General features: G+C 40.0%; 762 protein-coding genes, 8 tRNA genes, 3 rRNA genes, 1 other RNA gene, 9 pseudogenes and 1 riboswitch (1 of these 784 only partly in view). Of the genes and pseudogenes, 315 read left to right on the forward strand and 468 right to left on the reverse strand.

Going from position 1 to position 922,746, the window contains the following annotated elements; translation table 11 throughout:
• The first annotated feature begins 499 nt into the window (after positions 1-499).
• On the forward strand, positions 500-4,231 hold the full coding sequence (gene purL / locus AACH28_RS06925) for a phosphoribosylformylglycinamidine synthase (protein ID WP_341832578.1): 3,732 nt from the start codon (positions 500-502) through the stop codon (positions 4,229-4,231).
• Positions 4,232-4,309: 78 nt separating this feature from the next.
• On the opposite strand, the gene AACH28_RS06930 is transcribed toward purL, so the two are convergent.
• Positions 4,310-4,717, reverse strand: coding sequence for a DoxX family protein (locus AACH28_RS06930; protein WP_341832579.1), 408 nt, complete (start codon positions 4,715-4,717; stop codon positions 4,310-4,312).
• A gap of 214 nt (positions 4,718-4,931) precedes the next feature.
• A complete protein-coding gene (locus AACH28_RS06935; RefSeq protein ID WP_341832580.1) occupies positions 4,932-5,846 on the reverse strand; it encodes an AEC family transporter in 915 nt (304 codons plus the stop codon).
• A 108-nt stretch (positions 5,847-5,954) separates the two neighbouring features.
• Here AACH28_RS06935 and AACH28_RS06940 point away from each other — a divergent pair, with 108 nt between their 5' ends.
• Positions 5,955-6,785 carry an AraC family transcriptional regulator gene (locus AACH28_RS06940; protein WP_341832581.1) on the forward strand — a complete coding sequence of 277 codons (831 nt, stop codon included), beginning with the start codon at positions 5,955-5,957 and terminating at the stop codon, positions 6,783-6,785.
• Positions 6,786-6,839: 54 nt separating this feature from the next.
• On the opposite strand, the gene AACH28_RS06945 is transcribed toward AACH28_RS06940, so the two are convergent.
• The 12 genes from AACH28_RS06945 to AACH28_RS07000 form a co-directional block, all read right to left on the reverse strand.
• The gene (locus tag AACH28_RS06945; RefSeq protein ID WP_341832582.1) at positions 6,840-9,239 is read right to left on the reverse strand and encodes a mechanosensitive ion channel domain-containing protein; all 2,400 of its coding nucleotides are present in this window, start codon (positions 9,237-9,239) and stop codon (positions 6,840-6,842) included.
• Between the two features lie 64 nt (positions 9,240-9,303).
• Positions 9,304-10,707, reverse strand: coding sequence for a radical SAM protein (locus tag AACH28_RS06950; RefSeq protein WP_341832583.1), 1,404 nt, complete (start codon positions 10,705-10,707; stop codon positions 9,304-9,306).
• An 11-nt stretch (positions 10,708-10,718) separates the two neighbouring features.
• Positions 10,719-10,958: a hypothetical protein gene (locus tag AACH28_RS06955; protein WP_046675824.1), complete on the reverse strand. Its 240-nt coding sequence runs from the start codon at positions 10,956-10,958 to the stop codon at positions 10,719-10,721.
• A gap of 5 nt (positions 10,959-10,963) precedes the next feature.
• Positions 10,964-11,722 (reverse strand): prolipoprotein diacylglyceryl transferase family protein, encoded by a 759-nt coding sequence (locus tag AACH28_RS06960; RefSeq protein ID WP_341832584.1) that lies wholly within the window; start codon positions 11,720-11,722, stop codon positions 10,964-10,966.
• 137 nt (positions 11,723-11,859) lie between these two features.
• Positions 11,860-13,020, reverse strand: a complete 1,161-nt coding sequence (lysA, locus tag AACH28_RS06965) for a diaminopimelate decarboxylase (protein ID WP_070569692.1) — start codon at positions 13,018-13,020, stop codon at positions 11,860-11,862.
• 15 nt (positions 13,021-13,035) lie between these two features.
• Positions 13,036-14,349, reverse strand: a complete 1,314-nt coding sequence (locus AACH28_RS06970; protein WP_204990740.1) for an aspartate kinase — start codon at positions 14,347-14,349, stop codon at positions 13,036-13,038.
• A gap of 125 nt (positions 14,350-14,474) precedes the next feature.
• Entirely contained in the window at positions 14,475-15,422 is a 948-nt protein-coding gene (locus tag AACH28_RS06975; RefSeq protein WP_341832585.1) for a D-2-hydroxyacid dehydrogenase, read from the reverse strand.
• A 144-nt stretch (positions 15,423-15,566) separates the two neighbouring features.
• Positions 15,567-16,637, reverse strand: coding sequence for a 3-phosphoserine/phosphohydroxythreonine transaminase (gene serC, locus AACH28_RS06980; RefSeq protein WP_070569687.1), 1,071 nt, complete (start codon positions 16,635-16,637; stop codon positions 15,567-15,569).
• Between the two features lie 186 nt (positions 16,638-16,823).
• Positions 16,824-17,081: a hypothetical protein gene (locus AACH28_RS06985; RefSeq protein WP_070569685.1), complete on the reverse strand. Its 258-nt coding sequence runs from the start codon at positions 17,079-17,081 to the stop codon at positions 16,824-16,826.
• Between the two features lie 55 nt (positions 17,082-17,136).
• A complete protein-coding gene (icd, locus tag AACH28_RS06990) occupies positions 17,137-18,399 on the reverse strand; it encodes an NADP-dependent isocitrate dehydrogenase (RefSeq protein ID WP_341832586.1) in 1,263 nt (420 codons plus the stop codon).
• 25 nt (positions 18,400-18,424) lie between these two features.
• Positions 18,425-20,548, reverse strand: a complete 2,124-nt coding sequence (locus AACH28_RS06995) for a cation:proton antiporter (protein WP_341832587.1) — start codon at positions 20,546-20,548, stop codon at positions 18,425-18,427.
• 115 nt (positions 20,549-20,663) lie between these two features.
• Positions 20,664-21,881 carry an ABC transporter permease gene (locus AACH28_RS07000; protein ID WP_070569678.1) on the reverse strand — a complete coding sequence of 406 codons (1,218 nt, stop codon included), beginning with the start codon at positions 21,879-21,881 and terminating at the stop codon, positions 20,664-20,666.
• Positions 21,882-22,032: 151 nt separating this feature from the next.
• On the opposite strand from AACH28_RS07000, the gene fmt reads away from it, so the two are divergent.
• On the forward strand, positions 22,033-22,950 hold the full coding sequence (gene fmt, locus AACH28_RS07005; RefSeq protein WP_286769736.1) for a methionyl-tRNA formyltransferase: 918 nt from the start codon (positions 22,033-22,035) through the stop codon (positions 22,948-22,950).
• Here fmt and AACH28_RS07010 read toward each other — a convergent pair.
• Positions 22,947-23,168, reverse strand: a complete 222-nt coding sequence (locus tag AACH28_RS07010) for a helix-turn-helix transcriptional regulator (RefSeq protein WP_046675813.1) — start codon at positions 23,166-23,168, stop codon at positions 22,947-22,949. The two genes, fmt and AACH28_RS07010, sit on opposite strands and share 4 nt — an antisense overlap.
• Positions 23,169-23,556: 388 nt before the next feature.
• Between AACH28_RS07010 and AACH28_RS07015 the strand changes: the two genes are divergently transcribed.
• Positions 23,557-24,417, forward strand: a complete 861-nt coding sequence (locus tag AACH28_RS07015; RefSeq protein WP_028068906.1) for an RNA polymerase sigma factor RpoD/SigA — start codon at positions 23,557-23,559, stop codon at positions 24,415-24,417.
• Positions 24,418-24,628: 211 nt separating this feature from the next.
• Here the strand turns inward: AACH28_RS07015 and AACH28_RS07020 are convergent, their stop codons facing one another.
• Entirely contained in the window at positions 24,629-26,164 is a 1,536-nt protein-coding gene (locus AACH28_RS07020; RefSeq protein ID WP_341831387.1) for an IS1182 family transposase, read from the reverse strand.
• Between the two features lie 126 nt (positions 26,165-26,290).
• Positions 26,291-29,146 (reverse strand): insulinase family protein, encoded by a 2,856-nt coding sequence (locus AACH28_RS07025; protein ID WP_341832588.1) that lies wholly within the window; start codon positions 29,144-29,146, stop codon positions 26,291-26,293.
• 244 nt (positions 29,147-29,390) lie between these two features.
• On the opposite strand from AACH28_RS07025, the gene xerD reads away from it, so the two are divergent.
• Together xerD and AACH28_RS07035 are read left to right on the forward strand one after the other, a co-directional pair.
• Positions 29,391-30,293, forward strand: a complete 903-nt coding sequence (gene xerD / locus AACH28_RS07030) for a site-specific tyrosine recombinase XerD (protein WP_112374449.1) — start codon at positions 29,391-29,393, stop codon at positions 30,291-30,293.
• A 276-nt stretch (positions 30,294-30,569) separates the two neighbouring features.
• Positions 30,570-30,641, forward strand: a tRNA-Arg gene (locus tag AACH28_RS07035).
• 45 nt (positions 30,642-30,686) lie between these two features.
• On the opposite strand, the gene AACH28_RS07040 is transcribed toward AACH28_RS07035, so the two are convergent.
• The 3 genes from AACH28_RS07040 to AACH28_RS07050 form a co-directional block, all read right to left on the reverse strand.
• A complete protein-coding gene (locus tag AACH28_RS07040) occupies positions 30,687-31,766 on the reverse strand; it encodes an acyl-CoA dehydrogenase (RefSeq protein ID WP_341832589.1) in 1,080 nt (359 codons plus the stop codon).
• Complete coding sequence (gene pnuC / locus AACH28_RS07045) at positions 31,753-32,370, reverse strand: nicotinamide riboside transporter PnuC (RefSeq protein WP_070569668.1); 618 nt, start codon at positions 32,368-32,370, stop codon at positions 31,753-31,755. The genes AACH28_RS07040 and pnuC overlap by 14 nt, the downstream gene beginning before the upstream one ends.
• A 56-nt stretch (positions 32,371-32,426) precedes the next feature.
• Positions 32,427-32,571, reverse strand: a riboswitch (TPP riboswitch).
• 14 nt (positions 32,572-32,585) lie between these two features.
• Complete coding sequence (locus tag AACH28_RS07050) at positions 32,586-34,085, reverse strand: malate:quinone oxidoreductase (protein WP_070569666.1); 1,500 nt, start codon at positions 34,083-34,085, stop codon at positions 32,586-32,588.
• 513 nt (positions 34,086-34,598) lie between these two features.
• On the opposite strand from AACH28_RS07050, the gene fabG reads away from it, so the two are divergent.
• Together fabG and AACH28_RS07060 are read left to right on the forward strand one after the other, a co-directional pair.
• A complete protein-coding gene (gene fabG, locus AACH28_RS07055) occupies positions 34,599-35,342 on the forward strand; it encodes a 3-oxoacyl-[acyl-carrier-protein] reductase (protein WP_046675808.1) in 744 nt (247 codons plus the stop codon).
• A 274-nt stretch (positions 35,343-35,616) separates the two neighbouring features.
• The gene (locus AACH28_RS07060; RefSeq protein ID WP_201639401.1) at positions 35,617-36,597 is read left to right on the forward strand and encodes an acyl transferase; all 981 of its coding nucleotides are present in this window, start codon (positions 35,617-35,619) and stop codon (positions 36,595-36,597) included.
• 149 nt (positions 36,598-36,746) lie between these two features.
• On the opposite strand, the gene AACH28_RS07065 is transcribed toward AACH28_RS07060, so the two are convergent.
• Positions 36,747-37,616, reverse strand: a complete 870-nt coding sequence (locus tag AACH28_RS07065; protein WP_070569662.1) for a neutral zinc metallopeptidase — start codon at positions 37,614-37,616, stop codon at positions 36,747-36,749.
• 279 nt (positions 37,617-37,895) lie between these two features.
• On the opposite strand from AACH28_RS07065, the gene AACH28_RS07070 reads away from it, so the two are divergent.
• Complete coding sequence (locus AACH28_RS07070) at positions 37,896-38,477, forward strand: alkylphosphonate utilization protein (RefSeq protein ID WP_046675805.1); 582 nt, start codon at positions 37,896-37,898, stop codon at positions 38,475-38,477.
• Positions 38,478-38,562: 85 nt separating this feature from the next.
• Here AACH28_RS07070 and AACH28_RS07075 read toward each other — a convergent pair whose 3' ends face one another.
• Positions 38,563-39,489: a polysaccharide deacetylase family protein gene (locus tag AACH28_RS07075; protein WP_070569659.1), complete on the reverse strand. Its 927-nt coding sequence runs from the start codon at positions 39,487-39,489 to the stop codon at positions 38,563-38,565.
• 268 nt (positions 39,490-39,757) lie between these two features.
• Positions 39,758-40,321 carry a hypothetical protein gene (locus AACH28_RS07080; protein WP_201639402.1) on the reverse strand — a complete coding sequence of 188 codons (564 nt, stop codon included), beginning with the start codon at positions 40,319-40,321 and terminating at the stop codon, positions 39,758-39,760.
• Between the two features lie 209 nt (positions 40,322-40,530).
• On the opposite strand from AACH28_RS07080, the gene AACH28_RS07085 reads away from it, so the two are divergent.
• Positions 40,531-41,106, forward strand: a complete 576-nt coding sequence (locus AACH28_RS07085; protein WP_070569655.1) for an NADPH-dependent FMN reductase — start codon at positions 40,531-40,533, stop codon at positions 41,104-41,106.
• Positions 41,107-41,139: 33 nt separating this feature from the next.
• Here AACH28_RS07085 and AACH28_RS07090 read toward each other — a convergent pair whose 3' ends face one another.
• Together AACH28_RS07090 and AACH28_RS07095 are read right to left on the reverse strand one after the other, a co-directional pair.
• Positions 41,140-42,006, reverse strand: coding sequence for an aminotransferase class IV (locus AACH28_RS07090; RefSeq protein WP_046675801.1), 867 nt, complete (start codon positions 42,004-42,006; stop codon positions 41,140-41,142).
• Between the two features lie 19 nt (positions 42,007-42,025).
• Positions 42,026-43,072 (reverse strand): RluA family pseudouridine synthase, encoded by a 1,047-nt coding sequence (locus AACH28_RS07095; RefSeq protein ID WP_046675800.1) that lies wholly within the window; start codon positions 43,070-43,072, stop codon positions 42,026-42,028.
• A gap of 18 nt (positions 43,073-43,090) precedes the next feature.
• On the opposite strand from AACH28_RS07095, the gene AACH28_RS07100 reads away from it, so the two are divergent.
• From AACH28_RS07100 to AACH28_RS07130, 7 genes are all read left to right on the forward strand, one after another.
• Positions 43,091-44,038, forward strand: coding sequence for a 1-aminocyclopropane-1-carboxylate deaminase/D-cysteine desulfhydrase (locus AACH28_RS07100; protein ID WP_236586088.1), 948 nt, complete (start codon positions 43,091-43,093; stop codon positions 44,036-44,038).
• 188 nt (positions 44,039-44,226) lie between these two features.
• Complete coding sequence (locus AACH28_RS07105; protein WP_046675799.1) at positions 44,227-44,790, forward strand: NADPH-dependent FMN reductase; 564 nt, start codon at positions 44,227-44,229, stop codon at positions 44,788-44,790.
• 79 nt (positions 44,791-44,869) lie between these two features.
• Positions 44,870-45,448 (forward strand): DJ-1/PfpI family protein, encoded by a 579-nt coding sequence (locus AACH28_RS07110; protein WP_070569652.1) that lies wholly within the window; start codon positions 44,870-44,872, stop codon positions 45,446-45,448.
• A 10-nt stretch (positions 45,449-45,458) separates the two neighbouring features.
• Positions 45,459-45,836 (forward strand): hypothetical protein, encoded by a 378-nt coding sequence (locus AACH28_RS07115; RefSeq protein WP_046675797.1) that lies wholly within the window; start codon positions 45,459-45,461, stop codon positions 45,834-45,836.
• Positions 45,837-46,080: 244 nt separating this feature from the next.
• Positions 46,081-48,150, forward strand: a complete 2,070-nt coding sequence (gene ppk1, locus AACH28_RS07120) for a polyphosphate kinase 1 (protein WP_341832590.1) — start codon at positions 46,081-46,083, stop codon at positions 48,148-48,150.
• Between the two features lie 124 nt (positions 48,151-48,274).
• The gene (locus tag AACH28_RS07125; protein ID WP_201639405.1) at positions 48,275-48,955 is read left to right on the forward strand and encodes a M15 family metallopeptidase; all 681 of its coding nucleotides are present in this window, start codon (positions 48,275-48,277) and stop codon (positions 48,953-48,955) included.
• A gap of 2 nt (positions 48,956-48,957) precedes the next feature.
• Positions 48,958-49,848 carry an AraC family transcriptional regulator gene (locus AACH28_RS07130; protein WP_070569648.1) on the forward strand — a complete coding sequence of 297 codons (891 nt, stop codon included), beginning with the start codon at positions 48,958-48,960 and terminating at the stop codon, positions 49,846-49,848.
• On the opposite strand, the gene AACH28_RS07135 is transcribed toward AACH28_RS07130, so the two are convergent.
• The 6 genes from AACH28_RS07135 to AACH28_RS07160 all read right to left on the reverse strand — a co-directional run bounded on the left by AACH28_RS07135 (position 49,831) and on the right by AACH28_RS07160 (position 55,572).
• Positions 49,831-50,538: an HAD family hydrolase gene (locus AACH28_RS07135; RefSeq protein ID WP_070569646.1), complete on the reverse strand. Its 708-nt coding sequence runs from the start codon at positions 50,536-50,538 to the stop codon at positions 49,831-49,833. The two genes, AACH28_RS07130 and AACH28_RS07135, sit on opposite strands and share 18 nt — an antisense overlap.
• Position 50,539: 1 nt before the next feature.
• Positions 50,540-51,529 (reverse strand): lysylphosphatidylglycerol synthase transmembrane domain-containing protein, encoded by a 990-nt coding sequence (locus AACH28_RS07140; RefSeq protein WP_201639408.1) that lies wholly within the window; start codon positions 51,527-51,529, stop codon positions 50,540-50,542.
• A complete protein-coding gene (locus AACH28_RS07145) occupies positions 51,522-52,472 on the reverse strand; it encodes a CDP-alcohol phosphatidyltransferase family protein (protein WP_070569641.1) in 951 nt (316 codons plus the stop codon). The genes AACH28_RS07140 and AACH28_RS07145 overlap by 8 nt, the downstream gene beginning before the upstream one ends.
• Entirely contained in the window at positions 52,453-53,337 is an 885-nt protein-coding gene (locus AACH28_RS07150; protein WP_341832591.1) for a hypothetical protein, read from the reverse strand. The genes AACH28_RS07145 and AACH28_RS07150 overlap by 20 nt, the downstream gene beginning before the upstream one ends.
• A gap of 13 nt (positions 53,338-53,350) precedes the next feature.
• Positions 53,351-54,076: a sugar phosphate nucleotidyltransferase gene (locus AACH28_RS07155; RefSeq protein ID WP_239468707.1), complete on the reverse strand. Its 726-nt coding sequence runs from the start codon at positions 54,074-54,076 to the stop codon at positions 53,351-53,353.
• Between the two features lie 167 nt (positions 54,077-54,243).
• A complete protein-coding gene (locus AACH28_RS07160; protein WP_070569637.1) occupies positions 54,244-55,572 on the reverse strand; it encodes an inositol-3-phosphate synthase in 1,329 nt (442 codons plus the stop codon).
• Positions 55,573-56,209: 637 nt separating this feature from the next.
• On the opposite strand from AACH28_RS07160, the gene AACH28_RS07165 reads away from it, so the two are divergent.
• On the forward strand, positions 56,210-58,069 hold the full coding sequence (locus AACH28_RS07165; RefSeq protein ID WP_341832592.1) for a CocE/NonD family hydrolase: 1,860 nt from the start codon (positions 56,210-56,212) through the stop codon (positions 58,067-58,069).
• Between the two features lie 84 nt (positions 58,070-58,153).
• On the opposite strand, the gene AACH28_RS07170 is transcribed toward AACH28_RS07165, so the two are convergent.
• Entirely contained in the window at positions 58,154-59,362 is a 1,209-nt protein-coding gene (locus AACH28_RS07170; protein ID WP_341832593.1) for an MFS transporter, read from the reverse strand.
• Positions 59,363-59,451: 89 nt separating this feature from the next.
• On the opposite strand from AACH28_RS07170, the gene AACH28_RS07175 reads away from it, so the two are divergent.
• Both AACH28_RS07175 and AACH28_RS07180 read left to right on the forward strand, forming a co-directional pair.
• Complete coding sequence (locus tag AACH28_RS07175) at positions 59,452-60,246, forward strand: AraC family transcriptional regulator (RefSeq protein WP_341832594.1); 795 nt, start codon at positions 59,452-59,454, stop codon at positions 60,244-60,246.
• Positions 60,247-60,664: 418 nt separating this feature from the next.
• Entirely contained in the window at positions 60,665-61,987 is a 1,323-nt protein-coding gene (locus AACH28_RS07180) for an NYN domain-containing protein (protein WP_070569629.1), read from the forward strand.
• A gap of 110 nt (positions 61,988-62,097) precedes the next feature.
• On the opposite strand, the gene AACH28_RS07185 is transcribed toward AACH28_RS07180, so the two are convergent.
• Entirely contained in the window at positions 62,098-62,763 is a 666-nt protein-coding gene (locus AACH28_RS07185; RefSeq protein ID WP_070569625.1) for a DUF2625 domain-containing protein, read from the reverse strand.
• A 201-nt stretch (positions 62,764-62,964) separates the two neighbouring features.
• On the opposite strand from AACH28_RS07185, the gene AACH28_RS07190 reads away from it, so the two are divergent.
• Positions 62,965-63,495, forward strand: coding sequence for a YfiT family bacillithiol transferase (locus AACH28_RS07190; protein WP_112374430.1), 531 nt, complete (start codon positions 62,965-62,967; stop codon positions 63,493-63,495).
• Positions 63,496-63,573: 78 nt separating this feature from the next.
• Here the strand turns inward: AACH28_RS07190 and AACH28_RS07195 are convergent, their stop codons facing one another.
• From AACH28_RS07195 to AACH28_RS07210, 4 genes are read right to left on the reverse strand one after another with little or no spacing between them, the layout of a single operon-like run.
• Positions 63,574-63,801, reverse strand: coding sequence for a hypothetical protein (locus tag AACH28_RS07195; RefSeq protein ID WP_341832595.1), 228 nt, complete (start codon positions 63,799-63,801; stop codon positions 63,574-63,576).
• 3 nt (positions 63,802-63,804) lie between these two features.
• Positions 63,805-66,354, reverse strand: coding sequence for an SEL1-like repeat protein (locus AACH28_RS07200; RefSeq protein ID WP_341832596.1), 2,550 nt, complete (start codon positions 66,352-66,354; stop codon positions 63,805-63,807).
• A gap of 19 nt (positions 66,355-66,373) precedes the next feature.
• Entirely contained in the window at positions 66,374-67,429 is a 1,056-nt protein-coding gene (locus tag AACH28_RS07205; RefSeq protein WP_341832597.1) for a tetratricopeptide repeat protein, read from the reverse strand.
• Complete coding sequence (locus AACH28_RS07210; RefSeq protein WP_341832598.1) at positions 67,380-68,852, reverse strand: WG repeat-containing protein; 1,473 nt, start codon at positions 68,850-68,852, stop codon at positions 67,380-67,382. The genes AACH28_RS07205 and AACH28_RS07210 overlap by 50 nt, the downstream gene beginning before the upstream one ends.
• A gap of 174 nt (positions 68,853-69,026) precedes the next feature.
• Here AACH28_RS07210 and AACH28_RS07215 point away from each other — a divergent pair, with 174 nt between their 5' ends.
• Positions 69,027-69,584: a hypothetical protein gene (locus tag AACH28_RS07215; protein ID WP_341832599.1), complete on the forward strand. Its 558-nt coding sequence runs from the start codon at positions 69,027-69,029 to the stop codon at positions 69,582-69,584.
• A 60-nt stretch (positions 69,585-69,644) separates the two neighbouring features.
• Positions 69,645-70,205, forward strand: a complete 561-nt coding sequence (locus tag AACH28_RS07220; RefSeq protein ID WP_341832600.1) for a hypothetical protein — start codon at positions 69,645-69,647, stop codon at positions 70,203-70,205.
• Positions 70,206-70,341: 136 nt separating this feature from the next.
• On the opposite strand, the gene AACH28_RS07225 is transcribed toward AACH28_RS07220, so the two are convergent.
• The 5 genes from AACH28_RS07225 to AACH28_RS07245 all read right to left on the reverse strand — a co-directional run bounded on the left by AACH28_RS07225 (position 70,342) and on the right by AACH28_RS07245 (position 75,216).
• Positions 70,342-71,046: an NrtR DNA-binding winged helix domain-containing protein gene (locus AACH28_RS07225; protein ID WP_201639418.1), complete on the reverse strand. Its 705-nt coding sequence runs from the start codon at positions 71,044-71,046 to the stop codon at positions 70,342-70,344.
• A gap of 3 nt (positions 71,047-71,049) precedes the next feature.
• Positions 71,050-71,976: a hypothetical protein gene (locus tag AACH28_RS07230; protein WP_286769752.1), complete on the reverse strand. Its 927-nt coding sequence runs from the start codon at positions 71,974-71,976 to the stop codon at positions 71,050-71,052.
• Between the two features lie 154 nt (positions 71,977-72,130).
• Positions 72,131-72,913, reverse strand: a complete 783-nt coding sequence (gene nadE, locus AACH28_RS07235) for an NAD(+) synthase (RefSeq protein ID WP_341832601.1) — start codon at positions 72,911-72,913, stop codon at positions 72,131-72,133.
• Positions 72,903-74,399: a nicotinate phosphoribosyltransferase gene (locus AACH28_RS07240; RefSeq protein WP_201649465.1), complete on the reverse strand. Its 1,497-nt coding sequence runs from the start codon at positions 74,397-74,399 to the stop codon at positions 72,903-72,905. Before AACH28_RS07240 ends, nadE begins: the two co-directional genes overlap by 11 nt.
• Before the next feature lie 4 nt (positions 74,400-74,403).
• A complete protein-coding gene (locus AACH28_RS07245; RefSeq protein WP_201639421.1) occupies positions 74,404-75,216 on the reverse strand; it encodes a ribose-phosphate pyrophosphokinase in 813 nt (270 codons plus the stop codon).
• Positions 75,217-75,890: 674 nt separating this feature from the next.
• Here AACH28_RS07245 and AACH28_RS07250 point away from each other — a divergent pair.
• Genes AACH28_RS07250 through AACH28_RS07260 form a run of 3 tightly spaced genes read left to right on the forward strand, consistent with a single transcriptional unit; the run spans position 75,891 to position 78,031 of the window.
• Complete coding sequence (locus AACH28_RS07250) at positions 75,891-76,382, forward strand: hypothetical protein (protein ID WP_341832602.1); 492 nt, start codon at positions 75,891-75,893, stop codon at positions 76,380-76,382.
• 53 nt (positions 76,383-76,435) lie between these two features.
• Positions 76,436-77,338, forward strand: coding sequence for a hypothetical protein (locus tag AACH28_RS07255; protein WP_341832603.1), 903 nt, complete (start codon positions 76,436-76,438; stop codon positions 77,336-77,338).
• A gap of 15 nt (positions 77,339-77,353) precedes the next feature.
• Positions 77,354-78,031 carry a YiiX family permuted papain-like enzyme gene (locus AACH28_RS07260; protein ID WP_313418884.1) on the forward strand — a complete coding sequence of 226 codons (678 nt, stop codon included), beginning with the start codon at positions 77,354-77,356 and terminating at the stop codon, positions 78,029-78,031.
• Positions 78,032-78,049: 18 nt separating this feature from the next.
• Here AACH28_RS07260 and AACH28_RS07265 read toward each other — a convergent pair whose 3' ends face one another.
• The 3 genes from AACH28_RS07265 to AACH28_RS07275 are packed head-to-tail and all read right to left on the reverse strand — an operon-like array spanning position 78,050 to position 80,703.
• A complete protein-coding gene (locus tag AACH28_RS07265; protein WP_236586092.1) occupies positions 78,050-79,021 on the reverse strand; it encodes a Gfo/Idh/MocA family oxidoreductase in 972 nt (323 codons plus the stop codon).
• The gene (locus tag AACH28_RS07270) at positions 79,014-80,225 is read right to left on the reverse strand and encodes a M20 family metallopeptidase (RefSeq protein WP_239468709.1); all 1,212 of its coding nucleotides are present in this window, start codon (positions 80,223-80,225) and stop codon (positions 79,014-79,016) included. Before AACH28_RS07270 ends, AACH28_RS07265 begins: the two co-directional genes overlap by 8 nt.
• A gap of 40 nt (positions 80,226-80,265) precedes the next feature.
• Entirely contained in the window at positions 80,266-80,703 is a 438-nt protein-coding gene (locus tag AACH28_RS07275) for a sodium:solute symporter family transporter (protein WP_070569570.1), read from the reverse strand.
• Positions 80,704-80,928: 225 nt separating this feature from the next.
• Between AACH28_RS07275 and AACH28_RS07280 the strand changes: the two genes are divergently transcribed.
• Positions 80,929-82,122 carry an MFS transporter gene (locus tag AACH28_RS07280; protein ID WP_115048005.1) on the forward strand — a complete coding sequence of 398 codons (1,194 nt, stop codon included), beginning with the start codon at positions 80,929-80,931 and terminating at the stop codon, positions 82,120-82,122.
• A gap of 248 nt (positions 82,123-82,370) precedes the next feature.
• Here AACH28_RS07280 and AACH28_RS07285 read toward each other — a convergent pair whose 3' ends face one another.
• The 9 genes and pseudogenes from AACH28_RS07285 to AACH28_RS07325 form a co-directional block, all read right to left on the reverse strand.
• Positions 82,371-86,555, reverse strand: coding sequence for a two-component regulator propeller domain-containing protein (locus tag AACH28_RS07285; RefSeq protein WP_341832604.1), 4,185 nt, complete (start codon positions 86,553-86,555; stop codon positions 82,371-82,373).
• Positions 86,556-86,617: 62 nt separating this feature from the next.
• On the reverse strand, positions 86,618-89,317 hold the full coding sequence (locus tag AACH28_RS07290; RefSeq protein ID WP_341832605.1) for a glycoside hydrolase family 88 protein: 2,700 nt from the start codon (positions 89,315-89,317) through the stop codon (positions 86,618-86,620).
• 58 nt (positions 89,318-89,375) lie between these two features.
• Positions 89,376-90,563 (reverse strand): alginate lyase family protein, encoded by a 1,188-nt coding sequence (locus tag AACH28_RS07295; protein WP_341832606.1) that lies wholly within the window; start codon positions 90,561-90,563, stop codon positions 89,376-89,378.
• Positions 90,564-90,580: 17 nt separating this feature from the next.
• The gene (locus AACH28_RS25505) at positions 90,581-90,970 is read right to left on the reverse strand and encodes a glycoside hydrolase family 95-like protein (RefSeq protein WP_407073644.1); all 390 of its coding nucleotides are present in this window, start codon (positions 90,968-90,970) and stop codon (positions 90,581-90,583) included.
• Positions 90,968-93,151, reverse strand: a pseudogene (locus AACH28_RS07305) (glycosyl hydrolase family 95 catalytic domain-containing protein); the annotation flags it as partial. The gene AACH28_RS25505 and the pseudogene AACH28_RS07305, both read right to left, overlap by 3 nt.
• Positions 93,152-93,157: 6 nt before the next feature.
• Positions 93,158-95,629 (reverse strand): glycoside hydrolase family 2 TIM barrel-domain containing protein, encoded by a 2,472-nt coding sequence (locus AACH28_RS07310; protein WP_341832609.1) that lies wholly within the window; start codon positions 95,627-95,629, stop codon positions 93,158-93,160.
• A 37-nt stretch (positions 95,630-95,666) separates the two neighbouring features.
• A complete protein-coding gene (locus tag AACH28_RS07315; RefSeq protein ID WP_341832610.1) occupies positions 95,667-97,112 on the reverse strand; it encodes an alpha-L-fucosidase in 1,446 nt (481 codons plus the stop codon).
• 24 nt (positions 97,113-97,136) lie between these two features.
• Positions 97,137-98,705: a RagB/SusD family nutrient uptake outer membrane protein gene (locus AACH28_RS07320; RefSeq protein ID WP_341832611.1), complete on the reverse strand. Its 1,569-nt coding sequence runs from the start codon at positions 98,703-98,705 to the stop codon at positions 97,137-97,139.
• A gap of 28 nt (positions 98,706-98,733) precedes the next feature.
• Positions 98,734-101,823 (reverse strand): TonB-dependent receptor, encoded by a 3,090-nt coding sequence (locus tag AACH28_RS07325; RefSeq protein ID WP_341832612.1) that lies wholly within the window; start codon positions 101,821-101,823, stop codon positions 98,734-98,736.
• A gap of 365 nt (positions 101,824-102,188) precedes the next feature.
• Here AACH28_RS07325 and AACH28_RS07330 point away from each other — a divergent pair, with 365 nt between their 5' ends.
• The 5 genes from AACH28_RS07330 to bglX all read left to right on the forward strand — a co-directional run bounded on the left by AACH28_RS07330 (position 102,189) and on the right by bglX (position 113,748).
• Positions 102,189-105,026 carry a triple tyrosine motif-containing protein gene (locus AACH28_RS07330; protein ID WP_286754361.1) on the forward strand — a complete coding sequence of 946 codons (2,838 nt, stop codon included), beginning with the start codon at positions 102,189-102,191 and terminating at the stop codon, positions 105,024-105,026.
• A 265-nt stretch (positions 105,027-105,291) separates the two neighbouring features.
• Complete coding sequence (locus AACH28_RS07335) at positions 105,292-108,393, forward strand: TonB-dependent receptor (protein ID WP_112374163.1); 3,102 nt, start codon at positions 105,292-105,294, stop codon at positions 108,391-108,393.
• Positions 108,394-108,413: 20 nt separating this feature from the next.
• Positions 108,414-109,844, forward strand: a complete 1,431-nt coding sequence (locus AACH28_RS07340) for a RagB/SusD family nutrient uptake outer membrane protein (RefSeq protein WP_286769777.1) — start codon at positions 108,414-108,416, stop codon at positions 109,842-109,844.
• Positions 109,845-109,920: 76 nt separating this feature from the next.
• Complete coding sequence (locus AACH28_RS07345) at positions 109,921-111,306, forward strand: glucoamylase family protein (RefSeq protein WP_341832613.1); 1,386 nt, start codon at positions 109,921-109,923, stop codon at positions 111,304-111,306.
• A 165-nt stretch (positions 111,307-111,471) separates the two neighbouring features.
• Complete coding sequence (gene bglX, locus AACH28_RS07350) at positions 111,472-113,748, forward strand: beta-glucosidase BglX (RefSeq protein ID WP_286801536.1); 2,277 nt, start codon at positions 111,472-111,474, stop codon at positions 113,746-113,748.
• Between the two features lie 100 nt (positions 113,749-113,848).
• On the opposite strand, the gene AACH28_RS07355 is transcribed toward bglX, so the two are convergent.
• The 4 genes from AACH28_RS07355 to AACH28_RS07370 all read right to left on the reverse strand — a co-directional run bounded on the left by AACH28_RS07355 (position 113,849) and on the right by AACH28_RS07370 (position 121,421).
• Entirely contained in the window at positions 113,849-115,183 is a 1,335-nt protein-coding gene (locus tag AACH28_RS07355) for a sulfatase-like hydrolase/transferase (RefSeq protein ID WP_254667765.1), read from the reverse strand.
• Positions 115,184-115,256: 73 nt separating this feature from the next.
• Positions 115,257-116,867: a RagB/SusD family nutrient uptake outer membrane protein gene (locus AACH28_RS07360; protein ID WP_341832614.1), complete on the reverse strand. Its 1,611-nt coding sequence runs from the start codon at positions 116,865-116,867 to the stop codon at positions 115,257-115,259.
• 32 nt (positions 116,868-116,899) lie between these two features.
• The gene (locus tag AACH28_RS07365) at positions 116,900-119,995 is read right to left on the reverse strand and encodes a TonB-dependent receptor (RefSeq protein WP_341832615.1); all 3,096 of its coding nucleotides are present in this window, start codon (positions 119,993-119,995) and stop codon (positions 116,900-116,902) included.
• Between the two features lie 439 nt (positions 119,996-120,434).
• Positions 120,435-121,421: a hypothetical protein gene (locus AACH28_RS07370; RefSeq protein WP_341832616.1), complete on the reverse strand. Its 987-nt coding sequence runs from the start codon at positions 121,419-121,421 to the stop codon at positions 120,435-120,437.
• Between the two features lie 226 nt (positions 121,422-121,647).
• On the opposite strand from AACH28_RS07370, the gene AACH28_RS07375 reads away from it, so the two are divergent.
• Together AACH28_RS07375 and cydB are read left to right on the forward strand one after the other, a co-directional pair.
• Complete coding sequence (locus AACH28_RS07375) at positions 121,648-122,985, forward strand: cytochrome ubiquinol oxidase subunit I (RefSeq protein WP_286801529.1); 1,338 nt, start codon at positions 121,648-121,650, stop codon at positions 122,983-122,985.
• Positions 122,986-122,991: 6 nt separating this feature from the next.
• Positions 122,992-124,068: a cytochrome d ubiquinol oxidase subunit II gene (cydB, locus tag AACH28_RS07380; protein ID WP_286801528.1), complete on the forward strand. Its 1,077-nt coding sequence runs from the start codon at positions 122,992-122,994 to the stop codon at positions 124,066-124,068.
• A gap of 9 nt (positions 124,069-124,077) precedes the next feature.
• Here cydB and AACH28_RS07385 read toward each other — a convergent pair whose 3' ends face one another.
• From AACH28_RS07385 to AACH28_RS07405, 5 genes are all read right to left on the reverse strand, one after another.
• Positions 124,078-124,704 (reverse strand): response regulator transcription factor, encoded by a 627-nt coding sequence (locus tag AACH28_RS07385; protein WP_070569509.1) that lies wholly within the window; start codon positions 124,702-124,704, stop codon positions 124,078-124,080.
• A 12-nt stretch (positions 124,705-124,716) separates the two neighbouring features.
• Positions 124,717-126,672, reverse strand: coding sequence for a sensor histidine kinase (locus AACH28_RS07390; RefSeq protein WP_341832617.1), 1,956 nt, complete (start codon positions 126,670-126,672; stop codon positions 124,717-124,719).
• Positions 126,673-127,038: 366 nt separating this feature from the next.
• Positions 127,039-127,593 carry an NADPH-dependent FMN reductase gene (locus AACH28_RS07395; RefSeq protein WP_341832618.1) on the reverse strand — a complete coding sequence of 185 codons (555 nt, stop codon included), beginning with the start codon at positions 127,591-127,593 and terminating at the stop codon, positions 127,039-127,041.
• Positions 127,593-128,090 carry a DUF2480 family protein gene (locus AACH28_RS07400; RefSeq protein WP_341832619.1) on the reverse strand — a complete coding sequence of 166 codons (498 nt, stop codon included), beginning with the start codon at positions 128,088-128,090 and terminating at the stop codon, positions 127,593-127,595. Before AACH28_RS07400 ends, AACH28_RS07395 begins: the two co-directional genes overlap by 1 nt.
• 1 nt (position 128,091) lies before the next feature.
• On the reverse strand, positions 128,092-128,718 hold the full coding sequence (locus tag AACH28_RS07405) for a superoxide dismutase (RefSeq protein WP_286801523.1): 627 nt from the start codon (positions 128,716-128,718) through the stop codon (positions 128,092-128,094).
• 187 nt (positions 128,719-128,905) lie between these two features.
• On the opposite strand from AACH28_RS07405, the gene AACH28_RS07410 reads away from it, so the two are divergent.
• The 3 genes from AACH28_RS07410 (at position 128,906) to fabF (ending at position 131,509) form a co-directional block, all read left to right on the forward strand.
• Entirely contained in the window at positions 128,906-129,532 is a 627-nt protein-coding gene (locus AACH28_RS07410) for a MarR family transcriptional regulator (protein WP_341832620.1), read from the forward strand.
• A gap of 84 nt (positions 129,533-129,616) precedes the next feature.
• Positions 129,617-130,210, forward strand: a complete 594-nt coding sequence (locus AACH28_RS07415; protein ID WP_286801520.1) for a TetR/AcrR family transcriptional regulator — start codon at positions 129,617-129,619, stop codon at positions 130,208-130,210.
• Positions 130,211-130,270: 60 nt separating this feature from the next.
• Entirely contained in the window at positions 130,271-131,509 is a 1,239-nt protein-coding gene (fabF, locus tag AACH28_RS07420; protein ID WP_341832621.1) for a beta-ketoacyl-ACP synthase II, read from the forward strand.
• Between the two features lie 557 nt (positions 131,510-132,066).
• Here the strand turns inward: fabF and AACH28_RS07425 are convergent.
• The 3 genes from AACH28_RS07425 to AACH28_RS07435 form a co-directional block, all read right to left on the reverse strand.
• Positions 132,067-133,242 carry an IS4 family transposase gene (locus AACH28_RS07425; RefSeq protein ID WP_341832622.1) on the reverse strand — a complete coding sequence of 392 codons (1,176 nt, stop codon included), beginning with the start codon at positions 133,240-133,242 and terminating at the stop codon, positions 132,067-132,069.
• A gap of 393 nt (positions 133,243-133,635) precedes the next feature.
• On the reverse strand, positions 133,636-134,052 hold the full coding sequence (locus AACH28_RS07430; RefSeq protein ID WP_341832623.1) for an AraC family transcriptional regulator: 417 nt from the start codon (positions 134,050-134,052) through the stop codon (positions 133,636-133,638).
• 6 nt (positions 134,053-134,058) lie between these two features.
• The gene (locus AACH28_RS07435) at positions 134,059-134,520 is read right to left on the reverse strand and encodes an AraC family ligand binding domain-containing protein (RefSeq protein WP_341832624.1); all 462 of its coding nucleotides are present in this window, start codon (positions 134,518-134,520) and stop codon (positions 134,059-134,061) included.
• 453 nt (positions 134,521-134,973) lie between these two features.
• On the opposite strand from AACH28_RS07435, the gene AACH28_RS07440 reads away from it, so the two are divergent.
• The 3 genes from AACH28_RS07440 to AACH28_RS07450 all read left to right on the forward strand — a co-directional run bounded on the left by AACH28_RS07440 (position 134,974) and on the right by AACH28_RS07450 (position 140,306).
• Positions 134,974-136,362 carry an aminopeptidase P family protein gene (locus tag AACH28_RS07440; protein WP_286801516.1) on the forward strand — a complete coding sequence of 463 codons (1,389 nt, stop codon included), beginning with the start codon at positions 134,974-134,976 and terminating at the stop codon, positions 136,360-136,362.
• A gap of 74 nt (positions 136,363-136,436) precedes the next feature.
• Complete coding sequence (locus AACH28_RS07445) at positions 136,437-138,611, forward strand: DPP IV N-terminal domain-containing protein (protein WP_341832625.1); 2,175 nt, start codon at positions 136,437-136,439, stop codon at positions 138,609-138,611.
• A 21-nt stretch (positions 138,612-138,632) separates the two neighbouring features.
• Complete coding sequence (locus AACH28_RS07450) at positions 138,633-140,306, forward strand: M1 family metallopeptidase (protein WP_313157159.1); 1,674 nt, start codon at positions 138,633-138,635, stop codon at positions 140,304-140,306.
• A 261-nt stretch (positions 140,307-140,567) separates the two neighbouring features.
• Here the strand turns inward: AACH28_RS07450 and AACH28_RS07455 are convergent, their stop codons facing one another.
• From AACH28_RS07455 to AACH28_RS07510, 12 genes are all read right to left on the reverse strand, one after another.
• Positions 140,568-142,799, reverse strand: coding sequence for a DPP IV N-terminal domain-containing protein (locus AACH28_RS07455; RefSeq protein ID WP_341832626.1), 2,232 nt, complete (start codon positions 142,797-142,799; stop codon positions 140,568-140,570).
• Entirely contained in the window at positions 142,786-144,210 is a 1,425-nt protein-coding gene (locus AACH28_RS07460) for an amino acid permease (RefSeq protein WP_341832627.1), read from the reverse strand. Before AACH28_RS07460 ends, AACH28_RS07455 begins: the two co-directional genes overlap by 14 nt.
• A 6-nt stretch (positions 144,211-144,216) precedes the next feature.
• Positions 144,217-145,989 (reverse strand): DUF885 family protein, encoded by a 1,773-nt coding sequence (locus AACH28_RS07465; RefSeq protein ID WP_341832628.1) that lies wholly within the window; start codon positions 145,987-145,989, stop codon positions 144,217-144,219.
• A gap of 31 nt (positions 145,990-146,020) precedes the next feature.
• Positions 146,021-147,283, reverse strand: a complete 1,263-nt coding sequence (locus AACH28_RS07470) for an FAD-dependent oxidoreductase (protein WP_341832629.1) — start codon at positions 147,281-147,283, stop codon at positions 146,021-146,023.
• Positions 147,284-147,306: 23 nt separating this feature from the next.
• A complete protein-coding gene (locus tag AACH28_RS07475) occupies positions 147,307-148,305 on the reverse strand; it encodes a 4-hydroxyproline epimerase (protein ID WP_046675727.1) in 999 nt (332 codons plus the stop codon).
• 38 nt (positions 148,306-148,343) lie between these two features.
• Positions 148,344-149,801: an aldehyde dehydrogenase (NADP(+)) gene (locus AACH28_RS07480; protein WP_341832630.1), complete on the reverse strand. Its 1,458-nt coding sequence runs from the start codon at positions 149,799-149,801 to the stop codon at positions 148,344-148,346.
• A 169-nt stretch (positions 149,802-149,970) separates the two neighbouring features.
• Entirely contained in the window at positions 149,971-150,870 is a 900-nt protein-coding gene (locus AACH28_RS07485) for a dihydrodipicolinate synthase family protein (RefSeq protein WP_070569465.1), read from the reverse strand.
• Between the two features lie 402 nt (positions 150,871-151,272).
• Complete coding sequence (locus AACH28_RS07490) at positions 151,273-154,368, reverse strand: CusA/CzcA family heavy metal efflux RND transporter (protein WP_341832631.1); 3,096 nt, start codon at positions 154,366-154,368, stop codon at positions 151,273-151,275.
• 1 nt (position 154,369) lies between these two features.
• Positions 154,370-155,476 carry an efflux RND transporter periplasmic adaptor subunit gene (locus AACH28_RS07495; protein WP_341832632.1) on the reverse strand — a complete coding sequence of 369 codons (1,107 nt, stop codon included), beginning with the start codon at positions 155,474-155,476 and terminating at the stop codon, positions 154,370-154,372.
• Positions 155,476-156,747 carry a TolC family protein gene (locus AACH28_RS07500; protein ID WP_341832633.1) on the reverse strand — a complete coding sequence of 424 codons (1,272 nt, stop codon included), beginning with the start codon at positions 156,745-156,747 and terminating at the stop codon, positions 155,476-155,478. The genes AACH28_RS07495 and AACH28_RS07500 overlap by 1 nt, the downstream gene beginning before the upstream one ends.
• A gap of 90 nt (positions 156,748-156,837) precedes the next feature.
• The gene (locus AACH28_RS07505; RefSeq protein WP_115047940.1) at positions 156,838-158,184 is read right to left on the reverse strand and encodes a HAMP domain-containing sensor histidine kinase; all 1,347 of its coding nucleotides are present in this window, start codon (positions 158,182-158,184) and stop codon (positions 156,838-156,840) included.
• A gap of 2 nt (positions 158,185-158,186) precedes the next feature.
• Positions 158,187-158,867: a response regulator transcription factor gene (locus AACH28_RS07510; RefSeq protein WP_046675722.1), complete on the reverse strand. Its 681-nt coding sequence runs from the start codon at positions 158,865-158,867 to the stop codon at positions 158,187-158,189.
• Positions 158,868-159,103: 236 nt separating this feature from the next.
• Between AACH28_RS07510 and AACH28_RS07515 the strand changes: the two genes are divergently transcribed.
• The gene (locus AACH28_RS07515; RefSeq protein WP_046675721.1) at positions 159,104-159,493 is read left to right on the forward strand and encodes an AraC family transcriptional regulator; all 390 of its coding nucleotides are present in this window, start codon (positions 159,104-159,106) and stop codon (positions 159,491-159,493) included.
• 50 nt (positions 159,494-159,543) lie between these two features.
• The gene (locus AACH28_RS07520; RefSeq protein WP_070569450.1) at positions 159,544-160,299 is read left to right on the forward strand and encodes an SDR family oxidoreductase; all 756 of its coding nucleotides are present in this window, start codon (positions 159,544-159,546) and stop codon (positions 160,297-160,299) included.
• 115 nt (positions 160,300-160,414) lie between these two features.
• On the opposite strand, the gene AACH28_RS07525 is transcribed toward AACH28_RS07520, so the two are convergent.
• Complete coding sequence (locus tag AACH28_RS07525) at positions 160,415-160,945, reverse strand: NAD(P)H-dependent oxidoreductase (RefSeq protein ID WP_286844368.1); 531 nt, start codon at positions 160,943-160,945, stop codon at positions 160,415-160,417.
• Between the two features lie 154 nt (positions 160,946-161,099).
• On the opposite strand from AACH28_RS07525, the gene AACH28_RS07530 reads away from it, so the two are divergent.
• A complete protein-coding gene (locus AACH28_RS07530; RefSeq protein ID WP_046676349.1) occupies positions 161,100-161,462 on the forward strand; it encodes a helix-turn-helix domain-containing protein in 363 nt (120 codons plus the stop codon).
• 29 nt (positions 161,463-161,491) lie between these two features.
• On the opposite strand, the gene AACH28_RS07535 is transcribed toward AACH28_RS07530, so the two are convergent.
• From AACH28_RS07535 to AACH28_RS07545, 3 genes are all read right to left on the reverse strand, one after another.
• The gene (locus AACH28_RS07535; protein WP_046675718.1) at positions 161,492-161,989 is read right to left on the reverse strand and encodes a DinB family protein; all 498 of its coding nucleotides are present in this window, start codon (positions 161,987-161,989) and stop codon (positions 161,492-161,494) included.
• A 451-nt stretch (positions 161,990-162,440) separates the two neighbouring features.
• A complete protein-coding gene (locus tag AACH28_RS07540) occupies positions 162,441-163,856 on the reverse strand; it encodes a Gfo/Idh/MocA family oxidoreductase (RefSeq protein WP_341832634.1) in 1,416 nt (471 codons plus the stop codon).
• A gap of 11 nt (positions 163,857-163,867) precedes the next feature.
• On the reverse strand, positions 163,868-165,259 hold the full coding sequence (locus AACH28_RS07545; protein WP_341832635.1) for a DUF1080 domain-containing protein: 1,392 nt from the start codon (positions 165,257-165,259) through the stop codon (positions 163,868-163,870).
• 855 nt (positions 165,260-166,114) lie between these two features.
• Between AACH28_RS07545 and AACH28_RS07550 the strand changes: the two genes are divergently transcribed.
• Positions 166,115-166,600: a hypothetical protein gene (locus AACH28_RS07550; protein ID WP_341832636.1), complete on the forward strand. Its 486-nt coding sequence runs from the start codon at positions 166,115-166,117 to the stop codon at positions 166,598-166,600.
• Between the two features lie 32 nt (positions 166,601-166,632).
• Here the strand turns inward: AACH28_RS07550 and AACH28_RS07555 are convergent, their stop codons facing one another.
• Entirely contained in the window at positions 166,633-167,205 is a 573-nt protein-coding gene (locus AACH28_RS07555) for a Crp/Fnr family transcriptional regulator (RefSeq protein WP_341832637.1), read from the reverse strand.
• Between the two features lie 259 nt (positions 167,206-167,464).
• Between AACH28_RS07555 and AACH28_RS07560 the strand changes: the two genes are divergently transcribed.
• Positions 167,465-168,487, forward strand: a complete 1,023-nt coding sequence (locus tag AACH28_RS07560; protein WP_112374319.1) for an IS5 family transposase — start codon at positions 167,465-167,467, stop codon at positions 168,485-168,487.
• Positions 168,488-168,797: 310 nt separating this feature from the next.
• Complete coding sequence (locus tag AACH28_RS07565) at positions 168,798-169,292, forward strand: STM3941 family protein (RefSeq protein ID WP_341832638.1); 495 nt, start codon at positions 168,798-168,800, stop codon at positions 169,290-169,292.
• 207 nt (positions 169,293-169,499) lie between these two features.
• On the opposite strand, the gene AACH28_RS07570 is transcribed toward AACH28_RS07565, so the two are convergent.
• A complete protein-coding gene (locus tag AACH28_RS07570) occupies positions 169,500-170,651 on the reverse strand; it encodes an AAA family ATPase (RefSeq protein WP_232475734.1) in 1,152 nt (383 codons plus the stop codon).
• Positions 170,609-171,307: an RNA ligase family protein gene (locus AACH28_RS07575; protein ID WP_201665078.1), complete on the reverse strand. Its 699-nt coding sequence runs from the start codon at positions 171,305-171,307 to the stop codon at positions 170,609-170,611. Before AACH28_RS07575 ends, AACH28_RS07570 begins: the two co-directional genes overlap by 43 nt.
• Before the next feature lie 477 nt (positions 171,308-171,784).
• Between AACH28_RS07575 and AACH28_RS07580 the strand changes: the two genes are divergently transcribed.
• The 9 genes from AACH28_RS07580 (at position 171,785) to AACH28_RS07620 (ending at position 181,926) form a co-directional block, all read left to right on the forward strand.
• Entirely contained in the window at positions 171,785-172,435 is a 651-nt protein-coding gene (locus AACH28_RS07580) for a hypothetical protein (protein WP_088160918.1), read from the forward strand.
• A gap of 201 nt (positions 172,436-172,636) precedes the next feature.
• Entirely contained in the window at positions 172,637-173,035 is a 399-nt protein-coding gene (locus tag AACH28_RS07585; RefSeq protein ID WP_088160917.1) for a hypothetical protein, read from the forward strand.
• Positions 173,036-173,054: 19 nt separating this feature from the next.
• Positions 173,055-173,624 carry a hypothetical protein gene (locus AACH28_RS07590; protein WP_088160916.1) on the forward strand — a complete coding sequence of 190 codons (570 nt, stop codon included), beginning with the start codon at positions 173,055-173,057 and terminating at the stop codon, positions 173,622-173,624.
• Positions 173,625-173,693: 69 nt separating this feature from the next.
• Entirely contained in the window at positions 173,694-174,227 is a 534-nt protein-coding gene (locus AACH28_RS07595; RefSeq protein ID WP_088160915.1) for a GNAT family N-acetyltransferase, read from the forward strand.
• Positions 174,228-174,725: 498 nt separating this feature from the next.
• A complete protein-coding gene (locus AACH28_RS07600) occupies positions 174,726-175,901 on the forward strand; it encodes an IS4 family transposase (protein ID WP_341832639.1) in 1,176 nt (391 codons plus the stop codon).
• Between the two features lie 182 nt (positions 175,902-176,083).
• A complete protein-coding gene (locus AACH28_RS07605; RefSeq protein WP_341832640.1) occupies positions 176,084-177,259 on the forward strand; it encodes an IS4 family transposase in 1,176 nt (391 codons plus the stop codon).
• Positions 177,260-177,342: 83 nt separating this feature from the next.
• Positions 177,343-179,283 carry a transglutaminase domain-containing protein gene (locus AACH28_RS07610; protein WP_341832641.1) on the forward strand — a complete coding sequence of 647 codons (1,941 nt, stop codon included), beginning with the start codon at positions 177,343-177,345 and terminating at the stop codon, positions 179,281-179,283.
• Positions 179,280-181,181: a DUF3857 and transglutaminase domain-containing protein gene (locus AACH28_RS07615; RefSeq protein WP_341832642.1), complete on the forward strand. Its 1,902-nt coding sequence runs from the start codon at positions 179,280-179,282 to the stop codon at positions 181,179-181,181. Before AACH28_RS07610 ends, AACH28_RS07615 begins: the two co-directional genes overlap by 4 nt.
• A gap of 73 nt (positions 181,182-181,254) precedes the next feature.
• A complete protein-coding gene (locus AACH28_RS07620; RefSeq protein WP_341832643.1) occupies positions 181,255-181,926 on the forward strand; it encodes an HAD family phosphatase in 672 nt (223 codons plus the stop codon).
• Positions 181,927-182,047: 121 nt separating this feature from the next.
• Here the strand turns inward: AACH28_RS07620 and AACH28_RS07625 are convergent, their stop codons facing one another.
• Together AACH28_RS07625 and rnpB are read right to left on the reverse strand one after the other, a co-directional pair.
• Positions 182,048-183,439: a sigma-54 dependent transcriptional regulator gene (locus tag AACH28_RS07625; RefSeq protein WP_153846152.1), complete on the reverse strand. Its 1,392-nt coding sequence runs from the start codon at positions 183,437-183,439 to the stop codon at positions 182,048-182,050.
• A 66-nt stretch (positions 183,440-183,505) separates the two neighbouring features.
• Positions 183,506-183,885: RNase P RNA component class A (rnpB, locus tag AACH28_RS07630), an RNA gene on the reverse strand.
• A 151-nt stretch (positions 183,886-184,036) separates the two neighbouring features.
• Here rnpB and AACH28_RS07635 point away from each other — a divergent pair.
• Complete coding sequence (locus AACH28_RS07635; RefSeq protein ID WP_341832644.1) at positions 184,037-185,089, forward strand: WYL domain-containing protein; 1,053 nt, start codon at positions 184,037-184,039, stop codon at positions 185,087-185,089.
• A gap of 90 nt (positions 185,090-185,179) precedes the next feature.
• Here the strand turns inward: AACH28_RS07635 and AACH28_RS07640 are convergent, their stop codons facing one another.
• Genes AACH28_RS07640 through argS form a run of 3 tightly spaced genes read right to left on the reverse strand, consistent with a single transcriptional unit; the run spans position 185,180 to position 189,251 of the window.
• A complete protein-coding gene (locus AACH28_RS07640) occupies positions 185,180-186,370 on the reverse strand; it encodes an aminoacetone oxidase family FAD-binding enzyme (protein WP_341833107.1) in 1,191 nt (396 codons plus the stop codon).
• A 15-nt stretch (positions 186,371-186,385) separates the two neighbouring features.
• Positions 186,386-187,462: an oxidoreductase gene (locus AACH28_RS07645; RefSeq protein WP_341832645.1), complete on the reverse strand. Its 1,077-nt coding sequence runs from the start codon at positions 187,460-187,462 to the stop codon at positions 186,386-186,388.
• A gap of 4 nt (positions 187,463-187,466) precedes the next feature.
• Positions 187,467-189,251, reverse strand: coding sequence for an arginine--tRNA ligase (argS, locus tag AACH28_RS07650; protein ID WP_312352216.1), 1,785 nt, complete (start codon positions 189,249-189,251; stop codon positions 187,467-187,469).
• Positions 189,252-189,359: 108 nt separating this feature from the next.
• Here argS and AACH28_RS07655 point away from each other — a divergent pair, with 108 nt between their 5' ends.
• Positions 189,360-190,751, forward strand: a complete 1,392-nt coding sequence (locus tag AACH28_RS07655) for an arginine decarboxylase (protein WP_046675638.1) — start codon at positions 189,360-189,362, stop codon at positions 190,749-190,751.
• A 540-nt stretch (positions 190,752-191,291) separates the two neighbouring features.
• Here the strand turns inward: AACH28_RS07655 and AACH28_RS07660 are convergent.
• Positions 191,292-191,798, reverse strand: a complete 507-nt coding sequence (locus AACH28_RS07660) for a thioredoxin family protein (RefSeq protein WP_236582622.1) — start codon at positions 191,796-191,798, stop codon at positions 191,292-191,294.
• Between the two features lie 451 nt (positions 191,799-192,249).
• Between AACH28_RS07660 and AACH28_RS07665 the strand changes: the two genes are divergently transcribed.
• From AACH28_RS07665 to AACH28_RS07675, 3 genes are read left to right on the forward strand one after another with little or no spacing between them, the layout of a single operon-like run.
• On the forward strand, positions 192,250-193,827 hold the full coding sequence (locus tag AACH28_RS07665; RefSeq protein ID WP_341832646.1) for a glycerol-3-phosphate dehydrogenase/oxidase: 1,578 nt from the start codon (positions 192,250-192,252) through the stop codon (positions 193,825-193,827).
• A 36-nt stretch (positions 193,828-193,863) separates the two neighbouring features.
• Positions 193,864-195,363: a glycerol kinase GlpK gene (gene glpK, locus AACH28_RS07670; protein ID WP_336837251.1), complete on the forward strand. Its 1,500-nt coding sequence runs from the start codon at positions 193,864-193,866 to the stop codon at positions 195,361-195,363.
• A gap of 9 nt (positions 195,364-195,372) precedes the next feature.
• The gene (locus tag AACH28_RS07675; RefSeq protein ID WP_317667667.1) at positions 195,373-196,113 is read left to right on the forward strand and encodes an MIP/aquaporin family protein; all 741 of its coding nucleotides are present in this window, start codon (positions 195,373-195,375) and stop codon (positions 196,111-196,113) included.
• A 59-nt stretch (positions 196,114-196,172) separates the two neighbouring features.
• Here the strand turns inward: AACH28_RS07675 and AACH28_RS07680 are convergent, their stop codons facing one another.
• Positions 196,173-197,132 (reverse strand): GNAT family N-acetyltransferase, encoded by a 960-nt coding sequence (locus AACH28_RS07680; RefSeq protein WP_046671934.1) that lies wholly within the window; start codon positions 197,130-197,132, stop codon positions 196,173-196,175.
• A 5-nt stretch (positions 197,133-197,137) separates the two neighbouring features.
• Entirely contained in the window at positions 197,138-197,971 is an 834-nt protein-coding gene (locus AACH28_RS07685; RefSeq protein ID WP_341832647.1) for a 1-acyl-sn-glycerol-3-phosphate acyltransferase, read from the reverse strand.
• A 253-nt stretch (positions 197,972-198,224) separates the two neighbouring features.
• Between AACH28_RS07685 and AACH28_RS07690 the strand changes: the two genes are divergently transcribed.
• From AACH28_RS07690 to AACH28_RS07740, 11 genes and pseudogenes are all read left to right on the forward strand, one after another.
• The gene (locus tag AACH28_RS07690) at positions 198,225-198,887 is read left to right on the forward strand and encodes a CBS domain-containing protein (RefSeq protein ID WP_341832648.1); all 663 of its coding nucleotides are present in this window, start codon (positions 198,225-198,227) and stop codon (positions 198,885-198,887) included.
• A 46-nt stretch (positions 198,888-198,933) separates the two neighbouring features.
• Positions 198,934-199,818 (forward strand): NAD kinase, encoded by an 885-nt coding sequence (locus AACH28_RS07695; protein WP_088160856.1) that lies wholly within the window; start codon positions 198,934-198,936, stop codon positions 199,816-199,818.
• Between the two features lie 310 nt (positions 199,819-200,128).
• The gene (locus AACH28_RS07700; RefSeq protein WP_088163492.1) at positions 200,129-200,866 is read left to right on the forward strand and encodes an isoprenyl transferase; all 738 of its coding nucleotides are present in this window, start codon (positions 200,129-200,131) and stop codon (positions 200,864-200,866) included.
• A 113-nt stretch (positions 200,867-200,979) separates the two neighbouring features.
• The gene (gene bamA / locus AACH28_RS07705; RefSeq protein ID WP_341832649.1) at positions 200,980-203,544 is read left to right on the forward strand and encodes an outer membrane protein assembly factor BamA; all 2,565 of its coding nucleotides are present in this window, start codon (positions 200,980-200,982) and stop codon (positions 203,542-203,544) included.
• A 422-nt stretch (positions 203,545-203,966) separates the two neighbouring features.
• The gene (locus AACH28_RS07710; protein ID WP_046671928.1) at positions 203,967-204,500 is read left to right on the forward strand and encodes an OmpH family outer membrane protein; all 534 of its coding nucleotides are present in this window, start codon (positions 203,967-203,969) and stop codon (positions 204,498-204,500) included.
• A 103-nt stretch (positions 204,501-204,603) separates the two neighbouring features.
• The gene (locus tag AACH28_RS07715; RefSeq protein ID WP_341832650.1) at positions 204,604-205,170 is read left to right on the forward strand and encodes an OmpH family outer membrane protein; all 567 of its coding nucleotides are present in this window, start codon (positions 204,604-204,606) and stop codon (positions 205,168-205,170) included.
• 360 nt (positions 205,171-205,530) lie between these two features.
• A complete protein-coding gene (locus tag AACH28_RS07720; RefSeq protein WP_205398826.1) occupies positions 205,531-206,205 on the forward strand; it encodes a TetR/AcrR family transcriptional regulator in 675 nt (224 codons plus the stop codon).
• A 193-nt stretch (positions 206,206-206,398) separates the two neighbouring features.
• The gene (locus AACH28_RS07725) at positions 206,399-207,697 is read left to right on the forward strand and encodes a 4Fe-4S dicluster domain-containing protein (protein ID WP_341832651.1); all 1,299 of its coding nucleotides are present in this window, start codon (positions 206,399-206,401) and stop codon (positions 207,695-207,697) included.
• Positions 207,698-207,704: 7 nt separating this feature from the next.
• Complete coding sequence (locus AACH28_RS07730) at positions 207,705-208,499, forward strand: (Fe-S)-binding protein (protein ID WP_341833108.1); 795 nt, start codon at positions 207,705-207,707, stop codon at positions 208,497-208,499.
• 427 nt (positions 208,500-208,926) lie between these two features.
• Positions 208,927-209,172: pseudogene (locus AACH28_RS07735) on the forward strand (heterodisulfide reductase-related iron-sulfur binding cluster); the annotation flags it as partial.
• Between the two features lie 428 nt (positions 209,173-209,600).
• Positions 209,601-209,846, forward strand: a pseudogene (locus tag AACH28_RS07740) (heterodisulfide reductase-related iron-sulfur binding cluster); the annotation flags it as partial.
• A 244-nt stretch (positions 209,847-210,090) separates the two neighbouring features.
• Here AACH28_RS07740 and AACH28_RS07745 read toward each other — a convergent pair.
• Both AACH28_RS07745 and AACH28_RS07750 read right to left on the reverse strand, forming a co-directional pair.
• Positions 210,091-210,435, reverse strand: coding sequence for a hypothetical protein (locus tag AACH28_RS07745; RefSeq protein WP_341832653.1), 345 nt, complete (start codon positions 210,433-210,435; stop codon positions 210,091-210,093).
• A gap of 200 nt (positions 210,436-210,635) precedes the next feature.
• A complete protein-coding gene (locus tag AACH28_RS07750) occupies positions 210,636-211,226 on the reverse strand; it encodes a TIGR00730 family Rossman fold protein (RefSeq protein WP_341832654.1) in 591 nt (196 codons plus the stop codon).
• A gap of 285 nt (positions 211,227-211,511) precedes the next feature.
• Between AACH28_RS07750 and AACH28_RS07755 the strand changes: the two genes are divergently transcribed.
• Positions 211,512-213,875, forward strand: a complete 2,364-nt coding sequence (locus tag AACH28_RS07755; RefSeq protein WP_341832655.1) for a glycoside hydrolase family 127 protein — start codon at positions 211,512-211,514, stop codon at positions 213,873-213,875.
• A gap of 103 nt (positions 213,876-213,978) precedes the next feature.
• On the opposite strand, the gene AACH28_RS07760 is transcribed toward AACH28_RS07755, so the two are convergent.
• A complete protein-coding gene (locus AACH28_RS07760) occupies positions 213,979-215,964 on the reverse strand; it encodes a glycoside hydrolase family 97 catalytic domain-containing protein (RefSeq protein WP_341832656.1) in 1,986 nt (661 codons plus the stop codon).
• Positions 215,965-216,219: 255 nt separating this feature from the next.
• On the opposite strand from AACH28_RS07760, the gene AACH28_RS07765 reads away from it, so the two are divergent.
• Positions 216,220-216,900, forward strand: a complete 681-nt coding sequence (locus AACH28_RS07765; RefSeq protein WP_341832657.1) for a DinB family protein — start codon at positions 216,220-216,222, stop codon at positions 216,898-216,900.
• 4 nt (positions 216,901-216,904) lie between these two features.
• Entirely contained in the window at positions 216,905-217,357 is a 453-nt protein-coding gene (locus AACH28_RS07770; RefSeq protein WP_070570483.1) for an SRPBCC domain-containing protein, read from the forward strand.
• A 130-nt stretch (positions 217,358-217,487) separates the two neighbouring features.
• On the opposite strand, the gene AACH28_RS07775 is transcribed toward AACH28_RS07770, so the two are convergent.
• From AACH28_RS07775 to AACH28_RS07815, 9 genes are all read right to left on the reverse strand, one after another.
• Positions 217,488-218,180, reverse strand: a complete 693-nt coding sequence (locus AACH28_RS07775) for a hypothetical protein (RefSeq protein WP_341832658.1) — start codon at positions 218,178-218,180, stop codon at positions 217,488-217,490.
• Positions 218,181-218,182: 2 nt separating this feature from the next.
• Positions 218,183-218,512 (reverse strand): hypothetical protein, encoded by a 330-nt coding sequence (locus tag AACH28_RS07780; RefSeq protein ID WP_341832659.1) that lies wholly within the window; start codon positions 218,510-218,512, stop codon positions 218,183-218,185.
• 433 nt (positions 218,513-218,945) lie between these two features.
• On the reverse strand, positions 218,946-219,260 hold the full coding sequence (locus tag AACH28_RS07785; RefSeq protein WP_146753017.1) for a hypothetical protein: 315 nt from the start codon (positions 219,258-219,260) through the stop codon (positions 218,946-218,948).
• 639 nt (positions 219,261-219,899) lie between these two features.
• Positions 219,900-220,748, reverse strand: a complete 849-nt coding sequence (locus tag AACH28_RS07790) for a transposase (protein WP_341831486.1) — start codon at positions 220,746-220,748, stop codon at positions 219,900-219,902.
• A 115-nt stretch (positions 220,749-220,863) separates the two neighbouring features.
• A complete protein-coding gene (locus AACH28_RS07795) occupies positions 220,864-221,229 on the reverse strand; it encodes a transposase (RefSeq protein ID WP_149525777.1) in 366 nt (121 codons plus the stop codon).
• A gap of 148 nt (positions 221,230-221,377) precedes the next feature.
• Positions 221,378-221,461: transfer RNA gene (locus AACH28_RS07800), tRNA-Leu, on the reverse strand.
• Positions 221,462-221,535: 74 nt separating this feature from the next.
• Positions 221,536-222,414 carry an exopolyphosphatase gene (locus tag AACH28_RS07805; protein ID WP_075991755.1) on the reverse strand — a complete coding sequence of 293 codons (879 nt, stop codon included), beginning with the start codon at positions 222,412-222,414 and terminating at the stop codon, positions 221,536-221,538.
• A gap of 364 nt (positions 222,415-222,778) precedes the next feature.
• Complete coding sequence (locus tag AACH28_RS07810; RefSeq protein WP_070570475.1) at positions 222,779-223,321, reverse strand: hypothetical protein; 543 nt, start codon at positions 223,319-223,321, stop codon at positions 222,779-222,781.
• Positions 223,322-223,396: 75 nt separating this feature from the next.
• A complete protein-coding gene (locus tag AACH28_RS07815; RefSeq protein WP_341832660.1) occupies positions 223,397-225,973 on the reverse strand; it encodes a phosphoenolpyruvate carboxylase in 2,577 nt (858 codons plus the stop codon).
• A gap of 385 nt (positions 225,974-226,358) precedes the next feature.
• Between AACH28_RS07815 and AACH28_RS07820 the strand changes: the two genes are divergently transcribed.
• Together AACH28_RS07820 and AACH28_RS07825 are read left to right on the forward strand one after the other, a co-directional pair.
• Entirely contained in the window at positions 226,359-228,551 is a 2,193-nt protein-coding gene (locus AACH28_RS07820; RefSeq protein WP_341832661.1) for an FUSC family membrane protein, read from the forward strand.
• Between the two features lie 31 nt (positions 228,552-228,582).
• Positions 228,583-229,563 (forward strand): YpdA family putative bacillithiol disulfide reductase, encoded by a 981-nt coding sequence (locus AACH28_RS07825; protein WP_341832662.1) that lies wholly within the window; start codon positions 228,583-228,585, stop codon positions 229,561-229,563.
• On the opposite strand, the gene AACH28_RS07830 is transcribed toward AACH28_RS07825, so the two are convergent.
• Complete coding sequence (locus tag AACH28_RS07830; RefSeq protein ID WP_112374184.1) at positions 229,556-230,173, reverse strand: TetR/AcrR family transcriptional regulator; 618 nt, start codon at positions 230,171-230,173, stop codon at positions 229,556-229,558. The genes AACH28_RS07825 and AACH28_RS07830 overlap by 8 nt on opposite strands.
• 104 nt (positions 230,174-230,277) lie before the next feature.
• On the opposite strand from AACH28_RS07830, the gene murB reads away from it, so the two are divergent.
• From murB to AACH28_RS07845, 3 genes are all read left to right on the forward strand, one after another.
• Positions 230,278-231,294, forward strand: a complete 1,017-nt coding sequence (gene murB, locus AACH28_RS07835; RefSeq protein WP_341832663.1) for a UDP-N-acetylmuramate dehydrogenase — start codon at positions 230,278-230,280, stop codon at positions 231,292-231,294.
• A 286-nt stretch (positions 231,295-231,580) separates the two neighbouring features.
• Positions 231,581-232,066 carry a sigma-70 family RNA polymerase sigma factor gene (locus AACH28_RS07840; RefSeq protein ID WP_341832664.1) on the forward strand — a complete coding sequence of 162 codons (486 nt, stop codon included), beginning with the start codon at positions 231,581-231,583 and terminating at the stop codon, positions 232,064-232,066.
• Between the two features lie 31 nt (positions 232,067-232,097).
• The gene (locus tag AACH28_RS07845; protein WP_341832665.1) at positions 232,098-232,343 is read left to right on the forward strand and encodes a cytochrome b5 domain-containing protein; all 246 of its coding nucleotides are present in this window, start codon (positions 232,098-232,100) and stop codon (positions 232,341-232,343) included.
• Here the strand turns inward: AACH28_RS07845 and AACH28_RS07850 are convergent, their stop codons facing one another.
• From AACH28_RS07850 to mgtE, 5 genes are all read right to left on the reverse strand, one after another.
• A complete protein-coding gene (locus AACH28_RS07850; protein ID WP_286850783.1) occupies positions 232,344-233,258 on the reverse strand; it encodes a PfkB family carbohydrate kinase in 915 nt (304 codons plus the stop codon).
• A 57-nt stretch (positions 233,259-233,315) separates the two neighbouring features.
• Positions 233,316-233,389 (reverse strand) — tRNA-Asn (locus AACH28_RS07855).
• An 88-nt stretch (positions 233,390-233,477) separates the two neighbouring features.
• Positions 233,478-233,551: transfer RNA gene (locus AACH28_RS07860), tRNA-Asn, on the reverse strand.
• 50 nt (positions 233,552-233,601) lie between these two features.
• Positions 233,602-233,675, reverse strand: a tRNA-Asn gene (locus AACH28_RS07865).
• 246 nt (positions 233,676-233,921) lie between these two features.
• Positions 233,922-235,298, reverse strand: coding sequence for a magnesium transporter (gene mgtE / locus AACH28_RS07870; RefSeq protein WP_341832666.1), 1,377 nt, complete (start codon positions 235,296-235,298; stop codon positions 233,922-233,924).
• Between the two features lie 806 nt (positions 235,299-236,104).
• Between mgtE and AACH28_RS07875 the strand changes: the two genes are divergently transcribed.
• Positions 236,105-238,792 (forward strand): hypothetical protein, encoded by a 2,688-nt coding sequence (locus AACH28_RS07875; RefSeq protein ID WP_341832667.1) that lies wholly within the window; start codon positions 236,105-236,107, stop codon positions 238,790-238,792.
• Positions 238,793-238,803: 11 nt separating this feature from the next.
• Here the strand turns inward: AACH28_RS07875 and AACH28_RS07880 are convergent, their stop codons facing one another.
• From AACH28_RS07880 to sppA, 3 genes are all read right to left on the reverse strand, one after another.
• The gene (locus tag AACH28_RS07880) at positions 238,804-239,658 is read right to left on the reverse strand and encodes an endonuclease/exonuclease/phosphatase family protein (protein ID WP_341832668.1); all 855 of its coding nucleotides are present in this window, start codon (positions 239,656-239,658) and stop codon (positions 238,804-238,806) included.
• Positions 239,659-239,838: 180 nt separating this feature from the next.
• A complete protein-coding gene (locus AACH28_RS07885) occupies positions 239,839-241,029 on the reverse strand; it encodes a phosphoglycerate kinase (RefSeq protein ID WP_341832669.1) in 1,191 nt (396 codons plus the stop codon).
• A gap of 216 nt (positions 241,030-241,245) precedes the next feature.
• Positions 241,246-243,012, reverse strand: coding sequence for a signal peptide peptidase SppA (gene sppA, locus AACH28_RS07890; RefSeq protein WP_341832670.1), 1,767 nt, complete (start codon positions 243,010-243,012; stop codon positions 241,246-241,248).
• A gap of 241 nt (positions 243,013-243,253) precedes the next feature.
• Here sppA and folK point away from each other — a divergent pair, with 241 nt between their 5' ends.
• Entirely contained in the window at positions 243,254-243,757 is a 504-nt protein-coding gene (gene folK / locus AACH28_RS07895; protein ID WP_248933300.1) for a 2-amino-4-hydroxy-6-hydroxymethyldihydropteridine diphosphokinase, read from the forward strand.
• The gene (locus AACH28_RS07900; RefSeq protein ID WP_341832671.1) at positions 243,738-244,082 is read left to right on the forward strand and encodes an Hpt domain-containing protein; all 345 of its coding nucleotides are present in this window, start codon (positions 243,738-243,740) and stop codon (positions 244,080-244,082) included. The genes folK and AACH28_RS07900 overlap by 20 nt, the downstream gene beginning before the upstream one ends.
• On the opposite strand, the gene pssA is transcribed toward AACH28_RS07900, so the two are convergent.
• Together pssA and rho are read right to left on the reverse strand one after the other, a co-directional pair.
• On the reverse strand, positions 244,079-244,765 hold the full coding sequence (gene pssA / locus AACH28_RS07905; protein ID WP_341832672.1) for a CDP-diacylglycerol--serine O-phosphatidyltransferase: 687 nt from the start codon (positions 244,763-244,765) through the stop codon (positions 244,079-244,081). The genes AACH28_RS07900 and pssA overlap by 4 nt on opposite strands.
• A 73-nt stretch (positions 244,766-244,838) precedes the next feature.
• Positions 244,839-246,338, reverse strand: a complete 1,500-nt coding sequence (gene rho / locus AACH28_RS07910; protein WP_341832673.1) for a transcription termination factor Rho — start codon at positions 246,336-246,338, stop codon at positions 244,839-244,841.
• 302 nt (positions 246,339-246,640) lie between these two features.
• Between rho and AACH28_RS07915 the strand changes: the two genes are divergently transcribed.
• The 3 genes from AACH28_RS07915 (at position 246,641) to AACH28_RS07925 (ending at position 250,715) form a co-directional block, all read left to right on the forward strand.
• Positions 246,641-248,368 carry an MFS transporter gene (locus tag AACH28_RS07915; RefSeq protein WP_341832674.1) on the forward strand — a complete coding sequence of 576 codons (1,728 nt, stop codon included), beginning with the start codon at positions 246,641-246,643 and terminating at the stop codon, positions 248,366-248,368.
• Between the two features lie 241 nt (positions 248,369-248,609).
• On the forward strand, positions 248,610-249,473 hold the full coding sequence (locus AACH28_RS07920; RefSeq protein WP_046671899.1) for an N-acetylglucosamine kinase: 864 nt from the start codon (positions 248,610-248,612) through the stop codon (positions 249,471-249,473).
• A gap of 423 nt (positions 249,474-249,896) precedes the next feature.
• Complete coding sequence (locus tag AACH28_RS07925; protein WP_046671898.1) at positions 249,897-250,715, forward strand: UDP-2,3-diacylglucosamine diphosphatase; 819 nt, start codon at positions 249,897-249,899, stop codon at positions 250,713-250,715.
• Between the two features lie 80 nt (positions 250,716-250,795).
• On the opposite strand, the gene AACH28_RS07930 is transcribed toward AACH28_RS07925, so the two are convergent.
• Positions 250,796-251,479, reverse strand: coding sequence for a metal-dependent hydrolase (locus tag AACH28_RS07930; RefSeq protein ID WP_075991738.1), 684 nt, complete (start codon positions 251,477-251,479; stop codon positions 250,796-250,798).
• Positions 251,480-251,489: 10 nt separating this feature from the next.
• The gene (locus tag AACH28_RS07935; protein WP_046671896.1) at positions 251,490-251,804 is read right to left on the reverse strand and encodes a YbaB/EbfC family nucleoid-associated protein; all 315 of its coding nucleotides are present in this window, start codon (positions 251,802-251,804) and stop codon (positions 251,490-251,492) included.
• Between the two features lie 183 nt (positions 251,805-251,987).
• On the opposite strand from AACH28_RS07935, the gene AACH28_RS07940 reads away from it, so the two are divergent.
• Positions 251,988-252,614, forward strand: a complete 627-nt coding sequence (locus AACH28_RS07940) for a hypothetical protein (RefSeq protein ID WP_341832675.1) — start codon at positions 251,988-251,990, stop codon at positions 252,612-252,614.
• A gap of 69 nt (positions 252,615-252,683) precedes the next feature.
• On the opposite strand, the gene AACH28_RS07945 is transcribed toward AACH28_RS07940, so the two are convergent.
• Complete coding sequence (locus AACH28_RS07945) at positions 252,684-253,703, reverse strand: hypothetical protein (RefSeq protein ID WP_341832676.1); 1,020 nt, start codon at positions 253,701-253,703, stop codon at positions 252,684-252,686.
• A 234-nt stretch (positions 253,704-253,937) separates the two neighbouring features.
• On the opposite strand from AACH28_RS07945, the gene AACH28_RS07950 reads away from it, so the two are divergent.
• The gene (locus AACH28_RS07950; RefSeq protein WP_075991734.1) at positions 253,938-254,519 is read left to right on the forward strand and encodes a thymidine kinase; all 582 of its coding nucleotides are present in this window, start codon (positions 253,938-253,940) and stop codon (positions 254,517-254,519) included.
• A 256-nt stretch (positions 254,520-254,775) separates the two neighbouring features.
• Here the strand turns inward: AACH28_RS07950 and AACH28_RS07955 are convergent, their stop codons facing one another.
• The 13 genes from AACH28_RS07955 to AACH28_RS08015 all read right to left on the reverse strand — a co-directional run bounded on the left by AACH28_RS07955 (position 254,776) and on the right by AACH28_RS08015 (position 270,679).
• Positions 254,776-257,499, reverse strand: a complete 2,724-nt coding sequence (locus tag AACH28_RS07955) for a carboxypeptidase regulatory-like domain-containing protein (protein WP_341832677.1) — start codon at positions 257,497-257,499, stop codon at positions 254,776-254,778.
• Between the two features lie 128 nt (positions 257,500-257,627).
• Entirely contained in the window at positions 257,628-259,091 is a 1,464-nt protein-coding gene (cls, locus tag AACH28_RS07960; RefSeq protein ID WP_341832678.1) for a cardiolipin synthase, read from the reverse strand.
• A gap of 57 nt (positions 259,092-259,148) precedes the next feature.
• On the reverse strand, positions 259,149-259,838 hold the full coding sequence (locus AACH28_RS07965) for a sulfite exporter TauE/SafE family protein (protein WP_075991728.1): 690 nt from the start codon (positions 259,836-259,838) through the stop codon (positions 259,149-259,151).
• A gap of 9 nt (positions 259,839-259,847) precedes the next feature.
• On the reverse strand, positions 259,848-260,270 hold the full coding sequence (locus tag AACH28_RS07970) for a FixH family protein (protein ID WP_336837194.1): 423 nt from the start codon (positions 260,268-260,270) through the stop codon (positions 259,848-259,850).
• Positions 260,271-260,281: 11 nt separating this feature from the next.
• Positions 260,282-261,670, reverse strand: coding sequence for a cytochrome c oxidase accessory protein CcoG (gene ccoG, locus AACH28_RS07975; protein WP_341832679.1), 1,389 nt, complete (start codon positions 261,668-261,670; stop codon positions 260,282-260,284).
• 15 nt (positions 261,671-261,685) lie between these two features.
• Complete coding sequence (locus AACH28_RS07980; RefSeq protein ID WP_341832680.1) at positions 261,686-262,600, reverse strand: cbb3-type cytochrome c oxidase N-terminal domain-containing protein; 915 nt, start codon at positions 262,598-262,600, stop codon at positions 261,686-261,688.
• A 3-nt stretch (positions 262,601-262,603) separates the two neighbouring features.
• Positions 262,604-262,801: a hypothetical protein gene (locus tag AACH28_RS07985; RefSeq protein ID WP_046671935.1), complete on the reverse strand. Its 198-nt coding sequence runs from the start codon at positions 262,799-262,801 to the stop codon at positions 262,604-262,606.
• A gap of 4 nt (positions 262,802-262,805) precedes the next feature.
• Complete coding sequence (gene ccoN / locus AACH28_RS07990) at positions 262,806-264,944, reverse strand: cytochrome-c oxidase, cbb3-type subunit I (protein WP_341832681.1); 2,139 nt, start codon at positions 264,942-264,944, stop codon at positions 262,806-262,808.
• A gap of 577 nt (positions 264,945-265,521) precedes the next feature.
• Positions 265,522-265,633 (reverse strand): 5S ribosomal RNA (rrf, locus tag AACH28_RS07995).
• 126 nt (positions 265,634-265,759) lie between these two features.
• Positions 265,760-268,641 (reverse strand): 23S ribosomal RNA (locus tag AACH28_RS08000).
• A 229-nt stretch (positions 268,642-268,870) separates the two neighbouring features.
• Positions 268,871-268,944 (reverse strand) — tRNA-Ala (locus tag AACH28_RS08005).
• A gap of 11 nt (positions 268,945-268,955) precedes the next feature.
• A tRNA-Ile gene (locus AACH28_RS08010) sits at positions 268,956-269,029 on the reverse strand.
• A gap of 121 nt (positions 269,030-269,150) precedes the next feature.
• A 16S ribosomal RNA gene (locus AACH28_RS08015) occupies positions 269,151-270,679 on the reverse strand.
• Together the 16S, 23S and 5S rRNA genes with 2 tRNA genes alongside form the textbook arrangement of a ribosomal RNA operon.
• A 1,407-nt stretch (positions 270,680-272,086) precedes the next feature.
• Here AACH28_RS08015 and AACH28_RS08020 point away from each other — a divergent pair.
• On the forward strand, positions 272,087-273,109 hold the full coding sequence (locus tag AACH28_RS08020; RefSeq protein WP_286778346.1) for a LacI family DNA-binding transcriptional regulator: 1,023 nt from the start codon (positions 272,087-272,089) through the stop codon (positions 273,107-273,109).
• Between the two features lie 141 nt (positions 273,110-273,250).
• Here AACH28_RS08020 and uxuA read toward each other — a convergent pair whose 3' ends face one another.
• From uxuA to ettA, 9 genes are all read right to left on the reverse strand, one after another.
• The gene (gene uxuA / locus AACH28_RS08025) at positions 273,251-274,411 is read right to left on the reverse strand and encodes a mannonate dehydratase (protein ID WP_286778347.1); all 1,161 of its coding nucleotides are present in this window, start codon (positions 274,409-274,411) and stop codon (positions 273,251-273,253) included.
• 12 nt (positions 274,412-274,423) lie between these two features.
• Positions 274,424-275,242 carry an SDR family oxidoreductase gene (locus AACH28_RS08030; RefSeq protein WP_088160737.1) on the reverse strand — a complete coding sequence of 273 codons (819 nt, stop codon included), beginning with the start codon at positions 275,240-275,242 and terminating at the stop codon, positions 274,424-274,426.
• Positions 275,243-275,321: 79 nt separating this feature from the next.
• A complete protein-coding gene (gene ccoS, locus AACH28_RS08035; RefSeq protein WP_075991720.1) occupies positions 275,322-275,510 on the reverse strand; it encodes a cbb3-type cytochrome oxidase assembly protein CcoS in 189 nt (62 codons plus the stop codon).
• Positions 275,511-275,515: 5 nt separating this feature from the next.
• Positions 275,516-277,909, reverse strand: coding sequence for a heavy metal translocating P-type ATPase metal-binding domain-containing protein (locus AACH28_RS08040; protein ID WP_341832682.1), 2,394 nt, complete (start codon positions 277,907-277,909; stop codon positions 275,516-275,518).
• Between the two features lie 9 nt (positions 277,910-277,918).
• Positions 277,919-279,289: an oxygen-independent coproporphyrinogen III oxidase gene (gene hemN, locus AACH28_RS08045; RefSeq protein ID WP_201303496.1), complete on the reverse strand. Its 1,371-nt coding sequence runs from the start codon at positions 279,287-279,289 to the stop codon at positions 277,919-277,921.
• Between the two features lies 1 nt (position 279,290).
• On the reverse strand, positions 279,291-279,707 hold the full coding sequence (locus AACH28_RS08050) for a lactate dehydrogenase (RefSeq protein WP_088160734.1): 417 nt from the start codon (positions 279,705-279,707) through the stop codon (positions 279,291-279,293).
• Between the two features lie 362 nt (positions 279,708-280,069).
• Entirely contained in the window at positions 280,070-281,137 is a 1,068-nt protein-coding gene (locus AACH28_RS08055; protein ID WP_341832683.1) for a response regulator, read from the reverse strand.
• A gap of 54 nt (positions 281,138-281,191) precedes the next feature.
• Complete coding sequence (locus AACH28_RS08060; RefSeq protein WP_341832684.1) at positions 281,192-282,394, reverse strand: PAS domain-containing sensor histidine kinase; 1,203 nt, start codon at positions 282,392-282,394, stop codon at positions 281,192-281,194.
• 9 nt (positions 282,395-282,403) lie between these two features.
• Complete coding sequence (gene ettA, locus AACH28_RS08065) at positions 282,404-284,086, reverse strand: energy-dependent translational throttle protein EttA (RefSeq protein ID WP_341832685.1); 1,683 nt, start codon at positions 284,084-284,086, stop codon at positions 282,404-282,406.
• Positions 284,087-284,271: 185 nt separating this feature from the next.
• On the opposite strand from ettA, the gene AACH28_RS08070 reads away from it, so the two are divergent.
• The 3 genes from AACH28_RS08070 to AACH28_RS08080 all read left to right on the forward strand — a co-directional run bounded on the left by AACH28_RS08070 (position 284,272) and on the right by AACH28_RS08080 (position 287,902).
• Positions 284,272-286,797, forward strand: coding sequence for an ATP-dependent Clp protease ATP-binding subunit (locus tag AACH28_RS08070; RefSeq protein WP_333865420.1), 2,526 nt, complete (start codon positions 284,272-284,274; stop codon positions 286,795-286,797).
• Between the two features lie 138 nt (positions 286,798-286,935).
• Complete coding sequence (locus tag AACH28_RS08075) at positions 286,936-287,385, forward strand: hypothetical protein (protein ID WP_286778350.1); 450 nt, start codon at positions 286,936-286,938, stop codon at positions 287,383-287,385.
• A 19-nt stretch (positions 287,386-287,404) separates the two neighbouring features.
• Complete coding sequence (locus AACH28_RS08080) at positions 287,405-287,902, forward strand: hypothetical protein (RefSeq protein ID WP_286778351.1); 498 nt, start codon at positions 287,405-287,407, stop codon at positions 287,900-287,902.
• 190 nt (positions 287,903-288,092) lie between these two features.
• On the opposite strand, the gene recN is transcribed toward AACH28_RS08080, so the two are convergent.
• On the reverse strand, positions 288,093-289,754 hold the full coding sequence (recN, locus tag AACH28_RS08085) for a DNA repair protein RecN (RefSeq protein ID WP_286778352.1): 1,662 nt from the start codon (positions 289,752-289,754) through the stop codon (positions 288,093-288,095).
• A gap of 314 nt (positions 289,755-290,068) precedes the next feature.
• On the opposite strand from recN, the gene AACH28_RS08090 reads away from it, so the two are divergent.
• A complete protein-coding gene (locus AACH28_RS08090; RefSeq protein ID WP_286778353.1) occupies positions 290,069-290,683 on the forward strand; it encodes a sprT domain-containing protein in 615 nt (204 codons plus the stop codon).
• 67 nt (positions 290,684-290,750) lie between these two features.
• On the forward strand, positions 290,751-291,164 hold the full coding sequence (locus AACH28_RS08095; RefSeq protein ID WP_286778354.1) for a hypothetical protein: 414 nt from the start codon (positions 290,751-290,753) through the stop codon (positions 291,162-291,164).
• A 140-nt stretch (positions 291,165-291,304) separates the two neighbouring features.
• Here the strand turns inward: AACH28_RS08095 and AACH28_RS08100 are convergent, their stop codons facing one another.
• From AACH28_RS08100 to AACH28_RS08115, 4 genes are all read right to left on the reverse strand, one after another.
• Positions 291,305-291,565: a hypothetical protein gene (locus AACH28_RS08100; protein WP_312338898.1), complete on the reverse strand. Its 261-nt coding sequence runs from the start codon at positions 291,563-291,565 to the stop codon at positions 291,305-291,307.
• An 82-nt stretch (positions 291,566-291,647) separates the two neighbouring features.
• Complete coding sequence (locus tag AACH28_RS08105) at positions 291,648-291,956, reverse strand: hypothetical protein (RefSeq protein WP_286778356.1); 309 nt, start codon at positions 291,954-291,956, stop codon at positions 291,648-291,650.
• A 37-nt stretch (positions 291,957-291,993) separates the two neighbouring features.
• Positions 291,994-293,289, reverse strand: coding sequence for a FecR domain-containing protein (locus tag AACH28_RS08110; RefSeq protein WP_286778357.1), 1,296 nt, complete (start codon positions 293,287-293,289; stop codon positions 291,994-291,996).
• A gap of 107 nt (positions 293,290-293,396) precedes the next feature.
• On the reverse strand, positions 293,397-293,924 hold the full coding sequence (locus AACH28_RS08115; protein ID WP_286778358.1) for an RNA polymerase sigma factor: 528 nt from the start codon (positions 293,922-293,924) through the stop codon (positions 293,397-293,399).
• 258 nt (positions 293,925-294,182) lie between these two features.
• Here AACH28_RS08115 and AACH28_RS08120 point away from each other — a divergent pair, with 258 nt between their 5' ends.
• On the forward strand, positions 294,183-294,776 hold the full coding sequence (locus AACH28_RS08120; protein ID WP_286778359.1) for a MauE/DoxX family redox-associated membrane protein: 594 nt from the start codon (positions 294,183-294,185) through the stop codon (positions 294,774-294,776).
• 154 nt (positions 294,777-294,930) lie between these two features.
• Positions 294,931-295,302: a hypothetical protein gene (locus AACH28_RS08125; protein ID WP_286778360.1), complete on the forward strand. Its 372-nt coding sequence runs from the start codon at positions 294,931-294,933 to the stop codon at positions 295,300-295,302.
• Positions 295,303-295,369: 67 nt separating this feature from the next.
• On the opposite strand, the gene AACH28_RS08130 is transcribed toward AACH28_RS08125, so the two are convergent.
• The 3 genes from AACH28_RS08130 to AACH28_RS08140 form a co-directional block, all read right to left on the reverse strand.
• A complete protein-coding gene (locus tag AACH28_RS08130) occupies positions 295,370-296,722 on the reverse strand; it encodes a RagB/SusD family nutrient uptake outer membrane protein (RefSeq protein WP_286778361.1) in 1,353 nt (450 codons plus the stop codon).
• Between the two features lie 10 nt (positions 296,723-296,732).
• Complete coding sequence (locus AACH28_RS08135) at positions 296,733-299,927, reverse strand: SusC/RagA family TonB-linked outer membrane protein (protein WP_341832686.1); 3,195 nt, start codon at positions 299,925-299,927, stop codon at positions 296,733-296,735.
• A gap of 97 nt (positions 299,928-300,024) precedes the next feature.
• Complete coding sequence (locus AACH28_RS08140; RefSeq protein ID WP_341832687.1) at positions 300,025-301,695, reverse strand: TlpA family protein disulfide reductase; 1,671 nt, start codon at positions 301,693-301,695, stop codon at positions 300,025-300,027.
• 493 nt (positions 301,696-302,188) lie between these two features.
• Between AACH28_RS08140 and AACH28_RS08145 the strand changes: the two genes are divergently transcribed.
• Positions 302,189-302,434: a helix-turn-helix domain-containing protein gene (locus AACH28_RS08145; RefSeq protein ID WP_286778364.1), complete on the forward strand. Its 246-nt coding sequence runs from the start codon at positions 302,189-302,191 to the stop codon at positions 302,432-302,434.
• On the opposite strand, the gene AACH28_RS08150 is transcribed toward AACH28_RS08145, so the two are convergent.
• Genes AACH28_RS08150 through AACH28_RS08160 form a run of 3 tightly spaced genes read right to left on the reverse strand, consistent with a single transcriptional unit; the run spans position 302,435 to position 304,398 of the window.
• The gene (locus tag AACH28_RS08150) at positions 302,435-303,304 is read right to left on the reverse strand and encodes a nucleotidyltransferase domain-containing protein (RefSeq protein WP_286778365.1); all 870 of its coding nucleotides are present in this window, start codon (positions 303,302-303,304) and stop codon (positions 302,435-302,437) included.
• A 55-nt stretch (positions 303,305-303,359) separates the two neighbouring features.
• On the reverse strand, positions 303,360-303,872 hold the full coding sequence (locus tag AACH28_RS08155; RefSeq protein ID WP_286778366.1) for a hypothetical protein: 513 nt from the start codon (positions 303,870-303,872) through the stop codon (positions 303,360-303,362).
• A complete protein-coding gene (locus AACH28_RS08160; protein ID WP_341832688.1) occupies positions 303,847-304,398 on the reverse strand; it encodes a DUF1016 N-terminal domain-containing protein in 552 nt (183 codons plus the stop codon). The genes AACH28_RS08155 and AACH28_RS08160 overlap by 26 nt, the downstream gene beginning before the upstream one ends.
• Positions 304,399-304,484: 86 nt before the next feature.
• Between AACH28_RS08160 and AACH28_RS08165 the strand changes: the two genes are divergently transcribed.
• The 4 genes from AACH28_RS08165 (at position 304,485) to AACH28_RS08180 (ending at position 307,847) form a co-directional block, all read left to right on the forward strand.
• A complete protein-coding gene (locus AACH28_RS08165; protein ID WP_286778368.1) occupies positions 304,485-305,030 on the forward strand; it encodes a YcxB family protein in 546 nt (181 codons plus the stop codon).
• 270 nt (positions 305,031-305,300) lie between these two features.
• Positions 305,301-305,861 carry a plasmid pRiA4b ORF-3 family protein gene (locus AACH28_RS08170; protein ID WP_341832689.1) on the forward strand — a complete coding sequence of 187 codons (561 nt, stop codon included), beginning with the start codon at positions 305,301-305,303 and terminating at the stop codon, positions 305,859-305,861.
• Positions 305,862-306,162: 301 nt separating this feature from the next.
• A complete protein-coding gene (locus AACH28_RS08175; protein WP_341832690.1) occupies positions 306,163-307,041 on the forward strand; it encodes a hypothetical protein in 879 nt (292 codons plus the stop codon).
• Between the two features lie 275 nt (positions 307,042-307,316).
• Complete coding sequence (locus tag AACH28_RS08180; RefSeq protein WP_341832691.1) at positions 307,317-307,847, forward strand: hypothetical protein; 531 nt, start codon at positions 307,317-307,319, stop codon at positions 307,845-307,847.
• A 67-nt stretch (positions 307,848-307,914) separates the two neighbouring features.
• Here the strand turns inward: AACH28_RS08180 and AACH28_RS08185 are convergent, their stop codons facing one another.
• Positions 307,915-310,266, reverse strand: coding sequence for a BamA/TamA family outer membrane protein (locus AACH28_RS08185; RefSeq protein WP_341832692.1), 2,352 nt, complete (start codon positions 310,264-310,266; stop codon positions 307,915-307,917).
• Between the two features lie 8 nt (positions 310,267-310,274).
• On the opposite strand from AACH28_RS08185, the gene AACH28_RS08190 reads away from it, so the two are divergent.
• From AACH28_RS08190 to AACH28_RS08200, 3 genes are all read left to right on the forward strand, one after another.
• The gene (locus AACH28_RS08190; RefSeq protein WP_088160719.1) at positions 310,275-311,024 is read left to right on the forward strand and encodes an RNA methyltransferase; all 750 of its coding nucleotides are present in this window, start codon (positions 310,275-310,277) and stop codon (positions 311,022-311,024) included.
• A 340-nt stretch (positions 311,025-311,364) separates the two neighbouring features.
• The gene (locus AACH28_RS08195; RefSeq protein WP_182332949.1) at positions 311,365-312,537 is read left to right on the forward strand and encodes an MFS transporter; all 1,173 of its coding nucleotides are present in this window, start codon (positions 311,365-311,367) and stop codon (positions 312,535-312,537) included.
• Positions 312,538-312,790: 253 nt separating this feature from the next.
• Positions 312,791-313,966 carry an IS4 family transposase gene (locus AACH28_RS08200; RefSeq protein WP_341832693.1) on the forward strand — a complete coding sequence of 392 codons (1,176 nt, stop codon included), beginning with the start codon at positions 312,791-312,793 and terminating at the stop codon, positions 313,964-313,966.
• Between the two features lie 301 nt (positions 313,967-314,267).
• Here the strand turns inward: AACH28_RS08200 and AACH28_RS08205 are convergent, their stop codons facing one another.
• On the reverse strand, positions 314,268-314,618 hold the full coding sequence (locus AACH28_RS08205; RefSeq protein ID WP_312353109.1) for a YtxH domain-containing protein: 351 nt from the start codon (positions 314,616-314,618) through the stop codon (positions 314,268-314,270).
• A gap of 317 nt (positions 314,619-314,935) precedes the next feature.
• Here AACH28_RS08205 and AACH28_RS08210 point away from each other — a divergent pair, with 317 nt between their 5' ends.
• A complete protein-coding gene (locus AACH28_RS08210; RefSeq protein WP_312353107.1) occupies positions 314,936-315,397 on the forward strand; it encodes a MaoC family dehydratase in 462 nt (153 codons plus the stop codon).
• Between the two features lie 7 nt (positions 315,398-315,404).
• Here AACH28_RS08210 and AACH28_RS08215 read toward each other — a convergent pair whose 3' ends face one another.
• Positions 315,405-316,073, reverse strand: coding sequence for a DUF6766 family protein (locus AACH28_RS08215; protein ID WP_312353105.1), 669 nt, complete (start codon positions 316,071-316,073; stop codon positions 315,405-315,407).
• Positions 316,070-316,558 (reverse strand): CinA family protein, encoded by a 489-nt coding sequence (locus AACH28_RS08220; RefSeq protein WP_312353103.1) that lies wholly within the window; start codon positions 316,556-316,558, stop codon positions 316,070-316,072. Before AACH28_RS08220 ends, AACH28_RS08215 begins: the two co-directional genes overlap by 4 nt.
• 221 nt (positions 316,559-316,779) lie before the next feature.
• Here AACH28_RS08220 and AACH28_RS08225 point away from each other — a divergent pair, with 221 nt between their 5' ends.
• Positions 316,780-317,343 carry a ferritin-like domain-containing protein gene (locus tag AACH28_RS08225; RefSeq protein ID WP_312353102.1) on the forward strand — a complete coding sequence of 188 codons (564 nt, stop codon included), beginning with the start codon at positions 316,780-316,782 and terminating at the stop codon, positions 317,341-317,343.
• Positions 317,344-317,826: 483 nt separating this feature from the next.
• Here AACH28_RS08225 and AACH28_RS08230 read toward each other — a convergent pair whose 3' ends face one another.
• From AACH28_RS08230 to AACH28_RS08245, 4 genes are all read right to left on the reverse strand, one after another.
• On the reverse strand, positions 317,827-318,111 hold the full coding sequence (locus AACH28_RS08230; RefSeq protein WP_312353099.1) for a hypothetical protein: 285 nt from the start codon (positions 318,109-318,111) through the stop codon (positions 317,827-317,829).
• A gap of 215 nt (positions 318,112-318,326) precedes the next feature.
• A complete protein-coding gene (gene ligD, locus AACH28_RS08235) occupies positions 318,327-321,047 on the reverse strand; it encodes a DNA ligase D (RefSeq protein ID WP_341832694.1) in 2,721 nt (906 codons plus the stop codon).
• A 45-nt stretch (positions 321,048-321,092) separates the two neighbouring features.
• Entirely contained in the window at positions 321,093-321,284 is a 192-nt protein-coding gene (locus AACH28_RS08240) for a DUF3606 domain-containing protein (protein WP_240582336.1), read from the reverse strand.
• Positions 321,285-321,422: 138 nt separating this feature from the next.
• Positions 321,423-322,019 (reverse strand): Crp/Fnr family transcriptional regulator, encoded by a 597-nt coding sequence (locus AACH28_RS08245; RefSeq protein WP_341832695.1) that lies wholly within the window; start codon positions 322,017-322,019, stop codon positions 321,423-321,425.
• A gap of 270 nt (positions 322,020-322,289) precedes the next feature.
• Here AACH28_RS08245 and AACH28_RS08250 point away from each other — a divergent pair, with 270 nt between their 5' ends.
• On the forward strand, positions 322,290-322,565 hold the full coding sequence (locus AACH28_RS08250; RefSeq protein ID WP_312353088.1) for a hypothetical protein: 276 nt from the start codon (positions 322,290-322,292) through the stop codon (positions 322,563-322,565).
• A 317-nt stretch (positions 322,566-322,882) separates the two neighbouring features.
• Here the strand turns inward: AACH28_RS08250 and AACH28_RS08255 are convergent, their stop codons facing one another.
• A complete protein-coding gene (locus AACH28_RS08255) occupies positions 322,883-324,079 on the reverse strand; it encodes an IS110 family transposase (protein ID WP_341832696.1) in 1,197 nt (398 codons plus the stop codon).
• 150 nt (positions 324,080-324,229) lie between these two features.
• On the opposite strand from AACH28_RS08255, the gene AACH28_RS08260 reads away from it, so the two are divergent.
• The 8 genes from AACH28_RS08260 to AACH28_RS08295 all read left to right on the forward strand — a co-directional run bounded on the left by AACH28_RS08260 (position 324,230) and on the right by AACH28_RS08295 (position 331,631).
• The gene (locus tag AACH28_RS08260) at positions 324,230-325,486 is read left to right on the forward strand and encodes a divalent metal cation transporter (protein ID WP_341832697.1); all 1,257 of its coding nucleotides are present in this window, start codon (positions 324,230-324,232) and stop codon (positions 325,484-325,486) included.
• A 37-nt stretch (positions 325,487-325,523) separates the two neighbouring features.
• Complete coding sequence (locus AACH28_RS08265) at positions 325,524-325,718, forward strand: hypothetical protein (RefSeq protein ID WP_341832698.1); 195 nt, start codon at positions 325,524-325,526, stop codon at positions 325,716-325,718.
• Between the two features lie 36 nt (positions 325,719-325,754).
• Positions 325,755-326,393 (forward strand): IS1595 family transposase, encoded by a 639-nt coding sequence (locus tag AACH28_RS08270; protein WP_341832699.1) that lies wholly within the window; start codon positions 325,755-325,757, stop codon positions 326,391-326,393.
• A 192-nt stretch (positions 326,394-326,585) separates the two neighbouring features.
• Positions 326,586-327,500, forward strand: coding sequence for a hypothetical protein (locus AACH28_RS08275; protein WP_286851946.1), 915 nt, complete (start codon positions 326,586-326,588; stop codon positions 327,498-327,500).
• Complete coding sequence (locus AACH28_RS08280) at positions 327,497-328,174, forward strand: ATP-binding cassette domain-containing protein (protein WP_286851944.1); 678 nt, start codon at positions 327,497-327,499, stop codon at positions 328,172-328,174. The genes AACH28_RS08275 and AACH28_RS08280 overlap by 4 nt, the downstream gene beginning before the upstream one ends.
• Before the next feature lie 27 nt (positions 328,175-328,201).
• Positions 328,202-328,402: a GNAT family N-acetyltransferase gene (locus AACH28_RS08285; protein WP_341832700.1), complete on the forward strand. Its 201-nt coding sequence runs from the start codon at positions 328,202-328,204 to the stop codon at positions 328,400-328,402.
• A complete protein-coding gene (locus AACH28_RS08290; protein WP_341833109.1) occupies positions 328,399-328,752 on the forward strand; it encodes a GNAT family N-acetyltransferase in 354 nt (117 codons plus the stop codon). The genes AACH28_RS08285 and AACH28_RS08290 overlap by 4 nt, the downstream gene beginning before the upstream one ends.
• Before the next feature lie 143 nt (positions 328,753-328,895).
• Positions 328,896-331,631: a DNA gyrase/topoisomerase IV subunit A gene (locus AACH28_RS08295; RefSeq protein ID WP_341832701.1), complete on the forward strand. Its 2,736-nt coding sequence runs from the start codon at positions 328,896-328,898 to the stop codon at positions 331,629-331,631.
• A gap of 81 nt (positions 331,632-331,712) precedes the next feature.
• Here the strand turns inward: AACH28_RS08295 and msrA are convergent, their stop codons facing one another.
• Together msrA and AACH28_RS08305 are read right to left on the reverse strand one after the other, a co-directional pair.
• The gene (gene msrA / locus AACH28_RS08300) at positions 331,713-332,228 is read right to left on the reverse strand and encodes a peptide-methionine (S)-S-oxide reductase MsrA (RefSeq protein WP_083663801.1); all 516 of its coding nucleotides are present in this window, start codon (positions 332,226-332,228) and stop codon (positions 331,713-331,715) included.
• A 199-nt stretch (positions 332,229-332,427) separates the two neighbouring features.
• The gene (locus AACH28_RS08305) at positions 332,428-333,456 is read right to left on the reverse strand and encodes a N(4)-(beta-N-acetylglucosaminyl)-L-asparaginase (protein WP_341832702.1); all 1,029 of its coding nucleotides are present in this window, start codon (positions 333,454-333,456) and stop codon (positions 332,428-332,430) included.
• Between the two features lie 418 nt (positions 333,457-333,874).
• Here AACH28_RS08305 and AACH28_RS08310 point away from each other — a divergent pair, with 418 nt between their 5' ends.
• From AACH28_RS08310 to AACH28_RS08325, 4 genes are all read left to right on the forward strand, one after another.
• On the forward strand, positions 333,875-335,101 hold the full coding sequence (locus AACH28_RS08310; protein ID WP_341832703.1) for an NlpC/P60 family protein: 1,227 nt from the start codon (positions 333,875-333,877) through the stop codon (positions 335,099-335,101).
• Positions 335,102-335,109: 8 nt separating this feature from the next.
• On the forward strand, positions 335,110-336,165 hold the full coding sequence (locus tag AACH28_RS08315; protein WP_201639510.1) for a dipeptide epimerase: 1,056 nt from the start codon (positions 335,110-335,112) through the stop codon (positions 336,163-336,165).
• 123 nt (positions 336,166-336,288) lie between these two features.
• Positions 336,289-339,495 (forward strand): TonB-dependent receptor, encoded by a 3,207-nt coding sequence (locus tag AACH28_RS08320; RefSeq protein WP_341832704.1) that lies wholly within the window; start codon positions 336,289-336,291, stop codon positions 339,493-339,495.
• Positions 339,496-339,512: 17 nt separating this feature from the next.
• The gene (locus tag AACH28_RS08325) at positions 339,513-340,982 is read left to right on the forward strand and encodes a RagB/SusD family nutrient uptake outer membrane protein (protein ID WP_209579105.1); all 1,470 of its coding nucleotides are present in this window, start codon (positions 339,513-339,515) and stop codon (positions 340,980-340,982) included.
• Positions 340,983-341,052: 70 nt separating this feature from the next.
• On the opposite strand, the gene AACH28_RS08330 is transcribed toward AACH28_RS08325, so the two are convergent.
• From AACH28_RS08330 to alaS, 6 genes are all read right to left on the reverse strand, one after another.
• Positions 341,053-342,456, reverse strand: coding sequence for a M14 family zinc carboxypeptidase (locus AACH28_RS08330; RefSeq protein WP_341832705.1), 1,404 nt, complete (start codon positions 342,454-342,456; stop codon positions 341,053-341,055).
• 1 nt (position 342,457) lies between these two features.
• On the reverse strand, positions 342,458-343,513 hold the full coding sequence (locus tag AACH28_RS08335; RefSeq protein ID WP_341832706.1) for an LD-carboxypeptidase: 1,056 nt from the start codon (positions 343,511-343,513) through the stop codon (positions 342,458-342,460).
• A gap of 9 nt (positions 343,514-343,522) precedes the next feature.
• Complete coding sequence (locus AACH28_RS08340; protein ID WP_341832707.1) at positions 343,523-344,860, reverse strand: dihydroorotase; 1,338 nt, start codon at positions 344,858-344,860, stop codon at positions 343,523-343,525.
• A 238-nt stretch (positions 344,861-345,098) separates the two neighbouring features.
• Positions 345,099-345,794, reverse strand: coding sequence for a response regulator transcription factor (locus tag AACH28_RS08345; protein ID WP_075991688.1), 696 nt, complete (start codon positions 345,792-345,794; stop codon positions 345,099-345,101).
• 102 nt (positions 345,795-345,896) lie between these two features.
• Positions 345,897-346,997: a TlpA disulfide reductase family protein gene (locus tag AACH28_RS08350; protein WP_341832708.1), complete on the reverse strand. Its 1,101-nt coding sequence runs from the start codon at positions 346,995-346,997 to the stop codon at positions 345,897-345,899.
• 232 nt (positions 346,998-347,229) lie between these two features.
• Positions 347,230-349,845, reverse strand: coding sequence for an alanine--tRNA ligase (gene alaS, locus AACH28_RS08355; RefSeq protein WP_341832709.1), 2,616 nt, complete (start codon positions 349,843-349,845; stop codon positions 347,230-347,232).
• Between the two features lie 421 nt (positions 349,846-350,266).
• On the opposite strand from alaS, the gene AACH28_RS08360 reads away from it, so the two are divergent.
• The 7 genes from AACH28_RS08360 (at position 350,267) to AACH28_RS08385 (ending at position 359,319) form a co-directional block, all read left to right on the forward strand.
• On the forward strand, positions 350,267-351,115 hold the full coding sequence (locus tag AACH28_RS08360; RefSeq protein WP_341832710.1) for a universal stress protein: 849 nt from the start codon (positions 350,267-350,269) through the stop codon (positions 351,113-351,115).
• A 10-nt stretch (positions 351,116-351,125) separates the two neighbouring features.
• The gene (locus AACH28_RS08365; RefSeq protein WP_341832711.1) at positions 351,126-351,968 is read left to right on the forward strand and encodes a universal stress protein; all 843 of its coding nucleotides are present in this window, start codon (positions 351,126-351,128) and stop codon (positions 351,966-351,968) included.
• Positions 351,969-352,058: 90 nt separating this feature from the next.
• Positions 352,059-353,402 carry an OmpA family protein gene (locus AACH28_RS08370; RefSeq protein WP_341832712.1) on the forward strand — a complete coding sequence of 448 codons (1,344 nt, stop codon included), beginning with the start codon at positions 352,059-352,061 and terminating at the stop codon, positions 353,400-353,402.
• A 145-nt stretch (positions 353,403-353,547) separates the two neighbouring features.
• Complete coding sequence (locus AACH28_RS08375) at positions 353,548-354,873, forward strand: OmpA family protein (protein WP_341832713.1); 1,326 nt, start codon at positions 353,548-353,550, stop codon at positions 354,871-354,873.
• Positions 354,874-355,004: 131 nt separating this feature from the next.
• Entirely contained in the window at positions 355,005-355,145 is a 141-nt protein-coding gene (locus tag AACH28_RS25510; RefSeq protein ID WP_407073645.1) for a S41 family peptidase, read from the forward strand.
• Positions 355,146-355,497: 352 nt separating this feature from the next.
• Entirely contained in the window at positions 355,498-357,375 is a 1,878-nt protein-coding gene (locus AACH28_RS08380) for a DEAD/DEAH box helicase (protein WP_075991675.1), read from the forward strand.
• A 177-nt stretch (positions 357,376-357,552) separates the two neighbouring features.
• On the forward strand, positions 357,553-359,319 hold the full coding sequence (locus AACH28_RS08385) for a long-chain fatty acid--CoA ligase (protein WP_341832714.1): 1,767 nt from the start codon (positions 357,553-357,555) through the stop codon (positions 359,317-359,319).
• Between the two features lie 60 nt (positions 359,320-359,379).
• Here the strand turns inward: AACH28_RS08385 and rlmB are convergent, their stop codons facing one another.
• Positions 359,380-360,168, reverse strand: a complete 789-nt coding sequence (gene rlmB / locus AACH28_RS08390) for a 23S rRNA (guanosine(2251)-2'-O)-methyltransferase RlmB (protein ID WP_046672182.1) — start codon at positions 360,166-360,168, stop codon at positions 359,380-359,382.
• A 76-nt stretch (positions 360,169-360,244) separates the two neighbouring features.
• A complete protein-coding gene (locus AACH28_RS08395; RefSeq protein ID WP_070567258.1) occupies positions 360,245-362,089 on the reverse strand; it encodes a DNA polymerase III subunit gamma/tau in 1,845 nt (614 codons plus the stop codon).
• Positions 362,090-362,463: 374 nt separating this feature from the next.
• On the opposite strand from AACH28_RS08395, the gene AACH28_RS08400 reads away from it, so the two are divergent.
• A complete protein-coding gene (locus AACH28_RS08400) occupies positions 362,464-363,159 on the forward strand; it encodes a hypothetical protein (RefSeq protein ID WP_341832715.1) in 696 nt (231 codons plus the stop codon).
• Positions 363,160-363,272: 113 nt separating this feature from the next.
• Here the strand turns inward: AACH28_RS08400 and AACH28_RS08405 are convergent, their stop codons facing one another.
• The 6 genes from AACH28_RS08405 to AACH28_RS08430 form a co-directional block, all read right to left on the reverse strand.
• On the reverse strand, positions 363,273-365,288 hold the full coding sequence (locus AACH28_RS08405) for a calcineurin-like phosphoesterase family protein (RefSeq protein WP_341832716.1): 2,016 nt from the start codon (positions 365,286-365,288) through the stop codon (positions 363,273-363,275).
• A gap of 99 nt (positions 365,289-365,387) precedes the next feature.
• Positions 365,388-366,590, reverse strand: a complete 1,203-nt coding sequence (locus tag AACH28_RS08410) for a BACON domain-containing protein (protein WP_254667725.1) — start codon at positions 366,588-366,590, stop codon at positions 365,388-365,390.
• An 85-nt stretch (positions 366,591-366,675) separates the two neighbouring features.
• Positions 366,676-367,569, reverse strand: a complete 894-nt coding sequence (locus AACH28_RS08415; protein ID WP_070567266.1) for a DUF1735 domain-containing protein — start codon at positions 367,567-367,569, stop codon at positions 366,676-366,678.
• Between the two features lie 78 nt (positions 367,570-367,647).
• Complete coding sequence (locus AACH28_RS08420; RefSeq protein WP_341832717.1) at positions 367,648-369,678, reverse strand: RagB/SusD family nutrient uptake outer membrane protein; 2,031 nt, start codon at positions 369,676-369,678, stop codon at positions 367,648-367,650.
• Between the two features lie 41 nt (positions 369,679-369,719).
• A complete protein-coding gene (locus tag AACH28_RS08425) occupies positions 369,720-372,851 on the reverse strand; it encodes a TonB-dependent receptor (RefSeq protein ID WP_070567270.1) in 3,132 nt (1,043 codons plus the stop codon).
• Between the two features lie 19 nt (positions 372,852-372,870).
• Positions 372,871-374,196 carry an IPT/TIG domain-containing protein gene (locus AACH28_RS08430; protein WP_070567272.1) on the reverse strand — a complete coding sequence of 442 codons (1,326 nt, stop codon included), beginning with the start codon at positions 374,194-374,196 and terminating at the stop codon, positions 372,871-372,873.
• A 1,260-nt stretch (positions 374,197-375,456) separates the two neighbouring features.
• Here AACH28_RS08430 and AACH28_RS08435 point away from each other — a divergent pair.
• Complete coding sequence (locus AACH28_RS08435; RefSeq protein WP_341832718.1) at positions 375,457-376,473, forward strand: helix-turn-helix domain-containing protein; 1,017 nt, start codon at positions 375,457-375,459, stop codon at positions 376,471-376,473.
• Between the two features lie 255 nt (positions 376,474-376,728).
• On the opposite strand, the gene AACH28_RS08440 is transcribed toward AACH28_RS08435, so the two are convergent.
• Both AACH28_RS08440 and AACH28_RS08445 read right to left on the reverse strand, forming a co-directional pair.
• Complete coding sequence (locus AACH28_RS08440; RefSeq protein ID WP_341832719.1) at positions 376,729-378,528, reverse strand: carboxypeptidase-like regulatory domain-containing protein; 1,800 nt, start codon at positions 378,526-378,528, stop codon at positions 376,729-376,731.
• Positions 378,525-379,505, reverse strand: a complete 981-nt coding sequence (locus AACH28_RS08445; protein WP_112374241.1) for a hypothetical protein — start codon at positions 379,503-379,505, stop codon at positions 378,525-378,527. Before AACH28_RS08445 ends, AACH28_RS08440 begins: the two co-directional genes overlap by 4 nt.
• Before the next feature lie 1,151 nt (positions 379,506-380,656).
• Between AACH28_RS08445 and AACH28_RS08450 the strand changes: the two genes are divergently transcribed.
• Entirely contained in the window at positions 380,657-380,929 is a 273-nt protein-coding gene (locus AACH28_RS08450) for a helix-turn-helix transcriptional regulator (RefSeq protein ID WP_070567287.1), read from the forward strand.
• Between the two features lie 446 nt (positions 380,930-381,375).
• Here AACH28_RS08450 and AACH28_RS08455 read toward each other — a convergent pair whose 3' ends face one another.
• Both AACH28_RS08455 and AACH28_RS08460 read right to left on the reverse strand, forming a co-directional pair.
• Complete coding sequence (locus AACH28_RS08455) at positions 381,376-381,606, reverse strand: hypothetical protein (RefSeq protein ID WP_070567291.1); 231 nt, start codon at positions 381,604-381,606, stop codon at positions 381,376-381,378.
• 48 nt (positions 381,607-381,654) lie between these two features.
• Positions 381,655-382,236 carry a PD-(D/E)XK nuclease family transposase gene (locus tag AACH28_RS08460; protein WP_112374243.1) on the reverse strand — a complete coding sequence of 194 codons (582 nt, stop codon included), beginning with the start codon at positions 382,234-382,236 and terminating at the stop codon, positions 381,655-381,657.
• A gap of 174 nt (positions 382,237-382,410) precedes the next feature.
• On the opposite strand from AACH28_RS08460, the gene AACH28_RS08465 reads away from it, so the two are divergent.
• Positions 382,411-383,610: a hypothetical protein gene (locus tag AACH28_RS08465; protein WP_341832720.1), complete on the forward strand. Its 1,200-nt coding sequence runs from the start codon at positions 382,411-382,413 to the stop codon at positions 383,608-383,610.
• Between the two features lie 143 nt (positions 383,611-383,753).
• On the opposite strand, the gene AACH28_RS08470 is transcribed toward AACH28_RS08465, so the two are convergent.
• The 6 genes and pseudogenes from AACH28_RS08470 to AACH28_RS08495 form a co-directional block, all read right to left on the reverse strand.
• Positions 383,754-384,254, reverse strand: a complete 501-nt coding sequence (locus AACH28_RS08470) for a hypothetical protein (protein ID WP_112374244.1) — start codon at positions 384,252-384,254, stop codon at positions 383,754-383,756.
• Between the two features lie 254 nt (positions 384,255-384,508).
• Positions 384,509-385,360 (reverse strand): annotated as a pseudogene (locus tag AACH28_RS08475) (IS3 family transposase); the annotation flags it as partial.
• 25 nt (positions 385,361-385,385) lie between these two features.
• Positions 385,386-385,685 carry a transposase gene (locus AACH28_RS08480; protein ID WP_341832721.1) on the reverse strand — a complete coding sequence of 100 codons (300 nt, stop codon included), beginning with the start codon at positions 385,683-385,685 and terminating at the stop codon, positions 385,386-385,388.
• Between the two features lie 46 nt (positions 385,686-385,731).
• Entirely contained in the window at positions 385,732-386,205 is a 474-nt protein-coding gene (locus AACH28_RS08485) for a hypothetical protein (RefSeq protein WP_341832722.1), read from the reverse strand.
• A 317-nt stretch (positions 386,206-386,522) separates the two neighbouring features.
• The gene (locus AACH28_RS08490) at positions 386,523-387,911 is read right to left on the reverse strand and encodes a T9SS C-terminal target domain-containing protein (RefSeq protein ID WP_146753025.1); all 1,389 of its coding nucleotides are present in this window, start codon (positions 387,909-387,911) and stop codon (positions 386,523-386,525) included.
• Positions 387,912-387,996: 85 nt separating this feature from the next.
• Entirely contained in the window at positions 387,997-390,789 is a 2,793-nt protein-coding gene (locus AACH28_RS08495; protein WP_146753026.1) for a TonB-dependent receptor, read from the reverse strand.
• A gap of 446 nt (positions 390,790-391,235) precedes the next feature.
• Here AACH28_RS08495 and AACH28_RS08500 point away from each other — a divergent pair, with 446 nt between their 5' ends.
• The 3 genes from AACH28_RS08500 to AACH28_RS08510 all read left to right on the forward strand — a co-directional run bounded on the left by AACH28_RS08500 (position 391,236) and on the right by AACH28_RS08510 (position 393,912).
• Positions 391,236-391,877 carry an ATP-binding cassette domain-containing protein gene (locus AACH28_RS08500; RefSeq protein ID WP_341832723.1) on the forward strand — a complete coding sequence of 214 codons (642 nt, stop codon included), beginning with the start codon at positions 391,236-391,238 and terminating at the stop codon, positions 391,875-391,877.
• A gap of 46 nt (positions 391,878-391,923) precedes the next feature.
• A complete protein-coding gene (locus tag AACH28_RS08505; RefSeq protein ID WP_341832724.1) occupies positions 391,924-393,318 on the forward strand; it encodes an FtsX-like permease family protein in 1,395 nt (464 codons plus the stop codon).
• Positions 393,319-393,435: 117 nt separating this feature from the next.
• The gene (locus AACH28_RS08510; RefSeq protein ID WP_120336557.1) at positions 393,436-393,912 is read left to right on the forward strand and encodes a hypothetical protein; all 477 of its coding nucleotides are present in this window, start codon (positions 393,436-393,438) and stop codon (positions 393,910-393,912) included.
• A gap of 82 nt (positions 393,913-393,994) precedes the next feature.
• Here AACH28_RS08510 and AACH28_RS08515 read toward each other — a convergent pair whose 3' ends face one another.
• The 9 genes from AACH28_RS08515 to AACH28_RS08555 form a co-directional block, all read right to left on the reverse strand.
• Positions 393,995-394,708, reverse strand: coding sequence for a 16S rRNA (uracil(1498)-N(3))-methyltransferase (locus AACH28_RS08515; protein WP_341832725.1), 714 nt, complete (start codon positions 394,706-394,708; stop codon positions 393,995-393,997).
• A gap of 17 nt (positions 394,709-394,725) precedes the next feature.
• The gene (locus tag AACH28_RS08520; protein WP_341832726.1) at positions 394,726-396,039 is read right to left on the reverse strand and encodes a hemolysin family protein; all 1,314 of its coding nucleotides are present in this window, start codon (positions 396,037-396,039) and stop codon (positions 394,726-394,728) included.
• Positions 396,040-396,047: 8 nt separating this feature from the next.
• Positions 396,048-396,590 carry an inorganic diphosphatase gene (locus AACH28_RS08525; RefSeq protein WP_075991667.1) on the reverse strand — a complete coding sequence of 181 codons (543 nt, stop codon included), beginning with the start codon at positions 396,588-396,590 and terminating at the stop codon, positions 396,048-396,050.
• An 8-nt stretch (positions 396,591-396,598) separates the two neighbouring features.
• A complete protein-coding gene (locus AACH28_RS08530) occupies positions 396,599-397,249 on the reverse strand; it encodes a DedA family protein (RefSeq protein ID WP_046674211.1) in 651 nt (216 codons plus the stop codon).
• Between the two features lie 143 nt (positions 397,250-397,392).
• The gene (locus AACH28_RS08535; RefSeq protein ID WP_336833325.1) at positions 397,393-397,809 is read right to left on the reverse strand and encodes an HIT family protein; all 417 of its coding nucleotides are present in this window, start codon (positions 397,807-397,809) and stop codon (positions 397,393-397,395) included.
• Between the two features lie 239 nt (positions 397,810-398,048).
• Positions 398,049-398,522, reverse strand: a complete 474-nt coding sequence (gene greA, locus AACH28_RS08540; RefSeq protein ID WP_046674213.1) for a transcription elongation factor GreA — start codon at positions 398,520-398,522, stop codon at positions 398,049-398,051.
• A 143-nt stretch (positions 398,523-398,665) separates the two neighbouring features.
• The gene (locus tag AACH28_RS08545) at positions 398,666-399,364 is read right to left on the reverse strand and encodes a response regulator transcription factor (protein WP_046674214.1); all 699 of its coding nucleotides are present in this window, start codon (positions 399,362-399,364) and stop codon (positions 398,666-398,668) included.
• Positions 399,365-399,379: 15 nt separating this feature from the next.
• A complete protein-coding gene (locus AACH28_RS08550; RefSeq protein WP_341832727.1) occupies positions 399,380-401,038 on the reverse strand; it encodes a HAMP domain-containing sensor histidine kinase in 1,659 nt (552 codons plus the stop codon).
• Between the two features lie 13 nt (positions 401,039-401,051).
• Complete coding sequence (locus AACH28_RS08555; protein WP_341832728.1) at positions 401,052-402,932, reverse strand: S9 family peptidase; 1,881 nt, start codon at positions 402,930-402,932, stop codon at positions 401,052-401,054.
• Positions 402,933-403,109: 177 nt separating this feature from the next.
• Between AACH28_RS08555 and AACH28_RS08560 the strand changes: the two genes are divergently transcribed.
• Positions 403,110-403,400: a DUF4286 family protein gene (locus tag AACH28_RS08560; RefSeq protein WP_341832729.1), complete on the forward strand. Its 291-nt coding sequence runs from the start codon at positions 403,110-403,112 to the stop codon at positions 403,398-403,400.
• Positions 403,401-403,420: 20 nt separating this feature from the next.
• On the opposite strand, the gene AACH28_RS08565 is transcribed toward AACH28_RS08560, so the two are convergent.
• From AACH28_RS08565 to AACH28_RS08590, 6 genes are all read right to left on the reverse strand, one after another.
• Positions 403,421-403,771, reverse strand: a complete 351-nt coding sequence (locus AACH28_RS08565; RefSeq protein WP_341832730.1) for a DUF983 domain-containing protein — start codon at positions 403,769-403,771, stop codon at positions 403,421-403,423.
• 109 nt (positions 403,772-403,880) lie between these two features.
• Positions 403,881-404,144 (reverse strand): hypothetical protein, encoded by a 264-nt coding sequence (locus AACH28_RS08570; RefSeq protein WP_070567322.1) that lies wholly within the window; start codon positions 404,142-404,144, stop codon positions 403,881-403,883.
• 27 nt (positions 404,145-404,171) lie between these two features.
• Entirely contained in the window at positions 404,172-404,873 is a 702-nt protein-coding gene (locus AACH28_RS08575) for an RluA family pseudouridine synthase (protein WP_313184507.1), read from the reverse strand.
• A 144-nt stretch (positions 404,874-405,017) separates the two neighbouring features.
• Positions 405,018-406,022 (reverse strand): MlaD family protein, encoded by a 1,005-nt coding sequence (locus AACH28_RS08580; protein ID WP_070567326.1) that lies wholly within the window; start codon positions 406,020-406,022, stop codon positions 405,018-405,020.
• 5 nt (positions 406,023-406,027) lie between these two features.
• Entirely contained in the window at positions 406,028-406,801 is a 774-nt protein-coding gene (locus tag AACH28_RS08585) for an ABC transporter ATP-binding protein (protein WP_075991660.1), read from the reverse strand.
• A gap of 6 nt (positions 406,802-406,807) precedes the next feature.
• On the reverse strand, positions 406,808-407,566 hold the full coding sequence (locus AACH28_RS08590; protein ID WP_075991659.1) for an ABC transporter permease: 759 nt from the start codon (positions 407,564-407,566) through the stop codon (positions 406,808-406,810).
• Positions 407,567-407,822: 256 nt separating this feature from the next.
• Here AACH28_RS08590 and AACH28_RS08595 point away from each other — a divergent pair, with 256 nt between their 5' ends.
• From AACH28_RS08595 to AACH28_RS08605, 3 genes are all read left to right on the forward strand, one after another.
• Positions 407,823-409,337, forward strand: a complete 1,515-nt coding sequence (locus AACH28_RS08595) for a DUF6600 domain-containing protein (RefSeq protein WP_341832731.1) — start codon at positions 407,823-407,825, stop codon at positions 409,335-409,337.
• 160 nt (positions 409,338-409,497) lie between these two features.
• On the forward strand, positions 409,498-410,679 hold the full coding sequence (pncB, locus tag AACH28_RS08600; protein ID WP_341832732.1) for a nicotinate phosphoribosyltransferase: 1,182 nt from the start codon (positions 409,498-409,500) through the stop codon (positions 410,677-410,679).
• A complete protein-coding gene (locus AACH28_RS08605; RefSeq protein ID WP_286752909.1) occupies positions 410,672-411,373 on the forward strand; it encodes a bifunctional 2-polyprenyl-6-hydroxyphenol methylase/3-demethylubiquinol 3-O-methyltransferase UbiG in 702 nt (233 codons plus the stop codon). Before pncB ends, AACH28_RS08605 begins: the two co-directional genes overlap by 8 nt.
• Before the next feature lie 51 nt (positions 411,374-411,424).
• Here AACH28_RS08605 and AACH28_RS08610 read toward each other — a convergent pair whose 3' ends face one another.
• The 8 genes from AACH28_RS08610 to AACH28_RS08645 all read right to left on the reverse strand — a co-directional run bounded on the left by AACH28_RS08610 (position 411,425) and on the right by AACH28_RS08645 (position 421,499).
• Complete coding sequence (locus AACH28_RS08610) at positions 411,425-412,357, reverse strand: DUF4097 family beta strand repeat-containing protein (RefSeq protein WP_341832733.1); 933 nt, start codon at positions 412,355-412,357, stop codon at positions 411,425-411,427.
• A gap of 97 nt (positions 412,358-412,454) precedes the next feature.
• The gene (locus AACH28_RS08615) at positions 412,455-413,276 is read right to left on the reverse strand and encodes a hypothetical protein (protein ID WP_341832734.1); all 822 of its coding nucleotides are present in this window, start codon (positions 413,274-413,276) and stop codon (positions 412,455-412,457) included.
• The gene (locus AACH28_RS08620; protein WP_341832735.1) at positions 413,266-413,823 is read right to left on the reverse strand and encodes a sigma-70 family RNA polymerase sigma factor; all 558 of its coding nucleotides are present in this window, start codon (positions 413,821-413,823) and stop codon (positions 413,266-413,268) included. Before AACH28_RS08620 ends, AACH28_RS08615 begins: the two co-directional genes overlap by 11 nt.
• A gap of 227 nt (positions 413,824-414,050) precedes the next feature.
• Positions 414,051-414,533: a hypothetical protein gene (locus AACH28_RS08625; RefSeq protein ID WP_075991653.1), complete on the reverse strand. Its 483-nt coding sequence runs from the start codon at positions 414,531-414,533 to the stop codon at positions 414,051-414,053.
• 68 nt (positions 414,534-414,601) lie between these two features.
• Positions 414,602-416,197 carry a SusD/RagB family nutrient-binding outer membrane lipoprotein gene (locus AACH28_RS08630; RefSeq protein ID WP_333620835.1) on the reverse strand — a complete coding sequence of 532 codons (1,596 nt, stop codon included), beginning with the start codon at positions 416,195-416,197 and terminating at the stop codon, positions 414,602-414,604.
• A gap of 12 nt (positions 416,198-416,209) precedes the next feature.
• A complete protein-coding gene (locus AACH28_RS08635; protein ID WP_341832736.1) occupies positions 416,210-419,485 on the reverse strand; it encodes a SusC/RagA family TonB-linked outer membrane protein in 3,276 nt (1,091 codons plus the stop codon).
• Between the two features lie 169 nt (positions 419,486-419,654).
• Entirely contained in the window at positions 419,655-420,755 is a 1,101-nt protein-coding gene (locus AACH28_RS08640; protein ID WP_341832737.1) for a FecR domain-containing protein, read from the reverse strand.
• Positions 420,756-420,941: 186 nt separating this feature from the next.
• Positions 420,942-421,499, reverse strand: coding sequence for a sigma-70 family RNA polymerase sigma factor (locus tag AACH28_RS08645; RefSeq protein ID WP_341832738.1), 558 nt, complete (start codon positions 421,497-421,499; stop codon positions 420,942-420,944).
• Positions 421,500-421,714: 215 nt separating this feature from the next.
• Here AACH28_RS08645 and AACH28_RS08650 point away from each other — a divergent pair, with 215 nt between their 5' ends.
• From AACH28_RS08650 to AACH28_RS08660, 3 genes are all read left to right on the forward strand, one after another.
• Entirely contained in the window at positions 421,715-422,233 is a 519-nt protein-coding gene (locus AACH28_RS08650) for an NADPH-dependent FMN reductase (RefSeq protein ID WP_075991649.1), read from the forward strand.
• 82 nt (positions 422,234-422,315) lie between these two features.
• A complete protein-coding gene (locus AACH28_RS08655; RefSeq protein WP_046674232.1) occupies positions 422,316-422,537 on the forward strand; it encodes a VF530 family DNA-binding protein in 222 nt (73 codons plus the stop codon).
• A 55-nt stretch (positions 422,538-422,592) separates the two neighbouring features.
• Positions 422,593-423,042, forward strand: coding sequence for a KTSC domain-containing protein (locus AACH28_RS08660; protein WP_088160655.1), 450 nt, complete (start codon positions 422,593-422,595; stop codon positions 423,040-423,042).
• Positions 423,043-423,177: 135 nt separating this feature from the next.
• Here the strand turns inward: AACH28_RS08660 and AACH28_RS08665 are convergent, their stop codons facing one another.
• The 14 genes from AACH28_RS08665 to AACH28_RS08725 form a co-directional block, all read right to left on the reverse strand.
• Positions 423,178-424,959 (reverse strand): hypothetical protein, encoded by a 1,782-nt coding sequence (locus AACH28_RS08665; protein ID WP_341832739.1) that lies wholly within the window; start codon positions 424,957-424,959, stop codon positions 423,178-423,180.
• Between the two features lie 47 nt (positions 424,960-425,006).
• Positions 425,007-425,306: a DUF4974 domain-containing protein gene (locus AACH28_RS08670; protein WP_341832740.1), complete on the reverse strand. Its 300-nt coding sequence runs from the start codon at positions 425,304-425,306 to the stop codon at positions 425,007-425,009.
• On the reverse strand, positions 425,287-425,793 hold the full coding sequence (locus tag AACH28_RS08675) for a sigma-70 family RNA polymerase sigma factor (RefSeq protein WP_341832741.1): 507 nt from the start codon (positions 425,791-425,793) through the stop codon (positions 425,287-425,289). The genes AACH28_RS08670 and AACH28_RS08675 overlap by 20 nt, the downstream gene beginning before the upstream one ends.
• 314 nt (positions 425,794-426,107) lie before the next feature.
• Positions 426,108-426,944 (reverse strand): RteC domain-containing protein, encoded by an 837-nt coding sequence (locus AACH28_RS08680; RefSeq protein WP_341832742.1) that lies wholly within the window; start codon positions 426,942-426,944, stop codon positions 426,108-426,110.
• Positions 426,945-427,008: 64 nt separating this feature from the next.
• Positions 427,009-428,745, reverse strand: a complete 1,737-nt coding sequence (locus AACH28_RS08685) for an ATP-binding protein (RefSeq protein ID WP_078690925.1) — start codon at positions 428,743-428,745, stop codon at positions 427,009-427,011.
• A 1-nt stretch (position 428,746) separates the two neighbouring features.
• On the reverse strand, positions 428,747-429,868 hold the full coding sequence (locus AACH28_RS08690) for a sensor protein KdpD (protein ID WP_078690924.1): 1,122 nt from the start codon (positions 429,866-429,868) through the stop codon (positions 428,747-428,749).
• 79 nt (positions 429,869-429,947) lie between these two features.
• Positions 429,948-431,030, reverse strand: coding sequence for a porin (locus AACH28_RS08695; RefSeq protein ID WP_078690923.1), 1,083 nt, complete (start codon positions 431,028-431,030; stop codon positions 429,948-429,950).
• A 188-nt stretch (positions 431,031-431,218) separates the two neighbouring features.
• Positions 431,219-431,779, reverse strand: coding sequence for a K(+)-transporting ATPase subunit C (locus AACH28_RS08700; protein ID WP_078690922.1), 561 nt, complete (start codon positions 431,777-431,779; stop codon positions 431,219-431,221).
• A gap of 21 nt (positions 431,780-431,800) precedes the next feature.
• On the reverse strand, positions 431,801-433,810 hold the full coding sequence (gene kdpB / locus AACH28_RS08705) for a potassium-transporting ATPase subunit KdpB (protein WP_078690921.1): 2,010 nt from the start codon (positions 433,808-433,810) through the stop codon (positions 431,801-431,803).
• Between the two features lie 20 nt (positions 433,811-433,830).
• Complete coding sequence (gene kdpA, locus AACH28_RS08710) at positions 433,831-435,519, reverse strand: potassium-transporting ATPase subunit KdpA (protein ID WP_078690920.1); 1,689 nt, start codon at positions 435,517-435,519, stop codon at positions 433,831-433,833.
• Positions 435,520-435,761: 242 nt separating this feature from the next.
• Complete coding sequence (locus AACH28_RS25515) at positions 435,762-435,839, reverse strand: potassium-transporting ATPase subunit F (protein WP_078691099.1); 78 nt, start codon at positions 435,837-435,839, stop codon at positions 435,762-435,764.
• Positions 435,836-436,219 carry a hypothetical protein gene (locus AACH28_RS08715; protein ID WP_078690918.1) on the reverse strand — a complete coding sequence of 128 codons (384 nt, stop codon included), beginning with the start codon at positions 436,217-436,219 and terminating at the stop codon, positions 435,836-435,838. Before AACH28_RS08715 ends, AACH28_RS25515 begins: the two co-directional genes overlap by 4 nt.
• Before the next feature lie 122 nt (positions 436,220-436,341).
• Positions 436,342-436,509 carry a hypothetical protein gene (locus AACH28_RS08720; RefSeq protein ID WP_158542122.1) on the reverse strand — a complete coding sequence of 56 codons (168 nt, stop codon included), beginning with the start codon at positions 436,507-436,509 and terminating at the stop codon, positions 436,342-436,344.
• Positions 436,510-436,515: 6 nt separating this feature from the next.
• Positions 436,516-436,875, reverse strand: coding sequence for a hypothetical protein (locus AACH28_RS08725; protein ID WP_078690917.1), 360 nt, complete (start codon positions 436,873-436,875; stop codon positions 436,516-436,518).
• Positions 436,876-437,443: 568 nt separating this feature from the next.
• On the opposite strand from AACH28_RS08725, the gene nhaA reads away from it, so the two are divergent.
• The 7 genes from nhaA to AACH28_RS08760 all read left to right on the forward strand — a co-directional run bounded on the left by nhaA (position 437,444) and on the right by AACH28_RS08760 (position 444,830).
• Positions 437,444-438,775, forward strand: a complete 1,332-nt coding sequence (nhaA, locus tag AACH28_RS08730; protein WP_078690916.1) for a Na+/H+ antiporter NhaA — start codon at positions 437,444-437,446, stop codon at positions 438,773-438,775.
• A 13-nt stretch (positions 438,776-438,788) separates the two neighbouring features.
• A complete protein-coding gene (locus AACH28_RS08735) occupies positions 438,789-440,096 on the forward strand; it encodes a DUF389 domain-containing protein (protein ID WP_284442706.1) in 1,308 nt (435 codons plus the stop codon).
• A gap of 17 nt (positions 440,097-440,113) precedes the next feature.
• Positions 440,114-440,359 (forward strand): hypothetical protein, encoded by a 246-nt coding sequence (locus tag AACH28_RS08740; protein ID WP_341832743.1) that lies wholly within the window; start codon positions 440,114-440,116, stop codon positions 440,357-440,359.
• A gap of 103 nt (positions 440,360-440,462) precedes the next feature.
• Complete coding sequence (locus tag AACH28_RS08745) at positions 440,463-441,485, forward strand: IS5 family transposase (RefSeq protein ID WP_112374319.1); 1,023 nt, start codon at positions 440,463-440,465, stop codon at positions 441,483-441,485.
• A gap of 252 nt (positions 441,486-441,737) precedes the next feature.
• Positions 441,738-443,156: a potassium transporter TrkG gene (locus tag AACH28_RS08750; protein ID WP_341832744.1), complete on the forward strand. Its 1,419-nt coding sequence runs from the start codon at positions 441,738-441,740 to the stop codon at positions 443,154-443,156.
• 14 nt (positions 443,157-443,170) lie between these two features.
• Positions 443,171-443,863 carry a TrkA family potassium uptake protein gene (locus AACH28_RS08755; protein ID WP_115401466.1) on the forward strand — a complete coding sequence of 231 codons (693 nt, stop codon included), beginning with the start codon at positions 443,171-443,173 and terminating at the stop codon, positions 443,861-443,863.
• A 22-nt stretch (positions 443,864-443,885) separates the two neighbouring features.
• Positions 443,886-444,830: an arsenic resistance protein gene (locus AACH28_RS08760; RefSeq protein WP_078690913.1), complete on the forward strand. Its 945-nt coding sequence runs from the start codon at positions 443,886-443,888 to the stop codon at positions 444,828-444,830.
• 4 nt (positions 444,831-444,834) lie between these two features.
• On the opposite strand, the gene AACH28_RS08765 is transcribed toward AACH28_RS08760, so the two are convergent.
• Entirely contained in the window at positions 444,835-446,172 is a 1,338-nt protein-coding gene (locus tag AACH28_RS08765) for a sigma-54 dependent transcriptional regulator (protein ID WP_078690912.1), read from the reverse strand.
• A 189-nt stretch (positions 446,173-446,361) separates the two neighbouring features.
• Between AACH28_RS08765 and AACH28_RS08770 the strand changes: the two genes are divergently transcribed.
• From AACH28_RS08770 to AACH28_RS08795, 6 genes are all read left to right on the forward strand, one after another.
• A complete protein-coding gene (locus AACH28_RS08770) occupies positions 446,362-447,207 on the forward strand; it encodes an RteC domain-containing protein (RefSeq protein ID WP_078690911.1) in 846 nt (281 codons plus the stop codon).
• 252 nt (positions 447,208-447,459) lie between these two features.
• Entirely contained in the window at positions 447,460-447,813 is a 354-nt protein-coding gene (locus tag AACH28_RS08775) for a helix-turn-helix domain-containing protein (protein ID WP_078690910.1), read from the forward strand.
• Between the two features lie 5 nt (positions 447,814-447,818).
• Positions 447,819-448,115 carry a helix-turn-helix domain-containing protein gene (locus tag AACH28_RS08780; protein ID WP_078690909.1) on the forward strand — a complete coding sequence of 99 codons (297 nt, stop codon included), beginning with the start codon at positions 447,819-447,821 and terminating at the stop codon, positions 448,113-448,115.
• A 98-nt stretch (positions 448,116-448,213) separates the two neighbouring features.
• Complete coding sequence (locus tag AACH28_RS08785; protein WP_078690908.1) at positions 448,214-449,671, forward strand: DUF3945 domain-containing protein; 1,458 nt, start codon at positions 448,214-448,216, stop codon at positions 449,669-449,671.
• A gap of 6 nt (positions 449,672-449,677) precedes the next feature.
• Positions 449,678-451,762, forward strand: coding sequence for a type IA DNA topoisomerase (locus AACH28_RS08790; RefSeq protein WP_284442704.1), 2,085 nt, complete (start codon positions 449,678-449,680; stop codon positions 451,760-451,762).
• Positions 451,762-452,640, forward strand: coding sequence for an ORF6N domain-containing protein (locus tag AACH28_RS08795; protein ID WP_078690906.1), 879 nt, complete (start codon positions 451,762-451,764; stop codon positions 452,638-452,640). The genes AACH28_RS08790 and AACH28_RS08795 overlap by 1 nt, the downstream gene beginning before the upstream one ends.
• A gap of 30 nt (positions 452,641-452,670) precedes the next feature.
• On the opposite strand, the gene AACH28_RS08800 is transcribed toward AACH28_RS08795, so the two are convergent.
• Positions 452,671-452,847, reverse strand: a complete 177-nt coding sequence (locus tag AACH28_RS08800) for a histone H1 (RefSeq protein ID WP_078690905.1) — start codon at positions 452,845-452,847, stop codon at positions 452,671-452,673.
• 170 nt (positions 452,848-453,017) lie between these two features.
• Here AACH28_RS08800 and AACH28_RS08805 point away from each other — a divergent pair, with 170 nt between their 5' ends.
• Positions 453,018-453,455 (forward strand): DUF1896 domain-containing protein, encoded by a 438-nt coding sequence (locus AACH28_RS08805; RefSeq protein WP_078690904.1) that lies wholly within the window; start codon positions 453,018-453,020, stop codon positions 453,453-453,455.
• Positions 453,442-458,871, forward strand: a complete 5,430-nt coding sequence (locus AACH28_RS08810) for an N-6 DNA methylase (RefSeq protein ID WP_078690903.1) — start codon at positions 453,442-453,444, stop codon at positions 458,869-458,871. The genes AACH28_RS08805 and AACH28_RS08810 overlap by 14 nt, the downstream gene beginning before the upstream one ends.
• Before the next feature lie 19 nt (positions 458,872-458,890).
• Here the strand turns inward: AACH28_RS08810 and AACH28_RS08815 are convergent, their stop codons facing one another.
• From AACH28_RS08815 to AACH28_RS08825, 3 genes are read right to left on the reverse strand one after another with little or no spacing between them, the layout of a single operon-like run.
• On the reverse strand, positions 458,891-459,709 hold the full coding sequence (locus AACH28_RS08815) for an RteC domain-containing protein (RefSeq protein ID WP_068597141.1): 819 nt from the start codon (positions 459,707-459,709) through the stop codon (positions 458,891-458,893).
• A 46-nt stretch (positions 459,710-459,755) separates the two neighbouring features.
• Positions 459,756-460,232, reverse strand: a complete 477-nt coding sequence (locus AACH28_RS08820) for a thioredoxin family protein (protein WP_078690902.1) — start codon at positions 460,230-460,232, stop codon at positions 459,756-459,758.
• Between the two features lie 3 nt (positions 460,233-460,235).
• Positions 460,236-462,527, reverse strand: a complete 2,292-nt coding sequence (locus AACH28_RS08825) for a TonB-dependent receptor domain-containing protein (RefSeq protein WP_341832745.1) — start codon at positions 462,525-462,527, stop codon at positions 460,236-460,238.
• A gap of 118 nt (positions 462,528-462,645) precedes the next feature.
• On the opposite strand from AACH28_RS08825, the gene AACH28_RS08830 reads away from it, so the two are divergent.
• A complete protein-coding gene (locus AACH28_RS08830) occupies positions 462,646-463,311 on the forward strand; it encodes a metal-dependent transcriptional regulator (protein WP_284442702.1) in 666 nt (221 codons plus the stop codon).
• Positions 463,312-463,361: 50 nt separating this feature from the next.
• Here the strand turns inward: AACH28_RS08830 and AACH28_RS08835 are convergent, their stop codons facing one another.
• The 5 genes from AACH28_RS08835 to AACH28_RS08855 are packed head-to-tail and all read right to left on the reverse strand — an operon-like array spanning position 463,362 to position 468,087.
• Positions 463,362-464,159: a hypothetical protein gene (locus AACH28_RS08835; RefSeq protein ID WP_139367891.1), complete on the reverse strand. Its 798-nt coding sequence runs from the start codon at positions 464,157-464,159 to the stop codon at positions 463,362-463,364.
• An 18-nt stretch (positions 464,160-464,177) separates the two neighbouring features.
• The gene (locus tag AACH28_RS08840) at positions 464,178-465,074 is read right to left on the reverse strand and encodes a metal ABC transporter permease (protein ID WP_078690900.1); all 897 of its coding nucleotides are present in this window, start codon (positions 465,072-465,074) and stop codon (positions 464,178-464,180) included.
• Between the two features lie 14 nt (positions 465,075-465,088).
• A complete protein-coding gene (locus AACH28_RS08845) occupies positions 465,089-466,372 on the reverse strand; it encodes an iron chelate uptake ABC transporter family permease subunit (RefSeq protein WP_078690899.1) in 1,284 nt (427 codons plus the stop codon).
• A 3-nt stretch (positions 466,373-466,375) separates the two neighbouring features.
• A complete protein-coding gene (locus AACH28_RS08850; RefSeq protein ID WP_078690898.1) occupies positions 466,376-467,161 on the reverse strand; it encodes a metal ABC transporter ATP-binding protein in 786 nt (261 codons plus the stop codon).
• A gap of 5 nt (positions 467,162-467,166) precedes the next feature.
• Entirely contained in the window at positions 467,167-468,087 is a 921-nt protein-coding gene (locus AACH28_RS08855) for a metal ABC transporter solute-binding protein, Zn/Mn family (RefSeq protein ID WP_068597958.1), read from the reverse strand.
• 206 nt (positions 468,088-468,293) lie between these two features.
• On the opposite strand from AACH28_RS08855, the gene AACH28_RS08860 reads away from it, so the two are divergent.
• Entirely contained in the window at positions 468,294-468,683 is a 390-nt protein-coding gene (locus tag AACH28_RS08860; protein ID WP_284442701.1) for a metal-dependent transcriptional regulator, read from the forward strand.
• Between the two features lie 15 nt (positions 468,684-468,698).
• Here AACH28_RS08860 and AACH28_RS08865 read toward each other — a convergent pair whose 3' ends face one another.
• The 17 genes from AACH28_RS08865 to mobA (AACH28_RS08945) form a co-directional block, all read right to left on the reverse strand.
• The gene (locus tag AACH28_RS08865; protein WP_068597159.1) at positions 468,699-469,148 is read right to left on the reverse strand and encodes a BT0820 family HAD-type phosphatase; all 450 of its coding nucleotides are present in this window, start codon (positions 469,146-469,148) and stop codon (positions 468,699-468,701) included.
• Positions 469,145-469,447, reverse strand: a complete 303-nt coding sequence (locus AACH28_RS08870; RefSeq protein ID WP_068597160.1) for a hypothetical protein — start codon at positions 469,445-469,447, stop codon at positions 469,145-469,147. The genes AACH28_RS08865 and AACH28_RS08870 overlap by 4 nt, the downstream gene beginning before the upstream one ends.
• 20 nt (positions 469,448-469,467) lie before the next feature.
• Positions 469,468-470,265: a UDP-2,3-diacylglucosamine diphosphatase gene (locus tag AACH28_RS08875; protein ID WP_341832746.1), complete on the reverse strand. Its 798-nt coding sequence runs from the start codon at positions 470,263-470,265 to the stop codon at positions 469,468-469,470.
• Between the two features lie 26 nt (positions 470,266-470,291).
• On the reverse strand, positions 470,292-470,927 hold the full coding sequence (locus AACH28_RS08880) for a 2,3-diphosphoglycerate-dependent phosphoglycerate mutase (protein ID WP_078691096.1): 636 nt from the start codon (positions 470,925-470,927) through the stop codon (positions 470,292-470,294).
• Between the two features lie 4 nt (positions 470,928-470,931).
• Positions 470,932-472,278 carry a dihydroorotase gene (locus AACH28_RS08885; protein WP_068597163.1) on the reverse strand — a complete coding sequence of 449 codons (1,347 nt, stop codon included), beginning with the start codon at positions 472,276-472,278 and terminating at the stop codon, positions 470,932-470,934.
• Between the two features lie 8 nt (positions 472,279-472,286).
• Positions 472,287-473,057: a type I methionyl aminopeptidase gene (gene map, locus AACH28_RS08890; RefSeq protein ID WP_068597164.1), complete on the reverse strand. Its 771-nt coding sequence runs from the start codon at positions 473,055-473,057 to the stop codon at positions 472,287-472,289.
• Between the two features lie 20 nt (positions 473,058-473,077).
• Positions 473,078-475,417, reverse strand: coding sequence for a ribonucleoside-diphosphate reductase subunit alpha (locus tag AACH28_RS08895; protein ID WP_341832747.1), 2,340 nt, complete (start codon positions 475,415-475,417; stop codon positions 473,078-473,080).
• Between the two features lie 22 nt (positions 475,418-475,439).
• Positions 475,440-476,024, reverse strand: coding sequence for a peptide deformylase (gene def, locus AACH28_RS08900; RefSeq protein WP_078690895.1), 585 nt, complete (start codon positions 476,022-476,024; stop codon positions 475,440-475,442).
• A 14-nt stretch (positions 476,025-476,038) separates the two neighbouring features.
• On the reverse strand, positions 476,039-477,010 hold the full coding sequence (locus AACH28_RS08905) for a ribonucleoside-diphosphate reductase small subunit (protein ID WP_078690894.1): 972 nt from the start codon (positions 477,008-477,010) through the stop codon (positions 476,039-476,041).
• Positions 477,003-478,445: a M17 family metallopeptidase gene (locus AACH28_RS08910; RefSeq protein WP_068597171.1), complete on the reverse strand. Its 1,443-nt coding sequence runs from the start codon at positions 478,443-478,445 to the stop codon at positions 477,003-477,005. Before AACH28_RS08910 ends, AACH28_RS08905 begins: the two co-directional genes overlap by 8 nt.
• Positions 478,435-479,022, reverse strand: a complete 588-nt coding sequence (locus AACH28_RS08915) for a peroxiredoxin (RefSeq protein ID WP_068597962.1) — start codon at positions 479,020-479,022, stop codon at positions 478,435-478,437. The genes AACH28_RS08910 and AACH28_RS08915 overlap by 11 nt, the downstream gene beginning before the upstream one ends.
• 44 nt (positions 479,023-479,066) lie before the next feature.
• On the reverse strand, positions 479,067-479,516 hold the full coding sequence (locus AACH28_RS08920; RefSeq protein WP_341832748.1) for a tetratricopeptide repeat protein: 450 nt from the start codon (positions 479,514-479,516) through the stop codon (positions 479,067-479,069).
• A 16-nt stretch (positions 479,517-479,532) separates the two neighbouring features.
• Positions 479,533-480,129 carry a superoxide dismutase gene (locus tag AACH28_RS08925; RefSeq protein WP_068597175.1) on the reverse strand — a complete coding sequence of 199 codons (597 nt, stop codon included), beginning with the start codon at positions 480,127-480,129 and terminating at the stop codon, positions 479,533-479,535.
• On the reverse strand, positions 480,126-480,296 hold the full coding sequence (locus AACH28_RS08930) for a hypothetical protein (RefSeq protein WP_176133359.1): 171 nt from the start codon (positions 480,294-480,296) through the stop codon (positions 480,126-480,128). Before AACH28_RS08930 ends, AACH28_RS08925 begins: the two co-directional genes overlap by 4 nt.
• 184 nt (positions 480,297-480,480) lie before the next feature.
• Positions 480,481-482,484 carry a conjugal transfer protein MobC gene (gene mobC, locus AACH28_RS08935; protein ID WP_078690892.1) on the reverse strand — a complete coding sequence of 668 codons (2,004 nt, stop codon included), beginning with the start codon at positions 482,482-482,484 and terminating at the stop codon, positions 480,481-480,483.
• A gap of 102 nt (positions 482,485-482,586) precedes the next feature.
• Positions 482,587-483,873 (reverse strand): conjugal transfer protein MobB, encoded by a 1,287-nt coding sequence (mobB, locus tag AACH28_RS08940; RefSeq protein WP_078690891.1) that lies wholly within the window; start codon positions 483,871-483,873, stop codon positions 482,587-482,589.
• An 86-nt stretch (positions 483,874-483,959) separates the two neighbouring features.
• Positions 483,960-484,397, reverse strand: a complete 438-nt coding sequence (gene mobA, locus AACH28_RS08945) for a conjugal transfer protein MobA (protein WP_078690890.1) — start codon at positions 484,395-484,397, stop codon at positions 483,960-483,962.
• 699 nt (positions 484,398-485,096) lie between these two features.
• Here mobA (AACH28_RS08945) and AACH28_RS08950 point away from each other — a divergent pair.
• From AACH28_RS08950 to AACH28_RS08960, 3 genes are read left to right on the forward strand one after another with little or no spacing between them, the layout of a single operon-like run.
• Positions 485,097-485,864, forward strand: coding sequence for a ParA family protein (locus tag AACH28_RS08950; protein ID WP_091095669.1), 768 nt, complete (start codon positions 485,097-485,099; stop codon positions 485,862-485,864).
• 12 nt (positions 485,865-485,876) lie between these two features.
• A complete protein-coding gene (locus tag AACH28_RS08955) occupies positions 485,877-486,287 on the forward strand; it encodes a DUF3408 domain-containing protein (RefSeq protein ID WP_091095671.1) in 411 nt (136 codons plus the stop codon).
• A 2-nt stretch (positions 486,288-486,289) separates the two neighbouring features.
• Entirely contained in the window at positions 486,290-486,925 is a 636-nt protein-coding gene (locus AACH28_RS08960) for a conjugal transfer protein TraD (protein WP_091095673.1), read from the forward strand.
• Positions 486,926-486,955: 30 nt separating this feature from the next.
• Here AACH28_RS08960 and AACH28_RS08965 read toward each other — a convergent pair whose 3' ends face one another.
• Positions 486,956-487,675 (reverse strand): hypothetical protein, encoded by a 720-nt coding sequence (locus AACH28_RS08965; protein ID WP_091095675.1) that lies wholly within the window; start codon positions 487,673-487,675, stop codon positions 486,956-486,958.
• Entirely contained in the window at positions 487,632-492,869 is a 5,238-nt protein-coding gene (locus AACH28_RS08970) for a hypothetical protein (protein WP_341832749.1), read from the reverse strand. Before AACH28_RS08970 ends, AACH28_RS08965 begins: the two co-directional genes overlap by 44 nt.
• 360 nt (positions 492,870-493,229) lie before the next feature.
• On the opposite strand from AACH28_RS08970, the pseudogene traJ reads away from it, so the two are divergent.
• From traJ to AACH28_RS09025, 11 genes and pseudogenes are all read left to right on the forward strand, one after another.
• Positions 493,230-493,883 (forward strand): annotated as a pseudogene (gene traJ / locus AACH28_RS08975) (conjugative transposon protein TraJ); the annotation flags it as partial.
• A gap of 21 nt (positions 493,884-493,904) precedes the next feature.
• A complete protein-coding gene (gene traK / locus AACH28_RS08980) occupies positions 493,905-494,528 on the forward strand; it encodes a conjugative transposon protein TraK (RefSeq protein ID WP_241313529.1) in 624 nt (207 codons plus the stop codon).
• Positions 494,529-494,538: 10 nt separating this feature from the next.
• A complete protein-coding gene (locus AACH28_RS08985; RefSeq protein WP_049038323.1) occupies positions 494,539-494,970 on the forward strand; it encodes a hypothetical protein in 432 nt (143 codons plus the stop codon).
• A 20-nt stretch (positions 494,971-494,990) separates the two neighbouring features.
• Positions 494,991-495,275: a hypothetical protein gene (locus tag AACH28_RS08990; RefSeq protein WP_049038324.1), complete on the forward strand. Its 285-nt coding sequence runs from the start codon at positions 494,991-494,993 to the stop codon at positions 495,273-495,275.
• Positions 495,265-496,602: a conjugative transposon protein TraM gene (gene traM, locus AACH28_RS08995; RefSeq protein WP_049038325.1), complete on the forward strand. Its 1,338-nt coding sequence runs from the start codon at positions 495,265-495,267 to the stop codon at positions 496,600-496,602. The genes AACH28_RS08990 and traM overlap by 11 nt, the downstream gene beginning before the upstream one ends.
• A gap of 24 nt (positions 496,603-496,626) precedes the next feature.
• Entirely contained in the window at positions 496,627-497,520 is an 894-nt protein-coding gene (gene traN / locus AACH28_RS09000) for a conjugative transposon protein TraN (RefSeq protein WP_049038326.1), read from the forward strand.
• Between the two features lie 21 nt (positions 497,521-497,541).
• Positions 497,542-498,102, forward strand: a complete 561-nt coding sequence (locus tag AACH28_RS09005; protein WP_091095689.1) for a conjugal transfer protein TraO — start codon at positions 497,542-497,544, stop codon at positions 498,100-498,102.
• 11 nt (positions 498,103-498,113) lie between these two features.
• Entirely contained in the window at positions 498,114-498,563 is a 450-nt protein-coding gene (locus AACH28_RS09010) for a DUF3872 domain-containing protein (protein ID WP_091095691.1), read from the forward strand.
• 110 nt (positions 498,564-498,673) lie between these two features.
• On the forward strand, positions 498,674-498,961 hold the full coding sequence (locus tag AACH28_RS09015) for a molybdenum ABC transporter permease (protein WP_091095693.1): 288 nt from the start codon (positions 498,674-498,676) through the stop codon (positions 498,959-498,961).
• Between the two features lie 109 nt (positions 498,962-499,070).
• Positions 499,071-499,454, forward strand: coding sequence for a helix-turn-helix domain-containing protein (locus AACH28_RS09020; protein ID WP_341832750.1), 384 nt, complete (start codon positions 499,071-499,073; stop codon positions 499,452-499,454).
• The gene (locus AACH28_RS09025) at positions 499,435-499,716 is read left to right on the forward strand and encodes a helix-turn-helix domain-containing protein (RefSeq protein WP_091095696.1); all 282 of its coding nucleotides are present in this window, start codon (positions 499,435-499,437) and stop codon (positions 499,714-499,716) included. Before AACH28_RS09020 ends, AACH28_RS09025 begins: the two co-directional genes overlap by 20 nt.
• A 5-nt stretch (positions 499,717-499,721) precedes the next feature.
• On the opposite strand, the gene AACH28_RS09030 is transcribed toward AACH28_RS09025, so the two are convergent.
• A complete protein-coding gene (locus AACH28_RS09030; RefSeq protein WP_091095698.1) occupies positions 499,722-500,459 on the reverse strand; it encodes a YoaK family protein in 738 nt (245 codons plus the stop codon).
• A 518-nt stretch (positions 500,460-500,977) separates the two neighbouring features.
• Here AACH28_RS09030 and AACH28_RS09035 point away from each other — a divergent pair.
• Complete coding sequence (locus AACH28_RS09035; protein ID WP_245725256.1) at positions 500,978-501,214, forward strand: hypothetical protein; 237 nt, start codon at positions 500,978-500,980, stop codon at positions 501,212-501,214.
• A gap of 280 nt (positions 501,215-501,494) precedes the next feature.
• On the opposite strand, the gene AACH28_RS09040 is transcribed toward AACH28_RS09035, so the two are convergent.
• From AACH28_RS09040 to AACH28_RS09100, 13 genes are all read right to left on the reverse strand, one after another.
• On the reverse strand, positions 501,495-502,304 hold the full coding sequence (locus AACH28_RS09040; RefSeq protein ID WP_091095700.1) for a PRTRC system ThiF family protein: 810 nt from the start codon (positions 502,302-502,304) through the stop codon (positions 501,495-501,497).
• Positions 502,304-503,029, reverse strand: coding sequence for a PRTRC system protein B (locus AACH28_RS09045; protein WP_091095702.1), 726 nt, complete (start codon positions 503,027-503,029; stop codon positions 502,304-502,306). The genes AACH28_RS09040 and AACH28_RS09045 overlap by 1 nt, the downstream gene beginning before the upstream one ends.
• A 10-nt stretch (positions 503,030-503,039) precedes the next feature.
• Positions 503,040-504,194 (reverse strand): hypothetical protein, encoded by a 1,155-nt coding sequence (locus tag AACH28_RS09050; protein ID WP_241313531.1) that lies wholly within the window; start codon positions 504,192-504,194, stop codon positions 503,040-503,042.
• 17 nt (positions 504,195-504,211) lie between these two features.
• The gene (locus tag AACH28_RS09055; RefSeq protein ID WP_019976352.1) at positions 504,212-504,430 is read right to left on the reverse strand and encodes a PRTRC system protein C; all 219 of its coding nucleotides are present in this window, start codon (positions 504,428-504,430) and stop codon (positions 504,212-504,214) included.
• A gap of 18 nt (positions 504,431-504,448) precedes the next feature.
• Complete coding sequence (locus tag AACH28_RS09060) at positions 504,449-505,060, reverse strand: PRTRC system protein E (protein ID WP_091095706.1); 612 nt, start codon at positions 505,058-505,060, stop codon at positions 504,449-504,451.
• Between the two features lie 12 nt (positions 505,061-505,072).
• Entirely contained in the window at positions 505,073-505,261 is a 189-nt protein-coding gene (locus tag AACH28_RS09065) for a 3-isopropylmalate dehydratase (RefSeq protein ID WP_091095708.1), read from the reverse strand.
• Positions 505,262-505,304: 43 nt separating this feature from the next.
• On the reverse strand, positions 505,305-505,745 hold the full coding sequence (locus AACH28_RS09070) for a hypothetical protein (RefSeq protein WP_091095710.1): 441 nt from the start codon (positions 505,743-505,745) through the stop codon (positions 505,305-505,307).
• Positions 505,746-505,748: 3 nt separating this feature from the next.
• Entirely contained in the window at positions 505,749-506,156 is a 408-nt protein-coding gene (locus AACH28_RS09075) for a hypothetical protein (protein ID WP_091095712.1), read from the reverse strand.
• Positions 506,157-506,208: 52 nt separating this feature from the next.
• Positions 506,209-507,282, reverse strand: coding sequence for a DUF932 domain-containing protein (locus AACH28_RS09080; RefSeq protein WP_091095714.1), 1,074 nt, complete (start codon positions 507,280-507,282; stop codon positions 506,209-506,211).
• Positions 507,283-507,325: 43 nt separating this feature from the next.
• On the reverse strand, positions 507,326-507,718 hold the full coding sequence (locus tag AACH28_RS09085; protein ID WP_091095716.1) for a single-stranded DNA-binding protein: 393 nt from the start codon (positions 507,716-507,718) through the stop codon (positions 507,326-507,328).
• 668 nt (positions 507,719-508,386) lie between these two features.
• Complete coding sequence (locus AACH28_RS09090) at positions 508,387-509,706, reverse strand: site-specific integrase (RefSeq protein WP_241313533.1); 1,320 nt, start codon at positions 509,704-509,706, stop codon at positions 508,387-508,389.
• Between the two features lie 538 nt (positions 509,707-510,244).
• Positions 510,245-511,816, reverse strand: coding sequence for a RagB/SusD family nutrient uptake outer membrane protein (locus AACH28_RS09095; RefSeq protein WP_286802381.1), 1,572 nt, complete (start codon positions 511,814-511,816; stop codon positions 510,245-510,247).
• Between the two features lie 184 nt (positions 511,817-512,000).
• On the reverse strand, positions 512,001-514,985 hold the full coding sequence (locus AACH28_RS09100) for a SusC/RagA family TonB-linked outer membrane protein (RefSeq protein ID WP_145327654.1): 2,985 nt from the start codon (positions 514,983-514,985) through the stop codon (positions 512,001-512,003).
• Positions 514,986-515,419: 434 nt separating this feature from the next.
• On the opposite strand from AACH28_RS09100, the gene AACH28_RS09105 reads away from it, so the two are divergent.
• Positions 515,420-519,376, forward strand: coding sequence for a two-component regulator propeller domain-containing protein (locus AACH28_RS09105; protein ID WP_341832751.1), 3,957 nt, complete (start codon positions 515,420-515,422; stop codon positions 519,374-519,376).
• A 226-nt stretch (positions 519,377-519,602) separates the two neighbouring features.
• Here the strand turns inward: AACH28_RS09105 and AACH28_RS09110 are convergent, their stop codons facing one another.
• The 19 genes from AACH28_RS09110 to AACH28_RS09200 form a co-directional block, all read right to left on the reverse strand.
• A complete protein-coding gene (locus AACH28_RS09110) occupies positions 519,603-520,928 on the reverse strand; it encodes an MFS transporter (RefSeq protein WP_145327655.1) in 1,326 nt (441 codons plus the stop codon).
• 100 nt (positions 520,929-521,028) lie between these two features.
• Positions 521,029-523,338 (reverse strand): family 65 glycosyl hydrolase domain-containing protein, encoded by a 2,310-nt coding sequence (locus AACH28_RS09115; RefSeq protein ID WP_286727900.1) that lies wholly within the window; start codon positions 523,336-523,338, stop codon positions 521,029-521,031.
• 109 nt (positions 523,339-523,447) lie between these two features.
• On the reverse strand, positions 523,448-524,095 hold the full coding sequence (pgmB, locus tag AACH28_RS09120) for a beta-phosphoglucomutase (protein ID WP_286727901.1): 648 nt from the start codon (positions 524,093-524,095) through the stop codon (positions 523,448-523,450).
• Positions 524,096-524,128: 33 nt separating this feature from the next.
• Positions 524,129-525,988 carry a glycoside hydrolase family 13 protein gene (locus AACH28_RS09125; RefSeq protein ID WP_341832752.1) on the reverse strand — a complete coding sequence of 620 codons (1,860 nt, stop codon included), beginning with the start codon at positions 525,986-525,988 and terminating at the stop codon, positions 524,129-524,131.
• Positions 525,989-525,994: 6 nt separating this feature from the next.
• On the reverse strand, positions 525,995-527,014 hold the full coding sequence (locus tag AACH28_RS09130) for a SusE domain-containing protein (protein WP_341832753.1): 1,020 nt from the start codon (positions 527,012-527,014) through the stop codon (positions 525,995-525,997).
• Between the two features lie 165 nt (positions 527,015-527,179).
• Positions 527,180-528,775, reverse strand: coding sequence for a RagB/SusD family nutrient uptake outer membrane protein (locus tag AACH28_RS09135; RefSeq protein ID WP_286727903.1), 1,596 nt, complete (start codon positions 528,773-528,775; stop codon positions 527,180-527,182).
• 11 nt (positions 528,776-528,786) lie between these two features.
• The gene (locus AACH28_RS09140) at positions 528,787-531,756 is read right to left on the reverse strand and encodes a SusC/RagA family TonB-linked outer membrane protein (RefSeq protein ID WP_286727904.1); all 2,970 of its coding nucleotides are present in this window, start codon (positions 531,754-531,756) and stop codon (positions 528,787-528,789) included.
• Between the two features lie 15 nt (positions 531,757-531,771).
• Positions 531,772-534,357 carry an alpha-amylase family glycosyl hydrolase gene (locus AACH28_RS09145; RefSeq protein WP_341832754.1) on the reverse strand — a complete coding sequence of 862 codons (2,586 nt, stop codon included), beginning with the start codon at positions 534,355-534,357 and terminating at the stop codon, positions 531,772-531,774.
• 194 nt (positions 534,358-534,551) lie between these two features.
• The gene (locus tag AACH28_RS09150; protein WP_341832755.1) at positions 534,552-535,562 is read right to left on the reverse strand and encodes a LacI family DNA-binding transcriptional regulator; all 1,011 of its coding nucleotides are present in this window, start codon (positions 535,560-535,562) and stop codon (positions 534,552-534,554) included.
• Between the two features lie 527 nt (positions 535,563-536,089).
• Complete coding sequence (locus tag AACH28_RS09155; RefSeq protein WP_341832756.1) at positions 536,090-537,373, reverse strand: Gfo/Idh/MocA family oxidoreductase; 1,284 nt, start codon at positions 537,371-537,373, stop codon at positions 536,090-536,092.
• Between the two features lie 109 nt (positions 537,374-537,482).
• Entirely contained in the window at positions 537,483-539,324 is a 1,842-nt protein-coding gene (locus AACH28_RS09160; protein WP_286727908.1) for an alpha-L-fucosidase, read from the reverse strand.
• A gap of 53 nt (positions 539,325-539,377) precedes the next feature.
• Entirely contained in the window at positions 539,378-540,226 is an 849-nt protein-coding gene (locus AACH28_RS09165) for an SGNH/GDSL hydrolase family protein (protein WP_341832757.1), read from the reverse strand.
• Between the two features lie 427 nt (positions 540,227-540,653).
• Complete coding sequence (locus tag AACH28_RS09170; RefSeq protein ID WP_341832758.1) at positions 540,654-542,162, reverse strand: glycoside hydrolase family 32 protein; 1,509 nt, start codon at positions 542,160-542,162, stop codon at positions 540,654-540,656.
• Positions 542,163-542,228: 66 nt separating this feature from the next.
• Positions 542,229-543,833, reverse strand: a complete 1,605-nt coding sequence (locus AACH28_RS09175) for a glycoside hydrolase family 32 protein (RefSeq protein ID WP_341832759.1) — start codon at positions 543,831-543,833, stop codon at positions 542,229-542,231.
• 75 nt (positions 543,834-543,908) lie between these two features.
• Positions 543,909-545,021 carry a hypothetical protein gene (locus AACH28_RS09180; RefSeq protein ID WP_341832760.1) on the reverse strand — a complete coding sequence of 371 codons (1,113 nt, stop codon included), beginning with the start codon at positions 545,019-545,021 and terminating at the stop codon, positions 543,909-543,911.
• A gap of 43 nt (positions 545,022-545,064) precedes the next feature.
• Positions 545,065-546,747 carry a RagB/SusD family nutrient uptake outer membrane protein gene (locus AACH28_RS09185; RefSeq protein ID WP_341832761.1) on the reverse strand — a complete coding sequence of 561 codons (1,683 nt, stop codon included), beginning with the start codon at positions 546,745-546,747 and terminating at the stop codon, positions 545,065-545,067.
• Positions 546,748-546,792: 45 nt separating this feature from the next.
• Positions 546,793-549,918: a TonB-dependent receptor gene (locus tag AACH28_RS09190; RefSeq protein ID WP_341832762.1), complete on the reverse strand. Its 3,126-nt coding sequence runs from the start codon at positions 549,916-549,918 to the stop codon at positions 546,793-546,795.
• Positions 549,919-550,004: 86 nt separating this feature from the next.
• The gene (locus AACH28_RS09195) at positions 550,005-550,955 is read right to left on the reverse strand and encodes a carbohydrate kinase (RefSeq protein WP_088160623.1); all 951 of its coding nucleotides are present in this window, start codon (positions 550,953-550,955) and stop codon (positions 550,005-550,007) included.
• A 199-nt stretch (positions 550,956-551,154) separates the two neighbouring features.
• Positions 551,155-552,477, reverse strand: a complete 1,323-nt coding sequence (locus AACH28_RS09200) for a sugar porter family MFS transporter (RefSeq protein ID WP_075991614.1) — start codon at positions 552,475-552,477, stop codon at positions 551,155-551,157.
• Positions 552,478-552,769: 292 nt separating this feature from the next.
• Between AACH28_RS09200 and AACH28_RS09205 the strand changes: the two genes are divergently transcribed.
• Positions 552,770-555,523, forward strand: a complete 2,754-nt coding sequence (locus AACH28_RS09205; RefSeq protein ID WP_341832763.1) for a substrate-binding domain-containing protein — start codon at positions 552,770-552,772, stop codon at positions 555,521-555,523.
• Between the two features lie 30 nt (positions 555,524-555,553).
• Here the strand turns inward: AACH28_RS09205 and AACH28_RS09210 are convergent, their stop codons facing one another.
• The 7 genes from AACH28_RS09210 to AACH28_RS09240 form a co-directional block, all read right to left on the reverse strand.
• Positions 555,554-556,324 carry an ABC transporter permease gene (locus AACH28_RS09210; protein WP_341832764.1) on the reverse strand — a complete coding sequence of 257 codons (771 nt, stop codon included), beginning with the start codon at positions 556,322-556,324 and terminating at the stop codon, positions 555,554-555,556.
• Positions 556,317-557,222, reverse strand: a complete 906-nt coding sequence (locus tag AACH28_RS09215; RefSeq protein ID WP_341832765.1) for an ATP-binding cassette domain-containing protein — start codon at positions 557,220-557,222, stop codon at positions 556,317-556,319. The genes AACH28_RS09210 and AACH28_RS09215 overlap by 8 nt, the downstream gene beginning before the upstream one ends.
• A 4-nt stretch (positions 557,223-557,226) precedes the next feature.
• Positions 557,227-558,417 (reverse strand): erythromycin esterase family protein, encoded by a 1,191-nt coding sequence (locus AACH28_RS09220; protein WP_341832766.1) that lies wholly within the window; start codon positions 558,415-558,417, stop codon positions 557,227-557,229.
• A gap of 317 nt (positions 558,418-558,734) precedes the next feature.
• Positions 558,735-560,351, reverse strand: coding sequence for a RagB/SusD family nutrient uptake outer membrane protein (locus AACH28_RS09225; RefSeq protein WP_286802362.1), 1,617 nt, complete (start codon positions 560,349-560,351; stop codon positions 558,735-558,737).
• Between the two features lie 9 nt (positions 560,352-560,360).
• Complete coding sequence (locus AACH28_RS09230) at positions 560,361-563,474, reverse strand: TonB-dependent receptor (protein WP_201639549.1); 3,114 nt, start codon at positions 563,472-563,474, stop codon at positions 560,361-560,363.
• Between the two features lie 402 nt (positions 563,475-563,876).
• Positions 563,877-566,132, reverse strand: coding sequence for a GH92 family glycosyl hydrolase (locus tag AACH28_RS09235; RefSeq protein WP_341832767.1), 2,256 nt, complete (start codon positions 566,130-566,132; stop codon positions 563,877-563,879).
• Positions 566,133-566,229: 97 nt separating this feature from the next.
• Complete coding sequence (locus tag AACH28_RS09240; RefSeq protein ID WP_286802355.1) at positions 566,230-566,355, reverse strand: hypothetical protein; 126 nt, start codon at positions 566,353-566,355, stop codon at positions 566,230-566,232.
• A gap of 190 nt (positions 566,356-566,545) precedes the next feature.
• On the opposite strand from AACH28_RS09240, the gene AACH28_RS09245 reads away from it, so the two are divergent.
• The 9 genes from AACH28_RS09245 to AACH28_RS09285 all read left to right on the forward strand — a co-directional run bounded on the left by AACH28_RS09245 (position 566,546) and on the right by AACH28_RS09285 (position 579,362).
• Positions 566,546-568,375: a right-handed parallel beta-helix repeat-containing protein gene (locus AACH28_RS09245; protein ID WP_341832768.1), complete on the forward strand. Its 1,830-nt coding sequence runs from the start codon at positions 566,546-566,548 to the stop codon at positions 568,373-568,375.
• 33 nt (positions 568,376-568,408) lie between these two features.
• Positions 568,409-570,010, forward strand: coding sequence for a sulfatase (locus AACH28_RS09250; RefSeq protein WP_286802350.1), 1,602 nt, complete (start codon positions 568,409-568,411; stop codon positions 570,008-570,010).
• 587 nt (positions 570,011-570,597) lie between these two features.
• Positions 570,598-571,188 carry an RNA polymerase sigma factor gene (locus tag AACH28_RS09255; RefSeq protein ID WP_075991593.1) on the forward strand — a complete coding sequence of 197 codons (591 nt, stop codon included), beginning with the start codon at positions 570,598-570,600 and terminating at the stop codon, positions 571,186-571,188.
• 83 nt (positions 571,189-571,271) lie between these two features.
• Entirely contained in the window at positions 571,272-572,288 is a 1,017-nt protein-coding gene (locus tag AACH28_RS09260; RefSeq protein ID WP_075991592.1) for a FecR family protein, read from the forward strand.
• A 24-nt stretch (positions 572,289-572,312) separates the two neighbouring features.
• Positions 572,313-575,663 (forward strand): TonB-dependent receptor, encoded by a 3,351-nt coding sequence (locus AACH28_RS09265; RefSeq protein WP_341832769.1) that lies wholly within the window; start codon positions 572,313-572,315, stop codon positions 575,661-575,663.
• A gap of 11 nt (positions 575,664-575,674) precedes the next feature.
• On the forward strand, positions 575,675-577,060 hold the full coding sequence (locus tag AACH28_RS09270; RefSeq protein ID WP_115047533.1) for a RagB/SusD family nutrient uptake outer membrane protein: 1,386 nt from the start codon (positions 575,675-575,677) through the stop codon (positions 577,058-577,060).
• Positions 577,061-577,088: 28 nt separating this feature from the next.
• Positions 577,089-578,561, forward strand: a complete 1,473-nt coding sequence (locus tag AACH28_RS09275) for a TlpA disulfide reductase family protein (RefSeq protein ID WP_286849770.1) — start codon at positions 577,089-577,091, stop codon at positions 578,559-578,561.
• Between the two features lie 232 nt (positions 578,562-578,793).
• Entirely contained in the window at positions 578,794-579,075 is a 282-nt protein-coding gene (locus AACH28_RS09280; RefSeq protein WP_286849772.1) for a hypothetical protein, read from the forward strand.
• Positions 579,060-579,362 (forward strand): MBL fold metallo-hydrolase, encoded by a 303-nt coding sequence (locus tag AACH28_RS09285; RefSeq protein WP_286849776.1) that lies wholly within the window; start codon positions 579,060-579,062, stop codon positions 579,360-579,362. The genes AACH28_RS09280 and AACH28_RS09285 overlap by 16 nt, the downstream gene beginning before the upstream one ends.
• A gap of 56 nt (positions 579,363-579,418) precedes the next feature.
• Here the strand turns inward: AACH28_RS09285 and AACH28_RS09290 are convergent, their stop codons facing one another.
• The 9 genes and pseudogenes from AACH28_RS09290 to AACH28_RS09330 form a co-directional block, all read right to left on the reverse strand.
• Positions 579,419-580,228 carry an AraC family transcriptional regulator gene (locus AACH28_RS09290; protein WP_341832770.1) on the reverse strand — a complete coding sequence of 270 codons (810 nt, stop codon included), beginning with the start codon at positions 580,226-580,228 and terminating at the stop codon, positions 579,419-579,421.
• Positions 580,229-580,499: 271 nt separating this feature from the next.
• The gene (locus AACH28_RS09295; RefSeq protein WP_286802339.1) at positions 580,500-580,703 is read right to left on the reverse strand and encodes a hypothetical protein; all 204 of its coding nucleotides are present in this window, start codon (positions 580,701-580,703) and stop codon (positions 580,500-580,502) included.
• 146 nt (positions 580,704-580,849) lie between these two features.
• Positions 580,850-581,305 carry a hypothetical protein gene (locus AACH28_RS09300; RefSeq protein ID WP_286802336.1) on the reverse strand — a complete coding sequence of 152 codons (456 nt, stop codon included), beginning with the start codon at positions 581,303-581,305 and terminating at the stop codon, positions 580,850-580,852.
• 5 nt (positions 581,306-581,310) lie between these two features.
• Entirely contained in the window at positions 581,311-581,568 is a 258-nt protein-coding gene (locus tag AACH28_RS09305) for a hypothetical protein (protein ID WP_286802334.1), read from the reverse strand.
• A gap of 135 nt (positions 581,569-581,703) precedes the next feature.
• The gene (locus AACH28_RS09310) at positions 581,704-583,470 is read right to left on the reverse strand and encodes a RagB/SusD family nutrient uptake outer membrane protein (protein WP_286802331.1); all 1,767 of its coding nucleotides are present in this window, start codon (positions 583,468-583,470) and stop codon (positions 581,704-581,706) included.
• Between the two features lie 12 nt (positions 583,471-583,482).
• Entirely contained in the window at positions 583,483-586,719 is a 3,237-nt protein-coding gene (locus tag AACH28_RS09315; protein ID WP_341832771.1) for a TonB-dependent receptor, read from the reverse strand.
• Positions 586,720-587,310: 591 nt separating this feature from the next.
• A pseudogene (locus AACH28_RS09320) lies at positions 587,311-588,100 on the reverse strand (alpha/beta fold hydrolase).
• A 268-nt stretch (positions 588,101-588,368) separates the two neighbouring features.
• Positions 588,369-588,878 carry a thioredoxin domain-containing protein gene (locus tag AACH28_RS09325; protein ID WP_182982482.1) on the reverse strand — a complete coding sequence of 170 codons (510 nt, stop codon included), beginning with the start codon at positions 588,876-588,878 and terminating at the stop codon, positions 588,369-588,371.
• A gap of 2 nt (positions 588,879-588,880) precedes the next feature.
• On the reverse strand, positions 588,881-589,342 hold the full coding sequence (locus AACH28_RS09330; RefSeq protein WP_286802322.1) for a redoxin domain-containing protein: 462 nt from the start codon (positions 589,340-589,342) through the stop codon (positions 588,881-588,883).
• A 209-nt stretch (positions 589,343-589,551) separates the two neighbouring features.
• Between AACH28_RS09330 and AACH28_RS09335 the strand changes: the two are divergent.
• Together AACH28_RS09335 and AACH28_RS09340 are read left to right on the forward strand one after the other, a co-directional pair.
• A pseudogene (locus AACH28_RS09335) lies at positions 589,552-590,102 on the forward strand (SDR family oxidoreductase).
• Between the two features lie 484 nt (positions 590,103-590,586).
• Positions 590,587-590,982 carry a hypothetical protein gene (locus AACH28_RS09340; RefSeq protein ID WP_341832772.1) on the forward strand — a complete coding sequence of 132 codons (396 nt, stop codon included), beginning with the start codon at positions 590,587-590,589 and terminating at the stop codon, positions 590,980-590,982.
• Here the strand turns inward: AACH28_RS09340 and AACH28_RS09345 are convergent.
• On the reverse strand, positions 590,921-591,445 hold the full coding sequence (locus tag AACH28_RS09345; RefSeq protein ID WP_286802320.1) for a hypothetical protein: 525 nt from the start codon (positions 591,443-591,445) through the stop codon (positions 590,921-590,923). The genes AACH28_RS09340 and AACH28_RS09345 overlap by 62 nt on opposite strands.
• A gap of 233 nt (positions 591,446-591,678) precedes the next feature.
• On the opposite strand from AACH28_RS09345, the gene AACH28_RS09350 reads away from it, so the two are divergent.
• Positions 591,679-591,816, forward strand: a complete 138-nt coding sequence (locus tag AACH28_RS09350) for a hypothetical protein (RefSeq protein WP_286802317.1) — start codon at positions 591,679-591,681, stop codon at positions 591,814-591,816.
• Positions 591,817-592,426: 610 nt separating this feature from the next.
• Here AACH28_RS09350 and AACH28_RS09355 read toward each other — a convergent pair.
• From AACH28_RS09355 to AACH28_RS09365, 3 genes are all read right to left on the reverse strand, one after another.
• Positions 592,427-593,026: a hypothetical protein gene (locus tag AACH28_RS09355; protein ID WP_286802314.1), complete on the reverse strand. Its 600-nt coding sequence runs from the start codon at positions 593,024-593,026 to the stop codon at positions 592,427-592,429.
• A gap of 53 nt (positions 593,027-593,079) precedes the next feature.
• Positions 593,080-593,331, reverse strand: coding sequence for an FUSC family protein (locus AACH28_RS09360; protein ID WP_153846684.1), 252 nt, complete (start codon positions 593,329-593,331; stop codon positions 593,080-593,082).
• Positions 593,332-593,591: 260 nt separating this feature from the next.
• Positions 593,592-593,981 carry a hypothetical protein gene (locus AACH28_RS09365; protein WP_341832773.1) on the reverse strand — a complete coding sequence of 130 codons (390 nt, stop codon included), beginning with the start codon at positions 593,979-593,981 and terminating at the stop codon, positions 593,592-593,594.
• Positions 593,982-594,185: 204 nt separating this feature from the next.
• Between AACH28_RS09365 and AACH28_RS09370 the strand changes: the two genes are divergently transcribed.
• Positions 594,186-595,088: an energy transducer TonB gene (locus AACH28_RS09370; protein ID WP_341832774.1), complete on the forward strand. Its 903-nt coding sequence runs from the start codon at positions 594,186-594,188 to the stop codon at positions 595,086-595,088.
• A gap of 6 nt (positions 595,089-595,094) precedes the next feature.
• Here the strand turns inward: AACH28_RS09370 and AACH28_RS09375 are convergent, their stop codons facing one another.
• Positions 595,095-596,459 carry a hypothetical protein gene (locus AACH28_RS09375; RefSeq protein ID WP_070567511.1) on the reverse strand — a complete coding sequence of 455 codons (1,365 nt, stop codon included), beginning with the start codon at positions 596,457-596,459 and terminating at the stop codon, positions 595,095-595,097.
• A 258-nt stretch (positions 596,460-596,717) separates the two neighbouring features.
• Here AACH28_RS09375 and AACH28_RS09380 point away from each other — a divergent pair, with 258 nt between their 5' ends.
• The 3 genes from AACH28_RS09380 (at position 596,718) to AACH28_RS09390 (ending at position 598,494) form a co-directional block, all read left to right on the forward strand.
• A complete protein-coding gene (locus AACH28_RS09380; RefSeq protein ID WP_341832775.1) occupies positions 596,718-597,428 on the forward strand; it encodes a DUF6454 family protein in 711 nt (236 codons plus the stop codon).
• A 62-nt stretch (positions 597,429-597,490) separates the two neighbouring features.
• Positions 597,491-597,667 carry a hypothetical protein gene (locus tag AACH28_RS09385; RefSeq protein ID WP_157698392.1) on the forward strand — a complete coding sequence of 59 codons (177 nt, stop codon included), beginning with the start codon at positions 597,491-597,493 and terminating at the stop codon, positions 597,665-597,667.
• Between the two features lie 215 nt (positions 597,668-597,882).
• A complete protein-coding gene (locus AACH28_RS09390) occupies positions 597,883-598,494 on the forward strand; it encodes a DUF1269 domain-containing protein (RefSeq protein ID WP_286736607.1) in 612 nt (203 codons plus the stop codon).
• A gap of 218 nt (positions 598,495-598,712) precedes the next feature.
• Here AACH28_RS09390 and AACH28_RS09395 read toward each other — a convergent pair whose 3' ends face one another.
• A complete protein-coding gene (locus AACH28_RS09395; RefSeq protein ID WP_341832776.1) occupies positions 598,713-599,258 on the reverse strand; it encodes an AraC family transcriptional regulator in 546 nt (181 codons plus the stop codon).
• A 98-nt stretch (positions 599,259-599,356) separates the two neighbouring features.
• Here AACH28_RS09395 and AACH28_RS09400 point away from each other — a divergent pair, with 98 nt between their 5' ends.
• From AACH28_RS09400 to AACH28_RS09420, 5 genes are all read left to right on the forward strand, one after another.
• Positions 599,357-600,082: a TonB-dependent siderophore receptor gene (locus AACH28_RS09400; protein ID WP_286848086.1), complete on the forward strand. Its 726-nt coding sequence runs from the start codon at positions 599,357-599,359 to the stop codon at positions 600,080-600,082.
• A 2-nt stretch (positions 600,083-600,084) separates the two neighbouring features.
• On the forward strand, positions 600,085-601,248 hold the full coding sequence (locus AACH28_RS09405) for a PepSY domain-containing protein (protein WP_070567522.1): 1,164 nt from the start codon (positions 600,085-600,087) through the stop codon (positions 601,246-601,248).
• Positions 601,249-601,567: 319 nt separating this feature from the next.
• Positions 601,568-601,771, forward strand: coding sequence for a type II toxin-antitoxin system Y4mF family antitoxin (locus AACH28_RS09410; protein ID WP_070567525.1), 204 nt, complete (start codon positions 601,568-601,570; stop codon positions 601,769-601,771).
• Positions 601,771-602,106, forward strand: coding sequence for a HipA N-terminal domain-containing protein (locus AACH28_RS09415; RefSeq protein WP_286736611.1), 336 nt, complete (start codon positions 601,771-601,773; stop codon positions 602,104-602,106). The genes AACH28_RS09410 and AACH28_RS09415 overlap by 1 nt, the downstream gene beginning before the upstream one ends.
• A complete protein-coding gene (locus AACH28_RS09420) occupies positions 602,099-603,025 on the forward strand; it encodes a HipA domain-containing protein (RefSeq protein ID WP_341832777.1) in 927 nt (308 codons plus the stop codon). The genes AACH28_RS09415 and AACH28_RS09420 overlap by 8 nt, the downstream gene beginning before the upstream one ends.
• A 106-nt stretch (positions 603,026-603,131) precedes the next feature.
• Here the strand turns inward: AACH28_RS09420 and AACH28_RS09425 are convergent, their stop codons facing one another.
• Both AACH28_RS09425 and AACH28_RS09430 read right to left on the reverse strand, forming a co-directional pair.
• Complete coding sequence (locus AACH28_RS09425; RefSeq protein WP_286848080.1) at positions 603,132-603,659, reverse strand: hypothetical protein; 528 nt, start codon at positions 603,657-603,659, stop codon at positions 603,132-603,134.
• Between the two features lie 36 nt (positions 603,660-603,695).
• Complete coding sequence (locus tag AACH28_RS09430; RefSeq protein ID WP_313418170.1) at positions 603,696-604,238, reverse strand: hypothetical protein; 543 nt, start codon at positions 604,236-604,238, stop codon at positions 603,696-603,698.
• A 369-nt stretch (positions 604,239-604,607) separates the two neighbouring features.
• Here AACH28_RS09430 and AACH28_RS09435 point away from each other — a divergent pair, with 369 nt between their 5' ends.
• The gene (locus AACH28_RS09435; RefSeq protein WP_341832778.1) at positions 604,608-605,324 is read left to right on the forward strand and encodes a hypothetical protein; all 717 of its coding nucleotides are present in this window, start codon (positions 604,608-604,610) and stop codon (positions 605,322-605,324) included.
• 60 nt (positions 605,325-605,384) lie between these two features.
• A complete protein-coding gene (locus AACH28_RS09440; RefSeq protein ID WP_313492397.1) occupies positions 605,385-606,008 on the forward strand; it encodes an outer membrane beta-barrel protein in 624 nt (207 codons plus the stop codon).
• Between the two features lie 65 nt (positions 606,009-606,073).
• Here AACH28_RS09440 and AACH28_RS09445 read toward each other — a convergent pair whose 3' ends face one another.
• Positions 606,074-607,027, reverse strand: coding sequence for a LytTR family DNA-binding domain-containing protein (locus AACH28_RS09445; protein WP_313492398.1), 954 nt, complete (start codon positions 607,025-607,027; stop codon positions 606,074-606,076).
• 359 nt (positions 607,028-607,386) lie between these two features.
• On the opposite strand from AACH28_RS09445, the gene AACH28_RS09450 reads away from it, so the two are divergent.
• The 3 genes from AACH28_RS09450 (at position 607,387) to AACH28_RS09460 (ending at position 609,648) form a co-directional block, all read left to right on the forward strand.
• Positions 607,387-608,559, forward strand: a complete 1,173-nt coding sequence (locus AACH28_RS09450; RefSeq protein ID WP_341832779.1) for a hypothetical protein — start codon at positions 607,387-607,389, stop codon at positions 608,557-608,559.
• Positions 608,560-608,564: 5 nt separating this feature from the next.
• Positions 608,565-609,143: a hypothetical protein gene (locus AACH28_RS09455; RefSeq protein ID WP_341832780.1), complete on the forward strand. Its 579-nt coding sequence runs from the start codon at positions 608,565-608,567 to the stop codon at positions 609,141-609,143.
• A 124-nt stretch (positions 609,144-609,267) separates the two neighbouring features.
• Positions 609,268-609,648: a hypothetical protein gene (locus tag AACH28_RS09460; RefSeq protein ID WP_341832781.1), complete on the forward strand. Its 381-nt coding sequence runs from the start codon at positions 609,268-609,270 to the stop codon at positions 609,646-609,648.
• A 78-nt stretch (positions 609,649-609,726) separates the two neighbouring features.
• Here AACH28_RS09460 and AACH28_RS09465 read toward each other — a convergent pair whose 3' ends face one another.
• The 5 genes from AACH28_RS09465 to AACH28_RS09485 form a co-directional block, all read right to left on the reverse strand.
• On the reverse strand, positions 609,727-611,088 hold the full coding sequence (locus AACH28_RS09465) for a RagB/SusD family nutrient uptake outer membrane protein (protein WP_341832782.1): 1,362 nt from the start codon (positions 611,086-611,088) through the stop codon (positions 609,727-609,729).
• A gap of 1 nt (position 611,089) precedes the next feature.
• Positions 611,090-614,296: a SusC/RagA family TonB-linked outer membrane protein gene (locus AACH28_RS09470; RefSeq protein WP_341832783.1), complete on the reverse strand. Its 3,207-nt coding sequence runs from the start codon at positions 614,294-614,296 to the stop codon at positions 611,090-611,092.
• Positions 614,293-616,272, reverse strand: coding sequence for a hypothetical protein (locus AACH28_RS09475; protein WP_341832784.1), 1,980 nt, complete (start codon positions 616,270-616,272; stop codon positions 614,293-614,295). Before AACH28_RS09475 ends, AACH28_RS09470 begins: the two co-directional genes overlap by 4 nt.
• Before the next feature lie 286 nt (positions 616,273-616,558).
• Positions 616,559-617,755 (reverse strand): IS110 family transposase, encoded by a 1,197-nt coding sequence (locus AACH28_RS09480; RefSeq protein ID WP_341832231.1) that lies wholly within the window; start codon positions 617,753-617,755, stop codon positions 616,559-616,561.
• A 264-nt stretch (positions 617,756-618,019) separates the two neighbouring features.
• Positions 618,020-618,400 (reverse strand): hypothetical protein, encoded by a 381-nt coding sequence (locus AACH28_RS09485; RefSeq protein WP_341832785.1) that lies wholly within the window; start codon positions 618,398-618,400, stop codon positions 618,020-618,022.
• 635 nt (positions 618,401-619,035) lie between these two features.
• Here AACH28_RS09485 and AACH28_RS09490 point away from each other — a divergent pair.
• From AACH28_RS09490 to AACH28_RS09515, 6 genes are all read left to right on the forward strand, one after another.
• On the forward strand, positions 619,036-619,584 hold the full coding sequence (locus AACH28_RS09490) for a helix-turn-helix domain-containing protein (protein WP_341832786.1): 549 nt from the start codon (positions 619,036-619,038) through the stop codon (positions 619,582-619,584).
• A gap of 53 nt (positions 619,585-619,637) precedes the next feature.
• Entirely contained in the window at positions 619,638-620,003 is a 366-nt protein-coding gene (locus AACH28_RS09495; protein ID WP_341832787.1) for a hypothetical protein, read from the forward strand.
• A 29-nt stretch (positions 620,004-620,032) separates the two neighbouring features.
• Positions 620,033-620,770 carry a prolyl oligopeptidase family serine peptidase gene (locus AACH28_RS09500; RefSeq protein WP_341832788.1) on the forward strand — a complete coding sequence of 246 codons (738 nt, stop codon included), beginning with the start codon at positions 620,033-620,035 and terminating at the stop codon, positions 620,768-620,770.
• 298 nt (positions 620,771-621,068) lie between these two features.
• Positions 621,069-621,347: a hypothetical protein gene (locus AACH28_RS09505; RefSeq protein WP_286778441.1), complete on the forward strand. Its 279-nt coding sequence runs from the start codon at positions 621,069-621,071 to the stop codon at positions 621,345-621,347.
• A gap of 249 nt (positions 621,348-621,596) precedes the next feature.
• Complete coding sequence (locus AACH28_RS09510; RefSeq protein WP_341832789.1) at positions 621,597-622,517, forward strand: hypothetical protein; 921 nt, start codon at positions 621,597-621,599, stop codon at positions 622,515-622,517.
• 59 nt (positions 622,518-622,576) lie between these two features.
• The gene (locus AACH28_RS09515; RefSeq protein ID WP_286778439.1) at positions 622,577-624,370 is read left to right on the forward strand and encodes an ATP-dependent endonuclease; all 1,794 of its coding nucleotides are present in this window, start codon (positions 622,577-622,579) and stop codon (positions 624,368-624,370) included.
• 275 nt (positions 624,371-624,645) lie between these two features.
• Here AACH28_RS09515 and AACH28_RS09520 read toward each other — a convergent pair whose 3' ends face one another.
• The 7 genes from AACH28_RS09520 to AACH28_RS09550 form a co-directional block, all read right to left on the reverse strand.
• Complete coding sequence (locus tag AACH28_RS09520; protein WP_286778438.1) at positions 624,646-625,752, reverse strand: hypothetical protein; 1,107 nt, start codon at positions 625,750-625,752, stop codon at positions 624,646-624,648.
• A gap of 15 nt (positions 625,753-625,767) precedes the next feature.
• On the reverse strand, positions 625,768-628,281 hold the full coding sequence (locus AACH28_RS09525; RefSeq protein ID WP_286778437.1) for a S8 family peptidase: 2,514 nt from the start codon (positions 628,279-628,281) through the stop codon (positions 625,768-625,770).
• A gap of 43 nt (positions 628,282-628,324) precedes the next feature.
• A complete protein-coding gene (locus AACH28_RS09530; protein WP_286778436.1) occupies positions 628,325-629,320 on the reverse strand; it encodes an AAA family ATPase in 996 nt (331 codons plus the stop codon).
• A gap of 561 nt (positions 629,321-629,881) precedes the next feature.
• Positions 629,882-632,110 carry a DNA/RNA helicase domain-containing protein gene (locus AACH28_RS09535; RefSeq protein ID WP_286778435.1) on the reverse strand — a complete coding sequence of 743 codons (2,229 nt, stop codon included), beginning with the start codon at positions 632,108-632,110 and terminating at the stop codon, positions 629,882-629,884.
• Positions 632,111-632,120: 10 nt separating this feature from the next.
• Complete coding sequence (locus tag AACH28_RS09540) at positions 632,121-632,450, reverse strand: nucleotide pyrophosphohydrolase (RefSeq protein WP_341832790.1); 330 nt, start codon at positions 632,448-632,450, stop codon at positions 632,121-632,123.
• Positions 632,451-632,574: 124 nt separating this feature from the next.
• On the reverse strand, positions 632,575-633,021 hold the full coding sequence (locus AACH28_RS09545; protein ID WP_341832791.1) for a nuclear transport factor 2 family protein: 447 nt from the start codon (positions 633,019-633,021) through the stop codon (positions 632,575-632,577).
• Positions 633,022-633,751: 730 nt separating this feature from the next.
• Entirely contained in the window at positions 633,752-634,198 is a 447-nt protein-coding gene (locus AACH28_RS09550; RefSeq protein WP_341832792.1) for a nuclear transport factor 2 family protein, read from the reverse strand.
• Positions 634,199-634,474: 276 nt separating this feature from the next.
• On the opposite strand from AACH28_RS09550, the gene AACH28_RS09555 reads away from it, so the two are divergent.
• Positions 634,475-635,518: a hypothetical protein gene (locus AACH28_RS09555; RefSeq protein ID WP_341832793.1), complete on the forward strand. Its 1,044-nt coding sequence runs from the start codon at positions 634,475-634,477 to the stop codon at positions 635,516-635,518.
• 247 nt (positions 635,519-635,765) lie between these two features.
• Here AACH28_RS09555 and AACH28_RS09560 read toward each other — a convergent pair whose 3' ends face one another.
• The 12 genes from AACH28_RS09560 to AACH28_RS09615 all read right to left on the reverse strand — a co-directional run bounded on the left by AACH28_RS09560 (position 635,766) and on the right by AACH28_RS09615 (position 646,126).
• Positions 635,766-636,212, reverse strand: coding sequence for a nuclear transport factor 2 family protein (locus AACH28_RS09560; protein ID WP_341832794.1), 447 nt, complete (start codon positions 636,210-636,212; stop codon positions 635,766-635,768).
• A 152-nt stretch (positions 636,213-636,364) separates the two neighbouring features.
• Positions 636,365-636,694: a metal-sulfur cluster assembly factor gene (locus AACH28_RS09565; protein WP_070565732.1), complete on the reverse strand. Its 330-nt coding sequence runs from the start codon at positions 636,692-636,694 to the stop codon at positions 636,365-636,367.
• Between the two features lie 37 nt (positions 636,695-636,731).
• A complete protein-coding gene (locus AACH28_RS09570; protein WP_341832795.1) occupies positions 636,732-637,994 on the reverse strand; it encodes a hypothetical protein in 1,263 nt (420 codons plus the stop codon).
• A gap of 1 nt (position 637,995) precedes the next feature.
• Complete coding sequence (locus tag AACH28_RS09575; protein WP_341832796.1) at positions 637,996-638,823, reverse strand: DUF2249 domain-containing protein; 828 nt, start codon at positions 638,821-638,823, stop codon at positions 637,996-637,998.
• A 14-nt stretch (positions 638,824-638,837) separates the two neighbouring features.
• Complete coding sequence (gene ric / locus AACH28_RS09580) at positions 638,838-639,764, reverse strand: iron-sulfur cluster repair di-iron protein (RefSeq protein ID WP_075991505.1); 927 nt, start codon at positions 639,762-639,764, stop codon at positions 638,838-638,840.
• A gap of 29 nt (positions 639,765-639,793) precedes the next feature.
• Complete coding sequence (locus tag AACH28_RS09585) at positions 639,794-640,561, reverse strand: ABC transporter permease subunit (protein WP_070565740.1); 768 nt, start codon at positions 640,559-640,561, stop codon at positions 639,794-639,796.
• A 7-nt stretch (positions 640,562-640,568) separates the two neighbouring features.
• Positions 640,569-641,282, reverse strand: coding sequence for an ABC transporter ATP-binding protein (locus AACH28_RS09590; RefSeq protein WP_341832797.1), 714 nt, complete (start codon positions 641,280-641,282; stop codon positions 640,569-640,571).
• Positions 641,279-642,529 carry a nitrous oxide reductase family maturation protein NosD gene (locus tag AACH28_RS09595; RefSeq protein ID WP_070565743.1) on the reverse strand — a complete coding sequence of 417 codons (1,251 nt, stop codon included), beginning with the start codon at positions 642,527-642,529 and terminating at the stop codon, positions 641,279-641,281. The genes AACH28_RS09590 and AACH28_RS09595 overlap by 4 nt, the downstream gene beginning before the upstream one ends.
• A 10-nt stretch (positions 642,530-642,539) precedes the next feature.
• Positions 642,540-642,989 (reverse strand): nitrous oxide reductase accessory protein NosL, encoded by a 450-nt coding sequence (locus AACH28_RS09600; protein WP_341832798.1) that lies wholly within the window; start codon positions 642,987-642,989, stop codon positions 642,540-642,542.
• Positions 642,976-643,590, reverse strand: a complete 615-nt coding sequence (locus AACH28_RS09605) for a hypothetical protein (RefSeq protein WP_198386050.1) — start codon at positions 643,588-643,590, stop codon at positions 642,976-642,978. The genes AACH28_RS09600 and AACH28_RS09605 overlap by 14 nt, the downstream gene beginning before the upstream one ends.
• Positions 643,591-643,601: 11 nt before the next feature.
• Positions 643,602-645,590: a Sec-dependent nitrous-oxide reductase gene (gene nosZ, locus AACH28_RS09610; RefSeq protein WP_088160563.1), complete on the reverse strand. Its 1,989-nt coding sequence runs from the start codon at positions 645,588-645,590 to the stop codon at positions 643,602-643,604.
• Between the two features lie 59 nt (positions 645,591-645,649).
• A complete protein-coding gene (locus tag AACH28_RS09615) occupies positions 645,650-646,126 on the reverse strand; it encodes a cytochrome c (protein ID WP_341832799.1) in 477 nt (158 codons plus the stop codon).
• Positions 646,127-646,388: 262 nt separating this feature from the next.
• Between AACH28_RS09615 and AACH28_RS09620 the strand changes: the two genes are divergently transcribed.
• Complete coding sequence (locus AACH28_RS09620; protein ID WP_341832800.1) at positions 646,389-647,000, forward strand: Crp/Fnr family transcriptional regulator; 612 nt, start codon at positions 646,389-646,391, stop codon at positions 646,998-647,000.
• Between the two features lie 44 nt (positions 647,001-647,044).
• On the forward strand, positions 647,045-648,280 hold the full coding sequence (locus AACH28_RS09625; protein WP_146752976.1) for a hypothetical protein: 1,236 nt from the start codon (positions 647,045-647,047) through the stop codon (positions 648,278-648,280).
• Positions 648,281-648,388: 108 nt separating this feature from the next.
• On the opposite strand, the gene AACH28_RS09630 is transcribed toward AACH28_RS09625, so the two are convergent.
• Positions 648,389-648,835 carry a nuclear transport factor 2 family protein gene (locus tag AACH28_RS09630; protein ID WP_341832801.1) on the reverse strand — a complete coding sequence of 149 codons (447 nt, stop codon included), beginning with the start codon at positions 648,833-648,835 and terminating at the stop codon, positions 648,389-648,391.
• A gap of 15 nt (positions 648,836-648,850) precedes the next feature.
• Here AACH28_RS09630 and AACH28_RS09635 point away from each other — a divergent pair, with 15 nt between their 5' ends.
• The 5 genes from AACH28_RS09635 to AACH28_RS09655 all read left to right on the forward strand — a co-directional run bounded on the left by AACH28_RS09635 (position 648,851) and on the right by AACH28_RS09655 (position 651,943).
• Positions 648,851-649,123: a hypothetical protein gene (locus AACH28_RS09635; protein WP_147282062.1), complete on the forward strand. Its 273-nt coding sequence runs from the start codon at positions 648,851-648,853 to the stop codon at positions 649,121-649,123.
• 177 nt (positions 649,124-649,300) lie between these two features.
• The gene (locus AACH28_RS09640; RefSeq protein WP_341832802.1) at positions 649,301-649,867 is read left to right on the forward strand and encodes a hypothetical protein; all 567 of its coding nucleotides are present in this window, start codon (positions 649,301-649,303) and stop codon (positions 649,865-649,867) included.
• A gap of 21 nt (positions 649,868-649,888) precedes the next feature.
• A complete protein-coding gene (locus AACH28_RS09645) occupies positions 649,889-650,749 on the forward strand; it encodes an AraC family transcriptional regulator (protein WP_070561051.1) in 861 nt (286 codons plus the stop codon).
• 100 nt (positions 650,750-650,849) lie between these two features.
• Positions 650,850-651,143 carry a putative quinol monooxygenase gene (locus AACH28_RS09650; RefSeq protein ID WP_047096321.1) on the forward strand — a complete coding sequence of 98 codons (294 nt, stop codon included), beginning with the start codon at positions 650,850-650,852 and terminating at the stop codon, positions 651,141-651,143.
• Between the two features lie 146 nt (positions 651,144-651,289).
• Positions 651,290-651,943 (forward strand): zinc-binding dehydrogenase, encoded by a 654-nt coding sequence (locus AACH28_RS09655; RefSeq protein WP_341832803.1) that lies wholly within the window; start codon positions 651,290-651,292, stop codon positions 651,941-651,943.
• A gap of 115 nt (positions 651,944-652,058) precedes the next feature.
• On the opposite strand, the gene AACH28_RS25520 is transcribed toward AACH28_RS09655, so the two are convergent.
• The 5 genes from AACH28_RS25520 to AACH28_RS09675 form a co-directional block, all read right to left on the reverse strand.
• Positions 652,059-652,148 carry an AraC family transcriptional regulator gene (locus AACH28_RS25520; protein ID WP_353889169.1) on the reverse strand — a complete coding sequence of 30 codons (90 nt, stop codon included), beginning with the start codon at positions 652,146-652,148 and terminating at the stop codon, positions 652,059-652,061.
• A gap of 320 nt (positions 652,149-652,468) precedes the next feature.
• The gene (locus AACH28_RS09660; RefSeq protein WP_341832804.1) at positions 652,469-652,921 is read right to left on the reverse strand and encodes an AraC family transcriptional regulator N-terminal domain-containing protein; all 453 of its coding nucleotides are present in this window, start codon (positions 652,919-652,921) and stop codon (positions 652,469-652,471) included.
• A gap of 109 nt (positions 652,922-653,030) precedes the next feature.
• A complete protein-coding gene (locus tag AACH28_RS09665; RefSeq protein ID WP_341832805.1) occupies positions 653,031-653,357 on the reverse strand; it encodes a SemiSWEET transporter in 327 nt (108 codons plus the stop codon).
• A 53-nt stretch (positions 653,358-653,410) separates the two neighbouring features.
• A complete protein-coding gene (gene uvrA, locus AACH28_RS09670) occupies positions 653,411-655,975 on the reverse strand; it encodes an excinuclease ABC subunit UvrA (RefSeq protein WP_341832806.1) in 2,565 nt (854 codons plus the stop codon).
• A gap of 17 nt (positions 655,976-655,992) precedes the next feature.
• A complete protein-coding gene (locus AACH28_RS09675) occupies positions 655,993-656,874 on the reverse strand; it encodes a bestrophin family ion channel (protein WP_341832807.1) in 882 nt (293 codons plus the stop codon).
• A 129-nt stretch (positions 656,875-657,003) separates the two neighbouring features.
• On the opposite strand from AACH28_RS09675, the gene AACH28_RS09680 reads away from it, so the two are divergent.
• Entirely contained in the window at positions 657,004-658,179 is a 1,176-nt protein-coding gene (locus tag AACH28_RS09680; RefSeq protein WP_341832808.1) for an IS4 family transposase, read from the forward strand.
• A gap of 201 nt (positions 658,180-658,380) precedes the next feature.
• On the opposite strand, the gene AACH28_RS09685 is transcribed toward AACH28_RS09680, so the two are convergent.
• A complete protein-coding gene (locus AACH28_RS09685) occupies positions 658,381-659,532 on the reverse strand; it encodes an iron-containing alcohol dehydrogenase (RefSeq protein WP_341832809.1) in 1,152 nt (383 codons plus the stop codon).
• Positions 659,533-659,692: 160 nt separating this feature from the next.
• Positions 659,693-661,456, reverse strand: a complete 1,764-nt coding sequence (locus tag AACH28_RS09690; RefSeq protein WP_341832810.1) for a protein kinase domain-containing protein — start codon at positions 661,454-661,456, stop codon at positions 659,693-659,695.
• Positions 661,457-661,720: 264 nt separating this feature from the next.
• Here AACH28_RS09690 and AACH28_RS09695 point away from each other — a divergent pair, with 264 nt between their 5' ends.
• Complete coding sequence (locus tag AACH28_RS09695) at positions 661,721-662,743, forward strand: IS5 family transposase (RefSeq protein WP_112374319.1); 1,023 nt, start codon at positions 661,721-661,723, stop codon at positions 662,741-662,743.
• 116 nt (positions 662,744-662,859) lie between these two features.
• Here AACH28_RS09695 and AACH28_RS09700 read toward each other — a convergent pair whose 3' ends face one another.
• The 11 genes from AACH28_RS09700 to mobA (AACH28_RS09750) form a co-directional block, all read right to left on the reverse strand.
• A complete protein-coding gene (locus tag AACH28_RS09700) occupies positions 662,860-665,322 on the reverse strand; it encodes an Hsp70 family protein (protein WP_341832811.1) in 2,463 nt (820 codons plus the stop codon).
• Positions 665,312-665,605, reverse strand: a complete 294-nt coding sequence (locus AACH28_RS09705; RefSeq protein ID WP_341832812.1) for a DUF6804 family protein — start codon at positions 665,603-665,605, stop codon at positions 665,312-665,314. The genes AACH28_RS09700 and AACH28_RS09705 overlap by 11 nt, the downstream gene beginning before the upstream one ends.
• Before the next feature lies 1 nt (position 665,606).
• A complete protein-coding gene (locus AACH28_RS09710) occupies positions 665,607-666,281 on the reverse strand; it encodes a hypothetical protein (protein WP_341832813.1) in 675 nt (224 codons plus the stop codon).
• A gap of 11 nt (positions 666,282-666,292) precedes the next feature.
• Entirely contained in the window at positions 666,293-668,833 is a 2,541-nt protein-coding gene (locus AACH28_RS09715) for an Hsp70 family protein (protein ID WP_341832814.1), read from the reverse strand.
• Positions 668,834-668,852: 19 nt separating this feature from the next.
• Positions 668,853-669,758 (reverse strand): type VII secretion EssA family protein, encoded by a 906-nt coding sequence (locus AACH28_RS09720; RefSeq protein ID WP_341832815.1) that lies wholly within the window; start codon positions 669,756-669,758, stop codon positions 668,853-668,855.
• Complete coding sequence (locus tag AACH28_RS09725; RefSeq protein WP_341832816.1) at positions 669,759-671,081, reverse strand: hypothetical protein; 1,323 nt, start codon at positions 671,079-671,081, stop codon at positions 669,759-669,761.
• Positions 671,082-671,185: 104 nt separating this feature from the next.
• Positions 671,186-671,923: an IS21-like element helper ATPase IstB gene (gene istB, locus AACH28_RS09730; protein ID WP_034737329.1), complete on the reverse strand. Its 738-nt coding sequence runs from the start codon at positions 671,921-671,923 to the stop codon at positions 671,186-671,188.
• Positions 671,924-671,946: 23 nt separating this feature from the next.
• Positions 671,947-673,491, reverse strand: coding sequence for an IS21 family transposase (gene istA, locus AACH28_RS09735; protein WP_034737327.1), 1,545 nt, complete (start codon positions 673,489-673,491; stop codon positions 671,947-671,949).
• A gap of 125 nt (positions 673,492-673,616) precedes the next feature.
• A complete protein-coding gene (locus tag AACH28_RS09740) occupies positions 673,617-674,234 on the reverse strand; it encodes a hypothetical protein (RefSeq protein WP_341832817.1) in 618 nt (205 codons plus the stop codon).
• A 356-nt stretch (positions 674,235-674,590) separates the two neighbouring features.
• Positions 674,591-675,853, reverse strand: coding sequence for a conjugal transfer protein MobB (mobB, locus tag AACH28_RS09745; RefSeq protein ID WP_341832818.1), 1,263 nt, complete (start codon positions 675,851-675,853; stop codon positions 674,591-674,593).
• A 4-nt stretch (positions 675,854-675,857) separates the two neighbouring features.
• The gene (gene mobA, locus AACH28_RS09750; RefSeq protein WP_341832819.1) at positions 675,858-676,292 is read right to left on the reverse strand and encodes a conjugal transfer protein MobA; all 435 of its coding nucleotides are present in this window, start codon (positions 676,290-676,292) and stop codon (positions 675,858-675,860) included.
• Positions 676,293-676,839: 547 nt separating this feature from the next.
• On the opposite strand from mobA (AACH28_RS09750), the gene AACH28_RS09755 reads away from it, so the two are divergent.
• From AACH28_RS09755 to AACH28_RS09780, 6 genes are all read left to right on the forward strand, one after another.
• Positions 676,840-677,334 (forward strand): DUF3408 domain-containing protein, encoded by a 495-nt coding sequence (locus AACH28_RS09755; RefSeq protein WP_341832820.1) that lies wholly within the window; start codon positions 676,840-676,842, stop codon positions 677,332-677,334.
• Positions 677,335-678,099: 765 nt separating this feature from the next.
• Entirely contained in the window at positions 678,100-678,318 is a 219-nt protein-coding gene (locus AACH28_RS09760) for a hypothetical protein (RefSeq protein WP_341832821.1), read from the forward strand.
• Between the two features lie 80 nt (positions 678,319-678,398).
• Positions 678,399-678,695: a helix-turn-helix domain-containing protein gene (locus AACH28_RS09765; RefSeq protein WP_159439258.1), complete on the forward strand. Its 297-nt coding sequence runs from the start codon at positions 678,399-678,401 to the stop codon at positions 678,693-678,695.
• The gene (locus tag AACH28_RS09770; protein WP_341832822.1) at positions 678,670-679,524 is read left to right on the forward strand and encodes a reverse transcriptase family protein; all 855 of its coding nucleotides are present in this window, start codon (positions 678,670-678,672) and stop codon (positions 679,522-679,524) included. Before AACH28_RS09765 ends, AACH28_RS09770 begins: the two co-directional genes overlap by 26 nt.
• Before the next feature lie 4 nt (positions 679,525-679,528).
• Positions 679,529-680,692, forward strand: coding sequence for a hypothetical protein (locus AACH28_RS09775; protein WP_341832823.1), 1,164 nt, complete (start codon positions 679,529-679,531; stop codon positions 680,690-680,692).
• A 126-nt stretch (positions 680,693-680,818) separates the two neighbouring features.
• Complete coding sequence (locus AACH28_RS09780) at positions 680,819-681,844, forward strand: ATP-binding protein (protein ID WP_341832824.1); 1,026 nt, start codon at positions 680,819-680,821, stop codon at positions 681,842-681,844.
• On the opposite strand, the gene AACH28_RS09785 is transcribed toward AACH28_RS09780, so the two are convergent.
• Entirely contained in the window at positions 681,833-684,280 is a 2,448-nt protein-coding gene (locus AACH28_RS09785) for a S8 family peptidase (RefSeq protein WP_341832825.1), read from the reverse strand. The genes AACH28_RS09780 and AACH28_RS09785 overlap by 12 nt on opposite strands.
• A 212-nt stretch (positions 684,281-684,492) precedes the next feature.
• On the opposite strand from AACH28_RS09785, the gene AACH28_RS09790 reads away from it, so the two are divergent.
• Together AACH28_RS09790 and AACH28_RS09795 are read left to right on the forward strand one after the other, a co-directional pair.
• Positions 684,493-684,789, forward strand: a complete 297-nt coding sequence (locus tag AACH28_RS09790; protein ID WP_094772800.1) for a helix-turn-helix domain-containing protein — start codon at positions 684,493-684,495, stop codon at positions 684,787-684,789.
• Entirely contained in the window at positions 684,786-685,067 is a 282-nt protein-coding gene (locus AACH28_RS09795; protein ID WP_182981031.1) for a helix-turn-helix domain-containing protein, read from the forward strand. Before AACH28_RS09790 ends, AACH28_RS09795 begins: the two co-directional genes overlap by 4 nt.
• Positions 685,068-685,173: 106 nt before the next feature.
• Here AACH28_RS09795 and AACH28_RS09800 read toward each other — a convergent pair whose 3' ends face one another.
• The 5 genes from AACH28_RS09800 to AACH28_RS09820 all read right to left on the reverse strand — a co-directional run bounded on the left by AACH28_RS09800 (position 685,174) and on the right by AACH28_RS09820 (position 692,386).
• Complete coding sequence (locus AACH28_RS09800) at positions 685,174-686,424, reverse strand: site-specific integrase (protein ID WP_341832826.1); 1,251 nt, start codon at positions 686,422-686,424, stop codon at positions 685,174-685,176.
• Positions 686,425-686,968: 544 nt separating this feature from the next.
• On the reverse strand, positions 686,969-688,615 hold the full coding sequence (gene pgi / locus AACH28_RS09805; protein WP_341832827.1) for a glucose-6-phosphate isomerase: 1,647 nt from the start codon (positions 688,613-688,615) through the stop codon (positions 686,969-686,971).
• A 63-nt stretch (positions 688,616-688,678) separates the two neighbouring features.
• A complete protein-coding gene (locus tag AACH28_RS09810; RefSeq protein ID WP_034722848.1) occupies positions 688,679-689,554 on the reverse strand; it encodes an AraC family transcriptional regulator in 876 nt (291 codons plus the stop codon).
• Between the two features lie 310 nt (positions 689,555-689,864).
• Entirely contained in the window at positions 689,865-691,709 is a 1,845-nt protein-coding gene (locus tag AACH28_RS09815; protein ID WP_341832828.1) for a hypothetical protein, read from the reverse strand.
• A 230-nt stretch (positions 691,710-691,939) separates the two neighbouring features.
• Entirely contained in the window at positions 691,940-692,386 is a 447-nt protein-coding gene (locus AACH28_RS09820; protein WP_201639618.1) for a nuclear transport factor 2 family protein, read from the reverse strand.
• Positions 692,387-692,603: 217 nt separating this feature from the next.
• Here AACH28_RS09820 and AACH28_RS09825 point away from each other — a divergent pair, with 217 nt between their 5' ends.
• Positions 692,604-692,900: a hypothetical protein gene (locus AACH28_RS09825; protein ID WP_341832829.1), complete on the forward strand. Its 297-nt coding sequence runs from the start codon at positions 692,604-692,606 to the stop codon at positions 692,898-692,900.
• A 167-nt stretch (positions 692,901-693,067) separates the two neighbouring features.
• Here the strand turns inward: AACH28_RS09825 and AACH28_RS09830 are convergent, their stop codons facing one another.
• On the reverse strand, positions 693,068-693,514 hold the full coding sequence (locus AACH28_RS09830) for a nuclear transport factor 2 family protein (RefSeq protein ID WP_201639619.1): 447 nt from the start codon (positions 693,512-693,514) through the stop codon (positions 693,068-693,070).
• A gap of 359 nt (positions 693,515-693,873) precedes the next feature.
• Between AACH28_RS09830 and AACH28_RS09835 the strand changes: the two genes are divergently transcribed.
• Positions 693,874-694,332 carry a hypothetical protein gene (locus AACH28_RS09835; RefSeq protein WP_070566342.1) on the forward strand — a complete coding sequence of 153 codons (459 nt, stop codon included), beginning with the start codon at positions 693,874-693,876 and terminating at the stop codon, positions 694,330-694,332.
• A gap of 1,023 nt (positions 694,333-695,355) precedes the next feature.
• Here AACH28_RS09835 and AACH28_RS09840 read toward each other — a convergent pair.
• Positions 695,356-695,802, reverse strand: a complete 447-nt coding sequence (locus tag AACH28_RS09840) for a nuclear transport factor 2 family protein (RefSeq protein WP_341832830.1) — start codon at positions 695,800-695,802, stop codon at positions 695,356-695,358.
• A gap of 218 nt (positions 695,803-696,020) precedes the next feature.
• Here AACH28_RS09840 and AACH28_RS09845 point away from each other — a divergent pair, with 218 nt between their 5' ends.
• Entirely contained in the window at positions 696,021-696,662 is a 642-nt protein-coding gene (locus AACH28_RS09845) for a type 1 glutamine amidotransferase domain-containing protein (protein WP_341832831.1), read from the forward strand.
• Between the two features lie 349 nt (positions 696,663-697,011).
• Here the strand turns inward: AACH28_RS09845 and AACH28_RS09850 are convergent, their stop codons facing one another.
• The 9 genes from AACH28_RS09850 to AACH28_RS09890 all read right to left on the reverse strand — a co-directional run bounded on the left by AACH28_RS09850 (position 697,012) and on the right by AACH28_RS09890 (position 710,342).
• Entirely contained in the window at positions 697,012-698,091 is a 1,080-nt protein-coding gene (locus AACH28_RS09850; RefSeq protein ID WP_070566347.1) for an SGNH/GDSL hydrolase family protein, read from the reverse strand.
• 96 nt (positions 698,092-698,187) lie between these two features.
• The gene (locus AACH28_RS09855) at positions 698,188-699,060 is read right to left on the reverse strand and encodes a phosphodiester glycosidase family protein (protein WP_070566350.1); all 873 of its coding nucleotides are present in this window, start codon (positions 699,058-699,060) and stop codon (positions 698,188-698,190) included.
• 5 nt (positions 699,061-699,065) lie between these two features.
• Entirely contained in the window at positions 699,066-700,214 is a 1,149-nt protein-coding gene (locus AACH28_RS09860) for a YdcF family protein (RefSeq protein WP_070566352.1), read from the reverse strand.
• Position 700,215: 1 nt separating this feature from the next.
• Entirely contained in the window at positions 700,216-701,913 is a 1,698-nt protein-coding gene (locus tag AACH28_RS09865; RefSeq protein WP_341832832.1) for a right-handed parallel beta-helix repeat-containing protein, read from the reverse strand.
• Between the two features lie 25 nt (positions 701,914-701,938).
• Complete coding sequence (locus AACH28_RS09870) at positions 701,939-702,865, reverse strand: sugar phosphate isomerase/epimerase (protein ID WP_115049872.1); 927 nt, start codon at positions 702,863-702,865, stop codon at positions 701,939-701,941.
• A 1-nt stretch (position 702,866) separates the two neighbouring features.
• Positions 702,867-704,648: a RagB/SusD family nutrient uptake outer membrane protein gene (locus AACH28_RS09875; protein WP_341832833.1), complete on the reverse strand. Its 1,782-nt coding sequence runs from the start codon at positions 704,646-704,648 to the stop codon at positions 702,867-702,869.
• Positions 704,649-704,668: 20 nt separating this feature from the next.
• Entirely contained in the window at positions 704,669-708,211 is a 3,543-nt protein-coding gene (locus tag AACH28_RS09880) for a TonB-dependent receptor (RefSeq protein WP_341832834.1), read from the reverse strand.
• A 189-nt stretch (positions 708,212-708,400) separates the two neighbouring features.
• On the reverse strand, positions 708,401-709,612 hold the full coding sequence (locus AACH28_RS09885) for a FecR domain-containing protein (RefSeq protein ID WP_341832835.1): 1,212 nt from the start codon (positions 709,610-709,612) through the stop codon (positions 708,401-708,403).
• A gap of 154 nt (positions 709,613-709,766) precedes the next feature.
• On the reverse strand, positions 709,767-710,342 hold the full coding sequence (locus AACH28_RS09890) for a sigma-70 family RNA polymerase sigma factor (RefSeq protein ID WP_341832836.1): 576 nt from the start codon (positions 710,340-710,342) through the stop codon (positions 709,767-709,769).
• 348 nt (positions 710,343-710,690) lie between these two features.
• On the opposite strand from AACH28_RS09890, the gene AACH28_RS09895 reads away from it, so the two are divergent.
• From AACH28_RS09895 to AACH28_RS09910, 4 genes are all read left to right on the forward strand, one after another.
• On the forward strand, positions 710,691-711,032 hold the full coding sequence (locus AACH28_RS09895) for a hypothetical protein (RefSeq protein WP_341832837.1): 342 nt from the start codon (positions 710,691-710,693) through the stop codon (positions 711,030-711,032).
• A gap of 391 nt (positions 711,033-711,423) precedes the next feature.
• Positions 711,424-711,873: a hypothetical protein gene (locus AACH28_RS09900; RefSeq protein ID WP_341832838.1), complete on the forward strand. Its 450-nt coding sequence runs from the start codon at positions 711,424-711,426 to the stop codon at positions 711,871-711,873.
• Complete coding sequence (locus tag AACH28_RS09905) at positions 711,874-713,136, forward strand: hypothetical protein (RefSeq protein ID WP_341832839.1); 1,263 nt, start codon at positions 711,874-711,876, stop codon at positions 713,134-713,136.
• A gap of 56 nt (positions 713,137-713,192) precedes the next feature.
• Complete coding sequence (locus tag AACH28_RS09910) at positions 713,193-713,561, forward strand: hypothetical protein (protein ID WP_341832840.1); 369 nt, start codon at positions 713,193-713,195, stop codon at positions 713,559-713,561.
• Here AACH28_RS09910 and AACH28_RS09915 read toward each other — a convergent pair.
• Entirely contained in the window at positions 713,551-714,444 is an 894-nt protein-coding gene (locus AACH28_RS09915) for an IS1595 family transposase (RefSeq protein ID WP_341831316.1), read from the reverse strand. The two genes, AACH28_RS09910 and AACH28_RS09915, sit on opposite strands and share 11 nt — an antisense overlap.
• 104 nt (positions 714,445-714,548) lie before the next feature.
• Between AACH28_RS09915 and AACH28_RS09920 the strand changes: the two genes are divergently transcribed.
• From AACH28_RS09920 to AACH28_RS09940, 5 genes are all read left to right on the forward strand, one after another.
• On the forward strand, positions 714,549-715,862 hold the full coding sequence (locus AACH28_RS09920; RefSeq protein ID WP_341832841.1) for a hypothetical protein: 1,314 nt from the start codon (positions 714,549-714,551) through the stop codon (positions 715,860-715,862).
• Between the two features lie 7 nt (positions 715,863-715,869).
• Positions 715,870-717,576 carry an IPT/TIG domain-containing protein gene (locus AACH28_RS09925; protein ID WP_341832842.1) on the forward strand — a complete coding sequence of 569 codons (1,707 nt, stop codon included), beginning with the start codon at positions 715,870-715,872 and terminating at the stop codon, positions 717,574-717,576.
• Between the two features lie 9 nt (positions 717,577-717,585).
• On the forward strand, positions 717,586-718,437 hold the full coding sequence (locus AACH28_RS09930) for a hypothetical protein (RefSeq protein WP_341832843.1): 852 nt from the start codon (positions 717,586-717,588) through the stop codon (positions 718,435-718,437).
• Between the two features lie 92 nt (positions 718,438-718,529).
• Positions 718,530-719,264 (forward strand): IPT/TIG domain-containing protein, encoded by a 735-nt coding sequence (locus AACH28_RS09935; RefSeq protein WP_341832844.1) that lies wholly within the window; start codon positions 718,530-718,532, stop codon positions 719,262-719,264.
• Positions 719,265-719,456: 192 nt separating this feature from the next.
• Positions 719,457-719,726, forward strand: coding sequence for a hypothetical protein (locus tag AACH28_RS09940; RefSeq protein WP_341832845.1), 270 nt, complete (start codon positions 719,457-719,459; stop codon positions 719,724-719,726).
• Between the two features lie 314 nt (positions 719,727-720,040).
• On the opposite strand, the gene AACH28_RS09945 is transcribed toward AACH28_RS09940, so the two are convergent.
• Positions 720,041-720,487 carry a hypothetical protein gene (locus AACH28_RS09945; RefSeq protein WP_341832846.1) on the reverse strand — a complete coding sequence of 149 codons (447 nt, stop codon included), beginning with the start codon at positions 720,485-720,487 and terminating at the stop codon, positions 720,041-720,043.
• Between the two features lie 534 nt (positions 720,488-721,021).
• The gene (locus AACH28_RS09950) at positions 721,022-723,574 is read right to left on the reverse strand and encodes a tetratricopeptide repeat protein (protein WP_341832847.1); all 2,553 of its coding nucleotides are present in this window, start codon (positions 723,572-723,574) and stop codon (positions 721,022-721,024) included.
• Positions 723,575-724,129: 555 nt separating this feature from the next.
• Here AACH28_RS09950 and AACH28_RS09955 point away from each other — a divergent pair.
• A complete protein-coding gene (locus tag AACH28_RS09955) occupies positions 724,130-724,354 on the forward strand; it encodes a hypothetical protein (protein ID WP_341832848.1) in 225 nt (74 codons plus the stop codon).
• 68 nt (positions 724,355-724,422) lie between these two features.
• Here AACH28_RS09955 and AACH28_RS09960 read toward each other — a convergent pair whose 3' ends face one another.
• Positions 724,423-725,598: an IS4 family transposase gene (locus tag AACH28_RS09960; RefSeq protein ID WP_341832057.1), complete on the reverse strand. Its 1,176-nt coding sequence runs from the start codon at positions 725,596-725,598 to the stop codon at positions 724,423-724,425.
• Positions 725,599-725,682: 84 nt separating this feature from the next.
• Between AACH28_RS09960 and AACH28_RS09965 the strand changes: the two genes are divergently transcribed.
• Entirely contained in the window at positions 725,683-726,351 is a 669-nt protein-coding gene (locus AACH28_RS09965; RefSeq protein ID WP_341832849.1) for a DUF6624 domain-containing protein, read from the forward strand.
• A 40-nt stretch (positions 726,352-726,391) separates the two neighbouring features.
• Here the strand turns inward: AACH28_RS09965 and AACH28_RS09970 are convergent, their stop codons facing one another.
• Positions 726,392-726,760, reverse strand: coding sequence for a hypothetical protein (locus AACH28_RS09970; RefSeq protein ID WP_146752988.1), 369 nt, complete (start codon positions 726,758-726,760; stop codon positions 726,392-726,394).
• 205 nt (positions 726,761-726,965) lie between these two features.
• The gene (locus AACH28_RS09975; protein ID WP_286752552.1) at positions 726,966-727,412 is read right to left on the reverse strand and encodes a nuclear transport factor 2 family protein; all 447 of its coding nucleotides are present in this window, start codon (positions 727,410-727,412) and stop codon (positions 726,966-726,968) included.
• A 425-nt stretch (positions 727,413-727,837) separates the two neighbouring features.
• On the opposite strand from AACH28_RS09975, the gene AACH28_RS09980 reads away from it, so the two are divergent.
• Complete coding sequence (locus tag AACH28_RS09980; protein ID WP_341832850.1) at positions 727,838-728,191, forward strand: FtsX-like permease family protein; 354 nt, start codon at positions 727,838-727,840, stop codon at positions 728,189-728,191.
• A 37-nt stretch (positions 728,192-728,228) separates the two neighbouring features.
• Here the strand turns inward: AACH28_RS09980 and AACH28_RS09985 are convergent, their stop codons facing one another.
• From AACH28_RS09985 to AACH28_RS10000, 4 genes are all read right to left on the reverse strand, one after another.
• Positions 728,229-729,044, reverse strand: coding sequence for a hypothetical protein (locus AACH28_RS09985; protein ID WP_312745520.1), 816 nt, complete (start codon positions 729,042-729,044; stop codon positions 728,229-728,231).
• A 92-nt stretch (positions 729,045-729,136) separates the two neighbouring features.
• On the reverse strand, positions 729,137-730,459 hold the full coding sequence (locus AACH28_RS09990) for a BNR repeat-containing protein (protein WP_341832851.1): 1,323 nt from the start codon (positions 730,457-730,459) through the stop codon (positions 729,137-729,139).
• A 69-nt stretch (positions 730,460-730,528) separates the two neighbouring features.
• Positions 730,529-731,770 (reverse strand): DUF2264 domain-containing protein, encoded by a 1,242-nt coding sequence (locus AACH28_RS09995; RefSeq protein WP_341832852.1) that lies wholly within the window; start codon positions 731,768-731,770, stop codon positions 730,529-730,531.
• 13 nt (positions 731,771-731,783) lie between these two features.
• Positions 731,784-732,899 carry a glycoside hydrolase family 88 protein gene (locus tag AACH28_RS10000; protein ID WP_341832853.1) on the reverse strand — a complete coding sequence of 372 codons (1,116 nt, stop codon included), beginning with the start codon at positions 732,897-732,899 and terminating at the stop codon, positions 731,784-731,786.
• Between the two features lie 331 nt (positions 732,900-733,230).
• Between AACH28_RS10000 and AACH28_RS10005 the strand changes: the two genes are divergently transcribed.
• On the forward strand, positions 733,231-737,283 hold the full coding sequence (locus tag AACH28_RS10005) for a two-component regulator propeller domain-containing protein (RefSeq protein WP_341832854.1): 4,053 nt from the start codon (positions 733,231-733,233) through the stop codon (positions 737,281-737,283).
• A 73-nt stretch (positions 737,284-737,356) separates the two neighbouring features.
• Here the strand turns inward: AACH28_RS10005 and AACH28_RS10010 are convergent, their stop codons facing one another.
• The 8 genes and pseudogenes from AACH28_RS10010 to AACH28_RS10045 form a co-directional block, all read right to left on the reverse strand.
• Positions 737,357-738,586, reverse strand: coding sequence for a beta-galactosidase domain 4-containing protein (locus AACH28_RS10010; protein ID WP_341833110.1), 1,230 nt, complete (start codon positions 738,584-738,586; stop codon positions 737,357-737,359).
• A pseudogene (locus tag AACH28_RS10015) lies at positions 738,572-740,539 on the reverse strand (glycoside hydrolase family 2 TIM barrel-domain containing protein); the annotation flags it as partial. The pseudogene AACH28_RS10015 and the gene AACH28_RS10010, both read right to left, overlap by 15 nt.
• A gap of 87 nt (positions 740,540-740,626) precedes the next feature.
• Positions 740,627-742,381 carry a family 43 glycosylhydrolase gene (locus AACH28_RS10020; RefSeq protein ID WP_341832855.1) on the reverse strand — a complete coding sequence of 585 codons (1,755 nt, stop codon included), beginning with the start codon at positions 742,379-742,381 and terminating at the stop codon, positions 740,627-740,629.
• A gap of 157 nt (positions 742,382-742,538) precedes the next feature.
• Positions 742,539-744,536: a RagB/SusD family nutrient uptake outer membrane protein gene (locus AACH28_RS10025; RefSeq protein ID WP_341832856.1), complete on the reverse strand. Its 1,998-nt coding sequence runs from the start codon at positions 744,534-744,536 to the stop codon at positions 742,539-742,541.
• Between the two features lie 11 nt (positions 744,537-744,547).
• A complete protein-coding gene (locus AACH28_RS10030) occupies positions 744,548-747,091 on the reverse strand; it encodes a SusC/RagA family TonB-linked outer membrane protein (protein WP_341832857.1) in 2,544 nt (847 codons plus the stop codon).
• 726 nt (positions 747,092-747,817) lie between these two features.
• A complete protein-coding gene (locus AACH28_RS10035; RefSeq protein ID WP_333620726.1) occupies positions 747,818-749,032 on the reverse strand; it encodes a hypothetical protein in 1,215 nt (404 codons plus the stop codon).
• Complete coding sequence (locus AACH28_RS10040; RefSeq protein ID WP_407073635.1) at positions 749,029-749,235, reverse strand: RNA polymerase sigma factor; 207 nt, start codon at positions 749,233-749,235, stop codon at positions 749,029-749,031. Before AACH28_RS10040 ends, AACH28_RS10035 begins: the two co-directional genes overlap by 4 nt.
• A 14-nt stretch (positions 749,236-749,249) precedes the next feature.
• On the reverse strand, positions 749,250-749,609 hold the full coding sequence (locus tag AACH28_RS10045; RefSeq protein WP_201303476.1) for an RNA polymerase sigma factor: 360 nt from the start codon (positions 749,607-749,609) through the stop codon (positions 749,250-749,252).
• 162 nt (positions 749,610-749,771) lie between these two features.
• Here AACH28_RS10045 and AACH28_RS10050 point away from each other — a divergent pair, with 162 nt between their 5' ends.
• Genes AACH28_RS10050 through AACH28_RS10065 form a run of 4 tightly spaced genes read left to right on the forward strand, consistent with a single transcriptional unit; the run spans position 749,772 to position 752,568 of the window.
• The gene (locus AACH28_RS10050; RefSeq protein WP_286752542.1) at positions 749,772-750,629 is read left to right on the forward strand and encodes a hypothetical protein; all 858 of its coding nucleotides are present in this window, start codon (positions 749,772-749,774) and stop codon (positions 750,627-750,629) included.
• Between the two features lie 23 nt (positions 750,630-750,652).
• Positions 750,653-751,060: a cytochrome c gene (locus AACH28_RS10055; RefSeq protein WP_333620725.1), complete on the forward strand. Its 408-nt coding sequence runs from the start codon at positions 750,653-750,655 to the stop codon at positions 751,058-751,060.
• Between the two features lie 10 nt (positions 751,061-751,070).
• Positions 751,071-751,622, forward strand: a complete 552-nt coding sequence (locus AACH28_RS10060; RefSeq protein WP_341832859.1) for a YceI family protein — start codon at positions 751,071-751,073, stop codon at positions 751,620-751,622.
• A 16-nt stretch (positions 751,623-751,638) separates the two neighbouring features.
• On the forward strand, positions 751,639-752,568 hold the full coding sequence (locus AACH28_RS10065) for a DUF5777 family beta-barrel protein (RefSeq protein ID WP_341832860.1): 930 nt from the start codon (positions 751,639-751,641) through the stop codon (positions 752,566-752,568).
• Positions 752,569-752,720: 152 nt separating this feature from the next.
• Here AACH28_RS10065 and AACH28_RS10070 read toward each other — a convergent pair whose 3' ends face one another.
• On the reverse strand, positions 752,721-752,906 hold the full coding sequence (locus AACH28_RS10070) for a CsbD family protein (RefSeq protein WP_046672091.1): 186 nt from the start codon (positions 752,904-752,906) through the stop codon (positions 752,721-752,723).
• Positions 752,907-753,033: 127 nt separating this feature from the next.
• Positions 753,034-753,429: a hypothetical protein gene (locus AACH28_RS10075; protein ID WP_070565238.1), complete on the reverse strand. Its 396-nt coding sequence runs from the start codon at positions 753,427-753,429 to the stop codon at positions 753,034-753,036.
• 326 nt (positions 753,430-753,755) lie between these two features.
• Between AACH28_RS10075 and AACH28_RS10080 the strand changes: the two genes are divergently transcribed.
• The 5 genes from AACH28_RS10080 to AACH28_RS10100 all read left to right on the forward strand — a co-directional run bounded on the left by AACH28_RS10080 (position 753,756) and on the right by AACH28_RS10100 (position 760,691).
• Positions 753,756-754,121 (forward strand): hypothetical protein, encoded by a 366-nt coding sequence (locus AACH28_RS10080; protein ID WP_286752539.1) that lies wholly within the window; start codon positions 753,756-753,758, stop codon positions 754,119-754,121.
• Positions 754,122-754,200: 79 nt separating this feature from the next.
• Complete coding sequence (locus tag AACH28_RS10085) at positions 754,201-754,731, forward strand: sigma-70 family RNA polymerase sigma factor (RefSeq protein WP_286752538.1); 531 nt, start codon at positions 754,201-754,203, stop codon at positions 754,729-754,731.
• 42 nt (positions 754,732-754,773) lie between these two features.
• Positions 754,774-755,799, forward strand: coding sequence for a FecR family protein (locus AACH28_RS10090; RefSeq protein WP_341832861.1), 1,026 nt, complete (start codon positions 754,774-754,776; stop codon positions 755,797-755,799).
• 25 nt (positions 755,800-755,824) lie between these two features.
• The gene (locus tag AACH28_RS10095) at positions 755,825-759,181 is read left to right on the forward strand and encodes a SusC/RagA family TonB-linked outer membrane protein (RefSeq protein ID WP_341832862.1); all 3,357 of its coding nucleotides are present in this window, start codon (positions 755,825-755,827) and stop codon (positions 759,179-759,181) included.
• 10 nt (positions 759,182-759,191) lie between these two features.
• Entirely contained in the window at positions 759,192-760,691 is a 1,500-nt protein-coding gene (locus AACH28_RS10100) for a SusD/RagB family nutrient-binding outer membrane lipoprotein (protein ID WP_341832863.1), read from the forward strand.
• Between the two features lie 225 nt (positions 760,692-760,916).
• Here AACH28_RS10100 and AACH28_RS10105 read toward each other — a convergent pair whose 3' ends face one another.
• Positions 760,917-761,807 carry a DUF6694 family lipoprotein gene (locus AACH28_RS10105; RefSeq protein ID WP_341832864.1) on the reverse strand — a complete coding sequence of 297 codons (891 nt, stop codon included), beginning with the start codon at positions 761,805-761,807 and terminating at the stop codon, positions 760,917-760,919.
• Positions 761,808-761,896: 89 nt separating this feature from the next.
• Positions 761,897-762,448, reverse strand: coding sequence for a hypothetical protein (locus tag AACH28_RS10110; protein ID WP_341832865.1), 552 nt, complete (start codon positions 762,446-762,448; stop codon positions 761,897-761,899).
• A gap of 301 nt (positions 762,449-762,749) precedes the next feature.
• Here AACH28_RS10110 and AACH28_RS10115 point away from each other — a divergent pair, with 301 nt between their 5' ends.
• On the forward strand, positions 762,750-764,516 hold the full coding sequence (locus AACH28_RS10115; RefSeq protein ID WP_341832866.1) for a hypothetical protein: 1,767 nt from the start codon (positions 762,750-762,752) through the stop codon (positions 764,514-764,516).
• Positions 764,517-764,639: 123 nt separating this feature from the next.
• On the opposite strand, the gene AACH28_RS10120 is transcribed toward AACH28_RS10115, so the two are convergent.
• Complete coding sequence (locus tag AACH28_RS10120; RefSeq protein WP_341832867.1) at positions 764,640-765,575, reverse strand: hypothetical protein; 936 nt, start codon at positions 765,573-765,575, stop codon at positions 764,640-764,642.
• 249 nt (positions 765,576-765,824) lie between these two features.
• Here AACH28_RS10120 and AACH28_RS10125 point away from each other — a divergent pair, with 249 nt between their 5' ends.
• The 3 genes from AACH28_RS10125 to AACH28_RS10135 all read left to right on the forward strand — a co-directional run bounded on the left by AACH28_RS10125 (position 765,825) and on the right by AACH28_RS10135 (position 768,937).
• Complete coding sequence (locus AACH28_RS10125) at positions 765,825-766,421, forward strand: porin family protein (RefSeq protein ID WP_341832868.1); 597 nt, start codon at positions 765,825-765,827, stop codon at positions 766,419-766,421.
• Between the two features lie 203 nt (positions 766,422-766,624).
• Positions 766,625-767,635, forward strand: coding sequence for a histidine kinase (locus AACH28_RS10130; RefSeq protein ID WP_341832869.1), 1,011 nt, complete (start codon positions 766,625-766,627; stop codon positions 767,633-767,635).
• Between the two features lie 321 nt (positions 767,636-767,956).
• Complete coding sequence (locus tag AACH28_RS10135; protein ID WP_341832870.1) at positions 767,957-768,937, forward strand: IS4 family transposase; 981 nt, start codon at positions 767,957-767,959, stop codon at positions 768,935-768,937.
• An 853-nt stretch (positions 768,938-769,790) separates the two neighbouring features.
• On the opposite strand, the gene AACH28_RS10140 is transcribed toward AACH28_RS10135, so the two are convergent.
• Positions 769,791-770,387: an HD domain-containing protein gene (locus tag AACH28_RS10140; RefSeq protein ID WP_341832871.1), complete on the reverse strand. Its 597-nt coding sequence runs from the start codon at positions 770,385-770,387 to the stop codon at positions 769,791-769,793.
• Positions 770,388-770,568: 181 nt separating this feature from the next.
• Here AACH28_RS10140 and AACH28_RS10145 point away from each other — a divergent pair, with 181 nt between their 5' ends.
• From AACH28_RS10145 to AACH28_RS10165, 5 genes are all read left to right on the forward strand, one after another.
• On the forward strand, positions 770,569-771,591 hold the full coding sequence (locus AACH28_RS10145) for an LLM class flavin-dependent oxidoreductase (protein ID WP_341832872.1): 1,023 nt from the start codon (positions 770,569-770,571) through the stop codon (positions 771,589-771,591).
• A 12-nt stretch (positions 771,592-771,603) separates the two neighbouring features.
• Positions 771,604-772,725 carry an NAD(P)-binding domain-containing protein gene (locus AACH28_RS10150; RefSeq protein WP_341832873.1) on the forward strand — a complete coding sequence of 374 codons (1,122 nt, stop codon included), beginning with the start codon at positions 771,604-771,606 and terminating at the stop codon, positions 772,723-772,725.
• 235 nt (positions 772,726-772,960) lie between these two features.
• Positions 772,961-773,734 (forward strand): helix-turn-helix domain-containing protein, encoded by a 774-nt coding sequence (locus AACH28_RS10155; protein WP_341832874.1) that lies wholly within the window; start codon positions 772,961-772,963, stop codon positions 773,732-773,734.
• 202 nt (positions 773,735-773,936) lie between these two features.
• Entirely contained in the window at positions 773,937-774,434 is a 498-nt protein-coding gene (locus tag AACH28_RS10160; protein WP_341832875.1) for an anthrone oxygenase family protein, read from the forward strand.
• Between the two features lie 413 nt (positions 774,435-774,847).
• Positions 774,848-775,351: a hypothetical protein gene (locus tag AACH28_RS10165; RefSeq protein ID WP_288064529.1), complete on the forward strand. Its 504-nt coding sequence runs from the start codon at positions 774,848-774,850 to the stop codon at positions 775,349-775,351.
• Positions 775,352-775,878: 527 nt separating this feature from the next.
• Here AACH28_RS10165 and AACH28_RS10170 read toward each other — a convergent pair.
• Complete coding sequence (locus tag AACH28_RS10170) at positions 775,879-776,685, reverse strand: LexA family transcriptional regulator (RefSeq protein ID WP_341832876.1); 807 nt, start codon at positions 776,683-776,685, stop codon at positions 775,879-775,881.
• A gap of 481 nt (positions 776,686-777,166) precedes the next feature.
• Here AACH28_RS10170 and AACH28_RS10175 point away from each other — a divergent pair, with 481 nt between their 5' ends.
• Positions 777,167-777,604 carry a hypothetical protein gene (locus AACH28_RS10175; RefSeq protein WP_341832877.1) on the forward strand — a complete coding sequence of 146 codons (438 nt, stop codon included), beginning with the start codon at positions 777,167-777,169 and terminating at the stop codon, positions 777,602-777,604.
• Positions 777,605-777,754: 150 nt separating this feature from the next.
• Here the strand turns inward: AACH28_RS10175 and AACH28_RS10180 are convergent, their stop codons facing one another.
• From AACH28_RS10180 to AACH28_RS10190, 3 genes are read right to left on the reverse strand one after another with little or no spacing between them, the layout of a single operon-like run.
• A complete protein-coding gene (locus AACH28_RS10180; RefSeq protein ID WP_341832878.1) occupies positions 777,755-778,270 on the reverse strand; it encodes a hypothetical protein in 516 nt (171 codons plus the stop codon).
• Positions 778,227-778,604 carry a hypothetical protein gene (locus AACH28_RS10185; protein WP_341832879.1) on the reverse strand — a complete coding sequence of 126 codons (378 nt, stop codon included), beginning with the start codon at positions 778,602-778,604 and terminating at the stop codon, positions 778,227-778,229. The genes AACH28_RS10180 and AACH28_RS10185 overlap by 44 nt, the downstream gene beginning before the upstream one ends.
• Positions 778,591-779,085, reverse strand: coding sequence for an N-acetylmuramoyl-L-alanine amidase (locus AACH28_RS10190; protein ID WP_341832880.1), 495 nt, complete (start codon positions 779,083-779,085; stop codon positions 778,591-778,593). The genes AACH28_RS10185 and AACH28_RS10190 overlap by 14 nt, the downstream gene beginning before the upstream one ends.
• A 740-nt stretch (positions 779,086-779,825) precedes the next feature.
• On the opposite strand from AACH28_RS10190, the gene AACH28_RS10195 reads away from it, so the two are divergent.
• Genes AACH28_RS10195 through AACH28_RS10205 form a run of 3 tightly spaced genes read left to right on the forward strand, consistent with a single transcriptional unit; the run spans position 779,826 to position 781,891 of the window.
• Positions 779,826-780,722: an SIR2 family protein gene (locus AACH28_RS10195; protein ID WP_341832881.1), complete on the forward strand. Its 897-nt coding sequence runs from the start codon at positions 779,826-779,828 to the stop codon at positions 780,720-780,722.
• 36 nt (positions 780,723-780,758) lie between these two features.
• On the forward strand, positions 780,759-781,613 hold the full coding sequence (locus AACH28_RS10200; RefSeq protein ID WP_341832882.1) for a DUF2071 domain-containing protein: 855 nt from the start codon (positions 780,759-780,761) through the stop codon (positions 781,611-781,613).
• Positions 781,610-781,891 (forward strand): hypothetical protein, encoded by a 282-nt coding sequence (locus AACH28_RS10205; RefSeq protein ID WP_075991365.1) that lies wholly within the window; start codon positions 781,610-781,612, stop codon positions 781,889-781,891. Before AACH28_RS10200 ends, AACH28_RS10205 begins: the two co-directional genes overlap by 4 nt.
• 60 nt (positions 781,892-781,951) lie before the next feature.
• Here the strand turns inward: AACH28_RS10205 and AACH28_RS10210 are convergent, their stop codons facing one another.
• The 3 genes from AACH28_RS10210 to AACH28_RS10220 all read right to left on the reverse strand — a co-directional run bounded on the left by AACH28_RS10210 (position 781,952) and on the right by AACH28_RS10220 (position 785,259).
• Positions 781,952-783,109, reverse strand: coding sequence for an NAD(P)/FAD-dependent oxidoreductase (locus AACH28_RS10210; protein WP_341832883.1), 1,158 nt, complete (start codon positions 783,107-783,109; stop codon positions 781,952-781,954).
• A 107-nt stretch (positions 783,110-783,216) separates the two neighbouring features.
• Positions 783,217-784,392: an IS4 family transposase gene (locus tag AACH28_RS10215; RefSeq protein ID WP_341830984.1), complete on the reverse strand. Its 1,176-nt coding sequence runs from the start codon at positions 784,390-784,392 to the stop codon at positions 783,217-783,219.
• 105 nt (positions 784,393-784,497) lie between these two features.
• Complete coding sequence (locus AACH28_RS10220) at positions 784,498-785,259, reverse strand: AraC family transcriptional regulator (RefSeq protein WP_341832884.1); 762 nt, start codon at positions 785,257-785,259, stop codon at positions 784,498-784,500.
• 473 nt (positions 785,260-785,732) lie between these two features.
• Between AACH28_RS10220 and AACH28_RS10225 the strand changes: the two genes are divergently transcribed.
• The 4 genes from AACH28_RS10225 (at position 785,733) to nudK (ending at position 788,784) form a co-directional block, all read left to right on the forward strand.
• Positions 785,733-786,962 carry a hypothetical protein gene (locus AACH28_RS10225; protein WP_341832885.1) on the forward strand — a complete coding sequence of 410 codons (1,230 nt, stop codon included), beginning with the start codon at positions 785,733-785,735 and terminating at the stop codon, positions 786,960-786,962.
• A gap of 31 nt (positions 786,963-786,993) precedes the next feature.
• Positions 786,994-787,266, forward strand: coding sequence for a hypothetical protein (locus AACH28_RS10230; protein ID WP_341832886.1), 273 nt, complete (start codon positions 786,994-786,996; stop codon positions 787,264-787,266).
• Positions 787,266-787,832 (forward strand): AraC family transcriptional regulator, encoded by a 567-nt coding sequence (locus AACH28_RS10235; protein WP_341832887.1) that lies wholly within the window; start codon positions 787,266-787,268, stop codon positions 787,830-787,832. Before AACH28_RS10230 ends, AACH28_RS10235 begins: the two co-directional genes overlap by 1 nt.
• A gap of 370 nt (positions 787,833-788,202) precedes the next feature.
• Positions 788,203-788,784 (forward strand): GDP-mannose pyrophosphatase NudK, encoded by a 582-nt coding sequence (gene nudK / locus AACH28_RS10240; RefSeq protein ID WP_286752502.1) that lies wholly within the window; start codon positions 788,203-788,205, stop codon positions 788,782-788,784.
• A gap of 23 nt (positions 788,785-788,807) precedes the next feature.
• On the opposite strand, the gene AACH28_RS10245 is transcribed toward nudK, so the two are convergent.
• From AACH28_RS10245 to AACH28_RS10275, 7 genes are all read right to left on the reverse strand, one after another.
• Entirely contained in the window at positions 788,808-789,140 is a 333-nt protein-coding gene (locus AACH28_RS10245; RefSeq protein ID WP_341832888.1) for a hypothetical protein, read from the reverse strand.
• Positions 789,141-789,372: 232 nt separating this feature from the next.
• Positions 789,373-789,633: an Ada metal-binding domain-containing protein gene (locus AACH28_RS10250; protein WP_341832889.1), complete on the reverse strand. Its 261-nt coding sequence runs from the start codon at positions 789,631-789,633 to the stop codon at positions 789,373-789,375.
• Positions 789,634-789,643: 10 nt separating this feature from the next.
• Entirely contained in the window at positions 789,644-790,357 is a 714-nt protein-coding gene (locus tag AACH28_RS10255) for a 2OG-Fe(II) oxygenase (protein WP_341832890.1), read from the reverse strand.
• Positions 790,358-790,528: 171 nt separating this feature from the next.
• Entirely contained in the window at positions 790,529-790,960 is a 432-nt protein-coding gene (locus AACH28_RS10260; RefSeq protein ID WP_341832891.1) for a MarR family transcriptional regulator, read from the reverse strand.
• 46 nt (positions 790,961-791,006) lie between these two features.
• On the reverse strand, positions 791,007-791,642 hold the full coding sequence (locus tag AACH28_RS10265; protein WP_341832892.1) for a nitroreductase family protein: 636 nt from the start codon (positions 791,640-791,642) through the stop codon (positions 791,007-791,009).
• 12 nt (positions 791,643-791,654) lie between these two features.
• Positions 791,655-792,023, reverse strand: a complete 369-nt coding sequence (locus tag AACH28_RS10270; RefSeq protein ID WP_286752496.1) for a DUF1304 domain-containing protein — start codon at positions 792,021-792,023, stop codon at positions 791,655-791,657.
• A 3-nt stretch (positions 792,024-792,026) separates the two neighbouring features.
• Positions 792,027-792,452 (reverse strand): organic hydroperoxide resistance protein, encoded by a 426-nt coding sequence (locus tag AACH28_RS10275; RefSeq protein ID WP_341832893.1) that lies wholly within the window; start codon positions 792,450-792,452, stop codon positions 792,027-792,029.
• A gap of 167 nt (positions 792,453-792,619) precedes the next feature.
• On the opposite strand from AACH28_RS10275, the gene AACH28_RS10280 reads away from it, so the two are divergent.
• The 3 genes from AACH28_RS10280 to AACH28_RS10290 all read left to right on the forward strand — a co-directional run bounded on the left by AACH28_RS10280 (position 792,620) and on the right by AACH28_RS10290 (position 794,763).
• Positions 792,620-793,534 carry a helix-turn-helix transcriptional regulator gene (locus AACH28_RS10280; RefSeq protein WP_341832894.1) on the forward strand — a complete coding sequence of 305 codons (915 nt, stop codon included), beginning with the start codon at positions 792,620-792,622 and terminating at the stop codon, positions 793,532-793,534.
• A gap of 93 nt (positions 793,535-793,627) precedes the next feature.
• A complete protein-coding gene (locus tag AACH28_RS10285) occupies positions 793,628-794,167 on the forward strand; it encodes an SDR family NAD(P)-dependent oxidoreductase (protein WP_341832895.1) in 540 nt (179 codons plus the stop codon).
• Between the two features lie 29 nt (positions 794,168-794,196).
• A complete protein-coding gene (locus AACH28_RS10290; protein WP_341832896.1) occupies positions 794,197-794,763 on the forward strand; it encodes a Crp/Fnr family transcriptional regulator in 567 nt (188 codons plus the stop codon).
• Between the two features lie 110 nt (positions 794,764-794,873).
• Here the strand turns inward: AACH28_RS10290 and AACH28_RS10295 are convergent, their stop codons facing one another.
• The 3 genes from AACH28_RS10295 to AACH28_RS10305 all read right to left on the reverse strand — a co-directional run bounded on the left by AACH28_RS10295 (position 794,874) and on the right by AACH28_RS10305 (position 801,198).
• On the reverse strand, positions 794,874-796,109 hold the full coding sequence (locus AACH28_RS10295; RefSeq protein WP_341832897.1) for a porin: 1,236 nt from the start codon (positions 796,107-796,109) through the stop codon (positions 794,874-794,876).
• Between the two features lie 296 nt (positions 796,110-796,405).
• Entirely contained in the window at positions 796,406-797,941 is a 1,536-nt protein-coding gene (locus tag AACH28_RS10300; RefSeq protein WP_341832898.1) for a RagB/SusD family nutrient uptake outer membrane protein, read from the reverse strand.
• Between the two features lie 11 nt (positions 797,942-797,952).
• Positions 797,953-801,198 carry a TonB-dependent receptor gene (locus AACH28_RS10305; protein ID WP_341832899.1) on the reverse strand — a complete coding sequence of 1,082 codons (3,246 nt, stop codon included), beginning with the start codon at positions 801,196-801,198 and terminating at the stop codon, positions 797,953-797,955.
• Between the two features lie 474 nt (positions 801,199-801,672).
• Here AACH28_RS10305 and AACH28_RS10310 point away from each other — a divergent pair, with 474 nt between their 5' ends.
• Positions 801,673-802,032 carry a VOC family protein gene (locus AACH28_RS10310; protein WP_088160471.1) on the forward strand — a complete coding sequence of 120 codons (360 nt, stop codon included), beginning with the start codon at positions 801,673-801,675 and terminating at the stop codon, positions 802,030-802,032.
• 55 nt (positions 802,033-802,087) lie between these two features.
• Here the strand turns inward: AACH28_RS10310 and AACH28_RS10315 are convergent, their stop codons facing one another.
• From AACH28_RS10315 to AACH28_RS10350, 8 genes are all read right to left on the reverse strand, one after another.
• Positions 802,088-802,780: an energy transducer TonB gene (locus AACH28_RS10315; RefSeq protein ID WP_088160470.1), complete on the reverse strand. Its 693-nt coding sequence runs from the start codon at positions 802,778-802,780 to the stop codon at positions 802,088-802,090.
• A gap of 66 nt (positions 802,781-802,846) precedes the next feature.
• Entirely contained in the window at positions 802,847-803,707 is an 861-nt protein-coding gene (locus AACH28_RS10320; RefSeq protein ID WP_088160469.1) for a DUF1735 domain-containing protein, read from the reverse strand.
• Positions 803,708-803,719: 12 nt separating this feature from the next.
• Positions 803,720-805,342 carry a SusD/RagB family nutrient-binding outer membrane lipoprotein gene (locus AACH28_RS10325; RefSeq protein ID WP_088160468.1) on the reverse strand — a complete coding sequence of 541 codons (1,623 nt, stop codon included), beginning with the start codon at positions 805,340-805,342 and terminating at the stop codon, positions 803,720-803,722.
• 11 nt (positions 805,343-805,353) lie between these two features.
• Entirely contained in the window at positions 805,354-807,435 is a 2,082-nt protein-coding gene (locus AACH28_RS10330) for a TonB-dependent receptor (RefSeq protein WP_341832900.1), read from the reverse strand.
• Between the two features lie 50 nt (positions 807,436-807,485).
• Positions 807,486-808,712, reverse strand: a complete 1,227-nt coding sequence (locus AACH28_RS10335; RefSeq protein ID WP_073067027.1) for an IS4 family transposase — start codon at positions 808,710-808,712, stop codon at positions 807,486-807,488.
• A 77-nt stretch (positions 808,713-808,789) separates the two neighbouring features.
• The gene (locus AACH28_RS10340) at positions 808,790-809,914 is read right to left on the reverse strand and encodes a carboxypeptidase-like regulatory domain-containing protein (protein ID WP_341832901.1); all 1,125 of its coding nucleotides are present in this window, start codon (positions 809,912-809,914) and stop codon (positions 808,790-808,792) included.
• A 465-nt stretch (positions 809,915-810,379) separates the two neighbouring features.
• Positions 810,380-811,633: a FecR domain-containing protein gene (locus tag AACH28_RS10345; RefSeq protein ID WP_341832902.1), complete on the reverse strand. Its 1,254-nt coding sequence runs from the start codon at positions 811,631-811,633 to the stop codon at positions 810,380-810,382.
• Entirely contained in the window at positions 811,630-812,211 is a 582-nt protein-coding gene (locus AACH28_RS10350) for a sigma-70 family RNA polymerase sigma factor (RefSeq protein WP_313235242.1), read from the reverse strand. The genes AACH28_RS10345 and AACH28_RS10350 overlap by 4 nt, the downstream gene beginning before the upstream one ends.
• 292 nt (positions 812,212-812,503) lie before the next feature.
• On the opposite strand from AACH28_RS10350, the gene AACH28_RS10355 reads away from it, so the two are divergent.
• Positions 812,504-813,061: a MauE/DoxX family redox-associated membrane protein gene (locus tag AACH28_RS10355; RefSeq protein ID WP_313235240.1), complete on the forward strand. Its 558-nt coding sequence runs from the start codon at positions 812,504-812,506 to the stop codon at positions 813,059-813,061.
• Between the two features lie 167 nt (positions 813,062-813,228).
• Positions 813,229-813,642 carry a hypothetical protein gene (locus AACH28_RS10360; protein WP_341832903.1) on the forward strand — a complete coding sequence of 138 codons (414 nt, stop codon included), beginning with the start codon at positions 813,229-813,231 and terminating at the stop codon, positions 813,640-813,642.
• A 72-nt stretch (positions 813,643-813,714) separates the two neighbouring features.
• Here AACH28_RS10360 and AACH28_RS10365 read toward each other — a convergent pair whose 3' ends face one another.
• Positions 813,715-814,725, reverse strand: a complete 1,011-nt coding sequence (locus AACH28_RS10365; protein ID WP_407073636.1) for a RagB/SusD family nutrient uptake outer membrane protein — start codon at positions 814,723-814,725, stop codon at positions 813,715-813,717.
• Positions 814,726-814,863: 138 nt separating this feature from the next.
• On the opposite strand from AACH28_RS10365, the gene AACH28_RS10375 reads away from it, so the two are divergent.
• Positions 814,864-816,210 (forward strand): IS5 family transposase, encoded by a 1,347-nt coding sequence (locus tag AACH28_RS10375; RefSeq protein WP_341831160.1) that lies wholly within the window; start codon positions 814,864-814,866, stop codon positions 816,208-816,210.
• Here AACH28_RS10375 and AACH28_RS10380 read toward each other — a convergent pair.
• Genes AACH28_RS10380 through AACH28_RS10390 form a run of 3 tightly spaced genes read right to left on the reverse strand, consistent with a single transcriptional unit; the run spans position 816,190 to position 821,386 of the window.
• The gene (locus AACH28_RS10380) at positions 816,190-816,531 is read right to left on the reverse strand and encodes a hypothetical protein (protein ID WP_341832904.1); all 342 of its coding nucleotides are present in this window, start codon (positions 816,529-816,531) and stop codon (positions 816,190-816,192) included. The two genes, AACH28_RS10375 and AACH28_RS10380, sit on opposite strands and share 21 nt — an antisense overlap.
• Before the next feature lie 11 nt (positions 816,532-816,542).
• Positions 816,543-819,755 (reverse strand): SusC/RagA family TonB-linked outer membrane protein, encoded by a 3,213-nt coding sequence (locus AACH28_RS10385; RefSeq protein ID WP_341832905.1) that lies wholly within the window; start codon positions 819,753-819,755, stop codon positions 816,543-816,545.
• A 5-nt stretch (positions 819,756-819,760) separates the two neighbouring features.
• The gene (locus AACH28_RS10390; RefSeq protein WP_341832906.1) at positions 819,761-821,386 is read right to left on the reverse strand and encodes a TlpA disulfide reductase family protein; all 1,626 of its coding nucleotides are present in this window, start codon (positions 821,384-821,386) and stop codon (positions 819,761-819,763) included.
• 669 nt (positions 821,387-822,055) lie between these two features.
• On the opposite strand from AACH28_RS10390, the gene AACH28_RS10395 reads away from it, so the two are divergent.
• The 4 genes from AACH28_RS10395 (at position 822,056) to AACH28_RS10410 (ending at position 824,113) form a co-directional block, all read left to right on the forward strand.
• Positions 822,056-822,412 (forward strand): hypothetical protein, encoded by a 357-nt coding sequence (locus AACH28_RS10395; RefSeq protein WP_341832907.1) that lies wholly within the window; start codon positions 822,056-822,058, stop codon positions 822,410-822,412.
• A 203-nt stretch (positions 822,413-822,615) separates the two neighbouring features.
• The gene (locus AACH28_RS10400) at positions 822,616-823,020 is read left to right on the forward strand and encodes a helix-turn-helix domain-containing protein (protein ID WP_341832908.1); all 405 of its coding nucleotides are present in this window, start codon (positions 822,616-822,618) and stop codon (positions 823,018-823,020) included.
• Between the two features lie 21 nt (positions 823,021-823,041).
• On the forward strand, positions 823,042-823,434 hold the full coding sequence (locus AACH28_RS10405) for a hypothetical protein (RefSeq protein ID WP_341832909.1): 393 nt from the start codon (positions 823,042-823,044) through the stop codon (positions 823,432-823,434).
• Positions 823,435-823,561: 127 nt separating this feature from the next.
• Positions 823,562-824,113: a hypothetical protein gene (locus AACH28_RS10410; RefSeq protein WP_341832910.1), complete on the forward strand. Its 552-nt coding sequence runs from the start codon at positions 823,562-823,564 to the stop codon at positions 824,111-824,113.
• Positions 824,114-824,424: 311 nt separating this feature from the next.
• Here AACH28_RS10410 and AACH28_RS10415 read toward each other — a convergent pair.
• From AACH28_RS10415 to AACH28_RS10445, 7 genes and pseudogenes are all read right to left on the reverse strand, one after another.
• Positions 824,425-825,231, reverse strand: a pseudogene (locus AACH28_RS10415) (ISAs1 family transposase).
• On the reverse strand, positions 825,134-825,565 hold the full coding sequence (locus tag AACH28_RS10420; protein WP_341832911.1) for an ISAs1 family transposase: 432 nt from the start codon (positions 825,563-825,565) through the stop codon (positions 825,134-825,136). Before AACH28_RS10420 ends, AACH28_RS10415 begins: the two are co-directional and overlap by 98 nt.
• A 695-nt stretch (positions 825,566-826,260) precedes the next feature.
• Positions 826,261-826,518, reverse strand: a complete 258-nt coding sequence (locus AACH28_RS10425; protein ID WP_341832912.1) for a hypothetical protein — start codon at positions 826,516-826,518, stop codon at positions 826,261-826,263.
• Between the two features lie 166 nt (positions 826,519-826,684).
• Positions 826,685-828,220, reverse strand: a complete 1,536-nt coding sequence (locus tag AACH28_RS10430) for a RagB/SusD family nutrient uptake outer membrane protein (RefSeq protein WP_341832913.1) — start codon at positions 828,218-828,220, stop codon at positions 826,685-826,687.
• A gap of 5 nt (positions 828,221-828,225) precedes the next feature.
• Positions 828,226-831,450, reverse strand: coding sequence for a SusC/RagA family TonB-linked outer membrane protein (locus AACH28_RS10435; protein ID WP_341832914.1), 3,225 nt, complete (start codon positions 831,448-831,450; stop codon positions 828,226-828,228).
• 649 nt (positions 831,451-832,099) lie between these two features.
• The gene (gene serS, locus AACH28_RS10440; protein ID WP_341832915.1) at positions 832,100-833,371 is read right to left on the reverse strand and encodes a serine--tRNA ligase; all 1,272 of its coding nucleotides are present in this window, start codon (positions 833,369-833,371) and stop codon (positions 832,100-832,102) included.
• 312 nt (positions 833,372-833,683) lie between these two features.
• On the reverse strand, positions 833,684-834,757 hold the full coding sequence (locus AACH28_RS10445) for a class I fructose-bisphosphate aldolase (RefSeq protein WP_341832916.1): 1,074 nt from the start codon (positions 834,755-834,757) through the stop codon (positions 833,684-833,686).
• A gap of 111 nt (positions 834,758-834,868) precedes the next feature.
• Here AACH28_RS10445 and rsmI point away from each other — a divergent pair, with 111 nt between their 5' ends.
• From rsmI to AACH28_RS10465, 4 genes are all read left to right on the forward strand, one after another.
• The gene (rsmI, locus tag AACH28_RS10450) at positions 834,869-835,534 is read left to right on the forward strand and encodes a 16S rRNA (cytidine(1402)-2'-O)-methyltransferase (protein ID WP_341832917.1); all 666 of its coding nucleotides are present in this window, start codon (positions 834,869-834,871) and stop codon (positions 835,532-835,534) included.
• A gap of 36 nt (positions 835,535-835,570) precedes the next feature.
• Positions 835,571-836,278 carry a PH domain-containing protein gene (locus tag AACH28_RS10455; RefSeq protein ID WP_341832918.1) on the forward strand — a complete coding sequence of 236 codons (708 nt, stop codon included), beginning with the start codon at positions 835,571-835,573 and terminating at the stop codon, positions 836,276-836,278.
• Between the two features lie 23 nt (positions 836,279-836,301).
• Complete coding sequence (gene lnt / locus AACH28_RS10460) at positions 836,302-837,930, forward strand: apolipoprotein N-acyltransferase (RefSeq protein ID WP_341832919.1); 1,629 nt, start codon at positions 836,302-836,304, stop codon at positions 837,928-837,930.
• 61 nt (positions 837,931-837,991) lie between these two features.
• Positions 837,992-839,128: a cysteine desulfurase family protein gene (locus AACH28_RS10465; RefSeq protein WP_341832920.1), complete on the forward strand. Its 1,137-nt coding sequence runs from the start codon at positions 837,992-837,994 to the stop codon at positions 839,126-839,128.
• 171 nt (positions 839,129-839,299) lie between these two features.
• Here AACH28_RS10465 and AACH28_RS10470 read toward each other — a convergent pair whose 3' ends face one another.
• Together AACH28_RS10470 and AACH28_RS10475 are read right to left on the reverse strand one after the other, a co-directional pair.
• Entirely contained in the window at positions 839,300-839,719 is a 420-nt protein-coding gene (locus AACH28_RS10470; protein ID WP_070565053.1) for a copper resistance protein NlpE, read from the reverse strand.
• Between the two features lie 84 nt (positions 839,720-839,803).
• A complete protein-coding gene (locus AACH28_RS10475) occupies positions 839,804-840,136 on the reverse strand; it encodes a lipopolysaccharide assembly protein LapB (RefSeq protein WP_286767040.1) in 333 nt (110 codons plus the stop codon).
• 401 nt (positions 840,137-840,537) lie between these two features.
• On the opposite strand from AACH28_RS10475, the gene AACH28_RS10480 reads away from it, so the two are divergent.
• The 7 genes from AACH28_RS10480 to AACH28_RS10510 all read left to right on the forward strand — a co-directional run bounded on the left by AACH28_RS10480 (position 840,538) and on the right by AACH28_RS10510 (position 847,386).
• Positions 840,538-841,275: an electron transfer flavoprotein subunit beta/FixA family protein gene (locus AACH28_RS10480; RefSeq protein WP_341832921.1), complete on the forward strand. Its 738-nt coding sequence runs from the start codon at positions 840,538-840,540 to the stop codon at positions 841,273-841,275.
• Between the two features lie 20 nt (positions 841,276-841,295).
• Positions 841,296-842,270 (forward strand): electron transfer flavoprotein subunit alpha/FixB family protein, encoded by a 975-nt coding sequence (locus tag AACH28_RS10485; protein ID WP_341832922.1) that lies wholly within the window; start codon positions 841,296-841,298, stop codon positions 842,268-842,270.
• 115 nt (positions 842,271-842,385) lie between these two features.
• Positions 842,386-843,012, forward strand: coding sequence for a bifunctional nuclease domain-containing protein (locus AACH28_RS10490; protein ID WP_088160444.1), 627 nt, complete (start codon positions 842,386-842,388; stop codon positions 843,010-843,012).
• 45 nt (positions 843,013-843,057) lie between these two features.
• Positions 843,058-844,428, forward strand: coding sequence for a nucleoside permease (locus AACH28_RS10495; protein WP_075991314.1), 1,371 nt, complete (start codon positions 843,058-843,060; stop codon positions 844,426-844,428).
• A gap of 39 nt (positions 844,429-844,467) precedes the next feature.
• Complete coding sequence (locus AACH28_RS10500; protein ID WP_341832923.1) at positions 844,468-845,793, forward strand: mechanosensitive ion channel domain-containing protein; 1,326 nt, start codon at positions 844,468-844,470, stop codon at positions 845,791-845,793.
• Positions 845,794-846,056: 263 nt separating this feature from the next.
• Positions 846,057-846,422 (forward strand): transposase, encoded by a 366-nt coding sequence (locus tag AACH28_RS10505; protein WP_149525777.1) that lies wholly within the window; start codon positions 846,057-846,059, stop codon positions 846,420-846,422.
• 115 nt (positions 846,423-846,537) lie between these two features.
• Positions 846,538-847,386, forward strand: a complete 849-nt coding sequence (locus tag AACH28_RS10510) for a transposase (protein ID WP_341831486.1) — start codon at positions 846,538-846,540, stop codon at positions 847,384-847,386.
• A gap of 256 nt (positions 847,387-847,642) precedes the next feature.
• On the opposite strand, the gene AACH28_RS10515 is transcribed toward AACH28_RS10510, so the two are convergent.
• From AACH28_RS10515 to AACH28_RS10525, 3 genes are all read right to left on the reverse strand, one after another.
• On the reverse strand, positions 847,643-849,202 hold the full coding sequence (locus tag AACH28_RS10515) for a calcineurin-like phosphoesterase family protein (RefSeq protein WP_341832924.1): 1,560 nt from the start codon (positions 849,200-849,202) through the stop codon (positions 847,643-847,645).
• 345 nt (positions 849,203-849,547) lie between these two features.
• Positions 849,548-849,967: a hypothetical protein gene (locus tag AACH28_RS10520; RefSeq protein ID WP_075994657.1), complete on the reverse strand. Its 420-nt coding sequence runs from the start codon at positions 849,965-849,967 to the stop codon at positions 849,548-849,550.
• A gap of 175 nt (positions 849,968-850,142) precedes the next feature.
• Positions 850,143-850,715: a C40 family peptidase gene (locus AACH28_RS10525; RefSeq protein ID WP_046673998.1), complete on the reverse strand. Its 573-nt coding sequence runs from the start codon at positions 850,713-850,715 to the stop codon at positions 850,143-850,145.
• Between the two features lie 175 nt (positions 850,716-850,890).
• Here AACH28_RS10525 and AACH28_RS10530 point away from each other — a divergent pair, with 175 nt between their 5' ends.
• On the forward strand, positions 850,891-851,787 hold the full coding sequence (locus AACH28_RS10530; protein ID WP_112373638.1) for a DMT family transporter: 897 nt from the start codon (positions 850,891-850,893) through the stop codon (positions 851,785-851,787).
• A 177-nt stretch (positions 851,788-851,964) separates the two neighbouring features.
• Here AACH28_RS10530 and mtaB read toward each other — a convergent pair whose 3' ends face one another.
• On the reverse strand, positions 851,965-853,287 hold the full coding sequence (gene mtaB, locus AACH28_RS10535; RefSeq protein WP_070565022.1) for a tRNA (N(6)-L-threonylcarbamoyladenosine(37)-C(2))-methylthiotransferase MtaB: 1,323 nt from the start codon (positions 853,285-853,287) through the stop codon (positions 851,965-851,967).
• Positions 853,288-853,553: 266 nt separating this feature from the next.
• Here mtaB and AACH28_RS10540 point away from each other — a divergent pair, with 266 nt between their 5' ends.
• The 3 genes from AACH28_RS10540 to AACH28_RS10550 all read left to right on the forward strand — a co-directional run bounded on the left by AACH28_RS10540 (position 853,554) and on the right by AACH28_RS10550 (position 856,307).
• Complete coding sequence (locus tag AACH28_RS10540) at positions 853,554-854,375, forward strand: thymidylate synthase (protein WP_341832925.1); 822 nt, start codon at positions 853,554-853,556, stop codon at positions 854,373-854,375.
• A 61-nt stretch (positions 854,376-854,436) separates the two neighbouring features.
• The gene (locus AACH28_RS10545) at positions 854,437-854,931 is read left to right on the forward strand and encodes a dihydrofolate reductase (protein WP_112373640.1); all 495 of its coding nucleotides are present in this window, start codon (positions 854,437-854,439) and stop codon (positions 854,929-854,931) included.
• Positions 854,932-855,098: 167 nt separating this feature from the next.
• Positions 855,099-856,307, forward strand: a complete 1,209-nt coding sequence (locus tag AACH28_RS10550) for a serine hydrolase (RefSeq protein ID WP_312745692.1) — start codon at positions 855,099-855,101, stop codon at positions 856,305-856,307.
• Between the two features lie 207 nt (positions 856,308-856,514).
• Here AACH28_RS10550 and AACH28_RS10555 read toward each other — a convergent pair whose 3' ends face one another.
• On the reverse strand, positions 856,515-857,522 hold the full coding sequence (locus AACH28_RS10555) for a D-alanine--D-alanine ligase family protein (RefSeq protein WP_286803122.1): 1,008 nt from the start codon (positions 857,520-857,522) through the stop codon (positions 856,515-856,517).
• 147 nt (positions 857,523-857,669) lie between these two features.
• Here AACH28_RS10555 and AACH28_RS10560 point away from each other — a divergent pair, with 147 nt between their 5' ends.
• From AACH28_RS10560 to AACH28_RS10585, 6 genes are all read left to right on the forward strand, one after another.
• Positions 857,670-858,656, forward strand: a complete 987-nt coding sequence (locus tag AACH28_RS10560) for a PASTA domain-containing protein (RefSeq protein WP_286803125.1) — start codon at positions 857,670-857,672, stop codon at positions 858,654-858,656.
• A 194-nt stretch (positions 858,657-858,850) separates the two neighbouring features.
• Positions 858,851-859,891 carry an endolytic transglycosylase MltG gene (gene mltG / locus AACH28_RS10565; protein WP_112373644.1) on the forward strand — a complete coding sequence of 347 codons (1,041 nt, stop codon included), beginning with the start codon at positions 858,851-858,853 and terminating at the stop codon, positions 859,889-859,891.
• A complete protein-coding gene (locus tag AACH28_RS10570) occupies positions 859,891-860,298 on the forward strand; it encodes a thioesterase family protein (protein ID WP_070564999.1) in 408 nt (135 codons plus the stop codon). Before mltG ends, AACH28_RS10570 begins: the two co-directional genes overlap by 1 nt.
• A gap of 1 nt (position 860,299) precedes the next feature.
• The gene (locus tag AACH28_RS10575; RefSeq protein WP_070564997.1) at positions 860,300-861,265 is read left to right on the forward strand and encodes a YihY/virulence factor BrkB family protein; all 966 of its coding nucleotides are present in this window, start codon (positions 860,300-860,302) and stop codon (positions 861,263-861,265) included.
• Between the two features lie 224 nt (positions 861,266-861,489).
• Positions 861,490-863,421 carry a 30S ribosomal protein S1 gene (gene rpsA / locus AACH28_RS10580; protein ID WP_312482143.1) on the forward strand — a complete coding sequence of 644 codons (1,932 nt, stop codon included), beginning with the start codon at positions 861,490-861,492 and terminating at the stop codon, positions 863,419-863,421.
• Between the two features lie 100 nt (positions 863,422-863,521).
• Positions 863,522-864,361 (forward strand): sulfurtransferase, encoded by an 840-nt coding sequence (locus AACH28_RS10585; protein WP_312482144.1) that lies wholly within the window; start codon positions 863,522-863,524, stop codon positions 864,359-864,361.
• A gap of 1 nt (position 864,362) precedes the next feature.
• Here AACH28_RS10585 and AACH28_RS10590 read toward each other — a convergent pair whose 3' ends face one another.
• The 4 genes from AACH28_RS10590 to gyrB form a co-directional block, all read right to left on the reverse strand.
• Positions 864,363-866,264, reverse strand: a complete 1,902-nt coding sequence (locus tag AACH28_RS10590) for an ATP-dependent DNA helicase RecQ (protein ID WP_312482145.1) — start codon at positions 866,262-866,264, stop codon at positions 864,363-864,365.
• Positions 866,261-868,246, reverse strand: a complete 1,986-nt coding sequence (locus AACH28_RS10595) for a ComEC/Rec2 family competence protein (RefSeq protein ID WP_312482146.1) — start codon at positions 868,244-868,246, stop codon at positions 866,261-866,263. The genes AACH28_RS10590 and AACH28_RS10595 overlap by 4 nt, the downstream gene beginning before the upstream one ends.
• Before the next feature lie 95 nt (positions 868,247-868,341).
• The gene (locus tag AACH28_RS10600; RefSeq protein WP_341832926.1) at positions 868,342-870,378 is read right to left on the reverse strand and encodes a helix-hairpin-helix domain-containing protein; all 2,037 of its coding nucleotides are present in this window, start codon (positions 870,376-870,378) and stop codon (positions 868,342-868,344) included.
• Positions 870,379-870,536: 158 nt separating this feature from the next.
• The gene (gene gyrB / locus AACH28_RS10605; RefSeq protein ID WP_312482149.1) at positions 870,537-872,495 is read right to left on the reverse strand and encodes a DNA topoisomerase (ATP-hydrolyzing) subunit B; all 1,959 of its coding nucleotides are present in this window, start codon (positions 872,493-872,495) and stop codon (positions 870,537-870,539) included.
• 191 nt (positions 872,496-872,686) lie between these two features.
• Between gyrB and AACH28_RS10610 the strand changes: the two genes are divergently transcribed.
• Positions 872,687-873,304, forward strand: a complete 618-nt coding sequence (locus tag AACH28_RS10610) for an OmpH family outer membrane protein (RefSeq protein WP_046673981.1) — start codon at positions 872,687-872,689, stop codon at positions 873,302-873,304.
• A gap of 88 nt (positions 873,305-873,392) precedes the next feature.
• Positions 873,393-874,298 (forward strand): CorA family divalent cation transporter, encoded by a 906-nt coding sequence (locus AACH28_RS10615; RefSeq protein ID WP_312482150.1) that lies wholly within the window; start codon positions 873,393-873,395, stop codon positions 874,296-874,298.
• Here AACH28_RS10615 and tsaB read toward each other — a convergent pair.
• The 5 genes from tsaB to mscL form a co-directional block, all read right to left on the reverse strand.
• Positions 874,293-875,000 (reverse strand): tRNA (adenosine(37)-N6)-threonylcarbamoyltransferase complex dimerization subunit type 1 TsaB, encoded by a 708-nt coding sequence (gene tsaB / locus AACH28_RS10620; protein WP_312482151.1) that lies wholly within the window; start codon positions 874,998-875,000, stop codon positions 874,293-874,295. The two genes, AACH28_RS10615 and tsaB, sit on opposite strands and share 6 nt — an antisense overlap.
• Positions 875,001-875,014: 14 nt before the next feature.
• Complete coding sequence (gene yidD / locus AACH28_RS10625) at positions 875,015-875,269, reverse strand: membrane protein insertion efficiency factor YidD (protein ID WP_075991293.1); 255 nt, start codon at positions 875,267-875,269, stop codon at positions 875,015-875,017.
• Positions 875,232-875,648 carry a ribonuclease P protein component gene (locus AACH28_RS10630; RefSeq protein ID WP_312482152.1) on the reverse strand — a complete coding sequence of 139 codons (417 nt, stop codon included), beginning with the start codon at positions 875,646-875,648 and terminating at the stop codon, positions 875,232-875,234. Before AACH28_RS10630 ends, yidD begins: the two co-directional genes overlap by 38 nt.
• A 60-nt stretch (positions 875,649-875,708) precedes the next feature.
• Positions 875,709-875,867: a 50S ribosomal protein L34 gene (rpmH, locus tag AACH28_RS10635; protein ID WP_075991291.1), complete on the reverse strand. Its 159-nt coding sequence runs from the start codon at positions 875,865-875,867 to the stop codon at positions 875,709-875,711.
• 239 nt (positions 875,868-876,106) lie between these two features.
• Positions 876,107-876,514 (reverse strand): large-conductance mechanosensitive channel protein MscL, encoded by a 408-nt coding sequence (mscL, locus tag AACH28_RS10640; protein ID WP_046673978.1) that lies wholly within the window; start codon positions 876,512-876,514, stop codon positions 876,107-876,109.
• A gap of 277 nt (positions 876,515-876,791) precedes the next feature.
• Here mscL and AACH28_RS10645 point away from each other — a divergent pair, with 277 nt between their 5' ends.
• Positions 876,792-877,433, forward strand: a complete 642-nt coding sequence (locus AACH28_RS10645) for a response regulator transcription factor (RefSeq protein ID WP_120335355.1) — start codon at positions 876,792-876,794, stop codon at positions 877,431-877,433.
• A 29-nt stretch (positions 877,434-877,462) separates the two neighbouring features.
• On the opposite strand, the gene AACH28_RS10650 is transcribed toward AACH28_RS10645, so the two are convergent.
• Positions 877,463-878,605 carry a sugar phosphate isomerase/epimerase gene (locus AACH28_RS10650; RefSeq protein WP_312482153.1) on the reverse strand — a complete coding sequence of 381 codons (1,143 nt, stop codon included), beginning with the start codon at positions 878,603-878,605 and terminating at the stop codon, positions 877,463-877,465.
• A gap of 139 nt (positions 878,606-878,744) precedes the next feature.
• Between AACH28_RS10650 and AACH28_RS10655 the strand changes: the two genes are divergently transcribed.
• Together AACH28_RS10655 and AACH28_RS10660 are read left to right on the forward strand one after the other, a co-directional pair.
• Positions 878,745-879,941: an IS110 family transposase gene (locus tag AACH28_RS10655; RefSeq protein WP_341832231.1), complete on the forward strand. Its 1,197-nt coding sequence runs from the start codon at positions 878,745-878,747 to the stop codon at positions 879,939-879,941.
• Positions 879,942-880,146: 205 nt separating this feature from the next.
• Positions 880,147-881,307, forward strand: a complete 1,161-nt coding sequence (locus AACH28_RS10660; protein WP_341833112.1) for an IS110 family transposase — start codon at positions 880,147-880,149, stop codon at positions 881,305-881,307.
• A gap of 254 nt (positions 881,308-881,561) precedes the next feature.
• Here the strand turns inward: AACH28_RS10660 and ftsZ are convergent, their stop codons facing one another.
• The 13 genes from ftsZ to mraZ all read right to left on the reverse strand — a co-directional run bounded on the left by ftsZ (position 881,562) and on the right by mraZ (position 897,361).
• The gene (gene ftsZ / locus AACH28_RS10665) at positions 881,562-883,259 is read right to left on the reverse strand and encodes a cell division protein FtsZ (protein ID WP_312482154.1); all 1,698 of its coding nucleotides are present in this window, start codon (positions 883,257-883,259) and stop codon (positions 881,562-881,564) included.
• Between the two features lie 140 nt (positions 883,260-883,399).
• Positions 883,400-884,776 carry a cell division protein FtsA gene (ftsA, locus tag AACH28_RS10670; protein ID WP_070564959.1) on the reverse strand — a complete coding sequence of 459 codons (1,377 nt, stop codon included), beginning with the start codon at positions 884,774-884,776 and terminating at the stop codon, positions 883,400-883,402.
• 25 nt (positions 884,777-884,801) lie between these two features.
• Positions 884,802-885,638: a cell division protein FtsQ gene (locus tag AACH28_RS10675; protein ID WP_341832927.1), complete on the reverse strand. Its 837-nt coding sequence runs from the start codon at positions 885,636-885,638 to the stop codon at positions 884,802-884,804.
• Entirely contained in the window at positions 885,631-886,986 is a 1,356-nt protein-coding gene (gene murC, locus AACH28_RS10680) for a UDP-N-acetylmuramate--L-alanine ligase (protein ID WP_341832928.1), read from the reverse strand. The genes AACH28_RS10675 and murC overlap by 8 nt, the downstream gene beginning before the upstream one ends.
• A gap of 7 nt (positions 886,987-886,993) precedes the next feature.
• Complete coding sequence (gene murG / locus AACH28_RS10685) at positions 886,994-888,097, reverse strand: undecaprenyldiphospho-muramoylpentapeptide beta-N-acetylglucosaminyltransferase (protein WP_312482157.1); 1,104 nt, start codon at positions 888,095-888,097, stop codon at positions 886,994-886,996.
• Positions 888,098-888,110: 13 nt separating this feature from the next.
• Complete coding sequence (locus AACH28_RS10690; RefSeq protein ID WP_075991285.1) at positions 888,111-889,310, reverse strand: FtsW/RodA/SpoVE family cell cycle protein; 1,200 nt, start codon at positions 889,308-889,310, stop codon at positions 888,111-888,113.
• Positions 889,311-889,340: 30 nt separating this feature from the next.
• A complete protein-coding gene (gene murD, locus AACH28_RS10695; RefSeq protein WP_341833113.1) occupies positions 889,341-890,714 on the reverse strand; it encodes a UDP-N-acetylmuramoyl-L-alanine--D-glutamate ligase in 1,374 nt (457 codons plus the stop codon).
• Between the two features lie 2 nt (positions 890,715-890,716).
• On the reverse strand, positions 890,717-891,961 hold the full coding sequence (gene mraY / locus AACH28_RS10700; protein WP_075991283.1) for a phospho-N-acetylmuramoyl-pentapeptide-transferase: 1,245 nt from the start codon (positions 891,959-891,961) through the stop codon (positions 890,717-890,719).
• Positions 891,962-891,965: 4 nt separating this feature from the next.
• Positions 891,966-893,426: a UDP-N-acetylmuramoyl-L-alanyl-D-glutamate--2,6-diaminopimelate ligase gene (locus tag AACH28_RS10705; protein ID WP_312482158.1), complete on the reverse strand. Its 1,461-nt coding sequence runs from the start codon at positions 893,424-893,426 to the stop codon at positions 891,966-891,968.
• On the reverse strand, positions 893,426-895,543 hold the full coding sequence (locus AACH28_RS10710) for a penicillin-binding protein (RefSeq protein ID WP_312482159.1): 2,118 nt from the start codon (positions 895,541-895,543) through the stop codon (positions 893,426-893,428). The genes AACH28_RS10705 and AACH28_RS10710 overlap by 1 nt, the downstream gene beginning before the upstream one ends.
• Positions 895,544-895,551: 8 nt before the next feature.
• Positions 895,552-895,965, reverse strand: coding sequence for an FtsL-like putative cell division protein (locus AACH28_RS10715; protein WP_075991280.1), 414 nt, complete (start codon positions 895,963-895,965; stop codon positions 895,552-895,554).
• 15 nt (positions 895,966-895,980) lie between these two features.
• Complete coding sequence (gene rsmH / locus AACH28_RS10720) at positions 895,981-896,895, reverse strand: 16S rRNA (cytosine(1402)-N(4))-methyltransferase RsmH (protein WP_201670269.1); 915 nt, start codon at positions 896,893-896,895, stop codon at positions 895,981-895,983.
• 4 nt (positions 896,896-896,899) lie between these two features.
• Entirely contained in the window at positions 896,900-897,361 is a 462-nt protein-coding gene (gene mraZ / locus AACH28_RS10725) for a division/cell wall cluster transcriptional repressor MraZ (protein ID WP_070564930.1), read from the reverse strand.
• A gap of 435 nt (positions 897,362-897,796) precedes the next feature.
• Here mraZ and aspS point away from each other — a divergent pair, with 435 nt between their 5' ends.
• From aspS to AACH28_RS10740, 3 genes are all read left to right on the forward strand, one after another.
• Positions 897,797-899,548, forward strand: a complete 1,752-nt coding sequence (aspS, locus tag AACH28_RS10730) for an aspartate--tRNA ligase (RefSeq protein ID WP_312482160.1) — start codon at positions 897,797-897,799, stop codon at positions 899,546-899,548.
• A 96-nt stretch (positions 899,549-899,644) separates the two neighbouring features.
• A complete protein-coding gene (locus tag AACH28_RS10735; protein ID WP_312482161.1) occupies positions 899,645-901,033 on the forward strand; it encodes a LutB/LldF family L-lactate oxidation iron-sulfur protein in 1,389 nt (462 codons plus the stop codon).
• 7 nt (positions 901,034-901,040) lie between these two features.
• Positions 901,041-901,424 carry an acyltransferase family protein gene (locus AACH28_RS10740; protein ID WP_312482162.1) on the forward strand — a complete coding sequence of 128 codons (384 nt, stop codon included), beginning with the start codon at positions 901,041-901,043 and terminating at the stop codon, positions 901,422-901,424.
• Between the two features lie 188 nt (positions 901,425-901,612).
• Here AACH28_RS10740 and AACH28_RS10745 read toward each other — a convergent pair whose 3' ends face one another.
• Both AACH28_RS10745 and AACH28_RS10750 read right to left on the reverse strand, forming a co-directional pair.
• Positions 901,613-902,119, reverse strand: a complete 507-nt coding sequence (locus tag AACH28_RS10745; RefSeq protein ID WP_312482163.1) for a hypothetical protein — start codon at positions 902,117-902,119, stop codon at positions 901,613-901,615.
• Between the two features lie 130 nt (positions 902,120-902,249).
• Entirely contained in the window at positions 902,250-903,158 is a 909-nt protein-coding gene (locus AACH28_RS10750; RefSeq protein ID WP_341832929.1) for an energy transducer TonB, read from the reverse strand.
• Between the two features lie 72 nt (positions 903,159-903,230).
• On the opposite strand from AACH28_RS10750, the gene AACH28_RS10755 reads away from it, so the two are divergent.
• Positions 903,231-904,052 carry a hypothetical protein gene (locus AACH28_RS10755; RefSeq protein WP_312482165.1) on the forward strand — a complete coding sequence of 274 codons (822 nt, stop codon included), beginning with the start codon at positions 903,231-903,233 and terminating at the stop codon, positions 904,050-904,052.
• 69 nt (positions 904,053-904,121) lie between these two features.
• Here the strand turns inward: AACH28_RS10755 and tsaD are convergent, their stop codons facing one another.
• The gene (gene tsaD, locus AACH28_RS10760) at positions 904,122-905,123 is read right to left on the reverse strand and encodes a tRNA (adenosine(37)-N6)-threonylcarbamoyltransferase complex transferase subunit TsaD (protein WP_120335337.1); all 1,002 of its coding nucleotides are present in this window, start codon (positions 905,121-905,123) and stop codon (positions 904,122-904,124) included.
• A 52-nt stretch (positions 905,124-905,175) separates the two neighbouring features.
• Here tsaD and AACH28_RS10765 point away from each other — a divergent pair, with 52 nt between their 5' ends.
• Both AACH28_RS10765 and AACH28_RS10770 read left to right on the forward strand, forming a co-directional pair.
• On the forward strand, positions 905,176-909,555 hold the full coding sequence (locus AACH28_RS10765; protein ID WP_341832930.1) for a translocation/assembly module TamB domain-containing protein: 4,380 nt from the start codon (positions 905,176-905,178) through the stop codon (positions 909,553-909,555).
• A 22-nt stretch (positions 909,556-909,577) separates the two neighbouring features.
• A complete protein-coding gene (locus tag AACH28_RS10770) occupies positions 909,578-909,826 on the forward strand; it encodes a hypothetical protein (protein ID WP_341832931.1) in 249 nt (82 codons plus the stop codon).
• 111 nt (positions 909,827-909,937) lie between these two features.
• Here AACH28_RS10770 and AACH28_RS10775 read toward each other — a convergent pair whose 3' ends face one another.
• Together AACH28_RS10775 and AACH28_RS10780 are read right to left on the reverse strand one after the other, a co-directional pair.
• Positions 909,938-911,263, reverse strand: coding sequence for a trigger factor (locus AACH28_RS10775; protein ID WP_075991271.1), 1,326 nt, complete (start codon positions 911,261-911,263; stop codon positions 909,938-909,940).
• A gap of 68 nt (positions 911,264-911,331) precedes the next feature.
• Positions 911,332-911,413: transfer RNA gene (locus tag AACH28_RS10780), tRNA-Leu, on the reverse strand.
• A gap of 150 nt (positions 911,414-911,563) precedes the next feature.
• On the opposite strand from AACH28_RS10780, the gene AACH28_RS10785 reads away from it, so the two are divergent.
• The 5 genes from AACH28_RS10785 (at position 911,564) to AACH28_RS10805 (ending at position 916,750) form a co-directional block, all read left to right on the forward strand.
• Entirely contained in the window at positions 911,564-912,175 is a 612-nt protein-coding gene (locus AACH28_RS10785; protein WP_312483007.1) for a hypothetical protein, read from the forward strand.
• Entirely contained in the window at positions 912,172-912,474 is a 303-nt protein-coding gene (locus AACH28_RS10790) for a transcriptional regulator (RefSeq protein ID WP_075991269.1), read from the forward strand. Before AACH28_RS10785 ends, AACH28_RS10790 begins: the two co-directional genes overlap by 4 nt.
• Positions 912,475-912,525: 51 nt before the next feature.
• Entirely contained in the window at positions 912,526-913,017 is a 492-nt protein-coding gene (locus AACH28_RS10795) for a hypothetical protein (protein ID WP_341832932.1), read from the forward strand.
• Between the two features lie 4 nt (positions 913,018-913,021).
• Positions 913,022-914,488: a cell envelope integrity protein CreD gene (gene creD / locus AACH28_RS10800; RefSeq protein WP_341832933.1), complete on the forward strand. Its 1,467-nt coding sequence runs from the start codon at positions 913,022-913,024 to the stop codon at positions 914,486-914,488.
• Positions 914,489-914,668: 180 nt separating this feature from the next.
• Complete coding sequence (locus AACH28_RS10805; RefSeq protein ID WP_341832934.1) at positions 914,669-916,750, forward strand: S9 family peptidase; 2,082 nt, start codon at positions 914,669-914,671, stop codon at positions 916,748-916,750.
• A 468-nt stretch (positions 916,751-917,218) separates the two neighbouring features.
• Here AACH28_RS10805 and AACH28_RS10810 read toward each other — a convergent pair whose 3' ends face one another.
• Both AACH28_RS10810 and AACH28_RS10815 read right to left on the reverse strand, forming a co-directional pair.
• A complete protein-coding gene (locus AACH28_RS10810) occupies positions 917,219-918,166 on the reverse strand; it encodes an MlaD family protein (RefSeq protein WP_088160402.1) in 948 nt (315 codons plus the stop codon).
• 61 nt (positions 918,167-918,227) lie between these two features.
• Positions 918,228-919,028: an N-acetylmuramoyl-L-alanine amidase gene (locus AACH28_RS10815; RefSeq protein ID WP_312482877.1), complete on the reverse strand. Its 801-nt coding sequence runs from the start codon at positions 919,026-919,028 to the stop codon at positions 918,228-918,230.
• Between the two features lie 201 nt (positions 919,029-919,229).
• Here AACH28_RS10815 and AACH28_RS10820 point away from each other — a divergent pair, with 201 nt between their 5' ends.
• Together AACH28_RS10820 and AACH28_RS10825 are read left to right on the forward strand one after the other, a co-directional pair.
• Entirely contained in the window at positions 919,230-921,863 is a 2,634-nt protein-coding gene (locus AACH28_RS10820; RefSeq protein ID WP_312482878.1) for a putative LPS assembly protein LptD, read from the forward strand.
• Between the two features lie 200 nt (positions 921,864-922,063).
• A protein-coding gene (locus AACH28_RS10825) for a competence/damage-inducible protein A (protein WP_201665973.1) crosses the window boundary here: on the forward strand, positions 922,064-922,746 show its 5' portion. Its footprint extends 577 nt past the window's final position; the window shows 683 of its 1,260 coding nt (coding positions 1-683); its start codon is at positions 922,064-922,066; its stop codon lies off the right edge, out of view.

Consider the following 922,746-nt stretch of genomic DNA (forward strand, 5'->3'; position numbering starts at 1 on the left):
TGATTTGATGCACAAACTTAGATAAATTTGAGTTTATATCCAACGTCAATTTACCCTTCATCAACAGTTGGTCTGAATTTAATGCGGTAGGTAGGCTCCTCAAAAGACTTCATTAGGCTAGGCAGCAAGCGATTTTATTTTTTTGAAAGTTGATACGATAGAACCAAGGCAGCTATTTGGACCTTAGATTCATACCGAAGGAAGAGATCGTATGAAGGAGTTCATAAATCCCTTCCCAAGGATAATCATATTTATTCATAGGTGATGAATGCTGCGAATGTAGGGGCTTTCCCCGAACGAAACGAATGCAATTATTAATTATAACTTTTATTTACATGAATTAACACAACTTTACACTTATTTACACAAAACAGCAATTTTGGCCTTTTCCAGTAAACGCAACCTGAGCCTATTTTTTAATGAAAATTCAAGCATTTCCATAAAAATAATATGTAACTTTGTGCTTTAATTTGAAGAACGTTCAAAACAAACATTTATAATGATTCATTTCTTTGAGAACCCATCGAACACTGTATATGGTGTTCAAAGCGTAAACTCTTTATCACAAGAAGACATTACTAAACTCAACTGGCTATTCGGCAACGCCAAAAAACTAGACGACCAAAACCTTAACCATTACTTTGTAGGACCCCGCGCCGCGATGGTTACTCCCTGGAGTACCAATGCAGTAGAAATCACGCAAAATATGGGAATTGCAGGAATTGTTCGTATAGAAGAATTTCAACCGGTACCAGCGGATTTCAATGACTTCGATCCAATGATTTCACAAAAGTTCAGTATGTTGACACAGGACATGTATACCGTCAACATTACACCTGAACCGATATTGGAAATTGAAGACATCGAGGCCTACAACAAATCTGAGGGCCTAGCGCTAAATCCAGAAGAAGTAGATTACCTCAATAACCTTTCGACCAAATTGGGTCGTCTGCTTACAGACTCGGAAGTATTCGCTTTTTCGCAAGCGAATTCTGAACACTGTAGACACAAGATTTTCAATGGTACCTTTATCATTGATGGCGAAGAGCAACCCACTTCCCTCTTTAAATTAATTAAAAAGACTTCTGAAACCAATCCGAACGAGATTGTTTCTGCTTATAAAGATAACGTTGCCTTTGTCAAAGGTCCACGTGTCACACAATTTGCACCTAAATCGGCCGACAAACCTGACTTTTACGAAGAGAAAGCATTTGATTCGGTTTTATCCGTAAAAGCTGAAACACACAATTTCCCGACTACTGTAGAACCATTTTCGGGTGCTGCAACTGGGTCAGGTGGTGAAATCCGCGACCGTATGGCCGGTGGCCAAGGAGCGATTCCATTGGCGGGTACTGCCGTATACATGACTGCTTATTCGCGATTGGAACAAAATAAATTGGACCTTCAGGCAGGAACAGTTACTGAACCGGCAAAGGAACTCAACAAAACGCGGCCATGGGAAAATGCGATGCAAGAGCGTCAATGGTTGTACCAGACCCCGGTTGACATCCTGATTAAAGCTTCCAATGGTGCTTCTGACTTCGGTAATAAGTTTGGTCAGCCCTTAATTACAGGTTCTGTATTGACCTTCGAACATGAAGAGGATGGCCGTAAACTTGGTTACGACAAAGTCATTATGCAAGCGGGTGGTGTTGGTTATGGAAAACTGGATCAAGCGAAAAAACATACGCCGAAAACTGGCGATAAAGTTGTTATCCTAGGTGGAGAAAATTACCGAATCGGCATGGGTGGCGCTGCTGTATCTTCTGCAGATACAGGGGCATTTGGTTCTGGAATTGAGCTTAATGCCATTCAACGTTCCAATCCCGAAATGCAAAAACGTGCAGCGAATGCTGTTCGTGGCTTAGTAGAGTCTGATCATAACCCTATTGTCTCTATCCACGATCATGGTGCAGGTGGCCACTTAAACTGTTTATCTGAACTTGTTGAAGAGACCGGCGGCTTGATTGACCTGGATGCACTTCCTGTAGGCGATCCTACACTATCCGCAAAAGAAATTATCGGTAATGAATCGCAAGAACGTATGGGACTTGTCATCGCCGAAGATGATATTGATACCTTAAAACGTGTTGCCGATCGCGAACGTGCACCAATGTACACCGTAGGTGATGTCACTGGCGACCACCGCTTTACTTTCGAATCAAAAAGTACGGGTGAAAAACCAATGGATTATGCCCTTGAAGATTTCTTTGGCTCATCGCCAAAAACTTTCATGCGCGATAAAACCGTAGTTCGCAACTACGCTGATCTTGCTTATGATGCAGCTAATATTCCAAGCTACTTAAACCAAGTATTACAACTGGAAGCGGTTGCTTCCAAAGATTGGTTAACCAATAAAGTAGACCGTTGTGTTGGTGGCCGTGTTGCCAAACAACAATGTGCGGGTCCATTGCAATTGCCGTTGAATAACGTCGGTGTCATGGCATTGGATTATAAAGGTAAAGAAGGTATTGCGACAACAATAGGTCACTCCCCTGTGGCTGCCTTAGTGGATCCGGCTGCGGCAAGCAGAACGGCTATTGCGGAATCGCTTTCCAACATCGTATTTGCCCCAATCAAAAATGGTCTTGCAGGAATCTCCCTATCGGCCAACTGGATGTGGGCAGCCAATAATGAGGGTGAAGATGCCCGCTTATACCAAGCTGTTAAAGCATGCTCGGATTTTGCCATTGCATTGGGAATCAATATCCCCACGGGAAAAGATTCTTTGTCGATGAAGCAAAAATATCCAAACGGCGAAAACGTCATTGCCCCTGGCACATTGATCATTTCTGCCGCAGGAAACTGTACTGATATCACCAAAGTGGTTGAACCTGTGCTAAACAAAACAGCCGGATCGATCTATTACATCAACTTATCAAAAGATCAGTTCAAATTAGGCGGTTCGTCATTTGCACAAATCATCAATAAATTAGGTACTGAAGTACCGACCATTCAAGATGCTGCTTACTTTAAAACAGCATTCAATACCGTACAGCAATTAATTCAAGAAGGACAGATCGAAGCTGGTCACGACGTCGGATCGGGTGGCTTGATTACCACCTTATTGGAAATGACCTTTGCCGATGTTAATCTTGGTGCCAATTATGACCTTTCGGCATTACATGAATCGGATAGCGTAAAAGCCTTCTTTAATGAGAATATCGCACTTGTCCTTCAAGCAAAAGACGACGCTGCTTTCGAAGCAATCGTGAAAGATGCCGGTGTAAACGCGGTTAAAATTGGTCAGGTGATCGAAGGTAATACAGTGACGATTAAAAATCAAGAAGCGGTATTCAGCTTTGATGTAACAGCAACACGTGATGTATGGTTTACGACATCCTTCCTTTTGGATTCCAAGCAATCTAAAAATGGAACTGCACAACAACGTTTTGATAATTATAAACACCAACCCCTAGCCTTTACTTTCCCAAGTCAATTTGATGGTAAGAAACCAAAAATCGACGAAACTAAAGCACGTCCGAAAGCGGCAATCCTTCGTGAGAAAGGTTCCAACTCCGAACGCGAAATGGCAAATGCCATGTTCTTGGCAGGCTTTGATGTGAAAGATGTTCACATGACCGATTTGATCACTGGTCGTGAGACATTGGAAGACATCCAATTTATCGGTGCCGTCGGAGGCTTCTCGAACTCAGATGTATTGGGTTCGGCAAAAGGTTGGGCCGGTGCTTTCCTTTACAATGAAAAAGCGAAAAAAGCCTTAAACGACTTCTTTGCTCGTCCGGATACACTTTCGGTTGGTATCTGTAATGGATGTCAGTTATTTATGGAACTTGAAATGATCAATCCTGAGCATGAAATCCATGGAAAAATGCTACACAATACTTCAGGGAAACACGAGTCAAACTTTGTGTCTGTAAAAGTTCAGGAAAACAATTCGGTCATGTTATCGACACTAGCGGGAAGTACCTTAGGGGTTTGGATTTCACACGGAGAAGGAAAATTCAACCTTCCGTATGCGGAAGAGCAATACAATATCGTGGCAAAATATGCTTATGAGCAATATCCGCATAACCCAAATGGTTCGGACTATAATACAGCAATGGTCTGCGATAAGACTGGACGCCACTTGGCTACGATGCCACATATTGAGCGTTCGGTGTTCCAATGGCATTGGGCAAATTATCCAAAAGGTCGTCAGGACGAAGTTTCTCCTTGGATTGAAGCATTCGTTAATGCACGTCAATGGATTGACGAGCAAGGCAAATAAAAAAAGAAAAACTCCTTCATGTATGAAGGAGTTTTTTTTAGATATCCCTTTTGTATCCTGGTTTGTTCATCATTTGATCTAGGGAGTATTTTCCAGAGCCCATGACCATAAAAAAAAGATCAGCAAAAAGAATACGACTATAGAAAGCCACAATTCGGAATTCAAATAACTAAACCCGTGGGTGATATTAACAAAAAATACAGCCCCTACCAATACCGGAAATAATAGTAATGAGGCTAAACGGGTTTGAAAACCTAAGATAAGGAACAGCCCGCCTACCAAATGGGTAAAAACCACATAGTGAACCGCACCCCACGATGATAAGTGGAAACTACTTTGCTCAATCATGTGTTGAACAACATCCCTATCATTTACGAAACTTACACCTTTGGCAAAAATAACGATCCCTAAGGCTATTCTTAGGTAATCGATCCATTGTGGGTGATGTGCATCGCCCCAATGCTCAATTTTGTGTATCAGGTTCATAACATACCTCCTTTTTATAGATGGTTATAGCCTAATAACAATTGAACAGTAAAAAAGTTGTTTGTATGAGATGATTCACTATCAAAATGTTACGAAGTGAAGACAGCCCACTCCTACGCAACACTTCTGCTAAAACCAATCGTTGGCAAATGAGGCCTCACGCTGTTTCCAAAATCAATCAATCAATCAATCAATCAATTAACGCAACTGTAGGTTAGGAGAAAAAAAGTCGAATAACAAAATCCCAAAATGCAGTTGTTAGCAGCCCCACAACAATACTAAAACCGATAACCAGATTGACCAGCTTGGTATTCAGATGGTATTGCTCGGCAATGATCCCCGAAGTGACCAAGGTTGGCATAGCTGCTTCGAATATACTGATCCGCGCAACAGCGCCCTTTACACCAAGTAGTAAAGCAAACAGTAATACCAATGCTGGGGCAAGAATCAATTTATAACTCATCGCTGTACTGATCTGCGAAATCTGTTGTCGCCAACCATCAAACTTCAACTGTAAACCAATAGAAAATAAGGCCAAGGGTCCAACGGTCGCCACCAGCTTATCAAAAAAAGGCTCGGCAACTGAAAGATCAACCAATTGCGACAGCATTAAGGCTGTTATACAACCGATCAGGGGTGGAAAGCTGACTAACTTTCGAAGCATAAATTTGACATCGATCGCCTCGCCATCTTGGGCATTCGCTCGCAGTGCATTGATAAGTCCAGCTGTAGAAAGTAGAATAAATGTGGTTTGGTCGCAAATAATCGCAATCGGCAACTGGGCTTCGCCAAAATAGGCGATGATCAATGGAAAGCCAATAAAGGACGTATTGCTATAACCAGCGGCCAATTCCAAACTACTGCGCGAACGCTGTTTATAGTTTTTACGCCTACAGTACATTTCCATAAATAACCAACTACCTGCCCAAACGAGGATTGCCGAAAACACCGGAAACAGTAATTGCGATGACCATACAATCTTCGGAATATATTTGAAAGACACCGCTGGAAGGGCAAAATAAAGAATCCAGGTATTGATCCCTTTATGTGCTTCGGAATGAATTAAATTTGTTCGCTTTAACAGCATCCCTGCCGCGATGCAAAATGCAATCATTATAAAATTGACCATGTTTTATTACCATTTTATACGACACAAAGGTGCAATAGTACAGCAGGCAATAACATGTACAAATACATTATTTTTATGTACATTTACGGATATATAATCAGGAGAATAATGCGCAAAAAACAGTTTGAGCCTTTGCGGATCAGTGAATTTATTGAGGATAGCTTTCATTTACCTCCACATGAGCAGAATTATTATGAGCTTGTTTATATTCGTTCAGGCAAAGGAACCCATGTGATCAACAGATTTGAACTGAACTATGAACGTGGTGATGTATTCTTAATTAGTCCGGCAGACAAGCATTATTTTAACATTGAAGAAAAGACACATTTTCTGTTTATTTTATTTACAGATACCTACTTCCTGCAGAATAAACGCAATCAAAAGCGCTATGCCTGGATTATGGAGCTGATGAACGACAGGGGATTAAAGGAACGCAAATTGGATATGGACGAGCATTATCGCCTGATTTACACTCATATCCTGGAAGCGGTCCGACTGTATAGTCATACCACAGTCAGCGAGCGTTCGGACTGGCTATTTGACCAACTCGTCGCGATCTTTGGGCTCTTCAAAGAAATAGCAGAGACGCAACGTTTACCCCAGCAGCATGAACTATATGTTGACCGATCGATTTCGGCTTACATTCATCAGCATATTTTTTCGCCCGAACAACTTCAGGTCAGCCTACTGGCTCAGAAATTCAATATTGCCCCATCCTATTTTGGGACCTACTTTAAGAAGAACTTCGGCAGCAGTTTAAGAGCGTATATCAATACCTACCGGATCGAACTCATCGAGAACAGACTTAAATCCAAAGATTATACCTTGAAACAAATTGCTGCAGAACTCGGATTTACCGACGAGAGCCATCTTTCCCATTTCTACAAACGCGCCAGGGGATTTAGTCCTTTACATTATCGAACTCAGCGGACTAAATAGTAGGCTTTCCAGATAATACACCCTGTATACGCGGAAAAATTGCAATTGAATGGGCTAAATCTTGGGTGGAATGACGCTATAAAACTTCAAGCCCTCAGCTTCAAACTTCTTATACAATACAAGTAAGACATCATTTTTAAAGGCAGAAGCATTGGCAGCAAAATTTACCCAGCCGGAAACACTCAGGTAAATCATCTCAGCACTGATGTCCTGTATACTGATTCCGCTATCTCTATCCTTGATAAAATGGTCACTACTTTCCATAGCGTCTTTGATCCATTGTTTGGCTTGGTCCAAATCTGCTTTCCGATCGATATGGAGAACAAAACTTGTCTTGCTGTATTCTTGGGATAAGGTCCAATTGACAACCCTTCCCGACAGCAAATCACCATTTGGAATAATGACATCTGCACCATCACCTGTTTTTAAAACACTGGCGCGTATACCGATTTCCTTGACGCGCCCTTTTTTGTCGGCAAGCTCAATTTGATCACCAACGCGAAACGGCTTATCAAAAACCAAAATTATGCCCGAGACAAAATTATTGATGATATTCTGCATGCCGAGTCCGATACCAACACTCAATGCGCCAATCACGACCGTAAGTTTGTCCAAACTCATACCCAGGGCCGAGATGGCCATAAAGAAACCGATCAGAATAATGGCCAAGCGAAAGAGCGGAAATAAGGTCATCTTCTGATTATAGACCTGGCTGAGCTGACCGTCTTCACCACCAAGAACGATCAAACTAATATTTTTCTGAAACCAATTGGCCACCAACAGCAGTAAAACCGCTACACCAAGATTTCCTAAGGTAAAAGAGATGCTGCCGATGCTGCGTACTTTTCCGAAGAATGTTTCGCTCAATGCCAATAAACTTTCAATAAACTGTAAGTTATTTGCCAGCACAATGATCGCCAAAAGCACACAGACAATACGCAGAATTTCGGTGATGATAGCCAAGGTGCGCTGCTCGTTGAAACGCATCCAAAAACCGGAAGTCAGCCGATCTTTTTTAAACTGATTGCGGACATCCGCCTTAATCATATCCGAAAAATACTGCAGTGTAAAAGACTGCACCAGCCCCACAGCACAGGCAATACTAAAACTACGTGAATGCTCCACATGCCCGATAATATTCAGTGTAATTGCGGTCACGTTGAGTATAGCAAAAATCACATAAATAAAATTACTGATATAACCCGGACTATCCGCATTCTTTATACGCCGTTTCGTATAACTGACCAATCCTAAAGCAATCAAATTGAAGGCAATACAAACGATACGTAAAAACAGGTCATCGCTTACGATCATATTGACAAATACATCCAGGATATAGAATACAATAAGGATAATGGCAATTTTACGCTGCATTCCACTCATGCGATGCCTGAGCAAAAACATGAAGATTAACATGATGACCAATTGGGAAGCCTGCAAAATGAAACTTGGTGTAAAGAAGTTTACAAAAGGCAACAGTGTCAGGAGAAAAATAATGGTTTTCCCAACGATCGCATCAATCGCAAGTTTATGTTCAGGATCATTTTGCCGAAGGATATAAGACACCCGTACAATCCAGTAGCAATACCCCAATCCCAGTACAATCAACAGGATACGGCTCGCCCAATCTGTCCGATTCACATATTTGTCTATCGACTTATTGTTACTGTAATTACTCCGGATATTATTTAAGATCACATCTTTAGAGATGGCTGCCGTATTGGCTTTCCATATCGAACTTTTAGCGGTCACGGAATCGGCTTTTTTGTTTCCGCTTTTCATTTCGTGAACGGTTTCGATCCGAATCAGATGACGTTGATTTTTAGCTATAAGTTCATCAATCGTCCGATTGATCGCCTCCAGCGAATCTTGTTTTGCAGCTAGTTTAAGCTGCGCATTGTCGAGATATTGATACGCTCTACTGTGATTATTGGCACTGATATCATAGCGGTTGATCAGCGTTTTGATCTGATCTGCTGTCACATTGAGGCTATTGGAATAATTGCTGATACTGCCTTTAATAGACTTCAGCTGGCTGATTTCTTCATGGATACTATTTTTTATTAAAGCAATACTATCTTTAGCCGATCCAGCATTCGTTGTCAAGTAGCCATTGGATTTTTCATTCAGCTGCGCGATAAGCTCGGCCATGGAAGCCGTACGAATATTGGATAAAAAGTTTAGATTTACTTTGCGCAGATCATTTCGTAGCTCATTCCGCAGTGAGTCATTTCCAACCCGTGTCGAATCCACATTCGACCGTCTACTTAGGCTGCTATGGTTCGCCGTGCGATCGCCTATCTGATTCTTCCGAACCTGAACGGAGTCCTGTGCAAATCCGTGCAGCTGAAAAGCCAAGAGACTTAAGACAAAAATAAAATGCTTGACAATGCCCAATTTCATACTTCTAATTTTGTTGATTTTCTTTCCTGGCAATAGGTAGTCAAATGCCATGGAAACTACAAATTGCAAAGAAAGGACCAAAGGTTTTTCTCCGACAAAAATAACTTATCTCCTGTTAAAATCGAATAGCATCGGAGAGTTTTAGTTCTTCCAGCCGTTTTATTTTATCATCACGATAAAATAAATTCATCGTCTCAAAAGGAATCAACTTCAAGTCTTTATTGACGATGTGGACACAAGATTTCTTAACAGCACGAACATCAAAATCGTAGGCATCCATAAAATTCATAATGATAATGCGGAAAAGATTGTCGTAATCAAGATCAGGTGCGCACACTTCTGGCAAACAGCAAAGTAACTGGTTTACTTTTGGCTTTACCTTATCCACCGAAATTCCGGTACTAAATATATCCAGCAATTGCATCTGAACACCTTTGTCCTGTTCATAGACAATGGTATTGCGCGATTGGTTATTTAATAAAATAGCCGGATCAATATGCCGGGTCAAGGGTATCCGCTCATCGCCTATCTTCAGGATATAACCCATCGCCAACGCATCAGGATTACAAGGAACAGGAATAATATCATGTGGATCCAATAGGGAATATTGATTCAGAATTTCCTGACGCACCTCGGTCAGTGTCATTTTATGCTGCTGTGCATCGGTCGCATTTCGCCCGGCAATTTCCACCGGTTGAAAAGTTACCCCGCGTACACATCGCTGTTGTAAAGCGTACTCCAAGATTTTACCAATTTCATCATCATTGGTTCCCTTTTCTAAGACCACAACCAATGTTGTACTCAGATTGAGCGCATTTAATTTGTCAATGGCCTTTTTTCGGACATCCGTGAGATCTTTGCCCCGAAACTTTTCGAGCACGGATGGGCGAAAAGAATCAAACTGGAGATAGATTTCAAATTCAGGCGCATAGGTGGCGAGTTGCTCAGCAAAACCAGGATCATTGGCAATTCGGATACCATTCGTATTGAGCATGAGATGCTTAATAGGTTTTGTCTTCGCAATGTCTAAAATCTTAAAAAAATCAGGGTGTATGGTTGGCTCTCCACCGCTGATCTGAACCACATCTGGTTCACCCTCACTTTCGACGATTTTGTCAAACATCTGTTCAATCTCTTCCAGCGAGCGATGTCGTCCGTAGTGGGGCGACGACATGGCGTAACAAGTTGGGCAGGTCAAATTACAACGGTCGGTCACCTCAACAATGGACAAGCAGCTATGCTGCTCGTGATCTACACATAAACCGCAATCGTATGGGCAGCCATAATGTACTTCGTTGTCAAATTTCAACGGTGTTTCGGAGGCTTTATTATAATTCCGAATGTTCTTATAATAGTCAACATCCGTCGCAATCAGCGTTTTGAAAAAACCATGATCGGGACAGTTTTTGGTCATAAATACCTGTTCATCCTCGATAATAATCTTGGCACCCACACGCGAAAGGCATGTTGGACATAGGCTAATGGTATAATCGTAGTACGTATAGTTTTTTACTGGCATCGTTCTGATTTCTAGTTCATAAAGGTAAGTCCGCAGGCAAGCCCTCCTGCCAGCATTGCTCCAATTCCGCCCAACAATACTTTAAGCCAGGGATTGACATTAAACTTCGACTCCTTATTACCTGCTTTAATAATCGAGCCGATAATAATAACCAAAAGTGCAATGCCAATCACAATAGCACCTATAGTAAGAAGAAAAAGTCCCAACATCGCGGTACTTTCCGATCCAAATGATCCTTCAAGCAAATACATGATTCCTATTTTTTGATTAAACGTTCATTTTTTAATAAATAAATATAATAAATTATCACCACGATGCAGGTAATTTGTATGGTACTTAGCCGCAAAAGTATAATTGCCCGTGGCTTAATAAAGTCCAAAAGGAAACGAAAACTAAAATAACTAAGCATAAAAAGCTGAAACAACACACCATTTCGATAATTGTATCGTCGTTTAAAAAGTTGGAGCGTTACAAATAAAAGCAGCAAAAATGCGATTTCATACAGCGCAACTGGATGCCGTTTGTAGGCATCGCCCAAGTACATCCCCAATGGAGAGGTAGTGGGTAAACCGTAGGTCTGCTCGAATACACCCGTGTAAAAACATCCTATCCTGCCAATGACAATTGCGGTAATTAAAGGAAAGACCATCCGATCCCCGGTACTTTCTTTTTTACCCATGATCTTTTTCATCCCTTCTACAGCAACCAAACCTCCTGCCAAACCACCGATTATCGTATTATTCACCCAGATGTAGGTCCATTTATGTGTCGCATTGAGCAACTCAGCCGGACGCTCGAGGGACCCGATAATATGCGAGCCGATTAAAGCGCCTAAGCCGGCAGCAATAACAATAAGAAGTGAATTGGTATGCCCTAAACTTTCCTCATCCTTCCACTTGAGCAGTTGGTAATAACGCATCCCTATAAACATCCCCAACCCTTCCATAAAAGGATGTAAGAGAAATGTTTTTCCAAACAAATCTATCGTAACCGGAAATTCAATTAGCACAAGCATAAACAAGTATACGAAAGACGATCAACAAAATGATAAACAAAATTGCTCACCAAGCAGACAGGACGCCAGCATTTAAAAACAAAAAAAGCCAGTCCGAGAAATGGACTGGCTTAAGAATAATTATTTTACGACAGCTATTAAAGCTGATTGCTATACACAAACCGTATTTCCTCACGGAGGTTATAACGCGAAGCCATCACTTCGCCATAGGCGCCTGCAGAACGAATGGCAATTAAGTCGCCACGTTTTGAGACCGGAAGTGGCACTTCCTTACCAAAACAATCTGAAGATTCACAGATAGGTCCAACCACATCATAGTTAATGGATTCTACAGTGTCCACCGCACTGATATTCTCAATTTTATGATAGGCCTGATACAAGGCCGGGCGCATTAATTCAGTCATTCCGGCATCCAATACCAAGAAATTCTTCTTGACACCATTTTTGACATACAAGACACGGCTTACCAAGCTTCCGCATTGCGCAACCAAAGCCCGTCCCAATTCAAAGTGCACTTCTTGCTGTGCTGTACGCTCCAGGAAGCGGTCGAAAATATCAAAATAGGCTTCAAAATCGGGAATTGTATTTCCATCCGGATTTTTATAATCTATCCCCAATCCGCCACCGACATTCAATACACGGATTTGTGTACCGCGTTCTTCAAACCAGTTTTTCCATTCATTGACTTTCACACACAGGCTTTTGAATACGGTCATATCCGTAATCTGTGAACCGACGTGAAAATGAAGACCTACCAATTCAATAGACTCACATTTTTTAAGCACGGCTGCACATTTTTCCAAATCGGCATTGGGCACACCAAATTTGTTTTCATCAAGCCCTGTTGTAATATAATGATGGGTATGTGCATCCACGTTTGGATTGATCCGTAAAGCTACATTCGCTTTTACACCTTTCTTTGAGGCAAGCTCATTGATGACCTCAAGCTCCTGAATGGATTCAACATTAAACGCGAAGATATTTTGATCGAGCGCGTAATTGATTTCCTTATCGGATTTACCAACTCCTGCAAAAGTAACTTTTTTGGAATCAAAGCCACATTCAATGGCTTTCTTCACCTCATTGCCGCTCACACAATCCGCACCAAAGCCGACCGCTTGAATCGCCTTCAATAACTCGTCATTAAAATTGGCCTTTAATGCATAATGAACATGAAATCCCCGTTTGTGCGAAGCAGCATGCGCAGCCTCCAGGGTCTTGTTTAACACATGCAGATCATAATAATAAAACGGCGTTTCTTTCTCTGCAAACTTCGCCGCGATACCTGTATTTATCATATAAAAACCTAATTCTTAAAATAAACGATTGTGCAATGAACGTAATGCTTCAGTTTTATGATCTGAATTCAATAGAATAGAGACGTTAAAGTCTGAACCACCATACGAAATCATACGAACTGGAAGGTGTTTTACAGCATCAAGTACGCGAGCGGCATAGCCATGGCTATTCAAACCAAAATCCCCTACAACGCATACAATGGTCTGATCACCATCCACTGTTACTGAACCAAAATCTTCCACTTCTTTGATAATATCCGCCAAATTTGTGGTATCATCAATCGTCAAAGACACCGCCACTTCCGAAGTTGTGATCATATCGATTGGTGTTTTATAACGCTCGAATATTTCAAAGACACGGCGCAGGAAACCGTAGGCAAGTAGCATTCTCGACGAATGGATATGAATTGCTGTGATACCGTCTTTCGCTGCTATAGCACGAATACAACCTTTCTGCGCACCGTCTTTACTGATCAATGTCCCTTTTGCATTGGGTTCCATCGTATTCAACAACCGAACTGGAACGTTATATTTTTGCGCTGGGAACACCGATTGTGGATGTAAGATTTTAGCACCAAAATAAGCCAGCTCCGCAGCTTCATCAAAGCTTAGATGTGCAATCGGTGTGGTTCCTTTGACAACACGGGGATCATTGTTGTGCATCCCGTCGATGTCAGTCCAGATCTGAACTTCCTCGACACGGATTGCTGCCCCGATCAAGGAAGCCGTATAATCTGAACCTCCACGGCGCAAATTATCAATTTCACCAAAAGAATTACGGCAAATAAAACCTTGCGTGATAAATAGGGTATTTTCTGGACTCTGGGCCAAAATATGGCTTAGCTTTTCGCCAATGTAATCAACCATAGGCTCATTGTCTTCATCAATTTTCATAAAGTCCAGGGCTGGCAACAGCACGGATTTTACGCCAATTTCATTCAGGTAAAAATGCCATAAAGCGGTAGACATCAATTCGCCTTGTGCTAAAATAACTTTCTCCTCGATCGGTGTAAACAATTCGTTGGCCAAGGTAGAAATCAGGTTAAAATGGTAATCGATCAATTCTTTACCATTTTTATATCCCTGTTCAGTACTGAAAAGTTCTTTAATAAGGTCTTCGTACTTATCCTTATGCTTCTTGACCAACTCTTTAGCTTCGTCCTTCTTACCTGCTGTGTAAGCTTGACCGATTTCAACCAAAGCATTTGTCGTTCCAGCAACTGCGGACAACACGACGATCTGACGTTCAGCAGGGTTTACAATATCCAACAACCCTTTGATACGTGCTGCACTCCCCACGGAAGTACCACCAAATTTTAAAACTTTCATACTGAAGTTACAATTATTAAATTTCTGTGTGCCAATATAGGCAATTCATGAATTTATATTAAAAAAAATGCGGCACAAAATCATGAAAGTTTTGTGCCGCATATCTGATATGTTACGCGGAAGAATTACTTCTTCAAGTTTTCGATCAGTAGACCGGCCAATTCTTCGCCGATTCTTTCTTGAGCTTCATTAGTTGCCGCTCCAATATGTGGCGTCAATGAAATTTTCGGATGTTTCAAAATCTCCTCACGTGGACTAGGTTCGTTGTCGAATACATCTAAACCAGCAAATGCTACCTTGCCCGAATCCAATGCTTTCACCAATTCCAACTCATCAATAACGCCACCTCTAGAAGCATTGACTAAGCCTACACCATCTTTCAATAATGGGAACTCTGCAGCTCCAATCGCTGGTTTATCCAAAAATGGAACGTGTAAAGAGATAAAATCTGAAACTTTCAATAGCTCGTCCATCTCCACTTGTTGAATAGGCACGTCAACCTGGATACCACCTGAAAGTGTTATGGTCAACGCTTTTGGTCCTTCGAACAAATCCGTATAAACCACATCCATCCCTAGACCAATGGCGATTTTGGCAACTTCACGACCGATACGGCCAAATCCAACGATACCGATCGTCTTACCACGAAGCTCCGTACCGGCACCATAAGCTTTTTTAAGGGCGCCAAATTTTGTGTTGCCCTCAACTGGCATTTTTCTGTTGGCATCGTATAAGAAGCGGACACCATTCAATAGGTGAGCAAACACCAGCTCAGCAACGGATAGCGAAGATGCCGCCGGGGTATTGACAACAGCGATGCCTTTTGAACGGGCATATTCTACGTCAATATTATCCATGCCTACTCCACCACGGCCGATAACTTTCAAATTAGGGCAGCCATCAATCAGGGCCTGACGCACTTTAGTTGCGCTACGTACCGTGATTGCGTCATAAGCAAGAAGCTTTTCTGGAAGCTCTTCTTGTGGAATATGCGTTGTATCTACACTATGACCGGCATCTTCCAGCATTTTTTTTCCTAGTGGATCGATACCGTCATTCGCTAATATTTTCATCTTTATAATTCGTTTTTAAAGGTAGCAGTACCATTCAACTCATTGGAAGATCCAATCCCGCGAATACGATACGACCTTTATAATTCGTAATCTAACTAATTATTTATTCGTCAACTGTTAAATTTCAGCAACATGCATGCAGCCTTAGGCTGTATGCGTGTCCTCAAATTCTTTCATGGCATCAATCAACGCATTTACGCTGCTCAATGGTAAAGCATTGTAGATTGAAGCTCTAAATCCACCGACAGAACGGTGACCTTTGATGCCAATCAAATTACGTTCTTTCGCCAAAGCCAAAAATTCAGCTTCCAACTCTGGTGTATCCATCACAAAAGTAACATTCATGCGCGAACGGTCTTCTACAGCAGCAGTACCTTTGAATAATGGGTTGCGATCGATTTCATCGTATAAAGCACGTGCTTTGATGATATTCTCTTGTTCCAATACCGAAACACCGCCTTTTGCTTTTAACCAACGAAGGTTTAACATCGAAACAAAAATCGAATATACCGGTGGTGTATTGTACATTGAACCACCGTTGATATGCAATTGATAATCCAACATCGATGGAAGAATACGTCCTGATTTACCTAAGATATCATCTTTAACAATCACGAGTGTAACACCTGCAGGCCCCATATTTTTTTGAGCACCAGCATAAATCAAATCATAGTCAGCAACGTTGATCTCACGTGAAAAAATATCAGAAGACATGTCAACAACCACTGGTAATGCGGTTTCGGGTTTATCAAAAACCTCCGTACCGTAAATGGTATTGTTGGCTGTATAATGAAAATATGCCGCATCTGTTGGGATGGCATATCCCTTAGGGATATAGGAATAATTTTTATCAATCGACGAAGCTACAACATCTACTGTACCGAATTTTTTAGCTTCTTTTAATGCTTTTGTAGCCCATACACCCGTATCCAAATAAGCAGCCTTACCGCCTTCAGGTAAAAGATTCAACGGCGCCATTGCAAATTGCAAACTTGCCCCTCCTTGAAGGAAAAGAATCGAATATCCCTGAGGTACTGCCAATAACTCGCGTACTAATTGTGTGGCTTCATCTATCACTGCTTCAAACTCTTTGGAACGGTGAGAGATCTCTAAAATTGATAAACCGGTGTTGTTAAAATCAATTACAGCTTCTGAGGCTTGTTGAAATACTTCCTTTGGCAGAATACATGGACCTGCTCCAAAATTATGTTTCATTGATGTTATAGTTTGTTTGATTGCTATTTTTTAACCCTAGGTAAGCAATCCGTTGTTTAAAAACCAAAGGTAAAATAAAATTATATATTTTTCAACTAATCTGTTTTTTTATTGAAAATTTATAAAATTCTAAATGATTTCAATAAAAAGATCGCACAACAAACAGCTAATTCAATGCAAAAAACATCAAATAAGCAACACTTTCCATGCCATATCTACCTGATTATCTTGCAAATACTCCTTTGCCTTGAGCTGAAGATGGGTATTACGAGAAGATTGATCACCAATAAAGGCATTTAGCAATTCGTAAATTTCAGGGAGACTCGTTATATCATCTACCTCCTGTGGCGTGGGTAAACGGTCGACCTGAGCCAACTTCATTTTTTCGTTCTCCGTAAAAACGGTCGATTCCTTTATAAAAAGTGGCAGCTGATTGTAATCCATAAAAAAGCAGAAATTTTATTCAAATTTCTGCTTAATATCTCAGAAAATAAAATTCTTATATTTTTTCAATAATTCGATCTGCAAATTCGCTTGTTTTGACCAAGGTCGCATCATCCATCAAATTGTAAAAATCCACCGTCACCGTTTTAGCCAATATCGTTTCTCCTAAGGCCTTAACAATTGCCGCCGCCGCTTCGGTCCAGCCGAGGTATTCGAATAGCATAACACCGCTTAAAATAACCGACGAAGGATTCATGGTATTGGTATTTGCAAAGCGAGGTGCAGTACCATGGGTGGCTTCAAAGACAGCGTGCCCGGTTTTAAAATTGATATTAGCACCCGGTGCGATCCCTATACCGCCAACCATTGCTGCCAGCGCATCAGAAATATAATCACCGTTCAGATTCAACGTTGCTACAACAGAAAAATCCCGTGGATTCAGCAGGATCTGCTGTAAAAAATTGTCGGCAATCATATCTTTAATCAAGATTTTACCGGAATCCAAGGCCGCTTTTTGCTCTTGGTTAGCAACCTCAGCATCCTTTTCCTCTTTCGTTCGCTCCCACTGTCCCCACGTATAGGTTTTGTCGGCAAATTCCGTTTCAGCAACCTCATACGCCCACATCTTAAAAGCCCCCTCCGTAAATTTCATGATATTTCCTTTGTGGACAATCGTCACGGAAGGCAAATTGTGATCAATAGCATGTTCTATCGCTGCACGGACTAATCTTTTGGAGCCCTCTTCAGAAACCAGCTTGACACCGACGCCTGTCGTGGCCGAGAAATTGTAATCAATATCAAGCTCATCATGCAAGAAATCCTGGAATCTGTTGGCTTCAGCTGTTCCTGCCTGAAACTCTATTCCAGCATAAATATCTTCGGTATTTTCGCGAAAAATCACCATATCCACATACTCGGGATGTTTGACTGGCGAAGGTACACCCTCAAACCATTTTGTCGGGCGTTGACATACATAGAGATCCAAATCCTTACGCAACGCAACATTCAACGAACGGATTCCCCCGCCTACTGGCGTGGTGAGCGGCCCTTTGATTCCAACCAGGTACTCTTTTAACACATTCAGCGTATCTTTTGGTAGCCATTCGCCTGTTTCGTTGAAAGCTTTCTCACCTGCCAACACCTCCTTCCATGTTATTTTCCGTTGTCCGCCGTACGTTTTCTCCACCGCCTGATCAAAAACACGCACTGCCGCATGCCAGAGGTCAGGACCAATGCCGTCGCCGATAATAAAAGGAATTGTTGGAAAATCTGGGACCTGTAAAGTTCCTTCACTTGACATTGTAATCTTATTTGACATAACCTTCAATTTTAACGGACAATAACTATCCCTTATTAAACATATTTCCGATTTCTTTGCTAATTTTTCTAAAGATTGGTGCAGCTTCAACATCTTCATATTCGTCGATGTGCGCATTTTCCACTCTACTAGGAAACACTAAAACAAGATTTTCGTTTGCATAAATACGATCTAATTTCTTTGCTACTCCATCCAGCGAATCCCGATAGGAAACTTCTCCATTTCTAGCCGACACAAAAATAAACATCGCATCCTCCTCCTTAAACGCTTTAAGGCCCTGTAAATTGTCCCAGTTGTCGTAATGTTTGAATGTGACAGGAACAGAATTTTTCAATTCGACGAGATGTTCTTCAATGGCAGCGGCAGAACGTGTATCAACCACAAAAGTGATAGACAGGGATAATTCCTGGGCAAACTTGACCACCTTCTCCAGCCAGTATTCGAAACCAAATTCCGCCTCGCACATCGGTGGTGCAAAAACGACAATCGACTTATTCGAAATAAAAGGTTTTTTAAAATGACATAACATCACATTAGCCGAGGTTCTATTTAAAATACTTTCCGTTTTCTCCCCGACAAACTTATCCATAAAATTGGCCGCACTTGGCCAGCCCAAAACAATACAATTGGCAGAAACCTCTTTTGCCGACCGCGCAACCCCGCTGGCAATGTTTAAATCTATTGTAGCACTTATATTCACACTTGTTTCACTACCCGAAGCATACCTGACCATATTGTCCAGGTTCTTCCGTGCTTTGGACATGTTTAATTGTGCCTGTTCATTATCTTTCACAACGGACACAATATTGACAGGATAGGAACATTTCTTGCTTTTAATATAGGTTGAAAAATCCAGAATCGGCTCCATATTATCCATATTAGCGATAGAAATCAAGATGTTTTCATCTTTTTCCTTTACCACATCGGTATGTTCTTCGTCCTGTTCGCCATCCAGAACCACTTTACGTGAGGCATTTCCCGTCACCACCGTGGCGACAATGCAGGTCACCAAAATCAGCAGAATCGTACCATTAAGCACATTCTCATCGATAATGCCGTTCTTATGTCCAACCATAATAACGGCCAGTGTTGCCGCAGCATGTGCACTACTTAAACCAAATATTAGGTTACGTTGACCACGGCTGTATTTAAAAACGATCTGTGTCAGCCAGGCGGCCACATATTTTCCGACGATAGCCACAACGGTCAGTGTTCCGGCAATAATAAGGGCCTGCGGCCCTTTCAAGATTACGCTGACATCGACAATCATGCCCACAGATATCAAGAAGAAAGGAATAAAAATCGCATTACCGATAAACTCGATCCGATTCATCAAAGCCGAAGAATATGGAATCAGTTTATTGAGGGCCAGACCGGCAACGAAAGCCCCAATAATCGGCTCAAGGCCGGCAATTTCTGCCAAAAATGCCGCAAAAAACACAACCGAGAGAACGAAGATATAATTGGACGTCTTCTCACTCCCCAAGCGCTCAAAAAACCATTTCGCGATCCTCGGAATAACACCAAACATGATAAACAGAAAGATAGCAAAGGAAATCGTCAGGGTAATCCAAAATTCATTACCTATATTTCCCTGAGAAACGCCAGTAATTACAGCAAGAATAATCAGCACGGCCGTATCGGTCAGGATTGTTCCACCGATCGTAATCGCAACAGCCTCCATTTTTGAAATACCATAGCTATTGACGATGGGATAAGAAACCAGCGTATGGGTAGCAAACATGCTTGATATCAACAAACTCGGCAAAACACCGTAACCCAATAAAAAGTGACAAACGGGATAGCCAATACTGATCGGCACGATGAATGTCAAAAAGCCAAAGAGCAAGCTCTTATTTTTTGTCTTTTTAAATTCATTCATGTCCAACTCGAGCCCGGCAATAAACATGATATAGAGCAGGCCTATTGTTGAAAAAAGCGTTATGGCCGAGTTTTTTTCCAGCCAATTTAGTCCATGCGGTCCAATAATAACGCCGGATATAATTAATCCTATAATCCCCGGAACCTTAATCGGTCGCAGTACAATCGGTGATAACAGGATAATAAAAAGTACCAGTGAAAATATAAGTACAGGATTTTGTAAAGGTGCTTCGAAGGCGTGGGAAATATGCTCAAAAGTTTTATTCATATGTGCTTGTATACTAGCCGTAAAATATAAATACTTATTTTTCTATACAGCTCGAAAAATAGTTAACAGCACTAAAAATACGATTTTTTAAAGAAAGCGAAGCCTAAAAAGAGTGTTACTTAAAAGAAATGGCTTTAATCGGACTAATTTTGGTAATTAGCATTGACGGAATAAATAAAGAGATCATTCCGATAAACACAACAGCCAAATTGACAAGAATCACATCAGACCATTGAAGTTGAACGGCCACATAGGAGATATAGTAGGTCTTCTCATCCAATTTAAAGAAATGGGTAAAATCCTGAAAAAAGTAAAAACCGAGGCCAATAAGATTACCGATTAACAATCCGAGGCCGATCAGGTACAAAGCACTGTACATGAAAACACGGCGAATTCCGGCATTGTGATACCCCAAAGCCTTTAAAATACCGATCATTGAAGTCCGCTCAAGAATGGTGATCAGCAAGGCGGAAATCATATTGATAATAGCTACCACCGTCATCAGTATAAAAATGATTTTGGTGTTCATATCCAGCAGTTCCAGCCATTGAAAAATATCGGGAACCTGATCCTTGATATTGATTGCCTGCATATCGATAGGCAACAGGTCTTCAACCTTGTTTGTTGTCCGTTCGAGCTGACTAAAATCTTTGATCCGAATCTCATAGCCCCCTACCTCATGATCATCGAGGTTGCTCAGTTTGCGGATGACATTGAGAGACCCGATCACATAGACCTTATCTAATTCTTCAGAGCCTGTATTAAAAATGCCCTTAATGACAAATTTACGTTTGCGTATAGGATCCTGCACGAAATACATAATAAAATCGTCACCGACTTTTAAGAGCAATCGATCTGCGAGATACTTAGAGACTAAAATCTGATTATCGGCATTATCCGATTTAAAGTCTATCATATTCCCTTCCACCAGCATACCTTGAAACGGCTGCTGATTATACAATGAATCGATACCCTTGAGAACCACGCCTTCCACTTCATTGTTGACATTGATGATTCCGGCCTTGGTTGCAAAGGAACTGATGGAATTGACTTGAGGAATTGCCAATATGGACTTGCGGACCTCCGGTGCAAGTGTTATGGGCGAATTTTCGTAAGACTTATTCAGGTCGTAACGTAAAACCAATACATCGGCAAAAAAACTCCGTTGCTTACTGATAATCTCTCCCTTAAATCCGCGCAATACCGCAATAGATATAATAATCGCTGCAATAGCAAGAGCAATGGCACCAATAGTCACCCGAACGATCAATTTTGAGAACGTTCTTTTTCCAGAAAATGCGATCCGATTTGCTAAAAAATAAGGAAAATTCAAGCTTTCAATATATTTATGTAACTTCGCAAAGTTATAAAAATTTGTTATTTACAAAACTGAAATGACAAATTATTAGGCGTTTTTCAGTAGGCTATTCAACGAGGAGGCCCCTGCACTGGTTTAAAGAGTTTTATAAAAATTTTCAAGTATTATGCGTATTATTTTCATGGGTACTCCCGATTTTGCTGTAGCTTCACTTGAAGCACTGATTCAGTCTGGCGAACAAGTTGTCGCTGTGGTTACTGTACCGGATAAACCTGCAGGACGCGGACAAAAAATACATGAATCTGCGGTGAAAATATTTGCTAAACAACATAACATCCCAGTTCTTCAACCCGTGAAACTTCGCGATGAAGCATTTCTGAATGACCTCAAAAGTTTTCAGGCGGACCTACAGGTTGTGGTGGCATTTCGTATGCTACCTGAGATCGTCTGGAATATGCCTAAATTTGGAACGATCAACGTCCATGCCTCACTCCTTCCACAATACCGGGGTGCAGCACCGATAAATCATGCCATCATCAATGGAGAGAAAGAATCGGGCGTAACGACATTTTTACTACAGCACGAAATCGATACGGGAAACATCTTATTGTCGAAGAAAGTTGCCATCAAAGAAACAGATAACGCCGGTGATCTTCACGATAACCTCATGGTGGCTGGAGCAGAAACGCTCCTTCAAACCATCCAGCAATTGAAGGCCGGAACCTTGCAGCCTAAACCTCAAGACGTCCTTCTCACCACGGAGCCGCTCAAACATGCACCAAAAATTTTCAAAGAAGACTGTAAAATAAACTGGGATCAGCCCACTGCGCAGGTTTATAACTTCATTCGCGGTTTAAGCCCTTATCCAGCGGCATTTACCCTCTTAAATGATAAGGTACTAAAAATCTATCGCACAGAAAAAGAGCTTGCCCATACAGCTACAATACCGGGAACCGTAGAAACTGACAAGAAAAGTTTCTTAAAAATTGCGACACAAGACGGCTATATTGTCATTTCTGATCTTCAACTCGAAGGCAAAAAAAGAATGAATGTAGTCGATTTTTTAAAAGGCTATCGATTTTAACCTTTTTCATCACCACCATCATAATATTGCAGCAGATCACCAGGCTGGCAGTCTAGCGCTTTGCATATCGCTTCAAGAGTATCTAATCGCAATGCCTTCGCCTTTTGATTCTTGATGATTGAAAGATTGGAAAGGGTAATTCCGACGTTGTCACTCAATTGGTTAAGCGACATCTTTTTCTCTTTCATTATTTTATCCAAGTGAATTAAGATTGGCATAATATAATTTTTATTCTTTTAAATTTATTTAATGTCACTAATAAAACAAAAGATCCATCTTTTTGTTTTATCATAAAATTATCATTTTAAAATAAATTTGAGGAATGCATGGTGCATAATAAATCAGCTGCCGACGAGTTAAATTGTTTAGAACAATAAAAAAATTAAACCTTTTAGCTCTTTAAATATCAAACAGTTGAATATTACAGCAACAGATAAGAGGAAAAAAAATATTAAAATGGAATAGTTTTTGATGATTAAAAATTGAAACTCAAAAAAGCCTAACTCATTAAATATGAGTGGCTAGATAATCAATTTTCCATTAATAATTCAAAAATTTTTCGTATTTTCGCAAACATTTCTTAGAGAGGAGAATTAATAAAAATTAATGAGACAGCTCAAAATTACACAATCTATCACCAATCGTGAGTCACAGTCTTTGGACAAATACTTACACGAAATTGGTAAAGTAGACTTAATTACAGCAGAAGAAGAAGTAGAATTAGCACAGCGTATCCGCGAAGGCGATCAAGTTGCCTTGGAAAAATTGACTAAAACCAACCTTCGTTTCGTAGTATCAGTAGCAAAACAATATCAAAATCAAGGTTTAACCTTAGGTGATTTAATCAATGAAGGTAACCTGGGCTTAATTAAAGCGGCTAAACGTTTTGACGAAACAAAGGGGTTTAAATTCATTTCTTATGCCGTTTGGTGGATTCGCCAATCTATTCTTCAAGCAATTGCTGAACAATCGCGTATCGTACGTCTGCCATTGAATCAAGTTGGTTCATTGAGCAAAATCAGTAAGGCTTTCTCAAAACTAGAACAAGAATACGAACGGGAACCATCTCCAGAAGAATTGGCGGATATCCTTGAAACTACAGTAGACAAGGTTTCGGATACGCTAAGCAACTCTGGCCGTCACGTATCTATGGACGCTCCCTTTGTTCAAGGTGAAGAAAACACACTTTTGGACGTTTTGGAGAACCATGATCCAGACACAGACAGTTCTTTGATTGATGAATCTCTGTCAGAAGAAATCAAACGATCATTGGCAACATTAACAGAAAGAGAACGTGAAATTATCGTGCTTTTCTTTGGCTTAGGTTCCAATCACCAATTGTCGTTAGAGGAAATCGGAGAAAAATTCAATTTAACACGTGAGCGCGTTCGTCAGATTAAAGATAAAGCTCTTCAACGTTTGAGACACACTTCAAGAAGCAAAATCTTAAAATCCTATTTGGGTTAACAAGAGATACTTATTAGACATTTTGGCAATCCCAATCAGAAATGGTTGGGATTTTTTGTTCCTAATTTTTTGGCCAATAAAAAAGAAGCTGTCTCAAATTTATTGAGGCAGCTTTTTTATTAAATATGGCTATGCGATAGATTTGTGAGTTGTTTGTTGATTATTTCACAGAACTGTTCATTTGGGAAGAAAAAGAACAAAAAGTAGCTTTTTAAGCTGCTTTTTTCCTTAGATTTTGCGCTATAGCCAATAAACCCCATTCTATGGACACTTTTTCCTTACCGCGGAGCATAAATCTTCGGAACCCGTGGTTCTGTTTTATGTTTCCAAAGACTGGTTCGACATCGTGACATCGCTGTTTTCTTTTGGCTATACCGACATCGCTGTTAAGCAATCCGTATGCTCTGTCTTTATAAGCCTCAAGCTGTTCATTTATCTGGATGATTCTATTGCCCTGTGATTTGTGGCAAGCACCGTTCAATGGGCAGTTTGTGCAGTTTTTTGCCTGATATCTTTTTATTTTTTGCTCGAAACCTGTGGAGGTCTTTTGTGTAAATAGACCTATGCAGTTCATTTCCTGTCCCATTGGACAGATATAGCAATCTTTTGCAGGGTTATAATGTAGTTTATCAACGGAGAATGGCTTCTTGCCCGAATAACTCTTTTTCTGCTCCTTGTCAAACATACCATATTTCACATAGGCCCCAATGTTTTTCCCTTCTAGTAACGCATAGTTCTCCTGGCTGCCATAGCCAGCATCTGCGGTAATGGTTTTCAGTATTTCCCCAAAGCTCGCCTCATGTTGTGCCAGATGACCGGGTAGCGTTGTGGTATCTGTGGGGTTGGGATGTATGGTGTAATTGACGATGTATTGATTGGAAGTAGATATCTGAATGTTATAACCTGGTTTGAGCTGGCCATTTTTCATATGATCCTCTTTCATGCGCATAAAAGTAGCATCGGGATCTGTCTTGCTATAACTATTTCTATCTCCAAGCGTTACTTCCTGCTCTTCATATTGAACAATCTTGGCCGGGTAGTTTTTAGTCGCATAGCGCAACTTTGCCCTCATCTTCTTGCTTACCGAAGGTTTATCGGACAAGACCCGGTTCAGGTTATCGACAGTAGCCTGAACTTTTTCGCGGTCAATTGTTGTCAGATCGGGAGGTTCCGGAAGGTTGTCCTCTGCTTTGGCGATACTTTGGGCGTATTCCCAAATATCTTTTAAGGCAGCTTTCATCTTCTCCTTATTGGTCTGGATAGCTTTTTTCCAGACAAAGGTGTATTTGTTAGCATTGGCTTCAATCTTGGTGCCATCGGTGTAAACATCTTCTATACTCAGCAGACCTTCTTCGGACAGGAGTTTGACAACTTCTTCAAATACACAACGAAGTGCTTCTTTCAAACGAACGCCTCGAAATCTGTTGATGGTATTGTGGTCGGGATAGCTCATGCCGCTCAGCCACATGAAATTGATGTTCTCCCGGCACGCCGTTTCCAATTTGCGACTGCTGTAGACATTGCTTACGTAGCCAAACACCAAAACTTTCAACAACATCTGCGGATGATAACTGGAGCAGCCTTTTATCTTATAAGCGTCCAATAGGGACTGGATGTTGATCCGGTTGATTACATCGTTAACGATACGTACCGGATGACCTTTGGACACCAGTTCGTCCAAAGTTGGAGGAATGGCCATGATCTGGTCCTGATAGTAAGGCTTAAAAGTAGCTCTTTGAGATGGCATATATCCTTTTTGTTTACACTATAAATATATGAAAATCAAACCGTTAAAACAAATAATAAACCTTAGATAATGCAAAAAAAGAGACTGCCTTTTTGAGACAGCCTCTTCTGTTTTCCAGGACTTCTGTTATTTAGAATCCGGCATCAAAATAAATTCAAAAAGTCGATCTCTCTTCAAATATTTTCCGGCAACATCCTGCACCGACTTCGAAGTTACCTCCTTCAAATTGTCTATTCTACGTGTATATCGTGCAAGATCAAGATCATTCTGATAAGAACTTGATATATAATTCAGCCAATAACCATTTTCACGAAGATTTAACTCATTTTGTCGCTGCTGTTCTGCTAGGAACTTTTCGATATCTCCATTTTCAGGGCCTTTTTCCTGAATCTTTTTTACTTCATCCAAGGCCGAAGTGATTAAAGCATCAGCCTTATCTACTGCCGAACCAAAACCAATGGAAAAAGCATAACGTGCTTTTGGCAGCTTACTGAAACTCGCCCGAGCGCCCACGCCGTAAACTCCACCTTCTTTTTCACGGAGTCTTTCCAACAATTTGATCGTCAACACACTCTCCAAGGCTTCCATATTCACATTTTCAATTTCATTATAGGTATAGTCCCCATAGTAGGCCAATTGCGTACTTGCCTTCTCCTCTTTGCCTTTATGAACAACTACGCGCTCGCCCTTGCTCGGCTCCAGAATATTTAAATCCTTGTAGCTTTCTCCTCTTTTAAGGGCCGGCAATGAAGCCAGGTAGGTTTCTAAATAAGGCTTGATCTGATTCTCGTCAAATGACCCCACAATTGTAAACACAAAATCCGAAGCATCAGCAAATCGTTCTTTGTAAATTGCCAAAGCACGCTCCCGATCAATTTTATTGATCGTTTCTACCGTTGGGTTTTGCCGGCGGACATTGTTGCCATAAAGCACTTCTTTCACTTTATCCGAGAATACATTATTTGGATTGCTCAACCTATTTTCCAAAGATCCTTTTGCCCGGGTCATGGTACTCTGGAAAATATCCTGATCCAATCGAGGCTCGGTAAAATAACCATAAATCAATTCAAAAGCATTCTTCAAGCCTTCTTTATCTGTACTACCTGAAATACCTTCGTAACGTTCGGAGATATACGGAGAGATGGAAACATCTTTTCCTGAAAGATACTTCGTAAGCTCAACGTTGTTCATTTGTCCAACGCCGCTTGCATCAATTAAAGAAGACGCATTGGAGGCTGAGAAGTAGTCTGCATCACTATAGCCTGATGTTCCACCCGGACTATACGCCATAATCTGTATCTCATCATTTTTAAAGTCCGTAGGCTTTAGGATTACTTTCACACCATTGCTTAAGATCAATTCTTTCGCTTGAACGGCGTCAATACTTTTTGACGATAAAACAGTGCCTTTTACGGGCTCTTTTGAAAGCAAGGGAAGATTGGAAACTTTATCTTCATATGCTGTCACGGGACTCTCTTCCACGGCTTTTACCCAGCCCGTCACGGTAGACTCAGCGGGTAAATTGGCCTTATCCTTTTCTGGCCCCATAACTAAAACATCGCGGTTCAGATCGGTATAATATTTTTTCACCAAACCATTCACTTCCGACAGTTTCAAGGTTGGTAACAGCTGTTTTGTCAAACGATAAGCGTTTTCATTACTTAAAGCAGGTTCATCATCAATAAAATAATTGAGATAACGGTCTACATAGCTATCCGACTTCTTTTTATCACGCTCGATAAATGACATCTCGTTACCCTTTTTCATATCGGCGATGGCACGATCCAACTCCGTCTGTGTAAAACCGTATTTTTGAATGCGCTCAAATTCGGTTAACATCGCTTTAAATCCGGATTCCAACTCGCCTGGTTTAGGCACTACCAACAATGAAAAAGTATTAAGGTTAGCAACAAAATCGCTGATACTTCCACCTGCCTGCATAAAAGGAGGGTTCGGTTGTTGCATCAATTCAGAAAAACGCCCCGCGATCATCTGATTGAACACATTCTTCAACAGCTCGTTTCTGTAATCTCCTACCGTGGAAACCTTTTCTTTTTCGCTTTTGATCAAAATCTGTGCAACAGTGTAGGGCAGTTCCGGATCTGAAATAGCCAAGAACTGGTTCTTGTTTAACAGATCGACCCGATATTTTTTACGCTCCAACGCTTTTTTGGGCATTTTCATATCGGAAAACAATACTTTCACCCTTTCTTCCATCTCCTTGGGATCAATATCTCCAACGATGATCAGGGCCTGTAAATCCGGGCGATACCAGTCTTCATGGAATTTGCGTATTTCTGTGTAGGGAAATGTTTTCAGTATCTGTTCAGTTCCGATCGGCAAACGTTTGGAGTAAAGGGAACCATTGAGCAACATCGGAAAGTATTGATCCTGTAAACGCTGCTGTACTCCTCTTCCACCTCGTTTTTCTTCGAGAATAACACCCCGTTCTTTATCAATTTCCTCGCCATCCAACAAAGCGTCCTGAGCCCAATCGCGCATTACCTGCAAACCATTTTTTAAAAGTTCAGGATCGTCAGAAGGAATGGGCAGCTGATAAACGGTCTGGTCAAAGCTGGTATAGGCATTGAGGTCCGATCCAAATCGAACCCCCGCTTTCTGCAGGTAGTTAACCAATTCATTCTTTGGAAAGTGCTTCAGGCCATTGAAGTTCATATGTTCTAAAAAATGGGCCAAACCAAGCTGTTTTTCATTTTCTAGAATAGAGCCGGCCTTCATACCCAAATACATGGTAACACGGCCTTTAGGCTCGCTATTTTTACGAATAAAGTATGTAAATCCATTTTTCAGTTTCCCTGTGATGACTTCATTGTCGAAGGGTAATTTTTGATTCAGGGCCAAACTATCTTGGGATAGAATCGCGCGCGCTTCCGCGGTTAACGTGGTTGGCATTTTTGCTTCTGCTATATAGAACGTAGCCGGTAATAGAAAAGCTAATGCGAGTGGTTTAATGAATTTCATACAAAAAAATGTCTTTTTTCAGTTATTTTTGCTAATTGTTTTATATTAGGGTAAACGGAACAGGAGATCAATTGTCCCGATAAATCGTAAAATACAGATTAATACTTTTTTCATTATCCAAGGAGGAATCGGGACCCGCTATAAGGGAACGTCTCTTTGTATTACTTATAATCTGTAAAAATTCCACTTAAAAATACAGAATAACTTTCGAAAAGAACAACAGTTAATTGTAATTTTGTTGCAAATGGATTTTGAAAACTGGACTGATATAAAAAAGGAATTCGAACAATTCTTAAAGTTCGAAAGAGGTTTAAGCGTTAATTCAATTGATGCTTACTTAAATGACGTATCCAAATTTCAGATCTACTGCGAAGACAATCATTTGGTTTTAAATACTGTAACGAGAAAAAATATACAGGAGTTTTTGGCTTGGTTGCAGGAGTTTAATATTTCACCCTTCACACAATCCAGGCTGATCTCTGGCCTGAAGACTTTCTTTAGCTTTTTGATGATCGAGCATGAATTCGTCCACAATCCGACAGATCTTCTTCAGGCGCCACGCTTGGCACGCAAGCTGCCCAGCGTTTTGAGCATACATGAGATCGATCAATTGATCGCGGCAATCGATCTTTCTTCACCCGAGGGCGAGCGCAATAAAACGATCATCGAAATCTTATACGGATGCGGTCTCCGTGTTTCCGAACTTGTCACACTCAAGATATCAAACCTTTTTTTAGATGTTGAATTTATCAAAGTTGAAGGCAAGGGAAGCAAAGAACGCCTCATTCCAATTGGTCAACACGCCATTAAACACCTTCGCATCTATTTAGAAACAATCAGACCTCATATCAAGATTAAGGCCGGAAATGAAGATATTGTATTCCTCAACAGAAGAGGCGCCGCATTATCCCGGGTCATGATCTTCTTGATCATCAAAGAACTTGCCTTAAAAATTGGTTTACAAAGAACCATCAGCCCACATACCTTTAGACATAGCTTTGCGTCACATCTGGTGGAAGGTGGTGCCGACTTAAGAGCTGTACAGGATATGCTCGGTCATGAAAGTATTACTACGACCGAAATATACACACACATCGATAGGGACTACCTTCATTCCATTATTACGCAATATCATCCACGGTCGTGATAAATGTCCGATCACCTTTGCCAGCTCGACCATCCAAATGAACTGTACTGCTTTATTCAGGGGCAATCGTGCTAGCCACCTCTCATTCCACATGGCCCGCCCGATGCTAAGCATATATGGAAACTATTAGCATTGACGTAAAAAAAATAGAGAATTGACGAAAGCTAAACGCTAAAATACTGACGATAAGATGCCTTAAAAATTGATTGCTAAAAGATATAATTTTATCACAAAGATTGTTTGTAAGATCTAGAAAATAGTATATCTTTGCGAGACGTTCCCGTAGTTCAATGGATAGAATTTCAGATTCCGGTTCTGACGATGTGGGTTCGACCCCCGCCGGGAACACATCCTATTTAACAACAAAGACTATCCTAGGATAGTCTTTGTTGTTTAGAAGCTCTTTTGCAATAACTTGTGTTGCGAAGCCGTAAAAATATTCCTGAAGATGATATTGATTTCATGGTCAATGGCGGCCCCCGAAATTCCGGTGTGTGGATAGAGTCTTATCGTATTTGTCAAGATAGATTCTACAAAATCCCTACTTTGTTTGCCTATCTGTTCATAAATCGCTGCATTATCATTTCCATCGTGAAGATTTACCCAAGAAAGAGCGGCCAAATTCATTATTTCCTCCCTCCGATTCGCATAATCTTGCTGAAATTCATCGAGTACCCTAAACGCTTCTTTACTTTCAGTTTTCTCCCATTTGGATTGATTGCTTTTTAACACAAATAGTTTTTCGATTAAATCCAAAAAGCGCTTATACATTCCCGTAAAGTTGGCCAGTAAAGTCAATTCCGCAAAAGGCATAAAGGGATATTGATACAACAGCTCGCGACGTGTACTTTTTGCCGCATCAATCTCAAAAGACTGCCTGCTATCAACGAGAACGTCTTCCAGCGAAAAAGAATGCGAAGCTGTAGCTTCCAATCCAAATGTATCCCAGTCATAGTGAATCAGTACATGATCCCGATCGACAAAAAATGATTTTATCAGCGGTTCACCTTTTTCGTCCAAAACGGGTTTTCCCGCCTCCTGAATTGCGGCATTTAATGTGAAGTGCGTCAAATGTGGCGCTCCGGTAGCATATCTCCAGAAACCACGGAGTCGATAGTGGTCCCCTTCACGCGTAGCAGTACCAGATGCCTGTCCACTCCCCCCGAAACAAACCCGATCCGTTTCGAAAATTTGATTTCCTATAAGGGGATCAATAAAACCGACAAAGAGATTTGCTCCTGAACATAAAGTTACTGTCCAGGCTAATCCCCCATCCCAATAAGCCAGATCAGCCAATAAGCTGAGTCCTTCAGGTACACTTAACCCCAATCCACCTAATGCACGGGGAACCCAAATCTTAAACCACTTCCGACGGTAAATCAGATCCAGTTGTCCATCTGACAACGTTTTCTGCTGAATTCCTTTTGCCTGATTATCTTTCAGTATAGCGATATCTTCGCTATTGAATTGCATATCTTTCTTCACGTATTATTCTCCTCCAATTAAAATACCCACTAAATGCCATAACAAATAAAAATAACGTCAAGCCCGAATAAAGAAACAGCCCTTTATGGATCAGCAAAGGAATTGCCATCAGATTACTGATATTCAACAATATCCAATTTTCTATCTTCCGCTTTGCCAATAACCACATCCCTGCCCAAGCTGTACAGGAAACGGCAGAATCCCAAAGCGGTACATCAGAATCCGTTAAGTGTACCAATCCGAAATAAAACAACAGAAAACCGACAGCACATATGCCACCTACTATCCACCATTCTTTCGGCTCACAGTGTGTTATGGGCGTAGCTACATCACGACTATATTTCCAATAGATCCAGCCATAGATGCTCATGATCAAATAATAGAGATGTAGCAATATTTCGGCATATAGTTTCGCATGGAATAATACGTAAACAGAAATTAAGATACCAATAATCCCAAAAATGTAATTGATCGATTTATTTTGCCGGGAAAACCAAACTTGTAAAACACCAAAAGATACCCCCAACCATTCCGCAATGGTGGCCTGTTGAATCTGTTTTACAAAAGCTTCGAAAATTGTTTCAGAAGTCATCGCCTTGTTTATTATTTCGTGTCATTCATAATAAACCTATGGGAGAGAAACGGCTATTTTTTATTGAAATTAAATCCCTACGCCAGCATTACCTGGATCAGGTATATAAAAGCGATTGTACAAGGAGGTACAATCGCCTTTATTGGGTATAATCTCAGCCGAGAATGACCACGGTCATTCCAAGCACCCCATAAGTATATTTTCTGTCGAATTGATTATTCTATATCAATCAATTTCAACGCTTTGTGCGTACGCGTACGCGTTTCTTTACAAAGTTGCGCATCATCGTTCAATGATTTCCCGTGTGAAGGGATCATTTCACGTAGTTTTTTACGGTATTCATCTGATTTGGCACGTTCAGGGAAACATCTCTTCAACAAGCTGATCATAATAGCTACTGACGTCGAAGCTCCAGGAGAAGCTCCTAATAGCGCAGCAATAGAACCATCGGCACTAGAAACGACCTCTGTACCAAATTCTAAAATTCCACCTTTCTTTTCATCTTTCTTGATGACCTGAACACGTTGTCCTGCTTTCTCGATAACCCAATCCTCCAATTTAGCTGTAGGCATAAATTGTTTTAAAGACTCCAGTTTATCTTTTGGTGACTTCATGACTTCAGTAATAAGATACTTCGTCAACGGTAAGTTGTCAAGTCCGGCTGATAACATCGGACGGATATTGGACAATTTGATAGAAGCCGGTAAATCGAAGTAAGACCCCTGTTTTAAGAATTTAGTTGAGAAACCTGCATATGGTCCAAACAATAACGCTTGCTTGCCATCAATATAACGTGTATCTAAGTGCGGTACAGACATTGGAGGCGCACCGACAGAAGCTTTACCATACACCTTCGCATGGTGTGTATTAATGATCTCTTCATTCACACAACGCAGCCATTGGCCTCCCACCGGGAATCCGCCATAGCCTTTCGCTTCGGGTATTCCAGATTTTTCCAACAATAACAACGAGTGCCCACCGGCTCCAATAAATACAAATTTTGCCTTGATTTCTCGCTTTGTTCCTGTCTTTAAATCTTTGACTTCCACTTCCCAGCGACCGTCATCTTCACGTTCGATGTCAATTACTTCGTGGTTTAAGGAAATCGAAATATTTTCTTTATTTTCAAGATTAGCGATCAAATCACGTGTCAACGACCCAAAATTTACATCAGTGCCCAGATCCATTTTTGTCGCCGCGATTTTTTCGTCTGCCGCACGTCCTTCCATCATCAATGGAATCCACGATTTCAACAATGCTGTATCTTCGGTATATTCCATCCCTTTGAACAAGTTTTGGGTCGTTAGTGTTTCCCATCTTGTCTTTAGAAATTTAGCGTCTTTTTCACCAAAAACCGCACTCATGTGTGGAATACTACGGATAAAATTTTCAGGTTGGGCAATAATGCCTTTATCAACGAGGTAGGACCAAAATTGCTTAGAGACTTCAAATTGCTCGGCAATTTTCACTGCTTTATCAATCTTGACAGAACCATCTTTCTGTTCGGGGGTATAATTTAACTCGCATAAAGCAGAGTGACCCGTGCCAGCATTATTCCATGCGTCAGAACTTTCAGCAGCCACAACATCCAAACGCTCAAGAATTTCAATATTAACGTCTGGGCTTAATTCATTGATTAGAGTACCCAAAGTAGCACTCATAATACCGGCGCCGATCAGAACAACGTCAACTTCTTTATTTGATTTTTTGCTCATGTTTTTGTGATTGATGCAAATTTAATATAGTTTTTGGTAAACGTCCAAGTCTTTTGTCAAAAAACTGTACTTTTTAGAACCACTTATTCAAAAATACCATTGATTTATTAAAATAATCCTAAGTGAGCAATCGCTTACCGTAAAATTCTAAAAATGTTACCTTAAAACACTCCCCCACTCCAAGATAAACACCGGGTCAGCACACAATGTTTTTCTATTTTAAACCGTTATTTATCGAAAGATTTTGTGTTATAATATAGTTTTAACATTTTTGCAGAACGTCGATAGGCAATAGTGTACACGATGGCTAAAAAATAAGATCATTTATTCGCTCATACTATAGCATCGAGAAAAACACAAACACTGTGGCATAACCAAGATAAACCTAATGGAAGCGAGTTCATGTATCGTGTTGAATTCCAAGATCAGACGGGCTGTGAGCGAAAGAAAGCACGAGGAAAATGGTCATAAATGCCATAGTGTAATTAATTGAAGAACAAATAACTTATACAGATGAAAATACTTGAAGGAAAAATTGCTTTAGTAACAGGAGCATCAAAAGGAATCGGAAGGAAAATTGCAGAAGTGTTTGCACAACATGGTGCTAACGTCGCTTTTACGTATCTTTCTTCTGTCGAAAAAGGACAGGCGTTGGAGCAGGAGCTTCAGGCTTTTGGCACCAAAGTGATTGGTTATCGCTCTGACGCTTCAAAATTTGAAGAAGCAGAACAATTGATCAATGCGATCGTCGCTGATTTTGGCGGATTAGATATTGTTGTCAATAATGCTGGTATCACAAAAGACGGCCTGTTAATGCGTATGACCGAAGAGAATTGGGATGATGTATTAAATGTCAACTTAAAATCTGTCTTTAACGTTACAAAAGCTGCTTCAAAAATTATGATGAAAAACCGTAAAGGTTCATTTATCAATATGTCATCCGTTGTTGGCGTTCAAGGAAATGCTGGTCAGGCAAATTATGCTGCATCAAAAGCTGGTATCATTGGGTTCACAAAATCGGTCGCTAAAGAATTAGGTTCTCGTAATATCCGTGCAAACGTAGTTGCTCCAGGCTTTATACGTACCGAAATGACAGATGTACTGGATCCTAAAGTTGTGGCAGGATGGGAAGCTGGAATTCCATTGAAACGTGCTGGCCAACCAGAAGATGTTGCCAATGCATGTCTTTATTTAGCATCTGACTTATCGGCATACGTAACCGGACAGGTTCTTCCTGTTGATGGTGGTATGTTATAAAAAATAACAGGCTTAGGTCAAGTTTTCTTACCTTGACCTAAGCCTGTTCTCTAGTTATGTTTTACGACGATCCCGATCTATCTACCCCTCTAACCTGGATATACCGGACAAAGACACTATACTTCTCCTTCTATTTACAGAATTTTCAATCTCCACATACCTGTATTGTTAATAATACCAAACATCTTCAATAGGCTTCTGATAAGAAGGAATCTATAGATCGCCTCCAATATTTACAAATTTTCGTTAATTTTGTCGATCAAATTTAAATGCTATGGCGAACTGGAAGGATTTTTTTGAAATTAAAACCGAGGATGATTTTAATCAGCATTGTTTAGATACCTACCAATTCCAGAGCCAGCATTGTAAGGTTTATCGTGACTATATCAGCCTCCTCGGCAGAGAAAAAGACCTTATTCAGCACTATACGGATATTCCTTTTATGCCTATTGAATTTTTTAAGACGCAACAGGTTATTGCTGAAGGAATGGAGGCTGAAATCGTATTCTCGAGTTCGGGTACAACGGGTATGGTCACCTCAAAACATTTAGTCGCTGACCTCCGTATTTACGAACGCACTTTCCGTCGTATTTTTGAAGACTTCTATGGTCCACTAAGCCATATTGCCGTACTGGCCCTTCTACCCTCATACCTTGAAAGAAGCGGTTCATCTTTAATCTACATGATTGATGATCTCATGAAGCAAAGTGAGCAGCCTGAAAGCAATTATTTTCTCTATAACCACCAAGAGCTTTACGATACACTTGTGGCGCTCAAAAATAAAGGCACAAAAACAATCCTTTTCGGCGTAACGTACGCCCTACTCGACTTCATTGAACAATACGCCTTTGAATTTCCTGAACTGATTATTATGGAAACTGGCGGAATGAAAGGTAAACGCAAGGAAATGGTCAAACAGGAAATCCATAAACTCCTGGAAGAAGCCTTTTCCGTCCATGGAATCCATTCGGAATATGGCATGACAGAATTACTCTCACAAGGTTATTCTTCAGGTCAGGGAATTTTCCATCTTCCCAAATGGATGAAAATCTTGATTCGCGACACCAATGATCCATTGAGCCTAATTCCCATGAATAAAACTGGTGGTATCAACGTTATCGACCTTGCGAATCGTTACTCGTGTTCATTTATAGCCACGCAGGATTTGGGTAAAGTATATCCAGATGGATCTTTTGAAATATTAGGACGTTTTGACCAAAGTGATATCAGGGGATGTAATTTGTTGGTTCAATAATGATCCAACATGATTCAGCACGGGTTTTGTGATGATCCTTTATATTCCCAAATAAATGAAAGCGTAGGTGGTGAAACACATAGGGCAATTAAATTAAAACACCTGTTCATGATGTGTGAACAGGTGTTTTTTCATTCGAAATATGATCTTTATTTCAGACTCGGATCTTCAAAGGTGTTGCCCGATCGCATATCCCCCGAATCATATCCCTTTTTAAACCATTCCATACGTTGAGCGGACGTACCATGCGTAAATGATTCAGGAACAGCATAGCCCTGTGCCTCTGTCTGTAATTTATCATCTCCCACTGCTTCGGCAGCTTTCATACCGTCCATAATATCATTATAATCGATTTTTATATCGGTATATTCATTGAGATAATGCGCCCATACTCCAGCATAAAAATCAGCTTGCAGTTCGGTCATCACAGAGATCCGGTTATTTTCGCGTTCACTCATTTGCCCACGGGCCTGATTGGTCTTTGGTAATAAACCCACCAACTGTTGGATATGGTGTCCAACCTCATGGGCAATTACATACGCCATGGCGAACTCTCCCTTCGCCCCGAATTTATCCGACAGTTCTTTACTAAAGCTCAGATCCAGGTAAATCTTTTGATCGCCAGGACAATAAAAAGGTCCGTAAGAGGCCTGTCCCATGCCACAACCATCCGTTTGTGTACCACCATCATAAAAAACAAGGGTAGTAGGCGTATAACTCTTCTGCATCTGCTCTTTAAACAGCTTTGCCCAAACATCCTCTGTACTTTGGAGTACAGTCAAGGAGAATTCGGTTAGCCTTTTTTCTTCAGGATTTAACTCACGTGGCTGCCCGGACTGTTCGGTTTGCGCCCCCATATTTTGAGCCTGCTGTAAGAGTTGACTCGGATCTCCACCCATCAAAAATCCAATGACCAAAACAATAATTCCACCAATTCCTCCTAAAGCAATTTTTCCTCCCCCCGACATTCCTCTGCGGTCTTCAAAATTACCACTTTGTTTACCTCCTTGCCATTTCATAGTATTTCTATATTACAGTTAATAATCTTTTCTAATGTTGGATAAACACAAATTCGGTACCAATGTTCTACATGAAGTAGATTTATTTGAAGAAAAAACTCATGCTACAATTTACATCATAGCTCGCTCATATCATAAATTTACCGGTAAGAAAAGATAGTCATTAGCAAAAACAATGCTTTAAAGGGACAAAAACAGGAGTTATTTCTCTAAGTCGTGATATTCGTCATTGTACATCAAAACAAATTTGGCTAAGTTTGGGCTTTCAAAAAAATTGACATGAAATTAGAAGAACAATTACAAGCGAGAGCTGGCGGAAAATGTGAGCTGACAGGCGAAGATGCCACTTTAATTGCTTATACATTACCACCGGAAATAACATCAAATTTGGACAATACTTTACTGATTTCAGAAACATTGGTCAATCAGCTCAACAAAACGGAGCAATTAAATCCGGACGATTGGAAATTCCTTCCAAATGCAATGTGGTCCGAGAACCCATCGGTACAAATTGTATGCTGGCGTATGTTAAACCGACTAAAAAATGAAGGTTGGGCGTCTGAAGCATTGGATATTCTATATTTAGACGATGAGACACTAGCTGAAGCTAAGAAAACTGGAGACCATGAAAATGACGGCTATGTTTCTTTTCATGAAGATAGCATCGGGCAACGACTATTGGAGGGCGACACTGTTGTTCTGACAAAAACGCTTGATGTGAAAGGTTCCTCTTTAAAAGCGACTTTAGGTACCGTGGTTAAGAATATTAGACTGGTAGCAGACAATATCGAGCAAATTGAGGGAAAGATTGAAGGCCAAACCATCGTGATACTGACCAAATATCTCCGTAAACAAAATTAAAATAGACTTTTCGTCTAAATAATTAAGGCTTAAACTGGGGAACTCCCGTTTAAGCCTTAATTATTTAAATAGATACTAGTTGCCACTATTGCGGATAATTCCGCACAAATTCGAAACGATAGTTTGGATGTTGTTTGAGACTATCGATCAAGTCCGATAATAGCCGCTGCCCTTTTTTCGTTTGGTACATATTGTCATGAGTCAATAGCACAACATTGTTCTTTGTATAAGACGTACCTTTGCGGAGTAAATTCTTCATTTGGGTATACAATTGATTCACCGATAGGTCCGGTTTCCCCGTAACACCATTAATCTTCCACTCACAATCCCAACCAATTACTTTATAACCATTCTGGTGTAGTAGCTCGGCCGTCGAAGCCCCGCTTTTCAAATCAACCTTTTTACGGTCTCCGATATACCAGATATTTCGTCCCGGCAGCCGCACTATCTTATGTGTTAGGCCCAGCGATTGCTCAGCAAGTTCAAAATCTTCAAAAGCCGTCTGCGCATTCGAATAGAACGTACTGTACTTATTGTGTGCATGCCAGTAACTGTGGTTGTAACAATCCACTAACGGATTATTTTTATAACGTTCTGTAAAGCCGTGTAACTTCTTACTCATTTTGTCATGATTACCAATCAGAAAAGCATTGATTTTAATGCCTTTTGCTGTCGCAATGGAATCAAGGTGCTGACTTCCATTTAAGGGTCCATCGTCAAAAGTGAGATAAATATAACGTGGAGAAACAGTATCAGTCAACAATACCGTTGTATCTTTAGCTCCTTTGTAGTCCACATCTTCTTCCATTTTTGTAATGGTGTCTTTCCGTAGCGAATCTACTTTACTTATTGAATCCTGCACGGCAAGTAAACTATCCTTTTTTGGTGGCATAGAGTCAACAGCCCCCACATTTTGCACCTTATTTGTCCCACTTTGATTGCAGGAGTAAAATCCCAAAATAGATATACTTAACCCTACCCATACAACACCCGAATTAACTACTTTTCTCATTACAAAAATTAACTTACCATCACAATTATTTCACAAATACTAAAAATCATCTAAAATAAGCTGATTTCAGTCCCGTGTTGCGCAAAATTAATATATTTTTCATTAATAAAGCTGTTATGTTATTTAATTTATTGTGCATGGCACTCAAAGCGTCATGATTTCGCATGCCTCCAGCGCTACGAAAGCAGACCAGCTGTTATTTCCGGCCAAAAAAAAGGAACCTATGTTGATATAGATTCCTTTTTTATTCTGTTATTCAGCTACTCAATTAATCCCGATGTCTTCCGCCATGACCGTTACCTCGCCCGTGTCCATGTCCCTGATCATTGCCACGCCCGTGACCACCTTCGTGACCTCGTCCATAACCGCGGTCGTTTCCTCTATCGTATCCCCGACGCTCACCCCATGAATGTTCGCGGCTTACCCGACGCTCGCTTGCAAATGAATATCCACCACCATGATGACTGTCTCGAATGGCGACCTGCCTTCCCCGATAACCGCCATAACGGCTTCTGTAGCGATCGTGATGATGCCAAGGTGTGCGATCGTTGATTACTACTTTATGCACCCGATAAAAATCGTAATGTCTATATCGTCTCGGTAAACTTGCTCTTCTTATCCAGCCGCCGTTATCATAATAAACGTAACATCTCGCGGGTACATCGTAATACATATTGTATTCTGGCATATAATAATAACGCGCGTAATCATAACCCGCTGGTCCCCAACTAGGCTGACTTCCAATATTGACACTGATACTCACTTGCGCCTGTGCAGCTCCCGCCGTAAAAAGGCCTGCAATGATCGCCGCCGCATAAAACAATTTTTTCATAAGTAGCTCCTCCCTTAGTTTGTAATTTCTTCTTTACAATACGACAACAAACAGTATGCAAAAGATTAATGTTAAAATGTTAATTTTTGTTAACGCAACAATAAAAACCTCATTTTGAACAGGTTGAAAATAGTGTAATTCACAAAATACCCCAAACCTTTTTGAAGGATCCGTTGTTCAGATTGATAGGACTTTAATGAATAATTACCATGAGTATATATAACGTAGGCATATTTGTCGGCAGCTTGAGAAAGGAATCTTTCAATAAAAAGATCGCACAGTTTATCCTCGACCAGGAGGAATCGAAATTTAGCTATCGCATGATTGATATCGGCGATCTCCCCTTATATAATCAGGATTTTGACGATGCTGGTAACCCACCGGCTAGCTATACCCGTTTCCGTCAAGAGGTCGCGTCCTTGGATGCTGTGCTTTTTGTTACCGCAGAGTATAACCGTTCGATTCCGGCGGTATTAAAGAATGCGATTGACGTGGGTTCGAGACCCTATGGAAAAAATAAATGGGATGGTAAACCTGGCGCAATAATTTCCTCATCAACGGGAGTTTATGGGGGCTTTGGGGCCAACCATCATTTGCGTCAATCACTTGTCTTCGTCAATATCCCAACGATGCAGCAACCTGAAGCTTATCTGGGCGATATCGGCAGCTGTATCGGTCCAAGTGGAACAGTGGAATTAGCAAAAACCAAAGATTTTCTCCGCAGCTTTAAAACAGCATTTGAGCAATGGGCTGAGCGAATCATTCATACAAAAAGGCAGAATTAAGTTCTGCCCTTTTGTATGAATGATCAAATTAAACTAGTCTTGTTCATCACTGAGGTCATAGTTCCAATGCTGTAATTTTTCCTGTAAGATCCGCGATATCTTATTGAAATAGCGCTTTTGCTTATAGCCCATTACCCATTGTACCCCCTGTACAGCATTGGTACAGAAAATCTCATCTGCCCGTTTCATGATTTCGGGGCTTATCTGTGCTTCCACCACTTCTATACCTTCATCCTGTGCCATGTCCATGACTACCCGACGCATCACCCCTTCAATACATCCTTCGGATAATGCTGGTGTATAAAGCACCTTTTCATAATAGACAAAGATATTTGAAATTAAGGATTCACATAGGTAACCTTCCTGATTTAGAATTAACACATCATCAAAAGCCATTTTCTTTTTATAGATGCCAGCTAACACATAAATCTGCGCATTTAAAGATTTAATCTTTGAAAGATCGCTATAAGGTTTTTTGAATTCATTGTACAGCCCTACAATCAAACCGACCTTCTTATCGCGAAGATTAGGTTCTATGCGCTGCACCTGCAAAACAAAACCAGGTTTATTACTCGTCGGACTATACAATCCGCCACCAGATCTAAATACGATCAACCGGATACGAACCTGCTGTCCCAACATATTGTTTTTACGGATTAATTCTTCGGATCTCGAACGAATAAAAAATGCATCGAAAAGGTTTGCATCATCCAAATGAATCAACTCCATTCCTTTTTGTAAACGCTCGACATGAAAATTTAGAAAGCGGATATCACCATCCTTATACAACATCGTTTCGAACAGTCCGTCCCCATAACGAAAACCTCTATTCTCAATGCTAAATATTTCCTGATCTTCCGGCACTACATTGCCATTGAAATTGATATAGTTTGTTGGCATCTTAATTTTGTTCTAAATTTTAATCATGTTCTATAGCCATTGAATTTGCCGCATATCCGCGCCACTTTTCTAAAGCTAAACGAAAATCTTCCGGATATGGTACCTCAAAATACATATTTTCTTTTGTAGAAGGATGAATAAATCCCAATACTTGAGCATGAAGTGCTTGTCGCGGCAGCAATGAAAAACAGTTATCCACAAACTGCTTGTACTTTGAAAACACGGTACCTTTTAAAATCTTATCGCCGCCATACATGGCATCATTAAATAGCGGATGACCAATAGATTGCATATGCGTACGAATTTGATGTGTACGTCCCGTTTCTAATTGACATTCTATTAGGGTAACATAGCCCAGTCGCTCCAAAACTCGGTAATGTGTCACTGACCAACGCCCCTTGTCTTCACTATCATACATCGCCATGATACGTCTGTCTTTTAGATGACGTCCAATATAACCTGTGATTGTTCCGTCCTCTTTTAAATCTCCCCAAACTAATGCAATATATTTACGGGTAATGCTGTGATCGAAAAACTGCTTTGCCAAAAAGGCCATTGATTTTTCATTTTTAGCAATGACCAATAATCCGGAGGTGTCTTTATCGATTCGATGCACTAAACCCGGGCGATCGGAGTTTCCAGGTAGCTGTGGCAGCTGCTGTATATGATACGTTAATGCATTGACCAAGGTTCCTGTATAATTATTATATCCTGGATGCACGACCATTCCCGCCTCCTTATTCACGATCAACACATCGTCATCCTCGTATTTGATATCTAATGGAATGTTTTCAGGATAAACTTCGTTATCCCGTGGCGGATCAGGTAGCACTAATGTAATCACATCATCAGGTCTAACCTTATAGCTCGCCTTGATCTCCTTACCGTTAACCATGACAGAACCAGCTTCAATAGCATGCTGAATTTTGCTCCGCGTAGCATTTTCCACCCTGTTCATCAGATATTTATCAATGCGGAGTAATGCTTGCCCCTTATCCACCTCAATACGTAGATGCTCAAATAATTCCTGTTCTTCCTGATCTTGCGATCCAATTTGTTCTGTCATGCTACAAAAATAAACCAAATGAAACAATTTTCGTTAAATTTGTTTTCATTTAATGTTATGTTGCCGTTCAAAATCCATAGTCCCGAAACTGAATTGTGCCTTCCGGCCTGGGAGAAGAAGCATATTAAAGTAACGCTTAAGCGGGATGACCTCATACATCCGTTTATTTCGGGCAATAAGTGGCGAAAATTAAAATATAATCTGGAAGAAGCAGTGCAGCTAGGGAAAAGCCATCTGGTTACTTTTGGCGGGGCATGGAGCAACCATCTTTTGGCTACTGCTTGCGCCGGCGCTACCTTCAAATTTAAAACAACTGCTTTTGTTAGAGGTGAAGAAAGGGTTAACAACCCTGTTTTAACGATGTGTCGTCTTTTTGGGATGCAGCTTATTTACGTCGACCGCGAATCTTACCGAAATAAAGAAAATTTATACGAGCGTTATTTTGGTCAGGATCCAACGACATTCTATATACATGAAGGCGGTTACGGTACGCTTGGAGCGAAAGGTTGCGCCGAAATCGTTGACGAACTCCAACATGAATATCAGCATATTTTTACAGCCTGTGGTACAGGAACAACATTAGCGGGAATAGGCAATGCTGTAGAAAAACGGGATCTATTTACCCATGTACATGGCGTTCCTGTTTTAAAAAATGGTGGCTTTATTCAAACGGAAGTCGATCAACTTTACCCCAACATCCCCCCGCCTATTTTACATCTTGATTATCATTTTGGTGGTTATGCCAAATCCAACGCCGACTTGCTCGCCTTCGTTCAACATTTTATAGCATCCACAGGAATAATGATTGAGCCTACTTATACCGGCAAATTGCTCTATGCCGTGGATGACCTGATCAAAAAGGACTACTTTACCCCCGCCGATCAGGTACTCGTAATACATACCGGCGGACTTACAGGCCTACTTGGCATGTACGAACGTTTTAATTTTCTTGATCTACATCAATAAATAAAGCAGAACACCCCACAGAGACATTTGATTGACATTTATTCAGCAATTATATTGTAAGTTTGACCCGATTTAAAAATAAATCAAATCGAAAACATGCGAAAACCATGATTTTCCAAAGGTAACAGCGAGGCCAGTATGGGGTATTTTTAACCCTATGCAGCACCTCATAAATTAATGATATAAAGATGAAAATATTAGCATTTGCAGGCACAAGCAACAAAAACTCAATCAACAAAACATTTGTCACAAGTACTTCAAAATACTACAAGGAAGCCGACGATACCATCGAATTGCTAGACTTAAACCATTTTGAAATGCCGATCTATTCTTACGACAAAGAAGTCGAGTTGGGCATTCCTCAATTGGCACATGACTTTGCAGCTAAAATGGATGCCGCAGATTTCCTGTTGATTTCTTTGGCCGAACATAATGGATCCTATACCACAGCTTACAAAAATATCGTTGACTGGGTTTCACGGATTCCTAACCGTAAATTATTCAACGGCAAACCTGTTTTCTTATTGGCTACTGCCCCTGGTCCAATGGGAGGTGCCACAGTTTTGAACACTGCTGTCAATCGAATCACTTGGGACGGTGCCGATATATTAGATTCCTTTTCTCTTCCCGAATTCCACAAAAACTTTGAAGAAGGTAAAGGTATTATCGACCCGACTTTAAGAAGTCAATTAGAAGCTAAAGTACGTAAAACAAAACGTGCACTTGCCGAAAAATTATCCGTTCAGGGTTAACAAAAGATTAACAAATAATCATTGTAAAAACCTCTTTTAATATGTAAATTGAAAACCTATTAACAAGAGGTTTTTTGATATGGCAAAAAAAATATTACTACTTGTAGGAGACTTTGTAGAAGACTACGAAGCAATGGTTCCATTTCAAGCAATGGGTTCTATAGGGATAACGGTAGATGCAATTGCTCCAGACCGCAAAAGCGGGGATGTAGTTCCCACAGCAGTACATGATTTCACTGGTGATCAGACCTACAAAGAATTGCGCGGGCATAATTTCGCAATCAATAAAGATTTCGACCAGGTAAATGTTGAAGACTATGACGGTCTATATATTGCTGGCGGACGATCGGCAGAATATATTCGACTCAACAAACGTGTTTTGGAGATTACGAAACACTTCTTTGAGCACAACAAACCTGTGGCGGCAATATGTCATGGTATCCAGGTGTTAACAGCTGCAAAAGTACTCGCAGGTCGTACATTGACAGCCTATGTTGCTGTAGGTCCAGACATTGAATTAGCAGGCGGCACATGGAAAAATATTCCTGCAGATCAAGCGGTCGTAGACGGAAATTTGGTCACCTCTCCTGCTTGGCCAGGACATCAGGCAATTTTAAAAGAGTTTTATAAGTTATTAGGTATTACTATTACAATTTAAGTGTTTTTTAATGAAGAAGAATAAAAGGTTATGGCTTTTGGTCATACCGATTTTAGTGCTGCTGGGTTTTATTTTAAAAGATAGCTTCAATCAGAAAAGTATTGAAGATTTACCGGGAGGTTTTAAGGAAGTCGCTTTCGTCAGAAATGAACAAAATAAAGGCGGTATCATACGCATCTATGCCGTTACAGTAGGTGACCTGTTGAACGCAGATTATACAGGCTGTCTTGACTTGATGCCAGTTAATGATTACGGAAGTACAACAACCGTATATTTCTTCGATCGAAGTGCACCTTATCCAACAAGCTTATCAATTGACACACCCCATTTTGACACGACGAAATACAAAGCTATTCAAATTTCCAAAAAGTACGGAAAGAAGAAATAGACGAAATCAAACATAATGACATGTCCCTCAAAGTCTGCTAGACTTTGGGGGATTTTTTTTGCCATGCTATGCTCTACCTTGTAGCGGTTATTTCTAGGGAAGAAGAATGATGGCAAAAATGCACCTTAAAACGATGCTCGAAATACATGAACAAAAAATAACTTAATAATTCTTTAACACAAAAAAGTTCGATTATCCCCTGCAGAGCTATAGTTTTGCTTTTTAAATTTACGTATATTTAGCTATGGCGAAAAAATTTATTCCTAGAGACGTTAGTTGGTTGAGCTTTAATGGCAGAGTACTTCAGGAAGCTGCGGATGAGACTGTCCCTTTACCCTTAAGAATCAAATTTTTAGGTATATTTTCCAATAACCTCGATGAATTTTTCCGCGTGCGTGTTGCAGGTCTAAAACGGGCTATAGACCTCAAAGATAAAAGTGCCAATCAATCCTTCTATGAAGATCCTCAGCTTATCCTAGAAGAGCTCAATATCCGGGTCATCAAGCAGCAAAAGAAATTTGACAGTACCTGGAATCGTATCCAAAAAGATATGGCCAAACAAAATGTCTATATTAAGACCAGTGAGGAACTCAACCCCGAACAACAGAAGTTTGTGAGTGACTATTATCAGGATGACGTAGAATCGAACGTCATTCCGCTGATATTGGACGATGTGCGGCCTATGCCTTATATTCGGGATAAGAGCCTTTATTTGGGCATTGCGATGGGAAAACAGGAATGGCAGTACGAAACCAAATTTGCACTCATCGAAATCCCGACCAGTCAAAATGGACGCTTCGTCCAGTTGCCATCGCCAAAAGATGAAAAACACATCATACTTTTGGAGGATGTTATCAAGTTTAATCTTCCTCTGATATTCTCCTATTTCGGTTTTGATGTATTCAATGCACATGTCTTTAAAGTCACAAAAGACGCCGAATTTGACATTGACAATGACATCAACACGACGCTGGTCGAAAAGATAAGCAAAGGGGTAAAAAACAGAAGAAAAGGTAAACCTACCCGATTTATTTTTGATCAAGAGATGGACCATAAATTGGTAGAATTCCTGATCAAGAAACTTAACCTTTCAAAAAAAGACAGCATCATTCCAGGACAAAAAATACACAACTTCAAACACTTCATGGATTTTCCCAATGTGTTTAAATCGTACAATCAGCCCTTGGAACGGACGTCCTTTCCACACCCCTATTTCAAGAACTACGAACGTGTAACGGATACTGTATTGAAAAAAGATGTGCTGCTCTCCTTCCCCTATCATGAGTTTAGACCGATCATTGATCTACTTCGTGAAGCAGCGATGGATCCAGATGTGAAAACCATCCAGATTACGGCATACCGCTTAGCCTCGAATTCAAAAATTGCAAATGCCCTGATTAACGCAGCCCGCAATGGAAAGGAAGTCACCGTGATGCTTGAACTTCGGGCAAGATTTGATGAAGAAAACAATTTGGACTGGAAAGAGAAACTTGAACTGGAAGGCATCAAGGTATTGACCGGTATCCCAAATAAAAAGGTCCATGCAAAACTATGCGTCATCAAAAAACGTATCGGAATGAAAACGATCCAGTATGGTTTTGTCAGCACAGGAAATATCAACGAAAAAACGGCTAAATTATACGGAGATTACTGCCTGTTAACGAGTAATAGGGATGTTATTGCCGATATAAATAAGGTTTTCAATTACCTGAGACGTCCTAAGTCAAATCCGGCTGAAATTATCAAAAATTGCAAAAGTCTGTTGATATGCCCAACGGATATGCGCAGGGAACTTCTACACTACATCGATCAGGAGATTACCGAAGCCAAGGCTGGTCGAAAAGCATATATTATTGTCAAGGTAAACTCACTGAGCGATAAAGAAATGATTAAAAAGCTCTATGATGCCGCAACAGCTGGTGTCAAAATAAACCTTATCATCCGGGGAATCTACTGTGCAACAAATCAAAAAACTTTTAAATTGCAAATGAATGCCATTTCAATCGTCGATGAGTATTTGGAACATGCACGTGTGATGTATTTCTACAACGCTGGCCGAGAGCAGCTATTTATTTCCTCGGCAGATTGGATGACAAGAAACTTGGATCATCGCATCGAAGCAGCGGTCAAAATAACAAGTAAAAAAATCAAGGAAGATTTAAAAGAAATGCTTCAGATCCAGCTCAATGATAATGTCAAGGCCCGTATACTCAACAATTCACTGAGCAATCATTACGTTGAGAATAAAAAGGCGCCGTGCCGTTCGCAGATTGAAATATACAATTATCTGAAAAAAAAATTAGCGGATCATTAGTGGGCTGTTGATCAATACGAGCACAAATTGGTCAATAAGCTGAATTCAAGATCATTCTTGTCATTACGAACGAGAATAACGTTTTATATTATATTAATTAAGACACAAGTTGTATCTTCATTCCATGAAATTTAACTTGTGTCTTATATTTGCCTTAAGCCTTTCCACGCTTTCTCTCAGTGCGCAGGAAAAGACCATGCCTTCAGATTTTGTATACGTCAAGGACATTATTCCAACAATAAGTTTAGAAATGCGTTATTTTGGTAGCCACAACTTCACCGGAAGGCCAATTCAAGGTTATGAAAAACCAGTCGCTATTTTAACGAAGCGCGCAGCGCTAGCACTGCAACAGGTCGAGAACCATTTAAATAAAAAAGGTCTTGGCCTGAAAATATTCGATGCCTACCGTCCGCAACGTGCTGTTGACAACTTTAAAACATGGTCCTTAAACACCAATGATACTATCGCAAAAAGGGAATTCTACCCGCTTATCAATAAGAAGAACTTGTTCAATCTAGGCTTTATTGCCTCCAAATCAGGCCACAGCCGTGGCAGTACAGTCGATCTAACGCTCATCAGCCTAAAAGATCATAAGGAGATTGATATGGGTGGACCTTTTGATTTTTTCGGCGCAGTCTCCCATCATCACTATGCGCATCTGACCGCCCAACAGAAAGAAAACCGGAAGATTTTAAAAGAAGCGATGGCTAAATTTGGCTTCAAAGCTTATGATAAGGAATGGTGGCATTACACTTTGCAAGATGAACCTTATCGTAAAACCTATTTTGATTTTATCGTAAAATAAACATGTCTGTAAAGGAAACTCCCATCAAAAACAAGGGTTTTTATGTCTTTCATTTTAAGGGCAACAAATCGAAACCTGTCTTTAGTTCCGAGCAGCAGCAGATTTTAACAAAAGGTGACCTCTATTCGCTCTGTTTAATAAAAAAAGGTGAGACATCCTTCATGATTAATAACGAACGGGTACAAGTTGCGCAAAATCACCTTTTGTTAACCAATCCATCCTCCCGAGTGAATGGCTCTTCAGTCGTCAAATCTTGGGACTGTGAGGTATATTTGATTTTCTTTACGCTAGATTTTAGCTTCAAACTGGATTTTCAAGAAGATTTCTTCGAGGTCACCAAAAAGTCGCTTGCCTTAAGTGACAGTTACATCTGGTCGCTATCGAACCAAGATTCGATCAACTTATCTAACTTATTTAAACAGTTTATTCATTACGACCGACAAGACTCTAGCTACCTTTTCAAACATCAGATTATTAAGTCATTAACAGAAATATTATTTTGTGAAATAGCTCGTCTAGGAAGCCAAAATATGCGAAATACACCCGCTATTCCCTCCCGGAAAAGAGAGATTCTGGCCAATTTTCATTTGCTACTAAAAAAGTCGTTTCATAAAGAACACATGGTGCAATTTTATGCGATGGAACTTGGCATCACAGCGAAACACCTATCGGTGATTACCAAGGAACTAACTGGAAAATCAGCAATAGAACTTATTCAGAACGTTTTAGTGGAGGAAGCAAAATCATTACTTTGCCAGGGGCTTCCTATCGGAGAAATTGCAGTGAAATTACATTTCTCGGATCAATCTTTTTTTGGTAAATTCTTTAAGCGAAATGTTGGAATCTCGCCTAAAGAATTTCGTCAGAATCTCTACTTAAACAAAGTCGATTAAATCGAAGATGCTTGTAAATTGCTGGTCTGCAGCTCCAGTATCCTGCAATTTATCCTCGCCCCAAGTCTGCCCTTTCAACCATAAGGTTTGGCAGCCAACCGCTTTGGCAGGTACCATATCTTTACTATAGGAATCACCCACCACCAATACCTCTTGTGCAGGAAGTCCTATTTTAGTTACACCTAAGGCATAAATGGCAGGATCAGGTTTGCGCACACCGACGACAGCCGACTCCACAACTTCCTGAAAATAAGATAGAATCCCAAAATCATCAAGGACCGATTTTAAATTACCATAAAAATTGGAAACCATGACAATCGGATATTTTTCATGGAGTGAATTTAACAGTGGTTTTACCTCTTCAACCGTATTCTTCGCCAATGAATAACCGTCAAAGGCTATTCTATGCGCTAATGATCGGTCTAAGTCGTACCCTGCAGCAATAAGATAATCAAATTGCACATTGAGCTTTGCTTCAAGCACTTCCAAAAAATTAAACTGCGGTTTAATAATAGGTTGTAAAGCCATCTGACGTTCCGCGTAGGTATAGGCCTCCTGAAAAGCGTTCAAATTTACAGGAACCTGATATTTTTCATAACCCGACCAGATAACAGCTCCCCAGTGGCCGCCATTGGTGTCTAAGGTTCCACCATAATCAAAAATAATCCCTTTAATATTAAACTTATCCATGTTATTTCTTTTTTACTAAACTCATCCACCCCAAACCGATCATAATCCACACAATTTCCCTAATTCGTGTCACAACACCCATAAAAATACCGACTTTCGCAGGCAATCCTATACTCATTACGGCCATTGCCAATCCACCTTCCCGGGTTCCCAACTGCATTGGAAAGAAAAAAACAAGATTGGCAAATAGGGAAGATCCTGAGCTAATTATCATAGCATCAATAAAATCAATATTGATATCTAAAGCCAAACCAATAAAATAAATCTCAAAACAGCCTACAACGCGTGCTACAAATTCCCAAAAAAGCGCCGTATAGAAACGACCGCGGCGATTTTGAAAAAGGTTTTTCACCTGTTGATCGACGTCATTCAAAGTTTCATACTTCGTCTCCAGTAAATTACCGACTTTCTTACCTACCAAAGGCAGTTTAGACAAGGCTTTCAATAGTGAAACGGTAATTCCCTTCTTATAAAATTTTGTAAATAGCCAAGTACAGATGATAGCCATTACAAAAATCGCAGCACAGGCCACATTGACCATCGTGCTAGCAGGCACAAACCAAAGAATTAGAAAAACAGAAGCGACCCAAAATAAAATATGCGATAGGATGTGCATGACACCGTATAACAGCACAGATGAACCTGCCTTCGAACCACCGACATAGTTTTTAAGCTCCATAATACGATAAGGCTCCCCTCCTAACGCAACAAATGGTGTTATATAATTGATGGCATACCCCGATATTGTCAATTGTAAGACCTTCCAAAAAGGGACGTTTGTCTGTGGCAATTCCGGTTCCTGAATAATTGCCTTAAATGCCATAGCATTCATCCAGTAGAGTACTGCCCAGCTACCAAGTACAGGCAGAAACCACCAGCCAATATTTTCAAGGTTGTTCCAAATCTCATCAATTCCCATTGCATGAATCATATAGGCCAGTGTACCTATACCGATCAGCATAAAGAGCACTTTATAGATTTTGCTACCCATAGGTTGGATCATTTGTTAATTTATCAACAAAATAGCCACTTACCTTTTCTTGTCGGTTACACATATAGATCAATATCGGATTTAGGACAAACATGTCAAAGAAAAAGTAAATCCAAGGTTGGCCGATAAACAACCAAACAAATAGGAAAATCACCCTTGTATTGAACTGTACAATATTTGTATACTTCATCAATGGTTTATTTTGAGTTCTAAAGTCGACCATTAATTGTTTTGGCAATTCGTCTTTATAGCGACTTTTCACTAGGCGCAGTAGCTTTTGCAGTTTTGGCGAAAGCTTTTCCTGGTTTCGTGTATAGCCCATATAGCCATTTAACACAAATTTGCTGAAAAAATTCTTGCGCCAGGACAAGGCATCGTAGTCAACTTTCAAATCACGTGTATTGTCCAGCTCACTTCCAGCTTTACCTTTTATAAAATACAAATGCACGTTACGATAATAATCAGCCATTGCTGACTGAAGCATATGCGATACACCTGCAAGCACACAAAATACCCATAGCCATTGTGGCCACCCCTCGTTAATACTGCGTAAACAGATCGCAATATGAATAGAAGCAAACCAAAAATCGCCAGCAAAACCATCCAAGATACGACCAAAGCGACTTTTATTGTCCGTCATTCTGGCCAGCTGTCCATCGGCACTATCTAGAGAATTGGCAAAAACCAATAAAAGCATGCCGATCACATTAATCCATAACGCCGGGTAATAGAATAAAATACCCGCCGCAACGCCAAAGAAAATACTAATAATGGTTACAGCGTTGGGTGTAATACCAATTTTTGCACAGACTTGCGCAATGCGATAACCTATGGGTCGATAAAACCAAATATCAATTCGTTCCTCAGTATCATTAGATTTTAAAGATTGTTCGAATGCACTCAAATTATCTTCTTCGATTACATTAACTTGTTCTTTCTGCATTGTGGTTCTTTTCAGTAAATTTATGGTAAACCATTTGAGCAATGGCCTCTGCAGCCTCTGCCCGACAAGGCGCAAAACTTGGCCAGTCATTTAAGTCAATAATATGGAAGTCTCCATTTGCATCAATAATAACGTCGCCGCCGTAGATATGTACATCCAGGACTTCTGCCGCACGATTAGCGATTTCTTTTAGCTTGTCGAGATCAAAAGGAAAGTGTACGACCTCATCATTAATTTGTTCATACAAATCATATTTGTGATGATTGTGTTCATAGGGGTAAAAATAAAAAAAGAAATCCGTTCCCCGCACCGCATAAAATTTTAGTAGGTCTCCGGCAAGATGTTCAGAAATCACCGCCTCTTTAATCCCGCGGAGCGCATATTCATTCAAGATATGTTGCGCTTCTTTCAGACTAGCGGCAAAAGTAACATCTTCTTTATGAATGGCGTGAAAGTCGCCACGTTTGATCCACACACCCTTTCCTTTCAGTTTCTCAAAAATAGATTGAATATCGGCAACCGTAGAGATCACGATACTTTTCGGATAAGGAACTCCACCTTCCAAAAGCTTAAGGGTCATATTTTTCCGAAAGCAATTTTCAATTCCAAATCCAGAATTCAAAACATTGACCCCATTATTTTGAAGAGATTGCAACTTTTTCACTAAAGTCTTTGTTCTCCCCATAGTCAGAATATTATCCTGCTTCACGGATGCTGAAGACAAAAATTCATCCTCGTTACAAAGCTCTACCGAGGCACCTTTTTCAGTCAGTTTTAAAACTACTTCATTGAATATGGCGGCATCATTCCCCACATGGTTGGGTGAAAAGCGATTTTTTCGAGTTACGCCTAAAATAGAAATCATATCGCTCATTTTACTAACTAACCTCCTCACTCAAAAATTGTTCTGCGACAACACGATCTTTTAAATGATCAATATCGACCACCTTTTCAAATACAAATGCTTCTACTTGTAAATCGTTTTCCAATAGAGCACGCTGAAAATTACGCATTCTGGAATTACCTGCTTCGACGGAGCTCAACGCACAGTCCATCGCCGCCTGACGAAAGCAGTAAATTCCCCCAGAAACGTACTTCGTTTTGGCGGTTGCCGTATCCAAAAAAGCTTCCACCCGAAGCTGCGAATTGGTGTTCACATAGAGCGGACTCTCATCGTCAACAAAAGGAGTTACAGCCATAAAAGCATCGGCCTGTTGATGTTGCTGAAATGCTTCTAAATAGGCATGAAATTCATGTGGCCTAAAAACCGTATCTGTTGTGGTTAGACAACAGGACGACCAATCGGGGTTGTTTTTGACAAGCAAGGCAAAACTATGCAATGAACTTGCAGTATCTTCCTCTATAAGCACAATAGGTAATTCAAACGTCGTTTTTTCCAAAAACAATTTCAGCTCCGGAGATTGTTTATTGATAATAACATGAACTCGTTGCGCTCCTTCTTTAACAAACACGCGAATCAATCGTTCAATTAATGGAACTCCATGTAATGGTAGCAAGGGTTTCGGTAAATTGAACCCCTCTTTTCGCAATCGAGAACCTTCTCCCGCCGCTATAATTGCAAATTCCATTTCTTCTAATTGCAAAATAAAATCATTTATAAAAAAGCAAAACCCCCGTCACTATCTCAGCGTTCGTAAGCGCAAAAGTCTACAGAGGGTTATATCACAAATCTTCAATACCGTAAAGATGTTGAAGAAAAAGGGGAAAAACTGTTTTTAGACAATTGTTTCCCCGCTCTTATTAAGTTAGCTTATTGAATACTATCGACTAGCTCCTGGTAATAATCCAGTCCTAAATGTGTGATTAAATCTTCACCCATAATGTGACGCAATGTATTTTGCAATTTCATCAATTGTTTGAAGATATCGTGTTCAGGAGGCAATCCTGGGGCTGTTTGAGGCGACTTCAAGTAGAATGACAACCACTCTTGAATACCCGACATGCCTGCACGTTGCGCCAAGTCAATAAACAAAGCCAAATCCAAGGCAACCGGTGCTGCTAAAATTGAATCGCGGCATAAGAAATTGATTTTAATCTGCATTTTGTAGCCCAACCAACCGAAAATATCGATGTTGTCCCAAGATTCTTTATTATCACCGTGTGGAGGATAATAGTTGATACGTACTTTATGGTAAAGGTCACCGTATAACTCAGGGTTCTTTTTCGCATCTAGAATTTCTTCCAATACCGATAATTTAGACACTTCTTTTGTTTTGAAATTTTCAGGATCATCCAATACTAATCCGTCACGGTTACCTAAGATATTCGTCGAAAACCAACCTTCAACACCCAAAGCTCTCGCTTGAAGACCAGGTGCCACAATTGTTTTCATCAATGTTTGACCTGTTTTAAAATCTTTACCTGCAATTGCTACACCATTTTCATGCGCCAACTCAACAATCGCTGGAACGTCACATGTTAAATTTGGTGCACCATTGACATACGGAGCGCCCTCTTTCAATGCCGCATAACAATAGATCATACTCGGTGGAATACGTTGATCATCATTATCTAACGCTTCCTCTAATTTAGCTAAGGTTGAAAAAGCTTCGTTTGTCTCAATATAACGCTCAGTAGATCCACACCATACCAATACAATACGATCTAATCCGTTTTTCTCTTTAAATTCACGAATATCACGTTGTACAGCATCTGCCAATTCACGGCGAGTTTTTTCAGATTTGATGTGCGTTCCGTCCAAATTTTTCACAAAATTACGGTCAAACACAGCTTTCATTGGTTGGATAGCCTCCAATTCAGCCTTAACAGCATCCAATTGACCTTGCTCCAATACCTGTGCTTTTGATGCAGCCTCATATACGTTATCTTCGTATACGTCCCAGCCACCAAAAACAACATCTTCCAGTTTTGCTAAAGGGACGAAATCTTTAATTAATGGATTTCTGTTCTCAGTGCGTTTACCCAGACGGATTCTGCTCAATTGAGAAACAGATCCGATTGGTTTTGAAAAACCTTTGTTTATAGATGCCACACCAGCGATTAATGTTGTAGCCACAGCACCTAATCCCGGAATAAGAATACCCAATTTTCCATTGGCATCTTTCACTTGTTGTCCCATATTAATTCTATATACTTAAATTGTTATTTAATTGATGTATTATGATAAAATAATTCTTAAAATTAGCTTAAAAAAACATATTTCATACCACCCCGCACTTAATTTATAAAATCGTGACAAATAGCGATACGAAGCCTATTCGAAACCTTAAGAAATAATCCGAAAATGAATTATTATTTAGTATTCTACTAGTCCATCTAACTGGAATTTAACGTTTTTAGCTAAAGTTGTTAACCCAAAAAACAATTGCCCTTAATTTTACTCAATATATCAAGATTCGAAAACTAATCCAAATTCAATCCAAAAAAAGTTTTTCTTTCTTAAAAATTGGTCAATTTTTCTTTTTCTATTTCCCATAAATATGACAATAAAATTGGAAAATGGTTTTAGTAGCACTAACTTTAGCCTAAAATCTAAATACAGGCAATGAGTCTATCGTTCAATTTATAAACCAACAGCATTTGACCTGCGCATTGTTATTGGATAAATGGTCTGCCAATCGGTAGCGCGATGACAAATTTAACGGTATCCCCTATAGCCTAAGGTGCATAAGAGTATCCATAACATTGCAACGAACGAAACCAAGTGTAAAGTAGAGTTTTACACCAAAGAATGTACTGAACAAATAATTATCTGAATGAAAAATACAATTTCGTACCTAACTTTGGCGCTTTTAAGCGCAAGCCAGTTACATGCTCAAACCGCTGCCGACTCGGCTTATGTTAGAGATCATTATGAAAAGACTGAAGTAGCAATCCCCATGCGAGATGGGAAAAAATTATTTACTGCGATCTACAGTCCAAAAGACAAATCGAAGAAATATCCAGTTTTGCTCAATAGAACGCCCTACACGGTTTCTCCTTATGGACAAAACGAATACAAAAAAAGCCTGGGCAACTTTCCGACGATGATGCGTGAAGGCTATATTTTCGTCTACCAAGATGTGCGGGGCAAGTGGATGAGCGAAGGTGAATTTGAAGATGTACGTCCGACCACCTACAGCAAAGACAAAAAAGCCATCGATGAAAGTACAGATACCTATGATGCGCTTGAATGGCTACAGAAAAATCTCAAAAACTATAATGGCAAAGCCGGACTCTATGGGATCTCCTATCCAGGCTTCTATTCTACCGTTGGATTGGTCAAAACGCACCCGAGCTTGAAAGCGGTCTCCCCACAAGCTCCGGTAACAGACTGGTATATCGGCGATGACTTCCACCATAATGGCGTACTGTTTCTTCAGGATGCATTCACCTTCATGTCAACCTTTGGTGTCCCGCGTCCAAAACCCATCACCCCAGATCAATTCAAGAGCAAAATTCAGATTAAAGAAGCCGATAAATACAGCTTCTTTTTAGAAGCCGGAACAGCACGGGAACTGAAGGAAAAGTATTTTGGTGACTCCGTACAGTTTTGGAATGACCTGTTTAAACATCCCGACTATGATGATTTTTGGAAGTCGCGTGTGATCACCAATTCTTTACAGGAGGTAAAACCAGCGGTGATGGTCGTCGGTGGTTTCTTTGACGCGGAAGATGCTTATGGAACATTTAAGACCTATCAATCGATTGAGGATAAAAGCAAAAAAAACAACTCGATTTTAGTCGCGGGACCTTGGTATCATGGCGGCTGGGTTCGTGCAGAAGGAAACTATTTAGGTGATATCCAATTTGAGAAAAAAACCAGCGTTACCTATCAGGAACAATTTGAACAGCCTTTTTTCAAATATTATCTAAAAGATGAAGGGAACTTCGTACCATCGGAAGCGAACATTTTTGTCTCTGGAAGCAATGAATGGAAACATTTCGAACAATGGCCACCCAAAAATGTAGAAACAAAAAAACTATACTTCCAACCTCAGGGGAAACTTGGATTTGACAAAGTTCAACGTACAGATTCTTGGGATGAATATGTCACTGACCCCAATAAACCGGTTCCGCACCAGGGTGGGCTAATCCAAAACCGAACGCGGGAGTATATGGTAGATGATCAGCGTTTCGCCGCTAGTCGCCCTGATGTCATGGTTTATCAAACGGAACCGTTGACAGAAGACCTGACTATAGTTGGCCCCATCAAAAATTTCCTTAAGGTTTCTTCAACAGGTACAGATGCAGATTATGTTGTCAAACTGATTGATGTTTACCCGAACGATGCAGCAAGTTATCAAGGAAAAACAATGGCTGGATACCAGATGATGGTACGTGGTGAGATCATGGCCGGGAAATACCGAAATGGTTTTGAAAAAGCGCAGGCCCTGACTCCAGGAATGGTCGAAAAGGTGAATTTTGAAATGCCAGATGTTGCGCATACGTTCAAAAAAGGACATCGCATTATGGTTCAGGTACAAAACTCCTGGTTTCCGCTGGCAGAACGAAATCCACAGGTGTTTTTAGCGCCTTATACAGCTACCAAAGCTGACTTCCGTAAAGCCACACAACGTATTTTTCACGATGTGAACAATGCCACGTACATCGAATTTTCTGTCCTCAAAGATTAACAGTTAAATTTGAATAATAGCGTTTAAGAGCGAATTGAATAAGGCTACATCAGCTAAACAGCTGTGCCTGATGTAGCCTTATCTTTAATCTTCCGCTACATACTTATCTTCCCCGGCCTTCCATCCTGCAAACAGTAAAAGTACGATACTGCCCGCTAAAAAATAGAAGGAGTAATTCCAGGTAGCATCTATTTCGTGCAGCTTACCGAATACCGGCGGGCCAAAAGCTGCAATCAGATAACCAACAGACTGGGCCATGCCCGATATTTTAATCGCATTCGCCGTTGACCTCGCCCGCAGGGTAAAGAAAAGAATAGACAAACTGAAAGAAAGTCCATTGGAAAGTCCCAACAATATGGCGGCAACATAAATTCCCTGAAGTTTGTAATGCCAAAATATAAAGATACTTCCAAACATGCCTATCGCAACAGCCGCTGCCATTAGACGCTGATCCTTCATCCGATGTGCCAAAATAGGCCCAATAAACATTATGGGAATCATGGCAATTTGGATCAAAAAAAGCAACCAGCCCGTATCCTCCGCTGGCATACCATAATCGACCAATACTTTAGGTAACCAAGAAATCAAACTGTAGTAAATTAAGGACTGAATACCCATAAATAAGCTGATATACCAGGCTAATCTTGACCTAAAGATATGCCCGATTCCACTTGTCGCCGGTCTATTTTCTGTGATACCCTGTGCTTTCTTTCGGCTTAAAGCATCAAAGAACACAACAATAAGGGATAACAAGGCTAAAATTACCCAAACGCCCAAGGAACCCTGCCACCCAAAACCAGTCCATTCGCCCAATCGTAAGCTAAAACCCGAAGCAAAAGCTGCGGTCAGATTCATTGCTACGGCAAAAATGCCTGTCATCAGTCCAATCTGCTTTGGAAAATTAGTTTTTATATAACCGGGTGTAACGACATTGCCCACACAGATCCCAAGTCCGATTAAAAAAGACCCCGCAAACAGCATTGGCATATTGCCCCAGACCCGAAGCACAATCCCTACACTCAATAGCATTAAACCAAACAATAAAAAACGATGCATGCCCAGTTTATGCGAATATCGACTTACTGCGACAGAACAGCTCGCAAACATAAAAAGGGGAATTGCCGTCAATAGGCTGCTTTGAAAGCTATTTAATTGTAAATCTTCACTGATTTGCCCCAGTACAGGGCCAACGGCTGTAATTGGCGACCGCAGATTGGTTGAGACCATAACAACAACTAATATGGATAACCAGGTCCAAGAAATAGCTGTGGATACTTTTATATTTTCTTTCATAATAAAATCGCGCTATACATGTAATGATCGTTCGCAAAGATATACCTGAAATTTTAATTAAATTTGCCATTAATTTAATTTAAAACGACATGGATCAAACAAATCATACATTGACAATTGAACGCATTCAGAAATCAACCTTTGTCTGGTTTGAAGAAAACTGGATACACGACAACGAGCTGCACAGTCATCGCAAAGGCCAGTTGATTTATGTCGAACAGGGTTTCCAATACCTTACCGTCGCAGGAAAAATGTATTTACTCCCCCAAAATCACGTTGCCTGGATTCCCTCTGGTGCATTACACAAGACCAACACGCACTCTGAGCGCATCAAGCTTATGGTACTTTTTTTTGATACCCCACAATTTGACAGCGTACAAGACCAGTTGTTTTTCAGTCAGGTGCAGCTATTTTCTGCGCCTAAAGTATTACGGGAAATGATTTTGTATTGTGAAAAATGGTCGAAATTGGTTGAAGAAGATAAACATGAAAAAGTTTTCTTGGGTGCTTTACTCCATGAACTCCCCTATTTCGCCGCACAATTGCTCCAACTTGGGATCACCCTTCCTCAGGAGAATAGACTTCAAGCCGTCTTAAATCACCTACATGACCATTACACAGAAGCCTGCACCTTAGACGAGATTGCCCTGTTGTCCAATCTTTCGCTCCGAACTATTGAGCGCCTTTTTAAAAAGGAAACCGGAATGACACTTGCAAAATATCAGCAGTTACTTCGCATTATCAAGAGTTTGGAGCTTTTGAGCACAAAACAATTCACCATCTCTCAAATTGCGTATAAAGTCGGTTATAAAAGCGTCCAAGCATTTACCAATAGCTTTTATGCGGTGATGAAATATAGACCTTCGCACTTCATGGCGGGCTAGTTTTGGCGTATCCACAGGTAATTTTGTAGCTATTCAGCTACAAAATTTAGGACGTTTAAAAAAAATAGTAACGAATATTTGCACAGGTGTAATATTTACACTATCTTTGTATCATCATAATTTAGGTTTATAATTGGTTATTTAAGGTTTTCATTCTCCCCGTTTGAAAACCTTTTTTTATTTATTTTCACCGTCCCTCAAATCATTTCGCTACTCCGCAAACGTAATAATTTCCCTTTTAGACCCAAACAAAAGCAGCTGATCGCATGTTCTCAAAAAATAGCGTTCAAATTAATTCTCAAAAAATTCAAGATATTCTTTAACAATACTGTATTTTTAACGAATATATTCGGATGAGAAAGGTCACGCGAATAGAAAAGAGTTCAAATATTATATTGAAAAAATAATCTAAACATATATGGCAGAACATGGGGATTTGCAAATCGCAATACTAATCGATGCGGACAATGTATCTTATCGAAAGATCGAAGAGATTTTGAATGAAGTCAAAAGATATGGAATTCCGACCATCAAACGCATCTACGGAGACTGGACCAACCCATATGTTGAAAAATGGAAGGATAAACTCCTTACCCATGCAATTACCCCCATACAACAATACAGTTATACACAAGGCAAAAATTCTACTGACTCGGCATTAATTATTGATGCCATGGATATTCTGCATTCAGACCGAGTTGATGGGTTTTGTATTGTATCCAGCGACAGCGATTTCACCCGACTGGCTACACGTCTTCGAGAATCCGGTAAACTGGTCATCGGTATCGGCGAGAAAAAGACCCCCAAACCCTTTATTGCCTCCTGCGACAAGTTCATCTACGTCGAAATTTTTGAGAAAAATCAAAAGAAAGAAACGGTCGCAAAGAAAAAGCAACAAAATCAGCCCAAACCTGCTCCCGTTGACAATCCAACAAGTATTGCCGTATTGGACGAGGAGACTTTGGAACTTTTAAAGGACACGGTGGATGATACTGCAGATGAAAATGGCTGGGCATTCCTGGGTGAGATCGGAAGTCTTTTCAACAAAAGAAAGCCTGATTTTGATGCGCGCAACTATGGATACGACAAAATGTCTCATCTTTTCAAAGCTTACAAAGAAGATTTTGAAATTGAGGAACGAAACACCGACAAATCGCGCATAAAACACTATTACATCCGTAATATTATTAAACGGCCTTTAGCAATGGCCAGCCCAGCTACAGCAGTGGACACCGAGCACAAAACTCCTGCTACTCCTACTCCTTCCGTACCCTCTACAGAAACTACGGAAAAAACTGCAAATCAAAACACCAGAAAGAAAGGGCGGCAAGATAAGAAACGTCAGGATAAAACAAACTCTGAGCCGATACAAAACGAGGCTCCAAAAGTTCAGGAAATTCAGGAACAAAAAACAGAAACGCCCCCCCCTACAGCTGACACTCCGCCCACGAACATGTTGTTTCCTTCTGAAGGTAACAAGATCACTACAGATGACGTAAAAAAATCGCAAATACGGATAACAAAAGAATTTAAACCCCTATTCCCAACCAAATCCCAAAAATTAAGGATTATGATCAACGCTGGAGAATATGAATGTAATTTTACCTATCGCGGCAGAGGGTTTCATGTGCTTAAATTAGGAAAAGATGCGGCGACCAAACTTGGCCTTTCCGAGGGGATACAAATACAAATAGTCAGACTGAACGAAGTTAGCTTTAGCCTTCAAAATAAATCAGTTTAATATCATTCAGGGGAATTATCTTCTGTATCATACGATAATAGGACAACAATACATTGTCCTATTATCGTATTAAAGCCTTATGCAGGAGGTTTGTCGTATTGAAATAACAATTAGCGTCCACCAGCAAATTCCATCGTAAAATGGTAGTTCTCATCGATGGCCATTGGCTTACGATCCACTTTACGAAAATCGCGTGCTTCTTCAGTCCACAGGAAAGGGTAAAATGAAAAAACTTGATTGCCGCTCAGGAGTTTGACCTCTTCGCTCCAGTCTTTCCATTTAAATGTTTCGTAAAACTGTCTAATATCCCCTTTCAATGCCCAAAAAACAAAATCTGAATAACCACATTCCAAACTTTCCCATTGTAAGGTATCTTGTGCGAAATAATAGACCTGTCCAATAGCATCTCCCAGCGCACCGGCATTAATAGCGAAATAACCACCTAGAACATCGTCTGCAATCAGCAAAAAACCACCTTTTTCGCCTTCCTTGTCAAAACTTTTCCCTTTATTCCACTCCATGATCCCTCGGTCCAACTGCGACGAGCCAGAGCCTAAAATCCGCAACCAGCCCCCATCGATTAAAATACCACCAGTTTGATGAATAATGGCTCCCATAGGCGATTTTGTGGTAATTTGGGCCCTTAAAAGTTCCTCATCAGCCCGCTTAGGGTTTCGAGGAAGCACTTCATAAGCATTCGTCGCTTCTTTCATCCAACTTTCTACCAACTTCCATCCTGAATTACTTGTATCAATCAGTTCTTTTAGACTTTTCATTTCCTATGTGTTTTATGCAGCGACCAGCTAGTCTACCGGTCGAATTCGAACGGCATCCAGCTATTCATCATGCCGAAATTACCATAATTCTTTATCGCATCCAAATTACGGCAGACCCAAGAGCAAATCGAAGAAAATATTCTTCGAAAACATACACCTGAAGATTAGGAACCTTGTGTCTATTTTAACTAATTTTAAGTCATGCAACATGAATTAGAAAAACTCAGATACCCTATAGGTCGCTTTGCGATACCCGATGTCATCGACAAATCCCTGTTGAATGACTGGATCAAAACAATTGCCGACTTTCCGGCCCGGTTAAAATCCGAAGTCGGCGATCTAACAGACGACGTACTGGAAAAACGCTACCGTCCCGAAGGCTGGACGATTCGTCAGGTCGTTCATCACTGCGCCGACAGCCACATGAACAGCTTTGTCCGTTTTAAATTAGCGCTCACAGAAGAAGACCCAACCATCAAATTATATGAGGAGAAATTGTGGGCCGAGCTTCCCGACGCAAAAAATATTCCAATAGAAAGCTCGATCAAATTGCTCGAAGGTCTACATGAACGCTGGGTTATTTTGTTGAAAAGTTTAACTGGCGAACAGCTTGAAAGAGGTTTTATTCATCCTGCGACCAAAAGGTTGATTTCTTTAAAGATCAATATTGGCCTCTATGCCTGGCATTGCAATCACCACCTGATGCACATTGTCAACGCCAAAAACCATTGATGGGCATCACATATCGCAATGATCATTTCACTTACAGTCAACAGATCATTGCGATAAATTTACTTTATTGCCGTCACCTTACGATAATGACATCGCCCATATAAAGGCCAACAAGCCAGCGGCGACCAGTCCAATAACACCCGATACCACAAAGGATAGGAAATAATATCCTACCGTCCGTGTCTGCTTCTTTATACGATGAACAATGCCTGCAGATAACGTATAAAGTGTTCCAAATCCAAAAAAAACAATCAGGATCAAGTCGATCAGAATGCCACTAAAATCTATATTTGCTGATGATAACATAATTTACTTTTTCTTTTTAAACAGTTTGCCAAAAAAGGACGAGCTAGCACCTGGGTCTTCAGACTGATTATCCCATTGCAATAAATCCAGTTCGATATCCAGTTCATTGTTTTTTGCAAAATCAAGCCAATGGACATATTTTTCCTGATTTCTAAATGTAGGATCATTCTTGTAATAATCCAATAAGCGAGCAGTGGCACTTTCGTAAACACCATAGTCGTTGGCTCGTTCAAAATAGTGGATCGCCTTTTTACTGTCCTTTTTAAATTTAAGTCCCTGATCATAGAGTAATCCATAATAAATATTGGAATAACTATTTTCTTTATCCCTTTTCAAATAAACCAATAGACGATCGTAATCCTCCAAACTGTAATAGATAGAAGCTATATTGCTATTGTTCTCAACTAATTTTAATTCAGCTTTCTGATAATAGCTGAGGGCTTTTTCCAGATCTTCTTCGACATAGGTTCCACTTGAATAAAAGTAGCCTAAATTGGACAAAGCATAGCCATTACCCAACTCTGCTCCTTTCATGTAGGCATTAAATGACTTTTCCAGGTCTTTTTTATAGCCGATGCCATACTGAAAGAGGTAGCCGATTGCATTCCATGCAGCGGAATAATCTTTTTGGGCCGCTTGTTCATAATATTGAATTCCTTTGTCCAAATCTAAAAAAGGATTGTCTTCGCTATCAGTATCCGTATAGATATTCCCCAATTCATGCATGCTGCTTTCATTATTCTGGTCAGCAGAAAAGGTAAAATAGCGTATCGCCATTTCGACATCGCCTTGTCGGCAACAGTCCAAGGCCATATGATATAGCGTATAACCATCATAACTGGATTCAAAATTATCGCCCTTCGCAGCCTTCCACCCTTCAAAAAAACGATTACATATTTCAAAATCTTCCCCAGACAATTGATCCAGCTTCTTCAGAAACTGACCATATTGATCTTCCTGAATTACTTCCACACCATCGTAGCCCTTTTTATACAACAGGTCACCTTGCAATAACATCAGATCCTGATAGTGATTAACGCTTGCACAAACATAATCGTAGGCGGAACTGAGCGTCCTTTCCACTGCGTCAAAATAGTAATATCTTCCCGCATGGTCTTTCAGAATAAAATAATCCATCACAGCAGCATATACAATTTTCACATAGTGCGTTGAGAGCGGGACCAGCCACACCTTTTCAGCAGCCTGATAAATTCCCCTCCCGGTTGCTGTTTCGATAATATAGCAATCCCAGGCGCCATTACCAAAATCAGTCCCCCCTTGAATGGACCGAATTGCCAAATCTTGCAGTACAAAGGCGCGGGCTTCCAGGTCATACAAACGGATGCCGCCGGAATCAGCAAAAAATAATGCGCTTCGGCCATTTCCGGCATTGAGTACAGCAACATCTTTGACCAAGATAGTTCCATCGGGAGACAAAACTGATTTTTTCTTTTTATTATTCAAATTGACTGCATAAAAATCAAACAGTAATTCGCTCAGTGCACTACTGGCAAAAGCGCCAAGCAAAATACCGCTATTGGAATAATAATGACGCAGTTTATTTCCCCCAATCTCTTGATAGATAAATCCATCATAATCAATTTCAAACGGTTTGTCCGCACCGGCAGCATTGAACAGCTGGCCTTGAGCATCGATGATATAATATTGCTGATCTTTCTTCCCCTGATAATAACCGTAAGCAAAATCCTCGAGTTCATCATATTCAAGTGGTATGATTATTTCTCCGTTCCCGACGTTGATTAATCCATATTTTTTAGCTAAGCTCACCTTACCAACCGTTGATCCGGTTCCATATTGGGCTGGCGCCGCCGATGAATAAACACAGGAAATAGCTTCTTCTCCACCCCTATTCAAATAACCGAACAGCTCATTTTTCTGTATGACTGCGATCCCTTCACACTCAAAAGTACCAATTTCCTGATAGCTAGCTTCGACCTTCACCTCCCCTTTTGCATTGCGTATCCCCCAAAGCCCCTGATCTTCAAAAAATTGATTATCCAGACGATCAATCGCGTCTCTATTCCACCAGCCTAAGCCATAGTTGCTCCATTCCAGTTCGAGCATCGCTAAAAAAGAAGTATAACCAGCAGACACCAAAATAAACTCAAGCTCAGCTAAGGATTGTTTTTCGATTGCTTTTTCATAGAGCAAATTCTTCTCAAGGATTTCAATTGCAAAATCTTTGGCCTGTTGGCTATGTTTAACATCGCTCATGTTAAATACATCACTTGCGTTCAGCTGGAAATAATCGAAGGGTAAACCGTCCAAAAAATCGAACAGTTTCCCGATAGCTGCCATGGCCAGCAAATCGGAATTTAACCCATATTCATGAATGAGCAAATCATACAACGCACGAAGCTTTCTGACTCCCGGTTCCTTTTCGGAGTAAACTAAGATACCTTTTGCTTTCGGATTAGCAGCAAATAGGGGTAAAAAAAGGGGTGGAATCACATAGTTCCATTCTCCTAAATAATGAGGGAAGTAATCTTGATCCTTCTTATCTGTATTGTAAATATATATGCGATGAGCCATTTTCTATGCAATTTCCTTACTATTGATCAATTTCAACAGCATTTTCTTTAGCAAAATTGAACCAAAATCCGTATTTATCCGCATCTGAAGCCGCTCCATGCGCTTCATAGAGTTGTAGCAAACGATTAACGGCATAGGCGTACACGCTATTTTCATTGGCTTTTTCATAGTAGCGGATCGCTTTTTGTAAGTTTTGCTTTACACCAAAGCCTTCCTCATAAAGAATCCCATAATAAATAGCAGAAAATTGATTGGTTGTATCCTTTTTCAAATAACGCAATAAGTTCGCATAATCTTGCCCTTGATAGTAGATTTCTGCGATTTGAGCATCATTATAAATCCCCGCTTTCTCTGCTTGTTTAAAATAATCTAGGGCCAAGGCATAATCTTGTTCCACATATTCACCCTCGTAATACCAGTTACCCAGGTTGCTCATGGCCTGCGCTTCCCCCAGCGCAGCAGACTTTTGATAGGCCTTTAAGGCTTTAGATACATCAAAAGCTACACCATGGCCTGTGGCATATAAAAATCCCCAATTGTTCCATGCCTGCGCATGATCCTGAGCCATGGCCTTTTCATAAAAAGACTTTCCTTTTTCGATGTCCATCCCCTCATAGTCATCATCCGTAAAGATGTTTCCAAGCAGATATTGACAGTCCGCACTACCCCGATCTGCTCCGATGCTGAACAGTCGAATGGCATCTGAAATCTTTCCCTCCGCTTCCAGCTTCTTACCATTTTCCAACAGCGTTTCATTGTCAAAATACTGTTCGTAGCCGTCGCCCTTACGCCTGATCCACGCCTGATAGAACTGTACAAAATAGCTTTGATCGCGCCCCCGGAGCTGGTATCGCTCGGAATACAAATAGCCATATGCTGTTTCGGGAATCTCGACAACATTTCGATTTAAATCCAAATTAAACAACTTATCCCCTTTGAATAAAAGCAACAGTTCACCTTCGGCCGCTTCTGGTCTTGGGTAATGAAAAGGCGAACAAATATAATCATACAGCGCACTACGGACGTTAAGCTTCGTATCGAAGCAGTACATACCCTGTGCACAGTGTATGCGCATAAAATCCAAAAAAGCAATGTTCGATTTTTTGATAGGCAATAGCAGGTTCAAGTAACCATTCCCCTCGATGAGCATCATAAATCCCCTGTCCTTGGGCACAACCAACGACAAAGATATCTTTACGGTACTGCTGTATATGATCGACTAGAACCTGATCAATCGTTAAATCAGCCAATCGGAATAAGCCCTGTTCAAGCGAATAGATCTGCCATTTTTTATTTTTGAGATACGCAATACTTCGATAGTCGTCCAACACTATAATCCGGTCAATTCCTTCATCCAAAATATTACCATCGGGTTGAATGACGGCAATTTTTGACTGTAGCTTATTGGGTTTAATCCAAAAATAGCGATTGGCTAGCGGCTCCAGGCTACCTTCCAAAAAGGTCCCTAAAAACTGACCATCCATTAGGTAATACTTCCTTTTTATCGTTCCTTTTTGCCGGCTATAGAACAACTTGTTATAGTCAAACATAAACGACTCGGCTGCGGGATCTGAAATAATCGATCGTCCTTCAGCCGAAAGGAGCATGTGGCTATCCCCCTGTCTTGCATTTAAAAAGCCATAGGCGATCCAGTCGAGTTCATCATATAATGCAGGTATGCTCAGCTGTTTGGTATCAATATGCAATACCCCACGTTTCCCTGCCACTTCCACTTCAGCGTAATTGTTCCCATTGATATGCCGGGCATCAAAAGCCTCCACATATTGACAGGGAATTAGTATAGTGCCACTCGTATCAATATAACCAAAAAGGCCATCGCGTTCAACAACGGCGATCCCCTGTTCATTGAATTCGAATATTTCATCGTAAATCGCCTCAACCAAAATATCCCCCTTGGCATTTTTTAGCCCCTGCTTTCCTACTGCTTCAAAAACCTCAGGCTCTGGCCCTTTCAGAACGTCTTCTTCCCATAAACCCAATCCATAATCAATCCAATCGGTTTGAAGGGCATCTAAAAAGGAAGTATATCCAGACGCTTTCACAAGCGGGTCCAGCGGATCTAAGGACTGTTCTTCGACAGCTTGTTCAAACAATAAGGCTTGCATTTTAATTTCTTCCACCCAATCTTTGGCTTGCTCCACATCTTTTTCCGCATTCATGGTAAAAACATCGCGTCCATCGATCTGCAAGGTATCAAAAGGTAGCGCTTCCAAAAATTCAAACATGTTGTTGACAGGCTCATAATAGCTTTTTTTATAATGCAATTGATACCTATCAGCCAACAACGCATAAAAATAGCGAAGTCTTGCGATCCCATCTTCCTTGTTGGCATAAAGCTGAGAACCTTTGGAACGGATATTGGCGGAAAATAATGGCCGCATGAGGATGGGAATTTCATAATTCCATTCAGCCAGGTAAGTGGGATATGTTTCTTTGGTCCTGAGATTTACATTATAAATATAAATACGATGTGCCATACTTTATTTCTTCTGTTTTTTGTTGTATCACATTGATCCGTTCCATACGACAAGAATCATGCGAATGCCGTAAAAATACCGTATTTATCGATTTTTTCGATTAGCGGAAAACAGGGATTTTTTTCTCCCCCTATTTTCGGCAACTTTGGATTGGATTTTGTAACAGAAAGAACAATGAATCATTTCAAATACAGTTATTATAGCAGTGCATTAGCACTCCTCGCGTTACAAATCGCTTGTCAGGAAAAACCAAAACAAGTCGAAGCACCTGTAAGCTCAAGCAAGGCCATGGAAAAAGCTGTCGAGGATACTGCCCCAAAAAAAAGTATCTCGTTAAAAACTTCCAAACTGGATAGCATTGACCAAGCAAATGCACAAAGCGTACTGGAATCTGACGAAATCACCAAAGCTTATGTAAACTTAAGTGCTCGAGACAGTATGATCCGCTTACATGCCAATATACGTATCGATCATCGCTTCTTTGGATACGAAGAGGCAGATCATCAGGCTACGAAGTTGCTTTTGTTTTCCATCTTTACAAATGATGTGGAACACAATCCATTTCAACTCAAATTGGGTGCATACTATGATACCTCCGACTTAGAAAGTAAAGGTTTAAAACTAAAATATGCTGGCCTAAAGGGCGACTTTGTAGCAGCGAAAATCATAGACGCCACCGATACACCGGTAGGCACCGTCTACTTCGAAAGAAAATGTGTTGAGATTGAATAACAAAAACCGTTTCTCAATCTATATGTTTATGAGTAACAACAGTAATTGCGAAAAATAACGATGAAGGTAATCTTAAAGACTATGTTTCTGTCCTGCATGGTATTGTTTTTCAGCTGCCAGCAAAAGAATGGAGCTAAAAAATCAGCTGCCGCATTCAGCAGCACCGCCAGCATAGACTCCATAAAGAAACAAAAAGAGCTAACATCCATATCCGATGATAACCTTTCGCTCTTTAAGCAGCTGTATCCTATTGCTATTCTTCGACCGGAAAGCAACGATAGTTTTAAGAAGTATGGCATCGAATTCTCAGGAATATGTTATGCATGCGATCTTGCAGAAATCAAAATTAATAAAAAACAACTGCTTTTGGTCAATGTCTGTGATTCCAATGAAATCTATCAAATCAAAGATTTCACCTATAATTTTCGTGACAGCGGCCTCACGATTAAGACTAAAAATAATGAGTTTTACTTCAAGAAAATAGAAAAAGAGCCCATTTTCGAATTAAAAATCAAGGGGGATTCTCTTTTGTTAAAAAATAAACGTGTCGCAAAATACTACACGCAGAAAGCTTTAGTCGATCAGTTCGAAGTCCATGATTGTGGTGATTTTCAGGGTTAGCCCAAACGCGACTCAGCTTGAATTAGTGCATTAAGACAGCGCTGCACCGGACATTAACGTAAGATCTTAAAAAGACCAGACAGCAATGAAAGCAGGCAGAAGCCAATTTCATGGTTGCCTGCTCCGTTCGTTAGACCTATACTTCAAAATAAAAGCCCGATTCAGTAAGTTCTTTATATTTTACCCTGTCAAAACTATAGATCTTTGCAGCCCTGGCACGCCGGTCTTTTTGCTTATCGCTGTGGTCGATCAATAAACCCATGCTGAGAATTTTTTTTCGAAAATTCCCACGGTCAATTGACCGCTGCAGAACGGTTTCATACAAATTGTGTAAATCGGGCAACGTAAACTGTTTGGGCAAGAGCTCAAAACCGATTGGTTGATAACGAATTTTACCCCTGAGCCGTTGTATGGCGGTGTTCAAGATCTGTTTATGGTCAAAAGCGAGATCCAACTTTTCGTCAATACCAAACCATTGCACCGCATCGATATCAACCCCTGCTTCCAACGTATAAGCATCGGGCCTGACAAGTGCATAATAGGCAATACTAATGACTCTTCCGCGCGGATCACGAGCTAAGTTTGAAAATGTATAAAGCTGTTCGAGGAAAATATCTTTGAGACCGGCCTCCTCCTGCAGTTTACGAAGCGCACAGTCGTCGGCGTTCTCATCTTCCTGAATAAAACCGCCAGGAAATGCCCATTTTCCCAAGAAAGGCTCTATTGCCCGTTTGGTCAATAATACCTTAAGCTGGTTTTTATCAAAGCCGAAGATTACACAGTCAACCGTAACAGCAGGTCTTGGGTAATCATATGTGTATTTTTTTTCGGAGGCTGTCATCTGCTACAAAGTTACTTCGGTTGACAATTTGATCTGGATTCCATACTTCTCCTTTAAAGCCTCAAACTGCTGTAAAGTCTGCGCTTCAAATCCAGCGATGGGCGACATACAGTCGATCAATAAGGTGATTCGTGACGTAATCGCTCGATCTTGTTCAAAATATTCCAAAATCTGCACGGTTGATGCTAAAACACAATGACTGGAAGCTTCACCGGCGATGTATATCGCATCGTAATCGCGAATTGCATCGAGCACAGCATGATTTACGAATTTATTATCGTCATATTCCGCTTTGATAATACCGTACATTTCCGTATTTGGATCTTGCCCCTTATAAACCAATATCGGTTTGACCTGACGTGCTGCACTGTGAAAATAAAGCATATTGGTAAATTGACTCTCCAGCTGCGCCCCCGAAGTCCCTTCCAGACAATGGTATGGCCAGATACACAATTGTTTTTTTCCCTCAGCTTCCAAATGCTGGAGATAATCCAGCGCTAAGGCCGTATGGTCATTCGCAGCACGCCAGATACCATCGCAGACATCGGCATGGCGAATAATGGTGAATGGCTCCGGATGATTTCCCGCACTGTCAAGCCACCAATCGGCATGGAAAATCTGCCTTATCGAGTGGCAATCGAGACTACACATGACTTGCGTTAAGGCCTCAATATTACGGTACATCCACTGCGTCAGACGTTGTACATCGGCCTTTGAACCGTTGACGGCAAGACTACCGATGGATTCCATAAAATCATTTTGGACATCGATCGCCAATAGCAAGGTTCGTTTTTTATCCAAGGCTGCTGGTTGTATATTTTCTTCCTGTGCCAACATCAACATGTTTGGAATATTATCCTTTTTGCCGCTGGCAATCTGTTGGACATCTACAATCTGATCAAATTGTGTTTTTATGTTATTCAGTTTCATAACATCTATATTTATTTCAACGCAGCCTTCATTTCGCAGAACGATGAAGCCATTAAAGCCTTCTTCCAGTGAAAAATCATCTTCACTATAGTACTTTTTTGTCCCTTGTTGCCTGTTATGAAGTGCTTGCGTCGACTTCTCGAACCATTTAAAATTAACCTTTGAATGTAGGCACCGCTGCAAACTTGTGGGCAGATTGTTGTATACGTTTACGAATAATTTCGTCTATAACCGGATGGCCCGATGTACCTTTTAAAATAAACCCATCGATTTGCGCATAGGTCATACCCAATTCCTCTTCATCGGTCTGCCCCTCCCAAAGACCAGCAGATGGACTTTTATACTGAATAGATTCGGGCACCCCCAAATATTTGGCTAAGGTATATACTTCCTGTTTGGTAACCATTGCCAGCGGGTTCAGATCATAGGCACCATCGCCCCACTTCGTAAAATAACCTACAGTAGCTTCGGCCATATTCCCCGTACCAATAACAAATCTACTACCCAATTGTGCTAATTGATACAAATACGTCATACGAACACGTGGACGAATATTAGCAAGGCTCAAAGCGCGGTTAGTGGCGGTAGCTTCTGCGACAAACTTTTCTTGATGAATGGCCAACGCATCCACCGCGGGTTGAATGTCAAATACATGAAATGGAAAATCAAATTTCTGAATAAGCTCCATGGCATGTTGATGGCTTTTACTTTTGTTCATATCACTGCCATACGGCATCAACACCAAGTGGACATCCACCTGTGCCAGCCGGCATAGGCAAGCGACAACACTGCAGTCTATTCCACCACTCATACCCAATACAAGTCCTTTGCGGTCGGCCGATTTCACCTGTTGGGCAATCCAGGATGCCATCAATTGTGCATACTGTGCAACGTTTTCATCCTGGATGAAAAACGGTTTGTTTACGCTATTTTCCATATACTCGAATTGTTTCAGTTCTTAATCTATTCCTTATTTCTTCAAAACGCGTTGTGCGTATAAATTCGCCATTCAGATAACATGTTTCCAGCAGATTTCGTTCACCCAGATCGGCGACCGTTTGCGGTGTAAGATCGTCTATCAAACGAAAATCGTCATTTTCAAAGACCACAGCGACCATCCCCTTTTGCGACTTTTTAAAGTTGCCAGTATCTGTAGCGGGACGTTTCTGTATCGCTTTAAACTCACCATTGACAATCTCAGCCGTCCCTTTTAACGCAAAGCCAAAGGTATCCCGTGTCACATACTGATAGGTATACGAACCTATGCCCAATATGGTATTCGTCGAGGCAAAACCCTTATCCAGCAAACCTTGACAGATCTTATCCGCTCGATCGACTGTAATGGAATCACCGTACACTACGCCAATATGGGGATCCAGCTCCTTAAAGCCTTTGCTGTTGGTCGTACCACCAAAAAGTTCAAACAAACGTTCGACGATACCTTTCTGCACAGTACTACGATCAGATGCAGCATCGCCACAGATAATCTTCACAGGATCGCCACTATCGGGACGAATAACAACCTTCCCCTCCCTAGCCATAATAAGATCTTTCAATTGCGGCAATACATTGTCAACTACATTCCAGAGGTCGTAGGTATCCGATACGATGGAGATATTTCCACTTGGATACACCGTTGTGATTAAATGTCGAAATGCTTCTACCTCGTCCTCTCCGTACGAACACATTACACTGTGCTCCGTCGATGGGGTGTACATCATTACATCACTTTTTGCATGATAGTAGGATTTCAGATACTCCCGAACAGACAATGTAGCAGAGACACCGAAGCTCAACAGATGTCCCCCAGCCGTACGATAAGCCGTTTCAGGAGAACCCATACCACGCATGGAAAAATCTCCGGCCTGCGTAAAGACTTTATTGACGTCGCCCGTTCTCTCGGCAAACCCCGTCAATAACCTTTTATAGCGATCTGCGATTGTCGCTGCAGTCATCGGTGACCAGATAAAAGCCGATAATTGTGTTTCCAGGTAACCCGGAAGCCAGAAAAAATCGGGATGTGTATTTTCAATCGTAAACATTGGTACGCCGACAGGAACCAAGCTTCCTTCCTGCAACGCATTTACCTTGATTGGAAGATACCCCAGCCGATGTAAGTCGCGAATATGTTTCGAATCATGCGTCGCCGCAAACTTCGCGTTTGTATTTTCAAAAACAGTTGCAATTGCCTCTTCGTAAGCCGCCACGACCTCTTCTTCCGGTTGAGCAAAAAAGTTTGCATCAAATGAATTGGTGATTTCGGCCAAGGCTCCCTGTAATCCAAAAAATACAACATGACTAATACCTTCTATGCGAGACATGCGTGGCGTCCAAGTCTCATAAACCCATTCCGTATGTGTTGGATATTGATCCTTATGACACAATTTATAACCATCTGTCCAAAGTATTGGATTCTTGCTCATTGATTTAAACATAACTTTCAGTCGTTAAGTTAATATAATTTATTTTTGGGTGCTCGGTATCCATCATGGAATTGGTGGTAAAGACACTGGTTATTGGTGAATCATCATCCAACAGGGTCCCTTTAAAAATTCGGGCTTCACAATGTGTGACCAAAAGATAAACTGCACTGGCTCCCATTTCTTTCAATATTTTCCCGGCCCAAAGAAATGTGCCACCTGCAGAACAGAGGTCATCGACAATAATACATTTTGCGCCAAGCGGAATATCTCCAGCCTTAAGTTCCATCCCTTCGATCCGGCCTGTTTGTGGATTTCGCTTTTTCTCAAAAACACAGCTATTTTCATAGCCGCTGTTGATGTAACGTGCCGCCGCTCCTTTATCCGGGAAAACAATCCGATCATTGTCCGAAAAATCAAGCTTTTCCATCAACTGTGGCAACCAGTCCAATGCTGGATAAATCCCAACACTGTTCACTAAAAGTTCCAGGGTAACGTGGGAATGCGGTTCGACCACAAACACCTGATCAAATTGCAAACTGTTGATAAACTCCGCCACATAGTTCAATGTGAATAAATCACCTTCTATTTTGCGATCCATACGGCTATAGGGCATATAATGGATCAATAACCGACAAGTTTCAGCTTCGGTTTCATCCAACCGCTTCTTGACAAAAAGCAAGCGGATTAAGTCTCCATCTTCTTGATATGTAAATTCGACAAGGTTGTCTTTTAAGATCAACTGATCAAAATCTTTCACTTTTGTTTCCCCGTTTGGAAATTGTTCTGTGACTACCTGTTGCTTATTTAATACGATCATAGCTTTTAATTTTACTTTGTACTATTGAGTATTTTTTACTCAACAAATATGAGGATTAAATTTAAGCGCGCAAAATATATTGAGTACTTTTTACTCATAAAATCACAAAAACACCATAAAACACTATCAATCAAATAATTTAGAGAAAGTTAGTTTACTTAAAATTCATCCCCCATTTCTAACTATTGGTCCTAAAGCTGATCTCCTGATTCACCTATATTAAACCAAGCATACCTATACCAAGTCGTATCTCATAACAATTTTTAGTCACTATTTAGACAGTTATCATTCATTAATTATACAGTCCACACTGAGTCATCACTGAACGAGCACTGAACAATCACTGAACAAACAATGTTAAAAGGTAGAATTTGATAGCTCGCTCATCCCCGTTTGGCTACACGGCATCCCGCTCTCCGTTTGATTGACGGGCAGAAAGAAAAATACGTGCGACAAGACAGAAAAATGCGATGGAAATATGGACTGCACAGGTCCTATAGGAGATGCTCAGGTGATAAAAAACTGCTGAGCGACAGTCTCCATAAAAATTAGCTGATTATAGGGATTGAAATTTTGCGATAAAACAAGATCTTTGTCTATACCAAAGTCAAAAAATTCTTTGTCAGCAAATTTGTGAGCCGGCGGGGGACTTTAGATTACTTTAAGCATAAAGCATGGAAATAGCCAATCTTATCAAACAGGATATTGAGTCAATCTTACAGATTGAATCTCAAGACATCAAACAGTTGGTCGAGGACTATCGCGAAGACTTAATGGATTCGGAAACCTATGACGCCATTGATGCGTACAATATGCTCTATTCGAATATTTATGAAATGTCCGAGGAAGAATACCTCGATGCTTTTCGCACGTTGGGAGAGGCCTATCCGAAATTTGGCAAGGCCGATGAAAATGACGTCCAAAAATCAATCGCTGAATTGGAACGATTAAAACATGCCTTTAATGAACTACAACTCCATACGACAGAAGGCAAACAGCTGCTCGCACTACAATTAGCCGTTTTGGAACTAGATATTCAGGTCTATCGAAAGCTTACCTTGTCGCCGACTACAATGGAGATACAAGCTGAAATCAATTTATTGGAATCCGAATCGTTTGGGTTAACCAATCAGATCAATCAGTTTTTAGAGCTATACCACGATTAGTCATGCGATCATTTTATACCATGAATCGCTTAGGGTTAAAAATAGGTCTTTGCATGCTTTGCTTACTAGCCGGTCTGGCAACATCGTTATTTGCCTACCAAAACAAGATCGTTTTTCAGTCACAGCAGCCGGGGAGCAGAATACCCTTTTACATCACAGAGCAAGGAACACTTTGTTATAATTTGCATGCAGACAAGTTGGGCGTATACGCCATACAGATCAATCTCAACAGGCTCTTTCCCACCGCAACGACAGCGCATCTTCGTTCAAAACATTATGAATTATCAGACAGTACAATAACAATAATCAACTATGCTGAACCAGCTATCTCTATCAACTATAGGATTGCTAACAACACCTTTGTAATAGCCAAATCCTCCAATTGGCTCGCGGACTATCAACCCGAATTTCAATTTATCGCTTTGGACAGCCTCAGACACATGGAGAATTTATTCGACACGAACGATCTGAGCGGCCTCATGCAACTGGAGGTAGCCAAGCTCCCTTTTGAAAATATACTTTTATTTTTTAGTCAGCTGCATGGATTTTCCACAGTAGAGGAATTTAGCAGCAATGCCATTCATCGGATTTTAGAAAAGGGACAGTACGCTATCGCAAAACAGTTTCACCATTTATTTCTAGCTAAAAACAGACAATTCAATGATTTCGAAATCCTGAAGATAGCAATAGAAAAAAACGACATGGATTTTATCCGTAAAACTTGTTTAAATAGCCTGAACCGACTGGGTATTGATGAAATTAAAGCTGATTATAGCTTTACACAATGCACATTACTTGGAAAAGCTATCTTAATAAAAAACAAAATAATCGTAGATTATCTTTTGCAGAACGGTGCAAACACGGAGAAAGTATACCAATATGAATCCGACGTATTATCTGCTTTTCAACTTGCCGAAAGGACCAAGTCAAAGAAAATCATGAAACTATTTCAATAAGTCATCAATAAAACAATGAAAAAGACATTTATATACCTGCTATCGCTGATTAGCTTGATGTTAGTCACGCTGATCTTTGCTGAGCCAATACATGCTCAACCAAAAAAAGTGGCCCCCAAACACGCAAAAGATAATGCGAAATTGCCCCCACTCAAAGATGGTGATATGATCTTTCAGTCTTCCATTTCACCGCAATGTAAAGCGATCCAATTAGCGACGCGTTCTCCGTATTCCCATTGTGGGATTATTTTTTATGAGAACGGTAATCCTTATGTACTGGAAGCCGTACAGCCCGTAAGTGTAACTAAGTTAGAACACTGGATTGCGCGAGGGGAAAAGCAGCATTACGCGGTCAAGCGCCTCAAAAATGCAGATCAGGTACTGACCAATTCGACGCTGGCCAAAATGAAATCAATCGGCAAAAATTTTCTCGGAAAAAATTACGATGCTACATTCGAATGGTCGGACGATAAAATATATTGTTCGGAATTGATCTGGAAAATATACCAACGTGGAGCAGGCATCGAAGTTGGGAAGCTGGAAAAGCTGAAAGATTTTGACCTAAGCAGCCCCGAAGTAAAAACCAAATTGAAAGAGCGTTACGGCAACAGCGTCCCGCTAAATGAAACGGTCATATCACCAGCTTCGATTTTTAATAGTGCGTTATTGATCACGATTGCGAATACGTATTAAGCATACCTACATAGTTTTTTATTTTTGAAGCAGAACCGTCTTGCCGCCGTTTAATTTACTTTCTTCGGCGGCGTCTATAAATGCGCATATTGCCAGGGTTTCCTTTTCGTCAACCGGACTTACACCCGTTTCGAAAAATGGAAGGATCTTATCCAACAAGGGACCGTATCCCATAAATTGCCCCAAATGGACAATCTGATCTTTCAAAAAAACCGTTCCACCAAAATCATCCTTCCCCTCACGAATGCCCCGAAGTGAGGCAATTCTTCCATCCGCCCAGTTCCCAACATAAAACGAGGTACCCTGTTCCTGAACAGTCTTTACCGAAAGACACCCCGATCCCATCAACGCAAATAACATTTCAACGCCATGAATGCCGTACCAATATAAATCCTTATGTGAAGGTTCCGTTACTGCCGGACAATAGACATCTGCTCCGATAACCTTAGTCCTATCCACTTCCTGAAGACCGGTAATATAACGCAAGGAGCTTGACGAAAAAATAGGGCAACCATACTTTCTTGCAGCTTCAAAAATTTTGAAAGCGTCCACATAGGAATTCGCTATTGGTTTGTCAATAAATAAAGGTTTCTTTGCTTTAATCACTTGAAGTGCCTGTTCCAAATGGAGATTTCCATCATTTGTCTCCAAAAGTACATAATCTACTTTCTTCAATAGTTCGGCAATACTTGATACGATCGAAACCCCGAGCTGTTGCACTTCCGCTGTAATTTTCGGAATACGCTCGATACTTAAAGGGATCGTTTTGCTTCCATAGGGGTAAGCCGCAGTAACCCTGAATTTTCCATAGGGATGATTGCTGGCAGCCGTATTAATCGCTCTTGTAAAAGCAGCAGCGTGCGTAATATCCAGTCCAATGATCCCTATTTTTTTTACCTTCTCTTGCCTCGAGGACAGCTTGTTATTCGCATTAACGGCATAGGATAGTCCAAATGCAAAAGAGGACATCAAGAATTTCTTTCTATTCATTTGATTCATTCAAAAGAGAAATAGCTGCATTGACCAAAACAGCCATGGATGTTTCGAAAGCCTTTTCATCAAGATTGAACTGTGGATTATGAAGGCCATATTGCGTGGTGGAATCGTCGTTATTTGTCCCAATCAACATGAACAACGCCGGATAACGATAAGAATAATAAGCAAAATCCTCGGCCGCCATCCAGATTTCGAGATCTTGTGGCACACTATTCCCCATCGTTTCCGCAATAATTGTTTTGACTTTTTGCGTTAATGCGGGATCGTTATAAAGTGCGGGGTAACCATGCCGTACTTCAACTTCCACCTTTGCACCCAGCGATACGGGAAGCGTTGCCGCTATTTCAGCAACCATTTCCAGCGCCTCCTTGCGCCATACCTCATCCATGGTACGAAATGTTCCGGCTAATTTGACTTCCTCGGGAATAACATTGGCAGCACCATCCCCAATGAAACGACCAAAGGTCAATACAGACGGCACATCGGGGTTGGCTTTCCGGCTGACAACTTGCTGTAAGGTGGTGAGTAACTGCGCGCCGATCATAATGGGATCAACAGCCCGATGTGGCTCCGCAGCGTGGCCACCACGTCCCTTAATGGTGAAATAGAACTCGTCGCTCGAGGCCATAAATCGTCCCGAACGTAAACCGACTTTTCCTACAGAAACACGGGGACTTACATGTAACCCCAGCACAGCTTTAATCGTTCCACCAAAAGATTCCAGAATCCCGGATTCCAAAACCTGAATCGCTCCGCCCGGAATCTTTTCCTCAGCAGGCTGAAATAGTAGTATAATTTTACCAGAAAACTCCGTTTTATAATCATTTAATATGGAGGCCGCCCCCAAGAGATTAGCCGTATGAAAATCATGGCCACAAGCATGCATGACACCTCTATTCCTCGATTTATAGTCCACATCATTTTGCTCATGTATCGGCAAAGCATCAATATCAGCCCGTAATACCACAATATCATCGCTCGCCGATTTTTGTCCGGTCAGTACAGCCACAACACCTGTCTGAGCGACAAGCTCGAATGGTATACCCAGTTCGCGAAGTTGTTGCTGAATATAGGCACTTGTCTCGTATTCTTGAAAAGACAATTCAGGATGCTGATGGATATGTCGGCGCATTGCAACGATTTTTGGAAAAACAGTCGCTATCTTGGCATTTAATTCTTTCAATATTGGGTCGATCATCTGGATAAGTTTTAAGAGTATAACAGGTCAACAAGTTAAGCTAAAAATAACGTACATAAAAATAGAGCACCAACACCGTTATAATAATCCACCATAAGGTCGGATTTCGAAAACCACGGTAAGCGGCTTTATCCTGATCCGGTACCTGAAAAGAATCGCCCGTCAACACCAGATTTTTTAATCTTGCTTCGGCGACCGCTGGTGTCAACAAACTGACCACAGCACAAGCAAGCATACAAGTCCAGAATACAATGCCTGTTCTATTAAAAAACGGCATTTCAGGTAAGGTGTATTCCAAAAGTAAAGAAAGGGGAATTGTCAGTAAACCTGCTGTTAAAGCACCCTGCGATGTGGTTCTTTTCCAAAATACCCCCATTAAAAACATTGTTGCGATGCCTGGCGTGAAAAGACCATACAGATTCATCAAATAAAGGAAAACCGGCTTATCCGAATAACTGATCAGTACAACCGCACTCATGGAACCCGCAAACTTCAGTAATTATTTCAAAAAACATGCGGGTATACCACCTTTAGCCTACCGCAATAAGCCTGTTTGATTTTCACAATAATTTGTTTGAATTCTATATCTTTCGAAACAGGCAATGAAGCTACTTTTGTCCACATCATATTTAGCAGGTCAAAGAGAAAAAAGTGGCTGGCTGCATGAACGTCCATAGAGACGCGAAATTTAAAAAATTAAAGGATGGAAAAAAACACTAAACCACAGCAATCTTTTATCCCGACGATACTAGCATTTGCACTTGTTCCGATTACGGGACTTGCGACCGATATTTATCTTCCGTCGATGCCACAAATGGCTCAGGAGCTTGGCTTGAATGAAAGCAAAATCCAGCTAACCCTTTCGCTTTTTCTAATCAGCTATGGTGTTGCTCAGTTCTTTACAGGAGCGTTGGTTGACGCTTGGGGAAGATATCGCATCAACCTGATATCACTTTTCCTTTTCATTGTCAGTTTCTGGATTACAGCAAGCACGCAAGATATTTGGGTTATTTACCTGATGCGTATTCTACAGGGCATCTTATCGGCATTTGTGGTCATCTCAAAAAGAGCCTATTTTGTGGATGTCTACGAAGGTGAACAGCGCAAGCACTACCTCAGCATTATGACCATCGTCTGGTCGATCGGTCCGATTGTCGCTCCTTTTATTGGCGGCTACCTTCAGACACAATTTGGTTGGCGTTCTAACTTTATGGTTCTGGCCGTTTACAGTGCTGTACTTTTCATCCTTGAACTGATCTTTTCTGGCGAAACAATCAAACAGAAGAAACCTCTCCATATCAACTACCTGATTGGCGAATTTAAAATGATGCTTAAAAGCAATGATTTTACCTTCGGTATAGTCATGTGCGGTATATCCTACGGTCTTGTCATGTTCTACAACCTCAGCGGTCCCTTTTTTATTGAACACCAGCTGGGCTATAGCGCAATCACAACCGGTTATACCTCGCTAATTATGGGCTTAGCTTGGATGTGTGGTGGTTTTATTGGTAAAGCCCTTATTAAAAGAGCCTTGGTTCCGAAGTTGAGAATCGCCAACTTCATTCAGATCAGCCTGATTGTATGTATGCTCTTGGTTTCACCTTACCTGTCAAATCTCTATACATTGACATTTTTCGCATTTGCTGTACATTGTACAGCAGGATTTATTTTTAACAATTATTTCAGCTACTGTTTAGGGAGGTTTCCATTGTCGGCAGGTATCGCCGGCGGATTGGTTGGCGGAATTACCTACCTGCTGACCTCTTCACTCAGTTACATCACGGTAAGCTTGGTAAACCCTTCTTCGCAGTTTCAGATTGGATTAGGTTATGGCATATTTGCGCTGTTGGGATTGACCACTTTATACGTTATTCATAAGTTGGTCAAAAGCGTATAAGCTATGGGCAGGTTCTTTCAGCGACAGGGCAATATTAACCTGTAGCTGGACAGCTACAAAACTATACTTAAAAGTTGAATTATTTTTAAAATAGTATTAAAAACAACTATATTTGTTGCATCATAATTTAGGTTTATAATTGGTTATTGAAGGTTTTCATTCTCCCCGTTTGAAAACCTTTTTTTTTGACCGAAAAAAATTCAGTCTGCTGTCCTCGCTGCTGCTGACCAAATCACGAAAACCCTTGCTTATTTTTCTAAATTGCTACTTTCCTTTACACCGAATTTTTCAACATAGGTACGTGGACTCTCCTTATAGAATTTCTTAAATGATTTGCTAAAATACTTTGGATCATTGAACCCGACCTGATAAGCCACCTCGCTGATACTCAAACCTGTATCGTTCACCAAAATATAGGCTGCTTTCTTGAGACGGACCATATTAATAAATTCAACCAGATTCAGTCCCGTTTGCTGCTTAATCTTGCGGTACAAAACAGAGCGGCTCACACCGATGGCTTTTGTAAGATCAAGCACGCCAAAATCTTCGCAGCCCAGATTTTCTTCAACAATCTTCAACACCTGATCCAAGAAACGAGTTCTTTCGGGCAGATCTGTTCCCTGCGCTCCAAGAAGATAATGCTGTACAAATTTTTCCTCCAACCTTTTCCGCGTCTGTAAGATGTTAGAAATTTTCTGAATGAGGTGCGGCATACTGAAGGGCTTGGTAATGTAATCATCTGTACCGATTTCAAATGCCTCTGTGATATAAGGATCAGCTGTGCGGGCTGTCAAAAGAATCACCGGAATATGATTTGAACTGCTATCATTTTTAATCTGCTGCAAAAGTGTGATTCCGTCACAGTTGGGCATCGTTACATCCGAAATGATAATATCGGGCTGTTTTGTTTGCACCAATTCCAGGGCCTCAATACCATCGTTGGCTTCCAAAACAATATATTTTTTTCGTAAATTTTCACATAGAAAACAACGTAGCTCCACATTGTCCTCGGCAACAAGTATGATGGGTTTATCTTCCTCCGCCGCAGGACGCTCAATTGCTGTTTTTGTAGTATCCACATAGGGCATACCGGCATCTGCTGGGTCAGCGCATATCATCCCTGGAGTATCCGTTAAGACCGGTAGCTCTTCGATGACGACAGCGCTCTGGGGCAGGCTGATCCGAAATACCGTATTGTAGTCTGTCGTTTCCTGTACCATATTGCTTTCAACAGTGAGTTTCCCGCCGTGCAACTGGACAATGGAACGGCAAAGTGCCAAACCTATTCCACCGTTGGTAGCCGACAAGCCTTTTGTATTGGCCTGATAAAATTGTTCAAATACAAAAGGAATATCTTTGGGTGGGATTCCACGCCCGGAATCCCAAACGGAAACAAGCAATTTCTCCAACTCACCTTCCACTTCTAGCTCAACCTGTATCTTTATTTTACCTCCCTTATCCGTAAATTTAAACGCATTATAAATCAAATTGACAAGGACTTTTTCAAATTGTTCCGGATCGAAACCTGCAACGTAATTAGGACTTACCTTATTATCCAGAAAAAACTGAATATTATTTTTTTCGGCAATAAAGTGAAAATTCTGGCGAATGTTTTCCAAATACGTAGCAAGATGAACCTTTTGGCAAAACAATTTCATCTTTCCGCCTTCATGTTTTCTGAAATCAAGCAGCTGATTGACCAGATTCATCAACCGATCGGCATTTCTCGTCGCATAACCAAGGTGCTCCTGTGCATACGCTGAAAGCGATCGGTCGCCTTTTAATTGATTTAACGGCCCGATAATTAATGACAATGGCGTACGGAATTCATGGGAGATATTGGTAAAGAAATTCAGTTTTGCTTCATGGAGCTCCTCCTGTTTTTCCGAATCTATTTGCCGAATCAAAAGGTCCTGTTTCAATTTATTCCGGCCGTGGAAAAATCGGATAACCAAAAAACCGGCCGCAGCAAAAAGAAGAAAATAGCCGCTATAGGCCCACCATGTCTTCCAGGGTGCTGGCAGCACTTTAATCTTCAAAACCGTTGCCTTTTCGTTCCATACCCCATCGTTGTTAGCCCCCTTTACCCAAAGCTCGTAGGTACCAGGGTCTAAATTGGTATACGTAGCCACGGGATTGCTCACATAATTCCAGTCTTGATCAAAACCTTTCAGATAATACGCGTATTGATTTTTCTCCGAATGGACATAATTCAACACACTGAATTCGAGACTAAAAACATTTTGATTGTGATCAAGTATCAATTCATCCATCATGGATATATCTTTGGGAATAACAGCATCAATACCTGGGAGAACTGTTTTATTGAATAATTTCAGCTCTGTAAACTGAATGGGGGGAATATAATTATTGACACTTAAACTATCCGGATTAAATAGGGTGAAGCCGGAGAAACTTCCAAAGGCAAGTTTTCCGTCCCGCAACATTGCTGCTGCATTTTGAATATATTCGTTGCCAGGAAGACCATCGGTCTTCGTATAGGTGCGTACATGACCCGATAGGGGGTCGAAACAAGAAATCCCTGTATTTGTACTCAACCACAATTTGTTTTTCAGATCGCTCAACATCGCAAAAACATTGTTGATCGGCAATCCATTTCGTTCATTGAACCTTTTGAACGCTTTCTTCTCCGGAAGATAGCGATTGAGCCCGCCCATATAGGTACCGATCCAAATCTGTCCTTTTCGATCTTCATGGATACTCACAATATCATTTCCGCTAATTGAAAGAGAATCTTTCTTGTCATTTAGAAAGGAAACAAATTTATCGGTACCGGCTAGTTTTAGATTTAACCCATTGGAAGTACCGATCCATAGATTACCTTTTGAATCCTCTAGCAAAGCGCGCACCATATTGGAGCTCAATTGCTTTCCTGCAACATCAAATGTCTGGAAAGATCCCACTTTCTGGTTTTTACGAAGCACCTGTAGTCCGCCACCGAACGTGCCAATCCAAATATCGCCATTGCGATCCTCTAAGATTGCATAGACATTATTGTTTGCCAGGCCATTACTTACATTGGGATCGAAACGAAAATGTTCATAGCCTTGTTGCCCCTTTCGTCTTAAATTCAATCCACCGTCATAGGTACCTACCCATAAGTTCCCTCCCTTATCTAGACAGATGGACTTCACATTGTTATGACTTAGGCCATTCAGGTTATTTTTATCGTGACGTTCACTAAAAAACGAATTCGTACGCCGATTAAAATAATTCAATCCTCCACCCTCAGTTCCAATTACAAGTTCTCCCATTCCATTTTCAACAAAAGCGCTCACCACATTGTAACTTAAGCTATTGCGTTTAGCTTGATGGGTAAAATTCTGAAAATTGGGAATATCCTTGTCATAGATATTGACCCCTCCAAAATAGGTTCCGATCCAAATAGATCCCCTCTTGTCCTGAAATATAGGACGAATGGAATTATTGCTTAAGCTATTGGGATTTCCATCGTCTGCCTGAATAAAAAGCAGTTTTCCATTTTGATAAACATATAGGCCATTGAATGTTCCGATCCAAATCTTTCCATCAACTGTTTTTTTTAAGGACCGTACATCTTGACTGGCCAAACCTGTATGATTGCCCGCTTCAGTTAACGAGGATATTTCGCCTGTATGCTCATTGATAATCCGAATCCCATTATATTTCGTGCCTACCCAGAATATACCTGGACTAACCTCCAATACGGCCTGAAACCGTTGATTAACTTTATTATCTACTGATTTCTCTTTGAAGTAAGTCCGTAGAACCTTTAAACTATTTCCATCTTTCGATGCGGCCTGCATGAGTACAATGGCATCATCAGTACAAAACCACAATCGCTTTCTGCGATCCTCATACACGGTCCGAAAATTACGATAGTATTCTTTTCCCTGGCTTCTTTCAACGGTAATCTCATTGAAGACCAATTCCGCTTCGAGATGCCGGCCCTCTTTAATCTTATACAAGCCTATATTTGTCGCAATCCAAATCTTGCCCTTGGAATCCTGAAAAATCTGATGAACGTTGACATCCATTTTTCCACTGCTACTCTCCACAGTAGGTAAGGGTATACGGATGAAATTGTCTGACGCACGATTGTATAAATTCAGTCCTGTCATTGTCCCTATCCAAAGCCGACTTTTGTTATCTTCCGTAATCGCTTGAATAAAGTTGTGCTCTAAGGAAAGGCTATCTTGTGGATTGCTGCGGTAAATCGTAAACTTTCTTGCGTCGTACTTATTTAAGCCATCACGGGTACCGATCCACATAAAACCCAAATAATCTTGAGCAATAGCGAAAACGCTGCCCTGAGACAAACCTTCATTGACATCCAAGTGTAAAAAACGATAGTTTTTTTCCTGCGCATGCAAAACAGAAATTAACGCTAAAGCACAGCAAAAACAGCGCACAAAAACACGTAGTGGCATCATAAGGTATATAATTGAAATGGATGATAAAAATAATCATTCCATTGAATAAACACGAACAAGAATCACTTTAATCGATCTTTTAATTGTTGCTCATAAAGCGAGCCGATCGACATTATCCGGTTTTGATTTTCCCAATAACCAGCGTTTCTATTTTTCAATCTTCCAGCTACTTTCTCTCCCTTTACGCCTATGGCAAAATTTTGCCCAGAAGTCCAGGGCTGTTGTACTGCAGCACTTTTGACCGTACAATTCCATAAGACTTGTGTCACCCCAGTCCAACCGTGTCCACTCCCCCAATTACCCCGATCCTGCACATTAATTTCACCATCCGTTACGATTTGATCGTATAAGGTTCCAACAGCCCATCGATGATGTGGACCAATATCCGCATGTGTTCGTTCCGCGCTAGAAAGGCTAAAAACGTTCGGACCGAGGGTCCTGGCCCCTGTTACGTAATCATGACGACCTTCCGTCGTATAAAGTTCTTTAAATAAATTAAGCTGACCGTCATTATTGAACGAATACCTCCGCCCGCCTGTAATTTGAGATTTTCCATCCAGACACCGCGACTTCATTACTGTAATCTGTTTGGCAAAAGCACCAAGACTCACCGCCGCATAGCCAAAATAACGCGCGGTGATATTGCGCACCCAACCATTCGTTATTTTATCCATATCAATTGCAATCCAGCCGTGATTTTCGTCCGTATCACTTACAAAATCAGACTCGAACCGTATATTTTCGATCCCAACTTCACTTATACGCCCGTCGAAGGTGTAGGGAATAACGGCCACTTTTGCGTACCTCGGATCAATCGCCATCACCAGGGGATTATCAAAAAATACAGAGTCACCTCGAATGGCTAAAATAGTACGTTCAAAATTTAGCTTGTATTCCCGCACTGTCCACTGTTTCGTCCCTTCTCTTTTTTCAATCTGGTTCATTCGAAGCGCTTCAATCCAGGCATCGTTCATTTCATACGAGAGGAGGACCTGCTCGCCCACTCTCCATTCCTTCGGACGATCGACCAGAACATAGTTAGCCCCTACAGGTCCATAGCCAGGCTTAACAAACTGTTGTCTAGCCTGATCCACTGTATAATTACCCGTACCGGAAACTTTCAATAAGCTCCGTTGGTGCTGGCCTGCTGCTTTAAGCAGGGTTTGTCCTTCGGCATCCCCCTCACCTCTCAACACCACACCGCTGGCATGAATTTCCAAACTCCCAGGTATAGTGTATAGGCCTTTTTTTAACAAAACAGCACCTCTATAACCGTTTTTATCAGGTGGTTTTGCTGCTACGGCATCGATAGCCTGCTGTATAATTTGCTGATCATCGCCATTTATGCTGGGTTTTACCGTAACCACGACAGGAACATTGGGCAGCTTTTGATCACCTTGATGATAGCCCACATGGCTAAAGTCGGGGATGACGTTTCCCTGTGCATCCGGAAAATAGATCAATTGTCCCGCTGGATTTTTTCGGACCAGATCCGATTGCACTTTTCCGGACTGCAGCTCTTCTTGTCGATGCAGTGCTTCCGAGAAATAATAATCGGCATAACTCAAAGGTTTATCCACTTCGGTATTGGAAGGTTTCGATCCCGTACTGTGTAATAATATAAAACCGCGATTTTTATTTGGTGGCGACATGTAATGGTCTATCAGGTTAGCCAATATGGTCTGTGCTTTTGCACGATAATCTTTTCCTTGGTTGCTATACGTGCTTAATTCCAACAGCCCCGATGCGATGACTGTCGCTGCCGACACATCCCGTGGTTCATTTGGTATATGAGGTGCATCGAAATCCCAATAAGGGATCAAGTCTTTCGGCATATTAGGATGTGTAAACAGCCAATGTGCAACTTTTTCGGCTTGCTGCAAATATTTCGGATCGCCGGTTTCTCTGTAACACATCGTATAGCCATACAGTGCCCAGGCTTCACCCCGCGACCAGGTCGATTCGTCACTTAAGCCCTGATGGGTGTTTTTATGCTGCACTGCTCCTGTTTTCGGGTTGTAGTCTATCACATGATAGGTACTGTAATCCGGTCTAAAATGAATTTTTAGCGTTGTGTTGGCGTGGCTCACCGCGATCTGATAATAAGTAGAGTCTCCAGTGAGTTTGGTTGCTTCAAACAGCAATTCTAGATTGAGCATGTTATCAATGATAACCGGAAAGTCCCAGCGGTGGCTATTGTGGTCCCACGAACGTATACAGCCGACTGTTGGATTGAAACGGGTTGCCAGCGTTTTGGCTGCCTGTACAAGCACCTCCCGGTACTGTGGATTTGCGGTTAAGCGATAACCATTTCCAACGCTACAATAGATCTTAAAGCCCATATCATGGGTCTTACCATTAAATTGCTCCGCCTCGATCGACCTTGTTGTTTCCGAAGCGAGATCCTTCCATTGTTGTTTTCCCGACTTTTCGTAGAGAAACCATAGGACGCCAGAAAAAAAACCACTGGTCCAGTCCCCCCTTTTCACAGCAACCAGTTCGTTATCTGTGGAAAGCGTACGTGGCGAAACCAAGGATGAATCCCTTTTTTTCAAGAGCTGCAATTCTTTATAAAGTAGTTGAGCTTGTTGATCTGCAAGGCCCCACGCTTTTTGCAGCTGCCTGGTACTCTGTGCCTCAACGTGTTGAAAAGCGCACAGAATTCCCGTCAAAAATAGTGCTTTGGCAATGGATGGCCTTTTTAAATTTCGAAAGCGCAAAAAGAGGGTATATCTTCGCAAAGACATCGCATTAACATTCATGTTATCTGTAGGTTTTTAAGGTGAAATGGTTAAGTTATTTTATAAAGAGCCAGGAAAATCAAAGCCATATAATCGGGTTGCGAATGGGTAAATTTCGAACAACCTCTTCTTGTTCAGGTGCATGATCAAGCTTTTTCCAAAGCTGCAGATAGTCTTTATTCTGGTAAGCTTCTGCCGAAAATACGAGTGCCGGATGCGCAATTGGCCACTGATCCCAATACATGACATCTTTCGGATACGGCCATTTTTCTTTATCTGCAATATAAGGGACCATAAAATCAACACCCGTTTTTATTGTCCGCCCATCTGACAATGTATACTGCCAAAGGGAGGTGTTGGTCTTGGACAAAATCTGGCAGATCATGGTCATCGCATCCAGATTAAACAACGCGTATCCATAAGGTTTTGTCCGCTGCAATTCTCTCGGAAAACTGCCATTAGACTCCATTTGATTCGGCAATAACACGTGCGCATAGCGATCTGCACATCTGTTGAGTAATACCGTGTCTTGCCCCAAACTCGAAAATGCAGCGACCTGCATCACCCAACAGGTACCATGGTTATTGGCAGCATTCATTTCATCGATCCCATATTGATGCGTTGTAAGCCAGCGTAAATAGGTTGCAAACCAGCGATGTATGGCATCCTTAGCAGCCTGTGGAAAATTGGGGTCGTCTTCAAATATCTTTACGCCCTGTGCAACTTCCATCAGATGAATGGTATCAATAATGCCTATTCCTCGCCCTGTAAAACGCCCTTGTATAGCCTGAGCATAAAGAAGATTCGGATTCATCATCGTCTCTGCATCCACGAACCAAGCCTTTAAATGGCGAAGGGCCTGCTGTACGTATTTTTTATCTGGATTCAAACGATAGGCTGAGGCCAGTGCCCCCACGATTCGGCTAAAGCGGATCATCGCTTTACGATGTTCAACGAAATTGGCTGGATTAGTCATCCCATCCCGTTGAATATAGGGCGCAGCGGGATCTTTGGGATCGGGCCACCAATAATCGCCTTCAGAATAAAAATCATGAATACCCCCGGTACTCCGAACTGCCTTATAAGCTGTCACAGACAATGGTTTCTGCTTCATCGCCCACTTGGACTGCTTTAGGATAACAGGGCGCAGCGTCTGGATGATCTCCTGCTCAAAAATACCTTCCTTCATTTTTGCCCTCAAGAATAAAGGGAAAATTGCGATCCCAAGGAGACAGCCAATGACGCGAACAATTGATGTAAATTTCATTTTTCCTGGATTTTGAATTACATTGGAACAATACGGTACCGTTTACCTTTTATGGTCTCAAATTGAACTTCAAACGTTTTTGGACCAGCTAAAAGGGGCAGTTTGGAAGAATCCGCTACCGTATACGGAAGTTGTTCCGGTTTATATAATAGCGCATTGTCTGTGACAGCTGCCTGATTTGATTCGACACCGACAACTTTAACGGGTAAAGGTGTACGCAAACGACAAACACCACCAATATTGGACACGATCATTGCTTCGGTCAATACGTTATTTTTCCAGGCAATATCTACGGTAAAGTTTCCCCTGGCCTTAATTCCTTTTATCGTCCCAGCAGACCATTCATCAGGTAGGGCCGGTAACAAGTGGACGGCCCCATCATGACTCTGCAGCAACATTTCAGTCATTCCCGCCGTAGCACCAAAATTCCCATCTATTTGAAAAGGTGGATGTGCATCAAATAGATTCGGATAGGCTCCGCCACCGCTCATCTGCGCACGGTCCAATTTGGGATCAATAAAATTTAAGGCATCCTTGAGGATTTTATAGGCATGATTTCCATCCTGAAGCCTCGCCCACCAATTTGTCTTCCAGGCCATCGACCAGCCGGTACTCACATCGCCCCTTAAAAGCAATGAACGCTTGGAGGCCGCAGCCAAAGCCTTGTTTTCTGCAAGGCTGATCTGATTGCCCGGGTATAATCCAAATAGGTGGGAAATATGCCGATGCTGGTCCTTTGGATCATCCCAATCTTTAAACCATTCCTGCAATTGTCCATATTGCCCCACCTGATAGGGATAAAGCTTTTCCTTCGCTTGTTCTAGTGCTGATTAAAATTCAGGATCAACGTTCAGTATAGCACAGGAGTGAATAACAGCTGTGAAAAGCTCCCGAATGATCGCCATGTCCATGGTAGAGGCCATGGTCAATTGATATTCCTTACCTGCTATTTTAATTGTATTTTCAGGTGAAGTGGACGGATTGGTGACGAGATATTTATTTCCGAGATCCGCAATCAGCCATTGCAACATAAATTGGGCTGCCCCTTTCATCAAGGGGTAGGCCTTCTCCTTCAAGAACGTTTTGTCACCCGTAAAACGGTAGTGTTCCCATAGATGTGTGCTCAACCAGGCTCCTGCCATAGGCCATGCCGACCAGCGCGGCATTCCTTTGGGATCCCAATCGTATCCGCCCGGAGGGGAAGTTTTGGCCCATAGATCGGAATTATGATGAACAACCCAGCCCTTATCGATATTGTAATTTATCGATGCTGTTTTGGCCCCATTGATAGCCAGCTCATCCATAAAATCAAACAAAGGCTGATGACATTCTGCAAGATTGGTATTTTCCGCAAGCCAATAATTCATTTCTGTATTGATATTGGTCGTATAATTACTCCCCCAAGGCGGCTGCACATGATCATTCCAGATCCCCTGTAAATTTGCAGGTCTGCCACCTTGTCTGGAACTAGCAATCAACAAGTAGCGCCCAAAATGATAATAAAGCGTCAGCAGGCCCAAATCGGCCGGTCCTTTGGAAAACTGCATGATACGTTGATCTGTTGGCAATTTATCATGCACAGAAGTACCTGTCAGCTCAAAGGCTACTCGATTGAATAGTGCTTGATAATCTTTTTGATGATCGGAGAGTATGGTCTGAAAATTCTTTTTGGAGACAGTATGCATGCGGTTTTTTGCGAGCAGCGTGGCATCTTTACCTTCCTGACTCGGCGACTTATCAAAACCGTTAAAGCTTGTCGCTTCCGTCAAAAATAAAATCACCTCATCGGCGCCTATGATCTTAAGCTTATCCCCCTCTTTTTTTACCACACCACCGATATTCTTTACGCTTATCTGCATCGCAAAAGCCATCCCTTTTCCGCCAATACTGTCGTACACGACTTGTTGGGGTTCATAATCCCTATTGGCGACAAAACTTGGTGCTTTACCCTGCAAGGTCAGCTGATTATTCCCTTGCGCTGAAACACTGTATTTTAGCTTACTGGTTAAGGAAAGGTCGAATGTAATTGATTTTTTCTTGTCGGCCTTCAGTCGAACGACCAATGCTTTATCCGGAAAACTGATAAAACTTTCCCTTTGGTATTGAACGCCTTGATAGGAATAGCTGACCCGATTGATCGCTCGCTCCATATCCAGCTCCCGTTTGTAATCTTTTACCTTTTTTTCGTCCTGATGAAAATCCAACCATAAATCGCCCATCGGTAGATATCGAGCAGAATAAGGTCCTTGCATTTTCTTCCAAAGGACTGCTGCCTCTTCATATTTTCCAGCAAAGATGGCTTGGCGTACCTTGGGTAGAATTTGCGGGCCATTGGGATTATTGCCCGCATCGGGTTCACCCGACCACAGGGTATTATCGTTAATTTGAAACCTATCTTTACTTAGCCCACCAAATACCATCGCTCCTGTAGTGCCATTGCCTAGCGGTAGTGCCTCCTCCCAGAGCGCGGCCGGTTGATCATACCAAAGCTTGAGCTGCGGCGAATTGCCTTGTGCACGGCATGGCGCAAGCGACCCCATAAGGCCGAGCAGTAAAAAGAAGTTCAAATGATTCGTTGCTTTTAACATCTTGTGTTATTTTTCTATCGTTAACAAGGTACTTTTTGATCCTTCCATCCGGCCTGATACCACAGCGCTTCCCGAAGGCAGTCGAAGCTTAATCAATGCACGACCATTGTAGACCTGCACTTTTTTCGACCCCGTAGAAGTGCCTTGGTCGACGATCAACTGACCATCGCCGGTCGAACCAAAATAGATCCAATCCTTTGCATCGAGACAGGGGGTATTGGTATTATCCACAATTTGAGCTTGCACAGTGATCATATCGCCTTCCGTGGCAATTTTTTCCACAAGAAGTTTTGCCGGTTTACCCCACTTTTTTGTCTGATACTGCTGTTCAATTTCATCCACGAGAATTTCCCGGCCGTTTTTCGCGACAGCTTTAATCTGATTGCTTCCTTCGTTCAGTTTCACCATCCAGCGCAAACCTGCCGCTGGAAAATCTTGGCTATTTCTTTTCTTTAGTCCTTGACTTTTGCCATTGACAAAAAGCTCAACCTCCTTGGCATTGGAATACACCTTGATCATTTTCGACTCGTCTTTTTCACCCCAACGGACCGGCCAGCTATGGCCATAAATATGCAACATTGGCTTCTCGGTCCAATACGACTGGAATACGTAGTACGATTCTTTTTTGGTAAAATCCCGTTCAACAACACCCTTCTGATTGACATAAGGCACAGGATTGTCTGGCCGGACCGGAGTTGAAAAATCTTTAAATGGCCAGTAGGCTGTTCCCGTGAGCCAAGGCATGGTTTCCTGTTCCTTTAAGTGCCAATCGATGAGATTACAGATGTAGCTTTCACTCCAATCGCCATCTTTAGAAACGCGTGCTGCTCCACCAATGAGCGACGCATCGCCTGCCCGTTCATCTGTTGTACCATCACCTTTGATTTTAGCTAGAGCACGGTCAGGGTCCTCTGCATGTCGTCTTGCATGACTATCCCCGCCCCACTCCACATGAAGGAAATGCTTTACCTTTTTCATTTCTTCCTCGGAGGCTGCTTTATAGTCGGTATAAACGCCTCTATACCAACCCGCCCAAATGGACGGAGAATAAACATCAACAATATCTTTACAGAAATCACAACGTCGTATCGCTGTTTTCCGGCTTGGGTCCAATTGATGAGCTAAGCCATTGATTTCACTCATATAAGCTCTTATCTTCGCCTGATCAAACTCCGTAAAATCACCGGGCCAATCATTTTCGTTGCCGAGGCCCCAAATAATGACCGATGGATGATTATAATGCTGTTCAATCATATTGGTTAACATCCGTTTTCCCTGAAGCTGATAGACCTCTCCACCCAATCCACCTCTGCACCATGGAATCTCTTCCCAAACCAAAATACCCAGACTATCGCAGGCCTCAAGCACTTTACGACTCTGCTGATAATGTCCCAAGCGTATAAAGTTTACACCCATCTCTTTCATCAGGGTCATCTCCTGTAAGATCTGATCGTCAGTCATTGCTGCAGCAACTCCGGCATGGTCTTCATGACGATGGGTACCGCGAAGCAAAAGTCTTTTCCCGTTCAGCAGAAAAGGACCATTCTCCTTAAATTCTACCTGTCTAAAGCCAAAGGCAGTCTCTTCTTTAAATATTTGCCCATTGCTTTTAACCGTGGTAACCAAACGGTACAAGGCCGGTTGATCAGGGCTCCAAAGCTGTGGCTTCTTGACCATGAACTTCCCAAATTCAAGATTTAATGCTCCCTTATTAACCTGTGGTTGCTGGGTTTGCACGATTTTTCCAGCGGGGTCGTAGAGCTGCATTTCGACTTCAAAATTAGTCTGAGCCGAAAATGGCATCAGTCGTCCACGGACGTTGGCTACCCCCTGCCTGCCATCAGCCCCTACTGACGCCTCAACAAATACACGTTCCAAGGCTGTCTGCGGAACATATTTCAGGTTTAGATGTCTGTAAATACCGCCATAGACGTTAAAATCAGACAGATTGGAGGGGATCATTTCTAAATCACGCGAATTATCCACACGAATTGAAAGCGGTATTTTACCCTTTAATTGTTTTTTAAAAGCATCTGTTTTTTTAAACTTTTCAACCGCATCCGTGATGTCCACCGTCCATTCGTCGTATCCACCAACGTGCTCCCCAACTTTAACGGTATGGATATAAACAGCTGTCTTTTGTCCGGCTCCTTCAAAATGAAGGAGGGTGTGACCATTTAAATAGGGGTTGTCAATCTCCAGCGATTTTCTATACCAACTGGGTCCCTGATAATAATTGATAGCTGGATCAACAGCGTCCAGCGCATTATAACAATGCGGTAGATCTACCTGCTGCCACAATGGAACAGATTCGGGATTACCGGCTCCCACCGGTCTTACAGCTTCCCAGATTCCACCCAGATCGCTCTTTAAGAAATCCCAGCCATGATCAATCCGCTTAACTTCCTGAGCATGGAGCTGAGCAACTCCAAAAGTCAACAACAACGCAACTATTTTATTCAATCTACTTTTCTTCATTATGCTATTCTAGTATCTGCTTTCCATCTTATCGGCCTTACTCGTCCAAAGCTCCAGTTTTCATGTTCTTTGCTCCGGGCCCTTTTTCGCGCTTAAATTTGCCAGCCACTTCGATCTTAATCACCGTAGCAACAGAATCAATGGCCTGCTCAGGCACGGCAATCTGAATACCATCGGCATTCGATTTTACCTTTAACACTTGATTATTGGCTAAAAGACTAGCTTTTAAAACTTTATTTTCAATCGGAAGTTCAACTATTCCATTTTTTGGCCAGTCAAATACCGAGATATACAAATAAGTCCGCTTTCCATCTTCCTTTAGGGTACACCGCCCCCATTCAAATGGCTGTAAAGGACTACTCTTGGTTGCGTAGATCGCTTCACTATTGACTTTCATCCATTTGCCAATTACAGCCAAACGTTCTATACTCTCCTGGGGGAAGGATCCGTCGGGTTTTGGGCCAACGTTCAACAGGTAATTTCCACCTTTGGAAGCAATATCAACGAGATTGCGGATCAAGGTTTCGGCAGACTTCCATTTATGATCCGATGTGCGGTAGCCCCAAGTACCGTTCATGGTCATACAGGTTTCCCAATGTTTGCCTTCGAGTTCACTCCAATCTGGAATTTTTTGCTCCGGCGTTTTGGTATCGCCGGGGAAATTAGGCCGTTTCAATCGATCATTCGTGATAATATTGGGTTGTAATGCCAATTGGTCCTGAAGCATATTTGCAGCTTCGTCGGTCATATTGGTTGGCGTATCCCACCATAGTACAGCAATATCGCCATAGTTACTCAACAATTCTTTGACCTGAGGTACGGATACGTTTTTGATATAGTCACTAAAACTCGCTGTTTCTTGTTTGGGGTCCCAATGGCCATGATGTGCTAGCGTGTAGTCATCGATACGGGTTGAATCTAGATTAGGCCAGCCTTCTCGCATTAACTTACGAGCAGCCGACCCACCAGGGTTATTCCAATCCTGCGCCTGTGAGTAATAAAAGCCAAGCTTCAGTCCATATTTTCGGCAGGCTTCGGCCAAAGGTTTCAAGACGTCTTTGCCATAGGGCGTAGCGTCCACCATATTCCACTTACTCGCTTTTGTTTCAAAGAGTGCAAAACCATCGTGGTGTTTGGCTGTGATAATCAAATATTTCATGCCCGCATCTTTCGCCATGCGTACCCATTCGTCTGGATTATAGGCGATGGGATTAAATTGTTTCGCCATGGCCTGATATTCATCAACTGGAATTTTTGATCGGTTCATAATCCATTCTGCTCCACCACGTGCCTGTTCGTGTCCCTTATAAACACCGCCGAACTGTGCATATACTACCCAATGGATAAACATACCAAACCGGGCTTCCTCCCACCATTTCATGCGTACACTATCTGGTAAGCGATTTACTTGCGCATACAATAATCCCGTGCTCATTCCCACGATGAGGATAAGTGCCAGCAACATTTTATATATAGCTTTCATACCTAAATTTTCACAGTTCTTCATTTAGAAACCTGGTGTTTGTTTAAAATTGTCATTACCTAAACTTTTGGCCATATCTACCTTAGATTGAGGGACTGGCCATAAGGTATCTCTTGCCATAAATAACCGTGAAGCGCCATCTGGATCCTTGGTTTTATCCATCACCTCTTTGATCATCCCCCAACGTTTCAAGTCAAAATAACGTTGACCTTCCAAAGCCAATTCAATCCGCCGTTCATGACGGATAATATCGCGGAATTCATTTTTTGTCAGCGAACCGCTAAACTGTACGAGCGGCATTTTCACATCAGCCCTGGATCTTACCTTATTTAATGCATCCACAGCTGTTTGATCAGGCCCTGCACTTTCATTCTTCGCTTCTGCATACATCAATAAAATATCGGCATAGCGCAAGAATACCCAATCCTGATCGCTTTGTGTCGCGTAACTTGTTGGCCATTTCGATTCGTTGATATACTTTCGCGGTAAAAAACCACCCAACACGCCCTCGGCAACGGGATCAAAAGCGGAAGATGCTGTAGTTCCGCGCCATACACCGCGGTACATAATTGTTGACTTCAACCGTGGATCTCTATTTTCGTAAGGATTTTTAGCATCGTAAACTGTCGATTCTTTAATATCCTTTCCATCGATGGCATAATAAGAATCAACCAGATAACCCAGTGGTTGTATGGTCTTCAGATAAGAATACATCATATCTGCCGGACTATACATATTGGGTGGTAAAAATCGAGCGGAAAACATGATTTCGGGATTATTATTTTGTCCCGGCTTTCGGAACAGATCGCGGTATCCACCCTGATAGATCGAAAACTTGTTTTCATCCATAACAATCTTCGCTGTTGCAGCTGCCTCCGCCCATTTCTTCACCGTCAACAACACCTTTGTTTTGTACCCCAGTGCAGATCCCCGCACAGCATGTCCTTTATACCCTGTATTAGGCAGTTTTTCACTCGCATAATCTAAATCTGCCAAAATCGCTTCGATAATGTTGGTTTTAGGTGTTCTACCGAGCCGAATACTCGCATCGTCCATGCCCAGAGGTTCTAAAGTCAATGGCACATCACCGTACAGATTGGTCAACAAAAAGTAGTAATGGGCGCGGATAAAACGAGCCTCTGCTTTATATCGGTCACGGTCCTGCTGGCTCATGCTTGTAATACGGTCAATATTGGCAATCAATTTATTGCATGCTGCAATGGCCTGATACGAAATCTCATAGCCCTCAGATTGCATGCCACCCGTTGTCGAGGTGATTCCGGATCGCGAAATAATATTGAAGTTATTGGAGGTACTGGACACAAAAGCATCGTCTGAAAGCCCATCCCAAAACATACTTGCTCCACCCCAACCACCACGTGCATTGGATGAAGACGTCGAATTGTATCCTCGGCAAAGAAATTCATAACAGCCCGAGAGTGCCAAATCAGCATCAGTCTGCGTTTTCCAGAAGGTTGACTCCGAAATTTTATCTGTTGGATTTTTATTTAAAAAATCTTTTGTACAGCTACCCAATGCAGCTAAGGCTGCTAAGCTTAAATATAGATATGTTTTTTTTACGCTCTTTTTCATCTGTAATTTTTTTTTAGTTACCACTCGATTAGAATGTGATGCTCGCCCCAAATGCGAATACTTTATTCTGCGGATGAGTCACATAACGTCCTGATGTTGCACCACCGCTTGATGAAACACCACGTTCGGGATCTAAACCAGGGAACTTGGAGAATGTGAGCAGGTTATCCGCCGCAAAATAAATGCGAAGGCCAGAAATACCAGCTTTGGACAAGGTGCTCTGTGGAATAGCATAGCCTACCTGAATATTTTTAAGGCGCAAGAAGGATCCATCTTTTAAAAAGAAAGTCGATGCAGTCCGTACATTATTTGCCGCAGGGGTATTTTCAGCACCCACTATTGGAAGCGATGCATTCGGATTCTCTGGAGTCCAAGCGTTCATACAGTCGCGAGTGAACGTTCCGCCTTGCCTAAAGGGCACGATTCCCCACTCACTCACAAATATTTTTTGTCCCTGGGAACCAAAGAAAAAGGCTGTAAAATCAAAGTTCTTCCAAACAGCCGTCGCATTAAAGGAGTAATCGAAATCTGGATACGCTCCGGGCACGACAATTCGATCATTATTGTCCACAACTTTATCTCCATTAACGTCAGCAAATTTCAGATAGCCCGGTTGTGCTGGAATCTGTTGCACTGGAGAAGCTGCCACCTCTTCCTTCGAACGGAATATGCCCGTGTTCTCCAAAAGGTAAAAACTACCATAAGGTAAACCTTCCCGGATAATGGTATTGTTCGAGATACGTTCGGCCCCATATTTCATCACCTTGTTGCGATTGGCCTGAATATTTCCATTGAGGGTCAAGGATACCGCTCCAATTTTATCACGGTATTGCAGACCTAGCTCTATACCTCTGTTACGCAATTCCCCATAATTTACGGTCGGTGCAGTCAGCCCAATATAAGAAGGGAAGGCTGTAGATGCAGATAAAATATCTGATGTTACTTTGTTATACCAATCGAAAGAAGCGGTCAATTTGTTGTTCCATAAACCGATATCTACACCGAAATCCAAGACTTTGGTACTTTCCCATTTGATCCGGTCATTGGCCATTGCTACCTGACGAGCTCCCTGTTGGAGCGTTTCATCAAAAGGATAAGCAAAAGAGGAATTGTAAACAATCTGATATGGATAGTTACCAATATTTTGATTACCCAATGTTCCAATGGAGGCTCTTAACTTTAGTTCATTAACAACTTCTTTCAATTTCGGACCAAAAAAGTTCTCATCCGAGACTTTCCAACCTCCAGATAATGAAGGAAAAAACGCCCATTTTCTATTTTCAGGAAAACGTGAAGATGCGTCATAACGTGCATTCCCTTCGAGTAGATACTTGCCTTTGTAGTCATAGTTTAACCGACCATAATAAGACCTCAATGACCACTCATTGGTGACACCATTATTTGATTGTTGTCCAGCTCCGCCACCATCAAGCTCAAGCAGGTCATTGTTGGGAAATTGCAGCCTACTTCCGAACAGTTTTTGTGTTTTATTATATTCCGCCTGAGTTCCTGCCAGTACTTTCATGTTATGATTTCCAAAAGACTTATCGTAAGTCAATTGCGTATACCCGACTGGATATACATTGTTGTCGTCTGTTACTTCTAGCCCCTGACCACCTACATCAAGTTGTCTGGCGGGTAGGTCATCCGGTTTGGCGAACCACATGTATTGATTAATCACAGGTTTGTTGGTATAATTTTTTGTAAAACCATACGTCAACCCGCCGCTTGTCTTCCAATCCAGTCCATCCAATATTTTCACATTTAAAAAAATATTGCCTTGCATAAAATAATTGTTCAGCCTTGTAAATGCATTTTCGGCAACTGCAACAGGGTTTTTATTTGGGGATTGAAAAGGATATGCCCTAGACGTATAACGACCACTACCATCTGGTAATACAGGTCCATAAAGTGGTGATTGACTAATGGTAGACAAAAACTGATCTTCACTACCGTTTCTAGGATATTTCCGATCCCCATAATTCAAGGTGATACTTGAACCAAAACTTATCCGATCATTTATTTTAGAACCTAGGTTAAGCTGTAGATTATACTTTTTAAAAGAAGTCCCGATCATAATATCAAGCTGATTGACGTAGCCCAATATAACGTTGTAATTTGTTCCTCCGGCACCACCGCTTAAGCTTAAATTGTGCGTTTGCACCGGGACAGTTCTAAAGACAGCATCTAACCAGTTAAAATCGGGATATAATCTTTTATCTATTGCATTTTTGTAGGCATCAATCATCTCCTGGCTAAAGGAAGCATTTGGATTTGTGACACCCGAGTTTTTATTTGCCTGATTATACAAGGTCATGTAATCAACGGAATTATATACGAGGTCTGGAAGAGCTGAGGCCTTGGTAATTCCGACATTATAATCGTAGCTCAGTTGTGTTTTTCCAGCTTTACCCTGTTTTGTCGTCACAAGAATGACTCCATTTGCTGCTCTTGCCCCATAGATAGCAGCTGAAGCGGCATCTTTCAATACGGTGATATTCTCGATTGCTTGGGGATTCAAATTTTCCAAACTACCGGGGATACCATCTACGATAACCAGTGGAGCAGAAGAGGCGCCGTAGGAACCCAATCCCCGTACCTGGAGATTCACATTTTCATTCCCCGCTTCTCCCGATCCTTGGGTAACACGAAGTCCGGGCATGCGACCTTGAAGTAACTGCGTTGGATTTGTAGCGATACGTTTGTTAAGCACCTTTCCATCGACAGCAGCAACAGCACCCGTTAGATTACTTTTTTTCTGGGTACCATAGCCTACTACAACCACTTCGTCAATCAGGCTACTGGACTCCTGCAGTACAAGATTAATGTGATCTTTCTTATCGACCTGGACTTCGGTTTTCTCTTTGCCTACCAGCGAAAATATCAGGACATCAATATCTCGCGCAAGAATCTGATAATTGCCGGCCCCATCGGTTACAGTGCCGTTTTTCACCCCCTTTATCTGTACGGTAACCCCCGCAAGAGGCTCGCTTGTTGAGGAGCTTACTTTTCCGGATATCTTTATTTGCGACTGAGCAAGCACCGCCGGTGCAGACATGCTCATCAACGAAAATAAAAGCAACCCCTTACCTACCGTTTTGGTCATCGGTGTTATCATAGTTGTTTTGGTTTATTTGGTTATTTAACGAAGTAAATGAACTCAAATATCAAAAATCGTTTACAGCAAAAGGAGTATTTTTTGTTCAAATTAGTGGAATAAATGGCTTCATTCCTGATTTTCAACACAATTAAATGGTTTTTAAAAAAAAAGAAAAATAAACCCCTTGGCAGCTGCTAATTTTTCTTCCAACAATCGATCGGTTGATCTTCAAAATAAGCTAGCGATCTGCCAGAGCATCCTACAACGCTAGAGATTATCAATTTTGCAATAAAATCGATATATTGCCCACAAATCAATTTAAAGTGAGGGAGTCGATGACAACAAAAAAATATAGGAACGTCTATATCTTTTGGTTTTGCAGCATGTTATTTTTTTTACTGCCCGAGGGTTACTGTCAAACAATCATACCCACAGGTACGCCTTTTGTCAAACAATACAAAAAAGACCAATACAAGGCTGGAAATCAAAACTGGTCTTTGGCAGTCGACAAAGATGGTCGTATTTATAGTGCCAATACCGAAGGTCTATTGCAGTTCGACGGACAATATTGGCGCATCTTTCCGCTTCCTAATCATTCCACGGTACGAAGTGTCGCAATCGGTAAAGATGGCAAGATTTACACCGGTGGAAGAGGTGAATTTGGCTATTGGACTTCCAAACCCTTTGGAAACTTGACTTATCAAAGTCTCTCTAAGCTGGTACAGGACAAAACCTACTTTCCAAACGAAGAAATCTGGAAAATCATTGTTGAAGACCAACGGGTATTTTTTCATACATTTTCGAAATCCTATATCTGGGAAAACAATCGTATACGGCAATTAACGGCTAAAGGTGAGCCTTTTTTATTTCCGCATCAGCTCAACAATAAATTATTTTTTGAACAGCTGCCAAGTGGCCTGCATGAATTTAAACAGGATAAATTAATTCCTGTAAAAGGAAAAGATGTCTTGAAAGACAAAAATGTACTTGCCATCTTACCTTACGACGCAACGACTTCGCTTATTGCGACCTCGCGAAACGGCCTCTACCTGATGAAAGCCGATGGAACAATCCTACCCTGGGCTGCTCCGGCAAATCAGCTCTTAAGCCAGTCACAAATAAACAATGGCTTATACCTCTACGATGGACAATATGCTTTTGGCACCATCCAAAACGGTGTTATTATCATCAATAAAAATGGGCAGGTCATTCAACATATCAATAAAAACAATGGTCTCCAAAACAATACTGTACTCAGCATTGTCAAGGACAATCAGAAGAATATCTGGGTGGGACTTGATAATGGCATTGACCGCATTGAAATCAATTCCCCATTATCATTTTACACTGATTTTGTCGGAAAAATAGGTACCGTTTATACATCGATCATCTATCAGGGAAAAATCTATCTTGGAACTAATAAGGGCTTATTTTCAAGTGAATGGAAGGGATTGACCAATTACAATTCATTAAATTTCTCTCAGATTCCAAATTCAAATGGTCAGGTTTGGACATTAGCACAATTTGGTGATGAGTTGATCTGTGGACATAATGACGGAACCTTCAAATTAGATAACGGGAAGCTTGAAAAGATCTCTCAGATTACCGGAGGATGGGTTTTCAAACCTATTTTTGGAACAAAAAATATTCTTCAGGGGAACTATACAGGCTTATCGAAATTCACGTTCGATGGTATACACCTAGCGTTCGTTCAGCAGTTCACAGGCGTTAAAGAACCGGTTCGATTCTTGGCGCAAAAAGATAACCATGCCTTTTGGATTGGCGATTGGGGACAGATACAACTACTCGGACTTGATGCGAATTTCCAGCAGGCAAAGATTTTATTTTCCTCCAAACAGGATAGTATCGCTTCAAAGAGGCAATTTACGGGGATTTATACCTTAGAAAATAATCTTGTATTTGCTACAGACAGCGGATTTCTCCAATTCGACAATATTGTGAAAAAATTCAGCTATGCCAATGAATTAAACACAGCGTTAGGCAGCTATAAAAATTCAAATAAGGTCATACCGATCAATACAAACAGCTACTGGTTTATTCAGAAGACTAAAATTGCTAAAGTAGATTTTGACAGTAAGGGCAAATTGCATATTGACTCCAATCTGCTCAGTCCCTTACAGGATCGAATGATGAATAACTATGAAAACATTCTCCCGATTGAAAACCAATACTATCTCATCGGTTTAGATGATGGATTTGCGATCTACCGTCATGCCGATAAATCACAAAAATACAGGTTGCCACTTCCGCAAATAGCGCAACTTGTCAACTTGACAACAGGCCAGGCTATTATCCCAGATTCAGCGTTTAAACTATCATCATCAGACAATAATCTTAGAATTAGCTTTTCAAGTCCATATTATTCGACTTCGCCACTTCAATACCAATATTATCTCGAAGGTTACTCAGACAATTGGTCCGAATGGAGTGAAACTGCCTATCAAGATTTCACAAATCTACCTTATGGAGAGTTTCAAATTAAAATCAGGGCGAAGGACAATATGGGGTCAGTTTCGGAAGTCCAGACATTTTCATTTACCATTCGGCATCCATGGTTTCTTTCTTGGTGGGCGAAGTTATTTTATACACTCGTCCTGATAACGCTCATCTATTTAGCTTACAGGTTTAATCTTCAACGGGAGCGCAAGCGTCAGTTTCAAATACGGCGAAAATGGCTAGAAGAGAAAAAGATTGCCTTGGAACGCGAAACAGAGCAAAAAGAAAAGGACTGGATTAAACTTAAAAACCAGCAATTAGAAGATCAGCTTCAATTAAAAAATAAAGAACTTGCCAATGCGGCACTCAATATCGTTTACAAAAATGAGATGTTGAACAATTTACACGCCGAGCTCAAACAGCTTAAAGATGCTGATGGCAACAAGCTGAGTTCGGATGAATTGAAAAAGATAAACAAGCTTATCGATGATGCCCATAACGACGATCGTGACTGGCATATTTTTGAAAGAAGCTTTAACGAATCACATGAGAATTTTTTCAAGAAATTGAAACAAGAGTTTCCTGATCTCGTCCCCAATGATCTGAAACTATGTGCCTATTTAAGGCTCAATATGTCGAGTAAGGAAATTGCCTCATTACTCAACATTAGTACACGCGGTGTCGAGATTAGACGCTATCGATTACGCAAAAAGTTAGGCATTCCAACAGACAAAAACCTTTCTGAATTCCTGATGGAACGTTAAATTTTCATCACAGACACTACATCATTACCACACACGAGCTTTAGTGTATAAAACACACTAAAGCTCGTGTTATTTCAGTAAAAACAACAACACAAAATACTGATTATCAAAAACATAAAATACAATAAAAGGTAGCCTGAGCAAGCGGAAATTTCATGTAGTAGTGATGTGAATATGTTAAATTTTGGCAAAGTTGTACTACATCAACATATTTGCTTCAGGGAAATAACCAACGTATTTTAAACAAACACCAAAAATTAACGATATGAGGAATCTATCCGCATTATTTTTGACATCCATGGTTGTATCGGTTGCCTATGGACAAACTTCGGTACAAGGAGTGGTCAAAGATGGCACAAGCATGATATCCATGCCTGGCGTCACCATTAGTATCAAAGGGAAAGCAGTATCTACAAAAACCGACGCAACGGGGAAATTTCAAATCAATGCCTCTCCTACCGACTCACTGGTCTTTAACTTTCTGGGTTATCGCACACAAACGGTATACATTGGTAATCAAACGCAACTCAATGTATTCTTAGAAAATCAAAATCAAGCATTGGAAGAGGTTGTTGTTATCGGTTATGGTACACAAAAGAAAGCAGATCTGACCGGATCGATCAGCTCCTTGAAATCATCCGATATCACGAAGCAACCTGCCATGTCGGCAATGCAATCCATCCAAGGTAAAGCTGCAGGTATCAATATTATTGCAAATGAAGCTCCGGGGTCATCACCCAATGTCATTATCAGGGGCTTAGGAACTGCATTATCAGGACGGAATCCACTCTATATTGTCGACGGAATTGCACAAACAGATATTAATAATATCAACCCATCCGATATTGAATCTATGGATGTTTTAAAAGATGCATCCTCCGCATCTATTTACGGTCTTCGGGCGGCTAATGGCGTTATTATCGTGACGACGAAGAAAGGTAAAACCGGAACAACAAACATCAATTATGAAAGCTTTGCGGGTATAAAAAACGTATTGAACCGCGTGAAAATGGCCAACGCTGATCAGTTTAGAATATTTGCAAATGAATACCTCACCTCGACCAATGGGTCTTACCGTTTAGCTGAGAATCAAAAATATAATACAGATTGGTATGACGAATTATTACGTACAGGTTCTGTATTTAATAATGCTGTTAATATTTCTGGTGGAACTGAGAAAGTTGATTACTTCGTATCAGCAAACAATTATACCGAAAATGGTATTCTTGAAGGCTCAAAATTTGTAAGAAATACCATACGCAATAACAACGTATATAAATTTTTAAACAACCGCCTAAAGTTCAGCCAAAATTTAAATCTTACATTAACAAATGCAACACCTAAGCCTTATAGTGCTTTCACCACGGCTTACCGTCAGTCGCCACTTGCGCCCGTTATGTTTGATAATGGCCGTTACGGTTTAGGTCGTGTAAATACAACAACAGGTGTCGCTGGCATTGAGGCCGCACCAGGCCAAGCCATCGGAAATCTAAATTCTATTGGAAATCCAGTGTATGAGGTTTTACGCCAAAATGAAAGAACAAATACGCTACGCTTACAAGGAAGTTTTGAGGGAGAATTTAAGATTACAGATTATCTGAAAATCAATTCGCGTATTGGCGGGAATAAATTTTATTCGAAACAACGGATTTTTAATAATGTAAAAGATCAATGGTTAAATGCTAATACTTTATTGAATGAATCTGATTTCATCAAATTAAAGGAAAACAATCCAAAAGCGCTTGATTATGTAGACAACAGCTTGAAATATGAAAATCTAGAACAATTCCGCTGGTCTATCGAGAATTTCTTAACATTTAACAAGAATTTTGACAAGCATCATATTGAGGCGGTTGTGGGGATGTCGCGTGAGAAATACGACATAAACAGCATGAGTAGCCAAACGGGTTATAATGTACCTGAACAAGAGCAATACTGGAATATCAATCTTGCAAAAGGAACAACCAATTATGGTATTGTTGCGCTGCAAACCTCTTATACCCCAAGAGCATTAGCTTCGTATTTTGGACGTTTGCAGTACAATTACGATAGCAAATATTATTTAACGGCAACATTGCGTAGAGATGGATCAAGTGTTTTCCGTAATACAGGAAAATACTGGGGTACATTTCCTTCGGTTGGTTTAGGATGGACGGTAACCAACGAAAGCTTTATGAAAGATGCCAGCTGGATTAATTTATTGAAAGTGCGCGGAAACTGGGGTAAATTAGGTAACCAAGATATCCCGCTAAATGTTTCCACAATTTTAACAAGTCCAGAAAGTTCAAATTACAACTACGTTTTTGGTCCTGAACAGAATATGGTTTATGGAAGCGCATATGGCACTCCAGCCGTAAATCTAACCTGGGAAGTAACCAGAGAAACGGGCGCTGGCGTAGACTTTGCGTTTCTAAACAATCAGCTTTCAGGATCCATTGACTACTATCATAAGCTGAATACCAATACTATTCTTGATGTCACACCGACTTACACCTCTCCATCCGAAAAAAACTTCTATGCGCATGGTGCTAAAGTATTAAACCAAGGTGTGGAAGTGGCCTTAAATTGGAACAAAAGTATAAGTCCGGAGTTCAGTTATACATTCGGTGTTAATTATTCATACAATAAAAATAAAGTAACGGAAGTGGTCCCGGCTTATGACCGTGCTACTGGAGGCAGTTTAAATAATGGGGAGATTACCAAACAGCTTCGCGTTGGACAACCGATCTATGGCTGGTGGATGTTTGAGGCAAATGGTGTCTTTCAAGATGCGGAAGATGTAAAAAATTACCCATCGTTTGGCGCTGCAAAACCTGGCTATCTGAAGTACAAGGATCAAAATGAAGATGGTGTCATCGATTCCCGCGACAAGGTTTTCTTTGGATCATTTTTACCGACTTCAACATATGGTATCAATGTTGGTGTTAATTATAAAGCTATTGATTTTAATGTTTCCGGATATGGTGTCGCAGGCAATAAGGTTTACAATGGTTTAAATAGCGTTCGTTCCAATGCAGGTGAGAACATCGCGTTATCAACTTTTGAAAATCGCTGGACTGGCGCAGGTTCAACCAATGAACATCCCGGTGCAGAAAGAGCATATTGGGCTTCGAGTTATTTCCTCGAATCGGGCGCTTATTTCCGTATCAATAATATCACTGTAGGATACACTTTCAATAACTTATATAGCTCGAGATCTAAATTAAGATTATATGTTACTGCTCAGAATCCATTTATATTTACGAATTATAGTGGTTTCTCTCCTGAACTTGCCGGCGACGGTAGTCCAAATTTAACTTCTGGTATTGAGCTTTCAGCTTATCCAACGACACGTAATTTCTTATTTGGACTTAACATGCAATTTTAATCACCTTAGTTTTGAAGACAATGAAAATTAACAAACTTTATATAGCAATTCTTCTTAGTGGGGGCATTGCATTGCAAGGCTGTAAAGACAACAACTTCTTAGATGTACCTTCTAAAGAATATGTTGAAGCCGAAGACAGTGAAGAAATCTACACACCCGAGCAATTTGTCAATGGTGTATATGGAATGTTTACTGATTGGGATTATTCTTTCTCTTACATCGGTATCACGGACATGCTTTCCGATAATGCGGATAAAGGTAGTTCAGCGACAGATGCCGGTGGTGACAAGTTAAGTTTAGACGAGTTGACTTACACTTCAACAACGGGTTCCTTTCTTTCCATGTGGACACGTTGGTATAAATCCATAGGGCGGGCTACACAAGCTATTGCATACACAGAAAAATTTGGACTGACAGACGAAGCTTATAAAAACAGATTGATTGCCGAAGCTCGTTTTCTGCGTGCATTGAACTATTTCTATCTTGTCCGCGGATGGGGCGATGTTCCTATCCAAGAACGTGATTTAATAAAAAGAGAACCCGCAGCTGAAGTTTACGCCTATATTGAAGCGGATTTACAATTTGCTATCAACAATCTTCCACTCAAATCTGCTTATGCTGCAAAAGATTTAGGTAGAGCGACCAAAGGTGCCGCACAAGGGTTATTGTCGAAAGTCTATTTGTATCAAAGCAAATGGCAACAAGCTGCCGACATGGCGAAAACTGTCATCACATCTGGAGGATATAGTCTCGAACCGGATTACGCAACAATTTGGCGTTTGGCTGGGGAAAATGGTCCCGAATCATTATTTGAATTTCAAGCAAGGGGCACCTCTATCGCACATGGTATCCAACAATATAGTCAAGTACAGGCACCTCGTGGAGGAGCGGTCAACTTAGGCTGGGGTTTTAATATCCCAAGCCAAAACTTATTGGATGCCTTCAATGCCGAAAAAGACAATATCCGCCGGGATGCCACAATTATTTTCAGGGGTGAAACCCTTTACGATGGCCGTCTGATTGACAATGGTGTAGAAAACCCAATGTATAATGAAAAAGCGTATTCCTCAGCAAATGGAGGTGCCGCTGACGGTGATAAAAACGTACGTTACCTCCGTCTGGGTGAAATTTATCTTATCCTGGCCGAAGCCGCAAATGAGGTTGGCAATAGCAGTGAAGCGCTGAATGCATTAAATACCGTGCGCACACGTGTAAAATTAGCCAACGTAACGACAACCGACCAAGCGCAGCTCCGTCAATTGATCTGGAAAGAAAGACGTCTTGAATTGGCATTTGAACACGACCGTTGGTTTGATTTGGTGCGTACAAAACAGGCAAAAACAGCCATGGCTGCCAATGGAAAAACTTTCCAGGATAAAATGTTGCTTTTTCCAATTCCAGAGAATCAACGTATCCAAACACCAGAAATGCCTCAAAATACCGGTTGGTAATAATTTACACAAAATAACGCAGTTCAAACGACCATAGGTCGTTTGAACATTTTTTCAAGAATTAAACAACATATCCATGAGAAAACGAATAGCATATCCAGCACTTAGCGGTATAGCTTTGGCGCTTATTCTCAGCAGTTCGTGCCAAAACACTGCTAATAGCAGTCCAGACAGTCCCTCAAAAATTGATTCAACCAGCGGAAGCAAGATCAATGAAGATTCGCTATTGACCACTATTCAGCAACATACATTTCAATATTTTTGGGAGGGTGCCGAACCTACTTCTGGTCTCGCTAGAGAACGCATCCATATGGATGGTGTATACACCCAAAATGATCGTAATGTCGTGACCATAGGTGGTAGTGGCTTCGGACTCATGGGTATGATTGTCGCGATGGAACGTGGTTTTATCAGCCAGGAACAAGGCATTCAAAAGTTGAATCACATCATGGATTATCTAGGCAAAATCGAACGGTTTAAAGGAGCTTGGGCACACTGGTACGATGGAGAACTGGGTACAGCGAAACCGTTCAGTGAAAAAGATAACGGTGGCGACATTGTCGAAACGGCTTTCTTAGCGCAGGGATTAATTGCTATCCGGGAGTATCTAAAAGATAAAGGTGATTCCGCCAAACTGATCGCTCAAAAAGCAGACAAGCTATGGAAAGAAATCAATTGGAATCACTATACAAACGGACAAAATGTTATTTATTGGCATTGGAGCCCTAAATTTAACTTCCAGCAAAATCATCCCGTCAGAGGATATGACGAGTGTCTTATTACCTATATTTTGGCAGCCTCATCCCCTACTTATCCGATTGCACCCCAGGTGTATCACGAGGGATGGGCAAGATCTGGTGCAATTAAAAGCTCCGCTAAAAAATATGACATTCCACTCGTGCTAAAGCACAATGCCAAAGAAGGTGAAGTGGGCCCGCTCTTCTGGGAACATTACTCCTATCTAGGATTGAGCCCCAAAGGATTAAAAGACCAATACGCAGATTATTGGGAAGCGACAAGCAATCATGTTAAGATCAATTTGGCATACGCCGATCTGAACCCAAAAGGGTACAAAGGCTATGGTTCAACGAAAGGTTGGGGCTGGACGGCCAGCTATTCCATCAACGGTTACGATGCACATCATCCAGACAACGATCCTGGTGTGATCTCCCCTACAGCGGCTTTATCGTCTATGCCCTACGCCCCACATGAAAGCATACAGTTTGCACAATACTTAAACAATCAGCTCGGCAATAAAATCTGGGGTAAATATGGCTACTATGATGCCTATAGTGAAACGGCAAATTGGTATCCACAACGTTATTTAGCCATCGATCAGGGGCCTATTATTGTCATGATCGAAAACTACAGAACCGGAAAAGTCTGGGACCTATTTATGCAGGCTCCAGAAATTCAACAAGGACTAAAGAAACTCGGTTTTACCAGTCCTTATTTAAAGTAGTGGCCTATGGAATCATTTTCAATCCGTCACACGTTGAAAATGGTTCCTTCCACGAAAATAACAGGACATCTGATCAAGAAAACTCAGGGATCATCTTGAGCACTTGACATAAACTTACCCTATTGCGCGGAAAGCAAAATCCACGCGCACAAAAAAAATAATACGATGAAAAAAGTAGTAGGTACTTTCCTTCTTGCATTGCTCGCCTGGCATACAAGTCCAGCGCAATCCAATCCGAAAATGGACACATTCATTGATCAGCTTATGGCTAAGATGACTGTCGAAGAAAAGATTGGACAACTTAATTTGGTAACCGGTGGCGAAGCGACAACTGGAACCACTGTATCCACCGATGTGGATACCAAAATTAGAAACGGCCAAATCGGTGGTATTTTCAGCATGAGCACACCAGCGAAAATTCGCAAAACGCAAGAAATAGCCGTCAAGCAATCCCGCTTAAAAATACCCATCATTTTTGGGATGGATGTCATTCACGGTTATCGTACGGTATTCCCAATTCCCTTAGGTCTTGCTGCTACCTGGGATATGAACTTGATTCAACAATCGGCACGTATTGCCGCCGAAGAAGCTACCGCTGATGGAATTAATTGGGCATTTTCGCCCATGGTCGATATCTCGCGCGATCCACGCTGGGGCCGTATTTCCGAAGGTGCGGGTGAAGATACCTATCTAAGCTCGCGAGTTGCAGAAGCCATCGTCCATGGCTTCCAAGGGGATAACCTGGCAGCACATAACACCATGATGGCCTGTGTCAAACACTTCGCCTTATATGGTGCAGCCGAAGGTGGTCGTGATTACAATAGCACGGATATGAGCCTTCACCGCATGTACAACGAATATCTACCTCCTTATAAAGCAGCGATAGATGCGGGAGCAGGAAGTATCATGACTTCTTTTAACGATATCAATGGTGTCCCTGCCTCGGCAAATAAATGGTTAATGACGGATGTGTTACGTAAGCAATGGGGCTTTAAAGGATTGGTCGTAACTGATTACACTGCTGTAAACGAATTAACAGCACATGGCCTCGGTGACCTCCAACAGGTCTCGGCCTTAAGCCTGAATGCTGGCGTTGATATGGATATGGTCGGTGAAGGGTTTCTGACGACATTAAAAAAATCTTTAGATGCGGGCAAGGTCAAAATAGCAGACATCGATAGGGCCTGCCGGTTTGTTTTGGAAGCCAAGTATAAATTAGGCTTATTTGACGATCCCTACCGCTATTGTGACGAAAAACGGGCAAAAACTGTAATCGGATCGGCTGCCAATCATGCAAAAGCCCGGGAAATTGCAGCAAAATCTTTTGTCTTGCTGAAAAATGAAAACCAAGCACTTCCATTAAAAAAAACAGGTACAATTGCTGTCATTGGTCCATTAGCCAATTCAGGTCCAAATATGCCCGGAACGTGGAGTGTCAGTGCTGAATTGGACAAAACAGCCTCTTTAGTGGAGGGAATGAAAGCCGTGTTGGGTAATCAAGTCAATATCCTCACACACCTGGGCAGCAATCTGTTGGAAGATCCAATTTACCAAAAGCATGCAACCATGTTTGGCCGTACCATAACACGCGATTCCCGAAAAGAAGAGGAGATCATCGCAGACGCTGTAAAAGTTGCTCAACAATCCGATGTGGTCGTGGCTGCCCTTGGTGAATCATCAGAAATGTCGGGTGAAAGCTCCAGTCGCTCCGAATTGGATATTCCGAAAAATCAACAGAACCTGTTAAAAGCATTACTGGCAACAGGAAAACCAGTTGTATTGGTGTTATTTACGGGTAGACCACTTACGCTTACTTGGGAAGATGCTCACGTACCAGCCATATTAAACGTGTGGTTTGGCGGAACGGAAACAGGAAAAGCAGTAGCCGATGTCTTATTTGGGGACGTCGTTCCTTCAGGTAAGATTACCGCCACCTTCCCACGCAATGTTGGTCAGATTCCGATCTATTATGCGCATAAAAACACCGGTAGACCCTACGGAAACTCGGGCGATTTTGAAAAATTCAAATCAAATTATCTCGATGTAAGCAATTCCCCACTCTACCCTTTTGGTTATGGATTAAGTTATACGACGTTTACCTATGGTGAAATTCGTCTTGACCGCAACACAATTGACGATAAAGGTACGCTGCAAGCAAGTATCGACATCCGCAATACAGGAAACTATGATGCGGAAGAAACCGTGCAGCTCTATATCCAGGATGTTGTTGGTTCTGTCACGCGTCCTGTAAAAGAATTAAAAGGCTTTCAAAAAATATTCCTCAAAAAAGGAGAGCAAAAAACGGTAAACTTTAACATCAAAGTAAATGATCTCAAATTTTTTGACAACAATCTGAATTACGTTGCCGAACCAGGAACTTTCAAAGTCTACATTGGTCCCAACAGCCGTGATGTCAAAGAAAAAGAGTTTGAATTGCTTTAAATCTATTGCATCTCTATAAAAAAACAAGGCGACACTTCGAAAATAAGTGCCGCCTTGTCTATGTTTAACGATGTCTATGTTTAGTCATTGCTATTTCTAGCTACTTCATATTCCCATCAAAGCTTTCAAACAATAAACGCAATTCCGCCGCTTTTTCTGGATATTCCGTTAAAATATTGGTTCTTTCACTTGGATCCCAGGCAATGTTATGTAATTCTTCAATAGCATCATAAGGCTTACCCGAAATCTGATTGACTCCACCCGCTATCCGACGATACTTCCAGTCACCTGACCGAACCGCCTCAACATGTCCATAATTCACCAAAAATATTGGTCTATGTGCTGTTTTTAAATCTTCCGATTTGCCGTTCAATAAAGAATCGATCGCTTGACCATCGATAGATTTCTTCGGCAATGATGCACCGGTCCATTTGGCGATGGTCGGCAACACATCCAAGTTGCTAATTGCCTGTCGAAGAACTTTCCCTTCTTGGGCATAACCTTTTCCATAAATAATGAACGGTACACGGACGCCACCTTCTGTTGTTTCGGCTTTCGACCCTTTGAAGACACCTGCAGTACCCACATGCCAGTTCTTTGTAGCGTGATCGTCAGACATTCGCGATGGATAAGCTATCCAGGGACCATTATCACTTGAAAAAATTAAAATGGTGTTATCGGCGAGGCCTTTTCGCTCAACCGTTTTCCAGAGCTCCGAAAAATTATGATCCAGCTCCTGCATCACCGCACCCAGAGGGCCTGCATTTTGCTGATCTGCAAATCGGTTCTTTTTGTTGGCAAATGCCAAAGGAAGATGCGGAAAATTATGCGCATAGTATAAAAAGAATGGATGATCTTTATCTTGATCTTCGATAAACTTCACTGTTTCTTTGTGATAAAGTGCGCTCAGATCCGAATCGTCGGGTGCCACGACTTCAGGTTTCCGATTCCGGAAGATCTTAATGACAGAGTCGGTCTTTACATAAGGATCGCGGTAATCGTGGCTATACAGCATGCCATAAAAAGAATCGAAGCCTTGCTGATTAGGATGATGGTAAGTTTGTTTATCTCCTAAATGCCATTTTCCGACCAATGCTGTCCGATAGCCTACCTTTTTTAATAATTCGGCAATCGTTTCCTCCTCATCAGGCAAGCCTAAATCTGAGCCTGGACCGATTGGTGCTGGAAGATTATAACGTGAAGCATATCTCCCGGTTAATAAAGAAGCTCTTGAAGGTGTACACGAGGGCGTAGAAACCATAAAGTTTGTTGCTCTCACGCCCTTACTGGCGATCGAATCCAAAAAGGGGGTTGAAATATTCGGACTTCCATAACAGCCAATGTCGCTATATCCGAGATCATCGGTCAAAATTAAGATAATATTAGGCTTTTTTTGCTGGGCATTGGCAAAAGCCACCAGTAAAAATAAAGCCATAGCGGTCATAAATTTAGTGTATCGCATCATAGTTGTATGAGTTAATTGGATTCGTGCCACAAGATAACAATTTTTACCAATTTGGATTCTGTTTTAAATTCGGATTGAGGTTAATTTCCCGTTGTGGAATGGGCCAGAGATAATGCTTTTTCGCATCAAAAACACGGCTTTCGGAGGCTGCTTCAACGACAACTGCCTCTCCGTTATTATTTTGATAGGTGATGCCATACACTTTACCAGGAACAACCTTTTCAGCAGTTTTCCATCGTCTTATATCCGCGAGATGCAACCCCTCAAATGCCAGTTCCACCGTACGCTCGCGACGAACCAACTGGCGAAGTTGCTCCTGATTTGCTTGATTACTTGTTATTGGAAGTTTTACATCCGTTCGTGAATTTCTAATTTGGTTGATGGCATCGTAAACACTGCCATCAATTTCGCCGAGCTCAATTTTTGCTTCCGCATAGGTCAATAATATCTCAGCATAACGTAATAGTATAATATTCAAGCCACTTTTAGAAGGGTTTGCCAAATCCTTTTTATCGATATACTTCTTTATATTGAAACCTGTTGTAGAAGCAATATAGGTGCTCCCCACAGCATCGGCAGTCCCACTATTTGGTGCTGGATGAAAAATTGCTCCATTTGGAAGTGGATCGCCATCCAAAAAAATTGAAAAAGCAAGCCTCGGGTCACGATTTTTATAGGGATTTTTGGGATCATAACCACTATTGGCATCCGTAATTAAATCGCCTTTGGATGTGGTATAGCTATCGACCAAGGCTTTGGTAGGCACATAGGTACTCTGCCCATTTTGCTGACTATAGGGGGCCAAGAGGTTAAAAACACTTTGTGTGTATATATTTTCCAGAAATTGCTTATCCAACAGCACCTCTTTGTTATTTTCAGCTGCATACGTAAACAGATTTGCGTACGATGGGTAAAGCTCGAATCGTTTGCCATCGATAATCGTTTTTGCTGCCTTTGCTGCTGCTGCAAAACGTCCTGCATATAAATCCGACCGGGCTTTCAGGCCCAATGCGGCCCAACGGGTTATGCGTCCGATATCGTTATTGGAGTAGCTTTCAGGCAAACTTGCCGCAGCCAGTTCCAATTCGCTGTCGATAAAATCATAGATTTCAGATAGCGTCGCTTGTTGTACTTCTCTTCCTTCCTGTAGTGTCAATGGTGCCTTTACCAGAGGAACTGCACCGAATAAATAGGCCAATTTGATATATTGATAGGCTCTTAACACGCGCGCTTCGCCGATATATCGAGCAATCAATGTTTCATCTTTGCTGCCCTCGATTTTACCAACATTCGCCAAAAAGTAATTGGCTGCACCGATTCCTTTATAGGCACTGCTCCAGGTGTTGTACAACCGAGAACTTGAAGCATCATAGGTACCCAATTCAATATAGGCATCCACAGCGAAAGGCTGATTGACATGGGCTATATCCGTCAATGCATCGGAATAGAAGATTTCTGCTCCATCCAGGTCGTTGTAGAGCGCATTTACAGCTAGCTCCGCATCGGCTTGGCTCTTCCAAAATATATTTTCCGACAGGCGGTCGGTAGGTACAGCATCTAACAGATTCTTATCACAGCTAATCAGCATAAGCGAAAACAGTCCGAAACTGAAAATCAGGTTTCTTTTTTGATATAGATAGTTGTAAAATTTCATTCGTTTTCAATTATATATTATTAACAATCACACTACAGCGTCAAATTGACGCCCAGTGTATAAAGGCCGGTTTGCGGATAATATACCGCTCGTCCAGATTCCGCTTCAGGATCCAGGTTCCATTCATTCAATTTTGAAATTGTCCATAAATTCGTCGCGGATAGGTATACCCGAAGTTTGTTGATTGCTGTCTTTCCGATAGCATGTAGTGGCACTGTATATCCAACCTGTATGTTTTTCAACCGCAGGTAAGAACCGTTAACCACTAAACGGTCCGAGGTTGCGACATTACGCAAATCATATTTGACCACGCGCGGAAAGCGTGCATCCGTATGTGTTGGTGTCCAATAATTGTTTGTAAATATTTCGTGTGTAAAGCCTTCCTGATTTCCCATCTCAGCCAATGCTCCTGACAATCGGGTATCGACTTTTGCTGCACCTTGAAAGAGCAGATCAAGATCAAAATTCTTAAAGGTGAAACTCCCATTTATTCCGAAGGTATATTTGGGGAAAGAGTTGCCAATAGCGGCCATGTCATTTGCATTGATCACCCCGTCGCCGTTCAAATCCACATATTTCACATCTCCGGGCTTCGTATTTGTAGCATACGTAGCGCCATAAGCTTGAATTTCCTCCGCAGACTGAAAGAGACCATCGGTCTTATATCCCCAAAGTGTGTTGATCGGAAGTCCTTTAGCAATAATATACCTTGGGTCAATATCCGATCCGGCAATGTAGGGTCCAGTACCTTTTAGATCGGTTACTTCATTATGGTTGATACTTAAATTTCCATTCAGCTGGTAAGCAAAAGCCCCAGGCGCACTTGGTCTTTTCTGATAATTTGCGCTGAATTCCCAACCGCGATTCAGTACTGTTCCCGCATTTTGGGGTGAAGGCTTTAATCCCAAAACGGCAGGAATATCCAGATTTAGTAGAATATCGTCAGTTACCTTTTTATAGTAATCCAGGGTAAAAGTCAAGCGATTGTTTAGGAAAGCGGCATCCAAGCCCAAATCATACTGCATCGTAGACTCCCAGCCCAATTGCTGATTGGCATAACTGTCCAGTCGATACCCCTGTACAGATTTACCCCCAAAATCATATCCTGCCGCAATGAGGGCAGAATAATAACTATACAAATCTACCGATTGGTTTCCTGTCTTGCCCCAGGAAGCACGCAATTTGAATTCGTTCAACGAATTTCGAATAGGTTCCCAAAAGTTTTCCTTGGATAAGAGCCATCCTACTGATGCCGAAGGGAAAAAACCATATTGCTTGTCGCCCGTAAAACGGGATGAACCATCGTAACGCCCATTCACTTCGAGCAGATACTTGCCATCCCAATCGTAATTTACCCGACCAAAAAACGAACGCAAGCCATACTGCACATCATATCCATTATTGTTTTTGGTCGCATCATCAGCTCCTTGTCCGATAGAGGTGATATCATTATTGTAGAATCTTTCGCGATAAGCCGTTAAGTAATTTTGATAATTGTGAATCTGTGAATAGCCAACAAGTGCCTTAATATGATTTGGCCCAGCCGCCAATTGATAGGTCAACAGATTGTTCCATGTATACTCGCTGCTATTATCACGAATTTCGTTTAATGAATTGATCGGAAAACTTTTTACAATACCTGTATTTCGGTCCTTATTGTCAAAAGCGTTCAAAAAGGTTTTGGTATTATTTAGGTTCACTCTTACACCAAATTGGGACGTAAATAACAAATTTCTCCACAATTGAATGTCGGTTTTAACGATGGAGCTTAGGTAGTTTTCATTTACCTTTTTAAAACCACTTTTTTCAATCAACATTAAAGGATTATTGCCTTGCGTACTTAATCCGTAAGTACCATCATCATATTTAGGCACCACCCACATCGAGCCATGGAGAAAGTTATTGATTGGATCACGCCCAGGCTCAGCAGCTTTGCTATATCGGTAGTTTATACTTCCTGTAAAATTAAGCCAAGAGCTTGCTTTATAATCGTTGTTTAGCCTAATATCCGCCAGTTCAGCGCCATAATGATCAATAATACCATCCTGTTTATTATAACGAACCGCCAATCTAGAAAGTAGAATGTCATTTCCACCAGCGAATGACAAGGCATGGCCTTGTTGAGGAGCTGTTTTCAACAGTGTATCAAACCATGTATTCGGTAAAGGATATTTTTCGCGATCGGTCGCAGTCCGATAAGCCGTTATTGATTCGTCAGTAAATCGCGCCGGCACCGCCAGCCCCGCGTTACGGTAGGCGTCCTGTTGCAATTGGAGGTAGGATACGGCGTCCATCTGCTTTGGGGTGTTGATTGATTTTTGTAAGCCGTAGTAGCCATTATAATCAATCACAACATGTCCAGATTTTGCACTTTTGGTAGTTACAATAATTACACCGTTGGTCGCACGTGATCCATATATCGCCGTGGAAGCCGCATCCTTCAGGACTGAAATTGAAGCGATATCATTGGGGTTTAACTTGGACCAGGGTTGTTCAATGCCGTCCACAATGACCAAAGCATTATTCTTGCTGAGATCATATCCACTGGTGCTGCTCGAATTGGTATTAAATGTCGTCAATCCTCTAATTCGAATATTGGCAGCCGATTGCCCTGGTTTTCCACCAAGGTCTTGAACAGTCACCCCAGGTAATAAGCCCTGCAAAGCCTGCTGCGTATTAGAAACTGGTCTTTTCGTCAATTTATCACCATAAATACTGGCGATTGAATTGGTCAACGAGATTTTTTTCTGAGTTCCATAGCCAACAACCACCACCTCATCCAGGTCCTGTGTAACTGGCTCTAATTCAATTTTTGTGGGAGATTCGGAAACTAACAAGGTCTTTTTCTTATAGCCAATGCGCGAGAGTGTAATGGAAAATGGTAATTTCTGTCCCGTTACAATTTGAAAAAAACCTTTTTGATCTGTTGTAACAACATGCGTTACAGCTTCGAGTTGAATGGTTACGCCTTCAATAGGCTGCTTACGTTGACTATCATATACATAGCCTGATAAGGAAGCATTGACAATCGGTTTAACATCTGTTTGCGCATATACCTGATGCCCAACGCCAGATAACAATAAACATAGCGACAAGGTAGAATACCGGAGTACCCTAAGATTTTTCATAGATAAAGTATTAATGGTGAATACGAACAAGTGCCAACGCCAATCGAAAACTTGTTTTTATTTTGAAGACATGAGGGGAAGCGAGCGCCTCCCCTGCTGTCAGTTTGAGAAAAGATAAGGGAAATTATCCTATATGACACATTCGCATCTTTCTTACATCAGGGGATTTAGCCTTCAGAGACTTTGCAGTAATACTTACGAAAAATGTGCTTTTACTAATATTGATATGTTCCATAATAATGTGTTAATACGCCACGCTGAAAAGTAATGCATATTTTCAACAGCGATCTGTTATCTTTTCACAAATATAGGAGTAAATTTAATATAATCTACTAATTCTATAGATTTTATTAAAATAAATATACGAGACCTGCAAAGGGACTATATAAGCAGACTGGTAGCCGTAAAAGGTTACCGATTAAGGATAAGCAAGGAACGCTTATTTTAAAGTTTTTAGATAGGTTTTAATCAGCAGGATGCCTTCATCATGCAATACGGTGGTTCCCTTTTGAGGCATATGCATCTCTCCCAATGTAGACATCCGTCCAATAATCTTCGCTTGTTTCAACCAAATTCCAGTTTCATGCATGGGGCTTTCATAACGAAGATCCAGCATGGTCATATAGGCTGTCCCTTTCGGATTGTGACAATGGGCACAGTTGATTTCCAAATAAGCTCGCGCACGACTTGCAGTCGATTGGGCAAGGTCATCATAACTCGGTAAATTCGTGAAGCTTTTCATGGACTTCAGTTCGAGAGCCCCCTGTTTGGTCAACTGCACCAGTTGCTGGATGCTGTCACCATCCTGACCGATTATCCGGTTCAGATTTCTGATCTTTGGACCTATCGGAAACAGCTGATTTCCTTGTCGATGGCATGCCATACAATCGTTTCGTGAAGGAATAATATAATTTGTTTGTCGCTCGTCACCTTTGCTGTCCAAAAACGAAACATGCACGGAAGCACTGTCCATCAACAACAAAGCTTCATCTTGGGCTGCATTCCATTGATAGGTTGCTGCATTCCACTGTCCGTCTTTATAAATCAACAGCCGTGTTTCAAGCAATTGCTGTCGCACATCTCCGGCCGCATCTTTTTGCGGATAAAAAAATGTTTTGGCAATTAGGGTACCATCGGGGAAGCTGGGCAAACCATCATCCGAGGCAATCATTTTTTTTCCCCTGGGAAGAAAGATGACGCGCTTTTTATCGGTATAGTCTGTAAATAAGGTGGAGGCTAATTCATAGGAAATTCCCTGGTCGTTTGGAACAAGATCAGCAATTTTGCCTTTGAATAAATTGTAATCAGATAATTTATCTCGAAACACAATATTATCTTTAGCGATTGTACCCCGCCCCGTATTATTCAATACAATAAAAAATATAGGTATCAATAGAATACCCATCAAAATCAGCACTTTCGTCATTTCCCTAATGCTCTTTTCTACCGTTCAAGTCCGTTTTAAATTCGGGCGAAGATAAGATAAAAAAGAGATTATGCTGATTGATATCTGCTATTGAGGTTCAGATTTTACAATACGTACAGAAAACAATAAAAGGCCCGTTATTTTATCAAAAAATAAAACGGTTTCATGGATATATACGCAAATAAAAGGTTATATTTAGCTGTCTTTTAACCAAAACTTCGGCTACATGGAAGATATGATTCTCTATAATCGACTTCAGTTCGCATTTACGATTACATTCCATTACTTATTCCCTCAATTGACCATGGGTTTATCCCTCATGATCGTCTATTTCAAATGGAAATTTCTACGGACACAAAACGAAGATTACAACCATGCATCCAAATTTTGGATGAAAATCTTTGCGCTTAACTTCACCATGGGCGTTGTAACAGGTATCCCCATGGAGTTTCAATTTGGTACCAACTGGGCTAAATTTTCTGAACTTACGGGTGGTATTATCGGACAGACCTTAGCCATGGAAGGTATGTTTTCCTTTTTCCTGGAGTCATCATTTCTGGGGATGTTTCTTTTTGGAGAGAAGTTGCTGGGGCATAAGCTCCATTTTTTATCCGGACTCATGGTCTTTATCGGATCTTGGGCCAGTGGTTTCCTGATTATCGCCACACATTCCTGGATGCAGCACCCTGTTGGGTATGAGATTCTTGAAAATGGCAAATTTGTACTGAACAATTTTAGTGCATTATTCAATAATCCATGGTTATGGCCATCTTATTTACATAATCAAGCCGCTTCGTTGGTGACCAGTTCCTTTTTTGTGGCCTCTATTGGAGCTTTCTATCTCCTAAGCGACCGGCATAGTAAGTTTGGAAAGATATTCGTTAAAAGTGGCGTCATCTTCGGCGCCATTTCATCGGTTATGTTGGCATTTCCTACGGGAGACCTTGCCGCCAAAAACGTAGTCAAATATCAGCCCGCAGCCTTTGCCGGCATGGAGGGCATTTTCAAAACGGAGCAAGGCGGATCCGAGATTATCCTGGTCGGCCAACCCGACATGGAAAACAAAAAGCTGGACAATAAAATAGCGGTGCCGAATGTCTTGAGCTTCCTCACCTACCAGCGCTGGGATGCAGAAATCAAAGGATTAAATGAATTTGACCAGTCCTTACATCCAACCAACGTACCTGGACTGTATTACAGCTATCACATCATGGTAGGGCTGGGTACCATATTCATCGGCATTATGGTTCTTGGAGCGCTACTGCTTTGGCGGAACAAATTGTATCAAACCAAATGGTTATTGTGGATCATCATGTTTATGATTCCATTTCCATATATCGCGAATACTGCAGGTTGGTATACAGCTGAATTGGGGCGGCAACCTTGGCTTGTTTGTAATCTCATGCGAATGGTAGACGGTGTATCCCCTACCGTATCTTCCGGAAATACATTATTTACCTTTCTCGGCTTCGTCGGTTTATACATTCTTTTGGGCTTGTTATTTCTGATGTTAGTCTTGAAGATCATTAGAAAAGGTCCTGAAACGACAGTTGCATTAACCTAATTAGCTATGGAAATATTCTGGTTTATCGTATTAACTTTTATGCTGGGAATTTATATCGTACTCGATGGGTACGATTTTGGAGCGGGAATTGTCCATCTATTCTTTGCTAAAACCGAACAGGAGAAAAAAGCTGTTACCAACTCAATTGGGCCGTTTTGGGATGCCAATGAAGTCTGGCTCATCGCTTCTGGTGGTGTCCTATTTTTTGCTTTCCCCACACTCTACGCCTCCTCCTTCAGTGGTTTCTACCTTCCCCTAATTCTTGTACTTTGGTTACTTATTTTTAGAGCAATAAGTCTTGAACTCAGAGGTCAGGTTCACCATCGTCTTTGGGAAGCTTTATGGGATAAGGCTTTCGGCCTAGCAAGCCTGTTGCTGGCACTTTTCTTTGGCGCCGCGCTGGGCAATGTCGTTCGCGGAGTAAACCTGGGTATGGTAGAGAATGGTGTATCTACCCAAGAGCCGCACTATTTCTTCTTGGCACTTTGGAACCCGACATTTGACCCATTAGCCCAACATCAAGGCATCATAGACTGGTTCACTATCATATTAGGTTTAGTTGCCGTCGTTACATTAACCATCCACGGCGCAGGCTGGGTCATTCTGAAAACATCCAGTACATTGAACACGAGACTAAAGAACATTGTTTTTAAGCTCAACTTTGTCTTGCTTATTCTTGTCATACTATCGGCCTATGTATGGCATTATGTGAAGCCCATCTCCCTTAACAATCTTCAAAATCATTATTGGTTGTGGATATTCCCTTTGATAGCTGCCGTTGGATTACTTGGACAATTTTGGATCAAAACCTTTAAAAAAGATGGTATAGGCTTCCTATTTTCATCCCTTTTTATCCTGGGGAGCTTTGCGACGACCGTTGCTTCCATGTTCCCGATAGTATTGCCTTCAACGAATGACGTAAACCCCTCCTTGACGATTCAAAATGCGGCGGCGCATGAATATGGTCTTTCCGTAGGTTTAGGCTGGTTTATGTTTGCCGCAATTCTGGTGATTGCCTATTTTATCATCCAATTTAGGGTCTTCAAAGGTAAGTTGGATGACGTGGGTTACGGCGAACATTGAGAGCGGTCTCTATTCGAGTCCCAACAACTTATGTTTCATTGCCAGCTGTACGAGCTCAATCATATTTTTAACTTTGAATTTAGTCAGGAGATTGCGCCGATGCGTTTCAACCGTAACTGGACTTAAAAACAACTGTTCAGCAATTTGGTTCGTCGTAAGTCCCTTGGAGATCAACGTCAAAATCTCTTTTTCACGCTGTGTAAGCCGAGGTAGACCGCTGATCGTCGAAATTGCACCACGATAAAGTTCTTTTGCCCGATCACAAACGGCCTCTTTCCCATCGAGCCCGAGCTCTACGCAGCGCAGGAATTCTTCGTTGGTAACATCCTTTAAGATATAGCCATTTCCACCAGCCTGCATAAACTGAAAAATAAGGTTTCCATCGGCTAAATTGCTCAATGCAACAATGGGAATCATCGGAAACAGTTTCCTCACCTGTGTACAGACATCCACCCCATTTGTCTTTAACAGCTGCATATCCATCAGGATGAGATCGGCCCCCGTGATCTTTAAAAATTCAATTAACGCAATCTCTTCCAAAAAGGGGTATACGAGATACCCATCCTGATTATTGAGAAAAGAAGCGACACCTTCCAACAATAAGGGATGATCGTCTAACACTGCAATTATCTTCATGACTCCGCTTATTTAAACCGTTACACCAATTTCGATCTGCGTTCCAGATCCAAGCTTACTCTGAATATCAATTGATCCATTGATCCATTTCACCCTGTTGACCATATTATTTAAACCCAATCCATAATTTAACACAGCAGAATCAAAGCCTTTGCCATTATCCTCAACGAGGATATGGAGTACTTCCTCCGATTTACTTACCTGAACGATAATTGAATCTGCATTTGCATACTTTAGTGCATTTGAAATAGCTTCTTGAACAATTCGATACAGGGCCAACCCCTTTTGAAAGTCCACATTCAATTCAGGCTCGTAGTTCTCAAACTGGATCGAAACGTTACGATTTTTCATCGCCATACACAATTGCTCCAATGCTGCTATCAATCCAAACTGACGCAGCGATTCGGGCATCAGGTTATGGGATATCCGTCTTACTTCACCTAAAATATCGTTCAACTTCTGCGGCACTTCATCTGTCAAGAGCGTACTCTTTGCCACATCGCCGGCAATCTTAAATTTTAAACCTGTCAACATGCCACCTATGCTATCGTGCAGATCTTGGGCAATACGCTGACGCTCCTGCTCCTCTCCTTTTAGCATCGATTCCGAAATTTGCAACTGCTTTTCCTTTTCCATTTTGTCCAATGCGATTTCGTGATTGAGCTGTATCTGTGTATTAAGCTTCCGTTGTTTTCGATAGGAAAAAGTAACAAATAGCACAATAAAGAAAAGCAAAACGGCAATACCCAAAACGAGGAAAATCCGAAATTGGTTGCGTTCCTTTTCTGCGCGCAGATTCAGAATCTCTTTTTCTTTTTCTACGGTTTTATATTTTGCTTCCATCTCATTCATTTTCTCCAACAATTGGACCTTCTGAATACTGTCGGATAGCTGATTTGCCTTATTGGACATTTTCAGCGCATCCTGATAATTACCCATCAGCTCATTTACAGCCGCCAGTTGACTGTACACAATTTTACTGTTGTAAAGATCTCGCGTTAATAATCCATTTTTTACGATTTCCTCCAACTGTAGTTTAGCATCAGCATACTTTTTCTGCAGGAGATACACATTAAACTTTCTGAACCGCATCATCTGGAATAATTTCCAATTGTTCATTTTCACCGACCAATCCAACCCGATATCCAGCAGACGAAGGGCTTCATCAGTCTGTTGCTTTGTGGTAAAATAAAGCGCCTCATTGTAATAGTAATTGGGTAATTGCGAAGAATTTGGATAATCTTTCAAGAGCTGTTTGACTTTATCCAGTAGCACTCTTGCTTCTTTAGATTTCACCTGATAGCAATAATTGCTGACTGTATTGAGATAAGCCACCACAAGTGCTGTACTCGGCGGTTGCTGCTCGAGTTGCTTGATGGCCAATTGATGATATTCATCAGCTTTTGCAAGCTGATTGGACGACATAAAGGTCATGCCGATCATCGTATTTATACTACCTTCCATGATGGGGTCATGTGCTTTGGCATAAGGCAGGCACTTCCCGTTTAGGATATCCAGAAAATCAGCAAATCCTTTTTTAGGAAATCGAATCAAGCCCAGATTATACCAAGCTTTGGCCAAAAGGCCCTGCTGAAAAGGTTTTTGCGCATTTCCAAGGAGGTCTACACATCGTTGGGCTTCAACTCCGGCATTTTTACTATCCAGAAATTGTCCATAATAAAAGCTTTTGTAGAGTGCCCCCATCGCCTGTAAACTCCGGAATGGTTTGGCGAAACGCTCCCCCTCCCGCATATGATCCCAAAATTTGGTCGTATCCCTAAATCGATAGTAATCTGCCAAATAAAAATACTGCATTGCCTTCACACTGTCATCCGAACTCGACAGCAATAACCTTTCCGCATCAGATCGATATCTATTTTCATCCAATGGCAGAAAACTCTGTGCACTTACAAGATGCACAGTAAAGTATACTATAAAAAAGGCAATTATCTTCGTTAACTCTTTCAACTGAAACATTATTAATCCAATTTCTTAATCATTTCAACAATTAAACTAAATGGGGCCTTTTCAGCCAATGGTTTCATAATATGCAACAAGAAAGTCTGATGGTGGTTCAAGACTTCTCCCTACGTCTAAATTTGCGGTCGATCCGGCTTTGTCAAAGTCGACAGTAGAAAACGTAGGTCGGAAAACCGCATAGTCAATTAGCGGATCCAAAAAACAAAGATATATCTCCGCGATGAATTGCTAAAGATATTCTTCTACTTTTTTGAAATTAATTTTCCATACAGGATTTGGCCAGTCTATTTAAATATAGGCTAAAACATCTTCCGTTGATAAAAAAGCCTCTCGATCGCTCGAGAGGCTTTTTTATCAACGATATTCCCTTCTCTTTTTCGTAGCAATATCGATCAGCAAGTCAAGCTTACATTGGTAAGCCGAAGATACCACATGTGGATTATCCGGCTCAAAAAGCATAGATTTCATCATAGGCACACTAAAAGGCAATGTCCAGGCGCGGAGCGACTTCGCGATAGCATCCATTGCATTAATGCCCTGTAGTGCGTGTACACCATCGGCCCAACACACCAGTCCGATATGTTTATCCGTCAGATAAGCCGGTTTATTTTTAGCACTGACTTCAAGCCAATCCAAACAATTTTTCATCACACCGGGAATACTTCCATGATAAAGCGGAGACAACCAAAAATGTACATCTGCTTCTAGAAACTGAGTATTCATAATCTTGACGGCATTGGGTACCCGATTGAGACTCAAATCAAATAAGGGTATTCCGCTATCGGCCAGATTAAAAATCGTATTTTCAACACCTCGTTGGTTTAGTTGGTCGGAAAAATAGTGTAACAATTTTCCCGAAGTAGATTCTTGCCTTCTTTCCAAGGCGCCATTGAATATTAATGCTTTCATTATACTTTCCCTTTTTTAAAAATAACTTTTGGCATACCAACCTCACCATACCTCAAGGTCTGCACAATAGGAATCAAACGTTCCGTCGCCAACATATAAAGTGACGCTGGAATATTCGGACGGGCCCGTATGACAACTTTTTGCTGCTGAAAATGCGACAGATCCATTGCTTGCAAAGCCTGCATCCACAGGTCTATTTCCAAAGCCTCTACCGTCTTAAAATCGTAATACACTGCAACAGGATGAAGTTTTTCCGCCAGGGCCATATAGACCCAAGGCGGGATAATTGCATCGACAGAACAGCTAATGGCAACGGCCCTATTTTGGAAAGTAGACCAGTCAACCGCGGTCAAAGCTTCTCTGAATTCCTTTTCTTTAACGATTGCTTCCTGATACAACAATGTTTTGATGTCCAAACTTAGGATAGCGAGTTTGGGCTTAAAATCAATCAGATCTAAAGCCAATATACCCGTGTTTTCAACTTTATTTATAAACATATCAAACCAAACCTGCAATCACAGCATCGTATTTTTGTTCAACAACAGACCAATCCAAAAGCGCCCAAAATGCATCTAAATAATCGGCCCTTTTATTCTGATATTTCAAATAATAGGCATGCTCCCAAACATCGACACCCAAAATAGGGAACCCCCTGCTGATGGATTGTGTATCCATTAGCGGATTATCCTGATTGGCGGTTGCGACGACATCTAAGGCACCGGAATGCTTGACATAAAGCCAGGACCAGCCCGAACCGAACTGCCCAAGCCCCGCATTTTTAATCTTGGCTTTGAGTTCCTCCAAAGAACCAAAGGCTGCATTTATCTCATCTGCTAACTTCCCTGTGGGTACCGTTTTTGGATTGGGCGATAAGATTTCCCAAAATAACGTATGGTTAAAGTGACCACCGCCATTATTGCGGATTGCCGGGCTATATGTACTGACGCTTGTGAGGATATCCAATAGCGTGCTAGCTTCGCTTTCCGTGCCTTCCAATGCTTTATTTAGGTTGTCAACATAAGCTTGATGATGCTTTTGATGATGAATCGTCATGGTCTCGCGATCAAAATAGGGTTCAAGTGCCGCATAGGCATATGGTAACTGGGGTAATTGAAATTTATGCATAGTATTATTGTTTTTATGATAAGTCAAAACTAGAGAACCAATTTTAATAAAACAACTTAATGGTTGTTTTATTAAAGTCATAAAACTAATTCAAAAAGACTAAACATCTGTTTAAAACAAATTTTAGAACAAAAATTAAAAATACTACCTTTGCTAATAGTTTATAAAACAACTTTTTTATTGTCAAATGCAGAAAAGTCCAGCTGATCGAATATTAATGTTATTAAAAATGCGCCGAGAAGCCACTGCAGCTTTGATTGCATCAGCGTTGGCAATAACAAAAGAAGGCGCCCGTAAACATTTATTGAACCTCGCGAATCAAAACCTGATCGTATCCAATGCCCGTAGCGAAGGTATAGGCCGCCCCTCGACTTATTACAGTCTGTCGCCACAGGGTATGGCAAGATTCCCAGATAGTCATGCCGACATTACAGTACAATTGTTGCAGTCGATCAAACAGGTGCTTGGCGAGAATGCGTTGGATCTACTGATTAGTGACCGGGAGTCTAAGGTATATCAGAAATATACTGAAGCGCTATCAGGTATCGAATCCATCGAAAAAAAACTTGAAATTATAGCCGCAAAAAGAACAGAGGAAGGCTATATGGCTGAATGGAGGAAAGAAGCCGACGATTATCTTCTCATTGAAAATCACTGCCCCATATGTGCCGCAGCGACCGAATGTCAGGGATTTTGCCGGTCAGAACTGAATAATTTCCAGCAACTCATCGGTCCGGCCTTTCGCATCTGCAGAACAGAATACATCATCGAAAACGCGCCTCGCTGTACCTATCGCATTTCAAAGGCGAAATAAAACCAATTTCTAAGACATTCCTGCACAAATTACTAATATACCAAAAAGTATTTTTTATATTTGCATTAAAAGAACAGGAATAACATGTCAAAAGCAGAACAGACACGGCAATATATCATTGAAAAAACTGCGCCCATTTTTAATAAGAAAGGCTATTTTGCGACTTCGCTCTCGGACATCACGACAGCGACAGGATTAACAAAAGGAAGTATCTATGGTAATTTCAAGGACAAAGATGACCTGGCTACTCATGTGTATACCTATCAGAGCAAAAAAATCGCCGAAGCCGTTAATCAGCAGATTATACAGCAAAAAACAGCGTTAAAAAAACTCTTGTCTTTTCTAGATTTCTACAAGGAAAATTTCAAAAATATCGCAGCTTCAGGAGGCTGTCCTATGATGAACGCGGCCGTAGAGGCCGATGACTCGCTGTCTTTTCTAACACCTAAAGTCAAACGCTCTTTTGACCTTTGGAAACAGCGGTTAATTCTAATCCTTGAAGAAGGAGTTGCCAGCGGCGAATTTAAACAGCATATTTCTACCGAAAATTATGCCATTACGTTTATGGCTATGGTTGAAGGCGGAATCCTGCTTTCCAAGATTTCCGGCCGAGCCAAAGATCTTGCCATTGTATTGGATAAAATGAAGGATATGGTGGATCGGGAGATCAAGGCGTAATTTTTTTTACAAAAACAAATACCAATTGGTATATTAATAGATTTATATCAAAAAAAAGAGATGAAAAGAGTAGTAATAACTGGCATGGGAACGATTAACCCGCTGGGAGAAAATATAGACATATTTTGGGACAACATTTTACGGGGCGAGAACCACACAACGCTTATTAGCCGTTTTGATGCCTCGTTGTTTCGAACACAGATTGCAAGTGAAATTAAGCATTTTCAACCCGAAAAATACTTAGATAGAAATGAGATTAAACGAAGTGATCTCTTTACGCAATATGCTTTGTACAGTGCAGCGCAGGCGGTGGAAGATTCGGAACTAGATCTCGATACCATGGATCCATTTGATATCGGTGTAATCTGGGGTGTTGGTCAGGGTGGAATGGAAACTTTCGAAAACGAAGTTGAGGCTTACGTAACGGGAGATTATAAACCGAGATTCAGTCCTTTCTTTGTTCCTAGACTTATTGTGAATATGGCTTCAGGCATGATTTCAATGAAGTATGGCTTAAAAGGAATCAATTACACCACCGTATCAGCTTGTGCCACATCCAATACGGCCTTTATGGACGCTTTTAATTACATTAGGCTCGGCAAAGCCAAAGTCTTCATCAGCGGCGGTTCAGAAGCCCCCATCACCCCGGCTTCAGTTGGCGGCTTTTCTGCCATGAAAGCCATGTCGAGCCGACATGATAGTCCACAGACTGCAAGCAGGCCCTTTGACCGCGATCGTGACGGTTTTGTCATGGGAGAAGGTGCCGGAGCACTCATCTTAGAAGAATATGAACATGCAAAGCAAAGAGGCGCAAAAATTTACGCAGAGCTTGTTGGGGCTTCAATGACCGCAGATGCTTACCATATGACCTCGCCCCATCCCGAAGGGATAGCGGCAGCCAAAGCCATGTCATTGGCGCTGGAAGAAGCAAAAATCGATATCAGCCAGCTCGACTATTTGAATCTCCATGCGACTTCCACACCAGTGGGTGATATCGCCGAACTTAAGGCCGTGCAACGGGCTTTTGGAAGCCCAAATAATCTATGGGTCAGTTCCACCAAATCGATGACAGGACATTTACTTGGGGCGGCTGGCGCTATCGAAGCAATCATTGCCATAAAATCCATCAACAATAATGTAATTCCTGCAACTATTAATATCGAAAATATCGATCCAGATATTCCCGAAGGAGTTCAGATTGTCATCAATCAACCGCATGAAAAAACAGTTCAGACCGCAATGAGCAATGCATTTGGCTTTGGAGCACACAATTCGAGTATCGTCTTCAAAAAGATTTAATTTTTTTGAAATAATTCTTGACAAAGTGTAAAAAACACACTATCTTTGTAGTATCATAATTTAGGTTTATAATTGGTTATTTAAGGTTTTCATTCTCCCCGTTTGAAAACCTTTTTTTTTGCCTATTTTTTTCATCAATTGCACGTATAGATCTGCTTTTTTGAATCGTTATTCCTGTTTGAAGGTCTTTAGGTTTATTTCCAGGAGTCGAATGGGTATAGAATTAGCATCACATCTGCATATTAACTTATAGCTAATCACAATTTTCAATCAATTTTTAGACAGTGATTCGTCACTCGTTATTCAGTTTCCACTGAGTCATCACTGAGTCATCACTGAACGAGCACTGAACAAACACTGAACGAGCACTGAACAAGCACTGTCTAAAACTATAATATAATTCCTACTTGATCCACAGTTGATTCGAAAAAAATTAAGACGAAAAAAGACAGGAACCCTTTGGTATTCCTACATATGTGTCCTAAATAAATTTTAGGATTCGATTTCTGTGGTACAAGCATAGCTTTTTTCATCATTTCGATATTGACCCCTATTTTTCAATCTGCGAAGATCTTTAGCTGTCCCTTTTTTCCTTTTATAGGCGGCCTGAAAAAGGGATCATCTATCCATTGCCAGATGTTTATTTTCACGAAGATATTCATTCTGATGAATGCGACCAGATTGGACAGGTTCCAGTCATATTTGGCCTTTTTTTGTAAGTATTTTAACAGTAATATGCCAATGAGTGAAGTCCAGATCTGGATCATCACTGCATTTTCAGAAGTCCCTATGAATGTCGATACTTTTAAGCGCTGCTTTAGATGCTTGAAGAAGACTTCGATATGCCAGCGTTGTTTATAGATGTTTGCCACCAAAGAAGCCTTCCACTTCGTATTATTGGTCAAAAAGTGGTACTCATTGCCAGTGGTGCTGTCCCAAAAGTGGACTAGGCGTAGCGGCTTGCCGTTGTATTTATTGCAGGCAGCACCGGATAGCTCAATGAGCTCATCCTTAAGGATCCCCTTTTCCATGAGTGCTTCACTCTGATAGGACTTGATAACCTTGTACTTCATATTAACTTTACTCCTGGTAACGAAGTAACACCCCCTGCTGTCCAAATCCCCAAGCCAGCTGTAATCCACGTAGCCACGGTCCACTACCACCACGCTTCCCTTGGAAAAACTGTAACTACCGGCTCGCTGGCTCTCATGTACTTTTCCATCGGTAATCTGCATAAAAACAGGTAGGCAGCCATCATAATCCAAGACAGTGTGCAGCTTTACGGCACCTTTGGTGCTGCGAAACTTTGCCCAGTCAAATACAGATAGACATAAGGGGATGATGCTTGCATCCATCAGATATACTTTACGCTTTAGCTGACCAAGATCTTTGCGAAAATGGGTGTCCTTTTGCCAAAGCCTATCCAAAACAGAATAGTAAAGATCTTTGAAAAGTTCATGGGTACGGTGTGTGTTGATATAGGATATATTAGACTTACTTGGAGCTCTTACTACACCTAAGTGGTTCAGATTACCAGTGGTACTGCGTAGACCGTTACTAATATCACGAACCGAATCTGCCGAGGAAAAATGACAGAAAAGCATACTGACTAGATGCGTCCAGCTGTTGATCCCTTTCTGATGTTTGTCACTTTTGTGCTTTGAAACCAAATCTTTGAATAATTCGCGGTCGATAAGAGATAAAATCTGACTAAAAACATTTAAATTTATCATGGCGGTGTGTTATAATTTTGCAATTTAAATATAGCAACTTTGCTATATCCAAACACCGCCACTTTTTAAACGTTTAGGACGCAAGTGGTATTCCTATGCTTGGTTTTGGAGTTGCCCCCGCTAAGTTATCCGCAAAAGGTCTGCAGTGTCTAGAACGGGATCCCCAATTAGTCAGTACGAAAGAGAGGACATTCTAACTGTCTTACACGTACATTGGAATTTAAAATGTGGTAAAATAGCAATTAAAGGATGCTATTTAAGGGCTATAAAAAACAGCGAGACAACGGAAGTTGCCTCGCTGCAAACCTGTTCTTTCATTTTACGAGTTTTAAATCGATAGTTGCCTTGTTGTACTTTAGCGGCAAGCCTAAATCTTGATTTCGGTACTGTATTCTAAATCACAGAGTAAAGCGTTTGTTTATATTGCTGCACATACTCTTTTGGATTGCAGCCTACGATTTGTTTAAAAACCCGATTAAAATTGGTAATGCTATTAAATCCGCAGTTATAGGCAATAAATGAAACACTGTCTAAGTGATCTTCATTTAACTGGTTACATACTTCCTTGACTCTTATTCTATTGAGATAGGTAACAAAAGTTACACCACAATGCTTTTTAAAATATCGACAAAATGCCTGTGGAGTAAGATTTGCATGGTCAGCAACATCTTCCAGCGTAATTTCGTCTTTATAGTGCTCCTTAATATAATTGCAGATGATATTAATGCGATTTGATCCGTGCATCGTATCAAAGGCAACTTCCACCCGTTCGTTACAAAGTGCTTCCGCCTCCCGTGAAATATTTGCCAATGCTCTTTATAAATAGAAAAAGTGCATTAACTTATCCATTTGGTCCGCAGATTTTAATAAACAGACCCTTTCTGCTATTTGGGAAAAATATGAATCGGGAACCTTAAACCCTCTTGAGTTGTTATAAATAAACTGATTCAACGATTCAAATTCCTCCAGAGAAAAAAGCGATTTAAGCTTACCATTTGGATCAAAAAAAATGGAAACAGAGCGCGACTCATTTGAAAACCCGTCCTGAGAAGCGGACTTAAATACGTGTGGTTGATTCGCGCCCAAAAAGAAAATATCATTTTCTTTAAAGGGATGTAAGGTATCTTCCACAATCAAAACTCCCTTACCTTTTTTTATCCACATTAATTGAGCTTCTTGATGTCGATGGAAATGAGGATAAAAAGTTTCCAATATATCTTCTTGAATTGTTAGACTCTGTCCTCGCATGGTCGGCACATTAAATTGGAGCGTTTTCATATAGGTTTGTTTAGTTTTATGTTTACTGTTTAGTAACATAAATATAACAACTCCAAAGCAACAACACGACTTGGAAATAAAACATAAAAATACTATACTAAAATATGTTTAGTATTCGACAATATTTAATAATCCTCTAATAATACCACGCACAAAACAACGAATTGACAATAAAAACCCATTTATATTGGAAAAATGGGTTAAAATACAATTAGACTTTGATAAATTGTGATAATTATTATTCAATAGAAAGATTGAACTTTATTAAATTTCGTTTTTAGCACTTTTTAGTATAAAAAACGGAGAACATATCATTTGTAACAAGAACAAACACTACACATTAAAGAAAGACCTTTTAAATAAATCATTTTGAAGCGCATAAATTTTACGATATTCGTATTACACAATAGGCACCTAATTAGACAATCCAACTTCAAATAATTCCCAAAACTTATGTTCAAAAAAGAAGTATATCTTAATCGCCGAAATAATCTATTATCAAAGTTCACAACCGGCAAAATTCTTTTGCTAGGCAACATTGAAAATCCGATCAATTTTGAGCACAATACCTATCCATTTCGCCAAGACAGCAGCTTCTTATATTATATAGGTATCAAAAGTCCACGTTTGGCGGCTGTACTGGACACTGATAAAAACGAGACCATACTATTTGGTGATGAAATGACCATTGACGATATTGTTTGGATGGGTCAACAGCAGACCTTAGCTGAAAAGGCTGATCTTTCGGGTATCAGCAAAATCCTGCCTTTCAATCAACTCTTCGACTACCTTAACAAAGGAAAACAGGAAGATATTCACTACCTTCCTCCTTATCAGTCGCATAATAAATTATTGCTTGAGCAACTAACCGGCTTTCCTGCAAATCAGCTCCAGCCCTCTGTGGCTTTGATTAAAGCTGTCGTCGCACAACGGAGCATCAAATCGACAGAAGAAATTATTGAACTAGAGAAAGCCGTAGATATTGCCGTTGAGATGCACCGCATCGCTATACGCATGACAAAACCTGATTGTTATGAATATCAGATCAGTAATGCCATGCAACATTTTGCCCAAAATCAGGGAACGTCCTTCTCCTATCCGCCGATAGTTACAAAACGGGGTGAAATATTACACAATCATATGCAATTTCACCAACTTTATGCAGGTGACCTCCTGCTCAATGATTCGGGCGTCGAGACCGCTATGGGCTATGCTTCAGACTTGACCAGGACCTTTCCCGTAGGAAAACGCTTCACTGCGCTACAAGAGGAAATGTACCAAATCGTCTTACATGCGTTTAAGACGGCAGAACAGCTGCTGACCTCCGGAATCCACTTTAAAGAAATTCATCTAAAAGCTTGTGAAGCGCTTGTCGACGGACTTATACAAACAGGATTTATGAAAGGTAATGCGCAAGATGCCGTCGCGAATCATGCCCATGCGCTTTTCTTTCAGTGTGGACTCGGCCATATGCTCGGTCTTGATGTGCATGATATGGAGGATCTCGGTGAACAATATGTTGGATATACCGAAGCGGAACCGAAAGACACCCAAACTTTTGGCATTAAATCGCTGCGGCTAGGTAAGAAGCTGGAAGCGGGCAATGTGCTAACCATTGAACCCGGCATCTATATTATTCCGGAATTAACGCAGCTTTGGGAGCAACAAAATTTACACAAAGAATTTGTCAACTATGATTTCTTAAATAAACACCTCGATTTTGGTGGGGTTCGTATTGAAGACAATTACCTGATCGAGCAGAATGGTTACCGACGTCTCGGACAATACCTTGAACGTGAAATCCAGGAAATCTATCAGCTCAAAGACAACCCTATTGACTAAATAAACTCATGATAAAACCCTAAAAGTGTCGTTAATCCCATTTAAGGGACAGATACACGTAAACAGATAAACAAATGAACAGAATTAAACAGTTAGTCCTCCTTATTCTTCTACTGGTTTTTTATGCCCCAAATTTACTTGTTGCACAGCGATTGTGGACAGATCAGGGTGACCAGTATTATGAATTTTCCGACAAGGGAATAGAAACGGTAAATCCGATAAATGGAATGCGAACAGTCTTCCTTTCGCAACAATTACTTATTCCGAAAGGCGCAACGGCAGCCTTAAAAGTCGAAAATTTTTCCATCTCCAAAAATAAGGAGCTTATTTTGATCTATACCAATAGCAAAAGAGTATGGCGAGAGAATACGCGAGGTGACTATTGGGTTTACAACAAGAAGACCAATCAATTGCAACAGCTGGGCAAGAAATTCCCGGCCTCACAACTGATGTTTGCGAAGTTCAATCCGCAAGCGGATAAAGTAGCATACGTGAACAAAGCTGACCATAATATCTACCTAGAGGATCTCAACAATGGTAGCATCGTTGCCGTTACCAACGATGGAACAGACCGTTTAATCAATGGCACATTCGACTGGGTGTATGAGGAAGAATTTGGCTGTAAAGATGGTTTCCGTTGGTCTCCAGATGGCACTTCCCTTGCTTATTGGAAACTTGACGCCCGCAACATCCGCAATTTTCTAATGATCAACAATACCGATAGCCTCTACTCCTACACCATTCCCGTAGAGTATCCTAAAGTTGGACAATCACCGAGTGCCTGCTCCATATGGACTTATGAACTTGCAAATAGCAAGAACACACAGATCAATATCCCGGGAGATCCCAACCAGCATTACATCCCACGTATGGAGTGGTGCCTGGATAGCAAACAACTTATTCTGGAGCAGCTCAATAGAAAACAGAATGAGAGTAAGATCTATACTGTTGCGCTTTCCAATAATAAAGGGCAAAACATACATCAGGAGCAAAGCGACTCGTGGATTGATATCAAAGCACGGTGGAACAACAATGATCCTTCCGGATGGGACTGGGTTCAAGGTGGAAAGGCCTTCATCTGGGTATCCGAAAAAGACGGTTGGCGAAAAATTTACCAGATCGATCTAGCTGGCAATGAAAAACTGATCATGAAAGCCGATTATGATATGATCAACCTTGATTTTTTCGATCCGAAAAATGAAACTATTTATTTTACAGCCTCTCCAAGCAATGCGACACAAAAATACCTCTATAGTGTGTCTACAAAAGGCGGCGTCCCAAAACGACTGACTCCAGCCTCCTATGAGGGAACCTGCGATTATGATATTTCAAAAGACGGTAAAATTGCCATCTTCAACTTTAGCAACCGGACAACATTACAGCACAATGCCGTTATTGAATTACCGACTCACAAAATACGCGTAGACTTTGAACTGAAACGTGAAAAGAAAGTCAGCGACGGCATTGCGGAGTTTTTTAAAGTTAAAACTACCGACGGTATTGAATTAGATGGTTGGATGGTAAAGCCCCTGGATTTTGATCCCAATAAAAAGTATCCTGTTGTCTTTATGGTCTACGGCGAACCCGCATCACAAACTGTCATAGACAATTTTGGAGCAGGTTACAACAGTCTCTATAAGGGAAATATGGCGCAGGACGGTTACATTTATATTTCGTTGGATAATCGCGGAACGCCTGCTCCTAAAGGCAGTTCTTGGCGAAAAAGCATCTACCGCAATATCGGAAAGCTCAATATTCGCGACCAGGCTCTAGCAACGCAAGAAATACTGAAATGGCCGTTTGTCGACAATTCACGCGTGGCCGTTTGGGGCTGGAGCGGTGGCGGATCAAGCACGCTTAATCTGCTTGGGCAATATCCGCAGATCTATAAAACCGGTATTGCCATTGCCGCGGTAGCCAATCAGTTACTTTACGACAATGTATATCAGGAACGCTACATGGGGCTCCCACAAGAAAACCTGGCAGATTTTGAAAACGGCTCGCCACTGAAATATGCAAAAAATATCAAAGGCAACCTACTCTACATCCATGGAACTGGAGACGACAATGTGCACTATCAAAATGCAGAAGTCCTGATCAATGAGCTGATCAAAAATAACGTGCAGTTCCAGTTGATGTCTTATCCGAACCGCAGCCATTCCATTAGCGAGGGACAGGGCACACATGAGCATTTAAGGACATTATTTACAAACTATCTCAAATTACATTGCCCTCCGGGAGGAAGATAACTGAATAATTTTTATCAAAAAATGAAAAGAATACTATTATATGCATTGGGTACCTGCGGTCTATTGAGCGCAGGGATACAGCAATCGGCAGCGCAGCTGATGAAAGAAAAAAATGAATTCACCAGAGCGGATTCACTGCGCGGATACCTAACACCACTACGCACCTGCTACGACATCCAATACTATCATCTGGATGTTAAGGTGGATATAGACAATAAATATATTTCAGGTTCAAACCTTTTCCGTTTCAAGGCCACGACTGATTTTAACCGCCTGCAATTTGATCTTTTTGCAAATCTTAAAGTCAATAAAGTCATTTATAAAGGGAAAGAACTTTCCTTTACCAGAGAACACAACGCTGTCTTTGTCGAATTTCCTACTGCGATCAGGAAAGGGACACAGGATGAATTTACCGTGTTTTATGAAGGTCATCCGACAGAGGCTGTTAAAGCGCCCTGGGATGGTGGCTTTGACTGGAAAAAAGACAGCAAGGGCAAGCCTTGGGTAGCCACCGCATGCCAGGGTATGGGTGCGAGTGTATGGTGGCCAAACAAAGATCATCAATCCGATGAAGTGGACAGTATGCTCATTTCCATTGCCGTTCCCAAGGAGGTGATGAATGTGTCCAATGGCCGCCTGGTCAAAGTAGAAAAGATGAAGGATGGCTATACCAAGTACCATTGGAAAGTCTCCAATCCGATCAACAACTACAATGTCGCCATCAATATTGGCGATTATGTTCATTTTAAGGAAAAATATAAGGGTGAAAAAGGGCCTTTGGATGTTGATTACTATATCTTGCGCGAAAATGATACAGCAGAAAAGAAAGCCCATCTTCAAAAAAATGCCAATCAGACCTTAGAGGCTTTTGAACATTGGTTTGGTCCATATCCGTTCTATGAAGATGGCTATAAACTCGTTGAAACCTACCATACAGGCATGGAACACCAGAGTGCCATCGCTTATGGAAACCATTACCAAAATGGCTATCGCGGCGGCGATGCGTCGGGAACTGGCTGGGGACATAAATGGGATTTTATTGTGGTCCACGAATCTGGCCACGAATGGTTTGGCAACAATATTACCTCGGCCGATCTGGCCGATATGTGGATCCATGAAAGCTTCACGAATTATTCTGAAGGTTTATTTATCGACTATTTCTATGGCAAAGAAGCCAGCCAGGCTTACGCGCATGGTATCCGAACTGGAATCCAAAATGACAGCCCCATACAGGGTCCCTACCACGTCAATAAAGAAGGATCTGGCGATATGTACCCTAAAGGCGGTGTTATGCTCAACATGATCCGTACAATGATTGACAACGATGAAAAATGGCGAAATATTCTCCGGGGACTAAACAGCAGGTTTTATCATCAGCAAGTCGATTATAATGATATCGTCAACTACGTAAATCAGCAATCCGGTTTAGACCTGTTAAAAGTATTTGAACAGTATGTACAGCATACCGCCATTCCTACACTGGAAATCAAACAAGATCCTTCGGGGAGAGTCTTGGGCCGATGGATCAGTGAAGTCAAAGGCTTCCATATGCCTATACATATTGGCGTAAAAGGTCAAAAAAGAGAACTTATCCAGTTGGATCAACGTTTCAGACCGATTAAAATAGCCGGTTTAACGAAAGATAATATTGATATCGATACGTTCAACTATTATGTTGGCGTATTGGTCGAATAAAACGGATTCAAGGTTACAGACATAAAATAAATGCAACGCCCCGGAAAGTAAGTCACTTTCTGGGGCATTGTATTTATTGAACCACTCTTATCGCTTCATAAGTATTCCCAATTGGACCCTTCATGACTTCGCAAACACCAAAAGCAATGAAAGCAAACTGAAGGTTCCTTCTGTCCAATAAGATCAGGTACTTTCAGAAAAAATAGGCAATAAACCTACATTACTGGATCATTCATTATAGGATCATTAGCCTACTAACGATCAATACTGAATCCATACAGGCGGGTCTACGCCAAGTAGATGTTTAACAAAATAGTCCCTCCTTTTTCGTTCACCATAATCTCCCCCAGAAGAATGTCCCATCCCAGGAACCATAATAAAATCATGGTTCTTACGCGCTTTGATCAAGGCATCAACCAATTGGAAAGTGGATGAAGGATCCACATTATCATCCAGTTCTCCAACAATCAACAAAAGATTTCCTTCCAGCTTAGCGGCATTTTCAATATTGGAGCTGGCCGCATATTCAGGCCCTACAGGCCAGCCCATCCATTGCTCGTTCCACCATATTTTATCCATTCGGTTATCGTGGCAACCACAGGAGGAAACACCAACTTTGTAAAACTCCGGATGGAATAACAGCGCGCCCGTCGAGCTTTGACCGCCAGCCGACGTTCCATAGATCCCTACTCTACCGATATCCATGTATTTGTATTGTTTCGAAGCGGCCCGCATCCAGGCGATCCGATCGGGAAAGCCCGCATCTTTCAGATTTTTCCAACAGCTATCATGAAAAGCCTTTGAACGATTTGACGTCCCCATTCCATCGATCTGCACCACGATAAAGCCCAATTCCGCCAATTCATACATCCCACTCGGGTTGCTGTAGAATGATTTGGGCACGAAAGAGCTATGCGGCCCCGCGTAAATATATTCGATGACAGGATAACTTTTTGCAGGATCAAAATTGGTCGGTCGAATAATAATACCCCAGATATCCGTTGCACCATCCCGTCCCTTGGCTTTAAAGACTTCTGGAGCACGCCAGCCTACCGCTTCGAGCAAGCTGCTGTTTGTTTTCTCCAGTTCCATGATAAGACGACCATGGTTGTCGCGCAATACTGAAATTGGCGGCTGATCAACTCGGGAATAGGTATCCACAAACAAGGAATAGTCTTTATTGAAAAAAGCTTGATGATTTGCATTTTCTTCCGTCAGCAGTTTTAAGCCCTTTCCATCTAAACCGATTGAATAATAATGGATCAAATAGGGATCTTCCTCTGCATTCATACCACTGCCTTCAAAAATGACCGTTCGTTTGTCAGCGTCGACATGTACAACTTTCCGAACCACCCAATTTCCCTTTGTGATTTGATTTTTCACTTTTCCAGTAGATCCATCATAAAGATACAGGTGGTTCCATCCGTCACGCTCAGAAGCCCACACAATTTCCTTTCCATCGGCTAGATCCTCCCGATATTTCTTACCGCTATAATCGATAAAGGTCTTATTTTGTTCTCGGATCAAATAACTGGACATACCGCTATTGGCATCCATTTGCATGACACCATAGACCTGATGCCCGCGTTTGTTGTATTCAAAGGTAAACGCCCTACTATCATCGCGCCAGGATAATTCCGAAAGATAAAATTGATTCGGTATAAGCTCCGCATCAAATACCCACAGCTTGTCTTTTTCGAGATCATATAAAACGGGTAGTTTTTGCGCTAATTCGTCACCTGGTTTGACATAATCTCGTGTCTGAATCTTTGGCTGTAATTGATCTTTAGGGGAAGATTCAATAAGCGTCAGTTGTCTGATCTCTATTTTTTGTGTTTTTACTGTAGCCAATTTCCGGCTATCCGGTGCCCATTGAATATCATTGCTATAGTAGTTTGACGTATTACCATCAAACGTAATTTGTCGCGCCTGATTTAAGTTTCCCTTCTTTGCTAAGAAAACATTATTGTTGCGGATAAAAGCAACATGTATTTTATCTGGAGATTCAACTTCCCGATAGGTATTTCCTTGTTCACGCTGCCCCCAATATCGCGGATTGCGCTCTTTACTTCCACTTGCAGCGCCCTGGCTCAATTGCGCGGAACGGCGGTTCCAGATCCAAAAGTAGCCCGCGATATCGAGCGACACTTGATCTTGATCCATCAATTTTATCTGATCATTGGAAATAACGCGATTTTCGACTTTTCGTTCCAGCTTTTCATCCACCAAGGAAAATACCTTCGTTAGATCAAACAGCGGTTCTTTTGTTTTTGCCTGGGGATTGACCAAAATGTACTCTTTTCCCTGCGCCGTATTTCGATCATACCAAAACAGGTCCCCCCGATCATTCCAATAAAACTGCCCCGGTAGATTTTCGATTTTATTGGTCAATTGTTTTTTTAGGTTTTGTGCACGGGTATAATCTACCAAAGTTCCTTGACCAAACAGAAACTGTGCAGACAACAACAAAACCACTGTACTAAGAAACTTCATATTTTCTTCGCTTAGGATTGATTAAATAATAGATCGGGATACCCAATAGTGCAATGATAATGCCTGGCCAGGTATAATTTGGTTTAAAAATTACCATCAAGCCGATAAAGGCTAGCCCCATAAGAATATAAAGAATGGGAAGAAAAGGATATCCAAATGCTTTATAGGGTCTGTTTAAATCTGGACGCGTGATACGGAGGCGAATAATACCGGCAATTGCAAGGACATAAAAGATCACGACCACACAGGTAATCATATCCAATAAGTCACCATATTTTCCGCTCAAACACCATATTGACGCAGCAAGACACTGTATCCAGAGGGCCCAGGCGGGTACCGCATGTGCATTCAGCTTGCCTGCCCTTTTAAAAAACAAACCATCTTTAGCCATGGAATAATACACCCTCGCACCGGCCAGGATAATTCCATTATTGCAACCGAAGGTACTAATCATGATCATAATGGCTATAATCGTGATCCCAAAAGGGCCGAATACTTCTTGTGCCACACTCATCGCTACCCGATCCTTTGGTGCGTTGACCATAGCTTCCAAAGGCAATATGCACGTATACATTAAATTGGTCAACAGATAGATGACGGTGACCAGCAAAGTCCCCAATGCCAGACTCAATCCGATATTGCGTTGCGGATTCTTAATTTCGCCCGCTACAGCTGAGGATGAGTGCCAAGAATCGCTACTGAAGAGGGCTCCGACCATAGCCGCAGAAAAAGCACCCATTGCTGAAAACCCATCATAAGATGTGTAGGTTCCATCCACATTTAAGCGGCGCATGGACCAAAGCGAAATATTGTCCCAGTTCAAAGCCCAAACTTCATGTTTCAAAGCCAGGAAGCCAAAGAGCAACAAAAGCAACAGGCTCCCAATTTTGATCAATGTAATGGATGTCTGCACACGCTTTCCGCTATTTACACCCCTTGAATTAATGTAGGTTAATACCATAATGACCGCAATGGCCAGCACCTGTGCTGCCGAGACGCGGTAATCTGACCATTCAAGCAGATAGACATCTTCGTCCATAAAGGGGAAAAGGTAGGCAGTGAATTTAGCGAACGCAACGCCGACGGCGGCGATTGTCGCGGTTTGTATCACAGCAAAAAATGTCCAGCCAAATACAAAACTCAATACGGGACCATAAGCCTCCCGAAGATAAATATATTGGCCACCGGCCTTGGGAAACATCGCGCTGAGTTCACCATAACTCAATGCTGCTGTTAAAGTCATAAATCCACAGATTAGCCAGACAACCATCATCCAACCCGCAGAACCGGTATTTCGTGCGATATCTGCAGAAACGATGAAAATTCCAGAACCAATCATACTTCCAACAACAAGCATCGTTGCATCGAGCAATCCCAGCGACTTTTGAAAAGTTTGTTTTGACTCACTCATAAACACCTAGTTGTTAAAATGATAGAATTTCCAATTTGTCTCATGGTCTGGTTTTAATTGCTCGCCTTTGATAATCGCTCTTAGCATTTCCATGGGCAGGTAATTTTCTTTAATCACACGATCATGAAAATCAGCAAATGACATTTTACCCTGATCCACCACCTCCTCTTTGATCCGCATCAGTTGTAATCCGCCGACCAGATAAGCCAACTGGTATAAGGGATCATATGAACCTTCAAAAGACCTCTTTACTTCACCATGGGCATTAGCAGACTCAAATCCCACCCTGTTTACCAAGTAATCTATGCATTGCTGCGGCGTCCATTCACCCAAATGAAATTTAATACTAAAGGTTATTCGCGCACAGCGGTGCATACGCCAAAATAACATTCCTATACGCTCTTCGGGAGTTTTGGCAAATCCTTTACTATACAATAATAATTCCCAATAAAGTGTCCATCCTTCTGTCCAAAAGGGTGTATTAAACGCTTCCTCGCGATAAGGCTTGTAGCGCCTATTCATAAAATATTGCAAATGATGACCGGGGACCAATTCATGCTGCACAGTACCGCGGGAGAAATAAGGATTATTACCACGCATACTCATCAATTTTGCCTGTTGATCCATCGTGTTGGTTGGATATGATATACTAATTTCCCGACCACCCGTAAAAAAAGGGTTGACACGCTGACGTTCTGGGGTCATCATGATCATTCCCCAAGTTTCATCTGCCAGTTCAGGAATATCCATGAGTTTATTTTTTTGAATAAACTGCTGTGCATCGTTATACAATTTCAGGATGAGTTCCGGCTGTTTCCCAATGGGAACGTAGGAGTTTTTAACCTGCTCCTGTGCTGCCCGCCAGTCGTCGCCAAACCCCATTTCACGACTCGCTTTCAATAACTCTGCTTCACACCATTTAAACTCTTGATCAGCCAATTTTAGCAGATCGGCAGCTGTATAACTGATCATTTCAGCTTTGAGTCTTCGGTTTATTTCTTTTTCGCCAATGGGTACACCCGCAATCTGGCTACCATCATCAAAAACTTTCCGGTCGCTTTTTGCGGCTAATTTCTCCTTATAATCCGACAATTTACTTTTCACCTCTTGAAATATGGCGGGTACCCACCAGGTAAATTCAGGGTCGTACCCATTATAGAAATCGAAGGTGCTTGTTATCCTTAAATCCAAAGAATTTAATAGGCCAACCAAAAAGTTCACATCTGCATCAGGAATATTGGTCTTTTCTTGCAAAGCGGTTATCGATCGATCGATTTCATCGACAACCCGCGTCAGCTCTTTCGCGACATCTTCTCCCGCCAAACGTTTTCCTCGACGACGTTCCTTTTCGAGTTTAAATATTCGTTGTGCAAAAGGTAAATACAGGGATAACCTGTTGTAATTCGACTCATGTTCTTTCAGTGCAAGGAGATCACTTTTTAGTTTGCGCTTCAGTAAGATAAAATCCACCTGCCCAGATGTTTCAAGTTCTTCATAGGGAAATTTGTCCAATTTGTTCAAATATTCGTTATCCAAACGTTGAAGACGTGCCAGCTGTTCGGGCGATGCTGCAGCCTGTTGATTGCCCCAGCCTTTGGGCATCGGACCATAGAAATAGTTGATTGCCTCAACATCGTGCCCGTATTGCACGATATAAGGTTCTAAAGGAGTTGTATGGTCGTATAATTTCATCTTTTGTGCATGTGTGGATACCGGGAATAGAAAGAGTAGTCCATAAAACAATGTTTTGGGGGCTTTAAAAGAAAAAGAACGATTCATAATTTAGGTGTTGGTTTATATCATAATTTTATCAGTCGAAACGATCCGGCCTAAAACCAGCGATTTCAGACTCTATTTTCTGTCCTGCCAATAAATCTGCAACAACTTTCCCATAAGCTGGGCCCAGGCTCAAGCCCATCATCCCACCGCCACCGGCAACAATAGCATTATCAAATTTTTTCAAGCGTCCCAGATAAGGCAATCCATCAGGTGAGCAGGGTCTGTAACCATACCATATTTTTTCGCTTGGGTAATCGACCTTCAATTCTGGATAATATTTAGGAATAGATTCTACAATTCCACGGACGCGGTTTTCATAAATCCGGTCATTTGCAGGTCCCAGTTCCATCGTACCACTAAATCTGATCTGGCCATTCATGGGGGTTACAGCAACACGAGCCTCCAGTAATAATGCCGCATGATTCAAGGTCTGCTCGCCCTGAGGCTGATACATAAAAGAATATCCTTTTCCAGGCATAAGCGGTGTATTTAAATGCAACTTTGAAGTCAGCTGCGGCAAATAAGCACCACCAGTCAAGACAAAAGCGTCCGCCTGAAAACTTCCCTTATTGCTAATCGCCTCTTTCACCCTATTTCCGGCCGTCATAAATTTATGGACTTCAGTTTCTTCGAAAAAAGCAACACCTGCGGCTTTCAGGTATTGAATCAATTGCTGCATTAACTTGGGTGGATATAGTTTTCCATCGCAGCGATAAAGTATAGCACCCAATACATCTAGCTTCAGATTAGGTTCCAGTTCTTGAACGGTATTTCCTTCGAGGATATCGACATCGAGTCCGAGGTCCTGTGCACGATGCGCCAGCTCAATCTCCTCATGTTGCATTTCTTTCGATTTATACATCATCAGGATACCATTCTGCTTCAGTTCAAAATCAAAATTATCTTCTTGGGCCAGTTCGTCATACAAGCGGCTGCTATAGAGATTCAGGTCACGTATGGCGGAAGCATGTTGCTCCACATGCGTGCGGTTGGCATGTTTTAGGAATTTCAGACCCCAATTGATCAACCGCGGATTGAGCGAAGGCCGTACATAAAAGGGGCTTTTACTATTGAACATCCATTTTATTCCTTGCGCGACTATCCCGGGGGCTGCCAAGGGCGTAAAATGACTTGGGACGATCATGCCGGCATTGCCATAAGAACAATTATTGTCCAAAGTATTTTTTTCCAGGATTTTCACATCCCAACCATCTCTCACCAGGTAATAGGCCGAAGCAAGCCCAGCAATTCCAGCACCTATTACAACAACTGTACCTCTATTATTTTCTTTCACGTTGCTCTTATCTTATTAATGTATTAAATCACCTGAAAACCGCCAAAATAAGGATCTTCATCATCCAAAAAAATGGTATTATATCCTGTTATCCGTGCCCAGCCTTCGATGGACGGCACAATAGCAGGCTTACCATCCACGGTTGTTTCCGCTTCAATTTTGCCGGTAAATTGTGACCCAATATAACTTTCATGTATAAATTCCGTTCCTTTTTTAAGCTTCCCTTTCGCGTACCACTGTGCCATACGCGCCGAAGTACCTGTACCACAAGGAGAACGATCCAAGGCATTATCGCCAACCAGTACGGCGTTGCGTCCGGACGAGTTGGGAAGCGTTGGATTACCTGTCCATTGGATATGTGTCAACCCATGAATATTCGCATCTTCGGGATGAACAAAAGCATATTTTTCGTTGAGCAGTTGACGAATTATTTTCCCATAATGGATCAATTGGCTCGCAGAATAAGAACTGATATCGTCAAAATTAGCCTGGGGATCAATAATACCATAGAAATTGCCACCGTAGGCAACATCTACGCTGATAATTCCTAAATCTGGACAGTCTACCGTTAGCCCTTCAGCATATAAAAAAGACTTGACGTTAGTAAGCTTTACGCTTTTCACCTTAGGACCCTCTTGAACATAATCGATATGTACAAGTCCTGCCGGAGTTTCCAACCTTAATTTTCCGGGAATTTTAGGTTGAACGAGTCCCTCCTCGATGGCAATCGTTACGGTACCGATCGTTCCGTGTCCGCACATAGGCAGACAACCACTGGTCTCAATATAAAGAACGCCGATATCGTTTTGCGGATCAAATGGTGGATAAAGCATACTTCCACTCATCATGTCATGTCCCCTTGGTTCAAACATCAATCCTTTGCGAATCCAGTCGTACTCACGTATAAAATGCAATCTGCGCTCCATCATGGAATTACCCGCTAGCAATGGGGTTCCCCCTGCAACCAATCGTACGGGACAACCACAGGTATGCGAATCAATACAAAAAAAAGTCTTCTTCATTTCTGAGTCCTTGTTGTTTATATGGTCATTTATCTATATTATGCTTTCGTCCATTGTTGATTGACCAGACGATCAATTTGTAATGGGTTTCCGTCTTGTAGCTCTTTAGGTAAAAACTCATTCGGCCAATTCTGGAAGCTAAAAGGTCGGACGAACCGTTTTACCGCATCTGGCCCTACTGAAGTAAAACGAGCATCTGTGGTTGCTGGATAAGGTCCGCCATGCTGCATGGCATACTGAACCTCTACGCCTGTTGGCATACCTTGGAACAGCAGTCTTCCGCATTTGTCCTGAGCCATTGCAAAAAGAGCCGGGCATTCATGTATGTCCTGCGCCGTGGCAGCGAAAGTCAGGGTAATCTGCCCATCAAGCTGTTGCATGACAAGATTCATCTCATTTTGGTCGTTACAGGATACAATCAGCCCAAAAGGTCCAAAAACCTCTTCCAGCAAGTTGGGATTGTTTAATACCTGACTGGCTTCAGTTTCGACAAGTACAGCCCGGGCAAAATCATGTGGTGTATTACCTTCGCCTTCCCCCAATACGCTGATCCCTTCCGATTGAACCATTTCGCCTTTTAGGCGATTGTAGCTATCCAGAATACACGAATGTAACATTTTCCCTGTAGCAGCAGATTTTAGTTCGCTCTTTAGGGCCAGTTTGAGCCGATCGAACGGTTCGCCCGCCAAGCCTACCAATACACCCGGATTAGTACAAAACTGCCCTACACCGAGGAGTAATGATCCAATATACTGCTTTGCAAATGCTTCCAGATGATTAGCGAGGTAGTCTTGCAAAATAAAAACCGGATTTACGCTTCCCATTTCAGCAAATACCGGAATAGGTTCAGGTCTAGACTGCCCTAAATCAAACAAGGCTTTTCCGCCACGAAATGAACCTGTGAATGCCACAGCCTTTACCTGTTTATGGCTAACCAACTGTTGCCCAACAGCAAATGAATCTGACAGCACATGATTAAAAACACCAGTCGGAACGCCCTGTTTTGAAACCGCACGATCAATGGCGTCAGCCATTAATTGGGAAGTTTTAAGATGCGCAGGATGAGCCTTTACGATGACTGAACAGCCGGCACCAATGGCACTTGCAGTATCTCCGCCAGCAGTTGAAAAGGCGAAAGGAAAATTACTCGCGCCAAAGACGACCACTGGACCAAGTCCTTTATTATATTTCCTTAAATCAAATTGGCCATTTGGATCCCGATCTATCCGAGCTTCACTGTATAAACCAGTACGAACGGCATCGGCATATCGACGCCATTGATTGACTGTTCTCGCCTTTTCACCCTGCAGTCTTCCCAAAGGTAGTGCCGTTTCCAGATGAGCCGTTTCAATCAATATTTCGCCCAATTCCTCAATTTCAGCGGCAATGGCATACATCAATTCCGCTCGTTCGATGACATCCGTTTGTTGAAGAAACTGAAATCCAGCCTCCGCCTGTTTTACGACGTAATCAATCTCATTTTCGTTTCTATCCATTCCTTTTGTTTTTATGGTAACTAGTATCTTCAAAAATCAATAAAAACCTTCCCTATATTTTCATTCCTTGCGGTTACTCAATATAATAAGAAGGTCCTTTTCGCGCATTTTTACTTGGTTCTAAAAAGAAAATTTCCTGAACTCTCATCCAGAGAGTTCAGAAGCATTCCTATAATTGTGGTCTCGTTGCGATTGAATCTGCAATAATTTTTTTCACACGTTGTTCTTCCTCACCGATCAACGGTAATCTCGGCGCGCGTGTATAAGGTGTTGAAATTCCTTCAGCTGTAGCGGCCAATTTAATGTATTGGACCAATTTAGGATGAATATCCAATTCCAACAAAGGCATAAACCAACGGTATATTTCTACCGCTTTTTTATATTCACCAGCTTTCACAAGATCATACATAACCACTGTTTCTCTTGGGAATGCGTCCACCAATCCAGCGACTAACCCATCAGCCCCTAACATTAAAGACTCGAGCCCCAAGGTATCTACACCGGCCATAATTTTTAATCGATCACCAAAACGATTTTTCAAACGCGTGATATTGGTTAAATCTCGTGTAGATTCTTTCACTGCCTGGATATTTGGTTCCAACAATAGTTCTTCAAACATATCCAACGATACATAAGTACTATAGTCAACTGGGTTATTATAGATTAAAATTGGCAGTTTGGTACTTTGTGCAACAGCACGAAAATAAGCGACAGCTTCTCTATCATCGGCTCTATAGCGCATTGGTGGCAATAACATCAAACCATCGGCTCCCAATTCCTCACTGGTCTGCGCCACTTTGATCGCAGCAGCAGTTGTATTTTCTGCAATATTTAGCAATACGGGTACACGACCACCAACAAGTTTCAACGCATAGGTCAATAAATCATACTTTTCTTCTGTAGTCAAAACACTTGCTTCCCCCAATGATCCAGCGATAATCAAACCGTGAACACCTCCATCCAATTGTGCTTCAATGTTTTTACCAAACATATCAAAATCCAAATTTCCATTTTCATCAAATGGTGATAACATTGCAGGATATATTCCTTCCCATTTAAATTGTGCCATAGCGTATTATTTTAATATTTCTTTATCACAAATCTATCTGGAATAGTACGTTCAGTCTTCTTATGAATTAATCAACACTGACCTAATATTGACCTTTTCTCGTAAATACAACTCACGAGGATTCAAAAGAATGTTTTTTCTAATTTTAAATACAGCTTTATAAATTATCTCGGCAAAACTTCAACGAAGTGCTTTTTATGTTGAGGCTTAATTTAAGGAACTTAAATGTAAATTCAACATTTATAACAAGATTTACACAAAATAGCATGTAAACGATATATCGCTATTCGCTTCAACTTTGGATCGCTATTACGAAACGTACAGCTGCATGTTAAAAATAACAAAGGTTGCACTGTCGGACAGGCAACCTTTGTATCGTATATAATAATTAAAAATGGGTAACTAATCGCGGTTCTCCTTCTTATAAGCGAAGTAAAAAACAATAGGTAGTACTGAAAACGAGAGAATCATACAAATAATCAATCCACCAACAATCATAATCGCCAGGGGTTTTTGAATTTCAGACCCCATACCGTTTGAAAGTGCAGCTGGCAATAAGCCCATCGCCCCCATTAATGCAATCATTAAGATGGGTCTGATCCGGCTTTTGACAGCTTCATAAATAGCAGGTTTCAAGCGCATTTTATTCAACAGATTTTCTTTCATAATCCCGATTAAGACAATACCATCAATTGTGGCTACGCCAAAGAGAATAATAAATCCGATACCGGCCGAAATTCCAAATGTCGTTCCAGTAATCCACAAGGAAATGAATCCACCAATAAAAGCAAAGGCGAGGGTCAGTGAAGAAATCAGCGTATCTTTGACATTACCAAAATTGGCATACAGCAAGAGTAAGATCAAAATCAACGAAATTGGCACAACATTCATCAGTTGTTTTGTTGCCCGTTCCTTGCTTTCGAATTCACCAGCCCAGACGACCTTATAGGATTTGGACAGTTTCACATCTCTTTCTATCTGTTTTTTCGCATCGGCAATTGTGCTTCCCAAATCTCGACCTTCAATATTGAAGCCAACACCAATATAGCGGGAATTCCCTTCTCTGTAAATAAATGCCGGCCCGGTATGATAATCTATTGTTGCGATCTCCCGGAGGGGTACTTTCTGATCATTCATCGTCGGAATAATGATATTTCCGATCTTCTCGGGGTTGTCGCGGTATGATTTTTGGAAGCGCAGGCGAACATCAAAGATCCGCTCATTTTCGTAGAAATGTGTCACAGATTGCCCCCCGATAGTCATTTCGATCACGGACTGCACATCTTTGGTTGAAACGCCATATTTAGCCATTTTTGAATCATGCAGTTGAATGCGGAGTTCTGGCAAACCTATATTTTTAAAAACATTGACATCCGTAATGCCATTGACCTTTTTTAGTGACTCTGCAAACTTATTGGCCTTATTCTCTAAATCTTGTAAGTTTTCACCAAAGATTTTGATAACTAGTGGACTTTTTACCCCGGCCACATACTCCTCCACATTATCCTGAATCGGCTGGCTAAAGCCAAAGTTGATTCCAGGAAAAGTCTGCAGGCTATCCCGCATCTGACTGATCAATTTCTCTTTGGAAAGTTTACGTTTCCACTCCCCCTCGGGCTTCAATTCAATATTAAATTCAATATTAAAAAAGCCTGTTGGATCCGTGCCATCATTGGGACGGCCTGTCTGTGTCATTATAAAGTCGATCTCGTCAAACTGATTCATCAGTTTTGTTTTCATTGTTTTGGTCAGCTTCACCGATTCTTCCAGGTTGACACTATTGGGTAAGGTTGCGCGAACATAGATTGCACCCTCATTCAATTTTGGAAGAAACTCGGAACCATAATGGCTAAACCGGAACATACAGACGAACAAGACAACCATAAAAATAGACAATGTCCATTTTGGATGGTCAAAAGCCTTTTTAAAACCTTTAAAAATGGCATTACGGCTGACTTTAGTGATCTTATTTTCATCTTCTTTGATATTCTTTTTTAATAAGTATTTACACATCGCGGGCACATAGGTCAAACTCAGGATCAAGGACCCCAACAAGGCGTAACCGAGCGTAAAGGCTAATGGTGAGAACATTTTTCCTTCCACCTTTTGAAAAGAGAAAATAGGAGTCAGTGCGACAATTAAAATCAATAGTGCAAAAAAGATATACCCTGCAACAGAACCTGCACTTTTTTTTATGATCCCTAGCTTGGAGATTTTATTAAAGCGTTCCGTCCCAAGCCGATGGGCCTCTTTTTCCAAAGAGACAAAAACAGTCTCGACGATTACCAATGTTCCTTCGAGCAAGAGTCCAAAGTCCAACGCCCCCATTGAAATCAGATTGGCCGGCAAACCTTGTATTTTCAATAATATAATCGCAAAGAGGAAAGCCAGTGGAATGACCGAGGCAACAATAAAGGTTGTCTTCCAGTTGTTCAAAAAGATAAAGACAATAATCGAAACCAGAATAACCCCTTCTATCAGGTTTTTGGAAACCGTATGCACGGTATTATTCACCAGTTTAGTACGATCTATAACGGGTTCGATCTTGACATTTTCGGGTAAAATACGTTGGTTTAGCTCTTCGATTTTTGCCTTTAGCCTTGTGACGACAGCCGAAGGATTTTCTCCCCGCAGCATAATGACTATTCCCTGTACAAGATCATCTTCCTGATTGAGTCCCACTTGGCCAAGTCGTGGCTTTGCGCCCAGTTCTATTTCGGCTACATGTTTGACTAGAATCGGTGTATTGCCGACCACCTTGATCAAAATATTACCAATATCGTCGATCTTATCCAATAAACCTACCCCACGAACGACATAGGCTTGATTTCCTTTCTGGATCACATCCCCACCGACGTTGATATTCGAACGCGATACGGCTTCATATACGTCCAGTGGCGACAAGTTATAATTCGCCAGCTCTGTTGGGTTGATCTTTATTTCATAGATCTTTTCCTCCCCCCCAAAACTCACGACGTCCGCCACACCTGGCACCCCCACAAGTTCCCTTTCGATCACCCAATCTTGAATGGCAGAAACTTCTTTAATCGGAAGATTGCTCTTCACCACATAGCGAAAAATTTCTCCGGTAGCACCCGAAGGTGGTTCGATGGAGCTTTCCGCGCCGTCCGGCAAATCGATGGAACGCATCTTATTACCCGCATACTGCTGGGCATAAAAGTCCTCTACACCATCCTCAAATTGGATCGTTACAACGGATAAGCCAAACAAGGAGATCGAACGAACATCCGTTTTCTTTGGGATGGTATTCATCTCTTTGGTTACCGGTAATGTGACGAACTTCTCGATTTCTTCAGCACTACGTCCCGGCCATTGTGTGATAATCCTGACCCGTGTATTGGTGACGTCGGGGAAAGCTTCAATCGGTGTATGCAGGTAGGCGTATATCCCGCCGAATAATAATGCCAACGTAAAAAATAGGACGACCAAGGAGTGTTTCAATGAAAACGAAACAATATTTTGTACAACTTTCTTCATCCTATCTATTTATCAATTCATCAAATACAATCAGCTCATTTTCTGTCAGCACCTGATCTCCCTCGGCTATTCCTGTTTTGACAAAAGCATAGGTTTCATTCTCAGCAACAATATCCACAAGCTTTACGGACAGATCACAGTCATTTTTGTACAGCACCACGAAATTCTGGTTATTATGCAGAATGATGGCATCTTTGGGAATAGCCAGCATCTGCTGTTCTTGTCCTGAAACAGCTTTTTCCACCAATACATCCACACTCATGCCCGGCTTTAACCTCAGGTCTTTGTTCAACAACTTTACACGCGCCTTGACGACACGTTCTTCAGGATCGAAGAAATTGGCTACCTGATCAATATAGCCATCAAAAGATTCCCCTTTATAGGCTAACGTGGTGATTTTGACAGGCGCACCATTTTTCACAAAAGGTAAATTATTTGCATAAATATTGACCGAAACCCATACTTCATTTAGTTTACTTACCGAGAGTAACTCGGCATCATCACCAACTGTCATACCGGGGCTCACCTTTTTATCGACTATATAACCCGCTTTGGGTGCACGAATGTAAAATAGACCATTTTCTGATGATCCATTGAGCAGGTTCATATTGGCCTTTACATGACGTATTCCGATTTGTGTGGCTTTCAATTCGCTTTCCATCTCTTCTAGTTCCCGTTGGGAAGCCATACCATCTTTCAGTAGACTGCGAAGACTTGCCAATTTACTCTCCACCAAGCGCTTGCTATTCTCCAGCTCACGCAGCTCCTTTCCTAAATCATTGACCGAGGTCCCTTTAAGCGATACAAGAATCTGTCCCTTCTCCACATAATCACCCATCTTGACGGAGACAGACTGCACGATACCGGGTATCGGGCTCTTTAGTGCAGCAAGCTCATCCTGATCGTATTGAATGACCCCATTTAAAGCGATCTGTTCAAATACCGCCCGCTTCTGAATCGAATCAATTTTAATTTGGTTTTTGAAATCTGCGCTAAGGCAAAAACCTTTAGTTGGCGGCGTAACCTGCTCTTCATTTTTCGTTGATTGACAGCTCCACAATAAACATATGGACAGGAGTGTCAGTGGCATTAAAAAGTTCCCTTTCATTAGACAATGTCCTTTCCGATTAAATACGTCAATTCTTCCTTATACTGAAGGTATTTTGCCCTGCGCTCCAATATTGATTCTTTGTTTTCCATGTAATTATTGATAAAGTCTATAAATTCAACGATGGTCAACCGTCGTTCTTGAAAATTGCGGATATAGCGTTCAAGCGCGACATCCAGTTTACGATCAAAGCCTGTATCCATCGTTTTCAAGCTCGATTCGAGATTGCTCAAACGCGCCGAAAGGAACTCGATCTCTCGTTCAATATCGATACGAAATTGTGCGATTTCAACTTTGTTTTTCTCAAGTTCCAGTTGAGCAACTTTGATATTGCCCTGGTTTCGATTAAATAAAGGAAGATCCATAGCAACACCCAGGCCTATAAAATCGCGCATGATATTTCCGCCCCGGTCATAATTCATTGATACTTTGAGATCTGGTGTACGTTCTGCTTTTTCGATTTCCAACTGCGCATTACTTTTCTTCCAGGTATTGTGGATGATTTTATAGTCGCTACGGTTTTCCAGGGCCATCATTTTCCATTCCTGTTTCGTCCCCAGGAGAAAAAGTGGCATACCTATCGTATCCGAAATGTAAAGTGCAGTCCCCTTATCTCCTAGATAGCTCGCAACTGCATTCATTTTTGCAATTTTTTCCTGCTGGATTTCGTTGAGTTTATTCCCAAATGCAATCGACTCACTTTCAATCCTGAGATAGTCCATTTCACTCACATTGCCTTCTTTCCATTGATTTTGAAAGGACTTCGCTAGGGTCTGAAAAATATCGACCTGACTACTGTATAATTGTTCTTTTTCCTGTAAGATCTGTAGTTCGAGGCATTGGCTCCGGAGATCATATTTCAAATTCCGCAATAATTCTTCAAATTGAAGCCGGGCATTCTCTTTTTCCAAAAGCTGCAATTGCACCCTTTTTTTCCGTTTCCCGGCCATTTCGATCGTCTGTTCCAGCTCAACAGCCAGCTGCTGATATTTACCATAATGACCGATCAGCGCAGGAAAGGATTCGCTGCTGGAATTTTTCCAAAGATTGACCTCTGAGATTGAGATCGTTGGATTGGGCCAGAGCTTTGCCTGAAGTACTGCTGCATCAGCCTGTTGTATATGAAAACGTTGTGCCATTAAGCTCAGGTTATGCGCAAGGAACACCTGTTCAATCTCCGATTTTCGTAAACGGCTTTCAACCGCTTCCTGCGAAAATAGTTTGCTACTCAGGCCAAGAAGTAAAAATAATGTAATACGTAGCTTTCTCACTTAATTTTGAATTTCCACAAAACTAACGGACAGAGATTACAGGCAACTTTAGGTTAAATTAAAGTATAATTAGAAGAGATTAGAAAAGGATTAGAATTTAGGGAATAGCAGTGATACGGTAGTTCCCAGATGGTTCGAGCGAATATCAAAGTCTACGCCCTGATCCTTAAAAACGATTTGCGCAAATGAGAGGCCTATGCCGCTGCCCTTCACCTGACCGACATTTGACCCACGATAAAAAGTCTGTTTCACAGACTCCAGTTCGGCCTTTGGGATACCGATGCCGTGATCTATAATTTGTAAAGACAGTCTGCCATCTGCACTGGTCATTCGGATAAGCACTTCTTGCCCATTTGCATATTTCAGTGCGTTTTCGATTAAATTAGAGATCGAAAGGGAGACGAGCATCTTGTTGCCCCGAAAATTAAAGTATTGTGGCTCGTCGACCTCTATATCGACTTTCAGGGGTACGGCAAATGATCTCGAAAATTTAGGTACAAGGTCCCACACGATCTCATCGATACGAAAGGTTTCCAGGGAACGTTTCAGGGCCTGATCTTCGGTCAGTAATAGAAAATTACCAATAAGCTGATTCAGAAAATTCACATGCTCGGTAATGGTTTCGGCCAGTTCACGGTATTCTTCCTCCGTTCTAACTTTTGCGCCGAAGACCTCCATTGAGCCCAGGATACCCGCTAAAGGCGTTCGGAACTCGTGGGAAACATAACTTACAAAGTTCTTTCTGATAATCATATTTTCACTGATCCGACGTAGGAGTGCATTATAACTTTCAATCAGATCCTGGAGTTCATCCTTGGTTTTTATGGCGGTCAAGGGCTCCTGAATGGTACTTAAATCTTTATGCTGAATTTCTTGGATCACTTTACGAATGGGCAGATAAGCATACTTACTCAGCCAGACCGACAACAAGGCAATACTAATCAATGCAATGAGAAAAACAAAGACAAGCGTAATGAGTAAACGGTTCAACTGATGATCAAAATCTGCGCTGGACTCTTTGACAAACACAAAGAAATCGCCCTGATTATCGGGATAATACAAACCAAAATAAAAGCTATCGGCTGTTTTAAAATAAACCGTTTTGTCTGTTTTCAGCTGGTTCAGCAAATCTGTATTAATTTGATTATCAAACCGCATACCACCATAACTCACCTTCCCCGCTGCGTTATAAACGGCTACCATCGCGCGCTTGACCAGACTTTCATATTGATTTTTGGATTCCATGTGCTTTAGCGGGCTCTGTTCGTCCGCTTCAAGGTAATAAATACCGGCTATCTTCGCATTTTTTTCCAGCGAGCTTATCAGATGTCGTTCAGAAGAATTATAAAATATCCAGTAGATGACTAGCGTTGCAAGCCCAAAAATGATGGTGAATACCAAGGTAGAAAAGAGTGTGAGTCGAATCTTTAAATTCATGGTCAGTCCGTTGTGAGCATATAACCTACCCCTTTCACCGTTTTGATAATGGAGGTATCACTCCCCGCATCAATCTTACCTCTTAAATAAGAAACGTATACATCGACAACATTGGTATTATTATCAAAATCAATTCCCCAGACGGCCTGTAAGATCGCTGTTCTTGAAAGGGTTTTATTGCGATTTTCGATCAGATACTTCAACAGTTTAAATTCTTTAGGTGATAGATCGATATTTTTACCATTCTTATGGACTTCATACCGTTCAAGATCCACTTTTAAATCATGAATTTCTACGCAGCTATCCTTTGGTACGTTTTTATAATTGTCGCGGCGTACCAAGGCTTTGATACGGCTAACCAATTCCTTAAAGGAAAAGGGTTTGACAAGAAAATCATCAGCACCACTTTCCAAGGCCTCGACTTTATCTTCAACTTCTCCTAAGGCACTTAAAATCAATATTGGAATATGATTTTTTCGATATCGGATCATCTTCGTAAATTGTATACCATCTATTCCGGGCAACATAATATCAAGTACGACAATGTCCAATGAATCCGCATTGATCCATTCACGTGCCGCTTCCGCAGATTCAACCAAAATGACCTTGTGGCCCATCTCTTCTAGACCTTTAACAACAAAGCTGCTAATACGGCGATCGTCTTCTACTAAAAGTATCTGCATATACTCAGTTTATTTTTATGCGGGATTATAAAAATTACGAATTTCTCTTAGAATTCTACAAGTATACGAATTTACAAATTAATCGTTCGGGTGATCAAGAGCAGTGTCGAGGATAAAAATCTTTGTCTATAACGTTGACGAGTCCATTATGCGGAATTCTCGATTATTCAGGTAAAAAATATTACGTCCAGTATTATTTGTTTATATTTAACCTAACAATTCGGAAAGGAATTAAAATGAACACAGCATTGCTCTCCAATAGAAAAAGAAGTGAAGAGATTACGATTCAATATTTTAACTTTTTAGATCGTCATTTAGCGGAATTGGTTCGTGGAGACAGCATAGATATGATGGAGCTTCAGGATATCGCCAACATACTCTGTGTTTCACAAAAGCATCTTATCAAGATTATACAGGAAACTTCCGGAAATCACCCCTGCTATTTTTATGTACAAAAAATATTAGCTTGTATCAAAGACCTACTCATTAATAGCGATCTGACCATTGCGAAAATTGCACAGATGCTGACATACGACCCGTCCAACTTCACCAAATTTTTTAAAAAATATGAAGGCATGTCGCCATCACAATTTCGTCAATTGAAAAAAGCGAAAAGTTCACCATAAGAGGTTCCTTAACATTTGTGAGATTTGCTATAATCAAAATTTAAATTATTATGGCAAGAAATGATGTAAAAGGAAAAGTTGTCCTTATCGCTGGTGGTGCAAAAAACCTTGGCGGATTGTTAAGTCGGGATTTTGCGGCTCAAGGGGCAAAGCTGGTGATCCATTACAATAGTGAAAATACCAAAGCAGACGCTGAACAAACTCTGGAAGCTGTCAAATCCGCGGGGGCAGAAGCAATATTAGTGCAGGCGGACCTGACAAAAATTGAGCATATCACGAAACTTTTTGATGTCGCAATTGAGCAGTTTGGTGGCGTAGATATCGCCATTAATACGGTCGGTAAAGTATTGAAAAAGCCAATTGTGGATACCACGGTCGAAGAATATGACAGCATGAGTGACATCAATTCAAAAGTTGCTTATTTCTTTATTCGGGAGGCGGGTAAAAAACTGAATGCAAATGGCAAAATCTGTACGATTGTTACCTCATTATTGGCGGCCTATACGGGATTATACTCTACTTATGAAGGACTGAAAGCTCCAGTAGAGCATTTTACGCGAGCTGCTTCAAAAGAATTTGGAGAACGGGGAATTTCGGTTACTGCTGTAGCCCCGGGGCCAATGGATACGCCATTTTTCTATGGACAGGAAAGCGAAGACGCTGTTGCTTACCATAAATCTGCTTCAGCATTAGGTGGGCTAACCGATATAAAAGACATTGCGCCTTTGGTGGAATTCTTGGTCACCGATGGTTGGTGGATAACGGGGCAGACCATTTTTGCCAATGGTGGTTATACAACACGGTAAAACAACAAAGAGAAAGCATCTTGAGAAAGATGCTTTCTTGATAAGCCTATTTCTTTGGATTGATTCGTATATCACAAAAGCTAAGCAACAATAAACAAGCCATGATATTTATTAACTAGAGTTGCTCCAAAAAACGGAGATAGCGCGTGACGCCCTCTTCTACCCATGCGGTAGATGACTCTTTTTCAACTCCATAAAAGACGAAAGGTTTTTGATAATCCGCTTTAACATAATCAAAAGTAATTTCAAAAGGACTTGTTAATTGATCCATGCTATATTTATACTTTCCTGTCTCCCTATACTCCTGCTCGTCTATCCCAGCAGAAATTGCTAATGCAATTTTCTTTCCTTCCAATTTGTAGCCACTGTTCTTACCATAAGCCCATCCATAGGTAAGCACTTCATCCAGCCATTGCTTGAAAAACGGCGGACAATTAAACCAATAAAAGGGAAATTGAAAGACAATTTTATCATATTTCTCTATCATCTGCTGCTCGGCCAAGACATCAATTTTACCATCAGCATAGACTTGGTGCAATTGATGGATGTCATACAACTCAGGTTGATTTTCCAAGGCCTTAACCCAACTTTTATTTACGACGGAAGCAGCAAAATTGGGGTGAATAACGACTATTAATGTTTTCATTTTATTATGTATCTATATATGCACAAGTCACCACATTTAGCCGATTCGTAGCGGCAGTTTTAATAAACGACAGGACTATGATTTAAAAATAGCGACATAATTCCTATTTTGGCTTATCTGTAACCCAATGTTAGGTACTATAAAAAATGTGCGTATGACTAAAATCAAGACGAGCTCCACTAACTTTTCAAATAAAAAGCAACTTGAGCATAATTGCCCCGAAGTTTTTGCCGCTAATGTGATTGGTGGTCAATGGGCTCTAGCCATATGCTGCTATCTCATCAATGGCGCGCTACGTTATTCTGAAATCAAAAAATGTTTACCGGGTATCACTGAACGTATGCTCACCTTACAATTGCGCAAGCTAGAAGATGATAACATTATTAAACGTACTGTATATGCAGAAGTCCCGGCACGTGTACTTTATGAGCTGACTGCACTGGGATATGAACTCAAACCAATTATTCGAGAACTAGGGAAATGGGGAGAGAAGTTACAACAGGTTCAAAAATCTTAGACTTTAGCTGACAGAACTAAAGGTTGTTTTTAGTTCATACATCGTGCTGTTACCAGTAATTGGCCGACATGACGCTGTGCATGCTCTGCAGCGTGGAACAACAAACCAATCAACGTCGTAGGGATCCGTTTTCTACCCAAAAAACGCACTTCAGTCAGGGTGTCCGGATCAATTAACGCCAGTTTTTGCAAAGATTGCTGAATCTGCCGATGTAAGTTTTCTACAAGCGATATCACGCTCAAAGCACTATCTTCTAGACCTTCCTGACGGAGGTCGTCAAATTGTTTATCCGTTAAGGATTTATTTTCGGCATAAGTAAACATGCGATCGATTACTCCACGAATATGTTGCAGGTGAAAACCTATACTGGCGTTGCCACCCGGTTTTGTCCAAAGCTGCGCTGAGGATATTTGTGCGGTATACTTCAAAACATCTTCTTCAACTTGTAAAAGTGCATGCGCAACAGGTTGGAGAAGAGCGGGAACTCCTTCAATAGGTCCACGCATCCATACTTCTAAATTTTCCATGCTTTTAAAATAGCTAAAAGTCTACGCGGATGCTTTTTAAAATCCATAAAGCTACAGCGTTTAAAAAGAATGCAGATAGCAGTCCGTTTCGTCAAAAATACAGTTTACTCCTATAAAAATAGCTACTTCCTATAGCTTGTTTAAAATCGATTCAATTATTTTTTAAAATAAATTTGCATAGTGTAGTAAATACACTTACATTTGTATCATCATAATTTAGGTTTATAATTGGTTATTTAAGGTTTTCATTCTCCCCGTTTGAAAACCTTTTTTTTATAAATGACTGAAAAAATTATAATCTTCCATCATCCTTTATCATCTCATGGAATCGAGAAAAAAGCAGGCCCATCTTCCCAATAATAGTAGGATAGGTTATAAAGGCTTTTCATTTCAAACATAAAAAGGGCAATGTAAACATTGCCCTTTCTTTTATATACCCATTTAATGGCCTTTACATCTTATAATATTGCTCCCAACCTCTTGCTGGTGGAGGTCCGGCTAAGAGTGCGTTGGCAAACTTATCATTGGTCACTTCTTTTGTCTGTGTGTTCAATATCAACTTACTATTCAAGCGTTGTGCAATTACACCCAAGCAAAATACTTGGCTCAGAGGACCTGCAATTTCAAAAGCCGAGCGGGTCTTTTCTTCACCTTTACAACCTTTTAAGAAATTAGCAAAGTGGTTTGACGGTGATTTTGGCACTTCCGGCATCCTAGATTCCATTTCCTTAGCTTTCGCTGCTGGAATAATCTGCAAGGTACTGGCATGTGAGCCACCTTTAAATATCAAATCCTTGCTATAAATAATTTTCCCAGGATTTAGTTTGGCGGGTTCCAATTTCCCTGTACTAGGTGCAGGAATATTGGGATCCAATCCGGATACACCATAGCCTTCGGGTATAGGTGGCAAATTATCCAGTCCATCATACCAATTGATATCGACTGCTGGCATCTTTTTCCTTTTTGGGAAATGAAATTTCAAGGTTGAAGACATGGGAAAAAAATAGGAATTATACCCGTCGAGCTTCACAGCGGACACTTCTGTAGGCAGCCCCAAATCTAAAAATTCATGCGCTGTATCTAATATATGTGCCCCCCAATCGCCCAACGCTCCCATTCCAAAATCATACCAACAGCGCCACTGACCATTCACAAAATCCTTATTATAATTATGGCCAATAGTCTGCATTTGCCAAAGATCCCAATCTAATGTTTCGGGGATCATTTCTGCGGCAGGAAAACCCTTTATATTTACATCCCAGCTATGCCATCTACGCGGCATATTCATGTGCGCATCGATGCGTGTCACATCCTTAATAATGCCGGCAGCCTTCCAGGCTTTAAACTGAAAGTAATTTGCTTCGGAGTGCCCTTGATTTCCCATTTGGGTAGCAAGCTTAGGGTTTTTCCGAGCTTTATTTGCCATTAGTTCGACTTCAAGGAATGTTCTCGCCATTGGTTTTTCCACGTAGACATGTTTACCTAAATCCAGTGCAAGCATCGTTATAGCAAAATGCGAAAAATCAGGAGTTCCGACACTTACCGCATCAATCTGATTTCCCATTTTGTCAAACATTACCCTAAAATCCTTAAACTTCGGTGCATCAGGAAACAAGCCCAAAATTTCCTGTGTATGTTTCGCGCCAAGATCTACATCACATAGCGCGACAATATTACAGAGTCCTGTTTTATACAGCTCTTTAATGATTTCTGCGGCCCTATTTCCTAAGCCTACACAAGCTAAGTTGACACGCTCATTTGGTTTAGCCAAACTGACATTTCCCAATACACTATTGGATAGCATAACCGCTCCTGCAGCGATAACAGACTGTTTAACAAAGCTTCTGCGCGATAAATAATGATTCATAAGAGATAAGCTTAATTGGGTGTATTGATTTTTATGCTGCGAAATGAAACCCGATCGCCATGGTCTTGGAGAAGAATAAAACCTTCCTTCGCTTCACCAAAATTTTCCCAATCTTTATATTTGCTGATCTGAACCAAATCTTTAAACGCTTTGGAGCCCCGCTCATAAGACAACATCTTAATTCCATTTAAATAATGTTCCACTTTGTTATCTGCTGTGACCACAACTCTACCTCTATTCCACTCACCGATGGGTCTGCGCGCACGCTCGTCACGATTGGATGTGATGAGATCGTAAAGCGATGCCAATGTACGATTTCCGTCTCGTCCCAATTTCGCATCAGGGTGTAAAGCATCATCCAGTACTTGATATTCCAAACCAATAGCGGATCCTTTTGATTTTTCTTTTAAAGTGACAAAATACTTAACACCGCTATTCGCTCCCGGACTAAGCTTAAATTCAAATGAGAGATCAAACACGGCGTATTTATCTTTTGTGACGATGTCACCGCCATTGGTTGACTCCCCGCCGTCGGATTTCAGAACAGTCATTTGTCCATCCTTAACTTCCCAGCCACGTTCCGGAAATTTATCGCCATGTATACTCCGCCAGCCCTTATTGGTTTTACCGTCAAACAAAAGCTTAACTCCTTTTTTCTTTTCGGCATCTGCCAAATCATTTGGCTTCAAGTTCACGATATAAAGATCTTTTGGAAAACCTTTTGATTTGAGGTCGGTTGTTTTTATTTTAATATTCTTAAAGTACACTTTCTTTCCGTCCAGTTTAGGTGGAATACCATGCACCTGCAAGCCGATAAAACCAGACCTATCGATCGTATCAACGACATAAGCAACAGGAATATCATTGATCCAAGTGCGCAGTTCATCACCAATGGCTTCAATTCGAATATGATTGAATTCCTCTACTTTATAAGCTTTTTTAGCATTTTCATTTAAATCGAGTGGATAAATCCATCCACGACGCGCCTCATCATAGATTCCACCTGTCCATGCACGGGCAGAGGGGTCTATTTCTACTTGCCTTCCATATACACGTCCGCGCCCATCGTTAGCCTTTGGATCAAGATGGCTTCGGGTCTGAATACCTGAGTTTGTTTCATTACCCTCAAGTTTAACATCCAGCTCCAATATGAAATCACCATATTCTTTTTCCGTGATTAAAAAAGAATTGGGCGTACCTTTTGTCATTCGACCTACGATAGCATCTCCCTCTATAGAATAAGGAGCTTTTCCTCCAACAGATTTCCAACCATTTAGCGTTTTTCCATCAAAAAGGTTTGTCCAACCTTTCTCATTACTTTTATCTGCCTGAGCATACGACAAGACAGCATTGCTGACCATAGCTGCCATTAAAACAGATTTAAATAGTGCATTTCTTTTCATTGTAAAATTTAATCTTGGGTCTATCAACCCGGTTTATTTATTCATCATTGGTTCGTCAATCAGAACAAAATCGAGACCTCCTAAATTGAAAACCTGTAGACGGTGCTACGTGTAACTTTCAAGCCGGATAGGACTTTATTTACTTATTGGCTATTGATTCAATTGACTTAGTCAAACAATATATTAATTAATATAAGCGAAATGAATTAAATGATATGATTTATTTACGAAAACGTTTGAATCAGTATAACAAACAGATCATTTCATTCAAACATAGAGCGAGCACAGTCAAACCCAATTATTTATGCCCTGTCAAATAAGGGACACAACAATGTTCCGGATCAATAATGCAAAATAGACCTCGGTTACTACCTATAATAGCGTATGGACAAATTAGGTTCAACACCCCTATGCTCCTACTATGTAAGTAATATGGATCCACAGTGAATGCACAGTTAAAAAGTGGAATCACTGTGGACTCAACCTGCTTACAGTACGAATTTGATCATACCAAAGTAATGAGGTGGTACCTAACTAATCCCCCATAAATATGGAGAGATGCTACAAACTTCAAATAAAATGCGATAATTCGTTCATTGAGGTACTTATACGAGCAATTTATATTATATTGGAAAAGCAAATAAAAACAATCAGTAAAAAATTTGGAGAATACGAAAATTATATACAACTTTAAAGCACAAACACCTGCTCTAAACAGGCTACAAGTTAACAAAGGAAATTTTTTATTTTAAAACGAGGATTTTATCTTAGAATCGCTCATAGACAAAAGTCTAAATTAGTTTTTTTGCAAAAAAACTTACTTTTACTTAATGTACAAACAGTAGCATATAAAATATGACAACCAACCCCATTAAGGTATATACAGTAGTTTCAAAAGAAGTAAAAGAAGATCCAGATTTATTCACCAATCTGGAAGGTGTCTTCTCAACATATGAAAAAGCACAGGAATATATTGATCACTTTTTTGGTAATGCTAAATATGGTTATCGATCTATTGTTACGACTTATTTAGATCCCTTTCAGGAAGAAATCCAAAATAACGATTCTTATTATAGCATTTCATCTCAATTAATGGGGCCGCATTTAGAAGTTGAGATCTGTAAAACTTCTTTTGCCGTCGTCCTCTCTGAAGTTGAGCAACTGCGCATCGATCCAGCAACCTCTGAGAAACCGCTGGAATTAAACCTGCATTGTTTTGCAGTTTCGGAAGAAAAGGCAATGGAAAAATTCGAGAAATTAGCTAAAGCTTATGCTAACGAACACAACATTCAATTTGAAATTCAACCCTTCCGTATTGCAGATTCGGACCAATGCTATTAACCTGTAATTACAGTAAGATTTTAGCAGGTTTTTCAGAAGTTTATTTTTTTTCGGATTTCACTTAAATATTCTGGTGTGAACCCCAGGTATGAGGCAATGAGGTATTGCGGAACACGTTGGACAAATTGGGGATATTTACGGCGCATATCATGGTAAAATTCCTCTTTGGATAACGAAAATAGGTACTTAACCCGCATTTGTGCCGCAGCATATGCTCTTTGGTACACAAAGCGAAAATATCGTTCCATGACAGGAAATGCCGCGAGCAATTTTTCCTGATTTTCTTGGCTGATATAAACCACATCGGACTTTTCCACCGCCTGAATGTAAAACGAAGTGACAAGCTTATGTTCGAAAGCCATATTATCTGTCATCCACCAATTTTCTATAGCGAATTCAGTTGTTTGTTCAACACCTTTTTCATTGACAAAGAATTTACGTAAAACACCTTTCAATACAAAAAAATGATATTTGCAAACCTGACCTTCTTCCAGTATGTTTTCTTTTTTCGCGACCGATTTCATGTTAAAGTAACTCAATATTTCCTCTAATTCAATCGGATCGATATCGATAAATTTCTTCAAATGTTCTTTAAGTTCTTCCAACAGTCCATCAATTTATTGTACAAACAAAGCTACTCATTCATTTTATCAAAAAAAAGAAATGCGGTACCATTTCAATTAAGCTCAATACGGAAGGGATGACAAGATAAATTCAAGTAATAAGACCGTTGCAAAAGTATTTGGTTTTTATTTTATTGATATTCAATTTTTTAATTTGTTTCTTGTTGATTTTCGTTATATTTAAGGTATGGAAAAGACAGAAAAAGTTAGCTTTGTTGATTACATGGTTCAAAGACGGAAAATCAAGCAGGAATTCTTCGATCAGATCAATACATTGGTAAATTGGCGTCCGATTTCAAATATTATCAACAAGCATTACCACAAAGGGGAAAGCAAAATGGGACGCCCTAGTTATTCTGGTCTTGTCCTCTTCAAAATGACACTTCTACAGACCTGGTATGGTCTGAGTGACTACGAAGTAGAAGACCGTATAAACGACAGTATCTCCTTTAGTCGCTTTGTTGGCATCAGTTTGGACGATTCGGTTCCCGATCACAGTGTTATTAGCCGTTTTCGCAGCTCGCTGACAGAAAAGGGTGTTTATGAGAATCTATTCAAGGAGCTGAACAAGCAGTTGAATAAACATAAAATATTGGTAAAACGTGGAGCTATCGTTGATGCCAGTATTGTTGATTCTCCGCTAAAACCAAAAGGCAAAGTTATTTACGAGATCGAAAGTGACCGTAGTGAACATCCTCGCGAAGATTCTGAGCTGGATAAAGAGAATAGTGAACAGTTATTGATCCAACAAGAGAGCCCGGGTGTTGACCATGAAGCTCGTTGGATAAAGAAGGCTGGGAAAACACGTTATGGCTATAAAAAGCATTATGTCACCGATACAGAAGGCCTGGTTCTGGGCGTGGTAACCACTCCAGCAAATGTAAATGAAATTGCCAATCTTCAACAGGTAATATCTTCGGCTGACCTTCCAAAGGGCATCCATATCTATGCTGACAAGGGATATCGTTCCTCTAAAAATGAGGAATTGATCAAATCAGGAAAGCTAAAAAGCAGGATCTTGCATAAGGCAAAGAAAGGAACAGCGTTAACCGAAAGAGAGAAGTTAAGAAACAAACTGATCGGCAAGATCAGGTTCAAAGTTGAACGGACCTTCGGGAGCATCCGGCGATGGTTCAACTCAAGCTGTGCAAGGTATAAGGGGATCGCCAAAATGCATACACAAAATCTAATGGAAGCCATGGCGTACAATCTTTACAGATCACCTGGGATACTTGTGTCCAATGCAATAAAAAACACAAATTAAGCAGTTGAAAAGGCCTCAAAAAGAGGATTTTTCAAGAAAACGCAACTAGATTTCCGAATCCAAATCGGAAAAAACTGCAAAAAAAAGCAAAAATAACCGATCAGAAAATATCAACATTATTTTGCAACGGTCTTGTAATACGAATAATCATTCAACAAGCACGATTCATAAATCGGAATAGTTTCAATGGCTTTTACCCCCTACCTTTATAACAGGTACTCCAATAATATGATTAACAGATTGGAGCTATGATGAAAATGGCAGGCTCCATTTTTTGCAGAGTTTGTACTTTTTGAAAAAAGAGAAAGCAATGATCAAAATTAATTTTAGCAAAGGAAAAATTATCATTAGCATGCTGCTATGTTTTCTTCCAGTAGTCATTGGGTTATATGCCTGGTTATACTATGATTTTATTATTAAACTAACCTCGACGATATGGGTACTCGTGGCCGCATCGGTTTTTTATCTTAGACTACAACAGTTAAACCGCTATCGAAGAGGAGAGGCCGCACTCATTATAGATGAGCATATATTACTAAACAACAGCATATTGAAACCGAAGCAAATCCCATGGACGGATATCGATTATTTTGTTACTGGTTTATATCGGACAAATTCTATTTTTATAAAACTAAATGACCTTTCATCGCTAAGAAAAGAAAAAACAAGCCGTCTAATTCATTTATTAAGCTTTATTGACTGTAATCTATCAACAAAACATGCATCTTTTTGGATCGACATAGATGTCATCGATATCAAAGAAAAGGAGCTTATGGCTCTGTTGCTACAGCGACTAAAAATGTAGCTGTACATCGGCGTTCCCCAAAAAAAGGTAGTCTAAAAAAAATCAGCCCCTTATCCATATAAGTGGGCTGATTCGCATTTATTATATCTAACACGGTTACATCAGAAAATATCCTTGCTATAAAAACGCAAAATTTTGAGATTTAGTACTTTATTTAATTCTTCAAATCAATTCAAAAATATTAGCGGTTCAACCGTAAAAAACCATCTACGCGGTAATATAGATAACCTCATGGGCTTCTGTTAACTGGGGAACTTCCAAATTATGAAGCATTTTATCCAAGACAGTTTCTGGTAGTGGGTACTCTCTATCGCTATTCTGCGCGCGCCAAATCTTATAGGGTTTTTCAACGTATAACAATTTCACATAAGCTTGATAGCTGACAAAAAGATCGATCAATTGTTTTCGCATCTGGGAAGTTATATTGGTGGCATTCCAGATAAAATCCTGTCCACAGCGTAAGTATTTTTTTGCCTGCTCTTTTGCTTCCTGTACAACCCATCCGTTTCTCTTTTTATCAGTAGGATCAATGCGATATTTGCGTCTGATGTCATCCAAACTAATAACAGGGAGGTCAGTATTCATCGCTAAAATCTGATAATCTTTGCCCATTCCCGGCAAACCTGAAAGTACAGTCACGGTGGATTTGAATGTATCAAAAGGCACATAATCAACATAGCTATTGTTTCCATTAAAATATGTAAATCGTGCATTTTCGGACAAAAAAGAACGTGTGGCATCCCAGCAGCCAATCTCTTTACTATACAGTTCGAACATATCCAATGCGTAGAGCAAAGCATCCAAATCGGCACAGTACCTTCCTTTAGCATCTGCTTCGGCCAACAACTTAAGTTGGCCCATATTGACACTCAATGACGCCTCCAAGGCGCTCTTCATTGGATCGACTTTTTCCATCAACCACAATGGCAACCCATGATAGCGTACCAATGCGACAATTTCCTCCCGTAATGCAAAAGGGGTCTCCACATCACGAAATAAAATCTCCCGTGCGGTCTGTGCTCCTCTTTTGGCATGATTTGGAGAGCTGATACGACCATCTGCAGCGACAATTGTCGTTGATCTCTTCTCGACATCATGCAATAAAGCGGAAGCCCAGAGGAGCTCCTGCTTTTGATAATCCAGATTCCGGTATTCAGGCAATCCTTCCAGCTGCTGTAATACCATTTGGGTATGAATCGCGACATTCCCTTCGGCATGATGTAAAGGGTCTTGTTGTACCTGTTCCATATCCCTGACCCAAGAAAATTGCTTCTCTAAAGCCGACCAATTCTTATTTACTGCTATTGTCCATTCCATTAGAAATCCCTCCTTTCCCAAATCATTTTTGTTCTTCGCCATGATTTTGTCCAATGTTCGTCGGTCTGGACATGTCCTTTTCTAACATATTTAAAAACATTGTGCTGAAATTCACTGACAGTATACGCATCAGCATTTCTGCAGACTAACCCCTCCATCGTACATGCTTCTCCAGTTTTAGGGTCAACCGATCCAAATTTAGAAGACTGCATGGCCAAATTTTCGACTGAACGTCGAAGTTCCAACTCAGTCAAACCCTTTACAATTTCAAGTTTTAAAACAGGTACAGTAGGCAAATCAAATAAACTGGCATAAAAAGTAACTTCTTCCCATGAAAGCCACTGATCTTTAATTCGAGCAGCAAAAACATAATAATAGTGCTCAAGTTGCACATATTCGATAGAATGCACAGCATAAAGATTTTCACCAAAAAACTCTAAATCATCCAGATCGTTTTTTAATCTAGACCAATGCTCCCGAAGCTGAGCCGTCCATGGCGACGTGGTCGGAGCTGCATGGGATCGTGCAAATACTCCACGCCGTGAAAGGCAATTATTTTCACCATCTAATTTTTCTGTAAATAACAATTTATGGAAAGATTGTATATCCTTCCAATAATGTTGATTAAAACGATCGTCGCTGCTTGTCCCTGGCGAAAATGGGAAATGATAGGTACGACCATATTTTGTTGATTCCATTTTTAAAATTTAAATCCATACTAATAAAATTGAAGACATAGGTGTAGGGTAAACAAACCGGGTAAATCCCGTTGTTTACTTTCTTCCTAAATATCGACAATGCATTACATGACTTTAAATTTTAAAAATTGACAATACTAATGATCTATTGCTACAAAAGTATTAAATTTATCTTAAAAACATAAAACAGAAAAATGTGACGAATACCAGCAAAAATGTGATGAATCAAATGTTTCTTCATCTTTTAGCTGGGATTCTATTTTTGTTTCTATAAAATAGAATTTGATTTTACTACCTTTAAGCTGAAAAGTATCAAACCGGCTTTATTAACTTTATACAAAAAAGACACTACATAATTAATCCATTATTTAACCATTCACGTCCGATTTTGCGGTGTTACGGCAAATAGCCAAGATTGCATACAGCATTGGACTGTCAAATGATCATAAATACAGGGACTAAAAAATAATTGATCACATGGATACATATATCGTGTTAAAAAGGTTCTCTAGTTTAGAAGAAGCACAAGAATGTCATAAACTACTTTCGGAAAAAGGTGTAACAACGCGGTTGGCAGATAATGTCCCCCCTGTGGATATTACATTTTCTGGAAACACGGTTGGATTTCAATATGAGATTCAAATAGATCCTGCCAATTTTGCAAATGCAGAATCTATTTTAGAAGAGCAGGAAATGCAGTCTCTCCCCTTGGTTGAAGACGACCATTATCTGTATCAGTTTTCCGACCAAGAGCTCTTAGAAATTCTTCAAAAACCCGATGAATGGAACAAATTAGACTACGCACTGGCTAGAGAAATTTTATTAAAAAGAGGGAAAGAGATTGATCAGGAAACGCTAGATCTTTTGAAACAGGAACGGCTCATGCAACTACGGGAACCGGAACCGCAGCAGAAGTATTGGGTTATTTTTGGCTATATTTCAGCCCTTCTAGGTGGACTTTTAGGAATTGCAATCGGCTATATGTTGTTTAGTTCCAGAAAGAGCCTACCGAATGGCGAACGGATATTTTCCTATTCAGATCATGACAGAAAACATGGGACAAACATATTCTATATCGGATTATTCGTATTCACAATATCCGTTCTCATCAAAATGCTCTGGGGATGATAACATAAAATGAATACGATTTACATTTTTTAGCGGAACAGCTCGAGTGCAGCTTTGTGACTGTGGTATTCTGTATCCTATCGCGATCTAATTAGCGCTAACGTCAACTGTAAATTTTTAATACTAAAAAAAATACCTATATTTAAGATGACATCTTTATTCTTGAATTATTTTTTGTAAACCTACAAACAAATTAACTTTATGAATAGTTTAAAGACCACAGCCACTCATTTCCGTTATAAAAAGCATCCGGGAGATCTATTCAGAAATACATGCGTTCAATTATTACCGCATCCCTATAAAAATCAAGAAGACTTTTGGGTATGGTTTCATCCCTCCTACCACCGCAGTGAAGACATTTCAGATTTAGGCGACCTGTACAAACAGCTTCACGACACCCCCTGTCAAGAAACGATGACAACATCAAAAAATGAGCTATGTTACGCTGCAGTAGCGAAGGAACGTCTCTTTGAAGAAATAAAATCATTGGAACAAAAGATCTATCAGGATTGTTTTGAAAACTTTTATTTGTTGATTATTGAAGGCCGCATAGAGCTGTTTGAAAGTCATCAAATTGAAAGTAAAGAATCTAGTTCCTAATGTCTATCTTTAAACCGTTATGCATTATTTGACTTGTGCGATTATAAGGAAGGACGATAAGGTACTCATTTGTCAGCGCCCGCCATCGGTGACGCATGCCTTAAAGTGGGAATTTCCTGGTCGCATAACCGAGTCCCACCTGCCAACGAAAGCAAACTTGTCGCTCAAAATCAGGGAAGAGCTAAGTATAGATATCCTTGTCGGAAGGCCCTTAGAGATGACGCAACAAGGCCATAAAAGTCCGGCAGTTTGTCGCTATCCTGTTCTCTGCACCTTTTCCTCTGGCGAAGTTGCCATGCTAGAATATGTCCAAGCAATATGGGTCTCCTCCGCAGAACTATCGCATTTTGATTGGACCGATACCGATCGACCAATTGTAGAAGAGTATACCAGATACCTTGAGAACTCAAATCCTCCGTCCCGTATAAAGGAAGCTTTTTTAGAAAGCCTAATTGGACTCATTGGTTTTACACTGGTCCATATGTTCTTCAATGTATATATAGGCTTATTGATAACTTTGATCCTAATCGCAATTACTGGAATTTATAGTTATTACACCCGAAAAAATATATGGAAAAGAATCTCATAAAACTTTCCTACATTTATAAAAACTAAGTAACCCCTAATTTCATTTTAGCCATACTGAAGACTTAATCAGATGAAAGATTTCCCACAATTAGAGACAGAACGACTTATTCTTAACGCAATAGAAACGACTGATATTCCACAGATTGTAGACTATCTGCAAGACAAGGTCTATTCAGACTTCACATCAAATATCCCCTATCCCTACCGAAAGGAGGATGCTGAATACTGGCTTAAATTAGCGGAAGAAGCATTTGCCAATCGTAAAGGATTCACTTTTGCTATTCGGAATAAAGATAAAAAACTGATCGGAGCTATTGGTCTGCATGATGAAGGCTCGGATAAGGCTGAATTGGGATACTGGATAGCTATTCCTTACTGGAATAAAGGTTATGTCACTGAAGCTGCAAAAGCAATCATTGATTTTGGATTTAAAGAATTAAACTTTAACAAAATCTTTGCGACCTACTTCCCCCATAATCCAGCATCGGGAAAAGTCATGGAAAAAATAGGAATGAAAAAAGAGGCCCTGTTAAAACAACATTTAAAGAAAGATGGCCGGTATTACGATATCCCATTATACGCTATTTTTAAATCGGAAAAATAAAACAGCAATTTCTCATGGATAAAAAGAATATCAAGTTGCGCTGTGATCATACATTTCCTATACTTATTCTTCTTTTTGGTTGTATTGCTATATTCCCAATAATAATTTCTAAGTATTCTATTTCTCTGTTAGGAATAATATGGGAGACTTGCTGTGGGCTCATCATATTTACAGGCGTTTGGAGATTTGAGCACTTCGAAATATCTGGAGATACACTTACCAAAGTAAACTTAGGTGGATTATATCGAAAGGATTTAAATATGTGTCATATAACCAGATATACAAAAAAAGTGATTGATATGAATCACTTTTGGAATCCGTTTAATATCATAAAGTTATTTAGTAAGGAGAAAAAATATTTTAAATTCAGAACCATAAAACTTCAGGCAACAGATAATTTAATCATGATAACACTTGCGTCCTAAACGTTTAAAAAGTGGCGGTGTTTGGATATAGCAAAGTTGCTATATTTAAATTGCAAAATTATAACACACCGCCATGATAAATTTAAATGTTTTTAGTCAGATTTTATCTCTTGTTGACCGTGAATTATTCAGGGATTTGGTTGCAAAGCACAAAAGTGATAAACACCAGAAAGGGATCAACAGCTGGACGCATCTAGTCAGTATGCTTTTCTGTCATTTTTCCTCGGCAGATTCGGTCCGGGATATTAGTAACGGTCTGCGCAGTACAACTGGTAACCTGAACCACTTAGGAGTAATAAGAGCTCCAAGTAAGTCCAATATATCCTATATCAACATACACCGTACCCATGAACTTTTCAAAGATCTTTATTTCTCTGTTTTGGATAGGCTTTGGCAAAAGGATACGCATTTTCGCAAAGAGCTTGTTCAGCTAAAGCGTAAAGTATATCTGATGGATGCAAGCATCATCCCCTTATGTCTATCTGTATTTGACTGGGCAAAGTTTCGCAGCACCAAAGGTGCCGTAAAGCTGCACACTGTCTTGGATTATGATGGCTGCCTACCTGTTTTTATGCAGATTACCGATGGAAAAGTACATGAGAGCCAGCGAGCCGGTAGTTACAGTTTTTCCAAGGGAAGCGTGCTGGTAGTGGACCGTGGCTACGTGGATTACAGCTGGCTTGGGGATTTGGACAGCAGGGGGTGTTACTTCGTTACCAGGAGTAAAGTTAATATGAAGTACAAGGTTATCAAGTCCTATCAGAGTGAAGCACTCATGGAAAAGGGGATCCTTAAGGATGAGCTCATTGAGCTATCCGGTGCTGCCTGCAATAAATACAACGGCAAGCCGCTACGCCTAGTCCACTTTTGGGACAGCACCACTGGCAATGAGTACCACTTTTTGACCAATAATACGAAGTGGAAGGCTTCTTTGGTGGCAAACATCTATAAACAACGCTGGCATATCGAAGTCTTCTTCAAGCATCTAAAGCAGCGCTTAAAAGTATCGACATTCATAGGGACTTCTGAAAATGCAGTGATGATCCAGATCTGGACTTCACTCATTGGCATATTACTGTTAAAATACTTACAAAAAAAGGCCAAATATGACTGGAACCTGTCCAATCTGGTCGCATTCATCAGAATGAATATCTTCGTGAAAATAAACATCTGGCAATGGATAGATGATCCCTTTCTCAGGCCGCCTATAAAAGGAAAAAAGGGACAGCTAAAGATTTTTGCAGATTGAAAAATAGGGGTCAATATCGAAATGATGAAAAAAGCTATGCCTGTACCACAGAAATCCAATCCTAAAATTTATTTAGGACACATATGATTTATACACACTTGCGTCCTAAACGTTTAAAAAGTGGCGGTGTTTGGATATAGCAAAGTTGCTATATTTAAATTGCAAAATTATAACACACCGCCATGATAAATTTAAATGTTTTTAGTCAGATTTTATCTCTTGTTGACCGTGAATTATTCAAAGATTTGGTTGCAAAGCACAAAAGTGATAAACACCAGAAAGGGATCAACAGCTGGACGCATCTAGTCAGTATGCTTTTCTGTCATTTTTCCTCGGCAGATTCGGTTCGTGATATTAGTAACGGCCTACGCAGTATCACTGGTAACCTGAACCACTTAGGTGTAGTAAGAGCTCCAAGTAAGTCTAATATATCCTATATCAACACACACCGTACCCATGAACTTTTCAAAGATCTTTACTATTCTGTTTTGGATAGGCTTTGGCAAAAGGACACCCATTTTCGCAAAGAGCTTGTTCAGCTAAAGCGTAAAGTATATCTGATGGATGCAAGCATCATCCCCTTATGTCTATCTGTATTTGACTGGGCAAAGTTTCGCAGCACCAAAGGTGCCGTAAAGCTGCACACTGTCTTGGATTATGATGGCTGCCTACCTGTTTTTATGCAGATTACCGATGGAAAAGTACATGAGAGCCAGCGAGCCGGTAGTTACAGTTTTTCCAAGGGAAGCGTGGTGGTAGTGGACCGTGGCTACGTGGATTACAGCTGGCTTGGGGATTTGGACAGCAGGGGGTGTTACTTCGTTACCAGGAGTAAAGTTAATATGAAGTACAAGGTTATCAAGTCCTATCAGAGTGAAGCACTCATGGAAAAGGGGATCCTTAAGGATGAGCTCATTGAGCTTTCCGGCGCTGCCCGCAATAAATACAACGGCAAGCCGCTACGCCTAGTCCACTTTTGGGACAGCACCACTGGCAATGAGTACCACTTTTTGACCAATAATACGAAGTGGAAGGCTTCTTTGGTGGCAAACATCTATAAACAACGCTGGCATATCGAAGTCTTCTTCAAGCATCTAAAGCAGCGCTTAAAAGTATCGACATTCATAGGGACTTCTGAAAATGCAGTGATGATCCAGATCTGGACTTCACTCATTGGCATATTACTGTTAAAATACTTACAAAAAAAGGCCAAATATGACTGGAACCTGTCCAATCTGGTCGCATTCATCAGAATGAATATCTTCGTGAAAATAAACATCTGGCAATGGATAGATGATCCCTTTCTCAGGCCGCCTATAAAAGGAAAAAAGGGACAGCTAAAGATTTTTGCAGATTGAAAAATAGGGGTCAATATCGAAATGATGAAAAAAGCTATGCCTGTACCACAGAAATCCAATCCTAAAATTTATTTAGGACACATATGATTTATACAAATAGTATAGCCCAAACTTTTGACTTTGGTAAAGTTTCTATTTCGGATTTTTCGAAAACAGACCTAGATAGTAGCGCCAACGCTATCGTGCTGAATGAGTTTGGACGGAGTTCTGTTTTTGTTGATGATTATGATAATCGTATAAAACTTCAGCATGAATACCATGTACTTATCCGTATCAATAACAAAGAGGGGTTTAAAAAAGCTAATTTTGAGATTCCCTCCTATAAACGCGGAAGCTACATACGTGACTATTTTGACGAACTCAAAGCTGTTACATATAACTTAGAAAATGGCAGGATAGAGAAAACGGAGCTTGAGAATAAGAAAGTTTTCAGGGAAAATTACTCGGCCTATCTGGACCTTAATAAATTTACCCTTCCAAATATTAAAGAAGGCTCTATTATTGAAGTGTCCTATCGGACACTAGAGCAGGATTTATTTAATTTCAAAACATGGGAATTTCAAGATGATATTCCCAAAATACAAAGCCAATATATCGCTATTATTCCTGCTTCTTTCGCCTACAATGTAGTTCTACGTGGTCCGTACAAGCTTACCGATCAAAAAGCCGAAGCATTGAAAGAATATATTTTCCTGGATGGACTGCGAATCGATTGTTCAAAATTGACCTATACAATGAAGAACATTCAGGCATTTGTTGAAGAGGACTACATGACTTCGCCAACCAATTTCAAATCTGCTATCTATTATGAGCTTGAATCGATCTTTTATCCGAGTACTGGTAGTAAGAAGACATTTAGCAAAACCTGGAAAGACGTAGATACAGACCTCATGAATGAAAAGGCTTTTGGAGGTCAATTAAAAAAAACAGACGTATTCAAAGCCAATTTAGCAACAATTGTATCCCCTACTGACAGCAAATTAGAAAAAGCAAAGAAGATCTATAACTATATCAACAAACAAATAAAATGGAATAACTATTTAGGCAAATATGCAGAATCTGGCATTGAAAAAGCATTGGAAAAACGAACTGGCAATATTGGCGACATCAATTTAGCGCTAGTAACTGCGCTATTAGCGGCAGATCTGGAGGCCTACCCTATTATTCTTTCAACGCGACGAAACGGAACGCCCAATGCCTTATTTCCCGTATTATCTGATTTCGACTATGTCATCGCTTGCGTAGATGTAGATGGCGTGAAATATAAACTAGATGCCTCCAATCCATACTTACCTTTTGGAGAGCTGCCTTTACAATGTCTAAATGAACGGGGAAGAATTATCTACTCCAAAAAGAGCTCAGACTGGTTTCCGCTTATGGTAGAAGAGTCTTCCGATGTAAACTACGTATTGGAGGGAGTTTTAGATGAACAAGCTAAAATTAAGGGAAAACTGACCATAAGTAGCAGGGGTAACAAAGCCTTTTTAAAGCGCCAACATATCGCCAAATTCAATTCTTTGGAGGAATACTGGGAAAAACTGGACGAAGAAATGCCCAATGTAACTTTAACAAAATCAAGTATCCAAAACCTAGAAGAAATTGATCAGCTATTAATAGAGGAATTTGATGTCATTGTAGATGTCTCCAAACAGATGGAACAAGACATATTATTATTGGCGCCCAATATTATTGACAGGATTTCCTACAATCCATTTAAAGCACAGGAAAGAACTTATCCGGTTGATATGGGTTTTAAATCCAAAACATTATACTCAGTCAAATTGACAATCCCCGATCGCTATGAAATTGCTGAGAAGCCTCAGAATGCATCGTTAGCACTCTCGGAGTCAACTGCAAAATATAGATATGTAACGCAGGTCAATGGCAATCAACTTGAAATACTACAGAGCCTCGCGTTTAACAAACCCATCTTTTCGGTCGATGAATATTTTTCACTCAAAGAATTGTATTCACGTATTATTCAACAACAAAAGCTAGACATAAAATTAATCGGTAAAAAATGAAAATCGTATTCATCAACTTACTATACTTCCTGCTTCCGATCCTCGCAATTGGACAAGATAACTACGACGTCGCCAATATTCCAAGTGCATTAAAGAGCAGAGCAGTAGCAACTGTACGCAATGATAAAACTGTGGTAGAAATGAAATCGCCCGAACAGGTCATCACAACCATAACGTGTGCTATCACAGTTTACAATAAAAATGGGGACCGCTATGCTTCACTTCCGGTCTATTATAATAAATCTAGCGAAATCAAGAGCCTTAAGGGCGCCATCTATAACGAAATGGGGATATTGCAAAAGAAAATTGCAACGAAAGATTTCAAAGATATTAGCGCTGTGGACAACAGTACGATGTTTGCCGATTCTCGGGTAAAATTATATGTACCTGACTATCACAGCTATCCCTATACCGTCGAATACCAATACGAAGTTAGAAGTAAACAAAACTTGATCATTCCATCTTGGACTCCTGAGGTCTCAAATAATGTATCCGTAGAGAAAAGCAGCTTTCAATTTATTGCACCAATTGGCACTGAATGCCGAATTGAAACAACGAACTATAAAGGAAGTATCAAAGAAGAGAAAAATGACAAGACTGAAAGTAAGACATGGAATACTGAACAGATCGCGGCAAAAAAGGATGAATCTTATAGCCCCAATCCTAACCTGAAAAGAATAAATGTACTCATCGTTCCCAAAAATTTTATTTATTATGGCAAGACTGGAAATTTCGGGGATTGGAAAGAATTTGGCCAATGGGTATCCAATAGCCTATTGAACAAAAAAGAAGATTTGACGGAAGCGTCTAAACAAAAATTTATAGCATTAACAAAAGACGCCAGCTCAGATAAAGACAAAGCAAGGATTCTATACAATTATTTACAAAAAAACACACGTTACATCAGTATTCAAATCGGCATTGGAGGCTTAGAACCATTTCCGGCTTCTGAGGTTGACCGCTTGGGCTACGGTGATTGTAAAGCACTGGCGAATTACATGCGAAGCATGTTGTCGGCCGTCAATATCCCGTCCTATTACTGTATTGTCGAAGCAGGCAGACGCAAAGAAAGTTTTCACAAAACCTTTGCAAATGCCCAGGACGGAAATCACGTCATTTTATGTATTCCATTCAAAAATGATACGACCTGGCTGGAATGTACGAGCCAAAACCTTCCATTTGGTTTTCTTAGCGACTTTACCGACGATAGAGATGTCGTTGCTTGTACCGAAAATGGCGGAGTTATCATGCATACGCCGAAATATATTAACTCAACCAATCTTCAACTGCGCTATGCCGACCTAAAACTTTCGGAAGACGGAAGCATTCAGGGCACCTTAAATACCAAGTTCTACGGAGCCCAATATGAGAACCATATGGACGTGCTTTTAGCCAGCAATAATGATAAGAATAAGCTTCTCACGGAATACTATAATATAGACAATATCAATTTCAATCAGGTAAACTATATTGAACACAAGGAGGAAAATCCATTTATTGAGGAGAACCTGAATATTTTTATCAAAAACTACGCTGTGAAAAATGGTAATAAACTTTTGATCCAGCCTAATTTATTCAACACACATTCCAATATTGCAGAAAGTAGAAATAGAACGGAAGATATTTTCATAGAAAGGGGTTACGCTGATATCGATAGCATTAGCATTGCCCTCCCGGAAAATATGCTCAAAAACATAACTCCTGAGAAGAAAATTATTGAGAAACCATTTGGAAAGTATGAATTTAGGTCAGAAATAAAAGACAATAAACTATTCACTTACAGAAAACTGGAACTATTTGAAGGCAGCTATCCTGCCAATACTTATGAAGACTTTTTCCAATTTCATAATGAGGTAAGCAGCTGCGACAAGGGACGCTTTAACCTCAGCTTTCTCTAGTCGGAAGAAAATATTTACCAGAATATGAAGGAGTAAAATCGATCAAATAAGGCAATTATTGTATATTAGCTCAATGACAGAATACGCAGCGATATTTGACATGGACGGTGTCATAAGCCACACCAACCCTTTCCATGCGGAAGCTTTTAGAGCTTTTTTTAAAAACCACAATGTACAACAGGCTACAGAAGAGGAATTTGAACAGCATATGTATGGTAAGCATAATAGTTACATTATGCAGCATTTCTTTCAGCGTCCGATATCCCCTGAGGAACTGCGAACGCTTGAATTTGAAAAAGAGCAGCTTTTTAGAGTGATCTATAAAGAACACGTTGCCCCTATTAAGGGCTTAATTGAGTTTCTAACGGAATTAAAAAATAACGGTTTTAAGCTTGCTGTGGCGACATCTGCTCCCCGAGAGAATATGGACTTAATTTTAGATGAATTGGACATACGTCATTTATTCTCTTCCACGCTAAGCAGCGAAGATGTAAAACTCCATAAGCCACATCCTGAGGTTTACCTAAAATCTGCAGAAAATCTACAAATTCCTGTTGACCGCTGTATCGTTTTTGAAGATTCTTTTTCAGGTATTACCGCGGCGAAAAATGCTGGAATGAAAGTTGTCGCCGTACTTTCAACCCATAAAAAAGAAGAATTACCTGCAAGTAATGATTATATAAATAATTATACAGAAATATCAGTTGCCAATATAAAGGCCATTTTAAAAACACAAGAAGTATAACCCGTTGAGGGTTGAAGACGATAAAAAAAGCGATTCCTTAAGGAATCGCTTTTTTTATCACTTTGTCTGAGCAAACTGCAATTTTCGCTCACAGCTGCTAGACTAAAATTTCTCTAAACGGTTAATCTCTTTTTAGACCGAACTTCTCTATTTTACTATACAGGTGACTACGTTGAATATCAAGATCATCGGCCGTTTTGGAGACGTTCCAATTATTTTTTTCCAATTTATATTTTATAAATTCTTTCTCCGCATGATCTTTATAATCTTGAAACGAATCAAAGGAGTCCATATCTAATCCGTAATTCGTTGCACTTTTTTCATGAGCTATACCATTCACAGGTTCGCGGGACGGGTTAGCAAAGGCAACAACATCTTTATCGGTAATTGACCTGTCGCTCAAAATAATTAAACGTTCAATCATATTGCGCAATTCCCGAATATTACCTGTCCAAGGAAGATGGCTCAATTCCCGCATTGCAGCAGTAGTAATTTCCTTTACAGGTATCCCGTATTCCATACAGATCTCTTCACAGAAGTTTGTGGACAATAAAGGAATGTCATCGACACGATCAGTTAACGCTGGCACATGGATCAATATGACAGATAAACGGTGATACAAGTCCATTCTGAAATTACCATCTTCTATCTCTTTCAATAAATCCTTATTGGTCGCAGCTACTACTCTGACATTGACGTCAATTTCTTTGTCGCCCCCCACTCGCGTGATTTTATGTTCCTGTAATGCCCTTAGCACTTTAGCTTGCGCGGATAGACTCATATCTCCGATCTCATCCAAGAACAATGTTCCACCGCTAGCTTGTTCAAACTTCCCGATACGTTGTTTAATCGCCGACGTGAAGGATCCTTTTTCATGCCCGAATAATTCTGATTCGATTAATTCAGAAGGTATTGCGGCACAGTTCACTTCGATCAATGGGCCTTGTCCACGATTTGACTTTTCATGTAACCAGCGTGCAACCAATTCCTTTCCCGAGCCATTCGCCCCGGTAATCAATACACGGGCTTCTGTTGGTGCAACTCGGTCAATTGTTTCCTTAATACGTTTGATAGCCCCCGATTCACCCAGTATATCTTTTGTTTTCGAGCTGCTAACTTTTCGTTTCAGTACTTTGGTTTCGGTGACTAGGGAACTTTTATCCAGTGCATTCCGAACGGTGATCAATAATCTGTTCAGGTCCAGCGGTTTTTCTAAAAAGTCAAATGCTCCTTTTTTCGCCGCTTCAACAGCTGTTTCAATCGTACCATGTCCTGAGATCATAATAAAAGGGATATCCGGGCTGCTTTGGTGTGCTTCCGCCAAAACTTCCATCCCATCCATCGTATTCATCTTGATATCACAAAGAACAAGATCTATTTTTTCCTTTTTTAAAATATCTAATCCATCCCGGCCATTGTCGACATCTAAAATCGTATAATCTTCATATTCCAAGATATCACGCAACGAACTTCTGATGGCGCGCTCATCATCAATGATTAAAATTGTGCTCATAAATCGAGAGTTATGCTATTTTTTCAATTACGGGAATCAATATAAGTTTTTTTTGGCAATTAGCAAAAAGAAGCAAACCTTGTAAGCCGGGTTCTGTAGACCACCGAAGTGGAATTTCTATCATTTATCTAGATTTGCCATCGCTGACAAACTCAATCAACCTACCCATTACGAATTCCAATACATTGAAAGAAGACGAGCAGCCTTCGAATTTCGCAACCTATTTGGTCTTTCAACACACGAGGTTTACCGTAATATATGTCACCATACAAGACCGTAAGCTCTTACCTTACGTTTTCACCCTTACTCCGAAAAGCGGTATATTTTCTGTGGCACTTTCTGTCTGCTATTTTCATAACAGCCTTCCCGTTAGGAAGCGTGTTGCTCTATGTTGCCCGGACTTTCCTCTCCTCTTAAAAAAGAGCAGCGATAGAACCAGTTTGCTTCTGCGCAAAAGTAGCTATTTTACTCGGATAAACCCGAATTTCTTTTCAATTTCGAAAAGACCATTCATTTAGCACCACAGGCACAAAAATCTACGCAATTACCTTGCGTAGATAAAGAGAATTTTTGTATTTTCAATCTAACAAAAAAAACATGGCACTCAATAAACTAGCTCTTATACGGTATAAAACGATTGACCATTGCCTTCGCTTGCGACATCGTAAATGGACCTTGGAAGATCTCATGGAAAAGGTTTCCGATGCACTTTATGAATTTGAAGGAATCAAAAATGGGATAAGTAAACGTACCATACAAGGTGATATTCAACTCATGCGTAGCAATAAACTTGGCTACAATGCGCCTATTGTGGTGTTGCACCGAAAATTCTACACCTTTGAAGATCCCAACTATAGCATTAGCAATTCACCGATTTCCGTCGGTGACATGCAAAAAATGAAGGAAGCAGTAGAGGTACTTAAGCATGTGAGCGGTTTCTCCAGTTTTGATGAAATGAGCGATATTGTTGCACGGCTTGAAGATAGCATCCATACAAAAAAGGACAATTCACCTTCTATTATACAAATGGAAAGCAACAATCTGCTAAAAGGCCTTTCTTTTATCAGTCCACTGCATCAAGCCATTCGTGAAAAAACGCCACTTCTGATCAGCTACCAATCGTTTAAAGCAACACAACAGCAGGATCTTGTTTTCTCGCCCTATCTCCTAAAAGAATATCGTAATCGATGGTTTCTAATTGGTCAGCATAAAAAGAGTGAAGGATTGATGACACTAGCGCTCGATCGGATCAATGCTATCGAGGAAATGGGCAAAAATTCATACAGGGAATATACAGGGGTCGATTTCGAACGTTACTTTTCGGATGCTATAGGCGTAACGAAGACACAAAAGGACCGCGGCCACCGGGTGATATTGCAAGTCAATGCAAAAAATGCACCTTATGTAGCAACAAAACCCTTACATGCGTCACAGCAGATTTTAGACAAAAAGGAGGATGGCTCAATCTTAATTCGTATCGATGTTGTACTTAACTTTGAACTGGAAAGAGAAATTTTAGGTTTTGGCGAATCCATTAAAGTACTCTCCCCAAGAAATTTACAAACGAGAATAAAACAGCGCTTGGCGGCTGCCACACAACTCTATGCTGAGGAATCCGTCGATAAAATGTCAAATTCACAACATGATTAATATTTCTATCGAATAATATTTCTAGCAATGATCTTACTTAACCCATTTTTTCAGGATAGATTGGCCCTCTCGCTACCTCTCCAAAAATGCCTAAATATCTTGAGCGATGGCATAACCACTAGCCCAAGCCCATTGGAAATTATAACCGCCAAGCCATCCCGTAATATCAACAGTCTCCCCTCCAAAATAAAGACCTTCAACTTTTTTAGACATTAAGGTCTTGGGGTGTAGTTCTTCCGTTGAAACTCCTCCACGCATGACCTCAGCTTTATCATACCCCTTATCTCCCGCAGGTTTTACCTTGAAGCGATGGATAGTATCGACAATCAATTTCGCATCAGCTTTACTAAGTGAGGCAATTTTGGTATCTAATGCTAGAAATTTTCCAAGAGCATCGACCAATTTTCTGCTGAAATAATCGTTTAGCAATTGTGAAACAAATCTTTTACCTCCGTATTGCCGCTCTTGTTTAATCAGATTATCTAAATTAAAATTAGGCAAGAGATCAATCGTAATCTCCTGTCCAGGCCGCCAATAACTTGATATTTGAAGAATTGCAGGTCCGCTTAATCCCCAGTGTGTAAAGAGAATATTCTCTTCAAAAGACATTCCGGCAACAGACACTTTCGAGAACACCGAATTTCCAGCCAGAGAACTATACCAATCCGCATCTTTTCCAGTTATCGTCAAAGGGACTAATGCAGGCGCTGTACCGACTACATTCAAACCAAATTGTTTAGCTAAGCGTACTCCAAAGTCTGAGGCCCCAAGCTTTTGCACCGGAAGCCCACCGGAAGAAACAACCACTTTATGGGCATGGTATCGGGACTCACCTTTTGCATTTTCTACCGTTACCACAAAGTCCTTATCGTTTTTTTCTACAGATTTCACCAAGGTATTCAAGGCTATATCCTGCCCTGTCTCGTATAAAATTTTAGAAAATACAGCAACGATATCTTTTGCTTTATTGGTCTCTGGAAACAACTGTCCCAGTGTTTTTTCATGTCCCACGATACCATATTGTTCAAAAAATGTAATGGTATCGTCCACGGTCCATTGTTTGAATATACCGTGCAAAAAATCTGGATTTTCAGAAATGAAATTAGCGGGACTGCTACCAATATTTGTATAATTACAGCGCCCACCTCCGGAAATCAGGATCTTCGCACCGACCTTATCGTTTCTTTCAAGGACCAAGGTCTTCTTCCCAATTAGCCCTGCTTGGGCTGCACACATCAATCCGCAGGCTCCCCCCCCAATAATGATGGCATCGTATAGTATACTCACAGCAACAATCTAATAAGCAATCAATGTATTTTCAACAGAAACAACTCTTCGTTCCAATTGACTCTGATACCCCAATTCAATAATTTTAATGACATCCCGCGCCTGTTCCGCCGATGCGATCAAGGTAGTTTTTCCCAATATGCTATCCGCAACGTTCTGATAAAAATCAGGATAAGAACCTATTTCAGAAGGAATCATTTCTTCAATATCATTCCCCTGTTCAACAATATTGAGCTTGCCGTATAGACTTGGATCTTCTTGTCCCCAGGTTGGATCTTCATCGGGAAATTTACCATCGCGCAGTAAAGCTTCCTGTGGATCGACACCATATTTTACAAAATTTCCGTTCATTCCAAAGACACGATAACGTGCTGTGGGTTCTTTTGCAAGCATAGAACCTTTCAGGGATACCCGTAAGTTATCATAGTACAATAGGCAGTCGAAATTGTCAATGGTTTTGGCATGATCCCGTTGAACAGCCAAATCTGCAAAGACAGCATGCGGCTTTCCAAATAACTGCAAAGCCTGGTCGATGAGATGTGGTCCCAGGTCATAAAATATCCCCGAACCCGGCAAATTTTCTTCTCGCCATGCATTAGGTCGCAAGTAATTACGAAAACGATCAAACCTAGATTCCAAATTTACAATCCGTCCCAGCCGCCCACTTTTGATGACTTTCTCCAGGGTCCGATAGTCTGAGTTGAACCTTAAATTATGGTAGGGTGCCAAGATCAGATTTTTCTCCTTAGACAGCGCGATAAGCTCATCGGCCTGCTCGACGCTATTCGTAAAGGGTTTTTCTACAACAACGTGTTTTTCTGATTCCAAAGCACGTTTTGCAAAAGGGTAATGCATTTCATTGGACGTTGCAACGACGACTAAATCAATGGTTGCATCATTAAAAATATCATCTGCAGACAAAGCAATTTCTGCCTGTGGATAGCGTTCCTTTAGCAAACTTTGCTGATCTGCTTTCCGAGCGGTCACCTTAACAAGATCCAGTTCAGCTATCGAACGCATCACGGGAGCGTGAAAAACCTGACCTGAAATTCCAAAACCTATAAGTCCTACGCGAATTTTCTTCATAGTATTACATTCTTTCAGGTACACGAATACCCAATAAGTTCATCCCTTTGGCAATAACCTTTGCCGCAGAAGCCGAAAGGTGCAATCTAAAGTTTTTCACATCATGATCTTCCGCTTTCAAAATGGTTTCTTCATGATAGAATTTATTATAAAACTTGGCTACCTCATAGATATAATTTGCCAATTGTGCAGGACTGAACTCTTGCGCAGAAGCTTCAATAATCTCCGGAAATGCACCCAGTTGTTGAATTAAGTCACGTTCGTAAGAGGAGATCGTCGCCGGTACAGACACAGCACTATCAAAATCGAATTCAGCCTTACTTAAAACAGATTTGATACGGGCATGTGTGTATTGGATAAACGGTCCAGTATGACCTTGAAAATCGACAGATTCATTTGGATCAAACAAGAGACGTTTTTTAGGGTCCACTTTCAACAGAAAATATTTCAGTGCGCCCATTCCAATCGTATCGTAAAGAACGGCTTTAGATTCCTCATCCAATCCTTCAGTCTTGCCAAGTTCCTCGGTACGTTCCTGAGCGGTCTTAAGCATCTCAGCCATTAAATCATCGGCGTCAACAACTGTTCCCTCCCGTGATTTCATTTTACCTGAAGGAAGATCGACCATCCCATACGATAAATGGAACAATCCGTCGGCCCAAGCTTTACCAAGTTTTTTTAAGATTAAGAACAATACCTTGAAATGGTAATCCTGTTCGTTACCGACAACATAAATAGAATCATTCATTTTGAATTCATCATATTTCAATTGTGCTGTCCCCAAATCTTGCGTAATATAGACCGAAGTACCGTCGCCACGAAGCACAAGCTTCTGATCCAATCCTTCGTCTGTTAGATCAATCCATACGGAGTTATCCTCTTTTTTAAAGAAAACGCCTTTATCTAAACCTTCCTGAATAATATCTTTACCCAGCAAGTATGTATTGGATTCATAATAGTATTTATCGAAATCGACGCCTAATTGTTTATAGGTCTTTTCAAACCCGGCGTACACCCAGCTATTCATGGTTTTCCACAGTGAGATCACCTCTTCATTACCAGCTTCCCATTGTTGCAACATCGCTTGTGCTTCCTTCATCAAAGGTGCATTTTTCTTTGCCTCATCTTCGGTCTGCCCTTCAGCCTTCAATGCCTCGATTTCCTGTTTATATGTTTTGTCAAAGACAACGTAATATTTTCCGACAAGGTGGTCCCCTTTAAGTCCAGTAGACTCGGGTGTCTCACCGTTACCAAATTTTTGCCAAGCCAACATCGACTTACAAATATGAATACCGCGATCGTTCACCAAATTTGCTTTGATCACATCATAACCATAAGCTTTTAGGATTTCCGCAACAGAATAGCCTAATAAATTATTACGGATATGCCCCAAATGCAGCGGTTTATTGGTATTTGGAGAAGAATATTCAACCATCAGTTTCTTTCCATTCGCAGGAAATACACCAAAGTCCTTCGCCGTTATGGTCTGATTCAACAACGTGATCCAATACGCATCGGAAAGAACAATATTCAAAAAGCCTTTTATCACATTGAAATCCGATATTTCAGCAATATGCTGTTGCAAATATGCACCGATTTCCTTTCCGGTTTGTTCCGGAGAAGATTTCGAAAAGCGCGTTACGGGAAAAGTTACGATTGTAATTTGTCCTTCAAACTCCTTTCGGGTAGCTTGTAAAGCAATTTGATTTTCTAAAATATCTGCATTGTAAAGCTCTTTTACTGCCTGTACAGTGACTTCAACAAGTCGCTTTTGAATAGAATTTGCCATTTAATGATTTTGTAATTTTTACAACTTCCTGATAGTGAATTGGAAATAAATAACATTCCTTATTTAGGTATTCACCATTAAAGTATATCTTTGCAAAAATAATAAAAAATGCAGAGCTATCAGGAATTTCTTGACTTAAGTGTTGGTTTTCCGCAAGACGGATTCGAAATCATCGACGACGAATTGTATTTCCACGATTTGAATTTAATGGAAATGATAGAAACGTACGGTACGCCGTTACGTTTTACCTATTTGCCTATCGTCAGCAAAAAAATTCAGCAAGCGAAAATCCTCTTTCAGACCGCAATTCTGAAACACAACTATCGCGGATCTTACAAATATTGTTATTGTACCAAATCATCCCATTTCAAGCACATCGTAGAGGAAGCTTTGAAAAATGATATCCACCTGGAAACTTCATCTGCATTTGATATGCCGATGATCGATTCATTGGAAAGACAGGGCACAGTAACGAAAGACATTACAGTGATCTGTAATGGATTCAAAACCTACCAGTACAAACAATATATTGTCGATATGATCCACGACGGATATAAAAACATTATACCGGTACTGGATAACAAAGAGGAGTTTAACCTTTATGATGATGAAATCGAATTGGATGAGCCTTGTGCTTTAGGTATCCGCGTTGCCTCCGAAGAGCAACCTGATTCTCAATTCTATACATCTCGCCTAGGGATTCGCCAAGAAGACGTCGTTGAATTCTATAACAACAAAATCGCCGACAATCCAAATTTTAAAGTAAAGTTACTTCACTTTTTCATTAATTCAGGTATCTCAGACACCCCGTATTACTGGAACGAATTAGAGAAATACGTTACTTTATATTGTAAATTCAAGAAAGTAAATCCGGATTTAGATACCCTAGATATCGGTGGTGGAATGCCATTTAAGGATTCACTGGTACACGACTTTGATTACGAGTATATGGTCAATGAGATTGTCAATCGTATCAAACAAATCTGTGCGCACCATGAGGTAATGGAACCAGATATTATTACTGAATTTGGCAAATATACTGTTGCTGAAGCATCAGGTATTCTCTATAAAGTTTTGGGACGCAAGCAACAAAACGATCGCGAACGTTGGTTTATGATTGACGGTTCATTCATTACAAATCTACCGGATGTATGGGCATTGAACCAAAAATATATTCTATTGCCGATCAATAACTGGGATTCAGAATATGAACGCGTCAATTTAGGTGGAATCACATGCGATGGACAGGATTACTACAATCAGGAGGCGCACATGAACTCGGTATTTATGCCGAAGACCCGTAAGGTGCAGTACTTGGGCTTCTTTCATACAGGAGCATATCAAGATGTATTAAGCGGATATGGTGGAATCCACCACTGCTTACTTCCTTCACCCAAACATGTGCTTGTACGCCGCAATAGAGATGAAACATTCAACTACGAGGTGTTTGGTGAGGAGCAAAACTCCAAACAAGTCATGAAATTATTAGGCTATCAATAAGATATTCTACAGGAGCAAGTCCCCTTTTTAACTGCGGATAAAATATCCTTGTAGAAAAAGAATGGTTTTAAGCCCATATAAAAAGGTCTCGTTCTTACGATCGAGACCTTTTTATTTTCAGTCGATCCTATAACTGACTAGCTGGATTAAATCAAATTCGAACACCAAAGTCATAGACACAACCCGATATCCGTCGCTGGAAACAACGAAGGTAGGCCTTGAATTAAATTTAAAAATAACACGGACTTTATCCGTACCTAATAGGGACTTCATAGGGACCTCATTCGGATGAATACGTATAAAACACCTGTTAATTCCGATTAAGCTTATGCGGAAATTCGCATAATTTAGTATGCTAACCGCCGATCTTTCCCGACTTGCTGTACAAAGAAATGCTAAGTTTTACGGAAGTAAACCCTTATCCGATCTTCCAATTTATTACATCAAAACAAAAGCCCCTTAAAAGGGGCTTTTGTTTTATTTACGCACTACTACTACTGTTAATTTAGTGCAGAATAGCAATAGGATAGTCGGTAATTTTTATTTTGCGACCCAAGCTTTAAAGAAATTAAGCACTTTTTCTTCATCATAGCCCTTCCCTTTTTCCAGGCTGCCACTCTCCTGTACATGCAATGTTTTTCCATTTCTATCCAAAACAATAAAAAATGGATAACCTAGTTTATTCCCTTCAGGAGCATACTTTTGAAACACAGCCTCATTTTTATTCTCTTTTGAATAATTGAGGTGATAATAGAGGAAATGACTCTTTAACAACTTGTCGACACTTGCCGTTTTATGGATATAATCATTAAACCTTAAACACCAGACACACCAATTCCCACCAGCCTGGATGATGATATTTTTCTTTTCTTTCTTTGCCTGAACCAATAGTTGATCAATATCACTCTGTGCATTAGCGTCTGGATTGTAAGGCTTTGAAACATCCTGAGCTGTAGCAAGCTGCTGTGAGAACGCTTTGGACTGTACGAGTACCGTCCCAAAAAACACGATAGCTCCACACAGTAATAATCTTATATTTCTCATCATAAATAAATTAAATAGTGATCTAAAATTACAAAATCATTTTCCCAAACCAAAACATAAGCAGCATATTATGGTTAAACATTATATAGCTATTGACCATGAAAAAAAACACCCAAGATCACAACAGACCTTATTTCAGCAGGGTTTATAAAAACGCGATTAAGTCGTACACACATCAGCTTAAGCGATCAGAATGTAGTCATTATTAAAGACAACTCCATTGTGGAGAAGTAAAAAAACAACCTGTTGATACGCCATATCCTGTCACTGGTAAAAACTAGGAAGGCTTCCTTTTGCTAAAATAAAAACAAAACAAAACAAAAACAAACACCTTACCTTAACATAAATATTATTTAATTTCCTTTAAAATTCAATAAATATAGCATAACTTAGTATAAAGGAAGTAGTAAAACAAGTACAGAAGATTCACTACAAAAATCCAAAACGAAACAAAATGAAACACCAAGAATTCAAAAGGTCAAAACTGATAGAAAAAATAAGAGATACGAGCGCATGGGATGTTATCGTCATAGGTGGCGGTGCCAGCGGATTGGGTGTTGCATTAGATGCCTTAAGCCGAGGGTTCAAAACAATTTTGTTGGAGCAGGTTGATTTTGCAAAAGGAACTTCGAGCAAAGCAACGAAGCTTGTTCACGGTGGTGTACGTTACTTGGCTCAGGGCGACATCTCCCTGGTTAAAGAAGCGCTTCACGAAAGAGGTCTACTTCAAAAAAACGCTCCCCATCTTGTCAAAAATCAGTCCTTTATCATCCCCAATTACAGTTGGTTCGATGGCCCATTCTATACCATAGGAATGAAAATATATGACCTGCTTGCAGGTAAATTAAGTTTGGGAAAATCCATTCATATCAACAAAGAAGAAACCCTTAACCGCATAAGCACCGTTAGACCTAAAGGGCTATATGGCGGCGTGGTTTATCAAGACGGACAATTTGACGACTCAAGACTTGCGCTCAACGTTGCGCAAACCTGTATACAAATGGGCGGCGTCGCGCTAAATTACGTCAGAGTCAACAACCTCACCAAAGACAGCGATGGACGAATAAATGGTGTCATCGCTAATGATACCGAAACGGGGGAAGTTTTCACCATACAAGGCAAGGCTATTATCAATGCTACAGGAATATTTGTCGATGACATCCTAAAAATGGACCGACCGGAAGCAAAACAAATGGTACGCCCCAGCCAAGGGGTTCACCTGGTATTTGACAAATCGTTTCTTCCTGGCGACGACGCCATTATGATTCCAAAAACGGATGATGGACGGGTCCTTTTCCTGGTACCCTGGCACAATCGAGTCATTGCGGGAACAACGGACACCCCTATAGACGAGCATAGCCTTGAGCCGGTAGCTTTGGAGCAGGAGATCGATTTTATTCTGAAAACTGCGGGACGCTACCTGACAAAACAACCAACAAGAGCGGATGCATTGGCCGTATTTGCCGGCCTCCGTCCGCTGGCTGCTCCTACAGGCAACTCCAACAAGACCAAAGAGATCTCACGAAGCCACAAGGTTATCGTCAGCGACTCCAAATTACTTACTTTAACGGGTGGAAAGTGGACAACATTCCGTCGAATGGGCCAAGATACCATCGACAAAGCGATAAAAATTGGTTGTTTGCCACAAAAAGAAAGCCGGTCTGCCAGTCAAAAGATTTATAGCGCCATTCCGACATCAGACAGAAGCAATCATATGTATATTTATGGCGCCGATCAAGAAGCGATCAACGCGTTGACGCAAGAAAATCCGGAATGGAACGAAAAATTAATCCCACATCTTGAATTCAAAAAGGCTGAAGTTGTTTGGGCGGCACGCAATGAACTTGCCAGAACTGTGGAAGATGTCCTATCCCGTCGGGTACGGATGCTATTTCTTGATGCGAAAGCTGCAATTGAAGCTGCTCCTGAAGTCGCAAAAATACTCGCACAGGAGCTGGAAAGAGATCAAGATTGGCAAAATGATCAAATAGCGCATTTTCAAAAAGTTGCAAAAAATTATATCTTAAAGTAATACAAAAAATAACCAGCAATACTCAATTACTCAATTATGGAACAACAATACATCTTGGCAATGGATCAAGGCACCACCAGCTCCAGGGCTATAATTTTTGATAAGGACAGAAATATAGTCTCCATTGCCCAGAAGGAATTTACACAAATATTCCCACAACCGGGATGGGTCGAACATGATCCACATGAAATCTGGTCAACGCAGGCAGGTGTCACAGCAGAAGCAACCACAAAGGCAGGATTAAACGGCAAAAACATTGCCGCCATTGGTATTACCAATCAACGCGAAACTGTTGTCGTTTGGGAGAAAGAAACAGGAAAACCCATCTACAATGCCATTGTATGGCAAGATAAACGCACAGCAGATTATTGCGACGAGTTACGTAGCTCCGGAAAACATGAGCTAATCCAGGAGAAAACAGGTCTGATATTAGACCCCTATTTTTCTGCAACCAAAATAAAATGGATTCTGGATAACGTGGAGGGTGCACGGGAAAAAGCACAAAACGGGGAATTAATCTGTGGAACCATAGACACTTGGCTCGTCTGGAACCTCACGCGTGGCGATGCACACATCACAGATGTAACGAACGCTTCCCGCACCTTACTCTTTAACATCCATAGCATGGAATGGGATAAGGAGCTACTCGAATTATTTGACATCCCCGCTGCCATGCTGCCCGAAGTAAAAGAAAGCAGTGAAATATATGGGGAATCCCGGACAACCATTTTTGCACACAAAGTCAAGATTGCAGGAATTGCCGGCGATCAGCAGGCAGCACTTTTCGGACAGCAATGTATTGAAAAAGGGATGGTCAAAAACACCTATGGTACAGGATGTTTTATGTTAATGAACATCGGTGATAAACCAATCCGTTCAAAGAATAACCTTTTGACTACTGTCGCCTGGAAAATCAACGGAAAAACAGAATATGCCCTGGAGGGAAGTATCTTTATCGGTGGCGCACTGGTCCAATGGCTACGCGACAATCTCAACATCATCTACAAATCGGCGGACGTAGAGCAATTAGCGCTTACAGAGAAGGATAACGGCGGCGTCACATTCATCCCCACCTTTGCTGGACTGGGAGCGCCGTACTGGAATGCTCGTGCACAAGGGACGCTATTTGGCCTGACGCGTGCAACCACCAATGGGCATATAGCACGCGCCTCACTAGAGGCAATCTCCCTCCAGACACGTGATGTGCTGCAAGCAATGGAAGCGGATAGTGGCATACCGATCAAAGAGCTACGTGTAGACGGCGGCGCAACGGCAAATAACCTACTCATGCAGATTCAGGCCAATGTGCTTAACAGCAAAGTTGTACGCCCTAAAATCACAGAAACGACAGCTTTGGGGGCAGCATACCTCGCAGGACTGGCCGTGGGATTCTGGAAAAATGAGGACGAGATATCAAAGTTTTGGGCTCAGGATCGTATATTTGAACCTGAAGCAGAGCAAGAAGAGCAAACAAAAAAGATCATTAAGCTCTGGACCAAGGGTGTCAAAGCATTACAGTACTGGACCGAAAACTAACCAACAAGCATGAACCACTATTTAGCAGAATTTATCGGTACAACCCTTCTCCTTCTTTTAGGTAATGGGGTTGTGGCCAACGTTATCTTGAAAGGAACAAAGGGCGAAAATGGAGGATGGATTGTAATCACCACCGCATGGGCACTTGCAGTCTATGTCGGTGTTGTATTTGCTGGCCCATATACCGGAGCCCACCTCAATCCTGCGGTAACCATTGCCGTCGCTCTCAATCATGGTCTTCCTTGGATGGAAGTGCCCGGCTATATTCTCGCACAAATTGCCGGCGGTTTCTGTGGCGCCATGTTAACCTACATCATGCACAAAGACCATTTCGATGCAACAGCAGACCCAACCACCAAACTTGGTGTTTTCGCGACGATACCCAACATTCGTAATACATCAACAAATCTGGCAAGTGAAATTATTGGAACCTTTGTTTTGATTTTTGTTATTTTCTTCATAACAGGACAAGATGTGACCATCGACGGAAAAACAGCTCCTATTGGCATGGGCTCTCTTGGTGCTATACCCGTTGCATTTCTAGTATGGGCGATCGGCCTCTCGCTGGGTGGAACTACGGGATATGCCATCAATCCTGCCCGGGATTTGGGGCCGCGTTTATTTCATGCCCTTTGGCCAATCAAAGAAAAAGGAAGCTCCGACTGGTCTTATGCCTGGATTCCAATCCTAGGACCTATCTTGGGCGCTATTTTAGCCTTTGCACTTTATGCTTGTATAAAACCGGCCTAATCAAGGTCGCTGTACCTACAAAAAAAGGGGGATTCAATAATTGAATCCCCCTTTTTTTGTTATCCACGCTTGGGTTTTCTATGACCGTATTCACGATCCCGATCAAACGTATTCATGTGACGTTCCTTTTTCACAGGATACACGTCATCAATTACAATCAGTATACCTTTTTCTTCTACCGTACCAAACTCGTCATTACGCGCAGTGCCAAATGATTTCATCGTAGGCGATAGGTTCATATAGGTATTTATCAACGGTGGAATATTCTCGCCCAATGCTCTCACATGACTATTTAACACCTTATATCCTTCTTTATAATCCAGTCCATCAAAAACTCCTACAAAACGGTCGTAATCATTTTTAATTTCCAATTCCGGAAGAGGAAGCACCAATTTATCATGATCAGGAAAATAGTAATCCATAAAATAAAGCAACATATCCCGTGCATCTTTATTGTAATGTGGATACATGGTCACTTTACCAAAGAGGTATTTAATTTCAGGGTTAAGCATCACCAAAGCCCCTAAACCGTCCCAAAGATTGTCCAATGAAAAAATTCCTTTTCTATTGTCGATGGCCGGTTGGTATTTAGGTTGTACAAACGATCTTCCCAATTCTATGGTGTAAGGTAGATATTCGTTCGTGAACAATTCGGAAAACTGAAAATAATGTGCTGTCGATAAATTGGGTATACCATTTACTTCACCAGCCTCAGCACATTTGATTACCCTATAACCAGCAACCACTTCTTCATCTTCGGGATTCCATGCGATCAACTGATCGTAACAATCTTCGCATGTATCATTTTCATCGATATCAATTGAAAGTCCTGTACCTCCCCCTGCTCCACGAAAAGTCAACTCTCGCAAACGCCCAATTTCACGCATGACATTTGGCGAATTATGATAGTTGATTAAATATATCTCGTTATTTCCATTGTTGGTATATCGTAAGAAGACTTCTTTATTCAATTCGGTCTTCAATAATTCTCTATCAACTGGAGGTATAATTTCTTGCATAAATTCTATTTTTCTTGAGCCAATCCATAAACCCTTCTTTTCACTTCCTCAGCCCAAGTTTTTTCGTTTTTTGATTGATCAAACGCTGTATAAGGGATTCTTTCTCCTACTATAATGTTGACGGTATGTCCGCGTTGGGCAAACATTTCATCAGGTAAATATAACATTTCAATGTTTACCTTGAGACCCAATTTCTGTCTAAGCCTTGCAAAATTATAAAAAAACTTAGAGTTTTTACCGTCAATCAACACCGGAATGACATCTTTTTTATATTTTTTTGATTTGCTAATAAAACTTTTTTTCCATTCCAGGTCTTCTATGCGGCCATCGTTTTGTTTTCTGGAAACCAAACCTGCAGGAAATACCAGTAGCGCATCGTCCGCTCCATAGGCCTCCTCAATCGCAGAGATCGCCTGTTTCCCTTGCCCCCCTAACTTATTGACACCGACAAACAAAGGCCTCAAATTACCTATATTTAAAAGAATATCATTAACCAAGAACTTCACATCGCGTCTATACTTACCTATAGCGTGTATAAATGCAATACCATCCAATCCGCCCAAAGGGTGATTGGACGCAAAAATAACCGGATCCGATACGGGAATATTTTCTGCCCCATACAAATTGACCTTGACATCCAGATCGTTGATCAATGCATCAACAAAATCCAAGCCTTGAAGATCTGCAAAGCGCGTCATAATATCATTTATCTCGTCTTCATGAATTGTCCTTTTTAAATAATTAAGCAAAAAAGACGGAATCCATTTAGCAAGCCCCGCATTTTTTTTGTGAATAACTTCACGTATATCAATAAACTTTTTACTCTCGCCTGTGATCATCAATCTTACTGTTCCAATTAAAAATACTTCTCCTCCATTTAGGCCCCCGTTTTATGCCTATTCCAATTCGTTGACAAAAATAATAACAGAATGGTAATAAAAGTACAATTTTAAACTTTAAAATTGTACTTATTTGCAATTATGTAATCTTTCGCTGTTGTTCGTATTTTAGGTATTACAAGCAATCAACGAATTAAGCATAAATCTGATCTGTAAAATTTCTTTTCACCTACTTTTTTTATTAAGTTTGAGTATGCTAATAAGTCAATTTCTTTCAAATGCTGATTTCAGTATTCAAAATGCTGATTCAATACAACAAGCGCTAGAGAAGCTGCAAGATATGCTTTGTAAAGAATTAGTCGTTTTAAATGGTGACGACTTTATTGGCCTGGTTAATGAAACCATCTTATTGGATGCGGAAGATGAAGATGCTCCCCTTTCATCCATAAAAATAAATACAGCCCCCATACAGCTGAAGTTTAATCAACACCCCTACGATGCCTTGGTGATGATAACTGTATATAATAGTACAATCATTCCTGTTTTAGATCAAGACAACAAATATATTGGTGTGTCAACGCAATTAGATATATTAAAGGCAATAAGTTCAATTCAATCGCAAAATGAATCTGGAGCTATTATTGTGTTGGCAATTGGCCTACATGATTTTTCACTTTCACAGATTGCGCACCTTGTTGAAAGTGACAATTGCAGAATACTCAATTGTGCGACCAAAATAAATTTGGAAAGTGACAATATTGAAGTTACCCTTAAAGTCGACAAGTCAAACATTAATGCATTACTGAATTCATTCCTAAGACACAATTATTTAGTTCTTGAAACCCATAATACCATAGCTGCATTTGACGACACTGCCGACCGTTATCAGCAGCTTATGAATTATATTAACATTTGATTAGGATTAGTTTTTTCTCATCTTTGCCCCATAAATTGAAAACAATATGAGAATCGCAATATATGGAAGAGAGTTTCAGCCCTCTGTTATACCACATGTGAAACACCTATTTGAATATCTTGTCGATAAAAATATTGAGATCTGGGTCTATGATCCATTTCATGAATTTCTGCTATCACAATTTGAATGTACCTTTAACTTCTCAACATACAATACCTATCAAGAAATCAAAGACGATATTGACATTATGTTGAGTCTGGGCGGAGATGGAACCATGTTATCTGCTGTTTCCCTGATTAAAGATTCCGGAATTCCAATTGCGGGGATAAACTTTGGACGCCTTGGTTTTTTAGCTTCCATCAATAAAAATGATTTTGAGGACGCCATCGACGATATACTGAACCAACGTTTTACGATACAGAAGCGCGTGTTGCTCTCTGTTGAATCTGAACAGGTTAATTTGTTTCAAGGCAATCACTATGCGCTCAATGATATTACCGTATTTCGTTATGACAGCTCGGCCATGATTACCGTTAATGCGCGTATCAATGGCGAACTACTGAATTCATACTGGGCAGATGGACTAATTATCGCTACACCTACCGGATCCACAGCTTATTCATTGAGTTGCGGCGGCCCTATTATTATGCCGGAAAGTGGCAATTTTGTCATTACCCCCATTTCTCCGCACAACCTCAATGTGAGACCCATTGTCATCTCAAATCAGTTTACCCTTGAATTGGAAATAGAGAGTCGAAGCAATCAATACATCCTTAGCTGTGATTCCAAAAACGAATCCATTGATACATCAGTAAAATTAACCATTAAACAGGCTCCATTTACTATTAATCTCATTAGGCTCCCGCATGAAAGCTTTTTCAGCACGCTGCGGGAAAAATTACTTTGGGGCATCGATGTCAGAAACTATTAGGCTATTAATAGCTTCGTACAGCCTCGCTTTGCATGACGGAGAAGAGATAATCTGCTAGATGAAGATGTTTCAAACAATCTTTCTACATATTGTACTTCTGAATTTCCAATTAAAAATCGATATTTGGAAGAAATATAGGAAGACTGAATAAGAATATCCATAATAGAAATCCAGGTGCAATAATTAATCAATGAAAAGTACGTTAAACAAACAATAATCATTGATAGCAATACAGGAAACCAAAAATAGGTTTTAAAACGCCAAAATAGCATTTATGGCTAAGGTGTTAATTTTATTGAAAACAGCAAAAATGAGTTTTTTAGATCAGATAGATACTATTAAATTGCCACAGCATATCGCCATCATCATGGATGGCAATGGCCGTTGGGCAAAACAGAAGGGGAAACTTCGTGTATTTGGGCATCAAAATGGTGTAAAAGCAGTACGAGAAGCATTAGAAGGATGTGTAAAAGCCAATATTAAATTTCTGACACTTTATGCATTTTCTGCAGAAAACTGGAATCGACCTAAACTTGAGGTGATGGCACTGATGGAACTATTGGTTACTTCCCTTAAAAAAGAAATCAAAACTTTTCAGGAGAATGGCGTCCGCTTGAATGTTATTGGTGATATCACCAAATTACCGTCAAATGCACAAAGAAAGCTGCAGGAGACCATTGAAGCAACGAAAGAAAATACACACTGTACATTGACATTAGCTTTGAGCTACAGTTCCCGACAAGAAATTGTGGACGCCGCTCGAAATCTAGCCCAACAAGTAAAAGACGGAAAACTCCATGCAGACGAAATTAACGATGAATTATTCGCTGCAAACCTCTATACACAAAACTTACCCGATCCTGACCTTCTGATACGTACCAGCGGAGAATTGAGAATAAGCAATTTCCTACTTTGGCAAATTGCCTATTCAGAATTATGCTTCCTAGATAAGATGTGGCCTGAGTTTACGAAAGAAGATTTATTTAAATCCATCGTCGATTATCAGCAACGCGAAAGAAGGTTTGGAAAAACAAGTGAACAGTTATAAAGATTTTATTAAATTTGACCACTGATTTGAAAAAAAGCAAGCTGGTTAAATTTTCTTAATTAACAAAAATTAACAAACGATTGGTGTACTTTAGCGCCAATAATTATAGATAAATGAAGCGTATACTACCCGTAATACTATTTTTTGGCCTCTCATCAATGCAGCTTGTCTACGGACAAGACAATGGTGCGTTTAATTTAAATGACCCAGAAAAAATCAGCTATCTCAATCCTAAAAACTATGTAATTAGTGCTATTGATATAACTGGGACACAATTTTTAGATAAAAATGTATTAATTACGATCTCTAAATTGTCAGTAGGTCAATATTTGGAAGTTCCAAGTGAGGCGACCGCAAAAGTAGTGAAGGATATGATGGCTCAAGGCCTCTTTGATGATGTCGAATTATGGGCCGATAAAATTGAAGGTGAAAATATATTTTTGACCATCCGTGTAGTAGAACGTCCTCGTTTAACGCGTATTGATATCAACGGTCTAAGTAAAAGCCAGACCGAAGAAGTTCGCAAACGTTTAAATAGCAACACTGGTAAGATTGTCAACGAAAACTTGATGAACACCACACGTGCTACAATCCAACGCTTCTTAAAAGAAAAAGCTTTTTTATATCCAGAGATCACCCTAAAAACAGTTAAAGACTCGGCACAGGCTAATAATGAAATACTTATTGCAGATGTGGATAAAAAACATAAGGTAAGAGTCAAAAAAATGACTTTTACAGGGAATGAACATTTTTCTCAGCAAGAGTTGAGAAAAATGGCCAAGCCAATCAAGCAAAAAATGTGGTACCGTATTTTCGGTCCTGGAAAATTCAAGGAAGAAAAATACAAAGAAGGTAAAGAAAACCTAATCAAGAAAATGGCCGCCAAAGGCTATCGTGATGCGACGATCTTGAAAGATACGGTTATTCGCGAGGGTGAAAAAAATGTGTTGGTTAATTTTGACATCTATGAAGGTCCTAAATATTATGTAGGTAATATTGTTTGGACAGGTAATGCGAAGTATTCTGACACCTTACTGAATAAAATTTTAGGTATCAAACGTGGTGATGTTTTTTCGGAAGAAAAATTAACAGCAAAATTGATGGGTCCTACAAAGAATAGTGATGACATCTCTTCAATCTATATGAACGATGGTTATCTTACGTTCTCAGTAGACCCCGAACAAACGCGTATTTACAACGATACCATCGATTTGAATTTACGTGTATATGAAGGTGCTCAATATACCATCAATAACGTTATTGTTAAAGGTAATGATGTAACCAACGACCGTGTTGTATTACGTTCTATTTATACAAAACCTGGTCAAAAATTCTCAAAAGAACAAATTATGCGCAGTGTGCGTGAGATTGCGCAATTGGGAAATTTTGATGAGCAAAAGACAAACCCGGTACCGACAAATCTAAATTATGCGGATGGTACAGTGGACATTGTTTATAATGTTACTGAAAAACCTTCGGATCAGGTCGAACTTTCGGGTGGTTATGGTGCCGGTCAGATCATCGGTACCTTAGGTTTAACATTTAACAACTTCTCTACCAGCAATTTCTTTGACAAAAGTTCCTGGAAACCGCTACCTCGTGGAGATGGACAGAAGTTGAGTGTCCGTGGTCAAACTTCGGGTAAACGTTATCAATCGTATAGTTTCTCTTTCTCCGAGCCTTGGTTAGGTGGTAAAAAACCTATTTATTTTGGTTTGAGCGCCTATACTTCGAGTTCATCATATGGTGGATTTAACTACTATACTGGCGAGCAAATTGTTAAGGATTCGGAGTTGAACCGTATTTGGATGACTGGTATTACCGCAACATTAGGTAAACGCTTACAATGGCCAGACAACTGGTTCCAGGCAAACACCTCCTTGTCATTCCAACGTTATAAGCTTCAGAACTATGGAAATTACTTCCTATTTGATAATGGTACAGCCTATAACATCAACTTGACGCAAGAGTTTAGCCGTAATTCGATCGATGCTCCTATCTATCCTACTTCGGGTTCAAACATCAAATTCTCGGTGCAATTGACGCCTCCATATTCATTGTTCAACAACATTGATTATAAAAATGGTTCGGCTCAGGAACGCTACCGTTGGACAGAGTACCACAAATGGAAATTTGACTCGCAGTGGTACGCAAAAATCGTTGGTAAACTTGTTTTCAAAGCACAAGCTCAATTTGGTTTCTTGGGTAAATACTCCAGCAAAACTGAAATATCAACTTTCGAGCGTTTCAAAGTCGGTGGGGACGGTATGCAAGGGTTTGATTACCTACAAGGATCTGAAATTGTTGCATTACGTGGTTATGCAAATGGTGTAATCATTCCTGAAGGAACACAAAATGTGAATGTGGCACGAAATTCAGGTAGTCCAATCTATACGAAATATCAAATGGAATTACGTCACCCGGTGATGTTAAATGATCAGGCAACAGTGTACGTATTGGCTTTCGCTGAAGCGGCCAATACCTGGAACAAGTTCACCGAATACAATCCATTTAAAGTACGTCGTTCTGCAGGTGTTGGTGCCCGCATCTTCTTACCGATCTTCGGTATGCTAGGAATAGATTACGGCCATGCATTCGACCCTATCCCGGGTTTACCGAGCAGTACATGGAAACAAAACTTTACATTTAGTATTATGCAAAATATGGGTGGATTCTAATCTTTGTTGATCCAATCCTATCGAAATAAAATAAAAAGCTATCGCAAGAAATTGTAGATAGCTTTTTTGTTTTAAGATTATTTTCCAGTAAATCATGTATTTTTCTTTCATTTCCACCCGATCGGATTAAATGCCAAATCACCCTATATATCTTATAAATTTTCTTATATTGAGTGCGGTTATGATCACCGAAAAAAGAAGCCATAAACAGCACTCAGGCAACTAGCATTGGAGCATTCTTCAACAAGTTAAATAGTGTTAAACCCGAGAAATATCTGTTAGATTGCTTCTTTTTTCTTATTTTTGAGCCGTAAATTTACGTAGAGCGGTTTTCTCGAATTAAACTTTTGGGATTATCCGAAGTCATAAGGTAAATTAGTGTTAAATAATAAAAGTATAGTCTATAAAAACTTACAGGAAATATGAAAAAAATATTGTTAGTTATAGCTTTTGTAGTCGTGAGTGCTACAGCAACATTTGCCCAACAACTTGCATATGCTGATTCAGAATATATCCTAAAACATATTCCTGAATATACGACTGCACAGAAACAGTTAGATGACCTTTCTAAGCAATGGCAGGAAGAAGTGGATCAGAAATATGCTGAGATTGAAAAACTATATCAGGCTTATCAAAAGGACCAGGTCTTATTAAATGAAGATATGCGTCGTCGCCGTGAGGATGAAATCGTGACAAGAGAAAAAGAAGTAAAAGACTATCAAAAGCAAAAGTTTGGATTTGAAGGTGACCTTTTTAAAAGACGGACTCAATTGATGAAACCTATTCAAGACCGTGTAGCAAAAGCTATCCAAGATGTTGCTTCGGCGCAGGGAATTGATTTTATTATGGACAAGGGCAATGAGTCTACTTTTCTCTATGCCAATCCAAAATTGAATAAAAGTAATGATGTCATTACAAAATTAGGATATAAACCCAATCCGAGTCTTGCAAACTAAGCGGGAGTTTATTATCATTGTGAACACAAATAACAATAGTAGTAATTAATTAGAAAACTAAAAGATTGCCATAAAGATGGCTCATTAGATTAAAATGAAAAGCATGAAAAATTTATTAAAGGGTGCGGTTGCTTTAGTGGCAGTATTTTTCTCAACTCAATTCGCAAATGCGCAGCAAAAAATTGGTCATATCAATTTTGCTGAAATTATTCAGTCTACATCTGAATTTAAAGCAGCTGAAGGGCAGTTGAAAACATTGAGCGATGGTAAAACCAAAGAAATTCAAGATATGGTTACCATCTATCAAACAAAACAAAAAGATGCAAACGATAAATTGCGTAACAGAAGTGAAGCAAATAAAGAAACTGTTGACCCAGAAATCAACAAAATAGGTCAAGAATTACAAGATATTCAGGCTCGTATTCAGACAGCACAACAAGCTGCTCAAGAAGAATTAAACAAAAAAGAAGAAGAATTAATTGCACCTATCCACAGAAAAGTTGGTGAAGCTGTAAATGCTGTTTCTAAAGAAAAAGGCATGGCTTATGTATTTGATATTTCTAGTACAAATATTCCTTATTTCCAAGGTGGAGAAGACTTAACTGCTGCAGTGAAAACAAAATTAGGTATTTCAGCTACAGCTACTCCTGCTGCTCCAGCAAGAAAATAAGCTAGTATACAAGGCAATAAAAAAGGGATTATCGATAGCGATAATCCCTTTTTTATTGCCTATCTATTTCCCAATGGCAAGTAAATCGCAATCAGCGTACAGCGCCGACAGCACCAAATACGCTCCGGTTCTACAGCCAAAAGAATAAGGTAAACTCAAAAGCTTATCGAATCAGTCAAATTATAGTGTAAATAAAAATCTGCTGCTTGATTTTCTTGCATTTACCAGCTAAATTGTAGATATTGGTTCGGAAAACAAACATATCTACCCTAATGAAAACTTCATGGTCCCAAATTTGTTCATTAACTGACGAATATAAGGTACCGAGGAACGCTTCGTCGTTAAAATGATTTTATTCGCATGAAAAAGAAAGTAATTGAGGATAATCCTAAAAAAGAAAGAAAGGTAACTTCCGGTCCTATTCGCGACAAGGAACGCACCAAGGCGCGAATGATCGCTGCTGTCGGAAAGGTAATTCAGAAAAAAGGATACCATGCATTGAATGGGCCTAATATTGCTTTGGAATGTGGACTGAACAAAGCATTAATATGGAATTATTTTGGCGGTCTCGACCAACTGGTGGAAGCTTACCTAACACAAAAAGATTTCTGGCAAATCGGAGACAAGGGTGTACTGGAACAAATGATCACAAACCCGGGCTCCATCAGCATTTCCTTGATAGAAGAATTGCTTCAATCTCAATTTAACACCTTTTTGAAGGATAAAACGAAGCAAAAAGTTATTCACTGGGGCTTAGGCGAAAAGACAAAAGCGCTTAAAAATATAGCCGACAGAAGAGAATTGCTCGGCGAAGAACTATTTAAGCATGTCGATTCAAAATTCGAGAACTCCGAAAACGACCTTAGAGCGACATTGGCGATTTTAGTCAGTTCAATTTATTATTTGAGCCTTCAGGCAAAATCTACAGGTAGTACCTTTTGCGGTATTGATGTAAATACAGAAGCAGGAAAAGAACGGATTCAGAAAACGATGCGTAAAATATTAGAACAGACATTTTCTGATGTTGAGCTGTAGTCTACTCAGATACAACTAGAGAAAACGTCCAAGAAGAAATAATTCCTTCTTGGACGTTTTTCATTACAGCCTAAATTCACCATTAAAAATTTCCAATAATTTATCGTGTTAGGTCCTCATTTTTGATTTATTTTTACTATGTTAGCATAACAAAATAATATAGTATATTTGTTTATAACCAAGATACAAGCATATGATAGGTCAACTAATATTTGCGGTTTGTTTCGCTGTAGCATTGTCCCTTTTTAGTAAAAATGCACAACAGATTTATCGGAATATCAAGCTAGGCAGACCGGCAGATCGTTCGGACAGATCCGCGGAGCGTTGGAAAATGATGCTCCTCGTCGCCTTTGGACAAAAGAAAATGTTTAAGCGAATTTTCCCCGCAGTCCTACATCTATTTGTATACCTTGGATTTGTCATCATCAATATTGAGATGTTGGAGATTGTCATAGACGGGCTTTTTGGTACACATCGTATCTTTTCATTTCTAGGGAGTTTTTATAATTTCCTGATTGGGGCATTTGAATGGCTCGCGCTGGGTGTACTGGTATCCTGTGTCATCTTTTTAATTCGGAGAAATATCGCTAAAGTAGCTCGCTTAAATAGCGCGGAATTGAAACATTGGCCCAAGACGGATGCAAATATTATTTTAATCACAGAGATTCTTTTAATGTCGGCTTTCCTGCTGATGAACGCTTCTGATCTTAAATTGCAACTCTATGGCTTTGCACATTTTAAATCGGTTGGTTCCTTTCCAGTAAGCCACTATCTTCTTCCATACCTTCCAACTTCGACGGAGGCCTTATTTTTAATAGAGCGGTCTTGTTGGTGGTTTCATATCCTAGGTGTACTTGCCTTCTTGAACTACCTCCCCTATTCCAAGCACCTTCATATTATTTTGGCTTTTCCGAACACCTATTTTTCTAATCTGAACGCAAAAGGCAAACTATCCAATATGCCAGCTGTGACCAACGAGGTTAAGGCAATGCTTGATCCGAGTTTCACCCCGCCTCTAGCAGATGCAAATGCACGTTTTGGAGCCAAAGATGTCCAGGATTTAACCTGGAAGAGCCTATTGGATGCATATACCTGTACTGAATGTGGACGTTGTACATCTTCTTGCCCCGCAAATATAACGGGAAAGCTGCTGTCCCCACGAAAAATCATGATGGATACACGGGATCGACTCACTGAAGTGGGTACGAATATCAAAACAAATGGAAGCTTTCAGGATGACGGAAAATCTCTCATTGACACGTACATCAGTCGAGAAGAGTTATGGGCCTGTACAAGCTGTAATGCATGTGTAGAACAATGCCCGGTCAATATTAATCCACTGGATATTATTATTGAGCTACGCCGCTTTGCTGTTATGGAAGAATCACAAGCTCCTGCAAGTATTAACAATATGTTTGGAAATATTGAGAACAATGGTGCCCCATGGAAATATGCACAATTGGACCGCGCCAATTGGACTCAACAACAATAGTTTTATGATGGAAAATGAATTAAAAGTTCCCACAGTTGCAGAACTGTTGGCCAAAGGAGAAACTCCTGATATACTATTTTGGGTAGGTTGTGCAGGGAGTTTTGACGAACGTGCACAGAAAATTACGCGCGATATCTGCAGAATATTACAACATGTCGGTTTAAAATATGCCATCTTAGGTACAGAAGAAAGTTGTACGGGTGATCCTGCCAAAAGAAGTGGAAACGAATTTCTATTTCAAATGCAGGCCATGATGAACATCGAAGTACTCAATGGCTATGAAATCAAAAAAATAGTAACGGCTTGCCCACACTGTTTCAATACCTTGAAAAATGAGTATCCATCCCTAGGTGGCAACTATGAGGTCATTCATCATACACAATTGATCCAAAACCTGATCGATGAAGGAAAATTAAAACCAGCGGACAACAACATATTCAAAGGAAAGAAAATAACGTATCATGATCCTTGTTATCTTGGTCGTGCAAATGAGGTCTATGAGGCACCGAGAAAAGTATTGGAAAGCTTGGATGCCCAGTTGATCGAACTGAAACGTTGTAAGAGCAATGGACTTTGCTGCGGTGCTGGGGGCGGACAAATGTTCAAAGAACCAGAGCCTGGAGCAAAAGACATTAACATCGAACGTATCGAAGAAGTCATCGATGCACAGCCTCAAGTTGTGGCTGCAGCATGTCCTTTCTGTATGACGATGTTAAAAGATGGCGTAAAAATAAAAGAAAAAGAATCAGAGATTGAGGTGTTGGACATTGCAGAAATCACTGCCCGAGCAAATCAATTGTAAATTACATGAATTACGAAATAAAAAGAGGCCCGATCGGATGATCGGGCCTTTTGTGTAGGGAGAAGAATATCTCCTGTCCACGCTTAAATTAGGGGAATCCCAAAGCCGGTTAAAATATAAGGGATTCCCCCGAATCGAAGACCAGCGCTGTATTTATGCTGATCAAACAACTCTAACATCTAGCCATAACAAAGGTATCACCTCTAATTCGATTGATTGTTGTTCATTTCTTCGAAAATGTTGTTCAAAAATTTAAATTTTAAAAAATGACACTTATTTTCCCCCATTCAACTGAATAACCAACTTAAAAGTATCTTTCTCGTCGCGTTAGATAGCACGTGCTTTATCTCATATATGATCATTCGATAGCTTATTACAATAGATTTATAATTCTATCTGCCTTTTCTTTACCATTAAGCCTATAAGTTGTAAGAGCAATGGACTTTGCTGTGGTGCTGGAGGCGGACAAATGTTCAAAGAACCAGAGTCTGGAGCAAAAGACATTAACATCGAACGTATCGAGGAACATCGATGCACAGCCTCAAGTTGTCGTTGCAGCATGTCCTTTCTCTGTATGACGATGTTAAAAGATGGCGTAAAAATAAAAGAAAAAGAATCAGAGATTGAGGTGTTGGACATTGCGGAAATAACTGCCCGAGCAAATCAATTGTAAATTACATGAATTACGAAATAAAAGAGGCCCGATCATACGATCGGGCCTTTTGTGTAGGGAGAAGAATATCTCCTGTCCACGCTTAAATTAGGGGAATCCCAAAGCCGGTTAAAATATAAGGGATTCCCCCGAATCGAAGATCAGCGCTGTATTTATGCTGATCAAACAACTCTAACATCTAGCCATAACAAAGGTACCACCTCTAATTCGATTGATTGTTGTTCATTTCTTCGAAAATGTTGTTCAAAAATTAATCATTGAAAAAAAATGACACTTATTTCCAGCCATTCAACTAAGTAACAAACCTAAAAGCATCTTTCTCGTCGCGTTAGATAGCACGTGCTTTATCTCATAAGTGGTCATTCGATAGCTCATTACAATAGATTTATAATTCTGTCCGCCTTTTCTTTACCATTAAGCCTATAAATTGTAAGAGCAATGGACTTTGCTGTGGTGCTGGGGGCGGACAAATATTCAAAGAACCAGAGCCCGGAGCAAAAGACATTAACATCGAACGTATCGAAGAAGTCATCGATGCACAGCCTCAAGTTGTGGCTGCAGCATGTCCTTTCTGTATGACGATGTTAAAAGATGGCGTAAAAATAAAAGAAAAAGAATCAGAGATTGAGGTGTTGGACATTGCGGAAATAACTGCCCGAGCAAATCAATTGTAAATTACATGAATTACGAAATAAAAGAGGCCCGATCATACGATCGGGCCTTTTGTGTAGGGAGAAGAATATCTCCTGTCCACGCTTAAATTAGGGGAATCCCAAAGCCGGTTAAAATATAAGGGATTCACCCCGAATCGAAGATCAGCGCTGTATTTATGCTGATCAAACAACTCTAACATCTAGCCATAACAAAGGTATCACCTCTAGTTCGATTGATTGTTGTTCATTTCTTCTAAAATGTTGTTCAAAAATTAACCATTGAAAAAAAATGATACTTAGGCCCTTTTCCCAGTGGACGCATATCAACACCATTACGCTGCGCGCTGATATAGCCTCCACGGGAATAGATATCTGGAGATATACCATTATGCCGTTTCTCCCGAAATGTACCACTGCTGTTTCGGGTAGCACTTTCATTGAGGTTGAGTACCACTTGGTCCCTAAAAATCTTGCTGTTCACCACTTGAATATGCTGTGGTATATTTAACAATGAGGCTTCTAGCCGCAATGCTTCCGACAGTTGTTTCGGATTATATCTTTTGTAATACTTCGAACTAATTTCGACTTCGTCAATTCTGAACGATTTCATGGTATCCTGAGATACTGTTTGAGCAATAAGCCCAAACGGAGAAACGATAAAAATACAGGTTAAAAAAACCCGAGATTGTAACATATGGAGGAATAAGAAATTCTGTTACAAATCTCTAAATCGAAATTAAAAAGCGATAAGAATGCTATTAGTCATAAATTAAGAACGGGATTAAGATGACATAAGAATTTATTGAAGTCCTAAATTTCATCCTTCTCAATCCATTTTGGAACAAGTGGTGCTTCATACTGTTGCATCTTCTCGATCAGCTCTTCAATCGTATCAGCGACCAATAACATTGCTCTATTTTCCTGCTTAAGAAGCCCTTCTTCGACCATGTGATCAATAAATTGAATTAGATGATTATAAAATCCATTGATGCTTAATAAACCAACTGGCTTTTTATGTAAACCCAATTGAGCCCATGTAATCATTTCAAAAAGTTCTTCCAATGTACCAAAACCGCCCGGAAGTGCAATAACCCCTTCGGCGTAATCGCTCATAATTCGTTTACGATCATGCATGGTATCTACAGTAATCAGTTTTGTTACACCCCTATGCTCTCTTTCTTTCGAATTCAAAAAATCGGGAATCACACCTATTACTTCACCTCCGTGCGCAAGAGCTCCATTCGCAACAGCGCCCATTAGGCCGACCCTTCCACCACCATAAACCAAACGGATACCATATTCAGCCAAAACCTTTCCCACATAGGAGGCTTGATCTTCATACACGGCCGAATTCCCTAAACTGGATGCACAAAAAATAACAATACTATTAACTTTCTTCATATACAAGTATAGTTAAAAATAAACGGATCAGCTCTTTTTTCTTACGATCTTATCAGCAGGCCTGGATCCCCCCCCCCTAAATATAAAACAAACAAAACACTAATTATCAGATAAATACAACTTTAAACTATCCATTCTTTTTCTCTCGCATATATAAATGTAAAAAAAACACTTAAAATAAATAACACATTTAATATCTTTGATTTACCGGTCTTTTTTATACATAACGGCTAACCAGACAAGCTCATCAGATCTTGTTAATAACAAATTATAATTTCAGTCCATATGATCTTCAAAAACAAATTTTTGCACAGTGCTCTCTTAAGCTTATTTAGTCTGGCGCTATCTGCTCAAACAACTCCTCAATTAAATTATTTCGATTTAAGAGATGTAAGGTTGTTACCTGGTGTTTTTAAACATGCTGAAGACCTGGACATCACTTATTTATTGGAAATGGACCCGGACCGATTGTTGGCTCCATTTTTACGCGAAGCCAATTTACCGCTTAAAAAAGACTCTTATACCAATTGGGAAAATACAGGATTAGATGGCCATATCGGAGGTCATTATCTATCTGCGCTTGCTCATATGTATGCCGCTACAGGAGATCTTCGCATCAAGGAACGCCTGGATTATATGCTGGCCAACTTGAAACGTTGTCAGGAAGCAAATGCAAACGGATACATTGGCGGGGTACCTGGGGGTAAAATTACTTGGACAGAGATTCAACAGGGCCGGATCAACGCCGGCAGCTTTAACTTGAATGGAAAATGGGTACCGCTATATAATATACACAAAACCTATGCTGGCCTGCGAGATGCCTACTTGTTGACAGGCAATGAATCTGCAAAAGACATGCTTATTCAGATGACTGATTGGGCGCTTAAGTTGGTTGGTCAACTTTCCGAAGCTCAAATACAGGAGATGTTACGAAGTGAACACGGTGGACTGAACGAAACATTTGCTGATGTCGCTGCAATTACCCAAAATCAGACTTATCTCGAGCTGGCTCGTAAATTCAGTCATCAATCCATACTTGAGCCCTTATTAACGCATAAAGATCATTTAACAGGATTGCACGCAAATACGCAGATTCCAAAAGTTCTCGGTTTTAAACGTATCGCCGACCTTTCCCACAACGAAAAATGGGCTGAGGCTGTTCGGTACTTTTGGGACAATGTCGTTGAACAGCGCTCGATTGCTATTGGTGGAAATAGTGTGAGTGAGCATTTTAACCCTACGGACGATTTTTCAAAGATGTTATATAGCATTGAGGGACCTGAAACCTGCAATACGTACAATATGTTACGGCTCACAAAAATGCTCTACCAAACTGATCCGCAAGGAAAATACCTCGATTTTTATGAACGTGCTCTTTACAACCACATCTTATCGACACAACATCCCGAACATGGTGGATTAGTTTATTTCACACAAATCCGTCCGGGGCATTATCGCGTTTATTCACAAACACAGACAAGTATGTGGTGCTGCGTTGGATCAGGGATGGAAAACCACGCCAAATATGGTGAAATGATCTATGCACAACGCAACAATGACTTGTTCGTCAATTTGTTTATTCCTTCACGCTTGGACTGGAAAGAGAAAAACACCGAAGTCATTCAAGAAACGAACTTTCCGAAAGAAGCCAATACAAGCATCCGAATCAACCCCAAAAAACCGACTTCATTCAGCTTGTTTATTCGTAAACCCAACTGGCTGACAGCAGCTCCGCATGTATTGATCAATGGAAAGCCTTACCACAATTTCAGTTCAACGAATGATCATATCCAAATCAAACGTACATGGCGAAAGGGAGATATCGTCAGTCTTGAATTGCCTATGGGGATACATACTGAGCAGTTGCCTGATAAAAGCAATTATTATAGTATTTTATATGGACCTCTTGTTTTGGGTGCCCGTACTGGAAAGGAAGATCTTTTGGGACTTCAGGCCGATGACAGCCGAATGGGGCACATTGCATCGGGAAAACAAATCCCTTTACGTGATCTCCCAATTCTTAAAGCTGAGCCGAACAATATTCCGGCACTTGTAAAACCAATAGCATCAAAGCCCTTACACTTTACGCTCTCAGATCTTTATTTGGGAAAAAAAGATATTCAAATGGAACTAGAACCCTTTTTCGGTATTCATGATTCCCGTTATATGATCTATTGGCCTCAAGCAACAGAAAAGGAACTACAGGCGTTACAGGAGAAAATGAACAGTGATGAAATAGAAAGCTTGGCGCTAGCTGCCAAAACAGTCGATAAGGTCGTCGCTGGAGAGCAACAACCGGAATCAGATCACTTTTTTCGCGAGCAAAATAGCAATGCTGGGGCATTCGGCGATACACGTTGGCGCGATACAAAAGACTGGTTTAGTTATGTGATGAAAATAACGCCCGAGACCCAACTGATAGCAATCAAATTGCTGGCAGACAACTCATCAAGGGTAACGGAGGTTATGGTCGATGGTAAAACCATCAGCACACTGGAAGACAAGGATGAGAAGTCAACCATTAAAACAATACGTATACAGCTTCCCAATGAAGGTATAGGGAAAACCAAAATAGAACTAAAAATTAAGGCCGGGGCAGGATCTACGAGTCACAAGATCCTAGAAATCCGGACTCTTCGTCCTGACTAATTGAAACTTTGAGAAAGTTTCAATTAGTCAGGAGTGATTCACTTAGTCTTGATTAACTGAGTTAATCAAGAACAATTCAGTTAGTCAGAAGAGCGCTGTTGTTTTATTTTCCGATTAAAACAACAGCGCCATCCGGTTGTAATGTCAATTTGATGGTCTTTGTTTTGGAAAGTCGAATTTGTTTCTGTTTTGATTCCCGGGCGATGTTATCGTCGATTAGCTGTACCGCATCCGTACTCAACATGGGCAAATTCACCGATACTGTCTTTTCTTTGCCTTCGGCATTTATACCCGCTATATACCATTTATCACTCTTTCTCCGGGCAAGTATGACATATTTACCTGGATAACCATCAATAAAAATTGTTTCATCCCAAGTTGTAGGTACCTGTTTCATAAAATCAATCACATGGGTTGGCATTTCCTGTAAATTATTGGGTGTCAATCCAAAATTTTGCACTGGATTCTGAAATAAAATCGCGGTTGCCAATTGAAATGTTTCTGTCGTTTTGCGAATAGTACCACCGTTATTCTCACGGTTATGACGTTTGTTCAGCAAAACCGGACCAAAATCCATTGCCGCCACGGCATTGCGAATAAATGGATGTAAAGTCGCATTAAAGGCCTCCGTATCATTTGCATGTTGTGTGAAAATCAAGTTTTCGGAGGCCAATACAGCTTCGCTACCCACGAAATTCGGATACATACGCTCCCAACCCCGCGGTAAAGTACATCCATGAAATATAACTGTTAATCCATAATCATTTGCATCCGAAAGAATATCTTCGTAAAGCTTAAGTGTTTCCTGTTTATCACCTCCAAAAAAATCAACTTTGATTCCTTTAATGCCCACACGCTGCATCCATTGCATCTCGGCTTTACGTGCGATCGAAGTATTCATTTTATTTTTTGGTGTTTGCGGTGCGTCGTTCCAGAATCCGTTCGAATTATACCACAGGCAAATACCTACGCCACGCTCCTTTCCATAAGCCACCAATTGTTCAATTTTTTCATGGCCGATCTTAGTATCCCACCAATTGTCGATCAATACAAATTCATAACCCATTGAAGCTGACAGATCAATAAACTTCTTTTGGTCTTCAAAATTAATACTACCATCCTGCCATTCCAGCCAACTCCACGTTGCCCGTCCGAATTCGTATTTCTTCGACGCCGGATATTGCGGCTCAACAACATCGAAAGGAATGGTCGTCTCCACAATGGGTTTTAGATTGCTCCCGATAGTCAGTGTACGCCAAGGTGTATAACCGGGTAATGAAATCGTGGGAGCTGCACGTCCAATGCCATTGTTCTCCCCCTCTTCCGGGAAAGCAATACTATAAAGACCGTCCTTGGTGCCTTCGCTTAACTTGGATGCACAATAAGCACTTGATACACCCGTTTCCGAAATAAGTACCCATCCACGATCCCCAACATGAAAGAGTGCAGGAAAAGTATATCCAATACCATACTTCGAAGGTACCCCTAAGGCCTGATCTGCCTGATACTCCTCTTCATAACTTGGTTTTGTTTTCATCCAGCCTATCATCGGGGAAGCTTGGGCTGTTAAAAATGTTGTTGTAATAAGTGGAAATTTAAAGCCACTCTCCTCCTTTATTAGTGCGAAGTTGGCCGGCTCGCCTACCTGTGGCACATAATATCGGAAGGCAATATTGTTGTTGCTAACACGGAAAGTAACCTCGATCTGCTGCTTTGAAGTATTCTCCAACACATAACGCAATTCATTCGCTTTATACTGTACCTGACTGCGTTTGATTTTTGGCTCGTTATAATTGGTCAAAATTTCACCTCTTTTTTCTGCTATTGGACGCAAATTATCGCTTAAATTTATCGTCTTGCTTTGAAGCCCAAGCGGTGAAGCTTCCAACATTGTCTTTCCTTCCAGTTCAACCTGATAAAATAGATGACCGTTTTTCAGATCCAATTTAACGGTCAAAGTTCCGTCCGGACTCGATACCGATGTCTGCTGTGCTGCGGCAATTGTCCCCAACAAAGATAGCATACATACCAAAGCATAACGTTTTACTGGTAAACGTTTAAAATAGCGCGTATAATTGTGATTTAACATAGATTAACTCAAATAGTCGGTTAGTTATTCTGTTAAAGATAAGGTTTTATTTTAATAAATGTACAAAAAACACTTATTGCAGAATACGTATTTTATCAGGTTGCAATCGACTGCGTCAAATAGGAATCGTCGTCTAATCTGGGAAGGCGCAAACGCAGCTTTTCTTGTCCTATGAGAAGATATACCAAACAAAAATCCCTTATAATTGTAAAGAAATAGTGACATTTATTTTACGATCTTAAAACGTATTAAACTATGAATCTAATTATGAACATGATAGCACTTGCCAGCATAGCAACTGCTACCTTGGCTCCATCATCTGCCAAATCAGGGTCATTGCTCGAGCAAAAGGACCAAAACATTACGCTGATAGAAAAAAAACAGGCTTTAAAACACGATTATGTTGGAACCGACTCGCTATTGCAATATTTTAACCAAACAACTGCGGAGCTTGAAAAGCAGGTTGCGGGTTTAAGCGAAGCGCAGCTCCAATTTAAGCCAGCGCCCGACAAATGGTCGATCAGTCAATGCCTTGAGCATATTATTCGTTCAGAACGAATGATATTTGACATGGCAAAAAAGAGCCTGGATCAAGATCCACAACCTGAAAGGAGAAAAGAGATCAAGATGACCGACGACAATCTAAAAAATGCACTCACAGACAGAAGTCACAAATATCAGGCACCCAAGGAACTCCAACCAGAGGGAATTTATAAAAATGTGAACACCGCTTTGACTGATTTCAATGCCGCCCGCCAACCCGTGCTTGATTACATCAAAAAAGCTGATGCGGAAGATCTCAGAAATCATGTCAGCGATTCCCCAACTGGTCCAATTGATGGTTATCAAGCCCTGATGTTTATTGCTGCGCATTCTGCACGTCATACCAAACAGATCGCTGAAATAAAAGCCGATCCCAATTTTCCAAAACAGTAGAAAGATGAAGAAATTAACTTATCAAATTAAGATCCATGCGCCTGTGCCGCGGGTTTTTAAAACAATGCTTGACAAAGAAACCTATAAACAATGGACCAGTGCATTCAATCCAAGTTCAGATTTCGAAGGCATCTGGGACAAGGGGCAAAAAATTCATTTTACCGGCGTCGATGAAAATGGTGAAAAAGGCGGAATGGTAGCAGAAATCGCCGAATACATTCCAAATTCATATGTGTCTATTCGGCATCTTGGTATCCTAGACAATGGCCAAGAAATTTTATCCGGACCAGCTGTCGAAGATTGGGCTGGAGCATTAGAAAATTATTCTTTTTCGGACATCGAAGGACAAACATTATTGAAAGTAGATGTTGATACAAACGACGAATACATCGATTACTTTAATGAGGCTTGGCCAAATGCTTTGCAACGGCTAAAGGATATTAGCGAAAAGGAATAGGTGAAATACCCTGCATATTGAAGAGCTTTGCGAAATCAATGCGCAAGTCAGAAGCTTGTTGACAAAAGTAAAAACGGCACCTAGATCTGGATGCCGTTTTTTTATCTTGCCTAAGCCTTTTTTCGTTCGTTTACTTTTGTTTTTTGACCCGAATGTCAAATATATTGTAATACCGTAGCGTGCTATAGTCCTTCAGGCTCATAAAGTCATAGGTAAGTGGATAATTAAAGATATTTTCAGTCTGACTCACATAAAGGAGCATATCGCGGAGTGCTATTCCAATAGCCTTGGCTCCTTTCGGATACTGAATAAAACTGTTCTTGCCGCCGCCCCGATAGTAGATCAGCAGATTGCTGCAATCGAGGACTTTGGTATCTACATCATCCAGTGTTTTGCTTTCCAGTATTTTGTCTATTGCCGTATTGAGGCCTGCCCGTGTTGAATCAGTTTCACCCATCAGAATCATATGGGTACCATAAGTCACCGAAGCAAGCACATAGGGAGAGTAACCTGCTTGGGTCAATACAGCTACCTCCGATTCCGGATAAGCATCAAAATACTCTGTGTGGTCAATATAAATTGTAAGCTTATTGACTTTGCCTATACGAAGCGTGCTGTTTTGCTTACTGATCGTCGTTGAGTCGGCATGTTTTACAAGGGATAATGCCTTTTTTACATCCTTCGAATTACCGAGAAATCCCTGTATTTCGGCGTAATCTCCAAAACTGCTCGAAGTAAAGTTCATACTACTTGCCTGTTTCGACTTTTCAAACTTATTGGCATAAGCAAGACCATTTTTATAGCTGGGCTCAAAGAATCCCATATCTACGAGAAGTCATTGTAAGACAAGAAATGGAATTTTACTTTTTTCGCTTTTACTTCCAGGCTTTCTAGCCGTGGGCCTTCAAGGGTGTCTTTGAGACTCCAAAGTCCGCCCAGGAAAACCTTTTCATCAATATTATCATCAGAGAAAAGCTCGCTCATCTGAAATTGTACTTTCCGAATTTCGTACTTATCAGGCGGAACAGTGGGCTCATTCTTAGTGGTATCTGAAGGTGCCACCTCTGGGGGCTCTACGTTTGGCTCGATGGGATCTTTTGTGCAACTTAGCCATATCAGTGCGCTAAGAAGAAGTAAAAAATTTCTAGTGTGCATATTGAAGTTCTTCAGTTCCAAATTCGGTTATCATTAAAAAAGGTTAGCTACACTTTTTTATCTGATAAATTAAATATAATAATCTAAGATAATGTTTTTTTACATCAGTCCAACACGTACCATCCCGTTATAGCATATTTTTACAATTCAAATCAAAACGCTTCAACCTCGTTAAACGAAAAACAAGGTAATAACTTACGCGATAAGACTACCAGTAGTTGATCACAAATCATCAAAGCATACCCTTCCTAGCGTATTATAAGCGAAAAAGCGGGTTAAAAACTGAATTTTCTGCACACCAAAAAGACTTAACAGTCTAACCATTTAGGGCGAAAAAAAAGCGGGGTTTTCACCCCGCTTAAATTAATCGTTTGTAACAGCGCGAAAACGCCGAAACCTATCTGCCGGTTGAAACCAACAGGGATCGACTGCATTAAACACCCCAAAATGCCCTACATGCTTTAAAGAAAGATCCACAACCGCCATTTGTATAGGTGTCTGAAGTATGTGTACCGACCAGTTGCGCCGTGTCATAATCATAAAAACTCAACACAAAAATACAGTGTGTCAATTTTCCTTCGCTTTCTTTGACCTCTTCGGTGACTTTCACGAGTGTATTCGTGTTAGGAAGACGGTAAGTCGTTGTCTTAGCATTGACATTTTCTTTCGGTGCCTTTTCCGTTGTCTTTGCAGAAGCGGCTGTAGATAGCAGTGCAACAGCCATCAAACTCATCATTAATTTTTTCATTGTTTCTATCTTTTTATTAAACCATAACATGCTTTTGAAGCAAGTCTTTATTTTATGGAAGTAAAAATAAAAACACCCTTAATTAATTTTACAGTTATTTATTACCTGTTGCAGTTCGTTCAATATTCGGGGGTTTTAGTCTATTATTCGCAATACAGCTAGGCTTATGGTATAGGTGAATGAAACTATTTAAATCTATGAGCTCTAAAATAGGTTCGTGCTAAACAATGAGTCAGCATACCATGGAGCAAGCATACAATCAAAAAGGTCGGGCTGGGGCATTATTGCTCATAAGACTAATCAGAGTAAAGTTCAAGGAATGATCAGCGAGGAATCTAGTACCGCCAAGGTATCCTGTCCTGACTACATCAACTATACTTCAACAATACTGGAACTATACTGGAAGTGGTAATCCAGCATCTATATATACCGTTATTTTACGTTTGTTCTTGACCTATTTTCTTAGGCAGCGGCTGCGTAAACCGTCCTATAGCTGTGCTATATTTATGAAATTTTTCCAGACGAGTTTAAGTTCTCAAAAATAGAAAAGTTAATGAACGTCTACATTGCTTGTTCTCGTATTTCCCATCAAAAAATCGAACTGTGCTCAATTGACGGATCAGTTTCAAAACCTGTGGACTACGCAAATAATTTGGTCAATCTGAACAGGAAGAAATTGATGTCACCTACACCTCTAAACTGACTTCTGAAAGCTTTTATCTTTGCATTGAAAGATTCTGCTGAAGCATTTGTACTCTTGTTGTCGAAGTAGTTCAATATTTTTTTGTGATGGATATTTATGGTTCTGGAGACGGTGTTGAATGACTTGAAGCCGGCCTGTTCCACTTTATCCGCCCATTTTGCCAACCTTGTAAAGGCGTAGATCTTATCTATGGTGGTGTTGAATATCCAAGAGAGTTCTTGGGATAGCCTGTACGCCTTTTCAATATCGGGATATCGCTCAAAGAGTACAGCAGCCCTTTCTCTTTGCTCGTAAGTCCATTTATGTTCACTTTTATAAAGCAGGTATCGGCTTCTTGCAAGTAACTGTTTGATGGTTTCACTGTTGGATAGGACTTCCGGAAAATAGGTTTCCTTATTCTTTCGTGCTTGGTCAATTGCTTGATTTTCATCGTCAATGGCCTGCCAGCGGTGCTTTATCCTTATTTCCTGAAGCGCTTCGTTAGCAAGTTGCTGAACATGGAAACGGTCTATTACCTGAACAGCATTGGGAAAGCATCTTTTGGCTATCAATCCCATATTACCGGCTAAATCAAGCGTTATCTCTTGAACTTTATTTCGTAATCTCTGTGGGATCTTTTGAAGGATCGGGATAATGTTCTCTGATTTTGTCCCGTTCAGTATGGCTACAATGGTCCCTTTTTTGCCCCGTGCTTCTTTATTGGTGACAACGGTATAGAGCTCGCCATGGGATAGGCAGGTCTCGTCAATAGAAAGATGGCCGCTGACATTCTGTGGGAAGGTCAATCCATCTCGCGCATTTTCGCGATGCTCCCAATCCTGGAAACCGCTCAGTTTATTGCGGTAGTATCTCCTTAGTTTACTGGCTGATATCCCATAGAATGAACTGATGGTCTGAATGCTATGAGCCTGGTTGTCCGCTGATACCTTTTAAAAAAGCTGCGAAATCCTGTGTGATGCGCGTCCCTTTGGCTACTAGTTCCCAATTTCTGTAGACTACTTTATCGGTATCCTGGTTGAGCCACCTGCGGCGCTTGACATGAAGATAGACCTGCATGCCACGGATAGGAAAATCTTGAAGGGTAACGGGTTCGAAAAACCCCTTGGAAATCAACTTCTGGCCTTGATATTCTTCAGGTGTATTATTGAGTTCCTCCAGAAAGATATCCAGTCTTTTTTCTTCTTTGGAATAGTGGGTCATCTCAAAATAATCGGAAACTCCTTCGGGAATAATTAAGGGCATTAACGCGTTAAAAGATTCGTGCATCTGTATAAATATCAAAGCACAAATATCTAATTATTTTTTATCCCCTCCACAACTTTTGTACATGATCCCAATTGACCTCCAATGATCTGATTCACAATATTTTTTTGCATAAAAAAAGGAGACTACTATTGACTAGTGTCTCCTTAAGTGCCCAGGAGCAGATTCGAACTGCCACGCCCATGCGAGCGCCACCCCCTCAAGATGGTGCGTCTACCAATTTCGCCACCTGGGCTCATATTCACCTTTGGTATCACAAAAATAAAGATTTTTCGCTCTTTTACAAGTCGAAAATCGCTTTTTACAGCATTATTTTACTAAATTCCTATTGATCAAGGTTCTAATTACACCGTCGACAAGTCCAACCCGTGGAACAATGATTTGTTTTAGGCGGCCGTGCTTCATAATCGTCAGGAAAATCTCACTTGCTGGTATAATTACATCCGCACGATCTTCGTTCAAACCCAATAAAATAATACGCTCTTTCAAAGAAAAGGAAGATAAATGCTCATATACCGCTTTCAATTTGGCATAAGATAATGGTTTATCCAATTTTTCATTGGAAAGACGCGCAAGCTTATTAATATTTCCGCCAGTACCGATCCCAACCACTTGCTTATACATGTGCGTATTGCTTCGCACCCATTCTTTCAATTCATCCCAGGTTTCTGTCTTATCCTGATTGTCCAAAATACGGATCGTCCCTAAGTTGAAAGATCTAGAGTTTACCAAGACACCATTGGCGAATAACGACAATTCCGTACTACCACCACCAACATCAATGTAAAGATAAACTTTATCTTTCTCCATCTTATTATCCCAATGACTATTATAAATAATCTCAGCCTCTTTTGCCCCTTCGATAATATCGATGTTTATACCATTTTTCTTGACTTCCGCAACAATGTCGGCCCCATTTCGCGCATCACGCATGGCCGACGTCGCACAGGCCATATAATCCTCCACGTGATAAACATCCATCAACTCCCGAAAAGCCTTCATCGTTTTGATCAAACTCTCGGCTTTCCTTGGTGAAATTTCCTGATGAATAAACGCATCATCTCCCAAACGGAGTGGAACACGTAACAGTGTATTTTTCTTAAAATTATATTGATCTTTCTGTCCTATAATGTCAGCTATCAAAAGACGGACTGCATTGGAGCCTATATCTATTGCGGCGTATCTCACTTTATATACGATTTCATTAAATTACGCTAAAATAAACACAGTTATTAAAAACTGTGTTATATAAATGTTAAGTTATCATTAATTTAACAAATAACAAACGATTATTTCAGGGAATTCTTGTGTACACAACACTGATATGTCGTACAATAACTAAAATTTCCATTTTATCAAGAATACAAACTCATTTCCTGCCAAAATCATCTCGCTGGCAATCAACTGAGTCGGAATACAGATAGCACATCCTATCGAAACTCAGTACCTATCACAATTCCATGCAGAAAATCTAGTATTGTCAACAAAAAAATCATAAAAAAAGGAATATTCATCTTAATGAATACTCCTTTCCTTTTATTTATCTTATTTCTTAGTGATGGTGTTCTTCAACTTTACCGCCAGCTAACTTATAGATCTCTTCCACTTTTTTCAAAGACTCTTCTGAAAGGTGGATAACGTCTTTGTTTGTATTGTGTTCTTCATGAGACAATCTAGTATTGATCTCACCTTGTTTTTCAACTACAAGTGCTAAAAATGCTTTATCGTTGAATGCCGCTGTACTGTCCGAACCAATTGAAGCTGGAACTTGAAATGCAGGCACACCACGTTGCGCATCGCCAACATGCAATTCTTTTGCTAAATTGTCTAATTCTGGTAACACTGTTGCGTAAGCTTCTTTAATCTTTGCAGCTACATTTTTTACCTCTGCTGAGGTAGATTGTTTTGCAGCTACATCGGCAAGATTTACCAAGTAGTTTCCATTTTCGCCAACGAATTTAATCATTGCAAAGGCATCACCATCCGCTAAGGATGCATTAGAGTATTGACGCTGTCTATCTGCAGCTGTTTGACCACAAGATGCAAATAATGTACCCGCACAAGCCGCAACAATAAATAACTTATTAATCTTCATATCAATTTTGTTAACTATACAAAAGTAGATAAAATATATGTTCTCCGAAACCCTATCCGTGAAAAGAAAGAAAAATTACGCAACATTTCTTCCGGCATTCACCACGCCAAAGATTGTACGCGCTATTAACTTCGAATAATCTTCACGTTGTGCATCAGTCAGCTGATCCGAATTCAATGCACGAATCGCAAAATGCTGTATAACCAATAACGGTAATACAATTCCCTCGCGCGCTAAAATAGACTCACGATCCACCGGATAGTTCTCCATCAATTTTGAGGTTCCGCTCAATTTTAACAAATATTCTTTTGTTATCTGGTACTCGGCATACAACGTTTTCCAAAAATCACCATAAATAGGATCATCTTTCATGTATGCTGTAATATCAAAGTTTGACTTTGTCATCGACATCATACAGTTGTCGATCAATGTCTGAAAAAATCCCGATGAAACATATAATTGCTGTACGTCCTTCCAGAGGTTATTTTTTTCAGCCCATTGCAATGCTGTTCCGACACCATAAAATCCAGGAATATTTTGCTTCAGCTGGCTCCATGAAGTTACAAAACTAATAGCCCGCAAATCTTCCAGTCGCAATTCACGGCCTGAATTACGTTTTACAGGTCTACTTGAAATATTGATCGAGGATAACGCTTTCAATGGCGACATCGTCTCCAAATATGGTAAAAACAATTCATTCGTGCGTAGATCCATAAACTTATGATGACTCAACTCAGCTAGCTTATCAATGATCTCCTGTTGATGTTTGGTTAAAGTATCGCCCACACGTTGTTTTAAATCTGAAATAATGCCAGCGTGCAAAAGTTGCTCAATATTAAACCGCGCTGTATCTAAAGATCCGTACTGGCTACTGATTGTTTGTCCCTGAATCGTCAATTGAATATGATCGTTGGCAATCTCCTTACCCATAGATGCATAAAAACGTTGTGTTTTACCACCACCACGCGCTGGAGGTCCACCGCGGCCATCAAAAAACACCAAATCGACATCGTATTCGCGTGATATCGCCGTAAGTTCGATTTTTGCACGATAAATCGACCAATTCGCCATCAGATATCCACCGTCTTTGGTACTATCTGAATAACCCAACATAATCGTCTGTTTGTTTCCTCTTCGTTTCAAATGTGCCTTGTACTCCTTATTACTGTACAAGGTTTTCATCACGTCCGCTGCTCTCGTCAAGTCATCAACGGTCTCAAACAAGGGCACAAAATCGATCGTTAAAGCATCCTTCTTCCATCCAGACCATAAAAATAATTGACGCAGTCCCAAAATATCACTTGCTTGCTGGCAATTACTGATGATAAAGCGTTGTGCAGCTCGCTCAGAACCGGAACGTTGAATCTCCTTTAATAATTTTATCACGCCCGAAGTATCTTTCGTTAACGGATCCGCGTCCTCTCCCACCGTTAAGTCAAGTTCTTTGAATTTTAATGCTTTTTGCTTGTCATTTTCACTAAGCTCCAGATAATCCAATGGCATTCCAGTCTTTTCCTGGTTGTGCTGAATCAGATAATTGGTAGCCTCACGTAATATGCGGCTGTCTTGTCTGATATCCAATGTGGTAAAGAAACAACCAAAAGTCATCACTTTACGGAGTAGATCATCAACGATCTCTACAAAAAGCCCGTTGTGATATTCCTCCAAAACATTTTTGATTGCTTTTAGATTCGTGATAATATTATCGGTTTCGTCTGCTGGATGTTCGACTGGATTAAAACTGTTTTCGTAGAACAATGTTTGGAGATTTTCCATATATTCCTCTACACCTCTAAATGTGATGCGCCGTCTAACAATACGAAAATCCCTATAGTAACATCTAAACAAAATGGTACGTAGCAATGCGGCAACTTTCTTGGTGCTATCAACACTTACGTTGGGATTACCATCACGGTCACCTCCAGGCCAAAAGCCCAGTTCAATCAATTGTTTGACTTCTTCGGTATCCACGTCCAATTCATCATCAATAAAAGACTGAATTTCCGATGCTACTTTATAAAATACGTTTTCCAAAAACCAAGCTAAGCTCGCAGCCTCATCAACTGGAGTCGGTTTATTTTTATTGATGAAAGGCGTTTTACCCAGTTGCTGTAGCAATAAATGTATACTATGGATATCATTGGTCTTGATTGCATCGATCAGGTCGTTGATAATACCCAATACTGGTCCCGGATAGAATTGCGTAGGATGTGCAGTCAACACAAGACGTACAGAAAAATCCTTCAATTTTGACACAATCTTACGGCGCATATCTTCGCTACCTTCGGCGTTTTTAATTAATGCCCCTAAGACATTTTCATCATCGCCACGACCCACCATCTGAAATGACGAATCTTCGATCGCATCAAATAAAACAACCTGACGCTCTATATATTGAACAAATCGAAACAACAAATCAATCCGTTGTTCTTCCGAAGAAAAATCTTCATGCTGATCGAAGAAACTTTTTATGATCTCATCAGGAGTTAAATGCTGATCCACACCCTTTTCACATTGCTTTGCAAAAAATGGTAATAAAGTACCTGTATCTTTAACACGTTGAAATGGCAATGTTAAAAACAAACTTTTGAAAAGCTCAAAGCGTGTCAATACCTCGTCCTGAAAGACGGCTTCATTTTTACTTTGCTTCATATTTAAATCTTTGAAAGTGGTCAAGAGAGTTTAGGTGACTCTTGAAAATTTGTAATGTCTCTGAAATAACCCTATGGCTCCAAATATAACAATATTATAGCTAAACAAATAAAAAAATATAAATTAATCAAAAAAACAATTGAAATTTTATAAACATACTAACAAATTTTAGTAAATTTTCATTTTTAACACATTAATGCAATGCAGTATAGCAACGAAGACCTTGAGAACCTGATCCTGTTAAGCCCCGCTACAAAATGAACCTTTCTTGATCAGACAGAAACCGACCAGCTATATCGCTATCATCCGTACAAAAAAGAGCAAACATAGCAGAACAATTGTTTTTAATATGAAAAGCAATTTATCTAAGTTTGTACTATACATTATGAAACAGACACAAGAAATAAAAAGTTTTTTCTATAGCCAATATTTTGCGGATGGACTCCGAATTACCATCGGATGTATTGTGCCTGTCCTAATCTTTGCAACTATCGGGCAATTTACCAATGGAACCATTGTTTCCCTGGGAGCGCTCTTGGTAGGTCTCTCCGATACGCCCGGAGCACCTAGCCATAGAAGGAAAGGCATGATTGCGGGTGCGATTTTGACTACGTTAACTTTTATTTTAACCAATATAGTTAATCAAAATGTCTATCTACTGGCGATTTTTATCGGCGCAGCCTGCTTTATATTTGCCATGTTTGCAGTATTCAATAGCAGGGCCGCCAACGTAGGCCTTATGTGTATTCTGATGATGTTGATCCATGTGCAGATTCACTATCCTCTTGTTGAAGCCATCAACTATTTAGGCTTCTATACATTAGGTGGTCTATGGTATATCGCCATTAGTCTTTCCATCACCCAGGCACGCCCTTACAGGCTCGCCGAACAGGAGCTATCTGAAACAATTCGCTATGTGGCTGATTACATCCGGCTGAAAGCTAATTTTTACGATGCTAAAATTGATAATGATAAAAACTACCTCAAACTGATCGACAAACAAGTTGAAGTCAATCAGCATCAGGAAAACCTACGGGATGTATTGTTTCAAAGTAAACGATCGATAAAAGACACCACAAAGGTAGGACGTTATTTAACCCTCGTTTTCAACGATATCGTCGATCTCTTTGAGCAAAGTATGGCGGCGCACTATGATTACAATACCATCAGCGAACGCTTTGGACCTACAGGAATCTTGGAAGATTTCAAAAATGTGATTTTAAAATATACCAATGAGCTTGACAATTTAGCCTATCAGCTTAATACAAATACACAGCCAAAACCACTGTACGATTTCGACTCGGATCTCAGTCACCTTCACACTAAAATTGATCAACTGGATAAAAATCAACAATATAGTACATTTGCTTTACGCAAGGTGTTGATCAATTTGCGTGACCTGGTTCGCCGGATTAAAAATATCTATGGTTACTCGCATCTACAACCTGACGATGTCAAAAGAAAGGAAATTGATGACGCAAAACGCTTTGTTCAAAGCTCTGCAATTGATTTCAAAAAGTTCCGCGAAAATCTTACCCTAAAATCCACCATCTTTCGACATGCGTGCCGCATGGCAATTGTCATGTCGGTCACTTATTACGTGTTTGAGGTCACCAATATCACCAATAATGTATATTGGATCCTCCTGACTATCATGGTTATCCTAAAGCCTGGCTTCGGGCTCACAAAGGAGAGAAATATCCAGCGTCTCATCGGCACAACGATAGGCGGACTCATCGGAGCCCTCATCCTGTTAACCATTCATGACCCAACGGTCCTTTTCGTTCTACTGGTATTCTTTTTTCTGACGGCATATAGCTTATTCCGGGTCAATTATGTCATTGCCGTACTTTTTATGACCCCTTATGTATTAATTATGCTGAGCTTCGTCAGCGCCAATACATTGGACGTCACGAAAGAACGCATACTGGACACCTTTATCGGCGGCATGATTGCATTCTTATCCAGTTATGTTATTTTTCCAAATTGGGAAAGCATGCAAGTCAAGGAATCCATGCGAAAGCTACTGATAGCCAACTACAATTACATCTTTCAGGCATTGAAAGAAATTGCAGGCCAGGCGCCTTCCATCACCGACTACAAACTAACACGCAAGGCAGTCTATGTGGAAACAGCCAACATGGGTTCCACATTCCAACGTATGCTTACGGAACCCAAGAAACGTCAAAAATATAGTAAGGAAGTCAATAAATTCGTCATATTCAACCATATCCTAGCTTCTTTTTCGGTAACATTGATGAACCATCTCGACGAAATGGACAATAATTATATCAATAAGGACCATGTCCGGACGATTCGAAAAATATTAAGCTCCTTGGAGCAATCCATTCAGCTGCTGCATTCTGCCGATAGTGTCAATGCATTTGTTCCTTTGGCAATCGAAATTCCCAACGACCAATTTGATAATACAGATGTCAGTTCAGTTGATGGACAGCTATTGAGTGAACAGCTGGACTTTCTCAATAAAATTGCACAGGACCTGCATAAAATAGTCCAGGACCTTCACGCTAAAAGCACAGCAATGTCAGAAAATGAACTGCCTAAAGCTTTAAGCTGATTTATTCTTTAAAATTCTCGACATTTATACCATGAGCGATACGATAACACGGTACGACCTGATCATAGTTGGCGGCGGGCCAATTGGCTTAGCTTGCGCCTTAGAAGCCAAAGAAGCAAATTTAAACTACCTTATTCTCGAAAAGGGCTGTTTGGTCAACTCATTATATAATTACCCCCAAAATATGACCTTCTTCTCTTCTTCCGAAAGATTAGAAATAGGTGATATTCCATTTGTCACCACCAATTCCAAGCCAAAACGCATGGAGGCGCTGGAATATTACAGACGTATACAGCAAAAGTTCGCACTGGATACCCATCTTTTTGAAGAAGTACTGGAAATTAAGAAAGAGGACACGGAGTTTCTGGTCAGCAGTAGCAAAAGCATATACCTGAGCAAGAAAGTCATCATCGCCACGGGTTTTTATGACATACCGATGTTGCTCAATATCCCGGGCGAAGAACTTCCCAAAGTGAGGCATTACTACGACGATCCACATTATTATAGCAGCCAAAAGGTGATCGTTGTCGGCGCCAGTAATTCATCCATTGATGCCGCCCTTGAAACCTACCGAAAAGGAGCACAAGTTTCTTTGGTAATCCGCGGTAGCGAAATCAGCCGCCGGGTAAAATATTGGGTAAAACCTGATATTGAAAATCGAATTGCCGCGGGTGAAATCGATGTCTATTATAACAGCCTCTTAACAGAAGTTACTCCAACTACTGCGCATATCCAAACCCCAGATGGTATCGTCGAACTCGATAATGATTTTGTACTGGCTTTAACCGGCTATCGCCCAAATTTTGATTTTTTGAAAAAGATCGGAATTGATATTCCCCAAGAAGCACCTTGCATTCCCAGCCATAATGAAGAAACAATGGAAACAAATATTGCCGGGATTTATTTGGCAGGTGTCGTTTGCGGTGGCTTAAATACCCACCTTTGGTTTATTGAAAATTCACGAATTCATGCCAAACAGATTATCGGACATATTCGCTCAACACTTACTTGAAGACTTGAAAACGTAAGCCATTTAAGAAGATTTTCATCATTTTCTTCTGTAAACTGAGAATATGATCGAATTCTTCTTTTGTTGGGAACAACATGTTTTTCATATCCTTTAATATGCCCATACGCATACCGAATAGTGAATACAAAAGAATCCGCGCAGTTTCATTGATATCTTCCACCTGTATCTCACCGGCATCGATACCAATCTTGAGAATCTTCTCAATAATTTCTACCTCACGGAGATAAGACTCTTTGAACACCTGTTCCAGCTCGTCCGGAAGCTCTTTGACCATCTTCATGGTGTATTCAAATAAATTATAATACTGATTGATGATCTTGACACGCATATCAATGGAGTACATCATAATCTCCTCAAAGTCTCCCCCTTTTCCAATGACATCCTCAAGGTCCTCGATCATTTTGTCGATGACATATTCGAAAACCGCAGAATATAAGCTATTCTTATCCGGAAAATAATAATACAGCAATGCTTTTGAAAAATTGAGATCCTTGGCTATTTCCGACATCGTTGTCTTAGCCATTCCAAAATGTGCAAAGCGCCTTGTCGCAGCTTCTAGAATTTTGATTCTTTTTACATCTGCATTACCCATTAAACTTATATTTTTTATCGTTAAATAAACGGTTTATACTATCTTTACCGATTATCATGCTAAAGATAGCTGATTTTTTTGAATTTCTGAAAACTAAAGTCAATATGAAGTTAAACATTCAATCGAATATATCTTTAAAAGCTTTCAATACGTTTGGAATTGAAGAAAAGACAAATTTTCTAATCGAAGTGAATGACAATGAAACATTGACCGAAATTTTTAAAAATGGTATTTTTAAAGAGAACTTCTTTGTTCTTGGCGCAGGTAGCAATGTCCTTTTCACCAAAGCATTCGACGGCTATATTATTCGTATGACGAGCAAGGGCATACAGTCAAAAATTGATGGCGATGATGTCTATGTCACAGCGCAAGCGGGAGAAATCTGGAATGACTTCGTTTGGTATTGCATCGAACATAATTACGCTGGGATTGAAAACATGGCCCTAATTCCCGGCACTGTTGGGGCTTCACCTGTACAAAACATCGGCGCCTATGGTACCGAGTTAATGTATGTCTTTCACGAATGTCAGGCTTTCGATACACATACGGGCAACTTTGCCACATTCAAAAAAGAAGATTGCAATTTCTCCTACCGCGACAGCATCTTTAAAACAGCTCATAAAGGACGGTTTATCATTACCCAGGTAACCTATAAGCTTAGCCAAACAGCTCATATCAATACAACTTATGGTGCAATAGAAGCCGAACTCGCTAAAGAAAATATAACGAACCCAAGTATTGCCGATATCGCAACCATTGTCTCCAAAATCCGCGTAGAAAAGCTCCCTGACCCAAGTACAGTGGGAAATGCCGGAAGTTTCTTTAAGAACCCCGTAGTTACAGCATCGACTTTCGAGCCTCTTCAGAAAGAATACCCTACAATACCGCATTATCCAATGCCCAATAATGAAACAAAATTGGCTGCTGGATGGTTAATAGAACAATGTGGTTGGAAAGGAAAAGAATATGGACAAGCAGGTGTATGGAAAAATCAGGCACTTGTACTAATAAATAGACAAAACGCTACAGGACAGGAAATTTATAATCTATCGGAACAAATCATAAGTGATGTAGCCAACAAATTTGGCATTAAGCTGGAGCGTGAAGTTAATTTACTGTAAAGATTTAAAAAAAGTAAAAATATTTTTTTTAAATCTGAAAGCAAAAGAAAAACAGGCTTCACTTTAGTAAAATATCACTTTGAGCTAATTTTATTTACTTAAAGTTAGTCAACGCAAACGTGTGCTCCGCTTAAAATAATCTTAAAATTATATTAACAAATCTAATTTTGCCATTTTTGGCGCATTTTTTGCCTCATACTTAATGAACCGCATTTTATAAACGTACTGTTTTGTAAAAAGAACAGTTATAATTCATTAAGCTACGACAAAGAATGAATTTGACACCATGGTTATTGAGCAATCGGACTCATTAAAACTCTACGCCAGAAATTTTACCAGTGATTACGAAGATGCCAACGATCTCGTTCAGGACACTCTCCTGAAAGCTGTAACCTATTTTAAAAATTTCAAAGAAGGAACCAATTTGAAAGGATGGCTTTACACCATCATGAAAAACACGTTTATTAATAACTATAGACGTATTGTGAAAACCAACTCTTTCATTACGAAAGACGAGGATATTTCTAACGCTAACCTCCTATTATCCGCCTCCTCAAATCAGGGCGAAAGCAAATTTGTCATGGAAGACATCCATGAAGCTTTATCTAGTCTTTCCGAAGAATATTACATCCCCTTTTCACTGTACTTTGAAGGGTTTAAATACCACGAGATATCTGAACATTTAAATATCCCTATCGGAACGGTAAAAACAAGAATACATGTCGCTAGAAAATTAATGAAAAGATCACTATCGGCATATAAAGTAGCCTAGTTTTTCTATCTTCGCCTTTTTACAATTACGAATGGCAGAAGAATTATCGGAATACAGCAAAAGCCAACTGGCTTTACGTAATGGTCAGGACAAACCACAGATCTGGGTTGCCTATCGCGGATTTATCTATGATGTCGGAGAAAGTAGACTGTGGAAAAACGGAATGCATTACGAACATTGGGCCGGACAAGATCTAACTGAGGAGCTCCAAGAAGCCCCTCATTCAGCATCTGTATTTTCAAAATTTCAGATCGTTGGAAAACTGAAAGATCCATGATTATAAATTAAACTGAGATAGGGCAACAAAAGCATTCAAGCGCTTTTGTATGTCCTCTTCGGTCAGATCAACCAAGCGATCTGTACCAAATTTCTCTACACAGAATGAAGCTAGCGCAGAACCAAAAATCAACGCATTTTTCATGTTTGTAAAGTTTATACTTTTTACTTTGGCAAGATAGCCAATAAAACCTCCTGCAAAGGAATCCCCCGCGCCAGTTGGATCAAACACATCTGCTAATGGTAGAGCTGGCGCAGAAAAAATCTGATTCTCTCCAAAAAGAAGCGCACCGTGTTCACCTTTTTTGATAATTAAATATTTAGGCCCCATTGCTAAAATGGCTTTTGCAGCCTTAACCAGAGAATACTCTCCTGACAGCTGTCTCGCCTCTGAATCATTTATGGCTAACACATCAACCTTTAGAAGAACCTTTCTTAGGTCATCCATGGCAACATTCATCCAGTAGTTCATCGTATCCAGAACAACCAGCTTAGGTTTGTGCACCAAGCGCTCCAACGTTGTTAATTGTATTTGAGGTGTAAGATTACCCAGGAGAAGATACTCACAATCCTGGTAACTTTCAGGAATAATTGGATCAAAATCAGCCAATACATTTAAGTCTGTCGCCAGGGTATCACGGCTATTCATATCGTTATGATATCTGCCTGACCAAGAAAAAGTTTGCCCACCAGTAATCACCTGGACACCCGTAACATCTATACCACGGTTCCTGATAAGATCGAGATTGTCATTTCCAAAATCCTCCCCAACAACACTGACCAATTTGATTTGATCACATAGATATGATGCCGCCAGACTAGCAAATGTACCGGCACCACCCAGAATTTTGTCAGTTTTACCGAACGGTGTTTCTATTGTATCGAAAGCCACCGTACCAATAATTACTAAACTCATAGTTTTTTAATAAGCATGGTAAACAAAAAAACCGGCGTAAAGCCGGTTTCAATATTGCTCCTGAAGCTGGGCTCGAACCAGCGACCCTCTGATTAACAGTCAGATGCTCTAACCTGCTGAGCTATTCAGGAATTTATTTTTCGAGAAATTCCTTTCTCATAGAGTGTACAAAAGTAGTACATTTTAATTTTATTTGCAAATAAAATATTTGCATTGTTGCTCCTGAAGCTGGGCTCGAACCAGCGACCCTCTGATTAACAGTCAGATGCTCTAACCGGCTGAGCTATTCAGGAATGAAAAATTGAATATTTTAAAAACCCCGGTTATGTAAGTTATTAAATTGCTCCTGAAGCTGGGCTCGAACCAGCGACCCTCTGATTAACAGTCAGATGCTCTAACCTGCTGAGCTATTCAGGAGTGTTTTTCAATTTTTCCGGAGACCCTATGGCGTTTCCGTGATGCAAGTATCGGAAGATTATTAGAATACTACAAATTTTTTGAGCACATTTTTTACAACTTCCTAAATTCCAATTAGAATAATTTATTTTTATTTTTCATACTGCTCCATAAAATCCCCTTTTCAGCACTTAAACCAACATTATCCTTCTTTTACGTTCAATAGCTATTAGCTGATCAATGGGCAATATTGTAAATTCAGTACGATTATAGTAGCACACCTTTCAAAATAAGCGTCGCTACACTAAAATAAATCAGCAAACCTGTTACATCGACTAATGTCGACACAAAAGGCGCTGAAGAACTCGCAGGGTCGGCTCCAAGCCGTTTCATCACAAAAGGCAACATAGACCCCGTCAACGACCCCCAGAGGACAACACCGACCAAGGACAAAGAAATAACGAATGCAACCAACACCCAATACTCACCATAGCTATGCGCAAAAGACTGCCATGCCATAATCCTTATAAAACCCAGCGCCCCCAAAATAAGTCCCAGCAGTAAACCCGACAGAATCTCTCTTCGCATCACACGCCACCAATCCCCTAAGGTAACTTCCCCCAAGGCCATCGCCTGAATAATCAATGTTGATGCTTGCGAACCGCTGTTCCCACCACTGGAAATAATAACGGGCATCAGCGCAAATAACATAATCGCACTTGCCATTTGCTCCTCGAAGTGCTCAATAACTGTCGCGGTCAAAAGTTGCCCCAAAAAAAGCACAATGAGCCAACCAGCTCTTTTCTTGACCAAGTTCTTAATCGACACATCCAGATAAGGCTCATCCAACGCCTCCGTTCCCCCGATACGCTGCATATCTTCCGTGTACTCCTCGTTTGCTACCCAAAGAATATCATCGACAGTCACTATCCCCAACATAACCCCCTGTTCGTCGACAACAGGCAAGGCCACTCGATTATTCATCCGGAAGATGTTGATTGCTTCCTCCTGGGGATCGTAAGCATTCAGCGAAATGAGACGATGATCGATCAGTTCGCCAACGACTCTATCTGGCTCCGCCATCAGCACATCTTTAATCCGAATATCATCAACCAGCTTCCCATTTCCATCAATCACATAGAGTACATCTATTGTCTCCGAATCTCTTCCATAACGCCTAATATGTCCCAATATTCGTTCAATACTCCAATGCTCTTTTACGGTAATATAATCGGGGGTCATTAGACGCCCAACGCTGTCTTCTGGATAGCCCAACAACGCCAATGCTTCAACACGATCTTTGGGTGGTAATAGTAAAATTAAATGCTTAATATCGTCCTTCATTTCTGAAAAAAAAGAAGTCCGATCGTCGGGCGGTAACTCGTTAATTAGTGCGCTAATTTTCGCTTTAGAAAGCTTCTTAAAAATCCTGTTTTGAGTAGGGAAATCCAGAATACGAAAAACGTTAACTGCGCGATTCAAATTTAATGATTCAATAAATAGTGAACCATGTTCGGGCAACTCATCAATCAGCTCCTCTACTTCTGAAATATTTAATTCATTCAAAAATTCTTCCAGCCCAACAAGGTCTCCACTTGCTATCAATTGCTCTATTTGATTCACCTGCATTTCCAGTTCTTCCATATCTCCTATCAATTTAAAAATCCTACATCTACACAAAATTTATATGTTACAAAAATCGCTTTTTTAAAGTAAATTCTGCATAAAAAAATAAATAATAAAAACCTGCTGTCTGTCGCAGTAATTGGGATAAATACGCCGCACAATGTTTAATGCTCAAATCAAAAACAAGACAATTTGTCACCAACAAAAATTAAGGAGAAAACCGTTCTCGCCAATAACTTGAACAGGTCTAGACAAAAGAAAGACGACGAAATTTATCGTCTAATCACCGATCCATTTTTTTATCGAATAAAATAAATCAGGCGACACCCAACTCACCAACAGTCCCCTAAAAGCAACAACCCATAGTCGTCAGATTTTTATGCAAAAAAAAGCAAACAAATTTTCCAGACACAGTCTTAGAATCGCCAATTATTTAAGTATATTCGTCGTATGCTTTAACCTGCTCAATATAGTGCATTTTTTCAGAACAACCCATTATTATCAGGTTATTTTAAAGAAAAAACAAGATAAAAAAGTAAAACACAAAAAAACATAAAAACCTACTATTCAAAGAAAAAACAATTTAAACCAGAACTTAAAGTTCATATAAATAGGAATAATAAAACTAAAAAAAATAGCAAACATACGATATACAGAAATTAATGAGACATAAAAACATAATTATCAACATATTATCATTATTGTCATTAATAATATATTCACAAAAAAGTTCCGCTCAATTTTTTGAAGACAGCCAAGCCCCTTTAAGCCAAAAATGGCATAAGATCGAAACGAAGAATTTTCAACTTATTTTCCCCGAAGAAATGAAGAGCAAGGCCCCTACCCTAGCTGACCAGGTTAACCGATCGCTGCGTACAACTTCTAGAAATTACAAAATAACACCACGGAAAATTCCATTCATTATCCATAACACGAATCTACAAACGAATGGTTTTGTACAGTTGTCTCCACGTAAATCTGAACTGTACAGCACCGCCGGAGCAGAGCCAGACAATCAGACCTGGCTACCCAATTTGATCCTGCATGAGTCAAGGCACGTAAGTCAATTTGACAAATTGACAGGCAAACTACGCGCCCCATTTTTTGAACAATTAGCCCTAGCCTACTATGGACTGACCGTCCCTTCTTGGTATTTCGAAGGGGATGCAACGCTAACTGAAACGATATATTCGGAAGGAGGAAGAGGAAGATTACCCGCTTTTGAAATGCCAATCAAAGCAAACTTTCAATCGAATCACAACTATAGTTTTAATAAATATTTACTGGGATCCTATAAAGATATTGTTCCGAGTTACTATACAATCGGCTATCTGATGACCTCCACTTTAAAATCAGAATTATCCTCGAATTATGAAGCCGACCTCTTTTCGGAGCTGAACAAAAAACCATTATATCCCTATAATATCAATCGTGTTTTAAAGAAAAAAATTGGAGGAAATAGTGCCTATTTATACAACAAAACAATAGCAAATTTAGATGCCATATGGAATAAAAAAACAAGCGATTATCAATACCAGAAGTACACAGAAATAAACAAAAAAAACAACAATTATTACAACAGTAATTTATTGCCGAAACACAAGAATGGTCTGATCTATTTTATTAAACAGAATCCACAAAAGACCAATGCAATTTACACCTACGATACGGCAACAAACACAGAAAATAGGCTCGTCAAAACCGGCATACAGTTGACGCCACATTTTGACGTAAACAGCAATTACATCGTATGGGATGAGCTTCATAAAGATCCGCGTTTCAACAAGAGAACATACAGCGTCATCAATATCATGAATCTCAAAACAGGGAAAATTAACCAGCTCAGCAAACAGACGAGATATTATTCACCTATTTTTAGCCCACTAGACGAAACCATCGCATGTGTTGAGGTAGATTTATCCAACGACAGCTATCTGACGCTTATAAGCCTTAAAAACAACAATGTCATCAAACGGATTAAAATAGGCAACGCTGAACAGCTCCAGCATCCGGCTTTCAACGCCGAAGGAGATAAAATAATTGGCATACGTTTGTCGCAATCTGGAACCGCATTATGTGAAATTGACCTGAATAATAACAAAATCACCAACCTAACACCATGGGGTAACCAACAATATGAAAGACCGCAATACCTTTCAGGTATGAAGATTATCACAAAAGCTAACTTCAATGGTATCGATAATATCTACACTATTGATCTCTTATCTGGTAAAAAACAGCTGCTGACAAAGGCACAGTTTGGCGCGTTCAACCCTTTTTACGACAAGGACACAAGGCAATTATTCTTCAACGATTACCAATACAATGGCTACAAAATCGCCCAAACATCCATAGACACAACATTTGATATCCGTCCCGAAACAGATTATTTTTCGCATTATTACGCTACGGCATTGACCAAAGACAGCGTAAAAAATATCGCTTCAGTCTCAGTAGATACTAGTCAGCACTACCAAATTGTCCCCTATCGTGGACTAGGTAGAACGTTTAATTTCCATAGTCTTTCGCTAAGTAGCAGCAATTTTGAAAGCTTCGACAATTTTAAACCCGGAGTCTTCTGGTTATCAAACAACATCTTAAATACCACACAAATTGCACTGGGATATGAATATGATACCGACATCCGAAAAGGAGTATATTCGGCAGAACTGACCTACAACAAGTACTTCCCAAAATTCTCACTACGTTATGAAAACAGAGGGCAAATCGCAGCAGCAAGCATCCCTAATAAACCGGACAGTAGCATCCGTTTCGACTGGCGCGAGCATTATATATCCTCACAGATCTCCATCCCACTCTCCTTTTACAGAAGAGACTACGTCTATTCCACTGGATTCAATCTCGCAACAGCTTATCTAAGGCGCTATGATCTTAGCCGAACAGATGTCAAAAACTTTAATTACGAGACTGCATTTCCATTAACATACCAGCTTTACCTCAATCGCAATGCGCGTATGGCCAGTATGGATCTCTACCCAAGATGGGGGCAAAATTTTAGCGTCACCTATCGGCATACCCCCTTCGAAAACAATGCAAAAGGTGAAATTTTATCAGCAAGAACAGTATTCTATCTACCTGGATTTATGAGCAATCACGGTTTTCAAATTAGATTGAGCGCCCAAACAGGATCAGGAATTTATCAATACATCAACGATATCCCTCTTGTGAGTGGATTTAGCTACTACAAATATGAAAAAATAAAAAACACGGTGTTGGTCAACTATCGTTTCCCTATAGCTTATCCCGACCTTGGATTAGGATCTTTAGCCTATATTAAACGTGTAAAAGGAGGAATATTTGCCGATTATCAAAATATACATAAACACAGGGAGATCTCACCAAAAAGCTTTGGAGCCTATCTGTCGCTTGATTTCAATGCTTTCAGATACCCACTTCCAGATTTCGAATTCGTCGTTAAGGGTACCTATATCAATGACAACACGACAACACAACGTGTAGTTCCAACTTTCAGTTTAAACTACACCTATTAAGGATAAGCTGCTTAAGGATGAATCGCCCAGTTAAAATTCAGTGCCAAGGCATAATGATCCGATAAGGGCAATCCTTTGACATTGGTGAATAGATTATTTTCTATTTTATAATCCCGGGCAGCAAGACTGAGGTGACTACTGCTCCGATAGAGGATCTTATCGATAGATTCGCTCTGATTGCTGATAGACAACATATGTGGCGGCTTAAACTCATGTCGCACCTCAGGCACTAAGCCTCCATTTTCGAGCTCAACCCAGCTATCAACCAATGTTGTGGAATCCATAAAATCATGCAGGTTATCATCACAAAAACTATAATGTGCATTAAAATCACCCATTACAATAAGTGGCTTACCACTCGAATGTTCCCCGATATAATCACGTAGCTGATTGAGATTATCCCGGCGTGCACTTGAAGCTTTCCTGCTATTTTGTGCATTTGCATGAACATTATAAACATCCAACCAGACTTCAGGAACGATTTCTATCTGAACTAAGGTGAAGCCCTTGGGTGTCAGAAAATCGGCTCCTGTACGTTGCTTCCAGGGCACACGGACAACATCAGTCATCGGAAAATGAGACAGGGTATTGAGACCATCACCAAAGGGAACACGTCCCTTGGTTTTCGTGCGATAGGGATGTGAATTCCCACCCCAATATAAACTTCTATTATAATTGAAATCCTCCTGCACATTAACAATATCAAAAGGATTGATCTTCTTTCCAATTTCAGCAATACTTCTACTTCTACCTGTAATCGCAGAAGAAATAATCCCGGGCAAGCCCGCGACATTATACGTCAGTACCGAAAAAAAACCAGAACTACCTTTTTCTTTACTCTTATTAGCATCCATCAATATCTGCATATATAACCCATGTCATGATAAATTTAGCAAATACAATAAAAACTCACCAGTACTACACAAACATTTAACAGATAATTGATTTAATCTAACATTACATCAATAGTTTAGTACATAATACAGATCTTTTTAATAAAAAAGGGACAACATAACGTTGTCCCTTTTCTAAAAATTCGATTTATATTAATCTTCGAGTGCCTTCACACCTGGAAGAACTTTTCCTTCCATGTATTCCAAAAGCGCACCACCACCGGTACTGACGTAACTTACATCCTCAGACATACCAAATTTACTTACCGCAGCAGCAGAATCCCCCCCTCCTATTAAAGAGAACGCACCATTCTTCGTTGCTTCTACAACAGCATCAGCCACAGCTTTGGTACCCTTCGCAAAGGTATCAAATTCAAAAACACCCATCGGACCATTCCAAAGAACTGTCTTAGAATTTTTGATGATCGCTGCGAAATTTGCTGCAGACTCCTGTCCGATATCAAGACCTTGCAAATCTGCCGGAATTTGATCAATTGGTCCATCATATACATTGGCATCGTTTGAAAATGCATCTGCAATCTGAGCATCCGTAGGAATAACCAGGTTAACACCTTTTTCCTTCGCTTTTTTTACCAACTCATTCGCTAAATCAAGTTTATCGATCTCAACCAATGATTGACCAATTTCACCGCCTCTAGCTTTGATAAACGTATAAGCCATGCCTCCACCAATCAAAAGATTATCAACTTTATCCAATAAGGCCTCAATTAGCTGAATTTTATCAGAAACTTTCGCACCTCCCATAATAGCCGTAAAAGGTCTAACCGGATTATTCAATACTTTCTCCGCATTTCCGACCTCAGCTGCCATCAGGTAACCGCTATATTTAGCCCCAGGGAAGAATTGTGCTACAATTGCTGTCGAAGCATGAGCTCTGTGCGCTGTACCGAAAGCATCGTTTACATAGACATCTCCCAATTTGGACAACTTCTCTGCAAACTCAACATCTCCCTTTTCTTCTTCTTTATAGAAGCGAAGGTTTTCTAGCAATAAAACCTGACCAGCTTGTAAAGCTGCTGCCTTTTCTACAGCCTCCGTGCCGATACAATCATTGGCAAACTGAACATCAGTACCTAAAACCTGTGAAAGATGAGCAACAATATGTTTTAATGAATACTTATCAGTAGGACCATCTTTTGGCCTTCCTAAGTGGGACATCAATATCACGCTTCCACCATCATTCAAAATCTTCTTTATTGTAGGAGCCGCTCCCTGGATACGATTATCATCCGTAATATTGAAATTTTCATCCAAAGGCACGTTGAAATCCACACGTACCAAGGCTTTTTTACCTGCAAAATTTAAATCGTCTACTGTTTTCATTATGTAACTTTATTGATTTGGGATTAGGTCGTTTTGTCAAACGAACAGCTAAATATAAAAAAAAGCATTTGCTTTCATTGGAAATAATTATTTATTAATGGCAATTCTTACCTTGGATCGAACTTCTCGTCACACAACGTAAGAATTACCAACATCGTCATAAATCATAATAATCTATAACCATCCGACGATTGGACTCCCTTTGCGAATCAATTGCTAGTGAATCTCAACGCTATAAGGCAATCTCGCCTGCACACCCGTCTGTGCTGTAGCTTTTTTCATGACATCAAAATAACGATAGTATTCGCCCATTTGCTCTTTTGCAACCCAAACTTGGACTTTTTCTTTTGAATTATTCAATATTGAGGTAAAAGGATCCTCTTTCTCCGGATACTGGGACACTTTGTATTTGCCCAAGTTGGCCTTTTTAGCGGCAGCCCGAATAGCGGCATCCAAGTTTCCGAGACGATCAACCAATTTATTGTTCAGTCCTTGCGCACCGGTCCAAACTCTTCCCTGCCCAATACTATCAACATCAGCAATGGATAATTTACGGCCGTCTGCAACAACTTTCGTAAAGGTACCATATACTTTATCAACTTCCCGCTGGATGATATCCCTTTCTTCCGCTGTCAACGGGCGATCAAAAGAAGTCATCAAATCGGCAAACTTACCCGTTTTCACACCATCGTAATGTACTCCAATCTTATTGTTCATCAGATTTTGGAAATTAGGAATCACGCCAAATACGCCAATAGATCCTGTAATCGTAGTAGGTTCGGCAAATATCGAATCCGCTGCCGCTGAGATATAGTACCCTCCTGATGCAGCTAAATCTCCCATGGAAACGATGACAGGCTTCACTTTCTTAGTCAAGATAACCTCCCGCCAAATAATATCTGAAGCCAAAGCAGACCCTCCTGGTGAATTAACACGCAAAACAACAGCTTTAACTGCATCATCTTCTCTTAATTTTCGTAGTTCGCGGGAGAATTTATCACCGCCGATTTGGCCAGGTCCAGTACCCTCACCGTCAACAATTTCTCCAGCAGCATAAAGAACTGCGACTTCAGATCCACTCGCATCGTCTTTTACCTTTTTATTATAATCCAGTAGAGAAACAAACGATATTTCATCTTTTTCCGAAATTTTCAAACGTTTTCTCAAGTCTGACAAAAGTTCGTCTTTATACAGCTTGGCATCCGCAAGCTTATATTTTACCGCATCGTCCGCATCCCGAACGCGATAGTCATTTGCTATAGCCCGTAATGAATCGGCAGCAATATTTCTGCTCGCTGCTATTTCATGAATAAAAGTATGATATATACTTCCCAAATATGATGTTACCTGCAAACGATTGGGATCACTCATTTTATTCAAAAAGTAAGGTTCAACGGCACTTTTAAATGTACCTACCTTCACAATCTGCATCTCTACTCCAACCTTATCCAAGAGGTCTTTATAGAACATCGTAGAACTTGCCAAGCCTCTGAAATCAATCGTACCTTGTGGATTAACATATACTTTATCAGCGATGCTCGCTACATAATAGGCCTTTTGGTCATACCCGGCATTATAAGCAACAACAAATTTCCCGGTTTTCTTAAAGGCCAAAAGTTCGTCCCTGACTTCCTTTAAGCTCGCAAAACCAACACCGATATGACTGGCATCTAAATAGATCCCTTTAATATTCCCATCCGTAGCTGCATACTTGATCCTCGCCAAAATATCGTCCAACCCAATATTTTTAGTAGAATAACCTGGAAGATTGAGACTACCCAAAGGATTCGCTTCACTTCGCTCTGTAATATCATAATCAAAAGATAGGTATAAAACCGAGTTGCTTTTAACAACAATCTCCTGATCAGAGGACGCCGAGCTGATAATCGCCCCAATTATCCCCATCAAAACAATAAACAACACAACAAAAGAGATCACAATCCCCGTAATTGTTGCCAGTACGTACTTAAAAAATGATTTCATATTTTGTAATTAAATCCGATCCATAAGATATCTTCCAAGAGAAAGACCTATTTTTCACTAAAGGTAAGGCAATATTTTTTATTCACCCAGTCTTTTATTTCATCTACACCACATTTTATTCGCGAAATTAAGGATCCTAGCCTGAAAGAAACCTACCTATCCAAAGATCATCAATACCCTAAATCCAAAGAAATAGCCGAAATTCAAACAACTAAGTTCCCCAAAAGCTTAATTTAGCATTATGAATAAGATTTATATACTTTTGGGCACTAACCTCGGAGACCGTTTTCAACAGCTTGATCTAGCGAGAAAACAACTTGAAACACGCGTTGGAGAAATTATTGAAGTTTCTTCGATTTATGAAACAGCGGCCTGGGGAGTCGAGGACCAACCAGCCTTTTTGAATCAGGTCGTTTTAGTAGCGTCCGAGTTACAGCCTTTGGCATGTTTAAATCTAACACAACATATCGAACAGGAATTAGGACGTATCCGTATAAAAAAATGGGGTGAAAGAGTAATTGACATCGATATACTCTACTTTAATCAGGAAATCATCGACTTGCCCGCACTGCAGATTCCACACCCTTATATCGCCGAACGGAGGTTCACACTCGAACCATTGGTAGAAATAGCTCCGGGCTATATCCATCCCGTTTACAAAAAAAATAACGTATATTTAATGGATAAATGCAAAGACGACTTACCCGTAAAGAAAATTAGCGACGATGAACCATATCGACATTGAACTGATCCGCCAAAACATGTTTGACAACCACGAATTAATCAAACAATTTGTATCCATGTATCTTATCCAAACACCTGTGGATCTCGACAAGCTCCGACAAGCGGTAGCTGAAGGTGATCTTCAAAAGATTGGTGATACAGCCCATCATATCAAACCGACAATGGACTATATCGGTGCCTTTCACTTAAAAGAAAAATTTGAGGAATTAGAGACCAATGCAAAAAATGAAGCATCTCTCGAGGGCCTTCAGGCCACCTTCGATATTATAGATATCGAAATGAAAGAGCTCCTGTTTGAATTGGAACAATATGAAAAAACGATCTAAACCAGATCGTTTTTTTTATTAAAATGCAATGCCGATAATAGGAAATATAAAACTAAAATAATCGGTAAAGCCATAAATTGACCAACAACAAACAAGATCAACGTCAAGATCAAAAATATAAAGCGAAACTTATTCGTTTTCCAGTCCATCGAACTAAATTTCATCGAAAACAACCTAATTTCACTCACCAATAGATAACTGGTTAGAAGAATACTAACGATTAATACAATCGGATTTAAAACCAATTGCGGGTACTTGTCTGCAATATAAGGAAGTGAAAGTACATAAAATGTATTCATTGGCGTATTCAAGCCAATGAAATCAGAAGTTTGACGCTCATCCAGGTTGAACTTTGCTAAACGTAAGGCCGAGAAAACAGTAATGATAAACCCTAGATAAGGCAACAGAGAGCCATCAGGAAACACCTTTGTCAATAGGGTAAACATGATTGTCCCGGGTAAAAAACCGAAACTGACCATATCGGCCAACGAATCAAGCTCCTTTCCGATTGGCGATTTAACATGAAGAAGCCGCGCCACCATTCCGTCAAAAAAATCGAATATCCCGGACGCAAAGACACAAATAGTAACCACCTGAATATTGCCTTGCAATGCCATCAATACAGCGATACAGCCACTAAATAAATTTAGGCAAGTCAGTAGATTTGGGATATGTTTTTTCATTTACAGGATCTATTTTATAAAAAAAGCCATCATTCGATTAAAATGATGGCTAAAATATCAAAATTTGATGGGATTACCCATTCATACTGATCAAAAATTCTTCATTTGATTTAGTTCCACGCAATTGACCTTGTAAAAATTCCATGGCCTCTGTAGAATTCATATCAGATAAGTGATTACGAAGTACCCAAATACGTTGTAATGTTTCTTTGTCAGTCAATAGATCATCGCGACGTGTACTGGAAGCTGTGATATCGATCGCAGGGAAGATACGTTTGTTCGCCAACTTACGATCCAACTGTAATTCCATATTACCTGTACCTTTGAATTCTTCAAAGATAACTTCATCCATTTTAGAACCTGTATCTGTTAATGCTGTTGCTAAAATTGTCAATGAACCACCGTTTTCGATATTCCGGGCAGCACCAAAGAAACGTTTTGGCTTATGTAAAGCGTTAGCGTCCACACCACCTGACAAAATTTTACCTGACGCAGGCGCAACTGTGTTATATGCACGAGCCAATCTTGTGATTGAGTCTAACAAAATAACGACATCATGTCCACACTCTACCATACGTTTCGCTTTCTCAAGCACGATATTAGCGATTTTCACGTGGCGGTCAGCCGGCTCATCAAATGTTGAAGAAACAACTTCAGCGCGCACACTTCTCGCCATATCAGTAACCTCCTCAGGACGCTCATCAATTAATAAGATAATCAAATAAACTTCTGGGTGATTCTTTGCAATAGCATTTGCAACCTCTTTCAACAAGTTTGTTTTACCCGTTTTCGGTTGAGCAACGATTAACCCACGTTGACCTTTACCTATTGGCGTGAATAAATCCATGATACGTGTCGAATAGTTTCCAACACCCATATCCAAATTTAAACGCTCATCAGGGAATAATGGTGTCAAATAATCAAATGGCACACGATCCCGTACCTCAGCAGGATTTTGCCCATTGATAGCTTCAACCCTTACCAAAGGAAAGTATTTTTCACCCTCTTTAGGAGGACGAATACTACCACGTACCGTATCACCAGTTTTCAAACCAAATAATTTGATCTGAGATTGTGATACATAAATATCATCAGGAGAAGTCAAATAGTTGTAATCTGACGAACGTAAGAAGCCGTAACCATCAGGCATAATCTCCAATACCCCCTCATTAACGATCACATTATCGAAATCTGTACTTGAAGAAGTGTTTTCTGCTTTAGGAGTTTGTGTTGCTTTTTCAGGTTGGGGACCTTTATCTTCTGATGGTGCGTCTTCGGTTGCAACCGGGGTTTCGTCTTGCTCAGAAACTTCACGTTTTCTTACCGTGACAGGTTCCGCAGTCTTTACGGTCCGCACACGTTTACGTGTACGTTCAGCATGTTCCTGGTTATCTTCCTCTACTTTAGCTGCTTTTTCAGCTGGCGCTGGAGCTGCTTCCTCTTCCCCACCAGTATTGCTAATTCTTTCGATTAATTCTTGTTTACGCAATTTATCAGCATCTGCGATACCGATCAACTTAGCAATCTCGCGCAATTCCGATACGAGTTTAGCGTTTAATTCGTTAATATCCATTAATGTGTTGTGTATGATTTTTGGATTTTTTTTGAGCTTTTTTCTGAATTCTGATTACACACTTAAACAAGTTTCCATGAGTAAATGTGATGAAGAACTTAATGATTTCTTTTAAACCCGAAGTGGATTAAATATTGAGAACCTAGACAAAGAAAAAAACAAATTTTGTTATTTCAAAATATTTCAAAAAAAATATTTACTATTGTAGCTAGTAAAACGATTTAACAACATTTTTAGATTGAATTTTATATTTTTTTTCATAAGTTCGTACCTTTCAAAATTTAAGTTTTTAGATCCCTTATATGGAACAGCAACAAACTAAAACCAATTACCCCGCACTCTACACATTGATTATTGTGTTTTTCTTTTGGGGGTTCATTGCGGCAGGGAACAGTGTTTTTATACCGTTCTGCAAAAATTACTTTCATTTAGACCAGTTTCAATCCCAGTTAATAGACTTTGCTTTTTATACAGCCTATTATATTGGTGCATTGTTACTATTTATTTTCAGTTCAATCGGAGGAAAGGACCTGGTTGGAAAATGGGGATATAAAAAGAGTATCGTTTACGGTTTACTTTTCTCGGCCTTGGGTGCAGCAGCCATGATTGTTGCTGTCGAAGTAAACTTATATGTTGGTATGTTGTTGGGATTATTCGTTGTAGCCCTTGGTTTTTCATTACAACAGACTGCAGCAAATCCATTTGCCGTTTTATTGGGCGATCCGAAAACGGGTGCTTCCCGTGTGAACCTAGGTGGTGGTATCAACTCATTTGGTACAACCATAGGACCTCTTGTTATCGGATTTTCCTTATTCGGAACTTTTGAGCCTATTTCTGACTCCGAGATCGCTAACCTTCCTTTAAACAAGGTTGTTTATCTTTACATAGGTGTTGGTCTATTGTTTCTGCTTGCTGCAGCATTATTTAATTTCAGTAAAAAAGTTCCTGCTGGCATTAGTGATGAACCAATGGAAAAGGCTAATAAAGCTTTACGTACATTGATCATTATGACCGTACTACTTTTTGGTATGTTCACACCGGTTTTTCTAAGCTATAAGAGCGATTTAGCCTTGCAGGTAGAGCAATTGCATAAACAGGTTTCAAGTTTAACGGATCAGGTTCAGATTGACCAACTCAAATTGCACATTAAAGAAGTGGCCAAACCACTCGAAATGCAACGTATGCTATGGTTGGCCGGAGCATTGGTCGTTGTGATCGGCGGTTTATTATTCTCCAATAAGAGCGCACAAAAAAATCCAGAAGGCTGGGGTGCAATGAAATATCCACAATTGGCTTTGGGTATGCTCGCCCTATTTATCTATGTCGGTATCGAAGTTGCTATCGGTAGTAACCTCGGGGAATTATTGACATTGAAGGAATTTGGTCATTTACAATCCTCGCAAATTACACCTTATGTATCTATGTATTGGGGGAGTATGATGATTGGTCGTTGGGCCGGCGCAATTACAGCCTTTAACTTAAGTAAATCGGCCAAAAATGGATTATTAATTATCGTTCCTCTGATTGCATTCTCCATTATCATCGGAGTAAATACGCTTGCAGGATTTGAAATGTCACATCTCTATTATTACGTAGTATGTATTCTTCTTCAAATTGTAGCATTCTATCTAAGTAAAGAAAAACCTGCTCGTACATTGATTATTTTCGGATTATTTGGAATCATAGCGATGTTAATTGGCCTATTCTCATCGGGTACTATTGCAATCTACGCTTTCTTATCAGGCGGTCTTGCATGTTCAATTATGTGGTCCTCGATTTTCAGTTTATCGATTGTAGGTTTAGGTAAATATACCGCTCAAGGTTCGGCATTTCTTGTCATGATGATTCTTGGTGGTGGTGTTCTTCCTCCGATCCAAGGAAAATTAGCGGATATTATCGGCATCCATAACTCGTATATTCTACCATTAATCGGATTCTGTTATGTTGTTTTCTTTGCGATATTTGTTAAGGGAATATTAACAAAACAAGGAGTCAATATTGACGAAATAGAGGCTGAAGGGGGCCATTAATACCCCTCACTAATTGTAAATAGTACACTATTTAAACAATTTTATTAAACAGCTCAAAAACTGGCTTAACAACATCGTTAAGCCAGTTTTTTTATATAGTCACCAAAGTACAAAAATTTATTTTTTGAAAAATACGCGGATAAATTATGATATTTAAAATTAAAAAATGTATTTTCGGGGAATTGATTAATGAATTGATTACTCATTTTATAACGATAAACACAATTAAAACTACTCAATAATGATAATCATTGCTGACGGGGGATCAACAAAAACAAACTGGTGTTTGTTAGACGATTCGAATAAAAAAATCTACTTCAACACAGAAGGATATAACCCTTATTTTGTTGATAGTGAATACATTGTAAACTCCCTAAAAAAAGGACTACCGCAAGATTTACCTTTTGAAAAAATCTCAGAAGTAAACTATTATGGTGCAGGTGTTCATAACAAGGAAAAAGCACAAATTGTAGTTGATGCCTTAAAACAAGTATTTACTACAGCTGAAGTTGAAGTAGGACACGATCTTCTTGCAGCAGCAAGAGCATTATTAGGAACTCAAGCCGGATTTGCTGCGATCTTAGGAACAGGAACAAACTCTTGTCTCTATGACGGCAAAGAAATCACATTAAACATCGACTCAGGTGCTTACATTTTAGGTGATGAAGGTTCTGGTAGTTATATTGGTAAAAAATTATTGGCAGACTATGTTCGTAATTTGATGCCTAAAGATGTTAAAGAAGTATTCTATAACACGTATAAAATGACAAAAGACGAAATTATGGACGCGGTTTATACTAAACCTATGCCAAATCGTTTTTGTGCTAGCTTTAGCAAATTTGTCTATGACAACAATGTAAATATCGAATATACACGTAATATCGTCGATGAAGCTTTTGAAGCATTTTTCAGAAATCTTGTCAGCAAATACCCTAATTATCAAAGCTATACTTTCAACTGTATCGGTTCGGTAGGTTATAATTTCAGAAATGTATTAGCTGAAAAAGCTGAGCAATATGGAATGAAAGTAGGTAAGATCTTACGTTCTCCTATCGATGATTTAGTACAATTCCACATCGATAGAGCGGCAGCAACTGCCAAATAAAAAAGAAAAATAATCTTTAACATAAGAAAGGTATTCAATAAAATTGGATACCTTTTTTTGTAGCTCTTCCCCCACTCTCTTGACTTTATGGTCTTCTCCTAAATGAAAATCCTCCGCTAATATTAATTTCCAATAAACTAATTCATACCGTTTTACAAGACATTTTAATGATTTAATAACAGCAATTTCATCGGTACAAAATAAAAGTATCTTTTTTTTGTAAAAGAAGATAACAGATTTATTGAATGAAAAATCGTGGCATACAATAATACAAAAAACGGTAAAATAGACCGATCATGATCGATTCATTTCAGGCAAATCCGTCAAAGGTGAACTATAGTCCTCAACAGCGGGACAAACAACAAAATCAACAAAGGTCGAGACATCTTTGTAGACATAGATGAATAAACAAATTTATTGCAAATGAAAAGAAGCCTTGATATACTTGTAATCTCAGATTTACACCTAGGTACCTACGGTAGTAGAGCTAAAGAGCTTTTACTTTACCTAGAGTCCGTATCTCCCAAAATACTGATACTCAATGGAGACATCGTAGACATTTGGCAATTTAAAAAAAGTTATTTCCCACAGGAACATCTCAAAGTCATCAAAAAAATCATTGACATGAGCTCTTCGGGCACAGAGGTGCATTACATCACGGGCAACCACGATGAAATGCTGCGCAAATTTACCGATCTAAAATTAGGTAATATCAAGCTGAGCAATAAACTCCTTCTCTCACTCAATAATCAAAAAGTATGGATCTTTCATGGAGACGTTTTCGACGCATCCATTCATCATTCTAAATGGTTGGCCAAGCTGGGTGGATGGGGCTATGACAAACTTATCCAGCTCAATAATATCATTAATTACTGCCTGGATAAAATGGGTAAGGAGAAATATTCTCTTTCTAAAAAGATCAAAAACTCTGTTAAAAAAGCCGTCAAGTATATATCGGATTTTGAACATACGGCTACTGAACTAGCGATTGAAAAAAATTATGATTTCGTTATCTGTGGACACATCCATCAACCTCAAATCAAAGAAGTTATAACACGAAAAGGAACCTGTACCTATATGAACTCAGGGGACTGGATTGAAAACCTCAGTAGTTTAGAATATAAAAATGGAGAATGGAAGCTGTTCTATTTTGAAGAAAACAAAGAACAAATCCTGAAGAATAAAATCATCGATATCCCTCTTTTCAGCCTGGAAGATCTTAAAAAGATTGTCATATCTTAATGAACACAACGCAGATCTGCATAAAATCAGGAAAACCATACAACAAAAAGCCGAGCTAGCTCGGCTTTTTGTTGTATGGTTTATAACTCAAATGTTGAACCGATTTCCGGCAATGACAATGAAATATCCTCATTTTGGAATTTATCCAAAGCTTGTTGTTTATCGATCGTTATTGGCGGAAATGAATCGTAATGAATACCAACTACCCGAGCACAATTCACAAATTCAGCGGCTTTAATTGCATCATCCACATCCATTGTATAATGCCCACCAATAGGCAAAAATGCCCAATCCAGCTTCATGTCTGCCAGCAATTTCATTTCCATGGTTAATGCAGTGTCTCCAGCAAAATAAATTCGCTTGCCTTTTACATTAAAGACAAAACCTACAGGAAACCCACCGTATTGACCATCAGGTGTACTATTGGTATGTGCAGCATATACCATCTTTACCGAACCAAAAGGTAGTTGAACCGTTCCGCCCAAGTTAAACTCGATAACTTTATCATCAGGTACCCCCTGTCTTCTCACCCAGCCTGCCGTTTCAACAATCGCTAAAACAGTGGCACCGCTGTTTTTTTGAATCGTCGCCATATCTGCCACATGGTCCTGATGACCATGACTTAAAAAGATATAATCCGGTTTAATTGTATTTACATCGATTTCTTTTGCAAGTGGGTTATACGTAACAAATGGATCTAAAAGAACCTTCGTTCCGTCAAAATCAAACTCCACACATGATTGTCCATAATAAGTTGCTTTCATGATAATATCGCTATTGATTAAACAATCCACCTAGTCCTCCTAATCCACCCAACATATCCTTGCTTGCAGCCTGCATTTCAGCCTGACTGATATTCTCAGCTTGGGCAATTGCCTTATTCAAAGCAACCACAAGTAACTCCTCCAATTCTTCCTTATCTGCGTTTGATAAAAATACAGGATCGATGGTAACCTCTTTTATCTCTTTGTTTGCTGTCGCTACCACACGGATTAAACCACCTTCCACTTCACCAGACACAGAAATTGAATCCAATCTTTTCTTGATTTCCTCCGCCTTTTGCTGGGCTTGAAATAATTTGTCAAACATATTTATATCATTTATTTCAGGCCAATTTACAAAAATCTGCGCATACCTACTATTGCTAATTTACTTTCGCCAATGCCTCCCTTTTTTTGAAAGTGTCTGATCTTATTGAACAGAAAGAACCTTCAGTTCGCTTTCATTGCGCTTGGTGTCTGCGAAGTCAGGAAGGTTTTGTATTTTTGCAACATGCAAAGCAATCAAGAAAAACTAGTCGCCCATATTTTGGACCAGTTGGATCTAAATTCGGCAGCTATTCCAGCTGAAACCTACGACACATTGATTTCAGATCGCCCTCAACTTGTCGACATCGATGATATGATCTCCTATATCAAACGTATTGGGACTGCTCTCGATGCCATCGATAAAACAGTTGAACTGGTTGAAAAAATTGAAGACGAAACAAGTATTCTAATCCATAAGCTTAAGTTTATTTCGGCCACTGACAGGCCCAAGGTATTGGTGCTAGACCAAATACAGCCCCTTGTAATAAACCGTTCTGCCTATCTGCAGGAAGCCATAAAAATTGCAGGTGGTATTCCAGTTACGACAGAAAATGATGCCGATAAAATCATTGTCATCGGCCATGGGGAACAGACATTTATCCAAATCCCACAATTGTTGAATACGGCAGCTATCGCTTCATCCAAAGCTATCGAACTCGATCAGGTCTTTATTATGACCAGTGAACAATTTGCACAGATTCCCGGATACAATTATTTGAGCGAACTCGAATCCTTAGCCGAAATTCTTCAGCCAAAATATTTTGTATATGGTCATGAAGGAAACGATTGGTTACAATTTCAACTAAGCTAAAGAACCAAAAATATAGGCATAAAAAAACAGCTCCGGTAGAACGAGAGCTGTTTTTTATGTTTTATAATTCTAGTTATATCTTCTCCGTAGGACGTCGTATAATTTTTCAACGGTATGTGGCTTCTCGGCCCATTTATTTTTAATCGCATAATTTGTCTGCAAAAATGCATCCGCTTCCGCGTAGCTTGTAAACCTGTTCAATAACTCAACAGCCTCACTATACGCTAAACTATACCCATTAAACAAATCCTTAATAAATAAGAGTTTGTCATTTAAGCTTATCCCTGCTTTAATGTCTGTGAGCTTATCGCTATTGCCAGATTGATTCACCTGATAAACACGATTCTGAACGCCGGCTTGTTTCTGTTGAGAGATAATTTCATTTAAGGTCAATGGTCTCGCCGGAGCTTCCTCAATGACCGTATTGATTTCCTCCTGAATAAAAACTTCTTGCGGCTGTTCAATAACGATTTCTTTTGGTTCTTCGATTACTTCTGTAACAAAGACAGTCGGTTCTTCGACTTGCGTAGTAGCTTCCTTTTCTGTCGGATAAGCTAATTCCTCCTCTGGGGCAGCTGCAAAAACAGGGGGAATTGAAGCAACTGGAGGAACGACAGATTCAACAACTTCAGGACTAGACTCTTCCGATTGGATAGGTTCACTTTCAGAAACAAATGGGACTTCTTTTTCCGCCACAATAGTTTCTTCATTTACCAGAATGCTTTCTTCATTTCCACGGCTGAAATCTTCAACTGGTTTAGCTTCTTGAACCTCTTTTTGAGGCTGTTCAGCATCAACTTGTTGCGCCGATGTTATAATGGTCGAAGGTGGGGTAAAATAATCGTTGAAAGCAATCTTCTTACTGTCCAAGGCTGCAGTACTTAAAGCATGCTGCGATTGACCTTCCTGAAGAACAGCCTTGGTCTTGAGTAAAGTTATGTAAGCCGCTACAGCCTGAGCTTTCGCTTCCAGTGTTACTAATTCGTTAATTTCGGACAAACTACCCTGCTCTGACAAGGTCAGATATTGTCCATTTAAATCCTGTAATAAATCGCCTATCTTATTAAAAATTTCCTCTTTAGTACCCATAGTTCTATTTGAAATCACCAATTAATCATTTATAATACTTATACCTTCAACCGACCGAAAAGTGGAAAACTCAATCCTTTGATTTAGAAATATTTGGATTTACCTTCACTTTTTTGCTACCCAAATTTAATATTTAATTCTGATATTAGCAGTGTCAAAAACAGAATATAATGGGAGGTCATTTTACAAAAATCACCTTATTTGCAGACCTTCCGACAAAATTAAATGAATCAAATGCTTTTTTCCGAACATAATTTGGCTTTGCGCCCCGCTCAATATGGTAGCATTGAAATTGTCTGTGGCTCGATGTTCTCAGGCAAGACAGAAGAATTGATTCGCAGGCTAAAACGAGCACAATATGCACGTCTGAATGTCGAAATCTTTAAACCATCGGTTGACAAACGATACGATGAAAAGTTGGTCGTTTCTCACGATAGTAATAGCATCCCGTCAACACCGGTTGATCATTCTTCAGCGATCCTACTCTTGAGTTCATCTACCCAAGTTGTCGGAATCGATGAGGCACAATTTTTTGATGACGGTTTGACAGAGGTGTGTGTCAAATTGGCAAATAGTGGTATCCGGGTAATTGTTGCCGGACTCGATATGGATTTTCAAGGGCAACCATTTGGCCCAATCCCCAATCTAATGGCTGTAGCCGAACACGTTACGAAAGTACATGCGGTTTGCATGCAATGTGGCGCTCCAGCGAATTATTCCTATCGCCTGACCAAGGATACCGAAACTGTACTTTTAGGTGAAAAAGACGCTTATGAACCACGTTGTAGACCCTGTTATTTCCACTTGAACAAGTAGCCTGATCAAAAAAGTCAACTAAAAATCTGCCAAAAGTGCTATAAGCTCTATTTGGCATAGGATTTGAAATATACTTTATAAATAAGAAGATTAGCGCTATTAATAGCGACAAAATACTTTTCATAATTTAGGTTTATAATTGGTTAGTTAGCACCTCCTTGCCCATCAAGGAGGTGTTTTTTTTAACAAAAAAAAGAACGCTGCTCTCTTTGACTGAAAACAGCGTTCTTTTTTGATCAACTCCTATATACAAGTTTTAAGGCTGAACACCGTAGTTTATTACCTTACGGCCGATATTCCCGGTTTGATCCATTCCCTCGACGATTACCTTGTAATTTCCATTTCCGTCGGCATTATAAAACTGAATAGCCGCCTCCCCGGTCTCTGTGATCGAAACTTTCGGATTCCAGTAAATGGTCGTTCTCAAATCGTTTGCAGCCTTTCTTTCCGGCGTATCATATTTTGGAACATAGAATTTGCGTTCTTTAATATAGCCCAAAGGATACATATCGATTACATTTGATTTTGGCAACATGCTCTCAATTTCACTCAATGACATTCGCGGCTTCTTCGCTTCCACTTTTTTCGTATAAATGGACACAACACCATTATTTTGATACATTCTGGAGACTGTTCCCAATTCATCACGTAAGAAGATTTCGATTCCTTCGATATCCGCGACATTGATGCTGTTCAATCCAGGCTCATCAATAGCCATACCGTTCAGAAAGAACTGAACAGGCGTGCGTCCCCCCGCATTATAATCGCGGGAAACATAATATTTCAATGTCTGCGGATCATAAGTAATGCCCGTCAATACCGTTTGAAGACACATAGTCAACACGTTACAACCGGTCAAACGTTCGGGTTCAATACGGTGTTCCGGCATGGACAGTCCCGAAATAGAAGGGAAATCTTTATTGGTGATTACTTTCTTCACTACAGCCGTCACTTCGACCTCATCCAAGAGAATCGATTTTCGATACTCTTTTCGGCTATTCGCCAAATAAGGAGCAAAAGCCTGGTCTATATTAGGTACAAAATAACTCTTATAGCCATTATTCTTATCGATCTCGGGGTAAAAGCTCTGGTCCATATTGATAACCAAGCTTCGGTAATTGTCATTCGATCGGGCATTAACCGTTACTTTGGACGAATCCGGGAACACAAGATCCTTAAAGGCGAAACGTCCATTTTGATCTGTATACACATCCTTCTTAATGTTGCGGGAAGGTATCGTCAAAAGTAATCCACCGTTTGGATAAGGGCGTCCAGTATTCATCCGAAGTATACCGGATAATTCAATTCCTTGCTCGGGAAGAAAACTGATCTGTGGCAACTTCTCCGATATAAGTTTCGGGTAGTCAAATCGACGGTATCCCTGTGTCATTAAAAGTGCATCCAGCGCTTTATCCCGATTGGGATTCTTTTCATCGAAATATGAATTTGGGTTTTCTACATTTCCTTTGAGGTCCGAAGTCAACAGAAAGTTGCTCACAATCGATAGATCTGCCTGATCATTATAGGGAACTTTGGATTCGTCTATTACAGCGACTGAATAGCTTCCGGGGAACTTCTGCCCATTGTTGTCTACAGCAAGTTTAAGATTGACCAAGTCTTTAGCCTTATAGCTTTGCTTATCGCTGGTAACCTGAATATTTAAAAGCTTTTCGCTTTGAACAAATGCCAAGCGTTCACTGATAGGTTTTCCGTCCGGACTCAATAAGGTTACCTGGACAATACCATTTGGCAAACGCTCTTTCGGAATATTGACCAATGCGGATGAAGATTTCAAATTCACCTGCGCGCCAAAACAGAGATGGCCATTCGACTGAACCAAAACATAATAAGATTGCCCCGGGTTCTTTGAAAAATTCTCCTCGCTAGTTACCACGGCAAACTCCGCATTCGTAGCATCCTGTTTTACAAAAACAACATTTACCTTGTCATTGACAACAGCCGGCAATTTGTATTTGCGCTCCTGTCCATTCTCAAACTTCACAACAGCTTGATAATTTTCTCCTGCGAGGGGCAGTAGAGAAAAATAGCCCATTCCAGTTCCAAAGTCTGCAAACTCCGCTACCGACTTGCCCTTTGAATCCAAAATACTACCTTTTACCTTTAGCCCCTTACCATCGGATCCAATGGCTTTAAATGCAACTTTTTTGGCCAATCCAGCGATAATATCACCCCCTTCAGGAAAGAATTGCACATCTGCATCCCACAAAGCATTTTTGAGCAAGAAGGAACTGGACAAAGGTTTTTCATTTTTATTTTCCTGAATGCTTATCTTCAGTTGTCCTTTCTCCAGATTTGCCTTTTCTTTTGCAGACAGGTTTATGGTTACTTTCCCCAGCCCATCGGTCTCAGCTTTGCCCTTATCGAAGGTTTCCCATCCCGACACAAACTCCCAATTGATTTTTGAATTGATCATCGGTTTTCCCGTACGATCGCGGAACTGTATGACAGCTTGGGTTTTATTACCACCAATGTTATTTTGAAATTCAATGTTTGTAATCAATTTCTTATTGATTACATCACCGATTGGCACCACTTTATTAAAGAAGTAGGCATTATCAAAGTTGGCCATCCATTTTGTGTAAGCTCTAAATCGATAATTGTCCTGCGACATAAATTGAGGATCAAGTACAATCTGCCCATTTCCTACCCCTTTATCCAATGGAATTTTTAGTGTCTGAATCAGGGAATCACGACTGTTCAGTACTTCCACATAAGCTATTTTACTCGGCTCATATTCGGCCAAATTGCGGGATAAATAGGTTGAAAACCAAAGGGTATCCCCCACCGCATAATATGGTTTATCGAAATGTAAATGTACCTTTTCAACTGGGTAGACCTGAAAATATTTCTGAACTCGTTCTACGATCGTATTAATAGGCAACGTAGGTGTAGTCTGGGCATAAGTCTTCCCCATTCCTAACAGTCCTATCGATAAAGTCAATAGTTTTATGTGCTTCATTGAAAGTCTTAGAATAAAAAATGAATAGCTAAATATATTCAATTTTGAGCAAAGACCAACCCCATTGGGGTATTTTTAACATTTATTATACCTATTCATAGGGTCATTACCGACTCTTTAAAGGTAATTTAAAGCAATGGAGCCAAAAGCCTACAGATGGAATCAACTCCTCTTTTCCAGCGGCTTCGTTGCATCCATTTTCGGATTGTAATCAGATCTGAGACTTCAATATCAGCCAAAAATTGCGCATTAAGACGGTCGCAAAGCGCTTTATCCGAGACAATTCCCGAGATTTCAAAATTGATGTAAAAACTTCTGATATCTAAGTTTGTCGTACCGATATAGGCAAGCTTCCCATCAATACAGATGGTTTTGGCATGCAGAAATCCCTTTGTATAAAGGTATACGTTGACTCCTCTTTCCAACAGTGGTTTTATAAACGAGAATGAGGCATGCTGTACAAAAAACGAATCAGACTGGGCCGGCAACATCAAGTCCACACGCACTCCTAAAGATACCGCGAGCATTAAAGCGGTCGTCAATTGATCGCTGGGAATAAAATATGGCGTACACAACTGTACATATTCTTTTGCTTCGTTGATACCGGCAATAATTGCTTCCATATTGAAAGGCGCTGGCGATCCAGGATCACTGGCTGTAAATCCTACTCCACTCGCATCTTCATCGGTAAGGGGAAATCGGTTTAAATAACCTCGGCCCAATTCAAACGATTCCCCATCTGTCTGGTTCCAGCTGTTCCAAAACTGGATTTGCAACGTATTTACAGCCGCGCCGACAACCATCATAGCTGTATCCCGCCAATAAACCTCATTTTTTCCATTATTGATATACCGATCTGAAATATTGATTCCGCCGACAAAACCTATTTTCCCATCGATCACCGCTATCTTGCGGTGATTTCGGTAGTTGCTATTCGCCAAGGAACTAAAGGTTACTGGAAGAAAAGCTTGAAACACAAAATCGGGTTTATGCCGCCGTAAATATTTAATTACATCTGGAGCACCAAAACTATCCAATATCAGACGTACGTTGACCCCAGCTTTTGCTTTTTCTTCTAGAATATGTAAGATCTCCTGCCCTATTTCATCCATTTCCCAAATATAATATTCCATGTGAATGGAATGCTGCGCAGCTTTAAGACGATCAATAAGTACCGGAAACTTTTCTTCCCCATTGATAAACAGGGTTACATCGTTGTTGAGGGAGAATGGAGAGATCTTCTGATTTTTAAGGTAGCGGTATACCATGGCCAAACTACCGATCCGCTCATTTAACGTATCAATATGTTCCTCCATAATTTCGGATTCCTTACGCCAGGCATCCAGTAGCTTTTTGGACTGCTCGCGATACACGCGTTTCATCCTTTTGACCTTCTTAAACTTCTGACCAAAGAAATAGTAACTGAGCAAACCGACGACAGGTAAGAAAACAATGACCATAATCCAGGCAATGGTCTTGGAAGGATTACGGTTTTCGATCAAAATCGTCCCTATTACACCAATATAAAGGATGAGTAAGGGAATCCAATAATATTCTAATGCAATCTGTAAAATATGATGAAGTACCTCCATATTGTGTGCTAAGGGTTTTACCAAATATAATACTTAGCATCGACATATTGTTTGTCGTTAAACACAGTTTATTGCACCATCGACATGAATGAATGGACTTAAATAAGGAATGTCTAAATTGGCACCCCGGAGTATAAACCAAATTCCCAATAAGAAATAGAGAAAGGGAACCCATTTCGAAAATCCGATTTTGAAAGATCTGGAGAAATTTCCCAGAAAAGAAAACGCAAACAATAGCGGGATAGTTCCTAAGCCAAAACACAACATAAAAAAGAAACTTTGCTGTGGACTGTCTGCATTTATGGACGACATGAGTGCCATGTAGACCATACCACAGGGCAATAAGCCATTCAGTACGCCAGCAATAAAACTCCCCCCCGGTTTATAGAGCCATTTCGACAATAAGCGTACAATTGGCTGCACAGCCTTCGTCTGCCAGCTAGCGATTTTCCGATTATGCTTACCAATAAGCTGGAATAAAGCAATTCCGATCAGAATAATACCTGTGGCCCAGCTCAAACTTCGCTGCCAACCTTGAATCTGCGCAAATGTTCCGATCGTACCGAGTAAAAGTCCTAAACAACCATAAGTCAGTACCCTGCCGGATTGATACAGTATTTTATTTAAAAAAACGTTCCAACCAAAACCCTGCCTTCCTTCAATAGCAAAAATTAATGGACCACACATTACCGCACAATGTATGCTTCCAAACAATCCCATGAAAAATGCAAAATAGGTATAACTCATTTCGTTAAACTAGAATAAAATATGCTCTTCAAACAAAAAATCTTTACCTACACTCTTCCAGTCAATATACAAATTCCACATTCCTTTATCGAACGTGGAAATGGGCAGTGTATATAAATTACTGGTTGTCTGAAATGGTAATTCTTTATCCAATCGGTTATCCGAAGGTTTTCGAAACAGCAATTTCCCTTTATTTACTTTGGAGACAAAATGGATATACATGGTATCTTGCCTGATTTCTATTGTCGGTGATTCCTTCATAATCAATACATTTTGCTTTTTATCGTAAGCTTGATCATAATTCAGTCCCTGCTCGTAATAGTCATCTTCTTCCAGACTATCCGAATCGTGACTTACCATGTATATTCCTGCTCCGACTATACACAACATAAATACCGCCAAGGTTAAAAAAATCTTTGTACCCCAATTCATTGTTTTTCATTTTAATTCATACCCGGAGGCGCAATAAAAGTGGTTTTTAAACTTTCCACTTTCTTATCTCCCGAATAGATAGCTAATTTTATATTACTTTTATAGGTCTCAACATCCTTATTCGCGATAATTAGAAAAAAGCTCAGTGTCGCATGCCCATCTTTACTCAATTTTTGAATAGGATTGACCAGTTGAATCTTTAAACGCGGATCATCACAGACCAATTTAAAAGGCATTTCTTTACCAGACTTATTAATCAATTCCAAAGAATACAGGTTGCTTATTGTCTTATCATCGCGAAGTTGGTAGGTACTTCCCTTTGCCCGAAGCAATCTTCCATCCACCTGAGAACGATTGAACAACAGAAAACTAAAGACCGACATTAATGCAACCAACACGATAGAATAGGCAATTGCCCTCGTATTGCTTTTTTTCTTCAGTGTTCCTTCAACCTCACCCATTGGATAAAAGCCAATTAACTTTTTAGGCTTTCCAATTTTGTCCATGACAGCATCACAGGCATCAATACAGGCCGTACAGCTTACACATTCTAATTGCAGACCATTTCGAATATCAATTCCTGTGGGGCATACATGTACACATAGTTTGCAGTCTACACAATCTCCCTGCGTCGCCGTTGCATCCTTTTGCTGTTTTCCTCTTGGCTCTCCACGTCTATGATCATATGCAACAGTGATACTTTGGTCATCGAGGAGTACGCCCTGCAATCTGCCATAAGGGCAAATTGCAATACATACAATCTCCCTGACGTACGCAAATACGCCATAGAAAACCAATGTAAAGATGATGATTGATATCAATCCACCGATATGTTGGTCCAATGGATCAGTGATAATCTTCATCAACGCATCAACACCGATGATATAAGACAAAAAGATATTTGAAATGAAAAATGATATGATCAGGAATATACCATGTTTCAAAAACTTTTTCAATTGTTTTTGATCCGTATTGGGTCCAGCATCCAATTTCTTTTGTTGTTGCCAATCACCTTCGATCCAATATTCAATTCGTCTAAATATTAATTCCAAAAAAATGGTCTGGGGGCAAGTCCATCCGCACCATACCCGTCCAAAGACAACAGTAAACAAAACCACACATACCATCACGATTAACATGCCGAATACGAATATGTAGAGATCCTGTGGATAGAACAGATTTCCTAAGATGGAAAACTTCCGCTCAATAATGTTGAACATGAGAAACGGTTCACCATTTATTTTGATAAAAGGAACTACAAACAAGAACAGCAGTAGTGAATACCCAACCCACTGTCTCTTTTTGTAAAGCTCTCCCTGCGGTTTTTTGGCATAAATCCATTGTCTTTTTTTTGACTTAGATCCACCGTTATTGGCATTATTCACGACTACTGTACTCATTGCTATTTCAATTTATTACTCTGCTTTTTTTTCTGTTTCAGCCTGTTCGGCTTTGCTCTCATCCGCCGCCTTCTCTCCGCTTGCAGCCTGGCCACCGCCATAGGTTACCTCTTCACCTTGCGGAGCTTTTGGATTAGCAGGGTGTGTATCCCTTAAGGTAATAATATAACTGGCAACCTGTGCGATTTGTGCAGGACTTAAAGTTTGTTCCCATGGCACCATTCCTTTATCAGGAACACCATACTTAATGGTTTTGAAGATATCTTTAATCTCGCCACCATGCAGCCAAAACTTATCGGTCAAGTTAGGTCCGATGCCTCCCTCGCCACTACCACCGTGACAAGCGACACAGTTTGCGGTAAAGATCGCTTTTCCATCAGCTGCCATTTCCGGCTGAAACTCCACGCTACTTTCGTCTACATTGCTCGCAGAAGCAGTAAGATAAGCCTGACGCTCTTTCTCGGCAACGACCATCTCATGTTCATACTCCTGGTCTTGGTTCATTCCGATGCCCGACACCTGATAAACAAATAAGTAAACAAGGCCGAAAAAAATCGTTCCATAAAAAAGGAAATTAAACCAGATCGGAATCGGATTATCCAATTCGCGGATACCATCATACTCATGGTCTATGACAATATCCTTTTCTTCTGAAATCGGTCTGATCCCCATGATCTTGTTCCACGACCTTTTCATCCAGCCCTTATTCGCCGCCTTTTTGAGTTTTTCCTCCTTGGCCAATTCAGGCATGGTAATCTTAATGATGGATTTCATCGCGCGATTGACCATCAATGCCGAAGCGAGAAGAGCCAGCATCACAACGATCAATACAACAATTAAGATATCTGTGTATAAATTATCTGTACCGAATCCTATCGTAGATTGAACAACTTCTGCGGTAGCTGGTGCAGTATCCAATAATAAACTCATATATTATAGACTTTCAGGTGAATGATTCAGTTCCTTTTCTGTTTCATCTTCTTCCAAAGGCAATTCCTTCATATAAGTAACATAGTCTTTTTTCATTCGAAACAACATTATTGCTACTGAAATGAAGAACACCAAGAAGATCCAAAGTGATGCAATTAGATAAAGCTCACTGCCGTTTAGATTTGTTATTTGCTTAAACATGGCTTTATTGATTTGCGTTAACATTATCAGCTACTTTTGGAGCTGCTTTTATATCTGTTCCTAATCGCTGTAAGTATGCAATTACAGCTACAATCTCACGGTCAGCTAACACATTCACTTGATTTTGTTTTAGATCATCAGCAATTTTTTGTGCCTGTTTGGTAAGATCCTGCTCAGCATGTTCAATTTCCGCATCGGTATAGGGAATTCCCAATTTCCGTAACGCTTTCATTTTATCTTGCAGAATAGAATTATCTAGCTTCTGATCGATCAACCAAGGATATGTTGGCATAATACTTCCTGGCGAGGTAATCGTCGGATCCAACAGGTGATCAAAGTGCCATTTATTTGGGTATTTTCCACCGATTCGATGCAGATCTGGTCCCGTCCGCTTCGAACCCCATAAAAACGGTGTATCGTAAACAAACTCTCCCGCCTTACTATACTCTCCGTAACGGGCAGTTTCGGATCTAAATGGACGAATAGTTTGCGTGTGACAGTTTACACAACCTTCTCTCACGTAGAGATCCCTTCCCTGCAGTTCCAATGCTGTATAAGGTTTTACACTCGCAATCGTTGGAACGTTTTTAGAAATTGTAAAAGTCGGCACCATCTCCACCATACCCCCGATGAGGATCGCAATAAGAGCCAGTACCATAAATAAAATTGGCTTACGTTCAAGGCGGCGGTGTTGAGACTGTTCGTTTACTTGAACCGGCAATAATGCAGGAGCTTCTGCAGGCTCATTGGCCAAAAGCTTCCCTTTTTGCATAGTTTTGATCAAGTTGAACGTCATCAGGAACACGCCCGATAGATAAAGTGCGCCACCTAGTGCACGCATCATGTGCATTGGCAAAATTTCCAATGTTGTCGCAAGGAAGTTTGGATATTTCAAGACTCCTTCCGGTGTAAATTCTTTCCACATCAAGCCTTGTACTACAGCTGCCCAATACATCGGGATAGCATAGAACAAAATACCTAAGGTACCTATCCAAAAGTGCGTTGATGCCAACTTTTTAGAATATAACTCCGTTTTATAAATACGTGGTATCAACCAGTACAGAATACCGAATGTCATAAAGCCGTTCCATCCCAATGCACCTACGTGTACGTGTGCTACGATCCAGTCGGTAAAGTGAGCAATTGCATTCACCTGCTTTAAAGATAGCATAGGGCCTTCGAAAGTCGCCATACCATAACAAGTAAGGGCCACGACCATGAATTTTAACATAGGCTCTGTCCGTACCTTATCCCAGGCACCACGTAAGGTCAACAAGCCATTGATCATACCGCCCCAGCTCGGAGCAATCAACATAATGGAGAATACAACCCCTAAAGACTGTACCCAACCAGGTAGCGCCGTATAGAGCAAATGGTGAGGACCTGCCCAGATATAAATAAAGATTAAAGACCAAAAGTGAAGAATACTTAACTTGTAAGAGTAAACTGGACGGTTGGCCATCTTAGGAAGGAAATAATACATCATTCCCAAATAAGGAGTTGTCAAGAAAAAAGCAACTGCATTGTGACCATACCACCATTGTACCAGCGCATCCTGTACGCCTTTGTAGACATAATAGCTTTTCCATCCAGCTACAGGTAATTGGATGGAGTTAACAATATGCAATACCGCTACTGTAACAAATGTGGCAATATAGAACCAAACTGCGACATACATATGACGTTCGCGTCGTTTGATAATAGTACCGAACATATTGATTCCAAATACCACCCAAATGAAGGTAATGGCGATATCAATAGGCCATTCCATTTCGGCATACTCATGGCTTGAAGTAAGACCGAGTGGGAGTGTAATAGCCGAGGCAACAATAATTAATTGCCAACCCCAAAAATGGAGCTTACTCAAAGCATCACTGAACATTCTTGCTTTAAGCACCCGCTGTAAGGAGTAATACACTCCCATAAAAATACCATTACCTACGAAAGCAAAAATCACCGCATTGGTATGCACAGGACGTACACGGCCAAATGTAGTAAATTGCAATCCGAAGTTCATTTGGGGCCAAACAAGCTGCGTCGCCACAAGCAATCCTATGGTCATACCAACTATTCCCCAAATAATGGTAGCGATTCCGAAATTCCTGACAATCTTGTTGTCGTAATTAAATTGCTCTAACTGCATTACTTAAATTGTTGATTCTGGTTCAAAAGTAAGCAGCAATTTATGACAATTTAATGATGGGGAATGCGTACAAAAGTGATGTACGTCACTTTTGTATTACCGCATTACAATGCTTAGTTACTAATTTCGGCTGCTGGTTCTAAATGACTTAGCGAAAATTGAGATCCTGAAAGGTACTTTTCACCAGTAGATCTGACATCAAAAGTGACCATAATCACATTTCATACCGTACAGTGCGCTATTTTAATGCCAATATGGATTGAAATCAATGTTATATTCACAAATTTATCCCGAAAACATCGAGGACTATCGGAACGAAGCGAATTGCATCTATAGCGTATCAAATCTCATCAAAGTGGCAAACCTTAATCTTTCAATGTATTGAACTGTAGCCAGTGAGCCAAAGCCTTTTCGAAAAGGAGCAGTGATGGGATGAGCTTGAGCAGGCACAGTGAAGGCTCTAGGGCAACGCCGGTCGGGGAAGTACGGAGGATATGCAATGGCCTGTACAGGGAAATACGGAAGTATCTAAACGAAAGAAGCCCTTGACTGTTTCCAGCAAGGGCTTCCGTGTAAAAAAAGGCACCGACCTACTCTCCCACCTGTTACGGCAATACCATCGGCTCTGGCGGGCTTGACTGCTCTGTTCGGAATGGGAAGAGGTAGACACCGCCGATATAGGCACCTAAAAATCTTTATTGGCTGATTTATGATATTCATATCATGTTTTTCATGCCAAATGACATATGTATTGAAAGAGGTTCGTTTCCTGTCTGTTTCAAAAATTAAAGAGGAAGACAACAGTGTCTGTCTGCTTGAGAAAGCTTCGGGCTATTAGTACCACTTGGCTTTGGTCTCTCAACCTTTACACCTATGGCCTATCAACGTAGTCATCTTCTACGACCCTATAAGGAAGTCTCATCTCGTGGCTAGTTTCGCACTTAGATGCTTTCAGCGCTTATCTATTCCAGACGTAGCTACCCTGCCGTACACCTGGCGGCATAACAGGTTCACCAGAGGTCTGTCCAACCCGGTCCTCTCGTACTAAGGTCAGATCCACTCAAACTTCCAACGCCCACAACAGATAGGGACCGAACTGTCTCGCGACGTTCTGAACCCAGCTCGCGTGCCACTTTAATGGGCGAACAGCCCAACCCTTGGGACCTTCTCCAGCCCCAGGATGTGACGAGCCGACATCGAGGTGCCAAACCTCCCCGTCGATATGAGCTCTTGGGGGAGATCAGCCTGTTATCCCCAGCGTACCTTTTATCCTTTGAGCGATGGCCCTTCCATACAGAACCACCGGATCACTATGTCCGTCTTTCGACCCTGTTCGACTTGTCGGTCTCACAGTCAAGCAAGCTTATGCCATTGCACTCCGCGTACGGTTACCAAGCGTACTGAGCTTACCTTTGAAAGCCTCCGTTACCTTTTTGGAGGCGACCACCCCAGTCAAACTACCCACCAAACAATGTCCTCGGCATTGCCGAGTTAGAAACCGAATACAGAAAGGGCGGTATTTCAAGGTTGATTCCATGACTCCTGGCGAAGCCACTTCAACATCTCCCGCCTATCCTACACATCCTGTACCCAATCTCAATGTTAAGCTATAGTGAAGGTGCATGGGGTCTTTCCGTCCCGTTGCGGGTAATCGGCGTCTTCACCGATACCACAATTTCACCGAGCTCATGGCTGAGACAGCGCCCAGATCGTTACACCATTCGTGCAGGTCGGAACTTACCCGACAAGGAATTTCGCTACCTTAGGACCGTTATAGTTACGGCCGCCGTTTACTGGGGCTTCGATTCAATGCTTCTCTTGCGATGACATCCCCTCTTAACCTTCCAGCACCGGGCAGGTGTCAGGCCTTATACTTCATCTTGCGATTTTGCAAAGCCATATGTTTTTGTTAAACAGTCGCCTGGGCCTTTTCACTGCGGCTGCTCTTACGAGACAGCGCCCCTTCTCCCGAAGTTACAGGGCCATTTTGCCGAGTTCCTTAGCCATGACTCACTCGAGCACCTTAGGATTCTCTCCTCGACCACCTGTGTCGGTTTGCGGTACGGGTCTTCATAACCTGAAGCTTAGCGGGTTTTCTTGGAAGTCTGTTTACCTGCTCTATCAGCGCCACCGGAGCTTTGCTGTACTATTGGGTTTCAGCAGGGTCGGCGGATTTGCCTACCGTCCCTATACCTACGCCTTTCAACGAACTATTCCGTCAGTTCGCGGCAGTGTCACTACTCCGTCACCACATCGCAGTTATGAAGAGTACTGGAATATTAACCAGTTGTCCATCGGCTTGCCCCCTTCGGGTGCGCCTTAGGTCCCGACTGACCCTGATCCGATTAACGTTGATCAGGAAACCTTGGTCTTTCGGTGGGCGGGTTTCTCACCCGCCTTATCGTTACTTATGCCTACATTTGCTTTTCCATAACCTCCACAGTTCATTGCCAAACTGCTTCTCCGGCGATGGAATGCTCCCCTACCAGATGTACATATTTCAGTACAAATCCATAGCTTCGGTACCGTTCTTGATGCCCGTTTATTATCCACGCCCGGCCGCTCGACTAGTGAGCTGTTACGCACTCTTTAAATGAATGGCTGCTTCCAAGCCAACATCCTAGCTGTCTGGGCAACCGGACCTCGTTAGTTCAACTTAGAACGAATTTGGGGACCTTAGCTGATGGTCTGGGTTCTTTCCCTCTCGGCCTTGGACCTTAGCACCCAAAGCCTCACTGCCGGCTATATTTGATAGCATTCGGAGTTCGTCTGGATTTGGTAGGATTTGACTCCCCCGCACCCAATCGGTAGCTCTACCTCTATCAAACTCTACGCCGACGCTGTTCCTAAAAACATTTCGGGGAGTACGAGCTATTTCCCAGTTTGATTGGCCTTTCACCCCTACCCTCAGGTCATCCGGAAACTTTTCAACGTTTATCGGTTCGGTCCTCCATTACATGTTACTGCAACTTCAACCTGCCCAAGGGTAGATCACAAGGTTTCGCGTCTACCTCATCTGACTATGCGCCCTATTAAGACTCGCTTTCGCTTCGGCTGCGTCCCTGAAGGACTTAACCTTGCCAGACAAGAGTAACTCGTAGGCTCATTATGCAAAAGGCACGCTGTCACAGGACCTGCCTGCTCCAACCGCTTGTAAGCACACGGTTTCAGGTTCTTTTCACTCCCCTGTTCGGGGTTCTTTTCACCTTTCCCTCACGGTACTGGTTCACTATCGGTCTCTCAGGAGTATTTAGCCTTACCAGATGGTGCTGGTGGATTCCCACAGGATTTCTCCGGTCCCGCGGTACTCAGGATACCACTATGTCAACATTCTTTACCTGTACGGGGCTCTCACCCTTATTGCGCAGTTTCCCACCTGCTTCCAGTTCATAGCGCTGTACAATGTCGTGGTCCTACAACCCCGACCATGCCGTAACATGATCGGTTTGGGCTCTTTCCCGTTCGCTCGCCACTACTTGGGAAATCATTGTTATTTTCTTCTCCTACGCCTACTTAGATGTTTCAGTTCAGCGCGTTCGCGTTTTATACGACTATTCTTCAAATAGTCAGGTTGCCCCATTCGGAAATCTCTGGATCAAGTCGCATTTGCCAATCCCCAAAGCTTATCGCAGCTTATCACGTCCTTCTTCGCCTCTGAGAGCCTAGGCATCCCCCGTGTGCCCTTATTTACTTTCTTCACCGGCATAGCCTTTTGCTACTATGCGGCTGCTTTTGATATATATACACATATGCTAGGTTCGGGATCGTTCGGCCTTGACCGAGGGTCTCTCCCTTACTTCAGACACATACACGTATTGTCTCTATACTGTTGTCTTCTCTTGTAATTTTTTTTCTCTTTCAATATGTCAAAGAACTCTTTTTCCGGTATATTCTAGGACCATCTGTCGATGTTCCTCCCGGAGATGTGGAGAATAACGGATTCGAACCGTTGACCCCCTGCGTGCAAGGCAGGTGCTCTAGCCAGCTGAGCTAATTCCCCAAACGCTTTCGTAGTCCCGAGCAGATTTGAACTGCTGACCCCTACATTATCAGTGTAGTGCTCTAACCAACTGAGCTACGGGACTAGCTTATCTTGTTCATCTCTTTCTCTCGGTCCTGCTCCTTTCGGGGCGGGCACTTTCTTCTGATGTTTTTTCTTCTTGCAATCATATGTAACGTGACGAGCACCGATCTTCGATACTCTAGAAAGGAGGTATTCCAGCCGCACCTTCCGGTACGGCTACCTTGTTACGACTTAGCCCCAATTATCGGTTTTACCCTAACACGCTCCTTGCGGTAACATGCTTTAGGTACCCCCAACTTTCATGGCTTGACGGGCGGTGTGTACAAGGCCCGGGAACGTATTCACCGCGTCATTGCTGATACGCGATTACTAGCGAATCCAACTTCATGGGGTCGAGTTGCAGACCCCAATCCGAACTGTGAATGGCTTTTAGAGATTAGCATCATATTGCTATGTAGCTGCCCGCTGTACCATCCATTGTAGCACGTGTGTAGCCCCGGACGTAAGGGCCATGATGACTTGACGTCGTCCCCACCTTCCTCTCTGTTTGCACAGGCAGTCTGTTTAGAGTCCCCACCTTAAATGCTGGCAACTAAACATAGGGGTTGCGCTCGTTGCGGGACTTAACCCAACACCTCACGGCACGAGCTGACGACAGCCATGCAGCACCTAGTTTCGTGTCCCGAAGGACGAGTGCGTCTCTGCACTCTTCACTAACTTTCAAGCCCGGGTAAGGTTCCTCGCGTATCATCGAATTAAACCACATGCTCCTCCGCTTGTGCGGGCCCCCGTCAATTCCTTTGAGTTTCACCCTTGCGGGCGTACTCCCCAGGTGGATAACTTAACGCTTTCGCTTGGACGCTGGCTGTCTATCGCCAACATCGAGTTATCATCGTTTAGGGCGTGGACTACCAGGGTATCTAATCCTGTTCGATCCCCACGCTTTCGTGCATCAGCGTCAATACCAGCTTAGTGAGCTGCCTTCGCAATCGGAGTTCTAAGACATATCTATGCATTTCACCGCTACTTGTCTTATTCCGCCCACTTCAAATGGATTCAAGCCCATCAGTATCAAAGGCACTGCGATGGTTGAGCCACCGTATTTCACCCCTGACTTAATAGGCCGCCTACGCACCCTTTAAACCCAATAAATCCGGATAACGCTCGGATCCTCCGTATTACCGCGGCTGCTGGCACGGAGTTAGCCGATCCTTATTCTTCCAGTACATTCAGCTAGATACACGTATCTAGGTTTATTCCTGGACAAAAGCAGTTTACAACCCATAGGGCAGTCTTCCTGCACGCGGCATGGCTGGTTCAGGCTTCCGCCCATTGACCAATATTCCTTACTGCTGCCTCCCGTAGGAGTCTGGTCCGTGTCTCAGTACCAGTGTGGGGGATTCTCCTCTCAGAGCCCCTAGACATCGTCGCCTTGGTAAGCCGTTACCCTACCAACTAGCTAATGTCACGCGAGCCCATCTCTATCCTATAAATATTTAATCAACTGAACATGCGAACTGTTGATATTATGCGGTGTTAATCTCTCTTTCGAGAGGCTATCCCCCTGATAGAGGTAGGTTGCTCACGCGTTACGCACCCGTGCGCCACTCTCACCATCTTCGAGCAAGCTCTCCGATGGATCCCGTCCGACTTGCATGTATTAGGCCTGCCGCTAGCGTTCATCCTGAGCCAGGATCAAACTCTCCATTGTAAAATGAAGTTTTTGATTCCAACTATTTATAATAATCAGAATTCTTTTTTTATATCTCTGATCTTGGATCGAATTGAACGAATTACTTGAATTTGTTCATGACTTTCGTTTGTCTACTCGTCACGCTTACATGATTGTGTTTTCTTAAAGAACTTTGTCGCTTCAACTTCCGTATCCGCTATATTCCGATGGCATTGCGCCCTCTTTATCTTTTTTGTTTTTCCCTTCGTTTCCGTTGGGACTGCAAAGGTAGAAATCTTTTCTGAACTTCCAAAAACTTTTTGAAGTTTTTTTTCTTTTCTCTTTTTTCGATTTCCGCGTTTAAAATAAAATCAGCTGGATTTTAAATCCTGCCAAACTTCTCTTAAACCCTTCTTTTTTTCATGATTCCTTCTTTCGAAGTAACCGTGCCTCCCTTGCGGAGTGGTGCAAAGATAGGGAGTTTACAAACAAACTTCCAAGCCTTTTGTTCTTATTTATTTTATTTTGCCCTTAACTGCCTGTAAGGGTGCGAGATTCTTTTTGTAGAAAGGCTCGCCGGGGATTTCAGCACCGACTGCAGGGGCAAACATAAGCAACCAGGAATGGGTGCCACGCCAAGCAGATGAACGGTGACAGGCGGTTATCGATAAGGCCGGAATACCTTCTTCTGTAGCTATACTTTTGTACCGTTTTACTTAGGTTTAGTTTAGGTTTTAGTTAGGTTTTGTTTAGGTATAGTATAGGTTATAGCTAAACAAAACCTAACTTATTGCTAAGTTAAATATAAACAAAAGCTAACCTAAGGAATAAGAAGCCCTCAACTTTTCTTTATTTACTGGGGAAGCACGGCTCATTTAGGGCAAACTTGGGTTCCGCCCCGTGGACAGGGCTCCGGCTGCTACGCAGGGCTTGCGGGAACCTTCGGCTCCCCTCCCCACCTGCTTCGTACCATGCTCGGGTTAGGTTTGCCCTGCAACCGTGTCCTGTCCGTGTTGAGTCCGTGTTGAGTCCGACTCTGGCACGGATTCAGGTTACTTTTAAGGTAGCCGCACCCTGCCCGCAGGGCGAAACTAAGCCCTAGCTAAACCCTCGCTAGGCTCATTCAGGATAGATTCTGGACTGGTTCAAGATCGAAAACGAAACGAACCGCAGCGCGACATCTTACCTAGAAATACCGAAAAATAGCCAAAAAAACACCAAACACTCGGACTCGCATAGGTTACATGGGCCAAAAAGCCCTTGGTTAGCTTCGAGTATGTTGAACTTCTTTTTAATTTTGAAGAGGGATTAGAAAAAGGAAATCCTGCCAATCAAATCCATTGACTAAATCCCAACCGACCATAGATAATGGCTAATTATGAAGATAAAAACGCATTTATACATTTTTTTATGTAGATTTATCTTCTTAAAATAACCACCAGAGCGATGAGCAGAACTACCCTGAAAGATATAGCGTTGGCACTCAATATTTCTGTTTCGACGGTTTCCAAAGCATTATCAGACAGCTACGAAATAAGTGAAGCGACTAAAAAGATGGTTCAGGAATATGCCAAAAAGCATAATTTCCACCCAAATAAGTTGGCACGGAGCTTAAAAATAGGAAAATCCAATACAATAGGGGTTATTGTATCCAACATTAGCAATACATTCGTTTCACAAATCCTCGATGGAATTCAAATAGCCTCTCAACAGACGGTCTATGACGTTATTTTCATGCAAAGCCGGGAAGACGAACGGATCGAAAAAAATTGTATTGACGTCTTACGCATGCGCGGTATTGATGGCTTAATGATATCTCCGGTTTCTTCCGATTCAAATATTGAAGAGCTAAAAGCATTGATAAAATCGCAGATCCCCGTCGTTATTTTTGATCGTATCAATCACCAGCTCGACACATTCAAGGTTGGTGTCAATAATTTCCAGGGTTCATATAATGCCACAAAGCATCTCATCGAAAAAGGTAAAAAGAATATTTTGCATATCACCGGAAAGAACTTAGGTGTGGCAGCCGAACGATTAAATGGCTTTAAATCTGCTTTATCAGATGCGGGGATTCCTTTTGATACTAGACATTATATCGAATGTAGTTTTAATAATACCACCGATATAGACGAAACAATTGGGGAGATTTTGCGCAAAGAATATCTTGAGCATAAAAATATAGATGCAATTTTTGGAGCAACAGATATTATTACAACCCGAACATTGGGTATTTTGGCTGAGCTTCAGATTCAGGTTCCTTCCGAAGTTGCCGTTATCGGTTTTTCAAACACACAAATTGCTGCTTCGTTAAATCCAGCGCTATCCACCGTTGTACAGCCTGCAACAGAAATTGGAGAATTAGCAACAAATAAATTAATCGCCACCATTAACCAAACAAGACCAATACATGAATTTGAAACGATTGAGCTTCCAACACAGCTCATCATTCGCAAATCTTCCTTATAATTCTTTTGATTATAGTCTCGCCGACATACTTAAAACAAAACAGTCGGGAAATAAGACGTTAGCGCTCTTATTTCCCGACTGTCTTTATGCTAGACCACTATTACAGGTCATAATCTCTAATCTTCGCTTGAATGATTGGTATCATTCACCAACAATACCATACTCTAGGCCCCGTAATTCCGCAAGCCCTCTCAATCTTCCAATGGCAGAATACCCTGGATTTGTTACTTTATTCAGATCATCCAGCATCTGATGGCCGTGATCTGGTCTGAATGGGATCGCTGTAGATCTCAATTGATTTTCAGCAACCAGGATTTTCATGATTTTATACATATTGACATCCCCATCCAAATGGTCTGCCTCATAAAAGCTTCCGATCGCATCTTTCCTCACATTCCGTAAGTGAACAAAGTTTACCCGCCCTTTAATATTTTCTAAGATAGCCGGCAGATCGTTTGTCTGACTGGCCCCCAAGGATCCTGTACAAAAGCAGACACCATTAAATCGTTGTGGAACCGCATTTAAAAAATAATCGAAATCCGCACCATTACTGGCGATGCGGGGCAAACCTAAAATAGGATACGGTGGATCATCGGGATGAATAGTCATACATATACCGTTATCCTCACAAGTTGCCGCAATTCCCTGAAGGAAATAAACCAAATTACCGCGTAAACCATCTTTCCCAATATGTTTATAGGTATCAATGCTCGCTTTTAACGCTTCCAATTCCACATTCTTCTCTCCGGGGATCCCCATTAAGACAACATTTGCCAATTCTTCTTTTTGCTGTTCGGAAATTTCATCAAATCGTAAAGTCGCCCGTTTAACAACATCCTCTGGATACGCTGTCTGTGCTTCATCACGTTTCAATATAAAAATATCAAAAAGTGCCAGATCAATCCAGTCAAAATACAATGCTTTTGAACCATCCGCCATGGTTAAATCCAATTGTGTACGTGTCCAGTCCAGCACCGGCATAAAATTATAACAAATTGTTTTGATGCCGCATTGTGCGAGATTGGTTAAAGTCTCATTATATTTCTGGAGGTATTCATCGACCCTAGCACCTTTTGTCTTAATCTCCTCGTGTACTGTCACACTTTCCACAACAGACCAGGTAAGACCAGCATCTTCTATAATGCGTTTTCTTTCTTGAATATCGGCAAGTGGCCATACCTCACCGTGTAGAATATGATGTAATGCCGTAACAATACCAGTAGCTCCAGCCTGTTTGATATCTTGTAAAGATACCGGGTCATTGGGGCCATACCAACGCCAGGTTTGTTCTAATTTTCTCATCTTAAAGTTTAATTAAACGCCACACCATGCATTAAAACCACCATCGACAAAAACCGTCTCCCCTGTCACAAAGGCCGATGCATCACTCAATAGATAGATTAAAGTTCCTTTTAACTCACGCGGGTCGCCCAAACGGTTATAGGGAGTTCCGTTAAGAATACGTTTGGTACGGTCGCTATACGTACCGTCTGGATTGATCAATAAGTTTTTGTTCTGCTTGGTTAAGAATACGCCGGGAGCGATTGCATTGACACGAACTTGATCGCCATAACGCTGAGCGAGCTCGGTGGCCATCCATTTTGTATACCCATCGATACCGTGTTTTGCAACAGTATAGCCCAAAACACGTGTAAAAGGACGACTGGCTGTAAGAGAAGATATATTGATGATGACGCCTTTTCCGCTTTCAGCAATCACACGACCAATAATATGCGTAGGAATCATTGTACCATACAAATTAAGCTCTATTGCTTTAATGGTATCCTGAATATTGCTCGCAAATAAATCTTGATCGGCACCAATTGTTGCACCTGGAATGTTGCCTCCAACGGCGTTTACTAAAGCGTCTATCCTACCCCACTTTTGCAAAACTTCATCTTTCGCCCGAGTGACATCCTGTTCGTTCATGATGTCAACTTCAACAAATATAGCTTCGCCACCAACAGACTCTACCTGCTGAACACGCTCCGCTCCGATTTGTCCATTACGTCCAAGTACTGCGACTTTGGCTTCTGCCTCGGCCAAAGCCTCAACAAATGCTTCGCCTAAAATCCCTGTACCTCCCGTAATTACAACTACCTTATCTTTTAATGAAAATGGATTATTATGCATGTATTTTTATTTCAAATTGGTATTTACCCCCAATTTTATTGATAATAACCTTAATTACAAAAAAAAGTAATTGATTTAATTACGATAACGTTTTAGTTACGTCACCTTCTTTATCTTCCCCTTCTGTCGTTTCATCATCAAACAGAATCCGTATAGAAGGTGTATAGGTATCATTATGTTGACCGGTTTTATTTGCCCAGAAAAAAGCACATAGAAAAACCAAAGCCAACAAAACACTACAACCGATCAAAATATACATTATTTCCATAACAACTAGAGTTTACGACGTTTGGCATACCACCTCGTCATGAGACTTGTAAAAGAGATGATCGTTACCGTACTTATTGGCATTAGAATCGCGGCAAATAACGGCGACATAATACCTTGCACGGCAAAGCTCAATCCAATTACATTATATAAAAGAGAGATACCAAAGCTCATGTGTATTACTTTCACCGCATCTTTGCTAAAAGCAAAGAAATCCGGCATTTTTGAAAATGACTCCCCATCCAGTATCGCATCGCAGCCGGGAGAGAAGTTATTGATATCATCACTCACGGCGATGCCCAGATCTGCTTTACGCAATGCCCCCGCATCATTAAGACCATCACCAATCATGCAGACATGCTTTCCTGCTACCTGAAAATTTTGAATGGTTTCCAGTTTTTCCATTGGTGATTGATTAAAAAGCAAACTTGCATTCGAGGGAAAAATTAACTGGAGTGCATCCAGACGTCTATCGTTATCCCCTGAGATTAAATGAAGGTCGTATTCGACTTTAAAATCTTCAATCAAAGCCGAAAGGCCATCCCGCCAGGATTGCTCCATGGTAAAATATCCTTTTAACTCCTCACCTATACGAATAAAAACCACAGAACCATCTGTTTTAATATTACCGATATTCAAAAAGTTAGCACTACCGATTTTAATTTCCTTGCCACTTACATTAGCCTGCATCCCCTTTCCCGGAAATTCCTTAAAATCCTGTATCGAAATAGCAGAAGAGACATTCAGCCACTTGACGATTTCACGGCTCAACGGATGGCTAGAGTTTCTACATACCGCATTCAGTAGTTTTTTGTCAACTGCCGAAAGGCTACCTTCAAAATAAATTGAGGTTGCTTTAGGCGACGATATTGTGCCAGTTTTATCGAACACCAGGGTATCAATCCTCGCCATCTGCTCAATAGCAGCCGTATTTTTCAAATAGAACTTATTTCGATCAAAAATACTTAGCGCTGCAGAAAGGGTAAATGGAGAGCTTAACGCCAACGCACATGGACATGCAATAATTAATACCGCCGTAAAAGCTCCCCAAGCCCGGCTTGCACTTCCATCAACGGCCCAAAATAAGGCAGCCAATAGTGCAATAGCCAATAAAACAACAGTAAAATATTTACTTATAAAGTTGACAAAAGTCTGAAAATGTTTGTCATAATCTTTATAATTCTCATTATTCCATAATTTGGTCAAATAGGACTGTGAAATCGGTTTGACCACTTCAAGTTCTATCGCTTCCCCCGTCTGGCGTCCGCCGGCATAGATAATTTCGCCTAAGGTCTTACTGACCGGACTTGATTCACCCGTTACAAAGCTAAAATCTATCGCAGCATCACCTTTTAAAAGCATAGCATCGGCCGGTATAATTTCATTGTTCCGAACCAAGATACGGTCACCTATATGAACGTCAGCTAATTGTACAGGTTTATCCCCCGATTCGGTCAATACTGTTACAGCCACCGGAAAATAACTCCGGTAATCCCGTTCAAATGAGATGTGATAATAGGTACGTTGTTGTACCCATTTTCCGATCAATATAAAAAATACAAGACTACAGAGTGTATCCGTAAAACCAGCTCCTGTCTGTGTGATCACCTCAAACGCGGAACGCAAAAATAACACGAGGATTCCCAGGGCTAATGGCACATCCAGATTCAACCGCTTTTGTTTCAGACTCCAATAAGCCGATTTGAAATAATCCGACGCACAATACAATAAAACAGGGAGACCAAAGGCAAGGTTTATATAACCAAAGAAATTGGCATATTCCTTTTCAAAACTCCCCATTCCAAAATAATCAGGGAAACTGAATAACATAGAATTTCCAAAACAGAAACCGGCAACAGCAATTTTTGCGACCAAAGGATTCAGATTATTTCTATTCCCTTCCTTTACAACATCCTGCAAAGTGATTTTAGGGTCATAACCGATATGGACCAAAAGATAAACCAGGTCTTTCAATGGCAGCTCATTGTGATTGAATGTAATGCTCGCCTGTTTCTTCATAAAGTCCACGCGCGACTGCAGTACATTGGGATTGAGTTTATATAAATTTTCCAGCAACCAGATACAAGAGCTACAGTGAATAGCCGGAATATAAAAGGTGATGATGGTCATCTTATCATCTTTATAATCCACTAATTTATCGGCAATCTGTGGTTCATCCAGATAAGAAAAATCTTCTTGCTTGGATTTATTTGATTTACCCGGGTGCTGATTATAGCGATAATATTGCTGCATACCACTATCGTTCAGTACTTGGTAAACGGTCTGACAGCCTAGACAGCAAAAATCGTGATGATCGAGCTGATAACCCGTTTCCTCAATTTTATCGCCGCAATGGAAACATTTTTCTGCGAGTTGTATTTCATCCCTTAGCTCTGCCATACCTTCGTTCTAAATTGCCTGACTAAATAATTGATTTTGTGCTTTTGAACGCAATAATCGCTGATCAAAGGCCATACAGATATTTCTTAAAAAGGAGCGTCCAATAGCAGTACATTGAATTAGATCGCCGGATATGGAGACTAAACCATCTGCAACAAGTTCAGACAATTCGTCGATAATCTGCTCATTCAGCGGCGCACCTGTCGGCAACTGCACTTTGCCTTTACACATCATATCGAGGATATAACGCCTTACAAGAAGATCCTCCTCGTTGAGTATATGTCCTTTTACAACGGGCAATACCCCTGCATCAATAAGTTTATGGTATTCTTCTACGGTCTTCACATTTTGAGCAAAAGCCCCCCAGGCATCGCTGATCGAAGAGACTCCGATACCGATTAACAAGGGACTAAATCGATCGGCATACCCCATAAAATTGCGATGTAATCTTTCTTGTTGAAAAGCCACAAATAACTCGTCCTCTCTTTTCGCAAAATGATCCATACCGACATCTTCATAGCCATGGGCCAAAATCATTTTTTTCCCAAGGTTATATAAGGCGAGTTTGGCTGCGCCATGAGGTAGATCTGCTTCAGTATAATGCCGTTGACCGGGTTTTATCCAAGGCACGTGTGCATAGCTATAGAAAGAGATCCGGTCTGGACCGAGCAGCATCGCTTTTTGGATCGTATCTTCCACCGTAGCCAATGTTTGCTTAGGCAATCCATAGATCAAATCGAAGTTGATCGACTCAAATCCAATTTTCCGCGCATTCAGCATAACCTCCTCCACTTCCTCCAAAGTTTGATGCCTATTGATCACGAACTGCACAAGTGGATCAAAATCCTGTATTCCCAGGCTCAAGCGCCGAAATCCCAAGTCAAATAAGGTTTCTAAATGTGTGACGGTTGTATTAGCAGGATGAGCTTCGAAAGAGAATGAACGATCAGGAGCCAGGTCTGCGTGTTTAAGGATCCCCTCAATCAGTACTTTCAAATTATCCGGATGGAAAAAGGTCGGAGTACCACCACCCAAATGTATTTCTGCCAATAACGGTCTTTCTCCCTTAAATAAAGCGACATACATTTCCCATTCTTTCAAAAGAGAGGCAATATAAGGTTCTTCAACGCGATGGTTTTTTGTAATGCGCGTATTGCAGCCACAATACGTACAGAGGCTTTCACAAAAAGGAAGGTGTATATATAAGCTGATACCTTTTTCTTTCGACTGCTGGAAAGTTTGGTAGACTTGATTAGTCCAAGCCGCCCGAGAAAATGCTTCATTATCCCAAAAGGGAACAGTAGGATAGCTTGTATAGCGCGGTGCGGCAACATTATATTTTTGCACCAATTCTTCCATTGTAACCTGCGATGTAATCATTTTATTTTATTTTTTTAGCACAGTCGTTTAGACAACAACAGGCTTTACCAACACATTTTTCTAATCCCCATAAGTTGAGATTCCGGACGGTCTGCTCTGCCAGTCCTTTTGGACTCTGATCTTCAAATGGTGCATTGGCAATCTGAATATTCAGATCTCCAGCCTTTACCAGATCGATATGAGCAGTATCCTTACTGCGGGTCATAATCTTATTGATCCCTAACCCTTTTAAATTAAGTAGCATGCTCTCGTCCAAAATATCGCTCACGGAAATAACTACCGCATCTTTTCCACGCGCATAATTCTGTGTCTCCGCATTTAATCCATTTGAAATCAAAGTCAAATCATGTTGTTTGGCATTTGCCAATGCCCAAAACTCTTTTTCAAATGACCTTACATTATATACTACTACTTTCATTCTGATTCTACAATCACCAATTAAGGTTTATCCTAAGAACAAAAGTAAATCATGCATATGGGCAAAAAGATGATATAGCACCACACCTTAAAATGATATTTATCACAATTCACAAAAACTTGCATGATTTCGCTAACACCAACAGCTGTAAAAGTCAACCGAAAGCTATTATCTGGCCAGTAATCGCGTACAACACGGTCAGTGAAACCAAACTAGTTCAATAAAACGTCAAAGCGAGCTCGCATTGTTACTTTAATGAAAAGACACAAATCAGTAAACATAGACTATCAGAAAAAAGGCGTGTTCAGAAAAACTGAACACGCCTTTTTTTATGTTGATTTTTAAATCTTCGCTACTGATCACTACTGCTTCACATCCCGCAGGTTCTTGATAGAATTGATGTATATTTTTCCTTTTTCTTTCGAAATCAGTTTTTCTTCTTTAAAGTCGGAGAGCATACGGGAAACAGTTTCATTGGCTGTACCTGCAATTGAAGCTAGGCCGTCTCGTGTCACATCAATTGAGCATGCATCAGCCTCATTGATATTGACTCCACTTTTTTCAGCAACGCTAATCAAGGCATTGGCGACACGCTTACGGACAGAATGATAGGCAAAACCCAGCAATTGCTCTTCTTTTTCACGTAAGTCGACAGAAAGGAGCTTAATAAATTTACTGGCTATTGCAGGTTTTTTCCATAACAGCTCCAAAAAACTGTCCTTTGGAATCAACACAATTTCACTTTGTTCAACAGCTTCGGCGTAGTCTTCATAATTATCATTCAACAAAATCGAAGCATAACCAAAGTAATTGCCTTCAATAAAAATACCTGTAGACAGCTCACGTCCATCTTTATAGGACTTAAAGCTGCGCACCTGACCAGATTTCACAAAATAGACGTACGTTGGCGAATCATCTTTTTCATAAATAGACTGTTTTTTCTTCACTGTTTTCACCCGTGAATTGGCAATTAGCTCTTTTAGCAACAATACCTGCTCTTCGGCGCTCAAACTCAAATCTTCTTCCTGAGGAATATCTGCTGCAAGCTGCTCATGTCTTTTGAGGCGAACATCTATTGCATTCATCAATTCGACATCATCAAAAGGTTTCGTCAAATAATCATCCGCCCCCATTTCCATCGCTTTGCGCATATCTGCGCGTTCCGCTTTGGCAGTCAGAAAAATGAACGGAATTTTGGTTGTACTTTCAATTTTGCTCAACATAAATAAGACCCCGTAACCATCCAATTCAGGCATCATGATATCACAGAGAATCAAATCAGGAATATGTCTTGTCGCCAGGTCGACTCCAACACGTCCATTTTCGGCAGTAATGACATCATACATTCCTGTCAACTCCAATATTTCGGTAGTCCCCTCTCGGATATCAATATTATCTTCAATAATTAGAATTGTCTTTTTATTTCTCATCTGCAATTATTTATTCTGTCCTTTTTATGTTTTAGACCCTTTTATGCTTTGCCTCTATTTATCAACAACGCTCTCCTTGAAGCGCACGCGGAATGAAGTTCCTTTGTGTACTTCCGATTCAAATTCCATCTGCCCCGCCATCAATTCGATGTATCGTTTTACAATATTCAAACCTAATCCTGTACCAGGGATATTACCTGTATTATGTGCTCTAAAAAAAGGCTCAAACAAATGTACCTGATCTTCCTCGGGTATACCAATACCATTGTCTTTCACGGATATTAAGCAGCCTTCGTCGTCGATACAGGTTGTGAATTCGATCAAGGTATCTTCTCCGGAATATTTGATCGCGTTGGAGATTAAGTTGACCAAAGCATTTTTCAACAAATTTGGATCTAGGGTGAAATGCCCAATTTCTCCGGTATGTTGGTATACAATATGCTGATTTTTCTTACAGATCAATTGCATTTCTTCGGTGATCTCTTCTGCCAGCTCAACGAGATTGATGTATTGCTTATTCATCACAACAATACCCGCTTCTAATTTTTCAAGTGACAGAAAGTCGTTCAGGATACTTGTGAGCAATTGAACTGCACTTTTAATTTTATTGGTGTGTTTAATGATATTAGCCTTATCATCCGGTCGTTCGGAATACTTTTCAATCAGAGAAGCCGAAAGCTGAACCGAGCTTAAAGGTGTCCGGAACTCATGCGAGGCCATGGACACAAACCGTGATTTCAGCTGGTTAAGTTCAATTTCTTTTTCCAAAGACTTTGAGACTTCTGCTTTCGCTTTTTCAAGTTCAGATACCAGCGAGATCAGGTCGCGTGTACGCTCACTTACTTTATGTTCAAGTTCGGCTGAATGTTGCTTGAGCATATCCTCGGCAGCTTTCTCACGCGATAAATCGTGAATAAAGCCAGTAAAGATATTCTTATCTTTTAACCAAACCTCACTGACTGCCAAGCGGAATGGAAATGTTTCTCCATTTTTCTTTAAGCCCATCACTTCACGACCGATTCCGATAATTTTCTTGTGGCCTGTGGTTTGGTAATTATGCAGATAACCATCGTGATTACCACGATCAGGTTCAGGCATTAACATGGAGATATTGTGTCCGATCACTTCTTCAGCCTGATAACCGAACAATTCCAAGGCAGCAGGGTTAATGCTTTCCACATTCCCCCTGTTGTCTATGGTAATTATTCCATCAATAGCGTGATCTATTATAGCAGCTAAAAGCCTTCCACCGTCCATGATCGTTGCTTATTTTACCAGTTTCTTGTATTTAATACGGTGCGGTGTCACGTCACCAACACGTTTTCTACGGTTTTCTTCATATTCAGTGTAGTTACCTTCAAAGAAATAAACCTGTGAATCCCCTTCAAAAGCAAGGATATGTGTACAGATACGATCCAGGAACCATCTATCGTGGGAGATCACAACGGCACAACCGCCGAAATTCTCCAAGCCTTCTTCCAGTGCCCGTAAGGTATTTACATCAATATCATTGGTCGGCTCATCAAGTAAGAGCACATTTGAGCCTTCTTTGAGTGTAATAGCCAAGTGAACACGGTTACGTTCTCCACCGGAAAGTACACCTACTTTCTTTTGTTGATCAGCACCGTTAAAATTAAATTTGGAAACGTAAGCTCTTGAGTTTACCGAGCGATTGCCCAGCATCATATTGTCGCTGCCACCCGTAATATTTTCCCAAACCGATTTTTCAGGATCGAGGTCATGGTGCATTTGGTCTACGTAACCCAATTTTACTGTTTCTCCGACCTTGAACGACCCCGTGTCAGGTGTTTCCTGACCTGTAATCAGACGGAATAAGGTTGTTTTACCCGCACCGTTGGGTCCAATAATCCCTACGATACCCGCAGGCGGCAACATGAAACTCAAATTTTCAAACAAGATACGATCGCCATACGCTTTGGAAATATTAGTTGCCTCAATGACCGAATTACCTAAACGTGGTCCCGGTGGAATAAACAATTCCAATTTTTCTTCGCGTTCTTTCGTTTCCTCAGAAGCTAATTTTTCATAGTTATGCAAACGAGCTTTCGATTTGGCGTGGCGTGCTTTCGGTGCCATACGCACCCATTCCAGCTCACGTTCCAAGGTTTTTTGACGTTTGGTTTCCTGTTTTTCTTCCTGTGCCAAGCGTTTTGCTTTTTGATCTAACCAAGAAGAATAATTTCCTTTCCAAGGAATACCCTCACCGCGATCCAATTCAAGAATCCATCCGGCTACATTATCCAAGAAATAACGGTCGTGGGTAACGGCAATGACCGTTCCTTTATATTGTTTTAAATGTTGTTCTAACCAATCAATCGACTCGGCGTCCAAGTGGTTGGTCGGCTCATCCAGGAGTAATACATCAGGTTCCTGCAACAATAAGCGACATAATGCTACACGTCTGCGCTCGCCACCTGACAAATTGACAATCTTCGCATCTGGTTCGGGGCAACGTAAAGCATCCATTGCTCTTTCCAATTTCGAATCGATTTCCCAAGCGTTAGTGGCATCAATGATATCCTGAAGTTCCCCTTGTCTTGCCAACAATTTGTCCATCTCATCGGCATTTTCATACACCTCTGGCAAGCCAAATTTTTCGTTGATTTCTTCGTATTCCTGTAAGATGGCTGTAATTTCAGCGACACCTTCCTGAACGACTTCAAGAACAGTCTTTTCAAGATCCAATTGAGGTTCTTGTGCTAAATAACCCACAGAGTAACCTGGGGAGAACACCACCTCGCCTTGGTAGGACTTATCCAATCCAGCGATAATTTTTAATAGGGAAGATTTACCTGATCCGTTTAAACCGATCACACCGATCTTCGCGCCATAGAAAAAAGATAAATAGATATTTTTTAACACTTGTTTTTGAGGCGGATAGATTTTGTTGACACCCGCCATCGAAAAAATGATCTTCTCGTCTGACATAAAATTTAAAAAAATTCGAAAACTCTTATTATATTAACATACAAATGTAATCTTTTATACTGACATTTTGGACGTGTAACGGTCATGGCTTAATTGTTGATGACATTATTTAAAATAATTTTAAGGTTTGAAATGCAGAATTTACTACATTTATATATCCTTAATATAAAACAGAAAGGTATTCAATGGAAGCAAAATTTTCACCGCGCGTAAAGGATGTCATATCGTACAGTAGAGAGGAAGCTTTGAGATTGCGTCACGATTATATAGGAACGGAGCATTTATTGCTCGGATTGATTCGTGAAGGCGATGGTATGGCGATAAAGATCCTTAAAAACATAGGCATTGACACGACAGCACTACGTCAATCTGTGGAGGACGCAGTGAAGGGGGCATCGGTTTCACGCGCTCCTATTGGCAATATGCCATTAACAAAACAGGCTGAAAAAGTTTTGAAGATCACTTATTTGGAAGCTAAAATATTCAAATCGGACATCATCGGAACGGAGCATCTATTATTGGCTATCTTACGAGATGAAGATAATATTGCTTCTCAGATTTTACAACAATACAATGTGACTTACGACATCTTCAAATCTGAAGTTGAGCAAAATAGAACGACGATCAAGGACGAAGCTCCGGGCTCTCCTACCGGCGATGATGATTTTGCAGAGGATGATCAATATATCCAACCTAAAAAAGTTTCGGATATTAAATCCAAAACTCCAGTATTGGACAACTTTGGCCGTGATTTGACCAAAGCTGCCGAAGAGGGTAAATTGGATCCTATTGTAGGTCGCGAAAAAGAGATTGAGCGTGTGTCTCAAATTTTATCCCGACGCAAGAAGAACAATCCGTTGTTAATCGGTGAACCGGGAGTTGGTAAATCAGCTATTGCGGAGGGACTTGCGCTTCGCATTGTCCAACGCAAGGTATCGCGTGTACTCTTCAATAAGCGTGTAGTTACATTGGATCTAGCTTCATTGGTTGCCGGGACGAAATATCGCGGTCAATTTGAAGAACGTATGAAAGCGGTTATGAATGAACTGGAGAAATCACCGGATGTCATCTTATTTATCGATGAGATTCACACCATCGTTGGTGCAGGTGGCGCTTCAGGATCGTTAGATGCTTCCAATATGTTCAAACCAGCCTTGGCAAGAGGAGAAATCCAATGTATTGGTGCAACAACATTGGACGAATATCGTCAATACATTGAAAAAGATGGTGCTTTGGACCGTCGTTTCCAACGTGTAACGATTGAACCGGCTACACATGACGAAACAGTTGAAATATTGAATCGTATCAAAGAGAAATATGAGGATCACCACAACGTGACCTACACTCCAGAAGCGATTGAAGCCTGTGTGTCGTTAACAACACGTTACATTACAGACAGGTTCTTACCAGATAAGGCTATTGATGCTTTGGATGAGGCAGGCTCTCGCGTGCACTTAAACAATATTCATGTACCGCAGTCCATTATTGACATTGAGAATAAAATTGAAGAGGTCAAATTGGAAAAGAACAAAGTCGTTCGTAGTCAAAAATACGAAGAGGCTGCCAAATTGCGTGATACGGAGAAAAAATTGATCGAGGAGCTCGAGAAAGAAAAAATCGCTTGGGAAGAAGAGACGAAGTCTAAACGCTATACTGTTTCAGAAGAAAATGTTGCTGAAGTAGTGGCCATGATGACAGGTATTCCAGTACAACGTGTTAGTCAGACAGACAGTCAAAAGCTGTTGAATATGGCTGAGTTGATGAAGGGAAGAATCATTGGTCAAGATGACGCTGTAGGTAAATTGGTGAAAGCTATTCAACGTACCCGTGCGGGCTTGAAGGATCCTAAAAAACCAATCGGGTCATTTATCTTCTTAGGTCCTACTGGGGTTGGTAAAACAGAGTTGGCTAAAGAATTAGCACGATTTATGTTTGATACCGAGGATGCACTGATCCAAATTGACATGAGTGAGTACATGGAGAAATTCGCGGTATCTCGCTTGGTTGGAGCGCCTCCAGGATATGTTGGTTATGAAGAAGGTGGTCAATTGACTGAGAAAGTACGTCGTAAACCTTATGCAGTTGTTTTATTGGATGAGATCGAGAAAGCTCACCCGGATGTCTTTAACCTCTTATTACAGGTATTAGACGAAGGCCAATTGACAGATAGTTTGGGTCGTAAAGTAGACTTCAGAAATACCATTATCATCATGACTTCTAATATTGGTGCACGCCAATTGAAGGAATTTGGTCAAGGTGTTGGTTTCACCACTGCGGCAAAATCACAACAATCTGATGCGCATTCACGTGGAGTTATTGAAACAGCATTAAAAAGAGCTTTTGCTCCAGAATTTTTGAATCGTATTGACGATGTGATTGTCTTCAACTCGTTGACAAAAGAAAATATCTTCAAAATCATCGATATTGAATTGAAATCATTATTCAAAAGAATTGCAGATTTGGGTTATACGATCAATTTGACGGAGGAGGCAAAAGACTTCATCGCGGATAAAGGTTATGACAGTAATTTTGGCGCACGTCCACTAAAACGAGCAATCCAGAAATATTTGGAAGATCCGATTGCAGAAGAAATCCTTAAAGGAAATGTACAAACCGGTTCAGTTTTGACTGTGAGTATTAACCCTGAAACCAAAGATATTGAGGTTTCTAGCTCAGACTCTAAGTCTTCAAAAGACACAGCTGAGAAGTAAAGCTAAGCTGTATCCAAAAATAATTTCAACAAAATGCACCTTTATGGTGCATTTTTTGTTGTAATGAAAGGTGACGTTAAACTTTCATATCATTTTATCGTCCTATAATAAAAAATTGTCACAAATAACACGAACAATATGAAAAGACTTTTATTAGCAGCATTAATTGGAACCGCAGCCTTGGTTTCATTTTCTTCTTGTAAGAAAGAGTATGTTACGAACTATCTTCCTGGCGTTACCTATGTGACACCAGTTCCTTCGAGTGGGTGGGAAAGAGACAAAAATAATTCATTTAATTTTGTTCATACATTAAAATTTGATGAATTGGATGCTAAGTATTTTGACTATGGTCATGTGGGAGTAGCAATAACCTTCAACTATGATGCCAGCCAAGGACACGCAACATCATACACAAATATTCCAGCTGAATATATCGGAAACTACAGTTATACTGTGGACTATGAAGTTGGCTATGTAATCATTTATGCATCTTATGTTGGAACTCCTCCTGTTAACGGAACTCCTCCTCCACCTCCAAATATGTATGCAAAAGTAACATTGACAGACGCCGATAACGGTGGAAATTAATTCATAAATAAATTCAATCATGAAAACATATTCAATTTATTCTATTTTATTTATAGTTATAGGTTTAATAGGGAATCCGGTCTGCGGATTTTCATCCAATAAAAAGCTTGCCGTAAAAAAAGAACCTATTAAAAACATTACTAGTGATGTACAACCAATTTCTGGTAATTTAATATATGTTTATATGCAACCCTTAGTAAATAAAGGGGATAGGTATCCTTATGATGGTAAAGCTATCACTGCCCCAGAAGTAAGGTTTTACCTCTACGAGGATAATAGTGGTTATAGTAAAACAATAGCACCTGCAGGTTTCACATTATATGTTGAATACAGTTATAAGAAAGGAAATGGCACTGCAACTGGGAGTAATGTGATAAATATGTCTGGTAAAAGCTCTATTTCTTTCCCTTTATCTTATTTTACTGCCTCAGATGATAATCAAATTTCCAACTGGAATATAACTCTGGTTGCTAAACCAAATTACGAACAAATAAACTGGGGTAATATTGGTCGATAAATTATTTTAGCTGGCAAAGATTACATGGAGACACCATTTCACTATCAATTATGAGATGGTGTCTCTTTTTTTACTCGCAGTTTTGCTATTTGGTTGAGTAACTTTAATCCTGTAACCAATAAACAATATATTTCAGTGTAGAAATTAAGTATATTCTTTTTACCTTAATGAATTACGATTCTAATAAATATTATCCTTTCAGCAATAATTCCGCATGCTCCAGTGCTGCATCCGTTGGATTGGTCCCACTGAGCATCTGAGCAATTTCCCTCACTCTCCCTTCCTGATCTAATCGAACAATGTTAGAGATTGTCCGATTGGCATTATCTTCCTTGTACACTTTATAATGCGCTGCTCCCTTCGCTGCAATCTGGGGCAAATGAGAAATAGCGATGACCTGCATGTTCTCCGCTAACTTTTCCATCACCTCCCCGACACGCAACGCGACCTCACCAGAGATCCCGGTATCTATTTCATCAAAAATAATGGTCGGCAATGCAGAGGTCTTAGCAACCAATGACTTAATCGCCAACATCACCCTGGAGAGCTCTCCGCCAGAGGCAACCCGATGAATGGATTGCAAAGCCTGTCCTTTATTGGCAGAGAACAAAAACTGAATTGCATCAATCCCTGATTCCCGCATATCTCCGTCCTTTAATGGTTCAAGACTAATTTGCAGCAGAGCATTGGGCATCCCTACATTTGTCAAGGTAGCCTGCACATCCTTTGCAATCAACGCTAACACCTTTTTTCTTGCTACCGAAAGTTCTTCTGCATTTTTCCGGGCAGTGGCTAGTTTAGCTACAACCTCTTTCTCCAGTCGTTCCAATTGCTCATCCGAAGAATTTATGGCAAACAGCTTGGATTCAAGATCGTCACGCAATTGAATCAACTCTTCGACGGAGTCCACATGGTGTTTTTTCTGTAAGGAATACAATAGGCTTAGGCGTTCATTGATATCCAGCAGAGTACCCTCGTCTATTTGCGTATCTTCCTCAAGGGAGCTCAGCTCCGCGGCAACGTCTTTCAGCTCAATCCATGTACTCTTTAATCGCGCAGCCAAATCTGCTGCCTCAGGCAAAAATGAAGCAATTCCTTCCACTTGGGTCATCGCCTCTTTCAATCGGCTTAAAACTGCTGTATCATCGTTTTCCAAAAGATGTGATGCCCCTACCAGCCCACGCTTGATGTCCTCTGCGTTTTCCAGCTGCCGTTGCTGTATTTCAAGCTGTACCTGCTCGTCTTCTACCAATCGGGCTGCATCAAGTTCATCAAACTGAAACTGAAAATAGTCCTGCTCAATAGCGGCTTTCTTGACCATTTCCTTAAACTCTTCGAGTTCTTTTTTCGCCTTCTTGTAAGCGAAAAAGCTCGCTCGATAATTTTGCTTGAGGCCAAATGAACCTGCAACACTATCGACTACAAGGAACTGAAAATCTTCTGTATTAATCTGTAATGTTGCATGTTGAGAATGTACATCAATCAACTGTTCTCCTAAAGCTTTGAGTATAGTTAGCGTGACTGGCGAATCATTAATAAATGCACGGGATTTACCATCAGGAGAGATTTCTCTTCGAATAATGGTATGGTCTGCATATTCGAGATCATTTTCCTCAAAAAAGCTAAGCAATTGATAGGAACCTATGTTAAACTCCCCTTCAATCACGCATTTTTTGGACGGATCGAAAAAATGCTTTCCCTCCGCCCTATTTCCCAAAATCAGTGACAACGCACCCATAATAATAGATTTACCTGCACCGGTCTCGCCGGTAATCATATTTAAACCTTTGTCAAACTGGATTTCCAATTCGTTGATGAGCGCATAATTTCTAATATGTAAGGTATCTAGCATATTCTTGCAGGTCTATTTTTACAATTTGGAGGAAAAACCGTTCCTCAATCGGATCCCATATTTTATGAACTTTCTGAAGGTAATTTACCTAAAAATCAGGCGATTTCAATACGTTTTGCCTTAAAAAAATAGAAATCTTCTTGACTGACTTTTTCGTTTTTGATATTTACAGATACTAAATACTAAAAATAATATCAATTATCCAAACAAAAACGACAAATTAAACTATTATTTTTAGTAATATCATTCTATTTTTGACAAAAGAATGTTCTCTTTCAGCTCCATTGACATAAATTAATTCCTATTTTTATGGCATGCAAGATTATAGTGCTACCCTAAAAAAATACATGCCCGAAGAAGCAGCACCGATTATATCCAACTGGATTAACCACACCCGCTGCCTATTTAAAATCTCTCGTTCAAGAAGTACGAAGCTAGGAGATTACCGTGCACCTTTTAAAGGAAGTCCACATCGCATCTCGGTCAACCATGATTTAAATTCATATTCGTTTTTGATTACGACTATCCATGAATTCGCACATTTACAAACTTGGAATAAACATCAGCATCGTGTCAAACCACATGGTTCGGAATGGAAGAGCAACTTTAAAGAGCTTATGGATCCTTTTCTAAAATTGAATATCTTCCCGGCTGATATCAGTAGCGCCATTCATCGCTATATGGAAAATCCTGCGGCTTCCAGCTGCACCGACCTCCACCTATTTCGCACCTTAAAATCATATGATACCGTCAAAACCAGTGCCCTTACGGTAGAATCCCTGGAGGATGGTCATTTCTTTAAACTCAAAAACGGGCGTTCATTTCAACGTATTGAGAAGATAAGAAAACGCTATAAGTGCATGGAATTGAGCAGCAAACGTATGTACCTATTCAATCCAATCGCGGAGGTATTTCTGTTGGAACAATGATTTTTGATAAATACATTCATTATATTTTTATCTTTGCTAACTTAGGAAATAAATAAAGAGAGCTTTTATGTTACACTTACACTCGACTATAGCAATTGTATTATTGCTAGCCCTGGTGATATCGATCGTGATCACCCTATCAAACTACCTTGGCAACAAACCGTACAACCGTAAAATTGCTTTATTGGGTTTTATCGCATCGCATATTCAATTATTGGTGGGATTGATTTTATTCTTTTATTTGAAGTATCCATCGATGATATCTGGTACCGTAATGAAAGATCCGGCATTACGTTTTAAAATCATCGAACACCCTTTGACCATGATCATTGCTATTGTATTGATCACAATTGGTTACTCGAAAGCTAAAAAGATTGAAAATGCCAAAAAAGCAAATCAAACAGTTATTATTTTCTACATTATCGGTTTGATCTTGATGCTTGCTCGTATTCCTTGGTCTACTTGGTCACTCTTCGCATAGTCTAAGATAATCTACAAAAAGGGCCTCACTGCAAATTGTGAGGCTTTTTTTGTATCTAGTAGAGACTGAGATTCCAGATTTTATCCCATAAAAAAAGCTGCAGTATACTGCAGCTTTCAAATATCTTAGTTGACTGTTAATTAGTCACGGTTTTTTCCAAATCCCAAAATTCCGAAAACGGTTTTGAATGCGATAAGTGCACCTACAATCATGGAGATGTTAGCTATTGCGGAAAACAAAAAAGTTTGTTGGCCCATTGCCGTACATACATCCGGTACAAAACGGATAAATGTACCTATTAAACCTAAAGCGATCGCTACTACCAATGTTTTGTAGTAATGAGTTTGATTCGCATTATTATCAGTTGTCTTTGGACCTCTTGGTTGTACAGTTTCTGCCATTTCAATTTCGATTTTATTCGATACAAATGTACAAAATAATCTATGTTAGAAAAATAAAAATGAAAAAACCAGTGATCATCAATTATTCTGGATATTTCTGTTCATATTTTTCTTTTTTTCGACTGTACTCATGTGGATGCTCTTTCGTAATATGAAAGCCACCACAGTGGATGCAACCATACGCATAGCGTTGCTTTGGCTTTCCTTCCCCACTACCATATCGGTGCTTCCTTCGATTTTTTCCCCGTAGCCACTTCTTATAGCGCCATTTTAACCACTGTATAAAGAAACCTGCTTCGCCCTTGCTATTAAAACGCACTTTACCGGTAGCACGGCATTTTCGACGTTCGATCAAGCTATTGATTTCGACAGATCTAAATACTTCATCCATAAATTGCTTTTTGCTGCTCATGCTACGTGTTCCTTTCTTATTTTATTTTCCTATTGCCTCCATTTAATTGCCTCATGGCTACCCGTTCATGTTTGTCTTCTGGGCAGAAGCTTATCATTCCTTCCTTTTCATGAAGCAGTATCCCTGCTTGGCGAATCGCAGCATATACGTCTTCCCTACCACTCTGATAGCAAATGGATACCGAAATATGTTTGTTCTTCGGAATACAATCCCATTTTTTTATTACAAATCCTTCCCAGCGGCTCATTTCATCAACGAAGACATACAAGGGTATATCTTTATAGATACGAATTTTTCGGGTCCACATCCGGGCATCTTCAAAATCCAGATTTGCCACATAGTCCATGGTATCTTGCACATGCTGATTTTTGCCTACATTTTTAGCTCCAACAAAAACAAAGTCTCCAGGACAGATTATTGACCGCCCTTTTTTCAGGTGGTAAGCGTAGACCTGCAACGTCCCATCATTTAAAATTGTCTTCATCATGCTTGTATCGGATCTAACTAAAAAGTCAGCGTGACGGGCAATTAATTCACCTTTTTCCGTACCTATAATCAAAGGAGCATTTTTGCTCCGGCTTTTAGCATTCACATAGGCCTCCCCATGTATGTACACTATAGTCGAGTCTCGTTTTACGATCGGATAGCTCAATCTGGACTGTGCATTTAAGCGTATCTGTGTCCCATCTTCCAGCTCGACTACACATTGCTGCCGCGGACCCGTATAAATATCCAGACTTGTCCGTCCATCGGCTACATCATTGGCTCCGTATTTTCTTTGGACACGTAGCAGGCCTTCTGTAGTACGGTTGATCACCACATTTCCAAGCTGCATTATTTCACCGAATGTATCCTGTTCTACCCTGATCCAAGAAGAGTCAGCAGATAGGACTAGACAAGAGGACTCTGCGAGCGGGATTTCTTCATTATCGCCCACGTTGAGACATTTACTATCCAAATGTAACATCACATCCTTTTTTTGCCTTGAAGAAAATAAGTACAGAACCGCAGCTCCCATAAACAGCACCAATGCCGCCGCATAGCCTAGCATACTGTATTGTTTTCTTTTCCTTTGTCGCCTGATGTCTTCTCCTCTTCTTTTTATTTCCTCATAATCAGGTGTCCAATCTCCCAACGAATCTTTAGGCAACCGACTTTCAAGCTGCCCTAGTACTTCGATGAGCATACAGTCATATTCGTCCTCCGAATAATGTACCTTTCTCTCCGCCAATTCTACCTCTTCTTTTTCTGTTATTATTTCCAGCAGCTGTTTTTCGATCAGCTCTCGAATTTTTGTAGTATCGCGTTCCATTTTCTTCAATTCTAATCTATGTTCAATTAATACTAGAACTCACTATTAGATAAGCATAACTTATCTTTTCTTAAATTATAATTTATATTCAATTATACCCCGTATAATTATCTTCTCAGGAGCCGTCGGATTTTGGCGAGTGCCCTACTCAATAGATTTCGAACCCGCTGTGGACGTAGATCATGCCGGATCTCCAACTCCTTATTGTGTAGGCCATGCACTTTGGCATCAATCAATATTTTCTTTTCCATGGGACTAAGCTGTTCTGCTTTTGATAAGACTATCTCCAGCATTTCCCGATAATGTAGTTCAGCGTCACTATCTTCACTATTCGGTTCATTCCGCAGTTCATCTATAGGTATTTTTCGATCGGTCCTTTCCTGCCGAAGCATTTTGAGTGCAATATTTTTTGCGATGACCATCATCCATACGAAAGGATCTTTACGTACAGCAATCTTTTCCCTTTCCACAAACAAGGTCATCAAGGTTTCTGAAATCACGTCCTTGACGAGTTCATCATCATTGCGAATAAAAATTTTAATTCGCTGTTTTAGCTGACTACCATGTTTAGCCATGATAAGCCTCAAACCACGGTCAGGCTCATTTACTAAAATTTCAAAAGGATCTTCTCCCATATCTCATCATTTAAGTACAACAAAGGCTTCATACAGCTCGATAACAAAAATAAAATACTCACAAACAGACAGTTATAAAATAAAACCATTTATAGTGGGTACATATTGCATCCTTATGGTAGCTATATATAAACAGGAATGAAATAATTGATTTTGGTAACACTAAGATACAAACACAAAACCGAATAAACAAATTTAAATATCTGATTTATAAATAGTTGCATTCAATATACGACCTGAAATTATACTGTTTAAAAAATGAAAACAAGAGCTTCACATATCACCGCTACCAGTATCCGCGCCTTTATGATCCTCTTTTGGGCATGGGTTGCGCTTGATAAGCTATGGGATCTGCCGGGCTTCCATCAGGCACTGATAAAACAACCATTTCCAGACTGGTGGGCAGGGATTTTGTTTTGGCTTCTACCATTGATGGAGCTGGCTATAGTGCTACTGTTTTCTATCCACTCTTTCAGAAAGAAAAAACATCTATTTTTTGATCCTTTCGCGCTGTCTGCATTGCTATTAACGGTTTTTACTGTCTACATCGTTCTTGGCGTCGCCGGTTTATACGCTCAAAAGCCCTGCGGCTGTGCTTCTGTACTGAGCGGGCTATCCTGGGGCGGACACCTTGTTGTCAACCTGCTGTTATTGCTGCTGTCCATATTGGGGTGGTACTTGACTGGCCCAACTACCCCCATGGCTGGGTGTAAGCGATCTAAAAAACAGGTCATTTTATTCTATACCAGGCGCTTATTGATTAACGTACCGATCTATGCTGTTATACTGCTGCGCGTCAAGAAATACAAAATGCGGTTTGCTCTCTTCCCGGCCGGGCCGGTAGAGCTATAAATTATGATACGTGAAGGCACAGCCCGTAAAAACAGATCCCGAGGCATAGGACAGACTGATGCACCTCGTTAAAGCAAAGTGTCGGTCAAAATAAATTAACATAGAGTTTTTTGTGGAGGTAAACTTTTTTTGCTACTATAAAAAAGGCCTCGGTATGAAAGCAATATCTTTCATCAAAAATAATGCAATGGCTATGGTAGCCGGCGCTGCAATTATTGGTTTTAGTTCGTTTAAGTTGGCAGAGAAAATCATATATCCGGCCGACGAAGTATGGTTTGAGTTCAATAGTTCCTTGAATCCAGGTGATTCTGGTTACGACACTGCGATAACCACACCAAGCAATTATACAAATACAGGCTCTGCCACAAATCCGTCACAATGTTCAAGTACACCGAAGGTATGTGCGGTAAAAGCTGAGCCCGACGGATCAGGACATGTGTCAGCTTCCACTTTAAATTCATTAAAAGCAGATATGTTAAATCCTTCAAGCAGTAATCCAGCTATTTCTAAAAAACCTAATGACTAATTTATACAGTCAGTAAATGCCCCTTAGCCTCTCGCTGTCTAGGGGCATTTATTTTGCTAAACGCTCATTAATTCTGTTCCATATCAGACATCTCTATCACTTTTTGCGGAAAAAGAAAGGTGAAATTTTTAACCTCATTTAAATCAATACTATATATTTTTCCCTCAATTATTCTCCGAATCTCCTTTTTCCCAATGTACTTATCTTCAAGTCTTCTCAGATCCATCCATCTTATTCCGCGTAGCAGAAGTTCCTTTCTTCGTTCTGCATAGATGAATTTGAGAAGCTCATCTTGTGCTGCTGGAAAAGGCTCGATAGCCACCGTACTACTATATCGTTTGTCCGTTAAAAATTTTATGGTTTTACTAGCAAGCGTCAATTGCCCTAGTCTGGCCTCACATTCAGCTTTTGTCAACCACAATTCTGCTGTTGTTATCCCATTAAATTTTTGTGCATTTGAGTTTCCCGAATAATCTCCAGTAAATGCGAAATAGCCGTCAGCCTGTTTCGAGAAGAATCGCGTTTTACGTAAATCACTATCTGTATAACTATCATACAGCACCGTATCAATTCGGAGAACTGACTCTCTTGAAAGATTTTCGGCCGCATGAATAGAAAAGAACAATACTTCGGGATTAAATCTCTCAAATGGATATTTTTTATCACGATCGATCTGGTTATAGTCCATAAGTTGATCATAAGATTCTAAAGCTCGGTTTGAAGTGGCTAATGCCTGTTCGTAATCCCCCATCGCAAGGTATACCCTTGAAAGTAAGCCCAATGCTGCATTTCTATTAGGTCGAGTTGGATACGTCACATTCTGATCAGTCAAATAATCAGATGCTAATTTTAGATCGGCAATGATAAGATTCATTGTTTCTTTTAGAGATAATCTTATGGGCTTATCATTTACATCAGTACTCATTTTCATTGGTGGTCCCAAGACTAATTCGGCTGTCTTTTGGTTATAGGCCGGTGCATATATCTGCGCTAAATCAAAATAGCTATACGCTCTAAAAAACAAAGCCATTCCCTCCAAATTTCGTCGATCCTTTTGATCAAGCTGAATCTTATCAAGGTGTTCAAGTACGGTATTAACATTAAGAATACGACTATAGGACACCCAATACCAATCGGCCAAAGGCTTTCTATCCCATATATAAATGGCCCTGTCAGACAGCTGACTTATTCCCATATATTGTTTATCCAATATAAAAAAATCATCCGAAGCAATATCGCCGACCGCTGCTACATAGCTTTGATTCATTACAACAGTATAGTCCATGAGGGCATAGAGATCAGATTTTGAGCTAATCGTAGCCAATGACATATCAGATTTTTCCTCTAGAAATTGGTTACATCCCAACATCAACATCATAACAATACCAATTACCATTTTTGTTGATAGTATATTTTTCATAATTCTTCTATTAAAATGTTAGTGTCGCTCCCATACTAATAGATCTTGGAGCTGGGATATTTCCGAAATATTCTGGGTTTATATCTTTTTTAGTAGCCTTCCAGAGCAAACCTAATTTCTCCCCCACAATAAATAAGACAAACGATTTAATTTTGGATCTACTAGGCAATGTCATATTATACTGAAATCGGAGATCTTGTAACTTAATATGATCTCCACGTTCGACCAAAACGGAAGCATCCTTATAAAATAAATCCGCTCCATCATCCAGTGGATAAACCATCGCAGGTACGTCTGTTAACAATTCATCTCCAGGCTGTTTCCATCGATCATAAAAATCTACATGACCATCATATTTCCCAAAAAGAGACTGATAACTTATGCTCCTTCTTTTAAAATAGTATTTTAAGCGATAGCTTATTGTTGCAGAAAGATTGAATTGTTTATAGCTGAACGTATTTCTAAAACTCCCAAAATAGAGGGGACGTGCAGAGCCCATTTTTTGGAGCACATCCAATGTCTTGCTACCCATTATATCCCAATATGCGGTACTTTTGTCACCATTTAGTAATCCTTGCGGCTTACCTTCACTATTCAAACCTTCCCACTTATAAGCGTAAAGACTATATACCATGTCTCCCGGCAGATTTGAGATCCCACCGCTAAGCACATAAGAGGTGGGCGATTGCTGATCCGTTAATGTTTTGACAATCCAATTGTTATTATAAGAAAATAATAGATTGCCTACCCAGTTTAGATCCCTCCAATTCTTTTTGAGTGTCAAATTTGCATCGAACCCCCTCGATTTAGTGTTGGCAGCATTCAGAACCATGGAACTTACACCCGAAGTTGGATCCAATGGCTTAGTATCGAAAAGATCAAAAGTACACTTATTATAGTAATCAATACTTCCGGAAAACGAATTATTCCATGCGCTAAATTCGATTCCAACATTGACATTTCGCAACTTCTCCCATCTAAGTTCCTTATTGGGTAAATTAACTATCCTCGCCATAGGATAAGGCACACTCCAATTATTATAACCAAAATATTGTATAGTAGTCAGGGCACTCATACTGTTATCCACATTTCCGCTATAACCCAACGATCCTCGTAACTTTAGAAAATTAATCACAGAGCTTTTGAAGAATTTTTCATTATGCAGATTCCAGCCAAAACCTATCGACCACAAAGGTGTCCATTTATTGTTCGTCTCTACACCAAATAAGTTTGATGCATCCCTGCGTACGCTTCCTGACAATAAATATCTGTTTTGGAATGCGTAATCCATGATCCCGTACAGCGAGACAAAGTTTGTGGTAATATCGGTGTTGGGATAAATGTTAAAGGGAATTGTATTGTTGCCACCAAGTCCGCCAAAAGTTGGATACTGTTTACTGAAATCTATATTCGAAACAAAAGAAAGATTTTCAGGGTTATAACCATAGAGTATATTACCCATAGAACCATCATCTTTGTTCCGCCATTCCGCCCCCGTTACAGCAGATACACTGTGCCCCTTAAAATCCGTTTTATAGTTTAGCTGTATCCGGAAATTTCGTTCTTTAGAAAAGCCATCCTGTTGCCTGAGTACACCTCCGTAAGGAAAATTGTAAATTAAACTCCCATTACTGATCTGTGTTCCTCTATTTATTAGATCGCGGGCATAAAAGGTATTTATAAAATAGCGTTCCTCTTTTTTCCTATCATAAGAATTGAATCTATATTTTAGATCAGCCGTAAGTCCCTTCAATAGAAATAGTTGAAGACCAAGATCAGCGAGCAGGTTTCTACTGGTTGTTACGAGAGGTGGTTCATCAATATAATCAAGCGGGCGGTATTTCCAATCTAACAGATTTCCAGCACCAACAGTATCTATATATGAAAGTCGATATTTATAGGGAACAGCGAGATTTTCTCCTCCCTCTTTCAATTTTAAATAAGGAAATGGATATCCATTATCAGAATAGAAATCCGTAGCTAGCGCACTAGTATTTTTCAGTTCATTGTACATCAGTCTACCGGAAAGATTCACAACTTGATTAAGCTTGGCTTCGATACTTAATTGGCTGCTAATCCGATTGGTTTTATCGCTGCGTAAACTTGCTAGAGACCGATCGTATCCTATTTGTGCCATGCCATTTAGTTTGTCCGCTCCTCCCCTAACTAAATAATTATATTGTTGTAAAGCAGCACCTCTATACATATATTTAAGCATGTCTTCACGCACATCTGTATGTTGATAAGGCTTAATTCCTGCAGCTAGCGCTTCATCATCTAAAACCCTTTTACGGTTAGCTTCTAATAGTTCAACCACTGGCGATATAACAGGTCGACTATTACTAGTTAGTTTTCCATTAAAATATCCTTTCTCAAACAGAAAACGCTCCACGGAAACCAGATCGCCACTAGAAATAACCCGATGACTATACAAGTCAGGTTTCGTATCCATTCGTATTGACGCTTTAAATTCTTGTTGCAAAGGCGTTTCAAATCGACCTTTTTTTGTGGTTAATACAATAACGCCATTACCAGCTCTTGCTCCCCATATCGCAGAAGCCGCACCATCTTTCAGGAGAGTCACACTCTCGATATCATTTGGACTTAAAAGATTGATATCTCCTTCATAAGGAAAATTGTCGACAATTACCAATGGTTTACTACCTCCAAGGCCGGCCTTCCGCAAGGTACTGACACCATGCATAAATATCTTAGGTTCAATAGGTTTACCATTATCATTAAACGAATATTCTGAACGATCAAAAAAGGTTCCTGTGGTTAGGTATTCTAACTTTGACAGCACATCAAAGCTAGCAGTCCTATCCAGCAGCACCTTATTAACTGTTTCATAGCTACCTACACTTCTAGTTTTATGAAGTGAATGATAACCAGAAACAAGCACTTCATCTATCAAAGCAGTATTTGAAGACAAAATCAGTATTTTCTTCACATCTTTGCTAGATAATTCTGTTATAAGACTCTTGTAATTAACATGGGAGATTTCTACCCGTATTTTGTCGAGATTAGAATTTATCTTGTAATTACCGTTATCATCCGTTTTAATAATCCGCCCGTCTGCAGCTATTTTAATGTTCACATCAGCAATACCATTTCCAGTTGAATCTCGTATCACCCCTTGATAAAGCCATTCGGCCCCGTGTTGGGCACGTACCTGAAGATTCCATGTTATCAATAATAGTAACATGGGGAAAAACAGCATATTTTTCATGTATAAAATTATTTTCTTATGATTTTAAACAATTGATTATATATTTGATTTGTTTTCTATAAGCCAATCTGTGCTATTGCTTTTCAACAGCAGGTATATACCCATAAGTATCAAGCTCAAGTTTCCCAAGCTTACTTACATCGGGAAAAGCTCCTTTATAGAACATAAGCATTGGAATTCTACAAATTTGTGCATACACTTTAAGTCCATGCATTTCGCATATCTTTTTTATTTCGTCTAAACTATAAGGACGATCTTCCAAACTAATTTTCGGCAACTTGTACAAGCCTTTCTCTATGAGTACAGGTGGCAGTTTAAACGATGGATGATTGAGATAACGAAGAAATGTATTTTTATCGACGGGTTCGTCAATATTCGAAGTAAGATTAGGCTTTCCCGCAATCATATAACACTCCATTGGCATCATCAAAAGTCTTGATTTAACATTAAGAAAATTATCAAGATCCTCAGCCAATTGAATTTTTAGTTGCTTATCAGAAACATTATGTGCTGCCAAATTTTCATACGTATAATAGTATTTACGTTGTACATCCAACCTAACATCTCTGGAATAAGTTCCCAAGGGTCTGGGCAATAGTTGAGTTATCAACTCCGGTGTTAGTATGATACGTCTATTAGGAAAGTTTGCCAGCCCAACAAAATCACTTCTTTCCTTATTATAATCAAAATAGGCTATTTCAAATAAAGACATCATATCCATATTGGGTATCAACCATCTCGTCATATTCGTATCCCTTTTTAAAAGAACATTACTGATCAATCCATCTTGAAAACCTAGAATAGTACGATATGCCAATGGTTGATACTGTCGCACATCTTTGAATGAAGACGACAATACAGTAGAACTATTCATAATAGCATCGTCCTTCTTAATTGGCATGTAGGGGTTATTATGAACAATAAGCATTTCAATTGCCTCCTCAGTGAGATATTCTGGGAGAGTGATTGAAACAACTCTTGTATTTGCTATAACAATCACATGAGGAAAGCCCATAGTCGGAAAATAATCTCCGAAAGTACTATCAATCGCCGTTACAAAACCGGTAATATTCTTTATAGGACTTTTATTAAGAGTTGTCAATACGCGCGCTCTTGATTGATTGACTACTGGTAAGACCTTAATCTTACCTTGAAATCTATTCTGTAGATGAAATAGATGAGGGAAACTATTTATACAATAAGTACACCATGTCCCCCAAAGATCTATTACAATTACCTTTTCTTTAAAATCATCGAGTGTAATATTACTTTCAGCCCCCGTCTTATCAAATATGCTTAAACTTGCTTTAAGTAAACGATCTGGGACAGTATCTCCTACTTTAAGTGCTTTTATAGCAACAATTTCATTAGGTTTGTTTCGTCCACTTGGTAACTGTGTCATGGATTGCCCACTTACAGCATAAATAGATAATAAATAAATCGCTATAAATAATATTCTTTTAAGATTAAAACTGCTCGTTGACAGTGAATTTACAATACTGTTCAGATGAAAGTCCGAAGAAAAGTTTTGTCCATTTTTTGAGATCAAATAGAGAGAGTTTAAATGGCTTCTTTTTAATATCTTAAGTATATGATATCCATACTGAAAGCCTACTACGACCAGGTTAAAAAGATACGATAATTTAATAGACAACCGGTTTTGGATTTCTAATTTATTTTGTTCTTGATGGAAAGAATGTTTTACAAGGAACAATTCCCTCCCACTCTTAAAAAATTGTTTCATTTTAAGGTTATATTTGAGACAGAGGATTGCTGAGAGCCGTATCGTTAACAGCTATCTCGCTACCCTCTGTGAATTAGTAAAATGGCGTATATACCGCAACATTGCGGCAGTATAATTATTGTAAATAATTGATTAATTCTGTATCGGAGGTAAAAAAGAGTGTTTAATAATACCTCCTACTCTGGAGGTTTCATTTTCCGCCGGAAAAAGTCTATCCAACCCAAAAAAGATTGGATAGACATAAAGCGATCTCTAGAAATTAGAGTTGCTTTTAACTCAATTCTGAGCACTGAAAAACTGGCATCAGATTTTATGAATTTCTTACGAAGTTTTAAGGTTTTAATATCCATGCTTTCCTCTATTCATTTTGTTTTTCAGGCTTCAGAATGAGGAAGAGTTTAATATTTATAATTGCTGCCACAAATATACAGAATACATTTAAGTATTCAAATAACACTACAAAATGTTTTTATATTTTATTGTCTTTTGAGAAATGATGTTTGATAAAATACAATTTTCGAAAGATTTTGGCCAGCACCTTAAAGACATAAGGGAAGGTAAAAAGATAAGGATTGGCAAAAAAATCAGTCTTCGGAGGCTTGATCAAATCTCAGGTATAGATCATAGTCATATTCATAAAATAGAAAAAGGAGAATCCTCCCCCTCTTTAATAACATTAAAATCTTTGGCTTTAGCTTTAGAAATTAGTTTGTTTGATCTAGTAAACTTCGAAAATTAATTATTGAAAGCTCTCAATTCGTTCCATACAAAGACGATCTGTGATTTTAATCATTCTCGCTAATCTTGAGCTGATTTCTTTCAGGTCCTCAAGTGACACCTCAAAATCCATTTTATATTTCCCGCTTATATAAGCTCTATTTAATACATCAAAAAGCCTTCTTTCATTACTATCTTTCACTTCGGGGAAAATTGCATTAAGTTCAGCTGAAATCATATTGACAGACCTCCGATATTTATACAAATTATGAAGCTTGGGTTTAATGCCCATAAAAACCAATAGAAGTGCGCTATAAATAGATTCTAAAGTCTGGAATAAAAACCAAAGTGTTAATCCAGATCTAGTTTTACCATTAATTGTCTTTTCTAACTTTTCAAGTGCAGTTTCGTAAAACTCATTAGTATTACCTATCCAAAAATCGTAATAGCTACTGATATTCTTTTTGATCTGTTCGATGGATAGAGGCTTAGGCTTTTTTAAGATACTATTGCCATTATTATATAATATCACTCCTTCGAAATACACAGGAACAAAAAAGAAATTACCCGTTACCAATTCCTTATTCACATAGTCAATATCATACATAAAGAAGTTGATATCAGGTCTCGCAGAGATTCTATTTTCCAGCTCATTAGCCAATTCGTACTCCTTTATATTGGTTTTATTTGTAACAATAATCAAGTCATAATCGCTAATGTAAAAGTAACGTATACCATCTTTCAAGTATACCTGATCTTTATACTCACCACGAGCATAACTTCCGTACAAAATGATCATATCCGGATCCACAAACTCGGCAATAACTTGTTTGATCGCCTCGATCTCCTTTAATTTATGCTTTGGTAATGATGAAGGTAATTGGGTATTCATAGGATAAAGGTACAGATTTTAGGGATTTGGGGCAAGCATATTAAAAGGAAAGCTACTATTTCAGCTTTTCGATTTCTTCAACAGAAAGGTTCAAAATATCTGCTATCATCTTAGCATCAAAGCCACTTTGTAACATCTTTATCGCCGACGCTTTTTTCTCAGCATCTCCTTTAGCCCGCTCTTCTCGCATACCTTTTTCAATCCCCTTCCGCTCTGCCTTATCCAATAAATATTCTTGAGTACCCATGATATCACTCCTTCCTAATTTTTCTTTTAATTCCTGTTCAAATATAACCAAACTATCCTGATTATCAAAGCTTACATAGTAGGCTAAAAAATCATACAATCCCTGTCGCGTTTCCTTATCCATCTTGCAATGCAGCATTTCCTGATAGAGGTCATGTTTCATATTCCTAAGCTGCTGGTCTGTCAAATCTTTGTTCAGAATCGCCAATAATGCCGTCAACACAACCACTGAAAACGGATTGTCGTTTGCGCGCAATGCTGACTCATCCTGATCTAATATTTTATAGCTATTAAACTCATAACGCAATAATCTCCTTCGCATCCGAAGGCAGCTTTTCCTTTTTTGCTACAGCCAATCCACTTTCCTTATCGTTACTAAGAAGCAGGCGTTCGTATAGATTCGTGTTAATCTGTCGTTCAAGCTGTCGGACTGTCCAATTATTCTTTATTGTCTCGGCAATATAAAACTCCCGTTGTTCCTCGCTATTAAGACTTAAAAGTAGCTTATATTGACTCCAACTCAATTGCGTCCACAGTGTAGACACAATTGGAAAAGTGCGATAAAACTGGCGGTACCAATTCAGTTGCCTATACGAAAAACCACTACCAAACTCAGGCTGTAATTCCGCTGAAAGATATTTTATGATATATTTTCCATAATCAGCTCGATCCTTGCCTTCCTGCTCCTGTTCGAAAATACGTTGGCCAATATGCCAATACATCAATGTGCGCTGATGATCGACAGCACGAATCGCATTATCTTTGGACTGTGCAATAATTGCCTTTATATCGGATACTAAAGTTTGATCGGACAACATAATTGTTTTATCAGGGATATTTTCATCCAATCTGCGCTATATTTAATTCGAAGTTTTTTTTAAATGAAATTAATGTATTATTTTTAGATACTATTGGCCATAATATTGAACAGACAATGAGATTAGAATATCCTATCGATAAAAATGATTACCTAATTCATCAACTTTTTTTGGCTTCGAAATCTGAACGAGTTAAAAAAAAACGTCAACGAAGTAAAACAATTTTTCTTATCCTCTTTCTTTTATTATCCTTTTTATGGGCAATGAAAACACAATATGCTGTTGCATCAATTCTTGCCATTACTGGGATATTATGGTTCTTCTTGTATCCCGTATGGGAAAGAAGGCATTACATTAATCATTACAAAGCCTTCATTAATGAGAATTATATTGGCATAGAAGGGAAAAGAGCTACAATTGAATTAAACAATGAGTATATCGTATTTAAAGATGAAGGCAGTGAGGGTAGAATAATGATCAAAAAGATTGAAGAGATATACGAAATACCCTCTCACATATTTATAAGATTAAATAAAGCACAATCTATTATTCTTCCAAAAGAAAGAATAGAGAACATTCCTGCTCTTATAAAACAATTAAAAGAAGTTACTTCTTCCGCGGAGATCAGGTATATTCGCGATGAAAATTGGCAATGGAAATAAACCGGATCAAAATACTTCTAATTTTCTGACAAATAGCCTTACTAATATGAAAAACCATTTCATCTGCATATGCACAATTGCCTTATATGTATATTTTGACACACAATGGAATAGGAAGCGATATTAGAATATCCCAAATCAGGGAGATAAGCTAAATACATTGGAATAACTATATTATTAGACTAGGTATCTGAGAGCGTGGGATTACAAGAATTACAGCTATTATGAGTTCTTTTATTAGTGAAGAAAAGAAAAATAAAATAAATACATATGCTATTACAATTAAAAATACAGATTAAAGGGATAACAAAACCACCAGTTTGGCGAAAGTTATTGGTTCCTGATTACTTCACATTTGATCGCTTACATCACGTGATACAAGAAGCTTTTGGCTGGCAAAATTATCACCTTTATCAATTTTCTCCGAAAGGTTTTGGATCATATCCTGAGATTGCCATAATCGACGAAGATTGGGACGAAGGAAATACCGAAGATGCTGAAATGTTAATATTGAAAGACATTTTAAATCAGACAGGGCTAAAGTTTACCTACATCTACGATTTTGGTGATAGCTGGACGCACCACATTGTCATTGAAGACATCATAGACAAGCATGTATTAAAAGCGGAGTTACTGGAGGGAAAAGGTGCTTGTCCACCGGAAGATTGCGGGAGTACCTGGGGGTATCAAAATGTAAAGGATGTCATGAAGGATATACATCATGAAGAACATAGCGAAATGCGAACCTGGCTTGGTGTAGAAGAGGGTGAAAAATGGGATCCAAACTACTTTGATCTCCAAGCTGCAAAAAAGAGAGTAGCAGCTGTATAGTGACAAAGTTCCGTAGCTCTTTATTTATCAATATAAAATTCACGGTGCTACCCATCAATAACCGATATTGTGTCCACTTCAATTGCGAACGCCTTGCGTTCGCAATTGAGCATACCTACTAAGCTGACTATATTGACCGAACGTATAACCAATAAAAATTGACAACCAGATTACTAATTACCGTCTATGTATTTTAAGTGCTTAAACGTTCTATCTAAAGTATTATCAATTAATTCACTTAATGTTTAAATATAATGAAAGTAGCACAAAAAATCGTATATTAACATTAAATCACAGTCAAATGAAACGCATATATTATCTATTCGGTTTTTCACTGCTATTCGTTACGTTAACGTCAGAAGCCAAACTTTCAACAGCCAAAGAGCATACCCAAATATCGTCCGATCCTCCTTCTGACAATATAAAAAAGTATATGATTAAAATGGCTATTTCAGATGGGTTAGATAAAAACGCTATAAAAATAGAAACCGATACTTGGGGAGATGTTATTCTTTCAGATACCTGGAGAACCATTAAATTTAAACGAGGTAGTCTGGGCGAATATACAACTGTAAGTAAGAGTGGTATTAAACTCACCATAAAAGAAGACTTTTCAGGAAATATTGTCGTAAAAGATGGAAATGGAAATGAAACTACTGTCAGAAAAAATAGCAACAGCGATTTTGATATTCCTGATTTAGACAGAAGTCCATCTACAGTTTTTAGAAATATACATGGTAATTTAGAAATACATGATGAAAAAGGAAACGTCAAAACTGTCTCCAAAAATATTTTAGGCGGCGTCGATATTCGAGATAATCAAGGCAATAGCTCAACGATATCAAAAGATATTTTAGGCAATCTGGAAATTCGTGATAACAAGGGTAATTCAACTAGGGTAACAAAAGATATCCTTGATAATCTCACTATCGATAATAATAATGGTCAACGTACCACAGTGAGAACTGATATTCTAGGTGGTAAAACGATTGAAGACAATAGCGGAAATCGAGTTTCAGTTAGAAAGGATATTTTAGGAAATTATGATGCGAGTGACAATAAAGGAAATCGAGCTTCCGTCAAGAAAGATATCCTCGGAAAAATAACTATTGATGATCCAAAAGGCATTCTAAATGAAACGGTGAGATTACAATTGATCGCAGAGCTTTCAAAGAACTAAAAAATACGCATAGAAACTAGCACTTTCATAGGGAATAATTCCAACTTATAATGTTTCGAAACATAATCGATTTTAAAGACTCACGAACCTATTTATAAGGGTTTCAACATTCCCATAGTTAAAGATTTTCAAAAGAAAATTAAAATCCCTAAAATTGCAGTCTCATTTGAAGAAAATCGGATCCCGTGTGCAATGCCAGCCGATCTATTCAAACGATCATAACGCTGCATAAATAGGCCCTAAGAAGGGAAAATAGCGAGTTGAATAACAATAAAATGATGAAAAAGATTATATTTTTTCTATTACTGATACCTTTTTGGGCTGCTGCTCAAGAGCAAAATATCCAAAACTTTGTCGTAAAGGAAAACCTGTCCAAAAATGGAAAATTGGCTGTAGTTGCATTGGATTCACTTGGAAACACCAATGAGACCATCAATGGCAATTACCTATTTACAATCAACGGTTTCTCTCAGCCACTGCAATTTCACGATGGGGTTGCTGTCCCAAATCAGAAAATTGAGTCGTCCACCTTCGTATTTTTCAGTCATAAAAATCAGCAAACTTCCAAAGGACGTTTATTTTATATCTACAAGAGCGACAGTGGCCTTTCTCCTTTTGCCATTAGCGGGCTGATGTTTTTAATTATTCCTGCAGTCGTATTAGGAATCGCTTACATGTTTAAAAAAGTGATTATGACGGCCATCGCCCTGGCTATTGTTTTCTTTCTATTCAACCATTCTCAGGGTTTGGACTTGAGCAAAATTTTTGAATCTATATTTTCAAGCCTCAGAAATCTGATCGGTTAACAAAGTAACAAATCCGGATGACGGGAAAATAATAGAACTGAAGCGATGCGTAATACATCAATTGTCATTAGAACGGCATACCGATTCCAAAATTATATTGAATAAAATTGTATCGATCCGGTCTGTGGGTTTCATAATACTGTGCCTTAAACTCTTTGGAATCAAAAAAGTGTTTGATCACCCATTGATCAGCACCTGAAAACTGCGGATCCTTTAGTTTAAGTCCGGCATCTAAGCGAATCACAAAGTAATCCGAATCGAAACGAAGTCCGAAACCGGTTCCAATAGCCACTTGCCCAAGGAATTTATTGAATTTAAACTCCCCTCCTGGATTCAGTTCTTCATCCTTCTTGAGTCGCCAAACATTTCCCATATCCATGAATGTCGCTCCATTCATCTTTGCGCCCAGAAAATTATTGAGTAATCTGAATCGGTATTCCGCATTCGCTTCCAGCTTAATTTCGCCCAACTGATCTAAATTGCGCAGGTTTAAGCGCAAATCTTCACTGAGACTCTGACGGTTATAAGCACCAGGACCCAAGGTACGTGCCTGCCAAGCACGTATGCCATTCATCCCCCCGCTATAGAAACTCTTCTCGAAAATCAACAGTTTGGAGTTGTTACCATAAGGGATCGCTATCCCTGGATTAAAACGGAAGACAAATTGCCTATTTCCGCCAAGATTTCGATAGAGCCTATAATCAAGTTCAGTTTTGGCATACTGAAGAAAGGGCACACCGAATATTTTTTTCTCACCATCAGCATTCTTAGGCAATTTTGCCAAGGAGCTAATAAGATCTAATACGTTTCCACTCACATCCAATGTTCCTCTGAAATATTGAAAGTCCTCCTTGCTATTCAATTTCTTACCATTCAGGACAAAGGTATATTGTGTTCCTAAACCAAAATACTGGCGATCGTTGCTACGTACATACAACTGGTAGCCTTCCTGTACAAGCTTGTTCCGGAAATTGGAATCCAGTCGTCCATCCCGATACTCCAAAACGATAGGCGTAAAACTATGGTACTTATTTTCTGTTTCATACCAAGAGTAATTCAGCGATGTGATAAAATAGCGGTTTGAATAGGTTTTATCTTGATCGAACAACTGCAATGTCATCGAGTAGGTCGTTTTGGGCAAACCAAACTTCCCCCCTGGATTAATATGAAAGGGCACCATCAGACGAGGAATAACCAAATTTACGCCCGCTTGAAAATCGTTATTGAATATTTTACTGGAAAGCCCTCCTGCTAAACGCGGATCAAACAATACGCCATAACGTAATTTCACTTCCAATTGCTCCGAACCACCAAAGATATTGCGTTGTGAGAATGTATTTCCAATATTGAATCCGCTCATACCTGATCTAAAAGTATACTCCCCCTCTATCTGGTTTCCCATACGAGGTCTTGGAACGAAATCATAGTGCACATCGAGTTTATTGGAATCTTTTTTGACAAACTGCATTTTGACAGAACGAAAACCATTCATCTCGTACAATCGGTCATAGGATTTATTTTCCTCCCGCAAGGAATAGTACTGACCTGAGCGTAAATACATATAACGTTCCAAAGGTTTCCACCTGAAACTATTCGTTTCATCAACAAATAAAAGGCGTTTTGCAGAATCTAGGATACGACGTGGCTCCTTCTTCGACATTGTTCCATAATTCCTTATCGTCATATAAACACTGTCTATTTGATACTTTTTATGTATCGTAGAGTCAGATGGATTTTCGACATTAATTTTCAAGTCGATCAAAGGTCCATCGAGAGTTGAATCGACCCCAGCACGCATATATTGCCTTACATAATCGTAATACCCATTGTTTCGCATCGAAACATAAAGTTTCTCCCGCTCATCAAGCAACTTTGCGGCATCGTACTGGGTATTGGATTTTACGGAAGTTTTAGGAAGTACCTCCCGTTCAAATATTGCCTTTATATCTTCATCCTCAAATTTTCGATCTATATTTCTAACTTGATAAGGGACACCTTCATCCACTTTAAAATCGATATGTGCTCGCTTTTTGGAAACTGAAATTGCAGGTTCGACCTTAGCTTTAAAGTAACCTTTTGAAAATAGAAAACGCCGGATTTGATTGGCAGACAAATCCACCATTGCCGAATCCAGCAAGTGAGGTGGTTCGCCGACATTCCGAATTTTCTTGGTTTTATAGCGTCCGTTTTTAGTATTGAACGTATTGTAAATAAATAGATTTACCCTTGAATTAGGTCTTATTTGATTGGAGATATACGTTTCGGATGATTCTTTCAATGCAGGGGTGACACCAGAAATCTGTAGTTTTGTAACCAGAGCTTGGTCATCGTCAAGATATTTTGAAGACCGGCATGATGCAAAAAATAACACTAAAAGAGTTATACTTGCAAATCCGATAAAACGAGTATACTTAATCATCAATAAAAATGTTGTCAAAAGCGCAAATCAGTCTAATAACGTCTCTACAAAATAAAAAGTATAGAAAACAACACGGCCTGTTTATCGTTGAGGGTATAAAATCCGTGATGGAATTTATTTCATCAAGTTATGAGGTTGAGTCTATTTTCTACACGGACGACGCCAACACAAAAGTGGGTAAAATCTCGCATAATATAAAATCCCATGAACTAACGGAAACTGAATTCCAAAAGATTAGTGCACTGAAATCGCCACAAGGTATACTCGCTTTGGTCAAACTTCCTTTACAGCAAAAAATTGTACCAAGTAATTTAAAAAATAAGTTTAGCCTTGTACTCGATGATGTGCAGGATCCAGGCAATCTTGGGACAATTATCCGCACGGCGGAGTGGTTTGGAATCGAACATATTATCTGTTCCATTGGCACTGTAGACGCTTACAATCCGAAAGTAGTGCAAGCAACTATGGGCTCATTGGCAAGACTGCAGATCCACTATACTGATTTAACTGATTTTATTCCGGCTACTGGATTGAAAGTATATGGCGCCCTACTTGATGGTCAATCCATTTATCAGACTGTATGGGCTGATGAGGGGCTAATTGTTATGGGTAACGAAGGAAATGGCATCAGCGACGAAATAATAGCTTTGATCGATCAAGCTGTCACTATACCTCGCCTAGGGCAAGCCGAATCATTGAATGTAGCCGTAGCAACAACGATCTTCTGTAGTGAGATTTCCAGACAAAAATTGACCTAAAAACAGATTCTATTTGATACTTAGAGCTTTTGATGTAATCCAATCCTATTTCCTTCCAAATCTTCAATCTCTGCGACGGCAAAGCCCAAGTCGGTATGAAAGGTGGCTGGATATACCCTTCCATATTTAAACTCTGATCTTCATGAAAAATATCAATTTTAATAGAGAAAAAGCCCCGTAGCGACATTTTTCTATTCGTTTAAAAGATTCGATTAATTTTTATCAAAAGAAAAAGCTTAATCGCTCCAAAAACTGTACATTTGAACAGTTCAATTGAAAGACGGATCGATACCGCTATCCATGTTCTTTTTTGAATATTCACACACGATAAAATTACACCATGCCCGCTGAACAGAAATCCATCTATACGTTACAATTTATTTTACTTTGCTTAAGCTCACTCCTATTTTCTTCTAGTTTCAATATGATTATTCCGGAACTACCCAATTATCTGAGCAGTTTGGGGGGTGCGGAGTACAAAGGGCTAATTATAGCATTGTTTACTTTGACTGCTGGAATTTCGCGGCCTTTTAGTGGTAAATTGACCGATCGGTGGGGACGTGTACCGGTCATGGCAATTGGATCCATCGTCTGTTTCATCTGTGGTTTTCTTTATCCCATTTTAACGTCAGTCGCGGGCTTCCTATTCTTACGATTGATACATGGTTTTTCCACCGGTTTTAAACCTACCTCAACTTCTGCGTATGTCGCCGATCTGGTTCCTCAAAAAAGATGGGGTGAGGCTCTTGGCATGCATGGACTGGCTTTTAGCGTCGGTACAGCTGTTGGCCCAGCAATTGGAAGTGCCATTTTCGAGGCCTTTGGTATCAATGTTATGTTTTATTGTTCTTCTTTCATGGCACTTCTCTCCATTCTTATCGTCATTAACATGAAAGAAACACTGGCGAAAAAAGAAAAATTCAATCTTTCCATGCTCAAAATAAACCGCAAGGATATTATTGAATGGCGTGCCCTTCCAGCTGGAATCGTCACGTTTTTATCTTATACCGCTTATGGAGTCATTTTAACTTTAATTCCCGATTGGAGTGAATACCTGGGACTTAAAAATAAAGGGCTATTTTTTCTGGCATTTACAATCGCATCGGTGCTGATACGTTTCGTATCCGGCAAAGTTTCGGACCGTTACGGGAGACCAAAAGTCATTGTTGTCGGAATAGTCATTATTGCTATTGCACTCGTTGCTATCGGTATGGGCAATAGTTTCATTGGAATGATGATCGGCGCAAGCATCTATGGCGTGGGCACAGGTATACTCTCCCCTGCCGTCAATGCTTGGACGATCGACCTAAGCCTACCTGAACATCGGGGCAAGGCAGTAGCAACCATGTATATCTCACTTGAAGCTGGAATAGGGCTTGGCGCACTGCTCGCTGGATTATACTATAGTGATGTTATCCTCCGGATTCCAGTCATTATGTATGCCAATGCAGTAGTTTTGCTACTGGCACTGACCTATATGCTGAGCTGGCAGAGAAAGCACAAAGCCCACTAGCCTTTATTGCTTTTACAAACTCATGCAGGACAAAACCTCATTTCCTCTTTAAATGTATTTCTCAATGGATAGCGGAGAAATCAGTAAACTGCGCAGTAATTCGAGTACCGAGAAGAACAGATAAGATCGAATACATGTTTTTATATGCCACGCAATTATATTGCATCACTTGCGTCCTAAACGTTTAAAAAGTGGCGGTGATTGGATATAGCAAAGTTGCTATATTTAAATTGCAAAATTATAACACACCGCCATGATAAATTTAAATGTTTTTAGTCAGATTTTATCTCTTATCGACCGCGAATTATTCAAAGATTTGGTTTCAAAGCACAAAAGTGACAAACATCAGAAAGGGATCAACAGCTGGACGCATCTAGTCAGTATGCTTTTCTGTCATTTTTCCTCGGCAGATTCGGTCCGTGATATTAGTAACGGTCTACGCAGTACCACTGGTAATCTGAACCACTTAGGTGTAGTAAGAGCTCCAAGTAAGTCTAATATATCCTATATCAACACACACCGTACCCATGAACTTTTCAAAGATCTTTACTATTCTGTTTTGGATAGGCTTTGGCAAAAGGACACCCATTTTCGCAAAGAGCTTGTTCAGCTAAAGCGTAAAGTATATCTGATGGATGCAAGCATCATCCCCTTATGTCTATCTGTATTTGACTGGGCAAAGTTTCGTAGCACCAAAGGTGCCGTAAAGCTGCACACTGTCTTGGATTATGATGGCTGCCTACCTGTTTTTATGCAGATTACCGATGGAAAAGTACATGAGAGCCAGCGAGCCGGTAGTTACAGTTTTTCCAAGGGAAGCGTGGTGGTAGTGGACCGTGGCTACGTGGATTACAGCTGGCTTGGGGATTTGGACAGCAGGGGTTGTTATTTTGTTACCAGGAGTAAAGTGAACATGAAGTACAACGTTATCAAGTCCTACCAGAACGATGCCCTTAAGGAAAAGGGCATCCTTAAGGATGAGCTCATTGAGCTTTCCGGCGCTGCCCGCAATAAATACAATTCCACACCGTTACGCCTGATCCACTTTTGGGACAGCACCACTGGCAATGAGTACCACTTTTTGACCAATAATACGAAGTGGAAGGCTTCTTTGGTGGCAAACATCTATAAACAACGCTGGCATATCGAAGTCTTCTTCAAGCATCTAAAGCAGCGCTTAAAAGTATCGACATTCATAGGGACTTCTGAAAATGCAGTGATGATCCAGATCTGGACTTCACTCATTGGCATATTACTGTTAAAATACTTACAAAAAAAGGCCAAATATGACTGGAACCTGTCCAATCTGGTCGCATTCATCAGAATGAATATCTTCGTGAAAATAAACATCTGGCAATGGATAGATGATCCCTTTCTCAGGCCGCCTATAAAAGGAAAAAAGGGACAGCTAAAGATCTTCGCAGATTGAAAAATAGGGGTCAATATCGAAATGATGAAAAAAGCTATGCTTGTACCACAGAAATCCAATCTTAAAATTTATTTAGGACACATATGTTAGGGAAATATTTAAAAATAAGCAATCGAAATCTTATTTAAAAAAACAGAACTAATTATTTGTTAGAGAATATTTTTTATAAATATTCTCCAATATCTCTTCCTAATTTTGTATTAAATCTTTAATATATATTTGCTTATAGAATAAAAAAAACAAGAGTGGATAACGATTTATTATTCACTCTTGTAAGATATAGTAAATTGGAAATTAAGTACTAAGTTTTAAGATTATTTTTTGTTGAACCTGCCTGTATTTTGACATCTTCTACTCTGGAAGTCACCTGATCTTTCAGTTTATCAAAACCATCTGTCACCGAATTAGCGACATTACTTGCCGTCTCTTTAACACTCGCAGAAGCATTGTTAAACTGGTCCTTCACGGCGTCACTAAGTTCTCCATATTTATTCTTTGCCTGATCCTTTAAATCATCTGACTTTTTCTTAATTTTCTTTCTCGTTTCTTCTCCACTGTCCGGAGCAAACAATAGTCCTAGTAGTGCTCCAATAGCAGCACCGGCCAGCATTCCCAGAACTAAGCCTGATTTATTGTCTTTGTTGTTGCACATGGTAATTTTATATTAAGTGGTTTGTAATTAAATGTATATAAACAAAAAATACAATTAACATACCAACTTAACCAGTCTTCAAAATAAAGACAAAGTTTAGGTAATAATCGGAAATGTTAACCGTACTTAAACCTATCACATCATTTATTCATTGCTTTTCAAAATAAAATCTCATTAAAGCTTCATTTGCCTTAATTTCTGTCTAATATCCTAAATAGACAATATCTCGGAAGCTTAGCAGTTATTAAATTATGATATTAACATCCATTTATTTAAACTTGTTCTATATCAGTTATTACAGACTAACCTAAGCTTATATGGTAATTATCAACAATTTTGAAGAATATAAATCCTACGAGGGAAAACTTATAGGGGCTTCTCTGTGGCATACGATTAACCAGAAGCAGATCGATCTCTTTGCTGAGGCAACTCATGACCATCAATGGATACATGTCGACCGACAAAAAGCCGAGAAAGAAGGTCCCTTTTCTTCAACGATTGCACATGGGTACCTGACTTTATCCCTGATTCCTTATCTCTGGAAACAGATTGCAGATGTTAGAAACGTGAAAATGGAAATCAATTATGGAATAGAAAATTTTAAATTTGGACAAGCCGTTCCTGTAAATAGTGAAGTACAACTCCAGGCCACCGCAAAATCCATCTGTAACCTTCGCGGAACAGTAAAAGTGATTATTGAAGCTAAACTTGTAATCAAAAATCAAATTAAACCAGCTTACATCGGGAATGTTATATTTTTATATCATTTCAATACCTAAACCCGCTCTATTTACCTGTTTCAGCATTTGCCGCATCCACGGGTTTTGATTCTGGTGATCCTTTTTGACGGAGAAAGATTGTAAGGATCACAATGGAGGCAACCGACAGGAATTCGCTTTGCCAATTTTGGAATGTCTCAAACCAAAACTGCGGTTCGGCAAGAAAGTCCAATAAACTTTTTTCGGGTTTGCCACGTAAGGTTTCCTGAAGGTTGGCATCTTTAAAACTACCATATAAATGTCCCGCCCAGCTGAAAATGAATAGGATTACAAATGCGATTGATAGCGAGTTTTGATAAAGAATCAGACGCCATCCTCCTTTCTTTACCGGCCGAGGAGCACCATTGCGTGTGGGATCGGGCAACCTATCCACTTCTTCTTGTTTTTCCGGATCTTTTGATTCAGCCGATCCAACCTGCCGCAAGGAGATTGTAAGCATTACGTAAAGTGCCATCTGTAAAAATTCACTTTGGAAATTTTCAAAAGTTGCCGAGAAAAAATGGCCACTTCCTAAATAAGAATAAAATCTAATTTCATGCGCCCCTAAATCTTTCAGCTCTTCATTGTGTTCCTTCCATCCAAAAAATGCCTGAGCTCCCAATGCTAAAACAAACAAGGAAATAAAAACAATCGACAGACTATTTCTATAAAAAAAACTTTGCTTTTTATTATTCATGGCTTCTTAAAAGATTTTATAACAGTTTTAATAATGTCTTCAATCGTGCAGTACACAATTTCGCGGGCTGATCCGCTGAATACTTTCCTATGTTCAATCGTTTTTTCTTTGATCAAAATGCAGTAAAACATCGTTCCTACAGGCTTTCCAGGGCCTTCGCTTCCACCAGGAGTTGTAAGGCCGGTAACAGCAACAACAACATCGGCATCCATCATCTTTTTAACCCGGAACGCCATCTCTTTAGTTACTTCGGCAGATTCCGGTGTGTATTTCTCTATAAGTCCTTTAGGCACCCCTAGAATTTTTTCTTTTATATGCGCATCATAACAGACTATACCACCCCGCAAAATCTCCCCAGAATGTTCGCTTTGTGAAAATTCAAACGCTAACATCCCTGCCGTTGCACTTTCCGCAAAAGCGATCGTGTATTTAGCAGTAGCAAGGAGATTGCTACACTCTTCGATTAATTCTTTTAAATCCCTCATATTTCTGTTTTTAGAATTTAATTTTATTAATACTAATATCTTCACTAAAATACTGCATATAAACAACACCCAAACCGTCAAGGTTTACCGTATTTTTAAATTCCTGAAGCGCAGGTTTAAACAAAATTGCCTCTTATTTTTTAACAAGTGTTAAATTTCTTTTATTGAACCAAAATGGTATAGCCTTGGTTATCTATGAAATACACTTAAAAATTTTTATTATGGCAACAACAAAATCTGTACCGGCGAAAAATGCCGCAAAGAAACCTTCCGGAAATACCGGAAAAATGAAAGACAGTGAATTCCACGAATTTTTCGTTGATGAATTAAAAGACATTTATTGGGCAGAGAAACACCTTGTGAAAGCTTTACCTAAAATGCAAAAAGCAGCGACCAGTGAAAAACTTGCAGCTGCATTTGAAAAGCATACCAAGGAAACTCAGACACATATAGAAACACTTGAACAGGTATTTGAAAAATTGGGAGAAAAAGCTGTCGCAAAAAAATGTGACGCTATGCAGGGTTTGCTTGATGAAGCAGATTCCATTATCTCTGACACAGACAAAGGAACCTTTACAAGAGATGCAGGTCTTATCCTTGCCGCACAAAAAGTTGAACATTACGAGATCGCAACTTACGGAACACTTCGCACATTTGCAGAAACGATGGGCCATGATGATGTGGCTGCACTGCTCCAGCAAACACTGGATAATGAAAAAGATACTGACGAAGCATTGACGGGTGTAGCTGAAGGGTTCATCAACGAGCAAGCGGCAGAGGAATAGTCAAAATTAAGGTAATCCGAACAATAAAAAACCAAAATCATTAAACATTGTTCTATTATTACGTTTTATAAAATAGGTATATATCAAAAGCTTTGGGCTCCCAGCTCAAGGCTTTTTTATGAAAACAATAGGCCTCTATATTTGTTATTGGCATTAACTCAACTATATTAAGTACATTTCATGTTTAGAGGTCGAATTTAGTAATTCGACCTTTTATATTTTTGTTAGCCATTTTTCCTCAAATTTCCATCTCGGTTATCCAACTATTGAGATCAAGATTATGGCATTTTTTGAAGTGAAGTGAGTGAAAGCTCATTTAAGACAAAGTAATAGCACGGTGATCTTGATCGAAGAGGTGGATCTGGAAAAAAAATCAGAGTGTCCTCGCCCGCGCAGTACCTCGTTAACTATGTTTTGATCTAGAAACAAAAAATTACTCATGATCCTTTGGATCACTTGCGTGTTTCATGCATTTAATTTTGGTTATCTATCGATATATTTTTCAGTTACCTTCCAAACATCGGATTTTTCAATATTCTGTAAAACCCATGCTTTGGCTGCTATGGCAGTTCCAGCGACAGTTGTATAGGGAGCAACATACATATTAATTTGATCCGGCTCAATTACCTCGATATCACCCGTGGAAATCGCACCATCTGAAAAATCGATAATTACCTCGATATACACGCAGTCCATTAACGGTCGAAAATTAAACTTTCCCAGGCTACCTGTATAAATATGTGTATTGTCAAAGTTTATATGTCTCATAACGCTTATAGTGAATCACTCTTAAGACTCATCTTTGGTATTCTTGACAAGACTTATTCCATAAGAGAAGAAAATAAGCGCCTAGATACCGACTACCGCCAAATTTGTATAAGCGGTGCTTTTCATGATGAGTTCATAGCCTGTAAATTAATCCTCCTATCCCTAATATTGTCAGAATAGTTCCGAATATCCGTTTTACGTTCATAATTTCTTTATTATTTGTTTAATTTCTGATTATCCGAAAATTTTTCTATTGCAGCTTTAAGATCGATGCCTTTACCAAGAATAGGTTTAAAAATATCACCTTCAGACTGCATTCGTTCTATCGCATTGAAAATATGGAAGTCAGACATTTTTAGGCCTTTCTTGACTTCATCCCAATGCAAAGGCATTGATACAGTTGCGCCCGTTTTTGGTCGAACGGAGTAAACCGAGGCAATGGTGGCATGCGGCCTGTTCTGTAGAAAATCAAGGTACATTTTCCCCTTACGATCTTTAATAGCACGTTCAAGAGTGGTATAATCAGGTAGCTCTCGATGCACCAGCGTTACAATAACACGTGCAAATTCCTTGCACTGTTCATAGGTATATTTATTACCTAATGGGATGTATATATGCAATCCTGTTGAGCCGCTCGTTTTACAATATGAGGGTACGCCCATGTCATCAAGAATTTGCTTAGTAACCTGTGCTGCTTCAATTACCTGATCAAACGAATTCTTGTCAGGATCTAGATCGATGATGCAATAGGTGGGATGTTCCGGCTTTTTAACGGTACTGTTCCAGGGATTCATTTCGATGCATCCCAAATTGGCCATGTACAGTAATGTCGCCTCGTCTTTTCCGACGAGATAATGCCTGACTTTATCATCAGAATCACTGTGATAAAGGTAAGTATCGGCCCATTCCGGTGCTGTATCAGTGACATTTTTAAAATAGAAACCTTCGTCCTCTATTCCGTTTGGAAACCTGTTCATGCTCTGTGGCCTTCCTTTTAGATAAGGTAGGATAAAGGGTGCTGCCTGATAATAATAGTTGATCAGATCCCTTTTCGTAATTTTTTCTTTCGGCCAGAATATTTTGTCCAGGTTGGTAAATTTTAGTTCGTGCTTATTGATCTTTCTGACCTGCGTCTTATCATTAGGATTCAGCAAGGTCTTACGGCCATTGTCAGATCGTGAAGGTACAATTGACCTTGTATTATCCTCTTCGATTATTTCTTCAATAGGTTCTTCATTTTCAAGCACGACTTTCTTAGCACTTTTATCTTCCCGCATACCATCAAATGATGGATGCCGCATTACCCCATCGCTGGTCATTTCCGTAAAACTCACCTCACACACAAGTTCGGGTTTAAGCCATGTTACGGTTGCATGGGGTGGATTGGGTCTGAACCGCGAAGGTTTATTGACATCGGGCTCTTCGGCAAAGGGCACTTTCTTTGTAATCAAAGGCTTGAATTGCGCCATCATTTCTTTCTGCATTTTCTCATTGAATCCAGTACCTACCTTACCCGTATAGACCAGTTTTTTACCTTCATATACGCCAACGAGGATACTGCTAAAGAGTTTGTTGGAATCGTCGTTTAAGGTAAATCCGCCAATGACTACTTCCTGCCGCTTATTGGCTTTTATCTTGAGCCAATCGCGTGAACGGTTATGGATATGATATATGCTGTCCTTCCGTTTGGCCATAATCCCTTCAAGACCGAGTTTTTTGGCTTCCTCCAAGAAAGCAATACCCGAAGTTTCAAAATGTTCACTTACTAATATATTATCGCTCTTAGGCAGGATTTCTTTCAATATGGCTTTACGCTCGCAAAGTGTTAATTCAGTAAGATCTTTCTCTTTGTACCATAAGATATCGAATATATAATAAACCAGATCGCCGTCCGCTTCACTCCGCCAGTTCTGTAATGAACCGAAATTCGCGGTACCATTTTTGGAGAGTACAACAACCTCACCATCAATAATGGCATCAAGATCCATATCTTTTAACGCGTCATATACCGGATAAAACTTTTCATTAAAGCTTTTATCATTGCGCGATTTAAGCTCTACCTTACTACCTTTCATAAATGCTACGGCTCTATAGCCGTCCCATTTCACTTCATAAATCCAGCCTTCGTCATCAAAAGGTTTATCGACAAGGGTAGCAAGCATAGGTTCCACAATGGTATAAAAAGCCTGTTTGGGTGCCTTTTTTAATAATTCGGCAACTTTTTTTGATGCTTTTATTCCTTGTGCAGGTACAGCCTCCAACTGATCAGTTATTATTTCCTCCGCCTCCTTTGCAGATGACTTTTTATCCTTTACTGTGGTATCTTTCTTGATGATGTTTTTCCCATACACCCTGTCCGGTGATTTTTCCATCTGGGCAATGGTCTTTTTTGAAATAACGGATTTATCTTTAAGTGTAACATCATCCGTTGTGGCATATTTGTCATCAAGCTTAAATAATAGCCACCCATTCTCGCCCCTTCCATGGGCCTTCACAAGAACAAACTCACCTTTGAGCTTACTGCCATTGAGTTTGAATTTTATTTTTCCTGAATTGAGCTGATGGAGCAGACTTTTTTCCATCTTTTTAAGATCTTCCCCTTCAAAATCAACTGCTTCATAGGTTCCCTCATCCCACACAATCACTGTTCCGCCACCGTACTGTCCTTTAGGGATGATGCCTTCAAAATTGCGGTAATCATAGGGATGATCTTCGACCATCATGGCCAGACGTTGAATTTCAGGGTCCAACGATGGCCCTTTTGGAACCGCCCAGCTTTTTAAAACGCCGTCCATTTCCAGACGAAAATCATAATGCAAATGGGAAGCATCATGTTTTTGTACTACAAAGCGCAACTCTTTCCCACTCGGCTTCCCGCCGAAAGGTTCCGGGGTTTTCTCCTCCGAACGCTTTTGGCGATATTTAGATAATCCCATAGCTTTATAATTTAAATGTTATTCGAATTAATGAAAAACAAGGTTTTACTTTCCGTGACGCTTCTTCAAATAATCTGTTAGCACTTTTCTATCGTTTGATCCGGTAGCACGTATAGCTCCTGTAACTGCCTGGGAACTCACACCCATTTTTTCCTTAAAATATTGGATTTCGTAATTCTCTGATCCGCTTACTTTATTTCTGTCGGATTTTCCTTTTTTTGATTTGTTGTCTGTCATAATAATAGTTTAAAAGATTACAATTCAGTATTTCGATTTTTAATTAAACCTTAAGCTGGCAATCAAATATTTATATAACATCAGGCGATATAAATTCGATTGATTTCTTTTCATTTAACGCACCTTTTTTATCAGGCATTAATAAAAGATCTTTCTATCCTTAACAAGTATTAGTCTTTCTTCATTCATTTTTTTAACGGTACGGATTACAGTTTCTACACGCAGTCCCGTCAAATTTGCAATTTGCTGTCTTGTCAAGGGAAAAGAGTATGAAAACTGTCCTTCCACAGACGCAGATCTTTTATAATAATCCAGAAGAGCCAGTATTTTAGGGATCGGTTCGTTTGCTGAGTTACCAAAAAGCATGGTGTATTTATAAAACAATCTATCTGATAGATACCCTAAAAGTCTGAATACAATACTTTTATTTTCATCCAGAAGCTGTAAAAATTGTGTTTTTGGTAAATACAGTATGGAACATTCATCTTTTGCTACAGCGTTCATTGGATAATGATTCCCTCCAAACAGAAGTGATTCACCGATACTTTGACCTGCTGATAGAATATTTAAGGTAAATTCCTTTCCATCTTCATGATAGTTATTGAGCTCTACAGTTCCTTTACTGATCTGCAGATATGCCGTGGGGCTAGCATCACGGCTAAAAATTGTTTCTTTTGCAGCGTAATGGTGAAAAATAGCACCGTATTTAATTAGTAAATTCTCATCAATTACCATGAATAATAAACTTTTTGACAATTAACACTCCATTTCTACCTAAGCCGCCAGCATGAGAATACAAATATTAGACCGATAAAGGGAATGCAAATTCAGCTAGATTTTAAGAAATTCTGATAAGGTATTATTTATTGTATAATAACAAATTTCAAAAACAAATTCATTGAACAATTGTTTATAAGATGCGCTAATAAAATACGTGGTCTATTGATCTTTCGACTGATCTGAAAGATCATTCCGAAATTAATCGAACTTATATTTTTTACATTTATGAACGGGCTTATTTTTGACGATGTCACAATTCAGATTGGTGGTACTGCACAATTTTTATTCGATCCTGAGATTGGGCAAAAATCCGTACCTGCAATTATTGAATTTCGCGGAGGTGAAAAAGCATATGCTGAAATTTCCGAAGTCCATGTAAATAGAATAGTAATTAAAGTTGGTGAATACTCCGCGGGACCGCAGGAAAAGCTTCCCGGGGGAAGTTGGTTTTTGCAATATAATAAGAAGAATGACAATTGGAGAATAGTCAAAAAACTCTAATCGAAATAAACAGTTAGAATGCAGTATCTTGGTCGGTTTAGGGCTTTTCTTGGAAAACTGACTATTAAAATTTGAGCTAGCTTTATTGACCATGTTATGAGGCGTAATTTTTAATATCTTTCCTCTATAAATTAACTATAATACAGTCCCCTTGCGCATTGGGTTTTGCGATTTTCCTCTTCGAGTTTGGTCAGCCGTAAGGCTGGCATTAACTCATGCTTGTGTACTTATAGCCTTTTCAGGCATTTGCATTGGCCAATTTAAAAACGGGGTCTTTTAGCCACCATAAAGATACCCGGCCTTTACGCAAAAAATTGTTATGGTTTAAGTTTCGCTATGCGTTCCATTTCTTTTTGGTGATACCGTATCCTGGCATCTAGTTTGGCTGGTTCGTAGATCACCTGTAGTGCCGGATTATAAGGGGTTAAGTCTTTTAGGATATTCCATACAACAACGGATATTTTTCGTGCGATAGCGATCAGGGCCTTTTTCGAGGATTTTCTTATACTTAGACGGTTGAATTTGTCTTTAAAATAGGAGCCTTTACAGCGGCTTGCCGCCCAGGCAACCTGTACCAGTATTGGCTTGAGATATCTGTTTCCTTTAGTGATTGCTGTACTTTTATATTTCCCTGCGCTTTCATCATTCTTTGGTCGTAATCCGACCCATCCGCTCAGTTTACCGCTGTTTTCAAAAACTTTCATGTCTGCGCCGGTCTCGGCGATGATCACAGCGGAACTGATACGGCTAACGCAGGGAATCGTCTTTAGCAAGGCACTCTGCCGTGGAAAATCACGCAGGCAGATAGCTTCAATCTTTTCTATATACTCAGCAGACTGCTTGATCAACAGGTCGTATTCAACTTTTGCCATCTGCAGGTTGAAGCGGTGGTGCTCCTTCATGCAGCCGGTTAGTGCTGCTGCCAGCTTTCCGTTTTCTTTGTTCTTCTTACTGGCATAGACCAGTTTGCTTAAACGTACGGCATCACGCTCCCCGGCTATCAGGGCATCAATGACACTCAGCATACTTTTCCCTCCGATATCACTCACAAGACTACCCAAACGGATTCCGGCCTGTACGAGGATATTGTCCATTTTGGTAAGCATACGGACTATCCGCTGCTGCAACTTGCTATAGGAACGGGTGTAGCTCCTGAGTTCCTGTATTCGCTCACCGGGCACAAAACTCCCGCGAAGCATATCTTTGTGAAGTAGCTGGGCAATCCACTGTGCATCCTTTACATCGCTTTTGCGGCCGGGCAGCTGTTTGATTAAAAAGGGATTCACCAGCATCAGATCAAAGCCCATTTCAGAGAGAATATTCCAGACCGGGATCCAGTAAATACTGGTACTCTCCATCGCTACTCGGAGAACACCCGCAGCCTTCAAGTAGGCTCCCAACTGTCGAATGCCCGTACTGAAGGTTTCGAAAACCTCCACATCCGAATAATGCTTCCCATTAAATACCGCACAAAAAATACTATCTTTATGCACGTCAAGTCCTGCTGTTTTCATATAACTTTTTTTTTCAACATAAAGATAAGCAGCGGGACTTGCTTTGATTGCGATAGCTCTCGCCAATTTTTATCCGCTTGTGTGTAATCGGAAAATTAAATGTAAATTTAATACAATTGATACTGGGACAAACCAATAAAAAATAAACCTATGTCAAAAGAAAGGAATGACTCAAAAATTCTGAGATTTTTTAAAAAATTAGGTCCCGGGCTGATCACGGGTGCCAGTGACGACGATCCTTCAGGAATTGAAACCTATTCACAGGCAGGTGCACAATTTGGACTTTCTACGTTGTGGACCGCTCTGCTTACTTTCCCGCTAATGGCAGCCATACAGGGTATGTGTGCGAGGATCGGTCTTGTAACATGCGAAGGGCTTACAGTGACACTAAAAAAACATTACTCAAAACCTATCCTTTATAGCATGCTACTTTTTAGTTTTCCTGCAATTACCCTCAATATCGGAGCCGATATACAGGGAATGGGAGCGGTAGCAAATATGATATGTCCTAACATACCGATATCAGTTTTTTGTATTATTATCACCGCTCTGCTTCTTTTTATCATCATAAATTATTCGTATCAGAAAATATCAATGATCCTGAAATGGCTATGTCTAAGTTTATTATTATATATAATCGTACCTTTTATGGTCGGTCAGGACTGGCTTTTGGTTGCAAAAAAAACCTTTATACCCACGATAAAATTTGATAAAGAATTTCTTTCCATCATAGTAGCAATTCTTGGGACCACAATTTCTCCTTACTTATTCTTTTGGCAGACTACAATGGAGGCAGAAGACCAGGCCCACAAAGGTGCAATAGTAGTGGACAAGCAAATATTAAGTGAAATGAAAACCGATGTAAATTTGGGAATGCTCCTGTCCAATATGGTTATGTTCTTTATGATTCTTACTACGGGAACCGTACTCTTTAATGGAGGAATTCATAAGATCGACACAGTGGATCAGGCTGCCAAAGCACTTGAACCGTTGGCTGGAAAGCTGACTTATTTCATTTTTGCTACCGGAGTACTGGGAACGGGAATGCTTGCAATTCCGGTTCTTGCAGGCTCACAATCTTATATGCTCGCTGAAACTTTCGGCTGGAAGGCGGGTTTAGATAAAAAATTCTCTCAGGCAAAACCTTTCTATGGTTCTATTATAGTTTCCCTTCTCGTAGGGCTCTCACTTGACTTTTTTGGTGTAAGCCCTATTAAGGCACTGCTTTACACAGCAATTGTATATGGATTGACAGCTCCGGTCATGATCGCAGTCATCATGCATATCGCAAATAATAAAAAGATAATGGGCAAGCATACAAACACGAGGCTTTCCAATATTCTGGGAACGATGACTTTTATATTGATGACGGCAGCAGCTGTAGGCCTAATATACTTTATGTTTTAAACATTTTTAAAAAGAAAAGCTAGACAATCTTTGTTAAATGGAAAATCAGCTAGAAATTGAAACGAAAATATTAAAGATACTTACCAATAAATATAAAAAAGATGGTGGCAATAATGGGGTTGAATTTACTGCCTTAGACCACATTCTAAATTTAAGCATACAGGATAGAAATGAATTTCTTTTTCAAATGGCAAAAGAAAAAAAGTTTTTGACCTATCCTTTTGCTAAATAATTTAGTTTTCTTATCTTTAGGTGATTAAATTTAGGTATGGTAGGCAATAAAGAAAAAGAGTTGAGTTTGTTCGATTTTCAGTCGCAATTTAGCAGTGATGCTGATTGTTTAGCTTATTTATCGGCTTTGAAATGGCAAGATGGTTACAAATGTAAGAAATGTGGTTACGGGAGTTTTTGCAAGGGAATAAAAGAGCATGACCGTCAGTGCAATCGCTGCCGTTATTTGGAATCTCCTACAGCGGGCACCCTATTCCATAAGGTTAAGTTTCCTTTAGTTAAAGCCTTTTACGCAGTATACTTCATAAGTACAAACAAAAAGGGTATTGCCAGTACCGAGCTTGGCAGGAAGTTAGGGATCAAGCAAAAAGTAGCATGGTTATTCAAACGCAAAGTGATGAAAGCGATGGAGAGCAGCGGTAAATTTCCTTTGCGTGGAGTTGTGGAAGTTGACGAAACATTTGTTGGCGGTCAGGATGAAAATTCCAAAGGACGTAAAAAAGGAAAGAAGAAGCTTGTGGTGGTTGCTATAGAAAAGAAAGGCAACGGAGTTTCGCGCTTTTACGCCAAGGTGATAGACAAAGCCGATGCGATCAACTTAGGTAGCTTCATGAAGCAAAACATAGAGCCACAGGCTAAGGTGACCACCGACAAATGGACAGGTTATAATGGATAGATGATCCCTTTCTCAGGCCGCCTATAAAAGGAAAAAAGGGACAGCTAAAGATCTTCGCAGATTGAAAAATAGGGGTCAATATCGAAATGATGAAAAAAGCTATGCTTGTACCACAGAAATCCAATCCTAAAATTTATTTAGGACACATATGATATTGCATATAAAAGGTAATTTATCTAAGTTTGATTTATCATGTTAAGCAATTATTTAAAGCTTCAGTATACTTTACTGTCTCGGCATATTCGGGCTACAGGACTGCCTGTTTGGCTCGCCTTTCTCCTGTTGTTTGGATTATGTTATTTTGCTTATTATGCTTTGGTTCAATACCCGCTTTTTGGTTGTTATGCACTACTGCTTTGCAATTTTCAAGCACTATTTTTGCTCACAGAAAAAAACAGAAATGATTTTCTCAAAAACACATACAGTAAACGAGATTTTCACAAGATCAGAATAGTTGAGAATGGGCTATTAACGCTGCCGTCCTTCGTCATTCTTCTCCTCCACAGCCAATGGCACTATGCGTTGTTATTGGATACTTTGGCTGTTGTTTTTGCATTTTTGACATTTGCGGCTTTCGGAAAATCTATTCCGACACCTTTCGTAAAAAAACCTTTTGAATTTATCATCGGGTTCCGACGGAGCTACTTGCTTTTGCTTGTATTGTATCTATTGGCTGGAATCGGTTTTTATGTCGCCAATTCCAATCTTGTTTTATTTTGCGTCGTATGCGTTGCGCTCACCTGCGTTTTCTATTATCAATTGCCGGAGCCTATTTTTTACCTCTGGAATCACCATCATACACCAACAGTCTTTCTGATGCGAAAGTTTAAAAGGGGAATTTTACAGTGTCTGCTCTTGGTACTGCCCCTTCTTTTTCTGTATGTTGTCATCTTTCCATCGGATTTATTTAATGCCTGTATTGTATTGGGCGGAATATTACTTTTACTTTCTTTTGCAATCACATTGAAATACGTCGCTTACCCACGGGAGATCAATTTCCCCGAAGGCTTTGCTTTGGCACTTTGTTTTAGCTTTTACCCTTTGATTCTAGCGCTCTTACCTTTTTATTATATCAAAGCAATCAACAATCTAAAAAATCACTTATGATCGAGCTTACGAATATCAATAAGTCCTTTGGACAGCATCAAGTACTCCACGAGGTTACTTACCTCTTTGATAGCGGAAAAGTATATGGTATCGTCGGTGAAAATGGCGCTGGAAAGACAACGCTGTTTCGTTGTATTGCTGGACTAGAAACCGCCTCGGGAAGTTTAAAATCTGATTTAGAACCGCTGAAAAACAATTTAGGTTACCTCACCTCGGATCCGTATTTTCTTTCAAAGCTCACCGGCGAAGAGTATATTTATCTGCTGACCGATGCACGCGGTAAACAGATCAAAAACCTCAGTGAGAGAAATATTTTCGAGTTGCCCTTAAAGGAGTATGCGAGCGCCTATTCCACGGGAATGAAAAAAAAACTAGCCCTGACAGCTACTTTACTTCAGGACAATAATTATTATATCCTTGACGAACCTTTTAATGGCATCGATCTACAAAGCAGCATTATTCTTACGGAGATTATTCTTCGTTTAAAAGCGATGGGTAAAACGATCCTGATTTCGTCCCATATCTTTTCCACGCTAAAAGATACCTGCGATGAAATCTTGGTACTCGAAAATGGCAGAATTAGTAAATCTGTAAAAAAAGAGCAGTTCGGCGACTTTGAAGAGGAAATGAAAGAAAAAATACTACAAAAAGATATCGAAAAATTGTGGCTTTAGCATGCCGTAACACTTGAGATAAACACTATGGAAAAACACTTACCTATACTGGAAACTGAACGTTTAATTATCCGTCCAATACAGATGGATGATGCAGCTTATTTTTTCGCAATGGATTCACAGCCGGAGGTTCATACCTTTCTGAATAACGAACCTGTTCAATCTATTGAAGAAATGAAAAAAGCCATCGCGCATATTCAGCAACAATATGAAAAATACGCGGTATAGGCCGTCTAGGGGTCATTGAGAAATCAAGCAATCAATGGATTGGCTGGACGGGATTTAAGTATATTGACGAATTGGAGAACGGACGTATTGGATTTTTAGACCTTGGTTATCGTTTCAGAACGGAATCTTGGGGAAAAGGCTATGCGACAGAAGCCGCACTAGCCTGCATGCAATATTACAGCGAACAGCTGCCCCATTTTGAAGTACATGCCATCACGCATACAGCAAACCTGGGATCAAGGCATGTCTTGGAAAAAGTAGGATTTCAGGTAACTGAAGAATTTCATTTCGATCTATGGAATATTCCCTGTTATTGGTATAATCTAGCCATTGACCAATCAACAAACTAATTATATTAGTTTTAAAAACTAATTTTTTTAACTTTTCATAGTTTCACTGGGATAAAACAAAATGGTTTTGTATTTTTACACGTTCGAATAAAATATTATTTCGAACATTTCTGTATTGTACAATTTAATCTATTGCTGAGTAAATGAGTGACGAAACGAACTTCCCAACGGAAGATAATCAAGAAGAACTGGGATCAGGAAAAACAGAAAACGGAAGTCAGACGATACCTTTATCAGGACTATACGAAAACTGGTTTTTGGACTATGCATCCTATGTTATCTTGGACAGAGCCGTTCCACATATCAATGACGGTTTGAAACCCGTACAACGTCGTATCCTCCATTCCTTGAAGGAAATGGATGATGGACGATATAATAAAGCTGCCAACGTCATTGGTAACACGATGAAATATCACCCACATGGTGATGCTTCTATCGGTGATGCCATGGTACAATTGGGCCAAAAGGATCTCCTGATTGACTGTCAAGGTAACTGGGGCTTCCCAATTACGGGCGACTCTGCTGCTGCTCCACGGTACATCGAGGGAAGATTATCCAAATTTGCAAATGACGTTGTCTTCAATCCCGAAACAACTGAGTGGCAATTGAGTTACGATGGACGGAATCGCGAACCTGTCACACTTCCGGTAAAATTCCCATTATTATTGGCTCAAGGTGCCGAAGGTATTGCTGTTGGTTTAGCAACCAAGATTATGCCGCACAATTTCATTGAGTTAATTGACGGATCTATTCAGGTATTACACGGTGAACGTCCGAATATCTTCCCAGATTTCCCTACGGGTGGTATGGCCGACGTTTCAAATTATAATGAGGGTCAACGTGGCGGTAAAATCCGTGTACGTGCGAAAATTGAAGAACGCGACAAAAAGACGCTCGCAATTACAGAAATTCCATTTGGAACCACGACGGGCGGTCTGATTGAAAGTGTGGTCACAGCAAACGATAAGGGAAAAATTAAGATCAAAAAAATCGAGGACAATACAGCAGGAAATGTAGAGATCATTGTGCATTTGGCTCCTGGAATTTCTCCTGATGTAACGATTGATGCCTTATATGCCTTTACCGCCTGTGAAGTCTCTATCTCACCTAATACCTGTGTCATCAAGGATGAGAAACCTCACTTTATGAGCGTCAATGATATTCTCATCGAGAATACCATAAACACTAAAAACTTATTGAAAAGAGAGTTGGAGATCCGTTTGAACGATCTTCAGGAAAAAATCTTCTTCAGTAGTTTATTAAAAATATTTATCCAGGAAGGGATGTACAAACATCCGGATTATGAAAATGCAGGCGACTTTGAGGTCGTGGTGCAGGTTCTAAATCGCTTGTTCGAACCTTTCTTCGATCAATTTTATCGTGAGATACGACCAGAAGATTACAAAAAATTGATCGATAAACCAATGAGTAGTATTACACGTTTCGACGTTAAAAAAGCGGACGAAATGATGAAAACACTCGAAAATGAGATCAAGGAAGTCAAGCGTCATCTACGTCAATTGACAGAATATGCCATTGCATGGTTTGAGAAATTGCGTGAGAAATATAGTAAAGACCGCGAGCGTAAAACCGAACTGCGTATATTCGATAAAGTAGAAGCGACCCAAGTTGCCCTAGCAAATGCCAAACTATATGTCAATCGTGAGGAAGGATTTATTGGCTCAGGCATGAAGAAAGATGAGTTTGTATGCGACTGCTCGGATATCGATGACATTATTGTATTCCGCGAAGATGGCAAATATGTTGTTAGTAAAATCCAGGATAAAGTATTCGTTGGAAAAGGAATTATCCACGTTGCTGTTTTCAAAAAAGGTGATGAACGTACAATCTATAACGCCATCTATAAAGAAGGTGAAACTGGTACCAGTTACATCAAACGTTTCTCTGTGGTAGGTGTCACTCGGGATAAGGAATATGATGTATCCAAAGGATCCAAAGGGTCTAAAATCCTATATTTCACAGCCAATCCAAACGGTGAAGCAGAGATCGTTAATATACAGCTTAAACCGCACACAAAATTGCGCAAGTTGAATTTTGACATGGACTTTGCCGAGATTGCAATCAAGGGCCGTGCTTCACAAGGAAACATTGTATCAAAATATCCCGTCAAAAAAATCAGCTTTAAAAGCTCTGGTGTCTCCACACTGGCAGGACGAAAAATATGGTACGATACCATCATGAAACGTCTAAATGCAGATGAACGTGGCCAATACCTTGGCGAGTTTGACGGCGACGACAAGATATTAGTGGTTCTTTCGGATGGTAGTTACGAATTGTCAAACTTTGATCTGAGCAACCACTTCGACGAGAAAATGATCCGGATCGAAAAATACCACCCGGACCATATCTATACAGTTGTGCATCAGGACGGCAAGAGCGGAACGTACTTTGTCAAACGTTTTAAATTTGACGATCAACCTATTGGAAAACGCATTTCCTTTATTAATGAAGATGCAGGATCTAAATTGGTATTGATGAGTAATGCGGCTGAACCGATGGTCAAATTGGAGATTTTAAAAGGTAAATCCCAAACGGAAGAAACTCTTGATCAGCCTTTGACTGAAATTATTGACGTAAAAGGAATAAAAGCACAAGGAAACCGCCTGTCTTTCCATACCGTAAAATCGGTTACGCTAACAACGGCGGATGAAGATTTAAGTCAAAAAGGTAAAGAAAAAGCAGCCGAAACGAGTACTGATACCACAGAAACAACGGTTGATAGTACCATAACGGCGGTGGACAGTTCCGTGAAGGAGAAGGAGGTAGAGTCAACCGATAAAAATGACGATATCAAATTGGAAATCACTAATCCAAATGACATCCAAATCGACGATAAAGGACAGATGGAAATGTTCTAACTCGTATTCCATACACAAAAAAGGCTCGAATAAATATTCGAGCCTTTTTTGTGTAGGATACAACACCTTAAGTATTGTCCTTTAAGCTTTAAATTCTTTTAGGAATTTTTGAAGTTTTGGAGCAATGACTACTGAACAAAATGGATTTTCAGGATGATCATTAAAATAATTATGATGATAATCTTCTGCTAACCAAAATGTCACAGCTGGTTCTACCGTTGTGACAATAGCGTCCTCATAAACATCCTCATTTTCCAATTCGTCGATAAAATTCTGCGCTAAGATCTCCTGTTCTTCATTATGATAAAAAACAACTGATCTATACTGCGTCCCCACATCGTTACCTTGACGGTTTAATGTCGTCGGGTTATGTGTCTTAAAAAAGATTTTCAATAGGTCTTCATAGTTCACCAGCTCTTCGTCATATTCTAGCTCGACAACCTCAACATGATCAGTTGTACCTGTACAGACCTGCTCATAAGTTGGCTTATCTACATGCCCTCCCATATAACCAGGCAATACCGATGTTACCCCTTCAGTGTTTTGGAAAATAACTTCTGTACACCAAAAACATCCTCCTCCAAATGTTGCTTTCATACTTTTATAATCTTGCGTATTTTAATCTTACTTTTTCAAACACTATAGCCGATTTAGTAGCCACAGCGAAAAATGTTTAGACAAATATAATTATTAATCGGCAATGAGATACACTACTACCAGTGCGAAAAATGGAAGTTTACGTTTCATTTACCACATGAGAGCGCCCCCCTCATACCCATACACCCCTATTTTAATATTAATAGTAGTGTTTTCCTTTAATCAATAAATCTTGTTGTTTACTATCACAAACCGCATAGGAAAAACCTTGTTGTAGCGCATAGGCACCATATTCGCCTTTTTTATTTATTGCTAAGAATCCTACTTGAATTTCCTTCGCAATTGCAGGTTTCTTCTTCACGATACGCATAACAGCTTCCTTACAGGCATCTTCCGGAGAATAACCCTGACGCATCAATTCGACAACTAAAAAACTACCTACATTCCGTATGACTTCTTCACCAACTCCGGTCGATGTAGCTCCGCCCACTTCATTATCGACATAAAGTCCGGCTCCAATAATAGGGCTATCTCCTACCCGACCATGCATCTTGAAAGCCATACCACTGGTTGTACAAGCTCCGGAAATATTCCCATTGGCATCCAATGCCAACATACCGATCGTATCGTGGTTATATTGGTTTCCCGGCAAACGTTCTGCTGCAAAAGATTGGTTTTCAATATTGGCTACAGGTTTGTATTTTTTCTCCTTCAACCATTCCTTCCACGCTTTTTCACCTTCTGGGGTCAGTAGATTTTCTTCCTTAAAACCATTTTCCAAGGCAAATTGCAATGCGCCTTCGCCTACCAGCATCACGTGGGGTGTTTTTTCCATGACCATCCGCGCTACTGATATTGGATGTCCAATTTTTTCCATTCCAGCAACAGCACCACAGTTACCATCCGCATCCATGATACAAGCATCAAGTGTGACGTGACCATCGCGATCTGGATAACCACCTTTACCAACTGTCATATTTTTGAGATCGGCCTCGGGCACACGCACACCTTGTTCCACCGCGTCCAATGCCTTGCCTCCTTTGGACAATATTTCCCAAGCGGCTTTATTTGCTGAAATCCCAAAGTCCCAAGTTGAAATTACAATAGGATATTTTTTAACACTGCCCTTTGCTGCAATCGTCAATCCTTTCGCATCAAATGCTGTCAATGTCCCCATTGCCGTCGCAGCAATCAAACCTTGCCTAATAAAATCACGTCTTGAACTCATTTCCTTATTAATATTTTATAAAACTATCGCTATTGATTAATTCGGCAAAAAACAATCCTTAAAATTGCCTTCAGTCTACCGAACACAAAAAATTTTCATCATTGACTGCAAAAAGACATCGCTTTCTTTCTAGTGTATTACACGATCTTACGTCACATCTGCCCCAATCTACTTCATCGATATACGCCGGAAAATGCTATTCTACATTTTTACAGCTTCGTGTTAAACTGAAGAAGGATATTGACTTTACAATCAATAAGCAATATTACAAAATGGTTTTAGCAATTAGATAATTTAATTAAAATTAAACCCAAACATTCGTTTTTTAGCAAAAAAACATCAAAATCACTTAAAAATCGACAATAAAAATTGACTTATATTATGAATTAATCCTATCTTTAGAAACAAACTAATTCGCATGAAAAACACTCTTAAATTTGCTATTTTAGCTTATGCAAGCCTTATAGGTGTTGAAAGCAGTCAGGCGCAGCAGCTAGATTCCACGACTTATTTCAAGATCAAAGATTTGCAAGAAAACGTAAAACGTGAATTCGCTCCCGATAAAAGAACCAAGATCGTGGCCATCCAGAAAGCGGATATAGCACAGAACCAATATGTGCTTGAAACAACTGAAAAAGATGCTAAGTTCGTTTTGGAGCAAAAGGCAAAAGATATATCAGCCAATATTCAAGTACAGCTCTTGCCTGATGCAAGTGTAGGTGAAAAAACTACTGGAGTCATCAGGCTCTCCGTTGCAAATATGCGCACATTTCCAGATAATGCTGCGGAGCTAACCAGCCAGGTTTTATTGGGAACGCAAGTGGATCTTCTGCAAAAAAAGAGCGGCGACTATCGCGTGCGCACCCCCGATGGTTATATAGCATGGGTACCTACTTCGTCCATTGAAGCGATGGACAAAACCATGCTGGCCAATTGGCGACAAGCAGAAAAAGTTATCTATACAGCGGAGTTTGGAAAATCCTATTCTGAACCCAATGAAAAAAGCCAACGAGTGTCTGATCTCGTATATGGCGACATCCTTCAGTTAAAAGGACAGAAAGGCAATTTTTATGAAATAGCATATCCGGATGGACGTTTAGGTTATATTAAAAAATCAGAAAGTCTAACCTTAAAAAATTGGTTTGAAACGCGCCAGCCTACAGCGGAAAATATTATCGCCAGTGCAAAAACAATGTTAGGCCTGCCCTATTTATGGGGGGGGACATCGGTGAAAGGTGTAGACTGCAGCGGTTTTACCAAAACAAGTTTTTTCATGAACGGCTTCGTAATTCCGAGAGATGCATCGCAACAAGTACTCGCAGGTGAAAAAATCGACATTTTAGATCAAGAAGGACATTTCGACCCTGAGAAAGCACTCAAGAATCTAAAACCGGCAGACTTACTGTTCTTTGCGGCAGGCAAAAACAGCAATCCTAATGCGCGTGTAACACATGTTGCACTCTATATCGGCAATGGAACTTTTATTCACGCTGCCGGATTGGTCCGGATCAACAGTATGCTTAAGGACGCTGCAAACTACGATGATTTCCAAACGCGGACTGTAGTTGCTGCCCGTCGTTACCTTGGCGCACGGGATAGCGCAATACAGAAGGTCGTTGAAAGCAATTATTACAACAATAAATAAACATAGTGATGAGCAATCAATCTGAATGGATTAGTAAAGATTTTGGAACCTTTAAATTGAGGTTTAGACCTTACACGCTAACTTTGCGCCATGTCTTCACTGTAGCTTCATTTAGTCGAAGCACAACACCGGTTGTATTGACCGAACTAGAGTATGACGGCATTGTCGGTTATGGTGAAGCGAGTATGCCACCCTATCTAGGCGAATCGCAGGAAAGTGTCTTATCATTCCTTAATCAGATCGATCTGACAGGCTTCAACTCTCCTTTTCAAACTGAGGAGATTCTCCATTATATCGATCAGCTTGCATTGAAAAATACCGCAGCAAAAGCCGCTATTGATATTGCATTACATGATATATTAGGGAAGATAATGAATCAACCTTATTATAAAATATGGGGATTAAATCCGGATCTTATCCCTCCGACATCCTATACTATTGGGATTGATACGGAAGAAATGATCCGTAAAAAGGTAGCGGAAGCGGATCAATTTAAAATTTTGAAAGTAAAGCTGGGTCTCGATACGGATAAAATGATCATCGATACTATCCGTCAGGTTACCGATCGACCATTGTGTGCCGATGTCAATCAAGGTTGGAAAACACGTGAAGAGGCTCTCGAAATGGCACATTGGCTTGCAGAAAGAAATGTTTCTTTCTTGGAACAGCCAATGCCTAAGGAGCAGATAGACGACAATGCATGGCTTACTGAGCATAGCCCTATCCCAACTATTGCCGACGAAGGATGTCAACGTCTTGTGGATGTCCCCGCATTAAAGGGTGTGTATTCGGGTATCAACATCAAATTGATGAAATGTACTGGCATGCGGGAGGCCAAACGTATGGCTGAGCTTGCGCGTTCTCTGGAAATGAAAGTTATGATCGGTTGCATGACCGAAACATCCTGTGCAATCAGTGCAGCAGCACAACTCGCTCCCCTAACAGACTGGGCTGATTTAGATGGTGCTTTATTGATCGGAAATGACATTTATGACGGTATGACCGTTGTCAATGGCAATTGCCTTCTTCCCGACCGTCCTGGAATTGGAATTTTAAGGAAATAACCCTATATTCAGTGCAATGTTTTTTTCTTAAAAAAAAGATTGCACTGAATTGCTTTCGCAAGTTTGACCAACATCCGACAGCACCAAAATATTAACAAACTAAATTAATCAATTCACACTTTTATGAAACAACATGTGCTCACAACGTTGTGTCTCATAGCCTGTAGTTCGATGCAGTCTTTATATGCGCAACAGATCCAAATTGCTGGTAAAATAACAGACAGCAACGGAAAACCAATTAGCGGAGTTACAATTAATGTAAAAGGCGCTAACCAAGGAACCTCAACAAACGAAAATGGCCTGTTTACGCTAAACGCAAACACCAACGCGATATTAAGTATCTCTGCAGTAGGTTATAGTCCACAAGAAATTCAGGTCAATGGCCGAAAAACCATTAGTATTTCACTCAGCAGTGATGAACAGGCATTGGACGAAGTCATTGTCATTGCCTACGGAACGACTAAAAAGAGTACCTATACAGGTTCGGCAGCACAAGTAAAATCAGATGCCATTGATAAACAACCTGTCACTTCTTTTGAAAAAGCTCTTACTGGCCGTGTTGCAGGTCTGCAAATGTCAAATGGATCTGGTCAGGCAGGTGCAACTTCAGCTATACGCATTCGAGGCATAGGCTCCATGAACGCGTCGAACGAGCCACTCTATGTCATTGACGGTGTTCCAGTCATTTCGGGTAGTGTCGGACAGATGGGCGACTATATTGTCAATACGAACAACGTCATGAGCACATTAAATCCCAGCGATATCGAATCTATTTCTGTGCTTAAGGATGCTGCCGCTTCTTCCCTTTATGGTTCCCGCGCGGCAAACGGTGTCATCATCATCACCACAAAAAAGGGGAAAAACGGAGATCCAAAGATCAATGTCAAGTCCTCTATCGGCATTAGTCCTTCCTGGGCAACCAAAAATAATGAACCTGCTTCGGTACAGGATCAAATCAATATGCTCTATAGTGTTTTATACGACTCTAGAATAGCAGCTGGTCAAACGGCTGAACAGGCGAATAAAAACACCTTATTCCGCTTAAATTCTTTGGACTGGAATCCAAATTCGGCAAATTACGGTAAACCAACTTCTTCTTATGGTTTTGGTATTCATGGCTATCAATTCAGCACGGATGGAACCTCACAATGGGAAAATGTACATATCTCAGGAAAAACAGATGGTGTAGAGAATCGAGATGGTCAATATTATGACTGGAACAAAGCATTGTTTAGAACCGGGATATTCAACAGCAACGATATCTCGGTAAGCGGAGCAACAGAAAAAACCAATTACTATGCGTCTTTAGGATACACGCAAGACAAAAGCAGGATTATTGAGAATAACTTCGACAGAATCAATGGTCGGATTAATTTAACGCAAAAGATTGGGAAATATCTCGAATTTGGTTCAAACGTCAACTACGCTAAAAACAAGCTTATTGGGATGAATGACACCAGGAATACAGGAACAAATTACCTGTATCAAGCGAGTAATTTATTATGGCAGATGTATTGGCCAACTGATTATAAAACAGGTAACGAATATACAGCACGTTATGGTAGTCTCGCTTATAATCCGTTGTATTACAACAAGGAATGGGAAAACTCTTCGAAAACAAGTAAATTATCAGCTATAGAATCTTTATCATTAAAGCTGTTACCTGAACTTACATTGAAGACCATTTTCTCCTATGACAGAACCGAGGTCAAAGATCACATCTATTATAGCGCTAAACATTATAACGGTATGGCAGACAATGGCCGGGTCACAGAGGTGTCTACGTCCATTGAAAAATTGGTATCATCCACAACCGCCAATTACAACAAAAGCCTTGGCTTGCATAATATTGGGTTATTAGCTGGTTTCGAAGCTGAAAAAAACACGACTGATTTTATCCGTGCTACAGGTAAAGATTTACCATCCTCATCACTTCATACAGTCGCCACTGCAGGTATATTGGATGCGTCGGCCTATTCTTGGGGCAATAATATGATGTCTGTACTATCGCGGGCGGAATATAACTACGATGAACGCTATTTTGCCTCGGCATCATTTAGAAGGGACGGTTCATCCCGCTTGGCACCAGGTCCTCGTTGGGGCAACTTTTGGTCTTTAGCTGCTTCCTGGAATTTGGCCAAGGAATCTTTTATTAAACAGATCGAGGAAATCAATAACCTAAGAATTAGAGGTTCCTATGGGGTAAATGGAACATTACCTACGGATCTTTTTGCTTGGCGCAATTTAACAAGTTATTCCAACAAATATATGACGCAGCCAGGTGGTGGGCTAAATAATTTAGGCAATCCGGATGTAGCTTGGGAGAAAAATTACTCCACAAACATCGCTTTGGAATTTGGTCTGTTCCACAATAAACTATTCGGTACAATTGAATATTTTAACAGAGACTCCAAGGATCTTTTACAGAATGTTCCGATCTCGACAATTACCGGTTTCGGCTCCATATTGCGAAATGTTGGCGAAATGAACAATAAAGGTATAGAGATTGAATTAGGTTCAGATATCATTAAAAATGAAAATTGGAAATGGACATTAAGTGCAAATGCCGCAATCATCAGATCCAAGATTACAAAATTATATGGTGGACGAGATATCGTCTGGTATGATCCCACTGGTGGAGACGATAGAGCTCGATTTATTTATCGCGAAGGAGAATCGTCTTTATCATTCTTTGGTTTAGAATGGGCAGGTACAGATCAAACCAATGGCAGAAACGTCTGGTACACAAACGATGGCACTGATGGCGATTTTATCTTTAACGGAAAAGCGGCAAGTTATGATTACAAAAAAGCTAAACAAACCATCATCGGAAATGCTAATCCTAAACTATATGGCGGTATAAATTCTGACATCGATTATAAAAACTTTTCATTGGGATTGAACTTTGCTTATAAAATTGGCGGCAAACTTTATGATGCTACATCCAAAGATGTTGCCGATGACGGCTATTATTGGGAACGAATTCATGCCGCTTATTTTACAGAAAATAGCTGGTCACCTTCAAATACGGATGGAACTTACCCAATGGTTACCGGAAGAGATCTGGAAGATGTGAACCAGATCAGCAGTAGACCACTGTTTGACGCGTCATATCTTAGATTAAAAAACATTTCGTTGAGCTATAGATTACCAAATGATTTTTTAAAACGAGCTGGTATCTCCAATGCAAGGGTATTTTTCAATGGAAGCAATTTGTTGACCGTTTCGAAATACAAGTATATGGATCCGGAAGTTAACCAATTTGGTACGCGGGGCTGGGAAACACCATTGGCAAAAACGTACACTTTCGGTGTTGAATTTAGTTTTTAACGAAAAAAAACAGTATTATGAAAAAGCTTTTTATTGCCTCGTGCATAACAATATCATTAGCAATCAGCTCATGTAGCAATTTTTTGGATGTCACACCGACCAATATGGGGGACTCCAATACCTCCATCCAAACTGCTGCTGACGCAAAGGTTATTATGAATGGATTAATGAGTAAAATGGCAAATGTCGCCTACTATGGACGAAATTTCCCGCTCTATGCTGATGCCAAAGGGGGTGACTTTACGATTGCATCCCAGGGCCGCGGTTATGACTATCTTTATGTATTTAATCATTCGGCCTCTTCTAATCCCTATTCAAGCATCTGGACACAAGGGTTTCATACACTCGTGCAGATCAATAATCTTTTGACAAATATCGATAAACTAATCGCTGCCGGCTCGACAGAAAATTTTAATACGTATAAAGGACAAGCATTGACCGCAAGAGCCCTCATCAATTTTGATCTTGTCAGGTTGTACGGAAAACCCTACAACATGGAAAAATCTGCCCTTGGTATCCCTAATGTAACGAAAGTACTCGAATATAGCGCGCAGGAAAAACGTATCTCCGTGGAGGAAAACTACAAACAAATAGTACAGGATCTAAAGGATGCAGAGAGCTTATTGCCAAAATCCAAATCGGATGGATATTTCAATTTTTTCGCCAATAAAGCACTGCAAGCTCGTGTGTATCTCTATATGAATGATTATGATAATTCGTTAAAATCAGCGCAGGAGGTCATAGACTCCAAAGTCTACACATTGTATAGCAATGAAAACTGGGTAAAATCCTGGACAGGTATGTTTGGAACTGAATCTATTCTAGAATTGGGTGTCTATCCGAATGAAGCTGACGCAGGGACTAGTTCACTGGGTGCGATGTTCCGCAGAAAAGGACATGGCAGTACAGCCATATTGGGAAACTTTATAGCCGCAGATCCATTCTTGGCCAAACTTAAGAAAGACGAGACAGATGTCAGATGGGGTGTTATGGCGTACGATGAAGTCGGCACCACCCATTTAGGAGCGGTCTATAAATATAGCGGTAGCACAACGCTTGCTGGCGATAAAAATTCAACAGCAAATAGTACCGCTGTCAATATTAAGGTCATCCGTTTGTCCGAAGTATATCTTATCGCTGCTGAAGCTGCTCTACTAAAATCATCTCCTGACAAGGCCCTTGCAGCAAATTACCTGAATGCAATACGCCAACGCTCTCCCAAATTAGATGTTGCGACCTCAGGCACGATTACTTTAGATATGATTGCCGATGAGAGAAGCAAAGAGCTCCTTGGAGAAGGTCACCGCTTCTTTGATATGATGCGCTGGAACAAATCGATAACTTTTGATGATGATTTAGGAAATATAAGCACAACAAATAGGCAAAAAACGATCGATAGAACCTTCTTTAAAACCATTCTTCCTATTTCACTGGATGAGATGAATGCAAACCCAGCTATAGCAAATCAACAGAATACCGGCTACTAGTAGTTTCAAAAAGAAAAAGGTCACAGCACAGGCTGTGACCTTTTTCTTTTTTGAGCTATATTAAGCATTCCTAACTTATCTGATTTTTATACTGCTGTTGCATTGTTTTTTTCAAATCGATCGCATAACCATTAACTAAGGCGTAAATGTTCTTGCCTTCTTTACGAAGAAAAAAATCCGCTTGAGCTCCGAGAGCTAATTGTTGTGAAAATTCTATAGCTTTTTTAGTTAATACACGAATTGGAAGGTTATGCAAAAATTCTCCCGGGATCACATTTTCAATAATAACAGCGGCATAGCCTTTTTCAAGTAATCCCATCACGATGGTATCATCTAAATCGGTCAGGGAAGCAAATGGCTCCATATACATCTTGGCTGGAGCAAACTCCGTTCCTGCAACATCAATATCTACATAACCATAAAAATCCTGCAAATCGCCAATATCTTCAACAATACCCTCTACGTAGTAGTCAGAGCCTATCGTCTTTTCATTATGCCGAATGGCAACATCGACAAGCAATGGTTTACCACTCCGCTCGATGGTCAAATTTCTCAGCAACACATCATGGAGCTTTTCATCATTGAAGGGAATTGTATCATAATCGGTAACCGAATGCTGTTTAAAGGATTGATCAGCAATTTCCTCAAATGCTTTTAACAAAGCCACGAAATTACATTTTCGGACCATCATTTTTTCGGTATCACCAACATAAGCTCCTGATTCAATTAAAATCGTCCTGGCGCCCCATTTTTGAAAATTATCACCGAAACCGCGCGGTGTATGCTCATCGTCATACCTTGCAACCGCCTTTGGAACAAATTCCTGAAGGACTTTATTTATTCCGACAATCACCCGCATCGCATCTCCCCGAGTTTCATTGATACTCCGCGCATAGTCATAGGCAGGTGCCAATAGGGAAATTGTCACTGGCATATTTGTTCCAGGAATGTTGTAGTAATTGTTTTGGTTATGCAGGTTAAAAGCAAAATCAGGTTTTAGCAACATGGCTTGCGCCTTCAATAAGGCCCCTTCCACTGTTGCTGTTGCCCTTGCATCTCTGTTCATATCCACATCCATGGCTGTCCTACGCTGAAACCGTTCGGTTCCATCAGGATTTAGCATCGGAATAAAATACAAGGTCACTTTTGATGCTATGTGATCTCTAAAGGCATCTAAACCATCATCTTTTCCGTTGAAAAAATTAAATAGATCAAACAAGGCCATTGTCGCCGTAGGTTCATCACCATGCATTTGTGACCATAAAAGTATCTTGATTGGCCCTTGTCCGTATTGTAGTCGAAAGATCGAACGATCTTCAGTGGACTTCCCAATTTCCGATACAGCAAAACGTCCAGTGCTCCTGATATTTTCTAATAATGGTAAAATATCAGCATGTTTAAATCTTCTATGCATCAAAGCCTTTTCTTCATATAAAGAAAAGGCTTTGATGAAATCAACTTTTACTAATTTCATATTAATCTTTTAATGCAGGCTCCATTAAAGCAATCGTTCCTTGCGAAGCATCTACACGGACTTTTGCTCCTACGGGCAAAATAAACTGTTCGGCAATATGCCCAACGACAGCCCCTGTATAAGCGGGTATTTTTAACGGTTTGATATAATCATTGAACAATTGGTCAAGTGTTACGGATCCATAGCCACCAGATGGTTTACAATTGGTGCACTTGCCAAAAATAAAACCCTTAATCGCACCCAGTACACCAGTATTTTTCAATTGACAGAACATACGGTCAACACGCTCCATATCTTCGTCGACCTCTTCGAGAAAAAGAATTTTATCTTTAAAATCTGGCAGATAAGGTGAACCACATAAGCCGGTCAACACGGTCATATTTCCACCAAGCAATACCCCATCTACTATACCCGGATGAATTGTGGCAATTCGGTCTTTGGTCTGTACAATGCTATCACCTTTAGACTTGGGGTTTTCAAATATTGCTGGCTGATTGGCTACAAACTGAGCATTGAAAGCCTCTGCAAGTTTCTTAGTCCAGGTACTGATACCCACTGCACCATGAAACGTTATAAGTCCTGTCTTGGCATATAATGCCAAAATTAATGCTGTTATATCTGAATATCCCAATAAAATTTTGGGGTTATTGGCGATCAGTCTGTAATCTAATCGATCTAAAAGACGTGATGTACCCGAACCTCCTCTGATGCAAACAATCGCTTTGACGGTCTTGTCTGCAAACATATCATGAATGTCTGCTATACGCTCCAGATCTGTACCGGCCAAATTACCGTAGCGGCTGCGTATATGTTTACCTTCTTTTACTTTAAAACCCAGTGTCTCAAATATCTCACGTGCAATGCTAATCGACTCTTCATCATCCAATACACCAGCAGGCGTTATTAAACCTATGGTATCCCCCAATTTTAACCTCGTTGCAAGCAAAGCAGCCTGACCGTACAATTCGTCTCTATCTCCGGTTGGCTGCCCCATTCCAAGTACAGGAATAGACAACAAGCTTAAAGCAATCGATTTTAGAAAGGCTCTTTTTTCCATTGCTAAATACTATCGGTTAAACAACAGACGTTCACCAGCACCTTTTTCAATAAGTTGTCCATTGGAGAAAGCAAGTTTACCTGATACGAGAGTATGTTCAATCGTTGAACTAAACGTGTGTCCCTCAAATGGCGACCAGCCGCATTTCGACAGGATATTCGCTTTCGATACCGTATAAGGTTTATTCAGATCGACCAACACAAGATCCGCCCAATATCCCTCACGAATGTATCCTCTATCTTCGATTTGAAACAATGTAGCCGTATTGTGCGCAGATTTTTGCACTAATTGTTCTAGGGTCATTTTTCCTGCTTTGACCATATCTAACAAGGTTTGCAACGCATGCTGTACAAGTGGTCCTCCGCTTGGTGCTGAAACATAGGGCTGAGATTTTTCCTCAATTGTATGCGGAGCGTGATCTGTCGCTATCACATCGATATGTCCATCCAGAACAGCTTTTAAAATCTGATCGCGATCATTGGCAGTTTTTACCGCTGGGTTCCATTTTATAAAATTACCTTTTGAGGCATAATCCTGATCAGAAAACCAAAGGTGATGAATACAGGCTTCAGCCGTTATTTTTTTATCCTTTAGTGGAATATCATTAGTAAATAATGCAATTTCTTTGGCGGTTGAGATATGAAGGATATGCAAGCGTGTATTGTGCTTTTTTGCCAGTTCGACAGCTTTTGACGAGGATAAATAGCAAGCTTCCTCAGAACGAATCAAGGGATGCATCTCAATTTTTAATCCATCCTCACCATATTTTTCCTTAAATAGGGCCAGATTCGCCTTTATCGTTGCCTCATCTTCACAATGCGTAGCCACCAAAGTCGGAGCATTCGCAAAGATACCTTCCAACGCTTTTTCATTATCAACCAACATATTGCCAGTAGAGGAGCCCATAAAAACTTTTATCCCACAGACATTTCTTGGATTAGTTTTAAGTACCTCCCCAAGATTATCATTTGCTGCCCCCATAAAGAATGAATAATTGGCTAGCGCATTTTTTGCCGCAATATCATATTTATCTTGAAGCAATTGCTGGGTCAACGTATTAGGAACAGTGTTAGGCATTTCCATAAAGGAGGTTGTCCCACCGGCAACTGCGGCACGGCTCTCATGCCATATATCCGCTTTATAGGTTAAACCGGGTTCTCTAAAGTGAACCTGGTCATCAATAAGTCCTGGAAGCAAGTGTAGCCCCTCAGCATTTATTTCCTGATCAGCAGGATGATTAATTTCCTGAGCAATCATTTCGATTCGACCATTGCTGATATATACGTCAGCAACCTCAACTTTACCTTCATTGACAAGTTGCGCAGATTTTATAAGAATAGATGACATGTTGAAATTTTTACTTTGCTTTAGGTCAAAAGTAAAGATTTGTTGTGGTGATATCAAGTTATCTCGATAAAGAGTTGCCTATATGGAGGACAAATTTTTCCTTAAATCCTCTCCTTCCTCCTATGTCAAATTTGAAATATCCTACTCGTAATTTGTCTAGATTTGGCGCAAGACGAATCGCATTGAATCTAAACTCCGGAAAGTTAATCGCAAAAAAGAGAGGCCAGGGCCTCTCTTTTTATTCTTTATCGAATTTGTATCCTACGCCCTTTACGGTGGTTACATAGTCGTCACCTATCTTTTCGCGCAGCTTACGGATATGGACGTCAATTGTACGATTGGTTACCACAACAGAATCTTCCCAAATACTCTTTAAGATCTGTTCGCGTGTAAACACCTTGTTCGGTTTTGATGCCAATAAATACAATAACTCAAACTCTTTCTTTGCAAGAACAATCTTTTGTTCCCCTTTGTAAACTAAGAAAGAATCTCGATCAATGACCAAGTCGGCAATTTCAATTTTATCCTGAACAGAGGCATCTGACTCTTCGGAAGCATTTCTTCTTAAGATAGCATTGATGCGGCTCATTAAAGCACGCGGCTTAATTGGCTTTGCAATATAATCGTCTGCACCGACATGAAATCCTGCGATCTCCGAATACTCTTCGCTTCTAGCAGTCAAAAATACCATGAACGTACTTTTGAATTCAGGCATTGCGCGCATGATACGACAAGCTTCAATTCCATCCATCTTTGGCATCATCACATCCAAGATGATAAGATCAGGATTTACTTGTTTAGCAACGTTGATTGCCTCTTCCCCATTTTGCGCTGTAGAGACCTGATAACCTTCACGATTTAAGTTGAATGCAATTAAATCCAAGATATCCTTTTCGTCATCAACAATTAAAATCTTTTGTTTCGAAGAACTCATTTGTCTATTTTTTTTGCTAAATTATAAACAAAATGATAACAATCAGTTAATCTAGTGTTACCAAATTATTAAGTAATATAATATTTAACAATAACACATTGATTACTTAATTGTTTTCTTCAAAAATGCCTCCAGCTCCTCTCCACGCAAGTTCTTTGCTATAATAATGCCGTTCGGATCGAGAACATATGAGGTAGGCAACGCTTTCACACGGAAATCAATGACAACCGGTGAGCTCCAAGCCTTCAAATCTGACACATGTGTCCAAGTTAACTTGTCATCTTCGATAGCACGCATCCAGGAACCAGGATTATCATCAAATGAAACAGAGAGTATGTCAAAGCCTTTACCATGATAGGTATTGAACAACCTAACGAGATTAGGGTTTTCCTGGCGACAGGGCATACACCATGAAGCCCAAAAATCCACTAAAGTATATTTACCTTTAAAACTCGACAATTTTACCTCTTTGTTGGAAGGTGTAAATGAAATCAGTTCGGGAGCAGGTTGCCCAATTGCCATCTTTTTCAGCTTTTGAGTCTCTTCTTTAAATTGAGTTACATATCTGTTCTCCGTAAATTCATTTTTTATTTTATCCGCATAGGTAATGATTTCATTTTCGGCGACTTCAGGATCTAAGGTCGAGATTGCATAAAAACCTGCAAGATCATGGTGCTTATTAGAGAAATCGACGGCTTTTTTTGTATATGTACGCAATTCTTCCGCAAACTTTGCTTTATATTCTGCACGAATCTTTTCGATCTCAGCTGCTGTCGAATTGGTCGTTAGCTTTGAAAACACCGTCTGCAATGAATCCTGTAGATAATCGCGATAATTTCGCTCTTTGGCAAAAGGCTGTATAGTCTTTGACAATTCAGAACCATCAACCTGATAATCATTTACATCTTTATGCAAATCTGCCTTAAACGTAATCGTTTCCCCCGGAGAAGCGATCAAATCGTATCGATTTTTACCAACACGCAAGGACAACAGTCTGGATTGGCTAGCTGGTCGTACGAACTGAAATTTGTTATTATCGCCAAAAAACATGGAATCCAGCTTAGTATCGCCTTCATACAATGAAATAACTTTGATATTGCCAGGATTTTCGACATTTCCAGCGATGGTAAACTGTTCTTTATTTTGGCAACCCATCATCAAACCAACGATCCCTACTACTGCTAAAAAAACTGCCTTTTTCATCCGTTTATTTTTATTTGTTAAGTACCTATTCCCAATTACGCAAATGGCTTTGCTCTGTTTGATTCACGCTACATGTCACAGCTTAAAGAATCGTGAAAACGATCAGATTTATTCGGATCTTCCAAGGAAGAAGTCGAATAAATCTGATGGTTTCGTATTGTATATTTAGGAAATAAAATCATCTATTTACATCCTAGTTCAGCTAAGTAGCCTGTTCAACTACCCCTAAAATTTATTTCAAGAAATCTATTGCTCGCTCAATGGCACCTTTTAATCCGGCGGGGTTCTTACCTCCAGCTGTTGCGAAGAACGGCTGACCACCGCCGCCACCTTGGATATCCTTAGCCAAATCACGCACAATATTACTTGCGTTCAACCCTTTTTCTTTGGCCAATTCGTCTGATATGACAACGGTCAAACTTGGCTTACCATCAAATTCAGCACCGATCACCAGGAACAAGTTATTAACAGCCCCCTTTACCGCATAAGCCAAGGTTTTCACCGCCTCTGCACTCGGTAGATCGACGATTGTGGACAAGAAATTAATCTCGCCGACCTGCTGGATCTTTGCTTCCAGATCTGACTTTAACGCTAAGGATTTTTCTGTAATACTTTTCTCTACCTCTTTTTTCAAAGCACCATTCTCATCGATGATTTTACCCAGTGCAGAAACAAAATCTTTCGGATTATTCATCAGCTCTTTCAGGTGGTGAACCAATTCGAAATGCTTGCGGATAACAGCTGCAGAGCGAGTTCCAGTGATCGCTTCTATACGACGTACACCAGCTGCTACAGCAGATTCAGAAACAATTTTGAAAAAACCTATTTGCCCCGTTGCTTTAACATGTGTACCACCGCACAATTCTTTAGAATATTGATCTTCGAAGGTGATTACACGAACAAAATCGCCATACTTCTCACCAAATAGTGCTGTTACGCCCGAATCCAATGCTTGTTGATAAGGTACATTTCGTTCCTCCTTCAATGGAATATTTTCACGAATTTTGGCATTGACAATATCTTCCACCTGTTTGACCTCTTCTTCAGTCATTTTTGCAAAATGAGAGAAATCAAAGCGCAAAATATCTGCGTTGACCAATGATCCCTTTTGATTCACGTGACTTCCCAACACCTGCTTAAGGGCAGCATGCAACAAATGGGTTGCGGAGTGATTGTTTTCAGTATCGATTCTTTTGGTTTTATCGACCTGTGCAACAAATGTTCCTTTTAATTCCAGCGGCAATTTGTTTGTAAAATGTACAAATAGACCGTTTTCCTTTTTCGTATCTGTGATATAAATCTTTTCTCCAGTTTCTTCGGAAACCAATTCTCCAGAGTCGCCTACTTGGCCACCACCTTCGGCATAAAAAGGACTAACAGAAAGCACCAATTGGAATTGCTCTTTATTTTTCGCAACAACTTTACGGTATTTAATAACTTCAGTAACGGCAGTTAACGTATCATAGCCTACAAATTCAAATCCATCATCATCATTTACCACAACCCAATCACCGGTATCTATAGCAGTGGCAGCACGAGAACGATCTTTCTGAATTTGAAGTGCCTGGTTGAAACCTTCCATATCAACTGTTAAACCTTTTTCGCGCGCTAGCAATTCCGTCAAATCGATCGGGAATCCATAAGTATCGTATAATTCAAAAGCAAAATCCCCATTAATTACGGTGTGGTCCTCCAGATAATTTTCAAAACGTTGGACGCCCGTAGACAACGTTCTTAAGAATGAAACCTCCTCTTCCAAGATTACTTTCTGCACAAAATCCTGCTGCTGAATCAATTCGTCAAATACTCCGGCGAACTGAGCTGCCAATACAGGTACAAGTTCATTGATAAAAGGAGTCTTAAAGCCTAAAAATGTATACGCATAACGTACTGCACGACGTAAAATACGACGGATCACGTAGCCAGCTTTATTGTTGGATGGCAGTTGACCATCGGAAATTGCAAAACTAACCGCACGAATATGATCAGACACTACCCGCATGGCAATATCAGACTTTTCATCTATACCGTATTTTATACCTGACTTCTCAGCAATAAAATCAATGGTAGGCGTAAATACATCTGTATCATAATTGGAGGTCTTCCCCTGTATACATCGCACCAAACGCTCAAAGCCCATTCCCGTATCCACATGTTTAGCTGGTAACGACTGAAGTGAACCATCTTTCAACCGATTAAATTGCATGAAGACAAGGTTCCAGATCTCAATTACTTGAGGGTGGTCTGCGTTGACCAAACTCTGCCCTGAAGTCTGTACGCGCTCTTCCGGACTACGCATATCGAAATGGATTTCGGAACAAGGTCCACAAGGCCCTGTCTCGCCCATTTCCCAGAAATTATCTTTTTTGATACCCAGGAGAATTCTATCTTCACCAATCCATTCTTTCCAGAAATCGAAAGCTTCCATATCACGTTCTAAGCCTTCTTTTGCATCCCCCTCAAAAATAGTTACATATAAACGATCTTTGTCTAATTTATATACTTCTGTCAACAGCTCCCAAGCCCAAGCAATAGCTTCTTTCTTAAAGTAATCACCAAAGCTCCAATTTCCCAACATCTCAAACAACGTATGGTGGTAGGTATCGATCCCTACTTCTTCCAAATCATTGTGCTTTCCGGAAACACGCAAACAACGTTGCGTATCGGCAACACGCGGGAATTTGATGGGTGCTTCACCAAGAAACAAATCTTTGAATTGATTCATCCCCGCATTGGTAAACATTAATGTCGGGTCATTTTTTACCACTACTGGTGCTGAAGGTACTATCTGATGCCCTTTACTTTTAAAAAAGTCCAGAAAGGCTTGACGAATTTCTCTACTTGTCATTTAATTATCTAAAAATATGTGCAAACTTACTCAAAATTGGTAGGTTATGCAATGTAGAATTCCATATATTGACCTTGAAACGACTGTTTTCTCTAAACGAGCAAAAATCAATATTGACTTTTCAAACAAAAAAATCAGGAGATAACATACAGACAATTAGGGTACACTTATTTTAGATATGACAGAAATCACAAACTGATATTAAATACAACATTTTAAAACTGTTATTCGTTATTCATATTTGTCTAAAGCGAGTCAAATTCAATACGTAAAACAACAAAAACTATTTGACTTAAGGTCATTCACAATTACATTTGTTTTATTACATTTGATAGTAAAATAGGGAATCTAGTGCACTTTCACGCACATTCCCTAAATGCAAAATAAATAAGATTAGATTTTGTAGATTAAATTCCTTCTAATGAAAAAAAACATTCTACTACCGGTAGATTTTTCGGCTCATTCTAATAATGCTGTAAATTACGCAGTGGACCTTGCCCTCGAAAAGGGGTATTCTCTCCACCTTTATCACAATTACACTTCAGCTTCAGCAGTGTTTGAGGAAGAAAACAGCCGTAACGAGGCAACTTCCCAAACATTCAAAGCTGATATCCTTATCAAAAACCTAGCAGAATCAATAAAATTACAACATCCTGCACTTGAAATAACCACCCAATGTGAGCGTGGTATGATAACAGAAACACTACCGGAATTTGCCACTCCTGATCGATTTGATTTTGTTATCATGGGGACTAAAGGCATCACCAACGACGATAGTCAACTTATTGGCAGCACGACCTATGTCATTAGCAAAAAAGCCAAAATACCTGTCTTGGCCATCCCAACTGAAGCGTCCTTTACACCTATTGACAAAGTTGGCTTACTGTCTAATTTTAAAGAAGAAGAGGTACAGACCGTGCAGGATTTTGTCAACATTATCGGCAAAGACTTTGAACTAAAACTTATGCATGTTCACTACGATCATTCATCAGAAAACAGAATCGAAGACAAGCTTGAAGTATGGAAATATAAGATCAAAAAATATATTGGTGTGACCAATATTGCTATTGAAGTGGATTCAATACAAGGCGACATTGAGGACTTAGATACGGTTCCGGAAGTGATTAATGAGATGATCCATGAGGAAAAGATCAACATATTATTGGTGACACGATCGAGGAAATCGTTCTTTGAACGTGTTTTTACGCGTTCCGTTGCAAAAGCATTATTTAGTCACCCCTTAGTTCCAATATTTTTTACTAAAGCATAACCTTATAGCCATGTCTAAACTATTAATACCAGTAGATTATTCCGAAAACGCACGAGTTGCCGCATTTTATGCAGCTCAAATTGCGACGACAACAAATGATGAGATTACACTCTTTCATTCGTTCACTTCGCATATCAACAAATTTGCAAATGCGAAGCATTTAGTAGACCCAACCGAGGGAGAAGCTCGTCATCAGATGGAAAAACTTGTAGCCGAACTTCTACAGGAATATCCTTCGCTTAAAATTTCTACCTTATTTGCCAACGGTATTTTGGCTGAAACACTGGATAAACAAGAGATAAAAGAGGTCTATCAAACGGTGATTATGGGTACAAAAGGAGTGACCGGACTTGAATCTGTATTGATTGGAAGCAATACATATGATGTCATTAAAGAGTCAAAGATCCCTGTTCTAGCCATCCCAAAAAACGCGATTAAATTCAAAAATGACAACATCGCTCTACTGACAAATTTCAAACCCGGTGAACTTGAAGTGCTTAAACAAGCGATACCATTATATGGGAAAAATTTCCATTTACAGCTCATACATATCAATAAAAACGAACTAGAAATCAATATTTTAGGAGAAAAACTTGAAAACTGGATTGAACAGATTATTGCTGAAACTGGTATCGAGGATATTTCCTATATCATCAAGTCGCCAAGTTATTTTGCAGGTTCACGAGAGAATATTGCTAACGGTATCCATACCATTATCAGGGACGAAGACATTGATGTTATTTTGATTACAAAAAGCAGGAAAACTTTTTTTCAAAACATTTTTACTGAAAATATTGTTAAGCATCTGGCTTTTGAAATTGAAGTGCCAAACTTCTTTGGGCGTGTAGAGTAACCAAATAATTTTTGGCAAATTTATTGCAAGAGTGTTCAGTGAGTTAATTTAACAACAGTATTATAGTAGATAATTTTACAAACACGCATTATGAAAATTAGCCTTAAAAAATCAGGATTACTTGTTGCGGCAGGAATTTTATCCACCGCATCCTTTGCGCAAAGCACAAAAGACGCATCAATTGAAGGCACAACACCATTAGGCTCGGCAACACAATATAGAACGTGGTCGATCGGTGTGGGAGCAGGTGTAACGAGCTTGCAAAATATCGCCAAGTTTAACAATGGTGGTTACGATAAACTGGATTGGAATTTGGGTTATAGTGCTTACATCAAGAAGCAGATCTCCCCATCCTTTGGATTGAAAGCTACTTATTTTGGTGGAAAAACATCAGGCTATGTTAATAGCGATAAACAGACAGGATTTGAAACCAAAACTCCTTGGTCAGTTGCCTTATCTGGTGAGTTTTTAGCAGCCAACACGAATTGGAGATTTTTCAACAGTTTTATTAAACCTTATGCATCGATTGGTGTTGGGGTAATGAATGCTGAAACTGCTGCAATCGCTGGTGGTAACAAAGGTGAATATGGAGATTCCTATTCCAAAATCTTTGTACCGGCAGATTTTGGTTTGAAATTCGCTGTTGCCAAAGGCATCAACTTTGAATTGGGTTATCAATTGAATTGGGCGAACCAACGATTTGACAATCGTTACAATACAACTCCGCCACAACAATACAAAAATGACTTATTTACTTACGCACATGCCGGCTTAGAATTCGCATTGGGCAGCAGCAGCAAGCCTGCATTGAATAATTCGAATCCTGTCGCAACCCTTGTGAATGACTATACATTAAAATACGATGATCTGAAAGCTCAAAATGATGCGTTGAATGCTAAAAATCAAGCGTTACAAGGACAGTTAGATGGTCTCAACAATGATCTAAAAGACGACGACGGCGATGGTGTGGCTAACAAATACGATAAATGCCCAGGTACACCTTCTGGTGTCCAAGTGGATGGATCGGGTTGTCCAATTGTCGTTAAAAACGAAACCAAAGTCGTAGAGAAAGTTGTGGTTACAGAAGCAGATAAGAAAGTTGTTGCTGATGCGATCAAAAACTTGGAGTTTGATTTAGGTAAAGCAACTATTCGCTCCAGCTCTTATGCGACATTGAATAGAGTTGCCGCATTATTGATCGAGAAAAATTTTAGTTTAAAACTCGCAGGTCACACCGACAATACAGGTTCACGCGAATTAAATATGCGTTTGTCTAAAGAACGTGCAGAAGCGGTAAAAGCATATTTAGTATCTCAGGGTGCTAATGCGTCGCGTATCGAAGCAACCGGATATGGTCCAGACCAACCAATTGCATCCAATAAAAATGCAGCGGGCCGTCAACAGAATCGCCGTGTTGAATTTACACTTTATTAATAACTAACAAATTACACTAATAAAAAGGTGTTTTTAAACAGAAACACCTTTTTATTTACCAAATGTCATATTTCAACTACAAACCTATAGTGAATTTAATTTTTAACTTATTACTTTTGCATCGGTTTATACAAACACAAATTATATGAAACTAAAATTACAATTCGTACTCGCGCTTGCATCTGCGGGCTTATTTGCGAATACAGCAAATGCTCAAAATGCAAAAGCATCATCCATTGAAGGAACAACACCATTTGGACCAGCTACACAATATAGAACATGGTCTATCGGTATTGGTGCCGGGGTGACAAATCAAACTAACATTGCTGGCTTTAACCGTGCAAACTATGAGGATTTAGCATGGAATTTGGGATATAGTGCTTATATTAAAAAGCAAATCTCTCCTTCTTTCGGCATTAAAGCGAGTTACTTTGGCGGTAAAACAGGTGGCGCATTTAAAGATGGATCACAATCTTTTGAGGCTAAAACACCATGGTCTGCTGCATTGTCAGGAGAATTCCAAGCGGCTAATACGAACTGGAGATTCTTCAACAGTTTTATCAAGCCTTATGCATCTATCGGTGTTGGGGTGATGAACAGCAAAACTACGTTGACAACAGGATCAACTTCCCAAGAAGCGGATGGTATTTCTAAAATTTACGTACCATTGGACATGGGACTTAAATTTGCTGTTGCCAAAGGGATCAACTTCGAGTTGGGTTATCAGTTAAATTGGGTTAACCAAAACTTTGACGGTATTCAAGGTGGTCAATATAAGAATGACTTGTTTACTTACATCCATGGTGGCTTAGAATTTGCACTGGGTAATGGTAGCAAACCTGCTTTGAACAATTCAAATCCTGTCGCGACCTTAGTAAACGACTACACATTGAAATACGATGATCTTAAAGCACAAAATGATGCTTTAAATGCTAAAAACCAAGCACTACAAAATCAATTGGACGGGCTAAACAGTGACCTGAAAGATGATGATGGTGATGGTGTAGCTAACAAATATGACAAATGCCCAGGCACACCTTCAGGTGTTCAGGTAGACGGTGCAGGATGTCCAATTGTTGTTAAAAACGAAACAAGAGTGGTTGAAAAGGTTGTTGTAACAGAGGCTGACCGAAAAGTTGTTGCTGACGCAATCAAAAACTTGGAGTTCGATTTAGGAAAAGCAACCATACGTCCTACGTCATACGCGACATTAAATAAAGTAGCAGAATTGTTAATCGAGAAAAACTTCAGCTTAAAACTAGCTGGTCACACCGATAATACAGGTTCCCGTGAATTGAACATGCGTTTATCAAAAGAACGTGCAGAATCGGTAAAAGCCTATTTAGTATCTCAAGGTGCTAATGCATCGCGTATTGAAGCGACAGGTTATGGTCCTGACCAACCGATCGCATCAAACAAAACCGCTGATGGTCGTCAACAAAACCGTCGCGTAGAGTTCACGCTTTATTAATCGATATTCTTTGATTTATACATGCCAAAGGCATCACTTTACAGTGATGCCTTTATTATTCCCTCTTCTCTTATCGAAATCTTATTCTTTGATACGGTAAATACAAAAAAATCCCCCTATTTAAAGTAATTATATGCCAATTTGATTTCGATGGAGCCTATTCGCTATTAGAAGCAATACAAAATCTTAAATCAAAACAAATAGAGGAATTGATCGTCGATTTACGTTATAATCCAGGTGGTCAGGTTGCTTTTGCAGCATTTTATACCTAGTTAACAGCAGATTTAAATAGGAATATATTTTTGCACAATATCGGAGAAATAGTCAAATATATGTTTACGCCAGTGCTCCAACAATCTATCTTTGGCTTTATCGGAATTAAAGAAATCTATAATTTTATGTTGAGCATCCCTTTCAAATAAGCTAGGCTGTAAATGGTTTCACATTCAAAATAAAACTTGTTAAAGCGCGCTAAATCTAAGTAACACGACCCAATTTATTATCACTTAGTACAAAAGAATCAGATTCCCTTAAAAATCAATTATTTAAATTATTTGTTTATTCCAATATTATTCTTATCTTTGCATCGCCTTAGGCAATAGTGCCTATTGTATAAAATATTTCATGAACCCATTTTTAGAACTGGGAATCCGTGAGGAAGTTGTTAATGCCATCTCAGAATTAGGTTTCGAAAAACCTTCTGAAATTCAGGAAAAAGCCATTCCTGTTTTATTGACTGGTAACGACGATTTTGTCGGATTAGCCCAAACTGGCACAGGAAAGACCGCGGCATTTGGTCTTCCATTATTAGAGCAATTAGACTTTTCTCAAAAACACCCACAGGCATTAATCCTTTGCCCTACTCGGGAATTATGTTTACAAATCTCAAAAGATTTAGAAAAATTTGCTAAATACGTTGACAACGTACATGTTGTTGCTGTATATGGAGGTGCAAATATCTCAGACCAGCTACGTCAAATTAGACGTGGAGTGCAAATTGTAGTAGCGACCCCAGGTCGTATGTTGGATATCATCGGCAGAAATGCGATTGATTTTTCAAATGTAAAATATGTTGTATTGGATGAAGCGGATGAGATGCTCAATATGGGCTTCAAAGAAGACATCAACAACATTTTGTCAGAAACTCCTGACGAGAAAAAAACTTGGTTATTTTCGGCGACAATGCCTTCTGAGGTACGTCGTATCGCAAAGAATTATATGACCGATCCAGTTGAGCTTACTGTAGGTACAAAAAACACCGGTAACGCCAACATTGAACACCACTATTATTTGATCAAAGCAAAAGATAAATATGCTGCGTTCAAACGTATTGTGGATTCAAACCCTGATATATTTGGTATCGTATTTTGTCGTACAAAAATCGAAACACAGGATATAGCTGAAGCGTTGATCAAAGATGGTTACAATGCAGATTCACTGCATGGTGATTTGTCCCAACAACAACGTGATAAAGTTATGAAACGTTACCGTGACCGTAGTTTACAATTGTTGATCGCAACAGACGTAGCCGCTCGTGGTATTGATGTAAGTGATGTAACTCACGTTATCAACTTCTCTTTACCTGATGAAACAGAAAACTATACACACCGTTCAGGCCGTACAGCCCGTGCAGGTAAAACTGGTATTTCACTTTCTTTGGTAAACGTAAAAGAACTAAGCAAAATCCGTCATCTTGAAAAGATCATCGGTAAGCCTTTTGAGAAAAAACAAGTACCTCAAGGTGCTGAAGTTTGCGAAAAACAATTATTTTCTATCGTTAAAAAGATTGAAAATGTTGAAGTAAACGACGAACAAATCAGCCCATTCTTGCCTGCAATTATGGAAAATTTGGAGTCACTTTCAAAAGAAGATATCATCAAAAGATTCGCTTCTCTTGAGTTCAACCGTTTCTTGGATTATTACAAAAATGCACCTGATTTAAATATCGAAGCGCGTGACGGTGGTCGTGAAGACCGCGGTGATAGACGTGATGGTCGTTCACGTGAAGGTTCAAAAGGCTACACGCGTTTATTTATGAATTTAGGTTCAGTAGATGAATTCTCTCGTGGAGATATGTTGGGCTTCATCTGTAACAATGCGAATATTTCAGGAAAATCAATCGGTAAAATTGATTTGAAAGGCGTATTCACATTCTTCGAAGTTCAAGATGCAGAAGTAGAAAAAGTATTCCAAGGATTCCAAGGTGTAGATTACAACGGTCGTCAAGTACGTATCGAAGTATCTGGTGAAGCAAGAGGTGAAGGTCGTAGCGACCGTGGCGGAAGAAGCCGTGGTGGTGATCGTGGCGGAAGACGTGAAGGTGGATACCGTGGTGGTGATCGCGGTGGAAGACGTGAAGGTGGATATGGTGGCGGCGAACGCAGCGGAAGACGTGAAGGCGGATTCAGTGGTGAGCGTCGTGATCGTGGCGAGCGTAGCAGCAATGGCGGCGGCTTCCGTGATTTCTCAGGAAAACGTAAAGAATCAAAAAGCAAATACTAATCATTAGTACTTAGCATAAGAGTTAAAGACTCTGGTACAAAAGCGATCAGCTTGAGATGCCAGAGTCTTTTCTTTTATTTCCCCTCCTAACAGTACAGGCACTAATATCTCCTGCCAATATAATAGTCTCTATAAAAAAGCGTAAATTAGCTGTATTATACGAACTGGACTTCTAACATGCCAATAGTAGCAACAAGATTATTTGATTTAGCATACCTGCAATATAGTATTGCCCCGGATTTCCCAATGTTTTCTTTCAGAAAAGATAACGAATGGGTACAAGTAAGCAATACTCAATTTATTGAACAGATCAACGAGACATCTAAAGGTTTGATCGCATTAGGCGTTCAGCCTGGAGAGAAAGTAGCATTAATTAGTGAGAACCGCATCGAGTGGAATATCCTTGATTTTGCCATTCAACAAATTGGAGCTGTAGTAGTCGCCATCTACCCTAATATTTCAACCTTAGATTACACGTATATCTTCAATCATGCCGAAATCAGGAAGTGTATTGTTAGTTCAAAGACACTATACACAAAGATATTAACGATACAAGATAATTGTCCGCAACTAAATGCTATTTACAGTCTAGACAAAGAGGATGGTCTAAACCATTGGCATGACTTCGTTTCCAAGGGCGAGATCATTACAGATGAAACGCTAAACCAACTACGTGATGGTATAAAAACCGATACATTGGCGTCCATCATTTACACCTCTGGCACAACAGGAAATCCCAAAGGTGTTATGTTGTCTCATAAAAATTTATTGGCAGATACGTTGAGTAGTGAATATTCCTTTCCTGTCGAACGGGGTGATCGTGCCCTCTCCTTTCTTCCAGTTTGTCATGCCTATGAACGCGTATTCCAATATGTATATATGTACAAAGGTTTGACAATCTTCTTTGCTCAATCGATGGATACGATAGGTGAAGATTTTAAATCCGTTAAACCACATATTTTTTCCGCAGTACCTCGTGTATTGGAGAAAGTTTATGAGAAGATTATGGCTACAGGAGAGCAATTAACAGGAGTCAAGCGTAAGCTATTCTTCTGGTCCTTGAGCGTCGGCGAACAATACAAACTGGAGGGACGTACATGGTGGTATGACTTTCAACTGAACATTGCCCGTAAATTAGTTTTTTCAAAATGGCGCGAAGCATTAGGTGGTGACATCAAAGGGATTGCCTCCGGGAGTGCTGCTTTACAGGAAAGATTAATCCGTCTGTATATGGCAGCAGGGATTCCAATATATGAAGGTTATGGCCTCACTGAGGCGGGACCCTGTATCGCTGTAAACTGCTATAAACGAGGTATGAAAATTGGTACTGTAGGCTTACCGTTAATTAATATCGAAATAAAGCTTGCTAACGATGGAGAAATATTGACTAAAGGCGAGAATAATATGATTGGCTATTATAAAAATCCAGAGGCAACAGCAGAAGCGATCAAGGATGGCTGGCTTTATACTGGGGACATTGGCCAATGGGTAGACGGTAAATTTCTTAAAATTATAGACCGAAAGAAAGAGATGTTCAAGACTTCTGGAGGAAAATATATCGTTCCGCAGCAGATCGAATCTAAACTGGTCGAATCTTCATTTATCGAACAGGCTATGGTACTTGGAGAAGGCCGCAAATTTCCTGCGGCGTTGATTGTTCCCAACTATAATAATCTTCTAGAATGGTCAAGAAGTGCTTTTCCCGCCCTTGCCAATCTTTCTAGACTAGATTTTCTAAATAGCCTAGAACTGAAACAGAAAATGGGATCGGAACTCAACCGTATTAATCAAAATTTTGGCAGCTGGGAACAGATCAAGAAGTTCATCATAGTCCCCGACGAAATGACCGTTGAAACCGGTGAATTGACACCGACGTTAAAAATGAAAAGAAAAGTTATCTTGCAAAGATACGAACAAGAGATTGAAGATATTTATCAAAACTAGTCTACAAAAAAGCCTTTGTCAAAAACAAAGGCTTTTTTGTAATCAACTAAATTATATTCTTTATTTTTTAACAATCCGTTGACGAATCGCTTCATAGATCACTACTGCGGCCGACACAGATACATTTAACGAACCTATTTCACCGTACATTGGTATCTTGGCCAGGTGGTCGGCAATACGGATTAGGTCATTGGAAACACCAACGTCCTCTGCACCCATAATCACACAGGTTGGAGCTGTATAATCCACATCATAAATGCTCGAGGTTGTTTTTTCTGTACTGGCAACTAATTGCACACCTGAATCAATCAAAAATTTACCAACTTTGGACAAGCTATCATGGCGACAGACAGGGATTTTATAAAGTGCTCCAGCAGATGTTTTAATCGCATCAGGGTTGACCTCAGCTGAGCCCTTTTTAGGGACAATGATGGCATGTACTCCAGAACATTCCGCTGTACGTGCAATAGCACCCAAATTGCGCACATCTGTCACTCCATCCAACATCAGAAGTAAAGGAGTTTCACCTTTTTCATAAATCTGAGGGAGAAGTTCTTCTATATCATGATAGGTAATTGGAGAAATAACCGCAATTACACCTTGATGATTTTTACGTGTTATGCGGTTTAATTTTTCAATTGGCACCTGTTGAGAAGCGATATTATGTTCCTTTAACAAGGCTTTCAATTCTAGAATCAAACTGCCGCTCAAACCGCGTTGTATAAATAATGACTCGATCTCTTTACCACTATCAATTGCTTCGATGACAGCACGAATACCAAATACCATCTGATTCACTTCACGTCTTTCCCCGTGGTCGCGATCACGTCTCTGAAAATTTCCTTGCATAATAAAACTAAATATTTCCCTCTTCATGGAAGAGTTTGCAAATGTACAAAAATAAAAAACAACTAGCGTGCTTGAATTAGCTTAGTCCCAAGTTAAACTCCTTCCGCAAAGTATCTAAAAGCGGGTTTTTGTTGACCATCGCTTGATACTTCTCCTGGGAAGTATAGGGCTTGCGTGAAATCGTATGTTCCATCATCACCCCCTGCAGATCCAACGAAAAATTCTGGAGTTTCACACGTAGGTAGTTCAACACATCAACCTTTGCACTTTGCAATACATCCATCTGAACACCATTTTCGACATCAATTTCAATCAATACCCCATTTAACCGCGGTTGCATAGCCGTCATCATGGTATACAAGTTAATCTTGTTTTCCGCTTTCAGCTGTTCAGCATAACTATTCCAAACAGCAATAAATTGACCGAATGAAACATCACGTTGTTCGCTTCCACGTATTAATTCAGGCTCATCACCTTCTTTGGCAACCGCATTGTTATCGTATATGGTATTCAAATCCGGCAAAGACGGAATAATTGCTGCAGTAGATGCTCCCCACCCGCCTTTTTTTACTTTAGGAGGCACGTTGGAAATAGGATCTTTTTTCACCTCTTCCTTAGTCTCGGAAGCCTGATAATTTACGGGGTTAGCTTGCGAACGCGGTGTCACAGGGTTTTCAACGACAGGAGCATTCGCTGGAGAAGTCGCTTGCGGAGTAGGGACTACCGAGGTTTGTTGCGCTTGTCCAACTACTGGCTCAGGAAGTTTTTTTTTTACGCCCTCGGTTGCCGAAGGAATCTGTACGGATCCAAGCTGGCTCAATTTAATCGCACTTGCGATATGACATGTCTTGAGGAGTGAAAGTTCAACTTGCAGGCGTTGATTTTTACTTGTCTTATAGTTGATCTCACATTGATTGGAAATATTCAATGCAGATAACAAAAATCCTGGAGAAGCTTTTTGGGACTGCTGCAGATACTTTTGACGAATACTATCACTGACTTCCAATAATTTTAGCGTAGCCGGCTCTTTAGCAACCAGCAAATTTCTAAAATGTGCAGACAGACCGGCTATGAAATGACTGCCATCAAACCCGTGATTTAAAATCTCATTGAAAATCAATAAAGTTTGTGCTGCATCCTCAGTTAAAATAGCATCCGTTAGCTTAAAATAATAATCGTAATCCAAGATATTCAAATTATCGATTACAGCTTGATAGGTGACATTTTTATTGGAAAAACTGACGATCTGATCGAACATCGACAAGGCATCCCGAAGGCCACCATCGGCCTTTTGGGCAATGATATGTAATCCGTCCTGATCATAAGCAATACCTTCCCTGTCAGCGATACGGGCCAAATGACTGGCCATATCTTCCACTTTGATCCGGTTAAAATCAAAAATCTGACAGCGCGAAAGAATCGTTGGTAAAATCTTATGTTTTTCAGTAGTCGCCAGGATAAAGATAGCATAGGAAGGAGGTTCCTCCAATGTCTTCAAAAAAGCATTGAAAGCCGCTTGAGAAAGCATATGCACCTCATCTATGATATAGATTTTATATTTTCCAGCCTGTGGTGGTATGCGTACTTGATCAATCAGGTTGCGGATATCATCTACGGAATTATTGGATGCGGCATCCAGTTCATGAATACTGAAAGAATTTCCATTTTGGAAAGACTTACAGCTAGCACATGCACCACAAGGTTCAGTGCCTGCTAAGATATTTTCACAATTTATTGTTTTAGCTAAAATACGTGCACAGGTAGTTTTCCCCACACCGCGGGGACCACAAAATAAAAATGCCTGCGCCAACTGATTGTTGTGTATCGCATTCTTTAAGGTACCAGTAATGTGTTGCTGACCTACAACCGAATCAAAGGTAATCGGGCGGTATTTACGTGCAGAAACAATAAAATTATCCATTGCACGAAGATACGAATTTTAATATTATTTTTCTACGTAACATTAATTTGTAGCGGTAGTGGAGTGCGACAATTTCGCGGTATTATCTCATTTTCTGGCATAAAAAAAGACATCCCTGTACAAAGTAATTATGGACAACCCTTGCCTACCTGCACATTGTATCAAAACAAGTCGTATAGAGATGGTTAGCAATAATACTACACTAAAGTGTTTTAGACTAAGTCATTTTTAAATGTTAATTTCGCCGAACTAAAGACTATTCGAAAACAACTTTATTAATTATTGATAATAAAAAGCAATATATCCCTGCATTAGGATACTTTTGACTGTAGCAGATAGTTAATAGCTTTCGTTATCTTACAAAAACCAAATTTATGAAGCACTTAACCTACCTATTTTACGCTTTTTTATTTAGTACATTTTTATTTGTAGGCTGTAAAAAAGAAGACAGCTATGAGGAACTCACAAGTCTATCAGCAGATAAAATCCAGCAAGCCGTTAAATTAATTGAAAATCTTTCCTGTAATGATCTGAAAGAATGCCGTATTGACACACTTTATTACACCTATGTACCCGTGCACCCGAGCATCGAGCAAGCCTATAATAAATTAATTACCGAAGCCGCTGATCTCAAAGCAAGGGCGCAGAAAGTATATAAAGGGCCTATTGTTTACAATACGAGTCCTGCTGAAAATTATCTTCCACCCCACTTTGGAATACGCTGCATTGCCGACAAGGTCAAGGTCGCCCGTGCCATGGATCTGGAACTACCTGAAATTAACCAGCGGCTGGATGAACTGTTACCTAAAATGACCACATTTTTCAATGACATTCCCTGTACCGACCCAAGTAAATGGCATATCGCCCCTTTTCGTAAAGACTGTGAATTTATCTCCATATTGTATGCTGACAAAGAAAACTTCGCTGAGTTTGGCAATATGGCAGAACAATATAATCATTTGGATCATGCAAAAAGAGTGCTGGACAAAAGCTTGAACTGTCCAGACAAAAATGACAAACCAGCCAAAGGTGTGGTGTGTGAAAATGGCAAACCTAAGATTACGTATTAATATACGCCGTGCTACCAAATCTTATATTCTATAAATCAAATCATTCTTTAGGAATGATTTGATTTAGATAAAAGCTCAGTCTTCAGATAGCTGAGCTTTTATCTAGTTCTATACTACTTCATCAGGTATCCGAAAGCTTTGGGTCTAACCATAGTTTCTTGATAAACCTTACCAAAACGATCGGTTACTTTAATTAACAAGGTGCTGTTGGGAGAAGAGGCCTTCACTTTAAACATGTGCGCTGTCAAAGTGCTCACAAAGTCCTCGGTGGGGGTAGCATCTCGATTAAGTCGCTGTGCTGAATAGGAAACAATATGCAATGGATCTCGCATACGAACACGGGAGACTGTCAACGGTTGACCATTTTCACTCACTTCGACTTTCCAATTTTTATCGTAATTCCAAACATTGATCAGTATCTCATTGTTGTTATTGGGATTCGCATATTCCGCCGCATAACTCTCCCATTTAAGATCACTTGTAGGCTTAAAATTTGGGGCATATTTATCTTTGGTAAGATGCACCTGATTAAGATCATAAGCCCTAAATTGATAATCAGCATGCTCACCGATACTCTTATACCCCCACTTTAAATCTCTTCCGTCTATCGCCCATATTCCATAGCCTCCTGGCGCCCCATCCTTACAAATATGATTGCCTGCATACCCCGCGTTACCGGTCCACCACCAGGTCGCACAGATGGCAGCTGTATTATGCTCCATGATATGCGGCGTAGCAGCAGTTTCTACGTTATAATTGATATGCGTATGTCCCGTGAGCACATGTACGGTGTTAAATCCATTCAAGGCGTTCACAAAATCCTGCGCATTGCTTATCCGATATCCTGTGGTTTCGGTACCGTTCGTATTGAGACTTGGATTGGTATGTAAATGTGCATGCATGGCGATCACAATCGGCGTATCCTTATCCGTAATGGTTGCTAGATCTTTTTTGAGCCATTCAATCTGATCAGCGACAATTTTTGTATTATAGTTCCTTGTATCACCGGCATTAATATATTCAATATTATCTAAAACAATGTAATGTACCTTACCTATATTGAATGAATAATAAGTCGGCCCCAATACATCACGGAACTTATCTTCAGCTCCCCAATCCTCATAAAACTTTGGATCGTTATCATGATTGCCCATGGTATTAAATACCATCGCGTTGATCTTATTCATTTCAACAATATACTGCGGCAGTGCATAATTATTGGTATACCAATACCCATCCCAAGTCATATCTCCCAATGTCAGCGCATACACTTTATTGCCCGCATTTTTATAGTTTTGTATTGACTGATTAACATCGGGCAGGAATCCTTTCTGAAACTGATTCAGGTCATCCGTACGTTTAGCCAAGTGCATATCTCCCAACACCATGACCACATGTTTTTCATTATTTGCAGCCTTAAGCTCAAAATCTTTAATCTCAACAATGTTTGCCGGCTGCGAAAGGCGTTGAAAGAATTGAGGCGCATTGACGTTTGAATCAACTTCATAGTTTCCCGGTATGGAAATAAACACATATTTTCCTTTTTTGGAAGAAGGTAAATAATATATACCAGCTGCATCCGTCATTGTCACTTCAAAGCCGTCTGATACCACAACATTGGCAACACCTACACCATTGGCGTAAACAACACCCTTTACAGTCATTCCTGTTTTGTCGGGGATATTCGCATTAAAAAATAAATTGACAATGGTTGATCCCAACAAAAATGACTGGGCTCCGCGTTTTACGGATATCCGATAACTATCCGATGGCAATTCCGTAGGGAAAACAAAAACAATATTATCTGCAGAAGCAGATTTGCTTGCGACAGTAAATTTCCCCATTACACCGAGTTTATTCAGTGATTCAAAATATAGCTGATCCCCCATCTTGAATCCTGTTCCTTGTATTGTATATTCGCCCCCCTTGGAAGATTCTATCCGAGAGGACAATAGCACACCGGTTATCCGTAATGTATTATCTTCATTCCCCGGTTCGGGTTCGCCAGGCTTATTTTCAGGAATAGCTGAGGCTTTGGTGCAGCTGTATAAGTTTAATGTTAGGCCAAGTCCGGTTACCAATGTAGCTCGGATAAAGACCCGTCGGTTATATTGTTCTTTTTTTTTCATAAAAATAGGTGATTAAAGGCTATTAACAATTACTTAGCAGGGGGCACAAAATAGCCCATGCAATTTTTCTGAAGAGAAAGTATGCATGGGCCAGGTTTATTATTTAGCGACGGTAACAACGATATCGTCGACAAAGATACGGTTAACAGTAGCTGGCCAATTACCAGCACGCTGATCAAAAGCGCCACCCAATAACCAAATTTGAGTCTCCGCAGTAGCTCCCGTAACAACAAAAGAATAGGTCGCCTCTGGAGCTTGCCATGCAGCCCTGCACGATTCTAGATTCGAATTAGGAGTTGCAACGTTCATCACATTAAATTGGCTCACGCTGACCGTTCCCGGTCCTTTGACACCAACGTTGAGTAGATAATGATCACCAGTGGCATATCGTACAGCTTTGAAGGTAACCAATAGATTTTTTGTACGCTGTACATTGGCCAGCTTCGGCGAAATTAGATCGCCGCCGTAGTTCGTACGCCCTAATTTAATAAAGCCTGGTCGCGCATAAATCGATGCATAATTACCGCCACCTTCTGTCGTATTGATCGTACTGGTCCAGCCTTTGGCCAACTCTTCCGTGCTCCATAAAGCAATCCTGGTTTCGCCTGAAGTCGCATTAAAGATCTCGCTTCCATAGGTCAGCCAGTTAAAGTCCTCCTGAAGAACGACATCGCCCTCTACTTGCAATTTTTGGCCTTTCTGATATACCGTTAGCGGAGATGCCTGTTGCACATCGTCTAAAAATAACAATAGATTTGCTGTACGCTCAATGTCGGTATTTTTATTTACAGTGATTGTTATCGGGGTATCGCCCTCACCTTCCATAGGGGAAACCTTAACCCAGTCAGACTCGTCCTCCACCGCAACTTTCCACTTACCTGTAGAACGGAGAATATATTGTCCATTACTTCCCTCTTCCAGAACTTCCAAACGGTTGGATATGCCATCTATTTTTAAATAGGGATCTTTCACCTGTCCTTGATCTGTGGTTCCTGCCTGTTCTACCTTCAGCACGTTATTTTGTAACTTTCCATCTAAAGTAAAAAACAAAGTCAGTTCACGCGCTTCGGGATCGGTATTTTTGTGGACGGTAACGGTAAATGTTCCATTTCCATTCCCCTCCATTGGATCGATTTTAAGCCAGTTTTCTTTTCGGAGGGGCTCAACCTTCCATTTGCCTGTCGCCTGAACAGTGTAGGTTTCAGATAAACCATCAGCCGCAGCGGTCAATTTTGATGGGTTATCTTTTAGTGCAAAAGCACCATCTACCGCAAGATCGTCTTTACAGGATGTTAGTATCATTATCAAACTAAGACAAAAGACAACTATTGATTTTGGAAACGTATCCAATTTATAATAATTAATCGTATTCATGAATTCCATAATTTTATTTAACCTGCATTTCAACACGTTCCTTCATAATTGTCGTCACATTGCCTATCGTATATTGATATGACAATAAAAACACGTTTGTGCGCATACCAAATGCTTCTTCCACTTTGAATTTATTCGGATACATTGGGTCATTGTCCAATTGTACGACCTGAATATCTTTGTAGGGCTTTATCTTTACGTTATTAAAATCATCTATCTCCAACGTAAGACAGTTTTTCGTAATATTAGGTACTTTAGATATAAAGGTTTCATTTCCGGCGACCATCCGCACGCTATTGCTGGTTAATGGAAATAGCTGTTTATTCGCCGCTGTAGACAAACCATTGGCAAACCCCACCATTGAATACATGGTATTTTTGGCCTGTGATGCATATTCATTCTCTATGATGACCTGATACAATATGGTGCTTTTCTTAGGATTGATTTCAACACCGGATGAACCTGTTGCTTTCAGCCCAATAAAATAGGTAGAGTCCGGAGATAATCCATCTGGTCGCAATTTAACCATGGTACGGCCTGTTAGCTCGCCTGCTTTGATCACAATCCTTTTGTCCATGATGTCATACTTCTCTTTAGGAAGTAATTTGGCATACAGATCTTCCGAATTATCGTAAACAGCAAAATTGTATTTTACTAAAGGTTCTGAATCCTCTTCCAGTGCAATAACAAGATCTTTATCAGGCGCATGGGTACCTCCTGAAGATGCCGCTACATAGCCAATTACCTCTTCTCCCGTCAAGCGAACCACTTCTTTAAACGTATTGTGATAATCAGAACTTATTAATGCTACCTCATTTTTATACATTTCCTTTTCGAATACTTCATTGTCCTTACAGGCAACTAAAGCCATCGAAGCTGTCAGTATAGCGATAAAACTTCGTTTCATAATTTAATATTTTAATGTCTTCCACAAACCAAAACGGTTATGGAAGACGGTTATATTTTCCTTTTTTAATGCTTAATCCTAATTATAGCCCGGATTCTGATCCAATGATGGTAATCTGCGCATTTCGGCACGAGGTATAGGCACCCAAATTAATTTTTTGTCTACCTGACGTGTCAAGAATGACGATGTACCTGGTGAAATTCGCTTGTAGAAAGATTCCCGGTCCGCACCATCGGGGTTCATACCACGAATTGGTTCGCGTTCAGTCTCTTCGTATTTACCCCATCGGCGTACGTCGTAAAAGCGTCTGTTTTCCCATAGAAACTCCACCATACGCTCACGTTCTATTTGCTTCTGTACCTCTGCCTTGTTGGCAAGCTGCGCAGCAGACAATCCTGGTAAACCCGCACGGTATCGAACAGCATTAAAAGAACCTTTTATTTCACTTTCATCCCGGCTCACGGTATAGGTTTTATCACCAAGCTGTACCGTATGGCTTCCAGTAAGGTTATTTAGTGCTTCAGCGTAGGATAACAATATTTCTGCATAACGTATAATAGGATATGCTTTGGGCATCATTCTGGCCCCCGTGCCACTGATTGCATCAAATGGATTTACCCATTTCTTAATAACATAACCAGTTAATGGATAGTTAGGCGACGATGCCGAGACACCACCTCGACCATCAGGTTCCTGATAAAAATATTTAGCCGTATGTGTATTCAACGTTGTACTCGACAAAGCCTGCCACACAGCACCGTTGAAACCTATCGATGCATAAAAACGCATTTCACGGTTTGCATACATCTTAAATATCCCCGCATTCAGTGGGTAACCTGAAAATTTACGCGGTTGAGCCGTAAATAAATCGCCAAAGGTTCCACCGGCAGGAAGATCAGCCACCGCCTCAAAATACGTATCGCCACGTGCTTCTTCTTTGGTACGTCCGTCATCCATCAGATAAGCATCTACAACTTTTTGTGTCACCGAGAAACGTCCCCATCCTCCTAAAGTTGGCGGAAATGCCCCCTGATTCAAATCCGTTCTAAAATATTCTGTATTACGCCCCCAAATGTATTCGGGATTGATTGAAGCGACAGCCTCACCGGTAAAGACGTCAGAATATGATCTAAATGCATCAATATCAGCCGCCCCATTCGGAAAGCTTCCATAGAAGTTGGGATCGGACGTTACGCCAGCTGGAAGTGTAGGCGTTCTTTCGTCCGCAGGCACTGTATATAATTTATACCGGCCCATATCCATAACACGCTTAGCAGCGGCAGCGGCTACTGCCCAACGTTTTTCATCGTATTGTTGTGATACATAATGTGTGCCATCGGTCTTGCGAATCCAGCTACCAAAATAGGATGCGGCAACAGGTCCGCCATTAAACAATGGACTGGCATGGATCAAGCGCAAACGGGCGATCAATGCAAATGCGGCACCTTTTGTCGGTTTGCCGAAATCCAATAGACTAACATCAACAGGAAGTTGTACAGCAGCCTTTTCAAATTCACCACAGATGTATTCCATAGCCTCATCATACGTCGCCCGGGGCCGGTCATAATATGCAATATCCTCATTGGTATTCACAACTTCATCTCCCAACAAGATTGGTGGGCCAAAATCTATAATGAGGTTATAGTATGCGTAAGCTCTAATAAAACGTGTATATCCTTCGATACGGTTACGATCTGCGTAGCTCATGTCCTTTGGCACATCAATGTTTTTCAATACATTGTTCGCCTTGCGGATAATTTTATAATATTTTCCCCATTGGTTAAGTCCACCATAAAAATCAGGCGTAATATTTCCGGTGACAAAATCCATCCCGTAGTAAATATTGGTTGTCCCAGTACCTGTAAGGCCATTTATAGCTTCATCTGTCGCCATTGGCCCTGGTGTATAGTTGGATCTGATCGTATTGGATTCGTCAGGGAACATTGCTGCCGCCCCCCACATATACGCTTCTAAGTAACGTGTATTTGCATATGCCGAATCAATATTAAATTCATCGTCAAAGTACTGATCAATATTTAGATAGTCCTTACAAGATGTCACCATAAACAACACTAGTATCGCTAAGCTGGATTTGGCAATTCTATTCATGATTATTGACGTTTTCATGTCTTTCGATTATTTCTATGGTATTAAAAATTAATATAAGCCTGTAACGAATAAGTCGTCGGAATTGGGTATTTACGTCCACCCCAAGCCGCCTGTTCGGGGTCAAAAATCTTAACGTTATCCCAGATATATAGGTTGTTTCCAACAAACTGAAGATCCATGGATTTGACACCTAATCGCTTTAAGAAATTCGGGCTTACATTATAGCTCAACGTAAGTTCTTGCAATCGCAAATAGCGGGCATCATCCATCCAAAAGGAGGATAACTGACTGTTGTTCCTGTTATTACCATATTGCAAACGCGGGAATTTGGCATTTGGATTTTCGGCTAAGGATAAATCAATACCATGCTGTAGCGCATAATCTCTCGGGATCCAACGATTGGCAGGATCATTAGCCATGGTAATGACGTTACCATCTGTACCGCCGAAGAAGGGCATATAGCCCATACCCGTATTTTCAGTAACATCTTTATATTTCATCGGCTGCCCAACATAGAAGAAGGAAGTCTTACCTGTTCCTTTGAAAAGGACACCTAATGATAGATTTTTGTAACGGAACTCTCCCCCGAATCCATACATGATTAATGGATAGTTACTATGGGTCAATGGTACTTTATCAAGGGTATTAATGATACCATCACCATTCACATCCTTGTATTTAATATCACCGGGTAATACCGTTCCAAAGCTTTGTGTCGGACTGTATTTAATGTCATCTTCGTCTTTAAATAAGCCTAATGCTTGATAACCACGAATGGAATTATGAGGATAACCATTATACTCTAGGTAAGAATACTCTAGGTAAGCCTGTTCCCAGTTTTGCACAACATTTTTTGAATAAGTGAAGTTACCCCGCAAAGTAAGGGTCATATCACTATTCAACTTGGTGGTGTAGCTAATATTACCATCAGCACCCGAGCTCTTCATACGCCCCACATTGGCATACGGATTAGAAATTACGCCCACATAATCCGGCACTTGCACCCGCGGTTGAAAAATACCGTTCCGTTGATCTTGGAAAAAGTCTATAACAAAATCAATTTTATTATTAAAGAGCTTTCCTTCAATACCCAAATTGGATTTAATAGCTCTTTCCCACGCTAGATTGTCTGCACCGATACGGGTTTCGGTAATCGTTTCTATCCCATCAATTCCCCAGACCTTATTCCGATCTATATCCGCCTTAGTGAGGTAGGGGAAACGTACGTCATCTACAATTCTATCGTTACCTACAGTACCATAAGACGCCCTGATTTTGAAGTAATCTAACCAAGGAGCTACATTCTTCATAAATTGGTAACTTGTAGGTACCCATCCTATCGCTACCGAAGGAAAAAAACCATACTGGCGACCAGGTTGAAAATTCTCGGAACCGGTATAACCGAAATTGGCATCCAATAGGTAAGTATCCTTATAACCATAGGTAAATCTACTGGAAACACCTTGATAACGAACAGGTATCGCCGTCAAATTATTGGTTGCATCATCCGTATTTTTGGCATCGCTCAGGTAATAATAAACTAAAGCTGAAGTACGATGATCTTCTCCAAATTTTTTATCATAATTAAGTGTAGACTCAAAATGATACTTTCGATATTGGCTTACGAATTTTGAATAGGACGCGGGCCTTTCCTGTACCTTTTGAACCATGATCAATGACCCATCCAAATTACGGCCTGTTGCTTCATACAATGCAGGCTGCATCCACCTACGTTCAGAAAAATAGCTCTGGATATCATAAGCACCTTGACCACGGATTTTCAGCCCTTCAAGCACACTGCTCAAGTCCTGATCCAATGCCAGTGTTACCTTACCTTTATAGTTTTGATTATTATAGTTACCTGTACGGTTGATCATCACATAAGGTGATGAACGCTGCCCTGATCCAACCCCGGGTAATAAGCCATTAGAGTACTGAAGCGGGATGGAAATGGGCGTAAGTGTCGATTGTGTTTTCCAGATATCATCCGTATTACCATAACCAGGTTCTTTTTTAACAGATAGAAAGCCATCTGAACCCAAAAATACCTTCGTTGTTTTGGTTAAGTTAATATCAAGATTAACACGGTAATTGTAAGTATTGTAGCCAACATTAGAACTGTAAATACTATTCTTATCGACTTTGTACGCTGCTGTTTCGCTATTACCGCCCAAACTCAGGAAGTATCGTGCTACCTCAGAACCGCCGCGCCCAGAGGCATAATAGCTCTGACGCCAAAAGCTTCGGTTTAGAATCTCATCCTGCCAACTGACATCTGGATACATATCTGGATCTAGATGTTGTTGTATAATACCTAATTCTGTATCATTAAACAAGGGCTCGCTCCCCCGCACTACGGAAGCTTCATTAGCCAATAGGGCATAATCATAAGCACGTAGGTATTTCGGTAGGCGATTAAGTCGTGATAACGTAGAGTTTGCTCGCCCTGTAATCTGGATACGGTCTACGGTACCGCGTTTAGTGGTTACCAATACAACGCCATTTGCACCCCGCACACCATATACCGCTGTTGCCGAAGCATCTTTCAGAATGGAGAAACTCTCCACATCAGCGGGATCGATCGTATTTAAATCACCTTCAAGTCCATCAATAAGCACTAAGGCTTTCGCATTGGCACCAAATGTACCAATACCACGCACCCAAAAATCTGCAATATTTGCTCCAGGCTCACCCGAGGTCTGCATCGAAATAATACCAGCGGCGCGGCCCCCTAACATATTCGCGATAGAAGGTGCGGGACTTTGTAACTGTTTTACATCTACTGTTGTAATGGCACCTACAGAACTAATTTTTCGCTGTTTGGCTCCCAGACCGACAACCACAACCTCGTCGATATTGGTGCTCTTGTCCAGCATCTTTAATTCAAGATTACTGGTGGATTCTACCACCAAATGCTCGGCAACGTCATAGCCCACACTGGTAAATACCAACCAGTCTCCATACACAGCTTTAATAGTAAACTTTCCCTTATCATCTGTAGAAGTTGCTCCTTTCGGTTTATCCTTGACATAGATTGATACTTTAGATATAGGTTGCCCCTTGCTATCAACGACAGTTCCGGCAATCGTTAACTGTTCTTCTGTTTGTTGTGCAAGCGCAGGTGATAGCCAGAGGCACAGCGGCAGCATGCACAAAAAATAAAAAATCTTCATAATATAATAAGTAGGTTAATTATTCGATAACTAATTTACGGATGCGCGCATTGCTCCAATCGGCGATATAGATATCGCCCTGATCATTCACCGCAACTCCCCAAGGTTGGTTGAACTGCGACTCTACAGGCCCACCGTCTTTATAACCAGCTTTAGTCGGTTGTCCGGCAACAGTAGAAACAATTCCATCAGCCGATAGCATACGGATACAGTGATTACCATAATCGGCAATAAACATATTTCCGGTCTTGTCAAATTTGATATCCTTTGGATAATTGAAAATTGCATCTTTAACGGGGCCGTCGCGAAATCCCGACCCACCCGGTGCATTGATACGTTTGAAGCCTTCGTTGATATGTTCAGGACGTAGGTCTAATACAGAAATTCCTTGTGCAAACGTGTTCGGGCTAGCGTTTGAGTGTAACGTAATATACAACTCCCAAGGTTTTGCTGGATTAATAGCCTGTCCATATTGTGAACCATAAGGCCCTTTGTGCACGATCGTCGCAGCATATGTCACCGGATCTATTTTAGCGATATGACCATCACGGAAGCGTGTATATAAATGGCCATCGTAGGGGCAAAAAGTCACAAAGTTGGCATATCTATCCGCCTGAACAATTTTGCCGTAATCAGCTGCTGAGAACTGTGCATTCCGCTGGCGAAGTGTCCAAGCTTCTCTTGGATCAAAGGAAAAAAACACTTCCGCAACCGACTCGTGCGAAACTGTCATAATACCTGTTTCCCGATCCACTGTCACCCCGTTGGCATAAGGGTTTGGTGAGGATGCAGCTGAATATAAAGGGGTAACGATATTTTCCTTTTCGTTGATACGCGCTATCCCAAATGATCCACCATCACGCCAGGTCATAAATAGGTTGCCTTGCGCGTCCATATCTAGGTATTTGCCATAGACATGTGCCTGATCGAGTGTACCTGCTAAAAAGTCCTTATCCCCTGTACCAGTAACTGTACTGACCTGCGCCTGGATATGATAAGTAAATGATTTATCATAAATCAATGAATCTTTACCGATGACAACCGAAATTTTGGGATCATCACCAGGAAGACGTGGCACAATAGCATAAATACGTTCTCCACTTGAGGAGACTACTGCAGCCCGTGCATTATTAAAATACACTTTGATCTTATTTGGATCGGATCCAAAGTTTTGACCATCTAATAAGATTTTATCCTTAGCTCCGCCTTCTGCAGGATAGAAAGAAGAGAGCACGACCGGTTTATTGGGATCATGCTCACCTTGCCTTGTTGCAACATCTTCTTTACAATAAGAAAAAAACAGCAACGATAACAAAGAGAATGTTAATTGATTATATTTTTTCATAATAATTTTGGTTAAACAAATCTATAACTGGTTCTGACTTGAGATCGAATACAATTCAGAAAAACAAACAAAACAAATATTTCAAAACAAACAAAACAAATGTATTTTTTAAAAATTGAAAGAATAAGAAATAAACAACACAAGTTAAAACAGGTATAAGATTTAGATTAAAACGCTGCAAAACTAACAAACAAGACCACAAAAACTACCATAACAATGATTACCATATTGTTAACATTGTTTTAATTTAAAAATAAGTAGTTAGTTTCATATTTAAGAAAAAAAAACAAAAAGAAACATCACCAAAACAAAACGAAACAACATTCTTGTAACATCTCAATTCACAGTTTACGCAGATACTAAGACAAACCGTGGTGTTTTCTTTCACTTCCCATATTTTGGGGATTTTTGCGGGACATTAAAAAAAACAAAAAAATTGGCAGTTAAATGATGATATCGCAACTAGTTCATCCTTTTTCATAAATCCTTCGTACCTGCCTCGCCCCTTATTCGGAGGCCGCCCGCTTCTTCTCCACTGTTTCCCTACTCCTTCCCTACTGATTATGTAGGCAATATGTAGAGAATCTGTAGGAAATATGTAGGCGCATTCCGAAGATGGCACGAACCAGACACGAAAAAATGGTGAATAAAGGGGAGAGAAAAAGAGCATAATGATTAGCCAATTTTCGGCCACCATATGGCCGCTTTTTGGCCAAAAAACCTTCCATATCCTTGAACTGGTAACAGTTAAAAATTCAGGAAAATGAAAAAAAATCTAGCGCCATACAGCCATTGTTCAGTGCGAGCATGTCCTAGTCTTGTCCTAATTTCTCCAAAAGTGTCCTTATTTCGCAAGAGGTGCGAGCATTCCCACTAAAATCCAGTATTATGTATTTTGAAAACTAGTGGGCTAGTACGGAAAATGTACAACTCTTTCTCCAGATTTGGACAACTTTTAACCTTATATACTCGATATATTTGGGATCAATTCAGCAGTGACAGGAAGTAGTGTCGATCAATTGAGAAGTAATGCAGTTGATTTAGGAATTAATTCTACAATATAAAACAATCACAAATTCTATGTTTGAATTCACTCATCCATTAGCTGGGATTTAGGCGTAGTCAATAAATAACAGTCAAACCGAGCTATAAAATAGCAAAAATATATTAAATAAACATGTGCTGGACGGTAGTATTTAGTAAATAAATTATAAATACTTTTCCATACCGTAAAAGTTGAAAAATAAACCACGATCAATTATGAAGAAGACCTTCAAATTTATATTACCAAAAGTAGCTTATTTCGAGGACGAAAAACACCCATTTCTCACCCAATTACCTGGTGCCAAGCGTAATCTATATGAGGATCCTTCTATCCAGCTTGTAGAGGAATACATAGATTACCGGCAGACCATATTATATCGGCTACAGGCCCATGTGCCCACTGATTGTATCGTGCAACTTAAAACAAACAGGCCAGACTTTCACCTGATTTATACCAAGAACGCGACGGACGATATTATCGTTCAAAAACATGGTACCAAAAACGAAATAGTACTTCCCCATAGACATAGTACTTTTACCTACATTCCGCGCAGTAAATTCGATATACTGCTAAAGCCCGGGAATTACCTGGTCTACGGGCTATTGATTGATATCGGCCTGGTGCGGGACATCATCTACCATCACGGCCACTTTCTATCCGAATTAAAAAATGCCAGAAAAAGGGATAAATCCAGTCTTTACCAGACCGCCTTATGGCCGATCAAAGAGCTGACTGATTACCAGCTCAACCGCATTGAAACACTCTTTTTCAACTATAGCAAACAAAACGAAGCAAAGGTTGTCGAGCAGATTTACCAGTTATTTGATATCGCCGAATCAAAACAATTTGCATTCTATGAGAAACTGAGCGAAAGTGAAATACTGGCCAGAAAAGCTAGAACAATGATCCATGATATCGTCAACCAAGGTTTTCAGGAAGTGAATATAAGCCTGATTGCCACTATCCTAAGCGTTTCTGATGCCCACCTGACGCGCTGCCATAAACGCCATTACAGACAGACTCTTTTACAGTATAGGGACGAAATACTCCTTCCGCTGGCAAAAGAAAGATTGCTTTCGACTTATAGTATTGGCGAAGTAGCCAATTTTTGCGGATTTAAATACCCAAGTGGTTTCTCCAAATATTTTGAAAAACGGGTAGGCCTGTATCCCTCCGATTATATTGAACTCCATCGTAATCCCGACAATGACAAAAATGAATACATCATATGATCAAAAATGGATAAATGAATTCACCGAGGCTGCCTTACCTTTGAAATACGCTTAAAGAACGAAAAGCAAAAGAGATGGCAGGCGTACAAGTGCCATGCGATCCCCGTCTTTCCCGACTGGGAGTCCAGCTATCTTCGGTACGTCTGCGAAAGGTTGGGAGGAGATAGCTGGAGCAAAATAAAATAGGGACGCGGGTACAGCGATAAAGTGCAAAACAACACAGAGGGCAGGCCGCACCCAGGATGTGCCGCTGCGCTACAGGTTATGGATAGGTAAAATGAACGAAGATGAAAAGTTATTGATTTCCCTTACCTCGGCCCCGGCTATCCCCTGAAGGCGGTGCCCCCTGCCCAGCTGCCTGTCGATGTCCAGCTGGGTCCGGAGGGAATAGCCCCATAGTTTGGCATTGCTTCTGTCCTGTATGCCACCATCAGGTATCCCATAGGTCGTCTTGCCTCCGTTTATGGCTGTAAAGCGGTTGTACAGGTTCCGGGTATAATAACTGTTTTCTTCCAGTAATGACGAGGATTCTGTTAGGGCACGGTTCAGCTGCGACTGAAGGGTGAACCGTAGGCCTTTAGCTAAGTCGTAACCCAGATCAAGCCCCGCGACAATCTGCTGATTTTCTGACCTGCTACCGGTTCTTTCGAGCTCATCCAGGGGGACAAAATTCCAATTCCTGGATACCAGCCCCTGATTTTGGTCGATAAACGTTCTGTCATAGTCCGTGTAGAGTATGTCATTAACCCCGTCGCTGTTTTTCAATTGTGCATATGGATAGAGTTCTTTGTTGTTGACCTTGATGTGGCCGTAGCCTACCATATTGGAAGTGTTATACATGGTGCCCGTGATCCTGCTAAAAGAAAGGTCTGTCGAAAGGGTCAGTTTTGATACCGGCCTGTAGGTCTGGCTAAATCTGGCCGTGATCCTATCCTGGCCGTTTGTTGGCATACTATAGGTATTTTTATTGTAACCGAGCGAAAAAGAATAGCTTACCTTATCCCCGCCTCCACGCAGGCCTATGGAAGAGCTGCTTTCAATAGCATTTCTGTAAACAAAGTTCAGAAAATCATTTCTTACGTCAATTCCCCGCAGTACTCCTAATCGTTCCTCGAGCTCCTTTTCGCTGATTTCCTGTTTCTGTTGCTGAATGAGAAGCTTTACGACTGGCGTGATCACCGGCTTTTTGCTGTCATTGATCTGTGTACCATAAAAACCTTTTTCAAAAAGAAACCTCTCCATGTCAATAAAATCACTGGACGAGGCGGTCTGGCGCGAGAACAGGTCCGGTTTTCTCGAAACCATCAAGCTGGAGGAAACATCTACGAAAAGAGGCTGGTTCAGTTTGCCTTTTTTTGTTGTGATGACCAGTACACCATTTCCGGCCCGTACACCCCAGATTGAGGCGGCGGCAGCGTCCTTTAGCACGGTAACTGTTTCTATATCCTGGGGATTGATATTTTCAAGCGTGCCCTCAAAAGGGAAGTTATCCACAACGATCAGGGGAAAGGTCTGGCCTATAAGGCTGGACTGTCCCCTAATGGTGAGGTTGGGCTGTTGCGCCGCTCCATTAAAATTATAGCCGGTCCTATCCGTATAGGCACCTGAAATAAGACCATCTATCCTGTCAAGTAGGTTTCCCGATGTATTATACTGTATTTCTCGCTCGCTGATCGTTGCTACGGAGCCGGTAGAAGCCCTTCTGTCAATACGCTGATATCCGGTGTTGATCTTCACTTCCTCCAGCGTGTTTGACCTTGGGAGCAATTCAACAGAAATATATTGCGCGTTTCCCAATAAAATCGGTCGGGATACCGGTACATATTGCACATCCCTGATCAGGATCGTGTCTTGGCCACGGGCAGTCGGCACAAGGGTAAAATTACCTGTAAGGTCTGATGATGTCGACACATTGTTCCCTTTAAGCATAATGGTTGCGCCCCGGATAGGTCTTCCGTTGGATTTATCCACTATCTTTCCTGAAATTGTGATATTGGTCTGCGCAGATAATGAGCTCCACAATATCAGCAGCAGGAGTGTTGTCCATATTTTCAAAGCAGCCCCCCTTTCTTTTGAGTATTGACCTGTTTTCGGCTTTGGATATTTCCGGCTGCTTTGGAGCTTATTGTTGACCAGTCATCGGCTTGTGCCTTTATTATGTTTTCAACGTCAAGATATTTGGCAGATGTGATTGCCCTGATCTTATTGCCCTTGATCCATACAATATGCGGTACAGACTGTACTCCGAAATAATAGGTCAGAACGAAATCTTCGGCTACAGAGAAGGGCTTGTAGTCCTTGAACCAATATAAAATGGTCTTTGAATGTTCGATTTCGTCGGTAGTTTGCGCAGTAACAGGTATCACGGAAACGGATGCTGGCAGTTCTATTTCTTTTAGCTTTCGCAGTGAATTCAGGCAGCTTCCGCACCAGGTTGCCCAAAAGTCCAGTACAATGAGTTCCTGCTTTCCAAAATCATTCAATGTAATCCTTTGTTTTCCGTCTGGGTGGTTTACAGTCAGTAGGTGGAGCCCCCACAATGCGTCTGGAATGGTATCTCCGATCTGTAATGGCTTGATGCTATTTAGCCCATCCGCCCCGCTGTCTTGGCGGAGCGTCTGAGCAGATAAACCAAACATATAAAACATAAGAGCTAATAAGATAAACGCTCTTATGTTCTTCAATGCCTTAAAAGAAAAATATAAATATTGAAAAACTATAGCTGTAAGCAGAAGCAATCCCCTACCAACTCCTGACCAACTTCGCCCTTTCCGCGGGTTTTCATCGAGTCGGCTGCGGAATTTCAGTGGGTCACACCGATGAAAACCCGATGCCAATTCGAAGCGAATAGCATAAAAGGCAGAAGAAAGGCCGGTATTAACTGGGAAAAAGTCCAAAGCCAGTAGGCGTACTTTTTTCAGCACTCGGCCAGTACCCTTACAATAGGATCTGCTCGAGTATCTGGCCAGTGCTTGGCAGATGTAGGTATTTATATTTATCTTGACTAGCGTCAATAATTTTAACGTATTCATAATTTGTTTGTTATTGGTTATTTCGATAACCGACTGAAAAAATCAGCGATTTTTTTGCTCAATTCCAGTTCTTTTTCTATAAGCTCGTCTGCTTCCGATTACAGCTCAGCTTTAGTAATATCTAGTTTACGATGATTGACGATACAGTATACGATCAACAGACGATACACTGCAATTGCAAACTCCTGCATTTCTTCATCTTTCAAAAGCTGACGCCTTTCTACTCCATCATCAACATAAGCACTCAACAGCACTAGGATATTAGCAGATATCGCATTTAAGGCATACCGATCTCAGAATATTTCGATCTCCTTTATAGAGCCATAATCGACCTTGTGGACATCGTAAATCATCCAATCAAAAGCAAATTGTAGCACCAAAATCCTTTTCATTTTTCAGTTTGTAAATCCGTAACCCAAAGTACATAAGATCCCCTTTCCAATCGAAATCAGCTTTTTTGAGGCCTGATCATACTCAGGTCAGTTTGACAATAATTTAATTAATTCAGTAAGCCAGATCGCGTTTGAATGAGGGGTCACACAGGTAAATATATTGGCGTTACGCGATCAATGACTAAAAGAGACCAAATAGTATTTGGCAGAGCCAGCCGAGCTATTCGGGAGCTGTGATGATGTTTTTTTGTAATTGCTTCCGAAAAACAAAAGCACCGATAAAATCACATTTTTGTAATGTTAATTGGTGCTTTATTTTTTTGATTTTATTTCTCATAATTCGTCAAATTAAAACGAACTCAAAGAAATAGTCAAAAATGGATGACTACTTGCTTGTCGTAGCAGCAGAGGCTCTGGCGGAACCTTTACTCATTACCCTAGGAAATAACTTTCAGTACCATTATTAAAAAATAATGGGTGATGCCAAAGATCAAGCAAGCGCCATCCTACCCTAGGAATATTTTCCAAAGATAGGATAAATTGACGCATTACTCACCCTCCATATCACAATAATCGCCAGATCCTGCTACGAGAGTTCGCTATTAAGTTTAGTTTAATTCCTACTTTTTATTTTTTACCATTAAATTCAGATAATTATATTTAACCACCACAAATATATAAAATCATTTAAATAACTCCAAATAAAACGTATCGTTTTATGGAGTGGTGTTTTACCTACAGCTTCCGTTCTTTTATAGAATGGAACATAAAAACAATAATAATATACTAGTTCTTGATGTTGAACAAAAACTAATTGGCCTGCGTTTCAAGCAAATAAGAAAAACCATGGGCTATTCTAGTCATGAGAACTTTGCTTATGATTACAATCTTGACAGAGCTCAATACGGAAAAATCGAAGCGGGATCGTCCAACATGACACTAAAGGTTTTCATTAAACATCTAAATGCCATTGGTTATTCCTTTCCAGAGTTTTTTAATGAAGATTATGACTCAATAAAATTAGATTCTTAAAAGCAAGGTGAAAATTTATAAAATCATGAATCTTCAATCGTAGTAAGTGTCGCTGGATTCTTATCCAGCACACGGCGTTGATCTGCAAGACGTTGATCTTGATAAAGTCCAGAAATTTACGAATAAAGTAAATGCGGCAGTTGGAAAATTTAAAGACGCTCAAGCTGATCGATTAGGAAAATCATGTTACCAGCGCGGCCCTTTTTTATTCGTGAAAGCTATATTGGCTATAATGTCCACGTAGGCCGGCTGAAAACACCATCTTTTATCATCGATGACCGAAATGTTTAATAATGCTCTTTTTAATGTTATTGAAGATGCAATGCGTTTTTGAAAAACTAAATGAAATCAACATGATACAATCCAAGATTATTCAGACCATCTGTATCAAACGAAAAAGCCATCCTCTAAAGAATGGCTCTATAATATTTTATAAGCAAAAAATCCTATTTCAGCTCCTCCACCTGTTCGACAGTCAGTCTTAAAGCTTTAGCAATATCTTCTACAGCTACAACAATTTTCTTAAATTCTAACGCTGATTTAAGCTTTTCAGCTAATTTCTCAGCTTCGGCTTTGGCACGCTCTTCCAATCGGCCTTTCTCCATACCCTCCTTTTCAGCATACGCAATTGTAGCATTATAGACACGTTTCTGTTCTAAGCTTGATATGTATGACATCTTCTCTTCCAGCGTTAAATTTGCCAGTTCTCCTATAGCAAAACTAAGCTAAATTTCAATACGAAAGAAATTTAGCGATCTCTCATCCGCTTTATACATATTATTAAGTCGGATGAAAATACGCGATAACATTCTTTTATCCAAATACTTAGGTGATCCGTCCAGCTCATCCAGATGCTTCATCAGGTACATCCATTGATCTATGATTGTATCCAACCTGGACAGTGGCTTAATGAAATTGGGCAAGACAAACATCTTATAGCTCAGCTTGGGATAAAGAACTTCTTGGTCAAGTTCATCAAAGATCTTGGCACTGTAATAATATTTCGCCCTGTTCAATGGATCAAGCCGAAACCCCAGTACGGCAATAAAATATACCGGTGGCAGCTCATAATTATTTCCCGCAGTTGCTTTCTTGGTCAAGCGACTAATCGTTCGGGAGGTATAGCTTACCCCACGGTCAAAAATCACTTTCCGATCATACGGCAAATCGCCGTCTTCTTCAACATTGCTGTAACTGAGATCCTCGACCACATGCTCTCCCTCAAGCAGACTATTTAACAAATTGATTAAATTCTCTTTATTTTCCTCCCGTCCAAAATATAGCTTCCAGCCAAAATCAGAAAGCATACTAATGTATTTTGATGTTTTAGTAAAAAACACTCACAAATGAATCATATCCACAATATTTAGTAGAAATAACAGACTTATTGCAATCCCAAAAACATTATTCAATAATCGGTATAAAAAGCAACTACAATTTGTTAAATTTACATTACATTAATGTTATCAATTTGTTAATAATTGAATATCAAAGGATACTATATTGCGTTTTTAACCATTTTATTTTGGTTAACCTACAGTCCAAAACTCGTTAGGGCGCAGCATCATGATTTCGATTTTTATGATGGCAAAGTATCTATTGATATTCCATCGTCCTTTAATATTCCATTCAATGACAGCCTAACAATAGCTCACATACAAAAATTCTATCAAATAGCTGATCAAACTAATTACATACAGCTTATAAATAGCCTTCTCGAATACAAAGATGAACATCATCTAAATGATTGGGTATATTATCAGCTGATTCGCCGCACCGCACAACAGATTGCTCCCAAAACGGAAAATTACACCCGCTACACATTATATAAATGGTTTTTAATGTGTAAATCTGGTTATGATGCTCGTTTGGCTGTGGGTAGTAATCAGATCATATTTTTCATTCAGAACAAAGAAGATATCTCTGATATTCCCTTTTTTGAAATTGATGGCAAGAAATACACCTGTTTAAACTTCCATGACTATGGAAAGCTCTTTCAACGCGCAGACACCTATATTCCTGTTAAAATTAAAGTACCAGAAGCTATCGAAGATTTCAGTTACAAAATCACAAAATTACCTGATTTTGTACCCGCAAATTATAAGGAGAAGCAAATTGAGTTCAATTATGGACATAAAGCCTACCATTTTAATATCAAGTTGAATGAAGATATCAGTGATCTTTTTAAAAACTATCCTGGCGTAGATTTTGAAACTTATTTCAATATTCCACTTAGCAAAGAGACTTATCAATCACTGATTCCTGCGCTCAAGGAAAATTTAAAAGGAAAAAATCAGCAGGAAGGTGTCGATTATTTAATGCGGTTTACGCGATATGCATTCTTATACGAAAATGACGAAGAGAATTTCGGATCCGAAAAGCGCCTTTCTGCAGAACAAACGCTATTGAATAAATACAGTGACTGTGATGACCGTGTTGCCCTGTTTTTTTATCTGGTAAAGGAAATCTACAATCTTCCTATGATCACCCTGCTCTATCCCACTCATGTAACGATGGCCGTCCAATTTGAACATCCTATCGGTGATGCTATTTTGTACAATGGAAAATATTATTCTGTCTGTGAACCTACACCACAAGCGCAAACGCTAGATATAGGTCAATTGTCTGAGGAGCTTAAAAATCAGTCTTATCAAATTGTTTATCACTACGAGCCGAGATAAGCGCGGATTTTTTTTCGGATTAGTGTAAGTCATTTAAAATTCCTTTTCGATATTATCCTAAGAAAAGGAATCGAGTTCTTCAATAATTGCAGAACTCGATTCCTTTAATATTGGTCAGAAATAGCTTCTATATAAAATCAGGTTTAATCAACCATTACAGAAAAGAAAGAGGTCATATCGCTTAAATTTTGATTGCTTACACTTTCAATTTTGATCTGTAAATTATAAAAATTATGTCCTCCTGCAGTATAAAGGTTATTGGGTAAATCAAAACTATATGTTCCCAAATTTGGAATATTATTACCAACCATCTTGACCATTTTTTTATTTTGATACAGATAGACATTTATTGCTTCCGTATTTACGAGATTAAGGTTCCAATTTACACCAACCTTATCATCATTATATAGAGCTATATGTGTATATCTTACAGTATTCGAGGAAATATCATAATAAAGCTTTTGCTCAGGATAGGTAATCCACTTATCCAGTAAAGAATATGGATAAATTGTTTGGGTAGCCAAAATATCATATTGGGAGAAACCGTTCCACAAATTTAAGGCTGTACCGCCGTTCATCACGGACGAACCATCTTGTTGTGGCGTCCCTGTAATTAAGGATGCACCGTCCTGATTTTCATTCATTTGCTACCAATTTGTATGTCTAAATCCCAAACAATGCCCAATTTCGTGGACCATATTATAAATTTTTCCAGATTCGCTCACTTGCTGATTATTATTAAAATCTAAATTTATTCGTACTCTAAAACCTACTTCATCATTTGACGGAAACTCTGCAGCAGCAATAACATTATTTGGAAGAATACCGCCGTCATTCATAAAAATTATCCAATTGTCAGTTGGAGTTCTGGACTTGCAAATAAAATCGGCAGTGCTAGTTAAGCAGCTTTTTTAATTTTTTGCTCTTTGTTATTAAATTGCTCAATTGTAAGATTTCCCAATGTGGAGTGACGACGTTCTCGATTATACCAGATTTCTATGTATTCGAATAGTTCTGCTTTCATCCGACCCTTGGTAATCAACTTATTGCCGTAAATCTGCTCGGATTTTAGCGTTTTGAAGAAGCTTTCTGCTACTGCATTATCCCAGCAATTACCTTTTCTACTCATACTTCTTATTATGATTTTATAGGAATCTAACGTGTTACTAAATTTTTCACATGCATATTGTACGCCTCGATCCGAATGAAAAATTAGACCAGGAGACAGTTTGCGGTGCTTAATTGCCATTTTCCAAGCTGCCAATGAAGTTTCTTCAGTTTTCATCCCATCACTGATACGCCAACCAATACATTTGCGGTCATATAAATCCAGAATGGTGGTTAGATATAAAAAACCTTCTTTGGTATGGATGTAAGTAATATCAGATACCCAGACTTTTGAAGGCTCTGAAGCTTTGAAATTTCGGTCTAATACATTGTCCATTATTTTATGTGCATGTTTTGAATCGGTTGTAGCTTTAAATTTCTTGCCTATTTTACTGCGTAGCCCCATCTTTTTCATATACTTAGCGACTGTATTTCTAGAAACTTTTATTCCATCATCCAACAGCTCCGCTGTTAATCTAGGACTGCCATACCGTTGTTTCTTATCGAAATAAATAGCCTTTATCTTGTCCTCCAGATTGCTGCATTTCCCGCTTTTTGTCTGTTGGGACCGTTTTTGCCAAGCATAATAGCTTCTAGATCCAACACCCATAACTTTACACATCTTTTCAATCGAATATAGCCCCTGTGTTGCTTGATAAAACTATATATTACCGATCGCTCTTGGAAAAGATGCCTATGGCCTTTTTTAGTATTTCTAGTTCCAGTTCTGAGTCTTTAAGTTTTTTCTCCAAGAAACTAATCCGCTCTTGTTCTGGCGTTTGCTTCAGATTTCCATTCCCGGGGAAACTTCCTGATCCAAACTCTTCTGACTCTTTACGCCACTTATATAATTGGGCAGCAGAGATTCCTAACTCACGAGCTAGCTCAGAAAGATTCTTCCTGTTTTTACTTAATTCAACTGCTCGCTCTTTAAAAATGCGATCGTACTTTCTACGGACTTTAATCATTATTTCAAAATTAAGATATTTTATTGTTCTTAACTTGATCTGCCGACTAAGTTAGCAACTCCATTCCATCCATTACAGGAAAGAAATTCACAGTAGTACTTGATATTTGGCTCCAATTCGTTACAGCTTTTTGAATTGCTGAGTTCCAAGTATAATCGGCATCAACTTTATACAGTATTACTCCTGAATTATAAGAGAAAATCAAATTTGGAGTTCTAGCTTGAGCTTTCTTAGGATTAGACGCTTTTGTTTTCGAACTAACAGCTTCACTACTATTGTCTGCGGAGTCTAAAAAGGATTTCAACGCAATCAAATCTGTTCCTTGCTTTTTAACCAACAGATCATTTTCAACTAAATAATATCCCCCCAAATCTTGAATCATAGTAGGTGATATTCCCTTTTTCAATAAAGTACTATATACTTCATCATTTTTTGAGTGAGATGCATCGTCTGCAATAGGGCTTTGCTCCTTCTTACAAGATGTCAATAAGATTGGGATCAGGAATGAAATCGTCAGCATCCTTCTAAAGGCTACTGTTAATTGGTTTAATTTTTTTTATAATTTATCTTTTCCATTAAATTAAAAAAGATAAATAAATTTAATGTTAACACATTAATAAATAGAAATAAACAAATAAAAAAATTAAACAACAAACCTAAAATAAATTAGCAAAAGCAACTTTATAAGTAATGATTCAAACAACAAAAATAGACACGACTATCTAATTTTAAAGAAATTGAGTTCTTTCAACCGATTAGTCCCTTATCCCCAAAAATAAAAAATCCCGCCAAGGCAGGATTTTCCATCTATTTTACTAAACTATAATTATCTATTTCTTAGAAAGAAGCACCAGTAGCAGCTACTGATCCTGATTTCAAAATAAAGTTTGGCGCTGTTAAACTATATGGATTAACCAAAAGATTTTTAGCTGCTGCATCGTCCAAGAATGTATTATTATTTGTAGTCAAATACGTTTTCAATAAATCAACAGTCGCAAATGAAGGTACTGTACCATCGGCTATAACGTCTCTACCTGCCGTAAATGATTGGTAAATGTTGTTTTTGATCAAAGATGTTTTATCTGTCAAAGCATCACCAGTTTCTTTATCGCGTATATCGATACCATAACGCATGTTGATAAAGATAGAGTTAGCAAGGATCATCTTACTTCCTCTTCTCCACAAATTTGCGTACTCATGTTTTGGATCAACCTCTGTATTACCAGGTCCAACCAATGTCATATTTGATATAACAGGACGTGTTCTTGGAGAAGAATCAAATACTTTTTCCGAATTATCAGATTCAATACCATTTGATTGACCAGCTTGATCCGCTAATTTCGGATCTCTAAGACCTACTAAGAATTGAAGTTTTCCTGAGTAACCATTATCGAAATCGAAAACATCATCGATGTTTGCAGTAGAGACAAGGTGCTTAGCATTTACTGTACCACCAAACCACTCAAAAGAATCATCACCAGAATAAGCAACTTGAACGTATTCAACAGTTGTTTTAGAACCAACTGATCCAAATGTAACACCGTTTATCTCGTTGTTTGTTGTATAAGCAATACCTGGGAACTCAACACGTACATATTTAAGAACTCCTGAGTTATCATCAGCAATAGTTCCACCATGATTTCCGTATGGAGCTGTTAAACCGCCTTCAATAAGACCTGTTCCACCTGGGATATTATTAGGTGCCTTACCTAAGATAATAATTCCACCCCAATCACCTGGAGCTCTTGTACCAGCGGGTTGGTTTGAAGTAAATACAATTGGCTTAGCAGCAGTTCCTTCTGCATTGATTTTACCGCCCATTGTAACAACCAATGTTGCTTTAGTATTTTTATCTCCTCTAATTACTGTTCCAGCTGGAATCGTTAATGTAACACCACTTTTAATGTAAACAAAACCTTTTAACAAGTATGTTTTTGAAGCATCTAAAGTTTTATCTGCAGTTATTTCACCGGAAAGTTCCTCTGTAGCAGCAGAATATGCAGTTTTATTTGGTTCGTAATTAACCCATCCTGATGTCCAGTCAGTAGAACCAAATGCACCTTTGTAAGCTACTTTCTCAAAGAAAGAATCAGCAAGCGATTCATTTGAATCACCCGGGGTAACAGGAGGTTCAATTACCGAAGGATCACTCTTACTACAGCTTGCAAATGCAGTTAAACCTGCCGCTAAAACAGCTAAAAGATTTAAGTTTAAATTCGTTTTCATTTTCATGTTTTATTTATACAAAAAGAATAATTTAATTTAACGATACAATTAACTCTATGTTAAGTATTTATGAATTAACAACAGACTACCAAAATTTATAAGAGAGTGTAAGAGACACAGTAGATCCATATTTCTCAGCTCTATTGATATTATCTGTGTTTTTATTGAATGCTGCGTTTGGATCAGAACCTTTTGGTTTTTGATAGAAATAAGCTTTATTATTTAAAATATCACTATAATTCAATTTCACTTCGGCTCTGGAGTTCGCAAATTTTTGCGCCAACTGTAAATCAAGAATATTTCTAGAATATTCGTAAATATCTGGATCTTCAGCATTACCAATTGCCCATATTCTTGGTCCAACTCTATTATACAAGAGTGTAATCGCTGTCGTATTTGGATTTTTGGTCGTATACGATAATCCCGCATTGATTAGATAAGGTGATTGTCCTTGTAGTTTTCTTTTACCTGTTGAGTTCACAGTAGTTGGAACAATAACTTTCGAATAAATGTATGATCCATTCGCGTTGATGACAAAATTGTCCAATCGCTCATCAATGAATTTCAGGTTCTTTCTTACTTCTGCTTCCAGTCCAAACACATCCGCAGACTTTGAATTGGTATAATTAAATGAACGGCCTGAGTTTCCTAATTGTAAAGCTTGTTCGATCGGATTTTCAAAATATTTATAAAAAGCTCCCACCGATAAAACTTCACCAGCTGTTGGATAATACGCATATCCCAGATCAAAATTTGACGTTTTTGATTGTTTCAAATTGGGATTTCCACGAACGTTCATGTTTTTATTGAAGTCATAAAATGGGAAAGGTGCCATTTCTCTAAACTCCTGTCTTCCCACCGTTTGTGAAGCTGCAAAGCGAAAACTTTGCTTACTATCTAAATTATAGATTAAATTCAACGATGGTAGTAATGAAATTGTCGTTGTGTCGACACCTACTGGATTGCCATTGTCTTCACTATTTAATTTCAAATTATATGACTCAAGACGTGCTCCAGCAATAACCCTCAATTTCTCCATCACAAATCCATCATACATCAAATAGCCTGCGTTCAAAAATGCTTTCGCATCATAATGATCTCCACCGTTGGTTATTTCATTTAGTATAAAGCCGTTTGGACGAATATTGGCTTGATCAAAAATTTTGTCTTGCGGTAATTTCAACAAACTCGCATCAAAGTTTCCATTTCGAATAAATCCAATCACCCTTGCATTAAAATTTCTGTCACGCAATTGATTGAAATAACCTGCTTTTAATTTGTCATTTTCTGAGAATAAACGGATCGGTAATGTCAAATTTAAAGCCCCACCATACGAATTCTCAGTCATTGTCGAATTGAAATTACCTGCTCTGTCGGCTGTAGATGAACTGGTCGCAGAAATCGATGCAATACCATCTTTTGAATATTCCATCCGCTTATAACCGGGCTCATATCTATCCGTACGACCATAATTCAAGGACCAATCCAATTTTAATTTACTGTTATCTGAAAGGATATGTTCACCAGATAATTGATTTGTTAAAATAGATCGTTGTAATAGATAATCTCCCGTGCGATAAAATTCACTCCCCGAATCATCTTTTCCTTCACGGAACGTAAATTGATTCTCTAAAATTCGATTATATAAGTTTTTGAAAGAGATTTTGTTTGACTTCCAAGAATACGCGAAGTTTGCAAGGGCTCCTAAATTTGTATTGTAACTATATTGATCGTCATGGAATACTTCTGGCAACGACTGGCCAACATACGCTTTTTGGTCTGCTTCGCGTTTCCTTTGGTCGTAACGATAAGTCAATGAAAAAATAGCTCCAAATTTAGAATCATCTTTAAAATTCTTAGTGGAACCGTAATTCAGTTGAAAGTTAGGCGTTAATGTTGACTTCTTCGTATCATAGCCCCAATTGTTTTTAAACAATTTAGAATACTCAAAAATTTCATTTGAATTATTTTGTAAAGATTGAAAATCCTTTGTGGAAGGAAAACCTTTAGGAATTTCACGGTCACTTCCTGCAAAACCAAACACTTCACCACCAGCTCTTTTTGCTGAGGTAAAATCTTTAAATGTGGATTGTGTATTATAAGATGTACCTATGGATGCATCAAAGAAATTTTTCTCTGGAAAATCTTTAGTATTCACTTGAACTACACCTCCGGAAAAATCAGCAGGGATATCTGGGGTTGCAGTTTTATTAATTATGATTGATTCAATTAAATTTGAAGGAATGATATCAAAAGAAAAAGCACGTTTATCTACTTCTGTATTGGGTAAAATCGCATTATTCAACATAGCTGAATTGTAACGATCACTCAGCCCCCTTACAATAACATATTTATTATCTTGGATACTAGCACCACTTACACGCTTAATTGCCTCTGACGTATTTCTATCTGGACTTCTCTTAATTTGTTCGGTCGAAATCCCACTGGAAATTCTAGCACTATTTTTTTGCTGCGAGTACAAAGCACTTATCGACTCTTTTTTGAAAGTTCCCGTAACAACAACCTGATCCAATACAGTTCCCCCAGTATTATCGAGTACTACATCTAGCGTCGTAACATCCTTATCCTTTATCTCTACATCAGTAATTTGCTTAGTAGCAAAGCCTACATAACTAAATTCTAATGTATACTTCCCTGCAGGTACTGCAGGAATATTATAATTACCAGTCACATCTGAACTTCCCACTCTCGCCGTACCGAGTACCTTAACAGTCACCCCTGTGATTGTTTCACCTGTTTTGACATTTGTTACTTTACCCGCCACCTTTCCACTGCCCTGTGCATAAACTGTTGTTGACGCAGCTACTGCTAGCGTTACGACTGCAGCGATTCTTTTAAGTTGTAATTGTGGTTCCAATTTATTTGTTTTTTGTTTCTGCAAAGCTATTAGCAGAATATTAGATTAACATTAACAACAAATTACCATTGCGTAAACCAGTTGTTAAATTAATGTTACTTACTTCCTGTTTTTTTTGATTCTCAGCAAAAAAGGCCTTTTAATGCTATTTATACGAATATTTACCCCCCTTAAGCGGTCAGCATATTAATGAAGTGTAAGAAAATTATTAAGCACTTAATTTATTAACACAATAAGGATATTTTTCTAAATTACACTTTAATGAATGCCATTTACGGCCTTATATAGATAAGTGGTACTGCTAGTTGAGAGAGACCGATCATCTTCCATTGCCAACTGTTAACTCACTGCAGTAAATTGCTTTTTATATGCAATATAATTGCAATTATATTGCATATAAAAAGCAATTTATCTAAGTTTGAATATATTTTCAATTTCTGATCCTCATGAGCACTCCAATCGTATCAACTACACAGTTATCATTTCAGTATCCTAATTCAACGCCAATTGAATTTCCAGATATTCACATCGAGAAAGGTCAGCATACGCTGTTATTAGGGGATTCGGGTTCTGGAAAAACAACGTTACTTAATATATTAGGAGGTTTGTCACGACCAGAGACAGGTCTAGTCAAAATAAATAACCAAGACCTATCCTTATTATCAAACAGCAAATTGGATCAGTTTCGTGCGCAATATATCGGATTTATATTCCAAGAAGCTCACCTCCTAAGAAATTTAACACTTTTGGAAAACATCAAGTTGGCACAGTCTTTAGCAGGGAAAAAAATAGACATAAGTGCAATTCATCTTATACTTAAACAACTACAATTAGATGAAAAAAGTGCTGCCTATCCGAACGAATTGAGTCGCGGCCAGTTACAACGCGCCGCTATTGCACGTAGCGTCATCAATAAACCAGCCTTATTAATTGCTGACGAACCTACTGCCGCTTTGGACGATAATAATACCTACAGGGTATTAGAACTTCTCCTATCGATAGCTGACACTGCAGGATCAACTTTACTGATAACAACACACGACAAGAGAATAAAAGATCAGTTCTCCAAAATGTACCTTTTAAAATAATTGTTTTACTTTATTTACGCGTTACCCTTAGTTTTTAAAATTTGTTATGAACACGATACAATTGGTTTGGAAAAATTTAAGTAGGCAGTTTGGCTCGGTCTTTCTAAGCATTCTGTTAACGGCGTTTGGAATTTCCATCCTTGCCGTGCTTTCAATTACCGGCGAAACTTTTGAAAAGCAGCTTGACAATAACAGTAAAAATATTGATTTGGTTGTTGGAGCCAAGGGAAGCCCCCTTCAATTGATCTTATCAAGTATTTATCATATTGACAATCCAACCGGCAATATCCCACTGGACGAACTGGAACCATTACGCCAAAATCCCCTTGTTCAGCTTGCAGTGCCCCTATCTTTAGGTGACAATTTCAAAGGCCATCGCATTGTTGGAACAGATTCATCTTTCTTAGCGATTTATGAAACAGCAATAACTGAAGGCCGTATCTGGCAAAATAACTTTGAAGTAGTCATTGGTGATCAAGTTGCAAAAAAGCAACAACTCAAAATTGGCGATCAGATCCATAGTTCACATGGCTTGAGCAAAGATGGACATCATCATGACGAACACCCGTTTACCATTGTTGGTATTCTAAAACATAACAATAACGTTACCGATAACTTAATACTAACCAACTTAGAAAGTGTTTGGGATGTACATGGCATTGCACATAAACATGAGCATCAAGAAACAGCGGTAGAGAAAGAATTACGCGAACGCCAAGAAGATCGGGAGGAAACCCTCAAAGCACATTTTCACCATCATGGTGAAGATATAGCAGAAAATTTATCTGCTCCAGCCCAAACGAACGAAAAAGGACATCAGGAGCAGGAAGACCATCATGAGCACGCAGAGGAAGGCATGTTTGTGAAGTCAATAGGTGCCGACATGGTAAAGCAGAATGGACTGGAAATAACCGCCATCCTACTCAAATATCAATCCCCTGCAGCGATCGGAATTTTGCCAAAATTGATTGATCAGCAAACAGACATGCAGGCCGCATCTCCCGCCATGGAAAGCACTCGTCTATTCTCATTATTAGGCGTAGGGATAGATTCTTTATCGATACTCGCTTATGTAATTATGTTTATTGCAGGTTTAAGCGTCTTTATTAATTTATATAACGCATTAAAACAACGTAAATACGACCTTGCCATCATGCGTACGCTTGGAGCCTCCAAAGGAAAACTCTTTGCCATTGTGCTTCTTGAAGGACTAATCATTACGATTCTTGGTGGGTTAATTGGGCTTATAATGGCACATCTAGCGCTTTACTATATCAGTAATCAAACAAGTCAAAGCGCCGATTTTATAGAGGCCTTTACACTTCATCCGAAAGAACTGATTTTCTTGTTTGTTGCTTGTTTAATAGGTATCTTCGCAGCACTTATTCCGGCGATCAAGGCCTACAGGACAAGTATTTCTGGAACACTATCAAATAAATAAGTTTAATAAGATTACACAACGACAAAAGATCGCAATAAGAAGAGCAGCTTATCCTTTAGGCAGGAAAACGGAAAATACATTCGAACAGCTTCTCGATACATAATAATAGCATAACACATGAAAAAAACACTGACAGTATTCTTATTTATATTATTCTGTACCATACAGTCCCAAGCCCAAATAGGCGGTAATCCGGATGTTCCCGATCATACACCTATGATGAACAAAACTTGGGAAGCAATTGATAAGATGGCTTATAAAGTAACTTATAATGGGGCAAAGAAAGTATATACTCCTTTCTATCCAAAAGAACTTAAAGCGCTTGAAAATAAAATTGTTGAATTACCTGGTTATATGGTTCCTCTTCATAGTGGTCGTAATCATAAAAACTTTATGATGTCTGTATTACCTGTGATGCAATGCCAATTCTGTGGATCCAACGGAATACCACCAATGGTTGAAGTAACGTTAAAAGGTAGTGCGATAAAATTTTCCGAAGACCCGATTAAATTAAAAGGGAAAATGATCTTTACCAAAGATCCGCTTAAAGGAAATGCTGAAATTCAGATTGTAGATGCAGAACCAATAAAATAAACTAGCGTCCATTTGAACGATCAAATTGGCTTTGCAAATTATTCTTCAGAGCCAATTTGCCAAACCAACGCAGCGGCTTATTTTATCTATTCAGCAGCGAAACTTCCATACAAGCTGCTAAAGCAGCCGTTTCGGTTCTTAAACGCGCTTCTCCCAACGAAATCGGATGAAACCCCATCTGTAGTGCCAAATCAATTTCCTCTTCAGAGAAATCTCCTTCCGGACCAATGAGGATAATATAATGCTGGTCTGGCTCCAAAACCTGGTTTAAATACTTCTTTTCAGCGTCAACACAGTGTGCAATTGCTTTTTGAACACCTTCTTTTGGGATTTCCCTCAAAAACTGTTTAAACGATACTGCTGGATTTAGCTTGGGAAGATAGGCTTTCAACGATTGTTTCATCGCTGCAACAACCACCTTATTTAGACGATCTAATTTCACCTCTTTTCGCTCAGAATGCTCACAGATAACTGGAGTTATTTCTTGAATTCCAACCTCAGTCGCCTTTTCCAAAAACCATTCGATGCGATCAATATTCTTCGTTGGACCAACAGCAATATGCAAATGATATTTTGGCCGCTGAAACTCCTCCTCAACATTTAAGATCGTGATAACAGTACGTTTGGGGTGAGGGTCAATAATTTGAGCTTCGTACAAACCACCGCGACCGTCTATGAGATGTAAACGATCACCAGTATCCATACGAAGCACACGAATAGCATGTTTACTTTCTTCTTCACTAAGGATAAAATTTTCTAATGAAGGGTTTAAATCCGGTGTAAAAAATAACTGCATGTGCTTTCGTTATTGTTTTATTCTTCTGTATCATCATCGGCCGATTCGACCAATTCCAATTTGACAAACTCTATGTTCTGCTGGGCCTTACGGATAATAGTGAATACGTAACCATATTCTTCTTTACGCTCACCGACTTCAGGAATCTTATCAAAGATTTCGCTCACCAGACCGGACATCGTATCGTAATCTTGACTCTCGGGTAATTCTATCGGGAGAAATTCATTCACATCATGAATACTAGCGCCTGCATCGACCATATATTCCGTTTCAGAAATTCGTTCAACAACTGGAGTTTCCTCATCATATTCGTCCTGAATCTCACCGACCAGCTCCTCAACAATATCCTCCAGGGTAACCATACCTGCTGTCCCACCAAATTCATCCAGTACAATCGCCAACTGTAGACGCTTTTGCTGAAATTCAGCCATGAGATCATTAATCTTCTTCGTTTCAGGAATGAAATAGGGCTTGCGCATGATATTTTTCATGACAACTTCCTTTCCTTTAGCTAAGAGGGGAAGAATATCCTTTGTATGTACAATACCAACGATTTGATCAATGTTATCTTCATAAATTGGCAGACGGGAATACCCCTCTTCAGTCATTGTTTCAATCAGCTCAGAGGCATCAGCCGTGACCTCCACAGCCACAATTTTGGTACGAGGTACCATAATATTCTTAACGATACGTTCGTTAAAATCAAATACATTTTTGATCAACTCGTGCTCAGAAATATCCAAAGCACCAGACTCTTTACCTTTATCCAAAAGATATTGCAACTCTTCAGAAGAGTGCGCAGATTCCCCTTTGGTAACTTCAAATCCTAAAATCTTCAACAGAAAATTAGCGAAACCATTTAAAATCCAAATAAATGGTCTAAAGATAAAGTAGAAAAATTGCAGTGGAACCGCAATTTTCATTGTTGTTGCAACAGGTTTTTGAATCGCAATTGATTTAGGAGCGAGCTCTCCAAATACAATGTGTAACACGGTAATAATCGTAAAAGCCAATATATGACCTGCATTCGTCGCGATTGTACCTGTCAATTCAACACCGAAAAAACCTAGTACCCCCTGCACAATTTGGGTCATTACAGCCTCTCCTACCCAACCTAAGGCCAGTGAAGAAAGTGTAATACCCAATTGTGTAGCGGCCAAATAACCATCCAAATGCTCCGTTATACTTTTGGCTATTGTAGCAACTTTGCTACCTGTTTTTGCCTGAACTTCAATTTGGGAGACTCGGACCTTGACAATAGCAAATTCTGCCGCGACAAAAAAGCCGTTGGCCAATACTAAAAACAATGTCCAAAATATATCGAGCGCCATGCTTGGGGTTATTTGTTAACAAATTCTTTTTTGTACAAATCGATAGCCTCGATCAAGATTCTTTGTGCTTCTTCACGTCCTTTTACACCCTCAACAATGACATGCTTCTTTTCAAGTGCTTTATAACTCTCAAAGAACTGTACAATCTCCTTCATGGTATGCGGAGGTAACTGATCAATATCTTTAATGTAATTAAAAACGGGATCATTTTTAGCTACCGCAATAATTTTATCATCTTGTTCTCCACCATCAACCATATTCATCACACCAATGACCTGTGCTTCAACCAATGTTAATGGTAAAATATCCACTGAGCAAATAACCAAAATATCCAAAGGATCTTTGTCATCGCAATAAGTCTGTGGGATAAAACCATAATTGGCAGGATAAACGACAGATGAACTCATTACTCTGTCCAAAAGCAACAAACCAGTTTCTTTGTCTAATTCATACTTTCCTTTGGATCCGTTTGTAATCTCAATGATAGCATTTACGGCATTTGGAACATTCTCACCTGGAGAAACCATGTGCCAAGGGTTTTGTTTACTCATTTTTTATTTTACTGTATATTTTGTTTGTTTCTTTTATCTTTTATACGCTTTTTTAACAACGTTATTGCAATTGGTAAAAATGCGATCACAATCATACCAACGACAACATATTCTACATAATGTATAATCCAAGGGAACTCAATACCAAGGAAATATCCAGACAGGGTCAATACAAGTACCCAAATGGCAGCTCCGGCAACATTATACAGAACGAACTTCTTAAAATCTAATTTTACAACACCTGCAAAGATAGGTGCAAAAGTACGAACTATTGGAACAAATCTTCCTATAATTAAAGCAGTTCCACCATATTTATGGTAAAATTCTTCGGCCATGACCACATATTTTCGCTTAAAGATGAAACTATCTTTTCGCTTAAACAGCATCGGCCCCGCTCGATAACCAAACCAATACCCTGTAAAATTCCCTAATACTCCCGCGACAAATAAGCCTAGACAAAGCGTGTATATATTAACGTCAATTTTATTTAGTGCACAAAATAATCCTGCAAGAAATAATAAATAATCACCAGGTAGAAAAAATCCAAAAAATAGACCTGTCTCAGCAAATACAATTAAGATAACCAGATAAAATCCACCAGAGCTCAATAACTCTTCTGGATTTAATAATTGTTGAAATGACAACAAAAGTTCATGCATAATCTTTAGTAAAAATCAATATTGCGTTTCTTTTTTAGAACAAATCCTACGCTTCTCCTTGTACAAATTTTAAACAGCAAAGTACAAATATAGCATTCTTCTAAAAAACGAACGTAAATCAAGTGTAATATAATCTTTTCTAGTTATTGATTTTGAGCAGTTATACTGACGATAGATTCGCGAATAGTTGTCGCAATCTGATGAAGTTCGTCCTCTGCCAAGCTCAATTTAGGTCCAGCAAAGTTTAAATCACTAATTTTATTAATCGGCACCAAATGTATATGTGCGTGCGCCACCTCCAAACCAACTACCGCTACACCGACTTTTACACAGGGAATTACCTTTTTAATGCCTTGAGCAACAATCTTAGCAAACACCCAAAGTGCCATATATTCATCATCTTCTATATCAAAAATGTAATCGGTCTCTTTCTTAGGGATCACAAGAACGTGCCCCTTAGCCAATGGACTGATATCCAAAAAAGCTAGAAAATCATTACTTTCTGCAACTTTGTAAGCTGGGATCTCGCCAGCAACGATTTTTGAAAAAATTGTCGACATATTATTCTAATCTTGGAATAAATCTTTTAAACAATAATCAGCAAACAACAGACTTTAAATTGCAAAGCCTCTGGTATGTCAGCAATTAAAGATTTGATTACCGATTTTTTCATACCCTGTTTTTGTACTGTCCAACAAATATAAACAAAAAAGGTCGCGATTGCTATATCACGACCTTCTTAATATAAAGTTAATTTGTGGATGTGCGGTTATGGCATACCGCACATAACCGACATATATTATCTTGAAATCTCTACGATCTCGAATTCAATTTTACCGGCAGGCACTTCAATAACAGCTGTATCACCTTTCGATTTTCCCAACAACCCCTGGGCAATAGGAGATTTAACTGAAATCTTGCCCGACTTCAAATCTGCTTCTGACTCCGCCACCAATTGATACGTCATTTCAGCACCATTCTTTTTGTTCTTGATCTTAACAATCGATAAGGCCAAAACTTTAGATGTATCCAATTTAGACTCATCAATTAAACGTGCTGTCGCCAATGTATTCTCCAAATTGGCAATTTTAGCTTCGTGAAGCCCCTGAGCTTCTTTAGCAGCATCATACTCTGCATTTTCTGACAAATCTCCTTTGTCTCTAGCCTCTGCAATAGCATTGGCAATTTTAGACCTTCCTTCCGTCTTCAGATAAGCCAATTCTTCTTTAAGCTTACGCAATCCTTCTTCCGTAAAATAAGTTACTTCTGCCATAATTTTATCTTTTTTCTTATTTTCTACATTTTAAAAAAGAAACAAGACCATATTTCCCTCGTCAGGAAACATGGTCTTGCTTTGAATCTATACGAAGATAATAATTGTTTTCAACAAAACAAATTCTTACCCGTTAAATAAAATTAAATCTCTTCCTCATCAACAAATTTATACCCCAGCCCCCGAACTGTTTGTAAATAATGTGGCTTATCTGGATTTGTTTCGATCTTTTTCCTTAAACGAACCACATGCATATCCAACGTACGTGTGTTGACATTTGAGCTATACCCCCAAACAACCTCCATTAACTCCTCGCGTGTAATCTCCCGGCCTAGGTTTTGTAAAAAATGAAGCAAAATTCGGTTTTCCAAAATGGTCAACTCAACTTTCCTCCCGTCACGTATTAAGGAATGAATATTCGGATGATGTTCCGTTTGGCCAAATTTATATACTTCGGGACTGTTCTTCGGTAAGAAAAATTTCACCTTATTATCGATCATAGCAATAAGCACATCCATGTTAAATGGCTTACTAATGTAATCAGTCACACCAAAGCTATAGGCTTCAATTTTGTCCACATCTTGAGATTTCGCTGTCATCATGATAATGATGTTCTCAAACCCGGCTTTACGGACATCTTCACAGATTTCGTTACCTTCTTTTCCTGGAAGCATCCAATCCAACAAAACCACATCGGGTCTCTTTTCCAAGATCAAACTTTCCGCTTCATTCCCATTTCCACTTTGAATGACCTGATAGCCTTCGGATTCCAATCGATGTTTTACCAAGAACCGTAAGTTCTCATCATCTTCAATAACAGCAACAGTGATGTCTTTATTCATATTTAAATTTATTTTTTAAACCGGAAATACCAAGGTGAAGGTGGTCCCCTGTCCCAATTGACTTTTTACTGTAATATCACCGCCTATAAATTCGGTAATCTCTTTACAGAAAGCCAAGCCCAAACCGATACTTCCTTGCTGATTATATTGACTTTTTATTCTATAAAACTTTTTGAAGATGTTGTTAAACTCTGCCTTCTCAATACCTATTCCTTCATCCTTAAAAGTGATAACAAAATTCTTCTTGTTTTGTTGTATCGCAATATCTAAGATTTTATGCCCCGCTTTCGAATATTTATAGGCATTATCAATCATATTTTGAAACACGCTACTCAATAGTACCGGATCTGCAAGCATTGATGTCCTTACATCAATTTTTGTGCTAATCTTGAAATCCGCATACTTTATTCTTGACGAAGCGACTAGATTTTCGGTAAATTCCTCCAAATCAACTTCTTCTTTATTTAATTTTATGGTTTTATTTTCGATCTGACTAAAAGACAACAGCTTATTCATCAAGTTATTTAATCGGTCCGCCTCCTGATCTAATATATTTCCATACATTTTCCGTTCTTCATCAGAGAGTACCTGTGCACTCTTAATATTATTGCCAGCAATTTTAATAACACTCACAGGCGTCTTAAACTCGTGGGTAAGATTATTGATGAAATCGTACTGCAATTTAAAAAGTCTTCCGTTAATTTCTAAATTTCTATAAATTAAATATAATATTGCAATCAAAATAATATAAATCAGAGATACCCCACCCAATACCGGCCAAAAACTACGGTTTATCTCTTTTGACAGAAAACTTTTACTCGATCTAAAAAGAAGTTTGTAGTCAGCTAACGCTCCAGGTAACGGCATCTCGGTTGAAATTTCGTCATTTTCAGATGTAATCGGAGCACCAACCAGTGGGACTATTTCGACTTTCTCATAAAGATTTGAATAACTATTTTTTACTTCCAGATACATTGGGTCAATCTGAAAATTGAACATATCCTGTTCATATCCGACAGTATGATCCAAATTGCCTTCCATGATGGACTTATAGACAATTAAGTCATTGACCCTCGGAATATTCAAGTAGGTAATCTGTCCGGGTCTTATCGTATAAAAAACCTTCAGGATATCCTTATCAGAAAGCTTGGCATTCGGTTGCAATTTATCGATATAAGTTGCCAGCTTGACGCCAATATTATTAATTTCCTCAGAATGCAGGCCCATCTGCCCACGGTCTCGAATCGTATTCTTATTCAGCCCGGATCGGGAAACGGTAAAAATGGTTATGGTCTTCGGTTGAATTCTAAGATTATTAACAATAAAACCATAGTTCAAGTTATGATCATTATTAAATTGCAAATCAAAAAAACCGATTTCCCGAACAAAAGGATATGAACTTAATATACTATACGCATATTTCCCCGCCTGCACTGAATCCAAAAAACCCTGATAAAAAGAAACTTCAGGAATTCTATTTTGAAAAAAATCGTTGAAAGGGATTAAGGTTTGATCAAATATTTCTGATTTCCGGTTAGTGAATTCATTTTTTATATGCGATTCTGTATAATTACGGGAAAGAAAAAGGGCAAAAATGTACAGACCACTAATCACGATGAAAAACATCAACAATAGGCCGTAGTTTTTTCGATAGCTATATTTCTCTGCTTTCATAGTCTCCCCGCCTTTAGTCTATAAGATATTTCGCCAAAAATCGCTCCAGCTCATTATAGTAACCAAAGACATTCTCATCCCGTTTAAAAGTTCTATCTTCATCCTCTTTCAGGATGTATTGCACAGGAACATTATTATTCTTTAATTTCTGCACAAATTGATTTGCATCTGTTACCGAACTAAACCGATCCTTTCCTCCCTGTACCAATAGCACCGGTATCTTTACTTTATCCGAATGAAATACAGGTGAAATATTTTTAAATAGCTCAGCCTCCCGAATCGGATTCCCAACTACTTGATACATTTTCTGCACATACGATTTAAAATATGGCGGTATATCTCTAAAGTAAGTGAACAGATTGGTATAGCCGGAATAAGACACGGCACATTTATAAAGATCAGAATTAAAACAAGCAGCGTGTAGCGCCGAATAGCCTCCGAAACCTTTCCCTACAATAGCGACACGTTCCCGATCAGCAATTCCTTCTTTAATCAACCATTTTACTCCATCAGTAATATCATCCTGAATCTTCCCGCCCCATTCCTTAAATCCCGCAGTCCAAAACTTCTTACCAAAACCGGTCGATCCCCTATAGTTCATCTGAAAAACCAAATAACCCCTGTTCGCCAAAAACTGCGCTTCGTTATCGAATCCCCAAACCTCCCGTCCGTTAGGTCCATCATGGGGCAATACAACCATAGGCAGATTTTTGCGATTGGAATGAATGGGATAAGTTAAATAACCCGAAATCTGAATGCCATCTCTCGCCGTATAAGTGATATACTCATTTGGAGAAAGTTCTTTGTCTTTTAGATCGGAATTATTATCTGTTAGCTTCGTTAATTTTTGAGTCGAAAAATCATAGAAATAAATCCCGCCCGGGTTTACGTCCGTATAGGTTTTGATAATGACCTTGTTCCCCGAAATATCAGTATTCAATACCTGAAACTCAAAGCCATCAATCTGCTTCGACAATTGATCATATTTCTTTTTGGTAGCCTCATCAAAAAAATGTCTGTTCTGTCTTGATGTGCTATAATTGACAAATAACAGCTTATTCTGTTCAGTGAAATACCCCCCAGGGCTCACGTCAACATCTTTATGACTATATAGCTCGCCCAGCTCTTTTTGGTTTACTAAATCATAACTTACCAAGGCCAGTTTATCCCTGTCTATATTGGATAAAGCATAAATGATGGCATTTGAACTATCCTTATAACCCAGTGGAGTAAAACTACTTTCAACATCACATCGTATAATCTCTTTAAATGGTTCTTTTTCTGAACTTCTATAGAGCACAGATTGCTGTACAGAATCGTTGGCCACAGCCAATCGTACCTGCCCATCATTAGATACAACCCAGGAGCTCATATTTCCCGGATTCTGTAAAACCAATTCCCGAGGCCTCCCGTCTAAATAGATACGATAAAGGTCAAAAAAAGAAGAGTCTCTATCGTTGATTCCCGCTATAAAACTATCACCTCCGGTCGCCATAGCATGAATCCATCGAAACCGACCTCGTACCGGTTTAATCAATGTCCAAATCTTTTCTGTGTTGATGTCCACAGCATATAAACGTAAACTGTCCTGCGAAGATTGTTCCGTCAAAAAGGAAATTTTTGAATCATTGTTCCAAGCGAAGGATTTTACATTAATATCATTTTGATAAGTAAGCTGTTTGGAACTATCCTTATTGATCAAATCTATTAAATAGATATTTTTGCAATGATTATCTAAGCCAATGTAAGCGATAAATCGACCATTTGGAGAAATCTTAAAATTTGATTTTTCAGGTGTAGAAAAAAATTGATTTATTGGAATAAGATCAACACTATGTCGTTGACACCCCAACATGATCATGGCAGAAAAAAACAAACCTATCCAAAATTTCATCCTCATAATCCCAAATACATCCTTATCATTTATTCCAAATATTGCAATTAAATACGGAATTGCATGAAATGCAACCTTATTTTTACAAGATATAGTAATTAAATGTAATATTCAAACTTATCTCGGTTCTGTCCTTTAGAATCTTTTTTATCGCAGAAAAATAGCGTATTTTTGCATATGTTTTTATACAATGTCTCCGTTATAGCAGAAGAAACAATCCATCAAGAGGTCGTTTCATGGATTCAGGATAATATCGTGCAATCCCAAAAATTTCAAGTGCATTTTCTGGAAATGCTCCAGTCTCCACACGAAGGTATGACCTACTGCATTCAGGTTATACTCCCTACAGAAGACCATATAGCAGATTTTCAGCAACTACATCTAATCCCATTACAACAACTCATTTCGGACGTATATAAAGACAAGGTGTTCCTTTTCGACAGTACCATGAAGTATCTAAAAAAATAAAAGAGCTCTTTGGAGCTCTTTTATTTTTTTATCTCATTAATACCGTTACTATCTTCTTCAAGATTCATATTATTCTTTTCACCTATCTCTGCCGCCAATTCATAGCGCGGATCATAACTGATTTTTGGCGTTAAAAAATGAAGTAAAATCAAACGGGCATATCTAAAATTAAAAGGTGCGAAGACCAAAATGGTTAAAGCTAGACCAATCAGATAAGACCAAGGAGACTCGCTTCCTGTCAAAATTGCGATAGCAACAGATACAGTAACAATCTCAGCGACAGACAAAGCATAACTCACATACATGGCAGCATAGAAATACCCCGGCTCAACCTCGTACTTGACACCACAATAAGGGCAAGTATCATTCATATGCTGCTTATGTAAACTGTATACCTTTCCTACAAATACATTACCAATATGACACTTCGGACATTTGGAATGTATCATTGCATGGAATTTGGATGTGGGCATTAATAATCTATTTTATTTCGTTTAAAAATTTCTTTGTTACGGGGTTCTTCTTGCGGTATTTTTTATACCATAAATAACCAAGGCCCGCCGCGGCTAGATAAGGTATTACCAATAGAAACAAAATACCGTCATTCAGACCTCTTCCTTGCATATTTCCTTCCTTCGTAGAATTCTCAGCGTTCAATGTACACATCGCACACTGTCCGTACGAAACAGAAACAGCCGAGCAGCTTAAGGTAAATATTAGGAGTAAATATTTAAACCATTTCATAGCACAAAGGTACTGAAATTTTAACGATTAACGTGCCAAAGATTCAAATTTATCCCAGAAGCCATCTTTCGGCAAAGAAGCGATCAATTCCATCTTATCCTTTTTTATTGGATGCGTAAAGGCCAATGAACGGGAATGTAAACAAATACTGCCCAAAGAACTGCCTCTTGGATACCCATACTTATTATCACCAACAATAGGACAACCCATCGCTGCAAGTTGCGCGCGAATCTGATGGGTACGACCTGTTAAAGGTTCTACGCGCAGCAAATAGAATCCATTCAACTCACCCACCAATGTATAATCCAGCTCGGCATAACTTCCGCCTTTCACCTCGCGTGGAAAGGCCTTTGTTACCCTTGTTTGTCTATTCCGAACCAACCAATTGATCAGTTTCCCCTCAGTTTTTCGCGGACGCTGTCTGACTATTGCCAAATAGGTCTTTTTCACATGTCTATCCTGAAAAAATTTATTCATTCGCTCTAGCGCCTTACTTGTTTTGGCGAACAAAATCATACCACTAACAGGCCTATCTAATCGATGAATAACACCGACAAATGCTTCATTTGGCTTATCATATTTCTTTTTCAAATATACTTTCACCATATCTTCTAAAGATAGGTCTCCTGTTTCATCCACCTGCACAATATCCCCCGCTTTCTTATTTATAGCGATGAGATGATTATCTTCGTAAATGACGTCTTTATCGGTTATTTCGCTGTGATTCATTTCTTTCAAATCTAAAAGGGGTATCCAAATGCTATACAATACTTAAAGTTTGTTGACTTGGCTCCCCACAATTATGGTATTATTTATTAAAAAAGGCCCTACGCAAGCGTACAGCCTTTCCTTATGCTCTTTTTTTAACACAACTTATTTTGCAGTGTCCGCTTTAAGCAATTCAGCTTTTTTCGCGTCCTCCTTCATCTTCTTTTTAAAGAAACCACGCAGCAAGAAATTATGCTGTAGCGCTTCCATATTCTCGTCCAGTTTGGATGTGCTCGAATTTAAATTATTGATTGCCGATTTAATTTGATTTGCCGATGCCGGATCATTCAATAACACACCCACCGCATTATCTTTATCATTCAATCGACTTGAAGCATTATTCAAATTGTTTATCAATGCATTTGCTGTCTGAGAAACTCCTTGCAACTGCGCTGCAGACTGACGCAGGTTAGAGAATATAGCTGTATCAGTCGTTAAATCATGAATCAAGCCCTTATTGCTGTTTAAAGAGTTTGTCAAGGTAACCAAATTAGCAGATGCTTTGTTCGCATTATTCATTGCAGCACTGATTGACAATAACGTAGCACGCAATGTGTTAACCATAGAAGTATCGGTCAACATCGCTCCAACCATTCCTTTTCCGTCCGCCAATCCACGTGATATTTCTACAAAGTCAGTAGTAATCTTTGCTAAGTTTTCATTATTTACCTGCAATGTTTCCATCATTGCTTCCATGTCCGCAGTCTTCGCCGAACGCAAGAAATCACCTGTCTCCACTGTTGGCGCATTTTGCGACCCTCCAGAAATCACTACGATCTTATTACCAATCAAACCGTCCGAGCCCAATTTTGTTACAGCATCTTTACGAATATATTCAGCAGATTTCTCCTCGATTGTCAATACCACCTCAACATCCTGCACGCTTTTAAAATGTATATTCTTAATGATCCCTACCTTAACCCCAGAAAACCACACATTACTCCCCACTTTCAATCCAGCGACATCGGGAAATGAAGTCGTAATTTCGATATTTCTAGTAAATTTCTTTTGCTGGCTACCCAAAATAAAAATACCCGCTAAAAGAATCAATACGCCTAAAAAAACAAAAATACCGACAATGATTGCTCTTTTATTTTCTGCCTTACTCATGTATATTATAGAATAAAATTATAATTATAAAACGCTCTTACACGTGCGTCATCTGTATCAAAAATCTCTTCAAAAGACCCCTGTCTTTCAAACTTGCCATCCAACAACATTACAATACGGTCTCCCACCTCTTTCGCACAAGCTAAATCATGCGTAATAATAATTGATGCTGTTTTATACCTCTCCTGAACCTCATTAATCAATCCATTAATCTCCAAACAAGTGATCGGATCTAGTCCTGCTGTTGGTTCATCGTACATCATGATTTCAGGTCTAAGAATCAGTGTGCGCGCAATGCCAATTCGTTTACGTTGTCCACCCGACAACTCCGATGGCATCTGATTGATAGCTTGCGAAAGCCCTACTCCATCCAAAACCTCTTCTACAGCGTAGTTGATCTCCGAACGTGTTAAGTTCCGTTTATTTCGAACCAATGGAAATTCCAAATTTTCGCGCACAGTCATACTATCATAAAGCGCACTATTCTGAAAAGAAAACCCTATTTTTAAGCGTAATTCACGCAGTTCGCGATCATTTAATTCAAGAACTGACTCTCCCAAAACATTGATCGTCCCCTCATCCGGTCTTAATAAACCAGAAATCAATTTGATCAACACTGATTTCCCCGTTCCAGAACGTCCAAGCACAACGAGATTTTCTTCTTTATATAAATCCAGGTTGACACCACGTAGGACGTGATTATCACCGAAAGACTTGCTAACATCCCTAATTTCAATGACCGGCTTCGAATGGTCGATGGTTGATTTAATCTTTTCCATAGCTCGCTATCCAAAGAACGATAAAACTTGAACAATAATTATTTCCTCAATAAATACAAGGAACATCGAAGCGACAACGGCCGCATTGGCTGCCTTACCCACACCTTCAGTCCCCTTTGAAGAAAAATAACCGCAATAACAACTTACAGCTCCAATAGTAAAACCAAATATAACCGCACGCAAAACCATAGCACCTAAATCCTTAAATGCTATCGTCTCAAATACTTGCGTAAAAAAACTCAAAAAGCTTAAGTCGTCTTTACTCATCATACTTAGGTAACCGCCTAAAAGACCTATACCCGCTACATAAAAACATAGTACAGGAATCCCAATAGTTGTAGCTAATATTCTACTTACAATAAGATACTTATATGGATTAGTTCCCGAAACTTCCATGGCATCGATTTGCTCCGTGACATTCATCGAACTTAGTTCCGCACCGATTTGCGAGCCCACTTTACCCGAAGCTATTAAAGCTGTCACCAGCGGTGCAAGAGCACGAACAATAGCAATCGAAATAAGCGAAGGCAACATCGAAGTCGCCCCGAATTCTTCCAAAGAAGGACGCGATTGTTTTGTAAAGACAAATCCAACAATAAACCCCGTTAAACTGATCAAAGGCAAAGATTTGTAGCCTATTTCATAGCACTGGCGGACAATTTCTTTAAATTCATATGGTGGAGTTACCAATTCGCGCCAAAACCGTAGCAAAAAACGGTGAATGTTTGCGAATTCTAGAAAAAAAGTCTGAAGTTTTTTAGCCATTTAAATGATGTCTATTTCAAATTAATGTGTCATAAAACACGTCTTATGCTGAACAAACACGTAGCAATTCGAGCGGTAAAGGTAAATAAAAAATATGTATCTAAAATTGTCGTTTATGTAAAAAGATCATCAATTTGACTTTTATATAAAAAAAATCAGATCTCCAGTGTACCGATTAAACCATTTTATACGTTATGCTGTCATAATAACAAAGACAATACAATAGAGTTTTGTCACACTTTTAAATATTACAGTCATGAAAAATTTAGGCAACATAAAATATTGGGTACTTGGTTTTATAGGTATCGCTTCTTTTTCAAGTTGCGCGACTTCGATGGCCCAACGGGGTGGATATAATGGTTATAACAATTATAACAATGCTGGAGTTTCGTTCCAGATGTTCTATGATCAACTCTCCCCTTACGGACAATGGGTTAATGATCCCAATTATGGTTATGTCTGGATTCCGGACGTTGGCCCGAACTTCCAGCCTTATGCTACCAATGGTTATTGGACAATGACCGACTATGGTAATACCTGGGTATCCAACTATGACTGGGGTTGGGCTCCATTTCATTACGGTCGCTGGAACTATAATGACCGCTATGGATGGGGATGGGTTCCTGACTATGAATGGGGACCAGCATGGGTAAATTGGCGTCAAAGTAACGACTATTACGGTTGGGCACCAATGGGCCCGGGCATGAGTATCAATGTATCCGTTAATATTCCAATGAACTTCTGGACATTTGTAGCGGTCAATCACTTTATGAGTAGGGATATGGATAGGTATTATGTTAATCGAAGAAATTACAATAATATCTATAACAGAACCACTATTATCAACAATACTACGATAATTAACAATAACTATTATGTTGGTGGCCCTCGAAGATCTGACATCGAACGTTCGACAGGAAGAAGTGTGACAGTTAATAGAATCGCAAATGCCGATCGACCTGGATCTACCCGTAGTAGCAGCAATCGTAGTAATGAAATCAGTATGTACCGTCCAAATGTAGACCGTAATACACGATCTTCTGCACGTCCTACAAATGTCGTGGATGCTTCTACCCGAACACGTAATAACAATAGTGAGATTTCAGATCGTACCAATCGTGTTATCAGCAATCGGGACAACATCGATTCAAGATCAGGAAGTCGTGAGTTATATATCGATAACAGCGGAAATGCTTCTGTAAGGTCTCGTAATGATGCCAACAACAACGGCGGTTCAAGCCGTAGTTCAAATAATAATACTAGGACGAGCGAAAATGGAACTGTAAATAGAAATACGAACGGTACACAACCTAATTCGAATAACTATGATTTTAGAACGCGGTCAGGTCGGCAATCGGATGCTTCAAACAATAACAACCCTACATCTACCAGTAGAAATAGACAAAATGGCTCCGTTGATAATAATGGTGTTATAAACGGCAGAAGTACAGACTACAATAGAAACACAGATTATAATTCACGTTCGCGGTCAAATGCGAGCAGCTCTGACCAGACTGTGCCTCCACGAGTAGTTCAACCGACAACAACGCCGCAACGCAATGGAAATTATGATGGCAGCAGAACACGTTCAAGCCAACCTGTGTCACAGCCTGTAGCACAACCAACTCAAAATCGGAGCTACGAAAACACAAGAAGTAGATCAAATACAGACAATTCATCGTCTGTATCGCGATCAAGGTCTTCAGAAAGCTCTGGTGAACGTAGCTCTGGACGTTCTTCACAAGGATCAGAAAGATCTAGAACAAGATAATGACAGCCGAATAAAATAATAAATCATATCTGGCGGGTAAAATGAAAAATTTTACCCGCCTTTTATATGCATGTCTTTTTATATTTATCATGAACAATCCCTGCATTTTCACGTTAATTAGTAAATTTACCGCTTCAAACAAAAAAACAGATCGATAAAGATGGCTTCATTTACCTCTATATTAGATAATGACTTTTACAAATTCACCATGCAGCATGCTGTGGTTAAGTTGTTTCCAAAGGCCAAGGCACGTTATCATTTTATTAACCGGGGACATCATAAATTTCCCGATGGTTTTGACGTGCTCCTGAAGGAAGCCGTCAATGAGATGGCTAATTTGAAGTTAACAAAAGCAGAAAAGGCATTTTTTGCCAGAACATGTCCTTATATAGACCCAACCTATTTTGACTTTCTTCAAGGTTATCGCTACGATCCCGAAGAGATCAAAATATTCCAGGATGGCCCCGACCTTGAAGTCATTATTGAAGGGTACTGGTACCGTACTATTCTTTGGGAGGTTCCGTTGATGTCGCTCATCTGTGAACTTTTTTATGAATCCCAAGGTTTACAACATGCCTCGGATGTAGAAGTGATCGCCACAGCCAAAGATAAAATCGAAAAATATAAAAAACTCAATATCACAATTGCTGATTTTGGCACGCGCAGACGTCATTCTTATGAAGTCCATGATATGGTCGTTCGCACACTGAAGCAATATGGCGAAAAAACATTTATAGGTACCAGCAATGTACATTTAGCAATGAAATATGAAACGAAACCAATTGGCACACACGCCCATGAATGGTTTATGTTTCACGCCGCCAAATACGGATATAAAATGGCGAATCTCCTTGGCCTTGAACATTGGTCTGATGTCTACCGGGGTGACCTCGGAATAGCACTATCGGACACCTATACGACGGAAGTCTTCTTTCAGCAGTTTGACAAAAAATTAACCAAATTATTTGATGGAGTCCGACACGACAGTGGAGATCCACTTGAATTTACAGATAAGGTCATCGCACATTATAAGAAGAATGGAATCGATCCCCTCTCCAAAACAATTATATTCTCGGATGGACTGGACTATGAGAAAGTCGAAAGAATCGCGAGCTACTGTGAGGGAAAAATCTTGCATTCCTTTGGCGTTGGCACCAATTTCACCAATGATGTCGGTCTTAAACCCATGAATATCGTCATTAAGATGACCGACGCTTTGCCAGAAGATGATCAATGGACCCCGGTCATCAAACTATCTGACGAACCCATGAAACATACGGGAGATGAAGACTCCATATATATAGCAAAAAAAGTACTAATGATTGATGATGACAATGCATAGAGACGTATACGGTGAAGCTTTAGATGATTATTTCGTACATCAAGAAGAAAAATTTCCTTTAGTACTCCACACGAGTTATGGCGACCGAGACGAAATGCCGGTCGAGATTTTCTTTCGTGAACCTGATGATTTCCCTGAACTGGAATTTATTGGTCTATCCTTATGTGATGGACGTGTACTGGATGTTGGAGCTGGAGTTGGCAGCCATAGCCTTTATCTACAAGAAAAAGGTTTTGAAGTAGATGCACTGGAACTCTCGCAGACCGCCTGCCATATTATGCAACAACGCGGGGTACAACATATTATCTGCGAAGATTTCTATAAATTCGAAGGCCAAAAATACGATACACTTTTGCTTTTGATGAACGGAATAGGCCTTGCTGGCGACGTAGATGGCTTTCGAAAACTATTACAGCATAGCAAAGAATTATTGACTGAAAATGGCCAACTGATTTTTGACTCTTCAGACATCAGTTATCTGTACAAAGATTATAACATCAAAAAACCAGCGCATTATTTTGGGGAAATTCAATATCAATACGAATACAAAGGCAAAAAAGGAAACCTGTTCAAATGGCTCTATTTAGACCAGGATTTATTGATCAAAATTTCGCACGAACTGGGTTGGGTTGTACAAATTTTGTATGAAGATGAGAATGATCAATACCTCGTCCGCATGGAACTAAAAAAATAGCCTGTTATTCTAACAGGCTATTTTTTTATTATTTCTATGTTATTATATATATTATTTCTGTGTTCTTATATAGATATCTCCCATGGATGTTTTTAAGATAACATCCTGTCCTCCACCATTCATTTTGCCTTTCACGGCGTTACCCATCGGAGTTGATTTGGCTTCCTCGGCAGGTTTTTCGAATTGAAATTCGTCGGCAGCATAGATATTACCCATGGCTGATTTCACATCCACATTAGCTCCGAAATTCTTTGGAAAGGCAACATCTACGGCGCCCATGGCAGCGACTAAAGAAATCGGTCCTTTGACAGGTTGAACAAATTTGGCTGTAACATCTCCCTGTGAAACCTTTACATTGATCGGCCCGGTAACATTCAATAAATTCACGTCGCCTATCGTACTAGCAACTTCAACCTCAGCCCGGATATCTTTTAATTCGATAACTCCAGCATTAAACATGGCTCCACGCCCTCCCTTGATCGTCACAGGTAAATCCATCGGTATCTTGATACGAATAGAATCCTCTAAGGGCATCCCAACCATGCTTATTTCCGTCACTCCACCTTCTGTCTTGATATTCATACCAAGTCCTGAATTATCCGATAATCCCGAGCCATTGATCACACGTAGGCCTTTTGCGCGGTCATTTTCTTCAGTCTCCTCCACCTTGGCTGTAATCAGCACATCTTTTCCTTTATAACCTTCAATATAAACATTATCCAGTTTTAGTAAAAGCTTGTTTCCCAAGTTGGGCACTTTAATTTCTTTCCAGTTTTTCGGCCCACTACTACGACCGAATCCAGCGGAACTAAAAGTGAAATTATTACTATTATTTACTATAACGCCTGAAACCGCTCTGGCCTTTTTAGGAGGATTAGGAGGTTTTGGCGGCGCCACACTCTCTAAAGTTTCATTTACCTGGGCCTGCAATGCGCTTGCAAAGATCAGTGCGACCCCAATCATCATTATCCTTATCTTTTTCATTTCGTTTTAATTTATCTTCATTATTTGTCAAATAATGCATTTTAAGCTTTTTCATAGATTAACCTACACAATCTGACTTCTACCTTAATATATCCTATTATTGATTTAATAATACCGCATATGCTTGCTCCTTCACAAATTTCAGGGTAAATGGATCTTCCACAATTTCATTTAACTTTTCTTTTGTTGTTGCTTTCATCGTCGGATCCTCCTGTTGAGCCATCATTTGCATCAGTTCCATTTGTAAAGTGGGGTCATTTTGCTCCACAAAGAAGTCCTGAACTTTCTGCTGACGTTCTTCTGGACTAAGTCCACCTAATATGGTTTCGATTGCAGCCATGCGGACATTACTACTTTGATCTGAGACAGCTGTCTTTTCCAAAGCTCCCACACTATTCCGATCTAACTTACCCCCATCTTTCATCGCCAAGACAGCACTTAAACGCGTGCTTGCGGAACTCGAATCCTGAAGCATCTGAACGTAATCCATTTTCTCTTCCATTTCACGATGAGCAGTTTCCGATACGCTTACTTTTGCCAATTGTTTTCCTTTGCTTTCGATACCGGCGATTGCCTTAACGGGAGCTGAAGCCTCTTGGCTACCAGTATGAATTCTCATCACCTCAGCATCAACTGCTTTTGCATTGTCTTCTTTTTCCGGAACAGTAATAGGATGTACCGCAGCCACAGGCTTTTCTACTTCTATGTCTCGTTGTTGATTAAAAACAATAAAAGTTGCTGTCCCAACTAACAGGGCTGCTGCCGCAATACTAGCCCACTTCCATAAAGGCTTAATCTTTCTTTCCTGAACAGGGGGAACTACTTGTGGTCTTATTTTATTCCATAAGTCAGCCGAAGGTTCTCTCTGATCAAATGCCTCCCGATTAGCGTTCACAAAATCTTTTAAATTATCCCGCATAATTATACCTTTCCTTCAATTCTTCGTAAATTTTCTTTTTAGCACGGCGATATTGACTACGCACAGCAACCGCTGTCATCCCCAATGTTTCCGCAACCTCATCATGGCTCATGTTTTCAAACAGGTAAAGATTAACAACCATCTTAGGCACGCCTGTCAATTGATCGATCACATGCTCTAAATCTGTCAAACGACATTCACGCCATTCTTTTTCCAGCAATTCGTCTTCGCCATCATCCTTAATTTCCAAATCATCCACCGGCGTAAAATATTGCTTATTCTTCCGTAACAGTGAGATTGCCTTATTCACCCCCATCCTTCTCAACCAGGCTTCCACACTGAGAACTAAATGCCATTTATCTGATCTTGAAAAAAAGTCAACAAAGGTTTCCTGTAAAATATCTTCACTTTCTTCCTGATTGGACAAAATCCGATAAATAGAATTAAAAATCTTTTTTGCATACCGATGATAGAGCTGTGCAAATCCAGACTCATTGCCCGTTTGGCACATCGCTAATAAATCTTTATCGCTAAGCTGATTTTGCACGTTCTAAAATTAATACTGTTAATTCTTATGTTTCTACTATGTAGTCGGGGCTCTGCTGAAAATGTTGCAATATAATTTTATTTTTTTTCTAAAATAATTCTAAAAATGCACAAAAGCCCATTAAAGGGCCTCCTTTCAACAAAAAACACTCAAGAATGAACTTGAGTGTCTGCATTAATAAAATAAACTTAATAAGGATTTTAAAACTCCAGGTATAAGATTATCGATTATTTAACTTTTAGATAGGTCTCCACAATGGTATGTTTAACGCCCAATTCAGGTAAGTTTTCCTCACCTGTCTGAACCAATGTATCTCCTTTTAAAGTAAGTTGAAAATCAAACTTATTACTTTCCCAATCGCGCATTGAACAATATTGTAATCTTTCTTGATAGTTGACACCATCAAAAGAATAGGTCCCCCCACCTGCGACAAACAGCGGTTCTTTACCTTTACCTTTTTCCTTATCGTGGTTAAAAAAGGAAAAATGGTCATCATTGAACATTTTAAACATTTCGGTTTTGCTCGTGTCCGTAAAAGCAGTTACCGTATCTTTCCCTTTGATTGTTTTGCTTTCAATAAGCTTATAGGTACCGGTCAAGGACTTGGCTTTTACTGCATCCACATCTTTCTTTTCGGTAGTATTTTTACATGAAAAAACAAGACAGGAAATCGCAATCGCAAATAGCAGTTGATTTTTTAGGTTTATCATATTTTATAAAAGGTTTAAAGAGGCCAAACTACGAAAGTTCAGCCTCAATCAAAAACAAACCATTGTAATTATTTATCCCACCAAACTCGACCAGACAACTTATCTCCGCCAGGTACTGCGGCTGAAGCCGCTCTGTAGTTTTCGCCATTGATAGCCGCTTCAGTAGAAGGATAAGGGAATCTTCTAGGAATAGTCCCCGAAGTAGCATTTCCTGGATAATTCACAGGAGTTAACGCCGGATACCCACTTCTGCGCCAGTTGCTCCAAGTTTCATAAAAATCCATCATCGTTATCGTATGTGCCCAGTATTGGGTATTGATCTGTTTTAAGGCATCAGCAGCATTATATGGATTCGCAGCCAAATAAGTCTCAGCATCTGCATCACTTATTGTCAAAGAACCATCATACTGATTCAGATAGGTAATGCTTGCCTTCACACCTTTTTTATAATGATCGCTTGCACTACCACCTATTCCCCAACGTTGGGCTGCCTCAGCCAACAGCAACTCGGATTCACCATAGGTCAAAATAAATGTCGCACCGGTCCGCTTGATCATATTAGGATTGGGCGAAGAATATTCTGCAAATGTCGTATAACTTGGGTCGCTACTAATGTTATACTGTGCATTTGATCCCAAATCTTTTCCATTCGGCATCCCCTTTTGCTTGGTTGGATCTGTGATAAAACTCCCGTTCTGTGTTTTGTCCTTTTCTGATAAATATAGTTTTGTAACAGCAACCTTTTGCAACCTCGGATCATTATTGCTTTTTAGATAGTCAATAAATGTTTTAGACCATTTTACATAATAATTCTCTTGGCCACCATCGCCCAATAAAACCTGGCTATTTCTATTCTGAGTAACCCTAGATCCTGATTCATCATGTAAAATAAATGCATTGTCGGCATTACTGTCCATTGTCTTACCCACAGCCTTCTGTACATATTCCTTCGCTTTAGATTCGTCTACTTTAACCAAACGCATCGCTGTTCGTAAGAGCAGAGAATTGCCAAATTTACGCCATTTGGCAATATCACCTTTATAAATAACATCACCAGTGACTTTATCACCATCATCCTTTAATGCTGCAGTAGCCGTTTCAAGTTCCTTTAGCAAATCGTTATAGATGTCCTGCTGCTTATCATACTTCGGTTTATAAACTTTGGTATAAAACCCCAGTCCCGCCTCCGAATAGGGGACATCACCATACAAATCAGTTAAGCGAGCAAAAATTAAAGCTTTCCAAATACGTGCGACATTGTACAGATTTGCATATTTTGGTTTGTCTTTTGTAAACTCAACCACATCCACAATATTACGAACCTGCTCAATATAGGCCCCAACTGTACCCGTACCCCAATACGCCGCGGTATAGCTTTCATTCAGCATATATTTATCGCCGGCCCAATAACTCACTACAGTCGATAGACCCTGCATCATTGTCGACGAGTAAATTAGATTTCCACGCCATGTATCGTATGCAAAATCAAAACTTCCTGTATAAAATAATTGTGCAGAGCTCAATGTATAATTTGGATCCCAATTTTCTTTACCATAAGCAACTGGATCTGTATTTATCTTATCAAAATCTTTTGTACAGCTACTTTCTATAAATAACGTCGCTGCCATTAAACTAATAACTACCGGTTTAATATATCTTTTCATGATTGTTTGCAATTAGAATTTAACACTTAAATTAACACCGTAAGTACGTACAGCTGGTACACCTCCAAGCTCTAGGCCCGGGAAAGTTGCATTATAGCTCGACTCTGGATCTATGTTATTTGTTTTCTTCATGATCGTCCAGAGATTGCGCGCTACAGCACTTACTGTAATCGACTTAACTTTGTTATTAAATAGATTGGATGGGAAAGTATAGCCCATAACGACCTGTCTCAATTTTACAAAATCAGCGCTGTTTACAAATATCTTAGATACATTATTTGCCGTATTGGTATAATAAGTAGAAGCTGTTCTGCCCAAGCTTTCACGATCAGCCACAGTTTCCTGATGTAATCCAAAAATATAACCGTAGTAATCTGTTCCCGAGAAAAGCTTTCCACCCCATTTTCCATCAACCAAGAAAGAAAAATTGAACCTTTTGTAGCTAAACTCATTGTTCCAGCCAGCAAACCATTTATTCATTGCCGAACCGTAGGACTTTAACTCACCCCGGTCAGGAGAACCATCGGCCAATTTTACGATCTCACCATTACTATCGTATTTATAATCGAAAGCCATGATCTGAAAAGCAGGCATACCAACTTTATTCATTAAGTAACCTACACCCGAACGCGAAGTCGCTACCGTCTGCTCGTCCATTCCTTCAGCCAATGAAATCACTTTATTGTCGTTGTAAGAACCATTCAATGAGGATACCCATTTAAAATCTTCCGTTTTGACAACTGTGGCTGAAATCAATGCTTCAAATCCCTTATTTTGCATTTTACCGGCATTGAGTACGGCACCAGCATATCCGCTTGCGGAAGGCGTTGTGATAAAGGAAATCTCATCTTTCGACTTTTTGTTATACCATGTTAGATCCAAATTTACACGATCATTAAAAAGACGCAACTCCGTTCCGATTTCCAACTCTGTTGCTGTAGAAGCTTTTAAAGAAGAGTTCGGAATATTCACATTGTTAATAACCCCTAAAGGTTGTCCGTTTAGTACCTCACTTCTAAAATTATAGGTTAACAAGGTTTGATAAGGATCTGTTGCCTGTCCTACCTGAGCAAAACCTGTTCTCAACTTTCCAAAACTCAACCATGATGGTTTTAGATATTCTGAAAAGATAAATGAACCCGAGATTGCGGGATAAACAGAGTTTAATTTATTATCTACTCCAGGTGTGGCTAAGGTAGAAAACCAGTCAGAGCGTAAACTACCAGTCAAATAAGCTATATCTTTATAAGCAAATTCTAAGGTACCATAAGTAGACTGTGTCTCCGATTCACTTTCGAGATACGCTACCGACTTATTTTTTGCGTTCAAAATATTATACACACCAAATATCGCGAAGTCGGTACCTAAATTGGTCGTCTGTCTGATTTTAGTATTTCGGTAACTCGCACCAAGATTAGGTGTAAGGGTATAATCTCCGAAAGTGAATGACTTACCGACCAAAACATCGGCATTAATATCTGCAAATTTAGTTTCTTGCTCTGCAATTTTACCATTCTCATAATAGCCGGTGCCAGAAGGAACAACATTCTTATAATGATCGGTATAACCATCTCTTCCTGCCCTTCCCTGAACAAACAAACCATTACCCATGGTATACTTTGCTGTTACGGAAGCGATCGAACGATCCCGGTTCGTATTATTGATAAACTCATTTGCTGCAAACCAAGGGTTGGTTGCATACACATTCCCCGAATTATAAAGGATTTCTTTTCCATTGTCATCTTTCCATGGCTTCAAATCGTTTACATTGATGCTCGTTGGCAAAAACATGACGTTGTAATTGGCATTTCCAGCACCGTCAGAAACCATTGGACGATTTTTGACTTGCTCCAGAATCATATTATAGCGTGCATCAATCGTCAAACCTTTGAGTGGCTCAAAAAGTCCAACCAAATTGAACGACTGTCTTTTCAGTCCCGAATTTGGAACAACAGATCTGTTATTGACATCTGTCCCTGACAGACGAATAGAGCCACCATCAAATGATTTATTTAACGCTAATGTATTAGTCCATGTCGAACCAGTGCGGTAAAACCGATCTAAATTTCCCTTTTGTAATGAATAAGGTCTTGATGCGCCATCGAATTGTACGACGGGTGTTCCATCTAATTTAGCTCCCCAGCTTGAACCTCCCACTTGGGCTGCGCCTGCTTGGTTCGTTGGCTTCTCACCGTTTGCCCCCTGACCATAGACTGTTTGCCAATTCGTGTTGTCTATAATTTGCTCGGCAACAAGGTTACTATTAAAATCGATCGAATTGCCTTTTCCTGATTTTGTTGTAATAAGGATAACCCCTGCCTTGGCTCTTGAACCATATAATGCAGATGCTGCAGCACCTTTCAATACCGAAATACTTTCAATATCGTCTGGGTTGATATTGCCGATTGCATCGCCAAGATCGGGTGCATTATCCCATTGGCTCCCTGAGTTTCCTTTGGAATTGGCGTTTCCGATACCTACCGGCTTACTTTCCATAGGAATACCGTTAATTACGTATAATGGTTGATTTGTCTGATTCAAACTCGATACCCCGCGGATGGTCACATTGGACGCAGCTCCGGCACCGCCAGAAGTAGAACTGATATCCAACCCGGCCACCTTTCCTACGAGTGAATTCATCACATTATTTTCACGGGCTGTGGTTAGCGATTCACCGGCAACCTGCGTAACAGAATACCCCAATGAGCGCTTCTCTTTCTTCATACCCAATGCCGTCACAACGACCTCATTGAGCATCCGATTATCTTCCAATAAAACAATTTTCAGATCACCCTCTTTGGTTACGGCCACTTCTTGCGAAGTGTAACCTGCAAAAGAAATAATTAAGGTGTTTCCCGTTGCCGCATCGATCATAAAGCGTCCATTGATATCTGTCGCTCGTCCTACCGCGGTTCCCTTAACACGTACCGTAGCACCAGCTAAGGGATTGCCTTTATCGTCAGTGACGACACCTGCGACAGCCACCTGCTGCTGTTGACTGACAACCACAAGACCTTCCTTAGAAACGGAATAAACCAATCCACTTTTATTGAAAAGCTTAGCCAATACATCCAATACCTTGGTATTATTCGCATTGACTGACACTTCTTTATTTAAATTTTCATTCGTCGAATTATAAACAAAGTAATAATCACTTTGCTCTTCGATCATTTTAAGTACCTTGCTCAGTTTTGTTTTTTGGACATCCAAGGAGACTTTTTGTTGGGAAAATACATTTGCCGAAACATTCATAACAGCACACGTAGTCATAATTAAGGCTAGTTTCATCCGGATAATGAATCTAAAATGCACAATATATCCATTGCGCATTTGCAATAAGCAATTTTTAATCATATTTTAGTGTTGGTTAAAATTAATATTAAGCAGCACGCCCCAATGTTGCTGCTTTTGGTTAATCATTTTTTCAATGAAGGATGGTGTTGGTCCACCATCCTTTTTACTTTTCTGATATAGTTATTTTTCTCCCATATACATTAAATTTAAAAGGTTCAACGCTCTGTAAAGCACTCAGTACCTGAGCAATATTCTCCCTACTAAAAGTTGCCGTAAAACGGTATTGTTTTAATTGATCATTTTGGATTTGGATATCCACATCATACCAGCGTTCTAATGTCCGGCGAAGCGATTCAAAATCTTGGTCCACGATTTCTAATCTATTTTCACGCCATGCAATATCTGGTATTTCAGCTGTATTGGATTCTATTGTAGGGATGTTCTCTATGGCAATCTCCTTAATCGGTAATTTGCTCGCGGTTGGTTTATTGGTTTTACGAGCGACTGCTATTTCAGCTTGATTCTTAAAGATCGTGATTTTTTGATTCGGCTTGATGACCACAGAATTTTCACGCTGTCCTTTGCTCGTCATTTCAATCGAACCTTCTACAAGCAGTGCTTCTGCTGTAGGTTCATCGGAATAACTCTTCACATTAAATGTTGTTCCCAGGACCTTGATATCAAAATCAGATGCTTGTACCACAAAAGGTTTTTCCTTATTCTTGGCCACCTGAAAATAACCTTCACCCGCAAGCCGCACCACACGCAATTCCTGATTGAAATCTGCCGATAACTCCAATTTACTCGCAGAGTTTAACGTCACTGTACTTCCGTCACTTAATTCGAAGGTCTTTTTTTCACCATTTTTTGTTTGATAGATCTGGCCAATTGCGCTTATTGGTAATGTCGTATCAACTTTGCCCGGTTGAGCATAATACCAGATACCGCCCGATACCAAAGCGACAAATACAGCGGCAATGGCTGCCCATTTAGGCCAGTTAAACCGATAGGACACGCGATGTTCTACTGGAGCATTCTGCAGATCTGTCTTCAATTTTTCCAATTGCTCATTCACAGGTCTACGGTTACCAACCAAGAGTTGAAATAGGCGTTTGGCTTTCAGAATCGTCTCCGCTTGTTCTGGATGATTCAGGCTATATTGTTGCCAGTATAGAATACAGTTTTTATCTTCTCCCGAACAATACTTTTGAAAAGTATCATCAATCAAAAAATCTTCTAACTGTTTATAATCTTTTTGGCTCATTCTTTTGGGTATTTACTCTATAGTGCCCTAAAGCCTGGCTTTTTCCTAAAGAAAATTTAAATTATTTTTCAAACAACTGAAAATCAATTAATTATTTTAAATAATAAATACCAACACACCTACTGCTAACATCGTACGAGCATGTTATTTATTGAAAGCCTTAAAATAAAAAGCCAGACACAAAACTTAGATATCTTTCAATTCCTCCCTCAGAATCTTTAAAGCATCATAAAGCGTATTGTAGGCAGTTTTCACCGACATCTGCGTAGTTTCAGCTATTTTTTCATAGGAATAGCCCTCAAAAAACTTCAGATTCACCAGCTGTTTCTGACGAAAAGACAACTTCTCCAACGCCTTCCTCAAACGGATCTGTATAATTTCATTCGTCTGTACTTTGATGACAAACTCCTCATAGGGCATCTCCACCCAATCATCTTCAGCTTTCACATTTTGAAGGGCTGTATTGATTTTATGTTGTTTCTCCAGTAGACGCAGAATACGTCTTTTTAAAAAAGTAATGAGATAGGACTGTACATTTTCTACCCGATCTAGCTGTTCTCTTTTTTCCCAAATTTTAACAAATACCTGATCGGTTGCTTCACTTGCCAAGTCACTGTCGCCACAAGTGCGTATTCCAAAATTGACAAGCTCTTGATAGAGCGCCGCATATAGATCAAAGAAGGCCGTCTCGTCTCCTGTACGAATACGTTCCCACAATAAGCGGTACCCCATTTTATTTCTCATAATAAAGCATATAATCCGAAAAAAGCCAATAATAAGTCCTCAGTTCCAAAAGTATAAACTTAATCGGTAAAAGGAGAAAGAAACGAAAAATTACATTGAAGCGAAGAACAAAGTAAATCGTTTGAATTGAATATTGTAATTTAGTTCCTTCATTAAGGAAATAAAAAGTAAAAACACAGCAGCAGTATATAGCCGTTGACTAGATTTAAACTCACATGAAAACTATTTTTGCCATTGTAGGTAGCGCCAGTGCACATTCATCCAATCATCATATTGTAAGTCACCTCCAACAGGAGATTAGTGCCAATATCCATTTCACGCTATTTGACCGTCTTAAAGAACTGCCTCATTTTGATCCTGAAGAAAGCCAGACCCATCCACCAATCGAAATTATTGCACTTCGTCAGGTAATCAACGATGCCGATTTGGTATTGATCAGTAGCCCTGAATATATTTTCAGTGTACCCAGTGGATTAAAAAATCTACTTGAATGGTGCGCCGCAACCACGGTTTTCACCGATAAACCCGTTAGTATCATTACCGCTGCTGCGCAAGGCGAAACAGCGCATATCGAACTACAACGTATCCTGCAGGGACTGGGCGCTCAAATTGATGAAAAACGAAATCTGCTGATACAAGGAGTCAAAGGGAAACTGGATGCCACTGGGGCAATTTGGGACGAACAGCTCAATTTAGAACTAGAAAAGCTGGCAACACAACTTAAAGAAGATTAATACACACTAGGTTCAGCTCCATTTTCATCCAAACCATAAAAATTAGCGCAATCCATAATTTGAAGATTATTATCTTTACGACATGCAAGAACAAATTAATAATCCATTACACGGAAAAAGGCTCGACACGATCATTGAATATTTAGTGGAGTATTATGGTTGGGAAGAGTTGGGACAACGCATATCCATCCGTTGCTTCAATGAGAATCCGAGCGTCAAATCCTCCCTAACTTTCTTAAGGAAAACACCTTGGGCTAGAGAGAAGGTCGAACAGCTCTATGTAAAAACCTTGTTGAAGAAATAAGTTTTTTTCATATTTCATAACGAATAATCTGATTATTAAGCATATCTTTGCCGCCATGAAAAAAATTGCCGACTACCGGAAGTTACTTAACGTAGAGAAATCTGTGGATCTTAAAACCCTAAAATCTACCTACCGGACAATCATGAAAGAATGTCATCCAGATAAATTTGTCAATGATGAAGAAGGTCGTTTGGCTGCAGAGCAAAAAAGTGTGGAAATGATTGAAGCCTACCATTTCCTGGTAAGCATCTGTCCAGAAACATTAGAGCAACAGTTGCCGATCTACACGGAGACAATTACCAATTCTGGCATTCAGGATATTGACTGGAAAGCACAAATATTGACAGTCACTTTTCATGACGGCAGTCAATATGAATATTTCGGTGTTCAGCGGAATGACTATATTAAATTTGTCAACGCAGATTCTTTAGGTCGATTTGCCCGTAGACACATCTTCCATTCTTATCCTTACCGCAATGTATTAAAGACTGCGACAGTTGCTTAAACACTGTTCTTTCTCAGCTATACAAAGATAAACGCCCGCTATCAGATTGATATAGGGCGTTTACGTAAAATGTTAAATGTTTAAAAGCTATCTATAGAACAATGCTATTGCCAAATAGTTTTTAGTTTTATAATTTTAGCATAAGACCTGCCATTCCACCTCCATAAACGTATTTCGGGTACGGTCTCTCCGCCAAGCTTTCCACAATGTACTACCACCATAAATTGAATTCTCGTCTCTTTCCGCATAGTTCAAGCTGGGAGCCACAAATATAGACATGCGCTCACTTAGTTTAAACGCCGGAATTACCCGCAGCGAGGACTGATGATTATCCAGGCTTTTAAATTTCTCTGTCAGATAATTACGTGTAGCTATTTCCGTACGCAGACTAAACTTGGTCCTATTGATCAATACTGCACCTAAACCTGCTTCAAAGGCATATTTATCCGGTCTGTTGCCATCGAGTGCCCTATTGATCGATAATATACTATAGAGTACACGACCACCTGAACGAAATTGTAATCCGAGATAGCGATCCTCATTGACCGCTACTGAAAGACTCTGCTCACCATTTTTAATAAAATTAAGCAGACCAATGGGATAATCACTACTATCGGCAATATTAACGATACCTGCCACCTGAACTCCGCTTACTTTTTTAGCTTTATTAGCGATGCCTGCTAATTGACTTCCAACAGTCGATTCGCTATTGTTAAGTATGCTAGCAAGCTGTGTCTTTCCTGGAGCCTCATTGGCTAAATTTACAACACCAGCGATTTGAACACCTCTAACCGTATCCGCTTTGTTAAAAACACCCGCTATTTGCAGACCTTTCACTTCCCCGGAAACATGGTTTCCCACACCGGCGATCTGTACCCCACTTACATTTCCTCCTACACCATTGAAGACGCCTGCCACTTGCAAACCTTTCATTTCTCCGAACACACGGTTTCCTACACCGGCAAGTTGTACACCACGCACACTTCCCCCAACGGCATTGAAAACACCGCCCATTTGCAAGCCTTGCATATCATATTGATTAATATTAAATACGCCACCAAGCTCAATACCTTTTACCCCCGCAGTAGATCCACCAATAATGTTTATGGAAAATTTATTCACAATTTGCGATTGTATAAAACCATGTGTACTTAATCCCGGTGTCATCGAAATTTGGTATGGGCTATACAAAAACATCCCGCCTAAATTCATACTTTGGATCTTTTGGGCAGGAGACAGAAATACCCGTCCCCAAAAAGATCGATAAAGACCATGATCTTCTTCATACCCTTCAAAATAGCCATATTCACGCTTCTTCTTATCGCCAATTTGCGCTTCTATCGGAAAAATCACCATAACACTGGTGTCCCGAAAAGCCTCCTTACTAACGTTCACTGCAATGAGATTACTTTTTTTCTTTACGTCCAGCTCAAAGTAGCCATTTCGGTCCGTCAACGTAGACAATAAAGCACTTCGATCAAAGATACTGGCATTGGAAATCGGATTATTAGTCCGAATATTTTTGATATACCCCGCTATAACAACTTTGTTTTTATGAGGTGTCTTCACTTCAAATTCCACCGACATCCGCTGAGGTATATATTGAATAATAATATGCCTTCCAAGTTCTTTAAAACTATATTCCTTGCCCAAAATCCGATCCAGATAATCATACAAATTCCCTTTGAAGGCTTTAGTATGAATCACACTGTCTGTCTGTAGGATATTTCCATTAAAGGAGAACAATACATCCTGCTGCTCCTTTAACAAGCGAAAAACTTCACCTACAGTAGCCTCTGGAAAGGCTGGTATTTGAATCGTTGCAGCGAGCTTTTGCTGTGCCCTTCCCAAATGGAACGAACACAGCATTAAAATTAAGAGATAAAGCTCTACCCTCTTTATAAAAAATAGTATCATGTTGTTTTCTATACAATTTTGTTCTGAAAATATATCTATCTGTTGGCTCACCTCGTCAGATGAATCTCGCTGTCTTTCACATTTACGTTTAATCCAAATGTGCTAGAAATGACTTTCAAAATTTCAGTTAAACTATTTTGTTCGAATTTTGCTGTCAATAATAATTTCTGATCAGCAGGATGGTCAATAATAATCTTATACGCATAAGCTTGATTTAGCAACTCAACAACACGCTGCAATGGGGTATTCTCAAAATCAAACACACGATCCACATAATATTTATAAAACTGATCCTTGACAGGTTCCTTTCCTACTTTTATTGTATCACTATCCCGGATTGTAATCATTTGTTGTGTGATTTTCTACAGTCTTCGGGGAGATAGACAATTTGACGGCAATTTCTTTATAACTCAATTCTTCAATTTTATGAAGATAAAAGACCTGTTGCCGCATAAAAGGCATTTGTGTAATCAGCTCTTTTACGTATTCTAACTCTCCTTTATAGGCAATTTGTCGTTCAAGATCTTCATATTGGGTCAGTACAAATGGTTTCTCAAACGCTACATATTTTCTATTCAATGCACGCCGGCGCAATTCATCAATCAATTTTGTGCGCGCAATTTGGAAGAGCTGGGTACTGAATTGGATTTGCTGATTCGCATTATTTTTGCGTTCCCAAACAATTAAAAAAGTCTGTTGGACGACATCTTCAGCGAGATTCGAACATTGGGTCTTCTGATACAGAAAATAGTATAATTTCCTGTACCAATAACGATAAGCTAAAAAAAACTCTTTTTCGTTAGTAGGTGCCCGCTGTAGGATTTTATTAATCATAATCTACATTTAGATAGTCTTGTTTCAATGCTGTTATCCTTTTCACAAAGAACATCGAAATTGGTATCTGACAGAATTTCAATTTGATCCATCAAAATGACCCATGCTTTTTGGCTAGTTATCCAGCTCTAAAGTGATTATTTTTTAACAAAAAAAGATCAATAAAGCCAAAAGTGGCTTATAAAGAGTAGTTTACAAGAACCGGAAATGTTATCGGTAACGATTTAGTAATGGTGCTAGATGCATTCATTTTCACTAAAAATCCTTGTAAATCAATCGCTAATTTACGAAAATATTAGTGCATTATGTATGGTTCACTGTTTTTCTTCTTGTTCATCCATTTTCTTGATTAAGGACTCCCTTAACGTATCTAAGAATTTGGTTCGGCTCATTTTTCGATTTCGTAATTCTAGATAGGTATGATAAAAATCGCCTAATTCAATATTAAAAACGCTTTCAAAATATTTTGCAATTAGTTTAACATCCGCATTTCCATTATCAAAAACTCCTTGGTAGTGTAGTGCATATATCAATTCTATCAATGATGTCTTACTTGCTGTCCAGTTTAAACTTGTTTGAATAGTTGAAGGTTTATTAATTTTATGTAAGCACGCCAGTTGATCTTCAATATACACTTGTATTAAATCATTAGCTAATATTTTTGCTACTTTATAATCATGAGAAGTTGAAAAACTATGGTCGGATTGAAAATAGTACGTGTCAAGGCTTAATTTTATATCGTGCTTTCCTCTTAGAAAGTACTTGTTATCTAAATAACTGCTGTCCGTTCTAAAATATTTATAGAACTCCAGATTGTTATCGAAGAACTTCCTTAATCTTATCTGCTCATTGGTAAGATACTTTTTGATGGATTTGAAACCGCCATATGGCTTTTTTGTTTCAATCTTAAAGACGGCATTATAGTATATCAATTTTGAAAGTATGCTTGGCTTTAGTTTTTTAAAGAAGTGTATTTCATCTTTCTCTTCAATAAAACCTTTTTCCAGAACATAAAGCTTGATGTCCTTAAGATAACTAAGTATGAGGTTAACAGCCATTTCTGATAGCTGAATAGGCTCATCAAATTCGATCTTAAGTTCTTCTAGTCTACTATCAAGTTCTCGAAGTTTATCTTTGTAAAATTTATGCATTAGAAAAATATGTGGAAGTTTCCACGACGAGCTTCAGATCATGTCAGCTCAGAGACGTTGAAAATTACTGATTAATATTAAATATATTGAGTGTAAAATAAAAGGTACTTCCTGCACCGTACTCACTTTCGACCCATATTTTACCTCCCTGAGCCTCAATAAACTCTTTGCTTATACTCAGTCCTAAGCCGGTTCCTTCTTTTTTAGTACCGGGAATACGGAAGTATCGTTCAAAGATCTTACTCAGGAACTGAGGCTGTATACCTTGACCGGTGTCTGTTACAGAAAATTGAATTATATCTTCTATCTTTTCTGTTTTTACATGGATCGTGGAATTTTCGTATGAATATCGAACTGCGTTAGAGATTAAGTTGGTCAACACCCACGCCGTTTTTTCGCTATCCGCTGCAACAAGATCGTCGTCCTCTATACTGATTTCAATGTTTATGTTTTTATGTTCAGCAGCTGATTTATTAGCATTTACAGCATAATCAACCATAGGTCTCATTTCAGAAGCAATCAGATTTATCTGAATAGCCCCACTTTCTACCTGTGTGATATTTAACAATTCTCCGGTGATTCGTAAAAGTCTCTCAACATCGTCTTTTATACCACTAATTAGTCCTTTTTGTTCTTCATTTAAATAACCTGTCTTTTCATTCTGCAAAATTTGGATACCTAGCTGCATGGATGAAATAGGTGTTTTAAATTCATGGGAAACAGTTCCCATAAAATTGGTTTTTGCCAAATCCAGCTCTTTAAATGGTGTAATATTTCTCAATAGAATAACCTGACCGATAAATTCACTATCTGCTTCTCCAGTTGGAACGATGTTGATGTCCACAACCTCTTTTTCAAAGTAGCTTTCCTTACTATCGGCGTAAATTTTTAATTGTTCGGATTTTGTATTTTCAGGTTTCGGAAGAAAAATATCCTTGATAATATTTCTAATTAAATCATTGGTAACGGCTATATCCTGTATTTGTTTACCAATAAATTCTTCTTTTTTTAAACCACAAATACTCAAAGCTTCTTCATTAGCGAAAAGAACTTTTTTATTTTCATCGATACCAATAACCGGATCATGCAGGTTATCAATCAGAGTTTCAATGCGTTTTTTACCTTTTAGGATTTTATCCAATTTACTCTCGGAATATTCTTCCAGTTTCTCAGCCATTGTGTTGAATGATTTTGCCAAATCACCAAATTCATTATGTCCTTCAAAATGCACCCTCTTCCTATAATTCTGTCCTGCTATTTCTTTTATACTATCGGTTAATTCCGTAATAGGATTGGCTATACTAGAAGGTAAATTGACCAGTAAAATAAATGCAATCAGGAAGCATAGTGAGCCTGTAACTGAAATAATAACAATTGCGTTTTGAGCAGTATCATCGGCAATGTCACTTTTCCGGTTAATGGCTTCCATATTCAAGCGCATCAGTTCCGTAATATCTTTCCGAATGTTGGATATTAATGAGGAGTCCTCAGGCTGTATCATTAGCTGTTTAAAATGTTTAATGATGAGGTTAGTAGCCTCTACTTCTCCTATCTCGGTTACATTCTTCTGTTGCAGATCCAGATTCTTTTGAAAGGTGTCCAAAGCAGATTTGTCTATTGCTAAATCTTCCAAAGACAATAGCATATTTCTGGAATATTGCAAGGTATTGTAATTGGCAACAAGGATATTATTCGTATCTTTTTTGAGTTGGTTTACATACCAGCCACTAACAACAGCTAATGCCAATATGAGTAAGAACAGAGCACCAACTCCAACCGTTAATTTTGCTTTTATTTTCATTTTACGAAAGTATTACGAGATCTATATTTTCTTGTGACAGCTTGTTCAGCAAGGCATTGAAGGTATCAGTCGCTAAAATTATTTTAGCTAAGTTTAAATGTGGTTTGCCAATGCATACCGTCGTTATTTTACGGTCTTCACATTCTTTGATAATTGCTTTAGTGGTGTTTTTAGCTTTTACCTTAATTATTTCAGCTCCTAATTCAGTAGCTAATTTAAAATTATTAATCAAATGCCGTTGTTTATCCAGAGCAATTTTATCCGGGCTTTCTTTAGGTATTTGCACATACATAACATACCATTTGCTGTTATAATAATTTGCTAAACGTGCGGTCTTTCGTATAACGTTTTTTGCTGTTTTTTCATTAGAGCTGATGCAAGCTAAAAAGCGTTCTTTCTTAATATTCCTTGTCAGTACGACTTCTGTCTCTACCTTTCGCTGAACTTGTGAAGCCACTTCTTTTAACGCTAATTCGCGAAGCTGTAGGATGTGCTCACTCTTAAAAAAATTACCCAGGGCCGCTGCTATTTTAGAACTTTCATAAATTTTACCTTCCTTCAGACGATCGATCAGATCCTCTGCCGTGAGGTCAATATTGACTACCTCATCCGCTTGGGCTACAACACTGTCCGGCACACGTTCCTGAACATCTATCCCAGTAATCTCCCGTACTTCTTCATTCAGGCTTTCAATATGCTGGATATTGACCGCACTGATCACATTAATGCCTGCGTCCAGAATATCGAGTACATCCTGCCAGCGTTTTTCATTGTTGCTTCCTTCTATGTTGGTATGAGCGAGTTCATCTACAATGACCACCTCTGGTCGCAGATTGATAATTGCCTGCAAGTCCAGTTCTTCTAATTCTTTACCCTTGTAAAAAAGCTTACGTCTTGGTATTAATGGAAGCCCATCCAGCAGAGCATGTGTTTCTGGTCTTTTGTGTGTTTCAACATAACCGATTTTTACATCAATGCCATTGCGTAAAAGTGTATGAGCCTCTTGCAGCATACGGTACGTTTTACCTACACCCGCACTCATCCCGATGTAGAGCTTAAATTTTCCTCTTCGGGATTTTTGGATCAGATCCAAAAAATGTTCGGCATTTTTTCTTTCGTCCATACACAAACCGTTTGATTATATAAATTTACAAATTCCCCTTAGACAAATTGTTAAGGGGAACTTGAGTTAAGTACAAAAATTAAAAACGTATCGCAAGCGATGTAACCGCCATCACATTATCTTCCTTCATTTGTTCATCTCTATTCAGGAATACAGCATCCTTACTGTTCAGGCTTTTCACTTCGGTACGCCAAACCAGATTAGGCAAGATTTGGTAATCTACATTGATCGAAGCTCCAAAAGTCTGAAATCCATTTTCTGTACCGGAACCGATGATAACTCCATTCTTATCTTGATAATATTCTCCTCTGGCAGCAATACTTACTTTTTCAGTGGGACTGTATTTTGCAATCAGTACGGGTGTGTACCATGTATCATAGTCATCACTTGACTTTTCTTTCTGTTGTGCACCAATATCAAATCCGGCAATAAGGGCAAATTGATTACTGATCTGAAACTGTCCGTACAGATTGTGGAAATAACGCATTCTACGCTCATCATCCGGAAAATCGTTGCCTATAAAGGAACTACTGTTCAAGGTAACCTTATCTGATGGTTTAAAAGTTAACTGATGTCCGAAGGCGGGCGTTGTATTGCCTTCCACACGTTGAATGCGTTGCCAGCTGTTTAATATCAGTACCGCCATATTCCATTTGCCGTTGTCGGTTGCATAGGACAGCTTAGCCCCTGTTTCGAAATAAGGTGAATTATCGGCCATCATACTTCTCGTCAATGTAAAGCAATCTGCTCCGATAGCACTTTCAAAACCAATATGCGACGGTAGAATACCAGCATCTATCCAAAGATTTTTGGTTTTCGATAACTTCACACCCACGTTAGCTTCGTAGATGTTTTTAAGCACACCTTCTTCAGCGGCATAGTTGGCATTCATATAGGAGCCCACTCCAAGAGCCAGATTAGCCCGCATACGGTCTGTTTCATAAGCGGCTTTTATGAAACCTAAGTTTAAGCTCACTTCATTGTTACGGTTATGGCTGTACACAAATCCGGGTCTGGTGTTCGACTTTGCATTATTGAAGTCCTGTTGGTAATAAACTTCTGCATATCCGCTGATGGTCAACGGTTTTTTTTCTGTTTCCTGAGCACATACACTTCCTGTTGCTCCCAGCAGGATCGCTGAGAACATAATTATTTTTTTCATCGTATTAATTTGATTTTTTAAGGTGATGAAGCTATCAGATTTATTCCCCTTGTGTGGTTGAATAAATCATGATGGTTTCATTTTTGAATTATTAAAATTTAAACTGTTTTATTGAAATTCTCCCGAACTATATATTTCGAATGGCTACACATACATTTGAATTAAATGGTTGGGAAATATTGGGTTGCTTATTTGAGTTCGTCCAATGCAATATTTAGTTTCAGTACATTGATCTTTTCTGGACCAAATAGGCCCCATAAAGGTTTTTCTGTTTGCTGATCAATTAATTGATTTAATTTCAGTTCATCAATACCTCTTATTTTAGCTATCCGCTTTACTTGTACTTTGGCGGCTTGAACGGAAAAGTTAGGATCCAATCCGCTTCCGCTGGCTGTCACCAGATCAACAGGTATTTCAGATTTATCAACCTCCGGGTTGTGTACTAAAAAAGTATCAATTCGTGCCTGAACGTCTGCTAAATATTCCTCATTGGAAGGGCCTTTGTTACTGCCTCCTGAGCCGGCAGCATTGTAATCCACAGCGGATGGTCTTGACCAGAAATAATTGTCGTCTGTAAAAGATTGACCAATATTCACATAATGCTTGTTTCCGTTGTGTTCAATAATTTCTCCTTTTCCAGCATTGGGAGCAAACTGTGCGATACCCCAGACTGCAAGTGGGTAGATGACTGTAAAAAACAGGATCATAACAGCAGTCAATTTTATAGCGGGCAAAATATGTTTTTTCATTACTATTATTTTTATAAAGGATTAAAAGAAAACTGATATAAGCATATCTATCAGCTTGATTCCAGCAAAAGGTATCAGTACACCACCTAAACCATAAATGAACAGGTTTCTTCTAAGTAATGCACTTGCTCCAATAGGTTTGTACGCTACACCTTTCAATGCCAATGGGATCAACATCGGAATGATGATTGCATTGAAAATTACAGCTGATAGGATAGCACTTTCCGGACTGTGTAAATTCATAATATTAAGTCCTTGTAATGCTGGAATCGCAGTAATAAACAATGCAGGGATAATGGCAAAATATTTAGCCACATCATTGGCAATGCTGAAAGTAGTCAATGTACCACGGGTCATCAGCAATTGTTTTCCGATTTCCACCACTTCAATCAGTTTGGTAGGGTCGTTATCCAGATCCACCATATTCCCCGCTTCCTTCGCTGCCTGTGTACCAGAATTCATCGCAACGCCTACATCGGCCTGAGCCAATGCCGGAGCATCGTTGGTTCCGTCACCCATCATGGCTACCAATCGACCTTCTGATTGTTCTTTTTTGATGTAATTCATCTTGTCCTCGGGCTTTGCTTCAGCAATGAAGTCATCGACACCCGCTTTCTCTGCTATAAATTTTGCAGTTAAAGGATTGTCACCGGTTACCATCACGGTTTTAATACCCATTTTACGCAGACGTTCAAAACGTTCCTGAATACCGGGTTTGATGATGTCCTGTAATTCGATCACTCCTAAAGCGACTTCATTCTCTGACACGACGAGCGGTGTACCACCATTAGAAGAGATAGCTTTAACTTTTTCCTCAACTTCTTTTGGAAACGTATTGCCTGCTCGTGTAACCATGTTTTTAATGGCATCCGTGGCACCTTTTCGGATACGTGTGTCTTCATAGTCTATACCTGAACTTCTTGTCTCCGCCGTAAACTTAATAAACTGAGGGTTTCTTGCTTCATAGCTTAATGGATTAACCCCGGCAAGTTCGATAATCGATTTTCCTTCCGGTGTCTCATCAGCCATGGAGCTCAATACCGCAGCTTTTATTAATCTTTTCTCATCAATGCCATGGGCAGCATGAAAATGGGTTGCTTTGCGGTTACCAATGGTAATTGTTCCTGTTTTATCCAATAGCAAAACATCAATGTCACCAGCGGTTTCAACCGCTTTACCACTTTTGGTAATTACATTGGCTCTCAAGGCTCTGTCCATCCCGGCAATCCCGATGGCGGACAGTAAACCGCCGATGGTAGTTGGGATCAGACAGACAAACAGGGAAATAAACGATGCAATGGTAATTCCCACATTGGCGTAATCAGCAAATGGTTTGAGTGTCACACAGACAATGATAAATACCAATGTAAACCCTGCCAACAAAATCGTTAAAGCGATTTCGTTAGGTGTTTTTTGTCGGGCAGCACCTTCTACCAACGCAATCATTTTGTCCAGGAAGCTTTCACCGGGTTGCGTTGTCACCTGCACCACGATTTTATCCGACAAAACTTTGGTACCACCCGTTACAGAACTTTTATCACCGCCGGCTTCACGGATTACAGGAGCAGACTCTCCGGTAATGGCACTTTCATCAATGGTAGCCAAACCTTCAATAATTTCTCCATCGGTTGGGATAATATCGCCTGCTTCACAGATGAAAATATCGCCTTTTTGCAATTGCGCAGACGAGATGGTTTTTCCGTTTTTCAATCTTGCAGGAGTTTCCTCTCTCGTCTTACGCAGACTATCAGCCTGTGCCTTACCTCTTGCTTCGGCAATAGCTTCCGCAAAGTTGGCAAACAACAGCGTTAGTAACAGGATGATAAAAACCGTAAAATTATAGCCAAAACTTCCTTGTCCCTGAGCTCCTGCCAATGTCCAGAGGCTCACGGCTAACATGACCAAGGTACCGATCCATACAGTAAACATGACCGGATTACGGAACATGGTTTTCGGATTGAGTTTCACAAAAGATTGCTTCAAGGCTTCCTGAACCATATCTTTTTGAAACAATGATGTATTATTGTTCATTTCTAAATTCTTTAATCAGTTTAATAAAGTGAGAAGTATTCTGCAATTGGGCCTAATGCCAAAACCGGGAAGAATGCCAAAGCAGCTACAATAGCGATTACGGCGAACACCATCAGTCCGAAAGTGGCTGTATCGGTCTTCAATGTTCCGTCTCCTTCCGGTACAAATTTCTTTTGTGCCAATAAGCCTGCAATTGCAACGGGACCTATGATCGGTAAGAATCTGGAAAGGATCAGTACAAATCCGGTACTGATATTCCACCAAGGTGTGTTATCACCCAGCCCTTCAAACCCGCTACCGTTATTGGCAGATGATGAGGTATATTCATAAAGCATTTCGCTAAGTCCATGAAATCCCGGGTTATTGAGAGAGTCAGCCGTATACTGTGGTAAAGCTGCTGCCAATGCTGTTCCGACAAGTATCAGGAACGGATGTAACAGGGCGATAATCATGGCGATTTTCATTTCTCTCGCTTCTACTTTTTTACCCAGGAACTCGGGCGTTCTTCCCACCATCAATCCACTGATAAATACAGCCAGTATGATGAAAATAAAGAAGTTCAATAAACCGACTCCGACCCCACCGTAGAATGCATTGATCATCATGGCCAGTAATTCATTCATCCCGGATAATGCCATCGAACTATCATGCATGGAGTTCACTGACCCCGTAGAGATCACGGTGGTTACGATACTCCAAAATCCTGATGCAGGTGCTCCTAATCGGATTTCTTTCCCTTCCATAGCTCCCAATGAATTATCGATACCCATCGCTGCAATAGCAGGGTTTCCGTTCATCTCCATATTGATATTTGGAATAGTCAGCATTAGAAAACCTACCGTCATTACGCCGAATATCATCCACGAGAGTTTTCTTCTTCTGATAAAATAGCCAAAGGCAAAAATCATAGCCAAAGGCACAATCAGCTGGGCAACCATTTCTACCATATTGGATAGATAGGATGGGTTTTCAAACGGGTGGGCAGAGTTTACACCAAAGAATCCACCACCGTTAGTTCCTACGTGTTTAATGGGGACAAAAGCAGCTGCTGGCCCTCTTGACACCTCTACAGAATCTCCCTGTAAAGTAGTGATGGTATCTTTTCCCTCAAAAGTCATCGGCGTGCCTTCAAACGCCAGTATGATGGCTACTACAAATGATATGGGTAATAAAATACGGGTACAGGATTTTACAAAATTGCTGTAGAAGTTTCCCAGGGTATCGGCCGTTTTATCTCTGAATGCCCTGAACAATACTACTGCGGCTGCCATGCCGGTTCCTGCACTTACAAACTGTAAAAACATCAGCCAGTACTGCCCCAGATAGCTTAATCCTGATTCCCCTGAATAGTGCTGCAGATTACAGTTTACCACAAATGATATGACGGTATTAAATGCAAGGTCTGCCGACATACTCGGGTTTTTATCCGGGTTCAAAGGAAGATTTCCCTGATTCATCAAAACAACCATTCCTAACAGGAACCAGACCATATTGATCGAGATCATCACGACCATCTGCTGTTTCCAGTTCATCTCTGTATGTGGATTGATACCACTGATTTTGTAAAAGATCCGTTCTATTGGATTAAAAATGGGATCGAGCAGCGTTTTTTCGCCGCCATATACTTTTGCGATGTATTTACCCAGCGGTATTGCCAGCAATATCGACAAGGTAAACATTACGATTATTCCTAAAATTTCTGTGTTCATTTTTATTAATTAAATATGGTTTTAAACATCCACCCAAACAGTTTGACGAATGCCAATACGATCAGGAATATCAAGGCAATTCGAGCTACATCTTTCATTTCATTGATTATCTTTTTCATAGCAATATTTGAATTTTTAGAAACGCCAAATAGATAATAGAAATGAAGAACAGCACCCAGAATATAATGGATATCCATACCTTGATCTTCATCTTTGTATTTTTCTTCATCTGCTGAAACGGTTTAAAATTTTTCCGGTTTAAGCAATACGTAGCAGATATAAGCAAATACACCTATTGCTACTATAAATAATGCGGTCATAGACTTGTTTTTTGTATTAAATAATTTGTATGCTGAAACTGATAAACATGTTTCAGGTTATTAGGGATAAGTTGATACACGTATATCCATTGTTCTGCTGTACAACGCCTTTTCATTCCTTCAAAAGAGCGGACAAAAAGATTCTCAATAATATACCTTACGTATTCATTTCCTCTTTTATGGAGCCAACCGATAAACTTAATTCTCACCCCAATTTTCTCTATCTGTCCCTTGGAGAGTAGAAGATTGATATGGTTAACGATTGCCTGAAATATGCCTGCAAAGTTTCTTTTCGAGGATAATTCGGTGATTTCTTCTTGAATTTCCCCATAATGCTGAGCCAGATAAACGCTGGCTGCATTTTCGTTTATTTCATTCATTGTTCTGATTGTTTTTTATTTGCTGAAAAACATCCCATAGAAAATGCAGAAGACAATAAATGCTAAAAGTATTTTTGCCAATATATCTGTAACTATTTCTCTGTTTGATTTTCGTTCTTTTTTCATCTGCTGATTAATTGAAAGAATAAGAAGAAAAAGACAAAGCCAATTAAAAGACCTGCAAACCCACCAAGCTTTACAGAGGCTGCAAACAGGAGAAATAATAATATTGCTAATGCTGCCTTTTTTATTTTAGAAGACCACTGTTCTTTCTCTTTTGAAACTTTCATGTTTACTTAGTTTTCCAAAATGGTTTTGATATATCCTTTTCGCAATTCGATCGGAAATAAATCCAGGTGTTTTTTTAGACTACCTGGGCTCTCATCAAACGACAATGCTGTCAGGAACTCATTTTCAATAGCATTTCGTGTGTATTGATTTCCTCCCTGATACAAAAGATTAATCACTTTCGCTATCTCCTGAACACGCTCTATTTCGTCCTCCAATCCCGAATAAATTTTCTGGGAACAAACTTCTGCCAGTTTGTGAAGCAATAGGTAGTCTGCAATAGCGTCATCCAGGTTATCCAAATCAGGAATTAGTCTTGCAGCTTCAGGAGCCCACTGTTGTATCGTATTTATTATTTTTGTTTTCATCTTATTTTAGATTTTCTCAAAGAAGTCGATTGACTTTATGAACAGACCGAAGCAGGCTAACCCTGCGAGTACTAAAACTGTTGTTATCATGTTATAAATTTTAAGATTATACCTCACTAATGTGCTTCATAATTGCTCCGAATATCAACATCACGATCAATGCAAAAAGCAATAAATGATATGATTTGAGCCATTTTGGAAACGACGGCGGTTCTTTTTGCTGTTTCCATTTGACATTTCTTTTTCTCATTTTTAATTTCGTTTGTATACACTATGCCAATATCTATTCCAGTGAAGATTAATTTTAATTAATATGCTGTAAATAAGACTGTTATTTAGTTTGTCTTGATTCTTTGTCTCGAAAAACCTTCTCATAATGATAGGGTCATTCTCATAATGATACTGCCGTGCCAATTTATTGTAAAAGCTGTACTGCCTAGTCGGAGCTATATTGCCTTGATTAGTAAGGAGAATCGTTTTGAATTTTATATTTTTGTACTTTGTATAATCGAAAAATGACTGGTTTCCAAGTCATTTTCAGCATAAACTAGAGGGATAATTATAAAAGATGAATAAAGTAAAAAGGACGCCTATTGAAAAAATTGTATCGCCTATACAGAGCTTCATTAAGAATGAAAAAGCAGGTGGAATTGTATTGGGTATTAGTGTAGTTATTGCTTTGATATTAGCAAACTCACCATTAGCAGAAGAGTATCACCATATTCTCGAACACAGGTTTGGTTTTCAATTAGACGGAAATACTTATTTTGAGTATAACCTGCATCACTGGATCAATGATGGTCTGATGGCTATTTTTTTCTTTGTGGTCGGTTTGGAACTAAAAAGAGAGATTGTCGGAGGCGAGTTGTCCAATCCACGTAAAGCGCTATTACCCATTGCTGCGGCATTTGGTGGTATGGCCGTACCAGCGGCTATATATCTGTTCCTGAATCCAACAGGGGAAGTGCACAGCGGTTGGGGTATTCCGATGGCAACAGATATAGCATTTGCCCTAGGTGTGCTTTATTTATTAGGGAACAAAATTCCGCTAACGCTCAAAGTATTTTTAACGGCTTTGGCTATTGTCGACGATTTAGGAGCCGTGCTGGTCATCGCTTTTTTCTATACATCGGACATATCCATGTTTCATTTGATCATCGGTGCTTTGGTACTATTGACGATGTATATTGGTAATAAAATGGGCGTGCGAAGCATTTTGTTCTACGCTATTTTAGGGATAGGTGGTGTCTGGACTACATTTTTGTTGTCAGGTGTGCATGCGACAATTGCCGCAGTACTTGCCGCGTTTACTATTCCGGCAGATGTGAAGATCAATGAAAAAATATTCAGCAATAATATTCAACGGTTGCTGGATAAGTTTAAAGGAATAGATCCGGACAACAGTAAACCTACGCTGACGAATGAACAGCTGCATATTCTCGAAGAAATTCAAAATAGTACGGTTGCAGCTACTCCACCATTACAAAGATTGGAACATGCGATGCACCCCATGGTAACTTTTATAATCATTCCGATCTTTGCATTGGCAAATGCAGGCGTTTCATTGGCGATAGATATGGAGCATTTGTTCAGTACCAATGTGGCATTGGGCGTCGCCTTAGGCTTGTTGGTCGGTAAAGTAGTAGGGGTTGTCGGTTTTACATGGCTTCTGGTTAAGCTTAAAGTTGCTCCTTTCCCGGAAGGGATGAATATACGAAACCTATTTGGTGTAGGTTTGCTTGCTTCTATTGGATTTACCATGTCATTATTTGTGACTTCATTAGCTTTTTCGCATGAGGAATATATGACACAGGCTAAAATCGGAATTTTTGCAGCATCCATTATCGGCGGTGTATTGGGATATTACGTACTCAGTAAACAGGGTAAAAAGCAATCTTAATGTAGAATAGCAGATGAGTAATAAAATATGGGACTTTATCAACCTGCACAATGGTGAAGAAGATAAACAAAAGGTTTTAGAAAACGTAACGGCTAACATATCCTTCCGGGGTTCAAACCTCTGGATATTGGCTTGTGCTATCATTATTGCTTCTGTTGGATTGAATGTCAATTCCACTGCGGTGATTATTGGTGCGATGCTGATATCACCATTGATGGGGCCTATATTGGGGGCAGGATTTGCGTTAGGAACCTATAACTTCCTCCTTTTAAGGAAATCTATTAAAAACCTATTAATAGCCACCGTTGTAAGTCTACTTGTCTCGGCATTTTATTTCTATATCAGTCCGTTCAAAGATGTACAGTCTGAATTGTTGGCTCGTACTTCACCTAACATCTATGACGTATTGATTGCTTTCTTTGGTGGTTTAGTAGGTGTTATTGCGATCACCCGGGTAGAGAAAGGAAATCCAATTCCGGGAGTTGCCATTGCGACAGCATTGATGCCTCCGTTATGTACAGCAGGATATGGTTTGGCAACCTTTAATTTTAGTTATTTCTTTGGTGCCTTTTATCTGTACACGATCAACTGTTTCTTTATCTGTATTGCCACTTTTTTAGTAATCAAGTATTTAAAATATCCTGCATCCGCAACGATCGAGCCTAAAAATGAAAAGCGTATCCGATATGGTATTACGACTTTAATGATGGTCATGATTATCCCTAGCTTTTATCTGGCTTATAATCTTTTTGAAGAGAAAAAATTCACAAAAACAGTAGAAGAGTTTATCAGTTCAGAATTTAGCAGCAGAGGTTATACCGTGATTTATAAAAAACTGAATTATAACTCCAAACCTAAAAAAGTGGATCTGGCTTTTCTTGATAAAAAGCTAAGCAAAGAAGAAATGGAGATGTATAACCGACTATTGGATGAAAGAGGTATTCATAATACAATATTGAGTTTCAGACAGGATGATGCAGACCTGAAATCTGAAATTCTCAGTGAATTGAATAAGCAGGATGCTTCTTTATCTGAAAAAGATGTTACCATCAATAATTTGAGGCAGGAATTGAATAGATATAAAGTAAGCGAACCTGGTTTAGTGAAAGAGATCAATGTCCTTTTTCCGGAACTTGAAGATGTGTCCCTCGGCAAAATAGAAAAATATACCGGGACCGACAGTGCAAGGATTGAATGGGTGGTTTTATACCATCTTGAAAAGGGAGCAAAAGAAACTGATAAAACCAAAATAAAGAAATGGCTAAATGAGCGACTTAAGGTCGATAACACACTGCTTTTGCAAGATACACAGTCAGAATAGCCGGAGAGAAAGAAAGAATGAGAGAGTTTTTATATGCCCGATGGGTACAGCGGCTTATTGTTATATTACATTTGGTAGCACTTACAGCACTTATTGGTGATTATGGATTTGTACTCCAACCAACCTTGCAATTGGGCATTATTTCATTGTATTTGTTTGTATTGATCGTAGGTATTTTTTATACTGTACTGAAATACTATTATCATCGGAAAGAATTCATATTAAAAGACCGTTGCAAAAGTGTTTGGTTTTTATTTTATTGATATTCAAGTTTTTAATTTGTTTCTTGTTGATTTTCGTTATATTTAAGGTATGGAAAAGACAGAAAAAGTTAGCTTTGTTGATTACATGGTTCAAAGACGGAAAATCAAGCAGGAATTCTTCGATCAGATCAATACATTGGTAAATTGGCGTCCGATTTCAAATATTATCAACAAGCATTACCACAAAGGGGAAAGCAAAATGGGACGCCCTAGTTATTCTGGTCTTGTCCTCTTCAAAATGACACTTCTACAGACCTGGTATGGTCTGAGTGACTACGAAGTAGAAGACCGTATAAACGACAGTATCTCCTTTAGTCGCTTTGTTGGCATCAGTTTGGACGATTCGGTTCCCGATCACAGTGTTATTAGCCGTTTTCGCAGCTCGCTGACAGAAAAGGGTGTTTATGAGAATCTATTCAAGGAGCTGAACAAGCAGTTGAATAAACATAAAATATTGGTAAAACGTGGAGCTATCGTTGATGCCAGTATTGTTGATTCTCCGCTAAAACCAAAAGGCAAAGTTATTTACGAGATCGAAAGTGACCGTAGTGAACATCCTCGCGAAGATTCTGAGCTGGATAAAGAGAATAGTGAACAGTTATTGATCCAACAAGAGAGCCCGGGTGTTGACCATGAAGCTCGTTGGATAAAGAAGGCTGGGAAAACACGTTATGGCTATAAAAAGCATTATGTCACCGATACAGAAGGCCTGGTTCTGGGCGTGGTAACCACTCCAGCAAATGTAAATGAAATTGCCAATCTTCAACAGGTAATATCTTCGGCTGACCTTCCAAAGGGCATCCATATCTATGCTGACAAGGGATATCGTTCCTCTAAAAATGAGGAATTGATCAAATCAGGAAAGCTAAAAAGCAGGATCTTGCATAAGGCAAAGAAAGGAACAGCGTTAACCGAAAGAGAGAAGTTAAGAAACAAACTGATCGGCAAGATCAGGTTCAAAGTTGAACGGACCTTCGGGAGCATCCGGCGATGGTTCAACTCAAGCTGTGCAAGGTATAAGGGGATCGCCAAAATGCATACACAAAATCTAATGGAAGCCATGGCGTACAATCTTTACAGATCACCTGGGATACTTGTGTCCAATGCAATAAAAAACACAAATTAAGCAGTTGAAAAGGCCTCAAAAAGAGGATTTTTCAAGAAAACGCAACTAGATTTCCGAATCCAAATCGGAAAAAACTGCAAAAAAAAGCAAAAATAACCGATCAGAAAATATCAACATTATTTTGCAACGGTCTTATTAAGTGTTTTTGTTTTTGACACATTGAGTGTGTTGTTTGTACTTTATTGCTTATACAAGCAATTATCAACAGATGGATTATCAGACATAAGCCCTTGGATAAGGTGGGCTGTTATTTTGAAGTTGGTAAGGGAATTTACCCGCCCAAGAGTAAGTTATAAGCGTTCATTACTGAATCCGGCCCAATTGTTTATCATCAGTTTTATAGGTCTGATCGTAATCGGTGCTTTACTTTTAATGCTTCCTAAAGCAACTTATGAAGGGATAAGCTTTGTAGATGCCTTGTTTACTTCCACCAGTGCCGTCTGTGTTACCGGGCTTATCGTGGTAGATACGAGCAGTTATTTCACCTCTTTTGGACAAACATTAATCATGTTGCTGATACAGGCTGGTGGTTTAGGTATCCTCACATTTGCCAGCTATTTTAGTTACTTTTTCAAGGGTGGATCCACCTATGAAAATCAACTTGCATTAAGTGATATGACCAATTCTGAGAAAATTGGCGAGGTTTTTACGACGGTAAAAAGGATTTTGACCATTACATTTTTGATAGAATTTATCGGAGCAATACTCATTTTCTTGAATCTGGATAAAACTTTAATTCCATTATTTTCTGAGAGAGTATATTTCTCCGTTTTTCATTCTATTTCGGCTTTTTGCAATGCCGGTTTTTCAACATTGCCAAATGGCATGATGGAAGCTAGTTATGTATATAATTATCCGCTACAATTTATTATTGTCATCATATTTGTATTCGGAGGTTTAGGATTTCCGATTGTTATCAATTCCGTACGGTACATCAAACATCTGATAGCAAGATATATTCTTTGGTTTGTAGAAAGGAAAAACAATTACCGTCCTTGGATTTTGACCCTGAGCAATAAAATAAATTTATTGACCACTTCCATCTTGATTATTGTAGGAACGCTCATTATCTACATCAAGGAGTATTACAACGTTTTGGGTAATCATGAAGGGGTTGGGAAAGTTGTCACAGCACTGTTTACAGCCACTACACCCAGAACGGCAGGTTTTAATTCCATTGATTTTAGTCAGATGCACTTTTCGTCTATCATCATCATCATTTTCTTAATGTGGGTAGGTGCATCTCCTGCCTCAACAGGTGGTGGTATTAAAACAAGTACGTTTGCGATTGCCACCTTAAACTATTTGAGTCTTGCAAAAGGCAAGCGTAAAATCGAAATTTTCCGACGGGAGGTGGCAGACATTTCCGTACGAAGGGCTTTTGCTGTGATGAGTCTGTCTTTATTGGTCATTGGTTGTAGTGTTTTTATGATCTCTCATTATGACAATCATATTCCTCTATTAGATATCGCATTTGAGAGCTTTTCCGCTTACAGCACCGTTGGTCTTAGTTTGGGGATAACAGGAGATTTGAGTAGCGAGAGTAAAATGGTGTTGGTGGCTACGATGTTTATTGGCAGGGTAAGTATGCTGACTATCCTTATTGCCTTTTTTAAGAAGGTGAAGCAAGGTAATTATCATTATCCATCGGATGAAATATTAATCAACTAAAAAGAAGATTTAAAATGAAATTTATAATTATAGGTTTGGGCAACTTTGGAGGCTCATTAGCCGAAAAACTAACCCAACAGGGAAATGAAGTAATCGGGGTAGATTCACGTGATGAAAAAGTAGTGGCATTAAAGGATAAGTTGTCTCATACCATCTGCATGAATGCAACCGATCAGTCTGCTATAGCACACCTTCCACTAAAGAACACCGATGTAGTGATGGTTTGTATTGGAGAAGACGAAGGTGCTAACATTATGGTAACGGCACACTTCAAAAATTTAGGTGTAAAAAGACTAATCAGTCGTTCCATTAATCCTTTGCATGAAAATGTACTACAAGCTCTCGGTGTGAATGAAATTGTACGACCGGAAGAAGAAACTGCTGAACGTTGGGCTAAAAAGTTATGTCTAAAAGGTGTAGTAGATTCTTTCGAGTTAAACAAGAATTTCAGTATCGTAGAGATTATTGTGCCTGAAAAATATGTCGGCAAAACCATAGAGGAAGTTAAATTCAGAGAACTTCACAATGTGTTGATTCTAACCATTATTCGAGATACACCGGAAAAAAGTTTTTTGGGCAGAAGCAAAATAGTAGCCAATGTACAGGGAATTCCAGAACCAACTACTATGCTTCAGCGGGATGACATCATAGTAATTTATGGAGCTAATGAAGATTTACAGAAATTTGCTAAAGGGAAATTTGAATAGATCATTTTTTGCATAAACCAAAATGGATAAAATCAATAGGTACCAAACGATAGTTATTTTAATCGCTGTAATTGTAGGTCTACTTCTTGGGCAATCTTTTACGATTTCAGATTTTTCGTCATCCTTGATTATTCCGCTGTTGATGGTAATGCTCTTTGGGTTATTTCTGACCATTGATCTTACAGAACTAAAGCACGCTTTTCTGAATGTTAAATTTTCAGTAACCAGTATTCTTATCAATTTCGTCTGGACACCTGTATTCGCTTATTTACTGGGAAGTATATTTTTACATAGTGATTTAGCTCTATGGATTGGTTTCGTCATGCTTATGGTCACACCTTGTACCGATTGGTATTTAGTTTTTACAAATGTAGCTAAAGGAAATGTTTCTTTGTCAACAGCCATTCTTCCAGCGAATTTAATATTACAGGTTTTACTTCTACCAGTATATCTCTTGTTCTTTTTTGGAAAATCAGGAAATGTAGCCTTAGGGTCACTTGCGGAGAGCATCTTGATTGTTTTGGTGTTACCGTTCATTCTGGCACTTATAGCCAAAACAATAGTGAAAGGCAAAAATGTAAGCAAAAGCAGCTTTTTAAATTTTTTTGAGACTTCTCAAGTCTTTTTTTTGGCTTTAGCTGTAGTTGCTATGTTTGCGTCTGAAGGAAAAGATTTAATCAGCCATCCAAGTATTATTTACAAAATGCTTATCCCGGTTTTACTTTTTTTTGGGGTAGCATTCCTTGTCGCATTTCTTGCAAGCAAATTACTCCGGTTCAATTATGCAGACAAGGTAAGCTTAACGTTTACTACTATGGCAAGAAATTCTCCAATTTCATTAGCCATAGCTGTTTCGGCATTTTCCGCAGAACCAATGATTGCTTTGGCTTTAGTGATTGGTCCATTAATAGAGTTACCTATTTTAGTTTTGACGTCACAAATACTTTTAAAAACACAAAAAGAATAGCTCACTACTGAATTTTGTATTGCTCCATTTTTCTGTAAAGTGTTGCTACCCCAATTTCCAGTAATCGGGCTGCTTCCGCTTTATTACCTCCCGTATGATTAAGAATTTTCTGTATGTGCAGTTTTTCAGCACTTGCCATAGAAAATGCGGACAACTGTTGCGCATTGGATTTGGCATATTGTAGGTCAGCGGGTAATGTATCCAGATCTAGCACGTCAGCATCTGCCAGAATTACACTTCTTTCAATCACGTTTTTTAATTCACGGATGTTACCTTTCCATGCATTGTTCTCCAGAGCCTCCATGTATTCATCCGTTAACCTCAAAGGTTTTCTGTTTGATTTTAGTGCGAATATACTGGCATAATATTCTGCTAATAATTTGATGTCTTTGGGACGTTCCCTTAATGAAGGCAGGTGAATGCCAAAGACAGAAAGACGGTAAAAGAGATCGCTTCTAAAATGTTCTTTCTCTATTTCCTCTTCCAGATTACGATTTGTCGCAGCAATGATACGTACATTGACCTTAATGGGCTTTGCATCCCCCACACGAAGCAATTCGCCTGATTCCAGTACCCGCAAAATCTTAGCTTGGAGATCCAGTGCCATTTCCCCGATTTCATCCAGAAAAATAGTGCCGTTATGCGCTTCCTCAAAAAGCCCTTTCTGGTCTTTTGAGGCTCCTGTAAAAGCCCCTGCTTTGTGCCCGAACAATTCGTTTTCCAACAGATCTTTACTAAATGCTGAGCAATTGATAGCTACAAAGTTGTGGTTAACCCGTTGACTTCCCTGATGGATGGCTTGTGCAAAGACTTCTTTACCAGTACCTGTTTCTCCTGTCAATAAAACAGTCGTGTCTGTGCCAGCCACTTTTCGGGCTAGCTCAATAGCTTTGATGATAGGCTTAGATGTACCGATGATTTTATCGAACGAATGTTTTTCGCCTAATTGTTTTTCTAATTTTTGAACTCTCTTGTTTAAAGCAACCTTTTCACTGGCTTTATATAGAAGCGGGATTATTTTATTGTTGTCATCACCTTTCGTAATATAGTCGAAAGCCCCGTTCTTTATTGCCTGTACACCATCAGAAATATTTCCGAAAGCGGTCAAAAGAATTACCTCTACAGCAGGATATTTTTCTTTGATAACTTTTGCGGTATCTACACCACTTCCATCCGGGAGTTTTACATCGCATATCACCACATCTATTTCTTCTACATCTAATCGTTGCAATCCCGATTTTATGCTAGATGCCTGAAAAACCTCAAAACCTTCAAAACCAATAATTTTTGAAAGTAGATTTCTCAATTTTTCCTCATCGTCTATTATTAAAACTTTTACCACTTTTTTGCTGAATTATAGGGAACAAATTTACTAAATATTATGTCCGTTTTGATAATTCTAACGCGAAGCGGATAAATAAAATCTTTCCCAGCTTGGGATAAGCTTGGGCAACAAATTCTTTTTTATTCAGAATATTTGCAACAATACTTTCAAGTCTAATGAATCTGAAAACCTACTGTGATAAAAATTATGAAGAACTCATTAAAACACATAATTTTAGAGATACATAGAAAAGAAGATAAACTTGCTTCTCAAAACAAGAAATTGATTGAAGAAGCATATGAAATGACCACGTATCTTCAAAACTTATTATCTTCCGTTAAAGACTTTGTAACCAATGATGGGTTTGAAACAGACGTTGAAGAAATTGATTTCTTCAGGAATATCAAGCCCCAAATACTCGGAAAGCTAATTTACTACAATAAAGTTTATCGAATAGAAACATCCTGTCCTGTAAATAACGGGAAGCTATACAATAACTATTTTTCAAACCAACTCGCACAATTGAAGCGTGAGTACATTGAATATATCTGCAACTCCGATTTTTATAGGTACTATCGATCAGGCAGAACCGACCGTGATACTATTTACTTCAAAAGAGGTAATATAAATTATCACGATGGCTTAAATAGTATCGTCTTTGAGATGGATCCATCTTTTTCCACTTTCTTTGACTATAAAACAGCCAGGATTATTGCCAATGAATTGATCTATACCTATCTTCTTACTAAAATTAATCCAGCCGAAGACCCCGATATGATTTTTCAAAAACCCGAAAACTCTAAAGATATCTTCTGGACAGAAAGTAAAAATTCACTTGTGGAATTAATTTATGCATTACATGCTTCTGGAGCTATCTCACATGGAAAAATTGGGATAAGAAAAATTAGTCTATTGTTTCAAATAATTTTCCGTGTTAATCTTGGCGACCTTCATCACTCATTTCATAGAATGAAAACAAGGGCAGGTTCCCGAACGGCATTTTTAGACCAACTCAAAATATCCCTCGAAGAGTATATGGATAAAGACCTTTAGCCATTTCAATACAGTAATTTAAAAGCAGTACCCAAAACGTACTGCTTTTTCTTTTGCCCATATATGCCAATTGGCAAATGTAGGCAAAACTCCCTCACAAAATATCTCCAATACATTTAAACCCTTATCAAACAAGAGTTTTCCCTGTTTGCAAAAAAATTCAAAAAACTGCCAAACCAATTGGCAAGGCTTGGCAGACAAACACTACCACCCTTAGCAATTTTGCATTGTAAACATTATAGGATCAATGCGATGAAAATAATTACAATCGAAGAAGAAGCGTGGCAACAGCTAAACAGCCGTATCAATGCCATTGCCGATTACCTGAAAAAACAGGAAGATAAAAGCTATGATGACCTGTGGCTAAATAACCACGAGGTATGCCAATACCTGCACATTAGCGAAAAGACTTTGTGGCGTATGCGTACCAAAGGCGAAATAGCCTACTCCAAAATGTACGGACAATACTTCTACACCATCGGAGCAATTAAGGATATGCTTAATGCCAATGCCGTACAGAGCAGTGATGAGTTTGTACAGGAACTTATGGCAAAAGGTAAAAGCTATATCGAAAAAGGTAGACAATTGAAAACGGATAAAAAGTAGGTGCTATGAATATTGATAGAATGGAATTTTTGGCGTGGATGGAACGCTTGATAGGTCGCCTCGATATGCTGGGTGATAATATAGATGAGTTGCAAAAGAAACGCAACAGTATAGACGGAGAGGAATTGTTGGATAATCAGGATTTGCTTCAAATGCTGAAAATCAGCAACCGTTCCCTGCAACGGTATCGCTCCATCGGCAAACTACCCTATTATACTATTAGCGGCAAACTGTATTACAAGCTATCCGATGTGCATCAGTTCATAAGAGAGAGTTTTAATCCACCATCTGCAAAACTATAACGCCTTTGAGTGACAAACACTGCCTTTAAGTGCCACTTCGGGCAACGTAGTGAACGCTTCCTTTACATTCGGCGGTAAACTTTTAAAATTTTCATATTATGAGTGAAGAAACCACAAATAAACAGGAAATGCCCGAACAATTATCGGACATATTATTGGTACTGGACAAAGAAAAAATGAAAATCCAAGCCGTAAAGAGCATAGACGAAAACGGGAAAATGGAAACCGTTGACCCCACGAAGAAAAACCAAAACCAGTTTATGCGTGTGGACAAGAGTGGCGATTTCTTTTCCAACTTCTTTTCCAATTTTTTTAGCCAACTAAAGAACCCTACCAATTTTTCATTTTTCAAAGTGCCTGCACCTATCGCCGTTGAGAAAGCACAGGAAATGCAAAAGCAGGTAGATAAGCCAACTTCGGAAGGCGAAAAAGTGATGAAAGAACACGAAGTCAAAACCGCCACACAAGAGAATAATAAACAAGAAAATAAAAATGATATGGCAACAGCACAGACAACGCCGGATGTAAGCGAATACCGCTATAAGCCGGAGCAGATTGATTGGGATACAATGACCAATCTCGGATTAAGCAAGGAATACCTTGAAAAAAGAAACCTGCTTGAACCTTTATTGAAAGGTTATAAAACCAATGAACTCGTACCGATAGGGGTTAATCTTGGAGGTACTATTCTCCGCACAGACGCCCGACTGTCATTACAGCAAGCCGAAGACGGAAAAATTGTTGTGGGAATACACGGCATCAAAAAAGAGCCTAATCTGCATTTTGAGTTTTTTGGACACAAATTTACTGATGAGGACAAGAAAAACCTGCTCGAAACGGGCAATATGGGGCGTGTGGTTGATTTGAAAAATTCCAAGACTGGCGAACTAATGCCGTCCATTATCAGTATTGACAGGCTTACCAATGATGTCATTGCACTGCGAACGGATTTTATTAAAATTCCCGATGAGATTAAGGGTGTAAAACTCAATGATGAGCAAAAGCAAACCTTAATGGAGGGCAAACCGCTCAAATTGGAGGGTATGATTTCCACAAAAGGAACGGAGTTTTCGGCAACGGTACAGTACAATGCCGATAAACGCTATACCGAATTTCTGTTTGACCGCAGTAACTACAACGGACAAAAGCAAAACAACCAACAGAATAATCAACAAAGCCAACCACAGGAAGCTCCAAAAACATTTCGTGGCAAGGAACTGACCGATGATCAATACAAGGATTTCAAAGCGGGTCAAACCATATATATGGCAGGTCTGGTTGATAAGAAAGGGCAAACGTACAACGGTTACATCACGTTCAACAAAGACACCGGAAAAACTGGCTTTGAGTTTCCAAATCAATATAAAGAAAGAATGCAGCCAACCGAATCCCATAAAACGCAAACTGCGGTCAATTCGGAGGGCAAGACCAACGAAGCGACCAAAAATATCAACGAGCCTTTGAAGTCCGGACAGCAAACACCGAAAAATAAACAACAGCAGGAACAACAGGAAAAGCCCAAAGCACCTGCAAAGTCCAAAGGCAGAAAAATGTAGTAAAATATGAAAACAATAATTGCAGAAAAACCAAGCGTAGCAAGGGAAATAGCCGGACTTGTGGGAGCATCCGATAAAAAGGACGGCTACCTGACAGGTAACGGCTATTTTGTTACGTGGGCATTCGGTCATTTGATAGGATTGGGAATGCCCGAAGATTACGGGATTTCAGGATTTGACAAGGCATCATTGCCAATATTGCCAAACCCTTTTTTATTGACCGTTCGGAAAGTCAAAAAAGACAAAGGCTATACCGCCGATACAGGAGCATTAAAGCAACTAAAGGTTATTGAGCAACTCTTTAACCGTAGTAACAGCATCATTGTAGCTACTGATGCAGGTCGGGAGGGTGAATTGATATTTCGGTACATTTATGAATACCTGAAATGCAATAAACCCTTTGAACGGCTTTGGATAAGTTCGCTGACCGAAAAAGCCATCAAACAGGGTTTTGAGAACCTCAAAGACGGGGCAGCATTTGACGGATTGTATCAGGCGGCACAAGGCAGAAGCCGTGCCGATTGGTTGGTGGGCATCAATGCTACACAATCACTCTCCATTGCCGCAGGCAACGGGGTTTACTCGCTCGGAAGAGTACAAACACCCACACTCGCTTTGATATGCAAACGTTATTTGGAAAACAAAAATTTCTCGGTGCAGCAATATTGGCAGATACAGTTATTGCATCACAAAGCAGGTATTGATTTTAAAAGCCTTTCTAAAACTAAATGGGAAGACCAAAAACTCGCTAATGATACGCTGAAATCCATTCAGCGAAGCGATACGGCAACAATTACATCGGTAGAAACCAAAAGGGTTACAGAGCAACCGCCTTTGTTGTTTGACCTTACAGGATTGCAAAAGGAAGCAAACAAAAAGCTCAACCTTTCTGCCGAAGAAACGCTGAACATTGCCCAAAGCCTTTACGAAAAGAAGTTTATCACTTACCCTCGCACCGGAAGCAAATACATTCCCGAAGATATGTGGGCAGAAATTCCCAATCTCGTAAGAGCATTGCAGGACAGGGAAACCTGCAAACAAGCTGTAACCAAAGTGAAATGGGGTCGTTTCAACAAACGTATCGTGAACGACCTGCGTGTTACCGACCATCACGGTTTGTTGATTACGGATAAAATACCATCTGCCCTGAACGCAAAGGAAAATGCGGTTTATGATATGATTGCTTTTCGACTGCTCGAAGCCATTTCACAAGCCTGTAGCAAGGAGATAACCGATGTGGCTTTACAGGCATTGCATTACGACTTTACGGCAAAAGGCTGTAAGATTATTGAACCAGGCTGGCGTTCCATTAAAGGCAATTTTTCGGATGATGATAGCGAACCTGTACAGGATTTGCCCGAACTGAAAAAAGGCGATGAAATCAAAATAAAAGAAGCCTCCGTTTTGGAAAAGCAAACCAAACCGCCTGTGCTTTATACCGAATCAGGTCTATTGTCGGCAATGGAAAATGCAGGCAGAGAAATCGAAAACGAGGACGAACGGAAAGCCCTGCAAAATATCGGTATTGGTACGCCTGCTACAAGGGCAGCGATAATCGAAACGCTGTTTACCCGCAACTATATCCAACGGGAAAAGAAATCCCTGATACCAACCGAAAAAGGATTGCAGGTATATGGATTGGTTAAGGACAGAAAAATTGCGGACGTGGCGATGACTGCCGAATGGGAACTGGCATTGCAGAAAATTGAAAACAACGAAGCCGATGCCGGAGCATTTCAAAAAGAAATGGAAACCTATGCAAAGTCCATTACTAACGAACTGCTGCAAACTTCCATTGCCCAAAACAACCTGCCTAAATTGGTTTGCCCGAAATGCAAAAGCCAGCAACTCATCATCCGTGACAAGATTGTCAAATGCATTGATGAAAGCTGTAATTGGATGCAGTTCCGCAATGTGTGTGGTGTACAAATCAGCATAGCCGATATTGAAAGCCTTGTCAATAAAAGGAAAACTTCGCTCATCAAAGGAATGAAAAGCAAAGCCGGAAAGAAATTCGATGCGTACATCGTACTAAATGCCAATGCTGAGAGTTCCTTTGAATTTGAGAAGAACAAAAACTACAAAAAGTAATGGAAAACAAGCCCACAGTTATACCCAAAGAAATCAACAATCTGATTTATACCATACGAGGTAAACAGGTAATGCTGGATAGTGACCTTGCTACATTATATCAGGTGGAAACCAAAATATTGAACAAGGCTGTAAAAAGAAATATTGAAAGGTTTCCCGATAAATTCTGTTTTCAACTGACTGAAGAAGAAAGTGATTTTTTGAGGTTCCAAATTGGAACCTCAAACGTAGGGCGAGGCGGAAGACGTTATCTGCCCTACGTTTTTACCGAACAAGGAATAGCAATGTTGTCGGCTGTACTCCGTTCTGATGTCGCTGTTAGGGTTAGTATTGAGATAATGGACGCATTTGTAGAAATGCGGAGGATGTTAATGAGTAATGCTTCATTATTTCATCGTTTGGATAAGATTGAAATCAGGCAATTAGAAACCGACCAAAAGATTGAGGAAATATTTAAGGCATTGGAAAGCGACAAGCTCCACAGCGAAAAAGGTATTTTCTATAACGGACAGGTTTTTGATGCTTATACCTTTGTTTCGGATATTATCCGAAGTGCCGAAAGCTCCATTATCCTGCTCGATAATTATGTGGACGATACGGTACTGACTTTATTGGGCAAACGCAGTACGAATGTAACTGCCACCATATATACCAAATCTATCAGCAATCAATTACGGCTGGATTTACAACGGTACAACAGCCAATATCCTTCGATTGAAGTTGAGATTTTCTCCGATGCTCACGACCGATTTTTGATTATTGACGGTACGGAGCTGTACCATATCGGAGCATCACTCAAAGACCTGGGCAAAAAATGGTTTGCCTTTTCACGAATGGATATTGAAGTCGGCAGGATGCTTCAAATCCTTAATAAATAGTAAACCCTCCAAATTCGGAGGGTTTTATTATTATACTTTAGAAGCTTCCAAAGATGCTTTTCTAAATTCTTTTAGCAATTTTTCAAGTTCTAAAGAAGTTTTACGAGCTCTTGTACCTGCTGCTTTATTTCCTTTTTCTGCCTGTAATTCTGCATCAGCTTTTAACGTTTCAAAACTTGTGCTGATTTTTTCGATTAGTTCTTTCATTATGATATTGTATATATATTTCTAAAGGGCAAAAATACACTTTTCTGTTTTAAGTAAGGTAGAAATACGACAAATCCTACCTATCAAAGCCAATTCCTGCCACTTCTGTAAATGCTCCTATCTACTGCTATAATTTTAGGCTTTAAGTAAAATTCTAAACAAAATATAGTATGAGTACACAGCAAAAAGACTTGTCGTATTACCGTTTACGACTGCAAGAACACCTTAATAGTAGCTTTCCCGAAAAAGCACACGACCACAAATTTATCGACCAGCGTTCTTCGTGGGCTGCCAACGCCTACGAGGGTGCTTTCCGTTCGGGAAATACCATTGAGCACTGCAACGAGATAGCCAATTATATACTTTTCGAGGGCTTGCACTTCTCCAAATTTGATACGGTTTTTCAGGTCGTGTGCAATGAGTTCGACACCATTATGGCAGACGAGGAACTGCGACCATTTGCACTGAAAATGTTCCCTGTTTGTGAAGCTGTTTTTTCAAAGTATCAACTAACCGATGATTTCGCCTACGGGTATGAGTTTGATGTCCTCTACACCGAACTGACGGGAACAATCGCAATATGGATACAGGAAAATGGGCTTCAGTAAAAAGCAACATATCCAACAGAATATTGATGCCCTGCGAATTGCTTTTAAACTGGAAAAGGAGAAACGGCAAGCGACCGCAGAGGAAAGACTGCTAATGATGCAATACAGCGGATTTGGCGGTCTTAAATTCGTTCTGAACCCCATAGCGAACGAAATAGACATCAACCATTGGCGGAAAACCGAACACGATTTATTCCCGATTACGCAGGAACTCCACCAACTACTCAAAGAAAATTCTACGGACGAAAAGCAATACCGCCGGTATGTGGACAGTATGAAAAGTTCGGTACTGACCGCTTTTTATACACCGCCGGAGGTTATCAACGCTATATCCTCAACATTGAGGGATAGCGGTCTGAACATTGACAAATTCCTCGACCCCTCCGCAGGTATCGGGTCTTTTGTTCAGTCCTTTGCAGAGAGCCAAACCAAAGTTACAGCCTATGAAAAGGATTTATTGACGGGCAAAATATTAAAACACCTTTATCCTGAAAGCAATATACGTGTGAGTGGCTTTGAGGAAATCTCCGAAAAGGAACACAACGCCTATGATGTAATTGCAAGCAATATCCCTTTCGGCGATACTTCCGTGTTTGACCTTTCGTTTTCCCGAAGTAAGGATAGTGCAAAAATACAAGCTGCCCGAAGCATCCATAATTATTTCTTTTTGAAAGGAAATGATATGCTCCGGGAGGGCGGTTTGCAGGCATTCATTACCTCGCAGGGGATTTTAAACAGTCCGAAGAATGAGCCGATACGCAGGGCGTTAATGGAAAACAATAATTTGGTTTCGGTTGTGCGGCTGCCAAACAATCTGTTTACAGAATATGCAGGTACAGAGGTTGGAAGCGATTTGATAATCCTGCAAAAGAATACGGCAAAACAAAGCCTGACCGAAACGGAAGAACTGTTTTGCCAAAGCAAGCAAACCAAATACAATACGCCAAGCAATGCTTACTTTCAAAATGGTACAAGGGTCATACATACCGACCGTAAAATAGATACCGACCCTTATGGACAACCCGCAATCATCTATACCCATAAAGACGGTGTTGCCGGAATTGCCAAAGATTTGAAACAGATGCTTTCCGAAGATTTTGGAAAGCACCTGAGTTTGGATTTGTATAAAGGCGAACGGAACGATGAGCCAATCGTACAAATTCCGGTACAGTCAACGCCTCCAGTCATTGAGCGTGAAATTATTCAGCCGGAACAACCTCGTTTTACCCCACCGAACATAGTACAGGAAAGTCCGCAAGAACTAACACAACTAAGCATTTTCGACCTGTTTGAAAATATGAGCGAACCTGTAATGGCAGTTGCTCCACCCAAAAGAACCACGCAAGCCAAAAGACAAACCGTTAACAAAAGACGAGGTGCGATAGGTCGCCAAACTGACTTGTTCGGTGGGGCGATGCAACAACCTTACACGCCTCCTGCTCCCAATGGCACGGTCAATAGAACAAGTCAAGCCAACGGCAATAAACGGGAAGTAATCGGAGATTTGTTTTCGCAACAAAACGGGAATGGCCAAGCTGACAAACCAGCTATTCCCGTGGCTGTTCCTGATACCATTCCCGAACCTGCCTTATACAGTCAGGAATTGCAACCGTACCACCGTAACGACTGCCTTGTCGTGGATAACGGCTGGGTCGGTCATTTGCAGGAGGTCGATAAGGAAAACGGAACGGCAATGTTCCACCCGTTGCAACTGCCGTCAGCCCAAAGAGCAAGAGCCGAAGCCTATATCGCTGTACGTGATACCTATAATGACCTGTATCAAAAAGAAGCCGAAAAGCAAACAGAACATAAAGAGGAAAGAGAAAAACTGAACAGCCTGTATGATGCCTTTGTCAAAGAGTACAGCAACCTGAACAGTGCCGATAATATCAAGCTGATTAAAACGGATAGTGCCGGAAAAGAAATCCCGTATTTGGAGCGTGTAAAAGGCGGTATCGTTCAGAAAGCAGATATATTCAGCCACCCCGTAAGTTTCTCCACTACAACATTAGCAACCGACAATCCGCAGGAAGCATTAGCGGCATCGCTGAACAAATTTGGAACAGTGGATTTGGACTATATGTCCGAAATCAGCAATATGACCTCCGATGCCCTGAAAGAGCATTTGCACGGTCGTATTTTTTACAACCCGTTGGAAAAGGAGTATGAGATTGCCGAACGCTGGATAGCTGGTAACGTGGTGGAGAAAGCCAAAGAAATCAGAACCTACGTTGAGCAAAATCCCGAAGATAAGGAAGCCAGACAAAGCCTTACGGTATTAGAGGAAGCCCGACCAAGACGTATCGAATTTGAGGAGCTGGACTTCAACCTCGGCGAACGCTGGATACCCACAGGCGTTTACGCCAAATTTGCCTCGCACCTGTTTGATGCAGATGTAAAAATCCACTATTCGGACAGCTCCGATGATTTTTCGGTCATCTGTAATCAGGGAAACCAAAATATTTGGGTCAAGTATGCGGTCAAGGCAGAAAGCCGGACTTTTGACGGCGTTGCCCTGCTGAAACACGCCCTTGTTAATACCACGCCGGATATTACCAAGAAAATCAAGGTTGGCGACCAGGAAGTCAAGGTCAAGGATATGGAGGCTATACAAATGGCTAATTCCAAAATTGACGAAATCCGCACCGCTTTTACCGATTGGCTACACGCTCAAAGTGATGAGTTTAAAACCCGACTGACCGACCAATACAACGATACCTTTAACTGCTTTGTCCGTCCGAACTATGACGGCTCTCATCAGGACTTTGCAGGCTTAGACCGCAAAGCGTTGGGTATCGAAGACCTGTACAATAGCCAAAAGGACACCGTTTGGATGATTAAGCTCAACAACGGGGCTATCTGTGACCACGAGGTCGGTGCTGGGAAAACATTGGTTATGTGTACGGCAGCACAGGAAATGAAGCGTTTGGGCTTGGCACACAAACCAATGATAATCGGATTAAAAAGTAATGTACACGAAATCGCAGAAGCCTACCGCACCGCCTATCCGCACGCTAAAATACTGTTTCCAGGAAAGGAAGATTTCACTCCCCAAAAACGCCTGCGGATATTCGGGGATATTAAAAACAACGATTGGGATTGTGTGATTTTGACCCACGACCAATTCGGAATGATACCCCAAAGCCCCGAAATTCAAAAGGAAATCCTCGAAATAGAATTGGATAACGTGGAGCGAAACCTGTACGCAATGGAGGCAGACGGTGCGGAAGTAACAAGAGGTATGCTTGCCGGAGCCATCAAGCGAAAGGATAATCTCGAAGTCAAGCTAAAGACTTTACAGCACGATATTGAGAACCGGAAAGATGATATTGTCGATTTCAAAATGATGGGCATAGACCATTTGTTTATCGACGAGAGCCACCAATTCAAAAATTTGATGTTCAATACCCGTCACAGCCGTGTAGCCGGATTGGGTAATGTGGACGGTAGCCAAAAAGCGATGAACCTGCTTTTTGCTATCCGTACCATTCAGGAGCGAACCGATGCGGATATGGGGGCAACCTTTCTTTCGGGAACGACCATCAGCAATTCATTGACTGAATTGTACCTCCTGTTCAAATACTTGCGACCACGGGCATTGGAGAAACAAGGCATTAACTGTTTTGATGCGTGGGCAGCGATTTACGCACGTAAAACGACCGATTATGAATTTTCGGTAGCGAACAATATCGTGGCAAAAGAACGCTTCCGTTATTTCATCAAGGTACCGGAGCTGGCACAGTTCTACTCGGAAATCACGGATTATAGGACGGCAAAGGATATAGGCATTGACCGCCCCGAAAAAAAAGAAATCCTGTACAATATTCCGCCTACGCCTGACCAAGCGGAGTTTATTCAGAACCTAATGGAGTTTGCCAAATCAGGCGATGCGACTTTGCTCGGCAGACACCCATTGTCAAAATCAGAAGAAAAAGCGAAAATGCTTATCGCTACGGACTACGCCCGTAAGATGTCTTTGGATATGCGAATGGTAAGCGGCATTTATGAAGACCACCCCGACAATAAAGCCTCGCATTGTGCCAATAATATTGCGAAGTATTACAACAAATATAACGCACAGAAAGGTACACAATTCGTGTTCTCTGATTTGGGAACGTACAAGCCGAACGAATGGAATGTGTACTCGGAAATCAAACGCAAGCTCGTGGAAGACCACGACATACCTGCGAATGAAGTCCGGTTTATTCAGGAAGCCAAAACGGACAAACAACGTAAGGAATTGATTAAGGGAATGAACGAGGGCAAAATCCGTGTGCTGTTTGGTTCTACAAGTATGTTGGGTACAGGTGTCAATGCACAGAAAAGAGCCGTTGCCGTTCATCATTTAGATACGCCTTGGCGACCAAGCGACCTTGCCCAGCGTGATGGTCGGGCAATCCGCAAAGGCAATGAAATTGCCAAACATTTTGCCGATAACAAATTAGATGTAATCATTTATGCCGTTGAGAAATCGTTGGATAGTTACAAATTCAATTTGCTGTTTAACAAACAGCTATTTATCGACCAATTAAAATCCAATAATCTCGGCAAGCGAACCATTGATGAGGGCAGTATGGACGAAAAATCGGGTATGAATTTCTCCGAATACGTGGCAATCCTGTCAGGAAATACAGATTTGTTGGATAAGGCAAGAGTTGAAAAACAGATTGCCGGACTGGAAAGCGAAAAGCAGGCGTTTACCCGCTCTAAGTATAGTGCTAAATCCAAATTGGAAAACTATACGGAAGAATTTAACGCAGCTCAATCACGCCTCAACCGAATGACAACCGATTGGGATAACTTACAGCAACGCATACAAAAACGGCAGGACGGAAAAATCTTAAACCCTGTTCAGTTGGACGGCTTGTCGCCCAATGCGAATGTCAAACAGATTGGAACCAAGCTCAACGAGATTTCGGACAAAGCCCGTACAGGTGGGGATTATCAGGAGATTGGCAGTTTGTACGGATTTCAGCTATTGGTTAAAACGGAAATATCGCAAAAAGACGGCGTAGATATTCGGGTAAACCGCTTTTTCATACAGGGAGAGGGAAATATTAAGTACAATCACAATTTCGGAGTGATTGCCAAAGACCCTGAAACCGCCTCCCTAAACTTTTTGAGGGCATTGGAGAAACTGCCGTCCTATATGGCAAAGGAGCGGGAAAGCATTGCTAATTATCAAAAGGATATACCGATACTTCAGGAGGTTGTTAATGGTACGTGGTCTAAAGAAAACCGATTGAGCGAACTGAAAACGGAGCTGGCAGCTATTGAGCGAAAAATACAGTTATCCATCACTCCTGAACCTAAAGAAGATGCTGTGGAGCAGACCGAAAAACAGAAAGAAACGCAAAAGGTTTCAGAGAGCATTGTACGGACAAAGGGTATTCATCTGCCTCGTGGGGTATTGTAATGTAATCTAAAAGTAACCACTATTTTTCGTCCTCTTCGTCCATTTTCCTAATCAAGGCATCACGCAAACTGTCCAGAAATTTGGTACGGTTTATTTTCCGGGATTTAAGTTCCATAAACGTATGATAGAAATCGCCCAAACTGATATTGAAGGTATTTTCAAATGTTTTGGCGATGGCTATTATATCGGCATTGCCAAAAGCACCCTGCGAATGCAGTGCGTAAATCAATTCGGTTAATGCTGTTTTGCTCTCTGCCCAGTTTAACGAAGCGTGGTAGCGTGATTTCCGCTGGTTGTTGTTATTCAGTTGGTCTTCAATATAGACTTGTATCAGGTCATTGGCGATAATCTTTGCTGCCTTATAATCGTGGGAAGTGGAAAACCTATGGTCGGTTTCAAAATACACCGTATCCAGGCTCAATTTTATGTCGTGTTTGCCACGCAAAAACAGCTTCTCATCAATAAATGTATTATTGGTGCGGTAGTATTTATAAAATTCAATATTATTGTCAAAATACTTTTTGAGCTTTCTCAACTCTTCGTTGAAATGTTTCCTGATTGCCTTTGTTTCATTAGGCTTTTTTGTTTCGATTTTATAAATGGCATTGTAGTAAATGAGTTTTGCGACAATGGCTGGCTTCTGATGTTTGAAGAAATGAATTTCGGCATCAGTATTCTTAAACCCGTTCTTCAGTACGTACTCTTTTACTTCAGATAAAGATTTAACGATAAGTTCTATAATGATTTCAATACGTTGTATAGAGTGTTCCGATTCGATTTCTATATCCTGAATGTCGTGTTCAAGTTTATGTAGTATTTTATTATAGGTTACATCCATAGCTTTAATTAAATGTGAAAAAACAGACCAATGCATTTAACAAACTTTACCTGGATGCTTCAATAGCTTTTAGTAATTCCTTTATTTCTAATGGCTTTAACACCCCGTTGTATCTGAACAAAACCTGATATTTAGTATCTAATAAAACCCAGGTAGGGAAAGCAACTTTTTCTGAACCATTTAAAGCTACAGCAAGCTCGTGAATACCCGATGACAACCCTGTAGGTTTGTATTGAAAGGTTTTCTGTTGAAACACAATATCATCTTTGCCTTCGGCATTGAATATTACATAGTAGAACTTGTCGGACTGCATTAAGAAATCCTTATTCTTTTCTAATTGATTTTTTTGCATCTGGCAGTACTTGCACCAGTCTGTTGAAAGCAATATCAGTATTGGCTTTTCTTTTTTTAACATCAGGCTATCTACATCCTCAATGGCAAAAGTTTTCATTTGGGCAGTAGCGATACTGCCCAAAAAGAAAACCATAATAATAACTAATCCAAATCTATTTACTAAGCTCATTAATTAATACAGATTATAACGGAAACCTAAGAAGCCTCTTATTCCCTGATTAGGTCCATATACATACGATGGGTCAAAAGTCAATCCATAAGGATTGTCAGGCGTTACCATTGCCTGTCCGTTTCCGTCAAATTGAACATTATTGTCAAACGGGTCATTGGCTCTTGCTATGATAAACGGATTGCCTTTGTTTGGTGTCCAGTTCAAAAGGTTTTTAACACCACCATAGATTTCAATATTCTTACCAACTTTCTTTGTTAATTGAATATTCTGTATGCTCCACCAAGGGGAATATTCGCTACGGGGGTCGGTGTCGCTCAATAAAGGTAAACGCATTGGTCCATACAGGTTACCTGTATAATCCACGGTCAATCCTATGCCTTTGAATGTGTACCCAATATTCCAGGTTCCTGTAAATTTCTCGGTAAATAATTGTCTTACTTTTTCGCCTTCCTCTTTACTATACACATCCATAGCAGTTGCTCCGGCTAAAATTTTCAAACCATTAGGGAAAGCTACATCTATGTTTAATGATATACCCTGTGACACAGCGTGACCATCTAAATTGTCATAAATAATTTTGTTAGGGTCAGTATCATAGTCTGCTATGATTTTATTATTAAAATAGGTGTAAAATGCGGTGGCATCTAATCCGATAAATGTACTTCCTGCATAAATCTTTTTTACGAAGTTCAGATTACCATTCCACGAAGTTTCCGGTTTTAAATCATTAATAAAAACGACCTCTCTTGCTCCGGTTAAAGCTGCGTGGTCTTCGGTGAATACGTTAGCAACCCTGTAACCATTACCAAAACTTAAACGTAATACATTGTTTTTATTATCAGAACTCCACTTATAGTTTACACGTGGAGTAAGGATACTACCGTGTAGTGAATTATAATCGTAACGCATTCCTAACAATACTTTGTTATTGTCGTTAAACGTGATTTCGTCTTGTATAAACAGACCTGGCAGATTGGTATGGGTTGGTTTATTTTTGTCCAAGTCGTTTGCATCTGCTGTTGCAGGCGTATTATCATCGTAATAGGTATAACGATAGGCAAGACCAGTCAATAAATCGTGTTTCCCTAATGTTTTAAACCAGGTCAATTGACCAAAAGCTATTTTCTGGTCAGCCATATATGGGGTATTGCCATAAACGGAATTTTGGTCGTGTCCGTTGGCACTGAACTGGAAAAATATCTTTTCACTTACCGGAAGCTGATAGTTACCCATCAATTCCCAACGGCTGGTATAGATGCTTTCGCCATACACTTCATCGCCTCCTCTGTATTTCTTTTCCCAATTCATTTCTCCACCCCAGCGGTCCTCATATACATATCTTCCTGCCAGCGTAAATACCCTGTTGTCTTTTCTGTCAAAGCTCCATTTATTGAAAATTGAAATTCGGTTTTGCAAAGTCACATCGGTAAAATTGTCGTTGTTATTGTCAATAGGGTTGCTGTAATTGAAGTAATTTACACCCAATAGTGACTGAGCTTTTTTACCAACGCTGAACTTAGCGGCTAAATCGGCATTAACCTCTGCCCAGGTTGTTCCAAATACATCCGCAGAAATAATAGGTGCATTGCCGGGTCTTTTGGTAATAATATTAATCAAACCGCCCACGGCTTCACTACCATACAGCGTTGATGCCGGTCCTTTCACGATTTCTACACGGTCAATAAGAGCCTGTGGGATACCGCTCAATCCATATACGGTAGAAAGCCCGCTGACAATCGGCATACCGTCTATCAATATCATTGTATAAGGACCTTCTAATCCATTTATATGTATATCGCCGGTATTACATACATTACAGTTTAATTGAGGACGTACCCCATTAATATTTTGTAAGGCATCAAAAAGGGATGGTGTAGGATTAGCTTTGAAAAATTTAGAAGTATAAACTTCGACGGGTACAGGGCTTTCCAGTTTAGATACTTCTTTCCTCGTTCCGGTAATAACAACGCCTTCCAATTCTTCCGAAGATTCTTCCAACGTAAAATCTTTGGAAAGCGATTCGCTGTTTATAGTTATGGATTCCTTGTGAATGCTAAAGCTCATATGATTTACGACCACCTCCCAGGTTCCGTAAGGAATGTTTTCCAATAGGTAATTGCCCTGGTCGTCCGAAGATGTACCGATTTTTAGTTTGGGGATAGAAATGGATGCTGCATCAAGAGATGTTCCTTGTACATCCGAAATTTTCCCCGATAGCTTACCTGTCTGGGCGTAGGTTATAAAACCGGTAAGCATAATAACTGCTGTAAATAGTGTTTTGAATTTTGTCATTTTATTTTATTTTTAAAACTATATTTTTAGATTGACAAAATTAGTAAGTTAGATTGTGCTAACAAAATAAATTCTAACTTTGTTGTTAGTTGGGGCTAATATTTAATACTTTTGCTCTATGATATCACAAACGGAAGAGAATTACCTGAAGGCTATATATACACTTACCAGTTTAAAAGGTGAGGCAAGTGTTAATGACATCAGTAAACAGTTGGACATCAAAATGCCTACTGTTAACAGTATGATGAAACGGCTTGCTGAAAAAAAGTTGGTGGTTTACGAAAGCTACAAACCGCTTAAACTCACTGCTGCTGGCAAGAAACAGGCGGCACTTATTATCCGTAAGCACAGACTGACTGAAATGTACTTGGTAGAGAAGATGGGATTTGGCTGGGAAAATGTACATAATATAGCCGAGCAGATAGAACACATACAGGCTCCGGAATTTTTTGAGAAGATGGATGAGTTATTGGGCTATCCTAAAGTGGACCCGCACGGTTCCCCGATACCGGATACAGACGGCAATATCGCATCTGACCATTATGTGAAATTAAGTGATTGTAAGCCGGGAGATGTGGTTACTTTTATGGCGGTACAGCCATCCTCTGAAGAACTATTAAAATTCCTGAACAGCCGTGCGTTATCGTTGGGACTGGATATTAAGATTGAACAAATAGAAACTTTTGACAACAGTATGCGTGTCAGTTATACAGGCAAGCAAAATGAAATGTTGAGCAATCAGGTCTGCGACAAGCTGCTCGTGAGTAAAAAGACAAAAAAATAGTTGAACCTTCTCTGATGATGTTCAACTATTCGCTACTACTTAATCAATATCTACTCCTTCAAAATAATTGTCCGTTCAATGGACGTATTTTCACCTGTTAACGGCTTGCCCGAAGCATCCGTTAAAGTCAGTTTGATGGTATTTTCGCCAAGTGGCATACCTTTTATCTGATAAGGCTGCCAGTTATCCAATACAAAATTTTCTCCGTTGATAGAAGCCTGCACTTTATTTCCATCTTTGGAAAGCGTAGTATTCAACACATAAAAATCAAGCAATACAACTTCGGTGTCTTTCCCTGCATATTCTCCTTTCGGTCTGCTGTAAAAAAGCATAGGCGAAGTCTTAGTTTCTAATTCCTGGTATTTTCCGTCATTGGAAATTGCAAAATGTTTCAATACAAAAGCTGACGGTTCTTTTATGGACTCGTGATAGGAGCGGGAAAGAAAAGACAACAGGTAATGTTCGCTACCTTTTTGCAACCTTACTTCATTTTCAGGTTTGTACAATGCGGTATAGGGTGCATTATCCATAATGAAATGGATATGCTGCCCGTCGTGCGAATTGGCAAGACGATGGGCATTGTGGTCTTCAGTATGTTCTGTAAGCGTGAAATGCTCTATGCCGTAATTCACTTTGAAAGATACCGAGTCCGAATTAATTTCCTGAACCTGTATATCCCGTATTTTGAGTGTAGCATCAGGAAACGTCTTAGAATGTTCCACCGGTGTAATCGTCACTTTACTTTCGTTTGCCTGCTTGTTTTCCTTTTGTCCTTTGCTATTGCATCCAGCAAGCAATAGCAATGCAATAACGTTAATTCCTATTATTCTGAAAGCCTTATTCATCATCTATAAATTTTAAATCTGTTATCCTATGTTTTGCGACAGTGAAATATCTTTTATCGCCAGTTTTCTTTTTCTATTTTTCAGCACAAATTGCGTGTACACGAAAACAATGGCAAACAAAACACCTGTCATCAACGCCATACATCCTGCAATGGAAGCGTTAAGCCAATAAGCCAACCAATATCCGGTAAAGGAAACCAGAACGCCGATACCCACCGTAATGAGAAGCATTTTCTTTAAGTTTTCAGTCAATAGGTAAGCCGTTGCAGGCGGTCCGATAAGAAAAGTAATGACCAATATCGCTCCCACAGATTCAAAGGCACTTACAGTGGTAAAGGATACTGCCGCCATCAGGAGATAATGCCACAATGCGGTAGAAATGCCTATAGCCGCAGCAAAAGACGGGTCAAACGAGGTTAGCTTCAGTTCTTTGTAGCCGAAATAAATAAACAATACCACGAGGAGCAGCACTACCGAAAGGATATATACCGGTTTGGGACCAATGCTTGTGCCGTCTGGAAGTATCCAGAGATTAATAGGTACGTAAGCAAGTTCTCCGTAGAGTACACAATCTTGGTCAAGGTCTATCTTTCCGGCAAAAGTGCTGATAAGAATGATGCCTACCGCAAACATAAAGGTAAAGACAATGCCAATAGAAGCATCGGTCTGTAAACGGGCTTTGCGGTGCAGGTATTCGATGATGAATGTCGCTAATAACCCCGTGGCTCCTGCACCAAGAAGCATCGGAAGCGTATCACGGCTACCGCTCCATAAGAAAGCGATAACAATGCCAGGCAATACGGCGTGGCTGATGGCATCGCCTACCATACTCATTTTGCGGAGTATGAGGAAACTGCCCAGCAGTCCGCAGGAAATAGCCACCAGTGCTCCGGTTAATATTATCCAAAATGCTATCATTTTATCTGTTTGTATTACTTCGGTATCACCGTTCCGTGCGGGTCAGTGTCCGGGTTGTCCAAATATTTTTCCAGTTGTTTTTCGAGTTCGGGCGTGATGTAATGCTCCATTTCCTCGGCATTGTCGTGTACGTGGTCGGGAGCTATTTCCATATAATTGGTCAGGTACAATTCCCACAAACGGTGTAACCGCACTATCTTTTTTGCTTTTTCAAGACCGTTTGCTGTCAGTTGCCATTGTTGGTATTCGTTTACCACCTCTTTTCTCTTTTTAAGCCTTGTCAGCCCGGACTTCAATTGTGCCGGTTGCATTTTCCGGAAAGCCAGCAATTCTTCCGCCGTCCTTTTCTTATCGAAATTATTTTCTTTCTCTCCGATTTGATAAAACAGTTTCAGTATATTTTCATCCACCATTGTACGGCTGTTTTTGTTTCGCTTCATTGTTTTGGGAATAATACCCAACGGGGCAAAAAAGAACGAGAAAAATGCAATCAGTGAAGAAACCACTACCATCCACGGACCCGTAGGCATTGCCGGAGCGATGTACGAAATGTATGCCCCTGCCAGTCCCGATAAGGCTCCGAATATCGCTGCCAGCCCAACCATTCTTCGGATATTATGTGTCCAATACCTTGCCGCAGCGGCAGGCGTAATCAACATAGCCGCCATCAGCACAACGCCAACTGCGGTAATGCCCGTTACCACCGCTAATACGGTAAGGCTGGTCAATAGTAAATCTAATTTTTTTACAGGCAATCCCAATACTTCGGCATAATGCTCGTCAAAAGCGATAATGGTAAATTCCTTGAAAAATGCTAATGTTGCCACTATCAACACTACGGCAATAATGGAAAAGGTCATCAGGTCACTGCCTACAAGTGTAGCTGCTTTTCCGAATATAAAACGGTCCAAACCACTCTGTGCCGCATTGCCCGATTGTTGTATATAGGTCATCAATACAATACCGAGTGCAAAAAAAACGGAAAGCACCAAACCAATGGCAGCATCTTTTTTAATCTTTGATTTTGCCGTGATATAATCAATCGTTACCAAAGAAAGCCATCCCGAAATGAAAGCTCCGACCAGCATTAATGACGTATTTTTTGTTCCGGCAAACAAAAAAGCGGCACAAATACCCGGCAAAACCGAATGGGAAACCGCATCGCCTACAAGTGATTTTTTCTTCAGTACAATAAACGAACCCACAATGGCGGCACTTACCGAAAGCAGGATACTACCCAATACCACATACTTGACATTGGGGTCGTTGAATGAAAAAAAGTTGATGAAATTGTCCATTGTTTATCCTTTTTCGGAGAATTTATCTTTAGCCAATAACTCTCCGGCTTCTGCCAATACGGACAATCTTGTGCCGTAGGTTTTTTTGAGCAGTTCGGGGATATACACCTGCTTCACCGGACCCGAAGCCACGAGCCGCATATTGAGCATTACGAGCCAGTCGAAATATTCTGTGATGGTATCTAAATCGTGGTGTACCACAATGACATTCTTTTGGGCATTCACCATTTCACGCAAAAGCGTAATAATGGCTTCTTCCGTAGCGGCATCGACACCGGCAAAGGGTTCGTCCATCAGGTAAAAATCGGCTTCCTGAGCCAATGCCCTTGCGATGAAAACCCGTTGCTGCTGTCCACCCGAAAGCTGGGAAATCTGCCTTTTGGCAAAATCAGTCATTCCTACTTTTTCCAGACATTCCATTGCTATTTTCCTGTCGGAACTGCGTACGTTGCGAAGCATTCCGATTTTAGCATATCTTCCCATCAATACCACGTCAAGTGCAGATACCGGAAAATCCCAATCCACCGTTTCCCGCTGGGGAACATAACTCACTCGGCTGCGGACTTCATCCAGTTCTTTGCCAAATATTTTTACATAGCCACTCGATAGCGGAATTAAGCCCATTATGGATTTAAGCAAAGTGGATTTACCGGAACCGTTGGGTCCGATGATGCCCGTAATGCTTCCTTCGGGCAGGCTGAAATCTACGCCCCAGAGTGCCGGTTTGCTGGAATAGCTCACGGTAAGGTCGTGAACTTCCAATACAGGATTTTCAGATTGGATAATCATTTTGTTTACTGTTTTAATGCAGTTACAATGGTAGTGACATTATGCTTTACCATACCGATGTATGTACCTTCGGGAGTTCCTTTTTTGCCCATTGCATCTGAAAAGAGATTACCACCGATAGCGAGTTTTTTTCCTTTGTTATTTACACCTTCCACCACAGCTTTGAGCGATTTGTCCGATACGGAACTTTCCACAAATACTGCGGGAATATCGTTTTTGAGGATAAAATCGACCAAATCGGTAACATCCCGCAAACCGATTTCCGACATTGTAGAGATACCCTGCAATCCCCGAACCTCAATCCCATAAGCCTTTCCAAAATAGCTGAACGCATCGTGTGCGGTAATCAAAACCCGTCTGTTTTCAGGGATGGTTTCAATTTCGGCTTTCACCCAATGGTCGAGGCTGTCCAGTTCTTTAAGATATTTATCAGCGTTTTGCTGATAATACGCTGTGTTTTCGGGATTGAGCCGGATAAGATTTTTCAGTGCTATTTCCGCCGCTTCTTTCCAAAGAGCTACGTCAAACCAGATATGCGGGTCATAGGTATTTTCGGATACACTGATTATTTTTCCACGGCTGATGGTGTCGCCCAATGCAATTACCGGCTTTACGTGGGTTTGCTTCTCCAGTATTTCACCCATTTTGCCTTCAAGATGCAGTCCGTTGTAAAAGATGTAATCGGCATCCATTATTTTTTTGAGGTCGCCCTGGCTGGCTTTGTACAGATGCGGGTCCACTCCGGGCTGCATAATGGCTTCTACCTTTGCAGCATCTCCGGCTATATTTTCTACTATATCGGCTATCATTCCCGTTGTAGTAATGATATAGGGCTTTTCATCTGTTGCTGTCTTTTTGTTTTCCCCGCAGGAAAACAACAGGGAAACAATGGCTAAAACACAAAGATAATATACGTGATTTTTCATCTTCATTTGAATTACGATTTTTCCTAAGTCATTCATAGAATGATACAAAATAAATATTTAGGCAAATATAATTAAAATGTTAGACTTGTATAACATTTAGACGATATTATTCTATATTTGCTTTTAGGAATGGTGGTAATGCTGAAAGTCTGAATGCTATTTATATCAATCTTAAAACTGTATTGATTGTAATCTGGAGAAATAAGATGGAAGAAATAAACGACCTGACATATGCTGAAAAAATGTACCTGTTGAAGATTTATCAGCTCTCAATGGATGAGGATAAGCGTATTTCTACTACTCAAATAGCCAAATTGCTCGAAGTTAAAGCACCTTCGGCAACAGATATGCTGAAAAGACTGGCTTGTAAAGGACTGGTATCGTATAGTAAATACCAGGGTTGCGAAATAACAAAGGAAGGCATCAGTATTGCATCTGTGATTTTGGAGCAAATGCTATTGACACAACGGTTTCTAAATACGCAACTGGGTATGGCTATGGAAGATAGTCAGCGTATTGCAGAAAAAATCATTACGCTGGATGAACCTCTGCTGTTTGATAGTTTTGCTAAAATCCTAAGTTCACCAAACCGATAGCATACGGCGATTATCTTATACCCCAAATCCAAACCAACCCTTTTTCTTCTTTTTGTAATTGATATGAGCCTCTTTATTCTTTAATTGGTGTGCATATTCGCCACCTTCGGGATGAAGGGTCTGCCAGATAACATCCCACCCCATAAAGCCGCCTACATTGCGGTCGTCAATAAAAATGTCGGCATTAATTTTCCTGCTGAAATCACCTTCAGCGGTTTCTCCCGGATAGTTTTCATTGACTGCATAAAATTCCAGCCCGTTCCCTCTGCAATAATCAACAGCCTCTTCCAGCTCTTTCCCTTTCCTGTAAGTCCACAATATCAACCGGTGTCCTTTGCTTTTAAGTGCTTTAAGTGTCGCAAAGGCAAACATCATTTCGTTCCCGATATCGGGGTATTTATGTTCAACAACAGTGCCGTCAAAATCTACGGCTATTACTTTTCCTTTCGTATCAATAAGGTTCATTTCTTACTGTATTTTGCTCTAAGTTTTATTTTTTCGTTTTCTCTTTCAATCAGCAGGGCTGCTATAATCTGCCCTGCGGGAAGTTTATCTTTATTTTCAGCCAATGCTTTTTTGACCTTTTCTTCCGATACATCTATGTGGTACAATATGCTTAGCAGTTTATTGAAATCGGATTGTATCAGTCCGTCTAAGTAGCGTGCCAGTACCTCAAATTGTTCCTCGTTTGAATATTGGGATGCAACTTCTTCAAGCTGAAGTTTATCAGCAATCAGGGATATGGGGTAATACGTTCTATCCATTTATGAATATTTTTTGATGATTAATGTAATTTAGCTTCCCGATTGCCGAATTTGTTTAAACACATCGTACAGCCGTCAAATTTGCCGTATGTAAAATGATGTATCCAGTCACCCAGATTGATGTACCGGGATTTTTCGTTAAGTGCTATATCCAAAGGAAGATGCCTGTGTCCGAAAACGAAATAATCATAATGTGCGGATGCCAGTTTTTGTCTGGCATATTGGACCAGCCATTCTTTATCTTCTCCAAGAAACTTTACATCTTCATCACCTGAAATAAGTTTGTTTTTGACCGAAAGGTATTGCCCCAATCTTATGCCGATGTCGGGATGCAACCAACGGAACAGCCACACAAACAATGGACAGGTAAATATCTTTTTCAACCGTTTATAGCCCTTGTCATAAGGACCCAATCCATCTCCGTGAGCGATAAAAAAACGTTTCCCGTTAATCGTAAATATTTCCGGCGAATGAAATACGGGAATGTTCAGTTCCTTCTCAAAATATCCGCTCATCCATAAGTCGTGATTGCCTGCAAAGAAATATACGGGAATACCGCTGTCGGTTATTTCGGCAAGTTTGCCCAATAGCCTGACAAATCCTTTCGGAACAACGGTTTTATACTCGAACCAGAAATCAAATATATCTCCCAGCAAAAAAATAGCTCCGGCATCCTTTTTTACGCTGTCCAGCCATTTTATCAGCCGTAATTCTCTCGCATAACTTTCCTTTGCAGTTGGCGCACCCAAATGGCTGTCGGAGGCAAAATATACGTTTTTACCACTGCTTAATTCTATGTAACGGCATCTTGTTTCCAAACATTCATTCAGTGTTTTAATGATTTCTAAATCGGGACGGTATTGTTTGTTTCTGCGATAACCCTTCCCAGTTTTACGGCATTCATCTGGTCATCGAAAATGTACGTCAGGGGTTCGCCTGTTGCAATTTCCCGTTTCAGTATTTCTTCGGGAGAGAGATGTTCCAGGTACATTATCAATGCCCGCAAACTATTACCGTGAGCCACAAGAAGTACATTCTTATGCTGCTGTAATTGTGGCTGTATGAAATTTTCAAAATAAGGTATCACTCGGTCGTAAGTATCTTTCAGGCTTTCACCACCCGGAGGTGCAATGTCGAATGAACGTCGCCAGATATGTACCTGCTCGGCTCCGTATTTTTTGGCTGTTTCGGCTTTGTTCAATCCTTCCAGCATACCGTAGGCTCGTTCGTTCAATGCCTCGTTAATGATAATGGGCGTGTTTGTTTTTCCCATTTCGTTCAGGATGATTTTTAATGTATGCTGTGCCCTGATGAGCTTAGATGTAAAGGCTACATCTACTTTTTCTTCTTTCAGGATTTGCCCTGCCCGTTCAGCTTCCAGTTGTCCAAGTGCTGTAATATCTACATCCTGCCAACCTGTAAAACGGTTTTCAAGGTTCCATTGTGATTGTCCGTGCCGGACTAAAAATAATTTTCTCATCGTTTTATGTATTATGTTTAACCAATGCTTTTCCTTTTCTATCTTCATTAAAATGCCCCTCTTCGTAAACAAGGTTTCCATTGACCAATGTGTGTGTAACCTTAGTTTGAAAAACAGTACCTTCCAATGGCGACCAGCCACATTTATACAGGATATTGTCTTTTGAAACCATCCATTCCCTGTTCATATCCACCAATACCAAATCCGCATAATATCCCTCCCTGATAAATCCACGGTTCTCGATTTGGTAAAGTATAGCAGGGTTATGGCACATCTTCTCCGCTATTTTTTCCAACGATATAATTCCCTGCTTAAAAAATTCAAGCATAATATTCAGTGAATGCTGTACCATAGGTGCGCCTGAAAGAGCGGTAAAATAGTTGCCGCTTTTTTCTTCAAGGGTGTGCGGTGCGTGGTCGGTAGTAACCAGGTCAATATGATTGTCTGTCAATGCCTGCAACAAACCTTTTCTGTCTGCTTCTGATTTGATGGATGGGTTCCATTTTATGAATGCGCCCAATCGGTCATAGTCTTTCTCGGAAAACCAAAGATGCTGTACGCAAACTTCGGTAGTGATGTTCTTATCAGTCAGGGGAATGGTTTTGTCAAATAGCTGTGCTTCGGATGCGGTTGTAAGGTGCAGGATATGCAAACGGGCATTGTATTTGGTTGCCAAAGCAATAAAGTCCCGTGTTGCTTCGATACAGGCTTGCTCATTGCGTATTTGAGGATGGAACTTAAATGGAATATCGTTACCATATTGCAGCTTATAAACAGCTTCGTTTGCTGTAATGAGGGCTTCCTTTTCGGCGTGTACGGCAATGATACATTGGCAATGGGCAAACAGTTTTTCCATTACCTGCGGATTGTCGGCAAGCAGGTTTCCTTTCTTTGTAAAGTATAAGCCGTCGTCTGATACCGCCAGGAACTGAGAGGTATCCATCTGAAGAATATCCTCAATGTTATCGGCATTTACGCCCATAAAAAAGCCAAAGTTTGCCAATGACTTCTGTGCTGCCATACGGTATTTGTTTTCCCATAATTTCAGCGTGAGTACATTGGGCTTCGTGTTCGGCATATCTATAAACGAGGTAACGCCTCCGGCTATGGCTGCCTTGCTTTCTGTATATAAATCCGCTTTGTGCGTTAATCCGGGGTCACGAAAATGCACCTGACCGTCAATAACCCCTGGAAATAAATACTTACCGTTTCCGCTAATCACTTTTGCATCCCACTGATGAAGTGCAATACCTATTTTTTGGATACGACCATTAGCAATGAGTACATCTGCATTGGTAATGATGCCCTCATTGACTACGTTGGTATCTTTTATGAGAATAGGTTGTGTCATTTTCTTTGTTAATTCCAAATGCCGTTGGCTTCCGTTAGAATAACAGGAGCGCCATCGGTAACGATTAGCGTATGTTCGTGCTGGGCTACATAGCCGCCTTTATTGCCTACAAGTGTCCATTCATCCAGTTTCGGATTACCCAATACTGCCATTGTAGAGTGGGTGGCTATAAATGTTTCCACGGCAACAACCGTATTTTTCCTGAACCGGCTGAAATTCATCTTGTCCCGGAAATTAGGGATGGACGGCTCTTCGTGCAGCCTGTTCCCGATACCGTGACCCGTAAGATTGTGTATCACTTTGTATCCTCTTTTTTTGGCTTCCGTTTCAATAATAAACCCCACATCTTTTATCCGCACACCGGCTTTGATGTTGCCGATGGCTTTCTTCAGTATTTGCTTGGACGCATCAACCAAAAGAGTGTGGTTATGCACATCGTTTCCCAATACAAACGAACCGCCATTATCCGCCCAAAAGCCGTTCAGTTCGGCAGATACATCTACGTTTACCAAATCACCTTCTTTCAGGATTTTAGTGGCAGACGGAATGCCGTGTGCTACTTCCTGATTGACACAGATACAGGTACAACCGGGAAATTTGTAAGTGGAATATGGGGCTGACTTTGCTCCGAAACTGTAAAGCATCTTCGCTCCGAAATCATCCAGTTCTTTTGTGGACATACCGGGTTCGGCGTAGCGTTGCATTGCCCTTAGTGTAAGAGCAACCGCTTTGCTTACTGCCTGCATCCCGATTAAATCCGTTTCTGCTGATATTGACATAATTCTTATTATTAATTGTTTTAGCTGCCGCAGGCAATGCACTCTTCGGGATTGTCCAATGAACAGGAAATTTCCGCTTGTTTGTCTTCGGCTGATTGCACCGTTTCTACCGTAAACTTGATGGCATCTGCTGCCGCTTTGGTTCGCAGGTAATACATTCCTGTTTTCAGTCCGCTTTTCCAGGAGTGGAAGTGCATCGAAGTGAGCTTTGCCATATTGGGTTCTGCCATAAAAAGGTTGAGCGATTGGGATTGACAGATAAATGCACCTCTGTCGGCAGCCATATCAATGATGGTTTTCTGTTTGATTTCCCATACGGTCTTGTACAGTTCTTTTAAATCCGTAGGAATTTCCTCAATGTTTTGAACAGAACCATTCTCGGCAATCAGCCTGTTTTTCATTTGGGCATCCCAAAGGTTTAATTCTATCAGGTCTTTCAGTAAATGCTTATTGACCACCACAAACTCACCCGAAAGCACACGCCTGTTATAAACATTACTTGTGTAAGGTTCAAAGCATTCGTTGTTCCCCAATATCTGCGAAGTAGAAGCGGTAGGCATCGGAGCCACTAACAAGGAATTGCGTACGCCAAATTCCATTACGTCTTTACGTAAATCTGCCCAATCCCAACGGTCTGATGGCTCGACATTCCATAAATCAAACTGAAACTTTCCCTCGGAAAGGGGCGAGCCCTTGAAACTCTCGTAAGCCCCCTGTTCCTTCGCCAGCTCCATCGAACTTTCCATTGCCGCATAGTAGATGGTTTCAAAAATATCCTTGTTCAGTTGCCGTGCTTCCTCACTTTCAAAAGGCATCCGCAATAACAGGAAGACATCCGCCAAACCTTGTACGCCCAAACCGATAGGTCGGTGTCTGAAGTTGGAGTTTTGCGTTTCGGGTACGGGATAGTAATTGCCGTCAATGACTTTATTGAGGTTTCGGGTAACAATCTTCGTTACTTCGTACAGCTTCTGAAAATCAAAGCCATTCTCTGCAACATATCTCGGCAAAGCCAGTGAAGCCAGGTTGCATACGGCAACTTCTCCGGCATTGGTGAACTCCATTATCTCGGTACACAGGTTGGAGCTACGGATTACGCCTATATTTTTCTGGTTGGACTTTTCGTTGACGGCATCTTTGTAGCATATATAAGGCGTACCTGTTTCTATTTGGGCTTCCAATATGGCGTTCCAAAGCTCACGGGCTTTTACCTGCCTGCGGAATTTCCCTTCCTGCTCATATTGTTGGTACAATGCCGCAAACTCATCGCCATAAGTATCGTACAATCCTGGGGCTTCATTCGGGTCAAACAGTGACCAATCGGCATTTTCTTCTACCCGTTGCATAAACAAGTCGGGTATCCACAGGGCAGGGAACAAATCCCTTGCCCGCATTTCTTCCTTGCCGTGGTTTTTGCGGAGGTCGAGGAAATCAAAAATATCGGCGTGCCACGGTTCCAGATATACCGCAATGGCTCCCTTGCGTTTGCCGCCGCCCTGGTCCACATAACGGGCTGTGTCATTATACACCCTAAGCATCGGGATGATGCCGTTGGAAATACCGCCTGTACCTTTGATGTAGCTGCCCGTAGCCCTTACATTGTGAATGCTCAACCCGATACCTCCGGCTGATTGCGAAATCAAAGCACAGCGTTTCAGGGTGTCGAAAATACCGCTGATGCTGTCTTCGGTCATACTCAACAGGAAACAGGACGACATCTGCGGTTTGGGTGTTCCGGCATTGAATAAGGTAGGCGTAGCGTGGATAAACCATTTTTCGCTCATCAGGTTGTAGGTTTCTATTGCTGCTGCAATATCTTCTTTGTGTACGCCTATTGCCACCCGCATAAACAAGTGCTGCGGACGTTCGGTTATTTTGCCGTTAGTGCGGATGAGGTATGAGCGTTCCAGTGTTTTGAACCCGAAATAGTCAAAATTATAATCCCGGTCATAAATGATACTGCTGTCTATGGCATCGGCATTTTTTCGGATGATGTCATAGGTTTCTTTAGATAATAAAGGTGCGTACGTATTGGTTACAGGGTCGATATAATCGTACAGCAATTTAGTTGTTTTGGAAAATGACTTTAGGGTATTCTTATGCAGGTTGCTGACCGCAATTCTTGCAGCAAGCACAGCGAAATCAGGATGTACCGTTGTATAGGCGGCAGCCGTTTCTGCGGCAAGATTATCCAGCTCGGTAGTGGTTACATTGTCATAGATGCCCTGAATTACTTTCTTGGCAATTTCGATGACATCCTTTTCGTCCACAGCCAGTCCGTACACTAATTTGTGTAGCCGTGCCGTAATCTTATCGAAATGTACGGCTTCCTGTTTTCCGTTTCTTTTTATTACAAACATTGAGCGTTGCGTTAATTTATTTTTAGTTCTTGAATTTCATTTTATAGGGCGTGGTAACGTTTCCTTTCAGCACTTGTTTCAGCTTACTTTCCATCAGTTTTTTACTCAATGGTTTTACACGGTCTATGTATAAAATGCCTTGCGTATGGTCGTATTCGTGCAGGATAACACGGGCAGTCATTCCGCTAAACTTTTTCTGTATGGTTTCAAAATGCTGATTTTGATACTGCACTTCCACAGACCAGGAACGAACCACCTTGCCGGACAGAAATGGCAGGCTCAAACAACCTTCCGTTTCTTCCCATTTGTTTTCAGAAAGGCTTATAATTTCTGTATTGATAAATACTTCCCGGATGCCCGTATCTCCTTCGGTAAAAACATCTTTCCGTTCTGTTTCTCCCATATTATCAAACAGAATTTTGCTGTCCGCTACAAAGAGCTGAAGCGGCTTGCCAATTTGCGGTGCAGCCAGTCCACAGCCCTGTGCGTTTTCCATCGTTTCCCACATATCGGCAATGAGCGTATCCAGTCCGGGATAATCCTGCTCCACCTTATCTGCTGTCATTTTCAGCACATTATTCCCATATCCGTAAACCGGTAACTTCATCTCAAGCACATTTATTAAAAATCTTCATCGAGCGAAAAGCTGTTTTGTTCTTTTGTATTCTGTGCCACACCCGATTTTTGGTATTCGCCTACACGACGTTCAAAAAAGTTGGTTTTTCCTTGCAGTGAAATCAGCTCCATAAAGTCAAACGGGTTGGTAGCATTCCAAATCTTTTTACAGCCTAATGCCACAAGCAACCGGTCAGCTACAAACTCAATGTACTGGCACATCAGTTCGGCATTCATCCCGATAAGCCTAACGGGTAAAGCATCTGTTACAAATTCTTTTTCAACGTCAACCGCATCGGCTATTATTTTTTGCACGGTTGCTTCGGGCAATTTGTTGACCAGGTGATTGACATACAGCAAACAGGCAAAATCGCAGTGCAGACCTTCGTCACGGCTGATGAGTTCATTGGAAAACGTCAGACCGGGCATCAGTCCCCGTTTTTTCAGCCAGAAAATGGAACAAAAGCTGCCTGAAAAGAAAATCCCTTCGACAGCCGCAAATGCAATCAGCCTTTCGGCGAAATTGTCGCTTTCAATCCAGCGTAAAGCCCAATCGGCTTTTTTGCCCACACAGGGGATGGTGTCAATAGCTCGTAACAGGTAATCCTTTTCTACAGCGTCTTTTACATAGGTATCAATCAGCAGGGAGTACATTTCCGAATGGATATTCTCAATCATAATCTGGAACCCGTAGAAGCAACGTGCTTCGGGATATTGCACTTCCTGTACAAAGTTTATGGCAAGGTTTTCATTTACGATACCGTCACTCGCCGCAAAAAATGCCAGTACGTGCGATATGAAATAGCGTTCGTCATTGTTCAGCTTGTTGTGCCAGTCGTTCATATCGGGCGACAAGTCCACTTCTTCGGCTGTCCAAAAACTCGCTTCTGCTTTTTTGTAGAATTGCCAGATGTCATCGTGCTGAATGGGAAAGATGACAAACCGGTCTTTGTTATCCTGTAAAATCGGCTCAATCATCTTTGCACTTTCTTTTTACAAATTCATATAATAACCGTACAGGTACAGCCGTAGCTCCGCTCTGCCTGTATCCTTTGGCTTCTTTGACGAATGCTGCTCCTGCAATGTCAAGGTGTAACCAGGGATAGTCCGTAAAGTGTTCCAAGAATATGGAAGAGGTGCTGACACCGCCTACCGGACCGCCCAGATTGCTCATATCGGCAACCGAAGATTTCAGCAAATCTTTGTATTCTTTCCAAAGGGGTAGTTGCAATAACCTTTCGTAAACCTGCTCGCCAATGCCTTTGAGCTCATCAATCTGTTCCTGAGCATTTCCCAACACGGCTATTCCTAACGAACCTGTAATGGCAGCCGAAGCTCCCGTTAAGGTTGCCATATCAATGACCAGTTCAGGCTCAAACCGTTTGGCGTATGTCAAGGCATCAGCCAATACCAAACGCCCTTCAGCATCGGTATTCTGTACCTCTATGGTAGTGCCGTCCATCATTGTGATGACATCATCAACGACCAAAGCATTAGCCGAAATCTTATTGTCCGTAGCGGGAACCAATCCGATTACATAATAGGGCAGTTTGTTTCCTGCAATAGCAGCAACCGTTCCCAATACTGCCGCACCTCCTGCCATATCGCATTTCATCGTGAGCATATTACCGCCTGTCTTCAGCGAGTAACCACCCGTATCGAACATCACGCCTTTGCCCACCAGCACCAGCGGCTTTTCATTGACCGCATTTTCGGGCTTGTAATGGAAAATATTGAAGGTTGGCGGTGTTTCCGAACCTTTGTTTACCGCAAGCAAACCACCCATTTTCAATTCCTCTATCTGTGCTTTGTGCAGGATTTCGGTTTCAAAACCAAACTGTTTTCCAGCTTCTGTTGCCACTTCGGAAAACCGCAGGGCATCCATATAATTGACAGGCTCGTTTACTAATGTTTTCGTCAGTGAAACGGCTTCTACAAGCCGTTTCAGCTCTTCAATCTTGTCTTTCGGAAAAGAGCGGTTACGGATATGCACATCAACGGGATGCTGTTTCTTTTTTGCTTTGTATTTATTAAAATCATAGCTACTCAACAGCATTCCCTCTAAAAACGCATAGCGTTCTGCTTCCGTAAGTTCATCCAGCCCCCGTAGTCGTGCAGTTTGGGTTTGCTGTTTCTGCAAGGCAGCATACAGCGATGCTCCTGCCAACCTTAATGCCTCGGTTTCCGTATTGGGCGTGATGACAATAAAGTTCTGTTTATCGCCCAATGTGGTAATCACTTCCGTTTGATTTTCAGAAAATGCCTTGTCAATGTTTTGTACCAATGATTTCTGAAAGGCATAGCGTTCTGCCTGCTCTTTGGTGGCAATGAGTATGATGTTTGCAGCACTATCTGCAACGTCTTCTTTTTTTGTATAGGGTATGAAATTTAAGTTCAAGTAATTATCCTGCATTTTGCTCTTTTAGTTTTGCTGTTACCGTTTGTTGTCCTGGTGTCCATCCGCAACCTGTCAATTCTTCTGTTTGCAGTGCATCCAGTACCCTAAGCACTTCGTTTACATTTCTGCCTACGTTCATCGGATACACGCTTACCCATTGTATTTTGCCATTGGGGTCGATGATGAAGGTGGCACGGTAGGCAACTTTTTCTTCACTGTCGAGTATGCCCATTTCTTCAGCTAAAGATTTTGAGGTATCAGCAAGCATCGGAATAGTCAGTTTTGCCAATTCCGGATGGTTTTGCCTCCATCCAAGATGCACGAACTCTGTATCGGTAGAAGCTCCGATAACCTGTGCGTTACGTTCTACAAATGCGGTATTGTTATTGTCAAATTCGATGATTTCGGTAGGACATACAAACGTGAAATCTTTCGGCCACCAGAACAGCACTGTCCATTTGCCTTGCTCTGAAAGATAACGGTTGTCGATGTCCGTAATTTCTATGCCGTTTTCTGTGGTTACAACAGCTTTCTTGAAAAATTCGGGCAGTTTATCCCCGATACTTAAAGGTCCTTTTTGTACCAGTTGCATTTGCTGCTGGCTCATTAGTTTTTTTACTGAATTGCACATAATCTCTAATCTATTTTTATTAAATTGTTTTCTACTAATTGTTCTTTCAGGGTTCTGAAAAGCTGTTCCTGCTTTTCCTTTCCTGTATTATTTTTCTCTGCAAAACGGACATAAGCCAATGTGGCTCTTTTCAGTTCCGATTGTATCTCGTCAGGATTGAGGGCTTTATTGGCTGAAAGATGCAGGAGGTAATACACCGTACGTTTGAGCATATTTTCCGCTTCTTCCAGATTGCCAAGCTCTTCGTAGGTGTTCGCCAGGTTATTGCAGGAAATGATATATACCTGTATGAACGGTATTTTCAGACGGATGCAATCCGGGATGTTATTGTTCAGTACTTCCGCTCTGTACAGTGCGTCTTTATATCCTGACAGTGCTTTTTCAAAATTGCCTTTATTGAAATGCTCGTTATTCGATACAGTTAATGACTGCCAATATTTTTCTATATGGTCCATACAGGTATCACTCATTTTATTTTAAATTGTTGTTCGCAAAATCCCAGTTGACGATTTCCCAAAAGCCTTCCACAAATTTTGGACGGGCATTGCGGTAGTCGATGTAGTAGGCGTGTTCCCATACGTCCAGCGTGAGGATTGGGGTTTTATTTTCAGTCAATGGAGTATGGGCATCTTTCATCGGCACGATTTCCAGTTTTTGGTTTTCGTCCTGTGCGAGCCACGCCCATCCGCATCCAAATAGCTTTACTGCCGTAGTAGAAAACAGTTCCTTGAAGTTTTCAAAACTGCCGAAATCACGATTGATAAGTTCGGCTATCCTGCCTTGTGGAGTTTTACCGCCATTTGGCGAAAGGCAATGCCAGAAAAAGCTGTGGTTCCAATGCTGTGCAGCATTATTGAACAGTCCGGCATTGTTTTCTGCAAATCCCTTTCGTATGATTTCCTCGACGGTAGCGTTTTCTAAGGGGGTGTCTTTTACCAACCCTGCAAGGTTGTTGACATACGTAGCGTGATGCTTACCGTAATGATAATCGAAGGTTTCCTCCGTGATTATCGGATTAAGGGCATTTCTGTCGTACGGAAGCTCCGGTAATACTTGTGTAATTCTCATCTCTTATTGTTCTTTAGTTTTAAAATTTTAATCGCTCTTTTTAATTGACTGACCTGCCCTAATTGCTCTGTGGCTTTCTTCATATTGTTCTGCATCAGGTTATTATCCCGAATATTTCTTTCGAGGTATTTCTTGTTTTCTTCCAATAATTCTATTACATACTCCATATCACTAATCTTGTTTTTGATTAAAATTAGATTAGCAAAAATAATAAGTTAGAATGTACTAACAAAATAATTAGATGAATTATTTTGAAATAACAGGAAGCTGCATATAGCAATTAAAAAAGCCGAAGTCTAAAAACTTCGGCTAACACGCCATTCAGGTTTAATAAGAAAAGTATATATATCTTTAGTTGTCCTGCTGTACCAAATGCTGCAAGTTCGGGTCATTTTTAATCCGCTCCATTTCGCTCTCAACAATATGAACAATGTCTAATTTTATCTGACGGTAATTGCTCTCAATTTCCTGCTTCATCTTATCCTCGCCCTGTTCATCTACAAAAGATAAAATTTCCGGTATCTTCTGATAGGCTTCCGTTTCCGCAGCAACCTTTTCATTATCTACCACAATTTCGGCGTGGAAAATCTTTTGCTCGATACGTTCGTCAAAGTTATCCGATACAGAACCCACGAACATACCTTGTGTAAGTGTACTGATTTTTGAGGCTGGGATAAGGCTGTCTAATTGGGTTGAAATGGAAGTAGATTTGTCATTTCGGTTAATCGTCATACTTTGGCGCTTCTGCAATACTTTCCCGAAACGCTCCGAAAGACTTTTTGCCGTTTCGCCAACCACCTGACCACTGAAAATATTACCTACTGTATTCTGTATTACTTTGGCTTCCTTATCTCCATAGTCACGGATTAACTGCGAAAAGTCCTGAAAGCCCAGGCAAACCGCTACTTTATTGCTTCTCGCTGTTGCTATAAGGTTATCCAATCCCCTGAAATAAATTGTGGGCAGTTCGTCTATGATAACGGAACTCTTTAATTGCCCTTTCTTATTAATGAGTTTGACAATTCGGGAATTATACAGCCCCAAAGCTGCGGAATAAATATTTTGTCGGTCGGGGTTGTTACCCACGCACAAAATTTTCGGCTCTTTCGGATTGTTGATGTCTAATGAAAAATCATCGCCTGTCATTACCCAATACAATTGCGGACTAATCATTCTTGATAACGGGATTTTTGCAGATGCAATCTGTCCTTGTAATTGGTCTTGTGCTCCCCCTTGCCAAGCATCGAGAAAAGGAGATAAATAATTCTCTAATTCATAATAAGAGGTCAAAATCGTAAATACGTCCGAATACTTTTTATTCAGTAATTCAATAGCGTGGGGAAAGGTGCAATACTTACCGTTATCGTAGATTTTCAGATACCAAATAATGGCTGCCAATAATATAATTGGGCTTTCCACAAAGAAATCCCCTTGTTTCTGTATCCACGACCTGTTGAGGTTCAGCATTATGGTATAAGCTGCTTCGTAGGCATCCGATATGTCCGTCATAAAGTCAGGATTAAGCGGATTGCAACGGTGGCTCCTACGTGGGTCGTCAAAGTTGATGACGTAGAATTTGGGTTGAACTTTGTACTTATCCCTGTTCTTCAGTAAATGATTGTAAGCAATCGTAGAAAGGTCGTCAAACTTAAAATCATAGATATACATTGAAAAACCTTTCTCAATCTGCTGTTTGATATAATTGTTTACAATGGCATAAGATTTACCAGAACCCGGAGTTCCCAACACAATCGTTGCCCGAAAGGGGTTTACAATGTTTATCCAACCGTCATTCCATTTGCTTTTGTAGTAAAACTTTGTGGGCAGATTTACCGAGTATTCGTTTTGCATTAATTTGGTTTCCTGTTGGAAGCTCTCGTTTTCGTTGTTGAAAACATCGTCCATTAAATTGTTACGGAGCAAACGGCTCATCCAAACCCCTGCAACCATTAAAGCGATATAGCCTAAACCCGTTGTTAGGATATAGAGAAATGTAGTGGTGTTTAGTGGTAGCTTTAATAATGGAGAATTCAAAAAGAAAAGGACGAAGCCGATACCAAAAGCCACATAAATTTTGCCCCACGTAATCTTTTCGTCCTTTACGCCTTTCGTTCCCAAACAGCTCAAAGCCAACAATACCAATGCAAATATTTTGGTATATAGGGTATGCGAAAACAGTCCGGCGGTACGCTGAAAATTGCTTAATATTTTGTTGATGATTTCTAATGTCCAGCCACGTTCTATAAAGAAACCGTAGCAAAACCAATACAAGTGCATCAATACTATAATGATGCTTACTCCTCGCATAAAAGCCATAATCTTGGCTAAGCCTCTTAAATCGTCTTCTCCCTGCATTTTATAATTTTTTAAATGTTCGGGCGTGAATTTATGAGCTATGAAGAGTGGCTATAAGATTATGGCAGTCATTGGCTTGGAGTGGCTGTGTTTGGCTGAATACTACTGCTGACCTCTTTTGCGTTTCCGCTTTTTCTTCATTTTGTTGGCAAAGTCCTGTTCCTCGTAATCTTCGCCCTGCGCTTCAGGCAATAAACCGCCCAATGCTTCTATCAAGCCGTCTTCGTGCTTTTCCGTAGTTAAGAAGTCGAACAAATGGTGTGGTTCTTCCGCAGGAAGATCCGCATCATTTGATGTGGATATTTTGGGTTGCTGTAAAGCAGGTTCTTTTATCTCCGGTTTGATGTTATTGTTCCAATAATCATTAAAGGTATTGGCAGAAAGTTCCTTTGCCAAACTTGAACCGTTCCATACGGATTTGGAATTATGGTCGATGAATGTCATTCCATAAATACGTCCTGTGTCGTTTCTCCGTACCACTACATTGATACCTTGCTCGCCTAAGTGCTTTTTAAAGCTCAATTCATTATCCGTAGATTGTAGGGCAATCGTTACGGCAGCTTTTAAAGTATTCTTGGTTGGGTTATCCTTTAAAGCCGTTTTGCATTTCGCAAAATGCAATTCCAATGCTGGTAGCCCTGCATTCTTTCCGAATAAGGAAGCCTTAAACGGATTTCCTGCTTTTTCGCCTTTTTCATTCAACGGAATATATAGCAAACCTTGCTGTGGTTTTCCCTGCAATTCGCCCTCTATCTTTTCGGTGGTAATATTGAAAAGAGAAAGCAAAGCATTGTATTCGCCCAAAGTCTGATATTGATAATAGTTCGGCAGGTGTCGTACTACTGAAGCAATCTGACTTTTCACATCGCCTTTACTGTAATCCACAGGGTGGAAAATTTTATCGTTCTGGCTACGCTCTTTATCTGTTGCAGGTATCAAATGGTGTTGTTTTTCGAGTTCACGGCAGATGTTCATCGACCGCATTTTCTCGAATTTGTCCGAAATCTTTTTTCCGTTTTCGTCCACACAAACCGATACGATATGGATATGGGTACGGTCAATATCGGTATGTTTGAATACCACAAAAGGCTGTTCGCTATATCCCAACTCCCGCATATACTGCTGTGCCATTTCCCGAAACTTATCATCGCTAACGGTATCTTTCGGGTCGGGATTGAGCGAAATATGCAGGGTATGTTTCTCTGTATTTTGATTAGCCAAGAGATAAGGAGCAAAAGATTGTGCCAATTGTGCCACAGAATATTGCCCGTTGGACGTTTCAATTATCTTATTTGCAAACAGAATTTGTCCGTTTTCTTTCTCAACTTTCAGATTATTATACGCCAATGCTCCGTATAAATTTGCACTTCTTCCGATTTTCGCTATCATTTTTCATTGATTTTTTTATTTTCTTGATGGTAATGAAGCTTGGATGAGCTATTGATTTTACCTTTTAATGGATAGCTCAACCAGGTCTAAGGCTGTTTTTTGAGGTATTTTTTATCAAATTCCTCGGTTATCTCCACAACTTTTTTGAACAATTCGACCATTTCTGCCGTCTGTTTTTCCAACTTGTACAGGTAAGCCGATGCCTTTTTCTCGGAAAAACTCTTGTACAATAGCTTTACAATCTGATTATAATTGACACCAATAGAGCGGAATTGACTGTGAAACGAAGTCAGTCGCATATAGAAATCAACCGTTCCTTTGTCGATATGCACCGATTTTATCGTCTTATTGAAGATACAAGACGTTATAAAATGTGCCTTTACCTGCATACCCGATTTATCAAAGAGGGCAAGAAAACGGGCGTGTTCCTCCTCGTTAAAGGAAATCGTGTAGCGTATTTTCGCAGGGTCGTTTTTAAGCGGTCGCCCCGTCTTTTTCAACTGTTTTTTGTTGTTCTCATTCATCACTAATCCATTTTTAATTCACACAAAAACGCCGACTTCGGAGGACGTTTTCTGCCCCCTGCAAGGGCAAGTTGTTTTGAGCATCCGAAAAGTTTTCGAGATGCTCAAAACACAACTTGCCGTGTTCCGGTGAACACAAAAATCCGCACTTCGTGACGGATTAAATGTAACAGGGAAAAACGGCCCGATGCCGTCCTGTTTCGTGTCCATTTTGTCAAGATGCCTTTGCATAAATCCGTTAATATAATTCATCACACAAAGTAAAGACCTGCTTACAAGAGTATTGCAATGCAATACCCGGACAAACACTGTCTTTGAACGCCAAACAGTGCCACACTTCAATCAGCAGGTCTTTCATTCACTTTATTTGCCATATTGTTTTAGAGCAGGGAGTAAAAAATGTATTAAAACAGGGAAGAAATCAGGATTAGTGTGCAGGTAGTTTGGAATAAAAGCATAAAGTTTTAAAAACGTAAAACTATAAAAGTGTAAAAGCATAAAAGCGGTAAAGCATTTTGCCATTTGAGAAGTTTACCATTTACCAAAAAACATATCCAACAAGGCTGTAAGAAAAGCAAAAAAATATACAGGCGTATTCCTGACAAACAATGCAGAAAATTGGGAACAATGTAATATTCAAAAGCAGGAATATTCAAACCTGCAAAGCAAGTAAAACGTGTAACAATAAATTTTTAAATAATGGAAACAAAGAAAAAAACCTTAAAAATCAGCTTCTCCACGCAAAAGGGCGGTGTAGGAAAATCGACAATGACCACCTTGCTGGCAAGTGTGCTCCACTACCGGTTAGGTTTTAACGTCTTGGTATTGGATTGCGACTTTCCGCAGCATAGCCTGACCAATATGCGTGAACGGGATAAGAAGACCTTAATGCAAAATGAATATCATAAAAAGGCGGCAATGAAGCAGTTTCAAACCATTAACAAAAAGGCATATCCGATTATCAAAAGCAAAGCCGAATATGCTTTAGAAAAAGCATCGGAATATGTAAGCCAATCGGCTATTGTACCGGATGTTATTTTCTTTGATCTGCCCGGAACCGCCAATACCAAAGGGGTACTAACCACTTTGAAAATGATGGATTTTATCTTTTCGCCCATAACCGCCGACCGTTTGGTCGTGGAAAGTACATTGGGCTTTACCAAAGCCTTTCTTGAACTCCCGAAAACCATTGAGGGTAATGATGAGCAAGAGTTATGGCTGTTCTGGAACCAAGTGGACGGAAGGGAAAAAACAGGCTTGTATGAGGCTTATCAAAGTGTTATCAAACAACTCAGCCTACCCATAATGGAAACAAGAATAATGGACAGCAAGCGTTTCCGAAAAGAAACAGACGATACCGAAAACTATGTATTTAGATCCAGCTTGCTGCCCGCCGAAACACAATTGCTGAAAGCCACAAAAATGGATTTGTTTATCGAGGAATTTTTAAAAATCACGCAGCTATAAAAGTGATGAACTATGAGTACTGAAAATAAGAATAACGATTTTAAAAAGCCTGATGTTGATGAGGATTATTTGATGAACATCATCAGTGGCGATGAGCCAGTTGCTTTGACTAAAAACAATCAGCAACCGGAATCACCAAAGGAAACGAAGCCCAAACCTAAAGAGAAACCCCGAAGCAGTTCATCAAAAAAAGCGGACTACGAGGAAACATTTCTGGTCAATCGGTTCCCATCCGGTCGTAGTGGCAAGGTCGTTTACATTCGTCCGGAATACCACGAACGGTTGCTCCGCATTGTACAATTGACAAGGGAGGAAAAAACAACCCTCTATTCCTACATTGACAATATCCTTGAACACCACTTCAGGGAGTTTGGCGATGATATTACAAATTATTTCAACGAACGTTTTAAACCCATTTTGTAGCTATGGAAATACTAATCGTGATATGCCTGCTGATAGTCATAGCCCTGCTTTTGCAGGACAAGATTGTAATTAAGAAACGGTCGGAGCAAAAGCCAAAACAGGAAAAAGTCAATCCGAACCTGCCCGATATTATGGGGCAGCCCAAACCTGTAATGCGACTTTCGCAGCCAAACACTGCCAATGAACGCCAAATTCAGGAACCAGAGATAAACCCCGCTAATTTAGACATCGAATACGACGAAAATGAAGACGTAGGTATTCAGGTTCCGCAGGAAGAGCTGGACGAAGTTTTCAGTAATATGCCTGATTTTGAGGAAGAGGAAGAAGAATGGAACAGGTACGGAACATCCGGTGGCGATGACGGTTTTGCCCAAGGGGTTACCTTTGAAGAACTAAACTCCGTGGGGGTGTTGCTCCAAAAAGAAAAACTGGAAACAGACCAAAAGGAAACAACGGTAGCCATAGTTCAAAGATTACAGGGAACCGAATTATTCAGCCTGCTGGAAAATTCCATTGAGGGTGCTTCCCGAAAAATTGCCGAGCTTTTGGACAGCACACTCTCTACTGAAACAGAAGCCGGTTCTTCCAATTTGCGGAAAAATGATTTTGAAAACTTTGACATTGGGGAGTTTGTGTGAGGGTTCTTTCTCGTGTTTACATTCTCAGATTTAGATATTATTCGACAATTTTTTAAGGTCAGTTTCATAGACTTTTAATAAAGTCTCATTAAGCTGTGAATATTTCTGAAGCTGAGTAATCCTCTTTTTTAACCTCTCAATATCATATTGTTTTGAATAATCATCTTTATCATAATCTTCAATATCAAAAGAAGGGTTATTATCTAATAAAACATTAATGATGCTTGTATCAGCATTATCAGATAGGTTTACAGCATTTTCAATCCACTGCTTTGTTCTCTCATTTTTTGCATTATTAGCGGCTTGGCCTAATGCATATTCTATCCAAATCCTGGCTGTCTTGTCAATTTCGTTAGCAATATCCATCCATTCTTCTACAGATTTATGATTTAAATTGTCTGTTTCTAATTCCGCCAGGTCTTGATTGCGTAAAGCATTATAAAAATAAGGTTCCTCTTTGTCAGGATTTAGCTTAGACAATGTATCCAGGATAGGCTCGAAACTTTGGAAAGGTCTTCTTCCAGATGGAAGAGAATGCCGGTGTTGCCATAACATTAATATTACATCAAAACACTCTTTTTCTGCTGCCTCTTTTTCATTCCCTTCTGATTGTTCAGCAACAGATATTTTTTCTGCAAGATAATGAGCCATCCAGCGTGAGAAGGTATCAACGCCTGGTTCTAATTTAAGCTCTTTCACGAAGAGTTTACCCAAGTTTATGATTTTTTCCTGTAGTTCTAAGTTCTCCATCTGATGACAGTATAAATAGTTTATGTATAGGTTTCGAATATTCGTATTTATCTTCCCGGCTCCGGTATTTATAATTAATTTCCCTTTTTATTCCAACTTCCAATATCAGGTCACAATTAAGAGTTGAACACATGTGTTTTAAAAATTGTAATGACGCTTTTAACCGTTTACCGGCCTGATTTGGATTTTCATCTCTGTCGTCTCTGTGACTGCTCCATATTGCGCATTTCAAGGCTGGATATGATGACTTGGGTGAATACCAAATTTTCCCGTTACCATCTACAGACAAACTTAACCTGTCCACAATATCATCTCCTATTACAAAAGGAGGATAGTCTACATTATCAGCATAGGGATCATATTCGTCTAATCTTTTGGAAACAGATTCATCCTTAATCCACCCCTTAAGCTCAAAAGAACCTGATTCTATTTCCATATCCCTCTCTTTATAATTAGGAAGTTTGTAGTCATGAGGATCACTGCAGGTTTCCAGTGCTATCATTAGTGCGCCGGAAGTGCCTTTAGAAACCAATGCAGAGGCAATTGAAAAACTTTCGGTTCTTTCGCTATCTTTTTCTTCCCATCCTCCCCGTACATTAAGCCATTGTTCTCCGCTGTCATCGTCTGTTAGTAATGCTTCATAAAAACTCTTTTCCGGAATTTCCGATTTCCAGTTATCATCCTTACTTTTAGAAAGCCATTCTGGTCTCTTTAATGGCACTGGATCACGATAGTCTATTAACCATTTTCCATCAGCACACGTTAATAAATGACCTGAGATCCACTCGTCCCACTCATTATCATACCAATCTCTTTTTGATACTACAGGCATTTTTTCGAGAAACTTTGCTGCTGCTACCATCATGGAATGGTAAGACAAATAGAAGTCAAGATTATCTGTTCTTGGGTAACTTCCATGGTCATGCCAAGTTTCTCTTTCATTCGAATATCTATTCCATATCGATATTCTCGGATCATTGTTATAACCGTTTTTCTCTTTTATACCCCATTCTTCAATAATGACATTAGCAGCTATATCTTCTAATTGTTTCCCCGGTACACCAAATACATCGCCCAACGGTTCAAACCAGTACCTGTCAAAATCCCATCCGAAATGAAAATCATATTCAGTATTAACTAGTCCGTTAATGTGCCAATAACTATCTACTGTATCATTGTAATCCATTTCCACTACCGGCATATTGCTTTTACCAACAGCTTTTAGTTTATTCAGTGTTTCGTCATCATATATATCGTCCAAAGAAGTGGAGAGATTGACCGATATTTCTGCTGAAAACTTTTGAATAAGGATGTGAGGTTCACCAAAGGCATAATGAACGAATATGTCTTTATATTGAACCAACAACTCGGGTTTATCAAGAGAAACTCTTACTAAAGCAATTAATAAATATAATCGGGCATGAAGATTATAAAACGGAAATTGACAGCTACCAAAGGCATCCACTTTGTCATGCTGCATCCAGTTAATCAGTTCATCAATGATACCCGTACAGTTGAATTGGGCTAATGCACTTACCGTATGTGCTGCATTCCATCGTTCTGATGAGCGAGGGGATCCAAGAGCAGACCAAATGAAACCCGCTATATTTTTGTTGACATTCTTAGATGTAAATAACCATTTATCCCATTCGCCATCACCAAAATCTTTCTCAATATGTAATTCAAATCTTGATAGTGTAAAATCAAGTAAGTCCGTTACCTTTACAGGGTCGATTATTGAAGTAGCAATACTTACAAACCCAAAAAACATTTCTGCGTCAGAAAATTCGTACCCGCTTGACAGCCCTTCAAATATTCCTTCTTTTAGTTTATCTATTTCACTTTCACTAAGATTAAAATCCTGAACAAAATATTGAAAAGAATACAGGCTTATCAGTTCTTGTGCATACTTCCTTCCTAATTGCTTTGCTAAAACAGGCCAGTTTTTCTTGAAGCTGACCTTATTTTTCCATTCTTCTGGAAGCAATTTGAAAAAAGATTTGAGTTCATAACGATTTACTCTTGATAAGAGTAATATATCAATAAATTTCCAGAGATCCTTTTCATTCAATCTTTGTATCACTTCGTTCCAAAAGCTTTCAATGTCCCTGTAGAAACGCTTATCGGATATTGCATTAAAAGCAAGAAGGCATTTTTCAAACTGTTCATTGTTGAGAATATCCAGAGCTCCAAAGACATCTTCCCAATGTACATTATCATCAGTTCGATTTGTGTTTTGAAGAGTTTTATCTTCTTTATCCTCCGGCAATAATTTTTTATTCTTTTGATGGTAAGCTAATATTCCATCTAATGTATCATTCTGGATATTTTGCCGGGAGGCTATTTGCTGCATCTTTTCCCAGTAATCGGCGGTGGTACCTTCTATTTGGAGCAGATAGACGGCATCTGCAAATATCTTTTGCTTTATTTCTGTATTACCTTCATTTTCCAGGCAGATGGAAAGCAACTCTTCAAGTTGATGATAGGAGAAAAATCTTGACATCGTCCATCCTGTTGAAGGCGATATTTTGCCGGATTGTACCAATTCCATCAGTAATGCTTCTAACTGGTATTCAAACCTTCCTATGTCTCTATCCCGCCACCGGCTTAGTGCAGATATTCCTTCTCCGCTCGACATTCTCGCACAAACAGCAATCGCTTCGCTTCTGTTCCAATACTTTTCACGGGAGACATATTCTCCCACTACTTCGGCACAGCGTATAAAACGATAAGCTAATTCGTCAGAGACACTATCTCCATTGCATGCTTGTTTAGCAAGTGATACAACAGCTTCCCATCTCCTGACTATTTCGTCGCCAAATTTAGACACGATGTTTACGGCCTCTTCAAAATATACACTGGCGTCATCAGAGGCTGTATTCAATACAGCACGGGCAAGTCCGATATATCTTTCCGCCATTTCTTCAGGGCCATCTTCGGTGATACTTTTTATTCGCTCATAAGCACTTTGCTCAAGCTCCTGTTTTACTAAGGATAAATGCGGTAATCTGAATGCTGCTCTTACTGTATTCAGCTCATCGGGAATCCACAAAGCTTTATTGTTCTTGATGTAGGTATTATAAAACCAGTTTACTTCTTCAGTATTTCCTTTGTCATATAATATTAGAATAGATGACTGAAGTGCAGCAATCTCGTTAGGTAAAGTATCGTAAGAGCGATATCTATTGGTTCTTGCTTTGTGTGATTTTTCATTCGCATTTTTTACTTCACCTTCAAAATTGAAGTCCTGCTGGCTCAATATTCTAACCCTTAGAAGATACCAGGGAAACAAGCCGTTGATTATTTCTTTGAATTCTTTAATCTCATTATCCCGATCATAGTCACTTTTTTCCTTTTTGTCAGCTAGATTTCGAGGCAAAATAGCATCAATATCTACTTCCGATTTATCTTCCAATAAGTTTCGGATTGCGAGTGTTTTTAGGTAAAAGGTACGTTCCTGAGATTGATGTGCACTATATACCATCTGCGACGCTTGTAAAGGGATATAATGTCTCAATACCCTTCGCAGTTGTGCAGATGGTAAGTTTCTATGTAGACAAGCCTCTATAAAAGACACTATAGCTGGTGTAATATTGTCACCCTGATAGTACTGCTTTGGTTTTTTAATCCTGGATTTCGAACCTGTTAGGAGACATAAACAAGTTTCAATAAACTGTTCTTCCGGGAATCTCCCAACTTTTATGAGTTCGCTGACAATAGCTACTGTATAGTACGGTTGCCTGATACAAATTTGCAGGAAATTATTAATAGCTTCAAAATTTCCAATATCTATAAGTCGCTTTATTAGACTCTTCATTATGTCAAAAACAAATGCTTTGGACGTGAATCGATTTAGGAAATCAATACAATCTTCTACCCCGTAAATATTGAAAAATGCATATGCTAATTCTAAAACATCCCTTTCTGTAACCTCATTTTGCGGGTGGCGTTCATCACTTTTCCGAAGATCTTCAAAGTATATTTGCAGCCAATTTACAGCAGCCCTTAAATAACCTCTGGCTTCTCCCTTATATTCATTAATTCCTGACAATAATGAAGCAGTAAAGACATTCTCTGAACCATTCCAGGCACCACTCAGTAAGCGTTTAAATGCAATATCCTGAACCTTTTGTTGATCCTGCAAAGTAACAAGCAGGTCAATATTATTCTGAAAAAGCCCGAGCTGCCGCTGATTTCCAGCCACTTCCTCGCCAGCTCTCATAGCTATCTTAATCGCATCATTATAATGTTTGGCTCTCAGTGCTGCACGGAAAGCAAACTGTAACCTGTAAACACGTACATTTCTTGCATCGATTGGATTATCTTCCGGCAAATAACTGTCCGAAAGTGTAATTTCGATTAGTTTTTCATATTGCTCTGCCTGAAGGTACAGATGCGGCAGAACCTCGGCCACATAAGTGTACTGATTGGCTAAAGGCTCTAATATGTTTATATAGGTTTCGAAATTTTCTTTTTTTGCCAAGAAAGTTTTTCTAAACCACGTTTCCGTTGGCTCATCTCTGAATTGTACAGATTCGTCTGACAACCACAACGAGCGACCAATATCTGCTACAAAGCTTTTAATTGTCTCGGTTGTTACTCCTGCCGCTTTTGCTAAAATTTCTATTGGAATATGAGGAGGTAAGCTTGCCAACCCTAAACATATTGCCTGTATTTGTTCCTGAAAAGAATCCGACAAGGAATCTTTTATTGTTGATATCGCTGTGTTTAATTGCAGTTCAATCTGCTCCTCAACGGTCATTCCCGCAGGACCTAATCGGCTTAATAATTCAGAAACGGTTGATGCATGAACACTTAATGCATTTGCCTGCACACGAGGATTGCCACTGGTTAACCGATGAAATTCCGTCCCGTCTTTTTCGTCAGCTTCAGGGAACCATTTCCGTAAATTTATTAATGATTCAGTTTCGGAAAATGCTTCTAATTTAAACTGAGCAATTTTAGAGTTAGGTTTTAGTAACTGAATTCGTTCTGTTCTGCATAATAAAACCAGCTTACATCCGTCCGGTATATTTTCACGAAGCAATTCGTTGGCAAAACAGGGATGGTTGTATTCCTGAGCTGCCATTTCTGCATTATCTGCCGCATCAATCAAAATAAATAAGGTGGCAGAATCACTTGTTTGTTTTAAGGTTTTTACAGCGGCGTCAATCCGCCATAAGAACTTCTTCATAATATCATTATCCTGGGAAGTGTCCTGTACAAGCAAAGGATCGCATAGACCTTTTACGGCAAGTTCATTGACAATTTGAACCAAAGCATCCCGATGTCTATGTCGAGGTTCGCTACGATTTCTGTATCGCCCCGCTCCAAAACAATCATAGGCAATACCTATTGAATCTGAAGGTAATGAATGTATTAGCTGGCGACAGAATACAGATTTGCCAACACCGCCCGGTGCATGGACAATGACAGGATATGAAGAATTTGAAATATTTTTGACAAGCTCATTGTGTTGTTCCCGCTCAATGATATTTTCTGCCTGTTCCCATATGGCAGGAGCCGGAAACAGGTCTCTCTCGGCGGAAATACCGAAGCAATGCTCAGAAATCCGGAAACTGCCTACCTCGTATCCAATGAGGAATTTGATAAGAAACTCGAAGAGTTGGGCTGGTCGCCAAGCGACCTGATTACGATGTCAGGAATGTATATGGACAGGTTCGCCTACCAAACGGAGCAGGCGGTCAAAAATTGGTTCCGCAATCTGTTGGAGGTACTTTTTCGGGCTGCGGCACTCGTCGTGGATACTATACGAACGTTTTTCCTTATCGTACTTTCCATATTGGGGCCGATAGCCTTTGCAATAAGCGTATGGGACGGTTTTCAGTCCACGCTCACGCAATGGCTGACCCGGTATGTCAGCGTTTACCTATGGCTACCCGTAGCCGATCTGTTCAGTTCCATGCTCGCCAAAATACAATCCCTCATTATTGAAAAGGATATAGCAATGCTTGCAGACCCCACCTACATACCCGATACGGGCAACACCGTGTACATCGTGTTTATGATAATCGGTATTGTGGGTTATTTCACGATCCCGACCGTAACGGGCTGGATTATTCAGGCTGGAGGAGCAGGAAACTTTACCCGTAATGTAAACCAGACCGCAATGAAAGCCGGAAACATCGCAAGTGCCGGGGCTGGCTCAACAGCCGGAAACATCGGTGGCAAATTAATGGGAAAATAAAAACAATTAAATGATTTAAAAATGGAATTTAAAACGCTAAGAAATATCGAAAACAGCTTTAGGCAGATCCGTTTGTATGCCATTGTGTTTGCTGTTCTCTGCATCGGCGTGGTAGGATATGCCGTATGGCAATCCTACCGCTTCGCAGAAGAACAACGCCAGAAAATCTATGTGTTGGATAATGGCAAATCACTGATGCTTGCCTTATCGCAGGATGCCAGCATCAACCGACCTGTGGAAGCAAGGGAACACGTCAGACGTTTTCACGAGCTTTTTTTTACGCTTGCTCCCGATAAGAATGCCATTGAAAGCAATATGAAACGGGCATTTAACCTTGCCGACAAATCAGCTTTTGATTATTACAAAGACCTGTCGGAAAAGGGCTATTACAACCGTATCATATCCGGTAATGTGCAGCAACGCATAGAGGTGGATAGTGTCGTGTGCAACTTTGACACCTATCCCTATGCCGTGAGAACCTATGCCAAACAGTTCATCATACGGTCGAGCAACGTGACCCGGCGTAACCTGATTACCACCGGCTATCTCGTGAACTCCGTCCGTTCGGACAACAACCCGCAAGGCTTCAACATAGAAAAATTTGCAGTGGTTGAAAACAGGGATATCGAAGTTATAAACCGCTAAAACTAGGGATATGAAACAGTTACTTGATTTAAGCACATTCGCAAAAACACTGACTGATAAAGGATATGATGGGTATTTCCAAACGGAGGGAGCTTACCCCGATAAAATTAAAGACAGTATCAGCCAGTTCTTGGAGGCTTGCAAGAATGGTACGGACAAACCTCTGCGGCCCGATAGCTTTTCGTTAAGGACTTACATCGAATGGAATGGCGATGACAAACCCAAAGTTGATTGCTATATGCGGGTACGGTACGAAGACGGCAAATTCGATGTACAGAAAATGGACATTACAAGGAAAGACCAATACGGGCATTTAATGAAGAAGTCGGAACTGACAAACCTATCCACAGGTACAGTGCCGACCCGAAAAGAAGCCATTGCATTGGTGTCCGAACCACCTAAACAAAAGCTGTCTTCACAGGTCAGACGGCTCAGAATGTAATAACCGATAATCATTAAGGTATGAAAAAAATCAGAGCAAATATGGACAGGTACTTTGACAAGCTGGACGACCGCTGGCAGACTTTGCCCATCAGGAAACAGCACCAATATACCCTTTACTTTTTTGTGGGGTATCTGCTGTTGACCGCAGGGGTCATTTTCAAAGTATGGTACGACACGGCAAAGTCCGGTAACGACATGCACATCGAGCATATCGAAAACCCTGTCCTCAAAAAGAAAGAAAGTCCGGCAACCTTGCAGGACACCATAACAACAATTTTAAAAAATAGAATTTATGAAAGATAAGGAGAACAAAAAGTCGGTTGTCCGGGTAACGGAAGGAAATCCGTCGGTAACCGCTGATGTGCTGCAAGACAGCACAGAGAGCAAAGCCGAAAAGCTCAAAAAGCCACTTATATTCGGCTTGATGGGAATTGTCTTCGTGGGTTGTATGTACCTCATATTTAAACCATCCGAAGATAAAAAGGCAATGGAAAACATCGGGCTGAACGATGCCGTACCACAGGCTACGGATGCAGGGCTACCCGATGATAAAGGGAAAGCATACGAGCAGGAAATGCTTCAGCAAAAAGACCAGGAAAAACGCAACGCACTTACCACGCTTTCCGATTATTGGAACACGGAAGACAGTACACAGGACAATGAAGAAGCGTTTACCGAAGAGGAAGAAGCCTACGGATACGGCGGTGGCAGAACTTCTGGAAGAAACGGCAATCCTGCATTGAGCAGCTACCGCAATATGCAAAGCACATTGGGTTCATTCTATCAGGATGATAATGCGGAAACAACTGAACTCCGCAGGCAATTGGAGGAACTGAAGGAACAATTGGCCGAGAAAGATGTACCGCCTGTCGCCACCGTAGATGACCAACTGAAGCTAATGGAGAAATCCTATGAAATGGCGGCAAAATATCTTCCGAAGAATACGAATACAGAAAATGCTGCACTTGATAACAATGTTACTCCGGCGGTTTCGTCTGCCAACCAAAAAGAGCATTTTGTGGCGTTTACACCTGCAAGAAAAAACACCGTTTCTGCCCTGTACCGTGAGCCTACGGATAGTGCTTTCTTAGCCAATTGGAGCGAAACGAGAAATCGTGGCTTTTATACCGCAGGTTCCATTGAGCAGGTGGTACAACCCAAAAACAGTATAAAGGCAAGTGTACACGAAACACAAACGATAGTAGGCGAAACAGGTGTACGTCTTCGTTTATTGGAGCCAGCTCAAACACCACAACGAACCATTCCAAAAGGAACGATTGTAACAGCTAATGCCAAATTTCAGGGAGGGCGATTACAGCTAAAGATTACTTCAATAGAACTGGAGGGCAATATCATACCGGTAGATATAACCATTTATGACATAGACGGACAGCAAGGTTTGTATGTTCCGTATTCGCCCGAAATGAATGCCCTTACCGAAATGGCAGGCAATATGAGCCAGACTTCGGGAACCAGCGTGATGCTCACGCAGTCCGCCGGACAGCAGGTTGCCGCAGACCTTAGCCGTGGCGTGGTACAGGGCATTTCTGGCTATTTCGCCAAAAAGGTGCGCACACCCAAAGTAACCCTAAAGGCAGGCCATCAGGTCTTCCTTGTTTCCAAACAATGATGTTGAACTCAAATATTTTAAACAATGAAAAATCATTTTAAAACCTTTTGGGCTTTGGCCCTGATACTCGGCTTTGCCGTACAGTCCTACGCACAGGACAGCATCAAAGCACCGCTTGCCCTGGGCAAAATAGAACCGTACCGCATGGAAGTTACCTACGATAAAACTTCGCATTTGATTTTCCCTACCGCCATACGCTATGTGGATTTGGGAAGCGAATACCTGATTGCAGGTAAGGCGGAAGATGCGGAAAACGTACTGCGTGTAAAAGCATCGGTAAGGGATTTTGAACCCGAAACTAATTTTTCGGTCATTACCAATGACGGACGTTTTTACAGCTTCAATGTGTATTACAGTGGGTATCCCGATGCGTTGAGCTATGACCTTTTGACCATGCAGAAAGCGGTGGATAAGGCCAACAGTAATGATGTTCTTTTTGAAGAATTGGGCAACAATTCCCCGTCATTGGCGGGTTTGCTTCTGGAAACCATTTACAAGAAAGACAAACGTATTGTAAAGCATATCGGATCTAAGAGCTTCGGTATTCAGTTTATCCTGAAAGGCATTTACATCCACAACGGTAAATACTATTTCCATACGGAATTGAGAAACCGTAGCAATGTGCCTTTTCAGATTGATTTTGTCAATTTCAAAGTGGTAGATAAAAAGGTAGCCAAACGCACTGTTGTACAGGAACGCCCGTTGATACCGCTTCGTACCTACAAGCCACTCACAGAAATTTCAGGACAAACCACCGAACAGAATGTATTTCTGTTAGACCAATTCACTATTGCCAATGATAAGGTACTGTTGATTGAGATTTTTGAAAAGAACGGTGGCCGGCAGCAAACGCTTCAGGTGGAAAATTCGGATTTGATAAAAGCCCGGTTGATCAGCGATATGCACCTGAAATTTTAATAACCTTTTAAAGCAATAGCAATGAAAAAGTATATCTATACCGTGATGCTCGTCCTAATGGGTATCACGGTGGCACAGGCACAAAGGATGCTGCCTAAACAGAAAGGATTGGAAATAAGTGCGGGTGTATTGTCCGATGATAAAATTGGTAACGATTATTACATCAGCGCAGCAATGACCGTGAACGGAAAGAACGGAAATTACCAGCTTTGGGCATTGGAATACATGCACCAATACCACGGCTACAAGAACCTACGCATACCGCAGGAAACCTATACTGCAGAGGGCGGCTACAGTTTCTTCCTGCTGGGTGATGCCCGAAAGAATATCACATTGAATTTCGGAGTAACTGGCGTGGTCGGTTACGAAACCATCAACCGGGGAGAAACGATGCTGTATGACGGGGCGAAAATACTGAGCGAGGACAATTTCATTTACGGAGCTGGCGGACGGCTCACATTTGAAACGTACCTGTCAGACCGATTTGTGTTAGTCCTGCAAGGACGTACAAAGGTCTTTTGGGGTACGGATCTGGAACAGTTCAGACCGTCCGCAGGTGTGGGATTAAGGTTTAACTTTTAAAACGTAAAACAATGATAGCAATATTCAATAAATTCAGAATGGGGTTACTGCCATTGTATGTACTGTTGGCAATCCTCACAGCTTCGGTTACGCTGGTATCTTGCAGCAAGGATGATGAACTCGAAATACAGAACGATTTTCCTTTTGAGGTAAATGTGATGCCCGTACCAAAAGATGTTGCCAACGGGCAGACCGTGGAAATACGCATTACCATACAGCGTATCGGAAATTATACAGGTACGCAATACTATCTCAGGTATTTTCAGTTTGATGGTACTGGCACGTTGCGGTATTACGATGAACCGCCATACCTACCCAATGATTTGTACCCGCTGCCAACGGAGCAGTTCCGTTTGTATTATACTTCGGCTTCTACCGTATCACAGTCCTTTGAGGTGTGGATTTCGGATAGCTTTGGGAACGAAAAGCAAGTGAGCTTTCAGTTTAACAGTAGCGATTAAGAGAAACAACTTTGATAAAAGAAAAGCCGACTTTAAAGGTCGGTTTTTTTGCTTCTGATTTTCGACCAAGGATGTTTTTGTTTAAATTTACTTGATATAATTCTCACAATATGGATGCAGTTACTTCTCAATTGGTAATGGGAATTATTCCGCTTGTTATCGGAATAGGGCTTATCTACTGGATAAGCAGAAGGAAATTTTACAGGCGTAGTCCTATGGGAGCGGAGGGCTTTTCAAGTTTTGAAGCATCTGTGTTTATCCGTTTTATAGAACGTGTTGGTAAATGGATCGCCTATGCTTTAATTATTCTTGGCGTTGTTGTTCTTTGGTCTTATACACAGATGAAAAAAGAGAGGGAGAAAAAGCAACAGGAACTTAATATTGAACAGCCTGCCTAACGCTGATCGAAGTTTTTCTGCTGATTTAATTTCAATCGGATAGCTCAAAAGGCTGTCCGATTTATGTTTATAACAAATGTAAACCGCCAAATACTGCCTTTCAGTGCCAATGGATGCAATATTTCCCAATCCTGCAATAAGCCTTTCTAAATTCGACTTCCACAGAAAAATGGAGCAGACTATGGAAGTTATCGCAATACAGAAATCCGCATTTGACGGAATGACAAATGAGTTGGAAGCACTTTTGGAACTGACCGAAAACGCTACTCGGAAATATACCCCGATTTTCAAAGAAGAGAAATGGCTGGATAACCAGGAAGTGTGTTTGATGATGAACATTACCAAACGAACATTGCAGACCTATAAGGATAAGGGTTTGTTGCCTTACTCTAAATTAAACCGCAAGAATTATTACAAACTCTCGGATGTACAGGCTTTGCTCGAAGCCGGACAGCCGTATAATACCAACGACAATGGATTTACTAACGAATGATACCCAAGAAATCATCGCCCATCAGGAGATGATAACGCAATTGAAAAAGCGTATCGAAATAATCTTGAAAAATTATCGCCCTGTAATGAACGGGGAAATTTACTTATCGGGTGAAGATGTGTGTAAGTTGTTACATATTAGTAAACGGACGTTACAGCAATACCGGGATGACACAATATTGCCATACATTCAAATTGGTGGTAAGATTATTTACAAAGAATCAGATATACTACATATTCTGGAAAAGAACTATACGGGTTGATTGCTTTAGTGATGATCTCTGAATCTTCGTTTTAATATATAGTATCTAAATAAGAGTCTGTCATACCATAAGGCAAACAGCAATAATCCTACAGCAATCAAAAGCGTTCTTAATTCAAGATATGGAAATATAAATCCTCCAATTATTCCTCCTGAAAAGAAACAACAAATAATGGCTAGTTTCAGATAGATGCTTTTACTTAGTTGCATACGCTCGGAACGTTCCTTATAAAATAACATTTGTGATAATTCAATACCAAGATCCGTAAATAGGCCTGTTAGATGGGTTGTTCTTACTACTGATTGAGACACACGTGTTACCAATGCGTTTTGTAAGCCCATAGCGAACAGTAAAGCTGAAGCTAAAAGAATAGAATACGGAAAAGGTTCTTTTGTCAGCAGAAAGGAAGAGAAACTAATAACAAATAGTATAAAGACCTCTATAGATATAGGGATTACATAAGTAGCTTGTTGCTTATATCTTGATACCCATTCCATGATTAGGCTGGAAGCAAAAGCTCCGAACAGAAAAAATAATATATAGAACAAATAAGCAAATGCCATTCTGTAATCCTTCAAAACAAGTTCTTCTGAAAAGAAAGCGAAATGACCTGTAACATTTGTTGTTAATGTATTCAATTCCAAAACGCTCGTAATGTTTACAATACCTGCAACACCCGATAAGATGGAAGCTAATTTAAGATTGTGGGAATAAGTGCGACCTTTCCCTTTATGTCTGAACATATTAGGGTTCTTTTATTGCAAATTTACAAAACTGCCTTTCTTTATTTGCTTGGCATTGTATATAATAAACAACATTCTTACCTTTGTTTGATAAAATATAGAAACTTAAAGTTGTTTTTACTTTAAGTCCCACATTGAAAACTGGTAATTTTTAGACTACGGGACGATAATAAGTAAGGACGCTCACGCTATAGGCGTGGGTGCTCGCTTATTCGTAGTCGGGTATACCAGTACCTCAATGTCGGTAAGTGTGGTGGCCTACGCTTTTTTTTGTGCAGGTACTCCATTAATTTAATACTGATATATATGGAAACTGGTACACTACAAAAAAAAATACGCTTTCTTTTATCAATGATAAAAGCCCGATTGTAGATATTATCTGCAATGACCTCTCTGATTCAGGATTTGAAATACTATTCCGCTCGCAACATATCGAAGACGGAATAATTCAGTTATCTGCTTTAACCTCTCTACCTGAGGTCTGTATCATTGATCTTGATTTTTACGATAAGAATGTATTGGCAGATCTTCAGGAATTACACAAACAATATCCAAGTATTAAGCTGATTGCCCATAGTGATAGAGATACCGAAAAAGCTGTAAAACCGCTTTTGGAAATGGGTTTTGCAGGTTACCTTCTCATTGGCAGCGATAGGGACGATTTCATAAAAGCCATTGATGGAGTTACCAATGGAGGAAGATATTTTAGTGTGGGCGTAGCGAAGATTGTACAGGAATATTTTGGCAATAAGTAACAGCCCAATCCTAACACCGTAAAAATATCTATTCAAATCAAGCGACCTTCTTTTGCTTCTTTTCTTTGGTCGCAGTCTGAAAAGAAAAGAAGTCACTCCCGAATACAACAAATGGGATAAAGAATATCCCACGAAATAATATCGCAATCTGTTTGGTAAAATGTAGAGAGAGGGAATTGTGTAGGGGTGCATTTTGACAAAGTGGTTGCACCTTTTTAAATGCGAAAAGGCGGTTCCGACCAACGGAAGGATGCGTCTTTTCGCCGCCCGACTTTTGAGGTCAGGCAACTTTTAGGGGTTGGGTGTGGAAATTTTTCAGATTAATGAAAAATCCCCTGTTTTCGGTCATTCCGAAGCGAAACATATTCCACAATAACGAACAACCCATTTGAGCCAATGTAGCATTGATATACAAATCCTGCTTTTCCAATGCTTCTGCCAAACTACAACTTGGCGTATTGTCCGTTTGTTCGGACTGTTTCAGCAAGTCGCCAAATTCATCCGTAACCATTGGCAGGCTTGCCACCGTTTCGTACTTTTCGGAGTCGGGTTGTTTGATACTTCCGATAGTAGATAGTATTACTTGCCCTGTATGTTGGCTGTTCCCAAAATCCAACCAATATTTAGGCTCATCACGGTTGGCTCTGCGTTGTTTGCTCATAGCTGTGAGCATTTCCGCTATAGCAAACCTTGTCTTTACATTATCCACACAAGAAATATAAATCGTTGCTTTTGTATTTTCGGGCAGTCCTCCCAACGAATTGCGTTCAAACTTTTGGGTTTCTGCTTTCCAATTCGTTCCCATAAACCGATTGACACGGTTTATGAGTGCAACCGATTTGTACAATCCTGTTTCACTCGGTGAAAATCGCTGTCTGCCCAAATTGGCTTCCGTGATAATATCATCATCCCATAAACGCACCTGCAATCCTGCGTGTCCCAACTCTGTTAGGCTATGGCTCATTTCCATTAAGGCAGTCAGCACTTTTGAGCCTGTGCCACCTGCACCAATCAAATTGACTTCAATCGGGTTTGTAGGACTTATCAGATAGTTGTCTGTAAAATGTACTTTGGTTTTATCTGTATTCATCACAATAGATTTTTAAGGTTTTTGTTATACGGTTTTAATACTTCTTTTGGAAAGGGATTATCTGTGTTTATAAGGTCTTTCCAAACCTTTACGCAATCGCCTTTTATGGGATTGTGTTTGCCCAACAAATGGCTGAAATAAGAATTGAAAAAATAGTGTTCCCAAGCCTGTACAAATTCTTCAACCGATGCGGATTTCTTTATATCTATGCTTACCGTTCCCATACATACTTTACCATCTTCGTAAATATTGAAAAAAGGAGCATAATGGAGTTTGGTTTTATCATTCGGTCTTCTGTCACTCGCAAGGGCATATACGGTAAGGCTGTTTTTACTCGCTTTCCAAAGCATTGGCGGTACATATCCTTTACCATTGGGTATTTTCAGACTGTCCACAAAAAACAACTTTCTTTGCTGTGCTTTGGTGTACCAGATTACCGTGCCTTTTTCCGCACTCGGATTGATATGTAAAATGTTTGTCGGCAAAATTCCGTTTGGCTTTAAAAAGGCTTTGTCCTTGTCTTTTTCAGTGCGAAGTGACTTTGCCAATATATTTGCTTCTCTCACGGTCAATGGGTGGGCATTGATTGGATTTCCGTTTTTATCCATATCAAAATGCTCTACATACACATCGGTTGTCCGTCCTTTGGTTTCATAGAATACCAAAGCAGATTTTGGGTGGTATAATGTACCGAAGTCCTGTGTTATATCGTTTATCGTTTCCATATTTTTGCGTTTAACATTGGTGTAAAATATCGCTTAGGTTGTGTAACAATTGAAATAACCTGTTTTCAAAACAAAGATTGTTGGCGGTTATATCCCTGCCGTCAAACTGTTTTAGTATAATGGGTTCTTCCATTTGTCCGTATTCCTGTATATCGGTGTTTACGGATTCTATCAAGGTTTCGTTTAGCCAACCTTTGTGGTCTGCGTAAAATGAAATGTACTTTTCCATTCCGATAATGTTGTCCATATCTTCTTCAGATGCTTCCCCATTAGGTTTGGCATTGCGGAACACACTTTCATTCGGGTAGGTCAGATACAGGGAAAAGGCTTCTTTTGCTACCGCTAAACATTCCCTGTCAAACTCATTCCTTACTTTGAACTTTTCAATACGTTGTTCAAATACGGTCAGATTGATGCGGTTATAAATCCGTTGCTCGATAAAGTCCCCGATAAATTCGGCTTGTTTAATCTCTGAAAGATAAACTTCGGTTTCTTCTGTATAATCGTCCTGTTCCACCCAATCGTTCATCATTTCGTACATCCAATAGAGGTAACTTGCTTCCTGCCTGTAATAAGGAATATCGGCTATATGGTACAGATAAGCACAAACGGACAATAACAAGTGTGCGTTGGCTTTTCGCTTCTTATCGTGCAAAAGGCGATACAATGGCGAAACAGGAATGTAGAACAAGGTTGCTCCTGTATTGTAGCGTTCTTCACTTACAAAATAGGTTTTCTTGCTGTCCTGTACCAAACGGATTTCTTCCCAATCTAAAACTTTGCTCTTTAACTTTTCCTCTACATCAGCCATAGCCAATGCCATATTGTAGGGGTAGGTAAATTGTTTGGTCTGTGCAGGTTCAATATTATAATGTTCTGCCAATTTGGAAAGGGACTGAAAAAAATCCCTTTCCGTTTTGTCCGATTTCCTGCAAGCCTGTACGGTTTTCGTTTCTTTCAGTTTCGGCAGAAAGGTGCATTTTAGAAAACCATTGGCAACATCGCTGTTGGAACTGACCTGCGTTTGTCTTTCCGTACTTCGTTGGCGTCCTTTGGTTTTTGCATCCAATTGGCGAACTCGTTTAACTGGCGGTGCAATTGTCGTTGCCTTTGCTGTTCGGGTGTTATGATAGTTCCCGATAGGATATGTTTGTGCATAGTTCATCGCTTTAAATATTTGGTTTAACCTTTCGTTCCCATTACGCTCTCAAATCTGTACTCTACTGCATCATCTTTGATTTGCGGTGCAGATGCTTTTGCGGTAGTCAGTATGGGGTACATATTGGCGTAAAAATTCATTACGGCTTCCACGCTCCAACGTGGTTCGGGGTCGGTCAGTCTGATGTCCTGTCCTTTATCTTTGAGTATAAACACTCGTTCCAATTGCGTTGCTAATAACATAATGCTCGTTTTTAATGGTTAATACTCGTTTTCTTCTTCGTCCGTTTCGTCTGTTGGATAATCGGCTGTAACTTCTTCCGCTTTTGGCGGTTCGGGTGTGGCTTCTTCCATTGCTCCGAAAAGGCTCGGTGTGGCGAACTTGTTTGACAATTCCGTTTTGCGTTTGCGTATCTCGTCCGCTTTTTCGGGAAACTCGGTTATGTCGGGAACTTTCATCCACGCTTCACGGAATTTGCCCTCTTTCTCCAATTCGTCAGCCTTTGCCATTCCATCTTTAAATTTCTTGTCTTTGGCTTCTTTTTCCTTTTTGGCTTTCTCGGTCTTTTCTTTCTCCATTGCCGATTGCTTTTTGACCTCCTCCATTTGCTTTAGGAATTTTTCCATATCCACCATTACGCCCGAAACGGTTTTAACAGGTGCTTTTATCTGCTCAAAAAATCCCTCGTCAAATTCCTGTGGTGTAGCGTTAAACGTCAATGGCGGTATTAGGTTTTTTGCGTTATCTCCGCATTGTTCATTGTTGAGCATAACCGATACGATTAGGTTATTTTCTGCTCCTTTGGAAATATTCAGTTGCAATACTCCTGTAAAGTCCAAGGCTTGTATCTGATTGAAAAAATTGGTGTTCATCGTTCTGAAATTTTAATTACTGTTATTATTTTCCTTGATTGCTTTTAGTTTCTTGTGCATATCTGCCCAATACTCCTGCCTTTCCCTGTCACTTTCCATTGGTGGGTCGTGCCGATATTTTTTAAACCAACCTGTTTGTCGAATAGCTTTTACGAGGTCGGTAACTTCAATCCAATTCCCATCTTTATCTATGATTTTCATTGTACTTGTATTAATGGTTCTTATTTGCTTACTATCTCAATGTTTATTCTTTAGTAAGTCTTGGATTTGGTCGTATTTCATCCAAATTGTTCCATACATGGGTGAAAATCTCTTTTATTTCCTTGTCCGATAGTTTACGGAGCAATATGGCATTTCGGTATTCGCTATGTATGGTGACTTCTTTGCTTAGCAAATACCCTGTGGCAACTTTAAGGGTGCTTTGTCCGCTCTTTATACATAGATGCAGTATGGCATCACTCCAACCCTCATAGCCAATCAAAAGTGTTTCATCCATTGGAAGCCCACCAGAAAATGCTTTATTAATGGTTGGGTCGGTAAATGTCAGGCAGGCAAGACAGTTAAAAGGTTCAATGCCCTCATGCGTTGCTACTTTTTTGGCAAACAACACCTGTTCAATAGCTCCCTTGGGGTTTTCGATGCCGAATAGCAGGGTTTCAATTTTGAAAGAAAATTTCTTTTTCATGTCTTAATCATTTATGGTTATCTCAATCATTTTATGTTCTCCGAAAAACAGATGTATAGCCTGTTTTAATTTAGTTTCACATTTCTGTTTTTCTGTAAACTCAATCAAACAGTTGGTGATAAATATTGAATTGTAACCGTCAAACAGTTGGTCAGAAAATACTCTCGGGCTTCTATGCAACATCACATTGTAGCGTTTTAATATCTGTTCTGTATTGTCAACCAGTCCGTACCAAAAGTCGGCTGTTATTAATGTATTGTCTGACCATATACTCCGCATATATTCGTCACGCTCTCTGAAGCGTTCTGTTTCCTGTTGGATAAAGACGATTAATTGTTTAAGGGTATCGGGGAAAAGTTTTGCTACCAAATACGCCTTTTGTACGTTGTTCATTTCATTTAAAGCTTTCATATCTTTTGTTTTTAGTAGGCTACCACCGTTTAAGGCGGTAGCCTGTGGTTATTTAATTAAGGTTTAGGATTTCCGCACCGTCCAAAGCAAAGGCGGTACAAAATTCAAAGGCTTTCTGTGTACGCTGTTGAGCAGTTCCACCCATTACAATACTCTGTAGCTTGGCTTCTTCATCTTTGTAATTCCTTACGTTCTGATAGTAGCCCGTAACAGCGTTGTACGCTCCGAACAAAGTGCCTTTGGTGGTGTTCATCTGCTGTGTATCACTCATCATAGCATAGGCAAAGGCATCTTCAACGGTGTTTTTGAATACGGTTGAAATTTCATCTTCCGCACCTTTTTTAATGAGGTCTAAGGTTTCCTTGTTTGGGCAAAGTGCCAATTGGATTAGCTTTTTTACTTCGTTGTCACTTACCCTTACTTTTGTCCAATCATTAAAAATTGCTTCTAACTGGTTGCTCAATGTATTGGCAAGTCCCATAATCTTGTGGGCGTTCTCGATACGCTGTTTTGCTCCCGATGTATGTTTGATGCGTACCACATTGGTCATATTGCGTAACGATGCGTTAAGGGTGTTTTGGCAAACAATTCGGATAGGTGTAAACGCTGCGGTAATACTTCCGCTACCATCGTGAGAAGTTGTGAGGAAGATATATTTTTCTGTCACATCATCGCCATTGCCTACACGGATATAGTCGGGCAGTTTGGCTGTGATAAAAATGCGTTCTCCGTTGCCCAATGCTCCTGCGGTTTCGTACAGGATACCCTCGCCACCACCTACGATAGCATCAAAGAAATTAAAGGCTTCACGGTTTTGTACGATGTGGTAATCTTTACCCACTACGCCCAATACGGCATTGTTATCGGTACGAATGTTTGCGAAGTAGTTAGGTACTTCTAATTCGCTACTGCCTATCTCTATGCCGTTAGCAGTTTCGATAATGCCCGAACCTTTGGTAAACAATGGGGATTTTACTACTTCGTAATTTAACCCTGCGTGCTTTATAGCTTCCTCGCTTGTTGGGTATTGTTCCACGATTTGCCCCAAACCGTGCCACGCTTTTTGCTGTACTGAAAAGAAACTGTACTTTCCTGCTCTTTCGTTGAAATTGATATTATGTGCCATTTTGATAAAATTTTGATGTTAAAAAATGATTGAATACTCGTTGTTAAAATGGGAGGTCGTCCTCTGTTCCCTGTGCTGTAAATCCGCTGTTTTCAGATGGTGCAGTAGCCTGTACGGTTTCGGCTTTTCTGCTACCTCCATGCAGTTTGATGTTAGAGGTATGAAAATTCAGTCCTGCTCTTGCTTCACCATCATTACCTGTCCATGCTCTCGCACTTACCCTGCCTGTGAGCTCTACCAATGTGCCTTTTGTCAGTAGCTTGGCTACGTTCGGACTTATCCAATATGAGCAGTCGAAAAAGGTTGTTTGCTCCACTCGTTCGCCCTGTTTGTTTTTGTAGCTGTCGTTGGTCGCTACCGAAAAGTTTACTACTTGTTTGTCCTGTGACGTTGTGCGTACTTCCGCATCTCTTGTCAGTCTTCCTGTGATGTTCATGATTTCTACTTTTTTGCGTTATTGAATTTGTCCTGATTTGATTTTTTTGATTTATTCGGCAATGAGAGGAGGTGCTGTTTCGTTTCATTACCATTTCCAATGCTGTTGATCTTCATACCTGACATTTTTTTTATTCGTTTAAAGAGCCGGAGTATGCTATGTTTCGTTTCACGAGCAGAAAAAGGTTAGTGTTTAGGCGGCACAAGGTTTTGGAAAACAAATACTACCCAACGGGTGGAGATTTTTTTTCAAACTTGCGTGACCTTGTGGGGGCGTTAAGAACACGGAAATACCTTTGCTCTTGAAATGGAACAATAGGGCATACAGGCTTCTTTGAGTAAAAAAACAGTGGAAGCAATGAAGATGGTATTGGCAAATGGTTCCCAATGGATTGAAATAACACTTCCAATTGGTTGAATTTTTAAAACTCTATTTTTAAGTTGTGTGGCTGTGACAGCCACAGAGACAGAGGGTTGAAAAATCGTTTTGTGCGGGAGAAGTACCAGGGCAATATTTTTTAACCTTCTGTTTCAGCAGTAGACAAAAGCTCTTTTACAGAAGGGGAATAGGAGAGAAAAGTAAATGTGCTTTGGCTATAAAAAGTATAGACATAAAAAAAGCAGGACTTAATCCTGCTTCAATCTGACTGTTAAAAAATATACCCTGTTTTAAGCCATCACTTCTTCGGTATCATAAAATCCAAGTGGAGCTTCATTCAATAATTCTATTTCTTCATCTTCGATTTTGACAAGAAACGCATCTTCCATTGCCTTGAATTTAGGTGCTACCAAATCCATATCCTTACTGATTTTCTGGCTGGTAATCTTAGCATAGATCTGGGTGGTGGAAATATTCTTGTGTCCCATCATTTTGCTAAGGCTTTCAAGCGGTACGCCCTCGGTCAAAAACATGGTGGCAAATGTGTGACGTGCGGTATGGAAAGTAACTTTCTGTTCGGTAACAATGCCAGCTTCCTCAATAAGTTTACTGATATGCTTATTACAGGTCGCATTGGACGGAACAGGAAATATATAATCGCTTCTGGTAATGCCTCTGTATTTTTCAATAATGCGTTTGGGGATTTCCATCAGCCTTACGTTTGAAGCAACGTCAGATTTTTTACGCCTGCTGATAATCCACTGGTGGCCGTCGAAGAACGATTGAATATTGCTCCATTTCAGTTTCTTAATATCAATGTAAGAAAGTCCGGTAAAACAACTGAAAAGAAAGAGGTCTTTTACCAGTTCATATTTCTGTTTGGATGGGTTCAGGAACATTAACTTTTCCACATCCTCTTTTAGAAGGTAACTACGGTCGGTTTCCTCCATAGTGATCTTGTAATCATCAAAAGGATTATCCCGTAGCAAACCTTTTTTAATAGCCAGTTCTACCAGTGCAATAACGGGCATTGTATAAACCCAAACCGTATTGTGGGTACATTCTTTATCAATGCGGAGAAAGAAATCAAACTCCCGGATAAAATCGGAAGTGAGTTCCCGGAACGCCATATCCTCCCGATGGTACCGTTCCTTTATAAATTCGCTAAGATGATTGTAAACAGTGGTATACTTGGCATAGGTGCTTTTAGAGCGTTTCCCTTTAGCGACCATTTTTTCAAAGCCTTCATTCTGCTCCTTAAAGACTTTCAGTATGGCATCTTCCATCACACCGACACCCAGAAACGTGAGCTTTACCTTTTGTGCGGTTGCAAAGCCCTCGTGTTTTAGCATATCTTCATAAATCTTGTCGATACGGCCCCGTATGTTATCCAGCTTTTGATTAATACTCAAAGCTGTGGCACTCTTGCCCTCAACTCTTCCGTACTTCAAATCCCAATTATTGGGGTTTATTTCTAACTTTGTCCCGAAAGTCTTGGGTGTGCCATCAATAGTAATACGCCCCATGATCGGGGCATTACCGTTTTTTTTCAGTTCGTTCTTTTTCAGATAGAAAAGCAGCTTGAACGTCGATTTCTTTGCCTGCTCCATAACTCAAATGTTTAATGTTTAAAATTAAATTACATTGAGTTACAAGGGAATAGAGAATGCAGTGCAAAACACTGAAATATAACCTGTTAGGCTGTGTTATTACCTATGTCAATCGGTAACGAATTAGTAACCTAACGTTGTGTTTTCAAGCCCAAAACCTATCCGACACCGAGTTCCACACCAAGACTACTGTTTTATAAAGCGTTGTATTGCAATTGCTTTAACCGTTTTGCTTATTTTTGCTTTTATCTAATCTTTTTTATTGGAAAAACAAGACAATATTTTTCAATAAAGCAATTGCTTCTATCTCTATTTTAAGCACCTTCTTTCCTAAAAGCTTTTTGGTCTCACAAGAACCAACTGTCATGAAAGTAAACTGCTGGTTCTTTCTGGTCAAAAGAAACGAATTGTAAGAAACGACCTGTTTCAAAAAAAGAAGGTATTTAGCTGATAAGAGTAAGTTCCTATCAGCTAAATACCTTTTAAAATAAAACGAACTTCTTGAAGTTGCTTGTTTTACTGATGCATATATAGCAAATTAATAACCCGTATTTTGCTTCAAATTTGGATTGACGGCAATCTGTTGGCTCGGGATTGGATAAACCAATGTTTTGGGATCGGCATCCGCAGCCTTTTCTTGCCAGGCCAATAAAAATTTACCAAAACGAATTAAATCCTGTCTTCTCCAGCCTTCCCAATATAACTCGCGAGCACGCTCATCCAATAAATTATCGAGCGTCAATGCCGTCAGGTTATTAACACCACGGTTCGTCCGAATAGTATTGACCAAACCGAGTGCCTCTGTTGCTGTTCCTGTTCCACCTCTCAGAATAGCCTCTGCTTGCATCAGCAATACATCGGCATAACGGAAGACTACCCAGTCGTTGTTTCGTTGACCAGTGACAGCATAATCAAAGGCATACTTCATTGGACGGATACCCGCTGTTTCCAATGTAGCTCCAGAGGTCCGGATGGTCACTTCACGCGTGAAGACCAAAGGTGCATTCGCTGGATTTCGCGCCATCAATGGTTTGTTTGTACTCCAATTGTATTGCTGTCCTGCAAAAAAACCTACATTTTGACGTTTGAATTCTTTTGTTCTGTTAGAAGTCGTATCAGCCGGATAATTATAGTAAATTCCTCTTCTTTCATCGGCATCCGAAAATTTATCGTAATAATCTGATAATGTACACCAACCGTTCCAGCCCCCAGGTCTCATATTATAATGCGCAATAGTATTCCAGGTACGATCCACATTTCCACCTCTATCGCCATTTTTATTATATAAAGTGAAAATATTTTCGGTAGACTTTTCGTCGTTATCGGGCGCGAAATTATCAAAGTACTTGCCCTTTGCAGAAACAGTATAGGATCCCGAAGCCGTAATTTCCTTGGCTAAGGCCACCACTTTATTCATATCTTCGGCAGCAAAAGAAGGAGCTTGTCTGTTTAAAAATGTTCCCTTATTCAAATAAATCTTCATCAGCAATGCTTTTGCCGCATTTTTATTGGCTACATAGGCTGCTTTCGGACCGTTTGCAGGCAAACTCGCTATAATTTCGTTGAGATCCTTCACGATATAATCAATAGCCGCCTGTGGCTGTAACACCTCTGGTGCGATTCTAAAATCTTCAAAAGAGGCTCCTTCCCGGACGGGTACTACGCCATAGAGATCCAACATATCGAACATGACCAACGCACGAATAAACTTCGCTTCAGCACCTTGCTGTGCACTCGGATTATACCGCAACACATTACCCGCATTATAGATGGCTGTACCAAGACTTACAAATGTATTGTTCATATAACCATTATCAGCATTCCAGGTATGTAAATGGATCGCACGATGCATCCCATTATCATCCCAGTCACCTCCCCGTGTAGGAGCCATGGCTGCGTCCGTTGATATTTCCTGCATCACCCAGCGCTGTTCCTGCTGATAAGGGGTATTCAATGAATTATAAGCTGTGATCAACAAGCTTCCAGGATCCACATTGGATGTCCCTTCCTCTAATTCTCCTTTAAATTCCTCCTTTAGTTTCGTACAAGAAAATGTACTTGTTACAATGGAGCCAATTATTCCGATATATAATAAAGTTCTTAATTTCATCTTTTTCATCCGTCTAAATTTGATTATTTATTCATCCATTTTGACTGTAAGGCATTCATACTGCCTTTGGTGTTTCATTCGTCATGAGGCGATCAGATTTATTCATTTTTATTCATTCACTAATACGTTTAAATCCATCTTGATGCTCTCCTCTTTTTATTATCTAATGATCTACAGTATACGCTTAAAGTGAGAAGTTAACCCCCAATAGGATATTTCTTGCCGGTGGATAGGGTAAATATTCGATACCCAACGAAGGAATACCATTTGTTGCACCATCTGTATTCACCTCTGGATCAAATCCTGTATACTTCGTGATGATGAAAAGATTCTGTCCAGTAAGGGATACATTTAAGTTCTTAAGTGTTCTACCTACATTTCCAACACGATAGCTTAAAGTAAGATTAGCCATTTTTAGATAATCACCTTTTTCAAGGAATCGCGTCGAAGGCGCAGCCGAATTGGAAGTAGACTCTTTTACAGCTGTATTAAAGAATGCTGAACCGATATTCCGTGATGACAAATTGCTCAATCCCAAAGTCGTCGCTGCCGTATTATTGAATAGATAATGTCCAAAAGCGCCATTCATATTGGCAGCCAAAGAAAACTGTTTATAATTTACATTGGTGGAGATACCCAATAATGTGGTTGGATTTGGACTGTTCATATAAAACTTATTAATTGCAGGATCGTTGGCCGTACTGATACTACCATCCTGTCCACGGTACATGCTCATTCCGGTTTGCGGGTCGATACCTTGGTAATCGGCCAAATACCATACATTCAATGGCTGGCCATTGACCATTCGTTGTCCCAATACACCAGAAAAACCTTGTCCGCGGAGTGCTCCTGTCTCATAATAACCAACAAGGCCACTTACACTATTCTTAAGAAACGTTGCATTACCTGTCAAATCCCAAGTCCAATTGTCATTTTTAATAATTGTACCTGTCAACGCGACCTCTACCCCTTTATTGACAATCTCACCGTCCAAATTTACCCAAATACGTCCCGCAGGAGCTGGCTGTGCAAGCGTTTGCTCAAATAGCGCATCTGTGGTCTTTTTATTAAAATAATCAATGGATCCATATAGACGGTTGCCCCAGATTCCGAAATCTATACCCGCATTGATCGTCGTCGAAGTTTCCCATTTCAAGTCAGGATTTCCATAGTTAGCCTGGCTTACACTCTGATTACCGAAGACCAATCTATTCAATGAGGCACCAGAAGGGAATTCTTGGTTACCTGTTTTCCCCCAACCCAATCGCACTTTCAATTGGTCAAAGATACCGGAAGACTTTAAAAACTCTTCCTGATTAACATTCCAGGCTACGGCCAACGAAGGGAACATGGCGTATTTGTTGTTTGAACCAAATTTCGTTGAACCATCCCTTCGCACTGTTGCAGTGAATAAATAACGGTCTAAGTAATTGAAGCCGCCCCGTAAAAAAAGCGATTGCAATTGGTTTGTTGGACTTCTATACGACGATATTTCACGCGTGGAAACAGGCGTATATTGTAGATAGTCAAAATAATCTAACCCCAGGTAGCGAAATCCACCGCCAAAGGAAATGTTATTATTATAATTATAATCCAAATACTCGTAGCCTGCTACCGCATTGACACTCCAATCTGAATTGATTTGTTTATTGTAAGAGAGCATATGCGTCATTTGCAAGTTGGTTTCTCCGTTATTGGAAATAAAGGCCTGCTCATTGTTCACAGCTGAAGGATCAATAAGTCCTGCGCGGTACATACCTTCACGGTTTCCAGTTTGTCGCATTGCACTATAGATAAAGCGATATTCCAAATCGTCTGTAATTTTATAGTATGGCGCCAAGTTGATTACCATGGTATTTGTTGTCGCCAAATCTTTAAAGGCGTCAATACTTGTCAATGGGTTTCGCGTAGTTGAACTGACAAAGGTTAAATTGCCTTGATCGTCCCGTAATGGTCGTGTCGGATTCCATTGTAAGGCTTGGGAAATCACATTTCCTTCCGAACCTACCATCGCATTGATCGGTGCGTATTTATTATCCATTTGCGTCAAAAAGACTGCAAAATCCAATCCCAATCGTTTGTTTTCCAGAAAACGGAAATTCCCGTTAAAATTGGCTGTGTATTTCTTCAGCTGTGATCCACGAATAATACCGTTTTGGTTTAAATATCCACCTGAAAGGCGATACTTACCATACTCGGTTCCGCCAGCTACATCAGCATAGTAATTTTGCGTGATCGCTTTTCTTGTGATCGCTTTAAAAGCATCCTCATTGCCACCGAAATCAGCATTTGCGACTTCAGATGGTGTATAATATTTCAACGCTTCTCTAAATCGAGCAGCATCTAACACATCAGGATATTCCCGCATGGTAGAAACACCTGCTGAGGCTCCTACAGAAACCTCGGGCTGCCCTACTTTACCTCTTTTCGTCGAAATAATGACAACGCCATTTGCCCCACGTGAACCATAAATTGCCGTAGCCGATGCATCTTTAAGGATGTCCATACTAGCAATGTCACCCGGATTCAAGTAAGTCAAAGGATTTCCTCTGTCGGAAGAAAAGCCTCCTCTTCCTTCAGGCAAAGGCGAATTACCCGACATAGGCACACCATCTAGCACAAATAATGGGTTGTTACTGGCACGGATCGATGAGTTTCCACGGATACGTACTGTGGTTGATCCGCCAGGTTGCCCCGTATTGTTAATCACCATAACCCCTGGTGTCTTTCCCTGTATTAATTGATCGGGGCTCGTCATGATCCCCTTATTGAAGTTTTTCGCTCCAATAGTGACCATAGACCCCGTGAGATCTTTTTTACGGGCGGTACCATAACCGATCACAACGACCTCATCTAGGCCCTGACCGGCACTAGGTTCCAGCGCTACGGTGATATCGTTTCCCACAATGGGTACTTCTTTTAAAGTGTATCCAATAAAGGATACTTCCAGCGTTTTCGCTTCACTGGGAACAGTAAATGTAAAGGAACCTTCCGTGTCTGTTGTTGTAGCCGCGGTTCCCCCTTTTACCTTAATTGTAGCTCCTGCCAATGGACCTTGAGTCTCATCTACAACCTTTCCCTTCAAGACTTTCGTCTGGGCAACTACAATAAAAGATACAAGCAAAAATGTAAGCGTCATTACGCATTGTGCAAGTAGTTTATTTTTCATACGCTTTTTGATTGGTGGTTTAATTGATTTTTATATCGTGCATCTAGGATACACAAATGATACTAAGTGATTTTTAATGATATTTTTTAGGCTCCAAAGCCCTTTTGAAATGCGTATAGTCTTCCCCAATAATGCCAAAGACGTAGCGCTGGGTATCAAGGCCTTTAAAGCCAAAATTCAAAACCAAAGCATCGTGAACATCATGTCTCACAGGTAAAAACAAAAACCTAACAAACTGAAAAACAAGGACACAGGACTTACCTGTCATAATTCTAGGGCGAAACATACGTTTATATTTGGTTATTATTGTTTTATAAAAATGCGGAAATCCTTGTAGCTAGTCCAATCAGAGCGTCTCAATTTTATATCAAAGCGTATCAGTAAAACTCTTTTTTATCTTTTAATTGACTATTTTTAGTTCAACGTAATCAGTTTTGAAAAGAATAACCACCATACTCCTTTTATATATCTTGCTAGCATGTATTAACGTGCAGGCACAATCGATCTATTTTAAAAATTATCAAACCCACGACGGTCTCTCCAATAGCACGGTCAAATGTATTACACAGGATGTTCAGGGTTTTCTATGGTTAGGGACAAGGAATGGTCTCAATCGCTTTGATGGCAATCAATTTAAGATATTTAGACACAATGCTTCAGACTCTACAAGTATCGGAAGTTCGTCCATTTTAAGTATTCTCACAGACAGTAAAGGAATACTATGGGTGGGAACCACACGCGGCACCTATTGTTACGATCCCATTAAAGAAAATTTTACACCATTCAGGGGTGTACCAATCGGTGAAGTAAATGCCATACACGAATACGCCGGTTTTATCTGGCTGCTTTCGAACGGAAAACTTTATCGCTATAATTCTTACACAACAGAAATAATTCCATTTGATCAGAACAAAAATACCATTGTAGCGATTACCAGCAGCAAGAAAGGCGGGTTGTGGACAACGGACAATAACAGTACCATCCAACGGTATCAGGTTAATACGAGCAAATTTGTCGAAGTTGACCTTAAAAAGATCGATCGAAAAGCATTGGCAAATACAAAAACCGTTTACGCCATCAATGATTCCCTATTGATGGTCGGGACAATCAATTCGGCTTATTTGTTTGATTTCAAAAATGGCCGGTTAAAAAATCTATTTGCAAGTCATTACCCCAATAAAGTCATCCAGGCAAACTGTATTATTCAACAGACGGAGTCAATATACTGGATCGGAACAGAAACTGGAATATATACCTATGATATTCACACGGGTCAGAGCCAGCACATCAAAAAAGATCTGCTCAATCCATTTGCCATATCTGACAATGCTGTCCTGAATTTCTATCGGGACCGTGAAGACAATATCTGGTTTGGAACATTTTTCGGCGGCTTTAACCAATACAGCAACCAATTCGACAATTTCAAAAAGTATCTATCCGGGTTCGGAAAATCGGCCCTATCAGGCAATATTGTACACGATATCAAAAAAGATCGCTATGGAAATTTCTGGATAGGAACAGAAGATGGCGGCCTGAACAAAATAGATGCTCAAACACAACAGATTCAGCATTTCCTTGCCAATGGAAAAAAAGGAAGTATAGCGCATAACAATGTTCATGGCCTGGCAACAATTGGTGACGATCTTTGGGTAGGCTCCACAACACATGGACTAGACATTCTCGACGTAAAAACCGGAAAACTAAAAAAACACTATGATCGTATCGGCAAAGGCCCCTTACAAAGCAGCTTTGCCGTATGCCTCTATAAGTCTAAAGACAACAGCATGTTTGTCGGGACAGACCGCGCACTATACCGCTACAACAAAAATAGCGACAGTTTTGACCTCCTTCCAATTACCGCATGGATACAAGGCATTTATGAAGATCAATATGGTATACTCTGGATCAACACCTACGGTAGCGGGGTCTACCAATATAACCGCAGTTCGGGAGAAATTCAGCATCTGTTATCCGAACAAGGTAAACAAAATACACTCGTCAATAATTACGTCAACGGTCTATTTGAAGACAGCAAAAATAACTTGTGGTTTTGCACCGAAAGCGGCCTCTCAAAATACCGTCGTGATGGGCACTTCACCAATTATCTGACCGAATCCGGTTTACCTTCCAATCAGGTATTCAAGGTCCTGGAAGATGACAACAGGAGCATCTGGATATCTACCGGTGGTGGACTGGTCAGACTGGACGAAGGTGTCCCGCGTAGGGTCATCTATACATCGAGAGACGGGCTTCCCGCAGATCAGTTTAATTATAATTCGGCTTATAAAGATAGCGACGGGACTTTATATTTCGGGACTATCAAAGGGATGGTAAGCTTCAACCCGACAAAATCCATTAAGAACAGCTTTATTCCACCTATGTTCATCAGCGGCATTCAGATTAACAATGTGAGCGTACCGGTTCGTGAAAATGGCATACTGAAAGAATCCATCTCCCTATCAGAAGAGATCCGACTGACCTACGACAATTCCAATATTAGCTTCAATATCGCCGCCTTGAGCTTTGTTTCCCCAAAGAGCAATCCTTATCGTTATATCATGGAAGGTTACGATAAAGACTGGACCGATATTACAGGCAATCAAAAAATCTATTACAATAAACTTCCTCCGGGCACTTATACGTTTAAGTTCAGAGGTGCAAATAACAACAGCGTCTGGAATCCGGATGAAAAAAAACTGCTCATCATCATTTCGCCACCCTGGTGGCAGTCAGGTTGGGCATACTTACTTTATTTTTTGAGCTTCGGCACCATTGCATTGCTCGTATTACGGTATTACTTTCTCCTTATAAAGGCCAACAACGCCCAAAAGATGGATAGTTATGAACGAAAAAAAGAACAGGAAATATATAACCTCAAGCTGGAATTCTTCACCAACCTGGCCCACGAAATTCGTACGCCACTCACGCTGATCAAAATGCCCCTTGAGAAAATAATCAATAACCATAAATTTACCGATCGCGACACAGCCAAAGACCTTGCGCTGATTGAAAAAAACACGGCACGATTAATTCGCCTCACCAACCAATTACTTGATTTTAGAAAAGCAGAAACCAACAATATGAGCCTTATTTTTACTAAAACGGATATTAATGCCCTCCTATCCGAAGTATTTCACGATTTAAATTATCTCGCAAAAGATAAACAGCTGCACTATGACCTCAGTCTCCCGCGTATCAGTCTCACGGCTTATGTGGATGAGGAAGCCCTTCGAAAAATCTTTACCAACCTGATTCACAACGCCATCAAATATGCGGATCAAGAAGTCTATGTCAAACTCCTCCCTTTTAATAGCGATGACATTATGTTCAATATCGAGTTTAAGAATGATGGTGAGCTCATTCCTTTTGAGAAAAGAGAAAAAATATTTGAACCATTTTATCGCTTAAATGAATCCGATAAAGATACGGGGACGGGAATTGGTCTTCCTTTATCCCGCTCCTTGGTCGAATTGCACCAAGGAAACTTATCCCTTGTACATCTGGAGGAAAACCGCAATATATTCCTGCTATCGATCCCAATTTTTCAGGAACAATCGCTCGACATCAAATCTTTTCAGGAAGATAATGACGATCATGTATTGCATGATAGATCCGATGAACAGGAGGAAGAAAAGCCGGTGATTCTACTCGTCGAGGACAATAAAGAAATATTGGCCTACCTCAATAAAGAATTGAAAACCAGCTACACTGTTCTACGGGCAGGGAATGGTGCCGAGGCCCTTGAAATATTAGACCAAGAGAATGTACAACTTGTACTAACAGATATTATGATGCCCATTATGGATGGTCTAGCGCTATGCAAACGCATCAAAACAGATATTCTGTATAGCCATATTCCCGTTATTTTTCTAACGGCAAAAAATGCGCTGGATTCAAAAATTCAGGGATTAAAAAATGGTGCCGATGCCTATATCGAAAAACCTTTTTCGCTTGAATTCCTCATGGTACAGATACGCAACATCCTCAAAAACCGTAAAATTATCAAGAATTACCTGACCAATTCTTCCAATTCCAACTTAATGGATATTAACGTTTCAGCACCCGACAAAGATTTTATCAGTCAGCTGAATACGGTTATTTATGAGAATATTTCAACGATAGATCTCAATGTGGATGAACTCGCCAAATTGATGCATATGAGCCGTCCAACACTTTACCGTAAAATCAAAGGACTCTCCGACCTCACACCCAATGAATTGATCAATATTTCACGGTTGAAAAAGGCGGCAGAACTACTCACCCAAAAAGAATATAACATCACCCAGGTATCAACGATGGTCGGTTATACCGTACAATCCAATTTTTCAAGGGACTTTCATAAGCACTATGGCATGTCGCCAAGCAGCTATATTCTTGAAAACAGCAAGTGATGAACACCAGTTCTAGTACCAGGAAGAATATTATTCCAATGGCGTAAAAACTGTTCCCGAGATGCCAAAAGAATATCGGCACTTGATAAAGAAAGAAACCGTCCCTAGGTAAAGAAAGAATCGGGGACAAATACAAGGAGCTCGAAAATCTTATTGAAAGACGCTAGCGAAGAAAAAAAACGTAGACGTAGAAGGTTTAGCCTACGTCTACGATAATGGCATGAACTTAATTCTTACGCTTTGGAACAAAGAATGCCGCCAGTAACATAAATATGCCGGCCAATAGCAAGCCATAAATGGATTGGCCATGAAAAAAATATTTGATGATCATGCCACCAAAAAATCCACATACAATCTGAGGTAGGGTAATGAAAAAATTAAATAGCCCCATATAGACCCCCATTTTACCCGTAGGTAAATGATCGCTCAAAATTGCATAGGGCATTGCCAAAATGCTTCCCCAAGCGATACCAATACCGATCATAGGAAGAATCAGTAGATTGGCATCTTTGATCAGAAATAATGAAATTAACGAAAGCCCACCAATGGAAAGCCCAAGAGCATGCGTTTTTCCACGCCCAAAATGTTTAGCTATCCGCGGAATAAACAAGGCATACAAGGCCGAGACTCCATTGTAAATACCAAAAAGCACACCTACCCAATTGGCAGCCTCCATATAGAGATCCTGCCGATTTCCTTCCCGCAGGTAAAAAACCGAATCAGCAATAGCTGGAGTGGTATACACCCACATCATAAAAAGGGCAAACCAGGAGAAAAACTGAACCCAGCCCAACTTGCGCATGATCAATGGCATCTTACCGATATCGCTAAAGATAGAACGCAAGCCAAACTTTGGTGCCGCATCCTGTTCAATAGCAACCGTATCCGAAAAAGTCTGAAGTTCTGTAGGTGAGTACTCTTTTGTTTTGAACACAGACCATAACACCGTTAGAAGCAGGACAAAACCGCCTACATAAAAGGAGTAGATAACATTGCTCGGTACCTGCCCGGCTTCAGAAGTACCTGCTACATGAAAATACTTCGTCAACATAAAGGGAAGTAGCGAGCCAAGGACAGCGCCAATCCCGATTAAAAAGGTCTGTACCGAGAAGCCCAAACTCCGCTGACTGCTCGGCAGATTATCACCGATCAGCGCTCGAAAGGGCTCCATGGTCACATTGATGGAAGCATCCATAAACATCAATAAGCCAGCACCGATCCAAAGTGGCGCCAATAATGTTGTCAATAATGCCGCATTGGGCATTAAAAATAAAGTCAGGGTAGTTAACAGTGCCCCCACCAAAATATAAGGTCGACGCCGGCCTAGTCTATTCCAGGTTCGATCGCTATAATGACCTATAATTGGCTGTACAATCATCCCCGTGATCGGAGCAGCAAGCCAAAAAAGTGAAAGATGTTCCACATCAGCACCAAATGTCTGGAGAATACGGGAGGCGTTGCCATTTTGCAGCGCAAAACCCATTTGTATCCCCAGAAATCCAAAACTCATATTGATGACCTGGCTAATGCTTAATTCAGGTTTATTTCCCATAATAGGCTATCAAAATTTAAGACAAAATACAATTTAATTACCATTTAACCGTTATTTTCAGCAGCATAAGATAGGTTCTTTCACTGCTGAAAACTGGGGTTTATCTCAGCTGAAATACCTGTTTTTTGCTTTGCCCAGGCAGCACGAAAGCTTCGGTTACCGTCTGGATATGGACTGCAGTATCACTGACATTTTCGATCGTATAGCCATCGGCATCTACTGCAATCAGTAAAGTCGCTCCACGAAATAACACCCGGAATTTATAGCCTTCCCATTCTTTGGGCAACATCGGATCTAAATACAATTGTCCTTCCTTAATCCGCATTCCTGCAAAGCCCTCTACGATTGTCATCCAGGTACCCGCCATCGATGTAATATGTAAACCGTCTTCGGTATCGTTATTGTAATCATCCAGATCCAAACGCGAGGTGCGCAGATAGAATTCATACGCTTTTTCCGGCTTGTTCAATTTAGCCGCCAATATCGCATGTACGCAGGGAGAGAGTGAACTTTCATGCACCGTAAAAGGCTCATAGAATTCATAATGTCGAGCTAGGGTGTCCAGGTCAAATTGATCCTCAAGGAAGTAAAAACCTTGCAATACATCGGCCTGTTTGATATAACAGGAACGCAGAATCCTATCCCAACTCCAATGCTGGTTAATAGGGCGTTGAGAGGGATCAAGTTCTGCCACTGGAATCAGCTCTTTATCCAAAAAGCCATCTTGCTGCAAATACACATTGCGTTGCGCATCAAACGGATAATACATGTTATCGACAATGTGCTGCCATTTTTGTTGTTCTTCCGATGCTACGGCCAGCTTCCTTTTCAATACGTCAGCATTCCCGTCGCTCAGCTGCACCAACTTTTTTAAACAGTCCAGTGTATATTGAAGGCACCACGAAGCAATACGATTGGTATACCAGTTATTGTTTACGTTGTTTTCATACTCGTTTGGTCCCGTCACGCCCAACATAACATATTGCTGGCGATCGCCACTCCAATTGACACGCTGTGCCCAGAAACGGCTTATCGCAACCAAAACTTCCAATCCATGTGACCAGATATAATCCTGATCTCCGGTGTAACGGACATAGTTATAGATCGCAAATGCAATGGCTCCATTGCGATGAATCTCCTCAAATGTAATCTCCCATTCATTATGGCATTCCTCACCATTGATCGTCACCATGGGATAGAGTGCTGCGCCCCGATTAAAGCCGAGTTTAGCCGCATTTTCGATTGCCTTTTCCAATTGCTGATGACGATAAATCAACAAATTACGGGCAATCTTTGGTGACTGTGTTGCGAGGTAAAATGGAATACAATATGCTTCGGTATCCCAATACGTGACACCACCATATTTTTCACCTGTGAAACCTTTCGGACCAATATTGAGGCGCTCATCTTCGCCGGTATACGTCTGGTTAAGCTGGAAAATATTGTAGCGTATTGCCTGCTGCGCTGCAACATCGCCACTAATTTCAATATCACTTTCTGCCCAGATCGCTTGCCAGGCTGCTGCCTGTTGAGCCTTTAACTGCTCATAACTCAGCACATCCAATTGGCGTAGATTAGCCGAAGCAGCCTCTTTTAACTGAGCTGGCGGGTGATTCTGCGAGGTGACAATAGCAACACGCTTCTCAACACGACAAATTTGCGATTCGGCAAGATCCGTCTGATAGATCTCCGTCATACAACCCGGACTTGCGACGGTATCTTGCACTTCCACGACCGCTGTTGGACCTGCTACACTCGTTTTAAGCATGGCATAGACCTCAAAACCCGTTTTCTTGGTGCGCGCTACCACAAAGGTATTTTCACCATCCCTACCCTGCGCTTTACTTTCCCAAAATTGCTCGTCATAATTACTATCACGGTTAACGACTTCAGCATTTAACGGCGACCTGATCTCCAATGCAATTGGACCAGAAAGCGCCTGGATGTTGTACTGCAATGAAGCTGTTTCGGAAGCAAACAGATGATACATCCGGCTTGCTTCCACCTTAAGCTGTGCTCCATCGGGCATTTCCACGACAAAACTGCGGTATAAAACGCCATGCTGCATATCCAGTCGGCGTTCAAAAGATTTAACCGTAACTTTATTCAGATCGAGCACCTGCCCATTGACCAGAATATGCAGGCCTATCCAATCGATGGAATTGATGACCTTGGCGAAATATTCCGGATACCCATTTTTCCACCAACCTACACGTGTTTTGTCCGGATAATAAATACCGGCCAAATACGACCCTTGCAAGGATTTCCCGCTGAATTTTTCTTCAAAATTAGCCCTCTGCCCCATCCGACCATTACCAATAGCGAAGATACTTTCCGAAAATTCATTATGTTCGGGGCGAAATGTATCTTCGATAATTTGCCAAGGGTTATGTTTGATATATGTTTTCATCTTTTTATTGTTTTTCACTACATGATGGGAACCGAGGGCAAATAAATGATTGCCCTATTTACCGATACCATCTACATCATGCTTCCCGCTATTGAATTTCTCCTAAATTTTAAAATTTATCGACTAAGATCCCTAAATCCGCGACGACCAAATCCGCTCCCTTGAGATGTTCCTCCAGGCCTACACCTATTACCTGCATACCGGCTGCCCTTGCTGCATCTATTCCAGCCTGAGCATCTTCCAGCACCAGGCAGTGGGTCGGCTCAATCTCCAGCACCGCAGCCCCCTTAAGGAAAACTTCCGGATTGGGTTTAGAAAGCTGCACAACATTGCCATCGATCAGCGCGTCGAAATAGGTTATAATTCCAGTTTTTACAAGGATACCCATTGCATTCTTGCTGGCCGAGCCAAGTCCAATCTTAATTCCCTTTTCCTGTAGCTTTTTTAAAAGTTCCAAACTACCGGAAAGCAGGTCGTCAGGGCTCAGCTGTTCGATCAACTCCAGGTACCATTGGTTTTTAAGCACCAGTAAATCCGCTTTTTCAGCTTCGGACTTTTCCAGCCCAGCCCATTTTAAAATAAACTCCAGCGATTCAATCCGGCTGACACCTTTCAGCTGTTCGTTGTCAACAATGGAAAACGAATAGCCCAAGTTTTCGGCCAATCTATGCCAAGCTTGAAAATGATAGATTGCCGTATCCACCAACACACCGTCCAAATCAAATATTACGGCTTTTACTGTAGTATAATTAATCATTGAAAAATGAATTCTATAGAATTTTAAATTGTATTAAAACTTAAGCTCCAGCACTTTAGTCTCATAAGCTTCCAATTTCAAGGTATTGTCAGCTGGAGTGGTTTCCTTTTTTTGGATAATATCTACATAGGATTTCACCTTGCTGTTTCTCTCCTTAAAACGATCCAGTTTGATCTCTTTCGCCGAATCGTTGCAATTCATTACGACCATAACCGTCTCTTGTTCATTGTAGCGGAAATACACATACACGCCATCTTCGGGCACATATTGCATCGTTTTACCAGTTTGTAATACAGCATGTTGTTTACGATAATTGGCTAGCGTTTGAACAAAAGTCCACATATCCTGCTCTGCCTTAGTCCTTCCGTCTGCGGTAAACTTATTCAGTTTGTCACCCGCGAAACCACCTTGAAAGTCTTCCCGTAGCAAGCCATCTGGATTGGAGAAATTCTTCATCAGAATTTCCGCTCCATAGTATAATTGTGGGATGCCCCTTGTTGTCATAAGCCAAGCCATTGCCGATTTATATTTCTGCACATTTTCACCGACAACGGAGAAAAAACGATCTTTATCATGGTTATCCAAAAAAAGCACATTTTGCTCGGGATGTGGGTACAGAAAGTCTGAGGCTAGGGTTGAATACAATTTGTTCGCTCCGGCGGTCCACTCAGTCTTTTGGTTGAGTGCATCACCTATAGCATAATTAAGCTGAAAATCCGTAACGCCCATCAGCTTGGAATCCACCTCCTGACCAACTCGTTTTCCGCCCAGAAAATAGGCCTGGTTCCCTACACCATGTACCCATGTTTCACCAAAAAAGGTGAATTTTGGATACTCCTGCAGAATGCGATCTGTCCATTTGGCCATAAAATCCAGATCATTGTACGGATAGGTATCAATTCGGAATCCATCTATTGCTGCGGTCTCGATCCACCAGATATGGCTTTGGGTCAAATAATTTTGAACGTATGGGTTTTGTTCGTTCATATCGGGCATTGTGGGAACAAACCAGCCTTTGACCATTTTCTTTTTGTCGTCTGCAGAGGCATAAGGATCAAAAACTGTCTGGTCTTTGTAAGATGTCTGTGTATAGGTAGGCCATTCATTGAGCCAGTCGGCCATCGGCTTGTCTTTCACCGTCCAATGATAACTTCCGATATGATTGGGCACCACATCAAAAATCAATTTCATCTGACGTTTATGCAGCTGTTCACCCAATTGGACATAGGTATCGTTGCTACCAAAACGGGGATCAATATGATAGGTTTCGGTGTTGGCATAACCATGATATGAAGCCTGCGGCATGTCATTGGTCAACACAGGAGTCAACCACAAGGATGTCACCCCAAGATCTTGTAGGTAATCCAGCTTTCCGATAATACCTTCCAGATCACCGCCATGACGCAGATACATCGAGTCTCGGTTTAAACTCATATCCAACATACCTTTCACCTGATCATTTTCTCTATTTCCATTGGCAAAACGGTCCGGCATGATGAGGTAGATTAAATCGGCACTATTAACCCCTTGAGCTTTTACTTTTTGGTCTCTTTGTTTTAACTCATAGCGATAGCTCAGTTTTTTCTTTCCCTGACGAAAGGTAAAAGTCGACCAACCAGGTTGAGCCGCAGCAGCAACCTTGACATCCAAAAATAGATAGTTAGGATTTTCTACGCGATTGACTTTGACAAGTTCTACCCCTTTATCCTCCACCTGTACCTCGCTTTTCCCTATCTGAGGTCCATAGACAACAAGCTGCAAGGTCGGATTTTCCATTCCTACCCACCAGTTTAAAGGTTCTACGCGTTGGATGGATTGCCCCATTAGGGGGCTCCATCCAAGCACCGTTAGTGCCACGAATAGGGTGGTAATCTTTTTATTTCGTTTAAACATCGTTTTTTATTTCTTCGTCAACGTATATGTATTTGCATTGAAATCCACGACGATATCATACGTACCGGCATTGGCAACTGCGATATTGGCCCCGCCGGCAATCAGACTGCCGTTAGCTCCGCCGAAATTCGTTCCCCAATCGTGGTTTTTACGGAATTTGATTTCGCCTGCAGTCAAGCTCACTGTGAGCTTCCATACCTGATTGGCATTGTCGAATTTCATATCCGTATCGGCATCCCAGCCCTTAGGCGTGGCGCTACCAATAATGCCCCAGCTATGGTCTTTATAAGAAATCGTGTTAGCTGTTGTGTTTACTTCCAATTCGAGATTACCGGCACGTGGAGCCTTGATGTCTTGACCACCATTGTAAACGATCTTACCTGGCTCTGTTTCTCCATATGAATTGCTCCAATTTCGCTCAGGAGTCAGTTTAAAGGTCAATTTTTCTTCTGGAAAATTGATGATACCGGTATAGATCCCATTACTCGTCGGCGAAATCAACGATTCAGCATTGGCTTCAACCCAGTCCTCATAAGCCCCTATGGCATATAAATAACTTGTTGAAGCGAAGGGGATCGCCTTCAGACCAGCTAAAGCAGAATACACCACCGTAATTTTAGCGTTGATACTTGACTTTATGCGCACGTCAAATTCAGAAGTGGTCCCTGTTGACACACCCAAAGCAAGTAAATAGCTATTCAGCTCATAACCCGTAAAACCTACGGTGCTCCGACCACTAGGAATAACCACTTCCTTTACAGTTTTAAAATTGTCACCTTTAAGGCCAAACTGGAGTACATTGGTCACTGCAGCCTGAAAACCAAAGTCAGGCTGAATCATATTGAGGTGCAGTACCGTATCCTCTGCGTTATCTTTTGACAAGGTTACATTCGTTTTATCGAGGCTTAAAGTCGCCGGCTTTATGTCCTCCCCGCTAGCCAATATAGCGCGCGTCTCGTCTTTTTTACAACTTTGGAACGCCACGATAAATAGCAGCATGATTCCGATATAGTGTCTAATTTTCATCTGTTTAATTTTTGTTTTCAATAGCTGATGAAAGCCCGGGTAACTGACCATTCGCCAATGCGTCGAACAATAGATATTGCCCGGTTTCATCTGTCAACAATTGTCTTATTACAGGTAAGGCTACATTGACCGGAAGAGACTCGCCGTCTTCCTGTCCGATGCTGATTAATTATAGCCTGGATTCTGTACAAGATTGGAGTTCGCAATAATATCCGAAGCAGGAAGTGGGAACAGCGTCCTATACCCGGCAACTGCCTGACCTGCAAGCACACCACCTTTAAAAGGCCAGAGGTAATTATCACCCGTAAATTTGCCATAGCGGATTAAATCCGAACGTCTAAATCCTTCCCAGTATAATTCTTTCACACGCTCATTGAGAATATCATCCAAAGAAAGATTCATTAAGTTCCCACTGTTGTTTCCATAGGCACGTACACGCAGTTTATTGACATAGTCCAGCGCCTTGGCCAAGCTTCCGCCAGAGCCGCCACGCAATGTCGCCTCAGCATAGATCAAGTTCATCTCTGCCAGACGGATCAACGGGAAATCCACCGAAGCAACGAAACCTTCAGCTGCCGGAGGAGCAGTTTTTCCGTCCTTGTTCACATTGCGGAATTTGGTAACCGCCAGTCCTTGCTTATAGACGGCGATATCTTCAATTTTAACGCTCGTATTTAAGTGAAACATTGCCCTCTTGTCCGTTGCTCCGCTGTAGTCTCCGAAAATCGTTGCGATATTGTCGCGTGTCCGATTTCCGGCCCAACCGCCGCCCGGTACACCAAATGAAGTGGGATCCATCGTTGCATCAATAGCTGCATTGATCAGATAAGTTGTACCACCCTTGCTCTGTGTTTTGGTTCCATCATAAGGTAGATAGAAAATAAATTCGGGGTTGTTCACATCATTATCCGCGTAAAAGAGCTCCCGATAATTTGTCCCCAAACTATAGCTCGAGTTCAGTACTTTTTCTGCGTATGTAATCGCTTCGGTATATTTCTTATTACCGGCACCCAGGTAAACTTCAGCGTTGAGGTATAAACGAGCCAACAGCCCCCATGCCGCAACTTGATCGACACGACCATATACATTCTGTTTGGCACCTTTTAGCTGGCCTGCAACTTCCAACAGCTCTTTCTCTACATACGCAAAAAGTTCAGGTCGTTTGATCTGAGGCGGCGATACTTTTCCGACAGGAGTTTCTTCGGTTACAAATGGTGGATTTCCAAACAAATCAAGCAGCACCCAATAATTATAAGCACGTAAGAATCTTGCTTCGGCACGATAATAAGCGATTTCTTTTTTATCGGCATCTGAAATACCGCGTTCGGCCAATTTAGCATCTGTACTTTCTCTTAAAAATTCATTGACAAGTGTGGCACTATAGACACAGCGGGTATAAAGACCACGGAGCATGGGATTGCTATCGTCAAAATCGAGGTAATCCAGTCCGCTAATCCCCGAATCATTGAGCCAGGCACAGGCGGCCTCATCGGTTGTAAGTTCCTGTGCGTTCCAAAAGAGGCGTAAAAAATCCGATGTACCGGCATCCAATCCTCCCAGATCAGAGTTATTCGGCCCCGATGTACTGGTTAAGGTCAATGATCCATATAATCTTGCGAAAGAGGAGGTATAGCCTTTAAAATCACTGTAGGCTACATCTGCAGTTACGTCGTTGGTCGGTTTTAGATCCAAATCCTTATGGCAGCTGCTCAGTGCTATAGCCAGCAAGCATACACCTATATATTTATTTAATTTTTTCATTGTTATATCGTTTAAAAACTCACATTTACACCCAATACATAAGTCCTTGGCCTCGGATAAAAGCGATCGTCTATACCGTTAGATATCTCTGGGTCAACACCTTTATAATTGGTGATCGTAAATACATTTTGTACAGTTGCAGAAATCGACATTGAAGCGTTACTATTCCGGATAAATTTTCCAAGGTTATAACTTAGGTTAACATTATCCATTTTCAAAAACGAAGCGTTCTTAATGTAGTAATCACTTCGGAGCTGTTTGAGCAGAAAATTGGTATTTAAAAAATCTACCGGCGCATTATTAATCACCAGAACGGCCTGATCGTTGATATTAGCTCCACTTCCCAAATTAGAGGAAACATTGTCGTAGACATAATTATCCAAATTTGCGCGCAATACCGTTGTTGCCGACCATTTTTTATAGCTGTATGCCGCCGTAAAACCCAAAAGATATTTCGGTAACGGTGATTTATACAGATAGCGATCGTTATCGCTGATAACGCCATCTCCATTACGGTCAACATAGACACCTTCGACAGGATGCCCCTGTTCATCATATACCTGTTGGAAAACATTGAAACTGTTTGGCATGAAATTAACCTTATGCGCCTGGATATTTCCGCCTGTTCCACCACGGATACCACCGGTCTCTACAATAAAGTTCGGATCATCACTCTGTGTCAGATTGGTTACTTTACTCTTATTATAAGTTAGGTTAAAACCGATGTCCAAGGTCGAATTATCCGTTCTTAGCGGGACGAAGTGTACATTAAACTCCAGCCCCTCGTTTTCCATGTTACCCACGTTGGTCAATAGGAAATTGCTAAAGTTAGAGCCTACAGGAACGGGAATCGTGCTGAGCAGGTCTTTGGTCTTTTTCGAGTAATAATCCACGCTACCATAGACCCGATTGTTGCTAAAGCCAAAATCAACTCCGGCATTATAGGTTGTTGTATTTTCCCAACGAATGTCTTTATCGTAGGCCACAGGTGAATTTAAATAGTAGTATTCATCACCAAAGCGATACATCGACTCGTTGCCGCTGATGGTATAATTAGGCAAATAAGAGTAGTTGGCGATGCCATCTTGCTGCCCGGTTTTTCCATAACTTAAACGGAGCTTCAGTTCGGACACTGCAGCTATATCTTTTAAAAAGCCTTCATTTTTGGCGCGCCAGGTGAATCCTACAGAAGGAAAATATCCCCAACGGTTATCAGGACTAAAACGGGAAGAACCATCCGACCGCAAGGTTCCCGACAGAACATACCGGTTGTCATAGGTATAAATCAGACGCCCATAATAAGAGATCAACAGATTTTCGGGTTTATCAAAAGGTCGCGTTGGCTCATTTAGGATCTTATCACCTTCCGCATTTGTACGGTTAAAATTATAAACCTTACTGCTATTTTTATAGTAGCCATAGCCCAACGTCGCGTCTATCGTACTTTTGATTGTAGGTAATTCCTTATCATACTTTAAATAAAACTCCAGCGTTTTATTGTTGATATCGGTTTTATATTGGGTTCTTTCACCCCCTTCATTAAAATTACGTGCAGCTATCGCTGGTGTAAATGTGTTCCCTTTCGAACGCGCCAGATCGTATCCAACGTTTAAGTTGGCATGCAGCTCCGGCAGGAAATGAAAACTATAATCCACCTTTGCATTTCCAATACTTCTAAACACATCGCCATTATCTTTGCGTAAATCCAACAAGGCTAAAGGATTTCGTGGTGCATTGGGATTAGGTTTCCCCCCTTGAATCCACTCATAATACCCGCCAAAACTATTTTTATCATCCACATAGACAGGTTGGGTCGGGTCGAACTGAATGGCTGCTCCGATTGCGTCTTGTGTCGCAAATTTCGATTTTGACCAGGTACCACGGACATTTACATCCAATGAAAGATGATTGTCCAGAAATTTAGGCGTTAATGCCAATGCAGCAGTAGTTCGTTTTAAGTTATCATTTTTCAATACCCCATCCTGGTTCATATAGCCCGCAGATATACGGTAAGGCATATTGCCCGCTTTGGAAGCAATATTAACGTTATTATCCGTTGTAAATGCATTGCCATAAATCACATCCTGCCAGTCGCTATTTGCTGTTCCCAACAACTTTTTCATGGCATCACTACCATTTGTATTGACATAATCGCGGATTTGATCGGCGTTGAGCAACTTTACTTTATTGGCTACGGTAGCCAATGAATTCTGTGTAGAGAAGTTGATTTGTGTTCCTGAGCGACTGCCTTTTTTTGTCGTGATCAAAATAACCCCATTCGACGCCCGCGAACCATAAATGGCTGTTGCATTGGCATCTTTCAAAATTGTAAATGTCTCGATATCATTTGGGTTAATCAAACTTAATGGGTTAGCTACCCCGGATACAGAACCACCTGCCAATGGAATTCCATCTACGACAATTAACGGATCGTTACTGGCATTCAATGAAGCTCCGGTACGGATACGGATGGTGCTTCCTGCGCCCGGCTGCCCCCCACTTGTTGTAATCTGTACGCCCGGAACTTTCCCCATAATGAGTTGCTCTGGCGAAGAGATCTGTCCTTTTTGAAAATCTTTTGCAGATACTGTGCTGATTGAACCCGTCAGGTCACTTTTCTTTTGTGTACCATAACCAATCACAACAACCTCTTCCAGTGTACTGCTATTGGATTTAAGGTAAAGGTTTAACGGATTCTGTCCATCGTTGACCTGGATCAAGGTATCCAGGGGCGCGTATCCGACCATACTTACTTTCAGACGTAATTTCCCTGTTTGTAGTCTATCCAAGCTAAAATCCCCATTCGCATTGGTAGACAGTGATTTTTGAATATCCTCGAAGCGCAGTGTAGCACCGACCAAGGAACTCCCCTTCTGGTCCATTACTCGCCCTTTTAGCGTTGCCTGTTGCGCGAATGCCGAAGCACTTACACCGAGTAGCATGCTCAGAGCCCAAAATGGACGTGATAGCTGTTTGTTCATAAAATAACTGTTTATTTATTTATTTAGTTTTGTTTTGCTTATTAATTGGTACTGCCCAGGTAGGAGACTCAATTTTGACTGGCCTGACCAATTGAGCTCTTTTCCCGTAAAATTATCGACCCACTGCCCCTGCAACGCTGCCGGCAAGGCAAAGTCCACACTTTCTACCCCAAAATTGCCAAGTACCCCTACTTGTTGTCCCTCCTTTTCGAGAACAAAATATTTAACGGCATCTTTCATAGCCGATGTGATAATCGTCCCGTTTTGGAAAATGCTATTTTTGGTTTTGAAACGTGTAAGTTTGGCATAGGTCTCAAAGAGCTTTTTGCGATCATTTTGTTGTAGATAGCTCCACAACAATGGTTTTTCGCCTGTGCGCCCATTTTCATCGATAGATACATCATAACCGTATTCACCAAACTGCCAGATCATCTTAGGTCCAGGCGAAGCCAATAAAAACACGGCGGCCTGTTCCATACGTTTTAATGCCGTACTGAGGTTCTTGACGTTATAGCTACCTGATGAATTGCCGTAATTCAGGCATTTGAACAGCAGCCGCTGTTCGTCATGGCTTTCCATATAAGACACAAACGAAGGTTGTGTCATGCCATGGCCCGAAGGGAATAATCTGCCTAAATCCGAGCCGTTGTTGGCATTCCAGCCCATTGCCGCCTCATTGAAGACCGCATTCATGTTGTTCCATAGCAACATCCCCGATTGCGCAAGTTCGGCCTCTTCCTGATCTCCGCCAAGATGTTCGAGAATAATATAACACGAGGGATCGATGCTGCGAATATGCTGCTGGTATTGCTTCAAGATAGCCACACGTGACGCATCGTAAGCATTCCATGCACTTAAATCACTTTCTGAGGTACCCGAATTTTTCTGTGTAAACCCTTTAGACAAGTCAAATCGGAACCCATCAATCTTGTACTCCTGCATCCAATAGGTCAAAACATCCTTAACAAAAGTCTGTGTATAGCTACTTTCGTGGTTAAAGTCAAAGCCAACATTGAACGGATGCTTGGCTACTGTATTGAACCAAGGACTATTGCTCGCAACGTTGCCCTGCTCAAAATAAAGCTGTACTAGCGGGGACTGACCAAAAGCATGATTAAAAACAACATCCAAAATCACGGCAATACCATTTTCATGACAAGCATCTACGTAGGCTTTCAAGTCGTTTTTTAAGCCGTAATATTTATCCAAAGCGCGGTGGAAAGAAGGATTATAACCCCAGGTCGAATTCCCCTCCGATTCCTGTACAGGCATAAGCTCTACCGCATTTACACCCAGCCTTTTTAAATAAGACAAAGAGTCTTTCAATGTGGTATATTGATGTTGTTTGACAAAATCACGGACCAAGAGTTCGTAAATAACTAAATCACCTTGAGCTGGCTTATTAAATAGCGTGGTTTTCCATGAGTAAGACTTGGCTGGGAGATCCAATACGCCAACCACTCCCTGCGCAGCAGCGGGATAAGCGGGTACAGCCGCCGCGGTCAGTCCGAGTACGGCATCGTTTTGCGGATCAAGAATCAGCTCAGCATAGGGGTCTGCGATATTCAGCTGACCGTCCACCAAAAACTGATAAGTCTGTTTTTTAGAGAAATCCAGATTCGATACGGTAACCCACCAGGTTTTGCCATCTGGTGTCTGGCTCATCGCATAGGCCGGTAACGCTTTATAGTTATTAAAATCGCCCAAGACATACACACTCGTTTTTAATGGTGCTGTGAGCGCAAAACTGACCTCTCCTTTTTCTCTGTTTATGGTTGTTCCGTTTGGATTGATGCCGATCGGGAGTGCGGCAATGGTAGGTTTTGATTGCACAAATAACTGTGCTTTACTGAAATATATTTTGCCCCCAGCCTCAAGACGTGCTTCAAGCTCGTGCAGGCCATTGCTCTGTAGGCTGAGCGATTTTTCTAATGACGGTACCGCAGAAGATTCAGCAAGCAATAAACCATTATCCCAGATACTGATTTTCCCGGACTGCGTTGCCTGTACTTTTAGCTTCAGATTATCTCCAACAGTGTACATCTGTTCCAGGGTAATTGGATCTGTGGGTTGCAGCGTAGGCGAAACAAAACGAATGGCCTGTGTATTGCTCGTTACAAGAGGAAGAAATAGATCTGAATTATTTTTGTTTCGTTGGACCAGCGACCCATCTCCATTGCGGACTAAAAGTGCCATCTGACCAAATTCTCCGCCATTAGTCAGGTTAAAAAATTTGGAGGGGGTAAATGTGAATGAATATAAACCAGCAGAAACAAATTTAAGTTTATAAGCATTGTCATTCTTTGACCAATCTGTTGCTACATGTTGCCAGCTGCCCCCATTGACAGGAATCAATCCGGCGTGTAGGTAAAGGTCGGTAGTGCTACCTTTTAGAGCCGCATTTCCTTTCGAAAGATCAAATTGCAAGGTGATTTCCTGATCCCAATAAATAAATGGGGCGGAAAGATTGAGCAAACCAGAACCCTGCTGTTCAATAACAGGAGGTTGCTCGACATCCACGATATCTTTCTTATTTGCACATGATGATAATAGGACAATCACCCAGAGATACCCTATTAAACGAGAGATATGCTTCCCCATCGATAATTAGCTTTACTTGGAATCTGAAATTGGGAACGTTCCCGAAATCAAGGTAAAAAGAAATCGCTTGTGGCGATTTGCTGGATTTCCCTATCCAATATTTTATACAAATTGATTATTTAAATACTTTCGGGAATGTTCCCGAAAGTATTCAAAGCTAAATAATGGGATTACAAAAAACAAATATTTTTTTCTTATTTCAGGCTAGATTTTTGAAAAATAAGCTGGGAATCAAGGTAAACCGAATTAGCAAACTTACTATTTTCAGGGTCTTCCATCTTATCCAATAGGTATTTTGTTACTAATTGGCCCATTTCATAAGCTGGTTGTTTCACTACGCTCAGTGCCGGGTCAATCAGATCGGCGATATCCAAACAAGAAAAACAAATGATTTTAAGATCTTCAGGAATCCGAATTGCAAGCTGCTTGGCAACCCGTATACTCGAAATAGCAAGACGCTCTACCGAAGCAAATATGGCATCGGGTTTCTGCTGCTCGATCAAGTCGGCAATATCTTTCATATTCTGATCAGCATCATTCACCGTATCCAAAATAAGCGCTGGTCTGATCGGAATTCCCACTTCCTGCAGCGCCTTTTCGTAGCCATCTTTACGCACCTTACCAATGGAGACATTCGGATTGATTGCAAGATAAGCGATCCGTTTACAGGCATTATCGATCAGGTGTTTGGTTGCCAGGTAAGCCGAATCAAAGTCATTACCCGTAATGTAGCCCCCCTTCCAATCGTCATAAGCACGGTCAAAAAACATGACCGGAATGCCGCGCTCTGCCAAAAGTTGTAAATGCGAATGGTCTTTACCCTCACCCGAAGCCGAAATGATAACGCCATCCACTCGTCCATTGGCCAGTGAACGTACGATTGAGGCTTCATTTTGCACCTGATGATCCGTCACATAAATTAAGGTATGATAACCCTTGGAGCGCGCCACAGCCTCAATTCCTTTGATGGCTTGCGAGAAAAACTTATTGCCAAATTCGGGAATAATAATCGCAATGGTCAGACTTTTATTTGCCTTTAGACTACTCGCATAAACATTTGGCGAAAAACCGATTTCTTCGGCCATAGCCAAAATCCGAGCTTTTGTCGCTGGATTAATGTCCACGTTATCCCGAAATGCACGGGAAACGGTCGATTTTGACAAGCCGAGTTTTTTGGCCAGATCTACTATTGTTAATTGCGACATATCAAGATTCCCTTTGCTGTTCGAATGTAATAATTGTTGGATACAAATAAAGCAATTATCTGTCCAGAATAGCAAATTTTCTTTTTGTCCTCTTTGTTTTAAATCAGCAGGCCATGTTTTTTTTATCTCCCGATAAGAAAAGCGATCTAGTGATCAAATCCTGTAAAAGATCATTCCAATATGCTTGCTTTCATCCGCTTTCTGTTAACAGAAAAACTTGTTTTATATGGCCTTTTGTGTCTACAGCGCTAATGCTGTCTTCGGGTTGTCTTCGTATTGTGTTCGTACCACCTTCGGATGTGGAGAGTCTTGCTACGGCTATTGATCGAAAGTTGACCAAGTAATTCCTGTTCAGGGTCTGGTCAATATCTGTTCAGCACCTGTACAATATCTGTATCCCATCCGAATAAGGTACGAAGCAGGTACGAATCTTTCCCCACTATTTGATCAAAAAATTGTGAGCAGGTGCTTAACAGGCTTAGCGTATTTTGCTAAGCCTGTCTACAATTAATCGCCCATTTTCTTTATTAGAACTTTCTAAAATCCCATTCCCCGCGATAAGGGCGACTGCGCATGAGATTAGCATAGTCATTGTCGAACTGTTCTTTTTGTGGATTCCATTTTAAATCCTTTTGAAGTTCATACGCAATATTGATGGCATTGCACACTGAGCTCGTCCGGTGACCTATTTCAACATCACAGATAGGCTTACTTCTTTTTTTGATCGCATCAACGCAGTCCTGATAGTGATTATCACTATAATACAAACGACGATCAGAAGCAGTCAGTTTAAGATTTGCCAAATTTTCCGGGTTCGATCGGATAAATTCCCGGCTTACTTCAATCTTACCTTTTTCACCGATAAATTGGATCGCATTATGTACTCCCCACTGCACATGGTTTACGCGAACGCCATTGGCATAGCTAAACGAGAGCCCGCTATTGCTGTTGGCCTCCTTGGGTGGATTAAACTGAACAGGGCCCGATTCATCCATACCCAAGGCCCATTGCACGATGTCAAACATATGTGCACCCCAATCGGTGATGTAACCGCCACCAAAATCGCGGTAACCACGCCACCAAGCCCATTTATCGTCCTCTAAAGGTGGGCTTAATATCGGATTATAACCCCGATATGGTGAAGGTCCTACCCACATATCCCAATCGAGATAATCGGGGGCTGGCATGGAGGGAAGGTCACATTGTTTGACCGGTTCGCCCACAGAAACATTGATTTCCTCGATTTTGCCGATATAGCCATTGAGAACCAGTTCTGCTGCCTGTCTAAAATTATAGGAAGAACGCTGCATGCTACCCGTCTGAAATACACGTTTATATTTTCGGGTTGCATCGACCATGGCACGACCTTCGGCAATGGTCAATGCAAGGGGTTTCTCACAATAAATATCTTTGCCAGCTTTAGCCGCATCAACTGCAATCTGCGCATGCCAATGATCGGGTGTAGCAATGACAACAGCATCAATATCTTTCCGATCCAATAGTTCCCGATAATGATGATAGGCCTTGATGTCGGTCTGTGCTTTTGACAATTCCGTTTGTTTTTTCGTTGTCGCAGCAATAAATGCTGCCAACTTATTACGGTCTACATCACAGGCAGCCAGACTTGCAATTTCCTTGCAGCGATTGAGGCCATTCATCAAGGTATAGGATTGTTTTCCGACACCAATAAATCCAAGATTGATACGATCACTTGGCGCAAGAAATCCATTGCCTCCCAACACAACGCGCGGGACAATTGTAAAAGCCAAAGAGGATACAATTCCCTTGGCTATAAATTCTCTTCTTTTCATTCTTTATGGATAGTTTATTTTTCTGCTCGTCTTTATTGGTACTTCCTCAGTCCTTGACGGCAAAATGGTTTATGTATGGATGATTTGTTCAGTTTTTCTTCTAAAAAGTTTATTCTTGAATCGGCACCAAAGTAATCGAAGCAATCTCTGGCAAAGTATCACCTTCGATGGCTGTAGCCTGCAAAATCACCTTGGTACTAGGCTCACCAATTACTTGCTGGGATACCTCAATGTTCCCCATAGCCACCTCCTTAAATTTAGCTTCCTTTTCAGCTACGAATGTCCATGGGAGCTGCTGTCCGAGTATCGAGAGTACAATTTTTCCGTGCTGATTGCTATTCGCCAGATAATTGACGAGCACACGATACTTCCCTGGTTTTTGAATTTTGATATCCCAAAAAACTTTATCCGCAAGGTCTTTCCATTGACCAATGGCGTTCGGGCGGTTTGGATCATGGGTATGTGCACCAATAATTTTTAATCCCTTTCCTTCCTGTAATTTTGCATTATTTGCGTTCATCACGATGCGTCCATCTGCCTGTGTTTGGGTCAGGCTTTCCTCAACAATTGGTTTTCCCTGGATTTCGACCACAATAACCTTCGGTCCCTTCTTACTGTCGAAGATATCAACAGGAATTGCTGGTCTTCCGTTTTCTAAAGTGGATTTTAACTTCATTGTAGGTGAAGCTAGGGCGTAGACAGCCGTCACTTTATTTTTGATGGGCAGATTTATTTTTCCATCGGCCGGACGATCAAAAACATGCAGATACAGCTTCCCATTTTTTTGGGTACAATACCCCCAATCCAAGGCCTGAAAAGGGCTCGCGGTGGTACCGTAAATAGATTCGCCATTGACCTTCATCCAATCCCCGATTTGCTCCATAATCCGCACCGCAGGTTCAGGAATGGCTCCGTCACCATCGGGTCCAACATTTAACAGGAAATTGCCCCCTTTACTCACCGTTTCCACAAATAATTGCATGATCTTGGGAAAACTTTTCCAATTTTGATCATGGGCGCTATAGCCATAACTTTCATTCATAGTATGGCTTACCTCCCAGTACATGCCCGGCAAACCTGTTGGTGGAATATATTTTTCGGGAGTTCCGATATCACCGTTCTTATTTTCGAGTCCGTTCCAAAATCGATTATTGATAATAATATTGGGCTGCCATTTGATCAGATCTGTCAAGATATGCTTTGTGCCCCAGGCTTCTCCCTCCTGCTGTTTACTGCTGAAATCGGGCCACAGCATGTCCAGCCGCCCGTAATTTTGTGCAAGTTCTTTAATTTGGCCATAGAGATAGGCTTTGTAACGTTCATGATCTGGCTGATGCTTATCCACATTCGGGTTCAGCTGAAAGGCCTCATAAGAATCGGGATGTTGCCAATCCAGGAGCGAATAATAAGCTCCTACTTTCATTCCCTCCTGACGGAAAGCATCCATAATTTCGCGGTAAAGATCTCTTCCTTTCGGCGATAAATTTGCCGTACCCGTAACATCATTTTTCAAGGCATAAGGCTGTTGGCTATTGAACAGGCTAAAGCCTTCGTGGTGTCGAGAAGTCAGCACCATATACTTCATTCCAGTTTTTTTTGCAAGGCGTGCCCAGGATTGTGGATCAAAAGAACCTAAAGTAAATTTTGGTTTCAGTACCCCAGCATAGTGCTTACTGGGAATTTTCCCCCAGGTTTGTATCCATTCGGCATAATGCTGTGGATATTGTTTCCCTTCAAAAGAACCACCTGCTGCACTGTACAATCCCCAATGGATAAACAGTCCAAAACGGGCCTCTTTAAACCATTCCATACGTTTATCTTGCGTCTCCTGCCAACCTGCAACACCTTCATACGGTGGCGATTTGGTCTGTGAAATAGCAACATCGGTCATGCACAGCAACATTCCCACTGCTGCTGCACACTTCCACTTAAAAAAATTGATTTTCATCATGATATAGATTTATACATAAAAGTTCATTTATTCGGATTACAAGCTATCACCGATCAGAAACCCAACGCTTGAATTTCATCTTGAATAGCATCATATGCTTTGCTTGTATCTTCTATTGGAATTCCCTTGGATAGTCCAGGTCGTTTATGACCTGTATAGGTTAGCCATGCGTCTTTCATCATCGTCTGCCTTTGCAAAACAAGCGTATATAACTGGCGAAGTTTTGGCTGACTGTTCAAATTGTCATCCCATGTGCTTTCAATCGGGAAATCAGGCATGAGGTACTGTACTATTTCCTTAACCATTAGCCAATGCCCCAACTCTCCAGGGTGTACTCCATCCGCGGCCAGCTTAAACTGAGCATCTTTCTCGATTCTAGCTTCCAAGTAGCGACGCATGGGAAAATGCAGATCTATGACTTCCCAGGACTGCATTTTGGCATAGTCGATAAGCCATTCGGCATAGCGATCTAATACTTTATTGTAGCCATTGAGCCGAAGCTGCGGATCATCATGTACTGGAGGTGTCATCCATAGGATGCGTTTGACGCCCTGATCGACCAAACGTTTGTGCAGACGGATAATTCCATTTTTATAGGCTTCAAAACGGATAGCATCAAAAGGGAGGTAAATGCCGTCATTCATGCCATAACAGACGAAAACCACTTCAGGTTTGATTTTATCAAGCACATTGTCCAGTCGATCAAATAGACAGGGGCGTGGAAATTTTCCATCGGCATGATTCGGTTCACTGAGTCCAGAAACGGTCTCACTTGGTAACCCCGAATTAATAAACTGAGGTTTCCTTTTCGGGTGACTGCTCAGGAATAGACTTTCGGTCATGGCGACATATTGCCCCGCGTAAGTAATACTATTGCCTAAAAAAAAGCACTTTTTGTCCATCACTCAAACTAAAGTCCTTAACATGACTTTGCCCCTTTACTTGCCTAGACAAAAGGCCTAAGCACAATAGCAATACAAAAAAACGAAGTTCGTTTCTACGAAATGATAAATTTAACATTGTGTAATATTGGATCAGTTGGACAAGTACCAAACCTTACATATCTCATTGGTTTAGGTTGATACCAATATGCGCAAAAGACTTATTAGATAACTATTGAGCGCTGTCCATAATTGATTATTTTGGTCATTAAATTAATCAATAAGCACATGAATTCAAATTAAATTACTGAAAGACAGAAGATTGTTACATTTACATCTTCTATTAGTTAGTTAAGAACTCTTGTTGATAACAAAAGGGCTGTCCAAAGGGCAAAAAAAAGCCTGTCCAACCAAGTCGGACAGGCTTATATTCTTAAGCAATTAAGTCTTATTGCATATTGAATTTGGAGATACTCAGTTCTTTAAACTCCAACTTTTTATCGCCCACGATACGCAGCTTGGTTATTGGCGTTTTTGGAAAAAATAAACCAGTCATTACCGTTAGCCCCTCGTCTGCAAAAAGTTCCACAGAGCTCACATCAACATACAAACTGAAAGAAAGTGCCCCCTTATTTAGCAGCCTTTGTGCCAACGCTGTCTTTGGAAATTCTCCATTAAAAGACACTTCACCGGACTTAGAACGATCGATATAATAGGCATTTTGGTCTTCACGATAACCAATAACCAATTCGTCACCAGATTCATTCGATAAGATGACTTTAAAAGCCTGCTGCTTCAAATCTTTAAGGTCCAAACGGTACGCTTGTGGGAGATGTTGCTCGAACGAAACTTCCTTCGTTCCACCGCCATGGTATTTTTTTAGCGGACGAAATGCGGTTTCAATTTCTTTGGGAACAGTACTCGCAACGTAGAACGACTGTCCAACTTTTCCTAAAGATAAAACACGAGGTATGGTTGAGGAAGAACGCCATTTTGTGGTAGGAACCACATTGGCATATTGCCAGTTGCTCATCCAGCCAATCATCAGGTGCCTATCCCTTAGGTTACTCCAGGTTACTCCGGCATAGTTATCGGGTCCCCAATCCAACCATTTTATTTTAGTATCCGCTGTTCGGAACTGATGCCCATCAAAGTCACCCACAAAATATTGTGTCACCGAGCCACCGTTGGGTCCACCTGGATTGATGCTCACCAGCAAAACCCATTTTGTAGCTCCTTTGTAATCCATGGGGATTAGATCAGGGCATTCCCAGACACCGCCATGGGCACCCAGCTCTTTGCCAAACTCACTTTCCTTCTGCCATGTTTTCAAATCTTTGGAAGAATAGAAAGTAATACAATCTTTTGTAGCCAAGGTCATAATCCAACGCTGGCTATGCACATGCCACATCACCTTTGGATCTCTGAAATCCCATATACCAGGGTTTGGCAGTACCGGATTGCCTTTATACTTTGTCCAGGTAAGGCCCTTGTCCAAACTATAAGCCAAACTTTGATTTTGATGCAATCCTGTTTTTCGATCCTCTTCCTGATGATTGTGATGGGTAAAAATGGCGACCATAGCACCTTTTCCAAAACCTGCCGTGTTATCTTTATCGATTACAGCACTTCCAGAGAAAATAGTCCCCAAACTATCGGGGTACAATGCGATCTTCTGCTCGTCCCAATGGATTAAATCTTTACTGATCGCATGGCCCCAATGCATAGGTCCCCAAATGGGTTTTTCGGGATTATGCTGAAAAAAAAGATGGTAATTACCGTCCAGATAAACCAGTCCATTGGGATCGTTCATCCAGCCCTGCTGTGGGGTAAAATGGTAAAGTGGGCGATACTTCTCTTCGGGATCTCCTTGTTTATGCTGTCCAGTCTGTGCCAGACTTGTACCAAAAACACTTAGCAGGAGCATCAAAACACCGTATTTCTTTAATCTTATCATTTTTCTTTTATTTACATTTCTAATTAGGTTATTGTTCGCTTCAATAGGCAAATATCGTCTCAATTGTCAGGAAGATTTTTCGATTTTCAACCCATTCACTTGTACTGTTCCTTGATCCGCGAAAATAGTCCAAGGGTTTTGATCCATTTTATAGATCCGGTTGGTAAAAGCAACACGATCATTCACATATACGATACCAATCGATTTTTCGATAATAATTTTCACGTTAAAAATCCGGTTGGTCGGTACTGTAAGTGGCGTAAAATTGAGTTCTGTTTTGCTTCCGCCACCATCGCGTGCCTCCTTGTTCATAAACAGTGCTGGCATGTTCCAACGATTGGATGAAGTCAGATCAAAAGCAATGCTATACACTTCGGTCGGATCATTACATGCACCAAATGAAAAACCAAATTTGCTGGATTGAGAAGCATCAATGGTCATTGTCATTTTAACAGATGAAGTATTCCGGTTAAATTGTGCATAACTTCTTCCGCCCGATTGCGCTGTCAAACTATAGGTTTTATTCGATTCGGAAACTTGACCAACATTGCTCAGTTTTTCAAAGGCGACTTCCTTATTGAATTTACTGTTTAGGGCTTCCGGAATTTTAGGATATAAACGTCCTGAAGCTCCCTGAACCAACTGGTGTGAAATTAAATTTCCAGCCCAGGGCAGTTCGTTGTTATTATTTACTGTTTGCCCGGTTGAACACCATCCCGAAAGATAACGTGTCGTACCGTCGCTAGCCGTCTTGCCAGCATAGAGATAAAGTCCATCAAAGGTTTCATGATGTCCTTCGGCATCCCGACAGATCATCCAGGGACCATCCGGAGAATCCGCAATACGATAAAATGTCTTGCGATGTTCATCCCGGTTGATCCGCGAAAACAACAGATACCACTTATTGCCCATTTTAAATAGATCCGGGCATTCCAATAGTTCAGCATCTGTTTCGATGCCATATTTTTCCACTGTCCCTGTCGTCGCAACGAGCGGTTCAATCATCGACCAACTGCTTAAATCGGTTGACTGATAACGTGCAAGGATTCCTTTTCCGTCTTTTCGTGTCGTGACTAACATGACGTAGGCATTGCGGCCTTCATCCCAATAAACCTGTGGATCACGAAAATTATTTTGATCATAGCCAGCTGCAGCCTGCAGCGCCATTGCTGGTTGCCTGGTCCAATTCATTAAATCAGTTGACGTAGCCAACATAATCTTTTCCGCAGGCGTAAAAACATTGTTATGCCCCGTATAGAAACAGTAATACAATGTTCCTTTTTTAATAAAACTTCCTGTTCCGATCCATTCATCCTGACTCCCCACGGCACCCGACGACAAGACTTCGGTATAGCCCTCAAATGTTCCATAGTCACTTGTCCGCGTACTATAAATCGGATGCCTGTTGGCATTTTCATACAGATAAAACAAGTAGAACTTGTTATCGTTGGCATTGTAGTAAGGCATGGGATCGCCCACAAACCCCTGCTGGGGTCTGTAAAACCTTTGATAGGGGCCCGCCTCCTGCCCCGAAATACATGCCGTAGAACTGTCCACAGGTTGTATTGTTATGGGCTTATCTACCACTGTCGAACGCTCGTCGCTATTCTTGCAACTTGTCAACAAGCTGAGCAAGAATACTGTCGGAAGCAAATACATTTTTGGTCTCATGATTTAAATCTTTCTATTAATCCCTGATTAGCTATCATTTTTGCTTTTATAATAACTTGTTTTGTTTGTATTCGATTACTCTTTAGGTAATGCCTTCAATTCGTCCCAGTACATCCGTTGGGTAGGAAATGCCACGGGCTGTCCATTAGGATGCTCATGTGGCATCACCAGTATATTGTTAATGATCGCTTTTCTTCCGGCAGGAATCTGAAAAACCAATTCTTGCCACTCCCCAACGTGCTCCTTTGCATAATTAGCACGCAACCAATCTTTTTGCTGTTCACCATCCGATTGAATCTCCAATTGTACATCTCCCGCTACATCCTTCAATATCATAATGGAAAAACGGCCATATTCTGCCGGATTGATCGTCACTTTATTTGCATTCCAGAGCGCTCCACCGTGCCAGCCTTCACCAGTTTTATTGTCCCGTACAAAAGACGCACAGAAGGGTGTTGCATTAATTCCAGTGGTTTTCGGATTGGGATAAGGTGAATCTACCGTAGTCACCCCTAACCCCTCGAAATGTGGAACGCTGGTTTCACCATTATAAATCATAAAAATTTGTTTGGGTTCTGTACCCAATAGGGCAGTTACCGTGTATTGGAAAGTTTGCCCCATATACGCAAGGCTGTATTTTATGGGAGAACTTAAATCTACGGGCCCACTCTGATTGGGCGTTATGCTTGCTCCGGCTGTAAATTCTAACGCAGGTGATAGGTTCTTTAGGTCTGTCCCCAGGGGTAGGTAAATTTTAATGCTTTTATTTTTCTGATCAATGATCCCTGATTTTTCTCCGATGCGGAATGCCGTTATTTCTGCTTTGATTTCTTTGACGGTTACTTGGTAGGTATTAAATAGATTACCATTAAAAACGCGGTAAGTAATCGGTGTTGTGCCAGAAAATGAAAAATTCTGGGCGATGCCTGAAGCTGGAGCAACCTTTGCATTGCTGGGCAATTCAATTGTCGGAGCCACCGCCGAAAGATCTGTACCTTCAGGAACCATGACAAGAATGGTACCTTTTGCCTGATCTACTTTCCCAATGGTATTGCCGACCTTGAAAGAAAGTATATCTACATCTGCACTCAAATTGAGTGTACTCTCAGCATCACGCTTGCAGGCCGCGAAAAGCCCGATAAGTAGGATAGTAACCCCTACTTTTATATAATTGTTTAATGTGTTCATTGGAATAATTGGTTATACTAATCGTTCAACAATAAATGCCTATTTAATAGCCTGGATTTTGTTTGTACAGATATTTACTTAATCTGATCTGTGCTTCGGGAATCGGTAGATATTCATTCCTATCTGCTGTAAAATGTGCCGAGGAATAATAAGATCGACGTGACTTTTCTACATCATAATAGGCATTCATGGCCTGGTCTGCAATTCCCCAACGTACCAGATCAAAGAATCTTCCATTTTCCATCGCAAGCTCCAAACGTCTTTCCCAACGTAACGCCTTCCGGGCATTATCTTCGGTCCACACAATATTATCACCATTTTTGTAGGTTTCGATCAGCGTTTTATCATTTGCATAACCCGTAAGTGAGGTGCTATTTTTTGCCCGCGTACGCACTTGATTGATCAATGGCAGTGCTTCAGCCGAACGATGCAGCTCGATAAGCGCCTCTGCCCGCATCAACAGCACATCGGCAAAGCGCAATACAATTCGATTTTTTGTATTGGCATAGAAGGGAACCATAGGGACAAAACAATCACAGTCGGGATCAACATTTTCTTTTAACGATGCATAAACAGCATACTCTGCCGGATTACGATTCCAGCTTTCTTCGTATGTTCTTTTGCTACTATACTTGTACGGTAAGCCCGGGATTGCAACTGTATGGAATAACCTCGGATCATACTTCTCGGAGGTATTAAAGCTATTCAACGCATTATAATTATCCAGTGGTAGACCTTTACCCGTTGTGCGAAACGCATTGACAAGGCTTTGACTCGGTTTATTGAAATCACAACAGCCCACACCCATAGGTACGGATAGCAGATCAGAAAAGTTAACACGCCCAAATTTTGTCCCGTCATCTTTTGAAAACTGAACTGAAAACAGCGCCTCTGTTCCATTTTCATATTTGCCCGGCAAGAAGTTAAATGCAAAGTCGGTTTCCAACGTATGGTTCGATGAAAGCACAATATCCGTATTTTGTACAACCTTTTCCAAATCTCCCGCATCGATACCCGTCACCATATTACGTTCGGCATTGTCCTGACGGTATCCCTTATACAGGTAAGCTTTGGCGAGATAAGCGGCAGCGGCGATACGATTGGCCCGACCGACCTCCGTTTGCACAGCAGGAAGATGATCTACCGCATACTGAAAATCCGCTACAATCTTTTGCCATAATGCATCGTTGCTTAGGGCTCTATTCGATACGGTTTCATAGCTGTCTACCGGTACGTTTTCATCGATATAAGGTACATATTTGAAAAGGATCTTGAGCATAAAGTAAAAATGCCCCCGAAGAAAGCGTGCTTCACCCAGTTTTTCTTCCTTCCCGTCGAAATTGTCCATTTCCTGTATGGTCTTGATTGTTGTATTGGCACGCGAAATCGCAACGTACAACTGAAACCATAACTTATCCAACTCCGCGAAATTGGTTGTAATGTTATTTGAGACCTCAAGAAAATGAAAGGTCTGGATATCCTGTGGTCCCGATCCGCCTTTATAAGCATCGTCCGACCGAACCGTACCATAGGGCCATAAGCTAAAAGGGACATCATAATGATCGTTACCCAATGCCGCATAGGTAGCTGTCAATAATCGTTCAGGCTCCTTAACCTGATCGGAGCTTAGTACACCATTGGGTGTTTGATCTAAAAATTTGGTGCATCCTGGAAGTAGTCCAGCAAGAACCATGAATATCGCTATTTTAGTGGTTATTTTTTTCATCCGTATAAATTATTTAGAAGTGTATCGCCTTATTTCGCTCCCATTTTAAAATCCAATGTTTACCCCAGCTGTCCAGGTCGTTGGAATTGGATAACCCCAACCTACATTTTCAGGATCCACACCGGTGAAATTTTTTGATTTAACGGTAAATAGATTCTGACCAGTTACATAAATCCTTAATCGGCTCATACGTAGGTGTGCGGCGGTTGCTGTTGGCAAAGTGTAGCCCAGAGACAAATTCCGGAGCTTCATATAAGATCCATTCTCGATAAAGTAATTTGACAGACGGCCCTCGTCGTTGTTATTTGTTGTTTGTAAGGCCGGGATCGTTGACGTTGGATTTTGTGGTGTCCAGGCATTGAGCAGACGTACACCTTTATTGGAATTGACGTCGTCCACACTCCAGAAGTCCGTTTGCTTTTTCAGCCAGTTTTCAACATCTATTCCCTGTACCCCCTGAAAGTACGCAGATAGGTCAAAGCTTTTATATTTTAGCACAATGTTCAAACTATAAGAAAAATCAGGATGAGGACTACCAATCCATGTACGGTCCATATCGGTGATCTGCTTGTCCGCATCATAGACGTTGACATAACGTAAACGCCCTATCCCTTTACCGGTCTGATTGACGTGCGCATCCACCTCGTCCTGATTCTGAAAAATGCCGTCGGTGACATAGCCATAAAATGACCCCAGCGGCCGGCCGATAATATTGTCTCCTTGACGACCACCATAGGAGTTTTCTACTGCTTCGGGTAAATGTGTCACCTTGTTTTTATAGGTCGAGAACACAGCCATTACATCATAATCCAATCCAAAGGTTATTTTATTACGATATCCGGCCGATATGTCCAAACCTTTATTTTCCATGGAGGCACCATTCGCCCAACGGTAACCGCCCTCTCCGACCACACCGATATAGGCTGGATTGATCAACATATCTTTGGTTGCTTTAACATACCAGTCAATCGAACCATAGAGACTTTGATTAAACAATGAAAAGTCCAAGCCTATATTCGTCTGCGTGGTAGTTTCCCATTTCAGATCATTATTTTCCGTTTGGATTTTGCGGTATCCCGATGGTAACTTTCCCGTTCCTGCACCCGATAGATCGTATGCTGTACCGTCCACGATATTCCATGTTGGATCAGCAACACCATATTCGGGGACGAACAGGGCATAGGTAGCCAGATTACCAATACCCTGGTTGCCTGTCTGCCCCCATCCCACACGTAACTTGAGGTCAGAAATATAATTTTTTGTACTTGCCATAAAGCGTTCAGAAGAGATCCGCCAGCCTGCCGTTACTGCTGGAAAAGTGGCAAAGCGGTTATTTTTACCGAAGCGGGAAGAGCCATCGTGGCGTACGGTGAAAGAAGCCAGATAACGGTCATCATAGGAATAATTGGCCTTTCCAAAATAGGATAGCAGCGAGAAGCCTGTAGAGCCACCTCCTACTGCCGCTGTACCCGTACTCACACCTGGCCACATATACTCTGGTGTTTCTATGGCAAATGCACCATCACCAGCGGTATAGGCGTTAAAATTAATATCATTCTGACGGTTCATTTCGATACCAGCAAGCACATCTATTGTATGTTTGTCGATTGCCTTCCGATATGTCGCCGTATTGGACCAAGTCCACTTCATTCCATGGGACTGTTCCATATTAACCCCACTCCGGCTGCTATTCATAAATCCCGAACGATAGGATACTTCCAAATTACGTTTGTAAAAATTACTATAGTCCAAACCGTAACTGGTGCGGACATGCAGACCTTTTATAAGCTGTAGATCCGCATAGGCATTTCCAAACAACCGCCAATAATTATATTTATTGTTCCGGTTATCATAAAGTACACGCATGGGATTATGGCGGTCGTTCATTCCCAATGCTGGTCCACCCCATCCTATTCCATCTACTGTATGGACAGGAATAATGGGCAATGCTTTTAACGAAAGGTCAAGCACATCGCCCGGTACCTGCACTTCACCGGTATTGTTTACCGTAAAATTCTCGCCCACCACCAAGCGTCCATCAAACAATTTATAATCGGCATTCATCCGGGCAGATATCCGCTGGAAATCCGTGTAACGGAGTGTCCCATTGTTGTGCAAATAACCTAAGGAGAAAAAGGAACTGGATTTTTCTGTCCCGGAGCTTAATGTCGCATTGTAAGATTGTTGCAATCCCGGTTTTGAAACTTCCTTAAACCAATCGGTATCGGAAGCGTACATGGTATGTTCACGGTCGATATACTTGGAAACAAAAACAGTATTGAGCTGAGGTACGCCATTTGCGTCGTTATTCCATTCAAACTGATAACCAATATTATTTCCGTTGGGGTTTCCGCCATTATTGATGGTGGCCTGCCACAATGCACGACCATATTGTTGGGCATCCAGCACTTTCATGCGATTATTAAAATGCGTACTGGTGGCATAGGCGTCTACTGTAAGTTTAGGGGCACCCATCTTTCCTTTTTTTGTCGTGATGACAATAACACCATTCGCTGCGCGCGAGCCATAGATACTCGCCGAAGAAGCGTCCTTTAAAACCTGAATACTTTCGATATCATTCGAATTGAGTTCATGCATTCCTCCCTGTGTGGGGGTTCCATCAATGACATACAAGGGATCCTGACTACTGTTGATGGAACTGATTCCGCGCATACGCACTGTTGCCGCTCCACTCGGACTACCATCCGAAGTTACTGTCATACCAGCTACCCGTCCTTGCAGCGCTTTCATCGGGTTATTTTCCGGAGCCTTCATCATCTCAGCAACATTAACAACACTCACAGCACCCGTCAAATCCTTCTTCCGTTCTGTTTGATATCCCGTAACGACCACTTCATCGAGCCCCTTTTCGGTAGGCGCAAGCTGAATATCGAGGAACTTTCTTCCTGCCACAGCAATCGTCTGGGAGGCATAGCCGACATAGCTTATTTCCAATGTACCCTGATTGCCCGAAGTCTGAAGGACAAATTCTCCCTTTTCATTTGTCTTGGTGGCTATTGTGGTTCCCTTCACCACTAAAGATGCCCCTACTATAGGTGCTGCTGTCCCACTATCCGTAATTCTTCCCCGGATTTCAGTCTGTTGCGCAAATGCGACAACAGAAAAAAGTGCCAAAGACGGGAGCAGCATTGCTTTCTGTCTTGTAAACATAATTGGTTATAAGTAAATGGTTAATGATTTAGATTGATTATTTGATTATGATAGCGGGTAAACTGCTTCGTAAAGAAGCAGTTTACCTACTGTTGCTTCTGAGCTCCATTGAAGATCGGATGCAACCATTGGAATCGATTGATGACCTCATCGTTATATTCAGGACAAGCCCCCCGGCTCTGTGTCACAAATCCACTTAAGGTGGCCGCAAATTCCAGTACTTCCTCCAGCTGAACACCTTCCTGCATCTGAAACCTTTTGGTCAGGAAAGCCGCCAAAAAAGAATCACCACTTCCGATGGTATCTTCTACCTGAACTTTCAAGGCTGGAAAATGATAACTGATATTGTCTTTTTTATAATGATATACCGCACCATCTGCACCATAGGTTACTATTGCCTCCTGAATTGCAAAACGCTCCATGATCAAGTCCACACGCTGCTGATCGGTATAGGCATCCGTTGCGCCATTCCAGTCGGAAATAACATGCAGTTCCTCGGCATTCATTTTCACAAAATCAGCGTATCCCAACAGTTTATGTATTTTTTCCGGACCAAAATAAGGTGTACGCAGGTTGACATCCATCACCCGGAAGCGGGCTTTTTCCAGCAGTAATAGCAAGCTTTGAAAACTTACTTCATCCCGACAGGCTAGACTACCATACACCAAAAAATCCACCGCTGCAACTGCCTCAAGAACAACATTGTCCACCGCTATTCTATCCCAAGCTACAGGATAAACGATATCGTAATGCACGTCGCGTTTTGCATCGATCGAAACCTCTACTGTTGAAGTTGGTAACAGGTCATCGTACTGGAAGAAATCGGTCGGGATACCCAGATCTTCACATACGTTACGCAACTCGTAACCATTATCGTCACGCCCTATGCGCGTTAGCATACGCGTCGTAACCCCCAATTTATTGAGGTGATAAGCCACATTCAAAGGCGCACCGCCTAATTTTTTACCTGTAGGAAGATTGTCCCAAAGAACCTCGCCAAAACAAATACCCTGTATTGATTTATCTCCGTTTTTCATATTTTCTCCTTTTTATACGAAGCTTCGGCCGAGCGCCAAAAACCAAGTAACAAATTGATTATTATATTTCCCTTTAAATTCAATGTTGACAATAGATACACACAACATGTTATCACATTGTCTTTGATTAAATAACTTTCGATAGGCGCCAGTCGCGTCATGGCTACTTCGACACCTATTGGTGTAGTCCAGCTAAAGACTAATGTAGATTGATGGTATGCCCAAGATCTTCCAATGATTTCCCTTTTGTCTCCGGCATAAACTTAAGCACATAAACAAGCTGCAGCACCATAAATAGGGCAAAGATCAAGAAGGTACCCCCGCCACCGAGCATTTCTGTCAAGGCTGGGAAACAAAAGGTGATAATCGCCGCCATCACCCAATGTGTCAAGCTACCAAATGTCTGCCCTTTGGCACGGACATCATTCGGAAAAATTTCCGAAATAAATACCCAAATCACCGCACCTTGCGAGAATGCGAAAAAGGCAATGAAACTCATCAGATAGATTGTGATCGCAAAACCCGTCGTTTGGTTGGTATAAAAAGCATGTGAAACGAGTGCCAATGAAACAATCAGCCCGATCGAGCCCACCAACATTAATTTTCTTCTGCCCACCTTATCGATGAAATTGATCGCCAGCAACGTAAAAATAAAATTGACAACCCCTATACCAACTGTCGAAAGCAATGAACTCTGTGAGCCTAAACCAGCCATTTCAAATACGCGGGGCGCATAATATATAATCGCGTTGATACCTGAGACTTGATTGAACAGCGCAAAACAAAAGGCCAATAAAATAGGTTTGGCATTTTCGCGAACGAAGAGTTTGCCTTCTCCTGCGGAATTGTTTTTGGACTCCTGAATTTTTGAAATCTCCAGCTCGTAACCATCCGAATTAATTTTTTTCATAATCCGCGTTGCCTCGGCCAAATTCCCTCGGTGCAGCAGCAACCATCTCGGACTTTCCGGGATGAGGAAGATCAAACAGAAGAATAACAACGACGGAAAACACTGTACGCCTAACATCCAACGCCAGGACTCCTCCCCTACCTGACCGATAAAGTAATTGGACAGATAGGCAATCAGAATCCCCAATACGACGTTGAACTGGAAAAGTCCGACCAACTTACCTCGCGATGCTGCCGGGGAGATTTCTGATATATAGATTGGTGCCGTTACCGAAGAGACGCCAACTCCTATGCCACCCAAAAAGCGGAATAAAATAAATATCGTCCAGTCATTCGCCAGTGCACTACCAATCGCTGAAATAAAGTAAAGGGCTGCAACAGCAAATAAGGTATTTTTACGGCCTAATTTATCGGAAGGCAGTGCACCTAATGCTGCGCCGACAACTGTCCCTATCAAGGCGATGGCCATTGTCAGTCCATGCTGAAACTCACTTAAATGCCAGTGTTCCTGCACGGCCTTTTCTGCTCCTGAAATAACCGCTGTATCAAATCCAAATAAAAATCCGCCTAAAGCCACTACAAAGGACCAAGCTAGTACCGTGTTTTTGTTCATGTTATGATCTATAATTGATTAATCCAAATTTAACCCTAGTTTCATCTTAACTTAAATTTGAGCTTCGCAAAAACATTTATTTATGTAACATTTTTTAAAAAACGTTAAAACACTAAAAATCTGAACCTTATACCAGCATTACTTTTTAAAACTTTCACTTTTTAAACAGAAAATTTAGAAAATGATACATTTTTGAAAGTTTCCATATCAGTGTAAAGAATACACTAACAAAGACGAGGTTACCCTAAAAAAACTAAATAATGTATATTCGGATATTGAAGGGAAAAAAATCATGGGAAAATATTTCATTTATGGTGGCATATTGATCCTGCTTCTTTTTTGTGGATGCCAACCAATGGTCCAGAAGAAAAAGCGGATTATTGCTTTTTCACAGTGTATCGGAAATGATGCCTGGCGACAAACCATGCTCGAAGAAATGAAAAGGGAACTTTCCTTCAATCCGGATATTGACTTTCTTTATCGAGATGCCCATGGCGACAATAATGTCCAGATTAATCAAATTCGGGAATTAGTCAAACAGGATATCGATCTTCTGATTGTATCGCCAAATGAGGCCGAGCCCCTTACCCCTATAGTAGATTCGGTATTTCAACGCAATATACCCGTCATCGTAACTGACCGTAAGACATCCTCAGGCCAATATAATGCCTATGTGGGGGCAGACAATCTTGCTATCGGAAAACTGGCGGGCCAGTATAGCCGCACCATTTTACAAAACAATGGTTCGATCGGCCTGGTTACTGGATTATCGGGTACATCCGCCTCCATAGAACGTGAAAAAGGCTTTATGCAGCAAATTGGAGATGCTAAAGGGATTCGAACGAGCGGAATCATTCACGGCGGATGGGAAAAAAACAAAGCTTATTTGGAAACGCGTAGGCATATAGACCAAATGATCCAGAGTGATATCATCTTCACCTTCAATGATCAGATGGCCATGGGGGTAAAAAAAGCATTGGACGAAGCCCAGATCAAAAAGGACATTAAGATAATCGGTGTTGATGCCCTTCCTGGTCCCGGAAATGGCCTTGAACAGATCATACAGGGCAAAATGTTCGCTTCCATACTCTACCCCACTGGCGGAGCCGAAGCCATTCGAACGGCCTTGGCTATCATCAACCACCAAAACTACCGCCGCGAGAATATACTCGCAACCTCTGTCATCGATAAAACCAACGCGGAGTTGCTTGCCCTGCAGTCGGATAAAATAAAGCAACAGCAGCTCGATATAGACAAAAGACAGGAATTCATTACGGAACAGAATAAGATTTACCAAAGTCAAAAGTCGGTTCTTAATGTACTGGTCGTTAGCTTGGTGCTTGCTGTTGTCTTTGGTGGCATTTCTATTATCGTGATCAGGAGCAACTGGGAAAAGAACAAACATCTGGAAATCCAAAATAGTGAGATCCTTGCGCAACAAAAACAGATCGTCGAGATGAATAGTCAGATCCAGCAAGCGGCAGAAATCAAGAATAATTTCTTCACCAACATCTCACATGAATTTAAAACACCACTGACGCTTATTATAGCGCCTATCGAGGACCTTGAATTACGAAAAGACCTGCCAGAAGAAGTCAAAGAACAGTTGTCGCGCGTCAAGCGGAATGCAAAAAAACTACAGCGTTTGGTTACCGACCTCATTGATATCCACCGAATCAGTAAATCAAAAATTAGGTTACATGCGTCTATCGTTTATATCGATCCATTCATCCAGCAGGTAATAGGTAGTTTCAAACCGCTATTTAAGAAAAACAGAATCTCGGTCAGTTATGTCAACAAAACAAGTTTGAAAGAGGTTTGGATGGACGAATACCTCATGGAACAGGTCCTATCCAACTTATTATCCAATGCGATCAAACATACGGCGGCAAGTGGCAGAATTGAAATTATATTGGAAGAAAACAATTTCAAAGACTATTTCTATCTACGGGTTTTGGATAATGGTCTGGGAATTGCGCCGGTTGATATTGAGCATATTTTTGATCCTTTTTACCAAGGAGCCGGCAGCCGTAACGGATCCGGAATCGGACTCGCATACAGCAAACAGATCGTCGAACTGCATCATGGCCAGATCACCGTGAGCAGCAAGCCCGGCCATGGATCGATCTTCACCCTCCGCATGCCAATTGGGAACGGTCATTATGAACCTGCTGAACTGGCCGGTTTCGACAGTGGAGAAAAACCATTGTTTCAGCAACAAGATCTACTGGACACGACAGCAAAGGTGGTAGACAACAATCTTTCTTTTCGATCCAACAAATCGAAGAGCATTATGATCGTCGAAGATAATGATGAAATCAGAGACTATCTCCGCTCGTTATTGGAACAGGATTACAACCTGTTTCTGGCGAAGGATGCCCAGCAAGCCACTAGTATGATGAAGACACATTTTCCAGACCTGGTGATCACCGATATTATGCTTCCTGATGGAAGCGGACTGGATATTTTGAAAGACATCAAAGCCTTTTATCAGACCGCACATATTCCCGTCATCTTACTGAGTGCACTTGCCAACGAGGAGACCATGCTTGAGGGGAGCAAATTAATGGCCGATGACTACATGACTAAGCCATTCAATGCCGAACTGCTGCGGATACGTATTTCAAATATTCTTCAATCGCGTCATCAGCTTAAAGAAAAATATAGCAGCAACGTCGAACAGTTTGAGCGTACTCAAGCCGAACAGGTCAACGATAGCGACAGAAGATTCCTAAACAATCTCTCCGCCATTGTCGAATCCAAGTTATCGGATCAGCGGTTAAGCGTCGACGGGATTGCCAACGACCTCCATCTCTCACGTGTTCAGCTCTATCGTAAGGTGAAACAGCTGCTCGACTGCAGTGTCAATGAGTATATTGCGGAACGAAGATTAAAGAAAGCCAAAAGCCTGATGGCTGAGGGTCTAACCATCAACGAAATATTTAGTAGTGTCGGCTTTTCATCAGCATCTTACTTCGCGTCGGCCTTTAAAAGGAAATATGGACAGTCACCAAGCGCCTATAAAAAAGAACTTGACAAAAAATAGCCGATCAGTGGGACATGCACAAACGAAACGTTAAAACTGCCTCTTTCGTTTAAATAGATAAAAGCTGATCAATAGAAATACAACAACCATCACCATGTTGCAGTAATCGAGCCGTGCAAAGGAATCATTCTCGGATAAGATATTCCTTACCGCATTATAAGCCCCTGTATATGGGATAAAATCCGAAAAACTTTTCTGTGCGACAAGCACGGAAAAGACCAACATAAACATGCCTACTCCAATTGGGTAGATAAAACTTCTGAACAATAGGCTTAGGGCAAGCTGAATCATAGCGATAGCCGAGAGCGTAATAAAAAGTTTCAAAAACGTATAAAAGATTACGACCCTAAAATCATAATTCTGAAACCCCAGTACGGGGTAAATCAGGCTGAGCAGATAACCACTGATCAGAAATGCAGCGTAAGCAAAGAGTATTGAAAACAGTAAGGTCAGCAGGATAAAGACGGCTTTGGAAAAGAAAATATTCGATTTACTGATGGGCACAGTAAAGAGTATTTTATAATTGTTATTCTTATACTCCACATCACAGCAAGCATATACAAACAAAGCGACAAGAATGGGATAGAGTAGATAAAAAAATTGAAATACATATCGACCCAATAAGACTTTCCAGGGATTTGGAATGGCGCTGGCACCACCGGAATTGACAATGTCATAGATTATATAAGCGCTAATCGCAAAAATGAGCAGCATAGGTGCGATCAAGACCCCAAAAATTTCCCTGTTACGAAGAAGTTTGTACTTTTCAGACAAAAAAGCAGTATAAAATGTATTAACCATTTGCACGAGCGATTAGGTTTATAAAAATTTGTTCAAGGTCAGCACCACGGGATTCCAGCCCATAAATAGCAATCTGCTTTTCGACCAAAGATTTGATCATAAAACCAAATTGCAGATCATCGCCGATAGTGACGGCAACGTTTTCCCCTTCGATTTTAACACCAGAAAATCCGCTATTTCTTAAAACCGAAGCTGTTGCTTCGGGACTGGCTGTACGTAGGTACACTTCTCGGTCAACCTGTCCCAGCAGCTCCTGTTTGGTTCCCTGAAAAATCATTTTCCCGCCTTCAATGATACCAATGTGTGTTGTTATTTTTTCAAGCTCACTCAAAATATGACTCGAAAGAAAGATCGTTTTTCCCTGTTCGTTGAGATGACAAAACAAATTACGCATTTCGACAATTCCCTGTGGATCGAGACCATTTAATGGTTCGTCCAGGATAAGCAATTGCGGATCATGGAAAATCGCCATCGCTATTCCCAGCCGCTGTTTCATCCCCATGGACAGGGCACTGGCTTTTTTCTTCCTTTCCCGATGAAGATCTACCATTTCCAATACTTCATCAATGCGTTTGTTGCCTTTTTTGTGGATGATATCCAAGTACTTTAAATTTTCAAAAACGGTCAATTTCGTATAATAGCATGGGGCCTCAATCAAGTTTCCAACATTGGTATAAACGCCTGCGGGATGCGCCTTTAGACTATTTCCCTGAATAAAAATCGTATCTGCCTGATCCTCCAAAAGACCTAAAAGCAATTTGATTGTTGTGGATTTTCCCGCCCCATTTCGGCCGAGATATCCATAAATACTCCTGTCTGGAACTTGTAGGCTAATATTATCCAAGATTGTTTTTGTGCCTATTTTAAAACTAAGTTGTTGTGTTAAGATACTTTCCATGCTATTAGCGGTAAATTGAATCTTTATTGATATCGATATAGAAAATGCCATCGATAAACTCGTGCCATTTTCTTTCTTCATCAATCCCCTGATTAATGACTGAACTAAAACGCTGTTTTAACATACTATTGTTGGGCAACTGACGAAGATCCAAAAAGAAATAGGGTGATTTAGTGGCATGAAATACATTTTCCACTGCCAACTTACCCACTCTATCGACAACACGGCCAGTTTTATCGTATCGTCCATAGGAGGTAAAGTCCAAGCTATACGCTTGAGCTCCATATTTACGCTTTATATAAGTCCCGAGCGGTCGATAATCTGTATTGTATGGGGCAGAAAAACTATGGATATTGGCACACCAGACGATAATCTTTTTGCCGGCGTAAAGCGAAGCGATCTGATAGGTTAGATTTTCCGCCATCAGTGAATCTCTAAAATGCATGCTCTGCATCGACCCAGTTTTAAAGCGCCAAGATTTGTCAAAGTTGTTTTTCATATCAGACAGATACCGACTATAGATCAAATGTTCTGAGTCTTTTACGCCGCTGCGGATCCTACGGTTCAACTCATCCAGTTCTGCCAGAAACTGTTTTTTTTCGTTCGCATTGAGCCGTTTACTGGCAAAACGTTCATATGTCAGGTATTCCAGTTTGTTTCTATTTTTTTTCAATAAAGGATACTTGGTTGAATCAATCCCATTTTTGACTAAGAAATCTTCTAATAATTTCGCCCGCTTATCAGACAATTCCCTACCCGAAAACTGAATATCAAACCCACCGAGAGAAATAGGATTCTGGGATGTTTTCGTATTTTTATAATAAGTTAAGAGCAGTTGATTTTCCTCATTTTGCCACCAAAAGTCAAATAGACCGATACCGCCGACCGTTTTTACTTGAGACCGACTCGTAGGGGTATCCATCTGTGCATTCATCATCCACATATCATATTGCCCTGCCTCATATAAAACTACGTCATAATCGAGATGCTCATGCAGATAACGGATGAGTCTGGCTTTCGCTTTGAAAGTTTCGCCATCATTGTGCAGCATTTCACCCAACATCAAAATTCTATTATTTTTTAGCGTAGCATCAAAAAAGCGTAGATCCGAAAAATTACTATCGGTCATCAAGATACTTTTGATTTCTTTTTTATGGCGATTCACTTCGGTTAATAATGTTGCATGATTCGCCATGGGCGTATCATTATAGACAAGCTTATTAAACGATAAAATTAAAACTGTAGTTATCGCAAGTGCACATAAAACACCTCTCATGCATTTCAGCTTATATAATTCATAATTGATCTGTCTACTGCGTATCGCGCTAAAGTAGGACATACTTAATATAAGATGATCATTTTTTCTTTTTCCACAAAAAATTACACAAAAAAATTAGAAATATAACATGACAATAAAAAGGCGGTTAAGTGAGTATAACACTTAACCGCCTTGCTTGCTTGCTTGCTTGCTTGCTTGCTTGCTTGCTTCGTAAAAAATATAGCAGGAGAAAATTAATACCCTACATTTTGCTTCAACGTTCCTTTGCTATTATCGATGACAGCTTGTGGAATTGGCCACAATTCATTTTTTCCAGCTTTGAACGATCTATTTTCAGAGAAAAAACGATCAGTTAACGAAGTATAGGTAACCTTGCCTGTTTTAGGATCCACCGTACCTTTGGACAGCGCGCCATTTACAGGACCATTCATTACGTCTTTGGCTATTCCCCAACGAATAATATCAAAGCGACGACGTCCTTCTCCGGCGAATTCTACACGCAGCTCACGACGTACCAATTCACGCAGTTTGCTCTGGCCACTGTATACGGCTTTGTCTACTTTTGGCATCTTAGCGCGCTGGCGAACTAGATCGATATTATCATATACGGTATTATCGATAATCCCCAATTCAATCTTTGCTTCCGCATTTAACAAAAGCATTTCGGCATAACGCATCACAATAATGTTGGTACCTACGTTCCAAATGTTCGCATAACTGCTCGGATTTTGGATATATTTTTTATAGTTGTAAGCTGTGCTGGATGCATTATCTGGACCAGATGGATAATCTTCCGATTTCGGATTTAATGGATCGAAATATTTACCATTGTACAGTGCTCCTGGGTAAACAATTGTTGCGCCCAGGCGTGGATCTCTTTTTTCATATGGACTGGCAGGGTCATAAGATTTTGACTCGCCAATAGTCTGTCCATCGGCAGTTTCGTAAGCATCTACCAGACTCTGTGTTGGTACAATAGACCCCCATCCCCCCATTGAATTGGGCAGCATAATACCAAGTGAAGTATATCCTTGAATATTTACCAAATATTCGATATTCATCATGACCTCACTGTTATTTTCATTTGCCTCTTCAAATAAGGTCGCATAATCATCGAATAATTTATAATTAGCCGAAGAAATGATCTCCTGTGTTGTATTGATGACATCCTGGTATTTCTTCTCAAAAGCATAACAGCGCGCCAATAAACCAAGGGCAGCACCTTTGGACATACGGCCGCCACCCTTAGCAAACGACAAATCTGCAGCAGCTTCTTTCAATTCTTTTTCCACAAATTCCAATACTTCTTTTTGCGTATTTGCAGGCACGAACGAATTTTCTGTGGTCAAAGTTTTCGTAATGATAGGTACTCCCCCAAATAAGGTCGCCATATCAAAATACTTATATGCGCGTATGACGCGTACCTCAGCGGTCAGCCGTTTCTTTTTTTCAGCATTAACCGGCGATTTTTCAATATTTTCAAGGATATAATTAGCACGACGGATATGCTCGTACGTATAGCGTGCCTCTGCGTTTCCAGAGTTTGTCGGTGTTGCCGTCCCATTTCCCAAAGCTTGGAATCCTTCCCAAGGGAAATCACTATTGGAGTTATCCGAAGTACAGTCCATGTAAAAGATCTGTGTACCGTCTTCCCAAGCAGATCCTTCGGCCAGCTTACCGTCGCTTCCCCTTGTACCGCTGTACAAACCTGTTACAGCAAAATCGGTTTCTGCTTCCGTTTTCCAAAAATTATCGGCATTATAGGCATCCAACGGTTCCTGATCGAGTTTTTGACAAGAGAACAATAAGGTGGCTACGCTCAATGCAATCGTTATATTTCTAAGTTTCATGATTTTCAATTAAAAGTTTACGTTAAGACCAAACACATTTGTTTTCACTTGTGGGTAGTAATTACCTCTAGAATCCGCTGGAGCCTCCGGATCAAATCCTTTAGCAAAACCAGTAAAAGTTAAGAGGTTTTGCCCACTATAGTATACCTTGGCCCCTTTAATACCGATTCTATCCGTAAACGTTTTTGGTAAGGTATAACCGAAGGTAATGTTCTTCAAGCGGACATAACTTGCATTCTGTATCCAAAAATCGGAAGGAGTGCCTGAAGGACTATTTTGTGACCAACTGGTCAATGCCCTCGGCATCGATCCATTTGGATTGGTCTCTGCATTGAAACGATCTGCAAAAATGGTTGTCGGTTTATCAGATCCCGAGATCCCGCCAATGGCTTCACCCCAAAGATAGCCCTGTACTTTAGCGGCCCCTTGGAAGAATAGGCTCAGATCAAAGTTTTTATAACTCATATTGGACGTCAGACCAAAGATGAATTTCGGATCAGGCGAACCTAGATATACACGGTCATTTCCATCGATTTTTTTATCGCCATTCTGATCTTTATAGATAATATCACCAGCACCTACAGTTCCATTTACGCCTTGAATGCCACTGTTTTTATATTCTTCATCCGAACGATAGATTCCTGCTGTTTCGTAGCCATAAAACGAACGGATTGGTCGGCCCTGCTCATAGATATAGAAAGTTCCATTGACCTGTGGTTCGTCGCTCGCCCATTTTTTAATCTGGTTGTTGATATAAGAACCGTTTGCGGCAATGCTATATTTGAAATCTCCGATACTATTTTGATAATTTACTTGTAGCTCTACCCCATTATTTTGTACTTTCCCTGCATTTTGGTAAGGTGCTGGAAGACCATATAAGTTCGATACAGGCAGTTTTAACAATACCCCATCAGTTTTACGGTCAAAGTATTCAAATACAAAGCCTAGATTATTTTTGAAGTTCAGGTCCAAACCAATGTTGGTGCTTGTCGTTGACTCCCATTTTAATATTGGGTTTGCCGATTCTACGATGGCTCCACCGGAACTGATCTCACCACCAAAAGAATAGTTATAACCAGGAGAAATGGTAAATAAGCCTGGATAATAAGCGTCTGAAGAAGGATATGAATTGTCTGATGTTGCCGCTAATTGTTGGTTTCCTAGTTTACCCCAACCGCCCCTTAATTTCAATTCTGAGATTACATCAGACAACGAGGATTCTTTAAAGAAATCTTCCTGAGAAATACGCCATCCTGCTGAAAAAGACGGGAATGTACTCCAACGATTGCTTCCCAAGAATCGCGATGTTCCATCACGTCTCACATTGGCTTCCAATAGGTACTTATCCGCAAATGCATAATTGATACGACCGAAGAAAGAGCGTAATATTAGCTTTTTGGCTCCCCCATCGACTTTCATTCCGTCTTTGCTGCCCAAATTCAGTTCTGAAAAATCATTATTTAAGAAACCTTGTGCATAAGCACTGGAGTAATCCGCACGGAATGTTTCATCCATAAAACCACCTAAAACATTGATCTGATGGTCACCAATCTTTTTGTCATAGGTCAACAAGGTTTGAAAAGTCAATCGTTCAGATTGAAAGTTGTAAACAGTCAGATTATTCACCCCTTGCTTAGGTCCCAAATCACCGTTCGGTGCATAGTATTGGATGTCTTTGACGAATTTGGAAGACATATTGTCGATCGGTTGAAAGCCAACAACTTGTTTGATCTTCAATCCATCCATAATCTTAAATTCACCGGAGAAATTGACCTGCGTATGTTTATTGATCATATTGTCCTTTGCCTCCAGATCCATCCAAGCGATTGGGTTACCGTCGCTACCACGACCATACACACCATTGCTATATTTGTATGGAATAAAACTAGGAATACGATTTACCTGTCTAAAGATCTGTGCCATGTCACCTGTATAAGGGTTTACGGGTTCGGTAATACGTTGATAGTTATACGCCAGCCCTAAATCAAATCGAAGCCTGGAAGACACTTTTGCCCCCACATTTGTGCGTAAATTATACCGGTCCGAACTCGCTACTTTAATAACACCTTTCTGCCCTAGATAGCCTCCGGAAGCCATATACTGCACATCTTCTGTTCCTCCTGTAACCTGCAAATTATGCGATTGCTGGAAACCTGACCCTTTATACAACAACCCTAACCAATCTGTATTGGGATGACCGTCCGGATCAGATCCATTTTTGAAAAGTTCTAGATCCTGCTGGGAGAAACGCTGCGTCTTCCCTTCATTTTTAAGAGCCTCGTTTAAGATGACAGCATGGTCATAAGAGTTCATATATTCCGGTAGACGTGTTGGATCCTGAATACCGGCATAGCCTGTATAATTCAATTGCGGCTTGCCACTACCGCCCTTTTTCGTCGTAATCAAGATAACGCCGTTTGCAGCCTTAGATCCATAAATTGCTGCACTAGGTCCATCCTTCAGTACCGAAACACTTTCAATATCGTTGGGGTTGATGTTATTCATCGAGCTTTCTATTCCATCGACAATAACAAGCGGATTTGCATTATTGATAGTACCTAGGCCACGGATTCGGATCGTACCGTTGTCTTTACCGGGCTGTCCTGAATTTTGAGTAATTGTTACACCCGAAAATTTACCCTGGATCGCTGAGGATACATTTGTAACGGGACGGTCCTGTAGATCCTTTGACGTGATCGCCTGTACAGCACCAGTTAGATTTACTTTCTTTTGTTTAGCGAATCCCACAACGACCACTTCCTCCAAAGCCTCATTATTACTTTCCAGCTGAATTGATAGGGTCGTTCCTGTAACTGTCACTTCTTTGGTTTTGTAGCCAACGCTGCTAACAAGCAAAATATCTCCCGCTTTAGCTCGAATTGCAAATGTTCCCTTTGCATCTGTCGATGTCGATACCGATGTCCCTTTGACCGAAACAGTCGCAGCCGCAAGAGGACCATCTTCTGCGGTTACTTTCCCGGTAACTTGGTTCTGAGCGGCCTCTTTTGCTGTATGTTTAAATGCAATCGGCATTTCTTCGGCCCACAAATTTTGCGAAGACGCAACAAGAAGAGCAATAGCAAGCAGGCTTACCTTTTGGTTACTTGTAAATTTTGAAATCATAATTAAATAGTTAGTAAAATTGAGTCTGTCAGTTTAGTATTAGAGTGACTGGTTCAGTACGTTAAATTAGAGGGATATTTTATGGGAACAAAACAATGGTGTCACGAAATCGATTGCGCAAATAACGCAATCGATTGTCTTTTATTTATTGAAATTCACTTTGTCACTTTTTTAGTATAAAAAACAATGCAACCGGCTGCATCCAAGCTGAAACGCTGTTGTTATATTAAAAACAAATACTTATATGTTCCATTAATACTTTATTAATGGACTATTAATTGGGTTAATTGTAAATAGCTAATGGAAAACAACTATCTATAACAAAAGCGCTGTTGATCGATGATCAACAGCGCTTTTTACTTTTTTACTTTCTGGCGTGATTATGCTGGTAAGCAAGCTATGTTAGTTTCCCCAATTTCGATTTGCTCTATCCCCCATCACAAATTCCAATGTGCCACCTTTCAGCACGTCGGCATGGGTCAGCTGTGGAACGTTCAGCGGCTGCCCATTTAATTTCGCCGATTGAATGTATTTGTTTTTTGCAGATGCATTCTTGCCGATAATTACAAAAGACTTGCCATTAGGAAGCTGCATGCTCACTTTCTGGAAAAATGGAGAGCCGATGCTGTAGGAAGTCAGACCTGGTGTTACAGGATAGAAGCCCATTTGGGAAAAGACCACAAAAGCTGACATCCCTCCACCGTCTTCATCGCCCGGTACCCCCATAAGATCGTTTCTAAACCACTCACCGATCAGTTTATGTATCCGTTTCTGTGTCATCCAAGGTTGTCCGGCGTAATTGTAGAGATAAGGAATATGCAAAGCCGGCTCGTTCGCCATGGAAAATTGTCCAACATTACCTGTATGATCGGGAAGCTGCCCATAAAAATCAAATTTCGACCGACCCAAAGGTTGCTGAAACATCTCATCAAGGTATTTGACAAACAATTCATTTCCCCCCATCAATTTGATCAGATCCGGAATGTTGTGCTGTACATCCCAACGATATATCCACGCATTGTTTTCACCATAATACTCCCGTGCTCCCTGTCCGCCAGAAAACACATAATCAAAAGGCATGATAAAATTTCCTTTGTCATCTTTGGGATGGAAAAATTTGGTCTGTTCGTTGAAAAGATTTCTATAATTGAAAGATTGCTTCATAAAGAGATCATAGTCAGCCTGGTTACCCAATTCTTGAGCAAGCTGTGCCAAGCACCATAAGTCGTAAGAGGTACCCAAGGTTACAGCGACAGGCTGTCTCCGTTCAAAACCGTTTACTTCTGGTATCGTTTCTTTCTCACCTGGATATAATGCTGGAATATAGCCTTTCTCCTTAAAAAATTCGTCTAATTTCCCCGCGGCTTTTCCCGACCAAGGAGCTAGCGTCTTTTCTGTAATCGCACCTTTTGCTGCCAGATAGGCTTTCTTGATGTCAAAATTACGTACTCCTTTGCGGTAAGCATCCAACAAAGTTGCTACACCATGATTGGAATTCATCCGTCTACTATCACCCGTAATCTCAGGGAAAGTAGGTAACCAAGGCTGCTCCATCTGTTCAGACATCCGGACAAAAGAATTAAGGATCAAGGATTCTGTGCCAGGCTCTAACAGTACCCGCAATGGATGATGTGCCCGGTAGGAGTCCCAGATCCAGTCATCGGTAAAAAAAGGTTTGCCCTCGTCCTGATGGACCTTACCGTCGAACGCACTATAATAACGGCCATCCTCAGAAATATTGACTGGCCTTTCGTAGGTGCGGTATAAGGAGGTATAAAACACATGTTTATTGGACTCATTGTCGCCTTCCACGGCAATTTTACCTAAAGCGTCGTTCCATATTTTACGGCCTTTTTCAGCCAGCTTCTTTTGATCAAAGTCGCTGATTTCACGCTTTAAATTGGCTTTTGCCTGTGCGACATCGATAAATGAAACACCATATTTCATGCGCAAGCTAGTCCCTGCCTGATTGAACTCCAATACCATACACGAATTCTTACCAACAGCTTCTGTTGCATTTTCAAGTTGTTGGCCTTGCAGTCGCTTTACCGCAACAGGCTTGGATTCGGGAATAGCATAAATATACACATGCGTTCCATTACCAATATCCTGTGTACCCGAAAGTCCCTGTCCGTCCCATTGAAGTTTTCCTTCCTGCGAGTTGAACTGAAGATATTTTGTAGAAGTTGTTGGAAACGTAAAGGTATACATCCCCGACTGATGCGACAGCGCATAGTCTACCTGAATATTCTCCTGATCCAACAGCACCGAATAGGCATACGGATGTATTTCCTCCTGATCGTAACTATACAGTTGTACCGGTTTCAAACTGCCTGGCAATTTCACCATGGGACTAAGATTGAATGCCGATTTTCCACGATGGCTGGTAACGATAAGCGGCAGACCGAACAGACGGTCTGACGTATAGTCTCCACGCTCAGGATAAACGCGCAAAAGGCTGTTTGGCAAGTGGACTGTTGGATAGGTTGGCACCAATAAATGGCTGATGTTGCCCATATAAGGATTGACATAGTCAACATAATCTTTCGTCATTTTAGCTTGGGAAAAACCTTTTAGCATACTGACCGAAAGAAGAGAACAGCAGCATATTGTGCGTAACAATGTATTGGTTTTACGTTTGATATTCTTCGTTAGCATTTTAAACAATTAAGTGTTCGATGGTTTAAGGGCGAAACAGTTGTTCCGCCCCTAAAGTTAATTTTTTTTGGCAACATATCGTCTTCGTGTCCATCGATTATTTGGGACCTGTCAATAATCCAGTCTGCTTTACCTTCTTGATACTGCCGTCCTTATTGTACTCTAAGCGGTCTACGCAGATAGAGCGAAGCCCATCGGTGAATTCGCCATTTTTTTGTGACATTTCACTGTGATGGTAAAAAGCATACCATTTACCTTTGAACTGCAAGATAAATGTTGATTGATGTAGTGCGTAAAAAAAACGCTACGCTTTACGACTTAATTTGGATGTTGAACGATTATCCCTATATTCGACAAGCCAATCCCATAGGGAACTTGTGCGATATAAACCAATTTATCAATAGCAGGACATCATGAACATCCTAAAACCTTATTTACTTATCCTTCTCCTACCATTTATTTATTTTGACAGCCTTGCACAGTCCGCGACGAAGATTATCGATCTTTCCACCTATGGTGTTGTTCCCAACACGGGCAACAATAGTACTGCATTGGTCAATAAAGCTATTCAATCCATCTTCAGCAAGATTGGCAAGAAAGAACCTATTATTTTAAAATTCAAAAAGGGACGTTATGACTTTCATCCAGAAGGGGCGCTAACCCGCGAATACTACATCTCCAATCACGATCAGGACAACCCCAAAACCGTAGGTATGGCATTTGAAAATTGCGACAACATCACAATTGATGGACAAGGATCAGACTTTATCTATCATGGACGCATGTTACCTATCGCATTGATCGAGAATAAAAACCTCACGTTGAAAAATATCCACATCGATTTTGAGCGCCCTCAGATCTGCCAGGTCAAGATTTTACAAAACGATACAATCAACGGTACAATTACTTATCAAACTGCACCTTGGGTAACCTATACGATCAAAGACAGCATATTTTACAATACCGGTGAAGGCTGGCAACTGAGACCGACATCGGGGATTGCCTTTGAAGAAAAGACCAAACGGATAGTCTATAATACAAGCGATATCCGCGTGGGCACAACCAAAGTGAAAGAGCTCTCTCAGGGTATTATTCAAGCGCAGCAATGGAAGAATAGCAAGCTTATACCGGGTACCGTCGTTGCCATGCGCGCGGGATTTCGTCCCAGTCCGGGCGTATTTGTCCATAAAGGAAAAAATATACGACTTGAAAATATCGCCGTCCATTACGCCGAAGGCATGGGTTTGCTAGCTCAATTAACGGACAACATCACATTGGAAGGTTTCCGAATTGCACTTCGCAGCGATCAGGATCCGCGTTATTTTACAGCTCAGGCCGACGCAACACATTTTTCGGGTTGCAAGGGTGTTATTGTATCGAAGAATGGACTGTATGAAAATATGATGGATGATGCCATCAATATCCATGGCACCTACCTGAAGATCACCAAACGACTAGACGACAAAACATTGATCGGTCGTTATATGCACGATCAATCCTACGGATTTGACTGGGGCTACCAGGGGGATACGGTCCAATTTATCCGATCCAGTACAATGGAACTCTGGGACCAGAAAAATAAGATCCAATCCATTAGCGTTTTACGCGAGAAAGCCTCAGATCCAATCCGCGAATTCATGATTACATTAAGTAATGCTTTGGACCCAGCTATTGACCCAACAAAAATGGATATTGGCATCGAAAACCTCACATGGACGCCACGTGTGCTATTTAGTGGCAATACCATACGCCACAATCGAGCACGGGGTGCTCTATTCAGTACGCCAAAAAAGACCCTGGTAGAAAACAACCGCTTTGATCATACTTCAGGTACAGCTATTCTCCTGTGTGGCGATGCCAATGGTTGGTACGAAACGGGTAGCTGCCACGATATTCAAATCCGGAACAATACTTTTATCAATGCCTTGACCAATATGTTCCAATTTACCAATGCGATTATATCGATCTATCCAGAAATTCCGGATTTAAAAAATCAGCAGAAATACTTCCATAGCCATATCGTCATCGAAGACAACCGCTTTGAAACCTTCGATAAGCCTATTCTTTACGCCAAATCAGTCAATGGATTGGTCTTTCGCAACAATCAAATCAAGACCAATAAGGAATATCCTGCATTTCATTGGAATAAAAAGCCCTTATTTTTTGAACGTGTCGCAAATAGCATTATTTCAAACAATACGGTAAATGGCAAACAAAGTGATTTACAAACCTTGGATCAATAACAAGTCCCGATATTTAAACTATAAACTGTCCCTATGTTATTTCACAAAAACAATTTATCATTCACCCTTGCGGTGTTATTTATCGGTATGCATGTAGGAGGCCATGCGCAAACAGTCAACCGAACTAAAGTTAAGCAGAAGCACCAATCGGTATCCACAACAGAACGCCCCAATATTGTCGTGTTTTTTGTGGACGACCTCGGTTGGCAGGACATGTCCGAACCATTTTACAAGGTCAAAACGCCAATCAACGAAAAGTTTCATACCCCCTATCTGGAAACATTGGCCAAAGAAGCCATTAAATTTACCAATGCGTATGCAACACCGGTGTGCACACCTTCCCGGGTGAGCTTTCTGACCGGTTTAAATGCTGCTCATCATCGTGTCACCAATTGGACCCATCCCAAAGCTGACACCCCGACCGATAGCAAAGATGAATTGTTGAATCCACCGGATTGGAATATCAACGGACTAAGCCCTGTGCCCAATATACCACATACGATATATGCTACTCCATTTCCAAGCATCCTTAAGGCCAATGGTTACTATACCATTCATGTGGGTAAAGCACATTGGGGATCTGCCGGAACACCTGGTGCCAGCCCTTTAAATTTGGGTTTTATGGTCAATATTGCAGGACACTCCGCTGGGCATCCACAAAACTACTATGGCGAGCAGAATTACGGAAACCTTCCTGGTAAAGCAGGTTATCAGGCAGTTCCCGATCTTATGGAATACCATGGCACATCCACATTTTTAACGGAAGCCTTAACCCGGGAGGCGCTGAAGGCACTGGAGGAACCTATACGCCGTAAGGAGCCTTTTTTCCTTAATTTTTCCAACTATGCGGTGCATGTCCCGATCCAACCCGATCCACGTTTTGTACAAAAATACCTCGACCGCGGCTTAGATTCCACTGAAGCAGCTTATGCTTCACTAGTCGAAGGTTATGACAAAAGTATGGGTGATATCGTTCAATTTCTTAAAGACAAAAACCTGTACGATAACACCGTCATTATTTTCCTTAGCGACAATGGCGGACTAAGCCTCAGCCCAATGCGCACCGGACCAAGCCATACACAGAACCTACCATTAAAAGCTGGGAAAGGGTCGGTTTACGAAGGTGGAATCCGGGTTCCTCTGTTGATCAAACAGGCCAAACAGCACCCTGCAAGCACAGATGCTACCCCTGTTATGGTCGAAGATCTCTTTCCAACGATTCTCAGTTTAGCCAAAATAGATCGCTATCAGCTCGTACAGGAAAAACCAGATGGAAAAAATCTTTTGCCCTTAATGGAAGGTAATAGGTCCGACAATTGGAACAGCCGTCCATTGGTATGGAATATCCCCAACAAGTGGACAGTACCAGATGGCCCTGGAATCAACTTTTTCTCGGCAATAAGACAAGGAGATTATAAGTTACTTTACGACATGAAAAATGGGAAGCTTGAACTTTACAACCTGCAGCAAGATATCGGTGAACTCAACAACCTTGCCCCAAAAATGAAAGGAAAAACCAGCGAGCTCAGCAAATTACTTTCTGATCAGCTCCGGACTTGGAAGGCTCAGTTGCCGACCTACAAAGCTACGGGACAGCAGATCCCCTATCCTGATCAAATTAAGCTGATGGATTAAGGGGCCTGCTTGGATGACTTATACAGCGAAGCCCCGATACAACGAAGCCCCGAAAGTACATATCGGGGCTTCGCTGGTTTATCCTCTCCTTCGAAGATACGATTTAGCAAAATCTGTTGCTATCCTGACAACTATCCTTTTTTTTCTTTTTTTGCAGATTCAATCAGTTCACGCATTTCTAATTTAATGTAATCAACATTAGGGGTCTTTTATTAATTTAAAATATTATTAAACCTTGACAATAAAAACCGAATTTTTTATGGCTCTGCAAGCATAAAACAAGATAAATTTCAGCACTCATCCAAAAACAAATGTACTTTTGACTATTTATTCGAAAAATTAAAAGTGAATTCTATTTTAATTTTATTCAACCTAATTTTGAGTTAATTACGGCTCAAAAACCAATTTCTTATGAATATAAGCCCAAATGATGATGTCAAATGTTTAATGAATTTCAAAAGATTAAACACAAAAAATAAAAAATACGTACAGATCTTGACCTTATTTAATAAAATCTGTAATATTGAAAAAAAGTTACATTCCTCAACCCTACCAATCTAAGGAATTCAACTTCACACTATCATATCATGAAAAACGATAAAGATCCAGCTCATAATGATGCAAGCTTGTTAGCTAGGCTCCGAGAAGGCGATTTAGAGGCTTTCAATATTTTGTATGATAAATATTGGTCTTTACTTTTAGATGAATCTTACAAAAGACTCGAAGATTTAGCTTCCTGTGAAGAGATTGTTCAGGATGTATTTATTGAACTTTGGGAACACTGTCCCAGTAGAGAGATTCACAACCTGAAATCCTACCTCATTGCATGCATGAAATACAAAGTCTTTGAAACCTATAAGAAAAACAAACGCAGAAATATCCTTATCGAAGAAAATCATCACCTTTATCGAAGTTATGAAATTCTGGAAGGAGATCAGTATGCCGAAAAGGATTTAAAATCTTTAATTGAACAATGGGTAGCCCATCTCCCACAAAAAAGAAAAGAAATCTTTAAAATGAGATACTTAGATGGACTTACCACAAAAGAAATTAGTGATTTGACAGAAACTTCCCAAAATACAGTTCAAAATCACCTCGGAGTATCAATTCAAAAATTAAAAAAACTTGTTATCCAACATTTTTTGACGCTACTCATAATTTTATACAACTGTAAATAAGTAAATTACAAATAAACACCAATTTAGACTAGTACATTTTTTCCTTTTAGGGGCACTATTTAAGTGAACATTGTACTAATCATATGCAATATCCTAACCAAGAGCTCGAAAAGCTAATTGACAAATACTTAAAAGGCGAAGCCAATTCGGAAGAAATGGACGTCGTAGAACGTTTTTTCGATTCATTTTCATCCCGACCGAATTTAATCAAAACACTACCCGATCATGTACAGAAAGCACTCAAAGCACGCATTCATGGCAGAATTATAAAGAAACTGACTCGGAGGAATCAGAAAACATTCAATTTCCCTAGAATTGCAGCAGCTGCAGCTATCCTCTGTATCGCTTTTACAGCTCTTTATCTTTACAAAATTGCGCAACCAAACAATCGAGAAATTACGCTAACAAACGGACAACAGCAGCGAATTGTTCTAGAAGATGGTACAAAAGTTACACTTAATGCTTCGAGCAAAATAATCTATCCCGCCTCATTCAAAGATTCCAGCACACGTGAAGTTACTTTGATTGGGGAAGCATTTTTCGATGTCGCCAAAAATCCATCCAAGCCCTTCCTTATTCATACACCAAGAATGGAAATTAGCGTACTGGGAACCGCTTTCAATGTGCGCGATTATGCCGAAGAAAATAATGCCCAAACAGCTTTGGTACGTGGCAAAGTATCCATCTGGAAAAAAGGAACTGACAATCAGAAATTTATATTAAAGCCCAAAGAAAAGTTTGTGATCAGAAAGGTATATGGAGTTGAAAAGGAATTCCCATCTACAACTACTAAAACCGCATCGGCTCCTATGGCAATAGCTATTCAGCCATTTTCCATCTCTGAAAAAGACGGATCCGCGTTAGAAACCGAATGGTTATTAAATCGGATTACCATTCAAGATGATAGATTACTGGATATCGCCTTAAAACTAGAACGCATGTATGGCGTGGAAATTAAAATTACAAACAAAGCAGTTGCTAACCAACGCTATTCAGCAACATTCGAAAACGAACAACTAGAAAATATCCTAAAAGCATTACAAACTGTCAATTACTTTCAAATTAAAAAAACGGGGAAAAATCAAATACAACTACTCTAAAAACAATCAACCTATATAACTCACATGAACAAAACAAAACCCAAATTTAGAAAAGAGTCGAGATTGGCTTTACTGCTCATTTGTCTTAGCGCCATGCATATACAGAGCTTCGCCTATTCTCAAACTGAAAAAATTGATGTCTCCGTCCAGGGAGGAAAACTCGAAGATGTATTTCAAACAATCAATGACAAGAGCAAATACAAAATGTTCTTTAGCAAATCGACTCTCCCAAACTCGACAATCAATATTGTTGGAAAGAAAATCAGTGTAAAAGATCTTCTTTCCCAGTCTCTGGCCGGGAGCAACCTAACATGGGAAGTATTGGACAATGACATTATCGCTATAAAAGAAAAAAAAGAGAATCAGCAACACATTGCGGGCCAAGTAGTCAATGAAAATGGAACGCCTTTGGCAGGAGTATCTGTTATCATAAAGGACTGGCAAAAAGCAGAATACCGCAATATGCAAACGAGTACCGCAACGGATGTCAATGGACAATGGGGACTGCGTATTCCAAATGACGATGTCATTATTACTTTTTCTTTTATTGGTTATCAGAAGGTTGATATCACTGCAAAGCAGCTTATTGCCAATTCTACTCCTATTAAACTGAAACCGGAAGAAGGAAGCTTAGAAGAAGTGGTTGTTATTGGCTACGGTACGACAACACGTAGACTGAATACGGGATCAGTTGCTTCGATCACAGCGAAGGACATTACCTCTCAACCTGTAAGTAATCCCCTTGCCGCACTATCGGGAAGAATGTCCGGTGTATTGATCGCCCAAAACAATGGTGTGCCCGGAAGTGCTGTTCAGATTCAGATTAGGAATCAAGCGTCATTAAGTGGAACAACCTCTGGTTCAATACCGCTATACGTGGTTGATGGAGTTCCATTTACCAATTTTAACGGCGGACAACCTGCAACAGATAACCTCAATTCATTTGGTATCTCAGCTTCTTCAGGCGGCTTAAGTCCCTTCAGCATGATTAATCCAGCGGATATTGAACGTATCGATGTCTTGAAAGATGCCGACGCTACAGCGATCTATGGTAGCCGGGGCGCAAATGGTGTCGTATTGATCACCACAAAAAAAGGATCTGCAGGTCGTACTCGCATTGGTGTAAACTTTAACACTGGATTTACCGAGGTCAACCACTTTATCCCTATGTTGAATCTAGAACAATATCTCACGCTAAGAAAAGAGGCTTTTGCTAATGCTGGAGTTACACCTACAGCCGATAACGCTCCAGATCTTATGTTATGGGATCAGAACAAATCGACAGATTGGCAGAAAATGCTGATTGGAAACAAAGGACATATTACCGACGTTCAAGCGAATATGTCTGGTGGAAACGAATCTACCCGTTTTTTCTTTAATTCGGGATATAGACGCGAGAGTACTGTTTTTTATGGAGATAGCAAAAACAGTCGCTTTACCTCACGGTTAAACTTGGATCACACCTCCTCTGACAAAAAATTCAATGCCGCTTTATCAGTTAGCTATGCCAACGACAATTCCGATATGCCTTCCTCTGATGTCACATCTCTCTACAATTTGCCCCCCAATTATCCAATCTATAGTGACAATGGAAAATACTATTGGTTACCGTCATCAGCTTTTATTGACAACCCAATCGCCTTGCTCGAACGGAAATACTTTGGTAATACCAATAATCTGATCTCGAACGCCAATCTGAGTTACAAAATTCTACCTGGACTGACAGCAAAAGCAAATTTTGGCTATACCATCACACAGTTGAACCAAAATAATCAACGCCCAATTACTTCCTTAAATAACACCGTCTCCAACCCGCTTGGATCTTCCAGTTTCTCTAATACAAAGGCCGAAAATTGGATTATTGAACCGACATTGGATTATGTAAAAAGTATCGGCGAAGGTAAATTTACGGCATTAATTGGAACAAGTTTTCAGCAAAATTCATCCCGTTCACAGACAACCAATGGTTCTAATTATTCAAACGATGCACTTTTAGGTTCGCTCAGTGCCGCAGGATTATTCACTGCCAGCAATAACCTCGTATATTACAAATACAATGCACTATTCGGAAAAGTAAATTACGACTGGAAAGAGAAATATTTGTTTAATGGAACTTTTAGAAGAGATGGCTCATCTCGTTTTGGACCTAAAAACCGATTCGGAAATTTTGGAGCAATAGGGCTAGGATGGGTCTTTGGAAAAGAGGATTTTATACAAGATAATCTAACGTTTTTAAGTTTTGGTAAATTGAGAGCGAGCTATGGAACTACAGGTAATGATCAAATTTCAAATTACCTTTATCTTCCACTCTACTCTTCAACAACCGCATATCTGAATAATCCTTCCATGAATATTGGAACACTTCCAAATGAATATATCAAGTGGGAAACAACCAAAAAACTGGAGTTTGCTTTAGATCTAGGTTTCTTGAAAGATCGAATTTTGTTTACGGGAAACTTTTTCAGAAATCGTTCTTCTGACCAGATAACTGATTTAGTTTTAAGTACTCAAACGGGCTACAACAGTTACAAAGAAAACCTACCGGCATTGATCCAAAATACAGGCTTGGAATTGGAGTTGAATACCACCAATATTACAAATGAAAATTTTACATGGAAAACATCTGCTAATTTCACGTTTTATAAAAACAAACTTGTCGAATTTCCTGGAATTGAAAACACATTTTATTCAAGTAGCTTTCTAGTTGGTGAGCCGCTCAATATGGTCCGTTTGTATCACTATCAAGGTGTAGACCCCACAACAGGAAGAGCGTTATACGAAGACCGCAATGGCGATGGGGCTATAACGGGCGATGACCGATACGTTGCTAACTTAGGTACACCTTTCTATGGTGGATTTAACAATACTTTTTCCTACAAAGGCTTCGAGCTCGGTGTATTTTTTCAATTTAACCACCGCTTTGGAGTAACTAAAATCCTCAACACGAGACCGGGGGCTATGCTCAACCAAAATGATTACTGGTTGGACAGATGGACACCAAATAACAGCAATACCAATATCCCGGGAGCAATTATCCCGACAGTACCGGCATCTTCAGCTGATGGAGTTGCATTAAGCAACTCTTATAATCAATATACCAGCTCTGATGCTGTCTATGGGGATGCTTCCTATATTAAATTGAGGTCTGTCAATTTATCTTACAACCTGCCCAAAAGCTGGACTTCGAGATTAAAAATGTCTAATTGTAATGTATTTATGCAAGGGCAAAATCTCTTTACTTGGGCCAAGAACAAATATGTCCTGGATACCGAAACGACCGTGCAAGGCGGTCCATCTGGTTTAGGAACTGGAACGATTGCCCAGGTATTGCCTCCATTGCGGACGATTGTATTTGGATTTAACTGTCAATTTTAAAACTAGAGATCATGAAATTAAACATCAATAAAAATATACTATTATTAGCAATTACCAGTGGAACTCTTTTGACCAGCTCCTGCGAAAAATTTGTGGAATTGGGCGCTCCACCGACACAAGTTGTAGCTGGCGAAGCATTCTCTACAGATGCTTCTGCAAATAGTGTCATACGCGGATTGTATACCACAACATTAAGCATCAATCTCGCTGGGACTTCAACCTTTTATACAGGAATCGCTGCAGACGACCTTCAATACAATGCGGCTGATGCAAATACCTCGGAATTCGCCAGCAATAATCTGCTGAACACAAATGGGAATGTCGCTAATTTCTGGTCAAATTGCTACCAACTTATCAAGAATGCAAACAATGCGATATCGGGTCTCGACGCATCCACCAGCCTTACCCCTAGTGTAAAAGATCAGCTCCTGGGCGAAGCGAAATTTTTTAGGGCTTATACCTATTTCTATCTCGTCAACCTCTATGGTGATGTGCCATTGCAATTACGTGATGACCTCCACGCTTTTGAAGATGCAATTCTTCCGCGAACTTCTGCACAGCAAGTATATGATCAGATTATTGCTGATCTAAAAGATGCGGAAAGTAAGATGGCGACGGCCTATGATGCAACGGCAAGCCCGAGAGGAAGAGCTAACAAAACTGCTGCAAGCGCACTATTGGCAAGAGTTTATCTCTACCAAAAGGATTATCAAAATGCCGAATCTTATGCCACCAAAGTATTACAGTCATCTGATTATGGCATGCCGACACCAGATAAAAATTTTGTAAACTCAAGTAATGAGGTTATCCTTCAACTTGGCAATCAAACGGGAGTAACGACATTTGGCTCCAATTATATTACCGCGGCTACAGCTACACCCGGCTACACCCTACCGGACGCTGTGTACAATAGCTTTGAGACATCTCCGACGGTTGACTTAAGAAAAACAAATTGGACAAGTCCAAAGACGGTCTCCAACAAAATCTATTATGCCATAACCAAATATAAAGTATCCTCGGGAACAGGTTCCGAATACCATATTATGCTTCGCTTAGCCGAGCAGTATCTTATTCGCGCGGAAGCGAGGGCTAAATTGGGAAAACTTGCCGAAGCCCGGACAGATGTGGATGCTGTCCGTTCTCGCGCTGGACTTGCAGGACTTAATTCAAGCTTAAACCAAACACAATTACTATCTGCAATAGAAACAGAACGCCTGCACGAATTTTTCGGTGAGTTCGGCCATCGTTGGCTCGACCTCAAGCGGACCGATCGTGCTACCGCTGTATTGTCTCCAATCAAATCAAACTGGCAGGCCACGGATGTCTTGTATCCCATTCCACAAGCCCAGATTTTGATCAACAATAAACTGACACAGAATCCAGGATACCAAGATTAATGAATTTAAAAAATCATACAGACAAAAAATGAAAACAAAAATCTTAACGGCTGCGTTGGTGTTTTCGCTAACAGCATCTTTTGCACAACAACCAGCAAAAAACAAATACCAACAGTATCTCCCCATTATAGAAAAAGGTACGTTGGTACAAAAGGATTCGCTTGCTAATGTATTAATGAGCGAATTAAAGACGTATAAATCAGAAGAAGACTACCGTACTACAATCAACATTTTGCGTTCTTTAGGGAAAGAAGATCTGCAGGCATCTGCAGAAGTACTGGCTAAGAAAAAATATCCAAAAGGATCACTAACCCGTGATGCCTTTATCACAGATGTTTTTTACAATGCAAGTACGCCAGTACAAAAAGAAAAAGCTTATAACGACCTTATCAAAAAATGGCCAGTTAAAAACTTCAAGGAAGAACCACTGACTTATGATTATGTATTGGCTAATTTAGCACAAAGTTTTGCCAACGATGGAAATGCACAAAAAGCAGTATATTATCTAGGAGAATTGAAAGAACGATTCTGGCGCGGAAATGGCTATATACCTGTTGGTCAAATTTTGCTGAGCGCAGGCGACACGACTACAGCGGCTCCACTACTAAAGACCGCTATGGATGATAGCTATTACTATTTAACACTTCCCGAGAACCAAAAAGACAATAAAGCTCGCTTTGCAGCGATGGGATACGCAAGCTCCATGTCAGCCTATGTAAATATTCTTGTTGCTCAAAAAAAATACGCTGAAGCGCTAAATTATATTGAGAATGCGCTCAAAGCTGCGCCAGAGCAAGCGGATGGTCTAGCGATGGTATACTACAAATCTTTAATGGGCACAGGAAGAAAGCTTGAGGCATATAATATTCTCACCAAGTTATATGCTAAAGGACAATTTGCGGTCGAAAATGATCTTAAAAAATTATATACTGAATTGAACGGATCTGTTCAAGGCTACGAGAATTTTAATGCATCCTTAAAAATAGTGTTAACGCAAAACATTCGCAACCATATCAAAGAAATGGCAACTTTTAAACCTGCACCTAATTTTGAATTACTCAATCTTAAAGGCGAAAAAGTATCCCTAGCCAGTTTAAAGGGAAAAGTTGTGGTATTGGATTTTTGGGCAACTTGGTGTCAGCCATGTATCCGTTCATTTCCAGGAATGAAGGCAGCACAGGACTCTTATGCAGATGATAAGGATGTACAATTCTTATTCATGAATACCTGGGAGCGTGATAAGAACTATAAGGAAAATGTGATATCCTTTATCACCAAGAATAATTATCCTTTTGAAGTGCTCTATGACGATCAAAAAGATCCACAAACCGGAGAAGTTATGGCCGCGAAATTTGGAGTCAAAGGAATTCCAGCAAAATTTATTATTGATAAGGAAGGAAATATACGTTATTTTCTTACGGGATCTACCCCAAATGTAGATTACATTAAATTAGAAATGAAAGAGCTCATCGAAGCCGCTAAAAAACCTTACAAAGGGTAAAAAAAGGGGGCGTCCAAAAAGATCGGACAGCCCCCTTTTTTTTAATATCCAGCCAACTATAATCCAACCAACTCCCGAGCGTAAAAGAAGAATTTTTATGGGCTTTAAGACTTTCTTTATATTGTGGATCGGATGAATCCGCCGAAATGAGCCATACAGCACATAAATTTGAGCTATCAGCAAAAATAGATCTGTCTCAGCAGTCTTATATTTGTTGCTATACAATATGCAGATGGCAACAAGAAACAACAGGAAGAAGTGGCTTCTATTTTTGAAAAGAACAATCTTAGGACTGGCAGTTCTCATCGCTCTTATCGGACTATATATGATGCATCCACAATTCGGCAAAAGACCCTCGGGTGAAAGACTTCAACGCATACAGCTATCGAAACAGTTTAAAGACGGAAAATTCCAGAATAGCAGCCCTACACCACAGCTCACGCAGCCCTGGACCGTCGCCCTATACGATTATTTTTTTAAGCGCTCCAAACACCTTCCATACGGCTCTATTTAGGCGGGGACAGCGGCTACGATAACCACTTCAAAGAGATAGGTAATCAATTGGGCCCTTTTGACCTGGCTATATTGGAGAATGGCCAATACGACCTCAGTTGGAAACACATACACATGATGCCGGAGGAGGTTGTCCAAGCGGCACATGATCTCAAAGCTTCCTTACTGTTTCCGGTTCATTCGTCCAAGTTTGTATTGGCCAATCATGCCTGGAATGAACCTCTAGAACGTATTTCCAAGGAAGCAATACGACAACAACAGCCTATGCTTACCCCCATGATCGGCTAGGTCATCGACCTCGATCAGCCCCCTTTAACACCTAGCTACTGGTGGCGGAAATAATGTTAAGCAACGGAATTGATAGTCGCTGGTGTTATGCCAAACTTCTCCTTGAAAGAAGCATAAAAATGAGAAAGGTTTTCAAAACCCAGATCAAGATAAAAATCTTCAGGTTTTTGTCGCTTATTTTCAATTAGATAATAAGCCTCAGAAAGACGTCTTTCTTGCAGCCATTTTCGGGGAGAGGTCTGGAATATTTTCTCAAAATCACGTTTAAAGCTTGCTAAACTCCGCCCAGTTAGTTTGGCAAAGTTTTCTAAAGGCACATTGTACCGATAGTTTTCAACCATAAACTGCTCGAGATCAATCTTATGCGGCTCCGAAAAGTCAAAAAGCAGGTCTTTTAACTGTGGATAGCTTTCCAACAACAAGGTGATCAATTCATAGATCTTGATATTTTCCATCTGCGGGCTCACTCGGTCGATGGCTTCCGCATAGGGGGTCAATGACTCAAAATAACTTTTTATAAACAGGTTACTTTCCAGTACAACATTGGACTCACCCTGATACTTTTTGTCCGAACTGAGGTGATGGTCCATCGCGTATTGCTTCAGCCGATCAGCCCCCAGCAATACTGAAACAGATTTGTAAATATTATTTTTCGCGGGATATTTAAAAGCTTTGGCCAGTTGGTTTCTACGGGCAACCACAATCTGCCCTTCTGTCGCCACCAATTTTCCTTTCTGATGGTCCAGATGTGTTTCACCAGATAGCTGAAAAAAAACGACATGTTCGGGAATGAACTGTTCGTGCCCAAATGCTTTCTCGACATAACAGGAATACAAAAAGGCATTCCCAAAATCTTTCTCTTCCATGCTCAATACGATTTATTTTAAACGGCTCTGCGATTATGGGTACCGATAGCTAAAATCAGTCCCAGCCTAAAGGTAGCAAATATCTCATACCTTTTGCAAAGTCTAGTTGTCCGAAAGCTCAAAATATAGTTGATACACAGCTCAAATCAAGCTACCGAAAAACTCAACGCATAAATACATTCACTTTTTGGAAAGCATCCTTCTTTTTTCTAAATCGAATGGCCCATGTCATCACCTACGTGTTTCAACATGGAGCCATTCGAACTGCTTGTTATTTCTTTGCAGCAAGCCGCTTACGTATAATACTGACAAATTCGGGTGAAACCCCCAAGTAGGATGCAATATAGTATTGCGGTACCCTTTGGGAAATAGTCGGGTATAGTTCAATAAATTCCAGATAGCGATCGGCGGCTGGTTTGGCGATTGTATGGATCAGCCTATTTTGCAGAACAGCGAGCCGACGTTGCACCAACATACGAAAAACCCGCTCAAATTTTTACCGAAGGAAAAGACAATCCTTCACAGTATAAAGAATCAAAAACTTCTTTGCTATTCTCCCCCTATAAAAGTCTATATCCACCGACTTTTATAGGGAGAGATTTGTACCCATGGCCTGTTATCCTATTCTTTCAAAATCGCTCCATTTTTAGTGAATTTCACGCTAAAGCCATGCATCAGAACCCGCGTACGTTTGACCTTTCCTTCTCGTTTTCCAAAAGTCCCCAAAGCCGTCTCTTCTGGTGCGCCGAAATCAAAATCCACATCAATCAACAGGGGATATTTCTTTGTATTAACTAAACCCAAGCGATTGCTCGCTTTAATCCAACGGGTCACATCATCATCCCGGTCAACAAAATAGGTTCCGATTGTTAACCGATAAAATTTATCGTTTCTAGCGAGATCCAAATAAACCCTTTCTTTATCATTATTTAGGCTGTATTTACTTAAATGTTGTTCCAGTATTCTCTCTACGGAATCTGGAAATACATACAAAATTTCCTTCCCAACAGCCATCAACGTCATGCAGTTTAAAAATAAAAAAAGTAGGCTGCTTCTTATGAGGTGATGTATTTTCATGATCTTTATCGTTTTTCTAAAATCATCGGAACAGCGTTCATTTCAAGGGCATTCGTTTCATCCAAATGGAAATGGGCGCCTTTAGGCACCTCATCCTGCGCGAGTATCAAAAGTTGCTTGGCCAATGAAATAAGTCCCTGTTTGTTGGCTCGAATTACAATTTCGTTGGCAACAACGTGAACTGCAATTTCGAATCCAGGTTCCCATGACGCCTGTAGCCCCAACTCTTCGGAATAGGTGGGTAAATTAATTTCTAAGTTCATATATACTGGTTTTGCTCCACCTAAACTTAATTAAAATTACCTAGATCTAGCGTCCATATAATCTAAAGTCCCCATAAAAGAAGGCTCCTTGCAATGCAAGGAGCCTTCTTTTATGGGGACTAATAGGTTAAATTCCTATTTACTCCAACCTGGGTTTTGTGTCAGATTTCCGTTCAGCACAATCGCTGCAGACGGAATTGGGTAAAGGTATTGCTTGTTGTTGTCATCCCAAGTACGCTTCACAGCTTTAAACCATTCCAGGTGATTGTCCGAAGTCATTGTCTGGAAATTGGTACTTTTACCCCCTATAGCCACCTTGGCTACTCCTGCAGGAACAGTTATCGAAGGAGCTGATTTACTTCCATCATAGAACACAACATCTGGAGTTCCATTGTGGTCGATATCAATCAGCTTATCTAAAGCAGGGATATAAATTCCCGTCCAAGGCAAATTTGCCATAAGCGGTCCAAGTTTCCATCGCTTCAAATCATTGAAACGGAAACCCTCAAGGGCTAATTCCACCTGTCTTTCACGACGTATTTCTAAAAGCACGGGGCTATTGACTTCGGGGAAGAATGTATTTTTCAAGTAGGTATCCACTTTGGTTGGCAGTGTATTCGTTCCACTTGTTATTCCAGCCCTTGAACGTAATGCTCCAATAGTTTTCGACCAATCCGCATCATTGAAAGTACCTAGTTCCTGTTTCGCTTCAGCATAGTTTAATAATATTTCCGCATAACGCATTAAAGGAACTGCATTGGTATTGTAACCGCCATTGTCGTAATAGGGATCGTCTAAAGTATACTTGATCGGTTGATACCCCGTATAAGTAAAACTTGCAAAATTTGGGGGAGCAGGCTGTCCATTACGGGAATATCCTGGCGTCCGGATCAACTGCGCCAAGCGCAAGTCGCGATTTTGACACTCCTCATAGAATTCCTCAGTCTGAAAGTTCGGTCTATCCGTATAAGGAGTACCGTCAACATTCAAAAAACTATTGATAAAAGGCCTTACCAAACTTAAACGTGGACCATAGGTTGCAGATGTCCACCACCAGTTGGCGTCGTTCAAAAGCGCAAGATCTTTACTGAAAGTTACGGCCAACATGACCTCTTTTGTCACTGGAGTATTACTGATAAACAACTGTCGCTGTGATGTTTTAGGGTCTGCGGAGATATTAAGCCCATAAGGACCATTTTCCATTAAAATCTTGCCAGCGTCTACCGCCATCTGGAAAAATACTTCCGGCTGTGTAGCCAAATTGAGCTTTTGGTATTTACGAAATGTTCCTTCGAACAGCGCGATTCGGGTCTTCAAACCAAGTGCTGTCCATTTATTAATCGTACTACCGTCACCCGCCGTATTTGTGATATTGGCGTAGGCAAAGTCCAGATCTTCCATGATGTGTTTCATGACCACTTCGCGCGAATCCCGTGGTGCTTTAAGAATATCCGTCTCATCAACCGCCAAAGGGTGATCTACCCAAGGCACATCGCCAAAACGAACTACTTTCTCATAATAGAACCAAGCTCTGAAAAAGCGGGCTAAGCCGATATAATTATTTTTGATGGCATCGCTCAATTTGGGACTATTACATTTAGCTATCAATTGGTTGATATTACGCAGGGTAGTCCAGGACCACCCAGAACTGATCTCAGCACTGTAAGCGCCGCCGACCATAAAATCATTGAGGCTATTTACGGCCGAATAGTCAGCCATAGCGTCACCTTTATAAGCGTCACTACCAGAGGTAATATTCCGATAGAATGAGTTGCTGTAATTTTTTAATCCACTTTCGCTCCCGAAGATATCCTCCTCGGTGGCACCTGCCTTCGGCAGCTCGTTTAGTTCACAGGAGGAGAACAAAAGCGCAACAATAGGTATATAAAATAATTTTTTCATGATAATAAAAAACTATAAGCCAATAGATAAATTAAAACTAACACTCTTCATAATCGGATAGTTAAATCCGTCGCCAGAACCCGTTCCGATCTCCGGATCAGATTTACCCAGATTACCTACATCGAGATCCTTCGTTTTTTTGTAAAGAGGCGACCAGGTCCATAAGTTTTCGCCCGAAAGTCCAGCCCGAAGACTACTAATTTTTAACCTGTTGGTTACAGATTTAGGAAAACTATATCCGATCTGTATATTTTTCATCCGTATATAGGCAACGTTCTGAAGATATCTTGTCTGTGGCGTTGTTTTGATAGATTCATTGTACCCAGCATAGCGAGGAAAATAACCGTTTGGATTGTCTTCAGTCCAATAATTGTTGAGGTGCCATTCCGGCAAGTTGTTGTAAGGTCGATTGTATTGTCCCCAAAAAATAGATTCATTGCTCGGGTACCAATTCTGCTTACCCACACCCTGGAAGAAAGACGAGAAATAAATACCTTGCCAATCCAGATTAAGGTTAAAACTATAGATATATCGTGGATCGGCATTACCGATTACAGTTCTGTCACCATGGCTATAAATCGTATTATTTCCATAATCAATTACACCATCACCATTTAGATCCGCAAAACGTACGTCACCTGGATATATTGTACCATTGTTTGACGATTTGATCAATTTTTGTTTTGCAGCACCATCAATTTCCGCCTGATTCTGAAATAAACCCTGCGTTACATAGCCCCATATTTCACCGATTCGCTGACCTTCATAATACGATCCATCTTTGATTAAACCCTCTTTATTTTCGTAACGGTCTATATTGGATCTATAATCAGCCAAAGTACCCCTTACGGACCAATTGAAAGGACTACCGTTCAGATCGAATCTATCCTTATAAGTCAAGCTCACTTCAAAACCTTTTGTGGTCATGTCAGCATAGTTCCCTTTCGGCGACTCCGCACCAAAGATATCAGGCAAAGCTACACCTAAGGTATACATATTTAAGGTCTTGCGTTGATAGATATCGCCCGTAAAAGTCAGTTTTCCATTTAAAGACGATAGATCAAGACCTAAGTTTGCTGTGCGCGCTGTTTCCCAAGTTAAGTTATCCGGGATCACCTTAGGCACCGAGGTATATGCCGGCTTCTGTCCGTTCAATACCCGATCCATAATCTTGATCTCGTAAATATCCAAATAGGAATACGGATCGACATTACCATTACCCAATGAACCATAGGACGCTCTTAACTTCAGATCAGAAAGTGCTCTTTTGTCCACCTGGAAGAATGGCTCTTCAGAAATACGCCAGCCCACGGATGCGGAAGGGAATAATCCCCATCGTTGGTTTGTCGGAAATTTGGACGAACCATCGTAGCGGCCATTGAATTCAAAAAGGTAACGGTCCTTGAAAATATAATTGGCACGCATAAATACCCCGACATTACGGTACTTGTTATATCCCGCTGTCGCTGTGGTATTCTGCCCTACTGCCAGGTTGATATTTTCAACATCATCATTGAGTAGACCTGTTTTGGTAATATAGGTTGAATTATACGTACGCTGCTCATAATTGTATCCGAGCAAACCTTTAAAATAATGATCGCCTATTGTGCGTTCATATTCACTGTAGAGATTTCCAAACAAGTAACGGTAGCGTTGGTCTACTTGATAAATATTGTCGTTCATACTTGTTTCCAACCGCAACATTTTTCCCTCCTGTGTGCTATACGGAACAGGTACACGGACTCTTACCGAATTAAAATCGCGATTTCTAAAAGTCAGATCCCCTTTAACGCGGAACGTGTTGTTGAAAAACTTAGTCTCGAAAGAAGTTGTGTTGCGGAGATCCTGATTTGCCGTATTCGTACCATTTTTACCGTAGATAAAATCCCCTACTGTATAGGCTGCAGAGAAGCTCATAGATCCATCAGGGTTAAAGATCGGCGAAGAAGGGTGTCCCTCATCGGCAATATTGCGCCAGATATTTCCACCTTCGCCAGCAGTCGATGGGTCTCTGTATTTGGCATAATTAAAATCGATATTATTGCTTATCCGCAACCATTCTGTCACCTGAAGGCCGGCTTTTGCACGCGTATTATAGGTTTTATATTTATCGCTATTATAGCGGTACATACCATTATAATCGTAAGCACGTCCGGAAATATAGTAATCCATTTTTTCTGAATTACCACTGATGGACAGGTTGTGATCCTGGACAAACGTATTATCCTTGATCAGCATGCCATAATAATCTTCATTACCGTAGTATACATAATTACCCTTATCGTCTACTGTAACCTGTTCAGTAATACCCTGTTCTTTTCTTCTCTTAAATTCTTCCAGCCAATCTGTTGTAAAGATCTGTGTCTTGTTGAGCTTGCTCGGAATGGAAGAATAATTGTTCCAGGCATTATAGGCTGTAAAGAAATGCGAAGCATATTCGTAACCATCTGTCACAAATTTGGGCAAGGTTACAGGTTTTTGGAAGGAGCCACTTCCAGAATAATTGATCGAAGTTTTTCCGGACTTGGCACGCTTCGTTGTGACCAAAACTACTCCGAAGGTACCGCGGGAGCCGTAAATCGCAGATGAAGCAGCATCCTTGAGTGTCGTTACACTTTCAATATCATTGGGATTGATCGCTGAAAGATCACCCTCGACACCATCGATCAGGACAAGTGCACTTCCCCCCTGCCCAATGGAAGTTGTCCCACGGATATTGAAACTTGGTGCCCGATTGGGTTTACCATCTGCTGGGGTTACATTTAAGTTGGGAATCACCCCTTGGAGCATCTGGCTTGCATTACCCAGTACGCGTCCCTCAAAAGCTTCTGACCCAACCTGCTCTACCGCACCGGTAAGATTCACTTTTTTCTGCGTACCATAACCGACCACTACAACTTCCTCCAGTTCGGTATCTTTGGATTCCATGATGATATCGATCTGCCCGCCCGTCACGTTGACGATCTTTTCACTGTAACCTATCCCTGTCAATTTGAGTCTTTGCCCTGTAGTAGCTTCGATCGTGAACTGCCCAGCTACATTCGTTGAGGTTGTTTTTTGGCTGGTTAAATTGGTAATGGTAATTCCGGACAAGGTTGTTCCGTTTTTGTCTTTTACCACCCCTTTCACGGTAGATTGAACTGCAATACTGCGCACCTCTTGATTCAATTTGACATAATCACGCTCTACATTAGCCCAAGTGGGGTATGAGAGACCCAATGCCATACTGATTAGTAATGTTTTTTGCATTTTTAGTCTGGTTTAGAATTTTGCATCAAAGTTGATGCTTTGACTTGGTTTATAATTTACCGTAATGTTAACAAATATTTAATTAATATCAACAACATTATTACCTAAACAGGTTTAGCACACCATTAAATAATCAAAATTTATCTTTTATGTAACATAAATTATAAAAACAAGTATTGACACACCTAAAATTTAATCCATTCAATTCAAAAACCTAAAGTCCCCTTTTTCATAATCCAGAAATACACTAAGTGACCGAGAAGGGCAACAGACCATATTCAATTAAATCCGTCAAGCGGGATCGCATTAAAGGTACTCAGCCTATTTCTGCATTTTTCTTAGGGTCAAACCTACAAATTAATTCGTTTAGAGGTCTCTGTGTACGTAACGATAATAAATTTAAAAATCCTACCACCCGTCAGTTTTGCTAAGCAGCTGATTATACTTTCTAGCATAGCAATGCTCATCTGTTACTTTACTTCCAGCCGTAGTGACCAATAGAAATAGGCCCAAGATAGCATAACAAAAAGATGCCGCCTCGAGTATTTTTTCAAGGCAGCATCTTTTTGTTATCGTTTTTTTTGTATGCGCTTATTTTTCGCTAATAAAAGCCAGGATATCTTTATTGATGGTATCCCTTCTGTAGTAGGCATTCCATGTGGAAACCGGGATAGGTAATTAAAGTACCATTTTGGACTAACTTAGCCGCTCTTCTGCCCGTTATATCAATCGGTACGATCTGATCATCTTTACCATGCAATACTAAGACAGGAATTTCTACTTTTTTAAGTTCTTGCGTAAAATCAGTTTCAGAGAAAGCTATGATACAATCATAGTGAGCCTTAATACCGCCCATCATCCCTTGCCGCCACCAGTTGTCCATCACGCCTTGTTGTACATTCGCGCCATCGTGGTTATAGCCATAAAAAGCGAGGGTAAAATCCTGAAAATACTGCTGTCTACGTGTTGCAGCATTCAATCTTATTTCGTCAAAAACCTCCATAGGTACACCATCGGGATTTGTAGCACTCTTGGCCATTGTAGGGGTAACCGCACTGATCAATACAGCTTTTGAAACCCGAGAAGTACCATGATTTGTTATGTAGCGAACAACCTCGTCACCACCTGTTGAGTGACCAATATGGATGGAATCTTTTAAGTCCAATGCTTCTACCAATTGTGCAATATCCGACGCATAGGTATCCATCTCATTACCTGTCGCCGTCTGCGTCGAGCGACCATGCCCCCGGCGATCGTGTGCGGTCACACGGTACCCTTTTTCGAGTAAGTACATCAACTGCGCGCCCCAATCGTCACTGGATAAAGGCCAACCATGATGAAATACAATCGGTTGTCCAGTTCCCCAGTCTTTGTAATAAATTTCTGTTCCGTCTTAAACTTTGAATGTTGCCATGATGATTAGTTTAAGAATTTTATTGTTTACATGATATGTTAATTGGATTGCAATTTATAGTCCAACCACAATGTACCACTGTATTTAAGCATATTAAAAAAGCAAAAGTTAATTTAAAAACAACGATAATTCATTATTTATACAACAGATTTATCCGTTTTTTACGATAGGTCCTATTTTCCTGCAAAAGGCTTCTCGTCGTGTGCGCACCTGTGTTTAAATAGTAATCATATATTCAGTTTTCACCTAATATTTGAACCAGATCTTCCGCGCCACCGTCAAATTTCTGTCCATTGACAAAAAATGTCGGTGTCCCATTAACGCCACTCAGCATACCACTTTCAAAATCGCCATCTACCCGATCCTGTAACGCCTCGTCCTGCAAATCAGATTTAAACTTTGGCATGTCCAAATCCAGTTGCTCGGCGATATCCAACAGCAATCTCGCACTCAGCAAGTTCTGGTTTTCGAAAATGGCATCATGCATCTCCCAAAATTTTCCCTGCAGTGCTGCCGCTTCCGCCGCCAATGCTGCGGGTTGAGCATAAGGATGCATTTCCGAAAGTGGAAAATTACGGAATACAAACCTGATCTGGCTTCCCAGTTCGGCCATCATTTCTTTTATTATGGGATGGGCTGCACCGCAATGTGGACATTGATAATCCCCATATTCAACAATGGTCAGATCGGCCTGGCCATTTCCCAATATATGGTCAGCATTGCTGACCTTCGGTTTCAATGACATAATTATTTTAATTTAAGATTCTCCAATGCTTCGATAATACCGTCTGCACCTGGATTGACCGCCGTTGGAGATAGATAACTCCAAGCAATAATCCCTTCCTTATCAATTACAAAGAGTGCGCGCTTGCACTCACCTTCTTCATCATCATAAACACCATATTTTTTGGCAACCTCGCCCTTAGCTTCAAAATCGGCCAGGAGCGGAAAATGCAGCTTTCGCGACTGTGCGAACGCCATATGACACCATTTGCTGTCAACGGAAATACCCATAATTTCGGCATCATATTTCTTAAAATACTTGAGCATTTCATTATATAATGCCATCTGATCGCTGCATACAGGACTCCAATCTGCAGGGTAAAATGCCAATATCACATTATGCCCCTTGAATTCTGATAAGCTAATTTTTTGATCGGGGGTCGCATACAAGGTAAAATCAGGGGCAACATCATTTTTTTTTAACATATCAACGTCTTTAAAGTTTAACTGCCATCTCAAGGTGCACAACCTTAAAAGATCTGCATCACCTTTAAATAAAGCACTTAAAAGCAAAAATTGTTTTAAAGAAAAAATAGCTTATCCACTATCTGACTACAAGATCCGTTGATCTGCCTACATCCAAAATCGGTGGGTTGGCCATCTTTGTGTCATCAATTTATTTAAAACAGAAACACATGAAATCACAAAAAGTATGGTTCGTCACTGGTGCCTCCAAAGGGCTTGGTCTCAACCTCGTTAAAGAGCTGCTCGCCCAAGATTATTCTGTAGTTGCCACATCACGAACAAAACAGGCGCTGGAAGATGAAATCGGCGATCAGGAAAATTTTCTGCCGCTTGAAGTAGACATTACCGATGACAAAGACGTTGCCCGGGCAGTACTATCGGCCATTGATTATTTCGGAAAGATTGATTTACTGGTCAACAATGCCGGATATGGCCAAACTGGAACCCTAGAGGAGCTCAGTGACCTGGAAACACGTCGCAACTTCGAAGTGAATGTCTTTGGATCCCTCAATGCCATCCGACATATCGCCCCCATATGCGACGTCAACAAGTGGGACATCTTTTCAATATACCATCTATCGGCGGACTCGCAGGAAATTACCCAGCCTTTGGTGTTTATTGCTCCACCAAATTTGCTGTCGCAGGCTTTACCGAAGCCCTCGCTGTCGAAATGGAACCTTTTGGTGTACACACGACCTTGGTGTATCCCGGCTACTTCTGAACTGATTTTTTATCCGTGGGATCCTTACATACCGCAGCCAATCCGATCGCAGCTTATGTAACTGCCCGAGAAAACGAATCCACCCATCTGCATTAGATCCATGGGAATCAGGCAAACGATCCCAAGAAAGCAGCAACCCTATTAATCGAGCTTAGCACGCTGGAGCAGCCTCCAATCCATTTTTTAATGGGCGAAGATGCGTATGAACTGGCCAAAAACAAGATCAACATGCTTAGGGCAGAAATCGAAAAATGGAAAAGTTATACCGTGTCAACAGGTTTCGAGCAATCCGTATAACAGCTTAGTTCAGCATATGGAGCTTCCTAGGATATTTCACAATAATCAAATTAAAAATTCAGTAAATTTACAACATGAAGAATACATTTTGCTTTCATTCCCTTTCGGAATTCCGCAGCTTTTGCGGACTACCTAAACCCGACCATCCATTGATCAGCCTGGTTGATTACAGTCAGTACATTACCCCGTGAATGATCGCAAATTGAATTGGATACAACATTTTTATTCGATCGGTTTAAAGCGAAATGTAAATGCCAGGTTCAATTATGGACAGCAGCACTATGACTTCGACTCGGGCATACTCACCTTTGTCTCACCATTACAATTTCTAAAAGTGGAGATCAATCAGGAAGTACAGGCGCAACCCAGCGGCTGGATCCTGTTGATCCATCCCGATTTTCTCTGGAACAGCGAATTGGCAAAACATATTCACTCCTACGATTTTTTCCAATATCAGGTCAATGAAGCGCTTTTTAAAGCCCCGTGGAATTTAGGCAACTGTTTCAGTAGGTTAATCATTTTTACTCCGCGTAATATCCCGCTACGCCAATGCCAATCGTCCAAAAGAACTTTGACTTTTTAAGGTCCTCCAGCAGCATATCCGCATTGTCTTCGTATTCGCCATCGGCTTTGATTTCCTCAATCTCCTCCTGAACATCCTCTTCAGTAATCTGTCTCCAGACACCAACAGAGCTATTTAAAAATGTATAGCAATATCCCGCTTCGGCATCATCAACCTCACCCGCGTTTTTATCACTCAGGATGCTTATAAGTTCAGTCGCTTCGACCTGAAATGGATTAACACCATAGATACTGATTTCAGTTTTTTCTGGATAGGGTCCATTGATGCTTTCTATAAATTCCAATGTTCCCTGATCATTAAAATCAAGTCTCAATTCGAGTTCATCATAATAATATTGGTCGTCCAGCGCATCCGAAGGAGCACCAAGTACACGTTGAACTTCAGTACGGCCCGCACCGAGATTAACCTGACCAATACCTTCAATTTGAATCCCAACAAGTGGGACTAGTTCGATCTTTTTCATCCGTATTCAGTAAATTATAAAAACGACAACTGCATAAATAACACTTGAAGATCCGCTATCGTTTTATCCAATGATGAACATAGCTACAGCTTTATGCTGACATAAATTTACACTAATTCCCATTAAATAATTATTAACATTTTTAACTTTTCTTACGACCCTAAGCGCACATGATAATTCGCATACTCAGCCAATTATGACTAACTTTATGCATGCATCAAAAATCGACGATTATGCAACAGACGCTAGCGACATTAGACAGTTATATCCAAAATCTAAGACCTGAACTGTATACCGATCTACAATCCCCGTTATCGGCAGATGAGTTTAGGGCCCTTGAACAGAAATATGATATTGAGATGATTTTTTAGCCTAGATACCACAGGCGAGTATCCCAAACGGTTTAAGGTGGACTAACAGAAACTCATCGCCTTCATTTTTTTGGGCATTCCTATCAATTTGCCATCAATAGTACATAATATAGTACATAATAATACAACTCAGGTATTTTTAAGATTAGCAAATAATTATTTGACACTTCATTATAAGCCTTGAAATCTCCTGCATTAATTGCTCGACGCCAAAGCGAATCATTTACTTTCCGAGGCAGTTCCAGATCGTTGGGGTCATCGATTACTGCCTCTAGCTTTTTTTCGATATGATGGCTACAACTCAAGAAAAACACAAAAAATAACAGTAAACAGTTTTAAAATCTTTATCGTTCTTCTTTTCATCATAACTATATAACCTTTTATGTTTTAACCAATTCGCTTCCCACGCATCCATCGGTTTTTGTTGACCGCGTTCACCTTGCGCACCTGTCATTAAACATTACTTTTTTCACATAGTTCCTTTTTCCACTCGAGGCCAAAGCTGCCGAATCTGCCGAAATGTAATTACCAAAAAAAGAAATCAGTTCAGGAGAAGCTTACCTTATTCTGCATGAAAAGTAAGCCTAAAAGGCTCTTATAAGGGCTTCCATTAGGATTTTCTTATGACAGGATCGATCCAGTAATAGTCGTGGTTGGTATGAGCGAAAAACTCCATCGGCGTAACATGGCAATCAATGGTATCGCTAAGCCCGTCGTCGGTATAAGTGACCACATCTTCGGATGGCATCACCATCCCGCTCATAATGGATCCATAGTCCAAGCAGTGAAGATCAGATATCAGTACATTGATTGTGTGGGCCAGCGTCCATTTTTCCATTTCTTCCTTGCTAACACGTTTCACACGCTCGGCCAAAAACCGTGCTTCCTCCAGCTCTTTTTCGACACTGTCCGGAAAAAAAAGCAACAGGAAGGCTTCATACTTATCAAATTCTTTATTTCGGATTGCTTCATTTCGCAGAAACAGCTTCTCGCCCATCTGTCCGTACTGATCGGCATATTTTTTCAGTTCCATTTCTGCAAGTTCCATATCCGACCATTCCTCCAATTCAGAAAGCGCATATACATCGGTACCATGGCCGTCACACTGATTGAGATACGCCCATACATCGCCCTGTACAACTTTGGGCTTCCTGTGCTCCAGCACATTGTAACCTTGCGCTACCCATGCTTCTATTTGTTCCCTTCTCATCTTAAGCTGTTTTTTAAAATAAACAACAGCGCAGCTGCAATGGTTTTCTTTTTCTATTTCAGATTTCGGGCTTTCAACTCCGCATCTAGTGCTTTCTCATTTTTTCCAAAATATTTAAAGAACAAAATGGCCAATATCAATGGGAAAATTGTAGGCCAGGTTAAACCGGCTACGAATATACTGTAGGCAGCAATGCCCAAACAAAAGCCAATAATCGATGCATTGATTATTTTCGTGGGTTTAGCTTTCTTTTTGAGAACCAACAACTCTTCATTGCTCAGTTCATTTAATTTCTTTTCTTCCATCTGGTCTGTACTTTTATAGGTTAGTTATTTTATATGTTTGATGCGAATATAATTATTTAAATGAGCAATAAAAAAACACAAAAGGTTGGAAATTAGCAAAAGAATAGCGCAAAAAAATAAAAAAGGTCGGATGAAAATGGAACACCCGACCTTTTAACTAAGTTACTCCTTACATGGATACCTATAGGACAACAGCCGCAGACATATGGTTTGTTTTTTACAATTTTGTATCAACTTCTGTTCAACCAGTCTTCACCCAATCAGCTCTTGCATGTACTTTTCAAAGCCCATGCAACCAATATAGGCTGAAAAAATAAACGGGCAAGCCGCTTTCCATCCGTATCCAATCCAAAGCCGTCGCGATGGTCTTTATATTGAGCAATATTTCCGGGAAACACAGCTGCAAAAAACGCTGCTGCGATTTTTCCAATGTTCGATCGCTGTTTAGCAGGTGCGAAAATCAGTGTAGCACCCAAAGCAATTTCCGCAATACCGGAATATACAACAGTATCATCTTTGGAGATCGGAACCCAGTCCGGCACCTGAGCCTGAAATTCCTTGCGGGCGAAGGACAGATGTCCAATACCGGCTACCACCAAAAAGGTACCTAGACCAACTCGTGCAATCTTCTGCATAGGTGAATTATTCATAATCTTTTACTTAGAGGACATCATTCCACTCGAAATAGTTTGTCCAACGCTGCGGATTATTTCACCTAAAAAATATATATTTGATTAAATAAAATTAACCATATCATGCACTATTATCCCTTAAATATACACAAATACATTATTTTTTTCCTTTTTACAGGCCTTGTGATTCATGCAAAAGCACAAGAAACAATTGTCACTTATATGAAGAAAAATCGTGGTATTACTGCTATAAAAGATTCAGCCGCTTACACAAACATTATTCGTTTAACAGCAAATGAATTGGGGCTTTACGAAGTAAACGATTACTATCCAAATGGCAATTTAAAAAGACATGGCTGGACAAAAGTAGCTGACCCACGAAGATTATATCTGGAAGGCATTATTGAAAGTTATTACAACAATGGCAACCTAGCGGTATCAGCCGGATATAAAGACAATAAACTGAGCGATACTGTAAAAAGATACCACGAAAATGGTCTTTTAAGAGAAATTAGATTTTTCTCCGGTTCTGAAGCCAGTCCCAACGAATTTCTTTTTCAGGACCAGCATAGCCGACTAATCTATTATGCTGATTCAACAGGCCGAAAGCAGGTCGAAAATGGAAATGGCACGTTCGAATTTAAAAACAATATAAATACTGAAAAAGGTGTATATGTTGATGGATTACGTCAAGGACATTGGGAAGGTACTTTAAAAAAAGGAAAGATCAAGTTTGAAGAATGGTATGAAAAAGGTGTGTTAAGCAAGGGAACCAGCACAGATAGTATGGGCAATGTGCATCCCTATACACGTCGAGATGTCCAACCGGAATACCCTGGCGGGATAAAAAACCTTATGATCTTTATTGCCCAGAATTATAAATATCCCAAAGAAGCTTTAAATGCAAAAGTATCAGGACAACTTCTCATCAGTTTTGTCATTGAAAAAAATGGTCTGGCGAATGAATTTGAAGTGATTAATGACCTCGGGTATGGAACAGCAGCAAATGGTATAGCAGTACTGAAGAAAGCCGATAAATGGGCTCCGGGTTATCAATACGGTATGCCTGTACGTGTGCAGTTTACCATTCCAATCCGTTTACATACAGGTCCCGCTCCAAATTAGCCCTGATCATAATCGTCTGGACTGCATCTGCTTCAATACGGCCTTCATTTTTTCCTGATAGAGCTTATTTGACTTCGATAATTTCACAGCTCTCTGTTGTTCTTCTTCTGCCTGCGCATAAAAGCCAACCCGATACAACAATAAAGCCATCGTATAACGGAATGCTGGCACATCAGGTTTGAGATCTATTGTTTTCTTTTGCCAACGGATCGCATCAAATATAACCGAAGGATCATTTCTCTCAAAGGCCAAGATCTGTTTAGCACCATAATTCAAATTATTTGCCAGGTCATCCTGATAATATTTACGTCCTTTACCAACCAACGATTTGAACTCCGCATTTTGTGCACTGTCCAACACAAGTTGATTTCCTGAAAAATTGATCTTTCGATCTTGCGCAAAATCCATTCGAGACAAGGAATCGGGGTCCACCTTATAAAATGATTGTTCATAATAATTCCTTGCCATCCGGACGTAAGACAGACTATCTTTCATTAGCCTTTTATACTCCAAGGGATAATAACCTTGGGAATTGGAAGCGCGCAAATAATTAGATGTCCATGTCGTATAGGCAAAATAACCAACGTTTTGAGCTAATGAAAAGTTTCTCTTGTCAAGCGATTCGCGAAATGTCCGCTGAATAATTCTATTGTTTATTTTTTTACGAACGGGCAATGGCAACGAGGAATACAGACTATCCACCATTTTACTATTGGTACGTGCCAATAAATAAGATTTACTATTATATACAGGGCCACAGCTCAATAAAAAAACAACCGTCTCAAAATTATTCAATTGCTCTATCGTCAGCTGTGCTATATAGTCACTCAACAGTTGCTGGTCTGTATATTGATCAAATGTCTGATTATAGCGGAGTATTTTGTTCAGCAAGGACTGCTGACGGATCCCCTTTCGATATTCTGCTATAAGCTTACCGAGAGTTTCAGCTTTTGCAAGCGTATTTGCCGAGTCTATGAGTCTTTCCAGCTCATCTCCCCCATCAACCGCCTTGTCTATTCGTAAAATAGGAATCCCATCTTTATCAGTAACAAGGTACATCGGTTTGTTCAAATAGAAAGCCCGTTGCAACGGATGGTCAAATTCATCCCGATCCACCTGAACAATTCCCGACACAAACTGCGTACTGAGGATATCTTTTGCTTTTTTTGAAACAGAGCCTCTAAAAGGAATAAACTGATCGTCCCGTTGATGAACCACCAAGAACATCGGCTTATTTTCCTTTGCTGCGCGCTCCAGCAGCTGTAAATAATCTTCTTTTTGCGGAAATGTCTGCTGCTGTGCTATTGCAGGGTAAACAAACACCCAACACAAAAATATGAATACAGCAGATTGGAACTTGAAATGATTCATTATCTATGAAAATTAACTAGCAATAACTTATGATATAATTTATAGAATTGGATAAAAGTTTCAATTCTTCTATTCAAGAGACATCGAATTGGGAGGCCAAGCGAACAATTAAATAGCAAAAATGAATGTATAAAGCTAATAAAATACAGGCAAAAAACCACAACGAATTTAACTCTATATATAAAAAATTAATAAAAAAAGAAAGCTCTGCAATAGCAGTTCCCGTAAGCCACTAGACAAATACCGATAAAAAAAGCTTTGATAGCTAAACAGCGGCCGATCTACGAAGAGCAGGCCGTCGGCCTGGGAACGGGCTATCTCATGAAATTTAATTTTAAAGGAGAGCTTATTGCTCAACTTCGTTTAAGAAAAGATAGCGTTTATCATCCCGGGGGGATAGATTTTGATGGTCAATATATTTGGATCCCGGTCTGTGAATATCGTCCCCACGGCAGGTCGCTGATTTACAGAATAGATCCGACTACCATGGAAGCGAAGGTTGAATTTACGGTAGACGATGCCATTGGAGCCCTTGTTTGCGATCGAGATCGACATGAACTCGTTGGTTTCAATTGGGATGCTATGCAGTTTTATACGTGGAAACAACAATTGCTCGATCGTGGTAAATGGCATTTAAAATCAATCTCTAACAATAATCAGCATTTTATTCATTTTCAGGATGGACAATATGTGGGTCAAGGTTTGATGATTTGCTCCGGGGTCAACAGTTTTTTGAAAGATCCCCACGCAAAGGAGCGCCTCGTAATCGGGGGCATTCAATTAATGGATATTCATACCTATCAGAGCACCTATACCCTGCCAATCCACTTAAGAAGTAAAACAGGTCGCATTATGACAAGTAATCCTTTTTACACCGATGTCGTTGACGGAAAGGTCTGCCTGTACTTTGTGCCCGATGATGATCAATCCACACTTTACATGTATGAGATAACTAATTCCAAATCATGAATTGCTCTGGGAGTCGCTATGGCTGAAATTGATATCAGACAAATACAAAAGAAATTAATTCGATGGTACACAAATTTGGTACTAAAACATTTATCAATAGTCTCTGGAATGTCGATAAACTGGTTTTGAATGATCCAGCTGAATTTGGCAAAGTGCATCAGAACGGGGCAAATATAGTCCAAGCAGATTATCCTGAATTATTACTCAGACACCTTCGTTTACATAAACTTCACCAATAGATTACAATTTATCCGGAAGTCTATCGTCCATACTAAAAATAAAAAACCACCCTTATTATGACTTTCGTTCCGTGAGGCAATAGCTGCTCAGATCAGCTCGTTTTATTACGAATAAATAACCCCCGAGTCATATTATTATTTTATTTGACCAACTCAAAAAAAATAATTTAAATTTATTACAACACAAAAATGTTCATTACAAAATTCAAATCCATATGGAAAATATTTTGATTTATATCGTTGATTCGACAGAGAAATCAATCGCGGTAAACCACACATTAGCCGATCTCGACCGTAATGGTGACATTCGTATTTATGAGTCTATAACCATCCGAAAAACAGATCAGGGTGGTTTTGACGTACTGAAAGACGCGACAGAAGAGGGCGGCTGGAAAACACTCGGCGGAGGTGCCATCGGTGCATTGATCGGTATTGTGGGCGGTCCACTAGGTTTATTGCTGGGCGGACTTACCGGAACATTTATCGGGGCGACGATGGATACCGAAGAATTTGTTGTGTCGACCGATTTTATTGATCAGGTCAATAATAGCTTGCAAGTGGGGGAAATAGCAGTGATTACTGTTGTTGACGAAACAAGCCCAGATTTCGTGGATACAGCTTTGCAACCCTTGGAAGGACGATCCTTCCGGACGAGTGTTGATGAGGCCTATGATCATTATCAGGAACGCGTAGAAAAGGCGGCTTCCGAAGAACACGCAGCGGAAAAAGCCAAACGGGAAGCCAAGAAAGCCGAACGGAAAGAAAAACGTGCGGAACTCCGCGAGAGTGTCAAGAAAAAGATTTCAGACTGGTGGGACAAACTTTAATTTAAGCATCTTTAACTTCAAGCAGCTTCGGCTAACGATAAGGGCTGCTTGGAGTTTGGGAAAAATCGCCAAAACTCCACCCCTAGCAAAACGGCCTTTGAAGTAAGCGACAAAAAGACAAAAAACGCAAGGATCGTAGTGAACAGGCGAATAAATAAACCGCTTGGTACAGATACTCAAAAGGACAGGACCAACTCACAGGGTGGTAAACAGAAGATTTAGACTTTTGAAGAACGTTGCACTACTTTTGGTTTTACCCCGAAATGCTTCTTAAAACTTGCTGAGAAATGCGCAGGATTGTTATAGCCTAAAAAGCGTGAAATTTCATTTATAGGCCGGTCTCCTTGTGTAAGTAAGCTCCTAGCTTTTTGCATTCTCACCTTGGTCAAATGCCCATAAATGGTTGTACCATAGCAGAGCTTGAAATATTTCTTTAAATAGTTTTCATTCGTTCCTAATTCAGCAGACAATTGCGATAAAGATGGCGGATCGGTCAAACTATTTTCTACTATTCTTTTTGCTTCCGCCATCAGTTTTTTTATTTCCGGACTAAGGCTATTATCCGTTCGAGACACCGTATTACCAAGTTTATGCTGGTCAAATGTTCGCGCCAATAACTCCATGAGTTTACCAAAACAAAATAAGGATTTCCATTCCTGATCAAGCTCCGAATTGAGCAACTCGGTTATAATCCTTTTCTGCTGTACACTGATCAAAGCCGAATTGTCAAACAGGATGCCCGATCGCGACGATTCTAAAAGCATATGAAGTTTGGCCAGAAAAGGGCTTTCCTGCGTCAAAAATGACTCGAATAAGGAGACCGAAATATTGACTTCAACAAAACTTTCTGCAGGATGTTATACTGCCGCGCTTTGGAGCAGTTTACACCATCAACCCACAGATCAATCTATATGGAACTTACGTAAAAGGCTATAATCCGCAGACAGCTTCGGCACTGGCAAACCCTAATGCCGGAGGTCCATTTGATCCACTCGAAAATGACATGACCGAATTTGGATTAAAAACAGCCTGGTTGGACGGAAAACTCCAGGCAAGTACAGCTATCTATCAGATCAATCAGAAGAATACGCTTTACCCCGCCCCCACTGCCGACAATGCAGATTTAATGGAACAAATCGGAAAAGAAAGATCGAAAGGGATAGAGTTTGATATTCAGGGTCAAATTCTCCCGCACTGGAGTGTTATTGCCTCCTATGCCTACAATGATGCAAAGATTACCGAAGGTGGAAATAATGAAGAACTGAACAGACAAAAACCAAATGCGCCTCAAAATACGGCAAACATCTGGACCAGATTCTCCATTCCTTCCGGAAAAGCAAAAGGCTTGGGAATCGGCGTCGGGGCCAATTATGTGGATAAGCGAAACCTTTCCCTTAACCAGAACCAGACCATCCCATCCTACAGTTTACTGAACGCAGCATTATATTATACCATTGGAAAAGTACAATTGCAGGCCAACTTTAATAATATCACCAATAAAACCCATTGGGTAGGTGGTTACGATTATATCCGTCTATTTCCAGGTGCACCACGTAATTTACTATTTACACTAGGCTATACCTTTTAAGCATGACTTTAAAAAAGATGATCTTGTTTTTACACCGCTGGATCGGATTATTGTCCGGTCTGGTGGTTTTTATCGTAAGCATTACAGGCGCTATTTATGTATTTGAAAAGGAACTATTTGCCCTATTTCATCCAAGTTATGTAACGGTAACGGCACAGAAAGGCAAGAAAATACTTCCCCTTTCCGTCTTAAAGGCAAATGCGCAGCGTGTCACCGATCATACCATTACCATTATCCGTGTTCCTGCTACAGATGATCAACGACAAGTTCATCTATTTGAAGCACTTAAGCGCCGTCCAAAGAACGATGTCGGGGGTGTATTTGTAAATAAAGAAATCATCTATTGGGACCGTATTTTCGTAGATCCCTACAGCGGCCGCGTTTTAGGAAAAATAGACGTTGAGACAAACTTCTTCTGGATTGTAAGGCAGATCCACCAATTCCTTTATCTCCGGCGCGACGTAGGGAGCGCAATCGTAGGGAGCAGCGTCCTGCTGTTTATCATTACACTAATTTCGGGGCTTTTCCTTTGGTGGCCAAAAAATCGGAAGGTAGCTGTAAAGCGGTTAAAAATAGATTTCAGCGCGAAGTGGAAACGTCTCAACTATGATCTTCATCAAGTACTTGGCTTTTATGCATTTTTGTTCGCGATTGTCATCGCATCAACCGGTTTGGTTTGGTCCTTCAAGTGGTGGGAAACTAGCATCTACTGGCTTATGGACGGTAAGCGGCCCAATACGAAAATAGAAGAACCAAAAATTCAAGGCAGCCCGGTGACAGAATCACGTGTAGCACTTTTAGACCTGATATGGTCTGACGTTCTGAAAAAGGACAGTACACATCAGGGCGTTTTGATCAATTTGGTTCCCGAAACTACTCAAGCTAATGTAAATATCTATACGAAAGGAAATACCTGGTGGTCGGCCTCCGATGCCTATGCCTATGATCTTCGGAATGGGAGTGCATACTACAAACGCCTACAAAATGATAAAACACTGGGCATGAAATGGCGAAACTCCAATTACGATATTCATGTCGGAAAAATAGCCGGGTCTACAGGCATGTGGATCGCTTTTGTAACGAGTTTAATCTGTGCCTCTCTGCCGGTAACAGGTTTCTACATTTGGTACGGTAGAAAATTTAAAAAGAAAAAATCACGCTTATAGCATACAGGTTTACAGCCCTCTGGGCAAATAGTTAACGTTCTGCTGTTCAAAAAATTATTTATATTTTACGTCGACTTCATCATAAACTTTTTTCTCAAAATATCCCGCTTATGCTTCACACGATATAACCGCTTGAAACAGAAGTTCCGTCTAAATAACACGACTACCCTTAAAGAATTTCTAAGAAGACTACTGCAAACAACAGAAAGAAGTTTTTTCACCCCGAACGGGTATAAAGTATGTAAAAAATATAAAAATTATACCCGATACAGTATAATTTAAGAATATTTACTATATTTATATCAGATAGGGTATAATTATGGATTCATTACGCGTGTTTGTAAAACAGAAACGAAAAGAATTAAAGCTAACACAGGAAGATTTAGCTGCGAATGCTGGAGTCGGCTTAAGGTTTGTGCGTGACCTCGAGCAGGGAAAAAAAACATTACGTTTAGACAAAATAAATGACATATTGGCGTTATTCGGTAAAGAAGTTGGTGTAATTGATCAAATTAAAGAGTGATGGCACGCGAAGCAAAAATATACTTTCATGATGACTTGGCTGGATTTCTAATTGAGACAGATCATGGTTATTCATTTAGTTATGATAAGAATTATCTAAAAAAAACTGATCCACAACCTATCAGTCTAACTTTACCGATTTCCGAAAACACGTATTATAGCAATATATTATTTCCGTTCTTTGATGGATTAATTCCTGAAGGATGGTTATTGGAAATCGGTGAAAAGCATTGGAAACTCAATCCCAGAGATCGTTTTGCGCTGTTGATAAACCTATGTCGAGACACTATAGGAGCAGTTTCTGTTTATCCGATGGAGGCGGAAAACGATGGCTAATTGTTTGTTTTGCTATAAACCAGTTGAAACAGGAGGCTATCATACAGCATGTTCAAGAGTGTTTTTTGGAACAACTCAAGTTCCCTATTTGGAGTTGGACCAGGAAAAATTGAAAAAATTAGGCGAAGTTACTGTAGCTGAGCGATTGGCAATAACTGGCGTACAGCCAAAAATATCACTCAGTCTAAATGGAGAAAAGGGCAATAAGCGACTTACCTTAGTTGGTCTTTGGGGAGATTATATCCTGAAACCTCAATCAAAAGAATATCTACTCATGCCAGAAGTAGAAGATCTAACGATGCACCTCGCAGCGTTATTTAAGATAGAAACAGCAAAACACGCATTAATACGAACTTCCACAGGAGAACTGGCCTACATTACAAAACGATTTGACCGTAAGAAGGGCAAAAAAATCCACGTTGAAGATTTATGTCAATTATCGCAGCTTATGACCGAGCAAAAATACAATAGCTCTTATGAACGCTTAGGAAAAATCATCAAGCAATTTGCTTCCAACACCGGATTAGATGCAATCAAATATTTTAGGCTCGTACTGTTTAGCTTTTTAACTGGAAATAACGACATGCATCTCAAGAATTTTTCACTCATGCATACGAATCATGGTGTTTTATTATCACCAGCATATGATCTCATCAATGTTAACTTAATCTATCCAAAAGATAAGGAAGATATGGCTCTCACATTGGGTGGTCGTAAACGAAAAATAAAACGGTCAGATTTTAACCAGCTTGCGCAAAGCTTGGGAATATCTGAGCTCGTAAGAAATAATATTTATAAAGACTTCAGAAAAAATGCTGATAAAGTTAAAGAATTGATTGATCATAGCTTTCTAACGGATGATTACAAGGAAAAATATGATCAAATTGTCCACACTAAATTAAAACAGATCGAACTATAGAAAAGAATTTAGTGATCATGAGTGAACTACTATTTACCATCCTCTTTATTATGGCTTCTACTTTATGTGTTTCACAATCCTTGACTAAGGAAGCCACTGCTAGCTGTTAGCCAGCCCCGAGCTCTTCAGCCAGCGTTTGTAAGCCTTGATTAGCTTCTTCAAATCGTTTAAGTTCGACCGCATAAGATTCAGTAACGGTTTCGAGCAAGACACTTCCCGCGGTAAAGTCAACATAAGCCATCACCGTATCACCCCCCCACATCCAATCAAAAATCAGGGCATAACCCTCCAAAACAAAGCGTTCCAATTGTTTTAAAAGAGCCAGCATCGGCAATATTTCAAGATAGTTTTCACTGAAGTTCAGTACGGCGAATGTCCAGTGTTGCTTTTCCTCATCGTAATACTCCTTCGCGCCATAAAATTGATCCTTGAGCAGATTATCGAAGACTTCACGAATGCGCGCCTGTGAATAACTTGGAATAATTTCCAACGTTGTTTTGCTGTACATCTGCCGACTCTCCCACCACTGCGACCAATTATCATCTTTGTTCGGGGAAATCGGTTTAGAAGAAAAATACTCGTTTAATCTCGATTTTTCTATTTTAATACTTATGTAAAGGCTATCCAGTTCCATACGATTATTCTAAGCTATTCTTAACTTTTTTAAACGTTACCAGCTCGACAGTTTGATTTTACCATCGCTATCAAAATCCGTATTATCGGTCACTCTTTTGAGGTTCAGCTGCTTTAATGACAAGCCTTCCTGCAGAGGCACCCCTGTAGACTTAATCCTAAATAAGGGATAAGATAATGGCTTTTCGCCCCATTCGAGCACAAAATGATAGCCATCTACAATCTTTTGCTGGTCGTCGGTTTTGATGATCAAGATATTGTGAAAGGTTTGCTCCGGCTTTGCAGGATCACTATCGGGCAAAATACCCCTTGCTTTATAGGTGGCGACAAATTTATAATAATGGTATTTGCCATTTATGGGATTGAATACTAATTCACGGCTGTTGTTTTCCTTGATTAATGCTGCAAAAGACTGCTCAAAATCATCCAGTAACTTATAATTAAAATCGGTATTGATCTTATTGGCCACCAATACATAAGTCTTCTCATCTTTAACGGCACTATTTCCCTTCGCTTGGTTTTGTGCAGCGGCCGAATAGCAAGTAAACCAACTTAACAATAGGACTATTAAATATCTCATCCTACTAATTTATTAAAATTCAAAGAATAATACCTTAGTTGGCCAACAATCATTTCATTTTTCGATTTCTAGCTGACACAAGCGGAAAACTTTTACGCTACCCCAATAAATTTTCCAATCGCGTATCATGTTTTGGTCAATTGGGAGACATTATCCTCGCAAATGCCCAATCATATGTGATCAAAATGCAGCTTTTAAAGCCTAGTGGGAACTATTAACTTATATTTATTAAATTTATAGCATTACGCATATTATTTCCGTTTGCAATAGTATAGTATCAAAATAAATTATGAAAAGACCTATTTTAACGAAATGCGCAGTTTTATTGATTTTCCTTTAATACTTCTTACTGACCTATTCTATATTATTATGCTGAACATATTTCAAAAAGTAAATAAAGGGCAATGGTTGCTCTTTATCCTACCATTCTTTCTATTTGGGTGCGAAAAAGATGAGCGCGATGGCACAACCTGTGCGCAGAATTGTATTGTACTATCGGGAGTTGTTGTGGATACTCCTGCGAACAAATTATTATCTGATGTAGAAGTAGGAATTTCTTTCCAATATTACAGTTCGTTCCTTAAACCATCTATAAGTTTGGGGAAAACAAAGACAGATACCAAAGGCAAATATAGTTTTCGATTTGATGCCAGCAACTACCTATCCCGAGAAGGCTTTTTTATAGTTAGTGTCAAAAAGAATGGTTATTATCTTAATGCATACCATCCAGATTCCTATCAAAGCGTAGCTTCTTATGACTTGGACGAGCTCAAGTATGATACGCCAACCGATGAACGAATAATTCTTTTCAAAAGGGGTGAAATGGAGTTGCATCTCAAAAATGTCAAAAAACTCGATTTGAAAATGCTCTCGGTTAGCTATGGTCCAGAGAAATCCAATACTGGTTTTTCTATCGCTCCTGTCCCTCATGATTTGGATACCATCGTTAGGATAACGATTCCTGCCGATATGGAATCTGTATTAAAATGGCAAGGCTATAATGGACCGAACCCCTTACAATTCGACAAGGCCGCCACTGTTAATTCAGAAAAAGGAAGCTTTACACGTTATCAGTTAGATTTCTAGTGAGAATTAGCGCCAATTAAAAAGAGAAAACAATTATAAAATCTATCATCATACATTCATATGCTTAAAAAATTACTTTCCAGGATATTTCTTTCCGTTTTAACTTTATCAGGGACCGGCCTCTATGCGCAGCAAAACAATAGTGGCAGTTATGAGATCGAACTTTCTTTTACTCCTCTAGCAGAGCGTACTATTGGACCGCGGAAGAGCCTTATGGGAGCCGGTAGCAACGACAGTAAGAATTATATAGCCGGGTTGCTCCGCGTAGGCTATCACTATAATGAAACATGGTCTTTTGGTGTTGGTCTGGGCTATTCCCACCAGAACATCACGACGACATCGGCAATAGTCGATCCATCGGTGGAGCGGATGCAATATTCCTCGGAACTCTCTATTTGGGAATTCCCTTTAGATGCCAGGGTAAAATTTTTGAAATATCTCTACGCAAATGCGGGACCGATGTTACACTTCCAGCAGAACGCAAATAGTTATGTAGACAAGCAGCATGGCATAGGTTTCCATGTTGGACTAGGCGCAAAGGTTCCATTATCCCAGCAATTTGCTGTTACGCTGTCCCCACACTACAAAATGTACTCGCTCATTCCTTTCCATTCCGAGAGAAACTATGATCGTGTGCAGGTTTTAGGAATTGGTATTGGCGTGAATTATAGGATTGCTAAATAGTAATTGCTTTTTCGCATGGGAAATCCCGATTTTAAGCAATATGTTCATAGCGATAGAAATCGAGCCTATTTCTTCTCAAACCAACGTTTAAAATCAGCAGCATGGTAACGGCTTACCAATATATCATCTTGCTTCTCAAAAGACGGCTTTAGTTCAATCGTTAATATACCATTTTCTAAAGCACGATATTCTTTAATGATACTCCGATTAACGATATAACGTCTGTACATCAGGTAATATTGATTATGGTCGAGGACCTTCATCAATGTCTCTAGGCTATAGTTGTGTGTATATTCCTTACTACTCGTCAAGGTCAGGAGCTTCTTATCATTCGCCGAGCTTTTGATAAAGGCAATGCCGTCAAGTGCGACATAGTTATCTTCATAACCGTATTTCACCCCAAGACAAGGAGCAAGCTTGATCGCATCGGAAAGGTCCTCACTCCGCTCATCCTCCAATTTCATTTGAAGTGTTTCATAACTTACAACTACCTCCCTGAGAGCAGCCAACTCAAGTTCTGCCTCTAAGTATTGATCTTTCACAAATCGGGCAAAGCGGATGACGTATATCACCAGAAATAGCAGATTCAAAATAAAAATAAACAAAAACAGAAACCTAAATTCGTTGCGCATATAAGGAATGAGCGCACCCCAGCCTTTTGCATTTAAGGGTAAAAATACCAGCATCACAAAAACCACTGTGAGCAGTGCAGGGAGCACAATTCCGTAGAGGATTTGCCTGATCAGACGAGGCTTAAAATCTGTCAGCCACGATAATCTGCTATCCATATACCGATTAAAAATATGTGCTCCACGAAGCACAGCCATAACGATCAGCGAAGAAAGAAACCAATAGAGATAAAATTTGGGCATTGCATACCTCGCATCAAAAACAAGAAATTTGTTGGGCGAACAGAAAAAATTACCCAACAAAACAGCCAACAATAGCTGAACCCTAATCGGGATGTAGTTAACCTGAATCTCGGAATGAAATTTCTCAATAAGTTTTTTAGTTTGCATAAAGTTTAATCGGTTAAGGCAAACTAAAATAAAAATTTTCCGGATAAAAAATTAAAAATAGCGTTGCAGGATTCCGTCAAAATTTACGGAATCCTGCTTTATTTTGCTTGCGTACTTAAATACGCACCACCATTCATGCTATAATCTCATTTTTACATAAGACACAAATAACCGCCTTAAACAACCTCAAAGCGATATTCTAGTTCAATCTCACTTACCATTCGTCTGTTTTTCCAACATTTTACCTTGCCTTCGAAGAAAGACCTTATTAATTTTACAACAACACAATTAATTAATGGATAAACAACGTATTAAAATCATTTGGCATAGACCAAATGACCAGTTACCCTAAAAAAGAAATGATGAGAAAACTAAGAATAACCTATGGACATTCTTTTTATAGTTCCTCGATAGAACAGTGTTTCTATTGCGAACGCCACTTGAGTGACCATAACAACTGGACCAACCTCCAGCGGTGCAACGACCTATTTCGTCCATCGACGAAATTGTGCGGCAATAAGATCAGAGTTGTCGTATGCCATACCTGCCAAAGAGCCAAATCACGGCTTGAACCCGAAGAGTTTATCGAAATACTTCAAGCCAGCTTTGACAAGATACAGGAGTTTAAATATATTGCTCTATCGCATATCCAGACCATCATCAGCAATATTCTTTACATTCTGGATCATCTGGAGCCCGATCTCAACGGACGGAATCTTACTGTGCTCAAGAGAACTGACTCCGAAAAGCCTCAATTAAAATACCAGGCTGTATCCAGCCCTCTTTCTATCCAACAGAACGCATCCCAGATTAACACAAGTCTGACCTGCTATTACTGCAATACACCATTAGACATCTCACGGCAAGATCCCAGCCTTCAGATCACCCGCGATCATGTACGCCCTATTTCCAAACATCCTGAATCCAGAAAGATTGTATTTAGCTGTCATAGTTGCAACAACAGCAAGGCGAATGATGAGCCTGAAATTTTTCTGGCAAAACTAAAAATTGCCCATTATCATAAACAGAGCTATAAGAAAATACCCTATCATCTTCTAAGCACTATTATTGTTAATCTACAAGATTTGATCCATAAGTCCCTGAAGCCTTTTGCGCCATACCCGGTACTAGACATCCTCCAATGCTACGAGATTTCGCTTCTAAGGCAACATCTTCATCGCAAACAGAGACAGCTTTGGCTCGAAAAGATTGATGACTACGCCCTGCTGGAACTATTATTACTTTGTCTTGGAGCTCAAAACAATCGTTCGCAGGATGGCTTAGCTCATGATGCTGCTTTTTTTAACATCCCACTCTGGAGAGAGCGACTTGAACTGGCATTGGAAATCGGATGGATATCGGCATTCTACCGCATCGATACGATCGATTTTCACGCGCTGATGGAAGAGCAAGAGTTTGATCAATTTTATATTCTAAGCGATCGGGGCCGGGTGGCACTCCAATTGGACACGATTCATCAAACTATACGCTTTTCATCCAGCGAACAAGGCAAATTATATAAAAAACATTAACTTTAATGGAAGAAAGAGGGTCATATCAAAAGCTTATCAAGCACTTAGAATCCTACAGAAGGCTCACTGACAGTCAAGAGGATATTTTGCGCCAGCTGGTTACTGTCAAATATTGCAGTCCCAAGGAGGTCTATCTCGAGCGAGGCGGTATTGCCAAGCATATCTGCTTTATCCATACGGGTTATGCTTTGGGTTATGAGCAGATTGACCAGGAATTCCGACTATCGCGTATCTGGCAAGAAGGTCAGATTATCTTAAAGACCGATAGTTTACTGGCCTTCCAGCGTAGTGAAATGAATATTATCTTTCCAGAAGGTGGCAATATCATCGAGATCCCTGTTGAACATCTCCTACAAGCGACAGAACTAACCCCTTTTTTCCATTATTTGCTCTTGCAGGAACTCAAATATTACCAACAGCAGGAAAACTTATTCAGATTAAAAAACAGCAGAGACTTGATACGCTGGTTTCATCATCGCTATGCTGACATTCGGTTTAAACTCACCGATCTTCAGATCGCCCAGTTTCTGGGAATCACACTAAGGTGGTACAATCAGAACAAAAATAATCCAATCTTGGAATAAATACAGCTGAAATAGGAATAGAAACCTAACATTTAGGAATTAATGTCCGCACTATAGGAATTAATGCTCTAGTAATACCTCATTGATGGATCTACCTTAGTATCATAATCAAAAACATACGATTATGATAAAAAATAAATTCGCAGTGAAGGCATCACTCTTCACTCTAATCTTGGCACTGCTCGCAATCGGTACGTATGCGGCAGTTGCAGTGATGAAAAAAAATACCATAACTGAGAAATCAACAGTTGTTGATCCACAATGGTATCAATATGACGGTAGTGGAGATCCTACCGATGCAAGCAATTACAACCTTATTCAACCGCAACCGGCAGATGACGGTGAGGCTAACACGCTATGTCCAGGTACCGAAGAAATGTGTGCGGTACGTGCATTGCCAGGATCATCAACACAGCCCGCTACATTTAGCAATCAATTTAAACAAGACATTACCGATGCCTTGGCAAACTCTGCTCCAACGACTGAGATTAAATTGCATGACTAATTTTTTTGTTTCTTTCATACGTTAATTTTGAATCCATCCAGAAATGCTTACCGAGCAGATCGGGATGGATTTCCTTTTTTATCGTGGGTTCTGCGGAAACCCAGCAATGGCGATAACATTATCCGGTATCAGAAACACATATTTCAGATCATCAGGCGCAAGCCTGTACACTTCCTGATCCAATTTCCGCTGTAGTATCATGGCGGTCTCTTTCTCCAGATTGAAACGTCTTAGGTCTGTCCAGCGAAGTCCCCGAAACAGCAATTCCTTTCTCCTTTCTTCGAGCACCAATTTTAAGGCCTGCTCATGCTCGATCGTTAAATCCGGCTGATAGGTACCTTTAACATAGCGATTGCTCAGTAGGACTGCCAAACTTTTTAATCCTTCCTGCACCTCTCCCACCCTCACTTGTGCTTCGGCTTGTATTAGGTATAGCTCATCCACGGTCAAGCCTTTAAACAGGAAGCCCTGTACACGGCCATCGTAGGTGCCCTTAAACGTATAATAACCATCTGCATTTTTGGTAAAGAACGCTTTTTTGCGTAGGTCTTTATCGGCATAACTGCTGTACAGGAGCGAATCTACCCGACTACGCGCCGGAGCCAATAACGCACTGACTGTATTACCTCCTGCCATCCAGATAATCTCTGCATTTGTTGTGTTAAAAGGCGCTGCGGCAGTGAGGTTGATACTATTATAGTCCACTAACTCTTTACCATAAGAAAGTGCCTGCGTACTTGCTTTCAACGCATTTGCATAATCCGACATAGCCAAATAAATACGGGCTAAAAGCGCATAAGCTGTACGCTTAGTCGGCCTGTTGATATAAGCCGTATGCTCGGGCAATAGTTCGGCAGCAGTTTTCAGATCGTTCAAAATCTGCTCATAAGTTTGCCCCACTGTACCTCGCGGAGTATCCTCCTCAATTGTTGTAGACACTCGAATGGGAATACTCAGCTTCTCCATATTTTCAGCTGCATACACGGGCCCAAAAATACTAGCTAGCTCATATAACGCAAAAGATCTAAAAAATAACCCCGAGCCTTTGATACGCATATAGTCCTGTTCACTACTTTCTTTTCCCAGCACTTCCAGTTCTTCGAGAACCGTGTTGCAGATAAATACGACCTTATAAGGAGATATCCAATCGGCATTGAGCTTTCCCTGCTCCTGCCATATGTACCTATTACGTGTATCCTGATTGGCAATACCCTGCCAGTTTTTGGCGCTCAAAAAATAATCGTCCGAAGCCTCTTCACCTGTCGATGAATAGACACTGTTTATGGTTCCGTAGGCATCTAGCAATGCCTGCAGATCATTCATTGTCTTTGGGACAGAAAGTGCCTTATTCGATTTTTCATCCAAAAACTTCGTGCAGGAGACCATACATAGTAGACTCCAGCACAGCGCTAATCCAAAATAGAGATGTATCTTTTTCATATTATAATTGTATGTTTAAACCGAAGGAAATCTGCATCGGCAGTTTAAATCCGTCCGGATATTCAGGGTCGATACCGCGGCTATTTTTACGCCAAAGCACCCAGTTTAGGCGATCAGCATAACAGTATAGGTCCATACCACGGATGATTTTACTTCCAAATACATTTCCTTTGAAGGCATAAGAAATCTTGATATCATTTAAACGAATATGGGATCCATTTTCTACGGTCGCTGACGACATACTATAGAAATTATCCCGATCTTCATTGATCGGATACACAAAAGAAGGAACAGTCGTATACAGCTCATCACCAGCCTTTTGCCAGCGCAGCGCATAGTCGACATGGCCATCATTATTTTTTAGTAAGCTACTGTAGGAGATGGTATTCCGCCGAAAATAATAAGCAGCTTTAAACGCTATATTGGCCGAAACCGTAAGTTGTCTGTACGAAAGCGTATTCCTCAAGGCGCCATGCCACAGCGGTACTGGCGAGCCATGGAAAACCAGCTGGTCCAAAGCCGTCTTCTGACGGATATCCTTATAATTTTCGCTAGGAGCGCCATCCAACTCGCCTATGGGATCACCTGTTGCCGGATCCAGCCCATTGAAGCGGTAGCTCAGGAGCATATAAGGCATCTCACCTTCATAAGGCAGCACATTGGTACCACTTCCCACATAGAGGTAAGCCGGACTTTGACTATTCAACAAATATTTTGTCAAGGTATTTTTAGCGTAGCCTGTCTGCATGTTGACAGTCCAGTTCCAGCTACCTTTTAAAACCTTTCCGATCAAATTCAAGTCTACTCCCTGCCCGGTCATATGCGCGCTATTGACCATTACAGACGAAAACCCTTTCGTCGGATCCACTGTCTGCGAGCTGACCATATCTACCACCTTTTTTCGGTAGTACTCCACCGTTCCCTTGATCCGATCATCCAGCAGACCAAAATCCAGCGCAAAATTGGCCATCGCCACCTTCTCCCAGCGTAAGTAAGGATTCCGCGGGGATACGATATTGGCATAAGGTATTTTAACAACCGAATTTGAAGAGGCCGAACTGTTGCTGATAATGGTATAAGCAGACATCCCATTGGGGATATTACCACTCGTACCATAAGTAGCGCGCAGATTCAGGCTAGAGAAAATCTTTGATCGCCAAAAATCTTCACGCGCGATATTCCACGAAGCACCTACCGACCACAACGGCACCCCACGTTTATTTGTCTCTACACCAAACAGGTTGGATTCATCCTTGCGCATACTTGCATTGAAGTTGATACGTCCATCGTAGGAATAGCCTACATTACCATAGTAAGAGATAAAACGGGTGGTGCTTTCCGAGAGCGTTACCCCACCCGGGATCCTTTGCAGTCCATACATCCCATTGTAGGTGGGGAGATAATCGACTGTATTAACAGGTGCTGAACTAATCAAATCGTCCACATATCCGTATAACCGATTTCCCTCGCTCTTCTGTTTACTGTGGCGCAGTTCTGCCCCAATGAGCCCATTCAACAGTCCCAAATCCCCGATTTTGAGATTCAGATCCGTTTGCATCCGAAAAGAGTGCGATGCCAGCCTACTGTTGCTATAGTCCAGGATTCCGCCCATCGGTACCGCATAAGCTGGTGTCCCATTTTTGACCGTCGTCATCAAATTGATCAGGTTGCGCGCATAGTAACTATCCGGTCCCATATAGTCATCATTTCGACCAAAAGACTGTCCAAATTGATATTTGAGACTTGCACGCAGGAAGCTGAACAGCTGTGCTTTTGCCCCTATATTAAACCGCAGGGTATTCATGGCCGAGGTGACCTTTACCGCATCCCGATCCTTCAGCGGAAAATAATTCCAGTCCAGTAGTGCTCCATTGCCCACTGTATCCACAAAAGAATGCCTAAAATCTCTTTCCACAGGCAGTCGGTTCCCACTTTCGTCAACTAAACGCGTATATGGAAATAGGGCAACCCGGTCGCGACCTAAACGATAACCGGTAGCATAGCCGCCGAGGCCACTTTGTGTACCGCCCTCATGTGCATAGTAAAAGTCACTTTCCAATTTGATCTGCTTTGTCAGATCGATGTTGTTTCGGAGATTTAAGGTCAGCCGGTCATTGTATTGCCCTACTAGATCTGTATTATTTTTATCATAACCGACTGAAAACAGGTAGCTGTTGCTGGCCGCACCACCATCTATGGAAACAAAATGCTGCTGCAAGAATGTCGGGCGGTACAGATAGCGACTGATATCCTGTCGCACATCCCTAGTTTTCAACATATCCACCAGTCGATCGCCTTCAGCAGCATCCATACGCCCTTCCTTGACTCCCTGCCAGATTTCCACCGCCTCACCTAATACCGGATATAACGTTTTGTCATTTATACTGCTCTCGTAATATCCTTGATCATAGAGTACACGCTGGAAGCCTATATAATCTGCACTTGACATTTCGGGGTAAGCCATTAAATTGGGTTTTGCGCTCCATGAGAAATTATTGCGGTAGCTGATGTGCCTAGCTTTATTGCTGCTTCCACGTTTGCTTGTGATAACGATAACGCCATTTCCAGCCCGTGCACCCCAGATGGAGGTTGCCGTCGCATCCTTTAAGATCGATACATTGGCAATATCATTAGGATTGATGGACTCGATATTCCCTTCAAAAGGAAAATCATCCAGAATAATCAGTGGATTCGCATCCGAAAATAACGTACTCAGTCCTCTGATCTGTAGTTTTGGCTGATCGGTACGCGTATCAAAGAGCAGTCCCGATGTGGTATTCTCCAGTCGAGAAAGCACATTCATACCCACCGATCGATTAAACAGTGCCGAATCTACCAGCTCAAAAGAACCTGCGGAGCGTTCACGCGAGAGCACCTGATAACCCGTGTTTACCGTTACCTCTGCTAAGGTATGGCTTGTCCGACTCAGATAAATCACTTCGGGCAACTTTCCGGTCGTCACCTCCAATTCTTTATGCTGGTAGCCCATCATCCTAAAACTGATCAGAGCCTTATTTTTCAAAGGCTTAAGCACAATTTCCCCTCGATCGTCCGTAGTCCTCGGAAGGAGCACATCATCTAATCGGACCAATACACCTTTGATGGGCTTTTGATCTGTGCTATCCCGTACAGTCAATACCAGAGACTGGGCCAATAACAGCTGTCCCGAGAAAGACAGCATGAAAAGAATCAATAAAACTCGCATCATGCTCCCCTCCTTTCTTTGATAACCAATACCGCAAGATTTTCCTTACGCTCATCAGCCTTGATACCCGATTGAGCCAGCCGTTCGATCAGCATCTTGGCAGAAGTACAATCCTTTAAATTACCCGGCACAGGAATGTTTTGCAGATCAACGGGGCAGATGAGATACGGAATATCATTATCCCGAACATTAAGCTTATCGACCAGTGTTTTCAATGCTATAGTCTCACCCATTGAGACATGAGATTTACGGCTATTACCATACAAGGCAATTACTGGAACCGGTCGTTCTTCTATGGTCAGTCTGATCTTAAAATGTTGCCAAAGATCATTTCTAAGGGTCTCCCGAAAAGCAGCTTTTGTAACCTCAGCAGGTAATACAGCCTCATAGCATAAGCCATATTGCTGGTTATAGACATCAGCATTGACCTGATCTTTATTAAAATATCTATTTCGATCGATGACCTCGTAGACAATTTTCTTTTTGGCAAGCTGGATTCCTTGGATATCGCTCATCGCATCCATACAGAGACTTCTCAGGCTAGCATTTACAAAATAGCGGCGCTTCAATCCCAGACTATCCAAATTCTGCATCCCACTTGTAGGTGCCGCACCCGCTAGCAATGTTCGAAAACCTGTATAGCGCGCTTTTAAGTCAGCGAGCTCTGGGATCAAAAGCGGTTTCTTCGGATCAAAATCAATCTGATCTATTTTCATTTTTACATCAGTAAAATCACCTTTCAGACCTTTCTGCAATTGGCTATCTGTAATATATTCCGATGAGGTAAAAGCCAACACGGTACCATCGTTCGACAACCAAACGAAGTGTGATATGGACGAATGCTGAAAAATCTGTTTCAACAATTTGTCCCCAACAACGAGGGGAAACTGCCATTCTCCTGCTACCTTATTTGAACGTTGAAATTTTGCAACGACCGTATCGGTATTCAAGGTAACAGGGATAAATACAATGTCTGACTGATCGTACTTCAGTTTATGCTGAATTTTTCCAAGACTCTCCACACAGCTTGCGCACCATACTGCCCAAAAATCCAATATGATCAATTTTTTATCGCGGTATTCACTGAGCTTTATCGCTTTCTGACCAGTTGGATGGTTGACCACCTGCAATGGCACCTCCCATAGTGATTGAGGAATCTTGTCGCCAATGTTTAAAGCTTTGATCTCGGATAGCCCATCGGCCCCGCTGTCCTTGCGGGGCGTCTGAGCTGGTAAACTAAACATAGAAACTAAACATAAAAACAAGCATGTCAAAATCATGCGATAGGCACGCTTATAATCCGCAACGAATAAAAGGCATTTTAAAGCCCGCTGAACAACTAAACCTATTAATCCAAGCAAATTATTAGCTCGCAACACTAAAGCCTTACAGATCGACTTAAAGAACCTTAAAACAGGTCGTTCAGATTCTACTCCATAAGTCAATCTAGCATCTCCCACCTTTTGAAAAGCTCGCTTTTGTTGTGTGAGCCTTGTGTAATCGTTTAGTTGTCCTTGTGTATAACAAGGGCTTAGCAAGGGTGAACCTAGGGTCGCGCTATAGTCAAGCTTGTGTGTTTCTTGTGCCAAGCTATAGACCATTACCAGATTAATTCCTGTCGAATTTTTACATTTCATCGGATTTTCATCGGGTCGGCATCGGGTTTTGATCGGTGTGGCCCGATGAGATCCCGATGAAAACTCGATGCCAATAGCATGAAAGGCAGAAGTTGGGGCGAAGTTGTTCAGGAAGAAGCCCGAACGGAGTGATGCATTTCCCTCTCGTCGGCTGACCTTCGGCTCCGCTTCGAGACTTCTTCGGGACATGGTCGATATAGGCTCGGCACTTCTTCGGCTTGGCTTCGGCAGGGCTTCGAGTACGCTTCGACTCCCACCCGAAGCGCAGTCGAACAACAGTCGAAGCATTCCCGAAGATGAGGCGACGCTGATACGACGCAGTGTCGAAGGACACTCGAACAAAACCCGAAGGCTGCCCGAAGAATCTGCTTTTTTTAGAAGTTTCTGAGCGCTAATCTTACAGCGCTTTTTTAGCAGGATCGAGGTACCTTTCCTCTATAAATTAACTATAATACAGTCCCCTTGCGCATTGGGTTTTGCGATTTTCCTCTTCGAGTTTGGTCAGCCGTAAGGCTGGCATTAACTCATGCTTGTGTACTTATAGCCTTTTCAGGCATTTGCATTGGCCAATTTAAAAACGGGGTCTTTTAGCCACCATAAAGATACCCGGCCTTTACGCAAAAAATTGTTATGGTTTAAGTTTCGCTATGCGTTCCATTTCTTTTTGGTGATACCGTATCCTGGCATCTAGTTTGGCTGGTTCGTAGATCACCTGTAGTGCCGGATTATAAGGGGTTAAGTCTTTTAGGATATTCCATACAACAACGGATATTTTTCGTGCGATAGCGATCAGGGCCTTTTTCGAGGATTTTCTTATACTTAGACGGTTGAATTTGTCTTTAAAATAAGAGCCTTTACAGCGGCTTGCCGCCCAGGCAACCTGTACCAGTATTGGCTTGAGATATCTGTTTCCTTTAGTGATCGCTGTACTTTTATATTTCCCTGCGCTTTCATCATTCTTTGGTCGTAATCCGACCCATCCGCTCAGTTTACCGCTGTTTTCAAAAACTTTCATGTCTGCGCCGGTCTCGGCGATGATCACAGCGGAACTGATACGGCTAACGCCGGGAATCGTCTTTAGCAAGGCACTCTGCCGTGGAAAATCACGCAGGCAGATAGCTTCAATCTTTTCTATATACTCAGCAGACTGCTTGATCAACAGGTCGTATTCAGCTTTTGCCATCTGCAGGTTGAAGCGGTGGTGCTCCTTCATGCAGCCGGTTAGTGCTGCTGCCAGCTTTCCGTTTTCTTTGTTCTTCTTACTGGCATAGACCAGTTTGCTTAAACGTACGGCATCACGCTCCCCGGCTATCAGGGCATCAATGACACTCAGCATACTTTTCCCTCCGATATCACTCACAAGACTACCCAAACGGATTCCGGCCTGTACGAGGATATTGTCCATTTTGGTAAGCATACGGACTATCCGCTGCTGCAACTTGCTATAGGAACGGGTGTAGCTCCTGAGTTCCTGTATTCGCTCACCGGGCACAAAACTCCCGCGAAGCATATCTTTGTGAAGTAGCTGGGCAATCCACTGTGCATCCTTTACATCGCTTTTGCGGCCGGGCAGCTGTTTGATTAAAAAGGGATTCACCAGCATCAGATCAAAGCCCATTTCAGAGAGAATATTCCAGACCGGGATCCAGTAAATACTGGTACTCTCCATCGCTACTCGGAGAACACCCGCAGCCTTCAAGTAGGCTCCCAACTGTCGAATGCCCGTACTGAAGGTTTCGAAAACCTCCACATCCGAATAATGCTTCCCATTAAATACCGCACAAAAAATACTATCTTTATGCACGTCAAGTCCTGCTGTTTTCATATAACTTTTTTTTTCAACATAAAGATAAGCAGCGGGACTTGATTTGATTGCGATAGCTCTCGCCAATTTTTATCCGCTTGTGTGTAATCGGAAAATTAAATGTAAATTTAAAGTACGTTTTTCCTTGTCTAATTTTCTTACGCAAATTTTGCGTAATTAGTACTATATCTGTGCTTAAGTAGTACTTAACAGGTACTTGAAATATATAGGTTATATAGCCCCTTAAAAAGGCTAAAAATTTCAGGATATTCATTATTTAGTTTATTAGTGATTATTCGATAACCGACCGAAAAATTCAGCGATCTTTTTGCTCAATTCTAGCTCTTTTCCGATACGCTTTTTTGCTTCTGCCGACAGCTGCATTTTACTGAGGTCTATATGGCGATGATTGACGATACAATAAGCTATCAACACCCGATACAATGCGGTTGCAAATTCCTGCATTTCCTCACCTTTTAGGAGGCTATTCCCTCCTGTGCCACCATCAAAATATGTGCTCAACAGTTGCAGTATATTAGCACAAATAGCGTCTAGTGCGTAGTGATTCCAAAATGCTTCAATCTCCTTTATAGGGTCGTAATCGACCTTATGGACATCGTAGATCATCCAGTCAAAAGCAAATTGTAGCACTAAAATCCTTTTCATTTTTCAGTCTGTATTCTTTAACCGAAAGTACATAGTATCCCCTATCCGATCGAAATCAGCTTATTATTGGGAGCCTGATGTTACTCAGTTCACATTAGTAATAATTAATTCATTTTGGGAGCCAGAGCGCGATTGAATGAGGGGTCACACAGGTGTATAATATTGGCGTTACGCGGTCCATGGCAAAGAGAAGCCAAATCTAATTTGGCCAAACCAGCCGAGCTACTCGGGGGCGGTGATGATGTTTTTTGATCTTTGCTTTTTGTTCATAACTCGCTTGTTTATAACGAGTCTCTTTGATATATAGGCAGGAAGATGGCCCGCTCCACACTTTGAGATCTTAGTGACACCCAAGGACAAAGGCTTCGCAGCAAGACCATCCCCTGCCATTTATCAAATATAGCAAAAGCAGGGCAATGGTTAAAATCTTGCCGTCTCGCGCCTTGGGTGTCAACTTCGATCTACGAGACTCTTAAATATTATTTTTTATTATATACTACATATCATTATACTTATATACTGATACAAATATAGTTTTTAGTTTTTAAAAAACAAAATTTGTTTCTTATTTAAAAACAATAAGCCTAATCAAATTTAAGTCATTTGAATACTAACATTACCAAAAAGCTATAAAAATGACTAAATTAACAGGTAAAAGCTCGAAGGGAAGGAAACCGAGAAAGGATATGTTTCCAGAAATAAGAAAAACATTAGGTCAACACCTAAGAAAATTACGGCAGGAAGAGAACTTCTCTTTAGATGATATAGCGTTTATGTCTAACTTGTCCAAATCCGCAGTTTGGAATGTTGAAGAAGGAATAAGTTATGATATTGATCAGTACATGGAATACGCATCTACCCTTGGCAGAGGATTTCACACCCTTTTTAAAGAGGCAATGATTACTTACTCCGTAGGCCCTAGGTTGGCTCTGCCCCCTGATAGACTGGCCCGTATAAACTTGACTGCAAAAATTAAAGACATAATTTCCTCTGAAGAATTGTTCAAAGAGGAAACTACGGTAGAGCAAATTGCAAATCTTTTGATTGAAAAAAAAGGTATCGAAAAAAATTCCAAATTGAGCTCATCCATTTCAACTATTTTAGGTAATTGGGTCAAAGATGGGTTGTTAGAAAGCAGAAAAGCAGGTAATATTAATTATTACAAATTTAAAAAATCGAAATAAAGAATATTTGAAACCAATTCAATTGCATGTCATATAGCTTCGATTAGATTATTATGGAGATCGTAATATTACAGATAGAAACATATTTATTTGAAACTGAAGAGGGACAATTTCGGGCGATGCCTTTTTACGAACTTTCTATAGATGAGTGTATAGTTTATGAGAATAAAGTACCGAAATATCTGATTGACTTCAACAGAAGGCAAGCACCTTTGATTAAACATATCGGATCAAAAATGGACAATGGGGACCATCTCGAACATATCATTGTTAACTTGGGAAGATCTATAGGAAAAGAGTGGACTACGAGACATAATATTTTAGGCACAGATATTCCCGGTAGCGAACAAGTCGAAGAAACTAAATTATTCATATTAGATGATTTGTCTGAATTCGAAAAAAATCATCTAATAACTTAACTTAGATATGTTACCAATATTTTATTAAAATGGCGTTTCAATCATTCATCATAATTTTCAAATCGAGAAACCATCTACTTGTCAATATTCTTTCAATTATCATTTTTAGCTTTCTTTTTATATCGCATTCAATTGTTCAAGAAAAGCTAAAAGTCAACTATAAACACTTAACCTATCTGCCTAAAAACTATAATACAACCACGGCTAAATATCCTCTGGTTATCTATCTTCATGGCGGTTCACAAAAAGGTAATGATTTAGAAAAGTTAAAGGTCTATGGTCTTCCCTATTTAGTAGACAAAGGAAAGGATTTTGATTTTGTTATGGTCGCCCCCCAATGTCCTGACGGAAAATATTGGTCCACGGAAAATTGGTTTGATTCGCTATACAATGAAGTAATAGCAAACTACCGCATCGACAAAAGTCGCATCTACGTAACCGGAATAAGCATGGGCGGATACGGAACGTACATCGCAGCATTAGATCACCCTGAAAAAATCGCAGCCATTGTTCCATTATGCGGTGGTGTGAATGATAGTGACACCACTAGAATTTGCACGCTCAAAGACATTCCTATCCTGACGTATCACGGAACGGCGGATAAAGAAATCTCCATACATGAAACTGAGCGAATAGCAGAATCTCTAAAGAAGTGTAATGGCAATTTAACCTTCCATCGACTTGAAGGCGAAGGTCATGGTATCCAATATCTCTATGAAACTAAGTCGGAAATTTATGAGTGGATGTTGAGGCAGAGGAAAGACTAACATTGATACATGTAGCAAGTATATTTTAAAATAATTGAATTTAGCATATTGTTTTAGATAGACTAGTTTGTTAACTTCACAGAAATACAAAATTTTAGTAAAGGCCATATTGTAAAAATTATGAAGGTAAGCTAGCCGCTATTGATGACATAAATTTTAAATCCATAACAATTATTCGTAAGAATAAACTTGTGAAGAAATATGGAGAAACAGATAAGGCTTTGGGGATAGTGATCGTCTCGGAGGTTCCGGAAAACTCTCCCAATGTAAAAAAGTAACTTTAGAATTGAGAGTAATTATGCCCGGATTAAAAAATAAGTTATCTCTTCATGAAGCAATAGTGATTGCGCTTATAAATATTAATAAGGAAAATTTTAGTGCAACCTTTGAAGAAATCGCTCAATATTTAGAAAAATACAACCTTTTTGGAGACCGAAAAGGTAATATATCATTGCTAAAACAGATAGAACTAAGAACCACAAAATCTAAAGGTGCTTATTTATATCTTTTTAAGCAGATCGATGAATCTTCAATACAACTTTGTCTTACTTCCAAATCTACAATTCTTAAAAATTAAGTAATTCAATAAATGATAAATTTTCGAAATAATTGGATCGAGTTTGATTGCCCTAATTGCAAATATAGTATCTCTATTATGCTACAATCAATACAATTAGAAGAGTTGTGCTATTGCCACAACTGTAAAGAAAGTATCAAACTTATTGATAGCAATGCTAATCTACGTCTTAACAAAAATATGATTGAACAGGAATTTAATAAACTAAAAAAACTATTTAAATAGATGTATTATAACCATAACCTACGTGTGAATCTGAAAGAATGGAGAAACAGACTTATAAAATCAAGCTATGAGCAATTTGATAACTTCCATAAATATTTCTTTGATAAAATTGAAAACATTCCTACTTTATATTCGTACATCTCAGCTAGTCCTTTTGTACCTAAAGAAGGTGCTTTTACTAATTTAAATCTTTATTATCGAATGAATCCAAGTTTTGAAAATGAAGAACACGAGGCAGTATATAAGTATTATCTAATAAAACATCTAGTCTCCCAGTCAAAGATTACAGAGTATACGATGGATTTAGTAGGTGCATCAGATTATAAGCAGTCTTTAGGAAATTACGTTGAGGAATTTATAGACCCAATTACCAATTATCTGCACGACAAATTGGACGAAGGCAGTTCAGTATTATACTTGCTTGAAAAATATAAGTTACGTACCGAATGGTTTTTTAAACAAAAGTTGGCTTGTCTATATAATGATCATAGTCATATTGGAGAAAATAAGCTGGAAGAAGACCTACGTTTATATTTATACGACCAAGGTATCGACTATCCGTTTTCTACACCATTGTCTGCTTCCGGTAGGGCAGATATAGTAAGCATGTTACATACTGACGACCCTTTAGTTTTAGAGATCAAAATCTATGACGAAAGCAAAAATTACAAAAAAAACCGTATAGCCGAAGGCTTTTCTCAAATTATAAAATATGCTAATGACTACCATAAACAGGTTGGTTATCTGGTAGTATTTAATTTAGACGCTGTAAACTTTGAATTTCAGTGTGAAGAAAACGAAAAAAATTGGCCAAATAGAGTCATTTTCGAAGGTAAGACCTACTATATTATTGTGATTAACCTCAACAGTGATAAAACAGCTAGTAAGTCGGGAAAAATAAAAAAAGTGTCTATAACCTTAGATGATCTTACTTTACAAAAGTAATCTTGTAATTCATAGATAACAAGCTAAAATCATATTATTAACCTATTTTAAAGTAAAAAATGGCAAAAGCAAAAAAAGCCGAAGAAATTTCATTAGTTTCAGTCAATCCGGACGTTCCCAAACCTAAACTTACAAAATTAATAATAAAAAATTATCGTTGCATTGGATCAACTTCCGTCCAACTAGATCTAAATGAAATCGTTGTATTAGTTGGAGCAAATAATGTTGGCAAAAGTTCAATTCTAAGAGCTTATGAATTAGCGATGTCACAAGGTTCGGCAAAAGCCGATTTAAGTATCGAAGATTTTCCAAACAATAAAATAGATCCAGATAACCTACCTGAAATCGAAGTTCACACTCGAGTTTTTGATAATGCGCCAGGTGATAAATGGATTGAAACCCTTGACAATGGCGACTTAATTGTAAAAGAAAAATTCACTTGGAAAAATGTCGGGAAACCGATTAGACAAGGCTGGGATGTGGAACTCCAAGAATGGAGCGAGAATGTTCCTTGGGGCGCTCCAAATGTAGCCAATTCACGTAGACCCGAGCCGCATAAAGTAGACGCATTTGATTCCCCCGAAAAGCAAGCAAATGCCATTAGAGATCTTCTAATGCAGGCTTTAAATGAGAGGGTTAAAAATTATAAAACAACGAACCCTGAGGAAGGTGAAGAGGAAAATGACTATCAGAAATTATTAGGTCAAATAAAAAAATTGCAAAAAAAGATTCTCGATGAAGCCCAAGAACAGATTGACGAAGTCAACGCTGAATTGACCACTTTAATAAGTAAAGTATTTCCGAACTACAAGATCGATTTTGATGCAAAGGCTGAAGATAATTTGGATAAAGCAATAAATCTGTTTAAATCAGATGCTCAACTACTTATGGGGCCATCTGATGGGTATCTTAGCACAATCGATCGGCAAGGGAGTGGAGCAAGGAGAACTTTGTTATGGACTGCGCTTAAATTTATTTCTGAAAATAATCAAAAGTCGAAGCCTGACAGTGCTGTAACAAGACCTCATCTACTATTAATAGATGAACCAGAAATATGTTTACATCCAAATGCAATTAGAGAAGCTTGTAATCTATTGTATGAATTACCAGAAAATGGAAATTGGCAAGTAATGGTAACAACCCATTCTCCTATTTTTATTGATTTTGCAAAGGATAACACAACTATAATAAAAGTTGAGAAGGCTGATAATGGAGAAATTAAGGGAACTACAGTATTTAGACCCGATAAAGTTAATCTAGATGACGATGATAAAAGAAATTTAAAGCTTTTAAACTTATGTGATCCATACATGGCGGAATTTTTCTTTGGGGGCAAAGTCATAGTTGTGGAAGGAGATACTGAGTATACGGCATTCAACTATGTTAAACGGAAAAAACCTGATTTATATAACAATATTAATATAATTAGAGCCAGAGGAAAAGCTACTATTGTATCCTTAATAAAAGTGTTAAACCATTTCGGTTCGGACTATGCAGTACTTCATGACTGTGATAAACCTAGGATCACGACTAAAAAGGGACGGGAAATGGCGAATCCGGCTTGGGGTAATAACCCAAATATCTTAGAAGCTATAAATTCAAAACCTGATGGTACATCTACTAGACTCCTTGCTTCTTTACCAAACTTTGAAGAAGCTTATTTTGGTGATGTAGCTGATGAAGAAAAACCTTACAATGCTTTAAAGAAATTAGAAGAAAATGAGGGTTTCTTTGACACTGTAGAGACATTGTTAAAAGCCCTGATAAATTTTGAATCAGCTCCTCCAATAAATTGTACCGAATGGAATTCAATTGAAGAGTTAGAGGAAAGATTACAAGCTGTATTAGTATAAAATGCTACTGTGTGTTGATAAGACACTGTTTCATAAAGTGTGTAAGTTATAGAAATGCGGAGTTTGAAAGGACTTCGCATTTTTATTTACCGAGACTGTAAAGTAAACTGTGTCAGAGGAATAATTCAATAAGATTATTTATATTTAATTATCCAAACGATACGGTCATGAAAGAAAAAGACCCATTCGACTTTGAACGCTTCAACACATAAATCAAACTCACTGAAAGAATAAAGATAGAAAGCAATCTAACTTACTAATGCAATAGTACAAAATCATTTCGATAAAGGATAAAAAGTCATCAATCTGCCATTAGCATCAATATCAATGACAAAATAATCGCCCTGATAATAAACGGCTTTTTTACCATGCCGTTTAAATGGCCTTTTCTCTTTCTGAGAGAAATGTTTAGAAATCTCATCATGCACCAAATTCAAAACTATTTTAATCAAACGAATAATGGATTTATAATCATACTGGAAAGAGGTCTTGTCGGAGAAACGTTCTCCAAGCTGATTTTCATAGACATGTCTTGAAAAGATATGAATAAAACGTTCATAATCTAACCATATTGGATATTTTGTATTGGTCAAATTTAAACCTTCGAAAATTGCAGATATTTTGATGAGTTGTAGTAAAGCACTCTGATATTTTTTTTCGAGATTTTTAATATTCAGGGAAGCCTTTCTTAGTTCTCGATGTAAAATTTCAACACGCTTTTTCGTCCTTTTTTCGTTCATCTCTTTAAACCAATTCTCTTCTAATACACTTGCTCTACCCTGAAGGTATTTATTCTTTAAATAGTAATAATATATATAAGAATTGAGGTCGCCTGTGGCCGAGTCAACGAATAATCGATTATAATTTTCTTTATCTATTAATTTGCCATGTTTATCTAAGAGTAATGCTAAATATTGATAGTGCTCAAAAGGACATAATGCATAACCAGACTTAATTTTGTCCTCATACATAAATATACTGAAGCTATCAACGTCTGTATCGGAAAAATCAACATCAACTTTAATCGGCTTAGGTAATTCTTTTATCTCTCTCGAAGCAAAGCTATAATTATCTCCCAACGGATAATAGGTCAAACGCATAATCTCCGAAGTCGGAAACCCTATATTAAGAAGATTTGTTCTAAGGTCTTGATCTAACTTTTTCAACACATCTTCAAATTTGACAAAACCATGGGTTCGAGGTGTGGGTCCAAACGCAATAGATTTTTCAAATTCTCGACACTCATCTCGCGTGTAGACAAAAACGCCAACCAAATACTTCCCATACAGTCTATGACATTCAGTATCTGGAAAGAATTCTACACTGGCTGTATTACTATAACGACCACAGGAACAATAAATATCCTCCAACGAATATCTCATAAAGCCAATAATCTTTTAGAACAATGCAATTTGACTTTCCTGCTCCACCTCCACATTAACCTGTGCCATTAGCTCATACAAAGGGATCTCACCATTCAGCACCTCAAAACTTACGACAAAAGCATAAGGCACTTCCTCTTCAAAATCTTTTTCCCATCCTTTATGCCCAACAATGGCAAAAGAAAGTTCCTCAGGTAGATTGTATGATTTCACCGTTGCCCAATCTTTCTGATTAGCATTTGCTTGCCGTTTAATCCCCTTCACAATACCCCAATTAGGGTTTTCATCTATAGCCCAAGAAATCCGAGTAGGTTGATCAAACGGACCACCATCTTCTATCGTACCACCTGCTTCCAAGTTCTTTAATACTTCCTGTTTAAATGCTTCAAAGGGTTGCCCCATTGGAGCAGACTGCCAAGATAGCCACGAGGAGAGATAAGAATTAATCCGACGACGGGTACGTCTAATTTTAGCGGTATAACACAGCGATACCTCGATTAAAATATCATAATCTTCACCTTGTCGTCGAAGCGCCTCAGGTATCTGTATGGAATACAGATTGGCTTGTCCCGGCGAAATAGCCCCTGATGTTGTGAATGTAATCCGTCTTGCGGAGTTTTCCACCGCACGTTCGGCATTGGGTATACCATAGCCATAGTGTCTAATATCTTCGATTGATGGCCTATTGCGAACATGCTCGGGCAACCGTGCAGATTGGATAAGCAAAGCTTTATGAAATAACGTTTCTTTCCCTGGAAATTGTAAGACCAATCTTGCGAGGATATGGGACACTTTCGGCGCAGCAAAGGATGTACCGATGGAATCACGTGATACCCCCAGACCTTTGGATACAATTAATTCTGGACAAGTCTGATCTTTAACCACCATGTTGTCCCCACGCTTCTCCGTCACCCAGTCACCACCATATTCGACCAGTTCGGGCTTGATCGAGTTCCACATCCCCAACCCGCATCTGGAAAAAGAAGACACATGGTCTCTATCACCAAAAGACTTGTGATCATCATCTTCGTAAGTATCCAAACAAACTGATCCTACCGTGATGGAAAACAAACTTTGAGCAGGATCGGCAATGCGTGATGCATTCTCTAATAAATATGCTGGATAATCTCTGCCGGATAATCGGTGATTCTTTATACCTGGGTTATTTGGGTGAAAGCTTTCATCTTTGATATTTCCCGCCGAGACTACAAATATATGTCCATCTTCGTGTGTTAGTCTATCCAATGAGGCGGCCCATTGGGACATGTGTGTCGTGCGGCAAGCGACTCGATTGTTTATCGAGACATTAAAGACATGTGCATCTCCGAATGTGTCACATACATCTTCCATCAGTTGTGGCGGAAAAATGCGAGAAGAGAGCTGATTATCTCTGTTTAGCACCCTTGCATTATACAAATAACATGGGGGCTGATACATTCCTTTTGGTATTGTATTTCCATACAGCAGAGCACCGGCAACACGAGTGCCATGGCCACCGTTAACGACTTCATCGGCGACAGTATCGGGTATATCAGGAACGAAATTTCTAGATCTTTCTGTAAGCACTGCAGGTGCTAATAATCGATGTCCTTCCATAATACCACTGTCTACAACACATACCTTTGGCGCGTCTTCCAGCGGTGGAAAAACATCTATAGCCCACTCCTCTCCTTCTCCTTCTAATGCCACGGGGGAGTCTATCTCCGTCTTTTCAATCACCTCAAATACATACGGATAGTTAAGCACAAAATCTTTTAATACTGTTCCAGCTAGACGTACGCTAAAGCCAAAACTGTCTACCTCGGAAACGAAACCGCTGATGATCTCCGCATCATAGACTTCAAGAAAACGTTGTACATCTTCGTGCCTACTGAATTCAAAATCGTCTTTTTCTATCTCATATTGTTGATATCGATCTCTCCATCTTTCAATTCGCTGTTCATATCTTTCATCTGAATCTTCCCTATCTCTTGCAGGATACTCCGGCGCTTTCAAATAACAAGCGATCGACACATCTACGGTCAATATATCTTCGTCGCCTATCTGATCCCACCTTTTTTGCAACTCTTCAGAAAGAATCTGCTCGACACGCCAGTTCTGCCCCAGTACTATATCCCAAAGTTGAGCTGTATTAACTGCTTTGCCCTCTTCGACAAACTGCTTAATTTTCTTTTCAAGAGACTTAAATCCGTCTACACTCGCACCAATAATAAATCCTTCGTCCTCTTCGGCGATAATCTCTATACCGAACCCTTTCAATGCTTCAACATCAAATCCGTCAGGGTCGACTTGCAAGAATACTGGGATGATGTTTTCATCTAGATGAGGTAATCCTTTTTGCGCTCTTCCAACAAGTTCGTTTTGATACCGTTCCTTTACAGAGTTAGCATTGCCTCCTATAAACGCACCATGGTTTCTGTTATTGTTACGATTTTCTGCTGTTCTCGGATGCGGAGGTCGAGGAGTTTGTGGAAATTTAAAATCACCTTTAAAAGAATCTTTCAAGGGAAGATGTGGAAATTTGGGCATAAGTTAGTTGGTTAATTTAGGCTTACACGATATCCTTTACATATTACGTTTTATAGTTTTTATTTTCTTGCATGGATTGAAGGAAATGCGTCATATCTACTTCCTGTTTCCCACTAAGCACAGCGATTTTGGCAGCGTCGAAAGCTATTTTTACAATAAGCGCAGCGGAATAGTTCAATAAATCTTTGGAGAGCTCATTCCATTTCACTTCTTTGGCAACTTTGATAGCTCCTAACGTATTTTTAAGTATACGAGTTATTTCTTCATTGCCTGGCTTTGGCAATTCTATGATGTCATCGAATCGTCGGAATAACGCGGGATCTATCGTTCCTTGTAGATTGGTCGTTGCGATAACAATGCCGGGACCATCGAAATCTTCGAGAACGTTTAGTAAGATATTGACGACACGGTGCATCTCTCCTACGTCCTGTTTATCCCCGCGAGCTTTAGCGATAAAATCAAATTCGTCCAGTAGTAAGACACAAGGATAGGAAGCTATCGCTTCAAATATTTTTTTTAGATTACTAGCGGACTCACCAAGATAAGAAGATATCATCGCTTCAAAACGTACTTTCAAAAACGGTAAACCTGTATTCCAAGCTATACGCTCGGCACTCATGCTCTTACCGCAACCAGGCGCTCCGTGTAATAAAATGCGTCTTTTTGGCTTCAAGCCAAACGCCGCTAATCGTTCTCGAGCGACATATTCTTTTTCTATTCGTTGGATTTTCCCTTCTATATCCCCGGGTAGTACCATCTCGTGACGCAATGTTTCGCGCGGTATTTCTACCGCAAGTGGAATATTCTTTCTATTGTCAGTGGGAATCGCGATCGTCGAACCAAAGATATTTTTAAGTTCTCCTTTTAAAGATTGCGTTGATTGCACATTTCGCTTTAGAATACCGGTCAACCGCTCAGCCAATTTGCTATGCCCTTTCTTACGCTCGGCATCGATAATAGCATCTGCTACCTTGACGATATCATCGTTAGGTTCCCCTTCAATGGAGCGAAATAACCGAAACATTAAGTCTTGATTCATACCGTTATAAGCGTTTTTGTTTATTGTATCCTTATTAAATATACGAAATTGTTTATAGAAAATGCAAAGATAAGAATTACAGAATTGGAATGCTAGCCTTTAAGTCAAGTATTCCAGAGCAAACGCATCTAGTTTGTTTTGACCATTTTGATAATACAAAATCCAATAGCAATATATTTTTTATTATATATTCGAATTCCTTCTTACTGTTGCAGCTGTTTTTCCTCAACATCAAGTCGCTAGCTCCCACATAGAATATTTGAAAGATCCTTTAACAACAATTTTATTATGATTTTTAAGTTTTGTTATCAAATTGTGGACTTTCCTTTTCCGCTGCTTATCCTTAATCCAATCTGGCAATTTATTCCATTACAATGTTAATAGATAAATTGTGGACCTAGGAATAACCGATTAGGAGAACGTAATAAGAGAAAGCTAGGACATACATATAATGAATTGCCTATGCCATAGCCTTACAATCCATCGTCAAAGAATTCTTTAAGAAAGCTTCAGCGCTAGACAAAAAAATAACAATTTACGGGTCCGCGTATAAATGATTAATCAAGCAAAATAAATCTTCAGAACAGATCTAAATACCCCGATCACCTGGAGATCTACAGCCTCCTCATCTTTCAATACAATGGGACTGTAGGAGTCGTCTGAAGACTTGGGTAAGAGGATAATTTCCTGATGTTGCCAGCCCTCTTCCGTAATGGTCTTTTTACTCGAATATTCTTTAATGGTATAATTGGCTCCAAAATCGCGATCTTCAAAACTACTGGATTCAACCAAACAGATAAGGCCATTTCTGGAACCTCCCTGATAGCGCTCAAATAAACAGATCGAACCGTTGGGAATAATCTTGTTCATGGACTCCCCGATTACTTTACAGGCAAAGTAACGTTGTGAATCCTGATAGCGTTCTTCCACTTGAACATATTGCAAAGTCTCACTTTGTTGCAATTCGGAAAAATTGCCTGCTGCGATCTCAAGATCATAATACGGTATAGAACTCGCTGTAGGTTCAGAACTAATAAGCTGTGAAGAAGTGACACTCAAATCGTTTTCACTATTTCCAGTCACAACCTCCATATGTTGACTTAGATAGGCTTTAAGATTCGAATTACACACATAAACGTAGACGCCTCTAATCCCTCTAAACATCAACGTCTTGTAGATATTTTTAACATAGAATAATAAATCCAGGTCATCGGTGCTATTCTTCCCGTTCGTATCTTTATATTCATCCCGATACACCACGATAGTTTTAGAAATAGGATCATAGTCGATCTCTTTACCAAAAACAATAGCGATATAATTTAGGTCATTGCCAAATACGGTGTGTATACTTCCTACTTCATTTATCGCATTTTTTGAATTGATCCAATCTTTAGCTGTCGAATTCCAACGAAGATCTATCCCCTCAATAGTCATATCGTAGAGATGCCTGTTTTTTTTGTCCTTTGTCTTATATTCCCAGCTAAAGCCTGCAACCAATCTAGACAGTCCCGTCTCTGCTTCCTTCTGGAAAACTTGACCACGCATCGCTACAAAACTGTCAAACAGCTTAAGCTCAAAATCATTCGATTCAAATCTTTCGTTAGGCAACAATTCCAAGTCAAACAACCGATGGACGAAATCAGTAAACAAGTCTCCTCCCTCGGAGCGAATTTGCGTCTGCAAGCGTACACTATCATATGCCTTAGAGTTCTTTAAAACTTCAAACCTTGAAGGTGGTAAATCAGTCGTACGGATAGATTGGTTGTTGTCATAAAAGAAAATCTGATTTTCCGACTGCTTCAAAACCCAATCCAACTCTGTTCCTTCGTTGATATCAAATCCAAGACGCATATTACTCTTATCAAAATCTCCATAACCAGATATATTTTTGCGTCTGCGCAGGCGATGGGCCTCATCCACTAAAACCACCTTGTATGTTCGTTTTGAAATATCTGTTGGCGATATAACCATACTCGAACTGAGCTGATCAATATCTTTGAACACTTTCTGCAGGGTACTGCGCAAGGAGGTCATCGATACGACAATAGCGACTTGATCTTTAAGATCTTTTTCATTTTCTACTGTAATACCATGTTTGTCTCGATATGCATTAAGCAACTCGAATGCCTCCATCGAGAATTCATCCTTCATCTCAAACTGTTCAAAATAGCGTATGGGCGTAACAAGCAATTTAAGTACATAAATCGCAATGATAGTCTTACCAGTACCTGCATTCCCCTGTATAAAGATACCTTTTTTGTCGTCCACGAGCATTTTCAAACAGGCCAGAACTGCCTGCTGCTGGTCTAGGTTCAAACTCTTGTAGGGTGAGTACTTAAAAACGTTGCTGTTAATGATCTCTTCAAAAGACGTGCGCGCTATTTTAAGTTCTTCGAGTTGTTTCCATATCTGCGGAAACAATACCTCATATTCTTTCTTCTGGTGATAGTAGTGCCCGTTATTGCCAAGGTTGGCATTGATTAGTTTCAGACCCTTTTCTGCTGAAAAAAGGTTGATCAGGAATGCTTCTAAATGCAGGGTAACGGATTTGTTGAACAAATGGGAATAGATCGCATGTCGGATTAATAGGTCTTTCTTGCTGTCGTGTCTATTGTGGCTTGAAAAGCGGTTCTTGATATCGATAGATTCACCGATATAGATTGACCTTTTATCGTTGAGCAGATAAACAAGTGCACTGTTATAAAAATCTAGTTTGCTATCTGTATCCTTAACCTCTCCTGTGCTACCGACGGGAACAATATGAACTTCTTTAATATCCAATTCTGACATGCGTTATTAATTACAGTTCATTATACTTTTTAGCAGTTCCCTTGGCCTTTTCTACAGGATATTTTTCGTTATTGAGTTTCATCTTGTCCTCCACGATCTCCTTAACATCAAGTCCGTGCTTATCGGCAAGCAATAGTGCGTACATAAGCACATCGGCAAGCTCATTTTTCAACTTGTCAGGGTTGGCATCTTCATTTCCTTTCCACAGAAAAAGTTCCAGAAGCTCGGAAGCTTCGATGCTCAATGCCACCGCAAGATCCTTGGAATTGTGAAACTGCTCCCAATCTCTCGCATCTCTGAATGCTCTGATCTGTGCTATTAACCGCTGAATATCCGACATGATAAAATCCTTTAACTAAAAACTGGCCTTTGTCCAAATATCCGAAATATTGTTTAGGAATAAAAGGAAAAAGCCACATCTCACGATATGGCTCTACAACATATATATTTATTTGAGATGGCTCTTATTTATAAGAATTGATCGATTTGGATACTTTCCAGTCATTGCCCACACGCTCCAAAGTAACTAAATCTGTTTTGGCGAAGTTTTCAAATTTCAAAGTCACTTTAGCGACCATATAGTCTGCCGATTCCTCGATGATATCAGTGCTTACTGTACAGTTTAGCTTTTCACCTTTTTGTTTTTTCAAGGATTTAATCACTTCGCTACGGCTGTTAGACTGTGCATTGATAGCTTGGATCTTTTGGTTGAAATCAGCTGCAAATAACTGCTCAACTCCTGCTGATTCGCCCTCTGTGGTTACCGCAACATAGTGTTCTAAAGCGAAGTCTGCTGTAGAAAGGTTAATGTTAGCTTTTGTTGCTTTTGCTCCAGGTCCTTCAGCTGCCATAGCGAAAGTAGATACTGCGATTAGGGCTGCTGCTGCGAATGTTTTTACTAGCGTTTTCATAATGTCTTTTTTTATAGTGTTAGTTCTGTTGTTCTTATTTGTTGACTCAAAACTACGACATAATACGCCCTTAGCCAATCGGCTTTAGACCAACGATCGGGAAAACTCGGTGAATGGCGGGAATAGGTAGGTAAGTCTGCTTCGTATCAGATTCGTACCACGTTCGGATCATCAATAGATATTGTACAGACACTCAACAGACCTTGTCCAGTCTCTGTACAGGGAAAAACTGGTCAGAGACAAGTCAACAATAGAACACTACACGCCCTGATCCGAAGGCTGTACGAAGCAGGTACGAATATAACCCCTATAAAAGTTATTTAAACTCATCCCTAATTAGCAGTTTTTAGCAAATAATGCCTAGTGCAGCGACGAAATCCTTGAGTTCGTGTTGGAGCGATCACTGAGATACCATGTTTTTGGTCATAACCATGCAGGCTATGGTAAGAGGAAAACTAAGGCTATCCAGTTCATCAACGCTTCCTCGTATGAGCTGTTGAAGGAAAAGGTGTGATTAAACTACACGACCAACTCAAGTGTATTCAAGATCTATAAACGAGGTGATACTACTATCTTTCTACTAATTCTTCTACTTTCTTTCTACTTAATTATTGTAATTGCGATCCACTAGCTGGCTATCCCCGAGGCAACTCGCTATTTTAAATAGATCATGAAAAAGCCACATCTCCCGACATGGCTTTACAACATATATATTTATTTGAAATCGCCCTTATTTATACGAATTGATTGATTTGGATACTTTCCAGTCATTACCCACACGCTCCAAAGTAACTAAATCTGTTTTGGTGAAGTTTTCAAATTTCAACGTTACTTTAGCCACCATATAGTCTGCTGATTCTTCTAAAATGTCGGTGCTTACTGTACAGTTTAGCTTTTCGCCTTTTTGTTTTTTTAAGGATTTAACCACTTCGCTACGGTTGTTATTTTGAGCATTGGAGGCTTGGATCTTTTGATTAAAATCTTCGGTAAATAACTGCTCTACTCCTGCTGACTCGCCCTCTGTTGTTACCGCAACATAGTGCTCTAAAGCGAAATCTGCTGTGGAAAGGTTAACATTTTCTTTTGTTGCTTTTGCTCCAGGTCCCTCAGCTGCCATAGCGAAAGTAGATACTGCGATTAGGGCTGCTGCTGCGAATGTTTTTACTAGCGTTTTCATAATGTTTTTTTTATAGTGTTAGTTTTTTAGTTCTTATTTGTTGACTAAAAACTACGACACAATACGCCCCTAGCCTATCGGCTTTAGACTAACGATCGGGAAAACTCGGTGAATGGCGGGAATGGGGAGGTGAAAGTTCTCATTCAAAATATCGCTTCAATTGAGCTATATTTAAATAGGGAATTACAAAAGTCAATGGAGCATAAAACGAAAGGTATATATTTAATAAGTCCTTACCTGCTCACCAATTGGACAATTAAATAATAAAAAAATATCATGCGCAAAATAATAATCTTATTTACTTTCTTAGCCGTATCAGCCTTCCAACTTATTGGTAGCTGCTTTGCTCAAACCCGATATGTTGTGTTTGATCAAGACAAACTAACCGATTCATTGGACGGGCATTTATTCTGCAAAAGAACATATGCAGAAATCAGATCCGACAGCACCAATTTCCCAGACTTAACTATTTATAACTTTCTGTTCAAAAAAAGCATAACTGATGATGATTCAAATCAAAAAGTATTTCAGAATTTTATAAGCTTTGAACGTGAAGGGAAAAGTTTACCCGTTGATATCTTAGTTACAATAACGCCGTTGACAAGGTCTAAATTTGAGCTAAAAAATATCTCGAAAGCCATTGTTAACAAGGATATAAACGTAATTTCTTTGGATAGCCTATTGCGAACCTCAGCAAAAGATATATTTTATGCGACTTATGCTCCTTTAGGTATTTTTTCAGAGACGCCATCACTCAATTTGAAGAGAACGGATTATAAAATCGTGATAAAGCGAAAAAATGAATATTTTTTAGTTGACAACGAGACCTTAACTGAATCCTATTTTATTGGTAATGGCTATATGGAGCCTTATAGAACCAATGCAGCGGGAATATATCCGCAGAGTAAGAATTTTTCAAAACAAAATTATCTCTCCGCTGAAAAGTTAAATACGCTAAAAGGGGGAATAATAAAAGATACTACGATAAATTTAAATAATCAAGGTCGAACTATAGCTATAGATAAATTTTGGACAAATGAGCCTCACATTCCTTTTACAAAAAGTGCAGATTTAAATAAAGGTAATGATTGGTATGCAGTAGAAGGAGTTGGTGATTTTGAGTTCTATTGGGACAATGGTATATTAAATGGTAATTTTTTGGACTATTTCAAAAAAGCCAAGTTAAATTATATGCCCGATAAACAGCTCAATAGAAAACTGAACCTTTGGTATAAAACAAAGAAAATTAATGGAATACCACTCAAAGATTTTTTTAAAAACAAAGGTTTGGACAACACAAACTTGAAATCAATGTTATAGTTATCAATACCCAATGTTTCATTGGCGTTATACATTGTAAATTCAATTATCTTAAAAACATTTGGTGAAGAAACGATAGGAAATATAAAAATTACTATACAAATAAAAGCTAAGATAAAGGGGCTGATGAAGAATCAGGCCCTTTTGACGTAAAAAAAGCCACATCTCACGACGTGGCCTTAATAAACATATGATTCACTAGAGGTCTGTAGTCTGCCTGAGCTGACAAACCACTAGTTATTAGATACTATTTATACGAATTGATCGATTTGGATACCTTCCAGTCATTGCCCACACGCTCCAAGGTAACTAAATCTGTTTTGGTGAAGTTTTCAAATTTCAACGTTACTTTAGCCACCATATAGTCTGCCGATTCCTCGATGATAGCTGTGCTTACTGTACAGTTTAGCTTTTCGCCTTTTTGCTTTTTCAAGGATTTAACCACTTCGCTACGGCTGTTAGACTGCGCATTGGAAGCTTGGATCTTTTGATTAAAATCTTCGGCGAATAACTGTTCCACCCCTGCTGATTCGCCCTTTGTGGTTACCGCAACATAGTGCTCTAAAGCGAAATCTGCTGTAGAAAGGTTAACGTTTGTTTTTGTTGCTTTTGCTCCTGGCCCTTCAGCTGCCATAGCGAATGTAGATACTGCGATTAGGGCTGCTGCTGCGAATGTTTTTACTAGCGTTTTCATAATGTCTTTATTTTATAGTGTTAGTTCTGTTGTTCTTATTTGTTGACTCAAAACTACAACACAATAGGCCCTTAGCCTAAAGGCTTTAGACTAACGATCGGGAAAACTCGGCGAATAGCGGAAATAGGGAGGTGAATTTATTCTTCAAGAAATCATTCTCGTTCCAATAGGCTCTTTCCCTCTTCGCTGATCCGATCGGGAGTCCAAATAGGATCCCAAACGAGCTCGATAATTATTGCCCGCTGTGGAAATTGCTGTTGCAATGTTTTTTCAACGCCATGAACGATAGAGTCGCCCATCGGGCAATAGGATGAAGATAACGTCATGGTAACAACAATACGACTGGGATCGGTTAAATTAATATCATAAATTAAGCCCATATCTACGATGTTGATCCCCAATTCGGGATCCATCACAAGCATCAATACCTGAACAGCTTTTAACTGATCGGAAGCCTCCGGTTTTGTTAGATCAATTTTCATGGTATCTTTCATTAAATATATAGGCGAGGTGCGTAGTTTATTTACTTTTTCTTTGATGAAAAATTACTTTTCCGACATTGACAACATAAACAGCAGCAAGTGCTGCCCAAAGCCAGGCTGCACAGTATAATGCCCACCTGAATCGACCGGCTACAGCAACCGCCATGACGACAAGCGCCACTAGGTAAAGATAATATTGTATAGAAAGTAATCGCTGACTATAAAGTTCCTTGGGCAAAGGTATTTTTTTGATGCCATTGAGATCTTTATAGCGCCAATTCCAGATCATAAAAGGCAGGGTCTTATAGGTCATCCCTAAAATAATACCCGTTAACCATCCAAAAAACACCCATACGGCATATAAATTCACCCAATTACCAGACTCCTGCCGGACAACCATAGGTAAGGTGAGAAACGCGAACAATAAACTCAAAAAGGAAATGAAACTATGTTTCATCGGAATATCCAGTACCTTACGCGCCCGGTGCACAAAACAATCCACGACAAAAACGGCCCAGCAAACTACTCCCAATAGCACTATTGCTCCAAAGGTAAGAGATCTTAATCCCACAGGATGGCTGTATCCGTCCAATAAAAAAAGTACCAATCCAAGGTTTATCAAAATGACCGAAACATAAAGCCACTTTGTTTTGGTGGATTGTCCCAAGAGAAACATCGGCAGCATCTTCGCTCCCGCTCCCAGGATCAACTGCAAAAACCAACCAACAATACCGACGTGGGCGTGTAGCTTTAGGATATCGAGGTGACTTTTTGTTAGAAAACCATGGGCTAAATTAATGGCAAGCAAAAGGCCTAAGGTGGTTGTAAAACAAAGCCAGAAGGCCGAGAACGTAAAATAAAGGCGTAGTTCAAATAGATGCTCCACATCTTTAGTCGTCATCCACAGCAAGTAGAAGTACAGGTAGGAGCTGAGCGTAATCAATAGCCCTCCAACGCACATGAGTAAACCGATCTTGAAATACCAGAAACTATAAATCAACACACAGGTTCCCGATGTCAATAGGATATAACTGAAAAATGCCAATTTGGAAGAGCGAAGTGAACGTTCAAAAATAACCGGCACCAGCTGATACGCCGCTCCATAAATCACCATCGTGCCCCAACCTAGTGCTAGGCTATGGACGATTGCCAGCACTTTTGGTTGAAAATGGTGCCCAAAGAGCTGCCCCCCGCTAAAAACCAAGAGGAAGCTGAACAGTAGAAAAAAAATGCCCGCAGTGATAAAAAACGGCAATACAGCATACGCTTCTGGGCTCTTATGAATAGCAATATGTGCCATTTTATTTAACGGGGTAAATTAACAGATGGACATCTCCAGGATGTTGTTCATGGATGAAAATCCGATAAGAAAAATGATCCAGTTCTTCTAGTAAATGGAGCGGAACCTTCCGATGTTTTACATAGACAACCTCATCGGCTTTCAGTTGAGCAAAGGCCTCAAGAATTGATTCCATGGGCTGCGGCATAGGCAATGTCCTGACATCCAATGTAACAAGTTGAAGCGCGGAAAGTCGCGCTAATTTCTGCTCAAAAAGTCGTTTCGGCACAAATGAAATATGATCGCCCTCAGCAGGCTGAACGGACAGCACTGTATCTTTTTTATAAAAGTAACTTCTGAATTCGCCCTCCGCCCATTCGTGGCTATAGCTTGGCACTCCACGCTCCTCCATACGCCTAATCAATGGAATGGGGACAAATGAATTGCTGATGCAAAGAATCCCTCCTGCGACGAGTGAGCGATACAACTGAAAAATATCTTTTAATGGATCTTGCCCCATTTCCAATAGGGGTCTCACATCGAATACAACCGTCACTGCTGCATCATCCATCCAACTTGGCCGCTCTGCTGCATCGAATGGATCATTGACTTTCTCAGCTCCATCTGACATCCAAATAAAGCCGAGCGGTACCAGCGCAGCACGAAAATCTGCAACCGAACATCCGCCAATTTTTGCTGCTTCGCCTATGGAGACCCGAGGGGCCAGTATCCGACGCAACACCGGGATCCGGATCTTACGCAAGGGTTTGGCAATAGCTGCAATGGCTTCAATGCTTAAGTCATTATAGCTGATCAGTTCTGAAATCTTGGTATGCTGGTTTATCCGCATGGCTTTTCTAGTTTTTAATTCATTTGAACACCGTAGCTCGCGAGCAACTTTGGAAATAAAATATTATTCTCCAGGTGGATATGCTGCAAAAGATCGGATTCGAAAGATTCGATCTGTGAAAATAATGACGTGTAGGAATTGCAGGCATTGGCTGGCAATGTGTAATTTTGGGTAATTTTGCGCAACTGCTGAAGTTCCTTTCCTGAATCTTCGTGTTCGGAAATCAAAAATTGAATGAGCTGCTCTACCTGTTTGCTGGTCAATTCTTGTTCATTCTTGGTTGCCGGAAAGAGCTGCTTCTCCTCTTTATCCAAATGATGGTAAAGGTCATCAAGAAAGGCATCGAGTTCTTTGGACAAGTTGACCAGCTCGGGATGCTGCTGTGCATGCACATCGGCCACTTTATGTGCAAGTTCCTGAATAATCGGTCCTTTTTCCCGGACATACCGATGATGAACATTCTTAATATAATCACTTAAAAAATCGATATCCCAATCTTTAAAATTTAGCGGTGGGCCGGCTATAGGAAGCTCTTCGGATTGGTTTAACCGTCTGCGCAATTCAATTTCATCGAGACCAACACTATGAGCGGCCTCCTTAAGCGTCTGCTTACCACCGCAACAAAAATCTACCCCAAGCTGTTTTAAAACTTCGGCCTTGCGGATATCCTTGGCAGCAATATGGCCAACGGTTTCCAGTGTTTCGCTTTCGAGCGGTTTGCCAAGGCGAACCTGCCAGTATTCGGGCCCCGATTCAAGATAATTCCAAATGAGATCCTTTCCACGTTCACCCAGCAACTGATAATAGAGCGGTTTAGGATCATGATCGTTTTTGATAATAAATGACTCGCCCGAATCCAGGGCATCGAAGTGATCAAATATGGTCGGGTGTTTAAGTCGAGGTTCTATATTGAAAACCTCCAATAACGGTGATTTAATCATGATAATAGTATTAAATGGTCAATAAATTATTATAAATCCTTTTTCTTAAAATAGCGAATAGATAGCCCTAGAGGAATGAGGCACCAGAGCAACATGACCAACAGGGTGATCGCAATGCCGAATGTATTACCGAAGAAATCCCGAAATATCGCCCCTGTATAGCCCATCATCGCGGATAGATCGACCTGTAATAAAATAAGGATGCGACAGATATCGATGGGATTGAGCATGGACAGTGCAACCATTCCATGTTCGATGGGATAATCCGCAAACTGAAATAGGATGAAAAGCACCAGTGCGTCAAAAAGCAGCGTGAAATAAAGCCAAAGCAAAATTGCCAATCCTATCCCCTTCGACTTATCTCTGATCAATACAGATGTCCACATCGCGATCGAAACGAAAATCAAAGAAAGTAACAGTCCGCAACCGACCAAAGTAATTCCCGAAGAGCTAAATGCATAGATAAAAGTTGGTATGCCAACGCCAATAAAAAAAGCTAAACTAAGTGCACCTGCCAGACCCACATACAGGCTGCCCCAAATGCTTTGCCGTTGCAAAGGCTGACTGACAAGGCAATTGATAAACTCGGAACTCTGGTAGATATAGATGCCTGAAAAAATGATACTCATCAGCGGAACTACAAACAACACAATATTCAGTAGACTGAGTAATCCCTTTTCATAGTTGTCCTCCATGCTATAGACCGTCATGGAAAGTACAAAGAGTAATATGGTGTAGCATAAAATGGTCTTGTTGCGCAAGAGATCCACAAAAACGTAGCGTATAATTTTATTCATCTTTTCTCTAATTAGACAGGTCGCGGTTCTGCATCAAATAAGCGATTGCTTTAGATAGCTTTTCAGTACCTGTATCTTCTTTTAATTGCTGCAAACTCTTATGAAACTTCAGCTCTCCTTCCTGCAGAAAGACAATCTGCGATACAAATTCATCGAGATCACTAAGCACATGGGAACTGATGATGATCAGTTTACCGCGTCCGATTTCTTTTTTGATTTTATCCTTGAGAATTTCGGTAGACAGAGGATCCAGTCCTGCTGTAGGTTCATCCAGGATGAGTACTTTGGGGTCAAACATAAATGCGATACAGGCACTTACTTTTTGTCTTGTGCCACCGGAAAGCGTTTCCATCCGTTTTTCCAACAGCTTGTCCACGCCAAAAGCCTGATAAAGATCCGAATCCGCCTGGGGCTGTTTACGGATATCTTTGATCATATCCAGGACCTGTTTGATGGACATATTCTCAGGATATTGACCGATCTGCGGCATATAGCCGATATGGTTCCGATAAGCCCATTGCTTTCCAATGTCCTGTCCTTCAAAAGTGATCCGTCCGGCACTCGGCATGACCATACCTAGGACAGACTTGATCAAAGTAGTCTTACCACTGCCATTGGGGCCAATTAAGGCAACGCATTCGCCGCCATTCAAGGTCAGATCAATGCCCTTTAATGCATTGAATTTTCCAAAGCTTTTCGTTAACTGCTGGATACTAATCATACTTTTATTGATTTCATGCGAGGCTTATCGTCTTTAAGCCCCTCGGGTGTCAGACTTGGTAATAGCTTTTCAGTCCGGTCGAACAACATGGCCATAAAACTTCGAAAAAGTAACATCGCCGAAGGATAGCGCTCAACCATCATCGAGAATAGGCTAACGGGACGAAAAGGGATATCCCCAAATCCGTCTTTGTCCAGATCGTATCCCTCGTATTTGTCCCAATAGTTATGCACAAAGCTGTTGAGTGTAAGGGTACCATTGGTGGCAACATCAAAGGTATTCTGAAGAAAATTATTGTCTTTAAGCACATTGTCCATACAGCTCGACTGAATCTTGAGCCCCCATCCGTTGCTCTTAAAATTGTTATGTTCAATATGGATACGATTCGATCCTTCCATAAAAATACCCGTGGTATTGCGGCTAAACTGATTGTTGATGATCTGACTATCGGAAATATCTTTGAGCAACAATCCATAGGCGGCATCGCCCCAATTCTCTTCGAAATTATTGTTTTCCATATGGACATGCTTGGTATACATAACAGCTACACCTGCACCATTGCTGCGAAAGGTGTTTGAGATGTAACTGTTCTCATGGGAAAACATAAAATGGAGACCATAGCGCAGATTTTTTTCAGAAAGATTGCCCTGTACTCGAGTATGGGTCACAAACTCAAGATAAATACCGTCCCTATGTCCAGACACTTCATTATTTTCAACACTTAAACTATCTGATTTCCAAGCATGAATACCATTACCAATCAGCTGCTCCGCTGTACCAAAAGCTTTGAGGATATTGCCCCGTATTTCAACGTTTGTAGCATTCTGCGCATAAATCCCGAAAAAATTGTCCACGAGCTCATTGTCAAAAATTTTGATATGCGCTGTATTGTAAATTTTAATACCGGCAATATCATTCATGGAAGAATGTCCCGAATGCTGTATTAAAAAGCCTTGAACAGTAACCTGCGGTGATTTGATCGAGAGCGGTTCATATTTTTTCTCGCCGTCCAGCACAGGTTTTCCCAGGCCTTTCAGGAAAATTGCCTTATCAATAACAATATTCCCCTCCTTATACACACCCGCCGCTACTAAAACGGTATCACCTGATTTCGCTTGTGCTAAGCCAGCCTTTATTGTTCTGACCGACTGCCCCTTTCCTACCTGGATGGTTGTCGCCGATACAGGCACGTTTACGAGCCAAAGACAAGCCATTGCACAGTACAACGCTAAAGCTAGATTCTTCATTGTTATTCATTTATTTCCACAGATCATTCCAGGTCATCACCGTGCCACCGATCTCTGCTTTGACCTTATCCAGTTCCACCCGTTTTTCAAATACAGCAACATTGCCTCGCATTGGGCTTTTCAAGGCTTCACTTTTGAGATAATATGCACCTTCAGCCGGTACGAGCTTATGGCTAACATAATCCGGCAGGTAATAAACGGCAATCTCTTCTTTTTTGACCGAGTTCCCTTTGACAAAGGCGATCATACATTGTACGTCATCAAAATTAAAGACCCGTCCCTTTTTTGTCTGCAGCTGCGTACCAAAACGCGCGTCCGTTATTGTCATCTTACAGTGGGAACATTGCTCGCTACCGTATTTAATAGGCTTGGGTTTATTGTTGCCCTGACAGGCCTGCAAACTACATAGAACCAGCAATATACTACTACAGATCAACGCAAATAATTTATAGTTTCTCATATGATTTTAGTTTTAGGGTTTTATTATTTTGCCACTCCCGCACTGTACAAAAGGCCAAGATAATTCCACAGAGTATAAAGATCCATCCCCCGATATCAGGTATAGAATAGGCGCCAAAATTTAAAAGCTGTTTGTATCCGATCAGTGGTGGCTGATAAGACATTCCGGGAACTTTTATCGGTGCAGATGGATCGAGCTGATGCCCATAGTTGTATTCCCAGATATAAAAGTCAACCAGGGCTGCGACTCCAAAAAGCAGAAAACAAAAGAATAAGCCATAGAGCAGTTTTCTATTCTGCACGAAACCGGTAAGCAAAAAAGCAAGCGCAAAAAATAAGATGATATAGGGCAAGACCTTAAATTCTATGAAATCTTCCGCATGTAGCGTTTTCATCCCGATATAGTGGTTCAGTCCATTGATAATATCAACTTGTCCGGCCAACTTGTTGCTATAGATCTGTAGTTCTAGCCCTTCTGGGTATTGTGCTGCGTCGAGCTCAATACGCCAGATGGGTAGGAAGATGACCGCTACCAGGGCCAGGCCACTCAGGATCAAAAGAATCCGATGTACTGCTGACAGGTGACTTGTAGTTTTCATCATTGTAGGTTATATTAATTGGTCTTCTCTTGCGGTTGATTGGTTCCCAGACTATAAATCAACGGAACATTGTTTCCTTTTTTTGAGATACGGATATACCCCTGCATCTCTTGGTGTAACGCGCTACAAAAATCCGTACAGTAGAACGGGAATACACCTACTCTATCTGGAACCCATTTCAATGTCTGTGTCTCTCCCGGCATAATGAGCAATTCTCCATTCTTTGCGCCTTTGACAGCAAAGCCATGCGGCATATCCCAGTCCTGCTCAATATTGGTCACATGGAAATAGACTTCATCGCCTAGTTGTACACCCTCGATATTGTCCGGAGTGAAGTGTGAACGGATGGATGTCAGGTATACATGTACCTGGTTACCTTTACGTTCAACGCGTGCATCTTTGTCTCCTTTGGCAACAAATGGGCTGGTATTTTCTTCAATTTTAAAAATCTTCACACTTTTGTCTTTCACTTTCTCCGCTTTGATAGCTTGCGCATAATGTGGTTCACCAATGGTCGGAAAGTCTAACAACAATTGCATTTTGTCTCCCGAGATATCAAACAATTGGGCACTCTGAGCCAACTCCGGTCCTGTAGGGAGAAAGCGGTCTTTCGTAATCTTATTATAGGCGATGACATATTTGCCTTCTGGATTTTTGGTATCTCCACCAGGTATCATTAAATGGCCTGTTGAGTAAAATGTTGGTGTACGGTCGAGCACCTTTAAATCCTTAATATTCCATTTCACCAATTCGGAAGACACAAAGAATGACGTGATTGCATTTCCTCTGCCATCAAATTCTGTATGCAGTGGGCCCAAGCCAGGTTTTTGGACTTCGCCGTACAGCGCAGATTCGTATTTGATAATTGGGATACCACCGAATTTTCCTTCGAATTGTTTTTCCTGGATTGCTTTCTGCATCTTAGCGAACGAGAATACAGGTATGACCGCAGCCAGTTTACCCGACCCTACAATATATTCGCCTGTAGGATCAACGTCGACACCGTGCGGAGATTTTGGGCAAGGGATATAGTAGCATAGCCCCTCCAGCTCCTCTGCCTTCAATACGATCGTTTCTGTATTAAAAGATGTTTTTGCGGTATGTGATTTCTCGTCGTAAGTGTTATGGGCATACTTCAACCCGGTAACCTTTTTCCCTTTTCCGGCTTTCAAATACTCTTCGGCTTTTTTCCAGTTGACGGCCAATATAAAGTCTTTGTCATTTTTGGATGCATTGACCTCCAGCAATGTATTTGCCTGTTCGGTATTGTAGGTGGAGAAGAAGAACCAACCATGAGAAGTCCCTTTACCGGCTCGGCTCAGGTCATAGTTTACACCGGGTGTCTCAATCTGAAAAGCCAATTCCATGTTGCCATTATCCTTATTGACGCTGACAAAGCTCAATGTTCCGCGAAAATTCTTTTTAAAGGTATTGATAGGTACATCGCCCGACTCACCGTCCAGCGGAACCGAAAATCGCGTTCCTGCAACAACATATTCGGTATTTTCAGTAATGTACGGCGAAGAGTGGTTTCCACCGCTGTTGGGGAGTTCGAGTACTTCAGCCGTACGAAAAGTTGTCAGATCCACCCGGGCAATACGGGGGGTATTGTTGGCATTGACAAATACCCAGCGGCCGTCGTAGTTTCCATCGGTTTTCGAAAGCTGCACGTGGTGTAAATCATCCCAAGGTACATTGCCATGGGACGTTTCGAGCATCGGTTTAGTTTCTTCACTAAAACCCCAGCCCTTTTCGGGATCTAGTGAAAAAACGGGTATTACACGCAATAATCTGCCGGATGGAAGTCCATAAACGGAGAGCTGCCCACTAAATCCCCCGGATACGAAATTGTAGAATTCATCGTATTTCCCTGGGGCAACATATACCTTCTCAGCGGCATCACCACTCACGGCGGCTCCCGCTCCTTTGGGTTTACAGGCATGGAAAGTCGATAACACCGCGCTCGCCATTAGGCTCGTCAATATGTATTTTGTTAAAGTCATTCTATTCTTATTTTAAGGTTAATACCTATGCAGCTTTGTTGATTCTTATTCAGCTTTTATTATTTTACACCATCATTTTGTCGCATAAACTCCAATACCTTTCGGGCTTCCTCGTCCGTTAGATTTTGGTTAGGCATCCGGACCATGCATAGTTCAAGTTGCGCCTGTAATTCCGGATCCTTATCGATCATCGGATCAGGATTAGTGATAAAATTCATGATCCACTGTGGTTTTCTCCGTTGTGTCACACCTTTCCATCCTGGCCCGACTAGTTTCTCGTCGGTTAGCTTGTGGCAGGAAGCACATTTCAGGTCAACAATCAATTTTCCGGCTGCGGCCATTCGTGCATCCAAATGGTCAGCGATTTCCACTTTGTCAAATTTTCCCTCACCGCGGTGAGGATCATATCCACTGGCGTCATTTGCCGAAGCCCCAGATTCATTAACACTGTTGGCAACGGTCTTTTTCTCGCCATTGTTTGAGGAACAGGAATAGATAAATAATCCCATCAAACAACATACAATTAGCTTTCTCATCTTATTTTGGTTTTGTGTTCAAACTTGATTGTGTTTTACTTAATCCAAAGGTATTATCGAAGCGTGTAGCCATTTTATGAGGCAAATCATAAAATGATTCCGGTGAGAACAAACCATCAATCAAAAACAATAAAACACTATATATAAGCACATTAACACCATATTGATTTTCATCACTCATTCCCGTGATCAACATCAAGATCTTTTTTGTGACACTACTATATCTTTACGCTGTGTAGTAAAAACTAACTTATATCGAACGATGATTCCAACCGCAATACTTCTCGAAAAGGGAGCGAGCAGCCTACATGCCGATATTGGTGAAATACTTTTTCATGAGGATAGCATGGCCACATTTTATTATCAGTTGTTAAGCGGGCGAGTTCGTCTTTCTAATTTCTTATCAGACGGTAGGGAGGTCCTCCACAATGTTATCTGTGCCAATGAGGGCTTTGGAGAAGTAGCGATATTGGACAATGGCGTTTATACAGTGACGGCAATTACCGACAGTTCATGTACATTACTGAAGATCAGTTCGAAAAAATTCATCGAAATCATATATGAATATGGCAACCTACATCGTTTGGTATCACAAAAGATGGCGCGCGAACTACACTTTAAACTCTTTATGATCAAATTAATTTACAATCGTTCACCGGAGGAGATCCTCTCCAATCTGATCCAAAAGTTAAATGAAAGCAAGAGACTCGTTTGTCAGGAATGCAACCGACTTATGCTTACGCGCCAACAATTGGCTAATATGACCGGGTTAAGAGTAGAAACAATCATCCGGACAATGAAGCAAATGGACAAGGAAGATAAATTGAACATTATCCGCGGAAAAGTTTTTGTTCCGCCCGATGGTATTGATTGAAGCTTGAAACAACGATGTTTCAGCTATCGGAAAGAAATCAACGTATGAATAAAATCAGTAGCTATTTAAGTATCAGGAAATGGATCGTCATCACCCTATTCAATTTACTTATTGTAGGTATTTTCGGGTTGATTATGCGCTTAAAATTTTTATTTCCCATTCCTTGGATCGACCAGAAAAACCTCATGCATGCGCATTCGCATTTTGCTTTTTCCGCCTGGGTATCCCAAGCTCTTATGATTTTTCTCATAATGACCGTTCTGGGAATAAAAACCAATCAGATTTTGTGCAGGAAATATCAGCATATCCTATGGGCTAATTGGACGGTTTCGATAGGCATGCTTATTTCCTTTTCAGCTGCTGGCTATAACCTATGTTCGATTATATTATCCTTTTTATCGATACTTGTCTCTTATTGGTTCTGCTTTCAATTAGTGCGGGATCTTAAATCATCGACGCTTCCTCCGGCCATTTCGATCTTAATTAAGTCGGCACTATTTTTCAATATATTTAGTTCACTAGGGACCTATTTTCTGGCATATCTCAAAGTGAGCCACCAACTGGATCCATTAAAACAGCTTGCATCAGTCTATTTTTATCTTCATTTTCAGTATAATGGCTGGTTTTTCTTTGGCTGTATTGCTCTGTTTGCCAGTTGGCTGTATAAACGTACTGGTAAAATACCAATAAGTCCGCGTTTTTCGCTCGTGTATGTCATGACTGTTATACCAACCTATTTCTTATCTGTTCTATGGTGGAAGGGTTTACCCCTGTGGCTATATATTATTATAGTCATTACAGTCGGATTGCAATTTGTCCTGTGGGGAACATTAGCACAACGAGTCGTCCGACTGGTCCGAAGCAATATTTCACTCCGCTTAAGCCCCGATACATCTAAAATTTGGTTATGTGTCCTGTTTGCCATTTTTCTCAAACTGATATTGCAAGGCATATCGGTCATACCTGCTCTGAGCCAACAAGCTTATGGATTTCGACCAATTGTTATTGCTTATCTTCACCTCGTCCTTTTGGTGGTAATATCACTCTTTTTAATTGGGTATGCTTTTCAGATTTGTATGTTAAAAATCGAAAAAGGCATTCACTATGGCGTTTATGGCTTACTTGTTGGAATCTTTTTGAATGAATTTGTGTTAATGTTGCAGGGGCTCGGTGGATTTATACATTATTCTATCAGGGGAACACATCATGTGCTGACGGTCGCTGCAGCTATTATTGTTGTCAGCCTCTACAGGATAACGCAAACCCAATTACGCAAATGATGCTATTAGCATAAGCCATGAGAGATGATCGATCATGAAATAGCTAGAAAATAAGCCACATCTCTCGACATGGCTCTACAACATTTATATATTTATTTGAGATGGCTCTTATTTATACGAATTGATCGATTTAGATACTTTCCAGTCATTATCTTCACGTACAAGAGTCACTAGGTCTGTTTTGGTAAAGTTTTCAAACGTCAACGTCACTTTGGCTACCATATAATCCGCCGACTCCTCAAGGATTTCGGTGCTTACCGTACAGTTTAGCTTTTCACCTTTTTGTTTTTTCAAGGATTTAACCACTTCGCTACGGCTGTTAGACTGCGCATTGGTAGCTTGGATCTTTTGATTAAAATCAGATGCAAATAACTGCTCTACTCCTGCTGATTCTCCCTCTGTAGTTACCGCAACATACTGCTCTAAAGCGAAGTCTGCTGTAGAAAGGTTAATGTTAGCTTTTGCTGCTTTTGCTCCTGGTCCTTCAGCTGCCATAGCGAATGTAGATACTGCGATTAGGGCTGCTGCTGCGAATGTTTTTACTAGCGTTTTCATAATGTCTTTTTTATAGTGTTAGTTCTGTTGTATTCGTACACCGATGTAGCTCAGGCTCTTTCGGAATTATCAGGCAAATCGGTTTCTTACACCAATGCCGACCCAACAGAGTTTACCGAAAAACTAAAGCAGTTTAACGTTCCCGAATTTGCCATTTTACTAACCGCCGGTTTTGCCGAAGATCAGAAAAACCACCAGTTTGAAGAGGTAACAAACGATCTGGAAAACCTTTTGGGAAGAAAACCTTTGGCATTGAAAGAAGCATTAAAAGAAATCTATAAGTTGTAACAGCCCATACGACTTCATTAATGGTAAAATCTTACACCACCACACTCAGCATTTGCCGAGTGTGGTGGTGTATTTTAGACTGTTTTTTTATTTTGTTAGTTTTGCATATATAATTCATCTGACGGATTGATTAAGAATATCCAATATTTCTTCCCAGGTCAAATGCACATAAAAACGATGCAAGATTTTGAGTACATAAAAATTGTTCCTGACGAACGGCTCTCCGGTTTTGTGGAGAGTTTCCTGCTATGTGCCAATCATACCGATGAAGATAAAGAAGTCATTATTTTTCCCGATGGAAGAGTGGACATTATGTTTAGTTGTACAGATCAGGAACCATTGGTAGCCGAATTATTTAATCTGGATAAAAAAGCAAGCCGGTATATTTTCAAAACGCAAACAAAGCTTTTTATGGTATGTCTTATCCTGCTCGGTGCCGAATACCGGCTCGGATACAAAGGGACAGATTTTGGAAAAGATGAGATTCGGCTTCCGGCAGATCTTTGGGATATTTCTAAAGAAGACCTTACAAGCTTAGATAGCTTTGCAGAAAAGGTTTCGGAAAAACTTTTGGAAATATTCCCGAAAAAGATGGATGAAAGAAAGCAACAGCTTTTTGAGCTTATCTATTCGTCAGGTAGTAAGGCGTTATCAAGTACCCTCCTTACAGCAAGAAAAACTCAAATGGCTAAAATCGCTTTTGGAACGAATTTCTTAATGACACAACCAAAGAACACTCCGTAAAAAATCAATTTAATTTTGACGATGGACATTACAAACCTTCCCGAAGATCTATGGGAACATAACGAAACTCATACTTCGGATTTGCAAATTTTCAATTACGAAGTGTATAAGAACGGTTCTAGAAACAAGATTGGCCTGGATAAAAATGTATTCAGTTTCTTATTGGATGGTCAAAAAAACATTCACTTTTCTAATGATATCATTTCAATCAATGAAACACAATCGCTACTTATCACATCTAATAATGTTTTGGTTACCGAACTGGTAGGTGTAAGTTCATACCGTTGTTTACTCTTCTTCTTTTCTCACAAAAACATCACCGATTTTTTATTGAAACATTCCCATTCTTTCAGTCAGAATGCCTCAGATAAAAAGATAACGGATATACCTTATTTCCTTTTAGAGAAAGACAATTTTATCATCCATTATATTCATTCGCTCCAACAAATTTTTGGTTTGCAACAATCTATCTCTCAAAAGATTTTGGAACTGAAATTTGAAGAAATAATGCTTTATCTGGCGGATAAATATGGGACGGTATTTTTAGATTACTTACATTATTTACTAATCAATGAAAGAGAATTATCATTTAAAATGGTAATTGAAAAGAACCTTTATACGAACTTGAATATTGACGAAATAGCCTTTCTGTGCAATATGAGTGCCTCTACTTTTAAGAGAAAATTTATAAGTATATACCAGGAATCTCCAGGGAAATGGTTTCGGCAAAAACGGCTTAACAAGGCCAAAGAATTGTTACATAATAATCAAGTCACACCTTCCGAAATTTTTATGGACTTTGGCTATGGCAGCTTGTCAAATTTTAGTGCAGCCTTTAAAAATGAATTTGGGTATAGCCCCAACCACATCCACTCAAATTGACCTCTTTTCATAACTTATTGAACCAAACCAATAAACGAAGCAGCGCTGGTTTTTCTAATTTGGTCTGATGAAAGAATTGTTTAACTAAAAAATAAAAAAAATGAAAAAATTAGGATTGTTAGTTCGGTTGGAAGCAAAGGCCGGCCAAGAAAAAAACGTTGAAGATTTTATTACAGGGGCATTACCGCTTGCTCTTGAAGAAGCCGGTACCGTTACGTGGTATGCATTCCGTATTGATGCTTCTACCTTCGGTATTTACGATACTTTTTCAAACGAAGAAGGTAGAGAGGCACACCTTGGCGGTAAGATCGCAAAAGCATTAATGGAAAATGCACCAGACCTATTGGCAACACCTCCGTCTATTGAAAAATTGGACATTTTAGCTGCCAAATAGCCTAAGATAATACCATTATATTTAAGGGAGGATTTTGCAAAAACTCAGCAAAATCCTCCCTTAATTGTTCAGAAAAAATCTTCTCTTCCTCATTTTTTTAGATATCTAAAAAATCAACCCAAAAAAGCTTACGTCACGCTGCTGGTGTGACAACAGGATCAACCGTTTATATTGCTGGTGCTGGACCTGTGGGACGCTGCGCCGCAGAATCAGCAAAGCTTCTTGGAGCTTCCTGCGTTATTGTAGGAGATATGAACAAGGAGCGGTTGGAACTTGTCAAACAGGCGGGAATGGAAACTGTTGATCTTACCCTTGATGCCAGTGTAGCAGAACAGATCGAACAGATTCTCGGAGTACCAGAAGTGGATGCCGGTGTGGATGCCGTAGGTTATGAGGCACATGGACATGGTGATGAAGACTACAAAATAGAAAATCCCAACGCAGTTATCAATGATCTTTTCGATGTTGTTCGCGTAAGCGGAGGTATAGGGATTCCAGGTATCTATACTCCTTCTGACCCAGGAGGGCGTGATGAGAATGCTAAGCACGGTAAACTGACTGTCGACTGGGGAAAAGGTTGGCTTAAGTCATTTCATATTCAAACGGGAATGGCTCCAATTGGACGTTACAATTATCAAATTATGCAGGCCATTCTAAGGGGCCGTATCTCCATGAAAACGATCATGAACCCGCAGGTTATCAGCCTTGACGAAGCACCACAAGCCTATAAAGACTTTTCGGATGGTTCAAGCAAAAAGTTTATTATCGATCCACATGGCATGATAAAAAACCGTTCGTAAACTCACGTAGAGCGAAAATAAAAAGTAAAGGTGGGACATCGAATAAATGTCCCACCTTTTTTAAATTTCTCAGCTTAACCAATTACATACCTATTTAACGCGCACTTTGCGTTAATCAGTGTCTATATTGGCCCGGAGAAAGCCCCTCAAGCCTTTTAAAAATTTTAATGAAATGATTCACATTATTAAACCTGATGCGTAACAGGCTTCAGTCACAGTAACGGAACTGTCAGCCATTATTTTTTTTGCATGGTCTATGCGCGTACGCAGAACACATTCCAAAGGAGTTATTCAAACAGCATTCTCTTGCCAATTTTTCAACAGTTATTTTTTCCGTAAGGTGCTTATGCACGTAATTGATCGCCGGTTGAATTCTATTGTCATACATTGGTTGATTGCTGTTCACTGACAAACGGTTCTGGGTCTGAAGAAGCCTTAATAGAAGTACTTTAAGAGAGAGGTCCGCAATTGCCTCTTTTGCAAAACCTTCCTCCATAATAAGGTTAACAAGTTTATTGAGACTTGTTACAAGCTCCATGCTATTTTCGAATGCTGATGCGAAAAATCAAGTTTCCATTCAAAAGGTGCCTGACGATTTGAATATCTCTCATTTAGATAGTCAAGATTTTTGTGAACAGTATCCCAGTCCAATGTAAGAGTGATACATTGAACGGGACGATTTTCATCTGCGTCTGGAAAACCTACATTCATGGTTAGTCCGTCAGGAAGGATCACACTTTGACCGGGCAGAAAGTCAAATGCCTCCTGCCCATCCTCGGACATCACTTTTTCTCCTCTCATCATACTTGAAACTACCAATCCACCACTATATGAAAGTATTACATTGTCACTTTTATGAAATGTTTCAAATATGTTGAGCTCACAGTTCGGAAGATTAAAAGTCCTCCGGTGCTCCAGTCTGGAATCCAATTTAGAACTGTCGCTTAAATTTACGTGATTTATCCGATAAGATTTCATACTTAAGTCTTTATATATTTACTATTGACCAAATAAAATTTACTTAATCCCAATTTTCGCAGCCGCCAGATTTGATAGCAGGATGCCATACATTTCGGATCTGCACCTGTTAAATCCCTTTCTGGAAATAATACAGTAAGCCAGGAGGGATAAATTGACCAGAACGGCAAAGGAATTTCACAGCCACTTTGGCCAATTCCGATAATTTTGAGTGGGATAAATTGACCAGAACGGCAAAGGAATTCGATAGGATGATCTGCCAATCCTCTTTCATGATTCCATACCAGACCCAGAGGGAAAGACCTGAAAGTAAAACAATAAGTATTAAGATTGAAATGTCATCCGCATTTCTGGTTCTTATTACCTTTATCAATTGGGGCATCATTGCAAATGAAGTTAAGACACCTGCAATGAGTCCAATTAAGTCTGTATTCATACGACATATTTATTTTGTTAATAGCGGACATCGCGTCCTTTAATTTTCATTTTTTAAACATAGGCAGCCAAATATTTAGCTGTTTTGCTTTGCTTATTCTTAGCTACTTCCGCGGGAGCTCCTTCAGCAATTATCTTTCCGCCATCTTTACCCGCACCGGGTCCCAGATCTATCACCCAGTCACTGGAGGCCACAACATGCATATCATGTTCAACCGTAATCACGGTATTTCCGGCATCAACCAAAAAATTCAGCTGACCTATCAACTTTTCCACATCAGACGGATGCAGTCCTGTCGTCGGTTCGTCCAAAACGTATAAAGTTTTCCCTTTTTGCGTACGCTGCAGTTCCGATGCCAATTTTATACGCTGTGCTTCTCCCCCAGATAATTCTGTGGCTGGCTGTCCAAGACGTATATAACCCAAACCGACCTGTCTGAGGACTTCAAGACTTTGCCTTAAAGACCTGTCGCTGCTGAAAAAATCCCAGGCCTGATCCACAGTCATGTCCAAAACTTCGGCAATATTTTTATCGTCATACTTTACTTCCAGTGTTTTGTCATTATATCGGGTTCCCTTACAGGTCGGACATGGTGTATAAACATTGGGAAGGAATAACAGTTCTACCATAACAAACCCTTCTCCTTTGCAGTGTGCACATCGTCCCTTGGCTACATTAAAAGAAAAACGTCCCACATCATATTTCCTTTTTTTAGCTAGCTCAGTTTCAGCAAATAATTGCCTTACCCTGTCAAACAGCCCCGTATAGGTTGCCAGATTTGAACGTGGTGTTCTGCCGATTGGCTTTTGGTCAACTCTTACCAGCCGCTTGATGTGTTCCATGCCGTTTGTGATAACACCTGAAGTATGAATATTGGTTTCCTGTGATAGTTCAGGCTGTTCATCGCTGCTTTCCTCCATATCCTGTCCCAAATAATCCGATATCAAGTCTACCAGCGCCTGACTTACCAGACTGCTTTTACCTGACCCTGAAGTACCTGTAATACTGGTGAGAACGCCCAAGGGAATTGACACATCCAGGTTTTGGATATTATTTCTGGTGATATTACTGGCTCGCAGCCAGTGCTCAGCTGTCCTGACAACCTCTTTGGTAACAGGAACCGGATCAATATAATGACGGGTTACCGACCGTTCTACAGATTGTAGTCCTTCCAGAGGACCGCTATATAATATTTCCCCGCCATTGGCTCCCGCCTGTGGCCCAACATCCACAACCCAGTCACAATGTCGGATAATATCAACCTCATGCTCTACGATAAACATTGAATTACCCGCATCTTTCAATTTTATCAAAACAGCCAACAAGGCTTCTGTATCTGCAGGATGAAGACCCGCTGACGGTTCATCCAGAACGTAAATTACGCCAAACAGATTAGAATGTACCTGTGTCGCCAGCCTTAACCGCTGTAATTCGCCGGGAGAAATACTTGGCGTGCTCCGCTCCAGCGAAAGATAGCCCAGACCGAGATCAATCATGATTTTTAGCCGTGCAACAAGATCTACCGCAATATTTTGGGCAACGATAGCTTTCTCTGGATGTTTATCTTTATCATTAGATAAAAATCTACCCTCCGCATATGGAGTAAAAATGGCCATCAGCTGAGATAATGACTGATTGGAAAGATCAGCGATGTCGAATCCCTCAAATTTTACAGCCAAAGATTCCTTTTTTAATCTCTTTCCGTGACATTCCGAACATTCCGTATTCAGCATATACTGTGATACCCGCCTCTTCATCATCGGACTGTTGGTATTTGCAAATGTTTGCAGAACATAGCGTTTGGCACCGGTAAAAGTTCCCATATAGCTTGGCGGCAATTTCATTTTCACTGCGCGCTGTACCTCCGCTGCAGACAGCCCCGAATATACGGGTACTGTAGGTGTTTCATCGGTAAACAGGATCCAGTCCCGGTCTTTTTTCGGCAGATCCTTCCACGGCTTATCGACATCAAATCCTAAAGTCATCAAAATTTCCCGGAGATTTTGCCCTTGCCAAGCCGATGGCCAGGCAGCTACTGCCCGTTCACGTATTGTCAGGGAATCATCCGGTACCATCGATTTTTCTGTGACATCGTAGATGCGTCCGATACCATGGCATACAGGACATGCTCCTTCGGGCGTATTGGGAGAAAATCCTTCTGCATAGATGATAGACTGTTTGGGCGGATAATCCCCTGCCCGGGAATATAACATCCTCAATAAATTGGAAATAGTCGTTACACTTCCCACTGTAGAGCGGACGGTAGTACCTCCCCTGCTCTGTTGCAGGGCAACAGCCGGAGGCAGTCCATGAATGGCACTGACCTCAGGAACATTCATTTGATTAAATAAACGTCTTGCATAGGGTGACACTGACTCCAGATATCTTCGCTGTGCTTCCGCATAGATCGTACCAAATGCAAGAGAAGATTTACCCGAACCCGATATCCCCGTAAATACGACAAGCTTATTTCTGGGAATATCGACATCAACATCTTTGAGATTGTGTTCCTTGGCTCCCCTGACACGTACAAAACCTTCGGAATTCTGTTCGCTTGGACTTTGATCTGAAAGGTCTCTCTTTTTAGAGCCTTCTGTATTTTTACCAAAAATTTTCATAAAACAATGCTTTAAGGTTACATAAGATAAAATCCCTGCGGCTCAATTGGATCTGGGATTTCCTTCTCATTGAATAGTTGACGGATATTGATCTCTATCCTTCGTGAAAGTGCGGTCATAGGCGTATCCGTAGGGCTGTTGCTGAAAGGACCCTGAAGCCTATGCGCTAGCATTTCCAAGAAAAAAAACATCATCGAAACCGAAATAAGAATGACAACCTGCAGCACAATGTTTAAGTGGAACGAGGATGACAGACTTAGAAAAACCGCAAACAAATAGATGGCGGCATGCAATATCTGACCAAATGTCGGTGAAAAAACGGTATTTTTAATCCGCTCTGCTCTTCCCATCGATACTACCAGATCATTTAATATTTTTTCAATCTGAAGCAGAGCAAATTCATTCAGCAGGTTTTCATCATAAAGATTTTTCAAGCATCCATTCTGTAATTGACTGATCGCAAAGGGGACATTTGAATGTTCTCGGAGCTTTTTCATTTCCTCTCCGCTGAGCAAATCTTCTAGAACAGGCCAAATATCCTGCCGCCTCAATGCTCTTTCTAAGGCTCTACACCAGCCAATCTGATAATGGGAAATTTTAGCCACATCTACGTTTTCAGTTTTCACATAAAGCTGGAGCTGCAGGATCAGAGAACGGCTGTCATTTACGATTGCTCCCCAGATGGTATGGGCTTCCCACCACCGGTTATAGAACTGGTTGATTTTATACGATAACAGAATCGAGATCGCAATACCCAATGTTGTCGCTATGTGAATGGAAATATCCGGCGCATAATATGGTAATAGACCAAAAGTAACCCCCAGAAGGGCAACTGTAAACAATTGTACCTTAATTCCATTTAATAGAAATTTAAATGGAACTCTGCGGTTTATTATCATGGGACTTTCTATTTAACATTATTATTACTATACAATTCAAAACACTTGCGTCCAAAACGTTTAAAAAGTGGCGGTGTTTGGATATAGCAAAGTTGCTATATTTAAATCGTAAAATTATAACACACCGCCATGATAAATTTAAATGTTTTTAGTCAGATTTTATCTCTTATCGACCGCGAATTATTCAAAGATTTGGTTTCAAAGCACAAAAGTGACAAACATCAGGAAGGGATCAACAGCTGGACGCATCTAGTCAGTATGCTTTTCTGTCATTTTCCCTCGGCAGATTCGGTTCGTGATATTAGTAACGGTCTACGCAGTACCACTGGTAACCTGAACCACTTAGGTGTAGTAAGAGCTCCAAGTAAGTCTAATATATCCTATATCAACACACACCGTACCCATGAACTTTTCAAAGATCTTTACTATTCTGTTTTGGATAGGCTTTGGCAAAAGGACACCCATTTTCGCAAAGATCTTGGTCAGCTAAAGCGTAAAGTATATCTGATGGATGCAAGCATCATCCCCTTATGTCTATCTGTATTTGACTGGGCAAAGTTTCGCAGCACCAAAGGTGCCGTAAAGCTGCACACTGTCTTGGATTATGATGGCTGCCTACCTGTTTTTATGCAGATTACCGATGGAAAAGTACATGAGAGCCAGCGTGCCGGTAGTTACAGTTTTTCCAAGGGAAGCGTGGTGGTAGTGGACCGTGGCTACGTGGATTACAGCTGGCTTGGGGATTTGGACAGCAGGGGCTGTTATTTCGTTACCAGGAGTAAAACCAACATGAATTACAAGGTTATCAAATCATATCAGAGTGGAGCACTCCTTGAAAGGGGAATCATTAAAGATGAGATCATTGAGCTTTCCGGTGCTGCCTGCAATAAATACAATTCTAAACCGCTACGCCTGGTCCACTTTTGGGACAGCACCACTGGTAATGAGTACCACTTTTTGACCAATAATACGAAGTGGAAGGCTTCTTTGCTTGCAAACATCTACAAACAACGCTGGCATATCGAAGTCTTCTTCAAGCATCTAAAGCAGCGCTTAAAAGTATCGACATTCATAGGGACTTCTGAAAATGCAGTGATGATCCAGATCTGGACTTCACTCATTGGCATATTACTGTTAAAATACTTACAAAAAAAGGCCAAATATGACTGGAACCTGTCCAATCTGGTCGCATTCATCAGAATGAATATCTTCGTGAAAATAAACATCTGGCAATGGATAGATGATCCCTTTATCAGGCCGCCTATAAAAGGAAAAAAGGGACAGCTAAAGATCTTCGCAGATTGAAAAATAGGGGTCAATATCGAAATGATGAAAAAAGCTATGCTTGTACCACAGAAATCGAATCCTAAAATTTATTTAGGACACATGTGAATTCAAAATAAGAATTTCCGATTCCAATTTAATAAATATAGTTCCAAAATACCAAACGGAGGAAAGTGATCCACCCTAAATTAAAGGGTAAACCACTTTCTTCATCAAACTGGTCTAATTCTGATAGATATTACCTTCAAAAGAAGCATTGTAAAGATCTTTTAGGTCCTGTAAAGTAGGTTTACGCGGATTGAAACCTGTACATGGATCTTCTAAAGCATTTTTGCTGATGAAATCCAGATTTTTCTCCCAGTCTTCACGGGAAATACCGAATGCTTTAAGTGAACCTATGTTGTTGACGGACGCTCTAAGTTTCTCAATTTCCTGAGCCAGCTCCTCTGCTGATGTCCTGCCAACAATTTTGGCCAGATCAGGGTATCTGTTTGTTGCTGTCTGATTGTAACGGATCACATTTGGAAGGAATATCGCGTTGGCTGCACCATGGGGAATACCATAAAGGGCACCAACTTGATGCGATAATGAGTGTACAATACCCAACCATGCATTATTAAAAGCTAAACCTCCCATAAATGAAGCATCGTGCATGTTTTGACGAGCCTTGATATTGCCCGGATTATTCACCGCTTCTTCCAGATTCTGAAAAACAATTTCCAGACCTCCTTTTGCCAGTACATCTGCATAGTTGTCTTCAATATTCGACACATAGGCTTCCACACAATGTGTCAAAGCATCCAGCCCCGTATTTGATGTGATGTGAGCCGGCATTGAAGCACATATTTCTCCATCTACAATTGCAATATCCGGAGTTAGCTCGTAAGAAACGATCGGATACTTCACCCCTTTTTCTCTATCAGTGATAACCGCCAGACCTGTTGTTTCTGTTCCGGTACCACTTGTAGAAGGGATCGCTACAAATTTAGCCCTCTGGCGTAATGTCGGAACAGTGAAAGGTTTTGTCATTGCCTCAAAATCGGCATCGGGATATTCATAGAAGACCCACATCATTTTTGCCGCATCGATTGCAGAACAGCCCCCAAGACCAACAATCCAGTCCGGTTCAAAATCACGCATCACTGCAGCTCCCTTAAGACTTGTTTCCGAAGACGGATCTTCTTCAACACCGTCAAAAACAGCAGTTTCAAGTCCTGCTTCGTTTAAATAGGAAAGTGCTCTATCTAAGGTCCCACTTCTTTTCATTGATTGTCCACCAGTTACAATGATCGCTTTCTTTCCTGAAAGGTTCTTTAATTCTGATAAACTTCCAGCTCCGTGAAATACTTCGCTGGCAACAAATAACTTGCTCATATTTTATTTTAAAGTTTTCAGGAAAACGCCGTATCGGTTGAATACTAAGCTTTTATAGAGATATTCAAAGAAGTCAGGTAACGATTTGGTAACGGTGCTTATTGCTTTGTTTTTCAACGTGTTTCCGTTAGCTCATAGCAAATATACAAAATTTTAGAAACTACGTCTTAAATCCAATACTCGGTCTATCATTAGTGTTATTACTTTCTCCTTCCATTTTTGCTTTAATTACTAAGTAGCTGTTTAACTCCTGCAAAGAGATTGATGGTTTATTGTTTCGGATTGTCTCCAAAACAACGGTTTTTGTAATCCGTGTATTTTCTTTCAATGCTTTTCGTGATGCTTCATCGCATAGAAATTTGATATCACTTGAGACATAGTTTTCGGTTGCTTTGGCTAATTCTTCGTAATTCAAACCAATTTCTGTCGGACGCTTTTTTAAGTACAATTCAAACATCAATTTACGGGCTTCAAAATCAGGTGGTGGCAAGTAAATATGTTTATCCAATCTCCCTGAACGCAAAATTGCTGGGTCAATAGCATTTGGTCTATTAGTAGCACCAACAATAAAAATTCCGTCTTCTCCGCAATTATTCATCTGTGCTAAAAATTCATTGACTGCACTTGTGTTCATATGACTGATGTTGGATGTGTCCCGACTAGGTACAAGTGCATCCAATTCGTCTATAAAAATTATACTCGGTGCGTTCTGCCTTGCTTCATCAAATAAATTCTTGATGTTTTCCTGTGAAGCATTGACGAATTTACTTTGAATGTCTGACGGTTTTATCTGGTAAAAATTAAATCCAATTTCTTCTGACATTTTCTCAGCAAAAAAAGTTTTACCACAACCAGGCGGACCATACAATAACATTCCGTTAGGAATAGTTAAACCATATTCTGCATATCGTTCTTTATCGTTCAAGGCGTCTATTACGTCTAATTGTATAGTGTCTTTCAATTCTTGCATTCCTGCAATTGCTGAAAATCCTTTGCCTTTTTTCTTTTCTTTGGGCTGAATTTTTGCGGTTTTTTCTTCTGGAATTGAAAATTCGACTTCTAATTCTCCGTTTAATGTTTGAATAAATTCTTTTACAGACTTGAAACGGTTCCCTGCTTTTGATTGCAATGCTTTTCGGATTATGCTCTGCGTTTCTTCGTCTATTTTATCCGAAAATTTTAAAGGTTTTTTGCGCTCGTCTAAAATAACTTCCTCTAATTGTATTTTGTCAGATTTGTATTTGGATATTTCTACAAAGTAAGGCGGTAAACCTGTCAATAAATGGAAATATAAAGCACCGACCGAATAAATATCGCTTTGAGCAGAAAATACTTTATTAAACGTTTCAGTAGCTGTGTAAAACAAATTCAAACCATCTTTCAAAAAATCTTTGTTAGATTGTTGCAGAAAACGAGCATAACCAAAATCTATGATTTTAGGAATGGCGATCTTACCTGATAAATCCAGCATTATATTCTGGTTGGTAATATCGTTATGAATGATTTGTTTGTTGTGCAGATAATTCAAACCATTTAAAACACTCAAAATGATACTTTTTGCGTCATACGGATTGAGTGTATTTTCACGTTTCATTCTGTCGGCTAAAGTTTCTCCACTTACAAAATCCAAAACCACATAAGCATATTTATGGCTGTCAATAATAGCATTTCCGCTATTATTGTACTTTACCAAATTGGGATGCTTCATTTGTTTTAGCATTTCGATTTCCAAAATCTCCCCACTTTCCGTAAACTGTGTACGATGCAATTTTGCGAAGTCAAAAAGTTTTAGAAATTTGGTTGCTTTCGCTTCATTTTGTGCACGATAGGTTTCGGCATAACTTCCTTTTTTCAGAAAGAAGCTAACTGAATATTTATTGTCAATAGTTTGACCTTTTGCCAATATGGAATTCTTGTTACTCATAAGCCTCTAATTCTGTGAATATTTTTCTTAATTCTTCTTGCTTCAGTTCTGTTTGTAATAAATCGTAATAATGCTGAAATTGTTCGCTGTTTAATTTGTTTTCTAAAGTCAAATTAAAAAGGAAAGACCGTTGCAAAAGTGTTTGGTTTTTATTTTATTGATATTCAAGTTTTTAATTTGTTTCTTGTTGATTTTCGTTATATTTAAGGTATGGAAAAGACAGAAAAAGTTAGCTTTGTTGATTACATGGTTCAAAGACGGAAAATCAAGCAGGAATTCTTCGATCAGATCAATACATTGGTAAATTGGCGTCCGATTTCAAATATTATCAACAAGCATTACCACAAAGGGGAAAGCAAAATGGGACGCCCTAGTTATTCTGGTCTTGTCCTCTTCAAAATGACACTTCTACAGACCTGGTATGGTCTGAGTGACTACGAAGTAGAAGACCGTATAAACGACAGTATCTCCTTTAGTCGCTTTGTTGGCATCAGTTTGGACGATTCGGTTCCCGATCACAGTGTTATTAGCCGTTTTCGCAGCTCGCTGACAGAAAAGGGTGTTTATGAGAATCTATTCAAGGAGCTGAACAAGCAGTTGAATAAACATAAAATATTGGTAAAACGTGGAGCTATCGTTGATGCCAGTATTGTTGATTCTCCGCTAAAACCAAAAGGCAAAGTTATTTACGAGATCGAAAGTGACCGTAGTGAACATCCTCGCGAAGATTCTGAGCTGGATAAAGAGAATAGTGAACAGTTATTGATCCAACAAGAGAGCCCGGGTGTTGACCATGAAGCTCGTTGGATAAAGAAGGCTGGGAAAACACGTTATGGCTATAAAAAGCATTATGTCACCGATACAGAAGGCCTGGTTCTGGGCGTGGTAACCACTCCAGCAAATGTAAATGAAATTGCCAATCTTCAACAGGTAATATCTTCGGCTGACCTTCCAAAGGGCATCCATATCTATGCTGACAAGGGATATCGTTCCTCTAAAAATGAGGAATTGATCAAATCAGGAAAGCTAAAAAGCAGGATCTTGCATAAGGCAAAGAAAGGAACAGCGTTAACCGAAAGAGAGAAGTTAAGAAACAAACTGATCGGCAAGATCAGGTTCAAAGTTGAACGGACCTTCGGGAGCATCCGGCGATGGTTCAACTCAAGCTGTGCAAGGTATAAGGGGATCGCCAAAATGCATACACAAAATCTAATGGAAGCCATGGCGTACAATCTTTACAGATCACCTGGGATACTTGTGTCCAATGCAATAAAAAACACAAATTAAGCAGTTGAAAAGGCCTCAAAAAGAGGATTTTTCAAGAAAACGCAACTAGATTTCCGAATCCAAATCGGAAAAAACTGCAAAAAAAAGCAAAAATAACCGATCAGAAAATATCAACATTATTTTGCAACGGTCTTAAGGAAATCTTCTGTATTTTTTATAGTAATATCACACTTAATCAATTCTAAAACTTCACGATATACCAATCCGTCAGTTCTATTTACTTTTTCTAAAGCTTTTTTTAAATCGATTAAAGTCAAAGAACCATTTTCATATAGCTCAAAATATTCTCTATCGTATTTTTCATTTATGGAATTTATTCTTTCAATTTGATATTCAATCTCATCTAATAAAGCCTTTCCTAAAAAAACACCTTGCGAAACCAGTATTTGATTTAGCTGTTCATTTATAGATTGGACTAAATTATTCAAATTATCGTTGTTGCAAGCAATCGCAATTCGCTTAAAGGTCTGGAATTCATAAATAAGTTTGACTTTTATCTTTCGCCATTCTGTTGTTTCGCTTAATGCATCAATGTCTTTAAGTGTTTTTCTCAGGTTGGTCAGTACTTCCTGCTTGCTATCTACATCATTTTTGTTATTTTCAAACTTCCTTTCTAATTCCGCAATTTCGGTTTCTGCTTTTTGAATTTTTTCATTGTTTATTCCTTCATTTTTTAACTCTTCGATGCTTCCTTTTGCTTTGCGGATTTCATTAGCAAGCCAATTGGTTTCAACGGACTGAACGGTGTCAGTCGGAACCTCAATTTCCGCAGTATGGTCTAAATACGGAAAATATGCCTGAATAGAAACTTTTTGAGATTTGTCTATATTGATGGTCAAATCTACATCGCTATTTTCGGGCAATAAGGCTGGTAAATCTGCACCGCTTATTATGATGTCATATACGTGTTCGTTGTAAATAGCTCTTGTTCCATCTGCACCGTGTTCGCCTTGATATAATGGAATTTTAATAAAATCCGAATCCATTCCCGGACGAAGTGGTTTATCTGTTTTAATGCCATTGTATGTTCCTAATACTGGTAGAGATTTGTTTATTTCCAATCCAGAAATTGTTTGAAATATAATTTTTCCAGTTCTTTTATCTTGTACTTCTGTTCCAATGCTGTATGGAAGTGTAGGAGATGTGTAGATTCTTCTTTCGATTTGAAATGCAGATGGTTGACATTCTAAAATTTGCCCTTTATCATCACATAAAGTTATTTCAAACCGACTAGTATGACCTTTAATTAATTGTACCTCTATTACTTCTCCAATTTCATTGATTTCAACATTGCCACTAGACCAAGCTTTATCTGTTCTTGTTATTTCAGCAATAACTTTTTTGGGAATCGTTCCTTCCGATTTATCTGCTAATATTTTCAGCGTTACAAATTCTTCCGACTCGACACTATATTCCTCATATCCAATTTCGATTTGAATTTTAGAAAAGTCGGAAATTTTGTTAGCTATTCTATTAGAAATTTCGATAGTAGAAGCATATATCGTAGCTCCTTTAACAATTGCAGTTATTGGGTCAACACTTGTGTCTGGTTTACAAATCTGCTGTTCCAACATTTTTCTGAGAACTGGGGAGAATGTTTCCTTTCCAATTAAAGCCAAAAAATTTATAGTTGAGGCTTTAAGATTATTTCTTTCCAATAGTTTTTTAGAAATATCAATTGCTTTTTGAAAAATAGGCGATAAAACCTTTTCCAAATCTGATTGAGTCGCCAATAAATCAATTTCAATATCTTCTCCTTCATCGTCTGTTCCAGCACCTTCTTCTTTGTATAAATTGAATTCACCTTTAAATGAAAGTTCATTTTTCAATTCTTCCGCAAAAAAAATTAAGGCTTCTCGGTATTTTAGTTTTTTATGATCATCATTTAAAATGTCATCAATTGAAAAATTCTCCTTAATGTGTGGAATGATAATTTCGTCAACAACAGCCAAATCTAAATTCTTGCCACCTAAATAATTTTCGTCTTCGGAATCAATAATATTATTTCCTTTTAAAAGAGAAACTTTAAATTCATCATCAAAGTAAAAAACAAGATTAAATCCTTGATTTCGAATATAATCTAGATTATAGGCTAAACCTACTGCAACAGACTCTTGTATAAACTCAACTTGTTTTAATCCTGCTAAACTTGCAGATTTTCTTAACGCATCTATTTGATTAAGTTTAAAAGCATCAGGTATTGTGATTACTGCACTCTGAATAATAGTACTTTTATCAGAAGAAATTAAGCATTTTATAACCTCTGCCAATAATTCTTCCGATAAGAATGAACGATTGACATTTGAGCTGAAATATTTTTTATCCGTTCCTAAAGTTCGACTAAATTCTATAAAACTATTAAAACCATTGTTTGTGTTTAACGATTGACTTTCTACTTCCATTCGATAAATAGCTATAGCTTTTTGTCCAACTAAAATATTCCCTTTTCTATTTATAGCAACACAAAGTGGTATTTCATCATTTAAAGTGTCGGATTTTAAAACACAAACTTCTCCTGCATCCATTTTAGCAATAGATGCAGAAGAAGTTCCTATATATATTCCATAATTAATTTTCATTTTTACTTCGAAATATACTTACCAACAATCCAACGCCAACAATCACATCTACAATATTCCACAATTCTCTTCCTAATGCAATTTTGAAAAATGGTTGAAATAGCAATGCTAATGCTCCATATATAAACATTTCAGTTTGCCTACTTTGTTGATTAGCTTGATAAGCCAACACGCCAAAACCAATTAACGCTATAAAACGCACCAGTTGATAATAACCATAAGGCATATTCAAAAGGCAACCAAACATTAAAACCGCCAAGCCTATTTTTATGATTTTTTCCATTCTATAATGCTTCTTCGGGATTGCTTGGGCGAGTACTGAAATTTCCATTTTGCTGTAAAATCAATTCGTATTCTAACACATTATTATAAAGCGATTGTGGTTCGTCTTTACCAAAATCTTCATTTGTAATGAAACCACCTTTTATTTCGCCACCTTTCATTTCCTTTTCAGGATTCCAACCTTTTCCATAATAGAAAAAAGCTTGATAAGTACCATTTGGGAAAGAAAAAGTATAACCGTCACCTGCTTGAATAAAAGCGTGCCTTACAACTTTGTCATTTTTCTTGATAATTACTAAAACATCTGAATTGCTTGTTCGTACCTTTATTTGCGAACATCCATAATCGCTACAAGAAGAGTTACTTCCATAATATTTGGAATAAGGAGTTGAACCAGTACGCAAAGAATTAGAAATATACATATCGTAAAGTTCGTGTTCTTTTCTTTCTTTTTCCAGTTGGGCTTCTCTTTCGATACGTTCTGATTCTGCTTGTTTCTCTTGTTCAACACGAATCTCTTCCAAGCGAACAGCTTCGGCTTTTTCTTCTTCTTTTTGTTTTTGCTCAAATTCAATACGGTCTTTTTCTTCACGAGCCAAACGTTCTTTTCTTGCCTGCTCTGATTCACAGGATGTCAAAAGTGCTACAACCAAAAAAGGGAATATAATTTTTTTCATAATTCTTTATTTTATCCCCATAAAATATTTATATCATCGCTAGGTTTATCCACTTCTTCCAATAAATCAAAAATTTCCCTAACGATTGGTTGTAAATCATCAACTGTTGGTTGGTCGCCAATAATTTGTAAGCCTTCATTAATTGCACCTCTTGCTCTTTGAGCATTTTTCCACTGATAATTTCCAAAGTTTTGACTGTAATTTCTAACCACACCTACTAATTGATAAACTAAAGTAAGCTGCACAAAAACACTATTGATTTCTTCTAATAAGTTTTTACCTAATTTAATTTTTTCAGTTTCATTATTATTTCTAAAAACCTCTTCCAACTGGTTTCGCAATTGATTGACAACTTGCGTAGAACGGTCATTTCCCAAATCTTTATTGGCTTTTTCCAAACGGTAGAATTCTTCTTTCAGTTCTTCTTCTAATTTTGGCCATTCTGTAGTTTCGCTTAATTCATCAATATTTTTAAGCGTTTTTCTAAGATTGGTTAAAACCTCTTGTTTTCCGTCCACATCATTTTTGCTATTGTCAAACTTTCTTTCCAATTCATTTATTTCACTTTCTATTTTCTGAAGTTTATCTTCTTGAATTCCTTCTTCTTTAAGTTCTTCAATACTTCCTTTTGCTTTTCGGATTTCATTAGAAAGCCAGCTGGTTTCTACTGATTGAACGGTATCAGTTGGAACTTCGATTTCTGACGTATGGTCTAAATATGGGAAGTATGCCTGAATAGAAACTTTTTGCGACCTATCTATGCTAATCGTTAAATCTACATCGCTGTTATCGGGTAATAATGCAGGTAAATCTGCTCCGCTAATTATGATGTCATAAACGTGTTCGTTATAGATGGCTCTTGTTCCGTCAGCACCGTGTTCGCCTTGATATAATGGAATTTTGATGAAATCAGAATCCATTCCGGGACGAATTTGTTTCTGAGTTTTTAATCCATTTGCTGTACCTGTTGCAGGTAAAGATTTATTTTGTTCCAATCCTGAAACTTGCCTGAATTCAATTTTCCCTGTTTCTCTTTTTTTAATTTCGATACCCCAATTAAGTGTAAGTCCTTGCATAGAGTTCAATCCCCCAATTCCTTGAATTATCGTAAACTCTTTGGGTTCGCTTTCTAAAATATTTCCTTTGTCGTCAAATAAAGTAACTTCAAAACCATTGGTTTTACCTTCAACCAATTGGGTTTCGATAACTTCCCCGATTTCGTTGATTTCCACTTTCCCGCTTGACCAAGCTTTGTCGCTTCTTGTTATTTCGGCAAATACTTTTTCTGGAATTGTTCCTTCGGTTTTGTCAGCCAATATTTTCAACGTTACATATTCTTCCAACTCAACGGTTGATGCTTCGTGCCCGATTTCGATTTGAATTTTCGATTTATCTCTTGTTTGCTCTTTTATTTCTTCTGAAATATTTACTGTTGAAGCATATAAAGCAGCTCCTTTTGACACTACTGTCATTGGGTCAACGCTTGTGTCGGGTTTGCGAATTTGCTTCTCCAGCATTTTTCTGACAATTGGCGAAAAAGTAGGACCTCCAACTAAAATCAAGGAATCTAAAGACGAACCTTTTAAGTTGTTACGTTCTAAAAGTTTTTTAGAAATATCAACTGCTTTTTGGAACACTGGCGACAAGACTTTTTCTAAATCTGCTTGTGTTACTGTTATATCAATTTCAATTTCTTCTCCATTATCATCTTCTCCAATATCACCTGGGTCAATGTAAATATTATAATTCTCTTTAGATGAAAGGATATTCTTTGTTTCTTCAGCGTAAAATTTCATTGCATTACGCAAAATTTGTTTCTTGTTGTCATCTTCTAAAATAGAATCTATTGTATAATTTTCTTCCAGATATGGCAAGATGATTTCATCAACAATTGCAAAATCTAAATTTTTGCCTCCTAAATAATTATCTCCTTCTGTATCGGCAACTTTCATAATACCGTCTTCCACTTTCAACAAAGCTGCATCAAATGTTCCTCCTCCAAAATCAAATACTAACCAAAAACCGTCTTTCTTCTTATTGTCCAAACCATAAGCCATTGCAGCAGCAACAGGTTCTTGCAATACTTCAACGTGTTCAAAACCTGCTAACTTTGCCGCTCGTCTTGTGGCATCAATTTGATTATTTTTGAATGCTGCTGGTACAGTTATTACTGCCGCAGATACTATTTCGTCCTGTACATATTGTTTAAGATGCTTTAATATTTCTGCTGAAAGTTCTTCAGAACTTAATTCTTTATCAATATTTGAAACGAAATATTTTTTATCCGTTCCCATTGTTCTTTTAAATTCAACAAAAGAATTTAAGGGTGAGTTTTTTGATAAACTCTTATTACTATCTTCTCTATATTTTCTATATGCAGGGTCTCCAACTGTACTATGTCCTTTTGTATTAAACGAAACACAAGATGGAGTAGTGTCTTTTTCATTACCATCTTTTGATTTTATTATTTCCACTTCTCCGCCTTCAATTCTTGAAATAGCGGAATTGGTTGTACCCAAGTCGATACCATAATCTATTTTAGTTCTTGCCATTTTTATTTTTTTGAATATTTTAGTTTTGTGAAACGTCTACCTGTGCTCTTTGGATAAGTACTCCGTTGAAATTTACTTGCGGTTTGATTACTGATGTGATAATTTTTCTTCCATCTGCCAGATTCTCATCTGTTATGAAATTGATTACGTCAATATTCATTCTCTCGTCATAGTCTTTGTTAAGAAGATTGACCATTTCATAACCATTGGAAGCAAAGTTTGCTTGAATTCTTTCTATACCTTTTACAAGTGGTTTTAATCCTTTAGTTTCATTATCCATTTTGGATATGTTCTTTTGCATTCTCACAATTTCATCCGCTACTTTTAAAGCCAAAGAATGGTCGATTTCGTTATTTGAATTTATAGGAATAATTTGTTTTTCTTCGAGCTTCAATTTTAATTGCGATTCCAAAACTTCCACCAATCTGCTGTCCAATTTGATGCTTTCTTCTTCCAAAGCTGTTTTTGTGTTTTTTATTTGAGTTTCCACATCGGTTTTGCTATTTGCAATACGTCTGCCTAAAAGCCAATAAATAACTCCACCTAGAATTAATGTAACTAATGTGGCAATTATCCAATACAACAGATTTGTACTTACATCTTTATCCAACTTGGAAATGCTATCTTTTGAAGCGTTTTCAGTTTGTTGGATTTTAGCACCCAAATTCTCCGCAATGCTATGTATATTTTTCGCATTTTCATCTGTTCTGAATGTCAGGCTATCAATCTTTTTTTCCTGATTTTCTGTTTTTGAAGAAAGATTCTCCAATTCTGTTTTTTGCTGATTGATTACAGATTGTTGATTGTTTAATTTTTGTTTTAAAACAGAAATCTCCTGCTGGTGCTTATGCAGTTCTGTATTTTGTTCTTGTGCAAAAAGTGTTGTTGCACAAAATAGTATTGGAATGAGTAGAGTTTTTTTCATTTATTTATTCATTAATGTTTGCTTAACTTTTTTAATTTTATCCTGAACAGTTTTCACTTCTCTCTGTTTAGTTTCAGAAGCCCTAAACCATTGGAATTTTTCAACCTCTCTCAATTCGTTTTCCAATAATTGAATACTTTTTGTTAATTCGGCTTTCTTCTTTGGTGACCAATCAACTTTAAAAGTTTTAGTGAAAACCTTGTAATGCTCTACATATATTTCAATTTTGTGTTCTCCAGCCATATATGTACATTCTTTAGCATTTCCATAACCACCGAGGTCAATTATCTTGCTTTCAGGCGTTATTGTTATTTCATTAGAACTGGTATATCCTTTAGGAGAAGTTTTAGAGCTATTACTATATTTCCCTTCGGGATTAATATATTTTTTGTAAATGGTAACTCTTTGTTTTCCAGTAGAATTTACTTTTAATTTTAGTCCGATATACCTTATATCTTCTATATGAAAGGGTTTTTCAATAATTTTTGAATCAGAGTCAGTATTTGTAATTTCTACTGAAAGAATTTCGAAACATAAGCTTGGAACAATTTTTTTGTAGTTCTCAATTATACGTGTAATAGTAGCAGATTTTAATGAGTTATTTTCTGTCCAATTGATTAATTCCCAGAACTCTTTTTTAGTTTCGGACTTATCACTTTCTTTAATTTTCTTTAAATTCTTATCTGTTAAAATTCCAGATAATAAATCATTTACATTTCCCCAATTTATTGAGTTTCTGATATTATCCTTTACTGCACCCCAATTTATAGATTTGTGTCCTAGCTTAATTAATACGTCATTTTTCTCAAGGTCTCTGACTTCTTGATTAATTTTCCTCTCATTATCTTCATACATTAGTTTAACAGACTTTAAAACTTCTACAATTTGAGAAAGCTCTTTGTCTTTCATTCCTTCAAGCGTACTAATATTTTCTTTTACTTTGTTTTTCGTAGCATCATTTACCGCTACGCTTTCGGCTAATTTTGCCAGCTTCATAGCTTCTTCAAGATAATTACCGCTTTTTTCCTGTTCCTGGCTTTCGTTGAAATAATCAACAGAACACTGCAATATCTCTTTCGCAATATTATCAGCCAACATTTTATATTGTAGGTGAGCATTCCCTACAATGGATTTTAATAGGGTTAATTCGCCTTTGGTGTTACTGTATAAATCTGTTCCAAACTTATGTGCATTGCTTTTATTATTTATGCGTTTTTTATTGCATTGTTCAATTTGTGTTTCAATTTTATGAACAGGTTCTTCGGTAAACTTTTTGGAAAGATATTTTTGAGTAGTTCCGTTACAATTGCTGAACAACTCCATTGTTGTCTATTTCGGAGATGCTGGGGCAGGGATTTCGGAGTCATTGGGCCAATTATTTCGCTAGTCATTGGGGCACTTTCCGATTACAATAATATACAATTTGATTAAGATTCCAATTTCTTTTTTCTACGATAGGATTCACCTGTCAATTCTACTCTATGTGAGGAGAATGTTACCCTGTCAAGTATAGCATCAGCAATCGTACTTTCACCGATTAGTCCATGCCATTTTTCTACGGGGATCTGAGTAGCTATTATTAATGAGGCGCTATTATAACGATCTTCTATGATATCCAAAAGTGCTGTCCTTGCGTGCTGATCTATGGAAGTAAGTCCAAAGTCATCGAGTATTAGTAATTCTGCTCTTTCGATCTTTTTGAGTAACTTATGGTATGTGCCATCCAATCTGGCGATTTTCACCATATCAAAGAACCTGCCTGTATTGAGATAGAGCGTCTTATACAACATCTGACAGGCTTTAACTCCGATACACTGCGCAAGGAAGCTTTTTCCTGAACCGGCAGAGCCTGTTAATATTATGTTTTCTTTACGGTTTATAAACCCCAGAGAAAGGAGTCTCTCAAACATATTTCTGTCAAGGTTTCTGGAAGGGTTGTAATCAATGTCAGTGGCAGCAGCTTTTTCCTTGAATGAAGCCCTGTAGATCAGATTATCAATATTCTTATTCTGTCTAGCTTCCCATTCTGCATCGATAATGGTCGCTAGGAAGTCATCCAGGCTCATTTCACGATAAAGATTATCACTCAGACTACTTCGATAAAGCTCGGCCATGGTGATCATACGCATCTTGCGCATTTTTTCGATTGTTGTGTTCTCATTCATATTATCATTTTTAATGTTGTTTACTATCTGTAAATCGAGGTGTCCCGTAGATTTTCATGCTCAGGGATATGGAAGGTCTGTTGTACTTCCTCTTCTAGAGTGTCAAGTTTATTTTTAAGGATATTGACTATCGTTTGGTAAGATGATTTATGATGGAAAAGACCTCTCTTACAGGCGTTTTCAACGCGGGAAACGCTATGGGTTTTCACAAGAGCAAGTATTCCCTGTGCCTGTTTATACCCTAGTTCAGGGTAGCTATACTGTGCAATTAGTTGGCGGATATATTGTTGTGCAGATGGTCCAACAGCTTCGGCCCGCTGTTCAAAGTACATCGGACTCCAGTGGTTATAAACCTGATGTGAAGAAGGCATATGATCTGCGATGGTGGCATAGTTACCCGGTCGAAAGCACCGCTGATGCTTTGCTATACGCTGAAAGTTATAAAAGACCTCAACAGTGTCATTGTTATATTGAACTTCTACATGATGGCCAATATAACGGTGAGGTACACTATAGTAGTTTCTATCAGCATTGAGATATATATGCGATATCTTCTGCACTTTTGCTCGTCTAAAGTACCGCAAGTTATAGGTTGATAAAGGTAACGGGGTTAGGTGTTCTTTTTCCATATCAATAAATTGGCTCCTCCTAGTGGAGCCTCCATGTGAGAACAAATAATCATTATATAACACCAACTGTTCTGCTATGGCTACATTAAGTTCTTTCAAACTAAAGAAGGTCTGTTTGTCCAGTGGGTAAAAGATACGCTGGTAGACCAATGTTACACTACGTTCTACAAGAGCTTTATCTTGTGGGTGATATGGGCGGGCAGGATCTACTACACAACTATGAAAGAGTGCAAAGTCGGCAAGTGTTTTATTGATTTCTGGGGCATATTTGGAGCCTTTACTCACGGCTGATTTAAGATTGTCAGATACAATAGCCTGCGGCACGCCACCAGACCACTGCAAACAGCTATTAAGGCAATCGATAAAATCTTCACGTTTTTGGCTTGCAACGGCTTTTACAAACGTATATTGACTGCAGGGATAGACGGCAACGAAGATTTCGACAGGGATAACCTCTCCTGTACCTCTATCAACATAGGACATCTTTTTGCCTGTAAAGTCTACGAAAAGTTTTTCACCCGCTTTATGATCCAGTTTCCCCGAAGCTTTGATCTTGCCTCTCCACTTTCTGTAATGGGTGGTAAATTGGGTATAGCGGTAACCATCAGGATATTCAAGTAGGTAATTTTGCCATAACGTCTGCAAGGTGGCCCCAGGGCGCTTAAGCTCTTGCTGTATCTTACTGAACTGAGATGACAGGTGTTCATATCGCATCTTTTCGGTTTGGTCATCCTGGGTAAAAAGATCATGAAGATTTGCATCATCCATAGCTAGAAGTTCAGCATGATCTAATTCTAGTACTTTAAACCGCTTAATATAGCTGTCCACCGTTTTACGGTTGATGTTCATTATCTGGGCAACCTTACGGTTACTAAGTCCTTTTTTCTTTAGAAGGATAAGTGTTCTGAGTTCCATTTTGTCTTTCCGTTGTCCTGCCATGCTGTGATCATATGATTATACAACAGCAACTTAAGCAGTTTAATGGAAAGTGGCCCAACGACCTCCGAATTTAAGAAGATTATTTGGCCCATTGACCTCCGAAATAATTGGCAAATCAAACCGAATCAACTGGCCCATTGACCTCCGTTATAGACAATTGTTTCTGAAGTTGAATATTTGTCTTTGAATTGCGTTAGTAATTCAGCAATCAATAGTTCAATTTGTTTAGGTGTATCAATAGAAAAAGTCTCGTCAGCAACTGTATGAACAAAATCTTTAAAATTTTCCGATTCAATTAGTTTTATTTTGGTAGTAATTCCTCGTTTTAAATCTTCTTTGGAGTCTCCCAACAAATAAAGCGTACTGATATTATTGAAAGCTGAATAATTTTTTGAGTTAACCTCTTTCTCATTGCTTAATTTCTCCCAAATTTCAGAAGCTTTTTCTTTGTTTCCGCTTATCAGATGCTGGATTGCCGTATTATCAATGGGATTGAGATTGAGAAACCAAAATAGGGAATAGAAAACTTTATTCTGATTTTGTTCGATATCAGAAAAAGCTTTGTCAATAATGGTACTACTCCTTTGTAAAGAGGATAGAAAAGGAAAATCATATTCAGAAGAGATTTCTTTACCTACTTCGCTGAATCTCTTGACTTTACTTTTTTGTTTCAGAATATCTTTCTCGGAACTGTTAGCGAGAATTCCTGCAATTCTATAGGGATTATTTATAACTGATTTCATTGTAATTTCTACGGTCTGGCAATTTATATGCTTTTTATTATTATTCACTACGGTTTTCCGTAAAAAACAAAAAAATAACGTGAGCTAATTCCCCTTGTTCGTATCTGCGGTGGTCGAATACCGATAGCACAAAGCAAAAAGGAACGCCCACGCTTTACCGTAGGCGTTTCCACTTTTACTTTCCTGTGCTATTTGAAATTTTCGACCTTTCAGATACAGGAATTTATAAAGCGAAACGCTATATTTTTATATATCTATTTTTCTTTGTTTTAACTCATTGAAACTTCTTTTGTTCTCCTGCAAATATATGAAAAATACGTCAAGGATTTCATCTGTAGGACATTTCAAAGTCTATTCTACAATTTTCTCCCTTTCTTCTTTTTCTTCATCCGATTAGCAAACTGTTCTTCTTCGTAATCCTCTCCCTGTGCATCTGATAACAGGCTAAACAATCCCAAATCGGTATTAGGTGAATGTTCCTGTGAGAGAAACTCAAAAAGGTCTTTTGTCGGTAGGTTGTCTATTTCATTTGCTTTAGAAACGGGGTTATCTTGTATCTTCAATTCGGGTTTATTTCCATTGTTCCACCAATCGTTAAACATATTTGCCGATAAGTTTCTGTCTAATTGTGAGCCGTTCCAAACGGTTCGGCCTTCGTGGTCAATAAAGGTCATACCATAAATTCGTCCTTCACTATTACGTCTTACAACTGTATTAATACCCTGCTCGGTCAACTGCTTTTTAAAATCTGCTTCATTGCTTGTAGTATGTATGGCAAGCTCCACCGTATTTTTCAGAACAGACCTTACAGGCGTGGTTTTCATTTTCTCTTTGGACTGCTCAAAGTGTTTTTGCAGGTGTGCAACGCCTGCATCTTTCCCGAAAAGTGATGCTTTGAACGGATTGCTTACCTTGTTTCCGTTCTCGTCCAATGCCACATAAACCAAACCGTTTACGGTCTGACCGTTGCGCTCGCCTTTGACTTCTTCCGCTGTGATGTTGAAAAGTGATAGTAAAGCATTGTAACTACCCATAGTAGAAAAGTTATAATACTTTGGTAAATGCCGTACTACCGAAGCAATCTGACTTTTGATGTCGCCATTTTTATGACTTACAGGCTTGAAAACTTTATTGGCTTGTTTCTGCTCTTGTTCAGTTGCCTTTTTCATATTATATTTCTGTTCCAAATCCCGACAGATTGCCATTGAGCGTGGATGGTCGTAATCATCGGGTATTTTCTTTCCGTCAATAGCTACACAAGTCGAAACAATGTGTATATGCGTTCGGTCAATATCCGTATGCTTGAAAACAATATAGGGCTGATTGCCATAACCCATACGCTCAATATACTCCTGTGCCATTTCGGTAAACTGTTCATCGCTGACTTTATCTGAAGGATCTGGATTCAGCGATATATGCCGTACTGTTTTTTCTGTTTTGATATTTGCCGAAAGGTACGGCTCAAAACACTTATTAAAATAGGCTACAGAATACCTGCCGTCCATCGTGTCGGGTATCTTGTTCAGTAATAAAACCGCTCCGTTTTCATTGTCCATTTTCTGTTGATTGTACAAAATCGCTCCGTACATATTGCTTCCTTTTCCGATTTTTGCAATCATATTTTTATTCTTTTTTTAGATAATTTGCTTCAAATTCCTGTGTCAAACAGATGACTTCTTTAGTAACTTGTACCAATTCTATAGTTTCTTTTTCCAATTTAAACAGGTATGTTCCTGCTTTTTTCTCCGAAAAATTGCGGTACAATATCTTCACAATCTGATTATAATTTGTTCCGATTGCTCGGAATTGGCTAAAAAAACGTGTCAACTTTTCGTGATATTCTATTGCATCCATATCAATTTTGACGGTCTTTACCGTCTTTTGAAAGATGCAGGCTGTAATAAAATGAGCGATTACTTTCATCTCTGATTGGTCAAAGAGGGCAAGAAATTTGGCATTGTCCTCTGCATTCAGGTTGATGGAATACCGATTGACCGCAGGGTCAATCTTTGGTTTTCTTCCTGTTTTCCTAATCTGTTTTCTGTTTTTCTCTTCCATAATAATCCATTTTTAATTTTTAATAAACGTGCGACTTCGGAGCCGTTTCCAGCCCCCTGCAAGGGCAAGTGCTTTTGAGGTGCCGAAATTTATTTCGAGTACCTCAAAAGATAACTTGCTCTGAACAAGGGTTCAGAAAAATCCGTTTTGCAAACGGATTGTAGTTAGCAGGGAAAACCCATCGCTTCCATTACAAATTTCGGTAAGACTATTTGAATAACAGCTATTTACAACAATGACAATGAACGCCAAATGATACCACTGAATACCACCTTAAAGCAGATTGGGACTGCTTTTATTTCCTTTGTATATGGCTAGCTAGCTGATTGGTTATATCCTTAATGAAGTAACTAAACAGCATAAATCCCGACAGCAAATCTGCGTGATTGAATGCAGACGAATTGCAGATTTTTGAGTTAATGAACTAACCAATTATGGGTCTGCAGGTGCTTAGGTAGATAGGTAGTTACATAGATACAACAGTATATACAGCTGATTGCTTAGTTAACAAAACAGCTAATTGGATATAATATTAAAAATGATAGATATGATACACGAAGAAAACAAAAATCAGCAACCCGAAAATGAGGATTTCTCTATTGAAAATTTCATAACTGATGAAAATAAACAATCTTTCACGGAACAACAGGCAGTAACACATCGGGAAGATTTTGTCAAACCCAAAGTAGATGAGGAAGCTATTATGCGTGTAATGGCAGGCGAAGAACCTTCGGAAACTGAAACGGAAAACACAAAAACACCTGCGAGTAATACAAGAAGGATGATTTACAAGCCAAAGAAGCTGACCAAAGAGGACTATTGCGGACGGTTCTTCAAAATTCCCACGACAACGGCAAGCAGGGGGAAATCAGTGTATGTACGGCAGGAACACCACGAAACATTTAACAGACTTACAAACATTATGGGCATCGACAAACTGACGATTTATGCGTATCTCGACAACATTATCGAATACCATTTTCAAGAATTTGGGGAATTGATTAGCGAAATATATAATGAGAAACACAAACCGTTGTTTTGATTATAATGTGTTATCAGGAGCGATGCGTTGCTACCTCTTAAAATTATTTTCCAAAAGAAAAAAACAGAAAAAAAAGAAAGCCATTTTAACAAGGGGGACAGGCGGAAAAACCAAAAGGAAACGGAATAAGTCCCGAAGGGTGGCAGGACAAAGACAACTACTCGGCGAAGCCACCTTATTTGCCCTGCCATTATGCCGTAGTCTTTTGGTTGGGTGGTGCGGTGGCTGTCCGCCTTACCTTTGCTACCTTTTTGTTCTTTTTTGGGTGCATTTCAAATATTCAATTTGTAACTGAACGCTAAATAATATTAAGAAATAATAAGCCTAAAACTGTGCATTATAGTCAGATTTTGAAATGCAAAAAAAGCATTTTAAAATATTTTGTCATTTTTTATTAACTATCAGGAATATTTTATATATTTGCATCATAGTTCTTTGAAAATATGTTTTGAAAGCTAATTACTAAGTGGAGCTTTATATTTTTTGTTTAATTCATTAAACAACCCTATGGGGTTTCGGGTCAATCTTCTTGTCTGTCCTCGAAATGTCTCAATCCCCAATCAGCCAAGAACTGATACAAGGAGAAAGGATATTAGATGATTTGATATTAATTAAATTGATTTGGATGCTTCTTATTTTATTATTGATAGGAAGCAGGGATTTTAAAGTGGTGTATAGAGAACATTGTCTACGCATTTAGTAATGGGCTATTGTAAAATAAGCAGGGTGCAATAATGCCCCATTAACTTTAAAATCTTATTTTTTATGTCTCGATTAAAAAGACTTCAAAACATCGATGGTTTGAAAACATCATTACAAACCATCCTACAGAACCAGTGTTCTCTTTCGGAGAGTGACGTTAATTTATTGAACGATGCAGTTGCAAAATTGAATAGATTAAGAACAAAGAAAGGATTGACGGATAAGCAGTACCAAACGGAAATTGCTGACATCATCGACCTGATTATAACGTTTTTAATTTAATGCTACTGAATTATGATACAGATTACACAACAATCACGTTTCCGACACCCTTTAAATTTTTCCATTTAACATCAACTAAAATGAATTTAGGTACAGTTATAAAAGACATTAGAAAACAACGAGGGCAAACTCAAACAGAGTTTGCCGATAGTTGTGGTATTACTCAAACTTATTTATCACAGATAGAAAACAATGCTAAAGAGCCTAATTTATCTACGCTAAAAGAGATAAGTAAAAATCTTGATTTGCCCTTACCTATATTATTCTATTTATCACTCAATGAAGATGACATTTCTCCAGAGAAAAGAAAAGCGTTTGAAATTATTAACCCATCTGTAAAATCTCTGATAAATGAGTTCTTCAGAGTTGAGAAGTAAATTACATTTCCCATCAATTATTGGCAAATCAAAAAAGGAGTTAGATGAGTTTGTCAAAAATATTGATAGTCATTACAGGGAATGGTACGAGGTAAAGGTTGATAAGAAAACCAATCAACCTAAAACATATAAGGACGGCACGATTAAACAAAGAGCAATAAGACCATCAAAAGCTCCTTTAAAAGCCATTCAGAAGCAAATCAAAGACCGTGTTCTTGTTGTAATTGAGTTACCTGAAAATGTACACGGCGGTGTTAAAAAGCGTAGCAATATTACAAATGCCAAACCACATCAAGGAAAGAAATATATACTGACAACCGATTTACAGGATTTTTATCCCTCAATCACTGCGAAGAAAGTATATGAAACATTTCTTGAATTAGGCTTCAATGCTCAATGTGCTTTTTACATAACCAGATTAACAACCTGGAAAGGAGAATTGCCCCAAGGTACACCTACAAGTACACACATCTCAAATATTGTTTTTTTAAGAACAGATTATAAACTGATAGAGCTTTGTAATGCTCACAATATTACTTATACAAGGTATATAGATGATTTAACCTTTTCGTCTCAATCAGATTTTCAGAACATCATTGAAGAAATTTTAGGTATTGTTTTAGAGAGTGGTTTAAAAATAAGTAGAAGAAAAACCTTTTATAATGGTGCACAAACCGTAACTGGAATTAAAATTTTTCTAAATAAAATTGATGCACCAGAAAAGATTATAGCAAAGGTTAAAGCGGAAGAAATATTGCCCGATGGAACAATGAAACCTTATACAAGCTATCGAAACAATATTTTGAAAACCAATAATAGGAAAAAGTAATAAAATGACACCATCTGAAAAATTCGTATCTGAATTATGCGAAAAATCCTTTCTGCCTTTTTGGAGTTTTGCAAGTCCTTTAGGAAAGAAAAATAAAGAACTGTGTGATGTTTTGGTGGTTTGTAATAACACCATTGTAATTATTTCAATCAAGGACATTAAGGTTTCAGAGCATTCGGATGAAAACATTCAGTATGAAAGATGGCAAAAGAAAGCTATCCTTGGTTCAATTGACCAAATATATGGTGCTGAAAGATTTCTTAAAACTGTAAACGAAATAACGCTGAGTGATAAGATTACAAAAATTCAACTACCTCCACATTCAGACAGAGAGATATTCAGAATTGCGATTGCTTTTGGCGGTAAAAATGAATTCCCTTTAGATAACGGAAATTTCGGGAATGGCTTTGTACACGTATTTGACGAGCCTTCTACTTTTACTGTTTTAAAAGAATTGGATACCATTACAGATTTTGTAAATTATCTTAAAGCAAAAGAAGATTTTCTGTCAAACAAGATTGTTTCTGTACCAAGAGAAATAGATTTTCTTGCACTCTATCTTACTACAGAATTGAAATTTGATTTTGTTCCTGACAGCGTTATGCTGGATGATGGTATGTGGGAAGAATACATCGAAAGCGAAGAATATAAATACTGGCGAAGAGAAATTCCACAAAGCTTTATATGGGATGAAATTGTATCGCACCTGCATAAAATCCATATTGTTGATAAAGGAAATTCTGAAATGATGTCTGACTTAGAAAGAGCAACAAGGATAATCACATTAGAACCGAGAATTAACAGAATTGAGTTAGGAATGACTTTTATCGATGCCATAAAAAAGAAATTGAAAGGCAGGATGCTACCACCTTATAAAGACAGTGACCACTCTTATGTATTTATGCCTTTAAGCGCTAAAAACTGGGAAAACAAAGAAAAGGAATTACAGCTACGGTGTTTGATTGCACGAATGGAAAATAAAAATGCTCCAAAAGTTATTGGTATTGCAATCGGCGAAAGCCCAGAGAAGGAACATATATTCGATATAGCTTATTTTGACATTCCGGAACTAAATGATGAAATGTTAAAAAAAATAGCAGAAGCTAAAGAAGAGTTGGGATATTTTAAAAATCCCGTGATAAGTCGTAGTAAGGATATGAGGAACTAAGTCAATACCTCTTTAAACACAATAGCAGCTTATAACACAATAGTATTTGTACATAAAACCCACTTGTATTATTTGTTATATTGTCATATTTTTATTAAGCAAAAAAAGTTACCTTTGCAGTAAGAAATGGCACAGTTAGATTACATAAAAGAGATAGCGAAATATGGTCTGGAAAACGACCAGGAACGTTTATTGTCTGTGCTGAACGAATTAATTGAGCATTCAAAAAAAACAAAGAAACTCAATTTCGCCATTCAACTTCAATCCATTTTAAAAGATAGCTTAAGACTTCAAAAGTCAAATGGATTAACAAAAGTTGGTTCAGAAACACATCTTAATAGAATTGAAGACAAAGAGTTATCTGAACTTATTTTAGAGAAAATCACTTCTGATTATTCATTAGATAACATCATTGCCAACGAAAAGATATATACTGAACTGAAGTTTTTTATTGAGGAACACCATAAGATAGAAATCTTACAACAGTTTGATTTACCAGTTTCTAATAAATTGCTTATGTACGGACCTTCGGGTTGCGGAAAAACTCTTGCTTCCTATGTTATTGCAGGCGAATTAGATAAAATGATGGTGGTTATTAATTTAGGAGCTATCGTTTCTTCTAAATTAGGTGAGACCAGTAAAAACCTATCTAAAATATTTAAAAAAGCAGCTACAGAAGATTGTATTATTTTTCTTGATGAATTTGATAGTTTAGGTAAAATAAGAGATTATAGCCAAGACCACGGCGAGATGAAACGTGTTGTGAATACAATACTTCAATTGTTTGATTACCTTCCTCAAACTAGCATTGTTATCGCAGCAACAAATCAAAAAGATATGTTGGATGATGCTTTGTTAAGAAGATTTGATAACATCATTGGATTTGAATTGCCGAATGAAGCTGATATTAAAAAGCTAATTGAATTGACATTGAAAAATGGCAATTTTAAATTCGATAATAAAGCTGCTGCCAACAGAATTATTAAACAATCTATTGGCTTATCTTATTACAGCATCCAAAAAACCTTGATTACTGCTATCAAAAGAACTTTGTTTGCTTCTACCGAACCTAAGAATATACTTTCCGCTCAAATCAATACAAGTATTTGGAAAACACTTGTGGAAACTGAAAAACATTCTTTAAACGTCTAATTCATCAGCTTCAAGTCCTGCATCAATATCAAGGTCTTGTATTACTTCAAGTTGGTTTATTAACTGAATTTCATCGTACAATTTTCCCGAATTATTTCTAATTGTTTCTTCAATAGATAAAACTATTGAGAAAGGAAATTCTGTAGGATAATCTTCTGGTAAACCACCCACCACCTGCTCAGATAATTTAGCGTGAACAGCCAGCTTGAAAGTATTTCCTTCATTATTTAAATCATCCACATTTACATTCAGAAATATTTTTTGAGTATTAGAATACGGCAATGGCTTTGAGACATATCTGCCATTTTCCGACCAAGATAATGTTGTTTTTAGTTTTGACTTCAGTTCTTCATCGGGCTTCATAATATCATCAGCAGAATGGTTTTTGAAGATACTAAATGCCATATGAATAGGATTATAAGACAGCTGATTATTTTTAATCGGCAAAAATTTGAAGCACAAGGTAGCGGTAACTTTCAAGATGCCTCGCTTTTTCCCTAAATCATCATTAACTAAATATTCAGGGAAATTGATGGGATAAATTCTAATATTGCCATTTCCAATAACATCTTCCAATATTAACGTTGCTGAGTTCTCATCAGAATATAAACTTTTCAAATCATCTACTAAACCGTTACCAATTACTCTGTTTCTCAACTTTGATACGTCTGTTGCAAAAGGTATCAAGTTCAATGATGCGCCATTAATGATAAGTGCTTTTACACTTTCATTTGACAAAGCAGGGTAATTTTTTATAATTTTTGCTGCAAGATTAGCTGTTAGTGGTGCAGCGAAACTTGTACCCACTTCCTGCATAATGCCTACCTCTGGTCGAGCCGACAACAATGTTAATGCAGGTTCGTCCATCCAATCTAAAGTATTAGCATTGTAATAACCCATATCGCCACCACTTTCAATTACATCGGGCTTGAAGTAGTTTTTATTTGTTTTCTTCGGATTGTAAATCACTGACAAATCAATATGCCCTTTTCTGGTGTAGAGTGTTGGAAATTCACGACCTGATGCGATGCCTAAAAAAGCACCATCTTTTAAATTATCAGCTGCTGCACCAATGGTAACATTGTTCATACTATCAGCAGGTGTTGATAGATTGGTATGGTCGCCGTGGAAATAAGACAAATCATAACTTGTATTTTCATTAATACAATTTTCATTGTTACCTGTACAAATAAAAATCAAGCTGTTTGTTTCGTAAGCAAATTTATCTAAGGAATAAGTATAATCAGAAAAGGTTTCATTCTTATACATAAAGCTACTATAGCAAGTTGTTAAGGTAAAGAATCTGATTTGAGGATATTTAGCTTTGACAGCATATAGCATATTCAGTAAATCAATTTCTGAAATATAACCGCTTCCGTTATCGCTTATTTTTATAGAAAGCAACTTTGCATCTGCCGTTACTTCATTTTCAAAATTATTTTTGTGATTAAGCCTTCCCAAAGCTACTAACCCGGCTACGGCTGTTCCGTGACCTAATTTATTTCTACCTGCCTGGTCAATTAAAGGACTTCCTGCAAGTGTAAAAGTCGTATCGTTGATAATTAATGGAGCTAAAGCAGTTTGTTGAGCAATACCGGTATCAATAATCCCAACAATTGGTAAATCATCGCCAGCATTTTGAATATCGAAACCAAACTGACGTTGAACCGTATTAAACTCTCCTGGTCTAATTGTGGTAAATGCAGAACTTGTAACACTTTCAATTATATCAAAGTTTTGGATAATCTTTTGAATTTGTTCGGGTGTTGGATTTTGCAATTCAATTCTATCATTTTCAACATCGTGCTTATATGCTATACCTGAGCTTTCAATATACACAATCAATGACTGTACAAGCTGTTGCTTAACCGCTTCATCTAATGGTAAATCTATTAAGGATAAGTAAACAATTTCTCCAATATTTTCTAACCTAAATTTAAGAATATCGTTTGCTCGTAATAGCTTAAAGCTTGCCACATATTTTACATTATTGGAATATTTTACGTTTTGATTGTGTTCTAGTTCAAATTGAATAAAATTATTCACATCAGTAATAAATGCTTGAAACCTTTCACGGTTAATAATTGCAAATAATCCCTTCTTTGCGAAATCATAAAATGCTGATGCTTCTAATCCTAAATCATTATAATACACTTTAAAGTATTTGTTAATTTCAAATACCCCTTGAAACGCTATTTCAATATAATCTATGTCAATAGGTATATTTAATTCCTTATCCTTTAGCTCATACTTTGCCGTAACATCCGTATCGAATTTTATCAAATCTGCTCTTAATGAAGTCGCTAGCCTAAAGTAGTTTTTAGGTGCAGCATCTTCATCGTCTTTATTACTATCAAAGCCATAATTATATTTGAAATCTTTGATTTCAGATAGTTGTTTTTCGCTTAAGAATTTGAGGTGAGATTTATTTGCCATTAATTTAGGTTATTTGTTTCAGACCCATTTTGATATACAAATAATATCAAAAAGACCATCTTGCTAAGATGTAAAGATAATAAAAGCATTTTAGTGTATGCTATGCAACGCAATGGATTAACTACCTCTGAACGCCAAATGCAACCTTTCACTACAACATTGGAATACCTAATGTAAATACCTTTTATTTTAGAGGTTTAAATGATGCAGATATGGAAATAACAGTTTTGGACATTCAGATTTTAAAGGCATTGCACAGAGAAGTAAAGGAAGTTTCTTTATTGATTAAGGAAATCACTGCACCCTACAAAGCACTGCAACAGGCAACGAAATGGCTCGACCAACAGGAAGCCTGTCAATTGCTAAATATCAGTAAAAGAACGTTGCAGACGTACAGGGCAAAGGGCATTCTTGGGGCAACACAAATCAATCGGAAGACTTATTTCAGATTGTCCGAAGTGGAGTTACTGATGCAAGGAGAGCGACCATTAAAAAAGCAAAAGAAATGAGACAGATTGGAAATTCAAACGATGATATGCTTGCCTTGCTCGAAGCTGTGGTAGGCATCAAAAATGAACTGTTGTATATCAGAGAATATTTCCACCCATTACTAAAAGGGGAAATCTACCTGTCAGGCGAACAGGTTTGCCAGATGTTACACATCAGCAAACGGACATTGCAACAGTACAGGGATGACGGACTGATACCTTTTATCAAGCTCGAACGGAAAATCTTGTTTCGTGAAAGCGATATTGTAAAAGTATTGGAAGGTAACTATCAGCGTTAGCTGATTAAATGAATGCTTTGAAACTGTAACCCGTATCGGTCATTAAAGAAACAGCCCACTGCTTAAAGCGGTGGGCTGTGTTGTTTTAAAGAATTGTGACATAATGTTATAGGCTTGCAACAAAGGACTCCTCCATACCCTTAAATTTATGCGATACCTTTTGCATATCCTTTCCGACTTTCTCGTTGAGAATTTTTGCATAAATCTGAGTAGTGGCAATGTTTTTATGCCCTAACATTTTGCTCAAACTTTCTAATGGAACACCCTCGCTTAAAAATAGCGTGGCAAAGGTATGACGTGCTAAATGAAAGGTTACTTTCTTTTCTACAAGGCAGTCAATCAGTTGAGATATTCTCTTTAAGCTGTCATTACAAATCGTATTTGATGGTACAGGAAATACCTTTCCATCCTTTGACAATCCTGCATATTTTTCAATAATCATTTTCGGAATATCCAAGAGCATCACGTTTGATGATGTAGCGGTTTTCTTTCTTCGTACAATAATCCACCTGTTACCGTCAAAAAAATCTTGGATATTGCTGTTTTTAAGTCCTTTCATATCTGAATAGGAAAGACCTGTAAAGCAACTGAAAACAAACAAGTCTTTAATTAATTCGTCTTTCTTTTTATCGCAGTTGAACGTTACGAGCTGTTCCAATTCATTACGCAATAGATAACCACGATCTTTATCCTTTTTGGTATTCTTGTACTCGCTGAACGGATTAAAAGCAAGATGCTTTCTGCTCATTGCCAATCGGCAAAGCGTTGTAAATCCAATCATATACAGCCAAATGGTGTTGTGTGTTAAACTTTGGTCGTCACGCAGGTAGTAATCAAAGTCCTGCACAAGATCAGGTGTAAGGTCGCTAAAGGACACATCGGAATAGCCGTATTTTGTAAGTGCAAAATTTCGAAGATGTTTCAAAAGTATTTTGTATTTACTGCGTGTGCCATTTACCCGAAGTCCACTATTAACCTTTTTCTCATAGTCGGATAGGAACTGTTCATAGAATTTGAAAAAGGTCAGTTCTCCGCTTTCCATCCCAAGAACGGCATTTTTAAGTTTAGCACTGTTTACAGCCCCCTCGTTCTTCAGAATTTTGGAATAGCATTCCTCAATACCCGAACGAATTTTGTCAAGTTTGCTGTTTGTGTCTAGGGCTTCTCGGCTTTTACCTAAAACCCTGCCGTACTTCAAATCCCAATTTGTTGCGGAAATATCCAGCTTGGTACTGAATGCAGACTGTTTACCGTTTACGGTAACCCTGCACATAACCGAAACTTTTCCGTTTTTCTTTGGGGCGTTCTTTTTAAGGTAGAACAATACCTTAAATGTTGATTTTTTTGTCGTTTCCATACTCACAATTCTTAATGATAAAATTAAACCTATGTGAGCTACGGAACAATATGAAAAACTATGCAGAAAGCTGAAATACAGTATTTTAAAACGATATTTCTAATATTTAAAAGTAACGTTTTAGTAACCTTACTTTTGCCAAACCTCGCTTTTTCCTGCTTTTTACCTCATTACCAAAAAATTATAAAACGGCTGTAAAGCCTTTATTTACAACCGTTTTGCCTGTTATTAATCTTTGATGTATTTTTACTGAAACTTTATTTTAAATTTCTTATACAAAAGTACTGCAATGACAGACGCTGATGTTATACATTGAATATTATATGATATACATTTGCTCCCTTATGAATAAACAACTGAAATTAAAACAAAAAGGCAGAAAACAACCATTATTCTATTCAAAATCAAATACTTTACACTGAGCACAACATTCATTTTTATACATTTAATCACTGACATACAGCATATAGCGTACTGTATTAAGTATAAAAAGCAGAAGTTTATTACTTCTGCTTTTTATACTCGGAGTAAAACCTATCCTGAATCAGCGCCAGGACTTATATTGATTGATCAACCCATTGGTAGATGAGTCGTGGCCCTGAACCTGGTGATCCTCCTGAAGTTCAGGTAAGATAGCATTAGCTAATTGTTTACCAAGTTCAACACCCCATTGATCAAAGCTGAAAATGTTCCAGATGACCCCTTGCACAAAAATTTTATGTTCATAAAGAGCGATCAGTTTACCCAATGATTTTGGCGTTATCTTTTTCAGCAAAAATGAATTTGTCGGACGGTTTCCCTGAAATACCTTGTATTTACGCTGCTGCTCGATTTCATCAGCCGATTTTCCTGATCCCTGCAATTCGGTTATCACTTCCTCCGCTGACTTTCCGTTCATCAATGCTTCGGTCTGCGCAAAAAAATTGGACAATAGTATTTTATGATGTTCTCCCAGCGGATTTAAACTCTGAGCAGGCGCGATGAAATCCGAAGGTATCAGCTTAGTCCCCTGATGAAGTAACTGATAAAACGCATGTTGTCCATTGGTACCAGGTTCGCCCCAGACTATAGGTCCTGTCTGATAATCAACTACATGACCGTTACGGTCGATATATTTACCATTGCTCTCCATATCCCCCTGTTGAAAATAGGCCGCAAAACGGTGCAGGTATTGATCATACGCAAAAATACCCAAGGTCTCAGCACCATAAAAATTGATATACCAGATCCCCAAAAGAGCCATGATTACCGGAATGTTCTTTTCAAAGGGAACATGCTGAAAATGCTCGTCGGCCTCATGGGCACCCTCCAATAACGCCTGGAAATTATCATATCCTATTCCAAGACTGATGGATAGTCCTATTGAGGACCATAATGAATATCTGCCCCCTACCCAGTCCCAGAACACAAACATATTACGCGTATTGATTCCGAACTTTTCCACCTCAGCTTCATTCGTACTCAGCGCAACAAAATGTTTTTCGATATCTTTTATTTCAGCCCCCGCCTCAAGCAGCCAAGAACGCGCACTATGGGCATTGGCCATCGTTTCCTGGGTGGTAAATGTTTTGGAAGCAATAAGAAAAAGTGTAGTTTCAGGATTAACATGCTTAAAGACCTCAGAAATGTGCGTACCATCGACATTCGATACAAAATGCAGATTCAGAGGCGTTTTATATGCTTTTAAAGCCTCCGTTACCATGACGGGGCCGAGATCTGACCCACCGATCCCGATATTGACAACATCAGTTATCGCCTTTCCCGTATATCCGGTCCAGCTTCCCGAAAGTACATCCTGTGTGAAATTTTTCATCTGGTCCAGTACTTCATGAACCTGGGGTATGATATTCACTCCATCAACAGTAACTACCGCATTTTTTGGCTGGCGCAGTGCTGTATGCAGAACAGGCCTGCCCTCCGTTGCATTGATCTTGTCTCCAGCGAACATTTTATCAATCGCCTGGTCTAGTTTCACCTCTTTTGCCAGCTCCAGCAAAAGGTTCAGCGTCTCTTCAGTAATTCTGTTTTTTGAATAATCAAACAGTACATCGCCCCATTGCACTGAAAACGTGGAGAACCGATGGGGATCTTCTATAAACAAATTGCGGATCTGCACATCTTTTATCATCTGGAAATGTGCCGTAAGCTTCTGAAAAGCCGCTGTATCTTTTAAATTAACCGTTGGTAACATATGTTTAAGATTTATGTTACAAACCTAGTTCAATTCTCCGGCGGTCACGCAACCAACTTATACCTATGTCTTATACATTTGCGCCAATTGCTGCTGCAGGTCCGTGGGTGTTTCATCAAGCTTAGCCTTAACAAACTTATTAAGTGCAGCGGGTGAGTTGAAGCCAAGTTCGAAAGCAATTTCTTTATGGGAATAGCTGGAGAGCAGCAACAGCTGCTTGATCTCATTCATGATCCTTGCGTGGATGGTTTCGATCGAGGTCAGCCCCGCGGTTTTCTTGGTGATCTCATTTAATTTTTTGGGTGAAATCAGCAATTTTTCCGCATACCAGCTTACTGTACGTTCTGTCTTGTAATACCGCTCCAGTAATTCTAAAAATTTCCCATAGAGTTTTGTATTTTCATTGGTCAGTTTATTCTTGTCCCACTTCGTGTGGACAAACTCGACCAGCTTAAGTAACGTTATCTTGATGTAAAACCGTGCCTGTTCTTTCTTTACCGATGTTAGGTCATGGTATAGTTTTTCTATCTGATCCAACAGCAACTCTACTTCCTTGGTCTCCGCTACGGGCAGTTCAATATGATTGAGTTTGACAGAAATGTTGTGATTGTAAATACTCAGCTCATTTTTAAGGATATCCGAACAGAACAGCACTTCATCAAACAGGATCATCTTGCCCTCAAAGTTGCTGCTGATCTGTTCTTTTGATGATAGCTGTCCAGGAAATATAACACAGATGTTATTTTCCGTCACATCGTACCGACGGTCCTCTACCTGCATTTTCATTTTGCCTTTTTTAACAAATAATAAACAAAAATGGTCTTTTGTATGCGGTTCCCTATATTCCTCCAGTGCATTCCTGTCCAATTCAAAAATATGAAAGGGCGTGATTGCCCTTTCAGAATTATGCTGAATATCTTTCAGATGATGTGTGATCATATTTATTTTTTATATTAAATATTGCCGTGCAAATATTTTGCTGCTTTTTTGTCTACCAAAAATAATAATTCTCCCTGAGATGGCGCAAGCAATTGTGCCGGGTATATTCTGGGGTTATAAGGTCCCTCGATAACCTCTTTGAGAGCTTCCGCCTTCGTTTCTCCAAAAGAGATCACGAGTAGCCTAAGAGCTTTAGACCAACGATCAAGAAAACTCGGTGAATGGCGGAAATGGGGAGGTAAAAATAAATCCGCATGACTTGTAATAATTTAAAGAAATGCGACCAGTAGGTCTACCAGCCCTATTTTCTTTAAATCACCGGATAACCTACGTTATACGAATTGTTGCTGGCATTGATTTGAATTGTCTGAAATGACAGAAGTCGGTCAGCCTTACCAAAGTTGTCGATTGATGGTGCTACATATGTAGATAGTATTAGTTTTACAAAATCGCCGTCCGGAACAGCTGTAAGCGCTGCCGTATCCTCATTGAAATGAGCCTTAGTTGTTGCAGCAGTAAAATTCGAATTGATCGGCTTTCCTGCATCGATGTTAAATACACTTCGCAATTTAAACTTATAGTATATATCATCAATTGCTCCCGAACCCATTCCTTCTGATGCAGGCATAATTATAAAATCAACAATCGCTAATGTCGCGCCAATTGTGATCATTCCTGATGTTTTAACTAATAACATGATATGAATTGTTCCGTTCGAAGTCCTCTCTTCCTGTTTAGCCATCAAACTTTTGATTCGGGCAATATTTATGCGGGCTATCACATGGCCATCTGACGATAGATAGCTTGAGCTCAATAACTCCTGTCTTTTCCGTTGAAATGAAATGCGACTTTGAGTAGGACTCACCACCGTTCGAGCTCTTGCATACATATCAGCAGTAATTGAATTCCCTTCATAAAATTTAATCCGCGATTGGGGCTCAACTAGAGAATAGGAATTAGAGTTGTTGTTACGGATACTTACATTCCCTAAATATTCAGCATCTGTGGTAAAATTTCCGTCAAACTTGATATCGGAAAACTCCACATCTATCTTCTGATCTTCGTGCGCTTGGAAGTTGTTACTATCAATAGCCAACCCCATGTAATTTGTTGCCGCTCCGAATTTAAAGTACAAATGGGCTTTGTAGGTTTTAATCTCAGGTTGATTATTACCCTCGAAATAATTTCCAGAAATTTTTCCGCCGGCTATTGGTCCGGAATACAAAAAAACTCCACCACTTTCAAATACGTTATCTACAATCCTAGCAACATTTACTGTAGGTTTTCCGTCGATATTTTTAAACCAGATTCCGGATATACAGCCTTCACACATATTATCTTTAAAAGTAAAGTTAAAGCATCGATCCGCATCAACTATCCGTTCAACCTGTTCAAATATATTACCCGTAATCGTAACAGATTGTAAATACCCGTTTTTATAAGCGTCTGTGTCATTGGGCCTCTTTTCTTTATAAGATTTGATAACATGTTTAACCCTAAAAAAAGAACACTTGGTTATAAATACATTATAAATCCGATCCCCATCTACAAATGTACCGGATAAAGGTGTCCCATCTATTATGTTTCCAATATCCGCGCCGGCATTTCTTACAACCAAATTATCGATAAAAACCTTGCCTGTGTACAAATTTCCTGTTGAACCGGGATTTAATAACGAAGACTGTGATGTTATCCAGCCGTCATTGACATTATTGGTTAAATGTACCGATCCGCCTTTGCCACTAATCCGATGCGAAGGATATCTTTGTAATGTTGCATCTGGCAGCCCCAAATAGGAATCTGCGAGTAATTGGCAGGTAATTTCTATACTCCTATAACCTGAATTAAAAATTTGCTGTATAAAAGGGGTGGCATCGGTATCTAATCCGGCTTTTGCACCAAAGTAAAGCGGGTTAACCGCTTCTAGAAATCTATGTTCTAACTTAATTCCTGCAGCAGCAATGATGCTCCCGCCGTCGTCTGAACCCGTTGTATCTGATAAACTGTAAACAATAGGACCTGGTGTATCTCCTGCTTGGTAATAGCCCAGAAGTTGTACGCCTAGATAAGTACCATCCTGTAATTCGGCAATTTCACATGCACATAAGTTGCGCAAATCTGCCATTGTCTTTTTGATTAGAAATTGTTTTGCCATAATGTTGTTGTTTTTAATTCTTACACAAACTTAGACCTCATTCAAGTGCTATTTGAGTGAAAAGTATCCAATGTAAGCGGTAGAATACAACTACCGAAAAGTTGTGCGGATGGGCGACCATAAAACACAAAAAAGCCACATCTTTCGACGTGGCTTATTAAACTAAACTTAAACATATGATTCACTAGTGGTTTGTCATTTATTTGCCGCAAACCACCAGTTGTAAAATTCTATTTATACGAATTGATTGATTTGGATACTTTCCAATTATTGCCCACACGCTCCAAGGTAACTAGGTCAGTCTTGGTGAAGTTCTCAAATTTCAACCTCACTTTGGCTACCATATAGTCAGCTGATTCTTCTAAGATGTCGGTGCTTACTATACAGTTAAGCTTTTCTCCTTTTTGTTTTTTCAAGGAATTAATCACTTCACTACGGCTATTAGATTGCGCATTGGTAGCTTGGATCTTTTGATTGAAATCTTCTGCGAATAACTGCTCTACGCCTGCTGATTCGCCCTCCGTAGTTATCGCAACATAGTGAGCAAGTGCCAAGTCTGCTGTAGAAAGGTTAACGTTTGCTTTTGTTGCTTTTGCTCCAGGTCCTTCAGCTGCCATAGCGAAAGTTGATACTGCGATTAGGGCTGCTGCTGCGAATGTTTTTACTAATGCTTTCATAATGTCTTTACTTTATATTGTTAGTTTTTTGTTCTTATTTGTTGACTCAAAACTACAACACAATAGGCCCCTAGCCTATGGACTTTAGACCAGCGCTCAGGAAAACTCGGTGAATGGCTGGAATGGGGAGGTGAAAGTTATCATTCGAATTAACGATTCAATGAAGCTATAGATTCGGGGAGAGATAATTTATTTCAAAATTTCATTATCTTAGTGCATGTGGCCACCGATATCAATTGACAAAATAGAACTTCTTATTTCGCAAGCAGAACTGACAATGGATTATAAAGCTTTAAACCTTTGGAATCTCATCAAAGTAACTCCTCATAAGTGGCAAGAAAAATCGTTTGGAGATGAGAGTGGGGGCTTTTGGGTGGTTGCCTTATTTGGAAATCAAATAATTTACTATAATGACATTGAAGAAGGCTTTAATATATCATCGTTTGAAATCTACGGCGTTATTGATCAATACGATTGTAACCAATCTGAATTGACCGCCCCATTAATTATTTAGTTTCACAGTTGAGTCAAATCCCTGACGAGATTATTTAGGATAATAAACCGAACTAAAAAAATAGATAAATCATAAAAAAGCCACATCTCTCGACGTGGCCATAAATAAACATATGATTCACTAGTGGTTTGTCTTTTATTACTGGCAAACCACTAATTATTTAAATTCTATTTATACGAATTGATCGATCTGGATACTTTCCAGTCATTGCCCACACGTTCCAAGGTAACCAGATCAGTCTTGATGAAGTTTTCAAATTTCAAGGTCACTTTAGCCACCATATAGTCTGCCGATTCCTCAATGATGTCTGTGCTTACTGTGCAGTTCAGCTTTTCCCCTTTTTGCTTTTTCAAGGATTTAACCACTTCGCTACGGCTGTTAGACTGCGCATTGGTAGCTTGAATCTTTTGATTGAAATCAGCTGCAAACAACTGCTCTACTCCTGCTGATTCGCCCTCCGTAGTGACCGCAACATAGTGATCAAGTGCCAAGTCTGCTGTAGAAAGGTTAACGTTTGCTTTTGTTGCTTTTGCTCCAGGTCCCTCAGCTGCCATAGCGAAAGTTGATACTGCGATTAGAGCTGCTGCTGCGAATGTTTTTACTAGCGTGTTCATAATGTCTTTATTTATAGTGTTAGTTTTTAGTTCTTATTTGTTGACTCAAAACTACAACACAATAGACCCCTAGCCTATGGCCTTTAGACCAACGATCAGGAAAACTCGGTGAATGGCGGTAATGGGGAGAGGAAAGGGTTTAGAATAAAGCATTGAATTTTCGATAATCAGACTATAACAGCTATCTTTAATAGCAAAAGCTTCCACAAGTTAACCCCAGTCAAACATATTTCGCACAGATTCAGCAGCACGCCCAGGAATTTCTAAATACAAATGGTCAGAATTTAAAAGAATGGCTGGCCTTAAGATTAAATATTCAACTCGAAAATGGACTGTTTTTATTTCCCACAGGAGGTATAATGATAGAAGATAGTGAGGAATTGCCAGAAGAACCTAAAAGAATCCACCTAGCGGGAGTTGACACTAAAATAATTGAGGATTTTATTATCGAAAATCCTACAACAGCCTTTGTAGAATATCCTTGGGAAGCAATATCAATTGAGAAAAAATTAGCTTTCGAAGATATGCTGTATAAAGAAATCGATTCATCAGGATCTATAGTCGATTATTTACGGAGCCATTCTACGAACACTATTTTAAAAGGAGCCACAGTTTCAGCCTTTTGCATAAATGTTAATTCATCTCAGGTTTTATTTGAAATACAAAGTAAAAAGATCGATCAACGCTTTGCATTAATAGCATTCAAGCAATCCGATCGAGATGGAACTCGTTTGTTAAAAGGTATTAAATTATTTAATGATTTTGACGAATTCAAAGATCTCAAGATGTATCCAGACAGAAACGAATGGGAGAAATAAATTGAAATGAAAAAGGAAGGCAAGATCTTCATACAGTATAAATAAGCCAATACAAGTTATCAAAAAAATTTACTCCGATAAAACTATTTGGAAATGGCAATTGTTCTTATAATACAAAGCGGCTCCAAGCTATCTTTCGAAGGAAAGGTTCAACATAAAATTGGCGTCGTACAGTGAAAATCCAATTGTCTTAAAAAACATTGGATGACGAAACAAAAAAGAGGAAACGATAGGAAACATAAAAATTGCTGTACAAGTAAACGCTAAGAGAAAGGGTCTGATGAGAATCAGACCCTTTTGACGTAAAAAGCCAGATTTCAGGATCTGGCTTCTAAACTAAACTGAAAAAGTACTGCCCCCTAGTTTTCGGGATCCTTTATTTGCTCCAATAAGCATATCATCCGCTAATAATCAGCCTTTGTTATAAGCATCCATCTCATTATATTGAAAATGAAAAATAATGCAAGCCAAGCAAAAGAAAACATATCCGGGTATTGTAGGACAGCATGTAGGCTATAAAGACCTGCTATCCCTATAACTATCGAAAATATCCTATCTAATGTAGTTCCCAGTCTTCTTTTTATGATATATAACGAATGCAGTAAAACTGTTGTACAGATTATAATATAAATAACCGCCAGTAGAGCTTGAACAACTAAGTCCCACATATTGATGAAATCAACATAATTCAGGCAAGTAAAAAATTGAAATAGAGCAAGAAATAACACCATAAAAAAAAGGAGCGTAAACTTTTCACCCGGTAGAGGTAAAAGCAACAAAAGCAATATTGTAATGATATTAATAAACGCTTTATATCTTACTAGTCTTTCCATTAAGAAACTATGCTTTTTCATAATTGATTTATTTAATATCCCAAAGCTACCCTTCTTTTAAGATCAAAAATTTGATAAAAGGCAAAAAAAAGACATATCTCTTTACCATGGATGTTGTCTATACGCCAAAACAAAAAAGCCACATCTTCCGATATGGCTCTACAACATATATATTTATTTGAGATGGCTTCTACTTATACGAATTGATTGATTTGGAAACTTTCCAGTCATTGCCTACACGCTCCAAGGTAACTAGATCAGTCTTGGTGAAGTTTTCAAATTTTAAGGTTACTTTAGCCACCATGTAGTCTGCAGATTCCTCGATGATATCAGTGCTTACTGTACAGTTCAGCTTTTCGCCTTTTTGTTTTTTCAAGGATTTAATCACTTCGCTACGGCTGTTAGACTGCGCATTGGTAGCTTGAATCTTTTGATTGAAATCAGCTGCAAACAACTGCTCTACTCCTGCTGATTCTCCCTCTGTCGTTACCGCAACGTAGTGATCTAAAGCCAAGTCCGCTGTGGAAAGGTTAACGTTTGCTTTTGCCGATTTTGTTCCCGGTCCTTCAGCTGCCATAGCGAAAGTTGATACTGTGATTAAGGCTGCCACTGCGAATGTTTTTACTAATGAGTTCATAATGTCTTTATTTTATATTGTTAGTTTATCTGTTCTTATTTGTTGACTCAAAACTACAACACAATAGGCCCCAAGCCTATGATCTTTAGACCAACGCTCACAAAAACTCGGTGAATGGCAGGAATGGGGAGGTGAATTTTAATTTTGTGATGTAGGTCACGGTAAATTACCATACAAAATCAAGAAATTTGTTCCAACAAGAAGAAAATCAAAGCAATATGAAAGCAAAACAACTCTTTAGGCAAATAGGAATATTTTCGGCTTTATTAATCTTAATAGTAACGCATTGCTATGCAACAAACCGAAAACCAAAAATTCTATTCGTAGTGACTAGTCACGATACAAAAGGCAATACAGGCGAAAAAACAGGTTATTATCTCGGGGAAGTCTCGCATCCATGGGAGGTTTTAACAGCTGCCGGATATGAGATTGATTTTGTTAGCCCACAGGGCGGAAATCCACCTGTGGATGGATTTGACCTAAATGATCCCGTTAACAAAAAATTCTGGGAGGATAAATACTACCACAATAAAATCACCCATTCACTCAAACCTTCTCAGGTAAAACCTGAAGAATACAAAGCCATCTTTTACGCCGGAGGACATGGTGCGATGTGGGATCTGCCTTTCGACCCATCAATCGCAAAGATTGCCACCAAGATATATGAGGCAAATGGGGTCATTGCAGCTGTATGTCATGGACCTGCAGGCTTAACCAACATCAAACTGAGCACCGGCGAATATTTGATAAAAGGGAAAAAAGTTAATGGCTTTAGCAACGAAGAAGAAGAGCTTGTCAAGCTCAGCAATGTTGTTCCCTTTTTACTAGAAGATAGACTAAAAGCAATAGGTGGGATTTAAGAAAAATCCGAACCTTGGCAGTCCCATGTCACTATTGACGGCAGATTGATCACTGGGCAAAACCCGCAATCAGCCAAAGCTGTAGGCATAGCCATCGTCAAAGCATTAGCTGAATAAGGTACACCCCAAAAATAAAAACATTGCCTTTTGAAAACCATAGGGTCTGTCCAATATTTACTGTACAATTAAACGCTAACAGAAAGGGTCTGATGAGAATCAGGCCCTTTTTTTGGCTTCTAAGGGGTTTACAAATACGTCCCTGCTTCTGCAAACTGACACGATTAGATGTCTGCGTATTTCTGAAAGTCAGCGATTACTCCCGGAGTAGTAGTGGAAAGCTGGTGAAGATTTACGGACTATTTTCTAGAATCGCCTCTACTTTACGCCCGATTATTTTAAGCATCCTTTCAAATCCCACATCTGTAGGGTGGGTGCCATCCACTGTTCCTTCCGAATCATCACCTATCAAATGGTCTGTAGGTATGTAATACAAATTTTTGTAACCTGCCTGTAGCAGTCTTTCATACTGTAGCTTAAAATTCTTATTCTGCTCGGTCAATTGCGCGCTCCATTTTAAATTATAATTGCCGACCTGACGGGTAATACTCTCTATCAGCAATATGGGTACCTGAGGATGGGATTTACGAATCCGTTTCACAAAATTAAACGTTCGTTCTTTGACTTCTTCGGGACTACTATTTGGCACACAATCCATGATGAGTAGACCCATAGAATCAATATCACATAGCATATCAGCCACGGCAGGCTCCATCCGGGCATTGCCACTCACGCCCATGTTGATCACATTGGCGTTCAACCGCCGCCCTAATTGCGCTGGATAAGCTAATCCCGGGCGGCTTGCGGAAGCACCATGGACGATGCTGGAACCATAAATCACGACCTTTTTGTTAAAAGACTGTCTGGTACCAACAAAGGTGGCTTTGTCATCAATAATCAGGTCAAAATCCAATAGCTCTTTATACAAGGGAAAGTAAACAAGAAATTCTTTTTCTGTTTTCGCCATATCTTCAACAAGCGTAGCTTTACTTTCCGCCATGTTCAGATCGGGACGAGCTACCCCTGCAAAGCGCCACCCACTGGGCTCTTTTACATATACATCAAAACCCCGTGACATAATCGGCGTGGAATTATTGCCTAGCGCCGCATCCGCCGTCTTCCATCGTAAAGATAATTTGCTCGTATTGCTCTTAAACGTAATAAACATTCCTGCAGCATGGGTATATAATTTCTTTACCGCAGCAGGAAGTTGCCTGTACTTCGCTGTATCTATCCGATGAAATTTTGGTGCGTTTTCAAAAGCTCTTCCCTGCAGCTCAAATTTGGCCGACGAAATAACCTGCTGGGCGTATAAAGATACTGAGCCACAAACAAGAAGGAGGAAAAATAGGATACTTGTCTTTTTTCTCATGATGTTTCAATTAATAGCAATAGAAATGATTCTAATTGAATAGTGGCCATCTCATATTATCCATAAGATGGCCATCTACTTATAAAGGTATCGAATTTATTTCACTGTAAATACCGTAGCTACAGCGCGTTCACCTTCATGGTCAAACTTTCCATTATCTGAAGGATAGTTAACCACGCCTTCGCCCTTCACCCAAGCTGTGGAGGAACCGCCACCATCATAGTTTAACGCGGAAGTGCAGCCCAAGGCAGCCATTAACTCGCCCAGCTGGGGTATCGTCAGTCCCTGTGATTGTGATGAGCGGCCATCAATAACAGCTACAATAAGTTTATTGTCCTTGGTAAGCCCCACTGCTGTACGGGGATGTCTGCTGGTATTGAAATCTACATTCAACTGCTCCAGCACCTGACCATTCTGCATCAATAACGGGCCGCCAGCCAGTGCAGCGGTGGCGCTCAGCGTCCCCCAGCCTCCTGCGGGTTTCGGCACAATCTGATAGCTTTGCCCCGTAAAGGTAAATGCACCATTTTCACGGTAGCTATTAAATCCATTCACAGTCTGATTGATTACCTGGCCATCGTATTTGAAAAATACGGTTGATCCGCCTGTACTGGTATTAAAGTAACTGCCGTTAAATGCCACCAAAGCGCCCTTAGCCGTCGCGGCAGCACTTGTTTTTAGAAATCCGGTCTTCACATAGGGAATTTCCAGCTGCATGCCTTTCTTCAGATCGATCTCAAATACATTGACATATTGTTTGGATTCAAATATCCGTGGAAATTGGTAATATTTCCACAGCACACCGTCAGCAACCGTTTTTGTATTCCAAGCTGCCGTATTGATAATCTCCGCCAAGTTTTCTTCCTGGGGAATACTGTAGTCATAGGGCAGCTGCGTTCCGCCCTCATTTTTCTTGCATGAAATAACAAGAAAAAGCAGCAATAAGCTATATATAAAATTTCTTTTCATCTGTTTTACTTTATTTCGCCGATCCACTTTAATTTTAATGGAACCACTTTTTCAATTGTTTTCTGGTTAATAGTGTATACGGCCGATTCCATATTGCGGTAAAAGACGACCTTGTTTTCTGATGGCAGTAATCTTGCCGCACTTACGTTGCCCGTCCCCCAGCTATAGGGCCAGTTGGCAAAATAGTGTTGCGGCACAGTTTCCCGCTCATACTGAAAGGCCTTTCCTTTTCGCTCCGCCAATAGCACCTTGTCCTTTCCGATCAATACCAATGATTTTCCCTGGATATACCCTGTATTGATTTGGCTCCAGTTCAATGTGTCTGGCAGCGTCAGCCATTTCTGAATCGGTTGTTCATCCAGCACCTTAAAATCTTTTTTTGAAACTTTACGGCAATAGCCATCAAAGAGGATGTACCATACGACCACGTCGTCAATATATATCGGTGGATTAAACTCTGAACTCCCTTTCAGAAAAGGAAACAGCTTCTCCACTGGACTGACACTATAGCTTGTGTTAGCTACATCCGTTGTGTAGACCATATCCTGTGTGAGATAATAGGTGCTGTCTTTTTTTGTCCATACCGCTTCCGGTGTCAGCCAGGTGCCTTTTAACGTAAAAAGATGGTTGTCATCGTAAGCGTTAAATATTCCGCCATAATCAAGACGGTCTTCCTTTTTGGGCTGAATAGCACCTTCAATAAAAAATTTCGCTGTCACCCCATCGTATTTTTCCAGGCGTGCAGCAACAGCGATCGCATGCCAGTGGTTGGAAACAACATACACCGTATCTCCAGGCTGGATGATTCGCTCTCCAGCGTTATTTTTGAGGCGTCTGCTGAAAATATAATTCTGCACCGTCGTCTTGGAGTTTTCCTCCTTGAAGATCAATGCCGCAGGTACCCCCTTGCTGACCAATTGCAGCGCCATGGACGAAGCTTCACAAATCTTGGAACCGTGCGCACCACAACCTCCAGACACCACAATAGCATCCATCGGCCGGATATGGTAGAGCTGGGCAGCAACATCTACCCGCTGGGCCAATACCTCAGGATCGGCTGAACCCAATAATAGCAGGATATTCTTGTGCTCAGCAGCTCGGCTGTTGCCTAATAGAAGAAGGGTAAGGATAAATAAACAGCTTAATTGTTTCATCTTATTTCACTTTTGCACCCATCCAAGTAGAAGAGCGCGGGTTATTATTGATATCTTGTTGCATGCGACTATCGTCCAATGCCGGCTTATATTTCTTGGCAAGCTCCAGCAATCCGGATGAGCTTAAACCATAACTCATGGACGGATTTTCGGCACCGATGGGCAGGTAATCCGGATTCAGCATGGTCGCAGGTTCAAAGCTTAGCTTTGGAACAATGCTTCCATCAGCGCCATACACCGCCTTCGTAGCAACAGTGTGCTGGATTAATGGAACAACAGCAATGTTATCCGAATAAGCATCAACATCGCTTGAACTGCCCGCCTGAATATTGCCCGAAACGATTGAATTGATCAAAGTCAAGTTGTTGACATTGCTGCGGCGATAGACACCTCCGCCGGGACCAACAACGGCATTCTTGGTAATGGTTGTACTGATTACGTCTGCCTGACAGTTATCATACAGCATCAGTCCGCCACCGCCGTTGGCTGATGTACTTGAATTTTCAGCCAGCAGGCAATTAACAAATACCCCTTTTGATTTTTCACGCAGATAAACCCCTGCTCCATAGGATGTATTTGAATTGCCAACCACCTCACAATTATAGAGTGTAATAGCTGCATTTGGATAAGCGTGTAAGCCCCCTGCGGTGCCTTTGGCACTATTGTGATTAAACTGGCTATCGTAGGCAATCAGTGACCCATCGGCGATCCATAGTCCGCCACCGTTATTTCCGCTGTTGCTATTATTGTTGATGCGACAATTTTCCAACCTGAGCTGGGCACCTGAAAACGCATAGATGCCGGCAGCAAAACCTGCAGTTCCCTTATCTGCGGTCGCTTTATTATCAATCACCTCCACATTTTTGAGCAGAACCCTGGCCATACCAATTAACATACCGCCACCTTGGCCACGGCTGAATTTTACGTTATCGATCGTTGTACTGGCACTGCGGTCGGTGGCATTTCCCCCTTTGATGCTGATATTTTCCAGCATAACCTGATTTTCAGGATCCGGGGTTGCCGTCACTGTGACTGTGTGAAACACCGATTTTCCACTGGAAAGCTTCCCCTGAAAGATGGTTTTATACAAGGCCGGATTGGGCTGATCTCCAGGTTTGACATTGGCCGCGTATCCGCCTATTAGGCTGACATTTTTTGCGATCTCTATGGTTTTATCGGATTCCTCATTCACATCACCATTGCGAATGGTTCTAGTTGGAATATAGGTTCCCTCGGCCAAGAATAGGGTACTGCCTGTCGTTGCTTTTTCGAGTGCCTGATCGAGATCTGTAGCACTACTCCACGAACTGCCATCTCCCTTACCTGCGGGAGTCACATAAAAAACGGGCACTTTTCCGGATTCCTGCAAAATCAAGATCTCCTGCGATACATTATCGTTCAGCCTGAGCAGCAAAGTCGCCGAACGTTCATCCTCCGAATTTTTCGAAACAGAAAACCGGATCTTATTTTTCCCTTTGGGATACACCGTACTATCCAGTTTGATCCAGTCTTTGTCGCTACTGACGGTAATCGTTGCATTCGCCAAGATGTCCAACTGATAGGTATCGGCCCTACTGCCGACCTCCATATAATCCCGATCGACCAGGAGCCGCTGCTCAATTTCGATTTTATCTTTTTTACAGCTCTGTATGCCTAAGGCAGACAAAAGAACCATAAAAATATATAACGATTTTTTCATTATAATCAATGTTTTTTGAACCTACTTATTGTTTTGTGTTGCTATAAATCTGCTGCAGCTGACGGTAACATTCAATCAGCTGGGCTGTGGTTTCATAATGACACTCAAACATGAATACACCTTTATATTTAATTTTTTCCAGTGCGGCCAATATGGTATTCCAGTCATTCTGCCCTTTACCATTACAAGGCAGGTAGTGACTTTCCTTTGTTCCATCCCCATCCGCGACATGAAGCGTCTTGACGCGCGGTCCAAAAGCCAAAAGCAGCCGCTCGGGATGTGCAATATGGTTCATATCCACTGCAATGCCAACCTGATCAGGAAAGCGGGCAAAAAGTTCCTGACATTCTTCTACGGTCCGCAGTAGGGGTCGTTCCCGCTCCCCTACCGTCAGCGAAGGCCCGAGCATATTTTCGATGACGAGTTGAAGCCCTGCCCCCGATACCGCCGTGTACAACTCATTGACAGAACGTACCAGCTGCTCCTTGCGGGCCTCGCGTCTGTTGGGTTCGAGATAATAGGATGGGTGAAACAGAATCACCTGCGGATGAAGACGGTAAAGACCTTCCAGTAGCTGCAAATGCATTCGCATCACCTGCTGCCGCTGCTGTTCGTCCAGCGTAGAGATATCTATTTTGGCGGAAAAGGGCATATGGATAGACCATACCTTCACCGCAGCTTTTTTCAGTACAATGGCCAACGAATCGCATTTAAGCAACCATTCAGCCTGCGGGATTTTTAAACTGAGGTCTGCATTGACGAAGCTTCCGAGACCTGCAATCTCTATATAATCCATACCAGCTTCTTTGTCTGCTTTTAGCTTTTCAAATGCTATCTTCCGGATATCAAGAGAGTAGCCAACGGCATAATCAGGCCGATCCTGTTTTTGACAGTACGTATATCCAGGGATCAAAAGATAACAGAGGATCGAAATAAAAATAAGTTGTTTCATGTTATCTGTATAATTTCTCCCATTCAGGATTTTGTTTCAAATTTGGGTTTAACTTGATATCTTCGATTGGGATCGGTGCATAGTAATCACGTTTTTCATCAAACTTACCCCGTTGATAAAATGGATCAAGTGACCCCTTATTGGCATTCTGTGTATTCGAAACTGGGTCCCAAAGTGTCCGCTGATTGATATTGATCAAGGTGGTCACCGTACCCGGTGCACCCGATGTATTACCTGTATGGACATACACATCCGCCTTGCCATCTCCTGTAAAATCATAAGCTCCGATACCGGGAAAATAAACCCCGACAATAGGCTGATTCAGTTTGGATCCGGCTTTCCATCGCATTAAGTCATCCCAGCGCTGTCCTTCGTTGAACAATTCGATCCGTCTTTCGCGCCGTATTTCCAAAAGAACTCCCCTGAATGCACCAGCATCAACATTGGGATACACGGCCAGCAGATAGGGGTCAGGGTTAGCATTCGCTTCAGCGAGGGATAGCATCGGCATCCCCGCACGGCTACGCAACTTATTGACCGTCAAGTCAAGGTCGCTTTGACTGATCGTCCCAAGTTCGGCTTTTGCTTCGGCATTGATCAGCAGTGCCTCCGCATAACGGAATAAGATGACATCAAAATAGGAGGCCGATACGCCCCATTGCAATTTATCCGGCAATGCCTTGATCAGACGGTAGCCTGTCGTGGTGATCGTCAAGTTGACAGGCTCATTCGCTGTTTCGCCGTTAGCTCGGAAGTCTGGCCCCGCTGTTGTCTGTGTAAGCCTTGGATCTCTATTCTGCATTTCTTGATAGAATTCCATGGTCTTGTAACCTGTTCTATCGGTAAAGCGGCTCCCATCCTTCATCAGATAGCTATTGATCATATCTTTGGCGATCCCGTAGGCTCCCGAAGTTGCCGAGGTAAAGGAATAGCCAAGGCCATGCACACGCATGCCCAATTCAAAATCAATGGCAAGGATAGTCTCCACCTGATCCTGATTATTGCGGGCAAACAGATTCCGATAGGCTTGATCTGCTCCGCCCTGGCTGTACAAGGTATAGGCGCCAGAATTCATCAGTTCGGCCGATGCACTGACCGCCGCATTCAGGAACTTTTCATGTCCCGCGATCTGATGGTATTTTCTAAACGTTCCTTCAAAGAGCGCCACCCTTGCTTTCAGCAGCAGTGCCGTGTATTTAGTGATTAAGTTAAGCTGTTTTTCGGCTGGTATATTTTCGATTGCATAGTCCAGATCAGCCATAATGGAATCCATCACCAGCTGCCGTGAATCCCTGGCCTTGAAAAGATCGTCATCTTTGGCAGTCAGCACTTTTCCATACCAGGGCACGTCACCGAAAGTTTTCACCTTATCGTAATAAAAATTTGCTCTAAAAAAACGGGCTATGCCGCCGTATTTCTTTTGTGCCGCAGCGTCGGGCACTTTATGGTAGTTGGCCAAAAAATAATTGATCTTGCGCAACTGGCTCCAGGACCAACCGCCCGAACCACTTCCCACGGGGACAGTTCGATTGCCCTTGATCCGGTCGGCCACCGTAAGGGGGATCATATTGTCCGAACTCCCATCGTTTGTATACCAGGATTCATTGGGCAGAAAGGCGTAAAAATCATTGGTGGCAACCTCCAGATCCTTTGCTGTATTGAAAAAATAAGGTGCTTCTACCTGGTCCTCCGAAGGACGGTCCAAATAATCTTTCTGACAAGCTGCCAGCGATAGTAAGATCAACAGACCAAGTAGTTTATAGCTGTTTGTTGTAAGTTTCATTATCATTGCGTTGTCAAGTATTAAAGCGTAAGCATTAAACCAAAAGAATAGGTTTTACCCATAGGATAGTCCCGTAGCAGCCCCCGCTCCGAGGAGTCCGCAGGATCATTGGCGCTCGCAGGCGAATTATAATTGATCATTGCACCTGCCTGTTCGGGATCTATATACTTCGTCAGATTGCCAAAGTTCCAGGTCAACAGATTCTCGCCGCTGAAGTAAAAGCGTAGTTTTTCAACTTTATAGCGCCTTGTCCATTGCTGCGGCAACGTATAGCCCAACGTAAAATTTTTCATCCGCAGAAACCCAACATTGGTCAGGTAATAATCGTTCAGTTCGTATAGCGACCTTCCGCTCTGCAGGGAAGAGTATCCCCGATAGATCTGTGGATACCTGTTCCCCTTCTTCTCCGGGGTCCATGCATTATCTACCAGGTCTTTGCGTACAAAGGAAAGATATGGGCGCTGATAGGATCCCCAGTATAAATCCCCCGTCGGATACCAGTCCTGTTTGGCAACACCAGCAAAAGCCGCCGAGAGATCAAAATTATTCCAGGAAGCGCTCATATTGATACCAAATGGAAATTTCGGCATGGCATTGCCAATGGGTTTAATATCACCGTGGTTGGTAAGCGTATTGTCGCCTTTGTCGATACGGCCATCACCATTGAGATCGACATATTTCACATCGCCGCCGCGCAACATATTCCACTCACTATTTTGCGATACGCTCAGAATATCGTTATATACTTTCGAGAGGGACAATTGTGGATCCTGAAAACTATTCTGATAACTCAATGCTTCCGCATCGGACTGAAACTGTCCGTCGATATGGTATCCCCAGATCTGCCCCAGCACCTGTCCTTCGTAATAGGAGCTCAACAGGCCCTGCGGATTATTATATTTCGTGATAATCCCTTTAAAATTGGTGGTATTCACGGCGATGTTAAAGCGAAAGGGTGAACCGGCAAGGTCAAATTTGTCCTGGTAGCTTACCCCGACTTCAAAACCTTTATTACGCAAAGCAGCGTAGTTTTCTCGGGGTTCACTGGCACCAAATACTGCTGGAAGCGGCTGTCCCGGAAGATACATGCCTTCGACATCCTTTTGATACCAGTCAAAATTGATATTTAGCTTGTTCTGGATCAGTCCAAGATCAACACCGAAGTCAATGCTTTTGGTCCGTTCCCAGGTGACGACATTCGGCAACGGTGCCGGCGTACTTGCGCCGATAAGACGGGAGCCCCCATTTAGCCAAGCCAACTGCTGCACGGTCATCAATTCCTTAAAGGTATTGACCCCTACAGTCTGGTTGCCGAGCTTGCCATATGAAGCTCTGAGTTTTAAGCTGGGTATGCTGCCTTTGATCGATTCCCAAAACTGTTCCCGATCCAGCTGCCAGCCCAATGAAACTGAGGGGAAAAATCCCCATCGGCTCCCGCTTGGGAAGCGTGAAGAACCATCATACCGTGAATTTATTTCCAGCAGGTATTTATTGTCGTAGGCATAATTAAAACGGCCAAACACGCCCTGGATAGCCCAATTTTCAGCTGTTCCGCTCAGGCTGTACATGGAAGTTCCCAGCGCGAGATTGGATAGATCTTCGATAAGGAGATTGTCCATGGCACCAGCGATACGGTCCCGGTCAAAGGATTCCTGATTGTAGCCCACCAATAATTTGAACTGATGCTTTTGCGCTACATTTTTTTCGTAGGTCGCAAACAGGTTCATCGCATTATACTTGTCTTTCCAGCGATATTCTGTCAGACGGTTGAGCCCTGCAGTTGTATAATTGAGTTTGTTGCCCGAATAGTAACTGAACGGGTTGAGGCGTGTGCTCCGTGAAAAGTTTTCGATGCGGTTGCTATAATCAAAATTTACCTGTAGGCCTTTCAGTGGCTTAAGCAGGACACGAAAAGTATTTGTAAATTCTTCACTATTGCGCACCTCCCAGCTTTTTCCCGACTCCAGTCCTGCATTAGCTCCCTGACCGCCAGTACCCACACCGATATCCGTTGGAATACCGTCAACAAAATTGGGGTAAAAAGGCATCAGATTATACCAGGTGGTTGTACTCCAAAGTCCCCCCAGACCATTGGTATACCCCCCATATTCTTTATCCTTTTCGTTGATAAACTGCGTATTGTTCGAAATTTCCAACCAACTGTTGGGCGTGAATACCAGATTGGATTTCATATTCTGGCGGTCCATATCCGCATCGTCATTGATATTGTTGATTGTTTCCCTTTTGAATACACGTCCGGAGAGATAGGCTTTCAACTTTTCACTACCACCTGAAATGGCGATATTATGGAAATTGGAGGGCTGATATTTTTTAAATAGGTAATCCCACCAGTTGGTCTTATAGAAAAATTTATAGGTTCCGTCTGCCTGCTTCTCATGAAAGGGCGCAATCTCACCTGCAGCCACCATTTTGATCGCTTCCCAGTCCATTGGATTGTAGCGTGTATAGGAACTACCGTTATAGCCATACAGTGCGGCATCTACTGTTTTCCCGTAGACATAAGGATCGGAGATATAATCGGTACGGGAGGCCGGTGTAGTCCAGGCGAAATTATTGACATAATCCACCTTCACGGTTCCTGCCTTTCCTTTTTTCGTGGTCACCAAGATAACACCAAAAGCACCACGGGCTCCATAAATGGCCGCGGACGCAGCATCTTTCAGGACGGAAACACTTTCAATATCGTTGGGATTAACCCGTGTGATATTCCCTTCGATCCCGTCGATCAATACCAGCGGGCCGCCCTCATTGATGGAATTGAATCCCCGCACATTGATATCAGGTGTTTTGGATGGATCGCCGTTATTGAGCTGTATATTCAAGCCCGGCATAAGCCCCTGGAGCGTACCTGCTATATTGGCACTTGGACGCAACGCGATATCATCGGCATTGACCTGTGATACGGCACCCGTCAGGTTGGCTTTTTTCTGCACACCATAGCCCACGACGACCACTTCTTCCATCGCATTGATGGCCGGCTTCATGGTCACACGCAATGTTGACTGCTGTGCCAGCGCTATTTCCAGCGGCTGATAGCCAACCATAGTAAATACAAGTATGGCATCAGGGCTGCTGACCTGGATCTGAAAACTGCCATCCTCCCGGCTGAGGGTTTTCTCCTTTTTGCCTTTTTCGCTGACCGTAACATTGTCCAAGGGTCGACCCTGATCGTCTTTGACCACTCCGTTGACCGGGTATAGCTGCGGAGCCTCCGTAACCGAGGTTTGGCGAACAGCCTGATCCGTTCTTTTGTTCAAGACAATATTTTTATCCGCTTTGACATAAGATAACTGCAGCTTTGTCAACAGATCTTTCAGGGCTTCTTCAAAAGCGATATTGTGGTAGCTGACGCTGATACGGTCGTCTTTTGCGATCAGCGATTCGTTGTAAAAAATGTTGTATCCGCTTTGCTTCTGCAGTTCTTTCAAAACAGCACTCACCTTCACATTGTTCCGCTTCAGATTGACGGTCTGGCCAAAAGAAAATGCGTGCAGCTGTAAATTGGCTGCGAATAAGAGAGGAATTGCTAATGACAATTTCATAGAAATTGGTATTTTCTGGGATCTTACCTGACATAATAGGGTCGGTCCGATCAATTTTTTTTTATTAAATTGCATTCGGTTGAGATAAAATTTAACGGTTTTACTATTCATCCATGTCGAGAAAAAGACAAAACTTTCAGGGGCGTTGGCGCGCTCCTGATTGTTATATATGCTATCTTCTCATCAGCGTTAGTTTAGCACATATATCCTCCTTCCTTTACGTTCGAAATGTACGCCACCGGCGAAAGCAATTGTTTTCAACAGTTTATCGATATTTTCATAGCGGGAGATAGTCCCCGAGAAGTGCTGTCCCTGCAGCTTGTCTCCGTAACTGATCTCGACATCATACCAGCGTGCAACCTCGTCCATGACCGTTTGAATGGATGCATTATCAAAAGCGAAATTTCCATTTTTCCAGGCGAGACTATAGAAGGGATCTACTTGCTCCTTTTTCACACTGGTACGGCTTTTATCGAAAACGACCTGATCATTGGGCGCAAGGAGTTGTTCTTTCAAGGCAGCATCGGCAAAAGAGAGCTTGACTTTACCTTCCACCAAGGTGGTAACGATGTGATCACCAAAGCTCTTGATGTTAAAATGTGTTCCAAGGACCTCGAGCCTCTGTGCTCCACTTTGCACGATAAAAGGTACCCGTTTGCCTTTATTGTCCATTTTAGCCACTTCAAAATAGGCTTCACCTTCGAGCTGCACCGACCGCAACTTCGCATCAAATTTTACAGGATATTTGATCTTACTGCCTGCATTGAGCTGCACAAGACTTCCGTCGGCCATCTTTAATGTATACTCTCCACCTCTAGGGGTTACGACCGTATTGTAGACGATGTTATTTGTTGGTGACAACATGTCTTTGAGCTTATAACTGATTTGACCTTTATTATCTTTGGTGATCAAATATTCGCCTTGGTCAAGGACTGTATCCGCATGGAGCAAACTGAGGTCGATCTGTTTTCCATCTTCAAGAATGATCATGGCTTTATCAGAGCCCGGTACGATCGACACATTAGACAGCTGCTCCTTCGGTGGCGTATCCACGGTATAAAAGTTGTAGTAGCCCCATAGCACTGCACCGCAGAACGCCAGAAAGACTGCCGCGACCTGCCACCAACTCCTCCTGAAATTAAAATGTCCGTCTGTAGTCTTTTGGTGAGCAGATGCCGCTGTTGCAATTCGGGGATCAGCCAGTATATTTTCCAACATCCGATGTGGATCAGGGTATGCTGCAGGATGTGCGGGATACGAATTCTCCCGCCAGACTTTCTCCCAAGCCTGAAGAAATACGGGATCATCCATTAATTCCTGAAGAAGTTCCTGTTCTTCTTTACTGGCTTGATCAGCAAGATATTTACGTATTAATTGGCAGTATTGTTCAATTTGGTTCATTCCTTTGGATCGATTTCAACTACATAATCGCGCGAACTCGAAAAAAGTACCAATAGAAAAATATTTTTTTTTCGGATTTTAGGTAACCTACTTTTTTTGCCCCCCTGAGATGGCTAATTACAACTACAGAAAAAGAGGTGGCAACCCGAGTTGCTTAGAAAAAAAAGATGGACAGGATTTTATCCAGCTTGAACCGGACAAACTTCGAGGCTAGACTAAGATGATTGCGTACCGTATTTTTGGAGAGGCCTTCCTCATCGGCAATTTCCTGATAAGATTGATCCTCAAACTTGTTCCGTCGGTAAATTGCCTGCTGCTGTGGCGGCAATTGTTCAATAATGGATTCCAGGATGACCTGCAGTTCTTTGCCTTCCAGTTCATCCTGCAGCGAAAAGGAATTTTCAGACCAAGTGTGCTGAAGCGACTGCAGATAGTTAGACCGGACCAGCGATTTACGGAAATTGGATATGGCCATTCTTTTTGAAATAGCAAATAGAAAGGGGAAAATGGCTTCCGGACCGGAAAGCTGCATCCTCTTTAAATAAAATTCAATAAAAACTTCCTGTGTAACTTCCTCCGCATCACTATCACTTTTACAGAGCTGCCTCACTTTAAAATAGATAATTGGCTGGTAATAATTAAACACAATACCAAAAATAGACTGATCTCCAGCTTGTAATAAGAGAAAATCATCCATTGATATGGAAATATGGTTCAGTCCAGCTATCATGAATTCGGTATATTTAATTGATGCAAATTAACCTAACAGATGTTAATTTCATATAAAATTAACATTAATATCCATAATTACGAGCTCAGTCGCCTTATAAAAAAACAGAGCTGTCCAAGTAGATTGGATCGCTATTATTACATGAAGTAAGGCTATTGAAGTTACTTGACCAACTAGCTCTCGATTTTACCGGATAAACTAATATCGAATAAGTCAGCGCGAATAATAGATCAACCCTCGCGAATACCAATCGTTTACGTCAGTCAATTTCCATGTCCTTATTTTTATTAATAGATAATTACAACATGCTCAAAAGGCATATATGGTTTAACAAAAAAACTTAAAACAATGAAAAAGTTATTGATGAGTCTGATAGCCGTAGCTGCGCTATCGACAGCGGCTTTTGCAGGCACGGAGACAAAAGCACCAAAAGAAAATGCAGAAGTAAAAACAAGTACTTCCGCAGCAACTGAAAACACAAACAAAGTTGAAGTTGCCGAATTAACAAAGGAAAACAATGCAAAGTTTTTAACAAAGTGTGTTTATACGCTAACTGTCTACAATAGTAGTGGCCAAGTGATTGACACTTTCACTTCGCAAACCTATGTCGAAAATTCCTGTTCAGGATTCATCGACAACTGCAGAACAATTTACAGACATATGCTTGCCCATGGTGAATTAGGAATATAGTCTGCAAATTATATTTCATTCGAATTATAATTGCTAAAACATAGCGGGGCTTAGGCCTCGCTTTTTCTTACCCAACTATCCTATAAAAATAACGTTCATTCTTTCATCACTCAACTTTCTTTCGGAATATGTTAATCGGCAACAATCAATAATTCAAACAACAGATATCGTTTGAAGACTTTTAATAGCACAATTTGAATGTAATCCGATGTTTTGTTATCTGAGAAATTTATTGAAGAAAAAAATCATCAATTAAACAATTAACAAAATAAATATTTACACAGGATTTCATTGTTTAGCTACGCTAAAAAACATTTATGAAAGAAAATATAGCCATAAAAGAAAGAAAAATAATTATATCTTTGGCTACTTATTAGCCAAGTAAAAAGAAATGAAAAGTACTCTTGTTAGCGGGTTCAACCAATTGCAATGGAAAACACTCAGTCTGTATTTTCTAGCTTTAATGATTTGCTTTAGCTGTAAAAAGACTGAACAAACCACTCCTATAGTAGATAATCCCTTAAAATTGGAAACCATCGGAGTTGATGCGGCAAACAAAAAGACCATCGTTTTTGCAGGACGTGTATTGTATCTCAATAGTGAAAAAATAAAAGACCACGGATTTTTACTAAAATCAGGTTTCGGAGCTTCGTCAACTGAAAAAAAATATGCCTTAGGTGATGCTGTTCAAATTGGGAAAGTACAAACTAAGATTGAAACGCCAGCTGAAGTCCTAGAAACTGGTGTGGGAACGTATCGATTTTACATAGAAACCGATAAAAACACCTATTTCGGAGAAACTGTCCGGTTTCAGCTAGCAAATTTCCTTGTAGATTATTAAATGGGCTTAAGTGCAACTGCGGGCGAAACAATTACAGTAAATGGTGATTTTAAGGATTTCAACAAGGAAAGCTATAAACTTAGCTACGACTTCAACAACCCTAAAGAGGTTGCTTATAACATCGACGCCACCAAGAGGAAAATTACGTTCGCTGTACCAGCTGGTTACCGTCATGGTGTAGATCTCAGCTTCTCTCTAACTCCTATCCAACCCGAAACAAACTTTAGTAGCAGTATCGGTCTTGCATCTGTCAGGATATTGGGTACACTAGCTCCTCCCACGTCATATAACTATAATTATGACGATTACCTGCGCCTATCGGGAACTGGACTTCCTCCAGATCGTCCTTCATCATTTTACGTTATTATCGGCGACAAGCTTTTCCCCTACTCTCAGGAACTATTGCTAAGCGATATGATTTATGATCAACCCAAAACAGCCTACCGCATAGGGTATTATAATGGCCGGGATACAGTCATCTTCGATAAGAAAATTACCCTTAACATTCCAAAACCGACAGATTTGTCCATCCGTCAGTCTCATGTTCATCCGGGAAGGTCGATTTCCGTAACGGGTATTATCCCGTATAAATATAGCTTCATGCCTGTAATGAGCGTAGGCGGTAAAAGTGCCCGGTATAGTTGGACCTGGAACGGCGATTATAAAATAACTATCGGAGATATCCCGGATGGAAGTTATCCATTTATTATGGAAGGCCCTTTTGCCAAATTTGAAAGTAAAGAAAAAATTGTTGTTCAATCGTTAAAAGTAACTGATGCGGGTTCATCAAAGGGCTATTATGGTACTTCAGTAAAAATACTGGGTAATTTCATCCGCGGTGACGAGTATATTGCAAGACTAGGGGATCAGGGGGACCAAAATTTGCAGGTCGCCAATGGTAGCGCCGTACTCGAAATCCCGAATATTAAGCCTGGTAAAGTAAAGATCACCGTGTTATACAATGACGACCATGGCAAGCAGCATACTGTCCCTACCGACCATCAGATTGAAGTACTCGCTCCTATCTTTGACGATTTTTATCCAAAATCGGGTAAGCCTGGCGACGTCATCACATTAAAAGGTAAAGGACTGGGCTACTGCGCAATTTACATGGGTGACGTTAGGTTAATCTCCGTAGGTGGTACAGTAGACGAACCGCAGGTTTTTATACCAAGGAATATTTTCTTCAAAGGAAAAGTACGCATCAGTGCACAATACCAAAGTGATTGGATCGAATGCAAGGAGACATTTGAATTATTATAATCGAAAAATTTATGAAAATGTATACAGTGGGGGTAACAAAATTAATAATATCAATTTTGATATTATTTTGCCTATTCATCTCCTGCAAGAAGGAAAATAAGACGGAGGCTCCGACCAACATCACGGTAAGCGCCATCACGGGAAGCTTTGAAAAAATGACCCAATCGTCGATTGTCCTCCATGGGGCCGTAGGCGATGTAACCATGCTCCCTAATATTATAGAATACGGTTTTGTTTTGAGTACAAATGGAAATACAGGATATGCAAAGCCCGAATCCGAAATTGTATTGGGTAAAAAGTTATCCGAAAAAGATGTTGTTTTCACCTATAAACCTGAAGACAATTTTGACATGAATACGATCTATACCTATGCGTTCTATGTCAAGACCAAAAATGGCTTTTTGACCTATTCCTTTAAGCAATAATCATATTATATTGTTCTGGTTTATGGCAGATCATCCGATATACTAGGTTGTCAAAAATATTCCCTTTCATAAAACTTCTGTTGAATCGATAGGTATATTCATTAATATATTCCTGTAGATCTCCAACGTGATGGTACATTCCTCTCAACCAGCTTTTAAAGGTCATGATAACCCTGTGTAGTTCTGGGAAGTTCTCACCTTTCTTACCAGATTTGACACGCTCCATATTTTCGAAATCTTTCAATATCGGCTTATAACCTGTCCATTTGTCGGTGGTCACCTTAGCCTGTGGCTCTATGTTTTGCTTCATGAAGCTACCTAAGTTGATCGCATCGGCTTTGTCTATCACCTTGGCGTAAAAGCGCGAAACTCCGTTGCCTTTCTTTTCTATAGCAACCACCACAAGCTTCTTCTTTCCTTTTTTACGTCCTTTGGAATTTTCATCCTGACCGCCAACAAATGTTTCGTCAACTTCCACAACTCCACGCAAAGGAAATTTACCGCTGCTCTCCATCGCTTTCATCTCTTTGCGTTTGAATAACCATGCTACTTTTTGCTTGATCCCTAACTTCCTGCCAAGCTCGGTACTGGCAATACCCTTTTTGTTTGTACTTATGAAGTATACTGCGTAAAAGGCTTTAACTAAAGGAAACTTAACCTTATGGAATAGGGTGCCTGCTGTAGGAGATTCCAAATAACGGCAGCGATTGCACTGACGGTCATGCTCTTTTATTCCCTTGCAAAAACTCCCGTAACCACATTTCTTACATTTGTAACCATCTTGCCATTTCAAAGCCGATAAATAAGCTAAACAATCAGCATCACTGCTAAATTGCGACTGAAAATCGAACAAACTCAACTCTTTTTCTTTATTGCCTACCATACCTAAATTTAATCACCTAAAGATAAGAAAACTAAATTATTTAGCAAAAGGATAGGTCAAATGGCTTTTATAAAGGCACATCAAATTCATTTCAACTGGATGGCATGCAGGTAGAATCGCCTTCGGAAATCTTAGGTATGCCCGGCGAACAAGTGAGCCTCAAGGGTCGATTTTCGATGTTGGACGACAGCTATAAATTATATGGCATGCTGGACAGAAGCCAGCAAATAGCCTATCAAATCGCTGCAGATGGTTCAAGTCTAACATTTAAAATCCCAGATGTAGAAGGCTCTCAGCATGGAAAAAAACTAAGAATAGAGCTACAGAAAAATTCAACAGTAGGGAGTTTCAACAGACAGCTAGTCCAAATCAGCTTATTGGGCAAGCTGATTCCTCCAGCCATAGAATCCTACAGTTTTACAGATCTGATACATTTTTATGGAGCCTGCTTACCCGGATCGGGAGGAAATGACAAATCATTCCAGATTATTATTGGCAACATCACAATCCCTTATACGCATGAAATTGCCATTAAAGATCTGAAAGGTCTAGTAGGGAAAAGCTTTAAAATAGGCTACAAAAATGGCCGGGACTCCGTGCTATTTGCAACAGATTACAGCATCCAGGCGCCCAATGCTGCTGACATATTTTTTGTCAATCCTGTAGCCCACCCGAATACCCACGCTATCGTCAATGGCTTTTCATTCTATTCATTCTTTGATATGTACCAAACAAAATATTATGTTGGAAAATATCAGGTTAATGAGATGGAGGTTAATGGAGATTATCCATCAGGAGCCATTTCAATACCGCTCAAGAATATCCCAGAAGGCCAATATAAATTGCATCTGGACAATGGATTTTTTAATATTGAAAGCACAAAAACGATACAGATCAAGAAATTTGACTGGACTGCCATTGATAAAAAGGAGGCCTATGTTGGCGACTACCTAACACTCACCGGAAATTTTATCAAAGGGTTTGAATACACGATTTATGGAGACGATTTCTTTAAATTGCCAGTTGTATGCGCCGAAGACGGTAAATTAACTTTCCAGGTACAGACCTTCTTTGAGGAGACTGAATCGCTACATATTGTATACAATGAACTGTCCGAAACCGGATGGCATTTGTACACGCATGAGAAGGCATTACCATTTAAAAGTTTAGGTATGACCTTCGATAGCTTATCCCCCAAAATGGGATTACCGGGCTCTATTGTGCAGCTCAAGGGAAAAGGAATTGGTTTGGCACATATGATCCGGGTTGGCGATACACAGGTGTATCCACTTGTAAAAAGCGTGGATGAAGTTACGATTGCCATTCCTGTTTTTCTCACAAAAGGTAAAGTGAGAATCTCCGCCTCAACCTGGCGTAACACTGTGCTATTATCACCGGACTACTTCGAAGTCCAATAATGTAATTATGATGAAAAGTTTAATCCAACAGTTGCTAATATCCCTGGCAATAGTCACAACAACGTGGGCATGTAAGAAAACGGAAGAAGTCGTGGTCGTTCACACGCCCATGAAAGTGATTGCCAATGCTCCCACAGAAGTAAAGGATTCGCAAATCACCATGCATGGTGAAATAGAAAACACAAACGATGAAGAAATTTTAGATGTAGGCTTTATCTTATCCGAAATTACAAAAACCGGGAGTAGCTTATTACAGGAAATCTCGGCTGGTAAACAAAAACTGACAGCAGGCAAAACTGTAGATTTTACCTTAAACGTAAAAGAGCCTTTTGACCTAGATTTAATTTATCAGTATGTATTTTATGTCAAGACTGCCAAAGGTTTCTACAAAAGCCCGGCTGTTCGTTTTAATGTCGACAATATTAGCGTAACAGATACCAAACCTATCTTAGTTTACCTTGGAGAGACAATTATATTGAAAGGAAACTTTAAGCAATTTAAGGATAACTACTATTTAATTGCCAATAGTGATCCACAGCAACGGTTGGCATTTACACTAAAAGACAACAAGACAACATTGGCGGTAACCCTGCCGAAAGGAGGATACTATCATGGAAATTCAGTGGGCATTACACTTCAGAAACCAATCAACGGCAGTCAATTTGTAAGTTCCAAACAACTGATAGAAACAAAGATTGTTGCTAAAATCACAGAACCAAGTAAATACAGCTTTGCATATAATGAAGGTATCCAGATCAACGGTATTGGATTGCCCCAATATAATGCGGATAACCTTTACCTTCTGATTAATGACCAACGCATACCATTTGCAAACTACCTACTGTTCAAACAATTAGTAGAACTAAAAAGCGGATCTTTCCGATTGGGATATACCAATGGTCGCGATAGTGTTTATCTAGCGAAAGAAATCCAGTTAGAGCAACCACTAGCAGATGATTTCGAATTAGCAACCACGCAAACGCATCCCGGCTGCAGGATAGAGACCAAAGGAATTAATTTTTATAAATATTTCGGTGATGAAATCAACAAGTTATTTATAGGCAGTTCGGCAGCGTCCGGTTTTATCGGAAGTAACGGATACAGTGCCCATGTCACTGTACCTAACAATCTACCGGAAGGAAAATACCCTATAACGTTGACAAGTGGCCTATCGACAGTGACCAGTAAGCAACATCTCGAAGTGAAGAAGTTACATTGGAATACGATCAATCAAAACACTTTTTTTACAGGTGATACTGCCCGCCTAACAGGAAACTTTTACAATACCGTCGGCTACAACCTAGAATTTGTGGGTGGCCCCATACTATATAGTTATGAGATGAAAAACGATCTTATTAATTTCAAAATACCGCAACTGACTCCCGGCAAGTATAAAATAAAGACATTTTATTATGGATTCTACAATAGCGAAAAATACTATGCTCCTGAAGAGAAGACCATTGAAATTGAAATGCCTATAATCACTGATTTCAGCCCACACACAGTTACCAGCGAATATGCTATCACGTTACAGGGCAAGGGCCTTTCTGACGACTTTAAATTTTACTTTGGAGACCAAGAAGTAAATGCTTTCATTTCAGATGCCGAAAATAAGCGGATAATCTATATCCCTATAAAACCTGGCAAATATAAGGTCTGGATGAGTACTAAATATGGAAAAGTTGAAGCAAAAACATTGTTGGAAATCAAATAACAAAAAATCATGAAGCAGCAAATTATCAAATTGACTTTTACAATGCTTTTGTTTTTCGTTCTTGCATCGTGTAAGAAAGAGGAAAAGATAATTGATAAAACACCGATAACAATAGCGACCTTAGAAGCTGGCGATCTTAGAAACAACCATGCGATTTTATATGGCGAAATCCATTATCTAAATGATGAAGAGATACTGGACTACGGCTTTAAGATTGCATTGAGAGAAGAAACAACCTTCCGTACTATATCTTTGGGAAAACAGGCAAAAGTTGGTATCCTCAGTTATGACCTACAATCGACGTTTAAAATCGGTGAAGTCTATCGCTATATATTCTATGTAAAGACTGACCAGAATACATACGAGGGAAACCCCGTTCTCTTTACTGTAAATGATATCTGGGTAGATAATTCCAAACTCCAATATGCGAGTCCAGGCGACGTCATCACGATTAAAGGCCGTTTTAAGCAGGTGGATGATTCATTTAAGCTCTCCATCATTAGTAACTATTCTGGAGAAAATAGTGACGTTCCTTTTACTTTAGATAAGGAAAAAGAATCGCTAACGTTTACTATGTCGACGAAGAATGTATACCATGGGGAAGATGCTCGCGTGGTGTTATCAAAAAAAATAGATTATCAGAGTCTTCAGCAATATTTATTGAGTTATAAAATTGCAGCGCGGTTGTTGCCACCAAGTCCAGGCACCCATTATTATACAGATCCAATTAAGCTGAATGCGATCGGCTTATCGCCCCACAGATCTCACGACTTTAAAATTATCTTAGGTGATAAAGTCTACGATATGAAGATAATTATTACGCACCCTACATACCACTTAATGGACATTCCTATAAATTAGGCTACATCTGGGGGCAGGATACGGTTTATCTCAAAGAAACATGGGACCTCGAGGTTCCCAATATAAAAACAGCAACGCTGAAGTATAAAATAGTGCACCCTTTTGGGCATACGGAACTTGAAGGCCTTGATTTCTTTAAATATCTGGTCAATAGCACGTATAAATTAGCGATAGGAAAGTATCAGGGAGAGCTTGCCATGACCAATTTTGAAAAAGATATTCCAGTACATGTTGGCGATATTCCGGAAGGAAAATATCCGATAGCGATCAATAGCAATGTATATGGCGATCTGAAAATCAACGACCAGTTGACCGTTCAAAATCTTCGTATTACGGCTGTAGACCCAGGGACAGGGTATTATGAGGACCCTATCCGGATAAAGGGAAATTTCCTACCCAACCAGGAGTATGTTATCAAACTGGGTGAATTTGAGATATATTATGGCCTACCAAAAAATGGTGAGCTCGAATTTCCATGTTCATTTACACTTGTAAAAGGAGATAACAACATTCAAATCGGCTATGCAAAGTATGGCGGCAGTTTTTTTGAGGTGGACCGTAAAGTCATAAAGGTAAACGGATTAAGTATAGACAGCTTCTATCCGACCAAAGGTGCTCCTGGAGATATTGTTAAGTTAAAGGTACGAGGTGCCAAGACAAATTATTATCGGATTGAGGTCGGCGGAGTTGAGGTTAGCCCAATATCGGTCAAACCTGGAGAAATGGAATTTATGGTGCCAACAGTCAACCGAAGGGGAAAAACAAAAATAAGAATTCTGATTAATAGTCAAACCTTTGAATCAAACGACTATTTCGAAGTTCTATAGCATCATTAAAACAATGCGTAATATGAATATGTCCTTAGCATTAGTTTAGGATTAACAAATAGGAAAATGAAGTGTCTAGCAGAAACGGATAGGATATCAAAAAATAATCCGACTTCATAATGTAATACCGCTACAGCTGCGAAAGAATTATTATGATAAAATGGGATATAGTAGGTATGCTTTTGTTAATAGATGTACGACAAATCCAAATGTGAAATGGAACTCTTTGATAAAACTTTAGATTTAAGCCATAGGAGAAGAAGACTTTTTTTACTGTTTTTTGCCATTGCACTGTTAACAATCCATGTCAATTGTTCCGGTCAGCCGAGTCAACACGACACTGCTATTGACTCAATTAGAATTATAGCAAAGAATGCTGATAAATCCCAGGTATTCCCTAAAAGAATAACGCTTGGAAGTCCTGTTTCCAAGGAAATAGGATTATTGAAAAAAGTAGTTTAATCGATAAGGATGGAAAAGTTAATCAACTGGACGCTTATTTGGAATACTCAATTCCGGAGAAACAATCTATTCGCATAGAAGATGTGGTATTAAAATCCTTTTTACAATCTTTAAAGATTGATCTTATCAACAATTATTCATTTTTTATTCCAGCTCAGAATAAAGATAAAAATCAAGTGAGCGCATACTTTTTAACCCGATTAAATATTGGATTACCTTATCGAAATTTTAAATAACGAAACAAAAGGATAAATCCGAAAAAACCACATCGCTCGACGTGGCTTCACAACATATATATTTATAGGGAATAAGCATTATTGGTAGGAATGAATTGACCTGGACACCTTCCAATCGCCATTCTCGTAAACCAAAGTCACGAGGTCTGTCATGCTAAAGCTGTCAAATTTCAATGCAATTTTTGCAATCATATAATCTACTGATTTTTCTACGATCTTGATATTTACTTTGCAATTTAGCTTTTCTCCGTGTTGATTTTTCAACGATTTAATCACAGCGCTACGACCATAGGTCAATATGCTGTTAGCCTGTATCTTTTGGTTGAAATCGTCCGTAAACAACTGCTCCACGCCTACCGATTCCCCCTTGGTGGTGACTGCAAGATAGTGATCCAGTGCTAAGCCTGCCGTGGAAAGGTTAATGTTTGTCTTTTCTGATTTGTCTCCCCATCTTTCAGCTGCCATGGTGAATGTGGACAAGGCGATTAAAGCTATTGCAGTGCAATTTCTTACGAATGATTTCATGATATCTTTATTTTATTGTGTTAGTTATCGTGTTTCTACTTGTGGGTCCAAAACTTCTGTTTAATATGCATTTACCCCATGGTCTTTAGACCAGTGATCGAAGAAACTCGGTGAATTGTCATTTACCTACAAGAGATTTCGATCCGGAAGCATGCCAAAGAAATTTAGGACACATTTCGACAACCACATGCCAAACATTATACCAGTTGGACCAAAGCGTACACTTATGCTTTCTGGGCCTTAAAATGGCCTTTTATTAATCTTCTTTTAAAAAGCAAATGTGCGCTTGCGAACAGTTTAGAAACGTATTGTCCGCATCCGTACAATGGATAAAGCGTTAAATAGAGACCATATCAATTATGCACACACGGTATTTACAGAAGCAAAAAAGGAATGAGAAGGAAGGAATAACAAACATAAAAAAGCCCGAGAACAATCGGGCTTTTCCAAACGGCAAGTGCTACAAGGCCATTGCTATTCGGTATAAATGGACAAACATCCTCAAATCTGTCTTACGGACAAATCTACAACGTGTTACTTCAGTTTCTGTAAGCGTTCTTTCGCTGCAGGCACGATATCATCATTTTTGTCATAATTGTCAATCACACTTTTCAAGGTACTCTTCGCCTGGAAAGCATTGCCTTTGCGCGCATAGGCATCAGCAAGTACCAGGAAGCTCTTGGCAACCCAGTATTCTTGCGCTTCCCTATTGTTAATCACATCAAAGGCTGTTTCCAGCGCCTTATCATATTCCTTGTTATCGTACTGCAAAAGCGCTACGCGATACCGTGCTTCTGCGCCGATAGCCGATTGACTCTTCAGCGCAGCCAGGTTGAATTCTTTCATGGCAGACGCTACATTTTTTTCTTTCAACAAAGCTTTTCCACTGTACAAATGCGCTTTCGCTATTTCCTCCTCGGTTGCCCCGTTGTAATTTTTGACCAGACTCACATACTTAGCCATTTGCTCCATATCGCCGAGTTCGAAGTAACACACCATCAGGTTCGTTACCGCATAGCCATAGTTCTTTTTATATTCTTCGTTGAGCTCCAATTTTTTGAGGTGCACAATGGCTTCATTGTATTCTTTAAGATCCAGATATAGCGCAGCAACCGTCAGCAAGGTATTCTCTGAATATTTGCTCGTCCAGTCGTTCAATATGATATTTAGATCGTGTAATGCTTCCTGCGGATGCCCGGTGCGGTACGAACTCACCCCACGGATATAACGGGCGAATTTTTCTTGTCTGGGTTTTGGAAATTTATCAAAATAGGCGTTGATCGCTTCTACAGCCGCTCCGTATTCTCCCCTGGCGAATAGCGATTGCGCGGCCTGGAAAGCCATGTTATCTAGCTCTGCGGGACTCAGATTACTGACATTGGTACCGACAGCATAACGGATATAGCTTGAAGCATCCCCTTGATCGAGGAAGATGTTTTCAATGAAACGCATCGCCTGCTCCGCCTCGGCAGTTCGGGTGTATTTCTCCACCACCTTCTGGAAAGTCGCTTTCGCCGCTTCGGGCTCATCATTGTTGTACTGCACGAGTCCTATGGTCATTAAGGCGCGGGGAATATAACTACTGCGAGGGTACTTTTCGACCATTGCCTGTAACCCTTCGATCGCACGGCTATAATCACCCATCGTGAAATAAGTATAGGGAATTTCAAAGGCCGCATCATCTGCATAGTTCGAAGATGGAAATTGTTTCAACACCGACCGCAGCGTACTGAGCTTGGTTTCATTGTCGCCTTGCAGACCAAATAAAACACCACGCTGGAAGAAGGCATAATCCTGATTGGGCGCTTTGCTGTTGATCAGCTGATCGTAGTATTTGTTGGCCCGGCCGTAATCGCGCAGACACAGATACGAATCGCCCAGACGTGCAATGACATCATAGCGTATATTTTGATCCACCGCATTTCCTCCAGCAGTCAGAAAGCGTTCAAAATAATTGGCTGCCAACTCAAAACGGTTGTTTCGGTAGGCCGCATAGGCCAGCCCATAATTTGCATAATTATACAGGTCGCTATTCCGAGCGACGGGCAGGCTTAGAAATTGGGAGAAGTTTTCTACGGCTTCACCAAATTTGCGCACTTCATACATGGCCTCTGCTTTCCAATAGGTCGCAAGAGCGGCCATTTCAGCATTGACCGGAAACTTTTCAGATCGCATAAACATGGATATGCTATTTTCGAAAGCACGCTCGTTATAAAACTCCAGTCCGCGGTAGTAGGTGACCTTTTGATAGATCGCATTGACTTCCCGACCGCGCTCTTTTAGCGATTCCAGCATACTAACACCGGCATGGAAGTTGGTCGTCCCACGTAGGATTTCAGCGGATAGTGTTTCGGCACTTTCCTTTCTTTTTGAACCCGGATCGACAGGTTGCGCTTCCTGCTCGATATATTTCTCGAGGACTTTTTGTGCCGCTTGGGTGGAGTCCATTGCAAACAAGATTTTAGCATAGTTAAATAGCGCATCGGCTTTCACTTGCTGGTCTAAATCCAGTTTTGTCGCTTTGACAAAAGCATTTCGTGCAGCTTGCTTATCGCCAGTCTCCAGAGCGATATGGCCTAAGGTCATGATGGCCCCTTGATAAAAGGCATCCGAAGGTTTTATGGCCTCCAACATACCGCTCGCTCTTTTGTATTCGCCGGCTCCGTAAGCCAGATAGCTGATGCGATAATTATCGATATTACTTTGCGAAGCGTCTGGATGCCGTTGCATCAATTCGTGGTAATAGGCCTGTTTATATTTTTGCTGTGCTAAATAGGTGGCAGTGGCAATCTGGCGCAATTCGGTTTCAATAGCATCGCGGTTGATAAGCGTCATATCCGGGCTGCGGCGCACCTTAACGGCATCAGCCAGCATGGGCCGGTAATCGCGTACGACATCAATGGAATCCATGGTTTGAACCTCTCCGCCGCCACCTTGCACACTATGTTGCTGTTGCTGTTGTTTCTCTTTCTTTTCTTTCTGTTGTTTCCCCACTTCCTGCGCATAACCTGTAAGCAGTAAAGCCGAAAGCGTTCCTGTAAAAAGGTATTTAAGATAGTTGTAGCTCATTCTTTCTTTCAATATCATTGTTCGTCCGTATTTCTGAGTTTTTCCAAACGTTCTTACGCCAAGGAGGCTGTAGTGCAATATTTATCTAAACAAATAGCCAAAACTAAAGAATTCTAGCCACATTCAGTAAATTATCAGCCTGAAAACAGAAGCATTAGGTAATTTTTACCTTACCGTTGTTTGATTTTTACGATTTAGAATAACATAAGCTATTCCCAATGCGTCCTCGGCAACCGAGTTGATTACAATAATGAAGCCACTTTCTATAAATTCAAGAGATAATCGCATGGGCGACCTCAACGGCCAATACTGCCCGCATCTTGGCCTAGACGTACATTTTTTCTACTTCTAAAAAATAGTTCTTTGATCGGAATAAAGATCTGAGGCAGGGAAAAAAATCAGTAAAAAAGCGAGTGTTTAATAGGGCCATTTCAATAGGTGCTTATTTTTCCAATAGGATAAATAAAAAACATATTCTTATTATTAATGACAATATATTATATTTAGGTATATAAATATAAACATATGTTTAAACCATTTCTTATTCTCTTCCTAATTTTCATTTCCTGCCACGTGAAAGCTCAAAAAAGCAGTTCTTATTTTTATTTAAAGAATACCGCAGATAGTTTAATTTTTGAAAAGAAGACACCTGAAGCTTATTTGTTATATCGAAAAATGGTCAAGATTAGTGATATAGATCCGTTTATTGATATAGAATTGGTAAAATTAGCACTAAAAGTAAAAGACAGTAAAACAGCGGAAAAATATTTAAAGCAATCTCACATCTGTCCTAAATAAATTTTAGGATTCGATTTCTGTGGTACAAGCATAGCTTTTTTCATCATTTCGATATTGACCCCTATTTTTCAATCTGCGAAGATCTTTAGCTGTCCCTTTTTTCCTTTTATAGGCGGCCTGAAAAAGGGATCATCTATCCATTGCCAGATGTTTATTTTCACGAAGATATTCATTCTGATGAATGCGACCAGATTGGACAGGTTCCAGTCATATTTGGCCTTTTTTTGTAAGTATTTTAACAGTAATATGCCAATGAGTGAAGTCCAGATCTGGATCATCACTGCATTTTCAGAAGTCCCTATGAATGTCGATACTTTTAAGCGCTGCTTTAGATGCTTGAAGAAGACTTCGATATGCCAGCGTTGTTTATAGATGTTTGCCACCAAAGAAGCCTTCCACTTCGTATTATTGGTCAAAAAGTGGTACTCATTGCCAGTGGTGCTGTCCCAAAAGTGGACTAGGCGTAGCGGCTTGCCGTTGTATTTATTGCAGGCAGCACCGGATAGCTCAATGAGCTCATCCTTAAGGATCCCCTTTTCCATGAGTGCTTCACTCTGATAGGACTTGATAACCTTGTACTTCATATTAACTTTACTCCTGGTAACGAAGTAACACCCCCTGCTGTCCAAATCCCCAAGCCAGCTGTAATCCACGTAGCCACGGTCCACTACCACCACGCTTCCCTTGGAAAAACTGTAACTACCGGCTCGCTGGCTCTCATGTACTTTTCCATCGGTAATCTGCATAAAAACAGGTAGGCAGCCATCATAATCCAAGACAGTGTGCAGCTTTACGGCACCTTTGGTGCTGCGAAACTTTGCCCAGTCAAATACAGATAGACATAAGGGGATGATGCTTGCATCCATCAGATATACTTTACGCTTTAGCTGAACAAGATCTTTGCGAAAATGCGTATCCTTTTGCCAAAGCCTTTCCAAAACAGAGAAATAAAGATCTTTGAAAAGTTCATGGGTACGGTGTGTGTTGATATAGGATATATTAGACTTACTTGGAGCTCTTACTACACCTAAGTGGTTCAGATTACCAGTGGTACTGCGTAGACCGTTACTAATATCACGGACCGAATCTGCCGAGGAAAAATGACAGAAAAGCATACTGACTAGATGCGTCCAGCTGTTGATCCCTTTCTGATGTTTGTCACTTTTGTGCTTTGAAACCAAATCTTTGAATAATTCGCGGTCGATAAGAGATAAAATCTGACTAAAAACATTTAAATTTATCATGGCGGTGTGTTATAATTTTGTGATTTAAATATAGCGATCTCGCTATATCAAAACACCGCCATTTTTTAAACGTTTAGGACGCAAGTGAAGCAATCTATTTTAAACGGTGCTTCTTTAGGGATGTTAGAGGTTGACAGTAATGTAAATAGTTTTTTAAAACATCATACCAATTGGAGAAAAACCTACGATTTACTTCGTCAAAAACATCTAAGCAAAATAGCTCATTTGGAGGACCGCACAACTTTACTTAATATGTTGGAAAAGGATCAGGCATTGCGTTCCTTATTGGGAGTTATTGAATACAAAAAAGCTGATTCTCTTATTTTCGCTAGTGACACGGCTAATATGGCCGTGATAAAGGAGATTATAGCGAGAACAGAGTTTCCGAATCTTGAAACTGTTGGCATGGATGGCGTAAACGCTATCTTTATATTATTGTTACATACTTTAAACAATGGGATTGAGGATGCCAAAAATATTGAAATTTTGACACCATTGATGAAAAAAGCGGTTATAGACCTCAAGTATCCACCTTTCAACATGGCTTTAGTTATCGATAGACACCGGGCCATAATCCGTCAAAAACAGATTTATGGATCATACTGGGAAATGGGTAAACAAAACAAAAGAATTGTTACACCGATTGAGAACATTGATGAGGTAGATGTACGAAGAAAAGAAATTGGGCTACCACCGCTAAGTCTTTTAAGGAACCAAAGAGGGTATGAATTACCTGTGGATTATAAAAACTAAGTGGTAATTTCAATTCAGCCAAAAAAAACATCACCTTGATTTAATCTGCCTTTTCATAAAAAAAATCGCAGGTATCATCTACAACAATGACAATACTATTTCCCCGTTTTTTTATGACTAATTCACACGAAGCAGTACCTCCAGAATAACGCAAAACCAATCGCGTATCAAATACGCCGTATGCTACATGGTATTCTCCATTGCCAAAAAAAGAACTTCGATATTTATTGTTATCCAACAAGGTTAGCTCATCATCTCTATCCGGAAGCTCTGCACCTGCAAAGCATTCGTGATACTTGAAGTCATATTTCCCTAATACCATCGAATGCGTAATCAACCTTGAATAAATAATTGCTGTAGCGATTAAAAACAAGATAAGTAAGAATGGCCAACTTCTAGTTTTCTTCATTCCTTTAAATAAAGATATTATTGTTCTTTGAATTTACGATTAAATTTAGAGTTAAAACTTAAAAGAACAAATTTACAATCATAAAAATCTGTGATCATACAAAAAGCCACATCGCAGGATGTGGCTTCTAAACTAAATTTATAAACATGTGATTCACTAGACGTCGGCTTTTGCTATGACTGAGCGGGCCTCAAATTATGAGCTACTATTTATACGAATTGATCGATTTGGACACTTTCCAGTCATTTCCTTCACGGACAAAGGTTACTAGATCGGTCTTGGTGAAATCTTCAAATTTCAAGGTCATTCTGGCCACCATATAATCGGCTGATGTTTCAAGTATCTCCGTACTTACCCTACAGTTTAGTTTCTCACCTTTTTGTTTTTTCAATGATTTTACCACTTCACTACGGCTATTTGACTTCAAGTTTGCTGTTTGAACCTTTTGATTAAAATCTTCAGCAAACAATTGTTCTACACCAGCCGATTCTCCTTCAGCCATGACAGCAACATAGTGCTCTAAAGCAAAGTCTGCGGTTGACAAGTTAACAGTTGTTTTTGCTGTTTTTGATCCTGGGCCCTCAGCTGCCATTGCACATGTTGAAATTGCGATTAAGGCTGCTGCTGCGATTGTTTTTACTAGCGTTTTCATAATATCTTTATTTTATCGTGTAAGTTTTTCTGTTCTTATTTCTTAATTCAAAACTACGGTTCACTAGAGCTCTAACCGACAGATTTTAGACTAGTTCCCCACAAAACTCGGTGAATGACTGAGATCAAAAGGTGAACGTCAAAATACATTAAGAACATAAGATCCATTTTATTAACTCCGTGCCAAATACTATACCAGCTGTCCCTGTGCGTTCAATAACGTCCCCCATGACCTGTTAAAGCACATTTCGTATCTTTTCAAAAAAAAATAGCTGTACGAATGCGAACAGTTTATAACAATATCGTTCACATGCGTACACTATATTAAATGCTGGCAAAAAGATGAACTGAAGCCATAAGAGATAGATAAAAGCTACGAGCATCGATACAATAAAGCAAGGCCAAATTCTGCTAATTTTTGCCTTGTTGTCTATCGTTATTGCCTGTTTAGGGCTATTCGGTGTAATCACATTCGCTATTCAATTGCGGATAAAGGAAATTGGAATACGTAAAACATTAGGCGCAACATTAAGCAACCTCGTTAATCTACTATGCTCTGATATGGTTAAACTGGTCGGTATAGCACTGTTGATTGCACTGCCGCACGGATGGTTATTGATGAATCAGTGGCTGCAAGAGTTCGCTTATCGCATTTCGGTCAGCTGGTGGATACTTGCTCTCGCAGGGATTATTGCACTGGTAATTGCTATTCTAACCCTATGTACCAGAGCAATAGCCGCTGCAAAAGCTAATCCGGTCGACAGCTTAAAAGTGGAGTAAGAATTGTATCCACTATACTTTCGCGTAGTTATGATTGTTATTGATAAAATTCCTTGCGTACAAAATCGTTTTTATTGAGCTTATTTAGCTCTCTTATCAAATAATAGCGATGTAGAAAACCCGTTAAGACGACAATCTTTTTGCCTGGATATATTCGAGCTATCTCATAGATGTTAGATGCCATTGTTTGATTTCTTAAATCCCAGAAGTCTGACATTAATCTGAATCCATCTTTATAACTGATCTTGTCTCCATCGGGTTTTGTGACAAACCTTTCTGAAAACTCAGACCTTGCATCTGTAATTTTCAGTAATTCTTGATATTGATAATATTGTCTTTTTTCAGCAATACTATCCGTAGTATGATTATTGAAATTTTCGGGAGATAACGTGGCAATTTTTATTAAATCTCCTGTGATACGTTGAAATTCTTGGTAAATATTGGCTTGTCCGCCGGTCAATTTTTGAGCACGGTACAAACTGTCGATCAATTTAACGGTTAGGTTATCAGTAGGTACCATGCCTTTTTCTTTACGGTATTTGTTTCTTCCTTCAAAATCAAATGGAAATCTCAGGGTTTGTGGATTCTTCATCAAATAAAGATTGCTTGCTTTTATTTCATTTCCCTCGGGGTTATACTGAGCAGTTTCATATTCCTTCATCCCTTCGCGGTCTACTTCATGAAGAATAATATCAGGCTTAATATGGTTAAGAATTCCAACTAAAATTTGAGCATTATAATTTGGAACACTATCGTGAATATTTCCGATTACATATAGGACTGTTTTACTTTTTTGTCCAAACACATGTGTAAAGATTAGAAATAACAAAACAAATACGGTTGAAAGTTTCATAACGTGCAGTTTACTTTTTATGATTTTTTAATATTTTAGCGCTAGAGTATTAATAGTATTCTCTAATATAAAAAAACACAGCAATCTCTTCCTCAATCACGCCATTCTACTACCCGTATGGCTGTCGCGGGAGCATCAGCGAGTCCCTCAGCATCCTTTTGCACTGTAGGCTGCACAAATAAAGCAATTTTACGTTTCTTTTGCCACAACTGGGTATCATATGTAGGTTCCCAGGCTCCTACAGACTGATCACAAAGATCAATAATATTATTAGCCTCTTGCTGCATCCCATTCAACCTCAATATCGAAGGTCGGTAACCGCGCTCTTGATCCCGAAAGACCAGCGTCAACATTGTTTTATGATCTTTTCCGCGAACCAATAGCTGGGGCCTGGCGATTGGAATATCCTTTGTTCCACCACCACTCAGCGTAAAGGGGGTTTTTCTAAAATCAAAAGACCGGATCTTCCATTCACCCTCTTGTAAATAGATGACCTTGTATTGTGGGATCTCTGATCCTGCGTCACGCCAGTAACTGGCGATAAAAGGATTCCCTTTTTCATCCGCAGCGATAGAGGTTTGATTAATCAGTTCGTGCTGTTGTGGGATACGGGCTGCATATTCAGCAGTAGATTCTTTTATAGGCAAATCGTACCCCATTCCATTACTCTTTTGCCAGGTTAATCCGCCATCGTTTGAACATGCATAAGCCATATCATGATTGCTTTCCACATTGGTACTTTCCCGCCACACCCAAGAAAGATGTATCGTTCCCCGACGATCCACATAACTTTGCCAATAGGCATTTCTCTGTCCCTCGCCATCAATCAGATTGCTATGCATCCGCTCCCATTTCTGTTGTTTACTGTCGTACCTATTTACCACAAGATTACCATGACCGGATCCGCCATCACGATATAAAAACAGCAACTCATCACTGGGCAACTTTAAGAATTCAGGATAGGTTACCTTTGATTCATTTTGTCCCAGCATGGCTTGCTCATAACCTAGCACAAGACTATTGGGGTGAAGGGTACGTGCATATCTCAACTTGCTGTCATGCTGATCCCAGCAAACGTGGAGATATCCTGCCTTATCCACCATAATACTGATCACATTATGGGCATCCTTCACATGCCCAGTATAACCCGAACGTCGCAACTTCCAGACCTTGCCAGAAAGTAACCGCTGACCTAGAACTACATATCCAGCTTCGTCATAATAAGCGATATATTGGTATTTACCATTGCTGGTTAATGAATTTTTACGAAATACGGTTGTGTTGACCGTGTTCTTTGCCCAACCATTTCCGACAAGCGTATTCTTAATTTTCTGCCCTTGTGCATTGTAAATAAACAAGAGGCACGCGCAAGCGAGCATCCCTACTCTTATTAGTTGATTTAGATATTGCTTCATTGAATTTTTTATACATTTGCTGATTCCGCCAAGTCCTTTTGAAAGGAGTTTTATCACCGGAATTTGGGGTTATTGAATGGCTTTGCTTTGATCTTTATGCCAGTCCTGTCCTGACCAGATACGCCGTGCACTCCAGTCGCTTGCTTCACTTGTCCAAAAAGAATCTCCGTCGGGTAATCCTAAAGGCAAAAAAATTACTGAACATAAATAGGGGCTCCCCTGATTATTGTACGGATCGCCCAAGCCCGGCTGGTTACCATACATACCCAATGTTAACCAGGCCTTTTCATACGTATTGGGGTTTTCGGTCGATTTTCTCAGTACCGCAGACAGTGCAGCCTTCACCTGTCCTTCGCTAAGCTCCACAGGGAGCCGTTTCTTGAAAGCCATATCGGCGAGATGATGGAAAGCTGCCGCACGATAGATTACAGACCTTCCCGTCGGTGGGAAGCTGCCATCGGCATTGATCATCCGCTCCTGAATTAGGGCATAGCGCGCATTGCGGAGCTTGATTTTTGCAAACATCCCATCATAGTTTTTAGTTTTCAGCTGTATGAAATCCATAATTCCGGCCAGGAAGGGATGGATAACATAACTATTATAGTAATCAAACGCGTAATGCGGACCATCCATGTACATTCCATCGCCAACATACCACTGTTCCAATTGCTGCAGCGCATAATCAACGCGCATCACGTCCCAATCATCCGAATACTTCGCTAAAAAAACTTCATTCATCGCTGAAAAGAGCAACCAGTTTGAATAAGCCGGCCGAAATTGGCGGGTAATTTTTATGGATGCTACCAAATTCTTTTTTGTCTGTTTGTCGATATGATCCCACAGCCAAGGACTTCGCATAAATCCCAAAGCGATAAATGAGGCATCAACAAGTTGTTGACCACCGAGATCAAAACGCATAAAATCCCGCGCATTGCTGTCCAAAGCCTTTTTAAGTGCTTGAACAGTCCATGCTCTATACTGATCGCGTAACTTTATCTCTTCAGCCGAACCGCCATCCAAAGAAAGCCAGGGCGCTATGCCTGACAATACCCTTCCCAAGACTTCAACATATTGTACTTTGATGCGCTGTTCCTTATTATCCACGTGTATAGAAGTCATTTGTGGCATAGTTAACCGTAGGCTATCATGGGCCAGACTGCGGAGGACAGGACGCAGCATCTGATCCATTTCTTTAAGCCAAAAAGCTCTATCCGTCTCCTTTGCTGATACAGGTTTCTCCTTCAAGCCCTGTCCAAGGGCAGTATGGCCTGTCAGAAAAATGACCAAGAACAATAAAATCTTATTTTTCATTTTCAAATCCAATCTATTTTTGAGCTAAATAACGATACATTTCCGAGCCGGCTAATAAAAACGCACCTACACCAAAAGGAGCTGTAAAGTTGGTACCCACCACCTGTCCGGGGATAGCTTTTTCACCGATCGGTTGTACATACCCAACTCTGCCATCGGGTTGTAAAGCGATCTCACTAAGATATTTCCAGCCTTTAACCGCAGCATCTTTAAATTTAAAATCGCTTAGCAATCCATTATTTATTCCCCAGAGCAGTCCATAAGTAAAAAAAGCGGTTCCGCTTGTTTCCCTGCCGGGTGCATATTCGGAATCTAACATGCTTCGAGTCCAGAATCCCTCCTGCTGTTGACAACTCATGATAGCGGCTGCCATTTCCTTAAAGCGCGCCTGATAGTAGGTATAATGTTTATCCTCCTCAGGTAGATCTTGAAGAACCTTCGCAAATGCCGCGAAAACCCAGCCATCGCCCCGGGCCCAAAAATCCTTTTTGCCGTGTAAGCTCTGGTGTTTGGGGAAAACATATTTTGCATCACGGTAATACAATTTCGCTTCCTGATCAAACATGATACTATCGGCATATTGCAAATAAGTATACATCTTATCCAGATAAAGTGAATTCCCTGTCAATTTATACATTTTAGTCATCACCGGCATCACCATATACAAACCATCGGCCCACCACCAATAGTCCTGTTTATTGGAGTGGATCTGATATTCCATGACTTCTTGAGCACGTGCAATCTTTTCAGGGCTTGGCGATAAATGATAGAGATCGATATAGGTTTGGAAACAGATTTGCCAATCACCAAAAAGAACGTGTTCGTCTGTTTCCCCATAGTTGTATTTCCACAGTTGCGTATCGGTAGACTTGGCTCCTTTCCAATCATTGTATATCGCCCAATCCGTAGAATATTTTAAGTCTCCTGCTGATTTTGAAATCTTATAGAATTCCATATTTCCGGTATGATAAGCTGCCTGATCCCAAAACGCCCAAACTTCGGGCTTATGATGAGACTGCCAGTATTGGTTTGCCTTACTTAGCTGAGCTAGTACGGTCTTTTTGTTCAATTGCTGTCCAAATGAAAAATGTCCTACAAACAATAGACATAAGATTAAATTGATCCGCATATATTTAGATGTATCGTATTTTTTGATAAACTAGCACATAAGCTGCTTAAATTGGTTTGTACACTATTTTAATAGAGACACTTATTACTTTCATCCCGTCCTCTTTTTGCTTTATGAAGCAAAATCTTACTCGTAAAAACTGTTCGCCTTAAATAAACGTAAAATATACACTTATTTTAAAAAACAATCGTATCTTTAACCATATAATCTTCAAATTGACTTTTTCTGATCACAAAAGTTGTTTTCAAGATAATAACCTATGATAAGGAAGAATCGATAAATTATCTGATATCGGAAATACCATACTAACATCGCTGCTAACATGCCTAGTTTGAACAGACTCCTACATTCACGTCAGGCCTTGATCCTGATATTCGTTCTCATCCTTGTTCACACAAGCACGCTGACCCACGCGCAATTCCCCAAGGAGATGAATAAAGATTTATCCAATAGTTCGGTGAAATCTATATTTCAGGATAGTCAGGGCTTCATGTGGTTTGGTACCTACGATGGGCTAAACAGATTCGACGGTTATGATATAAAAACCTACAGAAATCAGCTAAATAACGAAAATAGCATTCCGCATAATTATATCTATTGTATAGCAGAAGACCATAATAAAAAATTATGGATAGGAACTGGTCAAGGAATTGGAGTCTACGACCGAAATTTTGATACTTTCACGCGTTTAAATTATATAGACCAAAAATCTAAACGGTCATATCATCTCAATGCCGATACGAAATCCATTCAAATCGATAGTGATAATAATATTTATATCGGCACAAACGGCTGGGGGCTATTTTACAAAAGTCATCAAGAAGCATATGCCATACAAATTGCTTTTAAAGATTATAAATCGAACCTATCCACCTTATACTACCACGTATCGGCCACGCATATTGACGCGACCGGCATGGTATGGGTTTTTATAGAGGGACGCGGTTTATACGCTTTCGACAAAAAAACTCAGCAGTTGAATCTTGTATCGAAGGCTATTACGAGTGCAACCTGTATGGCTAGCACAAACAGCGGTGAACTCTTTATTGGTAATTACGAGGGGCTATTTGTTTGGAAAATCAAAGACCATATGCTTTCGTCCTTGTATCCACAGGAGCTTAAATCGAGCCAGATCAACATGCTGACGCTGGAGGGGCAAAACAAACTTTGGTTAGCCACCCAAAACAATGGCATTTTTATACTTAACCTATCTCATGGAAAAGCAGCAAATAAAAATGTTCTACAGCCCGTACAATTTTCACTGAATAGCAAAACCATTTATACGGTTTACATAGACTCTCAGCATAAAATATGGATTGGCACCGGAAAGGGCGGCATTGAGACCATTGATAACAACGGCTATAAATTTAATTATTTACAGCAGAAACATTATGCGGGATTTAACTTAGCGCACAAATTTGTACGTTCTTTCGTTGAGTATGATAACAAGATCTGGATTGGTACCGAAGGTGATGGCCTTTATGTATGGGATAACAAGACCAATCAGGTTCAATCTTTTCAAAAAGGGCCACAGCAATTGCCAGACAATACGATAAACCATCTTTTGACCGGAACTAACGGAGATCTATGGATCGCAACCGAAAGGGGCATTGCGCGTTATGCAAAAGGTTCGGGTTTAAAATATTATGTTTGCAGGACGCCAAATGGGGTCGTAAATAACAGTGTACAATTACTTTTTAAGGATCAGGATGAGAAGATCTGGGCAGCGACATTTTCTGAGGGAAGAGTATATACATATAATCCGACAAGCGACCAATTTGAAGTCTTCAGCGAAGACATCTATGATATCAATTGCATGATTGACGATAAACAAGGCAATATCTGGATGGGGAATTACAATGAGATCATACAGCTAAACAAGAAGACACGAAAAAGCGCCAGGTATTTAATCGGAAAACCTGTTCGTACCATTCGGCTCGGAAAAAATAACAGACTTTGGTTAGGAACAGAAGGTAAAGGGCTCTTGGCATTTGATAGCAAATCAAAAAAGATTGTCGAAAATTATTCCACAAATGATGGTTTGAGTAACAATGCCGTACTTAATATTTTGGAAGATAAAACCGGGAAACTATGGTTAAGTACCTTTAATGGCCTCACGAAGTTCGATCCTTCCACTAAAAAAATTGTACGATACGAAGAAACGGATGGGCTTCAAAGCAACGAATTTTCTTATGGAGCAGCATTTAAGCTCAAAGATGGCCATCTTCTTTTCGGAGGAAACAACGGTTTTAACATCTTTGATGCAGATAGTATCAAACTGAAAATTTATGAACCTGCCTTAGCAATCACAAGTCTTAAAATTAACAATAAAAAGATTGCCGAACTGAGCGACCGGGTCGATATTGGAAAAGATAATACTATTCACAAATTGACCCTTCCCTACAATCAATCTACTTTTTCGCTGGAGTTTGCCGCCTTGGAGTTTGATTCGCCACAAAAGATAAAATATAGATACCGCTTGGAAGGTTTAGACAAGCAATGGAACGATGCCGGGTCTACCCGATCTATCAATTACAACGGCCTGCATGAAGGAAATTATACCCTGCTTATTCAATCGACCGACTCGGAAGGCAATTGGACAAATAAGCAGATTAAGCTCGAGATTCAAATTCTCCCGCCTTGGTATAGAAGCTGGTGGGCTTACCTGCTTTACACGCTGGCTATGATCTATACGGGGCTATGGTATCTGCGCTATCGGAGGAGGCAAATCGCTTTAAATTATGAAATACAGCTTTCAAAATTCACCATCCAAAAGGAAAGAGAACTCAATGAAAAGAGGCACGCATTTTTTACCAATATATCGCATGAATTTAGAACACCGCTGACCCTAATTATTAATCCGATTAAAGATCTGCTGAAGACCAATAAAGAGTCTGAAGACAGGGCTTCCCTTCAGGCAGTACACAGGAACGCCAAAAGGCTTTTGAGCTTGGTGGACCAGCTGCTTGTATTTAGAAAAACAGAGGACGGTGCCGAACAGCTCAAAACCAGCATTTTCGACTGTCAAAGCTTTATGAAAGAAATATTTCTATATTTCGCTGCCCAGGCAAAATTACAAAAGATAAATTATCAGTTCCAGGAAAATTCCGATCCGGTCTTTGTCAATGCCGACAAAGAAAAAATTGAGATCATCTTATGCAATCTCATATCAAATGCCTTTAAATTTACGCCTTCCGATGGCGCTATTCATATTGCTCTATCGCAACAGGGTAGGGAATTAACCATTCAGATCAAGGATTCGGGAAAAGGTATCCCCGAACATCTTGGCGATAGAATATTCGACAAATATTTTTCGGATCCACTGACTGGCCCCAAAAAACAAACGGGATTCGGGATCGGCATGTATCTGGTCAAAACTTTTGTTGAAATGCACGCCGGAAAAATAAGTTATACGAGTTCAGCAACAGCGGGAACAACATTCGACCTCGTTTTGCCTATCGTGGCACAACAAATGCCGGCCGAAGAACCATTGGCAGATGTAGCGCACCGCAACGAGTCGGGGATTCAAATGCTATACGATGCACAAGTGGTGACAGAAACAGCTCCCACATTTCCAACGGCCATATCAAGCAAAAAATTCAGTATCTTATTGGTTGACGACGACGATGCGATCCGCAGCTATCTTACCGACATTTTTAAGGTAGAATATACGGTCTATGGTGCCCGTAATGGCGTTCAGGCATTAGCTATGATCAACGAAAAACAACCTGATCTGGTCATAAGTGATATTATCATGGAAGAGATGGATGGATTGTCACTCTGCAAAGCCGTAAAATCTAATGCTACGCTCAACCATATTCAAATCATCCTGCTTACTTCAAGTACTTCCGACGGCACGAAGTTAGCCGGAATTCAATATGGTGCCGATGATTATATCCACAAGCCATTTGATTCGGAAATATTGTTGCTTCGGGTCAAGACATTACTGCAGAACAAAAAGAACCTTCAGGACTTTTTCCTTAACGCTATCACATTACAGTCGAATGAGCTAAAGATATCGATCACAGACAAGCTATTCATAGAACGGTGCATTGAGATTATTGAAGAGAACCTACTGGAAGAATTGACTGTAATAAGCCTTGCCGAAAAAACGGGGATGAGTCATTCGTCACTTTATAAAAAAATTAAAACAATTTCAGGCAAATCGATCAATGAATTTATCAGGTCGGTACGACTCAAAAAAGCAGCAGAAATGCTTATTTTGACAGATTCGAAAATTAATGAAGTAGCTAACTTAACAGGTTTTTACGATCAGCGCTACTTTAGACAACAATTCAACAAATTGTTTGGCGATACACCATCCGACTATGTCAAAAAGTACCGAAAAGCATTTCAGAATGAATTCCATGTAGACCGGCCTTAGTCTGAATTGTTAAAAAGTAAAATAAGTCCTGTACAACAATCACGAGCTCTTTCTGCTGTACAGGACGCTATAATTATTCGACTGGTTTTATAACGAAGGAGAATGAATAATCTTTGTACGGCAATGTATATTCGTGAAGCGGCCATGCTCCCCAGCTATTGATTCCGCCTACGCCCATTTGTCTGAGGTCAATATTAACTTGCGTTTGTTTCCTTTTGACAAGGTCAGCGGCATGGCGTTGTTGTCGCTTGGGACCGTCGTCCAAATCCTTATCAAAATAATGCAAGGCACTCATACTGAAAGTAGAATCTGCCGTAAAAAACAATCCCTCACCTTGCTTATTTCTTATTTCCATCCACCTGACATCGGTCTTATTACCTGTCTCCTGTGGCATTACATAAGGAAAATACTGTTGATCGACGGTCTGTTTATAAATTCCGACATGCGATGCAAAATTACGGTCGATGTAGTTCTCCTGTGGTCCCCTACCGTAGTAATTAATGGCCTCAAATCCAGCAGGCATGATCCATTGCATGCCGAAACGTGGCAGAACAGCAACCTTTTTTGTGGTGTCAGCCGTGAATGATTGAGAAATGCGCATTTCACCCCGTTGATTAATGCAGTATTTCATTGCTAACTGTCCATATACCTGAGGCATTTTGTAGGCCGCATAGACATAGACCAGGCTATCGATTAATTCGGATCTAATTTCAAGTAATTCAATAGAATCCGTAACCTGTTTCCAAGGTTTCAGTTTTTCAGGTGTATTTGCACCGAAATCGTTATCATTCGGTGCACGCCAATAATTAGTCTTAAATAAAGCATGCTCATCCATTAAATCCCGTCCTTTGTAATGATATCTGGTCAGCCATCCTGATTTAAGGTCAAACTCCATCTGCAGCTGTTTTGCCGAGATAATCAGATTTCCATCTTTTCGCTCAGTCTTAATTTTCCCCTGTGCCACAATGGTTGTCTTAGGTTGAAAAACACCACCTAAAGACAACTGTTCGGTTGCAATAATATGCCCCATAGGAAGTAAGGGTTCGGCTTTTTTCAATCGATAAGTCAGATTCAGAAATTTCTCCCCACGTGCATCTGTTTGATAAGGGATAAACAGCACACCAGATTGTTGCGGCAACACATTCAAGTGACTGATTAAACCAGATTGGGCTTTCTTTCCATCAACAATAAGCTCCCATTGAAGTTCAACATTGTCAAGTCCGGTAAAAAAACGTTCATTGTAAACCTGTATCTTTTTCTCCTTCATTAGGCTGCTATGGATATCTTGATATACTTTCTTCATTTCCCAGGCATGCGGATAGGGTGTCCTATTAGCATAAAAAATGCCTTTGGAAGCATAATTCCAGTCCGTTATGGCTTCCTTAGGCTCATAGTCTCCACCATAGGTATAAACCGTATCGCCTTTAGCGTTGATTTTAATAAAACATTGGTCCACAAAATCCCAGATATATCCGCCTTGGAATATTCCTTTATTTGCCCGAATGATGTCCCAATAATCCTTAAAGTTTCCTAATGAATTTCCCATGGCATGGGCATACTCACATTGAATAAAGGGCCTTTGGGGCTTAGGGTTGCGCGCTGCATAATTTTTCATCGCCGATGGGCTTGCATACATGGGAACAATCAGATCGGTATTCTAATCAAATCTTAATTCCCCATAATTATTCACAGCCCTTTCGTATTGTACAGGGCGACTTTTATCGAGCTCTTTCATCCGGAGGTAGGCCCGATAGAAATTGTAGCCATTTCCAGCTTCGTTGCCCATGCTCCAAATAATTACGCTGGGATGATTCCGGTCGCGCTGAATAAGACGTTCAACACGGGCAACATGTGCCTTTTCCCAGGTCGGCCTATTGGCCATCGTATAAGACAGATCATAGCCCATGCCATGAGATTCGATATTAGCCTCATCAATCACATACAATCCATATTGATCACAGAGTTGCAACCAATATTCGGCATTGGGATAGTGGCTGGTACGGACAGCATTGATATTGAACTTTTTCATGAGCTGTACATCACGCAACATATTTTCTTTGGAGATCACATGCCCTGTTACAGGATCTGTTTCGTGCCTGTTTATTCCCTTGATAAGTATAGGCTGTCCATTCACGTGCAACTGACCTTCTTTGATCTCAACCCGACGGAAGCCCACTTGCTGGGGAACGACCTCGCTGAGTTTACCCTCGTGGTCTATTAGCTTAACAGTCACCTGGTATAAATTTGGCATTTCGGCCGACCATAGTGCAGGACGCTCTATGGTCTGTGCAATATCCATCTTTTGTCCCGAGACTTTAACAGTTTTAATTGACACGAGCCGACCATTTCTATGTAATGAAACCTCTGCTCTTAACTCATCTTGACTGCTCTGGTTAAAAATCAGCTTAGTATTTAGCTGTCCTTCATCAAAAGAATCGTTGAGGGTCGGTGCCAACTGAATATCACGTAGATATATCGGTTGCCGTGCCAGCAGATAACAGTCTCGTGTGATTCCACTGAGGCGCCACATGTCCTGATCCTCCAAATAATTTGCAACTCCCCAACGCATGACGCGCATTGTGATTAGATTTTTTCCTTTTCTCAAATATCTTGTTACATCAAACTCGGAAGGTAATTTGCTATCCTCCCCATACCCCACATATTGACCATTTACCCAAACAGATAGATTTGATTTGGCAGCCCCAATATGGAGGATAATAGGTTTGCCCTGCCAATCCTCAGGAATGACTACCTCTCGGCGGTACACCGCCGTGGGGTTGAAATCCATCGGCACAATTGGTGGATTTGGTTTTCCGATCAAATAAGTGAATTCAAAACCGGAGGTCGTATACATCGGGAAACCGTATCCATTGAGTTCCCAGTTTGCAGGCACCTGAAAATTAGCCCAAAGATGATCATCATAAGTCAACGATTCAAAATTGGCCGGTAATTTTGACGGACTATCTGCCCATTTAAATTTCCAGGGACCATTCAAACTTAAATAAGCGGAAGATTCACGCCAATCGCTATTGACGATCTGAGACGTATTCGGAAAGGTCACAAAATCGGTATGCATGGGCAGCCGGTTTTCTTCGGTTATCGTTTCATCCAACCAAGGGATTCCTTTTCGGACAAGAGTATCTAGCTGTTGCATTTTACGCGGTCCATGTGTCAAGGTAACACTGGACTGCGCATGTCCAAAATTGAATATCAAACTATAGAGTAGAATAAGCACCAATTTATTCACAAACTGCATGTTTTATTATTTAGCGATTAAGAAATCAATTCAAAAAAGAGTGGTTTGTTTCACAGAATGTAGGTTAAATACGGCCATACGGCAGGCCTAGTGAAATACACTTAAATCCCATTGATCCTTCCAATTTATCTGTACTTTTTCATTCTGGAGACCTACCGGTAGCCAGATATATCTGCTATCCATAAGATCTTTGGGGTTCCAGCGGTCGGCCATAAAGATAAAGGCATCTGTTTTTCCTGCGACAGGAAGAATAAATGTGGATTGACCGCCATAAGTCAAAGCCGAATTTGGCCCTTGCATTGGATCCCCTAGGGATTTCCAGGGGCCAAAAAGACTCTTAGCGACATGGAGCTCTGCACGATTTGGAGCCCAGCCGGTGCATCCGCTGGTGATCAGATAATACTGATCTTTATGCTTGAATAAAGCTGGGGCTTCCCGATGATTCCGGAAGAGTAAGGAATCTTTTGCTGTCACATGCAGGTAATCATCGGTTAATTGAACCAGGCGTAAGGCATAGTTTTCGTCCGATGAATAGATTTGGTAAGCCCTGCCATCGATGTCTACAAATAAACCCATATCACGTGACATATTGTTATTTGGCCGGAAGCTGTGGACAAACTGAAACGGCCCAAGCGGAGAGTCACTGGTAGCAACGGCGGCCCTGGCTGCTGCATAGCCTTGCCCTTTCAACTCAAGATGGAACCACATCACATATTTCTTCAGCTGCTCATGATAGATAACCTTTGGCCGTTCCATAATACAGCCCCAGGCAATATCGCTTGTAGAATCTGCGCTAGGTGTGAGAGCCAATCCTTCAAACTTCCAGTTATACAAATCATTGGATGAGTACACATTGACGCCCTGGGATGTCGTTCCGCCACGTTTCTCACCATACCAATAATATTTTCCATTTTGATGAAGTACGCCGCCGCCATGGGCATTGATCACATCACCGGATTGGTCTTTCCATATTTCCCCTGGCGTAAAGCTATTCATTTCAGCACGTTTTACTTTTTGATAGACCCGGATATAATCAATTTCATATTTAGCGGGAAGTAATTTATCAGCTATCGTGCCACCGTTTATTCCACCAAGGGCCAAATTTAACAGGAGATAATGTGGTTGGGTAAATGGAATGAATCCTGTACCGTCCCGATTGACCAGTTGATCCATTGGAACGTGAAGCATTTCCATATCGTCCACATAAAGCGTAATAGCGTCTTCATCCCAAATCATTCGCCAGGTATGGAACTGATCTGCCCAAGCCTTTCCGCCAAGATCTTTGACTGCTTTCGTCTTACCAAACCAATGTGCTTTCCAGCGTTGGTCAGTACCGGTTGCGATATTGGCCAATATATTGCCGCGGTAATATTCCATAATATCTATTTCACCATTGGATGGCCATTCTTTAGTGGTGCCTAACGTCCAGAATGCAGGCCAAAGGCCCTCGCCAACTGGGATACGTGCCCGGATTTCAAAAATCCCGTATTTCCAACTCTGCTTTCCCAAAGTATTTATCGAAGCCGAAGTATAGGTTATCTTTTTACGGCCGGCAATCCAATCAGGACTGCCCTGAATAAAACCCGGATGATTACGTTGTTCTTTTTTTGCTTCAATAACCAACAGGCCATTACGACAGGAAACGTTTTCCTTTTGATACCACTGCTCTTCCCGGTTACGTTTGAAACCTTCTTCATAACTCCATTTAGTCGTGTCGGGTGCACCATTATAATCAAACTCATCCGACCATACCAATGTATACTGTGGTGGGACGGGCTGTTGACTATATGCAGTAAAACAACTTGACAGCAAACTAAGACAGACAGATAAAAGTTTTTTCATGATTTAGTTTAAGTTTCTTTGAGCTAACAGCTCTTGATGATCAATAAACAAAAATATCCCCCTTTTTCTGCGTGATCAAGGGGGATATTGAGTCAAAAAGAGGGATATATTCGTATTTGTGTAATAATGAGATGACACATATCCATTTTCATATTTTCTACAGTCCGGTTGGGGCAGTTCCACTGATAAGTGACCATCCTGGATTTTGATAAATAACAGAATTTTCTGCTGTTCCATCATCCGAAGCCAACTGGAAATGTTCTATGGCAATGGGTGCGAGGTAATGTGCCATGGCAAATTTTACACCGGTATAAGACAGGGCATTGCTTCTGATCTCCAATGGTCTGAGGTATTCACTCCGTGCGGGATCCGAAACGACAGATTTATCATTGGTAGCACCATAAATCAGCTGTTCGGGTTTATACCAATCTTTCATCGGTCCCCAAAGTTTAAAACCTTCAAAATGGTCTGCTGTTGTAATCAGCTGATCCATTGCCCGCCAACGCTTGAGATCCATCCAACGCAGACCTTCCGCCATAAGTTCGCTTCTACGTTCGCGACGTATATTGTACAAGGTTGGTGATATAAACTGTCCTGCTGAATACGCGCCCCAGTCTTTCTTTTCTTTATCCATTTGCGTTGCCGCAATGGTCGCATTGAAATCAGGATCGACCTTAGCCCGCGTACGCAGTGCACGCCAGTAGGCCTGTGCCTTCGTATCTAAATTTTGATTCTTTTCATAACAGGCCTCCATGTAATTGAGGTAAGCCTCCGTGGCTCGGAAGGTAATGCTACCGGTAAATCCCTGACCGTTGAGCGTTTGTAAACCGTCGTATGAAATGCCTTTACGTATGGTATACCCCGTTGTATAACGTCTTTCCCAATCGGTATCGTAAACAGTCGGTGTGGGCTCAATAAGGGTATAGTGCGTACCTTGTCCAATATTGACCAATACATTCTTTTGGCCGGGCTCTTTTAAAAACAATTGTAAACGACCATCGCGATTCTTCCGAACATCTGCAATGTAATCATCGCCCGCATAACCGCTGCCGGAAGCGTAAATAGGCAGTCCATTGGACATCAGGAAGCTTTCAACAAGGCCGCGTGTCAAACCAACCGCATAATTGCCGCGCTGTGCATATACCGGTACATTGTGTGTCACCAGGCTTTGATTATATTGTCGCCACAAAAGTACTTCGCCATAGCTGGACATATCCACGGCACCAAACATACTGAAGTAAGGATTCTCATTGTTGGCAGATTCTATTATCCCGGTATTGCTCACCAGCGGCACATTATCAGCAACCGCTGCTGCAGATTCCATGGCCTGCGTTAAAAAGTAGTCGATCTCTCCAGCAATACTTCCCGTCGGAAATGCATAATTGCTATTGTATGATTTTGCTGCACCAGGCCACCCTGGTCCTTTAGGGACGAATGCGGTTCCGCTGAAGTATTTGAGCCAGGTACCTTCGTACAAAGCTACTCGGGACTTGAAAAGCTGGGCTACATTTTTTGAGATCCGCTGTTTTTTACCATCAGGAGAACTTTGGTTCAGCAAGGTAATAGCCGAATCCAAGTCAGAAAGAATAAAACGAGCGACTTCATTTCTTGGCGACCGCTTACTTGCTTCTACCAAAATATTCTTGTCCTTATCCGACATCACATTGCGAATAATAGGAAAATCACCCAAGGCCTGCAATTTCCCAAAGTAAACGTAGGCCCGTAAAAAATAGGCTTCACCGATATAATGTGAAATATTATTGGAATTTCCGAGAATACGATTTTCTTTCCATTTGGGAACCACCGTATTTATAAAATAATTCATCTGATAAATACTTGAAAAATCCCAGTCGCCGCCACTCGATCCTACGCGCCATTGGCCCGGAATAAACTTGTTATCGAGTGTAGGAATAGCCATATTATCTGTGTTTCCGTCTATGCCGAAAGTGCCAAATGACCAGTTGCCATGCGAAGGAAATAGTCCAGCATATTGATTTACGGTATAGGCAGCAAGTTGTGACTCCTCATCCAGATACGCTTCAGGTATAATGGACGAAGGGGGTGCAATATCCAAATATTTATTGCAGGAAGCTAGACCTACCAAAGCGACAAGGCCCAATTGCATCAATCTAAAAATAGTACTATTGAATTTCATAATGAATCGACTTAAAATGTAACACTTAAACCTGCAGACCAGACTTTAGTCAATGGGTAAACGGTTCCGTTGCTTCCGCCATCAATAGTTTCGGGATCAAACATTCCCGCTACACTTGAGCCGGTCCAGATATTTTCTCCGGAAACGTATACACGCAAACGCTCTACACCGAAACGTTTTGTTGTTTCTTTCGGCAAGGTATAGCCCAGCTGAATATTTTTTATGCGGATGTAGGCTGCGTTCTGCAAAAAGCGCGTCTGCGTCTGCTGGTTTTTAGCAGTACCAAAAACAGGACGTGCGTAATATGCTTCAAGATTTTCACCCAGGGGATTATCTGCAGTACGGAAATAATCAAGATGATCGACCAAGCCCGTTGACCACCATTTTGAAGTTGCTCCCCAAAAATAGTAGCCCCCTTGCCAATAATCGCGTTTCATGACACCTTGCATGAAAATACTAAAATCAAAATTTCTGTAGTCCGCATTCAGATTCAATCCAAAGGAGTAACGCGGTGTGCTGTTTCCAATCACACGACGATCACCCGGATCGGCCTCTGTATTGCTTCCACCATCTATTTTTCCGTCTCCATTAAGATCAGCATACATGATATCTCCTGCCCCCCATTGTGTTCCTAATGCATTTTGTCCACCATTGGGCAAGCTCGCCAGATGGCGTGATGAACCGTCATAACGCAAATTAGCTTCCAATAGGTATTTTTCTGCATAATTGTAATTCAATCGGCCGAAGAAACCCGCTGTTGCCCATTTTTGATATTCGCCAGATACAGAAGGCACTACTGCTTTTCCATTGATGTCTGTGCCGGAGGTCAGATTCAATACCGGTTGATCCGGGATAATGATTCCGTCGCGTTGCACACCGAGATTGCGATAGGCCGTGTGTTCAATCTGACCACCGACCATAACTTTAACATGATGGTCGCCCCAGCTCTTATCGTAATCAGAAAAGATATTAATGTTATAGTAGTTTTCCTTTAAACCAAATTCGTACACATTGGATGAGTTTTTATACAGATACGGATCACCATTCACGTCATGGTTGTAAAGACGCTGCGAGTCCCAATGACGAAATTGAGTTGTGGTTCTATAGTTAAAATTACCAGTTGTACGCCATCCTTTAATAGGTTCGAGGATGAGTTGTAACTGTTGGTAAATGTAATCCTTACTTGATTTATCCTGTCCGCCTTCTTTCATGGCAAGTGCAGGTGAGGGAGAACTGAACAAGTATCCATTTGGATCATACAGAGGCAGCGTTGGCCAGCCCTGTCTGCCTAAATCATCATAAAAACTATTGGTCAATGCAGCCGGACGGTCGTAGTCTTCACGCACCAATCGCGCGTTGTAATTTACCTGAAAGATGTCAGATACTTTAGAATTGATTTTAGCAGCAACAGCGTAACGGTCGTAATGATCCGTATTGAAGGCCATCAACCCTTGTTGTTTCATAATATTACCTGAAAGGTAATAAGTTGTTTTTTCGGTTCCACCATTGAGGCTTAGGTTGTGCTCCTGAGCAAAAGCCTGATCCCGATACATGACATCGAACCAATCGTTGTTGTCGTTACCATAGGCATATCCTTCAGCCCAGTACAATTTATTGTTTGGATCGACTATCGTCGAATTTTTCAGGCTTCCGTTTTGATAATCCAGGATGCGCTGCAAATGCTCCGCGGAGAAATGTGGTGAACCACCTGCGTTGACTTCGGCCTGATTAAAGTATTGCGCAAATGTATAAGAATCCATCATCTTCGGCATTAATGTTGGGGCATTCATACGAAAGCTATTATTATAATTTACCGATGTACGTCCAGCCTTTCCAGATTTTGTAGTAACTAAAATAACCCCAAAGGCAGCTCTAGAGCCGTAAATTGAAGCCGCTCCAGCATCTTTTAATACAGATACGCTTTCAATATCCTGTGGATTTAGTGCCGCCAAAGACCCTTCAGAACCATCGATTAAAATCAGTGGTGCCGAAGAAGAGGTTCCGATGGTGCCCGTCCCTCGGATATTAATGGATGGATTGGTTTCCATCGTTCCCGAGTTTTGGGAAATATTTAGTCCTGGTGCCAGTCCTTGCAGTGCCTGGATCGCATTTCTTACCGGCCTATTTTCTAGTTGCTTGGCATCCACCACCGCAACCGAACCGGTCAGGTTTGTTTTTTTCTGCGAACCGAAACCGACCACCACCACTTCATCCAAAACATCTCCTTCGGAAGCATCAAGTTGCACGTTAAGCTCGTAGTTCCCTTGGCTGATCTGTTTGAGCTGACTGAATTCAAAGCGCTGTTTCGCATAACCTAGAAAGGTAAATTCTAATGCCGTGACTGTGGCAGCACTGATCGTATATTTTCCCTGTGTATCTGTTTGTGCTTGCACTGTGGAACCGATATTTTTGACGGTCACTCCGGCCAGTGGCCTATTATTTTCGGTAACCTGGCCCCGTACAGTTATTGACTGCGCATAAGTCTGCTGTAAGCTTAAAAGTAAAAAGCAGATACAACAAAGCCAGCACGGTGTGAATACTATTTTTCTTTTCATAAGTAAAACTGTTTAGTAATTAAAATATTTTGATGAAGCGTAGTACGGCAATATGAGGTAGCATTATTGCGTTTCATTGGGAATTCAAGGATCAAACAATCCACTTTTGATTGGTAAATTCATCATAATTAAACTTGGTTATTTAGCTGTTTTTGAGTTTTAGCCAGCTTACTTTTCCTACACCTATTTTTTATATGATTTGGAGCGGGTATTCAGCTAATCAGGCAAACACTCTTGGTTATTTAATATTGCCAACACCATAAAATGTCGCATTGACACTTGCAATATTATCAAAAACGTTACAACGGAAGGGGGGTAAAATCTTCTTATTTTAAGGGGCAAATTCGTCAAATCAGGCTTTTTGCCCTCAAAAAAAAGCCGCATCTCCCGACGCGGCTAAACAACCTATATATTTATTTATAGTGAATGACTAAAATGAAAATTGAACTTCAAAATGCATAAAGAACATAAGATCAATTTTGTTAGCTCCGTGCCAAATACCATACCATAGGGTCCTCTAGTTCATTTATACCTTCTGAAGCGCATTATAGCCTAATTAGGATCTGCTTCAAAAAATGAAATGTAGGTATGCGAACAGTTATTATTCGAATTGTTCACATACGAACAGCACATTAGAAATGAAATAGAAGATTAGTACGCCCAGAGGCGCTCCCTGATGCGAAGCTGTACCGAACATGCCCCAAACGAAAGCCGAGCGATTCCGCATTACAAACTCATTCCCAAGGTAAACGCAACGCCTTTAGATTCCAGATCTACATTTCCGTAACCTATCCCTGTCAAAGGCATTTTAACAAAAGGTTTTACGCCAATATTAATTTTATCGTTAATTTTCTTCTCAATGGAGATCGAGAAATCGGCAACACCAAAGATATGCTGGTTCTCTCCATTCACTTCATAGACGGCACTTTTCTGAGATCCGCCATAGCTACCTCCACCTTCGTAGTCGAAGGTATATTTTTCCTTTAGCATAAAATAGCTCGAAAGTCCTGCACTGACATTGAACTTCACTTTTTTACCTTTCAAAACCGTATAACTCGCTGTGAGTGGTACATCAAGAACATCACATACAGCGCTCACATTGCTCGGCAATTGCGCCATTTCCGGTGGATTTGATGGCGCATAAAATTTATACGCTGACGTATAATTCTTTTTAGCGTAGGTAGCACCCACAGACACACGCAGTGCTTTTGTGAGAGGATAGGAATAGGCCAAACCGATATTTTCACTAAGGGAGGATTTACCTGCCCCCCGCACGCTTGTCAGATCTGGCCCAGCCAAGAAACTAACAACCGACCGTTCTCTTTCCTGCGCATTGGATCCCATACTTTCTTTAGGCTGATAAATGGCTGCCAGACGCTCCCCTGTCCCTTCAACCGGTTCTTCTCTTAAGTTGAAATGAGGCAATCTTTGATTGTTATATTCCATGCTTGGAATTGTGAATACAGTATTTAGTTTTCTTTCTTGCCCGATTATCGGATTTGAATCGGCTATCTTCCCCAAGCGGATATCTTGCAGTACGATGGTTTCATTTGAAATCTGGAACACATTATTCGCACGTTTGTTCGGCTGAAATGCAATCCAATCTTGATCCCGTTCGGTTTCGTCTGGCGAATACTCCTTAGGTTGAACAGTTTTGTTCTCCGGAACCTCCTTTTCAGGCGAAATACCGGCTGTATTTATTTCACCTGGTAAATTATTGGTTTTAAATAACGCGCTATTCCAAACAAAAAAGATCGTTAAAACTGCTGCAAGTGTAGCTGCCAAGCTCGTTAAGACGACGATCTTTCGTCTCTTTACACGCCTTTCATTGTCCAATCGCGATTCTATATCTTGCCAATGTGATTCATCAAAGTCAAAGTTAGCATCACTTAAGCCCGACTTAAATAGCTCATCAATCTTATTCTTATCCTTTTCCATCATCTTTTCTCCTCCGTTTTACCAAATTTTACCCCTTGAACTTCCACCATTTCCGCCAGTCTACCACGTGCTTTATGCAGATTAGATTTTGATGTTCCAATGGCAATTCCCAGCATGCCACTAATTTCTTCGTGTCCATAACCATCGATCGCATAGAGATTGAACACTGTCCTGTAGCCAGGTGGAAGCTGCTGTACCATCGCCAATAAATCTTCATAGTTTAACTTTTGACTGATGCTATCATCCTCAATAATGGTATGCGCTCATACATGGATACATCTACCAAGATGCCCTGTTTAATCTTTGCCCGATAAAAATCAATTGCAGTATTTGTCATGATTTTTTTGATCCATATGGAAAAAGGCTTCTGAAAATCATATTTGTTGATGTTTTTAAAAACCTTGAAAAAGCCTTCATTTAAAATACTGATAGCATCTTCCCTGTTATTAGCGTAGCGCAGACATATCCCTAAAGACATAGCGTAGTAGATGGTGTAAAGATCTTTCTGGGCCCTGCGGTCCTCATCAATACATCCTTTAATAATATGGATAGATTTTTCGTCAACTTCTGTTATCGCCACTCGATATTGCTTCTTTCTTTTGATAAATATAGTATTAAGTCTTATACGAGAGGATAATCGAAAAGGTTGCCTCCAAAAAATATTTTTTTTCGACTCAATTTCCAAGCAACCTTTTCGCTGACCTGATCGTAATATCAAGACATTATTTTAAAACATACCATTATGAAATCAAACCAAAAACAAGTCAAATTAACTTTTATAGGTGGTCTATTGACCTTAACATTGTTTTCTGCATGTTCAAAAAGCGATGGTGAACCTGGCAATGTCGAAAATAAAAACAAGGGCGTGCAAATGTCTGCCAATACCCAATTTGGTAATATTCTGACCGATGCCGACGGTAAAACACTCTATTTCTTTTCGAATGATACAAAAGGAGCTTCGACCTGCAGCGGTAATTGTTTGGCCACTTGGCCGGTTTATTACAGCAGTGAAACAAGCACAGACCTAAAAATTGACAAAAGCCTGATCGGTGAAATAACACGTGAAGATGGCTCGAAACAAAACACATTTAAGGGCTGGCCGCTTTACTATTATGCAGGCGATAGTCAATCCGGTCAGGTGAAAGGAGATGCTGTCAATAAAATATGGTACGTGGCCAAACCTGATTATTTACTCATGGTTGCGAATGCGCAACTTATCGGACACGATACTAAAAACTATTTAGGCGACTATACCGAAGGAACCGGAAAAACAATTTACCTGACCGATGATAAGGGCAGAACGTTGTATGCCTTTAAACCCGACAAATTCAACAAAAACAATTATACTGCTGCAGATTTCAGTAATGATGCGATCTGGCCTATCTTTCAAAAAGAGACTGGAGCTCTGCCTTCGCTTGTTCGTACGGCTGACATCGCTGTCATTACCGTCTATGGAAAGAAACAATTAACGTTCAAAGGATGGCCCTTATATTACTTCGGCCAGGATACACAGCGTGGAGATAATAAAGGGATAAGTTTCCCACGCGTTGGCGTTTGGCCAATCGTAAACGACAACTCTGCCGTTGCCCCTGCTAACTAAGCCAAAACTAACTATTCAAACTTATGGCACAAAATCTAAAAACCGTAAATCCTTGCCTCAGAGCACATCATTACCTAGTCATTTTTTTCTTTACCTTAACAGTTCTCTCCTTCTCCGCCTGTACCAAAAAGCAGGCGCAAGAACTTACGAACAATCCGGATAACGGCAATGAAACTGTGACGGTACTAAATGTGTCTTACACGAATTTTTCTAAAGCACTCTTTGAAACGAAATGTAGTTCGTGCCACGCGACAGGACGTTCGGCCAGTGGACGATGGACGTTCAGTGGTTATATCTCCGTCAAAGACAATATTGCAAAGATTAATAATGCGGTACTGGTGACCAAATCCATGCCACTAGGCAGCTCACTCTCCGCAAAAGAAATAGAACTGCTGGATGCATGGATCAAAAGGAATTCACCTGAAAACTAATGTTAGGCATATGAAAAAAATCAACATGTACATAGCGCTCTTCATGATGCTCATCGCTATGACGACCATTGCGCAGCAAAAGGCTTCTTTTGTTTCAAAAGAGACCAGCATCACCTTTTTTAGTAATGCGCCATTGGAAGACATCGAAGCCAAAAGTACCTTAGGCGCTTCGGCGATGAACCTTCAAACGGGAGATATCATCTTTCGGGTAAAAAATACATCTTTTCAATTTGACAAAAAGCTCATGCAGGAGCATTTCAATGAAAATTACATGGAAAGTGATCAATACCCCCTATCAGAATTTAAAGGCAAAGTCGACAACGCGGACAAATTAACAAAGGATGGCAGCTATACGCTGAATGTAAGAGGCACACTTCTAATCCATGGGGTTACTAAACCTTACAGTACAAAGGCAACATTTACTGTTACAGATGGCACGATAAAGGCGGTAGCAAATTTTCAGGTCAAACTTGCAGATCATAAAATTTCTATTCCTTCCATCGTTGGAAAAAAAATTGCTGAAGTAGTCAAAATCACCGTTGATGCGACCTACAAACCATAATACGAATTCATTACAAATGAGAAAAATACTACTTATACTCCTTTGCTTTCCTTTCGCAAAGTCATTTGCGCAGGAAGATCTCGATAAATTAATCCATATCGATGCACCCAAAAATGAAAAAGTCACGGCGACCTTTAAATCCGGCAATTTGATCAATCTCAAGACCACAGAAACAATTCATCGTAATGAAATGGACTTTAGAGTAGATCACCGCTTTGGCGATATCGCGGGCAGCGCGGGTGGAGGTAAAAATTTCTTTGGCCTCGATAATTCGACCGACATCCGAATCGGTTTTGATTACGGTCTATTAGATAATCTAAACATTGGAATCGCTCGCGCGAAGGGTGCAACAGAGGTTAGACAACTCTTTGAGGGGAATGTGAAATACCGATTTATCGAACAAACGGTCGACAATAATGTACCTGTTTCCGTTGCTTTTTTTGGAAGTACAATCCTATCTGCCATGGAAGCCAGCCCGGATAAATCTTCGGCAGCAAGCTTTGAAGACTTCAATGACCGATTGAGTTATGTGACGCAGCTCATCATTGCCCGTAAATTTAGCTCAAATCTATCGCTTGTTGTAGTCCCAACCTATCTTCACCGAAACTATACAGCTTATAACGATCAGAATGATGTATTCGCTATCGGTATCGGTGGGCGGGCTAAGGTTAGTAATCGAATTGCGCTAGTCGCAGACTATACATTGCCTTTCCGAAAAGCATCGAACAAGAAGTACCGTGAAGAAGTGGGTGGTCAACGTTACTATAATGCTTTGGGTGTCGGTCTAGAAATGGATACCGGAGGCCATATCTTCCACCTCAATTTTACCAATGCGACCGCAATACAAGAATCTCAGTTTATCAGCGAAACAAATAGCTCATGGGGCAAAGGGCAATTTCGCTGGGGATTTAGCATTGCGCGACGATTCAATTTTAACAAAAAATAAAAGGTATTGCGCTGTTGGGGATTTGTAACGAAAACAATCCGTACAAGGCAATAGGAATTCAACAAGCATAAAAGTTCATTGAGGATATTGCTATCAAATTAAAAAAGCGGATAACAATGCTGTTATCCGCTTTTTATCACACAATACTAAACCTACAAATCGTTCAACCACTTATTTACCTCATCTTGTGTTTTACCGGTCTTCTTTTGAAGCTTACCTACCAATTCGTCTTCTTTGCCCTCAGCATACAATAGATCATCGTCAGTAAGGTCTGCATATTGTTGTTTTACCTTGCCTTTGATTTCGTTCCAACGGCCTTTCCATGTTAATTCGCTCATAATTACTTTGTTTTATTGTTTGTTAATAGAACAGTATCGCTCCGTAAATCGTTTAGAAAATAATGTTATAAAATGTTAAACTCACAACGTTCACCTGGCAAACAGGCGCTTTCTATTTTTCGCAAGACTATTTCCGATTACAATTGGCCGTCCATGCCTTGCCGTCTTTTGTATAACCAATTGTCAATTTACCGGCATCAATACGGATAAATCCCGTACCTGCTGAGCCGATATTAACTAAGACGTTATCCTTTTTTTCAAAATCTACTCCATTGAGATTAGGAATGCCATTTCCAAAAGCAAAATTATAGGTATCGCCAACTTTTGTTACAGTAACCGTTCCTTCTCCCGAGGCAACATCGTTATCATTGTTGTTCATGTCATCAAAGCCAATAGTGCCTTCATATTTTCCAACAAAAAGATCGTTATCAGCCGGATCATCATCTTTGCTACATGATGTAAAGCCTACTAATACTGTTAAAATAAGCATACCTAGTCCCAGTGTTTGAATTAATTTTTTCATACGTCGATGTGTTAATGTGAATAATTTATGTATTACAGCAGGGTAAAATTCAAACTTTGTGCCAGTCCAAATACAAGATTCGAAACATACGTATCAAAACGCCCAAGAAGAGGTATAAATACCGAACTAGCGAATAAATACACAACGATCGTATACAGATATCCGAAATACTCCATTTCTATTAATAAGTCATTATGATTTTTTTGTGTTTTTAAGACCATAACTGGTTTTTCCCACCACATTGGAGTAATCTAACTCCAATGTAGTAGGAAAAAACTCCGGTATGATGCATGATTAAATCCCATATAAAAAAAACAGCCTTATTTATGAAATTATTTTCCGTCTTTCTATTTTTTATTGCCCTCCAGTCTTGCACCTTTCAGCGGATAGAAAAAAAAGAAAAAGGCTCTTTGTATATCAATACATCAATCCCCGCACATAGTTCCTTAGCCATCTCAGCCGAAGATGCCAGTCCATTTTCCATTGCGGCTAAAAAAATGTCGATTGGTCGGATAAAAATTTTGAATGAATCAGGGGAGATTGAGATGGAGAAGAACAAAACATACACACTGAATGTCAACCAGAAAGGGAACATCGTATTCCTAAATCAATCCAATCAAGGAACTAATATCCAATTGAGAGTCTATAACCATACATCGAAGATCATTCAGAAAACAAATCTCATCCACTAAGAAAAGAGGCAAAATATTTTTTAAAAAACTTGGAGCGAAAGCGCATTATCGCTAAATTCATTTATTCCAAGCCTACACTATGGAAATCAATTATGCGTCTATTGTCCGAAGATTTGAGGAATACTTTGACCTATGGAGTTCCAAAGTATACCAATATGCGCTCAACAAAACCAAATCTTCTTATCTAGCCGAAGAAACTGTGCAGCGTGTATTTATCAAACTCTGGAAAAATATGCGTGACAAAAATATTGATTCCAGCATAGAATCCCAGATATTCTGTATCACCCGAACAGTAGTGATTGATTTGGTCAAAGCAGAGTATAATCGAAAGAAACTTTTGGATCACGATCAGACAGTTGTCTTGCGGCATAGTCCTCATGATGATTTTTATGCCAAACAACTTTCATCCACACTCCATGAAATTGTCGATAAATTACCAAAGAAACGCAGGGAGATCTTTATGCTAAGCCGGTTTTCCAATCTTTCGCATCAAGAAATTGCTAAAAAGCTAGCCATATCGACGAAAACCGTAGAAAACCAACTAACGCTAGCACTAAAAACCATTCGCAAGGCTTTATTGTTCAGTATACTGGTGCAAATTATTTTTTAATTTCATTGGGGGCTACCTCATTTTCGATCGTAATCTTATTAGATGAAGATTACAAAAGAATTGATCGACAATTACCTAAGCGGTAAAGCCAATGCGGAAGAAATTGCGGCCATAGAAAACGCGCTAGCTAATAACGAGTTTTATTGGGAGGATCTTATGCCAGGTGCGGAATGGCAAGAATATGAGGTGGATTCGGATTTTAAAAACCAAAAAGAAATAAAAGCGCATATTTTCAAACAAATAGGGCAAAAAAACAAGGATCGATTTAACTGGTTAAAATATGCTGCCATTATTATCTTCATTGGAATCGGAGCTTGGCTGGGGTTAACCCAAATCGATTCTCCTAAACATACCACCGCATACCGTAGCGCGAAGAAAGTCCAGCCCACATCGCAGGAGCAACCAAGTAATTTATATTATATCAATTCAGGTAATACCATTCAACAAATTGCAGTTCCAGACGGATCTACGATCGAACTATACCCCAATTCTGAAGTAAAATTCTGTTCAGATTTCACACGGATTAGCTCGCGAGAAATTCTATTAAAAGGCAAAGCCAAATTTACTGTGGCAAAGGATAAGACCAAGCCCTTCCGAGTTCATTCGGCAGGTTTGACAACAACGGCACTTGGCACCGTTTTCAGCGTCGACGAAGAGGGTACCGCGATTACGAAGATAAAACTATATGAAGGTCGTATTGAAGTCAAAAGCGATACAGGTTACCGAAATGAACAATCCTTAAATCTGCAGTTTCTACCCAATGAGGAAATCAGCATTGACCGGAAACAGCAACAGATTATTGCTGAGACCCGAATCAATGCTTCTCAATCCAGTAAACGGGGATCTTATCTAAAAACATCGGAACAATTGATCTTTAAAAACCTCCCCTTACAAGATGTGCTTCATATCATCAGCCATAATTATGCAGTGCGGCTGAGTTTTGATCCCAAAGATATTCAAGATAAATATTATAGTGGAACGTATAAAAATACAGCGTCAGCCTACATCAGTATGTTGACTGATATTCAAGCACTTCATAGCATAACCATCCATGTACAAACCGAATAAAATTCACTTAATTAACCCACAAATTATGCACATTTATTTACCTTCCAAGCATAGTATCCTGACTATGCTATTGTTGAGATCCAACATTCGAGCCGACGTAAGCTGGGCACTGCGTCTTGGCCTCATGGGGCTTTTGTCAACAAGCTATCTTCTTGCTAATGCCCAACAAAATGCTTCTATTAATGGAGTAATCAAAGATGAAACTGGGAAGCCCATTCCTTCGGCGACGGTTACCATACGTAATGCGACGAGCGGAATGAAAAAAACAACAACCAGCAGGCCTGACGGAACTTTTTCACTCGACCAGATTCCCGCTGGACAGGGCTACCAGATCAGCGTATCGTCTATCGGTTTTAAAAGCAGAGAACTTTTGGATTACACCATTACAGAAAGAGACAAGCTAGCGATCAATATCAGTTTGGAATCGAGTGCGCAAAACCTACAGGAGGTTGTCGTTACAGCGCTTGGTATCAAACGCGAAAAAAAAGCGCTCGGTTATACGGTCGCTGAACTCAAAGGCGACGAGCTGACGCAGGGCAAGGAAACCAATGTGGCGAATGCTCTATCGGGTAAAGTTGCCGGCGTGCAGGTGAGCCGCGCGGCATCCGGTGCCGGAGGTTCATCCAAGGTCGTGATACGTGGTAACAACTCACTTATCGGTAATAGCCAGCCGCTCTATGTTGTTGATGGAGTACCGATTGATAATCAAAACATTTCATCTCCAAACCAATCTGGGGGAACCGATTATGGTGACGGAATCGGAAACATCAATCCCGAAGACATCGAAACCATGTCGGTATTGAAAGGCCCAAACGCTGCAGCCCTCTATGGTCAGCGAGGAAGTAACGGCGTTATCTTGATCACAACTAAATCTGGGAAAGCTGGTAAAACCCGCTTTAGTTATGGTACAGATTTTTCATTGGGCAATGGCTTGGTATTACCTGATTTTCAGAATGTCTATGGCCAAGGCTTGAATGGTACATTTACACACTTCAGAAAAGATGACGGTACAATTGTCTCCATGAGTGAGGCCCTGAAAAATGGCTACAGTGGTATGCCTAAAATGAGTGCTGGACGTGACCGTACAACACGGGCTAGCTGGGGTGCAAAAATGGAAGGTCAGACTTATGAAGACGCTTATGGCAACATCTTACAGTTAACACCAAAGCCAGATACCTACTCGTCATTTTTTCAAACAGAGAAACAGTTTGTCAACAACCTTAGTATCGATGGCGGAACCGACAAAGTAAACTACCGTTTTTCATTTGCCAATACAGATGTAAAGGGGTATATCCCCACCAATACGTTAAAGAGAAACAATTTCGGTTTACGTACCCAAGCCAAAATAACCGATAAATTTCATATCGACATCAAGGCCAACTATATCGCCCAAAAGGGACAGAACCGGCCTACATTGGCCGATGCTGCAGACAACCCGGCTTACCTATTCATCAGCCAGCCGCGAAGCTTGGGCAACGACATCATGGCCCAGTATAAATGGACCGCACAGGAGATTAGTAGACAGCTCGGATTTTCTGGATTGACGGAAGGATTGGAGAAAACATATGCCACCAATAGTTCTACTGCCAACCCCTTTTGGACCATTCATGAAAACCACAACGAAGACCGGCGGGACCGTATTATAGGCTTGCTCCGTCTAAGTTACGACTTCGCTCCTTGGCTTAAGGTTACAGCGACTGGAGGGACCGACTTCTATACCGATCAACGGTTCCGCTACCGCCCCATTAATACCTACCAGAGTCTAAACCGAAAAGGCGACATCCGAGAAGAGGTCATCAGAGCCCGCGAAGACAATTTTGATGTTTTGGCCAGTTCTAACTTTAAATTGACCGACGATATTAAACTCAGTGCCAACTTAGGGGCCAGCCATCAAAGTAGGTATTTGCGTATGACCGGCAACTCGGGCAATCAATTTATTGTTCCCAATCTCTTTGTAATCAATAACACCACGACAAATAGTTACATATTTGACCTGATCGAGTCCAAGATTAATTCGGCTTATCTATCGGGTCAATTCAGTTACAAAGACTATTGGTTTGTTGATTTCTCCGCCCGTAACGACTGGTCTTCGACTCTTTCAAAGGAAAATAATTCGTTCTTTTATCCTTCGGTAAGCTCCAGTTTGGTCTTATCGGATGCTTTCAAATGGCAGTCTGAAGCCCTGTCTTTTGCTAAAATCAGGGCCTCTTGGGCACAAGCAGGGAGTTCAGGAAACCCTTATCAGCTGACAGGAGCCTATAGTCTCAACCAGTACACCCACGGTGGTGTACCGATGGCTTCGTATACAGAAATTATTCCTGATCCGAATTTGAAAAACGAATTGACCACGTCGATCGAAGCTGGGGCAGATCTGCGATTTCTGAAAAACAGACTTTCGTTCTCTTTTACCTACTATCAGGCCAAGACAAAGAATCAGATTCTGGACGTACCAATCGCCCCTTCCAGTCTCTATGTAAAAAACAGGATCAACGCTGGAGAAATTAGCAACAGAGGTATTGAATTTGTCTTGGGAGCAACACCAATCAAAAGCGAATCGGGTTTTGAATGGAATACCACCTTCAATTACAACCGCAACCGAAATAAAGTAGAATCACTCTATCCCGGTGTAGAAAGCTTTTTACTCGCTACAGACCGCGGGATAAATGTGGTTGCGGAGGTCGGAAAACCATTTGGCCAGCTCATTGGGACACAGTTTGCATGGATCAAAGATGAGCAGGGAAATAGATTGATCGATCCTACGACTGGGCTGCCTTTGCGCACAGCTGGGCGTGTAGAAACTGATCTTGGCAATGCGCAACCCGACTGGCTGGGAGGTTTTGCCAATACCTTTAAATATAAAGGTTTCAATCTATATGCGCTTGTCGACATCCGCCAGGGCGGTGTGATCTTCTCCCAGTCCAACCGTGAGCAGATTATTTATGGTACTTCTAAAAAGACCTTAGAAGGACGTGATGGCAGCTACATTGCCGAGGGGATCGTGGGACAAAAAGATGGATCAGGCAATTGGACAAGCACAGGAACAAAAAATAGTAAACAGGTCGCCGCACAAGATTATTGGAACATGGTTGCGAGTGACAAAGAGGTCATGGTATCCGAAGAAATGATCAATGATATGAGCTATATTGCCATGCGCGAAATCAGTCTTTCGTATTCTTTCCCGAAGAAACTGATGCCGCATAAACTCGTCAGCTCGCTAAAATTTGGCGTGTATGGACGTAACCTTTTTTACTTTCAACGGAAAACGGATGGATTTTCACCAGAAGCTTCTGCTTTCAACGTAAACAATAGCTCGATTGGTATTGAATCAACTTCACTTCCAATGATGCGCACATTCGGTATTAATCTCACTGTTGGTCTGTAACCCCTTTATCATGAAAAAGAAATTATTTAAAAATACATTCATCGTCGGACTTATTTCTGTGGCAGGACTAGGTTCATGTACCAAAGATTTCGAACGGATCAATACGCCGCCGACATCTGTCACCACTGTAGACCCTTCCTTACTCATAGCTCGCATTCTACGAGATGGTACTTTTCAGGAATCAGGGGAACTACCCAACAACAAGTTTGGCTCTTGGATCCAACATTGGGCTGGTGGACCGGTAGTGCCTGTTTCTCGATATTTTGAAGGACCCGAAAATCTTATTTGGTCGCAGCACTACACCCTGCTCCGCAATATTGTTCAGATCAAACAGGAATTGAGCGGCAAGGAAGACAATGCAGAAGGGAGAAGTAAACTGGCTATTGCCGAGCTTTATGAAGCATACCTCTATCAGCGCCTTACAGACTTGTTTGGTGATATCCCCTACTCCGAGATCACAAAATCCAATAAGGAAATTAATCGTACCCCCAAATTTGACAAACAAGAAGATATCTATCCGGCACTGGTTCAAAAAGTCGATGCAGCTATAGCAAGGCTTACGAGCGGCGACCTGTCTTACGGCTCTTCAGATTTCTTTTACAAAGGCAGCATTGACAAATGGAAAAAATTTGGCAATTCACTCAAACTAAAGCTAGGCATGCGCTTACGCTATGCCAACCCCGCTTTGGCGCAGAAAACGGTTACCGAAGCCATGACCTCCACAGTAGGTCTATTCAGTAGCAACAGTGACAACGCGGCTGTGCCGACTTACAACGATGCTCAAGCTGAAAACCAAAACCCTATCCTGCGTCAAATGACAACAGGAAGTGCCGATCTACGTTATCTTGCCAATACATTAGTCGATAAACTAAAAGAATACAACGACCCTAGGCTTCCACTACTTGCCGAACCAGTCAATGTCAATGGTACGGCAACCTATCAGGGCATTGGGGTCTCGCTGACCGATAATCAACTATCCCAATTGATTCGAGCCAATTATTCAACAGCGAATAAATCAACTTGGTTTAGTCTTAGCTTTGCTCCAATTCCGAGTTATGCTTTTACTTATTCGGATATCTGTTTCTACAAAGCCGAAGCGGCTCTATTAGGCTGGGGAGCTACAAGTGCCAATGCCCAAACATTCTTTACAGAAGGGGTGAAAGCTGCGTTGGCGCTTCCGCCCTACAATATGGCGGCAATTCCAACTTCCTACGAACCTATATTAAGTTTAAACAGTCTGACTGACGAACAGAAGATGGAGAAAATAGCGACACAAAAGTGGATTCACCTATTTGGCAGAGATATGGAAGCATTTGCTGAGTGGCGACGTACGGGATATCCTCGATTAACCCCCGGTCCTAACCCAGGTTCCACCAACGGACAAATACCACGTCGGGCAATTTATTCCAGTGAAGAGGCTGAGCTGAACGCGTCGAATCTCAAGGAAGCTGCGGCACGAATGACAAATGGCGACTCCTTCCTATCGAAAGTTTGGTGGGACAAGAAATAAACGTACACCTGTAATCGGAATTATAAACAAAAGGAGCTGTTTACGATTATTCCGAGAATTACGAATACATAGAGAGCTGATGTTACTATCGGCTCCCTATTTATTTCGTCTAATCTAAAATTCGTCAGGTTGTCAACGTTGACCGAATAACCTATAAATTAAAGGTGCTATCGGATCCTTTTAAATAATTTTCACAGCACAGAATAGGCGAATGGATGATAAAAACTAGGTCAATTGCAGATCGTCAAGGCTAATATTCTCCTTCTTTAATGCGGTGATTTCATCTTCCAATTTCTTTAAATTTTCATTGATCAGCGTTACACTACTTTTTGGAAGAACCGTCTCCCGATCATTGGATTTGATGGATTGTGTTGTCACAATCAATTCCAAATCGTAGTCTGCCAGGTTGATTCCTTTGACGGGATAGTTAGCGAAGTTCCAAAGTTTAGGATACTCTTTTTTTTGCTGATTAAAAACGATCGTGTTGACCCGGGATTCACCTGGCTGGAGTACACTGTCAGATTCGCCAAAAATAGATTGCTCGTCGCTGATAATAGCTTGTGAAGACCGTTTTTTCAGTACATACGAAAAACCCAGACTTCCTGTTAGCGGCTGTTTGCCTATATACTTCATACTTACAATGATTCTTGGGACAGACTCGCCAAAAAAATCTTCGAGATCCAATTCAATAGGTTCCAATTGAAAGACGGCCAGGTCTTTTTTTACCCGTTCAAATTCAGATTTCTGCTTTTGCAAACTATCTATTTCTTGTTGAAGATGCACTATTTTCCGTTCCTGCTGCTTTTGAAGGATATCATCGGCCAGGTCCAATACAGCACCGTAAGATTTGCCATCGATCAGACCTAACGATATATGGTTTATTGATTCTTCATGATACTTTTCAGGTTCATTCATTTTGAGCCACATCGCTTCGGATAATGCCACTCGCAAGGCCTTTTCCAAGTTCGCTTTTTCTTTATCATTCAGCTTTGCTTCTACTTTTTTACGAGAACTATCAAAGGACGATTGATCCTTTCCACTTAGTTTCTCGCTACAAGAGCTTAAAGACAATGTCAAGAATAGTCCTATAAATACGATTTTTATTACTTGTTTCATTTTAAACATATGTTATTTTCGGATGAATTTTTACTACCTTATTTTCTTTCACCATCTCAGGATGGTTTCGCTTATTTATTGATGAAATTTTACTTTTTCTTGAGTAAAAGATACAATTTATCGTAATCTTCCCAATCACCGAAACCTGCGAAATTTGGTTTTTCGCTCCATGAAACCATAGCTTTACAATCAAAACAGATCTTAGCGATCCCCATGCATTGCTTATTTTTATAGAACACAAGGATATCTCGAAATTCATAAATACAAGAGGTGTCGACATGATCGGTTCTTGTTTTTAAGAAAAATAGTGAGTCGACAGTACTATAGAGAGATTGATCCAGTGAGCCTCTAACATATCCTATATTCTTCAAATGAGATAAAAGGGAAAGATCCAACTTATCATCTTCCAATATTGATAACAAAAGACGCTCTTTCTCAGATTTATTCTTTTTGTCCTCCAATTCACCTATTTTAAATAAATCAATATCCATAAAATAATACTCCAGTGAATCAAAATTAGATGATATCGGGACCGAGGACTCTTTTTCCCGCTGTTCTAGGGTTCCACTATTTATGCAACCTTGCAGATAAATAGCACTGAAAAGTAGGTATCTAACGGTAAAACATATTATTCTTTGCATACAAATAATTTACAGGCTTTTGAGTGGTTTAGCTATTTTCAAAATTATCAATTTCATTTTATAATCTAGTCGAAGAGAAAACCACATTTCTTAAGTACCCCATTACACAGCTGAAAGGGAGCTGTTGCGAGCGTTACAGATGCTAAACCTAGTTGAACATGCTATGGAAAAATTTATGTTCATTAGAAGTTTACACGGCATAAAATGTAGTAGTAAAACAACTACAGCTTTATAAAAATTAACCGCAACAAAACTTAACTACAAGATTTTTGGTTTACTTTTGTGATAGATATATAATATTATGAAACAGAAATTTTACCTGCCACTTTTAGCATTGACCTTGACCGCAATTATTAGCTGTAACAAAAACAATAATAACATTGATGACCCTAAAAATAATCAGTCTGTTGTTATCGACAATAATGCGAGCCAACTGAATGCACGTTTAGATCATCAAAATGCTGGTTTATTGCCGTTATCTAATCTTTTAGCATCCGGTAAGCGAGCAGCCAATGGTTCGACAGTCACTGCCACTCAAAACCCAGACTTCTCATTAGCATTGGTCGCACAAGTCGCTCCTCCGGATTATGAAGGCAATAAGCTTCGGGCAACCCATGTTGCTGTTTCGGGCAACTACGCTTATGTAAGTTACAATACCGAAGGCGATCGCTATCTTGGTGGTGTCGATGTCATCGACATTTCAGATATTAATAACCCACGTCTTATTGTAAATGCTAAATTGCCGAATATCGACATTAGCTCCTTGGCAGTTGATGGCAATAGTCTACTCTTAGCTGGAGCAGCAGATGAAGGTGTATTGGCAAAAATGACCTCCCCTGCAGTTCTTATTGTTTTACCGCTTCAGAATGGCTTACCTACCGATGCTTATCGTTATACAGGTCTGCCAAGCTATGTGGCAACAGATGTTACTTTTAACAACGAAAGCCAGTATGCTGTTTCAGGTAATGCGGGTGCTATTTCTAAAATCAATAAATCTTCGGGCGCTATCGAAAAATCGGTAACTATTGCGGATCTCCTATCTGTAAGAACATACCAGAATCAAGTGTATGTGCTTTCAGGAACACAGGGGATAAAAGTTGTATCCAATAATCTTGATCCGGTTAAAACAATCAATGTGGGTCAAAATCCAAGTTCAGCAAAACGTACTATCGATTTTTACAGCAGTTATCTTTTAGCTTCTGAAGGCGCTCAGGGCTTGGGTATTTATAATATAAATACAGGAGCTCTGGATAAACGCATTAGTATTCCAGTAAGTCCTGATGACAGCAACATGGATCCGGAAGATATTGTGACCAATGCTGTATCTACAAACGACAAACGTGTATTTGTTGCCAACGGTGGTGCTGGTATCGCAGCCTATCAATTTGACACACAAAACAACTTTAACTATATCGGTAGTGCAAGTTTCAATGCGATTGACAACAGTTCAAGTAATTTTGTGATCAGTAGAGATAACTATGTTTTTGTAGCAACGGGAAAAGGTGGCTTAAAAATTCTTAAACTCATCGATCTGAAACCAACAACTCCAAGCTGTAATGGTACTTATCCAGCTTTCACAGGCAGTACACAAGGAGACCTGAATGTCAATAATGAAGCGAGCTACTCGGATACAAAAACATTTGCTTCAAACGTTAATATCAACCGGAATTTTAACTGGTGTGGAACACTCAATATCAATGGAAATTCTGTTAACATCAACAGCGGTGTATTCAACATGTATGGTTCAATCACTTTGAAGCAAAACATTAACGTCAATTCAACAATGAATTTGGTGGGCTCAGGTGTTATTGGTGGAACCTTTACCGTAAACGGAAGTGGCATATTGAGCGTAACAGGCTCACTTTCTCAGGGAACTGTAGGATCAAAATCCACTTCATTTATCAATGGTAAGATGGTTATTGACGGTGAAGTTGTCGTATACGGTAACTTGACTATTAATGGTAGCGGAAAGGTAGAATTCGCCAACAGTAAGTCTAAATTAATTGTTTATGGAAGTCTTACAAATTGGGGAAGCGTTACTAACGGAACAATTACACAAGTCAAATAAGACTTTGTATAGCTATTAAGCAGATCATAAAAAAGCCACATCATCTGATGTGGCTTTTTTATTTACTGAGAATTACAGAAAGGTCATTATATTGTTGTTATGCTTAAAACCTCATAAACAATCTTATTCCAAAATAGTCCGTGGGGTCAGCGGAACCTTTTGCTTCCAGGTACCCTTCACTTGGAATTCGTGCCCGGATGTTTTATTCTTGATGGTGAAGATATAATTGCAAGTTCTTTCGAGGTATTTAAATTCACCTCTCACGGTCATCTGGGCATTGGCTTTGAGCAGCAATTCTTGTTTATCTCCAGATTTAATATAATTTTCAAAAGTTTTGCCTTTACTGTAAGGAACTTTACCTTGCCAGCGAACTCCACCATTTACCATTAATTCATCCATGAAGATCGTTGAGTCTGTTTTATTGAGCCAGTCAAAAGCGCCGTAGCTGTCACTTATGAATTCGGAACTATACTTTACGTCCTTAAAAATGGCAGTGATATCGACTTTTCGCTCCCGATTTGAGCTATTTACCAGATTCATCGCAGTACACCCTTCGGTACTGACATAGATTTTCCGGCTTTCTTTCACTTCTTTGATTTCTTTTTTGACCAACTCATATCCATCAGCCCTAGTTTGAATAAAATTCACTTCATCCATTTTATCCGCTGACAATATGCCAATGGCAAAACTCCTGGGCTGATCACTAAAATTTTCCAATAAGGTCAATTTAAGCTCGTTATTAATTGTTTTTTCCAACTGTAGCCATCCACCGTCAACTCCAATCGAGCCCGTAAGCTCCAATTTGAGCTTTTTTCCAGTGGAATCTTTCAATATTTCTCCTGTAAGGACATCTTTGACATAGGACACATACCATAAATCCGCTTTGATCGGAATTACATTTTCCTTGATTCCGGTTTGTAAGTTGACAGCTTTAAAACCGGGATCTATTAGACCTCCTTGTGAATTAAGTCCCTCTTTAGAACAGGATGTTAGTATAAGCAGACAAAACGGCCATACCAGATAGGAAAAGGAAAACGTTCGCTTCAACGGATTTTTCATGAAATCGATTATTTGTACAACACAATTGACCAAACAAAATCTATCTTGTAAGTTAAAAAAAACAATAGACCTTTTCCCATCTATCCTGAAAAAAGACGCTTAAGCCAGAAATCTTGACAAACAAATAGAAATCTTGACAGACTAATCATCCCTATAATAACCTTCGTCACTCCAAAAATGCCGTTCGTCAAACTCTTTTTGCCAAGGAATTGATCCTTTGTTCTTTTGGACAAATTAAAACAATATAAAATGAATAAAAACGCAATTTTATCATGCATCGTATTATTTGCCATGATGTTTAGCAAAAAACTGTTTGCTCAGGAGCAACCTTTCATTCAATTGGGTATTAAAGAGGGAAGTAGTCTCAACAAACTCAATACCGAATTAGCAGACTTAGATGACAAATATGCCATAGGATTACACGTAGGGGGTATGGCAAGAGTTAATCTTGGAAGAGCTTATATCCAGGGTGAAGCTCTTTTCAATAAACGCAAAGCAGCCCTTAAACCGCAAGGGCAAACCGAAAGCAAACTCAAATGGAATGCGATTGATATCCCCGTCGTTGCAGGCTACAAAATCTACCAAAATCAGGACATCAATTTCCGAGTATTAGCTGGTGCAATTTACAGCTATACGTTAAACGACAATTTGCCACCTCTCAAAGCAATACAACAGGGAATCAAACATTTTGACAAATCGAACTTACAAGTTACCGGCGGTCTGGGAGTCGATATTCAGCGATTTACACTTGATGTTCGCTATGAACGCGGTTTTTCTGACCTTAACAAATCTTTTAAATCCAAACCACAGGCATTTTCTATTGGATTGGGTTACTTTATCTTCTAAAACAATGAATAAGTTTTACCTTTGGAGCTACCTAGGGATCAGGCTCCAAAGGTATTTTTTTAAATCGTCATATGTTCAAAAAAAACTATTTAAATAAACATCTTTTTCTCATTTCTTTTTGGTTCGTTCTTGGGTTTGCTGTATGGATTCAAATAAAAGGCGAGTTCGATTCGCTCCAGGCGTTACTGCACACCTCGCTAATCATGGCTTCTTCGATTATTATATCGCAGTGGCTGAGTGACCGGGTTCTACCACGAGCGATCAAGGCTCAACAAATGAAACCTTTTGTACTAAAAGCAGTGCTTTTTGTAGTTATTTTAGCTATTTTAATTGGAAGTATAGATTTCTATTTCATTCTCACCAAAGAAGGAATAGCTAACCATGAACGGACAGATCTAATACTCACTCATTTCTATCAAGCAATTCCATCTTCCCTACTGATCAATGGTACCGCCTGCGGGATTAGATTTTATCAGGAACATGCAGATATTCAACGTATCCATGGTCAATTGCAGCAGAATTTTCTTGAAAGTCAGGTAAAATTTTTACAGGATCAGGTCAATCCTCATTTTATGTTTAATGTCTTGAACCATATTCATATCCTCATGAAAAAGAATGTGGAAATGGCCGATTATTTGCTTCTGAAATTTTCGGACATTCTGAGGTATCAGCTCTATGAGTGCAACCAACCGCTCGTACTTTTAACACGCGAACTGCAATATTTACAGGATTTTATAGCCATAGAAAAAATGCGGTGGGGTAACGAACTGGATGTAAGCTGTTCATGGAATCAATCTTCAAAGGATTTATATATTGCACCATTGATGCTCATCTGTTTTGTCGAAAACGCACTTAAACACGTAAACCGCCTTCCAAATCAAAAAGGAAGCATAGAGCTATCCTGGGTTGAGGAAGAAGGAAAACTTCAATTCAACATCAGTAATAGTTATCAGGACTGTCCGCAATTAACTTCAACAGGGCACTCGGGCATAGGGCTGGAAAATGTAAAAAAAAGACTGGAGCTGCAATATGAAAACAACTATTCATTAACAGTCCATAAACTTGACAACAGGTTTATGGTATTAAATGCTAGTCCCCAAAAATTCTCGCTGCTGTTTTTCGCTTTTAATATCTTCAATATTTTTTTCAATCAACCATGCTCTAAAATGCTCCGGATCTTGCGGTGTAAAATGGATTACTTCACCACATTTTAAAAGTAGGGAAAAGATTCCGCTAGCGGCAGCGAATTTTACGATTTCATTAGAATGGTGTCCAAGTTGGGTAAAATACTCCATTGTTTTTATTCAATTCTAGAAATACTTATCTTGCAAATCGATGCAGGTCTTATAGGCCAGCAATCGTTCAGAAAGCATGTTAATTTTTATTTTCTTGCAGTTTTATAATTCACTCAAATATCGTAAATAATTCTAAATATTTCATTAATCAGACACTTGCGTCCTAAACGTTTAAAAAGTGGCGGTGTTTGGATATAGCAAAGTTGCTATATTTAAATTGCAAAATTATAACACACCGCCATGATAAATTTAAATGTTTTTAGTCAGATTTTATCTCTTGTTGACCGTGAATTATTCAGGGATTTGGTTGCAAAGCACAAAAGTGATAAACACCAGAAAGGGATCAACAGCTGGACGCATCTAGTCAGTATGCTTTTCTGTCATTTTTCCTCGGCAGATTCGGTCCGGGATATTAGTAACGGTCTGCGCAGTACAACTGGTAACCTGAACCACTTAGGAGTAATAAGAGCTCCAAGTAAGTCCAATATATCCTATATCAACATACACCGTACGCATGAACTTTTCAAAGATCTTTATTTCTCTGTTTTGGAAAGGCTTTGGCAAAAGGATACGCATTTTCGCAAAGATCTTGTTCAGCTAAAGCGTAAAGTATATCTGATGGATGCAAGCATCATCCCCTTATGTCTATCTGTATTTGACTGGGCAAAGTTTCGCAGCACCAAAGGTGCCGTAAAGCTGCACACTGTCTTGGATTATGATGGCTGCCTACCTGTTTTTATGCAGATTACCGATGGAAAAGTACATGAGAGCCAGCGAGCCGGTAGTTACAGTTTTTCCAAGGGAAGCGTGGTGGTAGTGGACCGTGGCTACGTGGATTACAGCTGGCTTGGGGATTTGGACAGCAGGGGGTGTTACTTCGTTACCAGGAGTAAAGTTAATATGAAGTACAAGGTTATCAAGTCCTATCAGAGTGAAGCACTCATGGAAAAGGGGATCCTTAAGGATGAGCTCATTGAGCTATCCGGTGCTGCCTGCAATAAATACAACGGCAAGCCGCTACGCCTAGTCCACTTTTGGGACAGCACCACTGGCAATGAGTACCACTTTTTGACCAATAATACGAAGTGGAAGGCTTCTTTGGTGGCAAACATCTATAAACAACGCTGGCATATCGAAGTCTTCTTCAAGCATCTAAAGCAGCGCTTAAAAGTATCGACATTCATAGGGACTTCTGAAAATGCAGTGATGATCCAGATCTAGACTTCACTCATTGGCATATTACTGTTAAAATACTTACAAAAAAAGGCCAAATATGACTGGAACCTGTCCAATCTGGTCGCATTCATCAGAATGAATATCTTCGTGAAAATAAACATCTGGCAATGGATAGATGATCCCTTTCTCAGGCCGCCTATAAAAGGAAAAAAGGGACAGCTAAAGATTTTTGCAGATTGAAAAATAGGGGTCAATATCGAAATGATGAAAAAAGCTATGCCTGTACAACAGAAATCCAATCCTAAAATTTATTTAGGACACATATGATCCAATTTCAAAAAATAAACTTTAAAAAACCATAAGTTTTCGGCGAAAGAACAATTTCCATCGGTAAACAACAGACTTTTACCTATAAACCGTTCAGCTTTTGCTATAAACAATTACACAAGAGAATTCCATACTAAATTTCCTGTCATATAGTATTTTTTTTTCAAACAGATTTTCAGAGGCTCTTGACCATACTAAAAAACAACGCGTTATAACCTACGCTAAGTTCGCGGTCCAATATTAAGTTTTCTTTAATTTTGATGCTTCCTATTTAGTCTGACTACTCAATTTCGTAAATATGTCCCATGAAAAGAATAGGAACATTCATTTTGACAACGTGCATGTTTGCAACCTCGCAGCTCACGTTCAGTCAAAACAATATACAAAATAGAATTAGTTCATTTTGGAAAGCAATAAAGTTGGACTACCAAATGGCTGGACACTAACCCCTGTTGGGAAACAAATAGAACTCGGAGACTTACCGCTGAACTTAGTTATCAGTCATCATAAAAAGCTGGCAGCTGTCAGCAATAATATCGGGATTACTGCTGGCTATTGATCAGTATCCTATCTACCCTCCCTTTCTGAGAATCCCCCGAGCAACTCCAGCATCGATCAATTTTTCTGCATATTCCCACAATACTGCTGAGCCATCCTTAATGACAGATTTTTTTGCATAAACCTTTTCATAATTTACACCAGGTTCATTCCAGGTCCCACAATTATTGGAACTCTTCTGTAAAAGTGGCTCCAATCGATCCATCGCTCGTGCGAACTGTGCTTCCGGCGTTTGACCAGCTTCAAATTCTTCCCAGATCGCAATGAGTTCCTCTGCTTGCTGCCCAGGCAAAATTCCAAAAATCCGCTGAGCTGCCAAACACTCTGCACCTGTATTGGTATGATTTTTTTCTGTATCATAGATAAAGGTATCACCTGCATCGATTTCGACGATATCATGTATCAATACCATTTTGACTACCTTCAATAAATCCACTGATTGATTTGCATGTTCTAAAAGCACAATAGCCATTAGGGCAAGATGCCAACTGTGTTCAGCGTCATTTTCGGGACGGTCACTATTAAAAAGTTTTGTCCTGCGCTGGATATATTTAATCTTGTCGATCTCCTTAATAAACTCGATCTGTTGTAATAATTTGTCTGAAAGCATCACTCTGAATCACTTATACAATTGAATAATACATAAAATTACTCTTTTTGAGCCACAGCCTACTTGTCATTTGGCAAATTCATTCAAACCATATATTATTGACACCCATCGGACAATCCAAACTACCGATATAATCGTAACATTTATTAAATTTGATTGGCATCAAATCCCATTGTGATTTATGAAAAAAATAGGCTTTTTATCTTTTGGTCATTGGTCCAAGCATCCCGCATATAGTACGCAGACCGCAAGCGATACTTTATTGCAATCCATCGATCTAGCACTAGCTGCTGAAGAAATAGGCATAGATGGTGCATATTTCCGTGTACACCATTTTGCGAATCAGCTAGCATCTCCCTTTCCTTTATTATCGGCCATTGGAGCCAAAACCTCAAAAATTGAGATCGGCACCGGCGTCATCGATATGCGCTATGAAAACCCCCTTTATATGGTGGAAGACGCAGGAGCCGCAGATCTAATCTCTGGGGGCAGATTGCAGCTCGGCATCAGCAGAGGATCGCCTGAACAAGTAATAGATGGTTGGCGTTACTTTGGTTACAATATCAACGAGGGCGAAACAGATGCTGATATGGGAAGGCAAAAAGCATTGGAATTTTTAGAAAAACTTAAAGGAATTGGTTTCGCTGAACCAAATCCCTATCCAATGTTTCCAAACCCACCCGGTTTGCTGAGGCTCGAACCCCATTCGGAAGGGTTACGTGATCGTATCTGGTGGGGAGCAGCATCGAACGCCACGGCTGTATGGGCTGCTCAAAACAGAATGCACCTGCAAAGTTCCACTTTGAAATATGATGAAAATGGCAAACCTTTTCATATTCAGCAGGCCGAACAAATACGTTTATACAAAGAGGCCTGGAAGGAAGCAGGGCACCCTGGTGAACCCCGCGTTTCGGTCAGTCGATCCATATTCGCTCTGGTCGATGATTTAGATCGTTATTACTTCGGGCAAGAGGCTGACAAAACAGATAAAATTGGGGTAATAGAATCGGACAAGCGGACGATTTTTGGGCGAAGTTATGCCGCAGAACCAGATCAACTCGTGAAAGAACTAGCGCAAGATGAAGCAATACAGGAAGCAGACACGCTATTATTGACCATTCCAAATACGCTAGGGGTCGACTACAATGTCCACATTCTTTCAGCCATTTTGGAACATGTAGCTCCCGAACTTGGTTGGCGTTAACTCCTCTTTCGTATGATAAAGAACATTCGCTACAAAACAAAAATTGCAATCATTGGTGCGGGTCAGGCTGGACTTTCTGCTGCTTATCATTTGAAGAAGCTCGGACTTAAAATCGGGCCGGATTTTATCATCTTGGATGAAGCCTCTGCACCAGGAGGAGCCTGGCAATTTCGCTGGGACTCCCTTACCTTAAGTACAGTCAATAAAATACACGATTTGCCCGGCATGTCGTTTGAGGAGACTTTATCAACAAAAGGGGCGGAAGTTCAGGCAAACACCGCTGTTCCCCATTATTTTAAACTTTATGAAGAAAAATTTGGACTTCAAGTATATCGACCAGCTAAAGTAGAAAAAGTCTACTTGTACCAAGATCGCTTTCATATCGATACGGCAGAAACTCTTTTCTCAGCACTCGGTATTATCAACGCCACCGGAACATGGGAAAACCCCTATATTCCTACCTATCCAGGTGCAGAATTATTTCGTGGCGAGCAACTTCACACAAAGGATTTTAAAACTGCAGAGTATTTTCGTGGCAAACATGTTATTGTTGTTGGAGCTGGTATTTCTGCCATTCAGCTATTGGACCAAATTTCCAAGGTTACAACGACAACCTGGGTAACACGACGACCGCCTTTATTCAGAGAGGGGCCATTTGATGACATGGCCGGGCATAATGCGGTTGCTATGGTAGAGGAACGTGTACGATTGGGGCTTTCACCTTTGTCTGTCGTTTCCGTTACGGGCCTCCCCTATTCTACAGAAATCCAGGAGATGGAAAAACGGGGTGTCCTTCAACGTTTTCCAATGTTTCAAGAAATAACCGAAAAGGGGATCAAATGGGCCGATGGAACGGAACAAAAAGCAGATGTTATACTTTGGAATACAGGTTTTAAAAGTTTATTGAGCCATCTAGACGCAGTGCTACCAAAAGAAAAACAGGGTGGCATTCAAATGGCAGGCAGACTAGCGACCATGGTCGCTAAAGAACCAAGAATTCACCTCGTGGGTTATGGTCCATCAGCATCGACAATCGGTGCAAACCGTGCAGGTAGCGCCGCAGCTAGAGAACTTCTAAAAACGCTTTCAGCTGCCGACCTGAACACAAATAAATTTAGTGGGAGCCAACTATAATGGTAGTTTCAATTTTGAGTACTTAAATTACTGGAACATGCACAATTATTTCAGGTAAGAAGAGAAAATTCCCTTTTTTATTTCAAATAAGTCGGATTACATGCGTAGACTTTAGATACACCATGCTATTACAAATCCGCTAATGAAAATCTTAGGGCAACTCCATCTTATAATAGATTTTTCAGTATATTTAAACGTACAGCAGGTCGTAATCAAAAGCCAACAAAGTTAATTGATGAATTCTCAAATTATCAGCCCTGATACATCCATTACATTATTCGTAAAGGCGATCCTGGTATTTGAAAGTCAGAAAAATGATCGCGTAAACTTACCTTTTTATGCTGATGGTTACCCCGGTCTATTGTTTCAACGATGCTATGGTGATTTTACAATCAAGCCTCATGATAAAAAGATGCCGACGATTTTTCTCTATGGTCAGACAATAAAACCGATTTCAATAGATGTAACAGGGCCTTTTCAGATTATCGTTTTTCAATTTTACCCATTTGTATTACGCCGATTTTGGGGTATCTCGCCCGAAAGCATAAACGACGGCTGCTATGATCTAGATGCTCCTTCAAATAGAGCCTTTCACCAACTGAGCAGTACATTATCCTCATCTTCAAGCGCTGAAAACAGCATCCAACTATTAACACAATCGCTCCTCAGCTTTTTCGATAGCAAGAAATATAACATAGATTTTTCGATTCAGCGAGCAATTCTCGAAATCATCGAAAAAAAGGGCCAAATCATTATTAAGGAAATTGCAAAAAAAGAAGCATTGAACATCCGAACTTTTGAAAGAAGGTTTTTCAAGGAAACTGGGGTGTCCGCTAAACAATTCGCTAAAATGGTACAGTTTCAGGCCGCTTTGAAACAGCTTAATAACAAAGATTTCCAAAAGCTAACGGAAGTTGTTTATGAAAATGGGTTCTCCGACCAATCGCACTTTATTCGTGTCTTTAAGACTTTCACAGGAACAACTCCAACATCATTTAACAAAAAGTAGGTTACTGTCGTTTTTATTCTATATTGACTCACTGTTTATCACAACTTTTGTATTGTCTAAGGGCGAGCTCAACGAAAGTGTGTAATTTCTTTAAGCCTCAACTTCTTCGAAATAATTGCTATAAGAAAACAATGCTTTGATAAATTAGAACACCTAGACAATTAAGTTCAGTAAAACATTGTACATCAAAAAAAATATAGACATGAAATCGCAAGATATTATTTTGGCGCTGGCAACAATATTTTCGGCTATCATATCAGGTTTGTTTTTTTCGTATACCTTTTCGGTCAATTTGGGTCTACATAAACTCAACGATAAAGCCTTTTTGATGGCCATGCAAAATATCAATAAAGAAATACTAAACCCAGCTTTTTACTGCTGTTTTCTAGGCGCACCAATTTTGTTACTCATGGCTACTATATTATTTTTTGACCTGTATTCACCTAAATTTTATCTAATCCTAGTTGCATGCCTAAGCTATATTATTGGTGTACTTGTGGTTACAGGCATGCAAAATGTACCTTTAAATAATCAATTAGCCTCGATAGACCTATCGATATCTTCAGAAAAATCGTTAAGACTTGCACGTGACGCCTTTGAAAAACCCTGGGTATTTTGGAATAACATCCGAACTTGCTCTTCTTTACTTACACTCACTTGTTTAGTCATTAACTTGGTCTTTTTTAAATCAAAAAATTGATCATAACATTGGGCTAATCGTATAAGATCAAATCTTTATAACCAGTTTACTGACATTTCCGCCGAAATAAAACTCGAGTTTATCATTTACCTATCTCTTATAGACGAAAAAAAGCCCACGGCATGCGAATTTAAATTCATTCCCCCCGAATTTAAATCAAGTGCTAAAACCTCTTCCTCAATACCTTACTTTTATAAAAATTGATCATCGGAATATGCAGTTATTGAATGTGAGTATAAATCATCATGAAGGCATGTATATTGATGATTCAAAGAAATCTTCACGAAACTGTCAAAACATAAATAAGCAGAAGTTGTCTATCAATAAAAAGGGTCTTTACAATTAAAAAAGGAGCATAGTAGTATGAAGTATGTTATGCTCAAAATAATATACAATTAATGAAATTTTTCCCCATGAAAACAAAACACTTAATTTCGACATCATTGTTAGTATCTTCTGCTATAGCGTTGTTCACATCTTGCAATGGCAGTTCTGTCGATACGGTAAAAGCTATCGAATCAAACTATGACAATCAAAACAAAACCATTACGTTAACAGGTGAATTTGATGCACCATCCTTTACATTCTCATCAGGTAAATCAAAAACTATGGCCATGAATTTCGTAGTTAAATCCCATGCATTTAGTTCTGAAAAATTCACTGCATTCAGCGTTATATTACCTGTAGGGACAGAAAAAAACAATGTTTTATTTGAAATTCCCGCAGATCAGAAAAATTATACGCTTAAGAACTTTTATGTATTTGACGATAAGGGAGAAAAAATCAATCTAGATTCCCATACAACCTTCAAAATGAAGGGAACCGTTCACTACAGTGAAATGGAAAAACCTGAAAATGAACGGGAAAAAGATAATTTTTCCTATAAAATAACCGATGTAAGCTTTGTAAAAGACTAAAAATAACAACAATTGATAGCATAAGAAATAAAAAAGCCAGATTTCAAAATCTGGCTTCAAAAATAAACATATGATGATTAGTAAATGGTAAGTCCATAGGTACAACTTAGTGAATAGTTCGATTTATTCAAAAATGCCTCCACCCTGCCCTGACAACCTACGCACATGTACCTATTATTTCAATTGAACGCTACGGACATGCCTGAATAATGAGCAACCAATATTCTCGTCTCGTTATCAGCCTTCTTAACGTTAAATATATACTAGGAGCGCCAAGACAGCACGCAACAACATGTCCGCATACGTTCAATTTATAGTCAAATATAGAAATAAAAACTAATATAATTAGTTTTTATTTCTATATTTTTTAGCAAGATCATAAAAACTTGATACGGAGAACTTTCAATTTAATAGCGGGCGATTGGCTTAATTTATCGCACCTATAGCCGAAACAAAAAGGTCCACCTGTAAACGTTGATATGAAAAGACGAATCATCAAAACGATCATATTCTGAGTTAGGCTGTTCTTAAAGCGAACGGCTAATATCTACAACATTAAAAATTTGGTCAACATCATCTAAACTTACTTCAAAATCCGGGTATCTTGTTTTATCAGCATTTAGCGAACGAAGGGTAAGAATTCCGTTATTGACATCATGATGAGCAATTTCTTTGATAATAACTCCTTCATATTTATGTACAACAACCCAATAACGATATTTGTGGGTATGAAATTTTGATTGCCATAACTCCCTTTTAATCAAACGTCCTGTCACAATATCGCCGTCCAATACACTTGCATCGGTTCCATCGGTCATACTATCACCACTAACTTCAAAAGAACGATAGGCACCTTTATGAAATTCATTGACCGTGATAAAATGTGCCGGTAAATCGTCCATATATTCAGCATCAGAAAAGCCAGACAAATACCCGGCTTTAGCTTTCTCTGTCACAAGTTTTGTCTGCATCAAATATCGTCCTGGGGAAACTTCAAAAAATATATTATTCTTGTTTTCGTCAATAAACTTGACGTCCTCCGAAAAATACCCTATTGACTTACCGTTACCAATACTAAGCATTGCCATCGTGTCGGGGTGCATTAAAGGAGTTATCTCTACTCTTTCACCTTTTCCATATAACAACCAGTCATACTGAACCTGAGGAAAAGCCGCTTGAATACGTGTTTTCATCGTAAGTCCAATAGGATACTCTCCTTTTTTAATACGCGAGTACACCTGTTCGCGTACACCCAATAAAGACGCGAATTCACGGTTAGTAACGCGCATCTCCATGCGTAAAACTTCAAAGTTATTATTTGGATAAGTTTCCATAGTCGATCGGGTATTTAACAAATGTTACACAAATACATAACAATCTGACACTAAGTTACACAACTTATTAAACCTAAACAAACAGACAATCAAAATAAAACAATAAAAACCTAACTATCAACAAATTATAGTTAAACAAATAAGTTTATATTTTCACAAAAAAAATAAAAATAAGCATCGAACAAACTTGTATGATTAACAATTTTGTTTAACTTTATTTAACATCAATAGACTATATTAAATTCATAGAATAGACGAACAGGGTAGTAAGTAAATTAGCTATTCACTGGATTTGCAATTAGCGAGACTAGAATCAGTTCATACTTAAAGATAAAAAGAAAATGGAACAGCTCATGACACAACATCCTAGACAGCACATTGTTTACGCAGTAGATTATCATCAACGACAAAAACACAACAGTAATTTAAAAAAAGAAGAAAGCAGTACAATAACCTACAAAAATAGCTCACAAGGTATGGTATGAACTCACTATATTATTCATTCATCATGAGTTTCTTGAAAGAAAATCATCCTGAAATACTAAAATCCATCGATAAGATATATGAATCTGACCTTTCCAAAATCAGTCAAGTAATTGACTGCTATTGTCAATTTGTGGGTATACCTTCTCAACAGATTATGGGTGAATATATCAATTATAAGGATATTCAGCATCGTTACAAAGCTATCGCCGTTGTTCTACGTATTTTTCAGCCGGAAAAATTAGATAATCTGAAAACAAAAGTAAAAAGTAGCATATATAAGGAACTTGGCTCTTATTTAAAAATAAATAATGACACATTACAGAAATCTATCATCTGTGCTTGCAATCAATTTGACCTCTATCGTGATTTCAAAAAGGAAATTAAACAGATTGCGAATTATTACCTTATTGACAGGCATTTCGATGGGGTTTAGTATTATTTGTACAATCACACCAGCTCTGCTAATTCGGCAATTCTGCCCGGTTCCAAAAATATAGTCCTTGAATTTTAAATACTCAAGGACTATTTTGTGCTTCTTATCTGAATTGCATTAAAAATAATAGCAACATTTTTTAATCGGAAACTACCAAGACTCAACAAACTTACGTTTCTTTATCCACCAAATAATCAAACCGACCAATACACCGCAACCCATTAAAAAATAAAGAAGGCTTGACACCGCTGGTTTTGAAACCTCTTTTGATTGTGCTTTGCGTAGCTCCATTTTCGTTTCAATTTGTTGACGACTTTCTACCTTCTGAGCTTTCCAATTGGTACCGAACCTACTCTCAAGCTGCAGCTTTTCAGCAGAATGTTCCTTTTTCGTATAGACTTTTCCCTTATGTAGCTGAACAGCACCATCCTGCATAATCTGGATCCCTTCACCTTCAATTTGCATCACATATTCATCTGTTACCAAAGCCTCTTTGTCTGATCGAACAATTTGTATATGTTCCGTGCTCTGTGCTATAGTAGCATAATTGGTATTTTTCTCTTTGATACCAAACTCTTGTGATCCCTTGGTTTTCTCAACTTTTCTAAACAAACCGCAGCTGCTAACCAGTAGCAGCATTGCGATTATCTGTAGTGTATTCTTCATTTTTAACGCACTTTAATTCAACCTGTAACCTATTATAAAGTTTCATGAGATCATCATATTTCACTTGCAAATCCGCTAAGGTTTTAGCGCAAGACGTACGTTCGTCATTTGCCAAACGTAACCCTTCATTAAGATCTTCAATGATCGTCCGTAATTGCTCAATATCTTTCTCCAATCTATTGGCATATCCTTCCCATTTTTCAATTACCTTTCCGGCATTCTCAACATTTGTTGCCTCCACTTCGGCTTGCTGCTTGGGCTTTCCAACAAAATACCCCCCTACAGCTGTCACTACAGGGATAATCAATTTCTCCAAAATCTCAAGTAATTCCATTATAACTTCCTTTTGTTAACGATTTAAATTTTTCCCAGGGAAACTGTATCCCTGGATCCTCCTTTCTTCCAGGCGCAATATCCGAATGTCCCAAAATCTCCCGAATTGAATAAGTACGGACAATTGTTTTACACACAGCTATCGCCACATTGATCTGTTTTTCGGTGTAGCTCTCCGTACCTTTATTTTGCAATTCAATTCCAATGCTACAATTATTCAAATCTCTTTGAGCGGCCCAGGTACTAAGGCCCGCATGCCAACATTTAATATTAAATGGGGCCAATTGTGTTACAACACCATCACGGCTGATATGAAGATGGGCAGAGACCTTGCTCCGGGAATCAGTCATCCAATCAATTGCACTCGTTGCATTGGATGCACCATCGTAGTGCATAATGATATAAACGGGTTTAATAATTCCACCTTTGTTTGGTGTATCTCTATAAGCAACACCGATCAATTTGTTTTCTTTAATTTCCATATCACGAACTTTTTTATGACTTAACCTGTTTCTACGCTAAAAAAATTGCCATTGTGTATTAAGAAAGGGAAACACACTTTATCAATCGTTATTTAGCTTCTATTTTTATACAAAGTTAAGTGTGATCCTTTGTCGCAGAACGCCCTATTAGCTGGATGTAAGCGGTAGGTTACAGATACCGAATATTACACAGAATTTTCTTCGGTGTACGCGTTCACCAAAAGTGAGTTTAACAGGACTAACTCTTCATAGTCCCCTCAAAAGCAAACAATAACACAACAAAATATTACTGAAATTTATAAGGGAACATGTTACCCAGACCGTGATATCATTGTCAAGCCATCTCACAACAGACCTCACATCATTGACGAGGCATCAAACATTTCCTGTGCTGCTTTGTTATTTGTTTGTTATAGCAGATGAGTTATACCGTGAAGGCTAGGAAGTTGGTTCGCCTAGCCTTTTTTGACGAATAAAAACAAACATATCTGACTGATCCGCCCACCGCAATGACATAATCATTTTACAGAGGTTTCAATTTACACGATATTGCTTCCATGGCCCTGCATACAATAGCATCTACAGTACCATCACAAATCTAGTTGACATACATCCTACGATTTTTTATTAAATTCGTAGGAGAGAAATCTAAATTCAATAGATTGTTTGTTACATTCAAAAATGCGATTGATCGACATCGTCATTTGACTTTACATGCATGAATCTTGATTTATAATACAATGAACAAGTTTGCTTTATTAGTCGGAAACGACATTAATAATATTTCACCAGGAATAAGCTGGAGTGATTTGCTACACAACATCAAAGAAAAGTATAAAGTCAGCTCATTAGAAAATGGACAAAAACCTTTTCCTATGTTGTATGAGGAAATATTCCTTAACGCAATTCGAGAAAAACATATTAATGAAAGAGATCTTAAAACCTATATATCGGATTGCGTCTCTCAAATCAATCAAAACGAAATACACCAATTAATTCGGGATCTTTCGATCGAAAACATAATCACCACTAACTATGAATTCAGTTTAGAAGGAGAAATCGCCACAGCAAATACCGGCTTAATCCGTGAAACGACCTACAGTGTATTTCGTAAACACCAAATCGGCAACACGAGCTATTGGCATATACACGGTGACTGCCTAAATCCATCTTCCATTAACCTAGGTTATGAACATTACTGTGGCCAATTGCAAAAAATGAGGGATTATGTGGTTAATGGGACAAATTATAATTCACAAACGGTCTACAAGGCTGCATTAATTAAAAGATTAAGCCGAAAAAAGGATACTAAACTCCAATCCTGGATTGATTTATTTTTCACACAGGATATCCACATTCTAGGTCTATCGCTTGATTTTGTAGAAATAGACCTTTGGTGGCTGCTAACCTATCGCGCCAGAAATAAGTATTATAGACGAAGCGCCTTTATTGAAAATCAACTCTTTTATTATACAACTAAAAAATGGTATGCACTCTCCAAAGATAAAATGCAATTACTTCAAGCAAACGACGTTGAAATTGTCGTTATTGACGAAACCAATAAAACTAAATACTACAAGAAAGTCCTCGCAGGCATAAAAAATAGATATAAGCTACCCAGCAAAATATTAAGTTGAGCCACAGAGCAATTCATAGATTTTCAGCTTGTTATTATGTCATTAATAGAAAAAGAATTTCGCGCTGCCAAACTAAACAAATTTACATTAAGCATTGAAAACTTTCTGAATAGTCTATTCTTGAGGAAAACAAAGTTTATACTTACCAAGCCCTTTTCAACAATAAAATTGAAAAGTGAAATTAGCCATGTAGTTTATTTAAACTGGATGGTGCCTCTCGCCAAAATTCAACAATTCGTCCCCCCAGGAATTGCCCTCGATCCTGTCGGTGACCATGTTTTATTTTCAGTGCTAACTTACCGCCATGGCCATTTCGGCCCTGCAAAACTATATTATTTAAAATCCTTATATGGGTCACCTCTACAGAGTAATTGGAGACTTTACATCAGTCAAACCCAAGAGCAATTTAAAGTGCCTACAGTCCTATTTCTCGCAAATGTAATGAGTAGCCAGATCTATTGCATCGGTAGTCGTTTATTCAGTAGCATGATGTATACACATCAACCTTTGGCTTTCCAACATAACCATATCGGCGTTCAAACTCACACCAAAATAATCCCTGGAAGAAGCAATGCACCAGACTTGGAGGTTGTTTGCCACCCCTGTGATCACTGGAATATTCCAAGTCAATTTCTCCAGCTGTCGAAAGATATCAATCAACTCCTGAATAAAATAATTATTCAGGACCAAGCCTTAACTCCACTGGAAAATAGCCTATTCCGACAGGCGAATATTGGGTTAATGTTCGATCCAAAAGACATAAGACCTTTAAAAATTGATTTCTTTAAAAGCGAAACATTAGCTGATATTGTTCAGCATGAAAAGTGTTTTGCTTTCGAAATACCAGCGGTCTCATTTTTTATGCATCACGAAAAAACAATAAAATTATGAACTTTATCGATTTTAGTATAGCTGTATTGCTCGCGAACGCGATGCCCCATTTTATTTTTGGAATAACAAAAGTTCGCTTCTTGGGGCTTTTTGGTTATACGGCAACGGCAAATATTTGTTATGCACTATGCCAATGTATAGTCGGAATCGGTCTGTTTCATCACAAATACGGGCTAGATAAACTTTTTAGCAATGGTTTTGCACTTGGCAGCACATTAGTTCTGATACTTTATTTTATTTTCGGTAGCTTACTGCTTGTGAAGTTCCAGAAAAAATAAATATTCATTTTCTGGAAACTCCCTTTGTTGCTCCATACAGCTTTAGGCGATTTAAGGTTGTTAATCCCCCGATGGATGGGTAAAAAATTCCAACATGGCAGATAAAGCAGTAGCCGAATGCATGCGATCACTATTTTCCAATGTATCCTGTGTTGCTTCTGTCCCCCTTCTTATCATGTCTTTTTCAAAATAAGATAATGCTTTCAGCAAAGATTCATGTTTCCCATTTGTCAGGCATTCAGCCAACTCGAAGGCATCCTGCATTGCTACATTCGCCCCCTCACCAGCAAATGGCGGCATGCGATGAGCTGCATCTCCGATCATTGTAAGGTTAGTCTGTGTTTCCCAGTGTTGATCAAGAGCAAAATAATATTGGGGACGGGGTATAAACTGTACATTGTCATTCACAAAAAACTCATCCCAAACCGTGGTCCATCCAGGGAAATGATCTTTAAACCATTGAGATACTTGCTTATTGTCCTTAAAATCAATTCTAGCCTTATTATAATCATCTTCTAGAATCTTTGTACTTGCAACAAACATCATTGAACCGTCACCTTTTGTACCATATCCGATAAATTGTTCCGCTCCAAAAGCCATCACTTTACCACCGTTCGCCAATTTAAAAAGATGAGGAGCATTCTTTTCAGCATCATAGATATTTCCCTCAACCAATGTAATTCCCGAATATATAGGCGTTAGATTACTTAAGTAAGGACGTACTCTTGAATTTGCTCCATCTGCTGCGATCACCAGATCGGCATATGCATCCACTGCATGTTTAAAATGCAACAACCAACCTTCACCATATCTTTCCATTGCAACGAATTGACTATCCCAAACAACGGTATGCGATTCCAAAGCATTCAATAAGATATCTCGCAAAGGGGCTCGGTCTATTTCCGGCCGATTTTCGGCGACTGACTGCTCTTCATCATGGTCATCAAATTTTACGATGAGATCCTGATCAACAATACGCAGCTTACTCGCAGTCGGTCGATGATATTTATAGAACTCTTCTATTAATCCTGCACGTTTCATCGCTTCAAGTCCCGTCCCTTCGTGAAGATCCAAAGTAGAGCCCTGTACACGAACTTCAGGATTTAAATCCCGCTCATAAACGGCTACATCAGCCCCCTTTAACTGTAATAATCGAGCTAACGTAAGACCGCCAATTCCACCGCCAATTATGGCTATTTTTTTATTTTCTATTAACATCTTATTTGTTTTAAAATTCATCACATCTGTCCTAAATAAATTTTAGGATTGGATTTCTGTGGTACAGGCATAGCTTTTTTCATCATTTCGATATTGACCCCTATTTTTCAATCTGCGAAGATCTTTAGCTGTCCCTTTTTTCCTTTTATAGGCGGCCTGAGAAAGGGATCATCTATCCATTGCCAGATGTTTATCTTCACGAAGATATTCATTCTGATGAATGCGACCAGATTGGACAGGTTCCAGTCATATTTGGCCTTTTTTTGTAAGTATTTTAACAGTAATATGCCAATGAGTGAAGTCCAGATCTGGATCATCACTGCATTTTCAGAAGTCCCTATGAATGTCGATACTTTTAAGCGCTGCTTTAGATGCTTGAAGAAGACTTCGATATGCCAGCGTTGTTTATAGATGTTTGCCACCAAAGAAGCCTTCCACTTCGTATTATTGGTCAAAAAGTGGTACTCATTGCCAGTGGTGCTGTCCCAAAAGTGGACTAGGCGTAGCGGCTTGCCGTTGTATTTATTGCAGGCAGCACCGGATAGCTCAATGAGCTCATCCTTAAGGATCCCCTTTTCCATGAGTGCTTCACTCTGATAGGACTTGATAACCTTGTACTTCATATTAACTTTACTCCTGGTAACGAAGTAACACCCCCTGCTGTCCAAATCCCCAAGCCAGCTGTAATCCACGTAGCCACGGTCCACTACCACCACGCTTCCCTTGGAAAAACTGTAACTACCGGCTCGCTGGCTCTCATGTACTTTTCCATCGGTAATCTGCATAAAAACAGGTAGGCAGCCATCATAATCCAAGACAGTGTGCAGCTTTACGGCACCTTTGGTGCTGCGAAACTTTGCCCAGTCAAATACAGATAGACATAAGGGGATGATGCTTGCATCCATCAGATATACTTTACGCTTTAGCTGAACAAGATCTTTGCGAAAATGGGTGTCCTTTTGCCAAAGCCTATCCAAAACAGAATAGTAAAGATCTTTGAAAAGTTCATGGGTACGGTGTGTGTTGATATAGGATATATTAGACTTACTTGGAGCTCTTACTACACCTAAGTGGTTCAGATTACCAGTGGTACTGCGTAGACCGTTACTAATATCACGAACCGAATCTGCCGAGGAAAAATGACAGAAAAGCATACTGACTAGATGCGTCCAGCTGTTGATCCCTTTCTGATGTTTGTCACTTTTGTGCTTTGAAACCAAATCTTTGAATAATTCGCGGTCGATAAGAGATAAAATCTGACTAAAAACATTTAAATTTATCATGGTGGTGTGTTATAATTTTGTGATTTAAATATAGCGATCTCGCTATATCAAAACACCGCCATTTTTTAAACGTTTAGGACGCAAGTGAAAATTCATAAAACAAAACTATTGAGATGTAAGTGATGATAATAGTATAAATCGGTCGTTTTTATTTTTTAACAGCTCTTTGGGAACTACTCCCGAAAATTTCTTAATCTCTTTAATAAAATGGGTCTGATCGAAAAAATGTTCCTCTGGAAAAAGTTTCCCTTTTGCAATGTGATTCAATGAGGACCTAAAACGTAAAATATTACAGTACGACTTTAAAGAAAGTCCAAATTGCTGATTAAAATAACGATTGATTTGCCTGCTGTTCCAAAAAATATGTTCTGAGAGTTCGGCAACTGAAATCGCTCCCTTACGCTGATAGATCAGTTCAAATAACTTACGCTTTCTCTCATCAATCATAGAAGGAAGAAGTGACTTAATAATTTGCACAGATTTAACAACAAACAAGTCAAAATCAACTAAATCCAATTCACAAAAGCCCCAAAAATCAGTCGAAAGAAACTTACCCGTATTGATGATACCGGCAATACTTTCTTTTAAAATATACTCCGCTCCAAGCAATTTAAAGCTGATACAAAATAGTTGTCCGTCAATAGGAATAGTCGCTTCTTCATGGGGCATTGTTCCTAGACCAAGTAAAACGATCCGAAAGTTATCTTCAGAAGATTTGAAAAGAAACAAATCAACACGTCCATCTGGCAAACCGATGGTTTCCTTTATAACGCCAGATTCATTACGCAAACACCAAAAGCTATCCACAAAACTTGCGATCGCTTCATCAGGCTTAACTATTGTATATTGTAGGCCATCTTCCATCATCAATTGTCCTTATCATTCGTATTTTGAGTATACTAATTGATATAACAACATAAAATTAACGATTAAATCTTAAGTTTACTTATTGTCTAAAACCTGAACAATAAGGTCTTGACTTCATCACCAACGAACATATTTCCCCTACTAAGCCACAAGATCATGAAACAATGAATAACTTGCGCTACGCAACCGTTCTTACTGAAAACGATTGGCTGTTAAAGTCAATGAAATTACACGTTCAAATCTTTCGCAATTGATGAATTAAACAAGGGGTACAAGGACGGATTCCACATCATAAATACAAGTCAAAAAGACATTTATAAATCAGAAAACCAAATATTTACGACATATAAAATATTTTTTTTAAATCGATTTTGAGAAATAAAAAAAATAGATCATTTTTGCTATCATTTAGCTAAGATTAACAGGGAAAGTAAGACCGTAAGATACTATCATTTATTTATTATTGATTCTATATGTCATTTAAGAGAATTGCCTATTTCTTTTTGGGATTTTTGTTATTTATTGGTTGTAAAAGAGATATTCATCCAGGAATTGTACCACCTGATCCCGAAGTCATTGAAAAAGATAAATTACCCATTCCTACAGGTTTCACAAGTGATCTAGGTTCAATAAAAATTAATACAATTGCCAATGCAAACCAACCCGGCGAAGAATTCCCAGGCTGGATACGCGATATCTCTGGCAATAGTGCGAGTTATTGCCACCCAGATGTTGAATATTTCCCTGCCGGTTTCAAAGGATACAAATATTGGATGGTATTTACGCCATATTTTGGCATAATCGGGTCAGACCGTACCGCCTCACTCTATGAAAATCCGACTGTGGTAGTTTCTAATGATGGAAAAGAATGGATTACTCCGGCAGGATTAATAAATCCTATTCAACGACGTCCGGCACTAGAAGATTCTTTCATCCAAAAGGACGGCAGCCCTAATCAAGGTTATTGGTCCGATGTAGACTGGAATTTCAACGGTGAGGAATTCGAACTATATTATAGAGGTTGCTTTTTCTCAAGCAAAATTTTAAAAAAATGGGGTGCCAAAAGCGCAAACAACAATAAAAAATTAAATGAAGAAGCTGAACGTGTTATTGTAAGACAAACATCAAAAAATGGGATTGACTGGACACCGCTGGAACTCGTTTATAATAGTAATGAACCTACATCTTTCCAAGATAACCATATCCTTTCACCAACATTTGTGAGAAATTCGAAAAACCTAACGACGAGTTACGAAGTGGATTTCATGCCAAGCTACAAAGCTCCAATTATGACCAATATCCTATCGCGTATTTCTACAAATGGCTTAGATTTTACCGCTTATCGCGACAGTAAGAAAGTTGAATTTATGAATAAACCTTGGCTAGAATTCAGCAAGGGATATTCGACTTGGCATCTGCAAGGCTCTTATATTGACGGGTATTATTTTCTATGTCTGGCAATTGGAAACGTCGATCGATTTACCTCAGATATGAATTATCTAGCCTATTCAAAGGATGGTCTACACTTTCGCGTCTTCGAAAAACCTTTAGCCGCGGGCAATGTATACCGCTCTTCTGTATTCCCAAAAACCTCTTCCTCAAAAAGCATTGAATTTGGTGCTGTTATTGGTTACAAGTCCGGAGCCTTTGGCTACCGTGAATTCACCATCAACAAACAGGTATTGGAAGATGGTTTAAAATAAAACACCTATATTTAGGTTCAAAATCATTTCGATGGAGTTATTTCCGACAATAGATATTCAAGAATTTAGAAAAGACCAGCTTGGAGGTAATCAAGGATATCTATACTCGGAATTACGTGGTGAACATCATATAGCGCGTCCACATCAGCATCACTTTTTTTTATTGGTACTTTTTGACCAAGCAGAAGGTGTTCATACGATTGATTTTAAAGATTATCACATTGATCGTCATCAAATCCATATCCTGTTTCCAAAGCAAGTTCATAGCTGGAAATTAGGGCCAATACCACTGGCTTCCAATTGATGGTCGATAGGGAATACTTCGAGAAATTTTCGCCCAATTTCCGTTTTTCATTCGCTTGCTATCAACGTAATCCTGTTATCTCACTCTCCAACGAAACATTTGCTCTACTTTATTATGAATTTAATGCGATAAGAAAAGAACTTGAGGACCACAATTGCGTTCCTGCTATTATCTATTCTGGCACAGCTGTGATCGCATCGATACTAAGCAAAGAGGTACAAAAGGTAGTCCAAAATGAACAAAATAATGAATCCAATCCACGTCTCTTAAAGTTACAGGAGTTAATTGATATCCATTTTCGGCAGGAGAAGTCGGTATCTTTCTATGCGAAAGAACTTAATATATCCACCCCGCACCTTACTAAAATCTGCCGTCAAAAGCTCGAAGTATCTCCAAGCCAGCTCATTCAGCAACGAACTATCTTGGAAGCAAAACGATTGTTAAAAGCAACCGATCTATCTATCAAAGAAATTTCGTTCGAACTTGGTTTCGTGGACTCTCCTTACTTCTCCAATTTCTTCAAACAACATACAGGTCTGAATCCAAAGCACTTTAGAACGAACTGAGGCTCGCCAATACCTAGCATAAATTAAATTTTGCTCCAATACTTTTCCGTTAAAAATAAATAGCAAGTCCATTTGCGAAACAAAAACTTGTTATTTTCACATAAAAATACCATTATCAATGATTTTTGAATTTATTAACCTTGTAGTGGACGCAATTCTTTTCATCTTTGGCCAAGGTTCCATTAACGAACGGCCAGAGAAAGAAAAAATAATTTCAAATTTGTGCCTCTCTTTGATGCTAGTTACTGCTTTGGTTGTTACGCTACTTCGCCACAGTCGGATTGCACCAGTTGATTTCTTTCTCTTAGTTTTTCCTGCTTAGTTTGGATTGCAATTCTTATTTTTATCTTTTGACTTTAACGCGCTAAAAATGGCAATAAAAGATATTAAAATTGTAAAAACTGAAATTCTATCAGACAACTGGTACACTTTAAAAAAAGTGACTTATCAATACAGCAAACCCGATGGCACGATACAGCAACAAAGCCGAGAAGCTTATGATCGTGGCAATGGAGCTGTCATTTTACTCTATAATACCAGTACTCAAACAGTCATATTAACAAGACAATTTCGAATACCCACCTACATCAACGGGAATGAATCAGGTATGCTTATCGAAGCTTGTGCAGGTCTTCTTGATCAAGATTCTCCCCACGACTGTATACGCAGGGAAACAGAAGAAGAAACAGGCTATCAGATTAAGGAAGCAAAAAAGATCTTTGAAGCTTATATGTCTCCAGGTTCTGTAACTGAAATTCTACATTTTTTTATAGCAGAATACACCAATAACATGAAAGTTGGCGATGGCGGTGGTTTAGAAGAAGAGGAAGAGCATATTGAAATTTTAGAAATCAATATCGAAGAAGCACTACATATGATTGATACAGGTGAAATCAAAGATGGAAAAACCATTATGCTACTACAATATATTCGTTTAAAAAATATACTGTAGACGCCTATTTTAGATGATTAGGGCTACTGATTAACTTTCTCAAAGATAAACTTTGGGTCTTGGAAATTGACGGTTGAAGGTATATAATGTGGAATTCCCATATACACTTGCTCCGTTCCTGTACCTAAAATATACAGAGACCCTTTTTTTAATAAAACAAAGGGTCTTCTTTTTTTCTGTCCCCAGCCAAATGGCGTATAATAATAGTCCCCAAGCAATGTGTCTTTTTGGATATTCCCGCGAATGTCTCCCGAATCAACCTCACCTCCAGGTCTATAAAAGAACAATTTACCATGAAAACGGTTCTCAAAAAGATTAAGATCCAAACGGGCACTGTCTCGTTCACTATGAGCCATATAACTCAATACTTTAGTATCTCGCCTCCCCTCTTCACAGCTTATCAACAGCAGAGCCGAAAAAATAAAATAAACAGCAATCGAATATAAACGCATTTTTCTTTTGATCTACGATAATTAATCCCGTCTCAAGATAAACACAAAATTCAACAATATACAAGGAATTTGACATAAGATGCTTTTTCCAAATTTGATTTACTTAGATTCTCTATATAATCAAACTTAATGCGAACTACACTTTATCAAATCTTTTATTTTCTTCCTTCCATTCAACGTAGTTCGCTTTTAAGCAGTGCCCACAAGGGCGATATTGATGTTTTAGCGCTTCTTGCTCAGTGGAAAAAAAGACCCTGTTCTCCCGCTTCATCCGTTTTCCCGAAATACAGCAAAGCAATCCATAAATTTTTAGCTTTTCATTGCCACCAAAGTGAATTTCTCCCGCTCGAATCTTGGCATGCAATGAAGCATCTGTAATATTTTTATGCCATTCCATTGTGTGGGATTTATTTTTCGGCATCATGAAAAATAATACCCAACGCATGGCGTTCACCTGCTGTGACTTCACTCACCCCATGTTTCATATTAACCCTAAAATAACCCGTTCGTCCTTTCTCAGGCCTAAAATTTGTTGCGAATAAAACGAGATCACCTTTTTTAGGTTTCAAAACAACTGCCTTTGATTGAGCCCTCGGAACTTGTTGTGTTAATACAAATTCTCCGCCCATAAAATCGACTCCTGGCTCATTTAACATCAAAACCACCTGCATCGGAAAGTAAACCGCTCCATACAAGTCTTTATGTAGCGTATTGAAACCTCCTTGACCATATTTCAAAATCAATACTGTTGCCTTTTCCTGTCCTTTCAAACGGCAATCCGTCAAAAGGTCTTCATGTTTCAATGAAAATGATATATCGATTTTCAGCGCACGAAACCAGGCATTAGCAATGACGGTAAGATAGGAATAAAGTTGAGATCGAATCGTTTGAATCAACTTAGGTAGTGGGTAGTCAAAATATTTATACTCCCCTAATCCGAATCGATGCCTTTCCATAACGACAGTTTTACGGTAGAGCGTCGAATCGCTATACCCTTTTTTTAATAGATCGCATTGTAAATCTGTCAATAGATTTGGAATGACTACATAGCCCTGTTTATGCATTTCTTCTGTAATCGCAGGCCAATCTAGATTTTCTATGTTTTGAATGACATTTTCCATACCACGAATCTCCACATTATAGTCCTGTCAAAAAATCCGAAATATGCTAAAATGATGTATAATAAAAGGCACGTGAACATTTATAGCTCAAGACAATCCATATCAAAAAAAAAGGATTAAATACAGGCAGGTGTATTTAATCCTTTTTTTTGATATCATATCGTATAAAAACTAGCTGTTTCCAACATTATTCACGATTTTTTCTGCCAAGGCTTTAAGCTGAACCATATCAGCATAGTCGAGCTTTAAGGCTTCAAAAATCTGCATGGGAACACAATTTGCCTTTTCTTTTAATTGTAATCCTTGCTTTGTAAGTTTGATTTTGACTACCCTCTCGTCAGTTTTACTTCGTGTTCGAGTAAGCAAAGCTTTAGTCTCCAAGCGCTTCAATAGTGGCGTAAGCGTTCCATTATCCAGAAATAACTTAGTTCCTAATTGATTTACTGTTTGCTCATCATTCTCCCATAAAGCCATCATGGTGATATACTGTGGATAGGTCAAGTCAATCTCTTCAAGAATAGTTCGATACTGCTGCATAATTTCCCTATGTAGCACATACACTGAAAAGCAAAGCTGTTTATCTAATTTTAATAAATCATCCATCTTGCAAAGATATTGAGTTTTCGAGGGATTGAAAGAGAATAATCAACTATTTATACTCAACGACAAACTCTTCCTTGGGTACTCGAACCTTTTTCATTGACGAAATCCAATTTCTCGAAGAGTCCGCCACACCAACATACATCAATGAAACGCTTTTAAGTCCATGTTTTTCTAATTGTAAAACCTCATCCACGACGCGGTTATCGAAGCCCTCGGCAGGCGTGGAATCAACGCGGAGTTCCGCTGCTTGAGCCAAAGCTAAACCTAAAGCAATGTAAGTCTGTCTTGCCGTGTGCGCAAAATTTCTTTCTGCAGCTTCATTCAGATAAATAGATTTTAACTTGTCCGTATAGGAGCCAAAGCGTCCCCTTGGCAAATCCCGTTCATCTGTAGTAAAATCATAAACTTTATCAATACGTTCTTCTGTATAACGATCCCATGCAGCGAAAACAAGCACATGTGAGCATTCACGCATACAGTCTGGATTTAGTGCTCCTTTTGCCAATTCTTCTTTCAATGCCTGATTTTCAACAATCAATATTTTAAATGGCTGTAAGCCCGAGGAAGTCGGTGCAAAGCGCGCTGCTTCAACGATTTTATCTATATTTTCTTGACTAACTTTTTTTGTCGGATCGTATGCTTTCACAGCATGACGCCATTGTAAATCTTCTATTAATGACATATAATTATATTTTTATTTTACGAGTATAACGGATAACAACGCCAACAATGCAGGAACTCCTTGTACAAAAAATATCTTTTTGCTCGCTGTAATTCCACCAAAAATACCGGCAACAAGGACACATCCTAAAAAGAACAGGCGTACATTGTGACTCCAGATGGGGTCATTGATAAAAAAAGACCAGGCTAAACCTGCAACGAGAAAGCCATTGTAGAGCCCTTGATTTGCAGCAAGCCCCTTCGTTGGCTTAAATAATTCTGCCGGGAGAGCCTTTCCAAAACTACGTTTTCCTGCAGTTTCCCAAGCAAACATTTCCATCCATACAATGTATACATGTTCTAAAAGTACGAGTGCTGTAAGCACGTTGGCAATATAATTCATATATTATTCGTTAGTTGATACCGTCAATTTGACATCCATATTACCCCTAGTTGCATTTGAATAAGGGCACACTTGATGTGCTTTTTCAATTAATTGTTGTGCTAACTCTAAGCTTACGCCAGGTATATTTGCATGTAATTCTGCAGCCAATCCAAAACCACCATTATCCAATTGTCCAATACTCACATGTGCAGTTACCGAAGTCTCTCCAGTTTTTACTTTTTCTGACCTAATGACCAAATTCAAGGCACTATCAAAACACGCAGCGAAACCTGCAGCAAAAAGCATCTCTGGATTGGCATAATCATCATTCGCACCTCCTAGTCCTTTTGGCATACGAACAGCTAAATCCAGTACACCATTTTCACTTCTTACCTGACCGTTTCGTCCTCCTTTGGCTGTCGCGCCGATGTTATATAACGTTTTCATATTTCAATTTGTTTTGTTTGTACAAATGTATGGCAAGAAATTATATTGTGAAAAATATAATATTGCAATTTACATTAAGATGAGAATAGCAAAATCTCAAAAACATAACTGCGAGTATCGAATGTAATTTAAAACCAGTACATTTGATTATTGCAAATCGAGTTTAAATGAAAACAACTTCCATTGAACAGTTTTATCAGGAGATCAATGCGAGCATCCCAAAAGAGATCGCAAGAGAGATTGGTCATTTTAATGTATTCAACTTTGAGGAACTTGCAGCTACATTAAAAGATAAACCGATCATGCCCTACAATAAGCGTACGTACTATAAAATAAGCTTAATCACAGGGAAAAACACGGCTGAATATGCCGACAAAGTGATCGAAATCGATGAATCAGCACTTGTATTTGCTACCCCAAAAGTTCCTTACCATTGGATACCGAAAGATGAGCATCAGAAGGGTTATTTCTGCGTTTTCACCGATGAATTTCTAACCCGAAATAAAAGTGGTGTTAACATAGATGATCTCCCTATCTTTCAACCGGGCTGCCTTCCGATTTTTCAATTATCAGAAGAACAACGTATTGAAATAGAGGAAATCTTCGTAAAAATAAATAAAGAGCTTTCTTCAGAGTACGTCTTTAAATACGATCTGCTGCGAAATTATGTTCTTGAGATCATTCATTATGGGCAAAAGCTGCAACCCAAAAGTATAACAAATCCCACACATAATGCCTCTAATAGAATAACCTCATTATTTATAGAATTGCTAGAAAGACAATTTCCCATTGAATCTCCAATGCAACGTTTACAACTACGGACAGCTAATGATTTTGCGGAACGACTTGCCATACATGTCAATCACCTGAATAAAATTTTAAAGGAAAATACGGGAAAAACAACCAGCCATGTCATTGCAGCCAGAGTCACACAGGAGGCAAAAATTTTACTGCGACAAACCGATTGGAATGTCTCTGAGATTGCTTATTCACTTGGCTTTGAGGAGATCGCTCATTTTTCCAATTTTTTCAAGAAGCAAACCGGCTTTGCCCCAAACATTTTTCGTTCTCAATCGTTATAATTTGAATTTCGCAAATATCCATTTGTATTTCGCAAGTTAAAGTATAACTTTTCGGAGGATCTTTGTGCTGTTGGATCTTTAAAACAAATTAAAATGGCTACAAGTAAAATAGCATTGGTAACAGGCGGAAGCCGTGGTTTAGGTAGAAACATGGCTGTTAGCCTTGCAAAAAAAGGAATCGATGTCATTCTAACCTACAATAGCAATCAGGAGGAAGCAGATCATGTAGTTGCTACGATACAATCTTTAGGTCAGCATGCAGCTGCATTCCAATTGGATGCAGGTAATGTGCAGTCTTTTGATCTCTTCATCGAAGGAGTTACACAGCATATAAAACAAGAAACAGGACAACCAAACTTCGATTTCCTAATCAATAATGCCGGAACAGCATTATATGCCCCTTTCATGGAAACTACGGAAGAGCAATTCGATACAGCTTATAATATCCATTATAAAGGGGTATTTTTTCTCACGCAGAAAGTTCTTCCCTATTTGAACGATGGTGGACGTATTATCAATATTTCTTCTGGTCTCGCACGTTTTGCATTTCCGGGATCATCTGCCTATGGCTCGATGAAAGGAGCAATCGAGGTACTGACGAGGTATCAACAGGACCTCAACGTGAAGAATTGATTAACTTAGCGAAGTAATATAAAGGTAACATGGAGCAATTACTGGAATACATCCGAAAATTTGGACAGCTCGATTTACGAGAAGAGAACTTAATTCGACAGGCATTCGAAAAAAAAAGTGTTCCAAAGTCAAGCTATTTTGTCGCTTGCGGTAAAATAAACAATAGCATTGCTTTTGTGGAATCGGGGGTATTCCGTTCGCTCTATTACAACAGTAAAGGTGACGATTTTACGCGTTATTTTATCTATGAAGGTCGTTTTATTGGAGATCTTCAGAGCTTCTTGGATCGAACACCGTCCAATGACTATATAGAATCCCTCACAGATACCGAGATCTGGAGCCTTGATTTTGACAATTTTACGCTCCTTGAAAAGGAAATTAAAGTTTGGCCATTGTTAATGGCCAAACTTTATGGTTTTGTAGTGGAAAGTAAGCTAAAAACGGCAAATACCATGATGAATCTCGATGCCAAAGACCGTTACCTCCTGTTCTTAAAGCTTTACCCTGGTTTGGCCAATCGTGTTCCATTAGCCATGTTAGCATCCTATTTAGGGATTACCGCATCATCCCTGAGCCGGATTCGGAAAAATATCTAGTCCCCTCGCAACATCTAAATCAAATCGCGCCCCCTAATGCATTAGTCACAGGAATACGAATCCTTTCGATCAACTCCGATCATTGCGATAAAATTGTAGCCTGAGTCAATTTACCAACGATAAAGCAACCTTGTTGTGAAGACATTATCTTTCAAATCAGCCGAAAAATTTGGTAAACTTGTGGTTTCGTTCGTTACATGCTCATTATATACGGTCAATTTTATCCTATTGTTAATCTGATATGCAAGACCATAACCCAACGTACTAAACTTAACATCTCCGTCGGCCGTAAAATTATCAGGCATGCCGATTGTCATGCCACTTGCTTTAGTATTTGGATCATAGACGTCATACGCTAACAGCGCAGTTATACCGGTCTTAGCAATCTCTTGCGTAAACCAAAGATAATATCCGTTAAATTTTCGTTGATAAAGGTCTGTTGTCGGTTGGGTCGTAAAACTTCTGCTTGCGTAAGGCCCTTTGATATCGGCACCAGCCGCTACCCCTGGCTGATCACCAGCAACATATTCTGTTTTAAAGCTGGACTTTCCCAAGCTACTATCAAATTCCAACTGTAAATTGGCACCATAATAATTCCGACCGATCGCCCTGCCTTCATTCTCGTCGCTGGTATGTGCTGTATAACCATTGCTATTGGGCGTATAATAAGTTTTCGTATCATTACGAACCGAACCTTTATAGAATGAGGCACCAAATCCCAAATGAAGTTTTTTATCCGCTAGGCTATCAAATTTAAAAGCAAGATTACCGATCAGATCTTTTTTGGAATCATAATCTTTAGCCGAATGGCCACTACCATTCACCAAGGCTAAATCTAAGTTTAAGAATTTAGCTTTACCGCCAGGGTGATAGCTTACCATCCCTCCAAGATCACGTTCGCGTGGCATCAGAGTCTGAAATACACGTGCCCGTTCCGGAAAATCACGATAGCCGGATGAGTACACAATAGAGTATCCAAAAGGTCTATTGAAAAGACCCGCCGTTAAACTTAGGCCTTTTTGGCTTGGGTGACGCAATTGAATAAAGGCATCCATCAGTTGCACACCGTCTTGAGTAGCGTCCAATTGAAAGACAATACTGGAGTACGTATCCACGCGGTCAATTTTAAGACGTCCCCTGCGAATCATAAACCTGTTATCCGAATTCTTTGAAAAATCACCACCCGAAAAGGACGTAATTCCGGGAGATTGCGCTTTCTGAAACTGTGTCTGAAGGTACCCCGTAATCTTGATATCATGTGGATCATAGCTGGAGGGCGCATTATTATTTTGCGCAAGCGCTACGACGGGACCTATCAGGGCTAAGAGTAAAAGTGCTTTTTTCATTAGAATTTTAAATAAATTATCTTTTTCGCTTGTGATGATATGATACGAGTAGAATCATTTTTCCATCTTCTATTCCATCATCTTTCAACGGCGTAAAAATAGATTCTCAATATTAAGTTAATATTAATAAATTGTTAGTCTATTAATTTATATACATAAAATTAACGATTTAGTAATATATCTCGTAAGAGATAGGTCAATACAATGGTGACTCTCGCAATGTAGAGGTATCCTTAAAATAAAAAGGCCGATACAAATTGTACCGGCCTTTTAATCCTATTGATTTATACGTTGAATTATTTCAATCCCTTATTATAATCGCTTTCGCGAAGAGGGATAGACCAAGTCCACTTATTTTTATCTTGTGGATTAATTGTAACAGCTAAAGATGTAAGGAAATTACCCCCGTTTGCGTTATTTCTTCTCACAATAGTATCTCCCCAACGTTTCATATCAAACCAATCGAATCCTTCGCCCCATAGTTCAACTGCGCGATAAAGTTTAATTTCATTAAGTAGATCTGTCCCTGTTTTTGTACAAACATAATTCACATTCCTTCCTGAAGTAGCGTTTAATGTGTTAAGCACACCTTGAACTTCGCTTGCTGCTTTATTTTGGAAAAATTTCGCTTCAGCTTCAATGAGGTACATCTCGGAAGCCCTAAAGTGATTTAAGTTTCCAACACCTGGTAGATCATTCGCTTTAAACTTAAAATTCATGTAAGCGTATGGCACAGCGTTAGCCTGTAATTCAGGATATAAGGCAAATGCCCTAGCCTTCATCGTCGCTCCGGCCAATCCTGTAGCTGTTGTATACGCTTCGCCTTTCGGATCTAAGAAAAGATCTCTTCTAATATCTGTTGAAGGAATTTTATCGAACAATTCTCTACTGATACATTTTGGCGCTGTTCTAACAGCACTTGCCGATGAATTATATGCAATATACGATTGAAATGAATAGAAGTATAATGTTTCATCAGACGCACCGTAGCTACTCCAAATCCATTCTCCATTTGGATTTGCAAAGCCACTTTTATACTCCGCATTGTTCATCAATTTATAATTAGCACGCGCTAGAATTGCATATTTCTCAGCATTGACATAATCCTGCTTGTTCAAAGCAGCTCGAGCATAAACCGCATAAGCAACATCTTTATTCACTTGATAATTGGCATTTGGATTACGATTAATTTTTGAAGATTCATATAATGAAATAGCATCATTCAAATCCGTATAGATCAAATCATAAGTCTGGCCCAAGGTAGATAAAGGCATGTCTCCTGTTGACACATCTTTTCTTAAAACCAATCCATTTGTCTGCCCATTATTGGAATCACTCCATCTATTGCCATAGATCTGAGCTAACATCATGTAACTGTAAGCACGGTAAGTCAATGCTTGCGCTTTTATAAATTGTTTGTCGGCTAAGTTTCCATCCGCAGCATCAATATTTTCGACAATTTGATTTGCGTTACCAATGATCTTGTAGTAATAAAACCAAGGATAATACAGGTAAATACTTGTTAAGTTTTGATTATAATTTGCATTAATAATGTCTGCCCAGCCACTTAAGTTGACAAAAAAATTGTTTCCAGGATAGTTCCCATAGTACATTTTGATTGTCCCCTCTCCATTAAAGCCTTGGCTACCTAAATACTGTTGGGTCATCATTTTTGCCAAACCGTTAACGGCTACTTCAGCATTTTTTGTCGTCTCAAATACTTTAGAAAGCTCAACGGAATCTGTAGGACTTGTATTTAGATAGTCTTTTTTGCAAGAAGAAACAAGAATCATTCCTGCTAACAATACTTTTATATATTTATTATTTTTCATTGTTTGATTTCTTATAATCCAATTTTTACACCAAAAGAAATGGTACGTGGAGTAACCCAAGCATTTGTGCTGGTACCATTCCATTGCTGTTGCGGGTTCATTCCTTTACGTTTTGTCATTGTAGACAAGTTTTCAATTCCAGCAACAACTCTCACGGAAGACAAATCTATTTTACTAATCAATGTTTTTGGCAAACTATAACCTACCGCAATATTCTTGATAACCAAATATGATCCATCAGTTAAGAAACGATCACTAGTAGCATAATTATTCATACTACTTTGAGAAAAGTTGATAGAAGGGATACCATTTACATCCAACCTATCCGCCGAGGAGGCTGTCATTCCATCTGGAATACCGTTCCACGATTTCATGATATCCGTGTGCAGCGCACTTGGCGTACCGGACATGGCCATTAAACTAGCATAGGAAGAATCGTATATTTTACCACCGATAGCGTAAGTGAATAACGCTGAGAAGCTGAAGTTTTTATACTCAAAGCTGGTATTGAAACTTCCATTCATTTTAGGAATAACCGATCCAGACCAGCCCCTTAGACCATAGCTAGAAGCATTAGTTACATAGTATTTTCCATTAATTTCAACAAGTTCCGCTTTAGGGATCTCCGCTTTTCCTGGTGCAGAACCATTCACATTAAAACGCTCTGTATCTGCCAGGTAAAGTGAACGACCAGTCATCTGATCTACACCCGCATACTTAAACAACCAGAAGTCATAACGGCTTCCACCTTCAACCCATTTGAAATTACCAGTTACAATTCCGTTCTCCCTATTTTCTTCAGGTAGTGATAATATTTTATTCGTCAACCAAGTTGCATTCGCACCAACATTCCATCTCCATCCATCACCCTTTAACACGTCTACATCAAAAGTTAACTCGAAGCCCCTATTTGACATTGAACCAATATTCCTTGTTACTGTTGAAACTGCACTCGAAGATGATGTTGCTCCAGCAGACAATGGAAGATTAAAATCAAAAATCAAGTTTTGAGACTGCTTGTTAAAGTATTCAAAGCTTAAATTTGCTCGTTTAAATAACCGGGCTTCTACTGCCGCAGAGAACGAACTAGAGGTTTCCCAAATTAAGTCAGGTGAAGGGTTTTGGTTTTTAAATACCGCACCTGCATTCGCATTCTGGCTTAACTCATATAAGGATAAATAAGAATACTTACTTGCACTTTCATCATTACCTACTTCACCGTAAGATGCTCGAACCTTCAAATCATTAACAGTATTCAGCATATCTTTAAAGAAATCCTCTTTAGATACGCTCCAGCTACCGCCTAATGACCAAAAGTTACCCCAACGATTGTCTGGGCTGAATCGAGATGAGCCATCTCTTCTAAAAGATGCTTCCGCAAAATATTTACCCGCGTAATTATAACGAGCGCGAGACAAGAAACTTTCTACACGATAATCTTCTTGATAGTCATAAAGCGACGTGATTTTGGTAAAATTAACCATATCCGTTTGGCCTTCAAAAATTTCATCTGTTTTATAGCCATATAGATAACTCCAGTTGTCAGAATAATTCTCATGTCCTGCCAATATATCCAGATGGTGTAAACCAAAATCTTTGTTCCAAGTCAATAATTGTTGAACTGTATAGTTTTTGTAGCGATAAATATTCCTAGCCGCTCTACCCTGACCTGCACCATCCCCTATTATTGCGTTATTATACGTACGACGTTCTGAATTGCGAAGATTTAAATCACCGTTTAAAGTCAATGTAAAATCTTTCAGAAACTTGAATTCAAGAAAGCCTCTACCATTTACTGTATTACGAATCGTTTGGTCTCTGTTTAATTCATTTTCCCAAATGGTATGTCTTCCTACATATTGCAATCTTGTAGATTCACCGTTATCATACTGTATTTTTCCGGCCTCGTCCAATGCATAAGATCCGTCTGCGTTATGCAAATGAATTGGATAGATTGGTGCTATCGATCTTGCATAGTTATACGGATTAACAAATGAACTTGCATCGTCAGTAGAACCGCTAATTTGATTTGAGATCTGATGTGAACCTGCTAAGTTAAAGCCATACTTGAACCAATCTTTAGCTTGAAGTTCGGCATTTAATCGTCCAGTAAATCTTTTTAAACCCGAATTTTTAATGTATCCTTTCTCGTCCAGGTATCCTGTCGAATAAAAAACCTTTGCTTTATCTGTAGCGGTAGTTCCATCAATGTTATAATTTTGACGATGTCCAACGCGATCTACTTCTTTAAACCAATCCAAGTCGTCTGCATATCCACTTTTTATCTGGGCATCAGAGACAAGCTTTCCATTGGAATCAAATAATTTATCATCAGCTTTATCATAGATGTTTAATTTCAAATAATTGCTCACCAAAGATTTGGTTGCTTCATTATTTGCAGATTGAACTGTTGGATAGGATGCCGAATTGTTAGTTAGTAAACTATTTCTATATCCCTGCCACATGGCTTCCATAAATTGTCTATCATTCACGCGATCGTATTCGGCAATACCTCTCGAGTAGAAACCTTGGTCTGTTGAGATATTAACCTGAGAACGGCCAGCCTTACCCTTCTTGGTGGTAATAATAATAACCCCATTACTAGCCCGACTTCCATAAAGTGCAGATGATGAAGCATCTTTTAACACTGAAATACTTTCCACATCATTGGGGTTGATATCGGAAATATTACCACCAAAAGGTACACCGTCCACGACATACAGCGGGTTGTTAGATCCATTCAATGATGAAAATCCACGTATCCGTATACTAGGTTCTGCACCTGGCATACCAGAAGTATTGTTCAGTTGAATACCAGCAGCAGATCCCTCTAAAGCTGCAAATGCATTGGTAACTGGTCTCTTTTCGATATCTTTAGCAGAGACGGAGGTTACGGATCCAGTCACAGATTCTTTTTTGGCAGTACCATAAGCGACTACGACAACCTCATCTAATGCTGTATTCTGATCCTCTAGTGACACGTTGAATAATGACTGTCCATCTTTAACGATTATAGTCTTATCAGAATGACCGACATACCTGAAAACCATTACTTTACCAACAGGAACTGATAAAGAATATTTTCCATTTGCATCTGTTTGAGTAGCAATGTTTGATCCTTGAACAGCAATTGTAACTCCTACCAACGGTTTCCCGTCAGCGCCAGTTACACGACCGCTTACTTTCTTCTCTTGCGCAAAAGCAACAGACGACAGGATCATACTCCCCACGAAAAAACTGAGTAGTTTGTGTTTCATATGTTTATGTTTGTTTAAATAAGTAGTTTATCTAACTAAATACGATAAAAGCACCGAAGAAACTTTTAATATATGTTTTTCAAAAGTGATGAGCCCAACAGGCTAATACAGTTAGTGTACAAAACCAAACATGAAATGTTAAGGTTTTGTTAAAAGCAAAGATAAAACAATCTTTTAAAGATGCAACAAGAAGTTATAAATAGAATTAAAAAACTGGAAAACAAACGATATAAATCATAGTATTTCACACAAAAAAATAACACACAAAAACACTAAATACCAAACAATTACACAAACAACACACCTTAATCTAAAAAAGTAGCTATTTTTTTTTATGAAGTAACAATAAATACTGTAATATTTTGTATTTTTCATCATAAAACTACCCTTACAATCGATAATAATAAAAAAACACATGTAACTGCTATCAAAAAGACAAAACAATAGTTCGAACCAATAAAAGGCAAAAAAAAGATGAACTACAAAAGCTTAAATCCAATATTATATACAAAAAGCTTAGATCAAACTATTCAGTTCTATGCTGAAAAACTCGGGTTTACATGTGTTGAAAAAAACGAAGCATTGAACTGGGCTCTACTGCGAAGTGGAACCATCGAAATCATGTTTTCGCATCCTGGCGAAAGCATTGCTTTTGAAACAGCACAATTTACCGGGTCCCTTTATTTTAACATAGCGGATGTTGATAATTTATGGGAAAGTTTGAAAGATAATGTCAAAATATGTTATGAAATAGCAACTTTCGAATGGGGAATGCGCGAGTTTGCTATTTATGATAATAATGGATATGTGCTTCAGTTTGGTGAAAAAATATAGAGGCAGCAAAATACTTGCTACCTCTATATTACATAAAAATTCCTTTTTGATCTAACTAGATATGTGTTCTGAATTCTTTCAAATTCAATTTGAATGGAACAACAACAGAAGACTTTACAGCCTCCCCGTTTTGGGTTGCCGGCTTCCACTTACCTGCTCTGTTAAGGGCGCGTTGCGCACTCGTTAATACGCCATAACCAGGATCATCTTTTAATTTAACACCAGTAATTTTCCCATCTTCTTTCACAATAAAATTTAACTCATAGTCACCAGACAAACCTGCTTTCAGTGCTTCAGGTGGATATTGGAAATTTTTATAGAATTTTTCAATGAAAGTAGACATGCCTTCAATTGGTTCTGCTTTTACTATTGCAGCTGAATTTGCAGACTCTTTAAAGCTCAACACTTTGTAAGGAAAACGTACCCAAGAAGCAATCGGTTTTCCATTTTTCGTAGCAGGTTCCCAATCCCCAGACATTTTAACAGCCTTCAACAAACGTATCCCCATCCCTTTTTCAATATCCTTCGCGATATCAGCTGAATCAATTTTTCCAAATTCATTTACACGGATGTCCAATATGATTTCCCCTGAAATATCTTTAGAGATCTCACTATCCGTTAATTTGAAAGAACGATTGACCTGTTTGACAAAACTGTCATATCCTATTTTTGGTAGGGCTGCATTTTCCTGTCCAAAGGAGAATACGCAACTAAGCATTCCGATTAAGCTAAAAATTAGTGGTTTCATATCTTATTGTTTCAGAAAATTCACATTATTTAAAAGGGGAAATTCGACACTTCCCCCTTTCTAAATCTATCTTGATCCAGTGTAAACAAACTTTTCTTCAAACGTTCTGGCTCCACCATTTGACGTCCAGTTAACCGTCAATGTCTTCGTTGCTGGATCATAAACACTGGTGGACTTAGTCGCTATTGGCAGAAGCGAAAACATTTCCACAGTAATTTTATTAGTAGCCTGATCAATTGTATAGTTTACTTGATTTGAATAAGTACCTAACAAGCCAGGGTCCAACATACATTTATTACTTCCGATAGTTACTAACTTAACCGTTTTATTTGCATTAGGTACCAAAGCCGTATTCGCAGATGTCGTATATTTGTAAACACCGTCAAAGAAGTTTTTAGCTCCTAAATTCAATATAATCTTGCCAAAATTTCCCGAAATCTCTCCAGAAGACACTGTCTTTATAGCTAAACCAACAGCATAATCAGCATCAAAAGTAAACTGATCCGGTTTCAAATTAATTGGGACCGCAACTTCTCTTTCACCCTTTTTTATTACCGCTTCAGTTGTACTTAAACTATATTGTGAAGCAGGCATCGCCTCATATTCGGTTTCATTTTCGTCATTATATTTTTCTAGCAATGAGTTGTCAACAGCTATTGTTACTTTAATATCACTTTCTGCTGTTTTAGCTCCAACACATTTCAATTTCAAATTTACTACTCCAGTAGGAGCAATATTAAATGCTAAAGAGTATAAAGGTATAGAACTTGATTCATTAGATATTGGGACAGATACATCCCCAAACTCTATAATATTCGCAACAGCACCATCAGCATCCGGTCCTATTAAGTCTTTATCCTTTAAACAAGACGTTAGCACTAATGGAGAAGCTAACGCTAAGAAAATATATTTTATTATTTTTTTCATGTTAATCTAAATTTATTTAGCCCAAAATATTTTAGAAGAATACTTATTTATATCTGCAGGAACATTTGCTGCATTATAACTAAATTCAGTATTTGGATATAATATTCTAGTTGGTAATTTGTCTTCCGAGGTTGCACGTGACGCTATTGAAACAAACGTCGTTCTAGCATTCGCAGTAGTGTTTAAACCAACATTCTTTGGATATCCACTGCGACGAAATTCATTCCATGCCTCATGGCCAAATAGAAAATTCAAAGCAATATACTTTTGTGTTATGATAGCTTCGCGTTTTTGTTCTTTCCCAGTCTCTTTTCTTTCAGGTTTATTAGGGTTAGACTGATCTAAATAATCTACAAATTTCACTAAATAAGTATCATTATTATCAGTTTCATATTTCGTTAAATAAGCTTGAGCATCAGCTGCACTTTTAGTAGGCGCATCACCTTCATTCATGTATAAGTAGTTATAAGATGCCATTATTCCCTTTCTAAAATAAGTTCGGGATGCTTCATCTCCACCAGAAATAAGTCCGTCTAATGCAGCTTCAGCAGCCAAAAATTGACTTTCTGCAGCTAACATCAATGGTTGACCAGCAGCAGGACCTTTGATAACGCCTAACCCTCTATAATTTGTACCGCTTATCGTACCCGAGACTGGACGCATGACCCAGGCAGATGGCGCAACTCCAGTTGGAGGATTATCAACATTTCCAAGTTGATTTTTATTGGTTGATATTCCATTTGCGAAGACTAATGATGCACGTTCCGAGTCAGATATTTTAAAACCATCGTAGAAAGCCATTATATAATTGGTAGGAATAAATTGGGTTCCCCATGTTCCCACAGCGGCATTATCAGCGCCATAAGCCCAAGTATTCCACATCGGATTTTGCTTACCCGCAATTTTGGTAAATACAGGTTGTACAATTACATCGCTTTCAATAACGCCAATATTATCTATTGTCTTATTAGCAAATGTAGCTTTACTACCAGCTCTTAACACCAACCTCAATTTCAATGTATTAGCAAATTTAGCCCACGAGGTCGTATTACCTTTGAATATAACATCTGCAGTTTTAAAATCATCACTAGCAGTAGCCGATTTAAAGAAAGCCACTGCTGCATCCAATTTTTTAGCAAGATCGACATAGATATCAGCTGCCTTGTCGTATTTAGGAGTTAGCGAAGCAGCGCCCTTTAACGCATCTGAATAAGGAACATCATTATAGGTATCCACAAGATTCGCATAATTATACACTTTCATGACCTCTGCAGCTTGTACAAAAAGGGCTTTCCCTTCGCCTGCTTTTTCTACAACATACTGAAGATCAGTCAATGTATTATATGGAGTACTCCACAAGCCAGTCATAAACCCGGTTGAAAAATCGTAGGTAATCATATCACCCCAACCAGAGACCCCGCCCGATGTAGCATAATAACCTACTAATCGTCCGCCATAGGTATTATATGTTGGAACAGAAAGCGCTGTTGCAACCATAGCTTGAGGCAAAACAAGCTCTGGGGTCGACTGAGTCGGTGAATTTGGATTATCATTGATATCCAAAGCCTTTTTACAGGAAGAAGCTACCAATAAAGTAGACATTGCTATGGATAAATATTTTATTTTATTGTTCATGAGATTCGATATTAAAAAGTTAAACTAACAGAAAAACCAACGTAACGAGACGGCGGTGTTTGACTTAAACCTGTCAAACCAAGCGCATTTCCATTGGATGATCCGTTTCCATCAGAATATTCTGGATCGGTATAAACATTTGTAGCAGGTGTCCATAGAAACAAGTTACGACCTTGTACACTCACTCGAGCCTTCTTAATCACATTTTGACCGGCAAGAAAAGATTTCGGTAAATTATAAGACAATGACATTTCACGGATTTTCCAGAATGCTGCTGAAGTCACATAGGTTTCGTCAATATTTCGTCGTCCAGTAGCCATTGTCCAATAATCAGCTCCACCATCATAAACAGTAATGTTTGTATTTTTTACATAAGAATTTGTTGCTTCATCCCAATAAGATGAATTTGGAATAACAAATCGTTCACGATCGTAAGCAACGGTATTTATTCCTGATCCGGAGAAATCAAACAAATCTGCTCCATTATTAAAGATATAGTTACCTGTACGATACTCAGCACTTGTGTAAAATGTTAGATCTTTATAAGATAATGACAAGTTTAAACCTAGTGTATGCGTTGGAAGCGCTGCTCCCAGCACCTTCAATGTACCATCTGTAGTTGGATATCCTGTAATACGATCCACAATAATACGTCCTTCAGGATCTCTATTATAAGTAGAACCCATGATTACAGGGAAAGCTTCGCCTTTTACTGCGTAAGATCCTGTACCACCTGTGTACGTAGCCAAAGCCAACTGGTCTAAACCTTCTGCAATTTCGACAACCTTATTCTGAATATAAGTAAAATTTCCGCCTAAAGTCAAGTCCCAATCTGCCGTACGGATTGGTGATACGCTTAGTCTCGATTCGATACCTTTACCTGTGGTTGTTCCTGCATTCAGTAAATATTTATTATAACCAGATGCCCAAGAAATATCTGTTGGAACTGTATTGTCTGTTGTTTTATTATTAAAATATGTAACATCTGCAGATACCCTATTATTCCACCATGCAGATTCAAAACCAAATTCAATAGATCGCGTCATTTCCGGCTTTAATCCAGGCTGAACTATCTGATTACCAACTGTATGACCGCCAATTCCATTATATGGATATCCGGAACCTTGGCCAAAAGTAGGTACCGTTGCATAGGCTCCAAAGTTGGATGAGCTACCAACGTTGACTTGACCTACTTTAGATAAACTCCCTCTTAGCTTCAAAAAGTTCAATGGTTGAAAATCTTTTAATGCTTCAATTGCATCAGTTGCAACAAATGAAACAGTTGCCCCTGGATAGAAGAATGAACGATTGTCTGGATCTAAAATTGAAACCCAATCATTACGTCCCGTTAATGTCAAAAATAAATAATTTTTGTAGGCTACATCAATTTTACCAGCTAGACCAAAAGTTCTCGCTAGATAATCCGCTTGGCCTGTAGATGGAGGATTCAAACTATTTCCCTGATTGTAAATACCATCGACAACCAAACCATTAACTGTAGCTGACAAATTCGAAGATTGATTCTGAACATATTGAAATAACGCCGTATAGTCGAATTTGAAATCTCCGTTTGTATGTGTCGCATGTGCATTAAAATCAGACACTATACTTGTAGCATAACTTGCAGCATCAGAGACGCTACCAGTAATATTAGTTCCTTTATATGCACCATGCAAACCAGCAGCATAAGGTGTAAAGGTGAATTTACCAGTCGTATATTTATAGGATTGATTAGAAGTGGTCATACCCACACGTCCCATAAAGTCTAACCAAGACAAAGGTTTAAAATTCAATTCCACATTACCCATGAAATAATCATTCCTAATTTTTTGGCGATTATTTGCGGCAATAAAATAAGGGTTATTATAGTAAGCGTTATAATAACCATTTGGATTTGCAAAAGGATTATTTTGCCAATCTTTATAGCTTGTTAACGGCACCTGACCCGGAGATTGCAAAACCGCATCATAAATATTTGCGTTTGCAGATGTTTGATCGTATCTATTTTGAGCGTAATATGAAGTATAATTAATATTGAGAATCACTATCAAACGGATAAACACACAAATGAGTAATATTCCTTCATAAAACATTGTTTTTCAATATGTTTTTATAAGAATACAAAAACTCACCTCTCTGTTTTTCAGAACAATTCTGTCTGTATCCAAGGTGGTTTTCTTCGTTTTTTCTGTTTCGTGTAAGTTCTCCTGCTGTTCTGTACCATCCAAAATATTTCCAGATGGCTGATTAAATGAATCCTGATGAGTGCCGCAATGGTAGAAAATGCCTTTTTGCTCTTTGATTTTACACGTAGAACTTGCAACAGTAGCTGTGCAATCAGGGTACACCAAATTTGGGTTTTGATGCCGTTTTCTGTTTCGGAATAAAAATAATGTAACTGGAAGTTTTGTTTGAGTTTTTTGAACAATAGTTCAATGTTCCAACGAAGTTTGTACAAAAAAGCGACTTCTTCCCGGCTGATTTCAAAATTATTGGTGATAAACTCAAAAATCCGCCCTTTATCATCCCTGTAGTTTACTTTTCTGAGGCATAAAGTCTTTTGCTTATTGTCTTCTTTGTAAATGAGATGAACGTGCTCTTCCAGCAAAACACCGGATTCTCCGTCTTGCAACTCTTGTCTGAAGAGTTCTTCCTCTACTTGATATACCGCATTTTTCTTCAATCTGCACACAAAATTGACTTGTTGCTCCGTCCAATGGGCAAATTGCAGGTAATGATTGTAAGCTCTGTCAAAAACAATCATGCTGTGGGCTGCCAGATTCAAATACTGAAGAAAATTTTTGTCGTGCAGTTTAGCTTCGCTGATTTTCACAAATTCAGGCGTATCGCTGTGGGCATCTGTCATCATGTGTACTTTCAGTCCGCCTTTTTTCTTTCCTTCGTTCTTGGGGTTTCTGCCTACTCCTTTCATAATGTCTGAAAACAAGCGTATGGTACTGGAATCGAAGATAAAAAGCTTGGCAAAAGAAACATTATCAATACGGCTGACCGACAAAACGGACTTGAAATGTTCCAATAACATAAAATAGACATCCTTGAAAAATTCATTGTCCCTGCCCCGAAGCCCATCGCCTGCCGTGCTCTTGGCGGGAGATTTTTCCATTCCCAAATAATTGAGTTTCCCTGCCAAACCTTGCATCCCATCGCATATTTCACCCATAGAATCGCATCGGCTGAATATGCCGAAAAGCATCGTCATCAAATGCGTCCACGAATCAAATGTTTTATAATATCGGTCTGATTGATGCTTGTTAACCAATAAATCAAACTTGTTGCGGGGGATAAATTGCAATATTTGTTTGAAAATTGGCTGACCGACTAAATTCTTTTCTGTATTTTTATGGCTCATATTTTTAGTGTGTAGTAAAACTAAAATATGAAAAAAGGAGCTACCTGAACAGATGGCTCCTTATATTTTTTTGTCGGTTAGTAGTGATTGAGAATATCATTTAATTTTCGACTTCCGTTTACACGAGCAGATGCTCTATTATATTTATCAAAAGGAACGGTACCTGTCGATTTTAAATATTGCCCTGAAAAACGGAAAGAGCTATTCTCATGTTTGGATGCCACGGCCAAATTTGTCATGTTTGTCACTCCTGTTTCCCAAAATTTATCCTTTCCACCATTCCACGAATAAGGTCCTGTTTGTGTTGATCCATCCTCTAGAGGATCACCAATTTGCACTATAGAGCCATCAAAAGCAGGTCCATATTGTTGGTTTTCGTAGGGTACATAAAAGATATCATGCGCCGAATAGCCTGAACCAAAACGTTTTTGAACTTCAGGCAAAAAGTTAACATTCTCAAATGTAGTCGTATTATCGATAGTTACCTCTAATCCATTACTAGCAGCACCTCTTTTCGTTTTAATAATCAAAGCACCGTTAGAAGCTTGCGAACCATATAAGGCAGCCGCGGAAGATCCGTTTAGAACTGTAATATCTTCAACATCGTCTGGGTTTAAATTCCCCAGCATAGAAGATGGAGAAATTACGTTGTCAATAACAATCAATGCTTGGTTATTACCAGTTAACGAACGCATCCCCCTTAACATGACACGGTAATTAGGGTTCACACCCGATCCTACACCTTGTACAGTAAGACCTGCGACTTTACCAGTTAAACCTGTCACGATATTGGTTGGCTTAGCCTGTTGTAAATCCTCCGCTTTAATTGTGGTCTGTGCAGCTCCAATTGAACGACGACTAGCAGTTAACCCCGCACCAGTCACAACGACTTCATCAAGAACAGATTCATTTCCACTAAGTTGTATATTATACAAACTGGAACCTTGTGCAACTGTAATTGTTTTGTCTGAATAGCCTACAGAACGAAAGACTAAAATTTTTCCAGTAGGAACATTAATGGAATAGTTACCGTTTGCATCGGTTTGTGTGGCTTGGTTAGTACCTTGAATAACAATAGTAACGCCTGGCAACCCCTCGCCATTTGTACCTGTCACTCGTCCACTAACCTTCTTTTCTTGGGCGAATGCTACCGAAGTGAGGATAGCACCACCCAATAAAAAACTGAGTAGTTTGTGTTTCATATGTTTATGTTTAATTAAGTATGTTTATTTAAATTCTTGGCAATACAGCACCTTGGCTAGCGAATTTTTTACTTCTCAATAATTATTATATGCGATGTTAGTTAGTCATACATCTTTTAAGTCAACAATGTCAGCTGTTAAAAAATGTTAAATACAAATTTATAACTTTTTTTAACTTTTGCAATGCAAGCATAACTTTGTGATAACATTTATTTCACAATAAATCACAAACATCTGATAAACAGGTTATTATTTTTGATGCAATATTAATTAAAGTAACATTGTTTAAACAAACATATTTATTTGTATTTCCCCTCGAACCATGTTATCCATTCACTTATCTTTCATCAAATTCTATTTATTTATAATAGTATATTTTCCACTGGCGGTAAATCCGACCTTTAAATGAATGATCTCAAACGCTCTATTCATCTGTTCGCTTCAGACTTATAGATAAGGAAATTTTCATTTCATCGCTGTACGACTTTCCTTATGATCTTCAGGGCAAAAACTTATCATCCCTTTTTTCTCATACATCAACACGCCAGCATCGCGTATCACAGCATAAACTTTTTCCCTGTTGGTCCTGTAGCACACAGTCGTACTTATGAGCTTATTCGGTATGCATTTCATATTTTTGACCGTAAATCCATGCCAGCGGCTCATCTGCCAGACAAACTCTGTCAGTGGGACATCTTTGTATTCACGTACAGCATTCGCCCATTGCGAAGCTTGTTCAAAATCCCCGTTCGTTAAATAAAATAGACTATCCCTTTGTATTTTTTCACCCTTCGGTAAATAGGATTTGATAACCGCAACTTCGTCCGAACATTGAAGCACCTGCCTTTTGTTTGATCTGCAATCAGAAACTAAAACTTCTCCGTATGATACCGTTGCTCGCGTAAACTGGGCATAAGATGCTAATTCAAACCTTCCGTAATCACTCGAAATTTTTCCATTGATAGTGTGTATTACCATCACGCTCCCAAACAGTTGGCTAGGTATGTCTATAAGCGCCTCGCCCTCGATAAACAGATGTGTACTATCTCCTTGCGTCAACGGATAACAAAGAGTTGATTGGGCATTCAGCCGGACCCGCATACCGTACGGAAATTCTATAACACATTGCTGACGAGCAGCTGTTCTGATCACGATATCCGTCTCGTTTGCATTTACTTCCCGCCCACTGGATGATTTATCAAATTCCAATACCCCCTCGGCGGTCTTGGCGAGCGAAATACCGTTTAAATCAAGCAATACTCCGGTTGCATTCGTATCCAATCGAATGATAGATGAATCAGCAAGCATTATTGTACCTGCAGATTCAGACAATGGTATTTCCGTACCAGAGGACATACTAGCACATTCCAGACCGATTTCAGCCCTATAATCCCTGTGTTTTAACATGACAATTACAGCCGGCAGCAAAAGAAATAAAACTGCTGCTGCAGCACACCACCACCATAATTGCCGTTTCTTTTTCCTAGCTAACCGATCTCCCGCAGCCCGGATCTGTTCAAAATCAGGCCGCCACTCGATGGATAATTCGTTTGACCGATTAGTAGACATTTCTTCGATCACCTCGGCAATCATTGCATCAAATTCCTCTTCACTAAAAATTTTCTCCGCTGCTTCTAATTGATCGGATTCTGTAAAACTGATACTCGCGTCCATACGCTTCCTGATCAGTTCTTTTACATATGTTCTGTTGTAAATCATTTCACCTTGTAATAAACAAATAAGCCCATAAGATCTTTCAACTTTTTTCGGATCACCTTCAGTGCCCTAGACAATTTATTTTTCACCGTCTGTTCTGCCATTCCATAGGTTGCCATTAATTCCTTGTTACTCCTACCCTCAAACTTCGATTTAATGACAAGCTCCCGATCCTGGGGAGGTAATTCCTCACAAGCCTCCAAGATCAGCATCTCAAGTTCGTTATAGGCAAATCTATCGTCTGCGCATTGACCACTAGCCATATCCAGACCGTTATCGAGCGAAATCTTATTGTATTTTGCCTCACATCTGATATAATAAAGAGCTTTATTTTTCGCTACGCGCTGCATCCAATATACAGGTGCTTCTAGCTTCGCGACCAACTGCCTTTTTTCCCAGATTACGATTAATGTCTCATTTAATACATCTTTGACTAGATCGTCATCATCATAAATAAAACGACGGATATACTTTTCCAGACTCCCGCCATAATGCGCAAAAATCTGCTCAAGCGCTACATTAGGCTGTGAGTCTAATAATTGAAAAAAGTAACGATCGTATGTATTTGTTTCTTTTGCCATTCGTCTATCCTCTCTAACATCATTTCAATGAAATTTATAAACTTAAAAATCAGATACTTATAAAAAATACAGCATATTAACAGGTACGAACTAGCCTTTATTGCTAGTAGTATATAGAAGAATTAGAAGATTAGATTTTAAATCAGTAATAAAACAAAGATAGTAAAAGCTATATAACAAACCAAGAAAAACAATATACAATACACTGATTTACAAATAGTTGAATTCAAAATTCAACCAGATACTCTTATGCTTCTTTTATAGATTAGAAAAGACATTAACAACAAAAAAAATGAACGCAAGAACGGCACATATCGCAATGGAAAGCATCCGAATCGGATTTATGGTCTTTTGGATCTATGTAGCTATAGACAAGCTCATGGAACCCAGCGCATTCCAAGCTGCTCTTCTCCGGCAACCGTTACCAAGCAGCTGGGCAAAACCTCTTTCTTTGACACTTCCTACTTTTGAGTTCACTACCGGAATCCTTTTAGCCGGTCGGTATAAAAAAATAGGATTACTGCTATCTATAGCTTTATTATCCTCTTTCAGTGTCTATATTGCATTGGGACTACTCAATCTATATCCGCAGAAACCGTGTGGCTGCGCATCCGTATTTGAAAGTTTGTCGTGGGAATGGCACTTGGTGGTAAATATGGTCCTTTTTACGTTATCCATATTGGGATGGTACTTGACTGGCCCAACCAGCCCCATGGAAAGGTACGAGAAAAAGGATCTATCAATTGGCTTTACCTTTACACCGCCCATTCCTTTAGGTATTGTCATACTTTGTCTTTGTCACACTTCTCAAAAACACTTTCCGCGAAAATTTGCACTATTCCCGGCTTAGCCGGTATAGAAATAAATTATGACACGTGATGGACAGCCCGTAAAAATCGATCCCGAGGTATAAAACAGACTGAAACACCTCGTTAAAGCAAGGTATCAGTCATCAATAAAAAAATTGAGTTTTTTGTGGAGGTAAACTTTTTTTGCTCTTATAAAAAAGGCCTCGGTATGAAAGCAATATCTTTCATGAAAAAGCATGCGATGGTGATGTTGGCTGGCGCTGCAATAATTGGATTCAGTTCTTTTAAAGTAATTAAACTAAATAACGAAAATAAAGATACTGACTTAATATTTACGTATGTTCCGCCAGCTGGTTCCCCAGCTCCCTATTCGGATACAAACGTAAAAAATACTGCAAATTGGCAGAGGAGTTCTATTAGCTGCTCAGATTCGGAAGACCAAGATGTCGCTTGTTCAATTGCTGTACCATCTGCCAGCACGATGAATAGTGGAAATAATATCGATCCTTCCAAAGTAACGATCGAGACATTTCAGCACAGCACCAACAACTATGGTGTGTCTCCTTCTTCGGCGTCCACACCGCAGTACAATGATCCATTGAACAAACCTTTGGATCCATAAATCGAAAAGCCCATAGCCCCTAATTTCGGCTATGGGCTTTCAGCACAATGATACATTGGATTGATTCAGTTCTTATCTTAGAAAAACATCTAAGTCTGTAGGAGTATTTAAAATTAGCTTTGATGAATTCGGACTAAGCTCCACCCGCTCTCCTTCTATCATACGAACCATTTTAATGGCTGTTCCTTCGAGGTTCAAGCGTTTAATATCTGATAAACGAATTCCCCTCATCAACAGTTCTTTTCGTCTTTCCAGCAATACAATCCCCAAAGCTTCGTTGTTATCCTGTGCTGCTTTTGGCACAAATACCTTCGTACGATCCCACCGATTTTTTAGCAGGAGATTAACATCCTGCATGCTCGCTTTCAAAGTACCTTTCCGGGCATTGCTTTCCGCGCGTATCAGAAGCATCTCTGCCGTTGTTAACCCAGAAAACATCCACTGTATGGAATGGGAATAAGTTCCTTTAAATTTAAAATACTTGCCGGAAGCACTAAAAAAAGCTATCCGTCTCAGATCGGCACTGTCATAGCTATTCATTAAATTAGAATCGATTAAAGCGCGCGTTGGGATATAGTTCTGAAACTTTTGACCCATTTCAGAATAAAAGATCGTTTCCTTGGTAAACTTCGAAAAGGGCACCGAAGCGCTAATCTTTATTCCGTCTTCAGGCTGATTATAATCCATTAGCTCATTGAACAGCTTCAACGATTCGTCGGCGGCATTTCCTGCTTGTTCGTAAAGACCCATGGACAGGTAAGCCCGGGCTAATAGTGCATATGCGCCTGCTTTTGAAGGCCGTGATTTCAGCAAAGGGACATCCTCTAAATTTTCCGCGGCCATTTGAGCATCTTTCAATACTTGCTGATAGCATTCACCTACCGTAGAAAATTCACTCTTCACATTAAAATCAGATTTAAAACGCAAGACAATGCCTCTCTCCTCATTCTTTCCCTCCGGATCAAACGCTGGAGCGTAAGTCCATAGTAACTGAAGTAAATAGTAAGCCCTGTAAAAATGAGCCGAGCCATAGACATTTTTCCAGTCACCGCTGTTGACATCGGTCCTTTCAATTTTGTCCAATATTTCCAGGCAAAAGTTGGCATTATATAGTCTCTCCTTAAACCACCTATAATTTACTGATTATTAGTATTTTGGGTTTAAAATAGCTTGTTTTTTATTGCAAGAATTTGTATCTTAGAGCTTTAAAACCTTGCAAATATGTTGGGGAAAAATCCAGAAAAGAAGCCAGAATTATTTCGCCCAATGTTGGTGGATTTTATTGACCACGAGCATGAACTTGTTCTACTTTCAGAAAAAATAGATTGGAATTATTTTGAGAAAGAATTTTCGCCCTTGTATTCCAAAGTGGGCAATCCGAGCCATCCGATTCGGTTTATGGTGGGTTGTTTGCTACTGAAACATTTGTATAATTTGGGCGATGAGACGTTGGAAAAAGCCTGGATCATGAATCCTTATATGCAGCATTTTTGTGGCAGGGTTTTCTTTGAACACGAATTTCCTTGTGACCCGAGTAATTTTGTTCATTTCCGAAAAAGAATTGGCGAAAAAGGTATCGAAAAAATCTTTGCCTACAGCGTAAGAATGCACGATGCCAAGACGAACACCTCAAATTTTGTTTTGTCCGATACTACCGTTCAGGAGAATAATACCTCTTTTCCTACCGATGCAAAATTGTGCAAAAAAGTGATTGATTATTGCAACAAAATAGCCGGAAATGAAGGCATAAAACAAAGACAACGCTACACAAAAGTCAGCAAACAAATGGTGCGCAACACCTACAACGGAAAACATCCCAAGCGGGCAAAAGCGGCAAGGAAATCTCAAAGACAGCTCAAAACCATCGCCATGAGACTGATTCGTGAATTGCAACGGAATTTTAATGCAGAACAGCAAGAATTTTATAAAGATTTAATGACATTGTACACCAAGGTTGTCACACAAAAAAGAAACGATGCCGATAAAATTTACAGCATTCACAAGCCTTTTACCCGATGTATTGCCAAAGGAAAAGCGCATAGCCAGTATGAATTTGGGAATAAGGTAGGTTTGATAACCACCGCCAACAAAGGCAAGAAAATCATTCTCGGGATTAAAGCATTTTTGCAAACTCCTTACGATGGTCACACCATAGAACCACTTTTGGAACAGATGGAAACCGGTGGTCAAAAGCTCCCAAAAGAACTCCTTTACGATAGAGGTGGCAGAGGAAAATCAGAAATAAAGGGCGTGAAAATCTCCATCCCAAGCACTCCAAGAAAAAAAGACACTGCTTATCAAAAGCAGACAAAGCGCAAAAAATTTAGAACCAGAGCGGCAATAGAACCTATCATCGGACATTTAAAAACCGATTTTAGGCTGGCAAAAAATTACTTCATGGGAGAAACGGGACCACAAATCAATGCATTACTAGCTGCAACCGCTTGGAACATGAAGAAAATGATGGAACTACTGAAACAGAAAATTATTTTCTTATTTTATAAGATACAAATTATGCTGTTTTCTAATCCTGTTTTTAAATATAAATTAAATAGTGGGTTTTGTTAAGGAACGACTATATATAGGCAGGTAGGCCGAAGACCAATCATTGGGATATGCATAATCGAAAGCTTCCCATTTGTACAGCAACTTCATTTCCGGTAAAAGAGCCTTATAATTGTTGTCCAGCAGAAAATAATCATCAGCTGCCGATTCAGCATATGAAGGTGTTCTTCGCTCATTCATATAGCCAAAATCATCCAGTATCTCCTGCAGGTCCCGTATCGATGCCGGAACCTGATAGGCATTGCTATTCTTTGGATCAAGGTAATGGCTGCAGGAAGTACATGCAACCAGACAGCATAAAATAAAATATATCGTCAATTTCATACAGCAAATGGTTAAAAGCTGGCACGAAGGCCAAGTGAATAATTTTTCTGCAAAGGAATCGCTTCGGGATTATCTGGATCAAGCCCGCGCCGGTTTGCACGCCAGATAATTCCTAGATTGGCCGCATTGGCAAATAATCGTATATTATTGATCCCTCTGTTTATTTTAGGCAAATTATAGGTCAGGTTGATAAACTGGAGTCGGATATGGTCGCCCTTTTCAACAAGGATTTCACTAGCACCATAAAACGCATCCCTCCCGGGCATAGTCAATGGAAATTCCAAAGATGGCACGTTGGTATGGTCTCCTTTTTGCTGCCAACGATCATAATAATCGGGATGAACCGTTCCATAATTGATAAGAGCACTTGAAGTGAACGAAGATCTCCGAAAGTAATAGCCCATGCGATAACTCAAATTGAAAGACAGACTCAGATTCTTATAGGAAAATGTATTCAACCAGCCACCATAATGAACAGGTATGGCAGAACCAATAAAATGGGCTGAACCACCCTCCCCCGCACTTCCTATTGAACCTTCATTAATTGCAGTATAGTCCGTCGATATTTCCCCATTCCATACTCCCTGCGGATTTCCGTTATCGTCAAGGCCTTTCCAGATAAATGCCGCAAGACCATACAGTGGATAGCCAATAACCGGATTGATCTGAGTGCCAGAAGCATTTACCATACGATAGAGCTGACTTTGGTCATTGGGGTAGTAATAAGCAGTTGTCTTGTTATTATTGTAATTATAGATCAGCGACGACTGCCATCCCAATACACCTGATTTTAGGTCATAATTTAGCTGTACATCCAATCCTTTTCCTTTCATTGCCGCTACATTCTGGATGATCGTTCCCCTAGCGCCCCAGCTCGTATAATCATAATTAGTCTCGCCATAGAGATCGGATCCATTTTTAATATAGTATTCTATCGAACCAGAAAGCGGAAAATCTTTTAGCGCGAACTCCAGTCCCGTATTCAGCTGCATCACTTCTTCCCAGCGCAAAGAAGGGTTGTTGATTGTTCCGATCCTTCCATAAGGCAACGAACCATTGATGGTTGAATTTGTCGCCGAACCGCTAATCGGTAAGGCCGACCGGCTCAAATCAACATTACCACTATAACCCAATGTTGCTTTAAGCTTTAGATAATTTAAAGGAAGTTTCTCGAAAAACGATTCTTTGGACAGCACATAGCCCGCGCCTAAAGACCAAAGCGGCTTCCATTTGTCATTCGTCGCTACGCCATAAATATTCGAGCCATCTCTTCTTATATTTCCACTGAGCATATAACGATCTTTCCAGGTATAATGAAAATTTCCGTAAACACTTACAAATCTATTCAGTCTGGTTGGAGACAGATTTGGAGTTCCCATTATTGTACCCGAACTGCCGAAAGGTTTCTTGAGATAACTCGTTGTAAAATCTACTGGAACCATTGATAGCGGATCTTCACGATAACCATAATAGACCATGCTATTGCCCCATGCCTTTGTTTGCCGTATCTCCAGTCCGGCCATCGCAATGAAAGCATGCTGGCCTACCTTTTTATTAAAATCAAATTGACTTCTAAAAGCATAAGATTCTTGGTTATTGCCTGTTTTCCATAAAATATCCCCATAAGGTACGATGTAAGTTACCTTTCCTGTGGTTTCATTGATCTGGCTGAACGCATTCACCATATCGCGCACAAAATAACTTTCTTTCATATAATGGTTATCGATCAGTCCATCTTGACGCTGACGCTGGTAATTGGATTTCAATATACCGCCAGAAAAAAGCTTAATACTGATACCGATATTTGCGATATATTCCTGGATCGTATTCGTTTCTGTATTGTATTTAAAATCCTCGACGGGATAGTAATTCCAGTCGAATAACCGTCCTTTTCCTACTGTATCCAGCACTGTTTTTCCATAGCTTTCATAAAATGCCGCTGGGCTGCCGTGCTCATCAAACAGAGACAGATAGGGTACCACATACTGGTTGCCCACACTTGCCAGTGTAGCATAAGATGGAATATTGCTATTCCTGTTTTTTTTATTGGAATAAGATGCTGACACATTGACGGTCAACCATTTGTTCAAGGTCATCGTATTGGCAAGTCTAATTGTTGTACGTACAGCGGGCTGGCTATAATTATCTTTCTGCCAGTCCTGCCCCAGCGCAAGAGTCCAGCTATTGGATGCTCGCCCTCCTGAGATATTTACACCTAATTGCTGCGTCTGTGCAGGTTTATAAAAATAGTTGCGATACTGCTGCCTCAGATCAGACTTTAGGTAAAACGCTTTACGAGACTGATATGCATCATCCGAGATTTCATTTTTACGCCTTTTATCCAACCAATAAACGATAGGCGAAACAGGTGGCCCATCCCAGCTGTTCAGTCGGCTATCAAACTGGCCAGCAGCAAACAGCATTTCCTCTAGGTCAATATAATCCTTATTGCCCACTATAGCCAATGGAGAAAGATCAGGCTTTTCCTTAACACTTGTGTTGAAATTTAGATCAAGGCGTGTATTTCCATCCATTTTTGACCTTTTTGTAGTCAGGACAATCACCCCATTTCCGCCCCGGGCACCATAGATCGACGTCGCCTCGGCATCTTTCAGGACTGTAACGGATTCAATATCGTTCGGATTGATATTATTGATATCCCCTTCATAGACAAATTCATCAAGTACGATCAAGGGATCCAGTGGACCGTTTATGGTACCATATCCACGCACGGTGACCCCGAGTTTATTTTGTGGATTGAGATTGGTTTTTCCTTTTTGGAAAACAAGTCCATTTGTTACCCCTTCTAAGCGATCCAGGATATTCATTCCAACCTGCTTTTCCAGCAGATCTTTTTTCAGTACCGTCACTGAGCCATTGATCTGGTTGACCTTCAGTTTCTGATAGCCTGTACTTATCTCAACTTCCGCCAATTGATTTGTTAGCTCTTTTAGCACCACAACGAGGTTATCATCGTTTCCGCGAGCTATTATAGTTTCCGGCTGGTATCCGATCAGGGAAAAGCGTATCGAATCATTTAGTCCGGCCTTTACAGTAAATTTCCCGGCATTGTCCGAGCGCACAGAGCTACTTTTCGAAACCACATTTACATTTGCCAGCGGTGTGCCACTGGAATTCAGAATCTTACCTTTCCATAATCTTTCGCGAGTTTGGCCTGTGGCAAAATGAAGGAGGATAAGAATATAACAAAAGACTTTTAGCATATACTTCATTTTGTTCTCCTTTCTTTTAACGCTTTTGCGCTGTTTTTATAAAAAGAAAGATTCAATATTTCTATCATCGCCTTAAATTCACGAATAGAACCTAAAGACAAGACCCTGCCCTGTGGAGAAATAAGGACATAATGGGGAATGCTTCGATGTTGAAAATATTGATTCAATATAGTGTCTTGATAAATCTGAGGCATATCCATTGCGTAGGGAAAACGATTATGATAGCGTTCAAAGAAAGCTGCAACACTTTCTTTGGTATCCCTATTTCCCTTTTGATTAACTAGGACAATGGCTATATTGTCTTTCAAGGCTCGATGCAAGCTGTCAATTTTTGGGAATCCCTTAACACAGACGGTACACCAGGTCGCCCAAAAATCCAGTAGGATAAATTTTCCTTTTGATTGATGAAAGTTAAATTCAGCAGTATTACCATCTTTAAGTCCGAGATACGAAGTAGACCAAAATTTATCCGGTAACCTATCACCAACCTGGAGCCCTTTTATTTTATCCAGCCCATCGGCCCCGCTGTCCTTGCGGGGCGTCTGAGCTGATAAACTAAACATAGAAACAAAACATAAACACAAGCATGTCATAATCATGCGATAGGCACGCTTATAATCCGCAACGAATAAAAGCCATTTTAAAGCCCGCTGAACAACTGGACCTAGTAATCCAAGCAAAGTGTTAGCTCGAAACAATAAAGCCTTACAGATTGACTTAAAGAACCTTAAAACAGATCGTTCAGATTCTACTCCATAAGTCAATCTAGACTCTCCCACCTGCTGAAAAGCTTGCTTTTGTTGGGTGGGACTTGTGCAATCGTTTAGTTGTCCTTGTGTATAACAAGGGCTTAGCAAGGGTGAACCTAGGGTCGCGCTATAGTCAAGCTTGTGTGTTTCTTGTGCGAACGTATAGTCAACCGTTAAATAACCAATAACTACCGAATTTCTACGTTTCATCGGATTTTCATCGGGTCGGCATCCGGTTTTGATCGGTGTGGCCCGATGAAATCCCGATGAAAACTCGATGCCAATAGCATGAAAGGCAGAAGCTGGGGCGAAGTTGGTTAGGCAAAAGACAGTAGAAGGTGATACCTCTTCCCCTCTTCGGCTGGCCTTCGGCTCAGCTTCGAGGCTTCTTCGGGACATATTCGAGACAGGCTTGGCACTTCTTCGGCTCAGCTTCGGCAGTGCTTCGACTGTTGTTCGACTACTACCCGAAGCGCAGTCGAACAACAGTCGAAGCGTTCCCGAAGAAGAGGCGACGTTGGTACGACGCAGTGTCGAACGATCCTCAAACAAAAGCCGAAGGCTGCCCGAAGAATCTGCTTCTTTTATTAGGTTTTGAGTGCTAATCTTACAACGCTTTTTTAGCAGGACCGACGTACCTTTAAAGTACGTTTTTCCTTGTCCAATTTTCTTACGCAACAGTTGCGTCAATAGTACTATATCTGTGCTTAAGTAGTACTTAATCAATACTTGAAATATGCTGATAAAGTGCATATGAAAATTGGTGGGTAAATCAGAGAATTGAATCTTGTTTTTTTCCGATTTAACTTGGTTTAAGTGGGAGAAATCCTTAACAATAGGCAGTTCACTCCCACCCTTGTAAAAATGAGTCATTTTTAAAGGTGTTAATGGGCTGTGACCTGCTTGGATTAGGCTCCTATTCTGATACTTACAAACGCATCTCCTTTGCTCCTAAGCCTTGCTTAGGTCACAAATAAATAATAAGGTTAATAAAAAATCGAAGGGCGTTTGAATGGTTAGTTTCCAAGGTATATAGTAGGGTCGTCACGCACTTTACGATTAAAAAAGTCCTATGGACTTTTCGCCTCGAGAGCTACTCTGGAGAACGGACTAAATTTTTGTACAGCTGTTTTTTCATACTCGTTTTATTGGTTAAACGAGTCCCAAAACATCAACAGGGTGGTTCCTGCTTTCAGTATCAACAAGGCACTAGCACAGGCCCCGAAACAACGTCCAACAGGAAACCAGCCCTGAAGAAGTGCAAATATACAATATTTACAAGGTTCTTTATGGGCAAGGTGTACTCCTGTCGTCTCGTTTCGGTTCAAAAAGTGCTAGTTTCTGTTGACGAGACTCTTTAAATTAAATGCAAAATAGAGAGCAAATAGCTCGCAATCTTTAATAATTCAGTACAATGATACAAATATAATGTATAACGACGTAATATCAAAATTAAATGACGTATTTTTCAGTATTCATATAGTTTTTTATGTTGGGTATATTCGTTTGTTCCATTCTTCATGAGTGGAAAACTACAGTACAATGAGCGGAAAACACATAGGAAAAATCTTAGATATTGTTGCGACAAATCATCCATTGCCAAAAGTCGAAATTATAGAATTGGCTGGTTATGGTTCTCAATCAACATATTACAAACACAAATCGCAGAAAGATTTGCCGTTCTCAATTCTCTATAAGTATGCAAAGGCAATGGACTATAATTTTGCCAAAGAAATACCTGAATTTGAAAAATGGATTGAAAAGAATAATCTTTCGAAACCAGGCACAAGCAGTCTGGAGGAATCAAAATTACTCAAGGAGAGAGACACATGGAAAGAAAAATATTTTGAACTATTGGAAAAATATAATGAACTTCTAGAAAACCTCAGAAGACGATAATTACAATTTAACCAATCCTAATGCTTTAGCATCCCCTTTGCTCATCTATTTTTAATTACAGCTAAAACTAACTTATAAAATGTGTTTAATATAAGCAAACAGTTTTTTTACTATTTTTTTTAGTATATTTACCTACATAAAAAGTAGTTAAAACTACTTCCCAATTAAACTTCAATAATTCAGAATGAGTAGATTTGTAGCTTATGGCAAATGAAGACAAACATCCATTTTTAGAATTGGATAACAAAAAAATAGGACATAAAATTTATATTCAACGAAAAATTGCAGGTCTTAAAGCGTTTGATGTAGCCGAACAACTTGGTATCAAGGAAGCCGCTTATACCAAATATGAACGTGGGGAAACAAAAATCACCATTGATTTTGTTAAGAAGATATCAGAGATATTTAAGATAGATCCTCTACTCCTATTGTCTTCAAACGACGTGAACTATTTTGATAATATTCATAATTCGCCTATTTTAAGCACATTTCACACCTATCAATCCACTAATGAGAAACAAAATGAGGCTATTTTGGCTTTAATTGAAAATGTAATTGAGATGAAGAAGAACATCATTCACTTACTTAATGACAAATCTAATAATTAGAAGATATTTAAATCGACATTTATGGCAAATGACAACATATTACAAGAACTAGACAAAAACAAATTTGGAGTACTATTTCAAGTTCATCGTGAAATTAACGGGTTATCCGCTTTGGAAGCAGCTGATAGATTGAACTTAAAAGAAGCTGATATTGTTGAAATCGAAAAAGGCGAAGCTGTAATAACACCAGAGATTGTTAAGAAATCCTCTGTTTTATTTAAAACCGATTTTATTTCTTTACTGTCATCTTCATCAAGTGTAAATCACTTCGAGAATGTTTACAGCTCACCGATTAACAGTAATTTTCACACATATAAATCTACTGATGAAAAGCAAAGTGAAGCAATTTTGTTATTAATTGACAATGTTACTTCGATGAATAAGCATATAACTGAATTACTGGTGCAAAAGTAACTTTGCCCTTTAGGTGCGGGCGACGCCCCTATTTGTTGCTCGCATTTTAATAAAAAAACAGCCAATTATAAACCAAATACTCTGAAATAAAAAACAAAGCCAATATTAACATATTAACAATAAAGCTATGTTTGACACCACCTTACCTTATAAACTTGTACAGGTACACAAGAACAAGTTCGGCAATAACGAGTCTTTTGTACGTGAATACATTTTTAAGTTTTATCTTCACAATAAAAAGGGTTGTATAAAATATATTGTAAGCGTTAAAGAATACGCAGAAGGTTTGCTCACTATGGATTACTACCCTAAGATTAGTTTAACACCCAAAATATCTACGCTAGATACGGTAAAAGACCTCCGTTATCGTATGTTAACAAAACAAAATTCTTTTGGTAAAATTGGAGGAACACTGATGGATATTATGGTACTATTTCAGAACAACTATAATTTAAGAATATGGGGATTCTTGGCAGCGAATCTAATAAAGGAAGATACCAATGATAATAATAAGCGATACCGTACCTACATTGAAATCCTAAGACGTTCATTTCAAAACAAATATAATGTTTTCGGAAATCGGAAAAATTCAGTTATATTTGTAATACCTAATATTTTAAACAAAAGTATCAAGGAAATAGTAAAGCGATATGAAGACATCTTTGCAGAAACAAACTAAGCACGAAGTTAAGGTAACTCACAGAGTTCCGAAGACTACGCATGCCGTAACTTCTGACAAGAACAGATTTAAAGGTATGTCTAAAGACCTCGAGAAAGTGGAACCACTCTATATTCCTGGTTACAAAATAAGAGGATAATTCCTTATATTCTCAACGCCAGCTGTCCGTGTTAAACAACTAATCTGGCTTAATTAGCCCGATAACTTCTCTTTTTTCTAATCGCAAGTGTTACAAAAATTATAATTCCCTAAATTATAACTCCGATTTTAATTACCACGAATTCGAGGTAGATACAGCAGGGTCAACGCATTTAAATTTGGCTAAACAGGCTGATTAAGAATTTATCGTCCCATCCTGCCTTTAGCCTTTTGGTGACCATCGACCCATTTGATGTATCTTTCTTCAGCAAGTTCAGTCCTATCTTTCGGATATAGGAAAAGTTATCGGCGGCATTCTTGGTTCTCTTTCTTTGCCTGTCCTCATTGAAGATCATGTCGAGCGACCAGTGCAGTTTATTTTCTACTCCCCAATGCTGACGGATATAGGTGTTCAGGCGAGTTGCATCTTCCAGCAGGCTGCTGATATAATATCGCGTCTCTGTTGTTTTTTTATCCTTTAGTTCTCGAGTGGATGTTATCCGTACCACAGACTGTATCCCAGTCCAGAAAATGCTATTATCTATGAAAGTCAGGTTGGTAATCACTTCCCACCTGCGTTTTTCGATACGTCCATGCCCCTTCTCGATGGTCGTATCGGTGGATTCAGGTGCTTGTTTTTCAAACCTTTCGGTAATCTGATCCAGCAGTTCCTGCTAGTTTCCCTTGACCGACAGGATATAATCCGCCCCGTTCTCCACGATCTTTGTAGCAATATCGGTCTGTGTCCCCATGGCGTCTATAGTAACGATGCTACCCTGAATGTCCAGCATATCCAGCAAAAGCGGAATAGCGGTAATCTCGTTGCTCTTGTCCTGGACTTTGAGCGGCCCCAGCACCAGCTCGTTTTCAGCAGCCCAGGCACTAACCATATGAATGGCTGACTGTCCATGGAAACTGTCTTTTGAACCCTTTATGGTCTTGCCCTCTATGCTTATTGACCTTTTTGTTGATCTCCGCATTCTTCAGCCCTGAGACCCATTCCACAAACATCTTTTCGAACAGTTTGGGGCGAAGGTTGCTGAAAAACCGGTTGATCGTGTCGTGGGATGGGATACCGTTGGACAGTTTTAGGAAATTTTTCAAAAAACCGTGCTTGGTCTTACCGTAGGATTCTATCGCATCCCAGGATTCTGCCCCACAGAGTACCGCTAGGATGGAAAGGATGATGATGTCGACCAATAGATGTCTCTTGTTCCAGTTGACCCGGTAGTCCGGAAAACGCTCGAAATACTCGTGTAGTGATGTTTTTGTCTCTGCCATATCAACAGCAAAGATACCTCCTGGAGCTGTCAAGACTTTAGTCTTTTTGCCAACACGTAATCAACATTTTGTGAAAACTGAACTGATTTTAAACCTGTTTTATGCGTTGACCCTGCAATACAATCTATTTTAACACTTATTTCCTAAATAAATTTTAGGAGGCTGTTTCTGGGTTCCTAATATAGATTTTTTCCTCATTTGAATTTTTACGCTACTTTTCATTCCGTGAAGATATACAGCTGTCCATTTTTTCCTTTGACCGGATTCCTGATCAACGGATCATCTACCCATTTCCAGGTGTTTATCTTTACGAAGAATTCATTGTTATGAATGCTACCGGATTGGAGAGATTCCAATCATATTTGGCCTTTTTTTGGAGGTATTTTAACAGTAATGTGCCGATCAGTGAAGTCCAGATTTGTATCATCACTGCATTTTCAGATGTCCCTATGAATGTCGATACTTTTAAGCATTGCTTTAGATGCTTGAAGAATACTTCGATATGCCAGCGTTGTTATTGATGTTTGCCACAAAAGAAGACTTCCAGCCGGTATTATTGGTTAAAAATTGGTACTCATCGCCCGTGCTGCTGTCTCAAAAGTAAACCAGACGAAGCAGTTTGCCGTTGTATTTATTGCAGGCAGGACCAGCAAGGTCAATGAGCTCATCTTTAATCATTTCCTTTTCCAGGAGTGCTCCACTCTGATATGATTTGATAACCTTCTACTTCATGCCTGTTTTACTCCTGATAACGAAGTAACAGCCAGTGCTGTCCAAATATCCCAAAGCCAGCTATAATCCACGTAACCACGATCAACCACCACGCGTCGTATGGGAAAACTGTAGCTACCCGCACGCCGCACGCTGACTCTCATGCAAGATCTTTGCGAAAATAGGTATCCTTTTGCCAAAGCATATCCAAAAGAGAAAAGTGATTGTACCCGAATAATGTATGTAAGATTGTAACAATAAAATATACTTACCATTTGTAAGTTTTTCTTGGCGGACTTTACCTAAGAATTTCCACTGCTGAAGCAAAGTACGGTATCTAATCCGTAAATTTGATGAAATAAGTTCAGGCTAAACTTACAAAAAATGGTCGGAATTTCTTCCGACCATTGTAGATATTAAGCTTTCTAAAAATAATTTGACTTAGTTATTCAAATTGGGATTGTTGATTACTTCAGCTTGAGGAATATCCATTGTCAGTTTATCTGAGTTATATGGGAACTGGGTTCCCGCATCAAACAAATGATTTTCTCCCCTTGTAATAGTAGCTTTGTTACGTTTCATCGCCAAATATGATTTTCCTTCACCCCACAGCTCTACACGAGTCTGTAAATAAATCTCATCAAGCAAAGATTGTGAAGACAAATTATTGACGTAACTATATGCTGATGCATCCTTGAATCGTAATGCTAACAGTTTTTTCAGACTTTCCTGTGCTTGAGTCGTATTACCTAAATGCGCATTAGCCTCTGCATTTAAAAGATAAAACTCATCAACACGCATATACAAATAATCAGTAGTGATAGTCCTTTGTCCACCTACGACAAGATCCGGAGCGAAAAACTTACCCAACGGTAAATAATCTGCTTCTGGTATAAACTGGGTTTTACGAACATCTTTAGAATTAATTTTTTCATAAAGTCCCGCATCTATGCCTTTAGGATCTCCCGCCCAAGCATAGCTATATGTGAAAAGGTCCACCTGTCCCCACCACGACACCAAATCAAGATTAGTAGAAGTTTGAATATCGGCTCCCCACATCCAGCTTGAAGTTTCCAAGTTATTGAAACCTGCAGCGCTGCTGTTGGCCTTATAGTTCCATTGCGAATAATCGGCTATAGGATTCGCGACCGATTTATCAATAGACAATTGACCTGAGACTTGTTCGTAACTTGTCAATGGGTATGAACTGTTCATAAGCGACGAAGTTAAATCAGCAACTTTTTGCCAATCTCCGCCAGCTTGTCTTGCAGCATAAGCATAAGCTAACATCCCTTTGGCTACATCTTGATCAATCTGCCCTTTTGTTGTACGGGAATAACCGTTCAAAAGATCGACAGCTTGAGTCAAATCAGCAATAATGAGATCAAAGATTTCTTTAGACGTTGCTTTTGGCTGATTGATCTGTGAGGAAGAAGTATAGATCGGCAATATCTTTTCTGATCCTGTACCATACAGATCCTTCGAATATAAATTAGCCAAATAGAAATATGAATTCGCACGGATTGCTTTTGCCTGTGCATAATAATATTTGTCACTATTGGACTCAGGAACAACATCATTACCGCCCAATTTATCAATGACGCTATTTGAAGAATAGATTAAACCATAATAATAACGCCATGGAATATAATTTGGGTTTAACGTATAATTGATTGGCGCGGTAAGGTTAGCTATAGTCTGATACCAACCATAGTTCACTCCTTCCAATACCATATCTCCACAGAGCATATCCATATAAATATCATATCCTTTCTGACCAAAGTCATCGTGCCCTGTCGTCCCACCTGTCTCCGTTTGATACATCTGTGCATAAAGTCCTCTGATCAAGGATTCTGTTGATGTTTGCTCAGGAGTCAACTTCTCCGTAGGAGTTGTTTCCAAAAAATCTTTTTTACAGCTGCTAAATGACAATGAAGTCGCAGCCAAAACGATATATAATAATTTTTTCTTAGTCATTTTCATTAAAATTTAGCGCGTAAACCAACAGAGACAGTAGATAAAGGAGAATAACTATAAGTATCTGTATTACCATTCTCCGAAGCTGACGGATTAAACCCTTTCCGAGCTGATCCCAACCATAAGTTGTCGCCCGATACCCAGAGATTTAAATTGCTTAAACCTGCCTTCTCAACAAAAGCTTGCTTGAAAGTGTAACCTAATCTTACATTATTTAAACTCAAATAATTTGCTTTTGTCAAGAAACGAGTGGAACGTGAATTAACATTCGGATCAAGCTTGTGATTATTAGATATACGAGGAACATCGGTAATATCACCTTCTTTCTGCCATCTCTTTAGAATATCGGTAGACCAATTATTGGATCCTAAGTAACCATTCCCCATCAATCCCGCATACGCATAGTCGTACGCATAACCACCTAAACGATAAACAAATTGTGCTGCAAAATCAAAATTGGCGTACCCCGCTCTAAGCGTAAATGCTCCTCTCAACTTCGGCAACGATGATTTACCAATAAAATACTGTGTAGCCTCGGCATAAGTTTTCGTTGTGCTTTCTTTGACTTCCGTATTATCTGGATTACTAAATTGAGAAAGTGACGCTATTTGCTCCCCTGAATCAAATTGACCATTATTGTTATTATCAGTATAAAAGACTTTCCAAGTGCTTGCTCCATCTGCTGGATCAACTCCCGCAAAATCAACCATATAATAATCAAATATAGAATGATCTTTTGCCCATGCATAAGGGGCTTGAACATCAAGCTCTTTCGGCAAATTCGTTGTAGGATCCAGCGGCATTTTGGTAATTTTGTTCGTAAAAGTTTCACCATTTACACTTAAATCAACAAATCCTTTTGTACCCTTCCACAAATGACCAGTTAAATCAAACTCAAGTCCCTGATTTCTTAGGTTTCCATCATTCACCTTGATAAAAGCATATCCTGTAGAAGTACCATATCTTTTATTAAAGATTAGATCTGATGTATTCTTTACATAATATTCGACACTACCCGTCACATATTTACCCAAATCAAATTCAACACCAACTTGGAACATTTTCGAAGTCTCCCACGTTAAATCCGGATTTCCTTTTGTATCAAAGATTGTCGCCGCCTCATCTGTGACATTTTGAACATCATACAAATCATATCCCGGATAGTAGCCAACACCGGCTTGATCACCAAGAATACCATAAGATGCTTTTAGCTTTAAATAAGGAAGTGTTGAATTTCCTGACAAAAAGTCTTCGTTACTCACAATCCAACCAGCTCCAACCGATCCGAAAGTCCCCCATTTATCTTTAAGGAAACGTGAGGAACCATCTCTACGTATTGTTCCAGATAAATAGTATTTGCGTGAATAGTCATAGTTAACCTGCCCGAAGAAACTTTCTAACGTATAATCATTAACATATGATTTTACGGGATTTGATACTGCGACATTGTTAAATTCCAAAATATCATTATCAACCAAATTGTATCCTGACACAGTACCAATGTGTTGAGAATAATCTGTAATCTCATGAGCAACTAGAGCCTCTAAATTATGTCCCCCTTCAAAAGAAGTCTTATAACGTAATAAGTTTAATAAATTTAAATTCTTAAGCTCAGTAGTTTGACGATACAAAGAACCTCCTTGTGAAGCGGAAGATCCATAATATTTATTTCCTCTTTCTGTCAATACATTATTATAATACTCCATACCCAATGTATTCTCAAAAGTCAGTCCTTTAGCAATGTTAAAATTCAAATAACCACGACCTGAAATTTCATTCCGCTCATGTCTATTGATATCATATGTTGCATCTGCGATAGCATTTGTTAAAGATCCAAAACGGCGACTGTTAGTATTACCATAATCATAAACATAACCGCCATAAATATCATCAGCTATCTTATTACCATCAGCATCTCTTTGAAATAAAGGATATATAGAAGGCATATTATCAACGAACCAAAAAATTGATCCCGAATCACTTGTTTGACCATTATTATTACGGGTTGTCCGAGCAAAATTTAGATTAACCCCGGCGTTTAACCAACTTGTTACTTTTTGATTCAAGTTTAGACGCCCTGAAAAGCGCTCAAAATCGGAATTAACAGAATAACCTTTGTCTTTCAAATAACCAAAAGAGGTAAAATAATCAGATTTATCTGTTCCTCCGCCAAATTTAACATTAGCATCTAAACGAGAAGAACTTTGGAATGCTTCATCTTCCCAATTTTCAGGATTCCATTTGCGTGTTACGTCCGATTTAAAAGTACGAGTTTCAGGATCGATCATTTCGGAAACATTAGTTGTATTCCAAATGTTATTTGACGGATCTAATCCAATACCTTTGCTTTTAAACAAATTATTATTTGCTACTGTAATAGCTTGATCATCTGTATAGCCGGATAATTTCCCGTAATTATATATACCTTCCCAACCTAGAGCAACATATTGTTCAGGGCTCTTGATTACATCATAACGAGGAAGCAGAGACATATTCACACCATAGTTAACATCTGCTTCTACAAAAGATTTTTTTCCTTTACCATTTTTTGTAGTTACGATAATAACACCATTCGCCCCACGAGACCCGTAAATCGCCGTCGCTGCCGCATCTTTTAAAACGGTAATATTAGCAATATCAGCATTATTTATTGAAGTTAAATTTCCGGAGAATGGCACTCCATCAACAACGTACAAAGGATCACGACTACCATTCACCGATCCGTATCCCCGTACACGTACCGTTGCAGTAGTTCCGGGCTGACCTGAAGAATTGGTTACTTGAAGTCCCGCCACTTCACCAGCTAAAGCTTGAGAAACGTTAGATACATTTTTTTTATCAATATTCTCCGCATTGATCTTCTTGGCAGACCCTGTAAATGATTCTTTTGTCGTACTGCCGTATCCAACAACAACAACCTCTTCCAAAGCATTGTCATGATTTACCAAAGAGACATTGAATACAGTACTATTGTTATTAACAATAATAGTTTTATCATCAAAACCAACGGAACGGAATACGACAACCTTACCTGCCGGTACATTCAATGAATAATTACCATCAGTATCAGTCTGTGTAGCTTGATTAGTTCCTTGTACAACTACTGTCACCCCTGGTATTGCTTTACCGTCAGCAGATGTAACACGACCACTAATCTTTTTTTCTTGAGCGAATGCAACCGAAGTCAGAATCATACCGCCAACAAGAAAACTTAGTAATGTTTGTTTCATGTTTTAGTTAGTTAATTTTATTATTTTTTCTAATCCTATATATTGATACAAATTATATCCGTTATCATAACCGTCTAAACATAAATTGCTTAGACAATAAACAGCAAAAAACATAACATGCTATTGCAGTTTATTCAGTAACAGTTGAAAATATTTTTGGAAAAGCGGGCCCCAGGTAGATGCAGGGTCAGTCCTTAGATAAATATCCAGCTGTAAAATTTGCTCTTTTCAGCATTTACAGTAAATAATAGTTAGTGCGATTTTTATTAGCGGTGTCAAATATAGAAAGCCAAAGTTGCTTTTACAAGTTTTTTAACATAATCTCCAGAAAGCAGAAAATACCGCAATAATAAGTTCACAATTTTACAAATTGTTACAAAAGAATCATTTTAGAATAAAAACTCATCAAACAATTTTCAAACAGAATTTTATACGGAATGAACCATAATTAACAAAACATTAACAATGTTATAAGAAAACGTTAACATGTTAATCTCCTATTTTTTTGTATTAACAGCCCATGCAATTTATAATGATTCTAAACACTTTAAAATCGAATTATAACAAAAAAAAGACGCTCGACCATCTCAGGCTGAGCGTCTTTCATATTGAGATTAAATAAGTCTAAAGACGACTTATTTATTGATATTTAATCGATATACTCAAATTTAGTGTACGGAACCAAAACTGCTGGAATCTTAATTCCTTTTTCCGTTTGATTATTCTCCAATATCGCTGCGACAATACGTGGTAAAGCTAATGCCGAACCGTTCAAGGTATGTGCCAGTTGCATCTTGCCATCAGCATTTTTAAAACGGACTTTCAAACGATTCGCTTGATAAGTTTCAAAATTGGAAACGGAAGATACCTCTAACCAACGTTTCTGAGCAGAACTATACACTTCCATGTCATAGGTCAATGCAGAAGTAAAACTCATATCTCCACCGCAAAGGCGCAGTACACGGTAAGGCAGCTCTAATTTCTGCAACAGTCCTTGTACGTATAAACTCATTTCTTCCAGCACTTCATAGGACTTTTCAGGATGTACAAGCTGCACCGTCTCCACTTTATCAAATTGGTGCAACCGGTTTAATCCACGTACATGTGCCCCGTATGAACCTGCTTCACGACGGAAACATGGTGTATAAGCACAATGTTTGATCGGAAACTGTCCTTCTTTCACAATCTCGTCTCTATAAATGTTGGTGACCGGAACTTCAGCTGTAGGGATCAAATACAGATTGTCGTTACCCACATAGTACATCTGTCCTTCTTTATCCGGTAATTGTCCCGTAGCAAATGCAGAATCTTCATTGACCAAGATAGGCACCTGTACTTCTTCGTATCCTTCTTCTGCTGCCTGATCCAAAAAGAAATTGATCAATGCCCGTTGCAATTTAGCGCCTTTGCCTTTATAGATAGGAAAACCTGCACCGGCAACTTTTACGCCAAGCTCTAAATCAACAATATCATATTTGTTCAACAATTCCCAATGCGGCAATGCATCCTCCGACAAAGCCGGGATTTCGCCATGGCTCAAAACAACTTCATTGTCCTCAGCACTTACACCTGCTGGAACAGATTGATGCGGTAAATTAGGTAATTGTACGATCTTCTCATTCAATTCTGCTTCAATTGTTCCCAATTGATCCAAAAGTTGCTTCACTTGCTCCTTATATCCCGAAGATTTGGATTTAACGGTTTCAGCTTCTTCTTTTTTACCTTGGCGCATCAGATCTCCAATCTGTTTTGCTGCCGCATTAGCCTCTGCCGAAAGTGCGTCAGATTCCGATTGGATCTTACGACGATCTTCATCTAAACTGATGATTTCGTCGACCAATCCAATTTCCTTGAAATGCTTGACAGCCAATCTTTCGATTACCGTATCCCTGTTCTCACGGATATAATTCAATTGCAACATAATATAAATGTGTTATTTAAAATAGTGAACAAACTTAGATAAATTTGCCTTTATTTACAAGCAATTTTATTCCTAAACCACCATCAAAAAGGCTTTTTGACTACTTTACGGCGCTCTATTTTCATTACACCGCACCGGCTAACATCCATCAGCCCATGGAAGACCAATCTTCCATGGAACCGATATTTACACCCCATAATTCATAGAAAGAGCGTATCCATTAGACGCCTAATCGATACGCTCTATAATTCGATCTATATTCAAAGCCCTGTGCTGAGATTCAACCTGATGAACTCATGTGATGCGCATTTGCTAAGCAATGTTTACCTCATCGCATAAATAAACATCCTGAATGGCATGTAATAATGCGACACCTTCATTCATTGGCTTTTGGAAAGCCTTACGGCCAGATATCAACCCTGTGCCACCTGCACGCTTGTTGATAACCGCAGTTTTTACAGCTTCCTGGATATCATTCTGTCCCGAAGCTCCACCAGAATTGATCAAGCCAGCCCGACCGGCAAAGCAATTAAGCACCTGGTAGCGGCATAAATCAATAGGGTGATCGGAAGAAAGCTGTGTATACATGCGTTCATCCAGCTTTCCATAACTACTTTTCCCCATATTTAATGCTTTAAAGCCTCCGTTTAATTCGGGTAGTTTTTGCTTAATGATATCCGCTTTGATCGTTACGCCCAAATGATTGGCCTGTCCGGTAAGATCCGCTGCTAAATGATAATCTTTATCACCTACTTTAAAGGCCGAGTTGCGCAGATAACACCATAATACCGTCGCCATCCCCAAAGAATGTGCTTCTTCAAATGCTTTTGCTACTTCGATAATCTGACGGTCTGATTCCTCAGATCCAAAATAGATGGTCGCCCCTACCGCAACTGCCCCCATATTCCAGGCTTCGCGAATTGTTCCGTACAGGATCTGGTCGGCTCGATTAGGATAGGTCAATAGTTCATTATGATTGATTTTAACCAGAAACGGAATCTTGTGTGCATACTTTCGGGCAACTGCTCCTAAAGCCCCAAAGGTAGACGCCACGGCATTGCAATTTCCTTCCAAAGCTAGCTTGACAATATTTTCCGGATCAAAATACTGAGGATTTGGCGCAAAAGAAGCTCCTGCACTGTGTTCGATTCCCTGATCTACAGGCAATATCGAAAGATACCCGGTATTGGCTAACCGTCCCGTTCCAAAAAGTTGCCCCAAACTCCGCAAGACCTGTGGGCTACGGTCACTCGAACTATATACTTGGTCAATAAATGCTGCTTGTGGAAGATGAAGCATTGTTTTGGAAACTGCGGGTTGATCAAATTCTAACAAATAACTCGCTTCTGCGCCTAGATGTGCCTGTATTTTTTCAATGTATTGCATAATTTATTTAAAATAAAGTGATGGAGTTTACCATTATCTTTAAAATAAAACTCCAAAAAGCACAGAATGTTTTAGCGCATATTATATAGTAAAAAAAACTTAACTTTGACCATGTTATATTTAGTTCCAACACCTATTGGCAATCTGGAGGACATGACGTTCCGTGCGATCAATGTCCTGAAAGAAGTGGACCTCATCTTAGCAGAGGATACAAGGACCAGCGCTCCGCTTTTGAAGCATTTTGGAATCGACAAAAAAGTATTTGCGCATCATCAGCACAATGAACATAAAGCGGTAGCTGAAATCATTAAATTCTTGAAAGAAGGGCAAAACATTGCATTGATTTCAGACGCAGGGACGCCGGCGATCTCAGATCCGGGATTTTTGCTGGTGCGTGAAGCCATCAAAGAAGGGCTTGAAGTGCAGTGCTTACCAGGCGCAACAGCTTTCGTGCCAGCGCTTGTCAATTCTGGTCTTCCCAACGACCGTTTTTGCTTTGAAGGTTTTCTCCCCGTCAAAAAAGGAAGACAAACGCGCTTAAAAGCTTTGGCGGAGGAAAAAAGAACGATGATCTTCTACGAGTCGCCACATCGTATTCTCAAAACCATAGAAGAATTTATCACCGTTTTTGGCGCAGAAAGACAAGCTTCGATATCACGTGAACTGAGCAAACTCTATGAAGAAAATGTTCGCGGAACATTAACTGATTTAAAATTACACTTTGAAAACAATCCGATTAAAGGAGAATTTGTATTTTGTGTAGCAGGATTGGAATAAATTTTGACAATCTTTAGGTATTAAAAAGTATTTGACATGAACATGGAACAATTTGCACAGGACGGGCAGGACATAAAAATCATTGAAAAATTGGTTACTAAAGTCCAAGATATGCTTACTCCAGGGGAAAAAATAGATTATATTGCAGTTCAAAAGAAACCTGCAGTTACTATTTTACCAGATAGTATCACCATCAGTAATAAGCGCATATTTATGTGCGAATTTACTAAACTGGGTCTGGCTACTGATTTTGAAATCTTCGGTTGGCAAGATATCAAGGATATTGCCTTTAAGGAAGAAATATTCGGTTCAAAAGTTACGGTTATACCATTTACTGGCGAGAACTTAAGCATAGACTATATCCCTAAAGTTCAGGCTAGGAAATTGTATCAATATATTAAAGCCGCCCTTGAAAACTATAAAAAAGCGGAATTGGCGGCCGAAAAAGAAAAAATAGTCATTGCTCCAACAGTTGCAAAGGAAGTGATTATCGAACGGCCAGAAAATAATACACCGGTTCAGCCAGCAGTTACAGCGCCGGCGGCACCTCAAGCTGTTGTATCCGCACCAGTAACTTCGCCAGCGCCAACGGTATCAAACATCCCGCCCGCTCCACCCGTTAAAGAAGAGGAAGATGATGAAATTACCTTAAAGCTCAAAAAATTAAAAACACTCTTCGACAAACAATTGATTACCCAAGAGGAATACGAGAGTAAAAAGAGAGAAGTTTTATCCAGTTTATAATCATAAATGGGAGAAAATATAGCGTGAAAAACAACTATTTACTGGCACTTTTAAGTGCCTTTTTATTGTGGTTGGGCTGGCCTCCAATCCCCTATTCCAGTCCCTTATTATTTATTGGGTTTGTGCCTTTGCTGATTGCTGTAGAAAACATTATCCGCAGTGAAACACTCCAAAGAAAAGGCCGTAAAGTATTTCTTACAGCGGGACTCACGGCTGTTGTTTGGAACACGGCTTCTATTTACTGGGTATACAACTCCATTTCAGCGGTTATGCCGCCTTTTGCAGCTGTTGTCATCAGTCTGATACCTTTTTGTCTTGGCGCCGCTTTAATGGCGCTGGCTTTCAGGTTATATGGGCAATTACGACGCAAAACGAACATCCTGTTATCCCTTTTCGGATTAATGGGATTCTGGATAAGCTATGAATTTTTACACGAATCCTGGGATTTAGCCTTCCCGTGGATGACTTTAGGCAATGGTTTCGCAAGTTTCCACCAATTGATCCAATGGTACGACATCACAGGGGTCTATGGCGGAACAATATGGATCTGGCTGGTCAATATCTTGGTATTTACACTTTACCTCAATGGAAAAGGACTTTATCCGATCAAACGTAAGATTATTCCTATTGCCTCTTTGGCGACTATATTGTTGGTTCCCAGCGCCTACTCGCTGCTTCGTTACTTCAACTACGAAGAACATCAGAATCCTGCACAGATTGTTGTTGTTCAACCGAATATTGACCCTTATATTAAATTCAATTTAAGTCCGGAGGAACAATTAAACACCTTATTCGCCTTATCAAATTCAGTCGCCAAACCCAATACGGAATTTTTCATCTGGCCTGAAACTGCACTTTCACAGAACGGCGATTTTGACGAGGAAAACTTTAGGGAAACCTATTCTTACCAGCGCATTTTAAAATTTTTAGATCAATATAAAAATGGTAATGTACTTTCAGGTATTGAAAGCTATCAGTTGTACAACTATGCAAAAACACCTACTGCGCGTGAAATAGCTCCCAATGTATACCAGGATAATTTCAACGCTGCGACATTGATCGATTATTCCTCCAAACTTCAGTTTTACCATAAGTCTAAACTCGTTCCGGGCGTAGAGCAAATGCCTTTTGGCGCAGCGATGAATTTCCTGAAACCTTTATTTAAAGCATTCGGCGGTACGACAGGTGGTTACGGAAAACAGGCCGAACCTTCGGTATTCTATGCCCAGAGCGGTATTGGTGCCGCACCCGTAATCTGTTATGAATCCATTTGGGGCAATTATGTTTCCCAATATGTCAAAAAAGGCGCTCAGTTTATTGCTATCATCACCAACGATGGCTGGTGGGGCAATACTTCGGGTAAAGACCAGCATTTACAGTATGCAAAACTGCGTGCGATTGAAAACAGACGTTGGGTGGCCCGATCGGCAAATACGGGGATTTCAGGCTTTATCAACCAACGCGGCGATATTGTACAACAGACTAAATGGTGGCAGCCTGCAGCCCTAAATCAGGAAATTAATTTAAATGAAGAAATTACTTTCTACACGCGAGCAGGTGATATTGCTGCCTATTTGGGTTTGGTGCTCGCAATGGGAGGACTTGTGATACTCATCGTGGTCCGACGAAAAAAAGAACTTATAGGAAAATAAAATGATAAAAATAAGTCATTTAATACCTTTAATTTACTTTGGAGATTTGTAATTTTGCAGCATGCAAGTATATTTTGATAATGCAGCGACTACAGCCTTAGATCCTGAAGTAATAAAAGTAATGGTGGATGTGATGAACAATAACTTTGGAAATCCATCTTCTATCCATAGTCACGGACGACAAGTAAAAACAATTGTAGAAAAAGCACGTAAAACGATTGCCAATCTACTTCATGTATCTCCAGCAGAGATCTTCTTCACATCGGGTGGAACCGAGGCCGACAATATGGCCATCGTTAGGTCAATCGCCGACTTTGGGATAACCCATGCCATCACCTCCCCTATTGAGCACCATGCCGTATTACATACCTTAGAAGAACTTGAAAAAGCCGGTAAGGTGCACCTCGACTTATTGGAAGTTGACGAAAAAGGTAATTTAAATCTCACCCAGCTGGAAGAACTTTTAAGTACCAATCCGCGTACGTTTGTTTCCATTATGCATGCCAATAATGAGATCGGAAATCTCAACGATATTCAACGTATCTCCGAGTTATGCCAAAAGTATAATGCGATATTCCATTCGGACACGGTACAGACCATGGGGCATTATCCACATGACCTTGGTAACCTTAAAATAGATTTTATAACAGGGGCTGCCCATAAATTCCATGGCCCAAAAGGGGTGGGTTTTCTTTACATCAATGCGAATAACAAGATTAAACCGTTAATCTATGGTGGAGCACAAGAGCGCAACATGCGTGGTGGAACAGAAAATGTCTATGGAATCGCGGGGCTTGCCAAAGCTTTAGAACTTGCCTATGAGCACATGGAAGAACACCACGCTTATATTCAAGGGCTCAAATCTTATATGATCGACGAGTTGCAGAAAGCAATCCCCGAGATTGATTTTAATGGTGTTATTGAACCAGAAAAATCACTGTATACCGTACTAAATGTTTCTTTCCCATGTAGTGACCTTGCTGACATGCTTTTATTCAACCTGGATATTGCAGGGATCTCTTGTTCTGGTGGCAGTGCCTGCAGCTCAGGAACAGACATCGGATCGCATGTATTGGGTGCAATCAAATCAAGCTCGGAGCGTCCTTCGGTTCGTTTTTCATTCTGCAAGCATAATACAAAGGAAGAAGTCGATTTTGTGGTAGCAACCTTGAAAGAACTTTGTACAAAGAACAAATAACATTTCCAGATATAGCTTCAAGGATGACCCGCAAGTGAAGAAAAAAATCTCAAGCTTGTAGCAATAAGAACTTATTCGATAGCCGAAAACAGCTATACATCCAAAAACATAAAAAAGCCGAAAGTATACTTTCGGCTTTTTTATGTGTTAATATAGCCCTTAGGCTATATATCAATTTTTTGTCAAGACATAATATTTGGAAATATCACCCGTAATATCATTTCCGGAAAGATCCAGCTGGCTGAGTATCCGATTTCCTAATTTGAACTTATAGTCGACGCCGTCCAATGTAATGATGTTGCCATCCAATTTCCATTTTCCTTCACGCATAAACACATCATCACTTTTATTAAGGTATTTAGATGAATATTGGTAGGTGTTGTCTGCATGCAATGAAATAAGCGTTTCTATACCATCACAATCCGCACAAGGCATGACACCTCTATATTCACCAATCACTACTTCCGCCTTATCCCTACCTTTTAGGTCTTGTAAATTATCTTTATAGACCGCAACACTTTGTTTGGGATTATCACATCCCACCATTCCAATTGTCAATAACAAACCCACAATCCAAATATACCTTTTCATCTCATTCCAAATTCAAAAAAATCAGCATCTAACAGTTACACCAATAAATTCATAACAAATTAAATACCAAAAATTTAGAAAAGATTAAAAATCATCTTCATCATCGTCTGTCAAGAATGACAATGCACCTTGTAACTCGCCCAAAGCATGGAAATTACGCGTCTTGCGAGCGATCTCAATCCCGGATCTATAGGTATTAATCGCGTACTCCTGTCTATTCAATTTTTCGTACAATTTACCCAAATGATAATACGTTCCTATATAATCTGGATTCGTATGTACTAAATTCTCAAATCTTACCATGGCCTCTTGTTCATCTTCCTGCTTGAGATATTCAGCTGCAATCGCATATTTTAAAAATGGATCTTCAGGGCTCTCTTTCAAAAATTCATTCAGTTGATCCAATCGTGTCGACATATCTTTTTTATTTCAAACTTAGACAAATTGCATATTATATGCAATTTAATTGTATATCCACTAAAACAATTCCTTGTCTCTCCATATCACACGAAAGGTTTTTATAAACAGGGACCCCGAATGAGCTGCGATGTTATATAAAATTACTATGCTAGCATATAAAATGACAATTTACTGACGTAATAAATCTATTGTCAAGAACCGGCTATTTAAAATAAAAAATTACAAAAATGACAATAAAACACATCAATATTATATCACATCAAAAAAAATAAAAGAAAAAAACTAGTAAAATTACAAATTCATCAAAATCTCAAGACAACTTTTTAACAGCATTTAAAACGCCTTAGCACTTTTTAATTGAAAGAAAATATGGTAAGTTTGAGTAAAACCAATCGTATATGAAAATATTAGTTTGTATAAGTAATGTCCCTGACACTACATCCAAAATCACTTTTACAAATGATAACACTGCATTTAATACAGCTGGTGTACAATTCATTATAAACCCTTATGATGAAATTGCTTTATCCAAAGCAGTTGAGTTGGCCGAAGGTGGAAAAGGAACCGTAACTGTCATCAATGTGGGCGATGCATCTACTGATGCAACCATTCGAAAAGCATTGGCAATTGGTGCAGACAATGCTGTACGGATTAACGCCGTTCCGCGCGATGCTTGGTTTGTTGCTAATCAGATAGCAAAGTATGCCAAAGACAATGCATTTGACTTAATTTTAACTGGCCGCGAATCCATCGACTATAACGGTGCTCAAGTGGGGGCAATCGTAGGAGAACTGCTGCATATCCCTTCTGTTTCCATTGCCAAAAAAGTTGATATTGCGGGCGACGCAGTCACAGTTGAGCGCGAGATTGAAGGTGGAAAAGAAGTATTGACAGCAAAGCTGCCAATCGTCATTGGTACAGCAGAAGGTGTTGCCGAGCCAAAAATACCTAATATGCGTGGTATTATGAGTGCGCGGACCAAACCATTGGATGTGCTCGAACCTTCCACTATAGACGTTCTTGAACACATTGTCAGCTATGAGACACCAGCTCCGCGCGGTACGGTCAAACTTGTTGACGCTGCCGAGGTAGAAAAATTAGTTTCTCTTCTTCACGACGAAGCTAAAGTTATTTAATCTTTAAACGCTAAAACACCATGTCTATACTCGTATACGTAGAAAATACCGATGGAAAATTCAAAAAATCTGCTTTTGAAGTTGTTTCTTATGCAAAATCCATCGCCGATAACATGCAGACTGATCTTGTTGCGATTTCAATTGGAAATGTCGCCGGAGACGAACTTGCTGGCTTGGGCAAGTACGGTGCTTCCAAAGTATTAAATGTCGACAATGAGCGACTAGCTTCTTTTGTAAACCAAGCGTATGCAAGCATCATTGCTGAAGCCGTAAAGAGTACCGGCTCAAAAATACTTGTGCTGTCCAACTCTTTCTCGGGCAAAGGACTCGCTCCACGTATTGCAGCCAAATTAGAGGCTGGTCTGGCCGATGGCGCACTCGAATTGCCGAAAATCAATGGCGACAAACTGACTGTCAAAAAAACAGCGTTCTCCAATAAAGCGTTCGCTACGCTCGAACTATCCTCGGATATAAAGGTCATCGCACTAAGCCCGAATGCATATGAAACAAAAGAGACCGGTGGTAGCGCAACTGTCGAAACTTTTGCTCCCAATATTGACCAAACAGATTTTACAACGATGGTCAAAGAGATTGTTCGAGCAACAGACAAAGTTTCCCTGCCCGAAGCTGAAATCGTCGTCTCCGCAGGCCGTGGTTTAAAAGGCCCCGAAAACTGGGGTATGGTGGAAGAACTTGCAGACGTCCTTGGTGCAGCTACAGCATGTTCAAAACCCGTATCTGATGCAGGCTGGCGCCCGCATTCGGAGCACGTAGGCCAAACAGGTATTGTTGTTAGCCCCAATCTCTACATTGCTATCGGTATCTCCGGAGCAATACAGCATTTGGCCGGAGTAAGCTCTTCTAAAACAATCGTTGTCATCAATAAAGATCCAGAAGCGCCCTTTTTCAAAGTGGCCGATTATGGAATTGTAGGCGATGCTTTCGACGTCGTTCCGAAATTAACGCAGGCATTGAAGGCTTACAAAGGTATTTAAAGCTTTCTTCCGATATATTCTCCCCATTTATCCAAAATGAATGGGGAGTTTTTAGTTGTTATAATTGCATATAAAAGCAAATTTATCTAAGTTTGTAGACCGCTTTGGAATTAAAATGAAGAAAATCAGATTAGATATCGTTGGTTTATCCTATAGTCAAACGCAATCTGGGGCTTATGCTCTTGTATTGGGAGAAGTGGAGGGCAACAGAAGATTGCCCATCATTATCGGCAGCCACGAGGCTCAAGCTATTGCTATTCGGATAGAGAAAATGATTCCTAGTCGTCCGCTGACACACGACCTATTTCAATCTTTTGCAGATTCTTTTGGTATTAAACTCATTGAAGTACTGATCTATAATTTGATTGAAGGGATATTTTATGCTAAAATTATCTGTTCCGACGGCAACAAGATTGTCGAGATTGATGCCCGCACATCCGATGCCGTTGCACTGGCTGTACGGTTTGAAGCTCCGATCTATGCCTACGAATTTATTATGTCCTCTGCTGGAATTATCATTGAGGGACATGAGTTCGCATTTTTGGAAAACCTAGACAAGTCCAACAAAGTTCAGGATCCAAGTGTTGTTGAGATCGAAGAAAAAACACCTTCAAAATCCCCACAAAATCCTTTCTCCACGTTGACAGATGAGCAACTGGAGCAAGCACTTAATCAGGCATTGACCGAAGAAAACTACGAGCAGGCTGCATTGATTAGGGATGAGATTTCCAAAAGAAAATAACTCCTTTCATTAAAGCGAAACAAAAATTTTAAATAACATCGATTTATGTCTATTAAATTAAGATTGACCATTATGAGCTTCTTTCAGTTTTTTGTCTGGGGAGCATGGTTGATTACAATAGCAAACTATTGGTTTGGCACAAAACAATGGGATGGTACACAATTTGGAGCTATTTTTGCAACCATGGGGATCGCTTCTTTATTTATGCCTACCCTGATGGGAATTATCGCCGATCGTTGGATAAATGCCGAAAGATTATATTTTATTCTTCACTTATGTTATGCGGGTGTTTTATTCTATTTACCTCAGGTAAATGATCCAAACACCTTTTTTTATGCGATGCTTGCGGCAATGTGTTTTTATATGCCAACTTTGGCCCTATCCAACTCCATTGCGTATACGGCATTGAATGAAAATAACTACGATTTGGTCAAGGCATTCCCGCCTATCCGGGTTTTCGGAACGATAGGCTTTATCGTTGCCATGTGGATCACCAATTTAACAGGCAACAAGGCCACAGCTTATCAATTTTATATCGCCGGAACCGCAGCTTTGGCTTTAAGTCTCTATGCTTTTACATTACCTAAATGTCCACCGAAGAAGTTACAACAGGAAGATGCTTCCTGGACACAACTATTAGGCTTGGAAGCATTTAAACTTTTTGGAAATTATAAAATGGCTTTGTTCTTTATTTTTTCCATGTTCTTAGGTGCCGCACTCCAATTGACCAATGCCTACGGTGATGTGTTTTTGGATGAATTTAAATTCTACCCTAAATTTGCAGAATCTTTCGTTGTGAAATATTCGACCATCATTATGTCGATTTCGCAGATATCCGAGACACTTTTTATTCTTGCTATTCCATTTTTCCTCAAAAGATTCGGTATAAAAAAGGTCATGCTGATTTCGATGTTTGCCTGGGTATTACGTTTTGGATTATTCTCATTTGGTGACCCTGCAGGCGGACTTTGGATGATTGTATTATCCTGTATCGTCTATGGTATGGCATTTGACTTCTTTAATATCTCGGGTTCTTTATTTGTTGAAACCTCCACAACATCACGCATACGCAGCTCGGCACAAGGCTTATTTATGATGATGACAAACGGTTTCGGTGCCGTTGTAGGCAGTTTTGCATCGGGTTGGATCATTGACCATTACTTTACCAAAAGTTTTCAAAACAGTAAGGATCTCGCACAATACCTGGATACAACAATCGATAATACCCATTTTCTACATTTCCTGCAGGAAAAGAGTATTTCCATATTACCTGACGGCATGTTAAGCGGTAACCTCATGCTAAAAGACTGGCATGACATCTGGCTTGCATTTGCCATCTACACCTTGGTTATAGCAATCTTCTTTGCTGTATTCTTTAGACATAAACACGAGCGTGAACCGCTAAACTCAAAATAACCGAAAGCCGCTAATTGCGGCTTTTTGTATATTTGTAACATGCAAAGCACAGCAACGGAATTATTCAAAGATTCCCAATCCTACATCTATAACTGGACATTTCAATGGATTAAACAACTTGGTCTTGATAATCAGGGGAGCCACTTTGTTAACTCGATCCTTTTACTCTTACTGGTTATCCTGTTTTTGATCGTCATTGACTATTTCACCAAAAGAACGTTACTCCTGTTAACAATCAAAGCCATCAGGCGAAGTACAAATCGCTTTGATGATCTATTGATCCGCAATAAAACGCTGAAACTTATTGCTCATTTTGTTCCGATATTAGTGGCACAATATATCATGCCCATTATCTTCATGGGTTTTCCAACCTGGAAAGAAAACAGCAATAAAATACTTGACATAGCAACGACCGTCGTCAGTTTACTGATTATCCATTCGCTTCTGAAAAGTTTACGGGACATGCTGCGCATGAAGAAATCTTTTGCCGACAAGCCCCTGGAAAGTTATTTACAGGTGTGCCAGATTATCCTATTATTTATCGGTGGGACGATCTGCTTTTCGATATTGACTGGAAAATCCCCTTGGTCCTTCTTATTATCCTTGGGTGCCGCATCCGCAATTCTGATGTTGGTATTCAAAGACACTATACTAGGATTTGTTGCCAGTATACAAGTTTCGGCCAATGACTCCATCCGTGTAGGCGATTGGATAGAGATGCCCAAATATGGCGCCGATGGAACGGTCAAAGAGATTAATCTCAATAATGTAAAAGTACAGAACTTTGATAAGACCATTACGACGATACCGACACATACGCTATTGTCGGATTCGTTCAAAAATTACAGGGGCATGCAGCAGTCGGGCGGTAGGCGCTTAAAGCGGGCCATAAATATCAAAATTTCCACGATTCGATTTTTAGAAAATGAAGAAATTGAAAAACTCAAAAATATACAGATCCTGCGGCCGTATATCGAAGAGCGCGCCAGGACAATTGACCAATTCAACACCCAACAGCAGATAGATCAGTCAAGCCCCATAAACGGTCGCAAAATGACCAATTTAGGGATGTTCAGAGCTTACACACTCACCTATTTACGTCAAAACCCCAATATCCACAAGACCATGCCCCTGATGGTGCGTCAGCTTGCTTCAACCGAACACGGTGTTCCAGTCGAACTTTATTTCTTTGTAAACGATATCCGCTGGGAATATTACGAAGGAATTGTTTCGGATGTATTCGACCACCTATTTGCCGCCACAAAATACTTCGACCTGGAGATCTTTGAAAATCCGGCATCGGATGATTTTCGGCCTGCTATCCGGCATAAAAGCCTTCATGACTTCGCAGACCAACAACAATAAAAGCGAACGGAATGTTCTTTCTGGCCAATAACGTCAGACACTTTCAGAAGAAAATATCGCTGTCGAACTAAGTGTTCAGCCGAACTATGTGTTCATATATTGCTAAGGTTCATACCAAACGAATTACCAGGCAAAACCTTGTCTGCATAAATCAAATGAACTGTAAGAACAGGCCAGCCGAGAAGCAGTTAAATGGGATCATGTACAAAAGTTGTGGAGGGGATAAAAAATAATTAGATATTTGTGCTTTGATATTTATACAGATGCACGAATCTTTTAACGCGTTAATGCCCTTAATTATTCCCGAAGGAGTTTCCGATTATTTTGAGATGACCCACTATTCCAAAGAAGAAAAAAGACTGGATATCTTTCTGGAGGAACTCAATAATACACCTGAAGAATATCAAGGCCAGAAGTTGATTTCCAAGGGGTTTTTCGAACCCGTTACCCTTCAAGATTTTCCTATCCGTGGCATGCAGGTCTATCTTCATGTCAAGCGCCGCAGGTGGCTCAACCAGGATACCGATAAAGTAGTCTACAGAAATTGGGAACTAGTAGCCAAAGGGACGCGCATCACACAGGATTTCGCAGCTTTTTTAAAAGGTATCAGCGGACAACCAGGCTCATAGCATTCAGACCATCAGTTCATTCTATGGGATATCAGCCAGTAAACTAAGGAGATACTACCGCAATAAACTGAGCGGTTTCCAGGATTGGGAGCATCGCGAAAATGCGCGAGATGGATTGACCTTCCCACAGAATGTCAGCGGCCATCTTTCTATTGACGAGACCTGCCTATCCCATGGCGAGCTCTATACCGTTGTCACCAATAAAGAAGCACGGGGCAAAAAAGGGACCATTGTAGCCATACTGAACGGGACAAAATCAGAGAACATTATCCCGATCCTTCAAAAGATCCCACAGAGATTACGAAATAAAGTTCAAGAGATAACGCTTGATTTAGCCGGTAATATGGGATTGATAGCCAAAAGATGCTTTCCCAATGCTGTTCAGGTAATAGACCGTTTCCATGTTCAGCAACTTGCTAACGAAGCGCTTCAGGAAATAAGGATAAAGCACCGCTGGCAGGCCATTGACGATGAAAATCAAGCAATTGACCAAGCACGAAAGAATAAGGAAACCTATTTTCCGGAAGTCCTATCCAACAGTGAAACCATCAAACAGTTACTTGCAAGAAGCCGATACCTGCTTTATAAAAGTGAACATAAATGGACTTACGAGCAAAGAGAAAGGGCTGCTGTACTCTTTGAGCGATATCCCGATATTGAAAAGGCGTACAGGCTATCCCAAGAACTCTCTTGGATATTCAACACCACCATAGATAAGATCTACGCCTTTACAAGGTTGGCAAAATGGGCGGATAAAGTGGAACAGGCCGGCTTCAAGTCATTCAACACCGTCTCCAGAACCATAAATATCCATCACAAAAAAATATTGAACTACTTCGACAACAAGAGTACAAATGCTTCAGCAGAATCTTTCAATGCAAAGATAAAAGCTTTCAGAAGTCAGTTTAGAGGTGTAGGTGACATCAATTTCTTCCTGTTCAGATTGACCAAATTATTTGCGTAGTCCACAGGTTTTGAAACTGATCCGTTAAATGCTGGTATCGTAAGATAGCCTAAAAGGTCTAAAACAGTGAAAGGTAATCTGGGGAGATTACCTTCACTTTAAAAACAAACTAAATTTTCAGACGTGTTTCACAACAGATCTACACATTAACCCTAACTCTTTATGAATCAAAAATTACTCTACACAAATATAGGATCGTTATGTTAAGTGCATCTTAAGCTATCTTTAAACTTAAAACAACTCTACAAATGCTTATTTATCTCACCTCAATAGTCTTTGTTGCCAGGTGTACTCTATTGAAAAGATCAACCGCTTGAACCTCAATCTGATATTTACCAGCTTTAAGTTTGGGCAAATTAGCTGTCCACAGATGACTGGATTTTTCGGGGTTCGAAGGTCTACGCGTATTCTTTAATTCAGTTGCTGTATCGTATTTAGCAAGAGAATTTAGGAATGCCGGATCGTTTTCATTGACAAAATCCATTTCCTTCCATTCGCCCTGATTGATTCTATACGTTACCTTGTCACCTTCCTTTCCAATGAAAAAATTAGCGTATATCGGATATCTCTTTGTGTATTTTTCTGGAACGACTGATGCGCCATATAAATCAATCTGATACGTTGCTGGCTTACCGACAACCTTATAATCAAAACTGTATTGGTTACCCTCGATTTTTAATATGGCATACCCTTTTGGTGTACCGTCCCGCATTGTAGAAACAGGAATTCCCTTTTCATTCAACTCGCCCGAATACCAGTCGCCCGAGGTTGTACCCACATTATATTCGTGATGTGGCTTTTCTTGTTTCCATCCGTCCTTTTGTCCATAAAAATATTGGCGCTGAAAGTGTGTATGCGCGGACAGAGACAAGGTATGCTTAAATGGAGCCAAAATATCGAACAGACGTTGTCTATCTTCGTTACGAAAGACATCCGAGTTTTGATGGTATAAAGGAATATGAAATGCCAACACAATCAATTTATCTTTAGCAACGTTTTTTAAGTCATTTTCCACAAAATCAAGCTGATCTTTACGGAATCCGCCTAAATAACCTTTACCTGTCCGTGGATTCGGATAAATGATATTATCAAGAATGATAAAATGCGTGTTTCCGTAATTGAACGCATAATTATTGGGGCCAAACGTCCGCTCGAACGATTCATCGGAGAGGATATCCAGTTTAGCATCATAGTTCATATCGTGGTTTCCCATGACATTATACCATGGCAAGCCCATCGTGGAAATCACCGATTTATATTTTGGCTGAAGTGAAAGATCGTCTCCCACCAAGTCGCCTAAGCTTATTCCGAATTTCGCAATTGTCTTATCGGAAATTTCATTGATCACACCATTTTTGAAATAGGCCAGTTCTTCCTCCGTGTAAGCCTGTGGATCACCAAAAACAAAAGCTGAAAAATTAGGATCCTCATCTTGTTGATACATTGCAAAATTTACAGCAGCAGGGATTTTTCCTGTAGCAGCAACAGCAGGATATTTTGAAGCTGGACTACCGTTTACTTTATGGATATAATAGAATTTTGGGTGGTTATTTTCATCCAAGGGCAAAGCATAGCCTGTTGGTTTAACCACAAAAATGATGTTGTCATTTCCAACGGGCAATTGGTAATTACCATCTTTATCAGTCGTTGTCACTTCACGCCCGTTACTAACAGAAACAGACGCAATGCCTTGTTCGTTTTTATCTAATTTTCCGTTCTTGTTTGCGTCCAGATAAACTTTTCCTTTTGCAAAATCTTGCGCCTGCACAGCGTTTACGCATGCCCAGGAAATTGCTAGTGCCAAAAATGCTTTCATATGAAATTTTGTTTTGGCGCTAAAGTATTCGATTCAGGTTAACGGAGTATAAAGAGAATATAAAGAATTTATCAAAAAAACAAAGGAAGCCATTTAACACTCTTGTATTAATTAATCCATATTTGGCAGTATCGTTATAGGGACTTTATCCGTGTTTTATACGTATTCATCCGAATGAGGTCCCTATCAGGTCCCTATTAAGTCCCTATAAAATCCCCATTAACATATATGTTGTTGGCCGGTTAAATCCTTCTTCCATCCTTTGTTTTCAGACGGATATTCGGCACAAAAAAAGAGAAACCAATGACTTGATTTCTCTCTTTACCCTTAGGGCCTATTTCTTAACTATCTGGCTTGCGCAGTTGCCAACATGCGGTTGACTTCATCGATCATTGATTTTGCTGCATCGTGCATCCGAGGGTTGCCTGCAAAATCGGCGTCTAAAGTAATATGCTTGGACTTATCTTTATAGTTGTACTCTAAATAAAAACGTGGAACTTTAGAATGTGTTGAATCCTGCTGCCATTCAGGTCCAGTCATATCGGTATCCAAGTTCCAAAAGCCGAGCTCCATTGCTTTGCGGTGCAGGTACAATAAATCGTCTTTTGTAAATTTTACAGTATCGGTAATTAAAGAATCTTTTTTGTCTAAATACTTATAGATGCGTGTTTTTGAATTGTATTCGTTGACCATGTGGTTCGGCTCGCCGTATTTGAATTCAATGGATTCAAAATCAGCAAAACGAAAAGGGGCATTTTTGATCATATTACTGTAGTAATAAACACAATACATCAAAAACGGCACAATAATACAAAGGCCCAAAAAAATCTTCTTACTCTTGATTGTCATTTCTATAAAATTTTGACAAAAATAAGGATTTATACAGGGTATAAAAGTTTATATCAAGATATGACATAAAACCTACATGAAATTCACGCGTTTAGATATTGGGAGAGCCCGCGTCAACAAAGGTCTTCGCATACCAACTGTCGGAAAGATCAGAGATAATAACACCTTTCCGTGTCGAAACATGAACGAACTTATTATTATGCAGGTATACACCAACATGATCTATTCCATTTCGTCCGAAAGAAAAAAACACGAGATCTCCTTCTTCAAGTTTATCGACCTTTTTTCTCTTTACTATTCCTTCCATGTCACGCGAAGTCCGCGGCAAATTCCCTTTGTATACTTCAATATAGAGCAGATTAACAAATCCCGAGCAATCTACCCCCGATTTGGTCTGTCCACCCATACGATGCGGTATCCCCATCCAATCGTCAATAAAGGAATAAAGGTGCGGATTTAGTTTTTTGGTACTCACATTGAGCAAGTCTGCATAATTGTCAAGTTTGGATCCCGAAAAAGTTTTTCCACGCGCTGAGCTCGCATCTGTCAAAACCGAACCATTGGAAGAATGTGTTTTGGAGCTAAGTACCTTTTTCTTCGTTGAACAACTGCTCAAAAATAGAACTGCACCTAAAAAGAAGATAAAATAAGATCTGACACCCATGCTGTTCGATTTACGTTCTTGCTTAACAAACTTACTTGCCTAACAAACTTAATTAAATTGCTGTTGATATCCAATAAATTTGCTTGCCCCCGGAGATTGCTTTTCTTGATAAGAACGTCAGATAAGAAAAAGAATTGTTCAGAAATCGTAACTTTGACGCCTAATTTATTTGAGAATGGAAAAATTAAAAGGTGCATTAGCTGTCTTTTTAGGTGCGAGTAGTTTTGGGATACTATCAACGTTTGTTAAAAAAGCCTATGGTAAAGGGTTGAATTTAGGAGAGGTAACGGGAATTCAGGTATTGTTTGGCATGCTTATCCTTTGGCTTATCTATATCATCATCAAACTCTTTTCGGCAAAGTCATTTCACTCTTCAAGCAAGAAATCTTCATGGATCAAGATATTAATCAGTGGTACTTCGACCGGTTTGGTGAGCATTCTCTATTACAAATGTGTACAGCTCGTCCCGGCTTCGTTGGCCATCGTACTGCTCATGCAGTATATCTGGATCGGTGTGGTAATCGAATTTATCTTTTTCAAGGCAAAACCTTCAAAAAACAACCTGATTGGTATCGGCATTGTACTCATTGCAACATTATTAGCGACTGGACTTCTTGAAAAAGGCTTGCAACACCTCAACCTAACAGGTGTCTTATTTGGTCTTTTAGCAGCGACCGCCTATTCGGTCTTCATGATCGTCAACGGTCGTGTCGGCAATGACTATCACCCCATTCAAAAAAGCGCTATTATGGTAACGGGGGCCTGTATACTGGTCTTCACCTTGTTTCCACCTGCTTATTTATGGAATGGTCAATTTGATGGTAACTTCCTCTATTTCGGCTTGATCCTCTCGCTATTTGGCACGGTCATCCCGCCTTTATTATTTGCCTATGGCCTACCGAAAACGGGCTTCTCCTTAGGCGGAATATTGAGTTCGGCGGAGCTACCTGTAGCCACCTGTATGTCATTTTTTATACTTCATGAAAGTGTATCCACGATACAATGGCTCGGGGTGCTTTTGATCTTGGGTACCGTCATCTGGTTGAACGCAGCAAAGAGCAGTACGCATTAGAGGTACCGATTTACTTCCGGTCAGATTACTGCAGTCAATTTGATCAGGAACACAACTGTGTGCTGCAATCAATAGGGAAATTATGGAATTCCCGTTAACGAAAAAAGGCAATCTTCTCTAATAAGATTGCCTTTTTTATATGTTATAAATCTTAATATAGTATAACCCTTAAAAAGATTAATGTGTCAATGTCTCCGGAATTTCTTCTACTTCCACTTCACAGGAATCCGTTACTTCCATAAATTTAACCGGCACAACCTCATTCACCAATAATGGATCGTATAAGGTCCGTACTTTGACATAGTTTTTAGAAAAACCATGCATATAACCATCTTTTTCGTCTGCTTCAAACAAAACATCACCAGTCTCACCAAGCTGTGACTCATAAAACGCACGGCGCTTCTTCTCCGAAAGGATGTGCAACATTTTGCTACGGTCGCTGCGTTGAGCTCCCGGTACAGCACCGTCCATTTGAGCAGCAATCGTATTCTCCCTTTCTGAATAGGTAAAGACATGCAGGTAAGAAATATCCAAATCATTCAAGAAATTGTATGTATCGATAAAGTCTTCACGTGTTTCTCCCGGAAATCCGACAATAACGTCAACACCGATACAGCAATTAGGCATCAATGACTTGATAAATGCGACACGCTCTGTGTAAAGTTCTCTTTTGTACCTTCTGCGCATTAAACTCAGAATTTTATTGCTTCCAGACTGCAGTGGCATATGGAAATGTGGAACAAAACGTTTTGATTGCGCCACAAACTCAATAATATCATTGGAAAGAAGATTAGGTTCTATCGAAGAAATCCGAATCCTGTCGATATCTTCAACTTCATCCAAAACCTTTACCAAATCCAAGAATCGGTCTTCACGCTTACCATCCCGAATGCCAAAATCGCCAATGTTTACACCTGTTAAAACGATTTCTTTGACGCCTGAAGCTGCAATTTCTTCTGCTTGACGCACAATATCTTCGATCTTGCCCGAGCGACTTCCGCCACGTGCCAAAGGAATCGTACAAAATGTACATGAATAATCGCAGCCGTCCTGTACTTTTAGGAACGTACGCGTACGATCGCCAATCGAATAAGCCGAGACAAATTGATTGGTCTCATCGATTGGACCATTATAAACGATCGTTTTTTCCTGTTTCGTCAAATCATTGATATGCTCAATAATATTAAACTTTTCAGCTGCACCTAAGACCATGTCCACTCCGGGAATCTCTGCAATCTCTTTTGGTTTTAGCTGCGCATAACAGCCAACAATCGTAATATAGGCGTTGGGAGAGTGCTTTAAAGCTTCCTTCACTACTTTTCTACACTTCTTGTCAGCATTATCCGTTACCGAACATGTATTGATTACATAGACGTCTGCACGGCTATTGAACGCTGTGGTATCATAGCCCGCATCTTTAAATAAACGACCAATGGATGATGTCTCCGAATAATTCAGTTTACATCCAAGTGTATAAAAAGCTACTTTTTTATTCTCCATAATATTTTGCAAAATTACATTTTTTTTCAGTAACCCCTCTTACCATTTTAAGTTTTGACTTTCTCGTTATAAGGATTTTCCTTAGTTTTGACTATCTTGAAAGGTTGAATGCACCGGCGGCTTATTACGGACAAACTAAATTAGAGCCGGACATGATGTATTCAAATATTCCCCGATTGAGAATCAGACACATAAAATAGTGTTATTCGTTCTGTCCAGTTCGATTATAGTATTGATATTTGGTATTTAATAATTACTTTTTACAGATGAAACAATATTTAGATTTACTCAGACATGTATATACGAATGGTGTTGTAAAGACAGATCGTACGGGCACAGGTACCAAAAGTGTCTTTGGATATCAGATGCGTTTCAACCTTCAGGAAGGTTTCCCTTTGGTAACGACGAAGAAATTACACCTGCGATCCATTATCCATGAATTGATCTGGTTTCTTAAAGGTGAAACCAATATTCAGTATCTCAAAGAAAATGGCGTAAGCATTTGGGACGAGTGGGCTGACGAACAAGGAAATTTAGGCCCTGTATACGGATCACAATGGCGCTCCTGGCCAACACCCGATGGCCGTCATATCGATCAGATCACACAGGTTATCAACCAGCTAAAAAATTCACCGGATTCACGCCGTATTATTGTATCGGCATGGAATGTTGCCGAAATAGAGCATATGGCATTACCTCCTTGTCATGCCTTTTTTCAGTTTTATGTCGCTCCGGCACAACCTGAAAAAGGTATCTTAAAGCCGCAATTGTCCTGTCAACTCTATCAACGTAGTGCCGATATATTCTTGGGCGTTCCTTTCAACATTGCCTCTTATGCTTTATTGACGATGATGGTCGCACAGGTTTGTGACATGGAAGCCGCAGAGTTTATCCACACCCTTGGCGATGCACATATCTACAGTAATCACTTCGAGCAAACGGAGCTCCAATTGAGCCGCGAGCCAAAAGCGCTACCCCAGATGAAAATAAACCCAGAAATAAAAGATATCTTTGATTTTAAGTTTGAAGATTTTGAATTGTTAAACTACGAATCCCATCCACATATCAAAGCTCCGGTGGCCGTTTAACAAGAAAGGTACCTGATTTTGTAATATATTTTAGCGAACGAATAATCACCTTATATCAAAAATGAGCAACCCAACGATCACATTAATCGTAGCTGCGTCGGAAAACAATGCCATCGGAATCGACAATCAGATGCCTTGGCATTTACCCAACGACTTTAAATATTTTAAGAGAAATACCGTTGAGCACTCTGTCCTAATGGGCAGAAAGACTTTTGAGGCCATAGGCAAAGCATTACCAGACAGAAGGAATATTGTCATTACACGTAACGCGAATTTCCAGGGAGAAGATATTGATGTTGCCAACAGCATTCAAGAGGCACTCTTGTATTGCCGGGATGAACGTGAGGTATTCATCATTGGTGGCGCAAACATTTATCAGCAAGCGCTACCCTTGGCAAATAAAGTGCTTCTGACGCGCGTACATACAACTATCAAAGGTGACGCTTTCTTTCCTGAATTACCGTCAGAAGAATGGGAATTAGTTGCCTCAGATTCGCATCAGGCCGATGACAAACATGCATTTGCTTATACCTTTGAAGTTTATACGCGAAAATAATTCCATGTTTACGACTAGCAAAACGCAATAGGATCATGGAGCTTTTTGCTTCATGATCCTATCACCATTAAAAGCTATAGAAGAGCTTAATCGACAAGACTAAACAGGCGCGACACTTTGATCTAAAGCACATGCAAAAATACCTCACCCTAATTCTTACTCTATTCATGTCAGATCTATACGCTCAGAAGATAGATACTGTTTACCTGGAAAAATTACTCCAAAGTCATCCCGATCTATTTCAAAACATATTAAGTCACCCGACGAAAAATGAAGTACAAATTCTGTATACACAGATTGATCGTGACAAATCCAATAAGCCACATTTCAGGTCCTATAGCTATCGACTGAATCCGAACTGGTATTTTTATCCTGCAAGTACAGTGAAGCTGCCGACAGCAATTCTGGCTTTGGAAAAAATCAATGACCTGCATATTGCCGGTCTCAGCAAAGATACCCCACTACGCATCGATTCTGCTTTTGAAAAGCAGACTAAGGTTCTTGTGGACGAATCCGCCGCCAATGGCCTTCCATCTGTTGCTCAATATGTTAAAAAGATCTTATTAACCAGCGACAACGATGCCCAAAACAGGCTTTTCGAATTTATTGGCCGTGCAGAACTGAATGCGAAACTAAAAAAATACGGCACTAATTACAGCCGCATTGTCAACCGTCTTGCTATTGGCGACAAAGGCATATGGGCCAAACATACTAACCCCGTCACCTTTTATAAGGGGAAGGATATTATTTATAAACAAGAAGCACAGTTCGATCCCAAGGATTATACCATCGAGCTGTCCAATACGCTTCAGGGGAAAGGTTACATGAACGATAAAGATGAACTTGTTCATGAACCCTGGAGTTTTGAAGGATTAAATGTATACGCTTTGCAAGATCAACAGCTGATATTGAAGAAGCTGTTATTTCCCGAAGCATTTCAGCCTCAAGAAAGATTCAATCTGAAAAAAGATGACTACGCGCTCCTCTATGATTATATGTCGCGCTATCCCTTTGAATCGGATTTTCCAAAATATGATCCAGCAGAATTCTGGCCAACGTATAGCAAGCTCCTTTTTTATGGCCGTGAAAAAAATGCGATCTTAAATCCCAACATCCGGATCTTCAACAAGTATGGAGATTCCTATGGCTATAATATTGATAATGCCTATGTCGTCGACTTTGAACATGGCGTGGAATTTATGCTCGCCGTTGTTGTACAGTCCAATGAAAATGGCATCTACAACGATGGACGCTATGAATATGAAACAGTAACCTATCCTTTTTTAAAAAATATCGGCCAGGTAATTTATCAGGAGGAGCTGAAAAGAGTTAAAAAGTTTAAACCTGATCTATCGAAATTTGATTTCAGAAAATAAAACACAAAAAAGGCTCTCAGAAAATTGAAAGCCTTTTTTGCGCATCGTCATCGTGGCGTATTTTTATCCCCCTTGGCTAGAAGGCTGCTTATGCGAATGATCAGCGGGCTGTGGCTGGGAAATGCAGTATGTCATCATCGGAATGTATGCTTATCCGCGCTCCAGCCATATAGTCCCTGCCTCAAGTCTTACTGAGATAGAACAAAACTATTTCGATTGTAGAGCCGTTTCGATCAACTCCCCGTAAAAATCCCCCTCCTTCATTCCAAAAGCCCGTACCTGCTGCGGAATAAAACTTTGTGGAGTCTGCCCCGGAATGGTATTAATTTCGATAAAATAAAATTTATCGGTATCGTTTTCTAAAAAGAAGTCCACCCGAACCATACCCTTACAGTTCAATCTCACATAAATTTCCCTTAAAATACGTGCAGCGCGCTCCTGCTCTTCCGTAGTCAGGTCTGCTGGTGTAATCTCTTCGGTCAATCCAGGTACATACTTGGCTTCATAATCAAAAAATTCACGTGTAGTACGAACTTCGGTAGCCGGCAAAACAACGAGTTCGCCTTTTGAATTCCTAAAAATTCCCTCGGAAAATTCGCGTCCAGTCACAAATTCTTCAACAATAACCTGTTTCCCGGTATTCTCTGCATCAAAAGCTTTATCAATGGCTTCCTGAAGTTGTGCCGATTCCTTTACTTTGGTCATTCCGATACTACTTCCACCGGCATTAGGTTTCACAAAATACGGCAGCGAAAGATTGCTTTCGACGATTTTGACCGCTTCCAGGAGTTGCGATTCAAACAATAAGACCGATTTTGCCAAATGCAACTCGGGAATATCCGATAAGATCGCTTTTGTATACCCTTTATTCATAGTCAATGCCGAAGTCAAGGCATCACATGAGGTATATGGAATATCTAATAAATCAAAATAGCTCTGAAGTCTTCCATCTTCTCCAGGCACACCATGCACCATAATAAATGCTAAGTCAAAGCTTAAGATATCTCCGTTCAATGGAAGTGTAAAATCTGCTTTTGAAATCGGATGCCGCTTACCGTCCAAATCTTCATAGTACCATGCTTCTTTGGTCACTGTAATCAAATATATATCGTATTTGTCGTGATCAAGTTGAGAATTGACAAAGGCAGAACTTTTAAAAGAAACTTCAGCTTCTCCTGTATAACCTCCAGTTATTAATGCTATTTTTGCTTTCATAAATTTTAGCGATTCGAATAGCAAATATAATTTGCTATACACGGAAAAACGAATAATTTTGTGAGGAATAATTTTATTTAATCATTCTGCAAACTTGGCTTTAATATTGCGGTTCTATGCAGAATTAATTTTTATCAAAACAGAGAAATGTCCAAAGTCGTACAATATCTTCAGACCCCCACTTTTAGGAAAAATCTTATTGCCGCTCTTGTCGCGATAGTATGTCTATTCCTTTTCGTTTATGTTGGACTGAAAATATATACCAAACATGATGAATCTATAGCCGTTCCTAAAGTGAAAGGCCTTCATATCAGTGCTGCCATCCAGGCGCTGGAAGACGCGGGGCTGGAATATCAAATTGACTCCGTCTACCAGATGGACGCCAAACCAGGAATGGTCATCGAGCAGGATCCCGAACAAGGATTTCATGTAAAATCGGGGCGGACTATTTATTTGACCATTATCACACAAGTTGCACCTGAAGTTGCCTTTCCGAATATAAAGGATAAAACATTGATCGAAGCAACGGCTATTTTGAAAAACCATAACCTTAGAATCGGAGACACTTCTTATGTCGCCGATATCGCTAGGGACATCGTATTGGATGCTCAATTTGCAGGACAATCAATCCGTAACGGGCGCATGATTCCTAAGGGTTCACGTATAGATCTAGTTTTGGGAAATGGACTCGGTGCTAATGAAGTGGAAATACCCAACTTAATTGGTCTTCCATTAAACGAAGCGAAGTTTGCCCTATCTGGAGCTGGTCTAGGCCTAGGCACAGTGACTTATGATCCCAATGTAACGGATACAGCCACCGCAGTAATCAGTGTACAATCACCAGGAATAGAAAAAGGCTTAACCAGCTTAGGGGCTAAAATAGACATAACGCTCTCATTGACGGCACCAACAACAACTACAGGTGCTCCAGCTGGAGGTACGCCAACTCCTAAACCACAGGCAAACCAAACACAGGTTACTCCGCCAGCAGCAAAAGCTCCGGTTCAGTCTAAGCCCGTTGCTCCAGCGAAAAGTACCACAACAAATACGCCAGCAGCTAAATCGACAACAACAAATCCAACTGCAGGGCAGAAAAAAGAAAAAGAAAGTAAAGGGAATAGTCTTGGCTTTTAAGTGTATTGACTTAAAAATGAAGCTGCATGGCATAATCTCCATTATGATGGATTAGCGTTTGTTGCAGATTCAGGAATTGTATAAAATATAAAGATGAAACCGATCCATATCTGGGCGATTTCATCAACCATTGACCGCTAAAGGCTGTATGAATGCCCTTAATAGCGAACAACAAATGAATAAAAAATTTTAGCATGGAAAATAAAAAAGGAATACCAAGTTGGTTAAAAATCATTGCCCTGATCGTTATCGTTGTCGGAGGTTATTTTGCTTGGACATTTTATAAAGCATTTTATGCTTCTAATGTATCGGGAGAGAAAAAATACCTGTACATACACGAGGGCGAAAAATATGAAGATGTATTGAAATCAATCAAGGATTCAAATCTTGTGGATGACATCGCTTCCTTTGAGCGTGCCGCACAATATAAAAAATATGAGCAAAGTGTAAAACCCGGACGTTATCTGTTAAACCCTGGTATGAACAATAGACGCTTAGTTGGCAATTTGATTGGTGGCTACCAAGAACCTGTAAAATTCAGATTTTCCAATGTGCGACTGAAAGAGAATATGGCCGCACTCCTTGGTAAAAGTTTTGAGGCAGATTCTGCAGAATTTATCGCGGTACTAAATGATGAGGCTACAGCACAGAAATATGGATTTACAAAAGAAAATCTGATTGCTATATTTATCCCCAATACCTACGAAATTTATTGGAACACCAATCCCGAAAAAGTAATTGCTCGTTTTGATGATGAATGGAAAAAGTTTTGGAATGCAGATCGCACGGCAAAAGCAAAAGCGCTTAACCTGACACCGCAACAAGTCAGTACATTGGCTTCTATTGTCAAAGGTGAAGCCTTACACCAGGATGAAATGCCCATGATCGCCGGATTATATTTAAACCGCCTCAAAAAAGGCATGTTATTGCAAGCTGATCCTACCGTGATCTTTGCCAACAACGACTTTACCATTAGAAGGGTATTGAATAAGCACCTTAGAACAGACAATCCTTACAATACTTACATCTATAGGGGCTTGCCTCCAGGTCCTATTTCAATTCCAAGTATTGCTGCAATTGATGCGGTCTTAAACTTTAAGCAACATGATTATATTTACATGTGTGCTAAAGATGATTTTTCGGGCTATCATAATTTTGCAAAAACAGAGGCTGAGCATTTGATCAATGCACGTAAATTTCAACAGGCATTGGACGCCAGAAATATTAAAAAATAATGTTTGTATTTGACCATCAGATTCGTGTCCGCTATGCAGAAACAGACCAAATGGGTTATGTTTATTATGGAAATTATGCTGCATTTTACGAAATAGCGCGGACTGAAATGCTGCGGAGCACGGGGATATCGTATAAGGAGCTGGAAGAAATGGGGGTCATGCTCCCCGTTACGGAGATGAAAACAAAATACCTAAAACCGGGCAAATACGATGATTTGATCACGATACGGGTAACAATCCGCCAGAAACCTGCCGTCCGTATTATTTTTGAATATGAACTGTTCAATGAAAGCGGAGAACTACTCAACCAGGGCGAGACAACTTTGGTCTTTGTCAACATGGAAAAAAATAGGCCTTGTATGCCGCCACAGGTTTTCTTGGATAAGATGAGTAACTATTTTAATTGATATGGGGAAAATCCACCAATGGCTATTAAATATTGAACCTTATTTTAGATTAATCGAATGGAGTAAACGTGTCGTACTACCTGGCTTTGGCTCGCTACCACTCTATACTGTGGCTGTATTTTTCTTTCAGGAGCTATCGAGAGACTCCATTGTCAGCAAGGCTTCTTCCCTTTCCTATAGCTTTTTATTGGCCATTTTTCCGGGTATCATTTTTTTATTTACATTGATCCCTTATATTCCGATCAATAATTTTCAGGAACAGTTGCTGGACTTTCTGGCCGTGGTTATTCCCAAAAATGCTTTTCTGGTTGTTGAAACGACTTTGGAGGATATTATTAAAAACCAAAATGGTGGATTACTTTCTTTCGGTTTTTTATTTGCGGCCTATTTTGCAACCAATGGTATGGCCTCTCTGATGAATGCCTTCAATAAGGCTTCCCTCATGACGGAAAGAAGGCCATGGGTCAGAAAACGTTTGCTTGCCTTAGCCTTGGCTTTCCTAATTATTTTTGCGTTAACAGTTGGGATGACAATATTTACCCTAGCTGGCATTACCATAGACTACCTCAAGGAAACAACAGGTATAAAGTCGAGCTTCTGGGCCATTCTACTTAAAGTAGCCCGATGGTTGATAATATTTGCTATTTACTTTTTCACGGTAAGCTGTATTTACAAATTTGGTCCTTCCAACTCCAATAAATGGAAACTCTTCAGTCCCGGAGCTTCTATGGCTACCATTTTAGCAATATTGACGTTTTCCATATTTACCTTTTATATCAATCATTTTGGTGCATATAACAAACTCTATGGATCCATCGGGACACTGATCGTCATTATGCTCTGGATTTACCTGAATACGCTTATTTTATTATTGGGCTATGAGCTTAATGCAGCAATAGCGCTGTCTAAACAAACCATTGTTATTGCCAAACCACGCATTTTCAACTCTTTTAAGAGAGACGAATAGGTGTATAAAATTATTTAAAGCTTCATTTACCCCGCCAGGTTGGCAACAAATGAACGGTAGAAGACGCTAAACGAGCGTTCGAACAGGCAGCTTTACATGTCTAAAGCAAAAGGCCTGTATAACTGAAAGTCTTTCAATAAAATAAGAAAAATAAAATTTTGCATTTAAAGTTTTTTTGTACCTTTGCAACTCCTACAAAGTAGGAAAAAGGAGAAAATTAATTAATGGCAAAAAAACAAGAAGCAGAAAAAGAATTAGCAGCGAAAAACGCAGAGCTACAAGGTGCTGACACTAAAGTAGTGAAAGACACTGAAAAAATTGAATCAGAAGCTGATTCAAACTTAATCGACGAAATCAAATCAAACACTTGGATCACACCAGAAGGTGAATTTGACTGGGATGCAAATGATAAAGGTTTCGGAAATTATAGCGATGCTGAACGCGCTAAACTTGAAGCACAATACGCAGATACTTTCAACCAAGTTAACCAAGGTGAAATTATTGAAGGTACTGTAGTTTCTATCAACAACAAAGACGTAGTCTTGAATGTTGGTTTCAAATCTGACGGTTTAGTTTCTTTATCAGAATTCCGTGACTTACCAGAATTAAAAGTTGGTGACAAAGTTGACGTATTCGTTGAATCTCAAGAAGATGCTAACGGTCAATTAGTACTTTCTCGCAAACGTGCTAAAACTCAAAAATCTTGGGAAGCTATCAATGAGGCATTGGAAAATGATGCAATCATTACTGGTTTCGTTAAGAGCCGTACTAAAGGTGGTCTTATCGTTGATATCAAAGGTGTTGAAGCATTCTTACCTGGATCTCAAATCGATATCAAACCTATCCGTGACTACGATGTATACGTAGGTAAAACAATGGAATTCAAAGTTGTGAAAATCAACCACGAATTCAAAAACGTTGTCGTATCACACAAAGTATTAATTGAAAACGACTTAGAAAACCAAAAATCTGAAATCGTTGCTAAATTAGAAAAAGGTCAAGTATTAGAAGGAACAGTTAAAAATATCACTGACTTCGGTGTGTTCATCGACTTAGGTGGTGTTGACGGTTTATTGCATATCACAGATATCTCTTGGGGTCGTATCGAGCATCCAAAAGAAGTTTTAGCGCTAGATCAAACAATCAACGTTGTTGTATTAGACTTTGATGATGAGAAAAAACGTATCGCTTTAGGCTTGAAACAATTATCTGAGCATCCTTGGGAATCTTTAGATACTGCATTAGAAGTTGGTTCTAAAGTTAAAGGTAAAATCGTAACAGTTGCTGATTACGGTGCTTTCTTAGAAATCATCCCTGGTGTTGAAGGTTTGATCCACGTTTCTGAAATGTCTTGGTCACAAAACTTACGTTCTCCACAAGAGTTCTTGAAAGTTGGTGATGAGATCGAAGCGCAAATCTTAACGTTAGATCGCGATGAGCGTAAAATGAGCTTAGGCATCAAACAATTGACTCCAGATCCTTGGAAAAACATCACTGAGCGTTACCCTGTAGGTTCTAAACAAACAGCTGTTGTTAAAAACATGACTAACTTCGGTGTATTTGTTGAGTTAGAAGAAGGTATCGACGGTTTGATCCACATCTCTGATTTATCTTGGTCTAAAAAAATCAACCACCCTAACGAATTCACTAAAGTTGGTGAAACATTAGACGTAGTTGTTTTAGAATTAGATGAAGAAAACCGTAAATTATCTTTAGGTCACAAACAATTGGAAGAAAACCCTTGGGATACTTTCGAAACGATCTTTACTGAAGGTTCTATCCACGAAGGTACTGTGATCAAAGTTGGTGACAAAGGTGATATCGTAGCTTTACAATACGGTGTTGAAGGTTTCTGTCCTTCTAAACACTCTGTTAAAGAAGACGGTTCTTCATTGAAAGTTGATGAAGTTACTTCATTCAAAATCATCGAGTTCAACAAAGAGAACAAACGTTTGGTAATTTCTCACTCTCGTATCTGGGAAGAAGAGAAAGAAGAAGCTCGCAAAGAAGAGTCTAGCAACCGTAAAAAAGACGCTAAAGCTGAGTCTTCAGCTGTGAAAAAAGTAAAAGATTCTGTTGAAAAATCTACTTTAGGCGACTTAGATGTGTTAGCTCAATTGAAAGAGCAAATGGAAAATGATAAAAACGCTAAGTAATTAGCAATTTCAATCCATAAAAAGCGGCTGTTCCAAAAGGACAGCCGCTTTGTTTTTATAGGGATGCTTTTGTAATTTTGTATCAATAAACGTTATTGTTATGTCATTCAAATCAGCCTTAATTAACCCTACAGAACTTCAGGAATCACTGGGACAGCATACAGACATTGTCCTCCTCGATTGCACCATCGACAAAGTTGGTCAATCCATCAAGGATACCAAGTTCGAAGTACTTCCCCATTCTCAATTTTTTGACATCGAAGGGAAACTTTCGGATGCTACTTCCAAATTACCGCATACCCTTGTATCGGCAGAAGTATTCGAACGGGAAATGCAACGCCTAGGAATCAATCAGGATAGTACCGTCGTGTTATATGACAGATGGGGTGTTTATTCAAGCCCAAGGGCATGGTGGATGTTTAAGGTCATGGGTTTTGAACAGGTATTTATTTTAAATGGTGGCGTTCCCGCTTGGAAAAAAAGTAAATTACCCCTCGTAGACCAGTATGCAGCTGCTGTAAAACCCGGTAACTTTAAAGCCCAATTTCAAGCCAACCATTATGCTGACAAAGAATATATCTTAACACATTATCGGGATCCTCAAGTGAATATTTTTGACGCCAGAAGTAAAGGTCGATTTAGTGGTTTAGTCGCTGAACCTCGAAAAGGCCTTCATGGTGGGCATATCCCTCATTCCAAAAACCTCCCTTTCGAAGAATTACTTGATGGAATCGTTTATAAACCCCTTGGTGAACTGAAACAGCAATTTGATCATCATAATGCTACCGGAAATGAATATGTATTCTCCTGTGGATCGGGTATCACGGCCTCAATCTTAGCATTTGCTTCTCATCTTGTTGGTCACGAGCAAATCCGCGTATACGATGGCTCTTGGTCAGAATGGGGTCGCGAAGAGCTCAATCTACCCATCGAAAAATAGTTTAAAACAAGGTATTCCAAGAGTAGAGATTATCCTCCAAGCGGATTTTTTCCGCATCCAGGAGATCGCGGATAATCTCTATTCTTTTCTTTTCTGTACCTATCGTCAAACTAGCCACCAAATCGTGAATGTTTTTAGCGCCAGCGAGCAAACTACTTTTGATTTCTGCTTTTATATCTGCGCGCTGCTTTTTCTGATGATTACGGATCAGACACAAATCGCATACTTCACAGAACCCCGCATTTTTTTCTCCAAAATATAACAACAGCGACTGACTGCGGCAATTGCTACGTTCAATATAACCGATCATGCCATTGACTTCTTCTTCTTTCACCTGATGGCGATCGCGAATAAAAATATGATCGATATGCAGGTGTTTGTAATCGACGCGGTTCTGCAAAAAGGTCAATTGTGGCGCATCTGTAGAAGGCAGATAACTCGCTATTTCCAATGACTCTAACGACTTCAATAGCTCGACAACACGATCATAAGGCAGACCCAACTTACGTGCAAATTCGTATTCATTAATGAGGATATAGTTTTCAAATACACCACCATAGCTGCGTAAAATAGCCTTAATGAGCTTATCATATTTTACATACTGCACCTGAACTTTATACAATTCGGCGCTATCAATTTCAAATTTAAACCGTGAGGGGATTGTGACAGCTTCGGACAAAACCAACCAAGTGTCCCGCTCCAGAAACTTCAGTGCATTCATAACCGGGACCAAGGGCAGCTGATATTTTTTGGCAAAGGTAACAACATCAAAATCCACCGTCACTCCTTCTCCAGAACCGTAGGGTATTTGAAAATGATTACACAGGTAATGATAAGTCTGCTGGATAAACGGAATATCAGGAAAACTTGCTTCCAGATTATCCATAAGTTTCCGCTCATCGGTCTTCTGATAAAGAATAACAGGATAGGCTTTTTTTCCATCTCTTCCAGCTCTACCTGCTTCCTGATAGTAAGCCTCCAGGGAATCTGGTAAATCGAGATGGATCACAAATCGCACATCCGGCTTGTCAATCCCCATCCCAAACGCATTGGTAGCGACAATGACGCGAACAGTGTTCGCCATCCATCCTTTTTGTTTCTGATCCCGTTCGTGCCCCGAAAGCCCAGCATGATAATAATCTGCCGATATACCATTATTAACCAAAATACGAGCTATTTCCTGCGTCTCCCGACGGTTTCTGACGTAGACAATACCAGATCCACCCAACTTATGTATAATGCGCACCATACGCCCCATCTTATCCTCTTCCTCAATGGCCATATAGGCTAAATTATCCCGAAGAAAACTTTTTACAAATACATTTTCCTCCGGAAAGTTCAGTTTTTGTTGTATATCTGTAATGACACGTTCGGTAGCAGTTGCTGTAAGTGCCAAAAAAGGCACCTTAGGATGTAGTTCCCGTAGCTTCGCAAGCTCCAAATAGGGCGGTCTAAAATCGTATCCCCACTGCGAAATACAGTGTGCTTCATCTATGGCGAACAAATTGACATTCATAAATCGAATGCGCTCTTTCACCATATCATTGTACAAACGTTCAGGAGAAAGGTAGAGAAATTTAATTTGCCCATAGACGCAGTTATCCAATGTAATATCCACCTCTCTCTTCTTCATTCCTGAATAAATTGCGACCGCCTGAATTCCATTTTTTCTCAAATGTTCAACCTGATCTTTCATCAATGCAATAAGTGGTGTTACGACAATACAAATCCCTTCTTGCATCAACGCTGGTACTTGAAAACAAATCGATTTCCCTCCGCCTGTCGGCAATAAAGCTAACGTATCTTTACCTGAAATGACCGATTGAATAATTTCCTCCTGCAGGGGTCTAAATGAATCGAATCCCCAATATTGCCTTAAGATTGATATACTATCTTGCGTCATAAGTTCTCCTTATCCCAAACATACGCAAAATTATCTTTCATGAGATAATTCTGTATTCCCAAACTATCCAACATACGTTTTGTATGCTTGGATTTCTCCATTGAATTGGATCCATCCACTATAACAAGTTTTGGTCTAATTTGCTTCAATAAACGAGGTAAACCATTTAGTAAATTTTTTCTGACAATGACAAGGTCGGCAGGTGTCATTGTTCCCCCTGCATGCGATAAAATAGCAATTCTACCTAAAGGGAGCGTAACAAGATAGTTTTTCCGCTCCCGACCATTCAAAGCTACAAACTGAACTTTTTCCCTCGTCAGTAATTGGATTTCTCTTCCACATGCATATTGCAAGCCTGGGGATTGCAAAGAATCAAATGTGCTGTAAACGATGCCGCGCCCATCGTTGAAATACCCGATCGTCAGCTCATATTTCGTATTATAGACCCGAAACCGTTCTACATCTTTATTTTCCAGGTATTTTTGCGCAGTGATCAATAGTATTCCAATTACACAGCATCCCCCTAGCCAAACGTATTTTTTATCTTTCCATTGAAAAGCATATAAAAAAGAAAATAGTGCAAAATAGGTCAAAAATAGAAGCTCCAGCCCCATAGGTTCAACTTTTATTGTTGAAAAAGCCAAATGGTCAATAAATTTCAAGCAGTATAAGATGAAAGCGATGAGATGCTCCAAAAGAAAGCCCAATAAATCGTTGAGCCCCTGCATTGGATTGATTGTCATAATAAAACCGAGATACATCGCTAATGTTGAAGGGAAATCGACTAATACATTGGCTACCAGAAAATAAGTTGGAAATTGTCCAAAATAATAAAGGCTCAGTGGCGTTGTCAATAGCTGCGCAGCAATAGAAACAGCCAATGCATCTCTCAAAAGCCGTAATATCGGTCTTTTAACCGGAAGGAATCCTTCGACAAGCGGCGAACATATCGTCATACCCAAAACGGCTAAAAAAGACAGCTGAAAACCCACATCAACAACAGCCCGGGGAACGGCCAGTAAAATCAATAATGCGGCAATAATAAGCGAATTCAGTGTTGAAAAGCTTCGTTTAAAATGCTGTGCACACAGCACAAAACTAATCATAATAGCTGCCCGCGTAATCGGCGGATCAAGCCCTGCAATAAAAGCATATATCCAGATCATACTCCATAACAAAATTAGTGGCAGCCATCTGAGATAGAAAGGCCAGGCAATTCGCTTGAAAATAAGGGATAAAAAACTGAATAAAACAGCAACATGCATTCCCGAAACACTTAATACGTGTATCGTTCCCGTATTGGTGAAGGCCTGGATGCTTTCGGCACTGATATCGTTCCGGGAACCATATAATAAAGCTGAAGCAATAGCAAAGTGCTCATCCTTTTTGATATGGGGACGAAGCTTAACCAAAAAATATCTCCTCGTTTGTAAAGCGAGCCCAGTTAATGAAAAAGCCGTTGTTTCTTTCCTACTGATCAGCTTATACCGACCAAAGACTGCGAAAATTTCATGATAGATATGCTGTCTTTTCAAATACTGTCTATAGTCAAATTCCATTGGATTGAATGGCGGAGCTATTTCCTTTACTTGACCTTTTAACCACAATAGATCACCAAACTGCAGTGGGTTCTTCTGGCTGGATTTTAAAGATAACATCAGTCGACCTGTAGTTTCAACAAATTCACCTTTTTGGTAAGCCCCTACTACTTCCGCCGAAAAACGAATGATATCCCGCTTCACCTTGGGCTCTTCAATAATTTTGACTACATAACTATCGGTCACTATATGGGAGAAATGACTGATTGTAACCAAAGGGGCTTCGCGCCAAAATTGGAAAATCCCAAATAATACAACAGACACATAATACCCGTAGCTATAGCCATACTGGCGGATTCTTCCCTTTAATAAATAACAACAAAACGTTATCAAAACCAGCACAACCAATAGCTGCTGAACGCATTGGAAAATGTGGAACGACATAGGTAATTTAGGGGCGAAAAGAAGCGTCACAATATATAGGATCGCTATCTTAAGAATAGGAAGCCGCTCTAATCTTTGTATAAAACTAAGCTCTTTCATAACTGCCACCGCAACTGTATCTTAACCTCTGACTTTCTATTACCCTCAATTTGGTCCAGTCCAGTCCCAATACTCTCTCGCCCCGGATAATAATAGACCGCATATTTGGTCCATACCTGAAGATGGCGGCTTAACCGATACTGCAGATTGAAATACATTCTCCATCCCCTTGTATTGTACATTCCAAAACCAGATGCATATAATACATCCTGCTCATAAGCATAGATCCGATTATCATAACTTGCCGCATCGAAATACGCAACCCGTATATTCGATTGGAATTTTCCTGCGCTAGACTTCCAGAACACATCTTGATAAAGCATATAACCGAAACTATTTTCCTGATACTCTTTTTGGAATAAATTAGCTTCTACACGGGAGCGAATCGTCCATATTGAACTTAGGCGGTAATGAAATTCTACCCTGAACTGCTGTTTGCTGGTATTTACAAGCCCGTGCTCGGTTTGTCCCTCTCCCTGATAATTAACTTGTTTCAATCGGTTACGATAGCGCAATGAAAGTTGGCCTTTTTTGTACCACATGTAACTCAGCTGGCTAAAAAAATCAGCGCCTGTAGATAGCGTATCAGCCTGATACTTTGCTCCCGGGAAACGAAATATATCCGCATAATTGGACCAGAGCAATTTTCTCCCCAATTGATACGTTAGTCCCAAATAAGCTCCCTGTTCGTTGGAGCTGTTATCCGATTCACCAAATCCCTGTCCATAAAAAGTATGAAAATTCTTTTTATAGTCCCGCAGCAATACAACCGATGATAAACGTGGATGCAAACTTATCATAGATCCTGCTAACAGTGCTGAACCGCCATCCATGCTGCTTGCATACTCACCAAATAAATAAGCATTCCGAATCGTATAGTTTCCATATAGACTTATATTTCGCAAAAAATCACCTTCAAAGTCCGCCTTTTGCCGTATACCATTGCCTTTTGTTTTAAAGACATTTAATTGTGTGTGATTGAAATGAACACCCATTTTGAACCGCTTATAGCGCCACAACAGATTCAATCCATAGGCCAGTTGAGATGCCGCATGACGATATTGCTGTTCGGTTGCAGTCCGATGCAAGCCTGAGCTTGCGATCGTTGAAATCGTAGGCGGAGAAGTTGTACGGTTAACTTTTCCATCTATGGATTGGTAGGAGAAATAAGGTGTAATTTCAATGTGCCTAATCTGTAATGTTCCTGCAATGCCACGCATAAAATTAGCCTCATTTAATGACGTATATGACTTTACACCGATCCCTTGTCTTGCAGTATGCTGTACCAATCCCCCTTTTCCAAAATTCAGACCATTCCACATACTGAGTCCCTGGCCAAATTGCAACGCGTAATCGCCGATCACGATATTTTTGAAACGGCCTAAAGACTTTATTGATATACTTAAGCTATAGAAATCAAATCCCATTTTTTGCCTGTCTCTAAAAAATGGTTCCCCCGCATCTTTCTCCATATTAACTGCGAGATGAAACCCATCGTTTAACTGGGCTCTATACCTAACAGCATAGCGATTGGCATCGCCAAGATAATGGGATTTCGTCGTATCGACTATACGGTATCCCTTTGCTTTTTCGAGTATCCGGGCGTACCGTATTATAAATTCCTGTTTAAAATTTCTCGATTTCAGGGTTTCAAGGGGAGATCCCGGACCTACCCTTACGAAGGGTAACAACAAACTGACTATCCGCTCATTAAATCCTTCAATGGACTGTAGTTCGAGTACGTTGATAAAATTCCCTGAAATGGTCCTATGGGCCAATAGGTGCTCGATTAATAAAGGGTTCAAAAATTGTAATTCAGTGAGTTCTCTGCCATCAGTTTTGTTGAGATCGATCGGGTGTTTGAGATAATGAGACCACTTTTCAGTGAATTCACTCAAATCAGCATCCTCAGGAAGCTCTTCCGATAAGCTTTCAAATAAATCTTGGAGATCGATTTTTTCATTTGTTTGCGCCGTACAGGTTAGTCCAATAAAACAACCTATAAAGAGCAAAATTTTGCTACAATATTTCATAATAGGTTTTAATTAATATTGGCTAAATGCTAGGCGATGAACCTTTTATCCCGGCAGAAAAACGGTTCACTAGTATGAAATTAGGAAATATAAAAGAATAAAAAAAGCCTGATGAAAAATTTCATCAGGCTTTTTTTATTCTTTTATGATCAGATCAATTAAATATCAATTTTAGCATAACGTGCATTTTTTTCGATAAATTCACGACGCGGAGCAACTTCATCACCCATCAACATCGAGAAGATACGGTCACATTCTGCCGCGTTTTCAATAGTTACTTGTCTTAAAGTACGCGTCTCAGGATTCATGGTTGTATCCCATAACTGTTCTGCATTCATCTCTCCAAGACCTTTATAACGTTGTACGTGTACGCTATCCTCTTTACCACTTCCTTTCAAACGTTGAATTGCATTGATACGTTGGTCTTCATTCCAAGCGTACTCATGCTCTTTCCCTTTTTTCACCAAGTATAGCGGCGGTGTAGCGATATATACATATCCTCTTTCGATCAATTCCTTCATGTATCTGAAATAGAACGTCAAGATCAATGTTGTAATGTGGGACCCATCCACATCGGCATCGGTCATGATGATGATGCGGTGATAACGTAATTTTTCAATATTCAATGCCTTAGCATCTTCGGCAGTACCTACACTCACGCCCAAAGCTGTAAACATATTTTTGATCTCCTCATTTTCGTAGATCTTATGTTCCATCGCTTTTTCAACGTTCAGGATCTTACCACGTAAAGGCATGATCGCCTGATGCTTTCTATCACGACCAGACTTGGCAGTACCACCCGCAGAATCCCCCTCGACAAAATAAATCTCACATTTGGTAGGATCGTTGTCTTGACAGTCGGCCAATTTACCCGGAAGTCCGGAGCCCCCCATAACGGTTTTACGTTGAACCAAATCACGGGCTTTACGTGCGGCAGCACGTGCTTGAGCTGCGATGACAACCTTTTGAACAATAGATTTTGCCTCACGTGGATTCTCTTCCAAATAAACACCTAAGATCTCACCAACAGCAACATCTACAGCGCCCATCACCTCAGAGTTACCTAATTTCGTCTTCGTTTGTCCCTCAAATTGAGGTTCTGCAACCTTCACCGAAATTACAGCTGTCAATCCCTCGCGGAAGTCATCACCGGTAATTTCCACTTTTAAGTTTTTAAGCAAACCTGACTTGTCCGCATACGCTTTCAAGGTACGTGTCAAACCACGACGGAAACCTGCAACGTGAGAACCACCTTCAATCGTATTGATGTTATTCACATAAGAATGGACATTCTCTGAATACGTATCGTTATATTGTAAAGCCAGTTCAACAGGGATACCTTGTTTCACGCCTTCAACATAAATTGGTTCAGGAATCAACGACTGACGGTTACCATCTAAAAATTTCACAAACTCTTTCAGACCACCCTCTGAATAGAATGTTTCTTTCTTTTCAGAACCGTCTTCATTAGTCTCCCGCTCATCATTCAACGTCAAACTCACACCTTTATTTAAAAATGCAAGTTCACGAAGACGATTTGCCAATGTATCGTAATTATAAACAGTAGTCTGCGTGAAAATTGTCGCATCTGGGTGGAACGTTACAATAGTACCCGTCTTATCAGAAACACCAACTTCTTTCACATCATACAAAGGTTTACCAATTTGGTACTCCTGCTGGTAGATCTTTCCATCGCGATGAACCTCGGCCTTCAAAAGGGTAGACAGGGCATTCACACAGGAAACCCCAACACCATGCAGACCGCCAGAAACCTTGTATGTATCTTTATCAAATTTACCTCCGGCGTGCAATACTGTCATTACAAGCTCTAGTGCTGATTTATTCTCTTTTTTGTTGATCCCTGTAGGAATACCCCGACCGTTATCCCGGACAGAAATCGAGTTATCTTTATGGATAGTAACAAAGATATCTGTACAATATCCTGCTACAGCTTCATCGATTGAATTATCAACAACCTCGTATACCAAATGGTGCAATCCTTTTACACCGGTGTCACCGATATACATGGATGGACGCTTACGAACCGCTTCTAAACCCTCTAATACCTGAATATTATCGGCCGAATAGGTGGATGCATTCTTATTTTCTTCGCTCATTGAAAACCTCTTAAATGTAATATTCAAAAATACGAAATTTTGGCCGATTTATCAAGTCCGTGAACAAGTATTGAACCTATATTCCGAATTATAATACACAGGATAATTTTACTTTTTTATTACTAAAAACTAGAATTTCGATTTTTTTATGTTAGGTTTGTTTTCAGTAATAATTTGCAAATAACAAAAAAATGAACACTATATTTTCAATTGTATCGAAAGTTTCCTTTGGCCTTTTATTGGTTGGAACTATTGCATCATGTAACCAAGGTGCAAAAACAGCAAACGAACCTGCAAAAAATGATTCCAATACGGTAAGCAAGGAGAGCCAGGGAAGTAACAAAGATAAAATCGTCTATTTAAACTCGGATTCACTTTCTGAAAAATATCAATATTTTAAGGATATTAAATCAAAGCTTGAAAACAAGGTAAAGAAAGCACAAACGGATCTGCAATCTAAAAGCACTGCATTCCAACGCGAAGTTGCCGAATATCAAAAAAATGCAGCTACAATGTCTGCACCTGATAGACAAGCTACTGAACAAAAACTGGCACGTAAACAAGATGAGCTTGCCCGCCTAGATCAAACAGCTTCTTCCTCTATTGCGAAAGACGAGTCTGAAGAGTTCAACAATGTTTATAATAAAATTACCGAATTCCTGAAAAAACATGCTGCAGAAAATGGTTACAAGTTGGTATTGACTTATTCGAAAACCAACCCTACCGTATTATATGCTGATCCTTCTTTGGAAATTACCAACGAGGTAATCAAACAACTAAATGAAGAATATAAATCTTCAAACAAATAGAAGATCATAATAATTTAGGAAAGCCATCAACTGAGTTGATGGCTTTTTTTATTTTCTTTCTTATCTTGTCCTTACTAAAATTAGATTTATGGTCAGAACGATTGTTGAAAAGGAAATCGCAAACTACGAATGGATAGATATAGCTGAGCCAACCTCAGAAGACTTCACCTTCATCAAAGAGCGCTTCAATTTGAATGAAGCCTCGATCAAGGACTCCAAAGAACCAGAACATCTACCGAAAATTGAAGAATTTGAGAATTATACCTTTGTTATTCTCCGTGTCATGTCGGACAATTTCAAAGAAAATTCAGACAGTATCGGAGAAGTCACCGACCGCCTGACCATCTTCTACGGAAGCGATTTTGTGATTACTGTGCACAAACGTCGCATCGAATTTTTAGAAAAACTCAAGAACATTGAATTTACGTCCATCAAGACAAAAAATAGCCGTAAACTGGCTGTATTTATCACGACTGCGGCTGTATTCACCTTTAGTCAAACTTTAGAGCAACTTTCAACACGCATCGATGCATACGAAGAATTGATATTCCTCAAACGCATGAAACAACAGCCCATACTGAAAAACCTCTATTTTATCAAAAGGCAGATTGATGTTGCACGAAAGGTCATCTTTCTCTACAGAGAGGTCGTTGAGCATTTTCATTCCTCGTCCAAAAAAGATGTGTACACCCGCGATTTAAAAGATCTCCAAGTCCGGACATCAACCTTGTACGAAAACTTATCGGAAAATGTAGCGCAACTACTGAATGTGTATTTCAATATCTCGTCTAATCACACCAATGAGATTATGCGCATCCTAACGATTTTTTCCGTATTTTTTATGCCAATCACTTTTGTGGCAGGAATTTATGGAATGAATTTCAAAAATATGCCCGAATTAGAATGGTACTATGGATATCCAGTGGCCATGGGAATCATGGTCGCCATATCCCTTGCGATTTATCTGTGGTTCAAAAGAAAAGGTTGGCTATAATAAGCCAACCTTTTTCTTTGCAGGGGTAACCACAAAATCTTTAAGATAGAATGGCTCGAAATAAGCAACATCCTCAAACTCTTTCCGCTGAAATTTATCAAAGGCCAATGGCGATAGAAAAGCCGCCGAAACTTTAAATCCGCTCAGCACATCCACGCGATCCGTTGCACTGAACAAATCTTCGAATTTATCCGCTCCCGAACCAAATAAATGGACGCGATGGTAGTTCAGCAATAATTCATTGAAATAACCAGCATCGATAATTTCTGCAGATGTTGCTCTCACCAACGTAGCATCATGACTATAAACTGCTGAATAGACTTCCATACGACGGGCATCGAGCATAGGAAGATAAGCTTCATCTTTTTTTAAACCAAATTGCCCCTTATACCCTAAAAACAACGCTTCTAACGTATTAATAGCAATCAAAGGTATATCTAAGGCATAACAGAGACCTTTGGCCGTAGACACCCCGATCCGCAAGCCTGTATACGAACCTGGTCCCATACTCACCGCGACAGCATTTAAATCCTGCATCTTTCGGTCTGTCTGTTTGAGAATCTCCTCAATCAAAATAGTCAATTTTGCCGCATGCGCATTCGGTTCATCGAGATCGATAACTTGTAGCGTTTGACCATTTTCACTCAAGGCAACCGAACATACAGTGGTTGACGTATCAATTTGTAAAATTAAATTATTCATCGTCATTATAGAAATCAAGGTACAGGATCATGCCCGTGGCCACCCCAAGGGTTGCAACGCGCAATTCGTTTCAAAGCCATCCAGCCACCTTTAAAAGGACCATATTTCAGAATAGCTTCCTTACCGTACTGAGAACAGGTAGGTGTATATCTACAATTGGCGCCTAAAAATGGTGAGATAAAAACTTGGTAGAAACGAATAATAGCCAAGAAAATAAAACTAAACAAGGGTCTAATCCCCTTTTTCCAAATAAGCTTCAGCACATTCATCCTGCAATTTTTTCAGCATTTTATTCATTGCGTTGCTAAACACATCATACGCTAAGATCTGCTTGCCTACATATTGAATAGCTAAATACAAAGTTACATTATGTTTCAACAAAAACGGAATCAAATCATTCGATTTTTGTAAACGGTAACTCTCACGCATCATTCGCTTAATCGAATTGCGATCAACTGCTCTTTTGAACCTACGTTTGGATACGGAAATGATAGACTGACTGGAGGGAATATGGTCAGTCAAGTTGTTTTTCTCGAAGATAAAAACAACCCTAAACGGATACAAAACAAAAGAAGAACCGCTTTTAAAAAGCGCATCAATACGCCTTTTCGCACATAACCGTTCTTCTTTTGTAAATGTATTTTTCATACGATGACTTAATCTTACTAGAAAAAGCTCTTATAAGTGGCCACCGATCCTTGTCAAAGATTAACCTTTGTGACGGTATTCGTCAGACACTGTAAGACGTTTTCTACCTTTAGCTCTACGTGAAGCTAATACTCTTCTACCGTTTGCAGAGCTCATACGCTCTCTAAAACCGTGTTTGTTTCTTCTTTTTCTTTGCGATGGCTGAAATGTTCTTTTCATGACGCTATTATGCTAATTTGTTCTTACTTCAATTAATACAAAACTCCCCAAGAGGAATGCAAAAGTAAAGTTTATTTTAGACAAAAACAAACAATATTACGAACATTTAAAGTTAATGTGAAGCAGACAAGCTAATTTATTCAGCTACAGCTTCAAAAAACAATTTTTCAACTACCATAAAATAAAAATCAGCACAGTTTGACTGTGCTGATTTTTATAAATGAAGTATATACCTTACACTATTTATTTTTCAGAATATCCCTGATCTCAGTCAAAAGTGTTTCTTCTTTCGTCGGTGCTGCAGGTGCCGCAGGAGCTGCTTCCTCTTTACGTTTCAATGAATTTAAAGCTTTGATAACACAAAAAATACAGAATGCTACAATTAAAAATTGAATAACCACATTAATAAAGTTTCCATAATTAATGGATACTTCAGCTTGTTTAGTAGCCTCATCAGCGGCCTTCAGAATCAATTTTTTGGATGAAAAATCAACACCGCCTGTTAAATAACCAATGGGCGGCATGATAATATCGTCAACCAATGAGGTGACAATTTTACCAAAGGCTCCACCGATAACAACACCGACAGCTAGATCGACCACGCTGCCGCGCATTGCAAACTCTTTAAACTCTTTTAAAAATCCCATATTTAAATTTTTTAGTCCATAAATTATGACAAAACTAGTAATTGTCACATAAATCTAATTAAAATATGCCAATTTTTTATCGTTAAACTCATATTGTGCTATATTTTCTACCCTATGTCCTGTTTATATGAAAAGACACGCAACTCGCACCGCCCCAATTTTTATTAACTTAATTTCTTATATTTGCGCGTTAACTAGTAAAATATCAAGATATATTGTATATTGTTAGTACTTTATTTCATACGGTAATTAAAGCCCAGCATCAGATAGCATATCTATGAAAAAGATTCTTATAGCAGACGACCACGGTATTGTACGGTTAGGAGCCTCCGTTATTATTAAAGAAACTCTTCAAAAGGCAGAAATATTCCAAGCCGAAACCTTTGACGAGGTTCTTGAAAAAATAAAGGTAGAGGATTTCGACCTGTTATTGTTGGACATTAATATGCCGGGAGGAAATAATATACGCGTCGTTGAGGAGATCCTTCAAATTCGACCAAGCATCAAAATTTTGATTTTCTCGTCTTATGACGAATCACTATATGCGCTACGCTATATCGAAGCAGGAGCGGTAGGCTATCTCAACAAAACAACAGCAATGGCTGAACTTTCCAATGCTATTCTGGCTATTCAGGATAGAGGGAAGTATATGTCGAGCAATGTACAGGATCTATATATTCAGAAATTGACACAGAGCAAGTCTGAACTGACGAAACTAAATCCCTTGGCACGTCTGTCAAATAGAGAGGTGGACGTTGCTAAACAATTAATAAAGGGACTGGGGATTATTGAAGTATCTAGCTTGTTGGAGTTAAGCCCTTCAACAGTGAGCACGTATAAAAGCAGAATCTTTGAAAAACTCAATGTTTCTAATATTCCTGAACTTATTGAACTTTTCAGAATACACTCCAACAACTAGTCATTTTGTTGGAGTGCATTTTTATCCTACTAAATTAACTCATCCATCGTAACAACTGGAACATCTTTTACGTTCAGGTCTTTTAAAGGCTGAGATTTCTTATAAGAATACCCCACCTCTGCTTCTAAATCCCATAACATCGGTGCTAAAAAGTTGAGGCAGGTCGTAAAGCCTTGAACCGTTGCAGAAAAATCACCTGTATCTTTCGAATTCTTAGCTTCATTTTCGATCTCAAAGGGACCACTGAAACCACGTTCTTGCAATAAGTCAACAAAGCCTCGCCAATCCATACTGTCGGATCCACCAAAGCCAGGTAACATTGCTTCATAGTGATGTCTATCCCAGTCATGCCCCGGAATACTTACGTTGGCCTTTTTAGCCAATTCAGCATCAACATGCTGCATAGGATACATCCCCCCCCAATCAATACGTGCAGCTGTCTGTAGATTACGCGTAGTCTTCACATGTATACGTTGTAGACGGCTGATGTCTGTATTACGAATAACCTCAATTGGATTTGTATTTTGCCAAACATCATGTGAAGGATCATAGATCTCGCCATGCGCTTTACTCGGAATCATCGCATACATTAATTTACGAGCAGCCAGCACAGCGGGGAGATTGTTATAAGTAGAACTATAACGTGATGAACGCCAGCCCTCCATTGGGCAGTTTTCATAAAGGATAGTTACACCTAAACTCTCTGCATAGCTGACAATGGGAGCAAATACACGCTTGTACTCGTCAAGATTTTTTTGGAATCCATCAATTTGATTTCCTAATTCGTGATTGTACCCCACAAACGTCCCCACCTTGACATTATTTGCATCTCCGCCAAGCAAATGTGCAATACGGATCAATTTCAGTAAATGATTTTGATTCTTCACACGTTGTTCAGGGTCGCCACCAATCATATTTTCAAAAGCACCAAGTGAAAGCTTTAAGTCAGCCTGATTAAACAAATCGATGATTTCCCTCGCTTTTGCTGGCGTAAAATCATCATAGTCCAAATGTGTCGCGGTATGATCTTCCCGGGTACCATCTTTTCTAAACACACAAAGATCTATCCCCCCGGCTCCGATTCTTTTGGTCGTCTGAATCAACTCCGGTAAGGATAATTTATCAAATGCAGAACTCATTACCCATACAGGGTTATTTAATTTTGTCGTCATAGCTTGTATAATTGTCTTATTTCGGTATCTAAATTTACATTTAATTTTCCGATTACACACAAGCGGATAAAAATTGGCGAGAGCTATCGCAATCAAATCAAGTCCCGCTGCTTATCTTTATGTTGAAAAAAAAAGTTATATGAAAACAGCAGGACTTGACGTGCATAAAGATAGTATTTTTTGTGCGGTATTTAATGGGAAGCATTATTCGGATGTGGAGGTTTTCGAAACCTTCAGTACGGGCATTCGACAGTTGGGAGCCTACTTGAAGGCTGCGGGTGTTCTCCGAGTAGCGATGGAGAGTACCAGTATTTACTGGATCCCGGTCTGGAATATTCTCTCTGAAATGGGCTTTGATCTGATGCTGGTGAATCCCTTTTTAATCAAACAGCTGCCCGGCCGCAAAAGCGATGTAAAGGATGCACAGTGGATTGCCCAGCTACTTCACAAAGATATGCTTCGCGGGAGTTTTGTGCCCGGTGAGCGAATACAGGAACTCAGGAGCTACACCCGTTCCTATAGCAAGTTGCAGCAGCGGATAGTCCGTATGCTTACCAAAATGGACAATATCCTCGTACAGGCCGGAATCCGTTTGGGTAGTCTTGTGAGTGATATCGGAGGGAAAAGTATGCTGAGTGTCATTGATGCCCTGATAGCCGGGGAGCGTGATGCCGTACGTTTAAGCAAACTGGTCTATGCCAGTAAGAAGAACAAAGAAAACGGAAAGCTGGCAGCAGCACTAACCGGCTGCATGAAGGAGCACCACCGCTTCAACCTGCAGATGGCAAAAGCTGAATACGACCTGTTGATCAAGCAGTCTGCTGAGTATATAGAAAAGATTGAAGCTATCTGCCTGCGTGATTTTCCACGGCAGAGTGCCTTGCTAAAGACGATTCCCGGCGTTAGCCGTATCAGTTCCGCTGTGATCATCGCCGAGACCGGCGCAGACATGAAAGTTTTTGAAAACAGCGGTAAACTGAGCGGATGGGTCGGATTACGACCAAAGAATGATGAAAGCGCAGGGAAATATAAAAGTACAGCGATCACTAAAGGAAACAGATATCTCAAGCCAATACTGGTACAGGTTGCCTGGGCGGCAAGCCGCTGTAAAGGCTCTTATTTTAAAGACAAATTCAACCGTCTAAGTATAAGAAAATCCTCGAAAAAGGCCCTGATCGCTATCGCACGAAAAATATCCGTTGTTGTATGGAATATCCTAAAAGACTTAACCCCTTATAATCCGGCACTACAGGTGATCTACGAACCAGCCAAACTAGATGCCAGGATACGGTATCACCAAAAAGAAATGGAACGCATAGCGAAACTTAAACCATAACAATTTTTTGCGTAAAGGCCGGGTATCTTTATGGTGGCTAAAAGACCCCGTTTTTAAATTGGCCAATGCAAATGCCTGAAAAGGCTATAAGTACACAAGCATGAGTTAATGCCAGCCTTACGGCTGACCAAACTCGAAGAGGAAAATCGCAAAACCCAATGCGCAAGGGGACTGTATTATAGTTAATTTATAGAGGAAAGATAGTATTTTTTGTGCGGTATTTAATGGGAAGCATTATTCGGATGTGGAGGTTTTCGAAACCTTCAGTACGGGCATTCGACAGTTGGGAGCCTACTTGAAGGCTGCGGGTGTTCTCCGAGTAGCGATGGAGAGTACCAGTATTTACTGGATCCCGGTCTGGAATATTCTCTCTGAAATGGGCTTTGATCTGATGCTGGTGAATCCCTTTTTAATCAAACAGCTGCCCGGCCGCAAAAGCGATGTAAAGGATGCACAGTGGATTGCCCAGCTACTTCACAAAGATATGCTTCGCGGGAGTTTTGTGCCCGGTGAGCGAATACAGGAACTCAGGAGCTACACCCGTTCCTATAGCAAGTTGCAGCAGCGGATAGTCCGTATGCTTACCAAAATGGACAATATCCTCGTACAGGCCGGAATCCGTTTGGGTAGTCTTGTGAGTGATATCGGAGGGAAAAGTATGCTGAGTGTCATTGATGCCCTGATAGCCGGGGAGCGTGATGCCGTACGTTTAAGCAAACTGGTCTATGCCAGTAAGAAGAACAAAGAAAACGGAAAGCTGGCAGCAGCACTAACCGGCTGCATGAAGGAGCACCACCGCTTCAACCTGCAGATGGCAAAAGCTGAATACGACCTGTTGATCAAGCAGTCTGCTGAGTATATAGAAAAGATTGAAGCTATCTGCCTGCGTGATTTTCCACGGCAGAGTGCCTTGCTAAAGACGATTCCCGGCGTTAGCCGTATCAGTTCCGCTGTGATCATCGCCGAGACCGGCGCAGACATGAAAGTTTTTGAAAACAGCGGTAAACTGAGCGGATGGGTCGGATTACGACCAAAGAATGATGAAAGCGCAGGGAAATATAAAAGTACAGCGATCACTAAAGGAAACAGATATCTCAAGCCAATACTGGTACAGGTTGCCTGGGCGGCAAGCCGCTGTAAAGGCTCCTATTTTAAAGACAAATTCAACCGTCTAAGTATAAGAAAATCCTCGAAAAAGGCCCTGATCGCTATCGCGCGAAAAATATCCGTTGTTGTATGGAATATCCTAAAAGACTTAACCCCTTATAATCCGGCACTACAGGTGATCTACGAACCAGCCAAACTAGATGCCAGGATACGGTATCACCAAAAAGAAATGGAACGCATAGCGAAACTTAAACCATAACAATTTTTTGCGTAAAGGCCGGGTATCTTTATGGTGGCTAAAAGACCCCGTTTTTAAATTGGCCAATGCAAATGCCTGAAAAGGCTATAAGTACACAAGCATGAGTTAATGCCAGCCTTACGGCTGACCAAACTCGAAGAGGAAAATCGCAAAACCCAATGCGCAAGGGGACTGTATTATAGTTAATTTATAGAGGAAAGATACTAAAAAAGCCATCCGATTGGATGGCTTTTTGTTATTTTATGGTGAATCAACTAGTCTACATTATCATGTAGAAAAGAATTGTTCGGTCTGATTTCAGTATTTCCATCTTCAAAAGAAAGTGTAAAACGAGACACCTGAGATTGAGAAGAATGTGGTGTATCTTCCAAAGACATTTGTTTTCTCTTATAAGCAGGCTCATTCTCAAGCTCATGTAAACCATTTGAAGATTTTAGTTTCATGCTCAATTCTTTAAGACGCAAAATACGCTCTTTTGTACGAACCAACTGATCCTCAAACGATACCTGTTCTTCTTCTACCTCAGGGACTTCTACTTGCTCATTTGTTGTACTTGATGAAAAAGTAGGTTTCTCCTCATATGCTGAAGCTGAAGGTGCTGTATAAGAATCGAAGACTGTTGGCATCTGGAATTGAAACACAGATGGCGAAGTTTTCAATTGAAAATCATTGTCTCCAAATGAAGTCTCCTCTTCATAACCACCATCAAAACCTAAATCATGACGTATAACTTGAGGTTCCTCAACAGCCACCTGTTGTTGCACAGCATTTCTTGGTGAAGTGAACAAATCAGATTGCAAATTATTTGGAGTTGGCGTATTTGAAGAAGGGACTGGTGTATCCACACGTTGAACCGGAGTTACGAAACTATTCGTAGCTGGAACTTCTCTTGGTGCTACCTGAGAAACAGGTTTGATAAAAGAATTAGCCGGTTCAGCAGTTAAGGGCATAGACACCTTTGTATTTTCACGTTCTTTATCGCGTTCTTCAGATGTTTGAAAACCAGTAGCAATAATTGTTACTGACAACTCATCCTCAAAGTTCTCGTCAATACAGTTACCCCAGATCAAATCAGCTGACAAACCAGCTTTTTCCTGAATGTAATCCGTAATGATTGCGACCTCATCCATTGTTACTTCTTTTGTTCCAGAAGTAATATTCAATAAAATATAACGAGCGCCTTCGATCTCATTGTCTTTCAATAAAGGCGAAGCCAAAGCACCTTCTACAGCACGCAATGCACGGTCTTCACCTTCAGCTATTGCGTTCCCCATAATAGCAACACCGCTATCATTCATGACAGTACGCACATCTTTAAAATCGACGTTTACATAACCAGGGATCGTAATAATTTCGGCAATACCTTTTGCAGCGGTAGTTAAAATATCATCCGCTTTCGCGAAAGCAGCTGTCATCGTTAGATTCCCGAAGATTTCACGCAAACGATCGTTAGAAATAACAAGATAAGAGTCTACATATTTACGTAATTCCGAAAGTCCTTCCTCCGCTTGAGAACGACGGCGTTTACCTTCAAATGTAAATGGTGTCGTAATAATCGCAACAGTTAAAATACCCAATTCTTTGGCAGCTTTCGCCAATACGGGACTAGCACCAGTACCGGTACCACCACCCATACCAGCGGTAATAAACAACATCTTGGTATTGGTACCCAACATACGTTTGATATCTTCAATACTTTCGATTGCTGAATTTTCACCTACATCAGGATCTGCTCCCGCTCCCATACCTTCGGTTAGACTTATTCCCAATTGAACTTTATTTGGGATCGGGCTCAATTCCAATGCTTGCGCATCAGTATTACACACGATAAAATCTACCCCACTAATTCCTTGTTTATACATGTGGTTTACGGCATTGCCGCCACCACCACCAACCCCAATAACCTTGATTATTGAAGATTGTTCTTTTAACATTTCAAACTGTATTGACATAACTTATCCCTATTTAACTTACAATGAAGATGATATCAAAACGAATCAAACCCACTATATGTAATGTAATAATAATATAATTTCAACAAAAGTTTTCCACATTTGTTAAATTGTGGAAAACTTCAACTATTGTGGAAAACTTACTTCTTATCTAAAAAACTTGCGTCATCGATTTCGTTGCCGTCTTTGATAAAACGTTTGAACCATGACAATAATCCTTGCTCTTTTTGTTGTTGTTCAGAAACCTCTTTTGTTGTCACCGTAGCAGCCTGCACTTTTTTCGATGGGGCGTGCATTTCTCTACGGCTATCTTCTTCTTCCTCATGGGATTGAATTCCCTTAATCAACAAGCCAATACTTGTTGCGTACAAAGGACTTTTCAATTCTTCAAACAACGGTTTTGGTAAAACCTCATTCTTAGAAAGATATTCATTCGGAAATCCGATACGACAATCTATCCCAGTAATATACTCAACAAGTTGTACCAGATGTTTTAATTGAGCACCACCACCGGTAATAACAATACCACCGATCAGCTTATTTTCATATCCAGAAGATTTGATTTCATAATACACGTGCTCAATAATTTCTTCCATTCTAGCTTGAATAATATAAGCCAAATTTTTAACGGAAATTTCCTTTGGTTCACGACCTTTCAATCCTGGCACACAAATCACCTCATTTTCTTTATTTTCATCAGCTAGAGCCGATCCGAAACGAGTTTTCAACAATTCAGCCTGAGAACGCAAAACAGAACATCCCTGACGGATATCTTCCGTTACAATATTACCGCCTAAAGGAATCACAGCAGTGTGACGAATAATTCCTTCATGGAAGATGGCAACATCTGTGGTTCCACCACCGATATCCACTAATACAACACCAGCATTTTTTTCGTCTTCATCCAATACAGCTTCAGAAGACGCTAAAGGTTCGAGAATCAATTCAGCAACTTCCAGATTGGAATTATCAATACATTTCTTGATATTTTTAATATCCGTTACACGTCCCGATATAATATGGAAGTTTGCTTCAATACGACGACCAGCCATACCGATTGGTTCGCGAATTCCGGGTTCGTTATCTACCGTAAACTCTTGTGGTAAAACATGTATAATTTCTTCTCCTGGAGGCAGTACCAGTTTATACATATCCGAAATCAGTCGTTCGATATCGCGTCGAATGATTTCATCATCACCATCAGTTTTGGTAAATATTCCACGGTGTTGAATACTTTTGATGTGTTGGCCAGCAATTCCCACATTCACCACTTTAATATCCACATTGGACTGTGCTTCGGCTATCTCGACAGCCTCTAAAATACTTCCCACAGTTTTCTGGATATTAGCAACCACACCCCTGCTTACACCTGCAGAGTCAGCTTTGCCCACTCCTAATAATTCAATTTTGTTTCCTGAGCTACGTCTCCCAACCGTAACACAAATTTTGGTAGTACCAATATCGAGTCCCACGATAATTGGGTTTTCTCTTTCAATTTCTGCTGCCTTTGAGTTCATAATTTCCTGTATTGTTGCTGTATTACTATAATGTATTATTTGCTACTTTTTTTGTTTGATCATCTGAAAAACTCCAGTTTCCCCGCTTTTCACAGATAATCTGACCTCCATATTTTACGTTGACAACACCGTAAGCATTTATACCCACTTTTGGCATGATCTGCGTATAAAAGGTCTTTAATAATTCAAATTTTTGTTCCAATGAATCTGCCGATCCAACAATCAATTGCTGTGTCCCTACACGAGGTACTAGTTCAATGTCCTTATCCGCGTTTACATATATCTGCACGACCTGATTACTCCATAATTCATCGTTTCGGATAAACTCAATGACTTTTACCAAATCTTTCACCAGTGGTGTTGATATGGTATCCAGGGCTTCATTATATCCTTCTGCGATGTTACCCGTTGCAACCATGATATGCGGTATATACTTCAACGTTGTCGGTATCTTCAGCCCATTGGGGTCTACATAAAATTCCTTTCCATTTTTGTTGATGACCCGCATGACAGCCTCGCGCTGACTAATATTAATTCTGATCGTACCATCCATATCGGCATGTATACTGGCATCTGAAACATACGCTAATTTGCGCAAGGTTTTTTCAACCTTTTGAAAGGGAATTCCATTGACTTTCTTTCCCGCGAAACTACCATAGTTTTGTTCGATCAGTTTGGAGATATCAGCCTGATCAATAAAAGCTTCTGTGCCTTCAATGACAATTTTAATATCTTTACAAACCTGCTGCTCATCACGTTTCCCCACAATAGTCATAATCACGACGACAACTATTACGCCGATAAAAAACAGCGTAAAGTAGAGTACACGATTCCATTGTATGTTACGTAACTTTTTAAGCATGCTCTAAAACTGCCTGTAACGGTTTAACCAATTTGTCAATATCACCTGCCCCAACTGTGACAATCAGTTCCGGCTTTTCATCGCGCGCGAATTCCAAGACTTCTTCTGCTGTTACAAGCTGTTTTTTCTCTGCCGTAATTTTATCCAATAACCAACTCGAATTGATCCCTTCAATAGGAAGCTCCCGTGCTGGATAAATTTCCATTAACAACAGATTGTCTGCCATAGACAACACCTCTGCGAAACCATCCACAAAATCCCGAGTACGGGTAAATAAATGCGGCTGAAAGACCACATTTAGTTTTTTTGTGGGATACAATTTGCGCATCGAAGTTAAAAATGCACGCAGTTCCTCTGGATGGTGCGCATAGTCATCGATATACACCGCTCCAGGTTTACGGACAATATATTCAAACCTTCTTTTCACTCCTTTGAATGTTGTCAATGCTTTCTTGATCGCTTCATTTTCAATCCCAAGTAAACGGGCTACTGCAATCGCGGCTACCGCATTTTCAACATTGTGGGTACCAGGAATACCTAAATGGATATCATCTATCCGCCCGTTGGTATCTTGGTAGTCAAAAAAGAACTCTCCGTCGCGTACATGCACATTGGAAGCATATGCATCAGCGATTTCATGGCCTGAATAACTTATTTGCCCCGCAAACTCGAGGCCTTTTTTTATAATACGTGTTCCCCCTTCAACTACTTTATCCAAGAACAATTGGAATGATTCGAGCAGATGGCTGCGATCTCCATAAATGTCCAAATGATCAGCATCCGAAGAAGTTACTATTGCGATATTGGGGTGAAGTGTCAGAAATGAACGATCAAATTCGTCAGCCTCAACCACAACTGTATTATTATTTCCATAAAGCACATTGGTACCGTAATTAGAACTGATTCCACCCAAAAAGGCAGAACAGTCGTAACCCGAATCTTTCAATACATGTGCCACCATTGTAGAAGTTGTCGTTTTACCATGTGTACCGGCAACAGCAACCGTAAATCTACTCTCACTAATGATCCCCAAAACCTGCGATCTCTTATATAGTATATGTCCTTGAGATTCCAAAAAAGCTTTAATCTTCGAATCTTTAGGAATGGCTGGTGTAAAAATGACTAATGTCTCCGCTGTAGGTGCGTGAAAAATAGCATCAATTGTATTGATATCATCCTGATATGAGATCGCTATTCCTTCCTTGACTAAGGTTTTAGTCAGTTCAGTTTCTGTACGGTCATATCCATTCACCTCACAGCCCAAATGCTTAAAATAGCGCGCAAGACCACTCATGCCTATACCTCCTATTCCGATCAAGTAAACTTGTTTTATTGCATCTAGATTCATACTTCGTCTATTTTTTATTAACCAATTTATACACCTCCTCGGCAATCTGCACGTCAGCATCCAACTTACCGAGTTTTTTAATATTTTCACTTAATTGTGCGATATGAGCTGCATCTTTTAATAAATTTAAAGCAGCAGGGACCAAGTCTTTTTTTGCATCACTATCCTTAACCAATAACGCAGCATCTTTATTAACCAATGCCATTGCATTTTTGGTCTGATGGTCTTCGGCCACATTGGGCGAAGGCACAAGGATTACAGGTTTACCGACTACACAGAGCTCGGAAATTGTACCAGCTCCAGCGCGGCTAATAATTAAATCTGCCGCAGCATAAGCATAATCCATACGCTGTAGAAAGGCCAACATCTTGATATTACCAGAAAGTTTACCTGCCAACTCCGCTTGTAGGTTTTCAACGTAGAAACTACCGCATTGCCAAATTACTTGAATGTCCTCTCCCTTTAACTCATTTAGGTAAGCAACGACACTTTCATTTAATGTTTTAGCCCCCAAACTACCGCCGAGCAGCAAAATTGTCTTTTTGTGTGGATCTAACCCAAAGAACGTTAAAGCTTCTTCTCTTTTCCCCGCTATCGCAATGGACTCGCGTCTTATTGGGTTCCCGGTAAGTAATACCTTCTCAGCAGGAAAAAATTGCTCCATCCCCTCATAGGCGACACATATCTTTGCTGCCTTTGCCCCAACTTTTTTATTGGTCACACCTGCATAGGAATTTTGTTCCTGTACAACGGTTGGCACGCCCAATTTATTCGCCATCATTAACAAAGGTCCAGAGGCAAAACCACCTACACCCACTGCCACATCCGGTCTAAAATCCTTAATTACACTTTTTGCCTTATTCAAACTTTTCATAAGCTTAAATGGCAAGAAGATATTTTTCCACAGCTGTTTTCTATTGATCCCCTGAATATCAAGTCCAATAATCGGATATCCGGCAGCTGGTACTTTATCCATTTCCATCCGGCCATTGGCACCCACAAATAGAATTTCATTTGCAGGATCCATTGCCTTCAGTGCATTTGCAATTGAAATCGCCGGAAAGATATGTCCTCCGGTTCCACCACCACTAATAATTACACGAATTGCCATGCTCAATTTTTTATTATGCTGGAATTGATCCTATAACCACTTTTTTCGGTTTAGGCTTTTCATCCAGCTCTTCTTTACCTTTTAATTCTTCAATATTTCTGCTCACACTCAGGATAATTCCTAAAGCGACACTCGTAAATAAAATAGATGTTCCTCCCATACTCACTAGTGGAAGAGGAACCCCCGTAACTGGTCCTAAGCCTACAGCAACAGCCATATTTGCTAGGGCCTGAATCGTCAAACTAAATCCCAAACCCGCAGCCAAGAAAGTACCAAAAGCTTTGGGACTCATCGTGACAATACGTATACATCGATACATAAAGGCCAGATATAGAAATAGTAGGATTACCCCACCGACTGTCCCGTACTCCTCAATAATAATAGCATATATAAAATCTGAGTAAGGATGCGGCAACACATTACGCTGCACGCTATTTCCAGGTCCTTTTCCAAAAAGCCCTCCAGTCGCTATAGCAATTTTCGCATTGTTTGCCTGATAATTTTTATCATCCTGGAAGGATACCGTTTTATCTACTTTTTCAGTATGAAAAAAAGATTTTACCCGACTGATATAGGTTGCCCTACGTGGACCGAAAAAGATAACCATCATCAGAAGAATACCACCACCACAGCAGACGATAGCAATTTGTTTAAAACTAATCCGACCGATCAACAGCAATAAAACACTCACTCCAAATAGCATTAATGCTGTAGATAAGTTGGCCAAGGCAATCAGAATAAATACACCGCACACCGATCCCATAATAGGTAAGAACGATTTTTTAACATCCTTGATCTCTTCCTGTTTCCGGGATAACATCCGCGCAAGAAAGACAATGAGTGACAACTTTGCCAAATCCGATGTTTGAAACGTTAAACCGATACCGGGTATGGTCAACCAACGACTTGCCTCATTAACTTTACTACCAAACAATAAAGTAAACAGCAATAAGGGGATTGTAATGCCCATCATAATTTTGGATATACCAGCGTAATACCGATAATCCAACTTATGGGAAAGATACATGAGGATAAACCCAACGGCAATAATAGAAAAGTGTTTTAACAAATACATTTCTGTTCCCTTCCCTTCTTTATACGCCAACGTACCCACCGAACTGTATACAGCCAAAAGTGACCATCCCGATAAGATAATCACAATGATCCATATCCATCGATCACCCTTCAATTTAGACATTATATTCTGTAGCATATCCTTCCTCCTCTTACTGGGTTACACCATTTATAATTCCATTACAGCCGCTTTAAATTTATCGCCACGATCTTCATAGTTCTTGAACCAATCAAAACTAGCGCAAGCAGGAGACAATAAGACGGTATCACCTTTTTGCGCCAAGTGCGAAGCCAACACCACCGCATCTTGCATAGAGGTGCTATTGACAATAATCTCCACATCTTGTTCAAATGCTTTATGAATAGCAGCCGTATCTTTTCCCAAACAAACAATAGCACGCACTTTGTCTTTCACCAAATCAGCAAGCATACTGTAATCGTTTCCTTTATCTACACCACCTAATAACAATACGATTGGTGTAGAGAAACTTTCCAAAGCATACCATACCGAATTTACATTCGTTGCCTTTGAATCGTTAATGTAATTCACACCGCCGATACAGGCTACATGTTCCAGGCGATGTGGAATATTCACATACGAGCCCATGCTCTCTTTCATCACTTGATTTCTCAATTCCTGCACTTTCGCAATTAACCCAGAAGCCATGCTATTATAAATATTATGCTTCCCCTGCAATGACAATTCCTCAGCTCTCATAGTGAATGTATCGTTATTTGGTGTATTAATAATTATTGTTTTATTGGCATTTAAATAAGCGCCCAATTCAACAAGTTGTTCCTGTGTAAAAGGCAAATAGGTCCCTTTACTACGATGTCTTTCCAATCCTTTAATTGTTTCTGGATCGTCTAGACAGTATATAAAATAATCGTTCTCCGTTTGATTCTGAATCATCCTGAATTTTGAATCCACATAATTTTCCATTTTATGGTCATAGCGATCCAAATGATCAGGCGTAATATTCAATATAACAGCAACATCTGCTCTAAAATGGTACATATCGTCCAGCATAAAGCTTGATATTTCCAAGACATAGCAATCAAACTGTTCTTTAGCTACCTGAAGCGCAAAGCTCTTTCCAATATTACCAGCCAATCCAACATTTAAACCGCCATGCTTAAGCATTTCATAAGTCAACATCGTCGTCGTAGACTTACCGTTTGATCCTGTAATACAGATTAACTTTGCATCAGTGTATTGTGCCGCAAATTCAATTTCTGCAATCACGGGTATATTGTTTGCTTTCAGAGCGACCACCAAAGGCACCGTCTCTGGAATACCGGGGCTCTTCACAACCAAAGCGGCATTCAAAATCCGTGCTTCATCGTGATTACCTTCTTCAAAAGCTATTCCCTCGACTTTCAATTGTTCCTTATAGTGGTCCGCAATCAGTCCCTTATCTGATACAAATACATCAAATCCCTTTTCTTTTCCAAGAATAGCCGTTCCAACACCGCTTTCGCCGGCGCCTAAAATGACCAAACTTCCAGATTGAGGATAATATGTTGTTGCAATGTTTGACATCATTATCTAATTTTCAATGTTACAATAGTAAGAATGGCCAATATGATTCCTACAATAACAAAACGTGTTACAATTTTCGCTTCGTGATACCCCTTCTTCTGAAAATGGTGATGTAATGGCGACATCAAAAAGATCCGTCTACCCTCACCATACTTCTTCTTCGTGTATTTGAAATACGACACTTGAAGAATAACCGAAAGGTTTTCCAACAGAAATACACCACATAAAATCGGAATCAACAGTTCTTTCCGAATCAGGATAGCAAAGGCAGCAATTATACCTCCTATTGCCAAACTTCCCGTATCACCCATAAAAACTTGGGCAGGATACGTGTTATACCATAAGAAACCTACGCAAGCCCCCACAAATGCCCCGGCGAAAATCACGAGTTCTCCGGAATTGGGGATATACATAATATTGAGGTAATCTGAAAAGATTACGTTACCTGACACGTACGCCAAAATGGCTAAAGTAACACCAATGATAGCGGATGTACTCGTGGCTAAACCATCGATACCGTCCGTAATATTTGCGCCGTTTGAAACTGCCGTAACGATAAAAATAACGACAACTAAAAAGACAACGAAAGTCAGATAATCGCTCTGCAGTCCGAATATTTTAAACACCTTAGCATAATCAAACTCATTATTTTTATAAAACGGAATATTTGTCTTAGATGATTTCACGTTTTCAGCATAGGTCTTCTCACCTGTACCTTCATTGATAACCACTTCAACGGGCTTGGTAGAGGTTGGTTTATCCACCCCTTTTCGAACAACGATATCTGGATGAAAGTACATCGTACAAGCAATTATGGCTCCCAAGCCAACTTGTCCAACAACCTTAAACTTACCAGCTAAGCCCTCTTTATTATGTCTAAAAACCTTTATATAATCATCTAAAAATCCAATTGCACCCATCCAAAGTGTTGTCACAATCATGATAATCACATAGATATTCGTCAATTTTGCAAATAACAAGGTCGGGATAAGGATACCTGCAATGATGATGATCCCACCCATTGTTGGCGTACCAGCTTTCTTTTTTTCTCCTTCAAGCCCCAAATCACGAATTGTCTCGCCAACTTGCTTATTATGCAAGAATTGAATCAATTTTCCCCCAAAAACCGTGGTAATAATCAATGAAGCGATTACAGCCATAGATGTCCGAAAGGAGATGTATTGAAACAACCCTCCTCCAGGTATATGAATATATTCGCTAAGCCACGTAAAAAGATGGTACAACATATTTCTATTGTTCGTTAAATGTATTCTCTAAAACTTCTTTATCATCAAAATGATGCTTCACACCATTTACATCCTGATATTTCTCATGTCCTTTTCCTGCCACTAGGATAATATCGCCGGGACTAGCTAGCTGATATGCTGTGCGTATTGCTTCCTTACGATCCGCTATAGAAAGCGTCTTCACTTTTTGATCCGTCGCCACACCAGCTTCAATATCTTTAATAATCTGATAAGGATCTTCTGTACGTGGATTGTCGGAGGTAATCAAAAAACGATCACTATAGCGCAAAGCTGCTTCAGCCATTTCAGGTCGTTTGGTCTTATCCCGATCGCCGCCGCATCCTAACACCGTAATGATTTTTTGCTCTGGGCGTCGCAATGAACTTATAGTCTTCAACACATTTTCAACCGCATCAGGTGTATGCGCGTAGTCTACGATTCCAAAAACACCCGAAGCCGATTTCATCGTTTCAAATCGTCCTTCTGCACCTTTCAAGGTACTGAGTGCGGTCAACACTTTCACCGTTTCCTGCTCAAGCAAGATAGCGGCAGCATAAACCGCCAAAAGGTTATATGCATTGAAATCGCCGATCAATTTCACCCATACTTCCTGTCCGTCAACACTCATCAACATCCCGTCGAAATGGCTTTCGATCACCTTTGCTTTAAAATCTGCACCAGAACGCAAGCCATAACTTTTCCGGTGTGCCACTGTATTTTGAAGCATGACCTGACCATTTCTATCATCAGCATTCGTCAACGCAAAAGCATTCGCATCCAAATCGTCAAAAAACTTCTTTTTCGCTTTAATATAGTTATCAAAGGTTTTATGGAAATCCAGGTGATCGTGCGTAATATTCGTGAATATTGCGCCCGCAAACACCAAGCCTGCTATACGTTCCTGAACGACAGCATGTGAACTAACCTCCATAAATGCATAGTCACAGCCATCATCAACCATATCCCGTAACAATTTATTCAATTGAATAGGGTCTGGTGTTGTATGTGTTGCCGGTATAATCTTCGTTCCAATCTGGTTTTGCACCGTAGATAATAAGCCCACATGGTAGCCCAACTCCGTAAACAGCTGAAACAACAATGTAGCTACTGTCGTTTTACCATTTGTGCCGGTCACACCGACCAACTTCAGCTGTTCCGAAGGATTTCCGTAGAAATTAGCAGCAGCCACACCCAAAGCATAAGCAGAATCGGCCACTAAGATATAGGCGACAGAGTCTAATGTCTCTTTTGGTAACTCTTCTACAATAACGGCTCTTGCTCCCGAAGTAATTGCCTTGTCTACAAACAAATGACCATCTGTTTGAACACCCCGCACTGCGATAAACAAACTTCCCAACTCCACTTTTCTGGAATCAAAGCACAAAGAGTGCACATCGACCTCTTCAAGGTTCCCTACAACCTGCTGTACAGGAATAGCATGCAATACTTTTTTTAAATCCATCATTACTTAAGTTCTAAATTTATCGCCGTTCCAAAAGCCAGTTTCTGTCCTGCAGCTAACGACTGCATTCCCACTCTTCCTTTTCCTGTCACGTGCGCTTTAAATCCGGCATTCTCCACAACATATAAAGCATCCATCAATCCCATTCCGACAACATTCGGAACGATTCCTTCTTTATATTTTAAATCTATGAATGGTACGCCTCGTGTCGAGGTATCCACCTCTCCTCGCGCAATCGTATCCCAATTCACGGTATTAATCCCCAACTTATCGTACACTTTTTTACTAGCTTCCTTCGACCCCTGCAAAGTCAATGGCATTCTCCCGCCCACGTTTACTGCTTTAAATGTCTTTTTCCCCTCCATCTCCATATCGTTTGCATATACCATATCTGCAAGCTCTTTAAATACGGGCCCTGCAATCGATGCACCGTAATAGCCATTTCTTGGGTTACGAATCACCACAATAATGGAATATTTTGGATCTTCAGCTGGAAAATACCCAGCGAATGAAGATTGATATCGTCTAGCACCGTACCCTCTCGAGCCATCAGCCATCTGTGCTGTTCCTGTTTTACCGCCAGAGCTATACAATGGACTAGCAACACTTCTACCTGTACCTTCAGTCATAACACCTTCCATCATTCCCCGCACCTCTGCTAAAGCATGATCCGAGGCGATCTTTTCGTTAATGACTTTCGCTTGAAACGTTTGAATTGTATTTCCTAAATGCCGAATTTCTTTAACAAATAGTGGCGCTATCAACTTACCGTTATTTGCGACAGCATTATAAAATGTCAACGTTTGCAATGGCGTAATTTTCATTTCATAGCCGTAAGCCATCTGTACCAGCGACAACCCACTCCAGCTCTTACTTTTCGAAGATTTCACCAAGGGTACCCCTTCGCCCGGAATCTGCAGATCTAGCGTTTTTCCAAAACCAAAAGAATGCAGCTTTGATGTAAACTGATCTGGGTTATCTTTATAAGCCTGATAAACAAATTTAGTAACACCCACATTCGATGATTCCTCAAAGGCCCTTTTCGCAGAGATTATAGACTTCTTAGGTGCATGTGAATCACGAATGGTATGCTTGTAAATTGGCCAATTACCATTACCAATGTTCACTGTTGTACTCGAGTCTATTTTCTTATCATCAATCAAAGCCAAATAAGAAGCCAACTTAAATGTTGAACCTGGATCTGCACTTTGCGCGATGGCAAGGTTGAACTTTTCACGATAAACCCCATCTTTATCTCGCATAAAGTTGGCCACCGCACGTACCTCACCTGTTTTTACTTCCATCATCACCACACAGCCCTCGTCCGCATTACTCGTAATCATCTGCTTTTCGAGCGCCCTTTGTGCCATATCCTGCATATTCACATCAATGGTCGAAATAATATCAGAGCCATCAACCGGAGCAACCTCGATATCTTTGTTCACAGGAATCCATACCCCCCCGGCAATACGCTGCATCAACCTTTTCCCACTCTTTCCGTCGATATATTCTCCATACGCACCTTCCAGTCCAACATGAATATTTTCCTTCACATTTTTATAACCGATAGTTCTCGCAGCGAGATTGACAAAAGGCAAAATACGTTTGTTCTGTCTATCCGTAATCAAACAACTTGGGTAACGCTCTTTGTTGACACGAGCAGATTTAAGTAAGGGAAATTGTTTGACCCGCTTTAAATCCTGATGTGACACATTTCGCTTGAGCAACAAGTAGCGCTGTTTTTTATTGCGTGCCTGTTTTAATAATGTCAAATACTGCCGCGATGATTTATCTTTAAAAAAATCAGCAAGTTTAATAGCCAAGGAGTCAACTTTCAAATTGAAATACTCTTCACCCTCTTCCGGAATAGCCATTGCATCAAAACGAAGCTCATATTCAGGCACTGAAGTAGCCAACAAGCTTCCGTCATTTGAATAGATATTACCACGAGCAGCCTCCACCTCTCGTTCCTGAATAGAAAGGCTATCTGCTAAAGCTTTCCAATGCTCTCCATCGACATACTGCAACTTTGTCATTTTTCCAAATACCAAAAACGCAAGTAGTACGATAAGCCCAAAAGCAAAATAGACACGAACAAGAATCGTATTTCTGATACTCATAACTCTTCCTATTTATCTTCCTTATTCTCTATAACTTCAACTTTGATCGGTGGCTCCACACGCTCTTTCAATCCCAGAGAATCTACACGTTTGGCAATTTCTGTCTGTGTAGACATTTTCATCAGTTCGGCGGAAAGAGACTTATGATCCCAGCCCAATTCCTTCACCTCTTTACTCACTTTATCGATGCTCCGAATAGTTCGCTCTGCAAAATGACGATTGGAAATATACAACAACATCAGAAAAGCGATAAAGGCTCCAAACGGCAAGTACTGCAATATTTTATTTAACGAAAGGTCTCCAACGGTAAAAAGCGTTTTAATAAACGCTTCTGTTTGTTCCGCCTTTTCTTCGACAGTTTCTTGTAGTTCCTCCTGAACTTCTTCACTCAATTCTTTCTGTCTTATCGTATTTCTGCTCATCCTCTCGCTCCATTTTTAAGACAAATCCAACTTTTCAGCAATACGCAGTTTCGCACTGCGCGATCTATTATTTACCGCCAACTCTTGCGCAGATGCCGTAATTGCTTTACGGCTCAGCACATGAAATGGTTTAATTTCATTTCCAAAAAAATCCTTTTCAACCTCTCCTTTAAACTTTCCTTTGGCCATAAAATTTTTGACCAAACGATCCTCCAGAGAGTGATAGGACATCACCGCCAATCGACCTTCAACATGTAGCACATCAACTGTTTGCAACAAAAATTCCTGTAAGGCTTCCAGCTCGCGATTCACCTCTATACGAAGCGCCTGAAACACCTGCGCATGATACTTATGTTCTTTACCTTTCGGAACCATCCGTTGAATCACCTCTTTCAATTCGGCAACAGTCTGGATTGGCTGTGCCAAACGCGCAGTAACAATTGTTTTCGCAAGCGACTTGGCATTCATGATTTCACCATACATCCCAAAAATGCGGTGAAGATCCTCCTCCGAATAAGTCGCCAAAAGCGACTTCGCATCTAAATCACCAACTTGATCCATACGCATATCCAGATCCGCGTCAAAGCGAATAGAAAACCCACGATCAGCCGCATCAAATTGATGCGAGGAAACCCCTAAATCTGCCAAAATACCATCTACAGAACGTACTCCTTCCAACCGAAGGCTATTCTTTAAAAACCTAAAGTTTTGATGTATCAATGTAAAACGAGGATCGTCAATTGCATTCTCCAATGCATCGGGATCCTGATCAAAAGCAAACAGCTTCCCTTTTGGCCCCAATCTCTTCAAAATCTCCCGAGAATGACCACCACCACCAAAAGTTACATCCACATAGACACCATCCGGCTTAATAGCCAAAGCATCCATGCATTCGTGCAACATTACCGGAACATGATATACATTCTCCATACACTTATAGTCCAAAATTAATATCCCCCATTACCTCTGCCGCCAAAGATGATATATCCTCTACTCCGCCGTCGCCCATCAACTCCTCATATCCTTCTTTTGACCATACCTCAATCTTATTAAACTGACAAGCCAAAACCAATTCCGTGCTTATACCCGCAAATTCCAACAAACTTTTGGGTAACAAAACACGCCCCGCAGCATCCAAGGTCAATTCCGTGGCGCCGCGCGTAAAAGCACGAACAAACGCCCGCACTTTAGGATCGAATTGATTCAATTTAGCCAGCTTAGCCGTCATCAAATCCCACTCTTCTCTTGGATAAAATACCAGATGTTTCTCAAAACCGCGATTCACGACAAGGCCATCCCGCTCTACATGAGGCATTTGCCTCTTGAGCGCAGCTGGCAACACCATTCTTCCTTTGGCGTCTAGCTTGCATTCGAATTCTCCGATCAACTGAGTCATGTCGTCAATTATCCTATTCTAATTTAAATGTAAAAGTATACACTTTATCCCACTTTCCCCCACTTTATCACATAAAAAAGTTTTCCACATCGACAAATAGCTACAACAAACAGAAGTACTCTTGAAAAAAAACACACATAAAACCTTATTTAGAAGCAGTTAAACACCAATATATCAGCAAAACAAACTATTACACGAGACGCGATTTTTCGCGCTTTTTTTTATCAAAATCAGAAATGAATTGTAAAAATTTCCTCTTTAGAAATTTAATTTTACCCAATTTTTCTACCAAAAGGGGGCAAAGTGGGAGACAACAAAAACAGAAAAAAAAGATGTGGAAGAAAGTGGGAGAACGCTACTCAAATAACCTAAACAGAATTCGTTATTGTCGAGTAAAACCAATAATTTTGCGTCAAATATAATTTTCATAACGATATGCACAGAACACACACTTGTGGAGAATTAACACTAGCTGACTTAGGGAAAACGGTTACCCTAAGTGGATGGGTTCAAAAATCGCGCGATTTGGGCGGTATGACTTTCATCGATGTTAGAGACCGATATGGTATCACACAATTAACGTTCAATGCAGATGATGATGCTTCCTTGCGCGCAAGTGCCCGTGAGCTCGGAAGAGAATATGTCATCAAGGTAACCGGAGAAGTTATCGAACGCTCTAATAAAAATGCTAAAATCTCCACTGGAGACATTGAAATCAAGGTTTCAAATCTTGAAATATTAAATGCTGCTAAATTACCCCCTTTTACAATAGAAGATGAAACAGATGGTGGTGATGACATCAGAATGAAGTTCAGATACCTGGATTTACGTCGTAACCCGGTACGTGAAAACCTTATTTTACGTCATAAGACCTCACAAGAGGTACGCCGTTATCTTGACTCCCAAAACTTCCTGGAAGTAGAAACCCCATATCTGATTAAATCAACTCCAGAAGGAGCACGCGATTTTGTCGTACCTTCCCGTATGAATCCTGGAGAATTTTATGCGTTACCACAATCCCCACAAACCTTCAAACAATTATTGATGGTTTCAGGTTTTGATCGCTATTTTCAAATTGTAAAATGTTTTCGTGATGAAGATTTGCGTGCAGACCGTCAACCAGAGTTCACGCAAATAGACTGTGAAATGTCTTTTGTAGAACAGGAAGATGTGTTAAATATCTTTGAAGGGCTTGCAAAACATATCTTCAAAACAATCAAAGGTATCGACTTAGGTACTGTTCCGCGTATGACTTACGCAGATGCAATGCGCCTTTATGGATCAGACAAACCAGATATCCGTTTCGGAATGCAGTTCGTTGAACTAAACGAGGTTGCCAAAGGAAAAGGTTTTCCTGTATTTGATGCAGCAGAGTTAGTGGTTGGTATCAATGCGGAAAATTGTGCACATTATACCAGAAAACAACTGGATGCTTTGACCGATTTTATCAAACGTCCTCAGATTGGTGCTACGGGCTTGGTATATGCGCGTGTGAATGAAGACGGTTCAGTGAAGTCGTCCGTTGATAAATTTTTCACGCCAGAACAACTGTCGGCAATTGCAGAAGCGTTCCACGCGAAACCTGGCGATTTATTGTTAATTATGGCTGGTGGAACAGACAAAGTTCGCAAACAACTCAATGAATTACGCCTTGAAGTTGCGTCACAACTTGGTTTCCGCGACAAAGAAACCTTTGCTCCACTATGGGTCGTTGATTTCCCACTATTGGAATGGGACGAAGAAAATGGCCGTTTCCATGCAATGCACCATCCATTTACTTCACCAAAACCGGAAGATATACCGCTTTTAGATACCAATCCCGGAGAAGTAAGGGCAAATGCCTATGACTTTGTTTTAAACGGTGTAGAAGTAGGTGGTGGATCAATCCGTATCCATGACAGAGAGCTTCAATCGCTCATGTTCAAACATTTAGGATTCAGTCCCGAAGAAGCAAAAAAACAATTTGGATTCCTGATGGAGGCCTTTACCTTCGGTGCTCCTCCACATGGCGGATTGGCTTTTGGTTTTGACCGTTTAGTATCCTTATTGGCAGGTTTAGATTCTATCCGTGACGTCATTGCCTTCCCAAAAAACAACTCGGGAAGAGATGTTATGATTGATGCACCGTCAACCATTCACCAAGAGCAGCTGGACGAGCTAAGCTTAAATATCGCGATAAAAGCATAAATTATTTAACTCGATTTTCGAGAAACAATTTATTAACAGTATATTTAAAAGTTGGTAATTTTTACCAACTTTTTTTGTGAAAAATTAGCAGATTAGATGGCAGAGAGTACCGCTAATACGTTTATTAAGGAAAGTGCGCAAAAAGCATTTGACACCAAACACCGCGATATTATCAATTACAATATCGACAAATACAGCACGGCTTTCGAAAAGGGCAAGAGCAAATTTGCGGACCTTGAAAATAGCAAGATAAAAGCGAACCTGATCAAATGGAAGGTCATGGAAAATCTCGATCGCTATTTGTTGCAATTTGAAGCAAACTTCACGGCTCGGGGCGGAAAAGTAATCTGGGCGAATGATGCTACGGAAGCCTTGGACGAAATCTATTCGATCATTGCACGTAAAAAAGCAAAATCTGTCGTAAAGTCAAAATCGATGGCGACAGAAGAGATCGAGCTTAATCATTTTCTTGCCTCCAAAAATATTGAAGCCATAGAAACTGATCTTGGCGAATATATCATTCAGCTGCTGGATCAAAAACCTTATCATTTTGTTACGCCGGCCATGCATTTGAGCCTGGAAGATATTGCCAAGCTTTTTCACGAGAAATTTGACACACCGCTAGATGCATCTGCGGAGCAACTTACAATGAAGGCCCGTGAATTACTTCGAGATCGCTACCTATCGGCAGAAATTGGGATTACCGGAGCCAATTTCTTAATTGCAGAAACTGGAAGTATAGCAATTACCGAAAATGAAGGAAATGCCCGATTGACATCGACCTTCCCCAAAACACATATTGCCGTCGTTGGAATAGAAAAAATCATTCCCAATGTACAAGATTTAGAAGTCTTTTGGCCACTCCTATCCACACATGGCACGGGCCAAAATCTAACGGTATACAATACACTACTCACTGGGCCGAAACAGTCTTATGAATCAGATGGTCCAGAAGAAATGTATGTCGTACTGCTTGACAATGGCCGCAGCAAGCTCTTAGCGCAAAAAGAACAACGTCAGGGTTTGTACTGCATCCGTTGTGGCGCCTGTCTGAATGTATGTCCAATCTATCAAAACATCGGTGGACATACCTATGAAACGACTTATCAGGGCCCAATTGGATCACTCATATCGCCACATTTGAATGGCATGAAGGAATTCAAACACCTAAGCTATGCTTCCACACTCTGTGGAAAATGTACTGAGGTCTGCCCCGTTGGTATTGACATACAGCGCATGCTTCTCGTCAACAGAAAAGATTCAGTCGATCAGGGTCTGGCAACAAAAACGGAACAAAAAGTATGGCAGTGGTTCACCTATGGGATAATGCGAAGAAAACTAATCGATTTTTTTGGTGGGAAATTCAAAAATTTCTTCCTCAAAAAACTCTTTCAGAAAACCTGGGGAGAACAACGGGAACTACCCAAATTGGCAGACAAATCTTTCTCTAAACAATGGAAAGAACATCAAAAAAATAAAGAATAACAAAAAAGTGGCATTAGACGATCAAACGAATGCCACATTTTTTGGCTTCTTGACGACCCAAAAGTACTATCCAGGAAATTACGCCAATCTCGAGGTTATCTGGTATTTCTGTAATATCAACGTAGCGTTCATGACCATCGCTATTTTTCTTGTCGTTCAAAAGCTGAAGATACCCGAATCTAAATGGATAAAACGCCTTTCATCAGCCACGTTTGGTATTTACTTAGCGCATTTTATCCTTGTTCAAGCACTGACAGACATCTTCTTGCCTATTCCTCATCTTCCAGCCACATTGAAAATTTTCTCCATAGCGATTTTAGGTTTTAGCTTAAGTTTTCTGATCACCAAACTGATGGATAGTAATTCAATAACAAGAAGGTTTATCAAATAAGTGCATCCTGATGGAAATATCGAAGCATTTTGCAGTCGTGTAACTTTTGAGCCAGACAAAACACGTCGAACAAATGATGAGCTTAGGTATTAAGCATGAGCTTACATAATAAGAAAGAGGGAACCAATGGTTCCCTCCTCTACTAACACTCACCAATATTTAATATGAAAACTATCCTTGTTTAATGTTTATGATGCTTTTACGTCTGCATCATTTGTTTTAGTTACTTCACCTTTTTTAAAGCCCTTTCGTTTTAGCTGTCTGTCTTTTTTCCAATGTTCTTTGTGCATTTTACGATTTTCAGCGTAGGAATCCTTTAACGTTTTTTGTTGCTCTGGCGTTAACATTCCCATCATTTTTTCATGTTCTGCCACGCGTTGCTTTTTCATTTTTGCACGATGTTCCTGACGTTCAGCAGCCATTTTTTGATGGTCTTTTGCTTGCTTCAAATTAAAGGCATAGATATCTTTACGCTGTTTATCTGTAAATTTTAATTTTTGATCCATGCGATCAGTTTTCATCTTAGCAACTTCCTCTGGCGTTTTATTTTTAAAACCATCGTGCATTCTTCCCATTTTATGTTTATGCACGGAAGTTTGCATTTCTTTCATTTCTGGTTTAACATCTTTTTTTTCTTGAGCGAAACCGGCTAACATCAATCCAGATAAGGCCAAACTTAACATCAACTTTTTCATGTCTTTATTTTTTATACAACCAACAATCATTCTTTTTAATATGTACTCTTTTTCAACTTATTTATCAGTAAGAGTCCTCTTGACTGCCGAAAGTTTAATTGATGATCTGTTAAATAAAGTTAAGAAGCATTTATTGTGAGACAGCACTTAAACGGATCGGTAAAGTATACGCTACACGCACTTTAAGTCCATTTTGTACGCCTGGTTTCCATTTTTTCGCTTTCTTCAATAAGTTTATAGCAGCATCTCCTGTACCAAATTTCATATCACGTTTAACAGCAATATCTGTTAGTGATCCATCTTTTTCAACGACAAAAGAAACCTCTATAACACCAGATACCCCTTGATCCAAAGCCTGTTGTGGAAAGTTATAATTCTCGGCAATCCACTTCATAAAGGCAGGCAGCCCCCCTACAGGTGTTGGCATAATTTCTACTGATGTAAATGTATTGTTAGCATTATCATCAGTTCCGCCTCCGGATAATGAACCATCTTTAGAACCAGTAATATCACCGTCTCTTTTTGAAGAACCAAATTCACCACGCGCAATATATGTTCCCGATGGACTTGCTTTCAATGTGATCCTTGAGGTCATTGTATTGGGATTTTTCAACTCATCCTGACTTACAAGTTCTTCCGTAACTTGATTTGCTTTCGCCACTTTTATATCAGGCATTCTAACCAGATCAAATTTGGATACATCTTGGGCAACCTGCTGCGGGGCTTTCTCCTTCATCATGACAGGTTCTTCAGGAACCTCTTCTTTCTCTTCTACCTTCTTTTGAATTTCTTCCAGCATGTCGGGCCCAATATCTTGTACTGTATAAATCATAGGCGGAACAGTTTGCTTAAAATATTTATTATATGCATAGGATCCTGCGATCAGCAAAACTGCAAAAGAAACAACAATTCCCAAACCCACATTTGTTGCTTTATCAGAGAGATTTCGCAACTCGTAAGCACCGTACATTTTGTTACGACCAGCAAAAATAACGTCCAGCCATTCTTTGCGGTAGATATTCAATTTAGAGTTTATCATAACATTAAAGTTTAAATCTTTTCATTATGATGAGCGAAAGCCTTATATTTCACAAAAAAATTCAAAATACTTATGAAGTCACTTTTTTCAGCTATTTTTCTACTTACATTATATGCTTGTGGTAACAATCAAAATCAATCCAAGACTGCAATTAAGCATGAAAATAAGGAAGAGACAATTTCGCCATATTTTGGTTTTTTAAACCAGCAAAAGGACTCACTAATCGCTCTTCCTATGGATCAAGCGATGGAAGGTCCCGAAAAATACAACTATGTCATTGTGGAAAACCAAGTTAGCCCCCTTGAGTTTGTTCAGAATAAAATGGATAACAAAGAGAGTAACGGAAGACAGACCGCGCAGAACTTCGCGAATAGTGAAGGTTCGTTATTTAAAATTAGTGACGCAATTAAATCCGGCGAATTTGGCATGCTTGTCAACAAGGCTTTTTTAGATCAGTACAAAATTGAGAAGTTTACAAAAGTTCAAAAAGAAACTTCTTCAGCGATTAAGGAGCAGCTTGAGAAGAAATACAATAGGAAGGTTAATAAAAGTACGACAGTTGCCATCCTCAGTGATCAGTCCGAGTTTAATCTTACGGTATTTGAAAATCAACAAGATTCTGCTTTAGCTGTATTTTCCTACGCAAAGGACGAACAGCTGATCAATTTGGATTTCCCGGCTTTATACGATGATATCAGCACTTGGCGTGTTGATGATGGCGGTCAGTTTGACAACGAGGCTTTTCAGATACTAACAGTATTGCGTTCTGAGCAAGGAATTAGTTTTATCAGTATCTTTTGGGGTGCTGAGGGGTATGAACTGAACTTTTACCAGCCGAAGAAAAACTTATTTACCTCTACGGCACAGGCCTATGGGTATAGTTCCCCTTTATAAAATAAAGAATTTTAAGTTTCCCCAGTACAAAAGGACAGTGTCCGGGGAAACTCAAGATTTCAATAGTTGCTACAGGTGCATCCTAGCCATAGGAGCGACGTCCTGACCTACAAAATCTTTCTTTAGAAATTTATGATAGCCCGCAATGGCAATCATCGCTGCATTATCCGTACAGTATTCAAATTTTGGTATGAAGACCCGCCATTTGTATTTCTCCCCCATTTCAATTAAGCTCTGTCTCAGGCCAGAATTAGCCGAAACGCCACCTGCAATGGCAATATCCTTTACCCCTGTCTCCTTTGCCGCTTTCTTTAATTTATTCAGCAGGATTGATACAATACGGGATTGCACGCTAGCACATAAGTCGGCCATATTGTGGGTCAGAAAATCCGGGTTCTGCTTCAATTGATCTTGGACCAAATATAATATCGCGGTCTTCAATCCTGAAAAACTGAAATTTAAACCAGGGATCTGTGGTTCAGGAAGCCGATAAGCTGCCGGATTACCTTCTTTTGCAAATTTATCGATGAGCGGTCCACCGGGATAAGGAAGATTCAGGATTTTAGCTGTTTTATCAAAAGCCTCCCCTGCCGCGTCATCCAATGTTTCTCCCAAAAGTTCCATTTCAAAATAATCTTTCACCAACACAATTTGTGTATGACCACCAGAAACAGTAAGACATAAAAACGGAAAACTAGGCTTCGGATCCTCAATAAAATGAGCCAGGATATGCGCCTGCATATGGTTTATATCAATTAAAGGAATATTCTGTGCGAGTGCAAATGATTTTGCAAAAGATGTTCCCACCAAAAGTGCACCTAATAATCCGGGTCCCCGCGTAAAACTCACTGCATCTATTTGATTTTTGCTTACTTTTGCTTGACGAATGGCTTCTTCCACTGTTGGAATAATATTTTGTTGATGAGCACGTGAAGCGAGCTCGGGAATCACTCCACCATATTTTGCGTGGATTGCCTGAGTTGCAATAACATTTGAATGAATTTCACCGTTAATACAGATAGAAGCGGAGGTTTCATCACAAGAGGATTCAATCCCTAAAATAATAGCCATAGCTTGAGGTAATAAATTTTAATACAAAAGTATCAAAAAAATAATTAAAATAGTGTCAATAGTCCTTGGTAGTATATTCATTATACTGCTTGCATTGGCGTTATCCCTACAGTTGAAACCGGTACAAAATTATGTTGCACAAAAAGCTGTAGACTATTTATCCAACGAACTAAACACTAAAATAAACCTCAAAAGCATCTATTTCAAACCTTTTAAATCTATTGTAGTAGAAGATTTTCAACTCTATAGTCTAGAGGGAAAAGAAATATTAAAATCAGGAAGGTTAGAAGCCAACGTCAACCTTTCTCAGTTCATTGAATTGAACAAGATTGTGATCAACAAACTAACCATTGAGGATACCCAAGCTACTTTTGAGCAATTCCAGGATAGCTCAAATATGTCATTCTTAATTCGTTATTTTAACCCGCCTAAGAAAGAAAAAAAGAAAAGTTCAAAAAAAATCATCTTCGATATAAAGGAACTTGTTATTAAGAACAATGCGTTTAACTATGTTAACCATAGACGCAAACATTACAATAAAGTGGTCGACTTTGGAGATTTAGGGATTTCCAAACTTAACGCCCATTTTGATAAGATAAAAATCGATTCTAATCAAATTTCAGCGAACATCAAGACATTCAATCTTCGCGAAAAGAAGGGTTTAGAGATCAAAGGCCTTCTTGCCCAAACGAAGGTAAGCAATACAAGCATCGAACTCAGTGAGCTTATGCTAGCCACCAATCGTTCTACATTCAAAAATTACATCAAACTCAGCTACAACAGCTTTGACGATTTTTCGGACTTTATCAATAAAGTTCATGTAAAACTTCGTGCACGGGACTCCCGTATTCACTCTGAGGATATTGCTTTCTTTTCCTCGCCTATGCACCAAGTCAAATTTGACGTCAATATCAAGCGGGCAAATCTAGAAGGAACTGTATCTTCCATCAACGCATCACAGGTCGATTTAACAATTGGAAAAAAAACGAGTTTAGCAGGTGACCTTCAGATTATCGGTCTACCAGATATCGACAAAACTAAATTTATTGTTCCCAGTATAGCAATTTCTTCTGAGCACAAAGACTTAAATGCTGTTATTACAGATCTCGGAAATCTAAAAAATTTCAAACTTCCTGAAATTGTCCAGATCTTCGACAAATTTTCATTCAAAGGCAGCCTAAATGGATTATACAATAAATTTAAGACAAAGGGAGTTTTCACGACTGCGATCGGGAATGTTGAGGCTGATGCCTTACTGGATATCCAGAAGGAAATAAAATATGCGGGCAATTTTCAATCTAAAAAGTTCGATGTAGGTACGATAACAAAATTAAAAGATCTGGGAGCAACAGGCTTCAATTTACAGGTTGACGGAACAGGTACCGATCCTAAGAAAATGAGCCTAAAGATAAAAGGAGATCTTAGTAATTTCAATTTCAAGAATTACAGCTATCAACATATACAAATTGAAGGAAATACAGATAAACAGTTAATTCTTGCTTCAGGGCAAATATATGATCCAAATTTAAAACTACAGTTTACCACAGATATCGATTGGTCTGTGAAACCCAACTATCACCTGGATGCTGATATCCAACAAGCTAATCTAAAAAAACTCAACTTCTTTCAGGGGGATCCTATCAACATTATTAACACGAAATTCCACACCAGCTTAATTGGGGACAACATCAATAATATTACCGGTGAATTTAAATCAGACAGTGTCAATTTCACTTCCTCTAAGGGCCAATTCGTCATCCGCGACATCAATTTCCTTGCCGAAGGAGATGAAAATGCACGCTCCCTTACCTTACAGTCGGCGATCGGACACGTTGATCTCAAAGGAAGAATAGACCTCAATACAATTGTTCCTTATTTTAAAGCTTTAGCCATGCGCTACGCTCCCGCAATCGGGTTTGAAAACAACATTTTTAATCGCCAGGACTTTGACCTGAATATTAATATCACTTCTTTTAAGCCGATCGCAACATTCTTTCGAAAGGATATCGCATTAGACAGCGGAGCAACGCTCAATGCAAAATTTGAAAGCGAAAAACAAACGGCTAGTTTTAATTTTTACGCACCCGAATTCAAGTACAATGGTATTCGGCTAACGCACCTGATTGTCGATCAAAATGCCAATTTGAAGAATATGGAATTGCAGACCTCCATCGATCGCATAAATTTTACCGACAGTACCTATATCAAAAACGTCAATATTTCAAACACCTTGGCAAACGACAGTTTACAATTTAACATCAAAATGTCGGAACTTGAAGCAAGCAATAGTCTGGATCTTAATGGCGTCATACGCTTCGCCCATGCCAAACCTGCCTATATCAATTTCTATCCATCGAATATCTTAATCAATAGAGAGCGATGGCTTGTCAATAATGATGCACAATTGAAAATATCGAAAGGAAAATGGTATTTTGAAAAACTGACGCTGAGTCACGACGAACAAAAAGTCCATATCGATGGCATCCTGTCGAATGAAGTCAGTGATCAGATCAATCTCAAATTTCAGGACTTTAATCTTACATCTTTAAATGGTATTACTAAGCCCCATGGCATCAATCTCTCCGGAAATTTAAACGGAAATATTGAAGTTAATTCCGTATTCAAAGCACCCTTTATTGTCGCCAATATAAAAACTTCACCTATCCTCTATAACAATATTCCCATCGGCTCACTAGCCCTAAGTGCCAACTACGACCCCGAGAATCAACTGGTAAAACTAGACAGCAAGATAGAGGAAGGAAATAAATTAATTCAGTTACAAGGTTCCTATAACCATTTAAGTGAAAACAATAAGCTTAATCTCAAAGCTAAACTCGTAAACACAGATGTGTTTGTTTTCCAGCCCTTTTTACGAAGCCTGGTATCCAATATTCAGGGCAAGGTCAATGCAGACCTCGATATCGAAGGCGATATCCTGAACCCCAAAATTACAGGTTCCGGAAAATTGGATAATGCTTCGATGGTTATCAATTACCTCAAAACACCCTACCGACTTTCTGACGAAATTGCGGTTACCAATAACCGAATTTTTCTCACAGGGCTAAAAGTATACGATCCCAAAAACAATATAGCAACCATTGATGGCGTTGTAGATCTCAACAAACTGAGTGATCCCGATATCGATGTAACTGCAGAGACGAAGAATTTCCTGGTATTAAATACCACAATAAAGGACAATAATGTATATTATGGCACTGCTTACGCTTCGGGCACTTTTCAGTTTAAAGGACTAACGTCTGCCATGAATATCAATATACGGGCTAAATCCGAAGAAAACACCGTTATTAATATTCCCTTTAATAGTGCCAGTACAATATCAGATACGGACTTTATCTACTTTATTGAGAAAGACTCGACCAAAACGAAGAAAAACGTTAAGAAACGAGATTTCAACGGTCTGACGATGAATATGGACCTCTTGATCAACCCGAATGCAGAAATAAATCTATTCTCCAGTATGGGCGAGTTATCAGGAAGGGGAAATAGCAATCTCAACATGCGGATATCTTCATTGGGAGATTTTGAAATGTTTGGTGATTTTATTATAAACAGCGGAAAATTCAATTTCACCGCTCAAGATTATATCAACAAGATTTTTGATCTCAAAGAAGGCGGAACAGTACGATGGGCGGGAAACCCAACTGAAGCGAACATTAATATCAATGCCATCTACCAACAAAGAACAAGCTTAGCACCTTTGTATAATGCTGCAGGCCGGGAAGAAAACCCTGAACGTGTATTGGCACAGGCCGATATGATCCTAAAAGGGCAGTTAAGTCAGCCGGAAATCACGTTTGACATCAACTTTCCACAAAACCCCGGAGTTAAGGATGAACTGCAGGGATACTTTTCAGATGCCAACAATGTCAATCAACAGGCGCTTAGCCTAATCGTGAGACGAAGTTTTACACCTGGCACACAAACAGACTTTGGTAAAGAAGTCAATAACACTTTGCTATCTGCAGGAACTGAAATAGCATTCAACCAGATCAACAACATCATAGCCCAATCGCTTAACATCAATTTCTTTGATATTAATATCAAATCTTTAAATGATGCATCTGCCTCACTGCGTCTATTCAACGACAGGCTTGTTTTGACAGGCGGTATCTCCGACCGTAGAAGTCAGGCTCTAACGGATTTGAATGTATTTTCAGATCGGGTCTCAACCGATGCCGAGGCTATGTTTTATTTAAGAAAAGATGGCCGTTTGGTCCTACGTGCTTCCAATCGCCTAAATACACGCAACTTTCTTCTTAGCCCCAACGACGGCGAGTATATAAGTGCTTTCGGATTACTTTATCGGCAGGAATTTAACAGCTTCTCAGAGTTCTTGAAAAGGCTATTCCCTTTTGGCAAGAAGACGATTACGACAGCTCCTACTGAAACAAAGAAAAGCAAGGTCAATTAACGTTTCGTTTAGACCCTTGGCTATGTCAACAGGTCTTTTTTCCATTCTGGCTGAGCTCGTTCAACTCAAGCGGACCATTTCAATTCCAGAAGACCCCATCCAACTCAAGCGGACCATTTTAACTCCAGCAGACCTCATCCAACTCCAGCAGCCCAACTCCTATGCCAACCCCATTGTCCCTATTCTGGGAGTACGCCTCGATGCCATCAGCAGAACTTTTGTATTTCAGCTCCATATAACAGCCTACACAAACAATCTTTGGATGATCTGAACAACAATAAACGAATAGTGTCTAAGCTGCCACCAGGCGACGCGCTGCATTGAAAATAAAAAAGTCCCTCCAAATAGATCGGAGGGACTTTCTTTTTATTTTAAAAATCGCTTATGCCAATTTCTCGAATTCTTTGTATTCAATTTCACTAGCATTCAATTTCACTAAACCTTTCAAGTGATCAAATACTTTTAAAGCTTTAGCTTCTTCGAACAAACGATTACCTTGTTCTCTATCTTGCAACAATTGAATTGCAAATTGGTTCAACTGCTCATCAGAAGGCTCTTCGTTGATGTTGTACATCTTAATTTGCGCGTAGATACGTTCTTTTGCTAAATTGATAACTTCATCATATTTAACTTCAAGACCATTTTCAGTAACAACGCGATTTTCGATGATTGTCCATTTCAAGTTGTTCAAGAAGTCAGCAAAACCTTCGTTCAATTCTTCTTCAGAAATGCTTGGGTTAGTTGCTTTCAACCATCTTTTCAAGAACTCTTCAGGGAAAGAGACATCAACCTTCTCCATACCAAAAGTATACATATCATTACGTAATCTTTGATCTGAATTTTGTTTGAATAAATTCTCAACTTCTTCTTTCACTTTTTCTGTGAATTGAGCTTCTTCTGTTACTTCACCTTCCGCGAATAATTTATCGAAAAATTCTTGGTTAAGATCAGCTTCTTCTAAGCGGTTGATATTCTTAACAGTCAATTCAAATTTAGTGACGTCTAAAGCAGTTGCTTCTTCCTCAGTTATACCTAAGATACGTGCTAAATCTTCAGTTTTGAATGCTTTTTTAACATCAATCTTAACAACATCGTCTTTTTTAAGACCAACTAATGATTTTTTAATCTTAGCATCTTCTACGATATCTGTACGGATAGAAGTTGTTTTTTCTAGACCTTCCTCTTTATCTTGTTTCAATGTTGCATACAATACATCACCTTCTTCAGATACTTCTGGATTAGTCATTTTTCCATAGCTACGACGCAAGTTCTTGATACGATCTGCCAATGTCTCTTCATCAGCTTTGATTTCGTACGAAGTAAATTCAGTCTCAGCAGTAAAAGGTAATTCAAAAGCAGGAGCAAGACCAATTTCATATTTGAAGTTGAAATTGTCTTTATAATCCCAGCTGTACTGTGCATCATCTTCCAAAGGAAGTGGTTGACCTAAAACTTCTAATTTATTTTCAGCAATATAATTAGTGATTTTCTCATTCACTAATTTATTGATCTCATCAAATAAAATAGATTTACCATAAGTGCGTCTGATATGTCCCACTGGAACTTGACCTGGACGGAACCCTGGTAATTTTGCTTTTTTAGCTTGCGCTTTAATCTCTTTGTCGACTTGAGGATTATAATCTTCAGGTGCTAATGCGACGTTGACTACCGCATTGATTGCATCTACATTCTCGTGTGAAATATTCATACTCTTTTTAGCTATATCGCATTCATAAAAAAATCCTCCCGAGGTTTTAAGTTCGGGAGGACATCAAGTGCGGAAGAAGGGACTCGAACCCCCACGCCTTGCGGCGCCAGATCCTAAGTCTGGTGCGGCTACCAATTACGCCACTTCCGCATTAGGATTTCTTTTGATGCCACAAAGATAGAAACCAAACCTATATCCTGCAAGTATTTTCTACTCTTTTTTTTATTTTTTTTTCAATATTATCCCAATCCCTTGCATAATTCATTATTATTCATTCACTTTGAATATCAAAGTACTTTTATGGAACAGAAAGATTTATTTAGAGAACTTGGGCAGATCAGATCATTAATGGAAAAATCGTCCAAATTTGTTTCAATAAGCGGATTATCAGGTGTACTCATGGGCTGTTATGCTTTGCTGGGAATGCTATTGGGATACTATATTATACACCAACCCGAAAGTACCGCTCTACTCTTGGGCCAAAATCTGAATAGGCCCCTACTGTTTTTAATGATTGCGCTCATCGTCCTCTTAACATCCCTGCTGACCGGCTGGCTAATGGCACGTAAAAAGGCGAGAAAAAATAAGCAGTCGATTTGGAACATTACAAGCAAATCTCTTTTATTTGCAGTTTCAATCCCCTTACTAACGGGTGGCATGATTTCCTTGTTGTTTTTTGTCCAAGGCTACTACCAGCTGATTGCTGCTATGCTCCTGATCTTTTATGGACTGGCACTGACTGCGGGAAGTATCTATACCTTTGGCGAAGCAAAAGGCCTGGGTATACTGGAAATCTGCTTGGGTTTGATTGGTATATGTTTTCCAGAAATCGGATTACTATTATGGGGATTGGGATTTGGTGTACTACACATCATCTATGGTTTTATCGTTTACAAAAAGTACGAATCGTGAAATTAGATCTTTCCTTATATGACAAAATATTTGAAAACAGAGTTCGCCTCCAAATTATGAGTGTTCTCGCTGCCAATGAAGAATATGATTTTAATTCATTGAAAGAATTGTTGGATGTAACCGATGGTAACCTTGCTTCCAACCTAAAAACTTTGGAAAAAGAAGAATACATTATTGTCGAAAAGAGCTTTGTCGACCGGAAGCCGAACACCAGATACAAAAGAACGACAAAAGGACTTAAAGCCTTTGAAAATCACCTTATTGCACTTGAAAATTTAATAAAACAACAATACAAATAATTTTTTTATTCATTCACTTTGAAAATCAAAGTACTTTTAAAACATGATTAAATGAAAGGAATTCGATTAAAACTGATGCTGCACCTCTATAATTGGTCTTCCAAAGTATATGCAGACATCTTTAAATGGAACAAAAAAGCTTGGGGAATATCTAAGGCAGATTTTATGACCTACCCCGTTGGAAGCATCGGCCATAATCTGGGGCTCTTTTATGAAAGTAAAGGTTTCGATGTCATGCCCAAACTGGAAAATCACGATGTATTTCATATCCTGACTGAAACAGGAACAGAGATACAAGATGAAATTGCCATGCAATTCCTCTTACTTGGTAATGGAAAGATCAGCCTCTATCTTATGGCAATGATTTTTATTGGCGGAATCTTATTTCCCGAGCATTTCGGTTATTACAAAAGACATTTTCAGAAAGGTCGATCGCTCCAAAACTTCCATCATTTAGAATTTAAAGAAATCCTTCATTGGCAATTAACGGAGCTTCAAATTGCCTTATACAGTGAAAATATTCAAATAGATTTAAACAACTAAAATCATGGACTACAACAATTCATCACCGATAGAGCAATCGTCATTTTTTGAGAAAATCAGTAATTCCACTGTCCTAAAGTTATTTGTCATTTTCTTTCTTTCCCTGATATTGCTCATTCCACTTTCGTTAATAAGCGATTTAATAGAAGAACGGAAAAATAGGGAACAGGAAGTTTCTGGCGGTATTGCATTAAACTGGGGAAAGGAGCAGGTTATTTCCAGTCCTGTGTTGGCTATCCCCTATCGCGAGACTATACCACTTTCTGCCGAAAAAGCCGAAAAATCGAACCTTAGAGAAGAGCTGAAATGGATATTTGTCTTACCCAAAACATCCAATATCACAACCGATATAACGCCACAGCATCTCTCTCGAGGTATTTATAATGCCGTAGTTTACAACAGCAACATCACATTAGACGGTTCTTTTGACAAAATATCCCTAGAAAAACTCGAGATCCCAAATGAGCAAATTGACTGGAAAGGCAGTAAGCTTATTTTCGGCATCCAGGATTTTAAAGGCTTAGGCAAGCGCCCATCCTTGAATTGGGATGGCAATGAATTGACTTTCGACCCAGACTTTAATAATCTCAAATTATTTACGCAAAATTTAGTCTGTCCTGTACCTTTGGATCCGCAGAAAACAGACAATCGTTTTAAGATAAAACTAAATCTAAAAGGATCCAAATCATTGAATTTTCTTCCGCTGGGTGATCAGACAAACATCCAGGCTAAGGGTAACTGGGCTAATCCAAGTTTCACAGGTGCATTCTTACCGGGCAAACGTAATACCGAAACCTCCAATTTTTCGGCTTCCTGGGAAATCCCTTCTTTCAGTCGGATGCTGCCGCAACAATGGACAGACGATGCCCGTTCGATCTTTCAGTTCGATAACAACCTCGAAAATGGAAATGAGGGCAATGAGCAAAAGCCAGCACAAGCCGTCAGCACTACAATTGCCTCTGCATATAACCTATTGGATAACGCAGACATGATTACAATTAACTTCCTACCAGATATCAATAACTATCAAAAAACAACACGGGTCGCCAAATATGGTATTTTAGTTATCATCCTGACCTTTACTTCGCTCCTATTCACCGAGGTGATCAAGAAAAAACGGATCCATATCATCCAATATATTCTGATTGGAGCAGCGATGGTTCTTTTCTATACATTGCTGCTCGCGCTATCCGAGCATATTGGATTTAATCTAGCTTACTTAACGGCTTCAGTCGCTACAGTTATGTTGATTGGCAGTTTCATTAAATCAATTACCAAAGACCAGAAATCGGCGCTATTGCTGAGTTCTATTCTGGCTTTATTTTATCTTTTTATCTATATCCTCATGCAACTTCGGGATTATTCCCTTATCGCTGGAACAATTGGCATCTTTATCATTTTGGCGATTTTGATGCGCGTTTCAACAAAAATAAACTGGTATCAATTTGATAATAGCCATGTGGATCAATAAACAACGTCTTCGACTTTATTGGGTATTAATTCAGATACTATTAAAAAAATAAGGATTTACAATTCTAATAAGCCATTTCTAAATGAAAGAGATGGCTATTTTTTTACTCGACTTAGCATTTATGACCAAATTCTGTAACTTGCGAAGAAATTTTTCAGCGGCATAGATATGTTTAAACAGATGAAAAAACTTACAATACTTACATTAGCGATTATGGCGTGTAACCTAAGCAATGCGCAAGAAAGCAAAGACGGAAAAAATAACTCCAAATTAGTGTCGGAATCGCCACAACCGATCAACCCAACTACACTTTGGGACCTTGGTCGTGTTTCGGCCGAAGGACTTTCTGCAGACGGCAAAACATTGGTATACGGTGTTTCCAATTATAATCTGGAGAGCAATTCAAGTGAAAAAAATCTCTATACAGTTTCACTCACAAACGGGACTAGCAGTCAGTTCACCGACCAAAAAGGTGGTGAAACAGTCGTTCAGATCGAACCAAATGGCGACGTCATTTATTTGTTAAAGGGGCAGTTATGGAAGAAGAACCTATCTAAGGCTGAAGCAGTTCAATTGACGAATGGCGATATTGCTTTAGAAAATGTCAAGTTTTCTCCTGATGGAAAACAAATACTTTTCAGCCAGTCCGTGCTCGTAAAAAAATACCACAGCACAGATAAATATCCCGAACTACCAAAGTCGGACGTTTATATCTATGACAACTTAGACTACAGACATTGGGATACCTTCAATGATGGCAAATTCAGTCATCCTTTTGTGGCGAGTTATATTGATGGTAAAGTTGGCGAGCCGGTAGACCTATTAAAGGATCAAGCTTTCTACAGCCCTCAGGCACCATTTGGTGGCGCAGAAGATTTTGCCTGGTCTCCCGATAGCAAGGCAGTGCTCTATGTCTGTAAAAAGAAATTCGGAACAGATTATGCTGTCAGTACCAACACCGATATTTATCGCTATGATCTCGCTAGCGGAACGACGTCTAACCTGACAGAAGGAATGAATGGGTATGATACAGCCCCAACCTATTCTCCCGATGGGAAAAGCCTAACTTGGCTCAGCATGAAAACCGATGGTTATGAATCGGACAAAAATGACATCATACTATTTGACAAAAACAGCTCAATTCGTTTAAATCTAACAGCACATTGGGATGGTACGGTCAATAGTTTTATCTGGAGCAGTGACAATCGAAAAATCTATTTTACAGCTGCTACGAAAGGTACCGTTCAACTATTTGAACTTGAAGTACCGACCAATATCAAAGCTAAAAGTTTACCAAAAATACATCAAATTTCAGAAGGTGACTTTGACATCACCGGTATTGTAGGCCAAGTAGCTGACAAATTAATCGTTAGCTCTACAAAGTTTACCCGTGCAACAGAAATCTTCAGCTTTGATCTAAAAACCAAATCTTTAACTCCGGTCACTAAAGTCAACGATGCAAAATATGCAAGCATCAGCGAAAACAAAATTGAAAAACGTATCGCAAAGGCATCCGATGGAGCCGATCTGTTCTCATGGGTAATCTATCCGCCAAACTTTGACCCTGCAAAAAAATATCCAACGATACTTTACTGTGAAGGCGGCCCTCAATCCGCACTGACACAATTTTATTCGTTCCGTTGGAATTTACAATTGATTGCATCACAAGGTTATATTGTCATCGCTCCAAACCGTAGGGGTATGCCTGGCTGGGGGGTAAAATGGAATGAAGCTATTTCCCAAGACTGGGGCGGTCAGCCAATCCGGGATTACTTGGCCGCCATAGACGATATCTCCAAAGAGTCTTATGTAGATACAACACGCCGCGCGGCGATTGGGGCTAGTTATGGTGGATACTCTGTTTATCAACTAGCTGGCGTGCATCAAAACCGTTTCAAAACGTTCATTGCGCACAATGGTTTATTCGACATGAGAAGCTGGTATGGTACCACAGAAGAACTCTTTTTCGCCAACCACGAACTGGGCGGAGCGTACTGGGATAGCAAAAATGAGAAATCCTATACCGCATTCAACCCGATTGAAAAAGCAAATAATTGGCACACACCAATTTTGATCTTTCAGGGTGGAAGAGATTATCGTGTTCCAATCGGACAAGGACTGGCAGCATTCCAATTGGCTCAGCTCAAAAAAATTAAGAGCCGTCTGGTCTACCTACCTGATGAAAATCACTGGGTGCTATCCGGACAAAACGCACAGGTTTGGCAAAGAGAATTCTTTACCTGGCTTAAAGAAACCTTATAGAAAGTACGGTGAAATCGGATCGGATGATCATCTACTTTCGCGACCAATAAAGTCGCTCGTAAAGTGCTGAATTTAGCAGAATAGAAACGCCACTCGATGAGTGGCGTTTCTATTTCAATTCAATACTTACCATACCATACTCTTGTTAACCATTGGTTAACATCAGCTTCTAGTTTAACTGTGGTTTTACAGGGGGTTAACAGGGGTATAACAGGGGGTTAGCCCGGGTATACCCCTATTAACCCCCTGTTATACCCCTTTAAAAAGGTAGTTAAAACGGTGCTAATTTAGAACATCGTATAAGCTTGGGTACAAGAAAGTGCTGGTTGGTTAAGTATAAACCAAGGAAGCAAATTTAGGGTATAGGACCGTCGACAAATTCCAACACCCAACGGCAATCTTATGAAAACAGAAAAGCCTGCTGTAGGCAGGCTTTTCATGTATATTATCTGATTTGATCTCTTAAATCTACTTTTCACCTTTTTTTCCAAAGATGGAAAGTTTGATATATTTCCCAGGTTTCTCTTTAACGTCCTTCATCAAATTATCCATTTCCTTTGAAGCATTATTAAGATTATTGTATAAAGCTTCGTCATTGAGCAATAAACCGATAGATCCCTTACCACTATTAATTTTTCCAGTGATCTCCTGAAAATCATTGACTGCAGCATTTACTTTGTTCATGGTGTGTTCAAAATCCAATCGGGCGGCCTTATCGGTAATATTATTCAGATTAGACATAATCGCATTGATTTTCTCACCATTTTGTGAAAAATTGGAAGTGATAGATTCCAGATTAGCCATGATTCTATTCAGTCTTCCCTTTTCATCCCCCACTAGACCTTCGACATCTTTGGTGATGCCTTCCACATTTTTTAAAGAAGTGGAAATACTATGAATGCTTCTTTTAAAGTCGTCCTGAAACTGTTTGTCTAAGACAGTATTGACGACCGATAGCGTTGAATCCAGTTTAATGGTAATTGTTTCGATCCGTTTTTGAATGGGTTCAACCTTATCCATTATATTCGGTTGAACACCTGAAGTTAAAAAATCGCCATCCTTTGCCAATTCCTTACTGTTGCCCATTTCGAAAACAATAGCCTTACTTCCCAACAAATCTGTGCTTGAAATTCTCGCTACTGTGTTTTTTGGTATATCGTAATGAGAATGGATCTTAAACTCCGTTTTGATCTTCCCATCTGCCTGTAAAATCATTTTTGAAACACGCCCAATCTGATAGCCATTGACCAGGACAGGCTTGGAGGGAGTTAGGCCATCTACAGTCGTATAGGTCGTGTAAAAAGTATTATCGCTGCTAAAAACATCATTTCCTTTTAGAAAGCTATATCCAATAAATAATAAAACTATTGCAACTGTTGCTAATATGCCGACTTTTGTCTCGTTTGAAATTTTCACAAATAACCTATTTAGTAATGATCATTAATTTAAGTTTAAAACAGCATAAAAGCAAATCTGTTTAGCGTTCTACAGAATTTTTATAAATTTTCAGAGCCGAAACCAAATTATCAACAACCTCCTGTTGCCCTTCATCAGACAGGAGATAGCTCTCTTCTTCTCTATTACTAATAAAGCCAATTTCCGTCAATACAGCTGGCATACCTGCTTCTGCTAGCACAGCTAACCCTTTCTCCCAAAATCCTCTACTATATCGGCCCGCTTTCACATACTCACCTTCGATCATCTGTGCCAGGCGAATACTTTTTTCACGGAATCGGTTTTTCATCAAGGAAAAGATGATCGCACTTTCAGGGTCTTTTGGATCAAATCCCTGATAATTTTCTTTATAGTTTGATTCCAGTAACAAGGAAGCATTTTCGCGAACGGCAGCATCTTGCTGTCCCAAACGATGCGAACCAGAGACCAAAGTTTCGGTACCATGCGCACTGGCACCGCTGGAATTACAGTGTATCGAAATAAATAGATCGGCTTTATTGGCATTCGCCAAACGGATACGTTTGTAAAGCTCAACAAATTCGTCGGTCGTACGTGTATAGACAATCTTGATACCTGGAATATCCTTCTGAATCTGCTTTCCTAATTTTAACGCAACTTCAAGGGCTACATTTTTCTCCAACGATCGCCGTCCAGCCGCCCCTGTATCTTTTCCACCATGGCCAGCATCAATTACAATCGTTCTTATTTGGTAGTCCGGAGGCTCTACCTGCCCATTGTTTAATTTGAAAGAATTCAATAAAAAAAATCCCAAAGTAGCAAACACAACGCTACACCATTTTCTAATTCTTAAATCTGATTTCATTGAATAATTATTTGCTCTACTATAAACGAATCAAAATGAGTCTATATTATTTCTTTAATAGATAACGATATTTAACATATTTTCTATTGCTTTTTTGACTAATTTTGTCTCTCGAAGTTTAACATTATTTCACAAAAATAACATTTGTCTTTAATTTTGAAGTCGTTAATCAACATTTTAACACTATTTATCATTCTTGCAATGGGCAATTCTAGCTTTGCTCAAAGTAATATTCCTTTAAAACAGAACGGACTTCAAGGTAAAGATCCTATTTCGGCGACCAATAAATCGCAAGACACGAGTAAATCCAAAACTGCAGATACGACCAAATCTGTAAGCGATACGACCAAGAAAAAAGGAAGTGGTTTGCAGGCTGAAGTGAGTATTATTGCGGTTGACTCGCAGAAATCTGAAGTTGCCAAGAATATAAGTCACCTTTATCGCGGAGCAAAGGTAAAATATCAAGATTTTGAACTTTCTGCCGATTATATCCGTCTTGACCGAAACAAGAAAAAGATTTTTGCTTCTGGGATCTATGACAAAAGTGGTAAATATGTAGGGCGTCCTATCGTCATCATGGGAAATGGTGAATCACCGAAAACGGTAGACTCACTCTATTACGATTACGAAAAACAAGAGGGAAACACCTACGGTATTATGACCGAAGTTGATGGTGGATTTATCCAGGCCAATATTGTGCGAAAGAATATCTACGACGAAATGTCGATATACAAGGGATTATATAGTACCTGTAATCTACCCTATCCACATACCCATTTTGGCATTCATATCACCAAAGGAATTGTCACTAAAAACCAGATTATTTCCGGTCCGGCTTATCTTGTGGTGATGGGTGTACCTATGCCGGTGGCATTTCCATTTGCGTTTTTCCCAAAACCAGATAAAAGAGCATCTGGTTTTCTCTTCCCATCTTTTGGGGAAGATTATACCAGAGGATTCTCGATGCGGGATATCGGTTGGTATTTGGCCTTCAACGATTACTGGGACAGTGAGATTAGAGGTTCCTTGTATTCTAAAGGTTCATGGGAAGCGTCCATCAATACGCGCTATACCGTCAACTATAAATTTAACGGTGGTTTTAATATCCGTTATGCCAATACCAAAACGGGTATTGAAGGAACATCTAATTATGGCTCCAATAAGGATTTTAATGTCACTTGGAACCATACTCAACGCCAGGAAGCCAATCCAGGAACATCTTTCTCTGCAAGTGTTAACTTTGGTACAAGTTCTTTCTTTCAAAATACCGGAACCGGAAGTACACAAAACACCTATGAAAACCTTGCACGTAACCGTATGGGCTCGTCCATCAGTTATGGAAAAGTATTTGCCGATGGCAAGGTAAACCTCACAGCCAGCTTAACGCATAATCAGGATATGGCTACGCGCAGTATACAGATGAGTTTACCAAATATCAGCTTAAACGTATCCTCTTTCAATCCATTTGACAGCAAAGACCGTGTCGGTGAACAAAAATGGTATCAACGCATCAATGTCGGTTATAGTTTCCAAGCACAAAACTCGGTAAGCACCATTGATACATTGTTGTTTAAACCAGGAGGTTTCAAAAAATTCCAAAATGGTTTCCAACACAATATTCCAATCAGTCTATCACTCAATGCTTTTAAATATTTCCAGTTCAATACCAGTGTAAACTATACCGAACGTTGGTATTTACAAAGTACGCGACAAAGCATCGACAATACCGCTGCAGGTTATAAACAACGTATCGATACCGTTCAGGGATTCAATCGTGCATACGATTACTCGGTATCGACCGGACTTTCGACCAAGGTTTATGGTAATTATTTCCCTAAAATAGGTAACCTTAAGCAGATCAGACACGTCGTTACACCGTCGATCAACCTGAACTATAGACCCGATTTTTCGGATCCAAGATATGGTTTCTATCAGCATTATAACGATCAATATGGGAACAGAAATGTATACTCAATCTTTAGTCAGGGTGTCTACGGATCTCCTTCTGCAGGAAAATCTGCAGGGATAGGCTTTTCCATTGACAATAACATCGAAGCAAAAGTCAAAAGTAAATCCGATACCACGGATGGAGGCATGAAGAAAATCCCTATTCTTCAAGGTTTGACGTTCAGCGGAAATTACAACTTTGTTGCCGACTCGCTAAAGTTGTCCCCAATTACTTTCTCTGGCCGTACAGCTTTTTTCGACCAAAAGATGAATGTAAACTTCAACGGTACATTTGATCCCTATTCGGTCAATGAAAATGGTGTCCGCGTCAATCGCTATGCCATTAAAGACGGTAGCCTTGCTCGTCTGACAAACTTTGGTCTTTCCTTTGACTATAGTCTGAATCCTAAGGCGGCGAAATCACGTAATAACAATATCGATTCTTTAAGAAAAGAAATGTCTGGAGCAGGTATGACTCCTGAGCAAGCACAGGCCTTGGCTCGAATCAGCTCAGATCCAAACGCATTTGTGGACTTTAATATCCCATGGAACCTTGCGGCATCGTTCAGTTTCAATATGGCAAAATCGTTCAACTCCAGTACACGAAGAATGCAGAGTCAGATCACAAGTACATTGAATTTAAATGGCGACTTCAGTGTTACACCAAAATGGAAAGTCACCTTTCAATCGGGATACGATTTCAAACAGAAGGAAGTGGTCATGACCTCTTTCAATATCTATCGAGATCTGCATTGTTGGGATATGTCATTTGGCTGGATGCCTTTTGGGCGGTTCCGAAGCTATAACGTCACCATTCGCGCAAAGGCATCGATCTTACAAGATCTTAAGCTCACAAAAAGAGCCAGTTCAGGAGGCAGTTATTTTTAAAATAACTGCTTTTTTTTTGAAATGCTATACGCGTATTGGTCAGCAGAACCATCAGTTTTTTTCAAAAAACTTCTTCCATCAAATACATTTTTACCATTTCGCTGTGCCGCAATTTTATGTAAGTTTATATCCTGAATCCAACACTATCCCCACAGATGCATTTTTTAAAGTAGGGAGGTGGTTGCATAATTATTTTAAAGATGAAAGCAGAGATTATTACCATAGGCGATGAGATCCTCATCGGTCAGATCATTGATACCAATTCAGGCTGGATTGCCAAGCAACTGCTCCAATTCGAAGTCGATATCGTTCAAATGACATCTATCCCAGATACCGAAGAGGCTATTTCAACGACATTGAAGGAGGCCTCAGTTCGGGCAGATCTTATTTTAATCACCGGAGGTCTGGGCCCGACGAAAGATGATGTAACAAAAAAAACCGCCGCAGCGTATTTTGGAACCACCTTGATACGGGATGAGCATGTACTTCGGCACGTGACCAACATATTTGAATCACGCAATCTAAAAATGCTCGACATCAATCTGCAGCAGGCCGATGTTTTGGCAAATTGTGAAGTCCTATTTAACGACTATGGCACTGCACCCGGCATGCTGGTACACCAGAACCAAAAGAAGTTTATTTTTATGCCTGGTGTGCCATTTGAGATGAAATTTCTGATGGAAAAACATGTGCTGCCTTTATTAGCCAAACAGGATCCTGACTTATTTATCTGTCATGAGACAATTTTGGTCGGCGGAATCGGAGAATCCTATTTGGCAGAAGAAATAAAGGATATCGAATCAGAACTTCCTTCAAGCATAAAATTGGCCTATCTACCAACCTTGGCCTTTATCCGATTGAGACTCTCTGGTAAAAGCAGGAA

The organism is Sphingobacterium thalpophilum (assembly GCF_038396785.1).
GTDB lineage: Bacteria > Bacteroidota > Bacteroidia > Sphingobacteriales > Sphingobacteriaceae > Sphingobacterium > Sphingobacterium thalpophilum_A.

What these genes read in the sequence shown, in the direction of transcription:
- purL (WP_341832578.1), top strand. Translation starts at nt 500, where the DNA reads ATGATTCATTTCTTTGAGAACCCATCGAACACTGTATATGGTGTTCAA.
- AACH28_RS06930 (WP_341832579.1), bottom strand. Translation starts at nt 4,717, where the DNA reads ATGAACCTGATACACAAAATTGAGCATTGGGGCGATGCACATCACCCA.
- AACH28_RS06935 (WP_341832580.1), bottom strand. Translation starts at nt 5,846, where the DNA reads ATGGTCAATTTTATAATGATTGCATTTTGCATCGCGGCAGGGATGCTG.
- AACH28_RS06940 (WP_341832581.1), top strand. Translation starts at nt 5,955, where the DNA reads ATGCGCAAAAAACAGTTTGAGCCTTTGCGGATCAGTGAATTTATTGAG.
- AACH28_RS06945 (WP_341832582.1), bottom strand. Translation starts at nt 9,239, where the DNA reads ATGGCATTTGACTACCTATTGCCAGGAAAGAAAATCAACAAAATTAGA.
- AACH28_RS06950 (WP_341832583.1), bottom strand. Translation starts at nt 10,707, where the DNA reads ATGCCAGTAAAAAACTATACGTACTACGATTATACCATTAGCCTATGT.
- AACH28_RS06955 (WP_046675824.1), bottom strand. Translation starts at nt 10,958, where the DNA reads ATGTATTTGCTTGAAGGATCATTTGGATCGGAAAGTACCGCGATGTTG.
- AACH28_RS06960 (WP_341832584.1), bottom strand. Translation starts at nt 11,722, where the DNA reads ATGCTTGTGCTAATTGAATTTCCGGTTACGATAGATTTGTTTGGAAAA.
- lysA (WP_070569692.1), bottom strand. Translation starts at nt 13,020, where the DNA reads ATGATAAATACAGGTATCGCGGCGAAGTTTGCAGAGAAAGAAACGCCG.
- AACH28_RS06970 (WP_204990740.1), bottom strand. Translation starts at nt 14,349, where the DNA reads ATGAAAGTTTTAAAATTTGGTGGTACTTCCGTGGGGAGTGCAGCACGT.
- AACH28_RS06975 (WP_341832585.1), bottom strand. Translation starts at nt 15,422, where the DNA reads ATGAAAATATTAGCGAATGACGGTATCGATCCACTAGGAAAAAAAATG.
- serC (WP_070569687.1), bottom strand. Translation starts at nt 16,637, where the DNA reads ATGAAACATAATTTTGGAGCAGGTCCATGTATTCTGCCAAAGGAAGTA.
- AACH28_RS06985 (WP_070569685.1), bottom strand. Translation starts at nt 17,081, where the DNA reads ATGGATTACAATCAGCTGCCACTTTTTATAAAGGAATCGACCGTTTTT.
- icd (WP_341832586.1), bottom strand. Translation starts at nt 18,399, where the DNA reads ATGTCAAATAAGATTACAATGTCAAGTGAAGGAACTTTACAGGTCCCA.
- AACH28_RS06995 (WP_341832587.1), bottom strand. Translation starts at nt 20,548, where the DNA reads ATGAATAAAACTTTTGAGCATATTTCCCACGCCTTCGAAGCACCTTTA.
- fmt (WP_286769736.1), top strand. Translation starts at nt 22,033, where the DNA reads ATGCGTATTATTTTCATGGGTACTCCCGATTTTGCTGTAGCTTCACTT.
- AACH28_RS07010 (WP_046675813.1), bottom strand. Translation starts at nt 23,168, where the DNA reads ATGCCAATCTTAATTCACTTGGATAAAATAATGAAAGAGAAAAAGATG.
- AACH28_RS07015 (WP_028068906.1), top strand. Translation starts at nt 23,557, where the DNA reads ATGAGACAGCTCAAAATTACACAATCTATCACCAATCGTGAGTCACAG.
- AACH28_RS07020 (WP_341831387.1), bottom strand. Translation starts at nt 26,164, where the DNA reads ATGCCATCTCAAAGAGCTACTTTTAAGCCTTACTATCAGGACCAGATC.
- AACH28_RS07025 (WP_341832588.1), bottom strand. Translation starts at nt 29,146, where the DNA reads ATGAAATTCATTAAACCACTCGCATTAGCTTTTCTATTACCGGCTACG.
- xerD (WP_112374449.1), top strand. Translation starts at nt 29,391, where the DNA reads ATGGATTTTGAAAACTGGACTGATATAAAAAAGGAATTCGAACAATTC.
- AACH28_RS07040 (WP_341832589.1), bottom strand. Translation starts at nt 31,766, where the DNA reads ATGCAATTCAATAGCGAAGATATCGCTATACTGAAAGATAATCAGGCA.
- pnuC (WP_070569668.1), bottom strand. Translation starts at nt 32,370, where the DNA reads ATGACTTCTGAAACAATTTTCGAAGCTTTTGTAAAACAGATTCAACAG.
- AACH28_RS07050 (WP_070569666.1), bottom strand. Translation starts at nt 34,085, where the DNA reads ATGAGCAAAAAATCAAATAAAGAAGTTGACGTTGTTCTGATCGGCGCC.
- fabG (WP_046675808.1), top strand. Translation starts at nt 34,599, where the DNA reads ATGAAAATACTTGAAGGAAAAATTGCTTTAGTAACAGGAGCATCAAAA.
- AACH28_RS07060 (WP_201639401.1), top strand. Translation starts at nt 35,617, where the DNA reads ATGGCGAACTGGAAGGATTTTTTTGAAATTAAAACCGAGGATGATTTT.
- AACH28_RS07065 (WP_070569662.1), bottom strand. Translation starts at nt 37,616, where the DNA reads ATGAAATGGCAAGGAGGTAAACAAAGTGGTAATTTTGAAGACCGCAGA.
- AACH28_RS07070 (WP_046675805.1), top strand. Translation starts at nt 37,896, where the DNA reads ATGAAATTAGAAGAACAATTACAAGCGAGAGCTGGCGGAAAATGTGAG.
- AACH28_RS07075 (WP_070569659.1), bottom strand. Translation starts at nt 39,489, where the DNA reads ATGAGAAAAGTAGTTAATTCGGGTGTTGTATGGGTAGGGTTAAGTATA.
- AACH28_RS07080 (WP_201639402.1), bottom strand. Translation starts at nt 40,321, where the DNA reads ATGAAAAAATTGTTTTATGCGGCGGCGATCATTGCAGGCCTTTTTACG.
- AACH28_RS07085 (WP_070569655.1), top strand. Translation starts at nt 40,531, where the DNA reads ATGAGTATATATAACGTAGGCATATTTGTCGGCAGCTTGAGAAAGGAA.
- AACH28_RS07090 (WP_046675801.1), bottom strand. Translation starts at nt 42,006, where the DNA reads ATGCCAACAAACTATATCAATTTCAATGGCAATGTAGTGCCGGAAGAT.
- AACH28_RS07095 (WP_046675800.1), bottom strand. Translation starts at nt 43,072, where the DNA reads ATGACAGAACAAATTGGATCGCAAGATCAGGAAGAACAGGAATTATTT.
- AACH28_RS07100 (WP_236586088.1), top strand. Translation starts at nt 43,091, where the DNA reads ATGAAACAATTTTCGTTAAATTTGTTTTCATTTAATGTTATGTTGCCG.
- AACH28_RS07105 (WP_046675799.1), top strand. Translation starts at nt 44,227, where the DNA reads ATGAAAATATTAGCATTTGCAGGCACAAGCAACAAAAACTCAATCAAC.
- AACH28_RS07110 (WP_070569652.1), top strand. Translation starts at nt 44,870, where the DNA reads ATGGCAAAAAAAATATTACTACTTGTAGGAGACTTTGTAGAAGACTAC.
- AACH28_RS07115 (WP_046675797.1), top strand. Translation starts at nt 45,459, where the DNA reads ATGAAGAAGAATAAAAGGTTATGGCTTTTGGTCATACCGATTTTAGTG.
- ppk1 (WP_341832590.1), top strand. Translation starts at nt 46,081, where the DNA reads ATGGCGAAAAAATTTATTCCTAGAGACGTTAGTTGGTTGAGCTTTAAT.
- AACH28_RS07125 (WP_201639405.1), top strand. Translation starts at nt 48,275, where the DNA reads ATGAAATTTAACTTGTGTCTTATATTTGCCTTAAGCCTTTCCACGCTT.
- AACH28_RS07130 (WP_070569648.1), top strand. Translation starts at nt 48,958, where the DNA reads ATGTCTGTAAAGGAAACTCCCATCAAAAACAAGGGTTTTTATGTCTTT.
- AACH28_RS07135 (WP_070569646.1), bottom strand. Translation starts at nt 50,538, where the DNA reads ATGGATAAGTTTAATATTAAAGGGATTATTTTTGATTATGGTGGAACC.
- AACH28_RS07140 (WP_201639408.1), bottom strand. Translation starts at nt 51,529, where the DNA reads ATGGGTAGCAAAATCTATAAAGTGCTCTTTATGCTGATCGGTATAGGT.
- AACH28_RS07145 (WP_070569641.1), bottom strand. Translation starts at nt 52,472, where the DNA reads ATGCAGAAAGAACAAGTTAATGTAATCGAAGAAGATAATTTGAGTGCA.
- AACH28_RS07150 (WP_341832591.1), bottom strand. Translation starts at nt 53,337, where the DNA reads ATGATTTCTATTTTAGGCGTAACTCGAAAAAATCGCTTTTCACCCAAC.
- AACH28_RS07160 (WP_070569637.1), bottom strand. Translation starts at nt 55,572, where the DNA reads ATGGGACAACAAGTGAAAGATGCCAATGGAAAATTGGGTATTCTTATT.
- AACH28_RS07165 (WP_341832592.1), top strand. Translation starts at nt 56,210, where the DNA reads ATGAAAAATACAATTTCGTACCTAACTTTGGCGCTTTTAAGCGCAAGC.
- AACH28_RS07170 (WP_341832593.1), bottom strand. Translation starts at nt 59,362, where the DNA reads ATGAAAGAAAATATAAAAGTATCCACAGCTATTTCTTGGACCTGGTTA.
- AACH28_RS07175 (WP_341832594.1), top strand. Translation starts at nt 59,452, where the DNA reads ATGGATCAAACAAATCATACATTGACAATTGAACGCATTCAGAAATCA.
- AACH28_RS07180 (WP_070569629.1), top strand. Translation starts at nt 60,665, where the DNA reads ATGGCAGAACATGGGGATTTGCAAATCGCAATACTAATCGATGCGGAC.
- AACH28_RS07185 (WP_070569625.1), bottom strand. Translation starts at nt 62,763, where the DNA reads ATGAAAAGTCTAAAAGAACTGATTGATACAAGTAATTCAGGATGGAAG.
- AACH28_RS07190 (WP_112374430.1), top strand. Translation starts at nt 62,965, where the DNA reads ATGCAACATGAATTAGAAAAACTCAGATACCCTATAGGTCGCTTTGCG.
- AACH28_RS07195 (WP_341832595.1), bottom strand. Translation starts at nt 63,801, where the DNA reads ATGTTATCATCAGCAAATATAGATTTTAGTGGCATTCTGATCGACTTG.
- AACH28_RS07200 (WP_341832596.1), bottom strand. Translation starts at nt 66,354, where the DNA reads ATGGCTCATCGCATATATATTTACAATACAGATAAGAAGGATCAAGAT.
- AACH28_RS07205 (WP_341832597.1), bottom strand. Translation starts at nt 67,429, where the DNA reads ATGCGCATACACTGTGCACAGGGTATGTACTGCTTCGATACGAAGCTT.
- AACH28_RS07210 (WP_341832598.1), bottom strand. Translation starts at nt 68,852, where the DNA reads ATGGCACATCGTATTTATATTTATAATGTAAATCTCAGGACCAAAGAA.
- AACH28_RS07215 (WP_341832599.1), top strand. Translation starts at nt 69,027, where the DNA reads ATGAATCATTTCAAATACAGTTATTATAGCAGTGCATTAGCACTCCTC.
- AACH28_RS07220 (WP_341832600.1), top strand. Translation starts at nt 69,645, where the DNA reads ATGAAGGTAATCTTAAAGACTATGTTTCTGTCCTGCATGGTATTGTTT.
- AACH28_RS07225 (WP_201639418.1), bottom strand. Translation starts at nt 71,046, where the DNA reads ATGACAGCCTCCGAAAAAAAATACACATATGATTACCCAAGACCTGCT.
- AACH28_RS07230 (WP_286769752.1), bottom strand. Translation starts at nt 71,976, where the DNA reads ATGAAACTGAATAACATAAAAACACAATTTGATCAGATTGTAGATGTC.
- nadE (WP_341832601.1), bottom strand. Translation starts at nt 72,913, where the DNA reads ATGGAAAATAGCGTAAACAAACCGTTTTTCATCCAGGATGAAAACGTT.
- AACH28_RS07240 (WP_201649465.1), bottom strand. Translation starts at nt 74,399, where the DNA reads ATGAGCAAGAATCCAATACTTTGGACAGATGGTTATAAATTGTGTCAT.
- AACH28_RS07245 (WP_201639421.1), bottom strand. Translation starts at nt 75,216, where the DNA reads ATGATCGTATTAAATAAGCAACAGGTAGTCACAGAACAATTTCCAAAC.
- AACH28_RS07250 (WP_341832602.1), top strand. Translation starts at nt 75,891, where the DNA reads ATGGAAATAGCCAATCTTATCAAACAGGATATTGAGTCAATCTTACAG.
- AACH28_RS07255 (WP_341832603.1), top strand. Translation starts at nt 76,436, where the DNA reads ATGCTTTGCTTACTAGCCGGTCTGGCAACATCGTTATTTGCCTACCAA.
- AACH28_RS07260 (WP_313418884.1), top strand. Translation starts at nt 77,354, where the DNA reads ATGAAAAAGACATTTATATACCTGCTATCGCTGATTAGCTTGATGTTA.
- AACH28_RS07265 (WP_236586092.1), bottom strand. Translation starts at nt 79,021, where the DNA reads ATGAATAGAAAGAAATTCTTGATGTCCTCTTTTGCATTTGGACTATCC.
- AACH28_RS07270 (WP_239468709.1), bottom strand. Translation starts at nt 80,225, where the DNA reads ATGATCGACCCAATATTGAAAGAATTAAATGCCAAGATAGCGACTGTT.
- AACH28_RS07275 (WP_070569570.1), bottom strand. Translation starts at nt 80,703, where the DNA reads ATGAGTGCGGTTGTACTGATCAGTTATTCGGATAAGCCGGTTTTCCTT.
- AACH28_RS07280 (WP_115048005.1), top strand. Translation starts at nt 80,929, where the DNA reads ATGGAAAAAAACACTAAACCACAGCAATCTTTTATCCCGACGATACTA.
- AACH28_RS07285 (WP_341832604.1), bottom strand. Translation starts at nt 86,555, where the DNA reads ATGATGCCACTACGTGTTTTTGTGCGCTGTTTTTGCTGTGCTTTAGCG.
- AACH28_RS07290 (WP_341832605.1), bottom strand. Translation starts at nt 89,317, where the DNA reads ATGAATGTTAATGCGATGTCTTTGCGAAGATATACCCTCTTTTTGCGC.
- AACH28_RS07295 (WP_341832606.1), bottom strand. Translation starts at nt 90,563, where the DNA reads ATGAAATTTACATCAATTGTTCGCGTCATTGGCTGTCTCCTTGGGATC.
- AACH28_RS25505 (WP_407073644.1), bottom strand. Translation starts at nt 90,970, where the DNA reads ATGACTGAAATGTTGCTGCAGAGTCATGATGGGGCCGTCCACTTGTTA.
- AACH28_RS07310 (WP_341832609.1), bottom strand. Translation starts at nt 95,629, where the DNA reads ATGAAGAAAAGTAGATTGAATAAAATAGTTGCGTTGTTGTTGACTTTT.
- AACH28_RS07315 (WP_341832610.1), bottom strand. Translation starts at nt 97,112, where the DNA reads ATGAAAGCTATATATAAAATGTTGCTGGCACTTATCCTCATCGTGGGA.
- AACH28_RS07320 (WP_341832611.1), bottom strand. Translation starts at nt 98,705, where the DNA reads ATGAAAAAGAGCGTAAAAAAAACATATCTATATTTAAGCTTAGCAGCC.
- AACH28_RS07325 (WP_341832612.1), bottom strand. Translation starts at nt 101,823, where the DNA reads ATGATAACACCGATGACCAAAACGGTAGGTAAGGGGTTGCTTTTATTT.
- AACH28_RS07330 (WP_286754361.1), top strand. Translation starts at nt 102,189, where the DNA reads ATGTTATTTTTTTTACTGCCCGAGGGTTACTGTCAAACAATCATACCC.
- AACH28_RS07335 (WP_112374163.1), top strand. Translation starts at nt 105,292, where the DNA reads ATGAGGAATCTATCCGCATTATTTTTGACATCCATGGTTGTATCGGTT.
- AACH28_RS07340 (WP_286769777.1), top strand. Translation starts at nt 108,414, where the DNA reads ATGAAAATTAACAAACTTTATATAGCAATTCTTCTTAGTGGGGGCATT.
- AACH28_RS07345 (WP_341832613.1), top strand. Translation starts at nt 109,921, where the DNA reads ATGAGAAAACGAATAGCATATCCAGCACTTAGCGGTATAGCTTTGGCG.
- bglX (WP_286801536.1), top strand. Translation starts at nt 111,472, where the DNA reads ATGAAAAAAGTAGTAGGTACTTTCCTTCTTGCATTGCTCGCCTGGCAT.
- AACH28_RS07355 (WP_254667765.1), bottom strand. Translation starts at nt 115,183, where the DNA reads ATGGCTTTATTTTTACTGGTGGCTTTTGCCAATGCCCAGCAAAAAAAG.
- AACH28_RS07360 (WP_341832614.1), bottom strand. Translation starts at nt 116,867, where the DNA reads ATGAAATTTTACAACTATCTATATCAAAAAAGAAACCTGATTTTCAGT.
- AACH28_RS07365 (WP_341832615.1), bottom strand. Translation starts at nt 119,995, where the DNA reads ATGAAAAATCTTAGGGTACTCCGGTATTCTACCTTGTCGCTATGTTTA.
- AACH28_RS07370 (WP_341832616.1), bottom strand. Translation starts at nt 121,421, where the DNA reads ATGACGAAAGTGCTGATTTTGATGGGTATTCTATTGATACCTATATTT.
- AACH28_RS07375 (WP_286801529.1), top strand. Translation starts at nt 121,648, where the DNA reads ATGGAAGATATGATTCTCTATAATCGACTTCAGTTCGCATTTACGATT.
- cydB (WP_286801528.1), top strand. Translation starts at nt 122,992, where the DNA reads ATGGAAATATTCTGGTTTATCGTATTAACTTTTATGCTGGGAATTTAT.
- AACH28_RS07385 (WP_070569509.1), bottom strand. Translation starts at nt 124,704, where the DNA reads ATGAAGATAATTGCAGTGTTAGACGATCATCCCTTATTGTTGGAAGGT.
- AACH28_RS07395 (WP_341832618.1), bottom strand. Translation starts at nt 127,593, where the DNA reads ATGAAAGCATTAATATTCAATGGCGCCTTGGAAAGAAGGCAAGAATCT.
- AACH28_RS07400 (WP_341832619.1), bottom strand. Translation starts at nt 128,090, where the DNA reads ATGTTTATAAATAAAGTTGAAAACACGGGTATATTGGCTTTAGATCTG.
- AACH28_RS07405 (WP_286801523.1), bottom strand. Translation starts at nt 128,718, where the DNA reads ATGCATAAATTTCAATTACCCCAGTTACCATATGCCTATGCGGCACTT.
- AACH28_RS07410 (WP_341832620.1), top strand. Translation starts at nt 128,906, where the DNA reads ATGCAGAAAAGTCCAGCTGATCGAATATTAATGTTATTAAAAATGCGC.
- AACH28_RS07415 (WP_286801520.1), top strand. Translation starts at nt 129,617, where the DNA reads ATGTCAAAAGCAGAACAGACACGGCAATATATCATTGAAAAAACTGCG.
- fabF (WP_341832621.1), top strand. Translation starts at nt 130,271, where the DNA reads ATGAAAAGAGTAGTAATAACTGGCATGGGAACGATTAACCCGCTGGGA.
- AACH28_RS07425 (WP_341832622.1), bottom strand. Translation starts at nt 133,242, where the DNA reads ATGATAAATTTAAATGTTTTTAGTCAGATTTTATCTCTTATCGACCGC.
- AACH28_RS07435 (WP_341832624.1), bottom strand. Translation starts at nt 134,520, where the DNA reads ATGAAAACGCTCCAATTTAATGTGCCGACCATGCGAGGACAGAGTCTA.
- AACH28_RS07440 (WP_286801516.1), top strand. Translation starts at nt 134,974, where the DNA reads ATGTTCAAAAAAGAAGTATATCTTAATCGCCGAAATAATCTATTATCA.
- AACH28_RS07445 (WP_341832625.1), top strand. Translation starts at nt 136,437, where the DNA reads ATGAACAGAATTAAACAGTTAGTCCTCCTTATTCTTCTACTGGTTTTT.
- AACH28_RS07450 (WP_313157159.1), top strand. Translation starts at nt 138,633, where the DNA reads ATGAAAAGAATACTATTATATGCATTGGGTACCTGCGGTCTATTGAGC.
- AACH28_RS07455 (WP_341832626.1), bottom strand. Translation starts at nt 142,799, where the DNA reads ATGAAGTTTCTTAGTACAGTGGTTTTGTTGTTGTCTGCACAGTTTCTG.
- AACH28_RS07460 (WP_341832627.1), bottom strand. Translation starts at nt 144,210, where the DNA reads ATGAGTGAGTCAAAACAAACTTTTCAAAAGTCGCTGGGATTGCTCGAT.
- AACH28_RS07465 (WP_341832628.1), bottom strand. Translation starts at nt 145,989, where the DNA reads ATGAATCGTTCTTTTTCTTTTAAAGCCCCCAAAACATTGTTTTATGGA.
- AACH28_RS07475 (WP_046675727.1), bottom strand. Translation starts at nt 148,305, where the DNA reads ATGAAGAAGACTTTTTTTTGTATTGATTCGCATACCTGTGGTTGTCCC.
- AACH28_RS07480 (WP_341832630.1), bottom strand. Translation starts at nt 149,801, where the DNA reads ATGGATAGAAACGAAAATGAGATTGATTACGTCGTAAAACAGGCGGAG.
- AACH28_RS07485 (WP_070569465.1), bottom strand. Translation starts at nt 150,870, where the DNA reads ATGGCACAATTTAAATGGGAAGGAATATATCCTGCAATGTTATCACCA.
- AACH28_RS07490 (WP_341832631.1), bottom strand. Translation starts at nt 154,368, where the DNA reads ATGAAGAAAGTTGTACAAAATATTGTTTCGTTTTCATTGAAACACTCC.
- AACH28_RS07495 (WP_341832632.1), bottom strand. Translation starts at nt 155,476, where the DNA reads ATGAAAGGGAACTTTTTAATGCCACTGACACTCCTGTCCATATGTTTA.
- AACH28_RS07505 (WP_115047940.1), bottom strand. Translation starts at nt 158,184, where the DNA reads ATGAATTTAAAGATTCGACTCACACTCTTTTCTACCTTGGTATTCACC.
- AACH28_RS07510 (WP_046675722.1), bottom strand. Translation starts at nt 158,867, where the DNA reads ATGCAGATACTTTTAGTAGAAGACGATCGCCGTATTAGCAGCTTTGTT.
- AACH28_RS07515 (WP_046675721.1), top strand. Translation starts at nt 159,104, where the DNA reads ATGAACACAGCATTGCTCTCCAATAGAAAAAGAAGTGAAGAGATTACG.
- AACH28_RS07520 (WP_070569450.1), top strand. Translation starts at nt 159,544, where the DNA reads ATGGCAAGAAATGATGTAAAAGGAAAAGTTGTCCTTATCGCTGGTGGT.
- AACH28_RS07525 (WP_286844368.1), bottom strand. Translation starts at nt 160,945, where the DNA reads ATGAAAACATTAATAGTCGTTATTCACCCCAATTTTGCTGCTTCCGTC.
- AACH28_RS07530 (WP_046676349.1), top strand. Translation starts at nt 161,100, where the DNA reads ATGACTAAAATCAAGACGAGCTCCACTAACTTTTCAAATAAAAAGCAA.
- AACH28_RS07535 (WP_046675718.1), bottom strand. Translation starts at nt 161,989, where the DNA reads ATGGAAAATTTAGAAGTATGGATGCGTGGACCTATTGAAGGAGTTCCC.
- AACH28_RS07540 (WP_341832634.1), bottom strand. Translation starts at nt 163,856, where the DNA reads ATGAATCATTATTTATCGCGCAGAAGCTTTGTTAAACAGTCTGTTATC.
- AACH28_RS07545 (WP_341832635.1), bottom strand. Translation starts at nt 165,259, where the DNA reads ATGAAAAGAAATGCACTATTTAAATCTGTTTTAATGGCAGCTATGGTC.
- AACH28_RS07550 (WP_341832636.1), top strand. Translation starts at nt 166,115, where the DNA reads ATGACAACCAACCCCATTAAGGTATATACAGTAGTTTCAAAAGAAGTA.
- AACH28_RS07565 (WP_341832638.1), top strand. Translation starts at nt 168,798, where the DNA reads ATGATCAAAATTAATTTTAGCAAAGGAAAAATTATCATTAGCATGCTG.
- AACH28_RS07570 (WP_232475734.1), bottom strand. Translation starts at nt 170,651, where the DNA reads ATGGCGAAGAACAAAAATGATTTGGGAAAGGAGGGATTTCTAATGGAA.
- AACH28_RS07575 (WP_201665078.1), bottom strand. Translation starts at nt 171,307, where the DNA reads ATGGAATCAACAAAATATGGTCGTACCTATCATTTCCCATTTTCGCCA.
- AACH28_RS07580 (WP_088160918.1), top strand. Translation starts at nt 171,785, where the DNA reads ATGGATACATATATCGTGTTAAAAAGGTTCTCTAGTTTAGAAGAAGCA.
- AACH28_RS07585 (WP_088160917.1), top strand. Translation starts at nt 172,637, where the DNA reads ATGAATAGTTTAAAGACCACAGCCACTCATTTCCGTTATAAAAAGCAT.
- AACH28_RS07590 (WP_088160916.1), top strand. Translation starts at nt 173,055, where the DNA reads ATGCATTATTTGACTTGTGCGATTATAAGGAAGGACGATAAGGTACTC.
- AACH28_RS07595 (WP_088160915.1), top strand. Translation starts at nt 173,694, where the DNA reads ATGAAAGATTTCCCACAATTAGAGACAGAACGACTTATTCTTAACGCA.
- AACH28_RS07600 (WP_341832639.1), top strand. Translation starts at nt 174,726, where the DNA reads ATGATAAATTTAAATGTTTTTAGTCAGATTTTATCTCTTGTTGACCGT.
- AACH28_RS07605 (WP_341832640.1), top strand. Translation starts at nt 176,084, where the DNA reads ATGATAAATTTAAATGTTTTTAGTCAGATTTTATCTCTTGTTGACCGT.
- AACH28_RS07610 (WP_341832641.1), top strand. Translation starts at nt 177,343, where the DNA reads ATGATTTATACAAATAGTATAGCCCAAACTTTTGACTTTGGTAAAGTT.
- AACH28_RS07615 (WP_341832642.1), top strand. Translation starts at nt 179,280, where the DNA reads ATGAAAATCGTATTCATCAACTTACTATACTTCCTGCTTCCGATCCTC.
- AACH28_RS07620 (WP_341832643.1), top strand. Translation starts at nt 181,255, where the DNA reads ATGACAGAATACGCAGCGATATTTGACATGGACGGTGTCATAAGCCAC.
- AACH28_RS07625 (WP_153846152.1), bottom strand. Translation starts at nt 183,439, where the DNA reads ATGAGCACAATTTTAATCATTGATGATGAGCGCGCCATCAGAAGTTCG.
- AACH28_RS07635 (WP_341832644.1), top strand. Translation starts at nt 184,037, where the DNA reads ATGGCACTCAATAAACTAGCTCTTATACGGTATAAAACGATTGACCAT.
- AACH28_RS07645 (WP_341832645.1), bottom strand. Translation starts at nt 187,462, where the DNA reads ATGAAGAAAATTCGCGTAGGACTTATAGGTTTTGGAATTTCAGGTCAG.
- argS (WP_312352216.1), bottom strand. Translation starts at nt 189,251, where the DNA reads ATGGCAAATTCTATTCAAAAGCGACTTGTTGAAGTCACTGTACAGGCA.
- AACH28_RS07655 (WP_046675638.1), top strand. Translation starts at nt 189,360, where the DNA reads ATGCAGAGCTATCAGGAATTTCTTGACTTAAGTGTTGGTTTTCCGCAA.
- AACH28_RS07660 (WP_236582622.1), bottom strand. Translation starts at nt 191,798, where the DNA reads ATGATGAGAAATATAAGATTATTACTGTGTGGAGCTATCGTGTTTTTT.
- AACH28_RS07665 (WP_341832646.1), top strand. Translation starts at nt 192,250, where the DNA reads ATGAAACACCAAGAATTCAAAAGGTCAAAACTGATAGAAAAAATAAGA.
- glpK (WP_336837251.1), top strand. Translation starts at nt 193,864, where the DNA reads ATGGAACAACAATACATCTTGGCAATGGATCAAGGCACCACCAGCTCC.
- AACH28_RS07675 (WP_317667667.1), top strand. Translation starts at nt 195,373, where the DNA reads ATGAACCACTATTTAGCAGAATTTATCGGTACAACCCTTCTCCTTCTT.
- AACH28_RS07680 (WP_046671934.1), bottom strand. Translation starts at nt 197,132, where the DNA reads ATGCAAGAAATTATACCTCCAGTTGATAGAGAATTATTGAAGACCGAA.
- AACH28_RS07685 (WP_341832647.1), bottom strand. Translation starts at nt 197,971, where the DNA reads ATGATCACAGGCGAGAGTAAAAAGTTTATTGATATACGTGAAGTTATT.
- AACH28_RS07690 (WP_341832648.1), top strand. Translation starts at nt 198,225, where the DNA reads ATGCTAATAAGTCAATTTCTTTCAAATGCTGATTTCAGTATTCAAAAT.
- AACH28_RS07695 (WP_088160856.1), top strand. Translation starts at nt 198,934, where the DNA reads ATGAGAATCGCAATATATGGAAGAGAGTTTCAGCCCTCTGTTATACCA.
- AACH28_RS07700 (WP_088163492.1), top strand. Translation starts at nt 200,129, where the DNA reads ATGAGTTTTTTAGATCAGATAGATACTATTAAATTGCCACAGCATATC.
- bamA (WP_341832649.1), top strand. Translation starts at nt 200,980, where the DNA reads ATGAAGCGTATACTACCCGTAATACTATTTTTTGGCCTCTCATCAATG.
- AACH28_RS07710 (WP_046671928.1), top strand. Translation starts at nt 203,967, where the DNA reads ATGAAAAAAATATTGTTAGTTATAGCTTTTGTAGTCGTGAGTGCTACA.
- AACH28_RS07715 (WP_341832650.1), top strand. Translation starts at nt 204,604, where the DNA reads ATGAAAAATTTATTAAAGGGTGCGGTTGCTTTAGTGGCAGTATTTTTC.
- AACH28_RS07720 (WP_205398826.1), top strand. Translation starts at nt 205,531, where the DNA reads ATGAAAAAGAAAGTAATTGAGGATAATCCTAAAAAAGAAAGAAAGGTA.
- AACH28_RS07725 (WP_341832651.1), top strand. Translation starts at nt 206,399, where the DNA reads ATGATAGGTCAACTAATATTTGCGGTTTGTTTCGCTGTAGCATTGTCC.
- AACH28_RS07730 (WP_341833108.1), top strand. Translation starts at nt 207,705, where the DNA reads ATGGAAAATGAATTAAAAGTTCCCACAGTTGCAGAACTGTTGGCCAAA.
- AACH28_RS07745 (WP_341832653.1), bottom strand. Translation starts at nt 210,435, where the DNA reads ATGAAATCGTTCAGAATTGACGAAGTCGAAATTAGTTCGAAGTATTAC.
- AACH28_RS07750 (WP_341832654.1), bottom strand. Translation starts at nt 211,226, where the DNA reads ATGAAGAAAGTTAATAGTATTGTTATTTTTTGTGCATCCAGTTTAGGG.
- AACH28_RS07755 (WP_341832655.1), top strand. Translation starts at nt 211,512, where the DNA reads ATGATCTTCAAAAACAAATTTTTGCACAGTGCTCTCTTAAGCTTATTT.
- AACH28_RS07760 (WP_341832656.1), bottom strand. Translation starts at nt 215,964, where the DNA reads ATGTTAAATCACAATTATACGCGCTATTTTAAACGTTTACCAGTAAAA.
- AACH28_RS07765 (WP_341832657.1), top strand. Translation starts at nt 216,220, where the DNA reads ATGAATCTAATTATGAACATGATAGCACTTGCCAGCATAGCAACTGCT.
- AACH28_RS07770 (WP_070570483.1), top strand. Translation starts at nt 216,905, where the DNA reads ATGAAGAAATTAACTTATCAAATTAAGATCCATGCGCCTGTGCCGCGG.
- AACH28_RS07775 (WP_341832658.1), bottom strand. Translation starts at nt 218,180, where the DNA reads ATGGGATTCTTTGAGCCCAGCTATAAAAATGGTCTTGCTTATGCCAAT.
- AACH28_RS07780 (WP_341832659.1), bottom strand. Translation starts at nt 218,512, where the DNA reads ATGCACACTAGAAATTTTTTACTTCTTCTTAGCGCACTGATATGGCTA.
- AACH28_RS07785 (WP_146753017.1), bottom strand. Translation starts at nt 219,260, where the DNA reads ATGAAAAAATTAATGATGAGTTTGATGGCTGTTGCACTGCTATCTACA.
- AACH28_RS07795 (WP_149525777.1), bottom strand. Translation starts at nt 221,229, where the DNA reads ATGCACGAATCTTTTAACGCGTTAATGCCCTTAATTATTCCCGAAGGA.
- AACH28_RS07810 (WP_070570475.1), bottom strand. Translation starts at nt 223,321, where the DNA reads ATGAAGATTAATAAGTTATTTATTGTTGCGGCTTGTGCGGGTACATTA.
- AACH28_RS07815 (WP_341832660.1), bottom strand. Translation starts at nt 225,973, where the DNA reads ATGAAGCAAAGTAAAAATGAAGCCGTCTTTCAGGACGAGGTATTGACA.
- AACH28_RS07820 (WP_341832661.1), top strand. Translation starts at nt 226,359, where the DNA reads ATGAAACAGACACAAGAAATAAAAAGTTTTTTCTATAGCCAATATTTT.
- AACH28_RS07825 (WP_341832662.1), top strand. Translation starts at nt 228,583, where the DNA reads ATGAGCGATACGATAACACGGTACGACCTGATCATAGTTGGCGGCGGG.
- AACH28_RS07830 (WP_112374184.1), bottom strand. Translation starts at nt 230,173, where the DNA reads ATGGGTAATGCAGATGTAAAAAGAATCAAAATTCTAGAAGCTGCGACA.
- murB (WP_341832663.1), top strand. Translation starts at nt 230,278, where the DNA reads ATGAAGTTAAACATTCAATCGAATATATCTTTAAAAGCTTTCAATACG.
- AACH28_RS07840 (WP_341832664.1), top strand. Translation starts at nt 231,581, where the DNA reads ATGGTTATTGAGCAATCGGACTCATTAAAACTCTACGCCAGAAATTTT.
- AACH28_RS07845 (WP_341832665.1), top strand. Translation starts at nt 232,098, where the DNA reads ATGGCAGAAGAATTATCGGAATACAGCAAAAGCCAACTGGCTTTACGT.
- AACH28_RS07850 (WP_286850783.1), bottom strand. Translation starts at nt 233,258, where the DNA reads ATGAGTTTAGTAATTATTGGTACGGTGGCTTTCGATACAATAGAAACA.
- mgtE (WP_341832666.1), bottom strand. Translation starts at nt 235,298, where the DNA reads ATGGAAGAACTGGAAATGCAGGTGAATCAAATAGAGCAATTGATAGCA.
- AACH28_RS07875 (WP_341832667.1), top strand. Translation starts at nt 236,105, where the DNA reads ATGAAGAGCAAGGCCCCTACCCTAGCTGACCAGGTTAACCGATCGCTG.
- AACH28_RS07880 (WP_341832668.1), bottom strand. Translation starts at nt 239,658, where the DNA reads ATGCAGATATTGATGGATGCTAATAAGAGTAAAGAAAAAGGTAGTTCT.
- AACH28_RS07885 (WP_341832669.1), bottom strand. Translation starts at nt 241,029, where the DNA reads ATGAAAACAGTAGACGATTTAAATTTTGCAGGTAAAAAAGCCTTGGTA.
- sppA (WP_341832670.1), bottom strand. Translation starts at nt 243,012, where the DNA reads ATGAAATCATTTTTTAAGTACGTACTGGCAACAATTACGGGGATTGTG.
- folK (WP_248933300.1), top strand. Translation starts at nt 243,254, where the DNA reads ATGAATAAGATTTATATACTTTTGGGCACTAACCTCGGAGACCGTTTT.
- AACH28_RS07900 (WP_341832671.1), top strand. Translation starts at nt 243,738, where the DNA reads ATGAACCATATCGACATTGAACTGATCCGCCAAAACATGTTTGACAAC.
- pssA (WP_341832672.1), bottom strand. Translation starts at nt 244,765, where the DNA reads ATGAAAAAACATATCCCAAATCTACTGACTTGCCTAAATTTATTTAGT.
- rho (WP_341832673.1), bottom strand. Translation starts at nt 246,338, where the DNA reads ATGGATATTAACGAATTAAACGCTAAACTCGTATCGGAATTGCGCGAG.
- AACH28_RS07915 (WP_341832674.1), top strand. Translation starts at nt 246,641, where the DNA reads ATGGAACAGCAACAAACTAAAACCAATTACCCCGCACTCTACACATTG.
- AACH28_RS07920 (WP_046671899.1), top strand. Translation starts at nt 248,610, where the DNA reads ATGATAATCATTGCTGACGGGGGATCAACAAAAACAAACTGGTGTTTG.
- AACH28_RS07925 (WP_046671898.1), top strand. Translation starts at nt 249,897, where the DNA reads ATGAAAAGAAGCCTTGATATACTTGTAATCTCAGATTTACACCTAGGT.
- AACH28_RS07930 (WP_075991738.1), bottom strand. Translation starts at nt 251,479, where the DNA reads ATGAAAGCAACTTATTATGGACAATCATGTGTGGAGTTTGATTTTGAC.
- AACH28_RS07935 (WP_046671896.1), bottom strand. Translation starts at nt 251,804, where the DNA reads ATGTTTGACAAATTATTTCAAGCCCAGCAAAAGGCGGAGGAAATCAAG.
- AACH28_RS07940 (WP_341832675.1), top strand. Translation starts at nt 251,988, where the DNA reads ATGCAAAGCAATCAAGAAAAACTAGTCGCCCATATTTTGGACCAGTTG.
- AACH28_RS07945 (WP_341832676.1), bottom strand. Translation starts at nt 253,703, where the DNA reads ATGGGTACTAAAGAGGAAATTTTTAATAAGATAGGCGATTTATTACAG.
- AACH28_RS07950 (WP_075991734.1), top strand. Translation starts at nt 253,938, where the DNA reads ATGCTTTTTTCCGAACATAATTTGGCTTTGCGCCCCGCTCAATATGGT.
- AACH28_RS07955 (WP_341832677.1), bottom strand. Translation starts at nt 257,499, where the DNA reads ATGAAGCACATAAAACTATTGACTTTATCGATAGGACTGTTAGGAATG.
- cls (WP_341832678.1), bottom strand. Translation starts at nt 259,091, where the DNA reads ATGGAGGTACTTCATCATATTTTACAGATTGCATTAGAATATTATTGG.
- AACH28_RS07965 (WP_075991728.1), bottom strand. Translation starts at nt 259,838, where the DNA reads ATGAGTTATACCTATTTTGCATTTTTCATGGGATTGTTTGGAAGCATA.
- AACH28_RS07970 (WP_336837194.1), bottom strand. Translation starts at nt 260,270, where the DNA reads ATGAATTGGGGTACAAAGATTTTTTTAACCTTGGCGGTATTTATGTTG.
- ccoG (WP_341832679.1), bottom strand. Translation starts at nt 261,670, where the DNA reads ATGAGTACAGTAGTCGTGAATAATGCCAATAACGGTGGATCTAAGTCA.
- AACH28_RS07980 (WP_341832680.1), bottom strand. Translation starts at nt 262,600, where the DNA reads ATGAGTTTATTATTGGATACTGCACCAGCTACCGCAGAAGTTGTTCAA.
- AACH28_RS07985 (WP_046671935.1), bottom strand. Translation starts at nt 262,801, where the DNA reads ATGTTTAAGCAAATAACAAATCTAAACGGCAGTGAGCTTTATCTAATT.
- ccoN (WP_341832681.1), bottom strand. Translation starts at nt 264,944, where the DNA reads ATGCAGTTAGAGCAATTTAATTACGACAACAAGATTGTCAGGAATTTC.
- AACH28_RS08020 (WP_286778346.1), top strand. Translation starts at nt 272,087, where the DNA reads ATGAGCAGAACTACCCTGAAAGATATAGCGTTGGCACTCAATATTTCT.
- uxuA (WP_286778347.1), bottom strand. Translation starts at nt 274,411, where the DNA reads ATGAGAAAATTAGAACAAACCTGGCGTTGGTATGGCCCCAATGACCCG.
- AACH28_RS08030 (WP_088160737.1), bottom strand. Translation starts at nt 275,242, where the DNA reads ATGCATAATAATCCATTTTCATTAAAAGATAAGGTAGTTGTAATTACG.
- ccoS (WP_075991720.1), bottom strand. Translation starts at nt 275,510, where the DNA reads ATGGAAATAATGTATATTTTGATCGGTTGTAGTGTTTTGTTGGCTTTG.
- AACH28_RS08040 (WP_341832682.1), bottom strand. Translation starts at nt 277,909, where the DNA reads ATGGCAGAGCTAAGGGATGAAATACAACTCGCAGAAAAATGTTTCCAT.
- hemN (WP_201303496.1), bottom strand. Translation starts at nt 279,289, where the DNA reads ATGATTACATCGCAGGTTACAATGGAAGAATTGGTGCAAAAATATAAT.
- AACH28_RS08050 (WP_088160734.1), bottom strand. Translation starts at nt 279,707, where the DNA reads ATGAAAGTAGTAGTATATAATGTAAGGTCATTTGAAAAAGAGTTTTGG.
- AACH28_RS08055 (WP_341832683.1), bottom strand. Translation starts at nt 281,137, where the DNA reads ATGAGAAATAAAAAGACAATTCTAATTATTGAAGATAATATTGATATC.
- AACH28_RS08060 (WP_341832684.1), bottom strand. Translation starts at nt 282,394, where the DNA reads ATGGACGGTGGAAGGCTTTTAGCTGCTATAATAGATCACGCTATTGAT.
- ettA (WP_341832685.1), bottom strand. Translation starts at nt 284,086, where the DNA reads ATGTCAGACGAGAAGATCATTTTTTCGATGGCGGGTGTCAACAAAATC.
- AACH28_RS08070 (WP_333865420.1), top strand. Translation starts at nt 284,272, where the DNA reads ATGGAAGCAAAATTTTCACCGCGCGTAAAGGATGTCATATCGTACAGT.
- AACH28_RS08075 (WP_286778350.1), top strand. Translation starts at nt 286,936, where the DNA reads ATGAAAAGACTTTTATTAGCAGCATTAATTGGAACCGCAGCCTTGGTT.
- AACH28_RS08080 (WP_286778351.1), top strand. Translation starts at nt 287,405, where the DNA reads ATGAAAACATATTCAATTTATTCTATTTTATTTATAGTTATAGGTTTA.
- recN (WP_286778352.1), bottom strand. Translation starts at nt 289,754, where the DNA reads ATGCTAGATACCTTACATATTAGAAATTATGCGCTCATCAACGAATTG.
- AACH28_RS08090 (WP_286778353.1), top strand. Translation starts at nt 290,069, where the DNA reads ATGCAAGATTATAGTGCTACCCTAAAAAAATACATGCCCGAAGAAGCA.
- AACH28_RS08095 (WP_286778354.1), top strand. Translation starts at nt 290,751, where the DNA reads ATGTTACACTTACACTCGACTATAGCAATTGTATTATTGCTAGCCCTG.
- AACH28_RS08100 (WP_312338898.1), bottom strand. Translation starts at nt 291,565, where the DNA reads ATGGCAGAAACTGTACAACCAAGAGGTCCAAAGACAACTGATAATAAT.
- AACH28_RS08105 (WP_286778356.1), bottom strand. Translation starts at nt 291,956, where the DNA reads ATGGATGAAGTATTTAGATCTGTCGAAATCAATAGCTTGATCGAACGT.
- AACH28_RS08110 (WP_286778357.1), bottom strand. Translation starts at nt 293,289, where the DNA reads ATGGAACGCGATACTACAAAAATTCGAGAGCTGATCGAAAAACAGCTG.
- AACH28_RS08115 (WP_286778358.1), bottom strand. Translation starts at nt 293,924, where the DNA reads ATGGGAGAAGATCCTTTTGAAATTTTAGTAAATGAGCCTGACCGTGGT.
- AACH28_RS08120 (WP_286778359.1), top strand. Translation starts at nt 294,183, where the DNA reads ATGAAAACAAGAGCTTCACATATCACCGCTACCAGTATCCGCGCCTTT.
- AACH28_RS08125 (WP_286778360.1), top strand. Translation starts at nt 294,931, where the DNA reads ATGAAAGCAATATCTTTCATCAAAAATAATGCAATGGCTATGGTAGCC.
- AACH28_RS08130 (WP_286778361.1), bottom strand. Translation starts at nt 296,722, where the DNA reads ATGAAAAATATACTATCAACAAAAATGGTAATTGGTATTGTTATGATG.
- AACH28_RS08135 (WP_341832686.1), bottom strand. Translation starts at nt 299,927, where the DNA reads ATGTTACTATTATTGATAACATGGAATCTTCAGGTACGTGCCCAACAC.
- AACH28_RS08140 (WP_341832687.1), bottom strand. Translation starts at nt 301,695, where the DNA reads ATGAAACAATTTTTTAAGAGTGGGAGGGAATTGTTCCTTGTAAAACAT.
- AACH28_RS08145 (WP_286778364.1), top strand. Translation starts at nt 302,189, where the DNA reads ATGATGTTTGATAAAATACAATTTTCGAAAGATTTTGGCCAGCACCTT.
- AACH28_RS08150 (WP_286778365.1), bottom strand. Translation starts at nt 303,304, where the DNA reads ATGAATACCCAATTACCTTCATCATTACCAAAGCATAAATTAAAGGAG.
- AACH28_RS08155 (WP_286778366.1), bottom strand. Translation starts at nt 303,872, where the DNA reads ATGCGAAGGAGATTATTGCGTTATGAGTTTAATAGCTATAAAATATTA.
- AACH28_RS08165 (WP_286778368.1), top strand. Translation starts at nt 304,485, where the DNA reads ATGAGATTAGAATATCCTATCGATAAAAATGATTACCTAATTCATCAA.
- AACH28_RS08170 (WP_341832689.1), top strand. Translation starts at nt 305,301, where the DNA reads ATGCTATTACAATTAAAAATACAGATTAAAGGGATAACAAAACCACCA.
- AACH28_RS08175 (WP_341832690.1), top strand. Translation starts at nt 306,163, where the DNA reads ATGAAACGCATATATTATCTATTCGGTTTTTCACTGCTATTCGTTACG.
- AACH28_RS08180 (WP_341832691.1), top strand. Translation starts at nt 307,317, where the DNA reads ATGATGAAAAAGATTATATTTTTTCTATTACTGATACCTTTTTGGGCT.
- AACH28_RS08185 (WP_341832692.1), bottom strand. Translation starts at nt 310,266, where the DNA reads ATGATTAAGTATACTCGTTTTATCGGATTTGCAAGTATAACTCTTTTA.
- AACH28_RS08190 (WP_088160719.1), top strand. Translation starts at nt 310,275, where the DNA reads ATGTTGTCAAAAGCGCAAATCAGTCTAATAACGTCTCTACAAAATAAA.
- AACH28_RS08195 (WP_182332949.1), top strand. Translation starts at nt 311,365, where the DNA reads ATGCCCGCTGAACAGAAATCCATCTATACGTTACAATTTATTTTACTT.
- AACH28_RS08200 (WP_341832693.1), top strand. Translation starts at nt 312,791, where the DNA reads ATGATAAATTTAAATGTTTTTAGTCAGATTTTATCTCTTATCGACCGC.
- AACH28_RS08205 (WP_312353109.1), bottom strand. Translation starts at nt 314,618, where the DNA reads ATGTGCAACAACAAAGACAATAAATCAGGCTTAGTTCTGGGAATGCTG.
- AACH28_RS08210 (WP_312353107.1), top strand. Translation starts at nt 314,936, where the DNA reads ATGGTAATTATCAACAATTTTGAAGAATATAAATCCTACGAGGGAAAA.
- AACH28_RS08215 (WP_312353105.1), bottom strand. Translation starts at nt 316,073, where the DNA reads ATGAATAATAAAAAGCAAAGTTTTTTTTATAGAAATAGTCTGTCGATT.
- AACH28_RS08220 (WP_312353103.1), bottom strand. Translation starts at nt 316,558, where the DNA reads ATGAGGGATTTAAAAGAATTAATCGAAGAGTGTAGCAATCTCCTTGCT.
- AACH28_RS08225 (WP_312353102.1), top strand. Translation starts at nt 316,780, where the DNA reads ATGGCAACAACAAAATCTGTACCGGCGAAAAATGCCGCAAAGAAACCT.
- AACH28_RS08230 (WP_312353099.1), bottom strand. Translation starts at nt 318,111, where the DNA reads ATGAGACATATAAACTTTGACAATACACATATTTATACAGGTAGCCTG.
- ligD (WP_341832694.1), bottom strand. Translation starts at nt 321,047, where the DNA reads ATGGGATTATCTAAATATCGCCAAAAGCGTTCGGAGGAGAAAACCCCG.
- AACH28_RS08240 (WP_240582336.1), bottom strand. Translation starts at nt 321,284, where the DNA reads ATGACAGACAACAAATCAAAAAAAGGAAAATCCGACAGAAATAAAGTA.
- AACH28_RS08245 (WP_341832695.1), bottom strand. Translation starts at nt 322,019, where the DNA reads ATGGTAATTGATGAGAATTTACTAATTAAATACGGTGCTATTTTTCAC.
- AACH28_RS08250 (WP_312353088.1), top strand. Translation starts at nt 322,290, where the DNA reads ATGAACGGGCTTATTTTTGACGATGTCACAATTCAGATTGGTGGTACT.
- AACH28_RS08255 (WP_341832696.1), bottom strand. Translation starts at nt 324,079, where the DNA reads ATGAAAACAGCAGGACTTGACGTGCATAAAGATAGTATTTTTTGTGCG.
- AACH28_RS08260 (WP_341832697.1), top strand. Translation starts at nt 324,230, where the DNA reads ATGTCAAAAGAAAGGAATGACTCAAAAATTCTGAGATTTTTTAAAAAA.
- AACH28_RS08265 (WP_341832698.1), top strand. Translation starts at nt 325,524, where the DNA reads ATGGAAAATCAGCTAGAAATTGAAACGAAAATATTAAAGATACTTACC.
- AACH28_RS08270 (WP_341832699.1), top strand. Translation starts at nt 325,755, where the DNA reads ATGGTAGGCAATAAAGAAAAAGAGTTGAGTTTGTTCGATTTTCAGTCG.
- AACH28_RS08275 (WP_286851946.1), top strand. Translation starts at nt 326,586, where the DNA reads ATGTTAAGCAATTATTTAAAGCTTCAGTATACTTTACTGTCTCGGCAT.
- AACH28_RS08280 (WP_286851944.1), top strand. Translation starts at nt 327,497, where the DNA reads ATGATCGAGCTTACGAATATCAATAAGTCCTTTGGACAGCATCAAGTA.
- AACH28_RS08285 (WP_341832700.1), top strand. Translation starts at nt 328,202, where the DNA reads ATGGAAAAACACTTACCTATACTGGAAACTGAACGTTTAATTATCCGT.
- AACH28_RS08295 (WP_341832701.1), top strand. Translation starts at nt 328,896, where the DNA reads ATGAGTGACGAAACGAACTTCCCAACGGAAGATAATCAAGAAGAACTG.
- msrA (WP_083663801.1), bottom strand. Translation starts at nt 332,228, where the DNA reads ATGAAAGCAACATTTGGAGGAGGATGTTTTTGGTGTACAGAAGTTATT.
- AACH28_RS08305 (WP_341832702.1), bottom strand. Translation starts at nt 333,456, where the DNA reads ATGAGTTCAAGACGTGATTTTATTAGGCAAGGTTTGATTGCTGCGACG.
- AACH28_RS08310 (WP_341832703.1), top strand. Translation starts at nt 333,875, where the DNA reads ATGAAAAACACTCTTAAATTTGCTATTTTAGCTTATGCAAGCCTTATA.
- AACH28_RS08315 (WP_201639510.1), top strand. Translation starts at nt 335,110, where the DNA reads ATGAGCAATCAATCTGAATGGATTAGTAAAGATTTTGGAACCTTTAAA.
- AACH28_RS08320 (WP_341832704.1), top strand. Translation starts at nt 336,289, where the DNA reads ATGAAACAACATGTGCTCACAACGTTGTGTCTCATAGCCTGTAGTTCG.
- AACH28_RS08325 (WP_209579105.1), top strand. Translation starts at nt 339,513, where the DNA reads ATGAAAAAGCTTTTTATTGCCTCGTGCATAACAATATCATTAGCAATC.
- AACH28_RS08330 (WP_341832705.1), bottom strand. Translation starts at nt 342,456, where the DNA reads ATGAAATTAGTAAAAGTTGATTTCATCAAAGCCTTTTCTTTATATGAA.
- AACH28_RS08335 (WP_341832706.1), bottom strand. Translation starts at nt 343,513, where the DNA reads ATGGAAAAAAGAGCCTTTCTAAAATCGATTGCTTTAAGCTTGTTGTCT.
- AACH28_RS08340 (WP_341832707.1), bottom strand. Translation starts at nt 344,860, where the DNA reads ATGTCATCTATTCTTATAAAATCTGCGCAACTTGTCAATGAAGGTAAA.
- AACH28_RS08345 (WP_075991688.1), bottom strand. Translation starts at nt 345,794, where the DNA reads ATGAGTTCTTCGAAACAAAAGATTTTAATTGTTGATGACGAAAAGGAT.
- AACH28_RS08350 (WP_341832708.1), bottom strand. Translation starts at nt 346,997, where the DNA reads ATGAAAAAGGCAGTTTTTTTAGCAGTAGTAGGGATCGTTGGTTTGATG.
- alaS (WP_341832709.1), bottom strand. Translation starts at nt 349,845, where the DNA reads ATGACAAGTAGAGAAATTCGTCAAGCCTTTCTGGACTTTTTTAAAAGT.
- AACH28_RS08360 (WP_341832710.1), top strand. Translation starts at nt 350,267, where the DNA reads ATGAAAAAAAACATTCTACTACCGGTAGATTTTTCGGCTCATTCTAAT.
- AACH28_RS08365 (WP_341832711.1), top strand. Translation starts at nt 351,126, where the DNA reads ATGTCTAAACTATTAATACCAGTAGATTATTCCGAAAACGCACGAGTT.
- AACH28_RS08370 (WP_341832712.1), top strand. Translation starts at nt 352,059, where the DNA reads ATGAAAATTAGCCTTAAAAAATCAGGATTACTTGTTGCGGCAGGAATT.
- AACH28_RS08375 (WP_341832713.1), top strand. Translation starts at nt 353,548, where the DNA reads ATGAAACTAAAATTACAATTCGTACTCGCGCTTGCATCTGCGGGCTTA.
- AACH28_RS08380 (WP_075991675.1), top strand. Translation starts at nt 355,498, where the DNA reads ATGAACCCATTTTTAGAACTGGGAATCCGTGAGGAAGTTGTTAATGCC.
- AACH28_RS08385 (WP_341832714.1), top strand. Translation starts at nt 357,553, where the DNA reads ATGCCAATAGTAGCAACAAGATTATTTGATTTAGCATACCTGCAATAT.
- rlmB (WP_046672182.1), bottom strand. Translation starts at nt 360,168, where the DNA reads ATGCAAGGAAATTTTCAGAGACGTGATCGCGACCACGGGGAAAGACGT.
- AACH28_RS08395 (WP_070567258.1), bottom strand. Translation starts at nt 362,089, where the DNA reads ATGGATAATTTTATTGTTTCTGCACGTAAATACCGCCCGATTACCTTT.
- AACH28_RS08400 (WP_341832715.1), top strand. Translation starts at nt 362,464, where the DNA reads ATGAAGCACTTAACCTACCTATTTTACGCTTTTTTATTTAGTACATTT.
- AACH28_RS08405 (WP_341832716.1), bottom strand. Translation starts at nt 365,288, where the DNA reads ATGAAAAAAAAAGAACAATATAACCGACGGGTCTTTATCCGAGCTACA.
- AACH28_RS08410 (WP_254667725.1), bottom strand. Translation starts at nt 366,590, where the DNA reads ATGATACTAACATCCTGTAAAGACGATCTTGCGGTAGATGGTGCTTTT.
- AACH28_RS08415 (WP_070567266.1), bottom strand. Translation starts at nt 367,569, where the DNA reads ATGAAACGAAGTTTTATCGCTATACTGACAGCTTCGATGGCTTTAGTT.
- AACH28_RS08420 (WP_341832717.1), bottom strand. Translation starts at nt 369,678, where the DNA reads ATGAATAGAATTGCCAAATCCAGCTTAGCGATACTAGTGTTGTTTATG.
- AACH28_RS08425 (WP_070567270.1), bottom strand. Translation starts at nt 372,851, where the DNA reads ATGAAGATTTTTTATTTTTTGTGCATGCTGCCGCTGTGCCTCTGGCTA.
- AACH28_RS08430 (WP_070567272.1), bottom strand. Translation starts at nt 374,196, where the DNA reads ATGAAAAAATATAATCAATTAACATTCTCTTTGTTATCGTTGCTGTTT.
- AACH28_RS08435 (WP_341832718.1), top strand. Translation starts at nt 375,457, where the DNA reads ATGAAGAAGACCTTCAAATTTATATTACCAAAAGTAGCTTATTTCGAG.
- AACH28_RS08445 (WP_112374241.1), bottom strand. Translation starts at nt 379,505, where the DNA reads ATGAATACGTTAAAATTATTGACGCTAGTCAAGATAAATATAAATACC.
- AACH28_RS08450 (WP_070567287.1), top strand. Translation starts at nt 380,657, where the DNA reads ATGGAACATAAAAACAATAATAATATACTAGTTCTTGATGTTGAACAA.
- AACH28_RS08455 (WP_070567291.1), bottom strand. Translation starts at nt 381,606, where the DNA reads ATGTCATACATATCAAGCTTAGAACAGAAACGTGTCTATAATGCTACA.
- AACH28_RS08460 (WP_112374243.1), bottom strand. Translation starts at nt 382,236, where the DNA reads ATGCTTTCTGATTTTGGCTGGAAGCTATATTTTGGACGGGAGGAAAAT.
- AACH28_RS08470 (WP_112374244.1), bottom strand. Translation starts at nt 384,254, where the DNA reads ATGAATGAAAATCAGGACGGTGCATCCTTAATTACAGGGACGCCACAA.
- AACH28_RS08480 (WP_341832721.1), bottom strand. Translation starts at nt 385,685, where the DNA reads ATGATTAAAGTCCGTAGAAAGTACGATCGCATTTTTAAAGAGCGAGCA.
- AACH28_RS08485 (WP_341832722.1), bottom strand. Translation starts at nt 386,205, where the DNA reads ATGCTGACGATTTCATTCCTGATCCCAATCTTATTGACATCTTGTAAG.
- AACH28_RS08490 (WP_146753025.1), bottom strand. Translation starts at nt 387,911, where the DNA reads ATGAAAACGAATTTAAACTTAAATCTTTTAGCTGTTTTAGCGGCAGGT.
- AACH28_RS08500 (WP_341832723.1), top strand. Translation starts at nt 391,236, where the DNA reads ATGAGCACTCCAATCGTATCAACTACACAGTTATCATTTCAGTATCCT.
- AACH28_RS08505 (WP_341832724.1), top strand. Translation starts at nt 391,924, where the DNA reads ATGAACACGATACAATTGGTTTGGAAAAATTTAAGTAGGCAGTTTGGC.
- AACH28_RS08510 (WP_120336557.1), top strand. Translation starts at nt 393,436, where the DNA reads ATGAAAAAAACACTGACAGTATTCTTATTTATATTATTCTGTACCATA.
- AACH28_RS08515 (WP_341832725.1), bottom strand. Translation starts at nt 394,708, where the DNA reads ATGCAGTTATTTTTTACACCGGATTTAAACCCTTCATTAGAAAATTTT.
- AACH28_RS08520 (WP_341832726.1), bottom strand. Translation starts at nt 396,039, where the DNA reads ATGGCGCTCGATATATTTTGGACATTGTTTTTAGTATTGGCCAACGGC.
- AACH28_RS08525 (WP_075991667.1), bottom strand. Translation starts at nt 396,590, where the DNA reads ATGAGTAAACAAAACCCTTGGCACATGGTTTCTCCAGGTGAGAATGTT.
- AACH28_RS08530 (WP_046674211.1), bottom strand. Translation starts at nt 397,249, where the DNA reads ATGCATGAACTTTTGTTGTCATTTCAACAATTATTAAATCCAGAAGAG.
- AACH28_RS08535 (WP_336833325.1), bottom strand. Translation starts at nt 397,809, where the DNA reads ATGTCGACAATTTTTTCAAAAATCGTTGCTGGCGAGATCCCAGCTTAC.
- greA (WP_046674213.1), bottom strand. Translation starts at nt 398,522, where the DNA reads ATGGCAGAAGTAACTTATTTTACGGAAGAAGGATTGCGTAAGCTTAAA.
- AACH28_RS08545 (WP_046674214.1), bottom strand. Translation starts at nt 399,364, where the DNA reads ATGAATAAAGACATCACTGTTGCTGTTATTGAAGATGATGAGAACTTA.
- AACH28_RS08550 (WP_341832727.1), bottom strand. Translation starts at nt 401,038, where the DNA reads ATGAAAGCAGAGAAATATAGCTATCGAAAAAACTACGGCCTATTGTTG.
- AACH28_RS08555 (WP_341832728.1), bottom strand. Translation starts at nt 402,932, where the DNA reads ATGAAATTTTGGATAGGTTTGTTTTTTTCTGCCATGATCATGTTGGGG.
- AACH28_RS08560 (WP_341832729.1), top strand. Translation starts at nt 403,110, where the DNA reads ATGTTTTTATACAATGTCTCCGTTATAGCAGAAGAAACAATCCATCAA.
- AACH28_RS08565 (WP_341832730.1), bottom strand. Translation starts at nt 403,771, where the DNA reads ATGAATGATACTTGCCCTTATTGTGGTGTCAAGTACGAGGTTGAGCCG.
- AACH28_RS08570 (WP_070567322.1), bottom strand. Translation starts at nt 404,144, where the DNA reads ATGAAATGGTTTAAATATTTACTCCTAATATTTACCTTAAGCTGCTCG.
- AACH28_RS08575 (WP_313184507.1), bottom strand. Translation starts at nt 404,873, where the DNA reads ATGAATCACAGCGAAATAACCGATAAAGACGTCATTTACGAAGATAAT.
- AACH28_RS08580 (WP_070567326.1), bottom strand. Translation starts at nt 406,022, where the DNA reads ATGAGTAAGGCAGAAAATAAAAGAGCAATCATTGTCGGTATTTTTGTT.
- AACH28_RS08585 (WP_075991660.1), bottom strand. Translation starts at nt 406,801, where the DNA reads ATGGAAAAGATTAAATCAACCATCGACCATTCGAAGCCGGTCATTGAA.
- AACH28_RS08590 (WP_075991659.1), bottom strand. Translation starts at nt 407,566, where the DNA reads ATGGCTAAAAAACTTCAGACTTTTTTTCTAGAATTCGCAAACATTCAC.
- AACH28_RS08595 (WP_341832731.1), top strand. Translation starts at nt 407,823, where the DNA reads ATGAAAAATTTAGGCAACATAAAATATTGGGTACTTGGTTTTATAGGT.
- pncB (WP_341832732.1), top strand. Translation starts at nt 409,498, where the DNA reads ATGGCTTCATTTACCTCTATATTAGATAATGACTTTTACAAATTCACC.
- AACH28_RS08605 (WP_286752909.1), top strand. Translation starts at nt 410,672, where the DNA reads ATGCATAGAGACGTATACGGTGAAGCTTTAGATGATTATTTCGTACAT.
- AACH28_RS08610 (WP_341832733.1), bottom strand. Translation starts at nt 412,357, where the DNA reads ATGAAAAAGATAAGGATAATGATGATTGGGGTCGCACTGATCTTTGCA.
- AACH28_RS08615 (WP_341832734.1), bottom strand. Translation starts at nt 413,276, where the DNA reads ATGCGGGATAATTTAAAAGATTTTGTGAACGCTAATCGGGAGGCATTT.
- AACH28_RS08625 (WP_075991653.1), bottom strand. Translation starts at nt 414,533, where the DNA reads ATGATAAACCTAAAAAATCAACTGCTATTTGCGATTGCGATTTCCTGT.
- AACH28_RS08630 (WP_333620835.1), bottom strand. Translation starts at nt 416,197, where the DNA reads ATGAAAAGATATATTAAACCGGTAGTTATTAGTTTAATGGCAGCGACG.
- AACH28_RS08635 (WP_341832736.1), bottom strand. Translation starts at nt 419,485, where the DNA reads ATGAAACTAGCCTTAATTATGACTACGTGTGCTGTTATGAATGTTTCG.
- AACH28_RS08640 (WP_341832737.1), bottom strand. Translation starts at nt 420,755, where the DNA reads ATGAGCCAAAAAGATTATAAACAGTTAGAAGATTTTTTGATTGATGAT.
- AACH28_RS08645 (WP_341832738.1), bottom strand. Translation starts at nt 421,499, where the DNA reads ATGAGAAATAAAATGGGGTACCGCTTATTGTGGGAACGTATTCGTACA.
- AACH28_RS08650 (WP_075991649.1), top strand. Translation starts at nt 421,715, where the DNA reads ATGAAAACTATTTTTGCCATTGTAGGTAGCGCCAGTGCACATTCATCC.
- AACH28_RS08655 (WP_046674232.1), top strand. Translation starts at nt 422,316, where the DNA reads ATGCAAGAACAAATTAATAATCCATTACACGGAAAAAGGCTCGACACG.
- AACH28_RS08660 (WP_088160655.1), top strand. Translation starts at nt 422,593, where the DNA reads ATGAAAAAAATTGCCGACTACCGGAAGTTACTTAACGTAGAGAAATCT.
- AACH28_RS08665 (WP_341832739.1), bottom strand. Translation starts at nt 424,959, where the DNA reads ATGATACTATTTTTTATAAAGAGGGTAGAGCTTTATCTCTTAATTTTA.
- AACH28_RS08670 (WP_341832740.1), bottom strand. Translation starts at nt 425,306, where the DNA reads ATGATTACAATCCGGGATAGTGATACAATAAAAGTAGGAAAGGAACCT.
- AACH28_RS08675 (WP_341832741.1), bottom strand. Translation starts at nt 425,793, where the DNA reads ATGATTAATAAAATCCTACAGCGGGCACCTACTAACGAAAAAGAGTTT.
- AACH28_RS08680 (WP_341832742.1), bottom strand. Translation starts at nt 426,944, where the DNA reads ATGCATAAATTTTACAAAGATAAACTTCGAGAACTTGATAGTAGACTA.
- AACH28_RS08685 (WP_078690925.1), bottom strand. Translation starts at nt 428,745, where the DNA reads ATGAAAATAAAAGCAAAATTAACGGTTGGAGTTGGTGCTCTGTTCTTA.
- AACH28_RS08690 (WP_078690924.1), bottom strand. Translation starts at nt 429,868, where the DNA reads ATGGACGAAAGAAAAAATGCCGAACATTTTTTGGATCTGATCCAAAAA.
- AACH28_RS08695 (WP_078690923.1), bottom strand. Translation starts at nt 431,030, where the DNA reads ATGAAAAAAATAATTATGTTCTCAGCGATCCTGCTGGGAGCAACAGGA.
- AACH28_RS08700 (WP_078690922.1), bottom strand. Translation starts at nt 431,779, where the DNA reads ATGAAAAAACATATTTTGCCCGCTATAAAATTGACTGCTGTTATGATC.
- kdpB (WP_078690921.1), bottom strand. Translation starts at nt 433,810, where the DNA reads ATGAACAATAATACATCATTGTTTCAAAAAGATATGGTTCAGGAAGCC.
- kdpA (WP_078690920.1), bottom strand. Translation starts at nt 435,519, where the DNA reads ATGAACACAGAAATTTTAGGAATAATCGTAATGTTTACCTTGTCGATA.
- AACH28_RS25515 (WP_078691099.1), bottom strand. Translation starts at nt 435,839, where the DNA reads ATGACCGCATTATTTATAGTAGCAATAGGTGTATTTGCTTATATCTGC.
- AACH28_RS08715 (WP_078690918.1), bottom strand. Translation starts at nt 436,219, where the DNA reads ATGAATGAAATAAACGAAAATGCAGCCAGCGTTTATCTGGCTCAGCAT.
- AACH28_RS08720 (WP_158542122.1), bottom strand. Translation starts at nt 436,509, where the DNA reads ATGAAAGTTTCAAAAGAGAAAGAACAGTGGTCTTCTAAAATAAAAAAG.
- AACH28_RS08725 (WP_078690917.1), bottom strand. Translation starts at nt 436,875, where the DNA reads ATGAAAACAAAAATAATAAATACGATACAACAGTGGGCTCCTGAAGCT.
- nhaA (WP_078690916.1), top strand. Translation starts at nt 437,444, where the DNA reads ATGAATAAAGTAAAAAGGACGCCTATTGAAAAAATTGTATCGCCTATA.
- AACH28_RS08735 (WP_284442706.1), top strand. Translation starts at nt 438,789, where the DNA reads ATGAGTAATAAAATATGGGACTTTATCAACCTGCACAATGGTGAAGAA.
- AACH28_RS08740 (WP_341832743.1), top strand. Translation starts at nt 440,114, where the DNA reads ATGAGAGAGTTTTTATATGCCCGATGGGTACAGCGGCTTATTGTTATA.
- AACH28_RS08755 (WP_115401466.1), top strand. Translation starts at nt 443,171, where the DNA reads ATGAAATTTATAATTATAGGTTTGGGCAACTTTGGAGGCTCATTAGCC.
- AACH28_RS08760 (WP_078690913.1), top strand. Translation starts at nt 443,886, where the DNA reads ATGGATAAAATCAATAGGTACCAAACGATAGTTATTTTAATCGCTGTA.
- AACH28_RS08770 (WP_078690911.1), top strand. Translation starts at nt 446,362, where the DNA reads ATGAAGAACTCATTAAAACACATAATTTTAGAGATACATAGAAAAGAA.
- AACH28_RS08775 (WP_078690910.1), top strand. Translation starts at nt 447,460, where the DNA reads ATGAAAATAATTACAATCGAAGAAGAAGCGTGGCAACAGCTAAACAGC.
- AACH28_RS08780 (WP_078690909.1), top strand. Translation starts at nt 447,819, where the DNA reads ATGAATATTGATAGAATGGAATTTTTGGCGTGGATGGAACGCTTGATA.
- AACH28_RS08785 (WP_078690908.1), top strand. Translation starts at nt 448,214, where the DNA reads ATGAGTGAAGAAACCACAAATAAACAGGAAATGCCCGAACAATTATCG.
- AACH28_RS08790 (WP_284442704.1), top strand. Translation starts at nt 449,678, where the DNA reads ATGAAAACAATAATTGCAGAAAAACCAAGCGTAGCAAGGGAAATAGCC.
- AACH28_RS08795 (WP_078690906.1), top strand. Translation starts at nt 451,762, where the DNA reads ATGGAAAACAAGCCCACAGTTATACCCAAAGAAATCAACAATCTGATT.
- AACH28_RS08800 (WP_078690905.1), bottom strand. Translation starts at nt 452,847, where the DNA reads ATGAAAGAACTAATCGAAAAAATCAGCACAAGTTTTGAAACGTTAAAA.
- AACH28_RS08805 (WP_078690904.1), top strand. Translation starts at nt 453,018, where the DNA reads ATGAGTACACAGCAAAAAGACTTGTCGTATTACCGTTTACGACTGCAA.
- AACH28_RS08810 (WP_078690903.1), top strand. Translation starts at nt 453,442, where the DNA reads ATGGGCTTCAGTAAAAAGCAACATATCCAACAGAATATTGATGCCCTG.
- AACH28_RS08815 (WP_068597141.1), bottom strand. Translation starts at nt 459,709, where the DNA reads ATGGATGTAACCTATAATAAAATACTACATAAACTTGAACACGACATT.
- AACH28_RS08820 (WP_078690902.1), bottom strand. Translation starts at nt 460,232, where the DNA reads ATGAGCTTAGTAAATAGATTTGGATTAGTTATTATTATGGTTTTCTTT.
- AACH28_RS08825 (WP_341832745.1), bottom strand. Translation starts at nt 462,527, where the DNA reads ATGACAAAATTCAAAACACTATTTACAGCAGTTATTATGCTTACCGGT.
- AACH28_RS08830 (WP_284442702.1), top strand. Translation starts at nt 462,646, where the DNA reads ATGATATCACAAACGGAAGAGAATTACCTGAAGGCTATATATACACTT.
- AACH28_RS08835 (WP_139367891.1), bottom strand. Translation starts at nt 464,159, where the DNA reads ATGATGAATAAGGCTTTCAGAATAATAGGAATTAACGTTATTGCATTG.
- AACH28_RS08840 (WP_078690900.1), bottom strand. Translation starts at nt 465,074, where the DNA reads ATGATAGCATTTTGGATAATATTAACCGGAGCACTGGTGGCTATTTCC.
- AACH28_RS08845 (WP_078690899.1), bottom strand. Translation starts at nt 466,372, where the DNA reads ATGGACAATTTCATCAACTTTTTTTCATTCAACGACCCCAATGTCAAG.
- AACH28_RS08850 (WP_078690898.1), bottom strand. Translation starts at nt 467,161, where the DNA reads ATGATTATCCAATCTGAAAATCCTGTATTGGAAGTTCACGACCTTACC.
- AACH28_RS08855 (WP_068597958.1), bottom strand. Translation starts at nt 468,087, where the DNA reads ATGAAAAATCACGTATATTATCTTTGTGTTTTAGCCATTGTTTCCCTG.
- AACH28_RS08860 (WP_284442701.1), top strand. Translation starts at nt 468,294, where the DNA reads ATGGAAGAAATAAACGACCTGACATATGCTGAAAAAATGTACCTGTTG.
- AACH28_RS08865 (WP_068597159.1), bottom strand. Translation starts at nt 469,148, where the DNA reads ATGAACCTTATTGATACGAAAGGAAAAGTAATAGCCGTAGATTTTGAC.
- AACH28_RS08870 (WP_068597160.1), bottom strand. Translation starts at nt 469,447, where the DNA reads ATGGATAGAACGTATTACCCCATATCCCTGATTGCTGATAAACTTCAG.
- AACH28_RS08880 (WP_078691096.1), bottom strand. Translation starts at nt 470,927, where the DNA reads ATGAGAAAATTATTTTTAGTCCGGCACGGACAATCACAATGGAACCTT.
- AACH28_RS08885 (WP_068597163.1), bottom strand. Translation starts at nt 472,278, where the DNA reads ATGACACAACCTATTCTCATAAAAGATACCAACGTAGTCAATGAGGGC.
- map (WP_068597164.1), bottom strand. Translation starts at nt 473,057, where the DNA reads ATGTCAATATCAGCAGAAACGGATTTAATCGGGATGCAGGCAGTAAGC.
- AACH28_RS08895 (WP_341832747.1), bottom strand. Translation starts at nt 475,417, where the DNA reads ATGTTTGTAATAAAAAGAAACGGAAAACAGGAAGCCGTACATTTCGAT.
- def (WP_078690895.1), bottom strand. Translation starts at nt 476,024, where the DNA reads ATGAAGTTACCGGTTTACGGATATGGGAATAATGTGCTGAAAATGACA.
- AACH28_RS08905 (WP_078690894.1), bottom strand. Translation starts at nt 477,010, where the DNA reads ATGATTGAGCCGATTTTACAGGATAACAAAGACCGGTTTGTCATCTTT.
- AACH28_RS08910 (WP_068597171.1), bottom strand. Translation starts at nt 478,445, where the DNA reads ATGCAGGATAATTACTTGAACTTAAATTTCATACCCTATACAAAAAAA.
- AACH28_RS08915 (WP_068597962.1), bottom strand. Translation starts at nt 479,022, where the DNA reads ATGCAACTGGTACAAAAAGGACCTTTAAGTATCGGGGATAAACTGCCC.
- AACH28_RS08920 (WP_341832748.1), bottom strand. Translation starts at nt 479,516, where the DNA reads ATGGACCATATAGAAAAATATTGGCAGTCATTAACTGTATCGAATAAC.
- AACH28_RS08925 (WP_068597175.1), bottom strand. Translation starts at nt 480,129, where the DNA reads ATGAGAATTACACAAGTATTACCGGAGCTTCCGTACGACAGAAATGCC.
- AACH28_RS08930 (WP_176133359.1), bottom strand. Translation starts at nt 480,296, where the DNA reads ATGGAGTATGTAATAGAATTATTGGAAGAAAACAAGAAATACCTCGAA.
- mobC (WP_078690892.1), bottom strand. Translation starts at nt 482,484, where the DNA reads ATGCAGGGAGAAGACGATTTAAGAGGCTTAGCCAAGATTATGGCTTTT.
- mobB (WP_078690891.1), bottom strand. Translation starts at nt 483,873, where the DNA reads ATGATAGCGAAAATCGGAAGAAGTGCAAATTTATACGGAGCATTGGCG.
- mobA (WP_078690890.1), bottom strand. Translation starts at nt 484,397, where the DNA reads ATGAATGAGAACAACAAAAAACAGTTGAAAAAGACGGGGCGACCGCTT.
- AACH28_RS08950 (WP_091095669.1), top strand. Translation starts at nt 485,097, where the DNA reads ATGGAAACAAAGAAAAAAACCTTAAAAATCAGCTTCTCCACGCAAAAG.
- AACH28_RS08955 (WP_091095671.1), top strand. Translation starts at nt 485,877, where the DNA reads ATGAGTACTGAAAATAAGAATAACGATTTTAAAAAGCCTGATGTTGAT.
- AACH28_RS08960 (WP_091095673.1), top strand. Translation starts at nt 486,290, where the DNA reads ATGGAAATACTAATCGTGATATGCCTGCTGATAGTCATAGCCCTGCTT.
- AACH28_RS08965 (WP_091095675.1), bottom strand. Translation starts at nt 487,675, where the DNA reads ATGGAGAACTTAGAACTACAGGAAAAAATCATAAACTTGGGTAAACTC.
- AACH28_RS08970 (WP_341832749.1), bottom strand. Translation starts at nt 492,869, where the DNA reads ATGAAGAAGTTCTTATGGCGGATTGACGCCGCTGTAAAAACCTTAAAA.
- traK (WP_241313529.1), top strand. Translation starts at nt 493,905, where the DNA reads ATGGAATTTAAAACGCTAAGAAATATCGAAAACAGCTTTAGGCAGATC.
- AACH28_RS08985 (WP_049038323.1), top strand. Translation starts at nt 494,539, where the DNA reads ATGAAACAGTTACTTGATTTAAGCACATTCGCAAAAACACTGACTGAT.
- AACH28_RS08990 (WP_049038324.1), top strand. Translation starts at nt 494,991, where the DNA reads ATGAAAAAAATCAGAGCAAATATGGACAGGTACTTTGACAAGCTGGAC.
- traM (WP_049038325.1), top strand. Translation starts at nt 495,265, where the DNA reads ATGAAAGATAAGGAGAACAAAAAGTCGGTTGTCCGGGTAACGGAAGGA.
- traN (WP_049038326.1), top strand. Translation starts at nt 496,627, where the DNA reads ATGAAAAATCATTTTAAAACCTTTTGGGCTTTGGCCCTGATACTCGGC.
- AACH28_RS09005 (WP_091095689.1), top strand. Translation starts at nt 497,542, where the DNA reads ATGAAAAAGTATATCTATACCGTGATGCTCGTCCTAATGGGTATCACG.
- AACH28_RS09010 (WP_091095691.1), top strand. Translation starts at nt 498,114, where the DNA reads ATGATAGCAATATTCAATAAATTCAGAATGGGGTTACTGCCATTGTAT.
- AACH28_RS09015 (WP_091095693.1), top strand. Translation starts at nt 498,674, where the DNA reads ATGGATGCAGTTACTTCTCAATTGGTAATGGGAATTATTCCGCTTGTT.
- AACH28_RS09020 (WP_341832750.1), top strand. Translation starts at nt 499,071, where the DNA reads ATGGATGCAATATTTCCCAATCCTGCAATAAGCCTTTCTAAATTCGAC.
- AACH28_RS09025 (WP_091095696.1), top strand. Translation starts at nt 499,435, where the DNA reads ATGGATTTACTAACGAATGATACCCAAGAAATCATCGCCCATCAGGAG.
- AACH28_RS09030 (WP_091095698.1), bottom strand. Translation starts at nt 500,459, where the DNA reads ATGTTCAGACATAAAGGGAAAGGTCGCACTTATTCCCACAATCTTAAA.
- AACH28_RS09040 (WP_091095700.1), bottom strand. Translation starts at nt 502,304, where the DNA reads ATGAATACAGATAAAACCAAAGTACATTTTACAGACAACTATCTGATA.
- AACH28_RS09045 (WP_091095702.1), bottom strand. Translation starts at nt 503,029, where the DNA reads ATGGAAACGATAAACGATATAACACAGGACTTCGGTACATTATACCAC.
- AACH28_RS09050 (WP_241313531.1), bottom strand. Translation starts at nt 504,194, where the DNA reads ATGAACTATGCACAAACATATCCTATCGGGAACTATCATAACACCCGA.
- AACH28_RS09055 (WP_019976352.1), bottom strand. Translation starts at nt 504,430, where the DNA reads ATGTTATTAGCAACGCAATTGGAACGAGTGTTTATACTCAAAGATAAA.
- AACH28_RS09060 (WP_091095706.1), bottom strand. Translation starts at nt 505,060, where the DNA reads ATGAACACCAATTTTTTCAATCAGATACAAGCCTTGGACTTTACAGGA.
- AACH28_RS09065 (WP_091095708.1), bottom strand. Translation starts at nt 505,261, where the DNA reads ATGAAAATCATAGATAAAGATGGGAATTGGATTGAAGTTACCGACCTC.
- AACH28_RS09070 (WP_091095710.1), bottom strand. Translation starts at nt 505,745, where the DNA reads ATGAAAAAGAAATTTTCTTTCAAAATTGAAACCCTGCTATTCGGCATC.
- AACH28_RS09075 (WP_091095712.1), bottom strand. Translation starts at nt 506,156, where the DNA reads ATGAAAGCTTTAAATGAAATGAACAACGTACAAAAGGCGTATTTGGTA.
- AACH28_RS09080 (WP_091095714.1), bottom strand. Translation starts at nt 507,282, where the DNA reads ATGGCACATAATATCAATTTCAACGAAAGAGCAGGAAAGTACAGTTTC.
- AACH28_RS09085 (WP_091095716.1), bottom strand. Translation starts at nt 507,718, where the DNA reads ATGAACATCACAGGAAGACTGACAAGAGATGCGGAAGTACGCACAACG.
- AACH28_RS09090 (WP_241313533.1), bottom strand. Translation starts at nt 509,706, where the DNA reads ATGGAGCAGGCAAAGAAATCGACGTTCAAGCTGCTTTTCTATCTGAAA.
- AACH28_RS09095 (WP_286802381.1), bottom strand. Translation starts at nt 511,816, where the DNA reads ATGAAATTAAGAACTTTATTATATATCGGAATAATTGGCTCCATTGTA.
- AACH28_RS09100 (WP_145327654.1), bottom strand. Translation starts at nt 514,985, where the DNA reads ATGAAAAATAAACTACTTGCACAATGCGTAATGACGCTTACATTTTTG.
- AACH28_RS09110 (WP_145327655.1), bottom strand. Translation starts at nt 520,928, where the DNA reads ATGGGAAATAAACCTGAATTAAGCATTAGCCAGGTCATCAATATGAGT.
- AACH28_RS09115 (WP_286727900.1), bottom strand. Translation starts at nt 523,338, where the DNA reads ATGAAAACATATATCAAACATAACCCTTGGCAAATTATCGAAGATACA.
- pgmB (WP_286727901.1), bottom strand. Translation starts at nt 524,095, where the DNA reads ATGATTAATTATACTACAGTAAAAGCCGTAATATTTGATTTGGACGGT.
- AACH28_RS09125 (WP_341832752.1), bottom strand. Translation starts at nt 525,988, where the DNA reads ATGTTTAAACGAAATAAAAAGATTACCACCCTATTCGTGGCACTAACG.
- AACH28_RS09130 (WP_341832753.1), bottom strand. Translation starts at nt 527,014, where the DNA reads ATGAAAATTAGACACTATATCGGAATCATGCTGCTATTTATCGTGGCG.
- AACH28_RS09135 (WP_286727903.1), bottom strand. Translation starts at nt 528,775, where the DNA reads ATGAAAAAATTAAATAAATATATAGGTGTATGCTTGCTGGCTATAGCA.
- AACH28_RS09140 (WP_286727904.1), bottom strand. Translation starts at nt 531,756, where the DNA reads ATGAACAAACAGCTATCACGTCCATTTTGGGCTCTGAGCATGCTACTC.
- AACH28_RS09145 (WP_341832754.1), bottom strand. Translation starts at nt 534,357, where the DNA reads ATGGGGAAGCATATCTCTCGTTTAATAGGGTATCTCTGGGTGATTGTC.
- AACH28_RS09150 (WP_341832755.1), bottom strand. Translation starts at nt 535,562, where the DNA reads ATGTCGCAATTAACAATAGTAGATCTGGCCAAAAAACTCGGCTTGTCA.
- AACH28_RS09155 (WP_341832756.1), bottom strand. Translation starts at nt 537,373, where the DNA reads ATGAAAAGAAGAGAATTTATAGCCAAGGGAATTGTATCCTCTTTGGCT.
- AACH28_RS09160 (WP_286727908.1), bottom strand. Translation starts at nt 539,324, where the DNA reads ATGATGAAAATCAATTTTTTTAAGTGGAAGTGTGCAGCAGCAGTGGGA.
- AACH28_RS09165 (WP_341832757.1), bottom strand. Translation starts at nt 540,226, where the DNA reads ATGGACAAAAAGTGCTTTTTTTTAGGCAATAGTATTACTTACGCGGGG.
- AACH28_RS09170 (WP_341832758.1), bottom strand. Translation starts at nt 542,162, where the DNA reads ATGATAAGATTAAAGAAATACGGTGTTTTGATGCTCCTGCTAAGTGTT.
- AACH28_RS09175 (WP_341832759.1), bottom strand. Translation starts at nt 543,833, where the DNA reads ATGAGACCAAAAATGTATTTGCTTCCGACAGTATTCTTGCTCAGCTTG.
- AACH28_RS09180 (WP_341832760.1), bottom strand. Translation starts at nt 545,021, where the DNA reads ATGAACACATTAAACAATTATATAAAAGTAGGGGTTACTATCCTACTT.
- AACH28_RS09185 (WP_341832761.1), bottom strand. Translation starts at nt 546,747, where the DNA reads ATGAAAAAAATAACCACTAAAATAGCGATATTCATGGTTCTTGCTGGA.
- AACH28_RS09190 (WP_341832762.1), bottom strand. Translation starts at nt 549,918, where the DNA reads ATGTTTACAAGACAGAAAGCAATGCTGCTCCCGTCTTTGGCACTTTTT.
- AACH28_RS09195 (WP_088160623.1), bottom strand. Translation starts at nt 550,955, where the DNA reads ATGAAAAACGGAGATAAATCAATACAGGGTATTTGTTTTGGCGAGGTT.
- AACH28_RS09200 (WP_075991614.1), bottom strand. Translation starts at nt 552,477, where the DNA reads ATGAACAAAAACACGGTACTAGCTTGGTCCTTTGTAGTGGCTTTAGGC.
- AACH28_RS09205 (WP_341832763.1), top strand. Translation starts at nt 552,770, where the DNA reads ATGGGAAAATATTTCATTTATGGTGGCATATTGATCCTGCTTCTTTTT.
- AACH28_RS09210 (WP_341832764.1), bottom strand. Translation starts at nt 556,324, where the DNA reads ATGGTTAATACATTTTATACTGCTTTTTTGTCTGAAAAGTACAAACTT.
- AACH28_RS09215 (WP_341832765.1), bottom strand. Translation starts at nt 557,222, where the DNA reads ATGGAAAGTATCTTAACACAACAACTTAGTTTTAAAATAGGCACAAAA.
- AACH28_RS09220 (WP_341832766.1), bottom strand. Translation starts at nt 558,417, where the DNA reads ATGGCGAATCATGCAACATTATTAACCGAAGTGAATCGCCATAAAAAA.
- AACH28_RS09225 (WP_286802362.1), bottom strand. Translation starts at nt 560,351, where the DNA reads ATGAAACTTAGAAATATAACGATTGCATTGAGCGTAGCCACCTTATTG.
- AACH28_RS09230 (WP_201639549.1), bottom strand. Translation starts at nt 563,474, where the DNA reads ATGATTTCAAAATTTACAAGTAACCAAAAGGTAAGCCTGCTTGCTATT.
- AACH28_RS09235 (WP_341832767.1), bottom strand. Translation starts at nt 566,132, where the DNA reads ATGCTAACGAAGAATATCAAACGTAAAACCAATACATTGTTACGCACA.
- AACH28_RS09240 (WP_286802355.1), bottom strand. Translation starts at nt 566,355, where the DNA reads ATGTCACAAAAAAATGGCGAATTCACCGATGGGCTTCGCTCTATCTGC.
- AACH28_RS09245 (WP_341832768.1), top strand. Translation starts at nt 566,546, where the DNA reads ATGAACATCCTAAAACCTTATTTACTTATCCTTCTCCTACCATTTATT.
- AACH28_RS09250 (WP_286802350.1), top strand. Translation starts at nt 568,409, where the DNA reads ATGTTATTTCACAAAAACAATTTATCATTCACCCTTGCGGTGTTATTT.
- AACH28_RS09255 (WP_075991593.1), top strand. Translation starts at nt 570,598, where the DNA reads ATGAAAAACGATAAAGATCCAGCTCATAATGATGCAAGCTTGTTAGCT.
- AACH28_RS09260 (WP_075991592.1), top strand. Translation starts at nt 571,272, where the DNA reads ATGCAATATCCTAACCAAGAGCTCGAAAAGCTAATTGACAAATACTTA.
- AACH28_RS09265 (WP_341832769.1), top strand. Translation starts at nt 572,313, where the DNA reads ATGAACAAAACAAAACCCAAATTTAGAAAAGAGTCGAGATTGGCTTTA.
- AACH28_RS09270 (WP_115047533.1), top strand. Translation starts at nt 575,675, where the DNA reads ATGAAATTAAACATCAATAAAAATATACTATTATTAGCAATTACCAGT.
- AACH28_RS09275 (WP_286849770.1), top strand. Translation starts at nt 577,089, where the DNA reads ATGAAAACAAAAATCTTAACGGCTGCGTTGGTGTTTTCGCTAACAGCA.
- AACH28_RS09280 (WP_286849772.1), top strand. Translation starts at nt 578,794, where the DNA reads ATGGCAACAAGAAACAACAGGAAGAAGTGGCTTCTATTTTTGAAAAGA.
- AACH28_RS09290 (WP_341832770.1), bottom strand. Translation starts at nt 580,228, where the DNA reads ATGGAAGAGAAAGATTTTGGGAATGCCTTTTTGTATTCCTGTTATGTC.
- AACH28_RS09295 (WP_286802339.1), bottom strand. Translation starts at nt 580,703, where the DNA reads ATGTTGGTGCAACGTCGGCTCGCTGTTCTGCAAAATAGGCTGATCCAT.
- AACH28_RS09300 (WP_286802336.1), bottom strand. Translation starts at nt 581,305, where the DNA reads ATGAAAATACATCACCTCATAAGAAGCAGCCTACTTTTTTTATTTTTA.
- AACH28_RS09305 (WP_286802334.1), bottom strand. Translation starts at nt 581,568, where the DNA reads ATGAACTTAGAAATTAATTTACCCACCTATTCCGAAGAGTTGGGGCTA.
- AACH28_RS09310 (WP_286802331.1), bottom strand. Translation starts at nt 583,470, where the DNA reads ATGAAAAAATTATTTTATATACCTATTGTTGCGCTTTTGTTCTCCTCC.
- AACH28_RS09315 (WP_341832771.1), bottom strand. Translation starts at nt 586,719, where the DNA reads ATGCAAAAAACATTACTAATCAGTATGGCATTGGGTCTCTCATACCCC.
- AACH28_RS09325 (WP_182982482.1), bottom strand. Translation starts at nt 588,878, where the DNA reads ATGTCATTGAAACCGAAGGTCAGCAATGCTGACCATATATTGGGAAAT.
- AACH28_RS09330 (WP_286802322.1), bottom strand. Translation starts at nt 589,342, where the DNA reads ATGTTAAAAAAAAATGATGTTGCCCCTGATTTTACCTTGTATGCGACC.
- AACH28_RS09345 (WP_286802320.1), bottom strand. Translation starts at nt 591,445, where the DNA reads ATGAAAAAGATCGAACTAGTCCCACTTGTTGGGATTCAAATTGAAGGT.
- AACH28_RS09350 (WP_286802317.1), top strand. Translation starts at nt 591,679, where the DNA reads ATGCAACAGACGCTAGCGACATTAGACAGTTATATCCAAAATCTAAGA.
- AACH28_RS09355 (WP_286802314.1), bottom strand. Translation starts at nt 593,026, where the DNA reads ATGAGAAGGGAACAAATAGAAGCATGGGTAGCGCAAGGTTACAATGTG.
- AACH28_RS09360 (WP_153846684.1), bottom strand. Translation starts at nt 593,331, where the DNA reads ATGGAAGAAAAGAAATTAAATGAACTGAGCAATGAAGAGTTGTTGGTT.
- AACH28_RS09365 (WP_341832773.1), bottom strand. Translation starts at nt 593,981, where the DNA reads ATGAATAATTCACCTATGCAGAAGATTGCACGAGTTGGTCTAGGTACC.
- AACH28_RS09370 (WP_341832774.1), top strand. Translation starts at nt 594,186, where the DNA reads ATGAAGAAAAATCGTGGTATTACTGCTATAAAAGATTCAGCCGCTTAC.
- AACH28_RS09375 (WP_070567511.1), bottom strand. Translation starts at nt 596,459, where the DNA reads ATGAATCATTTCAAGTTCCAATCTGCTGTATTCATATTTTTGTGTTGG.
- AACH28_RS09385 (WP_157698392.1), top strand. Translation starts at nt 597,491, where the DNA reads ATGGTACACAAATTTGGTACTAAAACATTTATCAATAGTCTCTGGAAT.
- AACH28_RS09390 (WP_286736607.1), top strand. Translation starts at nt 597,883, where the DNA reads ATGGAAAATATTTTGATTTATATCGTTGATTCGACAGAGAAATCAATC.
- AACH28_RS09395 (WP_341832776.1), bottom strand. Translation starts at nt 599,258, where the DNA reads ATGCTTTTAGAATCGTCGCGATCGGGCATCCTGTTTGACAATTCGGCT.
- AACH28_RS09405 (WP_070567522.1), top strand. Translation starts at nt 600,085, where the DNA reads ATGACTTTAAAAAAGATGATCTTGTTTTTACACCGCTGGATCGGATTA.
- AACH28_RS09410 (WP_070567525.1), top strand. Translation starts at nt 601,568, where the DNA reads ATGGATTCATTACGCGTGTTTGTAAAACAGAAACGAAAAGAATTAAAG.
- AACH28_RS09415 (WP_286736611.1), top strand. Translation starts at nt 601,771, where the DNA reads ATGGCACGCGAAGCAAAAATATACTTTCATGATGACTTGGCTGGATTT.
- AACH28_RS09420 (WP_341832777.1), top strand. Translation starts at nt 602,099, where the DNA reads ATGGCTAATTGTTTGTTTTGCTATAAACCAGTTGAAACAGGAGGCTAT.
- AACH28_RS09425 (WP_286848080.1), bottom strand. Translation starts at nt 603,659, where the DNA reads ATGGAACTGGATAGCCTTTACATAAGTATTAAAATAGAAAAATCGAGA.
- AACH28_RS09430 (WP_313418170.1), bottom strand. Translation starts at nt 604,238, where the DNA reads ATGAGATATTTAATAGTCCTATTGTTAAGTTGGTTTACTTGCTATTCG.
- AACH28_RS09435 (WP_341832778.1), top strand. Translation starts at nt 604,608, where the DNA reads ATGCTGAACATATTTCAAAAAGTAAATAAAGGGCAATGGTTGCTCTTT.
- AACH28_RS09440 (WP_313492397.1), top strand. Translation starts at nt 605,385, where the DNA reads ATGCTTAAAAAATTACTTTCCAGGATATTTCTTTCCGTTTTAACTTTA.
- AACH28_RS09445 (WP_313492398.1), bottom strand. Translation starts at nt 607,027, where the DNA reads ATGCAAACTAAAAAACTTATTGAGAAATTTCATTCCGAGATTCAGGTT.
- AACH28_RS09450 (WP_341832779.1), top strand. Translation starts at nt 607,387, where the DNA reads ATGATGAGAAAACTAAGAATAACCTATGGACATTCTTTTTATAGTTCC.
- AACH28_RS09455 (WP_341832780.1), top strand. Translation starts at nt 608,565, where the DNA reads ATGGAAGAAAGAGGGTCATATCAAAAGCTTATCAAGCACTTAGAATCC.
- AACH28_RS09460 (WP_341832781.1), top strand. Translation starts at nt 609,268, where the DNA reads ATGATAAAAAATAAATTCGCAGTGAAGGCATCACTCTTCACTCTAATC.
- AACH28_RS09465 (WP_341832782.1), bottom strand. Translation starts at nt 611,088, where the DNA reads ATGAAAAAGATACATCTCTATTTTGGATTAGCGCTGTGCTGGAGTCTA.
- AACH28_RS09470 (WP_341832783.1), bottom strand. Translation starts at nt 614,296, where the DNA reads ATGATGCGAGTTTTATTGATTCTTTTCATGCTGTCTTTCTCGGGACAG.
- AACH28_RS09480 (WP_341832231.1), bottom strand. Translation starts at nt 617,755, where the DNA reads ATGAAAACAGCAGGACTTGACGTGCATAAAGATAGTATTTTTTGTGCG.
- AACH28_RS09485 (WP_341832785.1), bottom strand. Translation starts at nt 618,400, where the DNA reads ATGAAAAGGATTTTAGTGCTACAATTTGCTTTTGACTGGATGATCTAC.
- AACH28_RS09490 (WP_341832786.1), top strand. Translation starts at nt 619,036, where the DNA reads ATGACTAAATTAACAGGTAAAAGCTCGAAGGGAAGGAAACCGAGAAAG.
- AACH28_RS09495 (WP_341832787.1), top strand. Translation starts at nt 619,638, where the DNA reads ATGGAGATCGTAATATTACAGATAGAAACATATTTATTTGAAACTGAA.
- AACH28_RS09500 (WP_341832788.1), top strand. Translation starts at nt 620,033, where the DNA reads ATGGCGTTTCAATCATTCATCATAATTTTCAAATCGAGAAACCATCTA.
- AACH28_RS09505 (WP_286778441.1), top strand. Translation starts at nt 621,069, where the DNA reads ATGCCCGGATTAAAAAATAAGTTATCTCTTCATGAAGCAATAGTGATT.
- AACH28_RS09515 (WP_286778439.1), top strand. Translation starts at nt 622,577, where the DNA reads ATGGCAAAAGCAAAAAAAGCCGAAGAAATTTCATTAGTTTCAGTCAAT.
- AACH28_RS09520 (WP_286778438.1), bottom strand. Translation starts at nt 625,752, where the DNA reads ATGAGATATTCGTTGGAGGATATTTATTGTTCCTGTGGTCGTTATAGT.
- AACH28_RS09525 (WP_286778437.1), bottom strand. Translation starts at nt 628,281, where the DNA reads ATGCCCAAATTTCCACATCTTCCCTTGAAAGATTCTTTTAAAGGTGAT.
- AACH28_RS09530 (WP_286778436.1), bottom strand. Translation starts at nt 629,320, where the DNA reads ATGAATCAAGACTTAATGTTTCGGTTATTTCGCTCCATTGAAGGGGAA.
- AACH28_RS09535 (WP_286778435.1), bottom strand. Translation starts at nt 632,110, where the DNA reads ATGTCAGAATTGGATATTAAAGAAGTTCATATTGTTCCCGTCGGTAGC.
- AACH28_RS09540 (WP_341832790.1), bottom strand. Translation starts at nt 632,450, where the DNA reads ATGTCGGATATTCAGCGGTTAATAGCACAGATCAGAGCATTCAGAGAT.
- AACH28_RS09545 (WP_341832791.1), bottom strand. Translation starts at nt 633,021, where the DNA reads ATGAAAACGCTAGTAAAAACATTCGCAGCAGCAGCCCTAATCGCAGTA.
- AACH28_RS09550 (WP_341832792.1), bottom strand. Translation starts at nt 634,198, where the DNA reads ATGAAAACGCTAGTAAAAACATTCGCAGCAGCAGCCCTAATCGCAGTA.
- AACH28_RS09555 (WP_341832793.1), top strand. Translation starts at nt 634,475, where the DNA reads ATGCGCAAAATAATAATCTTATTTACTTTCTTAGCCGTATCAGCCTTC.
- AACH28_RS09560 (WP_341832794.1), bottom strand. Translation starts at nt 636,212, where the DNA reads ATGAAAACGCTAGTAAAAACATTCGCAGCAGCAGCCCTAATCGCAGTA.
- AACH28_RS09565 (WP_070565732.1), bottom strand. Translation starts at nt 636,694, where the DNA reads ATGAAAATTGATCTAACAAAACCGGAGGCTTCCGATCAGTTAAAAGCT.
- AACH28_RS09570 (WP_341832795.1), bottom strand. Translation starts at nt 637,994, where the DNA reads ATGGCACATATTGCTATTCATAAGAGCCCAGAAGCGTATGCTGTATTG.
- AACH28_RS09575 (WP_341832796.1), bottom strand. Translation starts at nt 638,823, where the DNA reads ATGCGGATAAACCAGCATACCAAGATTTCAGAACTGATCAGCTATAAT.
- ric (WP_075991505.1), bottom strand. Translation starts at nt 639,764, where the DNA reads ATGATTAAATCACCGTTATTGGAGGTTTTCAATATAGAACCTCGACTT.
- AACH28_RS09585 (WP_070565740.1), bottom strand. Translation starts at nt 640,561, where the DNA reads ATGAATAAAATTATACGCTACGTTTTTGTGGATCTCTTGCGCAACAAG.
- AACH28_RS09590 (WP_341832797.1), bottom strand. Translation starts at nt 641,282, where the DNA reads ATGATTAGTATCCAGCAGTTAACGAAAAGCTTTGGAAAATTCAATGCA.
- AACH28_RS09595 (WP_070565743.1), bottom strand. Translation starts at nt 642,529, where the DNA reads ATGAAGAATCTAGCTTTAGCGTTGTACTGTGCAATGGCTTGTCTTTGG.
- AACH28_RS09600 (WP_341832798.1), bottom strand. Translation starts at nt 642,989, where the DNA reads ATGAGAAACTATAAATTATTTGCGTTGATCTGTAGTAGTATATTGCTG.
- AACH28_RS09605 (WP_198386050.1), bottom strand. Translation starts at nt 643,590, where the DNA reads ATGATGAAAACTACAAGTCACCTGTCAGCAGTACATCGGATTCTTTTG.
- nosZ (WP_088160563.1), bottom strand. Translation starts at nt 645,590, where the DNA reads ATGACTTTAACAAAATACATATTGACGAGCCTAATGGCGAGCGCGGTG.
- AACH28_RS09615 (WP_341832799.1), bottom strand. Translation starts at nt 646,126, where the DNA reads ATGAGAAAGCTAATTGTATGTTGTTTGATGGGATTATTTATCTATTCC.
- AACH28_RS09620 (WP_341832800.1), top strand. Translation starts at nt 646,389, where the DNA reads ATGATTCCAACCGCAATACTTCTCGAAAAGGGAGCGAGCAGCCTACAT.
- AACH28_RS09625 (WP_146752976.1), top strand. Translation starts at nt 647,045, where the DNA reads ATGAATAAAATCAGTAGCTATTTAAGTATCAGGAAATGGATCGTCATC.
- AACH28_RS09630 (WP_341832801.1), bottom strand. Translation starts at nt 648,835, where the DNA reads ATGAAAACGCTAGTAAAAACATTCGCAGCAGCAGCCCTAATCGCAGTA.
- AACH28_RS09640 (WP_341832802.1), top strand. Translation starts at nt 649,301, where the DNA reads ATGCAAGATTTTGAGTACATAAAAATTGTTCCTGACGAACGGCTCTCC.
- AACH28_RS09645 (WP_070561051.1), top strand. Translation starts at nt 649,889, where the DNA reads ATGGACATTACAAACCTTCCCGAAGATCTATGGGAACATAACGAAACT.
- AACH28_RS09650 (WP_047096321.1), top strand. Translation starts at nt 650,850, where the DNA reads ATGAAAAAATTAGGATTGTTAGTTCGGTTGGAAGCAAAGGCCGGCCAA.
- AACH28_RS09660 (WP_341832804.1), bottom strand. Translation starts at nt 652,921, where the DNA reads ATGAAATCTTATCGGATAAATCACGTAAATTTAAGCGACAGTTCTAAA.
- AACH28_RS09665 (WP_341832805.1), bottom strand. Translation starts at nt 653,357, where the DNA reads ATGAATACAGACTTAATTGGACTCATTGCAGGTGTCTTAACTTCATTT.
- uvrA (WP_341832806.1), bottom strand. Translation starts at nt 655,975, where the DNA reads ATGAAAATTTTTGGTAAAAATACAGAAGGCTCTAAAAAGAGAGACCTT.
- AACH28_RS09675 (WP_341832807.1), bottom strand. Translation starts at nt 656,874, where the DNA reads ATGATAATAAACCGCAGAGTTCCATTTAAATTTCTATTAAATGGAATT.
- AACH28_RS09680 (WP_341832808.1), top strand. Translation starts at nt 657,004, where the DNA reads ATGATAAATTTAAATGTTTTTAGTCAGATTTTATCTCTTATCGACCGC.
- AACH28_RS09685 (WP_341832809.1), bottom strand. Translation starts at nt 659,532, where the DNA reads ATGAGCAAGTTATTTGTTGCCAGCGAAGTATTTCACGGAGCTGGAAGT.
- AACH28_RS09690 (WP_341832810.1), bottom strand. Translation starts at nt 661,456, where the DNA reads ATGAGTAACAAGAATTCCATATTGGCAAAAGGTCAAACTATTGACAAT.
- AACH28_RS09700 (WP_341832811.1), bottom strand. Translation starts at nt 665,322, where the DNA reads ATGAAAATTAATTATGGAATATATATAGGAACTTCTTCTGCATCTATT.
- AACH28_RS09705 (WP_341832812.1), bottom strand. Translation starts at nt 665,605, where the DNA reads ATGGAAAAAATCATAAAAATAGGCTTGGCGGTTTTAATGTTTGGTTGC.
- AACH28_RS09710 (WP_341832813.1), bottom strand. Translation starts at nt 666,281, where the DNA reads ATGAAAAAAATTATATTCCCTTTTTTGGTTGTAGCACTTTTGACATCC.
- AACH28_RS09715 (WP_341832814.1), bottom strand. Translation starts at nt 668,833, where the DNA reads ATGGCAAGAACTAAAATAGATTATGGTATCGACTTGGGTACAACCAAT.
- AACH28_RS09720 (WP_341832815.1), bottom strand. Translation starts at nt 669,758, where the DNA reads ATGAAAAAAACTCTACTCATTCCAATACTATTTTGTGCAACAACACTT.
- AACH28_RS09725 (WP_341832816.1), bottom strand. Translation starts at nt 671,081, where the DNA reads ATGGAGTTGTTCAGCAATTGTAACGGAACTACTCAAAAATATCTTTCC.
- istB (WP_034737329.1), bottom strand. Translation starts at nt 671,923, where the DNA reads ATGAATGAGAACACAACAATCGAAAAAATGCGCAAGATGCGTATGATC.
- istA (WP_034737327.1), bottom strand. Translation starts at nt 673,491, where the DNA reads ATGGCAGGACAACGGAAAGACAAAATGGAACTCAGAACACTTATCCTT.
- AACH28_RS09740 (WP_341832817.1), bottom strand. Translation starts at nt 674,234, where the DNA reads ATGAAATCAGTTATAAATAATCCCTATAGAATTGCAGGAATTCTCGCT.
- mobB (WP_341832818.1), bottom strand. Translation starts at nt 675,853, where the DNA reads ATGATTGCAAAAATCGGAAAAGGAAGCAATATGTACGGAGCGATTTTG.
- mobA (WP_341832819.1), bottom strand. Translation starts at nt 676,292, where the DNA reads ATGGAAGAGAAAAACAGAAAACAGATTAGGAAAACAGGAAGAAAACCA.
- AACH28_RS09755 (WP_341832820.1), top strand. Translation starts at nt 676,840, where the DNA reads ATGATACACGAAGAAAACAAAAATCAGCAACCCGAAAATGAGGATTTC.
- AACH28_RS09760 (WP_341832821.1), top strand. Translation starts at nt 678,100, where the DNA reads ATGTCTCGATTAAAAAGACTTCAAAACATCGATGGTTTGAAAACATCA.
- AACH28_RS09765 (WP_159439258.1), top strand. Translation starts at nt 678,399, where the DNA reads ATGAATTTAGGTACAGTTATAAAAGACATTAGAAAACAACGAGGGCAA.
- AACH28_RS09770 (WP_341832822.1), top strand. Translation starts at nt 678,670, where the DNA reads ATGAGTTCTTCAGAGTTGAGAAGTAAATTACATTTCCCATCAATTATT.
- AACH28_RS09775 (WP_341832823.1), top strand. Translation starts at nt 679,529, where the DNA reads ATGACACCATCTGAAAAATTCGTATCTGAATTATGCGAAAAATCCTTT.
- AACH28_RS09780 (WP_341832824.1), top strand. Translation starts at nt 680,819, where the DNA reads ATGGCACAGTTAGATTACATAAAAGAGATAGCGAAATATGGTCTGGAA.
- AACH28_RS09785 (WP_341832825.1), bottom strand. Translation starts at nt 684,280, where the DNA reads ATGGCAAATAAATCTCACCTCAAATTCTTAAGCGAAAAACAACTATCT.
- AACH28_RS09790 (WP_094772800.1), top strand. Translation starts at nt 684,493, where the DNA reads ATGGAAATAACAGTTTTGGACATTCAGATTTTAAAGGCATTGCACAGA.
- AACH28_RS09795 (WP_182981031.1), top strand. Translation starts at nt 684,786, where the DNA reads ATGAGACAGATTGGAAATTCAAACGATGATATGCTTGCCTTGCTCGAA.
- AACH28_RS09800 (WP_341832826.1), bottom strand. Translation starts at nt 686,424, where the DNA reads ATGGAAACGACAAAAAAATCAACATTTAAGGTATTGTTCTACCTTAAA.
- pgi (WP_341832827.1), bottom strand. Translation starts at nt 688,615, where the DNA reads ATGTTACCAACGGTTAATTTAAAAGATACAGCGGCTTTTCAGAAGCTT.
- AACH28_RS09810 (WP_034722848.1), bottom strand. Translation starts at nt 689,554, where the DNA reads ATGATCACACATCATCTGAAAGATATTCAGCATAATTCTGAAAGGGCA.
- AACH28_RS09815 (WP_341832828.1), bottom strand. Translation starts at nt 691,709, where the DNA reads ATGGCAAAACAATTTCTAATCAAAAAGACAATGGCAGATTTGCGCAAC.
- AACH28_RS09820 (WP_201639618.1), bottom strand. Translation starts at nt 692,386, where the DNA reads ATGAAAGCATTAGTAAAAACATTCGCAGCAGCAGCCCTAATCGCAGTA.
- AACH28_RS09825 (WP_341832829.1), top strand. Translation starts at nt 692,604, where the DNA reads ATGTGGCCACCGATATCAATTGACAAAATAGAACTTCTTATTTCGCAA.
- AACH28_RS09830 (WP_201639619.1), bottom strand. Translation starts at nt 693,514, where the DNA reads ATGAACACGCTAGTAAAAACATTCGCAGCAGCAGCTCTAATCGCAGTA.
- AACH28_RS09835 (WP_070566342.1), top strand. Translation starts at nt 693,874, where the DNA reads ATGATAGAAGATAGTGAGGAATTGCCAGAAGAACCTAAAAGAATCCAC.
- AACH28_RS09840 (WP_341832830.1), bottom strand. Translation starts at nt 695,802, where the DNA reads ATGAACTCATTAGTAAAAACATTCGCAGTGGCAGCCTTAATCACAGTA.
- AACH28_RS09845 (WP_341832831.1), top strand. Translation starts at nt 696,021, where the DNA reads ATGAAAGCAAAACAACTCTTTAGGCAAATAGGAATATTTTCGGCTTTA.
- AACH28_RS09850 (WP_070566347.1), bottom strand. Translation starts at nt 698,091, where the DNA reads ATGAGAAAAAAGACAAGTATCCTATTTTTCCTCCTTCTTGTTTGTGGC.
- AACH28_RS09855 (WP_070566350.1), bottom strand. Translation starts at nt 699,060, where the DNA reads ATGAAAAGAAATTTTATATATAGCTTATTGCTGCTTTTTCTTGTTATT.
- AACH28_RS09860 (WP_070566352.1), bottom strand. Translation starts at nt 700,214, where the DNA reads ATGAAACAATTAAGCTGTTTATTTATCCTTACCCTTCTTCTATTAGGC.
- AACH28_RS09865 (WP_341832832.1), bottom strand. Translation starts at nt 701,913, where the DNA reads ATGAAAAAATCGTTATATATTTTTATGGTTCTTTTGTCTGCCTTAGGC.
- AACH28_RS09870 (WP_115049872.1), bottom strand. Translation starts at nt 702,865, where the DNA reads ATGAAACAACTTATTTTTATTTCGATCCTCTGTTATCTTTTGATCCCT.
- AACH28_RS09875 (WP_341832833.1), bottom strand. Translation starts at nt 704,648, where the DNA reads ATGAAACTTACAACAAACAGCTATAAACTACTTGGTCTGTTGATCTTA.
- AACH28_RS09880 (WP_341832834.1), bottom strand. Translation starts at nt 708,211, where the DNA reads ATGAAATTGTCATTAGCAATTCCTCTCTTATTCGCAGCCAATTTACAG.
- AACH28_RS09885 (WP_341832835.1), bottom strand. Translation starts at nt 709,612, where the DNA reads ATGAACCAAATTGAACAATACTGCCAATTAATACGTAAATATCTTGCT.
- AACH28_RS09890 (WP_341832836.1), bottom strand. Translation starts at nt 710,342, where the DNA reads ATGATAGCTGGACTGAACCATATTTCCATATCAATGGATGATTTTCTC.
- AACH28_RS09895 (WP_341832837.1), top strand. Translation starts at nt 710,691, where the DNA reads ATGAAAAAGTTATTGATGAGTCTGATAGCCGTAGCTGCGCTATCGACA.
- AACH28_RS09900 (WP_341832838.1), top strand. Translation starts at nt 711,424, where the DNA reads ATGAAAAGTACTCTTGTTAGCGGGTTCAACCAATTGCAATGGAAAACA.
- AACH28_RS09905 (WP_341832839.1), top strand. Translation starts at nt 711,874, where the DNA reads ATGGGCTTAAGTGCAACTGCGGGCGAAACAATTACAGTAAATGGTGAT.
- AACH28_RS09915 (WP_341831316.1), bottom strand. Translation starts at nt 714,444, where the DNA reads ATGGTAGGCAATAAAGAAAAAGAGTTGAGTTTGTTCGATTTTCAGTCG.
- AACH28_RS09920 (WP_341832841.1), top strand. Translation starts at nt 714,549, where the DNA reads ATGCAGGTAGAATCGCCTTCGGAAATCTTAGGTATGCCCGGCGAACAA.
- AACH28_RS09925 (WP_341832842.1), top strand. Translation starts at nt 715,870, where the DNA reads ATGATGAAAAGTTTAATCCAACAGTTGCTAATATCCCTGGCAATAGTC.
- AACH28_RS09930 (WP_341832843.1), top strand. Translation starts at nt 717,586, where the DNA reads ATGAAGCAGCAAATTATCAAATTGACTTTTACAATGCTTTTGTTTTTC.
- AACH28_RS09940 (WP_341832845.1), top strand. Translation starts at nt 719,457, where the DNA reads ATGTACGACAAATCCAAATGTGAAATGGAACTCTTTGATAAAACTTTA.
- AACH28_RS09945 (WP_341832846.1), bottom strand. Translation starts at nt 720,487, where the DNA reads ATGAAATCATTCGTAAGAAATTGCACTGCAATAGCTTTAATCGCCTTG.
- AACH28_RS09950 (WP_341832847.1), bottom strand. Translation starts at nt 723,574, where the DNA reads ATGATATTGAAAGAAAGAATGAGCTACAACTATCTTAAATACCTTTTT.
- AACH28_RS09960 (WP_341832057.1), bottom strand. Translation starts at nt 725,598, where the DNA reads ATGATAAATTTAAATGTTTTTAGTCAGATTTTATCTCTTATCGACCGC.
- AACH28_RS09970 (WP_146752988.1), bottom strand. Translation starts at nt 726,760, where the DNA reads ATGAAGAAAACTAGAAGTTGGCCATTCTTACTTATCTTGTTTTTAATC.
- AACH28_RS09975 (WP_286752552.1), bottom strand. Translation starts at nt 727,412, where the DNA reads ATGAAAACGCTAGTAAAAACAATCGCAGCAGCAGCCTTAATCGCAATT.
- AACH28_RS09985 (WP_312745520.1), bottom strand. Translation starts at nt 729,044, where the DNA reads ATGAAACTTTCAACCGTATTTGTTTTGTTATTTCTAATCTTTACACAT.
- AACH28_RS09990 (WP_341832851.1), bottom strand. Translation starts at nt 730,459, where the DNA reads ATGAAGCAATATCTAAATCAACTAATAAGAGTAGGGATGCTCGCTTGC.
- AACH28_RS09995 (WP_341832852.1), bottom strand. Translation starts at nt 731,770, where the DNA reads ATGAAAAATAAGATTTTATTGTTCTTGGTCATTTTTCTGACAGGCCAT.
- AACH28_RS10000 (WP_341832853.1), bottom strand. Translation starts at nt 732,899, where the DNA reads ATGCGGATCAATTTAATCTTATGTCTATTGTTTGTAGGACATTTTTCA.
- AACH28_RS10010 (WP_341833110.1), bottom strand. Translation starts at nt 738,586, where the DNA reads ATGAAGAAAGTATATCAAGATATCCATAGCAGCCTAATGAAGGAGAAA.
- AACH28_RS10020 (WP_341832855.1), bottom strand. Translation starts at nt 742,381, where the DNA reads ATGAAAAAACTTTTATCTGTCTGTCTTAGTTTGCTGTCAAGTTGTTTT.
- AACH28_RS10025 (WP_341832856.1), bottom strand. Translation starts at nt 744,536, where the DNA reads ATGAAATTCAATAGTACTATTTTTAGATTGATGCAATTGGGCCTTGTC.
- AACH28_RS10030 (WP_341832857.1), bottom strand. Translation starts at nt 747,091, where the DNA reads ATGAAAAGAAAAATAGTATTCACACCGTGCTGGCTTTGTTGTATCTGC.
- AACH28_RS10035 (WP_333620726.1), bottom strand. Translation starts at nt 749,032, where the DNA reads ATGATGGAAAAGGATAAGAATAAGATTGATGAGCTATTTAAGTCGGGC.
- AACH28_RS10050 (WP_286752542.1), top strand. Translation starts at nt 749,772, where the DNA reads ATGAAATCAAACCAAAAACAAGTCAAATTAACTTTTATAGGTGGTCTA.
- AACH28_RS10055 (WP_333620725.1), top strand. Translation starts at nt 750,653, where the DNA reads ATGGCACAAAATCTAAAAACCGTAAATCCTTGCCTCAGAGCACATCAT.
- AACH28_RS10060 (WP_341832859.1), top strand. Translation starts at nt 751,071, where the DNA reads ATGAAAAAAATCAACATGTACATAGCGCTCTTCATGATGCTCATCGCT.
- AACH28_RS10065 (WP_341832860.1), top strand. Translation starts at nt 751,639, where the DNA reads ATGAGAAAAATACTACTTATACTCCTTTGCTTTCCTTTCGCAAAGTCA.
- AACH28_RS10070 (WP_046672091.1), bottom strand. Translation starts at nt 752,906, where the DNA reads ATGAGCGAATTAACATGGAAAGGCCGTTGGAACGAAATCAAAGGCAAG.
- AACH28_RS10075 (WP_070565238.1), bottom strand. Translation starts at nt 753,429, where the DNA reads ATGAAAAAATTAATTCAAACACTGGGACTAGGTATGCTTATTTTAACA.
- AACH28_RS10080 (WP_286752539.1), top strand. Translation starts at nt 753,756, where the DNA reads ATGAAATTATTTTCCGTCTTTCTATTTTTTATTGCCCTCCAGTCTTGC.
- AACH28_RS10085 (WP_286752538.1), top strand. Translation starts at nt 754,201, where the DNA reads ATGGAAATCAATTATGCGTCTATTGTCCGAAGATTTGAGGAATACTTT.
- AACH28_RS10090 (WP_341832861.1), top strand. Translation starts at nt 754,774, where the DNA reads ATGAAGATTACAAAAGAATTGATCGACAATTACCTAAGCGGTAAAGCC.
- AACH28_RS10095 (WP_341832862.1), top strand. Translation starts at nt 755,825, where the DNA reads ATGCACATTTATTTACCTTCCAAGCATAGTATCCTGACTATGCTATTG.
- AACH28_RS10100 (WP_341832863.1), top strand. Translation starts at nt 759,192, where the DNA reads ATGAAAAAGAAATTATTTAAAAATACATTCATCGTCGGACTTATTTCT.
- AACH28_RS10105 (WP_341832864.1), bottom strand. Translation starts at nt 761,807, where the DNA reads ATGAAACAAGTAATAAAAATCGTATTTATAGGACTATTCTTGACATTG.
- AACH28_RS10110 (WP_341832865.1), bottom strand. Translation starts at nt 762,448, where the DNA reads ATGCAAAGAATAATATGTTTTACCGTTAGATACCTACTTTTCAGTGCT.
- AACH28_RS10115 (WP_341832866.1), top strand. Translation starts at nt 762,750, where the DNA reads ATGAAACAGAAATTTTACCTGCCACTTTTAGCATTGACCTTGACCGCA.
- AACH28_RS10120 (WP_341832867.1), bottom strand. Translation starts at nt 765,575, where the DNA reads ATGAAAAATCCGTTGAAGCGAACGTTTTCCTTTTCCTATCTGGTATGG.
- AACH28_RS10125 (WP_341832868.1), top strand. Translation starts at nt 765,825, where the DNA reads ATGAATAAAAACGCAATTTTATCATGCATCGTATTATTTGCCATGATG.
- AACH28_RS10130 (WP_341832869.1), top strand. Translation starts at nt 766,625, where the DNA reads ATGGCTTCTTCGATTATTATATCGCAGTGGCTGAGTGACCGGGTTCTA.
- AACH28_RS10135 (WP_341832870.1), top strand. Translation starts at nt 767,957, where the DNA reads ATGATAAATTTAAATGTTTTTAGTCAGATTTTATCTCTTGTTGACCGT.
- AACH28_RS10140 (WP_341832871.1), bottom strand. Translation starts at nt 770,387, where the DNA reads ATGCTTTCAGACAAATTATTACAACAGATCGAGTTTATTAAGGAGATC.
- AACH28_RS10145 (WP_341832872.1), top strand. Translation starts at nt 770,569, where the DNA reads ATGAAAAAAATAGGCTTTTTATCTTTTGGTCATTGGTCCAAGCATCCC.
- AACH28_RS10150 (WP_341832873.1), top strand. Translation starts at nt 771,604, where the DNA reads ATGATAAAGAACATTCGCTACAAAACAAAAATTGCAATCATTGGTGCG.
- AACH28_RS10155 (WP_341832874.1), top strand. Translation starts at nt 772,961, where the DNA reads ATGAATTCTCAAATTATCAGCCCTGATACATCCATTACATTATTCGTA.
- AACH28_RS10160 (WP_341832875.1), top strand. Translation starts at nt 773,937, where the DNA reads ATGAAATCGCAAGATATTATTTTGGCGCTGGCAACAATATTTTCGGCT.
- AACH28_RS10165 (WP_288064529.1), top strand. Translation starts at nt 774,848, where the DNA reads ATGAAAACAAAACACTTAATTTCGACATCATTGTTAGTATCTTCTGCT.
- AACH28_RS10170 (WP_341832876.1), bottom strand. Translation starts at nt 776,685, where the DNA reads ATGGAAACTTATCCAAATAATAACTTTGAAGTTTTACGCATGGAGATG.
- AACH28_RS10175 (WP_341832877.1), top strand. Translation starts at nt 777,167, where the DNA reads ATGAACTCACTATATTATTCATTCATCATGAGTTTCTTGAAAGAAAAT.
- AACH28_RS10180 (WP_341832878.1), bottom strand. Translation starts at nt 778,270, where the DNA reads ATGAAGAATACACTACAGATAATCGCAATGCTGCTACTGGTTAGCAGC.
- AACH28_RS10185 (WP_341832879.1), bottom strand. Translation starts at nt 778,604, where the DNA reads ATGGAATTACTTGAGATTTTGGAGAAATTGATTATCCCTGTAGTGACA.
- AACH28_RS10190 (WP_341832880.1), bottom strand. Translation starts at nt 779,085, where the DNA reads ATGGAAATTAAAGAAAACAAATTGATCGGTGTTGCTTATAGAGATACA.
- AACH28_RS10195 (WP_341832881.1), top strand. Translation starts at nt 779,826, where the DNA reads ATGAACAAGTTTGCTTTATTAGTCGGAAACGACATTAATAATATTTCA.
- AACH28_RS10200 (WP_341832882.1), top strand. Translation starts at nt 780,759, where the DNA reads ATGTCATTAATAGAAAAAGAATTTCGCGCTGCCAAACTAAACAAATTT.
- AACH28_RS10205 (WP_075991365.1), top strand. Translation starts at nt 781,610, where the DNA reads ATGAACTTTATCGATTTTAGTATAGCTGTATTGCTCGCGAACGCGATG.
- AACH28_RS10210 (WP_341832883.1), bottom strand. Translation starts at nt 783,109, where the DNA reads ATGTTAATAGAAAATAAAAAAATAGCCATAATTGGCGGTGGAATTGGC.
- AACH28_RS10215 (WP_341830984.1), bottom strand. Translation starts at nt 784,392, where the DNA reads ATGATAAATTTAAATGTTTTTAGTCAGATTTTATCTCTTATCGACCGC.
- AACH28_RS10220 (WP_341832884.1), bottom strand. Translation starts at nt 785,259, where the DNA reads ATGATGGAAGATGGCCTACAATATACAATAGTTAAGCCTGATGAAGCG.
- AACH28_RS10225 (WP_341832885.1), top strand. Translation starts at nt 785,733, where the DNA reads ATGTCATTTAAGAGAATTGCCTATTTCTTTTTGGGATTTTTGTTATTT.
- AACH28_RS10230 (WP_341832886.1), top strand. Translation starts at nt 786,994, where the DNA reads ATGGAGTTATTTCCGACAATAGATATTCAAGAATTTAGAAAAGACCAG.
- AACH28_RS10235 (WP_341832887.1), top strand. Translation starts at nt 787,266, where the DNA reads ATGGTCGATAGGGAATACTTCGAGAAATTTTCGCCCAATTTCCGTTTT.
- nudK (WP_286752502.1), top strand. Translation starts at nt 788,203, where the DNA reads ATGGCAATAAAAGATATTAAAATTGTAAAAACTGAAATTCTATCAGAC.
- AACH28_RS10245 (WP_341832888.1), bottom strand. Translation starts at nt 789,140, where the DNA reads ATGGCTCATAGTGAACGAGACAGTGCCCGTTTGGATCTTAATCTTTTT.
- AACH28_RS10250 (WP_341832889.1), bottom strand. Translation starts at nt 789,633, where the DNA reads ATGGAATGGCATAAAAATATTACAGATGCTTCATTGCATGCCAAGATT.
- AACH28_RS10255 (WP_341832890.1), bottom strand. Translation starts at nt 790,357, where the DNA reads ATGGAAAATGTCATTCAAAACATAGAAAATCTAGATTGGCCTGCGATT.
- AACH28_RS10260 (WP_341832891.1), bottom strand. Translation starts at nt 790,960, where the DNA reads ATGGATGATTTATTAAAATTAGATAAACAGCTTTGCTTTTCAGTGTAT.
- AACH28_RS10265 (WP_341832892.1), bottom strand. Translation starts at nt 791,642, where the DNA reads ATGTCATTAATAGAAGATTTACAATGGCGTCATGCTGTGAAAGCATAC.
- AACH28_RS10270 (WP_286752496.1), bottom strand. Translation starts at nt 792,023, where the DNA reads ATGAATTATATTGCCAACGTGCTTACAGCACTCGTACTTTTAGAACAT.
- AACH28_RS10275 (WP_341832893.1), bottom strand. Translation starts at nt 792,452, where the DNA reads ATGAAAACGTTATATAACATCGGCGCGACAGCCAAAGGAGGACGAAAC.
- AACH28_RS10280 (WP_341832894.1), top strand. Translation starts at nt 792,620, where the DNA reads ATGAAAACAACTTCCATTGAACAGTTTTATCAGGAGATCAATGCGAGC.
- AACH28_RS10285 (WP_341832895.1), top strand. Translation starts at nt 793,628, where the DNA reads ATGGCTACAAGTAAAATAGCATTGGTAACAGGCGGAAGCCGTGGTTTA.
- AACH28_RS10290 (WP_341832896.1), top strand. Translation starts at nt 794,197, where the DNA reads ATGGAGCAATTACTGGAATACATCCGAAAATTTGGACAGCTCGATTTA.
- AACH28_RS10295 (WP_341832897.1), bottom strand. Translation starts at nt 796,109, where the DNA reads ATGAAAAAAGCACTTTTACTCTTAGCCCTGATAGGTCCCGTCGTAGCG.
- AACH28_RS10300 (WP_341832898.1), bottom strand. Translation starts at nt 797,941, where the DNA reads ATGAAAAATAATAAATATATAAAAGTATTGTTAGCAGGAATGATTCTT.
- AACH28_RS10305 (WP_341832899.1), bottom strand. Translation starts at nt 801,198, where the DNA reads ATGAAACACAAACTACTCAGTTTTTTCGTGGGGAGTATGATCCTGTCG.
- AACH28_RS10310 (WP_088160471.1), top strand. Translation starts at nt 801,673, where the DNA reads ATGAACTACAAAAGCTTAAATCCAATATTATATACAAAAAGCTTAGAT.
- AACH28_RS10315 (WP_088160470.1), bottom strand. Translation starts at nt 802,780, where the DNA reads ATGAAACCACTAATTTTTAGCTTAATCGGAATGCTTAGTTGCGTATTC.
- AACH28_RS10320 (WP_088160469.1), bottom strand. Translation starts at nt 803,707, where the DNA reads ATGAAAAAAATAATAAAATATATTTTCTTAGCGTTAGCTTCTCCATTA.
- AACH28_RS10325 (WP_088160468.1), bottom strand. Translation starts at nt 805,342, where the DNA reads ATGAACAATAAAATAAAATATTTATCCATAGCAATGTCTACTTTATTG.
- AACH28_RS10330 (WP_341832900.1), bottom strand. Translation starts at nt 807,435, where the DNA reads ATGTTTTATGAAGGAATATTACTCATTTGTGTGTTTATCCGTTTGATA.
- AACH28_RS10335 (WP_073067027.1), bottom strand. Translation starts at nt 808,712, where the DNA reads ATGAGCCATAAAAATACAGAAAAGAATTTAGTCGGTCAGCCAATTTTC.
- AACH28_RS10340 (WP_341832901.1), bottom strand. Translation starts at nt 809,914, where the DNA reads ATGAAACACAAACTACTCAGTTTTTTATTGGGTGGTGCTATCCTCACT.
- AACH28_RS10345 (WP_341832902.1), bottom strand. Translation starts at nt 811,633, where the DNA reads ATGATTTACAACAGAACATATGTAAAAGAACTGATCAGGAAGCGTATG.
- AACH28_RS10350 (WP_313235242.1), bottom strand. Translation starts at nt 812,211, where the DNA reads ATGGCAAAAGAAACAAATACATACGATCGTTACTTTTTTCAATTATTA.
- AACH28_RS10355 (WP_313235240.1), top strand. Translation starts at nt 812,504, where the DNA reads ATGAACGCAAGAACGGCACATATCGCAATGGAAAGCATCCGAATCGGA.
- AACH28_RS10360 (WP_341832903.1), top strand. Translation starts at nt 813,229, where the DNA reads ATGAAAGCAATATCTTTCATGAAAAAGCATGCGATGGTGATGTTGGCT.
- AACH28_RS10375 (WP_341831160.1), top strand. Translation starts at nt 814,864, where the DNA reads ATGTTGGGGAAAAATCCAGAAAAGAAGCCAGAATTATTTCGCCCAATG.
- AACH28_RS10380 (WP_341832904.1), bottom strand. Translation starts at nt 816,531, where the DNA reads ATGAAATTGACGATATATTTTATTTTATGCTGTCTGGTTGCATGTACT.
- AACH28_RS10385 (WP_341832905.1), bottom strand. Translation starts at nt 819,755, where the DNA reads ATGCTAAAAGTCTTTTGTTATATTCTTATCCTCCTTCATTTTGCCACA.
- AACH28_RS10390 (WP_341832906.1), bottom strand. Translation starts at nt 821,386, where the DNA reads ATGACTCATTTTTACAAGGGTGGGAGTGAACTGCCTATTGTTAAGGAT.
- AACH28_RS10395 (WP_341832907.1), top strand. Translation starts at nt 822,056, where the DNA reads ATGAGCGGAAAACACATAGGAAAAATCTTAGATATTGTTGCGACAAAT.
- AACH28_RS10400 (WP_341832908.1), top strand. Translation starts at nt 822,616, where the DNA reads ATGGCAAATGAAGACAAACATCCATTTTTAGAATTGGATAACAAAAAA.
- AACH28_RS10405 (WP_341832909.1), top strand. Translation starts at nt 823,042, where the DNA reads ATGGCAAATGACAACATATTACAAGAACTAGACAAAAACAAATTTGGA.
- AACH28_RS10410 (WP_341832910.1), top strand. Translation starts at nt 823,562, where the DNA reads ATGTTTGACACCACCTTACCTTATAAACTTGTACAGGTACACAAGAAC.
- AACH28_RS10425 (WP_341832912.1), bottom strand. Translation starts at nt 826,518, where the DNA reads ATGGTAAGTATATTTTATTGTTACAATCTTACATACATTATTCGGGTA.
- AACH28_RS10430 (WP_341832913.1), bottom strand. Translation starts at nt 828,220, where the DNA reads ATGACTAAGAAAAAATTATTATATATCGTTTTGGCTGCGACTTCATTG.
- AACH28_RS10435 (WP_341832914.1), bottom strand. Translation starts at nt 831,450, where the DNA reads ATGAAACAAACATTACTAAGTTTTCTTGTTGGCGGTATGATTCTGACT.
- serS (WP_341832915.1), bottom strand. Translation starts at nt 833,371, where the DNA reads ATGTTGCAATTGAATTATATCCGTGAGAACAGGGATACGGTAATCGAA.
- AACH28_RS10445 (WP_341832916.1), bottom strand. Translation starts at nt 834,757, where the DNA reads ATGCAATACATTGAAAAAATACAGGCACATCTAGGCGCAGAAGCGAGT.
- rsmI (WP_341832917.1), top strand. Translation starts at nt 834,869, where the DNA reads ATGTTATATTTAGTTCCAACACCTATTGGCAATCTGGAGGACATGACG.
- AACH28_RS10455 (WP_341832918.1), top strand. Translation starts at nt 835,571, where the DNA reads ATGAACATGGAACAATTTGCACAGGACGGGCAGGACATAAAAATCATT.
- AACH28_RS10465 (WP_341832920.1), top strand. Translation starts at nt 837,992, where the DNA reads ATGCAAGTATATTTTGATAATGCAGCGACTACAGCCTTAGATCCTGAA.
- AACH28_RS10470 (WP_070565053.1), bottom strand. Translation starts at nt 839,719, where the DNA reads ATGAAAAGGTATATTTGGATTGTGGGTTTGTTATTGACAATTGGAATG.
- AACH28_RS10475 (WP_286767040.1), bottom strand. Translation starts at nt 840,136, where the DNA reads ATGTCGACACGATTGGATCAACTGAATGAATTTTTGAAAGAGAGCCCT.
- AACH28_RS10480 (WP_341832921.1), top strand. Translation starts at nt 840,538, where the DNA reads ATGAAAATATTAGTTTGTATAAGTAATGTCCCTGACACTACATCCAAA.
- AACH28_RS10485 (WP_341832922.1), top strand. Translation starts at nt 841,296, where the DNA reads ATGTCTATACTCGTATACGTAGAAAATACCGATGGAAAATTCAAAAAA.
- AACH28_RS10490 (WP_088160444.1), top strand. Translation starts at nt 842,386, where the DNA reads ATGAAGAAAATCAGATTAGATATCGTTGGTTTATCCTATAGTCAAACG.
- AACH28_RS10495 (WP_075991314.1), top strand. Translation starts at nt 843,058, where the DNA reads ATGTCTATTAAATTAAGATTGACCATTATGAGCTTCTTTCAGTTTTTT.
- AACH28_RS10500 (WP_341832923.1), top strand. Translation starts at nt 844,468, where the DNA reads ATGCAAAGCACAGCAACGGAATTATTCAAAGATTCCCAATCCTACATC.
- AACH28_RS10505 (WP_149525777.1), top strand. Translation starts at nt 846,057, where the DNA reads ATGCACGAATCTTTTAACGCGTTAATGCCCTTAATTATTCCCGAAGGA.
- AACH28_RS10515 (WP_341832924.1), bottom strand. Translation starts at nt 849,202, where the DNA reads ATGAAAGCATTTTTGGCACTAGCAATTTCCTGGGCATGCGTAAACGCT.
- AACH28_RS10520 (WP_075994657.1), bottom strand. Translation starts at nt 849,967, where the DNA reads ATGATCAAAAATGCCCCTTTTCGTTTTGCTGATTTTGAATCCATTGAA.
- AACH28_RS10525 (WP_046673998.1), bottom strand. Translation starts at nt 850,715, where the DNA reads ATGGGTGTCAGATCTTATTTTATCTTCTTTTTAGGTGCAGTTCTATTT.
- AACH28_RS10530 (WP_112373638.1), top strand. Translation starts at nt 850,891, where the DNA reads ATGGAAAAATTAAAAGGTGCATTAGCTGTCTTTTTAGGTGCGAGTAGT.
- mtaB (WP_070565022.1), bottom strand. Translation starts at nt 853,287, where the DNA reads ATGGAGAATAAAAAAGTAGCTTTTTATACACTTGGATGTAAACTGAAT.
- AACH28_RS10540 (WP_341832925.1), top strand. Translation starts at nt 853,554, where the DNA reads ATGAAACAATATTTAGATTTACTCAGACATGTATATACGAATGGTGTT.
- AACH28_RS10545 (WP_112373640.1), top strand. Translation starts at nt 854,437, where the DNA reads ATGAGCAACCCAACGATCACATTAATCGTAGCTGCGTCGGAAAACAAT.
- AACH28_RS10550 (WP_312745692.1), top strand. Translation starts at nt 855,099, where the DNA reads ATGTCAGATCTATACGCTCAGAAGATAGATACTGTTTACCTGGAAAAA.
- AACH28_RS10555 (WP_286803122.1), bottom strand. Translation starts at nt 857,522, where the DNA reads ATGAAAGCAAAAATAGCATTAATAACTGGAGGTTATACAGGAGAAGCT.
- AACH28_RS10560 (WP_286803125.1), top strand. Translation starts at nt 857,670, where the DNA reads ATGTCCAAAGTCGTACAATATCTTCAGACCCCCACTTTTAGGAAAAAT.
- mltG (WP_112373644.1), top strand. Translation starts at nt 858,851, where the DNA reads ATGGAAAATAAAAAAGGAATACCAAGTTGGTTAAAAATCATTGCCCTG.
- AACH28_RS10570 (WP_070564999.1), top strand. Translation starts at nt 859,891, where the DNA reads ATGTTTGTATTTGACCATCAGATTCGTGTCCGCTATGCAGAAACAGAC.
- AACH28_RS10575 (WP_070564997.1), top strand. Translation starts at nt 860,300, where the DNA reads ATGGGGAAAATCCACCAATGGCTATTAAATATTGAACCTTATTTTAGA.
- rpsA (WP_312482143.1), top strand. Translation starts at nt 861,490, where the DNA reads ATGGCAAAAAAACAAGAAGCAGAAAAAGAATTAGCAGCGAAAAACGCA.
- AACH28_RS10585 (WP_312482144.1), top strand. Translation starts at nt 863,522, where the DNA reads ATGTCATTCAAATCAGCCTTAATTAACCCTACAGAACTTCAGGAATCA.
- AACH28_RS10590 (WP_312482145.1), bottom strand. Translation starts at nt 866,264, where the DNA reads ATGACGCAAGATAGTATATCAATCTTAAGGCAATATTGGGGATTCGAT.
- AACH28_RS10595 (WP_312482146.1), bottom strand. Translation starts at nt 868,246, where the DNA reads ATGTCGTTCCACATTTTCCAATGCGTTCAGCAGCTATTGGTTGTGCTG.
- AACH28_RS10600 (WP_341832926.1), bottom strand. Translation starts at nt 870,378, where the DNA reads ATGAAATATTGTAGCAAAATTTTGCTCTTTATAGGTTGTTTTATTGGA.
- gyrB (WP_312482149.1), bottom strand. Translation starts at nt 872,495, where the DNA reads ATGAGCGAAGAAAATAAGAATGCATCCACCTATTCGGCCGATAATATT.
- AACH28_RS10610 (WP_046673981.1), top strand. Translation starts at nt 872,687, where the DNA reads ATGAACACTATATTTTCAATTGTATCGAAAGTTTCCTTTGGCCTTTTA.
- AACH28_RS10615 (WP_312482150.1), top strand. Translation starts at nt 873,393, where the DNA reads ATGGTCAGAACGATTGTTGAAAAGGAAATCGCAAACTACGAATGGATA.
- tsaB (WP_312482151.1), bottom strand. Translation starts at nt 875,000, where the DNA reads ATGAATAATTTAATTTTACAAATTGATACGTCAACCACTGTATGTTCG.
- yidD (WP_075991293.1), bottom strand. Translation starts at nt 875,269, where the DNA reads ATGAATGTGCTGAAGCTTATTTGGAAAAAGGGGATTAGACCCTTGTTT.
- AACH28_RS10630 (WP_312482152.1), bottom strand. Translation starts at nt 875,648, where the DNA reads ATGAAAAATACATTTACAAAAGAAGAACGGTTATGTGCGAAAAGGCGT.
- rpmH (WP_075991291.1), bottom strand. Translation starts at nt 875,867, where the DNA reads ATGAAAAGAACATTTCAGCCATCGCAAAGAAAAAGAAGAAACAAACAC.
- mscL (WP_046673978.1), bottom strand. Translation starts at nt 876,514, where the DNA reads ATGGGATTTTTAAAAGAGTTTAAAGAGTTTGCAATGCGCGGCAGCGTG.
- AACH28_RS10645 (WP_120335355.1), top strand. Translation starts at nt 876,792, where the DNA reads ATGAAAAAGATTCTTATAGCAGACGACCACGGTATTGTACGGTTAGGA.
- AACH28_RS10650 (WP_312482153.1), bottom strand. Translation starts at nt 878,605, where the DNA reads ATGACGACAAAATTAAATAACCCTGTATGGGTAATGAGTTCTGCATTT.
- AACH28_RS10655 (WP_341832231.1), top strand. Translation starts at nt 878,745, where the DNA reads ATGAAAACAGCAGGACTTGACGTGCATAAAGATAGTATTTTTTGTGCG.
- ftsZ (WP_312482154.1), bottom strand. Translation starts at nt 883,259, where the DNA reads ATGTCAATACAGTTTGAAATGTTAAAAGAACAATCTTCAATAATCAAG.
- ftsA (WP_070564959.1), bottom strand. Translation starts at nt 884,776, where the DNA reads ATGAACTCAAAGGCAGCAGAAATTGAAAGAGAAAACCCAATTATCGTG.
- AACH28_RS10675 (WP_341832927.1), bottom strand. Translation starts at nt 885,638, where the DNA reads ATGCTTAAAAAGTTACGTAACATACAATGGAATCGTGTACTCTACTTT.
- murC (WP_341832928.1), bottom strand. Translation starts at nt 886,986, where the DNA reads ATGAATCTAGATGCAATAAAACAAGTTTACTTGATCGGAATAGGAGGT.
- murG (WP_312482157.1), bottom strand. Translation starts at nt 888,097, where the DNA reads ATGGCAATTCGTGTAATTATTAGTGGTGGTGGAACCGGAGGACATATC.
- AACH28_RS10690 (WP_075991285.1), bottom strand. Translation starts at nt 889,310, where the DNA reads ATGCTACAGAATATAATGTCTAAATTGAAGGGTGATCGATGGATATGG.
- murD (WP_341833113.1), bottom strand. Translation starts at nt 890,714, where the DNA reads ATGTCAAACATTGCAACAACATATTATCCTCAATCTGGAAGTTTGGTC.
- mraY (WP_075991283.1), bottom strand. Translation starts at nt 891,961, where the DNA reads ATGTTGTACCATCTTTTTACGTGGCTTAGCGAATATATTCATATACCT.
- AACH28_RS10705 (WP_312482158.1), bottom strand. Translation starts at nt 893,426, where the DNA reads ATGATGGATTTAAAAAAAGTATTGCATGCTATTCCTGTACAGCAGGTT.
- AACH28_RS10710 (WP_312482159.1), bottom strand. Translation starts at nt 895,543, where the DNA reads ATGAGTATCAGAAATACGATTCTTGTTCGTGTCTATTTTGCTTTTGGG.
- AACH28_RS10715 (WP_075991280.1), bottom strand. Translation starts at nt 895,965, where the DNA reads ATGAGCAGAAATACGATAAGACAGAAAGAATTGAGTGAAGAAGTTCAG.
- rsmH (WP_201670269.1), bottom strand. Translation starts at nt 896,895, where the DNA reads ATGGAGAATGTATATCATGTTCCGGTAATGTTGCACGAATGCATGGAT.
- mraZ (WP_070564930.1), bottom strand. Translation starts at nt 897,361, where the DNA reads ATGACTCAGTTGATCGGAGAATTCGAATGCAAGCTAGACGCCAAAGGA.
- aspS (WP_312482160.1), top strand. Translation starts at nt 897,797, where the DNA reads ATGCACAGAACACACACTTGTGGAGAATTAACACTAGCTGACTTAGGG.
- AACH28_RS10735 (WP_312482161.1), top strand. Translation starts at nt 899,645, where the DNA reads ATGGCAGAGAGTACCGCTAATACGTTTATTAAGGAAAGTGCGCAAAAA.
- AACH28_RS10745 (WP_312482163.1), bottom strand. Translation starts at nt 902,119, where the DNA reads ATGAAAAAGTTGATGTTAAGTTTGGCCTTATCTGGATTGATGTTAGCC.
- AACH28_RS10750 (WP_341832929.1), bottom strand. Translation starts at nt 903,158, where the DNA reads ATGATAAACTCTAAATTGAATATCTACCGCAAAGAATGGCTGGACGTT.
- AACH28_RS10755 (WP_312482165.1), top strand. Translation starts at nt 903,231, where the DNA reads ATGAAGTCACTTTTTTCAGCTATTTTTCTACTTACATTATATGCTTGT.
- tsaD (WP_120335337.1), bottom strand. Translation starts at nt 905,123, where the DNA reads ATGGCTATTATTTTAGGGATTGAATCCTCTTGTGATGAAACCTCCGCT.
- AACH28_RS10770 (WP_341832931.1), top strand. Translation starts at nt 909,578, where the DNA reads ATGTCAACAGGTCTTTTTTCCATTCTGGCTGAGCTCGTTCAACTCAAG.
- AACH28_RS10775 (WP_075991271.1), bottom strand. Translation starts at nt 911,263, where the DNA reads ATGAATATTTCACACGAGAATGTAGATGCAATCAATGCGGTAGTCAAC.
- AACH28_RS10785 (WP_312483007.1), top strand. Translation starts at nt 911,564, where the DNA reads ATGGAACAGAAAGATTTATTTAGAGAACTTGGGCAGATCAGATCATTA.
- AACH28_RS10795 (WP_341832932.1), top strand. Translation starts at nt 912,526, where the DNA reads ATGAAAGGAATTCGATTAAAACTGATGCTGCACCTCTATAATTGGTCT.
- creD (WP_341832933.1), top strand. Translation starts at nt 913,022, where the DNA reads ATGGACTACAACAATTCATCACCGATAGAGCAATCGTCATTTTTTGAG.
- AACH28_RS10805 (WP_341832934.1), top strand. Translation starts at nt 914,669, where the DNA reads ATGAAAAAACTTACAATACTTACATTAGCGATTATGGCGTGTAACCTA.
- AACH28_RS10815 (WP_312482877.1), bottom strand. Translation starts at nt 919,028, where the DNA reads ATGAAATCAGATTTAAGAATTAGAAAATGGTGTAGCGTTGTGTTTGCT.
- AACH28_RS10820 (WP_312482878.1), top strand. Translation starts at nt 919,230, where the DNA reads ATGGGCAATTCTAGCTTTGCTCAAAGTAATATTCCTTTAAAACAGAAC.